This window comes from Serratia sp. (in: enterobacteria) (assembly GCF_052400455.1).
Taxonomy (GTDB): domain Bacteria; phylum Pseudomonadota; class Gammaproteobacteria; order Enterobacterales; family Enterobacteriaceae; genus Serratia; species Serratia ureilytica.
On the sequence record NZ_CP185812.1, the window covers coordinates 1 to 914,499 of the forward strand.

The following is a 914,499-nucleotide window of genomic DNA, read 5'->3' on the forward strand; positions in this document are numbered from 1 at the left end:
GTGTCACTTTCGCTTTGGCAGCAGTGTCTTGCCCGATTGCAGGATGAGTTACCTGCCACAGAATTTAGTATGTGGATTCGCCCATTGCAGGCGGAACTGAGTGACAACACCCTGGCGCTGTACGCGCCTAACCGTTTTGTGCTGGATTGGGTTCGCGATAAGTACTTAAACAATATCAATGGTCTGCTGAATGATTTCTGCGGCACGGATGCGCCTTTGCTGCGTTTTGAAGTCGGCAGCAAGCCGATCACGCAGGTGATCAGCCAGACCGTGACCGCCAGCGTCAGCAGCGCTCCTGCGGCCCCGGCGGCGCGCACGGCCGCGCCTTCGCGCCCGAGCTGGGACAACGCGGCGGCGCAGCCCGAGCTCTCTTACCGCTCCAACGTCAACCCCAAACACACCTTCGACAACTTCGTCGAGGGTAAGTCAAACCAGCTGGCGCGCGCGGCGGCTCGCCAGGTGGCGGACAATCCGGGCGGCGCCTACAACCCTTTGTTCCTGTATGGCGGCACCGGCCTGGGTAAAACCCACCTGCTGCACGCGGTCGGCAACGGCATCATGGCGCGCAAGGCCAACGCCAAAGTGGTCTACATGCACTCGGAACGCTTCGTACAAGACATGGTCAAAGCGTTGCAGAACAATGCCATCGAAGAGTTTAAGCGCTACTACCGTTCGGTCGACGCGTTGCTGATCGATGACATCCAATTCTTCGCCAACAAGGAGCGTTCGCAGGAAGAGTTCTTCCATACCTTTAACGCCCTGTTGGAAGGCAATCAGCAGATCATCCTGACTTCGGATCGCTACCCTAAAGAGATCAACGGAGTGGAAGATCGTCTGAAGTCCCGCTTCGGCTGGGGGCTGACGGTGGCGATCGAGCCGCCGGAGCTGGAAACCCGCGTGGCGATCCTGATGAAAAAGGCCGACGAAAACGACATTCGCCTGCCGGGCGAAGTGGCGTTCTTTATCGCCAAGCGCCTGCGTTCCAACGTGCGTGAGCTCGAAGGGGCGCTGAACCGCGTGATCGCCAACGCCAACTTTACCGGCCGGGCCATCACCATCGATTTCGTGCGCGAAGCGCTGCGCGATCTGCTGGCGCTGCAGGAAAAGCTGGTCACCATCGACAATATCCAAAAGACGGTGGCGGAGTATTACAAGATTAAAGTCGCGGATTTGCTGTCCAAGCGGCGTTCGCGATCCGTTGCCCGCCCGCGCCAGATGGCGATGGCGCTGGCGAAGGAACTCACCAACCACAGCCTGCCGGAAATCGGCGATGCGTTTGGTGGCCGCGACCATACCACGGTGTTGCACGCCTGCCGGAAGATCGAGCAGCTGCGTGAGGAAAGTCACGACATCAAAGAAGATTTCTCCAATTTAATCAGAACATTATCTTCATAGCGCTATGAAATTTATCGTTGAACGTGAGCATCTGCTAAAACCGCTGCAACAGGTGAGCAGCCCGCTGGGCGGCCGCCCGACCTTGCCGATCCTGGGCAACCTGCTGTTGCAGGTGACGGAAGGCTCCCTGCTGCTGACCGGCACCGATCTGGAGATGGAGATGGTGGCGCGCGTCGCCCTGTCCCAGCCGCATGAGCCGGGCGCGACCACCGTGCCCGCGCGCAAATTCTTTGATATCTGCCGTGGCCTGCCGGAAGGGGCGGAGATCGCCGTCACGCTGGAGAGCGAGCGCATGCTGGTGCGATCCGGCCGCAGCCGTTTCTCGCTGTCCACGCTGCCCGCGGCGGACTTCCCGAACCTGGACGACTGGCAGAGCGAGGTGGAATTCACCTTGCCGCAGGCGACGCTGAAGCGCCTGATCGAAGCCACCCAGTTCTCGATGGCCCATCAGGACGTGCGTTACTACCTGAACGGCATGCTGTTTGAAACCGAGGGCGAAGAGTTGCGCACCGTCGCGACCGACGGCCACCGCCTGGCGGTGTGCTCGATGCCGATCGGCCAGCAGCTGCCGTCGCATTCGGTGATCGTGCCGCGTAAAGGGGTGATGGAGCTGGTGCGCTTGCTGGACGGCGGCGATTCGCTGCTGCAGCTGCAGATCGGCAGCAACAACATTCGCGCCCACGTCGGCGATTTCATCTTCACGTCCAAGCTGGTTGACGGCCGTTTCCCGGACTATCGCCGCGTCTTGCCGAAGAACCCGGACAAAACGCTGGAAGCCGGCTGCGATCTGCTCAAGCAGGCGTTCGCCCGCGCGGCCATTCTTTCGAACGAGAAATTCCGCGGCGTGCGGCTGTACGTCAGCCAGAATCAGCTGAAGATCACCGCCAACAACCCGGAACAGGAAGAGGCGGAAGAGATCCTCGACGTCAGCTACGACGGCGCGGAGATGGAGATCGGCTTCAACGTCAGCTACGTGCTGGACGTGTTGAACGCGCTCAAGTGTGAAGACGTGCGCCTGCTGTTGACCGACTCGGTCTCCAGCGTGCAGATCGAAGACGGCGCCAGCCAGGCGGCGGCCTACGTTGTCATGCCAATGCGGTTGTAGTCTCGTTACCTTGAATTACAGCACCGTCATCGGTAAAGAGATTGCATGGCTCTGACGCGTTTATTGATTAAAGATTTCCGCAATATCGAGGCGGCGGATTTGGCGCTGGCGCCGGGATTCAACTTCCTGATCGGCGCTAACGGCAGCGGCAAGACCAGCGTGCTGGAGGCGGTGTATACGCTCGGCCATGGCCGCGCCTTTCGCAGTCTGCAGGCCGGTCGGGTGATCCGCCACGACCAACCGGAGTTCGTGCTGCATGGCCGCATCGAAGGCGCGGAGCGCGAGCTATCGGTAGGATTGAGCAAGAGCCGTCAGGGTGACAGCAAAGTACGCATCGATGGCAGCGACGGCCACAAGGTGGCCGAGCTGGCGCAGCTGCTGCCCATGCAGCTGATCACCCCCGAAGGTTTTACCCTACTGAACGGCGGGCCGAAATTTCGGCGCGCTTTCCTGGACTGGGGCTGTTTTCATAACGAACCCGGTTTTTTCACCGCCTGGAGCAACCTGAAACGGTTACTGAAGCAGCGCAATGCCGCGCTGCGCCAGGTGAGTCGCTATGCGCAGATCCGCGCCTGGGATCAGGAACTGATCCCGCTCGCGGAGCGCATCAGCGAATGGCGGGCGGAATACAGCGACGCGATCGCCGCGGATATCACCGCGACCTGCGCGCAGTTTCTGCCTGAATTCGCCCTGAGCTTCTCCTTCCAGCGCGGCTGGGACAAAGAGAGCGACTACGGCGAGCTGCTGGAGCGCCAGTTTGAGCGCGACAGGGCGTTGACCTATACCGCGGTGGGGCCGCATAAAGCGGACTTTCGCATTCGTGCCGACGGCACGCCGGTAGAGGATTTGTTATCGCGCGGTCAGCTTAAGCTGCTGATGTGCGCGTTGCGCTTGGCGCAGGGTGAGTTTCTCACCCGGCAGAGCGGGCGGCGTTGCCTGTATCTGATTGATGATTTTGCCTCCGAGCTGGACACCGGCCGTCGCCGGTTGCTGGCCGATCGCCTGAAAGCCACCCAGGCCCAGGTTTTTGTCAGCGCGGTCAGCGCTGAACAAGTGACCGACATGGCCGGTGAAAAGGGCAAGATGTTCCGCGTGGAACAGGGTAAAATAGAGGTTCAACCACAGGACTAAAATGAGCGAGAAACGTTGATGTCGAATTCTTATGACTCCTCAAGTATCAAGGTATTAAAAGGGCTGGATGCGGTGCGCAAGCGCCCGGGCATGTATATCGGCGATACCGATGACGGCACCGGTCTGCACCACATGGTATTCGAGGTTGTGGACAACGCTATCGACGAAGCGCTCGCGGGCCACTGTAGTGACATTCAGGTCACCATCCATGCCGACAACTCGGTATCGGTGCAGGATGACGGCCGCGGCATTCCGACCGGCATTCACCCGGAAGAAGGGGTTTCAGCCGCAGAGGTCATCATGACCGTGCTGCACGCCGGCGGTAAATTCGACGACAACTCCTATAAAGTTTCCGGCGGCCTGCACGGCGTGGGCGTCTCGGTGGTTAACGCCCTGTCGGAGAAACTGGAGCTGGTGATCCGCCGCGAAGGCAAAGTGCACGAACAAACTTACAGCCACGGCGAGCCGCAGGCGCCGCTGAACGTGGTGGGCGAAACCGAGCAGACCGGCACCATGGTGCGCTTCTGGCCGAGTCACCAGACCTTCACCAATGTGACCGAATTCGAGTACGACATTCTGGCCAAGCGTCTGCGCGAGCTGTCCTTCCTCAACTCCGGCGTGTCTATTCGCCTGAAGGACAAGCGCACCGACCGTGAAGACCACTTCCATTACGAAGGCGGCATCAAGGCGTTTGTCGAGTACCTGAACAAGAACAAAACCCCGATCCACCCGAACGTGTTCTACTTCTCCACCGTGAAAGACGACATCGGCGTGGAAGTGGCGCTGCAGTGGAACGACGGTTTCCAGGAAAACATCTACTGCTTCACCAACAACATTCCGCAGCGCGACGGCGGCACGCACCTGGTCGGTTTCCGTACCGCGATGACCCGTACGCTGAACAGCTACATGGAGAAGGAAGGCTACAGCAAGAAGGCCAAGGTCAGCGCCACCGGCGATGACGCGCGTGAAGGCCTGATCGCCGTGGTGTCGGTGAAGGTGCCGGATCCGAAGTTCTCTTCTCAGACTAAGGACAAGCTGGTCTCTTCCGAGGTGAAAACCGCGGTTGAAACGCTGATGAACGAGAAGCTGGTGGATTACCTGATGGAGAATCCGGGCGACGCGAAAATCGTGGTCGGCAAAATCATCGACGCGGCGCGCGCGCGCGAAGCGGCGCGTAAAGCGCGTGAGATGACCCGCCGCAAAGGCGCGCTGGATCTGGCCGGCCTGCCGGGCAAACTGGCGGACTGCCAGGAACGCGATCCGGCGCTGTCAGAACTGTACCTGGTGGAAGGGGACTCCGCGGGCGGCTCTGCCAAGCAGGGGCGCAACCGCAAGAATCAGGCTATCTTGCCGCTGAAGGGGAAAATCCTCAACGTCGAGAAAGCGCGTTTCGACAAAATGCTTTCTTCGCAGGAAGTGGCGACGCTGATCACCGCGCTGGGTTGCGGCATCGGCCGCGACGAGTACAGCCCGGACAAGCTGCGTTACCACAGCATCATCATCATGACCGATGCCGACGTCGACGGTTCGCACATCCGTACGCTGCTGTTGACCTTCTTCTACCGCCAGATGCCGGAAATCATCGAGCGTGGCCACGTGTTCATCGCACAGCCGCCGCTGTACAAGGTGAAGAAAGGCAAGCAGGAGCAGTACATCAAAGATGACGAGGCGATGGATCAGTACCAGATCGCCATCGCGATGGACGGCGCTACGCTGCACACCAATGCCAGCGCACCGGCGCTCGGCGGCGAGCAGTTGGAGAAACTGGTGGCCGAGCACTACGGCGTGCAGAAGCTGATTGGCCGCATGGAGCGCCGCTACCCGCGCGCGCTGCTGAACAGCCTGATCTATCAGCCGACGCTGAACGAAGGCGATCTCAGCGATGAAGCCAAGGTGAAAACCTGGATCGCGTCGCTGGTGCAGGCGCTGAACGACAAAGAGCAACACGGCAGCAGCTATGACTTCGTGATCTTCGAGAATCGCGAGCGCCAGATGTTCGAGCCGGCGTTGCGCATCCGTACCCACGGCGTGGATACCGACTATAAGCTGGACTTCGACTTCATCCACGGCGGTGAATACCGCAAGATCTGCCAGCTGGGCGAGCAGCTGCGCGGGCTGATCGAAGAGGGCGCGTTCATCGAGCGCGGCGAACGCCGTCAGCCGGTAGACAGCTTCGAACAGGCGCTGGAGTGGCTGGTGAAAGAGTCGCGCCGCGGCCTGTCGGTGCAGCGTTATAAAGGTCTGGGCGAGATGAACCCGGAGCAGCTGTGGGAAACCACCATGGATCCGGAAAGCCGCCGCATGCTGCGCGTGACCGTCAAGGATGCCATCGCTGCCGATCAGCTGTTCACCACGCTGATGGGCGATGCGGTTGAACCGCGTCGCGCCTTTATCGAAGAAAACGCCCTGAAAGCGGCGAACATCGATATCTGATGCGTTAATGGCTGTGAAAATCCGCGCCGGGCGACCCGCGCGGATTTTTTTGGCCTTTTTTGGCGCTGACAGCCAAGGCTGAAACGCGTTAGCATGGGAAAAAACCACTGGGAGAAGCGTTGAATGGCTATTGAACTGATTGCGATCGACATGGACGGCACGTTGCTGGATCCGCAGCATCAAATCACGCCGGCGGTAAAGCAGGCTATCGCGGCGGCGCGGCGCAAAGGGGTGCACGTGGTGCTGGCCACCGGGCGGCCTTATGTCGGCGTGCAGGATTATCTGCGCCAGTTGGACATTCAAGGCCCCGGCGATTTCTGTATCACCTATAACGGCGCGCTGGTGCTGCGTGCGGTCGACGGCGCCTGCATTCTGCAAGAAACGCTGGGCTTTGAGGATTATCTGCATTTCGAGCAGATGGCGCGCGAGTTCGGCGTTCACTTCCAGGCGTTTGATTTCGATACCCTGTATACCCCGAACAAGGACATCGGCAAGTACACCATACACGAGGCGGAAATGACCGGCATTCCGCTGAAATACCGCAGCGTGGAAGAGATGGATCGCCAGATGCGTTTCCCTAAAGTGATGATGGTCGACGAGCCGGAGCTGCTGGACCGCGCTATCGCGCGCATCCCGGAAGAAACGCGCGCGCGTTACACCATCCTGAAAAGCGCGCCTTACTACCTTGAGATCTTGCACAAAAACGTCGATAAAGGCGCCGGGGTGAGAATGCTGGCCGAGCATCTCGGCGTGGCGCGGGAGAACATCATGACGCTGGGGGATCAGGCCAACGATACGGCGATGATCGAATATGCCGGCGTCGGCGTGGCGATGGGCAATGCCATTCCCGAGCTGAAAGCGGTGGCGCAGTTTGTCACCAGCGCCAATACCGAAGACGGCGTGGCGCGCGCTATCGAGAAGTTCGTGCTCAACGCCTGATCAAGCGGGGCGCTGCGGCGCCCCTTTATACCTTCGCCAACACCCCTTTGGCGATCTGCAGATCCTGAATCGCCAAGCCGGTGAGATCGGCGATGGTGATGTGCTGCGGCTCGCGTCGTACCCGCTCTCCCTGCGCCAAGACGGCGCCAATTTCGACGATTGGCGTTGAAATCAGCCTATTTTGCCGATAAGCCGTCGCGATCTCGCCATAGTCCGCACACTGCGCCAGGGCATCGACCAGCAGCGCGTCCGCGCGGGTCACCAGCTCGGTCGCCAGTTCCTGCTTGCCGGGCGTGTCGGCGCCCACGGCGGTGATGTGCGTACCGGGCCGAATATCCGCCGCCTGCAATATCGGTTCGCGGCTGGGCGTGGTAGTCACGATCAGCTGACAGTGCGCCGCCAGTTCCGCCGCATTCTGCGTAACCCGCACCCGGAAACCCTCGGCTTCGGCATCGCGCCGATACGCCGCCAGCGCCTGTTCGTCTCGCCCCCACACCCATACCTCGCGGCAATCGGTCACCGGTTTCAGGCATTGCAGCTGCAGCCGCGCCTGCAGGCCCGTGCCGATAATGCCGATCGCCTGAATATGCGCCGGCGCGCACAGCTCGGCGACGATGCGGCCGGCCAGGGCGGTGCGCAGCGCGGTCAGCCAACCTTCATCTTGCAGCAGCGCCTGCGGCTCACCGGTCTGGGCGGAGAACGCCATCATCAGCCCCTGATTGCTCGGCAGGCCGTGTTCGGCATTGCGATAGAAACCGGTAGAGATCTTGACCACGAACAGTTCGTCGCCTTCCAACCAGGCGGACTTGATGCAGCAGTCGCCGTTGGCCCGCTCGAACAGGAAATGCTGCACCGGCGGCTGTTGCACCCGCTGTTGCGAGTAGGCGATAAAACCCTGCTTCAGCAGCGGCGTTATGGTCTCGGCGTCGAACGCGGCGAGGATTTGCTGCCGATTAAGGATGTGCATCGGCGATGGCCTTGAGGTATTTCTCCAGCACGATGTTCTTGCCGCACAGCACCACCGCCACCTTTTTACCCTGGTATTCCGGCGCCAGTTTGATCGCCGCCGCCAGTGCCACGCCGGCTGCGCCTTCGATAATCCAGCGATCGCTGGCGGCTATCCGGCGCATCGCGTGTTTAATCTCCGCCTCGCTGACCAGCACTTTGCGGTCGATCAGCTGTTGGCACAGCGGAAAGGTCACGGCGCCCGGCTCGACGCCGCCGGCGGTGCCGTCGGACAGGGTTTCTTGCTCTTCCACCGGGAAGATATGGCCCGCTTCCAGCGCGCTGTACAGGCTGGTGGCGTTTTCCGGCCAGCAGGCGATAAGCTGCGTGTTCGGCGACAGTTGCCGCAGAACGGTGCCGATGCCGGCGATATAACCCCCGCCGCCGACCGCCACGAACACGGCGTCCAGATCGGTGAGTTGTTCAACCAGCTCCATGCCGCAGGTGCCCTGGCCGGCGATCACCTGCTCGTCGTTATACGGCGAGATATAGGTTTTACCCTGTTCGCGTGCGGCCTGTTCCCCCGCCAGTTCGGCGTTCAGCGCATCGCCCGGCACCAATTCCACGGTGCCGCCCAACGCGCGAATGGTGTCGAGCTTGATGCTCGCCGCCGTCTCCGGCGCATAAACCGTGACGCCAACGCCCATCAGTTGCCCCGCCAAAGCGACGGCCTGACCGTGGTTGCCGGTAGAGGCGGCGATCACGCCGCGCCGGCGTTGCGCGTTATCCAGCAGCCGCAGCTTGTTGCTGGCGCCGCGAAATTTAAAGGAACCGGTGTGCTGCAGGTGATCGCATTTCAAATACAGCTCGCAACCCAATTGCTGAGAAAGCAGCACGCTGCGCTCCAATGGCGTGACTCGCACCTGAGGGCGCAGTTGCTGATGGGCAGAAACAATGGCATCGAAAAGGGGGTTCATACCGGCTCCGGACTTTTTAGACTTAAAATCCAGTTTGTACTTTTTTGTATGGATTGTAAACCCCGTCGGGCAACCCGGCCAGAAAGCGGAAATGGCCGGGAGGCGCATCGCGTATGCGGTGAAAATAAACATTACCGGGCGTTTAGCGGCGCAATTTTTTATTTATTTGCGTTAAGTAAGGTGTCGCTGCGGGCGTATTTAATGAGGAGAAGGATAATCGATAAAATAATGTTCACTTCCTTTACTTATACCGTTTGGGCGTCGTTGAGTTTCCCCATCAGGAATGTGGCCGGCTAGCCGGGCGTTTATTTCCTGCCGGCATCGTCGATAGGCTTAACGATAAGTCTCATGGAAATTTCGACGCGGGAAAGCCCCCGGCTCGTCCTCGCCGGCCATATGAAACGCGGCTGTCGATCCGGTAAGATGGCCGTTCAGTGCCAGCATGCGCAGGAGAGCCGCCATGAGCCATCGGGAAAAACAACTGACTTTCGACCCACGCGGGCATCAGTTAACCAATATCAACGTCTGGACGCCGGACAGCCAATGGCTGGCTTATGACGTGCGCCCGCGCGGCGCCTCTTTCACCGGCCTGAGCATCGAGCGGGTTAACGTCGCCAGCGGCGCGGTGGAAGTGGTTTATCGCGCCCAGCACGGCGCACACGTCGGCGTGGTTACGGTCAGCCCCGATGCGCCGGCGCGTTACGTCTTCATCCACGGCCCGGAACACCCGGACAGCGCCTGGCAGTATGATTTTCACCACCGCCGCGGGGTGATCGTCAGCGAACCGGATCGCGAGTTGGCCATTACCCTCGACGCGCTGGATATCACGGCACCTTACACGCCCGGCGCGCTGCGCGGCGGCAGCCACGTGCACGTTTTCAGCCCGGACGGCAGCCGCCTCAGCTTTACCTACAACGATCACGTGATGCATGAATGCGATCCGGCGCGCGATCTGCGTAACGTCGGTGTGGCTGTGCCGCTGCACGGGGTCAATCCGCCGAAACAGCATCCCCGTGAATATGACGGCAGCCACTATTGCGTGCTGGTCAGCGAGACCGTGCCGCAGCCGCAGCCGGGCAGCGATCAGATCAATCGCGCCTATGAAGAAGGCTGGATTGGCCGCGAAGGCTACCGTAAGGCCGACGGCAGCCGGCAGCGCTGGGCGCTGGCGTTCATCGGCGATACGCTGTCCGCCGCCGGCGAGAAACTGCCGGAGGTGTTTATCGTCGATCTGCCGGAGAACGACGCCGACTACGCCAGGGCCGGCGCGGTGCCGCTGCAGGGGACGGAAAGCGAGCTGCCGGCGCCGCCGCTTGGCGTCAGGCAGCGGCGGGTGACCTTTACCGGTGAACGCCGTTTTCCGGGCGTGGTCGGTGCGCCGCGCCATTGGCTGCGCAGCTCGCCGGACGGCAGCCAGATAGCTTTTCTGATGAAGGATGACGGCGGCGTGGTGCAACTGTGGACGGTGTCGCCGAACGGCGGTGAGCCGCACCAGGTCAGCCGCGGCGAGCATGACATCCAGTCGGCGTTCAGCTGGCACCCGCAGGGCGGGACGATAGCCCTGGTGTGTGACAACAGCGTGATGCTGTGTGAGGTCGCCAGCGGCCGCCTGCAGCGTTTAACGCAGCGCAGCGTGCAGCCGCCGTCGGGGGATGCCGTGGTGTTTTCGCCGGATGGCAAGAAAGTGGCATTTATGCGCGAGATTGCCGGATTCAACCAGATCTTTGTGGTTGAGGCGTAAGGCGGGCCTGATGGCCCGCTGCGTGCGTGATTAGTGTGTGGCGGTGCTGTCGTTGCCCTCGCCGGGGTTGCCGGTTGCCGCCAGATTCTGCTGCTCGCTGCGCAGGATGCGCGCTTTTGGCGAGTCTGCGGTGGCGTCATTGCCTGAACGCAGATAGTCGTAAGGCAGCAGCACGGTATCCATCACTGCGGAGAACGGCAGATCCAGCGCCACCAGCGGCATCATCGCCCAGCTGGTGTTGTCGTCCTTCAGCATGTCCACGCTGGCGCGGGTGCCGGGATAGTAACCCTGATTCGGGCCGGTATGGCTCATCACGCTGGAGCAACCGCTGGTCGCCAACAACATGCAGCCCGTCGCTATCGCTTTCATCGTCGTCATTAATCCATCCTGCAGGGTTGCTGTGCCCCTAAATTAAGCTGATTTATAACATCCTGTTGCTGCTTTAAAAGAAGCAAAATCCCGCTCTGTGGCGGCTCTCTCACTTTAGTGTAAGTGGTAAAAAAACTTTCACCTAACCGAAAAGCGCTTTTTTTGATCCTCGCCCGTTGAATTGATGAAATCAACCCCCATTTTATCATCAGAGCCGGATTGAGAATTTGCCGTAAGGGAATTCTGGCTTAATTAGCCTGTCCAGAATGGAAGGCGTATTTATTTCAACCTCGCTGAAGTGCCTTAGGAGGCTGTTTTATGCGTAATTTCGATCTTTCTCCGCTATACCGTTCCGCCATTGGTTTCGATCGCCTGTTCAACGCGCTGGAGGCCGGCCAGAGCCAGGGCAACGGCGGTTATCCCCCTTATAATGTCGAGCTGGTGGACGAAAATCATTATCGCATCGCCATTGCGGTAGCCGGGTTTGCCGAGCAGGAGCTGGAGATCACCACGCAAGATAATCTGCTGATCGTGCGCGGTGCGCACAATAACGAACCGGCAGAAAAAACCTATTTATATCAGGGCATCGCTGAGCGTAATTTCGAGCGTAAATTCCAGCTGGCCGAACATATTCAAATTAAAGGCGCCAAACTGGAAAACGGTCTGCTGTATATCGATATGCAGCGCATCGTGCCGGAAACATTAAAACCGCGCCGTATCGAAATTAAATAATTCCGTTTTCGCCGGCAGGAACGCTGTCGGCAAATATGCAGTAATAATCCGCCTGCCGTCAGGGGGCTGAATAAACACATCTCGCTTAATGAAAGGAGTTGTTCCTATGCGTAATTACGATCTATCCCCGCTTCTGCGTCAATGGATTGGTTTTGATAAACTGGCCAGTTCCATGGGGGGCCAGGAACCCCAGGGGTTCCCGCCGTATAACATCGAGAAAAGCGATGACAATCACTACCGCATTTCTCTGGCGCTGGCCGGTTTCCGGCAGAGCGAACTGAATATCGAAGTGGAAGGGCCGCGGCTGACCGTCAGCGGTAAACCCACGCCGCCGGAAAAACAGGTCGAGTACCTGCATCAGGGGCTGGTGTGCAAAGAGTTCCAGCTGACCTTCACTCTGGCGGAACACCTGCAGGTGTCCGAGGCCAAATTTGAAAATGGCCTGTTGCACATCGATCTGGTGCGTCAGGTTCCGGAAGCCTTGCAGCCTCAGCGCATCGCCATCGGCGCGACGCCGGAGCTGGAAGCCAAATAACCGACTGAAAAACGGTCATCATCATGTGGGGGAGATCCAGACGGATCTCCCCCGTTGCGTTATGTGGCGCACGCCACAGTCCCCCCGTCTGCCCGATGCCATAATCCTTGTTAATTGTGTGTCTATGTCCGCAAATCCCCTATTCAACTTTGGCAAGGATGTGACCTATGAGCGATATCGCCCTGACCGTCAGCATGTTGGCGTTGGCGGCCGTCATTGGGCTGTGGATGGGGAACTGGAAGCTGTACGGTGTCGGGCTGGGGATTGGCGGCGTGCTGTTCGGCGGCATCCTGGTCGGCCACTTCGCCCAGAGCGGGCAAATCAGCCTGAACGGGGACATGCTGCACTTCATCCAGGAGTTTGGCCTGATCCTGTTCGTTTACACCATCGGCATTCAGGTTGGCCCCGGCTTCTTCTCTTCGCTGCGCGTCTCCGGTCTGCGGCTCAACGCCTTCGCGGTGCTGCTGGTGCTGACCGGCGGCGCAGTGGCGGCGGCGGTGCACAAGCTGTTCGACGTGCCGCTGCCGATCATCCTCGGCGTGTTCTCCGGCGCGGTCACCAACACCCCGGCGCTGGGCGCCGGTCAGCAAATCCTGACCGATCTCGGTTCCGATCCGGCGTTGGTGGACGGCATGGGCATGGGTTACGCCATGGCCTATCCGTTCGGCATTTGCGGCATCCTGCTGGTGATGTGGCTGATCCGATTGGTTTTTCGCATCAACATCGAGCGCGAGGCGCAGGCGTTTGAAAGCAGCCTGGGCAATCAGCGCGAGCTGTTGCACGCCATGAACGTGGCGGTGCGTAACCCCAATCTGCAGGGCATGGCGATCAAAAGCGTGCCGCTGCTCAACGGTGAAGCGATCGTCTGTTCGCGCCTCAAACGCGGCGAGCTGTTGATGGTGCCGGCGCCGCATGAGCGGCTGGAGCTCGGCGACTACCTGCACCTGGTGGGCAAACGCGAAGATCTGGAAAACGCCCGGCTGGTGATCGGTGAAGAGGTCGACGCTTCGCTGTCGACGCGCGGCACCGCGCTGCAGGTGGTGAGGGCGGTGGTGACCAACGAGCAGGTGCTGGGGAAAAAAATCCGCGATCTGAACCTGAAGCAGAAATATGACGTGGTGATTTCGCGCCTCAACCGCGCCGGTGTGGAGCTGGTGGCCGGCAGCAACGTGACGCTGCAGTTTGGCGACATTCTCAACCTGGTCGGTCGGCCGGAGGCCATCGACGCGGTGACGGCAATCGTCGACAACGCCCAACAAAAGCTGCAGCAGGTGCAGATGCTGCCGGTCTTTATCGGCATCGGCCTCGGGGTGCTGCTGGGCTCCATTCCGCTGTTTGTGCCCGGCTTCCCGGCGGCATTGCGGCTGGGGCTGGCCGGCGGGCCGCTGGTGGCGGCGCTGATCCTGGGGCGCATCGGCAGTATCGGCAAGCTGTATTGGTTTATGCCGCCGAGCGCCAACCTGGCGCTGCGCGAACTGGGCATCGTGCTGTTTCTGGCGGTGGTCGGTTTGAAATCGGGCGGCAATTTTATCGATACGTTGCTGCACGGCGAGGGGCTGACATGGATTGGTTATGGCGCGTTAATCACCGCCATTCCTCTGCTGAGCGTCGGCATTCTGGCGCGCACGGTGGGCAAAATGAATTACCTGACGCTGTCCGGCATGTTGGCGGGGTCGATGACCGATCCGCCGGCGCTGGCGTTCGCCAACGGTCTGCATCCCACCAGCGGCGCCGCCGCGCTGTCTTACGCCACCGTATATCCGCTGGCGATGTTCCTGCGCATCATGTCGCCGCAGCTGCTGGCGGTGCTGTTCTGGACGTTGTAGTGCGGATCGTCTACAGCCGATAAGGCATCAACACGCCATTGTCAGTGCCGAAATCTTTGGGGTTGCGGGAGATGAGCATCCGGAATCCCACCTGCGCAGTGGCCCAGATAATGGCGTCTGGCAGTTTCACATGCTGTGAGTGGCGCAGTTCTACGGCGCGTTCGGCGACTTCATCGGTAATAGGCAGCAGCAGAAATTGCCCTAAAAACTGACGTGTTTTCAGCTCCAGTGCCGGACCCTGTTTTTTAGCACCTACCATCACTTCCATCCAGGTGATGGCGCTGATGGCCGGATTGATGTGATACTCGACCAGAACGTCCCTGGCTTGAGGAATGCCGTTGAGATAATCGATCAGGATATTGGTGTCGAATAACGCCCGTTGAGCCACCATTATTCCCACTCCTCGCGCTGACGATTTTCGTACTCCACGCCATCTCCCATCGCCCCGGACCAGAGCCCGAAAGCGTTGCTGGGATCTTCCACGTGGTTCTCCGTCAGATAGCGAGAGACTGCTTGACGAATGATCTCGGCCCGGGGAACGTGGCGGATATTTTTCAGATTATCGAGCTGCCGCAGGTCTTCTTCAGGTAAATCGATCACGATGCGAGTCATCGTTGGCCCTCCAAAAAAAGATATACGATATATGCATCGTATATCTTTATCGGTCGATTTTCAATCAGTCGGCGTTAGCCTTCCTGATGTGCGCGCTCGATCTCTTCCGCCAGAATAGCCACGCCGCGCTCGATTTTCTCCGGATCGGGCACGTAGTTCATGCGCATGCACTGGTGGGTATGTGGCCATTCATGCTCCAGCCCCGGGAAGAAGTAGTGGCCGGGCACCATCAGCACGCCGCGCTTTTTCAGGCGCTGATACAGCACTTCGGTGGTGATCGGCAGATCCTTAAACCACAGCCAGAGGAAGATAGCCCCTTCCGGTTTGTGGATCAGGCAGCGTTCCGGCGACAGGTAGCGGCGAATGATCTCGATGGTGTGCTCGACGCGCTGTTTGTAAAACGGGCGAATCACCTCGTTCGACAGGCGCAGCAGATCGCCGCGCGCGATCATTTCCGTCGCCATCGCCGGCCCCATGCTGCCTGGGGACAGGCTGATGATGCCGTTCATGTTGGTCAGCGCGGTGATCACCTTCTCGTCGGCGATCACGATGCCGCAGCGCGAGCCGGGCAGGCCGAGCTTGGACAGGCTCATGCACAGGATGGTGTTCGGGTTCCACAGCGGCGTGGCGTCGCTGAAGATAATGCCGGGGAACGGCACGCCGTAGGCGTTGTCGATGACCAGCGGAATATCGCGCTGTTGCGCCAGCAGATCGAGCTTCATCAGCTCTTCGTCGGTGATCACGTTGCCGGTCGGGTTGGTCGGCCGTGAAACGCAGATCATGCCGATGTCATCACCGATGGTGAGATGTTCGAAATCGACGTGATACTTGAACTGGCCGTCCGGCAGCAGCTCGATGTTCGGTTTGGCGGAGACGAACAGCCCTTCATCCAGCCCGGCATCGGCATAGCCGATATATTCCGGCGCCAGTGGGAACAACACGCGGCGGCGCGAGCCGTCGGCGTAGCGGCCGGCGAACAGGTTGAACAAGTAGAAAAACGCGCTCTGACTGCCGTTAGTCAGTGCAATATTCTGTGGCGAGATCTCCCAGCCGAGCTCGTCGCGCAGCAGATTGGCCAGCGCTTTCAGCAGCGCGTCCTTGCCTTGCGGGCCGTCGTAGTTGCACAGCGCTTCGGTCAGTTTGCCCTGGTCGAGCATCTCCTGGCACAGCTGTTTGAAATACGCTTCCATCTCTGGGATCTGTGCGGGGTTGCCGCCGCCGAGCATGATGGCGCCGGGGGTGCGCAGGCCTTCGTTCAGGTCGTCCATCAAACGGGTAATGCCCGCATAACGGGTAAATTTTTCGCCGAAAAGTGAGAAAGTCATAGGTGCAGCAGTACTGTTTTTTAGCAGGTAATCACCCACCATACCGCCAGATAAACCCCGCTGCAATGCGGCTGACAAATCGACCGGTGGGCACAAGTTTTGCCCTTCGTTCGATTAGCAGCATATTACGCTGGATTATTGTGACCGTTCGCCGGCCCACGCCATTATCGCCTCAACCTTTCAGCCACGCGATCTTAGGATTGGCACAGGTTTTGCGGCCCCGACCCAGATCACACTTTTTCGCTGCATTTCATTAACACTATGGCAATTTATAACCATATCGAGTAACTTCCGCATCCGTTAAATTTAGCTTAACAATAAAGATTATCTAAACTAATGCTCGGGAAGGAATGAGTAGTGCGGTAGCGTGGATGAAGCCATGCCAAAAGCACGGCTTTCAAGGCGGTTTTACTTGGCTGACCATAGTTAGTTGCCAGTTTCGTCCTTGTCTATCTACAGAGCAATCGGTTTGATGAGCGGTGTCTCCTGCTGGCCAGCATGGGGCATGTACGTTGCCGTTGCCGAAAATTGGCTATTTTGTATAAAAAATACTAATCATACTGCCCGCGAGGGAGCCGCAAATAGCATTCAGCGGCGTAACGCCAGGGTAGGGCGCTCTGTGTCCGGCAGATGCGCATCGTCAGGCATCGCAGCCCATTAGGTGGGTAGGGTTGGAGGATAAAGGTTTCGCGCCGATTCACCTGGCGTCATTTGAAAACCCGTATGCAGCGTAGACTTTCGCTCACCGCGTACAAGTGAGATGAGGTCAGGTAGCAATGAAAAACAGCGCAAGTCTGGTTTCGATAAATAAGTGGAAAAGGAAATCTATAAAAGTCTCTTTCGCACTTTTTAGCGTGCAGGAAGTTTAAAGAATAAATAATCAAGCTCTTTTATTTGTGAGATGAATTACTTCACTTGAAAAACAGGGAAGCATTTGCTGTTCAATGTTCATGAGCATTGCGGTGAACATCAATATGTCGTTATTCCAATCAGAGTAAAAAGGAAGATTGCACGATGATTCGTGGTAACATTAAAGAGTTTGAGAACACACTTGAGTGCCGTGTGAGCGCATACCCCATGATGACAGATGTAGGGTATTGCAAATTGGCTTCGGATGACTTTAACCTTACCGATGCGCAAAAATCAGACTTAAGTATTATTCAGCGGCATTTCGATACGCTTGCTCTGGATCCCTACGGTGAAAATGCGGGGCGCTATCGGCAGCACAGTAAATATGTGCTTTTACCTTGCTTTAATCTCTTGATTCCTCAATCTTCCGAACACGCCTACAGTTACAAACAAGATGTCGGATTTAATGATGAAGTCGTTGAGGAGGCAAGGAAGTTTCAGCCTGTCCCAAACGAAATTTTGTCAAATAATCTGATCACGTCGCTTGTCCTGCATGATTTTAAAAACTCCCCGTTACATGAGTATGCTTCCACGATTCCCATGGAGGTCGGCATTCACTTCATCAGAATGAAAGCGACGGTTGATGCGCCGGGGATTTCCGTACCGAATCGACTTCATAAGGATGGCGAGCCTTGCACCTGGATACATTTGATCAATCGTGATGGTGTTTCTGGCGGTGAGAACATCATTACAGATAACACCAAGACGAACATCCTGTGTAATGAGGCGATGCTCAAACCGCTGGACTCCATCGGCATCGTTGATGATCTAGTCTGGCACCAGGTGAAACCGGTTCATGTGGATGGGCACGGTAAGGTGGGCTTCCGCGATGTCATATTAATCGATTTCACCCCGATGTTCGCGGTGCCAAATAACCCATCGTAATAAAGACTCACATGAACGGGGGGATCCTTTATTCAAGGCATGCCCCCCACTTCCTGATACTCGAAAATAGGCAGTAACCGTGTTAGCAAAAGAAACTCTTGCCGTTCACAGCGGGACCATTATCGACGAAATGCATGGTGGCATTCTTTCTCCGCTATTCTCCGCGAGTTCTCACAAGCATCTTGATATGACAGAAGATGTCTATCCAAGACATGGTAACTTACCCAATCAGCGCGCCGTTGCCGAGAAGATGTGCGCATTGGAAAGCGGTGGTGAGGCCGCTCTGGTATTCAGTTCCGGTATGGCGGCTTTCGCGACGGCGATGCTTTCGCATTTAAAAGCCGGTGACCATATTGTTTTACAAAACGGCGTGTATTCAGGTGCGCTCAAGTTTGTACAGAATCATTTTGCAAAATTAGGCATCACATACAGCGTTTCGGAGAGTTGTGAAGTAGAGAGCATCATCGCATTAGTCCATTCGAATACGCGAATGATATATATCGAAACACCGACTAATCCATTGCTTAAAATTCTGAACATTGAGCTATTGACCCGATTCGCCAAGAGTCGGGGGGTGTTCACCATTATTGATAACACCGTGGCGACGCCGATCAACCAAAACCCTCTGGAATATGGCGTCGATTTGGTATTGCACAGCGCCACCAAGTTTTTGGGCGGCCACGGCGATGTGTCAGGCGGCGTGGCTGTCGGCAGTGAAGAGTCCATTGCTGCAATGGCCGAATATATGAATGACTTTGGCGGGTGTCTGAACGCGCAGTCATGTCATCTGCTTGAGCGAAGCTTGCGCACGTTGGCCATTCGAATGAATGCCATTAACCGCAACGCGATGGAACTGGCCAGCCGTTTAAATGAGCACCCTAATGTGACGAACGTGTTCTATCCGGGGTTGCCGAGTCATCATAATCATAGCGTAGCCCGCGAACAGATGCGGGGGTTCGGCGGCATGGTCAGCTTTGAAATCGCTCCGCGGTTTGACGCGACAAGTTTTCAGAAGAAGTTAAATCTCATCGTCCCTTCCAACAGTTTGGGGGATTTGGAGACCACGCTGAACTCGCCTTATCAGGCCTCATCGTCGTTCAGAAGTCTTAGCGAGCAGGAGCAGAAAAAATCAGGGATTACGAGGCAATTAATACGAATGTCAGTCGGCATCGAAGACGTTAATGACTTGTATGAAGATTTGCATCAAGCGCTCAAGTGAATGATATGGAATTAGAAATGCAAACAGGCTCAACGTTGAATAGTGATGAAGTTCACCGCATAGAATCTCTTTATGGGCTGACGGTAAAAAGCAGCGCCTTCTTGGGGATGGGATCCGGCAATACCAATTACTGCCTCGAAACGGATATCGGCCGCTGTGTTTTCAGCATTATTGAAGAGCAAAGCCGTGATGATGTTGAGATCATGGCAAAGACGCTGGTATGGCTGGAAGCACATGATTATGAGACCTCCTTGCTGGTCAAACCCAAAGGGCAAGAAAGCTATTCAATTATATTAAGGGGCAAGCACTCTCTATTAAGAACCTATATGGATGGCGCCGTCCGCCGGGATTTCAACGAACATATGCTCAGGCAGCTCGGCGTTGCCATGGCGAAACTGCATACGATCCCCGTCCCTAATTTCTTAACAGACTCAGTCTTCTATGAGCAGAAAAAGTTCATGGATGCCCTCGATGCCAATATCGATCAGGATTATGAGCGCTGGGCCAAAGATAGACTCAGGCATCTTGCCGTAGAACGCATCAGCGGCTTGCCTACCTCTGTCATCCATTCCGATCTTTTCTACGACAATATGCTGTTTGAAGGCGAGCAGTTCGTCGGCATGATAGATTTTGAGTTGACCTGTATTTATCACTCCGTTTTCGATATCGCCATGGCGATTGTCGGCACCTGCGGCATCAATGGGACGCTGTCGCCGGAAAAAGCGAAGCATATCATCGCGGGTTATAATTCTATAAGAATGCTTGAAGCGCGCGAAATTAAGGTGTTGAAAACCTATACGGAATACGCGGCCATTCTGACATCTCTTTGGCGTTATTGGCGGTATAGAATCTATCAGCCGGGTGGTGATAAATCTGATAAATATCGCGAAATGACAAGCCTGGCTAAAAGTATTGAACGCACCGACTTCTCACAAATTTGCTGACACGTTCCCTTCATAAAGTAAAAGGGCGTCGAGCGTAAATTCGACGCCAAGACAATCGAACGTTAATATTCGGCCCTGATTATAGTACGGAGTAACCCGCTGCATGGACATCAAAGACACGAAAAAAATCGTCATCCTCGTTGACGCCTACTCATCCGGAAATGATGTGGCACCGGAATTCAATAAAAAAGGATACGGGTGCGCGCACATTCAAAGTCGAGAAGATATCCCGGCGAAGCTGCTGAATAGCTACAGAGGAGATGATTTCTTTATCAGTTTGCAATACACGGGGGATGAGATCCTCAATCAATTGCAAGAGTATGATGTTATCGCGGTGATTGCAGGCTGTGAAACAGGCATTGAACTCGCAGATCACCTGGCTGAGCTTCTGGACCTGCCCGGTAACGATACCGGCACGAGCCGTTCTCGCAGGAATAAATACCTGATGCAGGAGTGCCTGAAAAATAGCGCGATCAATCATATCCCCACGCACCGGTTAACTACCCTTAAAGACGCCACGCAATATGCGACCGAGCTGTTTAAAAAATACCGGAAGCTGGTGCTAAAACCCGTTGACAGCGCAGGCACGGACTCCGTTTTTGTTTGCAAAACGGTTGAAGAAGTTGAAGCTCATTCGGGTGATTTGTTCAAAAAAAGCAATCAGCTCAATTTAAAAAATGAAGTCATTATTCTGCAGCCTTTTATTGAGGGGGAAGAGTACGTCGTCGATACTGTCAGTTATCAAGGCCGTCACAAGATCTGTGCGATATGGAAGATGGGCAAGGGCAGTTACAACGGGGCCGATTCCATCTGTGAGTTCACCGAACTGACCTCCTTCGATGCGCAGAATCACGCTCAGCTCAAAGATTACATCTTTAGCTGTCTGGATGCTTTAGGGATCACGTTTGGCGCAGCGCACTCGGAACTGTTTTTAACCAAAGACGGTTGGACGCTAATTGAAACCGGGGCCAGACCGCACGGCGCGGGTTTTCCGGCGTTGTCATCCCTGGCGTTGAAGCGCACGCAGATTGACGAACTGGTACTGAGCGTGTGTTCAACCGAGGCATTCCTGGAAGCGGTCGCAGAGGAATATAAACCGTTAAACTATTTAAAAATTAAAGAGCTGATATCTTTTAGCGCTGGCACTATCAAGGCCGTTAAGCATGTCGATACCATCGCCGGTTTGCCATCCTACAAGAAATCAAATCTGCCGGATGTTGATCAGGAAATAAAACTCACGACGGACGTTTACAGCTCTCCGGGCTGGATTGCGTTAAGCCACCGTTGCGCCGATCAGCTCAATGCCGACTATCAATATATCGTTGGCCTTGAAAGTAAGGGCATGTTTGAAGTCTATGAACAGTAAAATCAAGGCGTCCGGCCCAACGTACATTCTTGGATATTGCATCCTGGGTGCGGCCATAGATGTTTTTCTCTCAGGTTTGTTGCAGAGCATCGATCTGTTCGTATTATTGTTTTGGACTTTCACCTTGACCTGGCTCGGTTTCTTTGTGATCTCCGTGCTGTTTTTCCCCGTCAAGCTGCGAGCTTGCCTCAACGCCTGGAAGTTAATTCTATTATTGAATATCTCTACGCTGGGAGCTTGGGTTGGGCTTTTCGTTGGGTTGAAATGGACGGAGCCCTCCATTCTGGTGGCCATGCTTTTTGGACTGAGCCCGATCATTTCTGTTTTCATTGAGATTTATAACCGAAATTCGGTGGGTGTAAAAAACATCGTTATAGCCGTGATGCTGGCTTTTATTGTCGCCGTTCTGATGATATTGGCCGTGAAAGGGCAGCGTTTTAACCCCTTCGATTCAAACACCCTATTTGTTCTGGCGCTTGGCTTAGTGTGTCTCGTCACCTCAACCTGTATGGCTGTCGGCACCTATATTTCAAAATCATTGTCCAAACAAGCGTTTAACGCCGTCAATATTCAGTCGTTCAGATTTCCCTTGCTCATTGGCGTTTGCGCGCTGATGTTGCCGAGCGAAGGCGTATTGGCAACAACGCAATCCAGCTTCTGGATGTACCTGCCGATCATCGTCATATTAGGGAATATATTGCCGCTATGGATGCTGCAAAAGGGTATTGAACTCACCAGCGCCTTGACCACCAACATTATTGTGAATGTTTCACCCTGCATTACGCTGTTGCTGGAGGCTTTTGACCCGTCGATAGCCTACAGCCATATGAAACTGGCGGTGTTGGTGATGCTGCTGCTGGTCATGCTGATCGCCAATGACGACGTGGGCAAATTTGTCGTCAGCAAGATAAGGGGGAAGCCCGTGAGTTTGACGGAGTGAAGATACTCCGTCGATAGCCGCAAAAAGCGGCGAGGCCGGCGGTCCGCAGACCTCCGGCCGCGCTGAGTTATTTCCGCAACAGCTGCGGGTTGACGCAGTTTTCTTTCACCGTGCCGGTCAATGCCGCGATTAAGTTATCCACCGCGCAGGCGGCCATGCCGTAGCGCGTTTCATGGGTGGCGGAGCCGATGTGCGGCAACGCCACCACGTTCGGCATGCTGAGCAGCGGCGAGTCGGCCGGCAGCGGTTCCTTCTCGAACACATCCAACCCCGCGGCGTGGATCACGCCGTTTTGCAGCGCTTCGATCAGCGCCTGCTCATCCACCACCGGCCCGCGGCCGGCGTTGATCAGAATGCCGCTTTTCTTCATCTTCGCCAGCTGATCGCGGCCGATCAGATGGAAAGTTTGTTCGGTCAGCGGCAGCGTGATGCAAACGAAATCCGACTCGGCCAGCAGGGTATCCAGATCGCAGCGGCGGGCGTTGGAAGCGTTGCTCCGCCTCTTCGTGCGTGCGGCGGGCGTTGTACAACACCGGCATGCCGAAGCCGAAGTGCGCGCGCTGTGCCAGCGCCAGGCCGATGCGGCCCATGCCGAGGATGCCGATGGTTTTGTGGTGCACGTCGACGCCGAACCAGTCCGGCCCGATGCTGCCGCGCCATTCGCCGGCCTTGACCCGTTCCGCCACTTCCACCACCCGGCGCGCCGTCGCCAGCACCAGGCTCATGATGGTGTCGGCGACGGTTTCGGTCAGCACCGTCGGGGTGTGCATCAACAGCACGTTATGGGCGTTGAGCGCCTCGACGTCGAAGTTGTCGTAGCCGACGGAAACGGTCGAAGCCGCGCGCAGTTTGGGCGCCTGCTGCAGGAAGGCTTCGTCAATTTTGCCGCCGGAACCGATGATCCCTTCGGCCTGCTGCAATGCTTGGCGCAGTTCCTCGCGGTTCTCCGGCTGCAGGCCGTTGAACGCGTGTACGGTGAAGTGCTGTTCCAGACGTTCACGCAGGTCGGCGGGCAGGCTTTTGTACAATACGATAGAAGGTTTCATCACGAACTCCAGCTGGGCCAAAGGGGGCCTGGCGCCCCCTCGGGTTGATTGACAGAGAAAAAGTATAACCGGATCAAGCCATCTGCGGCTGGATCTCGTTGCGGGCGGGCTTGACGATCAGCGTCAACACCACCGCCACCACCAGTGCGATAGCCATAAACATGTAGGAAGCCGCCGGGCTGCCGGTGGCGCCGTTCAGGTAACCGACGAACCAGGAACCGAAGAACGAACCCAGCGCGCCCATGCTGTTGATCAGCGCCATGGCGCCGCCGGCGACGTTTTTCGGCAGCATTTCCGGAATGATGGCGAAGAACGGCCCATAAGGGGCGTACATCGCGGCGCCGGCGACCACCAGCAGGCCGTAAGAGATCCAGAAATGGTTGGTGCCGACGGCGTAAGAGCCGAAGAACGCCAGCGCGCCGATCAGCAGCAGCGGCCAGACAAACAGCTTGCGGTTTTGCATTTTGTCCGACGCCCAGGAGACCACGATCATGGCGATGGTCGCCGCCAGGTAAGGCACCGCCGACAGCCAGCCGGCTTCCACCATGCCCATCTGCATGCCGCTGCGCAGGATGGAAGGCAGCCACAGCACGAAGCCGTATACGCCGATGCTCCAGGCGAAGTACTGCACGCACAGCAGGATCACGTTGCGCGAACGGAAGGCTTCGCCGTAGTTGCGCACGGCCTTGATGCCTTTCTGTTCTTCGTCCAGCTGCTGTTGCAGCGCCTGTTTCTCATCGGTGCTCAACCAGCCGGCCTGCGCCGGTTTGTCTTTCGCCAGCACCCACCAGCAGAACGCCCAGATGACCGCCGGAATGCCCTCGATGATGAACATTTCGCGCCAGCCGAAGGCGTGGATCAGGTAACCGGACACCACCGACATCCACAGCACCGTCACCGGGTTGCCGAGGATCAGGAAGGTATTGGCGCGTGAACGCTCCGATTTGGTGAACCAGTTGCTGATGTAGATCAGCATTGCCGGCATCACCGCCGCTTCCACCACGCCGAGGATAAAGCGGATGGCGGCCAGCATCGGGATATTGCTCACCACGCCGGTCAGCGAGGCGCAGCCGCCCCACAGGATCAGGCACCAGAAGATCAGTTTTTTGACGCTGCGGCGCTCGGCGTAGATGGCGCCGGGAATTTGGAAGAAGAAATAACCGAGGAAAAACAGCGCGCCCAGCAGCGAGGCCATGCCCTTGGTGATGCCGAGATCCTCATTGATGCCGGCGGCGGAGGCGAAGCTGAAGTTGGCGCGATCGAGATAGGCCAGGCTGTAGGTGATAAACACGATGGGCATGATGTACCACCAGCGTTTGGCCGCGACAGTCGCTTTGTTCATGTTCAGTATCCTTCAGTGGTGTTGCATCCCCTTCGCCCAGCTCGTTGGGCATGAAAGACGAAGGGGCAGATGCTCTCCCGACGCGTCCCGGTTGTAGGGCCAGAGGCTGACGTCATGCGGAGAAGTCGTTTTTTTATTGTTATTCGGCCAGCGCTGCGCGGGTCGGCAGGCCTTCGCTATCGCCGATGGCCTGGATCGCCAGCGAGCCGATTTTGTTGCCGCGTTGCACCGCCTGTACCAGCGTTTTGCCTTCCAGCAGGGCGCTGAGGGTGCCGACGGCAAAGCCGTCACCCGCCCCTACGGTATCCACCACGTTGTCGACCTTGACCGCGGCCACCGCCGCTTTATCGCCGGCGGCGGTTTTAAACCAGGCGCCGTCCGGGCCGGTTTTGATGATCACCGCCTGCACGCCGCGCTCCAGATAGAAATCGGCGATGCCTTCCGGCGTCGACTGGCCGGTGAGGATCTGTCCCTCTTTCAACCCCGGCAGCACCCAGTCGGCGGCGAACGCCAGCTGGTTCAGCTGCTCGATCATCACCTCGCGGCTGGGCCACAGCACCGGGCGCAGATTGGGATCGAACGAAATGGTTTTGCCCATGGCGCGCATCTCGCGCGCCGCATGGTGGCACAGCGCCAGCGATTCGCCGGACAGCGCCGCCGCCACGCCGCTCAGGTGCAGGTGGCGCGCGGAACCGAAATATTCGCGGTTGAAATCGGCGACTGACAGGCGGCTGGCCGCCGAGCCTTTACGGAAATATTCCACGCTGGGATCGGTACCATCGATAGTCTTGGATTTCACCTGAAAACCGGTGGGATAGTGGCCGTCGACCGTCACCTGCCGGTAGTTGATGCCTTCTTTTTTCAGCTGCTGCAGGGTGAAGCGGCCAAACGAGTCGTTGCCGACGCGGCTGACCCAGCCGACGTTCATGCCCAGACGGGCCAGGCCGATCGCCACGTTCAGTTCGGCGCCGGCGATGCGTTTGGTGAAGGTTTCCACCTCCGCCAAATCGCCGGTCTGCGCCGCCACGAACATCGCCATGGCTTCACCCAGCGTGACCACATCCAGGGGCGCCTGCTGCGCCGTCGTTGCCGTTAACGTTGTCATCATGGGGTTACTCCGCACGCAAAATATTGACGTAATGGCGGGTGACGGCTTCCAGGTCATCACCCTGCAACGGGAATTCGATGCCGCGCGGCGCATCGTGCGGCAGGCGGGCCAGCAGATCGCGCCAGCTGCCGTCGGTATCGTCCAGCGCAATGGCGCGCCAGCCGCGCGGGCCTTGCGTCGCGGCCTTGACGTGCACGTAACCCACGTGGCGGGCCAGGCGCTCGGCGGCGGCGAAGGCGTCTTGCCCCACCCACAGCCAGTTGGCCATATCGAAGGTCATGCTGACCGGCAGGTGGCTATCTTCCGCTGCATGGAAAAAGGCGTTCAGCATCGACAAAATGCCGCAGTCCGGCGTTTGGTCGTTCTCGACCACCAGTTTGACCGGATGTTGCTCCAGCGCCACTTTCAGCTCGGTAAAATCGAAGCCGGGGCGGAAATGGCCGAGGGAGAGCTTCAGCTGGCGCGCGTTCAGCGCCTGCGCTTCCGCCAGCAGCGCCGGCAGGTTGGGGTTCAGCGTATGTTGCGGAGTGAACAGCGCCTCAGGGGCGGAATAGACGGCGAACAGCTGCTGGCGTTCTATCTCCTGGGCCAGCGCAGGCAGGCTGTCCAGTTCGCCGGCGGCGAACAGTTCGCGGCGGATCTCCACCCCGTCGGCGCCCGCGCCGGCGATGATGGGCAACAGCGCGCGCTGGCCGCCCTGTTGTTTGACGGTATCGGCGCCGTAGGCGCCGGTGACCACGATGATTTCTGTTTTCATTTTGACTCCTGAGGCGGCATTGTCGCCGCCGCTGCTGTTACCGGTACGTTAAATGGAACCGGTTCCAGTAGAAAGCGACAGAGTGTAAAAATATGATCGCAATCACGAAGCTGAGCAAAAAACAGCCGATGAAGGCGGGGCGGTTAAGGCCCCGGAGAAGGCGGGTTAGCGGGTGGTGGAGCCGCGGACGATCAGCTCGCCGGAGAACATCTGCTCGCCGCTGGGGGCGGCCAGACCCTGAATACGCTGCACCAGCCGCTCCAGCGCCGCGTGCCCCATTTGGTAGGTGGGTTGTTTCAGCGTGGTGATGCCGACGCCCGCCAGTTCCGCCCACTCCAGCTCGTCGAAGCCCAGCAGGCCGATGTCGTTGCCCCACTGGATGCCGAGCCGGCGCATGGCGCGCGCCACCTGCAGCGTCAGGGCGCCGTTGGCGGAGATCACCGCCTTGCGCATGCCGCGATGACGGCCGCTGAAATCGCTCAGCACCTGTTCCAGCTTCTGCCGATCGTTGAGCGGCGTTTCGGCCTGCTCCGCCAGCAGCGCAGGGTGCTGCGCCATGGTATGCCTGAAGGCGTGCAGGCGTTCCAGGCGGGTATTGACCGTACCGAGCGGTTCGCTGAGGAACAGGATCGCTTCGAAGCCTTGTTGCAGCAGGTGCTCGGTGGCGACGGTGGCGGCTTCACGGTTGTTCAGGCCCACTACGTCGCAGGCGAAGTCGGGGATTTTGCGGTCGATCAGCACCATCGGCAGCATCGACTGTTGCAGCGTGGATAACGCTTCCTCGCGCATGCCGACCGCGTTGACCACGATGCCTTCCACCCGGTAACTGCTGAGCAGCTGCAGGTAGTGCTGTTCCTGATTGACTTCGTTGTTGGTGTTGCACACCAGCAGGGTAAAGCCGTGTTGGCGGCAGGCGGCCTCGATGCCGCGCATCACGTCCACCGAATAGGGGTTGGTGATATCGGCGAGGATCAGGCCGATCAGGCGCGTTTGGCCGCCCTTCAGGCTGCGCGCCATCTGGCTTGGGCGGTAGTCGAGCTGCTGGATCGCCTGTTCGATGCGCTGTTTGAGATCGTCGGAAAGCAGGTGCTGTTCACCATTCAGATAGCGTGACACGCTGGTCTTGCCGGTTTTGGCGATGCTCGCTACATCGCTGATGGTGGCGCGTCCTGAGGCGCGCGTTGCCTTGACAGTGCTCACAGCCGATCCCTCCTGCGGTTAATTGCCAAGGAGACTACCATACCCGGCGTGCGGGCGGGAATGTTGAAGGATAAGGAGAAAATCGCAGGGAAGCGGCGGGGCGCCGGTGGCGCCCCGCGCGGGATTACTGCAGCGGGCTGAGGGTGATCTCGACGCGGCGGTTTTGCGCCTTGCCTTCCGCGGTGCTGTTGGACGCGATCGGGTTGTCCGGGCCGGCACCGGCGGTGCGGATACGGTTCGCCGCCACGCCCTGGGTGATCAGCGCGCTGGCTACGCCATCGGCGCGCTGCTGCGACAGGTTCATGTTGAGCGAACGGGAACCGGTGCTGTCGGTGTAGCCGATGACGTTGACTGCGGTTTTCGGATACTCTTTCAGCACCATGGCGACGCCGGTCAGGGTATTGGCGCCCGCCGGTTTCAGCGTGGCGCTGCTGCTGTCGAAGGTCACGTTGTTCGGCATGTTCAGCACGATGTTGTCGCCCTGACGGGTGACGCTGACGCCGGTGCCTTTCATCTTCTCGCGCAGTTTGGCTTCCTGCACGTCCATGTAATAGCCAGCGCCGCCACCGAGCGCCGCACCGGCCGCCGCGCCGATCAGCGCGCCCTTGCCGCGATCTTTCTTGGAAGAGGACAGTACGCCGACGCCGGCGCCCAGTGCGGCCCCGAGGCCCGCGCCGATGCCGGACTTGCCGACTTCGGATTCGCCGGTGTAAGGGTTGGTGGTACAGGCCGACAGCGTGAGCGCGACGCTCACTGCGCCGGCAATAATTGCAATGCGTTTTTTCATGTTCTTGTCCTTAATGGCATCAATATCTGTACGCGCCGGCCCAACACGGGGGCGCAAAAAAGTAGGCGACGCAGGTGGGGCCCGCATCACCGCGCTACTATGACGCGTTGGCTCGCCGGCAGTTCCGGAGAAAAACGTGACAAATGATGAGCGCGGGTAAGTGCTGGGGGGAGTTATGCGACAAAACGCCGGGCGGCGCCATGCAGCGGATTCCTAATTGCGCGCCGCCAGGGTGCGAATGCGCCTTTTTTAACCGTAACCGGTTGAATTCTCAATTGCCGGCCAGTTCATGATCAGCGTATAGGCCTGGGTTTCGTCGTTAAACAGGCGCTGCGTTACCTGAAAACCGTGCTTGTGGTAAAACGCGCAGGCGCGCAGGTTTTGCTGATAAACCTCCAGGCTGAGCCGGCGGTAGCGCTGCTGCACGTGCGTCATCAGCGCCCGGGCTACGCCGCGGCCGTGATACGCCCGATCGACAAACAGCGCGCCGATGAACTGTTCGTCCAGCACGCTGATAAAGCCGACGATCTCGTTTTCATGCCAGCAGGCCCAGCTCTGCGCGCGCGGCAGGTAATTTTCCCGCACCAGTGCGGCGCTTTCACGCCAGTATTTTTCCGCCACGAACGGATGGGCGGCGATGGTGCTGGGCAGCCACAGCGCCATCAGCCGGTCGATATCCGCCGGGCCACAGGGGCGGATCACCGTGGCTTTGGGTAGCACATGCACCCCGTGAGATGATCGTTCACCAGCCCGCTGGCCTGCATGAAGGCGTAACAGATGGTGGAGCCGATAAACTTGAAGCCGCGCTTTTTCAACGCCTTGGACATGGCGTCTGACTGCTCGGTTTTGGCCGGAACCTGGTTCAGCGCCTGCCAGCGGTTGAGCTGGGGCCGGCCGCCGACGAAGTCCCATATGAAGGTGACGAAATTCTCGCCGGCCGCCTCCATCGCCAGATAGGCTTTGGCGTTGGTGATGATGGCTTCTATCTTGCCACGGTGACGGATGATGCCGCTGTCTTGCAGCAGCCTTTCCACGTCTTGTTCGGTCATGGCGGCGACCCGCTGCGGATCGAAATCATGGAAGGCGCGGCGGTAGTTCTCGCGCTTTTTCAGCACGGTGATCCAGGAAAGACCGGCCTGTTGTCCCTCCAGACACAGCATTTCAAACAGCTCGCGCGCGTCGGTGGTGGGCGTGCCCCATTCCTTGTCGTGATACTCGAGATACAACGGATCGGCCGTCACCCAACCGCAACGTTCGTCTGCCATCCTGAATGTCCTTATGCTGTATTTATGAACAGTAATCATCGCTCGAAGCGGCGAACTTGGCAAGCCTCTGATTGTTTTGTCCGCAGCCCCGCTTGACGTGACGAAAAAGCCGACAATAGTTACTACATGGCCGGTGGAAAACCGGCCAACGATAAAAACGACATTGCCTTCATTTGCAGGCTCTCAGGAGTCGATTCATGCCTCTAAAAATAACATGCATGCCCCGCCCTGCGGCGCTTGCAGTGGCGTTACTTTGCAGTGTGACCCTTCCGGTTCAGGCGTATGACCAACTCTACGTCTTTGGCGACAGCCTGAGTGATACCGGCAACAACGGCCGGTTCACCTATGACGGCAGTCAGCACCTGCTGTACGACGAAGCGTTGGCGCAACGCATCGGCGCGGCGCTGGTGGCCTCGGACAACGGCGGTGAAAACTACGCCGCCGGCGGCGCCGTGGCGGTGCCGGGCCTGAACCCGGTCGACAACACTCAGGATCAGGTGCAGCGCTACCTGAATCGGGTTAACGGCCAGGCCGATGGCGACGGTTTGTATATTCACTGGATCGGCGGTAACGATTTGGCGGCGGCGGCGCTGAACGCCGCTACCGCGCCCGGCGTGGCCTATAACAGCGCCGCGGCCGCCGCCGCGCAGGTGCATTCGCTGCTGAACGCCGGCGCCGGCACGGTGATCGTGCCGACGGTGCCGAACATCGGCTCCACGCCGCAGCTGATGGAGCTGATCATTCAGCAGGCGCTGCCGCCGGTACAGGGGGCGGCGATTCAGGCGGCCTATGCCACGCTCAATTCGGTGGCAACCCCGGACAACGCTTCGCGCACGCAGGCGATCCACGCGGCGTTGACCGCCGCGGCGAAGCAGGGCAGCGCGATCCCTCAGGTGCAGCAGGCGATCGCCGCCCAGCTTGTGGCGGCGTATGACAGCCTGAGCGCGCAGGCCGCTCAGCTGACCGATTTCTATAATCAAAGCGAAGACCGTTTGCTGGCGCAGGGGGGCGGCAATATCGTGCGGGTGGACGTGAACAAGCTGTTCGCCGAAGCGATCGCTAATCCGGCGCAGTTCGGCTTCGCCAACACGGCCGGCATGGCTTGTCCGGCGGGCGTTTCCTCGGCGGTTTGCCGTTCCGACATGCCTGGCTTCGACGCCGGCCAGTCCTATCTGTTCTCCGACCATTTCCACCCCAGCCCGCAGGCGCACCTGCTGATTGCGGATTATATCCAGGCGGTGTTGGATGGCCCGGCGCAGGTGGTGGCGCTGAATCAGGCGACGGCGGCGATGGCGCGTGACAGCCGCGCCACGCTCGACAGCCGTTTCCAGCAGCTGCGCAACGGCGACAATCCGCAGGGCTCGCTGGGCGTGTTCGGCGGCTACGCAGGCCAGCACTATGACTATGCCGATAACCGGGCGGCGGGAGATGGCAACGCCACCACCCACAACCTGACCGTCGGCGTGGACTATCAGCTGACCGACAGCTGGTTGATCGGTGCGTTGATCGCCGGTTCCAACGACGATCAGCATCCTTCCAGCCGCTATGACTACAAGGCGCGTGGGGTGCTGCTGTCGGCCTTCAGTTCGCTGGCCATATTCGAGCAGGGGTGGGTCAATGCCGATCTGCACTATGCGACGATGGATTATGACGACATCCGTCGCAGCATGCGGTTGGGGCCGCTGACGCGCACCGAAACCGGTTCGACCTCCGGCAAGCAGTGGGGCGCGCGCGTGACCGCCGGCTATGACTTCCCTATCGCTGCTTACCTCACCACCGGGCCGGTGGCGCAGTTCGCCTGGGATTACAGTCATGTGTCCGGCTACAGCGAAGACGGTGATGACAGCACCGCCATGCGCTTCAACGATCAAACCTATCATTCGCAGATCGGCGCGTTGGGCTGGCGGTTGGATACGCAATTCGGCGTGTTTAACCCCTATGCGGAAGTGAGTTATCAGCATCAGTTCGGCGATGACGTCTACCGCGCCGGCGGCGGCCTGAAATCGACGCAAACCTCATTTACTCGCGACAGTGCGGGTCAGGACAAAAACTGGGTGGATGTCACGCTGGGGGCCAACATGCCGTTGACGGACAGAGTGTCGGCCTTCGCCACCGTCTCGCAAACCGGCGGCCTGAGCAGCGGCGAGCAGTTTATGTATAACGTCGGCGTCAGCGCGCGCTTCTGAGAACTCTCGGGAGAGGATGGAGCCTGTGACGGCGAGATGGCGAGGCGATGTGGGCGGATGAGACTGTACTTTAGTACAACTATCATTTATCGCTGAAAGTTCTTATCGTTATTGCACAACGATAAAATACAGCGCTACAAAAAAAAACTGATCCTATAAAGGATCAGGTAGCCACTTGGCCAACACCAGGGAAAATTTTGGTTATTATTGTATATCCAAATCTTCACTGTCAATGGCTTTTTCCCTTCATCATCGGATGCGGGGCGTTTTCGCCTGCCTGTCTGGCCCCCTCTCATCTTCAACGCGACAGAACGCTTTTGTCAGATGCATGTCATGATGCCGAGTTGTTATGATTTTGTTTTCTTTGTGTTTCTTTGCCGGATAATGCCCTCTGCCGCCCCTTCTTCAGCGACGCGCTTATTTCTCGATTAAATTAATTTCCCCTCCGAAATTATTTTAATTGACTCTTTAAAACGCCTGTTGATTATTAACGCTTCCTATTATGCCTGTCGGTTTAATTTACTTGGCGGCGCAACCGGGTTATACTCTTCTCAGTTTTATAGTGATGTTATTTCTTGAAGAGGATTGGTGAGTGTCTAACTTTTTTTTCAATAATGAAACCATTAATGCCTCTATAAAAGAAGAGTTGGAACGCGGGCTGAGCAAATACAATAATATAAAATATGCCTATGCTATAATGAATAAAAGAAATCCGACTAGCTTTTCAATCATTTCCAATAGAACGGAGTGGTTCGAGTTTTATATCAAAAACAACTATCAGTTTATTGATCCCGTTTTGATTACCGCATCGCATAGAATCACCCCGTTTACCTGGGATAAAGATTTGGAAATTGGCGCAGGATTAAAATTGCCAAAGATTTTTGATATGGCCAAGAACTACAATATTATTAATGGGTATACTTTCGTCTTGCACGATCATCATCATAATCTGGTGGTGTTATCCATTATGTTGGATAAGCATTGTGATGCGGATGTTGAACAGCAGATTGACAATAATAAGGCCGAAATTCAAATGCTGCTGATTACCATGCACGGAAAAATGACGGCGCTCTACCAGGAAATGAGCACGCCTGCTGACTTTGAAAAAATGAACCAGCGGGAGTTTTTCTCCAAGCGTGAAAATGAGATCATCTACTGGGCGAGCTTAGGTAAATCCTATCAAGAAATTGCCCTTATCCTGGGAATAAAACTCACCACCGTAAAATATCACATCGGCAACGCCGTCAAAAAGCTTGGCGTCACCAATGCCAAACATGCCATCAGGTTAGGTGTGGAGCTGCAGCTCATCCGGCCGCTTCTCGCTGACTCGGAAGGATAATGGCCAGGAATCCAACGGGTTATCCCACTTTGTGGCGTGTTGGTTGATGCGCGCCAGCAATCTGTTCCGGTTGGCATCGTCTATCGGCAGATAGATCAGATAAATATTTTTATTCTTTTCGGAGCATCCGGTTTTTACCACCGAGATATGCCAGCCCGAGCGTTGGAAAATAATGCGCATCGGGTGACTGATAATGGCGTATATGCCTTCGTAGCCGCAGCTTCTTGCATAGTTTATCATCGACAGGAAAAGCATGGTGCTAATTGGCGCTTGATGGAGTTGAAGTGCTTGAATGCGCGCCTTGTCTATAAATAATCTGCTGGCTTCAACGTAATTCCCTTCGGGGAGTTTTATATCGTTAAAGTAATTGTCGAATACGCCATCGCTGATCATGTTTGGGTATTTTGTTTCGATAAATCGCAAGCTGCAAATGACGTGATCTTGGTAGGTGCCGAAAATATAGGTGGCGTGACGGTTGTCGTATTCGTCAAACTCCATGTTATTTTCGCAATTAACGAGCCAGTCTAAACGGTCTTTAAACGTTTTTTTTCTTAAAGAGAATAGTTCTTTCGATCTGTTATCTGGCAGCAAATTATAGTCTACGTCAAAGAGCTCTATCATTTTCAATCTTTTTCCTAAGCGACTTAAATGGCTTTTTAGCTGCGGCTGTTATTTGTTCTTGTTATACTACCAGAGTCACTATGGCAAGTAAATTTCAGTCGATGCCGCGTCGGTGAGAATAAAGTAAATATATAACACTGAGTTATGTTTTTTTTCATTCCATTCACTTATTTGAATATTGTTCAACACGCCTGTTGTTTGTCGAAGAAGCCTCAAGCTGCCGGTAGTGGAAGCATGCGGGAGATGAATCGGCGTTTCTCTAAAGCCAGCCGATACCCGAGCCTGCGAAAGCGGTGCGGTGACCTCGCCCTCTGCGGCGCCGATGCCGCCGACGTTTTTCTTGGCCGACGGGTGAAAATCCAGCGCTTCTCGCCCCGATTCGCACTTGTTGCCGGATTCTGGCTGTATATCTTACGGTCAAAGGGTATACTGGCGCATTCCATATAAATCCACTTGTATCGCGTGCGAATTCAACATGCAAAAGTTTGATACCAAGACCTTCCAGGGCCTGATCCTGACACTGCAGGATTATTGGGCGCGCCAGGGCTGCACCATCGTTCAACCATTGGACATGGAAGTCGGCGCGGGAACCTCACACCCGATGACGTGCCTGCGCGCACTGGGGCCGGAGCCGATGGCCGCCGCTTATGTGCAGCCATCCCGTCGCCCGACCGACGGCCGCTACGGCGAAAACCCGAACCGTCTGCAGCACTACTATCAGTTCCAGGTGGTGATTAAGCCATCGCCGGACAACATTCAGGAACTCTACCTGGGCTCGCTGAAAGAGCTGGGTCTGGATCCGACTATCCACGACATCCGCTTCGTGGAAGACAACTGGGAAAACCCGACGCTCGGCGCCTGGGGCCTGGGTTGGGAAGTGTGGCTGAACGGCATGGAAGTGACGCAGTTCACCTACTTCCAGCAGGTCGGCGGCCTGGAGTGCAAGCCGGTGACCGGCGAGATCACCTATGGCCTGGAGCGTCTGGCGATGTACATCCAGGGCGTGGACAGCGTGTACGATCTGGTGTGGAGCAACGGCCCGCTGGGCGTCACCACCTACGGCGACGTGTTCCATCAGAACGAAGTGGAGCAGTCCACCTACAACTTCGAATACGCCGACGTCGACTTCCTGTTCTCCTGCTTCGAGCAGTATGAGAAAGAAGCCCAATCGCTGCTGGCGTTGGAAAAACCGCTGCCGCTGCCGGCCTACGAACGCATCCTGAAGGCGGGCCATACCTTCAACCTGCTGGACGCGCGCAAGGCGATTTCGGTGACCGAGCGTCAACGCTACATTCTGCGCATCCGCACGCTGACCAAAGCCGTTGCCGAAGCCTACTACGCTTCCCGCGAAGCGCTGGGCTTCCCGATGTGCAACAAGAAGAACGAGAACTAAGAGGCAGCCATGACTCAACAGACTTTCCTGGTGGAAATCGGCACGGAAGAGCTGCCGCCGAAGGCTCTTCGTTCCCTGGCGGAATCTTTCGCCGCCAACTTCACCGCCGAGCTGGACAACGCCGGCCTGGAACACGGTGACGTGAGCTGGTTCGCCGCACCGCGCCGCCTGGCGCTGAAAGTGGCCAACCTGAGCGCGGCGCAGGCCGATCGCGAAATTGAAAAACGCGGCCCGGCGATCGCTCAGGCGTTCGACGCCGAAGGCAAACCGAGCAAAGCGGCCGAAGGCTGGGCGCGCGGCTGCGGCATCACCGTCGATCAGGCGGAGCGCCTGGTGACCGACAAGGGCGAGTGGTTGATGTACCGCGCCCATGTCAAAGGCCAGTCGGCGCAACAACTGCTGGCCGGCATGGTCAGCACCGCGCTCGGCAAGCTGCCGATCCCGAAACTGATGCGCTGGGGCGATTCCGACGTGCAGTTCGTGCGTCCGGTGCACACCGTCACGATGCTGCTGGGCGCCGATCTGATCCCGGGCACCGTGCTGGGCATCGAATCCGCGCGCACCGTGCGCGGCCACCGCTTCATGGGCGAAGCCGAGTTCACCCTCGACAATGCCGACCAATATCCGCAGATCCTGCTGGAGCGCGGCAAAGTGGTCGCTGACTACGAAGCGCGCAAAGCCCTTATCAAACGCGACGCCGAACTGGCGGCGCAGAAGATCGGCGGCAAGGCCGATCTGAGCGACAGCCTGCTGGAAGAAGTGGCCTCGCTGGTGGAATGGCCGGTGGTGCTGACCGCCAAATTCGAAGAGAAATTCCTGGCGGTGCCGGCGGAAGCGCTGGTGTACACCATGAAGGGCGACCAGAAGTATTTCCCGGTGTACGACGCCGCGGGCAAACTGCTGCCTAACTTTATCTTCGTGGCCAACATCGAGTCGAAAGACCCGCAGCAGATCATCTCCGGCAACGAGAAGGTGGTGCGTCCGCGTTTGGCCGACGCCGAGTTCTTCTTCAACACCGACCGCAAAAAACGTCTGGAAGACAACTTGCCGCGCCTGGAAACCGTGCTGTTCCAACAGCAGCTGGGCACCCTGCGCGACAAAACCGATCGCATCCAGGCGCTGGCGGGCTGGGTTGCCGGCCAGATTGGCGCCGACGTCAACCACGCCACCCGTGCTGGCCTGTTGTCGAAGTGCGACCTGATGACCAACATGGTGTTCGAATTCACCGACACCCAGGGCGTGATGGGCATGCACTATGCGCGCCACGACGGTGAGGCGGAAGATGTCGCCGTTGCCCTGAACGAGCAGTATCAGCCGCGCTACGCCGGTGATGCGCTGCCGCAGTCGCTGGTGGCCTGCTCGCTGGCGATCGCCGACAAGATGGACACCCTGGCCGGCATCTTCGGCATCGGGCAGCATCCGAAGGGCGATAAAGACCCGTTCGCGCTGCGCCGCGCCGCGCTGGGCGTGTTGCGCATCATCGTCGAGAAAAACCTGCCATTGGATCTGCAGACTCTGACCGAAGAGGCCGTGCGCCTGTACGGCAGCAAGTTGACCAATGCCAAGGTGGTCGACGACGTGGTGGAATTCATGCTGGGTCGTTTCCGCGCCTGGTATCAGGAAGAAGGCCACGCGGTCGATACCATTCAGGCGGTGCTGGCGCGCCGTCCGACCAAACCGGCCGACTTCGACGCGCGCGTCAAGGCGGTATCCCATTTCCGCACGCTGGACGAGGCGGCGGCATTGGCTGCGGCCAACAAACGCGTCTCCAACATTCTGGCCAAGTCTAGCGAAACGCTGAACGACAGCGTGCGCGCCTCGGTGCTGAAGGATGCGGCGGAGATCCAGCTGGCGACTCACCTGGTGGTGCTGCGCGACAAGCTGCAGCCGTACTTCGCGGCGGGCAACTACCAGGAAGCGCTGGTGGAACTGGCCGCGCTGCGTGAGCCGGTGGATGCGTTCTTCGACAACGTGATGGTGATGGCGGACGATGCGGAAGTGCGCGTTAACCGCCTGACGCTGCTGAGCAAACTGCGCGAGCTGTTCCTGCAGGTGGCGGATATCTCCGTGCTGCAGTAAGCGATTCTCTGCTGTGAAAAGGCGCCTGCGGGCGCCTTTTTTATGGTTGGCGTAACAGTCTGATACCGGCAGCGGTCAAGCGATAGCGTTGTAAACGGCTCTTGGGTTTATCCGGTAGCGTCATTTCGATCCAACCCGCATTCAAGGCCGGCTGTAGATAGCGCTCGCGGAAAGATTTTCGATCTTGCAACTGTAGAACATTCTGGAGCGTTTCTCGCGACATCTCCCCTTGCAGCGCCGCTAGCAAGTCAGTGACTTGGGGGGTGACTTGGGGGGTAATGCTCAGCTCAAGCGCTTTTAGAATCATTTCCAGCATGAATTCAACGAAGGGTGAGCAATCGGTCTTTTGGTTGCTGGCATTCAGCGCCTGGTAATATCCGGGTTGGTTATCATGTACCAGGCTCTCAACCGGCACGTTGGCGAACAACGGATCCCAGCGTGACAAAATTAGCGTTTGCCACAACCGTCCCATACGGCCGTTTCCATCGGCAAAGGGATGGATAAATTCGAATTCATAGTGAAATACACAGCTGCCGATCAGCGGTGGCAGGTCGGTTTGTTGCAGCCAGATGAGCAATTGACGGATTAGCAACGGTACGCGTTCCGCCGGTGGAGCCATATGGATCACAACATTGCCGTTCATCACGCCGACGCCGCTTTGACGATAGCGGCCAGCATCAGGCAGTACGCCGTTTTCAACCGCCTCCGGCCGAGCCAATGTTCACCGCAAGTGGAATCGCGTATCGGAACGCCGCCAGTTGATCTATTCTTATAGGCGCACGGAGTGCGGAAAAAGGGGCGGAGTCCAATGAAAAAGCAGGTTTATAACAGGAGTTATGTCACATGGCGGTAGGGATCCAGAGCAGAGGTTTCGCGCGTTGGTTGGCACCGGTATTGGCATTGTTGGTGGTCATGCAATTGACCGCCTGCGGCGATAAAGAGCCGGAACAGCGCAAAGCATTTATCGATTACTTACAGAATACCGTGATGCGCAGCGGGGCGAATATCCCCACGCTGAGCGAAGATCAGAAGCAGAAGTTCGGCAACTATGCCGGTGATTACGCGATATTGGTCGGCTTTTCGCAGCAGTTGTCCAAGTCGGTCGGCGCCAGCCTGACCCCGGCGCTGGATCAGATTAACCAGATCCGCACCGCGCAGGACTACCTGAACAAACGCGACGCGCTGCAGCAATCGGTTGGGGCGTTGAACCTGTTGGGCCAGCAGATCCAGTCGGCCAAATCGCAGGCGGATACTGCCCACGCGGCGCTGAAGCAGCCTGACGATCTGAAGGCGGTGTACAACCAGGCCTATGACAAGATCGTCACCGCCCCGGCCAACGCCTTGATGCCGGCGATCCCGACTACCGCCAGCTTTGTGCAGGATCTGGTGCAGGTCGGCGACTTCCTGCAGAGCCAGGGCAATCAGGTCAGCTTCAACAACAACGGCGTGCAGTTCCGCACTGCGCAGCAGGTGGCGCAATACAACACCATGATGTCGAATCTGGTGGCTAAGCAGCAGAACCTGATGAATGCGCAGAAAACCATTCAAAGCGTGACGCAATAATAACGCGTCCAGGCGCGAAACAGGCCGGCATTGCCGGCCTGTTTTATTTCCCCTCAGCGTTTCCAATCGCTTGCTGGCTTATTGCGCAGGCTTCTGTACTACACTTCAATTAATCCATTCATTAGGCAATGTAGTTTTCTTTCATTCATCACTTCGCTAGTTCCCGGCGGGATGAGTGCTCACAGGGAAGAGCAAACAGAGCGTTGCGATCGGCGCTGCAGCTAAAAATAAATTGTGACTAATGTCACAATTCAAAAACAAAACGCCAATTTAAAAATGTGATCATAGTCACTTTATTGGGGGTTTTGTGGCGACTTTTTTCTCACTGTGCTTTTTTTACACGCCATAAATGTGATCTTTATCACTATAAAGGGTGGTTTGTTGGGGTGTTGTGTGTGATTTGTATCACAAAAAATCCGTGAAGTTCGCGTGACAAAAACAGCGTGATAGAGTCCGTTTCGCATACAGCGGCAACACGGCTGGATCGTCACAACAATAATCACGCGCTCTATTGTCAGCGCGTAACAATAGGGGTGTGTTTTATGTTTTCACCAGACATCAAGGTTAAAGTGCAAAACTTTGGCCGCTTCCTGAGCAACATGGTGATGCCCAACATCGGCGCCTTTATCGCCTGGGGGATTATCACCGCGCTATTCATTCCAACCGGCTGGCTGCCGAATGAGACCTTGGCTAAGCTGGTAGGCCCGATGATCACCTACCTGCTGCCGCTGCTGATCGGCTACACCGGCGGGCGGCTGGTGGGCGGCGATCGCGGCGGCGTGGTCGGCGCCATCACCACCATGGGCGTTATCGTCGGCGCCGACATGCCGATGTTCCTCGGCGCGATGATCGCCGGCCCGCTGGGCGGTTGGGCCATCAAGCATTTCGATCGCTGGGTGGACGGCAAGATCAAAAGCGGCTTTGAAATGCTGGTGAACAACTTCTCCGCCGGCATCATCGGCATGCTGCTGGCGATCCTGGCCTTCCTGGGCATCGGGCCGCTGGTGGAGGTGCTCTCCAAACTGTTGGCCGCGGGCGTGCACGTGATGGTGACGAACAACCTGCTGCCACTGGCCTCCATCTTCGTTGAACCGGCGAAAATCCTGTTCCTGAACAACGCCATCAACCACGGCATCTTCTCGCCGCTGGGTATTCAGCAGGCCACGGAAGCCGGCAAATCGGTGTTCTTCCTGATAGAAGCCAACCCAGGTCCGGGCATGGGCGTGCTGATGGCCTACATGTTCTTTGGCCGCGGCAGCGCCAAGCAATCCGCCGGCGGTGCGGCGATCATTCACTTCCTGGGCGGCATCCACGAAATCTACTTCCCCTACGTGCTGATGAACCCACGCTTGCTGCTGGCGGTGATCCTGGGCGGCATGACCGGCGTCTTTACCCTGACGATGCTGAACGGCGGCCTGGTTTCTCCGGCTTCCCCGGGTTCGATTTTGGCGGTGCTGGCGATGACGCCGAAAGGCGCTTACTTCGCCAACATTGCGGCGGTATGCGCAGCCTTCGCCGTCTCCTTCGTGGTATCCGCTTTCCTGCTGAAAACCTCCAAGGTGAAAGAGGATGACGATCTGGAAGCCGCGACCCGTCGCATGCAAGAGATGAAATCGCAGTCCAAAGGCGGCGCGGCGGCGGCGGCATCGGTCGACGGCGATCTGAGCACCGTGCGCAAAATCATCGTCGCCTGCGATGCGGGCATGGGTTCCAGCGCCATGGGCGCCGGGGTGCTGCGCAAGAAAGTGGCCGACGCCGGGCTGAAGAACATCTCGGTGACCAACAGCGCCATCAACAGCCTGCCGGACGACGTGGATCTGGTGATCACCCACCGCGATCTGACCGAGCGCGCGATGCGCCATGCACCGCAGGCCCAGCACATCTCGCTGACCAACTTCCTCGACAGCAAGCTGTACAGCGATCTGGTCGAGCGTTTGGTGGCGGTCAACAAAACCACCGACAACCAGCAGAAGGTGCTGGGCGCGCTGGACGACAGCTTTGAAGCCGGGGAACCGAACCTGTTCAAGCTGAGCGAGAGCAACGTGTTCCTCAACCTGCAGGCCAGCGACAAAGAGCAGGCGATCCGCTTCGCCGGCGAGCAGCTGGTGAAGGGCGGCTACGTCGAGGCGGAATACGTGCCGGCGATGCTGGAGCGCGAAAAGCTCACCTCCACCTACCTGGGCGAATCGATCGCCGTGCCGCACGGCACCATCGAGGCCAAGGACCGGGTGCTGCGCACCGGCGTGGTGTTCTGTCAGTACCCACAGGGCGTGCGCTTCGGCGATGAAGAGGATGAAGTGGCCCGTCTGGTGATCGGCATCGCCGCGCGCAACAACGAGCATATTCAGGTGATCACCAGCCTGACCAACGCGCTGGATGACGAGAGCGTGATCGAGCGGCTGGCGAATACCACCAGCGTTCAGGAAGTGCTGGACCTGCTCGGCGGCAAAAAAGCCGGATAACGGAATCATTTTAAAGGGTGCAGCTTGCTGCACCCTTCGACATTAAGAAGGTAGAGTTATGAAAGCATTACATTTTGGCGCAGGGAATATCGGCCGTGGTTTTATCGGCAAGCTGCTGGCGGACGCGGGGGTTGAGGTGACCTTCGCCGACGTCAATCAAACGGTGCTGGATCTGCTGAACAGCCGAAAAAGCTACTCGGTGCACGTGGTGGGCGAGCAAGAGCGCGTGGAGCGCGTCAACAACGTCAGCGCCGTCAACAGCGGCAGCGAGGCGGCGGTGGCGCTGATCGCCGAGGCGGATCTGGTGACCACCGCCGTTGGCCCGCAAATTCTCGCCAAAATCGCCGGCACGATCGCCAAAGGGCTGGTGCTGCGCCATCAGCAGGGCAATGTGCAGCCGCTGAACATCATCGCCTGCGAGAACATGGTGCGCGGCACCAGCCAGCTGAAGCAGCACGTGTTCGCCGCGCTGCCGCAGGACGAGCAGGCATGGGTTGAACAGCACGTCGGCTTCGTCGATTCGGCGGTCGACCGCATTGTGCCGCCGGCGGACAGCAGCGATCCGCTGGAAGTGACGGTGGAAACCTTCAGCGAATGGATCGTCGATCAGACGCAGTTTAAAGGCCAGCCACCGGCGATCGCCGGCATGGAACTGACCGACAACCTGATGGCGTTCGTCGAGCGCAAGCTGTTCACCCTCAACACCGGCCACGCCATCACCGCCTACCTCGGCCAACGGGCCGGGCTGCAAACCATTCGCGACGCCATTCTCGACCCGGCGATCCGCCGCGTGGTGAAAGGGGCGATGGAAGAGAGCGGCGCGGTGCTGATCAAGCGTTACGGCTTCGACGCCGACAAGCATGCCGCCTACATCAACAAAATCCTCGGCCGCTTTGAAAATCCGTATCTGCACGACGACGTCGAGCGCGTAGGGCGCCAGCCGCTGCGTAAACTGAGCGCCGGCGATCGCCTGATCAAACCGCTGCTGGGCACGCTGGAATACGGCCTGCCGCATGCCAACCTGATCCAGGGCATCGCCGCCGCCATGAGCTACCGCAGCGAACAGGATCCGCAGGCGCAGGAACTGGCGGAACTGCTGAACACGCTCGGGCCGAAAGCCGCGCTGGCGCAAATTTCCGGCCTGCCGGCGGAAAGCGAGGTTGTAGAAGAGGCCGTTGCTGTGTATAACGCCATGCACAAGTAGAATCGTGATGATGAACACCCGAGCGCCGCTTGCTGCGCTCCTGGAACCCGAGTTCGGCATCGACGGCCCTCCCCACGCCTTTCGAAAAGCGACGATGGAAGAAGCACAGGCATTTGAAAACCAGGTTCTGGAAAAGCTGAACGCGGGCAAAACGGTGCGCAGCTTCCTGATCGCGGCGGTAGAGCTGCTGGCGGAAGCGCTCAACGTGCTGGTGGTGCAGGTATTCCGCAAGGACGACTATGCGGTGAAATACGCCGTCGAACCGCTATTGTCCGGCAGCGGCCCGCTGGGGGATCTGTCGGTGCGTCTGAAGCTGATGTACGGGCTGGGGGTGATCTCCCGCCACGAATATGAAGATGCCGAGCTGCTGATGGCGATGCGCGAAGAGCTGAACCACGACGGTTCGGAATACCGCTTCGTCGATGACGAAATCCTCGGGCCGTTCGGCGAGCTGCACTGCGTGGCCGCGCTGCCGCCGGTGCCGACCTTCCTGCAGCCGGGCGAGGCGGATGAAGCGCTGATCGCCATGCAGCGCCAGCGCTATCAGCAGATGGTGCGCTCCACCATGGTGCTGTCCATTACCGACCTGATCGCCGGCATCGGCGCCAAACAACCTTCCCGACTCTCTCCTCTCGGCCGCGGCTAAGCGAAGGCCGCGCGCCATTCGTCGAACAGCAACCACAGCGCGGTGGCGGCCATCAGCCCGGACATCACGCCGTTGAAGGCGCGCAGTTTCCAGGTGACCCGCAGCGCGTTGCGCAACCGGTCACCCAACACCGCCCACAGCAGCACGCACGGCAAGTTCAGCAGCGCGAAACCGGCGATGATAGACAGCGTATGGACGAAAGTGGCGCCTTCGCGCGGGGTGAACAGGATCGCCACGTTGATCACCATCAGCCAGGCCTTGGGGTTGACCGCCTGAAACAGCGCGCCGCTGAGCAGGCTCATCGGCTGCGCCTGTTCTTTGGCGTCCGGCGAGGCCGCCTGAAACAGCTTCCATGACAGCCACAGCAGATAGGCGCAGCCGATCGCCGCCAGCGGCAGGCGGATGACGCCGGCCCAGCTCAGCGCCAGCGCCAGCAGCGGGATAATGATCGCCAGCTGTACCGCACAACCGACGCAGATGCCGAACAGCATCGGCAGGGTGCGGCGCAGGCCGAAGTTAACGCCCGACGAGGCCAGCAGCAGGTTGTTGGGGCCGGGGGTGATCGACATGACGGTGACGTAGCTGACAAAGGCGGAGTCCAGCATGGCAGGTTCCTTGAACGTGAAAACGACGGTAATAACGAGAGGATCAGCATAATCGTTGCGATGGGATGGTGACAGAATCACAAATCGGATATTGTCATGGTTACAGTTGTATGAAATGTAAACTGTACCCATTGCCTGGAGAGAAACTGTGACCTTGCTCGATGAAACCCCGGATACCCGTTACCTGCAGCTGGCGGATACGCTGGCCGAAGCCATTCGCCGCGGCACGCTGCAGCCCGGCGACCGCTTGCCTTCGGTGCGGCGCTGTGCGCAAACCCATCGCGTCAGCATCAATACCGTGGTGTCGGCTTACCGCACGCTGGAGGATCGCGGGCTGATCGAAGCGCGGCCGCAGTCGGGGTTTTATGTCCGCAGCACGCTGCCGGCGCTGAAGATGGCCTCGGCGCCCAGCGGCCGCATCGAGCCGCCGGCGGACGACGTGCTGGCGTTGATCGATACGGTGTTCGCCGCCCAGCAGAACCCGGCCTTCACCAACATTGCGCTGGCCTGCCCGCAGACCAGCGATTTCTATCCCGGCGGCAAACTGGGGCGCATGCTGTCTTCCCAACTGCGCCGCCAGCCGGGTCTGATCGGACAATATCCGTTGCCGCCCGGCAGCCTGCGGCTGCGTCAGCAGATCGCCCGCCGCTCAATGACGCTCGGCATGCTGTTGGAGCCGGGCGACGTGGTGTTGACCCACGGCTGCATGGAGGCGCTGCAGCTGGCGCTGCGCGTCACCACCAAACCGGGCGACTGCGTCGGGCTGGAGTCGCCGACCTACTTTTATCTGCTGCCGCTGCTGGCCAGCCTGGGGCTGAAAGCGCTGGAAATCCCTACCGATCCCCAGCTGGGGCTGTCGCTGGACGCGCTGGAGCTGCTGCTGAACGAGAAGCGGCTGAATGCGGTGATCGCCATGCCGACGGTGCAAAACCCGCTGGGTTGCACCATGCCGCTGGCGGCGAAAAAGCGGCTGGCGCGGCTGATGAACGATCATCAGGTGCCGTTGATTGAAGATGGGCTGTATGCCGAGATCCAGTTCGGCGGCGCGCTGTCGCCGGCGGTGAAGGCGTTCGATCGCGACGGCTGGGTGCTGTTTTGCTCCAGCTTCACCAAAACGCTGGCGCCGGATTTTCGCGTCGGCTGGATCTGCGGCGGCCGTTTTCACGAGGCGTTGCGCAAGCTGAAGGCGGTGTCGTCGATGTCCGAGTCGCAGCTGCTGTCGGAAACGCTGGCGACCTTCCTGGAGAGCGGCGGCTACGATCACCATTTGCGCAACCTGCGCAAGCGCTATGCGGCGCAGGTCGACGAGGCGAGGGCGCTGATCGCCCGGCATTTCCCGCGCGGCACGCTGGCCACGCAGCCGGCGGGCGGCTTCGTGTTCTGGGTCGAATTCCCTCCCGGCGTGGACAGCGTGGCGCTGTTCCATCAGCTGCTGGAGGAGCAGATCTGTTTGACGCCGGGCACCCTGTATTCCCCGAGCGGGCGCTACCGCAACGCGCTGCGGCTCTCCTGCTGCTACCCGTTCAACGCGCGCTACACCCAGGCGCTGGCTCGGCTCGGCGCCAGGGCCTGCGAGATGAGCGGCCTGCCGCCCGGCATTGCGCAGGACGGGTAACGGCGCGCGCCTTTTGCTACAATGCCGGTATCATTGATTAGCGTGCCATTTTGGGCACAACGGGCCAGAGACCATGAAAGAGAAAGAAAAGGCAGAGATTAAGCGCCTGAGCGACCTGCTGGACGCCTTGAACCACAAAGACGCCACCGTGATCCAACAGGGCAACCCTGAGTTGATCGCGCAGCACACCAAAGAGAAAGAGAAACTGGCGACGGAGATCGAGCGCCTGAAAAACGTGCGCGGCGAGAAGCTGAGCGCCGAAGCGCAGAAGCTGAGCCAGCTGCCGTTCAGCCGCGAGATCACCAAGAAAGAGCAGGCCGATATGGGCGCGCTGAAGAAAAGCGCGCGCGGGCTGATCGTCGTGCACCCGATGACCGCGCTGGGCCGCGAGATGGGCCTGAAAGCGGTCACCGGCTACGCCAAGAAAGCGTTCTGAATCCCCGGGCGTCAGACCTTGGTGGTGAAATACGCCTTGGTCTGATAGGGCACGGTGACCGTGTCCTTGCCCCGCAGTTCCTCTTCTTCCGCCACCAGTTGGCGCAACCGATCGATAACCTGCTCCTGTTGCGGCTGCGGCAGCGCGGCGATAAAGCTGGTTGAACGCACGCGGTTGTAGATCACGTCCTCCACCGCGCCGCGGTGGCCGAGCATAAACACCTGCTCCTGCAGCGGTTCAAAGCCTTTGAACGGGAAGAGTTTGCGCCATTCGCCGGTATAGAAACGCGGCGCATCGCCTTCGTGGCTATCGACGATCTGATTCAGTTTACGCACCCAACCGACGCGCGCATCGCGCATGTTCCACACCAGGCCGAGTTTGCCGCCGGGCTTGAGAATGCGCTGGATTTCCGCCAGCGCCTGCGGCGTGGCGAACCAGTGGAAGGACTGGGCGCACACCACGGCATCCACCGACTCGTCCGGTAGCGGGATCGCGTCGGCGGTGCCCGCCAGCGTTTTCACCTGCGGCAGCGCCGCCGACAGTTTTTCCAGCATTTGCGGCACCGGTTCGACGGCGATCACCTGCGCGCCGGTTTCCAGCAGGCGCGGGGTGAACTTGCCGGTACCGGCGCCGAGATCGATGACCGTCATGCCGGCGTGCAGGCCGATGACGTCACGCAGCCAGGCGGCGATTTCCGGCGGGTAATCCGGCCGGCCTTTCACATAGCGATCGGCATTGGCCTGATAGCCCTCGGCGGCGGCGTGATGAATCGAATGGGTCGGGGTGGTCATAACCTGGCTCCTGGCTGAAAAAACGTGCGGCTACAGTATAGGCGGAAGAAAAGGGTTAACGCGGCATTCGGCGCACGTTTTTCATTTTTCCGCCCGCGCTTTCAATGGCCGAGCAGGCGGCGGTTGAAATCCTCAAGGCGCCCTTCGGCGAGCCGAGTGAGCATGGTCTTGCTCCAGCTGGCGGAGAGGCCGGCCACCGCCAACAGGCGGCGATACTGTTCCGCATCGAACGGCATGTGCCAGGCGATGGCGATGGCTTCGGCCACCGACACATCGCTGTTGCGCGTCGCCAGCGCCAGCGGACGATCGCCGCTGACCGCGCCCGGCGACACCACCCGATACAGCCAGCCGCAGCGGCCGCTTTGCTGCATCAGCACCGAAATGTCCTCGATGGCGAAGTGATAATTGAGCTTGAAGCACGGCGAGCGCGGCTGGGTGACCTGGATAAGCGCCTCGCCCCAGCGGAAGATGTCGCCCATAAACACATTGTGTTCGGTCAGCCCTTCGGTGGAGATATTCTCGCCGAAGGCCGGGGCGCAAAATTGCTCGGCCTGCGCCGGAAACTGCTCGCGCCAGTGGGCATAATGCTCGCGCGGGTAGTGACACAGCGCGCGGTCCGGCCCGCCGTGGTAGCTTTTTTCGGCCTGTTCGTCGCCTTCCAGGCCGAGCGGCGTGAGCCGGATGGCGCCATCCACCTGGCGTTTGGCGATGGCGCTGGGGCGCCCGCCTTCATAGGGTTGAATGCTGCCGATGTAAACGTCTGGGTGATGCATGTGCGCCTCCGTGTCTCGCGTCGAGGGCTCAGCATAGCCTGAGTTGTTCTCGTACACTACCCGGCGTTTACCTGTACGGAAGGATGTGTTTTTCCTGTCTATATTTAGGCTTTTATCGTCGAGAAAAAACCATGCGTTTCATTGTATTGAGGCATGCGGAGTCAGAATGGAACCGCTCGGGGATTATTCAGGGGCGAAGTGACAGTCCGCTGACAGAAGAGGGGCGACGTCAAATCGCTGGGCTTGGCGCTCGCTTGCAAATGTTATCGGTCACTTTGTTGATCAGTTCACCGGCTGGTCGGGCTTTTACGACAGCGGAGACGTTGGCTGAGAGATGTGGCTGCACTGTGCAAATGGATGAGCGTTTGCAGGAGCAAGATTTTGGCCGACTGGAAGGATTATCTTATGCGCAGGCCATGCGCGATTATCCAGAAGCGACGCAGTGCCTCTTTGCCGGTAAGGCAGAGGCGTCGGCTCCGGGAGGGGAGAATGCTTATGAGGTTGCCTGGCGCCTGATGGCTTGTCTGTCCGATCTGGCTGTCGATGGACAAAATCAAACGCTTGGTGTTGTTACGCACGGCCATGCTCTGCAGGCACTGATTTGGTGGCTTAAAGGGGCCGACCCGCAGGAGGACCTCCGCAGATACGGTCATCGCAATTGCGGCTACGCAATGCTTGATGCGACCGCCTCTGGTTTTAACTTGTTGAATTGGGGAGTCGCGACCCACCTGTTGCCACAAAGATAGGGCGAGGAACGGATATTCCTCGCCTGAGGGCGTCAGAAGGTGGTCCAGTTCTCTTCCGCTGCGGCGTTGGCGGCCGCGGGTTTTACGGCCGGCGCTTTCGGCGCAGCGGCTTTCACGGCGGCGGGTTCGGTCTGCTCCGCCAAACGGAACACCGAAACGCTCTGCAACAGCATGTCGGCCTGCTCTTCCAGCGAATCGGCGGCGGCGGCGGACTCTTCCACCAGCGCGGCGTTCTGCTGAGTGGTATGGTCCATTTCGACGATCGCCTGGCCAATCTGGGCGATGCCGCGCGTCTGTTCATCGGAGGCGGCGGCGATCTCGGCCATGATGTCGCGCACGTGGGTGACCGAGCGGACGATCTGTTCCATGGTATTGCCGGTGCTTTCCACCAACTCAGTGCCGGTTTTCACCCGGCTGACCGATTCGGCGATCAGTCCTTCGATCTCCTTCGCCGCCTGGGCGCTGCGGCTCGCCAGGCTGCGCACTTCGCTGGCGACCACCGAGAAGCCGCGTCCCTGTTCGCCGGCGCGCGCCGCTTCCACCGCGGCGTTGAGCGCCAGGATGTTGGTCTGGAAGGCAATACCGTTGATCAGGGTGGTAATTTCTGCGATACGCTGCGAACTGCTGGAAATATCGCGCATGGTGCTGACCACGTTCTCCACCAGCTTGCCGCCCTGTTGCGCGGTCTGCGAGGCGTCGGTGGCCAGCTGATTGGCATGATGGGCGTTGTCGGCGTTCTGTTTCACCGTGGCGGTCAGCTGTTCCATGCTGGCGGCGGTTTCCTCGACCGCCGCCGCCTGCTGCTCGGTGCGGGAGGAGAGATCGGTGTTGCCGGCGGCGATTTCCGCGGAAGCGGTGGAGACCTGGCTGACCCCCATCTGGATCTTCTCAATCATGGTGCGCAGATTTTGGCTCATCGCCGCCACCGCGTTCAGCAACTGCCCCAACTCATCGCGGCGGGTGCTGGTCTGCGCCTGGCGCAGATCGCCGCCGGCGATGCGTTCCGCCATCGCCAGCGTGCTTTGCAGCGGACGGGTGATCTGCAGCGTGATGCGCCAGGCGATAAGCACTCCGGCGATAATCGCGATCAGGGTGGTGATGCCCATCTGCAGCTGCGCCAGGTTGATGTTGCTGCGCGTCTGAGCCAGCTCGTCCTGCATAAAGGCGTTCACCAGCGTGCCGATCTCATGCGCGCGTTCACCGAGCTGTCGGCTGATCTGCTGCTCGTGCTCATAGGCCGGCAGGTAGGCCGCGATACGGTTTTTGTAATCGTCCAGGGCAGCCAGCAGCGGTTGCAGCTGCGGGCGCTGCGCGTCGTTGACCCGGCGGCTCAAGGCGTTGGCCGCGTCGCGCGCGTCGTCGATGGCCGCCATCAGCGGCGCTTCGGTTTCCTTGTTCAGGCTCAGCAGCAGACCGCGCGCGCCGTAGCGCACCTGGGTCAGCTTCTGGTTCAGCTGGATGAAGGCCAACTGCAGATCGCCGTTGGTGAGCTGGCGCTCCACCTGGCTCAGGCTGGCCTGCACTTCCGACATGTTCCAGCTCTGGCGCACCGCGTCTTTCGCCGAGACCGCCTGCTCAAAGATTTTTTGCTGTTGCTGATATTCCCCAATCAGCGTCACCAGACGCTGCAGATCCTTGCGGCTTTGGGCGTCCCAGTCCAACGCCTGGCCCTGGTCTATCAGTTTGACGGCGTTATCGATATTGGCGCGGTTGTTCTGCAGATACTCCGGCTGGTAGGTCTGGCCGTACATGGCGCGGTTGTATTTGGCCTGGTTGATCTCCTCGTTCAGCCGGTTGCTGAAGTCGATGCGATCGGCGCGGGATTCGATGATGTGCAGGTATTGCGCCCCGGTGCCGGCGATGACGACCGCCAACAGCAGCAACAGCGCGAAGCCGAGGCCGAGCTTTTTACCTACGGTGAGATGGGTGAACTTTCCTGCCAATGCTTGCAATGCCGCCATAGCGTTTTTCCTTCTCCGGGCGAACGTCAATTGAACAAACCATCGGCAAGAAGTGGTCAAACTTTAGCGGATTTCAGGCAAAAAAATACCCGCCGGCGGCGGGCATCTTCATCAACGGGGGCGAATTACTTCTTCGCGGCGAAGCGTGCGGCCGCTTCGTCCCAGTTGACCACGTTCCAGAACGCCTTGATGTAGTCAGGGCGTTTGTTCTGATATTTCAGGTAGTAAGCGTGTTCCCACACGTCCAGACCGATGATTGGGAAACCGGAAGCGCCGGCGACGGCTTCGCCCATCAGCGGGCTGTCCTGGTTAGCGGTAGACACCACGGCCAGTTTGCCGTCTTTCAGCACCAGCCAGGCCCAACCGGAACCGAAGCGGGTGGCTGCGGCTTTCTCGAACTCTTCCTGGAATTTCTCAACGCTGCCGAAATCGCGCTCGATGGCCGCTTTCAGATCGCCGCCCAGCGTGGTGCCGGTTTTCAGGTTTTTCCAGAAGAAGCTGTGGTTGGCGTGGCCGCCGGCGTTGTTGCGCATGAAAGTGCGTTTGTCGGCAGGCACTTTATCCAGATCCTGGATCAGCTCTTCAACGCTGTATTTGGCCAGCTCAGGGTAAGCTTCCAGCACGGTGTTGGCGTTGTTGACGTAGGTCTGATGGTGTTTGGTGTGATGGATTTCCATCGTCTGCTTGTCGAAATGCGGTTCCAGTGCGTCGTAAGCGTACGGCAGGGATGGCAGTGAATAACTCATAATCATCATCTCCAGTGGTGTATGGGCGGCGCAAAGGGCGAGCACCGCGTAAGCAGTCGGATCATTATAGTTAATTAAATGATATTGAAAATGATTATCAATGCCCTGCTGACTGTGTGGTTAATGAACAAATCGCTGCGTTAACATACTGATAGAAAAGAGGCCTTGAGCGCCTCTTCATGCCTTGGCGCCGATGCGTTGGTTACTCTCTATACTGTAGAGAGCGCCGAGCCTGCTGCGACGCCGAAATGTATCGAAATGTGCCAATGCGTTCACTGAATGAGCACGAGTGTGTAACAACCACAAGCACGCTGTGGTAATATCGCCGCGTCGCGTATCAGCATAACAACAGTGACATTAGCGCTCCGCCGTTTTGGCGAGGAGCGCCATTTGAACAATGTGACAATCGAGAGTAAAGGAGACCCCCATGCAGGTCAGCAGAAGGCAGTTCTTTAAGATCTGCGCTGGCGGTATGGCAGGAACGACGGTGGCCGCGCTGGGCTTTGCCCCCGAAGTGGCGTTGGCGGAAACCCGGCAGTACAAACTGCTGCGCGCCCGCGAGACCCGTAATACCTGTACGTATTGTTCCGTCGGCTGTGGGCTGTTGATGTACAGCCTTGGTGATGGCGCCAAAAACGCCAAAGAAAGCATTTTCCATATCGAAGGGGATCCGGATCACCCGGTAAACCGTGGCGCGCTTTGCCCGAAAGGCGCCGGCCTGGTTGACTTTATCCACAGCGAAAGCCGCCTCAAGTACCCGGAATACCGGGCGCCGGGGTCGGACAAATGGCAGCGCATCAGCTGGGACGACGCCTTTACCCGCATCGCCAAGCTGGTGAAAGAAGACCGTGACGCCAACTTCATCAAAACCAACGACCAGGGCGTTACCGTCAACCGTTGGCTGACCACCGGCATGCTGTGCGCCTCGGCCGCCAGCAACGAAACCGGTTTTCTGTCGCAAAAATTTAGTCGCGCTCTCGGCATGCTTGCCGTAGACAACCAGGCGCGTGTCTGACACGGACCAACGGTAGCAAGTCTTGCTCCAACATTTGGTCGCGGTGCGATGACCAACCACTGGGTTGATATCAAGAACGCGAATTTGATTATCGTCATGGGCGGTAATGCGGCGGAAGCGCATCCGGTGGGGTTCCGCTGGGCGATGGAAGCCAAAATACACAACAATGCCAAGCTGATCGTGATCGATCCGCGCTTTACCCGAACCGCATCGGTGGCGGACTTCTATACGCCGATCCGCTCCGGGACCGACATTGCTTTCCTGTCGGGCGTGTTGCTGTATCTGATGACCAACAACAAGTTTAACCGCGAGTACGTCGAGGCCTACACCAACGCCAGCCTGCTGGTGCGGGAAGACTTTGCCTTCGAAGACGGCTTGTTCAGCGGCTACGACGCGGAAAACCGCAAGTACGACAAAACCACCTGGAACTACCAGTTCGACGAGAACGGCTTCGCCAAGCGCGACGTCACGTTGCAGGATCCGCGCTGCGTGTGGAACCTGCTGAAGCAGCACGTGAGCCGCTACACGCCTGACGTGGTGACCAACATCTGCGGCACGCCGAAGGACGATTTCCTCAAGGTGTGCGAATACATCGCCGAAACCTGCGTCGCGGATAAGACCGCTTCGTTCCTGTACGCCCTGGGCTGGACTCAGCACTCGGTCGGCGCGCAGAACATTCGCACCATGGCGATGATCCAGCTGCTGCTCGGCAACATGGGCATGGCGGGCGGCGGCGTCAACGCGCTGCGCGGCCACTCCAACATCCAGGGGCTGACCGATCTCGGCCTGCTGTCGCAGAGCCTGCCGGGCTACCTGACGCTGCCGTCGGAGAAACAGACCGATCTCGAGACCTACCTGAAGGCCAACACGCCGAAGGCGCTGCTGCCGGGCCAGGTGAACTACTGGGGCAACTACCCGAAATTCTTCGTCAGCATGATGAAGACCTTCTACGGCGACAAGGCGCAGAAGGACAACAGCTGGGGCTTTGACTGGCTGCCTAAGTGGGACAAAGGCTACGACGTGCTGCAGTACTTCGAGATGATGTCGCAGGGCAAGGTCAACGGCTACTTCTGCCAAGGCTTTAACCCGGTGGCGTCGTTCCCGAACAAAAACAAGGTGGTGGCTTCGCTGTCCAAGCTGAAGTTCCTGGTGACCATCGATCCGTTGAACACCGAGACCTCCAACTTCTGGCAGAACCACGGCGAGTTCAACGAGGTGGATTCCTCGCAGATCCAGACCGAAGTGTTCCGCCTGCCGTCCACCTGCTTCGCCGAAGAGAACGGCTCGATCGTCAACTCCGGCCGCTGGCTGCAGTGGCACTGGAAAGGCGCGGACGCCCCGGGTGAAGCGCTGAACGACGGCGAGATCCTGGCGGGCATCTTCAGCCGCCTGCGCGAGATGTATGCGCGCGACGGCGGCGCGGTGCCGGAACAGGTGCTGAACATGCGCTGGGACTACCTGACGCCGGACAACCCGGCGCCGGAAGAGGTGGCGCAGGAGAACAACGGCAAGGCGCTGGCGGATCTGCTGGATGCCGACGGCAAAGTGGTGGTGAAAAAAGGCGAGCTGCTCAGCTCGTTCGCGCAGCTGCGCGACGACGGTACCACCGCCAGCGGTTGCTGGATCTTCGCCGGCAGCTGGACGCCGGCCGGCAACCAGATGGCGCGGCGCGATAACGCCGATCCGTCCGGTCTCGGCAACACGCTGGGCTGGGCCTGGGCATGGCCGCTCAACCGCCGCATTCTGTACAACCGCGCCTCGGCGGATCCGCAGGGTAAACCGTGGGATCCGAAACGCCAGCTGCTGGAGTGGGACGGCGCCAAGTGGGTCGGGGCCGATATCCCGGACTACAGCACCGCCGCGCCGGGCAGCGACGTCGGGCCGTTCATCATGCAGCCGGAAGGCATGGGCCGCCTGTTCGCCACCGACAAAATGGCGGAAGGGCCGTTCCCTGAACACTACGAGCCGTTCGAAACGCCGCTCGGCACCAACCCGCTGCACCCGAACGTGGTGTCCAACCCGGCGGCGCGCGTGTTCAAGGACGATCTGGCGGCGATGGGCAAATCCGACAAGTTCCCGTACGTCGGCACCACCTATCGTCTGACCGAGCACTTCCACTACTGGACCAAGCACGCGCGGCTGAACGCCATCGCGCAGCCGGAACAGTTCGTGGAGATCGGCGAAAAGCTGGCGGAGAAGAAGGGCATCAAGCAGGGCGATACCGTGAAGGTCAGTTCCAACCGTGGCTACATCAAAGCCAAGGCGGTGGTGACCAAGCGTATTCGCACGCTGCAGGTGCACGGCCAGGAAGTCGACACCATCGGCATCCCGATTCACTGGGGTTACGAAGGGGTGGCGAAGAAAGGCTTTATCGCCAACACGCTGACGCCGTTCGTCGGCGACGCCAATACGCAAACGCCGGAGTTCAAGGCGTTCCTGGTCAACGTGGAAAAGGTGTAACGGAGACGAATTATGGCCATGCAATCTCAAGACATCATTCGTAAATCCGCCACCAATGGCTTCACGCCGGCGCCGCGCGCCCGTGACCACCAGGAAGAAGTGGCCAAACTGATCGATGTCACCACCTGTATCGGCTGCAAGGCCTGTCAGGTGGCCTGTTCCGAATGGAACGACATCCGCGACGAAGTGGGGCACAACGTCGGGGTGTACGATAACCCCGCCGATCTGACCGCCAAGTCGTGGACGGTGATGCGCTTCTCCGAGGTGGAGGAAAACGGCAAGCTGGAATGGCTGATCCGCAAGGATGGCTGTATGCACTGCGCCGATCCGGGCTGCCTGAAGGCCTGCCCGTCGGAAGGCGCGATCATTCAGTACGCCAACGGCATCGTCGACTTCCAGTCCGAGCACTGCATCGGCTGCGGCTACTGCATCGCCGGCTGCCCGTTCGACGTGCCGCGCATGAACAAGGACGACAACCGGGTGTACAAGTGCACCCTGTGCGTCGACCGCGTGGACGTCGGCCAGGAACCGGCCTGCGTGAAAACCTGCCCGACCGGCGCGATTCACTTCGGCACCAAGGAAGCGATGAAGCAGGTGGCGGCGGATCGCGTTAGCGAGCTGAACACCCGCGGCTACCAGAACGCCGGTCTGTACGATCCGGCAGGGGTGGGCGGCACGCACGTGATGTACGTGTTGCACCACGCCGACAAACCACAGCTGTACCACGGTTTGCCGGACAACCCGAGCATCAGCCCGGCGGTGACCTTCTGGAAGGGCGTGTGGAAACCCCTGGCGGCCATCGGCTTTGCCGCCACCTTCGCGGCCAGCGTGTTCCACTATGTCGGCGTCGGGCCTAACCGCGTCGAGGATGAGGACGAGCACGACGAGTCGCATGACGAGGAGACGCGCAAATGAGAAAGGAAAAGCCCATTCAGCGTTACAGCGCGCCGGAGCGCATCAACCACTGGATAGTGGCGTTCTGCTTCGTGTTCGCCGCCATCAGCGGGCTGGGGTTCTTCTTCCCCTCCTTCAACTGGCTGATGAACATCTTCGGGACGCCGCAGCTGGCGCGCATTCTGCACCCGTTTGTCGGGGTCATCATGTTCGCCGCGTTCCTGCTGATGTTCCTGCGCTACTGGAAGCATAACCTGATCAACCGGGAAGATATCGTCTGGGCCAAGAACATCCACAAAATCGCCATGAACGAGGAAGTGGGTGACACCGGGCGCTATAATTTCGGCCAGAAGTGCGTGTTCTGGGCGGCGATCGTCAGCCTGGTGCTGCTGCTGGCCAGCGGCGTGGTGATCTGGCGGCCGTATTTTGCGCCGTCGTTCTCCATCCCGCTGATCCGCATCGCGCTGCTGGTGCATTCGCTGGCCGCGGTCGGCCTTATCATCGTGATTATGGTGCACATTTACGCCGCATTGTGGGTAAAAGGCACCATTACCGCGATGGTGGAAGGCTGGGTGCCGGCGGCCTGGGCCAAGAAACATCATCCGCGCTGGTACCGTGAGGTCCGCGAGAAACGACAGGAAGATAAACCCTGATGAGTATCCGCATCGTTCCTAAAGAGCAGTTAGGGGCACAGCGTGAGAAGTCCACAACGGCGGAGAACATCCCGCCGTTACTTTTCGCCAACCTGAAAAGCCTGTACAGCCGCCGCGCCGATCGTCTGCGTCAGCTGGCGGTCGACAACCCGCTGGGTGACTACCTGAACTTTGCCGCCGAGCTGGCGCAGGCGCAGCAGCATGCGTTGCACGATAACCCGCTGCAGCTCGATCTGAGTGAAGCGTTGGTGCAGGGTGCCGCCAGCGGCAAACCGCCGCTCGATCTGAGCGTGTTCCCGCGCAGCGAGCACTGGCGCAAGCTGTTGACATCGCTGATCGCCGAGCTGCGTCCGCAGGCGCCGGAACACATTCTGGTGGTGCTGGACAACCTGGAGAAGGCCTCGGCGCACGAGCTGGAGCTGATGGCCGACGCCTTGCTCAACCGCGAGTTCGGCAAGGTGGGCAGCGAGAAGGCGCCGTTCCTCTGGGCCGCACTGTCGCTCTATTGGGCGCAGATGGCCAGCCTGATCCCCGGCAAGGCGCGCGCCGAATACGGCGAGCAGCGCCAGTTCTGCCCGGTGTGCGGCAGCATCCCGGTTTCCAGCATGGTGCATATCGGCACCGTTAACGGCCTGCGCTACCTGCACTGCAACCTGTGCGAAAGCGAATGGCACGTGGTGCGGGTGAAGTGCAGCAACTGCGAGCAGACCCGCGATCTCAACTACTGGTCGCTGGACAGCGAGCAGGCGGCGGTGAAGGCGGAAAGCTGCGGCGACTGCGGCACTTACCTGAAGATCCTCTATCAGGAAAAAGACCCGCAGGTCGAAGCGGTGGCCGACGATCTGGCTTCGCTGGTGCTGGACGCCCGCATGGAAGAGGAAGGCTTCGGCCGCAGCAGCATCAATCCGTTCCTGTTCCCGGCGGAGTAACCGCCCGGCCCCGTTCGCGCGGGGCCGGACAAGCAATTTCAGAACGGGCTTCTGGCATTCGCCCGGGCGAGTTGCTACGTTTAGGCCATGACGCGCCAAGCGAAAGGAACCACGATGTTAAACACCCTGGCAAAACTGACCGCGGTCGCCGTGCTGGCGATCGGACTGGCGGCCTGCGACAACAAGGACGACACCAAACCGGCGGTGCCGCCACCGGACACCAAGCCGACCGTGACGCAGCCCGCGCCACCGCCGCCGCCTGCGCCGGTAGAGGCCCCACCCGCGCCGCCGGGGCTGAACGTGTCGCTGCAGAAGGGCAAGATCACCTTCGAGTTGCCGCCGGGCTTTAGCGATCAAACGCTGAACAGCGGCATCGTCAATGACAGCACCTCCACCATCCAGCGCTTTCTTGACGGCAAGTCGCGCCAGAGCGCGGTTTCGTCCGAAGTGATCCCGCCGGACGGCATGAAGATCAATACCAGCGACAAAATGCTGAAAGAGCTGACGCAGAGCGCCATCACGGTGCTGGCCGAGCGCTATCAGAATATCCAGACCACCAAAGAAGAGAACTTCACCGTCGGCAAACAGAAGTTTCGCCGGGTGGATACCGAGCAGACCGTCAACGGCCAAAAGGTGGTGTCCACCCTGGTGTTGACGGTGTTCAACAAACGGGTGGTAACGCTGCAAATGCTGTCGCCGGCCAAAACGCCGGAAGTGCATCAGGCGCTGGTGCAGCGGATTATCGATACTCTGGCGGTGAAGTAAGGGCATTGCGCCGCGGCCAGGACGAAGCGGAGGAGACCGGATGAAGCTTATCGGCAGTTACACCAGCCCCTTTGTGCGCAAGATTTCCGTGATGCTGCTGGAGAAGGGGATCGCGTTTGAATTCGTCAACGATCCGCCGTATGAGCCCGGCAGCCGGGTGAAGGAGCAGAACCCGCTCGGCAAAGTGCCGGTGCTGATCGCCGATGACGGCGAGGTGTTTTACGACTCGCCGATCGTGGCCGAATACCTCGAACTGCTGACGGTGGAGCCGGCGTTTTTGCCGGCCGATCGCGCCGTGGCGCTGCGCGTCCGCCAGGTAGCGGCGCTGGCGGACGGCGTGACCGAAGCGGCGGCGACGCTGTACCGCGAAAGCCGGCGCGCGCCGGAAAAGCAGGACGAAAACTGGATGCTGCGCCAACGTGACAAGCTGACGCACGGCCTGGATGCGCTGGAGGCGCTGGCGCAGGAAAAAACGTGGCTCAATGCCGAGCGGCTGACGCTGGCGGATATCGCCACCGGCTGCGCGTTGGGCTACCTGAATTTCCGCCGCATCCTGCCCAACTGGTGCGTCCAACGTCCGGCGCTGGTCAAGCTGGCCGAACGCCTGTTCGCCCGCGAAAGTTTCGCCCGCACGGCGCCGCCCTGAACGTTCTTTTCTCCCCGCCGCGGCGGGGTTTTGCTATGCCGATACGTCTAAACTGAAAACCGAGCGACCATGAGCACTGAATCCCACCTTCTTTACAGCCAACTGCCCGCCATCGACCGCCTGCTGCGTGAATCCGCGATTGAACCGCTGGTGGCGCAGCATGGCCAGACGCTGATCGGCGAACTGCTGCGCCGGCTGCAGGCCGAGGCGCGCGACGCGATAAAACAGCAGCAACGTTTACCGGCCTGGTGCGGCGATTGGCCGCAGGCGCTGCGGGCCGAGCTGGCCCGGCAGCAACGCCCGGCTTTGCTGCCGGTGTTCAACCTCAGCGGCACTGTGCTGCACACCAATCTCGGGCGCGCCCTGCTGGCGCAGCCGGTGCAGGATGCGGTGAGCGCGGTGATGGGGGAGGCGGTGACGCTGGAGTACGATCTGGACGGCGCCGGGCGCGGCCATCGCGATCGGGCGGTGGCGAGTCTGCTGTGCCGGCTGACCGGCGCGGAAGACGCTTGCATCGTCAATAACAACGCGGCGGCGGTGCTGCTGATGCTGGCGGCGATCGCCCCCGGCAAAGAGGTGGTGGTGTCGCGCGGCGAGCTGGTGGAGATCGGCGGCGCGTTCCGCATTCCCGACGTGATGCGCCAGGCCGGCTGTCAATTGGTTGAGGTCGGCACCACCAACCGCACTCATCTGAAGGATTACCGCCAGGCTATCAACGAGCAGACCGGCCTGTTGATGAAAGTGCACACCAGCAACTACAGCATTCAGGGCTTTACCGCGGCGGTCGACGAGGCCGAACTGGCGCAGCTCGGGGCCGAACAGGGCGTGCCGACCGCCACCGATCTGGGCAGCGGCTCGCTGATCGATATGGCGCAGTACGGCCTGCCCGCCGAACCGATGCCGCAGCGGTTGCTGGCCGCCGGCGTCGATCTGGTGACGTTCTCCGGCGATAAGCTGCTGGGCGGCCCGCAAGCCGGCATCATCGTTGGCAAAAAGGCGCTGATCGCGCGCCTTCAGCAGCACCCGCTCAAGCGCGCGCTGCGCGTCGGCAAGCTGACGCTGGCGGCCCTGGAGGCCACGCTGCGGCTTTATTTGCAGCCGGAAAAACTGGCTGAGCAGCTGCCGACGCTGCGGCTGTTGACCCGCCCGCAGCAGGAGATGCAACAGGCGGCCGAGCGGCTGCTGACGGTGCTGACGCCACGGTTCACCGCCGATTTCGAGCTGCGCGCCGAACCGTGTTGGTCGCAGATTGGCAGCGGTTCGCTGCCGGTGGATCGCCTGCCCAGCTATGCGCTGACCTTCACGCCGCGCGACGGCCGCGGCGCCACGCTGGAAGCGCTGGCGGAACGCTGGCGCCGCCTGCCGCAGCCGGTGATCGGCCGCCTCGGCGACGGCCGGCTGTGGCTGGATCTGCGCTGTCTGGAACAGGAAGGGGCGCTGATCGACGCGTTGAGCGCATCATGATCATCGCCACCGCCGGCCATGTCGATCATGGCAAAACCACTCTGCTGCAGGCGATCTCCGGGATCAACGCGGATCGCCTGCCGGAAGAAAAGCGCCGCGGCATGACCATCGATCTGGGCTACGCCTACTGGCCGCAGCCGGACGGCCGGGTGCTGGGCTTTATCGACGTGCCCGGCCACGAAAAATTCCTCGCCAATATGCTGGCGGGCGTCGGCGGCATTGACCATGCGCTGCTGGTGGTGGCCTGCGACGACGGCGTGATGGCGCAGACCCGCGAGCATCTGGCGATCCTGCGCCTGAGCGGGCGCCCGGCGCTGACGGTGGCGCTGACCAAGGCCGACCGGGTGGAGGCGGCGCGTGTCGATGAGGTGCTCAGTCAGGTGCGCGACGAGCTGGCGCGCCAGGGCTGGCCCGATGCGCCGCTGTTTGTCACCGCGGCGGCGGCGGGCGAGGGTATCGAGGCGCTGCGCGCGCATTTGCTGGCGCTGTCGCCCGGCGAGCATGCGCTGACGCGCCGTTTTCGTCTGGCGGTAGACCGTGCGTTCAGCGTCAAAGGGGCGGGGCTGGTGGTGACCGGCACCGCGCTCGGCGGCCGGGTGAAGGTGGGGGATACGCTGTGGCTGACCGGCGCCGACGCGCCGGTGCGGGTGCGCGGCCTGCATGCCCAGAATCAGACCGTGGAACAGGCGCAGGCCGGGCAACGCATCGCGCTTAACATCAGCGGCGATGTCGATAAAGACCGGATCGCGCGCGGCGATTGGCTGCTGGCGCAGCGCCCGCCGGAGGCGGCGGAACGCATTCTGGTGGCGCTTGAGACGGATCGGCCGATCCGCCATTGGCAGCCGCTGCATCTGCACCATGCCGCCAGCCACATCACCGGGCGCATTTCGCTGCTGAACGACGGGCTGGCGGAACTGATCCTCGATCGTCCGCTGTGGCTGGCGGAGAACGATCGGCTGGTGCTGCGCGATATCGGCGCGCGGCAAACGCTGGGCGCGGCCCGGGTGCTCAGGCTGAATGCGCCCAAGCGCGGCAAGCGCCAGCCGGACTATTTGGCATGGCTGCAGGCCCTGGCGCAGGCGCAGGACGATGCGCAGGCGCTGGCGCTTGAGCTGCCGCACGGCGCGCTGTCGCTGGCGGCGTTTGCCTGGGCGCGTCAGTTGACCGACGACGGCCTGGCGGCACTGCTGGCGAACCGCGATCTGCTGATCGTCGGTGACCGGGCGCTGGCGCAGGATCAGGTGCAACAGGCGGAAAGCCGCCTGCTGCAGGTGCTGGCGGAGTATCACCAACAGCACGCCGATCAGCTGGGCTTAGGGCGCGCCCGCCTGCGGCGCATGGCCCTGCCTCAGCAGCCGGAAATGCTGGTGTTTATGATGATCGATCGGCTGCTGAAGGCCGGCGCGCTGCGCAATACGCGCGGCTGGCTGCATCTGCCGGAACACGGCCTGGCGTTCAGCGCCGAAGAGGCGCCGCTGTGGGCGCGCATCGAGCCGCTGTTCGGCGACGAGCCGTGGTGGGTGCGCGATCTGGCGAGTGAGCTGGGCGAAGAGGAGAGCCGGGTGCGCGCGCTGCTGCGCAAGGCGGCTCAACTGGGCCATGTGACGGCGGTGGTGGTGGATCGCTACTACCTCAGCCGACGCATCGATCAGTTCGCGGCGCTGATCCGCGAGCTGGATGCGGAGCGCGGGGGCGCCAACGCCGCCGATTTCCGCGATCGGCTCGGCGTCGGGCGCAAGCTGGCGATCCAGGTGCTGGAGTTCTTCGATCGCAGCGGCTTTACCCGCCGCAAGGGCAACGAGCATCTGCTGCGCGACGGCGGGCTGTTCGGCAACTGATTGCGTGTTTTTTGTTCTCTGATGGCGGTGTAATCAGCTTTAATCACTTTGATTGATATTGATTGTACTGAGGAGCAAGACGATGAATACGAAAGTCATCACCGCTCATGTCCCGCTGCCGTTGGCTGAAAAGGTGGATGAAATGGCCGCCAAACTTGACCGTTCACGGGGATGGATAGTGAAGCAAGCCCTCGCCGCCTGGCTTGAGCAAGAGGAAGAGCGCCGTCGGTTAACGCTGGCGGCGCTGGCCGATGTCGAACAGCAAAACGTTATCGATCATGAGTCGGTAGAAGCCTGGGCGGCCAGCCTGGACAGTGACGAGCCGCTGCCGGTACCGCGCTGATGGAGTTAAAATGGACGAGTAAGGTGCTACCGGATTTGGCGCGTTTGTTTGAGTTTCTTGCCTTGGCTAACCGCACTGCGGCAGCGAATTCGGTGAAGGCCTTGGTCGCCGCGCCTAAAGCGTTGCTCGATAATCCTCGCCTGGGTGAAAGACTGGACGAGTTTTTACCGCAGGAAGTGAGGCGTATTCTGGTCGGCCGTTATGAGATACGTTACCAGGTGCAGCCGGCAACGATTTATGTTCTGCGTATTTGGCATACCCGCGAAGAGCGATAGGCCGAATTCCCCTACCCGATAAACCTGACGCCGTGCCCGGCGGGCGATCTCCGTCCTGTCGGCGTTGCTGTTGTTGGCGGTAGCGGTGGTGGGGGCGGGGTATGCGCTGGGGGGGCTGCTCGGCTGAAGCCGCATAAAAAACGCCGGTCGGGAAACCAGACCGGCGTTTTATCGTCGCGCTTATGCCGCGCCGTTCGGCTGCGGGGTGGGATCGCCGTTGCGGCGTTTGGCGAGGAACAGCGCCACCAACGTCAGCCAGCACAGGCCGCTGATGAGGTTGAACAGGTTGAACAACCCGCTGCCGCCCCAGACGTAGGCGACCTTGGCCAGCTCGATGCCGACGGTGAACACCATCATGCTCAGCATGCCCATGGTGGCGGACACGGTGCCTTTGCTGACGTTGCTGGAGAACAGCGTCAGGCGGTACAGCCCGGCGTTGGCGAGGCCGATGCCGAAGGCGTACAGGCTCAGGCCGGCGGTCATCCACAGGTAGGCGTGGCTGGAGAATTGAGTCGCCAGCGCGGCGATCAGCAGCCCCAGAAGCATCGGGCCAGCGCCCAGCTTGATCAGGCGCTCCACGCTGTTTTTGCCGGTCAGGCGCGCCAGCGTCAGGTTGCCGAGGATCAGCGCGCCGAACACCGGGATCTGCAGCAGGCCGTAATCCAGCGTCGACAACGACTCCCCGCTGATCAGGATCACCGGCGACTGGGCGATCCAGGCCAGCAGCGGCAGGCTGGCGAAACCGATCGCCAGGGCGCCGCACAGGAAGCGGCGGTTGCCCAGCACCTGGCGGTAGTCGCGCCACAGGTTGGCGGCGGAGAACGCCTCGCCCTGCAGCGTGGCGGTCTCCGGCATGGCTTTCCACAGGCCGTAGAAGGCGATGGCCGCCAGCGCCGCAAACAGCACGAACATGCTTTGCCACGGTGCGACGTGGATCAGCGCCGCACCGGCCAGCGGCCCCAGCAGCGGGGCGATCAGCGCCACGTTAGCCATCAGGGCGGTGATTTTGATGCACACCGCCTCTTCGAACGACTCCTGAATCGTGGCGTAGCCGACCGCGCCGATAAAGCACAGGCCGATGCCCTGCAGGAAACGCATGGCGATGAACTGCTCGATGGTGGTGACCAGCAGGATCGCCAGGCAGGAGACGATAAAGAACGCCACCCCGGCCAGCATCACCGGGCGACGGCCGCGGCGATCTGACAGCGGCCCGAGCAGCCACTGCAGGAAGATGCCGCCGGCCAGATAGGCGGTCATCGAGGTGGGCACCCACTCTTCGCCGGCGTTGAAATCCGCCACGACGGCCAGCATGCCGGGCTGAATCATATCGTTGCCGATATAGGTGGCGAACTCGAACAGCACCAGACAAAGAGGGAATAAAAGCGCCTGCCGGCCCAAACGTGCCGCAGGTGGTAATGTCGTTTTCATATTATTGTACTGATAGTAAAAGAGAAAAAGGAACTGCCAGGGCGGGAAGCGCAAACTGAGCGAGTTATGGCGGCTATTTTGCCGCCAATTGTTCACCTTCGCAATCATAAGGTGTTGTTTAAGTGCATTCTGATATTTCGCTTTTGGGTTGTCGCCGAACGCCGTGCCCGATAACCTCTTCTTAACATATCAATATGACACAAGATCGGGCGAGCGTTTGAGCGAGAAAATCGGCTGGATAGACAACCTGCGGGCGATGGCGTGCATGATGGTGGTGATGATCCACGCCACCACCTATTACGTCACCAACGGCGCGGCGATAGGGTTGCACAACTGGGACATCGCCAACGTGCTGAACTCACTGTCGCGCGTGTCGGTGCCGCTGTTCTTCATGATTTCCGGCTACCTGTTCTTCGGCGAAAAGAGCGCCGGCCGGCGGCATTTCACCCGCATCCTCTGCTGCATTCTGTTCTACAGCGCCATTGCGCTGATCTATATCGCGGCTTTCACCAAGATCGGTTTCTGGCCAGTCGCTGCGCGGCATCCTGCAAAAGCCGGTGTTCTATCATCTGTGGTTTTTCTACGCCATCGCGGTGATTTACCTGCTGTCGCCGCTGATTAGCGTCAAACCGGTATCGCGCCGCTACCTGGCCGCCGCGCTGGTGATGTTGGCGGCGATCGCCAACCCGAATACCGATAAGCTGACCTTCGGCAACGCGCATCTGCTGCCGGTTAACCTGTATATCTACGGCGATACCTTCTACTACCTGCTGTATGCGTTGGCCGGACGGGCGATTGGCATGATGGAGGCGCGCGGGCGCGCCGTGGGCTGGTTGGCGGCGTTGGGATTTGCGCTGTGCGTGGCGCTGATCGCGCGCGGCACCAAACATCAGCTGTTCATCAACGGCAACTTCGCCGATACCTACTACATCTACAGCGGCCCGCTGGTGTTTATGGCGGCGGTGGCGCTGCTGGTGTGGGTGAAACACTGTCTGCCGCAGCCGATCGGCTGGCTGAGCGTATTTTCCCGTCATTCGCTGGCGATTTACGGTTTTCACGCCCTTATCGTCAACGTGATGCGCAGCCGGCACCTGGATTTCACCGGCCACCCGCTGCTGGATATCTTCTGGGTGTTCGGCGTGGCGCTGGGGGGCAGCCTGCTGCTGTCTGTCGGCCTGCAGCGGCTGGATACCCGCCGGCTGGTGTCATAGCGGCGAGCGCTGGCGCTGCTGGGCGCGGCGCAGCTGCCGCCCGGAAGAAAACCCAGCTGCCAGCGCGGCCTTCTCCAAGCCATACCCTTGCTGCAGGCGCTGTTGTGCCACCGCCAGCCGCAGCTGCTCATGATATTCCCGCACGCTGATGCCGACGTGGTTGCGAAACAGCCGCGCCAGGTGGCGGCTGCTGACGTGCGCCTTCTCCGCTATCTGCGGCACTGACCAGTCGGCCTCCGGCTCTGCGGCCATCACGTCCTGCGCGCGGTGCACCGCCGGGTGCAGGTGGTTGCGGTAGCGCAGCCAGGGCGACAGCTGCGGATCGTCGCCGGCGCGGCGGAAATAAACCACCATGTCGCGTGCGACGTCGCGCGCCCGGCCGGAACCGCAGTGGCGGTGGACCAGGTGCAGCGCCAAATCGATGCCGGTGGTGATGCCCGCGCTGGTGTAGACGCCACGGTCTTCGACGAAGATGCGGTTCTCTTTCACCTGCGCCGCCGGCGCCTGGAGGCGGATACGTTCGATGACGTCGTGGTGGGTGGTGCACTGATAGCCGTCGAGCAGCCCGGCCTGCGCCGCCAGCAGCGCGCCGGAACAGATGCACACCAGGGTGATGCGCTGCCGTTGCAGATCGGGCCGCAGCGTCGCCAGCCAGCGGCGCGCCTGCTCGGCCTCCTCTCCGGCGAAATAGCGCTGCGAATCGCCGACGCCCGGCAGCACCAGGATGGCGCCGTCTTCCAGGCGTTCGGGCAACGGCTGCAGGCCGCTCAGCGTCATGCCGATGGAGCAGACGATCTGCGGCGCCGGGCTGAGGTAACGCAGGCTGAACTGCCCGGCGAGGCGCAGGGTTTCCGCCGGGCCGCTGACGTCCAGCGACAGCACGTTGGGCAACAGCAGAAAATAGACGGCCTGCGACATGGTTACTCCTGTGCGAGTTGCGCCAGCGCCTCATCCACGCTGGCGATGCGGGCGAAACGATCGACCAGTACGGTTTCAGTATGCCGCTTCAACTGCGCGGGGGTAAAGACTTCGCCGCCGGGATGGCGCATCGGGAAGGTTAACGTCGCCTCGGTGACGAAAGTCACCCGATAACCGAGATCGGACGCCACCCGGGTGGTGGTTTCGCAGCACTGCTCGGTGCGGATGCCGGAGACGATCAGGTGGTTGATGTCCCGCTCGCGCAGCCAGGCGTTGAGGCCGGATTCGGTCAGCGCATTGTGCACATGCTTGTGTACGGTGATATCCGCCTGGTGGGTGAGGAACGGCAGGCGCTGCACATGGCCCGAAGCCAGTGAGAACGGCCCTTGCGGCGAAACGTGCAGCACGTCGACCAGGGCCGCGCCGCGCTGTCGGCAGCCGGCAATCAGGCGGGTCAGCGCCTGTTGAAACGCCGGCAGATCGTCCTCCTGCCAGAATGGACGGTGCTGGAATGATTGCTGGACATCGATGATCAATAACGCGCTCTGTGACATTTTCGGCCCTCCGCCAGTGTGTGTAGCGACCATCTTGCGCCGCGCTTTACTCTGGCAGAAGGCCAAAAACGGCCATCATGATGACAACAACGGACCGACCTTAGGCTTTGCTCACCTGTCCGGCGACCAGGCGCCCCTGATGGAAGGTGGCGCTGCGCGCCGGCAGACGGGCGACCGCCTCGGCGGAACAGCTGGCGTTGATCAGCACGAACTCGGCGGCATCGCCGGCTTTCGGCCAGGCGCGCTGCCCCTTATCGTCCAGCGGCAGCACGCCGCCGGTGGAGATGGCCATGGCGCGCGACAGGTGATACTCGTCGGAACCGCGGTACAGCTGGGCGTACAGATTGGCCTTCTCCAGGATGTCGCCGGTGCCGAACGGCGACCAGTGGTCGATCACGCTGTCGGTGCCGGTCATCACGAACACCCCTTTCTCACTGAGCTGCGGCAGCGGCATCATCAGGCCGCCGATCGGCACCGTGGAGGCGATGGTGATCTGCTGCGCCGCCAGTCGGGTGGCGGTTTCCGCCAGTTCGCCCGGCGTCAGCGTGGTCAGGGCGAAAGCGTGGCTGATGGTGACCTTGCCGCGCAGCGCCGGGTTTTTCTCCACGGTGGCGATCATGTAGTTGATGGCGGCGACCCCGGCCGGGCTGGTTTCATGCAGGTGGATATCCACGCCTTTGCCGGTATCGAGGGCGATCTGGAACATGGCGTCGAGCGATTTCTCCATCGCGCCGTCGACGTTGGTCGGATCCAGCCCGCCGACGTACTGCACGCCCATCTGCATCGCTTCGCGCATCAGCGCGTCGACCCTGGAGTGCAACAGGCCGTGCTGCGGGAAGGCGACGATTTCACAGCTGAAGTCCGCCCGGTGGTTTTCCAGCGCGCGCTGCAGGTGCTCCAGGCTTTTCAGGCCGCTGACCGGATCGATATTGCAGTGGCTGCGCGCCACGGTGCTGCCTTTGGATTGCAGCAGGGCGATCAGGTTTTCCGCCCGTTGCTGCGAGGTGGGCAGCAGTGTCGGGATCAGCGTCTGCTCCAGCGCGATCATGTCCATGATGGTCTTGCCCTGGCGCGGGCGCGGCGCCTGCCACGGGCCGCTGTAGAAGGTTTTATCCAGGTGGATGTGCATATCGCGAAACGCCGGCAGCAGCAGCCGGCCCTGCGCCTTATAGCGGGGCACGCCGGCCGGCAACGCGGCGTTGGCGGCGTGAATGGCGGCGATCTTGCCGTCTTTGATCTCCAGAGTGTACAGCGCGGTGCGGGTGCCGATCACCGTTTCGCCGTCGTATTCAAAGCCGTCTTCCAGCCGCACCTCGCTCAGGCAGTAGTGGCGATCGGTCAGGGTCATCGGCGTTGGCGCACACGGCTCGCCGCCAGGCGAAGCGGCCTGCGCCATGCCGCCGGTCAGGCCGATCACCGCGCAAGCGGTGGTGAGTTTGCCGGTTTGGCTGAGGAAGGCTCTGCGGCCCGGTTGTTGAGGGTTTTCCACGTTCGGTTCCTTAATCCAGAGGTGAGGTGGGTGAAAACATCCCCCAATTTAGGAGAGGAACCGGCCGGTTGGCAGCGACATTTGCCACTGGTGACTATTCGATTTGGTAATGACCGGCGTGCGCCGGGGCAAGGATTTTCCTGGCTTGCTCTTTCGTAGCTTTAATGGCTACATTTGTAGCCATTAAAGCTACATTGAGGTCAGCGTTATGCACGATCCGATGCTCGAGTTGCTGTTCAGCGAATACCGTAGAAAAGTGCTAAGCCTGCTGTTTATTGAAGCCGGGCGTGCGTTTCATGTGCGAGAAATTGCGCGGCGCACCGCAACTCAGGCCGGCACTTTACATAAAGAGTTGAGCAGGTTGGCGGAGAGCGGCATCTTGCTCAGGCAGCGGCAGGGCAACCAAATTTGCTATCAGGCCAACGCCGATTGCCTGATTTTCCCTGAGCTGGCGGCGATTTTCCGCAAGGTTTGCGGGCCGGCGGAGTTCTTAAGGCAGACATTGGCAGCGTTTGGCGAAGCTATTGAACGCGCTTTTATTTTTGGTTCTGTCGCCAGTGGCAAAGCGACGGCGGCCAGTGATATCGATGTTCTGATCGTCGGCAAACTGTCTTTTGCGGAGGTGATTCAGGCGGTTTACCCGCTGCAGGCAACGCTGGGTCGGGAAATTAACCCCAAACTGTATTCGCCTGAAGAGTGGCGAGCGGCTTTGGCCGAGAACTCCGCGTTTATTCAGGACATTATGGATAAACCCCAACTCTGGATTGTGGGAGACAAGGATGACGCTGGACAATCTGGTCGGGCTGGGACTGGAGGTGATAACGCCTGACGCGGGGGCGATTAAAAAATTGCTGGCCGCCGCCGCTCGCAACCGACGCGATGCGGGTATCACTCAGCTTAACAATGAGAGCCGTTTCGACACGGCATATAAGGCGGTCATGCAAATGGCGAATGCCGCTTTACAAGCCAAAGGATACCGCACGCTGACCAGCAAACCCGGCCATCACCAGATCATGATCCAATCGTTGCCGCTCACCGTAGGGCTGCCGCGAGAGGAAATGATCTGCCTGGATGCATTGCGAAAACAGCGCAACGTGGCGGATTATTCCGGCGACTTGGTGACGGACGCGGCGGTACAGGCTTGCCTTGAGCAGACAGAAGCGCTGTGGGTACGGATTATCGACTGGCTGCAGCGCGAACATCCGCAGATAGTGGCGTAAGCTGCCTTACTTCAGCCCGCAAAACGCCGCCAGCCGCTGGGCCAGCGCCAGCGTGGCGGCGGGGGCGCCGTCGCGGTAGTAGAGCGCCAGTTCGAAGCTGTCTATCGGCGGCAATCCTTCGGCCGCGCCCAGCACCCGGTGCATCGGCAAACGGCAGCCGGCCGGCAGCAGGGTGACGCCCAGCCCGGCGGCGGAGGCGGCGGTCAGCGCCGCCAGGCTGGCGCTGCTGTAGCCGATGCGCCAGCGTTTGCCGAGGGTGTCCAGCGCCTGGCACAGCTCGTCGCGGTACAGGCCGTTCAGTGGAAATACCGCCAGCGGCACCGGCGATTGCTCGATGGCCGGGAAGGCCAGGCTGTCCAGCCACAGCAGCGGTTCCGGCCGCGCGGCGCGCGGCGGTTGCCGGCGGCGCTGCTTCACCAGGATCAGATCCAGCTCTTCACGCGCGTAGGCGTTGTGCAGATCGGCGCTCAGGCCGCTGGCGACGTCCAGCCGCAGGTGCGGGTGCTCGCGACTGAATTCGGCCAGCAGCCCGGTGGTGGGCACGGCGAAATCTTCCGGCATGCCGATCCGCAGCACGCCGTCGCGCCAGATGCCGGTCAGCGCATCGTGGGCTTCTTCATTCAGCGCGATAATGCGGCGCGCGTAGCTCAACAGCTTGACGCCTTCTTCGGTCAGCAGCACCTGATGCGAGGAACGCTCAAACAGCGGCTTGCCCAGCATCTCTTCCAGCCGGCGCACCTGCTGGCTGACGGTGGACTGCGACAAAAACACCCGCTCTGCGGCGCGGGTGAAGCTGTTGCTGTCGCACACGGCGACGAAGCTGAGCAGCAGCTGCGGATTGAACATCGGGTAGCGATTCATTTTCCCACTGTTGGCTATTTTATTATTTAATTTCCCAATACTAGCGGCGTTGCCTACAGTAACGCAACGCTGCGGCGATCGCGCTGTGACGCCGCACTCTTCATTTCGCAGTACCAGGAATATGCCGTGTTAAATCATTCTGTTAATTCACCTTCTCCACGCCGTTGGCTCAACCCCCTGTTGCTGGCGCTGGTGTTGATCGGCCTGAACATGCGGCCGCTGTTGACCTCGATCGGCCCGTTGCTGCCGACGTTGCGCCAGGCCACCCGGCTGAGTTTTGGCGGCGCGGCGCTGTTGACCACGCTGCCGGTGCTGATGATGGGCCTGATGGCGCTGGCGGGCGGCGCCATCAACCGACTGTTCAGCGAACGCAGCGCCGTGGCGTTGAGCCTGTTGGCGATCGGGCTGGGCGCGCTTTGGCGCGAACTGGCCCCCGGCAGCGTGCAACTGCTGATGAGCGCGGTGCTGGGCGGGCTCGGCATCGGGGTGATCCAGGCGGTGATGCCCGGCATCATCAAGCATCACTTCCTCAAAAGCATGGCGCTGGTGGCCGGGCTGTGGTCGGCGGCGCTGATGGGCGGTGGCGGGTTGGGGGCGGCGATCACGCCGTGGCTGATGAGCGTAGGGCACGACTGGCACAGCGCACTGGCCTGGTGGGCGTTGCCGGCCCTGGTGGCGCTAGTGGCCTGGTGGCCGGTCAGCCGGGGGCTGTCTCGCCTTAGCGCGGCGGGAGAACACCGCGAGCCAGGCCTGCTGCGCAACCGGCGCGCCTGGCTGCTCGGCGCCTATTTCGGCCTGATCAACGGCGGCTATACCAGCCTGATCGCCTGGTTGCCGCCGTATTACATGCAGCTCGGCTGGCAGCCGCAGGCCAGCGGTTCGCTGCTGGCGCTGATGACCTTCGGCCAGGTCGTGGGCGCGCTGCTGTTGCCGACGCTGGCGCGCAATCATGACCGGCGGCCGCTGTTGTTGCTGGCGCTGATGATGCAACTGATCGGCTTTATCGGCCTGATTTATCTACCGCAGACGCTGCCGTGGCTGTGGGTGTTGCTTTCCGGGCTGGGGCTGGGCGGCGCGTTCCCGCTGTGTCTGGTGCTGGCGCTCGATCACTTGCACCAGCCGGCGGCGGCCGGGCGACTGGTGGCCTTCATGCAGGGCGTCGGATTCCTGCTGGCGGGCGTCACGCCTTACCTCTCCGGCCTGCTGCGCGACTATAGCGGTGGCTTCGTGCTGGACTGGCAGATCCACGCGCTGCTGGTGGTGGTGTTGATCGCCATCACCTGGCGCTTCCATCCGCACAGCTACCGGCGGGCGTTCGCCGAATAATATTTCTGTCATTGCCGCTCCCTATAGTGACGTTGCTTTTACTTCTGGGCGATAACAACGAAAAGGGACAATGACATGCACAACACCAAAACCCGGCTGGCGCTGCTGGTCGGCTGCATGGCGCTGAGCGCCAACCTGTGGGCCGACGCGCAGCCGGTGCCGGCGACGTTGGCGGGGCATGCGCTGCTGCCGGTGAAATCCGCCGTTTCCACACCGAAGGACGCGCCGAGCGATCTGCAGCAGAGCGGCAAATACACCAGCGGGAAACGCGTCACCGAGTTGGGCAGCGTGGCGGGTAAATCCGCCGATCGCCTGACCGGCATCGGCTTGCCGATCAACGGCCAGCCGCTGCAGGGCCACTCCGGCATCAAACACATGCCCGACGGCACCTACTGGGTGCTGACCGACAATGGTTTCGGCAGCAAGGCCAACTCCCCGGACGCCATGCTGTACCTCAACCACTACAAGATCGATTTCAAAGACGGCACGGTCGCGCCGCTGAAGACGGTGTTCCTGCATGATCCGGATAAAAAGGTGCCGTTTCACATCATCAACGAAAGCACCGAGAAACGTTATCTGACCGGCAGCGATTTCGATCCGGAAAGCTTCCAGTTTGCCGACGATGCCTTATGGATCGGCGAAGAGTTTGGGCCTTACCTGATCAAAGCTGACCTGAACGGCAAGGTGCTGGCAGTGTTCGACACCCAGGTAGACGGCAAGGTGGTGAAATCGCCGGACAACCCGACGCTAACCCTGCCGGGCGCGCCGGACGGCAAGCAGAACTTTCAGGTGGCGCGTTCCAAAGGCTTTGAAGGCATGGCCGCCTCGACGGACGGCAGCAAGCTGTACCCGCTGCTGGAAGGGGCGCTGTGGGATGGCGAACAGTTCGAGAACGTCGGCGGCAAACGCTACCTGCGGGTGTTGGAGTTCGACGTCAAACAGCAGGCCTGGACCGGCCGCAGCTGGCAGTACGTACTGGAAGACAACCAGAACGCCATCGGCGACTTCAACATGATCGACGCCACCCACGGGCTGGTGATCGAGCGCGACAACGGCGAAGGCACGCCGGATAAAGCCTGCGCCGCCGGCGCGCCAACCGACAACTGCTTCAGCCAGGTGGCCAAGTTCAAGCGAGTGTATAAAATCGCTTTCTCGGACGCCAACGTCGGCAAACCGGTCGAAAAACTGGGCTATATCGACCTGATGAACATTCAGGATCCGAACAAGCTGGCGCGCAAGCCGCTGAACGACGGCGTGCTGACCTTCCCGTTCTTCACCATCGAGAACGTGGACGTGGTGGACGCCAACCATATCATCGTCGGCAACGACAACAACTTCCCGTTCTCCTCCAGCCGCCAACCCAATATGGCGGATGACAACGAGTTCATCCTGCTGGACGTGAAGGATTTCCTGAAGTAGCGCTCCCCGGCCGCCGAATCGCCGGCGGCCGCCATTTCCCGCTTAGCGCAGCGAACAAACTGCGCTATAATCAGCGCCTTGCTTCTTCTCTTCTCCAAGGAAGATCCTCGTCCCCGGTGGGGCGGCCGGACTTCAAATCCGGTTGGGGCCGCCAGCGGTCCTGGGCAGGTTCGACTCCTGTGATCTTCCGCCAATCATCGTCTCCCTTACTCTTCTGTGTTAGCCGAGTTTTGCAACTTACATGACCGTCCATCTGGGTGGATATGAGATCTTGCAGCCAGACAATGAGATTGTCCGGCTGCGCGAGGGATTATTACGGCTACTTATTGAACAGGTGCGTGCCGATGGATAAACAGCCGCTGAGTAAAAAAATGGATGACAGAATAGAAATGTAAATGAGTGACTTCATTCAGGCCTCTGACGGTTAGAAAAGCGAAACGCAGCCGGATAACGCAAGCGTCGATGAAACAGTGAAAAGGCAATACGCGATCTTTATAAACATAAATTCATCCTGTTTTACTGGGTTTCCACTTTCGGTTTGATTGTGTTCGGTACGTTCTGTAAAAATAACTAGCTGATATTTAATCCGGCTGCCATGGAATGAAAGTCCGACATAGTTTTACTTTGGCGCCATGTTGAGCGTTTCTTTGCAGTGGGTTGACACTGGGTTGATGATTTTTTGGCATGATTTCCTTTTTGGTGAATAAACCATTAAAGACAGTTAAACTGTAATGAGGAAGGCCATCGTGAAAACCCTGTCGTTGATTTTTTTACTGGTATCAATATTCATCACCGCGATTCATTGCCATGAAAGGCAATGCTCCGGCATTCAAAGCGGTATTGCCATGCTCGGCAACGGAGCAAGAGCAATAACCTGTGATTTCAAGTCGTGCTCTTCTCATGATGTACCGCAATGCGTTAATTTCCCCAGGCTTTATATATTTAAGCCGTTACTAAAACGTTTGAAAACCGCGTTAAAACCCTGTTTTTAACTTCATTAGTCAAATTCCTGAATAGTCGGTTGAAGAGTAATGAAACTTTAATTACAACAAGCTGTTGAGTGGGGGATATTTAAAGTCCCATTACTCTTCTGAACGTCACTTTGCGGCTTCAGGTTTTTTGTACTGGCTTAGAACGTATAACTTATTGCCACGACGCCTGTTGTCCCCTCCTTTTGTTTAACGATAGGACTATTGGCGGCGTTATCCCCCAGCCAGGTATGGTTAATGCCAAACCAAGCCCCCCAGTTTTCGTTAAACTGATGCGCCCACGTCAGGCTCACGTCGGTGCCGTAATAGCCGCCTGCGCTGTTATAGCGGGAGTAACCCGAGTTTGCGCTTTGCGTGCTGGTCACGCCGTACCAGGTGTTCATATAACGAGAGTCTGCAAATAATGCGCTGATTTTAAACGCAACGGTATCCTCTTCATCCAGAACAGGAATGAAATCGACGGAGGTCGCGTAAGATATCCCTTGGCCATCACTCAGCGGCAGAGTGGCTTTCCCTTCCAACACCAGCCAGGGCGTTAACGCCCATCCCAAGGCTAAGCCCGCATTAACGGTTGCTGAAATATCTCCCATGCCTTTAAGTGCGTCAGAGCCTTTGCGCCAACCTGAATCTTCATCGGTTCGTCCAGAATCATAGCCTATTGTTGGAATGAAATATAAACCATTCTCGCTTTGGAAACGAAAACCTGCGCCATTCATTGAATCGACAAAGAAATTATCCTGTTGGAAATGAAATTGCGGTGCGGCTCCCCAGGTTTGTTCATTTGAACCGCTGTATTTTGGCGATGACACCGCGCCAAGGCTCACGGTAAATGCCGTTCCGCTGTTATCGTTATTACTTGCATGGCTGGGTGGAATGCTGGATATTATCAGCAGCGCCAACGTATTTTTAATGATTTTCTTTTCTAACATTATGAGCCTCAGTATTATGTGTATCGTTATGATAAGACTGTTCACGCAAGGCGGAGTATGCCGACGATTTGTCAATTAATCGTCAACAAATAATCAATAAATAGCGAAGATCCTTCAGGGGGATGAGATGCAAAATAAACGGGTTCTAGTCATCGAAGACGATGTCGATGCGGCAAATGTGCTGGAGGCTTATCTTAAGCGTGAAGGTTATCAGGTCGCGGTGGTGGGAAATGGGCTGATGGGTTTAAATACGGCGTTGAGCTGGAAGCCCGATCTCATATTATTAGATGTGATGTTGCCTGATATGAATGGAACTGAAATCCTGGCGGCGCTCAGGCGCAAGGTGAATACGCCGGTTATCATGATCACGGCCATGGGGGAACCTCATGATAAAATTGGCGCTCTTCGCTATGGTGCGGATGATTATATCGTTAAACCCTATAACCCCGGCGAAGTTATGGCACGCGTGCAGGCAGTGTTAAGGCGAAGCGGCGGGAATCAGCTGGCAGGCGAAGAAATATTGCGCTGGGAACGGCTCGAACTGGATCTCGCTAATATGGTGGCGAGGGTGGCAACGAGCGCGAGCGGCGCTCTCACGCTGGATTTAACATTAACCGAATTTTCCCTGCTCGGCACGTTGATGAAAGCCTCAACGAGGCCGTTAAGCCGTCAGTTTTTGCTTGAAAAATGTTTACCTGAAAGCGATGCGCTCGAAAGAGTGGTGGATACGCATGTTTATAATTTAAGACGGAAGCTTGAAGCGGCAGGCGTTGATAACGTGATTTTTAATGTGCGCGGCGTCGGCTATAGGTTTTGCAAATCATGAAAAGGAAAAATAAATCTCTTTTGTTTTGGGTGTCTGTTCGCATCGTCATCGTCGCCATCGTGACGCTTTTTACCATTATTCTGGCGATGTGGGGCATTTTTGCTGCCCAGTATTTTTACGTCATTCATGAAATGCCGGCATCGGTTTACGAAAGATTCTTGGTGCTGCGAGAGAACCCCAGCCTGGACATAGAGGCGTTCCATCAGATCGTCGATACGTATTGGGGGCTGGATTACAGCACGCCTTCGCTGACTTCTTTAAATTGGGGATGGCTGCTTATTTTTCTGATCGTCGTCGTTCCATTGATAACGTTAATGTGCGTGCGCATCGCACGCCCTCTTACTGCCCAATTTCGAAATCTCACCGACGTTGCGGAAACCGTGGCTCGGGGAAATTTTAAGCACGAAGCCGAGCTGGTTCAGGCGTGTCCTGATGAAATCATCAGGTTCTCGATAAACTTCAATGAGATGGTCAATAAGCTCGCTTTATACGAACGCGAAATAAAAGCGTCGCATGTGGCGTTGGCCCATGAGTTGCGTTCACCGTTGACCGGAGCTATGGGCCGCCTTCAGGGCATGATAGACAACGTTTTTCCTGCGAGTCAGGAACAGCTGAATATGGTGATGACGCAATTAAAAAATCTGAGTTACCTTACCGACGATCTGTATTTCCTCTCTCTGGCCAGTGCGGGCCAACTGAAATTAAGTAAAAACGTTTTTACTATCAATAGCGTGTTAAAGGAGAGGGTGGCCTGGCTCAAACCTCAGTTGGAGGCTGCGGGCATGTCCATCTCTATCGAGGAGGGCGGGCCGCTTCATTTTATTGGGGATGAATTCAGACTCGGCCAAGTATTCAGCATACTAATCGAGAATATGCTTCGTTATTGTAGTCAGGGCGATCGAATGTGCATTCGTCTCGAACAGACCGCGCAGGAAATCGTGTTGGCGTTTCAAGATACGGGGCCTGGCGTTGCACAGGATTATTTGCCGCAAATGTTTGAGCGTTTTACTCGCGGTGAAACGTCCCGCGCGCGCGATTCCGGCGGCAGTGGGCTCGGGCTCTCCATTGCGAAAGCGATTTGCGCTGCCCATCACGGAACGATCAAAGCCAGTCTGCCGGTCGACCAAGGGTTGTTAATCACCATAAACTTGCCCCTGCCGGCGCAGGGGGGCGCCAGCAGTAAAGGGTAATGGTTTACGTCACAGCCAACATTTTCGCCGAGCGCGTTTCGGTGGCGCTTGCTGCCATTCGTATCGTCTATGATCTAAGCACTGGGCCCGTTGCAGCTGCGCGCGTTCGGCGACGAAGGCCGCACATACCGGAGGTCAACATGCGAAGTCTGGAAGATCAACTGGCCGCTTATGCCGCCTATCATCGCGATGCGCGCAATATTGTTACGCACTTTATCGGCATCCCCCTGATCGTCGTCAGCCTGCTGGCGCTGCTCTCCCGGCCGGCATGGGGCGCGGGATGGCTGCCGTTCTCGCCGGCCTGCGCGGTGGTGATCGTCTCGGCTCTCTATTACCTGCGGCTGAGTCTGCGCCTTGGCGTCATGATGCTGGCGTTGCTGCTGCTGTACCTCGTGTTCGGCGCCTGGGTGGCGTCGCTGTCGACGGCGGCGTGGCTGAGCGTCGGCATCGGCGGCTTCGTCATCGGCTGGCTGTTTCAGTTTGTCGGGCATTTCTGGGAGGGGCGAAAACCGGCGTTTATGGACGACGTGACGGGCCTGATCATCGGCCCGCTGTTCGTGCTGGCGGAAGCCTGCTTCCTGGTCGGCGGGCTGCGCGAACTGCAGCAGAACATCGAAATGCGCGCGGGCAAGGTGCGCAGCGGGAAGAGATGAAATAAGGAATGAATACGTTTTCTCTGCGAGGCCCCTTTTGAAAAAAGAGGCCTGAAGACGACGGATTATGCGTATTGGATCAATTTCCAGGTGACCCCTTTGCCGCCATAGGGCGGCATGATATTGCCTTTAGCGATTGGCGCTGTGGTTGAGGGTTTGCCGACCACTTCCCAGACGCCGCTTTCCGGGCATTTTTGCCCTGTCGTGGCTGTAGTGCCAATAGGTGATTTAGACATAAGATCTTTCCTTAATCAACGCAGCGCCACAATAGCGCTGTTCGGAAAGATATTTACACGTTCGCATATATATTCAACCCTGTCTGGGAAATACGGGTTATGTGTTTAAATTTTGATTTAATATTGTGTTTTAAGTTTTCATTTTTCTTGGCTTCATTGTTTTTATTTCAATTTATATTGTTTTTATATGTTTTGTTTTTTTGTATTCTAATAAAAAATTGCAATGAAAATGTTTAATTTATTATTTTATATCTAAGGTTTTCGATTTATTTTTTATTTATCGTGCGGACACTGAAAATCTGGGTTATGTCGCTTATTCAGAAGAGCGTTGTTTACCAAGCCAGCGAAGCCCCCCGCACTTGCAGGCTCGGGGGGCTGAACATATTTACCCGATCGTCGGGTAATCGGTGTAGCCTTCCCGGCTGCCGCCGAAGAATTTCTCTTTGATTGGCGCATTCAGCGCCAGCCCGTGTTGCAGGCGGTGAGGCAGATCCGGGTTGGCGATGAACGGGCGGCCGAAGCCGATCAGATCCGCCCAGCCTTTGGCCAGCGCTTCTTCAGCGCGTTCACGCGTGTATTTGCCCGAGTAAATCAGCGTGCCGCGGAAAATCAGGCGCAGCGACTCTTTGAACGCCGCCGGCATCACCGGAGCGTCATCCCAGTCCGCTTCGGCGATGTGAATGTAAGCGGCGCCGATATCGTTCAGCACGCTGGCCGCCGCCAGATAGGTGGCTTCCGGGGTATCGTCCTGCGAGCCCATCAGGGTGGTCAGCGGCGCCAGACGCACGCCCAGTTTCTCTTTGCCGATGGCGTCCGCCACCGCCTGCGCCACCTCCCGCAGGAAACGCAGGCGATTTTGCAGTGAACCGCCGTATTCGTCGTCGCGCTGATTCTCCCGCGAGTCGATAAACTGATTGATCAGATAGCCATTCGCGCCGTGCAGCTCTACGCCGTCGAAACCGGCGGCAATGGCGTTGCGGGCCGCCTGGGCGTAGTCGTTGACGATCGCCGGAATTTCTTCCCGCGTTAAGGCGCGCGGTGCGGAGTGCTGCACCATTTCACCCACGCCATGCTCTGGCCCGCGGCCTTCGACATCCACGAACACCTTGACCCCGTCGGCCTGGATGGCGGAGGAGGAGACCGGCGCGGCGTGGCCAGGCTGTAAAATGGTATGCGACACGCGGCCGACGTGCCAAAGCTGCGCGAAGATCTTGCCGCCGGCCTGATGTACGGCGTCGGTGACTTTTTTCCAACCGGCGATGTGTTCCGGGGTGTAAATGCCGGGCGTCCAGGCATAACCCTGGCCCTGCTGGCTGATCTGCGTGCCTTCGCTGACGATCAGCCCGGCGCTGGCGCGCTGGGCATAATATTCAGCCATCATGTCGGTGGCGACGTCGCCGGCGCCGGCCCGTGAACGGGTCATGGGCGGCATGACGATGCGATTGTTCAGCAATAAACCGTTTAAAGAATACGAGTCAAAAAGCATGGCGCTTCCCTCATGTGAATTAGGCCGTGGGGCGATGATGTTTTGCTGAGGCCATTATATTTCGTCGTTTAATTCTAAGAACGCGCACAATAACAAAACACTTTTGCTCTGTGTTCAATAGTCGCGGCAGCCGCCGGTGAGCCGGTATGGCGGGTGGGCCAGATGGCGAGAATGAACCCGATGTGCGCACGGGCGATGGCGGCTATTGCCTGTCGGCGCGTGGCTGAGATAGAGTCGGCTGCTGTTTTCCCCACGATTTTTAACAAAATCGCAAAAGTCTTTTAGCCTTCCGCCTGCTTATCTTTGGTGTGATCAATGTCATACTTTTGGCATCTTAACTTTCCCGCGCTTCGGCAGCGGTTAACCGGAGTTGTTGAATGAAAATTAACTTTCCCTTATTAGCCCTGGCGGTGGGGGCGTTCGGCATCGGCACGACCGAGTTTTCCCCGATGGGGTTGCTGCCGACGATCGCCAAAGGGGTGGACGTCTCCATCCCGATGGCAGGCATGTTGATCAGCGCCTACGCCGTTGGCGTGATGGTCGGCGCTCCGCTGATGACGTTGCTGCTTTCTCACCGGGCGCGCAGAAGCGCGCTGATCTTCCTGATGGCGATCTTTACCCTGGGTAACGTGCTGTCGGCGGTTGCGCCTGACTACACCACCCTGATGCTGTCGCGCATCATCACCAGCCTGAACCACGGCGCGTTCTTTGGCCTCGGTTCAGTGGTGGCCGCCAGCGTGGTGCCGAAAGAGAAACAGGCCAGCGCCGTGGCGACCATGTTTATGGGCCTGACCATCGCCAATATCGGCGGGGTGCCGGCCGCGACCTGGCTGGGTGAAACCATCGGCTGGCGCATGTCGTTCCTGGCGACGGCCGGGCTGGGCGTGATCGCCATGCTGGGGCTGTGGTTCTCGTTGCCGAAAGGCAGCGCCGGCGCACGTCCGGATGTGAAACGCGAGCTGTCGGTGTTGGTGCGCCCGCAGGTGCTGTCCGCCTTGCTGACGACCGTGCTGGGCGCGGGCGCGATGTTCACGCTCTATACCTATATCTCGCCGGTGTTGCAGCACATCACCGATGCGACGCCGCTGTTCGTGACGGTCATGCTGGTGTTGATCGGCGTCGGTTTCTCCATCGGCAACTACCTGGGCGGCAAATTCGCCGACCGTTCCGAGAGCGCGACGCTGAAGGGTTTCTTGCTGCTGCTGGTGGTCATTATGCTGGTGATCCCGTTCCTGGCGCGCAGTGAAATCGGCGCCGCGGTCAGCATGGTGATTTGGGGGGCGGCGACCTTTGCCGTGGTGCCGCCGCTGCAGATGCGCGTGATGCGTGTCGCCAGCGAAGCGCCGGGCCTGTCGTCCTCGGTCAACATCGGCGCCTTTAACCTGGGCAATGCGCTGGGCGCCGCCGCCGGTGGCGCGGTAGTCTCCGCCGGGCTGGGATACAGCTTCGTGCCGGTGATGGGGGCTATTATTGCCGGATTGGCGCTGTTGCTGGTGCTGTTCACCCACCGTCAGGCCGAAAAAGTGGCCTACGCCAACGGTTAAACGATAACGTGCGGCGGGGTTCCCCGCCGCGCTCACTCAAAGCCGAGCAGGCTGAACGCATCGTCCTGCGGGGCGTAGCCGAGCAGGCGACGGGTCTCTTCCAGCGACAAACGCGTATAGCGGTTATTGGAAACCCCGTGCACCACCGCATATTGCACCCCTTCGACACGAATGCAGCGATCCAGCAGATCGGTGGCGTCGCGATGGCTGAGAAAAGCGCTCATGTCGCGGGCGCTAAGCTGTTCGCCCCGGCACAGAGTGGTGAAGTTGGCGATGCGCACCGACAGGGCGGAAAGCCCCTCCTGATGGGCGAAATAGGCGGCGATGCCTTCGCCGAACGCCTTGCTGGCGCCGTACAGATTTTTCGGCTTCGGCGCGTCATCCGGGCGGATTTGATAATCGAGCGGGTAGCCTTCCACCGCCTGCGCGCTGCTGGCGAATACCACCCGGCGGCAGCCGGCGTCTTTCGCCGCGCGGAAGATATTGAAGGTGCCGAGAATGTTGTTGTCCATCAGCGAACCGCAAAAATCGGCGTCGGGAGCCGGATCGGCGGCCAGGTGCAACACGGTGTCGATATTGGCGCAGGCCTCACGGCAGGCGTCGAGATCGGCGATGTTGAAGCTGATGACCTCATCGTCGGGCCGGCGATCGCGCAACAGAGCGAGATCTCGTTCCGCCAGCCGCAATGCATAGCGATCGCCCACTGCCTGGCGAAACGCGGTGGCGACTCGGCCGCCGGCGCCGGTAATCAAAATCCGTCCTACATCAGTACGCAACACCATGGTGACTGTCATCCCTACTCTCGATTAAGCGTTGACCAGTAATAATCCCCCGTGTGATTTTTGTCTAGTTGTTTTAATTAGTTATTCTGATGTTTATTCGCCGTGTTCAATTGCGCACGGTGATTTTTGCGCGGGTGAATATCGTGGAATGCTAACAATATTCGATGAGGTTTGGCGATGTATTTGCCTTAATGGCTGCGAATGTTGCCAGAAAAGCCGATTGGCCGCTGGAAAATGCGTGTTTCGCTTTAGCTTGATAGTGAATTATTAGGTTAGTTAATCTTATGTTTTTTGACGTGAAGCCAGGCGATACTCTTTCATCCCTCTCTATCGCTCGCGCGATATATCATCGGCGCAGTGATCCCGGTAGAGGGCGGCATGCATTATTTCGCGCATTGAGGCCGTTTTGCCTTTGCGATCACAGTTCGGCAATTTGCCGTCGCCAAGCCTTGCCCCGCTAAAATCTGCGGTGTTAACGTCATAACTCAACCGATTTAGGGTTGTTACTGCTGCGGCAGGCAAAACCTAAACCTCGCGTTTCTGTTCCCCGATGGGGCAGAGACCGCGAGGTTTAGGTTTTTTTTTGCGCCGAATTTCGCTCCTGCGCCAGGCCAGCGCAAAGGCGGGATCGGCAGAACGTGAAGTCTAAGGATAACCGTATGAAATATGACACATTAGCCAGTGAGATTTTGGCCGGCGTCGGTGGCCGCGACAATGTGAAAAGCCTGGTGCATTGCGCCACCCGCCTGCGTTTCAAGCTGCGTGACGACCGCCGCGCCAACGCGGCAGCGCTGAAGAAAAACCCGGGCGTCATCATGGTGGTGGAGAGCGGCGGCCAGTTTCAGGTGGTGGTAGGCAACCACGTGGCCGAGGTGTTCGACGCGGTCAACCGGGTCGGCGGGTTGGCCGAAGGCGCGTCGAGCGGCAGCGATGCGGACGGTAAAAAAGACAATCTGCTCAGCCGCTTTATCGACGTGGTTTCCGGCATCTTCACCCCATTGCTCGGGGTGATGGCTGCCTCGGGGGTGTTGAAGGGATTGCTGGCGCTGAGCCTGGCCTGCGGCTGGCTGCTGGAAAGCAGCGGCGCCTTTAAAATGTTGTTCGCCGCCAGCGACGCATTGTTCTATTTCTTCCCGATCATGCTCGGCTACACCGCCGGGAAAAAATTCGGCGGCAACCCGTTCGTCACCATGGCGATCGGCGGCGCGTTGACGCATCCGCTGATGATGGCGGCGTTCGAGGCGGCGCAACAGCCGGGCGCGGTGCGCGAATATTTCTTCGGCATTCCGCTGACTTTTATCAACTACAGCTCGTCGGTGATCCCCATCATCTTTGCGGCCTGGGTATCCTGCCGTCTGGAGCCGCTGTTTAACCGGGTGATCCACAGCGCGCTGCGCAATTTCATCACGCCGCTGCTGTGTCTGGCGATCACCGTGCCCCTGACCTTCCTGCTGATCGGCCCGGCGGCGACCTGGCTCAGCCATCTGCTGGCCAACGGCTATCAGGCCATTTACGCCTTCAACCCGATCATCGCCGGCGCTTTCATGGGGGCGATGTGGCAGGTGTGCGTGATCTTCGGCCTGCATTGGGGGCTGGTGCCGTTGATGATCAACAACCTGAGCGTGCTGGGGCGCGACACCATGGTGCCGCTGCTGCTGCCGGCGGTGATGGGGCAGGTCGGCGCCACGCTGGGCGTGATGCTGCGCACCCGCGACGCCAAGCTGCGGGCGCTGTCCGGTTCGGCCATCGGCGCCGGGATTTTCGGCATCACCGAACCGGCGGTGTACGGCGTCACCCTGCCGAACAAGCGTCCGTTTATCTTCGGCTGCATCGGCGGCGCGCTGGGCGGGGCGGTGATCGGTTACTTCCATACCTCGGTCTACTCGTTCGGCCTGGTGAACGTGTTCACCTTCGCGCAAATCATTCCCAACGGCGGCATCGACGCCACGGTGTGGGGCGCGATCGGCGGCACTCTGCTGTCGTTTGTGTTCGCCGCGCTGGCCAGCTACCTGTTCGGCGTCGCGCCGGCGGAAGAGACGGCGCAGCCTGAAGCCGCCGCGCCGCTTAACCGCAAGCAGGCCATTCTCAGCCCGATCGCCGGCGACATCGTGCCGCTGGAGCAGGTGAACGACGCGACCTTCGCCAGCGGCCTGCTGGGGAAAGGGGTGGCGATCGCGCCGCAGCAGGGGCGAGTGGTGGCGCCGGTGAGCGGCAGCGTGGCGTCGCTGTTCAAAACCAAACACGCCATCGGCATCGAATCGGACGACGGCGCGGAGATTCTCATCCACGTCGGCATCGATACCGTGAAGCTCGACGGGGCGCATTTCACCGCCCACGTGCGGGAAGGCGAGCGGATCGCGCCGGGCGATCTGCTGATCGAGTTCGACCAGGCGGCGATCCATGCCGCCGGCTATGACACCACCACGCCGATCATCATCAGCAACAGCGATGACTACGTGGACGTGTTGACCAGCGGCCTGTCTCCGGTGCAGGAACAGGCGCCGCTGCTGACTTTATTACGTTAATTGAGGAGCAAGCGATGAACGGCAAGTTTCCGCAACATTTTCTGTGGGGCGGCGCGGTAGCGGCGAACCAGGTAGAAGGCGCGTATCAGGCCGACGGCAAGGGGCTGTCGACCTCCGATCTGCAGCCGCAGGGCATCTTCGGCGCCATCACGCCGCGCACGGCGGGCGACAGCGGCATCAAGGACGTGGCGATCGATTTCTATCATCGTTACCCGGAGGATATCGCGCTGTTCGCCGAGATGGGTTTCAAGTGCCTGCGCACCTCGATCGCCTGGACGCGCATTTTCCCGCAGGGCGATGAAGAGACCCCGAACGAAGCCGGGCTGGCGTTTTACGATCGGCTGTTCGATGAGATGGCGAAATACGGCATTCAGCCGCTGATCACGCTGTCGCACTATGAGATGCCTTACGGTCTGGTGAAGCGCTACGGCGGCTGGGGCGATCGCCGCACCATCGATTTCTTCGAGCGCTATGCGCGCACCGTGTTCGAACGCTATAAGCACAAGGTTAAACACTGGCTGACCTTCAATGAGATCAACATGTCGCTGCACGCGCCCTTCACCGGGGTTGGCCTGCCGCAAGAGAGCGACAAGAGCGCCGTCTATCAGGCGATCCACCATCAGCTGGTGGCCAGCGCCAGAGCGGTGAAGGCCTGTCACGAGATCGTGCCGGAGGGGCAAATCGGCAACATGCTGCTGGGCGGCATTCTGTATCCGCTGAGCTGCAAGCCGGAAGATCTGCTGGAAACCCAGCGGCAAAACCGCGACTGGCTGTTCTTCGGCGACGTGCAGGCGCGCGGCTATTACCCGGCCTACATGCAGCGCTTCTTCCGTGAAAACGGCATTCAGGTGGCGATCACCGAGGAAGATCGGCAAACGCTGCGCGAAACCATCGACTTCATCTCGTTCAGCTACTACATGAGCGGCTGCGTTACCGCCGACCCGGAGCAGTACGAAACGGCGCGCGGCAACATTCTCGATATGGTGCCGAACCCGCACCTGGCCAGTTCGGAGTGGGGGTGGCAAATCGACCCGATCGGGCTGCGCTACCTGCTCAACGTGCTGTACGACCGCTATCAGAAGCCGTTGTTCATCGTCGAGAACGGGCTGGGCGCCAAAGACCGCGTCGAGGCCGACGGCAGCATCAACGACGACTACCGCATCAACTACCTCAATGACCATCTGGTACAGGTGGCCGAGGCGATCGACGACGGCGTCGAGGTGATGGGCTACACCAGCTGGGGGCCGATCGATCTGGTCAGCGCCTCGAAGGCCGAAATGTCGAAGCGCTACGGCTTCATTCACGTCGACAGAGACGATGCCGGCAACGGTAGCCTCGAGCGCCGCCGCAAGAAGAGTTTCTACTGGTATCGCGATGTGATCCGCAGCAACGGCGCCAGCCTGAAAGACCGGCGCTAACCCTTCAGCCCGGCGGCAAACGCCGGGCGTTAATTAACCTTATTCGCTGCTGTTCATGATGGGAAATTCTCTCCCAGGGAATGCTGTTGCCCGCAGTCAGCCGTTATGCGGAGAAATATAATAATGATGAAAAGCTTATTACCTCGTTCCATGACCCTGGCGGCGCTGGCGCTGCTCTGTAGCCAGGCGCAGGCGGAAACGCTGCAAACCGGCAAGGACGTTGAAGCTCCCGCCGCCAAATGGGAAGGGGTGGCGCTCGGCTTTGAACCGCCGCAGCCTGGGCTGTTGGGGGATATGCTGGGGATCAGGCCGATCCTGGAGGATCACGGTTTCCACTATAATCTCGGCTACCTCAGCCAGCTGTCGTATAACGCCGGCGGCGGTTACAACCACGATAAACAGGCGTCGTACATCGACCAATTTTCGCTGACCTTCAGCCAGGATCTGCAGGCGCTGACCGGCATTCCGGACGCGGCGATCGAAGGCAATATCGTCAACCGCAACCATGACAACAACCTGACCCGCGATCGGCTGCAGGACCCGCGCGTCGGCCTGACCGATCTGTCGCAGGAGAGCTTTGGCGGGCAGTCGATCACCCGGCTGGGCTGGTTGACCTTCAGCCGTTCCTTCCTCGACAGCCGGCTGCAATGGCGTATCGGCATGATGAACAAGGTGCAGGATTTCGATCAGATCATCCCCTGCGATTTTCAGACGCTGACGCTGTGCGGCGGCAAGTCCGCTAATTCGTTGACCTGGTACAACTGGAACGTGCATTACTGGGGCACCACGCTGCAATACAAGCTGACCGACGGCCTGACGCTCAAGGGCGGCGTGATGGAGCAGAACCCGAGCGCCCCCAGCCGCAGCCACGCCTGGAGTTGGTCCACCAAGGGCAGCAAAGGCTTCCTGTTGCCGATGGAGCTGGAGCTGAAAACCCACGCCGTCAACCAGCTGCCGGGGGTGTATAACCTGGGCGTGCTGTTCACCAATGCGCGTCAGCGCGATCTTTATGAAGGGGTGTCCGGCGGGCCGGGCGCCAGCGATCCGCAGGGCTATCGCAGCCACGATCGCACCTGGTTCCTGTATACCGGTTTCAACCAGCAGGTGACGCGCCATGCGGATGACGTCAACCGTGGCCTGAGCGTGTTCTACAGCCTGGGGCTGGGGGATCAGCGCAGCAACTACCTGCACTGGTCCACTTCGACCGGCATCCGCTATCGCGGGCTGTTCGATGCGCGGCCGGACGACTGGCTGGGGCTGGGCGTTTCGGTGGTGAAACTGAGCGACCGCTATAAAGACAATCAGCGTTACCTCAACGAGATGAGCGGCATCAGCGATTATCACGATCCGAACTACCGGCCGGTGCCGGGCCACTCGGTGACGGCGGAGCTGTACTACCGCGTTAACGTCACGCCGTGGCTGCAGCTGCAGCCGGGCTTGCAATACTGGCATCATCCGGCGGGCGTCAGCGAGACGCAGGACGCCTGGGTGACGGCGTTGAAAACGGTGGTGACCTTCTGATCAGGCCGCGTCGTTCTCGCGGTAGCGCCGGCGGGCGTGCTCAAACCAGCTGGCCGGCACGTTGTGCGGCGGCTGCTGTAATCTGAGCAGCCCCTGTTCGACGATATGGCTGGCCTGGCGCCACAGCGTCGGGTCGCCTTCGGTCAGCACTTCCAGCAGGCGCTGTTTCTCGATCAGATAGGTTTGGGCGAAGTGGCTGTCGTAGTCCAGCAGCGAGCGGGTGTTGTCGATCAGATCCGCCAGTTTGATGGTTTTGGCCTGCGGCGATGCGCCGGCGCTGTGGCGCCGATCGCGGTTTTTACGCTCGAAGCGGTTGCCGTCCTCGGCGTGGCTGACGTTGGTTAACATCCGCACCAGCTCCGCTACCTGCGGCCCAAAGTGGCTTTCGATATCGCCGAGGGTGGTGGGCGTGTCTTCCACCGTGTCATGCAGCCAGGCGGCCGCCAGCATCTCTTCGGTGTGCGGCACGCTGCGCACCAGCTCCATGACCGCCTGCGGGTGGACGATGTACGGATCGTTGGTGTATTTGCGGCGCTGATCGATGGCCGCATGCGCCTTGGTGGCGTAGCGGCGCGCGCGTTCTGCAAGCGTATTCGTCATTTCCTTTCCCTCCAGGCATCCTCTGCATGAAAAAAATGTAGCATACCTCACAAGAAATAGCTTGCGATTACATCGTGCGCTATCTATATTCACTCACATGAAAAGCACCGATACCGAACAACCCAACGCGAAGAACCTGCTGCTGCTCGATCAGCAGCTCTGTTTCGCGCTGTACTCCGCCAACCTGGCGCTGCACAAAGTCTACCGCAAGCTGTTGAATCAGCTCGAGCTCACCTACCCGCAGTATCTGGTGATGATGGTGCTGTGGGAACGCGATCGGGTGACGGTATCGGATATCGGCGAGCGGCTGTTCCTCGATTCCGCCACGCTGACGCCGCTGCTGAAACGGCTGGAAACTGCCGGTTTGCTGGTGCGCTATCGCGCCACTACCGACGAGCGCCAGGTGATCATCGCGCTCACCGACGCCGGCCGCGCGCTGCGTGAACGGGCGCAGTCGGTGCCCGAGGCGGTGATGTGCGCCACCGACTGCAGCCTGGACGAGATCGTCTCGCTCAAACAGCAGCTGGAAAAGCTGCGCGGCAGCCTGATCGATCAGATTTGACCCACCGACGCCGGACGCAAGAACGGCAGGGGTGGTCTACACTGGTTAATAAGCGTCAAAAATAAGTAGTGCGCGATTTAATTGTAAAAGATATATATGTGACCGGCTACCCCTCGCGGGGGCTGTTGTCATCTCGCCAACCAGCAAGAAGGAATGAACGATGTCTATTGAGAAAGTGGTTTACCGCGCTCACGCCACCGCAACCGGCGGCCGCGACGGCCGTGCGACCTCCTCCGACGGCGTGTTGGACGTGAAACTGGGCGTACCGAAAGAGATGGGCGGCGTCGGCGGCGAAGTCACCAACCCCGAGCAGCTGTTCGCCGCCGGTTACTCGGCCTGTTTCCTCGGCGCGTTGAAGTTTGTCGCGGCGAAAGAAAAGGTCAAAATCCCGGCCGAAGCGAAGATCGACGGTACCGTCGGCATCGGTGAAATCCCGAACGGCTTCGGCATCGAAGTGCAGTTGGATATTTCGCTGCCGGGCATCGAGCGCAGCGTGGCGGAAGATCTGGTGAAAAAGGCGCACGTGGTGTGCCCGTATTCCAACGCCACCCGCGGCAATATCGACGTTACGCTGAACGTTAAGTAAGTTTTTTGCCGACACCATGGAAAAAATGGAGGGTTTATCCCTCCATTTTCTTTGATATCCCGTCTGAAAAGTGCTCAAAAAAGCGGTAAATTTTGCCCGTTTTGTGAGAATTCTCTTGATTATTACTCGCAAAATAACGCTTATTGCCGGTTGGCTGAACCAGAAGCCGCAATCAGTGTCTGACTGAGTCAGAACCGCTACACCGTCCCCGGAGCCACCGCGTTACATGAACAAAGTTAAATCGCTATCACAGCAGAATTTATCGTTATTGTTAGCGATCTATATCGGCATCTTTCTAAACCTGTCCGTTTTTTATCGCCGTTTTGATTCGCTGGCGCACGGCATTCAGGGAATTAAGCTTATTTCGGCGGTGACGGAAGTCATCGCTATCGTCCTGTTCACGTTCTTCATCATGCGGCTGGTGTCGCTCGGCGGCCGGCTGTTTTATCGTATCGTCGCCTCGCTGCTGGTGCTGATTTCGGTTGCCGCCAGCTACTACATGACGTTTTTCAACGTGGTGATCGGCTACGGCATCGTGGTGTCGGTGATGACCACCGATATCGATCTGTCGAAAGAGGTGGTCGGCCTGCATTTCGTGCTGTGGATGGTGGCGCTCAGCGCCTTGCCGCTGCTGCTGATCTGGAAAAACAGCCTGCGCTTCACCCTGATCGAACAGCTGAAAACCCCCGGTCACCGCATCAAACCGCTGCTGGTGTTGTTGGCGGTAGTAGCGTTGGTCTGGCTGCCTCTGCGCATGCTGGACGACGAGCAAAGCGTGCAGGAGAAGCTCGCCAACGTCGATCTGCCGAGCTACGGCGGCGTGGTGGCGCACTCGTACCTGCCGTCTAACTGGCTGTCAGCGCTGGGGCTGTTCGCCTATACCCGCTATGACGAAAGTCAGGATCAGAGCACGCTGTTCGATCCGGGCAAACACTTTACCTATGTGCCGCCGGCGGACATCGACGATACCTACGTGGTGTTCATCATCGGCGAGACCACGCGCTGGGATCACATGGGCATGCTGGGCTACGAGCGCGATACTACGCCGCGCCTGTCGAAAGAGAAGAATCTGGTGGCGTTCCGCGGCGAGTCTTGCGACACCGCCACCAAGCTGTCGCTGCGCTGCATGTTCGTGCGCGAAGGCGGTACCGAGGACAACCCGCAGCGCACGCTGAAAGAGCAAAACGTGTTCGCGGTGATGAAGGAACTGGGCTTCTCTTCCGAGCTGTTCGCCATGCAGAGTGAGGTGTGGTTCTACAACAACACCGAGGTGAACAACTATTCGTTCCGCGAGATGATCGCGTCCGAGAAGCGCAACGACGGCAAGGCGGTCGACGATATGCTGCTGGTGGATGAAATGAAGGAGTCGCTGGCGCGTTATCCGAAGGGCAAACACCTGGTGATCCTGCATACCAAAGGCTCGCACTACCTGTACTCGCAGCGTTATCCGCGCAGCTATGCGCGCTATCAGCCGGAGTGCATGGGGGTGGATGACTCCTGCACCAAGGCGCAGCTGATCAACGCCTTCGACAATACGGTGCTGTATACCGACAGCTTTATCAGTAATGTGATCGACCAGGTGCGGGACAAGAAGGCCATCGTGTTCTATGCCGCCGATCACGGCGAGTCGATCGGCGAGAATACGCACCTGCACGGCACGCCGCGCGAAATGGCGCCGCCGGAACAATTCCGCGTGCCGATGATGGTGTGGGCGTCGGACAAGTTCCTCGAGAACCCGCAGCACCTCAGCGCCTTTGAGCAACTGCAGGCGCAGCAGCGCATCGGCAGAACGCATCGCCACGTCGAGCTGTTCGACACCATCCTCGGTTGCCTCGGCTACACCTCGCCGAACGGCGGCATCGTGGATAAAAACAACTGGTGCCATCTCCCGCAGAATAAAACGGCGCCTGACAGCCTGTAATCCCTCCCGCCGGGTGCCTTGCGCACCCGGTAATTTCCGCCAATACATTCTCTTCATCAATTATTCCGGTGTGTGCATACGGTATACTTGCGCACTTCCCCTTCTAACCGGAGATTTCCATGACCCTGCGCGTGGCGTTTATCGACGATCATGACATTGTGCGTTCGGGCTTTGTGCAGCTGCTGTCGCTGGAGGCCGATATTCAGGTGGTGGGCGAGTTCAGCAGCGCGGCGCAGGCGCGTGCCGGCCTGCCGGGGCTGGAGGCGGAAATCTGCATTTGCGACATTTCGATGCCCGACGGCAGCGGGTTGGATCTGCTGGCGGACATTCCCTCCGGCATCCGCGTGGTGATGCTGTCGATGCACGATAATCCGGCGCTGGTGGAAATGGCGCTGGAACGCGGCGCCAGCGGCTTTCTCTCCAAGCGCTGCAAGCCGGAAGATCTGATCACCGCCGTGCGCACCGTCGCCGGCGGCGGCGTCTATCTGATGCCGGAAATCGCCCAGCAGCTGGCGCGGGTGAGGGTCGATCCGTTGACCCGCCGCGAGCGCGAGATCGCGCTATTGCTGGCGCAGGGCCAGGAGGTGCGCGAGATCGCCGCCGCGCTGGGGCTGTCGCCGAAGACGGTGCATGTGCATCGCGCCAACCTGTTCGCCAAGCTGGGCATCACCAATAACGTCGAGCTGGCCAGACGGATGCTGAACCTGTGACGCAGCGTCTGATCACCCAGCTGGCGCTGTTCTTCATCTATGCCGCCAGCGCATTTTGCCTGTGGGGCATCGGCACCGCGCTGATCGACCCGCCCTGGCAGGCGCTGTTGCTGTTCCCGTTCGGCCTGCGCATGGGCATTTTGCTGCAGAGCCCGTACCGTTTCTGGCCGGGGATCCTGCTGGCCGACCTGCTGCTGATGGCGCTGCTGGCGGACCAGTACGGCTACGGCCCGGCGCTGTGGGCGTCGGTGGCGGTGCTGGTGCTGACGGTGCTGCTCAGCCTGCTGGCCTCGCCGTGGCTGTTGCGCCATCAGCAGAGCGACAGCGAATGGCGCTGGCCGCTGTTGCAGGGCGCGGTGGTGGCCGCCGCCGCTTTGCTGCAGGCGCTTGTGTGGCAGCTGGTGAGCGGCGAAGGCGCCCGCGCGCTGCTGCTCGGCCTGACCGGCGGTTTCACCATCGCGCCGACTTGCCTGCTGTTGTGGCACTATCTGGCGCGCCAAATCTGGGTGCCGCTGGAGCCGGGGCTGATCCACAAGCCGGTGGAGCTGCGCCTGGGCCACCTGGCCAGTTATCTGCTGCTGTTTGCATTCAGCATCTGGCTGCAGCAGCAGGTTAACGCCGCCGAGCTGCGCCGCTTTGCGCCTTTCTGCCTGGCGATCCCGATCGTGTTCATGTCTTACCGCTATGGCTGGCAGGGCGCGCTGTTGGCGACGCTGCTCAACGGCGTGGCGTTGATGGTCAACGAGCCGCCGCAGCCCGAGTCGCACCGCGACTTGCTGTTGTCACTGCTGGCCCAAAGCCTGACCGGGCTGCTGCTGGGCGCCGGTATTCAGCGCCAGCGCGAACTGAATCAGCAGCTGCGGCTGCGGCTGGCGGAGAACCGGCAGCTGGCCCGGGCGCTGGTGACGGCGGAGGAACAAACCCGGCGCGAGGTGGCGCGCGAGCTGCACGATGAAGTGGGGCAGACCATCACCGTGATCCGCACACAGGCCAGCATCGTCAAGCGCCTGGCGCCGGAGCCGGCGGTGATCGGCTGCGCCGACACCATCGATGCGTTAGCGCTGCGGGTCTACGATGGGGTGCACGATGTGCTGACCCAGCTGTGGCCGGCGGCGCTGAACAACCTGCCGCTGTCGGCGGCGGTGGCGGCGATGCTGCGGGAGTCGCTGCCGCAGGACGCCTCGCTGGTGAGCAGCATGCAGTGGCAGGTGCCGGACGAACTGCTGGATGAAACGCTGAAAATCACGCTGTACCGGGTGTGTCAGGAAGGGGTGACCAATGTGTGCCGCCACGCCGGCGCCAGCCGCCTGGAATTGGACGCGCGTCTGCAGCCGCGCAAAGGCGCCGCGCCGCAGATTGCCCTGACCATCCGCGATAACGGTGTGGGCTTCGATGCGGACCACCATCAGCCGGGGTACGGCCTGCGCGGCATGCAGGAGCGCATCAGCGCTCTCGGCGGCAGCCTGCGGCTCACCTCTGAGCGGGGCGCCTGTTTGAGTGTGATCTTGCCCACAGTTTCACCGGCGCAAGCGCAAAACTAGGAAAAACTCCTAACCGCGTCGGGAATCCGGCGTAAGCCTCCCGCGCGCGCGGGGAGCATCATAGCGGCACTTTATTCAATCCTCTGAGGTTCCACATGTGGTCTTTCCTTAAAAGCCGCCCGGATGCGCCGCAGGTCACCGATCAACGGCAGATCGACGCCAGCTACAAATACTGGCGCATCCAGCTGATGTGCACCATGTACATCGGCTACGCCGCGTTTTACTTCACGCGCAAAAGCTTCAACTTCATCATGCCGGCGATGCTGAGCGATCTGGGCCTGACGATGTCCGACGTCGGCATCCTCGGCACGCTGTTCTACATCACCTACGGCTGCTCGAAATTCATTTCCGGCATGATCAGCGATCGTTCCAACCCGCGTTACTTTATGGGGCTGGGCCTGATCATGACCGGGGTGCTGAATATCTTCTTCGGCCTCAGTTCTTCGCTGCTGATGCTCGGCACGCTGTGGATCCTCAATGCCTTCTTCCAGGGCTGGGGCTGGCCGCCGTGCTCCAAAATCCTCACCAGCTGGTATTCGCGCTCCGAGCGCGGCAGCTGGTGGGCGATTTGGAACACTTCGCACAACGTCGGCGGCGCGCTGATCCCGCTGCTGGTGGGCTTTATCTCGCTGCACTTCAGCTGGCGTTACGGCATGATCATCCCCGGCATCATCGGCGTGGTGCTCGGCCTGCTGATGTGCTGGCGCCTGCGCGACAAGCCCTCCACCCTGGGGCTGCCGAGCGTCGGCAAATGGCGTAACGACGCCATGGAGCTGGTGCAGGAATCGGAAGGCCAGGGGCTGAGCAACCGCGAGATCATCAAGCGCTACGTGCTGACCAACAAGTACATCTGGCTGCTGGCGGTCTCTTACGTGCTGGTGTACATCGTGCGCACCGCGATCAACGACTGGGGCAACCTCTACCTGACGCAGGAAAAGGGCTATTCGCTGATGACCGCCAACTCGGCCATTTCGCTGTTTGAAGTGGGCGGCTTTATCGGTTCGCTGGTGGCCGGTTGGGGTTCCGACAAGCTGTTCCGCGGCAACCGTGGCCCGATGAACCTGATCTTCGCCATCGGCATCTTCCTGTCGGTGGCGGCGCTGTGGCTGATGCCGGGCGTCACCTACCTGCTGCAGGCCTGCTGCTTCTTCGCCATCGGCTTCTTCATCTTCGGCCCGCAGATGCTGATCGGCATGGCGGCGGCGGAGTGCTCGCATAAAGATGCGGCGGGCGCGGCGACCGGTTTCGTCGGCCTGTTCGCCTACCTGGGCGCGGCGCTGTCCGGCTACCCGATCGCGCGGGTGATGGAAATCTGGCACTGGAACGGTTTCTTCGTGGTGATTTCCATCGCCGCCTGCCTGTCGGCGCTGTTCCTGCTGCCGTTCCTGCGTGCGCAGACGCCGGTGCTGAAAACCGCCAAAGCCTGAGTAAAATGCGCTGCGCAACCCCCGGCGCAGCGCATTATGGCGCTTTTATCACCACTTGAAATGCAGGGGAAAAAAAGTGATTGACGCCTATAACCGCCAGCAGTAAGATGCGCCCCGCATCGGCGAGTAGCGCAGCCTGGTAGCGCAACTGGTTTGGGACCAGTGGGTCGGGGGTTCAAATCCTCTCTCGCCGACCACCATTCGAAAAACCTGCTTTTTTAAAGCAGGTTTTTTTTCGTCTGCGCTTTATGAGGATGAGCACCTCCGCAGGAGGTTCGAGCCTCGCGAAGCGAGACAACGTTGCTTTAGCAACGGCCCGCAGGGCGCGCATCAACGATGCGCGTAATCCTCTCTCGCCGACCACCATTCGAAAAACCTGCTTTTAAAGCAGGTTTTTTTTCGCCTGCGGTTTATGAGGATGAGCACCTCCTGCGATACGACCGGCTTCGCTTTATGGCACGTGTCAATCCGCCATCCTCGTGAAATATATTTATCCTTTACGCTTAATTAATTCAAACTCCTTATTTCAGTTAGGTTCTTTTTCTCATATTTAAATAAATTCACGCTTGCTGAATAAAACCCAGTTGATAGCGCTCTTGTTTTCACGCCTTTTTTATTTATAGTCTGAATGTACGCGGCGGGAATGATTTTTTTCCGTTACGTGAAAAAACGCTGTTTTTATTTGTTGACTTTAATCTTCGTGGATTATTGCGGAATTTTTTCGCTTCGGCAATGCGTAGCGACGATTAACTCTTTTATGTTTATCCTCTCGGAATAAAGGAATCAGTTATGCGCAAATTTAATAAACCGCTGTTGGCGCTGTTGATCGGCAGCACGCTGTGTTCCGCGGCGCAGGCCGCCGCGCCGGGCAAGCCGACCATCGCCTGGGGCAACACCAAGTTCGCCATCGTTGAAGTTGACCAGGCGGCTACCGCTTATAATAATTTGGTGAAGGTAAAAAATGCCGCCGATGTTTCCGTCTCCTGGAATTTATGGAATGGCGACGCGGGCACGACGGCCAAGATTTTATTAAATGGCAAAGAGGCGTGGAGCGGCCCTTCAACCGGTTCTTCCGGTACGGCGAATTTTAAAGTCAATAAAGGCGGCCGTTATCAAATGCAGGTGGCATTGTGCAATGCCGACGGCTGCACCGCCAGCGACGCCACTGAAATTGTGGTGGCCGACACCGACGGCAGCCATTTGGCGCCGTTGAAAGAGCCGCTGCTGGAAAAGAACAAACCGTATAAACAGAATTCCGGCAAAGTCGTCGGTTCTTATTTCGTCGAGTGGGGCGTTTACGGGCGCAATTTCACCGTCGATAAGATCCCGGCGCAAAACCTGACCCACCTGCTGTACGGCTTTATCCCGATCTGCGGCGGCAACGGCATCAACGACAGCCTGAAAGAGATTGAAGGCAGCTTCCAGGCGCTGCAGCGCTCCTGCCAGGGCCGCGAGGATTTCAAAGTCTCCATCCACGATCCGTTCGCCGCGCTGCAAAAAGCGCAGAAGGGCGTCACCGCCTGGGATGACCCCTACAAGGGCAACTTTGGCCAGCTGATGGCGCTGAAGCAGGCGCGTCCCGATCTGAAAATCCTGCCGTCGATCGGCGGCTGGACGCTGTCCGACCCGTTCTTCTTCATGGGCGACAAGGTGAAGCGCGATCGCTTCGTCGGCTCGGTGAAAGAGTTCCTGCAGACCTGGAAGTTCTTCGACGGCGTGGATATCGACTGGGAATTCCCGGGCGGCAAAGGCGCCAACCCGAATCTGGGCAGCCCTCAGGACGGGGAAACTTATGTGCTGCTGATGAAAGAACTGCGGGCGATGCTGGATCAGCTGTCGGCGGAAACCGGCCGCAAGTATGAGCTGACCTCCGCCATCAGCGCCGGCAAGGACAAGATCGACAAGGTGGCATACAACGTCGCGCAGAACTCGATGGATCACATCTTCCTGATGAGCTACGACTTCTACGGCGCCTTCGATCTGAAAAACCTGGGGCATCAGACCGCGCTGAATGCACCGGCCTGGAAACCGGACACCGCCTACACCACGGTGAACGGCGTCAATGCGCTGCTGGCGCAGGGCGTCAAGCCGGGCAAGATCGTCGTCGGCACCGCCATGTATGGCCGCGGTTGGACCGGGGTGAACGGCTACCAGAACAACATTCCGTTCACCGGCACCGCCACCGGGCCGGTCAAAGGCACCTGGGAGAACGGCATCGTGGACTACCGCCAGATCGCCAGCCAGTTCATGAGCGGCGAGTGGCAGTACACCTACGACGCCACGGCGGAAGCGCCTTACGTGTTCAAACCTTCCACCGGCGATCTGATCACCTTTGACGATGCCCGCTCGGTGCAGGCCAAAGGCAAGTACGTGTTGGATAAGCAGCTGGGCGGCCTGTTCTCCTGGGAGATCGACGCGGACAACGGCGATATTCTCAACAGCATGAACGCCAGCCTGGGCAACAGCGCCGGCGTTCAATAATCGGTTGCAGTGCGTTGCCGGGGGATATCCTTTCGCCCCCGGCTTTTTCACCGCCGAAAGTTTTTTTACGCCGCACAGATTGTGGGCCTGCCCGGCGAAAAATGCGCTCATCGGACTCACCCTTTTGGGTAATCCTTCAGCATTTCCTTCTGTCTTTAACGGCGATCACAAAAATAACCGTTCAGATATTCATCGTTCAGCAACAAAGTTTTGGGGTTTTTTAGCGGAGTTTAAAACCAGTAAATTTATCAGGGTCAGACCAATGCGCTAAAAATGACCGCTTAGCATAAATTTTCATGCTGGAACTGTTAACAAAAGGTTTTTTTTATGTTTGTTTGCTGTTTCTCACAGTCTGCGTAAATCCCCACTGGTTATATTGACGACACCCCAAACAGTTGGCAACTTGATAGCCTCAGGGGTAAGAGCGAGAGTTGTTTGAGTGAATTCCACGCGCTCAGACGTCCCCGTCGCGATGCGTTCCATCCGGCATTCTCTCATCGTACGCCTTCTGCCTTCGGGCGCTGACCGCACAGGCCACGCAATAAAAAATACAGGTCTGGCGGCAATTACACACATCACATCACACAATGGAGCACTAACGATGACACGTTCCTTGGGTAAATCGGGGGTTCTGAAATTCGGCATTGGGCTGATCGCGCTGACCGTGGCGGCCAGCGTACAGGCCAAGACGTTGGTTTACTGTTCTGAAGGTTCCCCGGAAGGGTTCAACCCGCAGCTGTTCACCTCCGGCACCACCTACGACGCCAGTTCGGTACCGATCTACAACCGCCTGGTCGAATTCAAAGTCGGCACCACCGAACTGCAGCCGGGCCTGGCTGAGAAGTGGGACGTCAGCGAAGACGGCAAAACCTATACCTTCCACCTGCGCAAAGGCGTGAAGTGGCAGAGCAGCAAAGATTTCAAACCGACGCGCGACTTCAACGCCGACGACGTGGTGTTCTCCTTCGAACGCCAGTTGGATGCCAATAACGCCTACCACAAAGTGTCCGGCGGCAGTTACGAATACTTTGAAGGCATGGACATGCCGAAGCTGATCGCCAAGATCGAAAAAGTAGACGACAACACCGTGCGTTTCGTGCTGAACCGCCCGGAGGCGCCGTTCCTGGCTGACCTGGGCATGGACTTCGCGTCCATCCTGTCAGCCGAATACGCTGACGTCATGATGAAAGCCGGTACGCCGGAAAAAGTCGACCTGAACCCGATCGGCACCGGCCCGTTCCAGCTGCTGCAATACCAGAAAGACTCCAAAATCCTGTACAAGGCGTTCGACGGTTTCTGGGGCACCAAGCCGAAGATCGATCGCCTGGTGTTCTCCATCACGCCTGACGCTTCCGTGCGTTACGCCAAGCTGCAGAAAAACGAATGCCAGGTGATGCCGTTCCCGAACCCGGCCGATATCGCCCGCATGAAGCAGGACAAATCCATCAACCTGATGGAGCAGCCGGGGCTGAACGTGGGTTACCTGTCGTTCAACACCGAGAAAAAACCGCTGGATAACGTGAAGGTGCGTCAGGCGTTGACCATGGCGGTCAACAAGCAGGCGATCATCGACGCGGTTTATCAGGGCGCGGGCCAGGCGGCCAAGAACCTGATCCCGCCGACCATGTGGGGCTATAACGACGCGGTGCAGGATTACGCTTACGATCCGGCCAAGGCGAAAGAACTGCTGAAAGAAGCGGGCATGGCCGATGGTTTCAGCATCGACCTGTGGGCGATGCCGGTACAGCGTCCTTACAACCCGAACGCGCGCCGCATGGCGGAAATGATCCAGGCCGACTGGGCCAAGATCGGCGTGAAAGCCAAAATCGTGACCTATGAGTGGGGTGAATACCTCAAGCGCGCCAAAGCGGGCGAGCACCAGACGGTGATGATGGGCTGGACCGGCGACAACGGGGATCCGGACAACTTCTTCGCCACGCTGTTCAGCTGCGCGGCGGCGAAAGACGGCTCCAACTACTCCCGCTGGTGCTACAAGCCGTTTGAAGATCTGATTCAACCGGCGCGCGCCGAGTCCAACCACGACAAACGCATCGAACTGTACAAGCAGGCGCAGGTGGTGATGCACGATCAGGCTCCGGCGCTGATCGTCGCGCACTCCACCGTGTATGAGCCTGTGCGTAAGGAAGTGAAGGGCTACGTCGTGGATCCGCTCGGCAAGCATCACTTCGAGAATGTCTCTGTAGACTGATTCCGACCTAAACCGGAGATGCACGAATGGATTTGCAGGGGCGCAACAGGTTTGCGCCTCTGCTGACCAGTCTCCGGCGTATGGCCGTTGGATCGTTCAAAGGCATGTGAGCGTTAATAAGCCTGGCGGACGATGAGCTGCCGGGCATTGATACAGAGAGTTCGGGATATGTTGCAGTTCATACTCCGACGTTTGGGGTTAGTTATCCCAACGTTTATCGGCATTACATTGCTGACTTTTGCATTCGTCCATATGATCCCCGGCGACCCGGTGACCATCATGGCCGGGGAACGCGGTATCTCCGCCGAGCGCCACGCGCAGCTGATGGCGGAAATGGGGCTGGACAAGCCGCTCTATCAACAATACTTCTCCTATGTGTCCAACGTGCTGCACGGCGATCTGGGCACCTCACTCAAAAGCCGCATCTCCGTCTGGAGCGAGTTCGTTCCGCGCTTTCAGGCCACGCTGGAGCTGGGCCTGTGCGCGATGATCTTCGCGGTGCTGGTGGGCATCCCGGTCGGGGTGCTGGCGGCGGTCAAACGCGGCTCGGTCTTCGACCATACCGCGGTGGGCATCTCGCTGACCGGCTATTCGATGCCGATTTTCTGGTGGGGCATGATGCTGATCATGCTGGTGTCGGTGCAGCTTAACCTGACGCCGGTGTCGGGGCGCATCAGCGACACGGTATTCCTCGACGACAGCCACCCGCTGACCGGCTTCATGCTGATAGACACCCTGATCTGGGGCGAACCGGGCGACTTTATCGATGCGGTGATGCACATGATCCTGCCGGCCATCGTGCTGGGCACCATCCCGCTGGCGGTGATCGTGCGCATGACCCGCTCCTCGATGCTGGAGGTGTTGGGCGAAGACTATATCCGCACCGCGCGCGCCAAGGGCGTGAGCCGCATGCGGGTGATCGTCGTTCACGCGCTGCGCAACGCGCTGCTGCCGGTGGTGACGGTGATCGGGCTGCAGGTCGGCACCATGCTGGCCGGCGCCATTCTGACCGAAACCATCTTCTCCTGGCCGGGTCTGGGCCGCTGGCTGATCGATGCGCTGCAGCGCCGTGATTACCCGGTAGTGCAGGGCGGGGTGTTGCTGGTCGCCTGTATGATCATTCTGGTTAACCTGCTGGTAGACGTGCTCTACGGCGTGGTCAACCCGCGTATTCGCCACAAGAAATAAGGGGCGCTCTCATGTCTCAAATCACTGAGTCTGCAGTTAAAGGTGCGCCGAAGCCGATGACCCCGTTTCAGGAGTTCTGGCACTATTTCAAGCGCAATAAAGGGGCCGTGGTCGGCCTGGTGTATATCGTTTTGATGCTGGTGATCGCGCTCGGCGCCGGGGTGCTGGCGCCGCATGCGCCGGCGGACCAGTTCCGCGACGCGCTGCTCAAGCCGCCGGTGTGGCAGGAGGGCGGCAGTTGGCAATACATCCTGGGCACCGACGACGTGGGCCGCGATGTGCTGTCGCGCCTGATGTACGGCGCGCGCCTGTCGCTGCTGGTCGGTTGTCTGGTGGTGGTGCTGTCGCTGGTCATGGGCGTGGTGTTCGGCCTGCTGGCCGGCTACTTCGGCGGCGCGGTGGACGCGGTGATCATGCGCGTCGTCGACATCATGCTGGCCCTGCCGAGCCTGCTGCTGGCGCTGGTGCTGGTGGCGGTATTCGGACCGTCGATCGTCAACGCCTCGCTGGCGCTCACCTTCGTCGCCTTGCCGCACTATGTGCGTCTGACGCGCGCGGCGGTGCTGGCGGAGGTGAACCGCGATTACGTCACCGCTTCGCGGGTGGCGGGCGCCGGCGCGCTGCGTCAGATGTTCGTCAATATTCTGCCTAACTGCCTGGCGCCCTTGATCGTTCAGGCTTCTCTCGGTTTCTCGAACGCCATTCTCGACATGGCCGCTCTCGGCTTTCTGGGCATGGGCGCGCAACCGCCGACGCCGGAGTGGGGCACCATGCTCTCCGACGTGTTGCAGTTCGCGCAAAGCGCCTGGTGGGTAGTGACCTTCCCCGGCCTGGCGATCCTGCTGACGGTGCTGGCATTCAACCTGATGGGGGACGGTTTGCGTGACGCTCTCGACCCCAAACTCAAGCAGTAACAGAGGACGAGAGAGATGGCGTTATTGAATGTAGACAAGCTTTCGGTGCACTTCGGTGACGAAGGCACCCCGTTCCGCGCGGTAGACCGCATCAGTTACAGCGTGGATCAAGGTCAGGTGGTCGGCATCGTCGGTGAATCCGGCTCCGGCAAATCCGTCAGTTCGCTGGCGATCATGGGCCTGATCGATTTTCCCGGCAAAGTGATGGCCGACAAGCTGGAGTTCAACGGCCAGGACTTGCGCAAGATCTCCGAAAAAGAGCGCCGCCAGCTGGTGGGCTCCGAAGTGGCGATGATCTTCCAGGATCCGATGACCAGCCTGAACCCGTGCTACACCGTCGGTTATCAGATTATGGAGGCGCTGAAGGTGCATCAGGGCGGCAACCGCCGCACCCGCCGCCAGCGCGCTATCGACCTGCTGACGCAGGTGGGGATTCCCGATCCGGCCTCGCGGCTGGACGTGTACCCGCATCAGCTTTCCGGCGGCATGAGTCAGCGCGTGATGATCGCCATGGCTATCGCCTGTCGGCCGAAGCTGCTGATCGCCGATGAGCCGACGACCGCGCTCGACGTGACCATCCAGGCGCAGATCATCGAACTGCTGCTGGATCTGCAGCAGCGCGAGAACATGGCGCTGTTGCTGATCACCCACGATTTGGCGCTGGTGGCGGAAGCGGCACATCACATCATCGTGATGTACGCCGGCCAGGTGGTGGAATCCGGCAAAGCGGCGGAGATTTTCCGCGCGCCGCGCCACCCGTACACCCAGGCGCTGCTGCGCGCGCTGCCGGAGTTCGCCGCCGACAAGGCGCGGCTGGCTTCGCTGCCGGGCGTGGTGCCGGGCAAATACGATCGCCCGACCGGCTGCCTGCTCAATCCGCGTTGTCCGTACGCCAACGAGCGCTGCCGTAACGAGGAGCCGGAACTGCGCAGCATTCCCGGCCGTCAGGTTAAATGTCACACACCGCTGGATGATGCGGGGAGGCCGACCGTATGAGCCAGAATCAACCTTTACTGCAGGCGATCGACCTGAAAAAGCATTACCCGGTGAAAAAGGGCCTGTTCGCGCCGGAGCGGCTGGTCAAGGCGCTGGACGGCGTGTCGTTCACTCTGGAGCGCGGTAAAACGCTGGCGGTAGTCGGTGAGTCGGGCTGCGGCAAATCCACGCTCGGCCGCCTGCTGACGATGATCGAAGTGCCGACCGGCGGCGAGCTGTACTACCAGGGACAGGATCTGCTGAAGCCGGACGTTTCCGCCGAGAAATTGCGGCGCCAGAAGATCCAAATCGTGTTCCAGAATCCTTACGGATCGCTCAACCCGCGCAAGAAGGTCGGGCAGATCCTCGAGGAGCCGCTGTTGATCAACACCTCGCTCAGCGCCGCCGAACGGCGGGAAAAAGCGCTGGAGATGATGGCGAAGGTCGGCCTGAAGACCGAGCATTACGATCGCTATCCGCACATGTTCTCCGGCGGCCAGCGTCAGCGTATCGCCATCGCCCGCGGGCTGATGCTGAATCCGGACGTGGTGATCGCCGATGAGCCGGTGTCGGCGTTGGACGTGTCGGTGCGCGCGCAGGTGCTGAACCTGATGATGGATCTGCAGCAGGAGCTGGGGCTGTCCTACGTGTTCATCTCGCACGATCTGTCGGTGGTGGAACACATCGCCGATGAAGTGATGGTGATGTACCTGGGCCGCTGCGTGGAAAAGGGCAGCAAAGAGGCGATCTTCAACAACCCGCGCCATCCGTACACCCAGGCGCTGCTCTCGGCGACGCCGCGGTTGAACCCGGATATGCGCCGCGAGCGCATCAAGCTGACCGGCGAACTGCCCAGCCCGATGAACCCGCCGCCGGGCTGCGCATTCAATGCCCGCTGCCGCCGCGCCTTCGGCACCTGCGTACAGCTGCAGCCGCAGCTGAAGCAGTACGGTGAGCAGATGGTGGCCTGTTTTGCGGTCGATCAGGACGAACATCCGGGGGCGTAAAGCGTCGGATTTCACCGCATAAACCCACGCCGGCTTAACGCCGGCGTTTTTTATTATTTAATCAATCAGTTAATCGAATCGCTTTTCGGGGCGTTATTGAATGCTTAACGAAAATCTGACGAATGCTTATTTTTATAGGAATTTTCGCAATGAATTAATAAGCGAATAAAAAATTTAACGGGAGGTGAGTAATAATATTTTTGCCAGACGGTTAACTTCGCCTTTTGTCGGACTTGCTCAATAAAAAAAGCACGCCGTCGGCGTGCTTTGGGTCGATAAGGCCGCGCTTATTGCGGATAAGGCACCCAATCGCCGCCGTTCAGGCGAATGTAAGGTTTCCCCTGATATTGCATCACGATGGCGTTGTCGTTTTCGGAGATGACCGGCGTCTGCGGCAGCCCTTGCGTCAGCGCCTGCCAGTCGACGCTGGACTCGCTGAAGACTTTGCCGTCCACCAGACGTGATACCAGCCCCGACAGCGCCAGATAGCTGCTCGGCGTTTTGATCTGCAGCGGGCTGCCCTGATGCGGCGCCTTCATGCCGATCAGTTTGATGCCGACCGGCGTATGGGTGATGTTCGGGCTGGGGATATCGCGCAGGCCGGACATTTGCATCTTGTCACCCACCAACGCCGCGCCGTGCTCCGGCACGATCACCACCACCACTTTGCGGCCGGATTTTTCCAGCTGATCGAGGAAGGTGTTCAGCTGATCGAACAGCTTCTGCGCGCGCGGCTGATAGTCGGCGCTCTTGTTAGAGCCGACGAAGCGGTTGCCGTCGTGCAGCGGAATGACGTTGAAGAAGGTGGCGGTGCGGGCGTCTCCGGCTTTTTGCTGCTGATCCAACCAGCGGGTCAGCAATTCCAGATCGTTATAAATCGGCTCACCGTCGAACGACGTCAGCTCGTTGCCGACGCCGGCCTGCGACATCAGCGGCGCCTGCATATCCCCCTGTTCACGCAGCTCTTTCAGGAAGTTGCCGAACACCCCGGAGTGATCGAGCATCAGCTGTTCCTTGAAGCCGAGCTTCGCCAGGTTGTCGAACAGGTAACACTGCTGGTTCACCGGCTGGTACAGATCGTGATGCGAAAGCTGGCCGCAGCTGGCGCGCAGCAACCGTATGGCCGCCGGGCCGCTGTAGGCGGTGGCCGAGTTGAAGCTGTCGAACATGATATCCATCTTCGACCACAGCGGATGATTCTGCAGGTTGACCGCCTCCATATCGGCCCAGGCCAGCGAGCAGATGTTGATCACCAACAGATCGAACGGTTGGGCGTCGGCGGGCAAAGTGGCCGGGAACGCGGTGGCGCGGCCTTTTTCCCGCTCGTAGAACTGGTTCAGATAGGCCGTCAGGTTGGCGCTGGTCGGCGGCAGGCTGTCTGCCGGCGCATTATCTCCTGCCGTCGGCGCGGCCGTGGCCGGCGTGCCGGCGCCGCCGGCGGCAGCCGTGGAACTGGCGGGCAGCAGTGAGACCGCCGGCCCGGCGATGTTGACGATATTGAGCCACACCAGCGCGGCCACGGTGAACACCGTAACGCGCACCCACTGGGCGACGAACAGGTAAGCGATAAGCAACACGAAGGCGGCGCCGACCATCTGCCAGTTGATAAAGCGGCTGACCAGCTCCAGCAGGTACTGGGCGCTGAAGCCGGCCAGCTGAGAGCCCTGGCTGAGAATGCTGTTGATGCCCGGCAGCCAGGTATCGTGGTAGAACAACGCGATGCCGATCGGGATGGCGAGGTAATGGCGCCAGCGGTGCAGCCGCGGCGAGGGGATCGGCATCAGCAGATAGGCCATGAACACCAGGTTCGGCAGCGCGTGGAAATTCAGGTAGCCGAACCACAGCAGGGCGAATTTCGCCAGAAAGTAGAGGTTCCAGCCACCCAGCCCGCGCCAGTAGCGCCACAGAGCGTTATCGGATTGCGTATTTGAGTTTGGATTCATGGCTGCTTCTTATGACGTTTAATCTGGGAGGATGAGCCTGTGCGCACCCATAAACCGGCGGATTTCAAATAGCGCGGCGATAACAACAGGTTTTGCCAGTATTGACGCAAATGCGGAAAACGCCGGTGAAAGGCGTAGCCCAGCGGAATGAAGACCAGCGCGCACAGCAAGATCAGTTGCAGGATGTCGTTAAGGTTCAGCATGCTTTTCCTCCTGCGGGCCAAGCGGCAGCGTGAAAGCGATCGGCTGGCGGCGTTCTGCGGGCTCTGCGGCCGTCACCACGGGGGGCGGCGGCGCGACGCCCGCGGCGCCGGTGGCGGTAAGCTGCCAGCGCCCCTGAGCCATGCGTTTGATTTCCGAAATGATATCGACATCCTGGTGCCACACCACCCGGTTGCTGAAGGCTTCATCCACCGGCAGGCGGAAGATGAACTTCAGCGCGGTGTTCAGATCGTTGATGCGGCAGGTGGAGAGGAACAGCACCAGGCGCCCCTGCACCACGGTCATCACGTCGCCGAAACGCCGCAGGTGGCACAGGGTCATCGCCTGTTCGGCGCGCAGGCCGGTGGCCGGGCGCAACGCCACCATCACGCCTTTGCCGTCCTCGGGCAGCAAGGTGTTGGCCATCAGCGAAAGCACCGCCTGGCTAAACGGTTCCGGCCGCATGTAGCCTTTCAGCTGCAGCGGACGCAGCCCGGCCAGCAGTGCATCGATGTCGGCGGGCACGTGACGTGAGAAACGCTGCCCCTGAATGCCCTCAAGCATGGTCAGAAAACGTGACAGCGGCGCGACGTGCGGCACGATCAGGTTGGCGCCGCAGGCCAGCAGCAGCCGTTCGTCGCTGTAACGCAGGCTGGCGCTCATTTCGCGCACCGCGATTTTCATCCCGTTGCCGCGGCTGCGGCGCAGGGTGTGGATCTGGTGCGCCAGGTGATCGATTTGGTCGCTTTGGTACAGGGCGAAAATCAAGGTCGCCGAGAGTCTCAGCATGCCGTGCTGCGCCAGCTCGTCGTTGCTCTCCAGCAGTTGCCAGTTGGCGGACAGCGGCGGCGCGCCTTCCAGAATGCTGCGTTCGGCCAGATACAGGCCTTCGTCGCTGCGCAAGGCGGTGGGGGAGGGTTGGCTATTTTCATCCTCGCCCTGCCAGCCGCCCTCCGCGGCGTACAGCGTCAGCAGCTGATTGGCGTTGATGCCGTTCTCGGTGCTCCACCAGTTCACCAGGTATTGCGCGCTGTCCTGCTGCCATTGCAGGCTGGACAGGCCGTTCAGAATGCGGTGCTGCGCGCTGAGCTGGCCCTTGAGCTTATTGATACCGCCGCCGTGGCTGAGGATCAGCAACGTGCATTCCTGACGCCGCAGCCAGGCGGCGAGCGCGCGCGTCCACTCGCGCAGCTCTTCGGTGGTGAAGGTTTGCCACAGGCTGGCATGGGCCAGCAGGATCAGTAAGCGGTTTTGCGGCCGCAGGGCGCGCATCAAATCGTCGCTCAACTGCGCCAGCGCGGCTTTTTTCTCCGGTAGTTGATACAGCGGCAGCTTCTGCAATGCGGGCGCAGCCAGCTCGGCCAATAGGCGATCGGGCTTGTCGCCGCTGCAGATCAGGGCGACTTTGTGGGTGGCCGGTTGGGCGGCGATGGCCTGACGACACAGCAACGCGGCATCGCTTTGCCGATCGATATTCACCCAATAAAGGCCGGGGGCCTGCATCACCGACAGCTCTTCCCAAATCTGCCGAATGCCTAGAGAAAAAGAGTGCGCCATAGGATGTGTTCTACTTTCGTTGAAAGCCGACTAAAGGCGTTTATATTTAAAGATAGCCATTTTTACGCTGGCAATAACAAATCTCCGATGCTCTTCAATAATATTTGTTGAGAATCATCTTATTGCCTGTCTCTTTTTGTATCGTTGCTATAGTTAATTAACATAGCCTATTTTCGCCAAGGCGGAAGAATGAATAACGCACCCAGCCATTTTCGTGCAGCGGCGCCGGAGGAGAGCCAGGATGACCTGCAGGCGCTCAGCCAGGCTTTTTCATTGCCGAAATTAAGCTATGTCGATATTTCACGGCAGGAGCGGTTAACGCAAATGATGACGCGTTGGCCGCTGCTGGCCGAATTGGCGCAGACCACGGGGAGCCACTGATCTATGCCGGTGATCGCGCTGCAAGGGTTGCGGGGTGGAATGGGGACGACGTCGGTCACGGCGGCGCTCGCTTGGGCGTTGCAGCAGTTGGGCGAATCGGTGCTGGCGATCGATTTCACGCCGGATAATCTGCTGCGTCTGCATTTCAACACGCCGTTCGAGCTGACGCGCGGCTGGGCCCGCGCAGAACAGGACGGCGGCGGCTGGCGGGAAGGCGCGCTGCGCTATTGCGAAAACCTCGACTTTTTACCGTTTGGCCGCCTGAATGCGGCGGAACGGCTGGAAGTGCAACGTCAATGTCAGCAGCGGCCCGAGCGCTGGCGCGACAATGTGCGCCAACTGATCGCCGGCGAGCCGCAGCGCTGGATCCTGCTGGATGTTCCGGTCGGGGACGGCGCGCTGGCGCAACAGGCGCTGCAGCTTGCCGACAGCGTGTTCGTGCTGTTGAATCCCGACGCCAACTGTCAGGTTCGGCTCCATCAGCAGACGCTGCCGAACGATTGTCGTTTCCTGGTCAATCACTACTCCTCCGCCAGCCAGCTGCAGCAGGATCTGCATCAGCTGTGGCTGCAAACCCTGGGCGGCCTGCTGCCGGTGGTGATCCATCGCGATGAAGCGTTGGCGGAAGCGATGGCGGTCAAGCAGCCGTTGGGCGAGTACCGCCCCGAGAGCCTGGCGGCGGATGAAGTGCTGACGCTGGCCAACTGGTGTCTGATCAATCTTAAACCGGGCGTTGCGCCATGAGTCGGGTGCTGAGCCTGCTGCTGGTGCCGCCGGTGCGTCAGGCGGTGCAGGCGCGCTATCGCGGCTATCGCCGCAGCGGGGCGTCGGCGCTGACCGCCTTTTTCACTACGCTGTTGGCGGCGCTGGGGTGGATGCTGTTGCGTTTGGAGTCACCGGCCTGGCGGCGCGTGCGCGCCGGCCGCGCTTACTGGTTCCCGCATCTGTCCGCCGAACGTCCCCGCCCGGCGGATGCGCTGCGCTATTTGCTGCAGGGGGCGTGGCTACTGCTGTTCCGCAGCGGCCGCGCGCCGGTGCAGCGCGATTATTTCGCCGGTTGGCGGCGGCTGCAGCAGCGCTATGCCGATTGGCTGCAGGGCTTGCCGCAGCGGCTGAAAAACGCCGGCGTGGAACAGCGCTCGGTAGAGCGACTCGGCCGCATGAACCGCGGATTGCGGCGCGCGCTGTTCATTCTGGTCGGCGTGCTGGCGGCGATCCTCGCCATGCTGTGCATCTCGCAACCGTTCGATCTGTCGGCGCAGTTCGTGTTCGTTCTGCTGCTGTGGGGGATCGCGATGGTGGTGCGCCGGGTGCCGGGGCGCTTGCCTGCGTTGATGCTGATCGTGCTGTCGTTGACCGTCTCCTGCCGTTACCTGTGGTGGCGCTATACCGCCACGCTGAACTGGGACGATCCGCTCAGCCTGGTCTGCGGCCTGCTGTTGCTGGTGGCGGAAACCTACGCCTGGGTGGTGTTGGTGCTGGGTTATTTCCAGACTATCTGGCCGCTTAACCGCCAGCCGGTGCCGTTGCCCGAAGACAGTGCGACCTGGCCGACCATCGATCTGATGGTGCCGACCTACAACGAAGACCTCGGGGTGGTGAAGCCCACCATCTATGCGGCGCTGGGCATCGACTGGCCGAAAGAGAAAGTGAACATCTATATCCTTGATGACGGCAATCGCCCCGAGTTCCGGGCGTTCGCCGCCGAGGTGGGAGTGAAGTACATCGCCAGGCCGACTCACGAACACGCCAAGGCCGGCAACATCAACAACGCGCTGAAGCAGGCCACCGGCGAGTTCGTGGCGATTTTCGACTGCGACCACGTCCCGACGCGCTCCTTCCTGCAGCTGACCATGGGGTGGTTCTTCAAAGACAAAAAGTTGGCGATGCTGCAGACCCCGCACCACTTCTTCTCGCCGGATCCCTTCGAGCGCAACCTTGGCCGCTTCCGTCAGACGCCCAACGAGGGCACTTTGTTCTACGGGCTGGTGCAGGACGGCAACGACATGTGGGACGCCACCTTCTTCTGCGGCTCTTGCGCCATCCTGCGCCGCAGCGCGCTGGACGAAATCGGCGGCATCGCGGTGGAAACCGTCACCGAAGACGCCCATACCTCGCTGCGTTTGCACCGGCGCGGGCATACCTCGGCCTATATCCGCATTCCGCAGGCCGCCGGGCTGGCGACCGAAAGCCTGTCGGCGCACATCGGCCAGCGCATTCGCTGGGCGCGCGGCATGGTGCAGATCTTCCGGCTCGACAACCCGTTGCTGGGCAAGGGGCTGAAACTGGCGCAGCGCCTGTGCTACGCCAACGCCATGCTGCACTTCCTGTCGGGCATCCCGCGGCTGATCTTTCTCACCGCGCCGCTGGCGTTTTTGCTGTTGCATGCCTACATCATCTTCGCGCCGGCGCTGGCGATCGCGCTTTACGTGCTGCCGCACATGATCCACGCCAGCCTGACTAACTCGCGCATCCAGGGGAAATACCGCCATTCGTTCTGGAGCGAAATCTATGAAACGGTGTTGGCCTGGTATATCGCGCGGCCGACGACGGTGGCGCTGTTCAATCCGCACAAGGGCAAATTCAACGTGACCGCCAAGGGCGGGCTGGTGGAGGAGGAGCACGTCGACTGGGTGATCACCCGGCCTTACATGTTCCTGGTGGTTCTTAACCTCGCCGGGCTGGCGTTCGGCGCTTGGCGGCTGGCCTATGGCCCGACGGACGAGGTGATGACGGTGATCATCAGCCTGGTGTGGGTGCTGTACAACATGACCATTCTCGGCGGCGCGGTGGCGGTGGCGGTGGAGGCCAAACAGGTGCGTCAGGCGCACCGCGTGGAGATCGCCATGCCGGCGGCGATCGCGCGTGCCGACGGCCATCTCTACCCCTGCACGCTGCGCGATTACTCCGATGGCGGCGTGGGCATCGAGATGCGGGTGGCGGACACGTTGAAAGAGGGCGACAAGGCCTCGCTGCTGCTCAAACGCGGCCAGCAGGAGTACAGCTTCCCCTGCGTGGTGACGCGCGCCTTCGGCAACAAGGTGGGGGTGCGTCTGGTCAGTCTTTCCACCCGCGAACACATCGATTTTATTCAGTGCACCTTCGCCCGCGCCGATACCTGGGCGCTGTGGCAGGACGGGTTCCCTGAAGACCGGCCGATCGAAAGCCTGCGCGACGTGCTGGCGCTGGGCTTCCGCGGCTATGTGCGCATGGCGGACTACGCGCCGCCGCTGGTGCGCGGTCTGCTGGTCGGGGTCACGTCGCTGACCGCGTGGGTAGTGTCGTTTATTCCGCGCGGCGTCGGCAGGGATCCGACCTTGGGTCAACAAGAAACCGTGGGTTAGCTGCGAGTTCAACCGCCCGCTCACTCGCCCGGTGAACAGGCTCCAACATTGATGATGATACGATGACGAGAAAAATAACCTGGTTAACAGCTCTGGCCTTAGGCATCAGCACCCTGTCGCAGGCCGAAACCGCCACCGCGCCGACCGTGGCGGCCCAGCCGCCGATCGCCGCGACGGCCGATACGGCGACCACGCCACCGCCGGCCGCCGCGCCGCAGGATCCGAATGCGCCGGTGCGCGACGTGTCGCTGCCGTTCGCGCAGATAGCGCCGCCGCCGGGCACCTTTGTTCTGCGCGGCACCCGGCCGGACGGGCAGATCGAATTCGGCGTGCGCAGCGATGAAGTGGTCTCGCAGGCGATGCTCGACCTGGAATTTACGCCGTCGCCGGCGCTGATCCCGGTGGAGTCGCACGTCAAAGTCTACCTCAACGACGAGCTGATGGGCGTGACCACGATCGCCAAGGAGCAGTTGGGCAAACCCAATCGCATCCAGATGGCGATCGATCCGCGCTATATCACCGATTTTAACCGCGTCCGGCTGGTGTTCGTCGGCCATTATCAGAACATCTGCGAAAACCCGGCCAGCACCTCGCTGTGGCTCGACGTCAGCAAATCCAGCGCGCTGAAGCTGCGTTTCCAGACGCTGCCGGTGAAAAACGAGCTGTCGCACTTCCCTGAGCCGTTCTTCGACAGCCGCGACAATCGGCCGCTGACGCTGCCGATGGTGTTCGCCGGCCAGCCGGATCTGGCCCAGCAGCGCGCGGCGGGCATTCTGGCCTCGTGGTTCGGCAGCAAGGCGCAGTGGCGCGGGCAATCCTTCCCGACGCTGTACAACGCGCTGCCGACGCAGCACGCGGTGGTGTTCGCCACCAATAAGCAGCGCCCGGATTTCCTGCGCGATTACCCGGCGGTCAACGGCCCGACGGTGGAAATGATCAGCCACCCCGACAATCCCTACGTCAAACTGCTGCTGATTCAGGGGCGTGACGACAACGATTTGATCACCGCGGTGAAAGGCATCGCGCAGGGCGACATTCTGTTCCGCGGCCAGAACGTGACGGTGGACAAGGTGGAACAGCTGGCGCCGCGCCAGCCTTACGACGCGCCGAACTGGGTGCGCACCGATCGGCCGATGACCTTCGCCGAACTGCAGCAATACGCCGAACAGCTGCAAACCAGCGGTATCGAGCCCGGCCCGATTTCATTGACCATGAACCTGCCGCCGGATCTGTTCCTGATCCGCAGCACCGGCATCGATATGCACCTCAAGTACCGTTATACCGCGCCGCGCATTCAGGACGGTTCGCGGCTGAGCGTTAGCCTGAACAACCAGTTCGTGCAGGCCTACTCGCTGGTGCCGGAACACGAGCAGGGGGCGCAGCTGCTGCGCCTGCCGTTGACGCAGGGGCTGCTCGATTCCGACAAGAACGTCAGTATCCCGGCGCTGCGGCTCGGGGCCACCAACCAGCTGCGCTTTGACTTTGACTACACCACGCTGCTGGCCAGCGGCGCGGAAGGGCGCTGCGAAACCTACTCCTTCACGCCAAACCACGCGGTGATCGACGGCGCGTCTACCATCGATTTCTCCGGCTACCGCCACTTTATGGCGATGCCGGACCTGCGCGCCTTCGCCAACGCCGGCTTCCCGTTCAGCCGCCTGGCGGATCTGTCACAAACGCTGGTGTTGGTGAACCAGAAACCGCAGCCGGCACAGGTCAGTGCGCTGCTGAACGCGCTCGGCGTGATCGGCGCGCAAACCGGCTACCCGGCGCTGGCCTTCACGCTGAGCGACGACTGGTCGCAGGCCAAGGATCGTGACGACGATATCCTGATGGTCGGCACCATTCCGCAGGCGCTGCGCGACGACAAGAAAATCAGCCTGCTGGTGGACGCGACCCAAAGCTGGGTGAAACAGCCGACGCGCCAACCGCCGCTGCCCAGCTCGGAAGTGCTGGCGGAGGACGCCAAGCCGGACAGCAAGACCACCGTCAGTTCCGAGGGGGCGATGTCGGCGATCATTGGCGTGCAGTCGCCGTTCAACGACCAGCGCAGCATCGTGGCGCTGTTGGCGGACAGCCCGCGCGGCTATGAGCTGCTGAACAATGCCCTGCTGGACAGCGGCAAGCGCGCCGCGGTGTTCGGCTCGGTGGCGGTGATCCGCGAATCGGGGGTCAACAGCCTGCGCGTCGGCGATGTTTACTATGTCGGTCACCTGCCTTGGTGGGAGCGGCTTTGGTATGCCCTCTCCACGCATCCGGTCCTGCTGGCGGTGCTCGCGGTGGTGCTGGTAGTGATCCTGGGGTTGATGCTGTGGCGCGGCCTGAAGGCCTTCAGCCGGCGGCGTCTGGCGCCTGAAGATCGGGATTGACGGCGGTGAACGCGATGCTGCAACGCCTGTCGCTCGGCATGCTGCTGCTGTGCGCGTTCAGCGCGGCGGCGGCCTGCGAGTGGCCGGGCTGGCAACAGTACAAGCAGTTCTACATCAGCCCGCAGGGGCGGGTGATCGATCCGAGCAGCCCGAACAAAATCACCACCTCCGAGGGACAGAGTTACGGCCTGTTCTTCGCTCTGGTGGCCAACGACCGGCCAACCTTCGATCGGCTGTTGGCCTGGACGGAGAACAACCTGGCGGCGGGCGATCTCAGCGCCCGTTTGCCCGCCTGGCTGTGGGGCGAGAGCGACGACAAACAGTGGAAGGTGCTGGACGCCAACTCGGCGTCGGATGCCGATCTGTGGATCGCTTATAACCTGCTCGAAGCCGGCCGCCTGTGGAAAAGCCGACGTTATCAAACCCTGGGAACGCTGCTGCTGCAACGCATCGGCCGCGAGGAAGTGGCCGACATTCCCGGCCTGGGCCTGATGTTGCTGCCGGGCAAAGTCGGGTTCGTGGCGGAAGATCGCTGGCGGCTGAACCCCAGCTACCTGCCGCCGCAGCTGCTGGCGCGTTTTGCGGCGCTGAACGGCCCGTGGCGCGCGATGCGCGAGATCAATCAGCGGCTGTGGTTGGAGACCGCGCCGCACGGCTTCTCGCCGGACTGGGTGGTATGGCGGGTCGGCGCCGGCTGGCAGCCGGACACCGTCAAGCCGAACGTCGGCAGCTACGACGCCATTCGGGTCTATCTGTGGGCCGGCATGCTGGCGGACGACGATGAACACAAGGCGGCGCTGCTCAAACGCTTCCAGCCGATGGCGCAGCTCACCGCCAGCCAGGGCGTGCCGCCGGAGAAAACCGATACCGCCAGCGGCAAAACCACCGGCGACGGCCCGGTCGGCTTTTCCGCCGCGATGTTGCCGATGTTGGCGGCGCAGGCCGACGCGCTGGCGGCCCAGCGGCAACGGATCGGCGAACACCCGCCGGGTGACGACGCCTATTTCAGCGCCTCGCTGACGCTGTTCGGCCAGGGGTGGGATCAACAACGTTATCGCTTTAATCGTCAGGGTGAATTGCAACCCTCGTGGGACGGCCAATGCACAACTTCAAAATAAACTGGCTGAATTTGATTCCGCTGAGTCTGGCGATGCTGCCGCAGGCGCGCGCTGCGGAGGCCGTGGCGCCGGAGCAGTGGCTGCTGGAGCAGGTGCGCATTGGCGAGGCCGGCAACAAGGACGATCTGGTGCGCCAATCGCTGTACCGGCTTGAACTGATGGATCCGAATAACCCGGACGTGATCGCCGCGCGCATGCGTTTGGCGCTGCGGCAGGGCAACATGGCGCTGGCGCAGCAGCAGTTGGACAAGCTGAAAACGCTCGCGCCGCAGTCCAGCGCTTATCGCCAGGCGCAAATGAACATGCTGCTGACCCAGCCGGAAACCCGGCAAAAGCTGCAGCAGGCGCGCCTGATGGCGACCGCCGGCCGGTTGCCGGAGGCCAAGGCGCAGTACGATGCGCTGTTCCACGGCGAGCCGCCGACGCTCGATCTGGCGGTGGAATACTGGCGGCTGGTGGCGCGCTTGCCGGGACAGGAGGCGAAGGCGTTAAAGCAGCTGCAGGCGCTGGATCAGCAATATTCCGGCAACGCGGCGCTGCGCATGTCGCTGGCGCGCATGCTGTTCAGCCAGAATCAGGACGCGCAGGCCTATGAACTGCTGCAGAAGATCGCCGCCGATCCGGCCGGGCGCGGCGATGCCGCCGATCTGTGGCTGGACAAGGTCAAAGCGATGCCGGTCAGCGCGCAGAGCGTAGCGGCGCTCAACCGTTTCCTCGGCGTGTTCGACACCGGCGATCAGGCGACCAGCGCCCGTGAAGAGCTGGCCAGACAGCAGAAACTGTTGGCCGATCCGGCTTATCAGGCGCGGGTGCGCGGCCTGGCACAGGTGGATAAAGGCGGCAGCCGGGCGGCCATTCCTGAGTTGCAAAAGGCGTTGGCGGCGACGCCGAACGACGCCGAGGTGCTGGGCGCGCTCGGCCAGGCCTATTCACGCGCCGGTGACCGCCCGCAGGCGCTGAAGCTGTTTCGCCAGGCGCTGGCGGCCGACAAGAATGGCTACGGCAGCGGCAAATGGCAGAGCCTGATCAAGAGCACCGGCTACTGGCTGGCGATCGACGAGGGCGACAAAGCGCTCAAGGCCGGCAATCTCGCGCTGGCACGGCAGAAATATCAGCAGGCGCGCCAGCTCGACGACAGCAACGGCGACGCGTTTATCGGCCTGGGCGATGTGGCGGTGGCGAGCAAGGATGACGCCGCGGCGGAGGGTTTTATCAGCAGGCGCTGCGGCGCGATCCCGGCAACGGCAGCGCGCTGCGCGGCCTGGTGAATATCTATCAGCGCCAGTCGCCGGAAAAAGCGCTGGCCTACCTTGACGGCCTGCCGCGCAGCCAGCAGGCCAAGCTGCGCAGCACTCTCGATGGGCTGCGGCTCGACAGGCTGAAACAGCAGGCGGAGACGCTGGCGCAGCAGCAACAGTGGCAGCAGGCGGCGGAAATCTATCGGCGCGCCCAGCCGATGGCGCCCGACGATGTCTGGCTGACCTATCGCTATGCCCAGGCGCTGCGTCAGGCCGGGCAGCCGCAACAGGCGGACGCCTTATTCCGGCAGCTGGCGCAGCGCCAGCACGCCAATCCGCAGCTGACCTACGCCTATGCGCTCTATCTTTCCGGCAGCGATCGCGACAGGCAGGCGCTGGCGCAGCTCAATACGCTGCCGGCGGCGCAGTGGAACGACAATATGCGCGAACTGGCGCAGCGGCTGAAAATGCAGGCGACGATCGCACATGCCGAAGGGCTGCGGGCGGCCGGTGACGAACCGGCGGCGGAAGCCTATCTGCGCCGGCAGCCGGCGGACACGCGCATCGATTTGCTGCTCGCCGACTGGGCGCTGGCGCGCGGGGAGTATGCGGCGGCGCTGGACGACTATCAGCGGGTGAAACGTCGTGAACCGAACAATCCGGATGCGCAGCTGGGCGAGATCGAAGCCTATGTGGCGCAGGGGGATCTGGACGCGGCGCGCCAGCGGCTGAAAATCGAACCGCAGCCGCAAGACGCTTCGCTCAACAGCCAACGGCGGGTCGCCAATGCCTGGGGCGCGGTCGGCGATGCGCAGCAGGCCGAGGCGCTCTTCAGTCGGCTGAAAACGGCGGCGGCCTCAGAACCCGTCGGGCAGACCAAAGCGCTGATCTACCGCGACGCCGCCCGCCTGGAGCGGGCTCAACAACAGCCGGAGCGGGCGCAGCAGGATTACCGCCAGGCGATGGTGGCCGGCGGCATCACGCCTACGCTGCCGCAGGATAATGACCGCTACACCTATTTGACGCGCAATAATCCGGGCGACTACTGGCTGAAACGCGGCATCCGCTCCGATGCCGCGGATCTGTATCGGCAGCAAGACGTGAACGTCACGCTCGATCACGATTACTGGCGCTCGAGCGGCACCGGCGGCATTTCCGACTTCAACGCGCACGACACCATGCTGCAGGTGGATATGCCGCTGTATGACGGGCGCGCCTTCTTGCGCACCGACACCGTGCAGCTGGATGCCGGCCGCTTCTCGACCGACGGCAGCGGCAAATACTACGAAACCTTCGGCACCTGCCACACGCAAGGGTGCCGCGGCGATGAACACCAGAAAACCACCGGCACCAGCGTGGCGGCCGGTTGGAAAAACGATCGCTGGGCCGCCGATATCGGCACGACGCCGATGGGCTTCGAGGTGGTCGACTGGAGCGGCGGCCTGGCCTACAGCGGCGACTGGAACCACATCGGCTGGACGCTGGCGGCCTCGCGGCGGCCGATCTCCAGCTCGTTGCTGGCGTTTGGCGGCGCCAAGGATCCGAATACCGGCACTACCTGGGGCGGCGTGCGCGCCACCGGCGTCAGCCTGAGCACCAGCTACGATCGCGGCGAGGCGAACGGCGTGTGGGCCGATCTCAGCGCGCACCAGCTCACCGGCAAGAACGTGGCGGACAACCAGCGGCAGCGGTTGATGGCCGGCTATTACTACAAGGTGATCAACGAAGACAATCGCCGCCTGAGCGTTGGGCTCAATACCATGCTGTGGCACTACCAGAAAGACTTGAGTGGCTATTCGCTGGGACAGGGCGGCTATTACAGCCCGCAGCAATATCTGTCGCTGTCGCTGCCGGTCAACTATCGTCAGCGCACCGAGAACTGGTCGTGGGAGCTGGGCGGTTCGGTTTCGCTGTCGCATTCGAAAACCGACAGCCAGCGCCGTTATCCGCTGCAGGGCCTGATCCCGGATTCACTGCCCGATAAGTTCGCCGTCGAGGACGGCAGCGCCTCAAGCGGCGTCGGTTATACCCTGCGGGCGATCGTCGAACGCCGTCTCAGTTCGCACTGGACGCTCGGCGCGGGCATCGATATTCAGCAGGCGAAGAACTATACGCCGAGCCACGCGTTGATTTATCTGCGTTATTCCCTGGCCGGCTGGCAGGGGGACCTCGATTTGCCGCCGCAGCCGCTGACGCCTTATGCCGACTTCAAGTAACCGGGAGGAGAGAGATTCGGAGTGTCGGACTCCGGGGAGTTTTGTTACCCTGTGTCCGGGTCGTGTTTGTTCGCTCTAGGAAAAGACTGAAACCCGCGATTTTCTTGGTTATGCCTGCGGCATAGCCAGATAAAAACAGCCGATGATCGAGTATACTCAGCCCGGTTCGAGGGGGCGGGTGAGAGTCAGCCCCCTTTTTGTTTCAGCCCGATTTTACGGAGAGCAGGTTTGCGGGTCAGGCGTTCGTTAACGATTAAGCAGATGGCGACAGTGTCCGGCGTGGCGCTGGTCACGATCTGTATCTTTATCGTGATTCAGTTGTTCCATTTTGTGCAGCAGCGCAGGGATGACTACGCCCAGCAACTGGAGAATATCGCCCACTCCGTGCGCCAGCCGCTGGCGGAAGCGGTGCTGCGCATGGACGTGCCGGAAGCCAAAAAGGTGCTGAATACGCTGTTGCCGGTCGGCATTCTGAGCCGGGCGGATATCGTCTTGCCGAACGAGTTTCAGGCGCTGCACGCCAATTTCCCGCCAGAGCGGCCGGTGCCGACGCTGATCGCCCGGCTGTTTGAGCTGCCTATCCAAATATCCGTGCCGCTCTATTCGCTGGAACGGGTGCCGGCCAACCAGCAGCCGCTGGCCTACCTGGTGCTGCAGGCCGATTCGTTCCGCATGTATCAGTTTATCCTCAGCATATTGTCGACCATGCTGTCGACCTACCTGCTGCTGGCGCTGATCCTGTCGGTGTCCATCACCTGGTGCATGAACCGGCTGATGGTGCATCCGCTGCGCGCGATGGCCAAAGAGCTGGAAAACATCTCGCAGGACGAAGCGCCTTATCACCAGCTGATGCTGCCGGCGCTGCACCAGGACGACGAGCTCGGCCTGCTGGTGCGCAACTACAACCGCAATCAACAGACGCTGGCCAAGGCGCATGCCGACATGAGCCGCCTGAGCACCCGCCACCCGGTGACCGAACTGCCGAACCCGGCCTTGCTGAACGCGTTGCTGGAACAGCATATCGCCTCCAGCCTGCGCCCCGAGCGTTTTAACCTGCTGGTGATCGGCATCGAGACGCTGCATGAAGCGTCGGGCGTGATGAGCCCGGCGATGCGCGAGGCATTGCTGTTGGCGCTGGCGAAGAAGCTGCGCGGCTGCATCGACGAAAACGGCGTGCTGGCACAGCTGAGCAATACCGAATTCGCCATCCTGGCCAAGGGCATCGAGCGGCCGTTCCACGCCATGCAGCTGGCGCGACGCATCATGGCGGAGATCAACGCGCCGTTGACGCTGGAAGGCCTGGCGCTGCGGCCCAACGCCAGCATCGGCATCGCCCACTACCTCAATCAGGGGGAGAGCGCGGAACAGCTGCTGCGCAGCGCTACCTCGGCGATGATGTCCGCGCATCGCGAAGGGAAAAATCAGATCCTGTTCTTCGAACCCAGCCTGACGGAGCGCACGCAGAAGCGATTGACGCAGGAGAGCGAGATCCTGCACGGCATTGAGCAGCGGCATTTCACGCTGTTCCTGCAGCCACAGATCGACATGCAGTCCAACGAGGTGATTGGCGCAGAAGCGTTGCTGCGCTGGCAGCAGTACGACGGCAGCTATACCCTGCCGGCCGACGTCATTCCGCTCGCGGAAGAGCTGGGCGTGATTGTGCCGCTCGGCAACTGGGTGCTGGAAGAGTCCTGCCGTATCCTGGCGGACTGGCAGCAGCGCGGCATTGCGCTGCCGCTGGCGGTCAACGTTTCCGGCATTCAGATGCAGGACGAGGCGTTTGTTCCGCATCTGAAAAATCTGCTGGCGCAGTATCGGATCGATCCGCGCAAGCTGCTGCTGGAGATCACCGAGACGGTACGCATCGACGATCTCGACCGCGCGCTGGCGCTGCTGCGCGAGCTGCACGATCTGGGGCTGTCGATCGCGCTGGACGACTTCGGCATGGGCTACTCCAGCCTGGAGTACCTGAACCGGTTGAAATCCCTGCCGATCGATTTGATTAAAATCGACCGCAGTTTCATTCAGGGGCTGCCGGCCGACGATGCGATGGTGCGCATCGTCAGTTCAATCTCTGAAGTGCTGGCGTTGCCGGTGATGGCCGAAGGCGTGGAAAACGCCGAGCAGCGCGACTGGCTGCTGAAGCACGGCATTCGCAGCGGGCAAGGGTTCCTGTTCGCTCGGCCGCTGCCGCGTGAAGCGTTCGAAACCGAGTTTTGCCGCGCGGCGCCGTGAGCGCCGCGTTACCTTTCCGGTACTTTTCCCCGTCCGAAAATCGCTATTCCCCTCATACCTCTTTTGCGTTAGTGCAAACAAAGGCTTACGCAATTTTCAGCTTTGCACCCGGACTGACGCGTTTCAGCTCTTAAATTCACATCAACCCTGAGGGGTGGGTGCAACAAATTATTTCCATGTTGTTAAGTGGGTGTTATTTTCCGCGCAAGCAATGAACAGGCTGGATTTTTAGACTGCCGCCTGGTGCGTGTCTTCCCCCCATAGGATGTTCATATGAAAACAACAATTTTTAAGAGCCTCTATTTTCAGGTGCTGACGGCGATCACGCTGGGTATCCTGCTTGGCCACTTCTACCCTGACCTCGGCGCCCAGATGAAACCCTTGGGCGATGGCTTCGTCAAACTGATCAAGATGATTATCGCCCCGGTGATTTTCTGCACCGTGGTGACCGGCATCGCCGGCATGGAAAGCATGAAGGCGGTGGGGCGCACCGGCGCCATCGCGCTGCTGTATTTTGAAATCGTCAGCACCCTCGCGCTGATTATCGGCCTGGTGATCGTCAACCTGGTGCAACCGGGCGCCGGCATGAACGTCGATCCCGGTACGCTGGACGCCAAAGCGGTGGCGATCTACGCCGAGCAGGCGCAGCAGCAGGGCATCATTCCGTTCCTGCTGGACATCATCCCCGGCAGCGTGATCGGCGCGTTCGCCAGCGGCAACATTCTTCAGGTGCTGCTGTTCGCGGTACTGTTCGGCTTCGCCCTGCATCGTCTGGGCGACAAAGGGCAGCTGATCTACAACGTGATCGACAGCTTCTCGCGGGTGATTTTCGGCATCATCAACATGATCATGCGTCTGGCGCCGCTGGGGGCCTTCGGCGCCATGGCGTTTACCATCGGTAAATACGGCGTCGGCACGCTGGTGCAACTCGGCCAGCTGATCGTGTGTTTCTATATCACCTGCATCCTGTTCGTGGTGGTGGTGTTGGGCAGCATCGCCCGCGCCAACGGCTTCAGCATCTTCAAATTCGTCAACTACATCAAAGAAGAGCTGCTGATCGTGCTGGGGACCTCGTCGTCTGAATCCGCGCTGCCGCGCATGCTGGATAAAATGGAGAAGTTGGGCTGCAAGAAATCGGTGGTGGGTCTGGTGATCCCGACCGGATACTCCTTCAATCTGGACGGCACCTCTATCTACCTGACCATGGCCGCGGTGTTTATCGCGCAGGCGACCAACACCCACATGGATATCATGCATCAGATTACCCTGCTGGTGGTGTTGCTGCTCTCCTCCAAAGGGGCGGCGGGCGTGACCGGCAGCGGCTTTATCGTGTTGGCCGCCACCATCTCCGCCGTAGGCCACCTGCCGCTGGCCGGCCTGGCGCTGATCCTCGGCATCGACCGCTTTATGTCGGAAGCCCGCGCGCTGACCAACCTGGTGGGCAATGGCGTGGCGACCGTGGTCGTAGCCAAATGGTGTAATCAGCTGGATGAGAAGCAGCTGAAAGACACCCTGAACAACAAAAACGCCGGCGCGGACAAAACGCTGCCTTCCGCCTGATTTTGGCGGTAAATCACCGGCCGCATCCGCGGCCGGTGAGCTTCTTCCCCTGCCTCGTAACGATTTTTTGCATTAAAAACCCCGCAATCTATTATTTTTCACTCTAATGAGTGACATCCGCAAAGGCGCGCGGTCTAACACGATGGTACACTTTCTGCTTTCCGCCCCACCGTGAAACTCAGGGCGTATTTTTATGATTCCATTGAATGGAATACACGCATTTGCATAAGAAATTGGATAGTCATTAAGTAGGGGTTCACATGCAGGGCACCAGAATTCATCTTATAGTTGGTGGGCTGCTACTGGCGGCAGCCAGTGGCAGCGTGCAGGCTGAAGCACTACAACCCGATCCTGCCTGGCAGCAGGGGGCGCTGGCCAACGGGTTTTCATGGCAGATTCTCGATACGCCGCAGCGGCCGAGCGACCGCGTGGAACTGCGGCTGATCGTCAATACCGGCTCTTTGGTGGAGTCTTCGCAGCAGACCGGCTTTGCCCACCTGCTGCCGCGGCTGGCGTTGACGCGCAGCGAAAGCTTCACGGCGCCGCAGCTGCGGGCGCTGTGGCAGCAGAGCGTAGATAACGAGCGGCCGCTGCCGCCGGCTATCATCTCGTACGATTTCACCATGTATAACCTCAGCTTGCCGAACAACCGGCCCGATCTGCTGAAAGAAGCGCTGGCCTGGCTGGCGGACACGACCGGCAAACTGGCGATCGACGAGCACACGGTGCACGCGGTGATGAATTCCAGCATCAATCCGGTCGGCACTTTCCCACCCAATACCAAAGACGCCTGGTGGCGTTACCGCCTGAAAGGCTCGACGCTGCTGGCGCACGATCCGGCGCAGCCGGCGAAACGGCCGGTCAACCTTGAGCAGTTGAAGAAATTCTATCAGCAGTGGTACACACCGGACGCCATGACGCTGTTCGTGGTCGGCAAGGTTGACAGCCGCAGCCTGGGCGAGCAGATCAACAAGGCTTTCTCGCCGCTGCAGGGCAAACGTGAAACCCCGGCTCCGATGCCGACCCTGACGCCGCTGCCGCAGCAGCCGGTGAGCCTGATCAGCGAGCAGGTGAAGCAGGATACGCTGTCGATCATGTGGGATTCGCCGTGGCACCCGATTCGCGATTCGCAAAGCCTGCTGCGCTACTGGCGTGGCGATCTCGCCCGCGAGGCGTTGTTCTGGCACCTCCAGCAGACGCTGGAAAAAAGCGACCAGAAAAACCTGCATTTGGGCTTTGACTGCCGCGTGCAGTACCAGCGCGGGCAGTGCGCCATCCACCTGGATACGCCGAACAACAATCTGAACGGCAGCCTGGGCTTCATTGCCCGCGAACTGGCCAACGTGCGTGACAACGGCCTGTCGAAAGAGGAATTCGATGCGCTGCTGGCGCAGAAAAACGATCAGCTGAGCAAGCTGTTCGCGACCTACGCCCGTACCGACACCGACGTGCTGATGAGCCAGCGTCTGCGGTCGCAGCAGAGCGGGGTGGTGGATATCGCGCCGGAGCTGTACCAGAAGCTGCGCCAGGAGTTCCTGTCCAGCCTGACGCTGGAGACACTGAATCAGGCGTTGAAGCTGCAGTTGTCTCAGGACGCGACGCTGGTGCTGATGCAGCCGAAGGGCGAGCCGGAAATGAGCATGAAGCAGCTGCAGGATACCTATAACGGCATCATGATGCCGCCGCCGGCGGTGGTGACGGAAGAAGCCAAACCGGCGGACACCGCAGTCGCTTCGCCGGCGACGGACGCCGCTGGCGCGCAGTAATTCGTGGCAGGGGGCTCAGGCCCCCTCAGTTGCGGTACAGCACCTTGATGATATGGTAACCGAACTGGGTTTTGACCGGGCCGTAAGGTTTGAGCAGCGGGATGCTGAACACCGCTTTATCGAACGCAGGCACCATTGCGCCTTTGTTGAATTCGCCCAGCGAGCCGCCGTTGCGTTTTGACGGGCAGCTCGAGTATTTGCGCGCCAGCGTGTCGAAGCTGACGCCGCGCTTAAGCTTGGCCAACAGCTCGTTGGCCAGCTTTTCATTGTCTACCAGAATGTGCAGGGCGCACGCCGTTTTTGCCATGGTATTGCCTTTGTCGATGCGAAAATTGCGCTGATTATACCCGCTAAATCTCATCGGCGCTTTCTGCTACAATTCCCTTCCACGTTTTACAGTCGAGCAAGTCAGCGCCATGCGATTAAACCCCAGCCAACAACAAGCCGTCGAATTCGTTACCGGGCCCTGCCTGGTGTTGGCCGGTGCCGGTTCCGGCAAGACGCGCGTTATCACCAACAAGATAGCCCACCTGATCCACCACTGCGGCTATCAGGCGCGGCACATCGCCGCCGTGACTTTTACCAACAAAGCCGCGCGCGAGATGAAAGAGCGCGTGTCGCAAACCCTGGGGCGTAAAGAGGCGCGCGGGCTGATGATTTCCACCTTCCACACCCTGGGGCTGGAGATCATCAAGCGGGAATATGTGGCGCTGGGCATGAAGTCCAACTTCTCGCTGTTCGACGACCAGGATCAGCTGGCATTGCTGAAAGAGCTGACCGAAAAGTGGTTGGAAAGCGATAAGACGCTGGTGGCGCAGCTGATTTCGACCATCTCCAACTGGAAAAACGACCTGATCGATCCCCAGCGGGCGGCAGAGTTGGCGCGCTCGGAGCGCGACAAGCTGTTCGCCCATTGCTACGGTCTTTACCACGCCCATATGCGGGCGTGCAACGTACTGGACTTCGACGATTTGATCCTGTTGCCGACGCTGCTGCTGCAACGCAACGAAGAGGTGCGTGAACGCTGGCAGCAGCGCATCCGCTATCTGCTGGTGGATGAGTATCAGGATACCAACACCAGCCAATACGAGCTGGTGAAGCTGTTGGTGGGCCATCGCGCGCGCTTTACCGTGGTGGGCGACGACGACCAGTCGATTTACTCCTGGCGCGGCGCGCGGCCGCAGAATCTGGTGCTGCTGAAGGAAGATTTCCCGGCGCTGCAGGTGATCAAGCTGGAGCAAAACTACCGTTCCAGCGAGCGCATTTTGAAGGCGGCCAATATCCTGATCGCCAATAACCCGCACGTGTTTGAAAAAAGGCTGTTTTCCGAGCTGGGGTATGGCGAAGAGCTGAAGGTGGTGACCGCCAACAACGAGGATCACGAAGCCGAACGCGTGGTGGGGGAACTGATCGCCCACCACTTCGTGAAAAAGACCAACTACGGCGACTATGCGATTCTCTACCGTGGCAACCACCAGTCGCGGGTGTTTGAAAAGATGCTGATGCAGAACCGCATTCCGTACAAGATTTCCGGCGGCACGTCGTTCTTCTCTCGCCCCGAGATCAAGGATCTGCTGGCCTACCTGCGCGTGCTGACCAACCCGGACGACGACAGCGCCTTCCTGCGCATCGTCAATACCCCCAAGCGCGAGATCGGCCCGGCGACGCTGCAGAAGCTCGGCGAATGGGCCAACCAGCGCAACAAGAGTTTGTTCCACGCCAGTTTCGATCTGGGGCTGAGCCAGCACTTGACCGGGCGCGGGCTGGAATCGCTCCAGCGCTTCACCCACTGGTTGGGCGGCATCGCCCAACAGGCGGAGCGTGAGCCGGTGGCGGCGGTGCGCGATCTGATCCGCGGCGTGGATTATGAAAGCTGGCTGTTTGAAACCTCGACCAGCCCGAAGGCCGCCGAAATGCGGATGAAGAACGTCAATACGCTGTTCGGTTGGATGACGGAGATGCTGGAAGGCAACGATTTGGACGAGCCGATGACGCTGACCCAGGTCGTGACGCGCTTCACCCTGCGCGACATGATGGAGCGCGGTGAAAGCGAAGAGGAGCTGGATCAGGTGCAGCTGATGACGCTGCACGCTTCCAAAGGGTTGGAGTTCCCCTACGTGTTCCTGGTGGGCATGGAAGAGGGGCTGCTGCCGCACCAGAGCAGCATCGACGAAGACAATGTCGATGAAGAGCGGCGTCTGGCCTATGTGGGGATCACCCGCGCGCAAAAAGAGCTGATCTTCACCCTGTGCCGCGAACGCCGTCAGTACGGTGAGTTGGTGCGGCCGGAGCCGAGCCGATTCCTGCTGGAGCTGCCGCAGGACGATTTGGCGTGGGAAACCGAGCGCAAAGTGGTGAGCCCGCAGGAGCGGATGCAGAAGGGGCAGAGCCATCTGGCCAATATCCGCGCCCAGCTGGCCAAGGCCAAAGGCGGGAATTAAAAAGAAAGGGCGCTCATCGCGCCCTTGCTATTTCAACGTTGTTCTTCCAACCGCAGCGTCCAGTGGACGTAGCTCTGCCAGTGGCTCTCCTGCTCCAGCGCCTCGGCGCGCAGCGGATGCTGCTCCAGCCAACCCGGCGGCAAGATCACCGTCAGTTCATCGTCCTGATTGGCGCGTAAACGCACCGCCGGCAGCGTGTCGTCGCGGCGGCGGCTGGCGAAGATGATCGCCAGGCGCAAAATGCGGCACAGACGCTGCGCGGTGCGCGGCGGCAGGGCGTTTTGCTGGTTCAACAGCGACAGGTCGAGGGTGTTGCTCTGGTTTTGCAGCAGGGTGGCCAGCAGTTTTTTCTGCGCGGGGGTAAAGCCGGGTAAGTCCAGGTGGCGGATCAGGTAGGCGGCGTGTTGCGGCGCCTGCTTGAAATCGACGCTGAGGCCGAGTTCGTGGATCAGGCTGGCGCTGTGCAACAGCTCGCGACATCGCGCATCCAACTGCCACTCGTTGGCGACCTGCTGCGAGAAGTTGGCGGCGAGCTGGCTGACGCGCTCGGCCTGCTCGGTGTCGATCAGGTAGCGACGCTGCAGGTTGCGGATGGTGCGGATGCGAATATCCTGCTCCACCGGCAGATGCAGCATGCCGTAAACCAGGCCTTCACGCAGCGCCCCGCCGGCCAGCATCATGCTTTCGATGCCCAGCTCCTGGAAGATGGCCAGCAGAATGGACAGACCGCTCGGGAAGACCAGCGCGCGTTCCAGCGTCAACCCTTCGATCTCCAGCTCTTCCAGCTTGCCGCACTGAATGGCCCGCTGTTTCAACTGGCGCAGCTTGGGCAGGGTGATGCGTTCATCCATGCCTTGCGCCACCATGATTTCCTGCAGCGCTTGTACGGTGCCGGAAGCGCCGACGCAGATTTGCCAACCGTGCTGGCGCAGCTGCGGCGCGATCGGCCGCACCATTTCGCGCGCGGCCTGTTCGGCGCGCTCGAAGTTTTCTTGCCCGAGGTTGCGATCGCTGAAGTAGCGCTCCAGCCAGGTGACGCAGCCCATCGACAGGCTGTACAGCTGCGATGCCTGCGCGCCGGTGCCGGTGACCAGTTCGGTGCTGCCGCCGCCGATATCGACGACCAGCCGCCGATCCGGCCCGCCGGTGGTGTGCGCGACGCCATGATAAATCAGCCGCGCTTCTTCTTCGCCGCTGATGACCTGCACCGGGCAGCCGAGGATTTGCTCGGCGGCCTGCAGGAACTCATCGGCGTTGGACGCCAGGCGCAAGGTGGCGGTGGCGACGACGCGGATCTGCTCGCGCGGGATGTCCTGCAGGCGTTCGGAGAACAGCCGCAGGCACTGCCAGCCGCGTTGCATGGCCTCATGCGACAGGTGATTGTGCTGATCCAGCCCGGCCGCCAGGCGCACCTTGCGCTTTATCCGCGCCAGAGTCTGAATGCTGCCGGCCACCTCGCGCACCACCAACATATGGAAGCTGTTGGAGCCGAGATCGATGGCAGCATAAAGCGTGCTGGAGCTGAGCATGGCGATCAGCTCGAGCGTTTACGGTTGCTGCGCGGCGCGCCGCCGCGACGTGGCGCGGAGTTGCGACGTGGGCCGTTGCCGCCGCGCGGACGCGACAGGCGCTTCGGTGCCGGCAGATCGGTCAGCAGCGCATCGCTGTTGTACTTGCTCACCGGAATGCTGTGATCGATATAGGTCTCGATCGCCGGCAGGTTGAGCGCGTACTCTTCACAAGCCAGGCTGATGGAGTGGCCGCTGGCGCCTGCTCGGCCGGTACGGCCGATGCGGTGCACGTAGTCTTCGCAGTCGTCAGGCAGATCGTAGTTGAAGACGTGCGTGACGGCGGGAATGTGCAGACCGCGCGCGGCGACGTCTGTGGCGACCAGGATATCCAGATTGCCCTTGGTGAAGTCGTCGAGGATGCGCAGGCGTTTTTTCTGCGCCACGTCGCCGGTCAGCAGGCCGACGCGGTGACCGTCGGCGGCCAGGTGGCCCCAGATGTCTTCGCAGCGGTGCTTGGTGTTGGCGAAGATGATGGCGCGATCCGGCCACTCTTCTTCGATCAGCGTCTGCAGCAGACGCATTTTTTCTTCGTTGGACGGGTAGAACAGCTCTTCTTTAATGCGGTGGCCGGTTTTCTGTTCCGGTTCCACTTCAACATATTCGGCGTTGTTCATCTGCTCGAAGGCCAGTTCGCGTACGCGATAGGACAGCGTGGCGGAGAACAGCATGTTCAGGCGTTGATCGGCCGCAGGCATGCGGCGGAACAGCCAGCGGATGTCTTTGATAAAGCCGAGATCGTACATGCGATCGGCCTCATCCAGCACGACGACCTGCATCGCGCCGAGATCGACATAGTTCTGCTTGGTGTAATCGATTAAACGGCCGGTGGTGCCAATCAGAATGTCCACGCCGCTTTCCAGCACTTTCAGCTGTTTGTCGTAGCCGTCGCCACCGTAGGCCAGGCCCAGCTTCAGGCCGGTGCTCTGGGAGAGGGCTTCCGCATCGGAGTGGATTTGCACCGCCAGTTCACGCGTAGGCGCCATGATCAAGGCGCGCGGCTGATTGGTCTGGCGATCCTGTTTCGCCGGGTGGGTCAGCAAATAGTGAAAAGTAGACGCCAAAAACGCCAGCGTCTTTCCGGTACCGGTTTGCGCCTGACCTGCAACGTCACGCCCGGAGAGCGTGAGCGGCAATGCTAACGCCTGGATGGGCGTGCAATTGTGAAACCCTTTTTTCTCAAGGGCTTCAAGGACTAACGGGTGCAGGGCGAAGTCGGAAAACTTCTGTTCGGTCAAGTGTGTTTTGCTCATAGTGTGGTAGAATATCAGCTAACTATTGCTTTACGAAAGCACATCCGTTGAAATAAACGCGGTGCAATAAAATCACCTTGAGTTGGTTAATGCTACACCAACAAGGTAGACATAATCCTGTGGAGTAGAACATGAGCGATAAAATTATTCACCTGACTGACAGCAGCTTCGAAGCTGACGTGCTGAAAGCGGAAGGGCCGATCCTGGTCGATTTCTGGGCTGAATGGTGTGGGCCGTGCAAGATGATTGCTCCGATTCTGGATGAGATTGCCGAAGAGTTCGAAGGCAAACTGACCATCACCAAGCTGAATATCGATCAGAACCCGGCTACCGCGCCTAAGTACGGTATCCGTGGCATCCCTACGCTGTTGCTGTTCAAGAACGGTGAAGTGGCCGCGACCAAGGTTGGCGCGTTGTCCAAAGGTCAGCTCAAAGATTTCCTGAACGCGAATCTGTAATCGGGCGGGAAGCCCAGTATCAGGCGCCTGGCGGTGATGTTCAATTCACCGCTAGACGCCTGCCAAGAAGCGTGTTAAGTTTAACCACACTGCATATAGAACTTGCCCGAAGTTTTAAATCTAAAGAGTTTGAATCTAAAGCTATACTCTGTGTCGAACCACCGGCGTTGAAAGTAAACTGAACTCAACCCGTGTTTTGGCAATCAAACGGTTTTGCAAAAATCATTTTTAAGGTACCTTCGATCTTCAACCGTCAATGCGTGCGCCCGATGTAAGCCATTTCTTACCGCGACGGCTCTGCGCCCGGTGATCGAACGTCCAGTAAACAGGCACGCATCTCGCTGCCATACCATTCACGATACAAGTTCGAGACATACCCCGAGTTTAAGAACCCACCACTATGAATCTTACCGAATTAAAGAATACGCCGGTTTCTGAGCTGATTACTCTCGGCGAAAATATGGGGCTGGAAAACCTTGCCCGCATGCGCAAGCAGGACATCATCTTCTCCATTCTGAAGCAACATGCGAAAAGCGGAGAAGATATCTTCGGCGACGGCGTGCTCGAGATATTGCAGGATGGATTCGGTTTCCTCCGCTCTGGAGACAGTTCCTACCTCGCCGGTCCCGACGACATCTACGTATCCCCTAGCCAAATCCGCCGCTTCAACCTCCGCACAGGTGACACCATTTCCGGTAAGATTCGTCCGCCAAAAGAAGGCGAGCGCTATTTTGCCCTGCTGAAAGTCAACGAAGTCAACTACGACAAGCCGGAAAACGCCCGCAGCAAGATCCTGTTCGAGAACTTGACGCCGCTGCACGCCAATTCCCGTTTGCGGATGGAGCGCGGCAACGGCTCGACCGAAGACTTGACGGCGCGCGTACTGGATCTGGCGGCGCCAATTGGCCGCGGCCAGCGTGGCCTGATCGTGGCACCGCCGAAAGCCGGTAAAACCATGCTGCTGCAGAACATCGCGCAGAGCATCGCCTACAATCACCCAGACTGCGTGCTGATGGTGCTGCTGATCGACGAACGTCCGGAAGAAGTGACCGAGATGCAGCGCCTGGTGAAAGGCGAAGTGATCGCATCGACCTTCGACGAGCCGGCTTCGCGTCACGTGCAAGTGGCCGAAATGGTGATCGAGAAGGCCAAGCGCCTGGTTGAGCACAAGAAAGACGTGATCATTCTGCTCGACTCCATCACCCGTCTGGCGCGCGCCTACAACACCGTGGTGCCGGCCTCGGGCAAGGTGCTGACCGGTGGTGTGGACGCCAACGCCCTGCATCGTCCGAAGCGCTTCTTCGGTGCGGCGCGTAACGTGGAAGAGGGCGGCAGCCTGACCATCATCGCGACCGCGCTGGTTGATACCGGTTCGAAGATGGACGAAGTGATCTACGAAGAATTTAAAGGTACCGGCAACATGGAATTGCACTTGGCGCGTAAAATCGCCGAGAAACGCGTATTCCCGGCTATCGATTACAACCGCTCCGGTACCCGTAAAGAAGAGCTGCTCACCACCTCTGAAGAGCTGCAAAAAATGTGGATCCTGCGCAAAATCATTCATCCGATGGGTGAAATCGACGCGATGGAGTTCCTCATTAATAAGTTGGCGATGACTAAAACCAACGATGAATTCTTCGATATGATGAAACGCTCATAATTCGTTAAAAAATTCGCTGAACGCCACGCCTAGTCGTGGCGTTTTTCGCTTTTGGCGGATACGATAAGTAGCAGTAATGGAAAAGTAAGTTGTTTCCTCGACTTATTGAGAATTCATCTTGTTTGTCGGTCGGTTTCGCGCCGGTCGGCTTTGCTGCTGTCATTTTGTCAGTCGATGCGAAGAAAATAGGCATGAATCACCGTTGTCATAGGAAATGACCGAAAGGTAGCGGGGGCCGATGGCACAAGCCTTAGCCCGTGGTAAGCTGCCTTATCTTCTACAGAGATCTGTTAACTGTGAACTTACTCACTATGAGTACTGAAATTCTATTTGTTTTCCTGTTTTCTTTGGCTTTTCTCTTTGTTGCCCGCAAGGCGGCAAAACGTATTGGTCTGGTAGATAAACCCAATTATCGCAAACGCCATCAGGGGCTGATTCCTCTGGTCGGCGGTATTTCCGTTTATGCCGGGTTGTGCTTCGCGTTTTGGATCTCTGAACAACCCATCGCACACGCCAAGCTTTATCTCACCTGCGCCGGTATTTTGGTGTTTGTGGGGGCGCTCGACGATCGTTTCGATATCAGCGTTAAAATTCGCGCCCTGGTGCAGGCGCTGGTCGGCATCGCCATGATGGTGTTTGCCGGTCTGTATCTGCGCAGCTTCGGCCATGTGCTGGGTGACTGGGAGATGCTGCTGGGGCCGTTCGGCTATCTGGTGACGCTGTTCGCGGTATGGGCGGCGATCAACGCTTTCAATATGGTCGACGGCATCGATGGTCTGCTGGGCGGTTTGTCGTGCGTCTCCTTCGGGGCGCTGGGCCTGCTGCTGTACCTGAGCGGCCATCATGAGCTGGCGTTCTGGTGCTTTGCGATGATCGCCACTATCGTTCCCTATATTTTGCTCAATCTCGGCATCCTCGGCCGCCGTTATAAGGTGTTTATGGGGGATGCCGGCAGCACCCTGATCGGCTTTACCGCCATTTGGCTGCTGCTGCAAAGTTCACAGGGAAAGGCGCACTCGATCAACCCGGTGACCGCGCTGTGGATCATCGCTATTCCGCTGATGGACATGATAGCAATCATGTATCGTCGTTTACGCAAGGGGATGAGCCCCTTCTCTCCCGATCGTCAACATATTCACCACCTGATCATGCGCGCCGGCTTTACGCCGCGGCAGGCTTTCGTGCTGATCACCCTGGCGGCCGCGTTGCTGGCGGCGGTGGGCGTGATCGGCGAACGCCTGACTTTTATCCCTGAGTGGGTTATGTTGGCATTATTCTTGCTTGCCTTCTTCCTGTACGGTTACTGCATCAAGCGCGCCTGGCGGGTTGCGCGATACATTAAGCGTATCAAGCGCCGGCTGCGGCGTTCGGGCGATAACAAGCAAGTACCTTAACCAGAGACCAGAGGCTTTTTGGCTGTGATGAATCCAGAAACAACGTCTGACAAGCATACCCCGACGGTGGATAACGAACTCGATATCCGCGGCCTGTGCTGCACCCTGTGGCGCGGCAAACCGTGGATTATCGGTATTGCGGTGCTGTTCGCGGCGGTCGCGCTGATCGTTTCTTACCTGGTTAAGCAAGAGTGGAGCGCCACCGCGATCACCGACAGGCCGACGGTGAATGCGCTGGGCGGTTATTACTCCCAGCAGCAGTTCCTGCGCAATCTGGATGTGCGCACGCTGCCGGCGGCGGCGGCCGGCGATCAGCCGAGCATCGCGGATGAAGCGTACAATGAGTTCATCATGCAGCTGGCGGCTTACGACACGCGTCGCGATTTCTGGCTGCAGAGCGATTACTACAAACAGCGTCAGGAAGGGGATGCCCGTGCCGATGCGGCATTGCTCGACGAGCTGATCAATAACATCCTGTTCACGCCGCGCGACGACAAAAAAGTCCCGAACGACGGCGTGAAGCTGACGGCGGAAACCGCCGCGGACGCCAACCGCCTGCTGCGCCAATACGTGGCCTTCGCCAGCCACCGCGCAGCCCTGCACCTGAACGAAGAGATCCAGGGCGCGTGGGCCGCTCGCACCACCTCGATGAAAGCACAGGTCAAGCGTCAGGAAGCGGTCGCGGAGTCGGTTTACAAGCGCGAGCTGAACACCACGCAACAGGCGTTGAAAATTGCCGAGAGCCAGGGGATCAGCCGTACGCAAACCGACACTCCGGCCGAACAGTTGCCGGATTCGGATCTGTTCTTGCTGGGCCGGCCAATGCTGCAGGCGCGTCTGGAAGGCCTGCAGGCCTCCGGCCCGACCTACGATCTGGATTACGATCAGAACCGCGCAATGCTGGCGACGCTGAACGTTGGCCCGACGTTGGATGAGAAGTTCCAGACCTATCGCTATTTGCGCACGCCGGAAGAGCCGGTAAAACGCGACAGCCCACGCCGGGTCTTCTGGCTGATTTTGTGGGGCGCGATGGGCGCGTTGGTTGGCGCCGGTGTGGCCTTGGCGCGTCGGCCGCGTAGTTAAAAAAATAATATAATAATCTGATGCAGGGCGCGTGAGCGCCCCATTCGCAGGCGGGGCCTGCGATTAACCGACCAAAAGAGATTCGCTGTGAAAGTGTTGACTGTTTTCGGCACCAGACCTGAAGCCATTAAAATGGCGCCGCTGGTACATGCACTGGCCCAGGATGAGGCCTTTGAAGCAAGAGTCTGCGTAACGGCACAGCATCGTGAGATGTTGGATCAGGTATTGCGGTTGTTCGAGATCACGCCGGATTACGACCTGAACATCATGAAACCCGGCCAGGGGCTAACGGAAATCACCTGTCGCATCCTGGAAGGGCTGAAAGGGGTGTTGGAAGACTTCAAACCGGACGTGGTGCTGGTGCACGGCGATACCACCACCACGCTGGCGACCAGTCTGGCGGCGTTCTATCAACGCATCCCCGTTGGGCATGTCGAAGCCGGGCTGCGTACCGGCAATCTGTATTCTCCCTGGCCGGAAGAGGCCAACCGCAAACTGACCGGCCATCTGGCGATGTACCACTTCGCGCCGACCGAGAACTCACGCCAAAATCTGCTGCGCGAGCTGCTGCCGGACAACCGCATTTTCGTGACCGGCAATACGGTGATCGACGCGTTGTTCTGGGTGCGCGATCGCGTGATGAGCGATGCTGCGCTGCGCGCCAGCCTGGCGCAGCGTTACCCGTTCCTCGATGCCGACAAAAAACTGATTCTGGTCACCGGCCATCGCCGGGAAAGCTTTGGCGGCGGTTTTGAGCGGATTTGCAGCGCGCTGGCGGAGATCGCCCGCAGCCACCCGGAAGTGCAGGTGGTGTACCCGGTGCATCTCAATCCGAATGTCAGCGAGCCGGTGAATCGCATTTTGAAAGGCATCGACAACGTCATGCTGATCGAGCCGCAGGATTATTTGCCGTTTGTCTATCTGATGACCCACGCTTACATGATCCTCACCGACTCCGGCGGCATTCAGGAAGAGGCGCCCTCGTTAGGCAAGCCGGTGCTGGTGATGCGCGACACCACCGAGCGCCCGGAGGCGGTAGATGCGGGCACGGTGCGCCTGGTCGGCACCGATGTGGCCAAAATTGTTGAAGCGGTGACCCGGCTGTTGACGGACGAAAGCGAATATCACGCGATGAGCCGGGCGCACAACCCATACGGCGACGGGCATGCCTGTCAGCGTATCCTCGAAGCTTTAAAGAATCATCAGGTGACACTATGAGTTTTGACACTATTTCGGTTATCGGCCTGGGTTATATCGGCTTGCCAACGGCGGCGGCGTTTGCTTCCCGCAAGAAAAAAGTGGTGGGCGTAGATGTTAACCAACATGCGGTAGATACCATTAATCGCGGTGCTATCCACATCGTCGAACCGGATCTGGATAAAGTGGTCAAGGATGCCGTCGACGGCGGTTTCCTGCAGGCGGTGACCAAACCGCTGGCGGCCGATGCGTTCCTGATCGCGGTGCCTACGCCGTTCAAGGGCGACCATGAGCCGGATCTGGCCTATGTCGAGGCGGCGGCGAAATCGCTGGCGCCGGTGCTGAAAAAAGGCGATCTGGTGATCCTTGAGTCCACCTCGCCGGTGGGCGCCACTGAACAGATGGCGGAATGGTTGGCGCAGGCGCGCAGCGATCTCAGCTTCCCGCAACAAGCGGGCGAAGCGGCGGACGTGAATATCGCCTATTGCCCGGAGCGCGTGTTGCCGGGGCAGGTGATGGTGGAGCTGATTCAAAACGATCGCGTGATCGGCGGCATGACGCCGAAGTGCTCGGCGCGCGCCAGCGAGCTGTACAAGATTTTCCTCGAGGGGGAATGCGTGGTCACCAACTCACGCACTGCCGAGATGTGCAAGCTGACGGAAAACAGCTTCCGCGATGTGAACATCGCCTTTGCTAACGAACTGTCGCTGATTTGCGCCGAACAGGGGATCAACGTCTGGGAACTGATTCGCCTGGCGAACCGTCACCCGCGGGTGAACATTCTGCAGCCTGGCCCAGGCGTCGGCGGCCACTGCATCGCCGTCGATCCGTGGTTTATCGTGGCGCAGAACCCGCAGCAGGCGCGCTTGATCCATACCGCACGTCTGGTGAACGACGGCAAACCGTTGTGGGTGGTCGACCGGGTGAAAGCGGCGGTGGCCGATTGCCTGGCCGCCACCGACAAGCGGGCGTCAGAGGTGAAAATCGCCTGCTTCGGTCTGGCCTTCAAGCCGAATATCGACGATCTGCGCGAAAGCCCGGCGGTGGAAGTGGCCCACCTGATCGCCGAATGGCACGTCGGTGAAACGCTGGCGGTGGAACCGAACGTCGAACAGTTGCCGACTTCGCTGGCGGGCCATGTGACGTTGACGCCAATCGCGGAGGCGTTGCAACAGGCCGATGTGATCGTGATGTTGGTCGATCATCAGCAGTTCAAGGCCATCCGGCCGGAAGAGATCAAGCAAAGCTGGGTGGTGGATACCAAAGGAGTTTGGCGTTGAAGCGTATCTTAGTCACCGGTGGCGCCGGATTTATTGGTTCTGCGGTCGTGCGACATATCATCGAGGCCACCGGCGACAGCGTAGTGGTGGTGGATAAGCTGACCTATGCCGGTAACCTGGAGTCGCTGGCGGTCGTGGCCGACAGCGATCGTTATGTCTTCGAGCAGATCGACATCTGCGATCGCGTCGGGTTGGATCGGGTGTTTGCCCGTTATCAACCGGACGTGGTGATGCACCTGGCGGCGGAAAGCCACGTCGATCGCTCTATCGACGGCCCGGCGGCGTTTATCGAGACCAATGTGGTCGGCACTTACACCCTGCTGGAAGCGGCGCGCCATTACTGGCAGCCGTTGGCGGCGGAGAAGAAGCAGGCTTTCCGCTTCCATCATATCTCCACCGACGAAGTGTACGGCGATCTGCACGGCACTGACGATCTGTTCACCGAAACCACGCCCTATGCGCCGAGCAGCCCGTATTCCGCCTCCAAGGCGTCGAGCGATCATCTGGTGCGCGCCTGGCTGCGCACCTATGGTTTGCCGACCCTCGTCACCAACTGTTCGAACAACTACGGCCCTTATCACTTCCCGGAGAAGCTGATCCCGCTGGTTATCCTGAATGCCGTCGCCGGTAAACCGCTGCCGGTATACGGCAACGGCGCGCAGGTGCGCGACTGGCTGTATGTCGAGGATCACGCGCGCGCGCTCTATCAGGTGGTGACCGAAGGTGTGGTGGGCGAAACTTACAATATCGGCGGCCATAACGAGCGCAAGAATATCGAAGTGGTGCAGACCATCTGTGACCTGCTGGAAGAACTGGCGCCAAACAAACCACAGGGCGTGGCGCACTACCGCGATCTGATCACTTACGTTAAGGATCGCCCGGGCCACGACATGCGTTACGCCATCGACGCCGGCAAGATCGACCGTGAGTTGGGATGGCAACCGCAGGAAACGTTCGAAAGCGGCATTCGCAAAACCGTGGTTTGGTACCTGAATAACGAAGTCTGGTGGCGCCGGGTGCAAGACGGTTCTTATGCCGGCGAGCGTTTGGGGCTGTCCGATTGAATGTCACGCCGTGCGGCCTGTGCGCGGTGCGGCGGATTTGGGAGCAAGTATGAAAGGTATTGTGCTGGCAGGGGGTTCCGGGACGCGTCTGCATCCAATTACCCGCGGCGTATCGAAGCAGCTGTTGCCGATTTACGATAAACCGATGATCTATTACCCGCTGTCGGTGCTGATGCTGGCGGGGATCAAAGACATTCTGATTATCTCCACGCCGGAAGATCTGCCTTCTTTCAAGCGTTTGTTGGGCAGCGGCGAAGCGTTTGGCATCAATCTCAGCTATGCCGAGCAGCCTAGCCCCGATGGCCTGGCTCAGGCATTTCTGATTGGCGAAGAATTCTTGGCCGGCGAGCCGAGCTGCCTGGTGTTGGGCGATAATATTTACTTTGGCCAGGGATTCAGTCCCAAGCTGAGAAGCGTTGCGGCGCGCACCGCCGGCGCCACGGTATTTGGCTATCAGGTGATGGATCCCGAGCGTTTTGGCGTAGTGGAATTCGATGACCGCTATCGGGCATTATCGATCGAAGAAAAGCCGGTTAAACCGAAGTCTAACTGGGCGGTGACCGGGTTGTATTTCTATGATGCTCAGGTTGTGGAGTTCGCCAAGCAGATCAAACCGTCACCTCGGGGTGAGCTGGAGATCACCAGCATCAACCAGATGTATCTGGAGCGCGGAGAACTGACCGTTGAGCTGCTGGGGCGCGGTTTTGCCTGGCTGGATACCGGCACTCACGACAGCCTGCTGGAAGCCAGCAGTTTCGTGCAGACGGTCGAGAAACGTCAGGGCTTTAAAATCGCCTGTCTTGAAGAGATCGCCTGGCGCAATGGCTGGCTGGATGATGAGGGCGTGAAACGCGCGGCTCAGACGCTGGCCAAAACAGGTTACGGCAAATACTTACTGGATTTATTGCATGCGCGTCCACGCCAGTATTGAACCGCTGAATTGGGAGAGCGACTTCTTCCAATTGAAAAGCGCCAAGTTACATTTCGACGACTCTGCGGCCCCCGTCAGCCACGCTGATTTGGATGCTTATGCGTTGGTGCAGGCTAAAATCCCCGCTTACCGATTGGAGTGGGCCGATGCGCTGTCGGCGCTGGGCTTCCGGCTGGTCGAAGGCGAAGTGGACCTGGCAGTGAACATTGCAACTGGACGCGAGACGGTCGATACCGCTGCGGCCGGGGTGCGGATGGCTGTACCTGAGGACATCCCGTCGTTGCGGGCTGCCGCCGGTGACGTGTTCGCCGCCAGCCGATTTCGCGCACCGTGGTACGATCGCGCCGATAGCGGGCGATTCTATGCGGCCTGGATCGAAAAAGCGGTGCTGGGCACCTTTGATCATCAATGCTTGCTGGTATTGGACAACCAGGGGCAACCCGAAGGATTTGTCAGCCTGCGTGACATTGGCGACCAGGAAATGCGTATCGGCTTGCTGGCGGCCTATCCCGGCGCATCAGGCCGGGGCATTGGCTCCAGACTGATGGCGGCGGCGCTGGCCGAATGCCGGCGGCAGGGGATGCAGCGCCTGCGGGTCGCGACCCAGGTAGGCAATATCGCCGCATTACGACTCTATCAACGACAGGGTGCCGTGATTGAAAGCACCGCGTATTGGTTATACAGAGGTAGACATGATTCCATTTAACGCTTCACCGGTTGTTGGCACTGAACTGGAATATATGCAGGCTGCGATGAGCAGCGGCAAGTTGTGCGGCGACGGCGGTTTTACCCGTCGCTGCCAACAGTGGATGGAACAGCATTTCGGCAGCGCGAAAGTGCTGTTGACGCCTTCCTGCACCGCGTCGTTGGAAATGGCCGCCATCCTGCTGGATATTCAGCCGGGCGACGAAGTGATCATGCCGAGCTTTACCTTCGTTTCAACCGCCAACGCCTTTGTGCTGCGCGGCGCCAAAGTGGTGTTCGTCGATCTGCGTCCGGACACCATGAACATCGACGAAACCAAAATCGAAGCGGCGATTACCGATAAAACCCGCGCGATCGTGCCGGTACACTACGCCGGCGTCGCCTGCGAGATGGATACCATCATGGCGCTGGCGAAGAAATATAACCTGTTCGTGGTGGAAGACGCCGCGCAGGGCGTGATGTCGACCTACAAAGGCAAGGCATTGGGCACCATCGGCCATATCGGCTGCTTCAGCTTCCATGAAACCAAAAACTATACCGCCGGCGGCGAAGGCGGCGCGACGCTGGTGAACGATCCGGCCCTGATCGATCGGGCGGAAGTCATCCGCGAGAAAGGCACCAACCGCAGCCAGTTCTTCCGTGGCCAGGTCGACAAATATACCTGGCGCGACATCGGTTCCAGCTACTTGATGTCTGACCTGCAGGCCGCCTATCTGTGGGGTCAGCTGGAAGTGGCGGAGCGCATCAATCAGCGCCGCCTGTCGCTGTGGCAGAAGTACTACGACAGTTTCCTGCCGTTAGCGCAGGCCGGCCGTATCGAGCTGCCGACTGTGCCGGCGGACTGCGAGCACAATGCGCACATGTTCTATATCAAGCTGCGCGATATCGAAGAGCGCACCGCATTTATCGACTATTTGAAAGAAGCCGAGATCATGACGGTGTTTCACTATATCCCGCTGCATGCGTGCCCGGCCGGCGAACAGTTTGGCCGCTTTGCCGGTGAAGATCGCTATACCAGCCAGGAAAGTGCGCGTCTGGTGCGTTTGCCGCTGTTCTACAATCTGTCCGATGCCAATCAACGTACGGTTATCAATAGCATACTGAGCTTCTTCGCCTGATATGTCGTTGGCAAAAGCGTCGATATGGACCGCCGGCTCCACGCTGATCAAAATTGGCGTGGGGCTATTGGTGGTGAAACTGCTGGCGGTGGCGTTTGGCCCCAGCGGCGTGGGGCAGGCGGGTAACTTTCGCCAGTTGATCACCGTGCTGGGCGTGCTGTCCGGCGCGGGCATTTTTAACGGCATCACCAAGTACGTGGCGGAGTACCACCAGGACTCGCAGCGTCTGCGTCTGGCGGTCGGCACCGCGTCGAGCATTGTGCTGGGCTTTTCGACCTTGCTGGCGCTGGTGTTTTTGTTCGCCGCCGAGCCGATCAGCATCGGGCTGTTCGGGCATGCCGATTACGTCGGCGTGGTGCGCGCCGTCGCCTTCATTCAGATGGGCATCGCCTACGCCAACCTGTTCATGGCGGTGCTGAAAGGCTATCGCGACGCGATGGGCAACGCGCTGGCGGTGATCGGCGGCAGCCTGATCGGCGTGGTGGCTTATTATCTGTGCTTCAAGCTGGGCGGCTATGAAGGCGCGCTGGCAGGGCTGGCGTTGGTGCCGGCGTTGGTGGTGCTGCCGGCCGGGCTGATGCTGTGGCGGCGCAAAACGTTGCCGCTGCGCTACCTGGCTCCGCGCTGGGACAAAGGGGTGGCCGGCAATCTCGGCAAATTCACCCTCATGGCGTTGATCACCTCGGTGACGCTGCCGGTGGCTTACGTGATGATGCGTAACCTGTTGGCCGCGCATTACGGTTGGGATGAAGTGGGGATCTGGCAAGGCGTCAGCAGCATTTCCGATGCCTATCTGCAGTTTATCACCGCCTCGTTTACCGTCTATCTGCTGCCGACGCTGTCGCGGTTGACGGACAAGGGCGCCATCTCGCGGGAGATCGTGCGCTCGCTGAAATTCGTGCTGCCGGCGGTAGCGGCGGCGAGCTTTACGGTGTGGTTGCTGCGTGATTTCGCCATCTGGCTGCTGTTCTCGGACAAGTTCGTCGCCATGCGCGATCTGTTTGCCTGGCAGCTGGTGGGCGACGTGCTGAAAGTCGGGGCTTATGTGTTCGGCTATCTGGTGATCGCCAAAGCGTCGCTGCGCTTTTATATCCTGACGGAAGTCAGCCAGTTTCTGCTGCTGACGCTGTTCTCGCACTGGCTTATCCCGCTGCGCGGCGCGCTGGGGGCGGCTCAGGCCTATATGGCAACCTACATCGTGTATTTCGCGCTCTGTAGCTGCGTGTTTCTTATTTATCGTAGACGAGTATGACCACACTGATTCACGTTCTGGGATCCGATATCCCGCATCATAACCAGACAGTGCTGCGCTTCTTCAACGACGTGCTGGCGCCGCGTTTGCCGGCTGAGCAGACGCGGCATTTTATGGTGGCGGCCAAGGATGTGGCGGCACTGGGGGATTTCCCCGCCCTGAACATTGAGCCTTACGCCGACAAGAAGAGCCTGGCGGCGGCGGTGATCGCCCGCGCCCAGGCCGATCGCGATGCGCGCTTCTTCCTGCACGGTCAGTTTAACCCGGGGCTGTGGCTGGCGCTGCTGAGCGGCAAGATCAAGGCGCATCAGGTCAGTTGGCATATTTGGGGCGCCGATCTGTATGAAGACGCCACCAGCTGGAAGTTTCGGCTGTTTTACCTGCTGCGCCGCATTGCTCAGGGGCGAGTGGGGAACGTGTTCGCCACCCGCGGCGACGTGATCCACTATCAGCAGCGCCATGCGCGGGTGCCGGCCTCGTTGTTGTACTTCCCGACGCGGATGGATCCGGCGCTGACCGACGTTCACGTCGAGAAAAATCTGGCCGGGCCGATGACGATTCTGGTGGGCAACTCCGGCGATCGCAGCAACCGGCATATCGAAGCGCTGCAGGCGATACATCAGCAGTTCGGCGCCGACGTGCGCGTGATCCTGCCGATGGGCTATCCGGCCAATAACGACGCCTACATCGAGCAGGTGCGCGCCGCCGGGTTGCCGCTGTTCGGCGAGAAAAACCTGCAGCTGCTCACGCAGCAGGTGGCGTTTGAGGACTACCTCAACATCCTGCGCGCCTGCGATCTGGGTTATTTCATTTTCAATCGCCAGCAGGGGATAGGCACCCTGTGTCTGCTGATTCAGTTTGGCGTGCCTTTCGTGCTCAGCCGGCAGAACCCGTTCTGGCAGGATTTGGCGGAACAGCACCTGCCGGTGCTGTTCTACGGCGACTCGCTCGACGAGGCGGTGGTGCGCGAAGCGCAGCGTCAGCTGGCGGCGGTGGATAAGCAGACGATCGCCTTCTTTAATCCGAACTATGTCGATGGCTGGCAGCAAGCCCTGGCGCTGGCGGCGGGAGAGCACTCATGACGTTGGCGCAATTCGGCGGTCTGTTCGTCGTCTACCTGGTCAGCCTGACGTTTATTCTGACGCTGACCTACCAGGAGTTTCGGCGCGTGCGCTTTAACTTCAACGTCTTCTTCTCGCTGCTGTATTTGCTGACGTTTTATTTCGGCTTCCCGCTGACCTGTCTGCTGGTGTTTCAGTTTGACGTCGAGGTGGTGCCGGTGGAGTTTCTGCTGTACGCCTTGCTGTCGGCGACGGCGTTTTACGCCATCTATTACGTCACCTACAAGACCCGGCTGCGCAAGCGCCGCTCTCAGCCGCGCGCGGCGCTGTTCACCATGAATCGGGTGGAAACCCATATGACCTGGGTGCTGCTGGCGCTGGTGGCGATCGGGACCGTGGGTATCTTCTTCATGCAGAACGGCTTCCTGCTGTTCAAGCTCAATTCCTACAGCCAGATCTTCTCCAGCGACGTGTCCGGCGTGGCGCTCAAACGGTTCTTCTACTTCTTCATTCCGGCGATGCTGGTGGTCTATTTCCTGCGGCAGGATCTGAGCGCCTGGTTCTTGTTCCTGGTGGCGACGGTGGCGTTCGGCATTTTGACCTACGTGATCGTTGGCGGCACCCGCGCCAATATCATCATCGCCTTCGCGCTGTTCCTGTTTATCGGCATCGTGCGCGGCTGGATCACGCTGTGGATGTTGGCGGCGGCCGGCATATTCGGCGTGGTCGGCATGTTCTGGCTGGCGTTGAAGCGCTACAGCCTGGACGTCAGCGGCGCGGAAGCGTTTTATACCTTCCTCTATCTGACCCGAGACACCTTCTCGCCGTGGGAAAATCTGGCGCTGCTGCTGCAAAATTACGACAAGATCGATTTCCAGGGCCTGGCGCCGATCCTGCGTGATTTCTACGTCTTTATCCCAACGTGGCTATGGCCGGGCCGGCCGGACGTGGTGCTGAACTCGGCCAACTATTTCACCTGGGAAGTGCTGAACAACCACTCTGGGCTGGCGATATCCCCGACGCTGATCGGTTCGCTGGTGGTGATGGGCGGCGCGCTGTTCATCCCGCTCGGCGCGATTCTGGTGGGCATGATCATCAAGTGGTTCGACTGGCTGTATGAGTTGGGCAAAACCGAACCGAACCGCTATAAGGCGGCTATCCTGCAAGGATTCTGCTTCGGCGCGGTGTTCAACATGATCGTGTTGGCGCGCGAAGGGGTGGACTCATTCGTTTCGCGCGTGGTGTTCTTCTGCATTATTTTCGGCGCCTGTCTGGTGCTGGCGAAGTTGCTGTATTGGCTGTTCGATACCGCCGGGCTCATCAAGGCCAGAGTGACGCGCGCCCGCGCGCTGGCCTCTCCCCCACGGGCGGACGGTCTTTTGTAAGGGTAATGACGACGATGGAAACAAAGATTTCGGTGCCGCAGTATGAGCTGCGCGGTTTCAGCCTGTGGGGTTTTCGCGATATGGCGCACTGCATGGACTTTCTGTTCGACGGCGGCCGGGTCAAACAGGGCACGTTGGTGGCCATGAATGCGGAAAAGATCCTGAAGGCGGAAGAGGACCCGGCGCTGCATGCGTTGCTGGATGAAGCGGAGTACAAGTACGCCGACGGCATCAGCATGGTGCGCTCGATTCGCCGCAAATACCCGGCGGCGGACGTTTCGCGCGTCGCGGGCGCCGACCTTTGGGAAGCCTTGATGCAGCGCGCCGGCCGCGAAGGCACGCCGGTCTTCCTGGTCGGCGGCAAGCCGGAAGTCTTGGCGGAAACCGAGCAAAAGCTGCGCAGCCAGTGGAATGTCAACCTGGTGGGCAGCCAGGACGGCTATTTCAAACCGGAGCAGCGAGAGGCGCTATTCGAGCGTATTCGCGCCAGCGGCGCCGCCATCGTGACGGTGGCGATGGGATCGCCGAAGCAGGAGATCCTGATGCGCGACTGCCGCAAGGTGCATCCGCAGGCGCTGTATATGGGCGTGGGCGGCACCTACGACGTGTTTACCGGCCATGTGAAACGTGCGCCCAAGGTGTGGCAGAACCTCGGTCTGGAGTGGCTTTACCGCCTGCTCAGCCAGCCCAGCCGCATCGGCCGGCAGCTGAAGCTGTTGAAGTTTGTCGGCTACTACTACAGCGGCAAAATGTAATCGCTTATCCGGGGTGGAATGTGTCGGTTCGCCCCGGTCTGCTGTACCAATAATCTGCTTTTGCCTATTTCTCCCGCATATCTATAACCCCCAGCCCTAAACGTCGCCGCATTTATTCCATAAAGTTTTAAATTGCGGTTTGCTTATAGCGACGAAATGCGAAACGATACCGCCCGGAAATTATCCCTGGCCGCTGAAGCCTGATGCGACAGCGCTGAACGATGTTCTTCTCACGGTAACTTCGCTCCGACTACCCGTTGATGCCAACCCGAACGGCAGGGGATGATTTATTCTTTTAATAATGACAATAACGACCGGCAGCGGCCGGCAGGCAAACACAACCCGAGAAAAATTATTGAGGATTTATGGCACACAAAGAGAAACCGCAAGGGCTACACCGAGGCCTTGAGGCCCGGCACATCGAGCTTATCGCTCTCGGGGGCACCATTGGTGTCGGCCTGTTTATGGGATCGGCCAGTACGCTGAAATGGGCCGGGCCGTCGGTACTGCTGGCTTACATCATCGCCGGGCTGTTCGTGTTCTTCATTATGCGTTCGATGGGGGAGATGCTGTTCCTCGAGCCGGTCGCCGGGTCGTTCGCCGTTTACGCGCATAAATACATGAATCCCTATTTCGGCTACCTCACCGCCTGGGGTTACTGGTTTATGTGGATCGCCGTCGGCATTTCGGAGATCACCGCCATCGGGGTGTATGTGCAGTTCTGGTTCCCGGAAATACCGCAGTGGGTCCCCGCGCTGATCGCCGTGGCGATGGTGGCGCTGGCCAACCTGGCGGCGGTGCGCCTGTACGGTGAGCTGGAGTTCTGGTTCGCCATGATCAAGGTCACCACCATCATCGTGATGATTTTGGTGGGGCTGGGGGTGATCTTCTTCGGTTTCGGCAACGGCGGTGAACCTATAGGTTTCGCCAATCTGACGGCGCACGGCGGCTTCTTTGCCGGCGGCTGGAAGGGCTTCCTGTTTGCGCTGTGCATCGTGGTGGCGTCCTATCAGGGGGTTGAGCTGGTGGGCATTACCGCCGGTGAAGCCAAAAACCCACAGGTAACGCTGAAACGTGCGATCAACAATATCCTGTGGCGCATCCTGATCTTCTATGTCGGCGCGATCTTCGTCATCGTGACCATCTTCCCGTGGAACGGCATCGGCACTACCGGCAGCCCGTTCGTGCTGACCTTCGCCAAGATCGGCATCGTCGCTGCTGCCGGCATCATTAACTTTGTGGTACTGACCGCCGCGCTTTCCGGTTGCAACAGCGGCATGTACAGCGGCGGCCGCATGCTGTACGCCCTGGCCAAGAATCGCCAACTGCCAGCGGCGCTGACCAAGCTTTCCGCCAGCGGCGTGCCGGTCAACTGCATCGCCGTCACCATCGGCTGCCTGTTGGTGGGCTCCGCGCTGAACTACATCATCCCTAATCCGGAGCAGGTGTTCGTCTATGTCTACAGCGCCAGCGTGTTGCCGGGCATGGTGCCGTGGTTCGTGGTGCTGATAAGCCAACTCTATTTCCGCCGCGCGCACAAGGAAGCGATCAAAAACCACAGCTTTAAGTCGATCATGTTCCCGTATGTGAACTATCTGACCATCGCTTTTCTGGTTTGCGTGCTGGTCGGCATGGGAATCAACCCGGATACGCGAATTTCCCTGCTGGTCGGGGCGATTTTCTTAGCGGGCGTCAGCCTGTGCTACTTCGCTTTCGGCATGCATAAGAAACATCATCCGGCTGAAAATCGGGTAGAAACGCGGCAATAAACGGTGAAAAGGGGCTACGGAGTGCGCTTTCCTGCGCAGGAGTGAGCAAAGCGTAATCAAACGCAACATTTCTGCGAAAAAGCACTAGACAGGATTGGCGTAAATCCGTAGTATCCCCTCCCGCAACGGCGCTACGCGCCCGTAGCTCAGCTGGATAGAGCGCTGCCCTCCGGAGGCAGAGGTCTCAGGTTCGAATCCTGTCGGGCGCGCCATTAAGTTTGTGCGCAGGAGCTGCGGTGGTAATATTACCGCGTGAGTAAGAAGAAGTAGTAATGGTGGCTATAGCTCAGTTGGTAGAGCCCTGGATTGTGATTCCAGTTGTCGTGGGTTCGAGTCCCATTAGCCACCCCACTTCCTAAGCGAAGTGAAGATTTAGCAGTATTTTGTGACAGTGCGAAGGTGGCGGAATTGGTAGACGCGCTAGCTTCAGGTGTTAGTGTTCTTACGGACGTGAGGGTTCAAGTCCCTCTCTTCGCACCACGCAAAATATCTGATAAATATAAGATTTATATGGACAACGGTCTGATAAATCGGGTAGTATGAGCAACACAAATCGGCGAGTAGCGCAGCCTGGTAGCGCAACTGGTTTGGGACCAGTGGGTCGGGGGTTCAAATCCTCTCTCGCCGACCACTTTCAAAGAAACCGACGCAAGTCGGTTTTTTTACGCCTGCAGTTTATGAGGATGAGCACCTCCGCAGGAGGTTCGAGCCTCGTGAAGCGAGACGACGTTGCTTTAGCAACGGCTCGAAGGGCGTTTACATCCTGGGGCGCGCGTCATCTTTCTCTCGCTGACCAGTTTCAAAGAAACCGACGTAAGTCGGTTTTTTTACGTCCGCCGTTTATGAGGGTAAGTCCTTCCCGCCGCGACGAAACGCATAGCGACCAACCCGTGCAGCATTGCACGGGTTTTTGCGTATCTGAACATTGGCATTTTGTCTCAACCGGCACGTGTGTAGGTTTTCAGCGACAATGTGGTTCGACGTTGTCGCCAGTTTGAGACATATAATCCATTGATTTTAAACATTAAAAGTGGCTTTGGCTTAAGTCGTCGTTTTACGGCGACAGCATCAGATCGGCCGTGGGTAAAGAATGACAGGGGACGGCATGCTGAGCGAAAGTTAGGAAGTAAATAAAAATTCAATATTTTCAATCAATTGAATGCTATTTTTTATAGCAACTTTCCTGGGTCTGAAAGTTGGCACGCCAAGTGCAATACCTACAGCGTAGATGCTCATTCCATTTCTTATGTTCGCCTTAGGCTTCATAAACCCTGGGAATGACGCAGAGCCGATTTAGGGTGCCTATCGCCCACGAGAACGATGACTAACCCGTCATCACGCTCAGGGCAAAACGTTGAGTGAGGCACCGCCCCTGTTGTCCTAGACCTGATTGCTTCTTTATACACTTGCCATGCGGCAAGTGTTTTTTTTTGCGCTTCAGCAAGCTAACGGGCAAAAAAAAGCGTGGCACCGAGGCCACGCTTTCTCTGCCGGGCGGGCGGTTATTCGCCGCCGTTCTGTTTCAGCGTCAACATCAGTCCTTCACGCCGCATCTGCGCCGCTTCATCCGAACGATGCAGTTTCTCCAGCGTATCGGCCAGCCAGGCGTAATCGTAGGCGTCCGGACGCTGTTTCAGCGCTTCGCGGAAGGCGTCGGCCGCCTGCTGCCACTCGCCGTGCTTCATCAGCAACTGCCCCAGCGTGCTGTTCAACAGCGGCGTCGCGCCGTGCTGCTTCATCTGCTGACGCAGCGCTTTCTCAAGCTGCTCGGGGTTGCCGGACTTCAGCCGTGGCAGCAACAGCACCAGGCGCTCGTCATATTGGCGTTTCAGGCCGTCGAGCACAATCTCCTGCGCCAGTTCGTGGTCGTTGCATTCGATCAGGTGCTCCACCATCGCGATTTGCAGCGGCACTTCGTGACGCGTCTTGCGGCTCTGATCTTTCCACCAGCGCTTCAGGCCTTCGCTGCCTTCGTCCGCCATCGCCTGATTCATCAGCCCGATGTAAGCCTGTTGCTGCAACGCCTGCAGCTGCTCTTCGCTGTGCAGTTCGATTTTACGCATCGACGGCAGCACTTCCAGCAGCGACGCATAGGCGCCGGTGCGCAGATAGGCTTGTTCCGCCAGGCGCAACACTTCCGGATGGCGCGGCGCTTGGTTCAGCAGGCGATCGACGCCGTGGCGCGCGGCGTGGTTCTCGCCCTGCGCCAGCTGGATGCGAACCCGGGTGATATCCACCGGCAGCTGATCGGTATCGGCGGCTTCGGCGGCCCGCTCCAGATATTGGTTGGTGCGGAAGTCATCGCCGCGTTGCTGCGCAGCCTCGGCGGCCAGCAGATAGTTCACCACCGGCTGTTCGGCGTGATCGGCGTTGCGCGTCATCAGCTTTTCAACCTGCTTGTAGTCGCCCTCCGCCAGTTTGATCAGCGCGGCTTTGGTTTGCTGACGCGCGCGGGTGCGCTTGCGGCCGATAAACCAACCGCGCGTGCGGGCGCCGGTACGGAAGATGCGGCGCAGGATCCACTCGATCGCCAGCAGCACCACGAACAGCAGCACCAACATGATCACCAGGCCGGTGACGCTGGTTTCAATATTGTAGTTATCGGTCTGGATCAGCACATAGCCCTGATGCCCGGCCAACATCGGCCCGAGCACCACGCTGGCGATCACCACCAGGAACAGAAATAGCACGCGTAACATGGCTTAACCCTCCTGATGAGCGGCAGGGGACTGGGTCATCAGGTTGCGCACCCGGGTCTGCATCACTTTTTCGAGCAGCGGCTGGCTTTTCAGCTGATCCGGCACGTCCATCGAGATCGACTGTTGGCTCAGGCTGTCCAGCTCTTCAAGGAAGGCCTTGGTCGCCGGGTCGGTGGTGTCGAAATAGGCGCGCACCCAGGTGGAGACGGTTTCCAGCGACTGCTTGTAGGTCTCGTTCTGGTGACGCGGAATGGCCTGTGCGGCCACCAGCAGGCGCGAACGGATGTTTTCGCGCAGGTAGATGTCCTGATTCGGGGCCAGCAGCGGTTCGGCGCTGGTATCGCGACGGCGGATGGTGATGAAGTCGGCCATGAAATTGCGCCAGCTCTTGGCCAGGTTCTGCCGCCATTCGCCGATCGAGCCGGAGAGCTCGCTGCTGTTTTGATCCATCGGCGCTTCGTCGGTGTCGTTATCGGCCAGGCGTAGGTTATCCACCTGATTGGACAGCTGATTGACCTTGAGGATGATGCCGTCGTAATCGACCTGGGTCAGCGTAGAAAGCGTGCTGATGTCTTCGGTAATGGCGCGGCGCACGTCGAGCAGGCTCGGATCGTTCATGTCCGCCAGGCTGGCGTCGGCGCTTTTCAGCAGCGCGGCGGCGCTGGTCACGTCCTGATCGCTCCATAGCTTGCGGCCGGCCATTTTCACCAGGAAATCGGCCTGCGCCAGCAGCCAGGTTTTGGCGTCGCTGCCGGAGATGGTCGCCACTTTTTCCTGCAGCTCGCTCAGTTGGCGCGCCAGGTTCGCCTGCTCGCGATCGGCGGCGTCCAGGGTTTTACCCTGCTGTTGCAACAAGCCTTCCAGCGCATTTCTTTCCTGCTGCTGGCTCTGCTTCACGCCGTCAAGCTGCTGCTGCAGCGCCTGATTGGCGGCGATCAGCTGTTGTGCCTGCTTGTGCGTATGGTAATAACCGCCCGCGCCGAGGGCGATGACCAGCACGATAGCGATCGCGCCGAGCACCGGGCCGGTGTTCTTGCCTTTGCGGCTGGCAGCGGCTGGCTGCTGGGAGCTCTCAACCGCGGTGGTGGGTTCTTCAACCGGGGCGGCTGGGGTATTTTGTTCCGTCATAGTGGCACATCCCATAGTCAGATTATTGTAGCGCGCGGATCAGCGCGTCATTATCGGCGTTGTCAGCTACCCGAATCGTACGCCAGCCCAATTCCCGGGCGAGGGTAGCCAGGCGTTCGCTCACTACTACCAGGCGGCAACGCAGCAGCCATGAAGAACGATAGTAATCAGGAACTAAAGTATAGAGCTGTTGTAACATTTCACCGCTGGTCACCACCAGCGTATCCACACCGGCGCGCTGCCAGTGGGCGCTTTGCTCGCTGCCGTCGTAGTGCACCGGGCTGCGTTGATAGCATTCATAATAGCTGACCTCGGCGCCGCGCTCGCTCAGCGTCGACCCCAACAGTTCGCGGCCGCCGTTGCCGCGTAAAATCAGCGCGCGTTTGCCCGCCAATTTTTGCAGCGCCGGCAGCAGCAGCAGCGTTTCGCTGATCTCGCGTTCGCGCGGGTATTCCACCGGCAAACTGCTGATGCGGTGCAGCGCCAGCCCGGTGGTGCGGCCGATGGCGTAATAAGCCAGGTGAGCGGGCCAGCTCAGCCCGGCGCGGCCGATAACCGAATCGGCATAACTCACCGAATGTTGCGACAGCACGAAGACCAGATCGCCGGCGCTAAGCTGCTGCAACGCCTGCGGCAGCTTCGGCAGATCGCCGCCCGGCGCGAAGTCGATCAGCGGTGCATGATAGGCAACCCGGCCGAGTGCGCGCAGCCGGCTCACTAACAGCTCCCCCGAAGGCGATGGGCGGGTTACCAGGATCGTCATGCCGGCGGATTTCCCTGATAAACCTTGCGCAGGATCTCGCGCGCGCCGCGCGCCAGCAACTCTTCCGCCAGCTCAACGCCCATCCGTTCGGCCTCGGCGGCCGGGCCGCGGCGTTCGCCGCGCACCATCTGGCTGCCGTCCGGCGCGCCGACCAGGGCGCGCAGCCACAGGCTGTCGCCATCCAGTTCGGCATAGCTGCCGATCGGCACCTGGCAGCCGCCTTCCAGGCGGGTGTTCATCGCCCGCTCGGCGCGCACGCGGGTTTCGGTGGCCGCATGGTTCAGCGGCGCCAGCAGCGCGCGGGTGACGCTGTCGTCGAGACGGCATTCAATGCCGACCGCACCCTGGCCGACCGCCGGCAGGCACTCTTCGGCGCTCAGCGGGCTGCGGATGCGTTGCTCCAGGCCTAAACGCTTCAGGCCGGCCACCGCCAGGATAATCGCGTCGTAGTCGCCGTTGTCCAGCTTGGCCAGGCGAGTGCCGACGTTACCGCGCAGGTCGCGCACGACAAGATCCGGGCGGCGTTCACGCAGCTGGCACTGACGGCGCAGGCTGGAGGTGCCGACCACGCTGCCCAGCGGCAGCTGATCGAGCGAGGCGAAACGATTGGAAACAAAAGCGTCGCGCGGATCTTCGCGTTCGCAAATGGTGGTCAAACCGAGCCCGGCAGGGAAATCGACCGGCACGTCTTTCATCGAATGCACGGCGATGTCGGCGCGGCCTTCCAGCAGCGCGAGCTCGAGTTCTTTAACAAACAGGCCTTTACCGCCGACTTTCGCCAACGGCGTATCCAGAATAACGTCGCCGCGGGTGACCATCGGCACCAACTCGACCTGCAGGCCGGGATGGCAGGCCATCAGACGTTGCTGCACATAATGTGCTTGCCAAAGTGCAAGCGGGCTTTGTCGGGTGGCAATTCGAATAATTTTGTCTAACATGCTTGTTACCGTTTTTATATTTCGCCATCCATCCTACCACTGAGAGTCAATACTGTCAGTGCAAGAAGCCGGAGGCGGAAAAAGGACAACGGAATCAAAGGGACGTGTGATGTGCTTTGGGGCAGTTAACACTGCGGGTAAATCGTTTAGGGAAGCGCTACAATAATTGTGAAGCGTTACCTCCTTTACGGTCAATCAGCAAGGTGTTAAATTGATCACGTTTCCAGCAATAAGTCGCCAAATATTCTTCTTACACTAACGGCGCTTATGGAATACGGGTTTTTTTCTAAACACCGGGATAATCAGGCGAGACGTCTTGTACCTCTACATCGAGACATTGAAGCAGAGACTGGATGCGATCAATCAGCTACGCGTCGATCGCGCCCTGGCGGCTATGAAGCCCGCGTTTCAACGGGTATACAGTCTGCTGCCCACCTTACTGCACCACCACCACCCGCTGATGCCGGGTTACCTGAACGGTAACGTTCCCCACGGCATTTGCCTCTACACGCCTGATGAAACTCAACAAGATTACCTGAACGATTTAGAAGACAAATGGGGCAGCCCGTTTGACAAACCGGCCAGCGGCGAGCTGCCGATCACCGGCGTCTATTCGATGGGCAGCACCTCGTCTATCGGCCAAAGCTGCAGCTCGGATCTCGACATCTGGGTCTGCCACCAGTCCTGGCTGGACAACGAAGAACGCACCCGCCTGCAGCAAAAATGCAGCCTGCTTGAGAAGTGGGCCGCGTCGATGGGGGTGGAAGTCAGCTTCTTCCTGATCGACGAAAACCGCTTCCGCCATAATGAAAGCGGCAGCCTGGGCGGCGAAGACTGCGGCTCGACGCAGCACATCCTGTTGCTGGACGAGTTCTACCGCACCGCGGTGCGCCTGGCCGGCAAACGCATCCTGTGGAACATGGTGCCGGGCGAAGAAGAAGCGCACTACGATGAATACGTGCTGTCGCTGTACGCGCAGGGCGCGCTGACGCCGAACGAGTGGCTGGATCTCGGCGGCCTGAGTTCGCTGTCGGCGGAAGAGTACTTCGGCGCCAGCCTTTGGCAGCTGTACAAGAGCATCGATTCGCCTTACAAGGCGGTGCTGAAGACCCTGCTGCTGGAAGCCTATTCCTGGGAATACCCCAATACCCAACTGCTGGCGACGGACATCAAACATCGCCTGCACCAGGGCGAGATCGTCAGCTTCGGGCTCGACGCCTACTGCATGATGCTCGAGCGCGTCACCCGCTACCTCACCGACATCAACGACACCACCCGCCTCGATTTGGCCCGTCGCTGTTTCTACCTGAAAGTGTGTGAAAAGCTGTCGCTGGCCAAGGCCTGCGTCGGCTGGCGGCGCGAGATCCTCAGCCAATTGGTCAGCGAGTGGGGCTGGAGCGAAGAGCGTCTGGCGATGCTGGACAACCGCGCCAACTGGAAGATCGAGCGAGTGCGCGAAGCGCACAACGAACTGCTCGACGCGATGATGCAGAGCTACCGCAACCTGATCCGTTTCGCCCGCCGCAACAACCTCAGCGTCAGCGCCAGCCCGCAGGATATCGGCGTGCTGACCCGCAAACTGTATGCGGCGTTCGAAGCGCTGCCCGGCAAGGTGACGCTGGTGAACCCGCAGATTTCACCGGACCTGTCGGAAAACGATTTAACCTTTATTCATGTGCCGGTTGGCCGCGCCAACCGCACCGGCTGGTACCTGTATAATCAGGCACCGGCTATGGATTCGATCGTCAGCCATCAGCCGCTGGAATATAACCGCTACCTGAACAAGCTGGTGGCCTGGGCCTATTTCAACGGCCTGCTAACGCCGCAGACCCGCCTGCACATCAAGAGCGGCAATCTGTGCGACACCGCCAAGCTGCAGGAGCTGGTGGCCGACGTTTCCCATCACTTCCCGCTGCGCCTGCCGGCGCCAACGCCGAAAGCGTTGTACAGCCCGTGCGAGATTCGCCATCTGGCGATCATCGTCAATCTGGAAAACGATCCGACCGCCGCCTTCCGCAATCAGGTGGTGCACTTCGATTTCCGCAAGCTGGACGTGTTCAGCTTCGGCCAGCAGCAGCAGTGTTTGGTGGGCAGCATCGATCTGCTGTATCGCAACTCCTGGAACGAAGTGCGTACCCTGCATTTCAGCGGCGAGCAGTCGGTGCTGGAAGCATTGAAAACCATTCTCGGCAAAATGCACCAGGACGCCGCGCCGCCGGAGTCGGTGGAAGTGTTCTGCTACAGTCAGCACCTGCGCGGCCTTATTCGTACCCGCATTCAGCAGCTGGTGTCGGAGTGCATCGAGCTGCGCCTGTCCAGCACCCGGCTGGAACCCGGCCGCTTCAAGGCGGTGCGCGTCGCCGGGCAAACCTGGGGGCTGTTCTTCGAGCGCCTGAGCGTGTCGGTGCAGAAGCTGGAGAACGCGGTGGAGTTTTACGGCGCCATCTCCAACAACAAGCTGCACGGCCTGTCTATCAAGGTGGAAACCGATCAGGTGCATCTGCCGCCGGTGGTGGACGGTTTCGCCAGCGAGGGGATCATCCAGTTCTTCTTCGAAGACACCTCAGACGACAAGGGCTTCAACATCTATATTCTGGATGAGTCGAATCGGGTGGAGGTGTATCACCACTGCGAGGGCAGCAAAGAGGAGCTGGTGCGCGACGTCAGCCGCTTCTATTCCTCGTCGCACGACCGCTTTACCTACGGCTCCAGCTTCATCAACTTCAACCTGCCGCAGTTCTATCAAATCGTGCAGCTCGACGGGCGCACGCAGGTGATCCCGTTCCGCAGCAACGTGCTGTCCAGCCTGTGCGTGACGGTGGCCGACGGCGCCGCTCAGCCGCTGAAGCAGCAGTTCCAGCTGCATTGACGCCGCAAGGGCTCGGTTGCCGAGCCCTGCTTAGCCTCAGGAAAAACTCAGTTCCTCGCCGGCCTGCGCGCTGGCCGCTTCGCTGAGCAGTTGGTAAAACGGCTGCCCGCTGCGATCGCATACCCAGACGCCGTCGCGGTAGTTGAAGTGGTAACCGCCGGCCTTAGTGGCGAGCCACACCTGGTGCAGCGGCTCCTGGCGGTTGATGACGATTTTGGTGCCGTTTTCGAAGCTCAGCGTCATCACGCCGCCATTGGTTTCGTAATCGATATCCGCATCGCCGTCAAAATCGTCCAGTGTCTCTTCAATATTCAGCATCAGCTGGTCGGCCAACTGGTGAAACTCACTGTCGTTCATATTCAATTCCTATTGCTTTTCATGATCCACCTGCGATTATAGAGACCTTGGACGCATGAATTACAGGCATTAATGCAAATGAAAAAACAACTACGCTATGCGCTGATGGCCGTTCTGGTTACCGGCCTCGCCGGCTGTGGTCTGAAAGGCCCGCTTTACTTCCCACCTGCCGACTCCGCCGGCCAAAAACCGGCCAAACCGCCGGTGCAAACGGGCGATCAGCTGCAAAAGAACCAGCAGGAGCAGTCTGGCTCTCAGCAAAAACCGTCGATGGTTGCCCAGTAACACCCGGTTTGCGGTGGCGAGCGCCGCCGCAAAATCAAGACGGATAGCGCGTCCAGATAGCGGAGTATGATATGCAGTTCTCCAAAATGCACGGTCTGGGCAACGACTTTATGGTGGTCGATGCCGTTACACAGAATGTCTATTTTTCACCTGAGCTGATCCGCCGGCTGGCCGATCGGCACCTGGGCGTCGGCTTTGACCAGATGCTGGTGGTAGAACCGCCTTACGATCCCGAGCTGGATTTTCACTACCGAATTTTTAACGCCGACGGCAGCGAAGTGGCGCAGTGCGGCAACGGCGCGCGCTGTTTCGCGCGCTTTGTGCGGCTGAAAGGGTTGACCAACAAGCGCGATATCCGCGTCAGCACCCAAACCGGGCGTATGGTGCTCAGCGTCACCGACGACGATCTGGTGTGCGTCAACATGGGTGAGCCGAATTTCGATCCGCAGGCGGTGCCGTTCCGCGCCGCCAAGGCGGAAAAGACCTACATCATGCGCGCGGCGGAACATACCGTGCTGTGCGGCGTGGTGTCGATGGGCAACCCGCATTGTGTTTTGCAGGTGGATGATGTAAAAACCGCCAAGGTGGAGCTGCTTGGGCCGGTGCTGGAAGGGCACGAGCGCTTCCCGGAACGGGCCAACATCGGCTTTATGCAAGTGGTCAGCCGCGATCACATCAAGCTGCGCGTTTACGAGCGCGGCGCCGGTGAAACGCAGGCCTGCGGCAGCGGCGCCTGCGCGGCGGTGGCGGTAGGGATCCAACAGGAATTGCTGTCAGAAGAGGTGCATGTAGAACTGCCGGGCGGCAGCCTGCATATTCGCTGGAAAGGGCCGGGCAATCCGCTGTTTATGACCGGTCCGGCAACCCATGTCTATGACGGATTTATTCATCTATGAAAAGCGTAGAAGAACAGAGCGTCGCCGGCCTGGCGCTGGATGACGACGCCGTGATGCAGTACCTGCTGCAGAACCCGGATTTCTTTATTCGCAACGCGCGCCAGGTTGAGCAGATGCGCGTGCCTCACCCGGTGCGCGGCACCGTTTCGCTGGTGGAATGGCATCTGGCTCGCCAGCGCAATCACATCGAACGGCTGGAAGAAGAGATCACGCTGTTGATGGAGCAGGCCAGCGCCAACGAAGGGCTGTTCGCTAGACTGCTGCACCTGCAGGCCGATCTGGCCACCGCCGACAGCCTGCAGGACATGCTAAACCGGCTGCAGCGCTGGGCGCGCGGCTTCGGTTTGGCCGGCGCCACGGTTCGGCTGTTCGCCGAGCGCTGGAATATCGGCGCGCCTTCCGATTTCACCCACCTGGCGCTGATGCGTTCGGCGTTCGAGCCGTTCCGCATTCAGCGGCTGGGCAGCGAACAACACTATCTCGGCAGCCTGAACGGCCCCGAGCTGCTGCTGCTGTTGCCGCAGGCCAAACAGATTGGCCAAATTGGCTCGGTGGCGCTGTCGATGTTGGGCGACGACGGCGAGCTGGGCATGGTGATCTTCAGCAGCCGCGATACGCAACATTATCAGCAGGGCATGGGTACGGTGATGCTCAATCAGCTGGCGCGCATGCTGCCGGCGCTGCTGGAACGCTGGATCGAACGCGCATGACGCCGATTGCGCCCAGCCTGCAGCAGCCGGTGGACGCTTTTCTGCGTTATCTCAAGGTAGAACGGCAACTCAGCCCGCTGACGCAGCTCAGCTATTCACGCCAGCTGACGGCGCTGATGCGCCTGGCGCAGGAGATCGGCGTCACCGACTGGACGACGCTGGACGCCGCCCGGGTGCGCATGCTGGCGGCGCGCAGCAAACGCGCCGGTCTGCAGTCCGCCAGCCTGGCGCTGCGGCTCTCTTCGTTGCGTAGCTTCCTCGATTGGCTGGTCAGCCAGGGCGTGCTGCACGCCAACCCAGCCAAGGGCATCCGCACGCCGCGCAGCGGCCGCCATCTGCCGAAAAACATCGACGTCGATGAAATGAACCAACTGCTGGAGATCGATCTCACCGATCCGCGGGCGGTGCGCGATCGCGCCATGCTCGAGGTGATGTACGGCGCCGGCCTGCGCCTCTCCGAGCTGGTGGGGCTGGATTGCCGCCATGTCGATATGGCGGCCGGCGAGGTGTGGGTGATGGGGAAAGGCAGCAAAGAACGCAAACTGCCGATTGGGCGCACCGCCGTCACCTGGCTGGAACACTGGCTGGCGATGCGCGATCTGTTTGGGCCGCAGGACGACGCCATGTTCCTGTCCAATCAGGGGCGACGCATCTCGACGCGCAACGTGCAAAAACGCTTCGCCGAATGGGGCGTGAAGCAGGGCGTCAATAGCCATATCCATCCGCACAAGCTGCGCCACTCCTTCGCCACCCATATGCTGGAGTCCAGCGGCGATCTGCGCGCGGTGCAGGAGCTGCTCGGCCACGCCAACCTGACCACCACGCAAATTTATACCCACCTCGACTTTCAACATCTGGCGAACGTGTACGATGCCGCGCATCCGCGCGCCAAACGGGGGAAATCCTGATGCATTTTTATCGCCCGCTGCGCCCGCTGGCGGCGCTGACTTTCGATCTGGACGACACGCTGTATGACAACCGTCCGGTGATCCGGCAAACCGAGCAGCAGTCGGTGGCCTTCCTGCAGAGCTACCATCCCGGCCTGAACGGCTTCCAGTCGGCGGATTTCCACCGCCTGCGCCAGGAACTGCGCGAGCAGGATCCGGAGATCTACCACGACGTCACCCAGTGGCGCTGGCGCGCCATTCATCTGGCGTTGAGCCGGCAGGGGCTGCGCGACGCCGAAGCGGCGATCGGGGCCGATGCGGCGATGCAGAATTTCGCGCTGTGGCGCAGCCGTATCGAGGTGCCGGAAGCGACCCATGCCACGCTGAAGGCGCTGGCGGCGCGCTACCCGCTGGTGGCGATCACCAACGGCAACGCCGATCCGGCGCAGTGCGGCCTGGACGGCTACTTTCAGTTTGTGCTGCGTTCCGGGCCGGACGGGCGCGCCAAGCCGTATCAGGACATGTATCACCTGGCCGTCGAGCGGCTGGGCGTGGCGCCCGAGCAGATCCTGCACGTGGGCGACGATCTGACCACCGACGTGGCCGGCGCGCTGCGCGCGGGGCTGCAGGCCTGTTGGATCAACGATCGGCAACGCAGCCTGATGCAGGCCGCCGACAGCCGCCTGCTGCCGCATATTGAGATTTCGCAGTTGGCATCGCTGACAGCATTGTTATAATCCCTGCCAGAACTCTGTATAAATTTCCAGTGAAAAACCCGTCGCCGGCGGGTTTTTCCTTAACCATTAGTGGTGCCTATGGACGTCTCCGATCTGCTCGACAGCCTGAATGAAAAACAACGTGAAGCCGTGGCGGCGCCGCGCAGCAACCTGTTGGTTCTGGCCGGAGCGGGCAGCGGCAAGACGCGGGTGCTGGTGCATCGCATCGCCTGGCTGCTGTCGGTGGAGAACTGCTCACCGTATTCGATCATGGCGGTGACCTTCACCAACAAGGCGGCGGCGGAAATGCGCCACCGTATCGAACATCTGATCGGCACCAGCCAGGGCGGCATGTGGATCGGCACTTTCCACGGTCTGGCGCACCGCCTGCTGCGCGCTCATCATCTGGAAGCCAACCTGCCGCAGGATTTCCAGATCCTCGACAGCGACGACCAGCTGCGGTTGCTCAAGCGCATCATCAAGGCGCTGAACGTCGACGAGAAACAGTGGCCGCCGCGTCAGGCGATGTGGTACATCAACGGCAAGAAAGACGAAGGCCTGCGCCCGCAGCACGTCGAGACCTACAACAACCCGGTAGAGGCCACCTGGCTGCGCATCTACCAGGCCTATCAGGAAGCCTGCGATCGCGCGGGGCTGGTGGATTTCGCCGAGCTGCTGCTGCGCGCGCACGAGCTGTGGCTGAACAAGCCGCATATCCTCAACCACTACCGCGAGCGTTTCACCAACGTGCTGGTGGACGAATTCCAGGATACCAACAGCATCCAGTACGCCTGGATCCGCCTGCTGGCGGGCGGCAACAGCAACGTGATGATCGTCGGCGACGATGACCAGTCTATCTACGGCTGGCGCGGCGCGCAGGTGGAAAACATCCAGCGCTTCCTGAAGGATTTCCCCGGCGCGGAAACCATCCGCCTGGAGCAGAACTACCGTTCCACCAGCAACATCCTGAAAGCGGCCAACACCCTGATCGCCAACAACGACGGGCGCATGGGTAAAAACCTGTGGACCGAAGGCGGCGAAGGCGAGCCGATTTCCCTCTACTGCGCCTTCAACGAACTCGACGAAGCGCGCTTTGTGGTCAACCGCATCAAGACCTGGCAAGACAACGGCGGCGCGCTGAACGATTGCGCCATTTTGTACCGCAGCAACGCCCAGTCGCGCGTGCTGGAAGAGGCGCTGCTGCAGACGGCGATGCCGTACCGTATCTACGGCGGCCAGCGGTTCTTCGAACGTCAGGAAATCAAGGATGCGCTGGCTTACCTGCGCCTGATCTCCAACCGCAACGACGACGCGGCCTTTGAGCGCGTGGTCAACACCCCGACGCGCGGCATCGGCGATCGCACCCTCGACGTGGTGCGCCAGGCGGCGCGCGATCGCCAGCTGACGCTGTGGCAGGCGACGCGCGAACTGATGCAGGACAAGGTTCTGGCCGGCCGCGCCGCGTCGGCGCTGCAGCGCTTCATCGAGCTGGTGGAGTCGCTGGCCCATGAAACCGCCGATATGCCGCTGCACGTGCAGACCGATCGGGTGATCCGCGACTCCGGGCTGTTCATCATGTATGAGCAGGAAAAGGGCGAGAAGGGACAGGCGCGCATCGAAAACCTTGAGGAACTGGTGACGGCGACGCGCCAGTTCAGCTATCAGGAAGAAGATCAGGATCTGATGCCGCTGCAGGCATTCCTGTCGCACGCGGCGCTGGAGGCGGGCGAAGGCCAGGCCGACGCCTATCAGGACGCGGTGCAGCTGATGACCCTGCACTCAGCCAAGGGGTTGGAGTTCCCGCTGGTGTTTATCGTCGGCATGGAAGAAGGCATGTTCCCGAGCCAGATGTCGCTGGACGAAGGCGGCCGTCTGGAGGAGGAGCGCCGTCTGGCCTATGTGGGCGTGACGCGCGCCATGCAGAAACTGACGCTGACCTATGCTGAAACGCGCCGTCTGTACGGCAAAGAGGTTTATCACCGGCCGTCGCGCTTTATCGGCGAATTGCCGGAGGAGTGCGTGGAAGAAGTGCGCCTGCGCGCCAGCGTATCGCGCCCGGTCAATCACCGCCGCATGGGCACGCCGATCAGCGAGAACGACACCGGTTACAAGCTGGGCCAGCGCGTGCGTCATCCCAAGTTTGGCGAAGGCACCATCGTCAATCTGGAGGGCAGCGGCGAGCACAGCCGGCTGCAGATCGCCTTCCCGGGTGAGGGCATCAAATGGCTGGTGGCGGCCTACGCGCGTTTGGAAACGGTATAAAGAGAGAGGCGTTGCAGGGGCCAGCCCCTGCAACCTTTCACGATCAGTGAGGGTACCGGTCGCCGACCTGTGCGGTGGCATACCAGCGCATCACCGCTTCGGTGCCTTCACCGCCTTCCTGCGGCGCCCACTGCATGCAGTCTTCTTCGGTCAGCGCCTGATACGGGCCCTGCTTCACTTCGAACACTACGCCGCCGGCATCGACCGACAGCACCGCATGCCAGGTAAAGGCCGGCATCTCCAGCACTTTGGTTTCTTCGCCGAGCAGGGTGCGCTGTGTTACGACGCCGTCATCGTTGAACTGCAGCACCACAAAGCGGCCGCGCAGCGGCGTCAGCAGCTCCCAGGTTTGCGGGTGGCGGTGCGGGCGGATATAGGTGCCGGGTTCCATGGCGATCGCCAGGCGTTGCACCGGGTCGCTCAGCTCTTCGTGTAAGGTGCGGTGCGCGCGCAGGCGGGCCACGCTGGCGGCCTGTTCGCTCATCGCGGTCAGTTCATGGGCGGTAATCTGTTTCATCATTTAAATCCGCATGCTTGTCGTACCATTAGGGTGATGTCATCTTAGCAACATTCTTGGTGGCGGTAAGCGATCGCCGCGACTTTTTCAGTACGGTTTAAGCCCCATTTCTGCTATTGATCATCGTGATGATTTGTTGCGCAATTATCCCGCCTAACGTGTTGACAGGCTTTTTCTTCTCGGCGTAACATGCGCGCACTATTATCATTGAGGACAGACGCCTTGGACACACCCAGTAGATACTGGCTCACTGACCTGCGCCGCAGGTATAACTTCTAAGGCTCTCCGTTTTTGCTGATAGCCTTCGTGGTTGTCGGCGACCCCGCAAAGTGTCGCTATGAGTCAGATCTCTTCATGGTCTGAAACAAATCGGTGATACGCATCTCCCTCTGTTTCTGTGCTTCAACGCGTTGTCCGCACCCGTTACCTTCACGGAGTTTTGGCACATGCTGAGCGCTTTTAAATTAGATAACCGCCGCTTGTCCCGTCTGGAACTGGACGACTCAGATGATCTCACGTCATCGCTGTGGGTTGATCTGGTCGAGCCGGAAGAGGGCGAGCGTGAGCGCGTGCAGAATGAGCTGGGACAAAGCCTGGCGACGCGTCCTGAACTGGACGACATCGAAGCCTCCGCCCGTTTCTTCGAAGACGAAGACGGTCTGCATATCCACTCCTTCTTCTACTTTGAAGATGCGGAAGATCACGCCGGCAACTCCACGGTGGCCTTCACCATCCGCGACGGCCGCCTGTATACCCTGCGTGAGCGCGAACTGCCGGCGTTCCGCCTGTACCGCATGCGCGCCCGCAACCAGACGATGCTCGAAGGCAACGCTTACGAACTGCTGCTGGATCTGTTCGAGACCAAGATTGAACAGCTGGCGGACGAGATAGAGAATATCTACAGCGATCTGGAACAGCTCAGCCGGGTGATCATGGAAGGGCATCAGGGCGACGAATACGACGCCGCGCTCTCGACGCTGGCGGAGCTGGAAGATATCGGCTGGAAGGTGCGTTTGTGCCTGATGGATACCCAGCGTGCGCTCAACTTCCTGGTGCGCAAGGCGCGTTTGCCGACCGGCCAGCTGGAGCAGGCGCGTGAAGTGCTGCGCGACATCGAATCCCTGCTGCCGCACAACGAATCGCTGTTCCAGAAGGTGAACTTCCTGATGCAGGCGGCGATGGGCTTCATCAACATCGAACAGAACCGTATTATCAAGATCTTCTCGGTAGTGTCGGTGGTGTTCCTGCCGCCTACGCTGGTGGCTTCCAGCTACGGCATGAACTTCGAATTCATGCCGGAACTGAAATGGTCGTTCGGCTACCCGGGCGCGATCACGCTGATGATCCTGGCGGGCCTGGCCCCTTACCTGTACTTCAAGCGCAAGAACTGGCTGTAACCCGGCGACGCCGGGCTCAGCGCAGCTTGCGCTGGGTATAGAGCGCGTCGAGGGTGAACAGGATCAGCGCCGCCCAGATAAAGCCGAAGGTCACCAGCTTGTCCTGGCCGACGGTCTCGCCGTAGAAGGTGACCGCCAGCAGGAACATCAGCGTCGGGCCGAGATACTGGAAGAAACCGAGCGTCGACAGGCGCAGCCGGGTAGCCGCCGCGGTGAAGCACAGCAGCGGCACGGTGGTGACGATGCCGGCGGCGACCAGCAGCAGGTTCAGCGACCACGGGTTGGCGCTCAGGTGGCTGGTGGGGCTGTCGGCGAACAGGAACAGATAGGCCGCCGTTACCGGCAGCAGCCATAGCGTCTCAATCAGCATGCCGGTCTGCGCGTCGATGGCGATTTTCTTGCGCAGCAGGCCGTAGAAGGCAAAGCTGAACGCCAGCCCCAGACCGATGATCGGCAACGACCCGAACTGCCAGAGCTGCACCAGCACCCCGGTGAACGCCAGCGCCACCGCCACCCACTGCATGCGGCGGAAACGTTCGCCGAGAAACAGCATCCCCAACAGCACGTTAACCAGCGGGTTGATGAAGTAGCCCAGGCTGGCTTCCAGCATATGGTGATTGTTCACCGCCCAGATGAACAGCAGCCAGTTGCCGCCGATCAACAGCGCGGTGACCGCCAGCAACAGCAGCCGTTTGCGATTTTGGCAGGCGGCGCGCACTTTAGGCCAGTTGCGGCCCAGCGTGATCAGCGCCAGCATGAAGAAAAACGACCAGATGATCCGGTGGGTGAGGATCTCATCCGCGGACACTTGCTGGATCAGTTTGAAATAAGCCGGGGCGATGCCCCACATAAAATAGGCGGCCAGGGCAAAGAAAATGCCCTGACGCGTTTGCTTTGCGTCCATGACGTCACTCTGGTGGGGAACTTAAGATGCGGTGAGTGTACTGAAGACGCTCACCGCACACAATCATCAGCCGACCAGGTAGGTGGCGGTGGCGGTCGCGATATGCAGGCCGTCGTGGTTATGCAGTTCTACGCGCGCGACGGCGACTTTGTTGCCGCTGCGCATCACGCTGGCGGAGGCGACGAAGTGCTCGCCGCGGCCGGGGCGCAGGTAGTCGACGCGCAGGTCGATGGTGCCCATGCGCGACAGCTTGGCGGCGATCTCCTCTTCGACCAGCGGCTCCAGGCGCGTCAGCACGCCGCCGGCGCAGGCCAGCCCGGCGGCGACGTCAAGCACGGCGGCGATCACGCCGCCATGCAGAATTTCCTGCGCGGCGTTGCCGACCAGCTTGCGCTGGTTGGTGGAAGCTCAGCTCGACGTAGTCATCGTCGAAGCGGCGCAGCTCCAGGCCAAGCTCGCGGTTGAACGGCATGTGGTAGACAAAAATTTCGCCGATCTTGCGGCGGGCGGCTTCCAGGGTCAGTGGTGTTGTCGACATAGCGGGTTTCCGTTTTTCTTTTGCGTTTTAAGGGAGCTAACTGGTCAGTCCAGGTTAATGGAATGTTGATTTTATGCTTAACCTTTGTTGCTTGCCAGCCCGTTTAGGCAAAAGAGTCACGCGCGCGTTGGTGTCATGCTGAACGATATTGTGTAATCATACCCGGTGGGTGTGTACCGATGAAAAAATGGGGAAGTGTGTGTCAACCGCAGCAGTGATTAACAGAGAGTTGCTGGCCGAGCAGGTATTGCGCGATACCTTCGGCTACCAGCAATTCCGTCCGGGGCAGCAAACGATTATCAATGCCGCGATCGGCGGGCAGGATTGCCTGGTGGTGATGCCGACCGGCGGCGGCAAGTCGTTGTGTTACCAAATCCCTGCGCTGGTGATGGACGGCCTGACGCTGGTCGTTTCTCCGCTGATCTCGCTGATGAAGGATCAGGTCGACCAACTGTTGGCCTACGGCGTTTCCGCCGCCTGCTACAACTCGACGCAAACCCGCGAGGAGCAGTTGGACGTCATGGCCGGCTGCCGCAACGGCACCATCAAGATGCTGTACATCGCGCCGGAGCGGCTGATGATGGAAAGCTTCCTCAACCTGCTCGATCACTGCCCGCCGGCGATGCTGGCGGTGGATGAGGCGCACTGCATCTCCCAATGGGGCCACGACTTCCGGCCGGAATACCGCGCGCTGGGGCAGTTGAAACAGCGCTTCCCGTCGATGCCGGTGATCGCGTTGACCGCCACTGCCGACGAAGCCACGCGCGGCGATATCGTGCGTCTGCTGTCGCTGCAGGATCCGCTGGTGCAGGTCAGCAGCTTCGACCGACCGAACATCCGCTACACGCTGGTGGAAAAATTCAAACCGCTCGACCAGCTGTGGCGCTTCGTGCAGGATCAGCGCGGCAAGAGCGGCATTATCTATTGCAACAGCCGCGCCAAGGTGGAAGACACCGCCGCGCGCCTGCAAAGCCGCGGGCTGAGCGTCGGCGCTTACCACGCGGGGCTGGACAACGATCGCCGCGCCCAGGTGCAGGAAGCGTTCCAGCGTGACGATCTGCAGGTGGTGGTGGCCACCGTCGCCTTCGGCATGGGCATTAACAAACCCAACGTGCGTTTTGTGGTGCATTTCGACATCCCGCGCAATATCGAATCCTATTATCAGGAGACCGGCCGCGCCGGGCGCGACGGCCTGCCGGCCGAAGCCATCCTGCTGTACGATCCGGCCGACATGGCCTGGCTGCGCCGCTGTCTGGAGGAGAAACCCGCCGGGCAACAGCTGGACATCGAGCGTCACAAGCTGAACGCCATGGGCGCTTTCGCCGAGGCGCAAACCTGCCGTCGCCTGGTGCTGCTCAACTACTTCGGCGAAGGCAAGCACGAAAACTGCGGCAACTGCGATATCTGCCTCGATCCGCCCAAGCGCTACGACGGGCTGGAGGACGCGCGCAAGGCGCTGTCTTGCGTGTACCGCGTCGGCCAGCGCTTCGGCCTCGGGTACATCGTGGAAGTGCTGCGCGGCTCCAACAATCAGCGCATTCGCGAATACGGTCACGACAAGCTGCCGGTGTACGGCATCGGCCGCGATCAAACCACGGAGCACTGGACCAGCGTGCTGCGTCAGCTGATCCACCTGGGCTTTATCACCCAGAACATCGCCATGCACTCGGCGCTGCAATTGACCGAGGCGGCGCGTCCGGTGTTGCGCGGCGAGGTGGCGCTGCAGCTGGCGGTGCCGCGCATTCAGAGCCTGAAGTCGCGCAGCAGCGCCAACCAGAAATCCTACGGCGGCAATTACGATCGCAAGCTGTTCGCCAAGCTGCGCAAACTGCGCAAGTCGATCGCCGACGAAGAAAACATTCCACCCTACGTGGTGTTCAACGACGCCACGCTGCTGGAAATGGCCGAACAGATGCCGATCAAGGCCGGCGATCTGCTGAGCGTCAACGGCGTGGGGCAGCGCAAACTGGAGCGTTTCGGCGCGCCCTTTATGGCGATGATCCGCGACCATCTCGACAATGACGAAGACTGAGGGCGATAAATCATGCTGATGCTGTTTCTCACCGTGGCGCTGGTGCATCTGATTGCGCTGATGAGCCCGGGGCCGGACTTCTTTTTCGTGTCGCAGACCGCCGCCAGCCGCTCGCGCCGCGAGGCGATGATGGGCGTGGTCGGCATTTCGCTCGGCATCGTGGTATGGGCCGGCGTGGCGTTGATGGGGCTGCATCTGATCCTGCAGAAGATGGCCTGGCTGCATCAGATAATCATGGTCGGCGGCGGCATTTACCTGTGCTGGATGGGGTGGCAACTGCTGCGTTCCGCGCGGGCGCAGCAAGCTCCGCCGGCGGCAGAGGCCCAGGTGGCGTTGCCGAAGGCCGGGCGCAGCTTTATTCGCGGCTTCTTGACCAACCTGTCCAACCCGAAAGCGGTGATCTATTTCGGCAGCGTGTTCTCGCTGTTCGTCGGCGACAGCGTCGGCGCCGGGGCGCGTTGGGGGCTGTTCTTGCTGATCGTCGCCGAGACCTTCGTCTGGTTCAGCCTGGTGGCGGTGGTGTTCGCGCTGCCGGCGATGCGCCGCGGTTATCAGCGGTTGGCCAAGTGGATAGACGGGGTGGCTGGCGTGCTGTTTACCGGCTTCGGGTTACACCTGATCTTTACCCGCTAACCGGCAGTGAAATGCCCAAGGCCGAGCAGCGATGCCCGGCCTTTTTTGTCAGGCTTTGCGGGCGGTCGCCAGCAGCCCCGCCACCAAAATGAACAGCGAACCGAACACCCGGTTGAGCAGCTGCATTTGACGCGGGGTCTTCAGCCAGCCGGCGATGCGCGTCGCCAGGGTGGCGTAACCGATCATCACCAGAATATCCACCACCACGGTGGTGACGCCGAGCACCAGATACTGTTCGGCCTGCGGCTGATGGGGCAAGATGAACTGCGGGAACAGCGCGGCGAGGAACACGATGCTTTTCGGGTTGGTCAGGTTGACCAGCACTGCGCGGCGGAACAGGCGGCGGCGCGGCATGCTGCCCGCCAGCGCATGCAGATCCAGCGCGCCGGCGGCGCGCCATTGCTGGATGCCGAGCCACACCAGGTAGGCGGCGCCCAGCCATTTCAGCAGCTCGAACGCCAGCAGCGATTGCGATATCAGCGCGCCGAGGCCGATGCCCACCAGCACGATGTGCGCGCTCAGCCCGACCTGCAGCCCGGCGATTGACGCGGCGGCGCCGCGATAGCCGTGGCTGATGCCGGTGCTCATGGTGTTGATGGCGCCGGATCCGGGGGACAGGCTAAGGATAAGCGTGGTCAGCAGGTAGGTTAACCACCAGTCCAAGGTCATGGTTCTCGGCTCCCTGAAAGTGTCGTTTTGTGCCACAATGCGCCGAGGCGGCGCCGTTTTTTGTCAGAATTGAATCACAATACGCTAGTATGATTTCTTGTGCCAGCGGTCACATTTTCCGCCGGCTCCACAGGGAAAACGCTCTCGATGACCTCGTTCACTCTCAGCTCCGATGACTGGTTAACGCGTGAAACGCAGTTCGCTGCCTTCGCCACCGGGCCGCTGCTGGATTTCTGGCGGCAACGCGAAGAAGGCGAGTTCAGCGGCGTGGACGGCGTGCCGATCCGCTTTGTGCGCTTCCGTTCCGCGCGGCATCAGCGGGTGGTGGTGGTCAGCCCCGGCCGCATCGAAAGCTACGTGAAATACCCTGAGGTGGCCTACGACCTGTTCCACAGCGGTTACGACGTGGTGATCGTCGATCATCGCGGCCAGGGGCGCTCCGGGCGTTTACTGGCGGATACGCACCGCGGTCATGTGGTAAACTTTGCCGACTACGTGGACGATTTCGAGCAGCTGTGGCTGCGCGAGGTCGAGTCGCGCGGTTACCGGCAGCGTTTCGCGCTGGCACATTCGATGGGCGGCGCGATCCTGGCGCAGTTCCTGCAGCGCCGGCCGCAGGCGTTCGACGCGGCGGCGTTTTGCGCGCCGATGTTCGGCATCCAGCTGCCGATGCCGGGCTGGCTGGCCGACCGCATTCTCGACTGGGTGGAGACACGCCCGGCGATCCGTGATTATTACGCGGTGGGCACCGGCCAGTGGCGTCCGCTGCCCTATGTGGTCAACGTGTTGACCCACAGCCGCGAGCGCTACCGGCGCAGCCTGCGTTATTACGCCGACTATCCCGAGCTGCAGGTGGGCGGGCCGACTTACCATTGGGTGCGTGAGAGCATCCGCGCCGGCCGGCAGATCATCGCGCAGGCCGGGAAAATCACAACGCCGCTGTTGCTTTTGCAGGCCGGTGAAGAACGGGTGGTTGACAACCGTTCGCACCAGGCTTTTTGTCAGGCTCTGTCAGACGCGGGGCGCCCTTGCGAAGGGGGGCTTCCGTGGGTTATCAACGGCGCACGCCATGAGATCCTGTTCGAGCGGGACGCGATGCGCGCCGAAGCACTGAACGCAATCCTGCGCTTCTTTGCTCAACACTTAGGCGGCGCGCTGCCGCCGACAACTCCATCAGAGGTTAGAACATAACGCTATGTATCACGTCGTCGCTTCCGATTTAGATGGCACGCTGCTGTCTCCCGACCATACCCTGTCGCCGTACGCCAAAGAAACGCTGAAGTTGCTGACCCAGCGAGGCGTGCATTTCGTGTTCGCCACCGGCCGCCACCACATCGACGTGGCGCAGATCCGCGACAGCCTGGAAATCAGCGCCTTTATGATCACCTCCAACGGCGCGCGGGTGCACAACACGGCCGGCGAGCTGATCTTCAGCCATAACCTGGACGGGGATATCGCCCGCGATCTGTACGGCATGCTGCACGACGATCCGCAGATCACCACTAACGTCTACCGCAACGACGATTGGTTTACCAACCGCGAAAGCCCGGAGCAGGAAGAGTTCTTCCAGGAGTCTGTGTTCAAATATCAGCTGTTCGAGCCGGGCCTGCTGGAAACCGATGGCGTCTGCAAGGTTTACTTCACCTGTGAAGACCACGAGCGGTTGCTGCAGGTGGAAGACGCCATCAACGCCCGCTGGGGCGATCGGGTCAACGTCAGCTTCTCGTTCCCAACCTGCCTGGAAGTGATGGCGGGCGGTGTGTCGAAAGGGCATGCGCTGGAAGAAGTGGCCAAGATCATCGGTTATACGCTGCAAGAGTGCATCGCCTTCGGCGACGGCATGAACGATCTGGAGATGCTGTCGATGGCCGGCAAGGGCTGCATCATGCGCGATGCGCATCAGCGCCTGAAGGATATGCTGCCGGAGCTGGAGGTGATCGGTTCCAATGCCGACAACGCGGTGCCGCACTATCTGCGTAAGATGTTCCTCTGAAATAACAAGGGCGCCTTGCGGCGCCCTTGGCATTACTTGTGCTGGCCCTGCTTCTGCAGGAACTGCACGCCCTTGTCCGGGAAGTCGGTGAACACGCCGTCGACGCCGGCCTGGTTGTAAATCACGTCATACAGTTGGTTCACGTCGGTCACGTACTTCGGCAGCGCATCGGCGCGAATGGTGAACGGATGCACCGCCAGCTTGCTGGCGTGCGCTTCTTTCACCATGTCGGTCAGCACGATGTGGCCCGGCTTGGATTTATCCGCCACCACCAGCATGTGGTAGTCCGGCCCGATGCCGTCGGCATACTGAGCGATTTTCTTCATCGCGCCCGGTTTGAACATCCAGTCATAGTCGTATTCCACCCACTTGCCGTCGGCTTTCTGCTCGTAGGTTTCCTGCCAGTCGTTGTAGGCGATCAGCTGCACCAGCTTCAGATCCATGCCCAGCTTCGGCTCCAGCTCGTTCTTGATGCGTTTGAGCTCGTTGGCGTCGAAGCACTGCAGGTAGACGTTGTCGTTCTTGCCGGTGTAACCGTACTGCTTGAGCACCGCCAGCACTTTGCTGGAGATGTCTTTGCCTTCCTGCTTGTGGAACCAAGGCGCTTTGATTTCAGGATAGATACCGATGTTTTTGCCGGTCGAATGGTTCAGACCCTGTACGAACTCGATCTCTTCCTGGAAGGTGTGGACGCGGAAGTCGGATTTGCCCATCGGGAAGCGGCCAGGGTAACCCTGTACCTTCTTGCCGTTTTCGATGTCAAAGCCTTCGGTGAACTTCAGCGATTTGATCTCCGCCAGCGTAAAGTCGATGGCGTAATAACGACCGTCTTTGCGTGCGCGGTTCGGGAAACGTTCGGCGACGTCGGTGACGCGATCGAGGTAATGGTCGTGCAGCACCACCAGCTCGTTGTCCTTGGTCATCACCAGATCTTGCTCGAGGTAATCGGCGCCTTGCGCGTAGGCCATCGCCTTCGCCGGCAGGGTGTGTTCCGGCAGGTAGCCGCTGGCACCGCGGTGGGCGATCACCACTTTGTCCGCCGCCTGCGCGGCGCTGACCATTGAGGTGGCGAGAATGATCCCTGTCAGCAGGGCTTTGACTTGAGTCCGCATTCCGTTTTCTCCGTGTTGTTGGGGGCAGGGTAGTAAAAAGGCCGCAGGGCGGCCTTTAAATCATGCAAAAGTCGTGTGACGGTTAGCCGCGCTTGCCGGCAGCGATTTCCGCGTGGTGTTTCTTCTCGTTCAGCATGGTCAGCAGCAGCAGGATAACCGCCAGCACGCCGCCGCCGATCATCACCATGAAGCCGCCGTCCCAACCGAAGAAGTCTACGGTGTAACCGACGATGGCGCTGGCCGCAACCGAGCCGCCCAGGTAGCCGAACAGGCCGGTGAAGCCCGCGGCGGTGCCGGCGGCTTTCTTCGGCGCCAGCTCCAGCGCGTGCAGGCCGATCAGCATCACCGGACCGTAGATCAGGAAGCCGATGACCAGCATACAGATCATGTCCACGGTCGGGTTACCGGCCGGGTTCATCCAGAACACCACGGTGGCGATGGTCACCAGCGTCATGAAGAACACGCCGGTGGCGCCGCGGTTGCCTTTGAACACTTTGTCCGACATCCAGCCGCACAGCAGGGTGCCCGGGATACCGGCGTATTCATACAGGAAGTAGGCCCAGGAAGACTTGTCCAGCGCGAAGTGCTTCACTTCTTTCAGGTAGGTCGGCGACCAGTCCAGAATGCCGTAACGCAGCAGGTAGACGAACACGTTGGCGACCGCGATGTACCACAGCAGCTTGTTCGGCAGGATGTACTGCATGAAGATCTGCTTGGCGGTCAGCTCTTCTTCGTCTTTTTCGCTGTAGTCGTCCGGGTAGTCGTTTTTGTACTCTTCAATCGGCGGCAGGCCGCAGGATTGCGGGGTGTCGCGCATCAGGCCGAAGGCGATCAGGGCCACCAGGATGGCGCCGAAGGCCGGCATGTACAGCGCCGCGTGCCAGTCGTTGAACCAGGCCATGCCCAGCAGGAACAGCAGCGGCGGCAGGCCGCCGCCCACGTTGTGGGCGCAGTTCCAGATGGAGACGATGCCGCCGCGTTCTTTCTGCGACCACCAGTGCACCATGGTGCGGCCGCACGGCGGCCAGCCCATGCCCTGGAACCAGCCGCACAGGAACAGCAGGACGAACATGATGGCGATGCTGGAGGTTGCCCACGGCACGAAGCCCATGAACAACATCACCGCCGCCGCCAGGATCAGGCCGGCAGGCAGGAACACTCGCGGGTTGGAACGGTCGGAGACCGAACCCATGATGAATTTGGAGAAGCCGTAGGCGATGGAGATGCCCGACAGCGCGAAGCCGAGGTCACCGCGGCTGAAGCCTTGTTCGATCAGGTAAGGCATGGCCAGGGTGAAGTTCTTACGCACCAGATAGTAGGCGGCGTAACCGAAGAAGATCCCCAGGAAAATTTGCCAGCGCAGCTTACGGTAGAGCGGGTCTACCTTATCGCTCGGCACACGGGCGATGTGTGCGGCCGGCTTAAAAATACTCAACATGAGCGCCTCCGATGGCTTTATCTGTTATCACATCAATATGACCTTTTACGTTCATTTGATGATTGAGCGGATATCGAATGTGGTGTTTTTGTGTTCCATAACGAGCGCCATTGTCATCAAATACGCCTGGTGTCGCTGTGACGAATGGCGCAATTGTTACACTTTCATGAAACCACGGCGGATTTTGAGCGATTCGTTAACGTTATGAAATAGAAAAACGTCCAAAAATCGTGATTATGATCACATTGATGGTTTTTTGTGGACATTTTTATTTCGTTTTATGTTCGTTATTGTTCCTTATCAAACAAAGACCCTAATAACCGTGGCTCAATAGGCTCATAACTACCGATCCTGAGGGAGCGACATGAGCAGCTATTTTGACGGCGGCGAAACGGATGTGATCATCATCGGCGGCGGCGCCACCGGCGCAGGCATTGCCCGCGACTGTGCGCGGCGCGGCTTGCGATGCATTTTGCTGGAGCGCCACGACATCGCCACCGGCGCCACCGGCCGCAACCACGGTTTGCTGCACAGCGGCGCGCGCTATGCGGTGACCGACGGCGAGTCGGCGCGCGAATGCATAGAAGAGAACCGCATCCTGAAACGCATCGCGCATCACTGTATCGAGCGCACCAACGGGCTGTTCATCACCTTGCCGCAAGACTCGCTGGACTATCAGCAGCAGTTTATCGCCGCCTGTCGCCAGGCCGACATCGACGCCGAAGCGATCGACCCGCAGCTGGCGCTGCGGCTTGAGCCGGCGGCTAACCCGGCGCTGATCGGCGCGGTGCGGGTGCCGGACGGCACCGTCGATCCTTTCCGGCTGACCGCCGCCAATATGCTGGACGCGCGCGAGCACGGCGCGCAGATCCTGACCTACCATCAGGTGGTGGGGTTGCTGCGCAGCGGCGATCGGGTGACGGGCGTGCGCGTTTACGACCATCAGAATCAGCGGCGCTATGAGCTGCACGCGCCGGTGGTGGTCAACGCCGCCGGTATCTGGGGCCAGCAGATCGCCGAATACGCCGATTTGCGCATCCGCATGTTCCCGGCCAAGGGAGCGCTGCTGATCCTCGGCCATCGCATCAACAACATGGTGATCAACCGCTGCCGCAAACCGGCGGACGCCGACATCCTGGTGCCGGGCGACACTATCTCGCTGATCGGCACTACCTCGACCCATATCGACTACGACCAAATTGACAACATGCTGGTGACCCCGCAGGAGGTGGACATTCTGATCCGCGAAGGGGCGCTGTTGGCGCCCACCCTGGCGCAGACCCGCATTTTGCGCGCCTATGCCGGGGTGCGGCCGCTGGTGGCCAGCGACGACGATCCCAGCGGGCGCAACGTCAGCCGCGGCATTGTGCTGCTCGATCACGCCGCCCGCGACGGGCTGGAAGGGTTTATCACCATTACCGGCGGCAAGCTGATGACCTACCGCCTGATGGCGGAGTGGGCCACCGACAAGGTATGCGAAAAGCTCGGCGTAAATAGTCCGTGCACCACCGCGCAGGACGCGCTGCCCGGATCCCGTCAGTCGGCGGAGGAAACGGTGCGCAGCGTGGTTTCTCTGCCCGCCAGCATTCGCGGCTCGGCGATCTATCGGCACGGCGACCGCGCCAGCCAGGTGCCGGCGGCCGATCGGCTCGACACCAGCCTGGTGTGCGAATGCGAGGCGGTGACCGCCGGGGAAGTGCGCTATGCGGTCAACTCGCTGACCGTCAATAACCTGGTGGATCTGCGCCGCCGCACCCGTGTCGGCATGGGCACCTGCCAGGGCGAACTCTGCGCCTGCCGCGCCGCCGGGCTGTTGACGCGCTTTAACGTCAGCACGCCGCAGCAATCCATCGCGCAGCTGTCGCAGTTCCTCAACGAACGCTGGAAAGGCGTACGGCCGATCGCCTGGGGCGATGCGCTGCGCGAGAGCGAATTCACCAGCTGGGTGTACCAGGGATTATGCGGGCTTGAAGCCCAGGCCGACCAGGAGCAGGAGGCGGATGATGCGATTTGACGTCGTGGTGATTGGCGGTGGTCTGGCGGGCCTGAGCTGCGCCATTGCCGTGGCCGAACAGGGCAAGCGCTGCGCGGTGGTCAGTTCTGGCCAGAGCGCGCTCTACTTCTCCTCCGGCTCGCTCGATCTGCTGGCGAGATTGCCGGACGGCACACCGGTCGAGATGCCGCTGGCGGCGTTGCCGCAGCTGGCGCAACAGGCGCCGCAGCATCCGTACGCCCTGATCGGGCCCGGCCGGGTGGCGGCGCTGTCCGCCGCCGCGCAGCGGCTGCTGGAACGCTGCGGGCTGAATCTGCAGGGCGAGGGGGTGAACAACCATCTGCGCATCACGCCGCTCGGCACGCGCCGCGCCACCTGGCTCAGCCCGCAAGCGATCCCGACGCTGCCGCTGACCGGCCAACTGCCGTGGCGGCGCATTGCGGTGATCGGCATCGAAGGGTTCCTCGACTTCCAACCGCAGATGGCCGCCGACGCCCTGAGCCGCGAGCTCGGCGTGCAGACGGACGTGGCCTATCTGCACATGCCGGCGCTGGACAGATTGCGCAATAACCCCAGCGAGTTCCGCGCGGTGAACATCGCCCGGGTACTGGATTTGATGGAAAGCCTGCCGCCGATGGCCGAAGAACTGCGGCGGCTGGCGGGCGAGGCCGAGGCGCTCTTCCTGCCGGCCTGTCTGGGCCTGGAGGACGACGCGTCGCTGGCGGTGCTGCAGGATGCGGTCGGCAAGCCTATCCGACTGCTGCCGACGTTGCCGCCTTCGGTGCCCGGCATGCGCTTGCATCAGGCGCTGCGGCGACGTTTCCAGCAGTTGGGCGGCGTTTTCATGCCGGGCGACAGCGTGCTGCGCGCCGAGAGCGAAGCCGGCCGCGTCACCGGTTTGTACACCCGCAACCACGGTGATATTCCGCTGCGGGCGCAGCAGGTGGTGCTGGCCAGCGGCAGCTTCTTCAGCAATGGGTTGGTGGCCGATTTCGACGGGGTGCGCGAACCGATCTTCGGGCTGGACGTACACAGCCGGGCGGATCGCGCCGACTGGAGCCGACGCGAGCTGTTCGCGCCGCAGCCTTACCTGCAGTTCGGCGTGCGCACCGACGGCAGACTGCGGGCGATGAAGCAGGGAGTGCCGTTCGACAACCTGTACGCCATCGGCGCGGTCGCCGGCGGCTACGATCCGCTGCAGCAGGGCTGCGGCGCCGGCGTGTCATTGATCGGCGCGCTGCACGTCGCGCAGCAGATCGCCGCGGAGGAGAACGTATGAGCCTGCATCGGGACCACAGCTTTGAAAGCTGCATCAAATGCACCGTCTGCACCACTTACTGCCCGGTGGCCAAAGTGAACCCGCTCTACCCGGGGCCGAAACAGGCGGGGCCGGACGGCGAGCGGTTGCGGCTGAAAGACCCGGCGCTGTACGACGAAGCGCTGAAATACTGCACCAACTGCAAGCGTTGTGAAGTGGCCTGCCCGTCCGACGTCAAAATCGGCGACATCATTCAGCGCGCCCGCGCCGACTTCGCCCAGAGCAAGCCGACGCTGCGCGATGCCATCCTCAGCCATACCGATATCATGGGATCGCTGTCGACGCCATTTGCGCCGATCGTCAACGCCGCCACCGGGTTGAAACCGGTGCGCAAGCTGCTGGACAAGGCGCTGAAGATCGATCACCGGCGCGAACTGCCGAAATATTCCTTCGGCACCTTCCGCCGCTGGTACCGGCAACAGGCGCAGGCTCAGCAGCGTTACGCCGAGCAGGTGGCATTTTTCCACGGTTGCTTCGTCAACTATAACCACCCGCAGTTGGGCAAGGATTTGGTCCGGGTGTTCAACGCGCTGGATATCGGCGTGCAACTGCTGAAACGCGAGAAATGCTGCGGCGTGCCGCTGATCGCCAACGGGTTTATCGACCAGGCTAAAAAGCAGGCCAGGGTCAATGCCGAATCGCTGCATGAAACGGTGCTGGAGCGCGGCATTCCGGTGGTGGCGACCTCATCGAGCTGCACCTTCACCCTGCGTGACGAATATCCTCATCTGCTGGACGTAGACACCACTGCGGTGCGCGATCGGGTGGAGCTGGCGACGCGCTATCTCTATCGCCTGATCAATCAGGGGCGCAGCCTGCCGCTCAAGCGCACGCCGCTGCGGGTGGCTTATCACACGCCTTGCCATATGGAGAAGATGGGCTGGACCGCCTACACCCTGGAGCTGCTGCGGCAGATACCGGGGCTGGAGCTGGTGGTGCTGGATTCGCAGTGCTGCGGCATCGCCGGCACTTACGGGTTCAAATCGGAGAACTACGCCACGTCGCAAGGCATTGGCGCGCCGCTGTTCCGACAGATAGAAGAGAGCGGAGTGGATCTGGTGGTGACCGACTGCGAGACCTGCAAGTGGCAGATCGAAATGTCCACCAGCAAACGCTGCGAACACCCGATCACCCTGCTGGCGCAGGCGTTGGCATAAAGACTCAGGGGCCGGCGAACCGGCCCCTGCGGGATTACTGCTTCAGTTTCAGGGTGGAGATGATGCCTTCGGCCTCAGTCTGCGCCTGCTGCTGGTTGTCCGCCGGCAGCGTCACCTGAATGGTCAGCATGTTGTTGTTCAGCGAACCGATCAGGACGGAAGAATAGGCTTTCTCGCCGCCGCTGGTGATGATGCTGTCCAGCTGACGCAGCGGCACACCGTTGACGTCGAGCGCTTTGTTGGTGATCACCTGCAGGTTGGCGTCACGCGCGCGCTGGGTGTTCTCCAGGCGCTTGGCCAGAGTCTCCAGGCTGTCGGCGGTCTTGTCGCCCAAGATGACGATCACTGCGCGCTGACCGGTGCTGTCTGCGTAAACATGCATGTTGTTGGCCTGGTTGCCCAGCTTGCCGCTCTGATCCGCCATGCCGACCGGCAGGGTGAACGCCAGTTTACCGTCCAGCAGGCTCACCTGCTGCCCGGCCGGCGCGCTGGCCGCCGCGCCGTCTGGCGCTGCCTTGGTGTCTTTGGTGTTGCCGTCGCAGGCCGCGAGGCCAAGCGCCAGCAGGCTGATACCCATCAATTTCGCTACTTTACGCATCGGGCTTCCTTCTTCCTTTCCGGTAGGGATTCACTGTCGTATCGCAACCTATTCCAGGTTGAAATGCAAGGCAGATGTTGTCACAAGTTTTTTTCCAGTAATAGCCGATAATCAGCCACTTCGCCTTTCTTTTCCAGATGAACAATCTGATAGTGATGGGCGAGCAGCATCGTCAGCATGGCGCGGAACCGGTTACGGGTTTTGACCGTCAGTTGGCGATAGCCTTGCGCCCGCGCCCAGCGCTCTTGTTCGGCCAACAAGGCCTGCGCCACGCCGTGGCGACGGAATGCCGGCAGCACGCCGCCCAGCCAGCTGTAAAACACCGTTTCCTGCCGTTGATAACCGAGTTTGAAACCGGCCGGCTGTCCGTCTATCTCGGCGATCAACAGGCTGGCGGGGGCGGCGCCGATACGTTGCTGCAGAACGGCCAGGCTGTGCAGGCCGCCGAATTCGGGGATGCGTTGGTAAAGGCGGTGGATTTCTTCGAGCGTGGCGGTGCGGACGATTGGGGTCATGAGCGGCCTCCAAAGGATAAGGCCGCCCAGAATAGCACGGCTCAGCTCGGCTGCAGGCTGCCGCTGCGCGCCGCGATGCGTTTGAGCAGCATGTTCAGCAACACGCCGTACATCGGCAGGAAGAACAGCAGGCAGATCATCACCTTGAAGCTGTAATCCACCAGCGCGATCTCCACCCAGTTGTTGGCCATGAAGGGATCGCTGCTCTTATAGAAGGCGATGAAGAAGAACGCCAGCGTATCGCTGATGTTGCCGAGGAACATCGCCGCCGCCGGCGCCACCCACCAGGCGCTGCGTTGACGCAGGCGGTTGAAGACGTGTACGTCGAGGATCTGGCCGAGCACATAGGCCATAAAGCTGGCCACCGCGATGCGCGCCACGAACAGGTTAAAACTGCTCAGCGCGGCGAAGCCCTGCCATTCTCCCTGATAGGTGACGGTGGAGATCACGTAGGAGATGAACAGCGCCGGCACCATCACCGCCAGGATGATGCGTCGCGCCAGCGGCGCGCCGAAGATGCGCACGGTCAGATCGGTCGCCAGAAAGATAAACGGGAAGGTAAAGGCGCCCCAGGTGGTATGGAAGCCGAAAACGCTGATCGGCAGCTGCACCAGGTAGTTGCTGGAGGTAATGATGGCGATATGAAACAGCGAAAGCCAGACCAACGCCGTGAAGCGCTGCTGTGCGGTAAACGAATACATACTTGTAGCCTTTTTAGCAGTGGGGTGAGGGAACCCAGTGTGTCTTGTCAAAACAGCAAAAAACGCTGCGCGGCGGCATGATACGCGTTTGCGCAACCAATGCAATGGTTAAATTTAACGCAAACGTTAACGCATCTTGCGCAGAAAAACTACCGGCGTAAACTAGGCGCTAATGAGATGCGGCGAGCGTTCGCCGATCGTTTTTGAACGAGAAAAATTGCATGACTGACTTATTTGCCCAGGCAGACCAGACGCTCGACGCGCTGGGGCTGCGTTGCCCGGAACCGGTGATGATGGTGCGCAAAACCGTGCGCCATATGGACAACGGCGAAACGCTGCTGATTATCGCCGACGATCCGGCCACTACCCGCGATATCCCGGGGTTCTGCCGCTTTATGGAGCACACGCTGGTGGCGCAGGAGACCGAGCAGGCGCCATACCGTTATCTGTTACGGAAAGGTGTATAGTTTTTAATCGTCTCGTAAGATAAGCTCCCTGCGATTGGGGAGCGTTAGAAAGGGACAAACGATGATGAGTATTTTACTACTGCCTACGGTTGCCAAGATGGAAAATGAGGAACACACACAGGGCTATGAGCGCTGGTTTCTTGAAAGAGTTCAGGAAGCCATGGATGAGCCGTGGCCCGGTATTCCTCATGATGACGTGATGGCTGAAATGGATGCTGTTATCGCTGCTGCAGAAGCCAGGATCAACGCGAAGCAGGCATAATGCTCAACATCGAATGGACTCGAGCCGCACGTCAGGATCTGGCGGAGATTGTGGGATTCATCGCCAACGATAACCCTCTGGCAGCCAGAAAAATGAAGGTTCTCATCATGGAGGCCGTCACTCCCGCCGCCAGGCATCCTCGAATTTTCCGGCGTGGTAGAGTGGACGGCACGCATGAAATCCCCTTGCATCCCCATTATCTCCTGATTTACCAGGTGCTGGAAACTCACATCCGGGTGTTGCGGGTATTACATACGCGCCGACAATATCCTTAGTATCTTCGCTGCAATCGATAATGGCGGGTTCCCATTGAGGAACCCGGCCTGGCGTCACGTTATTGGCGCTTTCTCAACAGCCGCAGCGCGTTGGCGGTGACCAGCGCGGTGGCGCCGGAGTCCGCCAGCACCGCCAGCCACAGCCCGGTTAACCCCAGCAGGCTGGTGATCAGAAAGACCCCTTTCAATCCCAGCGCGATGGTGATGTTTTGCCGGATATTGGCGTGGGTGGCGCGCGAGATGCGGATCATTTCCGCGACGCCCACCAGCCGGTTGTGGGTCAGGGCGGCGTCGGCGGTCTCCAGCGCCACGTCGGTGCCGCTGCCCATGGCGATGCCGATGTTGGAGGCTTTCATCGCCGGGGCGTCGTTGATGCCGTCGCCGATCATCGCCGTCGGGCGCAGTTCGTTCAGCTCGGTAACCGCGGCGACCTTATCTTCCGGTAACAGACCGGCGCGATAGTCGAGGCCCAGCTCGCCGGCGATCGCCGCGGCGGCGCGCGGGTTGTCCCCGGTCAGCATCACGCCGCGAATACCGAGCTCGTTCAGTTCGGCTATCGCCTGTTTGGCGTCGCTGCGTAGCGTATCACGCAGCGCCAGCAAGCCGATGGGCGCGCCGTTTTCCAGCACCACCACCGCCGTTTTACCGGCGTTTTCCAACTTGTCTACCTGGCTCTGCCATTGGGTGGCGAGCAGGCCCGGCGCCAGCTTGCCCGGCGCGCTGATCAGCACGGTCTTGCCGTCCACGATCCCTTCCACACCGACCCCGGCCAGCGCGCGGCGCGCCTGCGCCAGCGGCAGCTCAGCCCCGCTGGCGGCGGCGCGGTTAATGATCGCTTGCGCCAGCGGGTGATGCGAACCGGCCTCTACCGCGGCGGCAAGCTGCAACAGCCGTTGTTCGGTCAGCGCGCCGATGGGCAGCACGTCGGTGACCGTCGGCTTGCCTTCGGTCAGGGTGCCGGTTTTATCGAAGGCGATGGTTTGAATCTGGCCCAGTTGCTCCAGCGCCGCACCGCCTTTAATCAGCGCGCCGCGCCGCGTGGCGGCCGCCAGCCCAGATGTGATGGCCGCCGGCGTCGAGATCACCAGCGCGCATGGACAGCCGATCAGCAGCAGCGTCAGGCCGCGATAGATCCAGGTCTCCCACGGCTGCGAGAACAGCAGCGGCGGCACCAGGATCACCGCGACGGCCAGCAGCATGATGGCCGGGGTGTAGTAGCGGCTGAAGCGATCGAGGAAGCGTTCGATCGGCGCGCGGCGCTCTTCGGCCTCTTCAATCAATTGCAGAATGCGGTCGATGGCGTTTTTGCCGGGCTCTGAGATCACCTTCATCTGTGCCGCCTGATCGACGGACAGGCTGCCGGCGGCCACTTTTTCCCCCCGTTGACGCTCGACCGGCACCGATTCGCCGGTCAGGGCGCTTTCGTCGAAGCTGGCGAACGGATTGAGCAGCTCGGCGTCGGCCGGCAGACGCCCGCCGGGCGCGATTTCAATCACGTCGCCGGGGCGCAGGCTGGCGACCGGCACGCGTTTGCGTTCCGTGCCTTGCAGCAGCAGCGCATCTTCCGGCACCAGCTCCATCAGCGCCTTCACCCCGCGCCGCGCACGGTTGGCGGCGTAGGATTCCAGCAGCTCGCCAACCATAAACAGCAGTAGCACCATCGCCGCCTCGGCGGTGGCGCCAATGAACAGCGCGCCGATGGCCGCCACGCTCATCAGCGTTTCGATGGCGAACGGCGTGCCGGAGCGAATCAGACGCAGCGCCTTGGCGGCGACCGGCGCCAACCCGACCAGCGTGGTGGCGATAAAGGCGATGCGACCCAGCTCCGGGTTAATCCGATCCAGCACCCAGCTGACCACCATCAGGGTGGTTAACAACAGCAGCGGCGCAAATTCGCCGAAGCGCGAGGCTTTTGGCGCGGCATCTTTGGCGGTCTGAGCGCCGAGCAGGGTAAAACCGGCCTGGGCGACCGCGTCCTGGATCCGCAGGCTGATATCGGACTGTGCGTCGACCACCAGTTTTTCGGTGGCGAACAATACGCGTGCGCTGTCAACGCCGGGGAGCGCGGTGACGGCATTTTCGATTTTCTTGGCGCAGCTGGGGCAGTCCATACCGGTGACTTTCCAGCTGAAACGTTGGCTGCCGGAAGGGGGAGCGGCGGCCAGCCTGTCGCTTTCCTCGTCCGGATCGTCGTGGGCGGCGGCGCAGCAGCCGCTCTCGCCATGATCGTGATGGTGATGGGCGTGTTCGGTCTGCGCAGCGGCGTTTTTCGGCTCGCTGCTGCAGCCATGCTGGGTTTTGCTGTGGCTGTGGTTGCAGCCGCATCCGCCTTCGGCGTGGTGATGTTCCTGATGATTATGATTTTGCTGATTGTGCATAACGTCCCCCTTCGGGCAGTTAACCGGGTTTGCTCAGCTGACTCTACACCCTGGAGTCCACTCCAGAGTCAAGCGCCGGATGAGAATTATTGCTAACGGCATTCAGGCGTTATGGGGGGATTCATTCAATAATGAATAATGCGAATTTTAATCTATCGCTTTTTCTTATTACCTATTTCGAGAAAAAGTCTCGCCGCCGTTAGTTTAAATAAGAAAATAATATTCCTATAGAAACTAAAAAGTCGCCCGGTCTAATAATAAAGAGTTATTTATCTATAACGCGTTAGCAAAATTTATCTTTTGGCGCCTAATTAGCCAGCATGATTCGCTTGTGTCTGCAAGCCGCATTGCTATTGAAGTTTGGTGCCAACTTCTCCTATCTAAGTTTCATTTGTTTTGTAAATAAGCGCAAAAAGTAGCATAACAAGCTTTCGTTGCGATAATAAATGGTTGATTATTTTATGTGCAGTTTTGCGGTCCTGCCTATAATTGGAATCGATTACCATTTTTAATGGTGATCTTATTTGCTGATATATATGCATTAATTCTACCAAACACACTGCCGGTAACGGCGCATAAGCCCCTTCCAGCAAGCTTAAGGTTCATTAACCGTGGCTTACGGGGAGGTTATGTCTATCTGTCTGATTGATATCAATCAGGTAATGAGTGGAATCGAACCAATGCAATCTACTAAAAAGGCAATTGAAATTACTGAATCCAACTTCGCGGCCGCCACAACCGGCTACGATGCTGTAGACGACCTGTTGCATTATCATGAGCGGGGCAACGGGATTCAGATTAATGGCAAGGATTCATTTTCTAACGAGCAAGCTGGGCTGTTTATTACCCGTGAGAACCAAACCTGGAACGGTTACAAGGTATTTGGCCAGCCGGTCAAATTAACCTTCTCCTTCCCGGACTATAAGTTCTCTTCCACCAACGTCGCCGGCGACACCGGGCTGAGCAAGTTCAGCGCGGAACAGCAGCAGCAGGCTAAGCTGTCGCTGCAGTCCTGGGCCGACGTCGCCAATATCACCTTTACCGAAGTGGCGGCCGGACAAAAGGCCAACATCACCTTCGGTAACTACAGCCAGGATCGTCCCGGCCACTATGATTACGGCACCCAGGCCTACGCCTTCCTGCCGAACACCATTTGGCAGGGGCAGGATCTGGGGGGCCAGACCTGGTACAACGTCAACCAGTCCAACGTGAAGCATCCGGCGACCGAAGACTACGGCCGCCAGACGTTCACCCATGAGATTGGCCATGCGCTGGGTCTGAGCCACCCGGGCGATTACAACGCCGGTGAAGGCAACCCGACCTATCGCGACGTCACTTATGCGGAAGACACCCGCCAGTTCAGCCTGATGAGCTACTGGAGCGAAACCAACACCGGTGGTGATAACGGCGGTCATTACGCCGCAGCTCCGCTGCTGGATGACATTGCCGCCATTCAACATCTGTATGGCGCCAACCTGTCGACCCGCACCGGCGACACCGTGTACGGTTTTAACTCCAACACCGGTCGTGACTTCCTCAGCACCACCAGCAACGCGCAAAAACTGATCTTTGCGGTGTGGGATGCGGGCGGCAACGATACCTTCGACTTCTCCGGTTACACCGCTAACCAGCGCATCAACCTGAACGAGAAGTCGTTCTCCGACGTGGGCGGCCTGAAAGGCAACGTCTCGATCGCCGCCGGTGTGACCATCGAGAACGCCATTGGCGGTTCCGGCAACGACGTGATCGTCGGCAACGCGGCCAATAACGTGCTGAAAGGCGGCGCGGGTAACGACGTGCTGTTCGGCGGCGGCGGGGCGGATGAGCTGTGGGGCGGTGCCGGTAAAGACATCTTCGTGTTCTCTGCCGCCAGCGATTCCGCGCCGGGCGCTTCAGACTGGATCCGCGACTTCCAGAAAGGGATCGACAAGATTGATCTGTCGTTCTTCAACAAAGAGGCGCAGAGCAGCGATTTCATTCACTTCGTCGATCACTTCAGCGGCGCGGCGGGTGAAGCGCTGCTGAGCTACAACGCGTCCAACAACGTGACCGATTTGTCGGTGAACATCGGTGGTCATCAGGCGCCGGACTTCCTGGTGAAAATCGTCGGTCAGGTAGACGTCGCCACTGACTTTATCGTGTAACGCAGCAACGGAGCGCCCGGCGCAGTCTCGGCCGGGCGTGATGTGGGAGCCGGTATGAAAGGTACTTTAACGCGCGCCGCCCTGGCGGCGGGAGGCATGATGGTGACGAGTGCGGTGATGGCCGGCAGTCTGGCGCTGCCGACCGCGCAGTCGCTGGCGGGGCAATGGCAGGTAGCCGACAGCGAACGGCAATGCCAAATCGAGTTTCTGGCCAATGAGCAAAGCGAGACCAACGGCTACCAGCTGGTGGATCGGCAGCGTTGTCTGCAAAGCGTATTTGCGGCCGAGGTGGTGGGCTGGCGCCCGGCGCCGGACGGCATCGCCCTGCTGCAGGCGGATGGCAGCACGCTGGCGTTCTTCTCGCGCGACGGCGATCTGTACCGCAATCAACTGGGTGCGGGTGATGCCCTGACATTGAAAGCGCTGGCTTGATGAAGAAACGGGTTCGGCGCGCCGAACCCGCGGCAGGTCTCTACAGGTAGAGCGAACGCACGATCAGGAAGTGGCCGGAAAAGTAACAGAAAGCCACGATGGCGTCCGCCGCGCGGAAGGTGAAGCGGTAGCGGTTGAGCAGCCAAACCACGTTGGCCAGCAGCAGCAGCGAGGTGCCGGTCAGCAGCGAGAAGCCGAAATCGGTGCTGCGCAGGAAATATTGCTCGCCCGCCAGCCAGACCATCAGCAGCGTCATCGCCACATAGGTGACGATCGGCCAACGCATCTCTTCCAGCCGGGTCCAAAGGGTGGCCAGCAGCAATGCGCCGATCGCCAGCAGCGCCAGCGGCAGCGGCCAGAACAGACTGAACGTCATCTGGCTGGCGAAACTCAGGGTGTACAGCAAGTGGGACAGGAAAAAGGCGCCGATGGCGTACAGCACCCGCTCGCGCGGCAACAGAAGCAGCGCATCGCCGATCAGCGTTGCCAGCAGGCCGAGTACGATCAGATAACCCGCGGCGCTGAGCACCGGCGCCTGCCAGGCCAACAGCAACAACAGCAGCAGCGTGACGGGTTTGAACACCCAACGCTGCCAGCGCGGCCCACGGTAAGAGGCGTCGACGAACAGCCAACCGGAAAAGAATACGGCAAGGAACGGCCAACTCATTTATGTCTTCCTTATGTAGGAGGGAGCTGCAACCACCGGCTCCAAACTGTCACCCATGTCACTTCTTCATTTCAGTGTAGGTAGCCTGCCGACGATCGACAATGCTTTCTTGAGAATGCTATGTTTACGCCGATTTGACCGTGAAGGAAATGGGAAACCGATGAGTAAGCCACCGCTATTTTTTGTCGCCGTCATTGCGTTGATCGCCGTGCTGGCCACGCAACGTTACTTCAAACAGCGCCAGCAGGAGGCGGAAAACGATCGCGCGCCGATGCGCAGTCTGCAGGTGACGGTGAGCGACAAGCGGAGCTTCCCGGTCGCCAAGACCCGTGCGCCGCAGCGCGAGCCGTTGGTCAACGAGCCGATGTATTACGAGGTGGTGTTCAGCCCTAACCAGGGCGGTGAAAACATTACGCTGCGGCTGAAGCAATGGCAGTACAACCCGATAGAAAAAGGCGCGCAGGGCACGTTAAACATGCAGGGCACGCGCTTCGTCTCGTTCACCGTTCAGCCGTAGCGGTCACTTTTTCTTGATGGGCGGCTGTTTCTTTTGCCAGGCCAGCAGCTCGAACACGCCAAAGATAAAGATCTTGGCCTCTTGCCAGTAGCTGATCGGCTGATCCTTCGGCTGGGTGGATTTCAACAGCACCAGCTGCAGGCCGTGCATCACCACCATAAAGAACAGCGCCACGTCGATGAAATACTTCAGCGGCTTGGGAAACGGATGGAACAGGTTAGAGAGCAGGAAGCCCCATACGCACAGCATCAGCAGGCGGCCCAGATTAATCAGCATGGTCGGTTTTCTCTTGCGAACGAAGATAAAGGCGATAAGCCACCTGACCGGCGACCTTCTCCCGGTGCAACTGCCAGCTGGCAGGCACGTCCGCCGCGGCGCTTTCCGCCTCGGCTTCTACATAGATCCAGGCCTCGTCGGCCAGCCAGCCCCGCTGCTCCAGCAACAAGACGGTCTCCGCCAGCAGGCCTTTGCGAAACGGCGGATCGAGGAACACCACGTCGAACGGTTGACCGTCGCCCGCCAGCCAGCTCAGCGCGTTGGTGTTGATAACCACCCCTTTGCCCTGCAGCAGCGCCAGATTTTTTTCCAGCTGCTGCGCCACCGGCCGCTCGAATTCCAGCAGCGTGGCGCTGCCGGCATAGCGCGACAGCGCTTCCAGCCCTAATGCGCCGCTGCCGGCGAAGCAGTCCAGGCAGCGCGCGCCCTGAATCACCGGCGCCAGCCAGTTGAACAGGGTTTCGCGTACCCGATCGGTGGTGGGGCGCAGCCCCGGGCTGTTCGGCACCGGGAGCTTACGGCCGCGCCATTGGCCGCCGATGATGCGGATCTGTCCGGCTGCGGCCTGGGGCGGTTTTTTGGCCGCCGCCCGTGGCGAGAGTCTTGTCATAAGCGTTGTTTGATTTCTTTTGCGGCGCGGGGCCGCAGAGGTTAACGAAAAGTTGTCCCTATTCTACCGGTGACGGGCGTCGGGGGGAACGGTAAAACTTTGTTGTCTGATTTCACACCGGAAAGCATGCCGGATGCGTGTTGCTGCGCGAGGGAAAGTGATAGACTCGGCGGATTATTGTCAGCATATATCCTTCAGGTATGTAGGGTAAGCGAGCCTTCGGTACGGAGTAGAGTCATAACATGGCAAAAGATAAGAAACGTGGGTTTTTCTCCTGGCTGGGCTTTGGCCAGAAGGAAAAGGAAGAAGAGCAACAGCAACCTGAGCAGCCGGTAGAGCAGGCGGAAGCTCAGGCCGCGGAGACGCCGGCTGCACCGGCCGCCGCCAAGCTGGACGACAAGCTCCCCGCCCAGGAATCTGAACCTGCCGCCTCCGTCGACACCCCGGGAGAGTGGGATAACGGTCAGGCCGGCGAGCAAATCGCGGAAAATTTGCCGGCGGCGGCTGAACAGCCGGCGGCGCAAGCGCTGGCCGAAGAGATCGTCAGCGTCACCGAACAGGCGGCGGCGCAACAGCAACCGGTCGTTGAGCCTGAGCCGGTCGTTGAGCCTGAGCCGGTCGTTGAACCTGAGCCGGTCGTCGAGCCTGAGCCGGTCGTTGAGCCTGAGCCGGTCGTTGAACCTGAGCCGGTCGTTGAACCTGAGCCGGTCGTCGAGCCTGAGCCGGTCGTTGAGCCTGAGCCGGTGGTTGAACCCGAGCCGGTGGTTGAACCCGAGCCGGTCGTCGAGCCTGAGCCGGTTGTTGAGCCTGAGCCGGTCGTCGAGCCTGAGCCGGTCGTTGAACCTGAATCCGTGCCGGAAGTGGAAGAAGAACCGCTTGAGCCGGTGGTGCCGGCCGCGGCGCAAGAACAGGAAAGGCCGACCAGAGAAGGCTTCTTCGCCCGCCTGAAACGCAGCCTGCTGAAGACCAAACAAAACCTCGGCTCCGGCTTTATGGGGCTGTTCCGCGGTAAAAAGATCGACGACGATCTGTTCGACGAGCTGGAAGAACAGCTGCTGATCGCTGACGTCGGCGTGGATACCACGCGCAAAATCATCACCTCCCTGACCCAGCACGCCAGCCGCAAGCAGCTGAAAGACGCCGAAGCGCTGTACGGCAAGCTGAAGGAGGAAATGTCCGAAATTCTGGCCAAGGTCGATCAGCCGCTGGATGTCAGCGGGAAAACCCCGTATGTCATCCTGATGGTCGGCGTGAACGGCGTGGGTAAAACCACCACCATCGGCAAGCTGGCGCGTCAATTCCAGGCGGAAGGCAAGTCGGTGATGCTGGCGGCGGGGGATACCTTCCGCGCCGCCGCGGTGGAGCAGCTGCAGGTGTGGGGTGAACGCAACCGCATTCCGGTGGTGGCGCAGCATACCGGCGCGGATTCCGCTTCGGTGATCTTCGATGCGGTGCAGGCCGCCAAGGCGCGCGGCATCGATGTGTTGATCGCCGATACCGCCGGCCGTCTGCAGAACAAATCGCACCTGATGGAAGAGCTGAAGAAGATCGTCCGCGTCATGAAAAAACTGGACGACCAGGCCCCCCATGAGGTTATGCTGACGCTCGATGCCAGCACCGGCCAGAATGCGGTCAGTCAGGCGAAATTATTTAATGAGGCCGTGGGCTTAACCGGCATCACGCTGACTAAACTGGACGGTACCGCCAAGGGCGGGGTGATCTTCGCCATCGCCGATCAGTTCGGTATCCCGATCCGCTATATCGGCGTCGGGGAAGGCATCGAAGATTTGCGGCCGTTTAAGGCTGACGATTTTATTGAGGCACTTTTTGCCCGAGAGGATTAATACGGATGATTCGCTTTGAACAGGTCAGTAAAGCTTATCTGGGCGGACGGCAAGCGCTGCAGGGGGTTGATTTCCATCTGCGCCCGGCGGAGATGGCGTTTCTGACCGGCCATTCCGGCGCGGGGAAAAGTACCCTGCTGAAACTGATTTGCGGTATCGAACGGCCCAGCGCCGGCCACATCTGGTTTGGCGGTCACGACATCAGTCGCTTGAAAAACCGCGAGGTGCCGTTCCTGCGTCGGCAGATCGGCATGATCTTCCAGGATCACCACCTGCTGCTGGATCGCACGGTGTATGACAACGTGGCGATGCCGCTGATCATCGCCGGCGCCAGCACCGAAGATATCCGCCGCCGCGTTTCCGCCGCGCTGGACAAGGTCGGTTTGCTGGATAAAGCGAAAAACTTCCCGATTCAGCTGTCCGGCGGTGAGCAGCAGCGCGTGGGCATCGCCCGTGCGGTGGTGAACAAGCCGGCGGTGCTGCTGGCGGATGAACCGACCGGTAACCTGGATGACGCGCTGTCGGAAGGCATTCTGCGCCTGTTTGAAGAATTCAACCGCGTCGGCGTGACCGTACTGATGGCGACGCACGACACCGGGCTTATCGCCCGCCGCAATTACCGCATCCTGACGCTGAGCCAGGGCCGCATGCAAGGGGGCGCTCACCATGGCCAATAACGCAAAAACCGCCAAGAGCAAGGCGCTGCGCGGCGGCTGGCGCGAACAGTGGCGTTACGCCTGGATGAACGCCATCAAAGACATGCTGCGTCAGCCGTTGGCGACGCTGCTGACGGTGATGGTGATCGCCATTTCCCTGACGCTGCCGAGCGTGTGCTACATCGTGTGGAAAAACGTCAGCACCGCGGCCAGCCAGTGGTATCCAACGCCGCAGCTGACCGTTTATCTGGATAAATCGCTCGATGACGACGCCGCGCTGAAAGTGCTCGACGCCATCAAGGCGGAAGCCGGCGTGGAGAAGGTCAATTACCTGTCGCGTGAAGAAGCGCGCGGCGAGTTCCGCAACTGGTCGGGCTTTGGCGGCGCGCTGGACATGCTGGAAGAGAACCCGCTGCCGGCGGTGGCGATCGTCACGCCGAAGATGAGCTTCCAGAGTTCGGATACCCTCAACACCCTGCGCGATCGCGTAGCGGCGGTGCAGGGCGTGGAAGAAGTGCGTATGGATGACAGCTGGTTTGCCCGCCTGGCGGCGCTGACCGGGCTGGCGGGCCAGATCGCGGCGATCATCGGCGTGCTGATGATCGTGGCGGTGTTCCTGGTGATCGGCAACAGCGTGCGTCTGAGCATCTTCAGCCGCCGCGACACCATCAACGTGATGAAGTTGATCGGTGCTACCGACGGCTTTATCCTGCGGCCGTTCCTCAACGGCGGGGCGATGCTGGGCTTTGCCGGCGCGCTGCTGTCGCTGGTGCTGTCCGGCGCGCTGGTGTGGCAGCTGGAGTCGGTGGTCGCCGGGGTGGCCAAGGTATTCGGCACCACCTTCACCTTGCATGGGCTGGGCTGGGATGAGGCGCTGCTGCTGCTGATCATCTCCGCGATGATCGGCTGGATCGCCGCCTGGCTGGCGACGGTGCAACATTTACGCCGATTTACACCACAGTAAGATTTTTTTGGTATACTCTTCTCCTGCTGCTTTTGATCGCGTTGCGGGAGAAGAGTGACCTCAAGCGAAGTCAGCACCATCCCTCTCTTCTTAGCGCACAAATTCCCTATCGGCCTGCACCCTCGTCACGTATTGTCAGCAACAATGCTTGCAAAAAAGGGTGAACTTTTAGGGCGGAGTACGGTCAAAAATTGCAGCAAATGTTAAGGTGCCCGGCGTGTGGAACCGCTTTTGCTTCAGCAACTGCCGTAGAATCAATCATTTCCCCGCTGTAATAATCACCTGCATGATTTTGTATTCTCATAGAGAGGGTTTGAATGACCAAAGAAATGCAAACTTTAGCCTTAGTACCCCAAGGTAGCTTGGAAGCCTATATCCGGGCAGCCAACGCCTATCCGATGCTGACGGCAGAGGAAGAGCGGGAGCTGGCTGAACGGCTGCATTATCAGGGCGATCTGGATGCCGCTAAGCAGCTCATCCTGTCTCACCTGCGCTTTGTCGCTCATATTGCCCGCAACTATTCAGGCTATGGTCTGCCGCAGGCGGATCTGATTCAGGAAGGCAACATCGGCCTGATGAAAGCCGTTCGCCGCTTCAACCCGGAAGTCGGCGTGCGTCTGGTTTCCTTTGCGGTGCATTGGATTAAGGCGGAAATCCACGAGTACGTATTGCGCAACTGGCGCATCGTGAAAGTGGCGACCACCAAAGCGCAGCGCAAGCTGTTCTTTAACCTGCGCAAAACCAAACAGCGTTTGGGCTGGTTCAACCAGGACGAAGTGGAACTGGTGGCCCGTGAGCTGGGCGTAACCAGCAAAGACGTGCGCGAGATGGAATCGCGCATGGCGGCGCAGGACATGACGTTCGATCCGACTCCGGACGACGAGGCCCGCGATGGCCAGTCGATGGCACCGGTGCTGTACCTGCAGGACAAGAGCTCAGACTTCGCCGAAGGCATCGAGGAAGATAACTGGGAAAGCAACGCCGCAGACAAACTGGCCTATGCGCTGGAAGGTCTGGACGAGCGCAGCCAGCATATCATCCGCGCCCGTTGGCTGGATGACGACAATAAGTCGACGCTGCAGGAGCTGGCCGATCAGTACGGCGTTTCCGCCGAACGCGTGCGCCAGCTCGAAAAGAACGCCATGAAGAAACTGAAAATGGCGATCGAAGCCTGAGTCGATGCGAGATTCGATAAAAAAAGCCCGGCAAGCCGGGCTTTTTAGTGCCTGAAATTCGGCGTTATGGCGCCACGGTAGCGAAGTCCGGCGCCGGGCAGTCGTAGCCGAATTTCGCCGCCCACGGATAACGGGTGCCGGTGTTGATATAGCGCTGATAAAGCGCCCGGCCGGTTTTGGCATCGCGTTTGATAACCCAGCTGGCGGCGTTACACAGCACGGCGGCATAGGCCTGGCTCTTCGGCGGCAGCAGATCGGCCGCCTGTTGCGCCAGCCCCACCGCCTGCCAGCGATAGTGCAGGAAACGGTTGTCTTCCTCCGGTAGCGCTGCCTTGGCGCGCGCCGCTTCGGCGCTGTCGATCCAGCTTTTATGCTTCAGCTCGCGGGTATCGAACGCATCCCCCAGATAGGAATAGCCGGCGCCATAGATGGCGTAATCCGGCGTCATCTCATAGCCGGTAAACTCCAGCCCCTGGGCGCGCAGCAGGTTGGCGGCGCGATAGTAAGCCTGTGCGCGCGCCAGCGGCGCAGCGGATTTGTCCTTGGCGGCCTTCAGCTCGTCGGCGAACTGCTGCGCCGCTTGCCGGTAGTTGGGGATATCGAAGTAGGCCAGCGCCTCCGGCGATCGCCCGGCGCGCATCAGCCGCCGCGCCAGCAGTTCGCGCAGCTGCACCTCCGGCGTGATCTGCTGGCCGCCGTAATCGTCCGGATTAACCGGCTTGAGCGGCGTCGTCGGCGCCGGGGCGTGCTTATCGACAAAGCCTTTCAACTCATCGACGGTCAGCACCCGTTCCGCCACGTCGGCCACGTCGGCCCAGTAGAGCGCTTTGCCGCGATACAGCAGGTCCATCGCCTGCAGATAGTCGCCGCGGTTCAGCGCCAGGATGGCCTGTTCGCCGGCCACCCGGCACTCGGGCACGATGGTTTCCGCGACGAAGTCGGCGTTGCGCTGTTCACCCCAGCTTTCGTCGGCGGGGAACGCGCTTGCCGCCTTGGCGTAGGCGGCGGTGGCGGCTTTCACGTCACCGTCGCGCAGCGCCATTTTGGCGCGCAGCCACCATGCTAGGCCGCTGTCGCCGGCGTTTTTCAGCAGGCTCGCCGCCATCGGGTACTGCCCCGAACGGTAAGCCAGCGCCGCCAGCCGATCGCTGCCGGCGAAGCCGCTTTTCACTGAGCCGTCCAGCAGCGTCAGGATCTGGTTGATGATTTGCGCGGAGCGGCCGTTGCCGTCGGTATCCGCCATTTGCAGGTTGCCGCTGCGGGCGAACAGCTCAATGGTCACCAGCTGCTGGATCAACGGATCGCCGATAATCCGTTTCAGCGTGTCCAAATGGTCGGGGTTGACCAGGAAGCTGGAGACGTACTGCAGCGACTGCCCGCCGCTCGGATCGCCCTGCGCCGCCTGTTGCGCGTACAGATGGGCGGCGGGGGCGACGTCACCCAGCCACAGGTGGATGCGCGCCTGCTGCCCAAGGCTGCTCAGCGCCAACTGATCGGGATCGGCGGCGCCGCTTTTCACCCGGTCGATCACCTGCTGGAATGCCGTCAGCGCCTGTTCAAGCGCGGCTTTTGGCGGGTGCTCGGCGGCGGGGGCCGCTTCACCGGATTCGTTTACCGGCGTCCTGTGGTCAGCCATCAGTACGCGGCCAAGCGAATACTGCGCCCGCAGTCCCCAGTCGCCCTGCTCGGCGGCCGGTAGCTTCAGCACCTGTTGGAAATAGTCTGCGGCGCGCGGATCGTGGCTGGCGAAAGCCACGGCGCCCAGTTGATAGAGACGCGCGGCGTTGGACAACCCCTGCGTATTGACGGCGTCAGCCTCTTCCACCGTTTTGGCGGCGCGCATTTTGCCTATCGCTATCGTTTCCGGCGATTGCGGCATCGGTTTCGGCGGCATCGGCGGCGGCGGGGCTTGCCAGTGCGGCAACTGTTTATCCATCGGCACCAGCCGGCCGGCTTCGAAGGCGAAATTGCCCTCCGGCATATACAGCAGGGTGCCGTTGCGATCGATCAGCAGCCGGTTAGGAAAATCCGGGCCGCAGGCATAGCCGCCCAGCGGCAGTGCGGCGCCGATCAGCATGGCCAGCGGAAGAAGGCGGCGGGTGTTCCGTGCCGCGCGCGAATCAAGGTGTGACAAGGGTGCCTCCTGGCGTCAGTTGTTGGCAGCGCAGCCAGCCCAGCGGCCGGGATTGCCCGGCGCGCAGCTGGTCGCTGCTGATGCGAATAAAGCGTTGCCGTTGCGGTGCGGATTCCAGCCGGTAGTTGCCGACCGCGTCCGCCGCCAGGCAGTCGTCGGCGCGGATGACCACCTCTTGCGGCAGCGGGGCGTCCACCGGCCCGTTGTTATGAATTATCAGATCATACAGCCCGTTTTGCTGCGGCTGAGGCCTAAATTTTACCTGCCAGTCGACATTCAGCGGCCGCCGTTCGATCACCGCTCGTAGCGTGGCGAGCGACCAGGCGCGCCGATCGTCCGCCAGCGGCAGTCGGAACCAAATCACGCCGCGCAGCCGGGACGGCGTTTGCTGCGCCAGCGTTTGCAGAAAATCGGCGATCTGCTGCGGCGCGACCGTCAGTTCGCGGCCGTTGCCGGCCACGCGCAGCGAGGATTCGCTCTCCACCTGCGCGCCTTGCGCATCAAACCCCAGCAGCGCCATGCCATAGGCCGGCAGCGCGACGCGAAACGGTTTCGGTGTGACGGCGGCGTACTGCCGCACCCAGCGCAGCGCCAAGGGGCCGTCAAACAGCCCCTGCTGCGGTGAGAGCACCGCATGCACTTGCAGAACGGAACTGTCGGCCTGTTGCAGTACGCCGGGCAAGTTGGGCGAGCCGATCCAGGCCGGCAGGGCGGTGATGCCGAGTTGCAAAGCGGCGGGCAGCCGTTGGCGCAGCCGCTGTAGAAAGCGTTGGTAGTCCGGCAGGCGAGCCGTGGCGGCATCATGATCGATCTCGACGCCGGTGACGGGCAGCCCGGCCGCCTGCCAGCGCTGGGTGATCGCCAGCAGACGCTGGATAATGGCTTCTTGGTCCAGCTGCGGCAGCTGGCCGTCGAGGCGCGCTACCAGCCAGAGCGGGCGGCCGTCCTGCTTCAGCAGGCTGAGATCGGCCGGGATTTCCCGCCAGCTCTCGCGTGGATGCACCTGCAGCGCCAGCACCCGCAGCCCGGCGAACAGATCGCGGCTGTGCGCCAGCGCATCGGCGTGTTGCGGCGTCCAAACCCGCTGCCAAACGTAAACCTGCTGATCCCAACCTGAGACCTGGCGCAGCGCCTGCTGACGCCCGGCGAACCAGGCCGCCAACCCCAGCGCAATCAAAACCAGCGCCGCCGGCAGACGCTTCATTTTTGCCAGAGATCGCCCTGCGGCGCGAAGCCGCAGGCGCGCATGAAGTTATCGACTTCCCCACGTTCGCGCGGCGCCAGACCGGCGGTCGACAGCTGCCAATGGGCGACCTGCGGCAGCTGACGCTGTGCATCTTGCACCAGGTAAAGACCGACGCCGCGGCGGCGCGTCACTTCGCGTACCAGCAGATCCTGCAGTTCGGCGCGGTCGTCCTGCAGCGCAATTTTCACCGCGCCCAGCAGACGCTCGTTGAAGCGGGCGGCGAACAGCGCCTTGCCGCCGCTCAGCCAGCTCTGCCACTGTTCCGGCTGCTGGTGCGGCCAAATTTTACCGAGGTCGATAAGGTCTTGCGGGGACAGCGCGGTCAGGCGCTCGATGGTCAGTTTCATGCAGAATTTCCGCGCAGTTAAATGATGCCGACAGTGTAATAGATCTTGTGCAGAGCGTTGTGTAAGTTTTTCTGTACGATTACTGTGCAATATGTTTTTTGCACGGGGCATTTTCCGAGTAAATAGTTAGTAAACGGATTGTTAACCAGCACAACGCGCTACGCCTCAAGGTAAACAGCGCAGATTTAATTCGAATTTTATCCTGTTTACACCGCTTGTTTCTGCCGGATGAAGTTGATTTGCAGCAGAAAATTCCTGTTTAATGGTATGAAAAATAAAGTCTTATTAGAAAATAATGCCAACAAAACGCCTAAATCATTATTACTTATAACAAAAGCGGTCAATAACGATCGGGCGCAGGCAAACACAACAGGTACGTTCACAACGACAGATGGGGATTTGCGGATGAAATTAACAACAGGTAAGGCACTGCTGGCGGGTTGTATTGCGATGGCCATGAGCCAGGCGGCCATGGCGAAAGACATCAAGGTGGCGATCGTCGGGGCAATGTCCGGCCCGGTCGCGCAGTATGGCGACATGGAATTTACCGGCGCGCGCCAGGCGATTGCCGACATTAATGCCAAGGGCGGCATCAAGGGCGACAAGCTGGTCGGCGTGGAATACGACGACGCCTGCGACCCGAAACAGGCGGTTGCGGTCGCCAACAAGGTGATCAACGACGGCATTCGCTACGTGATCGGCCACCTGTGCTCCTCTTCCACCCAGCCGGCGTCCGATATCTATGAAGACGAAGGGGTGATCATGATTACCCCGGCGGCCACCAACGCCGATCTGACCACCCGCGGCTACAAGATGATCCTGCGCACCACCGGTCTGGATTCGGATCAGGGCCCGACCGCCGCCAAATACATTCTCAGCGACATCAAGCCGAAGCGCATCGCCGTGGTGCACGACAAGCAGCAATACGGCGAAGGCCTGGCGCGCTCGGTGCGCGACAGCCTGAAAAAACAGGGCACCGAAGTGGCGATGTTCGAAGGCATCACCGCCGGCGACAAAGACTTCTCCACCCTGGTGGCGCGCCTGAAGAAAGAGAATATCGACTTCGTGTACTTCGGCGGTTACTACCCGGAAATGGGCCAGATCCTGCGTCAGGCCAAGCAGGCCGGGTTGACCACCCGCTTCATGGGGCCGGAAGGCGTGGGCAACTCCTCACTGTCCAACATCGCCGGCGCCGCTTCGGAAGGCATGCTGGTGACGCTGCCGAAACGCTACGATCAGGTGCCTGCCAACCAGCCGATCGTCGATGCGTTGAAAGCCAAGAAGCTGGATCCGACCGGCCCGTTCGTCTGGACCACCTATGCCGCGCTGCAGTCGCTGACCACCGGCATGGAGCGCAGCGGCAGTCAGGAACCGGCGGACATCGTCAAGGATCTGAAAACCGGCAAGCCGGTGGAGACCGTGATGGGGCCGCTGACCTGGGATGACAAGGGCGACCTGAAAGGCTTCGAGTTCGGCGTGTTCGAATGGCATGCCAACGGCACGTCCACACCGATCAAATAAGCCATAATGATTAGGGTGGGGCGCAGCCCGCTGCGCCCGGCGGGTCGGCTTGTCGGCCCCGTCTCCCTTTACCCGCCGGTTCTCCGTCGGCGGGTTTCGCAGCCAAGGGTTCAGAGTATGTCAGAGCAGCTCCTCTATTTTCTGCAGCAGATGTTCAACGGCTTAACGTTGGGCAGCACCTATGCATTGATCGCCATCGGTTACACCATGGTTTACGGCATCATCGGCATGATCAACTTCGCCCACGGCGAGGTGTACATGATCGGCAGCTATGTCTCCTTTATCGTTATCGCCGCCCTGATGATGCTCGGCATCGACGTCGGCTGGCTGCTGATCGGCGCCGCGTTCCTGGTCTCTATTGTCATCGCCAGCGCCTACGGCTGGAGCATCGAGCGGGTGGCCTACAAGCCGGTGCGCAACTCCAAGCGCCTGATTGCGCTGATCTCGGCCATCGGCATGTCGATATTCCTGCAAAACTACGTCAGCCTGACGCAGGGCTCACGCGATCTGGCGCTGCCCAGCCTGGTCACCGGCCAGTGGGTGCTGGGGGAAAGCAACGGCTTCGCCGCCACCATCAGCACCATGCAGCTGACCATCTGGCTCGTGACCTTCCTGGCGATGCTGGCGCTGACGCTGTTTATCCGCTATTCGCGCATGGGCCGTGCCTGCCGCGCCTGTGCGGAAGATCTGAAGATGGCCAGCCTGCTGGGCATCAACACGGACCGGGTGATCTCGCTGACCTTCGTCATCGGTGCGGTGATGGCGGCGGTGGCCGGGGTGTTGCTCGGCCAGTTCTACGGCGTCATCAACCCTTACATCGGCTTTATGGCCGGTATGAAAGCCTTCACCGCCGCGGTTCTGGGCGGCATCGGCAGCATTCCGGGCGCGATGATCGGCGGCCTGGTGCTGGGCGTGGCGGAAGCGCTGACCTCCGCCTACCTGAGCACCGAATACAAAGACGTGGTGTCGTTCGCGCTGCTGATCGTGGTGCTGCTGATCATGCCGACCGGCATCCTCGGGCGTCCGGAGGTTGAGAAAGTATGAAACTCAATCTGCTCAATGCGCTGATCGCCACGGCGGTGCTGTTCGTGATGGCGTCGTTCCTGATGGGCATGCAGCTGAGCCTGGACGGCACCAAACTGGTGGTGCACGGCGCGGCGGAAGTGCGCTGGATGTGGATCGGCATCGGCTGCGTCATCGTCTTTTTCTTCCAGCTGTTGCGCCCGCTGCTGCAGCAGGGCCTGAAAAAGGTCTCCGGCCCGGCGTTCGTGCTGCCGAGCTTCGACGGCACCACGCCGCGGCAAAAGCTGCTGGCGGCTCTGCTGCTCGTCGCGGCGGTCGCCTGGCCGTTCCTGGTGTCGCGCGGCACGGTGGATATCGCCACCCTGACGCTGATCTACGTGATGCTGGGCCTCGGCCTCAACGTGGTGGTGGGCCTGTCCGGTCTGCTGGTGCTCGGCTACGGCGGTTTCTACGCCATCGGCGCCTACACCTATGCGCTGCTGAATCATTATTACGGCCTCGGCTTTTGGGAGAGCCTGCCGCTGGCGGGTATCGTCACCGCCGCCTTCGGCTTCCTGCTCGGTTTCCCGGTGCTGCGGCTGCGCGGCGACTATCTGGCGATCGTGACGCTCGGCTTCGGTGAGATCGTGCGCATTCTGCTGCTGAACAATACCGAGATCACCGGCGGGCCGAACGGCATCAGCCAGATCCCGAAACCGACCTTCTTCGGCCTGGAGTTTAACCGCAGTGTGCGCGACGGCGGCTGGGATACCTTCCATAACGTCTTCGGCCTGAAATACGATCCGAGCGATCGCATCGTATTTTTGTACCTGGTGGCGTTGCTGCTGGTGGTGCTGACGCTGTTCGTCATCAACCGCCTGCTGCGCATGCCGCTCGGGCGCGCCTGGGAAGCGCTGCGCGAAGACGAGATCGCCTGCCGCTCGCTGGGCCTCAGCCCGACGCGCATCAAGCTGACCGCCTTTACCATCAGCGCCGCGTTCGCCGGGTTTGCCGGCACGCTGTTTGCCGCGCGCCAGGGTTTCGTCAGCCCGGAATCCTTCACCTTCGTCGAGTCGGCCTTCGTGTTGGCGATCGTCGTACTGGGGGGCATGGGATCGCAGTTCGCGGTCATTCTGGCGGCGATCCTGCTGGTGGTTTCGCGCGAGCTGATGCGCGATCTGAATGAATACAGCATGCTGCTGCTGGGGGCGCTGATGGTGCTGATGATGATTTGGCGGCCGCAGGGGCTGTTGCCGATGAAGCGGCCGCAGCTGAAGCTGCAGGCGGCGGACATTCACGCGGGCAAGGGGGAACAGGCATGAGCGTTCAACCTTTACTGCAGGTGGAAGGCCTGTCGATGCGTTTTGGCGGGCTGCTGGCGGTCAACAATGTCGCGTTGACGCTCAATGAAGGCGAAATTGTCTCGCTGATCGGCCCCAACGGCGCCGGTAAAACCACGGTGTTTAACTGCCTGACCGGTTTCTACCGCCCGAGCGGCGGCACCATCAAATTGCGCGATTGCCATCTGGAGGGGCTGGCGGGGCAGGCCATCGCCCGTATGGGCGTAGTGCGCACCTTCCAGCATGTGCGGCTGTTCCGTGAAATGACGGTGATTGAGAACCTGTTGGTGGCGCAGCATCAGCACCTGAAAAGCGGCGTGTTCGCCGGGCTGCTGAAAACCCCGGCCTTCCGCCGTGCCGAAGCCGAGGCGCTGGCGCGCGCAGCGGAGTGGCTGGAGCGCGTCGGCCTGCTATCGATGGCCAACCGTTCGGCGGGCAACCTGGCCTACGGGCAGCAGCGTCGGCTGGAGATCGCCCGCTGCATGGTGACCCGGCCGGAGCTGCTGATGCTGGACGAACCGGCCGCCGGTCTGAACCCGAAAGAGACCGACGAGCTGGATCATCTGATCGTCGAGCTGCGCGATCGGCATAAGGTCTCGGTGTTGCTGATCGAGCACGACATGAAGCTGGTGATGGGCATCTCCGATCGCATTTACGTGGTGAATCAGGGCACGCCGCTGGCGCAGGGCACACCGGCGGAGATCCGCAACAACCCGGACGTGATCCGGGCTTATTTGGGCGAATAATAATATGTTGTCATTCAATCAGGTATCCGCTCATTACGGCAAAATTCAGGCGCTGCATCAGGTCAGTCTCACGATTAGTCAGGGCGAAATCGTGACGTTAATCGGCGCCAACGGCGCCGGTAAAACCACGCTGCTCGGCACCCTGTGCGGCGAACCGCGCGCCAGCGAAGGCAGCATTGTCTTCCAGGGGCAGGACATCACCCAGTGGCAAACCTCGCGCATCATGCGCGAAGCGGTGGCGATCGTGCCGGAAGGGCGGCGAGTCTTCTCGCGCATGACGGTGGAAGAAAACCTGGCGATGGGCGGCTTCTTCGCCGATCGTCACCAATATCAGCAGCGCATCGAACGGGTGTTCACGCTGTTCCCGCGCCTGCTGGAGCGCCGAAGCCAGCGTGCCGGCACCATGTCCGGCGGCGAACAGCAGATGTTGGCCATCGGCCGCGCGCTGATGAGCCAGCCGAAGCTGCTGCTGCTCGACGAACCTTCGCTTGGGCTGGCGCCCATCATCATCCAGCAGATTTTCGACATCATTCAGCAGCTGCGGGAAGAGGGCATGACCATCTTTCTGGTGGAGCAAAACGCCAATCAGGCGCTGAAATTGGCGGACCGCGGTTATGTGCTGGAAAACGGCCGCGTGGTGTTGGAAGATACGGGGGCTGCATTGTTAGCCAACGAAGCAGTGAGGTCGGCGTATCTGGGCGGTTAATCCGCCCCCCTACGAATTAAAATAATCAGGTACGAGAAGAAGAAATGAAGACAGAAGGGTTACTCGCGCAGCGTATCGTTAACGTAAAAAGTTCGGCCATCCGTGAATTGCTTAAGCACAGCAAGATGGAACACGTCATTTCGCTGGCGGGCGGCATCCCCTCTGATGCGTTGTTCGATTTCGAAGGATTGAGCATCGCCACCCAGCAGGCGATCACCGAACAGCCGAAAAGCGCATTCCAGTACGGCCTGACCGAGGGCAGCCCGCTGCTGCGTGAGCGCATTTGCGCGCTGTGCGCCGAGCGCGGCGTCACCGCGCGCGCAGAAGAGGTGATGGTCACCGCCGGCTCTCAGCAGGCCCTGGATTTGGTGATGCGCGCCATCGTCAACCCGGGCGACGTGTTCGTGGTGGAGCGCCCGACCTACCTGGCGGCGCTGCAAACGCTGGAACTGGCGGAGGCCAACATCATGTCGGTCTCGTCCGACAGCGACGGCATGGTGGTGGAAGAGCTGGCCGAGCTGCTGAAAACCCAGCGCATCAAGGGCGTGTACGTGGTGCCGAACTTCGGCAACCCCAGCGGCATCACCCTCAGCGCCGCGCGCCGCGAACTGCTGGTGAAGCTGGCCGCCGAACATAACTTCCTGATCATCGAAGACGATCCGTACGGCGAGCTGCGTTTCACCGAAGAGCGCCACCCGACGCTGCATCAGGTGTCGCAGCAGGTGCTGGGCAACACCGACCACATCATCTATACCTCGACCTTTTCCAAGATCCTGGCGCCGGGCCTGCGTTTGGGCTGGGCGATCCTGCCGCCGTTCCTGCTGCATAAAGTGGCGATCATCAAACAGGCGGCGGATCTGCACGCCAGCGCCCTGTCGCAAAGCATCGTCGAATGCTACCTTGGCCTGGATCGCCTGCCGGCGCAGATCGACAAGATCCGCGCCGCCTACAAACACAAGGGCGAGATCCTGGCCGGTTTGGTGGAGCAGGAGCTGGGCGACTACATCACCTTCGATAAACCGAAGGGCGGCATGTTCCTGTGGGCGCGTTTCCGCCAGCCGTTCAACGCCACCGAATGGCTGAACACCACGCTGCAGCAGGGCGTGGTGTTCGTGCCGGGGGAATACTTCTTCTCCGACAACCCGGATCGTTCGACCTTCCGCCTGTCGTTCGCCACCGCCACCGAGCAGCAGATGCAAGAAGCGGTCGCGCGCCTGCGCCGTTCGCTGTAATCCTCGCGGCGGCGGAGCCCATGCCCGCCGCCGACATCAAACCGCCATCTTCACTTCACCTTGCCGTCATGTGGCTGTCATCTAACGGTTATTTTTCTGTCATCCGCGCATGGCATGTTAGCTTCCGAACAAAAAACTGATTCTTTTCGCTCACGCGCTTTTACACCAGCTTTTTCAGGAGTTAGGCATGCTCACCTACGCTATTCGCAAAACCACGCTGTGCGTCGCATTGACCCTGGCGGTCAGCGCACAGGCGCTGGCGGCGACAGAAATCCCGTTCTGGCATTCGATGGAAGGCGAACTGGGTAAAGAAGTGGACTCTCTGGCGGATCGCTTCAACCAGTCGCACAGCGACGTCAAGATTGTGCCGGTTTATAAAGGCAACTACGAACAGAGCCTGGCGGCGGGCATCGCCGCTTACCGCTCCGGCAAGGCGCCGGCGATCCTGCAGGTTTACGAGGTGGGCACCGCCACCATGATGGCCAGCAAAGCCATCAAACCGGTCTATGAAGTGTTTAAAGAGGCCGGCATCAACTTCGACGAGTCGGTGTTCGTGCCGACGGTTGCTGGCTATTACACCGACAACAAGAGCGGCCATCTGCTGTCGCAGCCGTTCAACAGCTCCACGCCGGTGCTGTACTACAACAAAGACGCCTTCAAAAAGGCCGGCCTGAACCCGGAACAACCGCCGAAAACCTGGCAGGAACTGGCGGCGGATACCGCCAAACTGCGCGAAGCCGGCATGAAGTGCGGTTACGCCAGCGGCTGGCAGGGCTGGATCCAACTGGAGAACTTCAGCGCCTGGCACGGCGTGCCGTTCGCCAGTGAAAACAACGGCTTTGGCGGCACCAGCGCCAAGCTGGAGTTCAACCAACCGCTGCAGGTCAAACATATTGCGCTGCTCGAAGCGATGAACAAGAAGGGCGACTTCACCTATTTCGGCCGCAAAGACGAATCCACCGAGAAGTTTTATAACGGCGACTGCGCCATCACCACCGCCTCATCCGGTTCGTTGGCGGACATCAAGCACTACGCCAAATTCAACTACGGCGTCGGCATGATGCCGTACGACGCCGACGCGAAAAATGCGCCGCAAAACGCCATCATCGGCGGGGCCAGCCTGTGGGTGATGAACGGCAAAGACGCCGCCACCTACAAGGGCGTGGCCGAGTTCTTGCAGTACCTGGCGCAGCCGGAAATCGCCGCCGAATGGCACCAGAAGACCGGTTATCTGCCGATCACCACCGCGGCTTACGATCTGACCAAGCAGCAGGGCTTCTACGACAAGAATCCGGGTGCCGACGTCGCCACTCGCCAGATGCTGAACAAGCCGCCGTTGCCGTTCACCAAGGGCCTGCGCCTGGGCAACATGCCGCAGATCCGCAGCGTGGTGGATGAGGAACTGGAAGGCGTGTGGACCGGCAAGAAAACGCCTCAGCAGGCGTTGGACGCCGCCGTGCAGCGCGGTGACGTGCTGCTGCGCCGCTTCGAAGCTTCGACCAAGTAACCCCGCGTCGCGGGCCCGGTAGACCGGGCTCGCGTCTTCACGCCGATCCTTCCGTACCCGATTAATGGTTTAACTGCTATGTCATCTTCCCGTCCCGGTTTCGGCTGCAGCTGGTTGCCCTATGCGCTGGTGCTGCCGCAGCTGCTGATTACCGCCGTCTTCTTTTTATGGCCCGCCGGCGAAGCGCTGTGGTATTCGGTGCAGAGCCTCGATCCGTTCGGCCTGTCCAGCCAGTTTGTCGGGCTGGATAACTTTAAACAGCTGTTCCAGGATCCTTACTACCTCGACTCGTTCTACACCACGCTGATCTTCAGCTTCCTGGTGGCGGGCATCGGGCTGGCGGTTTCGCTGTTCTTCGCTGCGTTGGTGGACTACGTGCTGCGCGGCAGCCGCCTCTATCGCACGCTGATGATCCTGCCCTACGCGGTGGCGCCGGCGGTGGCGGCGGTGCTGTGGATCTTTCTGTTCAACCCCGGTCTGGGGTTGATCACCCATTTCCTCAACGGTCTGGGCTATAACTGGAACCATGCGCAAAACAGCGGCCAGGCGATGTTCCTGGTGGTGCTGGCCTCGGTATGGCAGCAGATAAGCTATAACTTCCTGTTTTTCCTCGCGGCGCTGCAGTCGATCCCGCGTTCGCTGGTGGAAGCGGCGGCCATCGACGGCGCCGGCCCGGTGCGGCGTTTCTTCCATCTGGTGCTGCCGCTGATCGCGCCGGTGAGCTTCTTCCTGCTGGTGGTCAATCTGGTGTACGCCTTCTTCGATACTTTCCCGGTGATCGACGCCGCCACCGGCGGCGGGCCGGTGCAGTCCACCACCACGTTGATCTACAAGATCTACCGCGAAGGCTTCGCCGGGTTGGATCTCTCCAGTTCCGCCGCGCAGTCGGTGATCCTGATGCTGCTGGTGATCGGCCTGACGGTGATCCAGTTCCGCTTCGTTGAACGTAAGGTGCGCTACCAATGATTGAGAATCGACGCGGGCTGGATGTCTTCAGCCATGTGATGCTGATTATCGGCGTGCTGGTGGTGCTGTTCCCGCTGTACGTGGCCTTTGTCGCCGCCACGCTGGACGACAAGCAGGTGTTTCAGGTGCCGATGACGCTGGTGCCCGGCGGGCACCTGTGGGAGAACATCCGCAATATCTGGCAGGGCGGCGTGGGCAACCTCAAGGTGCCGTTCTCGCTGCTGCTGCTCAACAGCGTGATCATGGCGCTGGCGATCACCTGCGGCAAGATCGCGGTGTCGGTGCTGTCGGCTTACGCCATCGTGTATTTCCGTTTCCCGCTGCGCAGCCTGTTTTTTTGGCTGATTTTCCTCACCCTGATGCTGCCGGTGGAAGTGCGTATTTTCCCGACGGTGGAGGTGATCTCCAACCTCAACCTGCTGGACAGCTATACCGGCCTGACGCTGCCGCTGATGGCCTCGGCCACCGCCACCTTCCTGCTGCGCCAGTTCTTCATGACGCTGCCGGATGAGCTGCTGGAGGCGGCGCGCATCGACGGCGCCGGGCCGATGCGTTTCTTCTGGGACATCGTGTTGCCGCTGTCGAAAACCAATCTGGCGGCGCTGTTCGTCATCACTTTTATCTACGGCTGGAACCAATATCTGTGGCCGCTCCTGATCACCAGCGACGCTTCGATGGGCACCGCGGTGGCGGGCATCAAGAGCATGATCTCCACTTCCGGCGCGCCGACCCAGTGGAACCAGGTGATGGCGGCGATGATTCTGACTTTATTGCCACCGCTGGCGGTGGTGCTTCTGATGCAGCGCTGGTTTGTGCGCGGTCTGGTTGATAGCGAGAAATAACGACGATGGCAGGATTAAAACTACAGGCGGTCACCAAGTCTTACGACGGTAAAACGCCGGTGATCAAACAGATCGACCTCGACGTGGCGGACGGTGAATTCATCGTGATGGTCGGCCCGTCCGGCTGCGGCAAATCCACGCTGCTGCGGATGGTGGCTGGGCTGGAGCGCACCACCAGCGGCGATATCTATATCGATACCCGGCGCGTGACCGATCTGGAACCCAAGGATCGCGGCATCGCGATGGTGTTCCAGAACTACGCGCTCTATCCGCACATGAGCGTGTACGACAACATGGCTTATGGCCTCAAGATCCGCGGTTTCGGCAAGGAGCATATCCGCCAGCGGGTGGAGGAAGCGGCGCGCATCCTGGAGCTGGAGCCGCTGCTCAAGCGTAAACCGCGCGAACTTTCCGGCGGCCAGCGCCAGCGCGTGGCGATGGGGCGCGCCATCGTGCGCGAACCGGCGGTGTTCCTGTTCGATGAACCGCTGTCCAACCTGGACGCCAAGCTGCGGGTGCAGATGCGCCTGGAGCTGCAACAGTTGCACCGCCGTCTGAAAACCACCAGCCTGTACGTGACTCACGACCAGGTGGAGGCGATGACGCTGGCGCAGCGGGTGATCGTAATGAACAAGGGCGTGGCGGAACAGATCGGCACTCCGAGCGAGGTGTATCAGCGGCCGGCTTCGCTGTTCGTCGCCAGCTTTATCGGCTCGCCGGCGATGAACCTGTTGCCCGGCACCCTGAGCGCCGACGGCGGCCAGCTGCTGCTGGCGGACGGCATGACGCTGCCGTTGCCGGCGGCCAAGCCGCAGTGGGCGGGGCGGCAGTTGACGCTGGGCATTCGGCCGGAGCATATTCAGCTGGTGGCGCAAGGCCAGGGCGTGCCGCTGCAGCTGCAGACGCTGGAACTGCTGGGGGCCGACAATCTGGCGCACGGCCAGTGGGGCGGTCACGGGGTGATCGCGCGGTTGTCGCATGAAACCTTGCCGACGGCGGGCAGTACGCTATATTTGCAGCTGCCTGCTCAGGCGCTGCACTTCTTTGACACCCACAGCGGATTACGGATGGATTGATGACGAGACCCTGGCCTTACCCTCATATCGTTGCCCACCGCGGCGGCGGTTCTCTGGCGCCGGAAAATACCCTGGCGGCGATCGACGTCGGCGCGCGCCACGGCCACAAGATGATCGAGTTCGACGCCAAACTGGCGCAGGACGGACAAATTTTCCTGCTGCATGATGATACGCTGGATCGCACCAGCAACGGCTGGGGCGTGGCGGGCGAGCTGCCGTGGGATAAGCTGGTGCAGCTGGACGCCGGCAACTGGTACAGCTCGGCCTTCAAGGGCGAGCGGCTGCCGCTGCTGTCGGAGGTGGCGGAACGCTGCCGGGAACACGGCCTGATGGCCAATATCGAGATCAAACCGACCACCGGCAGCGACGATGAAACCGGCCGGGTGGTGGCGCTGGCGGCGCGGCTGCTGTGGCAAGGGCAGACCGACCCGTTGCTCTCCTCCTTCTCGGTGGAAGCGCTGGCGGCGGCGCAACGCACCGTGCCGGATTTGCCGCGCGGCTTGCTGCTGGAGGACTGGGACGACAACTGGCGCGAGCTGACCGAACGTCTGGACTGCGTCTCGCTGCATATCGACCACAAGGCGCTGACCGCCGAGCGGGTGAAAGCGTTGAAAGACGCCGGTCTGCGCATTCTGGTGTATACCGTTAACCAGCCGGATCGCGCGCGCCTGCTGCTCGACTGGGGCGTTGACTGCATTTGCACCGACCGGATAGATTTGATTGGCCCGGAGTTCTAATCCGGCGCCGATGAATCCTGCGACGACAAGCCTTGCCGCCGCACCACCGGAAGGAATGCGATGCCAGGCTTTATGATGTCACTGTGGCACCAGATCGTGCTGTCATTACCGCTGTTCGTCCTGATCGCGTTGGGTTATGGGCTGATTCGCTGGGGGAAATGGCCCACCAGCATCACCGATGGCCTGACGCGCTTTGTGTTTTCCCTCGCCTTGCCCGCCATGCTGTTTCGCATGATGTGCGACTTCTCGCAGCGCCCGGCGGTCGACGCCCGGCTGCTGATCGCGTTCTTCGGCAGTTGCCTGATCGTGTTCGTGCTCGGCCGTCTCGTCGCCCGGCACCTTTTCCGGCTGGATGGCGTCGCCGGGTCGGTGTTTGCGCTGGGCGGTATTTTCTCCAATAACGTGATGCTCGGTTTACCGATCGCCAGCGTGATGCTGGGGGAGGCGGCGATCCCGTCGGTGGCGCTGGTGCTGGTGTTCAACGGCCTAATCCTGTGGACGCTGGTCACGGTGTCGATCGAATGGGCGCGCAACGGCTCGCCGACGCTGGGGGGCTTTGCTAAAACCGCGCGCAGCGTGCTGACCAACCCGTTGATCGTCGGCATCCTGTCCGGCACCCTGTTTAGCCTGACCGGCCTGCCGCTGCCGGACTTCGTCGATCGGCCGGTCAGCATGCTCGGCCAGGTGGCGGCGCCGCTGTCGCTGGTGGTGCTTGGCATGGGGCTTGCCGAGTACCGCATCAGCGAAGGCTGGCAACTGAGCAGCGCCATCTGCGTGCTGAAGTTGCTGGTACAGCCGTTGGTGATTTGGCTGCTGGCCTGGATGATGGATCTGCCGCCGATGGAGACCCGCGTGGTGGTGCTGCTGGGCTCAATGGCGGTGGGGGTGAATGTCTACCTGATGTCGCGCCAGTTCAATACGCTCACCGGCCCGGCCGCCACCAGCCTGGTGATGTCCACCGTGCTGGCGGCGATCACCACGCCGCTGATCCTCACCGTTATGGGCGTGCGGGCGTAGCCGGCAGCGGGGCCTGCGGCACCGCCGGCGCGGTACGGTTGAACGGATCGCGCGGCTGGTTGCCGTTAGGCAGCAACTGGCCGCCGTTCGGCGTGGTTTGCAACAGCTGTTGCCGTTGATTGTCGAACTGGCGCTGCTGTTGCAGGCGGCGTTGATCCATCTGCCGGTTGTTCAACAAGCGCTGTTGCTGCGCCTGTTGGCTGTTTTGGTTGAGAAGCTGCTGCTGTGAACGCAGATCGGTTACGCCGTTGGCCGCTGCAGCCAGGCCGGGCAGCAACAGCAGAGCGAACAGAATGTGAGAAGTTTTCATGATGGTTACCTCGCTTTTTTATTAAGCCTAACCCAGCGGTGAAATTTTGCTGGTAGTTTGTATTTCGTTCAAATGTAAACCGCCTTTTCGCCAACGCGGTGCCCATCTTCCGTTACAATCGCCCTTTCGGTCTTTTTTAGGGTGAACCCATCGTGCTGCTTTTGGTTATAACCACCATTCTGTGGGCGTTCTCTTTCAGCCTGATCGGCGAATATTTGGCGGGCCATGTCGACAGCTGGTTCTCGGTGCTGATGCGCATCGGGCTGGCGGCGCTGGTGTTCCTGCCGTTCCTGCGCTGGCGCAACATCAAACTCAAGGTGATCCTGCTGTATATGCTGGTGGGCGCCTTCCAGCTGGGCATCATGTACCTCATCAGCTTCCGCGCCTATCTCTATCTGACGGTGCCGGAGTTCCTGTTGTTCACCGTGCTGACGCCATTGTACATCACGCTGATCTACGACTTGCTGAGCGGCCGTCGCCTGCGCTGGGGCTACGCCTTCAGCGCGCTGCTGGCGGTGCTGGGCGCGGCGATCATTCGCTATCACCAACTGAGCGAACATTTTTGGTGGGGGCTGTTGCTGGTGCAGGCGGCGAACATCAGCTTCGCCATCGGCATGGTCGGCTATAAGCGCCTGATGGAAGTGCACCCCTTGCCGCAGCACACCGCCTTTTCCTGGTTCTACCTGGGGGCGGCGGCGGTGGCGGTAGTGGCCTGGTTCCTGTGGGGCAATCCGCAGCAGCTGCCAACCACCAATCTGCAGTGGGGCGTGCTGATCTGGCTGGGCGTGGTGGCGTCGGGGCTGGGTTACTTCATGTGGAACTACGGCGCGACGCAGGTCGATGCCGGCACGCTCGGCATCATGAACAACATGCATGTGCCGGCCGGCTTGTTGGTCAACCTGGCCATTTGGCAGCAGCAGCCGCACTGGCCGAGCTTTATCCTCGGTGGGGCGGTGATCGTCGCTTCACTGTGGGTGCACCGCCGCTGGGTGGCGCCGAAACAGCTCGGCTAAACGGGGGCCGGCAGTTTACACGCCTGCCGCCAACGCTTTGGCGCCGGTCGCGCCGGGGCGTGCCGCGTCGCGCACGAACGGCAGATGATCGCAGGCGTGCTGGCGGGCCGAGCGGATAAAGGCTTCGGTCACCGCCTGGCGCTGTTCGCCGTCGCGCACGGCGGCGTACAGGCGGCTCCACAGGCCGTCACCCAGGGTTTTGGTCACCACCAGCCCCTGCCGTTCGAAACTTTCCACCACCCAATGCGGCAGCGCCGCAATCCCCATCCGCGCCGAGACCATCTGGATCAGCAGCAGCGTGTTATCGACGTTCTTCAACGCCGGGTTGACGCCCGCCGGCTGCAGGAAATGCCGCCAGATATCCAGCCGCTGGCGCTGCACCGGGTAAATCAACAGCGTTTCATCGCTCAAGTCTTCCGGCTCGATGTGCGGCTTGCCGGCCAGCGGATGATCCGGCGCCAGCACCAGACGCACCTCAAAATCGAACATCGGCGAATAGTGCAGGCCGCTGCGCGGCAGGATATCCGACGTCATCACCAGATCCAGCTCGCCCTGTTGCAGGGCCGGCTGCGGATCGAAAGTCACGCCGGAAGTGAAGTCCATCACCACCTGCGGGAAACGCTGGCGGAAGTTGTCCAGCGCCGGCGTTAGCCACTGAATGCAGCTGTGGCATTCGATGGCGATGCGTAGCGTGGTTTGATGCGGCTCGTGGCAGGCCTGCAGCGCCTGCTGGATCTGCGGCAGCACCTGTTCCGCCAGCTGCAGCAGGATCTCGCCCTGGGCGGTGAAGCGCAGGGGCTGGCTTTTGCGCACGAACAGCTTGAAGCCCAGACGTTGCTCAAGATCGCTGAACTGGTGCGACAGGGCAGACTGCGTCTGATGAAGTTGGGCCGCCGCCCCCGCCAACGAACCGCTGTTGCGCAGAGCCTGCAGCGTCCGTAAATGTTTCAGTTCGATCATGAGAGTCCTTCACATTGACAGTGAATAAATTGCGCTTGTGGTTAATACAGTACCTGCTGATTATGGATGTGTAAACATCTGGACGGCTAAATGGGGAATATGACGATGGCAATTTTGAATCACACACTGGGTTTTCCTCGCGTTGGGCTACGACGTGAGCTGAAAAAAGCTCAGGAAAGCTACTGGGCCGGCAACTCAACGCAGGAAGAGCTGTTGGCGGTTGGCCGCGAGCTGCGCGCTCGTCATTGGCAGCAGCAACGGCAGGCCGGGGTGGATTTGGTGCCGGTCGGCGATTTCGCCTGGTACGATCATGTGTTGACCACCAGCCTGCTGCTGGGCAACGTGCCGGCGCGCCATCAGAATGCGGATGGCTCTATTGATCTGGACACGCTGTTCCGCATCGGCCGTGGCCGCGCACCGACCGGCGAGCCGGCGGCCGCGGCGGAAATGACCAAATGGTTTAACACCAACTATCACTACATGGTGCCCGAATTCCAGCAAGGCCAGCAGTTCAAGCTGGGCTGGACCCAACTGCTGGACGAAGTGGACGAAGCGCTGGCGCTGGGGCATCACATCAAGCCGGTGCTGCTTGGCCCGGTGACTTATCTGTGGTTGGGTAAAGTGAAGGGCGAGCCGTTCGACCGCCTGTCGCTGCTGAAAGAGATCCTGCCGGTTTACCAGCAGGTGCTGGCGGAACTGGCGAAGCGCGGCGTCGAGTGGGTGCAAATCGACGAACCTGCGCTGGTGCTGGAGCTGCCGCAAGCCTGGCTGGACGCCTTCAAACCGGCGTATGACGCGTTGCAGGGGCAGGTTAAGTTGCTGTTGACCACGTATTTCGACAGCGTCGGCCACAACCTCGACACCATTCGCACGCTGCCGGTGCAGGGGCTGCACGTCGATCTGGTCGCCGGCCATGACGATATCGCCGCGCTGAGCGCCGTATTGCCGCAAGACTGGCTGCTGTCGCTGGGCGTGATCAACGGCCGCAACGTTTGGCGCGCCGATCTGAGCCGCTGGTTCGAACGTCTGCAGCCGCTGGTGGGACAGCGCCCGCTATGGATCGGCACCTCCTGTTCACTGCTGCACAGCCCGATCGATCTGAGCGTGGAAAGCCGTCTGGACGAAGAAGTGAAAAGCTGGTTCGCCTTCGCCCTGCAAAAATGCGCCGAGCTGGCGCTGTTGAGCTCGGCGCTGAACGCGCCTGACGCGACGAAACAGGCCGAGCTGGACGCCTACAGCGCGCCGATCCGCGCCCGTCGCCAGTCGAACCGCGTGCATAACCCACAGGTTGAGCGCCGTCTGGCCGCGATCACCGCGCAGGACTGCGAACGCCGCAGCGCGTACGCCGAGCGCGCCAGGGCGCAGCGCGAGCGTTTCAAGCTGCCGGCCTGGCCGACGACGACCATCGGTTCGTTTCCACAGACCACCGAAATCCGCGGCCTGCGTCTGGACTTCAAACAGGGCCGTTTGGACGGCAGCAACTACCGCACCAGCATCGGTGAGCACATCAAACAGGCGATCGTCGAGCAGGAGCGCCTCGGGTTGGACGTACTGGTGCACGGTGAAGCCGAGCGCAACGACATGGTGGAATATTTCGGTGAGAACCTCGACGGCTTCGTGTTTACCCAGAATGGTTGGGTGCAGAGCTACGGTTCCCGCTGCGTGAAGCCGCCGGTGATCATCGGTGACGTCAGCCGCCCGGAAGCCATTACCGTCGAATGGGCCAAATTCGCCCAGTCGTTGACCGACAAGCCGGTGAAAGGCATGTTGACCGGGCCGGTGACCATCCTGTGCTGGTCGTTCCCGCGTGAAGACGTGACCCGCGAAGTGATCGCCAAGCAGATTGCGCTGGCGCTGCGCGACGAGGTGGAGGATTTGGAAAAAGCCGGCATCGGCATCATTCAGATCGACGAACCTGCGCTGCGCGAGGGGCTGCCGCTGCGACAATCCGACTGGGCCGCCTACCTGAACTGGGCGGTGGACGCCTTCAAATTGAACGCCGCCGTGGCGCAGGATGACACCCAGATCCACACCCACATGTGTTACTGCGAGTTCAACGACATCATGGACTCCATCGCCGCGCTGGACGCCGACGTGATCACCATCGAGACCTCGCGTTCCGATATGGATCTGCTGGAAGCCTTCAAAGAGTTCGAATACCCGAACGAAATCGGGCCGGGCGTCTACGATATCCACTCGCCGAACGTGCCGAGCGTGGAATGGATCGAAGCGCTGCTGCGTAAAGCAGCGCAGAACATCCCGGCGGAACGCCTGTGGGTCAACCCCGATTGCGGCCTGAAAACTCGCGGTTGGCCGGAAACCCGGCAGTCGCTGGCCAACATGGTATTGGCGGCGCAGCGCCTGCGCGAGCACGCGTGATGCCGTGCGGCGGGTAAACCGCCGCAGATAGATTTACTGGTGTGATGATTGGGCGCTTCGGCGCCCTTTTTTATGCGAGGAGGATTACTTGACGCCGTGCTGGGCGAACCACGCCAGCATGCGCTGCCAGCCGTCTTCCGCCGCTTCGGCGTTGTAGCTGGGGCGATAGTCGGCGTTGAATGCGTGCCCGACGCCAGGATACACCACGATTTCGGCATCGGCGTTGGCGGCGCGGATCGCCTGACGCATGTTTTCCACCGTATCCAGCGGAATGCCGCTGTCCTGCCCGCCATACAGCCCCAGCACCGGCGTTGACAAGTGTGTGGCGACATCGACCGGATGCTTCGGCGAATTCAGCGTTTTTTCACCCACCAGTTTGCCGTACCAGGCGACGGCCGCTTTTAACTGCGGGTTGTGCGCTGCGTACAGCCAGGTAATGCGGCCGCCCCAGCAAAAACCGGTGATCGCCAGCTTGCCGGCGTCGCCGCCGTGGCGGATAGCCCAGTGCGCGGCGTGATCCAGATCCGACAGCACCTGACGATCCGGCACCTTGGTCACCAGCTGCTGGAACAGCTCGCCGATATCGGTGTAGTCGTTGGCGTCGCCCTGGCGGAAATAGAGCTCGGGGGCAATCGCCAGATAGCCCTGTTTGGCCAGACGACGGCACAGATCCTGAATATGTTCATGGACGCCGAAGATTTCCTGCACCACCAGCACGATGGGGAAGGGGCCGTTGTGGTCGACGGGTTTGGCGACGTAGGCCGGCAGCGCGTCTCCCTGGGAAGGAATAGTCGTTTGCCCGGCGTGAATGCCCTGTTCATCGGTGATAATCGCGGAGGCGGCTACCGGCGCGGCGGCCGGGGCGAATCCTCCCTGAGCCTGTTCTAATGTCATCACATGTTCGGTTTTCATTGCGGTCTCCGTGCAATAGAAAAAAGCGCTGAGATTAACTATAGGAAAGATTACCCATTATTGGCGCTGTGTGGCGCACTTTCGGACAAGTCGATAAAAAACGGCTAATTATCTGGCTTTACGGCATTTTTAAGCGCTTTTTATCATGTTATTACGCGTTTTGGCCCGCGTAAGTGCCATAAGGTGCGTTAGAGGGCTTTTTTGTCCCTAAGCAACCGATAAGATGGGGGTATTTCGAATTGATGAGCTAAATAGTTTCAGCCGGCAATCAACGGGCAGGGAGCGGCAAGGTTTGTCGGCTAGACTGAGGTTTAGCGGTGCGTTCTGGATGCCTTATAGTGCTTTTTTTGTGATAAAAATCACAAAAAATATGTAGCATGTAATTTGTTTCTCTTTTCATAGTGACTATCGTCACGAAATTAAGCGGCGATTTTCAGTAGAGTGCTTTTTTGTTCCTCCCAATAAACATGATCCATGAGGAGTCTCGTATGTCTCAGTCTGATGTTTTTCATCTCGGCCTCACCAAGAACGATTTACAAGGGGCCCAGCTTGCCATCGTGCCGGGCGATCCGCAGCGCGTAGAGAAAATTGCCAAGCTGATGGAAAATCCGGTGCATCTGGCCTCCCATCGTGAATTCACCACCTGGCGCGCAGAGCTGGATGGCAAGGCGGTGATCGTCTGCTCCACCGGCATCGGCGGCCCGTCTACCTCTATCGCGGTGGAAGAGCTGGCGCAGCTGGGCATCCGCACCTTCCTGCGTATCGGCACCACCGGCGCCATTCAGGCGAACATCAACGTCGGCGACGTACTGGTGACTACGGCAGCGGTACGCCTCGACGGCGCCAGCCTGCACTTTGCGCCGATGGAGTTCCCGGCGGTCGCGGACTTCGCCTGCACCACCGCGCTGGTGGAAGCGGCCAAAGCCAGCGGCGCCACCACCCACATTGGCGTGACGGCTTCTTCCGATACCTTCTATCCGGGCCAGGAACGTTACGATACCTACTCTGGCCGCGTGGTCAGCCGTTTCAAAGGCTCGATGGAAGAATGGCAGGCGATGGGCGTGATGAACTATGAAATGGAATCCGCCACGCTGCTGACCATGTGCGCCAGCCAGGGCCTGCGCGCCGGCATGGTGGCCGGGGTGATCGTTAACCGCACCCAGCAAGAGATCCCGAACGCCGAGACCATGAAAAACACCGAAAGCAAAGCGGTGCAGATCGTGGTGGACGCCGCCCGCCGTCTGCTGTAATCGCCTTCCCTCAACGGGCCGCCGACGCGGTCCGTTGAGATTGATGACAAACCTCATGCCATTGCCCGGTTTGCAGAAAGCAGCGGATAACAAACAGGGAAAATCAATTTATTGATTTTCGGCGGATAACCACAAAGGAGGAAAAACCGCGTTTTTTCCTCCTTTGTCAACGGACTGAACGGGCCGCCGACGCGGTCCGTTTTTCCATTCGCGGCTAATCTGTTACGGTGATACTCCTCAGCGCTGCGCCGATGGCTGCCGCGCGTTGTCAGAACAAAAACAACGAGGACGTTTATGACCGCCCAGATCCTGCTTCATCCTTCGCTTGCGCCGCTCGACGGCGGCATTAACTTCCGTGACTTCGGCGGCAACGGCGTGGCCGACGGGCGCCGCATCAAACGCGGCCTGCTGTTCCGCTCCGGTTCTCTCGAGCGGCTGACGGAAAACGACTGCACTTTCCTCGCTGGGGTGCCGGTGCGTTCGGTGCTGGACTACCGCGATGCCGACGAAGTGCAGGCCAAACCGGATATTCTGTGGAATGGCGCCGACTATCACCACGTGCCGGCCAACCCGCTGAGCAGCGAAGTCAACGCCAACCTGGAAAAGCTCACCAACGAAACGCTGGCCGCTTTCGACGCCCGGGCGTTCATGCTGGAGCTGTATCGCCGCCTGCCGTTCGGCAATGCGGCCTATCAGCGGTTGGCGCAGCTGTTGAGCAACCCCGGCGGCGGCGCAATCGTGCAACACTGCGCGGTCGGCAAGGATCGCACCGGGGTCGGTTCGGCGCTGGTGCTGTTCGCGCTGGGGGCCGACGAAGCGACGGTGCTGGAAGACTATCTGCTGACCGAAACCACGCTGGCCGCTTTCCGCGAGCAGATGCTGGATCAGCTGTCTATCAAGTTGAATGCGGCGGCGCTGGAGCAATTCGCCTACGTGCTCAGCGCGCGCGAGGAGTTCCTGATGACGGCGCTGGGCTGCATCCGCCAACAATACGGCTCCACCGACCGCTGGCTGGAAGCGGAATACGGCCTGGGCGCGGCCCAGCGCGAAGTGCTGCGGGCGTTCTACCTCGAGTAAATTGCCGCGTGTTTAGCCGGGGTTTAACTCGCCCCGGCTTATCCTAGGCGGCGAACCATCGCGTATCAGGAGCCCCGCATTGAGCCTCAATGACGTTATTAACTGGGTCAGCGACGTCGTGCGTCAGCACGAAGGCTGGGCCATTCCCATTATCTTCTTCCTGGCGTTCGGCGAGTCGCTGGCGTTTTTGTCGCTGCTGCTTCCGGCCACGGTGATCCTGCTGGCGCTGGGCGCGCTGATCGGCGAAAGCGGCATCGCCTTTTGGCCGATTTGGGCCGCCGCCGCCGCCGGGGCGTTTTTCGGCGACTGGCTCTCGTACTGGATCGGCTATCACTATCAGGATCGGGTGGCCCATATGTGGCCGCTGTCGCGCAATCCGCAGCTGCTGGCGCGCGGCCACGCCTTCTTTGAGCGCTGGGGCGTGCTGGGCATTTTCATTGGCCGCTTCTTCGGCCCGCTGCGCGCCGTGGTGCCGCTGGTGGGGGGCATTTGCGGCATGCCGCAGCGCTACTTCCAGTTGGCCAACGTCACGTCGGCGATGATCTGGGCGTTCGGCATTCTGGCGCCGGGGGCGTTCGGCATCAAGTGGCTCAGCCAGTGGCTGGGCTGATTTCTCGCTAAATTGCGCAGCGCCGCGCAATATTGTGCGCGGCGGGCAAAATCAGGCTGGACATCCATACAGCCTCCCCTTAACGTGACGGGCAATGGGCGTGCGAAACGCCGGAACGGCAAGGTGCAACAGGAGGCAGGGTGGATACCAGTCTGATTTATGGGATTGGCGGCGTCGCGATCGGCATGCTGTTGGGGTGGCTGATCGCCAGTCTGCGAGTGCAGCAGACGAACGCGCAACATGAAACCGAACTGCGGTTGCTGGAGCAAGCGTTGCAGCAGGCGCAGCAGGAGACGGCCGTGCGGCAGGAGGCCCTGCTGCGCCACGAACAGCAGTCGCGCCAGAACGAGCTGGAGCTGCGCAACCTGCACAGCCAGCTGGCGGCCGGGCATGAAAAACTGCAACAGCTCAACCATTGGCGCAACGAATGCGAGCTGCTCAACCAAGAGCTGCGCGCCCAGCGCGAGGTGAACAGCGCGCAGGAGGCCGAGCTGCGCGAAGTCACCATCCGTCTGGAAGAGACGCGCATGGCGGCGGAGGAGAAGCAGCGTCTGCTGATCAACAGCGAACAGCGCCTCACCACCCAGTTTGAAAACCTCGCCAACCGCATTTTTGAACACAGCGGCCGCAAGGTGGACGAGCAAAATAAGCAAAGTTTGGATCGGTTACTGCTGCCGCTGCGCGAACAACTGGACGGTTTCCGCCGACAGGTGCAGGACAGCTTTGGCCAGGAGGCGCGTGAGCGCCACACGCTGACGCACGAGATACGCAATCTGCAGCAGTTGAATGCGCAAATGGCGCGCGAGGCCATCAACCTCACCAAGGCGCTGAAAGGCGACAACAAGACCCAGGGCAACTGGGGTGAAGTGGTGCTGAGCCGGGTGCTGGAAGCCTCCGGCCTGCGCGAAGGGCACGAGTATGAAACGCAGGTCAACGTGCGGGTAGATCATCAGAGCCGCATGCAGCCCGATGTGATCGTGCGCCTGCCGCAGGGCAAGGATGTCGTGATCGACGCCAAGATGTCGCTGATCGCCTACGAGCGCTATTTCAACGGTGAAGACGAGGCGGAGCGCGAAGCGGCGCTGAGCGAACATATCGCTTCGCTGCGCGGCCACATTCGCATGCTGGGCCGCAAGGACTACCAGCAGCTGCCGGGGCTGCGTTCGCTGGACTATGTGCTGATGTTCATTCCGGTCGAGCCGGCCTTCCTGCTGGCTATCGATCGCGAGCCGGAGCTGATCAGCGAAGCGCTCAAGCACAACATCATGCTGGTCAGCCCGACCACGTTGCTGGTGGCGCTGCGTACCATCACCAACCTGTGGCGCTATGAGCATCAGAGCCAGAATGCCCAGCGCATCGCCGAGCGCGCGGCGAAACTGTATGACAAGATGCGGCTGTTCGTGGACGATATGTCTGCGCTGGGACAGAGCCTGGACAAGGCGCAGGGCAGTTATCGTCAGGCGATGAACAAACTGAGCGAAGGCCGTGGTAATCTTATCGGCCAAATTGAAGGTTTCCGCGCGCTGGGGGTTGAGGTCAAGCGGCCGATAAACCCGCTGCTGGCGCAGCAAGCCGGCGCGCAACACGATGAAGCGGAAGAGGCGAACGACGACGAGGTCGCCGCGCTGCCGCAGACGAACGACGATGATGATACCACCGGGGAACCGGGCTTCGTTTCGCACGGCTGAGGCCGTGGCGAGGTGGGGTATTCCTCGGGCTTCTGGTACACTCATCCACACAAAATTGACTGAATAGCAGGCAGGACAATGGCAGATCAATCGCAGGAAACCACCGATTTCGGTTTTCGCACCGTCGCTAGAGACGAAAAACAGGCCATGGTGGCGGACGTTTTTCATTCGGTAGCGGCAAAGTATGACGTGATGAACGACCTGATGTCGTTCGGCATCCACCGTATCTGGAAGCGTTTCACCATTGACTGCAGCGGCGTGCGCCGCGGGCAGCGCGTGCTGGATCTGGCCGGTGGTACCGGCGACCTGGCCGCCAAGTTCTCCCGCATGGTTGGCGAGCAGGGGCAGGTGGTGCTGGCGGACATTAACGATTCGATGCTGAAGATGGGGCGCGAGAAGCTGCGCGATCGCGGTATCGTCGGCAACATCAACTACGTGCAGGCCAACGCCGAGGCGCTGCCGTTCCCGGATAACTACTTCGATTGCATCACCATCTCCTTTGGCCTGCGTAACGTCACCGACAAAGACAAAGCGCTGCGTTCGATGTTCCGCGTGCTGAAGCCGGGCGGCCGCCTGTTGGTGCTGGAGTTCTCCAAACCGCTGCTGGCGCCGCTGAGCAAAGCTTACGACGCATACTCTTTCCACGTGCTGCCGAAGATCGGCGAGCTGGTAGTGAAAGATCCGGACAGCTATCGCTATCTGGCGGAATCGATCCGTATGCACCCCGATCAGGAAACCCTGAAGGGCATGATGGGCAACGCCGGTTTTGAAAACGTCACCTATTTCAACCTGACCGGTGGGATTGTCGCCCTGCATCGCGGCTTCAAGTTCTGAGAGGGAGATGCCGATGCTGTTTACCCCTCTGCTGACCGGTGCGCTGGAAACCTCGCTGAATAACCTGCTGTTTCGCGATCGCAGCATGAAAGCCGCTCGCCAACGCCTGGCGGGCAAGGTGCTGCGCATCGAACTGGAAGAGTTGGCTTCACCGCTGGTGCTGGTGTTCAGCGAACTGCGCGTGGATGTGCTGGGGCAGTCTGAAGACAGCGCCGATTGCACGGTGCGCAGCCGCATTCCCTCCTTACTGAAGCTGCGCGATCGCCAGCAGTTGCCGGTGCTGATGCGCAGCGGCGAATTGATGGTGGAAGGGGATATTCAGGTGGTGCAACAGCTGGTTGGCCTGCTCGATCTGGCGGAGTGGGATCCGGCGGAATGGCTGGCGCCCTATATCGGCGATATCGCCGCTCAAGGCATTACGCAGGCGCTGGGCAAAGGTGCTTCGTTACTCAAGGCCGGATTGATGCGTCGGCAGCAAGACATGGCTGAGGCGCTGACGGAAGAGTGGCGTCTGGCGCCGGGGCCGCTGGAAGTGGTGTGGTTCAATGAAGAAGTGGATGCGCTCGCCCGCAGCGCGGAAGCGCTGATTGCCCGCATGGATAAGTTGGAGGGCAAGCGATGACCCCAGGCGAACTGCGTCGTTTGTATTTTATCGTCCGCGTTTTTCTCAGCTATGGGCTGGACGAGCTGATCCCGACAATGCGTTTGACGCTGCCGCTGCGCTTCGGCCGCCGGCTGCTGTTCTGGATGCCTAATCGGCACAAGGACAAACCGCTGGGCGAACGTCTGCGGCTGGCGCTGCAGGAATTGGGGCCGGTCTGGATCAAGTTCGGCCAGATGATGTCGACCCGCCGCGATCTGTTCCCGCCGCACATTGCCGATCAGCTGACGCTGCTGCAGGATCGGGTGGCGCCTTTCGACGGTGCGCTGGCGCGCAAGCATATCGAGCTGGCGATGGGCGGCCCGCTGGAAACCTGGTTCGACGACTTCGAGCAGCAGCCGCTGGCGTCCGCCTCGATCGCGCAGGTGCATACCGCGCGGCTGAAAACCACCGGCCAGGAAGTGGTGCTGAAGGTGATCCGGCCGGATATCGGGCCGATTATCAAAGCCGACGTGCGCTTGATGTACCGGCTGGCAGGCTGGGTGCCGAAGCTGTTGCCGGACGGCCGCCGCCTGCGTCCGCGCGAAGTGGTACGCGAGTACGAAAAAACCCTGCTGGACGAATTGAACCTGCTGCGCGAAGCGGCCAACGCCATTCAGCTGCGTCGCAATTTCGACGGCAGCCCGATGCTGTACGTGCCGGAAGTTTACTCCGACTACTGCCGCGAAAGCGTGTTGGTGATGGAGCGTATCTACGGCATTCCGGTCTCGGACATCGCCACGCTGGAGCAGCAGGGCACCAACATGAAACTGTTGGCGGAACGCGGCGTTCAGGTGTTCTTTACCCAGGTATTCCGCGACAGCTTCTTCCATGCGGACATGCATCCCGGTAATATTTTCGTCAGCTACGAACATCCGGAAGATCCTTGCTACATCGGCATCGACTGCGGCATCGTCGGTTCGTTGAACAAGGATGACAAACGCTATCTGGCGGAAAACTTCATCGCCTTCTTCAACCGCGATTACCGTAAGGTGGCGGAACTGCACGTCGACTCCGGCTGGGTGCCGCGCGACACCAACGTGGAAGACTTCGAATTCGCCATCCGTACCGTGTGCGAACCGATTTTCGAGAAGCCGCTGGCGGAGATCTCCTTCGGCAACGTGCTGCTGAACCTGTTCAACACCGCGCGCCGCTTCAATATGGAAGTGCAGCCGCAGCTGGTGTTATTGCAGAAGACCTTGCTGTATGTTGAAGGGCTGGGGCGTCAGCTTTACCCGCAGTTGGATCTGTGGACCACCGCCAAGCCGTTCCTCGAGAGTTGGCTGCGCGATCAGGTCGGCATTCCCGCCGTGGTGCGCGCGCTGAAAGAGAAGGCGCCGTTCTGGGCGGAGAAACTGCCCGAGCTGCCCGAGCTGTTTTACGACAGCCTGCAGCAGCATAAACTGTTGCAACAAAGCGTTGATAAGCTGACCAACCAGATGCAGGCTCAGCGGGTTCGTCAGGGGCAGTCACGTTATTTGTTCGGCGTTGGCGCTACACTGTTGGTAAGCGGCACGCTGTTGCTGCTGGGGCAAATCGAGGTGTTCCCCGCCTGGATGATGGCCGCCGGCATCGTATGCTGGGTGATTGGCTGGAAGCGAACCACCTGATTTAATTCGTTACTCTGGTGAAGTCGGCTCTATAATGCGGGCTGGCTTTAAAAGACCCCTTAAAATTAGAGGTAATTAAAATGGGCGGTATTAGTATTACGCAATTGTTGATCATCGCAGTGATCGTGGTGCTGCTGTTCGGCACCAAAAAACTGCGCACGCTGGGTTCCGATCTCGGCGCCTCGATCAAGGGCTTCAAAAAAGCGATCGGTGACGATACGCCGTCGACCCCCAACACGGCTGAAAAAAGCAGCCTGGATGACGCTGATTTCTCGGCCAAGCCTATTACCGATAAGCAGCCGGAAGTGAAACCGGAAGAGTCGAAGAACAAAGAGCAGGTATAAACCGTGTTTGACATTGGGTTTAGTGAGCTGCTGCTGGTGCTGGTGATCGGCCTGGTTGTTCTGGGGCCGGAACGCTTGCCGGTTGCGGTCAGAACGGTATCGGGCTGGATCCGCGCGCTGCGCTCGCTGGCGGCCTCGGTGCAGCACGAACTGTCTCAGGAGCTGAAGCTGCAGGAGCTGCAGGACAGCCTGAAGAAAGCCGAACAGGCCGGCCTGCAGAACCTGACGCCGGAGTTGAAGGCGTCGATGGATGAGCTGAAAGACGCGGCGGAATCCTTGAAACGCACCTACCGGGGCGAGAAAGAAGAGCTGGCGAACACCATCCATAACCCGCAGGCCATCGATCCGGAAGCCTTGCACGACGGCGTGACGCCGGCGGAAGCGGCAACCAGCGCCAGCGCGCCCGCCGCCGTGCCAAAACCGGCAGTGGAACCTGAAGCCGTCGTGGCTGCGCCAGTGGCGGCGCAACCCGCTAAAGCGCCGGTGGAAACCGCGCCTGCTCCTGTCGAACCTGTTGCGGATAAAACCCCAGCGTCTCACCAACCTAGTGGCGATCGTTAATACATGGCTGTTGAAGATACCCAACCCCTTATCAGTCATCTGATAGAGCTGCGCAAGCGGTTGTTGAACTCGATTATTTGCGTACTGGCGGTGTTCGTGGTGCTGGTGTTTTTCGCCAACGACATCTACCAGCTGGTTTCTGCGCCGCTGCTCAAGCAGTTGCCGGCCGGCGCGAGCATGATCGCCACCGACGTGGCGTCACCGTTTTTCACCCCGATCAAGCTGACCATGATCGTTTCGGTGTTCGTCTCCGCGCCGATGATCCTGTATCAGGTATGGGCGTTTATCGCGCCTGCGCTGTACAAGCATGAACGCCGCCTGATGATGCCGTTGCTGGTGTCCAGCAGCCTGTTGTTTTACCTCGGCATGGCCTTCGCCTACTTCATCGTGTTCCCGCTGGCCTTCGGCTTCTTCGCCAAGACCGCGCCGATGGGGGTGACCATTGCGACCGACATTAAAAACTACCTCGATTTCGTCATGGCGCTGTTTATGGCGTTTGGCGTCGCCTTCGAAGTGCCGGTCGCCATCATTCTGCTGTGCTGGAGCGGCGTCACTTCGCCGGAAGACCTGAAGAAGAAACGGCCGTATGTGTTGGTCGGCGCGTTTGTGGTCGGCATGTTGTTGACGCCGCCGGACGTGTTCTCGCAAACCCTGCTGGCGATACCGATGTATCTGCTGTTTGAAGTGGGGGTATTCTTCGCTCGCTTCTATACCGGCAAACGCCGTCCGCAGGCGGAAGACGACGACGAGGGTGACGAACCCCCAGCGCCCTGATCCACATTGATTGCGAAGCCGCCCATAGGGCGGCTTTTGCTTTGGAAAAAACCATGTTTGATATCGGCGTTAACCTCACCAGCAGCCAATTCGCCAAAGACCGCGAGACCGTGGTGGAGCGCGCCCGCGCGGCGGGCGTTACCGGGATGCTGATTACCGGCACCGATCTGCCTGAGAGCCGCGAGGCCGCCAAACTGGCGCAGCAGCATGCGGGCTATTGCTGGTCCACCGCCGGTGTGCATCCGCATAACGCCGGCAGCTGGGATGAACGCAGCGCTGAGCAGATTTATGCCTTGGCCGCCGGCCCAGAAGTGGTGGCGATCGGTGAATGCGGTCTGGATTTCAACCGCAACTTCTCGACGCCGGAGCAGCAGGAAGCGGCGTTCAGCGCGCAACTGGCGCTGGCGGCGGAGTTGGCGCTGCCGGTGTTTCTTCACTGTCGCGACGCACACGCACGTTTTGCCGAGCTACTGACGCCGTGGTTGGATAAACTGCCCGCGGCCGTGGTGCACTGCTTCACCGGCACCGCCGAAGAATTAGCAAGCTGCCTGTCGCTGGGCCTGTCGATCGGGATTACCGGTTGGGTATGCGACGAGCGGCGCGGTCTGGAATTGCGCGCCCTGCTGCCGCAGATCCCGGCTGAGCGTCTGCTGCTGGAAACTGACGCCCCTTATCTGTTGCCCCGGGATTTACAGCCTAAACCCGCATCTCGCCGCAACGAACCCTGTTTCCTGCCCCACATCGTGCATCAGGTCGCCGTCTGGCGGCAGGAAGAGCCGCAATGGCTGGGGCAAAAAACCGATGAGAACGCCCGCCGGCTATTCCGGCTGGTTTGAGCTAGGAGAAAACTATGAGCTATGCATTCCCGGGCACCTTTCCTGGTCGCCGTATGCGCCGCGTGCGCCGTCATGACTTCAGCCGCCGTCTGGTCGCCGAAAACCAACTGACGGTCAATGACCTGATTTATCCGGTGTTCGTCATGGAAGGCAGCAACCGTCAGGAAGAAGTGGCCTCGATGCCGGGCGTATCGCGCATGACGATCGATCTGCTGGTCAAGGAAGCGGAAACCATCGCCAAACTCGGCGTGCCGGTGATCTCCCTGTTCCCGGTGATTGAACCGGGCTTGAAGTCGCTGCATGCGGAAGAAGCCTACAACCCGGAAGGGCTGGTGCAGCGCACGGTGCGCGCGCTGAAAGACGCGGTGCCTGAGTTGGGCATTCTGACCGACGTAGCGCTCGATCCCTACACCACCCACGGTCAGGACGGGGTGATCGATGAGCAGGGCTACGTGATTAACGACGTGACCAAAGACATTCTGGTGCGTCAGGCGCTGTCTCATGCCGAAGCGGGCGCGGAAATCGTGGCGCCGAGCGACATGATGGACGGCCGTATCGGGGCGATCCGCGATCGTCTGGAACTGCAGGGCCTGGTGAACACCCAGATCATGGCCTACTCCGCCAAGTACGCTTCCTGCTATTACGGTCCGTTCCGCGATGCGCTGGGTTCCAGCGGCAACCTGAAAGGCGGCAACAAAAAGACCTATCAGATGGATCCGGCCAACAGCGATGAAGCGCTGCAAGAGATTGCGCAGGATCTGCAGGAAGGCGCGGACATGGTGATGGTGAAACCGGGCATGCCTTACCTGGATGTGGTGCGCCGGGTGAAGGATACCTTCGGTGTGCCGACTTTCGCTTATCAGGTGTCCGGTGAGTACGCCATGCACATGGCGGCGATTCAGAACGGCTGGCTGCAGGAGCAGCCTGCGGTGATGGAGTCGTTGATGTGCTTTAAACGCGCCGGCGCCGACGGCGTGCTGACCTACTTCGCCAAGCGTGTCGCCCAATGGCTGCATGAAGAAGCGCTGCGCCGCTAAGCGCGATACCGTAAAAAAGGCGCCTGAGGGCGCCTTTTTGCATTACATTTTCTGGAATTGCCGATTGTCGATGCTTTGACTGACCTGTTTGTTGATCAGGTTGAGCAACAGCATCGAGCGGGCCTCGCCGTCCGGCTCGGTGTAGATCGCCTGCAGCCCTTCGAATACGCCATCGACGATCAGAACGGTATCGCCCGGCTGCGGGGTTTCCGGATCGACGTAGGTCTCGCTGGTGTGCGTGCGCAGTTCATCGATCACCTTGCTCGGGATGACGCTCGGCAGCGCGCCGAAACGCACGAAGTGGCTGACGCCGCGGGTGGCGCTGATGGTGGTGGTGTGAATGCGCTCCGGGTCGAATTCCACAAACAGATAATTGGGAAACAGGGGTTCGCTGACCGCGATGCGCTTACCACGCACGATTTTTTCCAGCGTGATGATCGGGCTGAGGCAGTTTACCTGCTGCCGCTCCAGATGTTCCTGCGCTCGCAACAGCTGACCGCGTTTGCAATAAAGTAGATACCAGGATTCCATAATTTCACATGCCTTTCTGCCAGCCGGTAAGCATATCAAAAGCTATTCCGGATACATAGTGATGCAAGTTTCAGCATGTAACATCGCCTATCTTTCTGAATCTACGGCTATTAGCGAGGGGTCACACACTTATCGATACGGCGCTGGTATAACAGAGGGCTAAAAATTTGTTACCGTCACAGTATGGCAAGGCGTTGCGCCGCCGGCTGTGACGCTATTCATCGTTTTTGACCGAGGGGAGAAAAATGGAGCTGTTTCTGTTGAGCAACGGCAAGCTGTCTGGCGAAGCCGAGCTGCTGGGGTACGCCAAAAGCCAACTGCTGGCGATGATTGCGCGCCGCGGCATCAAATCCGCCGTCTTTATCCCTTACGCGCTGATCCGTTACGACTACGATCGGCGCGCGCAGGAGCTGGCGCAAACATTGGGCATTGAAGTCACCAGCATTCACCACGCCGCTTCACCGGCGGCGGCGATCGCGCAGGCCGAATGCATTTTGGTCAGCGGCGGCAACACCTGGTTGCTGAACCAGATGCTGCACGAACAAAGCCTGATCGTGCCTATCCAGCGCGCGGTGCGCGAGCGTGAAGTGCCTTACGTCGGCTGGAGCGCAGGTTGCAACGTGGCGACGCCGAGTATTCGCACCACCAATGACATGCCGGTGCGCTGCAGCGTGGTGTTGCCGGCGCTGGGGTTGTTCCCGGTGCAGATTAACCCGCATTACATCGATGCGCACATCAGCGGCCACATGGGCGAAACCCGTGACGAACGTCTCGCGGAGTTCTGTGCGATCAACCCGAGCGAATCGGTAGTGGCGTTGCGTGAAGGCAGTCTGTTGCACGTTGAAGGCAATGCGCTGCGTTATTTCAGCGCCAACGGGCAGGGCTTTAAGGTGTTCCGCCACGGCGAAGAGACGCGCGAATATCAGGATACGCGCGCACTGGCTGCGCTGGTGCCGTTCAACTGCGGCTGAGAGCCACCCGACAGCGGGCGGCGTTAACAAAATTGCAGCAACAACCTTGAAGAGGGCTTATAATGCCCTCCCCACTGGCCGCTATAATGATCAGCATGAAATACCGTGACTTACGCGATTTCCTCTCGTTGCTGGAGAAGAGAGGGGAACTAAAACGCATCAGCCAGCCGATCGATCCTTACCTGGAAATGACGGAAATTGCCGATCGCACCCTGCGGGCGGGCGGCCCGGCACTGCTGTTTGAAAACCCGAAAGGGTACGACATGCCGGTGCTGTGCAACCTGTTCGGCACCGCCAATCGCGTGGCGATGGGCATGGGGCAGGAAGACATCAGCGCGCTGCGCGAAGTCGGCAAACTGCTGGCTTTCCTCAAAGAGCCGGAGCCGCCGAAAGGTTTCCGCGATCTGTTCGACAAAATACCGAAGTTCAAGCAGGTGCTGAACATGCCGACCAAGGTGCTGGGATCCGCGCCTTGTCAGGAGCAGGTATGGCAGGGCGATGATGTCGATCTGGGCCGCATTCCGGTGATGCACTGCTGGCCGGAAGACGCCGCGCCGCTGATCACCTGGGGGCTGACGGTGACCCGCGGCCCGCATAAGGAACGGCAAAACCTCGGTATCTATCGTCAGCAGGTGCTGGGCAAGAATAAAGTGATTATGCGCTGGCTGTCGCACCGCGGCGGCGCGCTGGATTACCAGGAGTGGTGCCAGGCGCACCCCGGCGAGCGTTTCCCGGTTGCGGTGGCGCTGGGCGCCGATCCCGCCACTATCCTCGGCGCGGTGACGCCGGTGCCGGATACCCTGTCTGAATATGCCTTTGCCGGGCTGCTGCGCGGCAATAAAACCGAAGTGGTCAAGTGCCTTTCCAACGATCTGGAAGTGCCCGCCAGTGCCGAAATCGTGCTGGAAGGCTATATCGAGCCGGGTGAAATGGCGCCGGAAGGCCCCTACGGTGACCACACCGGTTACTACAATGAAATCGACCAGTTCCCGGTATTCACCGTCACGCACATCACCCAGCGTCGCAACGCGATTTACCACTCGACCTACACCGGTCGGCCGCCGGATGAGCCGGCGATCCTGGGCGTGGCGCTGAATGAAGTGTTCGTGCCGATCCTGCAAAAACAGTTCCCGGAAATCGTTGATTTTTATCTGCCGCCGGAAGGGTGCTCGTATCGCCTGGCGGTGGTGACCATGAAAAAACAGTACGCCGGCCACGCGAAACGCGTGATGATGGGCGTCTGGTCGTTCCTGCGGCAGTTTATGTACACCAAATTTGTTATCGTCTGTGACGATGACGTCAATGCGCGCGACTGGAATGACGTGATTTGGGCGATCACCACACGAATGGATCCGGCAAGGGATACGGTTCTGGTGGAGAATACGCCGATCGACTATCTGGACTTCGCCTCGCCGGTTTCCGGACTGGGTTCGAAGATGGGGCTGGACGCCACCAACAAATGGCCGGGTGAAACCGATCGCGAATGGGGCCGTCCGATTCAGATGGATGAAAAGGTACGTGCGCGCGTCGACGAAATCTGGGATGAGCTCGCAATTTTCAGTGACAGGGAACCGACGTTATAGCGTCAGGCCCTGTTCTCAGCTTTGCATTGATGACCCGACAGAGGGAACGCATGACAATATTGAGCTGTAAAGTGACCTCGGTAGAGGCCATTACCGATACGGTTTATCGGGTACGTCTGGTGCCCGAGCAGCCGTTTTCTTTCAAGGCAGGGCAATATCTGATGGTGGTGATGGACGAGCGCGACAAACGTCCGTTCTCGCTGGCATCAACCCCGACGCAGCAAGATTACATCGAGCTGCATATCGGTGCTTCGGAGCTGAATCTGTACGCCATGGCGGTGATGGATCGCATTCTGAAAGAGCAGGCGATCACCGTCGATATGCCGCACGGCGACGCCTGGCTGCGGGAAGAGGGCAGCCGCCCGCTGGTGCTGATCGCCGGCGGCACCGGCTTCTCCTATGCGCGCTCAATCCTGTTGACCGCGTTGGAGCAGCAGCCCGATCGCGACATTTCCATCTACTGGGGCGGGCGTGAGCTGAAGCACCTGTACGATCTGAGCGAGCTGGAAGCGCTGTCGGTGCAACACCCGAACCTGAAGGTGATCCCGGTGGTCGAGCAGCCGGAGGCGGAATGGCGTGGCCGCAGCGGCACCGTGCTCAGCGCGGTGTTGCAGGATTTCGGCACGTTGGCGGAGCATGACATCTACATCGCCGGGCGTTTCGAGATGGCGAAAATCGCCCGTGAGCGTTTCTGCGCCGAGCGCGGCGCGCAGGAAGCGCATATGTTTGGCGACGCGTTTTCGTTTATCTGACAGAGGCGATGCGCAGTGAACGGGGTGGCCGAGGGTCGCCCCGTTTTTATTTGGGCGTCGGCAAATTTCAGGCATAAAAAACCCGCCCCTGACAGGCGGGAAGAACGGCAACTAAACTTGGCGGGATGCCGCGATTTGAAGTGGTGACGCGGTCATCCCAAGATAGACACAGCTAAACGCGTTCAAACACGGTGGCGATACCCTGGCCCAAGCCGATGCACATGGTTGCCAGGCCGAACTGCGCGTCGCGACGTTCCATGTTGTTCAACAAGGTGGTCGAGATGCGGGAGCCGGAACAGCCCAGCGGGTGGCCGAGCGCGATGGCGCCGCCGTTCAGGTTAATCTTGTCGTCGATGCTGTCCATCAGCCCCAGATCCTTGATGCACGGCAGCGACTGGGCGGCGAACGCTTCGTTCAGCTCGAACAGATCGATGTCCTGCACGCTCAGACCGGCGCGTTTCAGCGCCAGCTTGCTGGCCGGCACCGGGCCGTAGCCCATGATGGAAGGATCGCAGCCGACGACCGCCATCGAGCGGATGCGGGCGCGGGCTTTCAAACCGAGCGCTTTGGCGCGTGATTCGCTCATCAGCAGCATGGCGGAAGCGCCGTCCGACAGGGCGGAAGAACTGCCGGCGGTGACGGTGCCGTTGACCGGATCGAACGCTGGACGCAGGGCCGACAGGCTTTCGACGGTGGTTTCCGGGCGGATGACTTCATCAAAATCGTAACGGGTCAGCACGCCGTCGGCGTCGTGGCCGTTGGTCGGAATGATCTCGTTTTTGAAGTAACCCGCCAGCGTCGCCGCATGTGCGCGTTGGTGGGAGCGTGCGGCGAACTCATCCTGCATCTGGCGGCTGATGTTGTGCATCTTGGCCAGCATTTCAGCGGTCAGCCCCATCATCCCGGCGGCCTTGGCCACGCTGCGGCTCAGGCCCGGATGGAAATCCACGCCGTGGTTCATCGGCACATGGCCCATGTGTTCCACGCCGCCGATCAGGCTGATGTGCGCGTCGCCAACCATGATGGCGCGCGCCGCGTCGTGCAGCGCCTGCATCGAAGAGCCGCACAGGCGGTTGACGGTCACCGCCGGCACACGGTGCGGGATCTCGGCCAGCAGCGCGGCGTTGCGGGCGATGTTGAAGCCTTGTTCCAGCGTCTGCTGCACGCAGCCCCAGTAAATGTCATCGATCTCGTCGGCGTTCAGCGCCGGATTGCGGCTCAGCACTTCACGCATCAGATGAGCGGAGAGATCTTCGGCGCGCACCTGGCGGAAGGCGCCGCCCTTGGAGCGGCCCATCGGCGTGCGTACGGCATCAACAATAACTACGTTTTCCATCTTTATGACCTCATGCCGGTTGGCGGGTTGCGACGTCGGACAGCGGTGTCGCCACCGGGTAGTAGCTTTCATTGCGTTCGGCCTTGGCGCGCAGACCGGCCGGCACTTGATACAGGGCGCCGAGGTGTGCGTAACGCTGGGCCAGCTCAACGTAGTTGGCGGTGCCGAGCGTATCCAGGTAGCGGAACGCGCCGCCGTGGAACGGAGGGAAACCGATGCCGTAGACCAACGCCATATCGGCTTCGGCCGGACTGGCGACGATCTTCTCTTCCAGGCAACGCACCACTTCGTTGATCATCGGGATCATCATGCGCGCAACGATCTCTTCGTCGCTGATGGTCTGGCGCGGTTGGCTCACTTCGGCCAGCAGCGCATCGGTCTGCTCGTCGTTGTCCTTGCGCGGCTTACCTTTGTTGTCCTGGCTGTAGCGGTAGAAGCCCAGCTGGTTTTTCTGACCGAAGCGCTGGTTGTCGAACATCACGTCAATGGCGTCGCGATAGTCTTTGCACATGCGCTCCGGGAAGCCGGCCGCCATTACCGCTTGCGCGTGGTGTGCGGTGTCGATGCCCACCACGTCGAGCAGGTAGGCCGGGCCCATCGGCCAACCGAACTGTTTTTCCATCACTTTATCGATCTGACGGAAGTCGGCGCCGTCGCGCAGCAGCAGGCTGAAGCCGGCGAAGTATGGGAACAGCACGCGGTTGACGAAGAAGCCCGGGCAGTCGTTCACCACGATCGGCGTTTTGCCCATGCGGCTGGCGTAGGCCACCACTTTGGCAATGGTCTCGTCGCTGGTTTGTTCGCCGCGGATGATTTCGACCAGCGGCATACGGTGTACCGGGTTAAAGAAGTGCATGCCGCAGAAGTTTTGCGGACGCTTCAACGATTTTGCCAGATGATTAATCGGAATGGTCGAGGTGTTCGACGCCAGAACGGTGTCTTCGCCGATCAGGTTTTCCACTTCCGACAGCACGGCGGCTTTGACCTTCGGGTTCTCCACGACCGCTTCGACGATCACCTGCGCGCGCTCGATGCCGGCGTAGTCCAGCGTCGGCTGAATGGTCGACAGCACCTGCGCCATTTTCAGGCCATCCAGCTTGCCGCGTTCCAACTGCTTATTGAGCAGCTTGGCCGCTTCGTTCATGCCCAACGTCAGCGATTTGTCGCTGATGTCCTTCATGATCACCGGCACGCCTTTCAACGCCGATTGGTAAGCGATGCCGCCGCCCATGATGCCGGCGCCCAACACCGCCGCCTGTTTCGGCGCGTCCACATTCTTGGCCAGCTTTTTCGCCTGGCCCTTCACGAACTGATCGTTAAGGAAGATGCCGACCAGCGCACGCGCTTCGTTGGAGCGCGCCAACGGCACGAAGCTGGCGGTTTCCAGTTTCAGCGCTTCATCGCGGCCCAGCTTGGCGGCGGCTTCAATGGTTTTCACCGCGGTCATCGGCGCCGGGTAATGTTTGCCGGCGGTCTGCAGCACCATGCCTTTGGCGGTGGTGAAGCTCATTGCCGCCTCGATCGGGCTGAGCTTCAGCGGCTCCAGCTTCGGTTGACGCGCGGCGCGCCAGTTCAGCTTGCCGTCGATCGCCTGTTGCAGCATGTTGAGCGCGGCTTCGGCCAGTTTTTCCGGTGCCACTACCGCATCGACCAGGCCGACTTTCAAGGCGTCTTTGGCGCTGACGTCTTTGCCGGCGGCGATGATTTCCAGCGCACTGTCGTTACCCAGCAGGCGCGGCAGGCGGACGGAGCCGCCGAAGCCCGGCATGATGCCCAATTTGGTTTCAGGCAGGCCGATGCGCGCGTCCGGTGAGGCGACGCGGAAATCGGTCGCCAAAATGCATTCGCAACCGCCGCCGAGCGCATAGCCGTTAATGGCCGAAATGGTCGGCACCGGCAAATCTTCCAGCCGGTTAAAGACGTTGTTGGCGAATACCAGCCACTCCTGCAGCTTTTCAGCCGGCGCGGCGAACAGAGAAAGGAATTCGGTGATATCGGCGCCGACGATAAATGCGGCTTTGGTGGAGCGCAGCAGCAGCCCCTTGAGCTCTGGCTGGTTTTCCAGCACGGTGAGCGCTTCGCCCAGGCTGGCGACGGTGCGGGTGTCCAGCTTGTTGACCGAGCCCGGTGCGTTGAACACCAGCTCGGCGATGCCGTTATCGAGCCAGTGCAGTTGTAATGTTTCGCCTTGGTAGAGCATGTCTATCTCCTGAATCAGCGTATGATCTGGTATGACCAGATGATGAGGAGTGTGGTTTTTATGTTAACAATATGCAAATGAGAGATTGCATTTTTGCTGGTCTGATCACATGTCGCCAAGTTAGTTTTTTGATTTGAAACGAAGTTATATTTTATGTGCTATCGGCATTTGCCGGAGCTTGTCGGCCCTCATACACTTGCTCGCAGCGAATGAACATTCAGACGAGGTTACGCATGACTAAGGCGGCTTGTGTTAAACGCAGCGGCTTATGGAGCATTCCCGCCAGAACCATGACGCTGGCGTGTCTGTTGGTGTTTATGGCGCAAATGGCGACGACCGTGTACTTGCCTTCGCTGCCGACGGTGATGCGGGAGCTGGCGATGAGCCGGCGCGCTACCGAGCTGTCCATTTCAATCTTCGTCATCGGCGCCGCCTTGCCGGTGCTGTTCTGGGGCGCGGCCGCCGATCGCTTTGGCCGCCGCGTGCCCCTGACGCTGTCTTTATTTCTTTTCATTGGCTGCAGCGGGCTGTTGGCGCTGTGCAGCAACGGCGCCCAATTGCTGACGCTGCGTGCGCTGCAGGGCGTGGGTGCCGGCGGTGCGGCGATCATCGCGCGCATCATCGTGCGGGATAACTGGAGCGGGGACGAACTGGCGCGGCGTCTGTCGGTGCTCTCCATCGCCTTTATCACCGCGCTGGGCGGCGGTCAGTTTATCGGTGGCCTGCTGAGCCAATATGCGCACTGGCAGATGGGCTTCGTCCTGATGGGCGCCACCGGTTTGATCATTCTGGTGCTGATGGCGACGCTGCCGCTGGAGGCGGGACGGGCAGGGGGCGTGCGCCCGGCGATGGCGGCAACCTACTTTGCCATCCTGCGGCGGCCTGGGTTCTTTTGGCCGGCCTGCGTCGGCGGGCTGGGGTTTGCCACCACGGTGACACTGCAGGAAGTGAGTCCGTTCGTCATGCAGCAGGAGTTTGGTCTCAACGTCACGGCGTTCGGCGCCCTGGGGCTGGTGATCGGCGTCGCCTACTTCAGCGGGGCGCTGACGGTGAACCGTACGGTGGCGCGTCTCGGCGGGAAAAAACTGATGCAGGCCGGCAGCGGCATCGTGGCGCTGGCGACGGCGGCGATCCTGCTGCTGTGGTGGAGCGGCGTTCTGGCCGGCCTTTCCGGCATGGCGCTGTTCATCGCGCTGTATTGCCTGACCATTTTTGGCCAGGCGGTGCTGTTTCCCAACAGCATGGCGATGGCGGTCAGCGATGCCAAAGAGTACGGCGCTTATGCGATGGCGCTGTGTGGCTTTCTGCAGCAGTGTCTGGCGGGCGTCGCCGCGGCCGGCGCGGTGTTGTTGGAACACCATGGCCTGTGGGCGCTGGCGATAGCGCTGCTCGGTTTGGGCGGCTGGTTAATGGTTAAGCTGCGGATGTAACGGCATTTGCAGGGAATTGCGAGCTGCTCCGCATGCCCAACGCGATGAGGTTGGTGCGTCGGAGCGCTGTGTTAAGATGGCTTCTTTCGTGCTAAGGCATAAGGGTACTGTGATGGAAACGCTGGCTTCTTTGTATAACGACCACCTGGCAGAGCTGCAAAAACGCGCGCGTGAAGTGCTGGAGCGCAACAAGTTGGATGCGCTGCTGATTCACTCCGGGGAACTGCAAAAGGTATTTTGGGACGACCATAGCTACCCGTTCAAAGTGAACGCGCATTTCAAAGCCTGGGTGCCGGTGACGTCGGTGCCGAACTGCTGGTTGTGGATAGATGGCGTCAACAAGCCGAAGCTGTGGTTCTACTCCCCGGTTGACTACTGGCACAGCGTAGAGCCGCTGCCGAACAGTTTCTGGACCAAGTCCCTCGAATTGATGCCGCTGGCCAACGCCGATGCGATCGCGCAGCAGCTGCCGCCGCAGCGTGAGCGCGTCGGCTATATCGGTTATGCCCAACAGCGCGCCCGCGATCTCGGCATCCCTTCGGAAAACATCAACCCGAAAGCGGTGCTGAACTACCTGGATTTCCACCGTTCGATTAAAACCGGCTATGAGCTGGCCTGCATGCGCGAAGCGCAGAAGACGGCGGTAACCGGCCATCGTGCAGCGCATGAGGCCTTCCTCTCCGGCATGAGCGAGTTCGACATCAATCTGGCCTACCTGACGGCTACCGGCCATCGCGATACCGATGTGCCTTACGACAACATCGTGGCGTTGAACGAGCACGCTTCGGTGCTGCACTACACCAAGCTGGATCATCAGCCGCCGGCCGAGTCCCTGAGTTTTCTGATCGACGCCGGGGCGGAATATAACGGCTACGCCGCCGATCTGACGCGTACCTATGCGGCGCAAAGCGGCAGCGAGTTCGCTCATCTGGTGAAAGATCTCAATAGTGAACAGCTGGCGCTGATCGACACCATTAAAACCGGCGTGCGTTACACCGACTATCATGTGCAGATGCATCAGCGCATCGCCAAGCTGCTCAAGAATCACAAACTGGTGAATGGCCTCAGCGAAGAGGCGATGGTCGAAACGGGTATCACCACGCCGTTCCTGCCGCACGGGTTGGGCCATCCGTTGGGCCTGCAGGTGCACGACGCCGCCGGTTTTATGCAGGATGAGCAAGGCACCCATCTGGCGGCGCCGTCCAAGTACCCATTCCTGCGTTGTACCCGCGTGTTGCAGCCGGGCATGGTGTTGACCATCGAACCGGGTCTGTACTTCATCGAGTCTCTGTTGGCGCCGTGGCGCAGCGGCGAGTTCAAGCAGCACTTCGCTTGGGATCGCATCGATGCGCTGAAACCGTATGGCGGTATTCGCATCGAAGACAACATCGTGATCCATGAAAAGCGCATCGAGAACATGACGCGCGATCTGAATCTGGCTTGATGCGGCCGTACCCGATACCGGCGGAAGCAACCTGCTTTACCGAAGAGATAAAGAAGAGCCGTTTCATCACCCTGCTGGCGCCGACCGGCGGGGTGGAGGCGGCAAAGGCGTTTATTCAGCAGGTGCGGGATGAGCACCCGGCGGCGCGGCACCACTGTTGGGCTTTCGTCGCCGGTAGCCCCGATGATTCGCAGCAACTGGGGTTCTCCGACGATGGAGAACCGTCGGGCACCGCCGGCAAACCTATCCTCGCGCAGCTGATGGGCAGCGGTATCGGTGAAGTGACCGCCGTAGTCGTTCGGTACTACGGCGGTGTCAAGCTGGGCACCGGCGGGCTGGTGAAAGCTTATGGCAACGGTGTTCAACAGGCATTGAAGCAGCTGGCGCTGGCGCAAAAGGTGCCCGAAGCCGAATATATCTTGCAGTGCGACTATGCGCAGTTGGCGCTGGTGGAGAACTTGTTGCAGCAAACCGCAGGTCGGATCCTGCAGGGTGAATACGGCGCCGCCGTCGTGCTGCATTTGGCGCTGCCGGCGACTGAGGTCGAGCTGTTTGGGAATAAATTGCGTGATCTCAGTCGCGGTAATTTGCAATTAACCCCCATTTCGCAATAATTCCTCCCAATCGAATTGCTAAGGATCGTGCTGAAATGCATTTTCGCGCCATAACCCGTATCGTTGGTCTGCTGGTCATCCTGTTCTCCGGGACGATGTTTATTCCCGGCCTGGTGGCATTGATTTATCGCGATGGGGCGGGGCGAGCGTTCAGCCAAACGTTCTTCGTGGCGTTGACCATCGGGCTGATGCTGTGGTGGCCGAACCGTAAGCAGAAACACGAGCTGAAGCCGCGTGAAGGTTTCCTGATCGTCGTGCTGTTCTGGACCGTGCTGGGCAGCGTGGGGGCATTGCCGTTCCTGTTTTCGGAACGTCCTAATTTGTCGCTGACCGACGCCTTCTTTGAATCCTTCTCGGGATTGACGACTACCGGCGCAACGACGCTGGTGGGGCTGGACTCGTTGCCTAAGGCCATCCTGTTCTATCGCCAAATGCTGCAATGGATGGGCGGGATGGGGATCATCGTGTTGGCGGTGGCGATACTGCCGATACTCGGCGTCGGGGGCATGCAGCTGTATCGGGCGGAAATGCCCGGGCCGCTGAAAGATAACAAGATGCGTCCGCGTATTGCCGAAACCGCCAAAACCCTGTGGCTAATCTATGTGTTGCTGACCGTCGCCTGTGCGCTGGCGCTCTGGGGGGCCGGGATGTCGGTGTTCGACGCCATCGGCCACAGTTTCTCGACCATCGCCATTGGCGGGTTTTCTACCCACGATGCCAGTATCGGTTATTACGCCAGCCCGACCATCAACACCATCATTGCCGTGTTCCTGCTGATTTCCGGCTGTAACTACGGTCTGCACTTCGCTTTGCTAAGCGGCCGCAGTCTGAAGGTCTATGGGCGCGATCCTGAATTCCGCATGTTTATCTTCGTTCAACTGACGCTGGTGGTGGTGTGCACGTTGGTGCTCTGGGGACATGGCGTCTATAAGAGCGGTATGGAAACGCTCAATCAGGCGTTCTTCCAGGTGGTATCGATGGCGACCACGGCCGGTTTTACGACCGACAGCATCGCCAAGTGGCCGCTGTTCCTGCCGATGCTGTTGCTGTGTTCGGCATTCATCGGCGGTTGCGCCGGTTCGACCGGCGGCGGCCTGAAGGTGATCCGTATTCTGCTGTTGTACCTACAGGGCTCGCGCGAGTTGAAAAGGCTGGTGCACCCCAACGCGGTCTATACCATCAAATTGGGCAATCGCGCATTGCCGGAACGTATTCTGGAAGCGGTGTGGGGATTCTTCTCCGCCTATGCGCTGGTGTTTATCGTCAGCATGCTGGCGATCATTGCGACCGGCGTTGATGATTTCTCCGCGTTTGCCGCAGTGACGGCAACGCTGAATAACCTTGGTCCTGGTCTGGGCGTGGTGGCGGACAACTTCACCACGATGCCGGCGGCGGCCAAGTGGATCCTGGTGGTGACGATGCTGTTCGGGCGCCTGGAAGTGTTTACATTGCTGGTGCTGTTCACGCCAACCTTCTGGCGTGAGTGAGCCTGTTATAAGGAGTACGCCATGAAGGCATTGATACTTTATTCGAGCCGTGACGGGCAAACACGTGCTATCGCTTCTTATATAGCAAGCAAATTGCAGGATACGCTGCGCTGTGAGGTTATCGATCTGTTGCAGGCGGAACAGATCGACCTTAGCCAGTATCAGCAGGTGATGATCGGCGCTTCTATTCGCTACGGGCACTTTAACCCGGTGCTGGATAAATTCGTTAAACGTCATGCCGAACAGTTGAATCGGATGCCCAGCGCATTCTTTGCCGTCAATCTGACCGCGCGCAAACCGGAAAAGCGTTCGCCGCAAACCAACGCCTATACCCGCAAGTTCCTGTTGGCGTCGCCGTGGCAGCCAAAACAGTGTGCGGTGTTTGCCGGGGCATTGCGTTATCCACGTTATCGCTGGTTCGATCGCATCATGATTCAATTTATTATGCGTATGACCGGTGGAGAAACGGATACCAGTAAGGAAGTTGAGTACACAGATTGGCAGCAAGTCGATCGTTTCGCCCAGGAATTTAGCCAGATTCAGTACGAAAAGTGACAAAAATGCGGGTTTGGTCAGCGTTTTGCCGAAAAAATCCGCGCTTGAAAAGTTTTTTGCATTTAGGGGTTGCGGCCTGCCGAGAACTCCCTATAATGCGCCTCCACTGACCGGGAACAACGACTGACAAGCCGCCGGGTCAGCGAGAGGAAAGCGAAATAAACGCTTGACTCTCCGGGTGAAAAGCGTAATATACGCCACCTCGAGTTAGCAAGCGAAAGCGCCTAACTCACTGCTCTTTAACAATTTATCAGACAATCTGTGTGGGCACTCCACAAGACGATATCCAGCATCTTCGGATGCAAAAAATATCAAGTCTTGAAGAGTGACTAACTGAAGTAAAATTCATGCAGTAAATCTTTGAGCATCGCTTCTCGAGTGGAAGCACATCAAGCTTTTAATTGAAGAGTTTGATCATGGCTCAGATTGAACGCTGGCGGCAGGCTTAACACATGCAAGTCGAGCGGTAGCACAGGGGAGCTTGCTCCCCGGGTGACGAGCGGCGGACGGGTGAGTAATGTCTGGGAAACTGCCTGATGGAGGGGGATAACTACTGGAAACGGTAGCTAATACCGCATAACGTCGCAAGACCAAAGAGGGGGACCTTCGGGCCTCTTGCCATCAGATGTGCCCAGATGGGATTAGCTAGTAGGTGGGGTAATGGCTCACCTAGGCGACGATCCCTAGCTGGTCTGAGAGGATGACCAGCCACACTGGAACTGAGACACGGTCCAGACTCCTAAGGAAGGCAGCAGTGGGGAATATTGGACAATGAGCGAAAGCTTGATCCAGCTATATCGCGTGTGTGAAGAAGGCCTTAGGGTTGTAAAACACTTTCAGCGAGGAGGAAGGTGGTGAACTTAATACGTTCATCAATTGACGTTACTCGCAGAAGAAGCACCGGCTAACTTCGTGCCAGCAGCCGCGGTAATACGAGGGGTGCAAGCGTTAATCGGAATTATTGGGCGTAAAGCGCACGCAGGCGGTTTGTTAAGTCAGATGTGAAATCCCCGGGCTCAACCTGGGAACTGCATTTGAAACTGGCAAGCTAGAGTCTCGTAGAGGGGGGTAGAATTCCAGGTGTAGCGGTGAAATGCGCAGATATTTGGAGGAATACCAGTGGCGAAGGCGACCCCCTGGACAAAAACTGACACTGAGGTGCGAAAGCATGGGGAGCAAACAGGATTAGATACCCTGGTAGTCCATGCAGTAAACGATGTCGATTTGGAGGTTGTGCCCTTGAGGCGTGGCTTCCGGAGCTAACGCGTTAAGTTGACCGCCTGGGGATTACGACCGCAAGGTTAAAACTCAAATGAATTGACGGGGGCTCGCACAAGCGGTGGAGCATGTGGTTTAATTCGATACAACACGAAAAATCTTACCTACTCTTGACATCCAGAGAACTTTCCAGAGATGGATTGGTGCCTAAAGGAACTCTGAGACAGGTGCTGCATGGCTGTCGTCAGCTCGTGTTGTGAAATGTTGGGTTAAGTCCTATAACGAGCGCAACCCTTATCCTTTGTTGCCAGCGGTTCGGCCGGGAACTCAAAGGAGACTGCCAATGATAAATTGGAGGAAGGTGAGGACGACGTCAAGTCATCATGGCCCTTATGAGTAGGGCTACACACGTGCTACAATGGCGTATACAAAGAGAAGCGACCTCGCGAGAGCAAGCGGACCTCATAAAGTACGTCTTAGTTCGGATTGAAATCTGTAACTCGATTTCATGAAGTTGGAATCGCTAGTAATCGTAAATCAGAATGTTACGGTGAATACGTTCTCGAGCCTTGTACACACCGCCCGTCACACCATGGGAGTGGGTTGCAAAAGAAGTAGGTAGCTTAACCTTCGGGAGGGCGCTTACCACTTTGTGATTCATGACTGGGGTGAAGTCGTAACAAGGTAACCGTAGGGGAACCTGCGGTTGGATCACCTCCTTACCTAAAGATATTAGTTCGAGTGGCGTGCTCACACAGATTGTCTGATGAAAAAGTAACGAGCAAAAGCGTCATAAAAGTACGGTGTCGTGTCCCCTTCGTCTAGAGGCCTAGGACACCGCCCTTTCACGGCGGTAACAGGGGTTCGAATCCCCTAGGGGACGCCAAGCTTCCGACCCACCCGGTGAAAGCGGCGGTCTCAAGTATCTGACGATACACCATATCTTAAAGATGACTTCCGAGTCATGTTTAAGATATTGCTCTTTAACAATCTGGAACAAGCTGAAAATTGAAACATGACGGCTGAAATTTGTCCCTCCGTAGATGTATTGGGATGAAGAGTAACCTGTCATAGAGTCTCTCAAATGTTTGCAGCGCGAACGATGGAAACATCTTCGGGTTGTGAGGTTAAGTGACTAAGCGTACACGGTGGATGCCTAGGCAGTCAGAGGCGATGAAGGGCGTGCTAATCTGCGAAAAGCGTCGGTAAGGTGATATGAACCGTTATAACCGGCGATACCCGAATGGGGAAACCCAGTGTGTTTCGACACACTATCATGTCATGAATACATAGTGGCATGAGGCGAACCGGGGGAACTGAAACATCTAAGTACCCCGAGGAAAAGAAATCAACCGAGATTCCCCCAGTAGCGGCGAGCGAACGGGGAGGAGCCCAGAACCTGAATCGGCTTGTGTGTTAGTGGAAGCGTCTGGAAAGTCGCGCAGCAAAGGGTGATAGCCCCGTACACTAAAATGCACAGGTCGTGAGTTCGATGAGTAGGGCGGGACACGTGACATCCTGTCTGAATATGGGGGGACCATCCTCCAAGGCTAAATACTCCTGACTGACCGATAGTGAACCAGTACCGTGAGGGAAAGGCGAAAAGAACCCCGGCGAGGGGAGTGAAATAGAACCTGAAACCGTGTACGTACAAGCAGTGGGAGCACCTTCGTGGTGTGACTGCGTACCTTTTGTATAATGGGTCAGCGACTTATTTTTTTTAGCAAGCTTAACCGTATAGGGGAGCCGTAGGGAAACCGAGTCTTAACTGGGCGATTAGTTGCAAGGTATAGACCCGAAACCCGGTGATCTAACCATGAGCAAGTTGAAGGTTAATTAAATCTAATTGGAGGACTGAACTGACTAATGTTGAAAAATTAGCGGATGATTTGTGGATAGGGGTGAAAGGCTAATCAAGCTCGGAGATAGCTGGTTCTCCTCGAAAGCTATTTAGGTAGCGCCTCGTGAACTCATCTTCGGGGGTAGAGCACTGTTTCGGCTAGGGGGCCATCCCGGCTTACCAAACCGATGCAAACTCCGAATACCGAAGAATGTTATCACGGGAGACACACGGCGGGTGCTAACGTCCGTCGTGAAGAGGGAAACAACCCAGACCGCCAGCTAAGGTCCCAAAGTCATGGTTAAGTGGGAAACGATGTGGGAAGGCATAGACAGCCAGGATGTTGGCTTAGAAGCAGCCATCCTTTAAAGAAAGCGTAATAGCTCACTGGTCGAGTCGGCCTGCGCGGAAGATGTAACGGGGCTAAACCATGCACCGAAGCTGCGGCAGCGACGCTTAGCGTTGTTGGGTAGGGGAGCGTTCTGTAAGCCGTTGAAGGTGGCCTGTGAGGGTTGCTGGAGGTATCAGAAGTGCGAATGCTGACATAAGTAACGATAAAGCGGGTGAAAAGCCCGCTCGCCGGAAGACCAAGGGTTCCTGTCCAACGTTAATCGGGGCAGGGTGAGTCGACCCCTAAGGCGAGGCTGAAAAGCGTAGTCGATGGGAAACAGGTTAATATTCCTGTACTTGGTGTTACTGCGAAGGGGGGACGGAGAAGGCTAGGCTGGCCGGGCGACGGTTGTCCCGGTTTAAGCGTGTAGGGGGTGTGACCTGGTAAATCCGGTTGCATACTAACCCTGAGGCGTGATGACGATGCACTACGGTGCAGAAGTAGTTGATGCCCTGCTTCCAGGAAAATCCTCTAAGCTCCAGGTAACATTAAATCGTACCCCAAACCGACACAGGTGGTCAGGTAGAGAATACCAAGGCGCTTGAGAGAATCTCGGGTGAAGGAACTAGGCAAAATGGTGCCGTAACTTCGGGAGAAGGCACGCTGGCATGTAGGTGAAGTCCCTTGCGGATGGAGCTGAAGCCAGTCGAAGATACCAGGTGGCTGCAACTGTTTATTAAAAACACAGCACTCTGCTAACGTGTAAACGGATGTATAGGGTGTGACGCCTGCCCGGTGCTGGTAGGTTAATAAAGAATGTTAATTTAAACAATGAAGCATTTAATAAAAGCCCCAGTAAACGGCGGCCGTAACTATAACGGTCCAAAGGTAGCGAAATTCCTTGTCGGGTAAGTTCCGACCTGCACGAATGGCGTAATGATGGCCACGCTGTCTCCATTTAGAACTCAGTGAAATTGAATTTGCTGTGAAGATGCAGTGTATCTACGGCTAGACGGAAAGACCCCGTGAACCTTTACTATAACTTCACACTGAACATTGAGCCTTGATGTGTAGGATAGGTGGGAGGCTTTGAAGCGTGGACGCCAGTCTGCGTGGAGCCATCCTTGAAATACCACCCTTTAATGTTTGATGTTCTAATCTCGGCCCCATAATCTGGGGTGAGGACAGTGTCTGGTGGGTAGTTTGACTGGGGCGGTCTCCTCCTAAAAAGTAACGGAGGAGCACGAAGGTTAGCTAATCACGGTCGGACATCGTGAGGTTAGTGCAAAGGCATAAGCTAGCTTGACTGCGAGAGTGACGGCTCGAGCAGGTACGAAAGTAGGTCTTAGTGATCCGGTGGTTCTGAATGGAAGGGCCATCGCTCAACGGATAAAAGGTACTCCGGGGATAACAGGCTAATACTGCCCAAGAGTCCATATCGACGGCAGTGTTTGGCACCTCGATGTCGGCTCATCACATCCTGGGGCTGGAGTTGGTCCCAAGGGTATGGCTGTTCGCCATTTAAAGTGGTACGCGAGCTGGGTTTAGAACGTCGTGAGACAGTTCGGTCCCTATCTGCCGTGGGCGTTGGAAGATTGAGAGGGGTTGCTCCTAGTACGAGAGGAGCGGAGTGAACACACCACTGATGTTCGGGTTATCATGCCAATGGTATTGCCCGGTAGTTAAGTGTGGAAAAGATAAGCGCTGAAAGCATATAAGTGCGAAACTTGCCTCAAGATAAGTCTTCCCTGGGCCTTTAAGGCCCCTGAAGGAACGTTTAAGACTAAGACGTTGATAGGCTGGGTGTGTAAGTGCAGCGATGCATTGAGCTAACCAGTACTAATGATCCGTGAGGCTTAACCTTACAACACCGAAGGTGTTTTTAGAGAGATTTTCAGCGACGTTCCAAGATTGGTTCTGATGGCTTCATGGAAGTGAAGCGGTTGGAATGAAACAGAATTTGCCTGGCGGCAATAGCGCGGTGGTCCCACCTGACCCCATGCCGAACTCAGAAGTGAAACGCCGTAGCGCCGATGGTAGTGTGGGGTCTCCCCATGCGAGAGTAGGACACTGCCAGGCATCAAATAAAGCCGAAAGCCCTGAACTGACGTTCAGGGCTTTTTGCTATGCGTAAAATAAATCCCCTGATCGTATCTATTGCTTAGAAAAATACCTATTTCAGCGGACGTGGCTTATTTACATAAGCACGTATAATGCTTTTGAGCAGGAGAATAACCAGCTCAATATATAATTGATAGATTCAGATTATTATTTAAATAATAAAAATGCCTATTTATGAACATGTTGATAAGAATTATCCTGTTATATCAAAGATAAATCCTAATTCTTCAGTGCATTACTCGATAAATTTCACGTTAATTAAAACAAATATTAGCCAGACGCTTCGAATCGAGTAGACTAAGCAAAAGATTATTTCCGCATGGGTACTGAACGTTATGTCTACTGAAAGCGCGTCTTTAAAAAACCACAATACTTTTGCGCTCCCGGTCAACGCAGCGCACCTGGTCATCGCCGATAGAATTGAGTTGATGCTCAAAGTCTGGCAACAAACGCGCAAGCGTCAGGAGCCGCTGCTGATTCTCGGTGAAGGTAGCAACGTACTGTTCCTGGAAGACTTTTCGGGTACGGTCATGGTTAACCAACTGAAGGGCATCGATGTTCGAGAAGATAACGATGCCTGGTATCTCCATGTCAGCGCCGGTGAGAATTGGCACGATCTGGTGCAATATACGCTGCAGGCCGGGATCTGCGGGTTGGAGAACTTGGCGTTGATTCCTGGACTGGCCGGCTCCGCGCCTATCCAGAATATCGGTGCCTATGGCGTCGAATTGAAAGATGTCTGTGAGTATGTCGACCTGCTGGACTTCTCTACGGGTGCCATCGATCGCATTCCGGCAGCCGATTGTGGTTTCGGCTATCGGGAAAGCATTTTCAAACATCGCTTCCAAACTGGGCATGCCATTGTCGGGCTGGGTCTGCGTCTGAGCAAGCAGTGGCAACCCAAGTTGAGCTATGGCGATCTGGCCAAGCTGGATCCCGCCACGGTGACGCCACTTCAGGTATTCGAATCCGTATGTGCCATGCGCCGCAGCAAGCTGCCGGACCCGCGCGAAACCGGTAATGCCGGCAGTTTCTTCAAGAATCCGCTGGTGAACGCGGGGAAAGCCGCAGAACTCATCACACAATATCCCGGCATGCCGCATTATCCGCAACAGGATGGTCAGGTGAAGCTGGCCGCTGGCTGGCTGATCGATCAGTGCGAACTGAAGGGGCATCGCATCGGTGGCGCAGCCGTACACCGCCAGCAGGCGCTGGTGCTGGTGAATATCGATAATGCGCATAGTCAGGATGTGGTGGCTCTGGCGCGCCATGTCCGTAAGACTGTGGCCGATAAATTCGGCGTATGGCTGGAACCTGAGGTGCGTTTCATTGGCGCAACTGGCGAATTGAACGCTGTGGTGGTGCTGTCATGAGAGATACCAAGGTCCCGTTAAAACTGATCGCGCTATTGGCCGACGGTGAATTCCATTCCGGGGAACAGCTCGGTGAGTCATTGGGCATGAGCCGCGCCGCGATCAATAAGCATATTCAAACCGTTCGCGAGTGGGGGCTGGATGTCTTTACTGTACCGGGGAAAGGATACAGCTTGCCTGCTCCCATGCAGCTATTGGAGGCGGAACGCATTCTTAGAGGGCTGGACGACAAGCGAGTTACCGTGCTGCCGGTCGTAGACTCTACCAATCAATATTTGCTGGATCGTATCGAAACGCTGCAATCTGGCGACGCCTGCATCGCTGAGTACCAACTGGCCGGCCGCGGTCGTCGTGGGCGTCAGTGGATTTCGCCGTTTGGCGCCAATTTATACCTGTCGATGTTTTGGCGATTGGAGCAGGGGCCGGCTGCGGCGATGGGGCTGAGCCTGGTGATCGGCATGGTGATGGCGGAGGTCTTGCAGCGTCTTGGCGCTAAAGACGTGCGAGTCAAATGGCCCAACGATCTTTACCTGAACGATCGCAAATTGGCAGGAATCTTGGTCGAGTTGACGGGGAAAACCGGCGATGCGGCTCAGTTGGTCATCGGCGCCGGCATTAATTTGGCGATGCGGGATACCAATGCGAGTGGGATCAATCAAGGTTGGATCAACCTGCAAGAAGCCGGTATTAACATCGATCGTAATGAGCTCACCGCCACTCTGCTTAATGAATTGCGGCAGTCATTAAAACAATTCGAGATAGATGGGCTGGCGCCATTCATTGGCCGTTGGCGCACGCTGGATAATTTTATCGACAGACCGGTCAAACTGCTGATTGGCGAGCGACAGATTGTGGGTATCGCCCGGGGTATCGACGCGCAAGGTGCACTCCTGCTGGAACAAGAAGGGGAAATCAAACCCTTTATCGGCGGAGAGATATCGCTGCGCAGCGCGGAATAGTGAGAAAAGACAAGGGGACGGCAGCGTCCCCTTGATCGTTCGGTAGGCTTATTTTCTTAAACGCACGCTTTCAACGGCATGGTTGGCGCTTTTGGTCATAATCAGGCTCGCGCGTTCGCGGGTAGGCAGTATGTTCTGCTGCAAATTCAATCCATTGATTTCATTCCATAATTGCGTGGCGATATTAATCGCCTCCGGTTCCGGCAATTTTGAATAATTATGGAAATAAGAATCAGGATTGGAAAATGCGCCCTGACGGAATTTCAGGAAACGGTTGATATACCAGCTTTGCAATAGCGTCTCCGGCGCATCGACATATATAGAGAAGTCGACGAAGTCGGAAACGAATACGCGATGCGGATCGTGAGGATAATCCATACCGCTTTGCAATACGTTAAGCCCTTCCAGGATAAGAATGTCCGGCTGTTCGATGACTTTATTACCTTCGGGCACAACGTCATAGATCAAATGGGAATAAACCGGGGCGGTGACACGTTTGGCGCCGGATTTCACTTCCGACACGAACTTCACCAGGCTATGCATATCGTAAGACTGCGGGAAGCCTTTTTTCTTCATCAAACCGCGTTCGTTCAGCACCTTGTTTGGATGCAAGAAGCCGTCGGTCGTGATCAGCTCAACGCTGCGGTGTTCCGGCCAGCGGCTCAGTAGCGCCTGCAACAGACGTGCGGTCGTGCTCTTGCCGACGGCTACGCTGCCGGCGATGCCGATGACATAGGGAATCTTTTGCCCGTCGGTGCCGAGGAATTGTTCCAGTACCGCCTGCCGGCGCAGGTTGGAACTGATATAGAAGTTCAACAGTCGTGACAGCGGCAGATAAATCTGCGCAACTTCTTCCAACGAGAGATCTTCGTTAATCCCTTTCAGTTTAACGATCTCTTCTTCCGACAACGTCAGCGGCACCGAATCTCGCAACGCAGCCCACTGGGTACGATCGAACTGTAGGTAAGGCGTTGCTAAAGATTGATCTCTTTTTATCATAAGCCAAATTCTGCCTGTTAACGCAGGTTGGGAAAGGCGCCGGACGCCAACTCCAGAGAATAAACAAGCTGCATATTATAGACAGCTTCGTTTTTGGCGTAGACTTTTTTCGCAAAAGTTGTCGATAGGCAGCAGTTTATGTCAATTGTGCGAAGCGGCGCGCAGTTGATAAAGCGGGGTTGCAAGGCGGTATCATGGAGTCAGGATACCGCCTGAAGGTTAGCTGGCGATAGCGCGTGAAGACGGGGTCACGGTGAACAGACGTTTGTAATAAATGACGGTTGAGTGGTAATAGCCATCGGGTCCGGCCGCATAGTCAGGCATTTCACCCAGGCAGCGATAGCCCAGACTGCGATAAAGTGCTTCTGCCGCCGAACCGGCCTGTGTATCCAGATACAGTAGCCCGCGCTGCTGTTGCAGTGCTGCTTGCTCCAACGTCTTCATTAGCGCCAGGCCTACGCCGTTGCGACGAGCGCGGCTATGAACCAGCAGTTTCACTACCTCCGCACGATTACGGCCATTCGGTTTCTGGCAGAGCTCGAGTTGAACGGTGCCAACGACGCCGCGTTCGTCGCGGGCAATCCACAATAGCAGCTCACCCTTGGCCAAGGCCGGACGCAGGCTGTGGAAGTAACTCTCGGCGTCTTCATGCGGGATTAAGGTGTCGTAGCCCACTGAAGCGCCGTGGGTGACCGCATCGGTCAACAGGCGAGCCAATTCATCGCGATAAATCGGGAGCGTAGCGGCGTTGATAGGCACTATTTTCATCGGTCATTCCTCCAGATATGGGGGTAATGAAGATAAGCAATAACTGCGCCAGAGCGATAAAAGGCATAGCCACGGCGAAAGAGCAAGGAATAAGTGTAGTTCACGCCACGAACCAGGGCAGCCATCCTCTTTTTGGTGCATCGATCCCGCTCACGGTTTACCGCCGTGGGTTACGTGTTTTGAGAAGCCCGACACGGAGAAAGGGGCGTTCAAAGCTTGCAAAAAGTGGATAAAATTGTAGAGAATGATTGCCGCAAGTGATGAATGTTTGCACGCCACAGGCTGCGAATTGCATGACAGCATGCAAAATTGACTGATTTATGAGCGAAAGTGCGCGTAAAGCAATTTTTTTGTTGCATAGGTCGCCCGCTCTACCTAGAATGCGCTGCACTTGATGCCGGCTTAGCTCAGTAGGTAGAGCAACTGACTTGTAATCAGTAGGTCACCAGTTCGATTCCGGTAGCCGGCACCATTCAAGTCACAAGTAGTTAAAATCTGGTGGGGTTCCCGAGCGGCCAAAGGGAGCAGACTGTAAATCTGCCGTCACAGACTTCGAAGGTTCGAATCCTTCCCCCACCACCAAATCTTGCCTTCGGCGATTAACTGAGATGCGATAAACACCGCAACGGTTGATGGCGGGAGGAGAGGGCGAAAGCCTTCGGCAAGGTTCGAGTTGTGCAGCGCGAGGCGCAGCCGGCCCGAAGGATACGAGCCGAGTGATGAACAATCCTGCTCTATCCCCAAAATTCTACAGAAAAATCAGGTAGCCGAGTTCCAGGATGCGGGCATCGTATAATGGCTATTACCTCAGCCTTCCAAGCTGATGATGTGGGTTCGATTCCCACTGCCCGCTCCAAGATGTGCTGATATAGCTCAGTTGGTAGAGCGCACCCTTGGTAAGGGTGAGGTCGGCAGTTCGAATCTGCCTATCAGCACCACTTCTTAATTTCTCGCCCCCTGATTTTCTTTCTGTTCTGGATTCAACGAGCAAATGCTTGGTTGATGTGGTGATACCACCGATTTATCCGTGTCTTAGAGGGACAATCGATGTCTAAAGAAAAGTTTGAACGTACAAAACCGCACGTTAACGTCGGTACTATCGGCCACGTTGACCACGGTAAAACTACCCTGACTGCAGCGATCACTACCGTTCTGGCTAAAACCTACGGCGGTTCTGCACGTGCTTTCGACCAGATCGATAACGCGCCAGAAGAAAAAGCTCGTGGTATCACCATCAACACCTCTCACGTTGAGTATGACACCCCGACTCGTCACTACGCGCACGTTGACTGCCCAGGGCACGCCGACTACGTGAAAAACATGATCACCGGTGCTGCTCAGATGGACGGCGCGATCTTGGTAGTTGCTGCGACTGACGGCCCAATGCCTCAGACCCGTGAGCACATCCTGCTGGGTCGTCAGGTTGGCGTTCCTTTCATCATCGTATTCATGAACAAATGCGACATGGTTGATGATGAAGAGCTGCTGGAACTGGTAGAAATGGAAGTTCGCGAACTGCTGTCCGCGTACGACTTCCCAGGCGACGACCTGCCAGTGATCCGCGGTTCCGCGCTGAAAGCGCTGGAAGGCGAAGCTGAGTGGGAAGCGAAAATCATCGAACTGGCCGAAGCCCTGGACAGCTACATCCCAGAGCCAGAGCGTGCTATCGACAAGCCGTTCCTGCTGCCAATCGAAGACGTATTCTCCATCTCCGGTCGTGGTACCGTTGTTACCGGTCGTGTTGAGCGCGGTATCATCAAAGTTGGCGAAGAAGTTGAAATCGTTGGTATCAAAGACACCGTTAAGTCTACCTGTACTGGCGTTGAAATGTTCCGCAAACTGCTGGACGAAGGCCGTGCTGGTGAGAACGTAGGTGTTCTGCTGCGTGGTATCAAACGTGAAGAAATCGAACGTGGTCAGGTACTGGCTAAACCAGGCTCTATCAAGCCGCACACCCAGTTCGAATCTGAAGTGTACATCCTGAGCAAAGATGAAGGTGGTCGCCACACGCCATTCTTCAAAGGCTACCGTCCACAGTTCTACTTCCGTACTACTGACGTGACCGGTACCATCGAACTGCCAGAAGGCGTAGAGATGGTAATGCCAGGCGACAACGTGAACATGGTTGTAACCCTGATTCACCCAATCGCGATGGACGACGGTCTGCGTTTCGCAATCCGTGAAGGCGGCCGTACTGTAGGCGCTGGTGTTGTTGCTAAAGTTATCGCTTAATCGCTGATAAAGTTTGACGCGACACGCGGTAAAAGGGCATCATTTGATGCCCTTTTTCTACGCTGTGAACTAGAACCTATCTCATCAGCGATTTTGCAGTCATAATCATTGGTGAGATGGGCTCTTAAACTGTATTGACTGAATACGTCATGGCGTAAAACACCGGGATATCGCTAGTGCGGTATCCGATCGGTTTGGTTTGCCTCGCAATGCGAGGCAAAGTTGTTTGTTCTGAATCATCATTGTGACAGGTTGGTTTATGAGTGCGAATACCGAGGCTCAAGGGAGCGGACGCGGCCTGGAAGCGGCAAAGTGGCTGATCGTCGCCGTTCTGTTGGTTGTGGCTATTGTCGGTAACTATTACTACCGTGATTTAAGCCTGCCATTGCGCGCGCTGGCAGTTGTGCTGATCATCGCCGTTGCAGGTGCAGTGGCTCTGATGACCACCAAAGGCAAAGCTACCGTTGCGTTTGCCCGCGAAGCGCGTACCGAAGTACGTAAAGTGATTTGGCCAACTCGTCAGGAAACGCTACACACCACGTTGATCGTTGCCGCGGTAACCGCCGTGATGTCACTGATTCTGTGGGGGCTGGATGGTATTCTGGTCCGTCTGGTGTCGTTTATTACTGGCCTGAGGTTCTAAAATGTCTGAAGCTCCAAAAAAACGTTGGTACGTCGTTCAGGCGTTTTCCGGTTTTGAAGGTCGCGTAGCGCAATCGCTGCGTGAACACATCAAACTGCACGATATGGAAGAGCTGTTCGGCGAAGTGATGGTGCCTACGGAAGAAGTGGTTGAAATCCGTGGTGGCCAGCGTCGCAAGAGCGAGCGTAAATTCTTCCCTGGCTACGTGCTGGTGCAGATGGTGATGAATGACGCCAGCTGGCACCTGGTGCGCAGCGTACCGCGTGTCATGGGGTTCATCGGCGGTACGTCTGACCGTCCTGCGCCGATCAGCGATAAAGAAGTTGATGCGATCATGAACCGCCTGCAGCAGGTCGGTGACAAACCGCGTCCGAAAACGCTGTTCGAGCCGGGCGAGCTGGTGCGCGTCAACGACGGCCCGTTTGCCGATTTCAACGGCGTGGTCGAAGAAGTCGATTACGAGAAGAGCCGCCTGAAAGTTTCCGTTTCCATCTTCGGCCGTGCAACGCCGGTGGAACTGGACTTCAGCCAGGTTGAAAAAGGCTGATCGAATAATCAGCAATAAGCGGTCCGTTGCCGCTTGTCAAAGGCGCGAAATTGAACTACAATTTCGCGCCTTTTGTTTTTAGATGCCTTGCCTGATGTTTGTCCGGCGAGGTTAAACACGGGGAGCCTCTCACGAGGCGATACTACCCAAACCGAGGAAATTTAAATGGCTAAGAAAGTACAAGCCTACGTTAAGCTGCAAGTTGCAGCTGGTATGGCTAACCCGAGCCCACCAGTGGGTCCAGCTCTGGGTCAGCAGGGCGTTAACATCATGGAATTCTGTAAGGCATTCAACGCTAAAACTGACAGCGTTGAGAAAGGTCTGCCGATTCCGGTTGTTATCACCGTTTATTCTGATCGCTCCTTCACTTTCGTTACCAAAACCCCGCCAGCAGCAGTTCTGCTGAAAAAAGCGGCTGGTATCAAGTCTGGTTCCGGTAAGCCGAACAAAGACAAAGTAGGTAAAGTGACCCGTGCTCAGGTACGTGAAATCGCAGAAACCAAAGCTGCGGACATGACTGGTTCTGACGTTGAAGCGATGACTCGCTCCATCGAAGGTACCGCTCGTTCCATGGGCCTGGTAGTGGAGGATTAAGAGATGGCTAAGCTGACCAAGCGCATGCGCGTGATCCGTGACAAAGTTGATGCTACTAAACAGTATGACATCACTGAAGCTGTTGCTCTGCTGAAAGAGCTGGCCACCGCTAAATTCGTAGAAAGCGTTGACGTTGCCGTTAATCTCGGCATCGACGCTCGTAAATCTGACCAAAACGTTCGTGGCGCTACCGTTCTGCCACACGGCACCGGTCGTTCCGTTCGCGTTGCCGTATTTACCCAAGGCGCTAACGCTGAAGCAGCGAAAGCTGCCGGCGCAGAGCTGGTAGGTATGGACGATCTGGCTGAGCAGATCAAGAAAGGCGAAATGAACTTCGACGTTGTTATTGCTTCTCCGGATGCAATGCGCGTTGTAGGTCAACTGGGCCAGATCCTGGGTCCACGCGGCCTGATGCCAAACCCGAAAGTGGGTACCGTTACTCCGAACGTTGCTGAAGCAGTGAAAAACGCTAAAGCAGGTCAGGTTCGCTACCGTAACGACAAAAACGGCATCATCCATACCACTATCGGTAAGGTTGATTTCGACGCAGACAAACTGAAAGAAAACCTGGAAGCCCTGCTGGTTGCGCTGAAAAAAGCAAAACCTTCTCAGGCGAAAGGCATGTACATCAAGAAAGTTAGCCTCTCCACCACCATGGGTGCTGGCGTTGCTATCGATCAAAGCGGTCTGTCTGCCGCAGCGAACTAATCGCACTTGCGATTATCGCTTTGACTTGGGGCCGAGATTTGTCTAGAATCTTATGCCCCAAGGTTTTGCTATTGGCTATGCCGTAGGCAAAACAAAGATTTTTCGGTTGGAGCCTGGCCTATCCAGGCCTCCGTCCAAGACCGCAGGTGTATCGCAAGATACTTAATCCTTCCTGCGTAGACGGTGACAGAGCCTAAGAAAATTTTTCTTTTTTATAAAAGAATGTCTTTGCTGGATTCTGCTCACCGTGTTAAGCCGCTCGGCGTGGCGTTTTACAAAGCGCCGAGTGAAGTGAGTTCCGGGGGATTTTCCCCGGCTAATCCAGGAGCAAAAAGCTAATGGCATTAAATCTTCAAGACAAACAAGCGATTGTTGCTGAAGTCAGCGAAGTAGCCAAAGGCGCGCTGTCTGCGGTTGTTGCGGATTCCCGCGGCGTTACCGTAGATAAAATGACTGAACTGCGTAAAGCAGGTCGTGAAGCTGGCGTTTACATGCGTGTTGTTCGCAACACCCTGATGCGTCGCGTAGTTGAAGGCACTCCATTCGAATGCCTGAAAGACACGTTTGTCGGTCCAACCTTGATTGCATTCTCTCACGAACACCCGGGCGCTGCTGCTCGTCTGTTCAAAGAGTTCGCGAAAGCGAATGCAAAATTCGAGGTTAAAGCTGCGGCCTTTGAAGGTGAGCTGATCCCAGCGGCGCAAATCGACCGCCTGGCGACGCTGCCAACTTACGAAGAAGCGATCGCACGCCTGATGGCAACCATGAAAGAAGCCGCTGCCGGCAAACTGGTTCGCACTCTGGCTGCAGTACGCGATCAGAAAGAAGCGGCGTAAGCCACTCTTTCTTAGCCTTTGCTAACGTATTTAAACTATTTCTGAATTTTAGGAACAATTGTTATGTCTATCACTAAAGACCAAATCCTGGAAGCAGTTGCCGCTATGTCCGTAATGGACGTTGTTGAACTGGTTTCCGCTATGGAAGAAAAATTCGGCGTTTCTGCTGCTGCTGCTGTAGCTGTAGCTGCTGGCCCAGCTGAAGCTGCTGAAGAGAAAACTGAATTCGACGTTATCCTGAAAGCTGCAGGCGCTAACAAAGTTGCTGTTATCAAAGCAGTACGTGGCGCTACCGGCCTGGGTCTGAAAGAAGCTAAAGACCTGGTTGAATCTGCTCCAGCCGCTCTGAAAGAAGGCGTGAGCAAAGATGACGCAGAAGCTCTGAAAAAATCTCTGGAAGAAGCTGGCGCAGAAGTTGAAGTTAAATAAGCCAACCCTTCCGGTTGCAGCCTAGTCTTTTAGGCTGATGGCTGGTGACTTTTTAGTCACCAGCCTTTTTTGCGCTGTAGGGCGCCAGTAGCGTTTCACACTGTTTGGCTGCTGGTTTCGCCTCCCAATGTTTGTTTCTATCGACGACTTAATATACCGCGGTCTTTGCACTACCAGGAGTTCTGGGGGAAGGCGCGATGAAATGGTTTAAGCGTGATAGCAAGAGATATTGCGGAAAGTGTTCCCGCTTTCCGGTCGACAAAACGGTGTTGCATGAACTGTCCCTAATCGGACGGACAGATTGGGTCACTGATCAGCGAGCTGAGGAACCCTATGGTTTACTCCTATACCGAGAAAAAACGTATTCGTAAGGATTTTGGTAAACGTCCACAAGTGCTGGACATACCATATCTCCTTTCTATCCAGCTTGACTCGTTCCAGAAGTTTATCGAGCAAGATCCAGAAGGGCAGTACGGCCTTGAAGCCGCATTCCGTTCTGTTTTCCCTATCCAGAGCTACAGTGGCAATTCGGAGCTGCAATACGTTAGCTACCGTCTTGGTGAGCCGGTCTTCGACGTCAAAGAGTGCCAGATCCGTGGTGTGACGTTCTCTGCACCGCTGCGCGTAAAACTGCGCCTGGTTATCTATGAGCGCGAAGCGCCTGAAGGTACGGTCAAAGACATCAAGGAACAAGAAGTCTACATGGGCGAAATTCCGCTCATGACCGAAAACGGCACCTTTGTGATCAACGGTACTGAGAGGGTTATCGTATCTCAGTTGCACCGTAGTCCTGGCGTATTCTTTGACAGCGATAAGGGTAAAACCCACTCCTCGGGTAAAGTGCTGTACAACGCACGCATCATCCCTTACCGCGGTTCATGGTTGGACTTCGAGTTCGATCCGAAAGACAACCTGTTCGTGCGTATTGACCGTCGCCGCAAACTGCCTGCGACCATCATTCTGCGCGCGCTGAACTACACCACTGAACAGATCCTCGACCTGTTCTTTGACAAGATCGTCTTCGAAATCCGCGACAACAAGCTGCAGATGGAGCTGGTGCCAGAGCGCCTGCGTGGTGAGACCGCTTCGTTCGATATCGAAGCCAACGGCAAGATCTACGTAGAGAAAGGCCGTCGCATCACCGCTCGTCATATCCGTCAGCTGGAAAAAGACGACATTCAGAGCATTGAAGTACCGGTAGAGTACATCGCGGGCAAAGTGGTCGCGAAAGACTATATCGATACCAATACCGGCGAACTGATCTGCGCAGCCAACATGGAGCTGTCGCTGGATCTGCTGGCCAAGCTGAGCCAGTCCGGCCACAAGCGCATCGAAACGCTGTTCACCAACGATCTGGACCACGGCGCGTACATCTCTGAAACGCTGCGTGTCGATCCGACCAACGATCGTCTGAGCTCGCTGGTAGAAATCTACCGCATGATGCGCCCTGGTGAGCCGCCAACGCGCGAAGCTGCCGAAAGCCTGTTCGAGAACCTGTTCTTCTCCGAAGACCGCTACGATCTGTCCGCGGTTGGCCGTATGAAGTTCAACCGTTCTCTGCTGCGCGACGAGATCGAAGGTTCGGGCATCCTGAGCAAAGACGACATCATCGAAGTGATGAAGAAGCTCATCGATATCCGTAACGGCAAGGGCGAAGTGGACGATATCGACCACTTGGGCAACCGTCGTATCCGCTCCGTCGGCGAAATGGCCGAGAATCAGTTCCGCGTAGGTCTGGTGCGTGTTGAGCGTGCGGTGAAAGAGCGTCTGTCTCTGGGCGATCTGGATACCCTGATGCCTCAGGACATGATCAACGCCAAACCGATTTCGGCGGCGGTGAAAGAGTTCTTCGGCTCCAGCCAGCTGTCCCAGTTCATGGACCAGAACAACCCGTTGTCCGAGATCACGCACAAGCGTCGTATCTCCGCACTGGGCCCGGGCGGTCTGACCCGTGAGCGCGCCGGCTTTGAAGTTCGAGACGTACACCCGACCCACTACGGCCGCGTGTGCCCAATCGAAACGCCGGAAGGTCCAAACATCGGTCTGATCAACTCCCTGTCCGTGTACGCACAGACTAACGAGTATGGCTTCCTGGAAACCCCGTACCGCCGCGTGCGTGACGGCGTGGTGACCGATGAAATCAACTACCTGTCTGCTATTGAAGAAGGCAACTTCGTTATCGCCCAGGCGAACTCCAACCTGGATGACGAAGGCCGCTTCGTAGAAGACCTGGTCACCTGCCGCAGCAAAGGCGAATCAAGCCTGTTCAGCCGCGACCAGGTTGACTACATGGACGTATCCACCCAACAGGTCGTTTCCGTTGGTGCCTCACTGATTCCATTCCTGGAACACGATGACGCCAACCGTGCATTGATGGGTGCGAACATGCAACGTCAGGCCGTACCAACCCTGCGCGCCGATAAGCCGCTGGTCGGTACCGGTATGGAACGCGCTGTAGCGGTTGACTCCGGCGTAACTGCCGTTGCCAAACGCGGCGGTGTGATCCAGTACGTGGATGCTTCCCGTATCGTTATCAAAGTTAACGAAGACGAGATGTACCCGGGCGAAGCAGGTATCGATATTTACAACCTGACCAAGTACACCCGTTCTAACCAGAACACCTGCATCAACCAGATGCCGTGTGTGAATCTGGGTGAGCCAATCGAGCGCGGCGACGTGCTGGCGGATGGCCCATCGACAGACCTGGGCGAACTGGCGCTGGGCCAGAACATGCGCGTAGCGTTCATGCCTTGGAACGGCTACAACTTCGAAGACTCCATCTTGGTCTCCGAGCGCGTGGTGCAGGAAGATCGCTTCACCACCATCCACATCCAGGAACTGGCGTGCGTGTCTCGCGACACCAAGCTGGGGCCTGAAGAGATCACCGCCGACATCCCTAACGTGGGTGAAGCGGCGCTCTCCAAGCTGGATGAGTCCGGTATCGTGTATATCGGTGCTGAAGTGACCGGCGGCGACATCCTGGTCGGTAAGGTAACGCCTAAAGGCGAAACCCAGCTGACGCCGGAAGAGAAACTGCTGCGTGCGATCTTCGGTGAGAAAGCGTCTGACGTTAAAGACTCTTCTCTGCGTGTGCCGAACGGTGTTTCCGGTACGGTTATCGACGTGCAGGTCTTCACCCGCGATGGCGTGGAAAAAGACAAGCGCGCGTTGGAAATCGAAGAGATGCAGCTGAAGCAGGCGAAGAAAGACCTGACTGAAGAACTGCAGATCCTGGAAGCCGGCCTGTTTGCGCGTATCCACGCGGTACTGGTTGCCGGTGGCATCGAAGCCGACAAGCTGAGCAAGCTGCCGCGCGATCGCTGGCTGGAACTGGGCCTGACCGACGAAGAGAAACAAAACCAGCTGGAGCAGTTGGCTGAGCAGTACGACGAACTGAAATCCGACTTCGAGAAGAAGCTGGAAGCCAAGCGTCGTAAGATCACTCAGGGCGACGATCTGGCGCCGGGCGTACTGAAAATCGTCAAGGTTTATCTGGCCGTTAAACGTCAGATCCAACCGGGTGACAAGATGGCGGGCCGCCACGGTAACAAGGGTGTTATCTCCAAGATCAACCCGATCGAAGATATGCCTTACGATGAAAACGGCACGCCGGTAGACATCGTACTGAACCCGCTGGGCGTACCATCACGTATGAACATCGGTCAGATCCTGGAAACCCACCTGGGTATGGCTGCGAAAGGCATCGGTGAGAAGATCAACCAGATGCTGAAGCAGCAGCAGGAAGTGGCCAAGCTGCGTGAGTTCATCCAGAAGGCCTACGATCTGGGCGACGACGTTTGCCAGAAAGTTGACCTGAACACCTTCAGCGACGACGAAGTGCTGCGTCTGGCAGAGAACCTGAAAAAAGGTATGCCGATCGCAACGCCGGTGTTTGACGGTGCGAAAGAGACTGAAATCAAGAAGCTGCTGGAAATGGGCGGTATCCCGACCTCCGGTCAGATCACGCTGTTCGATGGCCGTACCGGTGAGCAATTCGAGCGCCAGGTTACTGTCGGCTATATGTACATGCTGAAACTGAACCACTTGGTTGACGATAAAATGCACGCCCGTTCAACCGGTTCTTACAGCTTGGTTACTCAGCAGCCTCTGGGTGGTAAAGCGCAGTTCGGTGGTCAACGCTTCGGTGAGATGGAAGTGTGGGCACTGGAAGCATACGGCGCGGCTTATACCCTGCAGGAAATGCTCACCGTTAAGTCGGATGACGTTAACGGCCGTACCAAGATGTACAAAAACATCGTGGATGGCGATCACCGGATGGAGCCAGGCATGCCGGAATCCTTCAACGTACTGTTGAAAGAAATCCGCTCGCTCGGCATCAACATCGAACTGGAAGACGAGTAATCGTCATTCCGGCTCAGGCTCCCCGCCTAAGGGAGCCTGAGGGTGGTTGTTCAGGTCACACGGGTACCTACTGCGGTTGTGGGTGCCCAACAGGTTTAACTCCGACAGGAGCCAATCCGTGAAAGACTTATTGAAGTTTCTGAAAGCGCAAACTAAGACCGAAGAGTTTGATGCGATCAAGATTGCTCTGGCCTCGCCAGACATGATCCGTTCGTGGTCGTTCGGTGAAGTTAAGAAGCCGGAAACCATTAACTACCGTACGTTCAAACCAGAGCGTGACGGCCTTTTCTGCGCCCGTATCTTCGGGCCGGTAAAAGATTACGAGTGCCTGTGCGGTAAGTACAAGCGTTTGAAACACCGCGGCGTGATCTGTGAGAAGTGCGGCGTTGAAGTGACCCAGACCAAAGTGCGTCGTGAGCGCATGGGCCACATCGAGCTGGCTTCCCCGACTGCGCACATCTGGTTCCTGAAATCGCTGCCATCCCGCATCGGTTTGCTGCTGGATATGCCGCTGCGTGACATCGAACGCGTACTGTACTTCGAATCCTATGTGGTGGTCGAAGGCGGTATGACCAACCTCGAGCGTCGTCAGATCCTGACCGAAGAGCAGTATCTGGACGCGCTGGAAGAGTTCGGTGACGAATTCGACGCCAAGATGGGTGCGGAAGCCATTCAGGCCCTGTTGAAAAACATGGATCTGGAAGCCGAGTGCGAGCAGCTGCGTGAAGAGCTGAACGAAACCAACTCCGAAACCAAGCGCAAGAAGCTGACCAAGCGTATCAAGCTGCTGGAAGCGTTCGTACAGTCCGGTAACAAGCCGGAGTGGATGATCCTGACCGTGCTGCCGGTACTGCCGCCGGATCTGCGCCCGCTGGTTCCGCTGGATGGCGGTCGTTTCGCGACGTCGGATCTGAACGATCTGTATCGCCGCGTGATCAACCGTAACAACCGTCTGAAACGCCTGCTGGATCTGGCTGCGCCGGACATCATCGTGCGCAACGAAAAGCGTATGCTGCAAGAAGCGGTAGACGCCCTGCTGGATAACGGCCGTCGCGGTCGTGCGATCACCGGTTCCAACAAACGCCCTCTGAAATCTTTGGCCGACATGATCAAAGGTAAGCAGGGTCGTTTCCGTCAGAACCTGCTCGGTAAACGCGTTGACTACTCAGGCCGTTCCGTTATCACCGTAGGTCCATACCTGCGTCTGCATCAGTGCGGTCTGCCTAAGAAGATGGCGTTAGAGCTGTTCAAACCGTTCATCTACGGCAAATTGGAGCTGCGTGGCCTGGCCACCACCATCAAAGCCGCCAAGAAAATGGTTGAGCGTGAAGAAGCCGTCGTTTGGGATATCCTGGACGAAGTGATTCGCGAACACCCGGTACTGCTGAACCGTGCACCAACCCTGCACCGTTTGGGTATCCAGGCGTTTGAACCGGTTCTGATCGAAGGTAAAGCGATCCAGCTGCACCCGCTGGTTTGTGCGGCATATAACGCCGACTTCGATGGTGACCAGATGGCCGTTCACGTACCGCTGACGCTGGAAGCCCAGCTGGAAGCGCGTGCGCTGATGATGTCCACCAACAACATCCTGTCCCCAGCGAACGGCGAGCCAATCATCGTTCCTTCTCAGGACGTTGTACTGGGTCTGTACTACATGACCCGCGACTGTGTTAACGCCAAAGGCGAAGGCATGGTGCTGAACGGTTCCAAAGAAGCTGAGCGTGTTTACCGCGCCGGCCTGGCGTCGCTGCATGCGCGCGTTAAAGTGCGTATCACCGAAGACGTCAAGAACGCCGAAGGCGAGTGGACCTCTCAGACCAGCATCATCGATACCACCATCGGCCGCGCCATCCTGTGGATGATCGTACCGAAAGGTCTGCCGTACGCGATCGTTAACCAGCCTTTGGGCAAGAAAGCGATCTCCAAGATGCTGAACACCTGTTACCGCATCCTGGGCCTGAAGCCGACCGTTATCTTTGCTGACCAGATCATGTACACCGGCTTTGCTTACGCTGCCCGTTCCGGCGCTTCCGTAGGTATCGACGACATGGTTATCCCGGCCAAGAAGGCGGAGATCATCGAAGAAGCGGAAACCGAAGTTGCCGAGATCCAGGAGCAGTTCCAGTCTGGTCTGGTGACCGCCGGCGAACGCTACAACAAAGTGATCGATATCTGGGCTGCCGCGAACGAACGCGTTGCGAAAGCGATGATGGAAAACCTGTCGGTAGAAGACGTGGTTAACCGTGACGGCGAAGTGGAACAGCAAGTTTCCTTCAACAGCATCTTTATGATGGCCGACTCCGGTGCGCGTGGTTCCGCCGCTCAGATTCGTCAGCTGGCCGGTATGCGTGGTCTGATGGCGAAGCCGGACGGCTCCATCATCGAAACGCCAATCACCGCGAACTTCCGTGAAGGTCTGAACGTACTCCAGTACTTCATCTCCACTCACGGTGCTCGTAAAGGTCTGGCGGATACCGCACTGAAAACCGCGAACTCCGGTTATCTGACCCGTCGTCTGGTTGACGTGGCGCAGGACCTGGTGGTGACTGAAGACGACTGTGGCACCCACGACGGCATTCTGATGACTCCGGTTATCGAAGGTGGCGACGTGAAAGAGCCGCTGCGTGAACGCGTTCTGGGCCGTGTGACGGCAGAAGACGTCCTCAAGCCGGGTACGGCGGACATTCTGGTGCCTCGCAACACCCTGCTGAACGAGAAGGCGTGTGACCTGTTGGAAGAGAACTCTGTCGACAGCGTTAAAGTCCGTTCCGTGGTGAGCTGTGAAACCGACTTCGGTGTGTGTGCAAACTGCTACGGTCGCGACCTGGCACGTGGCCACATCATCAACAAAGGTGAAGCCATCGGCGTTATCGCGGCACAGTCCATCGGTGAGCCGGGTACACAGCTGACGATGCGTACGTTCCACATCGGTGGTGCGGCATCTCGTGCGGCTGCTGAATCCAGCATTCAGGTGAAAAACAAGGGTAGCATCAAGCTGAGCAACGCGAAGTTCGTTATGAACGCCGCAGGCAAGCTGGTGATCACCTCGCGTAACACCGAACTGAAACTGATCGACGAATTCGGCCGTACCAAAGAAAGCTACAAGGTGCCTTACGGCGCCGTGATGGGCAAAGGCGACGGTGAAGAAGTTAACGGCGGCGAAACCGTTGCTAACTGGGATCCGCACACCATGCCGGTCATCAGTGAAGTCAGCGGCTTCATTCGCTTCGCCGACATGGTCGACGGCCAGACGATTACTCGTCAGACCGACGAACTGACCGGTTTGTCTTCTCTGGTTGTCCTGGACAGCGCAGAGCGTACCGGTAGCGGTAAAGACCTGCGTCCGGCACTGAAAATCGTTGACGCTAAGGGCGAAGACGTATTGATCCCAGGTACTGATATGCCTGCTCAATACTTCCTGCCGGGCAAAGCGATCGTTCAGCTGGAAGACGGCATTCAGATCGGTGCGGGTGATACCCTGGCGCGTATTCCTCAGGAATCCGGCGGTACCAAGGATATTACCGGTGGTCTGCCGCGCGTTGCCGACCTGTTCGAAGCGCGTCGTCCGAAAGAGCCGGCAATCCTGGCTGAAATCAGCGGGATTATCTCGTTCGGTAAAGAGACCAAAGGCAAACGTCGCCTGGTGATTTCTCCGCTGGACGGCAGCGACGCTTACGAAGAGATGATTCCGAAATGGCGTCAGCTCAACGTGTTCGAAGGCGAAGTGGTGGAACGTGGCGACGTCGTCTCCGACGGCCCAGAGTCTCCGCACGACATTCTGCGTCTGCGTGGCGTGCATGCGGTTACCCGCTACATCACCAACGAAGTGCAGGAAGTTTACCGTCTGCAAGGCGTTAAGATTAACGATAAGCACATCGAAGTTATCGTTCGTCAGATGCTGCGTAAAGGCACTATCGTTAGCGCTGGTGGTTCCGAGTTCCTGGAAGGCGAGCAGGCTGAAGTGTCTCGCGTCAAGATTGCCAACCGTCAGCTGGAAGCTGAAGGTAAGATCCCGGCAACCTTCTCGCGCGATCTGCTGGGTATCACCAAGGCTTCCTTGGCGACCGAGTCCTTCATCTCCGCCGCATCGTTCCAGGAAACGACGCGCGTTCTGACCGAAGCTGCCGTAGCCGGCAAGCGCGACGAACTGCGTGGCCTGAAAGAGAACGTCATCGTGGGCCGTCTGATCCCAGCCGGTACCGGTTACGCTTATCATCAGGATCGCATGCGTCGTCGTGCTCAGGGCGAAGCGCCGGTTGTTCCGCAAGTCAGCGCGGAAGAAGCGACCGCGAACCTGGCCGAACTGCTCAACGCAGGTCTGGGCGGCAGCGACGACGAGTAATCGTCATCCGCGCCGCGGGCCCGCTACGCCGGGCCTATCGCCAGATAAACCGCTCCCTCGGGGGCGGTTTTTTTTCGCCTCGCGCCGGGTTATGACAAACTTTGCTACTATGGTTACAGCAGAAATTGACCGGCGCTTTTTGCCTGACAACCAAGGACAGTACGAAACATGGACAGCCTCATTACCTTCGAAAAACTGACGGCGAAACACCTGCCTTACCTGTATGAGATCCGCTTTTCCGTCGAAGAGAACCTGCTGCATCCGCATCAGATCCAGTATCTGCAGCGCAAGCAGGCGCTGGAAGACATCAACCAGGGCGGTGGCTGGATCTGCAAGTATGGCGAGGACTATGCCGGCGTTGGATTCGGGTTGTTCATCCCCGAACCGTTGATCGGCGGACTGTTCGTGAAGCCGGAATACCAATCAATGGGAATGGGTTCTGCCTTGCTGGCGCGCGTCACTGCCTGGATGTTTGAGCACGGCGCCGAAGCCATTCACTTAACCACCGATCCCGGCTCTAAAGCCGAAGGTTTTTATCAACATCACGGTTGGGATGTGATCGGGCGGGATGAGTTCGGTCAGGCGGAGCTGGTGAAACGCAAAGAGGGTGAATAATGAAAATCAAAGGATTGATGACGTTACTGCTGCTTTCGCTGTTCAGCGCACCGTTGTATGCGGCCGTTGACTCTTTTTACCTGAAGCCGGCGGACGGCGAGAAGATCAAGGTCACCCGACAGATGCTGGAGGCGATGCCGTCGCACACGATTAAAACCTCGACCAATTTCACCCCGGAAGAGGCGTTCACCGGCGTTGAGTTTTCGGAGCTGGTGAAAGCGTACCATCTGCAAGGGAAGTCGGTGCGTGCCTTCGCGTGGGACGACTATTCCTATTCGATGCCGATTGACGAGATGATTAAATATCGCGTGATTGTCGCCTATCTGCGCGGCGGTAAGCCGATCGACGTGGGGGAGCTGGGGCCGTTCGCCATTATCTATCCGCGCGATCAATACCCCGAGCTGAATAACCTGGACGTGAACGCGAAAACCGTCTGGCAAGTCAAACGGCTGGAGATTAAATGAGATGAGCAAGAAACTGATCGGTACTCTTATCGCGTTGGTTGCCATCTTCTCCTTATTAATTTTGCTGATTGCCATTAACTTCGGTGGCGTAAAAGAGCGCTATAAGCAGATCGAACCCAATCTGGATAACTACTCGGTGGCCGAGATCCTGTTTCTGGCGTTTGAAAGAACCAAAACTGCGCTGCTGCTCAGTGAAAACGACGACTACGACGCTTTCCTGATCAAAAAGAAAATATTTTACTCGAAGATCCAAATCCTGGAGAGCCGCTCCACCTTCAGCGACTCTTTCTATTACGACGACGAATTTATCAAGAACGTCGCTCTGCTGAAGCAACAGTACCGAACGCTGGGCGATCTTTCCGGCGGTTTGCTGGCAGGGCGGAAAAGCAAGGCGGATATCCTCGCTTATATGGATGACATCGAGGGCACGTTGGTCGATATCCAGGAGATTATTTATCGAATACAAATTAAAAACTTCACCGAGGTTAAAGGCATCATCCAGGATAATTCGAGAAAAGCCGAGATGTTCGCCGTCTTATCGCTGATTTTGGTGTTCCTGATGATGTTCCTGGTGGTGAGAAACGCCTTCTCGTTAAAAGAGATCATCAAGAATAAGAACATCTTTATCTCATCCATCTACCATGAAATCGCCGGTTCGACGCAGGCCATCGTCATCGCCGCGGATATCATGGAGCACGAGCTGGCGCAGGAAGAGCTGAAAAAGGAGGCTCGCCTGATCTCCTACCACGGCAACAAGATCGCCGAACAAACGCGCGAGGTGATGGATTATTCGCGGTTTGAAATGGGGGAGGTCAACGTCAATATTTCCACCTTTCGGCTGCATGAGGTGGTGGACGATGCCATGACCAGTATCAGCGCCGGGCGCGGTAATCGCATCGTGGTGCGTCGTTCATCCTATGTTGGTTTGATTTGCTCCGACAAATACAAGCTCTACCGAATATTGGCCAATCTGCTCAGCAACGCGGACAAATTTACTCACCACGGCGCGATCATCCTCAACGTGAAAGTGTGCCACGGCAATCTGTATTTATGGGTCAAAGACAACGGCATCGGATTTAACGTTAATAATCTGGAACGGTTGTACAAGGCGTTCAATCAGGGAGTAGAAAGGGAAACACGGCAGGGGCTGGGGCTGGGGCTGACCATTATCAAGAATTATGTGACGACGCTGAAAGGCGCCATCAGAGTCAAATCCACCGAAGGCGTTGGTTCATCGTTTTTCATCCGCATTCCGGTCAAACTAATTAAAGAATAAATTCGACAACAGCAGTGAGGAGATAATCAGCGGTTTGGTCGGTTTTTCCACCAGGTGCACGTCATAGTGCAGGATCATATCGCCGATATTCTTCTCATAGTGATTCAGCTGGCCGGTCAGAATGATGATGCGCGCGTGCGGATCGAGAGTGTCCTTTATTTTCTTCACGACGCGTTCTGAGGTTTCGCCGAAGTCCAACAGCCAGTCCAGAATAAACGCCTCAAAGGACTGTTGCTCAAGTGCGGCCAGCATGGCATCCGCCGTTTGAAAGGTCTCGGTCTCAATGCCGTAGCGGCAGGCGATTTTCTTCAACAGCTCGAGGATATCGCTGTCGTTGTCCAGGATCGCGATGCGCGGCGCCGGCAGAAAGTCTATCTTGTTGACTCTGTACAGCGGTACGTCGGCCTGCGTATCCCGGCTGATATTGATGATGAAAAGGTCATCTTTTTTGTAGGCGTAGGTTTCGTCGTCGTCCAGCTGTGTCACCGGGTGTTCGTCGACTTCAACCTTACAGCGTTTGTGAATGCTGTTCATGATAAAAACGCCGTTATGCGTTCTTTGGCCGGCGAATGGCTCGTTGAAGTACTGAAACACCTTTCTGACTTCGTCGAGGGTGATGCCCCTTTTACCATCCAGCTTCTGCTTGGCGCTGTTGTACTGAAGGTTCAGTATGTTGGCCATCGTGGAGGCATGTTTTCTGTCGCCAACCCCTTTCAGAGTGAGCAACGCGCTGATTGCATCGATGTAATTTGGCGTTTTCTTCATGACAACCTTGGCTTTTTTGATGTTGACCGCGAGCGTGGCAAATCTGCGCGAGGACCCGTGCTGGATTATAGATGATGCCCCGGAGGTTGCGGTGATATCAGTTTGATTTTCCTTGGCAAACTCAGAATACACTCGATATCAAATAAAAAAACACTCAAAAGACATTCACATTTAATCGTTTGTATGGTTAATTAGCGCACATACTGTGTGATTCGCGTCCTGGGGGGGTTGCCAGTCTCACAAAATAAACCGCCTGCTCTTGTCTGTAAGCAGGGAGCAGGCGGCAAAAAAACGCGACGGCCAACACCAGGGCCATTTGCAGTACTGAAGATGACCGGCACTTTTTCGAAAATGGCTCGCTGTCATGTTCGGGCCTGCTGATATTGTCGAACGCTTTCTACCACCACCTCGGGCGTAACCACGCCTTCCTGCCCCAAAATCACTGCTTGTGAAGTGCCCTGCGCGACGATTCGTTCGCCGATGCTGAACGTATGCGTCGCATAGAAGTAGCGTTCGTCCCAATGGGTAATGGTCATGCTGACCCGATAGCGTTGGAACGGCCGCAGCGCTTTTTTATAGTCCATCGTATGTTGACTGACGATCGGTGACCAGCGTCGTTTGAGCATTAGCGCCAGCAGGCCGGTGCGAATAAACAGATCGACCCGGTTCAGGTCGCATACCGTCATATAGCGGCCATTGTTCATGTGCAAGTTGATATCGATGTCATTCAGCCAGACGCGGGTCGCCAGTTGGTTGGTCAGCGCATCCATCGACATGCGCGGTTTCCACAGTGAAGAGAGCAAGATCCAGATCAAACGCAGGTAGAGGTTCATGGTCAGTATTCCGCCGGATTGTCAGATCAGTAAGGTGGTCAGATTTTAACTGTGGTCAAACCAGTTTGTTTTGTCAAAACGCATGACGCCATTTTGCGTGATGGCAGGGGCCCGAGGGAGCCCGGAGTCGCGCAAGAGCGTCTGTGCGCGATCCGGGGTTGGATAAGGCGGGGCCATCGAGAGGGTAACGGCCCCGGCCGACACCGGGTTTGGCGGTCGGCAACGTCACTATAATCGGCGCGTTTGCCGGCGCCAGCGCCACCGTTCGGCATTGCGCGGCCGCTCCAGCGTTTTCTTCGCACGGCGGTAAACGTTGCCGCTTATTGCGCGCTGCGTCCCAGATAATCGTCCCAGTCTTTCCATACCGGCTGCAGCCCGGCGTTGCTGATGGCCTCGGCGACCTGCTGCGGCGTGCGGCCGTCGTGCGGCTCAAACTGTTCCAGCTCAGGCGGTACGTCGTCGGCATAGCCGCCGGGTTGCGTCTTGGATCCGGCGCTGACGCTATTGATCGCCACCGGGATCATATGATCGCGGAAGTACGGCGACTCCCGGGTAGACAGCGACAGCTCAACGTCCGGCGCGAACAGCCGGAAGGCGCAGATCAGCTGCACCAGCTGAGGCTCACTCATGATAGATGCGGGCTCAATGCCGCCGGCGCAGGGGCGCAGGCGTGGGAACGAGATCGAGTAGCGGCTCTGCCAATAGGTTTGCTGCAGGTAGAACAGGTGTTCCGCCAGCAGATAGCAGTCGGTTCGCCAACTGTGGGACAGGCCGATTAACGCGCCGAGGCCGATCTTGTCGATCCCGGCGCGCCCCAGGCGATCCGGCGTGGCCAGGCGCCAATGGAAATCCTGCTTCTGGCCGCGCAGGTGGTGCTGCAGATAGGTGGCCGGATGGTAGGTTTCCTGATACACCAGCACGCCGTCCAGGCCCAGCGTTTTCAGTTCGGCGTATTCCTCCTGCGCCAGCGGCTGCACTTCCATCATCAGCGAGCTGAAGTGGCGGCGGATCGCCGGAATGTGCTGGCGGAAATAGTCCATGCCGACCTTGGTCTGATGTTCGCCGGTGACCAGCAACAGATGTTCGAACCCCAGCGCCTTGATGGCTTCGCACTCGCGTGCAATCTCCGCCGCATCCAGCGTTTTGCGCTTGATGCGGTTGCTCATCGAAAAGCCGCAGTAGGTGCAGTCGTTGGCGCACAGGTTGGACAGGTACAGCGGCACATAGAAGCTGACGACGTTGCCGAACCGCTGACGGGTCAGCAACTGCGCGCGTTGCGCCAACGGTTCCAGATACGGCGCGGCCGCGGGGGAGATCAGCGCCATAAAGTCGTCGCGCGTCAGCTTGTCGGCGTTCAATGCGCGTTCCACGTCGCGCGCCGTTTTGCCGTTGATGCGCAGCGTAATGTCGTCCCAGTCCAGCTGTTGCCAGCGGCTACTGAAATCGTCGGTCATCACTGCGCCTCCTCTGGCTGGCTGAGGAAAGCGGTCAGCGGGCTGGACGCGACCGCGCCGCGCTGGCTGGAGCCTAATCCTGCGCTGCGTGCCAGCTCGCCGGCCTCCAGCGCCAGGCGAAATGCCCGCGCCATCTGCACCGGATCGCGCGCCACGGCGATGGCGGTATTCACCAGCACCGCGTCGGCGCCCAGCTCCATCGCTTCCAGCGCGTGGCTTGGCGCGCCGATGCCGGCGTCTACCACCACCGGCACCTTGGCTTGCTCGATGATGATTTCGAGGAAGTCACGGGTGCGCAGACCGCGGTTGGAGCCGATAGGGGCGCCGAGCGGCATCACCGCTGCGCATCCCACTTCTTCCAGCCGTTTGCACAGCACCGGATCGGCGCCGCAGTAGGGCAGCACCACAAAACCGTCTTTCACCAGCGTTTCCGCCGCCTTCAGCGTTTCTATCGGATCCGGCAGCAGGTATTTCACATCGGGATGGATCTCCAGCTTCACCCAGTGGGTGCCGAGCGCTTCGCGCGCCAGTCGGGCGGCGAACACCGCTTCGGCGGCCGTTTTGGCGCCAGAGGTATTGGGCAACAGCCTGACGCCCAACTGTTGCAGCGGCGCCAAAATGGCGTCGTTGCCGCCGCGCAGATCGACGCGCTTCATGGCCATGGTCACCAGCTGTGAGCCGGAGGCCGCCAGCGCCTCCAACATCAGCGCCGGGGTGGCGAACTTGCCGGTGCCGGTGAACAGGCGCGAGGTAAAAGTGGTATCGGCGATTTTCAGCATGTCAGCCTCCGGCGATCGCTTGAAACAGCAAAATGTCGTCACCGTCCTGCACCTGATGGTCGGCCCAGTCGGCACGTGGGATGATGGTTTGGTTGATCGCCAGCGCGGTGCCCGGCTGGTGGCGTTCCAGCTGGGTCAGCAGGGCGGCGACGCTGAGCGGCTGTGCCAGCTCCAGCGGTTGGTCGTTCAGACGGATCTTCATGCGGCGCCTCCGCAGACCGGGCAGGCGCGGGCCCGGCTCAGCTGCAGCGTGCTCCAGCTCTGCTGCTTGCCGTCGAACAGCCGCAGCTTGCCGCTGAGGGAGGAAGGCAGGCCGGCCAGCATCTTGATGGCCTCCAGCGCTTGCAGAGTGCCGATCACGCCCACCACCGGGCCGAGCACCCCGGCGGTGCGGCAGTTGCGCTGCGGTTCTTCCTGCTCCGGGTACAGGCAGGCGTAGCAGCCGTGCGCATAGGGCGGCTCGAGCACCAGCAGCTGGCCGCTGAAACCCACTGCGCTGCCGCTGATCAGCGGCTTGGCGGCGGCGATGCAGGCGGCGTTGACCTCATGGCGGGTCGCCATGTTGTCGCAGCAGTCCAGCACCAGATCGGCGCGGGCGACCGCGTCGCGCAGCGCTTGCCCTTGCAGCCGCTGCGCCAGCGGGATGGACTCCACCAACGGGTTCAACGCCTGCAGATGGCGTTGCGCCAGCGCCGCCTTGCCGGTGGCGGTATCGGCGCTGCGGTACAGGATTTGCCGCTGCAGGTTGGTGACGTGCAGCGTGTCGTCGTCGGCTAGCAGCAGCGTGCCGACCCCGGCGGCGGCCAGATACAGCGAAGCCGGGGACCCCAGCCCCCCCAGGCCGACGATCAGCACCGTGGCGCGCTTGAGTTTTTCCTGACCTTCCGGGCCGACATCCTCCAGCAGCAGCTGGCGGCTGTAGCGCAGGAACTCCCGATCGTTAAGCATCGTTCGGCTCCTTACCTTCGATCAGCCGCAGCAGTTCGGCCGTCGCCGCGCGCCAGTCCGGCGCCTGGGTGATGGCGCTGACCACCGCCACGCTGCCGACGCCGCACGCCAGCACCGCCGTTACGCGATCGATACTGATCCCGCCGATCGCCACCGTCGGGTAATCCGCCAAACCGGCGATGTGGCGTTTTAACTCCGCCAGCCCCTGCGGCGCCGAAGGCATGTCTTTGGTCTGGGTGGGGAAGATGTGCCCCAGCGCGATGTAGGAGGGTTTCACCGCCAGCGCGCGCGCCAGCTCGGCATCGTCATGGGTGGAAACGCCGAGCCGCAGCCCGGCGCGGTGAATAGCCGCCAGATCGGTGGTATCGAGATCTTCCTGGCCCAGATGCACGCCGTAGGCGCCGTGCCTGATCGCCAGCCGCCAGTAATCGTTGATGAACAGCCGCGCCTGATAACGCCGACCCAGCGCGATGGCGGCGGCGATATCCTCTTCGACCTGCTCGTCCGGCAGATCCTTGATGCGCAGCTGGATCGTGGTAACGCCGGCCTCCAGCAGGCGAGCGATCCACGCCACGCTGTCGACGACCGGGTAAAGCCCCAGTTTGTGGGGCGTCGCCGGGAAGGGCGTCGTGATATCAGTCATTGCTCGTCTCCTCCTGCAGGTTGCCGGCGCTGTGATACAGCTCGCTGCCGCGGGCGCGGAACTCGGCGGACATTTTCTCCATGCCGGTCAGCTGCACCTCGATCGGTTTGGCGGCCTCTTGGGCGGCGGCGTAGTCGCGCACCTCTTGTGAAATCTTCATCGAGCAGAATTTCGGTCCGCACATCGAGCAGAAGTGGGCGACCTTGCCGGACTCCTGCGGCAGGGTTTCGTCGTGATAGGCACGCGCGGTGGCCGGATCGAGCGCCAGATTGAACTGATCTTCCCAGCGGAATTCGAAACGCGCCTTGGACATGGCGTTATCGCGAATTTGCGCGCCCGGATGGCCTTTGGCCAGATCGGCGGCGTGGGCGGCGATCTTGTAGGTGATCAGGCCCTGTTTGACGTCCTCTTTATTCGGCAGGCCGAGGTGCTCTTTCGGCGTGACGTAACACAGCATGGCGCAGCCGAACCAGCCAATCATCGCCGCGCCGATGCCGGAGGTGAAATGGTCATAGCCCGGGGCGATATCGGTGGTCAGCGGGCCAAGGGTGTAGAACGGCGCTTCGTGGCAATGTTCCAGCTCTTCGGTCATGTTGCGGCGGATCATCTGCATCGGCACGTGGCCCGGGCCTTCAATCATCACCTGCACGTCGTATTCCCAGGCGATTTTGGTCAGCTCGCCCAGCGTATGCAGCTCGGCGAACTGGGCCTCGTCGTTGGCGTCCTGAATCGAACCGGGGCGCAGGCCATCGCCGAGCGACAGCGAAACGTCGTAGGCGGCGCAGATCTCGCAGATTTCACGGAAGTGCTGATAGAGGAAGTTTTCCTGATGGTGCGACAGACACCATTTGGCCATGATCGAGCCGCCGCGCGACACGATGCCGGTCAGGCGTTTGGCGGTCATCGGCACGTAGCGTAGCAGCACGCCGGCGTGGATGGTGAAGTAATCGACCCCTTGTTCAGCCTGTTCCAGCAGCGTATCGCGGAACATCTCCCAGGTGAGGTTTTCCGCCACGCCGTTGACCTTCTCCAGCGCCTGGTAGATAGGCACGGTGCCGATGGGCACCGGGCTGTTGCGCAGGATCCACTCGCGGGTTTCGTGAATGTAGCGGCCGGTGGAGAGATCCATCACGGTGTCTGCGCCCCAGCGGGTGGCCCACACCAGCTTCTCCACCTCTTCTTCGATCGACGACGTGACCGCCGAGTTGCCGATATTGGCGTTCACCTTCACCAGGAAATTGCGGCCGATGATCATCGGCTCCGCCTCCGGGTGATTGATGTTGGCGGGAATGATGGCGCGGCCGGCGGCCACTTCCTGGCGCACGAACTCCGGCGTGATGTTGTCCGGCAGGTTGGCGCCCCAGCCCTGGCCAGGATGCTGGTGGCGCAGCACCTCGCCGCGAATGCGTTCGCGCCCCATGTTTTCACGGATGGCGATGAACTCCATCTCCGGGGTGACGATGCCGGCGCGGGCATAGTGCAGTTGGGTCACGCACTTGCCCGGCAACGCCTTGCGCGGCAGCGGCAGATGTTCGAAGCGCAGGTGATCCAGCCCCTCGTCCGCCAGACGCTGTTGGGTGAAGCCGGAACTGGCGCCGCTCAGGGTCGCGGTATCGCCGCGCGCGTCGATCCAGCCGGCGCGCAGCTTGGCCAGGCCGGCGTGCACATCGAGCTCGGCCTGCGGATCGCCGTATGGGCCTGCGGTGTCATATACCGGGATCGCCTCGTTCTGTTCATACTGCGGGCTATCTTTGCTGCCGCCGACCAGGGTCGGGCTGAGCTGAATTTCGCGCATCGGCACCTGGATATCGCGGCGCGAGCCCTGCAGGTAGATGCGGCGTGAGTTTGGGAAAGCCATGCCTTGCAGCGTGTCGATAAACTGCTGGGCGGCTTCGCGTTGCGCTTTACGGGCGCGCGGTGGATTAACGTTAGACATAGCAAGTTCCTACCAGTGTGTTGGGTTGGGAAAGTTGCTTGTCTGGAGCTCGGAGGGAGTAATGATGGTGGCCGATAAGGCTGGGCGCCCGCAAGGGGAAGGCCGTGCCTGTGGCGATAGATTACTCTTGTTCCCTTCGCGGGTATTAACCCGATCAGGTTCCGCGGATCCCGAATTAACGGTCTCAGCCTGGCTGATTCGATGAACAAATCAGGCGCTAGGCACTCCGACAAGATGCCCCCCAGTATAGGAGGGATAAGAAAAAAAACTATAAAATTTTAACGCGCCGGATCCAGCGCCTGGTCCGGCAGCGGTTGCTGCGCGGCCTCCGCTTCCAACAGGATCAGCTTATCTTCCAGCGCAAAGCGCGCCGCCAGCGTTTCGCCGATATCCGACAAGGCCTGATGGAATTCCAGACAGACCTCCTGATCGATATCCACTTCGGTATAGCGATCGTGGAACGCCATGATCTGTTCGGTATTGGCCCATAGCTTGGGGTAGATGTTCACCGCCAGCGACATTTTCGGACTGGCTGCGCCTTCCACTTGTTTGATAATTCTGTCATAGATATGAAAATGCCCTGCTGAGAGGTAATCCACCAGGTTATGGCAAAAGTTCTCCAGCGCTTTTTCATTCAGCGGCGTATGCTTTTCTTTATTCGGTTTGAGGCCTACCAGCGTGCAGTAGGCGACCAGCAACTGCTTGCGGGCCTGAAGCCATTGATCAACTAATTCATTACTACCGCCAACGCGCTGAGTCAGCCTTTCCAAACGGTTGAGCATGTTTGACTCCGTGTAAGTAACAAAAGTAACCGGTAAGTTATTAAAATGTAACAAAGCCGATTTGTAGAGTGCCAGTGAAGCTGAGGTTGTGCAACAACGATATGGAACTTGCATTAACGGGCAATGAAAACGGCTGGTGGATCGTCAGCCATGAAAGCAAACTTTGGTTACCGAACGGTGAATTGCCGTCGGGGACGGCCGCCGCCCTCGGGCTGCAGGGCCACATGGCGCGCGTCATCGGTGAGTGGGAGGGCGCGCCGGTCTGGCTGGTGCGCCAGGCGATGCCGCGGGAGATGGGATCGGTGCGTCAGCTGTTGGATCAGGATCGCGGTCTGTTCCAGCTTGCCGGGCGCGGCGTGCAGCTGGCGGATTTCTACCGCTCCCATCGCTATTGCGGCTACTGCGGCCATGAGATGCATCTCAGCCGCACCGAAAGCGCCTGCCTCTGCGGCCACTGCAAAGAACGGTACTACCCGCAGATTGCGCCCTGCGTGATCGTCGCCATTCGGCGCGACGATCAGATCCTGCTGGCGCAGCACGTGCGCCATCGCGGCGGTATCCACACGGTGCTGGCCGGTTTCGTCGAAGTGGGCGAAACGCTGGAGCAGGCGGTGGCGCGCGAAGTGATGGAAGAGAGCAATATCGAAATCAAGAACCTGCGCTACGTCACTTCACAACCCTGGCCGTTCCCACACTCGCTGATGATGGCCTTTATGGCCGATTACCATCAGGGCGACCTTCGTCACGATCCCAAGGAGCTGCTCAACGCAGGCTGGTATCGCTACGACCAACTGCCGCTGTTGCCGCCGCCCGGCACCGTGGCGCGCCGGTTGATTGAGGACACCGTGGCGCTGTGCCGGGAAGAATAATGTACAATGGCCGGCAGATTATTAAGGGAGCCCCATAAATGACTGAGTTGAAGAACGATCGCTACCTGCGCGCGCTGTTGCGCCAGCCGGTGGATGTGACCCCCGTATGGATGATGCGCCAGGCCGGTCGTTATTTGCCGGAGTACAAGGCGACCCGCGCCCAGGCCGGTGATTTCATGTCGCTGTGCAAGAACGCGGAGCTGGCCTGTGAGGTTACGCTGCAGCCGCTGCGCCGCTATGCGCTGGACGCCGCCATTCTGTTCTCCGACATTCTCACCATTCCCGACGCCATGGGGCTTGGCCTGTACTTTGAAGCCGGCGAAGGCCCGCGTTTCAGCTCACCTATCACCTGCCGTGCCGACGTCGACAAACTGCCGGCGTTTGATCCGGAAGTGGAGCTGGGCTATGTGATGAACGCGGTGCGCACCATCCGCCGCGAGCTGAAGGGCGAAGTGCCGCTGATCGGCTTCTCCGGCAGCCCGTGGACGCTGGCTACCTATATGGTTGAAGGCGGGAGCAGTAAGGCCTTCACCAAGCTGAAAAAGATGATGTATGCCGAGCCGGCCACGCTGCACCTGTTGCTGGACAAGCTGGCGGACAGCGTGATCCTGTACCTCAACGCCCAAATCAAGGCCGGCGCGCAGTCGGTGATGGTGTTCGACACCTGGGGCGGGGTGCTGACCGGGCGCGATTACCGCGAGTTCTCGTTGCACTACATGCACAAGATCGTCGATGGCCTGCTGCGTGAAAATGACGGCCGCCGCGTGCCGGTGACGCTGTTTACCAAAGGCGGCGGGCAGTGGCTGGAGGCGATGGCCGCTACCGGCTGCGATGCGCTGGGGCTGGACTGGACCACCGATATCGCCGACGCGCGTCGGCGCGTGGGCGACACAGTGGCGCTGCAGGGCAATATGGATCCGTCGATGCTCTATGCTTCTCCGGCGCGCATCGCGGAAGAGGTGGAGACCATTCTGGCCGGTTTTGGCCACGGTAACGGTCATGTGTTCAACCTGGGCCACGGCATCCATCAGGATGTGCCGCCTGAGCACGCCGGCGCCTTCGTCGAGGCGGTGCACGCGCAGTCGGCGAAATACCACCGTTAAGGATTCGATGTGACCGATATGCAGGCCCTGCGCGCCGAACAGCTGCGGCGCGCTGCTGAAGTCATTCGCTACGACGATCTGCCGGCCGAACCGCCGGCCTTCATCGCCGGCGCTGACGTGGGCTTCGAGCAGGAGGGGGCGGTGACGCGTGCCGCCATCGCCATACTGCGCTATCCGTCGCTGGAGCTGGTGGAATATCAGGTGGCGCGCATCGCCACCGTCATGCCTTATATCCCGGGCTTCCTGTCGTTTCGCGAATACCCGGCGCTGTTGGCCGCCTGGGCACAGCTGCGGCAAAAGCCGGGGCTGATCTTCGTCGATGGCCACGGCGTTTCACATCCGCGGCGCCTCGGCGTCGCCAGCCATTTCGGCCTGCTGGTCGATGTACCGACCATCGGCGTGGCCAAGAAGCGCCTGTGCGGCAAATTCACGCCGCTGGAGGCCGCCGTCGGCGCGCTGGCACCGTTGGAAGATAAGGGGGAACAGCTGGGCTGGGTATGGCGCAGCAAGGCGCGCTGCAACCCGCTGTTCATCTCTACCGGTCACCGCGTGGGCGCCGACAGCGCGCTGGCGTGGGTGCAGCGCTGTATGGCGGGCTACCGTTTGCCGGAGCCCACCCGCTGGGCCGACGCCATCGCTTCGCGCCGTCCGGCGTTTCAGCGTTGGTTGCAGCAGCATCCGGAGGTGTCGCCATGAGCGATTTCGGGTACACTGCGCCGCAGATAACGCGTAAGAGAGTAAAGCATGCTACGTAACCCGATTCATTTACGTCTGGAACGGCACGAGGCTTGGCAACATTTGACCTTTATGGCCAGTTTGTGCGAGCGTATGTACCCGAATTACCAGATGTTCTGCAAACAGACCGAGTTCGGCGATCCGGCGATTTATCGCCGCATTCTGGATTTGGTGTGGGAAACGCTGGTGGTGAAGGACGCCAAGGTCAACTTCGACAGCCAGCTCGAGAAGTTGGAAGAGGCGATTCCGTCGGCGGAAGATTACGATCTTTACGGCGTTTACCCGGCAATTGATGCCTGTATCGCATTAGGGGAACTGATCCATTCGCGGCTCGGCGGGGAGACGCTGGAGCACGCCATCGCCATCAGCGAAACATCGATTCGCACCGTGGCGATGTTGGAAATGACTCAAGCCGGCAGGGAAATGACCGACGAAGAGTTGGGAAGTTTGCCTGCGGTAGAGGAAGAATGGGACATTCAATGGGAAATTTTCCGCCTGTTGGACGCCTGTGAAGAGCGCGATATAGACCTGATCAAGGGGCTGCGATCCGACCTGCGAGAGGCCGGTGTCAGCAACATCGGGATAAATTTAGCGCAATAAGGCAACAAAACGTGATTTAACGCCTGATTTGTCATGCCTTAAGGCTTCACATCCGCACCCTGTCTGGTCTACATTTGGGGGGCGTAAAAAAAGTGGCTATCGGTGCGTGTATGCAGGAGAGTGCTGTCAATCGGCATATCCGTCGCACTCGATGCTTTGCAAACGATAAACACACTGTAAGGATAACTTATGAACAAGACTCAACTGATTGATGTAATCGCGGACAAGGCTGACCTTTCCAAAGCACAAGCTAAACTGGCTCTGGAATCCACCCTGGCTGCTATTACTGAGTCTCTGAAAGAAGGTGATGCAGTACAATTGGTTGGCTTCGGTACTTTCAAAGTAAACCATCGTAGCGAGCGCACTGGCCGCAACCCACAGACTGGCAAAGAAATCAAAATCGCAGCAGCCAACGTGCCTGCGTTCGTTTCTGGCAAAGCACTGAAAGACGCTGTTAAATAAGACCGCGCCTCGGTGAAAAGATTAAACAGAGGGGCGATGGCGCCCCTTTTGTTTACTCGTCGGGTGCTCATGGCCGCCGGCATCGCCCTCGGTCTGAGCGCCTGCAGTTTCCATTCCGATATTCCCAGCTTTACCGCCAGCGGCTTTGTGGCCGATCAAGGCGTGATACGCCTGTGGCGTAAAGACGATGAGCAACATCGCCCGCAGGTGCTGGTCAGCGTCTACAGTCCCTACCGCGGACCGGGTACCATCACCACGCTGTACACCTATCAGGGCGACGTGCTGCGCCAAATCAAACGCAACGACGCCGACGGCGATCGAGATTCCATTCAACTGCGCTTTGCCGACGACGGCACGGTGAGCTTTATGCAGCGCCAGCTTGCGACACGCCGCGAACCGCTGACCCGCGATGAAATCGCCCTGTATCAATATCAGGCGCGACGTATCCTCGAAGTCAGCAATGCGCTGCGCGCCGGCAAGGTCAAATTGCTGCAGGGGCGTTGGTTGCAGGGCGAAGTGCAAACCTGCGACGGGCAGCGCTTAAAACCCGGGTTGGATGCCTCCGCCATCGCCTGGATCGAAAAACGCGCCCGCAGCAGCAGCCGGCCGGTGAGCGTCGCCTGGTTGGAAGCGCCGGAAGGCAGCGAGCTGCTGCTGGTAGCGAACGACGACTTCTGCAGCTGGGAACCGAAAGAAGACCAGCTATAAAAAAGGCCCCGCGCTGCGGAGCCTCTTGTCATGACCTTATCAGGTCAAATCACTTGCCGCGCGCAATCGCGCGATAACCGATATCTTTGCGGCAGAAGCTGCCCGGCCACTGGATGCCTTCCGCCAGCTGATAGGCGCGTTGTTGCGCCTGCGCCACGGTGTCGCCCAGCGCCGTCACGCACAGAACGCGACCGCCGCTGGTGACGACGTCATCGCCCTGCAGGCGCGTGCCGGCATGGAAGACCTTACCGTCGGCGCTTTCCTGTTGCGGCAGCCCCTGGATCACCTCGCCGTTGCGATAGTCACCCGGATAACCGCCGGCCGCCAGCACCACGCCGAGCGCGGGGCGCTCGTCCCAGTCGGAGGTTTTCTCGTTCAGGCGGCCTTCGGCTCCCGCCAGGCACAGTTCCACCAGATCGGAACGCAGGCGCAGCATGATCGGCTGGGTTTCCGGATCGCCGAAACGACAGTTGAATTCGATCACCTTCGGCTGGCCGTCGGCGGCGATCATCAGGCCGGCGTAAAGGAAGCCGACGTAGGTGTTGCCTTCCGCCGCCATGCCGCGCACCGTCGGCCAGATCACCTGGTCCATGGCGCGCCGGTGGATTTCGTCGGTCACTACCGGTGCGGGAGAATAGGCGCCCATGCCACCGGTGTTCGGGCCGGTGTCGCCGTCGCCGACGCGCTTGTGGTCCTGGCTGGTGGCCATCGGCACCACGTTCTCGCCGTCGACCATCACAATGAAGCTGGCCTCTTCACCGTCAAGGAACTCTTCCACCACGATGCGATGACCGGCGTCGCCGAAGGCGTTGCCGGCCAACATGTCGCGCACCGCCTCTTCCGCTTCCTGCAGCGTCATCGCGACGATCACGCCTTTACCGGCCGCCAGGCCATCGGCCTTGATGACGATCGGCGCGCCTTTGCTGCGCACGTAGGCCAGCGCCGGCTCCACGTCGGTGAAGTTTTCGTATTCGGCGGTCGGGATGCGGTGGCGCGCCAGGAAATCCTTAGTGAAAGCTTTGGAGCCTTCGAGCTGCGCGGCGGCCTGCGTCGGGCCGAAGATTTTCAGACCGGCGGCCTGGAAGGCGTCGACCACGCCAATCACCAGCGGGGCTTCCGGCCCAACGATGGTCAGACCGATGTCATGGCTCTGGGCGAAAGCGACCAGGGCGGGGATATCGGTGGCGGCGATCGCCACGTTCTCCAGATTGGCTTCCAGCGCGGTGCCGGCATTGCCCGGCGCAACGTAGACTTTATCCGCCAGCGGAGACTGGGCGGCTTTCCAGGCCAGCGCGTGCTCGCGCCCGCCGTTGCCGATAATCAAAATGTTCATCAGGGGCTCCACGAATGGCGTGCGCCGAAGCGCACGCGGCAAAAGGAATTAATGGCGGAAATGACGCATGTCGGTGAAGATCATCGCGATGCCGTGTTCGTTGGCGGCGGCGATCACTTCGTCGTCGCGGATCGAGCCGCCAGGCTGGATCACGCAGGTGATGCCGACTGCAGCTGCGGCATCGATGCCGTCACGGAACGGGAAGAAGGCGTCGGAGGCCATGGCGGATCCTTTCACTTCCAGCCCTTCGTCGCTCGCTTTGATGCCGGCGATCTTGGCGGAATAAACGCGGCTCATCTGGCCGGCGCCTATGCCGATGGTCATGTTGTCACGCGCATAAACGATGGCGTTGGATTTCACGAACTTGGCCACTTTCCAGCAGAACAGCGCGTCACGCAGTTCCTGTTCGGTCGGCTGGCGCTCGGATACCACGCGCAGATCGGCGGCGGTCACCATGCCGAGATCGCGATCCTGTACCAGCAGCCCGCCGTTGACGCGCTTGAAGTCCAGCCCCGCCACGCGTTGCTGCCACTGGCCGCAGGCCAGCACGCGCACGTTCTGTTTGGCGGCCAGCAGGGAGCGCGCTTCCTGAGTGACGTTTGGCGCGATGATCACTTCCACGAACTGGCGGCTGATGATCGCCTGCGCGGTGGCGGCGTCCAGCTCGCGGTTAAAGGCGATGATGCCGCCGAAGGCGGAAGTCGGGTCGGTTTGGTAAGCGCGCTCATAGGCGGCGAGGATGTCGTCGCCGATCGCCACGCCGCAAGGGTTGGCGTGCTTGACGATCACGCAGGCCGGTTCGGCGAACTCTTTCACGCATTCCAGCGCGGCGTCGGTATCGGCGATGTTGTTATAGGACAACGCTTTGCCCTGCAGCTGCTCGGCGGTCGCGACGGACGCTTCCTTTACCTCTTCTTCTATATAGAAGGCGGCCTGCTGGTGGCTGTTCTCACCGTAACGCATATCCTGCTTCTTGATGTAGTTGAGGTTCAGAGTACGAGGGAAGCGGCCGGACGGCTGTTCGGTCTCGCCGTGGTACGCCGGCACCAGCGCGCCGAAGTAGTTGGCGATCATGCTGTCGTAGGCGGCGGTGTGTTCGAAGGCCTTGATGGCGAGATCGAAGCGGGTGGCATAGCGCAGCGAGCCGTCGTTGTTGTCCATCTCGGTAATGATGGCGGCGTAGTCGCTGCTCTTCACCACGATGGCGACGTCTTTATGATTCTTGGCGGCGGAGCGCACCATGGTCGGGCCGCCGATATCGATATTTTCGACCGCGTCTTCCAGCGAGCAATCTGGGCGCGCCACGGTTTGGGCGAACGGGTACAGATTGACGACCACCATGTCGATAGGCTGGATGTCATGCTGATTCATGACCGCGTCGTCCTGGCCGCGGCGGCCGAGGATACCGCCGTGAACTTTCGGGTGCAGGGTCTTAACTCGTCCGTCCATCATCTCCGGGAAGCCGGTGTAGTCGGAAACTTCGGTAACGGGCAGACCGGCGTCTGCCAGCAGGCGGGCGGTGCCGCCGGTGGAGAGCAGTTCAACGCCGCGCTGGGAAAGCGCTTCGGCGAATTCAACGATACCGGCTTTGTCAGACACGCTGAGCAGAGCCCGGCGGATTGGACGAGGTTGTTGCATGGTTTTATCCCTTGGCTTTGAGTCGCAATTAAAGAGCGTTACGTGAATGTCCACCTCGTTCTCTCTATAAAGCGCGGTTTTCTGCCTTATAAAGGGAGGGACAGGCACAAATTCAGGTAACGCCCCCGTAAAAAGGGGGATCGTTTCGTCGCGGGGAATTGTAGCGAAAACGTTTGCGTGGCGCTCGTAAATTTTCCGTACAAATCGCATCTGTGGATAACACTGTGTGCAAGTGGGTATAAAGCGGGGTTTTGCTGTGGAATGCAGCTAACGATCGTTTTTGCTGAAAATACCTGTTGCGGCCTGCGAGGAACTCCCTATAATGCGCCTCCATCGACACGGAACATGTGAACAACTTCACAGAGTATCCGGGGGTCGCAGAGAAAAAATCCTGAAAATTAGGGTTGACTCTGAAAGAGGAAAGCGTAATATACGCCACCTCGAGTTAGCAAGCGAAAGCGCCTAACTTACTGCTCTTTAACAATTTATCAGACAATCTGTGTGGGCACTCCACAAGACGATATCCAGCATCTTCGGATGCAAAAAAATATCAAGTCTTGAAGAGTGACTAACTGAAGTAAAATTCATGCAGTAAATCTTTGAGCATCGCTTCTCGAGTGGAAGCAAATCAAGCTTTTAATTGAAGAGTTTGATCATGGCTCAGATTGAACGCTAGCGGCAAGCCTAACACATGCAAGTCGAGCGGTAGCACAGGGGAGCTTGCTCCCTGGGTGACGAGCGGCGGACGGGTGAGTAATGTCTGGGAAACTGCCTGATGGAGGGGGATAACTACTGGAAACGGTAGCTAATACCGCATAACGTCGCAAGACCAAAGAGGGGGACCTTCGGGCCTCTTGCCATCAGATGTGCCCAGATGGGATTAGCTAGTAGGTGGGGTAATGGCTCACCTAGGCGACGATCCCTAGCTGGTCTGAGAGGATGAACAACCACACTGGGACTGAGACACGGCCCAAACTTTTAAGGAAGGCAGCAGTGGGGAATATTGGACAATGAGCGAAAGCTTGATCCAGCTATATCGCGTGTGTGAAGAAGGCCTTAGGGTTGTAAAACACTTTCAGCGAGGAGGAAGGTGGTGAACTTAATACGTTCATCAATTGACGTTACTCGCAGAAGAAGCACCGGCTAACTTCGTGCCAGCAGCCGCGGTAATACGAGGGGTGCAAGCGTTAATCGGAATTATTGGGCGTAAAGAGCACGCAGGCGGTTTGTTAAGTCAGATGTGAAATCCCCGGGCTCAACCTGGGAACTGCATTTGAAACTGGCAAGCTAGAGTCTCGTAGAGGGGGGTAGAATTCCAGGTGTAGCGGTGAAATGCGTAGAGATCTGGAGGAATACCGGTGGCGAAGGCGGCCCCCTGGACGAAGACTGACGCTCAGGTGCGAAAGCATGGGGAGCAAACAGGATTAGATACCCTGGTAGTCCATGCAGTAAACGATGTCGATTTGGAGGTTGTGCCCTTGAGGCGTGGCTTCCGGAGCTAACGCGTTAAGTTGACCGCCTGGGGATTACGACCGCAAGGTTAAAACTCAAATGAATTGACGGGGGCTCGCACAAGCGGTGGAGCATGTGGTTTAATTCGATACAACACGAAAAATCTTACCTACTCTTGACATCCAAAGAATTTTCCAGAGATGGATTGGTGCCTTCGGGAACTCTGAGACAGGTGCTGCATGGCTGTCGTCAGCTCGTGTTGTGAAATGTTGGGTTAAGTCCCGCAACGAGCGCAACCCTTATCCTTTGTTGCCAGCGGTTCGGCCGGGAACTCAAAGGAGACTGCCAGTGATAAACTGGAGGAAGGTGGGGATGACGTCAAGTCATCATGGCCCTTACGAGTAGGGCTACACACGTGCTACAATGGCGTATACAAAGAGAAGCGACCTCGCGAGAGCAAGCGGACCTCATAAAGTACGTCGTAGTCCGGATTGGAGTCTGCAACTCGACTCCATGAAGTTGGAATCGCTAGTAATCGTAAATCAGAATGTTACGGTGAATACGTTCTCGAGCCTTGTACACACCGCCCGTCACACCATGGGAGTGGGTTGCAAAAGAAGTAGGTAGCTTAACCTTCGGGAGGGCGCTTACCACTTTGTGATTCATGACTGGGGTGAAGTCGTAACAAGGTAGCTGTAGGGGAACCTGTGGCTGGATCACCTCCTTACCTAAAGATATTAGTTCGCGTGGCGTGCTCACACAGATTGTCTGATAGAAAGTAACGAGCAGAAATACCTTTATAGGCTTGTAGCTCAGATGGTTAGAGCACACCCCTGATAAGGGTGAGGTCGGTGGTTCAATTCCACTCAGGCCTACCACTTCTTGTAAGTGGAAAAGGTACTGCACGTGACTGTATGGGGCTATAGCTCAGTTGGTAGAGTGCCTGCTTTGCACGTAGGAGGTCAGCGGTTCGATCCCGCTTAGCTCCACCATATAGTCCGGTATTTCAATACTTCAGAGTATATTGGCGACAGTATGCTGCGAAGTATTTTGCTCTTTAACAATCTGGAACAAGCTGAAAATTGAAACATGACGGCTGAAATTTGTCCCTCCGTAGATGTATTGGGATGAAGAGTAACCTGTCATAGAGTCTCTCAAATGTTTGCAGCGCGAACGATGGAAACATCTTCGGGTTGTGAGGTTAAGTGACTAAGCGTACACGGTGGATGCCTAGGCAGTCAGAGGCGATGAAGGGCGTGCTAATCTGCGAAAAGCGTCGGTAAGGTGATATGAACCGTTACAACCGGCGATACCCGAATGGGGAAACCCAGTGTGTTTCGACACACTATCATGTCATGAATACATAGTGGCATGAGGCGAACCGGGGGAACTGAAACATCTAAGTACCCCGAGGAAAAGAAATCAACCGAGATTCCCCCAGTAGCGGCGAGCGAACGGGGAGGAGCCCAGAACCTGAATCGGCTTGTGTGTTAGTGGAAGCGTCTGGAAAGTCGCGCAGCAAAGGGTGATAGCCCCGTACACTAAAATGCACAGGTCGTGAGTTCGATGAGTAGGGCGGGACACGTGACATCCTGTCTGAATATGGGGGGTCCATCCTCCAAGACTAAATACTCCTGATTGACCGATAGTGAACTAGTACCGTGAGGGAAAGGTGAAAAGAACCCCGGTTAGGGGAGTGAAATAGAACCTGAAACCGTATACGTACAAGCAGTAGAAGCATTTAATAATGTAACTGCGTACCTTTTGTATAATGGGTCAGCGACTTATTTTTTTTAGCAAGCTTAACCGTATAGGGGAGCCAAAGGGAAACCGAGTCTTAACTGGGCGATTAGTTGCAAGGTATAGACCCGAAACCCGGTGATCTAGCCATGGGCAGGTTGAAGGTTGGGTAACACTAACTGGAGGACTGAACTGACTAATGTTGAAAAATTAGCGGATGACTTGTGGTTAGGGGTGAAAGGCCAATCAAACCGGGAGATAGCTGGTTCTCCTCGAAAGCTATTTAGGTAGCGCCTCATGTAATTCATCTTTGAGGGTAGAGCACTGTTACGGCTAGGGGGCCATCCCGGCTTACCAAACCGATGCAAACTCCGAATACCGAAGAATGTTATCACGGGAGACACACGGCGGGTGCTAACGTCCGTCGTGAAGAGGGAAACAACCCAGACCGCCAGCTAAGGTCCCAAAGTCATGGTTAAGTGGGAAACGATGTGGGAAGGCATAGACAGCCAGGATGTTGGCTTAGAAGCAGCCATCCTTTAAAGAAAGCGTAATAGCTCACTGGTCGAGTCGGCCTGCGCGGAAGATGTAACGGGGCTAAACCATGCACCGAAGCTGCGGCAGCGACGCTTAGGCGTTGTTGGGTAGGGGAGCGTTCTGTAAGCCGTTGAAGGTGGCCTGTGAGGGTTGCTGGAGGTATCAGAAGTGCGAATGCTGACATAAGTAACGATAAAGTAGGTGAAAAGCCCGCTCGCCGGAAGACCAAGGGTTCCTGTCCAACGTTAATCGGGGCAGGGTGAGTCGACCCCTAAGGCGAGGCTGAAAAGCGTAGTCGATGGGAAACAGGTTAATATTCCTGTACTTGGTGTTACTGCGAAGGGGGGACGGAGAAGGCTAGGCTGGCCGGGCGACGGTTGTCCCGGTTTAAGCGTGTAGGGGGTGTGACCTGGTAAATCCGGTTGCATATCAACCCTGAGGCGTGATGACGATGCACTACGGTGCAGAAGTAGTTGATGCCCTGCTTCCAGGAAAATCCTCTAAGCTCCAGGTAACATTAAATCGTACCCCAAACCGACACAGGTGGTCAGGTAGAGAATACCAAGGCGCTTGAGAGAACTCGGGTGAAGGAACTAGGCAAAATGGTGCCGTAACTTCGGGAGAAGGCACGCTGGCATGTAGGTGAAGTCCCTCGCGGATGGAGCTGAAGCCAGTCGAAGATACCAGCTGGCTGCAACTGTTTAATAAAAACACAGCACTGTGCAAACACGAAAGTGGACGTATACGGTGTGACGCCTGCCCGGTGCTGGAAGGTTAATTGATGGGGTCAGCCGCAAGGCGAAGCTCTTGATCGAAGCCCCAGTAAACGGCGGCCGTAACTATAACGGTCCAAAGGTAGCGAAATTCCTTGTCGGGTAAGTTCCGACCTGCACGAATGGCGTAATGATGGCCAGGCTGTCTCCACCTGAGACTCAGTGAAATTGAATTTGCTGTGAAGATGCAGTGTATCTACGGCTAGACGGAAAGACCCCGTGAACCTTTACTATAGCTTGACACTGAACATTGAGCCTTGATGTGTAGGATAGGTGGGAGGCTTTGAAGCGTGGACGCCAGTCTGCGTGGAGCCATCCTTGAAATACCACCCTTTAATGTTTGATGTTCTAACTCGGCCCCATAATCTGGGGTGAGGACAGTGTCTGGTGGGTAGTTTGACTGGGGCGGTCTCCTCCTAAAAAGTAACGGAGGAGTACAAAGGTTAGCTAATTACGGTCAGAAATCGTAATTTTAGTGCAAAGGCATAAGCTAGCTTAACTGCGAGAGTGACAACTCGAGCAGATGCGAAAGCAGGTCTTAGTGATCCGGTGGTTCTGTATGGAAGGGCCATCGCTCAACGAATAAAAGGTACTCCGGGGATAACAGGCTAATACTGCCCAAGAGTCCATATCGACGGCAGTGTTTGGCACCTCGATGTCGGCTCATCACATCCTGGGGCTGGAGTTGGTCCCAAGGGTATGGCTGTTCGCCATTTAAAGTGGTACGCGAGCTGGGTTTAGAACGTCGTGAGACAGTTCGGTCCCTATCTGCCGTGGGCGTTGGAAGATTGAGAGGGGTTGCTCCTAGTACGAGAGGAGCGGAGTGAACACACCACTGATGTTCGGGTTATCATGCCAATGGTATTGCCCGGTAGTTAAGTGTGGAAAAGATAAGCGCTGAAAGCATATAAGTGCGAAACTTGCCTCAAGATAAGTCTTCCCAGAACCTTTATGGTTCCTAAAGGAACGTTTAAGACTAAGACGTTGATAGGTTGGGTGTGTAAGTGCAGCGATGCATTGAGCTAACCAGTACTAATGATCCGTGAGGCTTAACCTTACAACACCGAAGGTGTTTTTAGAGAGATTTTCAGCGACGTTCCAAGATTGGTTCTGATGGCTTCATGGAAGTGAGGCGGTTGGAATGAAACAGAATTTGCCTGGCGGCAATAGCGCGGTGGTCCCACCTGACCCCATGCCGAACTCAGAAGTGAAACGCCGTAGCGCCGATGGTAGTGTGGGGTCTCCCCATGCGAGAGTAGGACACTGCCAGGCATCAAACAAAGCAGAAAGCCCTGAACTGACGTTCAGGGCTTTTTGCTGTGCGTAAAACGCAAAAAAGCGCAGCTACGCTGCGCTGCTTTCTCCTCCTTCTTCTCCGTCAGCGAGCCAGAGAAAAGGCCCCGAAGGGCCTTTGATTAGGGTGTGTTTGCTTTTTTCACTTATTATTCGGTCAATGCGAGCTGCCCTGAGAAATGCCCAGCCCGGTTTGCGAACGAACAAACTGCGCCCGGAAGCGTTCCCGCTCTTGCTGCCCGGCCAGTGAGCTGTCGGTGATCGAGAACAGCCAGGTGCCGACAAAGGCCACGATCATCGAGAACAGCGCCGGGTATTCGTACGGGTAAATCGGTTTCTCATGGCCGAGGATCTGCACCCAGATCGTCGGGCCGAGGATCATCAGAATCACCGCTGTCAGCAGGCCTAACCAGCCGCCAATCATCGCGCCGCGGGTCGTCAAACGCGACCAGTACATCGACAGGATGATGATAGGGAAGTTACAGCTGGCGGCGATGGAGAACGCCAGCCCGACCATAAAGGCGATATTCTGCTTCTCGAACAAAATCCCCAGGGCAATGGCGACCAGGCCTAATACCACGACGGTGATCTTGGAGACCTTCAGCTCATCGCGCTCGGTCGCCTTGCCGTTTTTAATCACGCTGGCGTACAGATCGTGGGACACGGCCGAGGCGCCGGCCAGCGTCAGGCCCGCAACCACCGCCAGAATGGTGGCGAACGCCACCGCCGAGATAAAGCCGAGGAAGAAGTTGCCGCCAACGGCATTGGCCAGATGCACTGCCGCCATGTTGGTGCCGCCCAGCAACGCGCCGGTGGCATCTTTGAACGCCGGATTGGCGCTGACCAGCAAGATGGCGCCGAAGCCGATGATAAAGGTCAGAATATAGAAGTAACCGATAAAGCCGGTGGCGTAGAACACGCTCTTGCGCGCTTCCTTGGCGTCACTCACGGTGAAGAAACGCATCAAGATGTGCGGCAGACCGGCGGTGCCGAACATCAGCGCCAGGCCAAGCGACAGCGCGGAAATCGGATCGGACACCAGCCCGCCGGGGCTCATGATGGCGATGCCTTTCGGATGCACCTTCACCGCTTCGGCGAACAGGGTATTGAAGTCGAAGTTAACCGACTTCATCACCATCAGCGCCATAAAGCTGGCGCCGGCCAACAGCAGCACCGCTTTGATGATCTGCACCCAGGTGGTGGCCAGCATGCCGCCGAACAGCACGTACAGCACCATCAGGATGCCGACCAGGATCACCGCCACATGGTAGTTGAGCCCGAACAGCAGCTGGATCAGCTTGCCGGCGCCGACCATCTGCGCGATCAGATACAACGCCACCACCACCAACGAGCCGCAGGCCGAGAGGGTGCGGATCGGTTTCTGCTGCAGACGGTAAGAGGCGACATCGGCGAAGGTATAGCGGCCGAGATTGCGCAGGCGTTCCGCGATCAGGAACAGAATGATCGGCCAGCCGATGAGGAAGCCGATGGAGTAGATCAGGCCGTCATAGCCCGAGGTATAGACCAGTGCGGAGATGCCGAGGAACGAGGCGGCGGACATAAAGTCGCCGGCGATCGCCAGCCCGTTTTGCAGACCGGTGATGCGCCCGCCCGCGGTGTAGTAGTCCTGACGGGAACGGGTGCGTTTGGAGGCCCAATAGGTGATGTAGAGCGTGGCGCCGACAAACAGGATAAACATCACGATCGCCTGGATGTTCAGCGGCTGACGATGCACCTCGCCGCCAATGGCGTCGGCGCAGGCCAGGCCCGGCAGCAACAGCAGCGCGGCGGCGGACAATAAGCGCTTCATTGTTTCACCTCGCGCAGAATCTCTGCGGTGAGGCGATCGAATTCGCCGTTGGCGCGGAACACATAGATCCCGGTCAAGACGAAAGAGATCACGATCAGCCCGACGCCGACCGGGATCCCGCGGGTAATGGTCGATCCGGCGGCGATCGGCGTGCCGAGCCATTGGGGATCGAAGGCGATCAACAAAATGAAGCCGACGTACAGCGCCAGCGTAATCAGCGAAAGCAGCCAGGCGAACCGGCCGCGTTTTCTCACCAGCTCTTTAAAGCGCGGGTTTTCTTCAATCCCTTGATAAATGGTGTCATTCATCAGAGTGTCTCCAGTAGGTATTGATAGAGTACGCCGCGCCAGGGCCGCTCAACGGCGCGTTATCCGAATGAGCGGCCTGAAGCGGCGTAAATTATGACGGCACTTTCATTGATTGTTTTTCTTCCAACAGCTTGTCGACTACAGCCGGATCCGCCAGCGTGGAGGTATCCCCCAGGTTGCTGGTGTCGCCGGCGGCAATTTTGCGCAGGATACGCCGCATGATCTTGCCGGAGCGCGTTTTGGGCAGCGAGTCTGTCCAGTGCAGCACGTCCGGTGTGGCGATCGGCCCTATCTCTTTGCGCACCCAGTTGCGCACTTCGGCATAGAGCTCCGGCGTCGGTTCTTCGCCGTGGTTCAGCGTGATATAGGCGTAGATCGCCTGGCCTTTGATGTTATGAGGAATGCCGACCACCGCCGCTTCGGCGATTTTCGGGTGAGATACCAGCGCGGACTCGATCTCGGCGGTGCCCAAACGGTGGCCGGAGACGTTCAGCACGTCATCGACGCGGCCGGTGATCCAGTAGTAACCGTCCTCGTCGCGGCGGGCGCCGTCGCCGCTGAAATACATGCCTTTGAAGGTCGAGAAGTAGGTTTGCTCGAAGCGGTCATGATCGCCGAACAGGGTGCGCGCCTGGCCCGGCCAGGAATCGACGATCACCAGGTTGCCTTCGCAGGCGCCTTCCTGCGGCGTGCCGACATTATCGACCAGCGCCGGCTGTACGCCGAAGAAAGGCCGAGTGGCGGAACCGGCCTTCAGCTCGGTGGCGCCCGGCAGCGGGGTAATCATGAAGCCGCCGGTTTCAGTTTGCCACCAGGTGTCGACGATCGGGCATTTGGCGTTGCCTATCTTGTTGTAGTACCACTCCCAGGCTTCCGGGTTGATCGGTTCGCCGACCGAGCCCATGATGCGCAGCGAATCGCGCCGGGTGCCTTCGATCGCCTTGTCGCCTTCGGCCATCAGGGCACGAATGGCGGTCGGCGCGGTATACAGAATGTTGACCTGGTGTTTGTCTATCACCTGCGACAGACGATTGACGCCCGGATAGTTAGGTACGCCTTCGAACATCAGCGTGGTGGCGCCGCAGGCCAGCGGGCCGTACAGCAGATAGCTGTGACCGGTGACCCAGCCGACGTCGGCGGTGCACCAGTAAATGTCGCCGTCGTGATAGTCGAACACATACTTAAAGGTCATCGCGGCGTACACCAGGTAGCCGCCAGTGGTGTGCAGCACGCCTTTTGGCTTGCCGGTCGAGCCGGAGGTGTACAGGATAAACAGCGGATCTTCGGCGTTCACTTCTTCCGGCGGGCAATCGGCGGAAACGCCCTGGGTCAGCTCATGCCACCACAGATCGCGCCCTTCCTGCCAGTAACCCGGTTTGCCGGTGCGCTGGAACACCACGACGTTGGCCACGCTGACCACGCCGGGGTTTTTCAGCGCATCGTCGACGTTCTTTTTCAGCGGCACGGCGCGGCCGGCGCGCAGGCCTTCATCGGCGGTGATCACCAGTTTGGCGTTGGAGTCGATAATGCGTCCGGCGACCGCTTCCGGTGAGAAGCCGCCGAAGATCACCGAATGTACGGCGCCGATGCGGGCGCAGGCCAGCATCGCGACCGCCGCTTCCGGCACCATCGGCATATAGATAGCCACCACGTCGCCTTTTTTCACGCCGAGCTTTTTCAGCACGTTGGCGAATTGGCAGACATCATGGTGCAGCTGTTTGTAGGTCACTTTCTTGGATTGGGTCGGGTCATCGCCTTCCCAGATAATGGCGGTCTGGTCGCCGCGCTCAGCCAAATGACGGTCCAGGCAGTTGGCCGCCAGGTTCAACGTGCCGTCTTCAAACCAACGGATGCTGACGTGGCCCGGATCGAACGAGGTGTTTTTGACTTTGGTATAGGGTTTGATCCAGTCCAGGATTTTGCCATGCTCACCCCAGAAAGCTTCTGGGTCTTGAACCGACTGTTGATAATACTGTTGGTATTGTGCCGGATTAATCAGGGCGCGTTCTGCAATTGCAGAAGGAATAGCGTGTTTATGCAGTTGGCTCATAGCTTTTCTCCTTGAAGTTGTTAATGATATGTCAACTGAAGGTTAAGTATAGTTTGCTACGATTCTTTGTTTCTTTTTTGCGCGGCAGATCACGCAACAAAGATATTGATTTGTAATAGTTCTGTCGCATTTGCAGTACGTATCTATCTATTTGGCGTTTAAATCATCATAAACCCGCTTTTTTAGCCAAAAACACTTATCTAAAGAACAAAAAAGAATAAACAAAGGCGAGGGTGTTTGCCTCGCGCTTAATAAGGGGGGGGAGAGACCGACATTATTTCGCGCTATAAATCTTTTTTGATTATTTTTCGCTATTAATATTCGAAGTTGGTATTAACGCGATATAACGATGGACGGCACATCGTGAAATAACGTTCTATTAACGCTTAATTCCTGATGAAAACTCGGGAAATACCGTGTGGCATTCATCATGCCGAATTGTTCGATTTTTAATCGGAATATAAAACGGCGCTGCATTTATGAGTGAAAATGTCACTCGGTCAATTCCCATTTATTTGACTTTTGAGTAACAAAATATAAACATTTAATGCGGACTAAATATGCAGAATGGACGAAAAATAACGCATTTTAATCGCGTTCAAAAAAACGTCGCTGGCGCGGTTATGTGCTTCATTATATGAAAAATTATGTTTTTAATAACAAGCAATTATGCCATTTGAAATAGTTGCGTGAATTTTTTGTGATTCGATTCAGCGCTCAACCCTGACAAATCAAGGCTTGCAGAGCATGCCGCCCGGATGATACAGATTTATACTGCGTCGCACCCAGGGCAGGTGAACGCTTCCACTGAATTAACATAAGCCTGTAATAAATGATTAAGTATTCTTTTCGCCGTGTTGCGACTTTGTACGGCGCAAAGAGTCTTTGAGGACTTTTTGGGTATGAAAAGTGTAAAAATTAGCCTGGCTTGGCAAATCCTGATCGCGTTGGTGCTGGGTATTATTGTTGGCGCGGTATTGCACAACCAGACCGAATCTCGTGAGTGGCTGGTGAGCAATATTCTCAGCCCGGCGGGTGATATCTTTATTCGTCTGATTAAGATGATTGTGGTGCCGATCGTTATTTCCACGCTGATCGTCGGTATTGCCGGCGTGGGGGATGCGAAAAAGCTGGGCCGCATCGGATTGAAAACCATTATTTACTTCGAAGTGATCACCACGATCGCCATCGTGGTGGGGCTCACCTTGGCCAACGTCTTCCAACCGGGTCACGGCATCGATATGTCGACGCTGACCACGGTGGACATTTCGCAGTATGAGAAAACCACCGAACAGGTGCAAAGCGGTTCGCACAGCCTGGTGGCGACCATTCTGTCGCTGATCCCGTCGAACGTCTTCTCGTCGATGGCCAAGGGCGACATGCTGCCGATTATCTTCTTCTCGGTGCTGTTCGGTCTGGGGCTGTCGTCGTTGCCGAAAGAGACCAAAGAGCCGCTGCTGAAGGTCTTCAAGGCAGTGTCCGAGAGCATGTTCAAAGTCACCCACATGATCATGCGCTATGCGCCGATCGGGGTGTTTGGTCTGATTTCGGTCACGGTGGCGAACTTCGGTTTCGCTTCGCTGCTGCCGTTGGCCAAGCTGGTGGTGCTGGTGTACTTCGCCATCGCGTTCTTCGCCCTGGTGGTGCTGGGGGCGGTCGCTCGGCTGTGCAACCTGCGCATCTGGACGCTGATCCGCATCCTGAAAGACGAACTGATCCTGGCTTATTCCACCGCCAGTTCGGAAACGGTGCTGCCGCGCATCATCGAAAAGATGGAGGCTTACGGCGCGCCCAAGTCGATCACCAGTTTCGTGGTGCCGACCGGTTACTCCTTTAATTTGGATGGTTCGACGCTGTACCAGAGCATCGCCGCCATCTTTATCGCCCAGCTGTACGGCATTGAGCTGTCGTTGGGGCAGGAGATCGTGCTGGTGCTGACGCTGATGGTGACCTCGAAAGGGATCGCCGGCGTGCCGGGCGTCTCGTTCGTGGTGCTGCTGGCGACGTTGGGCAGCGTCGGCATTCCGCTGGAAGGCCTGGCGTTTATCGCCGGCGTGGACCGTATCCTGGATATGGCGCGCACCGCGCTGAACGTCGTGGGCAACGCGCTGGCGGTACTGGTTATCGCCAAGTGGGAGCACCAGTTCGATCGCAAGAAGGCGCTGGCCTACGAAACGGAGTTCCTGGCGCAGAAGGTGAAGCCGGCCAATCAAGGCTAATCACCGGCTAGCGGGATATGAAAACGCCCCGGGCATCCGTGCCCGGGGCGATTTGTTTTTATGCCCTTTCAGCCTGCCACTTTCTTTTCTCTGCCCCCGCTGCGTCGCTTGCATCCCCGCTTAACAGAATCTAAAGTGTTACCAAATTATTGGAAATGATAATAGATGTTATTATCATTTTCATTTGATGATGTATGGAGACACACAAAAGCCGTTGAACGGCGGAGCATCGCCCGTTCGGCGCTTTTATTCAGGCTTATCAAAGGTAGGTAACATGTCGGACACCGCTTTGGCCTCTGAATGGTTGCCGCTGGCGCCAGCGCAGCTTGATTTCTGGGAAGAATACACCTTGCACCCTGGGCAGACCTTATCCACCGTCGCCCATTGCACCGAACTGTGCGGCGCAATAGAGGAAGCGGCGCTCTGCCGGGCGATCGCCGCCACCCTCGCCGAGACGCAGGCGTTTGCCCTGCGCTTTGGCGAACGGCGTGGCGACCATCCACCGCCGCTACGGCACGAGCCACAGCGCATACCGTCATTGCAACGTATCGATCTGCAAACGCATCGCGATCCCTGGCAGGCGGCGCAAAACCTGATGCACGAGGATATCTCGCAGCACCGGGCGCTGCACCGCGAACCGTTAGCCGCCGCCTGGCTGCTGAAGCTGGGACCGGAGCGTTACCTCTGGTACGTGCGTGCGCACCATATTCTGGTCGACGGTTTCGGCATGGCGCTAATCGAACACCGCTGCGCCGCGCTCTATGCGCACTACCTCGGCCAGGGGAGCGCGGGCATCCCTTTGGGTGCTTTCGCCCCCTTTCAACAGGCCGAGTTGGCCTACGTCGATTCTGAACGCTGCGAGCGCGATCGGCGCTTTTGGCAGGCCTATCTGCCGCCGTCGCAGGCGCTGCCGACGGTGCGTAAGGGGGGCGGGGAGTATGGCGTGCGACGCCTGAGCGTCAACCGTCGGTTGCCGACAGAAGTCGCGCAACGTCTGGCGCAGCAGTCGGAACGCAGTGGCATCAATTGGCCCGACTTGCTGGTGGCGCTGTCGGCGGCCTGGTTGTTTCAGGTCATGCCGCGCCACGCCCGGCAGGGCGATGCGTTGCCGATGTGGATGCCGGCGATGAATCGCCGCGGGCAAGCCGCCACCAACGTCCCTTCGCTGGCGGTTAATACCCTGCCGCTGCTGGTATCGCCGTCGCCAATGGAGACGCTGGGGAGCTTTCTGACCACCCTGACGCAGCAGCTGCGCGAGCTGCGCAGCCACGCCGGCTATCGTCTGCGCCAACTGGCCGCCGATCGCGGCGTGGATCCGAACTCGCGCTTCTTTATTTCTCCCTTCATCAACGTGCAACCCTTCGATGCGCCCCGTTTTGTCGGCTGTCGCGGCGCCCGGCGCGTATTGGCCGGCGGCTCGGGCGACGGTTTCAACCTGACGTATCGCGGCCGCACCGACGCCCGCGATCTGCAGGTGGATATCGATATTTATCTGGAACAGTTCCCGACGGAGGATGCGCTGGACTATGGCGAGGCGCTGCAAGAATTTCTGCTGCGCGCGCTGCAGCGGGAAGCCTGGGAGCAACCGCTCGCGGCCCTGACGGCATTGCCCGCCTGATAACCTGCGGGCGGGGGATATCCCCGCCCGAGTGGTGTGGCTTCAGCTTGTCAGTAACGCCGCCACTTCGCGCGCATTCTTGCACGGCAAGAGCGCACTGCTCCCCAGCCGGGTGCCGAAAGCGTCATTGAGGCGCTCCGCCACCTGTTTGATATGCGGCAGCTTCAGCCCCATGGCGATAAACGCCGTCTCTTCTCCCCATTCCGGGCGCGGCGTCACGCCGATCGCCTGCCAATAGATGGTCAGGATCTCTGCGCTGCGCGCCAAAGGCGCGTTCGGCGGCGGGGCTGCGCAGGCGTTCAGCGCCGGCGCGGTTTGCCGCTGGCTCAGGTCGGCGCGGATGCGATGGCGGTCGGTTTTGCCGTTGGCAGACAGCGGCAGCGCCTCGGCGTGGATAAAGCGCGTGGGAATATGGGTACAGGGCAGATAGCCGGTGGCGAAGGCGCGGATCTCGGACAGCGGCAGCGGCTTGCCGTCGCGGGTCAGATACAGGGCGCCGAGCGCCGCCTCGTTGTTCTCTCCGCTGGGATAATCCACGACCACCATATCCCGGATCGCCGGATGGCGGCGCAGCACGTCTTCGATTTCCGGCAGCGAGACGCGCACGCCGCGGATCTTCACATAGCCGTTCACCCGGGTGGCGAACATGATGTTGCCGTCCGCACGGTAATAGCCCTGATCGCCGGTGCGGAAAGCGCGCAGCGGCTGCCCGTCCGGCCCTGCAAGGGTGACGAAGTCGTGCTGCTTCAGCTCCCCCTGCTCCAGGTAGCCCAACGCCAGATTGACCCCGGTGGTATGGATGCGGCCGACCACGCCGGCCGGGCAGTGGCTGCCGTCGTCATGGCAGATGAAATAGCGGTTGGCCGGCAGCGGGCGGCCGTAAGGCACGGTGCCGCTCTCCTGCGGGGCGATCGGGTGCCAGATGCTCCAGATGGTGGTTTCGGTCGGCCCGCCGAGTGAGAACAGCGCGAGATCCGGGCGCAAGGTGCGCAGGGTTTGCACCGTCGCCGGCTTGATGTAGTCGCCGCCCTGCGCCACCAAGCGCAGCGAGCGCAGGCTGTCGGCCGTTTTACAGGTGAGCAGCATCTCCAGAATGGCGGGCACCGAGCACCACAGGCTGACCCGATGTTTTTCCACCAGTTGGTTCCAACTGATGGCGTCTTTTTCCTGATGCGGCGCCGGCAGCACCAGCGTGGCGCCGGCGCACAGCGAACCGAACAGATCGAACATCGACATGTCATGGTGTGGCGGCGTCACGGAAATAAAGACGTCGTCGGCGGTGACTCTCCAGCGCTGTTGGGTTTGGTGCACGACGTTGGCGGTGGCGCGGTTGTTGAGCACCACGCACTTGGGTTTACCGGTGGTGCCGGAGGTATACAGGTAATAGCTCGCGGCCTGGCTGGCGCTGCGTTCCGCCAACGCCTGTTCATCCGGCAGCGCGGGCGCGCGATCTGTCGGCGTCAGCAGGGTAGCCGGCGTCACGCCGATCGGCGTCTCCAGATCGCCGCCGTGCACCACCAGCGTCGGCCGGCAGTTCTCCAGCAGGTAGGCGGTGCGCTCCGGCGGCGAGTTGATGTCGATAGGCACCCAGATCACCCCCTGTAGGGCGCAGGCGAGGCTGAAGATGATCTGTTCCGGGCTGCGCGGCAAATACAGCGCCACCACGTTGCCCGGCTGTACGCCGCGGCTCTGCAGGTTGGCGATCGCCGTGGCGATCCGCTGGCCCAGCTCGCGATAGGTCAGCGTCTGCTCGCCACAGATAAGCGCGTTGCCGCCGTTATGCGCGCCGAACAGCCGCTCGGCCAGCTGCGCCAGATAAGGATAAGGCGCGTAATTCGCTTCGCTGTCGTTGTGGCGGTAATGCGCCAGATCGATGAAATCTCGCGGGGCGATCGCCAGATCGGCGCGTTGGCAACTGTGCAGGATGCGCCGCTGCAAGGCCGCCAGCATGGCCGCTACCTGCTCGCCGTGCAGCGCCTGCTCGGCGTAATCCACGCACAGCTGCAGGTTTTTTTCGCTGTCCTGCGTCAGACGGATATCAATGGCGACCTGCGGCGTTTGGGTCAGGCCATCGTGGAAGCGCACCGGCGCCTCGGCCGGCAGCGTTTCCCAACCCAAACAGTTGGTCAGGATCACCGGCAGCGCCGGGCCGCCCTGGCTTTGGCCGAGCAACTGACGCGCCAGATCGACGCCGGAAAACGCCAGGTGATCGAGCGCGCCGAGCACATCGTCCTGCAAGGCTTGCGCGCGCTGGATAAAGTCTTCGCCATAGCGCGAATAGCGCACCGCCACGAAGCTGGAGGCGTTGCCCAGCGCGCCGTCGGCGGCGGGGAACGCCACCGGCACCCCGACGCACAGCTCCCCGTCGGTGGTCCAGTGGGCCAGCGTATCGAGGATCAGCGCCGAGAGCAGGCTGTTGCGCAGCAGCGCATGCGGCGATCCCAGGCGGCCGAGTTGTTTGACCGTGTCGTGCGGCAGCGTCAGGGTGGCGCGGCGATAGCGTGATGCGGTGAGATTGGCGAGCGGGGCGCGCCACGGCAACGCCGACGGGGTGGTGACATCCTGCAGCTTCTCGCGCCAATAGGCGGCATCGGCCTGGCGTTGCGCCGCCGATGCCGCAGGGGGCGGCAGCGCGGCGGCGGTCGGCGTCAGAGGGCGATCGTCGAACAGGCGCGCGATCACGGCGGAGATCCCCTGGCCGTCGAGGATCAAGGCATCAAAGCTGGTAAAGATCAGCGTATCGTACGGCGATCCCGTCGGTTCCTGCTGTTCGGCAAGTTGGATCACGGCGATGCGCCACAGCGGTTGGCTCGGATCGTGGCGCTGGTGGGAGTAACGCTCGCGCAGTTGTTCCGTCTGGCGCTGCGCCGCTTCGTCATCCAGCGAGCGCAGGTCGTGGCGATCCAGATGCAGCGTGATTTCCGGGCGCACGTGCTGCGTGCCGCGCTGCACATCGATGCAGGTGCGCAACGCCGGGTAGTGCTGTACCAGCTCGGCCAGGCGCGCTTCAAGGCGCGGCACATCCCGCTGCCGGGCGCGGTATTCGCGGAAGTCGTGCATCGCCACGCCGCCGAGCGGCCATCGATCGCTGCGGCCGAGAAGATAGGCCTGCTGCAGTGCGGTTAATGGTGTCTCCATGGTGCTTCCCTATAGTCGCTAACCGATTAAAACGTGCCGGACGTCGCGCGCCCGGAAACCGATCTCAGTGCTGCGGCGCCAGCGCGGCGAGCAGCGTTTTCGCATGCCGTCCTGCCTCGGGCGAGCGTTGGCAGATCAATGCCGCCAGCGCCGCGGGGGAGGGATGCGCCGCCAGATCCTGCGCCGTCAGCGCCGCCGCCAGATATTTGTTGAGCACCGTTAGCAGCGCGTTCACCCCAGCATCCGGCAGAGGCAACCGGTGGATATCGTCGTGGTCGCGCAAGCCGGCCTCGGGAGCCACCCGTGCCAGCAGGCGGTGCAACACCTGGCGCACCGGCGCCTGCTGCGCCAGCGCGTCGGGGGTACACTGCGCCAGCAGTTGCGACAGCGGGCGATCGAACGCCCCCGCCTGCCGCGCGGCCAGGTGCAGCAGCGCCCGGTAACAGGCCAGCAGGCGTGGCAACACGTGCTCGGGAAACGCGTCCAGCCGCACGTCCCAGTTGATCAGAATGCCGTCGTCGACGTGGGCGACCTGCGCATCCAGCGCGACCTGCGGCCCCTGAGAGATGACCCAGCCGAGAGGGCCGAAGGTGTCGGCGACCCGTTCGGAAAACAGCGTCTTGCCGCGGATGCCGAAACCGGCGGTAAACACCACCGGCGAAGGCTGCAGGCTGCCGTGCAGGCGTGACAGATCGCGCATCACGCTGACGCCGGGATAATCCGCATGCTCGATCAGCTCCGCCAGCTGCGCCATCAGGCGTTGGCAGAAGGCGTTCAGGTTTTCCGTCGGGTTCAATTCCACGCCGAGCAATACCAGATTAGAGAAGTCGCCGACGAGGCGATGCGCGTCTTCCCGTTCGCTCTCGCGGTGGAACAGCGGCACGTTGAGCCGGAAGCGCGTCATGTTCCAACCCTGGCCGACGGCCAGCGCGAACAGCGCCAGAAACAGCGTCGAGAGGGAGGTGTGGTGCCGCTTGGCCACGCTCTCCAACGCGCGGCTTTCTTCTGCATTCAACTGGATGGCCAAACGATCGCTGCGGCAGCGGTCCGGCGTGCGCAGCAGGCGCGGCGCCGGCGGCACCTGCGCCAGGCGAGCACGCCACCAACGCTGGCTGCGTTCGCGCCGCTGGCGCAGCGCCTCGTCGGCGTTGCGTCGTTCGAGGTGATCGAAGTAGGCCGGCGGCGCGTGATGGGAGGGCGCCGCCGGACACTGGTGATAAAACGCCGCCAGATCCTCCATCAGCAGGCGAAAGCTCATGGCATCGCCGGCGATCATGTCGAGATCGACGTGCAAGCGGCTGCGCCCTTCCGGCAGCAGGCTCAGGCTGATATCGCAGGGAACGCCCTGTTCCAGCGGCAGCAGCTGGGTGCTTTTCGCCTGGCGTTTGGCGGCGAGCGCGGCCGCCAGCGTCGCTTCATCGGCGTGTCGCCAGTCGTCGAGATGCAAGGTATGCCGGGGACTGGGGGGCGCGATCGTCTGTCGGCCATCGTCGGTAATGCGCAGGCGCAGCAGCGGATGATGCAGGTACAACATCTCTACGGCCTGGCGGAGCCGAGCGGCATCCAGCTCGCCGCCGTCGAACTCCGCATACAGGTGGGCGGCCATGCCGCCCAGAGGGGGAGCGGACTGTCGGCCTACCCAATAGGCGGCCTGCATCGTGGTTAACGCTTTCATCGGGTATCCATTTTGATTCAGCCAACGAGACTGCAAGAATATATCCAAATGTTAATAGGAATGAAAATTATTATTATTTGATCCATTTGGCGCACGGGTGCTATCTATAAGGCGTTTTAGCAATACCGAGCAGAGAGGGCGTTGGGTGTGAATAATTTATCTATATTATTCTTAGCATTGAAATGATTGCTTGTTATTGCAGCGCTCGTTTTTCCTGCGAAAGTATAAGGGTTTCTGGCAGTTATCTTGTCAGCCCTCACACCTTTATTGATAATGATTTGCATTAGAAAATGCAAAATATTATCATTCTTAACATTATTTTACGTTTTTATACAAGCTGCCGGCCGCTCCGCCGGCGGCTTGGCCGTGGACGGGGCCGCGCCCGTTCGGCCGCGAAAGACATGGGTTTGCCGCAGGGATAAGCAACAGCAAGGCCGGGAAGGCCGCAGCGTCATGATCTGTGTGAGTGTCGATGTAGGTTGTGTAAAAAAAAATCAAATTTTGTGCACCTCTGGGATGAAAGGAGAAGACATCTATGGGCAAGCATTTTGCGGCTCAACGGCATGAAAGCGTAGGAAACGGGGAAAAGGCGGGGTTGAAAGCCATTGGGGCATTTTCCTCCGTATTTTTAGGGGTTTGTTCACTGGCGATCGGTAACGTCAACGCGGCGGAAACGAAGAGCAATGAAACCTACCAGGACGCGGAAACGCTGCTGGTCACCGGTGAGAAGATCAAACGGTCCATTTTCGACACCGGCTCCAGCGTGCAGGTGTTCGACAGCAACCGCATCGCCTCGATGCCCGATGCGGTGCAGATCCCCGATCTGCTGCGCATGACCCCCAACGTGGTGGATCTGGGCATCGGCAACGAACTGCCGACCGTGCGCGGCATCGACGGTTCCGGCCCGAACGTCGGCGCCAACGCTTTCCTCAGCGGCACCCGCCCGCGCCTCAATCTGTCATTGGACGGCCGTTCGCTGACTTATAACGAACAGGCGTTCGGTCCGCAGTCGCTGTGGGATCTGGATCGCGTCGAAGTGTTCCTCGGCCCGCAAAGCTACATCCAGGGGCGCAACGCCATCGCCGGCGCCATCGTCATGGCCAGTAAGGATCCGACCTTCGAGTGGGAAAGCGCCTTCAAGGGCGGGGCCGGCAACCAGCACTCTTCACAGTTGGCGGCCATGGCGTCCGGCCCGCTGGCGGAAGATCAGCTGGCGTTCCGCGTCAGCGTCGATCGCCAGCGCCGCCGCAGCGAAGCCGATCTGCCGGCCTATGCGCCGGTAGGCGATCCGCGCGAAGTGGAAGCCACCACCGCCCGCGCCAAGCTGTTGTTCAACCCGGCCGGCCTGCGCGATCTGACCACCAAGCTGACCTTCAACCACTTCGGCAGCACCGCGCCGCAGAACGAAAGCCTTAACCCGCAGCCGCATCCGACCAACCCGCGCCACGATCCGCGCCGCGCCGTGTTCAAAAGCAACATGAACAGCACCATCTGGGATCTGGCCTGGGAGCAGTCCGACGCACTGACGTTGGAAAACCGCGTTATCTACACCGACTTCAACATCAACCGTCCGACCGCTTACAACATCCAATACGCCGAGATCGACGGCCAGGAAGTTCACGTGGAGCCGGTGGTGCGCTTCGGCGGCGCGGACAGCCGCCTGCACGGGCTGGCGGGGCTGCGTTACTTCCACGGCACGCAGGATGAGTTCGTCAACATCTTCGGCGGCTCGACCTTCAAGGATAAGACCGATACCCATTCGGCGTTCGCCGAGCTGACCTATGCGCTGACGCCGCAGGTGGACGTGACCGCCGCCAGCCGTCTGGAGCGCGAACATCGTCGCCGCGACGGCGGCAGCCAGGCGGTGCGCATCGATTTCGATGAAACCTACACCGTGTTCCTGCCGAAGCTGGACGTGGCCTGGAAACCGACGGATACCCAAACCTACGGCGCCAAGATCGCACGCGGCTATAACGCCGGCGGCGGCGGCATCACGATCGGCACGCCGGTGGTCAGCTACACCTACGGTTCCGAGTATGTCTGGAACTACGAGCTGTACACCCGCCATCACCTGAAAGACGCCAACGTGGTGCTGACGGGTAACATCTTCTACAACGATTACAAGGATATGCAGCTGCCGTACTCGCTGGGCGAGAACTCCAGCGTGATCCGCAACGCCGACAAGGTGGAAACCTACGGCGCGGAAATCGGCGCTACCTGGCAGCCGCGCTGGGATTTCGAACTGTTCGGCAACCTCGGCCTGTTGAAAACCGACATCAAGAAGTTCTCGGGCAGCGGCGTGGAAGGGCATGAGCTGGCGCGCGCGCCGGCTTACACCGCCAACATGGGCGCCAAATATCAGTTCCTGAAAGGGTGGGAGCTGAGCAGCAACGTGGCGTTTACCGACTCCTACTATTCGCAATACGACAACGACTCGCGCGGGCGCATCGGCTCCTATTGGACGGCCAACGCCCAGCTGGCTTACACCTTTGACTACGGTCGCGCCACGCTGTATGCGAAAAACCTGTTTGATTCCGACCGCCGCGAGATGGTCAGAAGCAATGACATTTACACGGCGACGCTCCAGCGAGGCCGCCTGGTCGGCGCAGCGGTTGAGCTGACTTTCTAACGCTATCGCGGTGACGGGGGACGAATGTCCCCCGTTTTATGCGCTATCCCGGCACGGCCGGGCAAAGGAGATAACGCAGTGATCGGTGATTTTGACAGCATTCTGAGCGATGAAGAGGCCCAGCGGCTGGAGAGCGCGTTTCAGGCGCTGGGCGCGGGGGCGGCGAACGGCGAGCGGCCGGTAAGCGAAGCCGAAGAACGGGCATGGTTTGCCCATCTGCAGCAGGGTGACGCACGCGGGCAGCGGGCGCTGGCCTGGCGCCTGACGGGAGAGGTGGATATCGCCCAACTGACGGCGGCGCTGCAGGCGCTGGTGCGGGAAACGCCGGGCGTGAACGTGCATTACGTTTTTGATGATGAAAACGGTCTGATTAAACGCGCCGCCGATTCGGCGCCGTTGCCGGTGAGCCTGCGTCAGGTGGCGGATGAACAACACGCCATGGATTGCCTGCTGCAGGCGCAGGCGGCGCCGTTTGAACTGGAAGGCGAAGCGCCGCTGCGCTTCTTGCTGTTGCTCACGCCGGGCGGTGACGTGATGTTGGGCGCGGTCTTGCATGACATCCTGGCGGAAACGCTGCCGTGGCGCCATCTGCCGGCGATGCTGGCCGCCCGCTATAACGGAGATGCGATGCCTCTGCCTTTCGCGGCGGAGCCGTTCGAGCCGCCGGAAATCCCGGAGCCACAGCTGCCCTGGGCGCGCCAGGCGGTCTCGCTGCAGGATTACCGCAGCCCGGCGCAGCGTGCTGAAGCGTTGCCGCCGGTGGGTGGGCGCGTGGTCACGCGCATTGCGCGCTCGCTGTTGCCCGCCAATGACGCGCCGCGGGTGTTGCTGGCGGCGGTGGCGGCGCGTTTTGCCGAGTTCATCGCCGCGCAGGCCGGCGGGCAAGCGGTGCAGCTGTGCGTGCCGGCGGCAGAAACGGCGGAGTGCGTCGGTCTGGAGCTGGGCCTGACGGCAGCGCCGCTGATGCGCCTGACCGTACGTCACGGCGACGGCGATGCCGGGCAACGGCTGCTGGCGCAGACCGTGGCTGAACAGCCGGATCCGCAGCGGGCGCAGCTGCTGGTGGCCTGGCGCGACGATCTGGCTGCAGAGTGGCGGTTGGAAGGCGTTCACGCCGAACGCCTGTTGCTGCCGCCGCTGCATACGCCGTTTGAACTGGCGCTGCTGTTGAGCTCGCCCGAGGCGGAAACGCTGACGCTGGAGCTGGTCACCGATCCGCGTCTGTCTCCGCACGCGGCGCCTTTCCTGCTGGAGCAGTTCAGCGCGTTCCTGGCTGGGCAGCGGATTGCCGTCGCATTGCCGGCGGCTGAGGCCGTTTCCCCGGCGATGGCCGCGTCGGTGGCGAACGGCGACGCGGACGAAAGCATTGCATCACTGATTTTGCAGGCGTTCAGCGAGGCGCTGGCGGCGCCGGAAATGACCCTGGATGAAGATTTCTTCGATCGCGGCGGCCATTCGCTGGTCGCCACTCGGGTGATCGGCCGCTTGCTGAGCCTGCATCAGATCGAAATCAACATTAACGATCTGTTCAGCCATCCGACGGCGCGCGGGCTGGCGGGGTACGCCAAACGCCTGAACGTCGCGCAGCCGAATGCCGCACCGACGACCGCCGACGATCATGATCGGGCGCAGGCGCCGCTGTCGTTGGCGCAGGAATCGTTGTGGAAGGTGTATGAAGCCTTTGGTCATGACGAGATCTTCAACCTGCCGTTCTCTCTGCGTTTCTTCGATGCGGTGGATGAAACGGCGCTGCGTCAGGCGTTTATCGACGTCATGACTCGCCATACCGTGCTGCGTTCACGCTTCGTCGAGCAGCAGGGGGAGGTGGTGCAGGTCGTGGTGCCAGCCGCAGAACTGCCTGATTATCAGTGGTTCCGCTTCTCCCACGAGACGCCGGCGGGTAATGCCGCCGCCCTGTTGGCCGACGCCGGCCAGCATCGGTTCGATCTGGCCGCCGAGCTGCCGCTGCGCGCCACGCTGCTGCGCGATGCGGACAACGGCCAACAGCTGCTGTCGCTGCTGTTCCACCATGTGGTGCTGGATGAATGGTCGCTCAACCTGATGATGGACGAGTTGGGCGTCGCTTATCGCCATCGCGTCGTCGGCCAGGCGCCGCAGTGGAGCGGGCAGCCGCCGCAGTTCCATACCTTCGCCCGGCAGCAGCGGGCCTCGGGGGTGCAGCAGCAACATCTGGACTACTGGCTCGATGCGCTGCGCGGCGCGCCGGTCGGCCAGCCGATCTTCCGGCAAGAACCGTCCACCCACCCGGCGGTGCCGGCGCCGGCGGACGTCAACGGCGGCTGGCTGGAGTTCGAGGTCGATCCTGCCGTGGCGGAAGGCTTGTATCAGCTTGCCCGCCGCAACAACGCGTCGCTGTTCAACGTGGTGTATGCCGGGATTACCTCGGCGCTGCGCCTGCTGGGCGGCCCGGCGGATCTGCTGGTGGGCACCTCGACTTCCGGCCGTAACGACGCCGAGTTCTTCGATACCGTCGGCTATTTCACCACCGTGGTGGTGCACCGCGTGCGCTTCGACGAGGGGCTGACGGTGGCCGGGTTGGTCAGTCAGGTGAAAAACACCATCAATGGCTCGCTGCCGTACACCGACATTCCGATCGACCTGGTGGAAGAAGGGCTGTTCGGCGTGGATGCCGACCGCAAAAACCACATGTTCGAAGTGTTCATCCAGATCCACAGTCGCATCAAGCTGAACGGCGAGTTCCGGCTGCAGGACGGCCGTGCGATCGCCTACCGTCAGGTGGAGCCGGAGAAAGCCGAATCGCTGCTCGGCCTGCAGTTTGAGGTGATGGAAGACGATCTGGCCGGGAAGAAATCCCTGCGGGTGATGATGACCTATCGCCAGGATCACTACAGCAGGGAGCAGGCCACTCTGATCGCCGACGGCGTTCAGCACGTCTTTACCCAGTTTGCGCAGCACATCGCTGGCGATATCGCTCTGGCGGCGCTGCCGCCCGGGCCGCAGGCATGACGTTGTTTCACTCTAACCGAAAGCATGATTTTCAAGGAGATAAAAGGATGTCTGGAACCCTAGCAACCCCGCGCGCGTTACTGTCGCTGCTGGCGGCGGCCTCTCTGGTGGTCGCCGGCGCCGCGCAGGCGGACGATGCCGGCATCAAACCGCAGGACATCAAGCGCCAGGCGCTGTCGTCGGCGGTGGTGGAGATGGCCTACAGCACCTCGCAGCAGGCGCTGTTCGTCAGCGCGCCGGACTGGAAGGAAGAAGCGCGCTCCCGCGTGCTGCGGCTGGATCCCAACACCCTGGCGATCAAGGCGGAGATCCCGCTGAAGGTGAAAGGCTTCGGCGTGGCGCTGAACGATGCGGGCAATCGTTTGTACCTGACGCAGGCCTTCAACGGCGAAGTCGGGGTGGTGGACACCACCACCAACCATGCGCTAGGCAGCATCAAGCTGCTGGATAAAGCGGTGCTGGAGCAGGCCTACAAGCAGGCGGGCATCAGCGGCAAGCGCCTGGATTTCCTGCTGGCGGAGCTGAAGAAGTTCAAGATCACTGAGGACTACCTGTACCGCATCCGCGAGATTAAATATGACGCGCAAAGCGGCCGCCTGTTCCTGCCGGGGCTGGGCTTCGGCGTCGACAGCGTGCTGTACGTGGTCGATACCAAGGCCGGCAAGCTGGAGAAAGTGATCCCGGGCTTCGGTTACAACGCGGTGGGCATCACGCTGGATGAGAAGGGCCGCAGGGTGTTCGTCTCCAACATGCAGGGGCAGGTGATCACCCTGAACGCCGACACGCTGGCGATCGCCGTCACGCACGAGGTGCAGGCCGATCAGTTGCTGAACCTGGTGTATGACCCGGCGAGCAACCGCCTGTTGGGCGTCGATCAGGGCATCGACCGCGACGACTACCGCAACCATCATCTGGGGCGCGACTACGTGAAGCGCAGCAGCGGCCACCGGGTGTTTGCGCTGGATGCGGACAGCGGCAAGGTGCTGGCCAGCGAACTGACGGATGAAGTGCCGATCGGTCTGCTGCTCGACGAGCGCAGCCAGCGGCTGTATGTCGCCAACCGCAAGGGCGTGCGCGTGGATCACGGCGCCGGGACGCTGACGGTGTTCGACGCCAAGACCCTCAAGCGCCTGCAAACCGTAGACCTGCCGCCGCACCCTAACAGCCTGGCGTTGGATCCGAAAGGCGATGCGCTGTTCGTAACGGTGAAAAACGACGGCGCTGCCACCAAGGCCGGCAAAGCCGAAAGCGTGGTGCGCATTCAGCTACACACCAAATAACTGAATGGAAAGATAAAAAAAGGGCGCCGCGGCGCCCTTTATCGTGGCTGACAAAGGAGGAAAAAGCGTGGTTTTTCCTCCTTTGTGGTTATCAGCCGAAAATCAATGAATTGATTTTCCTTGTTTTCTATCTGTCGCCTAATGAAAGCCCGGCAACGTCATCCGCTTTGTCATTTACCTCAAGGGGTGCTGAGCCCCCCTTTGTCGTTGGTTCATGTCATCAGAAGTGGGTGTTGATGCTCATGTAGTAGGTGCGGCCCGGTTCGTTGTAGGTGGCCGCGCCCGCACCGGCGATGTTGATCGCACCGGTGTTCGGATCGCCGACGTTCTGCGCGTTGCCGGCGCGGAACTGGCGTTTATCGAACAGGTTGTCGATGCCGGCGGTGAGGCTGACGTTTTTGGTCAGATCATAGGTCGCGCTGGCGCCGACGACGGCGTAAGGGCTAACCTCGCGGGTTTCGCCGCCGGTGGCCGGTTTACCCTGGTAGTTGTACTTCTTCGGCTTCTGACGGCCGTACCAGGTCAGGGTGGACTGCATCGACAGATCCTGCGTGGCCTGCCAGCTGAGGGTCGAGTTGACGGTGAACTTCGGGATCACCGACAGGTAATCGCCGGTGGTCTTGTTCTTGTTCTCGATCATGTAGGTGGCGTTGTTGCTCCAGGTGACGGTCTCGCTGACCGGCACGTTCAGCGAGCCTTCCAGCCCTTGCACCACCGCCTTCGGCACGTTTTCCCACTGATAGACCGCCGTGCCGGTGCTGCTGGTGGCGATGCGGGAGTTACCCGCTTCAATCTTGTTGTGGTAATCGTTGCGGAAGTAGGTCACGCCGGCCAGCCAGCCGTCGTTATGGAACTCCAGCCCGATCTCTTTGTTGACGCTGGTTTCCGCCTTCAGATCGTCGTTGCCGAGCAGGTAGCAGCCGTTTCTGGTATCGCTACCGGCGCATCCCTGGCCTTTGCTGTACAGCAGATAGTTGCCGTTGGTCTGGAACAGGGTCGGCGCCTTGTAGGAACGGGCGATGCCCATCTTCAGCGTGAAGTAGTCGCCCAGTTCCTGCGACAGGTTCAGCGCCGGGCTCCAGTTGTTGCCGGATTCCGAATGCAGATCGTAGCGCAGACCCGGCGTCAGCATGGTGGTGTCGGTCAGTTCAATGTTGTCTTCGGCGAACAGCGAGAAGATATGCGCGGAAGCGTAAGGGCTGCGCGTACCGGTCGTCATGCCGGGAATGGTGCCGCCCATCAGCGTTTGGCTGGTGGAGGTGCCGTCCTTCATCCGTTGCTGGCTCCATTCGGTACCCAGCGTAGCGGTTTGCGCGACGCCCAGCTCGAACGGCACGCTGACTTCGCTGTGCGCCAGGAAGTCATCCAGCTTGGTGGTGCCGAAACCGGTGTTCTTGGTATCGAAGATGCCTTCGGTGCCGCCGGCCAAGCCTTCGTTCAGGCGGGTGTTGCGGGTGCGTTCGAACTGCACGTAGTTGTTGGTGCTCACGCCGTTGTCCCAGGCGCCGCGGTGGGTCAGGCCGAAGGTTTCACGGTAGATGCGGTTGGTCTCTTTGCCGTAGTTGCTCTGTACCAGGGCGTTGGTGTTGGTGTTCTGGGTATCGCCGGCGTACAGGTTGCCCTGGCGGCCATAGGCGTATTCGAACTCCAGCGACTGCAGATGGGCGAAATCCCAGTGCAGCAAGGCGTCGATGTTTTTATCGACCACCCCTTCGCGCCCGGCGGGCACGCTGTTGGCGTAGGCGCCGACGCGTTCGGATTTGTGCGATTCGTTAATGTCCCAGGCGTCGGCCTGCGTTTTGCTGTAGCCGCCGAACAGGCGGAAGCTCAGGGAATCGCTCAGCGGCCCGGACAGGCTGAAATCGGTGCGCTTGGTGGCGCCTTCCTGCTTGTGCTGCGGCACGTTGAAGTAGCCGTTCAGCGAGCCGTGCAGCGCATCGCCGGCCTTCTTGGTGATGATGTTGACCACGCCGCCTGCGGCGCCGTTGCCATAGCGCGCCGCAGCCGGGCCGCGCAGCACTTCGATGCGTTCGATCATTTCCGGCGGCACCCAGGCGGTATCGCCGCGTGAGTCACGTTCGCCGCGCCAGCCCTGACGCACCGAGTTGCGGCTGGAGGCCGGTTTGCCGTCGATCAGAATCAGGGTGTTTTCCGGGCCCATGCCGCGGATATCGATCTGGCGGTTGTTGCCGCGCTGGCCGCTGGTGGAGTTGCCGGTCAGGTTAACCCCGGGCATGGTGCGGATCAGCTCGCTGATGTCGCGCGCCGGCGGGCGTTTCTTGATCTCATCGGCGGTGATGGTGGATACCCCCGGCGCCTGCAGGTTCTGCCGGGCGGCGGTCACGACGATGGTGTCTTCGCCGCGCGGCTTTTTATCCGCTGCGCCGCTGTTTTCTTCCGTGGTGGGGGTGTCGGTCTGCTGCGCGGCGTTGGCGAACGCGGACGCGCCCAATCCCAAGCCGATAAGAGTGGCCAAAGAATAACGTGATAGCTTGCTTTTCATTTGAGTGTCCTACCTTGCTGCCATCCCTTGCCGAACGGGGGGAAAGGCGGTTGTAGTTTTTGTGTAGTCGGAATAGAAAATCGGCTGCGGCAAGGGATGCCATTGATGTATCCCCGATCACTGTCCGTTGCGCGCAATACCAGCACGATCTCCAAGCCTTACACACTATTGCAAATGCAAATTATTATCAATAGTATTTGGCCTACAGTGTGTTCGGGCGGTGGCCGGCGATAGGGAAAAGTCGACGTTCCCGGTGCCGCCAACTACAAAATGGGTAGGCGTTGTGAATACAGAACTAGAGTCAGAAAGCAGCAGATTATTGGCCAGCAGCAATGCGGGCAGTCCAGGGTGGTGGTTGACGGTGGCACGACGCGGTACGCCATGGGTAGAACCGGCGGGTAACGGCCGGTGGCGAACCACCTTTTTCTGGCGCGATCCGCAGGGATGCGAATTGACTTCCGCCTACCGCCGGGTGTGGATCAACATCAACTGCCTGACCGACCACCATCAGCCGAATCCGCCGCAAAGCCTGCTGCGTTTGGCCGGTACCGACGTATGGTACTGGCAGACCGAGCTGAACGGCGCCTGGCGCGGCAGCTACTGCTTTATTCCTTGTTTTGACGAGCGGCCGCCGGCGTTCAGCGACGACGACGCGCACGCCAACATGCACAACCTGCGTCACTGGTGGCACCAGGTGTTCGCCTGCGCCACTCCCGATCTGCTCAACCCCTATCGCTCCTGGCAAAGCGCCAGCGGCCACAGCGTTTCCGGTCTGCACATGCCGGATGCGCCGCCGCAGCCGGTGTGGCGCTCGTTCGATGAGTATGAGATCGCCAGCGGGCGCTGCACGCCGCCGCTGCCGGCGCGTTTGCAGCGCCATACCTGGCAGAGCGAGCGTCTGGGCAACAGCCGCGATGTCTGGATCTACACCACCGGCGACAGCAAGCCGGCCGAACGCCCGCTCGCGATCCTGCTCGACGGCCAGTTCTGGGCGAAGCAAATGCCGGTCTGGGCGCCGTTGATGCAACTGACCCGCGAGGGGGCGTTGCCGGAAGCGGTGTATGTGCTGATCGACATCATCGATCTGCCGCACCGGGCGCGTGAGCTGACCTGCAAGGACGATTTCTGGCTGGCGGTGCAGGAAGAACTGATGCCGCAACTGGCCGAATGGGCGCCGCACAGCGACAATCCGGCCGAGACGGTGGTGGCGGGGCAAAGCTTTGGCGGCCTGGCCTCTCTGTACGCCGGGCTGCGCTGGCCGCAGCGCTTCGGCGCGGTGATCACCCAGTCCGGCTCCTATTGGTGGCCGCGGCGCGACATGCTGCAGCTGCCGAGCATTCCCGACGACGCCTGCTGGCTGATGCAACAGGTCGAACGCCACGGCCTGGGCAACCACGGCGCGCTGAAGGTATTTATGGAAGCCGGTACGCAGGAAAAGCTGGTGCATCAGGTCAGCGGGCAAATGGCGGCGCGCCTGAGCGAAGCCGGCCATCGGGTGCACTACCGGGTGGTGGAAGGCGGGCACGACGCGCTGTGCTGGCGCAGCGGCCTGACCGACGGGCTGCAGGCGGTGTGGGCTTCCGCTTTCGCCACCGCTTATCCGGCATCGGTAACGACAGCGGCACAAGGAACGCAGGATGGAAAGCCTGAATCCGTTCGATGATCAACAGCAGCGCAGCCTGGTGCTGCGCAACGTACAACAACAATACAGTTTGTGGCCGGATTTCCGCGCCATTCCACCCGATTGGACGATCGTATTTGGCCCGGCGGCGCGCACCGAGTGCGCCGAGTGGCTGGAACAGCATTGGCAAGATATTCTGCCGGTCGCAGCACGCAAGGCGTGACCGGCGCCTGGTAATCACGGGAGCAATAAGCAGTGTCACACACCCCTAACTCTCTCAGCGGCCCGGCGCTTGCGGGCGAATGGCCGCTGGTCGCGGCGCAACCCGGCATTTGGGTCGCCGATCAAATCTCTCCGCATCGCAATGCTTACGCGGTGGCGCATGCCATCGAACTCAACGGCCCCGTCGCCGTGGAGCCCCTGCTGCAGGCCATCACTCAGGGTCTCGGCGAGGTGGACATGCTGCGGCTGCGTTTTGCGGAACGCGACGGCGTGCCGGTGCAATGGCTGGATGACTCGCTGGCGGTGCACGAGCCGGAACGGGTCGATCTGACGACGTCGCCGGATCCCGAAGCCGCCGCTCGCGCGCTGATGGACATCGATCTGACGAGCGATCTGCGCGCCGGCAGCGGCGCACCGCTGTATCGCCATGTGGTGATGCGCCTGGCGGACGATCGCTGGTTCTGGTATCAGCGTTATCACCATCTGCTGGTGGACGGTTTCAGCTTCACCGCCATCGCTCGCCGCGTGGCGGCGATTTATACCCATCTTTGCCGCGGCGACGCGCTGGAGCCAACGCCTTTCACGGCGTTCAGCGACGTGGTGGCGGAATACCAGGCTTACCGGCAGGCGCCGGCCTGGCAACGCGACGCCGATTTCTGGCGCGAAAAAGCGCGGCAGCTGCCGCCGCCGGCCACGATCTGCCCGCAGCCGCTGGCCGGGCAAACGCCCACGCCGCGCATCCACCGGCTGGAACAGCGCTGCGATCCGCAGGCCTTCGCCGAACTGGTGCAGCGTGGCGCGCAGCAGAAGCTGAACGCCGCCGATATGGCGGTGGCGTTGGTGGCGCTGTGGGTATCGCGCCTGAGCGGCCAACCGAGCTTCAGCGCCGGTTTTATCTTCATGCGCCGTACCGGCTCGGCCGCCTTGTGCGCCGCCGGCCCGGTGATCAATGTGCTGCCGATGGAGATGCATCTCGAGCCGCAGGCCACGCTGTATGAGGCCGCCGCACGCATCAGCCGCGAGCTGAAAACGGTGCGCCGCCATCAGCGCTACGACGCCGAACAGGTGCAGCGCGATCTGGGGCGCATCGGCGACGGCGAACCGCTGTACGGCACGGTCTTCAACTTCAAAATGTTCGATTACCAGCTGGATTTCGCCGGCATCGAGGGCATTACCCACGATCTGGCCTCCGGGCCGGTGCGCGATCTGGAGATTGCGCTGTTTATCGATGAACACCACCAATTGAAGGTGGAGCTGCTGGCCAATGCCGAACGTTACAGCTGTCAGGAGCTGCAGGCGCACCTGCAACGGTTGCCGCTGCTGCTGGCGCAGTTCGCCGCGCAGGCAACGTTGCCGATCGGCGAGGCCGATATGCTGACCGCCGACGATCGCGCGCTGCTGGCGCGGGTCAACGACACGGCGCATCCGGTGCCGGCGACCACGCTGAGCCAATTGCTGGCGCAGCAGGCGCAAGCCACGCCGGACGCGCCGGCGTTAGCGGATGCGCATTTCAGCTTCACCTACCGCGAAACGCGCGAGCAGGTCACGGCGCTGGCGCGCCAACTGGTGGCGCAGGGCGTGCGGCCGGGCGACATCGTGGCGGTGGCGCTGCCGCGGTCGGTGTTCCTGTCGCTGGCGTTGATGGCGATCGTCGAAGCGGGCGCCGCCTACCTGCCGCTGGACACCGGTTATCCGGACGAGCGGCTGGCGATGATGCTGGAAGACGCCGCGCCCCGCTTGCTCATCACTCACCCGGCGCAGCAGGCGCGTTTCGCCGACAAGGGTGACATGTTGCTGTATGACGCGCCGCTGGCGGCCGATCACGCCGCCGGGGTGGCGATCGCGGGCCCGACGCCGGACCATGCGGCCTATATCATCTTTACCTCCGGCTCCACCGGGCGCCCGAAAGGCGTGCTGGTCGGCCATCAGGCGATCGTCAACCGCCTGCTGTGGATGCAACACCAGTATCCGCTGGGGGCGGACGACGCGGTGCTGCAGAAAACGCCGTGCAGTTTCGATGTCTCGGTGTGGGAATTCTTCTGGCCATTGATGGTCGGCGCCCGGCTGGTGATGGCGCCGCCGGAGGCGCACCGCGATCCGCAGCAGCTGCAACAGCTGATCGCCCAACACCGCATTACCACGATGCACTTCGTACCGTCGATGCTGGCGGCTTTCGTTGCCGCCCTGGACGACGACGTGGCGGTGGCGAGCTGCGCCGCGCTGCGCCAGGTGTTCTGCAGCGGCGAAGCGCTGCCGGCGGAGCTGTGCCGCCTGTGGCAAAGCCGCACGGCGGTGCCGTTGCACAACCTCTACGGCCCGACCGAAGCGGCGGTGGACGTGACCTGGCATCCGGCCTACGGCGAGGCGCTGGCGAAGGTGACCGGCGCCAACGTGCCGATTGGCCTGCCGGTGTGGAACACCGTGCTGCGCATTCTGGACGCGCGTCTGCGGCCGGTGCCGCCGGGCGTGGCGGGCGATCTGTATCTGACTGGCGTCCAGTTGGCGCACGGCTACCTTGGCCGGCCGGATCTGACCGCCAGCCGCTTTGTCGCCGATCCGTTCGGTGAGGGCGGGCGCATGTACCGCACCGGCGACGTGGCGCGCTGGCTGCCGGACGGCGCGGTGGAATATTTGGGCCGCAGCGACGATCAGCTGAAGATCCGCGGGCAGCGTATCGAGCTGAGTGAAATCGACCACGCCCTGCTGTCGCTGCCGGGCGTGCGCCAGGCGGTGACGCACGCGCGGGTGCTGCAGGGCACGCCGGTGGACGCCGGCGGCGATGCGCGCCAGCTGGTGGGTTATCTGGTGATGCAGCCTGGCGCGAGCTGGGATGCGGAAGCCCTGCGCGCGGCGCTGGCCGACCGTCTGCCGCCGCACATGGTGCCGGTGGCGTTGGTGGAAATGCGCGATTTGCCGCTGAGCGCCAACGGCAAGCTGGATCGCAAGGCTCTGCCGCAGCCGCAGGGCGGTGAGCGCAAGGCAGGGCGTCCGCCGCAGGCCGGGTTGGAAAGCGAGATCGCCGCGGTATTCGCCCGCCTGCTGCAGCGCGAGCAGGTGTTCGCCGACGACGATTTCTTCGCGCTGGGCGGCCATTCGCTGCTGGCGATGCGTCTGGCGGCGGAGCTGCGCCGCGATCTGGGCAAGGCGGTGTCCGTCGGCCAGGTGATGGTGGCGTCGCGCGTCGAGCAACTGGCCGCCTTGCTGGCGGAAGATCGCACGCAGGAAGAGGCCGATCGCAGTGGCTTCGACAGCGTATTGCCGCTGCGCGTCACCGAGGGGCCGACGCTGTTCTGTCTGCATCCGGCGTCCGGTTTCTCCTGGCAGTTCAGCGTATTGCCGCGCTATCTCGATCAGCACTGGTCGCTGGTCGGCATTCAGTCGCCGCGGCCGGACGGCCCGCTGGCGCTGAGCGAAGACATGGACCAGGTGGTGGAGGCGCACCTGCAGACGGTGCTGCAGGTGCAGCCGCACGGGCCGTACCACTTCATCGGCTACTCGCTGGGCGGCACGCTGGCCCAGGGCATCGCCGCCCGGCTGCAGGCGCGCGGCGAGCAGGTGGCGTTCCTCGGCCTGCTGGATACCTATCCGCCGGAGACCCAAAACTGGGACGTGATGCTGGACGACAACGTGTTGAAGGAAGTGCAGCGCGAGCGCGAACAGTTCCTGGCGGTGTCGCAGGATACGCTCGATCCGGCGCTGGGCGAGACGCGCACCATGATGTTCGACAACATCGAAGCCAACTACGCCGATTCGGTGCGGTTGCTGTCGCACACGCGGACCGCCCGCTTCCACGGCCAGGCGACGCTGTTCGTCGCCAAACGCACGTTGCAGGCAGGGATGGACGTGCAGCAGACCTGGTCGCAGTATGTCGATGCGCTGCAGGCGCACGAGCTCGACTGCGCGCATGTCGATATCGTTTCGCCGGCCTCGTTCAAAGTGCTGGGGCCGCTGCTGAACCGGATTTTGCGCACGCTGTAATAACGCCCGTCATCTCGCCGCCAGGCACGGGGATTGCCCCGCGTTTGGCGGCGTTTCTTGCGTCCGCTCACAATTGAATATCAATGATTTCTATTATCATTATTGATTTCGTTATCTGTGCTAGCATAGCGCTCCGCAACTGCAGAATCCCCGTTTAAAGATGTGGTGAACAACCGATGAGTAGCAAACCCTCCATCCTGCTTGATTTTAGCCTGCTGAAAACCCACCGGGCCTTTCGCGCGGTATTCTGCGCGCGTTTCATCTCCATTGTGGCGCTGGGGCTGATGGCGATCGCCATCCCGGTGCAGATCCAGGCGCTGACCGGTTCCACCCTGCAGGTTGGGTTGGCGGTGACGCTGGCCGGCGGCGGCATGTTCGCCGGGCTGCTGATGGGCGGCGTATTGGCCGATCGCTATGAGCGGCGCCGGTTGATCCTGTTCGCGCGCTCCACTTGCGGCATCGGGTTCGTCGGCCTGTGCCTCAACGCCCTGTTGCCGTCACCTTCGCTGGCGGCCATTTATCTGCTGGCGGTGTGGGACGGTTTCTTCGGCGCCGTGGGGGTGACGGCGCTGCTGGCGGCCACGCCGGCGCTGGTGGGCCGCGAAAACATCGTGCAGGCGGGCGCCATCAGCATGCTGACGGTGCGCTTCGGCTCGATTCTTTCCCCGGCCATCGGCGGCCTGGTGATCGCCCATATGGGCATCGCCTGGAACTACGGCCTGGCGGCGTTCGGCACCCTGTTGACGTTGCTGCCGCTGCTGAGCCTGCCGCAGCTGATGCCGCCGCCGCAGCCGCGGGAACATCCGCTGCGCGCGCTGGCGGGCGGTTTCGCCTTCCTGTTCCAGAACAAGGTGATCGGCATGGTGGCGCTGATCGGCGCGTTGCTGACCATGGCCAGCGCGGTGCGCGTGCTGTACCCGGCGATGGCGGAAAGCTGGCGCATCGACGCAGCCCACCTCGGTTATATGTACGCCGCCGTGCCGCTCGGCGCGACTATTGGTGCGTTCACCAGCGGGCGCGTGGCGCACGTGGCGCGCCCCGGTTGGGTGATGCTGCTGACGGCGATCGCGGCTTTCGCCTCTATTGGCCTGTTCGGCCTGATGCCGTGGTACAGCCTGGCGTTGCTGTGCCTGGTGGCGTTCGGCTACCTGAGCGCGCTGAACTCGCTGCTGCAATACGGCCTGATCCAGGGCCTGACGCCGGACAATTTCCTTGGCCGCATCAACGGCCTGTGGACGGCGCAGAACGTGGTGGGCGATGCGCTGGGCGCGTTGCTGCTGGGGGCGATGGGCGCCTTTATGCTGCCGGCGATGAGCGCCAGCGGTTTCGGCTTCGGCGCGGCGCTGCTCGGCATCCTGTTGCTGTTCGCCATGACCGGTTTGCGCCAGGTTACGCTGCACAAACCGGAGCCTCAGAACGAGCCTCAGCCGGCCAGTGAAAAGTAACTCGATGCGTTAATGCGACGCTGTGGGATCAAATAGCAATGCTTATCATCGGCATGCGTAAAACCCACAGCGTTTATGTCATGATTTCGAAATGAAAGAAGTGCTTACGTTTATTGACATAGCAAATATCGGCGAGTAATTTAGCGCGGAATCAACTCAAATGATAATCATTATTATATTGGTTATCACTTCAAATTCTTGAGGGCGAAGCGATGGTTACTGCCGTGAACGACATCAATCGAAAGGAAATGCAGGAGCGCGAAGAACACCGGTTCGCCGCTGATTTTTCTCCGGCGTCGGGCTTCTTCTTTACCTCCCCTTACCGCAGCTTGACCACCACCGGTTGTTTCAGCCGCATTCGCCTGCCGGCCGCGGACGGCGCCGATCTGAACGGCGAGTTCCAGCGCCGCGTGCGGCAGGCGTTTGCCGAGGCCCGTCAGGCCGGCATCAAAAAGCCGCTGCTGTGCGGCGCCATCCCGTTCGATACCCGGCAGCCTTCGGCGCTGTTTGTTCCCCAGCAGAGCCGCTGGTTCGACCGCGCCGCCTTTATGGCCGGCGTTCGGCCTTCGGCGAACGGCCCTGAACTGGCCGGGGTGACGGAGCTGCCGCCGCAGCAGACGTTCATGAACATGGTCAGCGACGCCGTTGCCGCGATGAAGGCCGGTGAGCTGGATAAAGTGGTCTTGTCGCGCCTGCTGGAGATCGAAACGCGCCAGCCGGTGGATCGCCATGCGCTGATGGCGCGCGTGATCGCCCAGAACCCGCACGGTTTCCACTTCCATGTGCCGCTGGAGCAGGGCGCGCTGTTGGGCGCCAGCCCAGAGCTGCTGCTGCGCCAGGACGGCGGCCGTTTCTATTCCAACCCGCTGGCCGGTTCCGCCCGGCGCGAGGCCGATCCGCAGCGCGATCGCGAAGTGGGGGAGCGGCTGATGGCCTCGGCGAAAGATCGCCACGAGCACCGCATCGTCACCGAAAGCATGCGCGACGTGCTGGCCGGCCGCTGCCGCTACCTGAACGTGCCGCACACCCCTGAATTGCTGACCACCACCACGCTGTGGCATCTCTCCACGCCGATCGACGGCGAGGCGGCGTCTCCGGACGAAAACGCCCTGTCGCTGGCCTGCCTGTTGCACCCGACGCCGGCGCTGTGCGGCATGCCGACGGCCGAGGCGCACGCCCTGATCGGCAAGCTGGAGCCGTTCGATCGCGGCCTGTTCGGCGGCATCGTCGGCTGGTGCGACGATGAAGGCAACGGCGAGTGGGTTGTGACTATCCGCTGTGGCACCGTTGACGGCAACCGGGTGCGGCTGTTCGCCGGCGCCGGCATCGTGGAAGACTCTTCACCCGAATCTGAATGGCATGAAACAGGTACCAAACTCAGCACCATTCTGCGTGCCTTTGGTATGAATCAAGGATAACGACAAGATGAGCATTGCCTTTACCCCCTGGCCGGCGGAGTTCGCCAGCCGCTATCGCGAGCGCGGCTACTGGATTGACAAGCCGCTGACCGAGATCCTCGACCGCCAGGCCAATAACGACGCTCCGGCGATTATCGACGCCCAGGGCAGCCTGACCTACCGCGAGCTGCAGCAGCGCTCCGATCGCCTGGCGGCCGCTTTGCTGCGCCGCGGCGTGAAATCCGGCGACACCGCGCTGGTGCAGCTGGGCAACGTGGCGGAATTTTATATCGTGTTCTTCGCGCTGCTGAAAATTGGCGTGGCGCCGGTCAACGCGCTGTTCAGCCATCAGCGCAGCGAGCTGAACGCCTATGCCGAGCAGATCAAACCGGCGCTGCTGATCGCCGATCGCCGGCACGCGCTGTTTGCCGACGATCAATTCCTGAACGCCTTCCGCGATGCGCATCCTTCGCTGCGTGCCGTGGCGCTGCGCAGCCAGCCCGAGGGCGAGCTGGCGCTGGCCGCCTGGCTGGAAGAAACCAGCGACGGTTTTGTCGCGCAGCCTTCCGCGGCCGATCGGGTGGCGTTCTTCCAGCTTTCCGGCGGCAGCACCGGCACGCCGAAGCTGATCCCGCGCACCCACAACGATTACTACTACAGCATTCGCCGCAGCGTGGAGATCTGCCGTTTCGACGCGCAGACCCGCTATCTGTGCGCGCTGCCGGTAGCGCACAACTACCCGATGAGTTCGCCGGGCGTGCTGGGCGTGTTTTATGGCGCTGGGCTGGTGGTGTTCGCCGCCGATCCGGACGCCGCGCAGTGCTTCCGCCTGATCGAACAGCATCAAATCAACGTGACGGCGCTGGTGCCGCCGGCGGTCACGCTATGGCTGCAGGCGATCGAAGAGTGGGGCGGCAATGCCCAGCTCGCCAGCCTGAAACTGCTGCAGGTGGGCGGCGCCAAGCTGGGCGAAACGCTGGCGGCGCGCATTCAGAATGAAATCGGCTGCCAATTGCAGCAGGTGTTTGGCATGGCGGAAGGGCTGGTGAACTACACCCGGCTGGACGACGACGAACGCCACATCCTGACGACGCAAGGGCGGCCGATGTCGCCGGACGACGAAGTGTGGGTAGCGGATGACGACGGCAATCCACTGCCGGCGGGTGAGATCGGACGGTTGATGACGCGCGGGCCTTACACCTTTCGCGGTTACTACCAGAGCCCGGCGCACAACGCCGACGCCTTCGACGCCGACGGTTTCTACTGCTCCGGCGATCTGATCAGCATTAGCGAAGACGGTTACATCACCGTGCAGGGGCGGCAGAAAGACCAGATCAACCGAGGCGGAGAGAAGATCGCCGCCGAGGAGATCGAGAACCTGCTGCTGCGTCATTCGGACGTGATCAACGCCGCGCTGGTGTCGATGCCGGACGCGCTGATGGGGGAGAAGAGCTGCGCCTATATCATCGCCAACGCGCCGCTGAAGCCGGTGGTGCTGCGTCGCCACCTGCGCGAACAGGGTGTGGCGGACTTCAAACTGCCGGATCGCTTTATTCAGGTGGACAGCCTGCCGCTGACTCCGGTCGGCAAAGTGGACAAAAAACGGCTGCGCGAGCAGCTCGACGCGCAACTACAGACTCAGGCTCAGGGAGATTAATTGATGGCCATTCCAAAACTTAATGATTACGCGCTGCCGACGGCGGACGAACTGCCGCAAAATAAAGTCACCTGGCAGGTAGAACCGCAGCGCGCCGCGCTGCTGATCCACGACATGCAGCAGTATTTCCTCAATTTCTGGGGCGAAGACAGCGCGCTGATTAAACAGGTGGTGGAGAACATCGCCAACCTGCGTCGTTACTGCAAACAGCAGGGCATTCCGGTGTTCTATACCGCGCAGCCGAACCAGCAGAGCGATGAAGATCGCGCGCTGTTGAACGACATGTGGGGGCCGGGCCTGAACAAACACCCCGAGCAGCAGGCGGTGACCGCCGCGCTGGCGCCGGACGAAGACGACACAGTGCTGGTGAAATGGCGCTACAGCGCTTTCCACCGCTCGCCGCTGCAGGAGATCCTGCAGGAGTCCGGCCGCGATCAGCTGATCATCTGCGGCGTGTATGCCCACATCGGCTGCCTGACCACCGCCATCGACGCCTTCATGCGCAACATCCAGCCTTTCATGGTGGCCGACGGCCTGGCGGACTTCTCGCGTGACGAACACCTGATGGCGCTGCGCTACACCGCCGGCCGCTGCGGCCGGGTGGTGACCACCGCGTCTCTGCTGCCGGCGGCCGGCATCGCCAGCATCGACGCGTTGCGTCAGCAAATCCTGCCGCTGCTGGACGAAGACAGCGAAGAGATGGGCAACGATGAAAACCTGATTGATTACGGTCTGGATTCGGTGCGCATCATGGAGCTGGCGACCCGCTGGCGCAAGATCCGCGGCGATATCGACTTTATCGCGCTGGCGCGCAATCCGACCATCGACAGCTGGTGGGCGCTGCTTTCCGAAGAGAAAGCCTGATTTTAATAATGAAAAGAGGGCGGCCGCGCGGTCGCCCCGTTGGCTCTATAAGGAGATTTCGATGAATGCTTTGATCACCAAGGGAAAACGGGCGGCATTTCCGCTGATGCTGCTGTCCACGCTGCTGTTCTCCAACACCCTGCAGGCGCAGACCGCGCCGGACGTGCTGCGCAAGCCGGTCGGCAAGGGCGCCTATGAAATGGCCTACAGCCCGAGCGAAAATGCGCTCTACCTGGCCACGTCGCAGAGCCGCAAGCTGGATAAGGGCGGCATCGTCTACCGCCTGGATCCGACCACGCTGGACGTGACCCAGATTATTCATAACGACATCAAGCCGTTTGGCGCCGCCATCAACGCCAAGACCGGCACGCTGTTCTTCGGCAACACCGTCAATAACTCGGTGACCGCCATCGACGCCAAGACCGGCGACGTAAAAGGCCGTCTGGTGCTGGACGCGCGCCAGCGCTCCGAGACCGTCAAGCCGCTGGCGCCGCGCGAGCTGGTGGCGGATGCCGACAGCAATACCCTGTATATCACCGGGCTGGGTGAATCCAGCGTGGTGTGGGTGGTGGACGGCAAGGATCTGACCCTGCGCGCCACCGTGGCCGACACCGGCAAATACGGCACCGGCCTGGCGCTGGACGCCGCCGCCAAGCGCCTGTACGTCACCAACGCCGACGGCGAGTTGGTGACCATCGATACCCAGAGCAACAAGGTGCTGTCGCGCAAGAAGCTGGATGCGTCCAAAGAGCACTTCTTCCTGAACCTCAGCCTGGATACCGCCACCCATCGCGCCTTCATCACCGATTCCAAGCAGCCGCAGGTGCTGGTGGTGGATACCCGCAACGGCAACATCCTGAGCAAGATAGACGTGCCGGAATCGTTGGCGGTGCTGTTCAACCCGGCGCGCAATGAAGTCTACGTCACCCACCGCCAGGCGGGCGAAGTGAGCGTGATTGACGCCAAGAGCTACAAGGTGCTGAACACCATCAAGACGCCGACCCATCCGAACAGCCTGGCGCTGTCGCCGGATGGCCAGACGCTGTACGTCAGCGTCAAGCAGGCTTCCAGCCGCGAAAAAGAGGCGACCGCGCCGGACGACGTGATCCGCGTAGCGCTGAAGTAATCCCGCGCAGAATAACCCCCCTCGAACAGGCGAAGCGGCGACGCTCCGCCTGTTTTTTTTCGCCGTGCGATCTGCGGTATAAAGTGTGGATTGCCTTATTGATCCGAAGGAACGTTGGTTATGCCTGCCTCACGCACACCGCGGTTGTTGTCCGTTATCACCCTGCTGCTGCTGGCCGCGCTGATCCACAGCGGCATCAGCCCTTACGATCGCACCACCTGGTTGATGGAGGTGGCGCCGGTATTGATTGTTTTGCCGCTGCTGTGGCTGACCCATCGCCGTTATCCACTGACGCCGCTGCTCTATACGCTGATTTTCTTCCACGCGCTGATCCTGATTTTCGGCGGCATGTACAGCTACGCCCGCGTACCGCTGGGGTTTGAGGTGCAGCAGTGGCTGGATCTTGGCCGCAACCCGTACGACAAACTGGGGCATTTCTTCCAGGGGCTGGTGCCGGCGCTGGCGGCGCGCGAGATCCTGCTACGCGGCGGTTATGTGCAGGGCCGCAAAATGCTGGGCTTCGTGGTGTGCTGTATCGCGCTGGCGATCAGCGCGGTGTATGAGCTTATCGAGTGGTGGGCGGCGCTGGCGCTGGGCCAGGGCGCCGATGAGTTTCTCGGCACCCAGGGCGACCCGTGGGACACGCAGTCCGACATGTTCTGCGCCTTGCTCGGCGCGATAGCCGGTCAATGGCTGTTTGGTGGCTGGCAGGATCGGCAACTGCGGCGTTTAAAGGCGTAAGCCCGGCGGCGGTTGAGCCTGGTGAAAATGGATATTTCTCGTGCCGCCCGGTATTTGCCGGGCGGCATTTTTAATGTCGACATGATAAAAATCGACAATCATCAGTTAAATGTTTGGCGCCCTGTGAGACAGCACAATGTTATTTCCCATATTTATGTTTATTTAGCTTTTTATGCGCTTTTCTAGGAATTTTCTTAACTCATGCCGTGTGCTACTATTCTCATGTTTAACAAGGGCTAATTATTATTAATTAGTTTTTTGAGCGGGGAACAATGAGATACATAATTAATAATAAGATTAAATATCATGAGGATAGATCAGAGTTGGTGGATCTCAACGCTGAGCTGCCGCCTCAACCGCTCACCGCCACGCTGAACCGCCTGCTGTCCGCGTTGGTCAGAAACAATAACCTGGTGGTCTCCCGCGATACCCTGCTGACGCAAGTATGGGAAGCGCACGGCCAGGTGGCCTCCGGCAATAACCTCAATAACACCATTTCCATCCTGCGCAAGATGTTCGCCGCCATGGGCGAGGACGACATTATCGTCACGTTGCCGCGCCAGGGATTCATGTTTACCGCCGCTTCGTTGAAGACGACGGATAGCCTGGCGGAGAGTTTGCCGGAGATGCCGATCCTGGCGGCTGCAGAAAACCCCTTGCCGACCAGGCCGCTGCGAGTGCAGCGATTTAAGCGCTTCGGGTTGGCCGCGTTGCTGCTGCTGGCGGCGGGGAGCGGGATTTTGGCCTGGCAGGAGACGGGGTATCCCTCGGCCAGTTTGATGACGGTGGGTAAGATCGGGAGCTGTAATGTGCAATTTGTCACTTCCTATCACAATGTCGGCCCCGGCGAGATCGACCTGAACCACCTGAAGAACATGTTGCAAGAGAAGAAAACGGCAACCTGCGGCGAGCCGGCGACGTTGCTTTATTATGACAGCCAGGCCCTGGTGCCAAATGCCAGTGGACGGGTCAGAGCATCTTATTTCTATTATTGTCCGCAAGAGGCCATGACCTCGGGCAAAGTACAATGTGAGAACTACTATGAAAGCAGGGGTCTATAGCTCGGTATGCCGCCACGGTTATGCGATTGCCGCGGCGGTGGCCGTGCTGGTATGCAGCGTTTCTGCTTATTTTTTATTTTTTAAACCGCAAATTCCGGAATGTACGGCGGTTGAACGTTTCGTCAACCAATATGAAGGAAAAATGCTGGAGAGAACGCTGCTGATAAGCGTGGTCCCTGATGGGGTGAGGCATGCCACCATACTGTTTAACGGCAGTGTGTTTTACGATGGCAAGCGTTACATCATTGAGCGTTCCCTGGGGATAGACTACCGAAAATGGGGGGGCAACTACGAATTTCGGGTGCGGGAAAATATCAAAAAGCCGCCGGACACGCTACAAAATGAGGCGCTGAACCGCAGTTTACCAATGGAAGGGCAGACGATTCACCTGCGTATTGAACGCATGGATGCACGCCATTATCTGTTTGTGGATAACCATGCGCCGTATTATGTCTGCGTGACGTCATCATAACAGCAGCCTGCGCCCCCGGTACGACCGAGGGGCAAGGTGGATTCATAGCCCAGGTGCTATTTTAAAATGAATTAAGATATCGTTATTTTTTTATGTAATTGTTAATGCACGGGCTATTGCTCGCCCGCGGGCAATAGGTTAACCACTGTTCGTCCTTCTCTGCGCCCTCATTGCGAATGTTGTCATAGTAATAGACATCCGCCCGGTATTGGCAGTCGAAGCCGGCTTGCCGTATCTCTCGCTTAATATTTGCCAGCTCGCCGCTGCCTAACCGCATGGTGTAAATTTGGCAATTTTGCTCATTGCCCAACGGATAAACGCTGATGCGCGTGCTGTTTTGGTAAAGCACAATCGCGGCAAACGGCACTAAACAAGCGGCCATGATCATAATTAAGCGCTGTACCGAGCGGCGAAAGTTCGGCGTTCTTGCCGGCGGCGGCGTTGACGCTATTTCGGTTTCGCTATAATCATTATTATTAATCTCACTGGCTTTTATATCCATCTGTTGAATGCTTGCGGCATTAAATTTAAACCCCTGGCGGGGGTAGGTCACAATAATATCCTCTACGCCGAACTGCGCCAATGACTTACGCAGGCCGGAAACGTAATTATTCAGGTTGTTATTGGAGGCTTTGAGCCCATGCTCAACCCAGACATCATTAAGCAACCTCTCTCGCAGCAGCAGCTTATCATTATTTCGAATAAACAACGAAAGCAATCTGCCGGTCGGTTTAAGTAACGCTATTTTATTGCTGGCATTATCAATATGCGACAGCGTGCCCTCATCCTCATTAAAGAGGATGTCTTCATTTATGATAAAAATCATTTCATTTACCCATCAACTTTCCTGTCGAGGGATTATTCTGAGACCTGATGCACCTTTTTTCAATCCTCACGTTGTGTGTAAATAGGATTTTTCTCTCTATCCGTATAATTGACATGAAATGTTTATCTGCTTACAAGTTTTTTTAAATAAATATTGATAATTAAATTCTATTTTTTAGCATTAAAATCTATTTTATTGTTATTTTATCGATAACAATCCTGTGTTTTTGTATTTTTGCGACATAACATTTCAAAACGAGATCGGAGGGTGTAAATTTGTTCCCACTGATACGGAGCGCAAAACGCTATGTATTAGCCACGAATACAACGCTCAGGAATAAAGCTGCGGCATTGCATGCGTGACTTACGGATTTAATTTACTCCACTACTTACTAAGGAATGTAAGGGATTTATATGAAACTGAATAAAATTATGCTGGCCGCCGTTATGGCATTTGGTGTTTCTTCTCTGGCGCACGCTGCTGACCAGGGCCACGGTAAAGTGACCTTCAGCGGTTCTATCATTGACGCTCCTTGCTCAATCGCGCCTGAATCTCTGGATCAGACCGTTGAACTGGGTGCAATCTCTAACGTGGCGCTGAAAAACGGCGGTAAATCCACCCCGCGCAACTTCCAGATCAAGCTGGAAAACTGTGAGCTGACCACCAAGAATCCAGGCAAAAACAACACCGTTGCGCTGACCTTCTCCGGTTCCGCTTCTGAAGCCGACAGCAAACTGCTGGGCATCACCGGTACCGCTAAAGGCGCCGGCATCGCCATCACCGACGGCGCAGGTACCAACATCGAGTTGGGCAAACCTTCTAAAGCGCGTGAGCTGCAAAACGGTGCCAACACCCTGAGCTTCGCCGCTTACCTGCAGGGCAGCTCGGCTTCCACCGCCGTGATCGTCCCGGGTGAGTTCCAGTCTGTAGCCGACTTTACCCTGGCTTACCAGTAAGTCGTTACCTGACGAAATACGTGTGATTATCGGGCATGCGGGGCAACCCGCATGCCATTTTCAAAGCAGCATGATTTCACCAGGGAATGGCAATGAACGAACAAATAAAAGAAATAGGGGCTTTTTGCCTATTGCTGGCGCCATTTTTCATTTCCCAGCAGGCGATCTCTGCCGTGCAGGGCGAAGGGCGCGTCAATATGCAAGGGGCTATTATTGACACCGCCTGTGCAATAGCAACGGAAAGCCGAGAGCAAATTATCGATATGGATATTATGCCTGTCTCAGATATTGCGCGCGACGGCAGAGGTCGATCGGTGCCATTCAGTATTGAATTGGTGAATTGCGTGCTCGAACGCGCCGATAAAAACTTACCGGACTGGAAACAGTTTCGCATTACGTTTGACGGCAATAGCGATGGTGAAATGTTTGGCATTAGCGGTAATGCCTCCGGTATTGCGCTGAAAATTACCGATGCCGACGGCAATATTGCCACGCCAGGGAAATCTCTTCCGTCGGTAAATATATTGCCGGGGAATTACCGTCTGAATTACGCCATGACGTTAATCAGTAACCAGCGGCCATTGAAGGCCGGGGACTATTTCTCATCAGTGCGCTTCAAAATGGATTATTACTGAGCCGGCTGATGAGTCAGGGAAATCAATAAATTAAAAGGTCTTGGAAATGATGTTTTTACCTGCCGGGAAACCGTTTCGTTTGCATATTCTCAGCGCCTGCGTGGCGCTGGTGCTGGGCAGCTTGGCGAGCAAAGCCGGCGCGGTGGAAGACATCCAGTTCAATACCGACGTGCTCGACGTGAACGATCGCAAAAACATCGATCTGAGCCAGTTCTCGCGCGGCGGCTACATTATGCCCGGCCAGTACGGCATGGTGGTGCACGTCAATAAAATCGATTTGCCGGAACAGCCGGTGGCGTTTTACGCACCGGACGACGACGCCGGCGGCAGCCGCGCCTGCCTATCGCCAGAATTGGTGGCGCAGCTGGGTATCAGGGATGAGGCGCTGAAAAAGTTAACCTGGTGGCGCGAAGGCGCCTGTCTGGACGAGGTCAGCCTGCCGGGCATGGAGGTGCGGGGTGAGTTGGCTACGTCGGCGCTGTATCTGAGCATCCCCCAGGCTTATCTGGACTACGTTTCGGAGGACTGGGATCCGCCTTCGCGCTGGGACGAAGGTGTCCCCGGCGTGCTGCTTGATTACAACATTAACGCTCAGACCCAGCATCAGCTGCAGGCCGGCACGCGTGGTTACAGCGTCAGCGGCAACGGCACGGCGGGCGCCAACCTGGGGGCCTGGCGGCTGCGCGCCGACTGGCAAGGGAACCTGAACCACCAGACCGGCTCAGGGCAGTCAACCGATAAGCAACTGGACTGGAGCCGCTACTACGCCTACCGGGCGATCCCGGCGCTGCGAGCCAAGCTGACGCTGGGCGAGGACTACCTGGATTCCGGGTTGTTCGACAGCTTTCGCTTCGGCGGCGTAAGCCTGCGATCCGACGACAACATGTTGCCGCCCAACCTGCGCGGTTACGCGCCGGAAGTCAGCGGAGTGGCGAAGAGCAACGCCAAGGTGACCGTGAGCCAGCAGGGGCGGGTGCTGTATGAGACCACCGTCGCCGCCGGGCCGTTTCGTATCCAGGATCTGAACGATGCGGTTTCGGGCGACCTGGATGTGCGGGTGGAGGAACAGGACGGCAGCGTGCAGGAGTTCAAAATGAGCACCGCCAGCATTCCGTACCTGACGCGCCCCGGTTCGCTGCGTTACAAGCTGGCGGCGGGCAAGCCGTCGGATATGGATCACCGCTACCAGGGGCCGATGTTCGGCACCGGCGAGTTCTCCTGGGGGGTGAGCAACGGGTGGTCGCTGTTCGGCGGGGCGCTGCTGGGCGGGGATTACAACGCGGCGGCGCTGGGTATCGGCCGCGATTTGATGCTGCTGGGCGCGCTGTCGTTCGACGTCACCCAGTCGCGCGCCAAACTGCCGTATAACGGCGAGACGCTGAGCGGCGGTTCTTACCGCCTCAGCTACTCGAAAAGCTTCGACGAGCTGGACAGCCAGGTGACCTTTGCCGGCTACCGCTTTTCCGAGCAGAACTTTATGAGCATGAGCGAGTACCTGGACGCGCGCCAATACGGGCAGCGGTTCGGCAACAGCAAGGAGATGTACACCATCACCTACAACCAGCAGCTGCGTGATATCGGGTTGAGCGCGTATCTCAACGTTAGCCACCAGACCTACTGGGATCGGCCGGCCAACGATCGCTACAGCCTGACGATGTCACGCTATTTCGATCTCGGGGATTATAAAAACCTGAGTCTGTCGCTGTCGGCGTACCGCAACCGCTACAACGAGACCAACGACGACGGCATGTATCTGTCGCTGTCGCTGCCGTGGGGCAACGGCGCCACGCTGAGCTACAACGCCACGCTCAACCGTGACGACAGCACCCACCGGGTGGGGTACTACGATCGTATCGACGATCGCAGCAACTACCAGATCAGCGCCGGCGGTTCACGCAGCGGCGCCAACCTGAGCGGCTACTACAACCGCGATGGCGATCTGGCGCGGATGAGCGCCAACGCCAGCTACCAGCAGGACCGGTACAGCGCCATCGGCGGTTCGCTGCAGGGCGGGATGACGTTGACCGCCGAAGGCGGGGCGCTGCACCGCAGCAACATGGCCGGCGGGACCCGGCTGCTGCTGGATACCGAAGGGGTAGCCGGGGTGCCGGTGCGCGGCTACGGCAGCACGATGGCGACCAACCGCTGGGGCAAGGCGGTCGTGGTAGACGTCAACAGCTACTACCGCAACAAGGCCAGCATCGATCTGGACAAGCTGGGCGATAACGCCGAGGCCACCACTTCGGTGGTGCAGGCGACGCTGACCGAAGGCGCCATCGGTTACCGCAAGTTTGCGGTGATCGCCGGGGAGAAGGCGATGGCGGTGATCAAGCTGGCGGACGGCGGCGAGCCGCCGTTCGGCGCCACGGTGCTGAACGCGCGTAAACAAGAGACCGGCATCGTTAACGACGGCGGCAGCGTTTACCTGAGCGGCATCAACGCCGGCGATCGCATGACGGTGCGCTGGAACGGCGCCGAACAGTGCGAAGTGCAGATGCCGACGCCGCTGCCGGCCGAGATGCTGACCGCCAATTTACTGCTGCCGTGCCGGGCATTAAGCGCCGGTTCGGGCGGCGACGAACACTGAATTAAGGAGTTTTTATGATGAGCAAACGTAACGCTATCGGCCTGCTGGCCACCACTTCGCTGCTGGCCTGCGCGCTGGCGCCAACCGCGCAGGCGGCTATTGCGCTGGATCGCACCCGGGTGATTTTCGACGGCGGCGTGCAGTCGGTGAGCCTGAGCGTGAGCAACCAGAACAAGCAGCTGCCGTACCTGGCGCAGGGCTGGCTGGAGGACGAACAGGGCAACAAGATCCAGAGCCCGCTGACGGTATTGCCGCCGGTGCAGCGCATCGAGCCGGGCAAGCCGAGCCAGGTGAAGATCCAGGCGCTGCCGGCGGCGAAAATGCTGCCGCAGGACCGCGAGACGCTTTACTACTTCAACCTGCGCGAGATCCCGCCGAAGAGCAACAAGCCGAACTCGCTGCAAATCGCGCTGCAGACGCGCATCAAGCTGTTCTACCGCCCGGCGGCGATCGCGCCGGACCGCAACGATAGCGGCGCCGTGGCAGGAGCAGCTGACGCTGAGCAAGCAGGGCGACAAATATGTGGTCAACAACCCGACGCCGTACTACGTCACTCTGGTTGACGCCGCCAGCCGCAAGGGCGTTGAAGGCGCCAAAGGGTTTGAACCGCTGATGGTGCCGCCGAAGGGCAGCCTGCCGCTGACGGTGAGCGCTGGCAGCGTGGGGAACAGCCCGGTGCTGACCTATATCAACGATTACGGCGGCCGGCCGCAGTTGAGCTTCAGCTGCTGCGGGTGCGGTCTGCAAAGTGGTGCCGGAGAAGAAAGCGTCTTAGGGGCAGGCCGCAATACATCACCGCCGACGGTAATCAGACAGGCAAAGGGATATGCTGAAGGGGAGAACGGGCTGGTTTTCCATCGCCGTTTTCGATTAACGAAAGGATAATTGAATTTTTATTTATATCAGTGATTACCCTATGTTAAAACGGATGGCTTTTCCTTTTTTTATTTATTTTTATTCCGTTAATGTTTTTTCCGCCGCGTGGGAAATGAAAACGGAATATCGGCCGATAAATGCGACTTACGGCCATTTTGTTGCAAAAATTATTGCCTGGGATACGGAGGACAAAACCCCTAATCCATTATATGGTTGTAATTCTGGTCAGGAATATTGCTATCTTGCATTTGTTAATGGTAACACCCCATTTATGAATAAAGTGTATTTTTCAGGTGTTACAACCAGTAAAACATTGGGTGAACTGGGTAAAAAATTTATCCAGAATGGGTTACTCAATCGGGAGTATCGTAGTAAAGATTATGACTACCCGAATCAACCGCATTGCATTTACTTTGGTTATAACACCCCTACAGGTAATAGCTCATGGGGGGTAATTAGGTTTCCCGGCGGCGAACAGTGCCGGGTGCCGGAGATCGTACCCAACGTGTGTGAGTTACGTGAGCCGCTGGTGGAGTTGGATCATGGCATGCTGCGGGCCGAAGTGATTAACGGCAGTACGGCTGAAGCGCAATTGACGGTGGCCTGCACGTTTAATTTCAAAGTAAGAATTATGAGTTCAGATCGGTCTGGGACGGTTTATTTTAACGATAAAAAACAGTTTCGCAGCGAATTGAAATTAGACGGCGTCAATGTGGGGGATGGCTTGTTGATTACCGCGACGCCGGCCGGAAAAACCTTAACGCTGACATCAACGCTTGCGGGATATGACGGCAGCGTGGGGGAGTTTCAGGGGGCGAAAAGCATCATCATTTCGTTACCGTGATTATTAATGATGCTTTAGGCTTTTTACGAAAATAAGTTAATGATTCGCGGTGTGCAAAAGGGGTGCATGCTTGTAGGGCGTGATATATCGATTGATAGGGAGATAAATAAAGTGAATATCGCATCGAATATAGCCTACATGTTTTTTCTGACAATGATGGCTTGCTTACTGACGAACATGCCGGCTTGGGCCGCCACCACGGTATCGGTCAGGGTGACCGTGCTGGCGCCGCTGCCTTGCGTGATCAACGGCAATCAGCCGATCGAGGTGAATTTCGGCGATGAGGTGATGACGACGCGCGTCAATGGCGAAAATTATCGCACGCTCGTCGACTATTCGGTGACCTGCGACAAACCGGGAAAGAACGGCATGCGGCTGTTGATTGCCGGCACCGGAGCGGGGTTCGACGGCAAGCTGCTCCAGACCAACGTCGGCGGCCTGGGCATTGCGTTTTTAAACAACGGTGCGCGTATCGCGTTGAACAGTTGGCAGAATTTCACCTTTCCCGTTTTGCCGAAGCTGGAGGCGGTGCCCGTGAAGCAGGCGAACGCTACGCTGCCGACGGGGGAGTTTACGGCCTCCGCCACGTTGCGTGTCGATTATCAATGAACCGGGAGACGAACATGAAACAGGGCGTTGCCGTGATGCTGTTGTGTGCTAGTAGCCTGGTCGGCCATTCCGTTCAGGCGGCCGAAGAGGTCGCCATGCACCTGAAAGGGACGCTGCGCGTGCCGCCGCCCTGTCGCATTAACGACGGCGGTGTGATCGAAGTGGATTTTGGCCAGCGCGTCGGTATCAACAAAGTCGATGGCGTCAATTACCGGCAGGCGGTGAATTACCGCATCCAATGTGATTTACCCGGTGCCCTGCCGTGGGAGCTGACGTTGACCTTTAAGGGCAACGCTGCGTCCTTTGATAACGCCGCGTTGCAAACCGATAACGGCAACCTCGGTATCCGCTTGTACCGGGATGACAAACCGTTCGCCCCGAACAGCAGCATCAAAATCGATCCTGCGAATCCGCCGCGTTTGGAAGCGGTGCCGGTTGCCAAAGCGGGCGTGCCATTGAAAGAAGGCGCGTTCGCCGCCACGGCGACGCTGCAGGCGAATTACCTTTGAGCCCACGCTCGGCGGCCGGGAGAAAGAAGAGGAAAAATGCATGGAGAGGATAAGTAAAACGGCGATGTGGCGAGGCGTTATCGGCGTGGGGTTGCTGATCGGCGCGAGCGGGTGTTGGGCCGCAGCTGACAATATGCATTTCAGCGGCGCATTGGTCGCCGAGCCTTGCACGCTGCGGCCGGGTGATGAGGATATCCGCCTGGATTTCGGTACGGTGATCGATAAGTACCTGTATACCTATGGCCGTACTCCCGGCAAGGCGTTCAGTCTGGTGCTGCAGGATTGTGACATCAGCCTGGGCAACACGGTGAAGGTGACCTTCAGCGGCGCTGAAAGCGGTGCGCTGCCAGGTCTGCTGAAGCCGGATGGCGGCAGCCAGGCGACGGGCATCGCCCTGGGGTTGGAAACGATGGCGGGGGCGCCGCTGGCGCTGAATAAGCCGAGTGAGGGATACGTCATCGGCAAAGGCAGCAACAGTTTACAACTGCAGGTGTACGTTCGGGGCGAACCAGAGGCGATAGCGCAAAAGAGCATCGGTCTGGGGGCGTTTTCGTCTGTCGCGACTTTCGGCCTGGAATATGAGTAAGCGTGTTTAGCGTGACGGCAAACGGCCCTAAGCGCCCATTTTATCAGGAGAGAACTATGACAGGGAAACAGACGGTGCGTGACTGGGCATACCTGCGCGGTGAACTGGGCTATTACGCCTCGTTGGGCGGCCTGGCGCTGATGGCGCCGCTCAGCCTGGCGGCCATGATGTGGCTGCTGCCGGCGGCGCAGGCCGTCGATAACTGGGAAGTGGATGGCGCTAACGGCGTGCTTTATGTCAGGGGGGCATTGACCGAAAGCGCCTGCCGGCTGGAGATGGACAGCCTGCGGCAGGAAGTCTGGCTGGGTGAGGTAGCGACCGGGTCATTGACGCAAACCGGCGATCGCGGCGCGGCGGTAAGCTTTGCGCTGCGGTTGCGCGACTGCCTGCGCAGCCCGGCGGCGAACCGGGATGAACGCACCGGTGCGCTGAGCTGGGCAGCGGATCAGCCGGCGGTGCGGGTGAGCTTCCGTGCACCGGCCGATGCGGACAGCCCGCAGTTGGTGAAAGCGCAGGGCGTGAGCGGTATGGGGCTGCGCCTGCTGGATGCCCAGGGCGAAGACATTCGCTTGGGCAGCCGCGGCAAGCCGCTGTGGCTGACGCCGGGCAGCAACGTGTTGAACTACAGCGTGATGGCGGAACGTACCGGCGCGCCTCTGCGGGCGGGGAGTTTTGATGCCGTGGTGGATTTTAGCTTGAGTTATGACTAATTGGGGGAGGCGTGCGCGTGAAACGGCGATCTTTGCCCGAATCTTGCAGAAGCTATGGCGTGTTGGTATTGACGGTTCTGGCCGAGGTGCTCTGTGTCTCACCAGGATTGGCGTCGACGACCCCAATTTCTATCTCCGGCACGATCACCAGCAAACCGCAGTGTGTGGTGAACAACAATCAAACCCTCCGCGTAGAGTTTGGCGATGATCTTGTGACCACTAAAGTCAATGGCAGCAACTATCTTCGCACGATCGATTATACGCTGGAGTGCAAAAACAACAGCAGAAATGCCATGAAGATGAAAGTGGTGGGCGCTGCTGCTGCGTTCAACAGCAGTGCGATTCAAAGTAGCAAAGGCAATCTGGCGATTGCACTGCGGGCCAACGGTGTGCCGCTGATCATTGGCAGTTGGCTTAATTTTACCTATCCGAATAAGCCTGTGTTACAGGCGGTGCCTGTGAAAGGCAGCGGCGCTCTGACCGTCGGTTTTTTTAGCGCGGGAGCGACGCTGATGGTGGATTATCAATGAAGATAAACGTTGGAAAAACGTGGGCCTTGCTGGCTTGTAGCCTGTTTCTGCCCGCATTGCAGGGATGGGCGGCAGACAACGAGGCGGGCCTGTCGTTCAGCGGCACGCTGAACGAACCGCCGTCATGCGTGATCAATAACGGCCAGCGAATCGAGGTGGATTTTGGTCAGAGGGTCGGGATCGGTAAAGTGGATGGGAGGAATTATCTGCAAACCGTCAATTACCGGATCGAGTGTGAGCCGGGTGGCAATGGGCAGGCGCTGGGATTAACAATGGTAGCCACCGCCAGTGGGTTCGATAACGCTGCCGTGCCGACCAACGTTCCCGATCTGGCTGTGCGTCTGTTGTTGGCGGGGAATGCTTTCGTTCTGAATAAACGTGTGGCGATAGATGCTGCCAATCCGCCGACGTTGCAAGCCGTGCCGATCAAACGACAGGGAGCCGGATTAACGCCGCAGGCGTTTAGTGCCCAGGCGACGCTGCTGGCGGATTATCAGTAATACACCGGTTATTTTTAGATAGTTTTGTGCCCGGAGTGAAAATGCCAATGGCTGAAAAGACTGAATTAACGATGCACAAAATGGGTATTAAAAAATGAAAAAGTTATTTCTTGGTCTTTTGGTTTTATTCTTCCACCCAAGCTATGCAGGAATTAATGTTGACTGGAAATTAGATAGCGGAGGGAGTGTATTGCGGTTTACTATTTTGTCCGCAGATTTCTCTGGCGCTCCGAGAGATTGGGATCTTGAATGTGGGGGTATTCTTTCTCGACCGCAATGCAAAATAACAATGTCGCCTGGTGGTTTCGCTGCTCCTGTATATTCATTTGATTTGCCTCAAAAAAATAAGCAAAAAGCAAGTGCGTTGGTTGCTTATTGGGCTTCTAATTTACCGAAAACCGGTGCGATATTAGATTGGGATAAGTGGGTAAAGCAGAACGGTGGTAAATCGCCCTGTATTGTTTTTAATGTTGGCACCAATAATACCGGATGGTTCGCTGATTCTTGCTCTGGTAGCGTTACTGAGCCACCCACCATTGATCCGCCAAAACCGCCGGTATCATGCTCTATGAGCGGCAATATTGATTTGCGCCACGGTTCTCTCGCCGATAGCGAAGTAACCGGCAATCGTGCCGAGAGCACGGCCTATGTTTATTGCTCCGGGGCCGCCAAAGTGAAGGTGCGTGCGCTAGCTTCCGTCGGCAGCGACAGCTACACCGTCAATTTGCGCGCTGACGGCAGCCTGAAATCGATATTGAGCGTCAATGGGGTTGTGGGTAACGCCGGGGTGACGCTGGATGTACCGGGGGGAGGATGGAAAGCGGCGACCTTCTCCTCTTTACTGATAGCCGCAGGAACGCCGGCCCCAGGGGATTTTTCCGGTTCGGCGGTGGCGGTCGTCGATGTTCTCTAACATTAAGGCAATAACGCAGAAAAAAACGGTATTTAATGCCGTGGATTAAATAATCCAATGGTGGAAAGTCTATTCCTTAATGAGGTTGCCAAATGAAAGATGTGCTCCCTGCTTGGCCACTATTTTAAATAGCCCTCTCTGAAAAAGGAGGGGCATGAAAAACCATCTAATATCATCGTCGATGACGAGCACCGTTATTTCACCGCCGGGTTGCGGTTAGGCGTTGCGGAATATGTGCAGCAGCATAATAAAGTCGCGTACTTCCTGCCACCGGGCCGCGATGTGTTGAACGACAGCGTTATGGCGGAGTGCACCGACGCGCTTTTACGGGGCAGGAGGGGTTAGCCTCAGTAATGACCGACGAAGGCGACTCCACGACGGTGCCCCGAAATGTAAATGTGAAAATCGCCAGCTCGATAACGGGAAGGAAAGATGAAAAAAATACTCTTTTTATGGTTGTTGTTGCACGTGCCGCAGGCGGCTGCCAGTTGGGTGATCGATGCGCAATACTCGCCGTCTCAAAAGAGATTTATCGTGAAGGTAATTCGGTGGGATGAGTACGATCCTGCGCGGAATCCATTAAAAAATTGCAGGTTTACCAGTACCTGTAAACTGGCTTTTACGTACTCTGACCGCTCACATTATATAGATCCTTTTGGCTACATGGATATGCCAGAGGCGTCAGATTTAATACGATGGGGGAATTAGCCCAGCTATTTGCACGGAAAGGTTATCTCAATCGGGAAGTTAAATCACAATTCGGCCTATACGAGGAGCCTTGTCTGGGTTTGGCTTATCCGGTATATAGTGCCGGGTCGATCCCTTATGTTCCTTTGCCAGGCGGCGAGTTTGAATGCTTTGCACCACAAATAGATCCAACCTATTGCAGCATTGCCGATGCTTATATCGAGCTGAATCACGGCACGATAAACACTAACTCAGTTAATGGGAGTGTTGCAGCGAAGCAATTTCGCGTTGCCTGCAATAATGCATTTAGCTTGGCTATCATCGCTGTGGATAAAAATGGTTCCGTCTCTCTTGGTGGTGGCATTATCAGCCATCTTAAAATAAATGGTGTCGATATTGGTTCTGGTTATCTCGACCGGATTGGCCCTGAAGGGAAAACCCTCACGCTGACGTCAACATTAAGCGGATACAGAGGCGGTACCGGCGATTTTCAGGGGTATAAGGTCATTATGCTGACTCTTCCCTGATTTATAAGCTTAGGCTTATAAAAATAAGTTAAAAATGCATTGAAACAACGGGTGAAAATGACGGGTGCAATGACGCGGTCAATCGTGTTTTTATTAAATTTTCAATCTAAATAGAATGATGGGTAAATTAGGAGGGGATAATGAAACCACTCAATATCGTCATCGATGACGAGAACCGCTATTTCGCCGCCGGCTTGCGGTTAAGCATTGTGAAATATGCACAGCAGCATAATAACGTCGCGCACTTCCTGCCGCCGGGCAGCGATGAACGGCCTGACATCGTGCTGGCCTCCCCGGCCCGGCGCACCCGGCGTTGGGCCGCCTATTCCGGGGCGCATGTCGTCACCATTAAGGAAAAGCAGACCGTTGCTTCCGGGCGCGCGAACCGGGTGCTGTACCGCACCGACGATCAGCAGTGCCTGTTTGCGCTGCTGTCTGATACGTTGGCTAATCCGAAGCCGGTATGTCGATTTCCCACTAAGCTGTTGACTCCCCGTGAGCGGCAGGTTATCGGTTATTTGCGGCGCGGGTTGGATCAATCGCAAACCGCCAGGGTGATGGGGGTGAGCGTTAAAACGGTGCACAGCCATAAACGTTCGGTGATGGGCAAGCTGATGCTAAACCGCAGCCATGATTTTATTTATTGGTTGTTATCACCAGAGGCAGAGTATTCCTAACCGTGATGGGGGATAATTTAAATTATTCTCATCTGATATCTTCATAACGCTAAAAATCATGAGTTGTGATTAAGATTCCTCAAGGGAATGTTAAGTATTTTTTTATTCAATTGCTAAATAACACAAAGGGACAGTTATGAAAACGACAGCGGCTTTACTTATTGGCGCTGGCATCATGATGATGTCTTATGCGCACGCCGGTTTTAACGGCAATCAGAATGTGCAGGGGAATCATGGCAACGCCAGCGGCGCCGGCAATAGCGATTTTGGCCAATGCATCAATGGCCAGGGGAAAAATGGCGGGCAATGTGCAGGCAACACCAATACAGACGCCAAGCCTAAAGAGAAAGATAAAGGCGAAGTCATGAATGCGATCTGTGAATCACCGTTTATGAAGAAGTACTTGCCGCTATGTCAGTAATATTGATTTTAAAATGACAAGCAGGGTTATCCTCCCTGCTTTTTTTGTGACTATTGATTAAATAGCCTGTTGTTCCGACTCAAAGCATCAGTTCGGTGAATTATTATCGTTGGCAGTGATGGTAGCTGTGCGTAATTTACGTTGGGTATTATCTACACCAAGGGAAAGGTGAAGTGGATTTGTTTTATTTTGCGATATTCTTGTTCTGTTTAAGCATCTATTCATTCTACAAACATGCGCAGCGGATGAAGAAAAGGCAGTTGTCTATCCAAGACTACGGCCATTCTTCCTGGTGGTTGGCATTACTACGTCATCATTGACGCTGCTGCACATTGTATGAGGTAGCGTTTTTTACCAGAGAGTGAGTATCCGCCTCAACGAAATTGGGCATTACTCGCCTGGCGAGGCCACTTTCACGCCTAATGCCGAGAATGCGGCAATTCGCTTACCCTTGGAGCCAACGTTTTTGGGGGGATGCAAGCAGAGAAGGGAGCATCGTCCTGTGTCGCTGGCCCGCAGGGTGAGGCCTTTGGCCGAATAATCGAACGCAGTTCGATGGAGAGTCCGTACCCCAGAAAGCGAAAAACCCGCCATAGGCGGGTTCTTCTAAATAGGGCGACCGGACTCGGACAACCGGCGCTGGCGCCGCGTTGAACAGCGCTTCAGCGCTGGCCCGCAGGGTGAGGCCCTTGGCCGAATAATCGAACGCAGTTCGATGGAGAGTCCGTATCCCAGAAAGCGAAAAACCCGCCATAGGCGGGTTCTTCTAAATAGGGCGACCGGACTCGGACAACCGGCGCTGGCGCCGCGTTGAACAGCGCTTTAGCGCTGGCCCGCAGGGTGAGGCCCTTGGCCGAATAATCGAACGCAGTTCGATGGAGAGTCCGTACCCCAGAAAGCGAAAAACCCGCCATAGGCGGGTTCTTCTAAATAGGGCGACCGGACTCGGACAACCGGCGCTGGCGCCGCGTTGAACAGCGCTTTAGCGCTGGCCCGCAGGGTGAGGCCTTTGGCCGAATAATCGAACGCAGTTCGATGGAGAGTCCGTACCCCAGAAAGCGAAAAACCCGCCATAGGCGGGTTCTTCTAAATATGGTGCCCGGACTCGGAATCGAACCAAGGACACGGGGATTTTCAATCCCCTGCTCTACCGACTGAGCTATCCGGGCAACGGGCAGCATTAAACCGTATTGGCCGAAAGCCGTCAACGGCTTTATGCGTGAAATACGCGAAAATGCCTCCGGTTGCTGGCTTTTCAGGCAAAGGGCGCAAAAAATGCGCCTGTTGGGGCTATCGCCTCGGGTTGGTGGCGCTGCCAACCCTGCCGATTCAGCTCAACGCCCCGTTGCGGCGGCACTGCGCCACCTGCAAGATGTCTTCCGCCAGCCGTTTGGCGACCGATACGTCCTGGAGCTGGCGTTTTACCAGCAGTTTGCTCAGGCAGCCTTCCTGAATCAGCTCCATTTGCTGCGCCACCATGTCGGCGTCGTCGGCATCCATGTCGCGCAGTAGCTCGCGGGTCAGCTCCAGCGAGGTCAGCTTCTGTTGCTCCGCCAGTTGGTGGATCGGATGATCCGTTTCCGGGAAGAAGCTGCAGGCGGCGATAAACAGGCAGCCGGGGTAGCGGTCTTGCTGCACGTATTCCGCCAGCACGTCATAGCGCGCCAGCAGTTTTTGCTGCGGGCTCAGGCTTTCGTCCAGCAGCAGCTGGCGGCGCCAGGTGTCGATCTGCTGGCCGTGGTAGCGCAGGCAGTCGTACAGCAGCGCTTCGCGATCCGGCCAGAACCGTTTGAGATCGCCGGGCTGAACGTCAAGTTTTTCCGCCAGCATCTCTAATGTGGCGGTCGCCAGGCCCTGTTGTTCCAACAGGCCCAGCGCGGTATCAAGGACGTGTTCACGTTGCACTTGTGCTTCCTCCCATTCGCTTCCGATCTTCAGTGTCAGTTATCGCATCACTTTCTGCAAATGCGTGTTGAAGGCTTCCGCCTTCATAAAACCGGTGACCCGCTCGGCCGTCAGCTCGCGGCCTGCCGGATCGAAGAACAGGATCGTCGGCAGCCCCAGCACCTGCAGGTGTTTCAGCAGCGCCGCCTGTTCCGCACCGTTGGCGGTCACATCCGCCTGCAGCAGCACCGCGTTGGCCAGGCTTGCCTGCACTGCCGCATCGCTGAAGGTATATTTTTCGAACTCTTTACAGGCCACGCACCAGTCGGCGTACAGATCCAGCATCACCGGCTTGCCCCGCGCCTGTTGCAGCGCGAGATCGAGCTGTTCGACGTTGTTGATGCGGGTAAAGGCCAGGTGCGGCTGAGCCGCCTGCTGCGCCTGGTCGGCGCCGAAAGCCCAGTCCTGCAGCGGCCGTGCGGCGATCACCGCCGCCGCCAGCAACAGCAGTTGCAGGGCGCGCGCCCAGCCGCGCGCGCTTCTCAGGCTCAGGGCGAAGGCCCAGCCGAAGAACGCCAGGCCGAGCAGGCTCCACAGGCGCATGCCCCACAGATCGCCGATCACCCGCTCCAGCAGGAACACCGGCAGCGCCAGAATGACGAAGCCGAAGGCCTCTTTCACGTACTGCATCCACGGGCCGCTGCGCGGCAGCAGGCGGTTGCCGAACAGGGTGACGATCACCAGCGGAATGCCCATCCCCAGCGCGTACAGGTACAGCGTGCCGCCGCCGGCCCACAAATTGCCGCTTTGGGCGATATATAGCAGGATGGCGCTGAGCGGCGCGGTGGTGCAGGGGGAACAGATCAGCCCGGCCAGGGCGCCCATCAGGAACACGCCGGTCAGTGAGCCGCCGCGCTGGGTGTTGCTCCAGTTTGCCAGCCGGGTTTGCAGCGCCGAGGGCAGCTGCAGGGAGTAGAGGCCAAACATCGACAGCGCCAGCGCGATGAACAGCGCCGACAGGCCAATCAGCACGTAAGGATGCTGCAGCGCCGCCTGGAACTGCAATCCGGCGGCGGCCACCACCAAGCCCAGCAGGGTGTAGGTGAGCGCCATGCCCTGCACGTAAACCACCGCCAGCGCCAGAATGCGGCCGCTGCTTTGCGGCCGGTCTCGGCCGAGGATGATGCCGGAGATCAGCGGGTACATCGGCAGTACGCAGGGGGTGAAGGCGATGCCGATGCCGATCAGCAATGCCCACAGCGGCGAGAACGGCAGGCTGGCAGGTGTTGCGGATTGTTCGGCTGGCTCAGAGGCAGCCGCCGGGAGCGGCGCGGCTGTGGTGGCGCTGACCGCGTCCAGCGGGATGGTTCGGGTTTCCGGCGGGTAGCAGAAGCCGGCCTCGGCGCAGCCCTGATAGGTGACGCTGAGGCTGGCGTTGGCCGCCGCCTGTTGGAGCGGCACCTGCAGATTCAGCTGCTGTTTGAAAATCGCCACTTCGCCGAAGAACTCGTCTTTGTGGCTTAACCCTTCGGGCAGGGTAAAGGCGCCGAGCGTCGCCTGCTGCGGCACCAGTTTGATCTGCTGGCGATACAGGTAATAGCCGGGGCGGATCTGCCAGTTCAGCGTCACCTGGCCGCCTTGCTGTTTGAAATCGAAGGCGAAGGCCTGATCGACGGGCACGAACTGGCTGCCGCCCTTCGGCGCGAACAGCGAAGCCTGCGCCGCCTGCGGCAGGAAGCACAGGCTGCACAGCAGCAAAATCAGTTTAATGAAGCGTTGATCCATAACAGGTAGTCTTTATCTCCGGCCATCACCGGCAAGACCAGCAGCTCAGGCGTCTGGTAAGGGTGATGTTGTTTCAGGGTGTCGAGCAGGGCTTGCTGACGGCGGCGATCGCTTTTGAACAGCATCTGCACTTCGTATTCCTGTTCCAGCTTCCCTTCCCAGTAATACAGCGAGGTGGCGCCGGGCAGCAGCGTGGCGCAGGCCGCCAGCTTATCGCCCAAGACCCGCGCCGCCAGTTCCTGGGCGCTGGCTTCATCGGGTGCGGTACAGAGTATGACGACAGCTTCGCAATCAGACATCTTCAGCCCTCTCATCGGTTCGAATGGGCACTATACCCTGAAGGCGGATTGGCTAGAAGGCGAGTTTATCGCCAAAAGGAAAACCGGGGCCGCAGCCCCGGTCGAAGCGTTACAGCATGACGCTGCCGAGCAGGAAGCCGAATACCACCGCGAAGATCACGCCCATGGTGCCGGGAATGAAGAACGGATGGTTGAACACGAAGCGGCCGATGCGCGTGGTGCCGGTATCGTCCATCTGCACCGCGGCGACCAGCGTCGGGTAGGTCGGCAGGATGAACAGGCCGGAAACGGCGGCGAAGGAGGCGACTGCGGTCAGCGGCGACACGTTCAGCGCCAGCGCCATCGGCATCAGCGCCTTGGCGGTGGCAGCCTGCGAGTACAGCAGCGCCGAGCAGAAGAAGAAGATCACCGCCAGCAGCCACGGGTGCGCCTGAATGACGCTGCCGGCCGTCTCTTTGATCCAATCGATGTTGGCCTGGACGAAAGTATCGCCCAGCCAGGCGACGCCGAGGATACAGATACAGGCGCTCATGCCGGCCTTGAAGGTGCTGGAGTTCAGCACCATGTCGGTGTCGACGCGGCACAGCAGGGTGGTCAGCGTGGCGACGCTCAGCATGATGATCAGAATGGCGTTGGTGGTGTTCATCAGCGGCTTGGCCACCAGACCCAGGCCCGGGCTGTTGATGATGGCGTAGGCGACCACGCACAGCACGCCGAGCAGGAACAGCAGCACCGAGGTTTTGGCGCGTGGTTTGATCGCCAGCGCGTTGTTGCCGCGCAGGGTGATCAGGCCTTCTTCCAGGCGTTTCAGGTACACCGGATCGTTAGACAGTTTGGAGTCGAACAGCCAGGTTACCAGCAGCGACATCAACAGCACCGCGCAGAAGGTGGACGGGATCACCACCATCAGCAGGTGCAGGTAGCTGACGCCGTGGCCTTCCATCACCGAAGACATGTACACCACCGCGGCTGAGATCGGCGAGGCGGTGATGGCGATCTGGGCGGACACCACGGCGGTCGACAGCGGGCGGCAAGGCTTGATGCCCTGTTCTTTCGCCACTTCGGCGATCACCGGCAGCGCCGAGAGCGAGATGTTGCCGGTGCCGGCGAAGATGGTCAGGAAGTAGGTGACGATAGGGGCGAGAATGGTGATGTGCTTGGGGTTCTTGCGCAGCAGTTTTTCGGTCTGTTGCACCAGGTAGTCCATCCCCCCAGCGACCTGCATGGCGGAGATCGCCGCAATCACCGCCATGATGATGGAGATGACGTCGAAGGGAATGTTGCCCGGTTTGACGCCGATCAGCGCCAGCGCCAATACGCCCAGTCCCCCCGCGAACCCGATACCGATACCGCCCAATCTGGCCCCTAAAAAGATGGCCAGCAGAACGATAACCAATTCTACGGCTAGCATAGTGTTTACTCCTTAAAATGAGATTTCCCGTCATCCTTGAAACTGCATCGGTGTTGGCTGCGAGCGCTCACCCCAGTCACTTACTTGAGTAAGCTCCTGGGGACTTGCGCTCTTGCCGCCTTGATGCAGTCCCAATGATTTAGGGTGTAAATTGAAAATAAAACGTTAAAATTTTGTGGGCGCCTAAAAGTAAAAAGGCACGCTATCCAGAGGATTTAGCGTGCCTTTCAGGGCTACCGGGTAGGTCTGTTATTGTTCATTTTCATCCGTATAGCGTTTGGCTTTATAGGCCGGGAGCATCAGGTTCTCCACGGAGAAGATGTCATCCAGCTCGGCTTCGGTCAGCAGGCCGCGTTCCAGCACCACTTCGCGCACGCTCTTGCCGGTTTCGGCGCAGATCTTCCCGACGATGTCACCGTTATGGTGGCCGATGAACGGGTTCAGATAGGTGACGATACCGATCGAGTTGAAGACGTAGTGTTCGCAGACTTCTTTATTCGCGGTGATGCCGTTAATGCATTTTTCCAGCAGGTTGTAACAGGCGTTGGTCAGGATGTGGATCGACTCGAACATCGCCTGGCCGATCACCGGCTCCATCACGTTCAACTGCAGCTGGCCCGCTTCGGCCGCCATGGTAACGCAAGTGTCGTTGCCAATCACCTTGAAACACACCTGATTGACCACTTCCGGCACCACCGGATTCACTTTGGCCGGCATGATGGACGATCCTGCCTGCAGCTCCGGCAGGTTGATTTCGTTCAGGCCGGCGCGCGGGCCGGAGGAGAGCAGGCGCAGGTCGTTACAGATTTTGGACAGCTTCACCGCCAGGCGTTTGAGCGCGCTGTGCACCATCACGTAGGCGCCGCAGTCGGAGGTGGCCTCGATCAGGTCTTCCGCCGGCACCACCGGCAGGCCGCTGACTTCCGCCAGTTTTTGCACCGCCAGCGGCTGATAGCCTTCCGGGGTGTTGAGCGCGGTGCCGATGGCGGTGGCGCCGAGGTTCACTTCCAGCAGCAGCTCCGCGGTGCGGTGCAGGTTGCGGGTCTCTTCGTTCAGCAGCACGCTGAAGGCGTGGAATTCCTGGCCGAGGGTCATCGGCACCGCGTCCTGCAGCTGGGTGCGGCCCATTTTCAGGATGGTTTCGAACTCTTTCGCCTTGCGATCGAAGCCTTCGCGCAGCTGGTTGATGGCGTCGATCAGTTTCTGGTTGGAGGCGTACACCGCGATGCGGAACCCGGTCGGGTAGGCGTCGTTGGTGGACTGACACTTATTGAGGTGATCGTTCGGGTTCAGGTACTGGTATTCGCCTTTTTGATGGCCCATCAGCTCCAGGCCGATGTTCGCCAGCACTTCGTTGGTGTTCATGTTCAGCGAGGTGCCCGCGCCGCCCTGGAATACGTCCACCGGGAACTGATCCATGCACTTGCCTTTATCCAGCACCTCGTCGCAGGCCTGGATGATCACGTCGGCGATTTTGCGCGGGATGGTTTTGAGTTCTTTGTTGGCCATCGCCGCGGCCTTTTTCACCATCACCATGCCGCGAACGAACTCGGGGACATCGCTGATTTTGCTGTTGCTGATGTAGAAGTTTTCAATCGCACGCAGAGTGTGAACTCCGTAGTAAGCGTCTGCGGGGACTTCACGTGTTCCTAACAGGTCTTCTTCGATACGAATGTTGTTTGACATGAGAACCTTCTCTATGTGTTGCTGCCGAATTAATAATTTGTCAGGTCAAGGCTAAAGGGCACAGCCTAAATTAATATTGCCGAAGGCTTGGGGCGTGAAACGATTAACCAAATCGCCCGTTGCTGCCCAGATCATATGCTGGTTGATAAGAAATGACTGAATCCAGATCACCTTATGGCGTTTAAGGATATGCCCTTTTCCGGTTCTGTGACTTCTTTCACGTTTGTGAACTTTAGCAATAAAAACCGGCTCTCGGTTGAAATGGTGGGGGGATGCCCTCATTGTAATAGTGTCGGCCGTTTACGGCCTCTTTTTTCGCGCCGTCGCCCCGTGGCGGCCGTGCCTTACCTACCGATAGGAGAACCAGGTGCGCTGGTTACCGCTACTGCTGATATTTCTGCTGGCTTACATAGAAATATCCATCTTTATCAAAGTCGCCGCCGTGCTCGGCGTGGCTGTCACCCTGCTGCTGGTGGTGTTCAGCTCCTGCGTCGGCATTTCTCTGGTGCGCAATCAGGGCATGAAAACCTTCGTGCAGATGCAGCAAAAACTGGCGGCCGGCGAAAGCCCGGCGGCGGAAATGGTGAAAAGCGTTTCGCTGGTGCTGGCGGGCTTCCTGCTGCTGATACCGGGCTTCTTCACCGATTTCCTCGGCCTGTTGCTGCTGCTGCCGCCGGTGCAAAAATCGCTGACGCTGAAACTGATGCCGCACCTGTCGGTGTATCGCCCCGGCGGTTGGACGGGCGGTGACGCCGCCAACGGCAATACCTTCGACGGCGAATTCCAGCGCAAGGACGACGAACGCCCGGTGCTGGAACACCGCCCGGACGAGGATCGCAAACCTCACGATCGTTAAGCAAACGCGGCTCTGGCCGCGTTTTTCATCTCTGCGGCACTCGTCGGACCAAAAATGCGAAATTTTTTTTGTTCGCCCCCTTGAAGGGGGCTGGAACGCCCCCATCTCAAATGCCACGAGGCCGGTAATAACAACCATCCGGTGTACAACCCTAAATCTGATAGAGACCTTCTTACAGGAGAGCGTTCAATGAGTATTCGTCCATTGCATGACCGCGTTATCGTCAAGCGCAAAGAAGTTGAATCAAAATCTGCTGGCGGCATCGTCCTGACTGGCTCTGCTGCGGGTAAATCCACTCGCGGTGAAGTGGTTGCAGTGGGTAAAGGGCGTGTGCTGGAAAACGGCAACATCCAACCGCTGGATGTGAAAGTTGGCGATATCGTGATTTTCAACGACGGCTACGGCGTGAAAGCAGAGAAGATCGACAATGAAGAAGTGTTGATCATGTCCGAAAGCGACATTCTGGCAATTGTTGAAGCGTAATTGCGCTTTATCTTCTGAACTGAACGAGTTGAAGGGAAATACCAATGGCAGCTAAAGACGTAAAATTCGGCAATGACGCTCGCGTGAAAATGCTCCGCGGCGTGAATGTTCTCGCTGATGCAGTAAAAGTGACCCTGGGCCCGAAAGGCCGCAACGTAGTGCTGGATAAATCTTTCGGCGCACCGACCATCACCAAAGACGGCGTTTCCGTTGCGCGTGAAATCGAACTGGAAGACAAGTTCGAGAACATGGGCGCACAGATGGTGAAAGAAGTGGCCTCCAAAGCGAACGACGCGGCGGGCGACGGCACCACCACTGCAACCGTACTGGCTCAATCCATCATCACCGAAGGCCTGAAAGCGGTTGCTGCAGGCATGAACCCGATGGATCTGAAGCGCGGCATCGACAAAGCGGTTGTCGCTGCGGTTGAAGAACTGAAAAAACTGTCCGTACCTTGCTCCGATTCCAAAGCTATCGCTCAGGTCGGCACCATCTCCGCCAACTCCGACGAAACCGTGGGTAAACTGATCGCGGAAGCGATGGAGAAAGTGGGCAAAGAAGGCGTCATCACCGTTGAAGAAGGCACCGGCCTGCAAGACGAGCTGGACGTGGTTGAAGGTATGCAGTTCGACCGCGGTTACCTGTCCCCATACTTCATCAACAAGCCGGAAACCGGTTCTGTTGAGCTGGAAAGCCCGTTCATCCTGCTGGCTGACAAGAAGATCTCCAACATCCGCGAAATGCTGCCGGTGCTGGAAGCCGTTGCCAAAGCAGGCAAACCGCTGCTGATCATCGCTGAAGACGTAGAAGGTGAAGCGCTGGCGACCCTGGTGGTCAACACCATGCGCGGCATCGTGAAAGTGGCCGCCGTTAAGGCGCCTGGCTTCGGCGACCGTCGTAAAGCCATGCTGCAGGACATCGCTACCCTGACTGCCGGTACCGTTATCTCTGAAGAGATCGGTCTGGAGCTGGAAAAAGCCACCCTGGAAGACCTGGGTCAGGCGAAACGCGTTGTCATCAACAAAGACACCACCATCATCATCGATGGCGTGGGCGACGAAGCGACCATCCAGGGCCGCGTTGCTCAAATTCGTCAGCAGATCGAAGAAGCGACCTCTGACTACGATCGTGAAAAACTGCAGGAGCGCGTAGCGAAACTGGCCGGCGGCGTTGCCGTTATCAAGGTTGGCGCAGCCACTGAAGTTGAAATGAAAGAGAAGAAAGCCCGCGTTGAAGACGCCCTGCACGCGACCCGCGCCGCAGTGGAAGAAGGCGTGGTTGCCGGCGGCGGCGTAGCGCTGATCCGCGTTGCAGGCAAAATCGCCGCGCTGAAAGGCGACAACGAAGACCAGAACGTGGGTATCAAAGTTGCGCTGCGCGCAATGGAAGCCCCTCTGCGTCAGATCGTGGTCAACGCCGGTGAAGAAGCTTCCGTTATCGCCAACCAGGTGAAAGCGGGCGAAGGCAGCTACGGCTACAACGCTTACTCTGAAGAATACGGCGACATGATCGCGATGGGTATCCTGGATCCAACCAAAGTGACCCGTTCTGCTCTGCAGTACGCGGCTTCCGTGGCTGGCCTGATGATCACCACCGAATGCATGGTCACCGACCTGCCGAAGGCTGACGCACCGGATCTGGGCGCAGCAGGCGGCATGGGTGGCATGGGCGGTATGGGCGGCATGATGTAATCATCCCCCACACGCTTGTGTGCTGAGAACCCCGGTCAAATGACCGGGGTTTTTTTTAGCTTAAAAATCAATAAAAAGAATGTTTATTTAGCTTGTTATTAGTTAACTGAATGAATTATTGCATTATTTTGCTTTTACCCTAAACCGTTGTCGTTTCGTACCGATATAGCCCTTACCGAGCGGGGAATTTCCCCTCGCCGGTGTGACTGTCAACGGAGACGACTTATGCTGAAAAATATGAAAATAGCCACCTGGCTGATGTTGATGCTGTTGCTGCTGGGCTTGATGCCCATGGGAACCGGCGCCATCGCCTTCTATTTCATGCAGCAAAACGGCCACAGCATCGACAGGATGAGCACCTTCTCCGACGAGGAAGCGGCGCTGAACCGCAGTTGGCGTGCTTTGCTGCAAACGCAGACGCTGATCGACAACATGGCGTTCGAGCGCTGGGCGCAGACCAGCAGAGCCGATATTCAACAGGGTATCGATGAGGCGCGCGGTGAGCTGCGCAGCGCCGACGTCGCTTTCAATCTGTTTTGGGAGACGCCGGGCCTGACGGTATCGCGCCCGGATCTGGGCGAGGCGATGAAAAAGGTCTACCTGGCGCAGCAGGCGGTGCTGAAGCAAGAACTGACGCTGTTGGCCGACACGCCGCAGGCGGCGCTGATCGAGCGGCTGCACGCCATGGCGGCAGAGAAGCGCCAGGTGCGCCAGCGGCTGGATAACCAGTTTGCCGACTACATGCGGGCCACGGTGGCCGCCCACCGTCTGGCAGTGGAAGAGGCGGAGCAGACCCAAAAAGTCTTCGCCCGTCTGCTGAGCGGCACTCTGGCGGCGATCCTGCTGCTGCTGGTCGCCGTGCAGCGTGATTTCCGCCGGCGCTTGATTCTGCCGCTGCGCCAGATCGCCGAACATTTGCAAAAGGTTGGGCGCGGCGATCTACGCAGCGAGATCGCGGTACGCAACAACAATGAGATCGGCATGCTGTTCGCCAGCCTGCGGACGATGCAGCAGGAGCTGAGTGCCACCGTGCAGCAGGTGCGTGACGGTGTGGAGTCGATCAACCACGGTACGCACGAGATCGCCGTCGGCAACGCCGATCTCTCCAGCCGCACTGAAGAACAAGCCAGCGCGCTGACGGAAACCGCCGCCAGCATGGAGCAGATCACCGCCACGGTGCGGCAAAACGCCGATAACGCCACTCAGGCCGCCGGCATGGTCAATCAGACCGCCGCCATTGCCCGCAACGGCGAAACGCTGATGGCCAGCGCGGTCGACAAGATGCGGGCGATCAACGACAGCGCGCGTCAGGTGGGGGATATCACCAGCGTGATCGACGGCATCGCCTTCCAGACCAACATTCTGGCGCTGAACGCCGCCGTCGAGGCCGCACGTGCCGGGGAGCAGGGGCGGGGTTTTGCGGTGGTAGCCGGCGAAGTGCGCAATCTGGCGCAGCGCTGCGCGACTTCGGCCAAGGAGATCAGCGGTCTGGTCGACGGCGTAACCGGCGATATCGCCGCCGGCGTGCGGCTGGTGGAACAGGCGGGCGAGACGATGAATGCCATCGTCGGCTCGGTGAACCAGGTGACGTCGCTGATGGATAACATCTCCTATGCGTCGGAAGAGCAAAGCAAAGGCGTCGAGCAGGTCGGGGTGGCGGTGACCCAGATGGATCAGGTGACCCAGCAGAATGCCGCGCTGGTGGAGGAGGTGGCGACCACCGCCGTCGGCGTGGAGGAACAGGCGACCCTGCTGGCGCAGGCGGTGGCGGTATTCAAACTGGCGGAGGGGGAATCGCGCCAGGGCGACGTGGAGGCGCAGGCATCGGCGGCCGTTGCCGGTTGGGTATAACGCCGCCGCACTGTATTTGATGATATTTTTGCCGCCCGGGGCGATTTAGCTGGTAAACTGGTAAGTCATCAGCTGTCGCTCAAGACGTTGGCCCGCTCGCGTGGCAACGGATGCTTAAGAGATGGCATCGCTTTCTGATATACCCTATGAATTTCAAGTTGTAGCTAGGCGGCCAGCTCGTGAGTCCCCAGGCGCTTACTTGAGTAAGTAACTGGGGTGAGCGAGTGCAGTCAACAACGCTACAGCTTGAAAGGCGACGGGTAGAAGATTTTGCGTAATTCTCAACATCGAATGGGGAACAAGATGCGGATTAAAGCCTTACTGGGTCTTTCGGCAGCGATGCTGCTGGCGGGTTGCAGCACCACTCATGAACTGACCGCTGCGGGTCAGCAGATCAAGTTCACCGACAGCAAGCCGGCGGCGGAATGCCAGCTGCTGGGGGAAGTGACCGGCACCCAGAGCAACTGGCTGTCCGGCAACGGCGGTGAAGGCAGCTCCATGCGCGGTGCGGCCAACGATCTGCGCAACAAGGCAGCGGCGATGGGCGGCAACGTCATTTACGGCGCCAACAGCCCAAGCCAGAACCTGCTCTCCAGCTTCGCGCCGCTGGACAGCAAAATGGTCGGCCAGGTTTACAAGTGCCCGTAAGGCGCTGAGGCCTAACGCCGCGAAGAGATAAAAAAGAGGAATGCCACGGCATTCCTCTTTTCGTTTCGTCGAGCCCTGTGGCGCGCGTCACTCCTGCATCAGGCGCAGGTCGATCGGCGTTTTGCTCGGTTCGCCGCCTACTTCACGCGTCAGGCGCGGCACCAGATAACCGGACACCTTGCTCAGCAGCGCCTGCATGATGACGCGCGCTTCATCGTCGCTGACCATGAAATGCGCCGCGCCCTGCACTTTGTCCAGCACGTGGATGTAATAGGGCAGGATGCCGGCGTCGAACAGCGCGTTGCTGAGCGCCGCCAGCGTATCGGCATCGTCGTTGACGTCGCGCAGCAGCACGCTCTGGTTGAGCAGCGTGACGCCGGCGAGGCGCAGCTGGGCCATGGCGCTCTGCAGCTCGCGGTCGATTTCGTTGGCGTGGTTGATGTGGGTGACCATCAGCACCTGCAGGCGCGAGGCCGACAGCAGGCGGCACAGCGCCGGCGTAATGCGCGCCGGGATCACCACCGGCAGACGGGTGTGAATGCGCAGGCGTTTCAGGTGCGGGATGGCCTCCAGCTCGCCGACCAGCCACTCCAGCTCGCTGTCTTTGGCCATCAGCGGATCGCCGCCGGAAAAAATGATCTCGTCCAGTTCCGGGTGTTGGCGGATATAATCCAGCGCCTGCCGCCAGTTGTTCTTGTTGCCCTGATTATCCTGATAGGGGAAGTGACGGCGGAAACAGTAACGGCAGTTGACCGCACAGCCGCCTTTGACCAGCAGCAGCGCGCGATTGCGGTATTTGTGCAGCAGGCCCGGCACCACGCTGCGCTGTTCATCCAGCGGATCGGTGGTGAACCCTGGGGCGTTGATGAACTCCTCTCTGGCGGTCAGCACCTGGCGCAGCAGCGGGTCGTTGGCATCGCCGGGGCGCATGCGCGCAGCGAAGGCGCGCGGCACGCGCAGGGCAAACAGCCGACGGGCATCGCGCCCCTGCGGCAGTTCCGGGTGCGTATTCAGTGACAAAAGCTGCAGTAATTCATCGGGATCGGTAATAACATCGGCGAGTTGATGCAACCAATCTTCTCTATGTGCCGTACTTTGGGTTATAATGTGTGCCATTTTTTTGGCTAAGCTACCAGTTCAAATATTCAGAGGGCCATCATGGCGACTTATTCTAGCAACGATTTCCGTCCGGGTCTTAAAATCATGTTCGAGGGCGAACCTTACGCCGTCGAAGCCAGTGAGTTCGTTAAGCCGGGCAAAGGCCAGGCGTTCGCGCGCGTGAAAATGCGCCGTCTGCTGACCGGCACCCGCGTGGAAAAAACCTTCAAGTCTACCGATTCTTGCGAAGGCGCAGACGTGATGGACACCAACATGAACTACCTGTACAGCGACGGTGAGTTCTACCACTTCATGCACCCTGAGTCTTTCGAACAGCATCAGGTTGACGGCAAAACCGTCGGCGACGCGGCCAAATGGCTGCAGGATAACGCAGAGTGCATCATCACCCTGTGGGATGGCCGTCCAATCGCCGTTCAGCCGCCGAACTTCATCGAAGCGGAAATCACCGATACCGATCCTGGCCTGAAAGGCGATACCGCAGGGACTGGCGGCAAGCCGGCTACCCTGAGCACCGGCGCCGTGGTAAAAGTGCCGTTGTTCGTCCAGATCGGCGAAGTGATCAAGGTTGACACTCGCTCTGGCGAATACGTCTCTCGCGTTAAGTAAGTTTCAAAACAGAGGAACCCCCGCGGTTCCTCTGTTTTATCCCATCCCCGTTCGTTGGCAGAAAATCCGCATGTTCAAGAAAACGCTGTTGGCCGTGCTCTCCCTGTTGTTCCTTTTCTCCCTCAGCAGTTGCAATACGTTTCGCGGTTTCGGCGAAGACGTTCAGCATCTCGGCGGCGCCATCTCCCGTACGGCCAGCTGATCCCGCCTTTAACCCGATGTATTTGCGCCACAAAGCCGGTCACGATCCCACACCCTCCGTCAATTTTGACTACGCTTAGAAAGCCGTACTTTTTCATCAACGACAAATAAGGACTTTCTTATGCTGAAGAAAAGTATTATCGCGATCTTCTCTTTGATGATTTTGAGCTCGCTGACCGCCTGTAATACCACCCGCGGTGTGGGTGAAGACATTCAGGCCGGCGGCAAGGCTATTCAGCGCAGCGCGGAATAATCCGCATTCCACCCGGCGGCGTTCCGGCTGCGGAGAGCCGCCACATTTCTATCCCTTGCCTGAGCGTTAACGCTGCTGCTATCCTGCCGCAGTGCGGGTGAGGTTACCCGTCATGCATCACCTCGCTAAACGGGACGACCCGTTTACGCGTCATTTTATCGGGGACGACCCCAGTGGTAGGGAGGCCGTCTCATGGCCTGGATTATTCTGCTTATCGCCGGTTTGCTCGAAGTGGTTTGGGCTATCGGTCTGAAATACACCCACGGTTTTACCCGGCTGACGCCGAGCATCATCACCATCGCCGCGATGGTGGTCAGCATGTTGCTGTTGGCCAACGCCATGAAAACGCTGCCCGCCGGCACCGCCTACGCGGTGTGGACCGGCATCGGCGCGGTGGGCGCGGCCATCATGGGCATGGTGCTGTTGGGCGAATCGACCAATATCGCGCGCATCATCAGCCTGTGCCTGATCGTGGTCGGCATACTCGGGCTGAAGTTCAGCAGTCAGTGATCGGCGGACTGCTGCACCCAGATCAGCTTGTCGGTGGCGAAACCGTAGCCTTTGGCTGTCTGCAATAAACGGTCGCGCACGGCGGCGTCAAGCGTCGGCGTGCGCGACAGGATCCACAGATAGTCGCGGTTCGGGCCGCAAACCAGCGCGTAGCCATACGCCGGATCCAGGGCAATCACATTGTAGCCGCCATAGAAAGGGCCGAAGAACGACACTTTCAGCGCCGCGACCTGCGGTGAACCGATAAAGTAGGCTTTGCCTTCGCTTTCTTGCCATTGCTGTTTTTGCGGATTGAAGCCGCGATTGATGACTTTCAGCCCGCCGTCGGCGCGTGGGCTGTAGTGGGCGGTCACCTGCTGCAAACCGCGTTCAAAACGATGATCCAGACGTGCGATCTCATACCAGGTGCCGAGATAGCGCTGGCTGTCGAAATTGTTCACGACCTTGATGTCTTTAGGCGGGGAGACGCTGCAGGCGACGGAGATCAGGGCGGAAAGCATGACGCAAAGCTTTGACCATAAACGCATCGGTGACTCCTGTTTACCGGGGGCGAGTAGACAGTGTAGCCGATGAGAAAAGGGCGGCCAACGGGCGTTGGCCACCCGAGCGGTTTACAGAGTGACGACGCCGATGACGGTGACGACGCTGAGGATTGCCGCCAGACCGTAGAACACCCACTTGCCGGCCGGCACGTGGATCTTCAGATCGTGCATCGCATGGTGGATGCGATGCAGGCCGCACCACAGCGGCAGAATGATCATCAGCAGCAGGAACAGGCGCCCGATCAGGCTCTGGCAGAACGCCAGCACGCGCTCGTAACCCAGCGCTTCACCGGGGAACAGCCCCAGCGGCAGCAGGATGCCGACCAGCAGCACGATAGCCGGCGCGACGATCGCGCCCCACATGCCGCCGGCGCCGAACAATCCCCAGAAAACCGGCTCGTCGGAGCGTTTAGGTGCTTGATTTATCATGTTTCCTCCGGATTAGAACAGGGCCACGGCCAGGATGACCACGCTGACGACGATCGTGACGGCCCACAGCCCTTTCACGATGGGGCCCGGTCCCATTTTCTCGCTGTTGACCACGATATTGGCGGCCTTCGGCGCCAGATCGAACCAGGTTTTGGTGTGCAGCGCCGCCGCCAGCAATGCGACGACGTTGATTAACAGCACCAGCGGATTCTGCAAGAAACCGACGAAGCCGGCCCAGCTCTCGGCGCCGCCCTTCAGCGCGAACACGCCGTAGAGCAGCACGATGCTGAACCAGACCGCCAGCACCGAGGTGCCTTCGCGCAGCATGTAGAAACGGTAGAAGCCGAGCTTTTGCCACCAGGTGGGCGTCATGGTGCGCACATAGGGCTTACGTTGAGTTGTCATGGCAATTTTCTCCCTTATTGCGGCTTCAACATGGCGATCATGAAGTCTTTGGCGCTCTCCACCTTGCCCTGCTGGATGGCGGCGGCGGGATCGACGTGTTTCGGACAGACTTCGGAGCAATAGCCGACGAAGGTGCAGCTCCAGACGCCGTTTTGGCCGTTGAGCTGCGGCATGCGCTGTTTCTTGCCGTGGTCGCGGTTGTCCAGGTTATAGCGGTGCGCCAGCGTGATCGCCGCCGGGCCGATAAACTCGGGGTTGAGGCCGAACTGGGGGCACGCCGCGTAGCACAGGCCGCAGTTGATGCAGCCGGAGAACTGGTGGTATTTGGCCATCTGCGCCGGAGTCTGCACGTTCGGGCCATCCTCCGGTTTGCGATCGTTGCCGATGATGTACGGTTTGATCGCCTCCAGGCTTTCGATGAAGTGGGTCATGTCGACCACCAGATCGCGCTCGATCGGGAAGTTGCCCAGCGCTTCGACCTTCATGCCGCCGACGTAGTCGCGCAGGAAGGTTTTGCACGCCAGCTTCGGCACGCGGTTGACCATCATGCCGCAGGAGCCGCAGATCGCCATGCGGCAAGACCAGCGGTAGGAGAGGTCCGGCGCCAGGTTATCCTTGATATAGCCCAGCGCGTCGAGCAGCGAGGTCTGTTCGTCGTAAGGCACGGCGTAAGTGACGAAATGCGGCTCGGCGTCGCTTTCCGGGTTATAGCGCATGACGTCGATCTTCAGGGTTTGCATCTCAGCCATTTGCCTGCTCCTTATTCTTTTTCTCCTGCGCTTCGGCTTCTGCGCCGTAGACGCGTTTGGCCGGCGGCAGCTTGGTGATTTTCACGTCGCTGTATTCAAGACGCGGCGCGCCCTGCGGATTGTGGAACGCCAGCGTATGCTTGAGGAAGTTGACGTCGTCACGCTCGGTGCAGCCTTCGTCCAGGCGCTGGTGGGCGCCGCGCGACTCTTTGCGGTTAAATGCGGAGTGCGCCATGCATTCAGCGACGTCCAGACCATAACCCAGCTCGATGGTGTACAGCAGATCGGTATTGAACACGCTGGTGTTGTCGGTGATTTTGACGCGCTTGAAACGTTCTTTCAGCTCGGCCAGCTTATCGATGGTTTTTTGCATCAGCTCCGGCGTGCGGTAGATGCCGCAGCCTTCTTCCATCGACAGCCCCATTTCGTCGCGGATCTTCGCCCAGTTTTCGTTGCCTTCCTGCTTCATCAGGTTGCTCAGGCGGGTTTCGACGTCGCGGGTTTGCGCATCCAGCGCGCTGCCGTTGGCCGGCGCGGTTTCCAGCGCGCGGCGCGCGGCGTGTTCACCGGCGACGCGGCCGAATACCACCAGTTCCGCCAGCGAGTTGGAGCCGAGACGGTTGGCGCCGTGCAGGCCGACGGAGGAACATTCGCCGACTGCGAACAGCCCCTTGATGCGGGTTTCGCAGTTCTGGTCGGTTTCAATGCCGCCCATGGTGTAGTGCGCGGTAGGGCGCACCGGGATCGGATCTTTCACCGGATCGACGCCGACGTAGGCTTTGGCCAGTTCACAGATGAACGGCAGCCGCTCCAGCAGCTTTTTCTCGCCCAGGTGGCGCAGATCGAGGTAGACCACGTCGCCGCGCGGGGTGGCGATGGTGCGGCCGGCACGCCATTCGTGCCAGAAGGCCTGGGACACTTTATCGCGCGGGCCCAGCTCCATGTATTTGTTCTTCGGCTCGCCCAGCGGGGTTTCCGGGCCCATGCCGTAGTCTTGCAGGTAACGGTAGCCGTCTTTGTTCACCAGAATGCCGCCTTCGCCGCGGCAGCCCTCGGTCATCAGGATGCCGGAACCGGGCAGGCCGGTCGGGTGATACTGCACGAACTCCATGTCGCGCAGCGGTATGCCGTGGTGGAACGCCATGCCCATGCCGTCGCCGGTAACGATGCCGCCGTTGGTGTTGTAGCGATAAACGCGCCCGGCGCCGCCGGTGGCCATCACCACCGCGTTGGCGCGGATCTGCACGCGGGTGCCTTCCATCATGTTGAGCGCCACCAGGCCGCGCGCCTGGCCGTCATCCACCAGGATATCCAGCACGAAGTGCTCGTCGAAGCGTTGGATTTGCGGGTATTTCAGCGAGGTCTGGAACAGGGTGTGCAGCATGTGGAAGCCGGTCTTGTCGGCGGCGAACCAGGTGCGTTCGATCTTCATGCCGCCGAAGCGCCGCACATTGACCGAACCGTCCGGTTTGCGGCTCCATGGGCAGCCCCACTGCTCAAGCTGGGTCATCTCGCGCGGGCACTGATGCACGAAGTGATCGACCACGTCCTGCTCGCACAGCCAGTCGCCACCGGCGACGGTGTCGTGGAAGTGATAGTCGAAGGTATCGTGATCCTGGGTGACGGCGGCGGAGCCCCCTCGGCGGCGACCGTGTGGCTGCGCATCGGGTAGACCTTAGAGATCAGCGCGATTTTCAGTTGGGGATTGGCTTCCGCTGCGGCTATTGCTGCACGTAAACCAGCGCCCCCGGCCCCAATAATGGCAAGATCGGCGTTAAAGGTTTGCACTGCATTCCTCCAATGTTCTTGTTAAGAACGGCAAGTTAAATATCTATGCTTAAAATTTAGCGAACTCTTCGGGTGCTAACTAATTGAACCGATTAATGTTGCTTAAAGGTTAAGGATAGATATCTCCCACCAATAATGGGGAATTAACTATACCTAAAGTTAAGTAGTCGAAATTTGATGTGATCGATTGTTTTGTCGATTAACGCTTGCCCGGCAGCCTTGTCTGTTTTTTTGTGCGTTCGGCCGGCTTTACTCTTTTTAACGCGCTTTTGCCGCCCTTTTATCGGAAATTGGCGTTATCGCCGGTTGCGCATCGTGAAGAATTTGTTTGGCTGCAAGGATGCGAGTAGACTGCATCCCCTGTTTGATTTCGGAGTTAATTACCATGAGCGAAACGGCAAGCTGGCAGCCTAGTGCACCCATCGCCAATTTGTTGAAACGCGCAGCGATTCTGGCTGAGATCCGGCGTTTCTTCGCCGATCGTGGTGTGCTGGAAGTTGAGACGCCCACCATGAGCCAGGCGACGGTCACCGACGTTCACCTGTTCCCGTTCGAGACGCGTTTCGTCGGGCCGGGAGCGGCAGAGGGCCTGACGCTATACATGATGACCAGCCCGGAATATCACATGAAGCGCCTGTTGGCGGCGGGCAGCGGCCCGATCTACCAAATGGGGCGCAGCTTCCGCAATGAAGAAGCCGGGCGGCATCACAACCCGGAATTCACCATGCTGGAGTGGTACCGTCCGCACTACGACATGTACCGCCTGATGAATGAAGTGGACGATCTGCTGCAGCAGGTGCTGGACTGCGAGAGCGCGGAGACCCTGTCCTATCAGCAGGCGTTCCTGCGCCATCTGGACATCGATCCGCTGTCGGCGGAGAAGGCGCAGCTGCGCGAAGCAGCGGCCAAACTCGATCTAAGCAACATCGCCGATACCGAAGAAGATCGCGATACGCTGCTGCAGCTGCTGTTCACCGTGGGCGTGGAACCGCATATCGGCCGTGAAAAACCGGCGTTCGTGTACCACTTCCCGGCCAGCCAGGCGGCGTTGGCGGAGATCAGCACCGAAGACCACCGCGTGGCGGAGCGTTTCGAGGTGTACTTCAAGGGTATCGAGCTGGCGAACGGTTTCCGCGAGCTGACCGACGGCCGTGAACAACAGCAGCGTTTCGAGCAGGACAACCGCAAACGCGCGGAGCGCGGCCTGCCGCAGCAACCGATCGACTACAACCTGTTGGCGGCGTTGCAGCACGGCATGCCGGAATGTTCCGGCGTGGCGCTGGGCGTGGATCGTCTGGTGATGCTGGCGCTGGGCGCCGAGAGCCTGAGCGACGTATTAGCCTTCCCGGTCGGGATCGCCTGACGTTTCAGGCGGCGAAAAAGCAAAAAGGGGTCGGCATTTGCCGACCCCTTTTTTTATCGCGAGAAGCGCTTACAGCCCCCCGGCGTCGCGCTTGGTGTTCGGCGCCGGCGTGGACGGCGGCGTGCGGCCGTTGTTGGTCAGCCGCGACAGTGTCTCGGTACGCACCTGGAACGGCGGGTACGGCAGCGTGATGCCGTGCTCGCGGTAGCCCGCCAGGATCAGCTGGTGGATCTCATGGCGCAGCGGCATACGGTGGCCCATCTCGGCGGCGTAAATACGCATCTCGAAGATCTGAATGCCTTGTTGCAGATCGACCAGATAGACCTCCGGCGCCGGGTTATCCAGCACCAGCGCGCAGCGCTCGGCGGCGTTCATCAGGATCTTGGTCACTTCTTCGCTGTTGGCCTCGCCCGGCGCCGGTACGGTCAGCACCACACGGGTCAGGGTATCCGACAGCGACCAGTTGACGAACTGCTCGGTGATAAACGCTTTGTTCGGCACGATGATCTCTTTGCGGTCCCAGTCCGAGATGGTGGTGGCGCGGGTATTGATCTTGGTGACGGTGCCGGTCAGATTGCGGATCGTCACGGTGTCGCCGATGCGGATCGGTTTCTCGAACAGGATGATCAAGCCGGAGATGAAGTTGGAGAAGATCTCCTGCATGCCGAAGCCCAACCCCAGACTGAGCGCGGTAACCACCCACTGCAGTTTCGACCATTCGATGCCGATCCAGGCGAAGCTGAGCACCGCGCCGAACAGCAGCAGCAGGTACTTGGTGATGGTGGTGATGGCGTAGCCGGTGCCCGGGGACAGATCCAGGTGCTGCAGCACCGCCAGCTCCAGCAGCGCCGGCAGGTTGCGCACCAGCTGCATGGTGATGATCAACACCAGAATGGCGATCAGAACCGCGCCGAGGGTGATCGGATGGGCGGTTTCCACGCCGTTCACCGTCGAGGTTACGTCCCACAGCGAGATGTTTTCCAGGAAGGCGAACGCGGAGTGGATCTCCGACCACAGTACGATCACCGACACCAGCGCGATCAGCGTTAGGATCGAACGCACCAGCCGCAGCGACTGGGCGCTGATGGTGTCCAGATCGAAGTCAGAATCGTCCGGATCGATGGCGCCTTCGGTGCTGTTCGGGGTATGTGAAGTTTCGTCTTCGCCGCGGGCGCGCTGGGCCAGAATGTCGGCGCGGCGCTGCTTGGCGCGATCGAAGGCGATGCGCCGCCGTTGGATCAACATCCAACGGCGGATGATGTGGTAGACGACCAGCAGCAGGAACCAGATCGCCACCGAAGTTTCCAGACGCGCCAACAGCGCCTGCGCGGTGGTGAGGTAACCGACGGTCGAGGCCAGCGCCGCCAGCAGCGGCGCCGACAGCAGCAGCCCCCAGAAGGCGCTGTTGAGCATGTTGTCGCCGGAGCCGTTTTTATCCAGATACAGCGGAATGCCGGCGCGTTTCAGGCTGTGGGTGACCAGCGCCAGCGCCAGACACAGCAGGATGAAGCACAGCCGCCCCAGGGTGTTGGCGAACTCGCGTTCTTTCAGGCTATCGAAGGTGATCAGCGCCATGATCAGCGGCACGATCAGCCAGATCGACATCTTGTAGTAGCGCATGGCGCGCGAAACCTGCTTCGCCGGCCAGCGGAAGTGCACGATGAACAGTCCCTGCGGGTGGGCGAAGGCGGCGCAGATCATGCAGATCCACAGGATCGGCAGCGTGGCGGTTACTCCTTTGCCGATCGCTTCCGCCACCGGGTAGTTCCAGGCGCTTTGCAGGCCGTAACCGAGCGCGGCCCACAGCACCGGCAGCGGCATCGCCACCAGAATCGACCAGAACACGGTGCGCACCGTCAGGAAGAATTCGTCCTGCGTCACCTTGCCGACACGGCTGCTCGCGCGCTCGAGGAAGGCGTGGTAATGCTTGCGCGAGCTGATGCTGAAAATCACCAGCAGCAGGGCGCCGAAGATCGGGATCAGCGTTTCGCGGCTGGTCACCATCATCATGAAGGCGCCGCCGAGTTGAGACAGCGTGTCCAGCGACAGGACGCGCGTCAGATCGTGCGCCACGTTGAGCGGGTAGGAGAAGTTGATCGGATTGACGTCCGGCACCCAGAACAGATAGCGGTGGGTGGCGTCGCGAATTTCGTTCAACGCTTCGATCAGCTGGGTGTTGGCCACCTTCAGCTTGGTCAGCTCGAGGATTTGGGTGTCGCACCCGGATAATAACGAGTTGAGCAGCTCGCGCTGGGTGCGCAGCTGGGCATCGACGATGCGTTGCTCCTGGTTGGTCAGCGCGCTGCCGTCGTCGCGTTTGAATTCGCGCTGCGACAGTTTTTCCAGCTGGTTTTCAAACTGCAGGCGCTGCACGCGCAGCTGGGCCATGTCGCCGTCCAGCTGTTGCGGCTTGGGCATTTCCGGCAGTGTCGCCACCTGGGCGCGCAGGGTTTCCCCCAGCGCCGACGACGAACCGAGCCATTGGGCCTGCTCGATGATGGTGCTCAGCGCCTGGCGCACCTGCAGCGTCTGCGCCGCCGCCTGCCGCTGCTGCGATGAAATCAGATCCATGCGCTGCGCCTGGCTGTTCAGCGCGGCGGACAGTTCGCGGTTGATCTGCAGCTGCTGGCTGATGCTTTTTGGCAAATCGCCGTTCTGCTCGGCCAACTGCTCGGTTTTTTCCAGCGCCAGCTCTGCTTCGCGTTGGCGTTGGGCGTTGAGGTTATTGCGCAGCGCCTGCAGCTGAACGTCTATTTTCTCGTGGCGCTTTTTATAGACCTCGGCGCGCATGCGCGCCAGCTCCTGACGGTTGTTGGCCGACAGCTGCGCCAGCTCCAGCTCGTCCACTTTGGCTTTGCGCGCCGCGGCTTCGGCCTGCAGCAGGGCCAGTGCGGCCTGCGCATACGGCGTGGTCGGGTTGGCGGGCTGCGCCTGCAGACGGCGCTGCACTTCCGTCAGCGCACGGCGGGCGTCGGTCTGCTGCTGCGGCAGCTGGCCGAGCGAATCGCTGATCTCCCGCGTGCGATCCTGTTCTTGCTGCAGCAGGCGCGCCTGTTCCAGCAGCAGGCTGCTGGTTTGCAGGATCTGCTGTTCCAGCTCGGCGGCCGGCAGATCGTCGCCGTTAGGCAAGATCTTGTTGCTTTCCAGCACCAGCTGACGGCGCAGTTCCTGCGTCATCTTCGGAAAATCGTCGATCACCCTCTGATACTGCTCGGAGCGAGTCTGCGACTCTTTGCGCTCCGTCAGCCAGTTGAGGGCGCTTTGCAGCGCCTCGGTGGTTTCCGCCTGATTCGGCGCGTTTTTGCTGCTTTCCGCCTGCTTCAGCTCCTGTTTGAGCTGGGTCTCGGTCGGCACGGGGGCGGCCAGCGCCGGTTGCCACAGCAGGCAACCGAGCAAAAGCGTGATGAATAGGCGCACGGCGTCGATTCCTTTAGAGCGGGGTCTGTGGCGTTTCAGCGGCGGCCGGAATTTCGGCGAAGGCTTCACCCATGCGGGTGACGGTGCCGTTATGCAGCTGCGGCGCAAACTGCACGCTGCCTGCGGTAAACAGGTTGATCACCGTGGAGCCGAGTTTGAAACGGCCCATCTCGGCGCCTTTTTCCAGCGCGATGGCGCCTTCTTCGCCGGCGGCCGGGTAGGTCCAGCGTTTGATGATGCCTTCGCGCGGCGGCGTGACGGTGCCGGCCCAGACGGTTTCGATGCTGCCGACGATGGTGGCGCCGACCAGGATTTGCACCATCGGCCCGATGTCGGTGTCGAATACGCAGATCACGCGCTCGTTGCGCGCGAACAGATTAGGCACGTTGGCGGCGGTGAGCGGGTTGACCGAGAACAAATCGCCCGGCACATAGATCATTTCGCGCAGCACGCCGGCGCACGGCATGTGTACGCGGTGATAGTCGCGCGGCGCCAGATAGGTGGTGGCGAACAGGCCGTTGCGGAACGGCTCGGCCAACAGATAGTTGCCGGCCAGCAGCGCTTCGAGGCTGTAGTGGTGGCCTTTGGCCTGGAAGATTTGATCGTCGCGGATCGGGCCGAGCTGGCTGATGGCGCCATCGGCAGGCAGCGCCAGCCAGTTGGCGTCGGCGATGATGGGGCGCGCGCCGTCGCGCAGCGGGCGCACGAAGAAATCGTTGAAGGTGGCGTAAGACGCCAGGTCCGGATTTTGCGCTTCCTGCATGTCCACGCGGTAGTAGCGGGCGAAGGTTTTGACCACCAGTTGGGTCAGCCAGCCGGCCCGTTTGTCGGCGCCCCAGCCCGCCAGGCGGGTCAGCGCCAGCTTCGGCAGCCAATATTGCAGTTTAATCTTGATGCTATCCAGCACGTTAACCTCGTGAATCAGGGTAAAGGGCGCGCATTGTAACGAGGGCTCCGCCGTCGTCAATGCTCGCTCGTCAGTGTCAGTCTGCGGCGTCCGTGAAGTTCTTGCGAACCTTCACCTGCGCCATGCTTTCCAGAATACGGTGATAGTTGTCGAACCGCTCTTGCGCGATATCGCCTTTCTCCATCGCCGCGCGAATGGCGCAGCCGGGATCGGTATCGTGGCGGCAGTCGCGGAATTTGCAACCGCCTAAATAATCACGGAATTCGACAAAGCCGCGGGTGATTTGTTCCGGCTCCAGGTGCCACAGGCCAAACTCGCGCACCCCCGGGGAGTCGATCACGTCGCCGCCGTGCTGGAAATGGTACAGCCGCGCGGCGGTGGTGGTATGTTGCCCGAGGCCCGAGACGTCGGAAACCTGATTTACCAGAATTTGCTCTTCAGACGGCGGCAGCAGCGCGTTCAGCAAGCTGGACTTGCCGACCCCGGACTGACCGGCGAAGATGCTGATGCGCCCGGCCAGCGCCTGTTCGAACTCCGCCATGCCTTCCCGCGTTTGGCTGGAGACTTCCAGCACCCGGTAGCCAATCTTGCGATAGATATCCATCATGCCGTCGACCAGCTTGCGCGCTTCGGCGTCCAGCAGGTCAATTTTGTTGAGCACGATCAGCGGCTCGACTTCGAGCGTTTCGCAGGCCACCAGATAACGGTCGATGATGTTCAGCGACAGCTCGGGCAGGATCGCCGACACGATGACGATCTGATTGATATTGGCGGCGATCGGCTTCACGCCGTCATAGAAGTCCGGGCGCGTCAGCACCGAGGTGCGTTCGTGCACCGCTTCCACAATGCCTTTTACCCCTTCATGGGCGCCCAGGCCGGGGCGCCACACCACGCGATCGCCGGTCACCAGCGAACGCAATGTGCGGCGGATGTTGCAGCGGTGCTGAGTGCCATCCGGCGCCTCAACGTCGGCGTGCATGCCGAAACGACTGATGACGACGCCTTCCTGCGGCTCGCCCAGCTGGGAATCATCCGGTTCCGGTTTGTTATCGGCGCGCTTCAGACGGCGCTGATGGTTCGCCTGCACGCGGCGTTGCTGACCTTTGGACAGTTTGTTCTTACTCACTGCGCCTCACTTGAATCGGTTTTATACCTTTACGTATACGCACAGCCGCGGCGGGGGACTTGCCCCGGGCGCAGCCTTGAACCCGTCAGGGTATATGTCGCCCATGGCGACCAAAAAGACTATGATACACGCTATTTTATATTAAATAACCGTTGTTAGCCGCCGGCTGCGGCGTGTCGCCATCGGCGGCGGCCGTCGTCTCGTCCGCACAGCGTTTTTCTCTCGGCTTTTAGGCAGGAAACATCATGACAGCAAACGAAAATAACCTGATTTGGATCGATTTGGAGATGACCGGGCTGGATCCCGAGCGTGACCGCATTATCGAGATCGCCACGCTGGTCACCGACGCCAATCTGAACATCCTGGCGGAAGGGCCGGTGATCGCCGTGCACCAATCCGACGAGCAGCTGGCCTTGATGGACGAGTGGAACGTGCGCACCCATACCGGCAGCGGGCTGGTGGAGCGGGTGAAAGCCAGCCGGCAGGACGATCGCGCCGCCGAGCTGGAAACCATCGCCTTCCTGCAGCAATGGGTGCCGGCCGGTAAATCGCCGATCTGCGGCAACAGCGTGGGCCAGGATCGCCGTTTCCTGTTCCGCTACATGCCGGAGCTGGAGGCCTACTTCCATTACCGCTACCTGGACGTCAGCACGCTGAAAGAACTGGCGCGCCGTTGGAAGCCGGAAATTCTCGGCGGCTTTAAGAAGCAGGGCACCCATCAGGCGCTGGATGACATCCGCGAATCGGTGGCCGAACTGGCTTATTACCGCGAGCATTTCATTCAGCTTTAAGGCGATGGCGGCCTCTGCGGGGAAAAAATGCCGTTTTTAGCCGCTTAATTCGCCAATCTGGCGCTTTAATCGGCAATCAAACAAAAATCGCGTTTTTTTGCTTTCAGGGGCTTGCGACAAAAAGGATTTCTCGTATAATGCGCACCCCGTACCGATGAAGAATTTCGTAACGTTCCACCATCGATACGCCGGGCGGGAATAGCTCAGTTGGTAGAGCACGACCTTGCCAAGGTCGGGGTCGCGAGTTCGAGTCTCGTTTCCCGCTCCAAATTCAACAATGTCGCGATGCGGCATGATGAATAAATAAAGCAGTATCAAGCAGTACCTATGCGACGCGGGAATAGCTCAGTTGGTAGAGCGCAACCTTGCCAAGGTTGAGGTCGCGAGTTCGAGCCTCGTTTCCCGCTCCAAAATTCAAAGGTCACGCCAGTGTTTGGTGACCGGATGCCAAAAGCATCTCAATGCGGGAATAGCTCAGTTGGTAGAGCACGACCTTGCCAAGGTCGGGGTCGCGAGTTCGAGTCTCGTTTCCCGCTCCAATTTTCTCTTCGTTTCAAACTCAAATCCAACGCCTTCTCCGGCGCGGGTTTTTGTCCCGTTTTACACACCTGCTAAAAACGTTGTGAACAGAGTTATCCACAGTCTCTGTACATAAACCCGCCAGCCTGAAAAATCAACGTCATACAAATTAAATATTTACATATTTGATTTATAAGCTTATTTATTTATCCCAAAACGTTATGCCGATCACTTGCTCTTTTTGTTGCAGTTGAAAGACAACGTGTTTTTATTTTTATGCACAAATCCACAGAGTGAGATTTCGGGCGATACGCCCGTGCGGCGCACCCCGTCAGGCATCCCTTGGCAAACCTTTTTCCACAGCCCGTATCAACCGTTTTTTCTGCGCCGTTTGCACCTCGATGCCCTGCGCTTCACGGCGAGCGAGCTGTTGCGCCAGCGCCCAGTGGATATGTTCGTCCAGCATGGCGTCCTGGTCCAAACGCGTGCGCAGCGCGAGCACGATGCTGTCCTCATAAGGCGCATTGCCCAGCGCCACGGCGATATTGCGCAGCCAGCGCAGGTGACCGATGCGGCGTATCGCCGAGCCTTCGGTGATGCGCAGGAATTTTTCTTCCGTCCAACTGAACAGATCGATCAGCTGCGGCGCATGCAGCGCGGCGCGCGGGCTGAAATCGTCTTCGTCGGTGAGTTGCGAAAATCGGTTCCACGGGCAGATCAGCTGGCAGTCGTCGCAGCCGTAGATACGGTTGCCGAGCAGCGGCCGGAATTCCTCCGGGATCGCGCCTTCCAGTTCGATGGTCAGATAGGAAATGCAGCGCCGGGCATCGACGGTGTAGGGCGCGACGATGGCCCCGGTCGGGCAAGTGGTGATGCAGGCGACGCAGCGGCCGCACTGCTCTTCCTGCGGCTTATCCACCGGCAGCGGCAGGTCGATCAGCAGTTCGCCGAGGAAAAACCAGGATCCGGCTTCGCGGTTAAGAATTAGTGAGTGTTTACCAACCCAGCCAATGCCCGCCTTGGCGGCAAGCGCGCGCTCCATGACCGGCGCCGAGTCGACAAAGGGGCGGAAATTCAGTTCGCCGCAGTAGGCCTGGATCTGATCGCCCAACTTTTTCAGGCGCTGACGCAACAGCTTGTGATAATCGCGCCCCAGCGCATAGCGGCTGACGTAGCCCAATTGCGGGTTCTGCAGGGTGCTGGCGAACGCCGCCTTGGCCGGCAGGTAGTTCATGCGTACGCTGATCACCCGCAGCGTGCCCGGCAACAGCTCGTGAGGGCGTGCGCGCAGCATGCCGTGGCGCGCCATCCACTCCATCTCGCCGTGGTACTGTTTGTCGAGCCAGGCCTGCAGCTTCGGCTCTTCCAGGCTGAGATCGGTATCGCAGATGCCAACCTGCTGGAATCCTAGCGATTGCCCCCATTGCTTGATATGTTGGGCGAGTTGATGGAGATCGAGGGGGTGCGTCATGACGGGCCACAGTGAAAAAGCATACGCTGACAGTTTACCACACTCTGTCTGGCCTGCGGATTGGATCCGTCGTTCGGAACCCGCGGCGGCGGCCTCGCTCGGTCTTTCTCTTTACGATTTAATGCTGCGCGCCGGTCAGGCGGCCTACGTACTGGCGCGCGACACTTATCCCTCCTGCAACCACTGGCTGGTGCTCTGTGGCCACGGCAACAACGGCGGCGACGGCTATGTGGTGGCGCGTTTGGCGAAGGCGGCGGGCGTGCAGGTGACGGTGATCGCCTGCGAAGGCGCACGCCCTTTGCCGCCGGAGGCCGCAGCGGCCCGCGAGGCTTGGCTGGCCGCTGGCGGCGATATTCTGCCGGCGAACAGCCGCTGGCCGGCGTCCGTCTCTCTTATTATCGACGGTCTGTTAGGCACCGGCCTGGGCAGCGCGCCGCGCGCGCCTTACGATGCGCTGATCGAGGCCGCCAACCGCCATTCGGCGCCGGTGGTGGCGCTCGATATTCCGTCCGGGCTGCTGGCGGAAAGCGGCGCGGCGCCGGGCGCGGTCGTGCGTGCCGCGCATACCGTCACGTTCATTGGCCTCAAGCCGGGCTTGCTGACCGGGCAGGCGCGCGACTGGGTCGGGCAACTTCATCAGAATACGCTAGGCTTATCGGATTGGTTGGCGAAGCAACCGGAACAGATTCAGCGGCTTACCGCCGAGGCGTTGCCGCGCTGGCTGCATCCGCGGCGCCCCTGCGCTCATAAGGGCGAGCATGGCCGTCTGCTGCTGGTGGGCGGCGACCGCGGATTCGGCGGCGCCATTCGCATGGCGGCGGAAGCGGCGCTGCGCAGCGGGGCTGGATTGGTGCGAGTGCTTACTCACATTGAGCACGTCGCGCCGCTGCTGGCGGCCAGGCCGGAGTTGATGGCGCAGGCGCTGGACGAGACGACCTTGCGGCAGGCGATGCAATGGGCGGACGTGCTGGTGATTGGCCCGGGGCTGGGCCAGGCTGAGTGGGGCAAAAACGCCTTGAACGTGCTGCAAACCAGCGATAAACCGGCCTTGTGGGACGCCGATGCGCTGAACTTGCTGGCATTAAATCCCGAGAAACGGCAGAATCGCGTGATGACTCCGCATCCCGGAGAGGCGGCGCGGCTGTTGAGCTGCAGCACTGCCGACATCGAGAGTGATCGCTTACTTGCCGTGCGTAACCTGACGGCGCGCTATGGCGGCGTGGCGGTGCTGAAAGGCGCCGGCACGCTGATCGCCGATGAGCAGGGCCAGATGGCGCTCGCCGACGTCGGCAATGCCGGCATGGCCTCCGGCGGCATGGGCGATGTGCTGTCGGGCATCATCGGCGGTTTGCTGGCGCAAAAGCTCTCGCTGTATGATGCCGCCTGTGCGGGCTGCGTCGTACACGGCGCGGCCGGCGATCGCGTAGCGGAAAGACAAGGAACAAGAGGCATGTTGGCGACCGATTTACTGCCGGACATCCTTCATTTCGTTAACCCTGAGTGGGCAAAATAGACTTTATCGAATGAAAGAACTCGTTTTACCTCTGCCGGACGAGGCAGCGACTGTCGCTTTGGGCACCACTTTGGCCAAGGCCTGCGATCGCGCCAGCGTCATCTATCTCTACGGCGACCTGGGCGCCGGTAAAACCACCTTCAGCCGTGGCTTCCTGCAGGCGTTGGGGCATCAGGGCAATGTCAAAAGCCCGACCTACACGCTGGTGGAGCCCTATGCCTTGCAGCCCTTGGCGGTATATCACTTCGATCTGTATCGCCTGGCCGATCCGGAAGAGCTTGAATTTATGGGCATTCGCGATTACTTCGCGCAAGACGCCATCTGCCTGGTCGAATGGCCGCAGCAGGGCACCGGCGTGCTGCCGGAGCCGGATCTGGCGCTGCACCTCAGCTATCAGGGCGAGGGGCGAGAGGCGAAGATCGAGGCGATTTCTGCTTACGGCAGCCAGCTGTTAGACCGTATTCATGGATCACAGGGATGATGCTGCAATGACGCATGCGTTGAAAAAATTTGCGGTCATCATGCTGATCGCCGTGCTGGGGCCGCTCGGCGCGTTGAACGCGCTGGCGGCGTCCTCGCTGTCCGATATCAAAGTGTCCAACGCCCAGCGCGAAGCGACGGTGTCGGTGAGCTTCAATGGCCCGCCGGACTACGCGTTTTTCCCGCTGCACGGCCCGGAGCGCGTGGTGCTGGACGTCAACCAGAAAGGCAAGGTCGGCGGGCTGCCGCTCAATTTCAGCGGCCAAAACCTGGTGAAAAGCATTCGCTCCAGCGCGCCGAAAGACGCTCAGAGCGTGCGCCTGGTGTTTGATCTGACTCAGCGCGCTAAAACCCGCGTCTCCACCCGCCAGAACGGCGGCGTGCACACCGTGGTATTCACCCTAACGGCCGAAGGCGGCGTCAATACCGTGGCGCGTAAAGCGCCGGTCCAAACGCCTGCGCCGGTCGCCGTTAGCCAACCGCCGCGTCAGGCGCCGGTCGCGGTGCGTGAAGCGCCGGAGCCGCCGCTGCGCAAAGCGCCGACGGGATCGAATCCCTTTACCAATAAACAGAGCGTTGTCGCGGGCACCGCCACTGAGGTGACGCCACGCAGCAGCCGCGTTTCCGCCGGTTCCGGCGATCGGGTGGTGGTGGCGATCGACGCCGGCCACGGCGGCCAGGATCCGGGCGCCATCGGCCCGAGCGGGTTGAAAGAAAAGAATGTCACTATCGCCATCGCGCGCCGCCTGCAGGCGATGTTGGACGCCGATCCGCAGTTCAAGCCGGTGCTGACGCGTAACGGCGACTATTTTATTTCGGTGATGGGGCGTTCCGACGTTGCGCGTAAACAGGGCGCCAACGTACTGGTCTCCATCCACGCCGACGCCGCGCCAAACCGCAGCGCCAGCGGGGCTTCCGTCTGGGTGCTGTCCAATCGCCGCGCCAACAGCGAAATGGCCGGTTGGCTCGAACAGCATGAGAAGCAGTCCGAGCTGCTCGGCGGCGCCGGCGACTTGCTGGCCAACAGCCAGGCCGACCCTTATCTGAGCCAGGCGGTGCTGGATCTGCAGTTCGGCCACTCGCAGCGCGTTGGCTACGATGTGGCGGTGAAGGTGCTGCAGCAGCTGCAGAGCGTTGGATCGTTGCATAAACGCCGTCCGGAACACGCCAGCCTGGGCGTGCTGCGTTCGCCGGATATTCCATCGCTGCTGGTGGAAACAGGATTTATCAGTAATAGCACGGAGGAGCGGCTGCTGGGCAGTAGCGCGTATCAGGAGAAGATTGCCAAGGCCATTCATAACGGCTTGCGCAGCTACTTCCTGGCGCATCCGCTGCAAGCCGACCCAAAGGTGGAAAACCGACCGCTGGACGTCGCAGCGGCGGTTAACACTTCAACACCAGACGTGCGCCAGCCTGAGCCTATCGTCAGCTCGGCCGGCGCGAGCCGCAACGTAAGCGGCAAGACCCAGATCCACGTGGTGAAACGGGCGGAGACGCTGTCCGGCATCGCCGACAGCTACGGCACGACCATGGCGGCGCTGCGGGATCTGAACAAACTGAAGAAAGACGGCGTGTGGGTCGGGCAACGCCTGAAGGTGCCGGCGGGGAAAACCGCCGCCGTCACCAAAGCGAAAACGCCGGCGAAGAAGCCGTCTAAACATAAAGTGGCCCGCGGGGACACGCTGTCCTCCATCGCTTCTCGCTACGGGGTCAGCGTCGGCGATTTGAAACGGGTCAATAATCTGAAGTCGGACGTCGCGCCGCTGGATCGGACGCTGACCATTCCGCAGGCCTAGCGCCACCGCTACAGGAGTCAGCATGCCTATCCAGGTGTTACCGCCACAGCTCGCCAACCAGATCGCCGCCGGAGAGGTGGTTGAACGCCCCGCGTCGGTCGTCAAAGAGCTGGTGGAAAACAGCCTGGACGCCGGTGCGACGCGCATCGATATCGATATCGAACGCGGCGGCGCCAAGTTGATCCGCATTCGCGACAACGGCTGCGGCATCGGCAAGGACGATCTGGCGCTGGCGCTGGCGCGGCACGCCACCAGTAAAATCAGCACGCTCGACGACCTGGAGGCGATCGTCAGCCTCGGTTTTCGCGGCGAAGCGCTGGCCAGCATCAGCTCGGTTTCCCGTTTGACCCTGACGTCGCGCACCGCAGACCAGAGCGAAGCGTGGCAAGCCTATGCCGAAGGGCGCGAACAGGCGGTGACGGTCAAACCCGCCGCGCACCCGGTCGGCAGCACGCTGGAAGTGCTGGATCTGTTTTACAACACCCCGGCGCGCCGCAAGTTCATGCGCACCGAGAAAACCGAATTCGGCCATATCGATGAAGTGGTGCGGCGCATCGCGCTGGCGCGCTTCGATGTGGCGATCAACCTCAGCCACAACGGCAAACTGATCCGCCAATATCGTGCGGCGAAGGAAGAAAGCCAGCACGAGCGCCGTTTGGGCAGCATCTGCGGCCCGGCGTTTTTGCAGCATGCGCTGAACATCGACTGGCAGCATGGCGATCTGAGCATCCGCGGTTGGGTGGCGGATCCGGACGGGGCGCGCCAGCTGGGTGAAATGCAGTATTGCTACGTCAACAGCCGCATGATGCGCGATCGCTTGATCAACCACGCCATTCGTCAGGCCTATCAGGATCAGCTGAAAGACGATCAGCAGCCCGCTTACGTGTTGTATCTGGAGGTGGATCCGCACCAGGTGGACGTCAACGTTCATCCCGCCAAGCACGAGGTGCGTTTCCATCAGGCGCGGCTGGTGCACGATTTTATCTACCAGGCGGTGACCACGGTGCTGCAACAGGCCGGGCAGACGCCGTCGCTGCCGCTGGCGGAAACGCCTGACGAGGCGCCTGCGCCGGTCTGGCAGCAGGAAAACCGCGTCGCCGCTGGCGGCAACCATTTTTCACAGCCGGCGCCGCGTCGCGAAACGCCGCCACCGGCCGGCGCTGCCCGCGAGCGCGCGCCGCAGCCCGGTTGGCAAACGGCGGGCGGTTACCAGAAACGCGAAGGCGAGCTGTACGGCAAACTGATGCGGCCTGCCGCCGAGCCGCAGGCTGAGGCCGCGCCGGAAGCCCCGAGTCGGCCGCCGCTGTTCCCACCGGTGAAAGCCGCCGTGGAAACGCCGTTGGCGAGCGGGCAACACAGCTTTGGCCGGGTGCTGATGATCCATCCGCCGTGCTACGCACTGATTGAACAGCGCCAGCAGCCGGCGTTGCTCAACCTGACGGTGGCCGAGCGCTGGCTGCGCCAGGCGCAGCTCAATCCGCCGACGGAAGGGCTGCGGCCGCAGCCGCTGCTGATCCCAGTCAAGCTGACGTTGGACAAGAACGAAGCGGCGGCCATCCCACGGCATCAGGCGCTGCTGACGATGATGGGGCTGGACTTGCAGACGGATCACGGCCGTGTGACGCTGCGCGCAGTGCCTTTACCATTACGCCAACAAAATTTACAAAAACTGATACCCGAACTGTTAGGCTATCTGGCCGAGCATCAGGAGATGTCGCCCGCGGTGTTGGCCACCTGGCTCGCTCGCCGTCTCGGCAGCGAACATGAACAGTGGAACACCTCGCAAGCGATACAATTGCTGACCGACGTTGAACGACTTTGCCCGCAGCTGGTCAAATCGCCACCGAGCGGACTTTTACAACCCGTTGATTTACAGGCCGCACTGGCGGCCCTCAAGCATGACTGAAACTGAAATGACATCACGTCCCCCGGCTATTTTCATCATGGGGCCGACCGCCTCGGGCAAGACCGCGCTGGCGATCGCGCTGCGCGAGCGCCTGCCGGTGGAACTGATCAGCGTCGATTCCGCGCTGATTTATCGCGGCATGGATATCGGCACCGCCAAGCCGAACGCCGAAGAATTGGCGCAGGCGCCGCATCGGCTGATCGATATTCGCGATCCCGCCGAAGCTTACTCGGCTGCGGAGTTCCGCGCCGATGCGCTGAAAGAGATGGCCGATATCACCGCCGCCGGCCGCATTCCGCTGTTGGTGGGCGGCACCATGTTGTATTTCAAGGCGTTGCTGGAAGGATTGTCGCCGTTGCCGTCCGCCGATCCTGCGGTGCGCGAGCGCATCGAACGGCAAGCGGCGGAGCTGGGCTGGGAGGCGCTGCACCGTCAGTTACAGGCGATCGATCCGGTCGCGGCAGTGAGAATTCATCCGAATGATCCGCAGAGACTGTCCAGAGCACTGGAAGTTTTTTTTATTTCGGGTAAAACTTTAACGGAACTGACTAAAATTTCGGGTGAATCGTTACCGTATCAAGTTCACCAATTTGCGATAGCGCCGACCAGCCGTGAGTTGATCCATCAACGCATCGAGCTGCGGTACCATCAAATGTTGGCGGCGGGTTTTGAGACGGAAGCGCGTGCACTTTTCGCACGGGGTGATTTGCATACGGACTTGCCCTCCATTCGCTGTGTCGGTTACCGCCAGATGTGGTCATACTTGTCTGGTGAAATTAGTTACGATGAGATGGTTTATCGTGGTATTTGCGCAACACGTCAGTTGGCTAAACGCCAGATGACCTGGTTACGGGGTTGGGAGTCGGTCCATTGGTTGGACAGTGAAAAGCCGGGAGAGGCTTTGGACTCGGTGACACAGGTTGTTAGTGCATAGGTTGGGTGATTGTGTACAATTGCTGAGTATTCAGCGCGCAAATTTTTTACGTCGTTTATTTTAGAGCCGACAGGTTCTTAGTTACAAACAACAAGCAAATAAGGAAAAGATAGAATGGCTAAGGGGCAATCTTTGCAAGATCCGTTCCTGAACGCATTGCGTCGTGAACGTGTTCCGGTTTCTATTTATTTGGTGAATGGTATTAAGCTGCAAGGCCAGATTGAGTCTTTTGACCAGTTTGTCATCCTGTTGAAGAACACGGTTAGCCAGATGGTGTACAAGCACGCTATCTCTACCGTTGTCCCGTCACGCCCGGTCTCGCATCACAGCAACAATCCGAGCGGCGGTTCAAGCAACTATCACCATGGTAACAATCCGTCTGCGCAGCAACAGCCGCAGCAGGAAAGCGATGACGCTGAATAAAGCGCGTTGCAAGTCAACCATGACGGGGAGCATAAGCAGCCGCGTGCTGTTTATGTCCCCCAAACTCACGGTGAGTGTCCGTTTGAGAGGTTGCACGCTTGTTTGACCGTTATGAAGCCGGTGAGCAGGCCGTACTGGTTCATATCTATTTCTCGCAAGACAAAGATACGGAAGATCTCAGCGAGTTCGAATCGCTGGTCTCCTCAGCCGGTGTAGAAGCTTTGCAAGTGGTGACTGGTAGCCGCAAAGCCCCGCATCCGAAGTACTTTGTCGGTGAAGGAAAGGCCGAAGAAATTGCAGATGCGGTGAAAGCCAGCGGCGCGTCTGTTGTCCTGTTTGATCATTCCCTTTCCCCGGCGCAGGAAAGAAACCTCGAGCGCCTGTGCGAATGCCGGGTGATCGATCGCACCGGGCTGATTTTAGACATTTTCGCCCAGCGTGCCCGCACCCATGAAGGTAAGCTGCAGGTGGAGCTAGCGCAGCTGCGTCACATCGCCACGCGTCTGGTACGCGGCTGGACGCACCTGGAGCGGCAAAAAGGGGGGATAGGCCTGCGCGGGCCGGGGGAAACCCAGCTTGAGACCGACCGTCGCCTGTTACGCGATCGCATCAGCTTGATTCTGCGCCGCCTGGAGCGGGTAGAGAAGCAGCGTGAACAAGGCCGACGCGCGCGGACCCGCGCCGATGTGCCGACCGTATCGCTGGTGGGCTATACCAACGCCGGCAAATCCACCCTGTTTAACCGAATAACGTCTGCCGAGGTGTATGCGGCGGACCAGCTATTTGCCACCCTGGATCCTACGTTGCGGCGCATTGACGTGCCGGACGTGGGGGATACCGTGTTGGCGGATACCGTAGGCTTTATCCGGCACCTGCCGCACGATCTGGTGGCCGCCTTCAAGGCGACGCTGCAGGAGACGCGCCAGGCCTCTTTGCTGCTGCACGTCATCGACGCGGCGGATCCGCGTGTCGACGAGAACATCGACGCGGTGAACACCGTGCTGGCGGAGATAGACTCGGATGAAATCCCTACACTGTTAGTGATGAACAAAATAGATATGCTGGACGATTTTGTGCCGCGTATCGACCGCAACGATGAAAACCTGCCGATCCGGGTGTGGCTGTCCGCCGCCAGCGGAGAGGGTATTCCGTTGCTGTATCAGGCGTTGACGGAGCGCTTATCGGGGGAGATCGCGCATTACGAATTGCGCTTACCGCCACGGGCAGGCCGTCTTCGCAGCCGTTTTTACCAGCTTCAGGCGATTGAAAAAGAGTGGAACGAAGAGGACGGCAGCATTGGCGTGGTGGTGCGAATGCCGATCGTCGAATGGCGTCGTCTCTGCAAGCAAGAACAGGACCTGATTGACTTTATCGTATGATCATATCCTGTTACATTTATGCTTCGCGAAAGCCTGAAGTACCCAATCACAGAATATGGAGCTAAAACATGGCGTGGAATCAGCCCGGTAATAACGGACAGGACCGCGACCCGTGGGGGAGCAGCAATAACAATGGCGGCAACTCTGGCGGTAACAACAAAGGCGGTCGTGATCAAGGGCCACCTGATTTGGATGATATCTTCCGCAAACTGAGCAAGAAATTGAGCGGTTTTGGCGGGGGCAAAGGCTCCAACAGCAATAGCGGCGGCACCGGGGCCTCCGGCCCGGGCTTCAGCGGCCGCATTATCGGTATCGCGGCGGTTGCCGTGGTGGTGATCTGGGCCGCCAGCGGCTTCTACACCATCAAGGAAGCCGAGCGCGGCGTCGTGACGCGTTTCGGTAAGTTCAGCCACCTGGTGCAGCCGGGCCTGAACTGGAAGCCGACCTTCATCGACGACGTGCGCCCGGTGAACGTGGAATCCGTGCGTGAGCTGGCGGCGTCCGGCGTGATGCTGACCTCCGATGAAAACGTGGTGCGCGTGGAAATGAACGTGCAGTACCGCGTGACCAACCCGGAAGCGTACCTGTTCAGCGTCGTCAATGCCGACGACAGCCTGAGCCAGGCGACCGACAGCGCCCTGCGCGGCGTGATCGGCAAATACTCGATGGATCGCATCCTGACCGAAGGCCGTACCGTGGTGCGTAACGATACGCAGCGCATGCTGGAAGAGACCATTCGTCCTTACAACATGGGCATCACGCTGCTGGACGTCAACTTCCAGGCGGCGCGTCCGCCGGAAGAGGTGAAGGCGTCGTTCGACGATGCGATCGCCGCGCGTGAGAACGAGCAGCAATACATCCGTGAAGCGGAAGCTTACGCCAACGAAGTTCAGCCGCGTGCGAACGGCCAGGCGCAGCGTTTGCTGGAAGACTCCAAGGCTTATAAAGACCGCACCGTCCTGGAAGCTCAGGGTGAGGTGGCGCGCTTTGCCAAGCTGTTGCCGGAATACAAGTCCGCACCGCAGATCACCCGCGAGCGTCTGTATATCGAAACCATGGAAAAAGTGCTGGGCCATACCCGTAAGGTGTTGGTGAGCGACAAAGGCAACAACCTGATGGTGCTGCCGCTGGATCAGATGCTGCGCGGCCAAGGCGCGGCGACGGAGAGCGGCAACAAGGATACCAGCCTGATTCGCCTCAATCCGAATCCAGCGCCGGCTGCCAACAGCAGCACCCCGCGCACCAGCAGCGGATCGGTTATGGATCAGCGCCGGGCGAATGCGCAGCGTGACGACACCACTCGCGTAGGGAGAGAGTAATCAATGCGTAAGTCTTTTGTAGTTATTGTCCTCGCGGTGCTGGTGGTGCTGTACGCTTCGCTGTTCGTGGTGCAGGAAGGCCAGCGCGGCATCGTGCTGCGCTTCGGCAAGGTGCTGCGCGACGGCGAAAACAAGCCGCTGGTGTATGCGCCGGGTCTGCACCTCAAGATCCCGTTCATTGAGACCGTGAAGAACCTGGATGCGCGTATCCAGACCATGGACAACCAGGCCGATCGCTTCGTGACCAGCGAGAAGAAAGACCTGATCGTTGACTCCTATCTGAAGTGGCGCATCAGCGATTTCAGCCGCTACTATCTGGCGACCGGCGGCGGCGACGTCTCCCAGGCCGAAGTGCTGCTGAAGCGTAAGTTCAGCGACCGTCTGCGTTCCGAAATCGGCCGCCTGGACGTGAAAGACATCGTGACCGACTCGCGCGGCAAGCTGATGTCTGACGTGCGTGACGCGCTGAACACCGGCACCGTGGGTGACGGCGAAGAAGTGGCGACCACCGAAGCCGATGACGCTATCGCCTCTGCGGCGGCGCGCGTTGAGCGGGAAACCACCGGCAAACAGCCGCAGGTGAACCCGAACAGCATGGCGGCGTTGGGCATCGAAGTGATCGACGTGCGTATCAAGCAGATCAACCTGCCGGCCGAAGTCTCCGACGCCATCTACCAGCGTATGCGCGCCGAGCGTGAAGCGGTAGCCCGTCGCCTGCGCTCGCAGGGCCAGGAAGAAGCCGAGAAACTGCGCGCCAGCGCGGACTACGAAGTGACCCGTACCCTGGCGGAAGCCGAGCGTCAGGCGCGTATCACCCGTGGTGAAGGCGATGCTGAAGCAGCCAAGCTGTTCGCCAACGCGTTCAGCCAGGATCCGGACTTCTATGCCTTTATCCGCAGCCTGCGTGCCTATGAAGCCAGCTTCAAGGACAACCAGGACGTGCTGGTACTGAGCCCTGACAGCGATTTCTTCCGCTACATGAAGTCGCCTGATACCCTGCGCAAATAAGCGCGGCAGGCAATCTGATCGAGGGCCCGTTTTCGCGGGCCCTTTCTCGTTTTGGGGGATGCATGAACTCAACGATTTGGCTGGCGCTCGGGCTGGTCCTCGTGTTGGAAGGATTGGGGCCGATGCTGTTTCCGCAGGCCTGGCGCAAAATGATTGTGGCGATGTCGCAGTTGCCGGACGCGACGCTGCGGCGATTTGGCGGTGGAATAGTGGTTGCGGGCTGCGTGATCTACTACATGTTGAGCGGCCGCACGGGTCTTTAAAGTCTAGCCCAAAATTTATGCAATCGTATGCTAAAAGTGCTGAAAATCGAAAATTACGGTGGTAGAATCCATTTTTAAGCAATCGGTGATTTTGAAAAATGGGTAAGAACGTCGTCGTACTGGGCACCCAATGGGGTGACGAAGGTAAAGGCAAGGTTGTAGACCTGCTGACTGAACGGGCTCAATATGTTGTGCGCTACCAAGGTGGCCATAACGCTGGCCACACTCTGGTAATCAACGGTGAAAAAACCGTTCTTCATTTAATTCCTTCAGGCATTCTGCGTGAAAACGTCACCAGCATCATCGGCAACGGTGTTGTTCTGGCGCCGGACGCGTTGATGAAAGAAATGGGTGAACTCGAAGCGCGTGGCATCCCGGTACGCGAACGTTTGTTACTCTCTGAAGCTTGCCCGTTGATCCTGCCTTACCACGTTGCGTTGGATAACGCGCGTGAGAAAGCGCGCGGCGCGAAAGCGATCGGCACCACCGGTCGCGGCATCGGCCCGGCTTACGAAGATAAAGTGGCTCGTCGCGGTCTGCGCGTCGGCGATCTGTTCAACAAAGAAACCTTCGCCGTTAAGCTGAAAGAGATCGTCGATTACCACAACTTCCAACTGGTCAACTACTACAAAGTTGAAGCCGTCGATTATCAGGCGACGCTGGACTACGTGCTGTCTATCGCCGATATCCTGACCGCGATGGTGGTTGACGTTTCCGAACTGCTGGACGGCGCGCGCAAGCGTGGCGATCTGATCATGTTCGAAGGCGCTCAGGGCACCCTGCTGGATATCGACCACGGTACTTACCCGTATGTGACCTCTTCCAACACCACCGCCGGCGGCGTGGCTACCGGTTCCGGTATCGGCCCGCGTTATGTGGACTACGTGCTGGGCATCGTGAAAGCCTACTCCACTCGCGTGGGTGCAGGCCCGTTCCCAACCGAGCTGTTCGATGAAACCGGCGAGTACCTGTGCAAGCAGGGTAACGAGTTCGGCGCCACCACCGGCCGTCGTCGTCGTACCGGCTGGCTGGACGCGGTAGCGGTGCGTCGCGCGGTGCAGATCAACTCCCTGTCTGGCTTCTGCCTGACCAAACTGGACGTCCTGGACGGCCTGAAAGAAGTGAAGATCTGCGTGGGTTACCGCATGCCGGACGGCCGTGAAGTGGACACCACTCCGCTGGCGGCTGAAGGCTGGGAAGGCATTGAGCCTATCTACGAAACCATGCCGGGCTGGAGCGAAACCACCTTTGGCGTGAAAGAGCACAGCAAGCTGCCTCAGGCTGCGCTGAACTACATCAAGCGCATCGAAGAAGTGACCGGCGTACCGGTAGACATCATCTCTACCGGCCCGGATCGCAGCGAAACCATGATCCTGCGCGACCCGTTCGACGCATAATCAGGCTTTGCGGCATTAAACAAACCGGGCGCGTCCCGGTTTGTTTTTATCCTGACTCCCTCCGATTGCGGTTTCACGTCAAAAAATCCTTTCATAAACCCGCCTTAGGGCGCGGGATTCGCTAAATAATTAGCGACGAACTCTCCGGCTGGTTTATTATCCAATGAGTAATCTTTTGAATAGCGCCGAAAAGCGGCGTATCAGACGGGTAAAGTCATACCCAGAGGTAAGATGTGCAGTTAACAAGTTTTACTGATTATGGTCTGCGGGCGTTGATCTACATGGCCTCGTTGCCGCAGGACAAGATGACCAGTATCTCGGAAGTGACCGAGGTGTATGGCGTGTCTCGCAACCATATGGTGAAGATCATCAATCAGTTGAGCCGGGTCGGTTTTGTCACGGCGGTGCGCGGCAAGCATGGCGGCATCCGTTTGGGCAAACCGGCCGAGAGCATTCGCCTCGGCGATGTCGTGCGGGCGCTGGAGCCGCTTGCGCTGGTTAACTGCAGCAGCGAGTTTTGCCACATCACCCCTGCCTGCCGATTGAAGCAGGTGCTCCAACAGGGCGTACAGAATTTCCTTGAAGAGCTGGATAAGCATACGTTGGCCGACATGGTCGAAGACAATCCGCCGCTCTACAAGCTATTGCTTGTCGAATAAAACGACGTTGAGAAGACAAGGCTCAACGTCATCCTGCTGATGACAACGGAGGAACCGCAATGTCACAAGATCCATTCCTGGAACGAGAAGCAGAAAAATACGAATCTCCCATTCCCAGCCGTGAATATATCCTGGCCCATTTGGCGAAACGAGAAACGCCGGCCAGCCGCGAAGAACTGGGCAACGAATTGGGCCTCAGCGGCGAAGAACAGCTGGAAGCGCTGCGCCGCCGCCTGCGCGCCATGGAGCGCGATGGCCAGTTAGTGTTTACCCGCCGCCAGTGCTACGCGCTGCCGGAACGTTTGGACCTGCTGCGCGGCACGGTGATTGGCCACCGCGACGGCTACGGCTTCCTGCGCGTTGAAGGCAGCAAAGACGATCTGTACCTGTCCGCCGAACAGATGAAAATGGCGATCCACGGTGACGTGGTGCTGGCGCAGGCGCTGGGCGCGGATCGCAAAGGGCGTCGCGAAGCGCGCATCGTGCGCGTGCTGGTGCCGAAAACCAGCCAGATCGTCGGCCGCTTCTTCATGGATGCCGGTACCGGCTTCGTGGTGCCGGACGACAGCCGTCTGAGCTTCGATATTCTGATCCCGGCGGACAGCGTCAGCGGCGCGCGCATGGGGTATATGGTGGTGGTGGAGCTGACTCAACGCCCAACCCGCCGCACCAAAGCGGTCGGCAAGATCGTCGAGATCCTCGGCGACAAAATGGGCACCAGCATGGCGGTGGATATCGCGCTGCGCACCCATGAGATCCCGCATACCTGGCCACCGCAGGTGGAAAAGCAGGTGGCCGATCTCAGCGAACAGGTGCCGGAAGCGGCCAAGAAGGGCCGCGTCGATCTGCGCAAGCTGCCGTTGGTCACCATCGACGGTGAAGACGCGCGCGACTTCGATGATGCCGTGTACTGCGAGAAAAAACGCGGCGGCGGCTGGCGCCTGTGGGTCGCGATCGCCGACGTCAGCTACTATGTGCGTCCACGCACCGCGCTGGACGACGAAGCTCGCAGCCGCGGCAACTCGGTATATTTCCCGTCGCAGGTGATCCCGATGCTGCCGGAAGTGCTGTCCAACGGGCTGTGCTCCCTGAACCCGCAGGTCGATCGCTTGTGCATGGTGTGCGAGATGACCATCTCCGCCCAGGGGCGCCTGTCCACGGCCAAGTTCTACGAGGCGGTGATGAGCTCCCACGCCCGCCTGACCTACAACAAGGTGTGGCACATTCTGCAGGGCGATCAGGAGCTGCGCGAGCATTACCACCCGCTGGTCAAGCACCTGGAAGAGCTGCACGCCATGTACAAGGTGCTGGATAAGGCGCGCGCCGAGCGCGGCGGCATCGCGTTTGAAACCGAAGAAGCCAAATTCATCTTCAACGCCGAACGCCGCATCGAGCGCGTGGAGCCGACGGTGCGCAACGACGCCCACAAGCTGATCGAAGAGTGCATGATCATGGCCAACGTGGCGGCCGCGCGCTTCGTCGAGAAACGCAACGAGCCGGCGCTGTACCGCGTGCACGATCGTCCGAGCGATGACCACATCTCCGCGCTGCGCAGCGTGCTGAGCGAGCTGGGGCTGACGCTGGGCGGCGGCAACAAGCCGCAGCCGAAGGACTATGCGGTGCTGATGGATGAAGTGTCCGAGCGCCCTGACCACGAAATGCTGCAAACCATGTTGCTGCGCTCGATGAAGCAGGCGATTTACGATCCGGAAAACCGCGGCCACTTCGGCCTGGCGCTGGCCTCTTACGGCCACTTCACCTCGCCGATCCGCCGTTATCCGGATCTGGCGTTGCACCGCGCGATCAAATACCAGCTGGCCAAAGAGCATGGCGAGCCGAAAGAGCGCTGGACGCCGACCGGCGGCTGGCACAGCGAATTCGAAGAGATGCTGCAGCTGGGCGAACACTGTTCGATGACCGAGCGCCGCGCGGACGAAGCGACGCGCAACGTCGCCGACTGGCTGAAGTGCGACTTCATGCAGGATCACGTCGGTGAAGTCTTCAGCGGCATTATCTCCAGCGTGACCGGCTTCGGCTTCTTCGTGCGCCTGAACGATCTGTTCATCGACGGGCTGGTGCACGTATCAACGCTGGATAATGATTACTATCGCTACGATAATATCGGCCAGCGCCTGATCGGCGAATCTTCCGGCACGGTCTATCGCCTGGGGGATACGGTGGAGATCCGCGTGGATGCGGTGCATATGGACGAGCGCAAGATCGACTTCGCGCTGGTGTCCAGTACCCGCAAAGCGCGCGGTGAAGGCAAAACCGAGCGCGATCGCGCCAAGAAGGGCGGCCAACGCACGCTGCGCGACAGCGGCAATGCGGGGCGCGGCAAGCGCCGCGGCGGCAAACCGCCGGCCAACTTCGAGCCGGACAGCGCCTTCCGTAAGCAGGATGACGCCAAGCCCGCGGACAACGTGAAGAAGGCGAAAAAGAAAGCCAAGAAAGCGTCCGACAAAACGCGGAAAATCGCGGCGGCGACCAAAGCCAAACGCGCAGCCAAGAAGAAAGGTGCCGAGCAGGCTTAACCTGCCGCACATCGTTACCATCGGCCGGTTATCGCCGGCCGCACGACTTTAAAAGAGCATCATGAGCGAAATTATTTACGGCATCCACGCCGTCAAAGCCCTGTTAGAGCGCGATCCGCAACGCTTCCTGGAAGTGTTTATCCTGAAAGGCCGCGAAGATCGCCGCCTGCAGCCGCTGATCGCCGAGCTGGAAGCGACCGGCATCGTGATCCAGGTGGCGAATCGCCAATGGCTGGATGACAAGGTTGAAGGCGCGGTGCACCAGGGGATCATCGCCCGGGTGCGCGAAGGGCGTCAGTATCAGGAGAACGATCTGCCGGGCCTGTTGGAGAGCGTGGAAACGCCATTCCTGCTGGTGCTGGACGGCGTGACCGACCCGCATAACCTCGGCGCCTGCCTGCGCAGCGCCGATGCGGCCGGCGTGCACGCGGTGATCGTGCCCCGCGATCGTTCCGCCCAGTTGAACGCCACCGCCAAGAAAGTGGCCTGCGGCGCCGCCGAAAACGTGCCGTTGATCCGCGTGACCAATCTGGCGCGCACGCTGCGTCTGCTGCAAGAGATGAATGTCTGGGTCGTCGGCACCGCCGGCGAAGCCGACCATACCCTGTATCAGAGCAAAATGACCGGCCCGATGGCGCTGGTGATGGGCGCGGAAGGCGAAGGCATGCGCCGCCTGACCCGCGAACACTGCGATGAGCTGATCAGCATCCCGATGGCCGGTACCGTCTCTTCACTGAACGTGTCGGTCGCCACCGGCATCTGCCTGTTCGAAGCGGTGCGCCAGCGCGGCTGATTCTTCTGACGGGGGCGCCGTGCTCCCGTTAATTCCCCCTCTTGTGATCCCGCCTGCGGCAGAAATCTCTGCGCCGACCATACTTACTCCTGACGCTTTTTTCAGGGAGCACTCTCATGGTCTGGACTACGCACACCGTTTTTAACCAACCCAAGCCGCTGGGCAACAGCAACCTGTTTCTCTCCGATACGCCGCTGCGCGAAGCGTTGCAGCGCGAGCAAGGCGGTTGGGACGCCGAGGTATTGGCTTCGCTGGGCCAGCAGCTCGGCACGCAGGAGTCTCTGGAGCTGGGGCGGCTGGCCAACGCCAACCCGCCGGAGCTGCTGCGCTACGACGCCACCGGCCAGCGGCTGGACGACGTTCGCTTTCACCCGGCCTGGCATATCCTGATGCAGGGGCTGATCGCCAACCGGGTGCACAACCTGCCCTGGCAGGAGGATGCGCGCATCGGTTCCTTCGTGGCGCGCGCCGCGCGCTTTATGCTGCATGCGCAGGTCGAGGCCGGCACGCTCTGCCCGGTGACCATGACCTTCGGCGCCACGCCGCTGCTGCTGCAGGCGTTACCGGCCGAGTTTCGCGCCTGGCTGACGCCGCTGCTGTCGGATCGTTATGACGCTCATCTGCTGCCGGGCGGGCAAAAGCGCGGCCTGCTGATCGGCATGGGCATGACGGAGAAACAGGGCGGCTCCGACGTGTTGAGCAATACCACCACCGCCACGCCGCTTGGCGCGCGCGGGCCGGGCGAAGCCTACCGGCTGGTGGGGCACAAGTGGTTCTTCTCGGTGCCGCAAAGCGATGCGCACCTGGTGCTGGCGCAGGCCGAAGGCGGGCTGTCCTGTTTCTTCCTGCCGCGCATTTTGCCGGACGGCAGCCGCAACGCCATTCGCCTTGAGCGGTTGAAAGACAAGCTGGGCAACCGCTCCAACGCCAGCAGCGAGGTGGAGTTTCAGGACGCCACTGCCTGGCTGCTGGGCGATGAGGGCGACGGGGTGCGGCATATCCTGAAGATGGGCGGCCTGACCCGTTTCGACTGTTCGCTGGGCAGCCACGGCCTGATGCGCCGCGGGCTGTCGGTGGCGCTGTATCATGCGCTGCAGCGGCAGGCGTTCGGCAAATTGTTGATAGAACAACCGCTGATGCGCCAGGTCTTGGCGCGCATGGCGCTGCGGCTGGAAGGGCATACCGCGTTGCTGTTCCGGCTGGCTCGCGCCTGGGAGAGCCGCAGCAATGAAGGCGAACTGATCTACAGCCGGCTGCTGACCCCGGCGGCTAAATACAGCATTTGCCGTCAGGGCATGCCGTTCATCGCCGAGGCGATGGAGGTGCTGGGCGGCATCGGTTACTGCGAGGAGAGTGAGCTGCCGCGCCTGTACCGTGAAATGCCGGTGAACAGCATCTGGGAGGGCTCCGGCAACATCATGTGTCTGGACGTGTTGCGCAGTCTGCATAAACTGCCGGGCGCGCTCGAGATGTTGCAGTTCGAGCTGCAGCCGGTGCGCGGCCAGAATCGGTTGTTCGATCACGCCTGGCGGCAGTGGCAGCAGCGTGCCCGGCAACCGAGCGAGGAGATGGGGCGGCTGCTGACTCAACAGCTGTTCGACCTGTGCTGCGCCGCGCAGCTGCTGCAGCACGCCAGCCCGCTGATCGCCGACGCCTGGTGTCATCTGACGCTGGATCACCGCGGCGAGAGCCTGCTGTCGGCCGAGGCGTGCGAACTGCTGCTGAACCGCGCCATCGGCGGTTAGGGAAAAGGGTGGCGCCCGGTGGCGAAAACCTTTTTAATTCAGCCTCACTCTGACAGGAAAATGCACATGGATATTCTCAGCGCGTTGGCGGCGTTCGCCTCTTACTTCTTCAGCGGCTTCGCCATGATTTTGGTGTTTCTGTTCGTCTATACCCGCATCACCCCGCACGACGAATGGGCGCTGATCAAGGCCGATAATCAATCCGCCGCCTTTGCTTTTATCGGCGCTTGCCTGGGATATGTGATCCCGCTGGCCAGCGCGGCGATCAACTCGATCAGCCTGCTGGATTACCTGCTGTGGGGCGTGGTGGCGCTGGTGGTGCAACTGCTGCTGTTCGCCGCCGTGAAGATCTACATGCCGCGCATCAGCGACAAGATAGAAGCGAATCACCTGGCCGCCGGGATTTTCCTGGGGGGCGTCTCCGTCAGCGGCGGAGTATTGAATGCGGCTTGCATGAGCTACTAAAGGTATAAGATGGCCGAGGCGCGCCAGCCAAGCGGGTGCGCCTGCTCTTCCATCCGCAGAATGCGGTAATAGCTGGCGCCGTGTTGGTCGGCGGTGCGGGCGATGGCCAGTTCCGCCTCCTGCGGTGAGCCGGGCAAATCGTTGAAGGTGATCTCGGCGATTTCACTGAGCGGCGTCACGCGATCGGCGGGCGCCAGCTCGGCGGACTGTGCGCCGGTGCTGAGCAATCCCGTGGAAAGCAGGAGGGAGGTGAGTGCGGTGGAGCGTTTCATGGCGTTCCCCTTCGTCAGATCCTGAATCGACACCCGCAACATGCGGCATGCTGTCCCTCAGTGTGCAACACCCTTCTTCAGCCAGTGCAAAGCCAGTGTAAAGCTGCTTAAAAAATCCCCGCCTTAACGATACAGGATCGCCTGGGAATACCATTGGCCCGGCACGACGGTTTCGCTGTTCATGATGATCATGTAATAACGGGCGCCGGCGGCGGTGGCCTTGCGTTGGATCTCCGCTTCCACGTCCATCGGGCTGCCGCGCACCACGGCGGTGACGGTGCCCATTTTCACCAGCTCGGCGGTCTGCGCGCGGACGATCTCCTGCGCCTGAGCGGTGGGGGGCGGCGGCGGTTTCGGCGTGGTGGTCATGATGCCGCAGGCGGAAAGCTGTGCGGCCAGCGTCAGGGTAATGAGTGTGCGGGCAATCGTCATGGTGACCTCGTAAGCGCCGGTGCGATGGCTTCAGTGTAACGCAATATAAGCTGTAACAGATTGAGCTAACGCTGCTTCGCGCAAGTTTGTCATGATGAATGCCAACAGGTGAGTTGAGGATGAACGGATGATCGAAATTCATGACGAGCGGGTTGGCGATATCGCGGTGATCCATGCGGTGCCGGCAGGGCAGTATCATCGGCCGCTGCCGACGGTGTTCTTCTGCCATGGCTATACCTCGTCGAAAGAGGTGTACGCTTATTTCGCCTATGCGCTGGCGCGCGCCGGTTTTCGGGCGGTGTTGCCGGATGCCGATCGGCACGGCGAGCGATTTGACGGCGATGAGGCGCGGCGCCTGGCGTCATTCTGGGAGATCCTGCGCAGCAATATCGACGAACTGCCGCAGATCAACGCGCATTTTGAGCGGCTTGGCCTGATCGCCGACGGCCGCATCGGCGTCGCCGGCGCCTCAATGGGCGGCATGACCGCGCTTGGCGCCTTCGCGCGCTTTCCGTGGATCCGTGCGGCCGCCAGCCTGATGGGTTCCGGCTATTACCGTGCGCTGGCGCAAACGCTGTATCCGCCGTTGGGCGAGACGGGCGAGGCGCTCTCGCCGACGGCGTTTGCGGCGCGCACCGCCGTGCTGGCGGAGTATGAGCTGGAAGGACGTTTGGCGCAGATTGCCGGGCGGCCGCTGCTGCTGTGGCACGGCGAGACGGACGACGTGGTGCCGGCGGCGGACAGCCTGCGTTTGGCGGCTGAACTGCGGCAGCAAGGTGCGGACGGCCGTTTGACATCGTTCGTCGAGCCGGGCGTGAAGCATCGCATCACGCCGCTGGCGCTGTCCGCCACCACCGATTTCTTTCGCCGCGAATTGTAATGCGCCTCCGGGCGCGATGCGTGGAATTGCGGTGCTCTCTGTAGGCTGTTTCGGTCATTGTTTGACGCATGGCGGAGGAGAATGTCAGCGTGAATTCTTTCAGGGGCGGCAAGGAGCGGAGAGCATGATAAAGGGTATCAGCAATACGGCCGAGACAGCGCGCGGGCTGGCGGGAACGATGAAAGCGCGCGCCGATCTTAACTCAATGGCCTTCAGTGAGATGCTGGGGGCAGCCGACGGCAAGGCGCGGCAAAACAAGGCAAATCCGCTGTCGCGCATCACCGCGCATACGGTGCAAAACATGACGGCGCTGTTCGCCTCCGCGCCGAAAGCGGCGGCCGCGCAAACCGCGAAGGCCGGCTCGCTCTCCTTCGAGCAGCGGGCGACGCTGGAGGAAAGCGCCGAACTGCTGCAGGTACGGACAAACTATCTGCGGATGGCGCTGCAATTGCACAATCAGGGCAAAGCGTTCAGCGCGCCGACGTTGCTCAAACTGTGATGGGTGAGGAAGTGGAGCGCCCGACAGGCGGCGCTCCGATGCGGACTGAACGGGCTTTCTGATGAAGCCCTGGGGATTTCCCTGGCGTGGCGCGTCTTTTTAACGGTACAGCTCGGCGCTGACGTGCATCGTGCTGTTGTCGCCCGGTTCGTGCAGGGCGATGATGCGATAAGAGCTTGCACCGCGTTGATCGGCGATTTTACTGACCTGGCTGCTGGCGTCATCCGGCGAGACCACGTTCTGGTTCAGGGTGACGAAGCCAACGCTCTGGCGTTGATCGGCCTGGTGCGAGGAGATCTCCGTCGCGGCCATCACGTTGGCGGAGAACAGGGCGGCAAGCGCCGTCGCGAGAATGATGCGTTTCATAGTGCCTCTCTTACTTTTTGCCGTTACGGCCTGACAGCGAGTGTCGCTGCGGCAAAAAGTCATTTATCTGCATTGAATAACCTGGAATCTTTTTCGTCGCGCTGTCTGCGGCGGATAAGGTTAATTTTAGTCGGTTGCGGCGGATTAAAAAGCGGGGCGTTTTGATGGCCTCTTTCAAAAAAAATGAAATAGATTTGTGATTCAGCGCTGATTTCATTGAAAGATTTTTGAAACTGATGGATTGGCGTACATAGGTTTCCCCGCCAGCAAATCGTGCTATTTCCCATACCCCCTCTCAATAACGCGAATAAAACCCACGCAGTCCTTGAGTTTCCCGCCCTGCGTCAGTATGATTACGCGTCATTTTTCAGCCGCACACTAAACACGTTCCTTGCTTCCATGGGCCGCGGTTGACCCTGACAGGAGGCTGAATAATCCGTAAGGAGCAATTCGATGCGTCATTACGAAATCGTTTTTATGGTCCATCCTGACCAAAGCGAACAGGTTCCGGGCATGATCGAGCGTTACAGTGCTACCATCACTAACGCGCAAGGTCAGATTCACCGTCTGGAAGACTGGGGCCGCCGTCAGCTGGCTTATCCGATCAACAAACTGCACAAAGCTCACTACGTTCTGCTGAACGTTGAAGCGCCGCAGGAAGCGATCGATGAGCTGGAAACTAACTTCCGCTTCAACGACGCCGTTATCCGCAGCATGGTTATGCGCGTTAAGCACGCGGTAACTGAAGCATCTCCGATGGTTAAAGCGAAAGACGAACGTCGTGGCGATCGCCGCGAAGACTTCGCTAACGAAACCGCAGATGATGCAGATGCTGGGGATTCTGAAGAGTAATTGCCGCCGTGACGGCTAATCGTCTGGTTTTGTCGGGCACTGTGTGCAAGGCGCCGGTTCGAAAAGTGAGTCCTTCCGGGATACCGCACTGCCAATTTGTGCTAGAGCACCGTTCGCAGCAGATGGAAGCCGGATTCAGCAGACAAGCATGGTGCCGAATGCCCGTGGTTGTCAGCGGACAACAGTCACAAGCACTAACTCAAAGATTAACGGTCGGCAGTCAGATTACCGTGCAAGGCTTTGTAAGCTGCCATCAAGGGCGCAACGGGCTGAGCAAATTGGTTCTGCATGCCGAGCAGATTGAATTGATAGATTCTGGAGACTAGCCAAATGGCACGTTATTTCCGTCGTCGCAAGTTCTGCCGTTTCACCGCGGAAGGCGTTCAAGAGATTGACTATAAAGACATCGCTACGCTGAAAAACTACATCACCGAAAGTGGTAAAATTGTACCGAGCCGTATCACCGGTACTCGTGCAAAATATCAGCGCCAGCTGGCCCGTGCTATCAAGCGCGCGCGCTACCTGTCTTTGTTGCCGTACACTGATCGTCATCAGTAATCGGCCACTGTCCATTAACGACTTTGAGAGGATAAGGTAATGCAAGTTATTCTGCTTGATAAAGTAGCAAACCTGGGCAGCCTGGGTGATCAAGTTAACGTTAAAGCGGGCTACGCTCGTAACTTCCTGGTACCACAGGGCAAAGCTGTTCCTGCTACCAAGAAAAACGTTGAGTTCTTCGAAGCACGCCGTGCTGAACTGGAAGCCAAACTGGCTGACGTTCTGGCTGCTGCTGAAGCTCGCGCAACCAAGATCAACGAACTGGGTTCAGTGACCATCGCTTCCAAATCTGGCGACGAAGGTAAACTGTTCGGCTCTATCGGCACCCGCGACATCGCTGACGCAGTGACTGCGGCAGGCGTTGAAGTTGCCAAGAGCGAAGTTCGTCTGCCGAACGGCGTTCTGCGTACCACTGGTGAGCACGAAGTGCACTTCCAGGTACACAGCGACGTGTTCGCACAGCTGAATGTAGTTGTGGTTGCAGAAGCGTAATTTACGCTGCTGTTAACCCGGTTAAAACGCCAGCCTCGCGCTGGCGTTTTGCTTTTCTGCGCCCGGCAAAACGCGCTACGCTAGAAGACGGGATGAAAAGGGAGAGCGTGTGATGGCAACGATTACGCTACAGCGGGTTTACGACTTCAGCGCGCCGGCGCCGGCGCATTGCTATCTGATAGACAGGCTATGGCCGCGCGGCATCAGCAAGGAGAGGCTGGCGGGCGTGCAGTGGTTGAAACAGGTGGCGCCGGATGACGAGCTGCGCAAGTGGTTCCATCAGCATACCGACCAGTGGGAAGCCTTCGAGGCGCGTTACCGCCAACAGCTGGCGGCCAACGACGCCTGGCAGCCGCTGGTGGCGCTGTTGCGGCAGGGGGAGGCGCTGACGCTGCTGTATGGCAGCAAAGATACCGAGCACAACCAGGGCGTGGTGCTGCGCGAGTTTTTGCTGGCGCAGCTTTAGCGATTAGCGTTCCCGGCGGTAGCTGCCGTCGGCCTGGCGGCGGAACAGCGCCTGGCTGTTGTCCACGGTGGTGACCGACAGCGCGTTAATCACGCCGTTGGCGTCGCGTTCGATGCGCACTTCCTGACCGGCTTTCATGTTGCTCAGCGGTTTGTCGCCGCCTTCCACCTGCGCCATGGCGAACACCTCATTCACCGGCAGATTGTTGTCGCGAAACAGCTGGGCCAGCGTCTGGCCGGGCTGGATCTGATAACGCTGCCAGTTGCCCGCCGGCGTCGGTTCGTTGGTCGGCGTGGCGGCGCCACCGCCGTTTTGCAGCTCAGCCTGCAGCGGCACGCTGGTTTCCTGCTGAGAGACCGGGAACGGCTGTCTTTCGGGCGAGTAGGGCCACAGCAACGCCAGCAGCAGAATGATGCCGAAGATCAGCACCCAGCGGCGGTGAAAGTAGGGCAGTGGTTCCATCCAATGGAAACCGTCCGGCAGATGCCAGACTTTGGCCAGCAGCGCTTTGACCCGCTGCATCTTGTCGTTGGCCGACGGCGGTTCCGATGGCGACTCCGCGTCTTCCTGCGTGGGTGCGGCGCCGGGTTTCAGGCGCTGGCTGATGTTCAGCCAGGTGCGCAGCAGCGGCTGGTAGATGCGGGTGGTTTTCCTTCTCCTGGGCGCGATTCTGCCCATGGTGACCTCTCTTCGACGGCGTAATAATAAGCGCGGCGCGGCAAGCGCGTCGCCTGCCCGATATCCTGCTTTCAGTATAGTCCGCTAACTGATTGAAGTGAAAGGCGGCTGAGCGGCAGGGCCGGGGTTTGCGGCTGCGGGCGTTAACAGAAGGTTATTGTTTCTTTTTCTACGACAAAAGTCATCATTCTCCACACAAGATTTTACCCGGCATTGACGCGCTGTTATGCTGCGCTTTCGACTTTTTACAGACTTAAGGAAAACCCCATGACAACCCCTTCTTTTGACAGCGTTGAAGCGCAAGCAAGTTACGGGATTGGTTTACAGGTCGGCCAGCAGCTGCAAGAGTCCGGGCTGGAAGGTTTGCAACCGGAAGCTTTGCTGGCGGGTCTGCGCGACGCGCTGGAAGGGAATGCCCCGGCGGTTCCGGTAGACGTGGTGCACCGTGCGCTGCGTGAAATCCACGAGCGTGCGGATGCGGTGCGCCGCGAGCGCCAGCAGGCGATGGCCGTTGAAGGCCAGAAATTCCTGGACGACAACGCCAAGCGCGACGACGTGACGCTGACCGAGTCTGGCCTGCAGTTCTCCGTACTGGAGCAGGGCAACGGCCCAATCCCGTCCCGTCAGGATCGCGTGCGTGTGCACTACACCGGCCGTCTTATCAACGGCGACGTGTTCGACAGCTCGGTTGAACGCGGCCAGCCGGCAGAATTCCCGGTCAGCGGCGTGATCCCAGGCTGGATCGAAGCGCTGACCCTGATGCCGGTCGGTTCCAAATGGCAGCTGTATATCCCGCACAACCTGGCCTACGGCGAGCGTGGCGCAGGCGCGTCCATCCCGCCGTTCAGCGCGCTGGTGTTCGACGTCGAGCTGCTGGAAATCCTGTAATCCCACCGAGGATTACTCTGGGCGCCTTCGTGGCGCCCTTATTTTATGCGCCGCGCAAACGGGCGATGAATGGCCGGGCGAGCCGGCCAGTGACAGTGAGTTACTTACCGCTTAAATCGATGCGATAAACCGCGAAGCCGATGCTGTCGCTGCCTGCGGCGCTCATCGGGTATTGGGCGTGCTCTTTGATAAACTTCGTCGCTTTGTCCGAAGGCGAGGTCTCGAAGCGGATATCCAGCGGCTGCTTGCTGCTGAAGTTAGCCAAACGCCAATTGTTGTCCGCCTGCGGGCGCACCGCGCCATGCCGCTGGGTTTCGGCGGTGATGTAGGCCGCCAGCACCGAGCGGTTTTCATCCGGCGAAGCGAAGGCGATATGTTTGTCGCCGGTGCCGGCAAACTTGCCGCCGTAGGCGCGGTAGTTGTTGGTGGCAACCAGGAAGGTGGCGTTCGGATCGATCGGCTTGCCGTTGAAGGTCAGCTGCTTGATGCGCTCCGCCTTAGCGTTGATCAGCTGGCATTCGCCGTCGTAGCGCGCCGGTTGGCTGACGTCGATCTGGTAGTTGACGCCGTCGATCACGTCGAAGTTATAGGTGCGGAAGCCGTCCCAGTTGATCAAGCCTTGCGGCTTGGCGCTGTTGACGTCGATCTGGTTGAACTGGCCGGCGGAGCACTCCAGCCACTCTTTCACCTCTTTGCCGCTGGCCTTCACCACCACCAGCGTATTGGGATAGAGATAGAGATCGGCGGCGTTGCGGAAGGTGAGCTGGCCTTTTTCCACTTCGACGAAGCTGGCGGGGTCGTTCTTGCGGCCGCCGACCTTGAACGGGGCCGCCGCGGACAGCACCGGCAGATCGGCCAGGTCCGGGTCGCCCTGGATGTAATGTTCGACGTAGGCCTTCTGCGCATTGTTGACGATCTGCACCGTCGGATCGTCCTGCACCAGCGCCAGGTAGCTGTACATGTTGCCGTCGGATTTACCGATCGGCTGGCTGACGAACTCGCGCGTGCCTTTGTGATCGTCCGCCAACACCTTCACCAGCGCGGCATCTTCCGCCGCCAGCGATTTCTTGTTCTCTTTGTCGTAGATCGGCCGCGCTTCCGCTTTGGCGGCGGTCACTTTCCAGCTACCGCCATCGTTGTTGAGCTGCAGATCGACCACGCCGAGATGGTCGCCCCATTGACCCGGCATCACCGCCGGTATGCCATTCAGCAGGCCTTTGTCGATATCCGCGCCTTTGATGTTGGCGAAGTCCTTGCTCGGGAACACCGCGTGGGCGTGGCCGAACATGATGGCGTCGATGCCGGGCACCTGGCTGAGGTAATAGACCGAGTTTTCCGCCATCGCCTTGTAAGGCTCGCTGGACAACCCGGAATGCGGGATTGCCACCACCAGATCGGCGCCCTGTTTACGCATCTGCGGCACGTAGCGCTTGGCGGTGGCGGTGATGTCGTCCACCGTCACTTTGCCCTGCAGGTTGGCTTTGTCCCACACCAGGATCTGCGGCGGCACGAAGCCGATGTAGCCGATGCGCAGCGTATGCGCCTTGCCATCGCGATCCTTCACCGGGGTATCGACGATGATGTATGGCGTGAACAGCGGTTTTTGCGTTTTGGCGTCGATGACGTTGGCGTTGATGTACGGGAATTTGGCGCCGGCGATGGCGTTCTTCAGGTAGTCCAGCCCGTAGTTGAACTCATGGTTGCCGATGTTGCCGACCACATAGTCCAGCGTGTTCATCGCCTTATAGACCGGGTGCACGTCGCCCGGTTTCAGCCCCTTGGCCGCCATGTAATCGCCGAGCGGGCTGCCCTGAATGATGTCGCCGTTATCCACCAACACCGCGTTGGCGGCCTGCTGGCGCGCCTGTTGGATCAGGCTGGCGGTGCGCACCAGGCCGAACTTGTCGGTCGGCGTGTCCTTGTAGTAATCGAAGTCCATCATGTTGCTGTGCAGATCGGTGGTTTCCAGCACGCGCAGATCGACGGTGGCCGCCTGCGCCGAGGCGCACACCAGCAGCGCAAGCGCGGACAGCGTCAGTGGATGCTTCATCATTTGGGGGTCTCTCCATTCCATTATTCGAGTGTTATCGCAGAGGGAAATGTAATTAACACTGCTTGCCACAGTAAACTGTGAAGTGTGGCAGAAAACGGCGGCGGGTAACGCGGGGAAGTTCACAGTTGTGCCCAACAAGATCTGAGGAATTCCCGTGGCTTAGCCGGTTGAGATGGATATTCGGCGTAAAAAAAACTAGTCTGCTAGCAGAGACAGAGGGAAATTTCCCACGGAGATGCAGAGTTGAGGTGCATGATGTTAGAGCGAATTTGCCAACTGTCCCGCGAGGCGGGGGCGGCGATCATGGCGGTGTACGACGGTGAACAACCGCTTGATGTCGCACAGAAAAAAGATGACTCACCGGTGACGGCGGCCGATCTGGCGGCGCATCACATCATCAAGCGCGGCCTGGCGGCCCTGACGCCGGAGGTGCCGCTGCTGTCGGAAGAGGATCCGCCGGCGTGGGAAGAGCGCCGCAACTGGACGCGCTACTGGCTGGTCGATCCGCTGGACGGCACCAAAGAGTTCTTGCATCGCAATGGCGAGTTCACGGTCAATATCGCCCTGATTGAAGACGGGCAGGCGGTGATGGGCGTGGTGTACGCCCCGGCGATCGACGTGTTGTACCTGGCGGAGCGCGGCAAGGCCTGGAAAGAAGAGAAGGGCGTGCGGCAGGCGATCGGCGTCAGCAACGCGCATCCGCCGCTGGTGGTGGTGAGCCGGTCGCATATCGACGACGAGCTGAAAGACTATCTGCAGCAGCTGGGCGAGCACCAGACCGTGTCCGTCGGTTCCTCACTGAAGTTCTGCCTGGTGGCGGAAGGCAAGGCGCAGCTCTATCCGCGCTTCGGGCCAACCAATATTTGGGATACCGCCGCAGGACACGCGGTGGCGGTGGCCGCCGGGGCGCAAATTCACGATTGGCAGGGCAAGCCGTTGCTCTATACCCCGCGTGAATCTTTCCTCAACCCCGGCTTCCGGGTTTCGCTGTTCTGAGTCAGTTCGCCAACAGCTGGTGCAGCTTGGACATCACCTGCTGCACCTCTTCCGGCGTCAGCGCGCCGTCTTTGGCGAACTGAATGCGCCCTTGCTTATCCAGCACCACGATGGCGGAACCTTTCGGCTGCAGATCCCAGGCTTTGCGCACGTTGCCGTCGCTGTCGACGATAAACTGCGACCACGGGAACTCTTTCTTGCTGTCTTCGATGCTGCTGCGCACGAACATGGCGGTGCCCATCAGGGCATCGTCGGTGTTGACGATTGTCGTCGTTTGGTAACGATCGTGTGGTAGTTTCGCCTTCTTAATCGCTTCAATCAGTGGGTCGTTCATGTCTTTGGCGGAGCTGCGGCCGGCAATGTGCTGTATCACCCGCACTTTTCCACTGAGCTGCGCGCTGTTCCAATTCTGGTAGCTAAAATTACCGTCAGCGTAATTGAGCTCTCCTTTATCGCTGACGCCAACCGGCGCCACGCGCTGCTGGAGCTGGAAGTTGTGCGCGGAAGCGAAAAGCGGGGCGAGCAGCAGGGATACCATCAGCATGCGACTTGTTTTCATGCTTTCTCCTTGTAAATGGGGGAATTTGTGCGACAGCACTTCGACAGCCTAAAGCATAGGATGTGATAAGAGGTCTGTCCTGTTAACCGGATCGCAGATTTTCCCTTGGTTCGCTAATCATCAGATTTTGAAGGGATATCCTGAAAACGTTATAAATCATCATATACAATTCTGTCAAAAAGTGTAAATCCAGTGCAGATCACCGGGCGGAAGTGAACGATCTGGTCTTTACTGGGTCTACTACATGCAATCAAGTTGCGTTCTGAATTTCGAGGCTGCCACCTTTGGCGGCTCGCTGAGCGCATGGATCAACGGGAGGAGCGTAAAAGAATGAGAATCTTCCAGCGTTATAACCCTTTGAAAGTGGCGAAGTACGTTAAGACCCTGTTTCGCGGAAGGCTGTATATCAAGGACGTGGGCGCATTTGAATTCGACGAGGGGAAAATCCTGCCGCCGAAGATTCGCGACAAGCGCCATTTCAGCGTGATGTCCGAAGTGAACCGCCAGGTGCTGCTGCTGCAGGCCGAGGTCGGTTGAACACGGCGCTGACAGCGGTAAAAAAATGCGGCCCCGATGGGGCCGCTGATGTTTTTGTCCTTCGCGCCGTCAGGCCGCAGGCGTGTCGTCCGGCGCTTTCGGCAGCACCGCCGCCGGTTTGTCGCTCAGTCGGGTGACCAGCAGCTGATCTATCTTGTAGCTGTCGATATCCACCACTTCGAACTTGTAGCCGGCGTATTTGACGAAGTCGGTGCGTTTCGGGATCTTGCGCAGCATGTACATCATAAAGCCGCCAATGGTTTCGTAGTTGCCCGCCTGCGGGAACTCGTCGATATCCAGCACGCGCATCACGTCGTCGATCGGCGTGCCGCCTTCAATCAGCCATGAGCTTTCGTCGCGCGCCACGATCTGCTCTTCCTGGCCCTGGCCGACCAGATCGCCCATCAGCGTGGTCATCACGTCGTTAAGGGTGATGATGCCCACCACCAACGCATATTCATTGAGGATCACCGCGAAGTCTTCGCCGGCGGTTTTGAAGCTTTCCAGCGCTTCGGACAGCGTCAACGTGTCCGGCACGATCAGCGCCGAGCGGATCTGCACGCCGCTGCTCAGCACCAGGCTCTGGTTGCCCAGCACGCGGTTCAGCAGGTCTTTGGAATCGACGTAACCCACCACCTGATCGATATGGCCGTCGCACACCAGGAACTTGGAGTGCGGATGGGTCGAGACCTTTTCCTTGATGCTCTCTTCGCTTTCGCGCAGATCGAAGTACACCACGCTTTCGCGCGAGGTCATCGAAGACGGCACGGTGCGCGATTCCAGTTCGAACACGTTTTCAATCAGCTCGTGCTCCTGCTTGCGCAGCACGCCCGCCAGGGCACCGGCTTCCACCACCGCGTAGATGTCATCGGAGGTGATGTCGTCTTTACGCACCATCGGCAGCTTGAACATGCGGAAGATCAGGTTGGCCATGCCGTTGAAGAACCACACCAGCGGGCGGAAGATCATGATGGAGAAACGCATCGGGTTGATGATCCGGACGGCGACCGTCTCTGGTGCAATCATACCGATGCGCTTCGGGGTCAAATCGGCGAACAGGATAAACAGGCTGGTCACCAGCACGAAGGAGCAGATGAAACTGACCTGTTCCGCCAGTTCGGGCGACAGGAAGCGATCAAACACCACCTTGAACGTGGGGGAAAAAGCCGCGTCGCCGACGATACCGCCGAGGATGGCCACGGCGTTCAGGCCGATCTGCACCACGGTGAAGAAGATGCCTGGGGTTTCTTGCAGTTTAAGCACTCTGGCGGCGTTGATGTTGCCTTCGTCCGCCATCAGCTTCAGTTTGATCTTGCGCGAGGCGGCCAGAGAGATTTCCGACAGTGAGAAAAACGCACTCACCGCGATCAGAAAAAGAATCAGTAAAATACTGTTTAACATAATCTATCCATACGTGCCGACGGGATGCCGGCGCTCTTGAGGAAGGGTAGTACATAGTAAAAAAAGCAGCGATAACAACCAGAAGGGAAGCTATCGGGCCGCAGAAGCGGCCCGTACAGTATAGCAGTTGCCCCACAGGGGCCGCCAGCGGTTAAAAAAGTGCCGCCGGCCGGCATCGGATCAGCCCTGCGGCGGCAGGCAAACGCCGATGCCGCCCAGCCCGCAGTAACCTTCCGGATTTTTGAACAGGTACTGCTGGTGATCGTCTTCCGCATAATAGAACGGCAGCGCCGGCGCGATCTCGGTGGTGATGACGCGCTTGTCGCCCGCCGCCGCCATCGCCTGCTGGAAGCGTTGCAGGCTGCTTTCCGCCTCGGCCTGCTGCTCTGGGCTCAGCGTGTAAATCGCCGAGCGGTACTGCGTGCCGACGTCACCGCCCTGGCGCATGCCCTGCGCCGGATCGTGATTTTCCCAGAACACCTGCAGCAGCTGCTTGTAGCTGACGACCTGCGGATCGAACACCACGCGCACCACTTCGGCGTGGCCGGTCTGGCCGCTGCACACTTCGCGGTAGGTCGGGTTCGGCGTGTAGCCGCCGCTGTAGCCGGCGGCGGTGCTGTAGACGCCCGGCTGTTGCCAGAACAGACGCTCAACGCCCCAGAAACAGCCCATGGCGAAGATCGCCACTTCCATGCCGGCCGGCACCTGAGTCATCGAGTGTTCGGTGACGACGTTGAGCGTTGCGACAGGCATTGGCGTGGTGCGGCCAGGCAGCGCGCTTGCCTTATCGACGGTTTGTGATTTATCAAAAAATGGCACCACGGTTGACTCCTGTTGTCACAGTAAGAATTGACCCTACATGGCGGCGGTTCGGTTGTATCTCACCGCGTCTTTGCCCACAATAAGCGGCAAGTGGGATTTTGTATAAGCTTAACGCAGTATTTTGAGCGCCAAAAGTGAAGAATTCGCCTGTTGCGCGGCGGCAAAGCGCGGCGGGCGGCGTCCGGAAGAAGGTTGAAGAGGGCTGCCGTCATGATAGCGCGGAGTCTGCCCTGGCCCCGGAGCGAACACCATAACAGGAAAGTAAAATCAATAAGGAGAACACGTGCCAAAGTACCCGGTCATGTGCTTGATATCTGTGTTGCTTGCGGCACCTGCAGCCTATGCGGCCAACGTGCGGCTGCAGGTGGAGGGGTTAAGCGGAGAGTTGGAAAAAAACGTCCGGGTGCGGCTGTCGTCGATCACGCCTGAAGAGGTCGGCACCGACGGTCGCTTCCGCGCACGGGTGGATGAGGCGGTGCGCCAGGGGCTGCGCGCGCTCGGTTATTACCAGCCGACCATCGAGTTTACGCTGGACGATCGGCCGGGGATGTCGCGTCCGGTGCTGCATGCCAAGGTCAATCCGGGCGAACCGGTGCGCATCGCCGGCGCCAACATCGTGCTGGAAGGCGGCGCGAAGACCGATGAGGACTATCTGGCGCTGGTAAAGAAGGATCGGCCGACCATCGGCGAGATCCTCAACCACGGCAAGTATGACAGTTTCAAAGGCTCGCTGACCGGCCTGGCGCTGCGCAAAGGCTACTTCGACGCCGACATGACCAAAAGCCAGCTCGGCGTGGCAGAAGATCTGCACAAGGCGTTTTGGGATATCGATTTCAACAGCGGCGAACGTTACCGCTTCGGCAAGGTGAAATTCACCGGTTCGCAAATCCGCGAAGACTATCTGCAAAATCTGGTGCCCTTTCATCAGGGGGATTACTACAGTTCGGAGGATTTGGCCGAGCTGAACCGCCGTTTGTCCGCCACCAACTGGTTCAACTCGGTGGTGGTGTCCCCTGATTTCAACGATGCCAAAGAGAACAAGATTTTGCCGTTGGACGCGCTGGTAACGCCGCGTACGCGCAATACCATCGAAACCGGTATCGGTTACTCCACCGACGTCGGCCCGCGGGTGAAAGGCACCTGGAAAAAGCCCTGGCTCAACGATCGCGGCCACAGCCTGGAAACCAGCGCCAGCGTGTCGGCGCCGGAGCAGCAGCTGGATCTGACCTATAAGATCCCGCTGCTGAAGAATCCGCTGGAGCAGTATTACCTGCTGCAGGGCGGGCTCAAGAATGTCGACCTTAACGACACCAAATCCGTGACCTCCAAAGTGGTGGCCTCGCGCAACTGGGATCTCTCCAGCGGCTGGCAGCGGGCGATCAACCTGACCTGGCGCTGGGATAACTTTACCCAGGGCAACGTCAGCAACACCACCATGCTGCTGTACCCCGGCGTCAGCTTCAACCGCACCCGCTCGCGCGGCGGCCTGATGCCGACCTGGGGCGACAGCCAGCGCTACTCCATCGACGTATCCGACACCACCTGGGGCTCGGGCGTGGACTTCGCGCTGATGCAGGCGCAGAACGTCTGGATCCGCACGCTCGCCGACAAGCATCGTTTCGTGGCACGCGGGCAGGTGGGATGGATAGAAACCAACGACTTCGACAAGGTGCCGCCGGATTTGCGCTTCTTCGCCGGCGGTGACCGCAGCATTCGCGGCTACAAGTACAAAGACATTTCTCCGCGCGGCGACGACGGCAAGCTGACCGGCGCCTCCAAGATGCTGACCGGCTCGCTGGAGTATCAATACAACGTGACCGGCAAATGGTGGGGGGCGATGTTCGTCGATTCCGGTGAAGCGGTGAACGATATCAAGCAGAGCAACTTCAAGACCGGCGCCGGCGTAGGCGTGCGCTGGCAGTCGCCGGTGGGGCCGGTGAAGCTGGATATCGCCGCGCCCGTGGGAGACAAGGACACTCACGGGATGCAGTTCTACATCGGTTTGGGGCCTGAACTATGAGCCTGGTTAAAAAGATTTGTCTCGGATTTCTGGTCGTTCTGCTGCTGCTGATCGGCGGACTGGCCTTTCTGGTGGGGACCACCACCGGTTTGCATATCGTCATCAACGGCGCGGCGCGCTGGGTGCCGGGGCTGGAGATCGCCGGCGTCAGCGGCGGCTGGCGCGATCTGACGCTGAAGGGCGTGAAGTATCAGATGCCGGGCGTGACGGTCAACGCCGGGCAATTCCATCTGTCCCTCGATCTCTCCTGCTTTAAACGCAGCTCGCTGTGCGTCAACGCCTTGACCGCTCAGGACGTGGACGTGGCGGTGAACACCAAAGAGATGGCGCCCTCCGCGCCGGTAGAGGAGAGCAGTGAGCCGACCACCAATCTCAGTACGCCTTATCCGATCACCCTGCGCCTGCTGGCGCTGAACAACGTCAAGGTCACCGTCGACGACACCGCCATTTCTCTGGCCGAGTTCCGCACCGGCGCACAGTGGCAAGAGCGTGCGCTGACGCTGATGCCGACCAAGATCGGCTCGTTGCTGATCGCCTTGCCGAAAACGCCGCAAAATCCGTTGCCGGAAGCGGTGCAACCGGCGGTCGAGGTGGCGAAAAAGGTCGGTGAGCAGGTTACCGACGCGGCGAAACCGGCGCCGCAGCCGGAAGAGAAGCCGCTTGGCGAAACGCTGAAGGAACTGTTCGCCAAACCGCTGTTGCCGGATCTGCCGGACATCCGCCTGCCGCTGGATATCACCGTGAAAGAGATCAGCGGCGAACAGCTGCGCTTGACCGGCGATACCGACGTGCTGATCACGAGTCTGTTGCTGCAGGCCAGCACGCAGGATCAGCATATCCAACTGGACAACTTCGACGTGAAGTCGCCGCAGGGTACGCTGTCGGTGCAGGGGCAGGCGACCCTGACCGGCGATTGGCCGGTGGCCCTGACCGCCAACAGCGCGTTGAACATCGACCCGTTGAAGGGCGAAAAGGTGAAGCTGAACATCGGCGGCGGGTTGCGTGATGAGCTGAAGGTCGCGCTGAACCTGTCCGGCCCGGTCGGCGCCCAGCTTGATGTGCAAACCCGGCTGGCCGAAGCCGGCCTGCCGCTGGCGCTGACGCTGCAGAGCAAACAGCTGAAATGGCCGCTGAGCGGCGAGGCGCAGTACCAGGTTAACGATTTCCGCCTGCGCTTTAACGGCAAGGCGACCGACTATGCGTTGTCGACGCGCGCTAATCTGAAAGGTCAGGATCTGCCGCCGGCGGTGCTGACGCTGGACGGCAAAGGCAACGTCGAGCAGTTCAAGCTGGAGCGCCTGCGGCTGGCGGCGCTGCAGGGCAATACCGATCTCACCGCGCTGGTGGACTGGAGCAAGGCCATCAGCTGGAACTCGCAATTAACGCTGAGCGGCATCAATACCGCCAAGCAGTGGCCGGAATGGCCGGCGAAACTCGACGGCAAGATCACCACGCGCGGCAGCCTGCACGGCGGCAGCTGGCAGCTGCAGGTGCCGGTGCTGCAGCTGGACGGCAACGTGAAGCAGAACAAGGTCACGGCGCGCGGCACGCTGAGCGGCAACGCCGCCGGGCAGTGGAAAATCCCCGGCATCGATCTGACGTTGGGGCGCAACCAGCTGAACGTCAAAGGACAGCTGGACGAGAAGAGCTGGAACCTGGACGCCAACATCGACGCGCCGCGTCTGGACGGCGCGCTGCCGGGCCTGGGCGGCACCGCCAAAGGGCTGCTGAAGCTGCGCGGCAATCTGCAGGCGCCTCAGCTGCTGGCGGATTTGACCGCCTCCGGCTTGCAGTGGCAGGCGCTGCGCATCAACCGGGTGAAGATCGACGGTGACGTGCGCTCCACGGATCAGATCCAGGGGCAGTTGGCGGTTCGCGTCGAGCAACTGAAGCAGGACGCGCTGGAAGTCAGCCTGCTGACCCTCGACGCCAAAGGCAGCGAGAAGCAGCATCAGCTGCAGTTGAAGATCGACGGTAAGCCGGTCTCCGGCCAGCTGGCGCTGCAGGGCAGCTTCGATCGTCAGCAGCAGCGCTGGCGCGGCAATCTGAACAATACCCGCTTCGATACGCCGGTGGGGGAGTGGCGCCTGACGCGCGCCATCGCGCTGGACTACCTGAACACCGCGCAGAAAATCAGCATCGGGCCGCACTGTTGGCAGAACCCGAACGCCGAGCTGTGCGTGCCGAAGACCATCGAAGCCGGCCAGAGCGGCCAGGCCAGCGTGGTGCTCAACCGGTTCGATCTGGCGATGATCAAGCCGTTCCTCGGCCCGGAGACCGCCCTGAGCGGCGTGTTCACCGGCCGAGCCGACGTCAGCTGGAAACCGGGCGGCGCGCTGCCGGAGGCGAAGGTCACGTTGGCCGGCAACGGCGTCAAGGTGGTGCAGCAGGTGCAGGGCAACGCGCTGCCGATCGCCTTCGATACGCTGACCCTCAACGCCGGTCTGAACAACGGCCGCGCGCAGGCCGACTGGCGGATCAAACTGACCAACAACGGCCAGTTCGACGGCAATATCCAGGTGGCGGATCCGCAGGTGCGGCGCACCATCAGCGGCAACGTCAATATCACCAACATTTCGCTGGCGCTGATCAACCCGGCGCTGATGAAGGGCGAAAGCGCGGCGGGCATGCTGAACGCCAACCTGCGTCTGGGCGGCAGCGCGCAGAAGCCGCTGGTGTTCGGGCGTCTGGCGTTGGATCGGGCGAAGGTGCAGGGCCACTGGATGCCGTTCGATATGACCGACGCGCGGCTGGCGGTGAATTTCAATGGCATGACCTCGACGCTGGAAGGGCTGCTCAGCACCACGCGCGGCCAGCTGAATCTGGCGGGCGATGCCGACTGGCGTGACATCAACGCCTGGCGTGCGCGCATTGCCGCCAAGGGCGACAAACTGCGGGTGACGGTGCCGCCGATGATCCGCATCGACGTGTCGCCGGATCTGGTGTTCGAAGCCACGCCGCAGCTGTTCTCGCTCAACGGCAAGGTCGACATCCCTTGGGCGCGCATCACGGTGCAGGAGCTGCCGGAAAGCGCGGTGGGCGTCTCCTCCGACGAAGTGATGCTGGACGACCAGCTGAAGCCGATTCAACCGAAGACCGCCTCGATTCCGATCAACAGCAACCTGATGATCCACGTCGGCAATGACGTGCGGCTGGACGCCTTCGGCCTCAAAGCCCGCTTGAAGGGTGATTTGAAAGTGGTGCAGGACAAGAAAGGGCTGGGCCTCAACGGCCAGATTGACATCCCTTCCGGTCGCTTCCATGCTTATGGTCAGGATTTGATCGTGCGTAAAGGGCAGCTGATGTTCTCCGGCCCGCCGGATCAGCCGCTGCTCAATATCGAAGCGATCCGCAACCCGGAATCCACCGAGGACGACGTGACCGCCGGCGTGCGCGTGACCGGCCTGGCGGATGCGCCGAAGCTGGAAGTGTTCTCCGATCCGGCCAAATCGCAACAGGAAGCCCTGTCTTATCTGCTGCGCGGCCAGGGCTTGAACAGCTCAGGCGCCGACGGCAACGCCATGACGTCGATGTTAATCGGCATGGGGGTTGCACAAAGTGGTCAACTTGTGGGTAAAATCGGCGAGGCATTCGGCGTGAGTAATTTGGCTCTGGACACTCAAGGGGTTGGCGACAATTCCCAGGTTGTCGTGAGCGGCTATGTCCTCCCAGGCTTACAAGTAAAATATGGGGTGGGCATTTTCGACTCGCTGGCCACGCTGACGTTGCGTTATCGCCTGATGCCTAAGTTGTATCTTGAAGCGGTGTCTGGTCTCGACCAGGCATTAGATTTGCTCTATCAGTTTGAGTTTTAGCGATGCGAATAATTGTCTACGGCAGTTTACGGCGCAAACAGGGAAACAGCCATTGGATGACCAACGCCCAATGGCTCGGCGAGCACGAGCTCGAAGGCTATCAGATTTACAATCTGGGCCATTACCCGGCGGCGATCCCTGGAGAGGGCACGATACATTGCGAGGTGTATCGTATTAACTCATCGATTCTGGCAGAGCTGGACGAACTGAAAAGCAACACCAAGGACTATAAGCGCGAGCTGATTCAGACGCCTTATGGGAGTGCGTGGATCTACCTGTACAAACACAGCGTGGACGGTTACCCGCGAATTACCAGCGGTGACTGGCTGAAGCGTCTCGAAGAACAGTAAGAAAAAAAACACCGCTCAATGAGCGGTGTTTTTTCATCGGACGGCGGCTGGAATTACTTCTTGGCAGCGCGTTCGAAGGAGGCGATGATTTCCGCTTTAGCCGCGGCAGCGTCTGCCCAGCCTTCCACTTTCACCCATTTGCCTTTTTCCAGATCTTTGTAGTGCTCGAAGAAGTGAGCGATCTGGGCTTTCAGCAGTTCCGGCAGGTCGTTCACGTCTTTCACGTGATCGTACTCTTTGGTCAGCTTGCTGTGCGGCACCGCAACCAGCTTGGCGTCTTCACCGGCTTCGTCGGTCATTTTCAGCACGCCAACCGGACGGCAGCGGATCACGGAGCCCGGCTGCAGCGGGTATGGGGTTGGAACCAGCACGTCAACCGGGTCACCGTCCAGAGAGAGGGTGTGGTTGATGTAGCCGTAGTTGCACGGGTAGAACATCGCGGTGGACATGAAACGGTCAACGAACAGCGCGCCGGTTTCTTTGTCGATTTCGTATTTGATTGGATCGGCGTTGGCCGGGATTTCGATTACTACGTAGATGTCTTCCGGCAGGTCTTTGCCAGCAGGGACCAGATTCAAGCTCATGTCGGTTTCCTTTAATCATCAAACCAGAAATGGAGTGGCGGCTATTATAGCGGACTCTTTTGCGATTTCCTGCCCTTTTCATCGTCGAAAACCCCGCGCGCCGACGCAGGGATAATTTCCAGATTAATCCCGCCGCGGCATGAAGTTTTGCCTCCGCCTGCCGATAACTTCAACAAACAATAATGAGCCAGCAAAGCTGGCTCCGCGTTTTGCCACCCCTACTACGTCTGATCTCACTATTCTGAAGCCGGGAAGAACTCATGCTAAAAAAGATTACGGTGAAGGCTGGGCTGATCGCCCTGCTGAGCCTGATGACCATGCTGCTGATCATGGTCAGCGTTATTGGCGTCAACGCGATTAACGAAGGATCGCGCTCGATCCATACCTTAAACCAGATCCTCGGCGAAGAGCTGGGCTCGCTGGCCAACAGCTCCAACCTGACGCTGCGCGCCCGCACCGCCGCCTCGCTGGCGGTGCGCCAACGGGAGATCGGCCAGACTGATGTCTCCGACGCCACCGTGGGCCGCATCTACGGCTACCTCGAGCAGTCGAACAAGGAAATGGCGCGCTTTGTCGGCGTCGGCACCGTGACCGAGCGCGGCCGCGAACTCTCCAGCCGCCTGCAAAACAGCTATCGCGCCTATCTGGAGCAGGGCGTGAAGCCGATGGCCGCCGCCATCAAGGCCGGCAAGATCGATGAGTATTACCATATCCAGGAGACGCGCATTTCCGCCCTGAGCATCGCGTTTGAAAAGGATCTCACCGATTTCCGCAGCTTCGCCATGAAGCTCGGCGAGAAGCAGGTGTATGAGGCGGAAAGCAACGCCAGCACCAAGATCTCGCTGATCGTGGTGGCGGGCCTGCTCAGCGTGCTGTTGGCGTTGCTGGCCTGGTTCGCGCTGCGCGTGATTATCCTGCGTCCGCTGGACGAGTCCATCGCGCAGCTGGAACACATCGCCGGCGGCGATCTGACCCACGAGATCCGCGGCGAGGGCGATACCGAGATGGGGCGCCTGGTGCGGGCGATGCAGCGTATGCAGCAGGCGCTGGCCAGTTCGGTCAGCAAAGTGCGCGACGCCAGCAGCCAGATCGACACCGGTTCGCGCGAACTGGCGGCCGGCAACCTGCATCTGGCGCAGCGCACCGAAGAATCGGCCGCGTCGCTGGAAGAGACCGCCGCCAGCATGGAACAGCTGACCTCGACGGTGAAAATGAACGCCGAGAACTGTGAACAGGCCAACCAGCTGGCGCTGAGCGTGTCCGATATCGCCAACCAGGGCAGTGAGGTGGTCAGCCAGGTGATGAGCAAGATGCAGGCGATCACCGACAGTTCGCGCCGCATCGCCGATATCATCAGCGTGATGGACGGCATCGCCTTCCAGACCAACATCCTGGCGCTGAACGCGGCGGTGGAAGCCGCGCGCGCCGGCGAACAGGGCCGCGGTTTCGCGGTGGTGGCCGGTGAAGTGCGCAACCTGGCGCAGCGCAGCGCCCAGTCGGCGAAAGAGATCAAAGGGCTGATCGAAGCGTCGCAAAACCGGGTGCAGGAAGGCGAACAGATGGTGGAGTCGGCGGCGCAGACCATGAGCGGCATCACCGGTGAAGTGGGCCGGGTGACGGCGTTGATGCGTGAGATCTCGGCGGCGACGCGCGAACAAAGCAGCGGTATCGAACAGGTGAACCTGGCGGTGGCGCAGATGGATCAGGTGGCGCAACAGAATGCGGCGCTGGTGGAGGAGTCTGCGGCGGCGACGCGCTCGCTGGAAGATCAGGCTCAGCTGCTGGCGCAGAGCATGGCGGCGTTCAAGCTGTAAGGCAATAAGGGTTCGGCAAGGCGCCGAACCCTGGCAAAGAACGCGTTACTCGTCCGGATTTTCGGCGATGAAGCGTTCTGCGTCTTCCACCATCGACTTGGTGCCGACGAAGAATGGCGCGCGCTGGTGCAGTTTCACCGGCGTGATGTCCAGAATGCGGTTTTTGCCGTCGCTGGCCTTGCCGCCGGCCTGTTCGGCCAGGAACGCCATCGGGTTGCATTCGTACAGCAGGCGCAGCTTGCCTTGCGGGTGGCTGGCGGTGCTTGGGTAGATGTAGATGCCGCCTTTCAGCAGGTTGCGGTGGAAGTCCGCCACCAGAGAACCGATGTAGCGCGAGGTGTAAGGGCGCTGCGTCGCTTCATCCTGCTCCTGGCAGTACTTGATGTATTTCTTCACGCCGAGAGGGAACTTGATGTAGTTGCCTTCGTTGATGGAATACATGTTGCCGCTCGCCGGGAAACGCACTTTCTCGTGAGAGAGACAGAACACGCCCAGAGACGGATCGTACGTGAAGGCGTGGACGCCGTAACCGGTGGTGTACACCAGCATGGTGGACGAACCGTAAACCACGTAACCCGCTGCGACCTGGGCGCTGCCCGGCTGCAGGAAGTCTTCTTCGGTCACCGGCGTGCCGACCGGCGTGATGCGACGATAGATAGAGAAAATCGTACCGACCGAGACGTTGACATCAATGTTGGACGAACCGTCCAACGGATCCATCAATACGACATACTTGGCATTTTCAGCTCGCTCGCCGTCGAATATCACGATTTCATCTTCTTCTTCGGAAGCGATACCCGCAACTTCACCACGCGCTTTCAACGCCGCTTTCAGTTTTTCGTTCGCGTACAGGTCCAGTTTCATCTGAACTTCGCCCTGTACGTTGGACACCCCGCTGGTCCCCAGAATATCAACCAGGCCGGCCTTGTTGATGTCGCGGTGAATGATTTTGGCGCCCAGTTTAATGGCAGAAAGTAACGCGGTCAGCTCGCCGGTGGCGTGCGAGAAGTCGTGCTGTTTCTCGACGATAAATTCGCCTAACGTTTTCATGACACAATCCCTGAATCTACGGATGGATAGCGGCCTGTTAACAAACCGCCAACGTTTTCGCGAGCAGTGTAGCCCAAAGATGCGCGCCATTCATAGGCAAATCCATTTCTTCTGGACGATTCTGAGCGTTAGAATATGCCGACATTCGATGCACTCACATGAGAAACCTATGCGCATTCACATTCTTGGGATCTGTGGCACCTTTATGGGCGGGCTGGCGATGCTGGCGCGCTCACTGGGGCATGACGTCACCGGTTCGGACGCCAACGTCTATCCGCCGATGAGCACGCTGCTGGAGAACCAGGGGATCGATCTTATTCAGGGTTATGATCCGGCCCAGCTGGATCCGGCGCCGGATCTGGTGATCATCGGCAACGCCATGACGCGCGGCAACCCGTGCGTGGAGGCGGTGCTGGAGCGTGGTATCCCTTACGTTTCCGGCCCGCAGTGGCTGCACGACGCCGTGTTGCGCGATCGCTGGGTACTGGCGGTCGCCGGCACCCACGGCAAAACCACCACCGCCGGCATGGCGACCTGGATCCTCGAAGCCTGCGGCTACCAGCCGGGCTTCGTCATCGGCGGCGTGCCGGGCAACTTCGACGTCTCGGCTCGCCTCGGCGGCAGCCCGTTCTTCGTGATCGAGGCCGACGAGTATGACTGCGCGTTCTTCGACAAGCGCTCCAAGTTCGTGCACTACAGCCCGCGCACGCTGATCATGAACAACCTGGAGTTCGACCACGCCGATATCTTCGACGATCTGAAAGCCATTCAGAAACAATTCCACCACCTGGTGCGCCTGGTGCCGGGCAAAGGCAAGATCATCCTGCCGGACAACGACAGCCACCTGAAGCAGGTGATGGCGATGGGCTGCTGGAGCGAACAGGAGCTGGTGGGCGAAGAGGGCACCTGGCGCGCGCAGAAGCTGACGCCGGACGCCAGTCATTACGCGGTGTTCCTCGACGGCGAGCAGGTCGGCGAAGTGAACTGGGCGCTGGTGGGCGAGCACAACATGCATAACGGCCTGATGGCCATCGCGGCGACCCGTCACGTCGGCGTGCAGCCGGCGGACGCCTGCCGCGCCTTGGGCGACTTCATCAACGCCCGTCGCCGCCTGGAGCTGCGGGGCGAAGCCAACGGCGTCACGGTCTACGACGATTTCGCGCACCACCCGACGGCGATCCTGGCCACTCTGGCCGCGCTGCGCGGCAAGGTAGGCGGCACGGCGCGCATTCTGGCGGTGCTGGAGCCGCGATCCAACACCATGAAAATGGGCATCAGCAAAAACGATCTGGCGCCTTCGCTCGGCCGTGCCGATGAAGTGTTCCTGTTCCAGCCGCATCATATTCCGTGGCAGGTTGCGGAAGTGGCGGATGCCTGCGTGCAGCCGGCGCACTGGAGCGCGGATCTCGACACGTTGGTGGAGATGGTGGTGAAAACCGCACTGCCGGGCGACCACATTCTGGTGATGAGCAACGGCGGTTTCGGCGGCATTCACGATCGCCTGTTGGACGCGTTGGCGAAAAAGCAGGAACCGAAGGTGACCTACTGATTGTTCAGCCGCATAAGCCAACCTAAGGGCCGCATTCGCGGCCTTTTTTACGCCCATAAAAAAGCCCTCGCGAGCGAGGGCAACGGGGTTCGTCGGATAGGACGACGAGAGGGTCTCTGGGAAATCGGCGTTTGCGTCAGAACTCGGCAGTGGCAGTGACGAGGGTAATCAGCTCTGCAAAGCCGTTCCCAGAGTTGTTATTTGTAAATCTCGGCGGTGGCGTGGTAGTTGCCTTCGTTACGCGCTTCGATCACGCGGTAGGCGGTCGCGCCTTTAGCATCGGCTTTCTCCGACAGCGCCTGGCGAATGTCGGTCGGTGCGCCGTCGATACCGCTGACGGTAATGGTGCCGATAGATTGCAGATTGGCGGTCTGATCGTTAGTCACCAGCTGGGCGGCAGACGCGCCAAAGGAGATGACAGACAGCAAACCGAGTGCAGCGAGAGTAGTTTTCATGTTCATGATAGCGATCCTTGGTCATAACAGCCTGGAAGGGCTTGGCAGCGATTTTTATTCTTGAAGGCCGTTATGACAGCGTTTGATTCCAGAGATGTATTGCCCGTTGCCGGGTAATGCCGGTACTTATTTGTAGATTTCAGCGGTCGCGTGGAAGTTGCCGTCGTTGCGCGCTTCGATCACGCGGTAAGCGGTCGCCCCTTTGGCGTCGGCTTTATCGGACAGCGCCTGACGAATGTCAGAAGGCGCAGCGGCGACGCCGCTCACGGTGATCACACCGGCGGGCTGCAGTTTTGCGGCCTGGGTTGCATCAACAGATTGTGCTGCGAATGCGCCAAAGGAAAGCATGGACAGAACGCTCAGGGTTGCAACGGTAGCTTTAATTTTCATCATCTCACCTCATCGTATTCTTTTATCAGTTCCAACGAACTGTGATTCAGTTCACGGAAATGAGTATACAGCTAGTAACGTGAAAAATTAATAGTTCGCTAACAGTTTCTAGTGAAACTTTAAACCGATGAACCTTATTTTTTATAACTACAAGGAATAAAAAACGCTCATAAAACGATCTTTCGATGTTAAATTTATGTAATTTCAATAAGGTAAGTGCTTTTGACCAAAAGTGCGGAAGATCACAGTGGGTACTGCTGGTTACATGGATATGTCATGGAAATGTGTTGTTGCGGGATAAAAAAGCAGTGTTAAACGCGGTTGAAGGCCGGAAAGGTAACGCGAGGGTTAAAGAAGCGCTAACAAAATGCGGGCGGTAGCCGCACTTTGTTAGCGCCAGGTTTCACAGCTCTTGCTCGAACACGCCCAGGATCGCTTCATGCAGCTTCTGAGCGGTAAAGCCGCTGGACGGCGTGACGAAAATCGTGTCGTCGCCGGCGATAGTGCCGAGGATGCCCTGGGATTTGCCCAAGGAGTCAAGCAGGCGGGCGATCAGCTGTGCGGCGCCCGGACTGGTGTGGATCACCACGACGGCGTCGTTATGGTCGACGTCCAGCACCAGGTTCTTCAGCGGGCTGGTGGTGGTCGGCACGCCGAGTTCGGCAGGAAGGCAATACACCATTTCCATTTTGGCATTGCGCGTACGTACCGCACCGAACTTGGTCAGCATGCGCGATACTTTGGATTGGTTAATGTTTTCGAAGCCTTCTTCTTGCAGCGCCAAAACGATCTCGCCTTGAGAACTGAATTTTTCTTCTTTCAATAACGCTTTGAACGTCTTGATCAGATCTTCCTGTTTTGCGGGATTACGCATTTTGCACCGTGGAATGTTGATAATGGAAGTCATGATTATGCATATAAATGAATTTTTATGCAACAAAGGCCGACCCAAAGAAAATAAACATGACCGGGCGGCGAGGAAAGGGCGGCATTTTAACAAAATCCGGCCGTGATGAATATGCCCTTTTGACGTCGGAAAATCGGCCTGCGCTGGTAAATAAAATGTTATTAAAATGATGTTGTTCTGATGTTGCGTAAGGGTGTAATGTAACGGCCGGTTAACTTGCTCGTGAATAACCTCGCACTATTTTTGATTAGTGTGCGCTATGCCCTTCATGCGTAAGCGATTTAATCTAAAATGGGCGCGACAGCGGTCATTTTATTGCACCTGCAGGCAACAATTAGCTAATTTATTGTTTTTAAAGGTGTAATAATTTAAGGTCCGTCACCAACACATTCACGGCGCTTTATATATTTAAGACAATAAAGGAGTATAGGATGAAAGTTGCAGTTCTCGGTGCTGCTGGCGGTATCGGCCAGGCCCTCGCCCTTCTACTCAAAACCCAGCTTCCTTCAGGTTCTGAACTCTCTCTCTACGACATTGCCCCCGTTACCCCAGGCGTTGCCGTCGACTTAAGCCACATCCCAACCGCAGTTAAAATCAAAGGCTTCAGCGGCGAAGACGCGACCCCGGCTCTGCAGGGTGCGGACGTGGTGCTGATTTCCGCCGGCGTGGCCCGTAAGCCAGGCATGGATCGCTCTGACCTGTTCAACGTTAACGCCGGCATCGTGCGTAACCTGATTGAGCAAGTGGCGAAAACCTGCCCGAAAGCCTGCATCGGCATCATCACCAACCCGGTTAACACCACGGTCGCCATCGCGGCGGAAGTGTTGAAAAAAGCCGGCGTTTACGACAAGAACAAACTGTTCGGCGTGACTTCGCTGGATATCATCCGTTCCAACACCTTCGTGGCCGAGCTGAAAGGCAAGCAGCCGGAAGAGCTGAACGTGCCGGTCATCGGCGGCCACTCTGGCGTGACTATCCTGCCTCTGCTGTCGCAGATCCCTGGCGTGAGCTTCACCGATCAGGAAGTGGCGGATCTGACCAAACGCATTCAGAACGCCGGCACCGAAGTGGTGGAAGCCAAAGCCGGTGGCGGGTCTGCTACGCTGTCCATGGGCCAGGCGGCCGCGCGTTTCGGTCTGTCTCTGGTGCGCGCACTGCAGGGCGAGAAAGGCGTTGTGGAATGCGCTTACGTTGAAGGCGACGGCAAATACGCTCGCTTCTTCGCACAGCCGCTGGTGCTGGGTAAAAACGGCGTTGAAGAACGCAAGGATATCGGCACGCTAAGCGCCTTCGAACAGAAAGCGCTGAATGAGATGCTGGACGTGCTGCACAAAGATATCGAACTGGGCGAGAAGTTCATCAATAACTGATCGTCGCCGATAGTCAGCCGATAAACGCCGCCGGACGCTGTTCCGGCGGTTTTTTTTGCCCCGCGTTCACGATTTGATGCGGGCTTTTCGATCCAGCAGGCAATCGCTGTGCGGATCATAATAGCGGCTTGGCCAGATCTCCGATGGGTGGATGCCGATTGCTTCGGCGATCAGCCATTCCCCCTTCGGCCAGGGACGCGACAGCGCGTTGGCCAGCGTTGATGAGCTTAATCCGGCCTTGCGCGACACCGCCGCCAGCGTGGTGCCCTGTTTGCGTAACGCCGCGATGATATCTGCCGGATGCCAATCTGGGTTCCTTGAATTCATGTTTACATTCCTTTTCTGATTAGCCAAAGTTGCGTTAGTGGTATAACTAACGGATCAGGGTTAGGCGTTTGAACAACGTGAAACGCTTATTCGGAAACAAGAATACCATTAAATTTCCTAAAAAATACCCAAGTAATTTCCAAAAATGACTTTGCCCACTATTGCCCAGAGATGATGGCTATGAAAAACGAGTGGTTTGCCGCCAAGGAACTGACAGGCATCGCAGGATTACCTTCCTCACCACAGGGAATCAATCTGATGGCCCGGCGCGAAGGCTGGATAAGCCGCAGGCGTAAAGGCGTGCAGGGAAAAGCGTTGGAGTATCATATCGACAGCCTGCCGCCTGGCGCGCGCAACCTGCTGATGCTGAAAGAAGATGGGGCGGCGTATGACGTAGAACGCCAGGATCCGTTAGCGGTATGGATCGAGTATTACTACCATTTGACGGAGAGCGAGCGCGAGAAAATGGTGGCTTTCCTGATGCGGGAAGGGATAGGCGGCCTGCTGGCGCGCATTGACGAAGAGAACAATACCTAGACAGGCCCGCATCAGCGGGCCTGATAAGAACGTTAAGAAACTTTTGTTTCTTAAAAGTCGCGTTGCACTGCCAGATGCGCCAGGCCTTCCAGCGCCGTGCGGTGCTCCGAGGCCGGCAAGACCTGCAGCGCGGCGATCGCCTTGTCGGCTTCTTCCTCGGCGCGTTGGCGAGTGTATTCCAGCGAACCGCATTGTTGCATCGCCTGCAATACCGGCTCCAGCAGATGACGACCGTTGCCTTGCTCAATCGCGCCGCGGATCATCTCACGCTGTGCGTCGTCGCCGTTGTGCATCGCGTGCAGCAGCGGCAGGGTCGGTTTCCCTTCATTCAGATCGTCACCGGTGTTTTTGCCCAGGGTGCTGCCGTCGGCGCTGTAGTCGAGCAGATCGTCGATCAGCTGGAAAGCGGTGCCGAGGTAGCGGCCATAATCTTGCAGCGCCTTCTCTTGCTCGGCGTTGGCGCCGGACAGGATCGCCGACGATTGCGCCGCCGCCTCAAACAGACGGGCGGTTTTGCTGTAGATCACCCGCATATAGCTTTCTTCGCTGATGTCAGGATCGTGCACATTCATCAACTGCAGCACTTCGCCTTCGGCGATGACGTTGACCGCCTCCGACATCAGCGCCAGCACGCGCAGCGATTCCAGGCTGGTCATCATCTGGAAGGCGCGGGTATAGATAAAGTCGCCGACCAGCACGCTGGCGGCGTTGCCGAACGCGGCGTTGGCGGTGGCTTTGCCGCGGCGCATGTCCGATTCGTCGACGACGTCGTCATGCAGCAGCGTGGCGGTATGGATGAATTCGATCAGGGCGGCGACGGTGACGTGCTTGTTGCCTTCATAGCCCAACGCTCGCGCCGCCAGGACGGCGATCATCGGCCGGATGCGTTTACCGCCACCGCTGATAATGTAATAGCCAAGCTGATTGATGAGCGTGACATCGGAATTCAGCTGTTCGAGAATTGTTGCGTTCACGGCCGCCATATCTTGCGCGGTTAACTCGGTAATTTGCTCTAGGTTCATTGTGTTTTTTTCAGCTGTGTTTCTCTTCACCGCGTTGAGATCGCTGCTCACATCGGTACATGGCGGTAACTGTCCCTATGATTGTACTTGAAAAACGGTTCAGATAAACGCCACGAAAGAAACTGTGTTTTTTTTCTTCTTTTTTGTACATCTGGTCTTATTCTGCTCTTGTCATGCGCCGCTTTTTTGCGTAGAATTCGCGCCCTATTGTGAATATTTATAGCGCGCTCTGAACTAACACAGTCGGGCACGCGGAAAGCGGAGTTTTATATGTACGCGGTTTTCCAAAGTGGTGGTAAACAACACCGAGTAAGCGAAGGTCAGACCGTTCGCTTGGAAAAGCTGGACATCGCAACTGGTGAAGCGGTTGAGTTTGACCAGATTCTGATGATCGCTAATGGCGAAGATATCAAAATCGGCGTTCCTTTCGTCGATGGCGGCAAGATCAAAGCTGAAGTCGTTGCTCACGGTCGTGGCGAGAAAATTAAAATTGTTAAGTTTCGTCGTCGTAAACACCACCGTAAGCAGCAGGGCCACCGTCAGTGGTTCACTGACGTTAAAATCACCGGCATCAGCGCTTAAGTTAGGAGAGCGGATTAATGGCACACAAAAAGGCTGGCGGCTCGACTCGTAACGGTCGCGATTCAGAAGCTAAACGTCTGGGCGTAAAACGCTTTGGCGGCGAAGCAGTACTGGCAGGCAGCATCATCGTTCGTCAGCGCGGCACCAAATTCCACGCTGGTACCAACGTGGGTTGCGGCAAAGACCACACTCTGTTTGCTTTGAAAGACGGTAAAGTCAAATTCGAAGTTAAAGGCCCGAGCAATCGTAAATTCATCAGCATCGAAGCTGAATAATTTTTCGAGCCTTACGAAATAGATGTAAGCCCCGCAATTCGTTGCGGGGCTTTTTACATTTATGGGTTGCCTGCGGGCAGCCCCGTCAGCGTTAGCGAAGGTAATATGGATACGAAGCAGCAGGTCGGCGTGGGTATTTCCCTGGCGTTAACCACGGCGGTTTGCTGGGGCGCGTTGCCGATCGCGATGAAAGAAGTGTTGGCGGTGATGGAGCCGTTTACCGTCGTTTGGTATCGCTTTACCATGGCCGCCATCGGTTTGGGCGTGATCCTCGCGGTGCGCGGCAAGCTGCCGCCGCTGAAGATGTTCCGTCAACCGCGTTGGCTGCTGCTGTTGGCGATCGCCACGGCGGGGCTGTTGGGCAACTTTGTGTTCTTCAGTTCCTCGCTGCAATACCTGAGCCCGACGGCGTCGCAGGTGATTGGCCAGCTGTCGCCGGTGGGCATGATGTTCGCCAGCGTGCTGATTTTAAAAGAGCGCATGCGCATCACCCAGGTCATTGGCGCCTTGATGCTGATTTGTGGACTGATGTTGTTTTTCAACGTCAGTCTGATAGAGATCTTTACCCGGCTGACGGACTACACGCTGGGCGTCATGCTGGGCGTGTGTGCGGCGATGGTCTGGGTGAGCTACGGCGTGGCGCAGAAGGTATTGCTGCGACGGCTGGCTTCGCCGCAGATCCTGGTTATGTTGTACACTTTATGTGCGATAGCGTTGTTCCCTCTGGCCAAACCCGAGGTGATTTTCCAGCTTAGCGGCTGGCAATTGGCGTGCCTGCTGTTTTGCGGCGCCAACACGTTGATCGGCTATGGCGCGCTGGCGGAAGCGATGGCGCGCTGGCAGGCGGCGCAGGTGAGTGCGTTGGTGACGCTGACCCCGCTGTTTACCCTGCTGTTTTCTGATTTATTGGCGCTGGCCTGGCCCCAGGCGTTCGCTGCGCCGACGTTAAATCTCGTCGGCTATGTTGGCGCGTTTGTGGTCGTGGCGGGCGCTATGTTTTCCGCAATTGGTCACCGGTGGTGGCCGCGACGGGCAGAACCCCCCCAGGTTGCTCCTTTGAAGCAGCCCGGTGAATGATTTACGGAGACGGTAAATGAAGTTTGTAGATGAAGCAGCGATTCTGGTCGTTGCAGGCGATGGCGGCAACGGATGCGTCAGCTTCCGCCGCGAAAAATATATCCCTAACGGTGGGCCTGACGGCGGCGACGGCGGCGACGGCGGCGACGTCTACCTGCTGGCGGACGAGAACCTCAATACCCTGATCGACTACCGCTTTGAGAAGTCTTTCCGCGCCGAGCGCGGTCAGAATGGCCAGAGCCGCGACTGTACCGGTAAACGCGGTAAAGACGTCATCATCAAGGTGCCGGTCGGCACGCGCGTGAAGGATCAGGGCACCGGCGAGATCCTCGGCGACATGACCCGTCACGAGCAGAAACTGATGGTCGCCAAAGGCGGCTGGCACGGTCTGGGCAACACCCGTTTCAAATCGTCGGTCAACCGTGCGCCGCGTCAGAAGACGCTGGGCACCGCCGGCGAAGCGCGCGATCTGTTGCTGGAGCTGTTGCTGCTGGCCGATGTGGGCATGCTGGGGCTGCCGAACGCCGGCAAATCGACCTTCATCCGCGCGGTGTCCGCCGCCAAGCCGAAGGTGGCCGATTATCCGTTTACCACGCTGGTGCCAAGCCTGGGCGTGGTGCGCATGGACCACGAGCAGAGCTTTGTGGTCGCCGACATTCCGGGGCTGATCGAGGGCGCCTCCGAAGGCGCGGGCCTGGGCATTCGCTTCCTGAAACACCTGGAGCGTTGCCGCGTGCTGTTGCACCTGGTGGACATTGCGCCGATCGACGAATCCGATCCGGTGGAAAACGCCAAAGTCATCATCAACGAGTTGAACCAATACAGCGAAAATCTGGCGCAGAAGCCACGCTGGCTGGTGTTCAACAAAATTGATGTGATTGGTGAGGAAGAAGCCGCCGAACGCGCCAAGGCGATTGTGGAAGGCATGGGCTGGGAAGGAAAGTACTACATGATCTCCGCCGCCAACCGCGAAGGCGTCAACGCGCTGTGCTGGGACGTGATGAACTTCATCAACACCCAGCCGAAAGCGATGGCGATCGAAGAAAGCGCGCCGGAAAAAGTCGAATTCATGTGGGACGACTATCACCGCGAACAGCTGGCGGAGATGGAATCGGAAGCGGATGACGACTGGGATGACGACTGGGACGAAGACGACGACGAAGGCGTCGAAATCATTTACCAGAAGTAATTCGATGATAAAGGGCTCAGCAACGCTGGGCCCTTGTTATTTGAGCGCCTTTTCCGGCAGCCAACACTGGGCATTCAGGCCGCGCGCATCACGGCGGTTTTCCAGCGTCAAGCGCCCCTGGTGCAGCTGTACGATGCGGATCACGATATTCAAGCCCAGTCCGCTGCCGCCGTAGCGCTGATCCATGCGGCGAAACGCCTGCGTCAGCTCCCCGACCATCTCTTCCTTGATCCCCGGGCCATCGTCGATGACCTGCAGCAGATAACCGCGGTCCTGCGGCGTTAACCGCACCTGTATCGCGCCGCCTTCCGGGCCGTATCGGTGGGCGTTTTCGACCAGGTTACGCAGCAGCAGCCGCAGCAGCACCGGATCGCCGTTCACCGCGGCGGCGGCCGGCAATTGCCAGGCCAGCGTTTGCCCGCGTTGGGCGGTCATTTCGTCGAGCTCTTCACGCAGCGGCTGGATCACATCGGCTACCCAATCGAAATGCTGGTAATGGCCGCTGGCAAAGTCTTGCCCGGCGCGCGACAGCATCAGCAGTTGCTCGACGGTGTGCATCAGTTGATCGATGCGGGCGATCAGCGCCTGGCTGCCCTGGACGCCCTGTTTTTCCATCAGTTCCAGATGCAGGCGGATGCCGGCCAGCGGCGTGCGCAGCTCGTGGGCGGCGTCGGCGGTGAACAGGCGTTCCTGCTGAATGGTGTTGTCCAGCCGTGAGAACAGCTGATTGAGCGCATTGGTGACCGCCACCATTTCCTGGCTGTCGCTGGTGATCGGCAGCGGCGTCAGGTTATCGGCAGAGCGCTTTTCCAGCCGCTGCTGCAATTGGTTGAGCGGGCGGGTGATCCAGCTGATGGCCCAGAAAGACGCCAGCAGGGTCACGATCATCATGATCAGCGAAGGCGCCAACAGCGAGGCGATGGCTTCGGCGATCTCGGTATCGACGCGCTCACTGCGCACTTTGGCGGACAGGGTTTCGTCCACCAGGAAGCTGATCTGTTCCTGGCTTTCGTGCCACAGCCAGAAGGCGCTGATGAGCTGCGTGACCAACAGGATCAGCGCCAACATCAGCAGCAGGCGGCGGCGCATGCTGATCATGAGGAAGGTTCCAGGCGGTAGCCGATGCCGCGCACGGTGCGGATGCGATCCTTGCCCAGTTTGCGACGCAGGTTGTGGATGTGCACTTCCAGCGTGTTGGAGCCCAGATCGTCTTGCCAGGTGTAGAGATCTTGTTGCAGGAGCTCACGGTTGACCGTCTGCCCGGCACGCATGATCAGGCGCGACAGAATGGCGAACTCTTTTGGCGTGACCTCCACCGGTTGTTGCTGCAGGTAGACCTGCTGGCTGGAGAGGTTCAACTGCAGGTCATCCACCTGCATCAGATTGTCGCTGTGGCCCTGGTAGCGCCGCAGGAGGGCGCGCACGCGCGCCTGCAGCTCAACCAGCGCGAAGGGTTTGACCAGGTAGTCGTCGGCGCCGGCGTCCAGCCCGTCGACGCGATCTTCCAGGGCGTCGCGGGCGGTCAGGATCAGCACCGGCAGATCGATCTGCTGGCGGCGCCACTGCCGCAGCAGCGCCGCGCCGTCCATATCCGGCAGGCCGAGATCCAGGATCACCATGCTGTATTGGCTGGTGATGAGCAGGCTGTTGGCCTCCGCCGCCGTGGCGGCGCAGTCGCAGACGTAACCCTCGCCGGTCAGCGCCAACGCCAGCCCCTGTTGCAGCAGTTCATCATCTTCAACGACCAGCAGCTTCATGACGACCCTCAGTTGTTTTGGTAAATATCCCGATACAGGCGGCTTTCGAAGCGCACCAGCGGCGCGCGGCGCTGTTTCTGATCTTCCGGCGGCACGGCGTAGCCGGAGAGATACTGCACGAAGGCCATGCGCTGGCCGCTGGCGGTCGTGATGAAGCCCGCCAGGTTGTAGACGCCCTGCAGCGCGCCGGTCTTGGCCGACACCTTGCCGTCGACGCCGGCTTCATGCAGGCCGCCGCGGTAGCGCAGGGTGCCGTCATAGCCGGACAGCGGCAGCATCGAGATAAAGTTCAGCTCGTTGTCGTGCTGCGCGATGTACTGCAGCGCCTGCATCATGGTCGCCGGGGCGAGCAGGTTGTGGCGCGACAGGCCGGAACCGTCGGCGATGATGGTATTGCCCAGATCGATGCCGGCCTTTTGGCGCAGTACCTGGCGCACCGCATCGGAGCCCGCTCGCCAGGTGCCCGGCACGCCGAAGCGCTCATGGCCGATGGTGCGGAAGACGGTATCGGCAATCATGTTGTCCGACTTCTTCAGCATGATCTTCAACAGATCGTGCAGCGGTGCCGACTGGGTTTGCGCGATCACTGTGCCGGTAATGCCGGGACGCGTCTGGCGTTTCAAATGCCCGTCGATCTGGATGCCGGCCTGCGTCAGCTCGTCTTTCAAGATGGCGCCCGCATAGCTGGCGCCGTCCTGGATGGCGAAGGCCAGCGGCAACGGCTCGCTGCGCTGCGTCAGGCAGCCGGTCAGGGTAAAGCGGTTCAGCTCGCCCGGCACCACGTCCAGCTCGCAGTACTGCGCGTCTGCCGAGCCGCGCGCCAGGGTGCGCACCTGGCTAAACATATTAACCGGATAATAGGAGGCGACGCGGATAAACGCCATGTCGCCCGGATTCGGCGCGCTGTACAGCGAGACCGAGAAACAGTTGCGATCGACGATGGCGGCGGCCGGCGGCGCGCTGAAGCACTGCGTCAGATCGTTCCACGGCCAACCGGGCGCTTTGTCATGGCTGGCGAAGACAGAGGTATCGACCAGCACGTCGCCGCTGATTTGGCGCACGCCTTGCTTTTTCAGGACGGCCACCATATTGCGCAGGCTCTGGCGTTTGAAGGTCGGATCGCCGCTGAAGCGAGCGATCAGGTTGCCGCGCAGCACGCCGTCGCGGATATCGCCCTGGCTCTCCAGCGTGGTAGTGAAACGGTAATCGGGCCCGAGTTGCAGCAATGCCGCCAGCGCCGTCAGCACTTTTTGGGTACTGGCCGGCAGCGCCATTTGCTGAGAGTGGTAATCGATCGTCGGCGAGCTGGCGCCGATCTTCTGAACGACCAGGGCAAGGTTGGCCCCATCAGGCAGATATTGTGTGTACTCTTCAACCGGGGCCGCATTCGCATTCAGAACAAATGCGCAAGCCAATGCACTGACAATTCGTGAAAAACGCATAATCTCGGGATAACAGCTGGATAACGTGCCGTCATACTACGGTGCAATCAGGGAAAAAGTAAACGATGACCCTCAAGGAACTCTAGGCTAAAATGCGTATCAAAATGCAAAACCGATCTTGGCTTGGGCTCCGTTCCGAGTCAGGTTTCTTTTGTTTGTCGCCTGGAGGCGGGGGGCGGTATGCCAACCGTGTTTTCATACGAATACGTCAGGATGACGGTTATTTGAACAGGAAAGATTTAGAGGTATTTATACGATGAACCAAATTCCGATGACCTTGTTTGGCGCTGAAAAACTGCGCGAAGAGCTCGAATATCTGAAAAGCGTGCGCCGCCCGAAAATCATTGCGGATATCGCTGAAGCGCGTGAACACGGCGACTTGAAAGAAAATGCCGAGTACCATGCCGCCCGCGAACAGCAGGGTTTCTGTGAAGGCCGCATTCAGGAAATCGAAGCCAAGCTGTCCAATGCTCAGGTGATCGACATCACCAAGATGCCGAACACCGGTCGGGTGATCTTCGGCGCCACCGTATCGGTGATGAATCTGGACAGCGAAGAAGAAGTGACTTACCGCATCGTTGGCGACGATGAGGCCGATTTCAAGAAAAATCTGATTTCGGTAAACTCGCCGATGGCGCGCGGTCTGATCGGCAAAGAGCAAGACGATGTGGTGGTGATCAAAACCCCAGGCGGCGACGTGGAATACGAGATCCTGAAGGTCGAGTATCTCTGATCGGGACCGTTGGTCATTAATGCGCCAACGTTTTGTAAAGATAGGAAAAAGGCCGCAAGCGGCCTTTTATCTTGGTCAGGCGCATGGCACCTTTTCGTTAACCTGATGGTTATTAACGCGGTAGACTGATCTTGCGCTCTTTCGACGGGCGGTAAAGAATAAGCGTACTGCCGATAACTTGCACATTGCAGGCGCCCGTTTCACGCACGATAGCGTCGGCGATCAGGGTCTTGGTTTCGCGATCTTCAGCGGCGATTTTTACCTTGATCAGCTCATGATGCTCCAGAGCCTGTTCAATTTCAGCCAGCACCCCTTCGGTAAGACCGTTATTGCCCAGCATCACCACCGGTTTTAACGGATGCGCCAGGCCTTTCAGGTGCTGTTTTTGTTTATTATTCAGATTCATTGTCTTTTTTGCTTAAGTTGGGATTGAAAACGGTACATTCTACCGCCATCTCATGTATATCACCAAATCGGTCTTCACCGGTGTGAGTCTACGTGAGCAGCGACCCTGACATAAGACTCTTTTTATGATAGTTGGAAAACGAGATGGCTAATAAAAAGCGTTCGGCTAGCTCCAGTCGCTGGTTACAAGAACACTTTAGCGATAAATATGTACAGCAGGCGCAGAAAAAGGGACTGCGTTCCCGTGCCTGGTTTAAACTTGATGAAATACAGCAGAGCGACAAACTGTTCAAACCGGGCATGACCGTGGTTGATCTGGGCGCCGCACCGGGCGGCTGGTCGCAGTATGTGGTCACCCAAATCGGCGGTACCGGGCGCATCATCGCCTGTGATATTTTGCCAATGGATCCTATCGTTGGCGTCGATTTCCTTCAGGGCGATTTTCGTGATGAACTGGTGCTGAAGGCACTGTTGGAACGAGTAGGCGAGAGTAAGGTTCAGGTGGTCATGTCCGATATGGCCCCGAATATGAGTGGCACCCCGGCGGTCGATATTCCAAGGTCGATGTATCTGGTGGAGTTGGCGCTGGATATGTGTCGTGATGTCCTCGCACCAGGCGGAAGTTTCCTGGTGAAGGTGTTCCAGGGAGATGGCTTTGACGAGTACCTACGGGAAATTCGCTCCCTGTTTACGAAGGTTAAGATTCGTAAGCCAGACGCTTCCCGCGCCCGTTCGCGCGAAGTGTACATTGTAGCGACAGGGCGCAAACTGTAGTACCCTAACGCTGTTTGTTAACACAGTTGTAAGATGAGGTTAATCCCTTGAGTGACATGGCGAAAAACCTAATTCTCTGGTTAGTCATCGCGGTAGTGTTGATGTCTGTATTCCAGAGCTTTGGGCCCAGCGAGTCGAATGGCCGTAGGGTGGATTACTCTACCTTCATGTCCGAACTGACCCAGGACCAGGTTCGCGAAGCGCGAATCAACGGACGTGAAATTAACGTTACCAAGAAAGACAGTAACAAATACACGACCTACATCCCTGTCAACGATCCTAAGTTGCTGGATACGTTGTTAACGAAGAATGTGAAAGTTGTCGGCGAGCCGCCTGAAGAGCCGAGCCTGCTGGCTTCTATCTTTATCTCTTGGTTCCCGATGCTGTTGCTGATCGGGGTCTGGATCTTCTTTATGCGGCAAATGCAGGGCGGCGGCGGCAAGGGCGCGATGTCCTTCGGCAAGAGCAAGGCCCGCATGCTGACGGAAGACCAGATCAAGACCACTTTCGCCGATGTCGCCGGGTGTGACGAAGCGAAAGAAGAGGTGAGCGAACTGGTGGAATACCTGCGCGAACCGAGCCGTTTCCAGAAGCTGGGCGGCAAGATCCCGAAAGGCGTGCTGATGGTTGGCCCGCCGGGGACCGGTAAAACGCTGTTGGCGAAAGCGATCGCCGGCGAAGCGAAGGTACCGTTCTTCACCATTTCCGGTTCCGACTTCGTCGAAATGTTCGTCGGCGTGGGTGCATCCCGCGTGCGCGACATGTTCGAACAAGCGAAGAAAGCCGCGCCGTGCATCATCTTCATCGATGAAATCGACGCCGTCGGTCGCCAGCGTGGCGCAGGCCTGGGTGGCGGTCACGATGAGCGTGAGCAGACCCTGAACCAGATGCTGGTTGAGATGGACGGTTTCGAAGGCAACGAGGGCATCATCGTCATCGCGGCCACCAACCGTCCGGACGTGCTTGACCCCGCGCTGCTGCGCCCGGGCCGTTTCGACCGTCAGGTCGTGGTCGGGCTGCCGGACGTGCGTGGCCGCGAGCAGATCCTGAAGGTGCACATGCGCCGCGTGCCGTTGGCGGCCGACATCGACGCCTCCGTCATTGCGCGCGGTACGCCGGGCTTCTCCGGTGCCGACCTGGCCAACCTGGTCAACGAAGCGGCGCTGTTCGCCGCCCGCGGCAACAAGCGCGTGGTGTCGATGGTGGAGTTCGAGAAAGCCAAAGACAAGATCATGATGGGTGCGGAACGCCGCTCCATGGTGATGACTGAAGCGCAGAAAGAGTCGACCGCGTATCACGAAGCGGGCCACGCCATCATTGGCCGCCTGGTTCCTGAACACGATCCGGTGCACAAGGTCACCATCATTCCTCGTGGCCGGGCGCTCGGCGTGACCTTCTTCCTGCCGGAAGGGGATGCGATCAGCGCCAGCCGTCAGAAGCTGGAGAGCCAAATCTCCACCCTGTACGGCGGTCGTCTGGCGGAAGAGATCATCTACGGGCCGGAAAAAGTCTCTACCGGTGCGTCGAACGATATCAAAGTGGCGACCTCCATCGCCCGCAACATGGTGACCCAATGGGGCTTCTCCGAGAAGCTGGGGCCGCTGCTGTATGCGGAAGAAGAGGGCGAAGTGTTCCTGGGCCGTTCCGTGGCCAAGGCGAAGCACATGTCGGATGAAACCGCGCGTATCATCGACCAGGAAGTGAAGTCGCTGATCGAACGCAACTACACGCGTGCTCGCTCGCTACTGATGGAAAACATGGACATCCTGCACTCGATGAAGGATGCGTTGATGAAGTATGAAACTATTGATGCGCCGCAGATCGACGATCTGATGAACCGCAAAGACGTGCGTCCGCCGGCGGGCTGGGACGATGCGAACAAAGGCAACAGCTCCGACAACGGCGGCACCCCAAAAGCCCCGACGCCGGTAGATGAGCCGCGCACCCCAACGCCGGGCAACACCATGTCCGAACAGCTCGACAAGTAACAGCGGCTGTGTAATAACATCAAACCCCGGCATGCCGGGGTTTTTTTTGCCCGGCGGGCAGTGAACCAGGCAACAGTAAGGTGGACCAACCATGCAGTTAACCGTGCGCGACATGACGCTCAATCTCTCCCATCCACAGGTGATGGGCATCCTTAACGTGACGCCGGATTCGTTTTCCGACGGCGGCCGCCACAACACCCTGAACCAGGCGCTGGTGCATGCGCATGCGCTGATTTCGGCCGGCGCCACGATGATTGATATCGGCGGCGAATCGACAAGGCCGGGGGCGGCGGAAGTGAGCGAAGAGGAGGAGCTTGAGCGGGTCGTGCCGGTGGTAGAAGCGCTGGCGCAGCGCTTTGAAGTCTTTATCTCGGTCGATACCTCGAAAGCGGGTGTGATCCGCGAATCGGCACACGCCGGCGCACACTTGATCAACGACATCCGTTCGCTGCAGGAGCCGGGCGCCCTGGCGGCGGCGGCGGAAAGCGGTTTGCCGGTCTGCCTGATGCACATGCAGGGGCAGCCGCGCACCATGCAGCAGGCGCCGCACTACGACGATCTGATCGCCGACGTTCAGACGTTTTTCGAGCACCATATCCGGCGCTGTAACGAGGCGGGGATAACAAATCAGAAATTGCTGCTCGACCCAGGCTTCGGTTTCGGTAAAAATTTGTCGCACAACTATCAGCTTCTGGCCCGGTTGTCGGAATTTCATCGTTTCGGTTTGCCGCTGTTGGTCGGCATGTCGCGCAAATCGATGATTGGACAACTGCTGAACGTGCCGCCGGATCAACGGGTTATCGGCAGCGTGGCCTGCGCGGTGATCGCGGCGATGCAGGGTGCGCAGATTGTCAGAGTGCATGACGTTAAAGAAACCGTCGAGGCGATGCGTGTCGTCGAGGCAACACTTTCAGCTAAGGGACAGTAGAGACATGAGCGAGCGCAAATATTTTGGCACCGACGGCATCCGTGGCAAGGTCGGGGACAGCCCCATCACGCCTGACTTCGTGCTGAAGCTGGGCTGGGCGGCCGGTAAAGTGCTGGCGCGTCACGGTTCCCGCAAGATCATCATCGGTAAGGATACGCGCATCTCCGGATATATGCTGGAGTCCGCTCTGGAAGCCGGCCTGGCGGCCGCCGGATTGTCCGCCTCCTTCACCGGGCCGATGCCCACGCCGGCGGTGGCCTACCTGACGCGCACCTTCCGCGCGGAAGCGGGCATTGTCATCTCCGCTTCGCACAACCCGTTCTATGACAACGGCATCAAGTTCTTCTCGATCGACGGCGCCAAATTGCCGGACAACGTCGAAGAGGCGATCGAAGCCGAGATGGAAAAACCGCTGACCTGCGTGGAGTCCGCCGAGCTGGGTAAAGCCAGCCGCATCATCGACGCCGCCGGCCGCTATATCGAATTCTGCAAAGGCACCTTCCCGAGCGAGCTGAGCCTGAAGGGGCTGAAAATCGTGGTTGACTGCGCCAACGGCGCGACTTACCACATCGCGCCGAGCGTGCTGCGCGAGTTGGGCGCCACGGTGATCGCCATCGGCGTTGAGCCGGACGGGATGAACATCAACGAAAAATGCGGCGCTACCGATGTGCGTCAGTTGCAAGAGCGCGTACTGAAGGAAAAAGCGCACGTCGGCCTGGCGTTCGACGGCGACGGCGACCGCGTGATGATGGTGGATCACCTGGGCAACAAGGTGGACGGCGACCAGATCCTGTACATCATCGCCCGTGAAGGCCTGCGTCAGGGCCAGCTGCGCGGCGGCGCGGTCGGCACCCTGATGAGCAATATGGGGTTGGAGCTGGCGCTGAAACAGCTGGGCATTCCGTTCGCTCGCGCCAAAGTGGGCGACCGCTACGTGCTGGAGAAGCTGCAGGAGTTGGGCTGGCGCATCGGCGCGGAAAACTCCGGCCATGTGATCCTGCTGGACAAAACCACCACCGGCGACGGCATCGTGGCCGGGCTGCAGGTGCTGACCGCCATGGTGCGCAATCACATGAGCCTGCATGACCTGTGCAGCGGCATGAAGCTGCTGCCGCAGATCCTGGTCAACGTGCGCTTCGCCGGCGAGCACAATCCGCTGGAGTCCGACGCGGTGCGCAAAGTCACCGAGCAGGTGGAGGCCGAGCTGGCCGGCCGCGGCCGGGTGCTGCTGCGCAAATCGGGCACCGAGCCGCTGATCCGCGTGATGGTGGAAGGCGAAGACGAGCAGCAGGTGACCGCGCTGGCGCATCGCATCGCCGACGCGGTGAAATCCGCAGGTTAAAACAGACAGTTAGCCGCCGGGCTTGGCATCGCTGAGCCCGAACAGGCGATTGTTGGCGTTTTTTTCCGCAAACGCGCCGGCGGCTGCAAATTGCCCTTGCGCGGGTTGGCGGCTTTGGTTAGTATTCACACCCGCTTCAGTAGGCAGTTTATAAAAACGCCTGCTTGATGAGTGTGAAGCATTTGGCATGCGGTAAGGCCGCAAGGATACGGGTACTACTATGTACGAAGCTCTTCTGGTAATTTTCCTGCTGATCTCAATCGGGCTGGTTGCTCTGATTATGTTGCAGCAAGGTAAAGGCGCTGATATGGGAGCCTCTTTCGGAGCAGGTGCATCAGGCACATTGTTCGGTTCGAGTGGTTCCGGTAACTTTATGACCCGCATGACTGCTGTGCTGGCGACGCTGTTCTTCGTCATCAGCCTGATTCTGGGCAACCTCAGCAGCAACCAGAGCAAGAAAGGCAGCGAGTGGGAAAACCTGGGTCAGCCAGTGAAAACTGAGCAGACGACCGCGCCGGCGGCACCAGCCAAGCCGAGCAGCGATATCCCGCAGTAAGCCGTAACAAAGTTTGAAAACGGTGGTTGTGAACTCGAAAGAACAACGGCCGTTAGCAGTAAGAATCAGTACCGAGGTGGTGGAATTGGTAGACACGCTACCTTGAGGTGGTAGTGCCCTAACGGGCTTGTGGGTTCGAGTCCCATCCTCGGTACCAAATCCCAGAGATAACTTGCAATTTTGCGATTATCGGCGTAGTATTTGCCACGTTTTCGGACGCGGGGTGGAGCAGCCTGGTAGCTCGTCGGGCTCATAACCCGAAGGTCGTCGGTTCAAATCCGGCCCCCGCAACCACTTTCCTTTAAGTGTTTATTTTCAAATACACTTTTCGATTGAAACCCGCTTTTCTCGATCAACATTTGAAAATGACACTTGCTCGAAAGTTGTACCGAGGCCGCCTAGCGGCAAACAGGGTCCAGTTGCATAAAGCCCCGATTTTTCGGGGTTTTTTGTTATTTGGCAACAGAATCACTGGGCTATTTAGCCCTTTTTTTATGTCTTGGGGGTGGGCTTGTCCACATTAGAGCAAAAGTTAACAGAGATGCTTTCGGCACCGGTAGAAGCGTTGGGCTTTGAGCTTGTAGGCATCGAATTCATTCGTGCGCGCCAATCGACGCTCCGCATCTATATTGATAGTGATAACGGCATCAATGTTGATGATTGCGCTGATGTCAGCCACCAGGTCAGCGCTGTATTGGACGTCGAAGATCCAATCACGGTCGCTTACAACTTGGAAGTCTCCTCTCCTGGCCTTGATCGCCCGATGTTCACCGCAGAACACTATACGCGTTACCTCGGTGAAGAAGTCAGCCTGGTCCTGCGCATGGCGGTACAGAACCGTCGCAAGTGGCAGGGTATTATCAAGTCTGTCGAAGGCGAGATGATCACGGTTACTGTGGAAGGGAAAGATGAAGTGTTCGCGCTGAGCAACATCCAGAAAGCGAACCTGGTACCCCACTTTTAAAGTTTGGAAGAGGCAACTAGGATGAACAAAGAGATTCTGGCTGTTGTTGAAGCAGTTTCCAATGAAAAATCCCTTCCGCGCGAGAAGATTTTCGAAGCGCTGGAAACTGCATTAGCCACCGCAACCAAGAAAAAATACGAGCAGGAAATCGACGTGCGCGTCAGCATTGACCGCAGAACCGGCGATTTCGATACCTTCCGCCGTTGGGTCGCCGTAGACGAAGTGACTCAGCCGACGCGTGAAATCACGCTGGAAGCCGCTCAGTTTGAAGATCCGAGCATCGAGCTCGGCGGATACGTCGAAGATCAGATCGAATCCGTGACCTTCGACCGCATCACCACCCAAACCGCCAAGCAGGTTATCGTGCAGAAAGTGCGCGAGGCCGAGCGCGCGATGGTGGTCGACGCTTTCCGTGAACACGAAGGTGAGATCGTCACCGGCGTGGTGAAGAAAGTGAACCGTGACAGCATCGCGCTTGATCTGGGCAACAACGCCGAAGCGGTCATTGGCCGTGAAGACATGCTGCCGCGCGAAAACTTCCGTCCGGGCGACCGCATTCGCGGCGTATTGTATGCCGTACGTCCCGAAGCTCGCGGCGCGCAGCTGTTCGTCAGCCGTTCCAGCCCGGAAATGCTGAAAGAGCTGTTCCGCATCGAAGTGCCGGAAATCGGCGAAGAAGTGATCGAGATTAAAGCGGCAGCCCGCGATCCAGGCTCCCGTGCGAAAATTGCAGTGAAAACCAACGACAAGCGCATCGATCCGGTCGGCGCCTGCGTAGGTATGCGCGGTGCGCGCGTTCAGGCCGTGTCGAGCGAGCTCGGCGGCGAACGCATCGATATCATCCTGTGGGATGATAATCCTGCGCAATTCGTCATCAACGCCATGGCGCCGGCCGACGTCGCGTCGATCGTGGTAGACGAAGATAACTGCACCATGGATATCGCCGTTGAAGCCAGCAACCTGGCGCAGGCGATCGGCCGTAACGGCCAAAACGTGCGTTTGGCTTCCCAACTGCTGAAACAACACCGCGGCGACGATCGTTGGGAACTGAACGTGATGACGGCGGACGACCTGCAGGCCAAGCACCAGGCCGAGGCTCATGCCGCTATTGATACCTTCACCAAGTATCTTGATATCGACGAAGATTTCGCCACCGTACTGGTTGAAGAAGGCTTCTCCACGCTGGAAGAGCTGGCCTACGTGCCGATCAAAGAGCTGTTGGAAATCGACGGTCTGGATGAAGATACGGTTGAAGCATTGCGCGAACGCGCCAAAGCTGCATTGACCACGCTGGCCCTGGCACAAGAAGAAAGCCTGGGCGACAACAAACCGGCCGACGATTTGCTCAACCTGCCGGGTCTTGAGCGCAGCATGGCCTTTAAACTGGCCGCGCGTGGGGTTTGTACGCTGGAAGATCTTGCCGAGCAGGGTGTTGACGATCTGGCTGATATTGAAGGGCTTAGCGATGAGCAAGCCGGCGAGCTGATCATGGCTGCACGCAATATCTGTTGGTTTGGCGACAACGCGTAATAACTGTAGCAGGAAGGAACAGCATGACGACAGATGTAACCGTAAAATCGCTGGCAGCAGAGATTCAGACTCCGGTTGATCGCCTGGTACAGCAGTTTGCTGATGCAGGGATCAACAAGTCCGAGTCGGACTCTGTTACCCAGCAAGAAAAAGAAACATTACTGGCGCACCTGAACCGTGAACACGGCAGCGCGCCGGGTAAACTCACTTTGCAGCGCAAAACGCGCAGCACCTTGAATATCCCGAGCACCGGCGGTAAAAGTAAATCGGTGCAAATTGAGGTCCGCAAGAAACGCACTTATGTAAATCGCGATACGCAGGAAGCCCAGTTGGCTGAAGCGGCAGAGCAGGCACAGCGTGAAGCGGAAGAGCAGGCACGGCGCGAAGCGGAAGAGCTCGCAAAACGCGAAGCGGAAGCGAAGCGCGCAGCCGAAGAGCAAGCCAAACGTGAGGCCGCGGAGATTGCTAAGCGTAATTCAGCGGAAAAAGAAAAAGTGACCAATCAACATACCGACGAAATGACCAAGCCAGCTCAGGCGGAAAAAGCACGCCGTGAAGCCGAAGCCGCTGAACTGAAACGTAAAGCGGAAGAGGAAGTGCGCCGCAAGGTTGAAGAGGAAGCCAAGCGCGTGGCGGAAGAAGCCCGTCGCATGGCCGAAGAGAACGGCGAGAAGTGGGCCCAGGCCGACGCGGCTAGCGCTGCGGTTGAAAGCGCCGACTATCACGTGACCACCTCTCAGCACGCCCGTGCCGCTGAAGACGAAAACGACGCCAAAGTTGAAGGCGATCGCCGCAGCCGCACCCGCGGCGGCAAAGCCACCAAGCAGAAGAAAGGCAACAAGCTGTCCGAATCCAAAGCGGATCGCGAAGAAGCGCGTGCCGTTACCCGTGGCGGCAAAGGCGGCAAACGCAAGCCTAGCGCTCTGCAGCAGGGCTTCAACAAGCCGGCGCAGGTGGTTAACCGTGACGTGGTGATCGGTGAAACCATCACCGTGGCCGAGCTGGCCAACAAGATGGCGGTCAAAGGTTCTCAGGTCATCAAAGTGATGATGAAACTGGGCGCCATGGCCACCATCAACCAGGTTATCGACCAGGAAACCGCACAGCTGGTTGCCGAAGAGATGGGCCACAAAGTTATCCTGCGTCGTGAAAACGAGCTGGAAGAAGCGCTGATGAGCGACCGTGATACGGGCGCTGCGGCCGAGCCGCGCGCGCCGGTCGTGACCATCATGGGCCACGTTGACCACGGTAAAACCTCTCTGCTGGACTACATCCGCTCCACCAAAGTGGCGGCGGGCGAAGCCGGCGGCATTACCCAGCACATCGGTGCCTACCACGTAGAAACCGAGAACGGCATGATCACCTTCCTGGACACCCCGGGCCACGCCGCGTTTACCTCGATGCGTGCTCGCGGTGCTCAGGCGACTGACATCGTGGTTCTGGTGGTGGCGGCCGACGACGGCGTGATGCCACAAACCATCGAAGCTATCCAGCACGCGAAAGCGGCGCAGGTGCCATTGGTGGTTGCGGTGAACAAAATCGACAAACCGGAAGCCGATCCGGATCGCGTTAAGCAGGAACTGTCTCAGTACGGCGTTATGCCGGAAGAGTGGGGCGGCGAAGCGCAGTTCGTTCACGTGTCCGCGAAAGCCGGTACCGGTATCGACGAGCTGCTGCAGGCCATCCTGCTGCAGGCCGAAGTGCTGGAGCTGAAAGCGGTTCGCAGCGGCATGGCGAGCGGCGTAGTGATCGAGTCCTTCCTGGATAAAGGCCGTGGCCCGGTTGCTACCGTGCTGGTTCAGGAAGGTACGCTGAACAAGGGCGACATCGTCCTGTGCGGCTTCGAATACGGCCGCGTGCGTGCGATGCGCGACGAGCTGGGCCGTGAAGTGACCTCCGCCGGTCCGTCTATCCCTGTGGAAATCCTGGGTCTGTCCAGCGTGCCTGCAGCGGGTGACGAAGCGACCGTGGTGCGTGACGAGAAGAAAGCGCGTGAAGTGGCGCTGTACCGTCAGGGCAAGTTCCGCGAAGTCAAACTGGCGCGTCAGCAGAAGTCCAAGCTGGAAAACATGTTCGCCAACATGACCGACGGCGAAGTGTCCGAGCTGAACATCGTGCTGAAATCCGACGTACAGGGTTCTTGCGAAGCGATCAGCGACTCGCTGCTGAAACTCTCCACCGACGAAGTGAAGGTGAAGATTGTCGGCTCCGGCGTAGGTGGGATCACCGAAACCGACGCGACGCTGGCTGCGGCTTCCAACGCCATCATCCTGGGCTTCAACGTGCGTGCCGACGCTTCTGCGCGCCGCGTGATCGAAGCGGAAAGCCTGGATCTGCGTTACTACTCCGTGATCTATAACCTGATCGACGAAGTGAAGCAGGCGATGAGCGGTATGCTGGCGCCGGAATACAAGCAGCAGATCATCGGCCTGGCCGAAGTGCGCGACGTGTTCAAATCGCCTAAGTTCGGCGCTATCGCCGGCTGTATGGTTACCGAAGGGACCATCAAGCGTCACAACCCAATCCGCGTACTGCGCGACAACGTGGTTATCTATGAAGGCGAGCTGGAATCCCTGCGTCGCTTCAAAGATGACGTTAACGAAGTCCGTAACGGCATGGAATGTGGTATCGGCGTTAAGAACTATAACGACGTGCGCGTCGGCGACATGATCGAAGTGTTCGAAATCATTGAGATCCAACGCACCATCGCTTAACGATTGCACATCTGCTTATATCTGTTTACGGGGGGCCTTTGTGCCCCCCGATTTGTCTGGAGAATCCAAAATGGCAAAAGAATTCAGCCGCGGTCAACGCGTGGCGCAAGAGATGCAGAAAGAGATTGCGATCATTCTGCAGCGTGAAGTGAAAGATCCGCGCGTCGGCATGGCGACCGTTTCCGGCGTGGAAGTGTCCCGCGACCTGGCGTATGCCAAGGTTTACGTCACCTTCCTGAACGTGCTGACCGAGAACCACGATCCGGATCTGGTCACCAACGGCATCAAAGCGTTGCAGGACGCTTCCGGCTATATCCGCACCCTGCTGGGCAAAGCGATGCGCCTGCGCGTGGTGCCGGAGCTGACCTTCGCTTACGACAACTCCCTGGTGGAAGGCATGCGCATGTCCAACCTGGTGACCAACGTGGTGAAGAACGACGCAGAGCGCCGTTCCGCCTCAGGCGATGACAAGGAGGATTAATGAGTCGCCCTCGTCGCCGCGGCCGTGACATCCACGGCGTGCTGTTGCTGGACAAGCCGCAGGGGTTGTCGTCCAACGATGCGCTGCAAAAAGTAAAACGTCTGTACAACGCCAACCGAGCGGGCCATACCGGCGCGCTCGATCCGTTGGCGACCGGCATGTTGCCTATCTGCCTGGGCGAAGCGACCAAGTTTTCGCAATACCTGCTCGATTCCGACAAGCGCTATCGGGTGATCGCCAAGCTGGGGCAGCGTACCGATACCTCCGACGCCGACGGGCAGATCGTGCAGGAGCGCCCGGTGAACTTCACCCAGGCGCAGCTCGACGCGGCGCTGGACACCTTCCGCGGCGACATCCAGCAGGTGCCGTCGATGTATTCGGCGTTGAAATACCAGGGCAAGAAACTCTACGAGTATGCGCGCCAGGGCATCGAAGTGCCGCGCGAAGCGCGCAGCATCACGGTGTACGAGCTGCAGTTTATCCGCTGGGAAGGGGATGAACTCGAGCTGGAGATTCACTGCTCGAAAGGCACCTATATCCGCACCATCACCGACGATCTCGGCGAGCTGCTGGGCTGCGGCGCGCACGTGATCTATCTGCGCCGCCTGCAGGTGGCGACTTATCCCATCGCGCGCATGGTGACGCTGGAACAGCTGAACGCCTTGGTGGCGCAGGCGCAGGAACAAGCGATCGCGCCCGGCGAGCTGCTCGATCCGCTGCTGATGCCGATGGACAGCCCGGTTGAGAACTATCCGGAAGTGAATTTGCTGCCGGTGGTGGCGGGTTACGTCAAGCAGGGGCAACCGGTGCAAGTCGCCGGCGCGCCGGCTTCCGGCCTGGTGCGTATCACCGAGGGTGAAGAGCGAAAATTCATCGGCGTTGGCGACATCGCCGAGGATGGTCGCGTGGCGCCGCGCCGCCTGGTGGTCGAGCATTTCGACTGACGGCGGGGCACTGCGTCGCCTTGCGATCGCACTGCGCTAAGAGTAGAATGGCGCAGCTTATGCATTGGGTTGCTGAATTAGAGATCGGCGCCTGTTTTTATTATCTATAATCTGGAGTATTACAATGTCTCTAAGTGTTGAAGCTAAAGCTCAAATCGTAGCTGATTTCGGTCGTGGTACTAACGACAGCGGTTCTACCGAAGTTCAGGTTGCCCTGCTGACTGCGCAGATCAACCATCTGCAAGGCCACTTCTCCGAGCACAAAAAAGATCACCACAGCCGTCGTGGTCTGCTGCGTATGGTTTCTCAGCGTCGTAAGCTGCTGGACTACCTGAAGCGTAAAGATGTAGCACGTTATACCAGCCTGATCGAGCGTCTGGGTCTGCGTCGCTAATCTAGCAAGTTTCAGTGGAAAGGGGCCTATTTTGGCCCCTTTCTTCTAGGAAGCATAAGCAAATCAGGTTAATGTATTACTGATGTTTCCAAACAGGTTCTTCCGTTACAGAGGTTCGCGCGGCTAATGAGAGGCTTTATCTCCCGCCTGAGATAAGGATTGTCATTAGTCGCGAGGATGTAGTGAGAAGGCAAATCGAGTCACAGGCGTGTCGAGTCGTCAATGCGATTGCGCGCCGTTAATCAAGGATATAATTTTGCTGACACCGATCATTCGCAAATTCCAGTATGGCCAGCATACCGTCACCATCGAAACCGGTATGATGGCGCGTCAGGCCACCGCCGCCGTTATGGTGAGCATGGATGACACCGCCGTATTCGTTACCGTCGTTGGCCAGAAAAAAGCCAAGCCGGGCCAGAGCTTCTTCCCGCTGACCGTTAACTACCAAGAGCGTACCTACGCCGCCGGCCGTATCCCGGGCAGCTTCTTCCGTCGCGAAGGCCGTCCGAGCGAAGGCGAGACCCTGACTTCCCGTCTGATCGACCGCCCGATCCGTCCACTGTTCCCGGACAGCTTCCTGAACGAAGTTCAGGTGATCGCGACCGTGGTTTCCGTTAACCCGCAGGTGAACCCGGACATCGTTGCGATGATCGGTGCCTCTGCCGCCCTGAGCCTGTCCGGTATTCCGTTCAACGGCCCAATCGGCGCCGCGCGCGTAGGTTACATCAACGATCAGTACGTACTGAACCCGACGACCGACGAACTGAAAGAAAGCCGTCTGGATCTGGTGGTTGCCGGTACCGCCGGCGCGGTGCTGATGGTGGAATCCGAAGCTGACGTGCTGAGCGAAGATCAGATGCTGGGCGCCGTGGTGTTCGGCCACGACCAGCAGCAAGTGGTTATCGAAAACATCAACGCGCTGGTTGCCGAAGCCGGCAAGCCGAAGTGGGATTGGCAGGCGCCTGCGGTCAACGAAGCGCTGCACGCGCGCGTGGCTGAACTGGCCGAAGCTCGCCTGGGCGACGCTTACCACATTACCGAAAAACAAGAGCGTTACGCTCAGGTTGACGCGATCAAAGACAGCGTGGTTGAAACCCTGCTGGCGCAGGACGAAACGCTGGACGCCGGCGAAATCCAGGACATCCTGGGCACCGTCGAGAAGAACGTGGTGCGCAGCCGCGTACTGCGTGGCGAGCCGCGTATCGACGGCCGTGAAAAAGACATGATCCGTGGCCTGGACGTGCGCACCGGCGTACTGCCGCGCACCCACGGTTCTGCGCTGTTCACCCGTGGCGAAACTCAGGCGCTGGTTACCGCGACCCTGGGCACCGCGCGCGACGCACAGAACCTGGACGAGCTGATGGGCGAGAAGACCGACAGCTTCCTGTTCCACTACAACTTCCCTCCGTACTCCGTAGGCGAAACCGGCATGGTCGGTTCTCCTAAGCGTCGTGAAATCGGTCACGGTCGCCTGGCGAAACGCGGCGTATTGGCTATGATGCCTAAACCGGAAGATTTCCCGTACACGGTTCGCGTGGTGTCTGAAATCACCGAGTCCAACGGTTCTTCTTCCATGGCTTCCGTGTGCGGCGCGTCTCTGGCGCTGATGGACGCCGGCGTGCCAATCAAGGCTGCCGTTGCGGGTATCGCGATGGGCCTGGTGAAAGAAGCCGACAACTATGTGGTTCTGTCCGACATTCTGGGTGACGAAGATCACCTGGGCGACATGGACTTCAAAGTGGCCGGTAGCCGCGACGGTATCACCGCGCTGCAGATGGACATCAAAATCGAAGGCATCACCCGCGAAATCATGCAGGTGGCTCTGAACCAGGCCAAGGGCGCGCGTCTGCACATCCTGGGCGTAATGGAACAGGCTATCAGCACTCCGCGCGGTGATATCTCCGAATTCGCACCGCGTATTCATACTATCCGCATCAACCCGGATAAAATCAAAGACGTGATCGGTAAGGGCGGTTCCGTTATCCGCGCGCTGACCGAAGAGACTGGCACTACCATCGAAATTGAAGATGATGGTACAGTTAAAATCGCTGCGACCGACGGTGAGAAAGCGAAATTCGCTATTCGTCGCATCGAAGAGATCACGGCAGAGATCGAAGTGGGCCGTATCTACCAGGGTAAAGTGACCCGTATCGTTGATTTCGGCGCATTCGTCGCTATCGGCGGTGGTAAAGAAGGCCTGGTGCACATTTCTCAGATCGCCGACAAGCGCGTTGAGAAAGTGACCGACTATCTGCAGATGGGTCAGGAAGTGCCGGTTAAGGTACTGGAAGTTGACCGTCAGGGCCGCGTGCGTCTGAGCATCAAAGAAGCGATGGCGCCGGAAGCAGGTTCACCTGCGCCTGAAGCAGAATAATTGTATAGATAGTTTTACAGCTCCCCGCCACGGGGTTGGGAGCTGTTCGTATCGCGCGGGTAGGATGCCCGCGTTTTAGCAAACGGAGGACAGGACGTTCATCCAATGTTTGTCTTCGGGAGTGGGAAATGAAGCCTTTCTTGCGCTGGTGTTACGTTGCGACAGCACTCATGCTGGCAGGATGCAGCAACCATGATTGGCGTAAAGACGAAGTTTTGGCAATCCCGTTGCAGCCTACGTTGCAGCAGGAAGTGATCCTGGCGCGCATGGAACAAATTCTTGCCAGCCGGGCACTGACGGATGACGAACGCGCACAGCTTTTATATGAGCGCGGTGTGCTGTATGATAGCCTCGGGTTACGTGCATTAGCGCGCAATGATTTCTCGCAGGCGCTGGCGATACGTCCCGACATGCCGGAAGTTTTCAACTACCTGGGCATTTACTTAACGCAGGCAGGCAATTTTGATGCTGCCTATGAAGCGTTTGATTCTGTACTAGAGCTTGATCCAACTTACAATTACGCGCGTTTAAACCGGGGCATCGCACTGTACTATGGCGGCCGCTTCCCGTTGGCGCAGGATGATCTGCAGGCGTTTTATCAAGACGACCCAAACGATCCCTTCCGTTCGTTATGGCTGTATCTGGTGGAGCGAGAAATCGATCCCAAGAAGGCCGAGGTAGCGCTTCAGCAGCGCTATGACAAAGCGGACAGAGGGCAATGGGGATGGAATATTGTCGAATTCTACCTGGGCAAGATCAGCGAAAAAACGCTGATGGAACGCCTCAAGGCAGATGCAACGGATAACACTTCGCTCGCTGAGCATCTCAGTGAAACTGACTTCTATTTGGGTAAACACTACCTGAGTCTGGGGGACAAGGACACCGCTTCGGCGCTGTTCAAACTGACGGTGTCTAACAACGTTCACAACTTCGTTGAGCACCGCTATGCATTGTTGGAATTGGCGCTTTTGGGCCAAGAGCAAGACGACCTATCGGAATCGGACCAGCAATAGCTGACGAACACCTATCAGCCTGATGAACATTGGTTTTTAACCAAAGTTATCGCCTTAACGGGCGAGGGCTTTTTTGTTCGTTTTATAATCTAATTTGAGCCGGTTCACACTTTTCAATGAAAATGACTGAAAATTTTCTCGACGAGTTATGTAGACTGGCTGCCATTATTAATGAGGCACGTGTACATGACGACTGAGTTTGAAACCTCTTTTGCCGATCTGGGGCTGTCTGCTCCAATCATTTCCGCCCTGAACGATCTGGGCTATGAAAAACCATCTCCGATCCAGGCTGAGTGTATTCCTCACCTGTTGAACGGCCGCGACGTGCTGGGCATGGCACAGACCGGTAGTGGTAAAACTGCAGCGTTCTCGCTGCCGCTGCTGCACAACCTGCAGGCAGACCTGAAAGCACCTCAGATCCTGGTGCTGGCACCGACCCGCGAACTGGCGGTTCAGGTTGCCGAAGCGATGACCGATTTCTCCAAACACATGAACGGCGTCAACGTGGTAGCCCTGTACGGCGGCCAGCGTTACGACGTGCAGCTGCGCGCTCTGCGCCAGGGCCCGCAAATCGTTGTGGGTACCCCAGGCCGCCTGCTGGACCACCTGAAGCGCGGCACCCTGAACCTCTCCAACCTGAGCGGTCTGGTGCTGGATGAAGCCGACGAAATGCTGCGCATGGGCTTTATCGAAGACGTAGAAACCATCATGGCTGAGATCCCGGCTGAACATCAGACCGCGCTGTTCTCCGCCACCATGCCGGAAGCGATCCGTCGCATCACCCGCCGCTTCATGAAAGAGCCGCAGGAAGTGCGCATCCAGTCCAGCGTCACCACCCGTCCGGACATCAGCCAGAGCTACTGGTCGGTCTACGGCATGCGTAAAAACGAAGCGCTGGTGCGTTTCCTGGAAGCCGAAGACTTTGACGCGGCGATCATCTTCGTTCGTACCAAGAACGCGACCCTGGAAGTGGCCGAAGCGCTGGAGCGCAGCGGTTACAGCAGCGCCGCGCTGAACGGCGACATGAACCAGGCGCTGCGTGAGCAGACCCTGGAGCGCCTGAAAGACGGTCGTCTGGATATCCTGATTGCCACCGACGTTGCGGCCCGTGGCCTGGACGTTGAGCGCATCAGCCTGGTTGTCAACTATGACATCCCGATGGACTCCGAGTCTTACGTTCACCGTATCGGCCGTACCGGTCGTGCGGGCCGCGCCGGCCGCGCGCTGCTGTTCGTGGAAAACCGCGAACGCCGCCTGCTGCGCAACATCGAACGCACCATGAAGCTGACCATCCCGGAAGTGGAGCTGCCGAACGCAGAACTGCTGGGCGAGCGTCGTCTGGCCAAGTTCGCCGCGAAAGTTCAGCAGCAGCTGGAAAGCAGCGATCTGGATCTGTACCGCGCGCTGCTGACCAAACTGCAGCCGGAAGAAGAGCTGGATATGGAAACCCTGGCCGCAGCGCTGCTGAAAATGGCTCAGGGCGAGCGTCCGCTGATCCTGCCACCGGATCCGGTCTTCAAGCCGCGTCAGCGTCGTGAGTTCAACGACCGTGACGATCGCCGCGGCGACCGTCGTGACAGCCGCGACAGCCGTGACGGCGATCGTCCGCGTCGCGAACGTCGTGACGTTGGCGAAATGCAGCTGTACCGCATCGAAGTGGGCCGTGACGATGGCGTAGAAGTCCGTCATATCGTTGGCGCTATCGCTAACGAAGGCGACATCAGCAGCCGTTACATCGGCAACATCAAGCTGTTCGCTTCCCACTCCACCATCGAGCTGCCAAAAGGCATGCCGGGCGAGATCCTGAATCACTTCACTCGCACTCGCATCCTGAACAAGCCGATGAACATGCAGCTGCTGGGCGATGCACAGCCGTTCGAACGTCGCGAGCGTCGTGACGGTGGCAACGGTGGCGAGCGTCGCGGCAACGGTCGTCCGTTCAACGGCGAACGTCGCGAAGGCGGCCCACGTCGTTCCTTCGGCGAACGTCGTGAAGGCGGTAACGGCGGCGAGCGTCGTGGCGGTAACTACAACCGTGACGGCAAGCCGGCGCCACGCCGTGATGACGGCGCCCCGGCGGCACCACGTCGTCGTTTCGGCGACGCGTAATCGCCGATTCACCGTTCGCGGTGAGCGCTCTGAAAAACCAGCCTGTGGGCTGGTTTTTTTATGCCTGAAAATTGCCGTCAAACGCCCCTGAATGGCGTATCATTCATAAGGTTTTTTCTTACGGATGATATGCACGGGAGATGCCATGAGTTGGCAGCAGTTCAAATCTCAATACCTGGTGCGCTTTTGGGCGCCGCTGCCGGCGGTGATCGCCGCCGGGATCCTCTCTACCTACTACTTCGGCATGACCGGCACCTTCTGGGCGGTGACCGGCGAATTCACGCGCTGGGGCGGCCATGTGCTGCAGTGGTTCGGTCTGCACCCTGAGCAGTGGGGCTATTTCAAGGTGATCGGTTTGCAGGGCACGCCGCTGGAGCGCATCGACGGGCGCATGATCATCGGCATGTTCGCCGGCTGTATCGCCGCCGCGCTGTGGGCCAACAACATCAAGCTGCGTCAACCGCAGCATCGCATTCGCATCGTGCAGGCGCTGCTGGGCGGCATCATCGCCGGTTTCGGCGCGCGCCTGGCGATGGGTTGTAACCTGGCGGCATTCTTCACCGGCATTCCTCAGTTCTCGTTGCACGCCTGGTTTTTCGCGCTGGCGACCGCCGCCGGTTCTTACTTCGGCGCCAAATTCACGCTGCTGCCGATGTTCCGCATCCCGGTCAAATTGCAAAAGGTGAAGGCCGCCGCGCCGCTGACGCAGAAGCCTGAGCAGGCGCGCCGCCGCTTCCGGCTGGGCATGGCCGTCTTCGGCCTGGCGGTGGCCTGGTCGCTGTGGACACTGTTCGATGCGCCGAAGCTCGGCATCGCCATGCTGTTCGGCATCGGCTTTGGCTTGCTGATCGAGCGCGCGCAGATCTGCTTCACTTCGGCGTTCCGCGATCTGTGGATCACCGGCCGCACCCACATGGCGAAAGCCATCATCATCGGCATGGCGGTGAGCGCCATCGGCATCTTCAGCTATGTGCAGCTCGGCGTGGCGCCGAAGATCATGTGGGCCGGCCCGAATGCGGTGCTGGGCGGTTTGCTGTTCGGCTTCGGCATCGTGCTGGCCGGCGGCTGCGAGACCGGTTGGATGTACCGCGCCGTGGAAGGGCAGGTGCACTACTGGTGGGTGGGGCTGGGCAACATCATCGGCGCTACGCTGCTGGCCTATTACTGGGACGACCTGGCGCCGGCGCTGGCGACCGACTACGACAAGATCAACCTGCTCGATACCTTCGGCCCGATCGGCGGCCTGCTGGTGACTTACCTGCTGCTGGCGCTGGCCTTCGCCGCCATGCTGTGGTGGGAGAAACGCTTTTTCCGCGCCCGGCCTGAGGCGCAGGTGGTGAATTTGAGGAGCATGCCATGAAAGCAACAGCGATAGTGCCGGACTACCGGCTGGACATGCTGGGCGAGCCTTGCCCGTACCCGGCGGTGGCGACGCTGGAGGCGATGCCGCAGCTGAAGCCGGGGGAGATCCTGGAGGTGATCAGCGATTGCCCGCAGTCGATCAACAACATCCCGCTCGATGCGCGCAACCACGGCTACAAGGTGCTGGATATCCAGCAGGACGGGCCGACCATTCGCTACCTGATCCAGCGTTAACGCCAAGGCGGTGGGGATCCCACCGCCTTTTCGCTTTTAGCCCTTCACGATGTCGCCCTTCACGCCGGCGACGATCTCGAACGAACGCAGCCGCGCCTGATGATCGAAAATCTGGCCGTTTACCATGATCTCGTCGGCATCGGTTTCACGCAGCAGCGTTTGCAGCCCGTGGCGCACCGTTTTTTCATCGCCGACGATCGACATCCGCAGCGCCTGCTCGACGCCGTATTGCTCGCCGGCGGTCCACAACGCGTGAATGTTATCCACCGGCGGCGGCAGCGGGCCGGGCGAACCGCGGCGCAGATTGATGAACTGCTGCTGCATCGAGCTGAACAGGAAGCGCGCGTCGCGGTCGCTGTCGGCGGCGATCACGTTGACGCAGACCATGGCGTGCGGCTGCGCCAGCTGTTTGGACGGTTTGAAGTTCTCGCGGTACAGCTGCAGCGCCTGGAACAGCATATCCGGGGCGAAGTGCGAAGCGAAGGCGAACGGCAGGCCGAGCTGCGCCGCCAGCTGCGCGCTGTAGAGGCTGGAACCGAGCAGCCAGAGCGGCACATGCAGCCCCTGGCCCGGCACCGCCTGCACCGGTTGCCCGGGCTGCGCATCGCAGAAATAATTTTGCAGCTCCTGCACGTCGCGCGGGAAGGTATCCACGTCGCCGGACAGGTGGCGGCGCAGCGCCATCATGGTGCGCTGATCGGTGCCGGGCGCGCGGCCCAACCCCAAATCGATGCGCCCAGGGTAGAGTGACTCCAGCGTGCCGAATTGTTCGGCGATCACCAGCGGCGCATGGTTCGGCAGCATCACGCCGCCGGAGCCGAGGCGAATGCTCTGGGTGCCGGCGGCCAGATAGCCCAGCAGCACCGAGGTGGCGGCGCTGCCGATGCCGGTCATGTTGTGGTGCTCGGCCAGCCAGTAGCGCTGGTAGCCCCAGCGTTCGGCGTGCTGCGCCAAATCCAGCGAACAGTGAAAAGCGTCGCGCGCCTTGGCCCCTTGCGGGATTGGCGATAAATCCAGTACCGAAAGCGGTACGGCAGTGTGTTCAGTCATGACATCGTCCATCAGAGAGTGGATCGCTTAAAGGGCGATTGCAGGAGTCTGCATACTAAAAGGCCGAAAAAAAGATGCTTTTTAGTGTTAAAAGCATAATCCAATTTATAGTTATAAAAGAGGAGATATGTGCTTGTGATATCCTCATGAGTGCAATGGTGTTTTTTGGAGCAATTTGAGACATGGAAATGATTATCCCCGCCCGCCGCTTACCGTTCCGGGAGCTGACATAATGAAAAAAAAGACGCTGTTTACCCTGTTGCTGATGTTGGCGGCGATCGCATTGGCGATCCTGTTCCGCGCGCACAATCAGGATCTGTTGCTGCAGGGTGAAGTGGATGCCCCCGAAGTGATCGTCGCATCCAAGGCGAAAGGCCGGGTCGTTGAACGCCTGATCGAACGCGGCGACGACGTGAAAAGCGGCCAACTGATCATTCAACTTGATAGCCCCGAACTGATGGCGCAACTGCGTTCCGCACAGGCGACGCGCGACGAGGCCAAGGCGCAGCTCGAGCTGTCGCTGCACGGCACCCGTGAAGAGAGCATCCGCAACCTGCGCGCCAACCTGGCGCAGGCCGAGGCGCAGTACCGCAATGCGCAAAACGACTACAACCGGAACCTGAGCGTGGCCGGCAAGGGCTATATCTCGAAGTCCGAGCTGGACGCTTCGCGCCGGTCGCGCGACACCGCCTTCCAACAGGTGCAGGCCGCCAAGGCCAATCTGGATGAAGGCATCAACGGCGACCGCGTCGAGCAGCGGCAGCAATATGCGGCGGCGCTGCGGGCGGCGGAAGAGAACCTGCTGCAGATCCAGGCGCAGAGCGACGATCTGCAGGTGAAAGCGCCGGTAGACGGCGAAGTGGGGCCGATCCCGGCCGAAGTGGGCGAATTGCTGAACGCCGGCAGCCCGCTGGTGACGTTGATCCGGGTGCCGGACGCCTACTTCGTGTTTAACCTGCGTGAAGACATCCTGGCCCACGTGCGCAAAGGCGACAAGGTCAAGCTGCGGGTGCCGGCGCTGAAGGACAAAATGATCGACACCGAGGTGCGCTACATCGCGCCGCTGGGGGATTACGCCACCAAACGCGCCACCCGCGCCACCGGCGACTTCGACCTGAAAACCTTCGAAGTGCGCCTGTATCCGTCACAGCCGGTGGACGGCCTGCGTCCGGGGATGAGCACCTTATGGCAATGGAAAGAGTAAGGGCCGGCTGGCGCTGCTTCAGTCACGCGTTCGACAAAGAGTGTCGCGTCGCCTTTCGCAGCCCGGTGGTGCACTGGCTGAGCTGGATCTTTCCGCTGATCCTGTTTGCGCTGATCAGCAGCAACTTCTCCGAAGGCACGCTGCTCGATCTGCCGGTCTCGGTGGTGGACAGCGATCACAGCCCGCTGTCCAAATCGCTGACGCGGCGGCTGGACGCCGGTTCGCACGCCCACGTCGAGGCTTACGGCGGCGGGTTGCCGGAGTCGCTGAGCCGCCTGCGCAGCGCGCAGGATTACGCGTTGCTGTATATCCCGCCGGATCTTGAGGCCAACGCGCTGTCGGGCAAACAGCCGAGCGTGGTGATGTACTACAATGCGTTGTTCTACGGCGCCGGGCTGTACTCCACCCAGGACTTTGGCGGCCTGATGAACGAAATCAACGCCAGCACCCGCAGCATCATCGCCACCGAGATGGGCAAGACGCTGCCGCCGTTGGCGGACGTGACGCTCTCCTACGGCAGCCTGTTCAACGCCAGCGGCAGCTATATCTATTACCAGCAGTTCGCCGCCACCATCCATCTGCTGCAGCTGTTCGCGGTGACCTGCATGATCTACGTGCTGGCGCGCAGCAAGTCGCTGCTGCAGGCCAAGCCGTTCAGCCTGGCGCTACTCGGCAAGCTGGCGCCGTACACGCTGTGTTTCACCACCCTGCTGATGGTGGAGATCGCGGCGCTGGTGGGCATCTTTGACGCCCGCGTCAGCGGCAATCCTCTGTTTATGCTGATGATCGGCCTGTTCTACGTGATGGCGGCGCAGAGCATCGGCCTGCTGCTGTACACCTTTACCGGCAGTACCATCACCGCGTACAGCCTGATCGGTATTTTGGTCAGTATCGCGATGACCTTCTCCGGCATGGCGGTGCCTGAGCTGTCGATGCCGCTGCCGGCGCGCATCATTTCCAACATCGAACCGCTGACCCACGCGCTGTACGCGATGTTTGACGTGTTCCTGCGGCAGGTGCACGCCAGCGCCATCTTCAGCGTGTGCGCGCTGCTGGCGGTCTATCCGCTGGTGGCCGCGCTACTGGTGCGCAATCGCCTGCCGGCGCGGCTGGCAAAAGAGGGGGACGCCGGATGAAGCTCTATTGGCAAACCTTCGTTAAGGTGCTGCTCGGCATGCTGGAGCGGCCGGTGTGGCTGATGCTGATCCTGTCGCTGTGCATCATGAGCCTGGTGTACGCCAACCGCACGGTCTGGGATCTGCCGGTGGGGGTGGTCGATCAGGATCACAGCACCGCCAGCCGGCAGCTGATCCGCCAGCTGGACGCCACCTCCAAGATAGCGATTGAAACCTACGACAGCCTGGAACAGGCGCAGCGCGATCTCAGCTGGCGCAAGCTGTTTGCGGTGATCATCATGCCGGTGGATCTGGAGAAGAAGATCCTCAGCGGGCAGAACATCGTGGTGCCGGTCTACGGCGACGCCACCAACCGCCTGGCCAACGGCCAGATCCAACAAGACGTGGTGGCGGCCTATCAGCAGCTGCTGACGGAGTACAACAACGGGCTGCTGCTGCGCAGCGGCTTCAGCGAACGGCAGGCGCAGATACTGCTGACGCCGATACTGGGACAAACGCTGGACGTGTTCAACCCCGGCATCAGCTTTGCGGCGATCATCTTCCCCGGTCTGTTGGTGATGCTGTTGCAGCACTCGTTGCTGATCGCCTGTATCCGCGTCAATATCGCCATGAAGAGCATGCCCGGTGGCAAAGCGCCGCTGGCGGCGCACCTCGGCGGGCTGACGGCGCTTCTGCCGATCTGGCTGTTCCTGTCGATCGTGCTGTTCGTGCTGTGGCCGTGGGTATTGGGCTATAGGCAGACGGCGAACATCGCCGAACTGCTGCTGCTGACCTTCCCGTTCCTGCTGGCGGTATTGGGGCTGGGCAAGCTGGTGACCGAGTGCCTGCGCAGCGTCGAGATGATCTACCTGACGCTGGCGTTCATCACTACGCCGGTCTTCTACCTGTCCGGCACCATCTGGCCGCTGCAGTCGATGCCGGCCTGGGTGCGCGCCATCTCGTACAGCATTCCCTCCACCTGGGGCACCAAGGCGATCGCCGGCGTCAACCAGATGGGGCTGTCGTTGAATGAAGTATGGGGCGACGTGGTGATGATGCTGATACTCGGCGTGGTCTACACCCTGCTGGGCTTCGGCGTGGCCTTCTTGCGCAACAGCGTGGCGCTGCGCGGGATGTTCAGGAAGCGGCGGGCGTAAGGGGGAGGCATTGATGCCTTTCCCGGTGACGTTAAAAGATAATTAATCCAATGGGGTATTGCGTTATCCCCGCGGCCGGCGGGGATAACGCAAAGCGACCACAACCCGGCAATCGGGTTTCGGCCGCGCATAAGCTTTACTCGCTAGCGGCACGCAGCAACCCCTTCTTGAAATTCGGTCTGGCCCGCCGACAATCACGCACACCTTCAATCACGCCTGTTTGTGTTGCAGTGTTATGTTCTCTTTTTGATAAGGCTATTCCTAATTCTTTCAAATTTATCATCCCTAAAAAATAACCATTCGACTATTTAGCCAAAAGTGATATTTGCCGGGATAGAACATTGCTTATCCAATTTTAATTGTTATATTTCTATTTCGCCTAAAATGATTAAGTTTTCTTAATTGTTTATGTGTGTGATGAACTCCTCGGGATTTACGATCTTAGCGTGCGGAAATCATTAATTGTAGGATAATTAAATGGATTGCTCGCTCATAGTCATGAGATTGGTCTGTAAACGGGATGTTTCAGATAGGTGCCGTTATGTAACAAATATGAAGGAGCATGATGTATGACGGGTAAATTAAGCGTTCAAACGGTTCTGTTTGAATATCATGGACAAAAATATAAGGTCTTCCTGGCATGCGATAAACGGCATGTTGGGTGCAACGAATTAAATCCGTTGTATTTTTTAGATGCCAACAGACACTTTGAGACCCTAATTAAGGCGGGTTATCACGGTGATGATGTATCCCCTGTGCTTTATATTGGGATCGGTTATCAGGAGGGGGTCGATATTAAGGCGGCTCGCACATTTGACTATACGGTGAGCGATGGCAGCGAGCGCTTTAAAGACGGGGGCGGAGCGGAGCAATTTTATCGATTTATTCAGGATGTCGTCAAACCATGGGTCGAATGTCGTTTTAAGGTCAATAAGCAAATGCAAACGCTGGCGGGGCATTCGTTTGGCGGGCATTTCACCTTATACGTGGCGTTTCATCATCAAACGGCTTTTCAGCGCTATGTTGCCGCCAGTCCCGCGCTCTGGTGGGCGAATGGCGCAGTGCTGCCCGAAGGCGATGTTAAGCTTGCCGCAAGCATTGATTGGTTATCGCTGCTCTTAGGCAGCCGCGAGGAGCGGGCGGAGCCGGACAGTACCGATCTTGAGAAAGAGATCTTCCAGCGCATAGGGGATAACCCAAGGTTGAAGGTCAGGAATCTGGCGTCGCAGTTAGTGAAAGACGGCGAGCGCTGCAGCTTCGAGTTTCTTCCCGGGCGCAAACATCCGGCGGTGGCAAAAGATTATGCACGCATAGCGAATTTCGTTGCGAGCCAAAAACCACTGCCAACAGGGCTGTGACAGGAGAGGTTAAATGGATTTTAAAGTGACGAGAGGGTTGCTGCTTTTGGCTGGATTATTTTTCTCTATCACGGCGGTGGCAAAGCCTGTTCAAACCGACGAGACCGCCTCATTGATTAACCAGCGATTGTCTTACATGAAAGACGTTGCCGGGTATAAGGCAAACAACCATCTGGCCATTGAGGATTTGCCTCAGGAGGCCAACGTATTGGCCAACTCAGTCCGCGAGGCGGAAGCATTGGGATTGGATGGCAAGTCGGTGGCTCCTTTTATACAGGCGCAAATGGATGCGGCCAAAGCGATTCAGTATCGCTACCGGGCAGACTGGCTGTCGGCGCCGGAAAACGGCTGGCAGCCTGAATCGCTGGACAGTGTGAGAGCGAAAATCAGCCGGCTGAATACCCAGATTTTGACCAGCGTCAGCAATAAATTGAAGAAAGGCGAGCGCTTTAATGACAGGTTTGTTTTTATGAAATCCCTGGAACAAACCCACCTGAAAGTTGGCGATAAAGAACGCCTGTGGCAGTCATTAAAGCGAATTGCGTTGAAAGGGTAATCGCCTGCCGTTGTTCTGGCTGAATGCGCCCGATGTGTGGTTTCGGGCGCATTCTCCTCGCGGGCGGCCAGCTGAATAATAGCGTTGAAAGGCCTCTCTGGCGAGGGAAAGCCCGGCGCCGGCCTCCATCACTCCACCAACGCCAACCCGGCCACGCGGCGCCAGTAGCCGTTGCAGTCGGCGTGGTCGGTCAAGGCCAGCGGCTGCTCGCCGCGCTCGTTGGCGCGGAAGGCATCGATCTGCGCCAGCGTCTTGGCGCCCTGCGGCGACAGCCGCACGATGTCCACCAGCTCCTGCATGTTCGGCAGCTCGTTACCGAGGTTATAGCAGTAACCGCTCATCGTCTGGATGCCGTTGAGTACGAACACCTGTTGTTGTTCCTGCGAACGCATCATGCGGCCCTGCGGATACTTGATGCAGCAGGTTTCGCACTCGTCCTTGCCGCGGTTCTCCGAGCGGGCGGTGAAGCAGCGCGCGGAATAGGCCAGCGGCAGATGGCCGTAGCTCAGCACCTCCACCTCGAAGTCGTGGCGGAAGCCCAGCTCGTCGCACTGCGTCAGCAGATTGGCCAGCCAGTCGCGCGACAGCTCGACCGGCATGCACCAGCGGATCATGCCCTGACGGCGCAGCAGGCGCAGGGTATAGGCGTTGTAACAGTTCAGCGCATGGCCGGCGACGAACGGCAAGCCGCGCTCCGCCGCCATGTTCACCGCGCCCAGATCGTTGGCTTCAAACAGGAACTCGCCGTTTTCCACATAGCGTTTCAGCTCATTCAGTTCGGACGGCGCCTGCAGCAGCGCCAGCGTGGAGATCACCACCTGTTTACCGCTGCGGGCGATTTCGCGCGCCAGCGCCAGCCAGTCGCCGACCTTCATCTCGCGGCGCTTGGCGCAGACGCTCTCGCCGAGATAAATGATGTCGGCGCTGCTGTCCGCCGCCAGTTGATAGAACGTTGCGATGTCGTTTTTCGGCCAGTAGTAGAGTACCGGCCCGAGTGCGTATTTCATGTTTCCTCCGGCTACTGCCATTTGCGGTGATAGGCGCCCAGCGTGGTTTGGGTGCCTTCGGACATCGCGCCCAGCGTCTCCATCCAGGCGGCGTCGGCGCGGTAGGCGGCCGGATCGGCCTGGCAACGGTCGATCGCCTGGCGCCAGACGCGCGCCACCTGGCTGACGTAAGCCGGGCTGCGCTGGCGGCCTTCGATCTTCACCGAAGCGATGTTGGCGGCCAGCAGCGCCGGCAGCAGCTCCAGGGTATTGAGGCTGGTGGGCTCTTCCAGCGCGTGGTAGCGCACGTCGTCCACCAGATAGCGGCCCTTGCACAGCGTCGGGTAACCGGCGTTTTCGTGGTCCTGATAGCGGTCGATCAGCACGTCGTTCAGGCGCGACTCCATGCCCTGTGCGGTTTGCTGCCAGCGCACGAATCGCGCCGGCGAACAGGCGCCGACGGTGTTCGGCGACTCGCCGGTCAGGTAGGAGGAGAGGTAGCAGCGCCCCTCTGCCATGATGCATAGGCTGCCGAAAGCGAACACTTCCAGCGGCACCGGGCTGGTACGCGCCAGCTGTTTCACCTGGTGCATCGACAGCACCCGCGGCAGCACCACCCGGCCGACCTCGAAGTTGCGTTGGTAGAAACGGATCGCCTCCTCATTGGTGGCGGAAGCCTGCACCGAAACGTGGCGCTCCAGCTGCGGGTAGCGCTGGGCGGCGTATTCCAGCATCGCCAGATCCGCCAGAATCAACGCGTCGGCGCCCAGTTGGGCGGCCATATCCACCGCACGCTGCCAGCGGGCGTAGCCGTCGGGATGGGCGAAGGTGTTGATGGCGATATGCAGTTTGCGGCCGTGGCGATGCACGTAATCGACCGCTTCCTGCAGCTTTTTCTCGGTGAAGTTGAGGCCGGCGAAGTGGCGCGCGTTGGTATCGTCTTTCAGCCCGATGTAAACGGCATCGGCGCCGTTATCCACCGCGGCCTTCAGGGCCGGCAGGTTGCCGGCGGGACAAAGCAGCTCCATAGATTTATCCTGGCTTAGCCGTACGCCCGGCCGGGCGCACGCTGTCTTTAAAGGTTGCCGACGACGGTGTTCCGCCGGCAAACGCGAATCGGGGAGGCCATTTTAGGCAAAGGGGCGCGCACGGGTTTTGATTTGAGGCAGCTTATGGCGTATTGATAAACATGGCGGTGAAATGCACTATTTGTTGATATAGACCGCTGAAGCCGCGCGTCAGTGTGGCAAAATAGCGGTAGTCCGTATTGAAAGGAGTGGATGACCGTGTTGGAACAACTACGAGCACGTCTTGTGCGCCAGGGGCCGTCGCTGCTGCGCATCCCGCTGAAATTCACGCCGTTCGCTCTGCAGCGCCAACTGCTGCAACAGGTGCTGAGCTGGCAGTTCCGCCAGGCGTTGGCGGATGGCGATCTGGAATTTCTCGAATCGCGCTGGTTAAAGATCGAAGTTCGCGATCTGGCGCTACAATGGTTTATGACGGTAGAAAACGACAAACTGGTGGTCAGCCAGCACGCCGAAGCGGACGTCAGCTTCAGCGGCGACGCCAACGATCTGATCCTGATCGCGGCGCGTAAGCAAGATCCGGATACGCTGTTCTTTCAGCGTCGGCTGCAGATTGAAGGGGATACCGAATTGGGCCTGTATGTGAAAAATTTGATGGACGCCATTGAGCTGGAAAGCATGCCTGCGCCGCTGCGCATGGGGCTGTTGCAGTTGGCTGATTTTGTCGAAGCAGGGCTGCAGGAGGGCACGGCGTCGGCTTCCCGTGTGGCGGCATCATGCTGATCCGCGTAGAGATCCCGGTAGACGCGGCGGGCATCGACGCCTTGCTGCGCCGCGCCTTTGGCCGAGATGACGAAGCCGACCTGGTGCAGCAGCTGCGCGAAGACGGCCTGCTGACGCTGGGCGTGGTCGCCACTGACGACGAAGGCGGCGTAGTGGGTTATGCCGCGTTCAGCCCGGTAGACGTGGCCGGCGAAGATCGCCAATGGGTGGCGCTGGCGCCGCTGGCGGTAGACGAAAGCCTGCGCCGTCAGGGGCTGGCTGAAAAGCTGGTGTACGAAGGGTTGGATTCGTTGAACGAATTCAGCTACGCCGCGGTGGTGGTGCTGGGCGATCCGGCCTACTACGGCCGCTTCGGTTTCAAACCGGCCGCCGCCTATGGCCTGCACTGCCGCTGGCCGGACACGGAAAGCGCATTCCAGGTGTATCCGCTGGCGCAAGACGCTCTGAATGGCGTCAGCGGCGAAGTGGCTTTTTCGGCGCCGTTTAATCGCTTTTAACGACCGGCAATAGATACGCCAACGACAGCGGCGGGTGATTCACCAGCCGCTCTTTTTGTATTTTGCTCAGCTGTTTGACGCGGTACTCCAGCTTCAGCGCCGTTGAGCGATCCCCCACCTGGCAGTGAAACGCCAGCGTCAGCTCTCCTTTACCACGCAGCGCCTTGGCGCCTTTGCCGGCCTGATGTTGCGCCAGGCGGCGCGCCACGTCGGTGGTGATGCCGGTATACAGCATGCCGCTCGGTAAACGCAGCATGTAGAGGTGCCAGGGAGTGGGGGTAGTGTCGGTCATCGTACGCCGTTTCGGTGGCCAGGGTCGGCGTATGATGGCATGTTCGCCGTCACAATCCCATCCCCGGCCGCCGGAGCCTTACCGCTTTACCCCTTTTTTCCCGCCAGCTCGAAGCGCGGCGAGACGATGCCGTACAGCGTCCAGCCGAGGAAGGTGGCGATGGCGCCCCACATCATCGCTTCCTCACCGGAGCTGTAAAGCGCATAGAAGCTGTACAGCGCGCCGATGCCGGCGATGATATTGGCGATGCGCGCCTTGTTGTCCGGTACCTTCGCCACTTTCTGAATAATGACCAGCGCCGCCATCGACAGGATGTAAGGGATGATGTTGGTCACCACCGCCAGGTTCACCAGCACGTTGAACTGCTTGTTCAGCGACGGGCTGATGGTCATCAGAGACAAACCGCTCTGGATGACGACGATGGTCAGCATGCCTTTAACCGGTGCGTCGGCCTTGCTCAGCTTGGAGAAGATTTTCGGGAAGAAGCCGCTGTCGGCGGAGGATTTGAACACCTGGGCGATGGTGAACTGCCAGCCGAGCAGCGAGCCGACGCAGGACATCACCATCAACGCCATGATGATCTTGCCGACCGTCGGATTGAACATGTGGGAGAACGCCAGCCCGAACGGGGCGGTGGAGTTGGCCAGATCCATGTTCGGCACGATGCCGGCGATCACGTTGGTCGAAACGATATAGATCACCGCCGCGCTGAGTGTGCCGCCCAGTACGGCGATCGGCACGTTGCGCTCCGGGTTTTCCACCACGTCGGTGTTGGCGCAGGCGGATTCCAGCCCCAGGAACGCCCATAGGGTCATTGAGATCGAGGCGCCAATGGCTTCGAAGGTCGGCACCTGATGCGGGTTCCAGGCGGCGACGTAGGCGCTGCCGCTGAACCAGTACCAGCCGATGACCGAGATGCCCACCACCGGAATGATCACGCCCCAGACGGTGATGCCGCTGATTTTGCCGGTGATGCGCGCGCCGCCGAAGTTAGCGACGGTCGCCAGCCACAGCACGCCGATGGTGGCGATACAGATACCGAGCGGGCTGAGCGTGGTGTCGAACAGCTCGGTGCCGTAACCGACGGCGGAAATGGCGATGGCGATATTGGCGATCAGCAGCGAAACGCCGTAGGTGTAGTTCGCCATGAAGTTGCCTGATTTACCGAAGGCGTATTCGGCGTAGCCGCCCATGCCGCCGGATTTACGGCTGAACATGCCGCATTTGGCGAACGCGTAGGCCAGCGCCATCGAGCCGACGGCGGTCACCAGCCAGGAAACGATCGAAATCGTGCCCACTTCGGCCAGCTTGGTCGGCAGCATAATTATGCCGGAACCCATCATATTCACGGCGGTCAGGATCGTTAATTGCACGACCCCCATTTTATTGTTGGACTTACTCATGATCATTTTCTCTTTTAGGATGCGATCCGGGCGGCGAGAATAATCGCCGCCCCGTAAGGTGATTAATTTTTCATGACGTAGCCGTAAGCGCGGTTCCAGCCGTCCTCATCCTGTTGGATATAAACGCCCTGCAATTCCGGCGCGAATCCCGGCAATAAGTTGATGCCTTCTTCCAATGCCAGGAAATAACGCTGCGCGGCGCCGCCCCAAATTTCACCGGGCACCACGCACAGCACGCCAGGAGGGTAAGGCAGGGCGCCTTCGGCGGCGATGCGCCCCTCGGCCTTGGCCAGCGAGACCAATTCCACATTGCCGCGTACGAACTCGGTATTGGCGTCCTGCGGATTCATCACCACGCGCGGGAAATAACTTTTGCGGAACATCTCTTTTTGCAGTTCTTTAACGTCGTAGCTGACGTAAAGATCGTGCATTTCCTGGCACAACTGGCGGATGGTGTAGTTTTTGTAGCGCTGCTGGTGGTTTTTATAGACCGCAGGCAGCACCTCGCTGAGCAGGGAGTTTTGCTCGATGTGCTTCTCGAAGCGGGCGATCAGGGCCACCAGGTGCTGCATCTTGGCGATGTCTTCCGCCGGCGTCAGCAGGAACAGGATCGAGTTGAGATCGCATTTTTCCGGCACGATGCCGTTTTCGCGCAGGTAGTTGGCCAGAATGGTCGCCGGGATGCCGAACTCGCTGTAGCTGCCGGTGGCGGTATCGATGCCCGGCGTGGTGAGCAGCAGCTTGCATGGATCGACGAAGTACTGCGACTCGGCATAGCCCTCAAAGGCGTGCCACTTCTCGCCGGGCACGAAGTTGAAGAAGCGCAGATCGTTGGCCATCGCCGCGGTGTCATAGGCCTGCCACGGCTTGCCGTCGATCTGATCCGGCACGAACGGTTTGATCATCGTGCAGGTATCCAGCAGCATTTTGCGCGCTTCGATGCCCACGCGCACGCACTCTTGCCACAGGCGCTGGCCGCTCTTGCCCTCGTGCATCTTGGCGTTGACGTCCAGCGCGGCGAACAGCGGATAGAACGGGCTGGTGGAGGCGTGCAGCATAAAGGCGTTGTTGAAGCGCTTGTGGTTGCAGTAGCGGCTCTGCCCCTTGATATGCTTGTCTTTTTTGTGGATCTGCGAGGTTTGCGAGAAGCCGGCCTGCTGTTTGTGCACCGACTGGGTGACGATGATGCCGGGATCGTTTTCGTTCAGCTCCAGCAGCAGCGGCGAGCAGTCTTTCATCATCGGAATGAACTGCTCATAGCCCACCCAGGCGGAGTCGAACAGGATGTAGTCGCACAGGTGGCCAATTTTGTCGACCACCTGGCGGGCGTTGTAGATGGTGCCGTCGTAGGTGCCGAGCTGGATGATCGCCAGGCGGAACGGGCGGGCTTCGTTAGCGCGTTCCGGCGCCACTTCGCGGATCTGTTGGCGCAGGTAGCGTTCGTCGAAGCAGTGCGCGTCGATGCCGCCGATAAAGCCGAACGGGTTGCGCGCGGTTTCCAGATAAACCGGCGTGGCGCCGGCCTGGATCAACGCGCCGTGGTGGTTGGATTTATGGTTGTTGCGGTCGAACAGCACCAGATCGCCGCGCGTCAGCAGGGCATTGGTCGCCACCTTGTTCGAGGCCGAGGTGCCGTTGAGCACGAAGTAGGTCTTGTCGGCGTTGAACACCTGGGCGGCGTGCTGCTGTGCAGCGCAAGGCGCGCCTTCGTGGATCAACAGATCGCCCAGTTTGACGTCGGCGTTGCACATGTCGGAGCGGAAAAGCGTTTCGCCGTAGAAGTCGAAGAACTGGCGGCCCGCCGGATGTTTGCGGAAGAACTCGCCGCCCTGGTGGCCGGGGCAGGCGAAAGTGGCGTTGCCCATTTCTACGTATTGCGTCAGCGTGTTGAAGAACGGCGGCAGCAGTTCGCTCTCATATTTGGCGGCGGCGGCCTCCAGCTGTTTGCCGTAGAACTGGGTATTCTTGCCGCACAGTTCAAACACACCGTGCAGCGCCGGCAAGACGGCGTTATCCAGCTCTTCTTCGCAGCAGACGGCGACGAACAGCGGAATGTTCAGGCCGTGTTCTTCGATGCGCGCCACCATGCCTTGCGCGACGTCCTCCACCGACAGCACGATGGCGGCGACGTCATTGAAATCGCTGTGATGCACATCGACGATGTCGCGTTCAGTTTCAAAGCAGCCGAGGGTTTGGGTGTTGGCGGCAATTTTTAATTTTTTCATTTTTCTCATTCTTCAGGCAAAGGCATTCCGCCGGCAAATAATTTCATTTGCCGCTAATGCCTTCACGAAAATAAAGGTGTACGAGAACCCAGTGATGCCCTAAGACATTAACTGTGTTCTTTGTTTTATTTTTCTTGGAGGCTCTTTGACGGTATTAAAAATGTATTGCGCGCCCTTCCCGGTTTACGGGGGAAAGACATTATCACCGGAGTGCGGAGAATAAAGTGAAACGCAAAGACACTCTTAACAACGGCGTAAGAGCGAGGGGGTGAGGGTTATCTGTAGTTGAAGAATGCGAAACTAAAGCAGCTGCGATGAGCCATCATCATAATATGGGTTGTGCGCCTGATGTGCGCCATTTTTCGGTTATTGTTTTCCATTTTCTAATCCACCTTGCTGAGTGAAAAGATGGCGCTATTTTAACGCAAGATTGGCAGAAAATCGTGATTTTCATCACATAAATGCCGGTGTTTATAAATAACTATTCATTGATTATGCAGTGAGTTGCATAAACTGCGGCCAGGCAGACAAATGAGCATGTAAATAAATTGCTAATCGGCGCCGGGCAGACGCGCTAAATTTGCGTGCCGTCAGGATGGGAATAAAAAAATGGCGCAATTAATCGGTTGCCTAACGATCAAATAAATCCGGTTTGTTTTTTTATGTTATAAACCCGCCTGATGCTGAAATGAGTAAAAATACAGATATTGTGATTTTATATTCGCATGGGATTTTTGGTGATTATCGTTATTTGTGACTCGCTTCAACAACGCAGGGTAAGATGAAGTGAGTGAACAGGGAGGCGAGTAACCTTGAATACCCCAGAACAACGGCAGCAGATTGCGGATTTCATCGGCAAGCAACACGTCTTGACGCTGTGCGCCGGCGACGGTCTCGACATGTGGTGCGCCAACTGTTTTTACGTGTTCGACGCCGCGACGATGGCGCTGTGGCTGATGACCGAACCGCACACCCGCCACGGCGGGCTGATGCTGAACAACGGCCGGGTGGTTGGCACCATCGCGCCGAAACCGAAAAGCATCGCGTTGATCCGCGGCGTGCAATACCGCGCCGAGGCGGTGCTGCTGAGCGGCGAAGAGGCCGAGGCGGCGCGCGCGCGTTACTGCAAGCGCTTCCCGATCGCCAGGGCGATGAAGGCCTCGGTATGGCGGTTGGATCTGCACGAGGTGAAGATGACCGACAACACCCTTGGTTTCGGCAAGAAGCTGCATTGGGCGCGGTCTATACTTTAAATCGACGTATTGATTACAACGGGAGATCGCATGGCGCGAGCACTGTTAGTCGGCGCAACCGGGCTGGTGGGGCGCGAATTGTTGCAGCTGTTGCAAAGCGATCCGCAGATAACGGCCATTGTGGCGCCGACGCGCACGCCGCTGCCGCCGCACGGCAAGCTGAGCAATCCGGTCGGCGATGCGTTGTTCGAACTGCTGAGCGGCCTGCAGCAGCCGGTCGATCTGGTGTTCTGCTGCCTGGGCACCACCCGCCAGGCGGCGGGCAGCGCCGATGCCTTCCGCTACGTCGATTACCAACTGGTGGTGGAGAGCGCGCTGACTGGCCGCCGGTTGGGGGCACAGCACTGTCTGGTGGTGAGCGCGTTGGGTGCCAACGCGGATTCCACCTTCCTGTATAACCGCACCAAAGGCGAGATGGAGCAGGCGCTGCGCGAACGGCGCTGGCCGCGCCTGACGCTGGTGCGGCCTTCCATGCTGGTGGGGGATCGCCCTGCGCCGCGCCTGATGGAGCGCCTCACGCTGCCGCTGTTCAGGCTGCTGCCCGGCAAATGGCGCGCCGTCTCCGCCAAAGACGTGGCGCAAACGCTGCTGCAGCAGGCGTTCACGCCGGGCGAAGGGGTCAGGGTGCTGGAGTCGGATCGGCTGCACTGCTACCGAGACTAACGCTGAGGTGGTCGAACGCCAGCTCCAGCCCGGCGGGCAGCTCGTTGTCCAGCAGCCACCGATCGAGATGATGGCTGATGTGCGTCAGCAGCGTGCGCTTGGGCTGCAGCAACCGCTGCGTCTCCTGCGCGCGGGTCAGGTCGTTGTGGTTGCGCGGCGCCTGCGGCTGAGGCGGCAGGCTGCAGTCGAGCACCAGCAGATCCAGCGCCACATTCTGCAGATAGTCGGCGGTGGCCGGCGGCAGGCCGACGGTGTCGGTCAGGTAGGCCAGTGAAGCGCCCGCCGCCTGGATCAGGTAGCCGTGGGTTAGCTTGGAGTGTTGCAGCGGCAGCGGGGTGATGCGCATGCCGCCCAGCTCGACGGTGGCGAAGGGCGCCAGCGGCGGCTGAAACGCCAGAATGCCAGGGTGTTTGAACAGGTCGTCGCAGCCCTGTTCATCCGGCGGACCATACACCGGAATGGAATTTCCGCACCCCCAACGCAAAGGAAATAACCCCTGAACGTGATCCATGTGGTAATGTGTCAGTAAAAAACGTTGAATTTGCCCCGCCGAAAATCGCCGCTCCAAAGCCGGCAATCCCGCATCCAATAAGGTCGTTTCCCCCTGATAGTTGAGCATGGCGCTGCACGCTCGCCGCCGAAATGCCGGCTCGCGCCGCGCCCGTTGGCAGATCGGGCAGTCGCAGCCGAACACCGGCACCTGCTGCGCGCCGCCGGTGCCGAGAAAGGTCAGTTGCATCGTTCCCCCTCCGTTAAAGGTACTTCTGCGCAAAGCGGTTGATGTCGCGAAAATCCGCCAGCCGCGCCTGCAGCGTGGCGTGATCCCAGTGCCACCACTGGCTGCGTTCGATACGCTCGATCAGCGCGTCGTCAAAGCGCATGCCGATCTTTTTGGCCGCCACGCCGGCGACGATGCTGTAAGGCTCCACGTCCTTGGTAACCACTGCCGCGCTGCCGATCACCGCGCCGTTGCCGACGCTGACGCCCGGCATCAGGATGGCGTTATGGCCGATCCACACGTCGTGGCCGACGGTGACGTGGTGCTCGCGCCGCCAGTCGAAGAACGCCGCGTCGTCTTCCCCCAGCCCGTATTCGGAAGCGCGGTAGGTGAAGTGATGCTGCGCGATGCGCTGGTAGGTCGGGTGGTTGCCGGGATTGATGCGCGCATAGGAGGCGATGGAGACGAACTTGCCGATAGTGGCGTAAAAGATCTGGTTGTGCCCGGCGGTGTAGGAGTAGTCCCCCATCTCCACCTCTTCCAGGATCGCATCGTCGGCCAGATGCACATACTGGCCGAGCCGGGTGCGGTTAAGGGTCACGTTGTCGCCGATTTTCGGCTGGGCAAAGTCGTTCATGGCGTCGCATCCTGAGCTTGTCGGGTGGCGGTTGGCAGCAGCGCCAACAGCGCCGCCAGGGTATCGTCGAGTGGGCCGTCGTTGTGCAGCACCCGGCAGCCGGCGGGCAGACTCTGCTGATATTCCGCCGCCCGCGCCAGCCGCTGCTCGATCTGTTCAGCGCTTTCCCGTCCGCGATCCTGCAGGCGCCGGCGCAGGATCGCGGCGTTGACCTGCAGGCATACCGGCAGCAGCTGCGCACCGTAGCGCTGCTGCGCCTGCGGCAGGTGGGCGCGCGAACCGTTGACCGCCACGTCGATCCCCTGCAGCAGCCAAAGATCCACTTCGATCCCGAACGCGTAGCGCTGCTGGTGGGCCTGCCAGTCGAGCGCGAACAGCCCCTTGGCGCGGCGGCGCAGAAATTCGGGTTCGCTCAGCGCGATGTGATTCTCACAGCCGGCGTCCGCCGGCCGGGTGATGTAACGGTGCGCTACCAGCGGCGCGCGGTCGGCGTCGGCCCGCAGCGCAGCCAGCAGGCTGTCTTTGCCTGCGCCGGAAGGCCCCATCAGATAGATGAGCCGCGCCATCAGAATACCTGCCTGCCCTGGCGCCACACGTTCTGCACGTAAACGTGCTCGCCGTGCGACCGCGCCAGCACCAGATCCGCCCGCAATCCTTCGGCGATGGCGCCGCGATCCTGTAGATCCAGCGCCCGCGCCGGGTTGCGGGTGATCATGCGCACCGCCTGGGGCAGATCGTAGGCGTTGCGCTCGTCCGCCGCGAGGCGAAACGCGGCGTCCAGCAGGCTGGCCGGGTAATAATCGGAAGAGAGGATATCCAGCACGCCCAGCGCCGCCAGGTGGTGCGCCGCCACGTTGCCGGAGTGGGAGCCGCCGCGCACGATGTTCGGCGCGCCCATCAGCACCTGCAGGCCCTGCTGGTGCGAAGCGCGGGCGGCCGCCTCGGTGGTGGGGAACTCGGCGATGGCGCTGCCGAGCGCGCAGGATTCGGCCACGTGCGCGGCGGTGGCATCGTCATGGCTGGCCAGCGAGATGCGGCGTGCGCGGCAGTGGGCGGCGATCGCCTCGCGGTTCGGCGCGGCCCAGCGGGCGGACAGGGCGACCTGCTGCGCCTCGTACTCGCTCATCTGCTGATCGTTGAGGTGGTATTTGCCCTGATAATATTCGCGGTACTTTTCGCGCGAGGCGAACTGGCGCTGGCCCGGCGAGTGGTCCATCAGCGACACCAGCGACACGCCCGGCTTGTCCATCAGCTGTTCGAACAGCGGCAGCGTGCTCTCGTGCGGCAGCTCGCAGCGCAGGTGCAGCCGGTGCTCGGCGCGGTTCACCCCGGCGCGCTGGCTGTGGATCACCGCGTCGATCATCTTCTGCAGGTTTTCCAGCCGGTGGCCGCCGTCGCGCACGTCGCCGATCGCCACCGCGTCCAGCACCGTGGTGATGCCGTTGGCCACCATCAGCGCATCGTGGCTGCTCATCGCCGAATGGGCCGGCCAGTCGACGTTCGGGCGCGGGGTAAAGAACTTATCCAGATTGTCGGTATGCAGCTCGATCAGCCCCGGCAGCAGCCAGCCGCCGTCGCCGTCCAGCGCCTGCGGCAGCCGGCTCGGGCCGTCGGCGAAGCTGCGGATCACGCCGTCCTGCATCTCCAGCGAGCCTTGCACCACCTGGTCATCCAGCACCAGCTTAACGTTATTGACGATCATCAGAGGGCCTCCAGCGCCTGTGGCGCCTGCATGTCATAAAGCCGGTCGGCGACCTGTCGGCGGACGCCTTCATCGTGAAAAATGCCGACGATCGCCGCGCCGCGCGCCTTGGCGCGTTCGATAAGCTGCACCACCGCCGCGCTGTTGCGGCTGTCGAGCGAAGCGGTCGGTTCGTCCAGCAACAGGATCGGGTAATCGACGATAAAGCCGCGCGCGATATTCACCCGCTGCTGCTCGCCGCCGGAGAAGGTGGACGGCGCCAGCGGCCACAGGCGCTGCGGTACGTTGAGCGTAGCGAGCAGCGCTTCGGCGCGTTCGCGGCACTCGGCGCGCTCGACGCCCTGTTCCAGCAGCGGCTGCATCACCACCTCCAGCGCGCTGATGCGCGGGATCACCCGCAGGAACTGGCTGACCCAGCCCAGCGTATGGCGGCGCACCGCCAGAATCTGGCGCGCGTCGGCGCTGACCATGTCCAGCCAGTCGCCCTGGTGGTTGATCCAGATATGGCCGCTGTCCGGCAGGTAGTTGGCGTACAGCGAGCGCAGCAGGGTGGATTTGCCGCTGCCGGAGTGGCCGTGCAGCACCACGCATTCGCCGCGGTGGACCGTCAGGTTGGCGTCGTGCAGCACCGGCAGGCGGGTGCCGTACTGCTGATGCAGCACAAAGGTTTTACTGAGATGTTCAACTCGGATTTGCATAGTCATCTGTTATCGCCTTGGGTTACGACAGCACCGAAGAAACCAGCAGCTGGGTGTAAGGATGGTGCGGATCGTCGAGCACCCGATCGGTCAGGCCGCTCTCCACCACTTCGCCCTGTTTCATCACCAGCAGGCGGTGGGCCAGCAGCCGCGCCACGCCGAGATCGTGGGTGACGATCACCGCCGCCAGCTGCATCTCCACCACCAGGTTGCGCAGCAGATCGAGCAGGCGCGCCTGCACCGACACGTCCAGCCCGCCGGTCGGCTCATCCATAAACACCAGCTTGGGGTGGGTGACCAGATTGCGGGCGATCTGCAGCCGCTGCTGCATGCCGCCGGAGAAGGTGGTCGGCAGATCGTCGAGGCGCGACAGCGGGATTTCGACGTCTTCCAGCCACTGGCCGGCCTGGCGGCGAATGTCGCCATAGTGGCGCTGGCCGATGGCCATCAGCCGCTCGCCGATGTTGCCGCCGGCGGAGACCTGCGGCCGCAGCCCGTCGAGCGGGTGCTGGTGCACCACGCCCCAGTCGGTGCGCAGCAGGCGGCGGCGATCGCTCTCCGCCATGGCGTACAGGTCGTGTTCCCGGTCCGCCTGCGGGCGGTAAAGGATCTGCCCGCGCTGCGGCGCCAGCCGCGCCGAGATCGACTTCAGCAGCGTGGTTTTGCCGGAGCCGGATTCGCCGACGATGCCCAGCACTTCACCGGGGTAGATATCGAACGACACGTCGCTGAAGCCCTTGCCGGGGGCGTACAGGTGGGTGAGCCGGTTCACCGACAGCAGCGGGGTGGTGCTCAAAGGGGTGGAAGTCATCAGTGCTGCGCCTCTTGCGAAGATTGCGCCAGCTGCTGCCGGCAGTAGTCGGTGTCCGAACAGACGAACATGCGGTTGCCCTGATCGTCGAGCACCACCTCGTCGAGATAGCTGTGGCGCGAGCCGCACAGCGCGCAGGGTTCGTCCCACTGCTGCACGCTGAACGGATGGTCTTCGAAGTCCAGGCTCTCCACTTTGGTGAACGGCGGCAGGGCGTAGATGCGTTTCTCGCGCCCGGCGCCGAACAGCTGCAGCGCCGGCATCATGTGCATTTTCGGGTTGTCGAATTTCGGGATCGGCGACGGATCCATCACGTAGCGATCGTTGACCTTTACCGGGTAGGCGTAGGTGGTGGCGATATGGCCGTAGCGCGCGATGTCTTCATACAGCTTCACCTGCATCACGCCGTACTCCTCCAGCGCGTGCATCTTGCGGGTCTCGGTTTCGCGCGGTTCGATAAAGCGCAGCGGCTCCGGGATCGGCACCTGATAGATCAGGATCTGGTCTTCGCGTAGCGCGGTTTCCGGAATGCGGTGACGGGTTTGGATCAGCGTGGCCTCCGGCGTGCGCTCGGTGGTGGCCACCCCGGCGACGCGCTGGAAGAAGCGGCGGATCGACACCGCGTTGGTGGTGTCGTCGGCGCCCTGGTCGATCACCTTCAGCACGTCGGCGCGGCCGATGACGCTGGCGGTGAGCTGAATGCCGCCGGTGCCCCAGCCGTAGGGCATCGGCATCTCGCGGCCGCCGAACGGCACCTGGTAGCCGGGGATCGCCACCGCCTTCAGGATGGCGCGGCGGATCATGCGCTTGGTCTGTTCGTCCAGATAACCGAGGTTATAGCCGGTCAATACTTCACTCATCGCGGGCCTCCTGACGCTCGCTGTATTCCTGCCGCAGCCGCTTGAGCAGCTCCAGTTCGGCCTGGAAGTCGACGTAGTGCGGCAGCTTGAGATGGGAGACGAAGCCGGCGGCCTCGACGTTGTCGGCGTGGGCCAGCACGAACTCTTCGTCCTGCGCCGGGCCGGCGACGCCTTCGCCGTAGTCGGGGCTTTGCAATGCGCGATCCACCAACGCCATCGCCATCGCCTTGCGTTCGGCGCGGCCGAACACCAGCCCGTAACCGCGGGTGAAGTGCGGCGGGTGGTCCTTGGGATCGACGAAGCCGTTGACCATTTCGCACTCGGTCAGCAGGATTTCGCCGATATCGATGGCGAAACCGAGCTCTTCAGGCACGATCTCCACCGAAACGTGGCCGGTGCGGATCTCGCCGGCGAACGGGTGGTTGCGGCCGTAGCCGCGCTGGGTGGCGTAGCCGAGCGCCAGCAGAAAACCTTCGTCGCCGCGCACCAGCTGCTGCAGGCGCGCCGAGCGCGAGCAGGGGTAGACCGGCGGGTTGCGGGTGATGTCGTCCGGCGCGCTGCCGTCGTCCTGTTCCTCCCGCGCCAGCTGCTGGCGACACAATAGATCGAACACGTGGCCGCAGTTGTCCGGCAGCGGTTCGTCGGCCTGCGGCGCACGCGGCGCCTCGCCTTCCGCCAGCAGCGCGAAATCCAGCAGCCGGTGGGTGTAGTCATAGGTCGGCCCCAGCACCTGCCCGCCGGGCAAGTCCTTGTAAACCGCCGAGATGCGCCGCTCCAGCCGCATGTTTTCGCTGGTCAGCGGCTCGCTGACCGCAAGGCGCGGCAGGGTGGTGCGATAGGCGCGCAGCAGGAAGATCGCCTCCACCAGATCGCCGCTGGCCTGTTTGATGGCCAGCGCCGCCAGCTCGCGATCGTAGATGCCGCCTTCGGTCATCACCCGATCCACCGCCAGCCCCAGCTGCTGTTCGATTTGTTCCGCGCCGATCGCCGGCAGCGCCTCGTCGCCGCGCCGCAGCCGTTCCTGCAGCTGATGGGCGGCCTCAATGGCTTTTTCGCCCCCTTTTACCGCTACGTACATCAGCACACCTCCACGCGGGTGGTCCGCGGGATCGCCAGCAGGCGATCGCCGCAGGTCAGCAAGATATCCAGCCCCAGCGGGAAGCGCTGCGGGCGGTTGACCAGATAATCCAGCAGCGCCGGCGGCAGGCGCGGCGCAATCAGGCGTTGGCTCTCGATGCCGGGGCCGGTCAGGCGCAGCGCGGCGCCGTTCTCCAGCTCAGCAAGCTGCACCACCACCGTGGCGCCGCATTCCGGCGAGATTTCCGTGCCGTGCGGCAACGCCTGCAGATCGGCGGCCTGCAGCTGCTCATCGAATAGGGCAAAACAGACCTCCTTCGCCGTGGCGGCCAGCGGCGCGCCGCTGTGAAAACGAATGTTTGTTAGCACTTGCTCACTTTTGAGCGCAGCGCACAGCAGCAGCGGCGTTTCCTGATCGGCCAGCGTCAGCAGCGCGGCGGTGCTGGCGGCGTTCAGCGGCGCCCAGGCTGGGCCATTCGGCAGCGTCACCCGGTGGCCCGGTTCGCTCAAGGCTTTAAGAATCAAACGGAAAGCGTGCTGCGATTGGTCTATCGGTTGTTCAAAACCGGTCAATAAACTCATGGCTTAATCCCCTCGCACCAGCGTAAAGAAGTCCACCCGGCTGGCGGCGATCGCCCGGGCGCGCAGCTGGCGCTGTTCGTGCTGCAGCGCGGCCAACGGCGCGATCAGCTGTTGTTGCAGGCGTTCGCCGTGTTCCGGCTGTTGCAGCAGCGCATCGGCCAGCGCGCACAGCTCGGCGTGCGCCTTGTCGCGCCCGGCGATATAGCTGTAGCCGTAGCCGCCGTTGTCCAGCTGCACCACCGCGCGGGTGACCGTCATGTCCCCCAGCACGAAACGGCGGCCGGTGGCGCCCATGCGCCCCTGCAGCTGGGCCAGGCCGATCTCCGGCGCGCGGATGCTGCGGTAACCCGGGCTGAGGTTCAGCGCCTGCCAGTGGCTGCGCAGCTGCTCGGGCCGGCTGTGCGCCAGCACCGACATCCAGCGTTGTCTCGACTCTAAGGCTTGCATTCAGTGCTCCATCGTCAGTTCAATCATGTCGGCGCGAGCCAGGCTGACGGAGTATTCCGCCACGTCTTCGCCGCCGCTGCGGACGTTAAGGGTGCGCACGCACAGCAGCGGCGCGTGGGTGGCGATCTCCAGCAGCCGGCTCTCTTTGGCCTGCGCGCGGCGCGCGCTGATGCGCGTCTGGCGGCGGGTCAGCGGCTGCTGCAGGTGCTGTTCGATAAACTGGTGCAGCGAACCGCTGTGGAACTGCTGCAGCGCCGGCCACCAGTCCAGATCGGGCAGATAGTGGTCGATCACGCTCATCGGCACGCCGTTGACCCGGCGCAGGGTGCGCAGGTGGATCACCATTTCGCCTTCTTCACGCGAAAGCGCGCTGGCGACATGCCCATTGCACGGGCGCAAGACAGCGAGTAAGCGCTCACTGGTGGGATGGCTGCCCTGCTCGAACAGGTTCTGGCTGAAGCGGGTATTGGCGTGCAGCGGGTAGTCGTAAGGCCGCATCAGCACCAGAATGCCGACGCCGTGGCGGCGCTGCAGCCAGCCGCGTTCCACCAGCTGATCCACCGCGCGGCGCAGGGTGTGGCGATTGACCTGATAACGCTCGGCCAGCTGCTGTTCCGAAGGCAGGTAGTCGCCGCAGCGGTATTGCGTGCGCAGCTCCTGTTCCAGCTGTGCGGCGATCTGCTGATAGCGGGTGGGGTAAGTGGTCGGATGTCTAGATAACTCCATCATAATAAAAACCTCGTCATGCCGATGGCGGTGCTATGAAGGTGGAAGCGGTGCGTTTCATCGGGCGTCTACCCTGTGGTCTTCACGTCGGCATCATGGTGCCGGGCGCAGATGACAATCGCGTTACGCGTCGGTGGCGAACAGATGAACTATTTAGGACAGCCCAGGCGTGCACGGGCGGCGGCGGCGCGCTATGCTGGCGCCTTTGTTGACTGACTCTGGCCGCTACCATGCCGCAATCTCTAAATGCCCCTGAACACGCTCCACGCGCTTGGCCGCTGTGGAAACCGATCCTGTTTCTGCTGGTGGTGGCCGTCGGCCTCTACTACGTCAAATGGCAGCCTTACTACGGCAAGGCCTTCGTGGCGGCGGACAGCCACTCGATCGGCAAATCGATCCTGGCCGACGGCGCCGCGAGCCCCTGGCTGGCGGCCTGGCAGTACGCGCTGGTCTACTTCACCGCGGTGTGGAAGGCGGCGCTGCTCGGGGTGCTGTTAGGTTCGCTGGTGCAGGTGCTGATCCCGCGCGACTGGCTGGCGCGCACGCTTGGCCACCGGCGTTTTTCCGGCACCGTGCTGGGGGCGCTGATCGCGCTGCCGGGCATGATGTGCACCTGCTGCGCCGCACCGGTTGCCGCCGGCATGCGCCGCCAGTCGGTATCCAGCGGCGCCGCGCTGGCCTTTTGGCTCGCCAACCCGGTATTGAACCCGGCGACGCTGGTGTTCATGGGGTTTGTGCTCGGCTGGCCGTTCGCCGCCATCCGCCTGGTGGCAGGTGTGGTGATGGTGCTGGGCATCGCCTGGCTGGTGCAGCGCGTGACCGCTAACGACCCGCAGCCCGCCGCGCCGCAGCCTTTGGTGCTGACGGCGCAGAGCGATGAGCAGCCGTTCCTTGCCCGCTGGGGCAAAGCGCTGTGGGCGCTGTTTTGGTCGACCATCCCGATCTACGTGTTGGCGGTGCTGGCGCTGGGCGCGGCGCGGGTCTGGCTGTTCCCGCACGCCGACGGCGCCGTCGACAATAGCCTGCTGTGGATCATCGCGCTGGCGATCGTCGGCTGCCTGTTTGTTATCCCCACCGCGGCGGAAATCCCGATCGTGCAGACCATGATGCTGGCGGGCATGGGCGCAGGCCCGGCGCTGGCGCTGCTGATGACCCTGCCGGCGGTCAGTCTGCCTTCGCTGCTGATGCTCAACAAAGCCTTCTCCGCCCGGGCGCTGTGCCTGACGGCGGCGCTGGTGGCGCTGTGCGGCGCACTGACCGGCGTGGTGGGGATGGGGCTGGTGTAACTTACCGCTGCTGATGAGTGGTTCGGTGCTGTCTCAAGGAGGAGACGGCAATGGCCACGTTTAACAACCGGTAAAGCGGACCAATGGCGTCAGTGAGTTAACGCTTCTCCTGTCGGATATCATGACATGATATCGAATGCACTATTGTGAATTTAAATTCACTATAGTAAATTTGCGTGGACTAATTTTGTGTGTAAATACACCCAGTAATGACCACGGTAAGGTAGAAGAATGTTAAAAATCAGAATGTCACGTCCATCTGAAGCGCCAGAAATTATACAAATCTGGAAAAATTCTGTAGATGCTACGCACGACTTTCTCACTGCGCACGATCGACAAGAGATCGAAAAAGAGGTTGTCGGTTTTTTTTCTGAAACCCCCGTGTGGGTTGCCGCCGATCGGGAAGACCATCCGCTGGGATTTATGTTTTTACACGATGGTCATCTGGAGGCGCTTTTTGTTGATGCTGCAGCTCGCGGACGTGGCGTCGGAAAGCAGTTGATATCACATGCGCTGGCGCTTCATCCTGATTTAAGCGTCGATGTGAATGAACAAAACCAACAGGCCGTCGGGTTTTATCAACATATGGGCTTTGAAGTTTCAGGGCGTTCCGAGTTGGATAATCAAGGCAGGGCCTATCCCCTATTGCACCTAAGCCGATCGGCGGGAGTGTAGCCGTCGTGGCAGTGGCGCCTTATTGATTTTTTTGGCTAAAAGCAACGACGTATGCACAACCCTGCTCACTGTCGGGATTGCTCATTTGGTACTCGCTGGCAAAGGTCAGGGCAAAACAGTCACCGGCGCGTAAATGATGGGTTTGATTATTGACCCGAAAATCAAGGCTGCCACTCAACACCAACAGCGTTTGGCCGGAAAGATGCTCACTGGCGGAAGCGGGTATCGTAAGTTGACCCAGAGCAGGAATTTCAACTTTGATAAGTTCGGGGCATGCGCCCGCTGGGGAAAGAGACCAGCGGGTAATGCCCGACTTTTCATCTGTCCAATGCTGCTGCTGATGAGCAAAGAGCACCAGTGAGTTCTGGTGTTGCTCAAGCTCTGCGAAAAGTTTTGATAGCGTGATATTCATGGCGTTGGCTAAACGGCCGAGGATCGTGGCGCTGGGACTGGAAGCTCCCCGCTCAACCTTGCTGATCATGGCCTGACTGACGCCCGACCGTTGGGCAAGCTCTGCTACCGTCCAGTTGCGTGCCTTTCTATGTTTAAGTAATAAACGCGCAATGTCGCTGTCTACTATCTGATTTTTAGATGTTTTATCCATTCTCACCCTCACTTTCGCCAGCCTGATTATGCCATTACCGCAATGAGGCTGAAATCACTGATTTTACAAGTTTGAAAAATCAGTCACTCTCTCAGTCAATCATAACCTCTGTAGTCCCTACGGCGTCATTAGAGCAAGGTTTGCAACCCTAACCTCCGCTTTTGGCGCAGAGCCGCCTGTCAGATTGGCGCCATGCTGCCGATGCGTCAGGTCGAGTTTGGATGAATACCTATCGATATGTGTGTTGCTGGCTCAACGCAACCTATGCACCACCTGGTTGCTGCTGCCGCGCCAAATCAGCGCCGGGTCTTTCAAATCCTGCACGAACTTGCCGTCGATCAGCACGTTAATCTTGTCCACCACCTGCATCTGCTGTGCGTCCAGCTCCGCCAGCCGGTAGCCGGTCCACAGCCAGATATCCTTGCCGGGGCACTCGGCGCGCACCCGTTTCACCAGTTGCAAGATGCTCGGCACGTTGGCCGGATGCAGCGGATCGCCGCCGGAGAGCGACAGCCCCTGGCGCGGCACGCGCGTATCGTTCAGATCGGTGATGATGCGGTCTTCCAACTCCGGGGTAAACGGCTGGCCGGAGTTGAGCCGCCAGGTGCTTTTGTTGTAGCAGCCGGGGCACTGGTGCACGCAGCCGGCGACAAACAGCGTGCAGCGGGTGCCGGGGCCGTTGACGACGTCGATTGGGTAATACTGGTGATAATTCATGTGAGGCCTGCCCATCAGGCTATTTTACTGGCCATTTTGCCTCCGGGCAGTGCTCCCAATCCTTACGTACTGCGTGTACGCTGCGGTTGGTGCGCGCTGGCCGAAGGCAAACTGGCGGCGACAATCACGCCTGATGAACAGGCTTCTGCCTAGGCTGCACGGCGCTTTTCAGCCGAGCTGCCCGTTGCCGAGGTGTTTCACCCGGCGTTTCACCTCTTCCTGCTTGCCGGCGTTGAACGGCCGGGCATCGGGGCTGCCGAGATAGCCGCACACCCGGCGGGTGACCGAGACCTTGGCCGAGTCGTGATTGCCGCATTTCGGGCAGGTGAAGCCTTTGCTGGTGCAGGAGAATTCACCGGTGAAGCCGCATTCGTAGCACTCGTCGATCGGCGTGTTGGTGCCGTAGTAAGGCACCCGGGTGTAGCTGTAGTCCCACACGTCTTCCAGCGCCTTCAGGTTGTGCTGCAGGTTCGGGTACTCGCCGTAGCAGATGAAGCCGCCGCTGGCCAACGGCGGGTAGGGCGCTTCGAAGTCCAGCTTGTCGTACGGATTGACCTTCTTCTCCACGTCGAGGTGGAAGCTGTTGGTGTAATAACCCTTGTCGGTGACGCCCGGCACCACGCCGAAATCGGCGGTGTCCAGCCGGCAGAAGCGATCGCACAGGTTTTCGCTCGGCGTGCTGTAGAGGCTGAAGCCGTAGCCGGTCTCGTCTTTCCAGGCGTCGACGGCGGCGCGCAGCCGCGCGACGATCGCCACCGCTTTGGCGCGCAGCGCCTCGTCGTCATACACGTGGTTTTTGCCGCCGAACAGCGCGTTGATGGTCTCGTGCAGGCCGATGTAGCCCAGCGAAATCGAGGCGCGGCCATTCTTGAAGATATCCGCAATGTTATCGTCGGCCTTGAGCCGCACGCCGCAGGCGCCTTCCATGTACAAGATTGGCGCCACCCGCGCCTTGATGCCTTCCAGCCGGGCGATGCGCGTCATCAGGGCCTTTTTCGCCAGCTGCAGGCGCTGTTCCAGCAGCGCCCAGAAGCGCGACTCATCGCCCATCGCCTCCAGCGCGATGCGCGGCAGGTTGAGGCTGATGACGCCGATGTTGTTGCGGCCGTCGTGCACCAGCTCGCCGTCCTGCTCGTAGGTGCCGAGGAAGCTGCGGCAGCCCATCGGCGTTTTGAACGAGCCGGTGACCTTCACCACCTGATCGTAGTTGAGGATGTCCGGGTACATGCGCTTGCTGGCGCACTCCAGCGCCAGCTGTTTGATGTCGTAGTTCGGATCGCCGTACTGGTGGTTGAGGCCGTCGCGGATGGCGAACACCAGTTTGGGGAACACGGCGGTCTTACGGTTTTTGCCCAGCCCGGCGATGCGGTTTTTCAGGATTGAGCGTTGGATCAGGCGCGACTCCCAGCTGGTGCCGAGGCCGAAGCCGAAGGTGACGAACGGCGTCTGGCCGTTGGCGGTGTGCAGGGTGTTGACCTCGTACTCCAGCGACTGGAAGGCGTCGTAACACTCTTTCTCGGTGCGCGCCATGGCATAGCCTTTGGCGTCCGGGATCTGCCATTCTTCCGCCACCTGCAGGTGTTTGCGGAAGCTCTCGTCGACGAACGGCGCCAGAATTTCATCGATGCGGTTGATGGTGGTGCCGCCATAGATATGGCTGGCGACCTGGGCGATGATCTGCGCGGTCACGGCGGTGGCGGTGGAGATCGACTTCGGCGGCTCAATCTCGGCGTTGCCCATCTTGAAGCCGTTGGTCAGCATGCCTTTCAGATCGATCAGCATGCAGTTGAACATCGGGAAGAACGGCGAGTAGTCGAGATCGTGGTAGTGAATTTCGCCGCGTTCATGGGCCAGCACCACGTCGCGCGGCAGGATGTGCTGCTTGGCGTAGTGTTTGGCGACGATGCCCGCCAGCAGGTCGCGCTGGGTGGGGATCACCTTGCTGTCCTTGTTGGCGTTTTCGTTCAGCAGCGCGCGGTTGCTCTGCTCGACCAGGCCGCGAATTTCCTGATTCAGGCGGCCGCGCAGCTCGCGCGCCACGTCGCGATCGTGGCGGTATTCGATATAGGCGCGCGCCAGCTGTTTGTATTCGCCGGCCATCAGCTGGTTTTCCACCGCCTGCTGGATCTCGTGGATATCGACGCGCGGCTGCTGCTCCATACGCTGAGCGACCACGCGGGCGACGGTGGCGCAGTAGTCGGCATCGACCACGCCCACCGCCAGCGCGGCGCGCTCGATGGCCTGCGCAATGCGCGCTTCGTCAAAAGGTACCTGGCAACCGTCCCGCTTAATCACTACTGGTTTCACGTTGTACTCCTTGTTCCCCGAGGGAGCGTTCATACCCGCCTGGCGTGGCGAGCAACCGTCAAATTTCGCTTATCCACAGGGCAAAGCCGCAGCGCGCAAGGGCTGTGGCGGCGTGTGGATGATTTTGTGGATAACTACTATATATAGGTGTTCGCAATTCTTAATGCACTATATATAGATATTGGCGCGATTCTTTTGATGTAGAACAAGGAAAACGGAAGAGCGTGCGCAAGCTGAACAGTCGTCAATCGCCCGCCGGCCGATCGCGAAAATGTTCCAGCAGAAAATCCACCCAGACGCGCACCCGCGGCGGCAGATCCGCCGAAGCGTAATAGAGCCACAGCTGCACCGGGCGCGGCCAGCATTCCGCCAGCACCGGCCGCAGCGTGCCCTGCTCGAAGTGTTTCTCGACGTACCAGCGCGCCAGGTTGACGATGCCCAGCCCGGCCAGCGCCGCATCTAGCAGCATTTCCGGGCGGCTGGCCACCAGCCGGCCGTTCAGATCCAGCGCCAGCGTTTCGCCCTGATGGCGCAGCTGCCATTTGACGTGGCGGCCGTTGGCCGGGTTGCGGTGCAGCAGGCAGTCGTGCCGCAGCAGATCGTGCGGCGTTTGCGGTTCACCGCGCCGCGCCAGATAGTCGGGCGACGCCGCCAGCACCATGTGCATCGGGTAGAGCGGGCGGGCCACCAGCCGGCTGTCGGGATCGACCCGGCTGCCGATGCCGACGTCGAAACCTTCGCCCACCAAATTCACCACCCGGGCGTCCAGCGACAGATCGAGATCGATCTGCGGATAGCGCGCCAGAAATTGCGGGATCAACGGCATCAGCATCCGGCGGCCGAAGCCGGGGATCATGCTGACGCGCACCACGCCGGCAGGCGCCTGCCGTTCGCCGCCGGCGCTTTCCAGCGTCGCCGCCAATGCCTGCCACAGCGGCGCCACCTGCGCCAGCAACGCTTTGCCCTCGTCGGTCAGCAGCACGTTGTGGGTATTGCGCTGAAACAGCCGCAGCGCCAGCTTCTCTTCCAGCGCGCGGATGTTTTTGCTGACCGCCGCCGGCGTCACGCCCAGCTGGCGAGCGGCGGCGGAGAAATTTTGCGCCTGCGCGGCGGCGAGGAAGGCCGGCAACAGGCGATGCACGTCAAAGGGCAGCGACATAGTGGTTGATACTTTCAGTTGAAATTGAAGTGACCTCTAACAGCCTACACCCGCCGCGACGGAAATGGAAAAATGCCCACATCTTCTTATGACCGAGGAATCGTTATGTCACGCATTTTAGTGTTAACCGCCCACCGCACCCCCGACGAGTCGCGCATCAACAAAGCGCTGATCGAGGCCGTACGCCCGCTGCCCAACGTGACCGTTCACGAACTGATCCGCGCGTACCCGGATTACCGCATCGACGTGGCGCGCGAACAGGCGTTGCTGCAGAGCCATGATGCGGTAGTGATGCTGTTCCCGTTTTACTGGTACAGCTCGCCGGCGATCCTCAGCGAATGGCAGGATGCGGTATTAACCTACGGTTTCGCCTACGGCAGCGAAGGCACCCAACTGCACGGCAAGCCGCTGCAGCTGGTGGTGAGCACCGGCGGCGACGCTCAGGCTTATACAGCGCAAGGGTATAACCGTTATCCGGTGCAGGATCTGCTGCTGCCGTTCCACGCCATGGCCAACCTGACCGGCATGGATTATCTGCCGCCGCATCTGGTGCAGGGCGTGAGCGACATGAGTGATGAGCAGTTGGCGCAAGAGGCCGCCGGCGTGGCGGCGCTGCTGGGGAAAAGGTAGGGCGCAGCGTTCGCCGCGCCCTGCGGGGTCAGTCTTCGAGCAGCCACCACACTGCTTCGAACGGCCGCAGCGTCAGCGCCTGCGGCTGGTCCGCCGAATCGGCGTAGTTGCTCATCAGCGGGCGCCATTGCGCGGAAGCTTCCACGCCTTCCGCCGCCCAGGCCAGCGGTTCGCTGCTCAGGTTGGCCGCCACCAGCAGGCGCTGGCCGTTCCAGCTGCGCTGATAGCACCACAGCGCCGGGTGTTCCGGCGCCAGATCCTGATAGTCGCCGTGGGTCAGCAGCGGATACTGCTTGCGCAGGGTGATCAGCTGGCGATAGGCGTAAAACACCGAGTCGAGATCGGCCAGCGCCGCGTCGGCGTTGATCTGCGGGTAGTTCTCGGCGCAGCCGATCCACGGCGTGCCGGTGGTGAAACCGGCGTGCGGTGCGGCGCTCCACTGCATCGGCGTGCGGCCGTTGTCGCGCGATTTGTCGGCCAGGATCGCCAGCAGCTCGGCGTCGCTGCGGCCCTGGGCGCGCAGTTCGGCGTACATGTTCAGGCTTTCCACGTCGCGATACTGCTCGATGGCGCGGAAGCCGGGGTTGGTCATGCCGAGTTCTTCGCCCTGATAGATATAAGGCGTGCCCTGCATGCCGTGCAGCACCATCGCCAGCATTTTGGCGGCCGGCACCCGCAGTGCGCCTTCATCGCCGAAGCGCGACACGATGCGCGGCTGATCGTGGTTGCACCAGAACAGCGCGTTCCAGGCGCGGTTATGCATCCCTTGCTGCCAGTGGCGGAAGATCTGCTTCAGTTCCACGTAATCCGGCGCCGCCCGCGTCCATTTTTCGCCGCCGGCGTAGTCCACCTTCAGGTGATGGAAGTTGAAGGTCATCGACAGCTCTTCGCCGCTCTGCGCCGCGTAGCGCTGGCAATGCTCAAGCGTGGTGGAGGACATCTCGCCCACCGTCATCAGGCCGCGCGGCTGAAACACCTCGCGGCTCATCTCCTGCAGGAACTCGTGGATGCGCGGGCCGTCGGTGTAGAAGCGGCGGCCGTCGCCCTGGCTGTCGGACGGGAAGTCCTGCTGTTTGGACACCAGGTTGATCACGTCGAGGCGCAGGCCGTCGACGCCTTTGTCCGCCCAGAACTGACACACTTTCTTCAGCTCTTCGCGCACCGGCGGGTGCTCCCAGTTGAGATCCGCCTGCTCGGCGGCGAACAGGTGCAGGTAGTACTGGCCGCTGTCGGCGTGCCACTGCCAGGCGTTGCCGCCGAACTTGGAGCGCCAGTTGTTCGGCGGCGTTTCACCTTCGCCGTCGCGCCAGACGTAGAACTGACGATACGGGCTGTGGCGATCCTGCGCGGCCTTGAACCACGGGTGCTCGGTCGAGGTGTGGTTGAACACCATGTCCATTACGATGCGGATGCCGCGCTGGTGGGCGGCGGCGACCAACTGCTCGAAGTCCGCCATCGTGCCGTAAGCCGGATCGATGGCGCAGTAGTCCGCCACGTCATAGCCGTTGTCCACCTGCGGCGATACGTAGACCGGCGTCAGCCAGATCGCGTCCACGCCCAGTTCCTGCAGATAGTCCAGCCGCCGGGTTACCCCGGCCAAATCGCCGTAGCCGTTGCCGGTGCTGTCCTGAAAACTCTTCGGATAAATTTGGTAGATGACGCCGTTCTGCCACCAGGGGGTTGGGTTGCTCATAACTGGATACCTTTGAATCGTGACAACAGGCCCGTACCCTTCATCTTTCAAACTGCAGCGTTGTTGGCTGCTGGCGCTGCACCCCAGTCACTTACTTGAGTAAGCTCCTGGGGATTTGCACCCTTGCCGCCTAGCTACAGCTCGAAAGCTATAGGGTATTTCCGGCCCCTACATTCATGTTGCGTATTTTGCGTCAATCAAACCGGCAGCTCGCCGCGGGCGGCCTTGCGTTTGTAGACCATGATGGTCAGCACCAGCGGGATGACGATCGCCACCAGAATCGCCAGCGAGTAAATCAGCCAGAACTGCGGCTTGATAGACAGAATGCCCGGCAGGCCGCCGACGCCGATGCCGTTGGCCATCACGCCGTCCAACCCGCAGATAAGGCCTGCGATCGCGGAGCCGATCATCGCGCACAGCATTGGGAAGCGGTATTTGAGGTTGATGCCGTACATCGCCGGTTCGGTCACGCCGAGGTAGGCGGAGATCGCCGCCGGCACCGAGATTTCACGCTCGTTGGCCTTGCGGCTGATGATGATGATGCCGAGCACCGCCGAGGCCTGCGCGATGTTGGACAGCGCAATCAGCGGCCACACCGGGGTGCCGCCCATGCTCTGGATCATCTGCATGTCGATAGCCAGCGTGGTCTGGTGCACGCCGGTGATCACCAGCGGCGCATACAGGAAGCCGAACAGCGCGGCGCCCACCGGCGCGAAGCTGCCGGTCATCACCGATTTCACCGCCCAGGCAACGCCGTCGCCGATCATGCGGCCGAACGGCCCGATCAGCGCGTGCGCCAGGAACACCGCCAGCAGCAGCGAGACCACCGGCACCACCACCAGATAGAGATAGTCGGGAACGATCTTTTTCAGCCGGGTTTCGATCCAGCCCAGCGCCATGCCCGCCAGGATCGACGGGATCACCTGCGCCTGATAGCCCACTTTCTGGATCACGAACCAGCCGAAGTTCCACACTTCCGGCGTTTGCTGGCCGAGCAGGTAGGAGTTCATCAGCTGTGGCGACACCAGGGTGACGCCCAGCACGATGCCGAGCACCGGGGTGCCGCCCATCTTTTTCACCGTCGACCAGCAGATGGCCACCGGCAGGAACATGAAGATCGCTTCACCGAGCAGCCACAGGAAGTCGTAAACGGTTTTCCACGCCGGGTGCATCTGCGCCAGCGTTTGGCCGCCGGACATCGGGATGTCGCCGATCACGTTGCGGAAGCCGAGGATCAGACCGCCGCTGATCAGCGCCGGCAGCAGCGGGAAGAAGATCTCGGCGAAGTGGGAGATGGTGCGCTCGGTCCAGGTCATGTTCTGGCGCGCGGCCACCTTGGCCTGCTCCTTGTCGGCCTCGTTGACGCCGGTGCTGGCGATCAGCGCCTGATAGTAGTCGCCGACGTCGGTGCCGATCACCACCTGGAACTGCCCGGCGTTGGTGAAGCACCCTTTGACCATCGGCAGCTCTTCGATCTCTTTCGGTTTCGCCTTATTGGGATCGTTGAGGACGAAACGCAGCCGGGTAATGCAATGGCTGACGGTGGCGATGTTCTCGCGGCCGCCGACCAAAACAATCAGGCGATCAATATCCTGCTGTTTTACTTTGCTCATTATGGGATACCTGCAGAGGTGTTGACTGAGTAATGATCAAAGCTTAGCCACTCGGCATTTTGAATGAAATGGGAACGTTCCCGGTTTGGGGCGAGGATCACAAAATGACGAAAAATGGTCAACTTCCGATCAGGAAAGTTTGCTGGGCACCACCAGGCGGCGGATCCCCTGTTCGCCGCTGAGCTGCGCCAGCAGCTGCTGCGCGGCCAGCAGGCCGGCGCTGCCGTAGCCGAACTCTACCGACAGGGTGTCGGGGAACAGGAAGCTGAGCAGCGGGGTGTTGCCGATGGCGCATACCTGGATGGCGCGCGTCGGCTGTTGTTGCAGGTATTTGATCGCCCCCAGGGCGATGCTGTCGGAGGCGCAAATCAGCGCGCTGGTGTGCGCGTCAATCACTTCGGCGGCGTGCTGGAAACCGCTCTGGTAGCTCAGTTCGCCCAGCGTGGCGCGCGGCGTGAGCGTGAGGCGTTCACAGGCGTCGAGATAGGCCTGATAGCGGCGCTGGCCGGTGGTGGCGTCGCTGAGCTGCACCCCCAGATAGCCGATATGCCGATGCCCTTGCTGATACAGGCGATCCATCAACAGGTTCACCGCGCCGGCGTCGTCGTAGCAGACGGACGAGAAGCCGTCGTATTCGCGCACCATCACCACCATTTTTTCCTGCCACGGCTTGAGCATCGCCGCGGTCAGGCCGGTGAAGCCGAACAGGATCACGCCGTCGACGTTGCGCTGATGCAGTACGTGCAGATGCTCCTGCACCAGGCGGGTTTCGAACTGGCTCTCCATCACGATCGGATCGAAGCCTTGCTGATACAGCAGCGGCAGCATGGTGCGCACCGCCTGGTTTTCCGACGGCGAGTCGAGACGGGAAACGATGATGCCCACCACTTTGTCGCTTTGGCCGCGCATGGCGCGCGCCGACTTGGAGGGCGTAAACCCTTGCTGACGGATCACCGCTTCCACCCGTTCACGGGTTTGCGGGCTCACGCTGCCTTCATTGTTCAGCACGCGTGAGACGGTGGATTTGCCTACGCCGCTCAGGCGCGCGATGTCCTTGATGGTCAGCCGGTTTTGCATGGTTTACTTTTCGTTGAGGTGGACAGGCGTAACATAAAGGCCTGTAAAACAATGCCCGTCAGCATAGCTCATTTTCCGACGCGGATCTTGATGCAAAACGGGATTGTGACATTGCGATGAACGGCCGCTCCTGCCGCTCTGTTTTTCCCTTTACCGGAGGTTATTCCCCATATGGACCCCGACCCGACTGCTTTAGACACTCACTCGGTTCTCCGGTAAAACCTCTCCGCCTGGCGCTGCTGTTTTACCGGTGAAGTACATCACGGTAACCGGTAGCGCGCGCTTCGTCGTTCGCTCCTGCTGCTGAAAAAAAGAATAAGGATCTGCGTTGGCAGAGGCTTTTTGGCGCACCCGCCATCCGCCCGGCCGATGACGATCCCCGTTTACCCGCTGCCGTGAGGCACCGGGCGACGAGGTGCGACCCATGAAACTGAAAAAACTCCCCCGTCAGCTGCTGGGCCTGTTCGCCCGCGGCCTCCCGCGCCGTTTGGTGCGCCGCGACAGCCTGCTGGACAGCGTCGGCGGCGCTGCGCGCGACATGCCGGCCGGCCTGGCGCAGCAGCGGCTGGAATGCGCCGCCGCAGAAACGATGCAGCTCTTTGAGCGTTTTCACAGCCACCCGGAAGGCATCACCGCCCATGAGGCGGAACAGGTGCGCCAGCGCTGCGGCGAGAACGTCATCGACGATCAGCAGAAAGAGGCCTGGTGGCAACACCTCTGGCACTGCTACCGCAACCCGTTCAACCTGCTGCTGACCGCGCTCGGCATGATCTCTTACGCCACCGAGGATCTCACCGGCGCCTTGGTGATCGCGCTGATGGTGCTGATCTCCACGCTGCTAAATTTCATCCAGGAGGCGCGATCCAACCGGGCGGCCGACGCGCTGAAGGCCATGGTGAGCAACACCGCCACGGTGATCCGCAGCGATGCGCTCACCGGCAGGAGCGAGCACGTGGAGCTGCCGATCGCGCAGCTGGTGCCGGGCGATATCATCAAACTGGCGGCCGGCGACATGATCCCGGCGGATCTGCGCGTGCTGTCGGCCAAGGATCTGTTCATCAGCCAGGCGGCGCTGACCGGCGAATCGCTGCCGGTGGAAAAATCCGCCGCGCCGCAGTTGCCGGCGGCCGATCCGCTCGACTGCCAGAACCTGTGCTTCATGGGCACCAACGTGGTCAGCGGCACCGCGCTGGCGATGGTGATCGGCACCGGCGGCGGCACCTATTTCGGCCAGCTGGCGCAGCGCGTCACCAGCCAGGATGAGCAGCCGAACGCCTTCCAGAGCGGCATCAGCAAGGTCAGCTGGCTGCTGATCCGTTTTATGCTGGTGATGACGCCGATCGTGCTGCTGATCAACGGCTACACCAAGGGCGACTGGTGGGAGGCGGCGCTGTTCGCGCTTTCGGTGGCGGTCGGGCTGACGCCGGAGATGCTGCCGATGATCGTCACCTCGACGCTGGCCAAAGGGGCGGTGAAGCTGTCGCGTCAGAAGGTGATCGTCAAACGGCTGGACGCCATCCAGAACTTCGGCGCGATGGACATTCTGTGCACCGACAAGACCGGCACCCTGACCCAGGACAAGATCGTGCTGGAGCGCCACACCGATGCGTTCGGCGCCGGCAGCGAGCGGGTGCTGCGCTACGCCTGGCTGAACAGCTTCTACCAGACTGGGCTGAAAAACCTGCTCGACGTGGCGGTGCTGAGCTGCGCGGAGCAAAATCAGCAGCCGCAGGCGCTGCAAAACTACCGCAAGGTGGATGAGATCCCGTTCGACTTCGTGCGCCGCCGCATGTCGGTGGTGGTGGCCAAAGACAACGAGTATCACGAGCTGGTGTGCAAGGGCGCGCTGGAAGAGATGCTGGCGATTTGCAGCCACGTGCGCCACGAAGACGAGGTGATCCCGCTGAGCGAGGCGCTGCTGGCGAGGATCCGCCGCATCACCGACGATCTCAACCAGCAGGGGCTGCGGGTGGTGGCGGTGGCCAACAAGATCCTGCCGGCGCAAACCCATGAATACGGCGTGGCGGACGAGTCGGATCTGATCCTTGAAGGCTACGTCGCCTTCCTCGATCCGCCGAAGGAAAGCACCGCACCGGCGCTGGCGGCGCTGAAACAGAACGGCGTCACGGTGAAGATCCTCACCGGCGACAACGAGCTGGTGGCCGCCAAAGTGTGCCGTGACGTCGGGCTCGAGGCCGATCATCTGCTGCGCGGCAGCGAGATCGAGCAGATGGACGACGAGCAGCTGGCGCAGGCGGCGGCGCGCACCACGGTGTTCGCCAAGCTGACGCCGCTGCACAAGGAGCGCATCGTCAAACTGCTGCGCCGCCAGGGGCACGTGGTGGGCTTTATGGGCGACGGCATCAATGACGCGCCGGCGCTGCGCGCGGCCGATATCGGCATCTCCGTCGATTCGGCGGTGGACATCGCCAAGGAAGCGGCGGACATCATCCTGCTGGAAAAAAGCCTGATGGTGCTGGAGCAGGGGGTGATCGAAGGGCGCCGTACCTTCGCCAACATGCTGAAATACATCAAGATGACCGCCAGCTCCAACTTCGGCAACGTGTTCAGCGTGCTGATCGCCAGCGCCTTCCTGCCGTTTCTGCCGATGCTGCCGCTGCACCTGTTGATTCAGAACCTGATGTACGACATCTCGCAGATCGCCATCCCGTTCGATAACGTCGACGACGATCAGATCACCCAGCCGCAGCGCTGGAACTCCGCCGATTTGGGGCGGTTTATGGTGTTCTTTGGGCCGATCAGTTCGATCTTCGACGTGCTGACCTTCAGCCTGATGTGGTGGGTATTCAAGGCCAACACGCCGGAAATGCAGACGCTGTTCCAGTCCGGCTGGTTCGTGGAAGGGCTGCTGTCGCAAACGCTGATCGTGCACATGATCCGCACGCGCAAAATTCCGTTTATCCAGAGCCGCCCGTCCTGGCCGCTGTGCATCATGACGCTGGCGGTGATCGCCACCGGCATCGGCCTGGTGTTCTCGCCGCTGGCCGGCTTCCTGCAGCTGCAGGCGCTGCCGCTCGGTTACTTCCCGTGGCTGGTGCTGATCCTCGCCGGTTACATGGTGCTGACCCAGTGCGTGAAAGGCTGGTTCGTGCGCCGCTACGGCTGGCAATAACCCGTTCGCCCCCTCCGGCCGGGAGGGGGCAACTGTGATCCCGTCCGCTTTTTCACCGCAACGGTTGGACATCTGTTCTGTGCTGAGTCTTTATCTACAGCGTTGGCTGTTTTCCCCTGCGCCTTTCAAGCCACCGCGTTGTTGGCTGTACGCCCGCCCCCCAGTTACTTAGCAGACCTAAGCGCCTGGGGATGCGGGCGCTTGCCGCCTAGCGGTGGTTTGAAATTCATTGGGGATATTTTGTTTTTTTCCTCTGAGGAATTTCCGATGCACAGACCTTTCCGTTATACGCTACTGGCTTCATCGTTATGGTTTTCTTGCGGCGCGCTGGCGCAGCCGGCGGGTGATTTGCCGCTGATGCCCTGGCCGCAGCAGGTGGAAGTGACGCAACCGGCGGGCAAACTGATTTTGGATCACCGGCTGTCGTTAAGCCTCCAGGGCGATGATTTGGGTGACGCGCTGCCGCGCTGGCGCCAGCGCATCGAACTGCAGACCGGCTGGACGCTGGCGCCGAGGGAAGAAGCAAACGGCGCGGCGATCAAGGTGGTGATCAAGGATCGGGTGGCGGCGCAGCCGCTGCCGGGCAGCGATGAGAGTTACCGGCTGGCGGTCACGCCGCAGGGCGCCACGCTGACCGCCAACACCCGCTTCGGCGCGCTGCGCGGCATGGAGACCCTGCTGCAACTGCTGCAGACCGACGGGCAAAACACTTTCCTGCCATTGGTGGATATTCGCGACGTGCCGCGTTTTCCGTGGCGCGGCGTGCTGCTGGATTCGGCGCGCCATTTCCTGCCGCTGCCGGACATTCTGCGCCAGCTTGACGGCATGGCGGCGGCCAAGCTCAACGTATTCCACTGGCACCTGACCGACGATCAGGGCTGGCGCTTCGCCTCCGAGCATTACCCCAAATTGCAGCAGCAGGCCAGCGACGGCCAGTTCTACACCCGTGAGCAAATGCGGCAGGTGGTGGCTTACGCCACGGCGCGCGGCATTCGCGTGGTGCCGGAGATAGACATGCCGGGGCACGCCTCCAGCATCGCGGTGGCCTATCCCGACCTGATGAGCGCGCCGGGGCCGTATCGCATGGAGCGCGAGTGGGGCGTGCATAAGCCGACGCTCGATCCGACCCGCGACGAGGTTTATCAGTTTGTCGATACGATCGTCGGCGAGCTGGCGGCGATCTTCCCCGATCCTTATCTGCACATCGGCGGCGACGAAGTGGACGCCAGCCAGTGGCGGGCGTCGCCGTCGATTCAGGCGTTTATGCAGCAGAACGGGCTGGCGGATACCCATGCGCTGCAGGCCTACTTCAACCAGAAGCTGGAAAAAGTCCTCGAGAAGCACCAGCGGCAGATGGTCGGCTGGGACGAGATCTATCATCCGTCGCTGCCGCGTTCGATCGTCATTCAGTCCTGGCAGGGGCAAGACTCGCTGGGCGCCAGCGCGCAGGATGGCTATCAGGGCATTCTCTCCACCGGTTTCTACCTCGATCAGCCGCAAAGCACCGCCTATCACTACCGCAATGAAATTCTGCCGCAGCCGCTGGGGGTCGAAACGGCGGTGCAACCCGGCGAGCAGGCGCAAAGCTGGCGTTTCAGCATGCCGCGCCTGAAGGGCAGCGCGGTGGAGGGCCGCTTCCACGCTGATCGAGGGCAAGCAGGGCTGGCGCGGCTTTATCGATTTCAACGGCAAATCGCGCCGCGCGGTGCACGATATCGTCTGGCGCACGCCGCAGCAGGTGACGTTCCGCGTCGATACCTGGATGGGCGACACGCGGCCGGTGTTTACGCTGCAACAGGACAAGCTCAGCGGCTATACGCTGGTCGGCAACGTGCGTTACCCCACCCAGGGCGAGAAACTGGCGGCGGCGCCGGCGGGCAAGATGCCGGTGGTGCCGGATGAGAAGGGGCAGGCCAAGATCCTCGGCGGGGAAGCGGCGCTGTGGGCGGAAAACGTGCGTGCGCCGCTGATCGATCTCAAGCTGTGGCCGCGCGCCTTTGCGGTGGCGGAGCGGCTGTGGTCGGCGCAGGACGTCACCGACGAAAGCAACATGTACCGGCGGCTGGCGGCGATCGACGCCTGGTCGGTGGTGTCGGTCGGCCTGCAGCAGCACGCGGAAACGGCGCGCGAATTCACCCGGCTGAGCAACAGCGTGCAGATCATGCCGCTGCAGATCCTGGCCGAGGCGGTGGAACCGGCGCAGTATTACACCCGCCAGCACCTGAAGTTCCAGGCCGGCAACTATCACCAGTTCGAACCGCTGAACCGCTTTGCCGATGCGCTGCCGCCGGAGAGCGAGGCGGTGCGCGCCATGCATGCGCAGGTCGCGGCTCTGCTGAAGGATAAGCGCGATAAGGCGGCGGCGCAGGCGCTGCGCGAACGGCTGCAGCGCTGGCAGGCGAACGGCGCGGCGTTGCAGACGGCGATCGCGGGCAACCGCACGCTGCGGGAGCTGGCGCCGGTGGCGCAGGACGTCGATGCCCTGGCCGCATTGGGGTTAACGCTGCTGGAGCGGTATCAGCAGGACAAACCGCTGAGCCGGGCCGAGGCAGAACAAGCGCAGCGCCGGCTGGATGCGGCGGCGCAGACGCGCGACGAAGTGGTGATTGCGGCGGTGTACCCGCTGGAGGCGTTGCTGCGGGGGCTACAGGTGCAATGAGGCGGACGGGCTCGTGTGAGCCCGGATCCCTACAGCTGCAGCGGCGGCAACTGGGTGAAAATGCTGACCAGCCCTTCGCCCCAGCCCTTGCGGATGGCGCTGAAGTACGGATGGTTTTCGGTAATGCGGTATTGCCGGGCATGGCTGAAGCTGTCGCGCGGGTAGATCATCACGTCGAGCGGCAGCCCGACGGACAGGTTGCTGCGCAGGGTCGAATCCAGTGAAATCAGCGCGCATTGCATCGCTTGTTCCAGCGGCGTGTCGTAGTGCAGCACCCGGTCGATGATCGGTTTGCCGTATTTGCTTTCGCCGATCTGAAAATAGGGCGTGTCGCGGGTGGCTTCGATAAAGTTGCCTTGCGGGTAGATATGGAACAGCCGCATCTCTTCCCCGCTAATTTGGCCGCCGAGCAGCAGGTTGCAGCTGAAATCGGTGGTGCTGCCGCTTTGCTGCGCCTCGCTGTCGCGCTGGATCACCTCGCGCACCGTTTCCCCCACCAGCGTGGCGGCGTCGTAGAGGCTGGGAGCGTTGAGCAGGTTGGGGCGTTCGGCGTCCTTGCTGCGGTGCAACAGCAAACTGATGATGCTCTGGGTGGTCGCCAGGTTGCCGGCGCTTTGCAGCACCAGCGTGCGATCGCCGTCCTGTTGGAACACGTGCAGTTTGCGGAAGGTGGAAATATGGTCCACCCCGGCGTTGGTGCGCGAATCGGACGCAAAGACCAGCCCGGACGACAAACGCATGGCCACACAGTAGGTCATACTACAATCCCTCAAAACAAGACCGGCACGCCGCCAACGCGCAGCGTGCCCGAAACATTTTCCATCGGCAAGCGGCTACTGGCCGGTTGGCATCATTTGTACGGCGGCGATGGCGCTCATGTCTTCGCAGCCGCCGCCCAATCGCATGCCGCGCACCGGGCAGGCGTCCAGATAATCGATGCCGACCGCCAGCTTAAGGTGCTGATTCGGCATGCGCGTATTGTTGGTCACGTCGAAGCTGTGCCAGCGTTCCTCCACCCACACTTCCGCCCAGGCATGGGTGGCGACATGGGTCGAGTCTTCGCTGTACAGGTAGCCGCTGACGTAGCGCGCCGGGATGTTCAGGCTGCGGCAGCAGCTCAGGAAGACATGCGTATGATCCTGACACACGCCGCTGCCGGCGGCGAAAGCCTCGGCGGCGCTGTCGGTCACGCGCGTGGAGCCAGGGCTGTAAGGCATTTTCAGCAGCAGTTCGCCCATCAGATGTTCCAGGCCGCTCAGCACCGCCTGCGGTTGATGATAACGCAGGGCGAAGGCCTGAATGGCGTCATCGGGCTGGGTCAGCGGGCTATGGCGCAGAAATACCAGCGGCGACAGGTGCCCGAGCGCCCGATCTTCGACGCCGTCTTCAATCTCCACTTCCCCGAGCACCCGAATGGTGATGGCCTGATGCGGTTCATCGAGCGTCAGCACGTGCAGTACGTTGCCGAAGGCGTCGGTGGTGCGCACCGCGTCATCCGGCAACGACAGTTGCCAGGAGAGGATGCGCTGATGCGGCGAATCCTGCGGCGTCAGCCGCAGATATTGGGTGCTGCGCTGCACCGGCTGGGCGTAGCGATAATGGGTGTTGTGCTCAATATTCAGTTTCATTGCGCCTCCAGATAAGTGTGATGGATGCTTTCGGCGATGCCGTTCACCTGGCCGAGAAAGGCGCTCAACCACTCGCCCAGGCCGATCTTGTTCAGGTCCTTCATGCTGCTGAAGCGCAGCTCGGCATGCAGGGTGTGCGCCAGACGTCGCGGTTGGTTGGCGCCGCCGCCGATCAGTTCCAATTGCTGCACCATGTCGCCGACGCAGGCCAGCAGTGAACGCGGGATTTCATTGCGCAGAATCATCAGTTCGGCGATGGTCTCGCGGCTCAACGGCTGCTTGTAGATGCTGTGGTAGGCTTCGCGCGCGCTCACCGCCCGCAGCAGCGTGTCCATGCGGTAATATTCGCGCACCGGGTCGCCGTCGATGTCCATCAGCGTGTTCTTCACCTCCAGCAGACGGGCGGTGCCGTCGGCCCGCTCCAGCAGGGTGCCGAGACGGATAAAGCGCATGGCGTCGCTGCGCAGCAGCGTGCCGAACATGGCGCCGCGAAACAGATGGGCGCGCTCCTTCACCCAGTCGAAGAAGGCATCGGCGCCCACCGAGCCGATGCCCTGGCGGCGGATCAGTTTCATCTCTATCCAGGTGGCGTTGATGCACTCCCAGACTTCGGATGACAGGCTGCCGCGCACCGCATGGGCGTTGTTCCAGCCCATTTGCAGGCAGCTGAAGATGCTGCTGTGGTTACGGTTGTCGAGCGCGAAGAAACTGACCAGATTGGGCATCGTCAATTCCGGGTAGGCGGCGGCATACAGCTGGCCGGTGCCGGTCAGGTTGAGCGGCACCTGCAGATCCTGATCGCCGCCGTCGCGGATCGGCATCATCGACAGCTTGTTGGTGACGTCCAGCACCCGGGCGATGCTTTCCGCCCGCTCCAGATAGCGGGCCATCCAATAGAGTTCACTGGCGGTGCGGCTCAGCATAGGTCGTCCTCCAATACCCAGGTGTCCTTGGTGCCGCCGCCCTGCGACGAGTTCACCACCAGCGAACCTTCCGCCAACGCCACCCGGGTCAGGCCGCCGGGCACCAGGCGGATCTCCGCGCCGCTGAGGGCGAACGGCCGCAGATCGATATGCCGCGGCGCCAGACCATCGTTGACGAAGGTCGGGCAGGTGGACAGCGCCAGCGTGTTTTGCGCAATGTAATTCTGCGGGCGAGACAGCAGCAGAGCGCGGAAGCGGGCGAGCTCGTCCTTGCTCGCCGTGGGGCCGATCAACATGCCGTAGCCGCCGGCGCCGTGCACCTCTTTCACGACCATCTGTTCGAGGTTGGCCAGCACATACGACAGTTCGTTTTTATGTCGGCACTGCCAGGTCGGCACGTTGTTGAGGATCGGTTCCTCTTGCAGGTAGAAGCGCACCATATCCGGCACGTAGGGGTAGATCGATTTGTCGTCGGCCACGCCGGTGCCGATGGCGTTGGCCAGCACCACATTGCCGGCGCGATACACCGACAGCAGCCCCGGTACGCCGAGCAGCGAGTCCGGCCGAAACGCCAGCGGATCGAGGAAGGCGTCGTCCACCCGACGATAGATCACGTCCACTTTGCACGGCCCGGCGGTGGTGCGCATGAAGACCGCGCCGTCCTTGACGAACAGATCGGCGCTTTCGACCAGCTCCACCCCCATCTGCTGCGCCAGGAAACTGTGCTCAAAATAGGCGCTGTTGAAGCGGCCCGGCGTCAGCACCACCACGGTGGGATCGTTGATGGGCGAGCTTTCGCGCAGCGTTTGCAGCAGGTGCGACGGGTAGCGCTCCACCGGCGCGATGCGTTGCCGGGCGAACAGTTCCGGATAGAGACGCATCATCATTTTGCGATTTTCCAGCATGTAAGAGACGCCGGACGGGGTGCGCAAGTTATCTTCCAGCACGTAGTATTGGCCGTCGCTGTTGCGGACCATGTCCACGCCGACGATATGCGCATAGATATCGCGATGCAGATCAACGCCTTGCATACAGGGTTGATACTGATCGTTGGCCAGCACCTGCTCCGCCGGAATGAGGCCGGCCTTCAGAATATGCTGCTGGTGGTAAATGTCATGCAGGAAGGCATTGAGCGCCTGTACGCGCTGGCGAATGCCGCGATCGAGCATCGCCCATTCGGCGGCCGGAATAATGCGCGGCACGCTGTCGAACGGGATCAACCGCTCGGCGCCGTCATCGTCGCCGTAGACGTTGAAGGTGATGCCCACCCGGTGAAACAGCAGCGCAGCCTCTTCCCGCTTGCGTTGCACGGCCTGGTGATCGGCCTGCTGCAGCCATTGCCAGTAGGCGTCGTAGTGGCCACGGTGTTTTCCCTCAGCCAGAAGCATCTCATCAAAAAACGGTGAAGCGGAAAGATTGATATTCAGCATCGTCACCTCGTCGACATTGCAGGCTGTCAATCAATCGAGCATAAAACGTGCCAAGGCGATAACGGGCGAAAATGGCGCAGAGCGAGGCTACCGCGGCGAAAAACGCCCGTTCGCGGTGCAGGTCTGGCGTGACGACGCCTTAATATAGGGCGAAAAGGCGGCGGCGGTGAGCGCTAAAGGCGCAGGGACGGCAGGCTGTCGGGGCAGAGCAGAAATAAAAACGGCCAGCCGAAGCTGACCGTCATTCGCGTGCGCGTCGATTAACGACGCACGGCGATGGCTTCGATTTCGATCTTCACGTCTTTCGGCAGACGCGCCACTTCCACGCAGGAACGGGCCGGGAACGGCGCGCTGTGCTCGGTGAAGAAGGCTTCGTACGCGGCGTTGACGGTGGCGAAGTCGTTCAGGTCTTTCACGAACACGGTGGTTTTCACGATGTCGGCAACGATCAGGCCGGCGGCTTCGACGATCGCTTTGACGTTTTCCAGTGACTGGCGCGCTTGAGCGGCGACGTCGTCGGCGACGGCGCCGGTTTTCGGATCGACCGGGATCTGGCCGGAAGTGATGATCATGCTGCCCAGATCAACGCCCTGCACGTAAGGACCAATGGCTGCCGGGGCGAGTTCAGTGCTGATGTTACGTGACATGTTTTCTCCTGATAAACCCGTTGTCTTTCACGCCGCCGCGCGGTCGGCCGCAGCGTAAAATTCGGTGGGTAGCAACGTGGGTAGAGTGATTTTCAGAGGACCCATTATAGGGCGTCACCGAGAGAATAACAGCGCCATCTCCCGGCGCCCATGCCGGGATTAGTCCGCCTGCAGCACCACCTGATGCTCGAACTCTTTTTCGCAGTAGCGGCACTTCAGGTGTACTTCACCGTCGCGCGATTTGACGCTGAAGCTCGACGCCACCGGCTCGCTGCGGCTGATGCAGTTGCCGTTCGGGCAGGTCAGCACGCCGTCGATGTGGTCCGGCAGGCTGAGGGTCAGCTTGCGCACCACTTCATAGTTGTCGATGCGGTTTACCGTGGCCTTCGGCGCGTACATCGCCAACTGGTTGGCCTGCTGCTCGGTCAGGAAGGTGTTCTCGATCTTGATCAGATCCTTGCGGCCCAGCTCGTTGGAGGGCAGGTTCAGGCCGATGGTGATGCGCTGGTCGGTGGCGGTCAGCTTGAACAGCGTCAGCAGCTTGAAACCGATCTGCGCCGGAATGTGGTCGATCACCGTGCCGCATTTGATCGCTTCGACCTGCAGTTTGTTGTCATGAGTCATGGCGGTTCCCCCTTAAAGAGCCAAATCTGCGTTGAGCACCAGCGCCAGCAGCGCCTGACGGGCGAAGATGCCGTTGCCCGCCTGCTGGAAGTAGTAAGCGTGCGGCGTTTTATCCACGTCGGTGGCGATCTCGTCGATGCGCGGCAGCGGGTGCAGCACCTTGAGGTTGGCGCGCGCGCCGGCCAGATCTGCGGCACGCAGCACGAACTGCGCCTTCACGTTGGCGTACTCGGACGGATCGAGGCGCTCTTTCTGCACCCGGGTCATGTAGAGAATATCCAGCTCCGGCACCACTTCTTCAATGCTGCCGTGCAGGCTGTACTCGATGCCTTTCTCTTCCAGCATTTTCAGGATGTAGGCCGGCATCGCCAGCGCGTCCGGGGCGATGAAGTAGAAACGGTTGCCTTCGAATTTGGCCAGCGCCTGGGTGAGCGAGTGCACGGTGCGGCCGTACTTCAGATCGCCGACCATAGCGATGCTGAGGTTGCTCAGGCGCCCCTGGGTTTCCTGGATGGTGAACAGATCCAGCAGGGTCTGGGTCGGATGTTGGTTGGCGCCGTCGCCGGCGTTGAGCACCGGCACGTTGCCGGAGAACTCCGAGGCCATGCGCGCCGCGCCTTCCTGCGGATGGCGCATCACGATGGCGTCCACGTAGGTGCTGATCACCGAGATGGTGTCGGCCAGGGTTTCGCCTTTCTTGCCAAGCGAGGTGTTGCTGCCGTCGGCGAAACCGACCACCGAGGCGCCGAGGCGGTGCATCGAGGTTTCGAACGACAGGCGGGTACGGGTCGAGGCTTCAAAGAAGCAGCTGGCGATCACCTTGTGTTTCAACAGTTCCGGCTGCGGGTTGGCTTTCAGACCGGCGGCGGTGCGCAGCACCAGCTCCAGATCCTCGCGGCTGAGATCGTTAATAGAGATGATGTGTTTGTGATACAGCGGGTTGGCCATTTTTCACTCCTCCTCGACGCGTGCCCGTGGCGCGGGACTTTTTAAGGCAAAAAAAAGCCCCTCAATGAGGGGCTTGAAACGATCGGTTTAGCAACAGGAGAAACAACGGCAGCTGGCCGCCGATAGGCAGTCGGTTTTGTCGATTGCGGCTAACAAAACAAACGTCGTTTTTCATGCTTTCTCCTGGCAAATTGTGGCGCATTATACTCGCGCTTTTCGCCACTGCAAGCGTTAAAACGCCGTTTTTTGCCGCCCCGCAATCGATTGGCCGGCGATGGCCGCCTGCGGGCTATTTGCTGACGCGATCGTAGTAGACCATGTCGGCGTTCAGCCCCTGCTGGTAGCCTTTGATGTTGTCGCGCAGCACCACTTCGGTTTTGGCCTGATCGATAAACACGTACGGCGAACTGCGCTGCAGCTCCTGCTGCATGGCGGTGTACAGCGCGCGGCGCTTGGCCGGATCGGCTTCGGCCAGTGCCGCCAGCGTCTGCTTATTCAACTGCGGGATCTGCCAGCCGTTCAGCCCGGCCACCGTGCTGCTCTTGCCGTCGTTGTAGGCAAAGGCGCTGGCGTTGGAGTGGGCGTCGAAATAATCCGGGATCCACAGGCGGATTGCCGCCTGATGCTGCCTGGCGCGCACGCGGGAGTAAACCTGGCTGCCCGCGGCCGGCAGCAGCTCGACCTTCACGCCGGCGGCGGCGAAGCTGCCCTGCAGCGCCTGCGCGATGGTGATGAACGGCGGCTTGTTCTCTACGTCCAGCGTAAAGGCGGCGTGGGTGATGCCCGCTTTGGCCAGGATGGCTTTCGCCTTGGCCGGATCGTAGCGGAACGGGTTGGTCTCCAGCGCGCCCGGCAGCCCGACCGGCAGGAAGCTCTGATGCACGAAGTATTGGCCCTTCAGCAGATCCTGGGTGATGCCCTGATAATCCACCAGATAGCGCGCCGCCTCCCAGAAGGCCGGGTTGTTCAGCAGCGGATTGGCGCCGTTGCCGGTGTTGAATACCAGGTAGTTTTGCTCGGCGGACGGGATCTCCAACACCTTAACCCCCGGCTGGTTCTTCAGCGTGTCGGTCTGGTCGGCGCCCAGTTCGCGGGCGATATCGGCGTCGCCCTGCTGGACCAGCAGGCGGCGGGTGGCCGGATCCGGCACGTTCTTGATGATGATGTTTTTCAGCTGCGGCTTGTCGCCCGGCGTAGTTGGGTTGGCGTCCAGCACGATCGCCTGATGCGGCTGATAGACGCGCATCTTGAACGGGCCGCTGCCGGCGGAGTGCATTTTCAGCCAGGCGTTGCCGAAGTCGCCGTCTTTGACGTTGGCCAGCGCCACTTTGCTGTCGACGATCGAGGCGATCGGCGTCGAGAGGATATTCAGCGCCACCGCCGGGCTGACGTCCGCCGTCCAGCGCAGCTGCACGGTATGGTCGTCGATCTTCTTCAGCTGCGCGTCGATGTTGTCCGGCTGCCAGCCGAGCACGTTGAGGATGAACGCCGGCGACTTGTTCATTTTCACCGCGCGGCTGTAGGAGAAGATCACGTCGTCGGCGGTCAGCGGGTTGCCGGAGGCGAACGCCGCCTGCGGCCGCAGTTTTACCGTCAGCGTTTTGGCCGCCGCATCGCTCTGCCAGCTTTCCGCCAGCACCGGCGCCACCTTGGCCGGATCGTCGCGATCCGCCTGCACCAAGCGCTGGTACAGGCTGGGCACCGTCTGGATGCTGGAGAGTTCGTTGGCTTCCGCCGGATCGAGGCTGACGATGTCATCCAGCGATTGCACCACCACCAGCGTATTCGGCGGCGTGGCGGCTAACGCGGCGGCGGGCAAGGCGGCGAGCAGGAACAGCGGCAAGAGTTTGGCTTTCATCGGTGTGTATCCCCTGAAGGCGCCGCAGGGCGGCGCTGAGAACGGTTTGTTATCGTTGGTTTTTACGGCACGGGCGCCGTCGGCCTGTCACGGTAGAACCTTTGCCGGCGGCGGGCAAAGGCCAATGCGCTATTTGATATTCCAGGAATATATTAGCCGCCCTGGCCGGGGGCGCCAGGGCGGAGGGAGAGGCGTGTCAGAGCGTTGCGCTCAGCGTGGCGACCAGCACCGCCTTGATGGTATGCAGCCGGTTTTCCGCCTGATCGAACACCACGCTGTGCGCCGACTCGAACACTTCGTCGGTCACTTCCATGCCGCCGTGCAGATCGTACTGCTGTGCCATCTGCTTGCCGAGCGTGGTTTGGTCGTCGTGGAACGCCGGCAGGCAGTGCAGGAACTTCACGTTCGGGTTGCCGGTCAGTTTCAGCATCGCCATGTTGACCTGATACGGCCGCAGCAGCGCGATACGCTCCTGCCAGGTCTCTTTCGGTTCGCCCATCGACACCCACACGTCGGTGTAGAGGAAATCGGCGTCTTGCACCCCTTCGGCGATGTCTTCGGTCAGGGTGAGTTTCGCGCCGGTTTGCTGCGCCAGCGCCTGGCATTCGGCCACCAGCTCCGGCTGTGGCCAACAGGCCTTCGGCGCCACCAGCCGCAGATCCATGCCCGCCAGCGCGGCGGCTTCCAGCAGCGTGTTGCCCATGTTGTTGCGCGCGTCGCCGACGTACGCCAGCTTCACTTCGTTCAGCGCCTTGCCCGGCAGGTGTTCCTGCACGGTGAGCAGATCCGCCAGCAATTGGGTAGGGTGGAACTCGTCGGTCAGGCCGTTCCACACCGGCACGCCGGCGTGCTGCGCCAGGGTTTCCACCAGCGCCTGGCCGTAGCCGCGGTACTGAATACCGTCGTACAGGCGGCCCAGCACCCGGGCGGTGTCTTTCATCGACTCTTTATGGCCGATCTGGCTGCCGCTCGGGCCGAGGTACGTGACCTGCGCGCCCTGATCGAATGCGGCAACTTCGAAAGAGCATCGCGTGCGGGTCGAGTCTTTTTCGAAGATGAGCGCAATGTTTTTGCCCTGCAGCCGGCGCTGTTCCCGCCCCTGCTTCTTGGCCTGCTTCAGATCGGCCGAAAGCCGCAGCAGCGCCTGCAGTTCGGCGGGGGTGAAATCCATTAACCTCAGAAAGTGACGTTGGTAGAACGCATTGCCGGTGCTCATAGTCCGATTCCCTGATTGTGTAATTGAATTAAAATTCACTTTATATGTATGAATATTCAATTTCAACCCCGACGAGGAAATCTTTCACGTTTATCGTGGAAGCAACGTCGGCGGTGTGTGAAAATAGAAGGAATGAAGGCCATTTGACTTGAGGATATAGGCATGGCAAACCGCGAATTGCTGGAAGAACAACGTGAAGAGACCCGCCTGATCATCGAAGAGCTGCTGGAAGACGGCAGCGATCCGGACGCGCTCTACACCATCGAGCACCATCTGTCCGCCGAGAAATTTGAGGTTCTGGAGCAGGCCGCCGTTGAAGCCTTCAAGCTGGGCTACGAAGTGACCGACGCCGAAGAGCTGGAAGTGGAAGACGGTTCGATGGTGATGTGCTGCGACGTGATCAGCGAAGTCGGCCTGAACGCCGAGCTGATCGACGCTCAGGTCGAGCAGCTGGTGGCGCTGGCGGAGCGCTGCGGCGTCAACTACGACGGCTGGGGCACCTACTTCGAAGATCCGAACGGTGAAGACGGTGAGGATGACGAAGACGGCGACTATATTGACGAAGACGACGACGGCAAACGCCACTAATTCCTTTCCGATTAATGCCTGTGGGCCGGCTCTCGCCGGCCCCTGATATCCCCGTCGTCTTTCAAGCTGCAGCGTTGTTGGCTGCACTCTCTCACCCCAGTCACTTACCTGAGTAAGCTCCTGAGGATGAGTGAGCTGGCCGCCTAGCTGCAACTTGAAATACATAGGGCAATGACGCCATGACATACCAATCCCTGCTAGCCCCGATTTTAAGCTTCCTGCACTGTGAAACTCCCGACGCCTGGATCGACGCCGCGCGCCGTCCGGAAAACCTGCAGCTGTTGCTGACCGACCACCTGGTGTGCGAGCTGAAAGCCGCACAGACCGGCATGTGGCTGATCCGCCGCTACGTGGCGGACAAAGAGAGCGGCGACGCGCTGTTGGCGCTGCTGCGACCCTACGAGGCGTTTCTGCACGAAGCGCAGGGCGCGCCCGACAAATTGTTCCGTCAGGGCCAGTTCACCCGCAAGATCCTGCCGAAAAACGGCTCGGCCTACGGCCAGGATCTGGCGGATCGCATGGTGCTGTTGATCAAGGAAGAGCTGCATCACTTCTCGCAGGTGCTGGAGATCATGCAGGCGCGCGGGATCCCGTATCGCAAGATCACCGCCAGCCGCTATGCCAAGGGGATGATCCGCGAGATCCGCACCCACGATCCGGCGACGCTGATCGACAAACTGATCTGCGGCGCCTACATCGAAGCGCGATCCTGCGAACGCTTCGCCAAACTGGCGCCGCACCTGGACGATGAGCTGAACCGCTTTTACGTCTCGCTGCTGCGATCCGAAGCGCGCCACTATCAGGACTACCTGACGCTGGCGGAACAGATCGCCGGCGGCGACATCAGCGAACGGGTGGCGCATTTCGGCCGCCTCGAAGCTGAACTGATCCTTTCGCCGGACAGCGAGCTGCGTTTCCACAGCGGCGTGCCCGTCGCCGCCTGACGTTGAGGCGCGTCCTTACTGCGGCGCGCCCAGCAACAAATCCACCGCCTTTTCCGCCAGCATAATGGTCGGCGCATTGGTATTGCCGCTGGTGAGCTGCGGCATCACCGAGCAGTCGATCACCCGCAGCCGTTCAAAACCGTGCACCCGCAGCTGCGGATCGGTCACCGCGTCCTGCGGCGACGGCCCCATGCGGCAGCTGCCCACCGGGTGATATACCGTCTTGCAGAAGTTGCGCACGAAGGCTTCCAGCTGCGCGTCGTCGCGCGTCCACTCCGGCTGCGGCATCAGCAGATCCTTGATCAGCGGCTTCAGCGCCGCGGTTTGCAGGAAATCCAGGCCGAACTTCACCGCGCGCACGCTGCCGGCCAGATCGTCCGGATGACCGAGGTAGTTGGCGTGCAGCTTGACCGGATCGCGCGGGTTGCTGCTGCGCAGCAGCACTTCGCCGCGCGCCTTCGGCTGCAGGTAGCCGACCTTGAGCGTGAAGCCGTGAATGTTCGGCAGCGGCTCGCCGGGCACGTCGTCCCAGCTGTCGAGCATCGGCAGAAAGTGGATCTGCACGTCCGTGCGGCCATCGCCCTGGCTGTCGGTGAAGGCGGCGCCTTCCAGCACGTTGGATGAGAGCACGCCGCTGCGAAACGCCAGCCATTGGGCACCGTGGCTCAGCGCCTGCAGGCCGCGATCGGCACCGAACAGGCTGATCGGCTCGCGGGTGCTGACGTTGATCGACATGTGCAGGTGGTCGTGGAAGTTTTTGCCCACCGGCAGATCCGCCCGCACCTCGATGCCCAGCTGCTGCAGGTGCTCGCGCGGGCCGATGCCGGACAGCATCAGCAGCTTCGGCGAACCGACCGCGCCGGCGCTGACGATCACTTCTTTGGTGGCGCGCGCGGTCACTTCCGCGCCGCCGTTCTGGCTGTAGACCACGCCGGTGGCGACGTTGCCCTCGAAGGTCAGCCGGTGCGCCAGGGCGTTCAGTTTCACCACCAGCCGCCGTTCGTCGCACACCGCCTTCAGGTAGGTGCGGGCGGTACTGGCGCGCTCGCCGTTGCGGGTGGTGGTTTGGTAGAAACCGACGCCGTGCTGGCTATCGCCGTTGAAGTCGTTGCGATAGGGCAGGTTCAACTCCTGGCCGGCGCGGATAAACGCCATGCTCAGCGGATGGCGATAGCGGTTCTCGCTGACCGGCAGCAGCCCGTCGGCGCCGTGGTAGTCGTCGGACAGGCTTTCGTTGGCCTCGGCGCGTTTGAAGTAGGGCAGCACCTCCCGGTAGCTCCAGCCGGCGCAGCCATAGCGCTCGGCCCAGTCGTCGTAATCTTGCGGCTGGCCGCGCAGGTAGATCATGCCGTTGACCGAACTGCTGCCGCCCAGCACTTTGCCCTGCGCGATCTGCATGCGGCGGTTATTGGCGTGCGGTTCCGGTTCCGTTTCATAGGGCCAGCTCTTTTTGGCGATGATCTTGGCCACGCCGGCCGGCATCTTGATAAACAGGTTATTGTCGTCGCCGCCGGCTTCCAGCAGCAGCACCCGCGCCTGGGTGCGGCGGATCAGCTGCGCCGCCAGCACGCAGCCGGCGGAACCGGCGCCGACGATGATGTAATCAAAGGTATTTTCCGACATGACAGCTCTCCGTGCGCGATTGGGATACTGGCAGAGTAGCGCGGGGGAGCAAGCGGTCAATTTACGATCGTTAATTTATTAACGAACTTCACATTAAATTTACATCGCGGTTTTTAACGTCAGTTTATCTGCTTGAAAAACGGCGTTATAGCGAGTTTTACTGATTGATTGCGATATTAATAAAAAAGGCGCAGCACGCTGCGCCCTGATGGAGAGGCGGGACGATTACAGCGTTTTCAGCATGGTGACTTCGCAATCGACGTGGCCGGTGGCGCCCATCGCGTGGTCGATGTGTTCGAAGCCCAGGTGTTCGTACAGTGCGACGGCCTGCGTCAGGCTGGCGGTGGTCTCGAGGTAACAACAGCGGAAGCCGTGCCGGCGGGCGAAATCCAGCGCCTGCAGCGCCAGGCGTTTCGCCAATCCCTTGCCGCGCAATACCGGCAGGAAATACATCTTCTGCAATTCGCAAATATCGTCTGCGCCGCCCTGCAGCGGCGCGATGCCGCCGCCGCCGGCGACCTGGCCGTCCACCTCTATCACCCAGTAAGCGCTGCGCGGCAGGCTGTAGAGCTGATACAGGGCGTCCAGATTGGGATCGGAGACGGTATAGCCTTTATCCGCCGTCAGGCCGTGCTCGGCGGAGACTTCGCGAATGACGTGAGCAATGGCGGCATTGTCTTCCGCCGTGATGGGGCGCACCAGCAGGCGCGCCGGGGTTGCTGTTGTCATGTTTACACTCGCCATTGAAAGAGACCACGTTCGTTTTTCGTTTTTATCGCAGCACGAAACGCGCCGGGGGTTATTTCCCGGCGGCGTCCCTGCAGCAGTAATATCTTGTAATAACATCTAACCCGGCCCGGATGCAACGGCGATAAAAAAACAGCGGGGAAGACCCCGCTGTTTTTCAGGCGTTGGCGTGAGCCGGTGGATTACAGCGCGGCGATGGTCGCCTGCTGTTCCTGCAGCTTCACTTTGCCTTCTTTGCAGGCCGCCAGGCGATCGCGTTCTTTGGCGACCACCGCTTCCGGCGCGCGCGCCACGAAGCCTTCGTTCGCCAGCTTGCCTTCGATCGAAGCGATTTCCGCATCCAGTTTGCCCATCTCTTTGGCCAGACGCGCGATCTCGGCGTCCTTGTCGATGAAACCGGCCATCGGGATCAGCAGCTCGGCGCCGTCCACCAGCTTGGTGACGGAGACCGGGCCTTTCTCACCGGCCGGCAGCAGCGCGATGGATTCCAGGCGCGCCAGGCGGGCGATAAAGCTTTGGTTCTCCTGCACGCGGCGCTGGGCGTCGGCGCTGCAGTTGCGCAGCAGCACGTCGAGCGCTTTGCTTGGCGCGATGTTCATCTCGGCGCGGATGTTGCGCACGGCGATGATGGTTTGTTTGATCCACTCCAGATCGTTCAGCGCCTGTTCGTCTTCCAGCGCGGCGTCGTAGGCCGGGAACGGCTGCAGCATGATGGTGTCTGCGGTCGTGCCGGTCAGCGGCTTCACGCGCTGCCAGATGGTTTCGGTGATGAATGGAATGATCGGGTGCGCCAGGCGCAGCAGCGCTTCCAGCACGGTAATCAGCGTGTGGCGGGTGCCGCGCTGTTCCGCTTCGCTGCCGTTGCTCACCACCGGCTTGGTCAGCTCCAGATACCAGTCGCAGAACTGGTTCCAGGTGAATTCGTACAGGATGTTGGCCGCCAGATCGAAGCGGTAGGTGTCCAGCGCTTCGCGGTAGGCTTTCACCGTGCGGTTGAATTCGGCCAGGATCCAGCGATCCGCCAGCGACAGCACTTTCTCGCCGCCGTTAAAGCCGCAGTCGTGCGCTTCGGTGTTCATCAGCACGAAGCGGCTGGCGTTCCACAGCTTGTTACAGAAGTTGCGGTAGCCTTCCAGGCGCTTCATGTCCCAGTTGATGTCGCGGCCGGTCGAGGCCAGCGCCGCCAGGGTGAAGCGCAGGGCATCGGTGCCGTGCGGCTCGATGCCGTTCGGGAACTGTTTCTCGGTGCGCTTGCGGATTTTCTCCGCCAGCTGCGGCTGCATCATGTTGCCGGTGCGTTTTTCCAGCAGATCTTCCAGCGAGATGCCGTCGACCATGTCCAGCGGATCGATCACGTTGCCTTTCGACTTGGACATCTTCTGGCCTTCGTCGTCGCGGATAAGGCCGGTCATGTAGACGGTCTTGAACGGCACCTGCGGCTTGCCGTTTTCATCCTTGATGAAGTGCATGGTCAGCATGATCATGCGCGCGATCCAGAAGAAGATGATGTCGAAGCCGCTGACCATCACGCTGGTCGGGTGGAAGGTTTTCAGCGCCTCGGTCTGCTCCGGCCAGCCCAGGGTAGAGAAGGTCCACAGGCCGGACGAGAACCAGGTGTCCAGCACGTCTTCGTCCTGGGTCAGCACCACGTCGGCGCCCAGGTTGTTCTCGCTGCGCACTTCTTCTTCGCTGCGGCCCACGTAGACTTTGCCGTTCACGTCGTACCAGGCCGGGATGCGGTGGCCCCACCACAGCTGACGCGAGATGCACCAGTCCTGGATGTCGCGCATCCAGCTGAAGTACATGTTTTCATACTGCTTCGGCACGAACTGGATATCGCCCTGTTCGACCGCTTCCACCGCCACTTTGGCCAGCGGCGCGGTGCGCACGTACCATTGGTCGGTCAGCATCGGCTCGATCACCACGCCGCCGCGGTCGCCGTAAGGCACCGTCAGGTCGTGCGGTTTGATCTCGTCCAGCAGGCCCAACTGATCGAAGGCGGCGACCACCGCTTTACGCGCCGCGAAGCGCTCCAGGCCGCGGAACTCGGCCGGGATCTCGTTGCAGTAGTCGGTGCAGACTTCGCCCAGGGTGTTGAACACTTCCGCTTCCTGACGGATGTCGCCGTCGAAGGTCAGAATGTTGATCATCGGCAGGCCGTGGCGTTTGCCGACTTCGTAGTCGTTGAAATCGTGCGCCGGGGTGATCTTCACGCAGCCGGTGCCTTTTTCCATATCGGCGTGTTCGTCGCCGACGATGCGGATGCGGCGGCCGACCAGCGGCAGAATGATCTCTTTGCCGATCAGGTCTTTATAGCGCGGATCTTCCGGGTTGACCGCCACGCCGGTATCGCCCAGCACGGTTTCCGGACGGGTGGTGGCGACCACCAGGTAGTCTTTGCCCTCGGCGGTTTTCGCGCCGTCGGCCAGCGGGTAACGCAGGTGCCACATGGAACCTTTGGATTCGCGGTTTTCCACTTCCAGATCGGAGATGGCGGTGCGCAGCTTCGGATCCCAGTTCACCAGGCGCTTGCCGCGGTAGATCAGGTCTTCTTTGTGCAGACGGACAAACACTTCGCGCACCGCGTTCGACAGGCCTTCGTCCATGGTGAAGCGTTCGCGCTCCCAGTCCACGGAGTTGCCCAGACGGCGCATCTGGCGGGTGATGGTGCCGCCGGACTCCGCCTTCCACTGCCAGATTTTGTCGATGAACGCGTCACGGCCGTAGTCGTGGCGGGTTTTGCCTTCTTCCGCAGCGATCTTGCGCTCCACCACCATCTGGGTGGCGATGCCGGCGTGGTCGGTGCCCGCCTGCCACAGGGTGTTTTTACCCTGCATGCGCTGATAGCGAATCATGGTGTCCATGATGGTCTGCTGGAACGCGTGGCCCATGTGCAGGCTGCCGGTGACGTTCGGCGGCGGGATCATGATGCAGAAGCTTTCCTGGCTGGTGTCGCCGTTCGGCTTGAAGTAACCCTGACTCTCCCAGTGATCGTACAGCTTCTGTTCGATCTGTTTTGGGTCGTATGCGGTGTCGAGCTGACTGTTTGTCTTTTCCATTCTTTATCGTATTCAGTGAGTTGGCGGCGTAGCCGTGGTCAAATGGAAGCCGACGCTGCGATAGGCCTTGTAACGGTCGCGCGCCAACTGTTTCAGAGTGTCTTCGTAAGGAACGAAGTCTACCACTTCATGGAAAGCGGTAGCAAAATCGGCAAACTGCGGCAGCAGGGCGATCAGCAGATCGCGCGGGGCATTGCCGCGCTTGCCGGGCCAGCACAGTTCCACCGGCGCGCCATAGTGCGGCCCTTCGCCGGCCAGGTTGTGCGGCACGAATTCATGCGGCTCGCGCTGCCACAGCGCTTCGTCCAGCCGCTGGGCCTGCTCCTGGCTCTCGCAGGCGATCAGCACCCGCTTGCCGGAACGGAAGCCGCTGGCGGCAACGGCGCAGGCCACGGCCTCATGGGCGCTGAGCGCGCCTGACGGTTCCGCGTTGTCGAGCAAATAAAACGTCGCCTGTTTCATTAAGGATCCACCGCTGCCGATAAAAAAATGTAGGGGCACAGCATGCTGTGCCCCTTGGGATTATACCTGAATTACCGCTCAGATTTAATCGTCGCCGTTCAGGCCTGCGCGGTTCAATAGGAACTGCGACAGCAGCGCCACCGGGCGGCCGGTCGCGCCCTTGGCTTTACCGGAGCGCCAGGCGGTGCCGGCGATGTCCAGGTGCGCCCAGGTGTACTTGCGGGTGAAGCGCGACAGGAAGCAGGCAGCGGTGATGGCGCCGCCAGGGCGGCCACCGATGTTCGCCATGTCGGCGAAGTTGGAGTCCAACTGCTCGTAGTACTCGTCGGCCATCGGCAGGCGCCAGGCGCGGTCGCCGGCCTGCTCGGAAGCGCCCAGCAGCTCGTGCGCCAGCGGGTTGTGGTTCGACATCAGGCCGGTGATGTGGTGGCCCAAGGCGATCACGCAGGCGCCGGTCAGGGTGGCGATGTCGATCACCAGCTCCGGCTCGAAGCGCTCGACGTAGGTCAGGGTGTCGCACAGCACCAGGCGGCCTTCGGCGTCGGTGTTGAGCACCTCGACGGTCTGGCCGGACATGGTGGTCAGCACGTCGCCCGGACGATACGCCCGGCCGCCCGGCATGTTTTCACAGCCGGCCAGCACGCCGATCACGTTCAGCGGCAGGTTCAGCTCCGCCACCACGCGCATCACGCCGTACACGGTCGCCGCGCCGCACATGTCGTATTTCATCTCGTCCATGCCGTCGGCCGGTTTGATCGAGATGCCGCCGGAGTCGAAGGTCAGCCCTTTGCCTACCAGCACGATCGGCTTAGCGTCCGGATTTGGGTTGCCCTTATATTCCATCACCGACATCAATGATTCGTTCTGCGAACCGGCGCCGACCGCCAGATAGGCGTTCATGCCCAGCTCTTTCATCTGCTGTTCGCCGATGACGCGGGTGGTGATGTTAGTGCTGAAGGCGTCCGCCAGTTGGCGGGCCTGCGAGGCCAGGTAGCCGGCGTTACAGATGTTCGGCGGCATGTTGCCGAGATCTTTGGCCGCCTTGATGCCGGAAGCCACCGCCAGGCCGTGCTGGATGGCGCGCTCGCCGCTGGTGAGCTCACGGCGGGTCGGCACGTTGAACACCATTTTGCGCAGCGGACGACGCGGCTCCACCTTGTTGCTTTTCAGCTGATCGAAGGTGTAGAGCGTCTCTTTGGCGGTTTCCACCGCCTGACGCACTTTCCAGTAGGTGTTGCGGCCTTTCACGTGCAGCTCGGTCAGGAAGCAGACCGCTTCCATCGAGCCGGTGTCGTTGAGGGTATTGATGGTTTTCTGGATCACCTGCTTGTATTGGCGCTCATCGAGCTCGCGCTCTTTGCCGCAGCCGATCAGCAGGATGCGCTCGGAGAGAATGTTGGGCACATGGTGCAGTAGCAGCGTCTGCCCGACCTTGCCTTCCAGTTCGCCACGGCGCAGCAATGCGCTGATATAACCATCACTGATTTTGTCGAGTTGTTCTGCGATAGGGGACAGGCGGCGCGGTTCGAAAACGCCGACTACAATACAGGCACTGCGCTGTTTTTCCGGGCTACCGCTTTTTACACTGAACTCCATGCACTCTCCTGAATCTTAAAGACAAAGGCGGACGCTACGGCTAGAATAACCGACTCCGTAACGATCTCCTGCCATTTGAGTTAACGGATTATGTTAACCTGAACGGCATAAATTGCTCTGTTTTGGCGACTATAAGCAAGTTCCTATAGGACACCCAAACGGCTTGATGTTGTAATACTATTTTAGCTGTGAAGGTTGCCATATGATGAGAATAAATGGCGGATTAACGATGAAATTATCGATTTTCCTGCAAAAAGACAAGTTTTCACAGGCGTAATAAGCGTGATCATCATAAGATATCTGGTACGGGAAACGCTCAAGAGCCAAATCGCCATCCTGTTCATCCTGCTTCTGATCTTCTTTTGTCAGAATTTGGTCAGGGTGTTGGGCGACGCGGTGGACGGCAATATCCCGACAAACTTAGTACTCTCTCTGCTCGCGTTGGGCGTGCCGAAAATGGCGCAGCTCATCCTGCCTTTGAGCCTGTTTCTCGGCTTGCTGATGACGCTTGGGCGGTTGTATACCGAGAGCGAAATCACTGTCATGCACGCCTGCGGGCTGGGTAAACGCACCCTGATTATCGCCGCCATGATCCTGGCGCTGCTCACCTCTGCGATCGCGGCGGTGAACGTCTTTTGGGCCGGCCCCTGGGCCTCGCGCTATCAGGACGTGGTGGTGAACGAAGCCAAGGCCAACCCGAGCATCGCCGGGCTGGCGGAAGGGCAGTTCAAACCCTCGCAGGACGGCAACGCGGTGCTGTTTATCGGCAACGTGAAGGGCAGCACCTTCAACGACGTGTTCCTGGCGCAGCTGCGGCCGAACGGCAACCAACGCCCGTCGGTGGTGGTGGCCGAGCACGGCAACATCGTGCAGCAGAAAGACGGCTCGCAGGTGGTGACGCTCGACAAGGGCACCCGCTTTGAAGGCACCGCGCTGCTGCGCGACTTCCGCATTACCGACTTCACCGACTACAAGGCGGTGATTGGCCACCGCACCGTGGCGGCGGATAACACCGAATCCGAACAGATGTCGATGCAGACGCTGTGGGAATCCGACGATCCTGACGCGCGCGCCGAATTCCACTGGCGCCTGACGCTGGTGGTGTCGGTGGCGCTGATGGCGCTGCTGGTGGTGCCGCTCAGCGTGGTGAACCCGCGTCAGGGCCGCGTGCTGAGCATGCTGCCGGCCATCCTGCTGTATCTGATCTTCTTCCTGCTGCAGACCTCGCTGCGCTCCAACGCCGGCAAGGGCAAGCTGGATCCGATGCTGTGGCTGTGGCTGGTTAACGGCGTTTACTTCGCGATCGCGCTGGCGCTGAACCTGTGGGATACCGTGCCGATGCGCAAGCTGCGCGCACGCCTGAGAGGAGCGGCCTGATGTTTGGCGTATTAGACCGTTATATCGGTAAAACGATTTTCAACACCATCATCATGACGCTGTTCATGCTGGTGTCGCTGTCCGGCATCATCAAGTTCGTCGATCAGCTGCGCAAGGTCGGCCAGGGCGAATACACCGCGCTGAGCGCCGGCATGTTCACCCTGCTGAGCGTGCCGAAAGACATCGAGACCTTCTTCCCGATGGCGGCGTTGCTCGGCGCGCTGCTCGGCCTGGGCCAGCTGGCGACGCGCAGCGAACTGGTGGTGATGCAGGCTTCCGGCTTCACCCGCCTGCAGATCGCCGGCTCGGTGATGAAAACCGCCATTCCGCTGGTGCTGCTGACTATGGCGATCGGCGAGTGGGTGGCGCCGCAGGGCGAGCAGATGGCGCGCAACTACCGCGCCCAGCAGATGTACGGCGGCTCGCTGCTCTCCACCAAGAGCGGGCTGTGGGCGAAGGACGGCAACGACTTCATCTACATTGAGCGCGTCTCCGGCGATAAAGAACTCTCCGGCGTCAACATCTACCACTTCAACGATCAGCGTCGCCTGGAGACGGTGCGCTATGCCGCCACCGCCAGCTTCGAGAACGGCCTGTGGCAGCTTTCGCAGGTGGACACCTCGGATCTGACCAACCCGAAACAGGTGACCGGCACCCAGACGCTGACCGGCGAATGGAAAACCAACCTGACCCCGGACAAGCTGGGCGTGGTGGCGCTGGATTCGGATTCGCTCTCCATCAGCGGGCTGCACAACTACGTGAAGTACCTGAAGCAGAGCGGCCAGGAATCCAACAAATACCAGCTCAACATGTGGCGAAAAATTTTCTCGCCGCTGTCGGTGGCGGTGATGATGCTGATGGCGCTGTCGTTCATCTTCGGCCCGCTGCGCAGCGTGCCGATGGGCATCCGCGTGGTGACCGGCATCAGCTTCGGCTTCCTGTTCTACGTACTGGATCAGATCTTCGGCCCGCTGAGCATGGTCTACAGCATGCCGCCGGTGCTGGGGGCGCTGCTGCCGAGCATGCTGTTCCTGCTGATCAGCGTGTATATGCTGCTCAAACGCAAGTAGCGGGGCGAGCGGTATGGGAAAAGGCGTGGCCGTGGGGCCGCGCCTTTTTTGTGGGCGCTGTATGCCCCCGGTGAACCACTCCCCCGACCTGTCGCTTTTCGTCGTGCTATAGTCAACCCTGCGGCATGCGGATAGAGGGAGCGGGCAGTCAATGGAAGACGAATACAATCTCAGCAATATCATCGGCAAGCGCCTGGAAGCGGCGTTGGGGGAGTTGGGCGAGCTCCTGTGGGCGTATGTGGTGTTATCCAAAAAAGACATTTCCTGTATTTTTGGCGTCACCAACTACCCGACTGAATGGGTCAACAAGTATCAAGAGCAGGGGTTGCAGTACATTGATCCGGTGGTGATTACCGCCCGCAACCGCCTGACCCCCTTCGCCTGGGACGAGCAAATCATGGCCGACGCAGGGCTGCATTTTCCCGAACTGTTCGAGCAGGCCCGCGAGTTTGGCGTGACGCACGGCTATACCTTCGTATTGCACGATTACAACAACAATCTCGTCACGCTTTCCTTTGCCTTCAGCGCAGAACAGAAAGCGGAAGTCATCCCGGCGCTCATCGAACGTAAAGGTGAAATCTCGGTATTGCTGGCCTCAATCCATGAGTCGTATCTGGCGCTGGCCCCACCCTCAGATAAAAACGCCGCAGCGCTGGAGGGCAACGCCCGCTTTACCGACAGGGAAAACGAAATCCTCTATTGGGCCAGCGTGGGTAAAACCTACCAGGAAACGGCGATGATCCTGGGCATAAAGACCGGCACCATCAAGTACCATATGTCCAACGTCGTCAAAAAGTTGGGGGTCACGAATGCCCGACATGCCGTGCGCCTGGGGATGGAGCTGCGGCTGATTAAACCGGTGGATGGATAGGCTGCTCGCTCACGGCAGCTTTCGAACCGGGAAATGACGGGCGTTAATCGGTATTGAGTGGGCAGCGTGGCGGCTCACGAGAGGGAAGCAATACAGCACCGGCCCCGATCTCTGCGCTTTGAAATAATAACCTGCATGAACTGATAAAGGTCTAGTAAGGGACTGTACTTTAGTCTAACTAGTATCTCACCCCTTAAGGCGATACACTTTCCCGGTAATGTTTTGATAAAAAATATAAAAAAAAACCTGACCGCGTAGGTCAGGCTGCCAATATTGGCCAACACCAGGGAAAATTTTCTTACATCATCTTAAAGCTATTAACTCTGCAGAGGCAAGTGTTCTCTGCTGGTTTTTACGCCTTGAGTTGCTATTTTGTTACGTATGTACGCTATTTCCTGGTGATTTTAGATAACCCCCCCATCTAACCGAAATAGCGTCTCTCCCCTGAAGGCAGCATTCCGCTTCTTTATTTCCCATCTGATATTCATTAATGAAAAATAGTGTTCTTGGAATGTTGCGCAACCTCATTCTTTATTCGCTGACACATTGGCGTGCAATTATTTGCAGCATTGCCATTACGGCTGGGGATTATTTTGTTTTTGCCAGGCGCAGGGTGAGACAGTGGCGATGGGGGGCAGGTGCTACTTTCCGTGTGGCGGGGTCCTGAACCTGTTTCGCTAGTTGGGCGAGCGGCTCTGGCTAGTGGGAGTGAGTGACGTACGGCACATGAACCGTCATTGTTTTGTGCAACGACGTTGGAACCTGGAATCGGATGGTATTGCGTGAGTGTGGTGCCTTATCCCGGATGCTCGTTGCAACAGCCTGCTCACCATTAACAGGGTTGTGAAGGGCGCGCAGCGAGAAGACGGGGCGGACAAACGCGCGTGGCGGCGGTTTTTTCGACACTTAACTCATTGAACAACGGATAAGTGTTGCGTGCTGGTCGCGGGAAGGTATAATTCACCCGTTTTCCGCATACTACTTCAGTGCCGAAGTGGCGAAATCGGTAGACGCAGTTGATTCAAAATCAACCGTAGAGATACGTGCCGGTTCGAGTCCGGCCTTCGGCACCATTAGTACGTTCGAGAACGTCCGTAACAGTTAGTAATTTACTAAAATTAAAGCCGAAAGGCTTTTTTTTTGGTCTGAATCCGTCCGAGCACATCCGTTGCAATCCGGGTATCGGTTGGGGCAGAGTCGGGGGTATCTACACTTCGATTGAAAATGTGCCCCCAAAATGAAGCTCAACGCCCGCCAAGTCGAGACCGCAACGCCCAAAGACAAAACCTACAAAATGGCCGATGGTGGCGGTTTGTATCTCGAGGTTACGACGAAAGGTTCCCAGTATTGGCGAATGAAGTACCGCCGCCCTAACGATAAAAAAGAGGATCGGTTTGCTTTCGGTGTTTGGCCTACTATTCAGGACGATGGCGCGCTCGGTGAATCAGGGTTATGGAGCGATGACGCTATAGAACGTCAGTTGAGCCACTCTGAGCGCAATAATGTGCGTGCTGCTTATATTCATACTTCTGAGCATTTGGAAAGCGTCGTTTGATGGTACAGTGGTGGGCTGATTATTTAGATATGAATAAAAATAATGCCTTGAATCCTTATGAATTTGCACGAAAAAATTAATAGATATTCTATCATATAGTACGAGGCTATTAACCTCGTACTGCTATTTTATTTTTCTTGATATTGACGGCCTAAAAATCTATGAGATTTGGTTAAAGTTGCTCTTCTATATTTCTCAATATCCAGTTTTAACTCATCCTTTCCTATTTCATTTAATTTATCTATATTTAACGTCAATATATATTGAGCATCTTCCAAACAACTAGATTTTGATGAGATATAGTTAAGGCTTTTAATTAATGTATCTCTATCAACATCAAAGATATTATCATGAATGAGAAATTTAGGATGTCTCACGAAAGTATCATGCGTTAGCAGTAATGACATGTCATATATGAATACTTTTTCGCGTTCATTACTATGACTACCGTCATCAAATATTCGTAAGTCAAAATCAATAACACTACTCTTCTCGTTTGCGGAGATGCTAAATGAGCACTTTCTATTTTCCATGACATAATCATGAATAGCAGATACTGTATCGCTAAATTCTGAAATAGTTGGCTCTTGATGTGATATATCTATGTCTAACTCTACAACTCTAGCTGCTTTCTCAGCTTTTTTAGCTTTAGACTTAGATTCATATTCATCATATTTTTTAATAAGTGAGGATAATTGTGAAAGTTCCTCCAGCTTTTTCTCATATGCAAGAAACAATGTTTTAATGTTTCGGAGGTGACCGTTCTGCTTTATTATTGCAGTTTTTGAATTCAGCTTAACTGATATTTCATAAATGGTTATTTCAATTTTTTCAAGATCGGTTAAGATAGAGTCTTTACGTGCTTCAATAAGAACACGTTGAAAATCATCAATTTTTTTCTTAAATCCTAATACGTCTTTTAGTTCTTTTCCAATATTATCGCCGAGCCCGGCCTTCAGCTTGTTATATAAATCTATTACCTCATTTTCATCTATGTAATTATCCCCAACCAGTGCTTGTATTTTGTTGAGCTCTGATTTTAAAATGGCTTTTTTATTTCTTAAATTATCTAAGCTATCTTCGTAGATAACAATCTCATCTCGAACAAAATCAAATGTTCTATCGCCTTCAAGCAATTCCATCTCTTGCTTTATAATTTTTACCTGATAATCGAGGTCATTAACCTCAGCTCTGGCATTTGCAAGTTTTTTTCCAGAGTTGGATTCTATGTCATCTTTTATTTTTCGTTTCGCAATACTCAATTCAGATATTGATTTATTAATTTCCTTTATTTTTTTATACAGTTCTATGCTAATTCCGAAAAGGAAAAGGTGTGGTGCAAAATCAGGAGGAATTCTTGCTTTTGTATCGTAACAATCAATAATAGATTTAAACTCTGAACGTTCATCTCTAATCAAAGGACCTAACATGCTTCTAAAAGTAGGATGTAACTTTGACTTATTGTCTTGAAACATTAAAAGCGTCAGGAAGTTATTTACGTCATTAAGTGAGGTAAAACTCTTTTTAATTCCATTAATGAGTAGAGTAGGAGTGTTTTCTTCTGAAATGCTTCGTTTTGCGATAATGTGATTTTTATTAATAAAGAAATCTAGGCAAACGTAGATCTCATCAGAGAAAACTGTGTTAGGGATTTTTGAAAGCCTGCTACGATTGTAATCCTTCATCAGTCCGAAGTTAATGAATTCTACAAGAAGCGATTTCCCTACGCCATTGGTTTTATTAGATGATTCATCCTTTTCACCTAATATAAGATTAATTCCTTTTTTGAACTCTACAGGTTCAAAACAAAAAGGTTCACTGTATAGTTTATTTATTCTTATCATTTCTTAAAACCACATAAGGTTCGTTAAAATCGATTAAATCAAGTGCATATAAAAAAATCATTCCGTAGTATATAGAACGCACACCGATTAGTCTATTCTTACGCAAGTTTTTTGCTAGCTCGAAAATGCTAATGCAGCCTCTATCTTCAAGTAGTCTTAATATGTGTGAGCCGACTATAGGAGCTGATTTCTCGATTTGTTCATCTTTTGAAAAAAGTTTTAACATGGTGCTGTTACCTTATTAGGGAAAACATTGCATTTTATCATGTTATCTATGAGGTAGTATTGAATTGCTGAGTCATCATAATCAATACCATTAGAAAGAAGGCGAGATGCATAATAGTCAGTCATTTTGTTTAGTGCATTTACAGGGTCACCGTTACATTCATCTAAAGCTGTATTGCTAGCGCGTTTTAAATATGCTGCAAGTTTACTGATGTTTATTGTCCCGGAGTCACTTGAATAACTTATTTCATTCAAAATGCCTGCATAAGTTGTCATTAATGGAACGTAGATCTCCATTAAATAATCTGCATATGCAGAGAAGCGCTTGTATATTTTTCCATTAGGATCAGGCTCTTCTTGAAAGCCGTTGCCGCTCTGAGGATGTTCATCTGTACTCAAGATTTTGATCATTTCTAAAATGGTTGTGACCTCTTTTGGTGCTTTTTGTGTTGGAGTATCAAAAATCTGAGATGATAAATAGTCACAAATTTGCTGTATTTTTGCAGGTGGCAAAGCCATTATTCTTTTTATTAAATCAGTGTAATCTAAAACATCGTCTGAGATAGATATTGTGAATTTTTCGCCATAAGTTTTGGCATGATACTTTTTCTTTTTTGTTAAAATTAAAACAATTAACCTATCAATTTTCTTAACGTTATCAGTTTCTATGAACCCATTGACTGTTTTTTTGATCTTTGCAAAGTCTGGGGTTGATGTAACTTGAATGGCAATCCTGTTTGTTTCATCAATAAGATCTATTGATTTTGCATTTGCACTAATGCTGTTTAAATTTACCAGCGATACATCAAATATCATATTTAGTAGTTCGCAGAAAAAATATTCAGCATGTATATTTAAATCCATTAAGTTCAAACTGGTATTTAATTCCACTTTATGAGCTAAAATCGCTAGTTTAGTGCTGATTTTATCAATATTCTCTTTTCGTTGTAACATGGGCTTGGTCCTAGTTGCGCCTGCTCAATACGAATAATGTTATCCATAATAAATATGAGGTCAGAAACTTACCAGCTATATTTGGCAATATTAAAATAATGCACCACAGTTGCGCGCAATGCTCTCCCCGCCACGCCTGCGCACTTCATGTGTCGCTTTTCATGCAGTTGCATGAACGGCCGCAGGCTGCGCCAGTACTGGTGCGGCAGGGGATGAAAAGTGCATTTTCTTGCATGCAAAATCATGCACCCTATGCATGCACGCACAATTTGTGGCTGGCTAGCCAGGAAAAAGGCTGTTTTGGGCGAGGCGAAAGAGAAATGCCCCGCGATGCTGTCGAGAGCGGCGGGGCTGAGAGTGCTTAGTGCAGGGTAGGGTTGCTGTTGTAACTGCGATAGCAGTTCAACGTCCGTTCCTCCGGCGGTGGCAGGGCGTTCTCATCGACCGGTTGCGCTTGTATCGGCTGGCACAGAGTTTTATCGACGTTTTCCACCGTCTTGAATGTGCAAGAACAGGTCAGGCTCTGAGATTGGTAATACGTCTCTTTTGTCCGCTCCGTGATATAGCGACTGGTGCGGGTATAGGATGCATGGGTGCACAGCGGGCAGCGCATCAGGATTTGGCCCCTTTCTGCTGCAAGCGTTGACGTTTTTCCTTCAGTTCTGAGATAACCTGCATACGCTTGGCAGGACTGCTTTGCAGTTCCGGCAATGCGCCGGTTTCTTGCGGTATCGTCAGGCCAATCTCATTAAGCACCGGACGGTCGATATTTTGCGTAGCCATGGTAGCGCGAATGCGGCCTTGTAGCGCGCCCAGTACCTGTTGCTCAATCATTCTCATCGAATTGTCCGCATAGACGCCGTAAGCCCGTGAAGCCAGTGCGCACGCCTTGATAACGTCTGGGTTGATAAGCGCCTTACTCAGCGCATCCACTGCCTGATGCATCGCGTGAGCTGCAAAGCTCGTGAGAGCGTCTTTATGCGTGTCGACCACCTTCTGGACTGTACCGCCGCAGCTGAGGTGAAGCTGCATTTTGCCCAGCTCCATCTCCTCAATCAGGCCGTCGAACTCCTTCGCCAGCTCCCGCTTGGAAATCCGACTGCGGTGCTGCGCTTGCAGTTCCTGCGTCATTTCCCCACGCAATTTGCGAAACAGGGTACGCCACTGGCTTTCTGCCTCCTGGCTCTGCACTTCGGTGTCTTTCTTCTGTTGGTGGCAGCGAGCAATGCCTGTCACGACGTCGGTCAACGCCTGATAGTTTTTGTCGTGGGCGGCGCGAGCGTCACGCAGGGCTTGCAGTTTATCAGTGATGTATTTCGGTAAGGCGGCGCTGCTCGTGGTCGTGTCTCCGGTATCAGTCAATGTGAAGCTATTCTGCTGACCGCCGTACAACATCGCCATTCATCCCGGTTTGGCCATCCGTGGGACAATAGTCCCAGAACTAACTGTAAAACCATCAATGAAGTTTTAGTTCTTATAAAAACTATTCTCTACTGTTCATCCAAATAAAAATATAGTTAAATTAGTAAATAAGAGAGTGAACGGTTTCCTGTAAACGCTTATGCGGAAGGTTTTTGATCTATTACAGTACTGTATAGAACATGGCTGGCGCATTTTTGAAGCGATCAGTGCACTTGGTTCATCTAATGTATCAACAATGCTGATACACGCTATCAAGAGCAAATTCTTATAATCTCTTCTCCCAATAACTTGAACTGGATCATACCATCTAACTAAATTTTATTTATAAGTAATGGTAGTATTATACTAGGTAGCTTGAACGAGGGGAACGTAGTGGATAAAGCTTTCTGTACTATTGATGAAAAAGAATGGAGCGCGGATGCATTTTACGCATTGCCACTTAGTGAGATCCAACTAAAGAGACGGAGTTTGCTATGTATCGAATGTAAGGGTGATGCATGGTTCAGGCGATCGAGTTACGGAAATGACTCGCCGCATTTTTGTGCACATCACCAGGAAAACTGCCCACTGGGGACCTCATATGAAGCTGTGGGGGAAGGGGATGAAAATAAAGGTTTACCAGCATCAGACGCTGACAGTGGCATAGTATTGGATTTGGGATTAACGCAAAGCTATAACATTGATGTCAAACCAATAGTGGATGATTCAGATACTACCCCTCATGGGCAAAAGTTTTCTGGTGAGAAAAAAAATAATGGTGGAAATTTAAAATATCCGGCGCATTTTACTTTAAAAAACCTACTTTACAAATTGGTGAAGTCAAAAGGGTTATGTTATACCGATAAAAAGGTGGGGTTTAAAGAGGGGGATTTTAACGATTTACCGGAGCGTGGAGCTGAACTGTTTGTCGAGTTTGTCAATGTTGAGCCATGGATGGACGGTGCTCGTAGAATCTTTTGGGGTTTCATTAGTGATGTTGGGCAGACAAAAGATGGCAAAATTTGGTTGAATGCAGGTAATATAAAATCTGGGTTAAGTATCTGTATTAATAAGGATGTTTCAGATGATTTCAAAGAGCAGTTTAGGGTTGAAAAGAGTCTGGATGAATTAGATGGATGTCATGCACTGATTATTGGTACTTGCGCATATGCTACAACAGGTAAACCAATTCTGTGGTGTGGTGATCTTAGTTATATTGTACTTAGAAGGTACAAATCTGATCAAAGTTTATAATTTCTGCCTGTAGGAGAGCGTGTCAATATGTATGCGCGTTTTACCAGAAAAAATAGATAGTATGCTAAAGTGGTTAGCGATATCATGAAATCCTAAATAACCTGATGTCAGATGAATGCCGGATGTCTCAAAATGCACTAAAATAAAAAATATATTTACAAAAGGACGATTATGTTGCCCCAGATGTTGGGGCCCCAGCTATGTATAATTTACTAGCGGCTAACAGCTTGGTGAGCAATTACAATATCAACTCTTCTTATCTGCTGCTAAATAGAGTCCAGAATTTCTTGCATAAGGCACTTTACCTGAAGGCACAAGCTTTGCTGCTGCATCCAAATGAACATCTTGATCATCAAAGAAAATGTGTGGTCTGAACGCTTTTAAAACTTTATCTTTTCCAACTCCACCGAGAAAAAACGCTTCGTCAACATAAACGCCCCAGTTACGTAGCGTTTTAATCACTCTCATTTCTGATGGGGAATTTCTTGCTGTGACTAAAGCAATACGGATTGGGGAGTATTCCACTCTTATTGGTAGACGCTCTTGAAGTTTTGCCAATTTCTTGAGCAATGTAGCATACGGACCTTCCCCCATAGGAATATCTTGCTGTGCATTCTCTTGAGCGTGGAATGCTTCCATCCCTTGTTTTTTATAGACCAATTCACTCTCGTCTGAAAAAAGTACGGCATCCCCATCAAAGGCAATTCTGACCTGGCCGTCAGGGATCTCTGGAGAATCTGCAGGAGGATCTTTCAAAATAGCTGCCGCACAGAAACAAGAGTCAATTACCTTCTGCGCATCAGCAACATTTGTAGTCAGAAAGAGGTCCACATCAAATGCATCTAAATAATCTGCAACCGTTTCTCCAGCTGTGAATGCCGAGCGTGAGATGTCCAGCTTATCGTGGCGGATGGTGTTTAATACGCGAATACCTGTCTCTGGGCTATTACGAGACATAACAACGACTTCTACTAACGGTGATTTATCCTCGGCCTGTTTATACTGGTTTAGCCCGAGTAATGCTTTGATTAGTGGATAGCCAGTCCCAGGTTTAAGTGGTTCATTTTCATGCTTTAGCATATAGGCACGATATTGCTCAATTGCACTGTCGGGATCTGTTAGCGATGTCTCTTGAAACATACGGTCTGACTCACTCATATCAAACAGTGCGGTAGCACTTATACCAATCACCAAAGTATTACTCAAATCTAATGCCATTTGACTCTCCTATTAGGGCACACTCATGCGATTAACAAAGGTATCGTTTACACTGCGGATTTTGTCATACGTACGAGAACGAAATGTTCTGCGTTCAAGCATTCTAGACTCATCTCTTTAAATATCACCTTCGAAATACCCCTAGTCGGATGGTTTTTAACGATAGCTATTTAAAATTGACCTCTTTCAACTCCAACTTCACCATCAGCTTCTTATTCACCTCTTTCCCATCCACCCCGCTATGAATCCGCCTATGGCAAGTCGGGCAGATGGCGCCCACCCACTGCGGGTGATCGGGGCCTTCGTCGGCTAAGCGTTTAGTGTGATGGGGTTCAAGGTAGGGCTCGCCGTTCCTTTTCTTGAATGGTGCCGGCTGGTCGCAGGCTTCACAGATGCCATTGGCGCGCCGCAGCACGTATTTTTTTACGTCTTCGCTGCGTTTGAACCAGGATTTTTTGCTGTCGCTCTGTTGGCGCTGGCCTGATTGCTTTGAGGACTGGAGTGCTTTCTTACGCAACTGTTCGAGCGTCTCTGTCTGCGTATCGGTTTCATCGGTGTCTGCTTCTTCTTCAAACGCATGCAGTGATGAGACTTTGAAAAGGTTAAAGGTAATGCCTTGCCGCATGTTATTTTCGAAGTCTAAGCACTGAATGTGATCCCAAGAATCACACTCGAACATGCCAAGATAGCGAACGCCTTTTTCTTTCTTGTTGTCTTCGAACAGGAAGATGTCTTTGCCGTCTTTTTTATGGTCGCGGATGGATTTATTACCCCGAATAAATTCCATAGGGCCTTTTTGGCCTTCTCCCGTATAAGAGAAGCTGCCTTCGGCTGTCCATCCATCTTTGTAGCCGTAGGTTTCACCGCTTTCTCCGGTGAAGATAAAGATCACTGGGAATTCCCGCGGGGTCCAGATACCGCCTTGCAACTGCCCGCCGTAGAGCTCGATAAGCGCTTTGCGTGTGTACAGTTTGCCTTCGGTTAAATAGTCAAAAGGATGCGGTGTTTCGACGATCTCAAAACCGAGATCTTTGAGAAATTGGATGGCTTTTTCCGTGCCGCTATCGGCATTGATTCCTTTAAACGGATAGCCATGCTGCTCACGGTATGCTCTAGCGGCAATGCCTCGGATGTCGTACTTCTCGCCATTATAATGAAGGGTGTATTTTTTAAATCGTTTTATTTCATGTTGTTTTAAGAATTCATCTCGGCCAAGTTTTTTATATTCTTCGATGGCTTTTAAAACGGATTCTTTTGAAGATAACGCCTCTATTGCAGTTGCCAAAACCACTCCCTCACATTGCCGAGTTGGCTCTGAGCAATGTGCTTGCTGACGAGAGCAGTATGCATCAATACCCAGCAGTTAACTCATCGATTTACCGAATGCGTTAACTATGCCAGGTAGGGGAGGAAATGCCTACCTTGATGAATGCTTTTGTTGTGATATGTCAGTCAGATCTATTGGAAAAGCATGATTGGGAAGGGCGATGAGCATCGCCCTGATTGTCGCTTACGTTAGCCGCAGGCTTCCATCTCCCGCAACGCCCGCCCATAAAGATTACAAAGCGCAGGAACCAGATGCGCTGTAGCGTTGAGATAGCGGTTCAGCTGTTCCCAGCCTTCGGTATCCAACTGCGGGGTCTCTTGCAGTAAATGGCCGAACAGCATCAGCCCGTGGCACAGCCCTTCTGCTTGCTCGGCAGAAAGTGCGGCCAGGTCTAAAAGTTCTGAAGGGTTAAAAGCGCTGAGATCGAGGTGGTTGAACAGTTGGCGATAGAGAGTGAGGGTGTTGGGGATGGTTTCAGAAGCGTTGGGTAAGTTTGTGTTTTCCATATCGGCTATTTCCATTGGGAGAGAAATACCGCTACCAGAAGAGACGCTAAACTCGGGTGGTAGCTCGAACGGCGTTAGCGTACCGGCCCCAACGGATACCGGCCTTCCCGGAGGAAGCACCGCCCGAGCCACCATTGTTTGGGTGCGCATCGGCATGTTCGAATTTATACCATATTCGATCAGGGTTGGGGGATTCGGAACGCTAACTCCGGCTGCGGATTTTGCCGCAGCAGAAAAACTATAACGTTATCAGTAAAAGGAAAAAATAAGCTGTATGGAATTACAGGCTGTTTACTCATGAGGTTGGAATGCAGATCGCAGTTATTAAATTTTAATTCAGGCTAATCAGTTAGGATAATTCATTTGCTAAATGAATTATTAAATCTGTGAATTTTGTTGTCACGAAATACGTTGAAGTGAATGAATGTAAAAAGAATGGTTGAATGTTTATCCTGTGTACCTAGGGTGCTATTATCAACCTCTTTGTTAATACTCGCGGTAGTGAGTTTTTTAAAATAATGACAGGGATGCACTACGATGGAAAAGAAAGAGGGGGCTTTAAGGCTATTAACCTCCGGGGAGATCGGCCTTGCGAAGTCGGTATTTGGTGGTTCAATTATTTATGGGAAAGTCTGGGTTCATCACGATAGCTACTTCCCCTTTGGCTTACAAAATCGAAACACTGCGATGTCACCCAATGGTGAGCTGTATTTTAGAGACTGGTACGTGCCCGATTTCTCAAAGGAAGGGTATAGTCATAAACATCTTTTCATCCATGAAATGGTTCATGTTTGGCAATACCAGCGTGGTATGTGGGTTAAGACTCGAGGCCTCTACAGTTGGTTGGCAAATTACAGTTATGAACTGGATGGATCCAAACATCTAAAGAACTACGCTATGGAGCAACAGGCTCAGATCGTTGCTGATTATCATTTGTTGACCTCTTCAGGTTATGCTGTTTGGAGAAATCGCTTCGGCAAGGAAGTGACTTATAGCGGTAATGACTATGCCGATGTGAGAAAAGTAAAAGAAAAATATGAGAAAGTGTTAGTCGGTTTTCCTTACAGGTAAGAGGATTGATTATGAAGGCGAGATTGTTCTGTGCCGTTGTTGGTGTGACCTTGCTAAGCGCCTGTGTAGGCGATCGTCTCGATCAGCGCTATGCGCCGGATATCCCTATCACCGCCCATGCTAAAGCGAATGGCGACATCTGCATCTATCCGTCACCAAAGGAAAACGAAAGGCCAGATACGCTCTTTCTCAGTGGTGATGCTGATGAGAAATTGATTGAAGTGGGGAATCAGGATCTTAAAAAGGGCATTTGCGTTACCCAAGAAGATTATCCGTTTCAGGAAAATCATACCTACAGCATGAGGCTAAATTTTGTGCCGATCGAGAAGCGCAGAAACCTGCAGGATGTCTCCGGCAGGGCCTTTATCGCTCACTTCAAAGTGAAAAAGCTCAACGGCGCTTACGAAATTGAAAATATCACGCAGGGCAGCAGATAGCGCAGAGACAAAATGAAACAGATCTTCCCCCCTCGCATTCCCTTTCCTGCTCGCCGGCTGTCCGTCGATAGGCGATCGTATCCCCGTAGACTACCCCGCCACCGCTAACCTGCGTGGGAGCAAAGTATGCATCACCGTTCAGCCGCTGGGAGACGAAAAGCTTGCGGGCATCTCGATCTACCGATTGGATGATGCGCAGAGCCACACGTTCAAATTCTTCGATCCGCTGCGGGATGTCGCCCCCAATCAGTGCGTCCCTGATGAGGGCTACGTATTTACGCCGGGGCAGCAATACCATTTCTCCGTGAAGCTGGTCTCCCAGAAGAAAGAACAGGCAGGTGAGTTCCCCTCTGCACGTGAATTTGTCGCCGAATTCGTTATGCAGCAGGAAGGCAATCAACTTAGGTTGGAAGCCCTCCACACCCCACGCTAACTCCATCGCCACCGCCAAACCTACCCCAAATCCCCCCATTGCTGGCGATCACTTTCTTATACCACCAGAACGATTTCTTGCGGGTGCGGGCGAGGGTGCCGTTGCCCTGGTCGTCGCGGTCGACGTAGACAAAGCCGTAGCGCTTGCTCATTTCGCCGGTCGAGGCGGCCACCAGGTCGATGCAGCCCCAGGTGGTGTAACCCAGCACCGGCACGCCGTCGGCGATGGCGTCGGCCATGGCGCGGATGTGTTCGCGCAGGTAGCTGATGCGGTAGTCGTCCTCAATCTCGCCTGCTGCATTGAACTCGTCGTGTGCGCCCAGGCCGTTTTCCACCAGGAACAGCGGCTTTTGGTAGCGGTCGTACATCATGTTCATGGTGATGCGCAGCCCCAGCGGATCGATGCCCCAGCCCCAGTCGCTGCGCGGCACGTGCGGGTTCGCCAGCGATTTCACCACGTTGGCGGCGCTGCTGTTGTTGTCATTCATGTCGGCGGAGGCGCAGCGCGAGGCGTAGTAGCTGAAGGAGACGAAGTCGACGGTGTGCTTCAGGATGTCGGCGTCTTCCGGTTCCATGACGATGCTGACGCCTTTCTCGCGGAAGACGCGGGCGGCGTAGGAGGGGTAAGCGCCGCGCGCCTGCACGTCGATAAAGAACAGGTTCTCGCGGTCTTTCTCCAGCGCGGCCCACACGTCTTCCGGCTTGCTGGACCACGGGTAGAAGTTGCCGCCGGCCAGCATGCAGCCCACCTGGTTGGCGGGGTTCACTTCATGGGCGATGCGCGTCGCCAGCGCGCTGGCCACCAGTTCGTGGTGCGCGGCCTGGTATTTCACCTGTTCGGGGTTTTCGTCCGCTTCAAACACCAGCCCCGCGCCGGAGAACGGGCTGTGCAGCAGGATGTTGATCTCGTTGAAGGTCAGCCAGTATTTCACCAGCCCGTCGAAGGCTTCGAAGCAGGTGCGGGCGTAGCGAGTGAAGAACTCCACCATCTTGCGGTTGCGCCAGGAGCCGTATTCGGTCACCAGGTGCATCGGCACGTCGAAGTGGCACAAGGTCACCAGCGGCTCGATGCCGTATTGGCGGCACTCTTCGAACAGGCTGCGGTAGAAGGCGATGCCCTCGGGGTTGGGCGTCAGCTCGTCGCCGTTGGGGTAAATCCGGCTCCAGGCGATGGAGGTGCGGAACACGGTAAAGCCCATCTCCGCCATCAGCGCGATGTCGTCGCGGTAGCGGTGGTAGAAATCGATGGCGTCGTGGCTGGGGTAAAACTCGTCGTCGCGCAGGCTAAAGCGCTTCTCCAGCCCGAGTTTGACCGCCATGCGGTAGGCGCCGTGCGGGATCATATCGACGGTGGTCAGCCCTTTGCCGCCCTCGCGATAGCCGCCTTCCGCCTGGTTGGCGGCTAAAGCGCCGCCCCATAAAAATCCTTTAGGGAATGTTGAATCGGACATGCAATCCTCTGGTGTCTCAATGCGTTGCGCTGGCGGCGTTCGCCGCCGGTGCGGTTTGGCCGGGCGCGGCGGCGTTTTCCGGCAGATCCTCGAAGCCCAGTATTAGCGTGAGCGCGAACGACAGCACCACCGAGAGCGCCATCACCGCCACCACCCACACGATGCTCATCGGGTTGGCCGGATCGAAGAACTGCACGCTGGTGAACAGCCCGGGCGAGGCCATCGAATGGCTGGCCAACCCGCCGATGCCGGCGACCGCGCCGCAGACGAAGCCGCTGATCAGGCTGGCGATCAGCGGCCGTTTCAGGCGCACCGCCACGCCGTACAGCGCCGGTTCGGAAATCCCCGCCACGATGGCGGAGGCGGCGGCGGCCAGCGCGGTCTGGCGCAGCTCGCGGTTCTTGGTTTTCAGCGCCACCGCCAGCGAAGCGCCGCCCAGCGACAGGTTGGCGCCGATCTCCGAAGGCATCACCATGCCCTCTTTGCCGGTCTCGGCGATGGTCTGGATGATGGTCGGGGTGAATACCCGGTGCATGCCGGTGATCACCAGCAGCGGCCAAATCGCCCCCATGATGGCCACGGAAAGCCAGCCCAGGTAGCCGTGCACGGTGTAGACCAGCGCAGAGATGCCGCTGCCGATCCAGATGCCGAGCGGCCCGATAAGCAGAATGGCGATCGGCGCGGCGATCAGCACGATCAGCATCGGCTTGAGGAAGTTTTTGGTCACCGCCGGGGTGATGCGATCCACCCCGCGTTCGATGTGCGACAGGATCCAGGTCATCACCAGCGCCGGGATCACCGTGTAGGTGTATTTCACCGCCGTCACCGGGATGAAGGCGAATTCCACCGCCTGGCCCTGCGCCGCCTTGGCCATCAGATCGATAAAGTTGGGATGCACCAGCACCCCGGCGATGGCGATCGCCAATGACATGTTGGTTTTGAACTTCAGCGCCGCCGAGGCGGCGACCATCACCGGCAGGAAGAAGAACGCGCCGTCGCCGATCACGTTGAGGATGACGAGGGTCGAGGAGCCTTTCTCGAATACGCCGGCCATATCCAGGATCATCGCCAGCAGCTTCACCATCGAGCCGCCGATGATGGCGGGGATCAGGGGCGACATGGTGCCCACCAGCGCGTCGAGAATGCCGGCGCCGATGCCCTTCAGGGTGAGCTTGCGTTTCACCGGGGCGGCGGGGGCCGCCGCGCCCGACATGCCGAGCGCCAGCACCGCCTGATAGGCTTTGGCCACCTCGTTGCCGATGATCACCTGGCACTGCTCGCCGCTGTGCACCACGCCCAGCACGCCGTTGATGGCCTTCAGCGCCGACGTGTCGATTCGCGCTTTGTCTTTCACCACGAATCTCAGGCGGGTCATGCAGTGGGTCACGGCCTCGATATTGCCCGTGCCGCCCAGGGCGGCCACGATGGCGTGCGAGATCTCTGCGTAGTTCTTCGGCATGGCGTGTCGTCTCTCAGATAGCAATTCGGATAGCCCAAAGGCGAATATTTACTGCCTGGGCGATCCGTCGTTCCATCCGTATGAAACGCCCATAAGAAACCGGTTTCACAAAATCATGTATTGGTGTTTTGTAGTTGGCAAGAACTATGATTTTTGGCGTTTCGTTTTCGTGATCTGGATCGTCAGGGATAAGTGCGCACCGGCGCGCAGGGGCGCGAAAGCGTTCCAAACGCCGGGCGTCTTGGGTAGACTGCGCTGAACCCATGGATTTTGGCGGCGCACAGATGGCAACGATACTCGAGGTGGCGAAAAAGGCCGGCGTTTCAAAGGCGACGGTGTCGCGCGTTTTGTCCGGCAGCGGCTATGTCAGCGAGGAGAAACGCGCATTGGTGGATAAAGCCATCGCGGAAACCGGCTATCGGCCCAACCTGCTGGCGCGCAGCCTGGCGACCAACACCACCCAAACCCTCGGCCTGGTGGTCACCAACACCCTCTACAGCGGCAACTATTTCAGCGAACTGATGGCGCAGTCGGCGCGCATCATGGAGGCGCACGGCCGCCAGCTGATCCTGGCGGACGGCAAGCACACCGCCGAAGAGGAGCGGGCCGCCATTCAGTTTTTGCTGGATCTGCGCTGCGACGGGGTGATCATCTATCCGCGTTTTCTGTCGATCGCGGAAATGGACGAGATCGTCTCCCAACACCGCCAGCCGATTCTGGTGATCAACCGGCGGCTGCGGCTGAACGACAGCTACTGCATCTTCAGCGATCAGCACGCCGCCGGCGCGGCGGCGGTGGCGCACCTGATCGCGCGCGGCCATCGCGACATCGCCTTTATCACCGGTTCGCTCGATTCCCCCACCGGGCTGGAGCGGCTTTCCGGCTACAAGTCCGCGCTGGCGCAGCAGGGCATCGCGGTTAACGAGGCGTTGATCGTCGAAGGGAAATGGCACGCGCAAAGCGGCGTGGCGGCGGTCGATGCGCTGCTGGCCGGCGGGCAACCGTTCAGCGCCATCGTCGCCGGCAACGACGAAATGGCCATCGGCGCGATGAAGCGGCTGGCGGAGCGCGGCGTGGCGGTGCCGGAGGCGGTATCGGTCATCGGCTTCGACGACATCCCGCTGGCGCCCTATACCGTGCCGTCGCTGTCGAGCATGAAGATGCCGGTCACCGAGATGATCCAGGAGACCATCAACCGCCTGCTGTCGATGCTGGACGGCGGCGAGCTGAGCAAGCGCCCCAGCTTCCCGGCCAGCCTGATCGAGCGCGAGTCGGTAGCGGCGGGGCCGTACGAGCGAAGTTGAACTCGGCAATGCGTCCATGTGGTTTGTGAAGGCGTAGGTTGGCCGTACAAGCCGTTATCACCCGGCGCAGCGCCGTCACCCCATAGCCATGACTTTTCGCGACGGCGCGTCAGTCGCTCCCCTTACCACCCTGAGTAATAATCTGAAAGAGCGCCCCAAGGCTGCTCTTTCGGGCCGCTATACGTTATGTTATCCCCCGAAAGTTTGGCCGTTCCCACCCGCTTTTAGCGATTGAAAGCATCACGCTGTCTTCTGCGACGGCATGGCTTCCTGCGTTGCGTCGGTGAACGGTTTCAGTGGCAAACCTTGCGGCCCTGCGGATGAACGGCCTGAGCGTGTCGCCGTCCGGCGGCAATACCCGAGCGACCACCAGAGATTGGCGTCTGTGAGCCAAGGGCGGTAGCGTAGCCGTCCGGCGTTTCCGGCGGCGATACCCGAACACGACGGTTGCATGCCGACCTAAAACCAACAGAGCTGCGATGCAGCTCTGTTGGTTTTAGGGGCTTGCTCGCGCGGGATTGGGGAATGCTGTGATTCGATGGTCGGCAGGGTGTTTACCCACGACAAGGCCTTTAGCCGTTTTATGCGCATGTAAAACAATGTGGCGATGAAATGACCACGGCGTATTTTAGAGGATTCTATGAAAATTATCGTTACCGGCGGCGCCGGGTTTATTGGCTCGGCCGTTGCCCGCCATATTATCAATGATACCGCTGATCACATTTTGGTGCTGGATAGCCTGACCTATGCCGGCAACCTCGAATCCCTGGCGCCGATCGCCGATAGCGATCGTTACACCTTCGAGCAGGTTGATATCTGCGACCGTCAGGCGTTGGATCGCGTGTTCGCCGCCTTCCAGCCCGATGCGGTGATGCACCTGGCCGCCGAAAGCCACGTCGATCGTTCTATTGACGGCCCGGCCGCCTTTATCGAAACCAACATCGTCGGCACCTACACCTTACTGGAGGCGGCTCGCCAGTATTGGCACGCCCTGGACGCCGAGCGCAAGCAGGCGTTCCGCTTCCATCACATCTCCACCGACGAGGTGTATGGCGATCTGCACGGCACCGACGATCTGTTTACCGAAACCACGCCGTATGCGCCAAGCAGCCCGTATTCCGCCTCCAAAGCCGCCAGCGATCACCTGGTGCGCGCCTGGTTGCGCACCTACGGTTTACCGACCGTCGTCACCAACTGTTCGAACAACTACGGTCCTTACCATTTCCCGGAAAAGCTGATCCCTTTAACGATCCTGAACGCGTTGGAAGGCAAGCCGCTGCCGGTATACGGTAACGGCGCCCAGGTGCGCGACTGGCTGTACGTCGAGGATCACGCGCGGGCGCTGTATAAGGTGGTCACTGAAGGCGCGGTGGGCGAAACCTATAACATCGGCGGCCACAACGAGCGCAAAAATATCGAAGTGGTGCAAACCATTTGCGCGCTGTTGGATGAGCTGGTGCCGAACAAACCGGGCGACATCGCGCATTATGCGGATCTCATCACCTTTGTCACCGACCGCCCTGGGCACGATATGCGCTATGCGATCGACGCCGCCAAAATCGATGCGGAGTTGGGGTGGAAGCCGCAGGAGACCTTTGAAAGCGGCATTCGCAAAACCGTGGAATGGTATCTGGCGAATGAGACCTGGTGGCGCCGGGTGAAAGACGGCTCCTATGCCGGCGAGCGTCTGGGTTTGACCCGTTAATCGATTTTTAAGGAAGAAGTATGAAAGGCATTGTTTTAGCGGGCGGTTCCGGCACGCGTCTCTATCCCATCACGCGCGGCGTTTCCAAGCAGCTGTTGCCGATTTACGATAAGCCGATGGTCTATTATCCGATCTCCGTGCTGATGCTGGCGGGGATCCGGGATATCCTGATCATCTCCACCCCGGAAGATATGCCCTCCTTCAAGCGCTTGCTGGGCGACGGCAGCCGTTTCGGCATCAATCTGAGTTATGAAATCCAGCCGAGCCCGGACGGCCTGGCGCAGGCCTTCCTCATTGGCGAAGCGTTCATCGGCGGCGACAGCTGCGCGCTGGTGCTCGGCGACAACATTCACTTCGGCCAGGGCTTCGGCAACAAGCTGGAGTCGGTGGTGAAGCGCAGCGAAGGGGCGACCGTCTTCGGCTATCAGGTGATGGATCCTGAACGTTTCGGCGTGGTGGAGTTCGACGATAACTTCCGCGCGTTGTCGCTGGAAGAAAAACCGGCCGTGCCGAAATCCAACTGGGCGGTCACCGGGCTTTATTTCTATGACCATCACGTGGTCGAGATGGCCAAGCAGGTGAAGCCGTCGGCGCGCGGCGAGCTGGAAATCACCACTCTCAACCAGATGTATCTGGAGCGCGGCACGCTGAACGTCGAGCTGCTGGGGCGCGGTTTCGCCTGGCTGGATACCGGCACGCACGACAGTCTGATCGAAGCCTCTCAGTTTATACATACCATTGAGAAGCGTCAGGGCTTCAAGGTCGCTTGTCTGGAAGAGATCGCCTACCGAAAAGGCTGGTTGACGCGCGAGCAGCTGGCCGCCGAAGCCAAGCTGCTCGGCAAAACGCTGTATGGCCAGTATCTGTCGCAGCTGATCGCGGAAAAATAACCCCGGCCCGGCCCGTCGTGCTCCGAACATCCGGCGCGCGGCGGGGCGCTGGACGAACCTGCATATAGAGCGGATATGAGCACTGTACATATTTGTCCTCTGGATAAATTCATCCCTTCATTCATTGAATTTGTGAATGAGAAATTCGATCCCGATGAGCACACCTTTTGGGTTTACGGCGATAAGGCGCGTTTCGCTTTGCCGCAGGCGGATAACGTTCATTATCTCGGGGCAGATCTGTTCGGCAACGTCAAGCCGACCCTGAAGTTGATGAAGGCCATTCAACGCCACGACCGGGTGATTCTGCACAGCTTCCACGGCATCAAGATGGCGCTGCTGCTGCTGTTGACCCCCTGGGTATTAAAGAAATGCTATTGGTTCATGTGGGGCGGCGATCTTTACCAATACCAAATCGGCAAGCGCAACTTCAAATGGCGCCTGACGGAGCTGCTCCGCCGCCCGGCCATCAAGCGTATGGGCAACTTTGTCACTTACATCAAGGGCGATTACGAGCTGGCTAAAAAGTGGTACGGCTGCGCCGGCCGGTGGCATGAGTGCCTGCTGTATACCAGTAACGTATACAAGAAAAACGTCATCGGCGAACGTGCGGCGGACGCGGACGATAAAACCACCATTTTGCTGGGTAATTCCGCCGATCCGACCAATAATCATTTTGCCGCGTTCGACGTTTTGGAAACCTACAAAAACGAGAATATCGAACTGGTCGTGCCGCTCTCCTACGGCAATAAACGCTATGCGGCAGAAGTGGTGGCCGAAGGCACGCGGCGCTTTGGCGAGAAGTTTGTCCCCTTGACCGACTTTATGCCTTTCCAGCACTACCTGGCGCTGCTGGGGAAAGTGGATATCGCGGTGTTCAATCACCATCGCCAGCAGGCGATGGGCAACACCATTTCCCTGCTGGGGCTGAAAAAAACGGTGTTCTTGAATCCGGGCACCACGCAGTGGGATTTCTTTCAGGAAAAGGGTATCCAGGTATTGGATCTTCAAACGTTTTCGCTACGCAGCTTGAGCGCGGCGGAAAAGGATGACAACGAGCAAAAAATCGAAGCCTATTTCTCCGCTGAGAACCTGACCGCGCAGTTAAAGGCCGTCTTTACTTCCTGATGCCGCACGGCTCACCGCCTCGGCATGCATTCAGAATCGACAACAAGGGATAACATGATACCGTTCAACAAACCACCGGTAACCGGCAACGAAATTCAATATATCAATGCGGCGTTGGAGAATGGGAAACTGTCGGGCGATGGCCCGTTCGGCAAACAGTGCCAGCAATGGTTTGAAAACAAGCTGGGGTGCAAACACGCGCTGTTGACCCCGTCTTGCACCGCCGCGCTGGAGATCGCCGCGCTGCTGGTCGATATCCAGCCGGGCGACGAAGTTATCATGCCAAGCTACACCTTCGTCAGCACCGCCAACGCCTTCGTGTTGCGCGGCGCAAAAATCAAATTCGTCGATATCCATCCTGAAACCATGAATATGGATGCAGCGCTGGTGGCTGCGGCGATCACCGATAAAACCAAAGCCATCGTGCCCGTGCATTATGCCGGCGTCTCCTGCGATATGGATGCGATCATGCGCCTGGCCGACCAACATAACCTGCTGGTGGTTGAAGACGCCGCGCAGGGCGTCATGAGCAAATACAAAGGCGATTTCGTCGGCGTTAAAGGCCATCTGGCGGCTTTCAGCTTCCATGAAACCAAAAACTACACCAGCGGCGGTGAAGGCGGCGCGTTGGTGATCAATGACGAACGCTTTATCAAACGCGCCGAAATTCTGCGTGAGAAGGGCACCGATCGCAGCCAGTTCCTGCGCGGCCAGGTAGACAAGTATACCTGGGTCGATTTCGGCAGCAGCTTCCTGCCGGGCGAACTGCAGTCGGCTTGCCTGTGGGGGCAGTTGGAACTGGCCGATGAGATCAACGATAACCGCCTGGCGACCTGGCACAAGTACTATGCGAGTTTTGCGCCGCTGGCGGAGAAAGGGCTGCTGACGTTGCCGACTATCCCTGCGGACTGCGAGCATAATGCGCATATGTTCTATGTGAAGCTGAAGGATATCGAGCAAAGAACGCAGTTCATCGCTCACCTGAAGGCCTGTGGCGTCATGGCGGTGTTCCATTATATTCCGCTGCACTCGGCGCCGGCGGGCAAGGTCTTCGGCACCTTCATCGGCGAAGACAACTACACCACCCGCGAAAGCGAGAGACTGGTTCGCTTGCCGCTGTACTACAAAATGAGCGATGCCGATCTGAATAAAGTCATTGAAAGCGTAGTGAGGTTCTTTGAGTGAACGCCCGCAAGATCCTGGCGTTCGCTATCGGGCCGATCGGTAATGCCGCGCTGGGATTGTTGACCCTACCGGTGATCACCTGGCTGTTTTCGGCGGACGACGTAGGCCGAATCAGCATGCTGAACGTGGCCGTGTCTTTCTGCGTGCTGTTTTTCAGTTTGGGGCTCGATCAGGCTTACGTTCGGGAATACCACGGCGAATCCGATCGCGGGCAGCTGTTGAAGAACGTTGCTTTCCCCGGCTTGCTGATGATCGTCATCATCAGCGCCGTGTTCCTGCTGTTCCCCGGCAGTTTGTCCGCGTTGCTGTTCGAACAGAAAGACACGGCGATAAGCTGGCTTGTCATGCTGATTCTGTTGGCTTCGTTCATCAACCGTTTCCTGTCCCTGATACTCAGGATGCAGGAGAAGGGGATGGCGTTTTCGCTCAGCCAACTGATGCCCAAGCTGATGACGCTGATCGTTATCGGCCTGTGCTATGTCCTGTTCACCCAGCATACGCTGATGCAGCTGGTGGTGGCGAACGCCGTCGGTTTTATCGCGGTGTCGCTGATGCTGATGTGGTCTTCCCGGGCGGATTGGATCGCCGCGCTGCGCAGTTCGCTGGACGCCGGCAAACTGAAAGCGATGCTCAAGTTCGGCTATCCGCTGATTTTGGGCGGGCTGGCGTTTTGGGGGCTAACCACCATCGATCGGATGTTCGTGCGAGCCTATTCCGGCTTTGAACAATTGGCTATCTTCTCGGTGGCGGTCAGCTTCGCCGGCGTGGCGAGCATTCTGCAAAGCGTATTTTCTACCGTTTGGGCGCCGATGGTCTACAAGCTGGCGGAATCCAACGAGGGCGGCGAGCAGCAGATGATCAACAAGGTCACGCAGTGCATGCTGATTGCCGTGGTTTGCCTGTTCAGTCTGGGGGGGCTATTTTCCTGGCTGGTTGACTTTGTCTTGCCCGCTAACTACGTGAATGTGAAATACATTCTGGTTGCGAGCCTGGGTTTCCCTTTGCTGTTCACGCTGTCGGAAACGACGGCGGTCGGCATCGGCCTGAGCAGAAAGACCGGTTACACCATGCTGGCTTCCTTGATCGCGTTGATTATCAACGTGGCGGCCAACGCACTGCTGGTGCCTCGTTTCGGCGCCGGTGGCGCGGCGGTCAGCACCTGCCTGGCCTTCTGGGCATTCTTGATCCTGAGAACGGAGTTCTCGATTATCAGTTGGAAGACCATGCCGCGTTTTGAAATGTATTTCTTCACTTTCCTGTGTCTGGCGGGGGCGTCGGCTTCCGCGCTGGCGGGCGAGAAAATGAAATACGAGCTGTTTGTCTATTGGGGCGTCCTGCTGGCCGTTGTGCTGGTGAGGAACCTGCGGTTCCTTAAATCGTTCGCCAAAAGATAACGTTTTCGGTCAGGCAACCCGTTGCGGGTTGCCGCCGTTTTGACTTCCCCCATCCAGCGCTATCCGATGGCGCTCACTTCTCCTGGCTCAACGCAGCCGCTGCCGAATCTCCTCCTCCGGCAAATCCACACCGATAAACACCAGCGTGCTCTTGCGCTCTTCCTCAGGCAGCCATTCCCGATCCCAGTCGGCGTTATACAGCCGCTGCACGCCCTGGAACAGCAGGCGGCGCGGCTCGTCTTCGATAGACAGAATGCCTTTGTAGCGCAGCAGGTTGTCGGCGTATTCCAGCAGCAGGCCTTCCATCACGTCGGAGATTTGCATCAGCGGCAGCGGGCGCTCCAGCGTCACGACAATTGAGCGGATGTCGCTCTGTGGCTGCGGGATGCGGCGGAACAGCGGGGCGGGCGGCGTCAGGTTCAGCTTGTCGTTCAGCGTGAAGCCTTCGATGTCGAACAGCACGCTCAGATCGATATCGCCGTGCGTGACCTTGTAGACCGGCGCGCGGGCGTTCATCCGCTGCAGCCGCTGGATCAGCGCCTCGCAGTCCGGCGCCACGTCGGTTTTGGTCAACAGGATGCGGTCGGCGTAGCCCACCTGCGCCTGGGCGATGCTGAACTGGCTCAGCTGCTGCTCGGCGTGCGCCGCGTCCACCAGGGTGATGATGCCGTCCAGCAGGAAACGCTCGCACAGGATCTCGTGCGAGAAGAAGGTCTGGGTAATCGGGCCGGGATCGGCCATGCCGGTGCATTCGATGATCAGCCGGTCGAACGTCAGCTGGCCGCTGTCGACGCCGTCCAACAGATCCAGCAGCGCGTCCGCCAGTTCGTTGGACTTGCTGCAGCAGATACAGCCGTTGCTCAACGTGGTGATGCGGCTGGCGCGATCGCCGATCAGCGCGTCGTCGATCGGCACTTCGCCGAACTCATTCTCGATGACCGCGATTTTATAGCCGTGTTCGGCGTTCAGGATGTGGCGCAGCAGGGTGGTTTTGCCGGCGCCCAAAAAGCCGGTCAGGATGGTGACTGCGATGGGTTTCATACGGATCCTTGTGACTGCGGGTTAACAGCAGCGCATGCCGCCTTTGCCGTCGCCGCCGTAGCGCGCTTGTTGGCGCTCGCGGAAAAATTCTTTATAGGTCATCACCGGCTTGTCCGGGTGGTTGTCTTTCATGTGCTGGACGTAGGTATCGTAGTCAGGCACGCCCACCAACATGCGCGCCGCCTGCCCGAGGTACTTCCCCGCCTGGCCGAGATTTCCGAACATAAGCCTTCTCCAACTCTACCCTGCATCACTACAGCGCTTGCTTTAGCCTGATATTAGGGGAAGCCGGGGGATGGGGTTCCCGCAGGGATGCCCCACCTCCGGGTCGCCCCGGGTATCTCGATTGCATCGCGCCGCACGCCTGGCACCTTGCGATGCACAGGCCGTGCGGCTTTGGGTACTGCTTAACGTTTATTATGCAGGGTATCCGTTAAATCACATCAATGCTGGGTCGAAACTTTGACCTCCCCCTCAGTTACGCCGTCGGTGGGCGCCGCCTGCGGCACCGGCACGTAAGGCGTTTCCTGATCGGTGCGTTTCGGGTTCTTGTGCGCCGCCATCGCGGTTTTCACCCCGTAGAAGATGATGCTGTACACCACCAGCAGGAACAGAATGCTCAGCCCGGCGTTGGTGTAGTTGTTCACCACGATGTGGTTCATGTTGGCGATCTGCTGGGCGCTCAGCTCGGCGCCGCCCTCGGCGATTTTGCGTTTGTACTCGCCGGCCAGGAAGAAGAAGCCTTCCAGCTGCGGGTTGTCGCTGAACAGCTTCAGGCCCAGCGCGTAGGTGGTGCAGATCAGCAGCCACACCGCCGGCAGCACGGTCACCCAGATGTATTGCGCGCGCTTCATCTTAATCAGCACCACGGTGCCCAGCACCAGCGCCACGGCGGCCAGCATCTGGTTGGAGATGCCGAACAGCGGCCACAGACTCTTCACGCCGCCGAGCGGATCCACCACGCCCTGATACAGCAGGTAGCCCCACAGCCCGACGCAGCCGGCGGTGCCGATGATGCCGGCCACCAGCGAGTCGGTTTTCTTCAGGAATGGCACGAAGTTGCCCAGCAGATCCTGCAGCATAAAGCGGCCGGAGCGGGTGCCGGCGTCCAGCGCGGTCAGGATGAACAGCGCCTCGAACAGAATGCCGAAGTGATACCAGAAGCCCATGTTGGCGCCCGGAATGATCTGGTGGAACACGTGGGCGATGCCCACCGCCAGCGTTGGCGCGCCGCCGGCGCGGTTCAGCACCGAAGGTTCGCCGATGTCGGTGGCGGTCTGCAGGATCTGTTCCGGGCTGATGACGAAGCCCCAGGAGCTGACCGCCGCCGCCGCGTGCACGGTCACGTCCTTCAGCGAAGCCATGATCATCGGCGCGTCTTCGGTGCCCAGGCGGTGCAGATCCGGCATGGTGATGCCCAGCGCCGCCGGCGGGGTGTTCATGGCGAAGTACAGGCCCGGCTCGATGATGGAAGCCGCCACCAGCGCCATGATGGCGACGAAGGACTCCATCAGCATCGCACCGTAGCCGATAAAGCGCGCGTCGGTCTCATTGGCCAGCAGCTTCGGCGTGGTGCCGGAGGCGATCAGCGCGTGGAAGCCGGAGACCGCGCCGCAGGCGATGGTGATGAACAGGAACGGGAACAGCGTGCCTTTCCACACCGGGCCGGTGCCGTCGACGAACTGGGTCACCGCCGGCATTTTCAGCTCGGGGTTGAGGATCACGATGCCGATCGCCAGCCCGACGATCACGCCGATTTTCAGGAAGGTGGCCAGGTAGTCGCGCGGCGCCAGGATCAGCCACACCGGCAGCAGAGCGGAGACGAACGCGTAGCCGATCAGCGTGAAGGTGATGGTGGTGTCTTTAAAGGTCAGCGCCGGGCCCCAGTACGGGTCGTGCGCCACCACGCCGCCGAACCAGATGGCGGCCACCAGCAGCACGATGCCGATGATTGACACTTCACCCACGCGGCCGGGGCGCAGGTAGCGCATGTAGATGCCCATAAACAGCGCGATCGGCACGGTGGAGCAGACGGTGAACACGCCCCACGGGCTTTCCGCCAGCGCTTTCACCACGATCAGCGCCAGCACCGCCAGGATGATGATCATGATCAGGAAGCAGCCGAACAGCGCGATGGTGCCCGGTATCGGCCCCATCTCTTTTTTGATGATCTCACCGAGCGAGGCGCCATTGCGGCGCGAGGAGATGAACAGCACCATAAAGTCCTGCACCGCCCCCGCCAGCACCACGCCGCCCAGCAGCCACAGCGTGCCGGGCAGGTAGCCGACCTGCGCGGCCAGCACCGGCCCCACCAGCGGCCCGGCGCCGGCGATGGCGGCGAAGTGGTGGCCGAACAGCACGTTCTTGTTGGTCGGCACGTAGTTGAGGCCGTCGTTGTTGACCACCGCCGGGGTGGCGCGGCCGGCGTCCAGCTTCATCACCCTGGTGGCGATGTACAGGCTGTAGTAGCGGTAGGCCACCAGATACACCGCCACCGAAGCGACGACGATCCACAGCGCGCTGATGTGTTCGCCGCGGCGCAGCGCCACCACGCCGAGGCAGGCTGCGCCGAGTATCCCCAGCAGCATCCACGGAATGTGCTTTAAAATCCCCTCTCGTTTCATGAGGTATCCTTAATTCCAGTCTGCAAAATATGAATGAACTCATCCGCTTGTAAGAGATGTCAGAGTGGCGCGGTGAGCCGTAGCGTCTTTCCCGAGGTAAGGCGGGTTTAGGAACAGCTCATCATCGTCGGGGGTAAGGGGGGAAGACAGACGTATTTCGGTCAGCGGTCAGATCCGCCGGGTGAACGGTTGGATTGGCGGGGTGAGCGGTTTGTTGCATAACCAACAGCCGCCCGTCAGCCGCTGTTGCCAATGCAGCACCCGCCCGCACCCGTCGGCTTTAAACGCCCGGTTTTTCAGCCAGATGCCTTAACGTGGCGATTGGCACGCATCCTGCTATCGGTTTTATAACCAAAACAAGGTTTTCAATATTTGGAAATCAATAATGGTTATATGCGCGCCGCATAACGGCGCCGACGGTCAGAGGGAGAGAAGCATGTCAGCAGCAAACCACTCGCAGAAGCCGATCCAGTTCGCCTACTGGGTGCCGAACGTTTCCGGCGGCCTGGTGATCAGCAATATCCCGCAGCGCACCGGTTGGGACATCGGTTATAACCGCAAGCTGGCGCAGATCGCCGAGCGCGCCGGTTTCGACTACGCGCTTACCCAGATCCGCTTCACCGCCGGTTACGGCGCGGAGAACCAGCACGAATCGGTGTCGTTCTCACAGGCTCTGCTGGACGCCACCGAAAAGCTGAAAGTGATCGCCGCGCTGCTGCCGGGGCCGTGGAACCCCACGCTGGCGGCCAAACAGATCGCCACCATCAGCCATCTTTCCAACGCGCGCATCGCGGTGAACATTGTCAGCGGCTGGTTCCGCGGCGAGTTCAAGGCCATCGGCGAGCCATGGCTGGATCATGAGGAGCGCTACCTGCGCTCGGAAGAGTTTATCCGCTGCCTGCGCGGCATCTGGACTGAGCCCAGCTTCACCTTCGCCGGCGATTTCTACCGTTTCCGCGACTACTCGCTGAAGCCGAAGCCGCTGGCGCCGTTGCCGGAAATTTTCCAGGGCGGCAGCTCACGCGCGGCGCGCGACATGGCGGCGCGGGTCTCGGACTGGTATTTCACCAACGGCAACAGCGTGGAGGGCATTCGCCGGCAGGTGGAGGACATCCAGAGCAAGGCGCAGGCCAATCACCATCGGGTGAAGGTGGGGGTGAACGGTTTTGTCATCGCCCGCGAGAGCGAACAGGCGGCGCAGGCGGTGCTGCAGGAGATCATCGATCACGCCAACCCGGAGGCGGTGCAGGGCTTCGGGCACGAGGTGAAAAACGCCGGGGCGGCCTCGCCCGAGGGCGAGGGCAACTGGGCCAAGTCCACCTTCGAAGATTTGGTGCAGTATAACGACGGCTTTAAAACCAACCTGATCGGCACGCCGCAGCAGATCGCCGAGCGCATCATCGCGTTGAAAGACGCCGGGGTGGATCTGCTGTTGCTGGCGTTTCTGCACTTCCAGGAAGAGGTGGAGTACTTCGGCCGCGAAGTGATCCCGCTGGTGCGCGAACTGGAGCGCCAGCGGGCGGCGGCCTGAGCGTTCAACCCGTTTGCAGGGTTTGCAGCAGGTGGATAAAGGCGGCGCTGAGCGGCGGCGTGGCCGGCTCATGGCGGGTAAAGACATAAAAGCGCGCGCTGATGTCGATCCCCTGCGTCGGGATTTTCTGCAGGTGCAGCTGCGGGGCGTAGTGCGCGACGACCCGATCGCTCAGCAGCGCGATATAACCCTGCTGCCTGACCAGGCACCAGGTCGCCAGAAAGGAGTCGGTCTCGACGATCTGGCCGTGCGGCGTGTAACGCTCGGCGATCTCGCGGATGGCGGCGTGCCCCACCGAGCAGGAGCGCGGCACCACCCATTTGGCTTCGGCCGGCGGCTGCCCGGCGGCGGTCAGGTCGCCCCCTTGATAGAGCGAGAAGCGCTCGCTCTTCAGCGCCTGCATGGCCAGATCGGCGCCGCCCGCCGCGCCGTTCAGGCTGCTGACCGCCAAATCCAGCTCGCAGTTTCTCAGCCGGGCGAGCAGGCCTTCCGGGCCGTCTTCCACCACCGTCACCCGGGTATGCGGGTAGCGGCGGTTGAAGCCTTCGAGCACCTGGGGCAGGTAGCACAGCAGCGGATCGACGCTCATCCCCACCCGCAGTCGCTTCTCGCCGCCGGCGCTCATGCCGCGCAGCTCGTCAAACGCGCTGAGCAACTGATTGGTGGCGGCGTCTATCCGCCGGTAAAACAGCTCGCCGACCGCCGTCAGGCGCACGCCGCGGTTGCTGCGCTCCAGCAACCGCGCGCCGATGGACATTTCCAGCTCTTTGAGCACCCGGCTTAACGTCGGTTGCGAGACGGCCAGTTTTTTCGCGGCATCGTGCAAACTTCCGCAGTGAACGATGTCTTTGAACATCGTCAGATGAGCCAGTTTCGGCATGGTTTTCATGGTGGATCTCCCTGGAAGTGAACGGCATTAGCCGGAGCCGGCGATGCGGCTGTAATAGGCCTGTTTCATCATGCTGTCGTTCAGCAGTTTATTGATGGTCTGGTCGAGCACCGGCGTGGTGACGGAGGCCGGCATCAGCGTGGCGGTGATCTCCACGTCGTCGTCGCCAAAGGGTTCGATATCCAGATGCGAGATAAAGCAGTTTTCTCCTTGCAGCACCTGTTTGAATTTGGCCAGCGCTTCACGCTGTTCATGCTCGAAGGCAATGACGCAAATCTGGTAGGTGGATTCGCCGTTAACGTCATTGAAGGGCTGTTTGTTGACCATATTGACCAGAGGGCGCAGCAGGGTGTTGGCGGCGAGCACGAACAGCGTGGCGGCCAGCGCATCGCCGTACAGGCCGCAGCCGGCGCAGGCGCCGACCGCCGCGGAGCCCCAGAGCGTGGCGGCGGTGTTCAGGCCGCGGATGTTCATCCCTTCTTTCATGATGGCCCCGGCGCCGAGAAAGCCGACGCCGGAGACCACGTAGGAGATGACGCGCACCGCGCCGCCGCTGCCGTCGATGGTCATGGCCAGGTGGACGAAGATCGCCGCGCTGGTGGCCACCAGCGTATTGGTACGCAGCCCGGCGGTGCGCTGGCGGAATTGTCTTTCGTAGCCGATGGCGGCGCCCAGGACGGACGCGGTCAGCAGCGTCAGCAGTGTATGAATGAAATGCATGATAATAACTCGATGTATTATCCGCTTATCATGAGCCACCCGTGGCGGGGTGACTCTTGATAAACAGGTAGTTAAGTTGGCGGGATCCGTCCCGCCAGGCCAGGGCGGCGCTCAGTGCGCGGCGGCGATCTGCCGGCTGAGCGTCTCGCTGATTTTGTCCGTCAGCGGCTGCATCCCCTCGCGGGTGCGCGTCTCGCGGCGCTGCGCGATGTGATAGCAGCCGTCGAGGGTGCCGGCGCCCAGCAGGAGGATGCGATCAGACATCATCACCGCTTCCTCTACGCTGTGGGTCACCAGCACGATGGAGCGGGTTTTGATCTGGTGCGTGCTCCAGATGCGCAGCAGATCGCTGCGCAGGTGTTCGCCGGTATAGACGTCCAGCGCGGAAAACGGTTCGTCCAGCAACAGCAGCATCGGTTCTACCGCCAGCGCGCGCGCAAAGCCGACCCGCTGGCGCATGCCGCCGGAAAGCTCGCGCGGGTAGGCGTCGCGGTAGGGCGCGAGCCCGACCAGATTGAGCATTTTCAGCGTCTGGGTTTCGACCACCTGCGGCGGCAGATCCTGCGCCTGCAGCCCGAAGGCGATATTTTGGTAGACGTTCAGCCACGGGAAAATGGCGAAGGTCTGGAACACCATGTTGATCTGCGGATTCGGCCCCGAGACTTTTTTATCCCCCAGCATCACGGTGCCCAGATCCGGCGCGATCAGGCCGGAAAGTATGCGCAGCAGGGTGGATTTGCCCGAGCCGGACTGCCCCAAAATGCTGACGACCTCGTTATCGTAGAGGCGCAGGTTGATTTCATTCAGCACCAGGCGTTTTTCTTTACCGGTAGGCTGAACGCTTTTGCTGACGTTATTAACCGTCAGCAGCGTGGTTTTTTTTACCATCATGATGTTTCTCCACTCAATTAAAAATATGAGCATGGAAAAATGGCCGATAGTTATCGCCGCGCAGGGGTAAAATAAATGCGAGCGCAAATAAGCCTGAGCGTTATCGGACTGTTAATAAGCGTATGCTGGAAGGATTAGCCTGTCAGGCGCGCCGGAGCGGCGTGCGCGGAGGCCATGCGCTGAAGGGGTAAAGCGAAGGGATGTGGTAACTGACGCATATCCTGACACTTTCAGGATGCAATGGGATGACTATTGCTCCTGTGACCTCAGCGATTCCAACAATAAAATAAACAACCAACTGTCGCCGTCCATATCATTTCCCCGTTATTTTTCGTGTGGCCATAATACGCGTGATATTGCCTGTGATTCAATGTGGTTAGGCGGAATTATCGCGGCAAAATGTAATTTAATATGAATACGGGAAAGTTTTTCTTTATTTATTAAACGGAGCGTCAACGAAAATCATGAGAGTGAATATAGGCGCTATTTTATGGAAATATAAACCTGAATTAAACGAGAGAATAACAGGGCGGGCGCAAGACAAATAATGAACCGGCCGCAGCGCGCGCTGCGGCCGGTATCGGGTCAGAACTGATACATGATGCCGGTTTCGACAATGTCGTCGGCGCCGGCGCCGACGGCGTTCTGCCGTTGCAGCAGGTTGAGCTTGTACTCCACGTAGGTCGACATATTGGCGTTGAAGCTGTAGTTCAGCGCCAGATCCAGGTATTTGACCAGATCGGCGTCGCCAATGCCGGGCAGGTTACGGCCGCGCGTTTGCAGGTAGGCCACCGAGGGCGTGACGCCGGAATCGAAGTGATACTGCGCGACCGCCTCAACGGCGTCCGCGCGGGGGGCGAAGCCGGCGTAGCGATCGCCGTCGACATAGGTCATGTTTTCGGTGCGCGCATAGCTGGCCGCCAGGTAGAGGTTGTCCAGATCGTATTTCAGCCCCAGCGTCCAGGCCCGGGCGCGATCGCAGTCAGCCAGGCCGAAGCGCTGCTGCGCCAGGGTGCGCGCAGAGTTGGCGTAGGCGGCGCCAAAGTTTAGCCCCGCGCCGGTGTCGTAGGTGGCGGAAAAGGCGTAGCCATCGCCGTTTTGCGTCTGAATATCCTTCGCCCGCAGAGCGTCGTCCCCCCGATTCTTCCCCTGATATTGCAGGCCGAGATCCAGACCGTCCAATAGCCCGCCCAGGCTGCGGTTGTGGTAGGTCAGCAGGCCGTTGGCGCGGCCGGTCATAAAGTTGTCGGCCGCTTCGTAGCTGTCGTTGCCGAATTCGGGCAGCACGTCCGTCCAGCCGGCCACGTCATACAGCAGGCCGTAGTTGCGGCCGTAGTCCAGGCTGCCCCAGCGGCCGAACGCCAGCCCGGCGAAGCCCAGCCGGGTATAGCTATTGCCCGGCCCGGCGCTTTCCGGCTGATCGAGCCCCGCCTGATATTCCCATTGGCCATACCCTGTCAGCCCGTCGGCGATCTGCGTCTCGCCTTTGAAACCGAAACGGGTGTAGGAGCGATCGCCGTTATTGTCGGCATCGCTGCTGAAGTAATGCACCCCGTTCAGTTGACCGTACAGATCCAGTTTATTGCCGTCTTTATTGACGATTTCTGCCCCGGCGGCGGCCGCCGGCATCAGGATGACCAGCGCCATCAGTAAGCTTTTATGTTTCATTTCACTACCCTGAGTTAACGAAAATGCGGCCTTATCCGGCCGGTTGCGCCCGCGCGATTTTTTTGTACAGGCAGCTGCGGATCCGATCGGTGAGGTGCCGCAGGCTGTCCCGGTTGCGCGCCGCGCGGGGAATATTGATGCTGAATTCGTCATCGATCCGTTTGCTGGTCGCGTCCAGGATCAGCACCCGATCGGACATCAGCACCGCCTCTTCGACGTCGTGCGTCACCATCACCATGGCGCGCGTGTGCAGCCGGTTGTCTCCCCACAGCGCCAGCAGATCGCTGCGCAGTTTTTGCGCGGTAAAGATATCGAGGGCGGAGAAGGGCTCGTCCAGCAGCAAGACATCGGGCTCTACCGCCAACGCCCGGGCGAAGCCCACGCGCTGGCGCATGCCGCCCGACAGCTCGCGCGGCCAGGCGTGCTCATAGCCGCTCAGCCCCACCAGGCGCAGCAGCGCCTCCAGCCGCTCGGCGATCGTCTGCGGCGGCAGCTTTTGCGCCAGCAGGCCGAAGGCGATGTTGTCGTACACCGTCAGCCAGGGGTAGAGCGCGTAGGATTGAAACACCATGCCGGCGTTGGCGCTCGGGCCGCAGACCGGTTTGCCCGCCAGGGTGAGCGTGCCGCTGTCCGGCGGGATCAGCCCGGCCAGCATGCGCAGCAGCGTGGACTTACCCGAACCGGATTGCCCCAGAATGGTGACGAACTCGCCGGCGTGCACGGTCAGCGACACGTCGCGCAGCACGGGGCTGGGGCGCTTGTTTTCGCCGATAAACGTCTTGTTCAATCGACGGGCGCTGATAATCACGTCTTGAGTCAGCATGTTGTTCCCCCTTGATCAGTCATATTTGAATTTGGTTTCTGCAATGCGATACAGCGGTTGCCAGACGAAGATGATGCACAGCGCCACCAGCGCGCACATCGCGGCGCAGCCCAGTGCGGACTCCGGGTTCTTGCCGGCGTCGGTGACGACGGAAATGAACGCGCCCAGCCCGGTGGCGCTGAGGGTGGTGCTGCCCCACTGGATCACTTCGGCGGCGATGGCGCTGTTCCAGGCGCCGCCGGCGGCGGAGATGATGCCGGTCACGATGTAGGGGAAGATCGCCGGCAGCATGTAGTAGCGCCACCAGCGGAAACGGCGCAGCCCGAAGGTTTCGCTGACCTCGGTGATCTGCGTCGGAATGGCGGAAACGCCGGCGATCACGTTGAACAACACGTACCACTGGGTGCCCAGCATGATCATCGGAATGGCCCACCAGCCGAGATCCTGATGATAAATGGCGATGAAGGCGGCGATCAGCGGGTAGAAAATATTGGGCGGAATGGCCGCCAGGATCTGGATGATCGGCTGGAAGATCTTCACCAGGCGCGGATTCAGGCCGATCCACACCCCCAGCGGCGTGAAGATCGCCACGCTGAGCAGCATGGCCGCGGCCACGCGCGCGGTGGTGAGCAGCATCCACTCCGGCAGCATGGCGAAGTACTGTTTGGGGAAGTATTCCCACAGCCGGTAACCGAACCAGACGCAGGCCAGCACCACGCCGAGATACCACAGGCTGCGCCACAGCCAATTGCCTTTGGCGGCGAGGCGAAACAGGCGGTGCAGGCCGAGGGCGTACCACAGCCGCGGCAGCTTGAACAGCCACAGATCAGCCAGCGCGCGCAGCGTGCGGCCGAGCGCCGCGCCGACGTGCGAAAAGGCCAGACTGTTGTAGAACCACGGATTGCCGAGCGCCCGATTGGCGGTGACGTCTTCGTATTTGAAGCGGGCGGTGTAACGCACCAGCGGGCGGAAAACCAGCTGATCGAGCAGCACGATGTTGGCGGCCAGCGCGACGATCGCATACAGGATCGCCGGCACGTTCTGCTGCGCCAGCGCTTCGGCGATATAGGAGCCGACGCCGGGCAGTTCGACCGAGCGATCGCCGACCGGAATGGCTTCGGAGGCCACCAGGGCGAACCAGGCGGCGGATTGCGACACCATGGCGTTCCACAGCAGGCCCGGCACCGAATAGATGAATTCCAGCCGCCAGAAACGTTGCCACGGGTTGTAATTGAAGCTGCGGGCGGCTTCGTCCAGCTCCTTGGGCACGATGCGCAGCGTCTGATACAGCGTCAGCATCATGTTCCAGGCCTGGCCGGTAAACACCGCGAAGATGGCGGTGCACTCCAGCCCCATCACGCTGTGTGGGTAGAGGTTGAGAAAGTACACGGTCGTGAAGGTCAGGAACCCCACCAGCGGCACCGACTCCATAAAGTTGACGAAGGGCAGGATCACCCGGCGCAGCGGCGCATAGCGCGCGGCCAGCACGGCGAACACCACAGAAAACAGCAGCGACCAGGCCATGCCGAGGAGAAAACGCATGCTGGTTCTGAGCGAATAATAAAGCAGGTTCCAGGCATCGAGACTAATGGCAGAGACGTTTTGTTCATTGAAGTCGCCGTGCATGTCGCCCCACGCGCGAATAAAAAAGGCAATGAAGAAAACGCCGATGGCGATAACGATAAAGTCATTTAAATAAGACTTTCTGAAAACAGATGTACCCCGGTTATTTTGCATAACGCAATACCTTATTTTTCCCATAAGAAATCCGTCGGCGCTCGGGTAATAGGCCCGGCGACATCAGATAAATACCGCCACAGCGGTTGAGACAAACGTTATTTTCGCAGCGAGGCGATGGGCGGGCAGGCAGAGCGGGAAAGGCCGTCAGAAGGGGAGCGGTTGCCGCATTCCGTATCTTTCAGAATGCAACGTGGATGGCATTACTGAAAGGTGCCCAATAGCATTAGCGTAAAACTAAAACTTTCATCGCCCATAGGGCCCTCCTCGGTTTAAATATGGCACGGAGAGGGTAATGTGTTTTGCTAATAAAAAGCAATTGGCGGCGCGCGGTTTTTACGGTTGATATGTAACAGGATGAATATTCATTTTTTAATCGCTATATTCAGAAAATAAAATAACCTATTTTGATGGCGGTAAATGCGGTGAAAATAAATCGCGGCGAAATAAAACGGCGCGCCTGAATACCGCGCGCCGTAACATTAATAAACCTGCCTGCCGTTGATGCCGGCGGGGAAAATGCCGGTGGCGAAAATATGCCCGTTGGCCTGGATCTGGTCGTCGGGCAGCATCTCCAGCGGAAACTCGGCCGCCAGGCAGTTGAGAAAGGCGTTGCGATCGTCGGTGGTGGTAAAGCCGATCAGATCGTAGAACAGCAGCGAAGCGATCAGCTGGCGATGTTCCGGGATGCGCCGCAGCAGCGCCGCCGACGGGAACGGCAGATGGAAAAAGAACGCGCAGTCGTTCAGCAGCCCCTGTTCCTTCAGCGCCTGGGCGCAGGGCAGCAGTTGGTAATCGTCGATGCAGACGATGTCGCCCGGGCACAGGTGTTCGCAGGCGATATCGGCGAAACGGCGATTCAGCTGCCGGTAGGCGCGGTAGTTTTCCGGCGTGAAGTGCGCCTTCTCCGGCTGGTTGTGGAACACCGGCCACAGGCCGTCGTGGTAGTAGCCCTGATAGTGGCGGCGGAACTCTTCGATCGACAGCGGGAAGGTCACCTGATCGTAACCGGCGTCTTGACGGCAGTGGATCGGGCGCTGCGCGAAATTCTGCACGTCGCCGTTCCAGCCGAGCCACAGCCCCGGTTCGGCGTCGGCCGCCAGCGTCCGGCCGGCGCAGGCCAGATCCTTGCCGTCGCACTGCTTGTTGGAAATCAGCACCAAACGAGACATGGGGGTCTCCTTATCAGTGAAGGGCGCGCGGGGCGTGCGCCGCGCAGTCGGCGCGCCAGGGCGCTTGCAGCGCGGGCAGCGTGACGCGCAGGCCGCGCAACGCCGGATGCGCCAGGCAGCAGCGCGTCAGCCAGCTTCCCAGCCCGACGCCGCGGTATTCGGCGCTGACGAACAGTTCGCTCACCGAGGCGAAGGTGGCGTAATCGGTCACCATGCGGGCGAAGCCGAGCTGGTGGCGTTTGCGATACAGGCCGAAGCACAGGCCGTGGCGCGCTAGGCGCTCTGCCGCCGCCCGATCCGGCAGGCTGAGAAAACGCTGGATCGCGTCGATATCCAACAACTGCCGGTCGGTGCTGATATGAAAAACGCCTTTGCGCCAGCAGAGCAGCGGCTGTGCGGGCGCCCGTTGCGGTTGCATATTCATGATTATCCTTAAGTTAACGAATCAGTGGGCGGTTACAGCATCCAGCCGAGTTCGGCGGCGGTGACCTGTTCCTCGAAGCGGCGCAGTTCGGCGCTTTTGCAGGTGAGCCACAGGGTGCAGAACGCCGGGCCGAGCAGTTCGCGCAGCGGATCGCTGTGGCGGAACAGCGCCAGCGCCTCCTGCTGGCCGAGCGGCAAGGGCGCGGCGTTGTCGCTCTCGCAGCCGTTGGCGGCGGGCGGCAGCGGCAGCGGGTGTTCCAGCCCGTGCAGCAGGCCGCCGAGCATTACCGCCAGCGCCAGATAGGGGTTGGCGTCGGCGCCGGCCAGGCGGTATTCGATGCGCTGGTTGGCGCTGTCGGCGCAGGGCAGGCGCAGCGCCACCGTGCGATTGTTGTGGCCCCAGGAGGCGCGCAGCGGCACGTGCATGCCGGGGCGGAAGCGGCGAAACGCGTTGATGTTGGGCGCCAGGATCGCCATCGACGCCGGCATCAGCGCCAGCATGCCCGCCATCGCCTGCTGCATGTTGTCGCTCAGTTCGCCCGGCGCGCCGGTCAGCAGGTTCTCGCCGTGCTCGTTCTGCAGGCTGATGTGAAAATGCAGCCCGCTGCCGGCGGCATGGGCGCAGGGCTTGGCCATAAAGCAGGCGTGCTGGTGATGTTGCTCGGCAATCTGCCGCGTCAGGCGCTTCAGCGCCATGATCTGGTCGCAGGCTTCCAGCACGCGCCGGCTGTGATGCAGGTTCAGCTCGTACTGGCCGAAAGCGGCTTCGGCCACCACGCCGGTCAGCGGCAGGCTTTGCAGCCGCGCGTGCCGTTCGATGTCGCTCAGCAGCGCATGGTGGCGCTCGGGCGCATCCACCGCGAAGCTCTGCGTCGGGCAGGTTTCCGCCTCGGCGGGGCGCTGCGGATCCTGCAGGTAGAACTCCAGTTCGGCCGCCACCACCGGGAAGCAGTTGCGCTCGTGCAGGCGCTTCAGCACCCGTTGCAGCACCACACGCGGCTCCAGCTCGCAGGCGTCGCCGTCGGCGTTTTGCATCGTCAGCAGCAGCTGGGCGTGGCGTTCGGGATCGCGCGCGCAGGGGCGCAGCGTGCCGGGCACCGGCAGGCACAGCCGATCCGGCTCGCCCGCCCGTTGCCCCAGCCCGCTTTCTTCAATCACCCGGCCGTGCAGATCCAGGGCGTAGATCGACAGCGGGAAGTAGCAGCCTTTTTCCAGGCCAAAGGCTTCGGCGATCGGCAGGCGCTTGCCGCGCAGCTGGCCGTTCAGATCGTGCAGATAAATATCCAGCTGTTCGGTATCCGGATAGCGCTGCAGGTAGTGTTCCAGCTCTTTGCGGAAGGTACGCGTCGGCGATGCGGGCAGCTCCGCCAGCAGAGGATTGAACCCGATAATATTAGAATGCATGGCGCGCTCCAGAACGAAGACCGGTCACGGCCAGAGGCAGGGATAAACGCATGAGACAACTCTCTTGTGAGGCCATAGCGGCGATGTGAAAAGGGTATCTGCGGCGGCAAAAACTGTCTGTAAAAACGCCGTAACGTTAACGGGGCGCGGAATAAAAATGCCGTAAAGAGCGCGGCGGGTTGGCCGGGGCGGCACGGTCTATACTGGCGAGACGGGCCGTAGAAGGAGAGATAACGATGAAGAGAATAGGGTTGCTTATCGCCGCGCTGGCCGCGTTCCACGCCACCGCGTCTTCCCCACAGGCGTGGGCCGAGAGCGAACGGGCGATGCGCGCCGCCTGCCTGAAAGCCAGCGGGCTAAAAAACGCCAGGGTGGAAGGGGAGATTATTCACTACGGTGATGACGTCGGCTATTCGGCGCTGTTTATCGGTGGGCGCTACCCGCAGCCGTTTATGAAAAACCAGCCGGGCAGGGAGCTGTGCTTATATCAGCGCGCCACACAGAAGGCGGCGGTGCAGGCGGTGGAGGGGAGCAACGCGTCTGCTCAATCTTGATGTTTGATGAGATAAATAAAAATATAACCCACGGTGATAATAATGGCCTCTATGAGCAAGAGTATAAAATCCATCGCCAGCCACTTTTGTAGCTCAGGAGAGGCGGTTTTTTACACGAAATCGTAGGTTTTCGCATCGAGCCAAACCTGATCCCTAATCTTGATTTTTTTCCTCTTCAGGATCCAAAGAAACCACTGTGCCTTCAATGAGGTACCTAGCATACCGAGGCCGTCGGCAAAGGCGACGTAGGGCGGAATAAAATGTCCGCTGCCGGCGTAACGCTGATAGAACGCGTCAAACTCTTTTTTATGGCGCCGGTAGCCAATGAACTGAATGAAGGCGCTTAAAACCAGCAATATCAAACACGATATGACGATAAATTTCATCATTCACCTACCACTAACGTCGTCAAATAATCGGAACCCATGCCACCCAGTGTGGATCCTGCTGCGCCGCCTATAGCGGCTCCAGCGATACCACAAACGATCACATCTGTTCCTGCTGTTGCTGCACCTAACACAATTGAACAGGCTGCAATCGCAAGACCTGCACCTGCATTCCCTACCCAAATCCCCGCCGCAGTACTTGCCGCAAAATGACTGTATCCCTTCACCGCGATCTTGGCGCACTCCTGTTCACGGCCGAAGTATCATCTGAAAATGCAATGATGGGTAGCTTAATGATTGCTATGTAATTGTGCCTTTCCATTACGCTCGATGCTTAAAGTAAAGGTTCTCATGTATTTACGCCTTTCCGTGTCGTTATTCATCGAGACGCCGAGCAAGACCGAGTATTCTCCCGCAGCCCAGTTTACCTGCGGATAAGTGGCGCATTGTCCCGGTTTCAGGTCGGGCAACGGAGTGACTTCTGGTGAGGCCCAGACGATATGCCATTGCTGTTGTTCCTGTCGTGAGACGATCACCCCCCGGTTTTGCAGGCTGTCACCGCTGCGAACGCTGTTGATAGGCACGGCAAAGCAAGGTTGGTTGTCTTTGAGCGAGACATCCAACGGATGGTACCAGGGCTGAGTGGATTGGCAGCCGTTCAGTAGCAGTGCGCACAGTAAAGAGAGATAAAGTTTTGTCATAGCAAGGTGTTCCGGTTCTTTGGATTGTTCAGGAAAGCTCGCAATACCCATTCATAACGTTTTTTGATGTCTGGCCCAATAATGCCGCTGTAGTTGGTGATTACTTGAAAGCCATTGCGCCCGAATTTAGTGAGATAGAAATAGTCTGCAATGATACTTGCCTGCGCCTCCATTCCATAATCGGATAGAAGATGATAATTGGGCAAGGAATACTGATAGGACACCGCCCAACTAGCCAACCCGCGCAGGCGTACGTTCATGCCTAATTGATATTGCCAGACATGCGCCATTTCATGGATAAACCAATGCTGATCGTAGGCGTTTGCCGTGGCAAAGTCTTCTTTGAAGTGTTTGGGCATAAAATAGAGCGTGCCATTTGGTGTTACGGCCGTATCTTCATGCTGTAAGCCGAAGGGGAAATAACTGCCGTTATGAACGCGAACGCGTGAGTAATCGACAGCATTTTTGTAGAGCTGCCTGGCCAATGTGATTTCACCGGCCGTAAGCTTTCTTGACTTTCCGTGAGTTGTGGCCATGGTTTTAATCCGTTAAAACATGAAAAAAACACCATAACGAAAGTTCAGACATGATTAACCCACTTTGTCACAATCTTTTGCGTTCGCTCACAAGACGGAAAGGCAAAAGTGTGTTTGGCGTAATTAATTGATTGATATGGGGAATGACTTTATTATTTTTATATTCATTCATAAATAAAAAACCGGGTTGCGTGCTTTATTACCTCGCCAAACCCGCATGTTTTCATCTCTTTCCGATGCTGATGTCGCTGTTCCCGTCTCTCGTTGCATCCCCTGTTCAAGCCGCAAGGCAATAACCACTTTCTTTTGCCAGCTGCCAGGCAAAACGCCAATGGCGGTCTGGAGAGAATTATATATTCCAGTCTATCGTTTATATAGATTTCAATCTATAATCTGGCGATGCCATGTGGACGGTAATGACAACGTAAAGAGTTTTCAAGGAGTAACCCATGAGCACCCTAAAGCAACTGCTGGCCTCCCGCTCCCCGGAGAGCCGCCGGCGTATCGAAGAAATGGCCGAAGAGATGCTGTTTGAAACGCACCTGCATCAGCTGCGGGAAGCGTTGAATATTTCCCAACAGGAACTGGCGAAAACGCTGGGCATTTCTCAGCCTTCGGTCGCGGCCATCGAAGGGCGCGGTAATGAGCTGAAGATTTCGACCCTGAAACGCTACGTGGAAGCGATGGGCGGCACGCTGCGCCTGGACATTGAACTGCCGGGCGGCACGCTGCGCCTGGACATTGAACTGCCGGGCGGCAAGCACGTCGGGTTTACGGTTTAAGCGCAGGCTGCCCGCCACTCCCCGCCATCTCCCGTTCGATTACCGTCGCCAGCGCCTGCGCGGCGGAAGAGAGTTGGTGCTGCGCCAGGCGGATCAGGCCCACGCGCCGTTCGATGATCGGGCCGATCAGCGGCACGCAGACCGCCCCCAGCTCATCCATCTGTTGCTCGCACAGCGCCGGCACCGCGCTGGCGCCGAGGCCGTTGGCCACCATGCGCCCGACCGTCACCAGCTGGTGGCTCTCAAACGCCACTTCCAGCGTTCGCCCGCTGCGGGCCAGTTCCTGCTCCAGCAGCAGCCGCACCGCCGATGGCCGCTGCAGGGTGATGAAATCCAGCGTCAGCAGCTCCTTCCAGCTCACCTGCGCCTTGCGCGCCAGCGCCGAATCCTTCGGCACCACCGCCAGAAAGCGATCGCGGCACAGCGGGGTGAAGTGCAGGGTGTCGCTCGGCTCCGGCTCGAAGGCGATGCCCATCTCCACCCGGCCTTCGCGGATCATTTCAAACACCTGTTCGTTGATGACGTCGTGCACCGCCACGTTGATGCCGGCATAACGATCGCGAAACGCCTTGAGTATCGGCGGCAGCGGGTTGCCGGCGAACGACGGCATGGCGGCGATCGCCACCTTGCCCATCTGCAGGGTGAAGCGCTGGCGCATCGCCTCTTCCGCGTTGTCCCAATCCGCCAGCAGCTGGCGCGCCATCGGGAAGAAGGTTTCTCCTTCCGGCGTCAGCGTCACCCGGCGGGTGGTGCGCAGCAGCAGCGGCCCGCCCAGCGCGTCTTCCAGCCCACGGATCGCCAGGCTGAGCGCCGGCTGAGAAATATTCAGCCGCTCGCTGGCCTGGGCGAAATTCAGAGTGTGAGCTACCGCTAAAAACGCGCGTAACTGTTTGATGCTCATTTTCATTTTGGTTGGCGTTAACTCTTTGTTAATTGTCGGTTAACGATTTATTAATAAAAATTCTAAATGAATGTGGCATAAAAACAAAATTAACAAATCATTTTTGTGACCTGAAGATGCCCTCACGCAGCCAGGGCATTTCGCCCTGCGCCGCAACATGCAAGGGCAACGATATGGCAGGGCTCGACAAACGCGTCGGCAGCTACCAGGAAGCGCTGGCAGGCCTGACGGACAACATGACGGTGCTGGCGGGCGGCTTTGGCCTGTGCGGCATCCCGGAGAATCTGATCGAAGAGATCCGCCGGCGCGGCGTGCGCGGGTTGACGGTGGTTTCCAACAACTGCGGCGTCGACGGGTTCGGCCTCGGGCGGCTGCTGGAAACCCATCAGATCCGCAAGGTGGTGGGATCTTACGTCGGTGAAAACGCGCTGTTCGAACAGCAGGCGCTCAGCGGCGAGCTGGAGGTGGATCTCACGCCGCAGGGCACGCTGGCGGAGAAGATCCGCGCCGGCGGCGCCGGCATCCCGGCATTCTTCACCGCCACCGGTTACGGCACGCCGATCGCCGAAGGCAAAGAGGTGCGCGAGTTCAACGGCCGCCCCTACATCATGGAAACCGCCATCACCGGCGATTTCGCCATCGTGAAAGGCTGGAAGGCCGATCACTTCGGCAACGTCATCTACCGCCACACCGCGCAGAACTTCAATCCGCTGATGGCGACCGCCGGGCGCATCACGGTGGTGGAAGTGGAAGAGATCGTCGCGCCGGGCGAGCTGGATCCGGCGGCGATCCACACCCCCGGCATCTATGTCGATCGGCTGATCCAGGGCACCTTCGAAAAGCGTATCGAACAACGCACCCTGCGGGCATAAGGAGAATTCGCATGCTTACCCGTGAACAAATGGCGCAGCGCGTGGCGCAAGAGCTGAGGGACGGTTACTACGTCAACCTGGGCATCGGCATCCCGACGCTGGTGGCCAACTACGTGCCGGCGGGCATGGACGTGATGCTGCAGTCGGAAAATGGCCTGCTGGGGATGGGCGAGTTCCCGACCGAGCAACAGCTGGACGCCGACATGATCAACGCCGGCAAGCAGACGGTCACCGCGCGCCTCGGCGCGTCGATCTTCGATTCGGCGCAGTCGTTCGCCATGATCCGCGGCGGCCATGTCGATCTGACCGTGCTGGGGGCGTTTGAAGTGGACGTCGAGGGCAACATCGCCTCGTGGATGATCCCCGGCAAGATGGTCAAGGGCATGGGCGGCGCGATGGATCTGGTGGCGGGGGCGGAGAACATCATCGTGGTGATGACCCACGCAGCGAAGGGCGGCGAGTCCAAGCTGCTGCCGCGCTGCACGCTGCCCCTGACCGGCGCCAACTGCATCCGCAAGGTATTGACCGATCTGGCCTATCTGGAAATTGAAGACGGCGCCTTTGTGCTGCGCGAACGCGCGCCGGGCGTCAGCGTGGCGGAGATTGTCGCCAAAACCGCCGGCCGGCTGATCGTGCCGGAGCAAGTGCCGGAAATGCGTTTCTGAAACGGGAGGTGAATGTGCAACAACGTGAAGTGGTGATCGTGGCGGCGACGCGCACGCCGGTCGGCAGTTTTCACGGCGCGCTGGCGCCGCTGACGGCGGTGGAACTGGGCACGGCGGCGGTGCAGGGGCTGCTGGCGCAAAGCGGCGTGGCGCCGCAGCAGATCGATGAAGTGATCCTCGGCCAGGTGCTGACCGCCGGCTGCGGGCAGAATCCGGCGCGCCAGACCGCGCTGAACGCCGGGCTGCCGTTTACGACGCCGGCGCTGACCATCAACAAAGTGTGCGGCTCCGGGTTGAAGGCGGTGCATCTGGCGGTGCAGGCGATCCGCAGCGGTGACGCCGAGGCGGTGATCGCCGGCGGCCAGGAGAGCATGAGCCGGTCGCCTTACCTGATGGCCGGCGCGCGCGCCGGTCTGCGTCTCGGTCACGCGCAGATGGTGGACAGCGTGATCCACGATGGCCTGTGGGACGCGTTCAACGACTACCACATGGGCATCACCGCCGAGAACCTGGCGGAGAAATACGCCATCAGCAGAGAAGAACAAGACAGGTTCGCGCTGCGCTCGCAGCAGAAGGCGCAGGCGGCGCAGCAGGCCGGGCGTTTCGCGCAGGAGATCACGCCGGTGACGGTGCCGCAGCCGAAGGGCGAAGCGCTGCGGGTAGAGCGCGACGAACAGCCGCGCGACACCAGCCTGGAGGCGCTGGCGCGGCTGCGCCCGGCGTTTCGCAAAGAGGGCACGGTGACCGCCGGCAACGCCTCGTCGCTCAACGACGGCGCCGCCGTGGTGCTGCTGATGAGCGCGGAAAAAGCCGCCGCGCTGCGTTTGCCGGTGCTGGCGCGCATCGCCGGTTACGCCTCGTCGGGCGTCGATCCGGCGATCATGGGCATCGGCCCGGCGCCGGCCGCGCGCCGCTGCCTGGAAAAAGCCGGTTGGCGGCTGGAGGAGGTCGATCTGATCGAAGCCAACGAAGCCTTCGCCGCGCAGGCGCTGGCGGTGGGCAAAGAACTGGGCTGGGAGGCGGAGCGGGTGAACGTCAACGGCGGAGCGATCGCGCTGGGGCATCCGATCGGCGCGTCCGGCTGCCGCATTTTGGTGTCGCTGCTGTACGAAATGCAGCGCCGCGAGGTGAACAAGGGGCTGGCGATGCTGTGCATCGGCGGCGGGCAGGGCGTGGCGCTGGCGGTAGAGCGCCCGTAAACAACCGAGGAAGGCACGATGCAGTCATCTGACTATGCGGTACTGGGCGCCGGGCTGATGGGGGTGGGCATCGCCACCCACTTTATTCGCCACGGCCATGAGGTGCTGCTGTATGAACCGAATCCGCAGCGCCGGGTGGAAGCGCCGGCGGTAGCGAGCGGCATTCTGGCCGAGCTGAGCGACGTCGGGCAGTTTGATCGCGACGAACGCGAAGCGGCGCTGGCGCGGCTGCGCGTGACCGGCGATCTGAACGCGGTAGCGCACGCCCGGCTGCTTATCGAGGCGATCCCGGAACGGCTCGAGCTGAAGCACGCGCTGTATGAGCAGTTGGAAGGGCTGATCGCTGACGACGCGGTGATTGCCAGCAACACCAGCGGCTTGCCGCCGGACGAGCTGGCGGCGCGCATGACCCATCCGCAGCGGCTGCTGATCGCCCACTTTTGGCACCCGCCGCACCTGATCCCGCTGGTGGAGATCGTGCCCGGCAGCGCCACCGAGCCGCGCCATCTGGCGGCGGTGCAGGCGCTGCTCGGCGAGATGGCGCTGGAGGCGGTGCTGCTGGAACGCGCCGCGCCGGGGTTTGTCGGCAACCGGCTGCAGTTTGCGGTGCTGCGTGAGGCGCTGCACATCGTCCACAGCGGCATCGCCAGCGCCGAGGTGGTGGATCAGGTGATGCGCGCCTCGCTGGGGCGGCGCTACGCCATGGTCGGCCCGCTGGAGGCCGCCGACATGACCGGGCTGGCGACGGTGGCGGACATCGCCCGCCACCTGTTCCCGGAACTGGCGACCGGCGACGAGATGATGGCGCTGGTGGAACAGCGGCTGCAGCGCGGCGATACCGGCCAGCGCAGCGGCCGGGGATTTTATCTTTGGGATGAAGCGCGCAGGGAACGCATCCAACGGCGACGGGCGCATCAGCTGCGCTTTGCGCTGAAACCGTAATTTCGCACGCCGTACCTGACAATAACAACGATAGCGAGGTGCCTGATGAGCGTTTTGATTGCCCTGGCAGCACTGGGATTACTGATGCTGGCCGCCTACCGCGGCTACAGCGTGATTTTGTTCGCCCCGATAGCCGCGCTGGGCGCGGTGCTGTTGACCGACCCCGGCGCGGTGGCGCCGACCTTCACCGGGCTGTTTATGGAGAAGATGGTTGGCTTCGTGAAGCTCTACTTCCCGGTGTTCCTGCTGGGGGCGGTGTTCGGCAAGCTGATCGAGCTGTCCGGCTTCTCCCGTTCGATCGTCGCGGCGGCGATCCGCATTCTCGGCCGGCGCCACGCCATTCCGGTGATCGTGCTGGTGTGCGCGCTGCTGACCTACGGCGGGGTGTCGTTGTTCGTGGTGGCGTTCGCGGTTTATCCGTTCGCCGCCGAGCTGTTCCGCCAGAGCGGCATCCCCAAGCGGCTGATCCCGGCCACCGTGGCGCTCGGCGCCTTCTCCTTCACCATGGACGCCTTGCCCGGCACGCCGCAGATCCAAAACATCATCCCGACCAGCTTCTTCGGCACCAACGCCTGGGCCGCGCCCTGGCTGGGGCTGATCGGCTCGCTGTTCATCATCGCGGTCGGCCTGCTGTATCTTGAACGCCAGCGGCGCAAGGCGCAGCTGAAAGGCGAAGGGTACGGCACCGAGCTGCTGAACGAACCGGAAACCCCGGACGATATCAACCTGCCGAACCCGCTGATCGCCATCCTGCCGCTGATTTTGGTCGGGGTATTCAACCTTGCCTTCACCCATTGGATCCCGCAGTGGTACGGCGCCAGCCACGATTTGACGCTGCCGGGGCTGGCCAAGCCCATCACCACCGATGTGGCGAAGATCACCGCCATCTGGGCGGTGGAAGCGGCGCTGGTGTCGGGGATTCTGCTGGTGGTGGCGTTCGGCTTTGGCAATATTCGCGGCCGGCTGGCGGAAGGCAGCAAGACGGCGGTCGGCGGCGCGATCCTGGCGGCGATGAACACCGCCTCCGAATACGGCTTCGGCGCGGTGATCGCCGCCCTGCCGGGCTTTTTGGTGCTGTCGCAGGCGCTGTCGGCGATCCCCAATCCGCTGCTGAACGAAGCGATCAGCGTCACCCTGCTGGCCGGCATCACCGGGTCGGCCTCCGGCGGCATGAGCATCGCGCTGGCGGCGATGGCCGATAACTTCGTGGCCGCCGCCCACGCCGCGCATATCCCGCTGGAAGTGCTGCACCGGGTGGCCTCGATGGCCAGCGGCGGCATGGATACCTTGCCGCACAACGGCGCGGTGATCACCCTGCTGGCGATCACCGGCCTTAGCCACCGGCAGGCCTATGGCGGCATCTTCGCCATCACCCTGATCAAAAGCGCCGCGGTGCTGTTTGTGATCGGCGTGTTCTACCTGACCGGCATTGTTTAAAGGAGCGATACCATGAGTGTACAAGGCAAAACCGCGCTGGTGACCGGCTCGACCAGCGGCATCGGCCTCGGGATAGCGTCCGTGCTGGCCGCCGCCGGCGTGCGTGTGATCCTCAACGGCTTTGGCGATGTGGAAGCGGCGAAGGCGCAGGTTGCCCGGCTGGGCGCCGCGCCGGGGTATCACGGCGCCGATCTCGGCGATGCGGCCCAGATAGCGGACATGATGCACTATGCCGAGCGTGAGTTCGGCGGCGTGGACATTCTGGTGAACAACGCCGGCATTCAGCACGTGGCGCCGCTGGATCAGTTCCCGGTGGAGAAATGGAACGCCATTCTCGCCATCAACCTGTCGGCGGTGTTCCACACCTGCCGATTGGCGCTGCCGGGTATGCGCGAGCGCAACTGGGGGCGCATCATCAACGTGGCGTCGGTGCACGGGCTGGTGGCGTCGAAAGACAAATCGGCTTATGTGGCGGCCAAGCACGGCGTGGTGGGGCTGACCAAGACGCTGGCGCTGGAAACCGCCCGCACGCCCGTGACCTGCAACGCCATCTGCCCCGGCTGGGTGCTGACGCCGCTGGTGCAACAGCAGATCGACAAGCGCATTGCCGCCGGCATCGATCCGCAGCGGGCGCGCGATGAGCTGCTGGCGGAGAAGCAGCCGTCGCAAGCGTTCGTCACGCCGGAGCAGCTCGGCGAACTGGCGCTGTTCCTGTGCAGCGATGCGGCGGCGCAGGTGCGCGGCGCCGCCTGGAACATGGACGGCGGCTGGCTGGCGCAGTAGTGAGATTTTCCCCGGAGCGCGCAACGCGCTCCGTCGTTATTTCCCACCATTAATTAATTCCCTCGCGTGACGGTTTACCTGCGGCAATAATATTTATTTGTTATTTGCTATCTTTATTCCCAGATAATCACGCCGGGTTATTTTGGGTAAAAGATGCGGATTGGTTTATTTCGTGCTGCGGTTATTACATTATTTTTCTCCGTGTTACAGGTGAACACGTTTCTGCTGAAAATAAGCCCAACCTGAAATAATGGCAGATTATGACGTGAATTTTTATATCTTGCGTGCGCTGTTGACATCGGGTAATTATTTCCGCGTGGCTTAAGACCACCGTGTTTATAACAATAATTTTTCGGGCAGGGGTAATAATGAGAAAAAACACAACGCCAATATTCATTGGCGGCGTCTTGCTGTCGGCGTTATCCGCTGGCGCACAGGCTGAGATCACCATTCTGGATAAAAACCCGCAGAGCAATGTATTGCTGGCGCCGCTCAGTTTAAAAGTAGGCGGCAGCATTCGCCCCGAGTGGATCTTCAATAACGGTCCGGAACCGGGCTATGACAAAAACGGTCACGACGGCGGCACGCGTTTTCGCTTCAGCGGCGACTATGCGCTGACGCAGGACACCTCGATCATCGGCTATTACGAATGGGGCGTCGATCTGGCGCACGCGCTCAGCTGGGACGGGCACTACAATGAGGACGGCAAACGCGACTATCAGCGCCAGCTGTACGCCGGTTTCAAGGACGATCGTTACGGCACCCTGACCTATGGCCACCAGTACGGCATCTATTATTCCGTGGTCGGCATCAAAAGCGACGTCTGGGATAACGACGGCCACGCGGGCGGCACCGGCATCGGTATTTCCGGCGATTATGACGGCGGCAATAAACCGAAAAACAGCATCAAATACACCAATGATTTCGGGCCGGTAACGCTGTACGCCAACTATTTATTGCCGGAAGACGATCTGCACACCGCGGATAACCTGATTTACCGCCGCAAGGGCGGTGGCGGGCTGGGCTTCGATTATAAGGTGACGAAGGATTTCACCTTCAGCGCCGCCTACAGTTATACCGACGCGAAGATCAAAGATAATCTGTACAACGAAAAGGATTATCACCAGCAGCTGTCCGGCACCGCGTTGACCTGGCAGCCGAACAACTGGTACATCGTCGGCACCGCCAGCTATTACAAAGACTATGTGCCGAGCACCCGCCAGCGCACGCTGTCGCACTTCTTCGCCGGCGACGGCTACGGGCTGGAAGGCTTCGTCGGTTACACCTTTAATATCGACAAGCCGTTCCTCAAATCCGTTCAGCCTTACGTCGCGGCGGACTCGCTGCGGCTGAAAGGAGACGAGGCGTATCACGCCAACCACGTCTACCTCGGCGCGGGCACCACCATCGGCTACGGTCTGTCGGTGTATGTGGAGCGCACGCTGGCCAACAGCAGCGACAACGAGCCTGATTCCACCTGGATAACGGTGTTCTACGACTTCTGATCCGCCTCTTGCCAGGCCGGCGCGGGCGCCGGCCGTTCACATGCTGATCGCGCCGCCCGGAGATTGCCCGGCGGCGTTGCGTTCCGCCAGGTAGCGCGCCGGCGGTTTGCCCACCGCCTTTCTGAACATGGTGACGAAGCCGCTGGCGCTCTCGTAACCCAGATCCAGCGCCACTGTCTGTACGCTCTCGCCCTGCGTCAAGCGCTGCAGCGCCAGCATCACGTGCAGCTGACGCCGCCAGTGGCCGAAGCTCATGCCCATCTGCTGTTGCAGCGTGCGGCTGAGGGAGCGCTCGCTCATGCCGATGCGCTGTGCCCACTGGCCGAGGGTGGATTTGTCCGCCGGGCAGCTCAGCATGCCTTCGGTCAACTGCCGGATGCGCGCGTCGTCGGATACCGGCAGATGCAGATTCTCGATCGGCGCGGCCACCAGCTGATCCAGCAACACCGCCGTCAGGCGCCCTTCGGCGCCCTGTTCGTCGTAGAGCGGTTCGAAGGTGGTGGCCTGCAGCAGCAGTTCGCGCAGCAGCGGCGAGACCGACAGCGTGCAGCAACTCTGCGGCAAGCCGGCGACGACGTGTTGATCGACGAACAGGCAGTAAGCCTCGGTCGAGCCGGCGCCCTGGGCGTTGTGCAACACGTTGCCCGGCATCCACAGCGCGCACTGCGGCGGCACCAGCCACAGGCCGTTTTCCACTTCGCAGCGGATCATGCCGCGCACGGTATAGATCAGCTGCGCCTTTTGATGACGATGCGGCTCGACTTCCCAGTCCTGCTCGATGGTGGAACTCTGCACGGCGAACAGCGGGCGCGGCACCTGATCGATATCGATATTGCGGCGTGGGATCTGGACTTTCATGAGAACAATTCTCAATTTGGCGGAATTGAAAAGTATTATGTCCTGATTGCGCAATGTGGTCTAGCGCCGGTGCCGATAAAGTAAGCGCCAGTCCTAAACCCTTTCGCGAGGAAACTGATTATGTCACTCGATACCGCCGATTTTCCGCTGGTGTGGATGCGCCGAAACGGGCGCGATACCCAGGCCGAGCTGGCTGAATTCAGCGCGCTGCTGGCGCGCGCCGAGCCTTTCGTCCTGATGACCGATCGCAGCGTCGGTGATGAAGGTGAAGAGCACGATCGCGACGCCCGCACTCAGGTGGCGCTGTGGAAGCGCGATAACCGCGCGGCGCTGAAGCGGTGGGCGAAAGGCATGATCATGCTGGAACCGGACGACGCCAAACGCGCGGCGGCGGAAGCATTCGCCGAATACGGCGCCAAATTCTGGGGCTATCCGGTACTGGTGGCCGCCGATGAAGCCGCAGGCCGGATGTTGGCGCTGACATTACTGAGCAAATAAGGGGAACACCATGCACCAGCAACAGGTGATTGAGCAGCTGCTGGCCTGGATCGAGCAGAGCCTGGATCAGCCGCTGACGCTGGACGACATCGCCGCCAAATCCGGCTATTCCAAGTGGCATTTGCAGCGGATGTTCAAGCAGCACACCGGCCATATCCTCGGCACGTACGCCCGCCGCAGAAGGTTGACCGCCGCCGCGCGCGAACTGCGCCTGACCGGCACCAGCGTGGCCTGTATCGCCGATACGTACCAGTTCGATTCGCAGCAGACCTTCACCCGCTGCTTCCGCAAGCAGTTTGGTCTGCCGCCGGCCAGCTATCGTCGCAGCCAGGATTGGTCGAGCTACGGTCTGCAGCCGCCGCTGCGGCTGACCGAAGCGCCGCTGCCGCAGGCCGATATCGTGACGCTGCCCGCCATGCAGCTGGTGGGCAACACGCAACGCCGCAGCTTTACGCTGGGGCAGTTGGCGGCTTCCAAATGCGAGCTGCGTCGCCATGCCTGGCGGCAACTGCTGCGGCCGCAGACGCTGCCCGAAGTGATGTATGGCCTTACCAGCCTGGAGATCGACCGGCAGCGTCGGGGCTGCCCGCGCATGGCGTATACCGCCGCTTTGCCGGACGAAGGGGCGGTGGGGGAACGGGTGACCATCGAACAGGGGGAATACGCCCGTTTCACCTATCAGGGACAGGCGGAAGGGTTACAAAACTTTATTGTCCGGCTGTATGACACCGCCATGCCGCAGATGAACGCCATCCGCCGGCCAGGGCAGGATATCGAGCGGTTCTACCCGGCTCAGGAGGGCAGTTGCCCGCTTGGCGGCGCGGCGATCCGTTGTGAATATCTGATCCCCATTCGGCGGGCGGAGGCGCTGGCCGCCGCCAGTTAGGCGGCGGTTCTCGCAGAAAATCGCCTTCGTGGCGCGTCAGGTTACAAAAAATTGCGATATTACATCGGTAATGGTTCACACTTTGATTGATGTGCACATATAATGCGCATCCGGTCAAATCCCCCTGGTTTTTCAGGCCGCAGCGCCGTTGGCTGCCGGCTGAAATTCAACGGGGCAAAGTGGCCGTAGAAACCAATACCCATAATCGCCAGTGGCCTTGACCAACACGAAGATGAAAATGAGCATTCGCGCGTTATTAACCCTGTTTACGGCACTGGTTGCATTCAGCCAGGCTGCCTTCGCCGTCGTCTACCCGCTGCCGCCAAAAGACAGCCGTTTGGTGGGCGAAAATATCCAAATCACCGTACCGGAAGACAGCAAACTGCCGCTGGAAAGCTTCGCCGCCCAGTATCAGATGGGGCTGAGCAACATGCTGGAGGCCAACCCGGGCGTGGATCCGTTCCTGCCGAAGGCCGGCAGCACCCTGACCATCCCGCAACAGCTGATCCTGCCGGACGCGCCGCGTGAAGGCATCATCATCAACAGCGCCGAAATGCGTCTGTACTACTACCCGAAAGGTTCCAACACCGTCGTGGTGTTGCCGATCGGCATCGGCCAGCTGGGTAAAGACACCCCGCTGAACTGGACCACCACCGTGCAGCGCAAGAAAGACGGCCCAACCTGGACGCCGACCGCCAAAATGCGCGCCGAATACGCGGCTGACGGCGAGATCCTGCCTGCGGTGTTCCCGGCCGGCCCGGATAACCCGATGGGGCTGTATGCGCTGTATGTTGGCCGCCTGTATGCCATTCACGGCACCAACGCCAACTTCGGCATCGGCCTGCGCGTGAGCCACGGCTGCGTGCGTCTGCGCGCCGACGACATCAAGTACCTGTTCCAGAACGTGCCGGTCGGCACCCGCGTGCAGTTCATCAACGAACCGATGAAGGCCACCGTCGAACCGGACGGCTCGCGCTACGTGGAAGTGCACAACCCGCTGTCGGCCAACGAAGAGCAGCTGCAATCCAAGGATCCGGTGCCGCTGACCATTTCCGCGCCGGTCGGCAAAGTGCTGATGGACGCCGGCGTCAACCAGAGCGAAGTGGATGCGGCGATCAAGGCTCGTTCCGGTATGCCGGTGAAAGTGAACTGATCGCCTCGGGCTTCAGTGACAATACCAAGAAGACGCCTGCGGGCGTCTTTTTTTATGAACCGAAGTGCTGTCAGGATATTTGCGCCGGCGGCCATTTTATTTCTATTACAGGCTGCCGCCGACCGAGGTCGAGGTGGAGCCGATCGTCTCGCGGAAATGTTTCGCGTAGTCGGCCACTTCCTGCTGCGTATGCGTCAGGCCATAAAGACCCAGCCCCACACCGCCTGCAACGCCGCCGATGAGGGTGCCAACCAATTGGCCGACCGCACCGGCAATAAAGCCGCCTGCGCCTGCGGATTTGCCTGCAATCAGCGCGCCGGTCATGGCGCCGTCCAACAGCCCATCCCAGGCCGCGTTCAGATCGCCACCGCTAACGTACTGTTCTTCATATTGACTAAGTACTTTCATATACAATCCTTATAAATAAAAGGGTGACTTAGTGGGTTGAATTAAATTCTAAAATAACGCCGTAGCGCTATTTCACTTTAAAAATATAACAGCTGATATTTGATTGGCAATATTCTATTCAATGAAGGGTATTATTTGGTTAAATATAGGCGCATTCATTTTTGGCGAGTGTTTTAAAGAGGGGGATTGGGAATGTTCTTGGGAAAAATAGCAGATATCGCTGGAAGGTGAGAGGCAAAGCCGCCGCCGGTTGGCGCAGCTTGTCACTATTTTCACATTTATTGTCTCGTCATCCGCACGGCGTTAGGCCCACATTGCAATTATTCCGATAAAAACTATCGCTAATTAATGGGTTATATAGCACTTGCCATCGTTAGTTACTGAAAAAATTCTCGCAAAAAATCCGCACTGTGAAAATAATATCACACAAGCGTAACAAAAGGTAAACAAACCCCTCCTATATTGGCTGCTTCGCTTTTGTGAGGGAGTGTCATGCGTAACTGGAACGAACCGAAAAAGAACAAAGCGCACATCGAACTGATCCCGATGATCGACGTGATGATGTTTTTATTGGTGTTTTTCGTCTTGATCAGCCTGAACGTCATTCCGGCGCTCGGGTTGAAAACGCAGCTGCCGTCCGCCGGCAGCGCGCAACAGCTGAAACCGCAGAAGAAAGCGATTATCACGCTGGGGGCCGACGAACAGCTGCAGCTGGATGGCCAGCCGATCGCGCTCGACGCGTTGGTCACGACGCTCAAGCAACAGCAGCAGGCCAACCAGACCACCACCATCATCGTCAACAGCGACAAAGGCGTGGCGGTCGAGCGGCTGGTGGCGGTCATGGATAACCTGCGCCAGGGCGGTTTCTTCTCCGTCTCCATCGCGACACGGAAGCTGTGATATGTATCTGCTCTATCGCTCACGTCATCTTTTCAGCTGGTTGCCGGCGCTGATTGTCGCCGGCTGCCTGCTGTTCGCCAGCCAGCAGGCGGCGCTGAAGATCCAGCCGCGCTACGACGAAACCGCCATCGAACTGGCGCTGGTGGAGCCTGAACCGGCGCCTGAACCTCAACCGCAAACGCCGCCGGACCCCCAGCCCGAACCGCCGCCGCCCGAGCCGGAGCCGATCCCCGAACCGGTGGTGCCGGCGCCGGAACCGATCGTGGAAGCCAAGCCGGTGCCGAAACCGCAACCGAAGCCCAAACCCAAGCCGATGAAAGAGAAAGCCAAACCGGTGGAAAAGCCTAAACCGACGCCGGCGCCCGCCGCCCCGCGCGCGCTGGTCAGTAAACCGGCGGCACAGCCCGCACCGGCCACCCCGGCGGCGCCGAAGGTGAATGCGCAGGCGATTGAAAACGGCTATCTGCTGGCCTTGCGCCGCGAACTGGAACAGCGCAAGCGCTACCCGACCGGCCGTCAGGCCTCCCTCGAGCGCCCGCAGGGCAACGTCGAGGTGTGGCTGGAGGTCGATCGCAGCGGGCGGGTGGTCTCTTCCGGCATCGCCAACAAAGCCGCCAGCATGCTGCTGAATCGCGCGGCGATGAGCAGCCTGCAAAGCATCAGTTCAGTGAAGCCATTCCCGAGCGACGCGTTCGCCGGGCAAACAACCAAAAGATTTACCGCGACGTTCAATTATCAGGCGCCTTAGCGCAAGGGTTAATCGTTTGATTTTTAAGGGATGCACACCATGAAATCGTTCAATCGTTCTGGGATCTATCTGGCGGTGATGTCGGCGATGCTGCCGGGCGCCGCGCTGGCGGCCGACGGCACCGACGTCGGCACCATCAGCGTCAAGGGGCAGTCGCTCGGCGGCGGCATGATGGTGCAGGACGACAGCGCCAAGGCGCGCTCCACCGTCACCAAAGAGGCGATGGATAAAATGCCGTCGGCGGCCAACGCCATCGACAAGCTGAAGTTCACGCCGGGCCTCAACGTCAACAGCAATGACGCCAGCGGCCTGAGCGGCGTGGACTACACCATGCGCGGCATGAACTCGGATCAGATCGGCCTGTCGATGGACGGCATCCCGATCAACGACTCCGGCAACTACGCGGTATACCCGAACCTGCTGGGCGATGCGGAGAACCTGGAAGAGGTGTTTGTCACCCAGGGCTCTTCCGAAGCGGACGGCCCGCATATCGGCTCCAGCGGCGGCAACATCGGCCTGGTAACGCGCCGCCCGGCGAAAGACTTCGGCGGTTTCGTCAAGCAAACGCTGGGCAGCAACAGCCTGAGCAAAACCTTCGCCCGCCTGGACACCGGCGAGTACAACGGCTTCAGCAACTGGCTCTCCTATTCGCACACCGAGGCGAAGAAGTGGCGCGGCGAGGGGCGGCTGTACTCCGACAAGTTCGAGATGAACTCGCTGTACGAAGACGGCAACGGCAACAGCAGCAATCTGGTGATGAAGTACAACCGCCAGAACAACACCAACTACAACACCCTGAGCAAGGCGCAGTTCCAAAACGACGGCCGCGACACCGACTATGCCACCACGCCGGAGTACAACAGCCGCGGACAGTTGAACAAGTATTACAAGCTCGAGCGCAACCCGTTCGAGAACTTCACGCTGTCGTTCACCCAGAAGCTGCAGCTGCGCGACAACCTGTCGCTGACCCTGCAACCGTATTACTACTGGGGCAACGGCGGCAGCTTCAACGGTCAAACCGCGTCGGTATTGTCCAGCACGTCGGACAGGGCAGGGCAGTACGATCTCAGCAACCTGAAATCCAACACCTACTACCGCCCGTCGTGGACGCAGACCTGGCGGCCGGGCATCACCACCAAGCTGAAGTGGGACATCAACGATCAGCACAGTCTGGATATCGGTTACTGGTATGAGCGCGCGCGCCAGCTGCAGACCCAGCCGTTCATCAGCATCAAGGGCGACGGCAACCCGTCGCAGATTTGGGGGCCGCCGGGCGGTTCCGATCAGGTGAAGGACGCCAACGGCAACACCGTTCAGGGGCGCAACCAGTACACCATCACCCCGGCGCAGAAGGTGTGGCTGCAGGATACCTGGTTCGCCACGCCGGACTGGACCTTCGTCGGCGGCCTGGCCTATCAGTACGTGGAACGTAAAGGGGACAATCGCGGCAGCCTGTACAACGCGCCGGAGAAACGCAAAGCCACCTATCATGAATTCCTGCCGAACTTCAGCGCCAGCTATAAGGTGAACCAGGAAAACCAGGTGTTCTACAACCTGACGCGCAACATGCGCACGCCGCCGAACTATGTGCTGTACAACGTCGGCGATTCGCTCAGCACCAAGCCGGAGCTGAGCTGGAACCACGAGCTGGGCTGGCGCTTCCAACAGGAAGACATGCTGCTGAGCGCCACGCTGTTCTACATGCGCTACAGCGATCGCCAGATCTCCACCACCAACGCGGCCGGCGACTACGAGATGATGAACATCGGCAACGTGGAGAACAAAGGGCTGGAGCTGGAGTGGAGCGGCCAACTGCCGCATAACTTCAACTACTACACCTCCTATACCTATACCCAATCGAAGCAGAAGAGCGACATCGTCAGCAACGGCGGGTTGCCGCTGCCGACCTCCGGCAAAGAGGTGCCGAACGTGCCGAAAAACCTGCTGAACATGACGCTGGGTTATGACGACGGCCTGTACTACGGCAGCGTCAGCGGCAAGTACGTCAGCGCGTTCTATGGCGATCTGACCAACGACGAGAAGATCGGCGGGCGCACGGTGTTCGATCTGGCGGCGGGGGTGCATCTGCCGGTGGACAAGAAAATCGTCAAAAGCGCCGCGCTGCGTTTTGGCATCAGCAACCTGTTTGACAAGGAATACCTGACCTCGGTGCGCACCACCACCTTCAACGCGGCGCCCTACGGCGGCGTGAAGGCCAGCACCCCGTATTACAACGTCGGCGAAGAACGCACCTTCAGCGTCTCGCTGGAAGCCACCTTTTAACTGAATGCCCCGCCGTCTGCCCGGCGGCGGGGAAGAGGAACCCTGTATGGACGCCAATCTGTTGCACGACATTATTTTCTACGTGATGTACGCCGCGCTGGCGATCGCGCTGGTGATCATCATCGAACGCACGCTGTACTTCGCCTACACCCAGCGTCAGGCGCGCCGGCTGGAGCAGGCGCTGACGCCGGACGTGCGCCGAGCGGCCGATCTGCCGGACGCGCTGACGCAGCGCAACAGCCTGCCGATGGCGGTGATCGCGCCGGTATTGGCGCAGAAGCACCGCGCCGGCGATCGTGAAACGATCGGCGATCTGATCGATGCCCAGTACCTGCTGAGCAAGCCGCCGATGGCGCGCGGCCTGTGGCTGCTGGAAACCGTGGTCACCGCCGCGCCGTTGCTGGGGCTGCTGGGCACGGTGATGGGGATCATCGAAACCTTCAAGGCGCTGGCCGCCTCGGGGGTGTCCGAGCCGAGTCTGGTGTCGGCCGGCATGGGCACCGCGCTGTACGCCACCGGGCTGGGCATCGCCATCGCGCTGCTGTGCCTGGTGGCCAACAATTTCCTGCAGAGCCGTATGGAGCGCATCAACGAACTGCTGAAGGTGCTGCTGATCCGCGCCGGTCAACCGGCCAGCCGTCCGGAAAGCGGCAGCGGCGAACAATGGGTTGACAGCGGAGCGCCGCGCTATGCCTAATGGCCATCCAGTACGGCGGCCGAGAGGCCGCCTTTATACGGCATTGTGGAGCGGTTGTTTGTTGATGTTGAGCCAGAGCGCTGCGGCGCGTTTTGCTATTCCCGGTTACGAGCTGGTGTACACCGCGCCGGTGGAAACCGCGCTGCAGGCCGACGACCTGCGCAACACCGCCGAAGTATGGCGCGAGATGTTCGACGCGGCGAAAACCCGCATCGATCTGGGGCAGTTCTACGTGGCGAATCAGGACGGTTCGCTGCTGGACGGCGTGCTGCAGCACCTGAAGGCGGCCGGTGAGCGCGGGGTAAAAATCCGCTTTTTGCTGGAAGAGAAGGGCATTCGCCTCTCCACCGCCGAGACGCTGGAACGGCTGAAGGCGATCCCCAATCTGGAGCTGCGCATCATCCCATACCAGAAGCTGAGCGGCGGCATTCTGCATGCCAAGTATCTGCTGGTGGACGGCGAGCAGGCGTTCGTCGGCAGCCAGAACTTCGACTGGCGCGCGCTGGAACACATTCACGAAACCGGGCTGCGCATCAGCGACGCCAGGGTGGTAGGGCAGATCCAGGCGATCTTCGAACAGGACTGGCGGGCGCAGGCGCTGCTGGCGCAGGATAAGCCGGTGCCGACGCTGCCCGATTCGCCGCCGACGGCGCCCCCGCAGGGCAACTATCTGGTGGCCAGCCCGCGCGCCTACAACCCGGCGGGCGTGCTCGATTCGCAGGCCGAGCTGCCGCGTCTGCTGGCTGACGCCAAGCGGCGGGTGCGGGTGCAGGTAATGGATTACGCGCCGCTGTCGTTTGGCCCGGAGCGCAGTCGCCCCTTCTATGCGGTCATCGACAACGCGCTGCGCGGCGCGGCGGCGCGCGGCGTGCAGATCGAGTTGATGGTAGCCAACTGGAACACCAAAAAGCCGGATATCGCCTGGCTGAAGAGCCTGGCGCTGGTGCCGAACGTGCAGATCAAGGTGGTGACCATTCCGCCGGCCAGCAGCGGCTTCATCCCGTTTGCCCGGGTGATCCACAGCAAGCTGATGACCATCGACGATGAGATTGCCTGGGTGGGCACCAGCAACTGGACCGGCGGCTATCTGGACAACTCGCGCAATCTGGAGCTGGTGCTGCACAGCACGGCGATGAGCGGGCGGTTGGACAGGCTGTACCAACAGCTGTGGGACAGCGTCTACGCCGAGCCGTTGAAGCTGGATTACGATTACCCGACGCCCAAACCGGGCGGCGTTAAGTGAATATTATTTAGAGTATTGGCTATGACTAATGAGGTATGAATTCTGGTATTCATACCTCATTAGGTTGTTTGAGGTGTGTTTAGGATGTACGATTCCTATATTCAATGCAATGATATAGGTTAGGCAATGGAACATGCTCATAAAAAAAATCTGCTACTTGAACGAATAAAAAAGAATAATAAAAAAAGAAATGGTGGAGTAAAGCAGCTATTCTCCATCTTTAATGAACAGTGGAAGTTAGTTACTATTACTGCGTTCACGATAGGTTTCTTAAATTATTGGATATATCTTTACTCCATCGGTAGACGTGACTTTATTTGGGACTCTCTGGGAGGGTTCAATACATTTATTATTTTTTCAATATCGGTAACTTTGAGCACAATGGCATTGGCTTTCTTTCTCTATGCACCTTCTTTATTGATTTTCTTAATTCGATATGAAAAGGTTGGTCGTAGAGATTTGGAGCCTTGTTTTTGCCTTCTTATGTCATTTTTCTTTTCGGTTTTTATCATTTTCTTGCTCTCCATCCTTTTTAGTGAAATTAAGGGGGTGTTATTGATTATTGGTATGACAATCACCTTAATTTTTTTGATGTTCTTTATAATTACAAGGTTTATGTTTGGTTTTGAGGGGAGTAAATTAAAAAGTACATCGATTGCCATGGGGTTGTCTATCTACTCATTGTTTTTCATGGTAATTATCATGAGTCTTAGTGATATGGGTAGTTCTGAATCATGGAGTCAGTTACTCGCAATGTTTACCTTGCTGATGATTCAGCTACTTCCTGGCTTAGTCTTGTTCTTACCTAGCAAAAAAAATAGTAAAAGAAATAAAAAAGATGACTTTGTTCTGTCGGTGGTTTTTGGTGTGTATATAATGCTCATTGCTATCCCCGGTGCTTTTTTATATGCTCAGTATGGCTCTCTGAAGTTTTTTGGAATCATTGATGTTGATACTCACATCTTTCATATAAATAAAAATGATTTCGACAACCGTTTGATTGATAAGGTTGATTGGAGTTTAGATAGCGGCTTTAGTTGTATGAAAAATGGGTTTGACTATAAGGGGGGAGTTTGATTGCGGGGGCGATCGGCTTTCGTTCTGGAGGAAGGATTCTTGTTTGTCCACCTAATTACCCTAAGGTTGTGAAGGCATTCTTGCAGGAGAGAATGCTAATTATTAATTATATAAAGAAAGGTATGCATGTGGATTTAGAAAAAGAAACTAAAAAATGCATTGCTCTTAGTGATACGCCATCCTTACAACAAGATGTATTGGAATCAACTTTTTTTTATGGCTATAAAAATTAGTTAGTTACATAGCAATGATGAAATGTTGCGGGTAGATTATATCTTCCCGCAAGCATTTTTACCGCCGCCAGCCGGCCTTCTCCAGCGCCGTCACCAGCTGTTCGGCGCTCAACCCTTCCGCCCGATGGCCGTTGCCGCTGACGGTATTGGCCGCCAGCAGCGCATTGACGATCGCCTCTTCCACCGCTTCCGCCGCCGCGGCGAACAGCGCCGAAATGTAGTCGTTGTTCACCATGCGCAGCGGCGTGGTGAAATCGCCTTTATTGGCGTAGTCAGCGGGCGGCAGGCCGTCGTTGCCGGTGGCGAAGGCGATAAAGATATCGCCGCTCGAATCCTCGGTGCCGCCGCCGGTGCGGGCGATGCCGATGCTGGCGCGCTGCGCCAGCCGCGCGCACTGGTGCGGCAGCAGCGGCGCGTCGGTCGCCAGCGCCACCACGATGGAGCCCATGCCGGGATGCGGCAACTGCGGCGTGAACGGCGAGGGGATATGCCCCAGGTGGCGGCCCACCGGGTAACCGCCGACCAGCAGCGACTCGCGCTTGCCGTGGTTGGCCTGCACGATGGCGCCCACCGTCCAGCCGCCTTGATCGGTGGGCAAGCGGCGCGATGCGGTGCCGCTGCCGCCCTTGAATTCATGACAGATCATGCCGCTGCCGCCGCCGACCGCGCCTTCCTGCGGCAAGCCGCCTCGGGCCGCCTGCTGCGCCTGGCGCACGTGCTCGGCCTTGACGTGAAAGCCGTTGATGTCGTTGAGCAGACCATCGAAGGTTTCCATCACCACCGGCATATTCCAGTACACCGCGTTGTCGCTCGCGGGCAGCGTTTCACGCTCCAGCGCGATCAGCGCATCGCGCACTACCCCCACGCTGTGGGTGTTGGTGAAGGCGATCGGGCTGGTCAACAGGCCCGCTTCTCGCACCCATTCCAGGCCGGTGGCGTCGCCGTTGCCGTTCAGCACGTGTACGCCGGCGAAGCAGGGTGCGTGGCGAGCGGAGCCGGGGCGCGGTTCGATCACCGTCACGCCGGTGCGCACGCTGCGCCCGTCCGCCAAGTCGGCATGAAGGCTGGCATGGCCGACGCGCACGCCGGGCACGTCGGTGATGGCGTTCAGCGGGCCGGGCGTGCCCTGGCCGATGGTGATGCCCAGATCCTGAGCGCGCTGCGTCATGGTTATTCTCCTTCTATTGAGGGGGCGGCGAGGGGCGCCGTCTGGCGGCCGCGCAAGTGGTTCAGCGCCAGCCCGAAGCCGATGATGCCGGCAATGATAATAAAGTCTTTCAGGCTGCTGGCGATCAAAATCGTCCACAGCACGTACAGGCAGCACAGCAGCGCCGCCGCCACCGGCAGCGGCCACAGCGGCATCAGGTACGGGTGATGGAAGTGGCGGCGACGGCGGCTGATCAGCGCCGCCACCGCCATGATGATGTACACCAGCAGCAGCAGGATCACGGTGAATGAGGTCAGCGATTCGAGGTCGGAGCAAAACGCCAGCAGCGCCGAGGGGACGCCGAACAGCAGGGTGGCGATCCAGGGGGTGCCGAAGCGCGGGTGGATGATTTTCAGCGCGCGGTTGAACGTCGGCAGCCAGAAGCCGTCGCGCCCGCTGGCGAACATCATGCGGCTGAACTGCGCCACGATGGCGATGATGGCGTTGAATACCGACAGATAGATCGCGCCGCTCACCACCCGCGCCAGCGTCGGGCCGCCGAGCTGGGTGACCACATAACCGACCGGATCGGCCTGTTTGGCCATCTCCGCCAGCGACGGCGAGCCGATCAGCAGGGCGGTGAACGGCACCAGTTCCACCAGCACCACGATGACCAGCGTCAGCATGATCGCGACCGCCATCGGTTTGCCCTGCTCGCGCATATCTTCCGCCATGTACACCGCCGCGCCGTAGCCGTTGTAGGAGAACAGCGCGACCCCGACCATGGCGACGATCAGCGGCAGCGAAACCGGCGCCAGGCTGCCCTGCGCGTCCAGCATCACCGGCGCGGTGAGGATCTCCGCGCTTTGATGCGGATGGCTGAAACCGAGCCAGGCGATCAGCGCCAGCACCGCCACTTCCACCACCAGAAAGGCGCCGGTCAGCAGGGCGTTGGCCTTGATGTTGAAAATGGCGCAGGCGCCGCCGATCAGCACGGTGATCATGCCGGCGGTGGAGGCGTCGAATGAGGTGCCCAGCGCGGTATTCAGATAGGGCACGGCGCCGGTGGCCAGCACCGCCGGCACGAACAGCGCGGCGCTGAGAATAAACAGATAGGTCTGCAACCCGCACAGGGTGCCGAACAGGCGTTTGATGATGCTGTATTCGCCGCCGGCGCTGGGGTGCGCGGCGCCGAGCTCGGCATAGCACAGCGCGATGGTGGCGGCGACGCAGGCGGCGATCAGAAACGACAGAAAGGCGCCGCTGCCGGCGCTGGCGATCGCCAGCGGCGCGATGACGAAGATCGAGCTGGCCGGCGTCACGCCGGAAGCGGTAATCATCACCACGTCGAGGACGCTGAGATTGCCTTTGAAAGTGTGTTCAGGGGCGGACTCTTTCATGGTTAACGACTCCATTAACGTGTGAGTGAGTAATTGTTTTGCTGCACAGGCTGTACGCAGAAATCAAATGGAGCGCGCTAAATGCCGGGGAGCGTTGCTCCCCGGAAGTTTATTGTTCTTATGTGTTACCCCTGCCCCGACGGGAAGCTGAAGCTGGCGCGGCGGGCATCACCGGAGGCCGGCCAGCGCTGGGTAATGGTCTTGCGTTTGGTGTAGAACCTGACCGCGTCCGGGCCGTAGGCGTGCAGATCGCCGAACAGCGAGCGCTTCCAGCCGCCGAACGAGTGGTAGGCCACCGGCACCGGCAGCGCCACGTTGATCCCCACCATGCCGACCTGAATGCTGCTGGAGAAGTGGCGCGCCGCTTCGCCGTCGCGGGTGAACAGGCAGGTGCCGTTGCCGTATTCATGGGCGTCGATCAAGGCCATCGCCTCCTGCAGCGACGCCGCGCGCACCACGCCGAGCACCGGGCCGAAGATCTCCTCCTGATAGATGCGCATGCCGGGCGTCACGCGGTCGAACAGCGTCGGGCCAAGGAAATACCCCTGGCTGGGGCGGCCGTCGGCGTCCGTCACGCGCAGTTCGCGGCCGTCCACCAGCAGTTCGGCGCCTTCGGCCACGCCCTGATCGATATAGCCTTTCACCTTCTGATAATGCTGTTGAGTCACCAGCGGCCCCATGTCGTTGCGGTTGTCGCTGCCGGGGCCGACGCGCATGACGGCCATCTGTTGCCGCAGCCCGGCGATCAGCGCGTCGGCGGTGCCGTCGCCCACCGCGACCACCAGCGGGATGGCCATGCAGCGCTGGCCGCAGGAGCCGAACGCCGCGCCCATCAGCGCGCCGACCGCGCCGGGGATATCGGCGTCCGGCAGCACCACCGCGTGGTTTTTGGCGCCGCCCAGCGCCTGCACCCGTTTGTTCTGGCCACAGCCGGTGTGATAGATGTGTTCCGCGACCGGCGTCGAACCGACGAAGCTTATCGCCTTCACGCGTCCGTCATGCAGCAGCGTCTCCACCGCTTCGCGATCGCCGTTGACCACGTTGAGCACCCCCTGCGGCAGCCCGGCCTCCGCCGCCAGCCGCGCGATATACAGCGCGGCGGAAGGGACGCGCTCGGAAGGCTTCAGCACGAAGGTATTGCCGCAGGCGACCGCCATCGGCCACATCCACAGCGGCACCATCGCCGGGAAGTTGAACGGGGTGATGCCCGCTACCACCCCGAGCGGTTGAAACTCGCTCCAGCTGTCGATGCCCGGGCCCGCCTCTTTGCTGTGTTCGCCTTTCAGCAGTTCCGGCACATAGCCGGCGTATTCGATATTCTCGATGCCGCGTTGCAGTTCGCCCAGGGCGTCGCTGAGCACTTTGCCGTGCTCGGCGGTGATCAATTGGCAGATGGCGTCGGCGTGCTGTTCCAGCAGATCCTTGAGCTTCATCATGATGCGCGCGCGCTTCAGCGGCGGCGTGTCGCGCCAGGCGGGATAAGCCTGCTCGGCGGCGGCGATGGCGCGCTCCACCGTGGCGCGATCGGCCAGCAGCACCTCCTGCGCCGATTGGCCGGTGGCCGGGTCGTAAACCGGCTGGCTGCGTTCGCCGCCGGCGGCGGGTTCGCCGTTGATCCAATGGGTAATGGTCATGGTTCGCTCCTTATTCGGTGGCGTTGAGGGCATCGCCGACGGCGTTGATCAGCGCATCGATCTGCGCTTCGCTGCTGATGAACGGCGGCGCCAGTTGCAGGGTGTCGCCGCCGTAGCGCACGTAAAACCCGCTTTCCCAGCAGCGCATCGCCGCTTCGAAGGGCCGCCGCGCCGGTTCGCCGGGCCGCGCCGCCAGCGTGATGCCGGCCGCCAGGCCGATATTGCGAATGTCGGCGACGTGTTTGGCCCCCTGCAGGCTGTGCACCGCGCGCTCGAAGTAGGGCGCCAGCGCCTGTACGCGCTCCACCATTTGTTCGCGCTGCAGGATGTCCAGCGTCGCCAGCGCCACCGCGCAGCTGACCGGATGGGCGGAGTAGGTGTAACCGTGCGGGAATTCGAGCTGGTAGTCCGGCTCGCCGCCGTTCATGAAGGTTTGGTAGATCTCCGGCCGCACCACCACGGCGCCCATCGGCTGCGCGCCGTTGGTCACCTGTTTGGCGATGTTCATGATGTCCGGCGTGACGCCGAACGCCTCGGCGCCGGTCATCGCGCCGCAGCGGCCGAAGGCGGTGATCACTTCGTCGAAGATCAGCAGAATGTCATGCTGGGTACAGATCTCGCGCAGGCGCTGAAGATAGCCGACCGGCGGCACGATCACCCCGGCGGAGCCGGAGAACGGTTCGACGATCACCGCGGCGATCGTCGAGGCGTCGCGCAGCGCGATGATGCGGTTGAGCTCTTCCGCCAGCTCCGCCCCCTGTTGCGGCATGCCGCGCGAAAAAGCGTTGCCGGCCAGCAGGGTGTGCGGCAGATGGTCCGCCTCGGCGCCGGCGCCGAACGCCTTGCGGTTGCCGGCGATGCCGCCGACCGAGATGCCGCCGAAGTTAACGCCGTGGTAGCCCTTTTCCCGGCCGATAAAGCAGGTTTTGCCCGCCTGGCCTTTGGCGCGCCAGTAAGCGCGCGCCATTTTCAGCGAGGTGTCCGCCGCTTCCGAGCCGGAGCCGGTGAAGAACACGTAATCCAGCCCCGCCGGCGTCAGCGCCTTGATTTTGTTGGCCAGCTCGAACGACAGCGGGTGGCCGAACTGAAACGCCGGCGAGTAATCCAGCGTCGCCAACTGGCGCTGGGCGGCGTCGGTGATTTCCTGCCGGCCGTGCCCCAATCCGCAGCACCACAATCCGGACAGGCCGTCGAAAATCTTTCTGCCGTCGTGGCTGGTGTAATACGCCCCTGCGGCCTGAGTAATGATGCGCGGCTGCGCTTTAAAATTGCGGTTGCCGGTAAAAGGCATCCAATGGGCTTCTAACCCTTCGGCATCGAGACGATTAAGCGAATAATTTTCAGCGGCCATGTTTTCCTCCGGGCAGGAAAATAAGAGCGATTAATTAAATAAAATGAGTTGTTAACGAATTGTTGTGCGAAATTGACTATGTACCGCTTGTTCTCTACTGTGAATAATCATATGTCGAAACTTACTTAAGGTTTTATGCAAGTAAAAAAGCGCGCGTTGCTGGGACAATTGTCGGATATGGATCTGCGTTTGCTGCGGGTATTCAAGGCCGTGGTCGACTGCGGCGGCATGAGCGCCGCCGAACTGGAGCTGAATATCAGCCTGTCGACCATCAGCAAGCACATCAAGGATCTGGAGCAGCGGCTGGGCCTGACGCTGTGCCAGCGCGGGCGCGAGGGCTTTGCGGTCACCGACGAGGGGCTGATTATCTACCAGGAAACCGTCAACCTGCTGGCGGCCACCGAGGCGTTCCGGCGCGGGGTGGATGAGGTGCACCAGCGCATGGGCGGGCAGCTGCACGTGGCGATATTCGACCATACGGTCAGCAATCCGCAGGCGCAGATCGGCCGGGCCATCGCGTTATTCAGCGAGCGCGCGCCGGAGGTTTCTTTGCAAATGTACGTGGAGCCGATTAATACCATTGAACGTGGCGTTATTGACGGGCAATTTCAGGTTGGCGTTATTCCCATGCACCGCAGCGCGGAAAGTTTATCTTATCATTCGTTATTCAGTGAGAGGATGTTCTTATATTGCGGTGCGCAGCATGAATTATTTTCCGCCCGCCATGAAACATTAAATTGGGATCTGCTGCACAATTATGCTTTCGCCGGATTGGGCTACCATTCGCCGAATATGGAACTGAGCCTGCAGCAACATTTGCATCGCAAGGCGACGGGGTTCGCGCAAGAGTCGATCGCCACGCTGATCCTGTCCGGCAAATACGTCGGCTTTTTGCCGGATCACTACGCGGCGTTTTTTGTGGCGCAGAACCTGATGCGGGCGATCAAACCGGCGCTGTTCCGCTATCACTGCGAGTACTCCAGTGTGCTGCGCCGCTCGCCGGTGCCGCAACGGGTGGTGAAGCTGTTCCATGAGTGCCTGCTGGCGGCCCACGGAACAGCGTGACGCTTACTGCTCTTTCTTCTTGCCGAAGATTCTGATCAGCGCGCCGACCAGGATGCCGACCGCGATGCCGGCGAAGATCCAGCCGATGATGCCCATTTCCTTAACTCCTGCTAGTGCGTTGATCTGATTATATAATCATTCGACGCGAAACGCCTCTTTGATCATCCGTTGCCGCTGCGCCGGCGCATAGTCGATCCAGGAATTCTTGCTGTTGGATTTCTCCAGCACCACCGCCAGCTCCTGGCCGGAAATTGGCAAATCGTCCTGCCAGAACGGCGCGATGGCGTGGCGGGTGATGAAATCGCTCAGGTAGCTCTCCGGGCTGCCCTGCCAGTGCGGGTACAGTCTGGCGGCCAGCTCGGCCATCAGCGCGCGCTGCTGCGGCTGTTCGCTGCTTTCCAACAGGGCGAGGAACGGCAGCAGCAGGCGACCGCACACCTGCCCGTGGTGGTAGTCGCGCAGCGCGCCGATCTCGCCGGCGATGCCGTGAATGACCCCCAGCCCGGCGGCGCTCAGCGTCAGCCCGCCGAGGTAGGAAGCCTGCATAATGGCTTCGCGCGCCGCGTCGCTGCGGTTAAGCGCCGGCCAGGCGGCGAGGAAGTGGCGGATGCCGCTCAGCGACATATCGCGCGTCATGGCGCCGGCGGTTTTCGACAGATAGGCCTCGAACAGGTGGGTGAAGGCGTCGATGGCGCAGTAGGCCAGCACCTTGTCCGGGGCGCCCGCCAGCAGCTGCGGATCGAGAATGGCGGTGTGCGGCACGAAGTTGTTATGGCGCAGCGAGGCTTTCACCTTGCTGACCTGGGTATCGGTGATCACCGCGTTCTGCGTCACCTCGCTGCCGGTGCCGGCGGTGGTGGGAATGGCTATCAGCGGCAGGGTGGCGCCGCTGATTTTGCTGTCGCCCACCTTTTCCATATAGCGCAGCGTTGGCAGCGGGTGCTCAACCAGCGCGGAGAACGCTTTGGCGGCGTCCAGCACGCTGCCGCCGCCGATGGCCACCACGCGCCGCGCCTGGCCGCGCCAGCGCGCCACCCAGGCGTCGATTTCCTGCGGCGACGCCTCGTGGCTGACGATTTCGGTGCCGATGAGCAGCGGCGCCAGCGCTTCGCGCAGGCCGGCGTACACCGGGCCGTTGAGAAAAGAGCGGCAGCTGAATAGCAGCGTCGGCTGCGGGTCGGCAAGCAGCAGCGGCGGCAGCTGCTGGATGCTGCCGTGGCCGAACCAGGTCTGGCGGTTGGCGATGATGTGGCTGACGGACATGAGGTCTCCTTGACGGCGTTGCAGGTCGCGATGCCACAGCATAAGCCAGCGGGCGCGGAGCGGCCACCGCTTTCCCCGCCGCGGCAACCTGTGAGTTGTTTAACATGTAAACGATCGCGCTCTTGCATTTCGGCGCTGCGGATGCTTTTTTTAACAGTACCGGCCGTCGTGCGGCCAACCCCATCCGAAATCGGTAGATTGTTAATGTGTTAATAATGGCGAGGCGGGTATGGAAATTCAGGTTGAACGCTTGTCTGCGGTGATCGATGCGGTGGCCAGCCCACGCTTTTATCCCAGCCTGTTGAACTGGCTGGAAGGGTTTTTTGCCTTCGACAACGCCATCGTCTATGCCTTCGAACGCGGCCGGCCGCCGCGCTGCCTGATTAAAACCGAGCGCGAAAACAGCGACGCGATCAATCAGCTCTACCAGCAGGGCGCCTACCTGCAGGATCCGTTTTACCGCGCGCTGAACGACGGCGGCGAAGGCGAGGTGCTCACGCTGCGCCAGCTGGCGCCCTGCGGGTTTTATCACAGCGACTATTACCGTAATTTTTATCGCAAGACCGGCTGGCACGACGAGGCCGGCGTGCTGCTGCAGCTGACGCCGGAGCGCGGGCTGGGCGTCTTTTTCGGTTCGGCGCGCCGCACGGTGGCGGTGCGTTACCCGCAGCGGGCGGATCTGCGCAGCGCGTTGACGCTGGTGAAAAGCGTGGCGCGGCTGCACGGCGAAGTGGTGGCGGCGCCGGCCGAGGCCGCGACGGTGAACGATGACGGCGCCCAGGCGCGCTATCTGCTGACGCCGCGCGAGCGCGAGATTGTCGATCTGATCCTCGCCGGCTGCGGTTCGCAGCAGATCGCCGACCGGCTGTTCATCAGCCTCGGCACGGTAAAAAACCACCGCAAGAACATCTACGGCAAGCTGAACATCGGTTCGCAGGCCGAACTGTTCAGCCTGCTGCTGGCCGCCCCGCAGCGGCGCAGCGCGTGAATGTTAATTTTTTGTAGCGAATGTCCCTAAGGGGACATAGCGGACGATCCCACCGCTCCCGATAATCCGATGTCATGGCATAGGCAATCGGGAGTGCGGCAGTGAACAACGAAATCGAGTCCTTAACCTACTACGCGGCGACCAAAAAATACGATCTGCGCTTCCCGACGCTGGAAGAGGATCTGGACGTTGACGTGGTGATCATCGGCGGCGGCTTCTCCGGCATCAACACCGCGCTGGAGCTGGCGGAGAAGGGCATCACCAACATCGCCATTCTCGAGGGCCGCTATCTGGGCTACGGCGGCACCGGGCGCAACGGCGGCCAGGTGATGGCCGGCATCGGCCACGATCTGGAGAAGATCAAACGCCACGTCGGCCCGTCCGGGCTGGAAACCATCTTCAAGATCAGCAACCTCGGCGCCGGCATTATCCGCGAGCGCATCAAGAAATATGACATCGACGCCGACTTCTGCTTCGGTTACGGCTACCTCGGCAGCAATGCGCGCCAGGAGAAGACCCTGCGCGGCTGGCTGAAGGAGTTCAGGGCGGTGGCGCCGCAGGAAGAGATCGAACTCTACACTGGCGCGGAAGTGAAGCAGGTGGTGGGCTCCGACGCCTACACCTGCGCGCTGAAACACATGGGCGGCGGCCACGTGCATTCGCTTAACCTGTTGCTGGGCGAGGCCAAGGCGCTGAGCGGCTACGGGGTGAAAATCTTCGAGAACAGCAGCGTGCTCAACGTCGAGTATGGCCCGCGCATCACGGTGCGCACCGCCATGGGCTCGGTGCGCGCCAACAAGATGCTGTGGGCCTGCAACGGCTTTCTCAACGGCATGGAGCCGCAGATCTACCGCAAGACCATCAATACCTACGCCTTCCAGCTGGCCACCGAGCCGCTGTCTGACGATCTGATCCGTCAGATCAGCCCGATCCGCGGCGCCTACAGCGACATCCGCCCGGTGATCGACTATTACCGGGTGACCAACGAGAACCGGCTGCTGTTCGGCAGCGCCACCCGCCTGATCGAATACTTCCCGTCGGATCTCAAGGCCTGGAACCGCAACCTGATGCTGAAGGTGTTCCCGTACCTGAAAGACGTGAAGATCGATCTGGCTTGGGGCGGCCCGCTGTGCTGCAGCGCCAACCTGTTCCCGCAGATCGGCACGCTGCCGGATCGCGACAACGTGTTTTACGTGCAGGGCTACTCCGGCTTCGGCGTGACGCCGAGCCACATCGTGTGCAAGGTGCTGGCGGAGGGCATGAGCGAAGGATCCGATCGCTACGATCTGATGAGCTCGATCCCGCACGTCAACATTTTCGGCAAGGACAAGCTGCGGCGGGTGATGACCACCGCCGGCAAGGTTTGGCACCAGACATCCGGCTACTGGAAAGGCCGCCGTTAACCCTCAGAGGAGAATGACATGAAACCGTTACTGCTTAAACAACCGCTGCCGCAACTGCTGGAGATCGGCAGCGTCAGCAACCTGGGCGCCACGGTGATCGCCGGCACGCCAAACGTCGGCGTGGCCAGCATCTTCGGCGAGCCGACCGACAACCTGAACTGCGGCGTGTTCAGCTGCACCCGCGGCAGCTTCGTGATGGAGTACCCGTTCGCCGAGCACGCCACGGTGTGGGAAGGCAGCGCCACCCTGACCAACGAACGCACCGGCGAGTCGGTGCAGTATCAGGCCGGCGACTCCTGGTTCGTCGAGAAGGGCACCCCGGTGCGCTGGGACATCACCTCGGACCGCTTCGTCAAACACTACCTCGCCATCGTCGAGGGCTGACGCTGTTATGCCCCCTCAGCATGCTGAGGGGGAACGCCTTAGCCCAGCGCCCGCGCAATAAAATCGGTCACCCGCGTGAGGATCTGATCCTTATTGGTTTCGTTAAAGCTCTCGTGCCGCCCGCCCGCATTGATCATCCGTTCGAAATCGTCGCCCTGCAGACGATCGAGCGCGGTTTGCGTTTCGCTCAGCAGCACCAGCCGATCGTCGTCGCCGTGGATCCACAGCGTGGGCAGCGCGCCGAAGCCCGGCCCGGCGTTGATGGCGGCGAGGATCCGCTGCATGGCGCGCAGGGTGGGGCGCTTGAACGGCCCGTGCCACACCAGCGGATCTTCCTGATAGGCCGCGCCAACCGCCGGATCGCGCGCCAGGGTGGCGGTATCCAGCGGCGCGTCGGGGATCGTCGGCAGTTCGGCCAGATCGGAAATCGCCGTTCTGTCGCCGAGCAGCGGGCCGGACAGCACCAAGGCGCGCACTTCCTCGCCGTAGCGCTGCACGTAGCGGGTGGCGATCATGCCGCCCATCGAGTGGCCGATCACCACCAGCGGCAAGGCGGGGTATTGCTGCCGGAAATGGCTGACCACGCGCTGCACGTCGTCGACCACGGCGTCATAATCTTCGATCAGCACGCGTTCGCCCTGCGACAGGCCGTGGCCGAGGTGGTCGGGGCCGAACACCCGCGCCCCCTGCGCCTGCAGCGTACGCGCCACGTATTGATAGCGGCCGAGGTGCTCGCCGTAGCCGTGCACCAGCAGCGCCAGATAGCGCGGCTTGTCGTTGCCCCAGTCGTGCACGGCGATGTCGCCGTGACGGCCTTTGATAAAGCTGACGGTTTGTTCGGACATGTTATTGTTCTCATGGTGGGTAGGGTTGCCCTTCAGCGTAGCGGCTGGCGGCGAGGTTGTCAGGGGCGCCGGGTGCGGCGCCCGCAGAGAGGGGGATTACAGGCCGAACTGGCGCGCCAACGCGTCGAGCGCTTCGCGCTGGAAGCGGTTGAACGCGTCGCGCGGCTGCTGTTGCTGGATGAACGCCAGCAGCGGATCCTGCACTTCCGTGCGCACGCCGCTCAGCTGTTCCATCACCGCCAGCCCGCAGAACGGCACGTAGGATTCGGCGTAGCCGCCTTCATGCACCATCACCAGTTTGCCGCCGCACAGCCGATCGGCGGCCTCCTGCACCAGCGCGGTCATGGCGCGGAAGCTGTCGCTGTGCAGCTGCATGCGCGCCAGCGGATCGAGCGCGTTGGCGTCGTAACCGCAGGCGACGATGATCATTTCCGGCTCGAATTTTTCCAGCGCCGGGATGATGATGCGCCGCATGGCGTGCAGGTAGCCGTCGTCGCCGGCGCCGGCCAGCATCGGCACGTTGACGTTGCAGCCCGCCCCGGCGCCTTCACCGCGATCCTGTTCGCCGGAATAGCCCGCCGGGAAGCAGCCGTCCTGATGCAGCGACAGCGTCAGCACGTCGCCGCGCCGCCAATAGATGTGCTGGGTGCCGTTGCCGTGGTGCACGTCCCAGTCGAGCACCGCCACTTTTCCGAGGCCGTAACGGGCCTTGGCGCGCTCGATGGCGATCGGGATATTGGCCAGGAAGCAGAAGCCCATCGATTGATCCGGCAGGCAGTGGTGGCCCGGCGGGCGCGACAGCGCATAGGCATTATCCAGCTCTCCCTGCAGCACCGCCTCCACCGCCGCACAGGCCAGCCCGGCGGAGAGTTTGGCGATTTCATAGCTGCCCGGCCCCAGCGGCGCCTCTTCCCCCAGCAGGCCGCCGCCGCTGTCGCTCACCTGTTTGAAGCGCTGCAGATAGTGGGCGGGGTGGATGCGCAGCAGGTCTTCTTCCGTCGCTGGTTCGGCGCTCAGCAGGGTGAGCTGGCGTGACAGGCCGGACACGTCCATCAGGTTCTTCATGCGCCGTTTGGTTTCCGGCGATTCGGCATGGCCGGCGCTCGAGGGCGGTTGCACCCAGCCGCCGACCGGCAGGGTGGTGGCGTGCAGGCCGGTGCTGTGCCAGAAACAGCGTTCATCAAACAAGAAACCGGTTGTTCTTTTCACCTTTCTCCTCCTGTTATACGGCGCGGTGCGCGCGGTGCAGCCAGCGAAATCAACAGCAGCGACAGCAGCGCGCAGCCCAGCGCGCCGAACAGCAAGGCGTTGAAACCGCCGGAAGATTCGATCAGATAGCCGGCCAGCGTCGGGCCGATGGCCATGCCGCCGCCGATCACCAGGTTGATGCCGTTCATCAGCTTGCCGTCGTTATCCAACCCGGCGACCCGCGCCAGAATGAACGGCAGCACGAAGGTCCAGGTGAATTTGAACAGCAGGGCCGCCAGGGCGAAGCGCAGCAGCAAGGGTTGACCCGCCAGCAGCGCCACGCTGGCCAGCAGCAGGGCGTAACCGAGCGCGATCGGGTGCCCGCCGCCGAAGCGCGCGCCGATCAACGCTGCGGCGCCGGCGCCGACGATGCCGAGCAAGGTGGCGACGGCCAGCACCTGGCCGCTGTGGGCCGGCGACAGCCCGGCGCCGGCGGCGATGCCGCCGATAAAGGTCCAGACCGCGCTCAGGCTGATGTAAAAGGTCAGCACCGCCAGCACGGCGCACAGCTTGCGCGTCGGCGAGGCGGCGGGGCCGCTGCGGGCGCTGCGCGCGGCGGTGAAACCGTTGGGAAACGCCGGGATGAGCGGCAGGCAGCACAGCATGATGGCGGCCAAAATCAGGTAGACCGCCATCAGGCCGAAGTGCGCGAACAGCGGCGGCAGCGCCAGCAGCCCCACCGCGCCCAGCACCAGCTGGCCGAGCACCCAGAAGGCATAGACGCGGCTGGGATTGGCGGTGCCGGCGGCGCAGGTGATGCACAGGATCATCAGGGTGCCGCCCGCCAGCGAGGCGATAAAGCGCAGCGGCAGCAGCAGGGTGAAATCCTGCACCAGCGCCGAAGCCAGGTTGCCGGCGATAAACACCAGCGCCGACAGCGCAGCGACCCGCCGCCAGTTGATGCGCCCGATCCACCACCACGCCGGCAGCGTGGCCAGGCTCATGGCGCCGAGTTCGGTGGAGAACAGGCGGCCGATCTGCGCCGGGCCGAGCTGCCACTGCGCGGCGAGCTGGGCGGCCACGGCGGGGGCGGTCATCAGAATGCCCGGCGCGATGGCGGCGAAGACGATAATGGCGGTCAGCAGCCGCGGCGGGCAGGGGAGCGCCGCGCCGGCGGCGGGCGCGGAAACCGAATCACTGGACATAAACCTTATTCCCCAAGCGTTGAGTGACGATGAAATATCCCGCCCGGCCCGATTGCGGGCAGGGGGGGAGCCGCGCCATAAATGGCGAATACGTTTTGGCGTTATTTTCCGGCCGTCGGCAGCGGCGGCCGTTATTGGGCGTTAACCGTGGGCGAGAAAGCCGCCGGCGACCAGTTCGGTGCGGTTCACCACGTCGGTTTTGGCGAAAATGTTGCGCATATGGGTTTTCACCGTGGACAGAGAAATGCCCAGCTTTAGGGCGATGCGCTTATTGCTGGCGCCTTCGCGCACCAGGTTGACGATCTCTTGTTCCTTGGCGGTCAGCAGCTGCGCCTCGCTGTCGGGCAGCAGATCGCGCGTCGCCAGCTCAATCAGCGGCAGCACCGCGCGCAGGCGGCCGCGCTCCAATTCGGTAAACGGCGTATCGCGGATCAACGACACCCCGGCGACGATGCGTTTGCGTTGGCGAATGAAAATTTCCGTCATGTCGCGCATGTCGTTCGGCAGCATAAAGTCGTGGTAATAGCGGCGGTTGTCGGCGATCGCCGCCGGACTCATGCCGACCATGGTGATGTCTTGCCGATGGAAGTTGGCCGGCTGCAGCGGGTCTATTTGCTGGAAGTGGTTCAGGTATTGCTGATGCGTTTTATCGGGCATGCCGTGCAGGATGTAGTGATCCGGCCGCAGGTCGCGATCGACCAGATAAAACACCCCGGCGGACACCGGGATCAGGTGCGTGATGGTCGCCAAACAACTGTTGATAAAGGCATCGGATGCTGTGCTGTGCATGATTCGTATTCCTCCCTTTATCGTTCAATCTGGAGAATGTTGGCGGTCAATATATGAACGATACAAGCATAGTTGTAGCAATTTGGCAACACAATAAAAACATATTAACAACGTGAGGCCGATTGCAATAAAACACAGAAATAACAAGATGACGCTGCGTTAATCAGGGCTTTTTTGTTCGGATTTATCGCGATTTTCATTAATAGGTTAATGAAATAATTCGACGTTTTTCCCGCTGAATTTACAGCGCTTTTCAACGCCTGCCCGGGGGAGGCCATCGTCGCTGCGCGCGTGCTACAGCCGACGTCGCTTCCGCTGCCCCTCGTTCTAAAGAACGATAGCCAGGCTTTTCCGCCGTTTCCTGTATTGCGCATTGAAGATAGCGCCAGTCGGCGCCAAACGTATAAGACGAAAAAATGATGACCTTGCTTGGGCTGAGCCGATCCGCTTCATGCTGAGTGAGCGCGCCGCCGTGAGCGCGGCCGCAGGTTGAAACCGTCTCGTCCTTAAGGACGATAGTCAGCATTTTCCTTTCCTCTCTATAGTGAGATGACCGCCGCTGGCGGTGAAAAACCTGCAAGCACCTGCATGCATCAGGCCAAAACTATAAGAGGAAATAACCATGAACCTGTCGTCGCGGTTGCACGCCCACCTGGCTCGAGGCAAGGTCGGCTTTCCCACCACCCTGGCCAGTTCGGTCGGGGTGATCATGGCCAGCCCGGTGATCCTGACCGTCACCAGCGGCTTTGGCATCGGCGGCGACACCTTCGCGCTGGCGATGCTGATCGCTTTCGTCATGATGCAGGCGCAGCTCACCACCTTCTCCGAAGCGGCGGCGCTGCTGCCGACCTCCGGTTCCGTTTACGACTACATTTCCTGCGGCATGGGGCGTTTTTTCGCCATCACCGGCGCGCTGTCGGCCTACCTGATCGTGCATATCTTCGCCGGCACCGCCGAGACCATTCTCTCCGGCATTATGGCGCTGGTGAACTTCGAACACCTCAACACCCTGATGGAAAGCCACAACGTCTCCTGGATGGTCGGCGTCGGGCTGGTTGTCGTGTTCGGCATGCTCAACGCGTTCGGCATCGAGGCCTTCGGCAAGGCGGAGATCGTGCTGACCTTCGCCATGTGGAGCACGCTGGTGATTTTTGGCATCGTCGGGCTGCTGTCGCCGCATGCGGTGCCGCTCGAGGGCTGGTTCGGCAGCACGTTGAACCTGAACGATCCCTTCGCGGTGTTCAGCCTGATCGGCATGGCGATGTTCATGTTCGTCGGCTGCGAACTGGTGACGCCGATGGCGCCGGAGATCAAACGCTGCGATCGGGTGATCCCGCGGGCGATGGCGCTCGGGCTGTGCGGCGTGGCGGTATGCATGGCGCTGTACGGCGCGGCGCTCAGCCACCAGGTGGAAAACGTGGTGATCGACGCCGCCAGCGGCACGCGTCTGCTGGAAACGCCGATGGCCATCCCGGCGTTCGCCGGCCAGGTGATGGGCCAGTTCGGCAAGTACTGGCTGGGCGTCGGCCTGCTGCTGGCGGGCGCGGCAACCATCAACACGCTGATGGCGGCGGTGCCGCGCATTCTGTACGGCATGGCGCTGGACGGCGCGCTGCCGCGCATGTTCGCTTATCTGCATCCGCGCTTTAAGACGCCGGTGGTCGGCATTCTGGTGGCGGTCTTGATCCCCTGCGTACATGCCTTCGCCATTCAGGGCAACCTCGACAAGATCATTCCGCTGGTGCTGGCGGCGGTGTGCGCCTGGGGCGTGGCCTACCTGCTGGTGACCTGCTCGGTGGTGCTGCTGCGCCTGCGCCGCCCCGATCTGCCGCGCGCCTATAAATCGCCGTGGTTCCCGCTGCCGCAGATCGTCTCCAGCGTCGGCATCGTGCTGGCCATCGTTTACATCACGCCGCCGGGGATGAATCCGCGCGACGTCTACATTCCCTTCGGCTGGATGATCGGCCTGACCGCTGCCTATGCGCTGTTCTGGACGCTGTGCGTGCAGAAAGTGAATCCGTTTAAGCCGGTGCCGGTCGAGCAGGTGCTGGAGAACGCGTTCGCCAAGGGCGAAAACGAGGAGGCGCAGTTTGATCGGCTTACTTCCCTCACTTAATCGCGCCTGGCGGCGAGCGCCGTCGGGCTATCGGCCGGGCGCCGCGCTGGACCGTCTGGCGCGCAACCTGGAACCCTACGCGTGCGAACGCCTGGCGCCGGGCCTGCTGCGGCTGACGCTGCCGCAGGGGCCGCAGATCGAGGTCAGCGAACAGGTGCAGGGGCTGTTTATGGCGCATATCGTCAGCCACCGCTTTCGGTTGCAGGGCACGTGCACAGCGCAGCCTCCGCTGACGCTGGACGTGGTGACCGGCGGCTGGCTGCGGCGGCGCGGAGTGCGCTATCTGCTGCGCCAGCGCCATGCGGCCGCGCAGCGGCTGTTGGACGGCCTGCTGCGCTACCCGCAGATCGGCGAGACGCTGGCGCAGCTGGATTTTCGCCGCGTGCGGCTGACGGTGAACGACGGGCGCTGGCAGGCGGATATCGAGCATTTCGCCGCCTCGGAGGTGGTCAGCCGCGTGCCGGCCGGCCGCCGCTATCTGCGGCTGGATGCCGAACAGCGGCGGTTGCTGTTGAGCAGCCTGCTGATGATCGGCCAACTGATGGAGAAGCTGAATCATGAATAGAGTGGTTGTGATTACCGGCGGCGGCACCGGCGTCGGCGCTGCCTGCGCCCGTTTGCTGGCGGCGCAGGGCGATCGGGTGTTCATCATCGGCCGCCGCCCGGAACCGTTGGCGGCGCTGGCGCAAGAGATCGGCGCGCAGGCGCTGGTGGGCGACGCCGCCAGCGGCGAGAGCTGGGCCCACACGCTGCTGCCGGCGATTCTGCGCGACGCCGGGCGCATCGACTGCCTGATCGGCAGCGCCGGCGGCATGGGCTTCAAGCGCATTACCGAGATGAGCGACGCGCAGTGGCAAGGGGCGATGGACAGCAACCTCAACAGCGCTTTCGCCAGCGCGCGCGCCTGCCTGCCGGAGCTGATTAAAAGCGGCGGCAACCTGCTGTTCGTGGCCTCTATCGCTTCGCTGGCCGCCGGGCCGGAGGTCTGCGGCTACGTCACCGCCAAGCACGCGCTGATCGGCCTGATGCGCTCCATCGCCCGCGACTATGGCCCGCTGGGCGTGCGCGCCAACGCGGTGTGCCCGGGCTGGGTGACCACGCCGATGGCGGACGAAGAGATGCAGCTGTTGATGGACGCCCATCAGATTTCGCTGGAACAGGCTTACCAGATGGTCTGCCGCGACGTGCCGCTGCGCCGGCCGGCCAGCGCCGAGGAGATCGCCCGCGTCTGCCGTTTCCTCTGCTCCAGCGAAGCTTCAATCATTACCGGCGCGGCGCTGGTGGCCGACGGCGGCTCCACCATTGTCGATGTGCCGACCCTGGCTTTCACTTCCCTGTAAGGAGCATTCCATGAGTTCAGAAGCGGTATTCATTCAGGTTGGCGCGCTGGCGGAAGGCTTTGCGCCGCACAGCAATACGCTGGAACGCCAGCACGGCCTGGCGGGCACCACGCTGACGCTGCGTTTCAGCGACGGCGCGACGCAGCGCTGTCGGTTTACCGATGCGCAGACGCTGGAGTGGGGGGAGCGGCGCGGTATCGCCTATCGCGCCACCAGCATTCACCCCGGCGTGCTGTTCATCGATTTTCTCGATCCCGCCCGCGCCAACGCCAGCATTACGCTGGTATGCGACCGCAATCAGGGCAACTTCACTGCGGTATACGGCCAGCTGCCGGACGAAGCGCAGGCGCGGCTCGACGCCTTTAGCCGGGTGGAGCAGGGGCTGCCGCTGACCGCGGTCGAGGCCGAATTCCGCTTCGGCACGCTGGATGACGCCGACGTGGCGCCGCCGGGCTTTACCGATGAGCTGATCGGCATGCGCAACATGTACACCTACAGCCCGACCGAACGGTACGAGCACATCTACCTGAACGACAACTTCTACGCCTGGCAGTGTCTGGACGGGGTGGAGAAGGGGCTGGCGGACGTCGATCGCTGCCACTACGTGAAGGTGGCGGAGCAGCTTTATCTGTTCGTCTGGCGCGAGAAGATCATTCCGACGCTGGGCGTGGTGATGATCGATCTGCAGGGCATGCGCACCGACGGCAAGATCCTCGGTTATCAGGGCAGCGATTTCAGCGCGCTGAGCAACTTTGCGGTCGGTGCCCACGCGCAGGTGCTCAACACCACGCGCCACCCGCGAGGATAGGGCGATGAGCGCAACCTATGCGGCCGAGGCCTTCGCCGGGCAGGCGGTGCTGGTGACCGGCGGCGCGCAGGGCATTGGGCTGGCGATCGTCAGCGCCTTTGCCCGGCTTGGCGCCGAGGTGACGATCGCGGACGTGCAGCTGCCGCAGGCGCAGGCGGCGGCGCAAACGCTGCGGGGCGAAGGGGGAAAGTGCAGGCGCTGGCCTGCGATCTGGCCGAGCCGGGGCAGATTGCCGAGTTGGTGGCGGCGGTGGGCGAGCGGCACCAACGGCTGGACGTGGTGATCCACAACGCCGCCTATTTTCCGCTGACGCCGTTTACCGCCATCGACGCGGCCCTGTTGCAACGCACGCTGAGCGTCAATCTGATGGCGCCGTTCTTTCTGGCGCAGGCGGCGCTGCCGTGGATGCGCCGCGCCGGCGGCGGCAGCCTGCTGGTGACCTCGTCGGTGACCGGCCCGCGGGTGGCGTATCCGGGGCTGGCGCATTACGCCGCCTCCAAGGCCGGGGTAAACGGCTTTATTCGCGCGGCGGCGCTGGAGTTGGCGGCGGAGAACATTCGCGTCAACGGCGTGGAGCCGGGGATGATCCGCACGCCGGCGATGGCCAACCTGGGCGACGCGCAGGTGAATCAGGCGATCGCCGCCGCGGTGCCGCTCGGGCGGCTGGGGGAACCGGAAGACATCGCCGCGGCGATGGTGTTTCTCGCCTCGCCGGCGGCGGCCTACATCACCGGCCAGACGCTGGTGGTGGACGGCGGCGCGCTGTTGCCGGAAACGAATACTCTGCTTACTTGACGCAGCCACGTACCCCAGTCGCTTACTTGAGTAAGCGACTGGGGATTTACGCCTTGGCCGCCTGGCTGCAACGCCAATTAATGTGAGAATTCCGGTTGGTTAAATCACTTCTTGGCGGGATGCGCGGTGACGTTGGCTGGCAGGCTGTCGCCCAGGGTGATCAGCTCGTCCAGCAACGTCATCAGCTGGTCCATTTTTTGCCGCGAGAAAGCGGCTTCAATCTCGGCGTAGCCTTGTTCCACCTGATGGCGCGCTACTTCATACAGCTCCTGACCCTGCTGGGTCAGAGACACGTACAGCTTGCGCTGATCGTTGACCGGTTTAAGGCGGAAGATCAGCTTATCGCGCTCCATGCGCGACAGAATGCCGGTCAGGCTGGGACGCAGGATGCAGGTTTCCGCCGCCAGTTCGTGGAATTCGATCGAACGGCTGTTGGCCAGCACGCGGATGATGCGCCACTGCTGCTCGGTGAGATTGTGGCTTTTCAGGATCGGGCGGAAGAACCCCATGGCGGTTTCACGCGCCTGCAGCAGGGCGATGGTTAACGATTCATGCATAAGTTTGGCCTTAGCTATCAAGGTGTTCGTTGTTACGGCGCTCGTTATGGGGGCGCCTGCCCCGCAAAGCCCGATTTTGTTAATAACTTAATAGTAGCCAAAGTTACCCGTAGGGATAAAGCAAAAATGCGAGGCGCAGCTAAAAATGGCGTGAAAAATGGTTAATGCATTGAATAATCACGCTAATGTTCGTAATTTGTGAATATTTTGTTATCACGATCACAAATCACTCCAAGCGCGTTGCGTAAAAGCTGCACAGCGTATAAAAGTAATCATTAATATATTAATGAATGCCGGTTGTCATGTTTTTGCCATTGGAGGAGTTCGCATGAAAGGCACCGTATTTTCCGTTGCGCTGAACCACCGCAGCCAACTGGACGCCTGGGATCAGGCGTTTCACCAGCAGCCGTATCAAACCCCGCCCAAAACCCCGGTGTGGTTTATCAAACCGCGCAATACCCACCTCGCCAACGGCGGGGCGATCCCGTTTCCGGCCGGTGAAACCGTGCAGAGCGGCGGCACGCTGGCGGTGATCATCGGCGACACCGCGCGCAAGGTGCCGGCGGCGCAGGTGAGCCGTTATCTGGCCGGTTACGCGCTGGCCAACGACGTCAGCCTGCCGGAGAGCAGCTTCTATCGCCCGGCGATCAAGGCCAAATGCCGCGACGGCTTCTGCCCGCTGGGGGAGATGGGGCAGTTGGAGAACGCCGATCGGCTGGAGATCGTCACCGAGATCAACGGCGTGGAGCAGGATCGCTGGTCCACCGCCGATCTGGTGCGCGCGGTACCGGAGCTGATCGCCGCCATCAGCGATTTCATCACCCTGCAGCCGGGCGATGCGGTGCTGATAGGCACCCCGCACCAGCGGGTGGCGATCAAACCGGGGGATGAGGTGACGGTGCGCGCCGCCGGCCTGCCCACGTTGACCAACCGCGTCACCCAGGCAGGAGCCGCATCATGAAACATGCCCGTATTCGCCATCATGGCCAGATCGTCAACGTTCAGGTAGATGACCAGCTGCGCGTCACGCTGCCGAACGGCGAGGTGCTGCAGGAGCGTGAAGTGGAATGGCTGCCGCCGGCGCAGGGCACGGTGTTCGCCCTGGGACTGAACTATGCCGACCACGCCAGCGAGCTGGAATTTAAAGCGCCGGAAGAGCCGCTGGTGTTCCTCAAGGCGCCGAACACCCTGACCGGCCACCGTCAGGTGTCGGTGCGTCCGGCCGGCGTGGAGTACATGCATTACGAAGCCGAGCTGGTGGCGGTGATCGGCAAGACCGCGCGCAACGTCAGTCGCGAGCGCGCCATGGAGTATGTGGCGGGTTACACCCTGTGCAACGACTACGCCATCCGCGACTACCTGGAGAACTACTACCGGCCGAATCTGCGGGTGAAGAGCCGCGACACCCTGACGCCGATCGGGCCGTATATCGTCGATCGCGACGACGTCGCCGATCCGCATCGGCTGGCGCTCAGCACCTACGTCAACGGTGAGCTGCGCCAGCGCGGCAGCACCGCCGACATGATTTTCGACATTCCGTTCCTGATCGCCTACCTGAGCGAATTCATGACGCTGCAGCCGGGCGACATGATCGCCACCGGCACGCCGAAAGGGCTGGCCGACGTGCAGCCGGGCGACGAAGTGGTGGTGGAGATCGAAGGCATCGGCCGTTTGGTTAACCACATTATCAGTGAAAAAGATTACGAGGAGAGCCTGCGATGAAAACCATCAACCACTGGATCAACGGTAAGAACGTCGCCAGCAAAGAGTATTTCACCACCACCAACCCGGCGAACGGCGAGGTGCTGGCGGAAGTGGCCTCCGGCGGCCAGCTGGAGATAGACCAGGCGGTGGCCGCGGCGAAAGAGGCGTTCCCCAAGTGGGCGAATACGCCGATGAAAGAGCGCGCGCGCCTGATGCGCCGTTTGGGTGAACTGATCGACCAGAACGTGCCGCAGATCGCCGAAATGGAAACCGCCGATACCGGTCTGCCGATCCATCAGACCAAAAACGTGCTGATCCCGCGCGCCTCGCACAACTTCGAATTCTTCGCCGAGGTGTGCCAGCAGATGAACGGCAAGACCTACCCGGTGGACGACAAGATGCTCAACTACACGCTGGTGCAGCCGGTGGGGGTATGCGCGCTGGTATCGCCGTGGAACGTGCCGTTCATGACCGCCACCTGGAAAACCGCGCCTTGCCTGGCGCTGGGCAACACGGCGGTGCTGAAGATGTCCGAACTGTCGCCGCTGACCGCCGATCGCCTGGGCGAGCTGGCGCTGGAAGCCGGCATTCCGGCCGGGGTGCTGAACGTGGTGCAGGGCTACGGCGCCACCGCCGGCGACGCATTGGTGCGCCATAAAGACGTGCGCGCGGTCTCCTTCACCGGCGGCACCGCCACCGGCCGGCGCATCATCGAAAGCGCCGGGCTGAAGAAATTCTCCATGGAGCTCGGCGGCAAGTCGCCGGTGCTGATCTTTGAAGACGCCGACATCGAGCGGGCGCTCGACGCCGCGCTGTTCACCATCTTCTCGATCAACGGCGAACGCTGCACCGCCGGTTCGCGCATCTTCATTCAGGAGAGTATCTACCCGGAATTCGTCAAACGTTTCGCCGAGCGCGCCAACCGTCTGCGCGTCGGCGATCCGCAAGATCCCAACACCCAGGTGGGCGCGTTGATCAGCCCGCAGCACTGGGAAAAAGTCTCCGGCTATATCCGCCTCGGGGTGGAGGAAGGGGCGACCCTGTTGGCCGGCGGCCCGGATAAACCGGCCGGCTTGAGCCACGGCAACTTCCTGCGCCCGACGGTGTTGGCGGATGTCGACAACCGGATGCGCGTGGCGCAGGAGGAGATCTTCGGGCCGGTGGCCTGCCTGCTGCCGTTCAAATCAGAAGAAGACGGCCTGCGCATGGCCAACGACGTGGAGTACGGCCTGGCGTCGTACATCTGGACGCAGGATGTGAGCAAGGTTCTGCGCCTGGCCCGCGGCATCGAAGCGGGCATGGTTTTCGTCAACACCCAAAACGTACGCGATCTGCGCCAACCGTTCGGCGGCGTGAAAGCCTCCGGCACCGGCCGCGAAGGCGGGGAATACAGCTTCGAAGTGTTCGCCGAGATGAAGAACGTGTGCATTTCCATGGGTGATCACCCGATCCCACGCTGGGGCGTTTAATCAGGCCCCGGCATCGTTCACGGAATCATTTTTGTTTCATGTGAGGACTTATGGGTAAGTTAGCGTTAGCCGCCAAGATTACACATGTGCCATCGATGTATCTGTCGGAAATCCCTGGGAAAAACTTTGGCTGCCGGCAGGCGGCCATCGACGGCCATAAAGAGATCGGCGCGCGTTGCCGCGAGATGGGCGTCGACACCATCGTGGTGTTCGACACCCACTGGCTGGTGAACAGCGCCTATCACATCAACTGCAGCGCGCATTTCTCCGGCGTGTACACCAGCAACGAGCTGCCGCATTTCATCCGCGACATGACTTACGACTACGACGGCAACCCGGCGCTGGGCCAACTGATCGCCGATGAGGCCTGCAAGCGGGGCGTACGCGCCAAGGCGCACGACATCCCGAGCCTGAAGCTGGAATACGGCACGCTGGTGCCGATGCGTTACATGAACGCCGACAAGCATTTCAAGGTGGTGTCGATCTCGGCGTTTTGCACCGTGCATGACTTCGCCGACAGCCGCCGGCTGGGCGAGGCGCTCAAAAGCGCCATCGAGAAATACGACGGCACCGTGGCGGTGCTGGCCAGCGGCTCGCTGTCGCACCGCTTTATCGACGATCAGCGCGCCGAAGAGGGCATGAACAGCTACACCCGTCAGTTCGACCAGCAAATGGACGAACGGGTGGTCAAGCTCTGGGAAGAGGGGCGCTTTCGCGAGTTCTGCGAAATGCTGCCGGAGTATGCCGATTATTGCTACGGCGAAGGCAACATGCACGACACCGTGATGCTGCTGGGCCTGCTCGGCTGGGACAAATACGACGGCAAGGTGGAGTTCATCACCCCGCTGTTCGCCAGTTCCGGCACCGGGCAGGTCAACGCCGTGTTCCCTTTGCCCGCTGAAGCCTGAGGTGTGTGAATGCCCCATTTTTACGCTGAATGTACCGACAACATCCGCCGCGAGGCGGATTTGCCTACCCTGTTCGCCAAGGTTAACGAGGCGCTGGCGGCGACCGGCATCTTCCCGCTGGCCGGCGTGCGCAGCCGGGCCATCTGGCTCGATACCTGGCAGATGGCCGACGGCAAGCAGGATTACGCCTTCGTGCACATGACGTTGAAAATCGGCCACGGCCGCAGTCTGGAAAGCCGTCAGCAGGTGGGCGAGATGCTGTTTGCGCTGATCAAGGAACACTTCGCCGCGCTGATGGCGCAGCGTTACCTGGCGCTCTCTTTCACCATGGAAGAGCTGGATCCGGTGCTGAATTACAAACAGAACAATGTCCACGCGCTGTTCAATAAAGCGTGAATAAGGGGTCGTAAATGCTGGATAAAGAGCAGGTTAACCGCGCCGTGCAGCGCCTGCATCAGGCGGAAAAGAGTCGTGAGCAGATCCGCGCGCTGTCGCTCGATCATCCCGAGATCACCATTGAAGACGCCTATGCCATTCAGCGGCAGTGGGTGGAGCTGAAGATCGCCGAGGGGCGCGCGCTCAAAGGCCACAAGATCGGCCTGACCTCGCGCGCCATGCAGGTCAGCTCGCAGATCACCGAGCCGGACTACGGCGCGCTGCTGGACGACATGTTCTTCAACGACGGCAGCGACATTCCGATCGATCGCTTCATCGTGCCGCGGGTGGAGGTGGAGCTGGCGTTCGTGCTGGCTAAGCCGCTGCGCGGGCCGAACTGCACGCTGTTCGACGTCTACAACGCCACCGACTACGTCATTCCGGCGCTGGAGATCATCGACGCGCGCAGCCACAACGTCGATCCCGAGACGCAGCGGCCGCGCAAGGTGTTCGACACCATCTCCGACAACGCCGCCAACGCCGGGGTGGTGATGGGTGGGCGGCCGATCAAGCCGGATGCGCTGGATCTGCGTTGGATCTCTGCGCTGCTGTACCGCAACGGCGTGATTGAAGAGTCCGGCGTGGCGGCGGCGGTGCTCAATCATCCGGCTAACGGCGTGGCCTGGCTGGCCAACAAGCTGGCGCCGTATGAGGTGGAGCTGGAAGCGGGGCAGGTGATCCTCGGCGGTTCTTTCACCCGGCCGGTGCCGGCGCGGCGCGGCGATACTTTCCACGTCGATTACGGCCCGATGGGCTGCATCAGCTGCCGCTTCGTCTAATAAGCAGGCTCGGCGAACCGAGCCGCAATAACCGGGCGGGGGCCACGCGCCGCGCCCGCTTGTCAGGGAGAATGCGATGTTAACCAACCACTTCAAGCGAGCGCTGCAGGAAAAACGCCCGCAGATCGGGCTGTGGCTCGGGCTGTGCAGCAGCTACAGCGCCGAACTGTTGGCCGGCGCCGGTTTCGACTGGCTGCTGATCGACGGCGAACATGCGCCCAACAACGTGCAGACGGTGCTGGGGCAGCTGCAGGCGGTCGCCCCTTACCCGAGTCAGCCGGTGGTGCGGCCGCCGTGGAACGATGCGGTGATCATCAAGCAGTTGCTGGACGTCGGCGCGCAAACCTTATTGATCCCGATGATTCAGAACGCCGAACAGGCGCGCGACGCGGTGCGCGCCACGCGCTATCCGCCGCATGGCGTGCGCGGCGTCGGCAGCGCCCTGGCGCGCGCCTCGCGCTGGAACCGAGTGCCCGATTACCTGCAGCAGGCCGACGAGCAGATGTGCGTGCTGGTGCAGATTGAAACCCGCGAGGCGGTGAAAAACCTGGAGGCGATCCTGCAGGTGGAAGGGGTGGACGGCGTGTTTATCGGCCCGGCGGATCTCAGCGCCGACATGGGCTTCGCCGGTAATCCGCAGCATCCGGAGGTGCAGCGCACCATCGATGACGCCATTGCGCGCATCCGCGCTGCCGGCAAGGCGCCGGGCATTTTGATGGCCAACAAGGCGCTGGCGCAGCGCTATCTGGAAGCCGGCGCGCTGTTCGTCGCGGTAGGAGTGGATACCACCCTGCTGGCGCGGGCGGCGGAAGCCCTGGCGAACGAGTTCAAACAGGGCGGGGCGCAAGCGCCTTCATCGGGAGTCTACTGAACCATGAACCACGTCGATTCGCTGCCGCCGGCCAACCCGGCGCAGCAACATAAAGCGTTAACCGCCGCCGAGCAATCGGTGATTAAAAAGTTGTTTCGGCGCCTGATTATTTTCCTGTTCGTGTTGTTTGTTTTCTCTTTCCTCGACCGCATCAACATCGGCTTCGCCGGGCTGACGATGGGCAAGGATCTCGGCCTCAGCTCGACCATGTTCGGGCTGGCGGCGACGCTGTTCTATGCCACCTACGTGATCTTCGGCATTCCGAGCAACATGATGCTGAGCCGGGTCGGCGCGCGGCGCTGGATCGCCACCATCATGGTGCTGTGGGGCATCGCTTCCACCTGCACGATGTTCGCCACCGGGCCGACCAGCCTGTATGTGCTGCGCATGATCGTCGGCATCACCGAGGCCGGCTTCCTGCCGGGCATTCTGGTGTACCTCACCTACTGGTTCCCGGCGTTTTACCGCGCCCGGGCTAACGCCTTGTTCATGATCGCCATGCCGGTGACCATGGCGATCGGTTCGCTGGTCTCCGGCTATATTCTGGCGCTGGACGGGGTGATGAACCTGAAGGGCTGGCAGTGGCTGTTCCTGCTGGAAGGGATCCCGTCGGTGCTGTTGGGCGTGGTGGTGTGGTTCTACCTCGACGACACCCCGGCCAAGGCCAAGTGGCTGACCGACGAGGAAAAAGCCAGCCTGAAAGCGATGATGGAGGCCGACAAGCTGCAGCTGGTGCAACCCAACGGGCCGAGCAGCCACCGCGCGCTGCAGCAGCGCAGCCTGTGGCGCGAGATCTTCACGCCGATCGTGCTGATGTACACGCTGGCCTATTTCTGCCTGACCAACACCCTGAGCGCGATCAATATCTGGACGCCGCAGATCCTGCAGAGCTTCAACCAGGGCAGCAGCAACGTGACGATCGGCATTCTGGCGGCGATCCCGCAGATCTGCACCATCGCCGGCATGGTGTGGTGGAGCAAACGATCCGACAGGCTGCAGGAGCGTAAGCATCACACCGCGCTGCCGTATCTGTTCGCCGCCGCCGGCTGGCTATTGGCTTCCGCCACCGATCACAGCCTGATCCAACTGCTGGGGATCGTGATGGCGTCGGTCGGTTCCTTTACCGCCATGGCGATCTTCTGGACCACGCCGGATCAGTCGATCAGCCTGGAAGCGCGGGCGGTGGGGATCGCGGTGATCAACGCCACCGGCAATATCGGATCGGCGCTCAGCCCGCTGTTGATCGGCTGGTTCAAGGACATGACCGGCAGCTTCAACTCCGGGCTGTATTTCGTCTCGGCGCTGTTGATCGTCGGCGCCGTGCTGGTGTGGCGCATCCCGATGAAGGATTCGCGCCCGAGAGCGACGCCTTGATACGCAGATAGGCAGGATTGCAGGAGGTAATGAGGTGCGGAAAAGTACCGGTTTTATCGCCAACATCGATATTTGCAAAGAGTATGACGCGCGCTACGCCGCCGACGAGGTGCACTACGAAACCTTCGCCGGGCTGGCGGCGTTCTTCGGCCGCGACATGCAGGTGCACTGGCACGACTGCTTCTTCCAGGTGCATTTTCTGGAGACCGGCAAGATAGAGCTGCAGCTCGACGATCAGCACTATTCGGTGCAGGCGCCGCTGTTCATCCTCACGCCGCCGTCGGTGCCGCATGCGTTCTTCACCGAACCGGACAGCGACGGCCACGTGCTGACGGTGCGTCAGGAGCTGATTTGGCCGCTGCTGGAGCGCCTGTATCCCGGCAGCAATCTGGCGCTGGACATGCCGGGCATCTGCCTGTCGCTGGCCGATGCGCCGCAGGAGCTGACGGCGCTCAGCCACTATTGGGCGCTGATCCGCCGCGAGTTCGCGCAGAACCTGGCCGGGCGCGAACAGACGCTGGCGCTGTTGGCGCAGGCGGTGTTCACGCTGCTGCTGCGCAACACCGCGCTGGAAGACAGCGCCAACAGCGGCGTGCGCGGCGAACTGCAGCTGTTTCAACGCTTCAACAAGATGGTGGACGAGCGTTTCCGCGAGCATCTGCCGGTGCCGGAGTATGCGCAGGCGTTGGGCGTGACCGAATCGCGGCTCAACGACCTGTGTCGGCGCTTCGCCAACCGGCCGCCCAAGCGGCTGATCTTCGATCGATTGCTGCGCGAGGCTAAGCGCATGCTGCTGTTCAGCGCCTGCACGGTGCATGAAACCGCCTACAGCCTCGGCTTCAAGGATCCGGCCTATTTCGCCCGTTTTTTCAATCGGCTGGAAGGCTGTTCCCCTTCAACCTACCGCGCGGCGCAACACGCCCTTTCGTAACCGCGATCACAGTTTGCCGCGAAAGCGGCAAACTGACCTGAAAAGTACCGGCGATTGCCGCAAAAGTCTCTTCTCGAAACCGGCTTTGGCAGCTTCAATTAAGCAACCAAAAGAAAACATTATTTTAACAAATGGCCGACTCCACGGCCTGAAAAATGCCGATTACGAGGAAGACCCGATGAAACCAGAAGACTTTCGTGCCGACAGCAAGCGTCCGTTCACCGGCGCCGAGTACCTGAAAAGTTTGCAGGACAGCCGCGAAATCTACATTTACGGCGAACGCGTAAAAGACGTCACCACCCACCCGGCGTTCCGCAATGCGGCGGCCTCGGTCGGCCAGCTGTACGACGCGCTGCACGATCCGGCCAGCCAGGATCGCCTGTGCTGGAATACCGACACCGGCAACGGCGGTTACACCCACAAGTTCTTCCGCTATGCCCGCAGCCCGGAAGAGATGCGCCAGCAGCGTGACGCCATCGCCGACTGGTCGCGCCAAAGCTACGGTTGGATGGGGCGCACGCCGGATTATAAGGCGGCCTTCGGCTGCGCGCTGGGCGCTTATCCGGAGTTCTACGGCCAGTTCGCCGACAACGCGCGCCACTGGTACAAACGCATTCAGGAAACCGGGCTCTATTTCAACCACGCTATCGTCAACCCGCCGATCGATCGTCATAAGCCGGTCAACGAGGTGAAGGACGTCTACATTCAGGTGGAGAAAGAAACCGACGCTGGCATCATCGTCAGCGGCGCCAAAGTGGTGGCTACCAACTCGGCGTTGACCCACTACAACTTCATCGGTTTCGGTTCGGCGCAGGTGATGGGCGATAATCCTGACTTTGCGCTGATGTTCGTGGCGCCGATGGATGCCGAAGGGGTGAAGCTGATTTCGCGCGCCTCCTACGAGCTGGTGGCCGGCGCCACCGGTTCGCCGTTCGACTACCCGCTGACCAGCCGCTTCGACGAGAACGACGCGATCCTGATCATGGATCATGTGCTGATCCCGTGGGAAAACGTGCTGATCTACCGCGATTTCGACCGCTGTCGCCGCTGGAGCACCCAGGGCGGTTTCGCCCGGCTGTTCCCGCTGCAGGCCTGCGTGCGTCTGGCGGTGAAGATGGATTTCATCACCGCGCTGCTGCAAAAGAGCCTCTCGTGCACCGGCGTGCTGGAGTTCCGCGGCGTGCAGGCCGATCTGGGTGAAGTGGTGGCCTGGCGCAACCTGTTCTGGTCGCTGAGCGACGCGATGTGCGCCGAAGCCACGCAATGGGAAAACGGCGCTTACCTGCCGGATTCCGCCGCGCTGCAAACCTACCGCGTGATGGCGCCGATGGCCTACACCAAGGTGAAACACATCATCGAGAAGAACGTCACCAGCGGCCTGATCTATCTGCCGTCCAGCGTGCGCGACATGAACAACCCGGAGATCGACAAGTACCTGGCGCGCTACGTGCGCGGATCGGACGGCATGGATCACGTCGAGCGCATCAAGATCCTCAAACTGATGTGGGATGCGATCGGCAGCGAGTTCGGCGGGCGCCACGAGCTGTATGAGATCAACTACGCCGGCAGCCAGGATGAGATCCGCCTGCAGTGCCTGCGCCATGCGCAGGGATCTGGCAACATGGATCGCATGATGCAGATGGTCGACAAGTGCCTGGCCGATTACGATCAGCACGGCTGGAAGGTGCCGCACCTGCGGAACAATGACGATATTAATCAGTTGGATAATCTGCTGAAGTAATTCAGGAGGAGGTTGTATGTCTCAGGAAAATGAACAGCGGCTGCGCTTTCGCGACGCCATGGCCAGCCTGTCGGCGGCGGTGAATATCGTCACCACCGACGGCCCGGCGGGGCGCTGCGGCATCACCGCCACGGCGGTGTGTTCGGTGACCGATACGCCGCCGACGCTGCTGGTGTGCATCAACCGCAACAGCGCGATGAACCCGGTGTTTCAGGAAAACCGCAGGCTGTGCGTCAACGTGCTTAACCACGAGCAGGAGCTGATGGCGCGCCACTTCGCCGGCATGACCGGCGTCAGCATGGAAGATCGTTTCCGGCTGGAAGAGTGGCAGCTCGGCGCGCTGGGGCAGCCGGTGCTGCGCAATACCCTGGCCAGCCTGGAAGGGGAGATCGAGCAGATCCAGAGCATCGGCACCCACCAGATGTACCTGGTGCAGATCAAGCAGATCGCGCTGAGCGAAGCGGGCAACGGCCTGATCTACTTCAAGCGCAACTTCCATCCGGTGATTCATCAGATGGCGGTGCCGGCCTGACGCCTGGGGGCGCAGCCAGCTGCGCCCCTCATCTCAACTCTTGTTGGCCGCCAGATCGCTCACCAGGCGGTTGACCGGATCGCTCATGTTGGTGAACTTGCTCAGCTCCGAACGGGTCACCACCACGAACACCCCGACGTTTTTCGCCGGGATCATCGCCATATAGGTGATGAATCCGCCGCCGCCGCCGGTCTTCTGAATGATGCCCGGCAGCCCGTCCTTCGGCGCCATATACACCCAGCCCAATCCCAATGCATCCGCTTGCCCCGGCACGTCCATGCCCTTCAGCGATACCAGATCGTGGCGCTGGAAGTACATGGTTTGCTCGCTGGCGGCGGTGGCTTTGCGCGGGCCGCTGGCGCTGGAGGAGAGGAACTGCTGCATCCAGCGCTGCATGTCGCGCGGGGTGGAGTAGACGCCGCCGCTGCCGGCCGCGGCGGTGGTGTCGCGACAGGCGCTTGGGCCGGCCGCCGCCACCATCAGGCGCGAACACTGTTCAGGGCTCGGCGTCAGCGTGGTGTCGACCATGCCGAGCGGCGCGGTGATTTTCTCTTTCAGCAGCGCGTTGTAAGGCTTGCCCGCGGCGCGCGACAGCGCGTCGGCCAGCAGATCATACGCCAGGTTGGAATACGCGGCGTGCACGCCCGGCGGCGTCGTGATGTTGGCATGCGCCAGCCACTGCCAGCGCTGGGCCTTGGTCGGCCAGGTGAACACCGGCGTTTTCGGCGGCTTCTTGCCCGGCTGCTCGCGCGGCAGCGCGCTGGTGTGGGTCGCCAGGTTCAATAAGGTGATCGGCTGGCTGGCGTTGTAAGCCGGCACATAGGCGCCCTTGGGGGCATATTTGCGCAGCGGGTCGGTCAGCTTGACCTGGCCTTCCGCCGCCATCTTCACCATCACTTCGCTGGTCATCAGCTTGGTGATCGAGGCGATGCGGATCAGCGAATCCGGGCGCGGGCGCAGGTTGTTGCCGGGCTTGGTGTCGCCAAAGCTGCGGTTAACCACTTGATTGCCGTCGATCACCACCAGCGCCATGCCGGTGGCGCCGCTGTTGTAGAAAATATGTTCGGCATACTGGTCGACGATTTGCGAAGCCAGCTGCGGGGGCGCGGCCTGCACGGCCAGCGGCGCGGCGCACAGGCCCAGCGCCAGCAATAAAGCGGAGACAGAGTTCTTCAACGGTCGTTATCCATTTAACAATGCAGCGGGAAAGGGCGTTATTCGTCGCCCAGTGTAATGCCCCCAGGCCCCTGCTGCATGTAGAAAAAAGAGCGGTGGCGATAAAAATTTTTAACCGCCGCGGCCTATTGCGCGCGGGCGAAAATGGCGATCACTTCGTCCAGGTGCGCCTTCATCGCCTTGCGGGCGCCGCGCACGTCGCGCGCTTCAATTGCCGCCAGGATCGCCCGGTGTTCCAGCTCGGAACGGTGCGGCATGTCGTCCGGCGTATAGTGGCGCTGCAGCACGCGGAACATGCTGCCGTAACGGTGGCCGAGCAGGTGCCCGATGATGAACGCATAGGCCGGGTTGCCGCTGGCCTGGGCGATGCGGATGTGGAACAGCCGATCGCCGGGGTGGGTGGCGGAGCCGGCCCGGTTATCGCGGCAGTTCTGCTCATAGGCGGCGCGGATGCCCGCCAGCTCTTCGTCGGTGGCGTGGCGCGCGGCCAGCGCGGCGGTCTCCGGTTCGATCAACAGGCGGGTTTGCAGCAGTGAAAACGGCGGCAGCTCGGCGTTGAAATCCAGCTCGATATTCAGTTCGTCGTCGATTTCCGCCCACTGGTTGCGGCCGGCCTGGGCCATGACCGGTTCTTGCGACGCCGGCGGCGGCGTTTGCGAACGCACGATCACCCCGTTGCCCACCTTGACGTCCACCAGGCCAATCACTTCCAACGCGATCAGCGCCTCGCGCACCGACGCGCGGCTGACCTGCAACTGCTGGGCAAGATCGCGCTCCGAGGGCAGGCGGCTGCCCGGCGGAAATTCGTTGTTCTCGATAAGACGTTTGAGTTGGTCAGCTATCTGTCTGTAAATCCTTGGGTTTTCCAGTCGGGTAATCGGCATTTTTGACCTTTGACGATTCGGCGTTCAGTGATTTGGCGCACAATTATGCGACAAGGCGCTTGAGTAATCGTTATTCAAGTGTAAAAAAATGGTTAATTGAAATGCAGTTTCAAGGCTGTTTTTATTAACTTCTTCCCCCAACGATAACGCGTAAAGCGTCTTTTGTCATGTTAGAGGCCTGACCTTTACCGCCTTTAGTGGCCTGACCATTAGACCTTTAGGCCGAGGAGTCAAGATGGATTTAACCGGGAAACGCGTACTGATCACCGCCGCCGGGCAAGGGATCGGATTCACCACCGCCAGGCTGTTCGCCGCCGCCGGCGCCGACGTGATCGCCAGCGACATCAACCTCGAGCGCCTGCAGGGCTGCGCCGGGATCCGCGCGCTGACGCTGAACGTCACCGATCCGGCCGCCATCGCGGCGGCGGCGGAAGCGATCGGCCCGATCGACGTGTTGTTCAACTGCGCCGGCGTGGTGCACAGCGGATCGATCCTCGATTGCAGCGAGGATCAGTGGGCGTTCGCGCTCGATCTCAACGTGACCGCAATGTTCCGCATGATCCGCGCCTTCCTGCCGGGCATGTTGGCGCGCGGTAAAGGTTCGATCATCAACATGTCCTCGGTGGCCTCGAGCGTGAAAGGGGTGCCGAACCGCTTCGCCTACGGCGCCAGCAAGGCGGCGGTGATTGGCCTGACGCGCTCGGTGGCGGCGGATTACGTCACCCAGGGCATCCGCTGCAACGCCATCTGCCCCGGCACGGTGGAATCGCCGTCGCTGCGTCAGCGCATCGCCGAGCAGGCGCGCGAGCAGGGGCGTAGCGAGCAAGAGGTGTATCAGGCGTTCGTCGCCCGCCAGCCGATCGGGCGCATCGGCACCACCGAGGAAATTGCCCAGTTGGCGCTGTACCTGGCCTCCGACGCCAGTTCGTACACCACCGGCACGGTGCAGATCATCGACGGCGGCTGGAGCAACTGAGCCGCCATTTTTGAGAGAGGAACGCATGAAACTTTTACGTTATGGGGAACCCGGGCAAGAGCGCCCCGGCATGTTGGATGCGCAGGGCCGCCTGCGCGATCTGTCGCAGCATATCGCCGACGTGGGCGGCGCCGCGTTATCGCCGGCGTCGCTCGCCAAACTGCGCGCGCTGGACAGCGCCGCGTTGCCGCTGGTCGAGGGGCAGCCGCGCCTCGGCGCCTGCGTCGGCGGCATCGGCAAGTTCATCTGCATCGGCCTGAACTACGCCGATCACGCGGCGGAAACCGGCGCGGCCATTCCTGAAGAACCGGTGGTGTTCAACAAATGGACCAGCGCGGTGGTCGGCCCCTACGACCGGGTGGAGATCCCGCGCGGCTCGCAGAAAACCGATTGGGAAGTGGAGTTGGGCGTGGTGATCGGCCTGGGCGGGCGCTACATCAGCGAAGCGGACGCGATGCGCCACGTCGCCGGTTATTGCGTGATCAACGACGTCTCAGAACGCGAATATCAAATTGAGCGCGGCGGCACCTGGGACAAGGGCAAAGGCTGCGACACCTTCGGGCCGATCGGCCCCTGGCTGGTGACCGCCGACGAAATCGCCGATCCGCACAGCCTGAACCTGTGGCTGGAGGTGGACGGCAAGCGCTATCAGGACGGCAACACCAGCACCATGATCTTCCGCATTCCACAGATCGTCAGCTACCTCAGCCGCTTTATGAGCCTGCAGCCGGGCGACGTGATCTCCACCGGTACGCCGCCGGGCGTCGGCATGGGGCAGAAACCGCAGCCCGTCTATCTGCGGGCGGGCCAGACGATGCGTCTGGGCATCGAAGGGCTGGGCGAACAGCGCCAGCAAACCGTACAGGCTTAACCGGGAGCGCCGCCATGACCACCATTACCGCACTGCGGGTTGAAGACATTCGTTTCCCCACCTCGTTGGGGCTGGACGGATCCGACGCCATGAATCCGGATCCCGACTATTCCGCCGCCTACGTGATCCTGGAGACCGATCGCGCGGATCTCAGCGGCCACGGACTGACGTTCACCATCGGCCGCGGCAACGAGATCTGCTGCGCGGCGATCCGCGCGCTGGAGCATCAGATCGTCGGTGAGCGGCTGGAGACGATCGCCGCCGACATGGGCGCCTTCTGGCGGCGCTTCACCAGCGACAGCCAGCTGCGCTGGATCGGGCCGGACAAAGGCGCCATTCACCTGGCGACCGGCGCGGTGGTCAATGCGGTGTGGGATCTGTGGGCCAAATCGGTCGGCAAGCCGGTATGGCGGCTGGTGGCGGAGATGACGCCGGAGGAACTGGTGCGCTGCATCGACTTCCGTTACATCACCGACTGCATCACGCCGCAGGAAGCGCTGGCGCTGCTGAAACAGCGGGCCGAGGGCAAAGAACGGCGCCTGGAGCGACTGCTGCAGCAAGGGTACCCCTGTTACACCACCTCCGCCGGCTGGCTGGGTTACCCGGATGACAAGCTGCGCCGCCTGTGCCAGGAAGCGGTCGACGCCGGTTTCTCCTACCTGAAGCTGAAGGTCGGGCGCGATCTGGAAGACGACATTCGCCGGGTGCGCATCGCCCGTGAGGTGATCGGCCCGGATCGCCGGCTGATGATCGACGCCAACCAGGTGTGGGAGGTGGGCGAAGCCATTCCGTGGGTGAAACATCTGGCGTTCGCCAACCCCTGGTTTATCGAAGAGCCGACCAGCCCGGACGACGTGGAAGGGCATCGCCGCATCCGCGAAGGGGTGGCGCCGGTCAAGGTGGCCACCGGTGAGATGTGCCAGAACCGCATCATGTTCAAGCAGTTCATCATGCGCGGCGCGGTGGACGTGGTGCAGATCGACGCCTGCCGTCTCGGCGGCGTCAACGAAGTGCTGGCGGTGATGCTGATGGCGGCCAAATACCAGCTGCCGGTCTGCCCACATGCCGGCGGCGTCGGGCTGTGCGAATACGTGCAGCACCTGTCGATGATCGACTACCTGTGCATCGCCGGCACCCACGAAGGCCGGGTGATCGAGTACGTCGATCATTTGCATGAACACTTTGTCGATCCCTGTGTGATCAAGGGCGCGGCCTACATGCCGCCGAGCCGTCCCGGTTACTCGATCGAGATGCATCCGTCGTCGATCGAGCAGTATCGGTTCCGCGGGTGAGGCGGGAGGATCGCATGCCGCGCATCGACGCTCACCAGCACTACTGGCGCTACCACCCGCAGCACTACCCGTGGATCGACGAGCGGATGCGCGTGCTGCGACAGGATTTCGATCCGCCCCGGCTGCGGCCGCTGTTGCAGGAACACGGCTTCGACGGCGCGCTGGCGGTGCAGGCGCGCCCCAGCGAGGACGAGACGCTGGCCCTGCTGGCGCTGGCTGAGCAGAGCGAGGGCGTATGCGGCGTGGTGGGCTGGTTGGATATCACCGCGCCGCAGCTGGCGCAGCGTCTGGAGGCCTGGCGGCCTTACAGCGCGCTGCGCGGGGTGCGCCATCAGGTGCAGGACGAAGCGGATCCAGCGGCCTGGCTGGCGCGGCCGGAGGTGGATCGCGGCATGCAAACGCTGCAGCGCGCCGGGTATGTGTATGAGATCCTGGTGACGCACCGGGATCTGGCGGCCGCGGCGGCGTTTGCCGGCCGCCACGACCAACACTGGCTGGTGCTGGATCACCTCGGCAAGCCGGACATCGCGCGCGGCGCGCGGCACTGGGCGCAGCAAATCCGGCCGTTGGCGGCGCTGCCGCACGTGGCCTGCAAGCTCTCGGGGCTGATCACAGAGGCGCCGGGTGGCCGGTGGCGCGCGGAAGAACTGCTGCCGTTCTTCGATGCCGCGCTGGAGGCGTTCGGCCCGCAGCGGCTGATGTTCGGCTCCGACTGGCCGGTGTGCCTGCTGGCCGGCGACTACCGCCAGGTGGTGCAACTGTGCGAACGGGCGCTGTCGACGCTGGGGGCCGCCGAGCAGGCGGCGATTTGGGGCGACACCGCACGGCGAATTTACGGGTTAACGGAGTCTGGTTATGGATCTGTATCTGCAAGATAAGGTGGTGCTGGTCACCGGCGGCGGTGCCGGCATCGGCGCGGCGATTGCTCATGTGCTGGCCGAAGAGGGGGCGATCCCGGTGCTGGTCACCAACGCCGCGCCGGAGACGGCGCTGCTGGCCGATTTACAGCGGTTGCAGCCGCGCACCGGAGTGATCCTCACCGAATTGTGCGACGAGGCGGCCTGCCGCCGGGCGGTCAGCCAGACGCTGGCGACCTTCGGCCGCATTGACGGGCTGGTGAACAACGCCGGGGTCAACGACGGCGTCGGGCTAGAGGCGGGGCGCGAAGCGTTCGTCGGCTCGCTGGAAAAGAATCTGGTGCATTACTACCTGATGGCGCACCTGTGCCAGGCGGCGCTGCGGGAGAGCCGGGGCGCCATCGTCAACATCGCCTCCAAGACCGCACTCAGCGGGCAGGGGGGCACCAGCGGCTACACCGCCGCCAAGGGCGCGGTGCTGGCGCTGACGCGCGAATGGGCGGTGTCGCTGCGCCATGATGGGGTGCGGGTGAACGCGGTGGTGCCGGCGGAGGTGATCACCCCGCAGTACCAGCGCTGGCTCAACACCTTCGCCGAGCCGCAGCGGCAGATGGAGAAGATCACCGCGCGCATTCCGCTCGGGCAGCGCATGACCACGCCGCAGGAGATCGCCGATACCGTGGCGTTTCTGCTGTCGTCGCGGTCATCACACACCACTGGACAGTGGCTGTCGGTGGACGGCGGCTACCTGCATCTCGATCGGGCGCTGACGTGAGCGGCGCGGCGGCAGGGCGGCGCCGTTTCTGCCAGGCGCTCGATCTGATTGACTCACCGGCGCTGATTGCGGAGTACCAGCAGCATCATCAGCGCATTTGGCCGGGCATCGCCGCGCATTTGCGCGAGCACGGCATTCTGGACATGGAGATTTACCGGTTAGGCACCCGGCTGTTCATGATCGTGGAGGTCAGCGCCGATTTCGACGCCGCGCGTTTTGACGCCGCCAGCCTGAACAACCCCGAAGTGCAGCGATGGGAAGCGCTGATGTGGCACTACCAGGCCGCCACCCCCTGGACGCCGCAGGGCGAAAAATGGGTGGAAATGGCGCGGATTTTCTCTCTGCAACAGCAATAACGCCAACATCATCATCGCCAGACGATACGAGGGTATCACCATGCTTGCTGAAAAAAGTGCGGCCTCCGCGCAGCCGGGCGTCCCCGTGACCGCCAATCTGCGCTGGGCCTTTATCCTGGTCACCAGCCTGTTCTTCATGTGGGGGCTGTCCTATGGCCTGCTGGACGTATTGAACAAACATTTTCAGGAAACGCTGCACGTCACCAAGGCGCAGTCGGGGCTGCTGCAGGCGGCGTACTTCGGCGCCTATTTCCTGGTGGCGCTGCCCGCCGGTTATTTCATGGATCGCAAGGGCTATAAGGCGGGCATTCTGGTCGGGCTGTGCCTGTACGCACTGGGCGCGCTGCTGTTCGTGCCGGCGGCGTCGGCCAACAGCTTCGGCGTCTTCCTGTTCGCGCTGTTCGTTATCGCCAGCGGCCTGGGCTGCCTGGAAACGGCGGCCAACCCGTACGCCACGGTGCTGGGCGACGCGCAGGGCGCCGAACGGCGGCTCAACCTGGCCCAGTCGTTCAACGGCCTCGGGCAGTTTATCGGCCCGCTGATCGGCGGCACGCTGTTCTTCTCCGCCGGCCAGTCCGTCGGCGGCGGCGATCAGAGCGCGGTGAAGATGACCTATGTGGCGATCGCCGCGCTGGTGCTGCTGATCGCGTTGTTGTTCAGCCGCACCCGGCTGCCGGCGATCCGCGAAGAGGAAAAACCGGTGCACGGCGTGATAGCGCAGGGGTTGTGGCAGCATCCGCATTTCGTCGGCGGGGTCATCACGCAGTTTTTCTACGTGGCGGCGCAGGTGGGCGTGGGGGCGTTCTTCATCAACTACGCCACCGAGCACTGGCGCGAGGTGTCTAACCAGAGCGCCTCTTACCTGCTGTCGATCGCCATGATCTGCTTTATGGTCGGACGTTTCTTCAGCACCTGGCTGATGGGACGGGTCAAACCGGCGACGCTGCTGGCGGTCTATGCGCTGATCAACATTGCGCTGTGCGGTGTGGTAATGCTGAGCGTCGACGGCGTCTCGGTGGTGGCGCTGATCGCGGTGTTCTTCTTTATGTCGATCATGTTCCCGACCATTTTCGCCCTGGGGGTGAAAAATCTGGGCAAGCACACCAAGCGCGCCAGCTCGTTCATGATCATGGCGATCGTCGGCGGCGCCATCATGCCTTACTTTATGGGGGCGCTGGCCGACCGTTACAGCACCGCGCTCTCTTATCTGCTGCCGCTGCTGTGCTTCGCGGTGGTGCTGGTTTACGGCCTGCGGCAGCGCCGCGCCTGATTCACCCCGGCGGCGAATCGGCTTTCGCCGCCGTTTTCGGCATCTGCCGCCGGGTCCCCATCAGGATGGCCAACGCCAGCAGCAGCACCAGGCCGGACAGCGCGCCGTTTATCGTCAGGCCGCCGGCATCCACCACCAGCCCGCCCACCAGCGAACCGCAGGAGATCGCCAGGTTAAACAGCGCGATATACAGTGAAGAGGCGACCTCGGCCGCATCGGGCGCCGCCTTGAGCATCCACGCCATCAACGCAACGGAAACGCCGCCGTAGGCGATGCCCCACAGCAGCAGGAAGGCGCCGCCGCTCAGCGGCGTGTGGCCCAGCAGCGGCAGCAGCAGGACGGCGAGCGCCAGCCCGAGGGCGATCAGCGCCAGGGTGCGGCGCAGCCGTTTGGCGGCGGCCTGGCCGGCGATAAAATTCCCGACGAGGCCGGCGATGCCGTAGGCGAACAGCAGCGGCCCCACCCAGCGGCTCTCGATGCCGGAGACCGTCTGCAGCAGTGGACGGACAAAGGTGTAAGCCATAAAGTGACCGGCGACCAGCAGAAACGTCAGCAGCAGCCCGGTCAGCAGCCGGCGATTCGCGCGTTGCGCGGTGAACGACCGCCAGCCGATCGCCTGCGTGACCGGCAGCGGCGGCAGCACGCACACCAGCAGGAGCAGGGTCAGCGCCGCCAGAACGGCGACCGCCAGAAACGCCATGCGCCAGCCCAGCGCTTCGCCGAGGAATACCCCGAGCGGCACCCCGAACACCGAGGCCGCCGCTACGCCACCGAAGATGATAGACAGCGCCAATCCGACGGAGGCCGGCGGCACCAGGCGTTCCGCCAGCCCGCCGGCGATGGCCCAGATACCGCCGATGCAAAAACCCAGCAGGATGCGCGCAGCGAACAGCAGCGCCAGGGAGGTGGCGGCGGCGGCCAGCAGGTTAGCGGCGATCAGCAGCAGCAGAAAGCCCGCCAGCAGGTTGCGGCGGTCTGTGCGCCGGGCGCCCAGCACCACCAGCGGGGCGAACAGCGCGGCGAACAGGGCCGGCAGGGAAATCAGCAGCCCGGCGCGGCCGATCGACGCGTTCAGGGTGCTGACGATCGGGGTCAGCAGCCCGACGGGCAGCATTTCTGCGGTGACGACGGTAAAGGTGGACAGGCCGACCGCGAAGGTCGCCAGCCACGCTTTTGCGCCGCCGTCGGCGTGTAAGGCACTCATAATGACTCTCCCAACAGATGAAGAACCCCAGTGTATCCGCGCTAAAATGGCTGATAAACTGGCCTGAATGCGCAACATTGGGGACAAAGCGTGGCTAATTTACCGTCTATGCCGTTGGATAACCTGACCGACCTGCTGGTATTCATTCGCGTCGCCGACGCCTGCAGCTTCACGCTGGCGGCCGAGAGACTGGGCATCTCCCGATCGGCGGCGGGCAAATGCGTGAACCGATTGGAGGCGCGATTGGCGTCCCGGCTGCTGCAGCGCACCACGCGCAGCGTCAGCCTGACCGAAGACGGCGCAGTGTTTTACGAATATGCGCAGCGCATCCTGTCGCAGGCCGAAGAGGCAGAAACGGCGCTCAATACGCGGCGGCAAACCCCGCGCGGGCGGCTGCGGCTGGATGTGCCGGTCTCGTTGGGGCGGTTGCATATTTTGCCGATTCTGCGGGAATTTTTGGCGCAGTGGCCGGAGGTGGACGCCGACGTCAGCTTCTCCGACGATTACAGCGATTTGGTGCGCGACGGTATCGACGTGGCGATCCGCGTCGGCGGCAGCGACGACAGTCGGCTGGTGCGGCGGGTGCTCGCGCCGCACCGCCTGATCACCTGCGCGGCGCCGGACTATCTGGCGCGCTACGGCACGCCTGCGACACCGGAGGCGCTGGGCGATCACGAGACGCTGGTCTTCAGCCACCAGGGATTGCCGGCGCCCTGGCGCTATCGGGTTAACGGCCAACTGCACGAACAGCCGGTGCGCGGCCGGATGCGTTTCAACAACGTCGAGGCATTGCGGGATGCGGCCGTCGCCGGGGCAGGTCTGTGTCAGGTAGGGGCGTTTCTGGTCGGTGAACAGATGGCGGCCGGCACGCTGGTGCCGGTGCTGGAACGCTATTGTCGCCCGGGGCCGCCGATCTGCGCCGTTTATCCCAGCCGACGCCATCTCTCCCCCAAAGTGAAACTGTTTCTGGTGGCGATCGAACGGCGCTGGCAGGGCAAGGCGATTTGGGAAACCGTTTAGCGCGGGCGGTTCACGCCGCTTTCAAGGCCAGCGTTCGCCGCATTAGGCGATAGCCGCCGGCCGCCACCAGCAGTACGACCAGGCCGGCCGTGAGCGTGACGCCAAAGCCGGCCGTTATCCCCGCAGCGTCGATCGCCAGGCCCGCCAGGGCTGCGCCGAACGCCACGCCTATCCCCAGACCGGTGACCATCCAGGTCAATCCCTCCGTCAGCCTGGCGGGGGGCACGATGTTTTCAACCAGCCCCATGGCAATGATCATGGTCGGCGCGAAAAACAGTCCGGCGACAAACATCGCCGCCGCCAGCGTCAAGACATTGTGCACCCACAGCAGCGGCAGGGTAGTGAATGCGGTGGCGAACGCCGCGTATAAGAACAGGCGGGGCAAGGGGACGGGGATCTTCATTGCGCCGAAAATCAGCCCGGCGAGGCAGGAGCCAAACGCGTAAACCGACAGCACGATGCTGGCGGCGGCCGGCTGGCCTTGCTGCTCGGCGAAGGCCACGCTGATGACGTCCACGGTGCCGACAATGGTGCCCAGGGCGATCAGCGCCAGCACCAGAATTTGCATTGACGGCATAGCCAGGATGGCGCGCTGCCGCTCGCTGTTGCGGGTGTAAACCGGGGGCTGTGTGCTTTTTTGCAAGGCGAATGCCGTGACGCCCGCCACCAGAAGCAGCGCGGCCACCAGAGGGCCGGCTTCTGGGAAAAGTGAAACGCTGAGCCCCACGGCGATCGGCGGGCCGATGATAAAGGCGACTTCGTCCAACACCGACTCGAATGAAAATGCCGTGTGCAGCTGCGGCGTGCCGCGATAAATTTCGCTCCAGCGAGCTCTGACCATCGCGGAGATGCTGGGCATGCCGCCCGCGAGCGCGGCGAAGACGAACAGCGCCCAATCCGGTGCCTGGTAGCGAGTGCAAATCAGCAGCAGCAAGAGGGCGATCGCGCTGGTCCCGGTGGCATACGGCAGCACTCGGCGTTGGCCGAAGCGATCCGCTGCGCGCGCGATCTGCGGCGCGAGCAGCGCCATGGAAAAGGCGAACGTCGCCGCCACCGCGCCCGCTAACCAATAGGAGCCGCGTACCTGCGAGAGCATGGTAATGATGCCGATGCCGGTCATCGAGACCGGCAGGCGCGCGATCAGCCCGGCAGAGGAAAACGCCTTGCTGCCCGGGGCGGTGAACAGTTTGAAATAAGGATTTGCCATAAAATGGGCTCCGGAATGTTGCGGCTCGGTATTCGCTCAATGTCCATCATTGACATACGCCACGTATGTTACGTTAATTGACATACATAGCGTATGTCAATTATAACGTCATCAATAACGAGGCGGGAGTGAACCCATGGCACGTAAAGCGCGTACCGAAATGATTGAAGAAACCCGACAAAAGCTGGTGGCGGCGGCCCGCCTGCAATTCGGCAACGTGGGGTATGCCGAAACGGTGATGGATGATCTCACCGCCCAGGCCGGCCTGACGCGCGGCGCGCTCTATCACCATTTTGGCGATAAAAAGGGGCTGTTCCTGGCGGTGGTGCAGGCGATAGACGCGGAGATGGATGCGCATCTGGCTGAGATAACCGCGAGTACTGCGGATGACTGGGAGGCTTTTGCGGCGCGTTGCCGCAGTTATCTGATCATGATGACGGAGCCGCAAGCGCAACGCATTCTGTTGCGTGATTCACCTTCGGTGCTGGGAGCTGAATATCTGCGGGCCAGCAAGCTGGCGTGCATCAGCTGGATGACGGGCGCATTGGAGTTATTGATGGCGCAGCGGCGTATCGCCGTTGCCGATCCGGAAGCGCTGGCGCATTTAATCAACGGCGGCCTGATGGATGCCGCGCTGTGGGTCGCCCATCATCCGGAAAAAGACGTGGGGCTGGAACAAGCCTTGGCCAGTTTGAACCTGTTGCTGAACGGGCTGCGTTCCACCGCCGTATAGCCGTATAAGTGTTGATGTCAGCCGCCGCGCCGTTACCACGGCGGCTTAAGAGTGAACGGCAGCGGGCTCGACGTTTTGCGCCAGCTGAATATTGTTGCGTCCGCTGTGCTTCGCCAGATAGAGCGCGGCGTCGGCTGCGCCTATCGCCGATTCGATGTCCAGTTTTTCCAGCGCGGAGATGCCGGCGCTGAGCGTCAGCGTGCCGCTGTGCTGCGGACTGGCGCCGTGCGGGATGTTCAGCTCCGCCACCCGCTGGCGCACCCGTTCGGCCAGTTGCGCAGCGTAGCCTTCGTGCACGTTGGTCAGCAACACCAAAAATTCTTCCCCGCCGTAACGCACCACGATGTCGCGCGAACGCACCGCATCGCGGATGGCGACCGCCACCTGCACCAACGCCCGATCGCCCATGGCGTGGCCGTAGCTGTCGTTATAGACCTTGAAGTGGTCGATATCCAGCAACAGCACGTAATGATGGCCGGTTTGCGGTTCCAGCAGCATCGTGATCTTATTCTCCAGCCCACGCCGGTTATAAAGGCCGGTCAGAGGATCGATCATGCTCAAATTATTGAATTTATCGCGCTCGTTATACAGGTTGGCCACCAGCGCGTGAGTAAAGATTTCACTGCGTTTCAACATCAGGTGGTGGATGGAGAAAGCGATAATAGGTAATAGCGTGGTGAATAATATCCGCAGGGTATTATGCATGCCGTCTAAAGCCAGGATCACCATTGCGGAAGGCACGGCGTGTAAACAAAAGGCGGTAAAGTTGTCCGTCAGGGAAATAGCGCTGATAAAAAAGATGCTAAACAAACTAATTAATAAAAAATCTTGGTTATTCGGTAGGCAATATTGACTTTTAACGTAAATATGTGCGGCCCAGAGCAGGCCGAGCACGCCGGCGAACAGGTTGAGTTTGCACAAGTATTTGCGTGGCGTTTGCAGGGAAAATAGCGCCGCTACCAGACAAAATAGCGGTATACATAATAAAGGTAGGGTAAATGCGGGTGTATCCCTAAAAGGGAACAATAATGTAAATACGGAAGAGGCGGCATTCATTATCAGAAAAAGAAATAATGCCAGGCGCTGCTTGCTGTTCAGTAATTCCTGATAAGAACGGGCGTTCATACGGAGGTCACTCTTTGCAAAGTCGTTCTGTCGAATAATTAAGGTTGAGAAGCATTCCTTTGGCGCGAATATCCACTTGAATTGCATGGTTGAGGATTGTGATTATTATCATGCAAACAGGACTAGGAATTTTCTTATGTCAAATTATCATTTTTTCATGCTGGTGTCATCTGGGTTTGGTCTGCGCAGTGAAAATGATGCGGCGGCCAAAAAAGTGTTATATGATATTGGTTATCATTATCACTTGAAGGGGGGTTGTCATGCTCACCGCCATGATTGCCGCGTGCGGACTGTGGGGCGTCAGTTGGTGCCTCGGGGATCGCCTGGCCAGCGCCTGGGGCGTTTTGCTGCCTTGTGCGCTGATGCCGCTGCTGGCCTTGATCGACCTGGATATGGTGCAGTTGCGCACCCTGATCGTGATAGCGATGTTGGCCACGCTGGTCATGTTGTTCAACAGCCGGCTGCGCCACTATCTGCTGCTGCCTTCCTGTATGGCGCTGGCGGGCGGCCTGGCGGCTGTCAGCCTGAACTTCAGCTTCGGGTGAAACGCCGGAAACGGCAAAACCACGCTTAAGCGTGTGATTCATCAGTGCGTTGGGATTTTTTCGAGGATACTGCCGGAGAGATCATCAATTGGTGCGAAGAGAGGGACTTGAACCCTCACGTCCGTAAGGACACTAACACCTGAAGCTAGCGCGTCTACCAATTCCGCCACCTTCGCACAGTCGATGTTGTTGCTTTGATTTATATTACGTCGCCAGCGTGGTGCGAAGAGAGGGACTTGAACCCTCACGTCCGTAAGAACACTAACACCTGAAGCTAGCGCGTCTACCAATTCCGCCACCTTCGCATCGATGCTGAGTGCAATATAAATCATGTGGTTATTTGGTGCGAAGAGAGGGACTTGAACCCTCACGTCCGTAAGGACACTAACACCTGAAGCTAGCGCGTCTACCAATTCCGCCACCTTCGCGTACCAGAAACATTACCGGAGTAACGTTACCACGGAGGCGAATTCTAGAGATTTTGGCGGACACGTCAACAGTTATTTCCCCGCTTTGCGGGCGTTTGCTGGAAAAACAGCCATATCGCCGCTTTTCTGCTGGTCAAACAGCCAAATCAGCCAATCAATCAACACTCTGACCCGCGGCGCCAGGAAACGGCCGGGCGGATACATGATGTAAATCGGCATCGGCGGAGGCGGCGTTTCCGCCAGCACTTCCACCAGTTCGCCCTGTTCCAGCCAAGGGGCAAGCGAATAGCGCGCCGCCTGTATCAATCCCATGCCGGCGCGCGCGCCGGCGATATAGGCGTCGGCGCCGCTGACGCTCAGCCGGGCGGGCAGTTCGCGCAGTTCCAGCTTGCCGCCGCGGCAAAACTCCAGTGGGTAATCGCGGTTGTTGGCCAGCGAAAAATACCCCACCGCGCGGTGCGGCGCCAGGCTATCGATGTCGAGCGGCGTGCCGTGGGCCTGCAGGTAAGCGGGGGAAGCGCAGGTGACCTGCGGCAGCTGGGCGATGCGCCGCGCCACCAGGCTGTCGTCTTCGGTTTCCCAGGCGCGCAGCACGCAGTCCACGCCTTCGCGCAGCAGATCGACGTGGGTGTCGTTGGCGCCCAGCGCCAGCGTGATGTCGGGATAGCGCCGGTAGAAGTCGTCCAGCGCCGGAATGACGACCTCGCGCGCCAGCGAATGGGGCATATCGATGCGCACTTTGCCGGACGGCTGCAGCTTATGGTGGCTGAACAGCGTGTCCGCCTCCTCCAGCGCGCCCAGCAACTGCACGCAGCGTTGATAGTAGAGACTGCCTTCGCTGGTCACCTGCACCTGGCGGGTGGTGCGGATCAGCAGGCGCACGCCCAGCCGCTGTTCCAGCCGTTTCAGCGCGTTGCTGACCGTGGCGCGCGGCAGCTGCAGGCGTTCGGCCGCCCGGCTGAAGCTGCCCAGTTCGACGATGCGGGTAAAAATGCGCATGGCTTGAACCTGATCCATTACCACTCCGTATTGTTGGTGATTTTTGAACAGTGATGTGCAATCTGCATTATTTATCTTTTTCGCGTAAACAACCAGACTTTGCTGCGTTATCCATTCACCGCATGAGGGCAGCACAATGCAACAACGTAAACTCGGTTCCCACGGTCCCGTCGTCTCCGCCCTGGGGTTGGGATGCATGGGCATGAGCGACTTCTACTCCACCGGCGCCGATCGGCAGGAAGCCATCGCCACGCTGCACCGGGCGCTGGAGCTGGGCGTTACGCTGCTCGACACCGCCGACATGTATGGCCCGCACACCAACGAAGAGCTGGTGGGGGAAGCGATCAAAGGCAAGCGGCAACAGGTGTTCCTGGCCACCAAGTTCGGCATCCTGCGCGATCCGGCGGATCCTTCGGCACGCGGCGTCAGCAGCCGGCCCGAGTATATCCGGCGCTCCGTCGAGGGCAGCCTGCGGCGCTTGGGCGTGGAGGAGATCGATCTTTATTATCAGCACCGGGTCGATCCGCAGGTGCCGATCGAGGACGTCGTGGGCACGATGGCGGATCTGATCCGGGAAGGCAAGATCCGCCACATCGGCCTGAGCGAGGCGTCGGTCGCCACGCTGGAGCGGGCGCACAAGGTGCATCCGATCACCGCGCTGCAGACCGAATATTCGCTGTGGACGCGCGACGCCGAGCAGGGCGTGCTGGCGGCCTGCGAGCGCCTGGGCATCGGCTTTGTGCCCTACAGCCCGTTAGGGCGCGGTTTCCTCACCGGCGCTATCCAGCGGCCGGAGGATCTGGCCGAGGACGACTTCCGCCGCAGCAACCCGCGCTTCCAGGGGGAAAACTTCAGCCGCAATCTGGCGCTGGTGGAGAAGGTGAGCGAGTTGGCGGCGCAGAAGGGCGTTAAACCTTCGCAGCTGGCGCTGGCCTGGGTGTTGGCGCAGGGGGAACACATCGTGCCGATCCCCGGCACCAAACGCCGTCGTTACCTGGAAGAGAACGTCGCGGCGGCGGAGATAACGCTGAGCGCGGCTGAGCTGGCGGCGATTGAAGCGGTGTTCCCGCTGAGCGCGGCGGCCGGCGAACGCTACGGCGCGGAGTCGATGACCTACATCAACGGTTAAAAAAAAGCGCGGCCTGCAGGCCGCGCTCTGTCGTTTTCCGCCAACGGCGAATTATTTCTTCTTCGGCGCGCGCGGCGGACGGCCGACGGTCGCCTGGTACACCTTGAAGCGGCCGTTCTGCGCCAGCACTTCGTGGCTGCCGAAGGTGGCGTCCAGAATGTCCGGGTATGGCAGGAAGGCGTTGGCGACAATGCGCAGTTGGCCACCGATCGGCAGGTGCTTCACCGCGCCGCGGATCAGGGTTTCGGCGGCGGTCAGGCTGGTCTGCAGCCCGTCGTGGAACGGCGGGTTGGAGATGATCATGTCGAAACGGCCGGTGATGTCGGAGTAAACGTTGCTGACGATCACTTCCCCTTCGATGCCGTTGGCGGCCAGCGTCGCGCGGCTGGATTCCACCGCGGCGGCGTTGACGTCGCTGAGGGTCAATTTGACTTTCGGCGACAGCTTGGACATTACCGAGGCCATGACGCCGGCGCCGCAGCCGATGTCCAGCACCTTGCCTTTCATGTGTTTTTCCAGCGTCGACAGCAGCAGCGAGCTGCCGACGTCCAGACCGTCGCGGCTGAACACGCCCGGCAGCGTTTTCACTTCCAGATCGTGCAGCTGATAGCTGCCCCACCAGTCGTTCAGGTCGAACTCGGTCTGCGCGTCCAGGCGGCCGTGATACAGGCCGCAGCGGCGCGCGCTGTCGATTTTCACCAGCGTGACGTGGCCTTCCAGCGTTGGCTCGGCGCTGCGCACGCCGCTGCGGTTTTCACCGACCACGAACACGTCCGCGCCCACCGGCAGCAGCGCCAGGATGTTGCACAGCTGGAATTGCGCTTCCTGCTTGCTCTTCGGCCAGTAGTAAACCAGCGTGTCGCAGTCGGCGACGAAAGCGGGATCGACGGTCAAACCGAACTGCACGTTATCGCCCATCGTCCGGTTCAGTAACTGCCAGTGATGGTATTGCTGAGTGTGGACGCGCACGTCCGCGGCCTCGAATTGGGCCGGCAGGCTGTCCTGCAGGTCGCCGGCAAACAGCACGCGGCGTTCGATAAATTCATCACTGTGGCGCAGCATGACTTCACTGGCGGGGGTTAATGCAGACATCAGATATTGGCTCCTGGAAATGAGACCGGGGATTATAGAGCTTTGTGGCGATATGTTCGACGGGTTTGTTGGCGCGGGCTGCGCGGGTTTGTTAGCATAGCGCGGCGCATGGCAGGCATGGCGCACCACAACGGGTAGGAATCGGCATGGCATCAAAACGCGACTGGCTGTTACAACAACTGGGTATTACGCAGTGGACATTGCGCCGCCCGGGCGTGTTGCAGGGCGAAGTGGCGGTCAGTCTGCCGCCCGAGACGCGCCTGCTGGTGGTGGCGCAGACGCAGCCGGCGCCCGACGATCCGCTGTTTTGCGACGTGCTGCGCAGCCTGGGGCTGACGCCGGCGCAAACCTACAGCCTGACGCCGGAACAGGTGGCGATGCTGCCTGAAGAGACCGCATGCAACAGTTGGCGGCTGGGCGTGACGAAACCGCTCGCGGTCGCCGGCGCGCAGCTACACAGCCCGGCGTTGGCCGAGCTTTCCCAAGACGCGGGGGCCAAACGCGCCCTCTGGCAGCAGATTTGTCATCATGAACACGATTTCTACCCTGACGGCGGCCGACCTGGCCACGGCCTTCAACATTGAGCAAGCCAGCCACGCTTTCCCCTGGACGGAAACCACCTTTGCCAGCAATCAGGGCGATCGCTACCTTAACCTGAAGCTGAGCGCCGATGGGGAGATGGCGGGGTTCGCCATCACGCAGATCGTGCTGGACGAAGCCACGCTGTTCAACATCGCCATTCATCCGCAGCACCAGCGCCGGGGCTTTGGCCGCCTGTTGCTCAACGCGTTGATCGAACAGCTGGAGAGCCGCGGCGTGGTTACGCTGTGGCTGGAAGTCCGTGCCTCCAACCAGGCGGCGATCGCGCTGTATGAAGATCTTGGTTTCAACGAAGTCACCGTGCGCCGCAATTATTACCCGAGCGCCCACGGCCGCGAAGACGCGATCGTGATGGCGTTGCCGCTGGGGTAATCAGCCCGGCCGGAAAAAGCATTGATTGTCACCGGTTGGCAAATCGGCGAAAATGCCCGGCTGTTATCTTTTATTCACCGCTTTGCCCGGCGCCGCGATCGGCGCGTTCTGATGATGTCGCAGGGCGGACTAACCGTAGAACCTGAAAACCATGTCTCCTAGTGAATTTGCCCGCGAAGTCTCCAAAAGAAGAACTTTCGCCATCATCTCGCACCCCGATGCCGGTAAAACCACCATTACCGAAAAAGTGCTGCTGTTCGGACAGGCGATCCAGACCGCCGGTACGGTAAAAGGCCGCGGCTCCAGCCAGCACGCCAAATCCGACTGGATGGAAATGGAAAAGCAGCGTGGGATCTCGATCACCACCTCGGTGATGCAGTTCCCGTATCGCGACAGCCTGGTCAACCTGCTGGATACCCCGGGGCACGAGGACTTCTCCGAAGATACGTATCGCACCCTGACCGCCGTGGACTGCTGTCTGATGGTGATCGACGCCGCCAAGGGCGTTGAGGATCGCACCCGCAAGCTGATGGAAGTCACCCGTCTGCGCGACACGCCGATCCTGACCTTCATGAACAAGCTGGACCGCGACATCCGCGATCCGATGGAAGTGATGGACGAAGTCGAGCGCGAACTGAAAATCGCCTGTTCGCCTATCACCTGGCCGATCGGCTGCGGCAAGCTGTTTAAAGGCGTTTACCACCTGTACAAGGATGAAACCTACCTGTACCAGACCGGTAAAGGCCACACCATTCAGGAAGTGCGCATCGTCAAAGGCCTGAACAACCCGGAGCTGGATGTCGCCGTAGGCGAAGATCTGGCGGCGCAGCTGCGCGATGAGCTGGAGCTGGTGCAGGGCGCTTCCCACGAGTTCGATCAGGCGGCGTTCCTGAGCGGCGAGCTGACCCCGGTGTTCTTCGGTACCGCACTCGGCAACTTCGGCGTGGATCATATGCTGGACGGCCTGGTGGCCTGGGCGCCGGCACCGATGCCGCGCAAAACCGACACCCGTGAAGTGACGGCGGCGGAAGAGAAATTCACCGGCTTTGTGTTCAAGATCCAGGCCAACATGGATCCGAAGCACCGCGACCGCGTGGCCTTTATGCGCGTGGTGTCCGGCCGTTACGAGAAGGGCATGAAGCTGCGTCAGGTGCGCACCGGCAAAGACGTGGTGATCTCCGACGCGCTGACCTTTATGGCCGGCGACCGTTCGCACGTGGAAGAAGCCTATCCGGGCGACATCATCGGTCTGCACAACCATGGCACCATCCAGATCGGCGATACCTTCACTCAGGGTGAAGACATGAAGTTCACCGGCATCCCGAACTTCGCGCCTGAACTGTTCCGCCGCATTCGCCTGCGCGATCCGCTGAAGCAGAAACAGCTGCTGAAGGGGCTGGTGCAGCTGTCGGAAGAGGGCGCGGTGCAGGTGTTCCGCCCGATCGCCAACAACGATTTGATCGTCGGCGCGGTCGGCGTGCTGCAGTTCGACGTGGTCGTGGCGCGTTTGAAGAGCGAGTACAACGTGGAAGCGCTGTATGAGTCGGTCAACGTGTCGACGGCGCGCTGGGTCGAGTGCGACGACGTGAAGAAGTTCGAAGAGTTCAAGCGCAAGAACGAGATCAACCTGGCGTTGGACGGTGGGGACAACCTGTCCTACATCGCGCCGACCATGGTGAACCTCAACCTGACGCAGGAACGCTATCCTGACGTGACCTTCCGCAAGACCCGCGAACACTGATACATCGGCAGGGCGCCCGGTGCGCCCTGCCAATTCCCCGTATTCTCACTCCGCTAATTAATAAATCTTCCTCATATTTTATCCTGCGAATCGATGTCGCCCAGGCGAGACGCGATTGGCCTGCGTTTTCCGCCGCATGGTCTATCTTTAACGAGATGTCCGCACATTGCTTGAGAGTAAATCACTGTAATACGCTGATTGTTTGGTGAGTTATTCTGATGTGTTGCCGATAGGAGACAGTCTGTTTCCTTAAATATCAATGAGATGACTGTTTTACCGTTTCGTGTCACTTAGTCTGTCGTCAATAGGCGACAGTTTTTTGATTAAAAATCCGACTCAACGCTTTTTTTGTTTGATTTTTAAGGCGTTTATGGAGTTGGCACGGCGGTTGCAATATTCCTGTCGTGAACGCTTAATCGTATAGCGATGATGAAGTATTTACCGAGAGTCCGCGTGAAGGCGGCTGAAGGGTTCCGGCGCTCTGGCGCTGGGGCCCCCAACAAAAGGAAGAGATCGATGAAAAAGACCAAATTTGCACACTCGCTGATGGCTGTTGTTTTGGGTTCTGCTTTGGTGAGCGGCACTGCGCTGGCCGAAGACAGCCTGCTCAACAAGGCGTCTAACGCCGCGGACAGTGCCGGTGCCAAAATCGATAGCTCCATGAAAAAAGTTGACGGTTACATGGATGACAGCGCGATAACGGCTAAAGTTAAAAGTGCATTGGTGGACGATAAGAGCATCAAAAGCACTGACATTTCGGTGAAAACCGAAAAAGGCACCGTGATCCTGAGCGGGTTTGTCGGCAGCCAGGCGCAGGCGGAGCATGCGGTTGCGGTTGCCGGCAAGGTGGAAGGCGTCAAAACCGTCAGCGACAAGCTGCACGTGAAAGATGAAGCCAATCAGTCGATCAAATCGTATGCCGGCGACACCGCCACCACCAGCGAGCTGAAAGCCAAGCTGCTGGCCGATGACATCGTGCCGTCGCGCAATGTGAAAGTGGAAACCACCGATGGCGTGGTGCAGCTTTCCGGTGAAGTGAAAACGCAGGCGCAGTCTGAGCGTGCCGAAAGCATCGCCAAGGCTATCGACGGCGTGAAAAGCGTGAAAAACGACCTGGTGGTCAAGCAGTAATCCCGCCAGGCGCCCGTAACAAGTAACAACAAGCCGCATCTGTCGGGCCGTCAAGGCGGCCCGACGTGTACCACCAAAAAAAGAAACTGATTTGCCGTCGATGTCCCGCTGTCGGGGCGGTAGACGGCAGCGAATTTTTTCACAATGGTAAGGAGAAGCTTATGTTTCGTTGGGGCATTATCTTTTTAGTCATCGCGCTTATCGCTGCGGCACTGGGGTTCGGTTCGCTGGCGGGCACCGCCGCCTGGGCCGCCAAAGTCGTGTTCGTTGTCGGCATCATCCTGTTCCTGGTCAGTCTGTTCACCGGCCGTCGGCGCCCTTAGCCGGCCGGCATTTTCCCGCAAACTGTAACAAAGCTTAATTCCTTTTCTCACGTCGGGGAGGGCCGGCCATGAACAGCGACATCATCGTCGGGCGCTGGAAACAGCTGAAAGGTCAGGTATGGCAGGCTTGGGCCGAATGGTCCGGCAGCGATGGTGCCTGGTTGGCCGGCAGCAATGATTTCCTCGTCGGCGTGCTGCAAGAGGATTACGGAAGAGAGCGAGACGCGGTATCCTCGGAGAAAACGTCTCACTGAGGATGCCAAGTTGGGATACAGAATACCCATCACGCTCGGCAATATAGAACCGCTGGCGTCTAAACCTTTTCGACCAGGAAAAATGGCGTTGGTCTGCGAAGGCGGCGGCCAGCGCGGCATTTTCACCGCCGGCGTGCTGGACGAGTTTCAGCGCGCGGGCTTTAACCCTTTCGATCTGCTGATCGGCACATCGGCCGGCGCTCAGAATCTATCTGCCTATATCTGCGGGCAGATGGGTTACGCGCGCCGGGTGATCACCCGTTACACCACTTCGGCACAGTTCTTCAATCCGCTGCGCTTCGTGCGCGGCGGGCATCTGATCGATCTCGATTGGCTGGTTGATACGGCGGCGGCGCAGATGCCGCTGGCGATGGACGTGGCGGAACAGCACTTTACCGACGGGCGCGAATTCCTGCTGTGCGCCTGCCGCAGCGACGATTTCGAACCGACCTATCTGCCGGCGCAGCGCGAACGCTGGCTGCCGGCCATCAAGGCGTCCAGCGCCATTCCCGGCTTCTACCGTCAGGGCGTGGAGTTGGACGGCGTCAGCTATCAGGACGGCGGCATCAGCGATGCGATCCCGGTGGAAGAGGCCTATCGCCGCGGCGCCGACACCATCGTGGTGATCCGCACCGTGCCTTCGCAAATGTACTACACCCCGCAGTGGATGAAGCGCATGGAGCATTGGCTGAGCGACAGCAGCCTGCAGCAGATGGTGCGCATCCTGCAGCATCACGAGCAAAGCTATCACCGCATCCAGCGCTTTATCGAAAAGCCGCCGGGCAAGCTGCGCATCTTCGAGATTTTTCCGCCGAAGCCGCTGGCCAGCAATGCGCTGGGCAGCCGATTGGGGGCGCTCAATCAGGATTATCACCTGGGGCGCCGCTGCGGCCGCTACTTCCTGGCCACCGTCGGCCAGTGGATGGCGCAGCAGGAGCCCGACGGCATGAAGGTGCGAAAAGCGTTGTCGCGCCGCCTGATCCAGCCGGAGAACGTCAGAATCCCTTCGCCGATCGTGACCGACATCGCCATGCCCACCGAGCGGGCGGCGCAGCCGGAGGCCGCGGTGGCGGCGCCGAAAATCATCCTGCCGGGCGATCTGCCGCCGGGTGAAGGGGGGCGCTGTGAGTTACGCCTTTACCGACACCCACTGCCATTTCGATTTCCCGCCCTTTACCGGGCATGAGGCCGAGAGCCTGGCGCGGGCGGCAAGCGCCGGCGTAAAGCGCATCATCGTCCCGACCGTCACCGCCGATCGCTTCGCGCGGGTGTTGCGGCTGGCGCAGGAGCATGCGCCGCTGTTCGCCGCACTGGGGCTGCACCCGCTGTATATCGCGCAGCATCATGAACCGCAGTTGGAACAGTTGGCGGCGCTGCTGGCCGAACGGCCGCACAAGCTGGTGGCGGTGGGGGAGATTGGGCTCGATCTGTATATGGATAACCCACAGTTCGAGCGGCAGCAAAGCGTGCTGCTGGCCCAACTGAAGCTGGCGAAACAGCATGACCTGCCGGTGATCCTGCATTCGCGCCGCACCCACGACCAGCTGGCCGCCGCGCTGCGGCGCATGCAGCTGCCGCGCCGCGGCGTGGTGCACGGCTTTGCCGGCAGCCTGTCGCAGGCGCAGGCGTTTATCCGCCTCGGCTATTACATCGGCGTGGGCGGCACCATCACCTATGAGCGGGCGCAGAAAACGCGCGCCGTGATGGCGCAACTGCCGCTTGAGGCGCTGCTGCTGGAGACCGATGCGCCGGACATGCCGCTGGCCGGCTATCAGGGGCAGCCGAACCGCCCCGAGCGCGCCGCCGAGGTGTTTCACGCGCTGTGCGAACTGCGGCCGGAACCGGCCGACGTGATAGCCGCCCACCTGCAACGCAATACCCAAGCGCTGTTCGCCATGCCGAATTGAGGTCTGCATAACGTGACTTGCGTCACGTTATAAGATTTTCATTTGCGTCTCGTTGTATACATTTGTGACATAAATCGGTGCGAGGGTGACCTCGCTCAGTATAATCCCCCCCGAAACTCTCCAATAGCAGACCTCTCTTCATGAGCAGGGATGTATTTTATTTTTTGCAACAGGGAAACTTTGCATGCAACTCATCATGAGTCTGGTCGGGATGGCGGTGCTGATCGCCATTGCGGTGCTGCTCTCCAGCAACCGTCGGGCCATCAAACTGCGCACCGTGGTGTGGGCGTTCATCATTCAGGTCGGTATCGGCGCGCTGGTGCTGTACGTGCCGCTGGGCCGCAGCATCCTCGGCAGTATGTCTAACGGCGTGGCAAACGTTATCGCTTACGGCAATCAGGGCATTTCGTTCATCTTCGGCGGGCTGGTTTCCGACAAGATGTTCGAGGTGTTCGGCGGCGGCGGCTTCGTGTTCGCGCTGCGCGTCCTGCCGGTGATCGTGTTCTTCTCCTCGCTGATTGCGGTGCTGTACTACCTCGGCATCATGCAGGTGGTGATCCGCGTGCTGGGCGGCGGCCTGCACAAGTTGCTGGGCACCTCGCGCACCGAATCGCTGTCGGCGACCGCCAACATTTTCGTCGGCCAGACTGAAGCGCCGCTGGTGGTGCGTCCGTATATCGCCACCATGAGCCAGTCAGAACTGTTCGCCGTGATGTGCGGCGGCCTGGCTTCGGTGGCCGGTTCGGTGCTGGCGGGATACGCGCAGATGGGCGTGCCGCTGGAATACCTGATCGCCGCGTCCTTCATGGCCGCGCCGGGCGGGCTGCTGTTTGCCAAGCTGATGGTGCCGGAAACCGAGCAGACCCACGATAAAGACGATGCGATGAAGCTGATCGCCGAAGAGGATCGTCCTGCCAACGTGATCGACGCGGCGGCTTCCGGCGCGGCTTCCGGCATGCAGCTGGCGCTGAACGTCGGCGCGATGCTGCTGGCGTTTATCGCGCTGATCGCCTTGCTCAACGGCATTCTCGGCGGCATCGGCGGCTGGTTCGATTACCCGCAGCTGTCGCTCGAGCTGATCCTCGGCTGGGTGTTCTCGCCGATCGCCTTCCTGATTGGCGTGCCGTGGAGTGAAGCGATGACCGCCGGTTCGTTTATCGGCCAGAAGATCATCGTCAATGAGTTTGTCGCCTATATGAACTTCGGCGCCTATCTGCGCCCGGACGATGTGGTGGCGGCGGAAGGCCTGCAGGTGCTGTCAACGCACACCAAGGCGATCATCTCCTTTGCGCTGTGCGGTTTCGCCAACCTCTCCTCGGTGGCGATCCTGCTGGGCGGTTTGGGCAGCATGGCACCCAACCGTCGCCATGACATCGCGCGTTTCGGTCTGAAGGCCGTGGCGGCGGGCACGCTGTCCAACCTGATGAGTGCCACCATCGCCGGCTTCTTCCTGGCGCTGTAAGCCCTCGCTGAGCCCGCGACGGCGCGACCGATCGCGGGACTCCGCCTATACTCTAAGCAACGCGGGTGTTCGCCGCATCCGCGATCTTCAGCCGCTTCTTTAGCGAATTTGTGAACGATATCGCGTTATTTTGTGATGTTCTTCACATATAATTCCGGTCTGTTACAGTGTTATTTCATATAGTGTGACGATGAACGCGAATCGCCCCCGGCATTCGTGTTCAAATAGCTATTACTGGCCGGCCGCAAGGCGGGTGGCCATGTGCGGTGAGAAGGATCTCAGTTGCCGCCGCGGGAACGCCGTTCCCCTGCGCTATCTTCATGGAACCAAGTCCGCTCGCCAACACCCAGGTACTCAGTTGGAGAGTTTTATGACCGAATTAACCGCAGCAGCGCAACGTGCGCTGAACTTGATGGATTTAACCACGCTGAACGATGATGACACCGACGAGAAAGTGATCGCCCTCTGTCGTCAGGCCAACAGCCCGGCCGGCCACACGGCGGCCATCTGCATCTACCCGCGTTTTATCCCGGTGGCGCGTAAGGCGCTGCGCGAGCAAGGCACGCCGGACATCCGTATCGCCACCGTGACCAACTTCCCGCATGGCAACGACGATATCGACATCGCGCTGGCGGAAACCCGCGCGGCCATCGCCTATGGGGCGGATGAAGTGGACGTGGTGTTCCCTTACCGCGCGCTGATCGCCGGCAACGAACAGGTCGGTTTCGAGCTGGTGAAACAGTGCAAACAGGCTTGCCAGGCGGCCAACGTGCTGCTGAAAGTGATCATCGAAACCGGTGAGCTGAAGCAGGCCGATCTGATCCGCAAGGCGTCCGAGATCGCCATCAAGGCCGGCGCCGACTTTATCAAGACCTCCACCGGCAAGGTGCCGGTCAACGCCACCCTGGAGAGCGCCGAGCTGATGATGTCAGTGATCCGCGATATGGGCGTGGCGAAGACGGTGGGCTTCAAGCCGGCCGGCGGCGTGCGCACCGCGGAAGACGCGCTGCATTATCTGCAACTTGCCGATCGTATTCTGGGCGAAGGGTGGGCCGACGCGCGGCATTTCCGCTTTGGCGCTTCCAGCCTGCTGGCCAGCTTGCTGGCCGCGCTGGGCCACCAAACCCAGACCGCCGGCGGCGGCTACTGATCGATATCGTTGGCGGGCGCCAGGCGCGCCCGTCTGCACCGACTCTCGGCGACACAGGGGGATGCCTTGTTCCTGGCTCAAGAAATTATTCGTAAAAAACGCGACGGCCAGCCGTTAAGCGAAGCGGAAATCCGCTTTTTCATCAACGGCATTCGCGACAATGTGGTGTCGGAAGGGCAGATCGCCGCGCTGGCGATGACCATTTATTTCCATGACATGAGCATGCCGGAGCGCGTGGCGCTCACCATGGCGATGCGCGATTCCGGCACCGTGCTGGACTGGAAGAGTTTGGCGCTGAACGGCCCGATCGTCGACAAGCACTCGACCGGCGGCGTGGGCGACGTGACTTCGCTGATGCTCGGTCCGATGGTGGCGGCCTGCGGCGGCTATGTGCCGATGATCTCCGGCCGCGGCCTGGGGCATACCGGCGGCACGCTGGACAAACTGGAAGCCATTCCGGGCTTCAATATTTTCCCGGACGATAACGCCTTCCGCAAAATCATTCAGGACGTCGGCGTGGCGATCATCGGCCAGACCAGCTCGCTGGCGCCGGCGGACAAGCGTTTTTACGCCACCCGCGATATCACCGCCACCGTGGATTCTATCCCGCTGATCACCGCCTCCATTCTGGCCAAGAAGCTGGCGGAAGGGTTGGATGCGCTGGTGATGGACGTGAAGGTCGGCTCCGGCGCCTTTATGCCGACCTATGCCCTGTCGCAAGATTTGGCGCAGGCGATCGTCGGCGTGGCCAACGGCGCGGGCTGCAAGACCACCGCGCTGCTGACCGACATGAATCAGGTGCTGGCTTCCAGCGCCGGCAACGCGGTGGAAGTGCGCGAAGCGGTGCGCTTCCTGACCGGCGAATACCGCAACCCGCGCCTGCTGGAAGTGACGCTGGCGCTGAGCGTAGAGATGCTGTTGTCCGGCGGCCTGGCGAAAGACGAGGCCGACGCGCGCGCCAAGCTGCAGGCGGTGCTGGATAACGGCAAGGCGGCGGAGGTGTTTGGCCGCATGGTGGCGGCGCAGCAGGGTCCGATAGACTTCGTCGAACGCTACGATAGCTATCTGCCGGCGGCAACGCTGAGCAAGCCGGTGTATGCTGAAAAGCCGGGCATCATCAGCGCCATGGATACCCGTGCGCTGGGCATGGCGGTGGTGTCGTTGGGCGGCGGCCGCCGTCGGGCGAGCGACGCCATCGATTACAGCGTCGGCCTGACCGAGATGGCGCGCCTGGGCGATACGGCGGATTCCCAGCAGCCGCTGGCGATGATCCACGCCAACGATGAAGAGAGCTGGCAGCAGGCGGCCGATGCGGTGCGCAGCGCAATGACGCTGAGCGATAAGGCGCCGGAAGCGACGCCGGTGGTGTATAAGCGCATCACTCAAGCGTGATGACCCTCGTCTTTCAAGCCGTAGCGTTGTTGGCTGCACGCGTGCACCCCAGTCACTTACTTGAGTAAGCTCCTGGGATACACGCGCTAGCCGCCTAGCTACAACTTGAAATCCATTGGGTATAAATTTAGAGAATAAGGGCGATTGCAGTTTTGCGGTCGCAATAGCGTGAGAACACGCAGGAGAGCACAGATGAAACGCACATTTATTATGGTATTGGACTCCTTCGGCATCGGCGCCAGCGAAGACGCCGAACGTTTTGGCGATCAGGGTTCCGACACCCTGGGCCACATCGCCGAGGTTTGCGCGCGCGGTGAGGCCAACGTTGGCCGTCAGGGCCCGCTGACGCTGCCTAACCTGAGCCGTCTGGGCCTCGGCAAAGCGGCGGAAGAGTCGACCGGCAACTTCCCGCAGGGGCTGGATCGCAACGCCGACATCATCGGCGCCTACGGCTACGCCAGCGAGCTCTCTTCCGGTAAAGACACGCCGTCGGGCCACTGGGAAATCGCCGGCGTGCCGGTGCTGTTCGACTGGGGCTACTTCAAGGACGAGCACAACAGCTTCCCGCAGGCGCTGCTGGATAAGCTGGTGGAGCGCGCCAATCTGCCGGGCTACCTGGGCAACTGCCACTCATCCGGCACCGTGATCCTCGATCAGTTGGGTGAAGAGCATATGAAAACCGGCAAGCCGATTTTCTACACCTCCGCCGACTCGGTATTCCAGATCGCCTGTCACGAAGAGACCTTCGGCCTGGAGCGCCTATATGAGCTGTGCGAAATCGCGCGTGAAGAGCTGACCGAAGGCGGTTACAACATCGGTCGCGTGATCGCGCGTCCGTTCGTCGGCGACAAGCCGGGCCACTTCCAGCGCACCGGCAATCGCCACGATCTGGCGGTAGAGCCGCCGGCGCCGACCGTGCTGAAAAAGCTGGTGGACGAGAAGGGCGGCGAAGTGGTGTCGATCGGTAAAATCGCCGACATCTACGCCAACGTCGGCATCACCAAGAAGGTGAAGGCGACCGGCATCGACGCGCTGTTCGACGCGACCCTGATCGAAATGGAAAAGGCCGGCGACAACACCATCGTGTTCACCAACTTCGTGGACTTCGACTCCTCCTACGGTCACCGTCGCGACGTGGCGGGCTACGCCGCCGCGCTGGAGCTGTTCGACCGCCGCCTGCCGGAACTGCTGAAGCTGGTGAAAGACGAAGACATCATCATCTTCACCGCCGACCACGGCTGCGATCCGACCTGGAGCGGCACCGACCACACCCGCGAGCACATCCCGGTGCTGGTTTACGGCCCGAAAGTGAAACCGGGTTCGCTGGGCCACCGCGAGACCTTCGCCGACATCGGCCAGACCGTCGCCAATTACTTTGGCCTGTCGCCGATGGATTACGGTAAGACCCTGTTCTAAGCCCTGTCTTTCAAGCCGCAGCGTTGTTAGCTTCACGCGTGAACCCCAGTCGCTTACTCAAGTAAGCGACTGGGGATTCACCCGCCAGCTGCCTGGTTGCAACTCGAAATTCAAGGCTTGGACGTTTGACGTTTTTATTAAATAAGATTTCTAAAGGAAGAAAATTATGGCTACGCCGCACATTAATGCTGAGATGGGTGACTTCGCTGACGTAGTACTGATGCCGGGCGACCCGCTGCGCGCAAAATACATCGCCGAAACCTTCCTGGAAGGCGCGGTGGAAGTGAACAACGTGCGCGGCATGTTGGGCTTCACCGGCACCTACAAAGGCCGCCGCATCTCCGTAATGGGCCACGGCATGGGCATTCCGTCCTGCTCCATCTACGCGCGCGAGCTGATCGCCGAATTCGGCGTGAAGAAGATCATTCGCGTGGGGTCCTGCGGCGCGGTGCGTGACGATATCAAACTGCGCGACGTGGTGATCGGCATGGGCGCGTGCACCGACTCCAAGGTGAACCGTCTGCGCTTCAAGGACAACGACTACGCGGCGATCGCCGACTTCGACATGGTGCGCAACGCGGTCGACGCGGCGGCGGCGCAGGGCATCCCGGCGCGCGTGGGCAACATCTTCTCCGCCGATCTGTTCTACACCCCGGATCCGGATATGTTCCAGGTGATGAAGAAGTACGGGATCCTGGGCGTGGAAATGGAAGCGGCCGGCATCTACGGCGTGGCGGCGGAGCTGTACGAAGAGTTCGGCTGTAAGGCGCTGACCATCTGCACCGTGTCCGACCACATCCTGCGTCACGAAGCGACCACGGCGGCGGAACGCCAGACCACCTTTAACGAAATGATCGTTATCGCGCTGGAATCCGTGCTGCTGGGCGACAAAGCGTAATACCGCGGCGGGCGTCGTCATGGCGCCCGCCCGTCAATCTATTCACTCCGCATGGCCGTTTTTGGCTAACGCTTTACCTTTCAATTGGATGTGGATCCCGTTGTTACGGGCAATCTATTCACCGAAAGGACAAGAAAACGGCACGAACGCATTCAACGCCTGGCCTGAATTACCCCTGCTTAGGCGCTTCCTGTTTTTTCTCCGGCGCATCGTCTTCATCGTCTTCCACCGTATTGCCTTCTTCCAGTGGCGTGTTGGCGGTCAACAGGTAGGGCGACTGCTGCCAGCGGCTGCGGCGGTGTTGCAGCAGGGTACGCGCCAGAATGATGCCGATCGCCAGCGCCAGCAGGATCATCAGGCGCAGCAGGTTGGTGGTATTGTCCACCTGTTTGGATTCGGTCGCCAGTACGTGGGTGTCGAGGGTAATGCGGATAAAGCCGATCGGGCCGTCTTTGCCCTGAATGGATTCGACCAACTGGTGGTTGAAGTAGCTGCCGGCGCGTTTGCCGTCGAGCGACAGGCGATCGCGTATACTTATCTGTTCCCCGGCGTGGGAGACCAGCGTGCCGTCCAGCTGATACACGCTGACGTCGAGAATGCGGCTGTGATCGGTGAGCTGCTTGAGGATGGCGTCGATGCGCGGATTGTTGCCGTCGTCGTCCAGCAGCGGCGCCAGGCTGTAGGCGACCTGTTTGGTCAGCGTCTGCGCCAGCTCTTCAACCTGCTCGGATCGCGCCATTTGGTGACTCAGGCTAAAATAAGAGGCGCCCTGCATCAGCAGCACCAGCAAAGCCAGGCAAATCAGGATAATAGCGGTGCGGTGCAGGCGAAATTTCAGTTTAGCGCGAGCCATGCAGGTTCCTTGGGCATCGGGGACACTTTATGTTGCCAGAACCGCTGGCGATAGGATAGCTTGATGCGTCGTTTTATCATGCAGCGTTTTTGTCCATTCAGGAGTCAATGATGTCAAACAGTCTGACCTATTGCGATCTTCCGGCGGAGATCTCTCAATGGCCGGGTCTTCCCCTTTCGCTCAGCGGCGACGAAGTGATGCCGCTGGACTACCGGGCGGGCAATACCGGGTGGCTGTTATATGGCAGGGCGCTGGACAAGGCGCGCATTACCCAATTCCAACGCAAGCTGGGCGCGGCGATGGTGATCGTCACCGCCTGGGGCGTGGACGACTATCAGGTGGTGCGGCTGGCGGGCACCTTGACGCCGCGCGCCAAGCTGCTGGCGGCGGAGAGCGGGCTGGATGTGGCGCCGCTCGGCAAAATCCCGCACCTGCGCACGCCGGGGCTGCTGGTGATGGACATGGATTCAACGGCGATCGAGATCGAGTGCATCGATGAGATCGCCAAGCTGGCGGGCGTCGGCGAGCAGGTGGCGGAAGTGACCGAACGCGCGATGCGCGGCGAGCTGGACTTTACCGCCAGCCTGCGTCAGCGCGTCGGCACGCTGAAAGGGGCCGACGCCAACATTCTCAAGCAGGTGCGCGACGAGCTGCCGCTGATGCCGGGGCTGACCAGCCTGGTGGGCAAGCTGCAGGCGATGGGCTGGCATGTGGCGATCGCCTCCGGCGGCTTCACCTACTACGCCGAATACCTGCGCAACCGGCTGCGGCTGGTGGCGGCGGCGGCCAACGAGCTGGAGATCCGTGACGGCAAGCTGACCGGCGAAGTGCTGGGGCCGGTGGTGGACGCGCAGTTCAAAGCCGATACGCTGCTGCGGCTGGCGGAGAAGCTGGAAATCCCGCTGGCGCAAACCGTGGCCATCGGCGACGGCGCCAACGATTTGAAAATGATGCAGGCGGCGGGGCTGGGCATCGCCTACCACGCCAAACCGAAAGTGTATGAAAAAGCGCAGGTGGCGATCCGGCATGCGGATTTGATGGGCGTGCTGTGTATTCTCACCGGCAGCCTGAAACACGAAGTGCGATAACGAAAGATTGAGGTAAGACGTGGCAAAAGCGGCAAAACGGGCATTTGTGTGCAATGAGTGCGGGGCGGACTATCCGCGTTGGCAGGGGCAGTGCAGCGCCTGCCATGCCTGGAACACCATCACGGAAGTGCGTTTGGCCGCGTCGCCCGCTGCGGCGCGCAACGATCGCCTCAGCGGCTATGCCGGCGACGCCGGCGTCAGCAAAGTGCAGAAGCTGTCGGAAATCAGCCTTGAGGCGCTGCCGCGCTTCACCACCGGCTTTCTCGAGTTCGATCGCGTGCTGGGCGGCGGTGTGGTGCCCGGCAGCGCGATTCTGATCGGCGGCAACCCCGGCGCCGGCAAGAGCACCCTGTTGCTGCAGGTGCTGTGCAAACTGTCCGAACAGATGAAAACCCTGTACGTCACCGGCGAGGAATCGCTGCAGCAGGTGGCGATGCGCGCCCACCGTCTGGGGCTGCCGACCGGCGGCCTGAACATGCTGTCGGAAACCAGCATCGAGCAGATCTGCCTGATCGCCGAGCAGGAACAGCCGAAGCTGATGGTGATCGACTCGATTCAGGTGATGCACATGGCGGACATTCAGTCTTCGCCGGGCAGCGTGGCGCAGGTGCGAGAAACCGCCGCCTACCTGACGCGCTTTGCCAAGACGCGCGGCGTGGCGATCGTGATGGTCGGCCACGTCACCAAAGACGGCTCGCTGGCCGGGCCGAAAGTGCTGGAACACTGCATCGACTGTTCGGTGCTGCTGGACGGCGACGCCGATTCCCGCTTCCGCACCCTGCGCAGCCACAAGAACCGCTTCGGCGCGGTCAACGAGCTGGGGGTGTTCGCCATGACCGAACAGGGGCTGCGCGAAGTGAGCAACCCTTCGGCTATCTTCCTCAGCCGCGGCGACGAAGTTACCTCCGGCAGTTCGGTGATGGTGGTGTGGGAAGGCACCCGGCCGCTGCTGGTGGAGATCCAGGCGCTGGTGGATCATTCGATGATGTCCAACCCGCGCCGCGTGGCGGTGGGGCTGGAGCAGAACCGGTTGGCGATCCTGCTGGCGGTGCTGCACCGGCACGGCGGGCTGCAGATGTCGGATCAGGACGTGTTCGTCAACGTGGTCGGCGGGGTGAAGGTCAGCGAGACCAGCGCCGATCTGGCGCTGCTGATGTCGCTGGTCTCAAGCCTGCGCGATCGGCCGCTGCCGAACGATTTGGTGGTGTTCGGCGAAGTGGGGCTGGCGGGGGAGATCCGTCCGGTGCCGAGCGGCCAGGAGCGGATCGCAGAAGCGGCCAAGCACGGTTTCAAACGCGCCATCGTGCCGCACGGCAATATGCCGAAAAAGCCGCCGGCCAATATGCAGGTGTTCGGGGTCAAGAAGCTGGCGGACGCGCTGGACGTGCTGGAAGGGTTTTATTAATGTCGCCGACGGCGAGAAAGATATGCTATTTTGTTTAGCATACTAAACGGAGGTGGCCATGCCGCAATTTGATTACCTGAAGACGTCCATCAAGCAAAAGGGCTGCACGTTGCAGCAGGTGGCGGATGCCAGCGGCATGACCAAAGGCTATCTCAGCCAGCTGTTGAACGACAAGATCAAAAGCCCGAGCGCGCAAAAGCTCGAGGCGCTGCACCGTTTTCTCGGGCTTGAGTTCCCGCGCAAAGAGGTCAAAGTCGGCGTGGTGTTTGGTAAATTTTACCCGCTGCATACCGGCCACATCTATCTGATCCAGCGCGCCTGCAGCCAGGTGGATGAGCTGCACGTTATCTTGTGCCACGACGAGCCGCGCGACCGTGAGCTGTTCGAGAACAGTTCGATGTCGCAACAGCCGACGGTCAGCGATCGCCTGCGCTGGCTGCTGCAGACCTTCAAGTACCAGAAAAACATCCATATCCACTCGTTCGACGAGCAGGGCATCGAACCGTACCCGCACGGCTGGAACGTGTGGAGCGACGGCATGAAGGCCTTTATGGAACAGAAAGGCATCGTGCCGAGCTTTATCTATTCCAGCGAAGCGCAGGATGCACCGCGCTACCGCGAGCATCTGGGCATCGAAACCATTTTGGTCGATCCCGAACGGTCGTTCATGAACATCAGCGGCAATCAGATCCGTCAGGATCCGTTCCGTTATTGGGATTACATCCCGACCGAGGTGAAACCGTTCTTCGTGCGCACCGTGGCGATCCTCGGCGGCGAGTCGAGCGGCAAATCGACGCTGGTCAACAAGCTGGCCAACATCTTCAACACCACCAGCGCCTGGGAATATGGCCGCGATTACGTGTTCTCGCACCTGGGCGGCGACGAGATGGCGTTGCAGTACTCCGACTACGACAAAATTGCCCTCGGGCAGGCGCAATACGTAGATTTCGCGGTCAAGTACGCCAACAAGGTGGCGTTTATCGATACTGATTTCGTCACCACCCAGGCGTTTTGCAAAAAGTACGAAGGGCGTGAGCATCCCTTCGTGCAGGCGCTGATCGACGAATACCGCTTCGATCTGGTGATCCTGCTGGAAAACAACACGCCGTGGGTGGCGGACGGCCTGCGCAGTCTCGGCAGCACCGCCGATCGCCTGGCGTTCCAGCGCCTGCTGGAGGAGATGCTGCGCGCCAACAACATCGAGTACGTGCACGTTGAGTCCAGCGATTACGAAGAGCGCTTCCTGCGCTGTGTCGAGCTGGTGCAACAGCTGCTGGCGGCGGACGCCGGCCGGCTGGCGAATGCGCCCGCCCAGCGCCACGCCGCAGGCTGAGAAAAATTAGCGTAATGTGCGATCGCGCGGCAGAAACGGCCGCACGGACGCACATTTAAAGGCCTGTTTAAACATGGTTCATTCGGTAGCGACTACGTTAAGGTTTTCTTTACAATAACGCTCAGAAGAAGACATGTCTTATCGCTTACTCGCTCTCTGGTTGATCTGCTATGCCGCAGCCTGGACGCTGCTGACCGTTCATCTCGATCCTACCCTGCCTTACGACGCCGTCGAGGCGCTCAATTGGGGCCTCAACGGCGAGTGGGGCTCACCGAAAAATCCTTGGTTGGTCGGTGCGGCGATGCAGCCGGCGATCTGGCTGTCGTGGCTGCCGCTGAACGTTTACTGGTACGGCGGGCACTTCATCGCCATCGCCATCGGCATGTTGGGCGTCTGGCTGCTGGCGCGACGCCTGAGCGGCAGCACTTCGCTGGCCTGGATGGCGCTGCTGACGCTCAACCTGTCCGGTATCATCAATTTCGACATCATTCCCTACAACGACAACTACCTGTTGGTGATGCTGTGGCCGTGGATGGCGCTGTTCTTCAACATGGCGATTTCCCGTTCGGCCAACTGGTGGCCGGCCTTCGCGTTGGCCGCCGGTCTGGCGATGATGGCGAAGTATTCGACCTTCGCCTTCGTCTATTTCGCGGCGCTGTCGACGCTGTTCGTGCCGCAGATCCGTCGCTGCTATCGCCAACCGCAGTTCTATCTGGCGGTGGCGATCTGGCTGGCGCTGGTGTTGCCGAACGTATTCTGGCTGTGGAACCACGACTTCGCCGCCTTTAAGTGGGTGGATTCGCAGATCAAGATGCAGCTCAATCTCGACATGCTGCAGTCGCTGCTGCTGGTGTTCTATCCGTCGCTGGTGCTGTGGTGGATCCTGCGCCGCAGCGGGGCGGTGCTGGCCTGGCCGAAAGCCTTGCCGATGCGGGTGCTGCTGTGGATCTACCTGCTGCCGCTCGGCATCATTACCTTTTGGTTCTCCTTCAACGTCGGCGGCCGCTTGACCGAGTGGCTGCAGCCGTTCTTCATGCTGGCGCCCGCGCTGCTGGTTGGTTGCGTGCGTCAGCCGCCGGTGCGTTCGCTGCGGGCGGCGACTATTGGGCTGATGTGCGCGGCGCTGGCGGTCTATCTGGGGTATGCCGCGGTGATGCTGGGCAACGTGCGCAATGCCGGTCAGAAAATGGTGGGCATCAAGGCGTTCAGCGCCGGAGTGGAGCAGCTGTGGCAGGAGCGGTATGGCGTCAGTCTGCGTTATGTCGGCGGCGAATACCTGTCGCAGTGGATGACGGTGTATGCCGGTTCCCGGCCGCAGACCATTACGCGCTGGTCCAATCATACGCGGCCGAACATCTACAACGTCAACATCAGCTATCCGCAGATTGCGCAGCATGGCGTCGCCTTGTTCGGTCGGTTGGGTGAAGACTGCGCGCACAGCGACTTCGGCGGCGAACTGGCCCACTGGCCGAAGATGCGCCTCGACTGGCAGCAGACGCTGACGTTCCGCGCCGATCCGCAGAGCGACGAGCAGGTGCTGTGCGTCGGCTTCGTTCGCCCGCAGTAACGGCGGCGCAGAACGCCGCCGCGATGCGAACTCAGTAAGCGATAACCAGCTTGCCTTGCATATGGCCGCCGAGCAGCTGTTGGTGCGCGGCGGTCAGCGTGTCTACCGACAGCCCGTGCAGGGTTTCGCTCAGCGTGGTGCTCAGCTTGCCGTCGTCCAGCAGTTGCGCCACCTGCTGCAGGATCCGGCCTTGCTGCGCGATGTCCGGGGTGGTGAACATGCTGCGGGTGAACATGAATTCCCAGTGCAGCGCGGCGCTTTTCAGCTTCAGCGCGTTTTGATCCAACGGCTGCGCGTTCTCGACGATGGTGCAGATATGGCCGAGCGGCGCGATCAGTTCGGCCATCGCCGGCCAGTGGCCGTCGGTATCGTTCAGACAGAGGATGTAATCCACCTGCTCGATGCCGTGTTGCGCCAGGTTGCCCTTCAAATCGCGGTAGTCCACCACCAGGTCGGCGCCCCGCTCGCGGCACCAGGCGGCGGATTCCGGCCTGGACGCGGTGGCGATCACTTTCACCTTGCTGCGCAGCGCGGCCAGCGGAATGGCCAGCGAGCCGACCCCGCCGGCGCCGCCGATGATCAGCAGCGTCTTGTGCTCGGGCGCATCCTGAATGTTCAGGTGCTCGAACAGCGCCTCCCAGGCGGTGAGGGCGGTGAGCGGCATGGCGGCGGACTCCGCCCAGTTCAGGCTGCGCGGTTTGTGCGCGGCGATGCGCGAGTCGATCAGTTGGTGGCTGCTGTTGCTGCCGGGCCGGGTGATGTCGCCGGCGTACCACACTTCATCGCCGGGCTTGAAGCCGCTGACGCCGCTGCCCACGTCCAGCACGATGCCGCTGGCGTCCCAGCCGAGGACGCGCGGCTGCTGCAGGCCGCTTTTCTGCAGACCGGCGTGTACTTTGGTATCCACCGGGTTGACCGAGGCCGCTTTCACTTCCACCAGCAGATCGTACTGGCCGGGCACCGGCATCTCCGGTGAGATTTCGATGAAACCGGCGGGGTTCTGCGGGTCTACGGCAATGGCTTTTATCGACATGATTGTGCTCCTTTCAAATGATGCCCCAGTGTAGACCCGCAACAGTGGGGTGATAAGATGGACAATATCTAACTGAGTGTTCGTCAGGGGTGAACAATGGAGTTCAAACAGCTGCAGGACATGGCGCTGTTCGCGCTGGTGGCGGAGTGCGGCAGTTTCACCGCCGCCGCGCAGCGTGTCGGGTTGCCGAAGTCCAGCGTCAGTCAGCGCATTAGCCAGCTCGAACAGACGCTGGGGTTGCGTTTGCTCAACCGCACCACGCGCCAGCTGAACCTGACCTTCGCCGGCGAGCGCTATCTGGAACATTGCCAGGCGATGATGTCCGCCGCCGAGCGGGCCGATCTGGCGCTGCAGCGGCTGCGCGACAACCCGAGCGGCCGCCTGCGCATCTCGACGCCGGCCGGGTTGGGGGCAACCCTGGTGGCGCGGCTGGCGGCGGATTTTCAGCGCCAGTACCCGGACGTATCGCTGGAGGTGTCGGTATCCGACGCCATGGTGGATCTGGTGCAGGAAGGCTTCGACGCCGCGCTGCGCACCGGCAAGCCGCAGGATTCTTCGCTGATCGGCCGCCGCCTCGGGTATGCGCCGCGCTATCTGCTGGCTGCGCCGTCCTATCTGGCGCAGCACTCGCCGATCGAGCACCCGCAGCAGCTGCAGCAGCATCGCTGCATTGCCCACCGCGCCTGGACGGCCTGGAACCTGCGCTGCGGCGACGATTATTACCGCTGGCAGCTGCCGCTGGCGCACACCACCGACAATCTGCTGTATGCGCGCGAATGCGCTATCGCCGGCGCGGGGATCACGCTGCTGCCGGCGTTTCTCAGCCGCGAGGTGGTGGCGCAGAAGCTGTTGGTGGAGGTGTTGCCGGCCTGGCGCGCAGAAGGGAATGAACTGTATCTGGTCTACCCGAGCCGCAAGCTGAATTCCCCGGCGCTGGCCTGTTTCATCGATGTGGTATTGCAGCACCCGGCGTTTGACGACTACGCGCGCGAGCTGACGCGGGAGTAGGCCTGGCAGATGACGCCGACGCCTAATTTCTGTCGCCATCGTCCTAAACCTTTTGCTGGAGCATGGCGCGGGCTATGCTCATGAAAGGGGCTTAGGGGGAGAGGGTATGGATCCGTTATCGGAAGTGCTTGCGCCATTGAACAGCCAGAATGCGTTTTTAGGCGGCCTGAAGGCCGGCGGCGACTGGGCCGTTCATTTTCCTGCGCCGCAGAGCGGGAAATTCAACGCGGTGGTGCGCGGCGGCTGTTGGCTGGCGGCGGAAGGGTTGGCCGAACCGCTGCGGCTGGCGGCCGGCGACTGCTTGCTGCTGACCCGCAGCCTGCCGGTCACTGTCGGCAGCGATCTGTCGCTGCCGGCGCTCGATGCTGACGTACTTTATCTGCAGGCGAAAAATGGTGTGGCGAGCTGCGGCGAGGCGGAGGATTGCCTGTTTATCGGCGGGAGTTTTACCTTCGGTGAGGAAGTGGAGCGGTTGTTGGGGAGTTTACCGGTGTTGATGGTGATCCGAGGCGGCACCGAAGAGGCCGCCGTGTTGCAATGGGCGTTGCAGCGGCTGGCGGACGAGCTGTTAAAGCCTTCGCCGGGTAGCGCGCTGATGACGCATCACCTGGGGCAAATCATGTTGACCCAGGCGCTGCGGATTTACCTGACGGGGGAGGAGGGTGCGGCCTCCGGCTGGCTGCCCGCCTTGTTCGATCCGCGCATCGGCGCCGCGATGCAGGCAGTACACGCCGATCCAGCCCGTCGCTGGACGGTGGCGTCATTGGCCGATGCGGCGAGCGTTTCCCGTTCGACGTTGGCGCTGCGCTTCAAGCAGAAGGCGGGAATGGCGCCGCTTGAGTATGTGTCGCGTTGGCGCATGTTGCTGGCTGCGCGGGCGCTGCGTACCGGTGTTGAACCGGTATCCATCATCGCGCAACGTTTGGGGTACGATTCCGACAGCGCGTTCAGCCATGCTTTCAAGCGCGTGATGGCGTGCTCACCGCGCGATTATCGCCGGGCGCGGGCATAAAAAAAGGCGCCGCATGCGGCGCCTTGGGGATTACTTGGCGATCTTTTTGTACTTGATGCGGTGCGGCTCGAGCGCATCGGCGCCCAGCGTACGCTTCTTGTACTCTTCGTACTCGGTGAAGTTGCCTTCGAAGAATTCCACCTTGCCCTCGTCCTGGTAGTCCAGGATGTGGGTGGCGATACGGTCGAGGAACCAACGGTCGTGCGAGATCACCATGGCGCAGCCAGGGAATTCCAGCAGGGCGTTTTCCAGCGCGCGCAGGGTTTCGATATCCAGGTCGTTGGTCGGTTCATCGAGCAACAGCACGTTGCCGCCAACCTGCAGCAGCTTGGCCAGGTGCAGACGACCACGCTCACCGCCGGACAGCTCGCCCACGCGTTTGCCCTGATCGACGCCCTTGAAGTTGAAGCGGCCGACATAGGCGCGGCTCGGCATCTCGGTGTTGCCGATGCGCATGATGTCCTGCCCGCCGGAGACCTCTTCCCACACGGTTTTCGAACCGTCCATGCTGTCGCGGAACTGATCGACGGACGCCAGCTTGACGGTATCGCCCAGCACGATGCTGCCGGAATCAGGTTGCTCCTGACCGGACATCATGCGGAACAGCGTGGATTTACCCGCGCCGTTCGGGCCGATGATGCCGACGATCGCCCCTTTCGGCACCGAGAATGACAGGTCGTCGATCAGCAGGCGGTCGCCGTAAGACTTGCGCAGGTTGCTGACTTCGACCACTTTATCGCCCAGGCGCGCGCCAGGTGGAATGAACAGTTCGTTGGTTTCGTTACGTTTTTGGTATTCAGTGTTGTTCAGCTCTTCAAAGCGGGCCAGACGGGCCTTGCCTTTGGACTGGCGGCCTTTGGCGCCCTGGCGCACCCACTCCAGCTCTTTCTCGATCGACTTGCGACGAGCGGCTTCGGCGGACGCTTCCTGCGCCAGACGCGCGTCTTTCTGCTCCAGCCAGGACGAGTAGTTGCCTTCCCACGGAATGCCTTCGCCGCGGTCCAGTTCGAGGATCCAGCCGGCCACGTTATCCAGGAAGTAGCGGTCGTGGGTGATCGCCACGACGGTGCCTTCGAAGTCGTGCAGGAAGCGTTCCAGCCAGGCCACGGACTCGGCGTCCAGGTGGTTGGTCGGTTCGTCCAGCAGCAGCATGTCCGGCTTTTCGAGCAGCAGGCGGCACAGCGCGACGCGGCGGCGTTCACCCCCGGACAGATGGGCGATTTTGGCGTCCCAGTCCGGCAGGCGCAGCGCATCGGCGGCGCGTTCCAGCTGCGCGTTGAGGTTGTGACCGTCGTGCGCCTGAATGATCTCTTCCAGGCGGCCCTGTTCGGCGGCCAGCTTGTCGAAGTCTGCGCCTTCTTCCGCGTACAGCGCGTACACTTCGTCCAGGCGTTTCAGCGCGCTGACCACTTCCGCCAGCGCTTCTTCCACCGACTCACGCACGGTGTGTTCGAGGTTAAGCTGCGGCTCCTGCGGCAGATAACCGATCTTGATGCCCGGCTGCGGGCGCGCTTCCCCTTCGATATCGGTATCGATGCCGGCCATGATGCGCAGCAGGGTGGACTTACCGGCGCCGTTCAGGCCCAGTACGCCGATTTTTGCCCCAGGGAAGAAGCTCAGGGAGATGTTTTTCAAAATATGACGCTTCGGCGGTACCACTTTGCCGACGCGGTGCATGGTATAGACGTATTGAGCCACGTTGCTCTAAGCCTCTCTATATCAGTATTTATAGGATGTCTGGCGGCATGAGTGTAGCCCGTTTCGATCTTGGATCCCAGACATCGCTCAGCGATCGCTAAGTATAACCGTTTATGCGCCGATAAAGGCGCATATTGGTGGCTTATGGCGTGACGACGATCGCGACGCGACGGTTTTCCGCGCGGCCGCTGGAGGTGCGGTTGTCGGCGACGGGATCGCGCTTGCCCATGCCGCGGGTTTCGATGTTGGCGCGCGGAATACCGACGCTGGCCAGCAGATCGGCGACCGCATCGGCGCGGCGCAGGGAGAGCTGATCGTTATAGCTGTCTTCGCCGTAGTTGTCGGTATGGCCGTCCAGACGGAACTTGGTGATGCCGACGCTCAGCAGCGCGCGGCCCATCTTCTGCACCGTCTCGGTGCTTTCCGGGTTCAGCTTGCCGATGTTGTTGCCGAACAGCACTTTATCCGACAGGCCGAATTCCCAACCGTTGTCGGTCAGTTTGAAGCCCTGCGATTGCAGCAGCGCAACCTGCTCGGGCGTCAGGCCTTGCGGCTTGCTCTGGCAACCGGCGAGCGCCAGCAGGGCGACGAACGCCATCGTCAGCAGTGAAAAACGACCTTTAAACAGTTGCTGTATCATAGTCAAAATCCCTAGTTCAAGTGTTATAGCCGGGGCTCTTATTTATGTATAGCCAGCCGCCAGCCTCCGTTATAACGATGCTTTGCCTGATACATCGCATCGTCAGCTTCGTGCAAAAGACCCTGAGGCGTCGACGCGTGATCAGGGTACAGCGCAATGCCGATACTCAGAGAGGTAATGATCGTCTCGTCGTTCGGTAAAATAACCGGTTGCGTCATGCAATCGATGATGTTGTCGGCGATCTGCAAGACATCTTCCGTGCTGTGCACCGGCGCCAGCAGCACGGCGAATTCATCTCCTCCCAGGCGTGCGACCAGATCGGTTTCGCGCAGCTGCGCGCGAATGCGTCCGGCAATGGTGGTCAGCACCGCATCGCCCGCGGCGTGACCGTAACTGTCGTTCACTTCCTTGAAGCGATCGCCGTCGATAAACAGCACCGCCAATTTCGCCGGCGGCGCGATATCGCCCAGGGCGCGGCTCAGCCGGCCTTCGAAGAAGGCGCGGTTCGGCAAGCCGGTCAGGCTGTCGTGCGTCGCCCGGTGGGCCAGCGAGTCGTTTTCCTGCTTCAGATGGGCCTGCCAGGCCTCCAGTTCATCGAGCAAGCCATTGAAATCATTGCTGAGCTCATGCAGCTCGGCGATCGGCGCCGAGGGCACCCGCAGGCCGAAGGTGCGATCTCGCCGCACCGCATGCGCCACGTTGGCGATGTCGTCCAACGAACTGACGATGCCGACCAGCATGCGGCGCGACAACACCAGGGCGCACAGGGTACTGAGCACCATGCAGGCGATCATGCCGACCAGCCCGCGCAACAGGAAACGCAACAGGCTGCCGCCGTTGCCGCTCAGCCAGACCTGGCCGACCTGTTTGCCCTCGTGGGAGATAGGCAGGATGACCGGCTCGGGCAGCGCCCAGTGGGCGATAACCTGCTCCATGCCGTGCAGCGGGCCATCTTTGGGACGATGCCAACTGACCAGCACGTCACCGGCGTTGTTCAGAATTTTGGCCTCCGACACCTCTTCTTTGGCGGCGATCAGCACCATCGCCTCGCGAATGTAGGGGCGATCGCCAAACACCACTGCCGCTTCAACCGTATAGCTGATGGAGCGCGCGATCAGGTGCAGGTTGTGGTTGGCATAGGCGCGCAGCGCGAACAGCGCCACCAGCGTCAGAAAGATGCCGGCGGTGCCGACGGCGATCAACGCCAGCCCAAGATGCACCCGCTGCAGCACCCGGCCCAACGTCGGGCGCGCATTGCCGGAACGGTTTCTACGCAACAGCCTCATAGCGGCGGCGCCTGTTTGCGCGCCAGCTGCAGCACGTTGGGGTGAACGCGCACGCCGCTGCGCGCCAGGGCGTCCAGGTTGACCTTGAAGCCGGCCTGGTCGCCGTTGATCTGCAGGCAAAATGCGCTGCCGGCGGAGCATTCGCTATCGTTCTCGCTGATGCTGAGAATGGAGTTGCCGGAAATGCGCTGCATGAAATTTTGTCTCTGCGCGGCGTTGATGTTCCCTAAATAGATGACATCGCAGCCGGTACTCAGCGTCGGGCTGTCGAACGGCACGCGTTCGGTTTTAATCGGACGCGGCGCGCTGAGCAGGATCGGATCGAACAGCCCCTCGGCGTACTGGGTGGGTGCGGTCACGCACAACCGGATCGGATTGGGTTCACGTGACCAGCGGGCGTAGCTGATGATGCCTACCACCACGGTCGTCACGGCGTGCGTGCGCTGTTGATAGGGATCATCGGCGGCGCGCGCAGGCCCGGGCAACGTCAGCAGCGCCAACAAAACGATCAGCAACAGGCGGCCGATATTCAGGCGTGCGGCAAGGAAGCCCGGCACGGGGCTTTTTGCGCAACGCATCGTTATCGCGGTATTACTCGCCATCTTCACCCGCCATTCCGGCCTGATCCACCGCCCGCAGGCCGTGGCCCGACAAGTAAAAATCCGGCCCGCTTGAAGGGACAATCGTTTTGCTGAAAGCTGTCAGTCGCACTGCCTAATGAACACTATCTACCCATAATTGGCGCGGATTGTATTATAAGATGTCTTCGTTGGGCGCTTTATGTGCTGTTTTCTCGGAATTATCCTACTTATTTTTGATAGTATAAAAATGCCCTCTCGGGTTTGCCACCGCTTTTCTGCAAAGTTGGCGCGTTTGGCCAGCTGTCAGGCGATTTGCGCAACGTCGGCGCTATCTCTTAAATGCAATAATGTGATAACTAATAATTAGAAAGTATTTTACTTTTCCAATAAACGCCGTTGCGGCTAATAAAAATCCGGCCGGCGATAATATCCCGCCGCCCTGATTTGTCAGCCAAAGTAAACGTTTTTTACCTGGCTCCGATCATGGCGATACACTTCTTCTTCTACAGTATTGAATGGATGAGCGATTGCGCTGTCTATGGTAGATATCTGCGTCCGGGCCGTGCGCCCGGTTTTATTTTGTTCTGCGGCGCCGTGGCGCGGCGGTTACCGGGGAGCTGGGCGGCTCCCGCGGCACAATCAGTGAGGAAAGAGCGAGGATGGTCAAGGTGGACAAGCGACGGCTGTTGGCGATGGGGCTGTGCCTGACGGCGTTTTCCGGCGCGGCGCTGGCGGATTCTCTGGATGCGCAACGTCAGCGCTACCAGCAGATCAAGCAGGCGTGGGACGGCAATCAGATGGACGTGGTGGCGCAGCTGATGCCGACGCTGCGCGATTACCCGCTTTATCCTTATCTGGAATACCGCGAGCTGACTCAGGATCTGAGTCAGGTGGGGTTCTCCGAAGTGAACGACTTTATCAAACGCAACCCGACGCTGCCGCCGGCGAAATCGCTGGCGCCACGCTTCGTCAATGAACTGGCGCGGCGCGAAGATTGGCGCACCCTGCTGGCCTTCAGCCCGCAGCCGCCCAAACCGGTGGCGGCACGCTGCAACTATTACTACGCCAAATGGGCTACTGGCGACCAGCAGGCGGCCTGGAGCGGCGCCGACGAGCTGTGGCTGAACGGCAAAACGCTGCCGAGCGCCTGCGATCGGCTGTTCAGCGTCTGGCGCGGCGCAGGCAAGCAAACGCCGCTCGATATTCTGGCGCGCATGAAGCTGGCGCTGAAAGAGGGCAACAGCTCGCTGGTCAGCAACCTCTACAGCCAACTGCCGGCCGACTATCAAACCATGGGCAACGCTCTGGTGCGCTTGCAAAACGATCCGACCACCGTGGAAGCCTTCGCCCGCAGCGTAGGACCGACCGACTTTACCCGTGCCGCCACCGGCATCGCCTTTGAGCGCCTGGCGCGGCAGGATGTGGAAAACGCGCGGGCGATGATCCCGACGCTCGCGCGGCTACAGAAAATGAGCGACGAGGAGCGGCTGGGGCTGGAAGAGGCGGTGGCCTGGCGCCTGATGGGCAGCGACGCTACCTATGAACAGGCGCAGTGGCGCGATCAGGTGATTCTGCGCAGCCGTTCGCCTTCGCTGCTGGAGCGTCGGGTGCGCATGGCGCTGGGCAACGGCGATCGGCAGGGCGTCGCGACCTGGCTGGCTCGCTTGCCGGAAGAGTCGCGCAACAAGGATGAGTGGCGCTACTGGCGCGCCAGTCAGCTGATGGACGAAGGCAAACGCGCCGAAGGTGAGGAGATGTTGCGCAACCTGATGACCGAACGCGGCTTCTATCCGATGGTGGCGGCGCAGAAGCTGAACGCAACCTATCCGGTGATGGTGGCGGTGGCGGCCAAGCCGCGCGCGTCGCTGACCGACGGGCCGGAAGTGGCCCGAGTGCGCGAGCTGATGTACTGGAATATGGACAACCTGGCCCGCAGCGAGTGGGGTTCCTATGTCGCCAGCCGCAGCCGGCCTGAGCAAGAGGCGCTGGCGCGTTACGCCTTTGAGCAAAAATGGGCCGATCTGAGCGTACAGGCGACCATCGTCGGCAAGCTGTGGGATCATCTGGAAGAGCGTTTCCCGGTCGCCTGGCCGCAGGAGTTCCGCCGCGCCACCGATGACAAGGGGATCACCAGCAGCTATGCGATGGCGATCGCGCGTCAGGAGAGCGCCTGGAATCCGAAGGCGCAGTCGCCGGTCGGCGCCTCCGGCCTGATGCAGGTCATGCCGCGCACCGCGCAGCATACGGTGCAGATGTACAATATTCCCGGCTATGTCGGGCCGAGCCAATTGTTCGATCCGCAGACCAACATCACCATCGGCACCAGCTATCTGGAGTCGGTCTATCAGCAGTTCGGCCGCAACCGCATTCTGTCGAGCGCCGCTTATAACGCCGGCCCGTCGCGAGTGAACACCTGGCTGGGCAACAGCGCGGGGCGGATCGATCCGGTAGCGTTCATCGAAAGCATTCCGTTCTCGGAAACCCGCGGCTACGTCAAGAACGTGCTGGCTTACGATGCGTTTTACCGCTATCTGACGCACCGGCCGGCCAAGGTGCTGACCGACGCCGAGTGGCAGAGACGTTATTGATTTTGACGGCCCTATGGTATGCTGCTGTACTAGTTAAATAGTATGGTGGCTGCCATGACGCAATTATCGTTAAACGACCCCGCTCTTTCAGAACAAGGCAATGAGGATTGGCTGCGCTTCGTCGCGCTGCTGCAGAATTCGTTTGCGCAAGAACTGCATCAACCGCTGTTGCAATTGATGCTGACGCCGGACGAGCGCACCGCGCTGGGCACCCGGGTGCGGATCATTCAGGAACTGATGCGCGGCGAGATGAGCCAGCGCGAGCTGAAAAATGAACTGGGCGCGGGGATCGCCACCATCACCCGCGGTTCTAACAGCCTGAAAGCGGCTTCACCCGCGCTGAAACAGTGGCTTGAGCAGCAGTTGCTGCACGACGCGCCCTAGCAGACTCTGCGTTATTGCTGATAGATGGCGTTGTGAAACGGCACCAGCGCCAGCAGCAGCGCCTGATGATAAACGCTGGTGCGGCTCAGCCGGCCGTCGGTGAAGACGCCGATGGCGCCGCCCTGGCGCTTCACCTCGGCGTTGCCGGTGATCGTCGCCATTTCGCTGCCCAATTCGCGGCCTTCGCGAATACCTTGTAAGATGACTTCCGGCAGCATCAGGCTCGCCGAGCGGGATTCACCGCGGATGGACGGGTTCTCGATGGTCATCCAGGCGAAGGTCATATTCTCTTCAATCCCGGCTTCCACGCCGACCCAAAAATCGGCCTCGGGCCTGACCTGGCGCGCTTCCATCACGCGTTGACGCGCACCGGTGCGCGTTTCGTGATTGCCTATCGGCTGCAGCGAAACGCCGCTGGCGACGTCGACGGGTTCAATGCGGTATTGGCCTGCGCCGAAGACGTCATCGAAGGCCAATTGAATAGCCTTGATCTTTGCCGGGTTGGTAGTTGCAGCGACAACATGGTACATAACGGGTTTGATATCCTTCTGGCCGATACGCCGGGCAGCGGCAAAAGCGCCGCCGGGCCGGGGATAAACGCAAATTTCACGCAGTATAACGGAAAACAAAAATGTTACAGGTATACCTCGTTCGCCACGGCGAAACGGAATGGAATGCGGCTCGCCGCATCCAGGGTCAGTCCGACAGCCCGTTAACCGCCATGGGGGAACACCAGGCCCGTCTGGTCGCCAGGCGCGTCAGCAAAGAAGGCATTACGCATATCATTACCAGCGACCTGGGGCGCACGCGCCGCACCGCGCAGATCATCGCCGAAGCCTGTGGCTGCGAAGTGATTGGCGATCCGCGTTTGCGTGAGCTGCACATGGGGGTTCTGGAAGAACGCCTGATCGACAGTTTGACGCCGCAGGAAGAACAGTGGCGCAAACAGATGGTCGATGGTACTCCTGACGGCCGTATCCCTCAAGGCGAATCCATGGAGGAGCTGGGCGAGCGCATGCGCGCTGCGCTGGAGAGCTGCCTGATGCTGCCGGAGGGCAGCAAGCCGCTGCTCGTCAGCCATGGCATCGCGTTGGGGTGTTTGATCAGTACGGTGCTCGGGCTGCCGGCCTATGCGGAACGTCGCCTGCGCTTGCGCAACTGCTCACTGTCGCGCGTCGATCACCAGCAGAGCCCGTGGCTGGCTTCCGGCTGGATCGTCGAAACGGCGGGCGATGTCACGCATCTGGACATGCCCGCGTTGGACGAACTGCAGCGTTAACGTCGAATCGGGATCAGGTAATCGCACTTGATCTCGGTAGGCGCCTGATGCGGACGGCGCTCGCCTTTCGGGTAGAAGCGCTCGATGTCGTGCCCTTTGCGGCGCGTCAGTTTGAGCTCCGGCAGGCAAGTGCCGTAGACCGTCAGGATAAAGTCCTGCAGGCCTCCGATGGGCCCTTCATAGCTGAACATTGCAAATTCGCCGCCCGGCAGCACCAGCGGTTGAACTTCCTGCACTTTATCAGGCACCTGATCCGGCTCCAGCGCCGTGGTGTACAGCACTTCCTGTTCGTCGTCCTTCTCCTGGCTCGGACGCGAGTGGTGCAACCCGTACAGCACCGGCGGCAAGGTTTCGACTTCGCCGAGGAACTGGCGCCAGAACTGCGAGCGCAGCTCGGTGCGCACGGTGGTGATCTGTTCCAGCGTGCAGGAGTAGCTTTGGGTCAGGCCGACCAGATGCTTATCCGGCAACGAGAGGAACTCGGGCTGCGGCAGAGTGAAGGCCCCCAGACGGATCGGCGGGCAGATGCCGAACGCGTTCCAGTCTTCGGCGCGGCGGTACAGCGCCGGCGTTTGCGCAAACTGTTTCTTGAAGGCGCGCGTGAAGGTCTGCTGCGAGTCGAAGCGATATTGCAGAGCGATATCCAAAATCGGCCGGCTGGTCAGGCGCAGCGCGACGGCGGCCTTGGACAGCCTTCTTGCCCGGATGTAAGCACCGATGGCATTACCGGTAATATCTTTGAACATCCGTTGCAGGTGCCATTTGGAGTAGCCAGCCTTGGCCGCCACGTTATCCAGCGACAAGGGTTGGTCCAAATGGCTTTCCAGCCAGCTAAGCAGATCACGAATGATACCGGCTTGATCCATAGAACTTCCTCGTAAAGCTTGGGGGTAGGAACCCGAACTGTTGATTCGTCACGCTGGTGCTGCGCTATCAGACCGATCCATGAGCCATTATGGGTTGCACTCTTTGCCTCTGCTGCGCATGCCGCGCCAGAGTTGGATTGGGGTACACCGTAGTGGGCGCAAAGAAATAACGACGCCGCATCATAGCAATTTTTTTCCTCCGCGACTCTCAAAGATTTTTGTCACGCTCTGTGCTAAAACGGACGGTGCGGACCCGTAAAAACCCGATTCCGTGAGCTTAGACATAAATAATGGTGATCGCCGAGCCCATTTTCGCGGCAAGGTTATATCGGAGTTAAGTAAATGAAAAAAAGCTGGATATTTTTATTCGGTTTGGTTTGCGCAACCGTGGGAAGCGCACAGGCGGAGCAAGTGGGTTCCGTTGATACGGTGTTTAAATTGTTGGGGCCGGACCACAAAATCGTGGTCGAAGCGTTCGACGATCCGGATGTTAAAAATGTAACTTGTTATATCAGCCGCGCCAAAACCGGCGGCATCAAAGGCGGGCTGGGGCTGGCGGAAGATACCGCCGACGCGGCCATTTCCTGCCAGCAGGTCGGGCCTATCGAGCTGAGCGACAAGATCAAAAACGGCAAGGCGGAAGGCGATGTGGTGTTCCAGAAACGCACGTCGCTGGTGTTCAAGAAGCTGCAGGTGGTGCGCTTCTACGATGCCAAACGCAATTCGCTGATCTACCTGAGCTACTCCGACAAGGTGATCGACGGCTCGCCGAAGAATGCGCTGAGCGCGGTGCCGATCATGCCGTGGGCTGAGGCAAAATAAAAAAACGGGGTTCAGCATGCTGAACCCCGTTTTCATGACGGCAGGCTGGAATTACTCTTCCAGATCGCCGCAGAAGCGGTAGCCTTCGCCGTGGATGGTGGCGATGATTTCCGGCGTGTCCGGCGTCGATTCGAAGTGCTTGCGAATGCGACGGATGGTGACGTCCACGGTGCGGTCATGCGGCTTCAGCTCGCGGCCGGTCATCTTCTTCAGCAGTTCGCCGCGGGACTGGATCTTGCCCGGGTTTTCGCAGAAGTGCAGCATGGCGCGGAATTCGCTGCGCGGCAGCTTGTACTGTTCGCCGGCCGGGCTGATCAAAGAGCGGCTGTTGATGTCCAGCTCCCACCCGTTGAACTTGTAGCTCTCGACCAGGCGGCGCTCTTCGCCGAGGCTGCCCAGATTCATGGTGCGCGACAGCAGGTTGCGCGCGCGGATGGTCAGCTCACGCGGGTTGAACGGTTTGGTGATGTAATCGTCGGCGCCGATTTCCAGGCCGAGGATTTTATCCACCTCGTTATCGCGGCCGGTCAGGAACATCAAGGCGACGCTGGCCTGTTCACGCAGTTCGCGCGCCAACAGCAGGCCGTTTTTGCCTGGCAGATTGATGTCCATGATGACCAGATTGATATCATTTTCAGACAGGATATTGTGCATCTCTGCACCATCATTGGCTTCATGAACAATGTAGCCTTCCGCCTCGAAAATGCTCTTCAGGGTGTTACGAGTGACTAACTCGTCTTCGACAATCAGAATGTGCGGGGTCTGCATATTTGCTACCTAAAATTGCCAACAAAATAGAAAATAGGAAGTACAGAAGTCTCTGTTTTCTTAGAGGAGGGCAGAGATAGCGCCACGTTCCCTCTCAGCAAATGACTAAAGTACGTAAACTCGTTCTTGATGCACTTTCCATCTCATGTCAACAAGATCGCTAGCCTGGTGGGGATGCCGTTCCCTACAACCCCTTGGGTGCCAAAACGGCGCATATCCTAACCCCATTAACAGCAATATAACAGCGCGTGCCGAATTCATCACCCAACAAAACTACGCTTTGTTGACATATATCAAATTCAATTGTAGCACGTTAACAGATTTGTGAAAAACACTTACAGAAATGCCAGTTTAAGTCACAGAACCTCAAATTCTGTGAACGATTCAGCATTATCCGGCCTGATAGGATACAATTATTCGCTTATTGATCATCGCGTTGTTTTAACTCATTGATAAATAAATGCAGTAAAACATAAGCATGAATAATGACTATTACGACAGGTTTATTAGCTCAACGAGCCGTTTAATCTTGTTTGTTGCTATTAACGCGTTTATTGTTACGCAATTGTAAATACATGCGGGCGCTGCGCTATCGTCAAAAACGCAGGCCCGCCTTCGGTGGAAGAGTGATGCAGCTTCATATTGTTCTAGTGGCTCCGGCGCGGCCGGAAAACGTCGGCGCGGCGGCGCGCGCGATGAAAACCATGGGTTTCGCTTCGTTGCGCATCGTCGACAGCGAGGCGCATCTGCAGCCGGCGGCGCGCTGGGTGGCGCATGGGGCCGGCGAGATCCTCGACGGCGTGCAAACGTTCGCCACGCTGGAACAGGCGCTGGCGGATGTGGATTTCACCGTCGCCACCACCGCCCGCAGTCGCGCGCGTTTTCACTACTACTGCACGCCGCCTGAGCTGCTGGAACAGCTGAGTGAGCGTAAGCAGTGGGTCGGCCAGGCCGCGCTGGTATTCGGCCGCGAGGATTCCGGCCTGACCAACGAAGAGCTGGCGCTGGCGGATTTGCTGACCGGCGTGCCGATGCAGGCGGACTATCCGTCGCTCAACCTGGGCCAGGCGGTGATGGTATACTGCTACCAGTTGGCGAGCCTGATGGGCGTCAACGCCGCGCCGCAGGAGGCTGCGGCGCCTGAAGGGCAACTCAGGGCGTTGCGCCGCCGCGCCGATGCTTTGTTGGATGCCCTGGAGGTCGGCGATGACCAAAAATTGCGCGACTGGCTGCACCAGCGCCTCGGTGCGTTGCCGCAGCGAGATACGGCGATGCTGCATACGCTGCTGCACGACATCGAAAAAAAACTCGCCAAGTGATAGCGGCTCCAGCAGGCGGTTACTCAGTGTGATCCACTATTAAACCGGCTTTAGGTTGTTTTTTTGTTCTGTCATTTTGCTTTTCACCTGTTGCATCGCGCATTACGGCCGCTGAACGGAAAATAAGCAAAAAAAAGAAATCGTTTGACTTGGGATAGCGATTGCTTTAACCAATAGAGGGGACAGAGTATTTCATGAGACAGACAGACAACATGCGCAATATCAGCCTGACTACCACAATTATTACCACCACCGATACCACAGGTAACGGGGCGGGCTGACGCGCACAGGAAACACAGAAAAAAGCCCGCACCTAATCAGTGCGGGCTTTTTTTTCGGCTTAAATTCGGAGAGATCACAAATGCGAGTGCTGAAATTTGGCGGAACCTCGGTAGCGAATGCGGAACGTTTTCTGCGCGTCGCCGACATCATGGAGAGTAACGCGCGTCAGGGACAGGTAGCCACGGTCTTGTCCGCCCCCGCAAAGATCACCAACCATCTGGTGGCGATGATCGACAAAACGGTGGCGGGCCAGGACATTCTGCCGAATATGAGCGACGCCGAGCGGATCTTTGCCGACCTGCTGAGCGGGCTGGCGCAGGCGCTGCCGGGCTTTGAATACGATCGTTTGAAAGGCGTGGTCGATCAGGAATTCGCGCAGCTCAAACAGGTGCTGCATGGCGTCTCGCTGCTGGGGCAGTGCCCGGACAGCGTGAACGCGGCGATCATCTGCCGTGGCGAAAAGCTCTCCATCGCCATCATGGAAGGGGTGTTCCGCGCCAAAGGCTATCCGGTCACGGTGATTAACCCGGTGGAGAAACTGCTGGCGCAGGGCCACTACCTGGAGTCCACCGTGGACATCGCCGAGTCTACGCTGCGTATCGCCGCCGCGGCGATCCCGGCCGATCACATCGTGCTGATGGCCGGTTTCACCGCCGGTAACGACAAGGGCGAGCTGGTGGTGCTGGGCCGCAACGGCTCCGACTATTCCGCCGCGGTGCTGGCCGCCTGCCTGCGCGCTGACTGTTGCGAGATCTGGACCGACGTCGACGGCGTTTATACCTGCGATCCGCGCACCGTGCCGGACGCCAGGTTACTGAAATCGATGTCGTACCAGGAAGCGATGGAGCTTTCCTATTTTGGCGCCAAAGTGTTACACCCCCGCACCATCACTCCGATTGCCCAGTTCCAAATCCCTTGCCTGATTAAAAACACCTCCAACCCGCAGGCCCCCGGCACGCTGATCGGCAAAGACAGCACCGATGCCGATATGCCGGTGAAGGGCATCACCAACCTGAACAACATGGCGATGATCAACGTCTCCGGCCCGGGCATGAAAGGCATGGTCGGCATGGCCGCACGGGTCTTCGCCGTGATGTCGCGCGCCGGCATTTCGGTGGTGCTGATCACCCAATCCTCTTCCGAATACAGCATCAGCTTCTGCGTGCCGCAGGGTGAACTGCAGCGCGCTCGTCGCGCGCTGGAAGAGGAGTTCTATCTGGAGCTGAAAGACGGCGTGCTGGATCCGCTGGACGTGATGGAACGCCTGGCGATCATCTCGGTGGTCGGCGACGGCATGCGCACCCTGCGCGGCATTTCCGCACGCTTCTTCTCCGCGCTGGCGCGCGCCAACATCAATATCGTCGCCATTGCCCAAGGATCTTCCGAACGTTCCATTTCGGTGGTGGTCAGCAATGATTCCGCCACCACCGGCGTGCGCGTCAGCCACCAGATGCTGTTCAACACCGATCAGGTGATCGAAGTGTTCGTCATCGGCGTCGGCGGCGTCGGTGGGGCGCTGATCGAGCAGATCTATCGCCAGCAGCCGTGGCTGAAGCAAAAACATATCGATCTGCGGGTGTGCGGCATCGCCAACTCGCGCGTGATGCTGACCAATGTGCACGGCATCGCGCTGGACAGCTGGCGCGACGCGCTGGCCGGCGCGCAGGAGCCGTTCAATCTCGGCCGTCTGATCCGGCTGGTGAAGGAGTATCACCTGCTGAACCCGGTGATCGTCGACTGTACCTCCAGCCAGGCGGTGGCCGATCAGTACGTGGACTTCCTGGCGGACGGCTTCCATGTGGTGACGCCGAACAAAAAGGCCAACACCTCGTCGATGAACTATTATCAGCAGCTGCGCGCGGCCGCCGCCGGTTCGCACCGCAAGTTCCTGTACGACACCAACGTCGGCGCCGGTTTGCCGGTGATTGAGAACCTGCAAAACCTGCTGAACGCCGGCGATGAACTGGTGCGTTTCTCCGGCATCCTGTCCGGCTCGCTGTCCTTTATCTTCGGCAAGCTGGACGAAGGGCTGTCGCTGTCGGCGGCGACCCTGCAGGCTAGGGCCAACGGCTACACCGAGCCGGATCCGCGCGACGATCTGTCCGGTATGGACGTGGCGCGCAAGCTGCTGATCCTGGCGCGCGAGGCCGGTTACAAGCTGGAGCTGAGCGATATTGAGGTCGAGCCGGTGCTGCCGCCGTCCTTCGACGCGTCGGGCGACGTGGACCATTTCCTGGCGCGGTTGCCGGAGCTGGATAAAGAGTTCGCGCGCAACGTGGCCAACGCCGCCGAGCAAGGCAAGGTGCTGCGCTATGTCGGCCTGATCGACGAAGGGCGCTGTAAGGTGCGCATTGAGGCGGTGGACGGCAACGATCCGTTGTATAAAGTGAAGAACGGCGAGAACGCGCTGGCCTTCTACAGCCGTTATTATCAGCCGCTGCCGCTGGTGCTGCGCGGCTACGGCGCCGGTAACGATGTGACCGCAGCGGGCGTGTTCGCCGATCTGCTGCGCACACTGTCATGGAAGTTGGGAGTTTAATATGGTTAAAGTGTATGCACCGGCCTCGATCGGCAACGTCAGCGTCGGTTTCGACGTGCTGGGCGCGGCGGTTTCGCCGATCGACGGCACGCTGCTGGGCGACTGTGTCAGCGTCGAAGCCGCCGAGACGTTCAGTTTGCAGAATGCCGGGCGCTTCGTCAGCAAGCTGCCGGCCGAGCCGAAAGAGAACATCGTTTATCAATGCTGGGAGCGCTTCTGCCAGGAGATCGGCCGCGAAGTGCCGGTGGCGATGCGTTTGGAAAAGAACATGCCGATCGGATCGGGGCTGGGTTCCAGCGCCTGTTCGGTGGTCGCCGGGCTGATGGCGATGAACGAATTCTGCGATCGCCCGTTGGATAAGACGACGCTGCTCGGCCTGATGGGCGAGCTGGAAGGGCGCATTTCCGGCAGCGTGCATTACGACAACGTGGCGCCTTGCTATCTGGGCGGCCTGCAGCTGATGCTGGAAGAAGAAGGCATTATCAGCCAGGAGGTGCCGTGCTTTGACGATTGGCTGTGGGTTATGGCCTATCCGGGCATCAAAGTGTCCACCGCCGAAGCGCGCGCCATTTTACCCGCGCAATACCGTCGTCAGGATTGCATCAGCCACGGCCGCTACCTGGCCGGCTTTATTCACGCCTGCCATACCCGGCAGCCGCAGCTGGCCGCCAAATTGATGCAGGACGTGATCGCCGAACCGTACCGCACCCGGCTGCTGCCGGGCTTCGCCGAAGCGCGCAAGGCGGCGCAGGAGATCGGCGCGTTGGCCTGCGGCATCTCCGGCTCTGGCCCGACGCTGTTCGCCGTCTGCAATGACGGCGCCACCGCGCAACGCATGGCCGCCTGGCTGCAACAACACTATCTGCAAAACGACGAAGGTTTTGTTCATATTTGCCGTCTGGATACCGCAGGCGCTCGACTACTGGGATAACGCATGAAACTGTACAACCTTAAGGATCACAACGAGCAGGTCAGCTTCGCGCAGGCGATCAAACAAGGCCTGGGCAAGCAACAGGGGCTGTTCTTCCCGCTGGATCTGCCGGAGTTCGAACTGACCGAAATCGACCAACTGCTGGAGCAGGACTTTGTCACCCGCAGCAGCCGCATTCTGTCGGCCTTTATCGGCGAAGAGGTGCCGGAAACGGCGCTGAAGAAACGCGTGCAGGCCGCCTTTGAGTTCCCGGCGCCGGTGGCGAAAGTGACCGATGACGTCTCCTGCCTGGAGCTGTTCCACGGCCCGACGCTGGCGTTCAAAGACTTCGGCGGCCGCTTTATGGCGCAGATGCTGGCGGAAGTGGCCGGCGAGCAGCCGGTGACCATTCTGACCGCCACCTCCGGCGACACCGGCGCCGCCGTGGCGCACGCCTTCTACGGCCTGAAAAATGTACGGGTAGTGATCCTGTATCCGCAGGGCAAAATCAGCCCGCTGCAGGAAAAGCTGTTCTGCACCCTGGGCGGCAACATTCACACCGTGGCGATCGACGGCGACTTCGATGCTTGTCAGGCGCTGGTGAAGCAGGCGTTCGACGATCAGGAATTGAAAGACGCGCTGCACCTGAACTCGGCCAACTCGATTAACATCAGCCGTTTACTGGCGCAGATTTGCTACTACTTCGAAGCGGTGGCGCAGCTGCCGCAGGAAGCGCGCAATCAACTGGTGATTTCGGTGCCGAGCGGCAACTTCGGCGATCTGACCGCCGGGCTGCTGGCCAAATCGCTGGGCCTGCCGGTGAAGCGCTTCATCGCCGCCACCAACGCCAACGACACCGTGCCGCGCTTCCTGACCAGCGGCCAGTGGCAGCCGCACGCTACGGTCGCGACGCTGTCCAACGCCATGGACGTCAGCCAGCCGAACAACTGGCCGCGCGTGGAAGAGCTGTTCCGTCGCAAGGTCTGGCAGTTGAAGGAGCTGGGTCACGCGGCGGTCAGCGACGAGACCACCAAAGACACGATGCGTGAGCTGGCCGAGCTGGGCTATATCTCCGAACCGCACGCGGCCATCGCCTACCGTGCGCTGCGTGACCAATTGCAGGAAGGGGAGTTCGGCCTGTTCCTCGGCACCGCGCATCCGGCCAAGTTTAAAGAGAGTGTGGAAGCGATACTCGGCCAGGAACTGCCGTTGCCGAAAGCGCTGGCGCTGCGGGCTGAGCTGCCGCTGCTGTCGCACACGCTGCCGGCCAACTTCGGCGAACTGCGCAAGTTCCTGATGGGGCTGCCGGCCTGAAGTTCGGCAGGGTAAAATGCGAAAAGCCGTCTTGCGACGGCTTTTTTTTATGCCTGCTCCGGGCGTTTGAACACCAGTTCATTGCCTTGCGAGGCGGCTTCGTCGAAGGCGTAGCCTTCCAGGTTGAAGTCCGCCAGCTGCTCGCTGCGCGTCAGGCGGTTTTTGATGATAAAGCGGCTCATCAACCCGCGCGCTTTCTTGGCGTAGAAGCTGATGACCTTGAACTTGCCGTTCTTCTCGTCGAGGAACACCGGTTTGATCAGCGAGCCGTGCAGCTTGGCCGGCTTCACCGCTTTGAAATACTCGTCTGACGCCAGGTTGACCACCACGTCGTCGCCCTGTTGCTCCAGCGCTTCGTTGAGCTTTTTGGTGATCTGATCGCCCCAGAAGCTGTACAGATCTTTGCCCTTCGGGTTTTCCAGCTTGATGCCCATCTCCAGCCGGTACGGCATCATCAGATCGAGCGGGCGCAGTACGCCATACAGGCCGGACAGCATGCGCAGATGCTGCTGGGCGAAGTCGAAATCGTCTTCGTTGAAGTCCTGCGCCTGCAGGCCGGTATATACGTCGCCCTTGAACGCCAGCAGCGCCTGACGGGCGTTGTCCGGGGTAAATGTCGGTTGCCATTCGCTAAAGCGCGCGGCGTTCAGCCCGGCCAGCTTGTCGCTGATGCTCATCAGGCTGGCGATTTGCGCCGGCGTCAGCTCGCGGCAAATGTTGATAAGCTGCTTAGACTTGCTCAGCAGTTCGGGCTGCGTGAAGCGTTTTGTCGCCAGCGGGCTGTCGTAATCGAGCGTTTTTGCAGGTGAAATAATAACGAGCATGGCCAGATCCTGTTTATCCAAGTGCGCATACTGTAGCAAAAAGCGCGGGAAAAAGGGGCTATCGGTCCAATAGGCGGGGCGCGCATCGCACGCGCCCCGGAATACTCAGCGCGGCGGCTGCTTGTCGTCCCACACGCCCGGCTCCAGCTGCGATTTCAGCTCCGGGTAACGGTTGGCGTCGAAGGTCGGCAGCTTGCCCAGGCGGCGCTGGCGATGGTAGTCGTCGGCCAGCTTCAGCGCGACCCGCGACAGCAGCAAGATAGCCGTCAGGTTGGTGATCGCCATCAGCGCCATGGAGGTATCCGCCATTTTCCACACCAGCGGCAGCTCCGCCAGCGCGCCGAACATCACCATGCCCAGCGCCACGCAGCGGAAAATCAACAGGCCGCCCGGGTGGTTGTGCTCGAGGAACACCAGATTGCTCTCGGCATAGGCGTAGTTGGCGATGATCGACGTAAAGGCGAAGAAGAAGATGGCGATGGCGACGAACGGAGTCCCCCAACTGCCGACGGCGGTCGACAGCGCGCGCTGGGTCAGATCGATGCCGCTGATGCTGTCGGTCGGCTGATCGAGAATGCCGGAAGAGAGGATGATCGCCGCGGTGGCGCTGCAGATGACGATGGTGTCGATAAATACCCCGAGCATCTGCACGTAGCCCTGTGAAGCGGGATGCGGCGGATAAGGCGAGGCGGACGCCGCCGCGTTGGGCGCCGATCCCATGCCGGCTTCATTGGAGAACAGGCCGCGCTGCACGCCCTGGGTCATCGCCTGGGAGATACCGTAACCGACGGCGCCGGCCGCGGCTTCCTGCAGGCCGAAGGCGCTTTTGAAGATCAGCGTCAGGATCGCCGGCATGTGCTCGATGTTATGGCCAATCACCCAGAGAGCCAGCAGCAGGTAGGCGCCGGCCATCAGCGGCACCACCAGCTCGGCCACTTTGGCGATGGAGCGGATGCCGCCGAAGATCACCACGCCGCTCAGCAGCACCAGGCCAATACCGACGTGCAGCGGCTGTAAATGGAAGGCGACGGCGGAGGCCTGCGCGATGGAGTTGGCCTGTACGGCGTTGAACACCAGGCCGAAAGCGATGATCAGGAAAATGGAGAACAGCACGCCCATCCAGCGCATGCCGAGTCCCTTTTCCATGTAATAGGCCGGGCCGCCGCGGTAGTTGCCGTTGTCGTCTTTGGTTTTGTAGAGCTGAGCCAGCGAGCTCTCCACAAATGACGTGGCCATGCCGATAAACGCCACCACCCACATCCAGAAGATGGCGCCGGGGCCGCCGGCGGTCAGGGCGATGGCGACGCCGGTCAGGTTGCCGGTGCCGACGCGCGCCGCCAGCGTGGTGCACAGCGCCTGGAAAGAGGAGATGCCGGCGCTGTCGCTTTTATTGCTGTTTTTCAACACCGAGAACATGTGGCTGAAGTGGCGGAGCTGGATAAAACGGGTGCGCAGCGTGAAGTAAATGCCGGTGCCGAGCAGCAGATAAATCAGCACCGACCCCCACAAAATGTTGTTTATAAAATTCATCAGGTCCGTCAAGGGATCCCTCCTCCTTATCGAAATGTCATGCGCACCTGGCAGCATCCACCGCAGGTGAGAAATATTGGCCTATTTTTTACAAGAGCTTAGCTGGAATCGGTCCGGCGTCAGACGATTAAGATTTTTCGCAGATTAGCGGACGAATTGCATCAATTTTTTCGAATTTAACATAATTTATTCGGGCAATAGCACGTTATTGCCTTTCCATCCGCTCGGTAATGGCGAAAGATATCGGCGTAAACGGTTGCTCGCCCAAGGATAAAACAGATGCTTGCGCGCCGCGGTTTTCCAGCCTTGCACCGGGCTTGGCGCATGTTATTATCAGGGCAGGGCATGGTTGAACAATGCCAAAAGTTCATGCACAAACGATGAGATAATGCCAACATGACCGACAAATTAACTTCCCTGCGCCAGCTGACTACAGTGGTTGCAGATACGGGTGATATCGCGGCAATGAAGCTGTATCAACCGCAGGACGCCACAACCAACCCTTCGCTGATCCTCAATGCAGCCCAAATTCCTGAATACCGCAAACTGATTGACGAAGCCATCGCCTGGGCGCGCGGCCAGAGCAGCGATCGCGAGCAGCAGATCGCCGACGCCGCCGACAAGCTGGCGGTCAACATCGGTCTGGAGATCCTCAAACTGGTTCCGGGCCGCATCTCCACCGAGGTTGACGCGCGTCTGTCTTACGACACCGTCGCCAGCGTGGCCAAGGCCAAGCGCCTGATCAAGCTGTACAACGAAGCCGGCATCAGCAACGATCGCATTCTGATCAAACTGGCCTCGACCTGGCAGGGCATCCGCGCGGCGGAGCAGCTGGAGAAAGAAGGCATCAACTGTAACCTGACGCTGCTGTTCTCCTTCGCTCAGGCTCGCGCCTGCGCCGAAGCCGGCGTTTACCTGATCTCGCCGTTCGTCGGCCGTATCCTCGATTGGTACAAAGCCAACGGCGACAAGAAAGAGTTCGCACCGCACGAAGATCCGGGCGTGATCTCCGTGACCGAGATTTACCAGTACTACAAACAACACGGTTACAACACCGTGGTGATGGGCGCCAGCTTCCGCAACGTCGGCGAAATCATCGAGCTGGCCGGCTGCGACCGCCTGACCATCGCCCCTGCGCTGCTGAAAGAGCTGGCGGAGAGCGAAGGCGCGCTGGAGCGCAAACTGTCTTACACCGGTGAAGTGAAGGCGCGTCCTGCCGCACTGACCGAACCTGAGTTCTACTGGCAGCACAACCAGGATCCGATGGCGGTCGAGAAACTGACCGACGGCATCCGCAAGTTCGCCGTAGACCAGGGCAAACTGGAAAAAATGATCGCCGACCTGCTGTAATTCCCGCAGATCGCGCAGTAAAAAGGTGGCTCAGGCCACCTTTTTTTATGCCCGACGCTCCCGCCAGCGAGGGAAGCCCTTATACTCTCGGCAATGACAACAGAACGGGAGACGAACCCGTTCGGACCCCATCAGGCTGTAGAGGTTACGCATGGATATTTTACGTATTGGTTTGGTTTCCGTTTCTGACCGCGCTTCCGGCGGCGTTTACCAGGATAAAGGCATTCCGGCGCTGGAGGAGTGGCTGGCCGGCGCGTTGGCGACGCCGTTCAAGCTGGAAACCCGGCTGATCCCCGATGAGCAGACGCAAATTGAGCAAACGCTGTGTGAGCTGGTGGACGAAATGGGCTGCCATCTGGTGCTGACCACCGGCGGCACCGGGCCGGCGCGTCGCGACGTCACCCCTGACGCCACGCTGGCGATCGCCGATCGCGTGATGCCCGGTTTCGGCGAGCAAATGCGTCAGATCAGCCTACACTATGTGCCAACGGCAATTCTTTCTCGCCAGGTGGGGGCGATCCGCAAGCAGGCGCTGATCATCAATCTGCCCGGCCAGCCAAAGTCGATCAAGGAAACGCTGGAAGGGGTGAAGGACGAGCAGGGCAATGCGGTGGTGCACGGCATCTTCGCCAGCGTGCCTTATTGCATTCAGTTGCTCGACGGGCCTTATGTCGAAACGCATGCCGCAGTGGTAGCAGCATTTCGGCCAAAGAGCGCGCGTCGCGAGATAAACCTCTAAATTTCAGTAATCTGCGAGATCGGCTTCAGCCCGTTTGGTGTGAAAATAATTTGCCGCTATAGTAAGGATTCTTTTACAGAAAGCCTGCGGCTTTTATTTTTACAGCCTTTACCGACGGTGCCCTATGCCTCACGACACTAATCGCCGGCTGAACCGGCAAGACTACAAAACGCTGACGTTGGCCGCGTTGGGCGGCGCGTTGGAGTTTTACGACTTCATCATCTTCGTATTCTTCGCCGCCGTGGTCGGCGATCTGTTCTTCCCGGCGGACATGCCGGAATGGCTGCGGCTGGTGCAAACCTTCGGCATTTTCGCCGCCGGCTATCTGGCCCGCCCGCTGGGCGGCATCGTGATGGCGCACTTCGGCGATCTGGTCGGCCGCAAAAAGATGTTTACCCTGAGCATTCTGCTGATGGCGTTGCCGACGCTGGCGATGGGCCTGCTGCCGACCTACGCCAGCATCGGCATCGCCGCGCCGCTGTTGCTGCTGCTGATGCGCGTGCTGCAGGGGGCGGCGATCGGCGGTGAGGTGCCGGGCGCCTGGGTCTTCGTCGCCGAACACGTGCCGCGCCGGCGCATCGGTTTCGCCTGCGGCACGCTGACCGCCGGGCTGACGGTGGGCATTCTGCTGGGATCGGTGGTGGCGACGGTGATCAACACCACGCTTAGCCCGCAGAGCATTGCCGGCGGCGGCTGGCGCATTCCATTCCTGCTTGGCGGCATGTTCGGCCTGGTGGCGATGTACCTGCGCCGCTGGCTGCAGGAAACACCGATCTTCATCGAGATGCAGGCGCGCAAAGCGCTGGCCGAGGAGCTGCCGCTGAAATCGGTGGTGCTCAACCACAAACGGGAAGTGGCGGTGTCGATGCTGCTGACCTGGCTGCTCTCCGCCGGTATCGTGGTGGTGATCCTGATGACCCCGACCTATCTGCAAAAACAGTTCGGCATTGCGCCGGCTCTGACGCTGCAGGCCAACAGCATCGCCACCATCATGCTGATCGCCGGCTGCATCGTCGCCGGTTTGTCGGCCGATCGCTTCGGCGCCAGCAAAACGCTGGTGGTCGGCAGTTTGCTGCTGGCCGGCTGCAGCTGGCTGTTCTATCAGACGGTGGGCGTACGCCCGGAAATGCTGTTCGCCTGCTATGCGCTGGTGGGTTTCAGCGTAGGCGTGGTGGGGGCCGTGCCGTACGTGATGGTGCGGGCTTTCCCGGCGGAAGTGCGGTTTACCGGCATCTCGTTCTCATATAACGTCTCGTACGCTATTTTTGGCGGTTTAACCCCTATTTTTGTGACGCTGATCATGAAATTAACCCCGTTAGCGCCCGCTTACTATGTGCTGGCGCTGTCGCTTATCGGGCTGCTGCTCGGTGTCTACCTGCATCGCGACCTGAACAGCGAAGCCGGCGAGCGGCGAGCCGGTTCCTACAGCTAAAAAAAGCCCTGCATTGCAGGGCTTTTTCGTCAGGGGCGGGCGATTACGCCGTGACCGGCGATGCCGCGACGCGGGCCGAGGCCGGTTCGCCAATCGGCAGCACGGTGCGGCCGTATTGCTCGTTGAGCACTTCGGCCATCGCCAGGTAGATGGCGCTGGCGCCGCAGATGATGCCCTCATAACCGGCGAAGGTCAGCAACGCGTGGTTGCCGGTGATGTTGCCGACGGCCAGCAGGGCGAACAGCAGCGTCAGGCTGGCGAACACGAACTGCAGCACGCGGTTGGCGCCGAGGGTGCCGAAGAACATGAACAGGGTGAAGACGCCCCACAGCGCCAGGTAGATGCCCAGCACGTGCGCCTCGGTGGCTTCCGCCAGGCCCAAACGCGGCAGCAGCAGCAGGCCGACCAGGCTCAGCCAGAAGCTGCCGTAGGCGGTGAATGCGGTCATGCCGAAGGTGTTGCCCTTCTTGTACTCCAGCAGACCGGCCAGGATCTGGGCCAGGCCACCGAAGAAAATCCCCATGCTGATGATGGCGGAGTTCAGTGGGAAAAAGCCCGCGTTGTGCAGGTTCAGCAAGACGGTGGTCATCCCGAAGCCCATCAGGCCGAGAGGGCCGGGATTCGCCAACTTGTTGGTGTGCATAAGTCCTCTGCGATAACAGAAAATTAACGGAAACAGCGAAGTAAAATCATAAATGGTCTGAATGGCCAAAAAATCGAAGTTTTCCATCAGAGCGCGCGCATCATAATGATCCCCGCAGCCGGAAACAATGATCTGAATGACGATAAAAAAAGAAATTTTTTTTGCCTTGCCCCTTGATGCCGAGCTGGATGGCCCCATCTTATTTGCAACCGCAGCTGCTAACCGCGGGTCGCACTGAGATATCGGGCAGTTGAAAAGCAAAAAATCGCCCGCATATAGGTTAGCAACCTGACTGACTTATGAATTTTTTAGTGGAGACGTTTAGATGGGCAAAATTATTGGTATCGACCTGGGTACTACCAACTCTTGCGTAGCAATTATGGATGGTGCCAAGGCACGCGTGCTGGAAAACGCCGAGGGCGACCGCACCACTCCTTCTATTATCGCATATACCCAGGACGGTGAAACTCTGGTTGGCCAGCCGGCTAAGCGTCAGGCAGTGACCAACCCTGAAAACACCCTGTTCGCCATCAAGCGCCTGATCGGCCGCCGCTTCCAGGATGAAGAAGCGCAGCGCGACAAAGCGATCATGCCTTACAAAATCATCGAAGCCGATAACGGCGACGCCTGGCTGGAAGTGAAAGGCCAGAAAATGGCTCCGCCGCAGATCTCTGCGGAAGTGCTGAAGAAAATGAAGAAAACGGCGGAAGATTACCTGGGCGAACCGGTAACTGAAGCGGTTATCACCGTACCGGCTTACTTCAACGACGCCCAGCGTCAGGCGACTAAAGACGCCGGCCGCATCGCGGGTCTGGAAGTCAAGCGCATCATCAACGAACCGACCGCGGCGGCTCTGGCCTACGGCCTGGACAAAGAAGTCGGCAACCGCACCATCGCGGTTTATGACCTGGGCGGCGGTACTTTCGATATCTCCATCATCGAAATCGACGACGTTGACGGCGAAAAAACCTTCGAAGTGCTGGCGACCAACGGTGACACCCACCTGGGCGGCGAAGACTTCGACAGCCGTCTGATCAACTACCTGGTGGAAGAGTTTAAGAAAGATCAGGGCATCGATCTGCGCAACGATCCGCTGGCGATGCAGCGTCTGAAAGAAGCCGCCGAGAAAGCGAAGATCGAACTGTCTTCCGCTCAGCAGACCGACGTTAACCTGCCGTACATCACGGCAGACGCGACCGGTCCAAAACACATGAACATCAAAGTGACTCGCGCCAAACTCGAGTCGCTGGTTGAAGATTTGGTGGCGCGCTCCATCGAGCCGCTGAAAGTGGCGCTGAAAGACGCAGGCCTGTCGGTTTCCGACATCCAGGACGTGATCCTGGTGGGCGGCCAGACCCGTATGCCAATGGTGCAGAAGAAAGTCGCAGACTTCTTCGGCAAAGAGCCGCGTAAAGACGTGAACCCGGACGAAGCGGTTGCCGTGGGCGCTGCGGTACAGGGCGGCGTGTTGGCCGGTGATGTGAAAGACGTTCTGCTGCTGGACGTTACCCCGCTGTCGCTGGGTATCGAAACCATGGGCAGCGTGATGACGCCGCTGATCACCAAAAACACCACGATCCCGACCAAGCACAGCCAGGTGTTCTCTACTGCGGAAGACAACCAGTCTGCGGTCACCATCCACGTGCTGCAGGGTGAGCGTAAGCGCGCCAGCGATAACAAATCTCTGGGCCAGTTCAACCTGGACGGCATCCAGGCGGCACCGCGCGGCATGGCGCAGATCGAAGTCACCTTCGACATCGATGCCGACGGCATCCTGCACGTGTCTGCCAAAGACAAGAACACCGGTCGTGAGCAGAAGATCACCATCAAGGCGTCTTCTGGTCTGAACGAGGACGAAATCCAGAAAATGGTGCGCGACGCCGAGCTGAACGCTGAAGCTGACCGCAAGTTCGAAGAGCTGGTACAGACTCGCAACCAGGCGGATCACCTGATCCACGGCACGCGCAAACAGCTGGAAGAAGCGGGCGACAAACTGCCGGCGGAAGACAAAACGGCGATCGAAGCGGCGCTGAAAGATCTGGAAGCGGCGGTGAAAGGCGAAGATAAAGCCGAGATCGAAGCGAAGACCCAGGCGTTGGTGCAGGTTTCCGGCAAGCTGCTGGAAATGGCTCAGGCGCAGCAGGCTCAGCAGGGTGCTGACGCCGGCGCGGACAACGCGGCGCAGAAAGAAGACGACGTGGTTGACGCCGAGTTCGAAGAAGTTAAAGACAAAAAATAATCGCCCTTAAGCGGGCACGGGGCGGCGGAGATGCCGCTCCCGGAAACCAGCACGGGCGTCGAGGCAACTCTGCGCCCGTGCACGCATGTTAAGGGTAAGCGAAAGAATGGCGAAGAAAGACTATTACGAGATTCTCGGCGTCAGCAAGACGGCGGATGAACGTGAGATCAAAAAGGCGTACAAACGCCTGGCGATGAAATACCATCCTGACCGCAACCAGGAACAAGACGCCGAAACCAAGTTTAAAGAAGTTAAAGAAGCTTACGAAGTCCTGACCGACGACCAGAAACGCGCGGCTTACGATCAGTACGGGCACGCGGCCTTTGAACAGGGCGGCATGGGCGGCGGCGGCTTTGGCGGCGGCGCCGACTTCAGCGATATCTTTGGCGACGTGTTTGGCGACATCTTCGGCGGAGGCCGCCGTCAGCGCGCCAGCCGCGGTTCCGATCTGCGCTATAACATGGAGCTGACCCTCGAGGAAGCGGTACGTGGCGTCACCAAAGAGATCCGCATCCCGACGCTGGAAGAGTGCGACGTCTGCCACGGCAGCGGCGCCAAGCCGGGCAGTTCGCCGGTCACCTGCCCAACCTGTCATGGTCAGGGCCAGGTGCAGATGCGTCAGGGCTTCTTCACCGTGCAGCAGGCGTGTCCGCATTGCCATGGCCGCGGTCAGATCATCAAAGATCCGTGCAACAAATGCCATGGCCACGGCCGGGTAGAAAAATCCAAAACGCTGTCGGTGAAAATTCCGGCCGGGGTGGATACCGGCGATCGCATCCGCTTGGCGGGTGAAGGCGAAGCCGGCGAGCACGGCGCACCGGCGGGCGATCTGTACGTTCAGGTGCAGGTGAAGGCGCACCCGATCTTCGAGCGTGAAGGCAACAACCTGTACTGCGAAGTGCCGATCAACTTTGCCATGGCGGCGTTGGGCGGCGAGATTGAAGTGCCGACGCTGGATGGCCGGGTGAAACTGAAGGTGCCTTCGGAGACCCAAACCGGCAAGCTGTTCCGCATGCGCGGCAAGGGCGTGAAATCGGTGCGCGGCGGCAGCCAGGGCGACCTGCTGTGTCGCGTGGTGGTGGAAACCCCGGTCAATCTGAACGACAAGCAGAAGCAGCTGTTGCGTGAGCTGGAAGAGAGCCTGGGCGGCCCGTCCGGCGACAAGAACAGCCCGCGTTCGAAGAGCTTCTTCGACGGGGTGAAAAAGTTCTTTGACGATCTGACTCGCTAACCTTCTGTTTCTGTTAGCTTATGCGCGAACCCCGGGCTTCTGTCCCGGGGTTTTTATTTGCGCGCCAAACCGCTAATCCCTTATATAAATGTGACTTATTCGTGCTTTTAATCGGTTTTTTCGAGCTGTTTAGCATTTATAAACTTATTTTTTCGAACTAAAACGCCCTCTATACTCACTTCATGACTGTGCTTCGCAGGGCGCTACGCCTTGCTCAGATTTGGAGAGACGTATTGTGACCAACATCATTCGTCAATTTTTACGTCAGGAAGCCGCGGGCGGCATCATCCTGATCGCGGCGGCGATCGTCGCCCTGATCATGGCCAACAGCCCGGCGCAGGGGATCTACCAGGCATTCCTTAACCTGCCGGTGATGGTGAAGGTAGCTTCGCTGGAGATCGCCAAGCCGCTGCTGCTGTGGATCAACGACGGGCTGATGGCCATCTTCTTCCTGGTGGTGGGGCTCGAGGTCAAGCGCGAGCTGATGCAAGGCTCGCTGTCCGGGCGTGACAAGGCGGTGTTTCCGGCGATCGCCGCACTGGGCGGCATGCTGGCGCCGGCGCTGATTTACCTGTTGTTCAACGGCGCGGATGAAGTTACCCGCCAGGGTTGGGCGATCCCGGCCGCGACCGATATCGCCTTCGCGCTGGGCGTCATGGCCTTGCTGGGCAACCGCGTGCCGACCAGCCTGAAAGTGTTCCTGTTGGCGCTGGCGATCATCGACGACCTGGGCGTGATCATCATCATCGCGCTGTTCTACACCCACGAAGTGTCGATGATAGCGCTGGGCGTGGCGGCCGCGGCGACGGTGCTGCTGGCGGTGATGAACTGGCGCGGCGTGGGCAAAACCTCGTTGTATATGATGGTCGGCCTGGTGTTGTGGGTGGCGATCCTCAAGTCCGGGGTGCATGCGACGCTGGCCGGGGTGATCGTCGGCTTTATGATCCCGCTGAACGTCAAGAAGGGGCCATCGCCGTCGGAAACGCTGGAGCATGAGCTGCACCCGTGGGTCGCGTTCATGATCCTGCCGCTGTTCGCTTTCGCCAACGCCGGGGTCTCTCTGCAGGGCGTATCGCTGGAAGGATTGACGTCGCTGCTGCCGGTTGGGATTGCGGCCGGTCTGTTTATCGGCAAGCCGCTGGGGATTTTCCTCTTCAGCCTGCTGGCGGTGAAAATGGGCATCGCCCGCTTGCCTGAAGGGATCGGCTTCAAACAGGTGTTTGCCGTTTCGGTGCTCTGTGGTATTGGTTTCACCATGTCGATTTTCATCGCCTCGCTGGCGTTCGGCGAGGCCGATGCGGCGCTCAGCACCTATTCCCGTCTGGGGATCCTGTTGGGCTCCACCGCCGCGGCGGTGGCGGGGTACGGATTACTGCGTCTGGCGTTGCCGCGCGTGCGTTAATCCTGCCGGTGCCCGGCAGGGGCGCACAATAAAATGGCTGGTCGGAGCTGTGCGGTATAAAATATGTGCAGCTTCGGCCGTTCTTCGTTGGGACTAATGGGGCTATACGTTGTCTGAAGCAGGGAAAGGAAGTTTGTCGCTCGTCACGGCACACCGTTTGCCGCTGCGAAACGTTGTTAAGGAGAGCCGCTCGTGAGGATGTCGCATATCAACTTTAATCACCTTTACTATTTCTGGCAGGTCTGCAAGGCCGGTTCCGTGGTCGGCGCCGCTGAAGCGTTGTTTCTGACGCCGCAGACCATCACCGGCCAGATCAAGGCGCTGGAAGAGCGGTTGGACGGCAAGCTGTTCAAACGCCAGGGGCGCGGGTTGGTGCCTTCGGAGCTGGGGCAGCTGGTGTTCCGCTATGCCGACAAGATGTTCATGCTCAGCCAGGAAATGCTGGATATCGTCAACTACCGCAAAGAGTCGAACCTGCTGTTCGACGTCGGCGTGGCGGATGCGCTGTCGAAGCGGCTGGTCAGCCAGGTATTGGAAACGGCGGTGGTGGTGGACAACGAGCAGATCCACCTGCGTTGTTTTGAATCGACGCACGAGATGCTGCTGGAGCAGCTCAGCCAGCACAAGCTGGATATGATCCTGTCGGATTGCCCGGTGGACTCCAGCCAGCAGGAAGGGCTGTTCTCGCTGAAGCTGGGCGAGTGCGGCATCAGCTTCTTCTGCCGCCAGCCGGCGCCGGAGTTGCCGTTCCCGGCCTGCCTGGAGCAACGTAAGTTGCTGATCCCCGGCCGCCGCTCGATGCTGGGGCGCAAGCTGCTTAACTGGTTCAATACGCAGGGCATTCAGGTGGAGATCCTGGGCGAGTTCGACGATGCGGCGCTGATGAAGGCCTTCGGCATGTACCACAACGCGATTTTCGTGGCGCCGACGCTGTATGCGCAGGATACCTACAACGATGACAACGTGGTGGAGATTGGGCGCATCGACAGCGTGCAGGAGGAGTATTACATTATTTTCGCCGAGCGCATGATCCAGCATCCGGCGGTGCAGCGGGTGTGCAACAAAGACTTCTCGGCGCTGTTTTCCTGCTAGCGGTTCACTGAACGCAGGGCGTAAAAAAACCGGCCTGAGCCGGTTTTTTTATCAAGCAGATAACGAAATGCTTATTGCATTGCGTTGATGCGTGCAGTCAGGTTTGACTTATGACGCGCTGCTTTGTTTTTGTGGATCAGGCCTTTAGCTGCCTGACGGTCCACCAGTGGCTGCATTACCAGGAATGCATTTTGTGCTGCTTCTTTGTCGCCAGCTGCGATAGCTGCGTCTACCTTCTTGATGAAGGTACGCACCATTGAGCGACGGCTTGCGTTATGCTTGCGGCGTTTCTCAGACTGTACGGCGCGTTTCTTAGCTGATTTGATATTAGCCAAGGTCCAACTCCCAAATATATTCTATTGAGGACAATTCAAAGGCCGAGGAATATGCCCTTTTAGCCTTCGTTTGTCAATGGATTTGTGCAAATAAGCGCCGTTTGTACAGGCGGCACTCGCTACGTTGTGATGGCGCAGGATTTTACCAGCTTCGCTCTTGGGAATACAGTGTTTCGCGAGAAAATTCGCCAATGATTTGCCGCGGCGGGCGCAAGCCGTTGGCCGCGGTCGAGAATCGGCCCGGCGGCGCGGGATAAACTGCGGTGAAGCCGTTTCACGCGCAGATTATCTCCGGTATGGTATGTCTATTACATAAAGGCACCAATCGCGGGTTAACCTTACCGGCTGTACAAGGTATAATCCGCCGATTTCCACTGTTTTGAGCCAGCTATGGAGCTAATTCGCGGCATTCACAATATCCGGGCGCGCCACCATGGTTGCGTGCTCACCATCGGCAACTTTGACGGCGTACACCGCGGTCATCAGGCGCTGCTGGAGCAGTTGAAGCAACAAGGGCAACGCCTCGGGCTGCCGGTGATGGTCATGATCTTTGAGCCGCAGCCGCTGGAGATGTTCGCCGCAGACAAGGCGCCGGCCCGTTTGACGCGCCTGCGCGATAAGGCCAACTATCTGGCGCAGGCGGGCGTTGATTACCTGCTGTGCGTCAAGTTCGATCCGCGTTTTGCCGCCAACACCGCGCAGGCGTTCGTCGCCGAGCTGCTGGTGGAGAAGCTCGGCGTCAAATTCCTGATGGTGGGGGATGATTTTCGCTTTGGCGCCGGGCGTCAGGGCGATTTTCCGCTATTGCAGCAGGCCGGAAAAGAGTACGGCTTCGACGTGGTCAGCACCCCGACCTTCCGCGAAGGCGACCGGCGCATCAGCAGTACGGCGATCCGCACTGCGCTGAGCGAGGACGATCTGCCGCTGGCGGAGACCCTGTTGGGCCACCCGTACAGCATCTCCGGGCGCGTGGTGCACGGCGATGAGCTGGGCCGCACCATCGGCTTCCCGACCGCCAACCTGCCGCTCAAGCGCCTGGTGGCGCCGGTGAAAGGGGTGTATGCGGTGGAGGTGTACGGCCTGGGGCCGCAGCCGCTGCCGGGCGTGGCCAACATCGGCACGCGCCCGACCGTCGCCGGCGTGCGCCAGCAGCTGGAAGTGCATCTGCTGGATGTCACAATGGATCTTTACGGGCGCCATATTGAGGTGGTGCTCCGCGCAAAATTGCGCAACGAACAACGGTTTGCTTCGCTCGATGCCCTGAAGCAGCAAATCGCCAATGATGTGGTGACGGCCCGGAAGTTCTTCGGGTTAAAAACACTGGTTTAATCGTTTACCCTAAACAATTCGAGTTGCATCGCGGCGGCAACCGCGCGAACCCCGATGAGCTTGCACAGGCAAGTGATTCGGGTGAGAAAGGGCGGCCGACAAAGATGCAGCTTGAAGTGTGACGGGTAAATAGCCGAAAACGGAAACGAGAATCTCATGAGTGACTACAAGAATACCCTGAACTTGCCGGAAACAGGGTTCCCGATGCGCGGCGATCTCGCCAAGCGCGAGCCTGGCATGCTGCAACGTTGGTATGAACAGGATCTGTACGGGATTATTCGTACTGCCAAAAAGGGCAAAAAAACCTTCATTTTGCATGACGGCCCTCCGTATGCGAACGGCAGCATTCACATTGGTCACTCGGTTAACAAGATTCTCAAAGACATTATCATCAAGTCGAAAGGGATGGCCGGCTTCGACTCGCCTTATGTGCCGGGTTGGGATTGCCACGGCCTGCCTATCGAACTGAAGGTTGAGCAGCTGTACGGCAAACCGGGCGAGAAGCTGACGGCGGCCGAGTTCCGCCAGAAGTGCCGCGAATACGCGGCCGAGCAGGTTGAAGGCCAGAAGAAGGACTTCATCCGCCTGGGCGTGCTGGGCGACTGGGATCGTCCATACCTGACCATGGACTTCAAAACCGAAGCCAACATCATCCGCGCGCTGGGCAAGATCATCAGCAACGGCCACCTGCTGAAAGGCGCCAAGCCGGTTCACTGGTGCACCGACTGCGGCTCGTCGCTGGCGGAAGCGGAAGTGGAGTATTACGACAAGACTTCGCCGTCGATCGACGTGTCCTTCCATGCGGCCGACGCGGCTGCCGTGGCGGCCAAGTTCGGCGTGAGCCACTTCAACGGCGCCATCTCGCTGGTTATCTGGACCACCACGCCGTGGACCTTGCCGGCTAACCGCGCGATCTCTCTGCACCCGGACTTCACCTATCAACTGGTGCAGGTTGACGGCCAGTGCCTGATCCTGGCGGCCGAACTGGTGGAAAGCGTGATGAAACGCGCCGGCATCACCGAGTGGACGGTGCTGGGCAGCTGCAAAGGCGCCGATCTGGAGCTGCTGCGCTTCAAACACCCGTTCATGGACTTCGACGTGCCGGCAATCCTCGGCGAGCATGTGACCCTGGACGCCGGTACCGGTGCGGTGCACACAGCGCCGGGTCACGGCCCGGACGACTTCGTGATCGGCCAGAAATACGGCCTGGAAGTGGCCAACCCGGTAGGGCCGAACGGCTGCTACCTGACCGGCACCTACCCGCTGCTGGACGGCAAGTTCGTCTTCAAGGCCAACGATCTGATCGTCGATCTGCTGCGCGAGAAAGGCGCGCTGCTGCACGTCGAGAAGTTCCTGCACAGCTATCCGTGCTGCTGGCGCCACAAGACGCCAATCATCTTCCGCGCCACGCCGCAATGGTTCATCAGCATGGATCAGAAAGGCCTGCGTCAGCAGTCTCTGGAAGAGATCAAGGGCGTGCAGTGGATCCCGGATTGGGGCCAGGCGCGCATCGAAATGATGGTGGCCAACCGCCCGGACTGGTGCATCTCGCGTCAGCGCACCTGGGGCGTACCGATGTCGCTGTTCGTGCACAAAGAGACCGAGCAGCTGCACCCGCGCACCGTTGAGCTGATGGAAGAAGTGGCCAAGCGCGTCGAGCAAGACGGCATTCAGGCCTGGTGGGATCTGGACGCGGCCGACATCCTCGGCGCGGAAGCCGCCGACTACGTGAAAGTGCCGGATACGCTGGACGTGTGGTTCGATTCCGGTTCTACCCACGCCTCCGTTGTCGACGTGCGTCCTGAATTCAACGGCCACGGCGCCGACATGTATCTGGAAGGCTCCGACCAACACCGCGGCTGGTTCATGTCATCGCTGATGATTTCCACCGCGATGAAGGGCAAGGCGCCGTACAAGGAAGTGCTGACCCACGGCTTCACCGTCGACGGCCAGGGCCGCAAGATGTCCAAGTCGATCGGCAACACCGTCAGCCCGCAGGACGTGATGAACAAGTTGGGCGGCGACATTCTGCGTCTGTGGGTGGCGTCGACCGATTACACCGGCGAGATCGCGGTGTCCGACGAGATCCTCAAGCGTTCCGCCGACTCTTACCGCCGCATCCGCAACACCGCGCGCTTCCTGCTGGCCAACCTGAACGGGTTCGAGCCAAGCACCGATTGCGTGGCGCCGGAAGACATGGTGGTGCTGGATCGCTGGGCGGTCGGCCGCGCGCTGGCGGCGCAGCAGGATATCGAGCAGGCTTATGCCAACTACGATTTCCACGAAGTGGTGCAGCGCCTGATGCAGTTCTGTTCGGTCGAGATGGGCTCCTTCTACCTGGATATCATCAAGGATCGTCAGTATACCGCCAAGAGCGACAGCGTCGCCCGCCGCAGCTGCCAGACCGCGCTGTATCACATCGTCGAAGCGCTGGTGCGCTGGATGGCGCCGATCATGTCGTTCACCGCAGACGAGATCTGGGGCTTCATGCCGGGCAAACGCGCGCAGTACGTGTTCACCGAAGAGTGGTACGACGGCCTGTTCGGGCTGGCGGAAGGCGAGCCGATGAACGACGCTTTCTGGGCTGAGCTGCTGAAAGTGCGCGGCGAAGTGAACAAGGTGCTGGAGCAGGCGCGTGCGGACAAACGCCTCGGCGGTTCGCTGGAAGCGGCGGTGACGCTGTATGCCGACAGCGAGTTGGCGGCGCGTCTGAACAGCCTGCAGGATGAGCTGCGCTTTGTGCTGCTGACCTCTGCGGCAAGCGTTGCGCCATTGGCGGAGGCGCCGGCCGACGCGCAGGCCTCCGAGCTGCTGAAAGGGCTGAAGATCGCCTTCAGCACGGCGCCAGGTGAGAAGTGCCCGCGCTGCTGGCATTACACCACCGATATCGGCCTGGTAGCGGAGCATGCAGACATCTGCGGCCGCTGTGTGAGCAACGTCGCCGGTGACGGCGAGAAGCGTAACTTTGCCTGAGAACTTGCGCCTGATGAGTAAACCAATTTGTTCGACCGGCCTGCGTTGGCTGTGGGTTGTAGTGGCGGTGCTGGCGCTGGATTTCGGCAGCAAACAGTGGATCCTCGCTAACTTTACGCTGGGCCAGTCCCAGCCGTTGATCCCGTCGTTCAACCTGTTTTACGCGCGCAACTACGGCGCCGCGTTCAGCTTCCTGGCCGATCATGGCGGTTGGCAACGCTGGTTCTTCGCCGGCATCGCCATCGCCATCGTCGCGGTGCTGCTGGTGATGATGTACCGCAGCGCGGCGCAGCAGAAGCTGAACAACATCGCCTACGCCTTTATCATCGGCGGGGCGTTGGGCAACCTGTTCGATCGCCTGTGGCACGGTTTCGTGGTCGATTTCATTGACTTTTACGTCGGTGACTGGCACTACCCGACCTTCAATCTGGCGGACAGCTTTATCTGCGTGGGCGCGGCGATGATCGTGCTGGAAGGTTTCCTGTCGCCGGCGAACAAAGGCGCAAAGAGCAAAGGTGAGTAATATGACGGCTCAGGTTATCAGTGACAGCGCGGTGCTGGTTCACTTTACGCTGAAACTGGAAGACGGTTCGACCGCCGAATCCACCCGCAGCAGCGGCAAACCGGCGCTGTTCCGCCTGGGTGACGGCAGCCTGTCGGCGCCGCTGGAAGAGCAGTTGCTTGGCCTGCGCGCGGGCGACAAGCGCGCCTTTACCCTGCAGCCGGAAGCGGCGTTCGGCGCGGAGAACCCGGATCTGGTCCAGTTCTTCTCGCGCCGCGACTTCGCGGAAACCGGCGTGCCGGACGTGGGCACCATCATGCTGTTTACCGCGATTGACGGCAGAGAAATGCCGGGCGTGGTGCGCGCGGTGGCGGAAGATTCGATCACCGTCGATTTCAACCATCCGCTGGCGGGCCATCCGGTGACCTTCGACATCGAAGTGCTGGAGATCGATCCGCAGCAGGAGGAGACGCATGCAAATATTGCTGGCTAACCCGCGCGGCTTCTGCGCCGGGGTTGATCGTGCGATCAGCATCGTGGAACGCGCGCTGGAGCTGTATGGCGCGCCGATCTACGTACGGCATGAAGTGGTGCACAACCGCTACGTGGTCGACAGCCTGCGTGAGCGTGGCGCCGTGTTTATCGAAGAGATCGCCGAAGTGCCGGACGGCTCTATCCTGATCTTCTCGGCGCACGGCGTGTCTCAAGCCGTGCGCGCCGAAGCCAAGGCGCGCGATCTGACCATGCTGTTCGACGCCACCTGTCCGCTGGTGACCAAGGTGCATATGGAAGTGGCGCGCGCCAGCCGCCGCGGCACCGAAGCGATTCTGATCGGCCATGCCGGGCACCCGGAGGTGGAAGGCACCATGGGCCAGTACAGCAACCCGCAGGGCGGCATGTACCTGGTCGAATCGCCGGAAGACGTGTGGAAGCTGCAGGTGAAAGACGAAAACAACCTGTGCTTCATGACGCAGACCACGCTGTCGGTTGATGATACCTCGGACGTGATCGATGCGCTGCGTCAGCGCTTCCCGAGCATTATCGGTCCGCGCAAGGATGACATTTGCTACGCCACCACCAACCGTCAGGAAGCGGTGCGTAACCTGGCCGGCGATGCGGACGTGGTGCTGGTGGTGGGGTCGAAGAACTCTTCCAACTCTAACCGTCTGGCCGAACTGGCGCAGCGCGTGGGCAAACCGGCTTATCTGATCGATTCGGCGGCGGATATTCAGGAAAGTTGGCTGAGCGAAGCGCGCAACATCGGCGTCACCGCCGGCGCTTCGGCGCCGGACGTGCTGGTGCAGGAGGTGATCTCTCGCCTGAAAGCGCTGGGCGGTGTCGACGTGCATGAAATCAGCGGGCGTGAAGAGAACATCGTGTTCGAAGTGCCGAAAGAGCTGCGCGTGGACGTCCGGCAGATTGACTGAGGTGCGTGAGCGAATGACAACGGGGAGCTTAGGCTTCCCGTTTTTTTTGGAATGCCAACGGCATTAAAAATAAAATGCTGAGCATATTCAAATTTTCTGCTAACTAAAGCCAAATTTATTCTGAGTATTTGAAATAGCGGTGGCGTCATTAATTATATAGGCTGAATAAAGTCATTAAATAGAATATCATTAGGCTGCAATCTAAATAGGGCCTGGTGTCGTCAACGTGATTACAATAATTACAATAGTGGTCTTGCAGATGTTTCTTATTTTATTCTTGTCGAATCTGTTCTAGGTCGTTTAATCCTTTCTCCTTTAAATAGAGCTTCATATGCTCCAGCAATCGCCGGACTTTTAATGGCTGGATCTCCCGTCGCGGCATAATGGCATAGCAATTAATTTCCGGTAATCGCCAGTCGGGCAATATTTCAATCAGCTCGCCGCTGCGCAACTCTCGCTCGACGTTGGCGAAGAAATTGCGAATGATGCCTTTGCCGGTCAGCGCCAGCTCCTTCATCGCCATGCCGCTGTTGGTGAACAGTCGCCCGGTCATGCGCATGCGGTGCTCGCCGCCGTCGCGATGGATCAGGCGAACAAACTGCGGATTGCCGAGCGGCGTAAAGGTGACCCAGTGATGTTGCGTCAGCGCCTGTGGCGAATCCGGCACCCCGTAGTTCGCCAGGTAGGCCGGGGAGGCGCACAGCACTTCGCGGCAGCGCGCCAGCCGCGTGGAGACGTAGCTGGAGTCAGCCAGCGCGCCGCCGCGTATCGCCAGATCGATGCGTTGCGCGATGAGGTCTATTCTCTCATCGTGGATTTCCAACCGCAGCGTGATGCGCGGGTGTTCGTCGAGGAAGCTCTGCAGCGCCGGCACCAGATAATGGGTGGCGAATTCGGTCGAGGTGGCGACGCGCAGTTCACCGACCAGCTCGCCGCGCAGCGCGGCGATCCGCTGTTGCCCGCGCTCGGCGGCGTGGATCATCAGCAGACAATCTTCATAAAAGCACAATCCGGCTTCGGTCAGGCTCAATGAGCGCGTCGATCGCAACAGTAATTGAATACCCAGATGTTCCTCCAGCTGGCGAATATGCTGGCTGACGGCCGATGTCGTCATGCCCAATTCTTTTGCCGCCATGCTGAATGCGCCACAATCGACCACTTTTGAGAAAATGGCCATGCGTTTTAAAATATTGCTCATAGTTTGTTAAGCACAACTTAACCTAGATTGTGAGTTATACGGGCTAATAATATAGCACCATCTTTCCTATATTGCCTGAAGCATATAAACGCCGGGCTGATTATTATTTTGCATGCGCTTTATCTCTTTTTGATAAATCTTATTGCGCTTGCCAATAATACACCCGCGCCACATCGCAACAGGAGCTCATTGTGGATAGCGCACAGAAAAAAGAAGAGATAGCATTAAAAATCCTACGTGAATTATTGCAATATCGACGTCGCCTCATCGCCGACGATGCTTCTCTGGCTGAAGAGGAGCGGCAGGTCACTCAGGTGCAATTGCCGCGCATTCGGGCATTCATTGAAAACGACCAGCGCATCGAATTCGTGCTGCCGGCTTTTCCGACCAAGTCACCCAACGCCAATAAAGTGATAGGCGCGGTGCCGGACATGGCGGAGCGGCTGTCGCTGATCTTCCTCAACTCGCTGTGCCAGCGCATTCAACTCTATTACCCGCCGGGCGCGCATATCGTTATCTGTTCCGACGGCCACGTGTTCGGCGATCTGATCCGCGTCAGCGACGAAGCGATCAACCATTATCAACGTGAGATTGAAAGCCTGCTGCATGAAGTGGGCGCAACCCACCTGAGTGTGTTCAACCTTGGCGATGTCAAAGGCCTGGCGGAGCATACCGATGACTACGATCTGCTGCGCCGGCTGTTGGTGGACGGTTATGCCGAATCGGAAGAGGCGATCAAGCGCCAGCTGATGCAGGACGAGCAGGGATTAATGCTGTATCGCGCCATCACGCGCTTCTTGTATGAAGACAGCCTCCTGCCGGGCTACAGCGGTTCCAACGCCGCGCTGCAAAAAGACGCCAAACGGCGCGCCTGTGGCGTTATCCAGCGCAGCTGGGCCTGGGGCAACCTGCTGGCCCAGTATTTCCCGGCGGCGATCCGCCTGTCGATTCACCCGCAGCCGGCCGACAGCCTGAAGATAGGCATCCACATGATGCCGACCAAAGACGACTGGCTGACACCGTGGCATGGCGTGGCGGCCAACGTGAACGGCCAGTTCGTGCTGATGAAGCGTAAAGACGCGCAGAGCCTGGACGGCGAGTTGGTTGAGATCCGCGGCACGCCGAGCCATTACCTGATCGAACAACCGCAGATGGCCTGAGGCCGCTGCATGCTTTTGCGCCCGAAATCCTGACGGGCGCTTTTTTGACGGCACGTTGCCGTGTGAGCAGCACATTCGATGCAAGGAGAATCACCATGAACAACCAACCGCTTAATTGCCACATTCAACCGAACACCCCGTTCGGCGCGATCCTGACGCCGCAGTATCCGGGGCAAAAGGTCAGCGAGCTGCCGGTGGCGGCGCTGCGAGCGCTGGCGCAGGAGCACCACTTGCTGGTGCTGCGCGGATTCGACTCCGGTTTCAGCGAGCCGGAAGTCCTGACTCGCTATGCCGAACAGTGGGGCGAGATCATGATGTGGCCGTTCGGTGCGGTGCTGGACGTGAAGGAACATCCGGACGCCAAGGATCATATCTTCGACAGCAGCTACGTCCCGCTGCATTGGGATGGCATGTATAAGCCGACCATCCCCGAGTTCCAGTTATTCCACTGCGTGGCGGCGCCGGCGCCGGACGAAGGCGGATGTACCACCTTCGTCGACACCACGCGCTTGCTGGCCAATGCGGACGAAGCGTTGCTGGAGCAGTGGCTGTCGGTGTCTATCACCTACCGCATCAAGCAGGTGGTGCATTACGGCGGCGAAGTCTGTTCGCCGCTGGTGGTGCAGCATCCGAACGGCAGAGGATTGATCATGCGCTACAATGAACCGCCGACGGAGGGAAAAAATTCCTCAACCAGCATGCGCTGGAATATCACGGCGTGCCGGCGCAGCAGCAGGAACAGTTCCACCGTACTCTGCAGCAGCACCTGTACGATCCGCGTCACTATTATGCCCATCAGTGGCAACAGGGCGACGTGGTGGTCGCGGACAACTTCTCGCTGCTGCACGGCCGTGAGGGCTTTACCGCCCGTTCCGCGCGTCATTTGCAGCGCGTGCATATTCAAAGCAATCCGGTGTGCGCCAATCTGGCGCTGAAGCCGGCCAACGCAGAAGCTTAAAAGGAGCATTATGGCAAGGATACTGATGGCGGCGGTCGCCACTCCGGGGCACGTCTACCCGATGTTAGCCATCGCTCGCCACCTGATCGCCCAAGGGCATCAGGTGCGGGTGATGACCGGCGCGCTGTTCCGCGAACGCGCCGAAGCGGCTGGGGCGAGCTTCGTGCCGTTCGACGCGCAGGTGGACTTCGACTATCGCCACCTGGAGGCGCATTTCCCCGAGCGCGCCGCGCTGCCGCCGGGCAATGCGCAGATGGCGCTGGCGCTGAAAGATTTCTTCGCCGCGCCGATCCCACTGTTGGATCGTCAGCTGCGTGCGGCCATCGCCGCCGAAAAGACCGATCTGCTGATGGTGGAGAACTGCTTCTACGGCGTGCTGCCGCTGCTGCAGTCCGCCGAACGGCCGCCGGTCTTCGGGATCGGCGTCACGCCGCTGTCGTATTCTTCGCGCGACGCCATTTTCTATGGCCCGCGTATCCCGCCGGCGCTGCTGCCGCGGGCGCTGACCCGCGAGCAATTGGTGGATGAAGCGACGCGGGTGTTGCTTGATGAGGTGCAGCAAAGCTTTGATGCCGCGCTGGTGCAAGCGGGCGGGCGGCCGCTGAATCGCCCGTTTACCGATGCGCTGATCGGCGGCTGCGAGCGTTTCCTGCAGTTGGCCACCACGGCGCTGGAATATGAGCGCGACGACCTGCCGAGCGGTGTGCGCTTCGTCGGGCCGCTGCGCAGCGGTGGTCAACCGGCCGCGGAAGAGGCGCTGTGGGAGGAGGACGATCGTCGGCCGCTGGTGATCGTGTCTCAGGGCACGCTGGCCAATGTCGATCTGCATCAGCTGATCGTGCCGACGCTGCAGGCGCTGGCGCATCTGCCGGTGCGGGTGTTGGCCACCACCGGCGGGCGGGCGACCGAAGGGCTGATGGACGCATTGCCGGACAACGCCCGAGTGCGGGCGTTCATCTCCTTCGAACACTGGTTGCCGCAGGCGGCGCTCTTGATCACCAACGGCGGTTACGGCTCGATCAACTATGCGCTGGACAGCGGCGTGCCGCTGATTGTCGCCGGCACCGGTGAGGACAAGCTGGAGGCGGCCGCGCGCGTGGTGGCCGCCGGTTGCGGCATCAGCCTGCATACCAGCACGCCAAGCGCGGAACAAATACTGGCGGCAGCGACGCGCATTCTGCAACAGCCGATCTATCGCCGGCGCGCGGCGCTGGTGCAGGAGGACTATGCTCGCCACGATGCGCTGACGGCGATAGCCAACGAAGTGGCCGCCATTACCGCTTGACCCCGCCGCACTCCGTTCCTCAGGCGCCGTTTTCGGCGCCTTTTTTCTGCATTTTTTTGCAATGAAAACTGCATGATTATGTACAATCGTCGCAGGCCGCCAAATCGGTTGAATGTTAATCTCACGACAGCGCCGCTGATGAAAGAAGCGCAATATCATAATTTTCTAATTATGAAATGAATCCTCTGGCGGCGCCGCAGCGGGGCAGTTACCCTGAATCGATAGGTTAATGGGATACGCGTTACATCAAGAAGAGAGCAAGCATGAAAGATTCACAAATCCGCATTGCGATTGCGGGCGCCGGCGGCCGGATGGGCCGTCAATTGATCCAGGCGGTGCAGCAGGCGGAAGGCGTGGTGTTGGGGGCGGCGCTGTCGCGCCCGGGATCGAGCCTGGTCGGCGTTGATGCCGGCGAGCTGGCGGGCATCGGCGCGCTGGGCGTCAAGGTGAGTGACAGTCTGGATAAAGTGGCGAGCGAGTTCGATATTTTGATCGACTTCACCCGCCCTGAAAGCACCCTGGGCTACCTGGAATTTTGCGTGGCGCACCATAAGGCGATGGTGATCGGCACCACCGGCTTCGATGACGCCGGCAAACAGGCGATCCGCGATGCGGCGCAGCATATCGGCATCGTGTTTGCCGCCAACTTCAGCGTCGGCGTCAATCTGGTGCTGAAACTGCTGGAGAAGGCTGCGCAGGTCATGGGCGACTATACCGATATCGAAATCGTTGAGGCGCACCACCGGCACAAAGTGGATGCGCCGTCGGGCACGGCGTTGGCCATGGGCGAAGCGATCGCCGGCGCGCTGGGGCGCGATCTGAAAAGCTGCGCGGTCTATGCGCGCGAAGGCCATACCGGCGAGCGCGATCCGAAGAGCATCGGCTTCGCCACCATTCGCGCCGGCGACATCGTCGGCGAGCACACCGCGATGTTCGCCGACATCGGCGAGCGGGTGGAAATCACCCACAAGGCCTCCAGCCGCATGACTTTCGCCAGCGGCGCGGTGCGCGCGGCTTCCTGGCTGCGGAGTCGGGATAAAGGTCTGTTTGATATGCGTGACGTGCTGAGTTTGGACCGGATATAACTAAACTGAATACCATCGTGATGTGGTTGTGTTGATCATAATGCTATGATAATAGGGCAATAATTTTATTGTCCTTTTTTTAACATGATAAATATCGTTTTGATGTTGTTTCATTGTCAAGGCTGGTATTTGTTTGTGTTTACCTTGCTAATTATCTGCTTTTTTTCCACCGTCGGCTTTTTTAGCATCTTTTTGGGTCCATTCCGACGCCGTTTTCCGTCATTCCTCCCCGCAACCGTTTTCCAGCCCCGGTTTTCTGTGTTTTTATGGCAGCTCAAGCCGCTTGGGCATCGAGAACTGCAAAAATAAAACAAAAAATGGCGGTTTGGGTAGACAAGCGGAACACTCATCATTAAAATGCGCCCAATTTGCCAAAAATTGGCCTCGCGGACGGTTTTTGCATTGATTTAGATCGCGATATCTGAATTAATATGCAAATATTGTGATTGATTATTCCTCGGAGGATGTTTTGATAAAGTCAGCGCTATTGGTTCTGGAAGACGGAACCCAATTCCACGGTCGGGCCATCGGGGCAGAGGGAACGGCAGTGGGGGAAGTGGTCTTCAATACGTCGATGACCGGTTATCAAGAAATCCTCACTGATCCTTCCTATTCCCGCCAGATCGTTACTCTTACTTATCCTCATATCGGCAATGTCGGCACCAATGCTTCCGACGAAGAATCCTCCGCAGTACACGCCCAAGGCCTCGTCATTCGTGACCTCCCGCTGATCGCCAGCAACTACCGCAGTGAAGAAAGCCTGTCCGACTACCTCAAGCGTCACAACATCGTGGCGATCGCCGATATCGATACCCGTAAGTTGACTCGCCTGCTGCGCGAAAAAGGCGCCCAGAACGGCTGCATCGTCGCCGCCGATTCGCCGGATGCCGCGCTGGCTCTGGCCAAGGCGCAAGGTTTCCCGGGGTTGAAGGGCATGGATTTGGCGAAAGAGGTCACCACTCAAGAGGCCTACAGCTGGCAGCAAGGCAGCTGGACGCTTGAAGGCGACCTGCCGGAAGCCAAAACCGCCGCGGAACTGCCGTTCCACGTGGTGGCTTACGACTACGGCGCCAAGCGCAACATCCTGCGCATGCTGGTGGATCGCGGTTGCCGCCTGACCGTGGTGCCGGCGCAGACCCCGGCCGACGAGGTGCTGAAAATGAATCCGGACGGTATCTTCCTGTCCAACGGCCCGGGCGATCCGGAGCCGTGCGACTACGCCATCGCCGCCATCAAGCAGTTCCTGGAAACCGACATTCCGGTGTTCGGCATCTGTCTGGGTCACCAGCTGCTGGCGCTGGCCAGCGGGGCGAAAACCATGAAGATGAAGCTCGGCCACCACGGCGGCAACCACCCGGTGAAGGATCTGGACAACAACACGGTAATGATCACCGCGCAGAACCACGGCTTCGCCGTCGATGAAAACGACCTGCCGGCGAATCTGCGCGTGACGCACAAATCGCTGTTCGACCATACGGTGCAGGGCATTCACCGCACCGACAAGGCGGCGTTCAGCTTCCAGGGGCACCCGGAAGCCAGCCCAGGCCCGCACGACGCCGCGCCGCTGTTCGATCACTTTATCGAACTGATTGAGACTTACCGTTCTAACGCCAAATAATCAGGAGCAGTAAAAAAATGCCAAAACGTACAGACATAAAAAGCATCCTGATCCTCGGCGCTGGCCCGATTGTTATCGGCCAGGCGTGTGAGTTCGACTACTCGGGCGCCCAGGCGTGTAAAGCGCTGCGCGAAGAGGGCTACCGCGTCATTCTGGTCAACTCCAACCCGGCGACCATCATGACCGACCCGGAAATGGCCGATGCGACCTACATTGAGCCGATCCACTGGGAAGTGGTGCGCAAGATCATCGAAAAAGAGCGTCCGGATGCGGTTCTGCCGACCATGGGCGGCCAGACGGCGCTGAACTGCGCGCTGGAGCTGGAGCGTCAGGGCGTGCTGGCCGAGTTCGGTGTCACCATGATCGGCGCGACCGCCGATGCCATCGACAAGGCCGAAGACCGCCGCCGTTTCGACGTGGCGATGAAGAAAATCGGTTTGGATACCGCGCGTTCCGGCATCGCGCACACCATGGAAGAAGCGCTGGCGGTAGCCGCTGACGTCGGCTTCCCGTGCATCATCCGTCCTTCCTTTACCATGGGCGGCACCGGCGGCGGCATCGCCTACAACCGCGAAGAGTTCGAAGAGATCTGCGAACGCGGTCTGGACCTGTCGCCGACCAACGAGCTGCTGATCGACGAATCGCTGATCGGTTGGAAAGAGTACGAGATGGAAGTGGTGCGTGATAAGAACGACAACTGCATCATCGTTTGCTCCATCGAAAACTTCGACGCCATGGGCATCCACACCGGCGACTCGATCACCGTTGCGCCGGCCCAGACCCTGACCGACAAGGAATACCAAATCATGCGCAACGCCTCGATGGCGGTGCTGCGTGAGATCGGTGTTGAAACCGGCGGCTCCAACGTGCAGTTCTCGGTTAACCCGAAAACCGGCCGCCTGATCGTCATCGAGATGAACCCGCGCGTGTCGCGCTCTTCGGCGCTGGCGTCGAAAGCCACCGGCTTCCCGATCGCCAAGATCGCCGCCAAACTGGCGGTGGGCTATACCCTCGATGAGCTGATGAACGACATCACCGGCGGCCGCACCCCGGCGTCGTTCGAGCCGTCCATCGACTACGTCGTGACCAAGATCCCGCGCTTCAACTTCGAGAAGTTCGCCGGCGCCAACGATCGCCTGACTACCCAGATGAAGTCGGTCGGCGAAGTGATGGCCATCGGCCGCACTCAGCAGGAGTCGCTGCAGAAAGCGCTGCGCGGTCTGGAAGTGGGCGCCACCGGCTTCGATCCGAAAGTGAGCCTGGACGATCCGGAAGCGCTGACCAAAATCCGCCGCGAGCTGAAAGACGCCGGTTCCGACCGCATCTGGTACATCGCCGACGCCTTCCGCGCCGGTCTGTCGGTCGACGGCGTTTTCAACCTGACCAACGTCGATCGCTGGTTCCTGGTGCAGATTGAAGAGCTGGTGCGCCTGGAAGAGCAGGTGGCAGAAGCGGGCATCAACGGCCTGGACAAAGACTTCCTGCGCACGTTGAAGCGCAAGGGCTTCGCCGATGCGCGTCTGGCCAAGCTGGCCGGCGTCGCCGAGAGCGAAATTCGCAAGCTGCGCCACAGCTACGGCCTGCACCCGGTGTACAAGCGCGTGGACACCTGCGCGGCGGAATTCGCTACCGACACCGCCTACATGTACTCCACCTATGAAGAAGAGTGCGAGTCCAACCCGACCAACGACCGGCCGAAAGTGATGGTGCTGGGCGGCGGGCCGAACCGTATCGGCCAGGGCATCGAGTTCGACTACTGCTGCGTGCACGCTTCGCTGGCGCTGCGTGAAGACGGCTACGAGACCATCATGGTCAACTGCAACCCGGAAACCGTCTCCACCGACTACGACACCTCGGACCGCCTGTACTTTGAGCCGGTGACCCTGGAAGACGTGCTGGAAATCGTGCGCATCGAGAAACCGAAAGGCGTTATCGTGCAGTACGGCGGCCAGACCCCGCTGAAGCTGGCGCGCGAGCTGGAAGCCGCAGGCGTGCCGATCATCGGCACCAGCCCGGACGCCATCGACCGTGCCGAAGACCGCGAACGCTTCCAGCAGGCGGTCAACCGCCTGGGCTTGAAGCAGCCGGCCAACGCCACCGTCACCGCCATCGAGCAGGCGGTCGAGAAGGCGGCGGGCATCGGTTATCCGCTGGTGGTGCGTCCTTCCTACGTGCTGGGCGGCCGGGCGATGGAAATCGTCTATGACGAAACCGACCTGCGCCGCTACTTCCAGACCGCGGTCAGCGTGTCCAACGATGCGCCGGTGTTGCTGGACCGCTTCCTGGACGACGCGGTGGAGGTGGACGTCGATGCTATCTGCGACGGCGAGCGCGTGCTGATTGGCGGCATCATGGAGCACATCGAGCAGGCGGGCGTGCACTCCGGCGACTCCGCGTGTTCGCTGCCGGCGTACACCCTGAGCCAGGAAATTCAGGACGTGATGCGTCGCCAGGTGGAGAAACTGGCGTTCGAGCTGCAGGTGCGCGGCCTGATGAACGTGCAGTTCGCGGTGAAGGACAACGAAGTTTACCTGATTGAAGTTAACCCGCGCGCCGCGCGTACCGTGCCGTTCGTCTCCAAAGCGACCGGCGTGCCGCTGGCCAAAGTGGCCGCGCGCGTGATGGCGGGCAAAACGCTGGTTGAACAGGGCGTGACCGAAGAGATCATCCCGCCGTACTACTCGGTGAAAGAAGTGGTGCTGCCGTTCAACAAATTCCCGGGCGTCGACCCGATTTTGGGGCCGGAAATGCGCTCTACCGGGGAAGTGATGGGCGTGGGCCGCACCTTCGCGGAAGCTTTCTCCAAAGCGATGCTGGGCAGCAACTCGGGCATGAAGAAACAGGGCCGCGCGCTGCTGTCGGTGCGCGAAGGCGACAAGGCTCGCGTGGTCGATTTGGCCGCCAGCCTGCTGAAGCAGGGCTTTGAGCTGGACGCGACCCACGGCACCGCGGTGGTGCTGGGCGAAGCGGGCATCAACCCGCGCCTGGTCAACAAGGTGCACGAAGGGCGTCCGCACATTCAGGACCGTATCAAGAACGGCGAGTACACCTACATCGTCAACACCACGGCAGGCCGTCAGGCGATTGAGGACTCCAAGCTGATTCGCCGCAGCGCCCTGCAGTACAAGGTGCACTACGACACCACGCTGAACGGCGGCTTCGCCACCGCGATGGCGCTGAAAGCGGATCCGACCGAGCAGGTTACATCGGTGCAGGAAATGCACGCGCGTATTGGTAAGTAACCGCGCGAGAACGCTACGCCAGGGCGCTGCAGATGCAGCGCCCTTTTTTATTCAGTGAATTTGTAGGCTGGCGTTAAAAATTTCCGCTATCAATCAGTGGGCAAACTGTCACTCTGTGTGATTGGTATATGCTTGGTGTATTGGCAAGGAACGAAGGAACGACGATAACAATGATTCTGATAATTTATGCTCACCCGTATCCCCGGCATTCGCATGCCAATCACCGCCTGCTGCAGGCGGTGAGGGATCTTCCCGAGGTGGAGGTGCGCTCGCTGTATGAGCTGTACCCCGATTTCAATATCGATATCAACGCCGAGCAACAGGCGCTGGAGCGCGCCGATATGGTGGTGCTGCAGCATCCGATGCAGTGGTACAGCTTCCCGCCGCTGCTGAAGCTGTGGATCGACAAAGTGCTGGAGCACGGCTGGGCCTATGGCCACGACGGCAACGCGCTGGTGGGCAAAGACTGCCTGTGGGCGGTGACCAGCGGCGGTGACGAGCACCATTTCGAACTGGGCGATTTTCCCAACTTCGCCGCGCTGGCGCAGCCGCTGCAGGCCACGGCGATTTATTGCGGCATGAACTGGCAGCCGTACTTCGCCCTGCACAACACCTTTACCTGCAACGAACCGGCGCTGATCGCCGCCGGCGAAGCCTACCGGCAGCGGTTAGTCGACTACCTGATGGAACATGCCGAAGCGGAAACCCGGGAGGCCAGCCATGGATAACCATCACATGATGATCGAGGGGCTGATCTATCTCGGTTCCGCCGCGCTGTTCGTGCCGATTGCGGTGCGCCTGGGGCTGGGGTCGGTGCTCGGTTACCTGATCGCCGGCTGCATTATCGGCCCCTGGGGGCTGAAGCTGGTGTCGGATGCCGAGTCTATCCTGACCTTCGCCGAGATCGGCGTGGTACTGATGCTGTTTATCATCGGCCTGGAGCTGGATCCCAAACGGCTGTGGACGCTGCGCGCCTCGGTGTTCGGCGGCGGCAGCATTCAGATGGTGGGCTGCGGCCTGGCGCTGAGCGCCTTCTGCTACTTCCTCGGCCTCAACTGGAAGGTGGCGCTGCTGATCGGTTTGACGCTGGCGCTCTCATCGACCGCCATCGCCATGCAGGCGATGAGCGAACGCAATTTGACGCCGTCGCCGATCGGCCGCAGCGCGTTTGCGGTGCTGCTGTTCCAGGATATCGCGGCGATCCCGCTGGTGGCGATGATCCCGCTGCTGGCCAGCAGCGGCGCCACCACGACGCTGGGCGCTTTCGTACTGTCGGCGGCCAAAGTGGTGGGCGCGTTGACGATGGTGGTGCTGCTTGGCCGCTACGTCACCCGCCCGCTGCTGCACTTCGTCGCCCGTTCGGGCATGCGCGAGGTGTTCAGCGCCGTGGCGCTGTTCCTGGTGTTCGGCTTTGGCATCCTGCTGGAGATGGCCGGGTTGTCGATGGCGATGGGGGCGTTCCTCGCCGGGGTGCTGTTGGCGAGCTCGGAATACCGCCACGCGCTGGAGAGCGATATTCAGCCGTTCAAAGGGTTGCTGCTGGGGCTGTTTTTCATCGGCGTCGGCATGTCGATCGACTTCGGCACGCTGTTCCATCATCCGTTGCTGATCGCCTCGTTGCTGCTGGGCTTTATGCTGATCAAGGCGGCGTTGCTGTGGCTGATCGGCCCGCTGCTCGGGGTGCCGAAGCGCCAGCGCGGCCTGTTCGCCATTCTGCTGGGGCAGGGTAGTGAGTTCGCCTTCGTGATCTTCAGCGCCGCGCAGCTGGCCGGCGTCTTGCCGGTTGAATGGGCCAAGTCGCTGACGCTGGCGGTGGCGCTGTCGATGGCGGCCACCCCGCTGCTGTTGGTGATCGCCGCGCAGCTGGAAAAAAATGCGCCGAAAGAGGATCGCCCGGCTGACGTCATTGATGACGAGAACGCCAGCGTGATCATCGCCGGCTTCGGCCGTTTCGGCCAGATCGCCGGTCGTTTACTGTTGGCCAACGGCGTGCACACCGTGGTATTGGATCACGATCCGGACCATATCGAAACGCTGCGTAAATTTGACACCAAGGTGTTCTACGGCGACGCCACGCGCGCCGATCTGCTGGAGGCGGCCGGCGCCGCTCACGCCAAGGTGCTGATCAACGCCATCGACGATGTGGAGGACAGCCTGGCATTAACCGAGCTGGCCAGGCAGCACTTCCCGCATCTGAAAGTGGTGGCGCGGGCGCGCGACGTCGATCATTGGTATCAGTTGCGGCAGCTGGGGGTGGAAAAACCGGAGCGCGAAACCTTCGAAAGCTCGCTGCGCGTCGGCCGTGAAACGCTGGAGCTGCTGGGGCTGGACGCCTATGAGGCGCGCGAGAAAGCGGACACTTTCCGCCGCTATAACCTGAAGATGCTGGAAGATACGCTGGATAATTACCAGGATACTGAATTCCGTATCGCCAGCCTGCAGCGGGCCAAGGAGATGCTCAGCGCGGCCATCGAGCAGGATCAGAATCGGCTGGCGCGGGTGCAGCAGACCGGCTGGCGCGGCAGTATCGACGGCAAGGCGCCGGAAGACGAAGTGGTGGAAGCCAAAGGATAAGGGGAGGGGCGCCGTGATGGCGCCCCTTTTTTGCTTAGCTCAGCGCGACCTTGATGCCTAAGGCGATCAACATGCCGCCCAGCAATTTGTCGACGATCTTCTGCGTCTTTTCCAGCCCGCGGCGCACCGGCCCGCTCTGGATCAAAAACACCAGCAGCGGCCACCAGATGACCGACAGGCCGAGAATAATCCCCGCGTACCACAGCTTGTCACCCAGACCGGAATCGATCTGCAACACCTGGGTGAAGACCGCCAGGAAGAACAGGGTGGCTTTCGGGTTCAGCAGGTTGCACAGGTAGCCTTGCGCAAAGGCGCTCTTCAGGCTGACCTGTTGCTGCGGCAGATTGCTGACGTTCATTTTGCCGCCGCCGCGCGACAGCAGCGCCTGGATGCCGATCCACACCAGATAGACCGCCCCGGCGTATTTCAGCAGGTTGAACAGCCACGGCGTGGTGGTGATCACCACCGCCAGCCCGGCGACGCAGTAGGACATGTGGGTGGCGACGCCGCAGATCACGCCGAAGGCGGTCATCATGGCGGCCAGACGCGGGTAGCGGGCGGCGTTTTTGATCACCAGGAAAAAATCCGGGCCGGGGGAAAGCATGCCGAGGGCGGCAATGCCGGCGACGAACAGTGACGTTTCAAGCATGGGAGGCGTCTCGCGCAAAAGGCAGCATGTTGGCGATAATAACGCCGCTTCCTCTGATGCGCATCAACCCAATGAGGTATTGTTAGGCTCTATGATAATAATTCATCTATCGCCAGCGACGGAGCACCATGCAGCAGACTACCGCCACAGACAGGCCGGAACCGCACCGGCAACAGCGTGAAATCACCCGCTTGTGCATTCAATGCGCGCTGCTGCTGTTGCAGCACGGCGCCGAGAGCACGGTGGTTGAGCAGTTGTCCACCCGCCTGGGGTTGGCGCTGGGGATGGACAGCGTGGAAAGTTCAATCTCCGCCAATGCGGTGGTGTTGACCACCCTCAGCCACGGCGCCTGCCTGACTACGACCCGCAAGAATGTCGATCGCGGCATCAATATGCAGGTGGTGACGGAAGTGCAGCATATCGTGATCCTCGCCGAGCATCACCTGGCGGATACGCACGACGTGGCGCGGCGCTTCGAAAAGATCCGGCCGCTGCGCTATCCGCGCTGGCTGGTGGTGCTGATGGTGGGGTTGTCCTGCGGGTGTTTCAGCATGCTCAACGGCGGCGGCGGTGACGCCTTCCTGGTGACTTTTATCGCCAGCGGCGCGGCGATGCTGGTGCGCCAGATCCTCACCGCCCGCCATATGAATCCGCTGATCAATTTTTGCCTGACGGCGTTTGTCGCGACGTCGATATCCGGGCTGCTGCTGCGCCTGCCGGTGTTTAAAGAGACCTCGAGCGTGGCGATGGCCGCCAGCGTGCTGCTGCTGGTGCCGGGCTTCCCGCTGATCAACGCGGTGGCCGACATGTTCAAGGGGCACGTCAACACCGGGCTGGCGCGCTGGGCGATGGCCAGCCTGTTGACGCTGGCGACCTGTATCGGCGTGGTGATGGCGATGTCGCTGTGGGATCTGCGGGGGTGGTCATGAGTCTGCTGTGGGCATTGTTGCAGGAGATGCTGTTGGCGGCGGTGCCGGCGCTGGGCTTCGCCATGGTGTTCAACGTGCCGCTGCGCGCGCTGCGCTATTGCGCGTTGCTTGGGGCAATCGGGCGCGGCTCGCGCATGCTGATGATGCACGTGGGCATGAACATCGAGTGGGCGTCGCTGCTGGCGGCGATCCTGATCGGCATCATCGGTATCTATTGGTCGCGCTGGCTGTTGGCGCATCCGAAGGTGTTCACCGTGGCGGCGGTGATCCCGATGTTCCCCGGCATTTCCGCCTATACCGCGATGATAACTGTGGTGGAGATCTCGCATCTGGGCTACAGCGAGGCTTTGATGGAGACCATGATCACCAACTTCCTCAAGGCCAGTTTCATCGTCGGCGCGTTGTCGATCGGCCTGTCGTTACCGGGCCTGTGGTTGTACCGCAAACGCCCCGGCGTGTGAAATTCCCCGGCAAAAGAACGTTGGTTATTAGATATGCTGATAAGAGCTATCTTATATATTCATCTTGCTTGATTAGCCTATCGACGGCACTCAGGCCTTTACGTATAGTGTCACCAATTTTGCTGCCTACACAGGGTTAAACAATGATTATCAGCCTGATCGCTGCCTTGGCGGCGGATCGCGTTATTGGCATGGAAAACGCCATGCCGTGGCACCTGCCGGCGGACCTTGCGTGGTTTAAACGCAACACGTTGAATAAGCCGGTTATTATGGGCCGCAAGACCTTCGAGTCCATCGGCCGCCCGCTGCCGGGCCGTCACAATATCGTTTTGAGCAGCCGCCCGGGCAATGCCGCCGGGGTGACCTGGGTGACCTCGCTGGATGAGGCGCTGGCCGCCGCGGGTGAGGTGGAAGAAGTAATGGTGATCGGCGGTGGGCGCATTTATACCCAGTTGCTGCCGCGCGCCGATCGCCTGTACCTGACACACATCGACGCCGAAGTCGGCGGCGATACTCACTTCCCGGATTACGAGCCGGACGAGTGGGAAACCACGTTCAGCGAATTCCACGACGCCGACGATCTGAACTCGCACAGCTACTGCTTCGAAATCCTGCAGCGCCGCTGATCTCAGCGCGTTAGCCAGTCATCCCCGGGGGCGCAAGCAATTGCGCCCCCGGTCTTTTTGCGCCGGTCATTCGTAACCTTTCCGTCACATTACCTGATTAGTATGAAGCCCAACTCCGAGCGCCACGGCAACTCTGGTGAATCTTGACCGCGGCGCCATAACTAAAAAGGTAACCACGTTATGACCAAGCAAATTGAGCAATTAGACGCCGACCGCCTGATCGATCCCACTCGCCGCAAGCTGCTGCTCGGCAGCGCCGGCGCCGTCGGCCTGGCCGGTTTTCTCGGCGGTGGCATCTGGTCGGTCTCCGCCGAGGCGTTAGCCGAGGATCTGCCGCCGAACACGCTGCTGGGCTTCCGGGGCATCGCCGCGTCTACCGCCGATGAAGTGACGATAGCGCCAGGCTACCGCGCCGAGGTACTGATCTCCTGGGGCGAGCCGCTGGTGGACGGCGCGCCGGCCTTCGATCCGCAGGGCAACAACAGCGCCGCCGATCAGGAAAAACAGTTTGGCGACAACAACGATGGCATGAGCTTTTTCCCTATCGATGACAATCACGGCGTGATGGCCATCAATAACGAATACGTTAACGAGCAGTACCTGTTCGCCCACGGCGGCGCCAAGGCCACCAGCCTGGAAGAGGTGCGCAAATCGCAGGCGGCGCACGGCGTCTCCATTGTCGCGGTCAAGCGGGTCGGCGACGGCCAGCGCTGGGAGGTGGAGCGCCCGTCGCGCTATAACCGCCGCATCACCGCCAACAGCGAGATGCAATTCAGCGGCCCGGCCGCCGGACATCCGCTGTTGCAGACCGCCGCCGATCCGAGCGGCCGCAAGGTGCTGGGCACCTTCGGCAACTGCGCCAACGGCAAGACGCCGTGGGGTACCTACCTGACCTGCGAGGAAAACTTCGACACCTATTTCGGCACCCGTCAGGCCGATTATCGAACCACGCCGGAACAGAAGCGCTACACGCTGAAGGCCAGCGAACCGGAACGCAACTGGCCGGACTATGACGAGCGTTTTGATGTGGCGAAGAATCCCAACGAATTCAACCGTCACGGCTGGATTGTCGAGATCGATCCGTTGAATCCGACCTCGACGCCCATCAAGCACACCGCGCTCGGCCGTTTCAAACATGAAAACGCGGCGGTGACCGTGGCCAAAGACGGCCGTCTGGTGGTGTATATGGGCGACGACGAGCGCGGCGAACATATCTATAAGTACGTCTCCAAAGGCGTGGTCGACGCCGCCAATCCGGCCAACAATCGCACGCTGCTGGACGAGGGGACGCTGTACGTGGCGCAGTTCGACGGCGATGAAGCCGGCACGCCGCTGAAGGGCAAAGGGCGCTGGATTGCGCTTGAGTTCGGCAAGAACGGCCTGACGCCGGAGAACGGTTTCCGCGATGAGGCCGAAGTGCTGATCTTCGCCCGCAAGGCGGCGCAGCAGGTCGGCGCCACCAAAATGGATCGCCCGGAGTGGATCGCGGTGAACCCGCATGACGGGCGCGCGTACTGCACGCTGACTAACAACAGCAAGCGCGGCGAGGAAGGGATGCCGTTGAACGCCGCCAACCCGCGACCGAACAATATCTACGGCCAAATCATTCGCTGGGACGAGGGCGGCGACGCCACCGCCGACGTCTTCGCCTGGGACATCTATGCGCTGTGCGGCAACCCGATTGCCCACCCCGAAGGCGTCAACCGCGGCACGCCGAACATCACGGCGGAAAACACCTTCAACAGCCCGGACGGGCTGGGTTTCGATCGCGCCGGCCGTCTGTGGATCCTCACCGACGGCAAGTACAGCAACAAGGGCGATTACGTCGGGCAGGGCAACAACCAGATGCTGGTGGGCGATCCGGTCAGCGGCGAGATCCGCCGTTTCATGGTGGGGCCGAAGTCCTGCGAACTGACCGGCATCACCTTCACCCCGGACTACAAGACGATGTTCGTCAACGTACAGCATCCCGGAGAAGAAGGCGATTCGCACTTCCCGAACAACAGCCCGCGCCCGCGTTCATCGGTGTTGATGATCACGCGTGAAGATGGCGGAGTGATTGGGGCGTAAGGCGGCAATACAGAACAAAGGCGGCCACCGGGCCGCCTTTATCGTTTCAGGATGCGGCTAATCTGCCGGCGTGGTCAGGCGCTTCGCCGCGATTGGCGGGCTGCGTGAAGTAACGGCGGTCTTCCCAGCGCAGCATCGTCAGATCGCCGCCCCAGCAGCAGCCGGTATCCAGCCCGATCACGCCCTCCGGCGTGCCCTTGCCTTCCAGCGAGGCCCAGTGGCCGAAGATGATGGTGTATTCCGGGTCCACCAGGCGCGGCAGCTCGAACCACGGTTTCAGCGGCGCCGGCGCGCTGCCCGGCGCATCTTTGCAGATCATGTCGAGCTGGCCGTTGGGGAAGCAGTAGCGCATGCGCGTCAGCGCATTGGTGCTGAAACGCAGGCGCGCCAGGCCGCTCAGCTCCGGCGCCCAGTTGTTCGGCATGTCGCCGTACATGGCGTCGAGGAACAGCGGATAGCTGTCGCTGCTCAATACCGCCTCCACTTCGCGCGCACACATTTTCGCGGTGTCGATGTCCCACTGCGGGGTGATGCCGGCGTGGGCCATCACCAGTTTTTGCTCATCATCCACCTGCAGCACCGGTTGGCGGCGCAGCCAGTTGATCAGCTCGTCGGCGTCCGGCGCTTCCAGCAGCGGCGTGATGCGATCTTTGGGTTTGTTGCGGCTGATGCCGGCGTAAACCGCCAGCAGGTGCAGATCGTGGTTGCCCAGCACCATGCGCACCGCCGGGCCGAGCGAGCGCACATAGCGCAGCACGTCCAGCGAGGCGGGGCCGCGCGCCACCAGATCGCCGGTCAGCCACAGTTGATCGCGCTCGGGATCGAACGCAACCTGAGCCAGCAGCGACTTCAGTTCATCGAAACAGCCGTGAACGTCGCCGATAAGGTATGTCGACATAATTAATGGATCAGCGTTGGAATGGCTAAGCGGAACACGGGAATAGCGGTGCGGAACGGCTGACCCTGATGGTCAACCATTTCGTAATGGCCTTCCATGGTGCCCAGCGGCGTTTCCAGAATGGCGCCGCTGGTGTACTGAAACTCTCCACCGGGCGGAATGACGGGCTGTTCGCCGATCACGCCTTCGCCCTGGACTTCGGTTTGGCGGCCGTTGCTGTTGGTGATCAGCCAGTAACGGCCCAGCAGTTGCACGTTGGTCCGCCCCAGATTGCGGATGGTAATGGTATAGGCGAAGACGTAACGCTCTTCTTCAGGGATCGACTGTGATTCCACATAGATGCTCTGAACCTGAATACACACGCGGGGCGAATCAATCATGACAACAACTCCTTATTGCTGCGGCGCCGGATTGGCTGACAGCCAGTTCGCCAGCTTGCAGTACTGCGCCACAGAAATATTCTCTGCTCTGAGCGAAGGATCGACGCCCAGCTCCGTCAGCTGCTCCGGCGTGAACAGATCGCCCAGGCTATTGCGGATGGTTTTCCGCCGCTGATTGAACGCCTGCGTGGTGATGCGGCTCAGCATGCGCACGTCGCCCACCGGGTTCGGCAGCTCGGTGTGCGGGACCAGGCGCACCACGGCGGAATCGACCTTCGGCGGCGGCGCGAACGCGGTCGGCGGCACTTCCAGCACCGGGATGACGTTGCAGTAGTACTGCGCCATCACGGTCAAACGCCCGTAGGCCTTGCTGTTAGGGCCGGCGACCAGACGGTTGACCACCTCTTTCTGCAACATAAAGTGCATGTCGCGGATTGCCTGAGTATAGCTGAAAAGGTGGAACATCAGCGGCGTCGAAATATTGTACGGCAGGTTACCAAATACGCGCAGCGGTTGGCCAGCCTCCTCGGCCAGTTCGGCGAAATTCACCGTCATGGCGTCCTGCTGGCGGATGGTCAGCTTGTCTTTCAGCTGCGGGTGATTCTCCAGCCGAGTGGCCAGATCGCGGTCCAGTTCGATCACCGTCATGCGGTCCATGCGCGCGCCGACCGGTTCGGTCAAGGCGCCGAGGCCGGGGCCGATCTCGACCACCGCTTCGCCCGGCTGCGGGTGAATGGCGGAGACAATGCTATCGATGACAAACTGATCGGTTAAAAAGTTTTGTCCAAAGCGTTTGCGGGCAAAGTGCCCTTGGTGGACTCTGTTATTCATTACAATTAATTATCATTTTAATGGCGAGATTCAGGGCCGTTTGGAAACTGCCGACATCGGCGGTGCCGGTGCCGGCCAGTTCCAGAGCGGTACCGTGGTCGACCGAGGTGCGTATGAAAGGCAAACCGAGGGTGATATTCACCGCGCGGCCGAACCCTTGGTATTTTAGCACCGGCAGCCCCTGATCGTGATACATCGCCAGCACCGCATCGGCATCTTGCAGATATTTGGGCTGGAACAGGGTGTCCGCCGGCAGCGGGCCGACAAGATGGATACCGTCAGCGCGCAGCGCGTCGAGCGCCGGGATGATGGTGTCTATCTCTTCGCGCCCCATATGGCCGCCTTCCCCGGCGTGGGGATTCAGACCGCAGACGTAAATGTGCGGCTGGGCGATGCCAAATTTGGTTTTCAGATCGTGGTCGAGGATGCGAATGACTTCGAACAGGCTCTGCTGCGTGATGGCGCCCGGCACCGCCAGCAGCGGCAGGTGGGTGGTCGCCAGCGCCACGCGCAGCTCTTCGGTCGCGAGCATCATCACCACGCGATCGCAGCGGCTGCGATCGGCAAAGAATTCGGTATGGCCGATAAACGGCACGCCGGCGTCGTTGATCACGCCCTTGTTCACCGGGCCGGTGATCAGCGCAGCGAATTCGCCGTTCAGGCAACCGTCGCAGGCGCGTGCCAGGGTTTCCACCACGTAGGCGCTGTTGCCGACGTTCAGTTCACCGGCGGTAACCGGCTGAGCGAGCGGCACCGGCAGCACGGTCAGCGTGCCGGCGCGTTGCGCCTCGGCCGGCTGCTGCGGCTGGTAGTCGCGCAGCGTCAGCGGCAGGCCCAAACGCTTGGCGCGTTCAAGCAACAGGGCCGGATCGGCGCACACCACCAGCTCAACAGGCCAATCCTGTTGCGCCAGGGCGGCTACCAAATCCGGCCCCACCCCGGCGGGTTCGCCGGGGGTAATGACGACGCGTTTATTGCTGTGCATCGCTGCCATCGAGGATCTTCACGTAAGCCTGGGCGCGCTGTTCCTGCATCCAGGTCTGCGCCTCTTCGGCGAACTTACGGTTGAACAGCATGCGGTAAGCGCGATCTTTCTGCGCGGCGTCGGTCTTATCCACCTGACGGGTATCCAGCAGCTGAATCAGGTGCCAACCGAAGGAAGAGTGCACCGGCGCGCTGATCTCACCTTTGCTCAGCTTGAGCAACGCATCGCGGAAGGCGGGATCGTAGATGTCCGGGGAAGCCCAGCCCAGATCGCCGCCCTGCATGGCGGAACCCGGATCCTGCGACAGCTGTTTGGCTTCGTCGGCGAATTTGGCGCGGCCGCTCTTGATGGCTTCCGCAACGGATTGCAGTTTGGCGCGCGCCTGGTCGTCGGTCAGCACCACCGAAGGTTTCAGCAGGATGTGACGGGCGTGCACTTCGGTGACCGACACCGACTGGCTGGCGCCGCGGATGTCGTTCACTTTCAGGATGTGGAAGCCGACGCCGGAACGGATTGGGCCGACGACGTCGCCTTTCTTGGCGCTCACCAGACGTTCAGCGAACAGGGTCGGGATCTCTTGCAGCTTGCCCCAGCCCATGTTGCCGCCTTTCAGCGCCTGAGAATCGGCGGAGTAGGTGATCGCCAGCTTGCCGAAGTCGGCGCCGCTGTTGATCTCGCCCACCAGGCGTTTGGCCAGCTCTTCGGCTTTGTCGACCTGCTGCTGCGACGGGTTCTCCGGCAGCGGGATCAGGATGTGGCTGATGTTCATTTCGGTGTCGCTGCCGTTCTGCGCGCCCACCTGTTTGGCCAGCGCATCCACTTCCTGCGGCAGGATGGTGACGCGGCGGCGCACTTCGTTGTTGCGCACTTCGGAGATCAGCATCTCTTTGCGGATCTGCGCGCGGTAGGTGTTGTAGTTCAGCCCTTCGTAAGACAGGCGGCTGCGCAGCTGATCGACGCTCATGCGGTTCTGCGCGGCGATGTTGGCGATCGCTTTGTCCAGATCGGCGTCGGAGACGGTGATGCCCATTTTCTTGGCCATCTGCAGCTGGATGTTATCCATGATCAGGCGTTCGATGATCTGATGGCGCAGCGTCTTGTCGTCCGGCAGTTGCTGACCGGCCTGCTGGGCGTTGAGCTTCACCGACTGCAACAGTCCGTTGACGTCGCTTTCGAGTACCACGCCGTTATCCACGACGGCGGCGACTTTATCCACTTCTTGGGGTGCTGCGAACGCGGCATTGGCGCAAACCACCAATCCGAGAATAAGCGTTCTCCAGTTCTTCATACATTTCCCATTATGTAATCCGCAAATGCGGGTGAAAGTTCTCGTTTTCAAAGTGTTGCAAAGCGTCAGAATGCGCGCTGATACGGCAGAATGCCGGAGCGCAGCATTTCTGCGGAGCCGAGACTATGATCGCTGCTCAGGCCGCGCAGTTCGACGTTGAACGAAACTCTGTTGTCGTAAACGCTGGTATTGTTGCTGTTGTTCCAGTCGGTGATCTTGCGCTCATAGCCCAGCGTCACCGCCCAGCAGCAGGTGTTGTACTTCAGCCCCACCAGCTGATCGGCGGATTGTTTGGCGCGGGTGTCGTAGTAGTACGCCCCGACCACCGCCCAACGATCGGCGATCGGCCAGCTGCCGGTGATACCCACCTGCGAGATGCCGTCCTGGAAGGCCGGAACCGTTTTGGTGTTCAACGCCGTCTGGATATATTCCGGCGTGGCGTAACGGTAGTTCAGCTGCACTACGCGCTCGGCATCCTGGCGGTATTCCACCACGCCGTTGCCCAGCGAGACGCTGTTCAGGCGGGTGTCGTACTGCAGGCCGCCGCGCAGGCCCCAACGATCGTCGATTTTCCAATAGGTATCGCCGGCCCAGGCCACGCTGCCGGTATCGTCGTTGTTGTCGTACCCGGTTACCCGATCGCCGGTGCGCGAACGGCTGAAGTAGTAGATTTGACCCACGGAAGCGTTAAAACGTTCAACCAGCGCGTCATCATAAATGCGCGTGGTCAAACCGGTAGACACGCGGTTCTGCGAAGCGATGCGATCCAGGCCGCTGTAGGTGCGATCGCGGAACAGGCCGGAGTAGTCGGTCTGCAGCAGCGTGGTGTCGTAGGTGTAGATGTTGCTCTGGTCGCGGTACGGCACGTACAGGTACTGCACGCGCGGCTCCAGCGTCTGGGTGGCGCCTTCGGCCCAGATCATCGGCCGCTCGAACACCAGCTTGCCGTCGACTTTGAACTGCGGCAATACGCGGTTGACCGAATCATCGAGCTCCGGCGCGGCAGCGTTTTTGCGGCTCTGGTAGTTGGCGGCGAATCCGTCAGGAATATCCTGCTGGTAATGGGTCGCCATCACTTTGGCTTCGGTGTTCAGGCTGGCCCAGCCGTTGGTGAGCGGCAGACTCAGCGTCGGTTCCATATGCAGACGGGTGGCGTCCGGGCTGTATGGGTTGACGCTGGTGAACTTGGCCGCCTGGCCGTAAATATGGAAGTCGAACGGACCGAGGTCGTTCTTGTAGTAGTTCAGATCCAGCTGCGGCTGGACTTTATACGAGTCCGACTGTGAGCGATCGGTATCGTCGTAAATCTGGAACTGCTTGGAGCTCAGCGTGGCGTTCCAGTTTTCGTTGGCGTAGCCGAGGCTGAATTTCTGCGTGGCGTAGCCGTCGGTGGTGGAGCCGTATTTGGAGTCCAGATCGGTGAAGTACTTGGAATCGCTGACCTTGGTGTAATCGACGTTGAAGCGCCACACCTGATCCATAACGCCGTTGTGGTTCCAGTAGAACAGCCAGCGTTTGTTGTCGTCATGATCTTTGCCGTATTCCTTGTCGTCCGGCAGCCAGTCGAACTCCATCAGGCCGAGGCCCGGCTGCACCAGATAACGGAACTCGGTCTGCCACTGCAGGCCGCGCTTGGACATATAGTGCGGGGTGATGGTGGCGTCGTAGTTCGGCGCGATGTTCCAGTAGTACGGCAACATGAACTCGAAGCCGTTGTTGCTGCCGTACTTGGCGTTCGGGATCAGGAAGCCGGAACGGCGCTTGTCGCCGACCGGCAGCTGCAGGTACGGGCTGTAGAACACCGGCACGCCGCCGATGCGGAAGCGGGCGTTCCATATTTCCGCCACCTGCTCTTCGCGATCGTGGATCACTTCGGAACCGACCACGCTCCAGCTGTCGTCGCCCGGCAGACAGGAGGTAAAGGTGCCGTTTTCCAGGATGGTGTAACGGTTGGCGCCGCGCATTTTCATCTTGTCGGCGTCGCCGCGTCCCTGACGGCCTACCATCTGGTAGTCGCCTTCATAGACGTCGGTATCTTTGGTATTCAGGTTAGACCAGGCCTTCGGGCCTTTCAGTTTGATCTGATTGTCGCTGTAGTGCACGTCGCCGGTGGCGGTGACGGTACGCACCGGTTCCGTCTGGCCGGGGTTTTGCGTCTGATTCAGCTCAACTTCTTTGGCGGTCAGGGTGCTGTTGCCCTGCTCGATATGCACGTTGCCGCTGAACAGGGCGCTTTTCGGGTAGTCGGCGCGCGAGTCATCGGCATTGATGGTCACCGGCTGGCTGTTCGGATCGCCGCTGACCAAAGGCTTGTCGTAAACAGGAACGCCAAGCATGCATTGCTCGGCCAGATCAGCCAGCGCATGCTGACTGTAGAGTGCCGTCCAAATCATCGTGGCCAGCAGTGTTGGGAAACTTTTTTTCATACGCGGTTTTGGTGTTCCGTCATCAGAGGCGTCGTGTCCGGCAAACGGTCAGAGACTATATTACTCATCTGCGTTGCGCTAGTGCTAAATCCAGCCGTTTACTTGCGTCGTCGTTAGGCGCAAAGATAAATGACAGGTATGATAATCCAAATTCTAGGAAAAATCGCCTGCGCCCTTTCCTGAAACGGAGGAAAGCGGGCGGCTTTCGGCATGATAATTGAGGAGTATATGCAGTATTGGGGAAAACTGCTCGGCGTCATCGTCGCCATCTGGTCTGGCGCGGGATTCTGGGGTGTAGTTCTGGGGCTGATTATCGGTCATATGATCGATACGGCGCGCAGCAACAAGCGCAGCCGGGGGTTTTTCACCGACCAGCAAACGCGGCAAACGCTGTTTTTCCGCACCACTTTTCAGGTTATGGGCCACCTGACCAAATCCAAAGGACGCGTCACCGAGGCGGATATCCAGATCGCCAGCCTGTTCATGGATCGCCTGCAGCTGCACGGCGAAGCCCGCACTGCGGCGCAGCAGGCGTTCCGCGAGGGCAAACAGAGCCAGTTCCCGCTGCGTGAGACGCTGCAGCAGTTCCGCAGCATCTGTTTCGGCCGCTTCGATCTGATTCGGATGTTTCTGGAAATTCAGATTCAGGCGGCGTTCGCCGACGGCTCGCTGCACCCGAACGAACGTCAGGTGCTGTATGTCATCGCCGAAGAGCTGGGCATTTCGCGCGCGCAGTTCGATCAGTTCCTCAGCATGATGGAGGGCGGGCGTCAGTTCGGCGGCGGTCAGCAGGGCGGGTATTCGCAGGGCGGCTATCAGCAGGCTCAGCGCGGCCCGACGCTCGACGATGCGTGCAAGGTGCTCGGCGTGCGCAGCAGCGACGATGCCGCCACCATCAAACGCGCCTACCGCAAGCTGATGAGCGAACACCATCCGGATAAGCTGGTGGCGAAAGGCTTGCCGCAGGAGATGATGGAAATGGCCAAGCAGAAAGCGCAGGAGATCCAGGCGGCGTACGACCTGATCAAACGCGAGAAAGGTTTTAAATAACGATACCCGTCATACTTCGAGCTGCAGGTGTGTTGGCTGCCCGCGCTTACCCCGGTCACGTACTTTTTGTACGCTCCCGGGGCTGCGCTTAGTTGCCGCCTTCCTGCAACTCGAATTATTTAGGGTATCTCAGGGTGATGAGCTCAGAAATCCGGCTCGGCGCGAAAGTGCATCGGCGTCTGGAAGGCGGGGTGGGTGATGCGCAGCTCTTGCGCATGCAGCTGCAGCCGCGGCGCCATCGCTTTGGCTTCCGGCGGGGCGTAGAAACCGTCGCCGAGGATCGGGTGTCCCAGCGCCAGCATGTGCACCCGCAGCTGGTGCGAGCGGCCGGTGATCGGCGTCAGCTTCACGCGGGTGCTGCCGTCGGCGTCGCGCGACAGCACCAGATATTCCGTCTGCGCCGCTTTGCCGGTGTCAAAACACACCTTTTGCAGCGGCCGGTTCGGCCAGTCGCAGATCAGCGGCAAATCCACCAACCCTTCGTCATGCGCCATATGCCCCCAAACGCGGGCGATATAGGATTTCTTCGGTTCGCGTTCGCGAAACTGACGCTTCAGCTCACGCTCGGCGGCCTTGTTGAGCGCCACCACGATCACCCCGCTGGTGGCCATATCCAGCCGGTGCACCGATTCGGCGGCCGGATGATCGGCCTGAATGCGGGTCATCAGGCTGTCTTTGTTTTCCGGCGCGCGGCCGGGCACCGACAGCAAGCCGCTGGGCTTGTTGACCACCATGATGTGTTCATCCTGATACAGGATGTGCAGCGGGTCCTGCGGGGGATTGTAGGGTTCCATCTTGGCTCCGCGAAAAGGGCCGAACGGGGAGGCAACCACCTCCCCGCGTCGCGCCGGTTACTGGTGGGTGACCACCACCAGACGAATGGCGTCGAGACGCCAGCCGGCTTCATTGAGGTTGGCCAGCACCTGACGGCGGTTGAACTCCAGCGTCTCGACTTCGTCGTCGCGGATGTTCGGGTTGACCGCCTTCAGCGCTTCCAGACGCGCCAGCTCGGCGCTCAGCTTGTCGTCCGCCTCTTGCTTCGCCTGTTCGATAAGCGTGCGAGCCTGCGCTTCCACCAGGCTTTCCGCCTGCTGCAGCATGGCGTGCACGTCTTGCTGCACGGCGTTGACCAGCTTGCTGGAGGTGTGGCGGTTGACCGCGTTCAACTGGCGGTTGAAGCTTTCGAACTCGACCTGCGCCGCCAGGTTGGTGCCCTTGCGGTCCATCAGCATGCGGATCGGCGTCGGCGGCAGGAAGCGGGTCAGCTGCAGGTGCTTCGGCGCCTGGGCTTCCACCACGTACACCAGCTCAACCAGCAAGGTGCCGACCGGCAACGCTTTGTTTTTCAACAGGGACACCGCACAACTGCCGGTATCGCCGGACAGGATAAGATCCAGACCGTTGCGGATGATCGGGTGTTCCCAGCTGACGAACTGCGCGTCTTCGCGCGACAGCGCCTGATCGCGATCGAAGGTGACGGTGCAGCCGTCCTGCGGCAGGCCCGGGAAGTCCGGCACCAACATATGGTCGGACGGCGTGAGCACGATCAGGTTGTCGCTGCGATCTTCCTGATTGATGCCGACGATGTCGAACAGGTTAAGCGCGAAGCCCACCAGGTTGACGTCGTTATCTTGCTCGGCGATGGCGGCGGCCAGCGCCTGGGCTTTGTCGCCGCCGTTGGAGTGCATCTCCAGCAGACGGTCGCGGCCTTGTTCCAGCTGCGCTTTCAACTGGTCATGCTGTTGGCGGCAGGCGTGGATGAATTCGTCCAGGCCTTCCTGCTCGGTCGGCGCGGCCAGATAGCCGATCAACTGCTCGTAGCAGCTGTCGTAGATGGTGCGGCCGGTCGGGCAGGTGTGTTCGAAGGCGTCGAGCCCTTCGTGGAACCAGCGGCCCAGCACCGCCTGTGCGGTGTGCTCCAGGTAAGGCACCATGATCTGGATATCGTGCATCTGGCCGATACGGTCCAGACGGCCGATACGCTGCTCCAGCAGATCCGGGTTGAACGGCAAATCGAACATCACCAGTTGGCTGGCGAACTGGAAGTTGCGGCCTTCGGAACCGATCTCGGAACACAGCAGCACCTGCGCGCCTTCCTCTTCGGAGGCGAAGTAGGCGGCGGCGCGGTCGCGCTCGATGATCGACAGCCCTTCGTGGAACACCGCGGCGCGGATCGCTTCACGCTCGCGCAGCACCTGCTCCAGCTGCAGCGCAGTATCGGCCTTGGCGCAGATCACCAGCACTTTTTCGTTGCGGTTGGCCAGCAGGTAATCCAGCAACCATTCGACGCGCGGGTCGAAGTTCCACCAGGTGGCGTTTTCGCCTTCGAATTCCTGGTAGATCTGCTCCGGATACAGCATGTCGCGCGCGCGCGCTTCGACGGATTTCTTGGCGCCCATGATGCCGGACACTTTGATCGCGGTCTGATACTGGGTTGGCAACGGCAGCTTGATCTGGTGCAGGTTGCGGTGCGGGAAGCCCTTCACGCCGTTGCGGGTGTTGCGGAACAGCACGCGGCTGGTGCCGTGGCGATCCATCAGCATGGCCACCAGCTCCTGGCGCGCCTGCTCGGCGTTGCCGCCTTCGCTGTTGGCCGCTTTGAGCAGCGGTTCGATGTCCTGCTCGTCGATCAGCTCGCCCAGCAGGTTCAGCTTGTCGTCGGCCAGGCGTTCACCGCTCAGCAGCAGGGTGACGGCGTCGGCCACCGGACGGTATTTCTGCTGTTCGGCGACGAACTCGCCGTAGTCGTGGAAACGGTTCGGATCGAGCAGGCGCAGGCGCGCAAAGTGGCTCTGTTGGCCCAGCTGTTCCGGGGTGGCGGTCAGCAGCAGCACGCCGGGGATATGCTCGGCCAGCTGTTCGATCACCTGATATTCGCGGCTCGGCGCTTCTTCGCTCCAGGCCAGGTGGTGCGCTTCATCGACCACCAGCAGATCCCACTGGGCGTCCGCCAGCTCTTCCAGGCGCTGCTTGTTGCGGCGCACGAAGTCCAGCGAGCAGATCACCAGCTGTTCGGTCTCGAACGGGTTGCTGCTGTCGAGCTTGGCTTCGGCGTAGCGGCTGTCGTCGAACAGCGAGAAGTAGAGGTTGAAGCGGCGCATCATCTCCACCAGCCACTGGTGCTGCAGCGTTTCCGGCACCACGATCAGCACGCGCTCGGCGCGGCCCGCCAGCAGTTGCTGGTGGATGATCATGCCGGCTTCGATGGTTTTGCCGAGGCCGACTTCGTCCGCCAACAGAACGCGCGGCGCATGGCGCTGGCCGACTTCATGAGCGATGTGCAGCTGGTGCGGGATCAGGCTGGCGCGCATGCCGCGCAGGCCGGCGAACGGCAGGCGATACTGCTCGCTCTGGTATTTGCGGGCGCGAAAACGCAGCGCGAAACGATCCATGCGGTCGATTTGGCCGGCGAACAGGCGATCCTGTGGCTTGCTGAAGGTCAGTTTGCTGTCCAGCAGCACTTCGCGCATCGCCACGCCGCTTTCCTGGGTGTCCAGGCGGGTGCCGATATAGGTCAACAGACCGTTTTCCTCTTTCACCTCTTCCACCTGCAGCTGCCATCCCTCGTGGCTGCTGACGGTATCGCCCGGGTTGAACATCACGCGGGTGATCGGCGAATCGTTTCTGGCATAGAGGCGGTTTTCACCGGTGGCGGGGAAAAGCAGGGTAATCATGCGCGCATCCAGCGCCACGACGGTGCCCAGTCCTAATTCGCTTTCCGTGTCGCTGATCCAGCGTTGACCAAGAGTAAAAGGCATATATTGTCGGCTCGATTCTTTGTAAGTAAGTCTTGTTACCGGGCGGGAAGGGCCGCGGCACCTGTACTGAACATCGGTTAATCCCGGTTTGTTTTAAATTTGACGGGCAATAGCCGTTCACGCCATGCAGACGTCGCGAGACGGCAGGGCTAAGCGTGGTTCAGTTTTGGGAAGGGCGCTATGGTAATGGAAGGCGGCGCGTTCGTCACCTGCAAAACCGGATGATTTTTCTTAACCTGGCGCAATCTCAAAACAGCCCCATCTGCCCGGTGACCAGCGTGGTGAAGTCGTCGTGCAAAAAAGGGAGTATAGCGTCTGCCACCGGTTGCAGCTGACGTTCGAGGTAGTGCTGATAATCGATGGGCGAATGGCGGGTTTCCAGCGGTTCCGGCCCGGCGACGGTCATCACGTAGCTGATCCAGCCGCCGTTCTGATACTGCAGCGGCCGCCCCTGACTGCGGTTGTAGTCGTCGGCGATGCGCGCGGCGCGGGCGTGCGGCGGCACATTGCGCTGATAGTCGTCGAGCTTTCTGCGCAGCCGTTTGCGGTACACCAATTGATCGTCGAAGTCGCCGTTCAGGGTTTTGCCGACGTAGTCGCGCACATAGTCCTGGTAGGGCTGTTGTTTGAAGATGCGCTGATAGAGCTGCTGCTGGAACTGCTGCGCCAGCGGCGTCCAGTCGGTGCGCACCGTTTCCAGGCCTTTGTACACCATCTCTTCCTGGCCGTCGGCGCGCGCGATCAGGCCGGCGTAGCGTTTCTTGCTGCCCTGCTCGGCGCCGCGAATGGTCGGCATCAGGAAGCGGGAATAGTGGGTTTCGAACTCCAGCTCCAGCGCGTTCTCCAGCCCGAACTGCTGCTGCAGATGCTGCTGCCACCAGGCGTTGACCCGTTGCACCAGCGCCCGGCCGATCTGCGCCGCCTGTTGCTCGTCATGCGGCTGTTTCAGCCAGACGAAGGTGGAGTCGGTGTCGCCGTAAATCACCTGATAGCCTTCGGCTTCGATCAGCTCGCGGGTTTGGCGCATGATCTCGTGGCCGCGCAGGGTGATCGACGACGCCAGCCGCGGATCGAAGAAGCGGCAGCCGCTCGATCCCAGCACGCCGTAAAGTGCGTTCATGATGATCTTCAACGCCTGCGACAGGGGCTTGTTGTGCTGGCGTTTGGCGGCCTCGCGCCCTTGCCAGATCTGCTCGACGATCGCCGGCAGACAGTGTTTGCTGCGCGAGAAGCGGGCGTTGCGAAAGCCGGGCACCGAGTCGGCGTCGTTTGGGTGGCGCATGCCTTCCACCAACCCGACCGGATCGATCAAGAAGGTGCGGATGATCGACGGGTACAGACTTTTATAGTCCAGCACCAGCACCGAGTCGTACAGGCCGGGCCGGGAATCCATCACAAAGCCGCCGGGGCTGTGTTCCTCCGGCTGTTCGCCGAGGTTGGGGGCGACAAAGCCCAGGCGATGCATACGCGGCATATAGAGATGGCTGAAGGCCGCTACCGATCCGCCGCTGCGATCGGCCGCCAGCCCGGTGACGGTGGCGCGCTCCAGCAGGAAGTTGAGCAGGTCGGCCTTGGCGAAAATCCGCGTCACCAGCTCGCAGTCTTTCAGGTTGTAGCGGGCCAGCGCCGGCTTGTCTTCGGCGAAGCGCCGGTCGATCTCCGCCATGCGCTGATAAGGGTTGTCGATCGCCTTGCCTTCGCCCAGCAGTTCCTGCGAAACGTATTCCAGGCTGAAGTAGGGAAAATTCCAGGTGGCGGATTTCAGCGCCTCGATGCCGTCGATGATCAGGCGGCCGGCGGCGGCGGCGAAAAAGTGATTCTGCTTGAAACCATGCTCGCGCCATTCCAGCAAGTTGCCGGCGCGCCCCAGCCGCAGCGGGATTTGGTAGCGTTCGGCGTGCTTTTGCAGTACCCGCAGATCGAACTGCACCAGGTTCCAGCCGATGATGGCGTCGGGATCGTGACGCTCCAGCCATGCGTTCAGCCGTTCCAGCAGTTGAGGGCGGCTGGCGCAGTATTCCAGATCGAAATCCAGCGGCTCATCGCCGCCGTTGGCCGGCCCCAGCATGTAGACCTGCCGCTGGCCGCAGCCTTCCAGCGCGATGGAGTAAAGCTCGCCGTGGGCGGTGGTTTCGATATCCAGCGACACCAGTTTTAGCGTTGGGCGATAGTCCGGCGCCGGCTTCATCTGGCCGCTGAGCAACGGCCCATTGCCGTCGCCCTGGCCGTTGAACCATACCGGCGCGGTGATGAAGCGTTCCATCAGGTAGCGCTCGGGCGGGCGAATGTCGGCCTCGTAGACCGCAACGCCGCCTTCCCGCAGCAGTTTTTCCAGCTTGATGAGCTGACGGTGCTGGCGGCAGTACAGCCCCAGCATCGGGCGGTGATGAAAATCCGTCAGCGCCAGCGGTTTCAGTTCGACTTGCCGCTCTTCTCGCAGCAGCAGTTCCGCGCGCTGCCTTTGTTCGGCGGGGATAAACGCCACCGAGGTTTGCGGCGGCAGACGCAGCTGGCGCGGGCCCGCGTCGGTCGCCAGCCAAAATTCGACCTCGGTGCCGGCGGGCGTGTCGCGCCAGTGGCGAGTGAGCAGGAACCCCTGTTGCAGTGCTGTCATAACCCCTTCGTTTTCCGCCGGGCGGCGTGTGCGACGTTCAGCGTGATGTCGGTTTTGGCGCTAATATAGATAAATTACAGTATGGGTTTTTATACAGTAATTGTCCATCGCCGTGCGGCGTTGCCAAATACGCATACAATTCATCGATTGACTCGCCAGCGGCGGCGCTGGAAAATCCTCGGCCCCGTTTGGCCCGAATAATCCACAGAGGTGTAATGGAAGCCTATTTACAAGATTTGATCACCCAGTCACTGGCTTTCACTCTGATGGTCGTTCTGCTGGTCGCTTTTCTGGAGTCGTTGGCGCTGGTGGGGCTGCTGTTGCCCGGCACGGTGATGATGGCCAGCATCGGCGCGCTGATCGGCAGCGGCAAGGTGGATTTTTACTACGCCTGGGCGGCGGGCATCGTCGGCTGCCTGCTCGGCGATTGGATCTCCTATTTCGTCGGCCGCGCCTTTAAGGGGCCTTTGCATCGCTGGTCGTTTCTGAAGAAGAACAAAGCGCTGCTCGACAAAACCGAACATGCCTTGCACCAGCACAGCATGGCGACCATTTTGATCGGCCGCTTCGTTGGCCCGACGCGCCCGCTGGTGCCGATGGTGGCCGGCATGCTCGATTTGCCGCCGTACAAGTTCGCGCTGCCGAATATCATCGGTTGCCTGACCTGGCCGCCGGTCTATTTCTTCCCCGGCATTCTGGCGGGGGTGGCGATCGATATCCCCGCCGACGCCAACAGCGCGACGTTCAAGTGGCTGTTGCTCGCGGCGGCGATGCTGGTCTGGCTGGCGGTGTGGCTAAGCTGGCGCTGGTGGCGCGAGGGCAAGCGCAGCGCCGATCGGCTGAGCCGTTGGCTGACGCCGCTGCGGCTGCGCGTGGTGTGCGGATTGAGTTGGCTGGCGGCGTTGGCGGTCGGCTATTTGCTGAGCCAACAGCCGCTGATGCCGGTGTACCGGCATCTGTTGTGGCAGGTGCTGTCCGGGCAATGATTGCGGGGGCATTAGCCCCCGTTCGCCTTACTGGAAGAACGCTTCCAGCTGTTCAAATACCCGCACGTCTTCGCTGTGGCGCTTCACCCGCAGCACGTCTTCCAGCTTTTCCACCTGGCTTATCATTTGTTCCAGCCGCTGATCGTCGGCGACCAATAGCCAAATGCGGCTCTGTTGGCCGTCTTTCAACGGCAGACACAGAATGCCTTCGACGTTGAACGCGCGGCGGGCGAACAGCCCGCAAACGTGCGACATCACGCCGGGATGATTGCGCACCGCCAGCTCCAGGATCACCTGTGGTTTATCTTGTGGTTGCAGCATGGCTTATTCTCCAATCATGTCGATGTTGGCGGCGCCCGGCGGCACCATCGGGAACACTTTTTCATTGATATCGATCAGCGCGTGGATCAGGCAGGGGCCCGGGCGCTGGATCGCCTCAGTCAGCGCGGCCTGCGGATCTTCCGCGGCGTTCAGATCGCAGGTATCCAGCCCGAATCCGGCGGCGATTTTCAGGAAGTCGGTACGCTTCGGATAGGCGGCGGCGAAGATGCGCTGTTGGTAGAACAGGGTTTGTTGCTGGTGCACCAGCCCCAGCGCCTGGTTGTTCATCAAAATGATTTTCACGTCCAGATCGTGCTCGACCGCGGTGGCCATTTCCTGAATGTTCATCATCAGGCTGCCATCGCCGGAGAAGCACAGCACTTTACGTTCGGGCTCCGCCAACGCCGCGCCGATCGCCGCCGGCAGACCGAAGCCCATGGTGCCCAGGCCGCCCGACGTCAGCCACTGGCGCGGCCGGCTCAGCGGATAGGCCTGCGCTACCCACATCTGATGCTGACCCACGTCGGTGGTGATGATGGCGCTGTCGTCCACGCAGCGCGCGGCGGCCAGCACCAGGCCGTAATGGCTCAGCGGATCGTCGGCGTTCGGCATGTTGAACGGGAATTCGCGCTTCAGATCGTTGACGGTGTTCAGCCACGCGCTGCGCGGCTGCGTGTCGATCTGCGGCAGCAGCTGTTGCAGCACCTGGCCGACGTCGGCATGGATCGCCACGTTGGCCTGTTTGACCTTGCCCAGCTCGGCGCGGTCGATATCCACGTGAATGATGGCGGCGTTAGGGCAGAACTGCTCGGTTTTACCGATTGCCCGATCGTCGAAGCGCGCGCCCAGCACGATCAGCAGATCGGCCTCCTGCAGAATGAAGTTGGTGCTGCGCGCGGCGTGCATGCCCAGCATGCCCAGCGACAGCGGGTGTTCCACCGGCATCGCGCCCAGCGCCATCAGCGTCATGGTGGTGGGCAGACCGGCGCGCTCGGCCAGCTCCAGCGCCTGCCGGTGAGCGTCGGCGCAGATGATGCCGCCGCCCAGGTAGAGGATCGGGCGTTTCGCCTGATTGATCATCGCGGCGGCCTGCGAAACCAGCGCCGGATCGAAGCTCGGGGCGGCGTCCGGCACGGCGATCGGCGGCAACTCTTCCAGGGTGATGGTGGCGGTCTGCACGTCTTTCGGCACATCGATCCAGACCGGGCCGGGGCGGCCGGACTCGGCGATGCGGAACGCGTCGCCAATCACCTGCGGCAGCTCGCGGATATCGCGCACCAGATGGTTGTGCTTGGTGATCGGGATAGAAATGCCGTAGGTGTCCACTTCCTGGAAGGCGTCGGTGCCGATCATCGAGGAAGGCACCTGCCCGGTGATGCACACCAGCGGAATGGAGTCGAGCTTGGCGTCGGCGATGGCGGTGACCAGGTTGGTGGCGCCCGGCCCGCTGGAGGCGATGCACACCGCCGCTTTGCCGTTGGCGCGCGCCATGCCTTGCGCCATAAAGCCCGCGCCCTGTTCGTGGCGCGCCAGCACGTGGTGAATGCGGGTGCTTTGGCTCAGCGCGTCATACAGCGGCAGCGCGGCGCCGCCAGGGATGCCGGCGACGGTGGTGATGCCCTGACGCTCCAGCAGATGAACGATCAATTGTGCGCCGGTGAAACTGGTGCCCGGTTGAGGCGTGCCCGAAGTTGCCATGTTCCTGTCCTTTCTCAAGGCCGGTGAGCTTTTCTGGGCAGGGTGCTAAAACAAGAAACCCCGCCCGGTTTGCGCCGGCGGGGTTTGGGAATCGATGCGTTGATTCGGACCCTACGGCGCATTGCCGACGACCACCACCACACGCACGACGACCACCGCGGCTGGTAGCGCGGTAACTAGTAGGGTCGAAGTCAGCGAGGATGCGATCACAGGGAACCTTATCATCAGTAAAAAAAGTCAGGTTTTTATAAAAACACAGGCGCAAAATTCGCACAACAGGTTTATTGGCGCAGCATAAAAAACGCGCGTCAGATCACGCTTTACCCGAAATGCCCAGCACGCGCGCTTCGGGGGCGCTGCCGTCCAGCAGGGCCTGCGTCGGGCCGTCGTAGTAGATGCGGCCGTCGACCACCAACAGCGTGCGCGGCGCGATGCGCGCGGCGTCGTCGAGGTTGTGCGACACCATCAGCAGCGTCAGGTCGCGCTGTTCGCACACCGTCTGCAGCAGTTGCAGCATCTCGTTGCGCAGCGCCGGATCGAGCGCCGAGAAGGGTTCGTCGAGCAGCAGGATCGGCCGCCGGCGAATCAAACAGCGCGCCAGCGCGGCGCGCTGACGCTGACCGCCGGAAAGCTGCGACGGCAGGCGATCCAGGTGTTCTTCCAGGCCGACCTGACGGGCGATGTGTTCTCGCTGTTGACGTTGCTGCGCAGTCAAGCGCAGACCGGGATCCAACCCCAACCCGATGTTCTGCGCCACCGTCAGGTGAGCGAACAGGTTGTTTTCCTGAAACAGCATCGACACCGGCCGTTTGGCCGGCGGCGTGGCGGTGTGGTCTTCGCCGTTCAGCAGCAGCCGGCCGCTGGCCGCCGGCAGAAAACCGGCGATCAGGCTCAGCAGGGTGCTTTTACCGGCGCCGCTGGGGCCGAGCACCGCGACGCGCTCGCCCGGCTGGATGCGCAGATCAAAGCGCATCGGCAGGTGTTCATACAGATAGGTCAGTTTTTCAAGCGTCAGCATGGCGGCCCGGTAAGCGTTCAATCAGGGTAAACAGCAGGAAGCACAGCAGCAGCAACAGCAGCGCGGTCACCGCCCCGTCCTGGCTGCGGTAGGCGCCAATCTGCTGATACAGGTAAAAAGGCAGGGTACGGAAATGCTCGTTGCCAAACAAGGCGACCACGCCGAAATCGCCGATCGACAGCACGCAGGCGAAGGCCAGCGCCTGCGCCAGCGAGCGGCGCAGGGCGCGCAGTTCAATCAGCCGCAGCCGTCGCCAGCCGCGGATATCCAGCGACAGGCACAGCGGGTTGTAACGTTCGGCGAGGTCGCGCATCGGGTTCTCCAACACCTTCAGCGCATAGGGCACCGCCATCAGCGCATTGGTGAGGATCACCAGCGCATAGGGCGACTGCGGCAACCCGATCGTATCGTTCAGCAGCAGGAAGAACCCGGTGGCCAGCACGATGCCCGGCATCGCCAGGATCACCATGCCGCTCAGCTCCAGCGCCTGGCCGCCGCGCAGCTGCTGCCGCAGTTTCAGCTCGCGGCTGCTCCACAGCAGCATCATCGTGAGCGCCACGCACAGCGCTCCGGCGCCAAGGGCGATGCGCAGCGACGTGAACAGCGCCTGCCACAGCACCGGCTGGCGCAGCACGCTGATGATAGCCTGATTGGCGCCGTCGGCGATCACCGCCAGCAGAGGCGGCAGCAGCAGCAACAGCGCGGCGGCGATCAGCAGAAAATCGCTGATGCGCCGCCACAGGCTGTCTTCCGGGTTGCGCCAGCGCTGGGCGTGGGTATGCCCTACCGGCAATGCCTGGCTCAGGCGTTGGCTGATCAGCACCAGCCCCAGACAACAGCCCAGTTGGATCAGCGCCAGCAGGCGGCGCGGCCCAGATCGTAGTCGTAACTCAGCGCCTGGTAGATCGCCAGCTCGATGGTGGTGGCCTGCGGCCCGCCGCCCAGTGACAGCACGGTGGCGAAGCTGGCGAAGCACAGCATGAAGATCAGCGCGCCGCTCGGCAGGATTTGGCGGCACAGCGCCGGCCATTCGACGAAGCGGAACTGCTGCCAGCCGTTCATGCCCAGCTGGGCGGCCAGCTGGCGCTGTTCCACCGGAATATTCTCCAGCGCTTGCAACAACAGGCGGGTGGCCAGCGGCAGGTTAAAGAACAGGTGCGCCAGCAGAATGCCCTGCAGCCCGTAGGGCGAGAAATCATACTCGACGCCCAGCCAGCCGCACAGCGTCGCCAGCCAGCCCTGGCGCCCATAGACGCTGAGCAGGCCGAACACCGCCACCAGCACCGGCAGCACCAGCGTCATGGCGCACAGCCGCAGCAGCAGCTGCCGGCCGGGGAAACGACGCCGGTAGAGCGCGCGCGCCAGCAGAATGGCGGGCAGCACCGAAATCAGCGCCGACAGCAGCGCCTGCAGGAAAGTGAAGCGCACCACGTGCCACAGGTAGCTGTCCTGCCACAGGCCGCGCCAGTCGCTGTCCGGCGCGTGACGCCACAGCGAGCCCATCGCCAGCGCGGCGAGCAGCAGGATCATGCCGGCGGCCAGCAGCCCCGGCCAGAGCCAGCGGGGGATCAGCGGCTGACGGCGGTTTGCCATGCCCGGATCCAGCCGCCGCGTTGTGTGGCCACCTCTTCGGCGCTGTATTGCAGCGCGGTATGCGGCACGTTCATCTGTTCAAAGCCGACGGGCAGCGGGGTGTTGATCACCGGGTACATCCAGTTGCCGGTCGGGATGGTGTTCTGGAATGCCGGCGTCACCATGAACTGCATGAAACGCTCCGCCAGCTCAGGCTGTTTGGCGGCCTTCAGTTTGCCGGCCACTTCCACCTGCAGGTAGTGGCCTTCGCTGAACGTGGCGGCGGCGTAGCGGTCTTTTTTCTCGGCGATCAGATGATAGGCGGGGGAGGTGGTGTAGCTGAGCACCAGATCGCCTTCGCCTTTCAGGAACAGGCCGTAGGCTTCGCTCCAGCCTTTGGTGACGGTCACGGTCTTTTTCGCCAACTGCTGCCAGGCGGCCGGCGCCTTGTTGCCATACACTTTTTGCATCCACAGCAGCAGGCCGAGGCCCGGCGTGCTGGTGCGCGGATCTTCGTAGATCACCTTCCAGTCACGATCGCTGCTGACCAGCTCCTGCAGGCTTTTCGGCGGGTTCTTCAGTTTTTCCTTGTCGTAGACGAAGGCGAAATACCCGTAGTCGTAAGGCACGAAGGTCGCGTCCTGCCAGCCGCCCGGCACCGTCAGTTTGGCGGTGTCCACGCCGCTCGGCGCGAACAGGCCGGTTTGCTGCGCCGCCTGCAGCAGGTTGTTGTCCAGCCCCAGCACCACGTCGGCGGCGCTGTTCTTGCCTTCCATGCGCAGGCGGTTCAGCAGTGAGACGCCGTCTTCCAGCGCCACGAACTTCAGCTCACAGTCGCACTCGGCTTCGAAGGCTTCTTTCACCGCCGGGCCTGGGCCCCAGTCGGCGGCGAAGGAATCGTAGGTGTAAACCGTCAGCGTCGGCTTGGCGAACACCGGCGCGGCGCACAGCAGCAATAAGCAGGGCAGATATTTTTTGACCACGTTGCACTCCTGAAAAATAAGGGGGCAAGGGCATCTGAGGGGGCGAGGCGGCGTCGCCGGTTCGCTGGGCTCAAATCCCTCCGCCGGTATTGACCGGATCAGGTTCGACGGGTGTGCTCTCAGCGGAAAATCGGGCTTATCACGCGGCCCGACTCTCCGCACCCCGTTGAGACGGCGCTATTGTAAAGATTAACCGACCCGGGCGAAAGGCGCTTATGCCTCCGGCGGGGCAAACCAGGCTGACTTGAAGTCGAACCAGCCGAGGGTGTTCATTCGCACGCCGCGCATGCTGCGCTGGCCGTGCAGCTGCAGCCAGTGGTGGAACAGCGGATGCAGTTGGTGATTGCTGACCAGGCGCTGGCAGAACTCCGCCAGCGGCAGACGGTTGGCGCGCCACAGCGCCGCATCCTGCGCCAGGTCCTCGCTCATGCAATGTTGCATCAGCGGCAGCTCGTACAGCGTGGCGAACAGCGAAAACTCCAGCGGCAGATAGAAGTTGGCGCTGCCGAGCCACAGATCGCTGCGCGCGTCGCCCTGGTGCCAGGTCGCGTAATCCACGCTTTGCACGATCAGTCGGATGCCGTGCTGCGCCAGCAGCGGCTCGATCGCCTGGCGGATGGCGTGGAACTCCGAATGCTCATTGAAGTGAGTCAGCGTCAGTTCGGTCAGCCCCGCCGGTTTGGGCTGCTGCGCCAGCGCGCGGTTGTGGTGCCAGCGCGGCAGCAGGCCGTACGCCGGCGACCAATAGCGCTGGTAGAGCGGCCCGGCGTGGCTCAGCAGCGAAATGGGGTTGATCAATTCGCACAGCCAGCTGCGCATGGCGGGATCGGCCGCCAAGGGAGAGCGCTGATCGAACAGCAGGAAGTAGCAGCCTTCTTCCAGCCGGCTTTCCAGCTCGCTGTTGCCGGTTTCATCGCCCTGCAGCTGTACGCCGGAGTGCACCAGTTCTTCGGAGAACTCCGGCAGCACCCAGATGTTGACCTCATCGATCAGCGCCCGGTAGCCGAAATAGTCGTCGAAGGCGTGGATCTTCATCTGGCTGGGAAGGTTGCGCACCACGCGGTAGGGGCCGGTGCCGATCGGATGGCGGGTGAAGTCCGGCAGATCGCGCCATTCGCGCGGCAGGATCATGGCGTGCACGCTGCCCAGCAGCCAGGGCAGCCAGTGATCGGGGCTGTGCAGATGCACGTCGACAACGAACGGCGTCGGCGAGGTGACGCTTTCGATATGCGAGAACAGCGGTTGTGAGGTCAGACGCGAAAGCGAGCTGATGACGTCCGCCATCTCCAGCTCGCGGCCATGATGAAAATGGATCGCCGGGCGCAGGTAAAACCGCCAGTGCAGCGGCGTCAGCGCCTGCCAATGGTGGGACAGATCGGATTCGAGTTCCCCGTTTTCCTCATTTATGCGCGTCAGGCCGTTGAAGATCTGACGCGCCAAATGGGTCTCGGAACGCCGCAGCGCCGAGCCGGGCAGCAGGTTGTACAACTGCCGATAGTAGAGCACCCGCAGGATATGTTTCCCCTGACGGAAGCTGCGCCCCAGCTGCGACAGCAGCATTTGGCGCACCACGTTTTTGTCGCCCACCAGCTGCACCAACTGATCGATGCGATCCTGCTCCAGCAGCTCCTCGGCCCGCTGTTGCTGCAGCGCCAGGCCGGTGTAATGAAAGGTTAGCCGCGAACGCTTGCCGCGTCCCGACTCCGCCTGCCAGGTGAGCCAGCCCTCCCGCTGCATGGCGCTCAACAGGGAGCGCACGTGGCGCCGCGAGCAGCTCAGCGCCTCCGCCAGCGCCTGCAGCGTGGTGTCGGTGGTTTCACCGTGGCAGCGCTGCCACAGACGGATGAACTGCTGCTGCAATCTGGACGTGGACATAAAAGAGGAACACTCCTGTCTCAACTCGTCAATTTTTCTTTCCCTATATTACGCCGATAATTTTCATCAATGAAAGGGGAGGGCGTAATCATGAAAGCTTTCTTATCCAAATCGTTCTATCAGCGCTATTTCAGCGCGGTGCGTCGGCAGCACGCTGACTGGCTGAACGTGGTGCCCGAGCAGGCGCGGCTGGCAATATTGGCGCACCTGACGCAATGGGATATCAAAGAGATGAGCGACAAGCAGTATCGCGAGCACCTGTAAGGCGCTGCGGCATAAAAGTTTCTGAGTAATGGTGCTGTTTCACCAGCCAGTGGGTCGCCCCACTGGTTTTTTTATTTGCGGTTAGGGCGATGGACTTGCATTTTCCTCGCCGTGGCCTAAGGTTTTTGCTTCTGCTTTGGGATCAGGGAAGAGGATATGGAACGCCTGAGACGGTTATCACTGCGCATCAACCCCATCTTTGCCGCCTTCCTGCTGATCGCTTTTCTCTCCGGCATCGCCGGCGCGTTGCTGACGCCGACGCTGAGCCTGTTTCTGACCACCGAAGTTAAGGTGCGGCCGCTGTGGGTCGGGTTGTTTTACACCGCCAACGCGGTGGCCGGCATCGTCGTCAGCTTCCTGCTGGCCAAACGTTCCGACACCCGCGGCGATCGGCGCAGGCTGATCCTGCTGTGCTGCCTGATGGCGGTCGGCAACTGCCTGCTGTTCGCTTTCAACCGCGACTACATGACGCTGATCACCGCCGGGGTGTTGATGTCCGCCGTTGCCAACACCGCCATGCCGCAGATCTTCGCGCTGGCGCGGGAATACGCCGACAGCGAGGCGCGTGAAGTGGTGATGTTCAGTTCGGTGATGCGCGCCCAGCTTTCGCTGGCGTGGGTGATAGGCCCGCCGCTGTCGTTTGCGCTGGCGCTGAATTACGGCTTTACCGTGATGTTCCTGATCGCCGCCGCCACCTTCGCTATCTGCGTGCTGCTGGTCGGGTTCATGCTGCCTTCGGTGCCGCGCGCGGCGGACGGCGACGGGCTGCGGGACGGCGCTTCCGCGCCGATTGCGCCCGCCAGCGCCTGGCGCAATCGCGACGTGCGTCTGCTGTTTATCGCCTCGATGCTGATGTGGACCTGCAACACCATGTATATCATCGACATGCCGCTGTATATTACCGCCGATCTCGGCCTGCCTGAGGGGCTGGCCGGGGTGCTGATGGGCACCGCTGCCGGGCTGGAGATCCCGGCGATGCTGCTGGCCGGTTACTACGTCAAACGTTTCGGCAAGCGCAACATGATGCTGCTGGCGGTGGCGGCGGGCGTGCTGTTTTACCTCGGGCTGACGGTGCTGGCGACCAAGCCGACCCTGATCGCATTGCAGCTGCTCAACGCGGTGTTTATCGGCATCGTCGCCGGTATCGGCATGCTCTATTTTCAAGATTTGATGCCGGGCCGACCGGGCGCCGCCACCACGCTGTTCACCAACAGCATCTCGACCGGGGTGATCCTGGCCGGGGTGCTGCAGGGCGCGCTGGTGGAGAACCTCGGTCATGGTTCGGTGTATTGGATGGCGGCGCTGCTGGCGCTGGCGGCGCTCTGGATGAGCGCCAAAGTGCGTGAAGTGTGAGGTCAAACGACGGCATTCTTGATGCAAGTCATTGAGAAGGCTGAAGCGGACGCCCAAGCTGAAGGCATATGGAGCGCGATCGTTGCGTCCACGCCCGTCTCGCTATTGAGATGCCGCCTTGTTGTTTAGAACAGTGGGAACGTTATGGATAAACTCACACCGCTCAAACCGCTTCCTTCCCTGTGCGCCCTTGCCGCCACGCTGATCATCTGGTTCCTCATTCCCGTGCCGGAGGGCGTTGCGCCCAACGCCTGGCAGCTGCTGGCGCTGTTTATCGGCACCATCATCGCCATCATCGGCAAGGCGATGCCGATCGGCGCGGTCTCGGTGATCGCCATCGCCCTGGTGGCGGTGACCGGCGTCACCAACCCCGGCAAGCCGGGCGCCGCGCTGGACGACGCGCTCAGCGGTTTTTCCAACCAGCTGATCTGGCTGATCGGCTTTTCTATCATGATCTCCCTCAGCCTGAACAAAACCGGGCTGGGCGCGCGCATCGGTTACTACTTTATCTCGCTGTTCGGTAAAAAAACGCTCGGCATCGCCTACGCATTGACGTTGGCGGAAACCACCCTGGCGCCGGTGACGCCGAGCAACACCGCGCGCGGCGGCGGCATCATTCACCCGATCATGAAATCGATCGCCGACAGCTTTGGTTCCAAACCCGAGCTCAATACCTCCGGCAAGATCGGCCGCTATCTGTCGCTGGTGAACTACAACATTAACCCGGTCACCTCGGCGATGTTTATCACCGCCACGGCGCCTAACCCGCTGATTGTCAGCCTGATCGCCAAAGGCACCCACGGCAGCTTCGAACTGTCCTGGTCGATGTGGGCGATCGCCGCCCTGGTGCCGGGGCTGTGTTCGCTGATCGTGATGCCGCTGGTCATTTATCTGCTGTACCCGCCGGAGGTGAAAAGCACCCCGGACGCGCCGCGTTTCGCCTGCGAAAAGCTGCAGGCGCTGGGGCCGGTGACGCTGCCGGAGAAAATTACTCTCGCGGTGTTCGCGCTGCTGTTGGTGCTGTGGGCCGGCATTCCGGCGATGATTTTCGGCCCGGCGCTGGCGGTCAATCCAACCACCGCGGCGTTGATCGGCCTGGCGGTGCTGCTGGCTACCGGGGTGCTGAGCTGGGAGGATGTGCTGAAGCATAAAGGGGCCTGGGATACCGTCGTGTGGTTCTCGGCGCTGGTGATGATGGCCAGTTTCCTCGGCAAGCTGGGGCTGATCGGCTGGCTGTCGCAGACCGTCGGCAACGGCATCGACCATATGGGCATGAGCTGGGTGGGCGGCACGATCTTGCTGACCATCATTTATCTGTATTCTCACTATTTCTTCGCCAGCACCACCGCACACGTAACGGCGATGTTCGCCGCCTTCTTCGCTGCCGGCATCGCGCTCGGCGCGCCGCCGGCGCTGCTGGGCCTGATCCTGGCGTTCTCTTCTTCGCTGATGATGTCGCTGACGCATTACGGGACCGGCACCGCGCCGATCATCTTTGGCTCCGGCTATGTGACGTTGGGGGAGTGGTGGAAAGCGGGGTTGGTGATGAGCGTGGTTAACCTACTGATCTGGATAGTGATCGGCGGCGCATGGTGGAAGCTGCTGGGCTACTGGTGAGGAAAAAATTCACCCGCCGGGCGGCGGGTGAAGGGGATTAATTCAGAAACGCCGGCTGCTGCGCTTCGTAGCGGGAGATGTCCGCTTCATGCTGCAGCGTCAGGCCGATGCTGTCCAGCCCGTTGATCATGCAGTGGCGGCGGAAGCTGTCTATTTCGAACGGATAGCTTTTGCCACCGGCGTTGACCGTCTGGTTCTCCAGATCCACCACGAACTCCGTACCTTCATTGGCGTCAACCAGTTTGAACAGCTCATCCACCTGCTGCTCGCTCAGCGTGACCGGCAACAGCTGGTTGTTAAACGAGTTGCCGTAGAAGATATCGGCGAAGCTCGGCGCGATCACCACTTTGAAACCGTAGTCGGTCAGCGCCCAAGGGGCGTGTTCGCGCGAGGAGCCGCAGCCGAAGTTCTCCCGCGCCAACAGGATGCTGGCGCCTTTATAGCGCGGTTTGTTCAGCACGAACTCCGGGTTGGGTTGCTGGCCGGCATCGTCGAGGAAGCGCCAGTCGTTGAACAGGTGCTGGCCGAAACCGGTACGGGTCACCTTCTGTAAAAACTGCTTGGGAATAATGGCGTCGGTGTCGACGTTGGCCGCATCCAAAGGCACCACTAAGCCGGTATGTTGAGTAAATTTAGCCACGTTAGCCCCTTAGTGAATATCACGGATGTCGGCGAAGTGACCGGCGACGGCGGCCGCAGCGGCCATCGCCGGGCTGACCAGGTGGGTACGCCCACCGCGGCCCTGACGCCCTTCGAAGTTACGGTTGCTGGTGGATGCGCAACGCTCACCCGGATTCAGGCGGTCGTTGTTCATCGCCAGGCACATCGAGCAACCCGGCAAACGCCATTCGAAACCGGCTTCGATAAAGATTTTGTCCAACCCTTCGGCTTCCGCTTGGGCCTTCACCGGGCCGGATCCCGGCACCACGATGGCCTGCACGCCGCTGGCGACCTTGCGCCCCTTGGCGATCGCTGCCGCCGCGCGCAGATCTTCGATGCGTGAGTTGGTGCAGGAGCCGATGAAGACTTTATCGATCGGCACGTCGGTCAATTTGATGCCCGGTTTCAAATCCATGTAGGCCAAGGCTTTTTCCGCAGAGGCGCGCTCGACCGGATCGCTGAACGATTCCGGCGCCGGGATCGCCTGATTGACGGCGATCACCTGGCCGGGGTTGGTGCCCCAGGTGACCTGCGGCGCGATCTCTTCGGCGTGCAGCGTCACCACGGTATCGAATTGGGCGTCGGCATCGGACTTCAGCGTGCGCCAATAGGCGACCGCCTGCTCCCAGTTTTCGCCGGTTGGTGCGAACTGGCGCCCTTTCAGGTAGGCGAAGGTGGTGTCGTCCGGTGCGACCAACCCGGCCTTGGCACCCATTTCGATCGCCATGTTGCACAGGGTCATGCGGCCTTCCATGCTCAACGCTTCGATTGCCTTGCCGCAGAACTCCACCACGTGGCCGGTGCCGCCGGCGCTGCCGGTTTTGCCGATCACCGCCAGCACGATGTCTTTGGCGGTAATGCCCTCGGCGGCGTCGCCGGTGACTTCAATCTTCATGGTCTTGGCGCGGCCCTGCTTCAGGGTCTGGGTCGCCAGCACGTGTTCCACCTCGGAGGTGCCGATGCCGAACGCCAGCGAGCCGAAAGCGCCGTGGGTGGCGGTGTGCGAATCGCCGCAGACGATGGTCATGCCCGGCAGCGTCATGCCTTGCTCAGGCCCGATCACGTGTACGATGCCCTGGAACGGGTGATTCAGGTCATACAGCGAAACGCCGAATTCCGCGCAGTTCTTGATCAGCTCCTGCATCTGGATGCGCGCCATTTCGCCGCTGGCGTTGATGTCTTTAGTCTGGGTCGACACGTTGTGATCCATGGTGGCGAAGGTTTTGCCGGGCTGGCGCACCTTGCGGCCCATGGCGCGCAGGCCGTCGAACGCCTGCGGCGACGTGACTTCGTGCACCAGGTGACGGTCGATATACAGCAACGGCGTTTCGTTCGGCGCTTCGTGCACCACGTGGGCGTCGTACAGCTTCTGGTATAAGGTCTTGGCCATGTTATGCCCCCTGAGCTACAAAGCGAGCGATGATGTCGCCCATTTCATCGGTGCTGACGGCTTTGCCGTCACCGGCCAGATCGGCGGTGCGGTAGCCCTGTTCCAACGCCTGGTTGATGGCGCGCTCCACGGCGTCGGCCGCTTCATCGGCGCCCAGGCTGTAACGCAGCAGCAGGGTGGCGGACAGGATCTGCGCAATCGGGTTGGCGATGCCTTTGCCTGCAATATCCGGCGCGGAACCGCCCGCCGGTTCGTACAGGCCGAAGCCTTGCTCGTTCAGGCTGGCGGACGGCAACATGCCCATCGAGCCGGTGATCATCGCGCATTCGTCGGACAGGATGTCGCCGAACAGGTTGGAGCACAGCAGCACGTCGAACTGGGACGGATCCTTGATCAGCTGCATGGTGGCGTTGTCGATATACATGTGCGACAGCGACACGTCCGGGTAATCCTTGGCGACCTGATTGACCACCTCACGCCACAGGATGGAACTCTGCAGCACGTTGGCCTTGTCGATCGACGTCACCTTGTTACGGCGCTTGCGGGCGGATTCGAAGGCGATGCGCGCGATGCGTTCAATCTCGAAACGGTGATACACCTCGGTATCGAAAGCGCGCTCCTGCATGCCCTGGCCTTCGCGGCCCTTTGGCTGGCCGAAGTAGATGCCGCCGGTCAGTTCGCGCACGCACAGAATGTCGAAGCCGCGGGCGGCGATGTCGGCGCGCAGCGGGCAGAATGCCTCCAGCCCTTGATACAGGCGTGCCGGGCGCAGGTTGCTGAACAGCTTGAAGTGCTTGCGCAGCGGCAACAGCGCGCCGCGTTCCGGCTGCTCGGCCGGCGGCAGGTGTTCCCATTTCGGGCCGCCTACCGATCCGAACAGGATGGCGTCGGCCTGCTCGCAGCCGGCGACGGTCGCCGGCGGCAGCGGGCTGCCGTGGCGATCGATGGCGATGCCGCCGACGTCGTACTCGGCGGTGGTGATGCGAATGTCAAAGCGTTGACGCACCGCGTCCAACACTTTGCGCGCCTGAGCCATTACTTCCGGGCCGATGCCGTCTCCGGGCAAGACGGCAATGTGATAAGTCTTCGTCATGTTCACACCGTTTCCTGATTATTTTGATGTTTGTTTTGCTGCAGGCGCTGCTTTTCTTTTTCTACCTGCTGTGAGCGCCAAATATTGTTCAACACGTGCACCATCGCCTTGGCGGAGGATTCGACGATGTCGGTCGCCAGACCCACGCCATGGAAACGACGGCCGTTATAAGAGACGACGATATCCACCTGGCCCAGCGCATCGCGCCCATGGCCTTTGGCGGTCAACTGGTACTTCACCAGTTCGATCGGGTAATCGGTGATGCGATTGATCGCCTGATAGACCGCATCGACCGGGCCGTTGCCGGTGGCGGCTTCGGCTTTCTCTTCGCCGCCGCAGATCAGTTTCACCGAGGCGGTGGCCATGATGCTGCTGCCGGACTGCACGCTGAAGTAACCCAGGCTGAAGTGTTCCGGTTCTTCCTGTTGTTTGTTGATGAAGGCCAGCGCCTCCAGGTCATAGTCGAACACCTGGCCTTTTTTGTCGGCCAGCTTCAGGAAGGCGGCGTACAGGGTATCCAGGTTGTAGTCCTGCTCCTGGTAGCCCATCTCTTCCATGCGGTGTTTCACCGCCGCGCGGCCGGAGCGGGAAGTCAGGTTCAACTGCACGTCTTTCAGGCCGATCGACTGTGGGGTCATGATTTCGTAGTTTTCGCGGTTCTTCAGCACGCCGTCCTGGTGAATGCCGGAGGAGTGGGCGAAGGCGTTGGCGCCGACGATCGCCTTGTTGGCCGGGATCGGCATGTTGCACAGCTGGCTGACGATCTGGCTGGTGCGGAAGATTTCCTGATGATTGATGTTGGTGTGCACGTTCATGATGTCCTGGCGCACCTTAATCGCCATGATCACTTCTTCCAGCGAACAGTTGCCGGCGCGCTCACCGATGCCGTTCAGGGTGCCTTCCACCTGACGGGCGCCGGCCTGGACCGCGGCAATGGAGTTGCCGACCGCCATGCCCAAATCGTCGTGGCAGTGTACGGAGATGATGGCTTTGTCGATGTTCGGCACGCGGTCATACAAGGTGGTGATGATGCCGCCGAACTGGTTTGGCGTGGTGTAGCCGACGGTGTCCGGAATATTGATGGTGGTGGCGCCGGCGTTGATGGCGGCTTCGACCACGCGGCACAGATTGTCGATTGGCGTGCGGCCGGCGTCTTCGCAGGAGAATTCCACGTCGTCGGTATAGTTGCGGGCGCGTTTGACCGAGCGTACTGCCATCTCCAACACTTCGTCGAACGAGCGCTTCAGCTTCGATTCGATGTGCAGGGTGGAGGTGGCCAGAAACACGTGGATACGGAACGCTTCAGCGACGCGCAACGCTTCGGCGGCCACGTCGATGTCTTTGTCCACGCAGCGGGCCAGGCCGCAGACGCGACTGTTCTTGATCTGGCGAGCGATGGTTTGCACCGATTCGAAATCGCCCGGCGAAGAGACCGGGAAGCCGACTTCCATCACGTCAACGCCCATTCTTTCCAGCGCCAGCGCAATCTGAATCTTCTCTTTTACGCTCAGGCTGGCCTGCAATGCCTGTTCGCCATCACGCAGCGTGGTATCGAAAATAATGACTTGTTGGCTCATCGGTGCATTCCTTATCGTGTTGATTTCACGCTAAGCGGGCAAAAAAAACCCGCGCAGTAGCGCGGGTTTCTTATGGGTGATCGGCTGAGTCAGCTCCGAACTTCGTCCACAGGCATACCGCGCAAACAAGATGCGTTAAGTAGTAGGCCTAGTAGACGGTGAGTACGGATCATAATGGTTCAGCTTCTCTTAAATTGGGTGTCTGCCTAATTTGATACGTGATTGGCCTGGCGATGTCAACACCTGATTGAATGCGGGGACAATGCACCGGCTATGCGTCCCAACAGAGGATCATTCGGTAAAAATGCGGTGCTATAGAGAAAAAATGGGAGCAGTTTGCGTGCTGCTTAGCATAAACGAATCGAATATATACTGCGCTAATTGCTTCTGGATTTTGTTGGGTTAAGATTTGTGATGAAAAAATAAGGAGGATTAATCACGGGAGGAAACAAAATAATATTTTTAATACGAATGATTTAAATTGAATTCATATGATTAATTGATTGTTTTAGTCATAATATAACAAAATAATGCGATTTTACACAAAGCGATTGATGTTTTTAGATGGTTTGATTGCTTATGATGTGTTTTTATAGTTTGTCTCATACAGTGGGGTTACGTTGTTTAATTGTATTAATCATTGTTAATACCTAATTATTAGTACCACCCAGGTGGCATTCTTCCTGCTGACGGTAGAAGTGACTGATATGCATTCCATATACGACTTAAATCGTGTCGATAACACGAGGTTTTTTATCGGCTGATGACGGTAATGGCAGGATTTGTCGTGCAAAGATAAGACAATGCGGCGTTTCATTGTTTGTCGAGCATAAGGATTAGATTATCTACACAGGATTTAGTGGAGTGAAATATGGCTGAATATGATTCAGAAATCGCCATGGTTAAAGAGCCGGCGGACATCCATTTGCGCAGCGTCGATCTTAATTTGCTGACGGTGTTTGACGCCGTGATGCAAATGCAAAATATTACGCGAGCCGCTAATTCGTTAGGGATGTCGCAGCCGGCGGTGAGCAACGCGGTAGCGCGTCTGAAGGTGATGTTCAACGACGAGCTGTTCGTGCGCTGCGGGCGCGGGATCCAGCCCACCATGCGGGCCAGGCAGCTGTTCGGGCCGGTGCGGCAAGCGCTGCAGCTGGTGCAAAATGAGTTGCCGGGATCTGAGTTTGAGCCGCTGACCAGCACGCGAGCGTTCTCCCTGTCCCTGTGCAGCCCGCTCGATTTGCGTCTGGGTGCCGGGATAATCAATCACGTCAAACAGATAGCGCCGCAGCTTAACCTGCAAATAAAGTCATACATTAACAATAATATTGAACATCAATTGCGTTATCAGGACGTCGAATTTGTCATCGGCTACAGCCGTTTCGAGTCGGCGGAGTTTCGCAGCCTGGCGATGTTCGACGACGAATTAGTGCTGGCGGTTGCGCAGGCGCACCCGCGAATAGGGGGAGGAGGTGACGCCGGAACACATGTTGGCCGAACAGCATGCGGCGGTTTCCCTGGAAAGTTTTGGATCGTTCAGTAAACCTTTCTATTTAGAGGAGCCGATGCTGCGCGCCGTGACACAACAGTGCACGGATCTCTACAGCGTGTTGAATATGGTGTCGCAAACGGAAATGGTGGCGATTGCGCCCGCCTGGTTGGTGCGGCAACAGACGGAGGCGTTGAAAATAAAGGCAGTTCCTTTGTGCGCCAATCACAATAAAGCGACCTGCTATCTTTCCTGGCATGAATCCTCCGAACGGGATAAAGGGCACCAGTGGATGAAGTCCGTCCTGATTGAGGCGGGTAACCCAAAGTAAAGCGATAAAAAATGGGGATATATAAAGATAATATTCAACTGAGCGTTTTTTTCTCATGATAAAAACTAAGAACTATCTGGGTTTTTATTAAGATGTTTCTTGGTTTTGCGGCGATTAAATAACTTATTTTCAGGGTGAGTTGGTTCGTTTACCAAAAATAATTAATATAAATTAATATTCTGATTTTTACTTTACGACTGGTATTTTAAACTAACTCGATGCGGCGGCCCAGATGGGCCGCGTTTTATTGCCGCCAGCAAACCTTTTCCTTCCCGTTCTGTCCAACCCATGAAAGCGCGAAAGCCGGCCTGAGTTTTGGCTCACACTTCTACGCTGAAATCGCTTTTCCCCCTGCCTGAGAGTAGGTAGACTGCGCGGAAAAAAGTAAACACGTGTAAGCTGAGATGAGGGCCGTAAGGCGTCGTTCAGGCTTAACTGTATGATTCATTTCAGGCTTAGAGCACTATGATCACTAATCTGCTGCAATACCATTTGATCCATCGTATACAGCATCAAATCACCCACCGAGCCGATCGCACAGCTTTTCGCCAATGGTCGCCCAACGGCGAGTTTCAACTGACTTGGGAAGAGGCCGCCGTTCGCATCGATCGCATTGCCGCCGGGCTGTTGGCCCTGGGGGCCGAAGTGCAAGAGCGCATCGGCATTTTCGCCAATAACGGCATGGCCTGGTCGCTGGCCGATCTCGCGATTCTCCACCTGCGCGGCGTCAGCGTGCCGCTCTATTCCACCAATACGCCGGCGCAGGCGGCCTTCGTCATCAACGACGCCGACATTCGCATACTGTTCGTCGGCGAACAGGCACAGTTGGACGCGGCCATCGCGCTGCGCGGCGTTTGCCCACAGCTGCGCCATATTATCGTGTTTGACCAAGATGCCGATCTGCGCGGCTGCGAGATAGCGCGACACCTGAGCGCCTTCGAGCATGCCGCCGATCCGGCGGCTTTTATCGCTCAACGTCGGCAGCGCATTGAAGAGTGCGACCTGCAGGACCTCTTCACCCTGATCTATACCTCGGGCACCACCGGCGAGCCGAAAGGGGTGATGCTGGATTACCGCAACCTGGCGGCGCAGCTCTACCTGCATGATGAGAGACTGACGGTTGGCGAAGAAGATGTGTCGCTCAGTTTCCTGCCGCTGTCGCATGTGTTCGAGCGTGCCTGGAGCTTCTTTGTCATGCATTCCGGCGCGCAGAACGTCTTCCTGCCGAACACTGACTGGGTACGGGAAGCGATGGGGCAGGTCCGCCCGACGCTGATGTGCGCGGTACCGCGTTTCTACGAGAAGATTTTCAGCGCGGTGCATGAAAAAGTGGCGCGCGCGCCTTGGCTGCGCCGCGCGCTGTTCCACTGGGCGATCGTCTGCGGGGAGCGCAAGTTCCTTCAGGAGCGGGCCGGCAAACCGTTGGGTAAACTGTTCGAACTCTCTCATCGCTGGGCCGACAAGCTGGTATTGAGCAAGCTGCGCGGCATCCTCGGCGGCCGGGTGCGCTTCCTGCCGGCGGCGGGCGCCAAGCTGGATGACAATGTGATCCTGTTTTTCCAGGCGATGGGCGTCAACATCAAGTACGGCTATGGCATGACCGAAACCTGTGCGACCGTGTCCTGCTGGGAAGAAGGGCATTTCCGCTTCGGCTCTATCGGCAAACCGCTGCCGGAGGTCGAGGTGCGCATCGGTGAAGAAAATGAAATCCAGGTGCGCGGGCCGATCGTGATGCGCGGCTATTTCAACAAACCGTTGGAAACCGCCGCGACCTTTACCGCAGACGGCTGGCTGAAAACCGGCGACGCCGGGGCGATCGATGAAGAGGGCAATCTGTTCATCACCGAGCGCCTTAAGGATTTGATGAAAACCTCCGGCGGCAAATACATCGCGCCGCAGATGCTGGAAGGCACGCTGGCGCAGGACCGCTTTATCGAGCAGGTGGCGATCATCGCCGATGCGCGCAAGTTCGTTTCCGCGCTGATCGTGCCGTGCTTTGAGTCGCTGGAAGAGTACGCGAAGTCAGTCAACCTGAAGTATCAGGATCGTCTGGAGCTGCTGCGCAACGGTGAAATCCTCGAGATGTTCGAAAAGCGTCTGCGCGAGATGCAAAAGGAGCTGGCGCGCTTCGAGCAGGTGAAGAAGTTCACGCTGCTGCCGGCGGCCTTTTCCATGGAGCTGGGGGAGCTGACGCCAACGCTGAAGCTGCGCCGCAAAGTGATCCTGCAGCGCTATCAGCGTGAAATCGACTCCATGTACCAGGAACAGGGCTGAGGCCGCCGGCGGACCGCGCGTTCGGCGAAAAAAACGGCATATTCTTCGCCTGATTTAGTTCTGTAATTTCCCCTCTGTTCGAAACAATGCCTAGCCTGACGCCCCTGGGGCTAGCGCATTGTTTTTATAAAGTCGCGATCTCCAGCCGCTTGGCAATAACCCCGCCGCCGTTAAGCCATTTTGCCGTTTGCCTGCCCCATATTCTGACGTTATGTTAATTCGATAGCGACAACCCATAAAAATTTAGGGGCATTGCCCCGCAGCAGGCGCTACGTTCCGGCGCCAGAGAAGAATAAGCAAGCCTGGAGGCAAACCCATGGAGATGTTGTCAGGAGCCGAGATGGTCGTCCGATCGTTGATCGATCAGGGCGTTAAACATGTATTCGGCTACCCCGGCGGGGCGGTGCTCGATATCTACGACGCCCTGCATACGGTCGGAGGGATCGATCATATTCTGGTGCGCCACGAGCAAGGTGCGGTGCACATGGCCGACGGTTACGCGCGCGCCACCGGCGAAGTGGGCGTGGTGCTGGTGACCTCCGGCCCCGGCGCCACCAACGCCATTACCGGTATCGCTACCGCTTATATGGACTCGATCCCGATGGTCGTCCTGTCGGGGCAGGTGCCCAGCTCGCTGATCGGCTACGACGCCTTCCAGGAGTGCGATATGGTGGGGATTTCTCGGCCGGTGGTGAAACACAGCTTCCTGGTAAAACGCACCGAAGATATCCCGGCGGTGCTGAAGAAGGCCTTTTACCTGGCCTCCAGCGGCCGCCCCGGCCCGGTGGTGATCGATCTGCCGAAAGACATCGTCGGCCCGGCGGTGCGGATGCCTTATGCCTATCCGCAGGACGTGAGCATGCGTTCTTACAACCCGACGGTGCAGGGCCACCGCGGGCAAATCAAACGCGCGCTGCAAACCATTCTGGCGGCCAAAAAGCCGGTGATGTACGTCGGCGGCGGCGCGATCAACGCCGGTTGCGAAGCCGAACTGTTGGCGTTGGCGGAGCAGCTGAACCTGCCGGTGACCAGCAGCCTGATGGGGTTGGGGGCCTTCCCCGGCACTCATCGCCAGAGCGTCGGCATGCTCGGCATGCACGGCACCTATGAAGCTAATAAAACCATGCACCATGCCGACGTGATCTTCGCCGTCGGCGTGCGTTTCGACGATCGTACGACCAACAATCTGGCCAAGTACTGCCCGGACGCCACCGTGCTGCACATCGATATCGATCCGACCTCGATCTCCAAAACGGTGGACGCCGACATCCCGATCGTCGGCGATGCCAAGCAGGTGCTGGTGCAGATGCTGGAGCTGCTGGCGCAGGACGACAAAGCGCAGGATCACGATGCGCTGCGCGATTGGTGGCAGTCTATCGAGCAGTGGCGCGCCCGCGACTGCCTGGGCTACGACAAAAACAGCGGCACCATCAAGCCGCAGGCGGTGATTGAAACCCTGCATCGCCTGACCAAGGGCGACGCCTATGTCACCTCGGACGTCGGCCAACATCAGATGTTCGCCGCGCTCTATTATCCGTTCGACAAACCGCGCCGTTGGATCAACTCCGGCGGCCTCGGCACCATGGGCTTCGGTCTGCCGGCGGCATTGGGCGTCAAGCTGGCGCTGCCGGAGGAAACCGTGGTGTGCGTGACCGGCGACGGCAGCATTCAGATGAATATTCAGGAGCTGTCCACCGCGCTGCAATATAACCTGCCGGTGATGGTGGTGAACCTCAACAACCGCTATCTGGGCATGGTCAAGCAGTGGCAGGACATGATTTATTCCGGCCGTCATTCGCAGTCTTACATGGATTCGCTGCCGGACTTCGTCAAGCTGGCCGAGGCTTACGGCCATGTCGGCATCGCCATCCGCACGCCGGATGAGCTGGAAAGCAAGCTGGCGCAGGCGCTGGCGGAAAAAGAGCGGCTGGTGTTCGTCGACGTGACCGTCGATGAAACCGAACATGTCTACCCGATGCAGATCCGCGGCGGAAGCATGGACGAAATGTGGCTTAGCAAAACGGAGAGGACCTGATCATGCGCCGTATTTTATCTGTCTTGCTGGAAAACGAATCCGGCGCCCTGTCGCGCGTGGTGGGGTTGTTCTCCCAGCGCGGTTACAACATCGAGAGCCTGACGGTGGCGCCGACCGACGATCCGACGCTGTCGCGCATGACTATCCAGACCGTCGGCGACGAGAAAGTGCTGGAGCAGATTGAGAAGCAGTTGCACAAGCTGGTGGACGTGTTGCGCGTCAGCGAGCTGGTGCAGGGCGCTCACGTTGAACGCGAGATCATGCTGGTGAAGCTGCAGGCCAGCGGCTACGGCCGTGAAGAGGTGAAACGCTGCGCCGATATTTTCCGCGGCCAGATCGTCGATGTGACGGCAACGTTGTATACGGTGCAGCTGGCCGGCACCAGCGACAAGTTGGACGCTTTCCTGAGCGCGGTGCGTGAAGTGGCGGAGATTGTGGAAGTGGCGCGTTCCGGCGTGGTCGGCGTGTCGCGCGGCGACAAAATCATGCGCTGAGCGCGGTCTGGCGGCGAATAATCGGGGGCGCGGCGTGGCTGCGCCCTTTGTTTTTCGGCCTTTTTTGCCCGATTGCCGGCACCTTTCGGCAAAAGCGGTTGCTAGGTAGTGTTTTCTGCTGTTAGATCGCAGAGGCTGGATTGAATAACCGCACGGGATGCCATGGTTAATCCGAGCACAGCCTTCACTTCTATTTTCAGCGTCATTAAGGGGTTAATGTGAAACTGGATGAAATCGCGCGTCTCGCGGGCGTTTCGCGCACGACGGCCAGTTATGTCATCAACGGCAAGGCGAAGCAGTATCGTGTCAGCGATAAAACCGTCGAGAAAGTGATGGCCGTGGTCAGGGAGCATAACTATCACCCGAATGCCGTCGCGGCGGGGCTGCGCGCCGGGCGCACCCGTTCTATCGGCCTGGTGATCCCGGATCTGGAAAATACCAGCTATACCCGCATCGCCAACTACCTGGAGCGCCAGGCGCGCCAGCGTGGCTACCAATTGCTGATCGCCTGTTCCGAAGATCAGCCGGACAACGAAATGCGCTGCATTGAGCACCTGCTGCAGCGTCAGGTGGACGCCATCATCGTCTCCACCGCCTTGCCGCCGGAGCATCCTTTCTATCAACGCTGGGCCAACGATCCGCTGCCGATCATCGCGCTGGACCGCGCGCTGGATCGCGAGCATTTCATCAGCGTTGTGGGCGCCGATCAGGAAGACGCTTTTGCGTTGGCGCAGGAGCTGCGCACCTTCCCGGCGGAGTCGGTGCTGTACCTGGGCGCCTTGCCGGAGCTTTCGGTCAGCTTCCTGCGTGAGCAGGGCTTCCGCCAGGCCTGGCAAGAGGATCCCCGCCACGTCGATTACCTGTACGCCAACAGCTACGAACGCGAAGCCGCCGGCGCGCTGTTTGCCGAATGGTTGAAAACGCACCCGATGCCGCAGGCGCTGTTTACCACGTCGTTCTCTTTATTGCAGGGCGTGATGGACGTGACGCTGAAGCAACGCGGCCGCTTGCCGACCGATCTGGCGATCGCCACCTTCGGCGATCATGAACTGTTGGATTTCCTTGAGTGCCCGGTATTGGCGGTAGCGCAGCGCCATCGCGACGTGGCCGAGCGCGTGCTGGAACTGGTGCTGGCCAGCCTGGACGAACCGCGTAAACCCAAGCCGGGGCTGACGCGCATTCGCCGCAATCTGTTCCGCCGCGGCAGTCTGAGCCGCAAGTAGTTTGCCTGACAGGGGCCCGCGTTGGCGGGCTCCTTTAGACGTAACCTGCCACCCGAAACAGCCGTCGGCAGTATTCCAGGAAGTAACCATACACCACGCCCATCGCCATGGAGACCAGCGCATTGCTGGTTACCGCCGCCAGCATTTGTTGGCCGTCGGCGCCCACGCTCCATAAAATTGCAGCATAAACCGGCGACTGGAAGCTGACATAGGCCAGCAGATCGGCGAGATTGCGCAGTAGGAACTGGCCGTGCGGGCAACGGCGCGCCGTGCGGATAAACAGATCGCGATAGCGGCCATAAGGCCAGGCGATCAGAATGTTGACCGGGATCGACAACAGGCGTGAAGAGAGGGATTGCTGGAAGCTCATGCCGGAGATTAACACTTCAATCGCCATACCGGCGATAAAGCAGTACACCACCAGTGCAAACGTATCGGCAGCGGCGCTGCGCCAGTGTGCGGCGGGCGAAAGCATGTATCTCTCCTTTTGTGTTAATGTGCTGTTAATTTTATAATTTTTGGTTGTTAATTCTGGTTTTTTGCTTTTTATATAGTTTACTGATCTGGTTTGAGTTTTTTAACTAGGTTTATATTTTTATTTTTAACATTTGTTCGGTTTTTGTCCCGCAGGGCCGGGGCGCAGGAAGGGATGGAGAGATTAAAATCGGTGTTTTTAAATAAACCTATTAAAAACATGCTGTTGCGATTTTTTGTGTCCGCGGGGGGATTTTTCCGGCAAAAATTGTGGAAATAAAGGTGTAAGAAAATGAAACCATAATTGTAAACAGGTGTTTTGGGAATAATCTTACCAAATTGATTTAAATCGAAATTACTTCTGCTCGTAATATCCGAGCCATTTATTTTCGCCGTGCTCTCATCATGGCGGTGCAAATTGAAGTAAAATAGCGCGCAGTTTCACGGTGAATAACGATTGAGCGTTATTAACTCAAGGAGTTATAGCCTTATTCTGCGGTCGACTCGTCAGGCGCCGAGCCTTGGCGCGCGCGGGGCGGCAGCGGTTACAGCCCTGAGATTGCCGAGCTGAAAAATGAGACATGGCTTGCAGAAGGAAGTAATGAGTTAATTAATCGCCAGTTCGTCAGGTTTTTAATCAGATTTTTTCCGCTTAGAAAATTCTCTCCGTTTATCATGGTGTTAATTTTTAATCGTCGAATAATCAGAGTTTCTTTCGCGAGTCAGCTCCCAAAATGACCAGAGAAATATTGCCAAAGCGCTGGCGCTCTGGCTTGACAAGGTTTTCATACCCTCCGTAAACTCCATTGTGTGGGAATTTGTGGGGTAAAGTGGTGAAAACGGTCACTAAGGGGTAGCTCAGGAATGTTCCGTGGAGCGACGATGGTCAACCTCGACAGCAAAGGGCGGCTCGCCGTACCTACCCGATATCGGGAATTGCTCAACGAGGAATCGCAAGGCCAAATGGTCTGTACCATTGACCTCCATCAGCCCTGCCTGCTGCTTTATCCTTTGCCCGAATGGGAAATTATTGAACAAAAATTATCACGTCTGTCGAGCATGAATCCCGCCGAGCGCCGCGTTCAGCGCCTGCTGTTGGGACATGCCAGTGAGTGTCAGATGGATAGTGCCGGTCGTTTGCTGTTAGCCAGTACGCTGCGGCAACACGCCGGGCTCACGAAAGAAGTGATGCTGGTCGGTCAGTTCAACAAGTTTGAACTGTGGGATGAACAGACCTGGTATCAACAAGTCAAGGATGATATTGACGCTGAACAGTCGACTCAGGAACCGTTGTCTGAGCGGCTACAGGACTTGTCGCTATAAGCATGTTGGAAAACTATAAACACACCACCGTCCTGCTGGACGAAGCCGTCAACGGCCTCAATATCCGCAGCAACGGCATATATATCGACGGTACTTTTGGTCGCGGTGGCCATTCTCGTCTGATTCTGTCCCAACTGGGGCCGGAAGGGCGCTTGCTGGCAATTGACCGTGACCCTCAGGCGATTGCAGCCGCCAAATCTATTGAAGATCCTCGTTTTACCATCGTACACGGCCCATTTTCCGAGTTGTCGCACTATGTGCGGGAGCGCGAGCTGATGGGCAAGATCGACGGCGTTCTGCTCGATCTGGGCGTTTCCTCGCCGCAGCTTGACGACGCGGAGCGCGGGTTCTCCTTTATGCGCGACGGTCCGCTGGACATGCGCATGGATCCGTCCACCGGCCTGTCTGCCGCAGAGTGGCTGATGAAGGCCGAAGCGGACGACATCGCCTGGGTGCTGAAAACCTTCGGCGAAGAGCGTTTCGCCAAGCGCATCGCGCGCGCCATCGTCGAAAGAAACCGCGTGGAGCCGATGACGCGCACCAAAGAGCTGGCGGATCTGATCGCCGATGCCAGCCCGTTCCGTGAAAAGCACAAGCATCCGGCGACGCGCAGCTTCCAGGCGATCCGCATTTATATCAACAGCGAGCTGGAAGAGATCGAGCGTGCGCTCGACGGCGCGCTGGAAGTGCTGGCCCCGCAGGGCCGTTTGTCGATCATCAGCTTCCATTCGCTGGAAGACCGCATCGTCAAACGCTTTATGCGACACCACAGCCGCGGCGCCCAGGTGCCGGCCGGCATTCCGTTGACCGAGGAGCAACTGCGCGGCATGGGCGGGCGAACGCTGAAAGCGCTGGGCAAAATGATGCCGTCGGAAGCGGAAGTGGCGGACAACCCGCGTGCGCGCAGCTCGGTGCTGCGCATTGCTGAGAGGATGCCCGCGTGATTGGCAACGAACGTCACGGCCTGGTCGGGGTGATTGGCGGCGATCTGCTGCGCAACGCCAAGATCCCCATGATTTTACTGATTGCGTCACTGGTCTCCGCGATTTTCGTGGTGACCACCGCGCACCGCACCCGCCTGCTGACCGCCGAACGCGAGCAGCTGGTTCTGGAGCGCGATGCGCTGGATATCGAGTGGCGCAACCTGATTTTAGAAGAGAACGCCCTCGGCGATCACAGCCGGGTTGAACGTATCGCGACAGAAAAACTGCAGATGCAACACGTTGATCCATCGCAGGAAAATATCATCGTTAAACAATGAATGGTTTAACCGGAATAATGACACGGAGTAGAAAGGAAACGCATGAAAGCAGCGCGCCCCGGTAAGTTGAGACGCCAGGAAGATCAGGCCAGCTTTGTCAGCTGGCGTTTTGCGTTGCTGTGCGGCTGCATTTTGCTGGCGATGGTTGGCCTGATGCTGCGCGTCGCGTACCTGCAGGTCATCAACCCCGATCGTCTGGTGAAAGAAGGTGACATGCGTTCGCTGCGCGTGCAGGAAGTGCCGACCGCGCGCGGCATGATCAGCGATCGCGCCGGCCGTCCGTTGGCGGTCAGCGTGCCGGTGAATGCGGTGTGGGCCGATCCGAAAGAGCTGAACGAACGTGGCGGCATCACGCTGGACAGCCGTTGGAAAGCGCTTTCCGATGCGCTCAACATCCCTCTGGACCAGCTTTCCAACCGCATCAACGCCAACCCGAAAGGGCGCTTCGTTTACCTGGCGCGCCAGGTTAACCCGGCGATCGGCGACTACATCCACAAACTCAAGCTGCCGGGGATCTACCTGCGGCAGGAGTCGCGCCGTTACTACCCGGCGGGGCAGGTGACGTCGCACATCATCGGCGTGACCAACATCGACGGGCAAGGCATCGAAGGCGTCGAGAAGAGCTTCGATCGCTGGCTGACCGGGCAACCGGGCGAGAGAACGGTGCGCAAGGACCGCTTCGGCCGAGTGATTGAAGATATCTCCTCCGTCGACAGCCAGGCGGCGCATAACCTGGTGCTGAGCGTCGATGAGCGACTGCAGGCGCTGGTGTATCGCGAGCTGAACAACGCCGTGGCGTTCAACAAGGCCGAATCGGGCACTGCGGTGCTGATCGACGTGAACACCGGCGAAGTGCTGGCGATGGCCAACAGCCCGTCTTACAACCCGAACAACATGGCCGGTACGCCGAAAGAAACCATGCGTAACCGCGCTATCACCGATATTTTTGAACCCGGTTCAACCGTGAAGCCAATGGTGGTGATGACCGCGCTGCAAAACGGCGTGGTGAGAGAAAACAGCGTGCTGAACACCATCCCGTACCGCATTCAGGGCCACGAGATCAAAGACGTGGCGCGGTACTCGGAGCTGTCATTGACCGGGATCTTGCAGAAGTCGAGTAACGTCGGTGTTTCAAAGCTGGCGTTAGCGATGCCGTCCTCAGCGTTAGTAGATACTTACTCTCGTTTTGGGCTGGGAAAAGCGACCAATTTGGGGCTGGTCGGAGAAAGCAGTGGCATATACCCAAAAAAACAACGGTGGTCTGACATAGAGAGGGCCACCTTCTCTTTCGGCTACGGGCTGATGGTAACTCCGTTACAGTTGGCGCGAGTCTATGCAACGATCGGCAGTCTGGGCGTGTATCGCCCATTGTCGATCACCAAGGTTGACCCTCCGGTCGCCGGCGAACGCGTTTTCCCTGAACCTCTGGTGCGCACCGTGGTGCACATGATGGAAAGCGTGGCCTTGCCGGGCGGCGGCGGCGTGAAAGCCGCCATCAAGGGATACCGTATCGCCATCAAAACCGGTACCGCGAAAAAAGTGGGCCCGGACGGCAAATACGTCAACCGATACATCGCTTATACCGCCGGCGTCGCGCCGGCAAGTAACCCCCGTTTTGCCCTGGTGGTCGTCATCAACGACCCGCAGGGTGGGAAATACTATGGTGGCGCAATCTCCGCGCCGGTGTTCGGCGCCATCATGGGCGGCGTATTGCGCACCATGAACGTCGAGCCTGACGCGTTGCCTACCGGTGACAAAAGCGAATTAGTGATTAACAAGAAAGAGGGTTCAGGTGGCAGATCGTAATTTGCGCGACTTACTCGCCCCGTGGGTGCCGACGGCGCCCGGGCGCGCGCTGCGGGAAATGACATTAGACAGCCGTGTTGCGGCTGCCGGGGATCTGTTTGTCGCCGTGGTCGGCCATCAAACGGATGGACGCCGCTATATTCCGCAGGCCATCGCGCAGGGCGTCGCCGCCGTGATCGCCGAAGCTGACGGTCAGGCCGAAGACGGCACCATCGTTGAGATGCACGGCGTGCCGGTGATCTACCTGAGCCAACTGAACCAGCGCCTTTCCGCGCTGGCCGGGCGTTTTTACCATCAGCCGGGCGAGCGTCTGCGCCTGGTCGGCGTGACCGGCACCAACGGCAAAACCACCACCACGCAGTTGTTGGCGCAGTGGAGCCAACTGCTAGGCGAAACCAGCGCGGTGATGGGCACCGTCGGCAACGGTCTGCTGGGTCAGGTCTGCCCGACCGAGAATACCACCGGTTCTGCGGTGGATGTTCAACACGTATTAAACGACTTGGCGGAACAGGGCGCGACCTTCGCCGCGATGGAAGTCTCATCCCACGGTTTGGTGCAACACCGGGTGGCGGCGCTGCCGTTCGCTGCCGCGGTCTTCACCAACCTGAGCCGCGATCACCTGGATTACCACGGTGACATGGCCAATTACGAGGCGGCCAAATGGTCGCTGTTCGCCGCCCACAATGTGGGGCAGGCGATCATCAACGCCGACGATGAAGTCGGCCAGCGCTGGCTGAGCAAGCTGCCGGATGCGGTGGCGGTGACGATGCAGGACAACCTGCAGCCGGGCTGCCACGGCCGCTGGCTGAAAACCACGGCGGTCGATTATCACGACAACGGCGCCACGGTTCGGTTCAGCTCCAGCTGGGGCGACGGCGAGATCGAAAGCCGCCTGATGGGCGCTTTCAACGTCAGCAATCTGCTGTTGGCATTGGCGACGCTGCTGTCGCTGGGCTACCCGCTGGAGGCGCTGGTGGAAACCGGCAACCGTCTGCAGCCGGTCTGCGGCCGCATGGAAGTGTTTAACGCGCCGGGCAAACCGACGGTCGTGGTGGATTACGCCCACACGCCGGATGCGCTGGAGAAAGCGCTGGAAGCGGCGCGCCTGCACTGCCAGGGGCAGCTGTGGTGCGTCTTCGGCTGCGGCGGCGATCGCGACAAGGGCAAGCGTCCGCTGATGGGCGGCATCGCCGAGCAGTTCGCCGATCGCGTGGTGATCACCGATGACAACCCGCGTACCGAAGAGCCGCGCGCGATTATCAACGATATCCTGACCGGATTGCTGGATGCCGGGCAGGCGCTGGTGATCCACGGCCGCGCCGAAGCGGTGACCAGCGCCATCATGCAGGCGCAGGAGCAGGATGTGGTGTTGGTGGCGGGCAAAGGCCACGAAGATTATCAGCTGGTGGGCAACCGCCGCTTGGATTACTCCGACCGCACGACGGTCGCCCGACTGCTGGGGGTGCTGGCATGATCCCTGTCTCTCTTCAGACACTGGCTGAGGTATTGAGCGCTGAACCGATCGGCGCCGATTGCCAAATTGTCGAGGTGACGACAGACACCCGCAAGGTGACCGCTGGTTGCCTGTTTGTGGCGCTGAAAGGCGAACGTTTCGACGCTCACGACTTTGCGGCGAATGCCGTAGCCGCAGGCGCCGGGGCGTTGCTGGTCAGTAAGCGCTTATTGGTGGACGTGCCGCAGCTGGTGGTGAAAGACACCCGTCTGGCGCTGGGGCAGCTTGGCGCCTGGGTGCGTCAGCAGGTGCCGGCGCGCGTGGTGGCGCTGACCGGCTCCTCGGGCAAGACATCGGTGAAAGAAATGACCGCCGCCATTCTGCGTGAATGCGGCGAAGTGCTATATACCGCCGGCAACTTCAATAACGACATCGGCGTGCCGTTGACGCTGTTGCGTCTGGAGCCGCAGCATGATTTTGCCGTGATAGAGCTGGGCGCTAACCACATTGGCGAAATTGCTTACACCACCGCATTGACGCGTCCGCAGACCGCTTTGGTGAACAACCTGGCGGCGGCGCACCTGGAAGGCTTCGGCTCGCTGGCCGGCGTCGCCCAGGCGAAAGGTGAAATCTTTACCGGCCTGCCGGCCGAAGGCGTGGCGATCATCAACGCCGATAACAACGACTGGCCGCACTGGCAGAGCATGCTGGGCGGCAAAACCGTCTGGCGCTTCTCGCCGCAGGCGGCCGAAGGCGTGGACTTCTTCGCGGACGACGTGCGGGTGAATGGCGCAGGCACGCAGTTTACGCTGCACAGCCCGTTCGGCACCGCCGAGATCGCGCTGCCGCTGCCGGGGCGCCACAACGTGGCCAACGCGTTGGCGGCCACGGCGCTGGCGATGTCGGTGGGCGCCACTCTCGAAGCGGTGCGTCAGGGGTTGAAACAATTGCAGGCGGTGCCGGGGCGTTTGTTCCCGGTGGCGCTGGCCGAAGGCAAGCTGCTGCTGGACGACAGCTATAACGCCAACGTCGGGTCGATGACTGCGGCGGCGCAGGTGCTGGCGGAGATGCCGGGCTACCGCGTGATGGTGGTCGGCGATATGGCCGAGCTGGGCGCAGAAGCGGAAGAGTGCCACCGTCAGGTGGGTGAAGCCGCCCGCCAGGCCGGGGTCGATAAAGTGATCAGCGTCGGCGGGTTGAGCCGCGTGCTGAGCGAGGCTTCCGGCAACGGCGAACATTATCAGGACAAGACAGCAGTGATCGCGCGCGTGGCGGAATTACTGTCGGAACATGCGGTCATCACCGTGTTAATCAAAGGTTCACGTAGTGCCGCAATGGAGCAGGTAGTACGCGCGTTACAGGAGAAAGCACCATGTTAGTTTGGCTGGCCGAGCATTTGGTCAAGTATTACTCAGGCTTCAACGTCTTTTCTTATCTGACGTTCCGAGCCATTGTCAGCCTGCTGACTGCGCTGTTCCTGTCGCTGTGGATGGGCCCGCGGGTGATCAAGCGTCTGCAAGAAATGTCCTTCGGCCAGGTGGTGCGTAACGACGGCCCCGAGTCGCACTTCAGCAAGCGCGGCACGCCGACCATGGGCGGCATCATGATCCTGACCTCCATCACCATTTCGGTGCTGATGTGGGCCTACCCGTCCAACCCGTATGTCTGGTGCGTGCTGTTTGTGCTGGTGGGTTACGGCATCGTCGGTTTCGTCGATGACTACCGCAAGGTGGTGCGTAAGGACACCAAAGGGCTGATCGCCCGCTGGAAGTATTTCTGGCAGTCGGTGATTGCGCTGATTGTCGCATTCGCCATGTACGCCGTAGGAAAAGACACGCCAGCCACCGAGCTGGTTGTGCCGTTCTTTAAGGACGTGATGCCGCAGTTGGGTTTGCTGTACATCCTGCTGGCCTATTTCGTCATCGTCGGCACCAGCAACGCGGTCAACCTGACCGACGGTCTGGACGGCCTGGCGATTATGCCGACGGTATTCGTGGCGGCCGGTTTCGCGCTGGTAGCTTGGGCGACCGGTAACATGAACTTCGCCAACTACCTGCATATTCCGTATCTGCGTCATGCCGGTGAGTTGGTGATCGTCTGCACCGCCATCGTCGGCGCCGGCCTCGGGTTCCTGTGGTTCAATACCTACCCGGCTCAGGTGTTTATGGGCGACGTCGGTTCGCTGGCGCTGGGCGGCGCGCTGGGCACCATCGCGGTGCTGCTGCGCCAGGAGTTTTTGTTGGTGATCATGGGCGGCGTGTTCGTGGTAGAGACGCTGTCGGTGATCCTGCAGGTGGGATCGTTCAAGCTGCGCGGACAACGCATTTTCCGCATGGCGCCGATTCACCACCACTATGAATTGAAAGGCTGGCCGGAGCCGCGCGTGATCGTGCGCTTCTGGATCATTTCGCTGATGCTGGTGCTGATTGGCCTGGCAACGCTGAAGGTGCGTTAATCATGGCAGACTATCAGGGTAGAAAAGTCGTCATCATCGGGTTGGGTCTCACCGGCCTGTCCTGTGTCGATTTCTTCATGGCGCGCGGCGTGACGCCGCGCGTGATGGATACCCGTATCGCGCCGCCAGGGTTGGACAAACTGCCTGAAAGCGTGGAGCGCCATCTGGGCGATTTAAACCAGGACTGGCTGCTGGCGGCGGATCTGATCGTCGCCAGCCCGGGCGTCGCGCTGGCGACCCCGGCATTGAGCGCCGCGGCTGACGCCGGCGTGGAAATCGTCGGCGACGTCGAACTGTTCTGCCGCGAGGCGCAGGCGCCGATCGTGGCGATTACCGGCTCCAACGGCAAGAGCACCGTCACCACCCTGGTGGGCGAGATGGCGAAAGCCGCCGGTTGGGCGGTGGGCGTGGGCGGCAATATCGGCCTGCCGGCGCTGAGCCTGTTGCGCCAGGAATGTCAGCTTTACGTGCTGGAGCTGTCCAGCTTCCAGCTGGAAACGACGTATAGCCTGCGGGCGGCGGCGGCGACCATCCTGAACGTGACCGAAGATCATATGGATCGCTATCCGTTCGGCCTGCAGCAGTATCGCGGCGCCAAGCTGCGCGTGTATGAAAACGCCGCGGTGTGCGTGGTGAACGCGGACGATGCGCTGACCATGCCGGTGCGCGGCGCCGACGAACGCTGCGTCAGCTTCGGGGCGGACGTGGGCGACTATCACCTGAACCGTCAGCAGGGCGAAACCTGGCTGCGGGTGCGCGGTGAGAAGGTGCTGAATACGCGCGAGATGAAGCTGACCGGCCGCCACAACTACACCAACGCCCTGGCGGCGCTGGCGTTGGCGGATGCGGTCAATATCCCGCGTGCCTCCAGCCTGAAGGCGTTGACCACCTTCACCGGCCTGGCGCACCGCTTCCAGCTGGCCTGGGAGAACAACGGCGTGCGTTGGATCAACGATTCCAAAGCCACCAACGTCGGCAGTACCGAAGCGGCACTGAACGGCCTGCAGGTGGACGGCACGCTGCATCTGCTGCTGGGCGGCGACGGCAAGTCCGCCGATTTCTCGCCGCTGGCGCGCTATCTGCAGGGCGACAACGTGCGGCTGTATTGCTTTGGCCGCGACGGCGCCCAGCTGGCGCAGCTGCGGCCGGAAGTGGCGACGCTGACCGAGACCATGGAGCAGGCGATGCGCACCATCGCCGGCCGCGTACAGCCCGGCGATATGGTGCTGTTGTCGCCGGCCTGCGCCAGTCTCGATCAGTTCCGTAATTTTGAAGTGCGCGGCGATGAGTTCGCCCGCCTGGCGCAGGAGCTTGGCGGATGAAACTACGCTTGCCGAACTTCGGGCTGACAGAACGGCTGAAAGACTGGGTGACCGGCGCGCGCGACAACGACGCGGTCAACATGGTGCTGTACGATCGCACCCTGCTGTGGCTGACCTTCGGGTTGGCGATCATCGGCTTCGTGATGGTGACCTCGGCGTCGATGCCGATCGGCCAACGCCTGGCGGACGATCCGTTCCTGTTCGCCAAACGCGATGCGCTGTACCTCGGCCTGGCGTTCGGCCTGTCGTTGGTGACGCTGCGCATCCCGATGGAAGTTTGGCAGCGCTACAGCAACGTGATGCTGCTGATGTCGATCGTGATGCTGCTGATCGTCCTGGTGGTGGGGAGCTCGGTGAACGGGGCCTCGCGCTGGATCGCGCTCGGCCCGCTGCGTATTCAGCCGGCGGAGCTGTCCAAGCTGTCGCTGTTCTGCTACCTGGCGAGCTATCTGGTGCGCAAGGTGGAAGAGGTGCGCAGCAACTTCTGGGGCTTCTGCAAGCCGATGGGCGTCATGGTGGTGCTGGCGGTGCTGCTGCTGGCGCAACCGGATCTCGGCACCGTGGTGGTGCTGTTCATCACCACGCTGGCGATGCTGTTCCTGGCCGGCGCGAAAATGTGGCAGTTCATGGCGATCATCGGCTCCGGCGTGTTCGCCGTGGTGCTGCTGATTATCGCGGAACCGTACCGTATGCGCCGCGTGACCTCGTTCTGGAACCCGTGGGCCGACCCGTTCGGCAGCGGCTACCAGTTGACCCAGTCGCTGATGGCATTCGGCCGCGGCGAGTTCTGGGGGCAGGGGCTCGGCAACTCGGTGCAGAAACTGGAGTATTTGCCGGAAGCGCACACCGACTTCATCTTCTCCATTTTGGGTGAAGAACTGGGCTATATCGGTGTGGTTTTAGCCCTGTTAATGGTATTCTTCGTCGCTTTTCGCGCGATGTCCATCGGGCGCCGCGCGCTGGAGATCGACCAACGCTTCTCCGGCTTCCTGGCCTGCGCGATCGGCGTATGGTTCAGCTTCCAGGCGCTGGTTAACGTCGGCGCCGCCGCGGGCATGCTGCCGACCAAAGGTCTGACGCTGCCGCTGATCAGTTACGGCGGTTCGAGCTTGCTGATTATGTCGACGGCGATCGTGCTGTTGCTGCGAATTGATTATGAAACGCGCCTGACCAAGGCTCAGGCGTTTGTGAAGAGGTAAGGGATGAGCGGGAAACCTAAGCGTTTAATGGTGATGGCAGGCGGTACCGGCGGGCATGTGTTCCCGGGGCTGGCGGTCGCGCATCATCTGATGGCGCAGGGCTGGCAGGTGCGCTGGCTCGGAACCGCAGACCGAATGGAAGCCGATCTGGTGCCGAAGCACGGGATCGAGATTGATTTTATCCGCATCTCTGGCCTGCGCGGCAAGGGCCTGAAGGCCCAGTTGACGGCGCCGCTGCGGATCTGGCAGGCGGTGCGGCAGGCGAAAGCCATCATGCGCAGTTATCAACCGGATGTGGTGCTGGGGATGGGCGGTTACGTTTCCGGCCCCGGCGGCCTGGCGGCCTGGCAGTGCGGCATCCCGGTGGTGCTGCACGAGCAGAACGGCATCGCCGGCTTGACCAACCGCTGGCTGGCGCGCATCGCCGCCAAAGTGATGCAGGCCTTCCCCGGCGCGTTCCCGAACGCCGAGGTGGTGGGCAACCCGGTGCGCACCGACGTGTTGGCGCTGCCGTTGCCGGCGGAGCGGTTGCAAGGGCGCGAAGGCCCGATCCGCGTGCTGGTGATTGGCGGAAGTCAGGGCGCCCGCGTGCTGAATCAGACAGTTCCTGAAGTCGCGGCGCGTTTGGGCGATAGAATTACGCTCTGGCATCAGGTTGGCAAGGGCGCGCTGGAAACGGTGCTGCGCGACTACGAGAGGGTAGGGCAGACGCAGCACAAGGTGACCGAGTTCATCGACGACATGGCCGCCGCCTATGCCTGGGCCGACGTGGTGGTCTGCCGCTCCGGCGCGTTGACCGTCAGCGAAATCGCGGCGGCGGGGCTGCCGGCGATCTTCGTGCCGTTCATGCACAAGGATCGTCAACAGTACTGGAACGCACGCCCGCTGGAAGAAGCCGGCGCGGCGAAGATTATCGAACAGCCGCAGTTCAACGCCGATGTGGTGGCCGAACTGCTGGCGAGCTGGGATCGCAAGACGCTGCTGGCCATGGCCGAGAAAGCGCGCGCGGTCGCCATTCCGGACGCCACCGAGCGAGTGGCGGCGGAGCTGGTGCGGCTCGCCAAGTAACGAGTGCAGGGGTTCGGCGCGCCGAATCTGAATAAAAGCAATGTGATGTAGGACCGGGGTACCGGATCCGGATTAGAGAGAGTGATGAATACACAACAACTGGCGAAACTACGTACTATCGTGCCCGAGATGCGTCGCGTCCGGCACATTCACTTTGTCGGCATCGGTGGCGCCGGCATGGGTGGTATCGCCGAAGTGTTGGCAAATGAAGGGTATCAGATCAGCGGCTCCGACCTGGCGCCAAATCCTGTGACCCAGCAGTTGAGTGCGCTCGGGGCGACGATTTATTTCAATCACCGTCCGGAAAACGTGCTGGATGCGAGCGTGGTGGTGGTGTCTACCGCCATCTCCGCCGACAACCCGGAGATCGTCGCCGCCCGTGAAGCGCGCATCCCGGTGATCCGCCGCGCTGAAATGCTGGCGGAGTTGATGCGTTTTCGCCACGGCATCGCTATCGCCGGCACGCACGGCAAAACCACCACCACGGCGATGGTCTCGAGCATTTACGCCGAAGCCCGTCTGGACCCGACCTTCGTTAACGGCGGGCTGGTGAAGGCGGCGGGCACCCACGCACGATTGGGGTCCAGCCGTTATCTGATCGCGGAAGCGGATGAGAGCGATGCGTCGTTCCTGCATCTGCAGCCGATGGTGGCCGTGGTCACCAACATCGAAGCCGACCACATGGACACCTACCAGGGCGACTTCGAGAACCTGAAGCAGACGTTTATCAATTTCTTGCACAACCTGCCGTTCTACGGTCGCGCGGTAATGTGCATCGACGATCCGGTGGTGCGTGAGCTGCTGCCGCGCGTTGGCCGCCATATCACCACCTACGGCTTCAGTGAAGATGCCGACGTGCGCATCGAAGACTACCGGCAGATTGGGCCGCAGGGGCACTTTACCCTGAGCCGTCAGGACAAACCGTTGCTGACGGTGACGCTGAACGCGCCGGGCCGCCACAATGCGTTGAACGCAGCGGCGGCGGTGGCGGTAGCGACCGAAGAAGGCATCGACGACGAAGATATCCTGCGCGCGCTGGCGGGCTTCCAGGGCACCGGGCGCCGTTTCGATTTCCTCGGCGAGTTTCCGCTGGAGCCGGTCAACGGCAAAGCGGGCAGCGCGATGCTGGTGGACGATTACGGCCACCATCCGACCGAAGTGGACGCCACGTTGAAAGCGGCGCGCGCCGGTTGGCCGGACAAGCGTCTGGTGATGATCTTCCAGCCGCACCGCTACACGCGCACCCGCGATCTGTACGACGATTTCGCCAACGTGCTGTCGCAGGTGGATGTGCTGCTGATGCTCGACGTGTACGCCGCCGGCGAAGCGCCGATCCCGGGCGCGGACAGCCGCTCGCTGTGCCGCACCATCCGCAGCCGCGGCAAGCTGGATCCGATCCTGGTTTCCGATGCCGATACCGTGCCGGAAACGCTGGCGCAGCTGTTGCAGGATGAAGACCTGGTGCTGGTGCAAGGCGCCGGCAACGTGGGCAAAATCGCCCGTAAACTGGCCGAGCTGAAGCTGCAGCCGCCGAAGAAAGAGGAGGAGCACCATGGCTGATAAAGTTGCAGTTCTGCTGGGCGGCACCTCCGCTGAACGTGACGTTTCTCTGCAGTCCGGCACCGCGGTGCTGGCCGGGTTGCGCGAAGCCGGTATCGATGCGCATGGCGTCGATACCCGCGATTTCCCGGTGACCCAGCTGAAAGAGCAGGGGTTCACCAAAGTGTTTATCGCGCTGCACGGCCGCGGCGGCGAGGACGGCACCCTGCAGGGGCTGCTGGAGTTCCTCGAGTTGCCTTATACCGGCAGCGGCGTGATGGCCTCGGCGCTGACCATGGACAAATGGCGCACCAAGATGGTGTGGCAATCGATGGGCTTGCCGGTGGCGCCTTACGTGGCGCTGAATCGCCAGCTGTATCTCGGCGCCGAAAAAGCGGCGCTGCTGGCGCGCGTGGCGGATCTCGGTCTGCCGGTGATCGTCAAGCCGAGCCGTGAAGGCTCCAGCGTCGGCATGAGCAAGGTCACCGAAAGCGCGGCGTTGGCAGCGGCGTTGGAAGAAGCCTTCCGCCATGACGACGATGTACTGGTGGAGAAGTGGTTGAGCGGCCCGGAATACACCGTGGCGATGCTGGGCGACCAGGTGTTGCCGTCGATTCGCATCCAGCCGGCCGGCGTGTTTTACGACTATCAGGCCAAGTACATTTCGGACGACACGCAGTACTTCTGCCCGAGCGGTTTGAGCGCCGAGCAGGAAGCCGAGATGGCGGCGTTGGCGCTGCGCGCCTACCGCGGTCTGGACTGCAGCGGCTGGGGCCGCGTCGATGTGATGCAAGACAGCGATGGCAGCTTCTATCTGCTTGAGGTGAACACCTCTCCGGGCATGACCAGTCATAGCCTGGTGCCGATGGCGGCGCGCCAGTTTGGATTAAGCTTCTCGCAGCTAGTGGCGAGAATTTTGGAGTTGGCCGACTGATATGTCGCAAGCTGCCCTGAATGCGCGCGATCGCGAGGTGGATAACGGCCCGCGCCGCAGCAATGGAACCCAGTTGGCGGGAATGATTTTCCTGCTGATGGTGTTGGGAACGGTCGTGTGGAGCGGTTGGGCGGTGCTTGGCTGGATGAAAGACGCCAGTCGCCTGCCGCTCTCAAGGCTGGTGGTGACCGGCGAACGCCATTACACCACCAACGATGATATTCGTCAGGCGATCCTGGCGTTGGGCGCGCCCGGCACCTTTATGACGCAGGATGTGGACGTCATCCAGCAGCAGATCGAACGTCTGCCGTGGATCAAGCAGGCCAGCGTGCGCAAACAATGGCCGGATGAGCTGAAGATCCATCTGGTGGAGTATGTCCCGGTGGCGCGCTGGAACGATTTGCACATGGTGGACGCCGAGGGCAAAGCGTTCAGCGTGCCGGCGGAGCGGGCGGGCAAGCAGAAGTTGCCGCTGCTCTACGGGCCGGAAGGGAGCGAGCAGGATGTGCTGGAAGGCTATCGGGCGATGAGCGCCACGTTGGCGGCCAGCAAATATACGCTGAAAATGGCGGCGATGACCGCGCGCCATTCCTGGCAGCTGGCGCTGGACAACGATGTCCGGCTTGAGCTGGGGCGCGATGACCGCAACGGGCGTTTGCAGCGGTTTATCGAGCTTTACCCGGTATTGCAGCAGCAGGGCCAGGCGGAGAGCAAGCGTGTCAGCTATGTCGATCTGCGCTACGAGTCCGGCGCTTCGGTAGGGTGGGCTCCGGTGTTGGTCGATCCGCAGGCGCTTGGCGGTCAGCAAAACAGTAATCAGCAACAGAATCAGGCACAGGCAAAACAACAATGATCAAGTCGACGGACAGAAAACTGGTAGTTGGACTGGAGATCGGTACTGCAAAAGTCTCCGCGTTGGTAGGGGAAGTTCTGCCCGATGGCATGGTCAACATTATCGGGGTGGGCAGCTGCCCGTCTCGCGGCATGGATAAGGGCGGCGTAAACGACCTGGAGTCGGTGGTGAAGTGCGTACAGCGCGCCATCGATCAGGCCGAGCTGATGGCGGACTGCCAGATCTCGTCGGTGTACCTGGCGCTGTCGGGCAAACACATCAGCTGCCAGAACGAAATCGGCATGGTGCCTATCTCGGAAGAGGAAGTGACGCAGGACGACGTGGAGAACGTGGTGCACACCGCCAAATCGGTGCGCGTGCGCGACGAACACCGCATCCTGCACGTGATTCCTCAGGAATACGCCATCGATTATCAGGAAGGCATCAAAAACCCGGTTGGGCTGTCCGGCGTGCGCATGCAGGCCAAGGTGCATCTGATTACCTGCCATAACGATATGGCGAAGAACATCGTCAAGGCCGTGGAACGTTGCGGCCTGAAAGTTGACCAACTTATTTTCGCCGGTCTGGCCGCGAGCTACGCGGTGCTGACCGAAGATGAACGCGAACTCGGCGTTTGCGTGGTGGATATCGGCGGCGGCACCATGGATATGGCGGTGTACACCGGCGGTGCGCTGCGCCACACCAAAGTGATCCCTTACGCCGGGAACGTGGTCACCAGCGATATCGCTTACGCCTTCGGCACGCCGCCGACCGACGCGGAAGCGATTAAAGTTCGACACGGTTGTGCGCTTGGGTCGATTGTTAGCAAGGATGAGAATGTAGAGGTGCCTAGCGTCGGGGGACGTCCTCCGCGCAGTCTGCAAAGACAGACGCTGGCTGAAGTCATTGAGCCACGCTACACCGAACTGTTGAATCTGGTTAACGATGAAATTTTGCAATTGCAGGAGCAACTGCGTCAGCAAGGGGTGAAGCATCATCTGGCGGCCGGTATCGTGCTGACCGGTGGCGCCGCCCAGATTGATGGCCTGGCAGCCTGTGCGCAACGGGTGTTCCACACCCAGGTACGCATCGGCCAACCCTTGAACATCACGGGTCTGACGGATTATGCGCAGGAGCCTTACTACTCGACGGCGGTAGGTCTGCTGCACTATGGAAAAGAGTCTCACCTGAGCGGTGAGACAGAAGTAGAAAAACGCGCCTCGGTGGGCAATTGGTTTAAACGCATCAATAGCTGGCTGAGAAAAGAGTTTTAATGTTTCAACAAAGAGATCATGCTGAGTAATCTTTTTATGATCTCGCAGCGACAGGCACAAAACGGAGAGAAACTATGTTTGAACCAATGGAACTAACCAATGACGCGGTGATTAAAGTCATCGGCGTCGGCGGCGGCGGTGGCAACGCCGTTGAACACATGGTGCGCGAGCGCATCGAAGGTGTTGAATTCTTCGCTGTGAACACGGACGCCCAGGCGCTCCGCAAAACGGCGGTTGGCCAAACCATCCAGATTGGTAGCGGTATTACCAAAGGTCTGGGTGCGGGCGCGAACCCGGAAGTGGGTCGCAATTCAGCGGAAGAAGACCGCGAAGCCCTGCGCGCAGCGCTGGACGGCGCAGACATGGTCTTCATCGCAGCCGGCATGGGCGGCGGCACCGGTACCGGTGCGGCGCCAGTGGTGGCTGAAGTGGCTAAAGATTTGGGTATTCTGACCGTGGCCGTGGTGACCAAGCCTTTCAACTTCGAAGGCAAAAAGCGCATGGCATTCGCGGAGCAGGGTATCGCTGAACTGTCCAAACACGTGGACTCACTGATCACCATCCCGAACGACAAGCTGTTGAAAGTTCTGGGTCGCGGCATCTCCCTGCTGGACGCGTTCGGCGCGGCCAACGACGTGCTGAAAGGCGCGGTGCAGGGTATCGCCGAGCTGATCACCCGTCCGGGCCTGATGAACGTCGACTTCGCCGACGTGCGCACCGTGATGTCCGAAATGGGCTACGCGATGATGGGTTCTGGCGTGGCTTGCGGTGAAGACCGCGCCGAAGAAGCGGCCGAAATGGCGATCTCCAGCCCACTGCTGGAAGACATCGACCTGTCCGGCGCGCGCGGCGTACTGGTCAACATCACCGCCGGCTTCGACCTGCGTCTGGATGAGTTCGAAACCGTGGGTAACACCATCCGTGCGTTCGCTTCCGACAACGCCACCGTGGTTATCGGTACCTCGCTGGATCCGGAAATGAACGACGAACTGCGCGTAACCGTGGTTGCAACCGGTATCGGTATGGACAAGCGTCCTGAAATCACCCTGGTGACCAATAAACAGGCCAGCCAGCCGGTGATGGATCACCGTTATCAGCAGCACGGCATGTCGCCTCTGCCGCAGGAAGTGAAACCTGCCGCGAAGGTGGTCAACGACCAAGCTGCGCAGCCGAATAAAGAGCCCGACTATCTTGATATTCCAGCCTTCCTGCGTAAACAGGCAGACTAAGAATATCCTGAGAATTTGGAATCTCCGCTCTTTGTGCTAAACTGTCCCGCCAGCCATGCTGTATGCTTGGCTGGTAGGATGGATAACATTGCGAGATAAAACGATGATCAAACAAAGGACATTAAAACGTATTGTTCAGGCGACTGGCGTCGGTTTGCATACCGGCAAGAAAGTCACGCTGACAATGCGCCCAGCGCCGGCTAATACCGGGGTCATCTATCGTCGCACTGACTTGAATCCACCGGTTGATTTTCCGGCTGATGCAAAATCCGTGCGTGATACCATGCTCTGTACTTGCCTGGTGAATGAGCATGACGTGCGTATTTCGACCGTTGAGCATCTTAACGCCGCGCTGGCTGGGCTGGGCATCGACAACATCGTCATCGAAGTCGACGCCGCTGAAATCCCAATCATGGACGGCAGCGCCAGTCCGTTCGTGTTCTTGCTGCTGGATGCCGGCATCGAAGAACTGAACTCGGCGAAGAAATTCCTGCGTCTGAAAGAGACCGTACGCGTTGAAGATGGCGACAAGTGGGCCGAGCTGTCCCCGCATAACGGGTTCCGCCTGGACTTCACCATCGACTTCAACCACCCGGCCATCGACGCCAGCTCTCAGCGCTATCGTCTTGATTTCTCGGCTGAGTCGTTCGTGCGTCAAATCAGCCGCGCGCGCACCTTCGGGTTCATGCGTGATATCGAATACCTGCAGTCCCGTGGCCTGGCCTTGGGCGGCAGCTTCGACTGCGCCATCGTGGTAGATGACTACCGCGTGCTGAACGAAGACGGTCTGCGTTTCGAAGACGAATTCGTACGTCACAAAATGCTGGACGCCATCGGCGACCTGTTCATGTGCGGCCACAACATCATTGGCGCGTTCACCGCGTTCAAGTCTGGCCACGCGCTGAACAACAAACTGCTGCAGGCCGTGCTGGCCAAGCAGGAAGCGTGGGAATACGTGACCTTCCAGGACGAAGCCGAAATGCCATTGGCATTCAAGGCACCGTCTACCGTATTGGCGTAAGGTCTGCATTCCTCACCTGCGAATAACGGCAGGCGCATCCCCTGAGAGCCTGAGAATTCAGGCTCACGATGGTGTGGTGTCGGCTGTCCGGTATTTTGCAGTCCGTGTCGCTGATTACTTATCACGACTGGTTGTGTTGGTACCCTCTCCGGCCAATGCAGCCAGCCGTTCCAATATCTTGCGCAGTTTCTCCGGGCTACGGCTCGCCAATCCCCTCAGCTCTTCCGCACTCTCCAGACTCAAATGCCGCATCGGCACGGGTTTTTCCGGCGCTTTTTCGGCGTTTTGCACCTGGTTGCTGCCTTTCGCCATCAAGGCCGGATTAATCCTGATGTCGATCGACGACAATGATGGTAGAATTTGCGCTCGTAGTGCAGACAGCAAAGCGGGTTGTTCGTAGCGCAAGCGCATCATCCAACTGGCATTTGCCGTTTCGAGCACTAAAATACCCTGTCGGAAATTCGCGACGCGGCACCAGGGATGCAGGGGAGCGGGCAACAGGCCCTTCACTGCACGGTTAAGCTTGAGCAGCGCCACCGCGCGTTGCTGGACGTTATGCAGCGGCCCTTTGCTGCCGGCAGACGCGTCGTCGAACAGGACATCTAATAATTGTGGACGGCTATCGCGCATAATGGGCTCCGGCGGATTATAAACTCGTGATCGGTATTCTAAATCGTTGGCGACAATTTGGCAGACGTTATTTCTGGCCCCATCTCCTGTTAGGGATGGTTGCGGCCACGCTTGGCGCGCCTTCCAATTTGTCCGGCGCACCCGATCAGGCTGCATTGCCGAGCACATCGTCCAGCCTTAACCGGCAAAATTCGGCCAACGGCACCTTCAACAGCCTGGCCCTGCTGCAGGACGCGCATCGCCGTCCTACCTTCAGCGTAGATTATTGGCAGCAACATGCGCTGCGCACCGTCATCCGTCACCTCTCTTTCGCGCTGGCGCCGCAGGCGGTTTATGCGCGGGTGCAGGAGAGCGAAGCCGAAACGGAACCCCCTTTGCAGGTAGCGCAACTGGCGCTGCTTTCCACTCTCAACGCGCTGCTGACGCACGAGCCGAAGCCGCCGACCATCATTCGCCATACCCACCTTGAGGTGCTGCCAACGCTGGCGCGGCACCAGACCGGCCTGTGGGTGGCGCAGGTGCAGGGCATTCGCGCCGGGCCCGTCGCCCTCGTCTGAACTCGCCCTTTGGGCACAAAAACCATAAATAATAGCAAGTTGACTGCCGCGCTCGGCGGTCATGACAGAGATATCAAACATCATGTTAGTGAAATTATTAACCAAAGTTTTTGGCAGCCGTAACGATCGTACCCTGCGCCGCATGCGCAAAGTGGTTGAGCAGATCAACCGCATGGAACCGGACATGGAAAAGCTGTCCGATGACGAGTTGAAAGCGAAAACCAACGAATTCCGCGCGCGCCTGGAGAAGGGCGAATCGCTGGAAAGCCTGATCCCGGAAGCCTTCGCCGTGGTGCGTGAGGCGAGCAAGCGCGTGTTCGGCATGCGTCACTTCGACGTGCAGCTGCTGGGCGGCATGGTACTGAACGACCGCTGCATCGCCGAGATGCGCACCGGTGAAGGTAAAACCCTGACCGCGACGCTGCCGGCCTACCTGAACGCCCTGAGCGGCCGCGGCGTGCACGTCGTGACCGTCAACGACTATCTGGCGCAGCGCGACGCCGAAAACAACCGTCCGCTGTTCGAGTTCCTCGGCCTGAGCATCGGCATCAACCTGCCGGGCATGCCGGCGCCGGCCAAGCGCGAAGCTTACGCCGCCGACATCACCTACGGCACCAACAACGAGTACGGCTTCGACTACCTGCGCGACAACATGGCTTTCAGCCCGGAAGAGCGCGTGCAGCGCAAACTGCACTATGCGCTGGTGGATGAGGTGGACTCCATCCTGATCGATGAAGCGCGTACGCCGCTGATCATCTCCGGCCCGGCAGAAGACAGCTCCGAGATGTACATCAAGGTCAACAAGCTGATCCCTAAACTGATCCGCCAGGAAAAAGAAGACTCCGACACCTTCAAAGGTGAAGGGCACTTCTCGGTGGACGAGAAGGCGCGTCAGGTACACCTGACCGAACGCGGTCTGATCCTGATCGAAGAGATGCTGGTGGAAGCCGGCATCATGGATGAAGGCGAATCGCTGTACTCGCCGACCAACATCATGCTGATGCACCACGTTACCGCCGCGCTGCGCGCCCACGTGCTGTTCACCCGCGACGTGGACTACATCGTGAAAGACGGCGAAGTGATCATCGTCGATGAGCACACCGGCCGTACCATGCAGGGCCGCCGCTGGTCCGACGGTCTGCACCAGGCGGTGGAAGCCAAAGAAGGCGTGGAGATCCAGAACGAGAACCAGACGCTGGCTTCGATCACCTTCCAGAACTACTTCCGTCTGTACGAGAAGCTGGCCGGGATGACCGGTACCGCCGATACCGAAGCCTTCGAATTCAGCTCGATCTACAAGCTGGACACGATCGTGGTGCCAACCAACCGTCCGATGATCCGTAAGGATATGCCGGATCTGGTGTACATGACCGAGAAAGAGAAGATCGGCGCCATCATTGAAGACATCCGCGAGCGTACCGCCAAAGGCCAGCCGGTGCTGGTGGGGACCATCTCGATCGAGAAATCCGAAGTGGTGTCCCGAGAGCTGACCAAAGCGGGCATCGACCACAAGGTGTTGAACGCCAAATTCCACGCCATGGAAGCGGACATCGTCGCCCAGGCCGGCCAGAGCGGTGCGGTAACCATCGCCACCAACATGGCGGGCCGTGGTACCGATATCGTGCTGGGCGGCAGCTGGCAGGCCGAAGTGGCGCTGCTGGAAGAACCGACCGAAGAGCAGATCGAAGCCATCAAAGCCGCCTGGAAAGAGCGCCACGACGCGGTGCTGGCGGCGGGCGGCCTGCATATCATCGGCACCGAGCGCCATGAATCGCGCCGTATCGATAACCAGCTGCGCGGCCGTTCCGGCCGTCAGGGCGACGCCGGTTCATCCCGCTTCTACCTGTCGATGGAAGATGCCCTGATGCGTATCTTCGCCTCGGATCGCGTGTCCGGCATGATGCGTAAACTGGGCATGAAAGAAGGCGAAGCGATTGAGCACCCGTGGGTGACCAAGGCGATCGCCAACGCGCAGCGCAAAGTGGAAAGCCGCAACTTCGATATCCGTAAGCAACTGCTGGAATACGACGACGTCGCCAACGATCAGCGCCGCGCCATCTACAGCCAGCGTAACGAATTGCTGGACGTGTCCGACGTGAGCGAAACCATCGCCAGCATCCGCGAGGACGTGTTCAAGAGCACCATCGACAACTACATCACGCCGCAGTCGCTGGAAGAAGAGTGGGACATTCAGGGGCTGGAAGAGCGTCTGAAGAACGACTTCGATCTGGAGATGCCGATTGCCCAGTGGCTGGACAAAGAGCCGGAGCTGCACGAAGAGACGCTGCGCGAACGCATTCTGGAGAACGCCAAAGAGCAGTACCTGCGTAAGGAAGAAGTGGTCGGCAGCGAAATGATGCGCAACTTCGAGAAGGGCGTGATGCTGCAGACGTTGGATTCCCTGTGGAAAGAGCACCTGGCGGCGATGGACTACCTGCGTCAGGGCATCCACCTGCGCGGCTATGCGCAGAAGGATCCGAAGCAGGAGTACAAGCGCGAATCCTTCAACATGTTCGCCACCATGCTGGAATCGCTGAAATATGAAGTGATCAGCGTGCTGAGCAAGGTACAGGTGCGGATGCCGGAAGAGGTGGAAGCGCTGGAACAGCAGCGCCGTGAAGAGGCCGAGCGTCTGGCGCAGCAGCAACAGCTGAGCCACCACGACGAGAACGCGCTGGTGACCGAAGATCCGAACGCGCCGGCGACCGCCGAGCGCAAAGTGGGCCGCAACGATCCTTGCCCATGCGGTTCCGGCAAGAAATACAAGCAGTGCCATGGCCGCCTGCAGTAATGCCGGCCGCGGTTGACTGATAATACCCGGGGGTTCAGCTTGCTGAGCCCCTGTTTTTTGGCACCCATCAGGAGGGTGAGATGAAACATCTGAATATCGCCGTGGGCATCATCCGCAATGCTCAACGGGAGATCTTTATTACGCGCCGCGCCGCTGACGCGCACATGGCCGGATTTTGGGAGTTTCCCGGCGGCAAGATCGAACCGGGTGAGACGCCGGAACAGGCGCTGAGCCGCGAGCTGCGTGAAGAGACCAGTATCGAAGCCGAGCGGGCCGAACTGCTGGAGGTGGTGGAACATCGCTTCAGCGATCGCATCGTGACGCTGAATTTTTATCTGGTGGAGCATTGGGCGGGCGAGCCGTTTGGCCGTGAGGGGCAGCCGATGCGCTGGGTAAAACAGGCGGAGCTGCGTGAAGACGAGTTCCCGGAAGCCAATGCCGGCATTATCCAACTGCTGGTGGCGCAGGCTGGCGCCGCGCAATAACACTATCGGCCTGGCGTGCGCCAGGCCTTCAATCGGCGATTAGCGGTCGTCGAGTTCGCTCCAGTCCTCACTTTCCGACAAATCGCTGTTGCTCGGAATGCGCTTCTCTTCATCGGCCCACTCGCCAAGATCGATCAGTTGGCAGCGCTTGCTGCAAAACGGCCGGAATGGGCTGACTTCGCCCCAAACCACGCCGGTGCCACAGGTTGGGCATTTCACTACGGTCGTCATAACGGTTCCTTACGCCTTCTGGCGGTGCTGAGAAGGCTTGCTTTCATGAGTTCAACAACAGGCCAGTTCGAACGTCAGGCGTTCAGGCACCATGCCATGTTCGCTGTCCAACGGCAGGAAACGAATGGCATAACGCGTCTTGTGGCCGGAAATTTGCGGATAAAGCTGCGGCGCCAGATGAAGGCGCAGGCGCAGCAGATCCGCCCCTTCGGCGTTGTCCTGGAAAAAGCCGTTCAGACTGATTTGATTGCGGAACGGCCCCGACTGACGGATCAGATCCAGCACCATGATCAGCGCCTGGTTCAGCGGATCCAGCGACTGCAGCCAGGCGGCGACGTCGGCATCGCGATCCTGCTGCGGCGCGTGCATCCACATGTGCAGGGTCGGCAAATCGAAGCTGCAGCAGCCGCCGGGAATGTTCAGACGCTGGCGCACCAGGCCGATCAGCCGGTCTTCACGCAGTGCCTGACCGAGGCGCGGTGCCGCCATCAGCGCCGATGAACGCGACTTCAACTGGCCGCGCAACTGCTCGATCAGCGCCATATCCACGCCCGGCACATCGGCCCAGGCCAACAGTTTTTGCTGCTGACGCTCCAGCTCTTTGAGCAGTTCGGTGCGTACCTCGCCGCGCTCCAGTACGTCCAGCAAATCGGAGACGGTGCGGAAAAAGGTAAGGGCGATGGCGGTTTCGCTCAGGGCGCGCTGGCCGTGCAGCTGTTGCAGTAAAAACTCGATGCGCAGCCAGGTACGCATTTTTTCGTTCAGCGGGTGTTCAAAGAGAACGGTTGGGGAAACATCACTCATGCAGTTTAATCCTGTTGGGGCGCTGTTGCCGCCAGTTCAAGGTAGCGACGATGCAGTGCGGCGACCCGTGGCTCTATCCCCTGAGCGGCGCCGCTGTTGTCAATAATGTCATCCGCCACGGCGAGGCGCTGCTGGCGCGTGGCCTGGGCGGCGAGAATGCTCTGCGCTTGCTCGCGGCTGATGCCGTCGCGCGCGATGGTGCGAGCCAACTGGGTTTCGGCGTCGACGTCGATCACCAGCACCCGATCGGCGCGATCCTGCAGGCCGTTTTCCACCAGCAGCGGCACGACCCACAGCGCGTACGGGCTGGCCGCCTGCGCCAGTTGGCGTTGGGTCTCGCGGTGTATCAGCGGATGCAGCAGTTGGTTCAGCCAGGTTTTATCATCGGGGCGGCTGAAGATACGCTGACGCAGCGCAGCGCGGTTGAGCGCGCCGTCCGGCAGCAACATTTCATTACCAAATCGCTCGGCGATCGCGGCCAGAGCAGGGGTGCCCGGCTTAACGACCTGACGGGCGATCACGTCGGCATCGACAATGGCTGCGCCGTGGCGCGCAAAGGCGTTCGCAACGGTCGTTTTGCCGCTGCCTATGCCCCCGGTCAACGCAACAATGTAGGCCATGGTGTTAGGTGCATCCGATGTTCATAAAAAAATAATAGACGAATCATAAAGCGATCGCGCAGAAGTGCAAGTCGGCAGGCGGCGCTTGCGCCTCGGCCCCGTTTGGGCGGCGAGAAAAAGCGCAGCGGCACGGCAGAAATGAGCGGGCAATCACACTGCGATTATGCAGGTAAATTTGTCGGATTGTAGCGTAAATAAAGGCGAATTCGCAGTCTTGTTCGGCGATTATTAGCGCGTATTATAACGTCACTGGAACTGGCATTAATCTCGCCGTCATCTTTCCGCGCCATGGGAAAGCCGTCGGGCAGAGGTTCGAATATCCTCCTTGCGATCCGTCGCCATTAACCAGGAAATCATAAGTCATGCGTATTGAAGAAGATTTGAAGTTAGGCTTTAAAGACGTGTTGATCCGCCCTAAGCGTTCCACGTTGAAAAGCCGTTCCGAGGTTGAACTGGAACGTCAGTTTACCTTCAAGCATTCAGGTTGCAGCTGGTCCGGCGTGCCGATTATCGCAGCTAACATGGACACGGTGGGCACCTTCCGCATGGCCGAGGCCCTGGCTTCTTTCGACGTTCTCACCGCCGTACACAAACATTACAGCGTCGAGCAATGGGCTGACTTCGTGCAGCGCATGCCGGAATCGGTGCTGCGCCACGTGATGGTGTCCACCGGCACCTCCGAAGCCGACTTCGCCAAAATGCAGCAGATCCTGGCCCTGTCTCCGGCACTGAAATTCATCTGTATCGACGTGGCCAACGGCTACTCTGAACACTTCGTCGCCTTCCTGCAGAAAGCGCGCGAAGCCTGCCCGAATCACGTCATCTGCGCCGGCAACGTAGTGACCGGCGAGATGGTGGAAGAGTTGATCCTCTCCGGCGCCGACATCGTTAAAGTCGGCATCGGGCCGGGATCGGTATGCACCACCCGCGTGAAGACCGGCGTGGGCTATCCGCAGCTGTCGGCGGTGATCGAATGCGCCGATGCGGCCCACGGGCTGGGCGGCCAAATCGTCAGCGACGGCGGTTGCTCGGTGCCGGGCGATGTCGCCAAAGCCTTCGGCGGCGGCGCGGACTTCGTGATGCTGGGCGGTATGCTGGCCGGCCACGACGAGTGCGAAGGCACCGTGGTGGAAGAGAACGGCGAGAAATTCATGCTGTTCTACGGCATGAGCTCCGAGTCAGCGATGAAGCGCCACGTCGGCGGCGTGGCGGAGTATCGCGCGGCCGAAGGCAAAACCGTCAAGCTGCCGCTGCGAGGCGAGGTGGAGTTCACCGTGCGCGATATCCTCGGCGGCCTGCGTTCCGCCTGCACCTACGTCGGCGCCGAGCGTTTGAAAGAGCTGACCAAGCGCACCACCTTTATCCGTGTGGCGGAGCAGGAAAACCGCGTCTTCGGCAGCAAATAAGCCGCACCTTGCATTCGGGCGCAGCGCACCGCGGCGCCCGCTATCCTTTTTCCCTTATCCCAATACGCTGCCCAGTTGAAAGATAGGCAGATACATGGCGATCACCAAAGCGCCGACAATCCCACCTACCACCAGCATCAGCAGCGGCTCCAGCGTTTGCGCCAGCGTATCGGCCAGCTCGTGCGTTTGCCGTTCATACCACTGCGCCAATTTATCCAGCAAGGCGTCCAGTGAACCGGACTCTTCGCCCACCCGCACCAGCTGCCGGCACAGCGGCGGAAACAGCGGTTGCAGGCCCAGGGCATGATGAAAGGCTTCGCCTTCGGCGATCTGCCGTTGCATCTGCTCCAGCGCCTGTTTGTACAGCAGATGGTCAGCCGCCAACGCCGCCGCGTTCAACCCTTCCACCAGCGTCAGCCCGGCGCGTTGGGTCATGGTCAGGATGCGAAATGTTTGGCTCAGCGCGCCGCCGCTCACCAGCCGGGCGATCAGCGGCAGGCGCAGCAAGAGTGCCTGTTCACGTCTGCGCCACGGCGGGCGCGGGTGCAGCCAGCGGCCATAGCCGAACAGCGACGCGCCCAGCAGCAGCGCCAGATAGGGGCCGGTGGCGATCAACTGCGCAGACAATGCCAGCAACCCTTGGGTAAACCAGGGCAGCGGCGCATCGAACGATTGATAAACCTTGGCGAATTCCGGCAGCACCATCACCAGCATTAACACGCTGACCATCAGCGCCACCGCGCAGATGAAGAGGGGATAACGCAGCGCTTTGGTCACCTTGCGGCGCAGCAGCAACTGGGCCTCTTGTTGTTGCGCCAGCTGCAGGCAGCAGCGATCGAGGTTGCCGGTCAGTTCACCGATGGCGATCAGCTGGCGATAGATCAGGGGAAAAATCCCCGGTTGTTCGGCGAGGGTTTCGGAAAGCGGTTGCCCTTCGCGCACCTGGTCGGCCAGCTGGCGCAACAGGCAGCGCCAGGCTGCCGAAGGATGCTCTGCTGCCAGCAACTGCAGCGCATTGACCAGCGGCAACCCCGCCTGCAGCAGAGTGGCGAGCTGGCGGGTGAAGTGGATTAACGGTTCTCCACGCCATTGGCCGGGCGTAACGCGTTTGCCGTGCCCGATTCGGCACGGTTGCAGGCCTTGTTCGATCAGCAACCGGCTCACCTGCCATTTTTCCTCGCTCATCAGTTCGCCGCGGCGTAAGGCGCCCTGTGCGTCGAAAGCCTGCCAAAGAAACAGCCGGCGCGCTTTCATGGCGCGGCTATGCCAGGCTGGACGACGTCGATCACGCGGTACAGTTCTTCCAGCGAGGTCGTGCCTTCGGCGGCCAGCGCCAGGCCCGCTTGCAGCAGCGAAAGCTGCCCCTGTTCGCGGGCGATATCCGCTAGCAGACTGGGAGCGGCGTTCGCCAGCAATGCCGCCTGTATTTCCGGCGTAATGGCCAACAGTTCATACACGCCGATGCGCCCATAGTAACCGCCGAAGCAATGCTCGCAGCCATCGGCGCGCCAGACAGTGAGCGGTTCCGGCCAGATCGCGCTGGGAAAATGCGTCGGCTGGCTGTGCGGATAGCGGCAGTGGCGGCACAGTCTGCGCACCAACCGCTGCGCGACGATCAGCTTCAGACAGCCGGCGAGCAGGTAGCCGGGGATCCCCATGTGCATCAGCCGCGTCAGGGTTTCGCCGGTGGAGTTGGTATGCAGCGTCGACAGCACCAGGTGGCCGGTTTGCGCGGCCTTGACCGCGATCTCGGCGGTTTCCGCATCGCGGATCTCGCCGATCATGATGACGTCTGGATCCTGGCGCAGCAGGGCGCGCAACACCCGGGCGAAGCTCAGCTCGGTTTTGGCGTTGATCTGGGTCTGATTAACGCCGAACAACGGGATCTCGACCGGATCCTCGACGCTGCACAGGTTGCTCTGCGCATCGTTCAACTGGCGCAGACCGCTGTACAGCGTCACCGTTTTGCCGCTGCCGGTCGGGCCGGTCACCAGGATCAACCCTTGCGGGCAGGCCAGCGCCGTCGCGTAGCGCGCCAGATCCGCCCGGCTCATGCCTAACTGATCCAGCGGCAGTTCTTGTTGCTCGCCCTGCTGAACGCGCAGCACCACCTTTTCGCCGTGCAGCGTCGGCAGAGTGGCGATACGCATGGCATAGCGCGCGCTGTCCAGCGTCAGGCTGAGCTGCCCGTCCTGAGGTTGACGGCGCTCGGCGATATCCAGTTGGCCGAGGATCTTCAGCCGGGCGATGAGGCGCGCGGTCAGCTGCGGCGGCGGTGAGGCGAGGGTTTGCAGCACGCCGTCGATGCGCAGACGAATGCGAAAATGCTGCCGAAAAGGCTCGAAGTGGATGTCCGAGGCGCGGCGCTGGATGGCCAGGCGCAGCGTCTGGTTGATGAATTGCACCACCGGCGCATCGCCGTCGTCGGGGTAGGCGATGTCGGTTGTGTCCTCTTCGGCCGCCAGCGGCGCCGAGAGCGGTTCGTGGCGCTGGTTAAGCGCCAGCTCCAACCTGGCCGCCGGCCATTGTTCCAGATGGATGCGTTTGCCGGTGGCGAAACGCAGCGCCGCCAGCAGCCCCTGCGGCGCTTCTTCGCTGAGCGCGACCGTCAGGGTGGTCGGGTCTTCGCTCAACGCCAGCGCCTGATAGCGCCGACACAGGGTGTGAACCTCTTCGCTGATTTGCGCGTTCATCGCCGTTACTCCGCCGCGTCGTCGAAGCGGAAGACTTCCCGGCACACCTCAACCAGCGTCGCGTTTTCGCTGCTGCACAGCCGGGTCCAGCGGGTCAGCCCATCGGCGTTCGACTTGGGGGTTAACGCCACCGCCAGCCCCTGCAGCGTTTGGGTGCCGGTCAGCGTGATTACGCCTTTAACGACTTTCACCCCGCTGACGTAACGCGACGCGCCGCCGCTGGGAATGCCTTTGCTGCCGGCTTCACAGCCGGCGGGCGCGCCTTCATCCAGTACGCACAGCTCGACCGCCAGCTTATACGGCGCCATGGTTTGCAGCATGTCGGTCATCGCCGCTTTCTGGATGTAGCGCTGGTAGGCGGGAATGCCGATGGCGCTGAGGATGGCGATGATGGCGATCACCACCATCAGTTCGATCAGGCTAAAGCCGCGTTGCGTTTCCATGCGTTGTTTCCTCCATAAGGGTGTGGAAAACAACGGTAGCGGTTTGCGCGGGGGAACGGCGAGCGGGTTTTACGCGTTTCTCGGCGTGCTTCCATCAGTATTGATGTCGTTTGCAGCGGAGGGAAAAACGGTGCGAGGGGCTTCGCAAATCTGCGTTAACGCCCCCGGCGGCGGCCGGGGGCGAGGGGATCATTTGAAGCGCATCGACAGATCGAGCGCGGTCACATGTTTGGTCAGCGCGCCGACCGAAATGTAATCCACGCCGGTCTCGGCGAAGGTGCGCAGCGTCTCGCTGGTGACGTTGCCGGACACCTCCAGCTGGGCGCGGCCCTGGGTTTGGGCGACCGCCTGACGCATCATCTCGACGCTGAAGTTGTCCAGCATGATGATGTCGGCGCCGGCGTCCAGCGCCTGCTGCAGCTCATCGAGCGACTCGACTTCCACTTCCACCGGCACGTCGGCGTGCAGCCAGAAGGCTTTTTCCACCGCGTTTTTGATCGAGCCGGAGGCGATGATGTGGTTTTCCTTGATCAGGAAGGCATCGGACAGCCCCAGCCGGTGGTTGCTGCCGCCCCCGCACAGCACGGCGTATTTCAGCGCGGTGCGCAGGCCGGGCAAGGTCTTGCGGGTATCGAGCAGGCGAGTCTGGGTGCCTTCCAGCAGAGCCACGTAGCGGCTGACCTCGGTCGCCACGCCGGAGAGCATCTGCACAAAGTTCAGCGCGGTGCGCTCGCCGGTCAACAGCACCCGCGCAGGGCCGCGCAGCCGGCAAAGCGGTTGGTTCGGTATCAGACGGTCGCCGTCTGCCACCAGCCACTCCACCTGCACCTGGTTGCCCAACTGAATAAAGACTTCGTTCAGCCAGCGGCGGCCGCAGAACACGCCGGCTTCGCGGGTAATGACGGTGGCTTCGGCCTGCTTGTCCGCCGGTAACAATTGCGCGGTAATATCGCGCCCGGCGTCAACTTCACCTCCCAGGTCTTCGCGCAGCGCCTGGGCGACGGAATAGGGAATATCACTTTCAATACGTTCAAGAAGCTCGGTGCGGCGACGGTCGGCACTGTAGCGGCGTGTCGGCATGGAAAACTCCGAAATGGACGGTTAGTTCGTAGGGGAACATGCTACTCTGTTGCAGGAATAAGTACCACCGCAGAGAGGTGTCTGATGCAGTTGGAAAATGGCTGGATTGTCGGGGTGACGCGAGTGGTTTCGCCGCACTGCGATCGGCGCCCGGATGACGAGCCGCCCTCGCTGCTGGTCATCCATAACATCAGCCTGCCGCCCGGCGAATTCGGTGGCCCCTATATCGACCAGCTGTTCACCGGCACGCTCGATCCCGCGCAGCACCCTTATTTCGCCGAGATCCATCAGCTGCGAGTGTCTGCGCACTGCCTGATCCGCCGCGATGGGGAGATCGTGCAGTATGTGCCCTTCGACCAGCGCGCGTGGCACGCGGGCGTTTCGCTGTATCAGGGGCGCGAACGGTGCAACGATTTCTCCATCGGCATCGAGCTGGAAGGCACCGACCAGTTAGCCTACACCGAGGCGCAATATCGCACGCTGCAGGCGGTCACCGCGCTGCTGGCCGAACATTATCCGCCGTTGGCGGCGCATATCGCCGGGCATTGCGATATTGCCCCCGGCCGCAAAACCGATCCCGGGCCGGCGTTCGATTGGGATCGCTATCTGGCATCTCTGGAACAACGCGGCGCGCCCGCCGACGCTATGCTTGAGACAAGAAAAAGGGAGAGGAATCGCTAATGACGCTGTTTACGCTGTTGCTGGTTTTGGCCTGGGAGCGCCTGTTCAAGCTGGGGGAACACTGGCAGCTGGATCATCGCCTCGAAGTGGTATTTCAGCGGCTGCATCGGGTTTCGCTGGCGCAGACGCTGGCGATGACCGCCGCCTGGATGGTGATCGTCTGGGGCGTTCTGTGGTTGTCGCACGGGTTATTCTTCGGCGTGGTGACGCTGCTGCTGTGGATCGTCATCGATCTGCTGTGCGTCGGCGCCGGCATCAAGCGCAAACACTATCGCGCCTACCTGAAAGCGGCGCGGCAGGGGGATACCCATGCCAGCGATCAGATGGCGGAAGAGCTGGCGTTGATCCACGGTTTGCCGGTGGACTGCAGTGAGGAGCTGCGCCTGCGCGAGCTGCAAAACGCGCTGCTGTGGATCAACTTCCGTTATTACCTGGCGCCGCTGTTCTGGTTCGTGGTCTTTGGGCCGTACGGGCCGATCGCGCTGGCGGGATATGCCTTCCTGCGCGCCTATCAAACCTGGCTGGCGCGCCACAATACGCCGCTGGAGCGTTCGCAGTCGGGCATCGATCATCTGCTGAACTGGCTGGACTGGATCCCGGTGCGTTTGGCCGGGGTGGCCTATGCGTTGTTCGGCCACGGCGAGCGCGCGTTGCCGGCCTGGTTCGCCTCGCTCGGCGATCGGCATTCGTCGTCGTATCAGGTGTTGACGCGGCTGGCGCAGTTCTCGCTGGCGCGCGATCCGCATATGGATCCGGTGCAAACGCCGCGGGCGGCGGTGACGCTGGCGCGCAAGGTGACGATGATCATCGTGGTGGTGGTGGCGCTGTTGACCATTTACGGCACGCTGCTGTAAACCGCCGTGAAAAACAAAACGGGCGCCTCGGCGCCCGTTTCTTTTTGGCCATCCGGCCGGGATTACAGCTTGGCGAAGCAGCGACGCGCGGCGTCGATGGTGCGCTGGATGTCTTCCTTGCTGTGCGCCACGGACATGAAACCCGCTTCGAAGGCGGACGGCGCGAGATACACCCCCTCTTCCAGCATCAGGTGGAAGAAGCGCTTGAAGCGTTCCACGTCGCACTGCATCACGTCCTGGTAGCAGGTGACCGCCGGCGCGTCGGTGAAGAACAGGCCGAACATGCCGCCGACGTTGTTGACCACCAACGGAATATTCTCTTCCTGCGCCGCGTGCAGCAGGCCAGCGGCCAGCATCTCGGTCAGTTCGGTCAGCGTCTGATGCACGCCGACCTGCGACACTTCGGTCAGGCAAGCGTAGCCCGCCGCCATGGCGATCGGGTTGCCGGACAGGGTGCCCGCCTGGTAGACCGGGCCGGTCGGCGCCAGCGCGTCCATCACCTCGCGACGGCCGCCGAAGGCGCCCACCGGCATGCCGCCGCCGATGATTTTGCCAAGGCAGGTCAGATCCGGCTCGACGCCGTAATAGGATTGTGCGCCGGCCAGCGCGACGCGGAAGCCGGTCATCACTTCGTCGATGATCAAGAGCGCGCCGTACTTGTCGCACAGGGCGCGCAGGCCCGGCAGGAATTCCGGCAGCGGCGGCACGCAGTTCATGTTGCCGGCGACCGGCTCGACGATGATACAGGCGATCTCGGACGGGTACTGTTCGAAGGCGGCGCGCACCGAATCCAGATCGTTATAGGTGCAGGTCAGGGTGTGTTTGGCGAAGTCGGCCGGCACGCCCGGTGAGTTCGGCTGGCCGAGGGTCAGCGCGCCGGAGCCGGCTTTCACCAGCAGGCAGTCGGCGTGGCCGTGGTAGCAGCCTTCGAACTTGATGATTTTATCGCGGTTGGTGTAGCCGCGCGCCAGGCGGATGGCGCTCATGGTGGCTTCGGTGCCCGAATTCACCATGCGCACCATATCCATCGTCGGCACCAGCTCGGTGACCAGCTGCGCCATTTTGACTTCCATCTCGGTCGGCGCGCCGAAGCTCAGGCCGCGCTGCGCCGCTTCGATCACCGCGTCGCGGATCGCCGGGTGGTTATGCCCCAGCACCATCGGCCCCCAGGAACCGACATAGTCGATATAGGCCTTGCCGTCGGCATCGAACAGGTAAGCCCCGTCTGCGCGCTCGATAAACAGCGGCACACCGCCCACGCCGGTGAATGCACGCACCGGAGAGTTTACCCCGCCGGGGATCAACTGTTGCGCCTGGGCGTACAGACTTTCGGACTTGCTGTGTAGGCTCATAAATCGGCTCCTGGATTCTCTTTTGAATGATTTGACCGCGCTATTCTAGAGGAGAGCGCCGCGTTATGAAACGATCACAGTCAGATACCATTAACGGCAGCGCCCGCCGCCGGGTTGGGGTAGAATTATCGCCCTGCCTATTTGTATTACAAATTACCTGACGAATCACTCGCGATGACAGAATCACAATCACAGCCAGTCGGGACGTTGAGCCCGCGTCTTAGCCGCAGCGATGCGGTGCGCCAGTTTATCCGCCGCGACAAAACGCCGGTGGCGATCCTGTTGATGGCCGCGCTGGTGGGGACGCTGGCCGGTTTGCTCGGCGTGGCCTTCGATAAAGCGGTGGAGTGGGTGCAGCAGCAGCGGCTGGCTTCGCTGGCGCAGGTCGCCGACTTCTGGATCCTGGTGTGGCCGCTGGCGTTTATCTTGTCCGCGGCGCTGGCGGCGCTGGGTTATTACCTGGTGCGGCGCTTTGCGCCTGAGGCGGGCGGTTCGGGCATTCCGGAGATCGAAGGCGCGCTGGAGGAGCTGCGGCCGGTGCGCTGGTGGCGTGTGATACCGGTGAAATTCATCGGCGGCATGGGAACGCTGGGGGCGGGCATGGTGCTGGGGCGCGAAGGGCCTACGGTACAGATGGGCGGCAACGTCGGGCGTATGGTCTTGGACGTGCTGCGCATTCGCGGCGCCGAGGCGCGCCATTCGCTGCTGGCGACCGGGGCCGCCGCCGGGCTGTCCGCCGCGTTCAACGCGCCGCTGGCCGGCATTCTGTTTATCATCGAAGAGATGCGGCCGCAGTTTCGCTACAACCTGATCTCGATTAAAGCGGTGTTTATCGGCGTTATCATGTCGAGCGTGGTGTTCCAGCTGTTCAACGGCCAAGGCTCGGTGATCGCGGTCGGCAAACTCGCCTCGGCGCCCATCAACACCTTGTGGCTCTATCTGGTGCTGGGCGCGATATTCGGCGCGGTGGGCGTGGGATTCAACGCGCTGATCTTTCGCACTCAGGACATGTTCGCGCGCCTGCACGGCGGCAGAATGCGCAATGTGCTGCTGATGGGCGGGCTGCTCGGCGGCGTGTGCGGCATTCTGGGGCTGATCCAGCCGGAGGCGGCGGGCGGCGGCTTTGGGCTGATCCCGATCGCCGCGGCGGGCAATTACAGCGTCGGCATGTTGATGTTCATTTTCATTACCCGCATCTTCACCACGCTGCTGTGCTTCGGTTCCGGCGCGCCGGGCGGCATCTTTGCGCCGATGCTGGCGCTGGGCACGCTGTTCGGCACCGCCTTCGGGCTGGCGGGGGCGCATTTGTTCCCGCAGTACGGCATCGAGGCGGGCACTTTCGCCATCGCCGGCATGGGGGCGTTGTTCGCCGCCACGGTGCGCGCCCCGCTGACCGGTATCGTGTTGGTGCTGGAAATGACCGACAACTACCAGCTGATTTTACCGATGATCATCACCTGCCTCGGCGCTACGGTGGTGGCGCAGCTGCTCGGCGGCAAGCCGCTGTATTCGTCGATCCTGGCGCGCACCCTGCAACGGCAGGAGGCGCAGTTGGCGCGGGAAGCGGCGGAGAAAACAAGTAAAGAAAATACAACAAATGCGGTGAATACTTGAACGCAACACTCAGGTATCGGATAATCGTTAATATTAATCAGGCAGCCTTGGTCGCGATCTGATGCTGAACAATGTTGGGAGTAAAGAGTATGAGTGATGAAACGGCACTGCCCCTGCAATTTACCGAGGCAGCAGCAAACAAGGTCAAGTACCTGATTGCTGACGAAGAAAATCCGAACCTGAAGTTGCGGGTTTACATTACCGGCGGCGGCTGCAGCGGATTCCAGTACGGTTTCACTTTTGACGACAAGGTCAACGATGGCGACATGACCATCGAGAAGCAGGGCGTGGCGCTGGTGGTCGATCCGATGAGCCTGCAGTATCTGGTTGGCGGTTCGGTGGACTACACCGAAGGGCTGGAAGGATCGCGCTTCGTGGTGACCAACCCGAATGCCAAAACCACCTGCGGTTGCGGTTCGTCGTTCAGCATCTGAGTTTGCCTGTCAGAATATCAACCCGCTTGCTTTCCAGCCGGCGGGTTTTTTTATGCCTACCACTCCACGAGGATCACTGCCACGCCGTTCTCCTGGGCCGGTGGGTTGTGGATGATATTCGGCTGTGCCGTCGCGTGGCTGCATTCGCCCCGCAGGGCGGCGGCTCAGCGTTCGAGAATAAAGGCGGGCAGCTTGAGGTGCCAGCGGATGGCCGCCAGCCGAATGGCCAGCGTGATGACCATGCCCAGCATCATGGCTTGTTGCAGCGGCATGTTGAAGGTGTAAAACGCCGTGGCGTGCGCGATGCCGCCGATGATACAGGCGGTGGCGTAAATTTCGGTGCGCAGGATCATCGGGATCTCGCGCGCCAGCACGTCGCGGATAATGCCGCCGCCGACGCCGGTGATCACCCCCATGCAGATCGCCACCAGCGGGCCGGTGCCGGCCGCGAAAGCCTTGTTGACGCCGATGCCGACGAACACCGCCAGCCCGACGGCGTCGAGCACCGGCAGCACCCATTTCGGCAGGCGGCGCGGCTGGCGCACCAGCAGCAGCGTCAATACGCAGGTGATCATCGCCACCACCAGATCGGTGGGATCCTTGACCCAGAACACCGGGCCGTTGGCCAGCGCCATATCGCGGATGGTGCCGCCGCCGACCGCGGTAACCACGCCCAACACCAACACGCCGAACGGATCCATGCGCAGTTTGCCGGCCAGCAGTACGCCGGAGACGGCGAACACCGCCGTACCGAGAATATCCAACCAGAACACCAGCATCAGCGGATCTCCGCCAGCTGGCGGCACAGTTGCTGCGCCGCCAACAGCAGCCGCGGGCCGCCGCGATTGAACCAGTCTTCATTCAGCGCGATCACCGGCACCTGCAGCTGCGGCGCCCAGAAGGCTTTCACATTGGCGGCCTCTTTCGCGCCGCCGGTGATGACGATGGCCTGGGGTTGGCGCGCCAGCACCTGCTCGCGGCTGATCTGCGGCCAAGGCGTGCGGCTGTCGGCGAAGACGTTCTGCGCGCCGCACAGCGCCAACACCTGGCTCTGCAGCGTGGCGCCGGAGCTGGTGAACAGCGGCTGGGTGCCGAACTGCAGCAACACGCGTCGCGGAGGATTATCGGCGTACTGTTGTCTGAGAGCAGCGAACTGACGGCGAAGGCCGGCGGCGGCCTGATGCGCCTGGTCCGGGTGCGGGCTGTATTGCGCCAGCTTATCCAGCAAGCCGGCGATCCCTTCGAGATTATCGGCGTCCGCATAGAAGATCGGGATGCCGAATGCGGCGAGCTGATCCAGCACGCGCTGCGGATTGCCGCCGCGCCAGGCGAGGATCAGATCCGGCTTGAGCGCCAGCACCCGCTCCAGATTGATGCCCTGCCAGGAGGCCACCTGCTCCAGCCTGGCGGCCTGCGGCGGATAATCGGAATAGGCGCTCGCCGCCACCAGCACCTCGCCCATGCCGGCGGCATAGGCGAGTTCGGTGGCGTTGGGCGCCAGACTGATCACTCGCTGGGCGGCCCCGGCCGGCAGGGCCAGCCAGAACGCCAGCAGCCAGAGCGCCGAGGTGAAGCGCAGCCTCACATCAACCGCGCTTGGCCAGGGTTTGCAGCATGGCGTTGACCATCAGCGTAGACTGCTTGGCCGCTACCACCAGGAACTCGTCAAAGCTCATGTGCGACTCGCTGTCGGCGACGTCGGAAATGGCGCGCACCACCACGAACGGCGTGCCGAACAGATGGCAGACGTGGGCGATCGCCGCGGCTTCCATTTCCACGGCGGCGACGCGCGGGAAGGTGGCGCGGATGCGCGCCAGCGGCTCGGCGCCGTTGATGAAGGCGTCACCGCTGCAGATCAGGCCGCGCACCGCGTGCAGATCCAGCTGTTTGATGCAGCTTTCCGCCAGCGCGATCAGTGCGTCGTCGGCGACGAACGCCGCCGGGCAGCCGGCCATCTGGCCCGGCTCGTAGCCGAAGGCGGTGACGTCGGCGTCGTGGTAGCGCACTTCTTCCGACACCACGATGTCGCCCACGCGCAGCGTGCTGGCCAGGCCGCCGGCGGAGCCGGTATTGATCACCACGTCCGGGCTGCAGTGCTCCAGCAGCAGGGTGGTGCCCATGGCTGCGGAGACTTTGCCGATGCCGGATTTCAGCAGGGCCACTTCAACGCCGCCGATCTGGCCGGTGTAGATTTCGCAGCCCGCGCGCTGGATGGTTTGACGGTTTTCGATTTGATCGCGCAGCAGGGTGACTTCCTGCTCCATTGCGCCGATGATGCCTACTTTCATAAATAACACTCGCTGATTGGCCGTGAGAATTGCGGCATAGTCTATCATGGCTGTGTATCAGAGATAATGCGTTGCATCCGCCGCCGGGAATTGTTATCACGGGGGCAGGGCGCAACGGCGGAGAAACAGATGTCCGGGATCGACTTCAAGCAAAAAATCAGCTTCCAACGGCCTTTCAGCAAACCGATCGAGGCCGAGGAAGAGTACGACATCGTGCGGCAGTTCGAGAGCGATCGCGGGCGCATCGTCAACTCGGCCGCCATTCGCCGTTTGCAGCAAAAAACCCAGGTGTTTCCGCTGGAGCGCAACGCGGCGGTGCGCAGCCGCCTGACGCACTCGATGGAGGTGCAGCAGGTCGGGCGCCATATCGCCAAAGAGATCCTCAACCGCTTCAAACAGGCGGGTAAGATCGATGAATTCGGCCTGACCCGGCTGCTCGATCCGTTTGAAAGCATCGTGGAAATGGCCTGTCTGATGCACGATATCGGCAATCCGCCGTTCGGTCACTTCGGCGAGTCGGCGATCAACGACTGGTTCGCCCAGCGGCTCGATCCTGCCAGCTGCGGCAGCGAGCCGGGCAGTCACGATCGCTGCCAGGTCGCGTCGCTGCGGCTGCATGAAGGGGAGAGCGATCTGAACCGGCTGCGCAGCCGGATCCGTCAGGATCTCAGCCATTTCGAGGGCAACGCCCAGGCGATCCGCATGGTGTACAGCCTGCTGAAACTCAATCTGACCTACGCGCAAGTCGGCTGCATTTTGAAATACACCCGCCCGGCTTATTGGGCGGGCGACATCCCCGCCAGCCACAGCTATTTGATGAAAAAGCCCGGCTATTATCTGGCGGAAGAAGCCTTTGTCGATAGGCTGCGGCGCGAGCTGCACATGGGCGAGTTCGATCGTTTTCCGCTGACCTACATCATGGAGGCCGCCGACGATATCTCGTACTGCGTGGCCGATCTGGAAGATGCGGTGGAGAAGAGCATTTTCACCGTCGAGCAGCTGTATCAGCACCTGATTCAGGAGTGGGGCGAGGTGGTGCCGGGCGATCTGTTCGACAAGACCGTCGCCAGCGCGTTTCGCAAGATCGACCGCGGCGGCGCGCGGCGCAGCGCGGAAGATCAGTTCTTCATGTATCTGCGGGTGTTTACCGTGGCGCGGCTGGTGCCGCACGCGGCGCAGCGCTTTATCGACAATCTTGACGCGGTTTATCAGGGCAGTTTCAATCAGGCTCTGCTGGAAGATTCCAGCCCGGCCTATCAGCTGCTGAAAATATTTAAAAATGTGGCGTTCAAGCACGTGTTCAACCACCCGGAGGTCGAGCAGCTCGAGCTGCAAGGCTACCGGGTGATCAGCGGCCTGCTGGACATTTACAGCCCGCTGCTGGCGATGTCGCTGGCGGACTTCAGCCGGTTGGTGCGCGAGGACAGCCATCGCGCTTACCCGATCGAAACGCGCCTGTTCCACAAGCTGTCCACCAAGCATCGGCTGGCTTATGTGGAAGCGGTAGAAGGGCTGCAGCATTTATCGCCGGAGCAGCAAACCATTCGGGAATATTATTTCCGCGCGCGTTTATTGCAGGACTATATCAGCGGAATGACCGACCTTTATGCCTATGATGAATATCGTCGATTAATGGCGGCGGAATAATTAAGCGGAGGAATAATTATCAGCAATTCCAACCGGTTGGCTGTCTCGAGTTTTGTAAAGACGAACAATATTTGTTTACTATTGCCAATCATCTGTGCCGGAACTTCGGGCTATTAATTAACTCTGAATAAGCACGCAAGACAGCCATTCTTTTTTGAACGACTTTATAAGAGACACACAGATGAAAAAAACCGCATTAGTTCTGAGCGCACTGGCATTCAGCATCGGTATGGCGATGGGACCGGTTACGGCCAGCGCCGCTGAAACCGCGTCTTCCAGCACCCAGCAGTTGCCGAGCCTGGCGCCGATGCTGGAGAAGGTGATGCCTTCCGTCGTGAGCATTAACGTTGAGGGCAGCACCACGGTCAATACGCCGCGCATGCCGCAACAGTTCCAACAGTTCTTCGGTGAAGATTCGCCGTTCTGCCAGGACGGTTCACCGTTCCAGGGCTCGCCGATGTGTCAGGGCGCTGAACAGCCCGGACCGGATGGCCAGCAGCCGCAGGGCACGCAGCAGAAATTCCAGGCGCTGGGCGCCGGGGTGGTTATCGATGCCGCCAAGGGCTATGTGGTGACCAACAATCACGTGGTGGACAACGCCAACAAGATCCAGGTGCAGCTGAGCGACGGCCGCCGTTTCGACGCCAAAGTGATCGGCAAGGATCCGCGTTCCGACATCGCCCTGATCCAGCTGAAAGATTTCAAGAACCTGACGGCGATCAAGATGGCGGACTCCGATCAGCTGCGCGTCGGCGATTACACCGTGGCGATCGGCAACCCGTACGGGCTGGGTGAAACCGCTACCTCGGGCATCGTGTCCGCCCTGGGGCGCAGCGGCCTGAACATCGAAAACTACGAAAACTTTATCCAGACCGATGCGGCAATCAACCGCGGCAACTCCGGCGGCGCGCTGGTTAACCTGAACGGCGAGCTGATCGGCATCAACACCGCGATCCTGGCGCCGGACGGCGGCAACATCGGCATCGGCTTCGCCATTCCGAGCAATATGGTGAAAAACCTGACGGCGCAAATGGTCGAGTATGGCCAGGTGAAACGCGGCGAGCTGGGCATCATGGGCACCGAGCTGAACTCGGAGCTGGCCAAGGCGATGAAGGTCGACGCGCAGCGCGGCGCCTTCGTCAGCCAGGTAATGCCGAAATCTTCCGCCGCGAAGGCGGGCATCAAGGCCGGTGACGTGATCGTCACCATGAACGGCAAGGCCATCTCCAGCTTCGCCTCGTTCCGGGCAGAGATCGGCACGTTGCCGGTCGGCAGCAAGATGTCGCTGGGCATTATTCGCGACGGCAAGCCGGTAACGATTGACGTCACGCTGGAGCAAAGCGCGCAGACCCAGGTGGCCTCGGGCAATATCTACACCGGCATTGAAGGTGCCGAGCTGAGCAATACCCAGGTCGGCAACGTGAAAGGCGTTAAGGTCGACAGCGTGAAAGCCGGCAGCGCCGCCGCACGCATCGGCCTGAAAAAGGGCGACGTGATCCTGGGCGTGAACCAACAACCGATCCAGAACCTGGGCGAGCTGCGTAAAATCCTCGACAGCAAACCGTCGGTGCTGGCGTTGAATATTCAGCGCGGCGATAGCCAGCTGTACCTGCTGGCGCAGTGATAAACTTCAGGCGCTAAAAGCAACAAAGGCACGCTACGGCGTGCCTTTTTGCATTATGGCCTGAGGATTCAGGCCGGTTGCGCCAGATGCGCGCGCGCCGCGTGGATCACCAGTTCAATCTCATCCAACAGCTCCAGCCACTCCGGCTCCAGCTCGTCGTTGGTGATGCCCTGGCGCAGCTGCCGCTCGAGGTAGAAACACAGCTGCTTGAGGCGCGGCACGCCGCTGTAGCTGCAGCTGCCGTGCAGCTTATGGACCAGGTCGAGGATCTCGTCGTCGTGTTGCCCCTCGAGCAGCGCCTGCACCCGTTCGCGTACCTGCGGCAGGAAATCGAGCAGCATTTGCAGCAGATCGCGCGCCAGATCCGGTTTATTGGCCGCCTGGCGCAGCGCCAGCGGCCAGTCGAGCGACAGCGGGGCATCGTCGGCGACGGCGCTTTCCACGTCGCCGCTGTGGTAGCGCGACAGCACGCGGGTCAGCATTTTCTCGTCGATCGGCTTGGCCAGGTAGTCGTCCATCCCCGCCTGCAGCAGATGCTCGCGTTCGCCGCTGGCGGCATGGGCAGTGACGGCGACGATCGGCGTGGAGTTGTGGTGCGGCAGTTGGCGGATCAGTTCGCTGGCGTGAATGCCGTCCATCTTCGGCATTTGAATGTCCATCAGGATCAGATCCAGCACGTTGTTGCGCGCCAGCGCCAGCGCTTCCTCACCGCTCTCGCACAGCAGCGTTTTTTCCACCTGTTCGCCCAGCAGCGTGCCGATCAGCTTCAGGTTGGCCGGGTTGTCGTCGACCGCCATCACCGTCAGCGGCAGACGTTTACGCTCAGGCGGGGCGGCGAGTCGATCGGGCGTTTCCATTCTCAGCAGCGGGAACAGACGCGTGCTGGTGATAGGCTTGATCAGGCAGCCGAGCGCGCCTTGTTGCTTAAGCAGCTCGGCGTCGATCTGCGCCTGGCACGGCAGCGCCAGAATGACCCGATCGGCCAGCTTCAGCGAGGCCAACAATTTGTCCTGATGCTGCGCCATGTTGTCGCGGAACGGGATCGGCACGCCGGCCAGCAGGAAATCGTAATGGCCTGACGGCAGTTGGCCCAGCGTCGGCGAGTGGGTGATCACCAGCTGCGTGACGCTGAGCATGTTGAGCGTCGCCTGTGCCGCCGTCGGGTTGGACTCGATATAGGCGAGCGTTTTGCCGTTCAGATCCGGCAGGTTCGGCGCCAGCGACAGCATGCCCTCGTTCAGATCCAGCGTGATGTGGAACCAGAAGGTCGAGCCGCGATTCAGCTGGCTGTGGAAGCAGATGTCGCCGCCCATTTCCTTCACCAGCTTTTGCGTGATCACCAACCCCAGCCCGGTGCCGCCGTGGCGGCGGGAGATGCTGGCGTCCGCCTGGCGGAACGCCTGGAACAGCTGCGACTGCTGGCGTTCGGAGATGCCGATGCCGGTGTCGTGGATCTGCACTTCCACTTCCACCCGGCGCTCCAGCTGTTTGCGCAGCTCGACGCGAATATCGATATTGCCGGTTTCGGTGAACTTGATGGCGTTGCCCAGCAGGTTGGTGATGATTTGCTGCAGGCGCAGCGAGTCGCCGATCACCTGCTCCGGCACGTCGTTGTGCACATCCAGCGTCAGCTCCAACCCTTTGTCATGTGCGCTGGGGGCCAGCAGCACCACCACTTCGTCCAGCGTTTCGCGCAGGGCGAACGGAATATGCTCCAGCACCAGTTTGCCGGCCTCCAGCTTGGAGAAGTCCAGCACGTCATTGATGATGGTCAGCAGGTTGTTGGCCGAGCGCTCGATGGTCTGCAAATAGTCGGTTTGGGTCGCGCTCAGATCGGTTTTCAGCATCTGGCGGGTAAAACCGATCACGCCGTTGAGCGGGGTACGCAGCTCGTGCGACATGTTGGCCAGGAATTCGGACTTGATGCGCGCCGCCTCCTGCGCGCGTTTTTTCGCCAGATCCAGTTCGACGTTCTGGATCTCCATCTGCTCCAGCGTTTCACGCAGGTCAGACGTGGCCTGATCGATGTTCTGCTGCATCTCTTCGTGATAGGCGGTGAGCGACATCGCCATCGAGTTGATGCCGTTCTTCAGCATGTGCAGCTCGCCGAGCATGTAGCCCTCCACGCGGCTGTCGAGCTGGCCGCGGCGGATGCGATCGACGGTGTTCACCATGTTGCGGATCGGGCCGGTCACGTCGCGCATCAGGCGGTAAGCGAACAGGATGGCGATGCACATGCACAGCAGCAGCAGCAGGGTGGAGACGAACACCTCTTTATACTGCTGCAGCCGCACCGACTGCAGATCCAGCTCGATCGCCACATAGCCCAGGTTGTTGTCGGGGTGGCTGCCGCCGTCGGCGGTTTCATCCGGATACTGATTTTCCGACAGGATCGGCGTGCGCAGGATCAGCGAATCGCCGCGCCGGGTGAGCATCAGTTCGGTGGGCAACGGCACGCCTTTCGGCAACTGCAGCTGGGCGAAGTTGTGGTGATAATTGGAGGTGACGAACAGGTTGTTCTGCGCATCGAACACGGTGATCGACCGCACGATGTCCGAATGGCGGCGGTGCAGCAGGCTGACCAGTTGCCTGACCGATTCGCGGCTGCGGAACGTCATGCCGTACTCGCTGGCTACCGCCAGCGGCTCGATGATGCTGGCGCCGGCGTCGACCAATTGCTCCTGCAGCTCGTTATAGCGGTGCACCACGAAGAAGGTGCTGAGCAGCAAACCAATCAGCAAGGTCGGGGCCAGAATCAGGATCATCATGCGCGCACGCAGGCTGTATTTGGTCATGGGATTCCAATGTGGGAGAATTGACAGCTGACACTAGCTTAATGAACCAGCACACAATCGACAAATATGGCGCAATTCTACTCTCCCAAACGCCGCGTGACGACCCGGCAGAGCTCACAAATCTTCACCGTGACGGTGAGCGATCTCGATCCTTTCGGCCAGGGCGTGGCGCGCCACGACGGCAAAGCGGTGTTCGTGCCGGGCGTATTGCCGGGCGAGCAGGCGGAAATCCAGCTGACCGAAGACAAGCGCCAGTTCGCCAAAGGCAAGCTCAAGCGCCTGCTGAGCCGCAGCCCGCAGCGGGTGGAGCCGCGATGCCCGCATTTCGGCGTGTGCGGCGGCTGCCAGCAGCAACATGCGGATGAGGCGCTGCAACAGCAGAGCAAGGCGGCGGCGCTGGTGCGCATGATCGCCCGCGAAACCGGAGTAACCCCGCAACAGGAACCGGTGATCGCCGGCCCGGAATACGGCTATCGCCGCCGCGCCCGCCTGAGCCTGGCGTGGCAGCCGAAGCTGCAGCGCCTGATGATGGGGTTTCGACAGGCGGCCTCCAGCGAGCTGGTGGCGGTGGAGCACTGCCCGGTGCTGCGCCCGGAGCTGGAACAGCTGCTGGCGCCAGTGCGCGCCTGCCTGAGCGGGCTGCAGGCGGTGCGGCGGCTGGGGCATGTGGAGCTGGTGCTGGCGGATAACGGCCCGCTGCTGGTGCTGCGCCATCTCGATGCCCTGAAAGAGGCGGATCGCCAGGCGCTGTTGGCGTTTGGCGAGCGGGAAAAGGTCGCCGTTTATCTGGCGCCGGACAGCGATCGGGTGGAAAAACTGTGCGGTGAAACGCCGTATTATCAGGTTGACGGGCTACGCTTAGACTTCAGTCCGCGCGACTTTATTCAGGTCAATGACGCCGTAAACCAACAAATGGTGGCGCAGGCCCTTGAATGGCTCGACATTCAACCCAATGATCGGGTGCTGGACCTGTTCTGCGGCATGGGGAATTTCACCCTGCCGCTGGCGCGCCGCGCCGCTGCGGTGGTGGGCATCGAAGGTGTTGCCACGCTGGTAGCGAATGGGCAATATAATGCACATAAGAATAAGCTGAATAATGCATCGTTCTTCCATGAGAATCTGGAGGACGACGTTGAGCGGCAACCTTGGGCAGCACAAGGGTTTGATAAGGTGATGCTGGATCCCGCCCGCGCCGGTGCGGCCGGGGTAATGTCACACATTGTAAAACTGGCGCCGGCGCGGGTGGTGTATGTTTCCTGTAACCCCACCACGCTGGCTCGCGACAGCAAAGTGCTGTTGAACGCCGGTTATCGTCTTGCGCGCGTGCGGATGTTGGATATGTTTCCGCACACGGGGCATCTTGAATCAATGGCGCTGTTTATCAACGAGCGCGCGCCAGAGGTCGCTGCAAAGTAGGGAGAAGTTATGGTTGCGGTAAGAAGTGCACATCTGAATACGGCGGGTGAGTTCGCTCTCGATGAGTGGATCGCCGGCTTGGGGCTACCCAACCCGCAGTCATGTGAGCGATTGGCCGCAACCTGGCGTTATTGTGAGCAGCAGACCCAAAACCATCCCGACGCCTCGCTGCTGTTGTGGCGCGGCCTGGAGATGGTGGAAATCCTCTCGACGCTGAGCATGGACAACGACAGCATGCGCGCCGCGCTGCTGTTTCCGCTGGTGGATGCCGGCATTGTGCAGGAAGAGATCCTGACGGAAACGTTCGGCAAGGGCATCGTCGCCCTGGTGCATGGCGTGCGGGACATGGACGCCATTCGCCAACTGAAAGCCACCCAAAACGATTCGATGGCCTCCGAACAGGTCGACAACGTGCGCCGCATGCTGCTGGCGATGGTGGAGGATTTCCGCTGCGTCGTCATCAAGCTGGCGGAGCGCATCGCCCACCTGCGCGAGGTGAAAGACGCGCCGGAAGACGAACGCGTGCTGGCGGCGAAAGAGTGTTCCAACATCTATGCGCCGTTGGCTAACCGGCTCGGCATCGGCCAGTTGAAGTGGGAGCTGGAGGATTTCTGCTTCCGCTACCTGCACCCGGAAGAATACAAGCGCATCGCCAAGCTGTTGCATGAGCGCCGCATCGATCGCGAACAGTTCATCGACGATTTCGTCGCCGGGCTGCGCGACGAGATGGCCAAAGAAGGCATTCGGGTGGAGATCTACGGCCGGCCGAAACACATCTACAGCATCTGGCGCAAGATGCAGAAAAAGCACCTGGCGTTCGACGAACTGTTCGACGTGCGCGCGGTGCGCATCGTGGCGGAACGTCTGCAGGATTGCTATGCGGCATTGGGCATCGTGCATACCCACTTCCGCCATCTGCCGGATGAGTTCGACGACTACGTCGCCAACCCCAAACCCAACGGCTACCAGTCGATCCACACCGTGGTGCTGGGGCCGCGCGGCAAAACCGTCGAGATTCAGATCCGCACCCGGCAAATGCACGAAGACGCCGAACTGGGGGTGGCCGCGCACTGGAAGTACAAAGAGGGCGCGGGGGTTACCGTGCGCTCCGGCTATGAAGAGCGCATCGCCTGGCTGCGTAAGCTGATCGCCTGGCAGGAAGAGATGGCGGACTCCGGCGAGATGCTCGACGAAGTGCGCAGCCAGGTGTTCGACGATCGGGTCTATGTCTTTACCCCGAAAGGCGACGTGGTCGATCTGCCGGCCGGCTCCACGCCGCTCGATTTCGCCTACCACATTCACAGCGACGTTGGTCACCGCTGCATCGGCGCCAAGATCGGCGGCCGCATCGTGCCGTTTACCTATCAGCTGAAGATGGGCGATCAGATTGAGATCATCACCCAGAAACAGCCGAACCCAAGCCGCGACTGGCTGAACCCGAACCTGGGCTACGTGACCACCAGCCGCGGGCGCTCGAAGATCCACAACTGGTTCCGCAAGCAGGATCGCGACAAGAACATTCTCGCCGGCCGCCAGATGCTGGACAACGAACTGGAACACCTCGGCATCAGCCTGAAAGAGGCCGAGAAGCTGCTGATCCCGCGCTACAACATGAACTCGCTGGACGAGGTGCTGGCGGCGATCGGCGGCGGGGACATTCGCCTGAACCAGATGGTGAATTACCTGCAGGGCAAGTTCAACAAGCCGAGCGCCGAAGAGCAGGATCGCGAGGCGCTGCGCCAGCTGGTGCAGCAGAAAGCGCCGCCGCCGGCCCGCAACAAGGATAACGGCCGCGTGGTGGTGGAGGGCGTGGGCAACCTGATGCACCACATCGCCCGCTGCTGCCAGCCGATCCCGGGCGACGACATCGTCGGCTTTATCACCCAGGGGCGCGGCATCTCGATCCACCGTGCGGACTGCGATCAGCTGGCCGATTTGCAATCGCATGCGCCGGAGCGCATCGTCGATGCGGTGTGGGGCGAAAGCTACTCCAGCGGTTATTCGCTGGTGGTGCGCGTGATGGCCAACGATCGCAGCGGGCTGCTGCGCGATATCACCACCATTCTGGCCAACGAAAAGGTCAACGTGCTGGGCGTCGCCAGCCGCAGTGATACCAAGAAGCAGTTGGCCACCATCGATATGGACATCGAAATTTATAACCAGCAGGTGCTGGGCCGGGTGCTGGCGAAGCTGAACCAGCTGCCGGACGTGATAGACGCCAAGCGTCTGCACGGCAACTAACTCCTGCGCCTTTCGGGCCGCATCCGAGGTCGATGCGGCCCGAACTCCATCAGTTCCGGCGGACATGTCCGTGCGCCCCCATTTTCTCAGAGATTTTTTATGACCCAATCCACTTCGCTGCAGCGCCTGCTGAACATCATGAAAACGCTGCGCGACCCGCAGAACGGTTGCTCATGGGACCGTAAGCAAACCTTCGCCACCATCGCGCCCTACACGCTGGAAGAGACTTACGAAGTGCTGGACGCCATCGAACGGCGGGACTACGCCGATCTGCGCGACGAACTGGGCGACTTGCTGTTCCAGGTGGTGTTCTACGCCCAGATGGGGCAGGAACAGGGGCTGTTCGATTTTGATGAGGTGTGTACCGCCATCAGCGACAAGCTGGAGCGCCGTCATCCGCACATCTTCGGCGACGCCGAAGGCGGAGACAGCGAAGCCGTGGCGGCGCGCTGGGAGCAGCTCAAGGCCGGCGAGCGCGCCGAAAAAGCGCTGCACTCGGTGCTGGACGACATTCCGCAGGCGTTGCCGGCGTTGATGAAGGCGCACAAGATCCAAAAACGCTGCGCCTCGGTCGGCTTCGACTGGAACACGCTGGGCCCGGTGCTGGACAAAGTGTATGAAGAGATCGACGAAGTGATGCACGAAGCCCGCCAGGCGGTGGTCGATGAGAGCAAGCTGGAAGAGGAGATCGGCGATCTGCTGTTCGCCACGGTGAACCTCTCGCGCCATTTGGGCCACAAGGCCGAGAACGCATTGCAGGCGGCCAACCGCAAGTTCGAACGCCGCTTCCGCGAGGTGGAGGCGATCGTCAAGCAACGCGGGCTACGCTTGGAAGACGCCACGCTGGAGCAGATGGAAGACGCCTGGCAACAGGTGAAGAAATCTGAAATCTGAAGGGATGGTTATGCTCGGCGAGTGAGTTTCTGCATCCGCCGGATCAGAATCAGTCGACACCGTCTTTCTGCGTAGGGATGAGCTTTCGCAGAAGGGCGATTAGCCGCATCTTTTCAGGTATTGGTACAGTGTTTCTCTGCTGATGCCAAACTCGCGGGCAAGCTGCGCTTTCGTCTCGCCGTTTGTCGCGCGTAACCGCAATTCAGCCTGTTGCTCTGAGGACAGCAATTTTTTTCTACCCCGGTAAGCGCCGCGCACTCTGGCCAGCGCGATGCCTTCGCGCTGGCGTTCACGAATTAAAGCTCGTTCGAATTCGGCAAATGCACCCATGACAGACAGCATTAGCTTATCCGCTGATGAATCTTTACCGGTAAACGTTAAACTCTCTTTCACAAACTCAACGGTGACGCCTTTATCGGCCAGTCTGTGGACCTGACGTTGGAGATCACTCAGGTTGCGTGCCAATCTATCCATGCTCTGAACCACCACGGTATCGCCGTTGCGCACTGTCGAGAACAGGGCATCCAGCTCTGGGCGTTGTAGGTCCTTGACTGACGCGTTATCAATGAAAGATTTATCTACCAGCGTTTTTTCCAGTTGCTGTTCGGGACTCAGTTCACAGTGACTAATCCGAATGTAGCCAATACGTTGACCGTTCATACGCCTCCGATGCTGAATATGTCATGAATAATCTATGACTTTAATTTCCTGTGTCAGTAAATAATATTTAAACCTTATTCTGACACTTTTGTTTTCGGCTTTATATTGCGTTAGATGTATAGCTCAATTTTTTGAAATAGTCTTTAAATTATCAACTCAGTAACAGAAAACTTATCCTGTGTAACATTTTTGGTTTTTTCTTCTTTATCTTTAGCAATGTTTAAGTAAAGGTAATTGAGCACATCAATTCCGGTGTGCAATACAAAAAGGATTATGTAATGTCTAAATTAGCCAAAGAAATTAGCATGAATAAAGCAGCCGTAACCGTTGCAGCTGATAAAAAAGACGCACGAAAAGCACTGGCTCAATCTATGCTGGATAGCGTTTCTGGCGGTTGGGTCAACGCCTTTGCGCGTTGGTCCAAGAGTTTCTAATTAGTCTTGGTGCAGGGTGGGAAACCACCCTGCATTTCCTCCTTTGTGGAACCGTGGTGCAGGCAATGACGAATAAGAAAAAAATAAAGCATCTTGAAATAATTCTAAAGGTTAGTGAACGATGCAACATTAACTGCACGTATTGCTATGTATTCAACCTGGGTAATGATTTGGCAATAAATTCAAAGCCAATTATTTCTCATAACATCATTAAAAACCTGAGGGGGTTCTTCGAGCGGGCCTGTCAGGAGTATGAAATAGAAACGGTGCAGGTTGATTTTCATGGCGGCGAGCCGTTAATGATGGGGAAAGAGCGTTTCGATAATGCCTGCAAAGAGCTTGTTTCAGGTGATTATCAAGGCGCCAGGCTCAACCTGGCCTGCCAAACAAATGCCATCCTTATTGATAATGAGTGGATTGATATTTTCTCGAAATATAATATCAGCGTGGGTATTTCTATTGATGGTCCTAAGCACATTAACGACAGGCACCGTCTGGATAGAAAGGGCCGCAGCACCTACGAAGGTACGGTAAAAGGGCTGGAGATGCTGCAGGCAGCCTGGAAGGCGGGTCGGCTTATCGATGAACCCGGTATCCTGTGCGTCGCCAATCCCTCGGTAAAAGGTGCTGAGATTTATCGCCATTTTGTTGATGTGCTGAAATGCAAAAAATTTGACTTCCTCATTCCTGATGAAAGCCATGATACGTGTACAGATCCTGACGGACTGTCAGATTTTTATTGCTCAGCGTTGGATGAGTTCTTTTTGGATGCGGATAAAGAGGTGTATGTACGCTACTTCCATACGCACATTCAATCCATGTTGAGTTCAGAATTCAGTCCAGTAATGGGGGTGAGTAAAGCCGGAAGCGACACTCTCGCTTTCACGGTGAGCTCCGATGGCGATCTGTATGTGGATGATACGCTCAGAACGACTAATGACGCTATATTTACGCCTATTGGCAATGTTCAGGATTTAATGCTGTCAGGCACGTTGGCTTCATGGCAGATGAAAAAGTATATGGCGGTGAATAATCAGCTTCCTATCGTTTGCGCTGATTGCGTATGGCAAAAAGTTTGCGGCGGTGGTCGCCATATTCAACGCTATTCCTCAGGCGATGATTTCAACCGTGAAACCGTGTTCTGTCCGTCGATAAGAAAGATTATGAGCCGCGCGGCTTCGCATTTGATTGAATCGGGTGTGAGTGAAGATATAATCATGAAAAACCTAGAGGTTAACTCATGATCAAACGACTATCCTTATTGGCATTCTTTTTTTCCGGCATTAGCATGGCAGATCCACCCACTGATTTTGGGCGTTTGCGGTATGATGAACGTGGATTGCCGCTAATTGATGTGCGGATTGATAACCGCCTTCATACCTTAATGCTGGATACCGGCAGCGGGGAGGGGATGCATCTTTATAAACACGATCTTGACAACTTGGTGGCTAATCCGAGTCTGGAAGTGTCGAAACAAGCGCCTCGTCGGTTGATGGATGTTTCCGGTGGAGAAAATAATGTCTCCGCCTGGAAAATTAGCCGGTTATTTATTTCAAATATTCCTTTCGATAATGTTGAAACGGTCAGTTTCAAACCATGGGGATTAAGCATCGGCGGTGATGTCCCCGTGAATGAAGTTATGGGATTGGGGCTTTTTCGAGAGCGCCGGGTGCTGATGGATTTTAAAAACGATCGGTTGCAACTGTTGGCCGATTTGCCTTCTGACATAAAGAAATGGGCATCTTACCCTATTGAACCCACTGCCTCTGGGCTACGCGTTATCGCCTCTGCAGGCGATACGTCTTTACATCTGATTGTCGATACGGCGGCCAGCCATTCTCTGTTGTTTTCCGACCGTTTGCCGCCAGGCCTCCTGTTTTCTGGCTGTCGCGACATTGAACCTGAAGCATCAAACCTGGATTGCAGGGTGACAAAAATCGCTTTTACGGATCGTGAAGGGACGACTCGTGATGATCTGGCCGTTGTCACCCTTGGCGCAACGCCTCAGGAGCTGGATTTCGACGGCTTGTTGGGAATGAAGTTCATGCGGGGACATCAGGTGATCATCGATATGCCTGAGCGTCTGCTCTATATCAGCCGTTAGCGCGATGGACAAAGAAAACTCTCTTTTCCGCCCGGAGGCGTTGCAGCATAAAAAAAATGCCTGGCTGGGCGATTTTACCGTGTCGGCGCCATCAGTGTTGCCAATTGCCTTATGGAGTGCCGCTGCTGTTTTGCTGGTGGCTATTCTCCTGTTATTTACCACCTATGCCAAAAGGGTCCCTGTCACCGGGCGAGTGATCTATACCCCCTCCGCAGCGGAGGCGGTATTCAATCATGAAGGCATCATCGGCCGCATCGAAGTCCGCCAGGGAGAAAGGGTGAAAAAAGGTGATGTTATCGCAACGTTTTCACGCGACGTCGCCTATGCGGGGGGAGGAATGAATCAGGCGTTGCAAGATGCGGCTCAGCGCCAACTCACTGAATTGCAAAAGCGTGCGGGAGAACGGCGTAAAGAGGGGGAGGAAGAACGCCTGCGTTTGCGTGAGAAAGTCGGCGCCAAAGAACGGGAAATGGTGGCGATTCAAGCCGCGGCGGTGGCTGAGTCGGAGCGTGTCGCCGGTTTGAAGAAGCGCATGGAGCTTTATCAACAGCTGTTACAGAAAGGTATTACGACCGTACAAGAGAAAATTGAGCGCGAGAACGAATATCATAACTCTATTGCACAGCTGAATACGCATCGAATCAATATCGCGCGGGTGAAAGGAGAGCTGCTGCAATTTGTGGATGAGCTGGCTCGCTCAGAATCACAAGAAAAACAGTCCATTACCGACATTCAGCAGCAGAAGGTTACGCTGCAACAACAGGTGATCAATGCCTCTGCGGTCGTGGAGTCTCGGGTTGTGGCTCCGCTAGATGGCGTCGTCGCTTCAATGAGCATTTTGGAAGGACAGAGAGTGGCTGCGGGAGCCATTGCTGCGGTAGTGGTGCCGGAAAACGCGCGTCCGTTCGTTGAAATGTGGATCCCACCCTCCGCGTTGCAGGAAGTGAAAACGGGTCAGCATGTGTTCATGCGCGTTGCATCATTACCGTGGGAGTGGTTTGGGAAAGTGTCCGGTACGGTCGCCGCTATCAGCGCGAGTCCAGAGGCTTTATCGGGAAATAATCGGCGTTTTCGCGTCTTGATAACGCCCGATGTGGACACGCGTGCGCTTCCGGTGGGCGTGGACGTTGAAGCTGATATTTTGACAACGCATAGGCGCATCTGGGAGTGGCTTTTTTTGCCATTAAAACAAAGTATTAATCGCATGACGGTTGAGAGTTGAGACATGTTTTTTTCCTGGCAAAAAACGCCGCTGGTCCTACAGTCGGAGATGAATGAGTGCGGTCTGGCCTGTTTGGCCATGGTGGCCGGCTATTTCGGCAAACGTATCGATCTTGCTTCGGCGCGCACTCTCCACGGAGTAAGCAGCCATGGGATGACGCTGCGAGATCTCATTACTGCGTTTGAGCGGGTGGGAATGACGGCTCGCGCTTCACGCGTAGAGCTTGATGAACTGCGCTCTCTCAGCCGCCCTGCGATTCTTCACTGGTCATTCAACCATTTTGTGGTTCTGGTGAAAGTGACGCGTCGAGGCGCCGTGATCCTTGATCCTGCCATTGGCCGGCGCAGCATCTCTTTGCGCGAACTTTCCGATAAGTTTACCGGCATTTTGATGGAGGCCTGGCCTGCAGAGACCTTCGACAAAAAGCCACTGGAAAGGAATGTTACGGTATCCGATCTCTTCCGTGGCGTACGGGGGTTAAGACGCATTTTTACCGGTGTTCTGATGCTTTCGGTTTTGGTGGAGCTGCTCTCAATTGCTGTGCCTGCCGCTTCACAATTTACTATTGATACGCTGGTGCGTTCATCTGATCGTGAAGGGATATTTTTTGTTGGCATTGTGGTCATTTCAGCATTGCTGATTAAGTCCGCCTTTTCCGTGGTGCGCGCTTGGATTTTGATGAACCTTCGCTATACGCTCGGCGTCAAATGGGCCGAAATGTTCTTTAATCGGCTTATCAGGCTCACGCTGTCATTTTTTGAAAAGCGCCATACTGGTGACATTGCGTCGCGCTTCCAGTCGTTGACCGCCATTCAGGAAGCGTTCACGGCCGATATGGTCGCCTCCCTCCTGGACGCGATTGTGATTGTCATTTCAATGGCTATTATTTTTAGTTATTCACCAGTACTCGCTATCGGTCCCCTGATCGCCGCCTGTGTCTATGCTGCCTTAAAAGTGGGCCTTTTCTCCACATACCGCAATCGTAAAATCGAACATATCGCCTTCGAAGCGGTGCAATCTTCCCATTTCCTTGAGACCGTTAGAGCGATAGGGGCGATCAAAATGTTGAATTTGACGCCGGTTCGCCGTCGCGAATGGGTCAACCATGTGGTCAATAGCACACATGCAGGTAACCAACTGTTTAAACTAGATTTACTGACCAACACGGCGGCTGTACTGCTTGTGGGTTTTTCCGGGATTTACGTGCTCAGCGTCGGCGCCATAGGATTCGATAAAGGCATTACGACTGGAGCCTTGTTGGCTGTGATGCTTTATGCCGATATGGTGATGACCCGCACGGTGAAGTTAGTCAATGCGGTTTCAGACTTCTGTCTGGTATCCATGCACAGTCAGCGTCTGACGGACGTAGCTGTTTCGCCTGTGGAAAGGGATGAGGGGGAGCATGTGTCGCTACAGCTGAATGGGCATATCGTAATCCGCAACTTGGCGTTCCGCCATTCCCACACCGAGCGCAATATCTTCGAGGGGATCAATCTTGAGGTTATGCCGGGGGAAAACGTCGCGATTGTCGGGCCGTCCGGGTGTGGGAAGTCAACCTTCCTCCATGTGCTGGCGGGGCTGTACGAATCTACTGAAGGGGATGTTTTCATCAATAACGTGGGGCTGTCCGGCATGAGCAAACGGGACATTCGTGAACATGTCGCTTTTGTCATGCAGGATGACAAACTCTTGGCCGGAACCATACAGCAGAATATTACCGGTTTTACCGCATCCCCCGATGTGGAACGTATGGCTGAATGTGCCAACCATGCCGCCATTGATGAGGAAATCAGCGCATTCCCACAGGGATATGATTCGATGATCGGTGATATTGGCAGCACGCTTTCTGGCGGGCAACGCCAGCGTATATCCATCGCCAGAGCGCTGTATCGGCAACCTCGCGTGCTGTTGCTTGATGAGGCAACCAGCGATCTCGATATTGATAACGAGAAAAAGATCACTCGCGCCATCGGACAACTGCCAATAACACGCATTTTTGTTGCTCATCGCTCGGAAATGATCAAATCAGCGGATAGGGTTTTTAATCTTCATTTGAATACTTGGGTAAAGCAGGAAAAACGGGTGGCCGCTACAATGTTGATCGACGACAAGGTTCACTCAAGCTGAAACGGTTAAGCTTACGGTCAGGTCACAGGCGCAGGGCTGCCGTCGGCAGCAAAAGGCCAACAAACTGAAATCTAAGGTGTTTTATCGCTCGAGAGGGGCGGTAAAAAGAAATTTTCTCCGCTAACTCTTTGTATTTCCTGGAGGGTTTTGGGCGCGCCGGCGGAGTAAACCCTGATGAACACGGGAGGGCGGCCGAGATGATGGACAGCAAAACGATCGTTTGTAGGTCAGGAGAGGTTCGGGTATACTACTTTCCCGTCCTGGTTCTTCCATCGTCTTTAAACCTAAACTCTCAGGTTCAGCATGACAACTAATTATATTTTTGTGACCGGCGGGGTCGTATCCTCTCTGGGTAAAGGCATTGCCGCAGCCTCTCTGGCGGCTATTCTTGAAGCCCGTGGCCTCAACGTTACCATCATGAAACTGGACCCGTACATCAACGTGGATCCGGGCACCATGAGCCCGATTCAGCATGGGGAAGTTTTCGTCACCGAAGACGGCGCAGAAACCGATCTGGATTTGGGTCACTACGAGCGCTTCATCCGCACCAAAATGTCGCGTCGCAACAACTTCACCACCGGCCGCATCTACTCCGACGTGCTGCGTAAAGAACGCCGCGGCGACTATCTGGGCGCGACCGTGCAGGTCATTCCGCACATCACCAACGCGATCAAAGAACGCATCATCGAAGGCGGCGAAGGCCACGATGTGGTGCTGGTGGAAATCGGCGGCACCGTCGGCGATATCGAATCGCTGCCGTTCCTCGAAGCCATCCGTCAGATGGCGGTGGAAGTGGGCCGCGAGCACACCCTGTACATGCACCTGACGCTGGTGCCGTACATGGCGGCGGCGGGCGAAGTGAAAACCAAGCCGACCCAGCATTCCGTAAAAGAGCTGCTTTCCATCGGTATTCAGCCTGATGTGCTGATTTGCCGTTCCGACCGCGCGGTTCCTGCTAACGAACGCGCGAAAATCGCGCTTTTCTGCAACGTGCCGGAAAAAGCGGTTATCTCTCTGAAAGACGTTGATTCTATTTATAAAATCCCAGGCCTATTGAAATCTCAGGGGCTGGACGATTATATTTGTAAACGATTCAGCCTGAACGCGCCGGAAGCCAACCTGGCCGAATGGGAACAGGTGATCTACGAAGAAGCCAATCCGGGCGGCGAAGTGACCATCGGTATGGTCGGCAAATACGTTGAGTTGCCGGACGCCTACAAGTCGGTGATCGAAGCGCTGAAGCACGGCGGGCTGAAAAACCGTCTGACCGTGAACATCAAGCTGATCGACTCGCAGGACGTGGAAACCCGCGGCGTGGAAGTGCTGAAAGGGCTGGACGCGATCCTGATCCCGGGCGGCTTCGGCTACCGCGGCGTGGAAGGCAAAGTGATGACCGCACGCTATGCGCGCGAGAACAACATTCCTTACCTGGGCATTTGCCTGGGCATGCAGGTGGCGTTGATGGAGTTCGCTCGCAACGTGGCGGGGATGGAGAACGCCAACTCCACCGAGTTTATGCCAGACTGTAAGTACCCGGTGGTGGCGTTGATCACCGAATGGCGCGATGAAGACGGCAACGTCGAAGTGCGCAGCGAAGAAAGCGATTTGGGCGGCACGATGCGCGTAGGTGGCCAACAGTGCAACCTGAGCGACAACAGCCTGGTGCGTCAGCTGTACGGCGAACCGACCATTGTCGAGCGTCATCGTCACCGTTACGAAGTTAACAACATGCTGTTGAAGCAGATCGAAGCCGCAGGGCTGCGTGTCGCCGGTCGTTCCGCCGACAACAAGCTGGTCGAGATCATTGAACTGCCGAATCACCCGTGGTTTGTGGCCTGTCAATTCCACCCGGAATTTACATCGACGCCGCGTGATGGGCATCCGCTGTTCGCCGGCTTCGTGAAAGCCGCAGGCGAGCATCAGAAGCGCCAGGTGAAATAAAATATTTGGTAGGCGGCGCGCGGTGAGAACCGCGCGCTGTTTGTCTGGAGTTTTAGTTTAACTTGTACTGAGGAAAACCTAATGTCCAAAATCGTTAAAGTCATCGGTCGTGAAATCATCGACTCCCGCGGTAACCCGACTGTTGAAGCCGAAGTTCATCTGGAAGGCGGTTTCGTCGGCCTGGCTGCTGCGCCGTCAGGTGCTTCTACCGGTTCCCGCGAAGCGCTGGAACTGCGTGACGGTGACAAGTCTCGTTTCCTGGGTAAAGGCGTACTGAAAGCCGTTGCTGCAGTAAACGGTCCGATTGCTCAGGCAGTACTGGGTAAAGATGCCAAAGACCAGGCGAACATCGACAAGATCATGATCGAGCTGGACGGCACCGAAAACAAATCCAACTTCGGCGCCAACGCCATTCTGGCGGTTTCCCTGGCAGCAGCGAAAGCGGCCGCAGCCTCTAAAGGCATGCCGCTGTACGAGCACATCGCTGAACTGAACGGCACCCCAGGCAAATTCTCCATGCCACTGCCGATGATGAACATCATCAACGGCGGCGAGCACGCTGACAACAACGTCGACATTCAGGAATTCATGATTCAGCCGGTTGGCGCGAAGACCCTGAAAGAAGCGGTGCGTATCGGTTCCGAAGTGTTCCACCACCTGGCGAAAGTTCTGAAAGCCAAAGGCATGAACACCGCCGTGGGCGACGAAGGCGGCTACGCGCCAAACCTGGGTTCCAACGCCGAAGCGCTGGCGGTTATCGCTGAAGCGGTAAAAGCGGCGGGCTACGAGCTGGGCAAAGACGTCACTCTGGCGATGGACTGCGCGGCTTCCGAATTCTACAAAGACGGTAAATACGTGCTGGCCGGCGAAGGCAACAAAGCCTTCACTTCCGAAGAGTTCACTCACTTCCTGGAAGAGCTGACCAAACAGTACCCAATCGTGTCTATCGAAGACGGCCTGGATGAATCCGACTGGGCGGGCTTCGCTTACCAGACCAAAGTGCTGGGCGACAAAATCCAGCTGGTGGGCGACGATCTGTTCGTGACCAACACCAAGATCCTGAAAGAAGGCATCGAGAAAGGCATCGCTAACTCCATCCTGATCAAGTTCAACCAGATCGGTTCTCTGACCGAAACGCTGGCGGCTATCAAGATGGCGAAAGACGCCGGCTACACTGCGGTGATCTCTCACCGTTCCGGTGAAACCGAAGACGCAACCATCGCCGACCTGGCGGTAGGTACTGCAGCTGGCCAGATCAAAACCGGTTCCATGAGCCGTTCTGACCGCGTTGCCAAGTACAACCAACTGATCCGCATCGAAGAAGCGCTGGGTGACCGTGCGCCGTTCAACGGCCTGAAAGAAGTTAAAGGCCAGTAAGTTCGACCGATTCGGTTGCTAAATAAAAACCCGCCGCGGCGGGTTTTTTTATGGCTGACGTCCCGATGTTAACCCTGTTTTATTTATTAATAATCGCTGCGTTTACCCTAATAAATTTATTGTGCAGTTTTCTTGCCGGTTTTTATATTCCGTTTTTATTTGCTTTATAATTATTCGTTACTAGACTGCCAATAAGGCGGCGTTATTTTTTTCTTGCCGTTAAATATCGCCATCATCGTAATGCGTTCTTTCATACTGCCGGGTTTCGGCTGGGGGAGGGCCAGATGCGACAGCGAGTCGTCATTGTCGGCGGTGGAACCGGCGGCACCATGCTAGCCAATCTGCTGGCCGTGAAATTGCACTGGGAAATTCTCAATAATAAAGTTGAGTTATTAATGATTTCGGATTCGCCGCTGCATTATTACAAGCCGGCGTTTATGTATGTTGCATTCAATAATTTTTTCAAGCAGGAGCTCACGCGTTCACAGCGGAGTTTATTGCGGCCGGAAATACAGTTTGTCGTCGATAAAGCGGAATCTTTTGATTTAAAACAGCGGTATATCATTACGCAAAGCGGCAAGCATTATCCGTATGACTTCCTGGTTTTCGCCACCGGCTGCGTGCCCTGGCCGGAGCGCATCGAAGGGTTGGCGCAGGCGGGCGATCATTTCTACCAGTATCAGGCCGCGCGGCGGTTGGCGCTTAAGCTGGCGACGATCGAGAAAGGCCGCATTTTCATCACTGTGTCCTTCCCTGAAACGCCTAATGTGCCCCATCAGTGCGGCATCGCGCCGATCGAAACCACCCTGATGCTGGACGACTACCTGCGGCGGCGCGGCGTGCGCAAGGCGGTGGAGATCGCTTATACCTACCCAACCATTTCTCAACTGCTGCGCAACTGTCTGTTTTTACAGCGCCCGACCGGCGAAGCGCTGCCCGCCATTTTTGCCGCGCGCGACATTCGCCACCAGCGTGGGTTTACCCTCAGCCGGGTGGACGCTCAGCGCAACATCGCCTATTCCGCCGAGGGGGAAGAACAGCCGTTCGACATTCTGATGGCGACGCCGCCCATCCGTGCAGTGGAGGCGGTGCGCAATACCGGGTTGAGCGAGAGCCAAAACGGCGAAGGCTGGCTGCCGACCGATCATCAAACGCTGCAGGTCTACGGCCAGCAGGGGGTGTATGTCATAGGCGATACCGTGGATTTGCCGGTCAGCAAGGCCGGCGGCTCTTGCCATAATCAGGCGCCGGTCATTGCCGACAACATCGTGGCGGAAATGCGGCTGGGCCAAACCGTGAGCCATTATGACGGCAAGGTGCAGGCGGTCGCGCAAATGGGGCTGAATGCCGGCATGCCGCTGGTGTACGACTACCGTCACGACGTGCTGCCGACGCCCGCCACCAAGGCGGGCGGCATGCTGCGCAACGGGTTCAACCGCGGCCTTTACTGGGCCACGGTAAGGGGGCTGATATGACGGAAAGCACGGTGCACGCGGCTGACCTGCAATCATTGGCGGCGTTGCTCGAGAAACTGCAGCCGCTGCTGGCGGGCGGCCGTTTGGATAACGTGGTCGATCTGTTGTCGCTGCTGTCGGACGCGGTGGACATCGCCGACAACGCGCTGGTGGAGAAACTGGCCGGCGTCTTTGAAGGTTTGGTGACCATCGGTTGGGAAGGCGGAACGGCGCTGCAGATGGCGCACAGCGAGCTGCAATTGAATCCTCCGCCGGCCAGTTTTCGCGCGCTGTACGCCTTGCTGAAGCAGCCGGATACCGTGCTGGGGTTGACGCTGCTGCTGCGTACTTTACAAATCATCGGCCAGCGCACGCGAGACAGCGCATTGCCGCCGGCCCTTTCGGATGAATCAAAAAATTAAGCTTCACCCACTCAGGTAAGGAGTTGTGTTATGTCCGCTACAGCAGTTGGCCACGACTTTGCCACCCGGGCTATTCATTACGGCTACGATCCGCAGCGGTATCAGGGGGCACTGTCTCCGCCGGTGTTTATGAGCTCTACGTTTGCTTTTCCCACTGCGGAATACGGCGGCGCCTGCTTTGCCGGCACCGAGCCGGGGTACTTTTACTCGCGCATCGCCAATCCGACGTTAAACCTGCTCGAGCAACGCATCGCCAACCTGGAGGAGGGGGAGGCGGCGGTGGCGTTCGCTTCCGGCATGGGGGCGATCACCGCCTGTTGCTGGACGCTGCTCAGACCGGGCGATGAGCTGATTGTCGACGAAACCGTGTATGGTTGCACCTTCAGCTACTTTCATCATGGCCTGGCGCACTTTGGCGTCAAGATAACCCACGTTGATCTGACCCGGCCGGAGCGGCTGGCGGCGGCCATTGGACCGCGTACCCGCCTGGTGTATTGCGAAACGCCGGCCAATCCCAATATGCGTTTGATCGATATCGCCGCCGTGGCGGAGATTGCCCATCGGCATCAGGCGCTGTTGCTGGTGGACAACACCTATTGCACGCCCTATCTGCAGCGGCCTTTGGCGCTAGGCGCCGATATCGTGGTGCACTCGGCGACCAAGTACCTCGGCGGACACGGCGATCTCCTGGCCGGAATAGCGGTGACGCGTCAGGCGTTGGCCGAAGCGATCCGTCTGGAGGGGCTAAAGGACATGACCGGGGCGGTACTGTCGGCGCAGGATGCCGCGCTGGTGCTGCGCGGGATGAAAACCCTGCCGCTGCGCATGGATCGTCATTGCGATAACGCGCAGCGCCTGGCGGAGATGCTGACGGAGCATCCGGCGATCGAGCGGGTGTATTACCCCGGCCTGGCGAACTTCCCGCAGCATGCGTTGGCGCAGCGGCAAATGGCGCGCCCCGGTGGCATGCTGGCGTTTGAACTGCGGGGCGGAATGCGTGCGGGCATTCGCTTCCTCAATGCGCTGCAGCTCATCTTGCGCGCGGTCAGCCTGGGCGATTGCGAAAGCCTGGCGCAACACCCGGCCAGCATGACGCACTCGGCCTACACGCCGGAAGAGCGGAAACGGCACCACATCAGCGAGGGGCTGGTGCGGCTGTCCGCCGGGCTGGAGGCGTTTGACGATCTGCAGGCGGATATCCTGCAGGCGCTGGCGCAGGCGCAATAAAAAAACCCGCCGCAGCGGGTTTTGGCCGAAGCGAGCGTTACATCTGTTGCGTCGCGGTGGTCACCGGCGAACCGCCGCCTTTTTTGCGCACCCACAGCCAGTAAGCCGCTGTGAGGAACGCGATCCACACCAGCCCGACGTACAGCGCGATGCGGCTCTCTTCGAAGTAGCCGAGCAGGCCGATGACGAACGCCATAAAGGCGGTCGCCAATGCCGGCGCCACCGGCCACCACGGCACCGGGAAGCTCAACTGACGCGTTTCTTCCGGCGACAGCGTGCGGCGCATGACGATCTGCGACAGCAGGATCATCAGCCACACCCAGACGGTGGCGAAGGTGGCGATCGAGGCGATGATCATGAAGACCTTCTCCGGGATCAGGTAGTTGAGCACCACCGCCAGCAGCAGGGCGATTGACATGACCAGCACCGTCATCCACGGCACGCCGCTGGCGGTCAGCTTGGTGAAGCTGCGCGGCGCCTGGCCGTCCTGCGCCATGCCGTACATCATGCGGCCGGCGCCGAAGATGTCGCTGTTGATGGCCGAAATGGCCGCGGTGATCACCACCACGTTCAGCACGTTGGCGGCGGAGCTGATGCCGAGGTTGCTGAAGATCTCAACGAACGGGCTGCCGTTCTGGCCGATGCTGTTCCACGGATAGATAGCCATCAGCACCGTCAGCGTCAGCACGTAAAACAGCAGGATGCGCACCGGCACGGCGTTGATCGCCTTCGGCAGCACTTTGGCGGGGTCTTTCGCCTCGCTGGCGGTAATGCCGATGATCTCGATGCCGCCGAAGGCGAACATCACCACCGCCAATGACGCGACCACGCCGCCGATGCCGTTAGGCATAAAGCCGCCGTGTTGCCACAGGTTGCTGATGCCGGTGGCGTGCTGGGTTTGCCCGAAACCGAACAGCATCACCGCTGCACCGCCGACGATCATCGCCACGATGGCGGCGACCTTGACCAGCGACAGCCAGAACTCCAGCTCGCCGAAGACCTTGACGCTGCACAGGTTGAGCGCGCCGATAAACAGGATGATGCTGAGCACCCAAACCCACTGAGCGACGTCCGGGAACCACAGCCCCATATAGATGCCGAAGGCGGTGACGTCCGCCAGGGCGACGATCACCATTTCGAAGGTGTAGGTCCAGCCGGTGAGGAACCCGGCCAGCGGGCCGAGATAGTGGCTGGCGTAGTGGCCGAACGAGCCGGAAACCGGCTGATGCACCGCCATTTCACCCAGCGCGCGCATCACCATGAATACCGCCGCGCCGCCCACCAGATAGGCCAGCAGCACCGCCGGGCCGGCCAGTTGGATGGCGCCGGCGGAGCCGTAGAACAGGCCGGTGCCGATCGCCGAGCCGAGAGCCATGAAACGGATATGCCGCGCGTTTAGTCCGCGTCTGAGTTGTGTCGTTTCGTTACGCATGTTGTTTCCCGTTAAGTGTTTGCCGAACAGGCACGCGCTGCCCGCACCGGGTGGAACGCACCCGGCGGGGCAGAACAAACTGCGTGATTCAGTGTGTGATGATTATGCCTGGCTAGGCAGCAGCGCCGCAGGCAGCAGCGATGTCAGGTGACCGGCCGCCAAGAGTTGGCTGGCGGCTTCAATGTCGGGGGCGAAGAAACGATCCTTGTCGTAGAAACTGACATGCTCGCGCAGCAGACGGCGCGCCTGCTCCAGACCTTCCGAGGTCTTCAGGCCGTTGCGGAAATCCAGGCCCTGGCAGGCGGCCAGCCATTCGACCGCCAGAATGCCGCGCACGTTGTCCGCCATGCTCCACAGGCGGCGACCGGCGGCTGGCGCCATGGAGACGTGGTCTTCCTGGTTGGCGGAGGTCGGGATGCTGTCGACGCTCGACGGATGCGCCAGCGCTTTGTTTTCGCTGGCCAGCGCCGCGGCGGTGACCTGAGCGATCATGAAGCCGGAGTTCACGCCGCCGTTTTCCACCAGGAACGGCGGCAGTTGCGACATGTGTTTGTCCATCATCAGCGAGATGCGGCGTTCGGACAGCGAACCGATTTCGGCAAACGCCAGCGCCAGGTTATCGGCGGCCATCGCTACCGGTTCGGCGTGGAAGTTGCCGCCGGACAGCACGTCGCCCTGTTCGGCAAACACCAGCGGGTTATCGGAGACGGCGTTGGCTTCGATTTCCAGCACCTCGGCGGCCTGGCGGATCTGCGTCAGGCAGGCGCCCATCACCTGCGGCTGGCAGCGCAGGGAGTAAGGATCCTGCACTTTTTCGCAGTTGCGGTGCGAGTCGGAGACTTCGCTGCGCGCGCCGAGCAGGTGGCGGTAGGCGAGGGCGGCGTCGATCTGGCCGCGCTGGCCGCGCACCTCATGGATACGCGCATCGAACGGGCTGCGGGAGCCCAGCGCCGCTTCCACCGTCAGGCTGCCCGCCACGGTCGCGGCGGCGAACAGGTCTTCCGCGTCGAACAGGCCGCGCAGCGCGAAGGCGGCGGAGACCTGAGTGCCGTTCAGCAGCGCCAGGCCATCTTTCGCCGCCAGCGTCAGCGGTTTCAGACCGGCCTTGGCCAGCGCTTCGGTCGCCGGCAGCCATTGGCCCTGATGACGCGCCTGGCCTTCGCCCAGCAGCACCAGGCTCATGTGCGCCAGCGGCGCCAGGTCGCCGGAGGCGCCGACCGAGCCCTTCAGCGGGATATGCGGATAAACTTCGGCGTTGACCAGCGCGATCAGCGCCTGGATGACTTCCAGACGAATGCCGGAGAAGCCGCGCGACAGGCTGTTGATTTTCAGCACCATGATCAGGCGCACCAGATTGTCGTCGGTGGGCTCGCCCACGCCGGCGGCGTGTGACAGCACGATCGAACGCTGCAGGTTTTCCAAATCGTCGCGGGCGATGCGGGTCGAAGCCAGCAGGCCAAACCCGGTGTTGATGCCGTAAGTGGTGCGGTTTTCTTCAACGATGCGTTCCACGCAGGCCACGCTCTGCTGGATAGGGCCGTAGGCGTTGTCGTCCAGCGTCAGCGTCACCGGGTGTTGATACACGTCGCGTAGCTGGGCCAGCGTCAGTTTGCCAGGGCGAATAGTTAGCGCTTTCATGCTTTTTCTCCTTGGGTCGCGGCAACCATCGGCAGGTTCAGGCCTTGCTCACGGGCGCAGTCGATAGCGATATCGTAACCGGCGTCGGCGTGACGCATGACCCCGGTAGCCGGGTCATTGTGCAGGACGCGGGCGATGCGCTCGGCGGCTTCGTCGGTGCCGTCGCAGACGATCACCATGCCAGAGTGTTGGGAGAAGCCCATGCCGACGCCGCCGCCGTGGTGCAGGGAAACCCAGGTGGCGCCGCTGGCGGTATTCAGCAGCGCGTTCAGCAGCGGCCAGTCGGAAACGGCATCGGAGCCGTCTTTCATCGCTTCGGTTTCACGGTTCGGGCTGGAAACGGAGCCGGAATCCAGGTGGTCGCGGCCGATGACGATCGGAGCGGACAGTTCGCCGCGGCGCACCATCTCGTTGAACGCCAGGCCCAGCTTGGCGCGCTGGCCGAGGCCAACCCAGCAGATGCGCGCCGGCAGGCCCTGGAAGCTGATGCGCTCGCGCGCCATGTCCAGCCAGCGGTGCAGGTGCTCGTCATCCGGGATCAGCTCTTTCACCATGGCGTCAGTTTTGTAGATGTCCTGCGGATCGCCGGACAGCGCCGCCCAGCGGAACGGCCCGATGCCGCGGCAGAACAGCGGACGGATGTAGGCCGGCACGAAGCCCGGGAAGTCGAAGGCGTTGTCGACGCCGGTTTCTTTCGCCATCTGGCGAATGTTGTTGCCGTAGTCGAAGGTCGGCACGCCCATCTGCTGGAACGCCAGCATGGCTTTGACGTGATCGGCCATCGATTGCTTGGCGGCGGCGACCACTTTGGCCGGCTCGGTTTGCGCGCGCTGGCGATACTCTTCCCAGCTCCAGCCCTTCGGCAGGTAGCCGTTCAGCGGATCGTGGGCGCTGGTCTGGTCGGTGACCATGTCCGGGCGCACGCCGCGGCGCACCAGCTCAGGCAGGATTTCCGCCGCGTTGCCGCACAGAGCGATGGAGATGGCTTTGCCTTCTGAGGTGTATTTCTTGATGCGGGCCAGCGCGTCGTCCAGATCTTTGGCCTGCTCATCGACGTAGCGGGTTTTCAGACGGAAATCGATGCGGCTTTGCTGACATTCGATGTTCAGCGAGCAGGCGCCCGCCAGCGTCGCGGCCAGCGGCTGCGCGCCGCCCATGCCGCCCAGACCGGCGGTCAGCACCCAGCGCCCCTGCAGGCTGCCGTCGTAGTGCTGGCGGCCCGCTTCGACGAAGGTTTCATAGGTGCCCTGAACGATGCCCTGGCTGCCGATGTAGATCCAGCTGCCGGCGGTCATCTGGCCGTACATCGCCAGGCCTTTGGCGTCCAGCTCGTTGAAGTGTTCCCAGGTTGCCCAGTGCGGCACCAGGTTGGAGTTGGCGATCAGCACGCGCGGCGCGTTGCTGTGGGTTTTGAAGACGCCGACCGGTTTGCCGGACTGCACCAGCAGGGTTTCGTCTTCTTCCAGCGTTTTCAGGGTTTCGACGATCTTGTCGTAGCAATCCCAGTCGCGCGCGGCGCGGCCGATGCCGCCGTACACCACCAGCTCGTGTGGGTTCTCCGCAACTTCAGGATCGAGGTTGTTCATCAGCATGCGTAACGGCGCTTCGGTCAGCCAGCTTTTTGCGTTTAATTGTGTGCCGCGTGGCGCGCGTACATCGACATTGCGAACTTTGTTATTTGTAGTCACAGCATTTTCCTCAAACAGTATCGGTGCAGATTCCATGCCGCGGTGGGGATGAGTACCACGGCATAACAATGCGTAGGGCTTATTAACATATACTTGTATGTACAAGCATATGCAACACTGACCAGTTGCCGCTGAAAAGTGGCATAAGAAAAAGTTATTTTCTTTTTATATCAGGTTGATATGCGATTTTTTATCGCCGGTCTCAGGTACGGAAAGCCGGAGAAAAGTGAGCTGTTCGGCAAAAATGAATTAAAATTGACTCATTTTTGGGCGGCTAGTCACAATATTTTTACAGTCTGATTACAGTTGACGGCGGAGGATAAAAAAGCCCTATCACCGCAGGAAGAAAGCCCGCCGTGGGCGGGCTTGCAAGGGTCAGGCGGCCGGCTGCAGCGTCGGTTTGCGGCTCATCTTGCACACCGTGGCGATGGCGGCGATCAGCGCCGGCACGCACAGGAACATCAGGATGCTCTGCACTTCCCACTGCATGGCCAGCAGTTGGGCGCCCATCATGGTGCCGGCGACGCCGCCGAAGCGGCCGATGCCCTGCATCCAGGCGATGCCGGTGGCGCGGCTGTGGGTCGGGTAGAAGGTCGCCGCCAGCGTTTGCAGCCCGGACTGCGCGCCGTTCATGGTGACGCCCATCAGGAAGATGAAGGCGCCCAGCAGCACGATCTGTTTATCCTCGGTGGCCATCGCCACGATCAGCAAGGCGGTGACGACAAAGCCGCTCGAGACTACTTTGTGCGCATTCCAGCGGTCCATCAACCAGCCGGCCACCAAGATGCCCAGCGTGCCGCCGAAGGTGAACAGCGAGGTGAGCATCGCCGATTGCTCCAACTGATAGCCCAATCCCTGCATCAGGATTGGCATCCAGCTCAGCAACACGTAGTAGATCACCAGCCCCATAAAGTAGGTCAGCCACAGCATCAGCGTGCCGAGCAGGTAAGGGCGGCTGAACAGCAGGCCGACGCTGGTCTTGGTCTGCGCCAGCTTCTCTTCGTACAGATAAAAACGCGTCACGCCGTCGAGGCTCCGGCTGACGAAGCGCTGCGCGATGCGCTTGATCTTCGCCGCATCCTGGCCGCGGTTAACCATATATTTAACCGACTCCGGCAGCAGCAGGATCAGCAGGACAGTCAAGACCAGCGGCGCGATGGCGCCGAGCAGCAGCACGCTGTGCCAGCCGTAGGTCGGGATCAGCCACGATGAAATGGCGCCGCCGCCGGCCGCGCCCAGCGGAAAACCGCAGTACATGGTGTTGATCGCCAGCGAACGGCAGCGCTGCGGCGCGTATTCGGAGATCAAGGTAATGGCGTTGGGCATCGCCGCCCCCAGCCCGAGACCGGTGAGGAAGCGCCACAGCGTCAGGCTGTTGAGCGAACCGGCGTAGGCGGTGGCCAGGCTCGACAGGCCGAAGAACAGGCAGGAAAACACCAGCACGCGCTTGCGGCCGATGCGGTCGGAGATCGGCCCGGCGATCAGCGCGCCGAGCGACAGCCCCAGCAGCGCAGCGCTCAGCACCGGCCCCAGATCCTGCTTCACGATGCCCCAGTCTTTGGCGACCGAGGGGGCGATATAGCCCATGGCGGCGGTATCGAAACCGTCGATGGCGAGGATCAGAAATCCGAGAATGATCAGTGTCCAGTGAAACAGCGAAAACTTGCTGTCGTCGATGGCCTGTTGAATGTTTAACTCGCTGGTGGAATGAGTCATGGCACCCTCTAAACGCAGATGTAGTCGTGATGGATGGAACGTGGCCGAAACTGGCGCTCGGCTTGTGTTTGCTTGTATATACATCTGCGCGTCGGCGCTTTATGTCAAATATAATTATCTTATTTGTTAACTGTGTGTTGTTTTCTGTGGAGCAGGTTGCACCGCCGATGAAAGGCCAAAGACCGGTTCACAAATTAAATGAACGCCATTGGCGGTGAGATATGCTGACGGCGGCGCGGAGGATAAAATTTAATACAATTTTGGCCGTTTGGTCGCCGGGCCGGAATCTGCGATAATCGCTTTTTACTTTTCCAGATTGAGAAACCGATGCAGTACCCGATCAACGAGATGTTCCAAACCTTGCAGGGCGAAGGCTTTTTCACCGGCGTTCCGGCCATTTTCATCCGCCTGCAGGGCTGCCCGGTAGGGTGCAGCTGGTGCGACACCAAACATACCTGGGAAAAGGAAGCCCATCGAGAAGTCGACCTGCAACGGATCCTGGTCAAAACAGAAGAGAGCGACGCCTGGGGCAATGCCGGCGCCGAGCAGCTGTTGGCGGTGATGCGCCAACAAGGTTACACCGCGCGCCATGTGGTGATCACCGGCGGTGAACCCTGCATCTACGATCTGGCGCCGTTGACCGAGCTGTTCGAACAGCACGGCTACCGTTGCCAGATTGAAACCAGCGGCACCCACGAAATCCGCTGCTCCGCCAACACCTGGGTGACGGTTTCGCCCAAGGTGAATATGCGCGGCGGCATGAAGGTGCTGGATCAGGCGCTGCGGCGCGCCGACGAGGTGAAGCATCCGGTGGCGCGCGAGCGCGATATCGAGGCGCTGGATGCGCTGCTGGCGACGCTGCAGGACGATAAGGCGCGCATTATCGCGCTGCAGCCGATCAGCCAGAAAGAAGAGGCGACCCGCCTGTGCATCGAAACCTGCATTGCGCGCAATTGGCGGTTGTCGATGCAGACCCACAAATATCTGAATATCGCCTGAGTTTTTTATTGGCCGCAGGCCTTCGAACGGGACGGGAGTTACGGTGAAAATTGTATCGCGTGCATTCGAGGCGGTGACGGAAGCGGAATTGCGGTCGATTCGTTCGTTGTTGTCCGACGCTTTCCCCGAGATAACCGACGGATTTTATCGGCGGCAGGTGCCGGCTTGCCTGGTGACCGCCACGGAAGGCGAGGCGATCGTCGGCCAACTGGCGGTGCATGAGCGGCCGGTGTTGATTGACGGTGAGGCCGAGGTGATCGGCATCATCGGGCTGGTGGCCGTGGCACACACGCATCGGCGCCGCGGCGTGGCCGCAAACATGCTGGTGAAGGCGCATGACTATTTGCGCAGTAAAGGGATCGCGTATTCCATACTGTTTGCGGTAAGCGAAAAGTACTATACCGGCGCCGGCTATCGGGCGATGGAAAACGAGACGTCGTTCATTGAGGACGGCGAGAGCAAAACGTTTGTCTATCGAGGGGGAATGGCGTTGAGCCTGTCGGAAAGGCCCTGGACGGCGCGGCGTCTGGATCTGCAAGGCGAGGTAGTGTGAGGGTATCTGCACATACCCTCACGGCATCAACCTTTATATACGCATCCCGCCGTACAGGTCTCTTTCACCATCACCGCAGTCAGTTCCGGTAACTGGGGCTTGAGCTGCTGCCAAATCCAGGCGGCGAGCACTTCGCTGGTGGGATTTTCCAATCCTGGAATATCGTTCAGATAATGGTGATCCAGCCGCTCCCAGATCGGGGAAAACACAGCCTTGAGCTCGGCGAAATCCATCACCCAACCGGTGTGGGGATCCACTTCACCGGTCACTTCCAGACGCACCATAAACGAATGCCCATGCAGACGGCCGCATTTGTGGCCCTCCGGCACATGCGGCAAACGGTGTGCGGCTTCAAACTGAAAATCTTTAAACAGCGTGGTTGCCATTATTACGGCCTCATTGACTCAAAAACCGCCGCATAGTACCGGAAAGCGCGTCTGCTTGCCATTTATACCGTTATGGTCTACCGCCACGGCAAACGCATCCGGTTAACACTTTTTTTGTTTGGTGTCTGCGGCACCTATCGGCTGGGGTTATGAGCCGAAATGTTGAACGGTGAAAAAATGATGAAAAAAAGTGCTTTATTTTCATCTGGATAAAAAACTTTGTTTAACGGTTTAAGCGTTATCCCTTACCAGAAAAACAGCTTAGTCATTTTGGTTATGATTTATTGCTATCCCTTATTTAATCGTTGCTATTCTGCTCGGTAACCTTACAAACTCTCCTGATCTTTTCCGCACGCCCGACGCAGCGAAGAGACAGCGACTGACACTGGCGCGCGCCTGGCAGGAAAGGCGCTAAGTATAGGAAATAAGTACAGCAATGACGACTCAGGCTCCTCCAACATCTTTGCTCCCGCTGACGCCCGAACAGCTGGCACGCCTGCAGGCGACGATCGGCGACTATTCGCCGACGCAGCTGGCGTGGCTGTCCGGTTATTTTTGGGGCATGGTCAATCAACAGCCAGGAGCCGTGGCCATTGCGCCCGCCGCCCCTGCCGCCGCCGGCATCACCATCATTTCCGCTTCGCAGACCGGCAATGCGCGCCGCCTGGCGGAGCAGCTGCGCGACGATTTGCTGGCCGCCAATCTGAACGCCACGCTGATCAGCGCCGGCGATTACAAGTTCAAGCAGATAGCGCAAGAGCGCCTGCTGGTGATCGTCGCCTCCACGCAAGGGGAAGGCGAGCCGGCGGAAGAAGCGGTGGCGCTGCATAAATACCTGTTCTCGAAAAAGGCGCCGAAGCTGAGTGACACCGCGTTTGCGGTGTTCGGGCTGGGCGACACCTCTTATGAGAATTTCTGTCAGTCCGGTAAAGATTTCGACGCCAAGTTGGCCGAACTGGGCGCCGAGCGCCTGGTGGAGCGCGTGGATGCCGACGTGGAGTATCAGGAACTGGCCGCCGCCTGGCGCAAACAGGTGGTGTCGGTGCTGAAGGCGCGCGCGCCGGCGGAAAGCGCCGCGCCGGGCGCGTTGGCCAGCGGCGCGGTCGACCTGATCGACAGCAGCCCGTACAGCAAGGAACAACCGCTCACCGCCCAACTGGCGGTCAAGCAGAAAATTACCGGCCGCGCGTCCGATAAAGACGTGCGCCATATCGAGATCGATTTGGGCGATTCGGGCCTGCGCTACCAGCCTGGCGATGCGCTCGGCGTATGGTTCGACAACGATCCGGCGCTGGTGGACGAATTGGTGCAGCTATTGTGGCTGAAAGGCGACGAACCGGTGGAGGTGGAAGGGCAAACCCTGCCGCTGGCGCAGGCGCTGCGCAGCCATTTCGAACTGACGCAGAACACCACGCCAATCGTCGATAAATACGCCGCGCTGTCGCGCGACGAAAAGCTGATCGGTCTGTTGGCGGATAAAGCCGCGCTGCAGCAGTATGCGCACAACACGCCGATCGTCGACATGGTGCGCCAGGCGCCGGCGGATCTGAGCGCCGAACAGCTGGTCGGGCTGCTGCGTCCGCTGACGCCGCGCCTGTACTCCATCGCCTCTTCACAGGCGGAAAATGAGAACGAAGTGCACATCACCGTGGGCGTCGTGCGTTACGACATCGACGGGCGCGCTCGCAGCGGCGGCGCCTCCGGTTTCCTGGCGGATCGCCTGGAGGAGGACGGCGACGTGCGGGTGTTTATCGAGCACAACGACAACTTCCGTCTGCCGGCCAACCCGGAAACGCCGGTGATCATGATCGGCCCGGGCACCGGCATCGCGCCGTTCCGCGCCTTTATGCAGCAGCGCGACGCCGACGGCGCCGGCGGCAAAAACTGGCTGTTCTTCGGCAACCCGCACTTTACCGAAGATTTCCTGTACCAGGTTGAATGGCAGCGCTACGTGAAAGACGGCCTGCTGACCCGCATCGATCTGGCCTGGTCCCGCGACCAGCAACATAAAATATACGTACAAGACAAACTGCGCGAACAGGGCGCGGAAGTGTGGCGCTGGATTCAGGAAGGCGCGCACATTTACGTCTGCGGCGATGCCAATCGCATGGCGAAAGACGTGGAACACACATTACTGGAACTGGTGGCCGAGCACGGTGGCATGGATACCGAGCAGGCGGATGAATTTTTAAGTGAGCTGCGCCTTGAGCGCCGTTATCAGCGAGATGTTTACTGATGAGTGATAAACACCCCGGGCCTTTGGTGGTCGAAGGCAAACTGGCCGATGCGGAGCGCATGAAGAAGGAGAGCAACTTCCTGCGTGGCACCATCGCCGAAGATTTGAACGACGGCCTGACCGGCGGCTTCAACGGCGACAACTTCCTGCTGATCCGTTTTCACGGCATGTACCAGCAGGATGACCGCGACATTCGCGCCGAACGCGCCGAGCAGAAGCTGGAGCCGCGCCACGCCATGATGCTGCGCTGCCGCCTGCCGGGCGGCGTCATCAGCCCGCAGCAGTGGCTGGGCATCGACAAGTTCGCGCAGGAGAGCACGCTGTACGGCAGCATTCGCATCACCAACCGCCAGACGTTCCAGTTTCACGGCATCCTGAAAGGCAACGTCAAACCGGTGCACCAGTTGCTGAATCGCCTGGGGCTGGACGCGCTGGCGACCGCCAACGACGTGAACCGCAACGTGCTGTGCACCTCCAACCCGGTGGAGTCCGAGCTGCATCAGGAAGCCTACGAGTGGGCGAAGAAGATCTCTGAACACCTGCTGCCGCGCACCCGCGCCTACGCAGAGGTGTGGCTGGATCAGGAGAAGGTGGCCACTACCGACGAAGAGCCGATTCTGGGGCCGACCTACCTGCCGCGCAAATTCAAAACCACGGTGGTGATCCCGCCGCAGAACGACGTCGATCTGCACGCCAACGACATGAACTTCGTGGCGATCGCCGAAAACGGCAAGCTGGTGGGCTTCAACCTGCTGGTGGGCGGCGGGCTGTCCATTGAGCACGGCAACAAGAAAACCTACGCGCGGCAGGCCAGCGAGTTCGGCTACATTCCGCTCGAGCATACGTTGGCGGTGGCGGAAGCGGTGGTCACCACGCAGCGCGACTGGGGCAACCGCACCGACCGCAAGAACGCCAAGACCAAATACACGCTGGAGCGCGTCGGCGTGGACGTTTTCCGCGCCGAAGTGGAAAAGCGCGCCGGCATCACCTTCGCGCCGATCCGCCCGTATGAATTCACCGGCCGTGGCGATCGCATCGGTTGGGTGAAGGGCATCGACGATCAGTGGCATCTGACGCTGTTTATCGAGAACGGCCGCCTGCTGGACTATCCGGGGCGCCCGCTGAAGACCGGCATGGCGGAGATCGCCAAGATCCATAAAGGCGACTTCCGCCTGACGGCGAACCAAAACGTGATCATCGCCGGCGTGCCGGAAAGCGAGAAGGCCAAGATCGACGCCTTGGCGCGCGATCATGGCCTGATCGACGACCAGATCAGCGAGCAACGCAAGAACTCGATGGCCTGTGTGTCGTTCCCGACCTGCCCGCTGGCGATGGCGGAGGCCGAGCGCTTCCTGCCGCAGTTCGTCACCAAGGTTGAGGAGATCATGCATCGGCACGGGATGGGCGACGAGCATATCGTGCTGCGCATCACCGGCTGCCCGAACGGCTGCGGCCGCGCGCTGCTGGCGGAGCTGGGGCTGGTGGGCAAGGCGGTCGGCCGCTATAACCTGCATTTGGGCGGCAACCGCGAAGGCACGCGCATTCCGCGCATGTACCGCGAGAACATCAACGAAGATGAGATCCTGAGCGAGATCGATCTGCTGGTGGGGCGCTGGGCGAAGGAGCGCAACGCCGGCGAAGGTTTCGGCGACTTCACCGTTCGCGCGGGCATCGTCAAACCGGTGCTGGATCCGGCGCGAGATTTTTGGGAGTGAGGCCGGGCGGCCCCTGGGCAGAGGGGCCGCACAGGTAATTTCAAGTATCAGGAGAGACAACATGGCTGAATTCGATCTGGCGGCGCTGAACGCGTTGCCCAAATCCGGGCAGGCGCTGGCATTGGCGGTGGTCAACGGCCAGCTGGAGAGCCTCAGCGCCGAACAGCGCGTTGCATGGGCGCTGGAGCATCTGCCCGGCGAGTTCGTACTCTCGTCCAGTTTCGGCATTCAGGCGGCGGTATGTCTGCACCTGGTGACGCGCATCCGGCCGGATATCCCGGTGATCCTGACCGACACCGGTTACCTGTTCCCGGAAACCTATCGCTTTATCGATCAACTGACCGACCAGCTGAAGCTGAATCTGCAGGTGTTCCGCGCCGAACAGTCTCCCGCCTGGCAAGAGGCGCGCTACGGCAAACTGTGGGAGCAGGGCGTGGAAGGCATTGAAAAGTATAACCAGATCAATAAGGTCGAGCCGATGAACCGCGCGCTGGAGACGCTGGGCGCGCAGAGCTGGTTCGCCGGCCTGCGGCGCGAACAGTCCGGCAGCCGCGCCAATCTGCCGGTGCTGGCGGTGCAGCGTGGGGTGTTCAAGATCCTGCCGATCATCGACTGGGACAACCGCAAGATTTACCAGTATTTGACCGAACACGGGCTGAGCTACCACCCGCTGTGGGAGCAGGGCTACCTGTCGGTCGGCGATACCCACACCACCCAAAAGTGGGAGCCGGGCATGAGCGAGGAAGAGACGCGCTTCTTTGGCCTGAAGCGCGAGTGCGGCCTGCACGAAGGCTAAACGACGCGAATGACATCACAGGGCTCAGCAATGCTGGGCCCTGTTTTTTTACGGGCTACTTTTTCTTTTGCGCTTTCGGCGGGTGCGCCTGCGCCAGCTCTTTGATCAAGGGCAGCAGGATCTGCACGCTGTCGCGGCTGCGTTTGTCGATCCGCCCCGGCAGGTAGCGATCCAGATATTGCAGGTTGTCGTACTGCGGGCGGTGCCAGGTGATGCCCTGCGGGAAGTGCGGGCTGACGGCGCGCTGCTGGTAACCGTCCTTGTCGCCCAGCGACCAGTTGGTGGCCTCCACTGACAATACCGGGATGCCTGCGGCGTCGAACACCTCTTGATCGGAACAGCAGCCGGTGCCTTGCGGATGCTGCGCGTTGCCTGGGTTGGTGGCGGCGGCGATGCCGTAGCGGTGGGCGATATCCAGCGCGCGATCGCGGGAGCGCTTCGCCATCTGCGGCGGCGTGTTGCGCCCGGCGTTGAAGTACAGACGATCGCCGGTGATCAGGCTGTCGAGGTTGATCACCAGCACGGTGTTGCTTTTCTCTTCCGCGCTCATGCGCTGCAGGTAGTTCTGCGCGCCCAGCGAACCGATCTCTTCAGCGCTGGTGGCGACGAAGCGCAGGCCGTAGGCGGTGGGGATATCCTTCAGGCGTTCCGCCAGCTCCAGCATCACGCCGATGCCGGAGGCGTTGTCGTCGACGCCCTGCAGCGTCAGGCCGCCGAGATTGTTATCCAGATCCTCGTCGCTCTGCGGCGTATAGGTGTCGAAGTGGGCGACGATCACGACCTGTTTCGGGCTGTTGCCGTTGCGGGCGGCGATCACCGAGCTGGCGGTGACGTTATTCCAGTTCTTCTTGCCGTCTTTGCTGGTGTAGAGATAGCGCGTATTGACGCTGCGAATATCGCTTTGGTAACCCATCTTGCCGAACTGCTGCTTGAGATAGTCGGCGGTGAGCAATTCTGCCGGGCTGCCCGCCATGCGGCCGGGGAAGTAAGTGGCGATGTGGCGGGTCTGTTCGGCGGCGAAACGGCCCATTGGCGCGTCTTTTACGGGCTGTGCGGCACAAACGCTGAAGACGCCGCCGAGTGCGAGGGCCAGCAGGCTGGTCTTCAGGTAAAAACGGGAAAACATACCGAAAAATCCTTCTTTGCTATCGGCGCTGCCGATCATTTTTCTTCGGCGCCCAGTATGAGACGACGGGCGGCATTACACAATTTCCCTGTCTCTTAATTTTCGCGCGAACGCGCAAATCGCCGTTGCGATGAGCATGGTTTGCCTCCTGCGATGCGGCCTATATTCCATAAAGGAACTAATCATTCCTTTTCGTCATTTCAGAGGCTAAATCTCAGCCCGTATAGTCACACTATCTTTCTGTTATATGAAAAGGCTGTTGTGGACTATCTACCAATATTCGCCGACCTGAAACAACGTCCGGTGCTGGTCGTTGGCGGTGGTGACGTGGCGGCGCGCAAAGTCTCCCTGCTTCAGCGCGCCGGGGCTGAAATACGGATAGTTGCGCAGTCGCTCTCACCGGAACTGGAACAACAACGTCAGCAAGGGCGGGTGCTCTGGCTGGGGAAAACCTTTGATCCGCAGCAGCTGGACGACGTGTTTCTGGCGATCGCCGCCACGGACGACAATGCGCTGAACGCCGCGGTGTTCGCCGAGGCGGATAAACGCCGGGTGCTGGCCAACGTGGTGGACGATCAGCCGCGCTGTTCGTTCATCTTCCCGTCGATCATCGATCGCTCGCCGCTGGTGGTCGCCGTATCGTCCAGCGGCCAGGCGCCGGTGCTGGCGCGGTTGCTGCGCGAAAAGCTGGAGGCGTTGCTGCCCGCCAGTTTGGGGCAGATGGCGCAGGTGGCGGGCCGCTGGCGCGGCCAGGTCAAACAGCGGTTGGCTTCGATCGGCGAACGTCGCCGTTTCTGGGAAAACACCTTCGGCGGCCGTTTCGCCACGCTGGTGGCCAACGGCCAGACGGCGCAGGCGGAACGCCAGCTGGAGCAGGATTTACACCGCTTCGCCACAGGCGATGAGGGCACCCAGGGCGAGATAGCGTTGGTGGGCGCCGGGCCGGGCGACGTGGGGCTGTTGACCCTGCGCGGGCTGCAGGTGATGCAGCAAGCGGACGTGGTGCTGTATGACCATCTGGTCAGCGGCGAAATCCTCGATCTGGTGCGCCGCGACGCCGAGCGCATCTGCGTGGGCAAGCGCGCCGGCGCGCACTCGGTGATCCAGGAAGAGACCAATAGGCTGCTGGTGGAACTGGCGCAGCAGGGCAAGCGCGTGGTGCGCCTCAAGGGGGGCGATCCGTTCATCTTTGGCCGCGGCGGCGAAGAGCTGCAGGTGGCCGCCGCCGCCGGCATTCCGTTCCAGGTGGTGCCGGGCGTCACGGCCGCCGCGGGGGCGACCGCCTACGCAGGCATTCCGCTGACGCACCGCGACCACGCGCAGAGCGTGACCTTTATCACCGGCCACTGCCGGCCCGACGGCGATGGCCTGGACTGGGCCGATCTGGCCCGGGCGCGGCAGACGCTGGCTATCTACATGGGCACCATGAAGGCGGCGGACATCAGCCAGCGCCTGATCGCCCACGGTCGCGACGCCGCGACGCCGGTGGCGGTGATCAGCCGCGGCACGCGCGCCGATCAGCAGGTGCAGATCGGCACGCTGGAACAACTGGAATATCTGGCCCAACGGGCGCCGTTGCCGGCGCTGCTGGTGATCGGCGAAGTGGTGGAACTGCACCACCAAATCGCCTGGTTCGGGCATCAATCGCAGACGGAAGGGGCCGCGCGCCCGGCCGTCGTGAATTTGGCATAGGCAAGGCTTTTAAGGACCTGTTATGGACGAAAAACGACTCACTCATTTGCGGCAATTGGAGGCGGAGAGTATCCATATCATCCGTGAAGTCGCCGCTGAATTCGCCAACCCGGTGATGCTGTATTCCATCGGCAAAGACTCTTCCGTGATGCTGCATTTGGCGCGTAAGGCGTTCTTCCCCGGCACGCTGCCATTCCCGCTGCTGCACGTCGATACCGGCTGGAAATTCCGCGAAATGTACGAATTCCGCGATCGCACCGCGAAGGAGTACGGCTTCGAGCTGCTGGTGCATAAAAACCCGGAAGGGGTGGCGATGGGCATCAACCCGTTCGTGCACGGCAGCGCCAAGCATACCGACATCATGAAAACCGAGGGCCTGAAGCAGGCGTTGAACAAGTACGGTTTCGACGCCGCCTTCGGCGGTGCGCGGCGCGACGAGGAGAAATCGCGCGCCAAAGAGCGCATCTATTCGTTCCGCGATCGCTTCCACCGCTGGGATCCGAAAAACCAGCGGCCGGAGCTGTGGCACAACTACAACGGCCAGATCAACAAAGGGGAGAGCATCCGCGTCTTCCCGCTGTCGAACTGGACCGAGCTGGATATCTGGCAGTACATCTTCCTGGAAAACATCGACATCGTGCCGCTGTACCTGGCGAAACCGCGCCCGGTGGTGGAGCGCGACGGCATGCTGATGATGGTGGACGACGATCGCATCGATCTGCAGCCGGGTGAAGTGATCAGCCAGCGCATGGTGCGTTTCCGCACCCTGGGGTGCTGGCCGCTGACCGGCGCGGTGGACTCGCAGGCGCAAACCCTGCCGGAGATCATCGAAGAAATGCTGGTCTCCACCACCAGTGAACGCCAGGGGCGGATGATCGATCGCGATCAGTCCGGCTCGATGGAGCTGAAAAAGCGTCAAGGGTATTTCTAAGGAGCCGCCGGATGAACAACGCAATTGCACAACAAATCGCTGACCAGGGCGGCGTCGAGTCCTATCTGCACGCGCAGCAGCACAAGAGCCTGCTGCGTTTTCTGACCTGCGGCAGCGTCGACGACGGCAAAAGCACCCTGATCGGCCGCCTGCTGCACGATACCCGCCAGATCTACGAGGATCAGCTGTCGACGCTGCACAGCGACAGCAAACGCATCGGCACCCAGGGCGAGAAGCTCGATCTGGCGCTGCTGGTGGACGGTCTGCAGGCCGAGCGCGAGCAGGGCATCACCATCGATGTGGCCTATCGCTACTTCTCGACCGAAAAACGCAAGTTTATCATCGCCGATACCCCGGGGCATGAGCAGTACACCCGCAACATGGCCACCGGTGCCTCTACCTGCGATCTGGCGATCCTGCTGATCGACGCGCGTAAAGGGGTGTTGGATCAGACTCGCCGCCACAGCTTTATCGCGACCCTGCTGGGCATTCGCCATCTGGTGGTCGCGGTAAACAAAATGGATCTGGTGGACTATCAGGAAGCGGTGTTCGAGCAGTTCAAACAGGATTACCTGACCTTCGCCCAGCAGCTGCCAGGCGATCTGGACATCAAGTTTGTGCCGCTGTCGGCGTTGGACGGCGACAACGTGGCGAGCGAAAGCGCCCATATGCCGTGGTACAGCGGCCCGACCCTGCTGGAAGTGCTGGAGAGCGTTGACGTGGTCAGCGAGCGAGAAAACCAGCCGCTGCGCTTCCCGGTGCAGTACGTCAACCGCCCGAACCTCGATTTTCGCGGCTATGCCGGCACGCTGTCCGCCGGCGTGGTGCGGGTGGGGCAACGCATCAAAGTGCTGCCTTCCGGCGTGGAGTCCAGCGTGGCGCGCATCGTGACCTTCGACGGCGATCTGCCTGAGGCGGTGCCGGGCGAGGCGATTACGCTGGTGCTGAAGGATGAAGTGGACATCAGCCGCGGCGATTTGCTGGTCGACGCCGGCGAAAGCCTGCAGGCGGCGCAGAGCGCGCTGGTGGACGTGGTATGGATGGCCGAGCAGCCGCTGGTGCCGGGCCAGAGCTACGACATCAAGATCGCCGGTAAAAAGACCCGCGCGCGCGTGGAGAGCATCCGCCATCAGGTGGAGATCAATACGCTGGCGCAGCATCCGGCCGACACGTTGCCGCTCAACGGCATCGGATTGGTGGAACTGACCTTCGACGAACCGCTGGTGCTGGACAGCTACCAGAGCAATCACGACACCGGCGGGCTGATCTTTATCGATCGCATGAGCAACGTCACGGTGGGCGCCGGGCTGGTGCGTGAAACGCTGCAGGCCGCATCGGCGGCGCGCGGCGAATTCAGCGCCTTCGAGCTGGAGCTGAATGCGCTGGTGCGCAAGCACTTCCCGCACTGGGGCGCGCGCGATTTGCTCGGTGGCCGATAAGGTGGCCGCTGAACTGAGGGCGACCGGGCCGGACGATGAGAACGTGGTTTGGCATCCGCACGCGGTGACGCGCGCGGATCGCGAAGCGCGCAACGGCCATCGCGGCGCGGTGCTGTGGTTTACCGGGCTGTCCGGCTCGGGCAAATCCACCGTCGCCGGCGCGCTGGAGCAGGCGCTGCATGGGCTCGGCGTCAGCACCTACCTGCTGGACGGCGATAACGTGCGCCACGGCCTGTGCCGCGATCTCGGCTTCTCCGACGAGGATCGGCGCGAGAACATTCGCCGGGTGGGGGAAGTGGCCAAGCTGATGGTGGACGCCGGGCTGGTGGTGCTGACTGCATTCATTTCGCCGCACCGCGCCGAACGGCAGATGGTGCGCGAAATGCTCGGCGACGATCGCTTTATCGAGGTGTTTGTCGATACGCCGTTGGCGATCTGCGAGGCGCGCGATCCGAAGGGATTGTATAAGAAAGCGCGCGCAGGCGAGCTGCGCAATTTCACCGGTATCGACGCGGTTTACGAGGCGCCGCAGCAGCCGGAAATCCACCTTGATGGCCAACAATTGGTAACAAATTTGATTGCGCAATTGTTAGACGTGTTGCGTGGTCAGGCTATTATCAAACCCTGAATTCAAAAAAAGCGTGTGGCGTTTTTCGCCATGCGCTTTTTACTCTAAGCCGCCGCAGAGCGAGCCGAATAACCAGGGATCACTATGCAAAATGTCACGCCTATCTTGATCGACTCCAAGCAGTCAAAACAGGAGAAAGAGGAGCCTTCTTATTCTTTCCTGGGCGGCGTCAGCGGCTTTGTTTTCTACTGGCTGGCGTTCGCGTTGCCGTTTTTGGTTTACGGTTCCAACACGCTGTTTTTCCTGCTTTATACCTGGCCATTCTTCCTGGCGCTAATGCCGCTGTCGGTGCTGATCGGCATCACCCTCAGCATGCTGCTGCGCGGCCGTCTGATCTTGACGCTGCTGCTGACCGGCGCCGTTGTGCTGTGCCTGTTCTGGCTGGTGTTCAGCTTCCTGACCGGGTGGTGAGAGAGTGGGCGCCGAGGCCGGCGCCCGCAGGATTGCAAAGCCGTGCCGAAGGTTACAAAACTTTGCTCAAAAATGCCTGAGTGCGCGGATTGGACGGGTGACTGAAGATCTGCTGCGGCTGCCCCTCTTCCTGAATGATCCCCTGATCGATAAACAGTACCCGGTCGGCCACCTCGCGGGCAAAGCCCATCTCATGCGTGACGACCACCATGGTCATGCCCTCATGGGCCAGCGATTTCATCACCGCCAACACTTCGCCCACCAGCTCCGGATCGAGCGCGGAGGTCGGTTCGTCGAACAGCATGATTTTCGGCTCAATCGCCAGCGCGCGGGCGATCGCTACCCGCTGCTGCTGGCCGCCGGACAGGCTGTTGGGATAGGCGTCGATTTTGTCGAGCAGGCCGACCTTGCGCAGCAGCTGTTCCGCTTGCGCGATGGCTTCGGCGCGCGGCAGTTTTTTCACGCTTACCGGCGCCATGATGATGTTTTCCAACACCGTCATGTGCGGGAACAGGTTAAAGCGTTGGAACACCATGCCCACGCTTTCACGCATCTTGTTCAGGTCGGTTTTCTGATCGTGGACGGCGAAGCCATTCACCTCTATCTCGCCGCCGGAGAGCGTTTCCAGCGCGTTGATGCAGCGCAGGAAGGTGCTTTTACCGGAGCCGGAGGGGCCGATGACGCACACCACTTCGTTGGCGGCGATCCGGCAGGAAATGCCGCGCAGCACGTGGCTTTCACCGAACTGTTTTTGCAGGTTATGTACGCGAATCACTTTTACCGAACCTCTTTTCCATGTGTTGCACCAGCAGCGAGAGCAGGAAGGTGATGACCCAATAGACCAGCGAAATGGTCAGGTAGGGCTCCCAATAGGTGGCGTAGGCGCCGGAGACGGTGCGGGCGGCATAGGCCAGATCCGCCAGGCCGATGGCGGAGGCCAGCGACGAATCCTTGACGATGGCGATGGCGTTGTTGCCCAGCGGCGGCAGCATGCGCCGGAAGGCTTGCGGCAAGATAACCTGGCGCATGGTCTTGCCGTAGCTCATGCCCAACGAGCGCGATGCTTCCATCTGGCCGCGGTCGATCGATTGGATCCCGGCGCGGAAGATCTCCGACACATAGGCGCCGGCGTTGAGCGTGATCGCCACCACGCAGGAGAGAAAGGCGCCGTAGTCGGCGCGCAGCGCGCGGGCGAAGTCGACGCTCATCAGGCCGCTGGTGACCAGCAGGCCGTCGCGCGGGTTGATGAACAGCGGCACCAGCGCAAAGTGCACCACCATGATCTGCACGAACAGCGGGGTGCCGCGAAAGGCGCTGATGTAGATGCGCACCGGCCACTGAACGCCGTAATGCAGGATGGGTTTCCAGATGCCGTGCGGCGCCTGCGCCAAGCGCCCCAGACCGAGGATCAATCCCCAGGTGGTGCCCAGCAGCACGCAGATAATGGTGCATTTGATGGTCATCCAGGCGCCTTCCATAAACAGCGGCGCGTATTCCTGGATGATCTCCCAGCGGAAGTTCAAAGGGTATTCCTTCTTGGTATGCTGAAACGGTGGCGCGCCGACGGCCTTGCGGGCGCCGGCGGCAGGGCATTATTCCGCCGGCAGCGTCGGTACGTTGCTGTCGAACCAGGCTTGGTAGATCTTGGCGTAGGTGCCGTCGGCGATGATTTTCTTCAGGCCGGCGTTGATTTTGTTGCGCAGCTCATCGTTGCCTTTGGCGACGGCGATGCCGAAATACTGACGTTCGAACTTGGCGTCGGGCACCAGCTTGAAGGCTTTCTCAGGGTGGGTTTTGATGTAGAACTTGGCCACGCCGACGTCGCCGACCGCCGCGCCGATGCCGTCTTCATACAGCTCTTGCAGCATCAGCGGGGTATTGTCGAAGCGTTTGATGGCGGTGCTGTTTTTGCCCAGCGCGTCGGACACCACGATGTCGCCGGTGCTGGAGTTCACCACGCCGACCTTCAGCGCTTTCAACGCGGCAATGGAGTCTACCTTCGAGTCTTGCGGCACCACGATGGCCTGCTCTGCCGGGAAGTAAGGCGCAGAAAAATCAACCATTTGTTTGCGTTTATCGGTGATGGTGATGCCGGAGATGATGATATCGCGATCGCCGGAATTCAGCGTGGCGAAGATCCCTTCCCACGGCGTATTGATCAGTTTTATTTGAAAACCTTCGGCCTTGGCTACGGCTTTGATAATGTCGATGTCGAAACCTTCCAGCTGCTTTTGGCTGTTTTCAAACTCGAACGGCCGATAGGTGCCGCCGGAGCCGACGACGTAGGTAGGTTCAGCCGCCAACGCGGCGGTGGAGAAGGTGGCAGCCAGACAGGCGCCGATCAGAACTAAACGTTTTAACATCGCGATCCCCGATAATGAATGGTTATATATTGGAATTATTTATGCACTATGAGTGCATAAAAATAAGCTTCAATGAATGAAAGTGCAACCACTGCATGAGGATTATTCTTTCTATGGTGTTAAATATTCACTTCTTGCTTTACCTTGGCGTAAGCGACGGGTCAGGATGCGATGGTGCAGTGATTCTTGCTGCATAATGGAGGAAGGGCAGTGTGTGTATCAGCGGAAAACGCGGCGCGCGCGCCGGACTAAAGCGGCTTTTTTTGCCGCTTTCGCAGCGGAATTAGGCGCTGAACACGGGAATCCTTCATCCGTATTCTTAATTTGGCGTTGAAATGCCGCTCTCAGTGTGGAGTCCAACGAGAAGTTGTGGGATGATTGGTCGGTTTTTCAGGGGGCGGAGATGGGAAAACTTACGCTGCTATTGCTGGCATTGCTCGGTTGGTTACAGTATTCACTGTGGCTGGGCAAAAATGGTATTCACGATTACGTGCGGGTCAATGAAGACGTTGCGGTCCAACAGGGCAACAACGCGAAGTTGAAAGCGCGTAACGATCAGCTGTTTGCCGAAATCGATGATTTGAACGGCGGTCAGGAAGCGATCGAAGAGCGAGCGCGTAATGAGCTGGGCATGATCAAGCCCGGTGAGACTTTCTATCGTCTGGTTCCTGACCAATCCAGACGCAACGCGGCGTCTTCCTCGCAAAATAACGCACAAAAATAACGCATGAATCACTCCGCAGGCACCTTTCCCTCGGTGATTGCCGTCCTGCCCGCTGCCGGTATCGGCAGCCGCATGCAGGCGGAATGCCCGAAGCAATATTTAACCATCGGCCGGCACAGCATCGTCGAACACGCTATCCATGCCCTGTTGCGCCACCCGCGCATTGAACGGGTGATCGTGGCAATCGGCCCGGAAGATCGTCAGTTCGAACGGCTGCCCATCGCTCAGGATCCGCGGGTGACCGTCACCGAGGGCGGCAAACAGCGCGCCGATTCGGTGATGGCCGGGCTGAAACTGGCGGGTGAGGCGGACTGGGTGCTGGTGCACGACGCTGCGCGCCCCTGCCTGCACGCCGACGATCTCGAGCGCCTGTTGGCGATCACCGCACACAGCAAGGTGGGCGGTATTCTCGCCGCGCCGGTGCGCGACACCATGAAGCGCGCCGAACCTGGCCGCGACACCATCGCCCACACCGTTGAACGGCAGGATCTGTGGCATGCGCTGACGCCGCAGCTGTTTCCGCTGCCGCTGCTCAAGCAGTGCCTGCAGCGCGCGCTGGATGAAGGCGCGAACGTCACCGACGAAGCCTCTGCGCTGGAGCATTGCGGTTATCATCCGCTGCTGATCGCCGGCCGGGCGGATAACATTAAAGTAACGCGGCCGGAGGATTTGGCGCTGGCGGCGTTCTATTTGACTCAGTTGGACAATTAAGGAGCGCACCATGCGTATCGGTCACGGTTTTGACGTACATAAATTCGGCGGCGAAGGCCCGTTGGTGATCGGCGGTGTTCGCATCCCTTACGACAAAGGCTTGTTGGCCCACTCCGACGGCGACGTTGCGCTGCACGCCGCGACCGACGCCTTGCTGGGCGCGGCGGCGCTGGGCGATATCGGCAAGCTGTTCCCCGATACCGATCCGGCCTTCAAGGGCGCGGACAGCCGCGAGCTGCTGCGCGAAGCCTGGAAGCGCATCCGCGCCAAAGGGTACCGCCTCGGCAACCTCGACATCACGATTATTGCCCAGGCGCCGAAAATGGCGCCGCACATCCCGCAGATGCGCGTCTTCCTGGCGGAAGATCTGCAGTGCCATATGGATGACGTCAACGTGAAGGCCACGACCACCGAGCAGCTCGGCTTCACCGGGCGCGGCGAGGGCATCGCCTGCGAAGCGGTCGCCTTGCTGATCAAGGAATAACCGCATGGATATGGCGAATCTGACCTGGCTGCATGGCCAGCCGCAGAGCACCGGGGTGTTGAAAGCCAATCCGGAAGACTTCGTGGTGGTGGAAGACCTGGGCTTTGCGCCGGACGGCGAAGGCGAGCATGTGCTGGTGAACATCCGTAAAAACGGCTGCAATACCCAGTTCGTGGCCGACTATCTGGCGCGCTTCGCCGGTATTCACGCCCGTTCCGTCAGCTATGCGGGCTTGAAGGATCGCCACGCGGTGACCGAACAGTGGTTCTGCCTGCATATGCCGGGCAAAGACACGCCGGATTTCTCACAGTTTGCGCTGGAAGGCTGCGAGGTGCTCTCGTTCGCCCGCCACCTGCGCAAAATGCGCATCGGCAATCTGAAGGGCAACCACTTTACGCTGGTGCTGCGCCAGATTTCCGATCGTCAGGACGTTGAGCGCCGCCTGCAGGCTATCGTCGCGCAGGGCGTGCCAAACTATTTCGGCAGCCAACGCTTCGGCCGCGGCGGCAACAATCTGGTGATGGCACGCCGCTGGGCGAACGACGAAATCCGCGTTAAAGAGCGCAGCAAGCGCAGCTTCTACCTTTCCGCCAGCCGCAGTGCGCTGTTCAATCTGATAGCCGGCCGGCGCCTGGCCGACGGCCTGCAGCGCACCGTGCTGGAAGGGGATGCCCTGCAGTTGAGCGGCCGCGGTAGCTGGTTCGTCGCCAAAGCCGATGAGCTGGAGACGTTGCAACAGCGGCTGGATGCCGGCGAGCTGGCGATCACGGCTTCCTTGCCGGGCGACGGAGAGCCAGGCACCGCCGGCCAAGCCTTGGCTTTTGAACAACAATGCTTGGCGGAACAACCGGAATTGCTTACGCTTTTAAAGCGCGAGCGTGTCGAACCCGCTCGCCGGGCCCTGCTGTTGCAGCCGCAAAATTTGCAGTGGAACTGGTGGGATGACGTTACCGTGGAACTGCGCTTCTGGTTGCCGGCAGGCAGCTTTGCTACCAGCGTGGTTCGCGAAATCATGCAGCAGGATAACAGTGATGCGGATATTGCTGAGTAACGATGACGGCGTCAGCGCCCCAGGCATTCAGGTGCTGGCGGCGGCGCTGCGGGAGTTTGCCGAGGTGCAGGTCGTGGCGCCGGATCGTAACCGCAGCGGTTCTTCCAATGCCCTGACGCTGGAGTCGCCGCTGCGCACGCAGACGCTGGCCAACGGCGATATCGCGGTGCTGCAGGGGACGCCGACCGACTGCGTTTATCTTGGCGTCAACGCATTGATGCGCCCTGCGCCGGATATCGTGGTCTCCGGCATTAACGCCGGACCGAATTTAGGCGATGACGTCATCTATTCCGGCACCGTCGCGGCGGCGATGGAGGGCCGGCACCTGGGGCTGCCCGCGCTGGCGGTGTCGCTGAACGGTCACCAACACTACGCGACTGCTGCGGCCATTACCTGCCGCATCTTGCGTGCGCTGCAGCGTGAACCGTTACGCACCGGAAAAATCCTGAATATCAACGTGCCGGATTTGCCGCTGGCGGAGATCAAAGGCCTGCGCGTCACTCGCTGTGGCAGCCGCCATCCCGCCGATAAGGTCTTCTGCCAGCAGGATCCGCGTGGACAAAATCTCTACTGGATCGGGCCGCCTGGTGATAAATTTGATGTCGGGCCGGATACCGACTTTGCGGCGGTGGAACAAGGCTATGTGGCGATCACGCCGCTACAGGTGGATCTGACCGCCTACGCGGCGCAGGAAGTCGTGAAAACATGGTTAACCAAGGCAGAGGTTAGCGGGGAATGGTGAACAAGCGTATGCAAACATTGCTGACGCAGCTGCGTCAGCAAGGGATCCGGGACGAAAAGCTGCTGCGAGCGATCGAAGCGGTGCCGCGCGAGCGTTTTGTCGACGAAGCGCTGGATCACAAAGCCTACGAAAACACTGCATTACCGATCGGTTCCGGTCAGACCATTTCTCAGCCCTATATGGTGGCGCGGATGACCGAGCTGCTGAATCTGAAGCCTACTTCACGGGTGCTTGAGATCGGCACCGGTTCCGGTTATCAAACCGCCATCCTGGCGCATCTGGTGCAACACGTTTGTTCCGTCGAGCGCATCAAGGGGCTGCAGTGGCAGGCCAAGCGCCGCCTGAAGCAGCTCGACCTTCATAATGTTTCCACTCGCCACGGCGACGGCTGGCAGGGCTGGGCGTCGCGCGGCCCGTTCGATGCGATCATCGTCACTGCCGCGCCGCCGGAGATCCCGCAGGCGCTGGTTGAGCAGTTGGACGACGGCGGCATTTTGGTGTTGCCGGTGGGCGAGCAGGCCCAAACCCTCAAACGCATTCAGCGCCATGGCAACGATTTCGTGGTCGACGCGGTAGAGGCGGTGCGCTTTGTGCCGCTGGTGAAAGGCGAATTGGCCTAGCGATTGTCTGATTTTTCGACCGTCTGAAAAATCTGTTGCACTTTCATCACGTGCGGATAAGGTTTTCTCGTTCCAATCAGGCTAATTTTCACTAGAATTGGCCTTTCTACGTAGTTGTCTTATGGTGCGGTGACGCCAATGTGGTTAGCATTGGCGCGCGTTTTGATGCTCCGGCGGGAGATGACCTGGCGTTCAGGGATCGGCCGGCGGCGCCTTTACATCGCAGAAACTGGGAAGTGGCAAAAGCTCGGCTACGATGTAAAGGGTATTTTGGATATATCACTGATATTGCTGTCATGGGGGAAGCATGAGCACGGGAAGCCCAATGATTACGTTACGCCGGGTTGCGGTGTGTACGATGGTAAGTTTGTGGTTGGCGGGTTGTACAAACACGGCCTCGACGTCAGCCCCTATCAGCAGCGTGGGCGGCGGCGGCGCCGTTCCATCCGGCAATAATAATGGCGGAGCGCAGCAGGCCAGCCCAGAGGGCCGCATTGTCTATAACCGCAGTTATAACGCTATCCCTAAAGGGAGCTACAGCGGCGGCGACACCTATACGGTCAAGCGCGGTGATACGCTGTTTTACATCGCCTGGATCACCGGCAACGATTTCCGCGACCTGGCGCAGCGCAACAATATTCCCGAGCCTTACAGCCTGAATGTTGGCCAAACCATTCAACTTGGTAATGGTTCTGCCAATGGCGGCGGCGGTATGCTGGCGACGACTGACGCGACCAAAGGCGGTGTTCCGAAGCCACCTTCCAGCACCCAGATCCAGACGGCAACGGTTGATTCTCAATCAACTAACGCGTATTCTGAAAACTCGGGTAAACAGAATGTAGGTAAGATGTTACCTGCAGCGGGCGCCGCAGCGGTTGGGACCGCGACTGCGCCTGTTACCGCACCGGAAGCCGCTCCACCAGTGAGCAGCACCGTCAGCAACAGCGCTCCGGTCAGTACCTGGAGATGGCCGACTGACGGCAAGATTATTGATAACTTTTCCTCATCAGAAGGTGGGAATAAGGGCGTCGATATCGCCGGTTCCCGTGGGCAGCCTATCTTCGCTACCGCCGATGGTCGCGTAGTGTATGCAGGCAACGCTTTACGGGGTTACGGTAATCTAATCATCATCAAACATAATGATGATTACCTGAGCGCCTACGCTCATAACGACACAATGCTGGTCCGGGAACAACAAGAAGTGAAGGCGGGTCAAAAAATAGCCACCATGGGTAGCTCCGGTACCAGTTCAGTACGTTTGCATTTTGAAATTCGTTACAAGGGGAAATCCGTAAACCCGCTGCGTTATCTTCCGCAGCGATAGATTGGGCAGAATACGCTGAGATTCTGCTCGCGGTATCACGGGTAGGAGCAGCATATGAGCCAAAATACGCTGAAAGTTAACGAGTTACATGATGATGCGGATTTCGACGAGAATGGAGCTGAGGCTGAGTCGTTTGATGAAAAAGCGCTGGTAGAAGAAGAGGCCAGCGAGAACGATTTAGCGGAAGAAGAGCTGTTGTCTCAAGGCGTTACGCAACGCGTATTGGATGCGACGCAGCTCTATCTGGGTGAGATCGGTTATTCACCTCTGTTGACCGCAGAGGAAGAGGTCTATTTTGCGCGGCGTGCTCTGCGCGGTGACGTGCCGTCCCGCCGTCGCATGATTGAAAGCAACCTGCGGCTGGTGGTGAAAATCGCCCGCCGCTACAGCAACCGCGGTCTGGCGCTGCTGGATCTGATCGAAGAGGGTAACCTCGGTCTGATCCGCGCGGTGGAAAAATTCGACCCGGAACGCGGTTTCCGTTTCTCCACTTACGCAACCTGGTGGATCCGTCAGACGATTGAACGGGCGATCATGAACCAAACCCGCACCATTCGTTTGCCTATCCATATCGTCAAAGAACTGAATGTTTATCTGCGCACCGCGCGCGAGCTTTCCCATAAACTGGATCATGAACCGAGCGCTGAAGAGATTGCCGAGCAACTCGACAAGCCGGTGGATGACGTCAGCCGCATGCTGCGCCTGAATGAGCGCATCACCTCGGTGGATACGCCGCTGGGCGGGGATTCGGAGAAAGCGCTGCTGGACATTCTGGCCGACGAGAAGGACAACGGGCCTGAAGACACCACGCAAGACGACGATATGAAGCAAAGCATCGTCAAATGGCTGTTCGAACTGAACGCCAAACAGCGTGAAGTGTTGGCGCGTCGTTTCGGCCTGCTGGGCTATGAAGCGGCGACGCTGGAAGACGTGGGCCGGGAGATTGGCCTGACGCGTGAACGCGTCCGTCAGATTCAGGTTGAAGGTCTGCGTCGCCTGCGTGAGATTCTGCAGATGCAGGGCCTGAGCATTGAGGCGCTGTTCCGCGAATAACGCCGGTTGTTGAACCGCATCAAATAAAAACGGTGAGCATGATGCTCACCGTTTTTTTATGCCCGCGTTTGACGTCTGACTACACCATATTTTTCAGCCGGTAGATCCATTCCAGCGCCTGGCGCGGCGACAGGGAATCCGGATCCAGCGCCTCCAGGGCTTCTACTGCCGGCGAAGTATCTTCCTGCAACAGCGTCATCTGGGTGGCATCGACGCTGCCCGACGCGGTGTGGCTGGAGATGGATTCCAGCTCGCGCAGCTTTTGGCGGGCGCGCTTGATGACGTCGCGCGGCACGCCGGCTAGCGCGGCGACCGCCAGGCCATAGCTTTTGCTGGCGGCACCGTCCTGCACGCTGTGCATAAAAGCGATGGTGTCGCCGTGCTCAAGCGCGTCCAGATGCACGTTGACCACGCCTTCCATTTTTTCCGGCAGCGTCGTCAGCTCGAAGTAGTGGGTGGCGAACAGCGTCATCGCTTTGATGCGGTTGGCCAGGTTCTCGGCGCAGGCCCAGGCCAGCGACAGGCCGTCGTAGGTGGAGGTGCCACGGCCGATTTCATCCATCAACACCAGGCTGTGCTCGGTGGCGTTGTGAAGAATATTGGCGGTTTCGGTCATCTCCACCATGAAGGTGGAACGGCCGGAAGCCAGATCGTCCGCCGCGCCGACGCGGGTGAAGATGCGATCCACCGGGCCGATGGTGGCTTTGGCCGCCGGAACGTAGCTGCCGATGTGCGCCATCAGCACAATCAGCGCTGTTTGCCGCATATAGGTACTTTTACCGCCCATGTTCGGGCCGGTGATGATCAGCATGCGGCGCTGTGGCGACAGGGAGAGCGGGTTGGAGATAAACGGTTCGCTCAGCACCTGTTCCACCACCGGGTGGCGGCCTTCGGTAATGCGGATCCCCGGCTGGTCGCTCATGACCGGGCAGGCGTAGTTCAGGGTGTCGGCGCGCTCGGCCAGGTTGGCCAGCACGTCCAGCTCGGCCAGCGCGGCGGCGCTTTGCTGCAGTTCCGCCAGGTGCGGCAGCAGCAGATCGAACAGCTCGTCGTACAGGTTTTTCTCGATCGCCAGCGCTTTGCCCTTGGAGGTGAGTACCTTGTCTTCGTACTCTTTCAATTCCGGGATGATGTAGCGCTCGGCGTTTTTCAGCGTCTGGCGACGTACATAGTGGATCGGCACCAGGTGGCTCTGGCCGCGGCTCACCTGAATGTAGTAGCCGTGTACGCCGTTGAAGCCGACTTTGAGCGTATCCAGCCCCAGCTTTTCACGCTCGCGGATCTCCAGCCGATCGAGGTAGTCGCTGGCGCCGTCGGCCAGCGCGCGCCACTCGTCCAGCTCGCTGTTGTAACCGGGGGCGATCACGCCGCCGTCGCGCACCAGCACCGGCGGCGATTCAACGATCGCGCGTTCCAGCAGTTCGCGCAGCTCGTCGAACTGGCCTACCTGAGATAGCAGTTGCTGCACATGCGGCGTATCCACATCTTGCAGCACCGCGCGGATGTCCGGCAGTTGCTGGAAAGCATGACGCATGCGGGCCAGATCGCGTGGCCGCGCGGTGCGCAGCGCCAGGCGCGCCAAAATTCGCTCCTGATCGCCCACCTGGCGCAGCGAAGGCTGCAGATCGGCGAACCGTTCCTGCAATGCGCCGATCGCCTGCTGGCGGGCGGTCAGCACCTTGATGTCTCGGGTCGGCATGTGCAGCCAGCGTTTCAGCATGCGGCTGCCCATCGGCGTGACTGTGCGATCGAGGATCGCCGCCAGCGTGTTGTCGCTGCCGCCGGACAGGCTCTGCGTCAGCTCCAGGTTGCGGCGGGTGGCGGCGTCCATGATGATGCCGTCCTGCTGACGCTCCATGGTGATGCCGCGAATGTGCGGCAGCGAAGTGCGCTGGGTATCTTTCACGTACTGCAACAGACAGCCGGCGGCGCGCAGCGCCTGATGCGCCTGCTCGACGCCGAAGCCGGTCAAATCGCGGGTGCCGAACTGCAGGTTGAGTTGTTGGCGTGCGGTCTCCAGTTCGAATTCCCACAGCGGACGGCGGCGCAGGCCGTGGCGCTGCTCGATCAGCGCCATTTGTTCGAAGGTTTCCGGGTAGAGCAGCTCGGCCGGATTGGTGCGCTGCAGCTCGGCGGCCATGGTCTCTAGATCCTGCGGCTCGGCGACGCGGAAGCGGCCGGAGCTCACGTCCAGCGTGGCGTAACCGAAGCCGCGCGCATCCTGCCAGATCGCCGCCAGCAGGTTGTCCTGGCGCTCTTGCAGCAGCGCTTCGTCGGTGATGGTGCCGGGGGTGACGATGCGTACCACTTTGCGCTCGACCGGCCCTTTACTGGTGGCCGGATCGCCGATCTGTTCACAGATGGCGACGGATTCGCCGAGTTGAACCAGCTTGGCCAGGTAGTTCTCCACCGCGTGGTGCGGCACGCCGGCCATCGGGATCGGCTCGCCCGCCGAGGCGCCGCGTTTGGTCAGCGAGATATCCAGCAGTTGGGAAGCGCGCTTGGCGTCGTCGTAAAACAGCTCGTAGAAGTCGCCCATGCGGTAGAACAGCAGGATTTCAGGATGCTGGGCCTTGAGGCGCAGGTACTGCTGCATCATCGGCGTGTGCGAATCGAGTTTATCGGTGCTATTCATGCGATTATTTTTCCAATCCATTGAATGTAAAGGGAACTGTGATTTTCATTGTCGTCATTCGCTATCACATTGTTTCAGCAGGCGTCGCCCCACTCAGCGCTTGGCGGGCGGCGCAAATCAAATCATCAAAACGCCAAACGGCGCACTCAAACCTGAGGTTTGCACAGACGCTTATACTAGCCCAGCGGGCAATCGGCTGTCACAGGTAAAAATGGGAAGCGCTGCGCAAGGCGGGTTTGTAACGCGGCGAGATTGTTGTTCGCCTGCGGGCAACAACGCAAGTGGCCGCCCGCTGAGGCGGCGTAGAGGTTATTGCGCGGCGGTGAGAGGCAAGGGCAGTTGATAGATGCGGAAGCTGTCGGGCACTTCGGTTTCATGGCCGGGCAGCAGGCGGTGGCGGATGCGCGACTCGCTGACGAAGGCGCAGCCTTGTGGGGTGATAGTCAGGTTGACCGGCGACTCCATGCCTTCGCGCAAGACCTCAATCCGATGCATGCCGGTCGCTTTTGGCAACGCGATCCGCAGGATCCGCCCTTGGCCGCTCTGGATCCCGTTCTCCAGCACGATCAATGCGCCGTCCGGCGCCAATCCCATTCCGTCCGGGTTTTCAATCAGGCGCGGCAGCTGCATTTCCGTCAGCTGCGGCTTTGGATCGTGATAGCTGAGAGTGTAAAGCTTACCGGTGCCGAAATTGGCGACAGCCATCAGCCGATCGTCGAGCAGCACGATCCCGGCCGCGCCCAGCCCGCTCGGAGCCGCCAACCGCGCATCCTGAAACAGCGTACTGAATGCCGCTTCGCCCGGCCGCAAGCGCAGGATGCCGCCGCCTCGGGTTTCTGTCACGTACACCGTGCCGTCTGCGCCGAGCACGATATCGTTGCCCATTTCCCCCGTCGGCAGCGCCAGGCTGCGGTTGAGCGTGCCATCGGCGACGTTCAGCGCATAGATGCGGTTGGCGCGCGATTTGCCGCCGGAAAGGAAGTCCGGCGAATTGCCCCATAGCAACCCGCGCCGTTCGTCCAGCCGCAGCGCGTTTGAGGCGAACACCGTGTCAGCGCCAGGGAAAAAGGTTTCCCACGCTTTACCCGGCCGCTTGCGCAGCACGTTGCCGCTGGTGATCAGGCCGACATACAGCGTGCCGTCCGCCGCGCGGGCGATGCCGTTGGGATAAAGCGCGCCGGGCGGCAGCGTCATGCTGCTTTCGGCGCAGTGGGTATTGGCGGCGGCCTGCGCCGGAGTGGTCAGGGGGAGCGCGGCGGCGAGGGTGAACAACGCTGCTCGCGCGGTAAGCGCATATGACATGTCTTCTCTCCTGGAAGGACGGAAAAGGGGCTACCAGCGATCGGGGCGGGCAGCGTGCGCCATCGGCGCCTCCAGCGCGGCCACGTCTTGCGGCGATAAGCTGAGATTGAGCGCCGCCAGCGCATCCTGCAGATGGTGCGGCTTGGACATGCCCACCAGCGGTGACGCCACGCCGGGTTTGGCCAGCAGCCAGGCCAGCGCGATCTGCGCCGATGGAACGCCGCGCGCGGCCGCCACCTCCGCTACCGCTGCGACGGTGCGTTCCACTTCGTTTCTGCCGCCGTACCAACGGGGCGCCTGTTCGTCGGTGGCGGCGCGCAGCGTGCCGGCGTTGCCGGAACCGGCCAGCACGCCGCGAGCCAGCGGCGACCAGGGCGTCAGGCTGAGCCCCTCCTCCAGGCACAGCGGGATCAGCTCCTCTTCATCTTCACGCGTCACCAGGTTGTATTGGCTTTGCAGCGAAATAAACGGCGCCAGGCGGTGCTGACGCTGAAAGGCCAGCATTTTCATCAGGCGCCAGGCGTGCAGCGAGGAGGCGCCTAGATAGCGGATCTTGCCCGCCCGTACCAGGCCGTCGAGGGTGTCGGCGGTTTCTTCGATCGGCGTTTCGGTGTCGAAGCGGTGCAGCACAAACAGATCGAGGTAATCCGTCCCCAACCGCTGCAAAGAGGCGTCGACGCTGTGCAGCAGGTGCTTGCGCGACAGCCCTCGGCTGTTCGGCTGCGCGTCCATCGGAAAGTAGGCCTTGGTGGCGATCACCACGTCTTCGCGGCGGGCGAACGCCTTCAGGGCGCGGCCGAGAATGCGCTCGCTTTCTCCGCCGGAGTAAATGTTGGCGGTATCGAAAAAATTGATGCCCGCTTCCAGCGCTTCGCGGATAAAGGGGCGCGCTTCATCTTCCTTCAGCACCCAGGGGCGCCAGGCCGGATCGCCATAGGTCATGCAGCCCAGGCAGAGACGAGACACTTTCAGGCCGCTGTCGCCAAGCCGAACGTAGTTCATGGCATCGTCTCCTCAGCGCATGCCGGCGATGGTGTAACCGCCGTCCACCAGCAGGCTTTGGCCGGTGATGAAGCGGGCCTCGTCCGTCGCCAACCACAGCGCCACATCGCCGATGTCTTCCGATTCGCCCAGGCGGCCGGCGGGCGTATGGGCGATAAAGGGCGCGAACGCCGCGCTGTCGGCCACGCTGCCGCGTGCCATCGGCGTGTCGATGATGCCGGGGTTGATGTTGTTGACGCGGATGCCCTGGCCGCTGTATTCGAGCGCCACCGCGCGGATCATCGCATCGAGCGCCCCTTTGCTGGCGGAGTAGCTGGATGAGCCGGCCAGCGCGCCGTGGGTCAGCCAGGAGGAGGTGTTGATGATCACGCCGCCCGACCGCTGAGCCAGGAAGGTTTCAATCTCGTATTTCATCGCCAGCCAGACGCCTCTGAGGTTAATGGCAATCACCCGGTCAAAATCCTCGCTGCTCTGTTCGGTGATGGGGGCGAAGTTGCCGATGATGCCGGCGTTGTTGAAAGCGACGTCGAGCCGGCCGTAGTGGGCGGTCACCGCGGCGAGCAGCCGGCGGATATCGTCTTCTTGGGAGACGTCGGTCACGATGGGCAGGGCATCGCCGCCAGCCAGCGCGATATCGCGCGCCGTGGCTTCGATCTCCGCCGCGCGCCGGCCGGCCAGCGCCACGTTGGCGCCTTCGCGGGCATAGGCCAGCGCGGCGGCGCGGCCGATGCCGGTGCCGCCGCCGCTCACCAGTACGACTTTGCCCGCCAGACGGCGCGGCGTTTCATGGGTTGGAGCTGTAGCATTAATCATCGCATCGATACCTGGTAATGGGTTCGATCGCAATGCTATGTTGTTAGATGGTGGATAACTATCCGCTAAAAATTCATCTCACTATTAGATAATTTATATCAATAGCATGAAGAAACCCGAACTGTCCGGCCTGGCGGCCTTCGTGGCTATCGCCAGTGAACGCAGCTTCCGCCGCGCCGCCGCCCGATTGGGCGTGACGCCGCCGACGCTGACCCACACCCTGCGCGAACTTGAAGCGCAGGTGGGCATTCGCCTGCTGAACCGCACCACCCGCAACGTCTCGCCGACGGAGGCCGGAGAGCATCTGCTGGCGCAGCTGGTGCCGGCTTTTACCGACATCGACGCCGCGCTGGAGAGCCTGAATGCGTTTCGCGAAGGGCCACGCGGCCTGGTGCGCATCAACGCGCCGCGTTCGGCGATCGATCTCGCCATCGTGCCGCATCTGGGACGGCTGGCCAGCGAATACCCCGGCATTACGCTGGAAGTGGTGGCGGACGAGGGGTTCGCCAACATCGTCGAGCAGGGCTTTGACGCCGGCATCCGGCTCGGCGAGGATCTGCACAACGATATGCGCGCGGTGCGCCTGACGCCGGATCTGCGTTTTGCCATCGTCGCCACGCCGGATTACTTTCAACGGCACGGTGAACCGACGCACCCGCAGGATTTACTGCAGCATCGCTGCATCGGTTGGCGCAAAGCTTCTTCAGGCGAGCGCTACAAATGGGCTTTTCAGCAGGGGGAGCAGCGATTTTCCGTGGCGGTTAACAGCCCATTGATACTCGATGACGGCAGGATGATGGTGCAGGCGGCGCTGGCGAACGTCGGCATCGCTTTTGCCATCGAGCAGGAGGTGGAAGAATATCTGGCGAGCGGACGGCTGCGGCGGGTGCTGGCCGATTGGTGCGCGCCGTTTCCCGGTTTTTACCTCTATTACCCCAACCGCAGAAACCATTCCGTGGCGCTAGCCACGGTGATTGAGTTGCTGCGTCTGCCCACGTAATCCTCTTCACCTGCCATCGCGTTCGGATGGCAGCAGGCGAATCAAGCTTGAACTATTTTTATTCCCTCGCCGTTTGTTCAGACGCAAATAAACCCTTAAATTCCCAGCGAGTTTATAACTTGCTGTTTATAATTGCTATTTGATTATTTATTACGAATATTCTGAGTTTTTATCGGTTGTTTGAGAGCCCGGTCACACTATTTTTTTGTGCGAAATGTGAAGAGGGTCAATCCATCAGGTCAATGAGAGACGGTTCTGTCTCCTTCTGGCTTACCGATCCTTTTTTCATGCTCCGTATACTGTCTGTAACCAGGGCAACGTGACGGAAATTTTCATAAGGAATGTGCGTGAAGCAATCGTGATTGCATCTGGCATACAAATAACACCGGGTTTTTTTGATTATCTGAGGTGCTTGGTATGGAAAAGAAAAAAATCTATCTGTTTTGTTCTGCCGGTATGTCCACTTCCCTGTTGGTATCAAAAATGAAGGCGCAGGCCGAAAAATATGAAGTGCCGGTGATCATCGCCGCCTATCCGGAAGCGCTGGCCGCGGAGAAGGGGGTTGAAGCGGATCTGATCCTGCTGGGGCCGCAGATCGCCTACACCCTGCCGGAAGTGCAGAAACAGTTGCCCAATAAACCTGTTGAAGTCATCGATCCGCTGCTGTACGGCAAGGTCGATGGGCTGGGCGTGCTGAAGGCCGCGGTGGCCGCCATCAAGAAAGCCAACCAATAACAGGAGGCCGCCGTGAATACCCTCATTGCCTCGCTCGAGAAGGTTATCCTGCCTTTCGCCGTAAAAATCGGTAAGCAGCCCCACGTCAACGCCATCAAAAACGGCTTTATCCGCCTGATGCCGCTGACCTTGACCGGGGCGATGTTCGTGTTGATCAACAACGTGTTCCTGAGCTTTGGCGAGGGATCGTTCTTCTATTCGCTGGGCGTGCGATTGGACGCCTCCACCATCGAGACGCTCAATAGCCTGAAGAGTATTGGCGGCAGCGTTTACAACGGTACGTTGGGGATCATGTCCCTGATGACGCCGTTCTTTATCAGCATGGCGCTGGCCGAAGAGCGCAAGGTCGATCCCCTGGCCTCGGCGTTGCTGGCGGTGGCGGCCTTCATGACCGTCACGCCGTTCAACGTCGGCGAGGCCTATGCGGTGGGCGCCAATTGGCTGGGCGGCGCCAACATCATTTCCGGTATGGTGATTGGGCTGGCGGTGGCTGAGATGTTTGCCTTCATCGTGCGGCGCAACTGGGTGATCAGCCTGCCGGACAGCGTGCCGGCTTCGGTGTCGCGCTCCTTCTCGGCGCTGATCCCCGGCTTCATCATCCTCTCCATCATGGGGCTGGTGGCGTTCGCGCTGGCGCACTGGGGCACCAACTTCCACCAGATCATCATGGACGGCATTTCGGCGCCGCTGGCCAAGATGGGCAGCGTGGTGGGCTGGGTATACGTGCTTTTCTCTTCGCTGCTGTGGTTCTTTGGGGTACACGGTTCCATGGCGCTGGCGGCGCTGGACAGCGGCATCATGACGCCTTTCGCGCTGGAAAACGTGGAGCTGTACAACAAATACGGTTCGGTCGAGGCGGCGGTGGCCGCCGGCAAAGAGTTCCACATGTGGGCGAAACCGTTCGTCGACTCTTATATTTACCTCGGCGGCACCGGTTCGACGCTGGGCCTGATCATCGCCATCTTCATCGCCTCGCGCCGCGAAGATTACCGCCAGGTCGCCAAACTGGCGACGCCATCCGGCATTTTCCAGATCAACGAACCTATCCTGTTCGGTTTGCCGGTGATCATGAACCCGGTGATGTTCATTCCGTTCATCCTGGTTCAGCCGGTGCTGACCCTTATCACCTCGCTGGCTTACTACTCCGGGCTGATCCCGCCGATCACCAACATCGCGCCTTGGACCATGCCGGTCGGCCTGGGAGCGTTCTTCAACACCAACGGCAGCATCATGGCCCTGTTGCTGAGCTTGTTCAACCTGGCGGTCGCCACCGTGATTTATCTGCCGTTCGTGGCGATTTCCAACAAGGCGCAAAGCCAGATCGACGCGGCGACGGAAAGCGAAGAAGACATCGCCAAGGCGCTGAAATTCTAACTGTGGGACGGGGCGGCGCGCTCGCCCCGCGAGGGACGCGAATATGGAATATCAATTTGCCGACGGGTTTTGGTGGGGCAGCGCCACCTCCGCGCCGCAGTCTGAAGGGGCGGCCGCGCGCGATGGCAAGAGCCGCAACATCTTCGACTATTGGTACGAGATCGCGCCCGAGCGCTTTCACGATCGGGTGGGGCCGGCCGAGGCCTCGACCTTTTATGACCATTTCCGCACCGATATCGGGCTGCTCAAAACGCTGGGCCACAATACCTTCAGAACCTCGATCTCGTGGTCACGGCTGATCCCGGACGGCGACGGCGAGGTGAACCCGCAGGCGGCGGCATTCTACAACGCGATGATCGACGAGCTGTTGGCGCAGGGCATCACCCCGTTTATCAATCTCTACCACTTCGATATGCCGCTGTGCATGCAGCAGCGCGGCGGCTGGGAAAGCCGGGCGGTGATCGACGCCTATGCGCGTTACGCCGACATCTGCTTCGGCCTGTTTGGCGATCGGGTTACCCACTGGTTCACCTTCAACGAGCCGATCGTGCCGGTAGAGGCCGGTTACCTGAATGACTTGCATTACCCTTGCGTGGTGGACTTCAAACGGGCGGTCACCGTGGCGTATCACAGCGTGCTGGCGCACGCCATGGCGGTGCAACGTTTCAGAGCGCGGGGGCTGCCGGGGAGCATCGGCATCATTTTGAACCTGAGCCCAACCTATCCGCGCTCCGACGCGCCGGAGGATCTACAGGCGGCACACGACGCCGATCTGTTGCTCAATCGCAGCTTTCTCGACCCGGTCGCCAAAGGGCGCTATCCGGCGGCGTTGCTGCATCTGTTGGCGCAGCATGGGCTGATGCCTTACTGCGAACCGCAGGACGCGCAGCTGATCGAAGGCGGCGTGGTCGATATCCTCGGCGTCAACTACTACCAGCCGCGCAGGGTACAGGCGAAAGCAGGGCGCCGCGCCGGGGAGCCGATCGCGCTGCCGGAGGACTTGTTCAGTTACTATGCAATGCCGGGTCGCAAAATCAATCCGCACCGCGGCTGGGAGATCTATGAGAAGGGGCTGTACGACATTCTGATGGATCTGAAAGAGAACTACGGCAATCTGCCTTGTTATATTTCCGAAAATGGCATGGGCGTTGAGGGCGAAGAGGCGTTTATCGGCGCCGATGGGCGGGTGGAGGACGATTACCGCATCGAGTTTATTCGCGATCACCTGAAGTGGCTGCACCGCGCGCTGGCGGAAGGCTCGCAGTGCAAGGGCTATCATCTGTGGACCTTTATCGATTGCTGGTCCTGGCTGAACGCCTACAAGAATCGTTATGGGCTGGTGCGGCTGGATCGGGCGGAGCAGCGGCGCACCATCAAAAAAAGCGGCTACTGGTTTGCCGAGGCGGCCAGACGCAACGGATTTGACTAACGGGAGGCCGGCGCCGTGTCCGATAACCGAATTTCGCTGAGTGCGAACGACGTGAAGCTGATTCGCGAGCAGGATTTCTTTAACTGCAAAGACTTTCACCTGTTCATCTACAACAAGGTGGAAAGCGCCACCGGGCTGCATCAGCACGACTATTACGAATTCACCATCGTGCTGAGCGGCAAATGCTATCAGGAGATCAACGGCAAGCGGGTGCTGCTGGAACGCGGGGATTTCGTCTTTATCCCCATCGGCTCTTACCACCAGAGCTTTTACGAGTTCGGCGCGACGAAAATCTTCAACGTGGCGGTCAGCAAAGCGTTCTTTGAAGAGCACTATTTGCAGCAACTGCCGCGCTGCTTTGTCGCCTCGCAGGCCTACAGCCTGAGAAGCGAGTTTTTGGCCTATATCGAATCGGTGGTGAGTTCGCCACAGTTTCGCGAGGACGATTTCGCCGAATTTCTCGAAACGCTGACCTTCTACGTGATCAGCCGTATTCGTCACTATAAAGAAGACAATGACGGCGGCGATGATATCCCGCAGTGGCTGAAGAACACCCTCGCCGGCATGCATGACAAGGCGATGTTCGGCGAAAGGGCGCTGGCGAACATGGTGGCGCTGTCGGGGAAAACTCAGGAGTACCTGACCCGGGCGATGCGGCGCTACTACCAGAAGACGCCGATGCAGGTGATCAACGAGATCCGCATCAACTTCGCCAAGACGCAGCTGGAGGTCACCAACTATTCGGTTTCCGATATCGCCTTTGATTCCGGCTATGGCGACGTCAGTCTGTTCATTAAAAACTTCAAGCGGCTCACCGACGTGACCCCAGGCAACTACCGAAAAAAGTGTTACGGCCCTCTTTAGGGCCGCTCCCGATCAGTATCAACGCCGATATGCCGATGAGCTTCAGGGCGCCGGTCGGTTAATCATTTGATTTTTATCTTAGCGAAGGGGAATGCCGCACCGGTCGGTCGGCCCTCCCTTGCCAAAAATTCATCCCGCGGGAGCCACAATGGAAAAACTACTGATCGTGAATGCCGACGATTTCGGTCTGAGCAAAGGGCAGAACTATGGCGTTATCGAGGCGTATCAGCATGGCGTCGTTTCCTCCACCACGGCGATGGTGAACGGCGGCGGCGCGGAGCATGCTGCAGCGCTCAGCCGGCAATATCCCGGATTGCCGATCGGGCTGCATTTCGTTTTGACCTATGGCAGGCCGCTGGGCGCCATGCCTTCGCTGGTCAATGAGCATGGCGAGCTGGGTAAATGGCTGTGGCGCCGCGCCGAGGCCGGCGAGCTGCAGTTGAACGAGATTCAGGAAGAGCTGCAGCGCCAGTTCGCGCGGTTCGTGACGCTGTTCGGCAGGCCGCCGACGCACATTGACAGCCACCACCATGTGCATATGCAGCCGCAGATTTACCCGCTGGTGGAGGCGTTCGCGCTGGCGCATGATCTGCCGCTGCGCATCGATCGCGAAGAGGCGAAACGGCGTGGCATCACGCTGCATGCCCCCTACAGCACGGACGCTTTCGACGCGGGATTCTACGGTGAGACGATTTCCGAAACGTTGTTCCTGCAAAGGTTGGTGCGCGCCGACGAGCAGGGCGCCGAGTCACTGGAAATGATGTGCCACCCGGCCTTTCTCGACGCGACGATCCTGCAGAGCCAATACTGCCATCCGCGCCTCGCCGAGCTGGATGTGTTGACTGCGCCGACGCTGAAAGCGGCGATCGCCGAACGCGGTTTTCTGCTGGGCTCTTTCCGGGATCTGTAACGCAGTCATTTACAGCATGGCGTGCGCCTTTTTCAGACCGGTGTCTTCTTCCGGATCCGCCCCCTGAGCTGAGGGTTCCGCCTCCTGTTCTTCGGGCTGCGGCTCCTCGACATCGGGCGCCGCTTCCGGCGGCGGCATGGTGTCGTGAATGATCTGCTCATCGAAGGTTGGATTGAGCGCCGGTGACAGCGGCGAGCTGGCGAGACTGTCCGGCAGCGCAATATGCGGCACCGGCGCGTCCTGCGCCAGCTGCGGTTCCTCTGCTTTGGCCGTCCGGCTCAGGGCTGCCAGCAGCACGCCGCACAGGGCGAAGAAGGCGTACAGAATATTGCCGCCAAGCGGCTCGATCAGCGCGCCGACCGCCAACGGCCCGATGCTGGCGCCGACGCCGAACGCCATCAGCAGACAGGCGGCCAGCGAGACGCGGCGCTCCGGCTCGATCAGATCGTTGGCCAGCGCCACCGCCAGCGGGTAGAGCGTAAACTGCAGCATGCTGACGACGAATCCTACCGCCAGCAGCAGCGGAAAATCGATGTGCGGCAGCAGCGCCAGCGGCAGCGCCGCCACGATCAGCAGAATGGCGTTGAGGCGCATCAGCAAGGGGCGGTTATAGCGATCCGACAGCCAACTGAGCGGGAATTGCGCCACCAGCCCGGCGAAGATGGAGAGCGCCATGAACAGGCCGGTTTGCTGAGTGGTTAAGGACTGCAGGCTGGCGTAGACCGGCGCCAGCCCGTAAAACGAGCCCACGACCATGCCGATCACCAGCGTGGTGGCCAGCACCTTGGGAATGGCGCCGACAAAATAACGCAGTTCCATCGGCGCCGGCGACATGTGGCGCGCATTGGTGCGGGTAGTCAGAGCGATCGGCACCAGACAGAGCGCGAAGCACAGCGCGATCACCAGCAGCGTGGCGATGCCCAGATTGCTTTGCAGCATCAGCACGATCTGGCCCAGCGACATGCCGAGATAGGTCGCCGCCATATAGAAGCCGAACACCATGCCGCGCTGGTTGGATTCCGCCTGGTCGTTCAACCAGCTCTCCAGCACCATGTACTGACACATCATGCATAGGCCGATCACCAGGCGCAGCGCGACCCAGGCGGGAATGAACTCCGTCAGGCCGTGGCCCAGCACCGCGGCGGTGATGATGCCGGCGCAGGCCACGTAGGCGCGGATATGCCCGACGCGGGCGATGAGAAAGTGGCCGACCTTGCCGCCGATCACCAGCCCGATGTAGTTGGCGGCGATGATGGCGCCGATCAGCGCGCTGCTGACGTGAATGGAGGTCAGCCGCAGCGAGACGTAGGTAGTGAGCAGGCCTGAGCCCAACAGCAGCAGCAGGGTGGTGGTGTACAACGGCAAAAATACGCCCAACGTTTTTTTCACTCTATCATCCTAATCTCTTCTGGTGCGCCCTGAGGCCGCCGCCGCAGCGTGCCGCCTCCGTGATGTTCCTTGTGCTGGTGCGCCGCCGCTCGATGGGGCGCTTCTTTTGATACTAGCAGCTTGGCCGGGCGCTTAAAACCGCACCTCCTGCGAGGCGCTGCGCATTTCTGCGCGCCAGCCGCCGCGCCGCCTTGATAAATGCTACTATCGGGCGCATATACCTGAATTCACGAGGGAGGGATTATGAGTGAAAACCAACTGCGTCAGCTCAGCGTGTTGGCAGGGGAGAAACTGAAGGCTCAGGGCCGCTGGATCACCTGCGCTGAATCCTGCACCGGCGGCGGCATCGCCAAGGCCATTACCGATGTTGCGGGAAGCTCCGCCTATTTCGATCGCGGATTCGTGACCTACAGCAATGCGGCGAAGCATGACCTGCTGGGAGTGAGCGAAGCGACGTTGGCGGCGCATGGTGCGGTCAGCGAAGAGGTGGTGCGCGAGATGGCCATAGGGGCGCTGCGTGCGGCGCAGGCCGATCTGGCGCTGTCGGTGAGCGGCATCGCTGGCCCGGACGGCGGCAGCGCGGAAAAGCCGGTCGGCACCGTGTGGTTCGGCTTCGCCAGCAGCGATGGCCGGGGGCTGTCGCGCAAGATGCAATTCGAGGGCGACCGCGATGCGGTGCGGCTGCAGGCGACGATTTTCGCGCTGCAAACCGCCATTGACGAATTTTTGTAAATTAGGCTTGATACTGTATGACCATACAGTATAATTAGTGACATTTCCTGCACAACATACATTCAGTGGCAGTGTGGGGTAACACCGGCATTGCGAAACGAAGGAGCAAAAATGGCTATTGATGAGAACAAGCAAAAGGCGTTAGCTGCGGCACTGGGCCAGATTGAGAAACAGTTCGGCAAAGGCTCCATCATGCGCCTGGGTGAAGACCGCTCCATGGACGTGGAAACCATCTCCACCGGCTCACTGTCACTCGATATCGCTCTGGGCGCCGGCGGCCTGCCGATGGGCCGCATCGTCGAAATCTACGGCCCGGAATCGTCCGGTAAAACCACCCTGACGCTGCAGGTGATCGCCGCCGCGCAGCGCGAAGGAAAAACCTGTGCGTTCATCGATGCCGAGCACGCGCTGGATCCTATCTATGCGAAGAAGCTGGGCGTCGATATCGACAACCTGCTGTGCTCCCAGCCGGACACCGGCGAGCAGGCTCTGGAAATCTGTGATGCGCTGACCCGCTCCGGCGCGGTTGACGTCATCATCGTCGATTCCGTGGCGGCGTTGACGCCGAAGGCAGAAATCGAAGGTGAAATCGGCGATTCGCACATGGGGTTGGCGGCGCGTATGATGAGCCAGGCGATGCGTAAGCTGGCCGGCAACCTGAAAAACGCTAATACCCTGCTGATCTTCATCAACCAGATCCGTATGAAGATCGGCGTGATGTTCGGCAACCCGGAAACCACTACCGGTGGTAACGCTCTGAAGTTCTATGCTTCGGTGCGTCTGGATATCCGTCGTATCGGCGCCATCAAAGAGGGCGACGAAGTGGTGGGCAGCGAAACCCGCGTGAAAGTGGTGAAGAACAAAATCGCTGCGCCGTTCAAACAGGCTGAGTTCCAAATCATGTACGGCGAAGGCATCAACAGCCGTGGTGAGCTGGTCGATCTGGGCGTGAAGCACAAGATGATCGAAAAAGCCGGCGCCTGGTACAGCTATAACGGCGAGAAGATCGGTCAGGGCAAGGCGAACGCCTGTAACTTCCTGAAAGAAAACCCGGCTATCGCCGCCGAGCTGGATAAGAAACTGCGCGACCTGCTGCTGCACAGCGGCGGTGAGCTGGTGGCTGCCTCCGGTGACGACTTCGAAGATGACGAAGCGGAAACCAGCGAGCAGTTTTAATCGCTGAAGATGTGCGCCGCCGTTTATGTGGCGCACATCCCCTGAATTCAGGCTTGAATGATGAATGACTTGCTAAGCCGCGCCATGCGCCTGCTGTCGCAACGCGATCATAGTGAAGCTGAACTGCGCCGCAAACTTGCGGCGCAGCCGTTTGTGGCGAAAGCCCGGTTTGGCGGCAAGGGGCCGCATGCGCCGACATCGCCGCCGCCGGTAGCCGAAGAGCCGGTAGATCCCGCGCTGATCGAGCAGGTTATCGTCTACTGTTACCAGCACAACTGGCTGGACGATAAGCGTTTCGCCCACAGCTACATCGGCAGCCGCAGCCGCAAAGGTTATGGCGCGCAGCGCATCCGCAGCGAACTGATGCAAAAGGGCGTGGATAAAGCGCTGGTGCAGGACGCGTTGGCGGAATGCGATATCGACTGGTGCGAACAGGCGAAACAGGTGGCGCAGCGAAAATTTGGCGATGCGTTGCCAACCGACTGGAAAGAGAAAGCCAAAGTGCAGCGTTATCTGCTCTATCGCGGCTTCTTCCAGGAAGAAATTCAGTCAATTTACCGTGATTTTGCGCAATGAGCGCACACGGGGTTTTACTTCCCTCTGAAGAAAATTTATCTTATCCCCACTTTTTGTTCGTGAGCTGGTTGTCATCGTCGGGATGACGCGCCACCGGCTCACGTGTCGTTATTCTAGCCTTTCCAGGAAAATTATGAGCAAGAGCACCGCTGAGATCCGTCAAGCGTTTCTCGATTTCTTTCATAGTAAGGGTCATCAGGTTGTAGCAAGCAGCTCCCTGGTGCCTAACAATGATCCGACATTGCTGTTTACCAATGCCGGCATGAACCAATTTAAGGATGTTTTCCTGGGGCTCGACAAACGCGCCTATTCCCGCGCCACCACCTCGCAGCGCTGCGTGCGCGCAGGCGGCAAGCATAACGACCTGGAAAACGTCGGTTATACCGCTCGTCACCACACCTTCTTTGAAATGCTGGGCAACTTCAGCTTCGGCGATTACTTCAAGCACGACGCTATCAGCTACGCGTGGGAACTGCTGACCGGTGAAAACTGGTTCAACCTGCCGAAAGAGAGACTGTGGGTCACCGTGTATGAAACCGATGACGAAGCATTCGACATCTGGCAGAAGCAAATCGGCGTACCGGCCGAGCGCATTATCCGCATCGGCGATAACAAGGGCGCGCCTTTCGCTTCCGATAACTTCTGGCAGATGGGTGATACCGGCCCATGCGGCCCGTGCACCGAGATTTTCTACGATCACGGCGATCACATCTGGGGCGGCCCTCCGGGCAGCCCGGAAGAAGACGGCGACCGCTACATCGAGATCTGGAACATCGTTTTCATGCAGTTCAACCGTCAGTCCGACGGCACCATGCTGCCGCTGCCGAAACCTTCGGTGGATACCGGTATGGGTCTGGAGCGTATCGCGGCGGTGTTGCAGCATGTGAACTCCAACTATGAGATCGACCTGTTCCGCACCCTGATCGCCGCCGTGGCGAAAGTGACCGGCGCGACCGATCTGGATAACAAATCCCTGCGCGTTATCGCCGACCACATTCGTTCCTGCGCCTTCCTTGTGTCGGACGGCGTGATCCCGTCTAACGAAAACCGCGGCTACGTGCTGCGCCGCATCATTCGTCGCGCGATCCGCCATGGCAACATGCTGGGCGCGAAAGACACCTTCTTCTACAAGCTGGTGGCGCCGCTGATCGAAGTGATGGGTCCGGCGGCCGACGAGCTGAAACGCCAGCAATCGCTGGTGGAACAGGTGCTGAAAACCGAAGAGGAGCAGTTTGCCCGCACGCTGGAGCGTGGCCTGGCGCTGTTGGACGAAGAGCTGGCCAAGCTGCAGGGCGATACCCTGGACGGCGAAACCGCTTTCCGTCTGTACGATACCTACGGTTTCCCGGTGGATCTGACCGCTGACGTCTGCCGCGAACGCGGTCTGAAAGTCGACGAAGCGGGCTTTGAAGAAGCGATGGAAGCACAGCGTCGCCGCGCGCGCGAATCCAGCGGCTTCGGCGCCGACTACAACAGCCTGATCCGCGTGGACGGCAGCAGCCAGTTCAGCGGCTACGATCACGACGAGCAGCAGGCGACGGTCATCGCGCTGTTCCGTGACGGCCAGCCGGTCGAGCAGATCAACGCCGGCGAAGAGGCGGTGGTGGTGCTGGACGAGACGCCGTTCTACGGTGAATCCGGCGGCCAGGTCGGCGATAAAGGCGTGCTGAAAGCCGCCGGCGCCGAGTTTGTGGTCAACGACACCCAGAAATACGGTCAGGCTATCGGCCATCAAGGCAAGCTGGCGCAAGGTTCGCTGAAGCTGAACGATCGCGTGGATGCGCAGATCGACGCCGAGCGCCGCAACAGCATCCGTCTGAACCACTCCGCGACCCACCTGCTGCACGCCGCGCTGCGCCAAACGTTGGGCGAGCACGTTGCGCAGAAAGGCTCTCTGGTTAACGACAAATACCTGCGCTTCGACTTCTCGCATTTTGAAGCGATGAAGCCGGAACAAATTCGCGCGGTGGAAGATCTGGTTAACCAGCAGGTGCGTCGTAACCTGCCGGTGCAGACCGAGCTGATGGCGTTGGAAGATGCCAAAGAGAAGGGGGCGATGGCGCTGTTCGGCGAGAAGTACGACGACAACGTGCGCGTGCTGACCATGGGCGACTTCTCCACCGAGCTGTGCGGCGGCACCCACGCCAGCCGCACCGGTGATATCGGCCTGTTCCGCATTCTGAGCGAATCGGGTACCGCGGCGGGCATCCGCCGTATTGAAGCGGTGACCGGCGCTGGCGCTATCGCTACGCTGCATCAGCAAAGCGATTTGTTGCAAGACGTTGCTCAATTGGTGAAGGGCGACAGCAACAACCTGACCGATAAAGTGCGCTCGGTGCTCGATCGCACGCGCGTGCTGGAAAAAGAACTGCAGCAGCTGAAAGATCAGCAGGCGGCGCAGGAAAGCGCGTCGCTGTCCAGCCAGGCGAAAGTGGTTAACGGCGTGAAGCTGTTGGTTAGCCAGTTGGACAATGTCGAAGCCAAAATGCTGCGCACCATGGTGGATGACCTGAAAAATCAATTGGGTTCGGCCATTATCGTGTTGGCGACGACGGCTGATGACAAAGTCAGCCTGGTCGCGGGCGTGACCAAGGATCTGACTGACCGCGTGAAAGCTGGCGAGTTGATCGGCAACGTGGCGCAGCAGGTCGGCGGCAAGGGCGGTGGTCGCCCTGATATGGCGATGGCGGGGGGGACGGATATCAACGCCCTGCCAGCGGCGTTAAACAGCGTAGAAGCCTGGGTGGCCTCAAAGCTGTGAACATAAATAAATAGCACGGACAAACGCCATAATACTTTGTTGATTATGGCGTTTTCATACTGTGCTAACACAATTTAGTTACAATTGCGGGAACAAAGTTTTTCTGGTCGGCTAAACTTACCATTATCTGAGGTGGGACCAAGTCTGCTTACACTTATTGTGGATTGCGCGGCTTACGTTTTCACCACATATGATGGATAATGACGGGGAAACTGAGAGACCCGACTCTTTTAATCTTTCAAGGAGCAAAGAATGTTAATTCTGACTCGTCGAGTTGGTGAAACCCTCATGATTGGCGATGAGGTTACGGTCACTGTGCTAGGGGTAAAAGGCAACCAGGTGCGTATTGGTGTGAACGCCCCCAAAGAGGTTTCAGTTCACCGTGAAGAAATCTATCAGCGCATTCAGGCAGAGAAGTCTCAGCAGACGACTTACTGATTCCGAAGCAGCGTCTCGTTGCCAGACGAGACGCTACTGCATCGTTTTACCCACTTCTTTCGTTCTCCCCTCTCTTTTTCGTGATTATTTTCCCGGTTAGTTTCCTGCTTTATTGCTGCAGACGTTGCGGTTGCCTGTTGATAAAACGCCCTTTTTGCCGTGAAATCGCCCATGTTGGGTGCGAATTGTGCAAACGCGCATGAGTTGGGAAAAATTGTTTGACTTAAAAGTCGGAGAAAGTAATATGTGCGCCACGCAGTGCCGATGAGCTTCTCCAAAGCAAGTTAGGCACAATTCGAAAGAAGCGTATGGTGAGGTGGCCGAGAGGCTGAAGGCGCTCCCCTGCTAAGGGAGTATGCGGTCAAAAGCTGCATCCGGGGTTCGAATCCCCGTCTCACCTTAATTGCATCTGTAGCTCAGTTGGATAGAGTACTTGGCTACGAACCGAGCGGTCGAAGGTTCAAATCCTCCCGGATGCACCATATTTTGCAGTATGGTGGGGTAGTAACAACGTACCATACGGTATCAAAAAAGAATTCCTGTGCATCCGTAGCTCAGCTGGATAGAGTACTTGGCTACGAACCGAGCGGTCGGAGGTTCGAATCCTCCCGGATGCACCATTCTTCAAGTCTGGTTTTATTAGCAAAGCCGGCACGCGGTAAAAATAGTAATGCATCCGTAGCTCAGCTGGATAGAGTACTCGGCTACGAACCGAGCGGTCGGAGGTTCGAATCCTCCCGGATGCACCATCTAAGAGAAGCCCGCCTTAGCGGGTTTTTGCTTTTCTGTTATTCGTGAAACAGGCAAGCGGCAAAAACAGTCATGCATCCGTAGCTCAGCTGGATAGAGTACTCGGCTACGAACCGAGCGGTCGGAGGTTCGAATCCTCCCGGATGCACCATGTTTAACCTCCCGTATCGCGAAGAGAAATCGTCATGCGGGTGGTAAAAAGAAAGTGTCCTTGGGGAGGATAACGTTGCTTTAGCAACGGCCCGCAGGGTGAGGCGTTGGCGCCGAATCATCCTCCCGGATGCACCATCTAAGAGAAACCCGCCTTGGCGGGTTTTTCGCTTTTCAGCATTTAGCCATTCTCTCTTCACCCCTTTCCTTCTTTGCATCCGATCGATCACAGCACATTCCGCTATGACGCAGTCAGCGACAACCCAACGGCTTTACGCTAAAGTAGTTTTCTTTCCTCAACGATCATGGAGTAACGATGTACGACCGCTATCAGGGTCTTATTTTCGACATGGACGGCACGATTCTGGACACTGAGCCAACGCACCGTAAAGCGTGGCGCGAAGTGCTGTCCCGTTATGGCATGACGTTTGATGAAGCGGCCATGGTGGCGCTGAGCGGTTCACCGACCTGGCGCATCGCTCAGGCGATTATCGCCAGCCATCAGGCCGATCTCGATCCCCATCACCTGGCGGCGGAGAAAACGCGCGCGGTGGAAGCGATGCTGCTGGATAGCGTGCGTCCATTGCCATTGATCGAGGTGGTGAAGTCCTATCACGGCCGCCGTCCGATGGCGGTCGGCACCGGCAGCGAGCACCGCATGGCGGAAATGCTGCTGCGTCATCTCGGCCTGTTCAACTGCTTCGACGCGATCGTCGGTGCGGACGATGTACAGCGCCATAAACCGGAGCCGGATACCTTCCTGCGCTGTGCCGAACTGATCGGCGTGCCGCCGGAAAAATGCGTGGTGTTTGAAGACGCCGAGTTTGGCATTCAGGCGGCAAAAAATGCCGGCATGGCTGTGGTAGACGTTCGTACGCTGTGAGTAGTACGCTAGCCGTAATATCGTTATTTGGCAGCAGCTTCCTCAGTGCGACGCTGCTGCCGGGAAATTCAGAAATCGTTCTGGTCGCCTTGCTGACCCAGAGTCGCGTCTCGCCGGAGTTGCTGGTGCTGGCCGCGACCCTGGGCAATACGCTGGGTGGCTTGACCAATGTCATTATCGGGTGCCTGTTACCGGCGTTGAAACCACAGCGGGGGCTGGCAACGGCGCTCGGGTGGCTGCAACGCTTTGGCCCGGCTGCGCTGTTGCTCAGCTGGGTGCCGGTGGTGGGCGATTTGTTGTGCGTGTTGGCAGGTTGGCTGCGCATGCCCTGGGGCTCTGTCGCGCTGTTTCTGTGTATCGGAAAGGCGCTGCGTTACATCGTTTTGGCTATGATAACGGTACAGGGCATCGCCTGGTGGCAGTAACCAAGTGAATATAACTCAATATTCTCTCGGGTGCGGATTCAGTATGCTTACGAGTTATTGTTTTTAGAAGCGGGAGGTCAATTTGATCCCGGACGTATCACAGGCGCTTTCTTGGTTGGAAGCCCATCCCCAGGCATTAAAAGGCATTCGTCGCGGCATCGAGCGTGAAACGCTGCGAGTCACGCCGAACGGCACCTTGGCGACCACCGGGCATCCGGAAAAGCTGGGGGCGGCATTGACGCACCATTGGATCACCACGGATTTCGCCGAGGCGCTGTTAGAGTTCATTACGCCGGTTGATGACAATATCGATCACTTGCTGACGTTCCTGCGCGATATTCATCGCTACGTGGCGCGCAACATTGGCGATGAGCGCATGTGGCCGCTCAGCATGCCGTGCTTTATCGAAGCCGAGCAGGACATCGAGCTGGCGCAGTTCGGTTCGTCGAACATCGGCCGCATGAAGACGCTGTACCGTGAAGGGCTGAAGAATCGCTATGGCGCGCTGATGCAGACCATTTCCGGCGTGCACTACAACTTCTCGCTGCCGTTGGAGTTTTGGCAGGCCTGGGCCGGCGTGCAGGACGCAGAAAGCGGTAAAGAGCAGATCTCGGCCGGTTATTTCCGCCTGATCCGCAACTATTACCGTTTCGGCTGGGTGATCCCGTATCTGTTCGGCGCATCGCCGGCCATTTGTTCTTCGTTCCTCAAAGGGCGCGAGACCAATCTGCCGTTCGAGCGCACCGAGCAGGGGATGTGCTACCTGCCGTACGCCACTTCGCTGCGCCTGAGCGACTTGGGTTATACCAATAAATCGCAGAGTAATCTGGGCATCACCTTCAACGATCTGCACAGCTATGTGGCCGGTTTGAAGCGGGCGATCGCCACGCCTTCCGAAGAGTTCGCCAAGCTGGGCGTGAAAGAGGGCGATCGCTACCTGCAACTGAACAGCAACGTTCTGCAAATCGAGAATGAGCTGTATGCGCCGATCCGGCCAAAGCGCGTGACCCAAAGCGGCGAGACGCCGTCGGACGCGCTGCTGCGTGGCGGTATCGAATACATTGAAGTGCGTTCGCTGGACATCAACCCATTCTCGCCGATCGGCGTGGATGCGGTGCAGGCGCGTTTCCTGGATCTGTTCCTGGTGTGGTGCGCGCTGGCAGATGCGCCGGAGATGAGCAGCGATGAGCTGCTGTGCACGCGCAAGAACTGGAACCGGGTGATCCTCGAAGGGCGCAAGCCGGGCCAGACCATCGGCATCGGCTGTGGCGCCAGCCATGAGCCGCTGGAGAAAGTCGGCAAGGCGCTGTTCGCCGATCTGCGTCGGGTGGCGGAAGTGCTGGACGGCGAAGCCGGCGATCGTCAATACCAGCAGGTGTGCGATGAGCTGGTCGCCGCGTTTGACGATCCTGAGCTGACCTTCTCCGCGCGCATTCTCAAGGCCATGAAGGCGGAAGGCACCGGGCGCGTCGGTTTGCAGCTGGCGGAGCAGTATCGCCAGACATTGCTGGAAGAACCGTTGGAAATCCTGAACGAAGCCGAGCTGGATAAAGAGCGAGAAGCCTCGTGGCAGCGTCAACGCGACATAGAAGCCAATGATACGCTAAGCTTTGAAGCGTTCCTGAAGCAAAACGGCGGAAGCTGAAAAAGAAAAAGGCCACATCAATGTGGCCAAATATGCATCTCTGATGACAGGGATGATGATAACAAATGCGCGTCTTTCACATACTCAGACTCGCAGGGTTGGAAAAGGTTTCCCGGTTAGGAAAAAAAGTTTCGAAATAAATGCTCTTTTACGAGGAGGTAGCGAAATGCCATTGCTGGATAGCTTTACCGTCGATCATACCCGTATGGCAGCTCCGGCTGTCCGCGTTGCAAAAACCATGAAAACGCCTCATGGCGATACCATCACGGTGTTTGATCTGCGCTTTTGCCGCCCGAACCTGGAAGTGATGCCCGAGCGCGGCATTCACACGCTGGAGCACCTGTTCGCCGGCTTTATGCGTGACCACCTGAACGGCCAGGGCGTGGAAATTATCGACATCTCCCCGATGGGCTGTCGCACCGGTTTCTACATGAGCCTGATCGGCGTGCCGGAAGAGCAGCGCGTTGCCGATGCCTGGAAAGCGGCGATGGCCGACGTGCTGAAAGTGACCGACCAGCGCAAGATCCCTGAGCTTAACGAGTACCAGTGCGGCACCTACCATATGCACTCGCTGGAAGAAGCGCAGGAAATCGCCAAGCACATTCTGGATCACGGCGTGGTGGTGAACCACAACGACGAGCTGGCGCTGCCGAAAGAGAAGCTGCAGGAACTGCATATCTAGTCGTGCGTGGCCCGCAAAATAAAAAAAGACGCGATTTCGCGTCTTTTTTACGTTCTGGCCGAGGACTAATGATGGCCGACGCTGGACTGCAGCGAGGTGATCGGCGTGACCCGCACCTGTTTAATCATGTTGCCCTGCACGTCGAGGATGTCGATATCGTAATGACCGATGCGCACCCGGGTGCCGATTTCGGGGATCTCTTCCAGCTCTTCCAGCAGCATGCCGTTGACGGTGCGAGCCTCGTTGGCCGGCAAGGTCCAGTTGAAGGCCTTGTTCAGCTCGCGCACGTTGGCGGTGCCGTCGATCAAGACCGAACCGTCGCTCTGCGGCGTGACTTCTTCCGCCAGCGTGGGTGACATCGAGGTGGTGAAATCGCCCACGATCTCCTCGAGGATGTCTTCCACCGTGACCAGGCCCTGAATGTCGCCGTACTCGTCGACCACGATGCCGACCTTCTCTTTGTTGCGCTGGAATTTCACCAGCTGCACGTTGAGCGGCGTGCCTTCCGGAACGAAATAGATCTCATCGGCGGCGCGCAGCAGGTTCTCTTTGTTGAACTCTTTTTTCTCGGTCATCAGGCGGTAGGCTTCGCGCACGCGCAGCATGCCGATCGCATCGTCCAGCGAGCTGCGATACAGCACGATGCGGCCGTGCGGCGAGTGGGTCAGCTGGCGCATGATCGACTTCCAGTCGTCGTTGACGTCGATGCCGACGATCTCGGTGCGCGGTACCATGATGTCGTTGACCGTCACCTTTTCCAGATCCAGCACCGAGATCAGCATGTCCTGATTGCGGCGGGAGATCTGCGACTGGGATTCGCGCACGATGGTGCGCAGCTCGTCCTTGCTGACGGCGTCGCTGATGCGCACGTTGGTGCGAATGCCGAACAGGCGTAAGGTCAGGCTGGTGATGCCGTTGAGCAGCCAGACCAGCGGGAACATCACCTTTTGCAACGGGGCCAGCAGGACGCTGCTGGGGAAGGCGATGCGTTCCGGATAGAGTGCGGCGAAGGTCTTCGGCAGCACTTCGGCGAACAGCAGCACGGCGAAAGTCAGTATGCCGGTCGCAATCGCCACGCCGAGATCGCCATACAGCCGCATGCCGACGATGGTCGCCAGCGCCGAAGCGAGGATGTTGACCAGGTTGTTGCCGATCAGCACCAGGCCGATCAGCCGATCCGGTTTTTGCAGCAGCTTCTCGACCCGACGCGCCGAGCGGTTGCCCTGTTTGGACAGGTGACGCAGGCGATAACGGTTGAGCGTCATCATGCCGGTTTCGGAGGCGGAGAAGTAAGCGGAGACCACGATCATGATCACCAGGATAATGATGAGGGTCCCCGTCGACACATGCTCCAATGCAGTATTCCTTATAGAGAGGGAGAATTGAGCCAGGCTGGCCTAGCGCACCATCACCTGCTGAATCAGACGGCTGCCGAAGTAGGCGAGCGTCAGCAGGAAGGCGCCGGCGAAGCTGAACCAGACGACGCGGCGGCCGCGCCAGCCCTCATGGTAGTGGCCCCACAACAGCACGATATACACGAACCAGGCCATGATCGACAGCACGGCTTTATGCACGTTCTCTTTGCTGAACAGATTATCCATGTACAGCAGGCCGGTGCACAGAGTGAGCGTCAGCAGCACCACGCCTATCTGGGTGATATGGAACATCTTGCGCTCAATGCTCATCAGCGGCGGCATGTCGGCGCTGAAGGTCAGCTTCTTGTTTTTCAACAGGTAGTCGAGCCAGGCGAGCTGCAAGGCATAGAGCGCGGCGATGATCAGGGTGGCGTAAGAGAACAGCGCCAGGCCGATATGCACCATCAGTTCCGGGCTGGCCTCCAGGTGAGTGATGAACTCGCCGGGCATAAAGCTGGCGAAGGCCAGGTTGATCATCGCAAAGCTGTAGACGATTGGCAGCAGGAACCAGCCGCGATCGCGCGAAGCGACGAAGGTCATCACCGAGCAGATGATCAGGCTGACGATGGAACCAATGTTCAGCAGGCTGAGATTCTGCCCGGCGCTGACGTCAAAGATGCGCTGCTGCAGCGCGATGGCGTGGCAAATCAGCGCCACCACCGCCGAGACGAGGGCAAGCCGACGGTATGCGCTATTCTTCCGCAACAAACTGGGAATGATCAGTCCAAGGCTGAGCAGGTAGGCCATCAAAGCCACAATGGAGAAAACTGGCATAGCGTTTAATTTTGCTTCGGCGTGGTTAATTGGAGTGTCAGTATAACGTTGCGCGCGTTTCACTCCAACCTATCTCCAACGCTGAGGCAGAGATCCTGCTCGCTTCGTGTTATCATCGGCGCAATTGTGTCGCCGGAGCGGCCTGTCATTACACGTTGAGCATGAGACGATGTTTGAAAATTTAACCGATCGATTGTCGCGCACGTTGCGCAATATCAGCGGCCGCGGGCGGCTGACCGAAGAAAATATCAAGGAAACCCTGCGTGAAGTGCGTATGGCATTGCTGGAAGCGGACGTTGCGCTGCCGGTGGTGCGCGACTTCATCAACCGCGTAAAAGAGAGCGCGGTTGGCCATGAAGTCAACAAGAGCCTGACGCCGGGGCAGGAGTTCGTCAAGATCGTCAAGGGTGAGCTGATCGCCGCGATGGGCGAAGTCAACACCGAGCTGAATCTGGCGGCTCAGCCGCCGGCCGTGGTGCTGATGGCGGGCCTGCAGGGCGCCGGTAAAACCACCAGCGTCGGTAAGCTCGGCAAGTTCCTGAAAGAAAAACAGAAGAAGAAAGTGTTGGTGGTTTCCGCGGACGTTTATCGCCCGGCGGCGATCAAACAGCTGGAAACGCTGGCGGAAGGTGTCGGCATCGATTTCTTCCCGTCCGACGTCAAAGAAAAACCGATCGACATCGTCAACCGCGCGTTGCAGCAGGCCAAGCTGAAGTTCTATGACGTACTGATCGTCGATACCGCCGGCCGTCTGCACGTTGACGAAGCGATGATGGACGAGATCAAACAGGTGCACGCGGCCATCAAGCCGGTGGAAACCCTGTTCGTGGTCGACGCCATGACCGGCCAGGACGCCGCCAATACCGCCAAGGCGTTTAACGAAGCGCTGCCGCTGACCGGCGTGGTGCTGACCAAGGTCGACGGCGATGCGCGCGGCGGTGCGGCGTTGTCCATCCGCCACATCACCGGCAAGCCGATCAAGTTCCTCGGCGTCGGCGAGAAGACCGAAGCGCTGGAGCCGTTCTATCCGGATCGCGTGGCGTCACGCATCCTGGGCATGGGCGACGTGCTGTCGCTGATCGAAGATATCGAAAGCAAGGTCGACCGCGAGCAGGCGGAGAAACTGGCCAACAAGCTGAAGAAGGGCGACGGTTTCGATCTGACCGACTTCCTGGAGCAGCTCAAGCAGATGCGCAACATGGGCGGCATGGCCAATATGCTGAGCAAGCTGCCGGGCGCGGGCCAGCTGCCGGATAACGTCAAGTCGCAGATGGACGACAAAGTGTTGGTGCGCATGGAGGCGATCATCAACTCGATGACGCTGAAAGAGCGCGCCAAACCGGAAATCATCAAGGGCTCGCGCAAGCGCCGCATCGCGATGGGGGCCGGCATGCAGGTGCAGGACGTCAACCGCTTGCTGAAGCAGTTCGACGAAATGCAGCGTATGATGAAGAAGATGAAGAAAGGCGGTATGGCGAAGATGATGCGTGGCATGAAAGGTATGATGCCGCCGGGCTTCCCAGGCCGCTGACGGGCCTCCGCACGCCGAGTGCGGGCGCTTTCAGCATTCGCCGTTCGCGGTGAAAACCGCCCGAAATTTGACAGGCTGCAAAAGTTGTCCCCTGCGATCGACGCTTTAGATTGCTTTTTGCGCCAAAATGAGTAAAATTTTCGGGCTTTTTATATTGCAACCGGGCCCCGTCCCTCAATGGGGCCCGGCTGTTTTATTAACTAAAGAGGATGTTATGGTAACAATTCGTTTGGCACGTGGCGGCGCTAAAAAGCGTCCGTTCTATCAAGTAGTAGTGACCGACAGCCGCAACGCTCGTGATGGTCGTTTCATCGAGCGCGTAGGCTTCTTCAACCCGATCGCTTCCGGTCAGGCTGAAGCACTGCGTCTGGACCTGGACCGCATCGAGCACTGGGTTGGTCTGGGTGCAACCGTTTCTGATCGCGTTCACGCGCTGATCAAAGACGCTAAGAAAGCAGCTTAATCTGTCGCGGTGGTGGCAATGAGCAAGCAACTCAAACCGGTAGCGCCTAAGCAGCCGATTGTACTCGGTAAAATGGGGTCCGCTTACGGCATTCGTGGTTGGCTCAGAGTGTTTTCATCCACCGAGAACGCCGAAAGCATTTTTGACTATCAGCCGTGGTTTATCCAGCAGGCGGGTCAGTGGCAGCATATCGAGTTGGAAGACTGGAAGCGCCACAGTCAGGATCTGATCATCAAAGTCAAAGGCATTGACGATCGGGACGCGGCGAATCTGCTGACCAATCGCGAGATTATGGTGGATTCTGAGCAACTTCCTCCGCTGGAGGGTGACGATTACTACTGGAAAGACCTGATGGGCTGCCAGGTAGTCACCACCGCCGGCTACGAGCTGGGTAAAGTCATCGATATGATGGAAACCGGCTCGAACGATGTGATGGTTGTGAAAGCGAACCTGAAAGATGCGTTCGGCATGAAGGAGCGGTTGATTCCGTTTCTTCATGGGCAGGTTATCAAGAAAGTCGATCTCACTGCCCGCGTGATTGAGGCAGATTGGGATCCTGGTTTTTGACCCCCGGATCAAACGGTCGAAGCAAGTGGAATAACGGTAAGGGGATTGGCTTGTGTTCATCGGTATTGTAAGCCTGTTTCCTGAGATGTTCCGCGCTATCACCGATTACGGGGTGACTGGCCGGGCAGTAAAAAATGGCCTGCTGAGCGTGCAGTGTTGGAGTCCGCGCGACTTCACCTACGACCGGCATCGTACCGTGGACGATCGCCCTTACGGCGGTGGCCCGGGAATGCTGATGATGGTGCAACCTTTACGGGAAGCCATTCATGCGGCGAAAGCAGCGGCAGGCGAGGGAGCAAAGGTGATTTATCTGTCACCTCAGGGGCGCAAGCTGGATCAAACCGGCGTGTGCGAACTGGCGGCCAATCAGAAGATGATTCTGGTGTGCGGCCGTTACGAAGGGATAGACGAGCGCGTAATCCAAACCGAAATTGACGAAGAATGGTCAATCGGCGATTACGTTCTCAGCGGCGGGGAACTGCCGGCGATGACCCTGATTGATTCAGTCGCCCGTTTCATACCGGGTGTGCTGGGCCATCAGGCCTCAGCGGAGGAAGACTCTTTCGCCGATGGATTGCTGGACTGCCCGCACTATACCCGCCCCGAGGTGTTGGAAGGAATGGAAGTACCGCCGGTTCTGCTGTCGGGCAACCATGCCGAGATACGTCGCTGGCGCTTAAAGCAGTCGCTGGGCCGAACCTGGCTTAGAAGACCTGAACTTCTAGAAAGCCTAGCTCTGACTGACGAGCAAGCGGTGTTGCTGGCTGAGTTCCAACGGGAACATCAGACCAGGCAACAGGACTATGAAGGAAACGTCTGACATCAGACGGGACCGATATATCAGTTTACCTAGGGTAAGAGACATATTATGAGCAACATTATTAAGCAACTTGAACAAGAGCAGATGAAACAAGACGTACCTGCATTCCGTCCGGGTGATTCCGTGGAAGTGAAGGTATGGGTCGTTGAAGGTAGCAAAAAACGTCTGCAGGCATTCGAGGGCGTGGTTATCGCTATCCGTAACCGCGGTCTGCACTCTGCATTCACTGTTCGTAAGATTTCCAACGGCGAAGGTGTTGAGCGCGTATTCCAGACTCACTCCCCAGTAATCGACAGCATTACTGTTAAACGTCGTGGTGCCGTTCGTAAAGCTAAACTGTACTACCTGCGTGAACGTACTGGTAAGGCTGCTCGTATCAAAGAGCGTCTGAACCGCGTTAACTAACGCTGCATCCAAAAGTTAATAGTTATCAGGGGTTGGCCTATGCCAACCCCTTTTTTTATCTTAAAACCTCGACAGGTTGCATTTGCGAGATTTCATCTGCGCATCGCCAACTTAATAAAGCCTGCATAAGCAGGCTTTTTGCATTACAGCGCCGCGGCGCTTTGTTTCTGCTGACTCTCCGGCGGGTGAGGCTGCGCCGGGATAATGTCATCGCCAGGTTTGACGATCACCCTCGCGACGGATTCGTGCGTGGCGAACGTGCAGCTGCAATTGATGTTGCGGCATTGATGGTAACGCTCTTTGGTCGACTCGCTCAGATAGCGGCTGGAGCGAGTGTGGGCCACGTGACCGCATAATGGACAGTGCATCATAAGAACCCCCTTGAACAAATTAAGTGAAATTGTTGTGGCATCACTACTTAGGCGAGCGAGCCCGTCATGATGAGGCAATACCTTGCAAGCACAGTGCGCGTTCCATGGCGCGTCGCTGTTCCAGCCCCTTGTTTTTCTTTCCATTTACATAAACCCAGCGTGGCAACTGATCGCAGGCCTGCTGCCACTGACCCTGCTGCAGCAGCGCGACCAGCGTGGAATGGCAGGCGGCGCTGATACCCACGTTGAAGGCGAAGGCGATCACCGCATCATAGGTTTCTTGCGAGAGCGTTTGCGGCAGACAGGCGGCCATGCCGCGCTCGGTGCGGCGAACATCGTCTACCAAATCCACAGCGGCTTTCCGTTCATCTATCGCCTTGCCCGGGATGACGCCGGCGGTGTGCCCAATGCCCTGTGTCCATACCCCGGCGTTGCACTGGTAAGGAGACAGTCGGCAACCTTCGAGATCGGCGATCAGCCTGAGGCCGGTTTCTGAGGTTTGCAGCTCGCCGAACGACGGCAACAACACGGCGATGGCTAAAACGGCGGCGACGCTGCAGCGTTTAACGATTGCACTCATCGAAAATTTTCCTCCGTGATGCCGCATTGCGCTCAATAGCCTTCAAGATCTGCAGGCTTTTACGTCGGTAATACCAGTTCACCAGGAAAGTGCCGATGCCTACTGCGGCGCCGACTAAAAAGGCAATGTCCTGCGGAGACAGTTTGCCCAGCCAGGCGAGGAACAGCGCCATGGCATAGGTGATGAATGAGGTGATTTTCTCCATAGCTTATGCTCGCTTCGTTTACAGAACCTCGGGATCCGAAGGTATCGATGCGTGGCAGCTCGCTATCGATATCCGTCATGCTCCTGGCCCGTATAATAATCACTGTATATGCATACAGTATTAAGCTATTTGCTAAAGTCGTCAATGGGTGGGGTGAATATTTTTAGCAGATTGTGCAAAAGGTGACTGCAGGCATAAAAAAGCCCATCGATGATGGGCTTCGAGAAATAATGGGCGGGCAGGTTACAGGCCGTAGACCAGCGTGACCGAGGTTGTCGTGTCGGTGTTCTTCGGCGCGGAGGCCGGTGGCTTGCTGTTGTAGGTCACAGTGTAAGCTACGCGCAGTGAAAAGCGATCGTTGATCGCCACGTTCAACGCGCTTTCCGAGTTCAGCGTGGTTTCTTCGTTCGCCAGTGCGGAGACGCCCTGAATGAACTTGGTGTTGTCGGTGAGCTGATAGGAATAGTTGGCCGCGCCATAGGCCAGCCCTTTGGTCGAGCGGCCGCCGCCATGGTATTCGTCATGGCGCACGCCGGGACCGAATTCCACCCGCAGGTCGCTGAGCGGCCCGTTGAGGATTTGACGGCCATAGCCGCTGGTCAGCGTGGAGCGTGAGTCGTAACCGTTGAAACGGTCGCTCAGCCAGCTGGCCTGGCCGAACAGGTAGTTGCGATCGGTCAGGTTATAGCGCGTACGGCCGCCGGCCTGATACTTTTCGGACGAGCGCACGTTGGAGGAGGTGGTGTTGTTGGCCGCCCCCCACAGGCTGTACGCCGCGTCGGTGTTGAACCAGGTCATGTTGGTGTTGGCCAACAGAGTGGAACTCTGCGAGTTGCCGGACTGGGCGTTGTAGCCCGCCTGCACGTTGCCTTCGAACGGTTTCTTGGCGGTGGCCGGATCGTCCATCGCGGTGAAAAGCGTATTGTCGGCAAGGGCTGAAACACTGGTGAAAGTCGTTAAGCAGCAAATATACAGCGGAAAAGCGCGACGAGCGCGGGAAGAGAGCATCTTGGATCCAGTTGTTAAGGGTGATTATTGTTGATGACGGTCACATTATATCGGTTCATTTCGGCGACAAAAATAGCCGCCATTAGCTTAAGTTTTTAATTTTTATCCCTCATTTATTCGCTTTTCTTCTACTTAAATTCATCGCTTTCAACGGCATTTCGTGCTGATCCTGCTTCGCCCGGCCGCCGGTGCCGAGATGGGGCGTGCATCCTCGCTGTAAAATATAATGTACAAATATGTTTACGATAAGTGGCTTTGTTAGGCAGGAGGGGTTATAGCGTGGTGATGGGTTTTTTATTTGTTTAATTAGTTGTATTTGTTGTAGTTAAACCAATTTCAGTAACCCTTGTTCAAAGGTGATTTAATCAAGATAATGACGGTAATCTTTTATTTACGGAAAATGGATTGAAAACTTTACATATCGTGATAGGGTAGACCCCTGAAACGCTCAATGTTCCATTTCAACGCATAACGCCAAACGACAGGAATAGCATCATGCAAAAAGACGCGCTCAATAACGTACACATCAGTGCAGAACAGGTTCTCATCACGCCGGAGGAGCTGAAGAACCAGTTCCCGCTCAGCGCCGACGACGAAAATGAAATCGCCACTGCGCGTAACACCATCGCCAACATTTTGCAGGGGCGCGATCATCGCCTGTTGGTGGTGTGTGGGCCTTGTTCGATCCACGATCCGGATGCGGCGCTGGACTACGCCCGTCGTTTGAAAACCCTGGCGGCTGACTTGAGCGATCAGCTGTATATCGTTATGCGCGTCTACTTTGAAAAACCCAGAACCACTGTCGGCTGGAAAGGTTTGATCAACGATCCGTACATGGACGGTTCGTTTGACGTTGAAGCAGGCTTGCATATCGCGCGTCGCCTGTTGCTGGATCTGGTGGGCATGGGCTTGCCGTTGGCTACCGAAGCGTTGGATCCGAACAGCCCGCAGTACCTGGGCGATTTGTTCAGCTGGTCGGCGATCGGCGCGCGTACCACCGAATCTCAGACCCACCGAGAAATGGCATCCGGCCTGTCGATGCCGGTCGGGTTCAAAAACGGCACCGACGGCAGCCTGGGCACCGCCATCAACGCCATGCGCGCCGCTGCCATGCCGCATCGCTTCGTCGGCATTAACCAGGCAGGTCAGGTTTGCCTGCTGCAGACTCAGGGCAACCCGGATGGGCACGTGATCCTGCGCGGCGGCAAAACGCCGAACTACAGCGCTGAGCACGTTGCGGCCTGTGAAAAACAGATGCTTGAGGCGGGACTCCACCCGTCCTTGATGATAGATTGCAGCCATGGCAACTCGAATAAAGACTATCGCCGTCAGCCGGCGGTTGCCGAGTCCGTGGTGGAGCAGATCAAGGCGGGTAACCGCTCAATCACCGGCATTATGCTGGAGAGCCATCTGCATGAGGGCAATCAGTCTTCCGAACAGCCGCGTGCAGACATGCGTTACGGTGTGTCCGTCACCGACGCCTGCATCAACTGGGAGAGTACGGAAACCCTGTTGCGCCATATGCATCAGGAACTCGGCGCTGCGCTGACGGCCCGCACGGGAGAAAAGTAAGTTATGGTGGCAGAACTGACCGCGCTGCGCGATCAAATCGATGAGGTGGATAAAGCGCTGCTGGATCTGCTGGCGAAACGCCTGCATCTGGTAGCGGAAGTGGGCGAAGTCAAAAGCCGTCATGGCCTGCCGGTTTACGTACCGGAGCGCGAAGCCGCGATGCTGGCCTCGCGTCGCCAGGAGGCGGAAAACCTCGGGGTGCCGCCGGATCTGATCGAGGACGTCTTGCGCCGCGTGATGCGCGAATCGTACGTCAGCGAGAATGATAAAGGCTTTAAAACTCTGTGTCCGCAGCTGCGGCCGATCGTCATCATCGGCGGCAACGGCCAGATGGGCCGGCTGTTCAACCGCTTGCTGACGCTGTCGGGTTATCAGGTCAGGGTATTGGATCAGGAAGATTGGCCGCAGGCGGAACAGCTGCTGGCAGACGCCGGCATGGTGATCGTCAGCGTGCCGATCCATGTGACCGAGCAGGTGATAAGCCGCCTGCCGACGCTGCCTGCCGACTGTATTCTGGTGGATTTGGCGTCGGTGAAGAACCGGCCTTTGCACGCGATGTTGGCGGCGCACAGCGGCCCTGTGGTGGGATTGCACCCGATGTTCGGCCCGGACGTGGGCAGCGTGGCGAAGCAGGTAGTGGTTTACTGCGACGGCCGCCAGCCGGAGGCTTACCAATGGTTGCTTGAGCAGCTGCAGGTGTGGGGCGCGCGGCTGCATCGCATCAGCGCGGTCGAACACGATCAGAACATGGCGTTTATTCAGGCGCTGCGGCACTTCGCCACCTTCGCCTACGGGTTGCATCTGGCGGAAGAGAACGTGCAACTGGAGCAGTTGCTGGCGCTCTCCTCGCCGATCTACCGGTTGGAGCTGGCGATGGTTGGCCGCCTGTTTGCGCAGGATCCGCAACTTTACGCCGATATCATCATGTCGTCGGAAGAAAACGTGGCGCTGATTAAGCGTTACTACCAGCGCTTCGGCGAGGCGATAAAGCTGTTGGAGCATGGCGACAAACAGGCGTTTATCGACAGTTTCCGCAAGGTGGAGCACTGGTTCGGCGATTACGCCCAACGCTTCCTGGTGGAGAGCCGCACGCTGTTGCGGCAGGCTAACGACAGCCGACAGTAAAACGCGGGCGGTAAACGTAAAGGGTTCGGCTTGGCCGAACCCTTTTTTACAGTTTCAGGATGGGTTGACCGGCACCACGGTGTCGCTTGGGTAACAGCCCAGCACCTTCAGCGAGCGGGTGATCGGCGCCAGATCGCGCAGCGCTTTTTGCATCGCCTCGGCGCGCAGGTTGGCCTGCACATCGATATAGAACATCTCCTCCCACGGATTGCCGTTGATCGGACGTGATTCCAGCTTGGTCATGATGATGCCGTTATCGCGCAATACCAGCAGCGCTTCGACCAGCGCGCCGGATTGCTGGCCGGTCGCCATGATCAGCGTGGTTTTTGCCGGCACCTGTTCGGAGACATCGATCGCTTTGCGCGCCAGGACGATAAAGCGGGTGATGTTTTGCTGCTGGTTGGCGAGATTGTGTTCCAGCACCTGCAGCCCGTACAGCGCGCCGCCGGCCTCGCTGCCCAGTGCAGCCACCTTCGGCGAATTCAGCTTGGCGACTTTCTCCATCGCGGCCGCCGTGCTTTCGGTGTATTCGATTTTCCAGTGCGGGAAGCGGTTAAGGAACTGGCTGCACTGTTGGAACGGCTGCGGATGGCTGTAGACGGTTTCAATCTGGCTCAGGTCGCTATCGCCGGCCACCAGAACACAGTGGTCGATCGGGTTGGTCAGTTCGCCGACGATCGACAGGCTGGTGTGCTGCAGCAGATCGTACACCTCGTTAATCGAACCGGAACTGGTATTCTCGATCGGCAAAATTGCGTAGTCCGCCTGGCCGGTTTCCACCTGGGCGAAGATATCTTGAAACTTCTGGCAGCCGCATTCGATCAGCCGATCGAAGTGGCGGGCAGCGTATTGGCGCGCCGCCAGATGTGAATAAGAGCCTTTCGGGCCGAGGAAAGCGATGCGGGCGGAATGCTGGCTGACGGGGTTGAGCTGGTGCTGCAACAACGCCTGCTGGGTCAGAACGGAGTCTTCAATGATCAGTTGGAACAGGCGGGTGACGTAGAAACCGTCCAGGTCGTAAGGCTTGGCGGCGGCGATCAGCGCATCCAGCAGATCGCGTTCGCGCTCTTTGTCACGGATCGGGCGGTGAGAGTGCAGCTTGGTCTTGCCGACTTCGATCGCCAGCTCACGGCGTTCCGCCAGCAAGGCCAACAGTTTCAAGTCCAGTGCGCTGATGCGCTCGCGCAGCACCAATAACGGGTTGTCAGTCATAATCAGCTTCCGCCTTCAGTTCTTATTCGTTGTAAAACAGCCATAAAAAAAGCCCCCTGTTTCCAGGAGGCCTTGTTGTTCGTCTTCGCATTCTTTCTCACACGACGAAACGCCTCCCAGTCAGGGGAAGGTAAAAAAGAATGCGAAGAAAAACGGTGTGCGTGGCATGGTCTACCTAAGGTTAATGCGAACAGGTTTTAAAGTAACCGCTGGCTTTTACCTCGTCAACAAAAATACCCGACAAAAAACGCGCCCCTGGGCGCGTTTGATGCGGCAATCGCTGTCGGACGGTTATTCCTGCTCTTGCGTGACTTCCGGCACAATGTCTTTCACGCTGGCATTGCAGCGGCGCGCTTCGCCTTTGTGCTGCACTTTGTTCAACTGGCGCTCCAGTTTGGCGATCAGCTCGTTAACGGCGGTATACATGTCATCATGTTTGGCGCTGGCGACCAGCGGGCCGTTAGGCGTAGTAATGGTAGCGTCGGCGACAAACCCTTGCGGCTCTTTGGATAAGACGATATGCGGGTTAATCAGCTGGGTCTGCCATTTTTCCAGTTTGGTGAGACGGTCTTCGACGTGATTGCGGATTGCGGGAGTGATATCCATTTGTTTGCTGGTAATGTTCAATGTCATATAACTTACCTCTCTGTCTTTCCGTCTTGGTGAATCCAGCATACCCCGCTTTTTGTTTAAATGCGTGATGTAAATCACGATTTTTTGTCACCTTTTGCAAAGTTAGTTCAATCTGTGATTCAGCATCTGAATTGGCTATCTAATGCTTGAGAGTTGCCGCCGGATGGCGCATTATCGATGAGTTGACCGGTGAGGAGCGCTAGCTAACACCGTGTTTTTACTTGTGTATTTTTCCAGTAAAAACCAGGTCGACGCCAATGAAAACGGCAGCCTTGGCTGCCGTTTTGTTTTTCTGCCGGTGCCGACGCGCGCTTATTGCGGGTTGGCGGCGATCACTTTGGCCACTTTGTCAGCCTGGCCGTTCAGCTGCAGCTGCTTGTAGGCATTTTCCATCAGCGGCAACACGTCATGCGTCGCTTTGGTATCCGGGAATTCACGCAACATCTGCTCGGCGCGATTAACGACCGCGACGTAAGCACCACGTTTAGTGTAGTATTCCGCCACCGAAAGCTCATACTTGGCCAAACGATCTTTCAGATACACCAAACGCTTGTTGGCGTCGGTCGCGTATTGGCTGTTCGGGTATTGCTGAATCAACTGGCTGAAGTCGCGGAACGCAGCGCGAGCGTGCTGAGGATCGCGGTCCGAACGGTCAACCCCGAAGAAGCCCTGCAGCGCGCTGTCATCAAGCGCCATGTCGGTCAGGCCGCGCATGTACATCACGTAATCGATGTTCGGGTGCGTCGGATTAAGGCGCATGAAGCGATCGATGGATGCCTGAGCCATTGGCAAGTCGGCAGCCTTATAATAGGCGTAAATCAAATCCAGCTGGACCTGCTGGGAATACGGCCCGAAAGGATAGCGGTTATCTAACGCTTCGAGTTGCGTAATAGCGCCCTTGAAGTTACCGTCCTGCAGTTTTTGCTGCGCGGTAGCATAGATTTCCGAAGGCGGGTTGTCGGGAACCGCATCCTTGGATGTGGAGCAACCTGCCAGCGCCAGGCTCAACGTGGCTGCCGCCACCAGATATTTCATACGCGTCATGACGTTTTGATTATCCTCAGGGTGTTATTCCGGGAGACTGTCCGTTAAGCTCCCGACAAAGACCAGGTACAATAGCACATTATATTAAACGGCATCGCCGTGAAAACCCAACGTTAACGAAGAAGCTGCATATGGCACAACAAGTACAACTCACCGCAACGGTGGCCGAATCTCAACTCGGACAACGTTTAGATCAGGCTTTGGCTGAATTGTTCCCTGATTATTCACGATCTCGCATAAAAGAGTGGATCCTGGGCGATCGGGTGAAGGTCAATGGCAAAACGTCAAACAAACCGAAAGAGAAGGTGCTGGGCGGAGAGACAGTCGCCATCGATGCACAGATAGAAGAAGAAGCGCGTTGGGAGCCGCAGGATATCGCGCTGGATATCGTCTATGAAGACAGCGATATCCTGGTGATCAACAAGCCGCGCGATTTGGTGGTGCACCCTGGCGCCGGTAACCCGGACGGCACGGTGCTCAATGCGCTGCTGCATCACTACCCGGAAATCGCCGACGTGCCGCGTGCCGGCATCGTGCACCGTCTGGATAAAGACACCACCGGCTTGATGGTGGTGGCGAAAACCGTGCCGGCGCAAACCCGGCTGGTGGAGGCGCTGCAGGCGCGCGAAATTACCCGTGAATACGAAGCGGTGGCGATCGGCACCATGACGGCAGGCGGTACGGTAGAAGAACCCATCGCGCGCCATTCCACCAAGCGCACTCACATGGCGGTGCACCCGATGGGTAAGCCGGCGGTGACGCACTATCGCATTATGGAGCACTTCCGCGCGCACACTCGTCTGCGCCTGCGCCTGGAAACCGGCCGTACTCACCAGATCCGCGTGCACATGGCTTACATTAGCCATCCGCTGGTGGGCGATCCGCTGTACGGCGGCCGTCCGCGTCCGCCGAAAGGCGCTTCGGAGGCCTTCATCAACACGCTGCGCGGCTTTGACCGCCAGGCGCTGCACGCCACCATGCTGCGTTTGTATCACCCGATCAGCGGCATCCAGATGGAGTGGCATGCGCCGCTGCCGCAGGACATGGTTGATCTGATCAACGCGCTGAAGGCGGACACCGAAGAATTCAAAGATCAGATGGACTGGTAATGCGCTCGCTCATTCTGCCCGACTGGCCGTTGCCTCCCGGCGTTAAAGCTTGCAGCACCACGCGCGATGGTGGCGTCAGCCTGCCACCTTATGACTCGCTGAACCTCGGCGCTCACGTGGGCGACGAGGCGCAAGCGGTGAAGCGCAATCGGGAAAGGTTGGTTACCGCCGCCGGCTTGCCGCAGATGCCGGTATGGCTCGAGCAGGTGCACGGCACTCGCGTGGTGACGTTGACGGGACAAGCGCTCGCCGATCTGCGGGCGGATGCGGTGTACAGTAACGTGCCGGGTCAGGTGTGCGCAGTGATGACGGCGGATTGTCTGCCGGTGCTGTTCTGCTCGCAGCACGGCGACGAAGTGGCCGCCGCTCACGCCGGTTGGCGTGGGCTATGCCACGGCGTGCTGGAGCAAACCGTGGCGGCGTTCAGCGCCGCACCGGGCCAAATCAGCGCCTGGCTGGGGCCGGCGATCGGCCCGCAGCAGTTCGAGGTCGGGCCGGAGGTGCGCGCCGCTTTCATGGCGGAAGACGCTGAGGCCGCAGCGGCATTTACCCCGCACGGCGATAAATTTTTGGCTAATATCTACTTGCTGGCTCGCCAACGCTTGTTGCGTGCGGGCGTTCAGGCCATTTATGGCGGCGACCGCTGTACGGTTAACGAAATGAGCCATTTTTTCTCCTATCGACGCGATGGAATAACCGGACGTCTGGCAAGTTTAATCTGGCTGATATAACCTATTGAATTAGGACGATCCAACGACGCATGGCGTTGTACCGAAAATTTAGCGTCGAGATAACCTTGAAAATTTGAGGGATGACCTCATTTAATCTCCAGTAGCAATTTCGACCCATCTTGGAGGTGTTATGCGTCTGGATCGTCTTACCAACAAATTCCAGCTTGCCCTCGCCGATGCCCAGTCACTAGCCCTTGGGCACGACAACCAGTTTATTGAACCGCTACATCTGATGAGCGCCCTGCTCAATCAGGAAGGGGGCACGGTTCGTCCACTATTAACTTCCGCAGGTATCGATGCCGGGCGTGTGCGCACCGAGATCGAACAGGCGCTGTCCCGTTTACCGCAGGTAGAAGGCACCGGTGGTGACGTTCAACCGTCCCACGAGTTGGTGCGCGTTCTGAACCTGTGCGACAAGCTGGCGCAAAAGCGTGCGGACAAATTCATTTCTTCCGAGCTGTTTGTGCTTGCGGTGCTGGAAGACCGCGGCTCGTTGACCGACTTGTTGAAAGCGGCCGGCGCGACGGCCGACAAAATCAGCAAAGCCATTGAACAAATGAGAGGCGGTGACAGCGTGGAAGACCAAGGTGCCGAAGACCAACGGCAGGCATTGAAGAAATACACTATCGATCTGACCGAACGTGCTGAGCAGGGCAAACTTGACCCGGTGATCGGCCGTGACGAAGAGATCCGTCGCACCATTCAGGTGCTGCAACGCCGTACCAAAAACAACCCGGTGTTGATCGGCGAGCCTGGCGTGGGTAAAACCGCCATCGTCGAAGGCCTGGCGCAGCGCATCATTAACGGCGAAGTGCCGGAAGGGCTGAAGCACAAGCGCGTATTGTCCCTCGATATGGGCGCCTTGATCGCCGGCGCCAAATATCGCGGCGAGTTTGAAGAGCGTCTGAAAGGCGTGCTCAACGATCTGGCCAAGCAGGAAGGCAGCGTTATCCTGTTTATCGACGAACTGCACACCATGGTCGGCGCCGGTAAGGCGGATGGCGCGATGGACGCAGGCAACATGCTGAAGCCGGCGCTGGCGCGCGGCGAGCTGCACTGCGTCGGTGCCACCACGCTGGATGAATACCGTCAATATATAGAGAAGGATGCGGCGCTTGAACGTCGTTTCCAGAAAGTGTATGTGGCTGAGCCGAGCGTGGAAGACACCATTGCTATTCTGCGCGGCCTGAAAGAGCGTTACGAACTGCACCACCACGTGCAGATAACCGACCCGGCCATTGTGGCGGCGGCAACGCTTTCGCACCGCTATATCGCCGATCGTCAATTGCCGGACAAGGCTATTGACCTTATCGACGAAGCGGCGTCCAGCATTCGCATGCAGATGGACTCCAAGCCGGAGTCGCTCGACAGGCTTGAGCGTCGCATCATCCAATTGAAACTGGAACAGCAGGCGCTGAATAAAGAGTCTGACGACGCCAGCAAGAAACGCCTGGACATGCTGAGCGATGAGCTGGGGCAGAAAGAGCGCGAATACTCGGAGCTGGAAGAAGAGTGGAAAGCGGAAAAAGCGTCGCTCTCCGGCACCCAGAATATCAAGGCTGAACTCGAGCAGGCCAAAATCACCCTGGAGCAGGCGCGTCGCGTCGGCGATCTGGGGCGGATGTCGGAACTGCAGTACGGCAAAATCCCTGAGCTGGAAAAACAGCTCGCCGCCGCCACGCAGGCCGAAGGCAAGAGCATGAAGCTGCTGCGCAACCGGGTGACCGATGCGGAGATTGCCGAAGTGCTGGCGCGTGCGACCGGGATCCCGGTCGCAAGAATGCTGGAAGGCGAGCGCGACAAGCTGCTGCGCCTGGAACAAGAACTGCATTCGCGAGTGATTGGCCAGGACGAAGCGGTCAGCGCTGTCTCCAATGCGATCCGCCGCAGCCGTGCGGGGCTGTCCGATCCTAACCGACCGATCGGTTCGTTCCTGTTCCTCGGTCCGACCGGGGTAGGGAAAACCGAGCTTTGCAAGGCGCTGGCTTCGTTCCTGTTCGACAGCGACGACGCCATGGTGCGTATCGATATGTCCGAGTTTATGGAGAAACACTCCGTTTCGCGTCTGGTCGGCGCGCCTCCGGGCTATGTCGGTTATGAAGAAGGCGGCTACCTGACGGAAGCCGTACGTCGCCGGCCTTATTCGGTGATTCTGCTGGATGAAGTCGAGAAAGCGCACCCGGACGTGTTCAATATTCTGTTGCAGGTGTTGGATGACGGCCGCCTGACCGATGGTCAAGGCCGCACCGTCGATTTCCGCAATACCGTGGTGATCATGACGTCCAACCTGGGTTCCGATCTGATCCAGGAGCATTTCGGTCAGATGAACTACGCGCAGATGAAGGAGTCGGTGATGGAGATGGTGAGTCACCACTTCCGTCCGGAGTTCATCAACCGTATCGACGAAGTGGTGGTGTTCCACCCGCTGGGCGAGAAACACATCGCCGCGATCGCCAAGATTCAGTTGTCGCGTCTGTACAAGCGTTTGGAAGAGCGCGGTTACGAAGTGACCATGACCGAACCGGCTCTGGCGCTGTTAAGCAAAACAGGCTACGACCCTGTATATGGCGCGCGCCCGTTGAAACGCGCTATTCAGCAGGAAATCGAGAACCCGCTGGCACAACAAATCCTGTCCGGCAAGCTGTTACCTGGCAAGCTGGTGACGTTGGATGTGGAAAACGACCATATCGTTGCCCGCCAATAACGGCGATTAAGGATAATAAAGATGAAAGGGAGCGGGGGACCGCTCCCTTTTCTTTACCTTCGTTTGTCCCTATTTACAGGGGTTGCCGCTATTACTGCCCTAAAACCGGTATTTTTTGACTAATAAATATCCTAAAAAGTCGTTTTTGGTGATTATTTGAACGCTTGAAAAGTTTTTTGCATTTAGGGGTTGCGGCCTGCCGAGAACTCCCTATAATGCGCCTCCACTGACCGGGAACAACGACTGACAAGCCGCCGGGTCAGCGAGAAGAAAGCGAAATAAACGCTTGACTCTCCGGGTGAAAAGCGTAATATACGCAGCCCGCGCCGATGAGTTTCTCGGCACTGCTCTTTAACAATTTATCAGACAATCTGTGTGGGCACTCCACAAGACGATATCCAGCATCTTCGGATGCAAAAAATATCAAGTCTTGAAGAGTGACTAACTGAAGTAAAATTCATGCAGTAAATCTTTGAGCATCGCTTCTCGAGTGGAAGCACATCAAGCTTTTAATTGAAGAGTTTGATCATAGCTCAGATTGAACGCTGGCGATAAGCCTAACACATGCAAGTCGAGCGGTAGCACAGGGGAGCTTGCTCCCTGGGTGACGAGCGGCGGACGGGTGAGTAATGTCTGGGAAACTGCCTGATGGAGGGGGATAACTACTGGAAACGGTAGCTAATACCGCATAACGTCGCAAGACCAAAGAGGGGGACCTTCGGGCCTCTTGCCATCAGATGTGCCCAGATGGGATTAGCTAGTAGGTGGGGTAATGGCTCACCTAGGCGACGATCCGTAGTTGATCTTAGAGGATGAACAACCACATTGGGACTGAGACACGGCCCAAACTTTTAAGGAAGGCAGCAGTGGGGAATATTGGACAATGAGCGAAAGCTTGATCCAGCTATATCGCGTGTGTGAAGAAGGCCTTAGGGTTGTAAAACACTTTCAACGAGGAGGAAGGTGGTGAGCTTAATACGCTCATCAATTGACGTTACTCGCAGAAGAAGCACCGGCTAACTTCGTGCCAGCAGCCGCGGTAATACGAGGGGTGCAAGCGTTAATCGGAATTATTGGGCGTAAAGAGCACGCAGGCGGTTTGTTAAGTCAGATGTGAAATCCCCGGGCTCAACCTGGGAACTGCATTTGAAACTGGCAAGCTAGAGTCTCGTAGAGGGGGGTAGAATTCCAGGTGTAGCGGTGAAATGCGCAGATATTTGGAGGAATACCAGTGGCGAAGGCGACCCCCTGGACAAAAACTGACACTGAGGTGCGAAAGCATGGGGAGCAAACAGGATTAGATACCCTGGTAGTCCATGCAGTAAACGATGTCGATTTGGAGGTTGTGCCCTTGAGGCGTGGCTTCCGGAGCTAACGCGTTAAGTTGACCGCCTGGGGATTACGACCGCAAGGTTAAAACTCAAATGAATTGACGGGGGCTCGCACAAGCGGTGGAGCATGTGGTTTAATTCGATACAACACGAAAAATCTTACCTACTCTTGACATCCAAAGAATTTATTAGAAATAATAAAGCTTTTCAAGCTTTGAGACAGGTGCTGCATGGCTGTCGTCAGCTCGTGTTGTGAAATGTTGGGTTAAGTCCTATAACGAGCGCAACCCTTATCCTTTGTTGCCAGCGGTTCGGCCGGGAACTCAAAGGAGACTGCCAATGATAAATTGGAGGAAGGTGAGGACGACGTCAAGTCATCATGGCCCTTATGAGTAGGGCTACACACGTGCTACAATGGCGTATACAAAGAGAAGCGACCTCGCGAGAGCAAGCGGACCTCATAAAGTACTTCTTAGTTCGGATTGAAATCTGTAACTCGATTTCATGAAGTTGGAATCGCTAGTAATCGTAAATCAGAATGTTACGGTGAATACGTTCTCGAGCCTTGTACACACCGCCCGTCACACCATGGAAGTGGGTTGCAAAAGAAGTAGGTAGCTTAACCTTCGGGAGGGCGCTTACCACTTTGTGATTCATGACTGGGGTGAAGTCGTAACAAGGTAGCTGTAGGGGAACCTGTGGTTGGATTACCTCCTTACCTAAAGATATTAGTTCGAGTGGCGTGCTCACACAGATTGTCTGATGAAAAAGTAACGAGCAAAAGCGTCATAAAAGTACGGTGTCGTGTCCCCTTCGTCTAGAGGCCTAGGACACCGCCCTTTCACGGCGGTAACAGGGGTTCGAATCCCCTAGGGGACGCCAAGCTTCCGACCCACCCGGTGAAAGCGGCGGTCTCAAGTATCTGACGATACACCATATCTTAAAGATGACTTCCGAGTCATGTTTAAGATATTGCTCTTTAACAATCTGGAACAAGCTGAAAATTGAAACATGACGGCTGAAATTTATCCCTCCGTAGATGTACTGGGATGAAGAGTAACCTGTCATAGAGTCTCTCAAATGTTTGCAGCGCGAACGATGGAAACATCTTCGGGTTGTGAGGTTAAGTGACTAAGCGTACACGGTGGATGCCTAGGCAGTCAGAGGCGATGAAGGGCGTGCTAATCTGCGAAAAGCGTCGGTAAGGTGATATGAACCGTTACAACCGGCGATACCCGAATGGGGAAACCCAGTGTGTTTCGACACACTATCATGTCATGAATACATAGTGGCATGAGGCGAACCGGGGGAACTGAAACATCTAAGTACCCCGAGGAAAAGAAATCAACCGAGATTCCCCCAGTAGCGGCGAGCGAACGGGGAGGAGCCCAGAACCTGAATCGGCTTGTGTGTTAGTGGAAGCGTCTGGAAAGTCGCGCAGTAAAGGGTGATAGCCCCGTACACTAAAATGCACAGGTCGTGAGTTCGATGAGTAGGGCGGGACACGTGACATCCTGTCTGAATATGGGGGGTCCATCCTCCAAGACTAAATACTCCTGATTGACCGATAGTGAACTAGTACCGTGAGGGAAAGATGAAAAGAACCCCGGTTAGGGGAGTGAAATAGAACCTGAAACCGTATACGTACAAGCAGTGGGAGCACCTTCGTGGTGTGACTGCGTACCTTTTGTATAATGGGTCAGCGACTTATTTTTTTTAGCAAGCTTAACCGTATAGGGGAGCCGTAGGGAAACCGAGTCTTAACTGGGCGATTAGTTGCAAGGTATAGACCCGAAACCCGGTGATCTAGCCATGGGCAGGTTGAAGGTTGGGTAACACTAACTGGAGGACTGAACTGACTAATGTTGAAAAATTAGCAGATGATTTGTGGATAGGGGTGAAAGGCTAATCAAGCTCGGAGATAGCTGGTTCTCCTCGAAAGCTATTTAGGTAGCGCCTCGTGAACTCATCTTCGGGGGTAGAGCACTGTTTCGGCTAGGGGGCCATCCCGGCTTACCAAACCGTTGCAAACTCCGAATATCAAAGAATGTTATCATGGGAGACACACGGCGAGTGCTAACATTCGTCGTGAAAAGGGAAACAACCCAGACCACCAGCTAAGGTCCCTAAATCATAGTTAAGTGGAAAACGATGTGAGAGGGCATAAACAACCAGGATGTTGGCTTAGAAGCAGCCATCCTTTAAAGAAAGCGTAATAGCTCACTGGTCGAGTCGGCCTGCGCGGAAGATGTAACGGGGCTAAACCATGCACCGAAGCTGCGGCAGCGACGCTTAGGCGTTGTTGGGTAGGGGAGCGTTCTGTAAGCCGTTGAAGGTGGCCTGTGAGGGTTGCTGGAGGTATCAGAAGTGCGAATGCTGACATAAGTAACGATAAAGCGGGTGAAAAGCCCGCTCGCCGGAAGACCAAGGGTTCCTGTCCAACGTTAATCGGGGCAGGGTGAGTCGACCCCTAAGGCGAGGCTGAAAAGCGTAGTCGATGGGAAACAGGTTAATATTCCTGTACTTGGTGTTACTGCGAAGGGGGGACGGAGAAGGCTAGGCTGGCCGGGCGACGGTTGTCCCGGTTTAAGCGTGTAGGGGGTGTGACCTGGTAAATCCGGTTGCATACTAACCCTGAGGCGTGATGACGATGCACTACGGTGCAGAAGTAGTTGATGCCCTGCTTCCAGGAAAATCCTCTAAGCTCCAGGTAACATTAAATCGTACCCCAAACCGACACAGGTGGTCAGGTAGAGAATACCAAGGCGCTTGAGAGAACTCGGGTGAAGGAACTAGGCAAAATGGTGCCGTAACTTCGGGAGAAGGCACGCTGGCATGTAGGTGAAGTCCCTCGCGGATGGAGCTGAAGCCAGTCGAAGATACCAGCTGGCTGCAACTGTTTAATAAAAACACAGCACTGTGCAAACACGTAAGTGGATGTATAGGGTGTGACGCCTGCCCGGTGCTGGTAGGTTAATTGATGGGGTCAGCCGCAAGGCGAAGCTCTTGATCGAAGCCCCAGTAAACGGCGGCCGTAACTATAACGGTCCAAAGGTAGCGAAATTCCTTGTCGGGTAAGTTCCGACCTGCACGAATGGCGTAATGATGGCCAGGCTGTCTCCACCTGAGACTCAGTGAAATTGAATTTGCTGTGAAGATGCAGTGTATCTACGGCTAGACGGAAAGACCCCGTGAACCTTTACTATAGCTTGACACTGAACATTGAGCCTTGATGTGTAGGATAGGTGGGAGGCTTTGAAGCGTGGACGCCAGTCTGCGTGGAGCCATCCTTGAAATACCACCCTTTAATGTTTGATGTTCTAACTCGGCCCCGTAATCCGGGGTGAGGACAGTGTCTGGTGGGTAGTTTGACTGGGGCGGTCTCCTCCTAAAAAGTAACGGAGGAGTACAAAGGTTAGCTAATCACGGTCGGACATCGTGAGGTTAGTGCAAAGGCATAAGCTAGCTTAACTGCGAGAGTGACGGCTCGAGCAGATGCGAAAGCAGGTCTTAGTGATCCGGTGGTTCTGTATGGAAGGGCCATCGCTCAACGAATAAAAGGTACTCCGGGGATAACAGGCTAATACTGCCCAAGAGTCCATATCGACGGCAGTGTTTGGCACCTCGATGTCGGCTCATCACATCCTGGGGCTGGAGTTGGTCCCAAGGGTATGGCTGTTCGCCATTTAAAGTGGTACGCGAGCTGGGTTTAGAACGTCGTGAGACAGTTCGGTCCCTATCTGCCGTGGGCGTTGGAAGATTGAGAGGGGTTGCTCCTAGTACGAGAGGAGCGGAGTGAACACACCACTGATGTTCGGGTTATCATGCCAATGGTATTGCCCGGTAGTTAAGTGTGGAAAAGATAAGCGCTGAAAGCATATAAGTGCGAAACTTGCCTCAAGATAAGTCTTCCCTGGGCCTTCAAGGCCCCTGAAGGAACGTTTAAGACTAAGACGTTGATAGGCTGGGTGTGTAAGTGCAGCGATGCATTGAGCTAACCAGTACTAATGATCCGTGAGGCTTAACCTTACAACACCGAAGGTGTTTTTAGAGAGATTTTCAGCGACGTTCCAAGATTGGTTCTGATGGCTTCATGGAAGTGAAGCGGTTGGAATGAAACAGAATTTGCCTGGCGGCAATAGCGCGGTGGTCCCACCTGACCCCATGCCGAACTCAGAAGTGAAACGCCGTAGCGCCGATGGTAGTGTGGGGTCTCCCCATGCGAGAGTAGGACACTGCCAGGCATCAAATAAACGTTATCAGTGTGACGACTGGTAATACGCAAGTCGCAAAGCGCGATATTGCCGGTATCGAAAGATACAACGTAAAAGAATCGGTGGAGCGGTAGTTCAGTTGGTTAGAATACCTGCCTGTCACGCAGGGGGTCGCGGGTTCGAGCCCCGTCCGTTCCGCCACTTAATTGATAAGCCCTGAGTCTCTGACTCAGGGCTTTTTCATATCTATATTTTATTTTGCGCTTTCAAGGCCGGAATTGTCCTTCTTTACAGCCTTATCTCCCGATATTGTTGCCTTTAGATCAAAAGTCTTATGCCGAACCAGGCGTTTTTGATCAATAAAAAAGTTGCCATAATCTTCCTCATACCACATTTACCCGTTAATGAGAGAAAACATTATGAGCATCCCTGCATTTGGTTTAGGTACTTTCCGTCTTCAGGATCAGGTTGTTATCGATTCTGTCAGCACCGCACTTGAGCTGGGCTACCGTACTATCGATACCGCACAGATCTATGAAAACGAAGCGGCTGTTGGCCAGGCTATCGCTGCCAGCGGCGTGAAACGTGAAGATCTGTTCATCACCACCAAGATTTGGATCGCGAACCTGGCGAAAGGCGCGCTGATCCCAAGCCTGCAAGAAAGCCTGAAAAAACTGCAAACGTCCTACGTTGATCTGACGCTGATCCACTGGCCGTCACCCCACGACGAAGTGCCGGTTGCCGAATTTATGGCTGAGCTGCTGGAAGCGAAAAAGCTGGGGCTGACCCGTCAAATTGGCGTATCTAACTTCACCATCGATTTGATGCAGCAAGCGATTGACGCGATTGGCGCCGATGAAATCGCCACCAACCAAATCGAGCTGTCACCGTTCTTGCAGAACCGCAAGGTGGTCGAATTTGCACAGCAGCACGGCATCGCCATCACCTCTTACATGACGTTGGCCTACGGCAAAGCGCTGCAGGATGAAACGATCAAAAGCATCGCTGCTCGTCACAATGCGACCCCAGCACAGGTGGTTCTGGCTTGGGCATTGAAGCTGGGTTATGCGGTGATCCCTTCCTCGACCAAGCGTGAAAATCTGGCGAGCAACCTATTGGCGCAGCAACTGACGCTGACCGACGAAGATATGGCGCAGATCGCCGCACTGGAGTGCAACGGCCGTCTGGTTAGTCCGGAAGGCCTGGCGCCAAACTGGGATTAATCATTCCTCGCCGTAGTCAGCATAAGGCGTCCATCGGGGCGCCTTTTTTATCGTTTCAGGTATTCACTCACAAAATCAATAAAGCTGCGCAGACGGTTGCTGACGGCGCTGTCGCTGTAGTAAACCGCGTTGATCGGCATGGCGACCGGCAGTGTCGCTTCCACCAGAATCGGGACCAAATCTCCACGTTTGATATCTTCGTCGCTCATAAAGTCCGACAGGCAGGCGATACCGTTGCCATGCAGACAGAGATGGCGCTGGGTTTCTCCACTATTGGTGGTCAAACCGGGGGTGATTTCCAACTGGCTGCCATCTGAACAAGCCAGTGGCCAGCGGTTCAAGCTGGGCAGGTCGTTGAAACCGATACAGCAGTGATGTGCAAGATCTTCTACCGTTAGCGGCGTGCCGTGCTGAGCCAGATAAGCGGGGGAGGCGAGCACATGTCGGTAGCTGGTCATCAGTTTGCGTGCTTTCAGCGTAGAATCGGTCAGCTCGCCTACGCGGATCGCGATATCCACTTTTCGCTCGATCAGATTGATAAAGTTTTCCGAAGACACCAGCGATAACGACATTTCTGGATAACGTTCGCGGAACTCGGCCACTAAAGGCGTCAGCATATGCAGCACCACCGGCGTTGCCGCATCGACGCGCAGCAGGCCTTGCGGGCGCTGGCGGCTTTCCATCAGCGCATTTTCCGCCGCGGCCATGTCGTTCAGTACCTTCTGCACCTGGCGAAAGTAATTCTCTCCTTCCTGAGTCAGACTGATTTGGCGCGTGGTGCGGTTGAGCAACGTTACGCCCAGTTTGCTTTCCAGTTTTTTCACCGTTCGGCTGACTACGGAGTTCGCTTGTTCCAGGCGTTCGGCCGCCCGGCTGAAGCTGCCGCTTTCTACGACGGTGACAAAGGTGATCAACTCGTCAGAGTTTGCTTTCATTTTTGCTCCGATAGCAAAGTTAATTTGAAATTTTGAGCATTTTTATCATTTAAGCATAGGCCGATAATAGCCGTCATCAACTTGAATGCTATTTCGGAGTAAAAAATGCCACTCGCATTACTTGCCTTAACCATCAGCGCTTTTGCTATCGGCACGACCGAGTTCGTGATTGTCGGGTTGATCCCGACTATCGCGGAGCAGCTTGGGGTGACCGTACCGTCCGCTGGATTGCTGGTGACTATCTATGCCCTCGGCGTGGCCATTGGCGCGCCGGTGCTGACGGCCCTGACCAGCCGCATACCGCGCAAACTGCTGCTGGTTGGCCTGATGGTGCTGTTCACTCTCGGCAACCTGCTGGCCTGGCAGTCACCCAGCTATGAATCGCTGGTAGTGGCTCGGTTGTTGACCGGCCTGGCGCACGGCGTGTTCTTCTCTATCGGCTCCACTATCGCCACTAGCCTGGTGGCAAAAGAGAAGGCGGCTTCCGCCATCGCCATCATGTTTGGTGGCCTGACGGTGGCGCTGGTGACCGGCGTACCGCTGGGGACGTTCATCGGCCAGCAGTTTGGCTGGCGTGAGACCTTCCTGGCCGTTTCTCTGATTGGCGCTGTCGCCACGCTGGCCAGCGTTATTCTGGTACCGAGCAATATCAAGAACCAGGGCAGCGCCGGCGTGCGGGAACAGCTGAAAGTGCTGACTCATCCTCGTCTGCTGCTGATTTACGCGATTACCGCATTGGGGTACGGCGGGGTCTTCACGACCTTTACCTTCCTTGCGCCGATGATGCAGGAACTGGCCGGCTTCTCTGCTCCGACCGTGAGCTGGATACTGTTGGCTTATGGCGTCGCGGTGGCGGTGGGTAACATCTGGGGAGGCAAGCTGGCCGATCGTCATGGGGCCGTGCGTGCGCTGAGCTTTATCTTTGCCGCGCTGGCCGTTTTGTTGCTGGTGTTCCAGCTTACCGCCAGCCACAGTATTGCCGCTTTGCTGACGGTGATTGTGATGGGCGTGTTCGCTTTCGGCAACGTGCCGGGGCTGCAGGTGTATGTGGTGCAGAAAGCCGCGCAATACACACCAAATGCGGTGGATGTGGCGTCCGGTCTCAACATCGCGGCGTTCAACATCGGCATTGCGCTCGGCTCGGTGATTGGCGGCCAGACCGTTGCCTCACTGGGGCTGGCGCAGACCCCCTGGATTGGCGCGTTGATCGTGGTGGTTGCATTGTTGCTGGTTAGCTTCAGCGGTCGCCTGGATAAAAAGTCTCAGCTGCAAACGGCTTAATACGTAAAACCCTTGCTGCCTGGCCCGCATTTTGCGGGCCTTTTCGCATTTTTCACCTATTACCCCTCACCTTTACACAGCTATACCGTCAGAAGATTGAAATCGCTGCAGGCGGCCCCTATAACTGAAAAGGTGATGCCCGCAAAAGCCATGCCCTCTATGCAGGGTAGGCGTATAATCAATTCATCGTTGGCGAGTGTTCATCGCCAGTTTTCATGTTAATGGGTAATAGGCGAATCGCGTGCCGAAACGAACTTATGCAATGAGGTATGTTGCAGGTCAGCCAGTTGAGCGAATCTTTCCTGGTGCCGTTAACCAGCCGTTGCCGCCAGGGGCGGCGCTGCCGACGACCGGCGCCCTGCGCGTCATGGTATGGAATATTTTCAAACAGCAGCGAGCCGACTGGCTTTCGGTGCTGAAAAACCATGGCAAAGACGCGCAGCTGGTATTATTGCAAGAGGCGCAAACCACGCCAGAGTTGGTGAGCTACGCTACCGCCAACTATCTGGCGGCCGATCAGGTGCCGGCCTTTGTGCTGCCGCAGCACCCTTCCGGCGTGATGACGCTGGCTGCCGCTCATCCTGTTTACTGTTGCCCGCTGCGCGAGCGAGAGCCGCTGCTGCGGCTTTCCAAGTCGGCCTTGATCACCGTTTATCCGCTGTACAACGGCGAACTGTTGATGGTGGTGAACATCCATGCGGTGAACTTTAGCCTGGGCGTCGACGTCTACAGCAAGCAGTTGGGGCCGATAGGCGAACAGATCGCCAGTCACCGGGGGCCGGTGATTATGGCAGGGGATTTCAACGCCTGGAGCCGCAAGCGCATCAATGCGCTGTATGACTTTGCCGGAGAGATGGCGCTGCGCGAGGTGAGTTTCACCGACGACCATCGCCGCAAGGCCTTCGGTCGTCCACTGGATTTCGTATTTTACCGCAATCTGGGAGTGGTGGAGGCGTCGGTGCTGGTGACCAGCGCGTCGGATCACAACCCGCTGTTGGTGGAGTTTCATCCGGAGAAAGACTCGCCGGTATGGTGAATCGCAGCTAATAAAAAAGCACCCCGAAGGGTGCTTTTTTTGTGCCGAACATTTAAGTATCCGGCGTCATCTTGTTGCCGACAAACAGGGTCAGCTTCAGACCTGGCTGCAGGTTGCCTTTGGCGAGCGTTGAATTCCAACGCATCACGTCGTTAATATCGACGCCGTGACGACGTGCGATACTGGCGAGCGAATCACCTTTACGAACCTGGTAGGTGATACTGCTGTTACTGCCAGTATTGCTGGCCACTTGCAGGGTTTGCCCAACTTTTAAGGCGCTCTTGGCGCGTAAGTTGTTCCAACTCTGCAAATCGCTGGTCTTAACGTTCAGCCGCTTGGCTATGGCCGATAAGGTGTCGCCGGAGCGAACTTTATACGAACTGCCACCGGACAAACCGCTGTTCTTCGCCAACTGCGTCGTTGGCTGAGTCACGGCGATCTGGCCATCGGCCAGCGAGTCTTTCAGCTGATCGGCATGCCCTTTGGGAACCATGATGTAATGGGGCCCGTTGGGTGCCGTAACGCCTTTTTTGTAGCCTGGGTTATACGCTTTCATCTTGGTGACTGAAAGCCCAGCCATCTCAGCCGCCTGAGTCAGCTGGATCTGCTGCCCGACATCGATACGAGCCAGCGCACGGGTTTCATCCGTTTTCGGGAGTTTCACGCCGTACTTCTTGCTGTTCTTGATGATGTCGCTCAGCGCCAGCATTTTCGGGACATAGATTGACGTTTCACGCGGAAGCGACAATGCCCAGAAATTGGTTGGCTTACCCTGGCGTTTGTTTGCCTTCACCGCTTGCATCACGCGGCCTTCACCACTGTTATAGGCGGCTACGGTCAGTAACCAGTCGCCGTTAAACATGCGGTTCAAGCGCTGCATCATGTTAAGCGCAGCGGTTGTCGAGGCGACGACATCGCGTCGACCGTCATACCACTGATTGTTTTTCAAACCATAATTGCGACCCGTTTGCGGCACGATTTGCCATAGCCCTGCGGCGTTGGCACTTGACGTGGCGTGTGGGTCAAAAGCGCTCTCCACTATGGGTAGCAGTACCAGTTCCATCGGCATATTACGTTTCTTAATCTGCCCGACTATCCAGTACATGTACGGCTCTGCCCGTAATGTTACATCGTGGAGATAGCTCTTACTTTTTAAGTACTTTCTTTTCTGATCACGGATCCGGGAATTTTCCGGAACCTCCATCTTCAGCTCGTCGCTAATGAAGTTCCACAGGTCCTGTTGCGCGGCGGGACTGTTGTTATCCAACCACCGCGCCGAGCTCGCTCGGCCATTTCCTGTGTACTCTCCTGCTTCACCATCTTGACCAGCCGAAGACAAACTCTGTGCATGCTGTTCTGGCGCCGGTGCGTCCTGCCTGGACGACTGGCAACCCACTAGCAAGACCGAGGCGAGAAATATCGCTTTAGCCTTCATGTGTGTGTCAATGTAGTTGCTTAAAAGACGAGCAATAATACTTTGCTTCGCCAAATAACACAACTAAAAGCTTAGAAGTTATCTTTCCGCAGGCGTAATTCGGAAAAAACTGAATGAAGGCTTTCCGGTGGTGAATTAAAGCCTAATTTCTTTTGTAAATCAGCGTCATGGCAACGTAAAAACAGGTTAATTTTGCGCTCTAATTGCAACGTGGTCGGCACGCTAGCTTGGCCTTTTGCCCTTAACGCTTCAACATGTTGTTGATATGTTTCAATCTCTCGATCTTCCGGCAAAATAGCCCGCGCAAACTTAAGATTTGAAAGAGTATATTCATGCGCGCAGCAAATTAAGGTGTTATCGGGAAGTTGCGCGAGTTGTTGAAATGAGTCGTACATTTGTTTTGCGGTGCCTTCAAACAGCCTGCCGCAGCCGGCGGAGAAAATGGTGTCGCCGCAGAACAGATAAGGGGCACTATAGAATGCCACATGGCCCAGCGTATGGCCGGGAACGGCGATAGTCCTGTATTGGCGGCCATCGATATCAAAGGTATCGCCGTCATGGACGATGTGGTTGGCGCCTTTGCCAGCGGTTTCCTGCGGCCCGTAGACCGCCAGGCCCGGGTATTGCGCGACAATCTGCGCCACGCCACCGACGTGATCGTGGTGGTGGTGGGTCAGCAGGATCGCCGACGGCGCCAGCTGCAGGCGCTGCAGCGCCTCGAGCACCGGCCGCGCTTCACCCGGATCGACGATAATGCAGCGCCCCTGCCGATCATCCAATAACCAAATGTAATTGTCCTGGAAGGCGGGAATGCTGATAAGATTCATGGTGTACCTCTCGTTGGCAACGGCTTGAAAGAAGATAATAAATCATGAAACCAGCCCATACTCTACAAAAGCTCACCGGCCCGCAGTCCTGGGCTGAGCTGCCGTGGGGGGAGTACTATCGTGAAGCGCTCGAGCGGCAGTTGCAACCCTGGTGGCCCAAGCTGTTCGGTTTCCATCTGCTGAAGATGGGCATGCTCAGCACCGAGCTGGCCACGGATAAATGCGCAATCTCCCACCAGGTCAACGTAGGGCTGGAGGGGGAAGGGCTGCAGGTGATCGCCGACGCCTATCAACTGCCGTTCGCCGCCAAATCGGTGGATGCCTGCCTGTTGGCGCATACGCTGTCCTACGCGGACGATCCGCATCGCATGCTGCGTGAGGTGGATAGGGTGTTGATCGACGATGGCTGGCTGGTTGTCAGCAGCTTCAATCCGTTCAGCCTGCTGGGATTGGGCAAGCTGGTGCCCGGATTGCGTCATCGTCAGCCCTATGTCAGCCGCATGTTTACCCAGATGCGGTTGTTGGATTGGCTCAGCCTGCTGAATTACGAGGTGTTGCACCAGGCGCGTTTTCACGTGCTGCCGTGGCACCGCAAGGGCGGCAAGTTTTTATGCACCCATTTGCCGGCGCTGGGCTGCATGAGCGTGATTGTGGCGCGCAAGCGCACCTTGCCGCTGACGCCCACGCCGATGAAACTGGGGGCGAGAAAGCCGTCTCTCAGCCGCGCGGTGGGCGCGACCAAGAGTTATCGCAAGCTGCCTTAGGCTTCCGGTTGGTAGCCGACGTCATCTTGCGTCGGTTTACCCGCCGCCTCGCGCGCCAGCTCGTCGCAGCGTTCGTTCTCCGGGTGGCCGGCGTGGCCCTTGACCCACTCCCATTTAACGGTGTGGCGCTGAATGGCCTGATCCAGCCGCTGCCACAGATCGACATTCTTGACCGGTTTTTTGTCGGCGGTTTTCCAACCGCGTTTCTTCCAGTTATGGATCCAGCTGGTAATGCCCTGGCGCACGTACTGGCTGTCGGTGCTGAGCGTCACGGCGCAAGGCACCGTCAGCGCTTCCAGCGCCACGATCGCCGCCATCATTTCCATGCGGTTATTGGTGGTCAGACGAAATCCTTCGCTGAAGGTTTTTTCCGTCTGCTTATAGCGCAGTATCGCGCCGTAGCCACCGGGGCCAGGGTTGCCAAGGCAGGAGCCGTCGGTGAAAATTTCTACCTGTTTGAGCATCTCTGGTAGACTCTTCCTATCAGTTTTATAAAAGCCAAGTCTGACATAAACGAGCGCTGTGAGCACTGCAATATGATCTCTACAACCACCAGACAGATTGTCCTCGATACCGAAACCACCGGTATGAACAAGCTTGGGGTGCACTACGAAGGGCACCGCATCATCGAAATCGGTGCGGTGGAAGTGATTAACCGCCGCCTGACCGGGCGCAACTTCCACGTATACATCAAGCCGGATCGGCTGGTGGATCCGGAAGCGTACGGCGTACACGGCATCAGCGACGACTTCCTGGCCGACAAACCGACCTTCGATCAGGTTGCCGACGAATTCCTCGACTTTATCCGCGGCGGCGAGCTGGTGATCCATAACGCGGCGTTCGATATCGGCTTTATGGATCACGAATTCCGCATGCTGCAGCAGGGGATCCCGAAGACCGAGACCTTCTGCACCATCACCGACAGCCTGATGATGGCGCGCCGCCTGTTCCCGGGCAAGCGCAACAACCTCGATGCCTTGTGCAGCCGCTATGAGATAGACAACAGCAAGCGTACGCTGCACGGCGCATTGCTCGATGCCGAGATCCTGGCGGAAGTCTATCTGGCGATGACCGGCGGTCAGACGTCGATAGCGTTCCAAATGGAAGGCGACACCCAGCAAAACGATGCCGCGCAAGAAATACAGCGTATCGTCCGCCCGGCTACGGCGATGAAAGTGGTCTACGCCAGCGACGAAGAAATAAAGGCGCACGAGGCGCGTCTGGATCTGGTGGCGAAGAAGGGCGGCAGCTGCCTGTGGCGCGGGGCGCCGGCGGAATAACGGCGTTTTTGCACGAAAAAAACGCACTGGGCAACCCTTCGTTGAAAAACTGTGCAAACGGTTCATTTGCGGAGAAAAAGGCGTTGACGGAACCGAGAGGCGTCCGTAATATGCGCCTCGTTCCCCCGCAAGAGGGAATGGCGCGGAGCGGTAGTTCAGTTGGTTAGAATACCTGCCTGTCACGCAGGGGGTCGCGGGTTCGAGCCCCGTCCGTTCCGCCACTATTCAGAAGCCCTGAGTTAGCGATAACTCAGGGCTTCGTCGTTTCCGCTCTCGGCAAAACGGTGCGGCCCAGGGAACGGGGCCGGCAGACCGGCCCCTTATCCTCAGAACAACACCGAGTAATTCAAACCGAAGGTGCGTCCGCGGCCCTTATAGCTGTACAGCTCAGGCGAGCCGTAGGTCGGGCTGTACAGGATCGGCGCGCGTTGGCCCCAAACGGTGGTGTACTCCTTGTCCAACAGGTTTTCCACGCTGAAGCTGACTTTCCCCACCGGCAGGGCATAGCTGCCGAGGAAGTCGAGGGTGTTGTAGCCATCTATTTTGCGGCCTTGGGTGGAGTTGGCCTTGGTGTAATCGCCGTCGTCCGACACGTCGAAGGTTTGCTGCGACTGCAAGCGCAGATTCCAGTCGCCCGGCGCCCAGCCGACGTAAGCGGTGACTTTCGATGGGCTGGCGGTATCGACCACCAGCTTCTTCCATTCGCCGTTGACCTTGGTTTCAGAACGGATGAAGTTGAAGTTGGTGCCGGCGCTCCAGTCGCTGTCTTCGAAGAAGTAGTCCACCGCACCTTCCAGTCCATAGATGCGCCGCTTGTCCGCATTGACGTTAATGGTCATGTCGGTTTTGTTGATGGCGATGCTCTTGTCGGACAACGAGTAGTAGGCGGCGATTTGCGTGCGCAGGTTATCGCCGGTATAGCGCCAGCCCAGCTCGTAGGCGTTGACCTTGATGCCTTCCAGCTTGGAATCGCCGACGTTGACGCTCTTCAGCAACTGGTAATGGTCGCCGTTCAACGCGTAGGTGCCGTTGCCGTAATACTTGCCCGGATCCGGGATCTCGAAGCCCTGAGAGAAGTTGAACCAGGTTTGCTGACGCTCGGTCAAGTGCGCCAACAGACCGGCGTTGAACAGCGCATTGTTGTAGTCGGTTTTCCCTCCCGGGATGGCGTCGGCGGAGGCGGCGGCGCCGGTGGCGATCGCCTGCTGCTGGTTATAGCCGACGAAGTCGTCGATCTTGTTTTCGGTGTACTGGTAACGCACGCCGCCGCTCAGGGTGAAGATGGGATTGATGTCGTAACTGGCCTGCAGGAACGACGCCAGGTTGCTGGTGGTATAGCTCGGGTAGCGGCCGGTGCCGTAAGCGTTCTCCAGCGTCATGCCGCCGGACTGTTGGGCCTTCGCCAGGTTGAAGAACTGCTGGTTGGCGTTGAAGCTTTCATGCTCGGCGTCGATGCCGTAAGTCAGCGTCAGCGCGTCGACAGGTTTGCTGTTTAACGTCAGTTTGCCGCCGTAAAAATCGGTTTTTTGCTGCGAAGCGCCAATGCTGCTGACGTAATAGTTCGGCGCTTTGCCCGCCAGCGTTGGGAAGGGGTAGAAGGTCAACGTTTCGTCGCGATAGTAGACCTGCGCCACCAGATCCTGGCCGAGGAAATCGGTGTTGGAATATTGCAGGTTGATCAGGTGGCGCTCGGTGCCGGGGATGCGATCGGAGTTTAAGTTACCGCTGTTGTACGCCTTGGCGTTGCCGGTCACCGCCGCGAAGTTTTCCCCCAGAAACAGGCCGTGATCGCCGTCGGACTGGCTTTTGTAGTATTGGGTGGTCAGCTGCAGCTGTTGATGATCGTCGATGTTGAGGGTGCCGGAGCCCATCACATCGAGGCGATTGGAATACTGCAGGCCGGTTTGAGTATTGTCGATCAGCACCTCGTTGCCTTTGCCGTCGTACCAGCCGCCGTAACGCTGGTAAGAAACGGACAGCCGCCCCGAGGCGTTGTCGTTGCCGCCGCTGACCGCCGCCGCTACGTTCTCGTCGTGATCGTTATGGCCGCCGAAACCGGTTTTGCCGCCGACCTGCAATTCGACCTGCTGCTCTTTCTGTCCTTTCTTGGTCACGATATTGATCAGGCCGCCGGTGCTGCCGCCGCCGTACAGTGCGGTCGCGCCGGAAATCACCTCAATATGGTCGATATTGAACGGGTCGATCGAATCCAACTGGCGGCTGTCGCTGCGCGACGAGTTCAGGCGTACGCCGTCGATCATCACCATCATCGAACGGCCGCGCATATTCATGCCATAGTTGGTGCGGCCCTGGCCGCTGACGTCCATGCCGGGGATCAGCTGCGCCAACATGTCCTTGATCTCTTTGCCGCCCTGGACCTGCTGTTCGATCTCCTGACTTTCGATCACCCATGTCGTCTGCGCCATTTCCGCCGCGCTGCGGTGCGAACGGCTGGCGGAGACGACCACCTGCTCTTCGCTGCCGTTTTTCTGATCTTCTGCCCAGGCCGCCGGCGCAAGCAACGCCAGCAGACATGGGTTTAATACCCAAAGAGGTTTGCGTTTCATCGTTATTTCCCAGGTGATATTGTCGTTACGTTGTTTTTTGAGAATGCTTCTTTTATCAATAACGTTTCTTGTTATCAATAAAATCATGATATGATTTTTTGCGATGCATTAACGTAATTAATTAGTTTTATTAACATTTATCCGCTGCGCGATCGCGCGGCCACGCCGCCAACACGGCAGCCGCTCGGTCATACGTAAAAGCGACAGCCGTTGCCGGAGAGTCGAGAACATGTCCGCCAGCTACAGAATTTTTGATATCACCCTGAAAAGCAAAACGCTGATTTCGCCCTCGCTGCTGCGCTGCGTGTTTGAAGGTGCGGATGTTCATCGCATGAAGCTGGAAGCGCCTGACCAGCGCATCAAACTGCTGTTCCCGGCGGCGAACGGCAAGATCACGCCGTTGGCCAACGGCCCGGACTGGTACGGCGATTACATGGCGCTCCCCAAAGAACAGCGTCCGGTAATGCGCACCTATACGCTGCGTGCGCTGCGCCGCGAGCAGAATCAGATGGACGTCGAGTTCGTGCTGCATGGCGTGAACGGCCCGGCTTCAGCCTGGGCGACCCATGCCGAACCCGGAGACACGATTCAAACGGTCGCCCCCAACGGTGACTTCGACGGCGACAGCGGCGGTTACGAATGGGCGCCGCCGGCGCAGTTGCAACAGGCGTTGCTGATCGCCGATGAGACGGCGGTGCCGGCGGCGATGGCGATTCTGGAACAGCTGGCGCAGCAGGCCAATCCGCCGCGGGTGCAGGCGTTTTTCGAGGTGCCGGTGGCGGCGGATTGCCTGGATTTGGCGCATTTCCCGTTCGCCGACGTTTATTGGCTGCCGCGCGACGTCGGCCGCCAGTTGGCGCACGGCACGCTGCTGGTGGAAGCGGTGCGCCAGCGGGTGGATATCCCCGCATCGGCCTGTGCGCAAGCGCAGTCCCTGGCGGAAAGCAGCCTGAGCGATGAGGTGTTGTGGGAGCGGGCGGCCGGCAGCAACGCTTTCTATGCCTGGGTGGCGGCCGAGTCTTCCGCGGTGAAAACGCTGCGGCGTTACCTGATTGGCGAACGCGATCTGGATCGCTCCACCGTCAACTTCATGGCCTATTGGTGCTGAGTCGGCCGCCGCCGTGCGCCTTCATCATGGGCTCTACCGCCTGGAGGCCTAAGGCGCGTCGAGCAGGCTGACGTGCGCCGCTACGATGCGCCAGCCACAGGGCAGCTTGACCCAGGTTTGCATTTGCCGCCCCCTGCGGTTGCTGCCCGGCCGATGAAATTCCGTGCTGGCCACCGCCATATCTTCACCAAAAGTCGTGATTTGGGTGTTTTCCAACAGCCGCTCCAGTCCGTTGGCCGGGCGCCGTTGACGAAAATCGCGGATTTCGTCGATACCGTAGAGGCTTTCGGTGGCGCCATAGCGCACCGTGCGCGCGTCGTGCCAGAACAACTCGTCCAGCACATCGATGTCATTGCTGATTAACGCCTGCTCATAGCGGTAAAAGGCGGCGTTGACCTCCGCCAGCACCGCCGGCCGATCGATATGTTCACTGTTCATTGATTACTCCTGTTTGCAGACGCAAGTGGCGATGCCGGCGCATTCCAGCGCATAGGCGGCGCGCAGCGCCAAATCTTCGCGCCACGGCGGGGCGATCAGTTGCAGGCCGATCGGCAGACCGGATGCGCTTTTCAAAGGAACTGTCACGACCGGCAGGCCAAGGAAGGAAATCGGCTGCGTCAGCATGCCCATACTGGCGCGGATCGGCAGATCGACGCCGTTGATGCGCATCGTTTCCTGGCCGATCGGCGTGGCGCTGCACGGCGTCGCCGGGGCGATCAAAATGTCCCAGTGCTTGAACAGCGGCGCGGCTTTGCCGGCGAAACGCATGACGAAAGCGCTGTGCCTGCAAATACCAGGTGGCGGGGAGCATGGCGCCGGCCAGCAGTCGTTCTCGCGACAGTGGCTCGAAGCGTTCGGGTTGGCTGCGCAACTGCGGCAGATAGCGATGGCCGCCCTCTGAGGCGCTGAGGATAAAGGCCGCCGATCGGGCCAGCTCGGCCTGCGGCAGCTCGACTTCGGCGCTGGCTGCCAGCGCTTGCGCCACCTGGTTGACTGCGGCTTTGGCGTCATCATTGCACCATTGCAGGAAATAGCCGCCTAACACGGCGCAGCGCAGGTTCTGGCTGCCCTGCGCCAGCAACGCTTCGGTGCGGGAAATCGGCCGATCGCTCTGGAACGGATCCTCGGCGTCGATGCCCTGCATCGCATCATACACCGTCGCGAGATCGTGCACCCGGCGGGCGAACGGGCCGATGTGATCCAGGCTGTCGACAAACGGCTGGCTGCCGCTGCGCGAAAGACGGCCGAAGGTCGGTTTCAGACCATAAATGCCGCACAGCGAGGCGGGCACGCGTATTGAGCCATTGGTGTCGCTGCCGAGCGAAAAGGTCACCAGGCCGGCCGCCACCGCTGCGGCCGAGCCACCCGAAGAGCCGCCGGCGATGCGCCCGAGGTCATGCGGGTTTCGGGTGGCGCCGTAATGGCTGTTCTCGGTGGTGAAACCGTAGGCGTAGGCGTCCATGTTCAACATGCCGCAAAGCAACGCGCCTTGATCCGCCAGCCGGGAGACGCCCCAGGCGTCGCGGTCGGCCGGTGGCCGATCGCTGAACAGGCGGGCGCCGGCCAGCGTGGTTTCACCGGCGACGTCGAACAGATTTTTTACCGCATAGGGAATGCCGGCCAAAGCGGGCAGCGTTTGCCCAAGCGCGCGCGAACGGTCGAGGCGATCGGCTTCTTTTTGCATGCGTTCCCGGGTGAGGTGCGTAAAGGCGTTCAGCGCGGGATTCTGACGGTCGATGTGATCGAGCGTATGCCGGACGATCTCGCGCGTCGAGAGCGCGCCGCGTTCAAGGGCCGTACGGATCTCGGCGAGCGACAGGGCGCTTAAGGGATTCATGGGCGATATACCCCCGCGATTTCCTGGCGCGGATCCAGCGGGAAGGCCATCAGCGGTTCGGCCAGCGCGGCGATGCGTTCGATCTGTTTCAACAGTTCCCGGCGGCGGACATCGTCCAGTTCCACGGCCAGCACGGTTTCCATCTGGTGGATATAGGCCGCCCAATCGGCGGCGTGTTGATTGTTCATAAGCGATCCCGATAAATAAGAGAGTCAGAAGCCGGCGGCGCTGCCGTTGCTTCGCGGATCGAAAGCGCCTTCGAACATGCCGTTGGTGTGGCGTACGATGGCGCCGGCATGGCCGACCGTTTCGCTGAACGCCGGCAGCAGTTCAACGGCGTGGCCGCGCTGTCTCAGATAGTCGAGGGTCGCCGCGTTAAAGCGCCCCTCAAGCTTCAACGAGTCCGAACTTTCGCCCCAGGTTCGCCCCAGCAGCCAGCGCGGCGCGCTGATCGCCTGCTGCAGCGGCAACCCTTGCACCACGTGCCGCACGAATAACGCCGCTTGAGTCTGCGGCTGGCCGTCACCGCCCATCGAGCCGTAGATCAGCGTGCGTCCGTCATACAGCCGGGCGGCGGCCGGGTTCAGCGTATGGAACGGCTGCTTGCCCGGCGCCAGCGCCAGCAGATGATCGGCGTCCAGGCTGAAAGAGGCGCCGCGGTTTTGCCACAGGACGCCGCTGTTCGGCAGAACCACGCCGCTGCCGAATTCGTGGTAGATGCTCTGAATGAAGGAGACCGCCAGCCCGCTGCTGTCCATCACCCCCATCCAGACCGTATCGCCGGGTCCTTTGCCCTGGCCCCAGTCGGCCGCTTTTTGGCCGTCGATGCGCCCGGCCAGCCTATCCAAATGGTCGGCCGCCAGCAGCGCCTGCGGATCCTGCGTCATGTGGCGCGGATCGGTGATGAAACGGTCGCGCAGATCGAACGCCAGCTTGGTGGCCTCGACCACGGCGTGCACCACGGCGCCTTCGCTCTGTCCGACCAGCGGCAGACGGTCGGTCAGCCCGAGGATGGCAAGCGACACCAGCCCTTGGGTCGGGGGAGCCAGATTGAATATTTCACCTTTTTGGTGTTCCAGGCGCAGCGGAGGACGGCGGCATGGCCGATAACTCGCCAGATCCTGAGCGGTAAGCGGCATGCCCAACATCGCCATGTCCGCCGCCATGCTTTCAGCCAGCGGGCCGCGATAAAAACTGTCGAGCCCGTCCTCACTCAGTGCGATCAGCGTATCGGCCAGCTGCGGTTGGCAGAATCGTTGGCCGGCAAGCGGGATCTTTCCCTGCGGCAGGTAAATGCGGGCGAAGGGGGCGAACTCCTCCAGCTCGTGGCGTTTGCTGCGCGTCGCCGCCTCTTGGGAGGCGGTGACCGGAATGCCGTCGGCGGCGTAGCGTATGGCGTCGGCGAGCAACCGCGACAGCGGCAGCGGCGTTTCGCCCAGTTCGGCCGAATAGGCCAACGCCTCCTGCCAACCGCCGACGGTGCCGGCCACGGTCAACGCCGCTTTTGGGCCGCGCTGCGGGATGCGGCTTTCTCCGGCGTACAGCGCCGGCGTCGCCAGCGAGCCGGCGGCGCCGCTGGCGTCGATGGTCAGCGGCTCGCCCTGCGGCGGCACGATCAGCCAGAAACCGTCACCGCCGATGCCGTTCATGTGCGGATAGACCACGGCGATGGTCGCGGCGGCGGCTACCATCGCCTCAATGGCGTTGCCGCCTTCGCGCAGCACCGCCAGCGCGCTTTCGCTGGCGAGATGGTGTGGCGTGACCGCCATGCCCTGTGGCGCGGTATTGCTGTTAATCATATTTCTGCCCTTGTCTGAGGTGAGCGTTTGGGTAACAGAAGCAAGAGGCGTTCCACTTTTAATCAGGACGATTAATTGCTTGTCAGAGAGGGGCCGGGGCGTGCTATGTTCCGGTGAAACAAAAGTTACAGCGAGAGTGATGATGCAGCCCTTCGATGAACGCCTGCGCAACGAATATCCGCAATTGGCGCCGCAGGAACAGCGCGTCGCCGACTTTATCCTCGATCATTTCGATGACCTGATCAGTTACAACAGCGCCGAGCTGGCGCGCTTGAGCGGGGTTTCTAAAGCCACGGTCAGCAGGCTGTTCAAGCGGTTGGGGTATCGCAGCTACAAGGACATGCGCGCTGAGCTGCGCACCCTGCGCCAGAGCGGCATGCCGGTGACCGACGAGAGGCATGCGGTGCAGGGCAATACGCTGCTGGCGCGGCATTACAAGCAGGAAATGGCTAACCTCTCGCACTGGGTGAGCCATCTCGATGTGGAGCAATTCGGCGCGGTGATCGCCGCACTGGCGCGGGCGCGGCGGGTCGCGCTGCTGGGATTTCGCAACAGCTATCCGATAGCCATGCATCTGCGTCAGCAGCTGATGCAGGTGCGGGAGCGGGTGATGCTGATGCCGCAGCCCGGCCAGACGCTGGCGGAGGAGCTGGTCGATCTCGCGCCGCAGGATATGGCGGTGGTGGTGGCGTTTCGGCGCCGGCCGCGTCAGCTCAAGGCGATACTGACGCAGCTGCAAACTCGCCGGGTGCCGACGCTGTTGATCTGCGAACCGCAGGCGCAGTCGCTGATCCCGCTGGCGGACTGGCATTTGGCCGCTTCGCTGGACAGCGTCTCCGCCTTCGACAGCTATTCAGCCGCCATGAGCTTATGTAACCTGCTCAGCAACGCCCTGCTGCATGAGATGTTGGAGCAGGGGCGATTGCGTATTCATCACATTGCCGGTCTGTATCGGGATTTGGACGAACTGGAACCGCGCTAACCGGCGCTTTTTTGGTGCTGATGCACACTTTTAGTGCATCTCTGGCCTGCCTGCTTTCCCTTTCTCCGTCGCCGGCCCGCTGAGGTCGGCAGGTTTTTTCTCGTTAATCAGCGCCAGTTAAGGCATGGGTTCGACGTATTTTCGATTGGCACATTAGTTGCAGAGCTTGTGGTGTAAGAATCTTTTGTTTCATCTTTTCACCATCGGGGATACGCTATGAACATCAAAAAAACGCTGTGGACGGTTTTCACTGGGATCGCCTTGCTGGCGCAGGCCGCGCCGACCATGGCGGATCAATTGCAAGAGATCCGGCAGCGCGGCGTCCTGCGCGTGGCGGTGCCGCAGGATTTCCCGCCATTCGGCTCGGTGGGCACCGATCTGCAGCCTCAGGGTTATGACATCGATATGGCGCGTTATCTGGCCGATAAGATGAAACTTAAGTTGCAGTTGGTGCCGGTCACCAGCGCCAACCGGGTGCCTTATCTGCAGACCAATAAAGTGGATCTGGTGATCTCCAGCCTGGGCAAAAATCCGGAGCGTGAAAAGACCATCGCCTTCAGCCGCGCCTATGCGCCTTTCTTCCTGGGGGTCTTTGGTCCTAAAGACGGCGCGTTGGCGGACATGGCGCAGCTCGATGGCAAGACCGTCGGCGTCACGCGCGGTGCGGTGGAGGATATGGTGCTGAGCGACGGCGCGCCTAAAGGGGCGCAGATCAAGCGTTATGAGGATAACAACACGACGCTGTCGGCCTATCTCTCCGGGCAGGTGCAGTACATCGCCACCGGTAACATGGTGGTGAGCGCCCTGGCGCGCCAGAATCCGGACAAGGCGCCGGCCGCCAAGTTTATGTTGAAAGATTCGCCGTGCTTCGTGGGGTTGCGCCAGGGAGAACCGGCCCTGAAAGCGGCGGTGGATGCGCTGATTGGACAGGCGCTGGCGGACAAGACGCTGAATGGCCTGTCGGAGAAATGGTTGAAAGCACCGCTGCCCGATGGTTTTGGCGCATAACGGGAGCGGCGGATGACCTATCAGCTGAATTTCTCCGCGCTCTGGCCCTACATGCCTGAGCTGTTGGCGGGGTTACTGACGACGATGGCGCTGACGGCGCTGGCGACGTTGATGGGGGTTGCGCTGGGCATTTGCGGCGCGGCGATCCGCAGCGGCCGGGCCGGCGCGCTGAGCCGCCTTTGGGGCGTTTACGTCGAAGTGGTGCGCAACACGCCGTTCGTCGTGCAGTTGTTCTTCATCGTGTTCGGCCTGCCGAGCCTGGGCTGGAAACTGACGGCCGGGCAGGCGGCGCTGCTGGCGATGGTGATCAACCTTGGCGCCTACAGCACCGAAATTATTCGCGCCGGCATTCAGGTCACGCCGAAGGGGCAGTGGGAAGCGGGGCGCGTGTTGGGGCTCAGCCGCAGCCAGACCTTTTTACGCATCGTACTGCCGCCGTCGCTGCAGCGTATTTATCCGGCGTTGGTGAGCCAGTGCATCATCGTGATGCTGGGATCCTCGGTGGTGTCGCAGGTCTCATTCGAAGAGCTGACCTTCGCCGCCAACCTGATCCAGTCGCGCACCTTCCTCAGCTTTGAAGTCTATCTGGTGACGGCGCTGCTTTATCTGTTGTTGTCGCTGTTGATGCGTCAACTGTTGCTGGCCGCCGGGCGGCGTTTTTTAGGGAGCCGGAACTGATGCTGACGTTTACCGATTGGGACATCGTGCGCAATCTGCTGTTGGCGGCTCGCTGGACGCTGCTGCTGTCGTTGACGGCATTTTTCGGCGGCACGCTGGTGGCGCTGCCGCTGGGCAATGCGTTTTGTCCGCGTTTACGCTGAACTGTTTCAGGGCACGCCGCTGCTGATGCAGCTGTTTTTGGCGTTTTTCGGTCTGGCGCTGTTTGGCGTCGACGTCAGCCCATGGACCGCGGCCGCGCTGGCGCTGACGCTATTCACCAGCGCTTTTCTGGTGGATATCTGGTCCGGCAGCATCGCCGCCTTGCCGAAAGGTCAGTGGGAGGCAGCCCGTTGTCTCGGGCTGAGTTTCACGCAGACACTGATGCGCGTCATCACGCCGCAGGCGGTGCGTATCGCCATTGCGCCGACCGTCGGTTTCTCGGTTCAGGTGATCAAGGGCACCGCCTTGGCGTCGATCATTGGCTTCGTCGAGCTGACCAAGGCCGGCACCATGCTGAACAATGTGACTTATCAGCCCTTCAAGGTATTTGGTCTGGTCGCGTTGGGCTATTTCCTGATGTGCTATCCCTTGTCGCGTTACAGCCATTATCTGGAGAAGAAATGCCATGCCGATCATCACCATTAATCAGGTTCAAAAATATTACGGTCAGAATCATGTGTTGAAGGGCGTGGATCTGGATATCGACATGGGGCAGGTGGTCTCGATCATCGGCCGCAGCGGGTCTGGTAAAAGCACGCTATTGCGCTGCATCAACGGGCTGGAAGGGTATCAGGAAGGGAGCATCAAACTGGGCGGCATGACCATCACCGATCGCGATTCGCAGGCGCGTGAAATCAGCCGCTCGATTGGCATGGTGTTTCAGAACTTTAACCTGTTCCCGCATATGACGGCGCTGGAAAACGTGATGCTGGCGCCGCGCCGGGTGCTGAAAAAAAGCGCTGCCGAGTGCCGCGAGTTGGCCGAACAGATGCTGAACAAGGTGGGATTGGGTGAGCGCATGCATTACGCGCCGGCCAACCTTTCCGGCGGGCAACAGCAGCGGGTGGCGATCGCCCGGGCGCTGGCGATGAAACCGAAGGTGTTGCTGTGCGATGAGATCACCTCGGCGCTGGATCCCGAGCTGGTGGGTGAAGTCCTGAAGGTGCTGGAACAGTTGGCGCGAGAGGGCATGACGCTGATTCTGGTCACTCATGAAATGAGCTTCGCCCGCGAGGTGGGCGACCGGGTGGTATTTATGCACCAGGGCAAGGTGTGGGAGCAGGGAAATAGCCGCACGCTGTTCGCCAATCCGCAAACGCAGGAATTGAAACAGTTTATCGCTTCTGTGCGCGGGTTGTCAGAAGCCTGATTTCGGCAAATAAAATGACAAGTTATTAAGCTGGTAAGGAAATAACATGCTAACTACTCCGCAGTTCGAACAGATTAACCCGCCGGCGCGCCTGTTGATGGGGCCGGGGCCGATCAACGCCGATCCGCGCGTGCTGCGCGCCATGTCGAGCCAACTGATCGGCCAGTACGATCCGGCAATGACCGGTTACATGAATCAGGTCATGGCGCTGTATCGCGCGCTGTTCCGCACCGAAAACCGCTGGACGATGCTGGTGGACGGCACCTCGCGCGCCGGCATCGAGGCGCTGCTGGTTTCCGCCATTCGTCCGGGCGATAAGGTGCTGGTGCCGGTATTCGGCCGCTTCGGACATCTGCTGTGCGAAATTGCCCGCCGTTGTCGCGCCGAGGTACACACGATCGACGCGCCGTGGGGCGAGGTGTTCAGCGCCGATCGCATCGAAGACGCGATTAAGCGGGTGCGCCCGCGCCTGCTGCTGACGGTGCAGGGCGACACGTCCACCACCATGCTGCAGCCGCTGCATGAGCTGGGCGATATCTGCCGCCGCCACGGCGTGCTGTTCTATACCGATGCGACGGCGTCCTTTGGCGGCAACCCGCTGGAGACCGACGCCTGGGGGCTGGATGCGGTCTCCGCCGGGCTGCAGAAGTGCCTGGGCGGCCCTTCCGGCAGTTCGCCGGTCACCCTCAGCCCGCAGTTTGAAGAGATCGTGCGCCGTCGCAAATGCGTGGAGGAGGGGATCCGCACCGCCGAACATGCCGACGGCGACGACGAGATGATCTACTCCAACTATTTCGACCTCGGCATGATCATGGATTATTGGGGGCCGGAACGCCTGAATCACCATACCGAAGCCACCAGCATGTTGTTCGCGGCGCGAGAATGCGCGCGGGTGATCCTCGAGGAAGGGCTGGATCAGGCCATTGCCCGCCACCGGCTGCACGGCGCGGCGATGCTGGCGGGCATCCAAGGCATGGGGCTGGCGGTGTTCGGCGATCTCGAGCACCGCATGAATAACGTGCTCGGCGTGATGATCCCGCCGCAGGTGCACGGCGAGCAGGTGCGGCAGATGATGCTGAACGATTTCGCTATCGAAATCGGCACCTCGTTCGGCCCGCTGCAGGGCAAGATCTGGCGCATCGGCACCATGGGCTACAACGCGCGCAAAGATTGCGTGCTGCAAACGCTGGCGGCGCTGGAGGCGGTGTTGAACCGGTTGGGCTTCGCCACGCAACAGGGGGAGGCCCTCCAGGCGGCCTGGAACCTGTACGATGCAGGACGGCCAGAATGACGCCGCAGGAGGCGCAGCAGGCCGCCGCGCGGGTGATGGCGCGCTGTGACGAGCTGGCGGCGATCAGCGCGGAGCCCGGTAAACTGACGCGTCTTTATCTGTCTGCGGAACATCGGCGCGCCAACGTTCTGGTGGGCGAATGGATGCGCGAGAGCGGCATGCGGGTGTGGCAAGACAGCGTCGGCAATATCTGTGGCCGTTATGAAGGGCTAACGCCCGGCGCCCCCGCGCTGCTGCTCGGTTCGCATCTGGACACGGTGCGCAACGCCGGGCGCTATGACGGCATGCTCGGCGTGCTCACGGCGCTGGAAACGGTGGCGCAATACCATCGCCAGGGGCGCCGTTTGCCGCTGGCGCTGGAGGTGATCGGCTTTGCCGACGAAGAGGGCGCTCGCTTTGGCGTGACGTTGCTGGGCAGCCGCGGCTTGACCGGCCAATGGCCGCAGGAATGGCTGGCGCAGACTGACGCGGACGGGGTGAGCATCGCGCAGGCCATGCGCGACTTCGGACTGGAGCCGACGGCGATCGCGCAGGCGCGCCGCGCGCCGCAGGAAATCCGCGCTTATCTGGAATTGCATATCGAACAGGGCCCATGTCTGGAGGCGGCCGACCTGGCGCTGGGGGTGGTGACGGCGATCAACGGCGCGCGTCGGCTTAACTGCGTCTTTAGCGGAGAAGCGGGCCATGCTGGTACGGTGCCGATGGGGCAGCGCAAAGACGCGCTGGCGGCCGCGGCGGAATGGATAACGGCGGTTGAAACGTTGACCCGCGCCGCCGATCCGCATCTGGTGGCCACCGTCGGCTGCATCGAGAGCCTGCCGGGCGCGGCCAACGTGATCCCGGGCGAAGTGCGATTGACGCTCGACGTGCGCGGCCCGCAGGATGCGCCACTGGCGGCGCTGTTGGCGACGTTGCTGGCGCAGGCGCAGACGATCTGCGCACGCCGTGGAGCGCGCTTCGCCAGCGAGGAGTTTTACCGCATTGACGCCACCGCCTGCGATAGCGATCTGCAGCGCCGCTGGCAGGCAGCCGTCGAGCAGGTACAGGGGCAGAGTCTGGCGCTGCCGAGCGGCGCCGGTCATGACGCCATCGCCGTGGCGGCGCAATGGCCGGTCGGCATGCTGTTCGTGCGTTGCGCCGGCGGCGTCAGCCATCATCCGGCTGAAGCGGTGCGGCAGGCTGACGTAGCGCTGGCGATCCAGGCCTATTGCCTGACGATCGCCGGCTGGGAGCTAAGATGAGGGTATGAGACTTCCTAAGATGACGCGTTACGACGATAGAAGCTCAGGGCGATGGCCAATCCGGCCAGCAGTCCGGCGCAGGTGCGGTTTAGCCAGCGCAGAGTGCGGCCGGAAAATATACGCATAGCATGGTGGCCGCCAAGCGCGTAGAGACTCATCAGAGCGATATCGATCAGGGCGGTCACCAAAGCGAGAATCACGTATTGCAGCGCTACGTCGCCCGCTGGCTGGATGAACTGCGGCAGAAAGGCGGAAAAGAACAGCAGTCCTTTGGGATTGGAGAGTGCGACCAGCAGCGAGCGCATAAACGCGGCGCGGCCGTTGCGGGCGCCGGGCATCGCGTTCTGTGCTGCCTGCGGGGTGCCAAGCGGCGCGCGCCACAGTTGGCAGGCTAGATAGAACAAATAAGCGGCGCCGGCCCATTTGACCAGCGTGAAAAGCAGTTCGGAAGCTTGCAGTATTGCCCCTAAGCCGCAGCCGACGGCACCGATCAACAGCAGGTCGGACAGCGCCGCACCGGCAATGCCGCAGGCGGCGACGCGTTTGCCTTTGGTTGCGCCGTTATTGAGCGCCAACAGCATGGTTGGGCCCGGCGTAATGGTGACCGCCGCGACGGCCACGATATAGAGCAAGAGTGTCGTCATATCCATATCACTTCTCCTTGCGTTATCGGCTAAGGTGCCGGGAATTCAGTCAAGACGCAGAAAGCTGTCGGCATCGCGCCAGGCCGGGAAGGCGCTGCGGTAACTCTGCAGGGTTTCCAGCGACAGCTCGGCGTCCAGCCGCGCGGCTGCGCCGGGCTCGGCATCCGCCAGGATCTCGCCCTGCGGGCTGATGATCAGGCTGTCTCCGCTGTAGTTCAGGCCGTTCGGATCATCGCCCACCCGGTTGCAGCCCGCCACATACACCTGATTTTCAATCGCCCGCGCCGCCAGCAGCGTTTGCCAATGGCGGCTGCGCGGCGCCGGCCAGTTGGCGACGTACAGCGCCAGATCGTAATCCTGCTGATAGCGCGCCCAGACCGGGAAACGCAGGTCGTAGCAGATCTGCGGCAGAATGCGCCAGCCGCGCCACTCGACGATTTCGCGCCGGTTGCCGGCCTGATAGTGCAGGTGTTCGCCGGCCATGCGGAACAGATGGCGTTTATCATAGGCATGCACCTGGCCGCCCGGCTCCACCAGCAGGAAGCGATTGACCGCGCCTTCGGCGGTTTTCAGCGCCACGCTGCCGCCGATCAACGCGTGGCTTTTCACCGCCCAGCCGTGCAGCCAGTCGATCACCTGCTGTTCGGGCAGGGCGCTCTCGCCGGCATCCATGGCAAAACCGGTGGTGAACATTTCCGGCAAGACGATGAGATCGCGCCCGACGATCGGCGCCAGCAACGCGTCGAAGGCGGCCAGGTTAGCGAGGCCGTCGCGCCAGACCAGCGGTTGCTGCAACAGGGTAATTTTTAAAGTCGACATAACCGCTCCGCAGCTGCATCCAGCGTGGCGTCCTGTTTAGCGAAGCACAGCCGGATCAATTTATGGGGGAAAGGATCGGCACAGAAGACCGACAGCGGAATGGCCGCCACGCCCACGTGCTCGGTTAACCAATGGCAGAACGCCACATCGTCCAGATCGGAGATGGCGCTGTAGTCCGCCAGCAAGAAGTATGTACCGGCGCAGGGTAAAATTTCCAGTCGGCTGCTCGCCAGCGCTTGCACGAAGCGGTCGCGCTTGGCGCGGTAGAATGCCGGCAACTGTCGCCAGTGCTCCGGCTCGGCGCGCAGGCTATCCGCCAGCGCCAGCTGCGCCGGGGTGTTGACCGAGAAGGTCAGGTATTGATGCACCTTGCGCACCTCGGCGCTCAGCGCGGCGGGCGCCACGCAGTAACCCACTTTCCAGCCGGTCATGTGGAAGGTTTTACCGAAGGAGGACACTGCGATCGCCCGTTGGCGCAATTGTGGGTGGGCCAACACGCTGGCGTGCCCGCCTTTGGCGAAGCAGATGTGTTCGTAGACTTCGTCGCTGAGCACGTAGATCTCGCGCTCGGCGATGGCGTGCCACAGCTGCTGCATGTCTTCCGCCTGCCAGGCGGTGGCGGACGGGTTGTGCGGCGTATTGACGATCACCAGACGGGTGCGCGGCGACAGCGCGGCGGCGAACCGTTGCCAATCCACGGCAAATGCGGGCGGCTGCAGGGCGAGGCGTTTGAGTACGCCGCCGGCCAGCGTCACCGCCGGCGCGTAGCTGTCGTAGCTCGGATCGAAACAGACCACCTCATCGCCGGGGCGCACCAGCGCGGTGATGGCGGCGAACAGCGCTTCGGTGGCACCGGCGGTGACGGTCACTTCGCTGCCGGCATCCGGCTGCCAGCCATACAGCTCGGCGGTTTTGTCGGCGATGGCTTCGCGCAGCGCCGCCACGCCGGTCATTGGCGCATATTGGTTGGCGCCCTGGGCGACGTGCCAGGCCAGGCGTGCTTTCAGGTAGTCCGGCCCGTCAAAATCAGGGAAGCCCTGCGACAGGTTGATCGCCTGATGCTGCTGCGCCAGCGCGCTCATCTGGGTGAAGATGGTGGTGCCCAGGGCAGGCAGTTTACTGTCGGGAATCAATGCGGAAGTGCTCATAGCAGGTGAATACTCCAGGCGCTTATATTGCCGTCAATATAACACGATGCTAGTATTTGGCAATCAAGACGCTTAGATGGCTAAATGCGAAAAAGTGCTTAGCCTGTCGCGCAGCCGGCTAAGCCTCACCTGCTGACCGCTATACCGAACGGGAAACGATAACAATGACGGAGAATCCGCAACTTACCGCATTACTGGCGGCCTGCCACTGGATTGGCGACAAAGGCTGGTGTCCGGCGACCGGCGGCAACATGTCGCTGCGCCTCGACGAACGCCAGTGCCTGGTCACCGAGTCCGGCAAAGACAAAGGGAGTCTGAGCGCCGCCGATTTTCTGCGCGTGGATATCGCTGACAATCACGTGCCGAGCGGCCGTACGCCGTCGGCGGAAACCGGGCTGCATACGCTGCTCTATCGCTTGTACCCGCACCTTGGCGCGGTGTTGCATACCCATTCCGTCAACGCCACCGTGTTGTCGCGGGTGGAACGCGGCGATGCGTTGGTGCTGCAGGGGTACGAAATGCAAAAGTCGCTCGCCGGTCAGCGCAGCCACCTGGACAGCGTGGCGATCCCTATTTTCGATAACGATCAGGACATTCCCCGGCTGGCGTCGCACGTCGCGGCCTATGCCGAGGTCACGCCGCTGCAGTACGGTTTTCTGGTGCGCGGCCACGGTCTCTATTGCTGGGGAAGTCAGGTGGCGGAAGCCCGCCGCCATCTCGAAGGGCTGGAATTCCTGTTCCAGTGTGAACTGCAACGTCGCTTGCTGGAGGCGAAATGATCCGCGCTATCGTGACCGATATTGAAGGCACCACCAGCGATATTCGCTTCGTGCATCAGGTGCTGTTTCCCTATGCCCGCGAGCGGCTGGCGGATTTTGTACGCCGTCACGCCACGGAGAGCGAAGTCGCCGCGCCGTTGGCGGCGCTGCGCGCTGAAATTGACCAGCCGCAGGCGGATCTCGATGCGCTGATCGCCGCGCTGTATCGCTTTATGGATGAAGATCGCAAATCCACCGCGCTCAAGGCGCTGCAGGGCATCATCTGGCGCAGCGGCTATCGCGAGGGCGACTTCTGCGGACATCTTTATCCGGAGGTCGCCGGGCAGTTGGCCGCCTGGCAGCGCCAGGGGCTGAAGCTTTACGTTTATTCCTCCGGTTCGGTGGAGGCGCAAAAGCTGCTGTTCGGCCACAGCGACGCCGGCGATCTGCAGCCGCTGTTCAGCGGCTATTTCGACACCCGCGTCGGCGCCAAGCGTGAAACCGCGTCGTACCGCAACATCGCGCAGGCTATCGGCATCGCGCCCGACGAACTGCTGTTCCTGTCCGATATTCACCAGGAGCTGGACGCCGCGCAGGCCGCCGGCTGGCATACCTGCCAGCTGATCCGCGATGAGGCGGACGCACAGAGCCGGCATCCGCAGGTCAGCCGTTTTGATCACATCGATTTAGGGGAGTTTGTCTCATGAGTGGATTGACCATTTTCAGTGATACAGCACCGCAGCAGCCGCTGTGGCAGAGCCGCGACGCGCAGGAAATCCAGCGCCAGCTGGCGCAGATCGGCGTGCGCTTTGAGCGTTGGCAGGCGGATCGCGAGTTGGGCGACAACCCGCAGCCGGAGGCGGTGATCGCCGCCTACCAGCATGAGATCGACCGGCTGGTGGCGGAAAAGGGCTACCAGAGTTGGGACGTGATCAGCATGCGGCCGGACCACGAGCAGCGTCAGGCGCTGCGCGAAAAATTCCTGTCCGAACACACGCACGGCGAGGATGAAGTCCGCTTTTTCGTTGAAGGGGCGGGGCTGTTTTGCCTGCATCTGGACAGCAAGATCTTCCAGATCCTGTGCGAAAAGAACGATCTGATCTCGGTGCCGGCCAACACCCGTCACTGGTTCGATATGGGCTCGGCGCCGCACTTTACCGCGATCCGGGTATTTGACAACCCGGAAGGCTGGGTGGCGCATTTCACCGGCGACACGATCGCCGATGCCTATCCGCGTCTGGACTGATCGTCAACCGGCGGGCGTTAACCCAGCGCCCGCTGGAAAATCCCCGCTTCAACCTGCTGCGGCGTGATCACGCCGCTGTCGAACACCCACCCGCTGATAAGCTTGGCCGGCGTGACGTCGAACGCCGGATTGCAGACCGGCGCATCGGCCGGCGCCCACTGGCAGGCGCCGAAACTGCCTGAAACGCCGGTGACTTCGGCCGCCGCGCGTTGCTCGATCGGGATGGCGGCGCCGTCCGGACAGTGCGGATCGTGGGTGGTATGCGGGGCAGCCACATAGAATGGAATGCCATGGTAGTGCGCCAGCACCGCCAGGCTGTAAGTGCCAATCTTGTTGGCGACGTCGCCGTTGGCAGCGATGCGATCCGCGCCGACCCACACCGCATCGACCTGGCCCTGCGCCATCAGGCTGGCGGCCATCGAATCGCAGATCAGGCGATAGGGAATGCCCAGCTCGCCCAGTTCCCAGGCGGTCAGACGGCCGCCCTGCAGCAGCGGCCGGGTTTCATCAACCCATACCTGTTGCACTTTGCCCTGCTGGTGGGCACGCAGCAGCACGCCGATGGCGGTGCCGACGCCGGCGGTGGCCAACCCGCCGGTATTGCAGTGGGTCAGCAGGCGGCTGCCGGGCTTGACCAGCCCAGCGCCGTGATCGGCGATGCGATCGCACAGCCGGCGATCTTCCTCCACCAGCCGCAGCGCTTCGTTCACCATCGCCGGCGCCCAGTCCGGCTCCGCCAGCGCCAGCTTCATGCGATCCAGATTGTTCATCAGGTTAACCGCCGTCGGGCGGGCGGCGCGCAGCGTGTGCAGCGCCTGTTCCAGCTCGGCGCGCGGCACACCGCGTTCCGCCAGCAGCGCCAACAGCAGGCTGGCGGACAGCCCGATCAGCGGCGCGCCGCGCACCCGCAGGCTGTGAATGTGCCCGACCAACTCCTCCACGCTGTCGCAGGCGCGCCACCGCTTTTCCTGCGGCAGGGCTTGCTGATCGAGGATCCAAAGGCGGTTGTCCCGCAGGGTCAAACTGGTGGTGTTAAGCGCTTGCATCGGCGGTTAATTCCTTGTTGCGAGGTTATTGCATCTGAAACGCTATTCTGCCAACATGACTTCCAGATGTATAGACGTCCAAATGCTTTTACGTCTAAATAAACAGAATCGCTGGGGGCAGCGAGAGAGAACAGAGGGGTTGGGGAATGTCGCTTTATCGTACGTTTACGGCTGCCGATGCCGTTGAATACGCCCGCCAATACGGGCAGGTGGCCGATCCGCAGGCGCTGGTCAGCGCCGACGAGATCGGCGACGGCAACCTGAACCTGGTGTTCAAGATCCGCGATCGCGAAGGCGTGAGCCGGGTGATCGTCAAACAGGCGTTGCCGTACGTGCGCTGCGTGGGCGAATCCTGGCCGCTGACGCTGGATCGGGCGCGCATCGAAGCGGAAACGCTGTTGATCCACGGCGGTTTCTGCCCGCGACATACGGTAAAAGTCCTGCACCACGATCCCGAGTTGGCGGTGATGGTGCAAGAAGATCTCTCCGATCATCGCATCTGGCGCAGCGAACTGGTGCAGGGGAACTATCATCCGCTGGCGGCCGGTCAGCTGGCGGAATACCTGGCGCAGACGCTGTTCCACACCTCCGATTTTTATCAGTCGGCGCAGCAGAAAAAAGCGGAAGTCAGCCGCTTCACCAACCCCGAGCTGTGCCAGATCACCGAAGATCTGTTCTTTACCGATCCCTATATCGACCATGAGCGCAATCAGTTCGAGGCGGCGCTGTTGCCGCAGGTGCAGGCGCTGCGTGAGGATGCGCCGCTGAAGCTGGCGGTCGCCGGCCTGAAACACCGCTTTCTCAGCAAGGCGGAGGCGTTGTTGCACGGGGATATCCACAGCGGTTCAATTTTCGTGGCGGAAGGGCGATTGAAAGCGATCGACGCTGAATTCGGTTTCTACGGCCCGATCGGTTTCGATGTCGGCACTGCGTTAGGCAATCTGCTGCTCAACTATTGCGGCCAGCCTGGGCTGTTCGGGCCGCGCGACGCCGCCGCCGGGCGCGAGCAGCGTCTGCAGGATGTGCGCGAGCTGTGGCTGATCTTTGCCGATCGTTTCCTGGCGCTGTGCCATCAGCAAAGCCGTGATGCGGCGCTGGCGACGCCGGGTTACGCCGAGCAGTTCCTGCAGCTGGTCTGGATTGATGCGGTAGGGTACTGCGGCGCCGAGCTGATTCGGCGCACTATCGGCCTGGCGCACGTCGCCGATCTGGACAGCATCGCCGACGCCGACATGCGCCTCGACTGTCAGCGTCATGCGCTGGGTTTGGGGCGCACGCTGATCGTCAATGCGCCACAGATCGAGCATATCGACGCGCTGTTGGCGCGCATTCGTCAGCAAGGCTGAAGAGCCCGACAGTAATGAGGCAAACCCGGCTGCGGCCGGGTTTTTTTTTAATAACTTATTGGCATCAGTAACAGAATAGATAAATTGTTTTTAACTAAAAAGGTATTTTCACTCGCGTCTTATTTGTAAATTTAATTATATTTTCTGACCGTTGGTTACATGTCTTTAATATTAATGCCATCCATAAGGACAGTGCTTATTTATCTGGCTTTCATGACGGTAATTAAAATAAAAAAACGCCATCCGTTCTTTTTTTGATCGTTTTATTGTGGGAGTGGGAAGATGAAAAAAGACTTTTTATCGATAAAAACTATCACGTCGCCGTTACTTTTTTAGTAAATGGGATAGCTCATGCTCGGGTTTGAATAAAGCAGCGGGTTGATTATCTCAATATTACCCCCTAGATTATTCGAGTGTCGGACAATCGTAAATAAATAACGCAAGGTTATTAACTATAAGTAACCTTTGGCCTCACTTTGTCTGATTATTTCTATCGAGATCGGAGTGCTCCATGCAATTAACGCCAAGAGAAATCGAAAAGCTGATGGTCTATACCCTGGCTGACGTCGCATTAAAACGAAAATCCAGAGGGATAAAGCTTAATTATCCCGAGGCGGTGGCCATTATTACCACCGCGGCGCTGGAGGGCGCCCGCGAGGGAAAAACGCTGGAAGAAGTCATGAACGACACGCGGCAGGTTTTGAGCCGCGATGACGTCATGGACGGCGTGGCGGACTTGATCCCGCATGTGCAGGTCGAGGCGATATTCAGCGACGGCAGCCGCCTGGTGACGGTGCACGATCCTATTCAATAAGCGCCGATGGCCTTCCTGAATCCCATGGACGAATCTTATCAGCACAGGTATTCCGATGAAAAAGCATGACAAAGAAAAGCACGTGCCGCCAGGCGGCTATATCCTGTCCGAAAGTCCCATCACCTTCAATGAAGATCGCGAGACGGTTATTTTAACGGTGCGCAACACCGGCGACAGGCCTATTCAGGTCGGCTCACACTTTCATTTCTTCGAAGCCAACAAAGCGCTGCAGTTCGATCGCGCCGCCGCCTTTGGCAAACGGTTAAATATCACCGCCACGACGGCGATCCGTTTTGAACCCGGCGATGAAATCGAGGTGGCGCTTATTGCCATCGGCGGCAAGCAAACGGTTTATGGTTTTAATAATCTGGTGGACGGTTGGGCGGGCGACAGCCCGGTAGCCGCCGGTGAAAGAGTAAAGAAAACTATAGATGTCAAGCGAGCTATTGAGCTGGGTTATAAAAACCGCGATCAGGCGCCCATCAAGACGGACGAGGAATAAAGCATGCCAACGATCTCCAGGCAGGAATATGCCGGGCTGTTCGGCCCGACCACCGGCGATAAAATTCGCTTGGGCGATACGCAACTGTTTATTGAAATAGAAAAAGATCTGCGCGGTTACGGTGAGGAATCGGTCTACGGCGGCGGTAAGTCGCTGCGCGACGGCATGGGCGCCGATAACCGATTAACCAGCGACAATGTGTTGGACCTGGTCATTACCAATGTGACCATTCTGGACGCCCGGCAAGGGGTGATCAAGGCGGACGTCGGCATTAAAAACGGCCTGATCGCCGGCATTGGCAAAAGCGGCAACCCGGCGATGATGAACGGCGTCACGCCCGGCATGGTGGTGGGGGTCAGCACCGACGCCATCTCGGGCGAACACCTGATCCTGACCGCCGCCGGCATCGATACGCACATTCATTTCATTTCGCCGCAGCAGGCCGCACATGCGCTCTCCAACGGCGTGACGACCTTCTTCGGCGGCGGCGTCGGGCCGACCGACGGTTCCAACGGCACCACGGTGACCGCCGGGCCCTGGCATATCCACCGCATGCTGCGCGCCTTTGAGAGCATGCCGGTCAACGTGGGGATGCTCGGCAAGGGGCACGCTTCGCACGCTGCGCCGCTGGTCGAACAGATCGCCGCCGGCGTGGCCGGGTTGAAGGTGCATGAGGACTGGGGCGCCACCAACTCCGCGCTGCGCCACGCGCTGCGGGTGGCCGACGACATGGATATTCAGGTGGCGGTGCATACCGACAGCCTGAATGAGGGCGGCTACGTCGAGGACACCATCGACGCCTTCGAAGGGCGCACTATCCACACCTTCCACACCGAAGGCGCCGGCGGCGGGCACTCGCCGGATATCATCAAGGTTGCCGCGCAGATGAACGTCTTGCCGAGCTCCACCAACCCCACGCTGCCGTTCGGCATCAACAGTCAGGCCGAACTGTTCGACATGATCATGGTGTGCCACAACCTCAACCCCAATGTGCCGGCCGACGTGGCGTTTTCCGAAAGCCGGGTGCGGCCGGAAACCATCGCCGCGGAAAACGTGCTGCACGACATGGGCGTGCTGTCGATGTTTTCCAGCGACTCCCAGGCGATGGGGCGGGTTGGCGAAAACTGGCTGCGGGTGATGCAGACGGCGCACGCGATGAAAGCCGCGCGCGGCAAGCTGCCGGAAGATGCGGCGGAACACGATAACTTCCGCGTGCTGCGCTACGTGGCGAAGATCACCATCAACCCGGCGATCGCGCAGGGCATCAGCCACGTGCTGGGTTCGGTCGAGGTCGGCAAGATGGCCGATCTGGTGTTGTGGGAGCCGCGCTTCTTCGGCGCCAAGCCGAAGCTGGTGATCAAGGGCGGGATGATTAACTGGGCGGTGATGGGCGATCCCAACGCGTCGTTGCCGACGCCGCAGCCCACGTTCTACCGACCGATGTTCGGCGCCATGGGCAAATCGCTGCAGGAAACCTGCGTCACCTTCGTCTCCGGCGCGGCGTTGCATGACGGCATCAAAGAGAAACTGGGGCTGGAGCGGCAGGTGATGGCAGTGCATAACTGCCGCGCGATCTCCAAGCAGGACATGGTGCGCAACGCGGAAACGCCGCATATCGAGGTGGACCCCGAAACCTTCGCCGTCAAGGTCAACGGCGAACACGCCACGGTGAAACCGATCGCCACCGCCGTGCTTAATCAACGCTACTTTTTCAGCTAGGAACCGCCGCTCATGATCGTGATTGAAAAGATACTCGGCAATATCAAACGGGATGCCGACTGGCGTGAGCGCTTGCAACACGCCTCGCTGGACGTGCTGGCGCTCTCGCAGTGGGAGGCGCAGAAAAGCCGCTGCCGCAAAACCACCCGCGACGGCCAGGACCTCGGTATTTCCCTCGATCGTCACCAGGTGCTGGCCGACGGCGACGTGTTGCTCTGGGACGAAGCGAACCGTAGCGCGGTGGTGGTGCAGATGAACCTGCGCGATGTGATGGTAATCCATCTTGAGTCGCTGCTGGCGACCGATATAGCGACGGTGCTGAAGACCGCGTTCGAACTGGGGCATGCGCTGGGCAATCAGCACTGGAAATCGGTCATCAAAGGGAATCGCATCTTTATTCCGCTGACGGTGGCGACCAAGGTGATGGATTCGGTGATGAAAACCCACGGCTTTCATGCGCTGCCTTATTCGTTCGTGAAGGGCGAAAGCATTTTGCCGCATCTGACCCAGCCCGAAGCGCGCCTGCTGTTCGGCGGCGCGGAGGATTCCGCGACCCATGTGCATGTTGACAGCCCATTCCTCGGTCAGCATGTGATCAAATTGAAATGAACGCTGTTCAGCTGATTCGTATCCTGCAGTTTGCCGACTCGGTGCTGCCGGTGGGGGCGTTTGCCTTTTCCAATGGCGTCGAGTCGGCGATCCAGGCCGGCATCGTGCGCGATGTCGACACGCTGAAATCGTTCACCCGCACCGCTTTGCAACAGGCGGCGGGCGGCGACGGCCGGGCGGTCGCGGCGGCCTGCCGGGCGCTGCAGGGGGGCGATCGCGAGGCGGTTATCGGGCACGACTGGGCGCTGTTCAACCGCAAGCTGAATGAAGAAGGCCGCAGCATGGTGGTGAGGATGGGAAAGAAGCTGGCGGAAATGACGGCGGCCATCTGTGATGAGCTCCAGGTGGTCTGGTGGCTTGAGCAGATCAAAACCGGCCGCGCCGCCGGCACCTATCCGGTGACGCAGGCGGTAGTGATGACGGCGCTGGGCGCGGGGCCGCGCGAGGTGGCGGTGATGCATCAGTACGGCGTGGCGATGACCATTCTCAGCGCCGCCATGCGCCTGATGCGCGTCACCCATATCGACACCCAACGCATCCTGTTTCAACTCAACCGGGACATCGACGTTTTTTGTGACGAAGCCGAACGCGGCGGCGTTGAACAAATGGCCTCTTACGCGCCGGTGACCGACGTCCTGGCCGCGCTGCACGTCGGCGCATTTACCCGACTGTTCAGCAACTAATGATAAAGGAACGAGCAGAGTGAAGAAAATTACCCGCATTGGCATCGGCGGCCCGGTAGGCTCGGGCAAGACCGCGATTATCGAAGTCATTACGCCGCGTCTGATCGAACGGGGCATCAGCCCGTTAATCATCACCAACGACATCGTCACTACCGAAGACGCCAAACAGGTCAAGCGCACGCTCAAGGGGATCCTCGACGAGGAGAAAATTCTGGGCGTGGAAACCGGCGCCTGCCCGCATACCGCGGTGCGCGAGGATCCGAGCATGAATATCGCCGCGGTGGAGGAGATGGAGGCCCGTTTCCCGGACAGCGACGTGGTGATGATCGAGAGCGGCGGCGATAACCTGACGTTGACCTTCAGCCCGGCGCTGGCGGACTTTTACATCTACGTTATCGACGTCGCCGAAGGGGAAAAGATCCCGCGCAAAAACGGCCCGGGCCTGGTTCAGGCCGACATCCTGGTGATCAACAAAATCGATTTGGCGCCGTACGTCGGCGCCAGCCTGGCGGTGATGGAACACGATACGCGCGTGGTGCGCGGCGAGCGGCCTTATATCCTCACCAACTGCAAAACCGGCGAAGGCATCGACGAACTGGTGGACATGATCATGCGTGATTTCCTGTTCACCCACGCGCCGTCGGCGGCGTTATGACGGCCGTCAGCGAAGCGGCGAGGCGCGTGGCGCAACTCGGCGCCGACGCGCCGGAGTTGGCCGCCTACCAGGACGAACCGCCGCAGATGGCCAGCGGCGGCGTGGGCAAAACCGGCTATCTGCGGCTGGGGTTCGCGCTGAACGGGCATCGCAGCGTGCTGCGGCAAATGGAGCGGCGCGTGCCATTTCTGGTGCAGCGGGCGCTGTATTGGGACGAGGCGCTGCCGCAGATGCCGTGCGTATTCGTCATCTCCACCTCGGGCTGCATCTTGCAGGGCGATCGCCTGACGCTCGAGGTGCAGGTCGCCCCCCGGGCCTGCGGGCATGTCACCACTCAATCGGCGACCAAGATCCACGCCATGGAAAATAATTACGCGGCGCAGATGCAGACGCTGACGCTCGAAGAGGGCAGCTATCTGGAGATGATGCCCGATCCGGTGATCCCTCACTGCGGCTCGCGCTTCATTACCGATACCCGCATTACGCTGCACCCCACGGCGACGCTGCTCTATGGCGAGATCCTGATGTCGGGGCGCAAACACCATCAGGCGGATCGCGGTTTCAGATTCGACGTTTACTCTTCGCGCATCAGCGCCTGTCGCCCCGAGGGCAACATGCTGTTTGTCGAGCGCTATGTGCTGGAACCGCATAAACACCCGCTGAACGGGGTCGGCGTGATGGGGCCGTTCGATGTGTTCGGCAATGTGATCCTGCTGACGCCGCCCGAGCATCATCAGCGGATCCTCGATCGCATCGCGCCCCGCTATGACGAGGCTGAGGGGATCGCCAGCGGCGTCAGCCGGTTGCCCAATGAGTGCGGGCTGATCTTTAAGGCTTTGGGCAAAGAGGCGCGCCAGGTGAAGGCGGCGATTCGCGCTTTCTGGCGCGTCGCCCGGGAGGAAATCTTGGGCGTGACGCTGCCCGAGCCTTTTATCTGGCGCTAGTCTGCAGCGGGAAGCGGTCATGACGACAAAGTGGAGTTGGGCGGCGTTGTGCGCCCGCAGCCGAATAGCGGCGGTGACGGATGCGGTGCTGCGCGGCTGTTCGCAGGTGATGTTTCAAAATAACCCTTTGACCGGATTATTGTTTTTCATCGCCATTTTCGTGGGCGCCTGGGAAGAGGGGCTGCCGCAGGTGGCCTTCGGCTGCCTGCTGGGTACGGCGGCGGCGACGCTCAGCGCGGCGTGGTTGGTGGACGATCGCGCAGCGTTGCGCACCGGTCTCTATGGCTACAACGGCTGCCTGGTCGGCGCCGCGCTGCCGACCTTTTTGCTGCCCTCTGTCTGGCTGTGGATCGGCGTGATCTTCAGCAGCGCGATCTCGGTGATCGTCACCGTCGGCCTCAATCGGCTGCTGCGTACCTGGAAGATCGCGGCGCTGACCGCGCCTTTCGTGCTGACCACCTGGACGGTGCTGCTGGCCAGCTACCCGTTCAGCCATCTGCGGCATGTGCGGTTGCCGCCGGCGGCCATCCCGGCCGACGGCGCGGTGTTCAACCCGCATCCCGACCTGGCGGAGGTGTTGAGCGGTGCGTTGCACGGCGTCTCCCAGGTCTTTTTGTGCAGCAGCGTGAGCGGCGGCGTGCTGCTGTTGCTCGGGCTGGCGGTTTCGTCGCCGCGCGCGATGGCGCTGGGTTTTTTCGGCGCCTTGCTGGCGGTGATCACCGCGCTGGCGATCGGCGCCGATCCGCAGGCGGTCTTCGCCGGGCTGTATGCTTTCAGCGCGGTGCTGACGGCGGTGGCGCTGGGTTCCGTCTTCAACCCGCCCGGCCGGCGGGTGCTTATCTATACGCTGCTCGGCGTGATTTTCACGGTGCTGGTGCAGGGGGCTTTCAATACCTTGCTGGCTCCGCTGGGGATGCCGTCGCTGACCATGCCGTTCGTGATCGCGTCCTGGCTGTTTTTGAGCGCCAATCCGGCGGTGATCGCGGCGCGGCGCTAATCCATTGATTTCAACATAACGAGAAAACGGGAGTGTGGGTATGGCGGTAATTTCCGAAGGATTGCATGGCGCGGCCCGGCGGCGGGCGGTATCCCTGCTGCTGGGGCTGGTGGCGGTCAACGTCGTTGTCTGGCTGCTGGCGCTGGCGGTGTTCAAAGACAATGCGGCGCTGATGGGCACCGCCTTGCTGGCCTACAGTTTTGGTCTGCGCCATGCGGTGGATGCCGATCACATCGCCGCGATCGACAACGTGACCCGCAAGCTGATGCAACAGGGCAAAACGCCGGTGGCGGTCGGCACCTTCTTCTCGCTCGGCCACTCGACCATCGTGGTGCTGGCCTCGGCCGCCATTGCCGCCACGGCGATGATGTTCAGCCGACAGATGGGCTGGTTTCACGAAACCGGCGGTTTGATCGGCACGCTGGTGTCCGCGCTGTTTCTGCTGACGGTGGCCTTTATCAACCTGCTGGTGCTGATCTCCGTGTGGCGCGCTTTCCGGCAGGTGAAGGCGGGCGAGCTGCCTGCGCATCAATCGCTGGATCTGTTGATGAGCGGCGGCGGTGCGCTGGCGCGCTGCTTCCGCCCGCTGTTCAGGCTGGTGAATCAGAGCTGGCACATGTACCTGGTGGGCTTCTTGTTTGGCCTGGGCTTCGACACCGCCACCGAGGTCGGGTTGTTGGGGATTTCGGCTGCCGGCGCCGGCCACGGCATGAACCTGTGGAGCATCATGCTGTTCCCGGCGCTGTTCGCCGCCGGCATGGCGCTGATCGACTCCATCGACAACTTCGTGATGATTGGCGCTTACGGCTGGGCGTTCTCCAAACCGATCCGCAAACTGTACTACAACATGACCATCACGGCGGCGTCGGTGATCATCGCGGTGTTTATCGGCGGCATCGAAGCGCTCGGACTTATCGCCGACAAGCTGGCGCTGTCCGGCCCGCTGTGGGACGCCGTGGCGCGGCTCAACGATCATCTGGGGGAGATGGGCTATTGGGTGATCGCCGTGTTCATTTTCTGCTGGCTGGTGTCGGTGGTGAATTACCGCCTGCGCGGTTATGACAAGCTGACGGTCAGCGGCTGAAAAGGCGGGTGCTCGTGGATCCTGCCTGACACCATCAGCCAACGGGCGGGGCGAACCCCGCCGTTGGGTTGCCTTACCGTTCGGATTCGTAAGCCAAAGTGGCCGCAACCTCCGAGTCTCCCAACCTGATGCGCAGTTCGCACAGCGAACCGCGGGTTAGCCAGATGAACGCGATCAGCGTCATACAGACGATCACCAGCTTAAGCATGACCCGTTTTTGCTGCATTTTTGACCTCCCTATCCTTGCCTTGCGGCGGGTAAGAGGCTAACCTGATGTTGCTTGGCATCAGAGTGGCCTCGGGTTGATAATATCGACTCGGGGCCTTTCTCTTTCTCTCCTTTGCCAAGGCTCCGGACAGAAAGATCCAGAGCACCCGCTGCGCAGTCTACCCGAACTTCCTTCCCGTGAAATCCGCCGTTGCGCCAACCTGCGGCGCGGTGCGCAGTTCGTGATGCAAGAAAAGAAAAAGGGGCGATGATGATCGCCCCTTGGATGCGTGGAGTAGGAATTGGCGTTAAGCCGCTTCGGTCTGCTGTTGGCGCTTAGACTGCGCCGCCGGCTTTTCCGGCTTGGCGGCCGCCAGCGCATCCGGCGCAAAGTCGTCCACGTTGATGGAGCGCAGGCGGCTCTCTTCGGCTTTCACCAGGATCTTCGCTTCGTCGGCGCTGATCTTGCCTTCTTCCAGCGCGCGCTCCGCCAAACGATCCAGACGGGTGAACGGCAGGTTTTTGCCGGCCGCCTTGCACAGGCGTTCGTGAATCGGCTCGGCGGCCATCACGTCGGCCAGCGCCGCTTCCAGCAGACCGATTGGGTTATGCTCGCTCGGCGTCAGGTACTGGCCGCGTCCCAGACGGCTGCGGGTGGCGGAAGGCACCTGCAGGATCTTGGCCAGCTGATGATCCAGGCGATCGGACGGAGCGGTATGCACGCGGCCGAACGGGAAGACCACGAAGCGCAGCGCGCCGGCGATAAAGCGGTTCGGGAAGTTGCGCAGCAGATCATCCAGCGCCTGTTCGGCTTTATGCAGGCTGTCTTGCACGCCCCAATGCACCAGCGGCAGATCTTCTTTCTGACGGCCTTCGTCGTCAAAGCGTTTCAGCACGGCGGAAGCCAGGTACATCTGGCTGAGGATATCCCCCAGGCGAGCGGAGATGCGCTCGCGGCGCTTCAGGCTGCCGCCCAGCACGCCCATGGAAACGTCCGACAGCAACGCCAGGTTGGCGCTTAGGCGGTTCAACTGCTGATAGTAACGACGGGTCGCGTCCTTGGTCGGCGTGGCGCTGGTGCGGCCGTTGGTCAGGCCCAGCCAGAAGCTGCGTACCTTGTTGCTGCCGACGTGGCCCAGGTGGCCGAACAGCGATTTATCGAAGGCGTTCAGATCGTTGTTCTGCGCCGCCGCCATTTCATCCAGCACATAAGGATGGCAGCGGATCGCGCCCTGACCGAAGATCATCATGGTGCGGGTCAGGATGTTCGCGCCTTCCACCGTGATGGCGATCGGTGCGCCCTGATAAGCGCGAGCCAGGAAGTTGGATTCGCCCAGCATAATGCCTTTACCGCCGGCGATGTCCATGGCGTCAACGATCGACTGCTGGCCGCGGTGCGTACAGTGGTATTTGACGATGGCCGACAGCACGGCCGGTTTCTCGCCCTGCACCAGCGCGTAGGTGATCAGCGAAGCGGCGGCGTCCATCACATAGGTGTTGCCGGCGATGCGCGCCAACGGCTCTTCGATCCCTTCCATTTTACCGATGGAGATCTTGAACTGACGGCGAATGTGCGCGTAGGCGCCGGTCGCCAGGGCGATGGATTTCAGGCTGCCGGTGGAGTTGGACGGCAGGGTGATGCCGCGACCGACCGACAGGCATTCAACCAGCATGCGCCAGCCCTGGCCGGCCATTTTCGGGCCGCCGATGATGTAATCGATCGGCACGAACACGTCGGTGCCGCGGGTCGGGCCGTTCTGGAACGGCACGTTCAGCGGGAAGTGGCGGTTGCCGATTTCCACGCCCGGCGTGCTGGTCGGGATCAGCGCACAGGTGATGCCCGGGGATTCGTTGTCGCTCAGCAGGCGGTTCGGGTCATGCAGTTTGAATGCCAAACCCAGTACGGTGGCGACCGGCGCCAGCGTGATGTAGCGCTTGTTCCAGGTCAGGCGCATGCCCAGCACCTGCTTGCCTTGCCATTCGCCCATGCACACGGTGCCCACGTCTGGAATGGCACCGGCATCGGAACCCGCTTCCGGGCTGGTCAGCGCGAAGCAAGGGATCTCGTCGCCGCGCGCCAGGCCCGGCAGATAGTGGTTTTTCTGTTCTTCGGTACCGTAATGCTGCAGCAGTTCGCCTGGGCCGAGGGAGTTCGGCACGCCGACGGTGATCGCCAGGATGCCGGAAACGCCGGCCAGTTTTTGCAGCACCATCGCCTGAGCGTAAGGGGAGAATTCCAGACCGCCGTACTCTTTCTTGATGATCATCGCGAAGAAACGGTGTTCTTTCAGGTACGCCCAGAGTTCAGGCGGCAGATCGGCCAGTTCGTGAGTGATCTGGAAGTCGTTGGCCATGCGGCAGGCTTCTTCCACCGGGCCGTCGATAAACGCCTGCTCTTCTTCCGTCAGGCGCGGTTTCGGGTAGCTGTGCAGCTTGTTCCAGTCCGGCGCGCCGCGGAACAGATCGCCTTCCCACCAGGTGGTGCCCGCGTCGATCGCTTCCTTCTCGGTGGTGGACATCGGCGGCATCACCTTGCGGAAGGCGCGCAGCGCCGGCGCGGAGAGCAGAGAGCGACGCACAGAGGAAAGGTTCAGCGGCAGCAGCACGATCGCCAGCGGCAGCAACAGCCAGAAGCTCCACAGGCCGATCGCGCCCATGGCGGCGGTGTACGCTACCAGGATCAGGCTGCTGAGGGTAAGGTTCACTCGGTGGTAGAACACCACGCCGAGGAGAGCCAGTAAAACGACAATACTAAGAACCATCATAAGAAGCTCCGAAGTAGTAAGAGGTCTGACCTGTTGTGTGTATGTAATAGGTTTTAGTACAAGGCAGAATTTTTATCAATGCGTTTACAGTTTAATTACAACTCAGGTCACAAACTGACAGCACCAATCATCAAAAACCTCTCCGCTTCCTTAACCGGCGCGCTGTTTGGCTGAGAATGCTTCTCGCTGTTTCCGCGATCCGGTACACTGCGGAGCGGAAGATTTGACGATAACAAGAGGTTCCTCATGTACCACGACCTTATTCGCAGTGAACTGAACGAAGCGGCTGATACCCTGGCGAAATTTATCAATGACGACGCCAACATCGACGCCATCCAACGCGCGGCGGTGCTGCTGGCGGACTCCTTCAAAGCCGGCGGTAAAGTGATCTCCTGCGGCAACGGCGGTTCCCATTGCGACGCGATGCACTTCGCCGAAGAGCTGACCGGCCGCTACCGTGAAAACCGCCCGGGCTACCCGGCGATTGCCATCTCGGACGTGAGCCATCTGTCCTGCGTCAGCAACGACTTCGGCTATGAGTATGTGTTCTCCCGCTATGTGGAAGCGGTGGGCCGCGAAGGCGACGTGCTGCTGGGCATTTCCACCTCCGGCAACTCCGGCAACATCATCAAGGCCATCGACGCGGCGCGTGCCAAGGGGATGAAAGTGATCACCCTGACCGGCAAGGACGGCGGCAAAATGGCGGGTTCCGCCGATGTGGAAATCCGTGTGCCGCACTTCGGCTACGCCGATCGCATTCAGGAAATCCACATCAAAGCGATTCACATCTTGATTCAGCTGATCGAAAAAGAGATGGTTAAGGCTTGATAGCCTTCGGGGGGGCTGCGGCTCCCCCAGGAATAAGACAGCGGGCGCCGCATGCATGCCGCGCCCGCACAGCGTATGTCAGTGTGGTTAAGGAGTGCTGGCGATGTGTGAACTGCTCGGGATGAGCGCAAACGTACCGACAGATATCTGCTTCAGCTTTACCGGCCTGGTACAGCGCGGCGGCCGCACCGGGCCGCATAAGGATGGCTGGGGCATTACCTTCTATGAAGGGAACGGCTGCCGCACATTCAAGGATCCGCAGCCGAGCTTCAACTCGCCGATCGCCCGCCTGGTGCAGGACTATCCGATCAAGTCTTGCGCGGTGGTGTCCCATATTCGCCAGGCCAACCGCGGCGAAGTGGCGCTGGAAAACACCCATCCGTTTACCCGCGAACTGTGGGGCCGCAACTGGACCTACGCGCACAACGGCCAATTGAAAGGCTATCGCCAGCTGGATACCGGAACGTTTCGCCCGGTCGGCCAGACCGACAGCGAATACGCGTTTTGCTGGCTGCTGCATCAGCTGGCGCTGAAATACCCGCGCACCCCGAGCCAGTGGCCGGCGGTGTTCCGCTATATCGGCCTGTTGGCGAGCCAGCTGCGCAAGAAAGGGGTATTTAACATGCTGTTGTCAGATGGGCGCTTCGTGATGGCCTATTGCTCCACCAACCTGTATTGGATCACGCGCCGCGCGCCGTTCGGCAAGGCGACGCTACTGGATCAGGACGTGGAGATCGATTTTCAGCAGCAGACCACACCGAACGATGTGGTCACGGTGATCGCCACCCAACCGCTGACCGCCAACGAAACCTGGCACAAGATTGAGCCAGGCGAGTTCGCGTTATTTCACTTCGGTGAGCGGCTTGTTCTGAGCGAAGGGATTGGTGTTGGGCGTCGGGCTGGTTGACGCGTACTGCGTCATCTGGCCGCTGCTCATCAACGGTTGACCCAGCACATACTGGCCGTTGTCCACGGTCATCATCGGCGGCTGGTGGTTCTTCGCGAAGTAATCATAGCCCGGCTTCAGCTGGCGCCAGAAGGCGATATAGCTGGATGACGCATGGCGCTTCAGGTTCTGTTCGGTCATGCGGAACGGGTAGATGCTGATGTCGACGCGGCTTTGGCCATAGGCGAAGGCGGCTTCGACGTAGCGATAGATCTCATCCATATAGGTGTTGGTCATCGCGTAACAGCCGATCGATTTACATTCGCCGTGGATCATCAGATAAGCGCCGGAATAGCCCTGCGACTTATCGTAATCATTAGGGAAACCGATATTGATCGCCCGATAATACTTGCTGTCGGGTTTCAGATGGCGCGCGTCAACGCTATAAAAGCCTTCCGGACTTTTAAAGTCGCCTTCACGACGTTTAGGACCCAGCCCGCCGGAGAAATTACAGATCGGGAACGTATTGACCAAGCGGAATTCATTGCCCATTTTGGCATACAATTCCAGCTTGCGTTCCTCTTTGAAGATCTGAATATAGACCGGCGACCCCAATAATTGCTGTTTAACTACCGGCGCTTCGGGTACCTGCTCGCTGGCGCTGCAGGCCGTGATCATCGGCATAGAAACAAGCATCGCAAACAACAGCGCGATTTTGCTCATTATTATTCCTGCTTATATTTATCTGCCGGCGCAATGAGATTGGCCAGCGTGCCACTGATTATTGTTTTTACTGCTGCAAAACACCGCCAGATTACCAGCGCGTTTATTTTTAGCAATACGTGATATGTATAAAAAAACGACAAAGCTCGATAAAAGTGAAATGACCGGCAGATTTTAACGATAAGTAGTGAAAAACAGGCGAAATTTAATTGCGTTTGCTTGACACAAGTCACGACGGAACGCAGAACAATGTTGCGAACAATGTTAATATTCTCTCTTCAATTTAACGCGCTGTGGCGATTGAAGCGGCAAGAGTTATTGCATATAACCCGGCCGTTTTGATGGTTATTTGGCTACATGCCGTTAACACATCGACTGTCGCGCAAACAACGGAAGGGGGATTCAAGGGAATGCGCGTTACCCCAGTTTTTCACTGCGAGAAAGTTCATGTTGGGCGTGCCGTTGTGCGCACTGCCCGGCAATCCTGGCATCGTCAGCACCCGCCTCTGGGGCCGGTCAGACGTGTAAACCAAACTACATCGTATAAATCCTATGATTAAGATCAGAAAAGGGTTAGATCTGCCGATAGCCGGAGCCCCGGTTCAGGCGATCCAAGATGGCCCGAACATTCAGCATGTCGCCCTGCTTGGGGAAGAGTATGTCGGAATGCGTCCCTCCATGCTGGTGCAGGAAGGCGATACCGTTAAGAAAGGCCAGGCGTTGTTCGAAGATAAGAAAAACCCCGGGGTTTTCTTCACGGCTCCCGCCAGCGGCCGCATCGTCGCGATTAACCGCGGCGAGCGGCGCGTCTTGCAATCGGTGGTGATTGCGCTGGAAAACGGCGGCGACGATCAGCTCGAGTTTGCGCATTATCCGTTGGGTGAACTCAGCCAACTGCCGCGCGAACAGGTCGAAAGCGAACTGATCGCCAGCGGCCTGTGGACCGCGCTGCGCACCCGCCCGTTCAGCAAAACGCCAAGCCCCGGCAGCGAACCGCGCGCCATTTTCGTCACCGCGATGGATACCCAACCGTTGGCCGCCGATCCGCAGGTGATCATCGCCGAACAGCAGGCGGCGTTCAACGCCGGGCTGGTGGTCTTGGCGCGTCTGACGGCGGGCAAGGTACACGTATGCCACGCCGCCGGCGCCTCGGTTGGCCAGCAGAGCGGCCCGCAGATCGCCTACAGCGAATTTGCCGGCCCGCATCCCGCCGGGCTGGTGGGCACCCACATTCACTTCCTTGAACCGGTCAGCCTGAAGAAAACCGTTTGGCACATCGGTTACCAGGACACAATCGCCATCGGCACCCTGTTCACCACCGGTAAGCTCGATACCCGCCGGGTCGTGGCGCTGGCCGGGCCGCAGGTGGCGCAGCCGACGCTGCTGCGCACCCGCCTGGGAGCCAGCCTCGATGAGCTGACCGCCGGCCGCCTGAAAGAGGGCGAGAACCGGGTGATCTCCGGTTCGGTGCTGAACGGTATGCAGGCCGCCGGGCCGAACGCCTGGCTGGGCCGTTTCCACTCGCAGGTGTCGGTGCTGGAAGAAGGGCGCGACAAAGAGCTGTTCGGCTGGATCGTGCCGTCGCCGAACAAGTTCTCCATTACCCGCACCACGCTGGGCCACTTCCTGAAAAACAAACTGTTCGCCTTCTCGACCACCACTAACGGCGGCGAACGCGCCATGGTGCCGATCGGCAACTATGAGCGGGTGATGCCGCTGGATATTTTGCCGACGCTGCTGCTGCGCGATTTGCTGGCGGGCGACAGCGACAGTGCGCAGGCGCTGGGCTGCCTGGAGCTGGACGAGGAAGATCTGGCGTTGTGCACCTTCGTTTGCCCCGGCAAGTATGAGTACGCGCCGGTGCTGCGCGAGGTGCTGACCAAGATTGAGCAGGAAGGATAACCGATGGGCCTGAAGAATTATTTTGAGAAGATAGAGCATCACTTCACGCCGGGCGGCAAACTGGAAAAGTGGTACCCGCTGTATGAAGCGACCACCACGGTGTTTTATACCCCCGGCACGGTGACGCGCGGCGCTTCGCACGTGCGCGACGCCATCGATTTGAAACGCATGATGATCCTGGTGTGGCTGGCGGTGTTCCCGGCGATGTTCTGGGGCATGTACAACGTCGGCCAGCAGGCGATCCCGGCGCTGCACCATCTGTACAGCGGCGACGCGCTGCAACAGGTGCTGGCGGGCGACTGGCATTATCGCCTGGCGCAGTGGCTCGGCGCCTCGCTGGCGGCCGACGCCGGCTGGGTCAGCAAGATGGTGCTGGGTGCCTGTTACTTCCTGCCGATCTACGCCGTGGTGTTCGTCGTCGGCGGCTTCTGGGAAGTGCTGTTCGCCATTATCCGCAAGCATGAGGTCAACGAAGGCTTCTTCGTCACTTCTATCCTGTTCGCGCTGATCGTGCCGCCGACCCTGCCGCTGTGGCAGGCCGCGCTGGGCATCACCTTCGGCGTGGTGGTGGCCAAAGAGATCTTCGGCGGCACCGGGCGCAACTTCCTCAACCCGGCGCTGGCCGGCCGCGCCTTCCTGTTCTTCGCCTATCCGGCGCAGATCTCCGGTGACTTGGTGTGGACCTCCGCGGACGGTTTCTCCGGCGCGACGCCGCTGGCGCAGTGGAGCGCTGGCGGGGCGCACAGCCTGAGCAACGTGGCCACCGGCCAGTCCATCAGTTGGCTGGACGCCTTCCTCGGCAACATTCCCGGCTCCATCGGTGAAGTCTCCACGCTGATGATCCTGATAGGCGGGGCGATTATCCTGTTCGGCCGCGTGGCCTCCTGGCGCATCGTCGCCGGCGTGATGCTCGGCATGGTGGCTTCCGCCCTGTTGTTCAACGCCATCGGTTCGGACACCAACCCGATGTTCGCCATGCCGTGGTACTGGCATCTGGTGCTGGGCGGCTTCGCCTTCGGCATGATCTTTATGGCGACCGACCCGGTTTCCGCCTCCTTCACCAACAAGGGGAAATGGTGGTACGGCATTCTGATCGGCGTGATGTGCGTGCTGATCCGGGTGGTCAACCCCGCCTATCCGGAAGGCATGATGCTGGCGATCCTTTTCGCCAACCTGTTCGCGCCGCTGTTCGATTATCTGGTGGTGCAGGCCAACATCAAGCGGAGAAAAGCCCGTGGCGAATGAAGCGAAAAACGACGGCATCGGTAAAACGCTGCTGGTAGTGCTGCTGCTGTGTCTGGTGTGTTCAGTGGTGGTGGCGGGCTCCGCCGTCGGCCTGAAGTCCAAACAGCAGGAGCAAAAGCTGCTCGACAAGCAGCGCAATATTCTCGACGTAGCCGGCCTGTTGCAGCCGAAAATGGAGAGCGAGCAGGTCAAGCGCCTGTATAGCGAGCGCATCGAACCGCGCCTGGTGGATCTGAACAGCGGCGAATTTGTCGCCGGCAAGGCGGCGGCGTTCGATCTGGGCGCCGCGCTGCGCGACGACGCCAAAAGCGTGGCGTTGCCCGCGGGCGACGATCCGGCCGGCATCAAGCGCCGCAGCAACCAGGCGGAAATCTACCTGGTGCGCGATGAAAGCGGCCAGGTGAACAAGATTGTGTTGCCGGTATACGGCACCGGTCTGTGGTCGATGATGTACGCCTTCGTGGCATTGGATAACGACGGCAACACGGTCAAGGGCATCACCTACTACGACCAGGGGGAAACGCCGGGGCTGGGCGGTGAGGTCGAGAACCCGTCCTGGCGCCAGCAGTGGGTCGGCAAGCAGCTGTTCGACGACAACGGCCAGCCGGCGATCCGCGTGGTGAAAGGCGGCGCGCGTCAGGGGGACGTACACGGGGTGGATGGCCTGTCCGGCGCCACGCTGACCTCCAACGGCGTGCAGCATACGTTTGATTTCTGGTTGGGCGAGCACGGCTTCGGTCCGTTCCTGAAAAAAGTTCGTGAAGGAGCGTTGAAAAATGGCTGATTCCAAAGAGATAAAGCGGGTCCTGCTGGGGCCGCTGTTCGACAATAACCCGATCGCCCTGCAGGTGCTGGGCGTCTGTTCGGCGCTGGCGGTGACCACCAAGCTGGAAACGGCGGTGGTGATGACCATTGCGGTGACGCTGGTGACCGCGTTCTCCAGCTTCTTCATCTCGCTGATCCGTCATCATATTCCCAACAGCGTGCGCATCATCGTGCAGATGGCGATCATCGCCTCGCTGGTGATCGTGGTCGATCAGCTGTTGCGCGCCTATGCGTTCGAGATCTCCAAGCAGCTGTCGGTGTTCGTCGGCCTTATCATCACCAACTGCATCGTGATGGGGCGCGCCGAGGCCTACGCCATGAAGTCGCCGCCGATCGAGAGCTTTATGGACGGCATCGGCAACGGGCTGGGTTACGGGGTGATCCTGGTGCTGGTCGGTTTCCTGCGCGAGCTGATCGGCTCCGGCAAGCTGTTCGGCGTTCCGGTGCTGGAAACGGTGCAGAACGGCGGCTGGTATCAGCCGAACGGCCTGTTCCTGCTGGCGCCGAGCGCGTTCTTCATCATCGGCCTGCTGATCTGGGTGCTGCGCACCCTGAAGCCGGCGCAGATCGAAAAGGAGTAAAGGCCGATGGAACACTATATCAGCCTGTTTGTGCGCGCGGTGTTCGTCGAGAACATGGCGCTGGCGTTCTTCCTCGGGATGTGTACCTTCCTGGCGGTGTCGAAGAAGGTCTCGACCGCCTTTGGCCTGGGCATCGCGGTGACCATCGTGCTCGGCATTTCGGTGCCGGTGAATAACCTGGTCTACAACCTGATCCTGCGCGACGGCGCGCTGGTGGAGGGCGTCGATCTGAGCTTCCTCAACTTCATCACCTTCATCGGCGTGATTGCGGCGCTGGTGCAGATTTTGGAGATGATCCTCGATCGCTTCTTCCCATCGCTGTATAACGCGCTCGGCATCTTCCTGCCGCTCATTACCGTGAACTGCGCCATCTTCGGCGGCGTGTCCTTCATGGTGCAGCGCGACTACAACTTTGCCGAATCGGTGGTGTACGGCTTTGGTTCCGGCACCGGCTGGATGCTGGCGATCGTTGCCATGGCGGGGATCCGCGAAAAACTCAAGTATGCCAACGTGCCGGCAGGGCTGCGCGGTCTGGGCATTACCTTTATCACCACCGGACTGATGGCGCTGGGCTTCATGTCCTTCTCCGGTGTTCAGTTGTAAAGGCGGGAAGAATTTATGGAAATTATTTTAGGCGTAGCGATGTTCACCGCCATCGTGATGGTGCTGGTGTTGCTGATCCTGTTCGCCAAATCGAAGCTGGTGAACACCGGCGACATCGCGGTGGAAATCAATGGCGATCTGGATAAAAGCTTCCATGCGCCGGCGGGCGACAAGCTGCTCAACGTGCTCTCCAGCCAGGGGATCTTCGTCTCCTCGGCCTGCGGCGGCGGCGGCTCCTGCGGCCAGTGCCGGGTGGTGATCAAAGAGGGCGGCGGCGATATCCTGCCGACCGAGCTCTCGCACATCAACAAGCGCGAAGCGAAAGAAGGGTGCCGCCTGGCGTGTCAGGTGAACGTGAAGCAGAACCTGAAGATCGAGCTGCCGGAAGAGATCTTCGGCGTGAAGAAATGGGAGTGCGAGGTTATCTCCAACGATAACAAAGCCACCTTTATCAAAGAGCTGAAGCTGAAGATCCCCGATGGCGAAGACGTGCCGTTCCGCGCGGGCGGTTTCATCCAGATCGAAGCGCCGGCGCACGACATCAGTTACGCCGACTTCGACGTGCCGCAGGAGTATCGCGGCGACTGGGACAAGTTCAACCTGTTCCGCTACCGTTCGACGGTGAACGACACCACGGTGCGCGCCTACTCGATGGCCAACTACCCGGAAGAGAAGGGCATCATCATGCTCAACGTGCGTATCGCCACGCCGCCGCCGAACAATCCGGACGTGCCGCCGGGCATCATGTCTTCCTATATCTGGTCGCTGAAGCCGGGCGACAAGGTGACCATCTCCGGGCCGTTCGGCGAGTTCTTCGCCAAGGACACCGACGCCGAAATGATCTTTATCGGCGGCGGCGCGGGCATGGCGCCGATGCGTTCGCACATCTTCGATCAGCTCAAGCGTTTGAACTCGAAACGCAAGATCACCTTCTGGTACGGCGCGCGTTCGCTGCGCGAGATGTTCTATGAAGACGACTTCAACCAGCTGCAGGCGGAGAACGAAAACTTCACCTGGCACGTGGCGCTGTCGGATCCGCAGCCGGAAGATAACTGGACCGGCTACACCGGCTTTATCCATAATGTTCTGCTGGAGAACTACCTGAAGAACCACCCGGCGCCGGAGGACTGCGAGTTTTACATGTGCGGGCCACCGATGATGAACGCCGCGGTGATCAAGATGCTCAAAGATCTGGGCGTCGAAGACGAAAACATCATGCTGGATGACTTTGGTGGCTAAATGCGCGCATTGGCGATGAAGAACTGGCTGACGGGCGTGGCGCTGAGCGCCACCCTGCTGCTGACCGGCTGCGGGCCGGAACAGGTGGACCTGACGGGTAAAACCATGGGCACCTCGTATTCGATCCGTTACGTGACCGGCGAAGATACGCCGTCGGCGCGCGAGATGCAGGCGGAGATCGACAAACGGCTGGAGCAGGTGAACGATCAGATGTCCACCTACCGGCCGGATTCCGAGCTGAGCCGCTTCAACGCCAGCCGCGACATTGACCGGCCGTTCCCGGTTTCGCCGGCCACCGCCGAAGTGGTGCGCGAAGCGCTGCGCATCAACCGCGTCACCGATGGCGCGCTGGACGTGACCGTCGGGCCGCTGGTCAACCTGTGGGGCTTCGGCCCGGAAGGGCGGCCGGACAAAGTGCCGAGCGAGGCGGAGCTGGAGCATCGCCGCGCCTGGACCGGCGCCGACAAACTGTCGGTGCAGGGCAGCGCGCTGGTGAAAAGCATCCCTGAGCTGTACGTCGATCTGTCGTCGATCGCCAAAGGGTATGGCGTGGACGTGGTGGCGGAATATCTGCAGTCCCGGCATGTGAAGAACTACATGGTGGATATCGGCGGCGAGGTGCGCACGCGCGGGCATAACGGCGAACAAAAGCCGTGGCGCATCGCCATCGAGCGCCCGACCGCCGGTACGCAGCAGCAGGCGCAGCTGGTGATCCAACCCGGGGAGATGTCGATCGCCACCTCGGGTGACTATCGCAACTACTTCGAGCAAGACGGGGTGCGCTATTCGCACACCATCGATCCGATCACCGGGCGCCCAATCCATCATCGGTTGGTGTCGATCACCGTGCTGAGCCCGACCTGCATGACCGCCGACGGCCTGTCCACCGGCCTGAACGTGATGGGGCCGGAGCGCGGCATGGCGCTGGCCAACCTGCTCGGCATCCCGGTGTTCATGATCGTGAAAACCGCCGACGGCTTTGAGGAGCGTTATTCAGACGCGTTCAAGCCCTATCTGAAAAAGCGTTCGTGAGGTTGCTATGTTGACGGTATTCGCCGCTACCTTCGTGTTGTTTCTGCTGATCGTCGGCGGCATGTCGCTGGGCTATGTGTTCAAACGCAAAAGCCTGCAGGGCAGCTGCGGCGGCATCACCGCGCTGGGCATGGAGAAAGTCTGCGACTGCCCGGAGCCGTGCGATGCGCGCAAAAAACGCGAAGCCAAAGCGGCGCAGCGGCGCGAGCAGTTGGAAAAGCACCGCATTCTGTAGCTGTAGCGAAAACCCGGCCTTGGCCGGGTTTTTTATTTGAGGCCTTGCCGAAAGGCGCATGAACGTTTGGCTGGGCGCGATTAACAATGGCGTGAATTTTCAGGGCGTAACGGATAAAACGATCGCCAGAAAATACGAATATACGCTTTCTCAGTTTCTTAAGCAGAGGTAACAGGATGAACCGCATTATTTTGGTTGGAACACTGGCTTTGCTGCTCGCCGGCTGCATGCACATGAACGATCCGAGGCCAAGAAACTACGCGGCCAACGTCACTGTCGTTGATAACCACGTTTGTGTGCGGGTTCAACCTGAAGGGGACGAGCGCTTGGCCGGCGTCATTATCGAAGAAATCGGCAACGCCAACGCTATCTTAGGCAAGCACTTCACGGATAACGAGATGCCTGCGGTCACCGCGGCTACGTGCATTCCCGACGATAATTATAAATTCGAAGACGGGAAGTCTTACGGGGTATCGGTGACGCTGTTGTCGCCGGATAAACGAAATAAAGGCCTTGAGCCTGCCGCCCGGCTATTCGGCGTTGGGTTTAGTGTTCGCAATGAAAATGGCATCATCCAGGTAGTTCCTGCTCGCTAACGGATGTTGAAAGCCATACGGGCATAAGGTGGGATGTCGAACCGCCTTATGCCGTAGCCGGTTATTTATTTCGCCTTGCGGAAGCTTTTCGCCTCGGCCGGGGAGTTAACCATCACGCCGTCGGCGCCCAGCGCCAGCGCCTGCTGATATTCCTGCGGCGAGTTGACCCCGAACAGGATGATGTGCGCCGGGCCCTGCGAGCGGAAACAGTCCATCGACTCTTTATCCCAGGTCAGAAATGCCTTCGAACGCCCTTCGCCGAGGGTATATTTCTCTACCACCTCCACCTCGCGTTTCAGCTCCAGCCCGTACCAGCGCGGCTGCCGGTTGTCCGGTTTGACGTCGCACTGGTGCGCCATGGTGACGTTGGCCAGCAGCGTGCGGGTCTCGTCGCGGCTTTCAAAGCGCGGGATGGCCGGCGGCAGCGCCTGCAGGTATTTGGCGTCGGTAGAGTAGACGCGGGTGCGGTTCAGGCTGTTGGTGCTTTGCAACGTCGCCAGCAGCGCCTGGCCAAACTGCGCCGGATCGGCGTCCGGGGATTTGATGTCCAGATAAAAGGTGACGTGCGGAAACGCCTTCAGCACGTCGTCGAGCCGCGGAATGCCGATGCCCTGGCCGCGGAACGGGTGGGCGTCACCCTTGGCGAAGGCCCAGCCGGCGTCGGTCTCGGCCAGCTGCGCGGCGGTATAGGCAGAGACCGGGCCCTGCCGGTTGGTCAACGCTTTCAGATCCGAGGGGCGATACAGCACGATGACGCCGTCTTTGGATTCTTGCAGGGTGATCCAAATGGCGTCGGCGCCGTTTTTCAATGCCGTTTCGATAGCGATGCGGGTGTTTTCCGGCGCATCGGCGGTGCCGCCGCGGTGGGCGACGATCGCCGGCGCATGACCGGCGGCGGCGCTGGCCGCCAGCGCGCTCAGCGACAGCGCGGAAGCCAGCAGCAAATGAGAAAATCTGATCATGTAGGATACCTTGTCGTTATCGTTGTGGAGAGCCGCACGGGATGGCGGAAATCATACTATTGAAAAATTAAGCTTTTTTAACAACGCGGAAATATCTGGCGGAAACGCCGCTTTCCTCGAGCTCCGCGGCCTTGAGCTTTCGGCATCTGACTGTATACTTATACAGTATTACTGGAGGGTGCGATGCGTAAAATCATTCATGTCGATATGGACTGCTTCTTCGCGGCGGTGGAAATGCGCGAC

General features: G+C 59.7%; 806 protein-coding genes, 31 tRNA genes, 9 rRNA genes, 2 other RNA genes, 15 pseudogenes, 2 riboswitches and 2 other annotated features (1 of these 867 only partly in view). Of the genes and pseudogenes, 563 read left to right on the plus strand and 300 right to left on the minus strand.

Annotation, left to right across the window (positions count from 1 at the left end):
- The 5 genes from dnaA (at nt 1) to yidA (ending at nt 7,003) form a co-directional block, all read left to right on the plus strand.
- Nucleotides 1–1,395, plus strand: coding sequence for a chromosomal replication initiator protein DnaA (gene dnaA, locus ACORQT_RS00005; protein ID WP_004933889.1), 1,395 nt, complete (start codon nt 1–3; stop codon nt 1,393–1,395).
- Between the two features lie 4 nt (nt 1,396–1,399).
- Nucleotides 1,400–2,500: a DNA polymerase III subunit beta gene (gene dnaN, locus ACORQT_RS00010; RefSeq protein WP_004933892.1), complete on the plus strand. Its 1,101-nt coding sequence runs from the start codon at nt 1,400–1,402 to the stop codon at nt 2,498–2,500.
- A 45-nt stretch (nt 2,501–2,545) separates the two neighbouring features.
- Complete coding sequence (recF, locus tag ACORQT_RS00015; RefSeq protein ID WP_444859299.1) at nt 2,546–3,631, plus strand: DNA replication/repair protein RecF; 1,086 nt, start codon at nt 2,546–2,548, stop codon at nt 3,629–3,631.
- A gap of 18 nt (nt 3,632–3,649) precedes the next feature.
- Nucleotides 3,650–6,064, plus strand: a complete 2,415-nt coding sequence (gene gyrB / locus ACORQT_RS00020) for a DNA topoisomerase (ATP-hydrolyzing) subunit B (protein ID WP_004933898.1) — start codon at nt 3,650–3,652, stop codon at nt 6,062–6,064.
- A 123-nt stretch (nt 6,065–6,187) separates the two neighbouring features.
- On the plus strand, nt 6,188–7,003 hold the full coding sequence (gene yidA, locus ACORQT_RS00025; RefSeq protein ID WP_042783383.1) for a sugar-phosphatase: 816 nt from the start codon (nt 6,188–6,190) through the stop codon (nt 7,001–7,003).
- Between the two features lie 25 nt (nt 7,004–7,028).
- Here the strand turns inward: yidA and ACORQT_RS00030 are convergent, their stop codons facing one another.
- Complete coding sequence (locus ACORQT_RS00030; protein ID WP_164057671.1) at nt 7,029–7,970, minus strand: ornithine cyclodeaminase family protein; 942 nt, start codon at nt 7,968–7,970, stop codon at nt 7,029–7,031.
- On the minus strand, nt 7,957–8,925 hold the full coding sequence (locus ACORQT_RS00035) for a threonine/serine dehydratase (protein WP_033645141.1): 969 nt from the start codon (nt 8,923–8,925) through the stop codon (nt 7,957–7,959). Before ACORQT_RS00035 ends, ACORQT_RS00030 begins: the two co-directional genes overlap by 14 nt.
- A 460-nt stretch (nt 8,926–9,385) precedes the next feature.
- Here ACORQT_RS00035 and ACORQT_RS00040 point away from each other — a divergent pair, with 460 nt between their 5' ends.
- Entirely contained in the window at nt 9,386–10,666 is a 1,281-nt protein-coding gene (locus ACORQT_RS00040) for a DUF3748 domain-containing protein (RefSeq protein WP_164057670.1), read from the plus strand.
- Nucleotides 10,667–10,696: 30 nt separating this feature from the next.
- Here ACORQT_RS00040 and ACORQT_RS00045 read toward each other — a convergent pair whose 3' ends face one another.
- Nucleotides 10,697–11,044 carry a YceK/YidQ family lipoprotein gene (locus ACORQT_RS00045; protein WP_016929593.1) on the minus strand — a complete coding sequence of 116 codons (348 nt, stop codon included), beginning with the start codon at nt 11,042–11,044 and terminating at the stop codon, nt 10,697–10,699.
- A gap of 309 nt (nt 11,045–11,353) precedes the next feature.
- On the opposite strand from ACORQT_RS00045, the gene ibpA reads away from it, so the two are divergent.
- The 3 genes from ibpA (at nt 11,354) to ACORQT_RS00060 (ending at nt 14,128) form a co-directional block, all read left to right on the plus strand.
- Nucleotides 11,354–11,767 (plus strand): small heat shock chaperone IbpA, encoded by a 414-nt coding sequence (gene ibpA / locus ACORQT_RS00050; RefSeq protein ID WP_004933919.1) that lies wholly within the window; start codon nt 11,354–11,356, stop codon nt 11,765–11,767.
- Between the two features lie 106 nt (nt 11,768–11,873).
- Nucleotides 11,874–12,302, plus strand: a complete 429-nt coding sequence (gene ibpB / locus ACORQT_RS00055; RefSeq protein ID WP_004933922.1) for a small heat shock chaperone IbpB — start codon at nt 11,874–11,876, stop codon at nt 12,300–12,302.
- A gap of 167 nt (nt 12,303–12,469) precedes the next feature.
- A complete protein-coding gene (locus tag ACORQT_RS00060; RefSeq protein WP_444859300.1) occupies nt 12,470–14,128 on the plus strand; it encodes a putative transporter in 1,659 nt (552 codons plus the stop codon).
- Nucleotides 14,129–14,138: 10 nt separating this feature from the next.
- On the opposite strand, the gene ACORQT_RS00065 is transcribed toward ACORQT_RS00060, so the two are convergent.
- From ACORQT_RS00065 to ACORQT_RS00075, 3 genes are all read right to left on the minus strand, one after another.
- On the minus strand, nt 14,139–14,519 hold the full coding sequence (locus ACORQT_RS00065; RefSeq protein ID WP_025304766.1) for a type II toxin-antitoxin system VapC family toxin: 381 nt from the start codon (nt 14,517–14,519) through the stop codon (nt 14,139–14,141).
- Nucleotides 14,519–14,740, minus strand: coding sequence for a ribbon-helix-helix domain-containing protein (locus ACORQT_RS00070; RefSeq protein ID WP_025304767.1), 222 nt, complete (start codon nt 14,738–14,740; stop codon nt 14,519–14,521). The genes ACORQT_RS00065 and ACORQT_RS00070 overlap by 1 nt, the downstream gene beginning before the upstream one ends.
- A gap of 74 nt (nt 14,741–14,814) precedes the next feature.
- On the minus strand, nt 14,815–16,065 hold the full coding sequence (locus ACORQT_RS00075) for a valine--pyruvate transaminase (RefSeq protein WP_033645138.1): 1,251 nt from the start codon (nt 16,063–16,065) through the stop codon (nt 14,815–14,817).
- Nucleotides 16,066–17,079: 1,014 nt separating this feature from the next.
- On the opposite strand from ACORQT_RS00075, the gene ACORQT_RS00080 reads away from it, so the two are divergent.
- The 5 genes from ACORQT_RS00080 to ACORQT_RS00100 all read left to right on the plus strand — a co-directional run bounded on the left by ACORQT_RS00080 (nt 17,080) and on the right by ACORQT_RS00100 (nt 22,328).
- Nucleotides 17,080–17,859, plus strand: coding sequence for a 2OG-Fe dioxygenase family protein (locus ACORQT_RS00080; RefSeq protein WP_033645137.1), 780 nt, complete (start codon nt 17,080–17,082; stop codon nt 17,857–17,859).
- Nucleotides 17,860–17,938: 79 nt separating this feature from the next.
- Nucleotides 17,939–19,078 (plus strand): trans-sulfuration enzyme family protein, encoded by a 1,140-nt coding sequence (locus tag ACORQT_RS00085; protein ID WP_033645136.1) that lies wholly within the window; start codon nt 17,939–17,941, stop codon nt 19,076–19,078.
- A gap of 5 nt (nt 19,079–19,083) precedes the next feature.
- Complete coding sequence (locus ACORQT_RS00090) at nt 19,084–20,022, plus strand: phosphotransferase (RefSeq protein WP_080273428.1); 939 nt, start codon at nt 19,084–19,086, stop codon at nt 20,020–20,022.
- 103 nt (nt 20,023–20,125) lie between these two features.
- A complete protein-coding gene (locus ACORQT_RS00095) occupies nt 20,126–21,388 on the plus strand; it encodes an ATP-grasp domain-containing protein (protein ID WP_060660114.1) in 1,263 nt (420 codons plus the stop codon).
- Entirely contained in the window at nt 21,378–22,328 is a 951-nt protein-coding gene (locus ACORQT_RS00100; RefSeq protein WP_164057669.1) for a hypothetical protein, read from the plus strand. The genes ACORQT_RS00095 and ACORQT_RS00100 overlap by 11 nt, the downstream gene beginning before the upstream one ends.
- A 67-nt stretch (nt 22,329–22,395) precedes the next feature.
- On the opposite strand, the pseudogene ghrB reads toward ACORQT_RS00100, so the two are convergent.
- From ghrB to ACORQT_RS00140, 8 genes and pseudogenes are all read right to left on the minus strand, one after another.
- A pseudogene (gene ghrB / locus ACORQT_RS00105) lies at nt 22,396–23,374 on the minus strand (glyoxylate/hydroxypyruvate reductase GhrB).
- A gap of 73 nt (nt 23,375–23,447) precedes the next feature.
- Nucleotides 23,448–24,716 carry an MFS transporter gene (locus tag ACORQT_RS00110; protein WP_042783393.1) on the minus strand — a complete coding sequence of 423 codons (1,269 nt, stop codon included), beginning with the start codon at nt 24,714–24,716 and terminating at the stop codon, nt 23,448–23,450.
- Between the two features lie 139 nt (nt 24,717–24,855).
- The gene (locus ACORQT_RS00115) at nt 24,856–25,821 is read right to left on the minus strand and encodes a sugar kinase (protein ID WP_033652338.1); all 966 of its coding nucleotides are present in this window, start codon (nt 25,819–25,821) and stop codon (nt 24,856–24,858) included.
- Between the two features lie 7 nt (nt 25,822–25,828).
- Nucleotides 25,829–26,581: a sugar phosphate isomerase/epimerase family protein gene (locus ACORQT_RS00120; protein ID WP_033652313.1), complete on the minus strand. Its 753-nt coding sequence runs from the start codon at nt 26,579–26,581 to the stop codon at nt 25,829–25,831.
- Between the two features lie 165 nt (nt 26,582–26,746).
- Nucleotides 26,747–27,781 carry a LacI family DNA-binding transcriptional regulator gene (locus ACORQT_RS00125; protein ID WP_004933951.1) on the minus strand — a complete coding sequence of 345 codons (1,035 nt, stop codon included), beginning with the start codon at nt 27,779–27,781 and terminating at the stop codon, nt 26,747–26,749.
- A gap of 124 nt (nt 27,782–27,905) precedes the next feature.
- Complete coding sequence (locus ACORQT_RS00130; RefSeq protein ID WP_042783394.1) at nt 27,906–28,568, minus strand: OmpA family lipoprotein; 663 nt, start codon at nt 28,566–28,568, stop codon at nt 27,906–27,908.
- Between the two features lie 249 nt (nt 28,569–28,817).
- Nucleotides 28,818–29,270 (minus strand): N-acetyltransferase, encoded by a 453-nt coding sequence (locus ACORQT_RS00135; protein ID WP_033645128.1) that lies wholly within the window; start codon nt 29,268–29,270, stop codon nt 28,818–28,820.
- Entirely contained in the window at nt 29,267–29,833 is a 567-nt protein-coding gene (locus ACORQT_RS00140; RefSeq protein WP_042783395.1) for a DNA-3-methyladenine glycosylase I, read from the minus strand. The genes ACORQT_RS00135 and ACORQT_RS00140 overlap by 4 nt, the downstream gene beginning before the upstream one ends.
- 197 nt (nt 29,834–30,030) lie before the next feature.
- Here ACORQT_RS00140 and ACORQT_RS00145 point away from each other — a divergent pair, with 197 nt between their 5' ends.
- Together ACORQT_RS00145 and ACORQT_RS00150 are read left to right on the plus strand one after the other, a co-directional pair.
- Nucleotides 30,031–32,019: an autotransporter outer membrane beta-barrel domain-containing protein gene (locus tag ACORQT_RS00145; protein WP_089192383.1), complete on the plus strand. Its 1,989-nt coding sequence runs from the start codon at nt 30,031–30,033 to the stop codon at nt 32,017–32,019.
- Nucleotides 32,020–32,611: 592 nt separating this feature from the next.
- Nucleotides 32,612–33,358: a helix-turn-helix transcriptional regulator gene (locus ACORQT_RS00150; RefSeq protein WP_033645125.1), complete on the plus strand. Its 747-nt coding sequence runs from the start codon at nt 32,612–32,614 to the stop codon at nt 33,356–33,358.
- Here ACORQT_RS00150 and ACORQT_RS00155 read toward each other — a convergent pair.
- Nucleotides 33,305–33,979, minus strand: a complete 675-nt coding sequence (locus tag ACORQT_RS00155; protein WP_042783396.1) for an acyl-homoserine-lactone synthase — start codon at nt 33,977–33,979, stop codon at nt 33,305–33,307. The two genes, ACORQT_RS00150 and ACORQT_RS00155, sit on opposite strands and share 54 nt — an antisense overlap.
- Before the next feature lie 475 nt (nt 33,980–34,454).
- Between ACORQT_RS00155 and glyQ the strand changes: the two genes are divergently transcribed.
- Both glyQ and glyS read left to right on the plus strand, forming a co-directional pair.
- Nucleotides 34,455–35,372, plus strand: a complete 918-nt coding sequence (gene glyQ / locus ACORQT_RS00160; RefSeq protein WP_004933966.1) for a glycine--tRNA ligase subunit alpha — start codon at nt 34,455–34,457, stop codon at nt 35,370–35,372.
- Nucleotides 35,373–35,381: 9 nt separating this feature from the next.
- Nucleotides 35,382–37,451 carry a glycine--tRNA ligase subunit beta gene (glyS, locus tag ACORQT_RS00165; protein WP_042783397.1) on the plus strand — a complete coding sequence of 690 codons (2,070 nt, stop codon included), beginning with the start codon at nt 35,382–35,384 and terminating at the stop codon, nt 37,449–37,451.
- A 40-nt stretch (nt 37,452–37,491) separates the two neighbouring features.
- On the opposite strand, the gene ACORQT_RS00170 is transcribed toward glyS, so the two are convergent.
- On the minus strand, nt 37,492–38,169 hold the full coding sequence (locus ACORQT_RS00170) for a Fic family protein (RefSeq protein WP_232091464.1): 678 nt from the start codon (nt 38,167–38,169) through the stop codon (nt 37,492–37,494).
- Nucleotides 38,170–38,294: 125 nt separating this feature from the next.
- Between ACORQT_RS00170 and ACORQT_RS00175 the strand changes: the two genes are divergently transcribed.
- The 4 genes from ACORQT_RS00175 (at nt 38,295) to ACORQT_RS00190 (ending at nt 43,326) form a co-directional block, all read left to right on the plus strand.
- On the plus strand, nt 38,295–39,014 hold the full coding sequence (locus tag ACORQT_RS00175; protein WP_025304780.1) for a DUF3053 domain-containing protein: 720 nt from the start codon (nt 38,295–38,297) through the stop codon (nt 39,012–39,014).
- A 542-nt stretch (nt 39,015–39,556) separates the two neighbouring features.
- On the plus strand, nt 39,557–41,476 hold the full coding sequence (locus ACORQT_RS00180; protein WP_108680012.1) for a PTS mannitol transporter subunit IICBA: 1,920 nt from the start codon (nt 39,557–39,559) through the stop codon (nt 41,474–41,476).
- A 58-nt stretch (nt 41,477–41,534) separates the two neighbouring features.
- A complete protein-coding gene (locus ACORQT_RS00185; protein WP_164057667.1) occupies nt 41,535–42,680 on the plus strand; it encodes a mannitol-1-phosphate 5-dehydrogenase in 1,146 nt (381 codons plus the stop codon).
- Nucleotides 42,681–42,774: 94 nt separating this feature from the next.
- Complete coding sequence (locus ACORQT_RS00190) at nt 42,775–43,326, plus strand: MltR family transcriptional regulator (RefSeq protein ID WP_046898777.1); 552 nt, start codon at nt 42,775–42,777, stop codon at nt 43,324–43,326.
- Here the strand turns inward: ACORQT_RS00190 and ACORQT_RS00195 are convergent.
- A complete protein-coding gene (locus tag ACORQT_RS00195; RefSeq protein ID WP_096242701.1) occupies nt 43,323–43,931 on the minus strand; it encodes a LysE family translocator in 609 nt (202 codons plus the stop codon). The two genes, ACORQT_RS00190 and ACORQT_RS00195, sit on opposite strands and share 4 nt — an antisense overlap.
- A 148-nt stretch (nt 43,932–44,079) precedes the next feature.
- Here ACORQT_RS00195 and ACORQT_RS00200 point away from each other — a divergent pair, with 148 nt between their 5' ends.
- Together ACORQT_RS00200 and ACORQT_RS00205 are read left to right on the plus strand one after the other, a co-directional pair.
- Nucleotides 44,080–45,546 (plus strand): aminotransferase-like domain-containing protein, encoded by a 1,467-nt coding sequence (locus ACORQT_RS00200; RefSeq protein WP_033652304.1) that lies wholly within the window; start codon nt 44,080–44,082, stop codon nt 45,544–45,546.
- 73 nt (nt 45,547–45,619) lie between these two features.
- A complete protein-coding gene (locus ACORQT_RS00205; protein ID WP_021504152.1) occupies nt 45,620–45,982 on the plus strand; it encodes a YibL family ribosome-associated protein in 363 nt (120 codons plus the stop codon).
- An 11-nt stretch (nt 45,983–45,993) separates the two neighbouring features.
- On the opposite strand, the gene ACORQT_RS00210 is transcribed toward ACORQT_RS00205, so the two are convergent.
- Both ACORQT_RS00210 and yiiM read right to left on the minus strand, forming a co-directional pair.
- Nucleotides 45,994–46,773: a class I SAM-dependent methyltransferase gene (locus tag ACORQT_RS00210; RefSeq protein WP_033652303.1), complete on the minus strand. Its 780-nt coding sequence runs from the start codon at nt 46,771–46,773 to the stop codon at nt 45,994–45,996.
- Between the two features lie 101 nt (nt 46,774–46,874).
- Nucleotides 46,875–47,546: a 6-hydroxyaminopurine reductase gene (gene yiiM, locus ACORQT_RS00215; protein ID WP_164057666.1), complete on the minus strand. Its 672-nt coding sequence runs from the start codon at nt 47,544–47,546 to the stop codon at nt 46,875–46,877.
- Nucleotides 47,547–47,677: 131 nt separating this feature from the next.
- On the opposite strand from yiiM, the gene ACORQT_RS00220 reads away from it, so the two are divergent.
- On the plus strand, nt 47,678–48,292 hold the full coding sequence (locus ACORQT_RS00220) for a histidine phosphatase family protein (protein ID WP_031299772.1): 615 nt from the start codon (nt 47,678–47,680) through the stop codon (nt 48,290–48,292).
- A 32-nt stretch (nt 48,293–48,324) separates the two neighbouring features.
- On the opposite strand, the gene ACORQT_RS00225 is transcribed toward ACORQT_RS00220, so the two are convergent.
- Both ACORQT_RS00225 and sodA read right to left on the minus strand, forming a co-directional pair.
- Nucleotides 48,325–50,253 (minus strand): methyl-accepting chemotaxis protein, encoded by a 1,929-nt coding sequence (locus ACORQT_RS00225; protein WP_072626474.1) that lies wholly within the window; start codon nt 50,251–50,253, stop codon nt 48,325–48,327.
- A 125-nt stretch (nt 50,254–50,378) separates the two neighbouring features.
- Nucleotides 50,379–50,999, minus strand: coding sequence for a superoxide dismutase [Mn] (sodA, locus tag ACORQT_RS00230; protein WP_004934003.1), 621 nt, complete (start codon nt 50,997–50,999; stop codon nt 50,379–50,381).
- A gap of 427 nt (nt 51,000–51,426) precedes the next feature.
- On the opposite strand from sodA, the gene fdnG reads away from it, so the two are divergent.
- The 10 genes from fdnG to ACORQT_RS00280 all read left to right on the plus strand — a co-directional run bounded on the left by fdnG (nt 51,427) and on the right by ACORQT_RS00280 (nt 62,281).
- Complete coding sequence (gene fdnG, locus ACORQT_RS00235; protein ID WP_103101707.1) at nt 51,427–54,474, plus strand: formate dehydrogenase-N subunit alpha; 3,048 nt, start codon at nt 51,427–51,429, stop codon at nt 54,472–54,474.
- 12 nt (nt 54,475–54,486) lie between these two features.
- Nucleotides 54,487–55,389 carry a formate dehydrogenase subunit beta gene (fdxH, locus tag ACORQT_RS00240; RefSeq protein WP_004934014.1) on the plus strand — a complete coding sequence of 301 codons (903 nt, stop codon included), beginning with the start codon at nt 54,487–54,489 and terminating at the stop codon, nt 55,387–55,389.
- Nucleotides 55,386–56,021, plus strand: coding sequence for a formate dehydrogenase cytochrome b556 subunit (fdoI, locus tag ACORQT_RS00245; RefSeq protein ID WP_033645114.1), 636 nt, complete (start codon nt 55,386–55,388; stop codon nt 56,019–56,021). Before fdxH ends, fdoI begins: the two co-directional genes overlap by 4 nt.
- Nucleotides 56,021–56,950 (plus strand): formate dehydrogenase accessory protein FdhE, encoded by a 930-nt coding sequence (gene fdhE, locus ACORQT_RS00250; protein ID WP_033645113.1) that lies wholly within the window; start codon nt 56,021–56,023, stop codon nt 56,948–56,950. The genes fdoI and fdhE overlap by 1 nt, the downstream gene beginning before the upstream one ends.
- A 114-nt stretch (nt 56,951–57,064) precedes the next feature.
- Nucleotides 57,065–57,715: a DcrB-related protein gene (locus ACORQT_RS00255; protein ID WP_033645112.1), complete on the plus strand. Its 651-nt coding sequence runs from the start codon at nt 57,065–57,067 to the stop codon at nt 57,713–57,715.
- A gap of 40 nt (nt 57,716–57,755) precedes the next feature.
- Nucleotides 57,756–58,361: a glutathione S-transferase gene (locus ACORQT_RS00260; RefSeq protein ID WP_033645111.1), complete on the plus strand. Its 606-nt coding sequence runs from the start codon at nt 57,756–57,758 to the stop codon at nt 58,359–58,361.
- A 69-nt stretch (nt 58,362–58,430) separates the two neighbouring features.
- Nucleotides 58,431–59,825, plus strand: a complete 1,395-nt coding sequence (gene selA, locus ACORQT_RS00265) for an L-seryl-tRNA(Sec) selenium transferase (RefSeq protein ID WP_164057665.1) — start codon at nt 58,431–58,433, stop codon at nt 59,823–59,825.
- A complete protein-coding gene (selB, locus tag ACORQT_RS00270; RefSeq protein WP_164057664.1) occupies nt 59,822–61,663 on the plus strand; it encodes a selenocysteine-specific translation elongation factor in 1,842 nt (613 codons plus the stop codon). Before selA ends, selB begins: the two co-directional genes overlap by 4 nt.
- Before the next feature lie 82 nt (nt 61,664–61,745).
- Nucleotides 61,746–62,006 carry a CopG family ribbon-helix-helix protein gene (locus tag ACORQT_RS00275; RefSeq protein ID WP_047025978.1) on the plus strand — a complete coding sequence of 87 codons (261 nt, stop codon included), beginning with the start codon at nt 61,746–61,748 and terminating at the stop codon, nt 62,004–62,006.
- Nucleotides 62,006–62,281: a type II toxin-antitoxin system RelE/ParE family toxin gene (locus ACORQT_RS00280; protein ID WP_164057663.1), complete on the plus strand. Its 276-nt coding sequence runs from the start codon at nt 62,006–62,008 to the stop codon at nt 62,279–62,281. Before ACORQT_RS00275 ends, ACORQT_RS00280 begins: the two co-directional genes overlap by 1 nt.
- A gap of 180 nt (nt 62,282–62,461) precedes the next feature.
- On the opposite strand, the gene ACORQT_RS00285 is transcribed toward ACORQT_RS00280, so the two are convergent.
- Entirely contained in the window at nt 62,462–63,709 is a 1,248-nt protein-coding gene (locus ACORQT_RS00285) for an MFS transporter (RefSeq protein WP_033633516.1), read from the minus strand.
- Between the two features lie 217 nt (nt 63,710–63,926).
- Between ACORQT_RS00285 and ACORQT_RS00290 the strand changes: the two are divergent.
- A pseudogene (locus ACORQT_RS00290) lies at nt 63,927–64,920 on the plus strand (acyltransferase).
- Here ACORQT_RS00290 and ACORQT_RS00295 read toward each other — a convergent pair.
- From ACORQT_RS00295 to ACORQT_RS00305, 3 genes are all read right to left on the minus strand, one after another.
- Nucleotides 64,915–65,838: a GlxA family transcriptional regulator gene (locus tag ACORQT_RS00295; protein WP_101452792.1), complete on the minus strand. Its 924-nt coding sequence runs from the start codon at nt 65,836–65,838 to the stop codon at nt 64,915–64,917. The pseudogene ACORQT_RS00290 and the gene ACORQT_RS00295 overlap by 6 nt on opposite strands.
- A gap of 2 nt (nt 65,839–65,840) precedes the next feature.
- The gene (locus ACORQT_RS00300; protein ID WP_072626481.1) at nt 65,841–66,392 is read right to left on the minus strand and encodes an isochorismatase family protein; all 552 of its coding nucleotides are present in this window, start codon (nt 66,390–66,392) and stop codon (nt 65,841–65,843) included.
- Nucleotides 66,393–66,492: 100 nt separating this feature from the next.
- The gene (locus ACORQT_RS00305) at nt 66,493–67,881 is read right to left on the minus strand and encodes an amidohydrolase family protein (protein WP_089192371.1); all 1,389 of its coding nucleotides are present in this window, start codon (nt 67,879–67,881) and stop codon (nt 66,493–66,495) included.
- Between the two features lie 208 nt (nt 67,882–68,089).
- Here ACORQT_RS00305 and ACORQT_RS00310 point away from each other — a divergent pair, with 208 nt between their 5' ends.
- Together ACORQT_RS00310 and ACORQT_RS00315 are read left to right on the plus strand one after the other, a co-directional pair.
- Nucleotides 68,090–68,710, plus strand: a complete 621-nt coding sequence (locus tag ACORQT_RS00310) for a nucleotidyltransferase domain-containing protein (RefSeq protein ID WP_033652291.1) — start codon at nt 68,090–68,092, stop codon at nt 68,708–68,710.
- Complete coding sequence (locus ACORQT_RS00315; protein ID WP_444859301.1) at nt 68,661–69,101, plus strand: DNA-binding protein; 441 nt, start codon at nt 68,661–68,663, stop codon at nt 69,099–69,101. The genes ACORQT_RS00310 and ACORQT_RS00315 overlap by 50 nt, the downstream gene beginning before the upstream one ends.
- A 6-nt stretch (nt 69,102–69,107) precedes the next feature.
- Here the strand turns inward: ACORQT_RS00315 and ACORQT_RS00320 are convergent, their stop codons facing one another.
- Entirely contained in the window at nt 69,108–69,962 is an 855-nt protein-coding gene (locus ACORQT_RS00320) for a LysR family transcriptional regulator (protein WP_164058174.1), read from the minus strand.
- A gap of 210 nt (nt 69,963–70,172) precedes the next feature.
- Here ACORQT_RS00320 and ACORQT_RS00325 point away from each other — a divergent pair, with 210 nt between their 5' ends.
- The 4 genes from ACORQT_RS00325 (at nt 70,173) to ACORQT_RS00340 (ending at nt 73,699) form a co-directional block, all read left to right on the plus strand.
- Nucleotides 70,173–71,288, plus strand: coding sequence for a cyanate transporter (locus ACORQT_RS00325; protein ID WP_275891536.1), 1,116 nt, complete (start codon nt 70,173–70,175; stop codon nt 71,286–71,288).
- Between the two features lie 75 nt (nt 71,289–71,363).
- Nucleotides 71,364–72,707 (plus strand): esterase-like activity of phytase family protein, encoded by a 1,344-nt coding sequence (locus ACORQT_RS00330; RefSeq protein ID WP_164058172.1) that lies wholly within the window; start codon nt 71,364–71,366, stop codon nt 72,705–72,707.
- A gap of 98 nt (nt 72,708–72,805) precedes the next feature.
- Nucleotides 72,806–72,900 (plus strand) — tRNA-Sec (locus ACORQT_RS00335).
- Between the two features lie 553 nt (nt 72,901–73,453).
- Nucleotides 73,454–73,699: a hypothetical protein gene (locus tag ACORQT_RS00340; RefSeq protein WP_164058171.1), complete on the plus strand. Its 246-nt coding sequence runs from the start codon at nt 73,454–73,456 to the stop codon at nt 73,697–73,699.
- Nucleotides 73,700–73,836: 137 nt separating this feature from the next.
- On the opposite strand, the gene ACORQT_RS00345 is transcribed toward ACORQT_RS00340, so the two are convergent.
- Entirely contained in the window at nt 73,837–74,625 is a 789-nt protein-coding gene (locus tag ACORQT_RS00345) for a MipA/OmpV family protein (protein ID WP_164058170.1), read from the minus strand.
- Between the two features lie 127 nt (nt 74,626–74,752).
- Here ACORQT_RS00345 and ACORQT_RS00350 point away from each other — a divergent pair, with 127 nt between their 5' ends.
- From ACORQT_RS00350 to ACORQT_RS00360, 3 genes are all read left to right on the plus strand, one after another.
- The gene (locus tag ACORQT_RS00350; protein ID WP_033652287.1) at nt 74,753–75,451 is read left to right on the plus strand and encodes a response regulator; all 699 of its coding nucleotides are present in this window, start codon (nt 74,753–74,755) and stop codon (nt 75,449–75,451) included.
- Complete coding sequence (locus tag ACORQT_RS00355) at nt 75,448–76,641, plus strand: sensor histidine kinase (protein ID WP_197801867.1); 1,194 nt, start codon at nt 75,448–75,450, stop codon at nt 76,639–76,641. Before ACORQT_RS00350 ends, ACORQT_RS00355 begins: the two co-directional genes overlap by 4 nt.
- A 140-nt stretch (nt 76,642–76,781) precedes the next feature.
- Nucleotides 76,782–77,294, plus strand: a complete 513-nt coding sequence (locus ACORQT_RS00360; protein ID WP_164058169.1) for an Mpo1 family 2-hydroxy fatty acid dioxygenase — start codon at nt 76,782–76,784, stop codon at nt 77,292–77,294.
- Between the two features lie 65 nt (nt 77,295–77,359).
- Here the strand turns inward: ACORQT_RS00360 and ACORQT_RS00365 are convergent, their stop codons facing one another.
- On the minus strand, nt 77,360–77,530 hold the full coding sequence (locus ACORQT_RS00365; protein ID WP_162837995.1) for a hypothetical protein: 171 nt from the start codon (nt 77,528–77,530) through the stop codon (nt 77,360–77,362).
- Nucleotides 77,531–77,915: 385 nt separating this feature from the next.
- Nucleotides 77,916–79,016, minus strand: a complete 1,101-nt coding sequence (locus ACORQT_RS00370; protein WP_033652284.1) for an alkene reductase — start codon at nt 79,014–79,016, stop codon at nt 77,916–77,918.
- A gap of 377 nt (nt 79,017–79,393) precedes the next feature.
- Between ACORQT_RS00370 and ACORQT_RS00375 the strand changes: the two genes are divergently transcribed.
- Entirely contained in the window at nt 79,394–80,560 is a 1,167-nt protein-coding gene (locus ACORQT_RS00375) for an MFS transporter (protein ID WP_033645072.1), read from the plus strand.
- Between the two features lie 32 nt (nt 80,561–80,592).
- Here ACORQT_RS00375 and ACORQT_RS00380 read toward each other — a convergent pair whose 3' ends face one another.
- Nucleotides 80,593–81,342 carry an NAD-dependent epimerase/dehydratase family protein gene (locus tag ACORQT_RS00380; RefSeq protein ID WP_047025973.1) on the minus strand — a complete coding sequence of 250 codons (750 nt, stop codon included), beginning with the start codon at nt 81,340–81,342 and terminating at the stop codon, nt 80,593–80,595.
- 659 nt (nt 81,343–82,001) lie between these two features.
- Between ACORQT_RS00380 and bglF the strand changes: the two genes are divergently transcribed.
- The 3 genes from bglF (at nt 82,002) to ACORQT_RS00395 (ending at nt 86,806) form a co-directional block, all read left to right on the plus strand.
- Complete coding sequence (gene bglF, locus ACORQT_RS00385) at nt 82,002–83,867, plus strand: PTS beta-glucoside transporter subunit IIABC (RefSeq protein WP_033652281.1); 1,866 nt, start codon at nt 82,002–82,004, stop codon at nt 83,865–83,867.
- A gap of 14 nt (nt 83,868–83,881) precedes the next feature.
- Entirely contained in the window at nt 83,882–85,285 is a 1,404-nt protein-coding gene (locus ACORQT_RS00390; protein WP_164057691.1) for a glycoside hydrolase family 1 protein, read from the plus strand.
- Between the two features lie 150 nt (nt 85,286–85,435).
- Entirely contained in the window at nt 85,436–86,806 is a 1,371-nt protein-coding gene (locus tag ACORQT_RS00395; protein ID WP_439080372.1) for a carbohydrate porin, read from the plus strand.
- Here ACORQT_RS00395 and ACORQT_RS00400 read toward each other — a convergent pair whose 3' ends face one another.
- Nucleotides 86,807–87,406, minus strand: a complete 600-nt coding sequence (locus ACORQT_RS00400) for an HD domain-containing protein (RefSeq protein WP_033652280.1) — start codon at nt 87,404–87,406, stop codon at nt 86,807–86,809.
- A 97-nt stretch (nt 87,407–87,503) separates the two neighbouring features.
- Here ACORQT_RS00400 and ACORQT_RS00405 point away from each other — a divergent pair, with 97 nt between their 5' ends.
- From ACORQT_RS00405 to dppF, 14 genes are all read left to right on the plus strand, one after another.
- Entirely contained in the window at nt 87,504–87,968 is a 465-nt protein-coding gene (locus ACORQT_RS00405; RefSeq protein WP_033652279.1) for a MarR family winged helix-turn-helix transcriptional regulator, read from the plus strand.
- 160 nt (nt 87,969–88,128) lie between these two features.
- Entirely contained in the window at nt 88,129–88,554 is a 426-nt protein-coding gene (locus ACORQT_RS00410; RefSeq protein WP_147881000.1) for an organic hydroperoxide resistance protein, read from the plus strand.
- Nucleotides 88,555–88,780: 226 nt separating this feature from the next.
- On the plus strand, nt 88,781–90,475 hold the full coding sequence (gene eptB / locus ACORQT_RS00415) for a kdo(2)-lipid A phosphoethanolamine 7''-transferase (protein WP_164057690.1): 1,695 nt from the start codon (nt 88,781–88,783) through the stop codon (nt 90,473–90,475).
- Nucleotides 90,476–90,594: 119 nt separating this feature from the next.
- Nucleotides 90,595–91,185 carry a transcriptional regulator UhpA gene (gene uhpA, locus ACORQT_RS00420; protein WP_047573183.1) on the plus strand — a complete coding sequence of 197 codons (591 nt, stop codon included), beginning with the start codon at nt 90,595–90,597 and terminating at the stop codon, nt 91,183–91,185.
- Nucleotides 91,182–92,726, plus strand: coding sequence for a signal transduction histidine-protein kinase/phosphatase UhpB (gene uhpB / locus ACORQT_RS00425; RefSeq protein ID WP_033652277.1), 1,545 nt, complete (start codon nt 91,182–91,184; stop codon nt 92,724–92,726). The genes uhpA and uhpB overlap by 4 nt, the downstream gene beginning before the upstream one ends.
- Nucleotides 92,727–92,821: 95 nt before the next feature.
- Nucleotides 92,822–94,153 carry an MFS transporter gene (locus ACORQT_RS00430; RefSeq protein WP_033645063.1) on the plus strand — a complete coding sequence of 444 codons (1,332 nt, stop codon included), beginning with the start codon at nt 92,822–92,824 and terminating at the stop codon, nt 94,151–94,153.
- 120 nt (nt 94,154–94,273) lie between these two features.
- Nucleotides 94,274–94,350: transfer RNA gene (locus ACORQT_RS00435), tRNA-Pro, on the plus strand.
- Between the two features lie 37 nt (nt 94,351–94,387).
- A non-coding RNA gene (locus ACORQT_RS00440) (RtT sRNA) lies at nt 94,388–94,516 on the plus strand.
- A 426-nt stretch (nt 94,517–94,942) separates the two neighbouring features.
- Entirely contained in the window at nt 94,943–96,634 is a 1,692-nt protein-coding gene (locus tag ACORQT_RS00445; RefSeq protein ID WP_033645062.1) for a glycosyl hydrolase family 18 protein, read from the plus strand.
- A gap of 601 nt (nt 96,635–97,235) precedes the next feature.
- Complete coding sequence (gene dppA / locus ACORQT_RS00450; RefSeq protein WP_042783430.1) at nt 97,236–98,843, plus strand: dipeptide ABC transporter periplasmic-binding protein DppA; 1,608 nt, start codon at nt 97,236–97,238, stop codon at nt 98,841–98,843.
- A gap of 168 nt (nt 98,844–99,011) precedes the next feature.
- On the plus strand, nt 99,012–100,031 hold the full coding sequence (dppB, locus tag ACORQT_RS00455; protein WP_033645060.1) for a dipeptide ABC transporter permease DppB: 1,020 nt from the start codon (nt 99,012–99,014) through the stop codon (nt 100,029–100,031).
- Between the two features lie 11 nt (nt 100,032–100,042).
- Nucleotides 100,043–100,945 carry a dipeptide ABC transporter permease DppC gene (gene dppC, locus ACORQT_RS00460; RefSeq protein ID WP_033645059.1) on the plus strand — a complete coding sequence of 301 codons (903 nt, stop codon included), beginning with the start codon at nt 100,043–100,045 and terminating at the stop codon, nt 100,943–100,945.
- A 15-nt stretch (nt 100,946–100,960) separates the two neighbouring features.
- Entirely contained in the window at nt 100,961–101,941 is a 981-nt protein-coding gene (dppD, locus tag ACORQT_RS00465) for a dipeptide ABC transporter ATP-binding protein (RefSeq protein ID WP_033645058.1), read from the plus strand.
- Nucleotides 101,938–102,927: a dipeptide ABC transporter ATP-binding subunit DppF gene (dppF, locus tag ACORQT_RS00470; protein WP_015376237.1), complete on the plus strand. Its 990-nt coding sequence runs from the start codon at nt 101,938–101,940 to the stop codon at nt 102,925–102,927. The genes dppD and dppF overlap by 4 nt, the downstream gene beginning before the upstream one ends.
- 287 nt (nt 102,928–103,214) lie before the next feature.
- On the opposite strand, the gene bcsG is transcribed toward dppF, so the two are convergent.
- Genes bcsG through bcsE form a run of 3 tightly spaced genes read right to left on the minus strand, consistent with a single transcriptional unit; the run spans nt 103,215 to nt 106,628 of the window.
- Nucleotides 103,215–104,870, minus strand: coding sequence for a cellulose biosynthesis protein BcsG (gene bcsG, locus ACORQT_RS00475; RefSeq protein WP_042783432.1), 1,656 nt, complete (start codon nt 104,868–104,870; stop codon nt 103,215–103,217).
- Nucleotides 104,867–105,073, minus strand: coding sequence for a cellulose biosynthesis protein BcsF (gene bcsF / locus ACORQT_RS00480; protein WP_033645228.1), 207 nt, complete (start codon nt 105,071–105,073; stop codon nt 104,867–104,869). Before bcsF ends, bcsG begins: the two co-directional genes overlap by 4 nt.
- Nucleotides 105,060–106,628 (minus strand): cellulose biosynthesis protein BcsE, encoded by a 1,569-nt coding sequence (bcsE, locus tag ACORQT_RS00485; protein WP_164057866.1) that lies wholly within the window; start codon nt 106,626–106,628, stop codon nt 105,060–105,062. Before bcsE ends, bcsF begins: the two co-directional genes overlap by 14 nt.
- A 189-nt stretch (nt 106,629–106,817) precedes the next feature.
- Between bcsE and bcsR the strand changes: the two genes are divergently transcribed.
- The 9 genes and pseudogenes from bcsR to ACORQT_RS00530 all read left to right on the plus strand — a co-directional run bounded on the left by bcsR (nt 106,818) and on the right by ACORQT_RS00530 (nt 122,855).
- Nucleotides 106,818–107,009, plus strand: coding sequence for a cellulose biosynthesis protein BcsR (gene bcsR / locus ACORQT_RS00490; protein WP_164057867.1), 192 nt, complete (start codon nt 106,818–106,820; stop codon nt 107,007–107,009).
- Between the two features lie 3 nt (nt 107,010–107,012).
- On the plus strand, nt 107,013–107,753 hold the full coding sequence (gene bcsQ / locus ACORQT_RS00495) for a cellulose biosynthesis protein BcsQ (RefSeq protein WP_164057868.1): 741 nt from the start codon (nt 107,013–107,015) through the stop codon (nt 107,751–107,753).
- Nucleotides 107,750–110,353: a UDP-forming cellulose synthase catalytic subunit gene (bcsA, locus tag ACORQT_RS00500; RefSeq protein ID WP_164057869.1), complete on the plus strand. Its 2,604-nt coding sequence runs from the start codon at nt 107,750–107,752 to the stop codon at nt 110,351–110,353. The genes bcsQ and bcsA overlap by 4 nt, the downstream gene beginning before the upstream one ends.
- 62 nt (nt 110,354–110,415) lie before the next feature.
- Complete coding sequence (gene bcsB, locus ACORQT_RS00505) at nt 110,416–112,722, plus strand: cellulose biosynthesis cyclic di-GMP-binding regulatory protein BcsB (RefSeq protein ID WP_164057870.1); 2,307 nt, start codon at nt 110,416–110,418, stop codon at nt 112,720–112,722.
- Between the two features lie 5 nt (nt 112,723–112,727).
- Nucleotides 112,728–113,840, plus strand: coding sequence for a cellulose synthase complex periplasmic endoglucanase BcsZ (gene bcsZ, locus ACORQT_RS00510; RefSeq protein ID WP_164057871.1), 1,113 nt, complete (start codon nt 112,728–112,730; stop codon nt 113,838–113,840).
- Nucleotides 113,822–117,294, plus strand: a pseudogene (bcsC, locus tag ACORQT_RS00515) (cellulose synthase complex outer membrane protein BcsC). Before bcsZ ends, bcsC begins: the two are co-directional and overlap by 19 nt.
- 228 nt (nt 117,295–117,522) lie before the next feature.
- Nucleotides 117,523–119,529 carry a biofilm formation regulator HmsP gene (gene hmsP, locus ACORQT_RS00520; RefSeq protein WP_042783438.1) on the plus strand — a complete coding sequence of 669 codons (2,007 nt, stop codon included), beginning with the start codon at nt 117,523–117,525 and terminating at the stop codon, nt 119,527–119,529.
- 273 nt (nt 119,530–119,802) lie between these two features.
- Nucleotides 119,803–121,089 carry a dicarboxylate/amino acid:cation symporter gene (locus ACORQT_RS00525; protein ID WP_047025966.1) on the plus strand — a complete coding sequence of 429 codons (1,287 nt, stop codon included), beginning with the start codon at nt 119,803–119,805 and terminating at the stop codon, nt 121,087–121,089.
- A gap of 260 nt (nt 121,090–121,349) precedes the next feature.
- A complete protein-coding gene (locus tag ACORQT_RS00530) occupies nt 121,350–122,855 on the plus strand; it encodes a M16 family metallopeptidase (protein WP_033645048.1) in 1,506 nt (501 codons plus the stop codon).
- 25 nt (nt 122,856–122,880) lie between these two features.
- Here ACORQT_RS00530 and ppiC read toward each other — a convergent pair whose 3' ends face one another.
- Nucleotides 122,881–123,162 carry a peptidylprolyl isomerase PpiC gene (gene ppiC / locus ACORQT_RS00535; protein WP_004934175.1) on the minus strand — a complete coding sequence of 94 codons (282 nt, stop codon included), beginning with the start codon at nt 123,160–123,162 and terminating at the stop codon, nt 122,881–122,883.
- A gap of 109 nt (nt 123,163–123,271) precedes the next feature.
- On the opposite strand from ppiC, the gene rep reads away from it, so the two are divergent.
- Nucleotides 123,272–125,296 carry a DNA helicase Rep gene (gene rep, locus ACORQT_RS00540; RefSeq protein WP_033645047.1) on the plus strand — a complete coding sequence of 675 codons (2,025 nt, stop codon included), beginning with the start codon at nt 123,272–123,274 and terminating at the stop codon, nt 125,294–125,296.
- 32 nt (nt 125,297–125,328) lie between these two features.
- Here the strand turns inward: rep and ppx are convergent, their stop codons facing one another.
- Both ppx and rhlB read right to left on the minus strand, forming a co-directional pair.
- Nucleotides 125,329–126,825: an exopolyphosphatase gene (gene ppx, locus ACORQT_RS00545; RefSeq protein ID WP_099782464.1), complete on the minus strand. Its 1,497-nt coding sequence runs from the start codon at nt 126,823–126,825 to the stop codon at nt 125,329–125,331.
- 5 nt (nt 126,826–126,830) lie between these two features.
- Complete coding sequence (rhlB, locus tag ACORQT_RS00550) at nt 126,831–128,117, minus strand: ATP-dependent RNA helicase RhlB (protein WP_033645045.1); 1,287 nt, start codon at nt 128,115–128,117, stop codon at nt 126,831–126,833.
- 131 nt (nt 128,118–128,248) lie between these two features.
- Here rhlB and trxA point away from each other — a divergent pair, with 131 nt between their 5' ends.
- The 19 genes from trxA (at nt 128,249) to ACORQT_RS00645 (ending at nt 145,860) form a co-directional block, all read left to right on the plus strand.
- Complete coding sequence (gene trxA, locus ACORQT_RS00555; RefSeq protein ID WP_004934187.1) at nt 128,249–128,575, plus strand: thioredoxin TrxA; 327 nt, start codon at nt 128,249–128,251, stop codon at nt 128,573–128,575.
- 400 nt (nt 128,576–128,975) lie between these two features.
- A complete protein-coding gene (gene rho, locus ACORQT_RS00560) occupies nt 128,976–130,235 on the plus strand; it encodes a transcription termination factor Rho (RefSeq protein WP_004934188.1) in 1,260 nt (419 codons plus the stop codon).
- 296 nt (nt 130,236–130,531) lie between these two features.
- Nucleotides 130,532–131,629 (plus strand): UDP-N-acetylglucosamine--undecaprenyl-phosphate N-acetylglucosaminephosphotransferase, encoded by a 1,098-nt coding sequence (wecA, locus tag ACORQT_RS00565; RefSeq protein ID WP_025160399.1) that lies wholly within the window; start codon nt 130,532–130,534, stop codon nt 131,627–131,629.
- Nucleotides 131,630–131,656: 27 nt separating this feature from the next.
- A complete protein-coding gene (gene wzzE, locus ACORQT_RS00570) occupies nt 131,657–132,712 on the plus strand; it encodes an ECA polysaccharide chain length modulation protein (protein WP_164057877.1) in 1,056 nt (351 codons plus the stop codon).
- A gap of 87 nt (nt 132,713–132,799) precedes the next feature.
- Nucleotides 132,800–133,930, plus strand: coding sequence for a non-hydrolyzing UDP-N-acetylglucosamine 2-epimerase (gene wecB / locus ACORQT_RS00575; protein WP_004934198.1), 1,131 nt, complete (start codon nt 132,800–132,802; stop codon nt 133,928–133,930).
- Entirely contained in the window at nt 133,927–135,189 is a 1,263-nt protein-coding gene (gene wecC / locus ACORQT_RS00580; RefSeq protein WP_033652436.1) for a UDP-N-acetyl-D-mannosamine dehydrogenase, read from the plus strand. The genes wecB and wecC overlap by 4 nt, the downstream gene beginning before the upstream one ends.
- Nucleotides 135,186–136,253, plus strand: coding sequence for a dTDP-glucose 4,6-dehydratase (gene rffG / locus ACORQT_RS00585; protein ID WP_164057873.1), 1,068 nt, complete (start codon nt 135,186–135,188; stop codon nt 136,251–136,253). Before wecC ends, rffG (ACORQT_RS00585) begins: the two co-directional genes overlap by 4 nt.
- 49 nt (nt 136,254–136,302) lie before the next feature.
- Nucleotides 136,303–137,184: a glucose-1-phosphate thymidylyltransferase RfbA gene (rfbA, locus tag ACORQT_RS00590; RefSeq protein ID WP_042783441.1), complete on the plus strand. Its 882-nt coding sequence runs from the start codon at nt 136,303–136,305 to the stop codon at nt 137,182–137,184.
- Nucleotides 137,162–137,890 (plus strand): dTDP-4-amino-4,6-dideoxy-D-galactose acyltransferase, encoded by a 729-nt coding sequence (gene rffC / locus ACORQT_RS00595; RefSeq protein WP_042783442.1) that lies wholly within the window; start codon nt 137,162–137,164, stop codon nt 137,888–137,890. Before rfbA (ACORQT_RS00590) ends, rffC begins: the two co-directional genes overlap by 23 nt.
- Nucleotides 137,877–139,007 (plus strand): dTDP-4-amino-4,6-dideoxygalactose transaminase, encoded by a 1,131-nt coding sequence (gene rffA / locus ACORQT_RS00600; RefSeq protein ID WP_164057874.1) that lies wholly within the window; start codon nt 137,877–137,879, stop codon nt 139,005–139,007. Before rffC ends, rffA (ACORQT_RS00600) begins: the two co-directional genes overlap by 14 nt.
- Nucleotide 139,008: 1 nt before the next feature.
- Nucleotides 139,009–140,259, plus strand: coding sequence for a lipid III flippase WzxE (wzxE, locus tag ACORQT_RS00605; RefSeq protein ID WP_033645036.1), 1,251 nt, complete (start codon nt 139,009–139,011; stop codon nt 140,257–140,259).
- The gene (locus ACORQT_RS00610; RefSeq protein WP_033645035.1) at nt 140,256–141,341 is read left to right on the plus strand and encodes a TDP-N-acetylfucosamine:lipid II N-acetylfucosaminyltransferase; all 1,086 of its coding nucleotides are present in this window, start codon (nt 140,256–140,258) and stop codon (nt 141,339–141,341) included. Before wzxE ends, ACORQT_RS00610 begins: the two co-directional genes overlap by 4 nt.
- Entirely contained in the window at nt 141,338–142,705 is a 1,368-nt protein-coding gene (wzyE, locus tag ACORQT_RS00615; RefSeq protein WP_164057875.1) for an ECA oligosaccharide polymerase, read from the plus strand. The genes ACORQT_RS00610 and wzyE overlap by 4 nt, the downstream gene beginning before the upstream one ends.
- A gap of 14 nt (nt 142,706–142,719) precedes the next feature.
- Nucleotides 142,720–143,460, plus strand: coding sequence for a lipopolysaccharide N-acetylmannosaminouronosyltransferase (wecG, locus tag ACORQT_RS00620; protein ID WP_025304866.1), 741 nt, complete (start codon nt 142,720–142,722; stop codon nt 143,458–143,460).
- 365 nt (nt 143,461–143,825) lie between these two features.
- The gene (gene thrP, locus ACORQT_RS00625) at nt 143,826–145,229 is read left to right on the plus strand and encodes a bifunctional threonine/serine APC transporter ThrP (RefSeq protein WP_004934226.1); all 1,404 of its coding nucleotides are present in this window, start codon (nt 143,826–143,828) and stop codon (nt 145,227–145,229) included.
- 135 nt (nt 145,230–145,364) lie between these two features.
- Nucleotides 145,365–145,441, plus strand: a tRNA-Arg gene (locus ACORQT_RS00630).
- Between the two features lie 63 nt (nt 145,442–145,504).
- A tRNA-His gene (locus tag ACORQT_RS00635) sits at nt 145,505–145,580 on the plus strand.
- A 42-nt stretch (nt 145,581–145,622) separates the two neighbouring features.
- Nucleotides 145,623–145,709: transfer RNA gene (locus ACORQT_RS00640), tRNA-Leu, on the plus strand.
- 74 nt (nt 145,710–145,783) lie between these two features.
- Nucleotides 145,784–145,860: transfer RNA gene (locus tag ACORQT_RS00645), tRNA-Pro, on the plus strand.
- Nucleotides 145,861–146,731: 871 nt separating this feature from the next.
- On the opposite strand, the gene hemY is transcribed toward ACORQT_RS00645, so the two are convergent.
- From hemY to hemC, 4 genes are read right to left on the minus strand one after another with little or no spacing between them, the layout of a single operon-like run.
- Nucleotides 146,732–147,928, minus strand: coding sequence for a protoheme IX biogenesis protein HemY (gene hemY, locus ACORQT_RS00650; protein ID WP_033645031.1), 1,197 nt, complete (start codon nt 147,926–147,928; stop codon nt 146,732–146,734).
- 3 nt (nt 147,929–147,931) lie between these two features.
- On the minus strand, nt 147,932–149,056 hold the full coding sequence (hemX, locus tag ACORQT_RS00655; RefSeq protein WP_033645029.1) for a uroporphyrinogen-III C-methyltransferase: 1,125 nt from the start codon (nt 149,054–149,056) through the stop codon (nt 147,932–147,934).
- A 22-nt stretch (nt 149,057–149,078) separates the two neighbouring features.
- Nucleotides 149,079–149,819 (minus strand): uroporphyrinogen-III synthase, encoded by a 741-nt coding sequence (gene hemD / locus ACORQT_RS00660; protein ID WP_004934231.1) that lies wholly within the window; start codon nt 149,817–149,819, stop codon nt 149,079–149,081.
- Nucleotides 149,816–150,757, minus strand: a complete 942-nt coding sequence (gene hemC / locus ACORQT_RS00665) for a hydroxymethylbilane synthase (RefSeq protein WP_033652430.1) — start codon at nt 150,755–150,757, stop codon at nt 149,816–149,818. Before hemC ends, hemD begins: the two co-directional genes overlap by 4 nt.
- A 316-nt stretch (nt 150,758–151,073) precedes the next feature.
- Here hemC and ACORQT_RS00670 point away from each other — a divergent pair, with 316 nt between their 5' ends.
- The gene (locus tag ACORQT_RS00670) at nt 151,074–153,626 is read left to right on the plus strand and encodes a class I adenylate cyclase (protein ID WP_019452546.1); all 2,553 of its coding nucleotides are present in this window, start codon (nt 151,074–151,076) and stop codon (nt 153,624–153,626) included.
- Between the two features lie 36 nt (nt 153,627–153,662).
- On the opposite strand, the gene cyaY is transcribed toward ACORQT_RS00670, so the two are convergent.
- Entirely contained in the window at nt 153,663–153,983 is a 321-nt protein-coding gene (cyaY, locus tag ACORQT_RS00675) for an iron donor protein CyaY (protein ID WP_033645025.1), read from the minus strand.
- A 78-nt stretch (nt 153,984–154,061) separates the two neighbouring features.
- Here cyaY and lptM point away from each other — a divergent pair, with 78 nt between their 5' ends.
- The 6 genes from lptM to uvrD all read left to right on the plus strand — a co-directional run bounded on the left by lptM (nt 154,062) and on the right by uvrD (nt 159,739).
- On the plus strand, nt 154,062–154,268 hold the full coding sequence (gene lptM, locus ACORQT_RS00680) for an LPS translocon maturation chaperone LptM (protein ID WP_084587942.1): 207 nt from the start codon (nt 154,062–154,064) through the stop codon (nt 154,266–154,268).
- Nucleotides 154,269–154,339: 71 nt separating this feature from the next.
- Entirely contained in the window at nt 154,340–155,164 is an 825-nt protein-coding gene (gene dapF, locus ACORQT_RS00685) for a diaminopimelate epimerase (RefSeq protein ID WP_004934244.1), read from the plus strand.
- Entirely contained in the window at nt 155,161–155,874 is a 714-nt protein-coding gene (locus ACORQT_RS00690; RefSeq protein WP_042783445.1) for a DUF484 domain-containing protein, read from the plus strand. The genes dapF and ACORQT_RS00690 overlap by 4 nt, the downstream gene beginning before the upstream one ends.
- Entirely contained in the window at nt 155,871–156,782 is a 912-nt protein-coding gene (gene xerC / locus ACORQT_RS00695) for a tyrosine recombinase XerC (RefSeq protein ID WP_444859302.1), read from the plus strand. Before ACORQT_RS00690 ends, xerC begins: the two co-directional genes overlap by 4 nt.
- Nucleotides 156,782–157,498, plus strand: coding sequence for a 5-amino-6-(5-phospho-D-ribitylamino)uracil phosphatase YigB (gene yigB, locus ACORQT_RS00700; protein WP_033636653.1), 717 nt, complete (start codon nt 156,782–156,784; stop codon nt 157,496–157,498). Before xerC ends, yigB begins: the two co-directional genes overlap by 1 nt.
- A 78-nt stretch (nt 157,499–157,576) precedes the next feature.
- On the plus strand, nt 157,577–159,739 hold the full coding sequence (gene uvrD / locus ACORQT_RS00705) for a DNA helicase II (RefSeq protein WP_025304874.1): 2,163 nt from the start codon (nt 157,577–157,579) through the stop codon (nt 159,737–159,739).
- Nucleotides 159,740–159,782: 43 nt separating this feature from the next.
- On the opposite strand, the gene ACORQT_RS00710 is transcribed toward uvrD, so the two are convergent.
- Entirely contained in the window at nt 159,783–160,256 is a 474-nt protein-coding gene (locus ACORQT_RS00710) for a WbuC family cupin fold metalloprotein (RefSeq protein WP_025160392.1), read from the minus strand.
- Between the two features lie 446 nt (nt 160,257–160,702).
- Here ACORQT_RS00710 and corA point away from each other — a divergent pair, with 446 nt between their 5' ends.
- The gene (corA, locus tag ACORQT_RS00715) at nt 160,703–161,653 is read left to right on the plus strand and encodes a magnesium/cobalt transporter CorA (RefSeq protein ID WP_004934262.1); all 951 of its coding nucleotides are present in this window, start codon (nt 160,703–160,705) and stop codon (nt 161,651–161,653) included.
- Nucleotides 161,654–161,669: 16 nt separating this feature from the next.
- Here corA and rarD read toward each other — a convergent pair whose 3' ends face one another.
- Both rarD and ACORQT_RS00725 read right to left on the minus strand, forming a co-directional pair.
- Entirely contained in the window at nt 161,670–162,557 is an 888-nt protein-coding gene (gene rarD / locus ACORQT_RS00720) for an EamA family transporter RarD (protein ID WP_444859303.1), read from the minus strand.
- A gap of 66 nt (nt 162,558–162,623) precedes the next feature.
- Nucleotides 162,624–163,095 (minus strand): annotated as a pseudogene (locus ACORQT_RS00725) (thioesterase family protein).
- 199 nt (nt 163,096–163,294) lie between these two features.
- Between ACORQT_RS00725 and recQ the strand changes: the two are divergent.
- Together recQ and rhtC are read left to right on the plus strand one after the other, a co-directional pair.
- Nucleotides 163,295–165,127 carry an ATP-dependent DNA helicase RecQ gene (recQ, locus tag ACORQT_RS00730; RefSeq protein WP_046688049.1) on the plus strand — a complete coding sequence of 611 codons (1,833 nt, stop codon included), beginning with the start codon at nt 163,295–163,297 and terminating at the stop codon, nt 165,125–165,127.
- A 12-nt stretch (nt 165,128–165,139) separates the two neighbouring features.
- Nucleotides 165,140–165,760, plus strand: coding sequence for a threonine export protein RhtC (rhtC, locus tag ACORQT_RS00735; protein WP_033645015.1), 621 nt, complete (start codon nt 165,140–165,142; stop codon nt 165,758–165,760).
- 48 nt (nt 165,761–165,808) lie between these two features.
- Here the strand turns inward: rhtC and rhtB are convergent, their stop codons facing one another.
- Nucleotides 165,809–166,429 (minus strand): homoserine/homoserine lactone efflux protein, encoded by a 621-nt coding sequence (gene rhtB / locus ACORQT_RS00740; RefSeq protein WP_033645013.1) that lies wholly within the window; start codon nt 166,427–166,429, stop codon nt 165,809–165,811.
- A gap of 147 nt (nt 166,430–166,576) precedes the next feature.
- Between rhtB and pldB the strand changes: the two genes are divergently transcribed.
- Together pldB and yigL are read left to right on the plus strand one after the other, a co-directional pair.
- Nucleotides 166,577–167,620, plus strand: a complete 1,044-nt coding sequence (gene pldB, locus ACORQT_RS00745) for a lysophospholipase L2 (protein ID WP_042783452.1) — start codon at nt 166,577–166,579, stop codon at nt 167,618–167,620.
- 4 nt (nt 167,621–167,624) lie between these two features.
- A complete protein-coding gene (gene yigL, locus ACORQT_RS00750; protein ID WP_033652427.1) occupies nt 167,625–168,422 on the plus strand; it encodes a sugar/pyridoxal phosphate phosphatase YigL in 798 nt (265 codons plus the stop codon).
- 32 nt (nt 168,423–168,454) lie between these two features.
- Here yigL and glpQ read toward each other — a convergent pair whose 3' ends face one another.
- Both glpQ and glpT read right to left on the minus strand, forming a co-directional pair.
- Nucleotides 168,455–169,534: a glycerophosphodiester phosphodiesterase gene (glpQ, locus tag ACORQT_RS00755; protein ID WP_038874121.1), complete on the minus strand. Its 1,080-nt coding sequence runs from the start codon at nt 169,532–169,534 to the stop codon at nt 168,455–168,457.
- An 82-nt stretch (nt 169,535–169,616) separates the two neighbouring features.
- Complete coding sequence (gene glpT, locus ACORQT_RS00760) at nt 169,617–170,972, minus strand: glycerol-3-phosphate transporter (RefSeq protein ID WP_033645009.1); 1,356 nt, start codon at nt 170,970–170,972, stop codon at nt 169,617–169,619.
- A 364-nt stretch (nt 170,973–171,336) separates the two neighbouring features.
- Between glpT and glpA the strand changes: the two genes are divergently transcribed.
- From glpA to glpC, 3 genes are read left to right on the plus strand one after another with little or no spacing between them, the layout of a single operon-like run.
- Nucleotides 171,337–172,986 (plus strand): anaerobic glycerol-3-phosphate dehydrogenase subunit A, encoded by a 1,650-nt coding sequence (gene glpA / locus ACORQT_RS00765; protein ID WP_038874123.1) that lies wholly within the window; start codon nt 171,337–171,339, stop codon nt 172,984–172,986.
- A complete protein-coding gene (gene glpB, locus ACORQT_RS00770; RefSeq protein WP_038874127.1) occupies nt 172,976–174,244 on the plus strand; it encodes a glycerol-3-phosphate dehydrogenase subunit GlpB in 1,269 nt (422 codons plus the stop codon). Before glpA ends, glpB begins: the two co-directional genes overlap by 11 nt.
- Nucleotides 174,241–175,440, plus strand: a complete 1,200-nt coding sequence (gene glpC / locus ACORQT_RS00775) for an anaerobic glycerol-3-phosphate dehydrogenase subunit GlpC (protein ID WP_033652425.1) — start codon at nt 174,241–174,243, stop codon at nt 175,438–175,440. The genes glpB and glpC overlap by 4 nt, the downstream gene beginning before the upstream one ends.
- A 34-nt stretch (nt 175,441–175,474) precedes the next feature.
- On the opposite strand, the gene ACORQT_RS00780 is transcribed toward glpC, so the two are convergent.
- From ACORQT_RS00780 to ACORQT_RS00790, 3 genes are all read right to left on the minus strand, one after another.
- A complete protein-coding gene (locus ACORQT_RS00780) occupies nt 175,475–176,038 on the minus strand; it encodes a DcrB family lipoprotein (RefSeq protein ID WP_025304887.1) in 564 nt (187 codons plus the stop codon).
- Between the two features lie 80 nt (nt 176,039–176,118).
- The gene (locus ACORQT_RS00785) at nt 176,119–176,553 is read right to left on the minus strand and encodes a GNAT family N-acetyltransferase (RefSeq protein ID WP_042783453.1); all 435 of its coding nucleotides are present in this window, start codon (nt 176,551–176,553) and stop codon (nt 176,119–176,121) included.
- A 41-nt stretch (nt 176,554–176,594) separates the two neighbouring features.
- Entirely contained in the window at nt 176,595–177,254 is a 660-nt protein-coding gene (locus tag ACORQT_RS00790; RefSeq protein ID WP_042783454.1) for a 7-cyano-7-deazaguanine/7-aminomethyl-7-deazaguanine transporter, read from the minus strand.
- A gap of 221 nt (nt 177,255–177,475) precedes the next feature.
- Between ACORQT_RS00790 and tusA the strand changes: the two genes are divergently transcribed.
- The 3 genes from tusA (at nt 177,476) to ACORQT_RS00805 (ending at nt 178,258) form a co-directional block, all read left to right on the plus strand.
- On the plus strand, nt 177,476–177,721 hold the full coding sequence (gene tusA, locus ACORQT_RS00795) for a sulfurtransferase TusA (RefSeq protein WP_025304890.1): 246 nt from the start codon (nt 177,476–177,478) through the stop codon (nt 177,719–177,721).
- 61 nt (nt 177,722–177,782) lie between these two features.
- Nucleotides 177,783–177,983, plus strand: coding sequence for a type II toxin-antitoxin system RelB family antitoxin (relB, locus tag ACORQT_RS00800; protein ID WP_223524348.1), 201 nt, complete (start codon nt 177,783–177,785; stop codon nt 177,981–177,983).
- Entirely contained in the window at nt 177,983–178,258 is a 276-nt protein-coding gene (locus ACORQT_RS00805; protein ID WP_033645001.1) for a type II toxin-antitoxin system RelE/ParE family toxin, read from the plus strand. The genes relB and ACORQT_RS00805 overlap by 1 nt, the downstream gene beginning before the upstream one ends.
- Nucleotides 178,259–178,317: 59 nt before the next feature.
- Here the strand turns inward: ACORQT_RS00805 and ACORQT_RS00810 are convergent, their stop codons facing one another.
- Nucleotides 178,318–180,636: a zinc/cadmium/mercury/lead-transporting ATPase gene (locus ACORQT_RS00810; RefSeq protein ID WP_042783455.1), complete on the minus strand. Its 2,319-nt coding sequence runs from the start codon at nt 180,634–180,636 to the stop codon at nt 178,318–178,320.
- 680 nt (nt 180,637–181,316) lie between these two features.
- Here ACORQT_RS00810 and ACORQT_RS00815 point away from each other — a divergent pair.
- Together ACORQT_RS00815 and ACORQT_RS00820 are read left to right on the plus strand one after the other, a co-directional pair.
- Nucleotides 181,317–182,780: a serralysin family metalloprotease gene (locus ACORQT_RS00815; RefSeq protein WP_033652421.1), complete on the plus strand. Its 1,464-nt coding sequence runs from the start codon at nt 181,317–181,319 to the stop codon at nt 182,778–182,780.
- Between the two features lie 54 nt (nt 182,781–182,834).
- Nucleotides 182,835–183,212 carry an AprI/Inh family metalloprotease inhibitor gene (locus ACORQT_RS00820; protein WP_025304893.1) on the plus strand — a complete coding sequence of 126 codons (378 nt, stop codon included), beginning with the start codon at nt 182,835–182,837 and terminating at the stop codon, nt 183,210–183,212.
- A 40-nt stretch (nt 183,213–183,252) separates the two neighbouring features.
- On the opposite strand, the gene ACORQT_RS00825 is transcribed toward ACORQT_RS00820, so the two are convergent.
- Nucleotides 183,253–183,879: a lysoplasmalogenase gene (locus tag ACORQT_RS00825; RefSeq protein ID WP_033652419.1), complete on the minus strand. Its 627-nt coding sequence runs from the start codon at nt 183,877–183,879 to the stop codon at nt 183,253–183,255.
- A gap of 160 nt (nt 183,880–184,039) precedes the next feature.
- Between ACORQT_RS00825 and ACORQT_RS00830 the strand changes: the two genes are divergently transcribed.
- Nucleotides 184,040–184,396 (plus strand): DUF2500 domain-containing protein, encoded by a 357-nt coding sequence (locus ACORQT_RS00830; protein WP_033644996.1) that lies wholly within the window; start codon nt 184,040–184,042, stop codon nt 184,394–184,396.
- 3 nt (nt 184,397–184,399) lie between these two features.
- Here the strand turns inward: ACORQT_RS00830 and ACORQT_RS00835 are convergent, their stop codons facing one another.
- Nucleotides 184,400–184,672, minus strand: a complete 273-nt coding sequence (locus ACORQT_RS00835) for a DUF1145 family protein (RefSeq protein ID WP_004934327.1) — start codon at nt 184,670–184,672, stop codon at nt 184,400–184,402.
- On the minus strand, nt 184,662–185,282 hold the full coding sequence (gene rsmD, locus ACORQT_RS00840) for a 16S rRNA (guanine(966)-N(2))-methyltransferase (RefSeq protein WP_042783457.1): 621 nt from the start codon (nt 185,280–185,282) through the stop codon (nt 184,662–184,664). Before rsmD ends, ACORQT_RS00835 begins: the two co-directional genes overlap by 11 nt.
- 242 nt (nt 185,283–185,524) lie before the next feature.
- Here rsmD and ftsY point away from each other — a divergent pair, with 242 nt between their 5' ends.
- The 4 genes from ftsY to rpoH all read left to right on the plus strand — a co-directional run bounded on the left by ftsY (nt 185,525) and on the right by rpoH (nt 189,921).
- On the plus strand, nt 185,525–187,126 hold the full coding sequence (gene ftsY / locus ACORQT_RS00845) for a signal recognition particle-docking protein FtsY (RefSeq protein WP_197801881.1): 1,602 nt from the start codon (nt 185,525–185,527) through the stop codon (nt 187,124–187,126).
- A 5-nt stretch (nt 187,127–187,131) separates the two neighbouring features.
- The gene (gene ftsE, locus ACORQT_RS00850; RefSeq protein WP_004934337.1) at nt 187,132–187,803 is read left to right on the plus strand and encodes a cell division ATP-binding protein FtsE; all 672 of its coding nucleotides are present in this window, start codon (nt 187,132–187,134) and stop codon (nt 187,801–187,803) included.
- Nucleotides 187,793–188,746, plus strand: a complete 954-nt coding sequence (gene ftsX, locus ACORQT_RS00855; protein ID WP_033636680.1) for a permease-like cell division protein FtsX — start codon at nt 187,793–187,795, stop codon at nt 188,744–188,746. The genes ftsE and ftsX overlap by 11 nt, the downstream gene beginning before the upstream one ends.
- A gap of 317 nt (nt 188,747–189,063) precedes the next feature.
- Complete coding sequence (gene rpoH / locus ACORQT_RS00860; RefSeq protein WP_004934345.1) at nt 189,064–189,921, plus strand: RNA polymerase sigma factor RpoH; 858 nt, start codon at nt 189,064–189,066, stop codon at nt 189,919–189,921.
- Nucleotides 189,922–189,985: 64 nt separating this feature from the next.
- On the opposite strand, the gene ACORQT_RS00865 is transcribed toward rpoH, so the two are convergent.
- From ACORQT_RS00865 to panM, 3 genes are read right to left on the minus strand one after another with little or no spacing between them, the layout of a single operon-like run.
- Nucleotides 189,986–191,998 (minus strand): hypothetical protein, encoded by a 2,013-nt coding sequence (locus tag ACORQT_RS00865; RefSeq protein ID WP_424540247.1) that lies wholly within the window; start codon nt 191,996–191,998, stop codon nt 189,986–189,988.
- 43 nt (nt 191,999–192,041) lie between these two features.
- Nucleotides 192,042–193,259, minus strand: coding sequence for a DUF3142 domain-containing protein (locus ACORQT_RS00870; protein ID WP_164057686.1), 1,218 nt, complete (start codon nt 193,257–193,259; stop codon nt 192,042–192,044).
- Nucleotides 193,256–193,648, minus strand: coding sequence for an aspartate 1-decarboxylase autocleavage activator PanM (gene panM, locus ACORQT_RS00875; RefSeq protein ID WP_004934355.1), 393 nt, complete (start codon nt 193,646–193,648; stop codon nt 193,256–193,258). The genes ACORQT_RS00870 and panM overlap by 4 nt, the downstream gene beginning before the upstream one ends.
- A 405-nt stretch (nt 193,649–194,053) precedes the next feature.
- Between panM and ACORQT_RS00880 the strand changes: the two genes are divergently transcribed.
- The 12 genes from ACORQT_RS00880 (at nt 194,054) to ACORQT_RS00935 (ending at nt 206,340) form a co-directional block, all read left to right on the plus strand.
- Nucleotides 194,054–195,169, plus strand: coding sequence for a branched-chain amino acid ABC transporter substrate-binding protein (locus ACORQT_RS00880; RefSeq protein ID WP_025304902.1), 1,116 nt, complete (start codon nt 194,054–194,056; stop codon nt 195,167–195,169).
- Between the two features lie 117 nt (nt 195,170–195,286).
- Nucleotides 195,287–196,213 carry a high-affinity branched-chain amino acid ABC transporter permease LivH gene (gene livH / locus ACORQT_RS00885; protein WP_015376290.1) on the plus strand — a complete coding sequence of 309 codons (927 nt, stop codon included), beginning with the start codon at nt 195,287–195,289 and terminating at the stop codon, nt 196,211–196,213.
- On the plus strand, nt 196,210–197,493 hold the full coding sequence (locus ACORQT_RS00890; RefSeq protein WP_042783462.1) for a high-affinity branched-chain amino acid ABC transporter permease LivM: 1,284 nt from the start codon (nt 196,210–196,212) through the stop codon (nt 197,491–197,493). Before livH ends, ACORQT_RS00890 begins: the two co-directional genes overlap by 4 nt.
- Nucleotides 197,490–198,257: a high-affinity branched-chain amino acid ABC transporter ATP-binding protein LivG gene (gene livG, locus ACORQT_RS00895; protein ID WP_042783463.1), complete on the plus strand. Its 768-nt coding sequence runs from the start codon at nt 197,490–197,492 to the stop codon at nt 198,255–198,257. Before ACORQT_RS00890 ends, livG begins: the two co-directional genes overlap by 4 nt.
- A gap of 4 nt (nt 198,258–198,261) precedes the next feature.
- Nucleotides 198,262–198,963 carry a high-affinity branched-chain amino acid ABC transporter ATP-binding protein LivF gene (gene livF, locus ACORQT_RS00900; protein WP_015376292.1) on the plus strand — a complete coding sequence of 234 codons (702 nt, stop codon included), beginning with the start codon at nt 198,262–198,264 and terminating at the stop codon, nt 198,961–198,963.
- A gap of 44 nt (nt 198,964–199,007) precedes the next feature.
- Nucleotides 199,008–200,195 carry an aminotransferase-like domain-containing protein gene (locus ACORQT_RS00905; protein ID WP_033652643.1) on the plus strand — a complete coding sequence of 396 codons (1,188 nt, stop codon included), beginning with the start codon at nt 199,008–199,010 and terminating at the stop codon, nt 200,193–200,195.
- Nucleotides 200,196–200,382: 187 nt separating this feature from the next.
- Nucleotides 200,383–201,702 (plus strand): sn-glycerol-3-phosphate ABC transporter substrate-binding protein UgpB, encoded by a 1,320-nt coding sequence (ugpB, locus tag ACORQT_RS00910; RefSeq protein WP_033644983.1) that lies wholly within the window; start codon nt 200,383–200,385, stop codon nt 201,700–201,702.
- Nucleotides 201,703–201,780: 78 nt separating this feature from the next.
- Nucleotides 201,781–202,668, plus strand: coding sequence for a sn-glycerol-3-phosphate ABC transporter permease UgpA (gene ugpA, locus ACORQT_RS00915; protein ID WP_015376293.1), 888 nt, complete (start codon nt 201,781–201,783; stop codon nt 202,666–202,668).
- The gene (ugpE, locus tag ACORQT_RS00920; RefSeq protein ID WP_042783464.1) at nt 202,665–203,510 is read left to right on the plus strand and encodes a sn-glycerol-3-phosphate ABC transporter permease UgpE; all 846 of its coding nucleotides are present in this window, start codon (nt 202,665–202,667) and stop codon (nt 203,508–203,510) included. Before ugpA ends, ugpE begins: the two co-directional genes overlap by 4 nt.
- Nucleotides 203,511–203,515: 5 nt before the next feature.
- Nucleotides 203,516–204,586 carry a sn-glycerol-3-phosphate import ATP-binding protein UgpC gene (locus tag ACORQT_RS00925; protein ID WP_142074876.1) on the plus strand — a complete coding sequence of 357 codons (1,071 nt, stop codon included), beginning with the start codon at nt 203,516–203,518 and terminating at the stop codon, nt 204,584–204,586.
- Nucleotides 204,586–205,323: a glycerophosphodiester phosphodiesterase gene (gene ugpQ / locus ACORQT_RS00930; RefSeq protein WP_015376295.1), complete on the plus strand. Its 738-nt coding sequence runs from the start codon at nt 204,586–204,588 to the stop codon at nt 205,321–205,323. The genes ACORQT_RS00925 and ugpQ overlap by 1 nt, the downstream gene beginning before the upstream one ends.
- 60 nt (nt 205,324–205,383) lie before the next feature.
- Entirely contained in the window at nt 205,384–206,340 is a 957-nt protein-coding gene (locus tag ACORQT_RS00935; RefSeq protein ID WP_042783466.1) for an AEC family transporter, read from the plus strand.
- Here the strand turns inward: ACORQT_RS00935 and ACORQT_RS00940 are convergent.
- Nucleotides 206,321–206,650, minus strand: coding sequence for a hypothetical protein (locus tag ACORQT_RS00940; protein WP_016929457.1), 330 nt, complete (start codon nt 206,648–206,650; stop codon nt 206,321–206,323). The two genes, ACORQT_RS00935 and ACORQT_RS00940, sit on opposite strands and share 20 nt — an antisense overlap.
- 152 nt (nt 206,651–206,802) lie before the next feature.
- Here ACORQT_RS00940 and ACORQT_RS00945 point away from each other — a divergent pair, with 152 nt between their 5' ends.
- Nucleotides 206,803–207,663 (plus strand): carboxylate/amino acid/amine transporter, encoded by an 861-nt coding sequence (locus ACORQT_RS00945; RefSeq protein ID WP_033652651.1) that lies wholly within the window; start codon nt 206,803–206,805, stop codon nt 207,661–207,663.
- A gap of 15 nt (nt 207,664–207,678) precedes the next feature.
- On the opposite strand, the gene metR is transcribed toward ACORQT_RS00945, so the two are convergent.
- Complete coding sequence (gene metR, locus ACORQT_RS00950; RefSeq protein ID WP_016929455.1) at nt 207,679–208,623, minus strand: HTH-type transcriptional regulator MetR; 945 nt, start codon at nt 208,621–208,623, stop codon at nt 207,679–207,681.
- A gap of 90 nt (nt 208,624–208,713) precedes the next feature.
- Here metR and metE point away from each other — a divergent pair, with 90 nt between their 5' ends.
- Nucleotides 208,714–211,002: a 5-methyltetrahydropteroyltriglutamate--homocysteine S-methyltransferase gene (metE, locus tag ACORQT_RS00955; protein WP_084587943.1), complete on the plus strand. Its 2,289-nt coding sequence runs from the start codon at nt 208,714–208,716 to the stop codon at nt 211,000–211,002.
- 84 nt (nt 211,003–211,086) lie between these two features.
- Here the strand turns inward: metE and ACORQT_RS00960 are convergent, their stop codons facing one another.
- On the minus strand, nt 211,087–211,914 hold the full coding sequence (locus tag ACORQT_RS00960) for a dienelactone hydrolase family protein (protein WP_042783468.1): 828 nt from the start codon (nt 211,912–211,914) through the stop codon (nt 211,087–211,089).
- A 488-nt stretch (nt 211,915–212,402) separates the two neighbouring features.
- On the opposite strand from ACORQT_RS00960, the gene udp reads away from it, so the two are divergent.
- The 12 genes from udp to hemB all read left to right on the plus strand — a co-directional run bounded on the left by udp (nt 212,403) and on the right by hemB (nt 223,175).
- Nucleotides 212,403–213,164, plus strand: coding sequence for a uridine phosphorylase (gene udp, locus ACORQT_RS00965; protein WP_004934432.1), 762 nt, complete (start codon nt 212,403–212,405; stop codon nt 213,162–213,164).
- Between the two features lie 294 nt (nt 213,165–213,458).
- Complete coding sequence (locus tag ACORQT_RS00970) at nt 213,459–214,241, plus strand: tyrosine-protein phosphatase (RefSeq protein WP_033644975.1); 783 nt, start codon at nt 213,459–213,461, stop codon at nt 214,239–214,241.
- A gap of 79 nt (nt 214,242–214,320) precedes the next feature.
- Nucleotides 214,321–214,851, plus strand: a complete 531-nt coding sequence (locus tag ACORQT_RS00975; RefSeq protein ID WP_004934438.1) for a DedA family protein — start codon at nt 214,321–214,323, stop codon at nt 214,849–214,851.
- Between the two features lie 140 nt (nt 214,852–214,991).
- Nucleotides 214,992–216,539: a DNA recombination protein RmuC gene (gene rmuC, locus ACORQT_RS00980; RefSeq protein ID WP_033644974.1), complete on the plus strand. Its 1,548-nt coding sequence runs from the start codon at nt 214,992–214,994 to the stop codon at nt 216,537–216,539.
- Nucleotides 216,540–216,617: 78 nt separating this feature from the next.
- Entirely contained in the window at nt 216,618–217,373 is a 756-nt protein-coding gene (gene ubiE / locus ACORQT_RS00985) for a bifunctional demethylmenaquinone methyltransferase/2-methoxy-6-polyprenyl-1,4-benzoquinol methylase UbiE (protein WP_004934443.1), read from the plus strand.
- Nucleotides 217,374–217,386: 13 nt separating this feature from the next.
- A complete protein-coding gene (gene ubiJ / locus ACORQT_RS00990; protein WP_164057685.1) occupies nt 217,387–217,995 on the plus strand; it encodes a ubiquinone biosynthesis protein UbiJ in 609 nt (202 codons plus the stop codon).
- A complete protein-coding gene (gene ubiB, locus ACORQT_RS00995) occupies nt 217,992–219,623 on the plus strand; it encodes a ubiquinone biosynthesis regulatory protein kinase UbiB (RefSeq protein WP_033644971.1) in 1,632 nt (543 codons plus the stop codon). Before ubiJ ends, ubiB begins: the two co-directional genes overlap by 4 nt.
- Before the next feature lie 80 nt (nt 219,624–219,703).
- Nucleotides 219,704–219,967 carry a Sec-independent protein translocase subunit TatA gene (gene tatA, locus ACORQT_RS01000; RefSeq protein ID WP_004934452.1) on the plus strand — a complete coding sequence of 88 codons (264 nt, stop codon included), beginning with the start codon at nt 219,704–219,706 and terminating at the stop codon, nt 219,965–219,967.
- Nucleotides 219,968–219,970: 3 nt separating this feature from the next.
- Nucleotides 219,971–220,528: a Sec-independent protein translocase protein TatB gene (gene tatB, locus ACORQT_RS01005; protein WP_033644970.1), complete on the plus strand. Its 558-nt coding sequence runs from the start codon at nt 219,971–219,973 to the stop codon at nt 220,526–220,528.
- Between the two features lie 3 nt (nt 220,529–220,531).
- The gene (gene tatC / locus ACORQT_RS01010) at nt 220,532–221,302 is read left to right on the plus strand and encodes a Sec-independent protein translocase subunit TatC (protein ID WP_033644968.1); all 771 of its coding nucleotides are present in this window, start codon (nt 220,532–220,534) and stop codon (nt 221,300–221,302) included.
- A 53-nt stretch (nt 221,303–221,355) separates the two neighbouring features.
- The gene (tatD, locus tag ACORQT_RS01015) at nt 221,356–222,138 is read left to right on the plus strand and encodes a 3'-5' ssDNA/RNA exonuclease TatD (RefSeq protein ID WP_042785623.1); all 783 of its coding nucleotides are present in this window, start codon (nt 221,356–221,358) and stop codon (nt 222,136–222,138) included.
- Nucleotides 222,139–222,152: 14 nt separating this feature from the next.
- The gene (gene hemB / locus ACORQT_RS01020) at nt 222,153–223,175 is read left to right on the plus strand and encodes a porphobilinogen synthase (RefSeq protein WP_042783470.1); all 1,023 of its coding nucleotides are present in this window, start codon (nt 222,153–222,155) and stop codon (nt 223,173–223,175) included.
- A gap of 42 nt (nt 223,176–223,217) precedes the next feature.
- On the opposite strand, the gene rfaH is transcribed toward hemB, so the two are convergent.
- Complete coding sequence (gene rfaH, locus ACORQT_RS01025) at nt 223,218–223,706, minus strand: transcription/translation regulatory transformer protein RfaH (RefSeq protein WP_033644965.1); 489 nt, start codon at nt 223,704–223,706, stop codon at nt 223,218–223,220.
- 245 nt (nt 223,707–223,951) lie between these two features.
- On the opposite strand from rfaH, the gene pepE reads away from it, so the two are divergent.
- The 3 genes from pepE (at nt 223,952) to fre (ending at nt 227,012) form a co-directional block, all read left to right on the plus strand.
- Nucleotides 223,952–224,677, plus strand: a complete 726-nt coding sequence (pepE, locus tag ACORQT_RS01030; RefSeq protein WP_033644964.1) for a dipeptidase PepE — start codon at nt 223,952–223,954, stop codon at nt 224,675–224,677.
- Between the two features lie 62 nt (nt 224,678–224,739).
- Nucleotides 224,740–226,260 (plus strand): 4-hydroxy-3-polyprenylbenzoate decarboxylase, encoded by a 1,521-nt coding sequence (gene ubiD / locus ACORQT_RS01035; protein ID WP_033644963.1) that lies wholly within the window; start codon nt 224,740–224,742, stop codon nt 226,258–226,260.
- Between the two features lie 50 nt (nt 226,261–226,310).
- A complete protein-coding gene (gene fre / locus ACORQT_RS01040; RefSeq protein WP_033644962.1) occupies nt 226,311–227,012 on the plus strand; it encodes an NAD(P)H-flavin reductase in 702 nt (233 codons plus the stop codon).
- A 172-nt stretch (nt 227,013–227,184) separates the two neighbouring features.
- On the opposite strand, the gene fadA is transcribed toward fre, so the two are convergent.
- Nucleotides 227,185–228,348: an acetyl-CoA C-acyltransferase FadA gene (gene fadA, locus ACORQT_RS01045; RefSeq protein ID WP_033644961.1), complete on the minus strand. Its 1,164-nt coding sequence runs from the start codon at nt 228,346–228,348 to the stop codon at nt 227,185–227,187.
- Between the two features lie 10 nt (nt 228,349–228,358).
- Nucleotides 228,359–230,548, minus strand: a complete 2,190-nt coding sequence (gene fadB, locus ACORQT_RS01050; protein ID WP_042783471.1) for a fatty acid oxidation complex subunit alpha FadB — start codon at nt 230,546–230,548, stop codon at nt 228,359–228,361.
- Nucleotides 230,549–230,781: 233 nt separating this feature from the next.
- Between fadB and ACORQT_RS01055 the strand changes: the two genes are divergently transcribed.
- The 11 genes from ACORQT_RS01055 (at nt 230,782) to birA (ending at nt 243,920) form a co-directional block, all read left to right on the plus strand.
- Nucleotides 230,782–231,978 (plus strand): MFS transporter, encoded by a 1,197-nt coding sequence (locus ACORQT_RS01055; protein WP_042783472.1) that lies wholly within the window; start codon nt 230,782–230,784, stop codon nt 231,976–231,978.
- 112 nt (nt 231,979–232,090) lie between these two features.
- The gene (gene pepQ / locus ACORQT_RS01060) at nt 232,091–233,422 is read left to right on the plus strand and encodes a Xaa-Pro dipeptidase (RefSeq protein WP_033652657.1); all 1,332 of its coding nucleotides are present in this window, start codon (nt 232,091–232,093) and stop codon (nt 233,420–233,422) included.
- Nucleotides 233,422–234,036, plus strand: coding sequence for an IMPACT family protein (locus ACORQT_RS01065; RefSeq protein WP_033652658.1), 615 nt, complete (start codon nt 233,422–233,424; stop codon nt 234,034–234,036). The genes pepQ and ACORQT_RS01065 overlap by 1 nt, the downstream gene beginning before the upstream one ends.
- 35 nt (nt 234,037–234,071) lie before the next feature.
- Nucleotides 234,072–235,523: a Trk system potassium transporter TrkH gene (gene trkH, locus ACORQT_RS01070; protein WP_004934492.1), complete on the plus strand. Its 1,452-nt coding sequence runs from the start codon at nt 234,072–234,074 to the stop codon at nt 235,521–235,523.
- A 21-nt stretch (nt 235,524–235,544) separates the two neighbouring features.
- Entirely contained in the window at nt 235,545–236,078 is a 534-nt protein-coding gene (gene hemG, locus ACORQT_RS01075; RefSeq protein WP_033652659.1) for a menaquinone-dependent protoporphyrinogen IX dehydrogenase, read from the plus strand.
- Between the two features lie 398 nt (nt 236,079–236,476).
- Nucleotides 236,477–238,018: ribosomal RNA gene (locus tag ACORQT_RS01080) — 16S ribosomal RNA — on the plus strand.
- A gap of 88 nt (nt 238,019–238,106) precedes the next feature.
- Nucleotides 238,107–238,182: transfer RNA gene (locus tag ACORQT_RS01085), tRNA-Glu, on the plus strand.
- 239 nt (nt 238,183–238,421) lie between these two features.
- A 23S ribosomal RNA gene (locus ACORQT_RS01090) occupies nt 238,422–241,331 on the plus strand.
- 99 nt (nt 241,332–241,430) lie between these two features.
- A 5S ribosomal RNA gene (gene rrf, locus ACORQT_RS01095) occupies nt 241,431–241,546 on the plus strand.
- The 16S, 23S and 5S rRNA genes sit together here with 1 tRNA gene alongside, the layout of an rRNA operon.
- 377 nt (nt 241,547–241,923) lie before the next feature.
- Nucleotides 241,924–242,961 carry a UDP-N-acetylmuramate dehydrogenase gene (gene murB / locus ACORQT_RS01100; RefSeq protein ID WP_042783473.1) on the plus strand — a complete coding sequence of 346 codons (1,038 nt, stop codon included), beginning with the start codon at nt 241,924–241,926 and terminating at the stop codon, nt 242,959–242,961.
- Nucleotides 242,958–243,920: a bifunctional biotin--[acetyl-CoA-carboxylase] ligase/biotin operon repressor BirA gene (gene birA / locus ACORQT_RS01105; protein WP_033644354.1), complete on the plus strand. Its 963-nt coding sequence runs from the start codon at nt 242,958–242,960 to the stop codon at nt 243,918–243,920. The genes murB and birA overlap by 4 nt, the downstream gene beginning before the upstream one ends.
- Before the next feature lie 48 nt (nt 243,921–243,968).
- Here birA and coaA read toward each other — a convergent pair whose 3' ends face one another.
- Together coaA and ACORQT_RS01115 are read right to left on the minus strand one after the other, a co-directional pair.
- The gene (coaA, locus tag ACORQT_RS01110) at nt 243,969–244,919 is read right to left on the minus strand and encodes a type I pantothenate kinase (protein ID WP_025304936.1); all 951 of its coding nucleotides are present in this window, start codon (nt 244,917–244,919) and stop codon (nt 243,969–243,971) included.
- Nucleotides 244,920–245,138: 219 nt separating this feature from the next.
- The gene (locus tag ACORQT_RS01115; protein WP_033644356.1) at nt 245,139–245,687 is read right to left on the minus strand and encodes a GNAT family N-acetyltransferase; all 549 of its coding nucleotides are present in this window, start codon (nt 245,685–245,687) and stop codon (nt 245,139–245,141) included.
- A gap of 396 nt (nt 245,688–246,083) precedes the next feature.
- Between ACORQT_RS01115 and ACORQT_RS01120 the strand changes: the two genes are divergently transcribed.
- The 17 genes from ACORQT_RS01120 to ACORQT_RS01200 all read left to right on the plus strand — a co-directional run bounded on the left by ACORQT_RS01120 (nt 246,084) and on the right by ACORQT_RS01200 (nt 262,735).
- A tRNA-Thr gene (locus ACORQT_RS01120) sits at nt 246,084–246,159 on the plus strand.
- Between the two features lie 25 nt (nt 246,160–246,184).
- Nucleotides 246,185–246,269, plus strand: a tRNA-Tyr gene (locus ACORQT_RS01125).
- Nucleotides 246,270–246,315: 46 nt separating this feature from the next.
- Nucleotides 246,316–246,431, plus strand: a non-coding RNA gene (locus ACORQT_RS01130) — RtT sRNA.
- Nucleotides 246,432–246,468: 37 nt separating this feature from the next.
- Nucleotides 246,469–246,543: transfer RNA gene (locus tag ACORQT_RS01135), tRNA-Gly, on the plus strand.
- A gap of 6 nt (nt 246,544–246,549) precedes the next feature.
- Nucleotides 246,550–246,625: transfer RNA gene (locus tag ACORQT_RS01140), tRNA-Thr, on the plus strand.
- Nucleotides 246,626–246,734: 109 nt separating this feature from the next.
- Nucleotides 246,735–247,919, plus strand: a complete 1,185-nt coding sequence (tuf, locus tag ACORQT_RS01145; protein WP_015376315.1) for an elongation factor Tu — start codon at nt 246,735–246,737, stop codon at nt 247,917–247,919.
- 259 nt (nt 247,920–248,178) lie between these two features.
- On the plus strand, nt 248,179–248,562 hold the full coding sequence (secE, locus tag ACORQT_RS01150) for a preprotein translocase subunit SecE (RefSeq protein WP_004929916.1): 384 nt from the start codon (nt 248,179–248,181) through the stop codon (nt 248,560–248,562).
- Between the two features lies 1 nt (nt 248,563).
- Entirely contained in the window at nt 248,564–249,109 is a 546-nt protein-coding gene (gene nusG / locus ACORQT_RS01155; RefSeq protein ID WP_004929914.1) for a transcription termination/antitermination protein NusG, read from the plus strand.
- A gap of 165 nt (nt 249,110–249,274) precedes the next feature.
- Complete coding sequence (rplK, locus tag ACORQT_RS01160) at nt 249,275–249,703, plus strand: 50S ribosomal protein L11 (RefSeq protein WP_015376316.1); 429 nt, start codon at nt 249,275–249,277, stop codon at nt 249,701–249,703.
- Nucleotides 249,704–249,706: 3 nt separating this feature from the next.
- Nucleotides 249,707–250,411, plus strand: a complete 705-nt coding sequence (rplA, locus tag ACORQT_RS01165; RefSeq protein WP_004929908.1) for a 50S ribosomal protein L1 — start codon at nt 249,707–249,709, stop codon at nt 250,409–250,411.
- 338 nt (nt 250,412–250,749) lie between these two features.
- Complete coding sequence (rplJ, locus tag ACORQT_RS01170) at nt 250,750–251,247, plus strand: 50S ribosomal protein L10 (protein ID WP_004929905.1); 498 nt, start codon at nt 250,750–250,752, stop codon at nt 251,245–251,247.
- 63 nt (nt 251,248–251,310) lie between these two features.
- Nucleotides 251,311–251,676, plus strand: a complete 366-nt coding sequence (rplL, locus tag ACORQT_RS01175; RefSeq protein ID WP_004929903.1) for a 50S ribosomal protein L7/L12 — start codon at nt 251,311–251,313, stop codon at nt 251,674–251,676.
- A gap of 333 nt (nt 251,677–252,009) precedes the next feature.
- Nucleotides 252,010–256,038, plus strand: a complete 4,029-nt coding sequence (rpoB, locus tag ACORQT_RS01180; RefSeq protein WP_047024913.1) for a DNA-directed RNA polymerase subunit beta — start codon at nt 252,010–252,012, stop codon at nt 256,036–256,038.
- Between the two features lie 118 nt (nt 256,039–256,156).
- On the plus strand, nt 256,157–260,380 hold the full coding sequence (rpoC, locus tag ACORQT_RS01185) for a DNA-directed RNA polymerase subunit beta' (protein WP_033644357.1): 4,224 nt from the start codon (nt 256,157–256,159) through the stop codon (nt 260,378–260,380).
- Between the two features lie 168 nt (nt 260,381–260,548).
- Nucleotides 260,549–260,995, plus strand: a complete 447-nt coding sequence (locus ACORQT_RS01190; protein ID WP_033652702.1) for a GNAT family N-acetyltransferase — start codon at nt 260,549–260,551, stop codon at nt 260,993–260,995.
- Nucleotides 260,995–261,459, plus strand: coding sequence for an oxidoreductase (locus tag ACORQT_RS01195; protein WP_046897425.1), 465 nt, complete (start codon nt 260,995–260,997; stop codon nt 261,457–261,459). The genes ACORQT_RS01190 and ACORQT_RS01195 overlap by 1 nt, the downstream gene beginning before the upstream one ends.
- A 1-nt stretch (nt 261,460) precedes the next feature.
- Nucleotides 261,461–262,735: a sensor histidine kinase gene (locus ACORQT_RS01200; protein ID WP_047573080.1), complete on the plus strand. Its 1,275-nt coding sequence runs from the start codon at nt 261,461–261,463 to the stop codon at nt 262,733–262,735.
- Here ACORQT_RS01200 and ACORQT_RS01205 read toward each other — a convergent pair.
- The 9 genes from ACORQT_RS01205 to ACORQT_RS01245 form a co-directional block, all read right to left on the minus strand.
- A complete protein-coding gene (locus ACORQT_RS01205) occupies nt 262,721–263,416 on the minus strand; it encodes a response regulator (RefSeq protein ID WP_232091499.1) in 696 nt (231 codons plus the stop codon). The genes ACORQT_RS01200 and ACORQT_RS01205 overlap by 15 nt on opposite strands.
- 446 nt (nt 263,417–263,862) lie before the next feature.
- The gene (locus ACORQT_RS01210; protein WP_197802337.1) at nt 263,863–264,333 is read right to left on the minus strand and encodes a thioesterase family protein; all 471 of its coding nucleotides are present in this window, start codon (nt 264,331–264,333) and stop codon (nt 263,863–263,865) included.
- Nucleotides 264,334–264,653: 320 nt separating this feature from the next.
- Nucleotides 264,654–265,787, minus strand: a complete 1,134-nt coding sequence (gene thiH, locus ACORQT_RS01215; RefSeq protein ID WP_033644362.1) for a 2-iminoacetate synthase ThiH — start codon at nt 265,785–265,787, stop codon at nt 264,654–264,656.
- Entirely contained in the window at nt 265,787–266,566 is a 780-nt protein-coding gene (locus ACORQT_RS01220; protein ID WP_033652706.1) for a thiazole synthase, read from the minus strand. Before ACORQT_RS01220 ends, thiH begins: the two co-directional genes overlap by 1 nt.
- A 1-nt stretch (nt 266,567) precedes the next feature.
- Complete coding sequence (gene thiS, locus ACORQT_RS01225; protein ID WP_016929423.1) at nt 266,568–266,768, minus strand: sulfur carrier protein ThiS; 201 nt, start codon at nt 266,766–266,768, stop codon at nt 266,568–266,570.
- The gene (locus ACORQT_RS01230; protein WP_033644364.1) at nt 266,765–267,514 is read right to left on the minus strand and encodes a HesA/MoeB/ThiF family protein; all 750 of its coding nucleotides are present in this window, start codon (nt 267,512–267,514) and stop codon (nt 266,765–266,767) included. Before ACORQT_RS01230 ends, thiS begins: the two co-directional genes overlap by 4 nt.
- Complete coding sequence (thiE, locus tag ACORQT_RS01235; protein WP_164057978.1) at nt 267,507–268,157, minus strand: thiamine phosphate synthase; 651 nt, start codon at nt 268,155–268,157, stop codon at nt 267,507–267,509. Before thiE ends, ACORQT_RS01230 begins: the two co-directional genes overlap by 8 nt.
- The gene (gene thiC / locus ACORQT_RS01240) at nt 268,150–270,093 is read right to left on the minus strand and encodes a phosphomethylpyrimidine synthase ThiC (RefSeq protein WP_033644366.1); all 1,944 of its coding nucleotides are present in this window, start codon (nt 270,091–270,093) and stop codon (nt 268,150–268,152) included. The genes thiE and thiC overlap by 8 nt, the downstream gene beginning before the upstream one ends.
- Nucleotides 270,094–270,207: 114 nt before the next feature.
- Nucleotides 270,208–270,332, minus strand: a riboswitch (TPP riboswitch).
- 39 nt (nt 270,333–270,371) lie between these two features.
- Nucleotides 270,372–270,875 carry an Rsd/AlgQ family anti-sigma factor gene (locus ACORQT_RS01245; RefSeq protein WP_019456431.1) on the minus strand — a complete coding sequence of 168 codons (504 nt, stop codon included), beginning with the start codon at nt 270,873–270,875 and terminating at the stop codon, nt 270,372–270,374.
- A 101-nt stretch (nt 270,876–270,976) separates the two neighbouring features.
- On the opposite strand from ACORQT_RS01245, the gene nudC reads away from it, so the two are divergent.
- The 6 genes from nudC to ACORQT_RS01275 all read left to right on the plus strand — a co-directional run bounded on the left by nudC (nt 270,977) and on the right by ACORQT_RS01275 (nt 275,352).
- Nucleotides 270,977–271,744 carry an NAD(+) diphosphatase gene (nudC, locus tag ACORQT_RS01250; protein WP_033652716.1) on the plus strand — a complete coding sequence of 256 codons (768 nt, stop codon included), beginning with the start codon at nt 270,977–270,979 and terminating at the stop codon, nt 271,742–271,744.
- Nucleotides 271,745–271,782: 38 nt separating this feature from the next.
- On the plus strand, nt 271,783–272,847 hold the full coding sequence (gene hemE / locus ACORQT_RS01255; RefSeq protein WP_033652710.1) for a uroporphyrinogen decarboxylase: 1,065 nt from the start codon (nt 271,783–271,785) through the stop codon (nt 272,845–272,847).
- Nucleotides 272,848–272,856: 9 nt separating this feature from the next.
- Entirely contained in the window at nt 272,857–273,543 is a 687-nt protein-coding gene (gene nfi / locus ACORQT_RS01260) for a deoxyribonuclease V (protein WP_164057979.1), read from the plus strand.
- Between the two features lie 48 nt (nt 273,544–273,591).
- Nucleotides 273,592–274,182, plus strand: coding sequence for a YjaG family protein (locus ACORQT_RS01265; protein WP_033644369.1), 591 nt, complete (start codon nt 273,592–273,594; stop codon nt 274,180–274,182).
- A 189-nt stretch (nt 274,183–274,371) separates the two neighbouring features.
- Nucleotides 274,372–274,644, plus strand: coding sequence for a nucleoid-associated protein HU-alpha (gene hupA / locus ACORQT_RS01270; protein WP_004929874.1), 273 nt, complete (start codon nt 274,372–274,374; stop codon nt 274,642–274,644).
- A 36-nt stretch (nt 274,645–274,680) separates the two neighbouring features.
- Nucleotides 274,681–275,352, plus strand: a complete 672-nt coding sequence (locus tag ACORQT_RS01275) for a DUF1481 domain-containing protein (protein ID WP_080273415.1) — start codon at nt 274,681–274,683, stop codon at nt 275,350–275,352.
- Between the two features lie 49 nt (nt 275,353–275,401).
- Here the strand turns inward: ACORQT_RS01275 and purD are convergent, their stop codons facing one another.
- Both purD and purH read right to left on the minus strand, forming a co-directional pair.
- On the minus strand, nt 275,402–276,685 hold the full coding sequence (gene purD / locus ACORQT_RS01280) for a phosphoribosylamine--glycine ligase (RefSeq protein WP_046688074.1): 1,284 nt from the start codon (nt 276,683–276,685) through the stop codon (nt 275,402–275,404).
- Nucleotides 276,686–276,733: 48 nt separating this feature from the next.
- The gene (purH, locus tag ACORQT_RS01285) at nt 276,734–278,323 is read right to left on the minus strand and encodes a bifunctional phosphoribosylaminoimidazolecarboxamide formyltransferase/IMP cyclohydrolase (RefSeq protein ID WP_089181545.1); all 1,590 of its coding nucleotides are present in this window, start codon (nt 278,321–278,323) and stop codon (nt 276,734–276,736) included.
- A 637-nt stretch (nt 278,324–278,960) separates the two neighbouring features.
- Here purH and ACORQT_RS01290 point away from each other — a divergent pair.
- From ACORQT_RS01290 to rrf (ACORQT_RS01310), 5 genes are all read left to right on the plus strand, one after another.
- Nucleotides 278,961–280,502 (plus strand): 16S ribosomal RNA (locus ACORQT_RS01290).
- 74 nt (nt 280,503–280,576) lie between these two features.
- Nucleotides 280,577–280,653 (plus strand) — tRNA-Ile (locus ACORQT_RS01295).
- 38 nt (nt 280,654–280,691) lie between these two features.
- Nucleotides 280,692–280,767, plus strand: a tRNA-Ala gene (locus ACORQT_RS01300).
- Nucleotides 280,768–280,974: 207 nt separating this feature from the next.
- A 23S ribosomal RNA gene (locus ACORQT_RS01305) occupies nt 280,975–283,882 on the plus strand.
- Between the two features lie 99 nt (nt 283,883–283,981).
- A 5S ribosomal RNA gene (gene rrf, locus ACORQT_RS01310) occupies nt 283,982–284,097 on the plus strand.
- A gap of 178 nt (nt 284,098–284,275) precedes the next feature.
- On the opposite strand, the gene actP is transcribed toward rrf (ACORQT_RS01310), so the two are convergent.
- From actP to acs, 3 genes are all read right to left on the minus strand, one after another.
- Nucleotides 284,276–285,928, minus strand: coding sequence for a cation/acetate symporter ActP (gene actP / locus ACORQT_RS01315; protein WP_004930048.1), 1,653 nt, complete (start codon nt 285,926–285,928; stop codon nt 284,276–284,278).
- Complete coding sequence (locus tag ACORQT_RS01320; protein ID WP_004930047.1) at nt 285,925–286,236, minus strand: DUF485 domain-containing protein; 312 nt, start codon at nt 286,234–286,236, stop codon at nt 285,925–285,927. The genes actP and ACORQT_RS01320 overlap by 4 nt, the downstream gene beginning before the upstream one ends.
- A gap of 91 nt (nt 286,237–286,327) precedes the next feature.
- Nucleotides 286,328–288,286: an acetate--CoA ligase gene (gene acs, locus ACORQT_RS01325; RefSeq protein ID WP_033652607.1), complete on the minus strand. Its 1,959-nt coding sequence runs from the start codon at nt 288,284–288,286 to the stop codon at nt 286,328–286,330.
- Between the two features lie 902 nt (nt 288,287–289,188).
- Between acs and gltP the strand changes: the two genes are divergently transcribed.
- On the plus strand, nt 289,189–290,505 hold the full coding sequence (gltP, locus tag ACORQT_RS01330; RefSeq protein ID WP_033641576.1) for a glutamate/aspartate:proton symporter GltP: 1,317 nt from the start codon (nt 289,189–289,191) through the stop codon (nt 290,503–290,505).
- 274 nt (nt 290,506–290,779) lie between these two features.
- Entirely contained in the window at nt 290,780–292,123 is a 1,344-nt protein-coding gene (locus ACORQT_RS01335; protein WP_164057950.1) for a condensation domain-containing protein, read from the plus strand.
- A 42-nt stretch (nt 292,124–292,165) separates the two neighbouring features.
- Here ACORQT_RS01335 and ACORQT_RS01340 read toward each other — a convergent pair whose 3' ends face one another.
- Together ACORQT_RS01340 and ACORQT_RS01345 are read right to left on the minus strand one after the other, a co-directional pair.
- Nucleotides 292,166–295,261: an amino acid adenylation domain-containing protein gene (locus ACORQT_RS01340; RefSeq protein WP_164057951.1), complete on the minus strand. Its 3,096-nt coding sequence runs from the start codon at nt 295,259–295,261 to the stop codon at nt 292,166–292,168.
- 64 nt (nt 295,262–295,325) lie between these two features.
- Nucleotides 295,326–296,936: a condensation domain-containing protein gene (locus tag ACORQT_RS01345; protein ID WP_164057952.1), complete on the minus strand. Its 1,611-nt coding sequence runs from the start codon at nt 296,934–296,936 to the stop codon at nt 295,326–295,328.
- Between the two features lie 535 nt (nt 296,937–297,471).
- On the opposite strand from ACORQT_RS01345, the gene ACORQT_RS01350 reads away from it, so the two are divergent.
- The 3 genes from ACORQT_RS01350 to ACORQT_RS01360 all read left to right on the plus strand — a co-directional run bounded on the left by ACORQT_RS01350 (nt 297,472) and on the right by ACORQT_RS01360 (nt 303,833).
- The gene (locus tag ACORQT_RS01350; protein ID WP_164057953.1) at nt 297,472–299,565 is read left to right on the plus strand and encodes a TonB-dependent receptor; all 2,094 of its coding nucleotides are present in this window, start codon (nt 297,472–297,474) and stop codon (nt 299,563–299,565) included.
- 78 nt (nt 299,566–299,643) lie between these two features.
- Nucleotides 299,644–302,553, plus strand: coding sequence for a condensation domain-containing protein (locus tag ACORQT_RS01355; RefSeq protein ID WP_164057954.1), 2,910 nt, complete (start codon nt 299,644–299,646; stop codon nt 302,551–302,553).
- A gap of 47 nt (nt 302,554–302,600) precedes the next feature.
- Entirely contained in the window at nt 302,601–303,833 is a 1,233-nt protein-coding gene (locus ACORQT_RS01360) for a YncE family protein (RefSeq protein WP_444859304.1), read from the plus strand.
- Nucleotides 303,834–304,053: 220 nt separating this feature from the next.
- Here the strand turns inward: ACORQT_RS01360 and ACORQT_RS01365 are convergent, their stop codons facing one another.
- Nucleotides 304,054–306,336, minus strand: coding sequence for a TonB-dependent siderophore receptor (locus ACORQT_RS01365; protein ID WP_047025052.1), 2,283 nt, complete (start codon nt 306,334–306,336; stop codon nt 304,054–304,056).
- Between the two features lie 283 nt (nt 306,337–306,619).
- On the opposite strand from ACORQT_RS01365, the gene fes reads away from it, so the two are divergent.
- The 11 genes from fes (at nt 306,620) to ACORQT_RS01420 (ending at nt 320,920) form a co-directional block, all read left to right on the plus strand.
- Entirely contained in the window at nt 306,620–307,999 is a 1,380-nt protein-coding gene (gene fes, locus ACORQT_RS01370; protein WP_080273360.1) for an enterochelin esterase, read from the plus strand.
- Complete coding sequence (locus ACORQT_RS01375; RefSeq protein ID WP_033644173.1) at nt 307,974–308,180, plus strand: MbtH family protein; 207 nt, start codon at nt 307,974–307,976, stop codon at nt 308,178–308,180. Before fes ends, ACORQT_RS01375 begins: the two co-directional genes overlap by 26 nt.
- 32 nt (nt 308,181–308,212) lie before the next feature.
- Nucleotides 308,213–312,157, plus strand: coding sequence for an enterobactin synthase subunit F (locus ACORQT_RS01380; protein WP_164057955.1), 3,945 nt, complete (start codon nt 308,213–308,215; stop codon nt 312,155–312,157).
- A gap of 176 nt (nt 312,158–312,333) precedes the next feature.
- Nucleotides 312,334–313,602, plus strand: coding sequence for an enterobactin transporter EntS (gene entS, locus ACORQT_RS01385; protein ID WP_042783486.1), 1,269 nt, complete (start codon nt 312,334–312,336; stop codon nt 313,600–313,602).
- A 212-nt stretch (nt 313,603–313,814) separates the two neighbouring features.
- Nucleotides 313,815–315,020, plus strand: a complete 1,206-nt coding sequence (locus ACORQT_RS01390) for an isochorismate synthase (RefSeq protein ID WP_046688082.1) — start codon at nt 313,815–313,817, stop codon at nt 315,018–315,020.
- Nucleotides 315,021–315,027: 7 nt separating this feature from the next.
- Nucleotides 315,028–316,656 (plus strand): (2,3-dihydroxybenzoyl)adenylate synthase, encoded by a 1,629-nt coding sequence (locus tag ACORQT_RS01395; RefSeq protein WP_164057956.1) that lies wholly within the window; start codon nt 315,028–315,030, stop codon nt 316,654–316,656.
- Between the two features lie 3 nt (nt 316,657–316,659).
- A complete protein-coding gene (locus ACORQT_RS01400) occupies nt 316,660–317,520 on the plus strand; it encodes an isochorismatase (RefSeq protein ID WP_046898181.1) in 861 nt (286 codons plus the stop codon).
- Between the two features lie 106 nt (nt 317,521–317,626).
- Nucleotides 317,627–318,646: a 7-bladed beta-propeller protein YncE gene (gene yncE, locus ACORQT_RS01405; RefSeq protein WP_415640876.1), complete on the plus strand. Its 1,020-nt coding sequence runs from the start codon at nt 317,627–317,629 to the stop codon at nt 318,644–318,646.
- 120 nt (nt 318,647–318,766) lie between these two features.
- Complete coding sequence (locus tag ACORQT_RS01410; protein ID WP_089192454.1) at nt 318,767–319,387, plus strand: DUF2238 domain-containing protein; 621 nt, start codon at nt 318,767–318,769, stop codon at nt 319,385–319,387.
- Between the two features lie 326 nt (nt 319,388–319,713).
- On the plus strand, nt 319,714–320,448 hold the full coding sequence (locus tag ACORQT_RS01415) for a winged helix-turn-helix domain-containing protein (protein ID WP_233501983.1): 735 nt from the start codon (nt 319,714–319,716) through the stop codon (nt 320,446–320,448).
- Nucleotides 320,429–320,920: a hypothetical protein gene (locus tag ACORQT_RS01420; protein WP_147839156.1), complete on the plus strand. Its 492-nt coding sequence runs from the start codon at nt 320,429–320,431 to the stop codon at nt 320,918–320,920. Before ACORQT_RS01415 ends, ACORQT_RS01420 begins: the two co-directional genes overlap by 20 nt.
- Nucleotides 320,921–321,002: 82 nt before the next feature.
- Here ACORQT_RS01420 and ACORQT_RS01425 read toward each other — a convergent pair whose 3' ends face one another.
- Nucleotides 321,003–321,746: a winged helix-turn-helix domain-containing protein gene (locus ACORQT_RS01425; protein WP_089192456.1), complete on the minus strand. Its 744-nt coding sequence runs from the start codon at nt 321,744–321,746 to the stop codon at nt 321,003–321,005.
- A gap of 413 nt (nt 321,747–322,159) precedes the next feature.
- Between ACORQT_RS01425 and ACORQT_RS01430 the strand changes: the two genes are divergently transcribed.
- From ACORQT_RS01430 to ACORQT_RS01505, 16 genes and pseudogenes are all read left to right on the plus strand, one after another.
- A complete protein-coding gene (locus tag ACORQT_RS01430) occupies nt 322,160–322,702 on the plus strand; it encodes a fimbrial protein (protein WP_072626553.1) in 543 nt (180 codons plus the stop codon).
- 92 nt (nt 322,703–322,794) lie between these two features.
- Complete coding sequence (locus ACORQT_RS01435) at nt 322,795–323,337, plus strand: fimbrial protein (RefSeq protein ID WP_164058192.1); 543 nt, start codon at nt 322,795–322,797, stop codon at nt 323,335–323,337.
- A gap of 46 nt (nt 323,338–323,383) precedes the next feature.
- On the plus strand, nt 323,384–325,924 hold the full coding sequence (locus ACORQT_RS01440; protein WP_089192459.1) for an outer membrane usher protein: 2,541 nt from the start codon (nt 323,384–323,386) through the stop codon (nt 325,922–325,924).
- A 17-nt stretch (nt 325,925–325,941) separates the two neighbouring features.
- Nucleotides 325,942–326,699 (plus strand): annotated as a pseudogene (locus ACORQT_RS01445) (fimbria/pilus periplasmic chaperone).
- A gap of 141 nt (nt 326,700–326,840) precedes the next feature.
- The gene (locus ACORQT_RS01450) at nt 326,841–327,644 is read left to right on the plus strand and encodes an MrpH family fimbial adhesin (RefSeq protein WP_108680072.1); all 804 of its coding nucleotides are present in this window, start codon (nt 326,841–326,843) and stop codon (nt 327,642–327,644) included.
- Nucleotides 327,645–327,755: 111 nt separating this feature from the next.
- Entirely contained in the window at nt 327,756–328,253 is a 498-nt protein-coding gene (locus tag ACORQT_RS01455; protein WP_233501946.1) for a fimbrial protein, read from the plus strand.
- Between the two features lie 14 nt (nt 328,254–328,267).
- Nucleotides 328,268–328,762: a fimbrial protein gene (locus tag ACORQT_RS01460; protein WP_042785628.1), complete on the plus strand. Its 495-nt coding sequence runs from the start codon at nt 328,268–328,270 to the stop codon at nt 328,760–328,762.
- Between the two features lie 40 nt (nt 328,763–328,802).
- The gene (locus ACORQT_RS01465) at nt 328,803–329,348 is read left to right on the plus strand and encodes a fimbrial protein (RefSeq protein WP_391567288.1); all 546 of its coding nucleotides are present in this window, start codon (nt 328,803–328,805) and stop codon (nt 329,346–329,348) included.
- A 56-nt stretch (nt 329,349–329,404) separates the two neighbouring features.
- Nucleotides 329,405–330,058 (plus strand): fimbrial protein, encoded by a 654-nt coding sequence (locus ACORQT_RS01470; RefSeq protein WP_042783498.1) that lies wholly within the window; start codon nt 329,405–329,407, stop codon nt 330,056–330,058.
- 59 nt (nt 330,059–330,117) lie between these two features.
- Nucleotides 330,118–330,588 (plus strand): fimbrial protein, encoded by a 471-nt coding sequence (locus tag ACORQT_RS01475; RefSeq protein ID WP_239507516.1) that lies wholly within the window; start codon nt 330,118–330,120, stop codon nt 330,586–330,588.
- Nucleotides 330,585–331,088 carry a fimbrial protein gene (locus ACORQT_RS01480; protein ID WP_042783500.1) on the plus strand — a complete coding sequence of 168 codons (504 nt, stop codon included), beginning with the start codon at nt 330,585–330,587 and terminating at the stop codon, nt 331,086–331,088. Before ACORQT_RS01475 ends, ACORQT_RS01480 begins: the two co-directional genes overlap by 4 nt.
- Before the next feature lie 94 nt (nt 331,089–331,182).
- Nucleotides 331,183–332,001, plus strand: coding sequence for an MrpH family fimbial adhesin (locus ACORQT_RS01485; protein WP_156965080.1), 819 nt, complete (start codon nt 331,183–331,185; stop codon nt 331,999–332,001).
- A gap of 353 nt (nt 332,002–332,354) precedes the next feature.
- Nucleotides 332,355–332,558: a hypothetical protein gene (locus ACORQT_RS01490; protein WP_444859305.1), complete on the plus strand. Its 204-nt coding sequence runs from the start codon at nt 332,355–332,357 to the stop codon at nt 332,556–332,558.
- Between the two features lie 138 nt (nt 332,559–332,696).
- Nucleotides 332,697–333,215, plus strand: a complete 519-nt coding sequence (locus tag ACORQT_RS01495) for an MrpH family fimbial adhesin (RefSeq protein ID WP_444859306.1) — start codon at nt 332,697–332,699, stop codon at nt 333,213–333,215.
- A 140-nt stretch (nt 333,216–333,355) separates the two neighbouring features.
- Nucleotides 333,356–333,892, plus strand: a complete 537-nt coding sequence (locus ACORQT_RS01500) for a helix-turn-helix transcriptional regulator (RefSeq protein WP_108680074.1) — start codon at nt 333,356–333,358, stop codon at nt 333,890–333,892.
- 136 nt (nt 333,893–334,028) lie between these two features.
- Complete coding sequence (locus tag ACORQT_RS01505) at nt 334,029–334,313, plus strand: hypothetical protein (protein WP_042783503.1); 285 nt, start codon at nt 334,029–334,031, stop codon at nt 334,311–334,313.
- Between the two features lie 1,093 nt (nt 334,314–335,406).
- Here the strand turns inward: ACORQT_RS01505 and ACORQT_RS01510 are convergent.
- The 6 genes from ACORQT_RS01510 to aspA form a co-directional block, all read right to left on the minus strand.
- Nucleotides 335,407–335,482, minus strand: a tRNA-Phe gene (locus ACORQT_RS01510).
- A gap of 160 nt (nt 335,483–335,642) precedes the next feature.
- On the minus strand, nt 335,643–336,218 hold the full coding sequence (dicD, locus tag ACORQT_RS01515) for a division control transcriptional repressor DicD (RefSeq protein ID WP_004929655.1): 576 nt from the start codon (nt 336,216–336,218) through the stop codon (nt 335,643–335,645).
- Nucleotides 336,219–336,257: 39 nt separating this feature from the next.
- Complete coding sequence (locus tag ACORQT_RS01520) at nt 336,258–337,982, minus strand: protein-disulfide reductase DsbD (protein ID WP_164057937.1); 1,725 nt, start codon at nt 337,980–337,982, stop codon at nt 336,258–336,260.
- Nucleotides 337,958–338,281: a divalent cation tolerance protein CutA gene (gene cutA / locus ACORQT_RS01525; protein ID WP_004929657.1), complete on the minus strand. Its 324-nt coding sequence runs from the start codon at nt 338,279–338,281 to the stop codon at nt 337,958–337,960. Before cutA ends, ACORQT_RS01520 begins: the two co-directional genes overlap by 25 nt.
- A 109-nt stretch (nt 338,282–338,390) precedes the next feature.
- Nucleotides 338,391–339,692, minus strand: a complete 1,302-nt coding sequence (locus ACORQT_RS01530; RefSeq protein ID WP_033641606.1) for an anaerobic C4-dicarboxylate transporter — start codon at nt 339,690–339,692, stop codon at nt 338,391–338,393.
- Between the two features lie 249 nt (nt 339,693–339,941).
- A complete protein-coding gene (aspA, locus tag ACORQT_RS01535; protein ID WP_444859307.1) occupies nt 339,942–341,378 on the minus strand; it encodes an aspartate ammonia-lyase in 1,437 nt (478 codons plus the stop codon).
- A 367-nt stretch (nt 341,379–341,745) separates the two neighbouring features.
- On the opposite strand from aspA, the gene ACORQT_RS01540 reads away from it, so the two are divergent.
- The 5 genes from ACORQT_RS01540 to ACORQT_RS01560 all read left to right on the plus strand — a co-directional run bounded on the left by ACORQT_RS01540 (nt 341,746) and on the right by ACORQT_RS01560 (nt 346,907).
- Nucleotides 341,746–342,234, plus strand: coding sequence for an FxsA family protein (locus ACORQT_RS01540; protein WP_004929660.1), 489 nt, complete (start codon nt 341,746–341,748; stop codon nt 342,232–342,234).
- A 189-nt stretch (nt 342,235–342,423) separates the two neighbouring features.
- A complete protein-coding gene (locus tag ACORQT_RS01545; RefSeq protein WP_004929661.1) occupies nt 342,424–342,717 on the plus strand; it encodes a co-chaperone GroES in 294 nt (97 codons plus the stop codon).
- 44 nt (nt 342,718–342,761) lie between these two features.
- A complete protein-coding gene (gene groL, locus ACORQT_RS01550) occupies nt 342,762–344,408 on the plus strand; it encodes a chaperonin GroEL (RefSeq protein WP_004929662.1) in 1,647 nt (548 codons plus the stop codon).
- Nucleotides 344,409–344,633: 225 nt separating this feature from the next.
- Entirely contained in the window at nt 344,634–346,259 is a 1,626-nt protein-coding gene (locus tag ACORQT_RS01555; RefSeq protein WP_164057936.1) for a methyl-accepting chemotaxis protein, read from the plus strand.
- 303 nt (nt 346,260–346,562) lie between these two features.
- Nucleotides 346,563–346,907, plus strand: coding sequence for a DUF4156 domain-containing protein (locus ACORQT_RS01560; RefSeq protein WP_025305007.1), 345 nt, complete (start codon nt 346,563–346,565; stop codon nt 346,905–346,907).
- An 87-nt stretch (nt 346,908–346,994) separates the two neighbouring features.
- Here the strand turns inward: ACORQT_RS01560 and epmB are convergent, their stop codons facing one another.
- Nucleotides 346,995–348,023 (minus strand): EF-P beta-lysylation protein EpmB, encoded by a 1,029-nt coding sequence (epmB, locus tag ACORQT_RS01565; RefSeq protein ID WP_042783506.1) that lies wholly within the window; start codon nt 348,021–348,023, stop codon nt 346,995–346,997.
- A 42-nt stretch (nt 348,024–348,065) separates the two neighbouring features.
- Between epmB and efp the strand changes: the two genes are divergently transcribed.
- The 4 genes from efp to sugE all read left to right on the plus strand — a co-directional run bounded on the left by efp (nt 348,066) and on the right by sugE (nt 349,596).
- Nucleotides 348,066–348,632, plus strand: a complete 567-nt coding sequence (gene efp, locus ACORQT_RS01570) for an elongation factor P (protein WP_004929666.1) — start codon at nt 348,066–348,068, stop codon at nt 348,630–348,632.
- Between the two features lie 70 nt (nt 348,633–348,702).
- Nucleotides 348,703–348,834: an entericidin A/B family lipoprotein gene (locus ACORQT_RS01575; protein WP_004929667.1), complete on the plus strand. Its 132-nt coding sequence runs from the start codon at nt 348,703–348,705 to the stop codon at nt 348,832–348,834.
- A gap of 120 nt (nt 348,835–348,954) precedes the next feature.
- Nucleotides 348,955–349,086: an entericidin A/B family lipoprotein gene (locus ACORQT_RS01580; RefSeq protein ID WP_004929668.1), complete on the plus strand. Its 132-nt coding sequence runs from the start codon at nt 348,955–348,957 to the stop codon at nt 349,084–349,086.
- A 192-nt stretch (nt 349,087–349,278) separates the two neighbouring features.
- On the plus strand, nt 349,279–349,596 hold the full coding sequence (gene sugE, locus ACORQT_RS01585; RefSeq protein WP_033641610.1) for a quaternary ammonium compound efflux SMR transporter SugE: 318 nt from the start codon (nt 349,279–349,281) through the stop codon (nt 349,594–349,596).
- On the opposite strand, the gene blc is transcribed toward sugE, so the two are convergent.
- From blc to frdA, 5 genes and pseudogenes are all read right to left on the minus strand, one after another.
- Nucleotides 349,590–350,123, minus strand: coding sequence for an outer membrane lipoprotein Blc (gene blc / locus ACORQT_RS01590; RefSeq protein WP_164057935.1), 534 nt, complete (start codon nt 350,121–350,123; stop codon nt 349,590–349,592). The genes sugE and blc overlap by 7 nt on opposite strands.
- Nucleotides 350,124–350,207: 84 nt before the next feature.
- On the minus strand, nt 350,208–350,567 hold the full coding sequence (gene frdD / locus ACORQT_RS01595; RefSeq protein ID WP_004929672.1) for a fumarate reductase subunit FrdD: 360 nt from the start codon (nt 350,565–350,567) through the stop codon (nt 350,208–350,210).
- A gap of 12 nt (nt 350,568–350,579) precedes the next feature.
- Entirely contained in the window at nt 350,580–350,972 is a 393-nt protein-coding gene (gene frdC, locus ACORQT_RS01600) for a fumarate reductase subunit FrdC (protein ID WP_025305010.1), read from the minus strand.
- A gap of 14 nt (nt 350,973–350,986) precedes the next feature.
- Entirely contained in the window at nt 350,987–351,721 is a 735-nt protein-coding gene (locus ACORQT_RS01605; protein WP_004929676.1) for a succinate dehydrogenase/fumarate reductase iron-sulfur subunit, read from the minus strand.
- Nucleotides 351,714–353,509, minus strand: a pseudogene (frdA, locus tag ACORQT_RS01610) (fumarate reductase (quinol) flavoprotein subunit). The gene ACORQT_RS01605 and the pseudogene frdA overlap by 8 nt, the downstream one beginning before the upstream one ends.
- A gap of 385 nt (nt 353,510–353,894) precedes the next feature.
- On the opposite strand from frdA, the gene epmA reads away from it, so the two are divergent.
- Nucleotides 353,895–354,872, plus strand: coding sequence for an elongation factor P--(R)-beta-lysine ligase (gene epmA, locus ACORQT_RS01615; RefSeq protein ID WP_004929681.1), 978 nt, complete (start codon nt 353,895–353,897; stop codon nt 354,870–354,872).
- Between the two features lie 69 nt (nt 354,873–354,941).
- Here the strand turns inward: epmA and mscM are convergent, their stop codons facing one another.
- From mscM to rsgA, 3 genes are all read right to left on the minus strand, one after another.
- A complete protein-coding gene (gene mscM, locus ACORQT_RS01620) occupies nt 354,942–358,289 on the minus strand; it encodes a miniconductance mechanosensitive channel MscM (protein WP_042783512.1) in 3,348 nt (1,115 codons plus the stop codon).
- Between the two features lie 13 nt (nt 358,290–358,302).
- Nucleotides 358,303–359,196, minus strand: a complete 894-nt coding sequence (gene asd / locus ACORQT_RS01625) for an archaetidylserine decarboxylase (protein ID WP_147838218.1) — start codon at nt 359,194–359,196, stop codon at nt 358,303–358,305.
- A gap of 76 nt (nt 359,197–359,272) precedes the next feature.
- Nucleotides 359,273–360,322: a small ribosomal subunit biogenesis GTPase RsgA gene (rsgA, locus tag ACORQT_RS01630; protein ID WP_033641617.1), complete on the minus strand. Its 1,050-nt coding sequence runs from the start codon at nt 360,320–360,322 to the stop codon at nt 359,273–359,275.
- Between the two features lie 245 nt (nt 360,323–360,567).
- Between rsgA and orn the strand changes: the two genes are divergently transcribed.
- The 4 genes from orn (at nt 360,568) to ACORQT_RS01650 (ending at nt 361,652) form a co-directional block, all read left to right on the plus strand.
- Nucleotides 360,568–361,113, plus strand: coding sequence for an oligoribonuclease (gene orn, locus ACORQT_RS01635; RefSeq protein ID WP_033641618.1), 546 nt, complete (start codon nt 360,568–360,570; stop codon nt 361,111–361,113).
- A gap of 192 nt (nt 361,114–361,305) precedes the next feature.
- Nucleotides 361,306–361,381, plus strand: a tRNA-Gly gene (locus ACORQT_RS01640).
- A 66-nt stretch (nt 361,382–361,447) separates the two neighbouring features.
- Nucleotides 361,448–361,523 (plus strand) — tRNA-Gly (locus tag ACORQT_RS01645).
- Between the two features lie 53 nt (nt 361,524–361,576).
- Nucleotides 361,577–361,652: transfer RNA gene (locus ACORQT_RS01650), tRNA-Gly, on the plus strand.
- A 311-nt stretch (nt 361,653–361,963) separates the two neighbouring features.
- Here ACORQT_RS01650 and queG read toward each other — a convergent pair.
- Entirely contained in the window at nt 361,964–363,103 is a 1,140-nt protein-coding gene (gene queG / locus ACORQT_RS01655; RefSeq protein ID WP_042783514.1) for a tRNA epoxyqueuosine(34) reductase QueG, read from the minus strand.
- Between queG and nnr the strand changes: the two genes are divergently transcribed.
- The 16 genes from nnr (at nt 363,102) to ACORQT_RS01735 (ending at nt 381,717) form a co-directional block, all read left to right on the plus strand.
- On the plus strand, nt 363,102–364,616 hold the full coding sequence (gene nnr, locus ACORQT_RS01660; RefSeq protein WP_042783515.1) for a bifunctional ADP-dependent NAD(P)H-hydrate dehydratase/NAD(P)H-hydrate epimerase: 1,515 nt from the start codon (nt 363,102–363,104) through the stop codon (nt 364,614–364,616). The genes queG and nnr overlap by 2 nt on opposite strands.
- 10 nt (nt 364,617–364,626) lie before the next feature.
- Nucleotides 364,627–365,097, plus strand: a complete 471-nt coding sequence (gene tsaE / locus ACORQT_RS01665; RefSeq protein ID WP_025305017.1) for a tRNA (adenosine(37)-N6)-threonylcarbamoyltransferase complex ATPase subunit type 1 TsaE — start codon at nt 364,627–364,629, stop codon at nt 365,095–365,097.
- A 7-nt stretch (nt 365,098–365,104) separates the two neighbouring features.
- A complete protein-coding gene (gene amiB, locus ACORQT_RS01670) occupies nt 365,105–366,892 on the plus strand; it encodes an N-acetylmuramoyl-L-alanine amidase AmiB (RefSeq protein WP_164057564.1) in 1,788 nt (595 codons plus the stop codon).
- Nucleotides 366,893–366,914: 22 nt separating this feature from the next.
- Nucleotides 366,915–368,798, plus strand: a complete 1,884-nt coding sequence (gene mutL, locus ACORQT_RS01675; RefSeq protein ID WP_147838217.1) for a DNA mismatch repair endonuclease MutL — start codon at nt 366,915–366,917, stop codon at nt 368,796–368,798.
- Entirely contained in the window at nt 368,791–369,732 is a 942-nt protein-coding gene (gene miaA / locus ACORQT_RS01680) for a tRNA (adenosine(37)-N6)-dimethylallyltransferase MiaA (RefSeq protein WP_164057563.1), read from the plus strand. Before mutL ends, miaA begins: the two co-directional genes overlap by 8 nt.
- A gap of 114 nt (nt 369,733–369,846) precedes the next feature.
- Nucleotides 369,847–370,155, plus strand: coding sequence for an RNA chaperone Hfq (hfq, locus tag ACORQT_RS01685; protein WP_004933678.1), 309 nt, complete (start codon nt 369,847–369,849; stop codon nt 370,153–370,155).
- A 98-nt stretch (nt 370,156–370,253) separates the two neighbouring features.
- Nucleotides 370,254–371,534: a ribosome rescue GTPase HflX gene (hflX, locus tag ACORQT_RS01690; RefSeq protein WP_033641625.1), complete on the plus strand. Its 1,281-nt coding sequence runs from the start codon at nt 370,254–370,256 to the stop codon at nt 371,532–371,534.
- Nucleotides 371,535–371,602: 68 nt separating this feature from the next.
- Nucleotides 371,603–372,853 carry an FtsH protease activity modulator HflK gene (gene hflK, locus ACORQT_RS01695; RefSeq protein WP_033641626.1) on the plus strand — a complete coding sequence of 417 codons (1,251 nt, stop codon included), beginning with the start codon at nt 371,603–371,605 and terminating at the stop codon, nt 372,851–372,853.
- Between the two features lie 3 nt (nt 372,854–372,856).
- Nucleotides 372,857–373,861 carry a protease modulator HflC gene (gene hflC / locus ACORQT_RS01700; RefSeq protein ID WP_004933669.1) on the plus strand — a complete coding sequence of 335 codons (1,005 nt, stop codon included), beginning with the start codon at nt 372,857–372,859 and terminating at the stop codon, nt 373,859–373,861.
- 62 nt (nt 373,862–373,923) lie between these two features.
- Nucleotides 373,924–374,124 carry a DUF2065 domain-containing protein gene (locus ACORQT_RS01705; protein ID WP_004933666.1) on the plus strand — a complete coding sequence of 67 codons (201 nt, stop codon included), beginning with the start codon at nt 373,924–373,926 and terminating at the stop codon, nt 374,122–374,124.
- Between the two features lie 98 nt (nt 374,125–374,222).
- On the plus strand, nt 374,223–375,521 hold the full coding sequence (locus ACORQT_RS01710) for an adenylosuccinate synthase (protein ID WP_025159583.1): 1,299 nt from the start codon (nt 374,223–374,225) through the stop codon (nt 375,519–375,521).
- Nucleotides 375,522–375,754: 233 nt separating this feature from the next.
- Nucleotides 375,755–376,180, plus strand: coding sequence for a nitric oxide-sensing transcriptional repressor NsrR (nsrR, locus tag ACORQT_RS01715; RefSeq protein ID WP_015376391.1), 426 nt, complete (start codon nt 375,755–375,757; stop codon nt 376,178–376,180).
- A gap of 59 nt (nt 376,181–376,239) precedes the next feature.
- Entirely contained in the window at nt 376,240–378,714 is a 2,475-nt protein-coding gene (rnr, locus tag ACORQT_RS01720; protein ID WP_033651494.1) for a ribonuclease R, read from the plus strand.
- Nucleotides 378,715–378,775: 61 nt separating this feature from the next.
- The gene (gene rlmB, locus ACORQT_RS01725; protein WP_004933653.1) at nt 378,776–379,507 is read left to right on the plus strand and encodes a 23S rRNA (guanosine(2251)-2'-O)-methyltransferase RlmB; all 732 of its coding nucleotides are present in this window, start codon (nt 378,776–378,778) and stop codon (nt 379,505–379,507) included.
- A 116-nt stretch (nt 379,508–379,623) separates the two neighbouring features.
- Entirely contained in the window at nt 379,624–381,252 is a 1,629-nt protein-coding gene (locus ACORQT_RS01730; protein ID WP_047025082.1) for an isovaleryl-CoA dehydrogenase, read from the plus strand.
- 66 nt (nt 381,253–381,318) lie between these two features.
- The gene (locus tag ACORQT_RS01735; RefSeq protein ID WP_015376394.1) at nt 381,319–381,717 is read left to right on the plus strand and encodes a DUF350 domain-containing protein; all 399 of its coding nucleotides are present in this window, start codon (nt 381,319–381,321) and stop codon (nt 381,715–381,717) included.
- Here the strand turns inward: ACORQT_RS01735 and ACORQT_RS01740 are convergent.
- Both ACORQT_RS01740 and bsmA read right to left on the minus strand, forming a co-directional pair.
- Complete coding sequence (locus ACORQT_RS01740; RefSeq protein WP_147838215.1) at nt 381,714–381,989, minus strand: DUF1471 domain-containing protein; 276 nt, start codon at nt 381,987–381,989, stop codon at nt 381,714–381,716. The genes ACORQT_RS01735 and ACORQT_RS01740 overlap by 4 nt on opposite strands.
- Nucleotides 381,990–382,112: 123 nt before the next feature.
- A complete protein-coding gene (gene bsmA, locus ACORQT_RS01745) occupies nt 382,113–382,421 on the minus strand; it encodes a biofilm peroxide resistance protein BsmA (protein WP_046688102.1) in 309 nt (102 codons plus the stop codon).
- Nucleotides 382,422–382,548: 127 nt separating this feature from the next.
- Here bsmA and yjfP point away from each other — a divergent pair, with 127 nt between their 5' ends.
- Both yjfP and ACORQT_RS01755 read left to right on the plus strand, forming a co-directional pair.
- Nucleotides 382,549–383,301: an esterase gene (gene yjfP / locus ACORQT_RS01750; protein WP_089192479.1), complete on the plus strand. Its 753-nt coding sequence runs from the start codon at nt 382,549–382,551 to the stop codon at nt 383,299–383,301.
- Nucleotides 383,302–383,425: 124 nt separating this feature from the next.
- The gene (locus ACORQT_RS01755; protein ID WP_042783521.1) at nt 383,426–383,800 is read left to right on the plus strand and encodes a hypothetical protein; all 375 of its coding nucleotides are present in this window, start codon (nt 383,426–383,428) and stop codon (nt 383,798–383,800) included.
- A gap of 99 nt (nt 383,801–383,899) precedes the next feature.
- Here the strand turns inward: ACORQT_RS01755 and ACORQT_RS01760 are convergent, their stop codons facing one another.
- Together ACORQT_RS01760 and ACORQT_RS01765 are read right to left on the minus strand one after the other, a co-directional pair.
- The gene (locus tag ACORQT_RS01760; protein ID WP_033638913.1) at nt 383,900–384,166 is read right to left on the minus strand and encodes a DUF1471 domain-containing protein; all 267 of its coding nucleotides are present in this window, start codon (nt 384,164–384,166) and stop codon (nt 383,900–383,902) included.
- Nucleotides 384,167–384,176: 10 nt separating this feature from the next.
- Entirely contained in the window at nt 384,177–384,383 is a 207-nt protein-coding gene (locus tag ACORQT_RS01765; protein ID WP_156965081.1) for a hypothetical protein, read from the minus strand.
- 236 nt (nt 384,384–384,619) lie between these two features.
- Between ACORQT_RS01765 and rpsF the strand changes: the two genes are divergently transcribed.
- From rpsF to ACORQT_RS01790, 5 genes are all read left to right on the plus strand, one after another.
- Complete coding sequence (gene rpsF, locus ACORQT_RS01770) at nt 384,620–385,018, plus strand: 30S ribosomal protein S6 (protein ID WP_004933634.1); 399 nt, start codon at nt 384,620–384,622, stop codon at nt 385,016–385,018.
- Nucleotides 385,019–385,026: 8 nt separating this feature from the next.
- Nucleotides 385,027–385,344, plus strand: coding sequence for a primosomal replication protein N (priB, locus tag ACORQT_RS01775; RefSeq protein ID WP_049233092.1), 318 nt, complete (start codon nt 385,027–385,029; stop codon nt 385,342–385,344).
- A 4-nt stretch (nt 385,345–385,348) separates the two neighbouring features.
- Nucleotides 385,349–385,576: a 30S ribosomal protein S18 gene (rpsR, locus tag ACORQT_RS01780; protein ID WP_000135199.1), complete on the plus strand. Its 228-nt coding sequence runs from the start codon at nt 385,349–385,351 to the stop codon at nt 385,574–385,576.
- A 39-nt stretch (nt 385,577–385,615) separates the two neighbouring features.
- Nucleotides 385,616–386,068, plus strand: coding sequence for a 50S ribosomal protein L9 (gene rplI, locus ACORQT_RS01785; protein WP_004933629.1), 453 nt, complete (start codon nt 385,616–385,618; stop codon nt 386,066–386,068).
- Between the two features lie 112 nt (nt 386,069–386,180).
- Nucleotides 386,181–386,534 (plus strand): DUF488 domain-containing protein, encoded by a 354-nt coding sequence (locus ACORQT_RS01790; RefSeq protein WP_042783523.1) that lies wholly within the window; start codon nt 386,181–386,183, stop codon nt 386,532–386,534.
- Nucleotides 386,535–386,537: 3 nt separating this feature from the next.
- Here the strand turns inward: ACORQT_RS01790 and ACORQT_RS01795 are convergent, their stop codons facing one another.
- Nucleotides 386,538–387,212: an OapA family protein gene (locus ACORQT_RS01795; protein WP_042783524.1), complete on the minus strand. Its 675-nt coding sequence runs from the start codon at nt 387,210–387,212 to the stop codon at nt 386,538–386,540.
- 267 nt (nt 387,213–387,479) lie between these two features.
- Between ACORQT_RS01795 and fklB the strand changes: the two genes are divergently transcribed.
- The gene (gene fklB / locus ACORQT_RS01800) at nt 387,480–388,100 is read left to right on the plus strand and encodes an FKBP-type peptidyl-prolyl cis-trans isomerase (protein ID WP_004933618.1); all 621 of its coding nucleotides are present in this window, start codon (nt 387,480–387,482) and stop codon (nt 388,098–388,100) included.
- A gap of 100 nt (nt 388,101–388,200) precedes the next feature.
- Here fklB and ACORQT_RS01805 read toward each other — a convergent pair whose 3' ends face one another.
- Complete coding sequence (locus ACORQT_RS01805; protein ID WP_042783525.1) at nt 388,201–390,153, minus strand: bifunctional 2',3'-cyclic-nucleotide 2'-phosphodiesterase/3'-nucleotidase; 1,953 nt, start codon at nt 390,151–390,153, stop codon at nt 388,201–388,203.
- A gap of 255 nt (nt 390,154–390,408) precedes the next feature.
- On the opposite strand from ACORQT_RS01805, the gene cysQ reads away from it, so the two are divergent.
- Nucleotides 390,409–391,149 carry a 3'(2'),5'-bisphosphate nucleotidase CysQ gene (gene cysQ, locus ACORQT_RS01810; RefSeq protein WP_033644177.1) on the plus strand — a complete coding sequence of 247 codons (741 nt, stop codon included), beginning with the start codon at nt 390,409–390,411 and terminating at the stop codon, nt 391,147–391,149.
- A gap of 1 nt (nt 391,150) precedes the next feature.
- Here the strand turns inward: cysQ and ACORQT_RS01815 are convergent, their stop codons facing one another.
- Entirely contained in the window at nt 391,151–391,708 is a 558-nt protein-coding gene (locus tag ACORQT_RS01815) for a YtfJ family protein (RefSeq protein WP_025159587.1), read from the minus strand.
- A gap of 330 nt (nt 391,709–392,038) precedes the next feature.
- Here ACORQT_RS01815 and ACORQT_RS01820 point away from each other — a divergent pair, with 330 nt between their 5' ends.
- The gene (locus ACORQT_RS01820) at nt 392,039–392,245 is read left to right on the plus strand and encodes a DUF1107 domain-containing protein (protein WP_033641639.1); all 207 of its coding nucleotides are present in this window, start codon (nt 392,039–392,041) and stop codon (nt 392,243–392,245) included.
- 69 nt (nt 392,246–392,314) lie between these two features.
- Here the strand turns inward: ACORQT_RS01820 and ACORQT_RS01825 are convergent, their stop codons facing one another.
- Together ACORQT_RS01825 and msrA are read right to left on the minus strand one after the other, a co-directional pair.
- Entirely contained in the window at nt 392,315–393,646 is a 1,332-nt protein-coding gene (locus tag ACORQT_RS01825; protein ID WP_042783527.1) for a hemolysin family protein, read from the minus strand.
- A 180-nt stretch (nt 393,647–393,826) separates the two neighbouring features.
- Nucleotides 393,827–394,465, minus strand: coding sequence for a peptide-methionine (S)-S-oxide reductase MsrA (msrA, locus tag ACORQT_RS01830; protein ID WP_089195519.1), 639 nt, complete (start codon nt 394,463–394,465; stop codon nt 393,827–393,829).
- Nucleotides 394,466–394,769: 304 nt separating this feature from the next.
- On the opposite strand from msrA, the gene tamA reads away from it, so the two are divergent.
- The 3 genes from tamA to ACORQT_RS01845 are packed head-to-tail and all read left to right on the plus strand — an operon-like array spanning nt 394,770 to nt 400,653.
- Nucleotides 394,770–396,488: an autotransporter assembly complex protein TamA gene (tamA, locus tag ACORQT_RS01835; protein WP_169539905.1), complete on the plus strand. Its 1,719-nt coding sequence runs from the start codon at nt 394,770–394,772 to the stop codon at nt 396,486–396,488.
- A complete protein-coding gene (tamB, locus tag ACORQT_RS01840) occupies nt 396,485–400,303 on the plus strand; it encodes an autotransporter assembly complex protein TamB (RefSeq protein WP_047572983.1) in 3,819 nt (1,272 codons plus the stop codon). The genes tamA and tamB overlap by 4 nt, the downstream gene beginning before the upstream one ends.
- 2 nt (nt 400,304–400,305) lie before the next feature.
- Nucleotides 400,306–400,653 carry a gamma-glutamylcyclotransferase family protein gene (locus ACORQT_RS01845; RefSeq protein ID WP_025159589.1) on the plus strand — a complete coding sequence of 116 codons (348 nt, stop codon included), beginning with the start codon at nt 400,306–400,308 and terminating at the stop codon, nt 400,651–400,653.
- A gap of 53 nt (nt 400,654–400,706) precedes the next feature.
- Here ACORQT_RS01845 and ppa read toward each other — a convergent pair whose 3' ends face one another.
- Complete coding sequence (gene ppa / locus ACORQT_RS01850) at nt 400,707–401,237, minus strand: inorganic diphosphatase (RefSeq protein ID WP_004933594.1); 531 nt, start codon at nt 401,235–401,237, stop codon at nt 400,707–400,709.
- Between the two features lie 260 nt (nt 401,238–401,497).
- Here ppa and ACORQT_RS01855 point away from each other — a divergent pair, with 260 nt between their 5' ends.
- Nucleotides 401,498–403,051, plus strand: coding sequence for a methyl-accepting chemotaxis protein (locus tag ACORQT_RS01855; protein WP_033651483.1), 1,554 nt, complete (start codon nt 401,498–401,500; stop codon nt 403,049–403,051).
- Nucleotides 403,052–403,096: 45 nt separating this feature from the next.
- Here the strand turns inward: ACORQT_RS01855 and fbp are convergent, their stop codons facing one another.
- Complete coding sequence (gene fbp, locus ACORQT_RS01860) at nt 403,097–404,101, minus strand: class 1 fructose-bisphosphatase (protein ID WP_004933587.1); 1,005 nt, start codon at nt 404,099–404,101, stop codon at nt 403,097–403,099.
- A gap of 169 nt (nt 404,102–404,270) precedes the next feature.
- Between fbp and mpl the strand changes: the two genes are divergently transcribed.
- Entirely contained in the window at nt 404,271–405,650 is a 1,380-nt protein-coding gene (gene mpl, locus ACORQT_RS01865; protein WP_164057562.1) for a UDP-N-acetylmuramate:L-alanyl-gamma-D-glutamyl-meso-diaminopimelate ligase, read from the plus strand.
- A 197-nt stretch (nt 405,651–405,847) separates the two neighbouring features.
- On the opposite strand, the gene yhcN (ACORQT_RS01870) is transcribed toward mpl, so the two are convergent.
- The 3 genes from yhcN (ACORQT_RS01870) to argR all read right to left on the minus strand — a co-directional run bounded on the left by yhcN (ACORQT_RS01870) (nt 405,848) and on the right by argR (nt 407,369).
- Entirely contained in the window at nt 405,848–406,111 is a 264-nt protein-coding gene (gene yhcN, locus ACORQT_RS01870; protein ID WP_025305042.1) for a peroxide/acid stress response protein YhcN, read from the minus strand.
- A 120-nt stretch (nt 406,112–406,231) separates the two neighbouring features.
- A complete protein-coding gene (gene yhcN, locus ACORQT_RS01875; RefSeq protein WP_004933574.1) occupies nt 406,232–406,495 on the minus strand; it encodes a peroxide/acid stress response protein YhcN in 264 nt (87 codons plus the stop codon).
- Nucleotides 406,496–406,898: 403 nt separating this feature from the next.
- Nucleotides 406,899–407,369 carry a transcriptional regulator ArgR gene (gene argR / locus ACORQT_RS01880; RefSeq protein ID WP_016929335.1) on the minus strand — a complete coding sequence of 157 codons (471 nt, stop codon included), beginning with the start codon at nt 407,367–407,369 and terminating at the stop codon, nt 406,899–406,901.
- Between the two features lie 464 nt (nt 407,370–407,833).
- Here argR and mdh point away from each other — a divergent pair, with 464 nt between their 5' ends.
- Entirely contained in the window at nt 407,834–408,772 is a 939-nt protein-coding gene (gene mdh / locus ACORQT_RS01885; RefSeq protein WP_033636811.1) for a malate dehydrogenase, read from the plus strand.
- Nucleotides 408,773–408,838: 66 nt separating this feature from the next.
- Here mdh and ACORQT_RS01890 read toward each other — a convergent pair whose 3' ends face one another.
- Nucleotides 408,839–409,099 (minus strand): helix-turn-helix domain-containing protein, encoded by a 261-nt coding sequence (locus ACORQT_RS01890; protein WP_004933567.1) that lies wholly within the window; start codon nt 409,097–409,099, stop codon nt 408,839–408,841.
- A gap of 180 nt (nt 409,100–409,279) precedes the next feature.
- Here ACORQT_RS01890 and ACORQT_RS01895 point away from each other — a divergent pair, with 180 nt between their 5' ends.
- Nucleotides 409,280–409,636 (plus strand): DNA-binding protein, encoded by a 357-nt coding sequence (locus ACORQT_RS01895; protein WP_033651481.1) that lies wholly within the window; start codon nt 409,280–409,282, stop codon nt 409,634–409,636.
- A 50-nt stretch (nt 409,637–409,686) separates the two neighbouring features.
- On the opposite strand, the gene ispB is transcribed toward ACORQT_RS01895, so the two are convergent.
- Nucleotides 409,687–410,658, minus strand: coding sequence for an octaprenyl diphosphate synthase (ispB, locus tag ACORQT_RS01900; RefSeq protein WP_033641648.1), 972 nt, complete (start codon nt 410,656–410,658; stop codon nt 409,687–409,689).
- Nucleotides 410,659–410,928: 270 nt separating this feature from the next.
- Here ispB and rplU point away from each other — a divergent pair, with 270 nt between their 5' ends.
- The 4 genes from rplU (at nt 410,929) to cgtA (ending at nt 413,781) form a co-directional block, all read left to right on the plus strand.
- Complete coding sequence (gene rplU, locus ACORQT_RS01905) at nt 410,929–411,240, plus strand: 50S ribosomal protein L21 (RefSeq protein ID WP_004933561.1); 312 nt, start codon at nt 410,929–410,931, stop codon at nt 411,238–411,240.
- Nucleotides 411,241–411,257: 17 nt separating this feature from the next.
- The gene (rpmA, locus tag ACORQT_RS01910; RefSeq protein WP_004933559.1) at nt 411,258–411,515 is read left to right on the plus strand and encodes a 50S ribosomal protein L27; all 258 of its coding nucleotides are present in this window, start codon (nt 411,258–411,260) and stop codon (nt 411,513–411,515) included.
- A gap of 105 nt (nt 411,516–411,620) precedes the next feature.
- Nucleotides 411,621–412,592 (plus strand): DMT family transporter, encoded by a 972-nt coding sequence (locus ACORQT_RS01915; protein WP_033651479.1) that lies wholly within the window; start codon nt 411,621–411,623, stop codon nt 412,590–412,592.
- A gap of 16 nt (nt 412,593–412,608) precedes the next feature.
- Nucleotides 412,609–413,781 (plus strand): Obg family GTPase CgtA, encoded by a 1,173-nt coding sequence (gene cgtA / locus ACORQT_RS01920; protein ID WP_033641651.1) that lies wholly within the window; start codon nt 412,609–412,611, stop codon nt 413,779–413,781.
- A gap of 36 nt (nt 413,782–413,817) precedes the next feature.
- Here the strand turns inward: cgtA and pmrB are convergent, their stop codons facing one another.
- From pmrB to dacB, 3 genes are read right to left on the minus strand one after another with little or no spacing between them, the layout of a single operon-like run.
- Nucleotides 413,818–414,879 (minus strand): two-component system sensor histidine kinase PmrB, encoded by a 1,062-nt coding sequence (gene pmrB / locus ACORQT_RS01925; protein ID WP_089192486.1) that lies wholly within the window; start codon nt 414,877–414,879, stop codon nt 413,818–413,820.
- Complete coding sequence (gene pmrA, locus ACORQT_RS01930) at nt 414,876–415,538, minus strand: two-component system response regulator PmrA (RefSeq protein WP_033641655.1); 663 nt, start codon at nt 415,536–415,538, stop codon at nt 414,876–414,878. Before pmrA ends, pmrB begins: the two co-directional genes overlap by 4 nt.
- An 8-nt stretch (nt 415,539–415,546) precedes the next feature.
- Complete coding sequence (gene dacB, locus ACORQT_RS01935; RefSeq protein ID WP_042783531.1) at nt 415,547–416,980, minus strand: serine-type D-Ala-D-Ala carboxypeptidase; 1,434 nt, start codon at nt 416,978–416,980, stop codon at nt 415,547–415,549.
- A 256-nt stretch (nt 416,981–417,236) separates the two neighbouring features.
- On the opposite strand from dacB, the gene greA reads away from it, so the two are divergent.
- Nucleotides 417,237–417,713, plus strand: coding sequence for a transcription elongation factor GreA (gene greA, locus ACORQT_RS01940; RefSeq protein ID WP_004933539.1), 477 nt, complete (start codon nt 417,237–417,239; stop codon nt 417,711–417,713).
- Between the two features lie 112 nt (nt 417,714–417,825).
- Here greA and yhbY read toward each other — a convergent pair whose 3' ends face one another.
- Nucleotides 417,826–418,119, minus strand: coding sequence for a ribosome assembly RNA-binding protein YhbY (yhbY, locus tag ACORQT_RS01945; protein WP_004933536.1), 294 nt, complete (start codon nt 418,117–418,119; stop codon nt 417,826–417,828).
- Nucleotides 418,120–418,262: 143 nt separating this feature from the next.
- Here yhbY and rlmE point away from each other — a divergent pair, with 143 nt between their 5' ends.
- From rlmE to yedF, 19 genes are all read left to right on the plus strand, one after another.
- A complete protein-coding gene (rlmE, locus tag ACORQT_RS01950) occupies nt 418,263–418,892 on the plus strand; it encodes a 23S rRNA (uridine(2552)-2'-O)-methyltransferase RlmE (RefSeq protein ID WP_004933533.1) in 630 nt (209 codons plus the stop codon).
- 56 nt (nt 418,893–418,948) lie between these two features.
- Nucleotides 418,949–420,880, plus strand: a complete 1,932-nt coding sequence (gene ftsH, locus ACORQT_RS01955) for an ATP-dependent zinc metalloprotease FtsH (RefSeq protein WP_004933529.1) — start codon at nt 418,949–418,951, stop codon at nt 420,878–420,880.
- A gap of 91 nt (nt 420,881–420,971) precedes the next feature.
- Nucleotides 420,972–421,808 (plus strand): dihydropteroate synthase, encoded by an 837-nt coding sequence (gene folP, locus ACORQT_RS01960; RefSeq protein WP_033651477.1) that lies wholly within the window; start codon nt 420,972–420,974, stop codon nt 421,806–421,808.
- Nucleotides 421,809–421,812: 4 nt separating this feature from the next.
- Nucleotides 421,813–423,150, plus strand: a complete 1,338-nt coding sequence (gene glmM / locus ACORQT_RS01965) for a phosphoglucosamine mutase (RefSeq protein ID WP_033651476.1) — start codon at nt 421,813–421,815, stop codon at nt 423,148–423,150.
- Nucleotides 423,151–423,370: 220 nt separating this feature from the next.
- Nucleotides 423,371–423,706: a preprotein translocase subunit SecG gene (gene secG, locus ACORQT_RS01970; protein WP_004933519.1), complete on the plus strand. Its 336-nt coding sequence runs from the start codon at nt 423,371–423,373 to the stop codon at nt 423,704–423,706.
- A gap of 70 nt (nt 423,707–423,776) precedes the next feature.
- Nucleotides 423,777–423,863, plus strand: a tRNA-Leu gene (locus ACORQT_RS01975).
- A gap of 60 nt (nt 423,864–423,923) precedes the next feature.
- Nucleotides 423,924–424,000 (plus strand) — tRNA-Met (locus ACORQT_RS01980).
- A gap of 217 nt (nt 424,001–424,217) precedes the next feature.
- Complete coding sequence (gene rimP / locus ACORQT_RS01985) at nt 424,218–424,670, plus strand: ribosome maturation factor RimP (RefSeq protein WP_033644179.1); 453 nt, start codon at nt 424,218–424,220, stop codon at nt 424,668–424,670.
- A 21-nt stretch (nt 424,671–424,691) separates the two neighbouring features.
- Nucleotides 424,692–426,200 (plus strand): transcription termination factor NusA, encoded by a 1,509-nt coding sequence (gene nusA / locus ACORQT_RS01990; protein ID WP_004933514.1) that lies wholly within the window; start codon nt 424,692–424,694, stop codon nt 426,198–426,200.
- Nucleotides 426,201–426,223: 23 nt separating this feature from the next.
- Nucleotides 426,224–428,914: a translation initiation factor IF-2 gene (infB, locus tag ACORQT_RS01995; protein ID WP_019453339.1), complete on the plus strand. Its 2,691-nt coding sequence runs from the start codon at nt 426,224–426,226 to the stop codon at nt 428,912–428,914.
- 70 nt (nt 428,915–428,984) lie between these two features.
- A complete protein-coding gene (gene rbfA / locus ACORQT_RS02000) occupies nt 428,985–429,395 on the plus strand; it encodes a 30S ribosome-binding factor RbfA (RefSeq protein ID WP_004933508.1) in 411 nt (136 codons plus the stop codon).
- Nucleotides 429,395–430,339 carry a tRNA pseudouridine(55) synthase TruB gene (gene truB, locus ACORQT_RS02005; RefSeq protein ID WP_033641660.1) on the plus strand — a complete coding sequence of 315 codons (945 nt, stop codon included), beginning with the start codon at nt 429,395–429,397 and terminating at the stop codon, nt 430,337–430,339. The genes rbfA and truB overlap by 1 nt, the downstream gene beginning before the upstream one ends.
- A 124-nt stretch (nt 430,340–430,463) precedes the next feature.
- Entirely contained in the window at nt 430,464–430,733 is a 270-nt protein-coding gene (gene rpsO / locus ACORQT_RS02010) for a 30S ribosomal protein S15 (protein ID WP_004933502.1), read from the plus strand.
- 256 nt (nt 430,734–430,989) lie between these two features.
- Nucleotides 430,990–433,107, plus strand: a complete 2,118-nt coding sequence (gene pnp / locus ACORQT_RS02015) for a polyribonucleotide nucleotidyltransferase (protein ID WP_016929321.1) — start codon at nt 430,990–430,992, stop codon at nt 433,105–433,107.
- Nucleotides 433,108–433,235: 128 nt separating this feature from the next.
- A complete protein-coding gene (gene nlpI, locus ACORQT_RS02020) occupies nt 433,236–434,120 on the plus strand; it encodes a lipoprotein NlpI (protein WP_004933495.1) in 885 nt (294 codons plus the stop codon).
- Between the two features lie 122 nt (nt 434,121–434,242).
- Nucleotides 434,243–434,317, plus strand: coding sequence for a protein YrbN (gene yrbN, locus ACORQT_RS02025; protein WP_223182019.1), 75 nt, complete (start codon nt 434,243–434,245; stop codon nt 434,315–434,317).
- Nucleotides 434,307–436,229, plus strand: a complete 1,923-nt coding sequence (locus ACORQT_RS02030; protein ID WP_033641661.1) for a DEAD/DEAH family ATP-dependent RNA helicase — start codon at nt 434,307–434,309, stop codon at nt 436,227–436,229. The genes yrbN and ACORQT_RS02030 overlap by 11 nt, the downstream gene beginning before the upstream one ends.
- A 145-nt stretch (nt 436,230–436,374) precedes the next feature.
- Nucleotides 436,375–437,589, plus strand: coding sequence for a selenium metabolism membrane protein YedE/FdhT (gene yedE / locus ACORQT_RS02035; RefSeq protein ID WP_016929320.1), 1,215 nt, complete (start codon nt 436,375–436,377; stop codon nt 437,587–437,589).
- Entirely contained in the window at nt 437,586–437,825 is a 240-nt protein-coding gene (yedF, locus tag ACORQT_RS02040) for a sulfurtransferase-like selenium metabolism protein YedF (RefSeq protein WP_061799849.1), read from the plus strand. Before yedE ends, yedF begins: the two co-directional genes overlap by 4 nt.
- A gap of 36 nt (nt 437,826–437,861) precedes the next feature.
- On the opposite strand, the gene ACORQT_RS02045 is transcribed toward yedF, so the two are convergent.
- Nucleotides 437,862–438,875 carry a luciferase-like monooxygenase gene (locus ACORQT_RS02045; RefSeq protein WP_033633542.1) on the minus strand — a complete coding sequence of 338 codons (1,014 nt, stop codon included), beginning with the start codon at nt 438,873–438,875 and terminating at the stop codon, nt 437,862–437,864.
- 232 nt (nt 438,876–439,107) lie between these two features.
- On the opposite strand from ACORQT_RS02045, the gene ACORQT_RS02050 reads away from it, so the two are divergent.
- The 5 genes from ACORQT_RS02050 to ACORQT_RS02070 all read left to right on the plus strand — a co-directional run bounded on the left by ACORQT_RS02050 (nt 439,108) and on the right by ACORQT_RS02070 (nt 444,265).
- Nucleotides 439,108–440,079, plus strand: coding sequence for an HlyD family secretion protein (locus ACORQT_RS02050; RefSeq protein ID WP_033638900.1), 972 nt, complete (start codon nt 439,108–439,110; stop codon nt 440,077–440,079).
- Nucleotides 440,061–441,215, plus strand: a complete 1,155-nt coding sequence (locus ACORQT_RS02055) for an ABC transporter permease (RefSeq protein ID WP_042783536.1) — start codon at nt 440,061–440,063, stop codon at nt 441,213–441,215. The genes ACORQT_RS02050 and ACORQT_RS02055 overlap by 19 nt, the downstream gene beginning before the upstream one ends.
- Complete coding sequence (locus ACORQT_RS02060) at nt 441,212–442,351, plus strand: ABC transporter permease (RefSeq protein ID WP_016929316.1); 1,140 nt, start codon at nt 441,212–441,214, stop codon at nt 442,349–442,351. Before ACORQT_RS02055 ends, ACORQT_RS02060 begins: the two co-directional genes overlap by 4 nt.
- Nucleotides 442,352–442,920: 569 nt before the next feature.
- A complete protein-coding gene (locus ACORQT_RS02065) occupies nt 442,921–443,709 on the plus strand; it encodes an alpha/beta hydrolase (RefSeq protein ID WP_047025094.1) in 789 nt (262 codons plus the stop codon).
- 13 nt (nt 443,710–443,722) lie between these two features.
- Complete coding sequence (locus ACORQT_RS02070) at nt 443,723–444,265, plus strand: chorismate mutase (protein WP_042783539.1); 543 nt, start codon at nt 443,723–443,725, stop codon at nt 444,263–444,265.
- 128 nt (nt 444,266–444,393) lie between these two features.
- On the opposite strand, the gene ACORQT_RS02075 is transcribed toward ACORQT_RS02070, so the two are convergent.
- Nucleotides 444,394–445,272: a U32 family peptidase gene (locus ACORQT_RS02075; RefSeq protein WP_042783540.1), complete on the minus strand. Its 879-nt coding sequence runs from the start codon at nt 445,270–445,272 to the stop codon at nt 444,394–444,396.
- 11 nt (nt 445,273–445,283) lie between these two features.
- A complete protein-coding gene (ubiU, locus tag ACORQT_RS02080) occupies nt 445,284–446,279 on the minus strand; it encodes a ubiquinone anaerobic biosynthesis protein UbiU (protein ID WP_016929314.1) in 996 nt (331 codons plus the stop codon).
- 258 nt (nt 446,280–446,537) lie between these two features.
- On the opposite strand from ubiU, the gene ubiT reads away from it, so the two are divergent.
- A complete protein-coding gene (ubiT, locus tag ACORQT_RS02085; protein WP_033644181.1) occupies nt 446,538–447,059 on the plus strand; it encodes a ubiquinone anaerobic biosynthesis accessory factor UbiT in 522 nt (173 codons plus the stop codon).
- Nucleotides 447,053–447,556 (plus strand): GNAT family N-acetyltransferase, encoded by a 504-nt coding sequence (locus ACORQT_RS02090; RefSeq protein WP_099783280.1) that lies wholly within the window; start codon nt 447,053–447,055, stop codon nt 447,554–447,556. Before ubiT ends, ACORQT_RS02090 begins: the two co-directional genes overlap by 7 nt.
- On the opposite strand, the gene ACORQT_RS02095 is transcribed toward ACORQT_RS02090, so the two are convergent.
- From ACORQT_RS02095 to speFL, 4 genes are all read right to left on the minus strand, one after another.
- Complete coding sequence (locus ACORQT_RS02095) at nt 447,543–447,848, minus strand: GIY-YIG nuclease family protein (protein ID WP_025305084.1); 306 nt, start codon at nt 447,846–447,848, stop codon at nt 447,543–447,545. The genes ACORQT_RS02090 and ACORQT_RS02095 overlap by 14 nt on opposite strands.
- Before the next feature lie 86 nt (nt 447,849–447,934).
- Nucleotides 447,935–449,251, minus strand: coding sequence for a putrescine-ornithine antiporter (gene potE, locus ACORQT_RS02100; RefSeq protein ID WP_033648789.1), 1,317 nt, complete (start codon nt 449,249–449,251; stop codon nt 447,935–447,937).
- Nucleotides 449,252–449,313: 62 nt separating this feature from the next.
- Nucleotides 449,314–451,476, minus strand: a complete 2,163-nt coding sequence (speF, locus tag ACORQT_RS02105) for an ornithine decarboxylase SpeF (protein WP_164057561.1) — start codon at nt 451,474–451,476, stop codon at nt 449,314–449,316.
- 275 nt (nt 451,477–451,751) lie between these two features.
- A complete protein-coding gene (gene speFL / locus ACORQT_RS02110) occupies nt 451,752–451,856 on the minus strand; it encodes a leader peptide SpeFL (protein ID WP_004933443.1) in 105 nt (34 codons plus the stop codon).
- Nucleotides 451,857–452,288: 432 nt separating this feature from the next.
- Between speFL and ACORQT_RS02115 the strand changes: the two genes are divergently transcribed.
- Together ACORQT_RS02115 and ACORQT_RS02120 are read left to right on the plus strand one after the other, a co-directional pair.
- Nucleotides 452,289–452,729, plus strand: coding sequence for a YhbP family protein (locus ACORQT_RS02115; protein WP_015376428.1), 441 nt, complete (start codon nt 452,289–452,291; stop codon nt 452,727–452,729).
- Between the two features lie 30 nt (nt 452,730–452,759).
- Entirely contained in the window at nt 452,760–453,392 is a 633-nt protein-coding gene (locus tag ACORQT_RS02120) for an NAD(P)H-binding protein (protein ID WP_444859308.1), read from the plus strand.
- Here ACORQT_RS02120 and phnP read toward each other — a convergent pair.
- Genes phnP through phnF form a run of 11 tightly spaced genes read right to left on the minus strand, consistent with a single transcriptional unit; the run spans nt 453,349 to nt 461,653 of the window.
- On the minus strand, nt 453,349–454,131 hold the full coding sequence (gene phnP / locus ACORQT_RS02125; RefSeq protein WP_117287207.1) for a phosphonate metabolism protein PhnP: 783 nt from the start codon (nt 454,129–454,131) through the stop codon (nt 453,349–453,351). The genes ACORQT_RS02120 and phnP overlap by 44 nt on opposite strands.
- Nucleotides 454,132–454,144: 13 nt before the next feature.
- Nucleotides 454,145–454,747, minus strand: coding sequence for a DapH/DapD/GlmU-related protein (locus tag ACORQT_RS02130; RefSeq protein ID WP_015376431.1), 603 nt, complete (start codon nt 454,745–454,747; stop codon nt 454,145–454,147).
- Nucleotides 454,744–455,313 (minus strand): ribose 1,5-bisphosphokinase, encoded by a 570-nt coding sequence (gene phnN / locus ACORQT_RS02135; RefSeq protein ID WP_016929305.1) that lies wholly within the window; start codon nt 455,311–455,313, stop codon nt 454,744–454,746. The genes ACORQT_RS02130 and phnN overlap by 4 nt, the downstream gene beginning before the upstream one ends.
- Nucleotides 455,313–456,449, minus strand: a complete 1,137-nt coding sequence (gene phnM / locus ACORQT_RS02140; protein ID WP_164057559.1) for an alpha-D-ribose 1-methylphosphonate 5-triphosphate diphosphatase — start codon at nt 456,447–456,449, stop codon at nt 455,313–455,315. The genes phnN and phnM overlap by 1 nt, the downstream gene beginning before the upstream one ends.
- Complete coding sequence (gene phnL / locus ACORQT_RS02145; protein ID WP_164057558.1) at nt 456,449–457,153, minus strand: phosphonate C-P lyase system protein PhnL; 705 nt, start codon at nt 457,151–457,153, stop codon at nt 456,449–456,451. Before phnL ends, phnM begins: the two co-directional genes overlap by 1 nt.
- A gap of 16 nt (nt 457,154–457,169) precedes the next feature.
- On the minus strand, nt 457,170–457,958 hold the full coding sequence (gene phnK, locus ACORQT_RS02150; protein WP_033651464.1) for a phosphonate C-P lyase system protein PhnK: 789 nt from the start codon (nt 457,956–457,958) through the stop codon (nt 457,170–457,172).
- Nucleotides 457,958–458,818 (minus strand): alpha-D-ribose 1-methylphosphonate 5-phosphate C-P-lyase PhnJ, encoded by an 861-nt coding sequence (locus ACORQT_RS02155; protein WP_042783546.1) that lies wholly within the window; start codon nt 458,816–458,818, stop codon nt 457,958–457,960. The genes phnK and ACORQT_RS02155 overlap by 1 nt, the downstream gene beginning before the upstream one ends.
- Entirely contained in the window at nt 458,811–459,896 is a 1,086-nt protein-coding gene (locus ACORQT_RS02160; RefSeq protein ID WP_042783547.1) for a carbon-phosphorus lyase complex subunit PhnI, read from the minus strand. Before ACORQT_RS02160 ends, ACORQT_RS02155 begins: the two co-directional genes overlap by 8 nt.
- Nucleotides 459,896–460,477 (minus strand): phosphonate C-P lyase system protein PhnH, encoded by a 582-nt coding sequence (gene phnH, locus ACORQT_RS02165; RefSeq protein ID WP_042783549.1) that lies wholly within the window; start codon nt 460,475–460,477, stop codon nt 459,896–459,898. The genes ACORQT_RS02160 and phnH overlap by 1 nt, the downstream gene beginning before the upstream one ends.
- A 3-nt stretch (nt 460,478–460,480) precedes the next feature.
- Nucleotides 460,481–460,924 (minus strand): phosphonate C-P lyase system protein PhnG, encoded by a 444-nt coding sequence (phnG, locus tag ACORQT_RS02170; RefSeq protein ID WP_019453314.1) that lies wholly within the window; start codon nt 460,922–460,924, stop codon nt 460,481–460,483.
- Nucleotides 460,925–461,653: a phosphonate metabolism transcriptional regulator PhnF gene (phnF, locus tag ACORQT_RS02175; protein ID WP_015376439.1), complete on the minus strand. Its 729-nt coding sequence runs from the start codon at nt 461,651–461,653 to the stop codon at nt 460,925–460,927.
- Between the two features lie 227 nt (nt 461,654–461,880).
- Between phnF and ACORQT_RS02180 the strand changes: the two genes are divergently transcribed.
- Both ACORQT_RS02180 and ACORQT_RS02185 read left to right on the plus strand, forming a co-directional pair.
- Nucleotides 461,881–462,936, plus strand: coding sequence for a permease (locus tag ACORQT_RS02180; protein ID WP_108680100.1), 1,056 nt, complete (start codon nt 461,881–461,883; stop codon nt 462,934–462,936).
- A gap of 231 nt (nt 462,937–463,167) precedes the next feature.
- On the plus strand, nt 463,168–463,611 hold the full coding sequence (locus ACORQT_RS02185) for an acetyltransferase (RefSeq protein ID WP_147838192.1): 444 nt from the start codon (nt 463,168–463,170) through the stop codon (nt 463,609–463,611).
- A 19-nt stretch (nt 463,612–463,630) separates the two neighbouring features.
- Here ACORQT_RS02185 and ACORQT_RS02190 read toward each other — a convergent pair whose 3' ends face one another.
- The 4 genes from ACORQT_RS02190 to ACORQT_RS02205 form a co-directional block, all read right to left on the minus strand.
- Nucleotides 463,631–464,215 carry a helix-turn-helix domain-containing protein gene (locus ACORQT_RS02190; protein ID WP_147838191.1) on the minus strand — a complete coding sequence of 195 codons (585 nt, stop codon included), beginning with the start codon at nt 464,213–464,215 and terminating at the stop codon, nt 463,631–463,633.
- A gap of 252 nt (nt 464,216–464,467) precedes the next feature.
- Entirely contained in the window at nt 464,468–464,932 is a 465-nt protein-coding gene (nrdG, locus tag ACORQT_RS02195) for an anaerobic ribonucleoside-triphosphate reductase-activating protein (RefSeq protein WP_147838190.1), read from the minus strand.
- A gap of 168 nt (nt 464,933–465,100) precedes the next feature.
- Nucleotides 465,101–467,239, minus strand: a complete 2,139-nt coding sequence (nrdD, locus tag ACORQT_RS02200) for an anaerobic ribonucleoside-triphosphate reductase (RefSeq protein ID WP_147838189.1) — start codon at nt 467,237–467,239, stop codon at nt 465,101–465,103.
- A 244-nt stretch (nt 467,240–467,483) separates the two neighbouring features.
- Nucleotides 467,484–468,398, minus strand: coding sequence for a LysR family transcriptional regulator (locus ACORQT_RS02205; RefSeq protein WP_164057556.1), 915 nt, complete (start codon nt 468,396–468,398; stop codon nt 467,484–467,486).
- Nucleotides 468,399–468,503: 105 nt separating this feature from the next.
- Here ACORQT_RS02205 and ACORQT_RS02210 point away from each other — a divergent pair, with 105 nt between their 5' ends.
- Nucleotides 468,504–469,028 (plus strand): NAD(P)H-dependent oxidoreductase, encoded by a 525-nt coding sequence (locus ACORQT_RS02210; RefSeq protein WP_164057555.1) that lies wholly within the window; start codon nt 468,504–468,506, stop codon nt 469,026–469,028.
- Between the two features lie 28 nt (nt 469,029–469,056).
- Here ACORQT_RS02210 and treC read toward each other — a convergent pair whose 3' ends face one another.
- The 3 genes from treC to treR all read right to left on the minus strand — a co-directional run bounded on the left by treC (nt 469,057) and on the right by treR (nt 473,411).
- Nucleotides 469,057–470,721 carry an alpha,alpha-phosphotrehalase gene (treC, locus tag ACORQT_RS02215; protein WP_164057554.1) on the minus strand — a complete coding sequence of 555 codons (1,665 nt, stop codon included), beginning with the start codon at nt 470,719–470,721 and terminating at the stop codon, nt 469,057–469,059.
- Nucleotides 470,722–470,918: 197 nt separating this feature from the next.
- Nucleotides 470,919–472,334 carry a PTS trehalose transporter subunit IIBC gene (gene treB, locus ACORQT_RS02220; protein WP_033651452.1) on the minus strand — a complete coding sequence of 472 codons (1,416 nt, stop codon included), beginning with the start codon at nt 472,332–472,334 and terminating at the stop codon, nt 470,919–470,921.
- Between the two features lie 129 nt (nt 472,335–472,463).
- Nucleotides 472,464–473,411, minus strand: coding sequence for a trehalose operon repressor TreR (gene treR, locus ACORQT_RS02225; RefSeq protein WP_042783558.1), 948 nt, complete (start codon nt 473,409–473,411; stop codon nt 472,464–472,466).
- A 424-nt stretch (nt 473,412–473,835) separates the two neighbouring features.
- Here treR and mgtA point away from each other — a divergent pair, with 424 nt between their 5' ends.
- Nucleotides 473,836–476,544 (plus strand): magnesium-translocating P-type ATPase, encoded by a 2,709-nt coding sequence (gene mgtA / locus ACORQT_RS02230; protein ID WP_164057552.1) that lies wholly within the window; start codon nt 473,836–473,838, stop codon nt 476,542–476,544.
- 267 nt (nt 476,545–476,811) lie between these two features.
- A pseudogene (locus ACORQT_RS02235) lies at nt 476,812–479,203 on the plus strand (beta-N-acetylhexosaminidase).
- 29 nt (nt 479,204–479,232) lie between these two features.
- Here ACORQT_RS02235 and ACORQT_RS02240 read toward each other — a convergent pair.
- The 9 genes from ACORQT_RS02240 to argF form a co-directional block, all read right to left on the minus strand.
- The gene (locus tag ACORQT_RS02240; RefSeq protein ID WP_164057550.1) at nt 479,233–479,961 is read right to left on the minus strand and encodes a proteasome-type protease; all 729 of its coding nucleotides are present in this window, start codon (nt 479,959–479,961) and stop codon (nt 479,233–479,235) included.
- A gap of 75 nt (nt 479,962–480,036) precedes the next feature.
- Nucleotides 480,037–480,831: a transglutaminase family protein gene (locus ACORQT_RS02245; protein ID WP_004933384.1), complete on the minus strand. Its 795-nt coding sequence runs from the start codon at nt 480,829–480,831 to the stop codon at nt 480,037–480,039.
- Nucleotides 480,828–481,754 (minus strand): alpha-E domain-containing protein, encoded by a 927-nt coding sequence (locus ACORQT_RS02250; protein WP_004933382.1) that lies wholly within the window; start codon nt 481,752–481,754, stop codon nt 480,828–480,830. The genes ACORQT_RS02245 and ACORQT_RS02250 overlap by 4 nt, the downstream gene beginning before the upstream one ends.
- Nucleotides 481,748–483,184 (minus strand): circularly permuted type 2 ATP-grasp protein, encoded by a 1,437-nt coding sequence (locus ACORQT_RS02255; RefSeq protein WP_042783564.1) that lies wholly within the window; start codon nt 483,182–483,184, stop codon nt 481,748–481,750. Before ACORQT_RS02255 ends, ACORQT_RS02250 begins: the two co-directional genes overlap by 7 nt.
- Before the next feature lie 260 nt (nt 483,185–483,444).
- Entirely contained in the window at nt 483,445–483,831 is a 387-nt protein-coding gene (gene ridA, locus ACORQT_RS02260; protein ID WP_004933379.1) for a 2-iminobutanoate/2-iminopropanoate deaminase, read from the minus strand.
- A 159-nt stretch (nt 483,832–483,990) separates the two neighbouring features.
- Nucleotides 483,991–484,455 (minus strand): aspartate carbamoyltransferase regulatory subunit, encoded by a 465-nt coding sequence (pyrI, locus tag ACORQT_RS02265; protein ID WP_033641690.1) that lies wholly within the window; start codon nt 484,453–484,455, stop codon nt 483,991–483,993.
- Between the two features lie 12 nt (nt 484,456–484,467).
- Complete coding sequence (pyrB, locus tag ACORQT_RS02270; RefSeq protein ID WP_004933375.1) at nt 484,468–485,403, minus strand: aspartate carbamoyltransferase; 936 nt, start codon at nt 485,401–485,403, stop codon at nt 484,468–484,470.
- Nucleotides 485,404–485,692: 289 nt separating this feature from the next.
- Nucleotides 485,693–487,261, minus strand: a complete 1,569-nt coding sequence (locus tag ACORQT_RS02275) for an ABC transporter substrate-binding protein (protein WP_164057549.1) — start codon at nt 487,259–487,261, stop codon at nt 485,693–485,695.
- A 196-nt stretch (nt 487,262–487,457) separates the two neighbouring features.
- Nucleotides 487,458–488,477, minus strand: a complete 1,020-nt coding sequence (argF, locus tag ACORQT_RS02280; protein ID WP_089192505.1) for an ornithine carbamoyltransferase — start codon at nt 488,475–488,477, stop codon at nt 487,458–487,460.
- Between the two features lie 162 nt (nt 488,478–488,639).
- On the opposite strand from argF, the gene rraB reads away from it, so the two are divergent.
- Together rraB and miaE are read left to right on the plus strand one after the other, a co-directional pair.
- A complete protein-coding gene (rraB, locus tag ACORQT_RS02285; RefSeq protein WP_025305115.1) occupies nt 488,640–489,065 on the plus strand; it encodes a ribonuclease E inhibitor RraB in 426 nt (141 codons plus the stop codon).
- Nucleotides 489,066–489,244: 179 nt separating this feature from the next.
- Nucleotides 489,245–490,009 carry a tRNA isopentenyl-2-thiomethyl-A-37 hydroxylase MiaE gene (gene miaE / locus ACORQT_RS02290; protein WP_164057548.1) on the plus strand — a complete coding sequence of 255 codons (765 nt, stop codon included), beginning with the start codon at nt 489,245–489,247 and terminating at the stop codon, nt 490,007–490,009.
- 15 nt (nt 490,010–490,024) lie between these two features.
- Here miaE and ACORQT_RS02295 read toward each other — a convergent pair whose 3' ends face one another.
- From ACORQT_RS02295 to pepA, 5 genes are all read right to left on the minus strand, one after another.
- Nucleotides 490,025–491,632: a GMC family oxidoreductase gene (locus ACORQT_RS02295; RefSeq protein WP_108680114.1), complete on the minus strand. Its 1,608-nt coding sequence runs from the start codon at nt 491,630–491,632 to the stop codon at nt 490,025–490,027.
- Nucleotides 491,633–491,857: 225 nt separating this feature from the next.
- Nucleotides 491,858–492,361 carry a GNAT family N-acetyltransferase gene (locus tag ACORQT_RS02300; RefSeq protein ID WP_033636872.1) on the minus strand — a complete coding sequence of 168 codons (504 nt, stop codon included), beginning with the start codon at nt 492,359–492,361 and terminating at the stop codon, nt 491,858–491,860.
- 200 nt (nt 492,362–492,561) lie between these two features.
- Complete coding sequence (locus ACORQT_RS02305) at nt 492,562–495,438, minus strand: valine--tRNA ligase (protein ID WP_164057547.1); 2,877 nt, start codon at nt 495,436–495,438, stop codon at nt 492,562–492,564.
- A gap of 12 nt (nt 495,439–495,450) precedes the next feature.
- On the minus strand, nt 495,451–495,900 hold the full coding sequence (locus ACORQT_RS02310; RefSeq protein ID WP_025305119.1) for a DNA polymerase III subunit chi: 450 nt from the start codon (nt 495,898–495,900) through the stop codon (nt 495,451–495,453).
- A gap of 84 nt (nt 495,901–495,984) precedes the next feature.
- Complete coding sequence (gene pepA / locus ACORQT_RS02315; protein WP_004933352.1) at nt 495,985–497,496, minus strand: leucyl aminopeptidase; 1,512 nt, start codon at nt 497,494–497,496, stop codon at nt 495,985–495,987.
- A gap of 282 nt (nt 497,497–497,778) precedes the next feature.
- Here pepA and lptF point away from each other — a divergent pair, with 282 nt between their 5' ends.
- The 5 genes and pseudogenes from lptF (at nt 497,779) to ACORQT_RS02340 (ending at nt 502,449) form a co-directional block, all read left to right on the plus strand.
- The gene (gene lptF, locus ACORQT_RS02320; protein WP_046688131.1) at nt 497,779–498,873 is read left to right on the plus strand and encodes an LPS export ABC transporter permease LptF; all 1,095 of its coding nucleotides are present in this window, start codon (nt 497,779–497,781) and stop codon (nt 498,871–498,873) included.
- A complete protein-coding gene (gene lptG, locus ACORQT_RS02325; protein ID WP_164057546.1) occupies nt 498,873–499,943 on the plus strand; it encodes an LPS export ABC transporter permease LptG in 1,071 nt (356 codons plus the stop codon). The genes lptF and lptG overlap by 1 nt, the downstream gene beginning before the upstream one ends.
- 151 nt (nt 499,944–500,094) lie before the next feature.
- On the plus strand, nt 500,095–500,814 hold the full coding sequence (locus ACORQT_RS02330; protein WP_108680117.1) for a LuxR family transcriptional regulator: 720 nt from the start codon (nt 500,095–500,097) through the stop codon (nt 500,812–500,814).
- A gap of 988 nt (nt 500,815–501,802) precedes the next feature.
- Nucleotides 501,803–501,887 (plus strand) — tRNA-Leu (locus tag ACORQT_RS02335).
- A gap of 164 nt (nt 501,888–502,051) precedes the next feature.
- A pseudogene (locus tag ACORQT_RS02340) lies at nt 502,052–502,449 on the plus strand (integrase arm-type DNA-binding domain-containing protein).
- A 48-nt stretch (nt 502,450–502,497) separates the two neighbouring features.
- On the opposite strand, the gene ACORQT_RS02345 reads toward ACORQT_RS02340, so the two are convergent.
- The 5 genes from ACORQT_RS02345 to ACORQT_RS02365 form a co-directional block, all read right to left on the minus strand.
- The gene (locus tag ACORQT_RS02345) at nt 502,498–504,213 is read right to left on the minus strand and encodes a DUF2326 domain-containing protein (RefSeq protein WP_170852948.1); all 1,716 of its coding nucleotides are present in this window, start codon (nt 504,211–504,213) and stop codon (nt 502,498–502,500) included.
- Complete coding sequence (locus ACORQT_RS02350) at nt 504,197–504,439, minus strand: ABC-three component system middle component 6 (protein WP_164058323.1); 243 nt, start codon at nt 504,437–504,439, stop codon at nt 504,197–504,199. Before ACORQT_RS02350 ends, ACORQT_RS02345 begins: the two co-directional genes overlap by 17 nt.
- Entirely contained in the window at nt 504,433–505,392 is a 960-nt protein-coding gene (locus tag ACORQT_RS02355) for an SMEK domain-containing protein (RefSeq protein ID WP_170852947.1), read from the minus strand. The genes ACORQT_RS02350 and ACORQT_RS02355 overlap by 7 nt, the downstream gene beginning before the upstream one ends.
- A 361-nt stretch (nt 505,393–505,753) precedes the next feature.
- Nucleotides 505,754–506,008 carry an ogr/Delta-like zinc finger family protein gene (locus ACORQT_RS02360; RefSeq protein ID WP_164057720.1) on the minus strand — a complete coding sequence of 85 codons (255 nt, stop codon included), beginning with the start codon at nt 506,006–506,008 and terminating at the stop codon, nt 505,754–505,756.
- Nucleotides 506,005–506,793: an NAD-dependent aldehyde dehydrogenase gene (locus ACORQT_RS02365; protein ID WP_239507482.1), complete on the minus strand. Its 789-nt coding sequence runs from the start codon at nt 506,791–506,793 to the stop codon at nt 506,005–506,007. The genes ACORQT_RS02360 and ACORQT_RS02365 overlap by 4 nt, the downstream gene beginning before the upstream one ends.
- Nucleotides 506,794–507,186: 393 nt before the next feature.
- On the opposite strand from ACORQT_RS02365, the gene ACORQT_RS02370 reads away from it, so the two are divergent.
- A complete protein-coding gene (locus tag ACORQT_RS02370; RefSeq protein ID WP_164057694.1) occupies nt 507,187–508,047 on the plus strand; it encodes a hypothetical protein in 861 nt (286 codons plus the stop codon).
- 246 nt (nt 508,048–508,293) lie between these two features.
- Here the strand turns inward: ACORQT_RS02370 and ACORQT_RS02375 are convergent, their stop codons facing one another.
- The 3 genes from ACORQT_RS02375 to ACORQT_RS02385 all read right to left on the minus strand — a co-directional run bounded on the left by ACORQT_RS02375 (nt 508,294) and on the right by ACORQT_RS02385 (nt 511,098).
- Nucleotides 508,294–509,265, minus strand: coding sequence for a 5'-nucleotidase (locus ACORQT_RS02375; protein ID WP_044029823.1), 972 nt, complete (start codon nt 509,263–509,265; stop codon nt 508,294–508,296).
- A gap of 166 nt (nt 509,266–509,431) precedes the next feature.
- Nucleotides 509,432–510,550 carry an HNH endonuclease gene (locus ACORQT_RS02380; RefSeq protein WP_164057695.1) on the minus strand — a complete coding sequence of 373 codons (1,119 nt, stop codon included), beginning with the start codon at nt 510,548–510,550 and terminating at the stop codon, nt 509,432–509,434.
- A gap of 230 nt (nt 510,551–510,780) precedes the next feature.
- Nucleotides 510,781–511,098 (minus strand): hypothetical protein, encoded by a 318-nt coding sequence (locus tag ACORQT_RS02385; RefSeq protein WP_096242760.1) that lies wholly within the window; start codon nt 511,096–511,098, stop codon nt 510,781–510,783.
- Between the two features lie 537 nt (nt 511,099–511,635).
- On the opposite strand from ACORQT_RS02385, the gene ACORQT_RS02390 reads away from it, so the two are divergent.
- The 3 genes from ACORQT_RS02390 (at nt 511,636) to ACORQT_RS02400 (ending at nt 513,039) form a co-directional block, all read left to right on the plus strand.
- The gene (locus ACORQT_RS02390) at nt 511,636–512,169 is read left to right on the plus strand and encodes a type IV secretion protein Rhs (RefSeq protein ID WP_164057696.1); all 534 of its coding nucleotides are present in this window, start codon (nt 511,636–511,638) and stop codon (nt 512,167–512,169) included.
- 11 nt (nt 512,170–512,180) lie between these two features.
- Nucleotides 512,181–512,606 carry a putative T6SS immunity periplasmic lipoprotein gene (locus tag ACORQT_RS02395; RefSeq protein WP_164057697.1) on the plus strand — a complete coding sequence of 142 codons (426 nt, stop codon included), beginning with the start codon at nt 512,181–512,183 and terminating at the stop codon, nt 512,604–512,606.
- 79 nt (nt 512,607–512,685) lie between these two features.
- Nucleotides 512,686–513,039 (plus strand): putative T6SS immunity periplasmic lipoprotein, encoded by a 354-nt coding sequence (locus ACORQT_RS02400; RefSeq protein WP_444859422.1) that lies wholly within the window; start codon nt 512,686–512,688, stop codon nt 513,037–513,039.
- Here the strand turns inward: ACORQT_RS02400 and ACORQT_RS02405 are convergent.
- Nucleotides 513,008–514,489 carry a 6-phospho-beta-glucosidase gene (locus ACORQT_RS02405; RefSeq protein WP_444859309.1) on the minus strand — a complete coding sequence of 494 codons (1,482 nt, stop codon included), beginning with the start codon at nt 514,487–514,489 and terminating at the stop codon, nt 513,008–513,010. The genes ACORQT_RS02400 and ACORQT_RS02405 overlap by 32 nt on opposite strands.
- Before the next feature lie 16 nt (nt 514,490–514,505).
- A complete protein-coding gene (gene ascF, locus ACORQT_RS02410; RefSeq protein WP_164057700.1) occupies nt 514,506–515,948 on the minus strand; it encodes a PTS cellobiose/arbutin/salicin transporter subunit IIBC in 1,443 nt (480 codons plus the stop codon).
- A 284-nt stretch (nt 515,949–516,232) separates the two neighbouring features.
- On the opposite strand from ascF, the gene ACORQT_RS02415 reads away from it, so the two are divergent.
- The 6 genes from ACORQT_RS02415 (at nt 516,233) to ACORQT_RS02440 (ending at nt 523,551) form a co-directional block, all read left to right on the plus strand.
- A complete protein-coding gene (locus ACORQT_RS02415) occupies nt 516,233–517,252 on the plus strand; it encodes a LacI family DNA-binding transcriptional regulator (RefSeq protein WP_159085263.1) in 1,020 nt (339 codons plus the stop codon).
- Between the two features lie 640 nt (nt 517,253–517,892).
- The gene (gene rffG / locus ACORQT_RS02420) at nt 517,893–518,957 is read left to right on the plus strand and encodes a dTDP-glucose 4,6-dehydratase (RefSeq protein ID WP_042783600.1); all 1,065 of its coding nucleotides are present in this window, start codon (nt 517,893–517,895) and stop codon (nt 518,955–518,957) included.
- A gap of 20 nt (nt 518,958–518,977) precedes the next feature.
- Nucleotides 518,978–519,847: a glucose-1-phosphate thymidylyltransferase RfbA gene (gene rfbA / locus ACORQT_RS02425; protein WP_033651411.1), complete on the plus strand. Its 870-nt coding sequence runs from the start codon at nt 518,978–518,980 to the stop codon at nt 519,845–519,847.
- Between the two features lie 75 nt (nt 519,848–519,922).
- Complete coding sequence (locus tag ACORQT_RS02430) at nt 519,923–520,972, plus strand: TDP-N-acetylfucosamine:lipid II N-acetylfucosaminyltransferase (protein ID WP_042783601.1); 1,050 nt, start codon at nt 519,923–519,925, stop codon at nt 520,970–520,972.
- A 54-nt stretch (nt 520,973–521,026) separates the two neighbouring features.
- Entirely contained in the window at nt 521,027–522,157 is a 1,131-nt protein-coding gene (gene rffA, locus ACORQT_RS02435; RefSeq protein WP_033651409.1) for a dTDP-4-amino-4,6-dideoxygalactose transaminase, read from the plus strand.
- Nucleotides 522,154–523,551 (plus strand): lipopolysaccharide biosynthesis protein, encoded by a 1,398-nt coding sequence (locus ACORQT_RS02440; protein WP_072626652.1) that lies wholly within the window; start codon nt 522,154–522,156, stop codon nt 523,549–523,551. The genes rffA (ACORQT_RS02435) and ACORQT_RS02440 overlap by 4 nt, the downstream gene beginning before the upstream one ends.
- Nucleotides 523,552–523,638: 87 nt before the next feature.
- Here ACORQT_RS02440 and yjiA read toward each other — a convergent pair whose 3' ends face one another.
- The 3 genes from yjiA to ACORQT_RS02455 all read right to left on the minus strand — a co-directional run bounded on the left by yjiA (nt 523,639) and on the right by ACORQT_RS02455 (nt 527,216).
- Complete coding sequence (gene yjiA / locus ACORQT_RS02445) at nt 523,639–524,592, minus strand: GTPase (RefSeq protein WP_072626653.1); 954 nt, start codon at nt 524,590–524,592, stop codon at nt 523,639–523,641.
- Nucleotides 524,593–524,613: 21 nt separating this feature from the next.
- Nucleotides 524,614–524,817 (minus strand): YbdD/YjiX family protein, encoded by a 204-nt coding sequence (locus tag ACORQT_RS02450; protein ID WP_004953088.1) that lies wholly within the window; start codon nt 524,815–524,817, stop codon nt 524,614–524,616.
- Nucleotides 524,818–525,035: 218 nt separating this feature from the next.
- A complete protein-coding gene (locus ACORQT_RS02455) occupies nt 525,036–527,216 on the minus strand; it encodes a carbon starvation CstA family protein (RefSeq protein ID WP_072626654.1) in 2,181 nt (726 codons plus the stop codon).
- 436 nt (nt 527,217–527,652) lie between these two features.
- Between ACORQT_RS02455 and sfnG the strand changes: the two genes are divergently transcribed.
- Complete coding sequence (gene sfnG, locus ACORQT_RS02460) at nt 527,653–528,747, plus strand: dimethylsulfone monooxygenase SfnG (RefSeq protein WP_072626655.1); 1,095 nt, start codon at nt 527,653–527,655, stop codon at nt 528,745–528,747.
- A gap of 4 nt (nt 528,748–528,751) precedes the next feature.
- Here the strand turns inward: sfnG and ACORQT_RS02465 are convergent, their stop codons facing one another.
- The 9 genes from ACORQT_RS02465 to ACORQT_RS02505 form a co-directional block, all read right to left on the minus strand.
- Complete coding sequence (locus ACORQT_RS02465) at nt 528,752–529,636, minus strand: LysR family transcriptional regulator (RefSeq protein ID WP_033641720.1); 885 nt, start codon at nt 529,634–529,636, stop codon at nt 528,752–528,754.
- Nucleotides 529,637–529,663: 27 nt separating this feature from the next.
- A complete protein-coding gene (locus ACORQT_RS02470; protein WP_019453282.1) occupies nt 529,664–530,356 on the minus strand; it encodes an MgtC/SapB family protein in 693 nt (230 codons plus the stop codon).
- Nucleotides 530,357–530,467: 111 nt separating this feature from the next.
- Nucleotides 530,468–531,247, minus strand: a complete 780-nt coding sequence (locus ACORQT_RS02475; RefSeq protein ID WP_042783607.1) for an ABC transporter ATP-binding protein — start codon at nt 531,245–531,247, stop codon at nt 530,468–530,470.
- A 585-nt stretch (nt 531,248–531,832) separates the two neighbouring features.
- On the minus strand, nt 531,833–532,915 hold the full coding sequence (locus tag ACORQT_RS02480; protein ID WP_444859310.1) for a porin: 1,083 nt from the start codon (nt 532,913–532,915) through the stop codon (nt 531,833–531,835).
- A gap of 31 nt (nt 532,916–532,946) precedes the next feature.
- Nucleotides 532,947–533,738: an ABC transporter ATP-binding protein gene (locus ACORQT_RS02485; protein ID WP_164057701.1), complete on the minus strand. Its 792-nt coding sequence runs from the start codon at nt 533,736–533,738 to the stop codon at nt 532,947–532,949.
- Between the two features lie 15 nt (nt 533,739–533,753).
- Complete coding sequence (locus tag ACORQT_RS02490; RefSeq protein ID WP_033641724.1) at nt 533,754–535,475, minus strand: ABC transporter permease; 1,722 nt, start codon at nt 535,473–535,475, stop codon at nt 533,754–533,756.
- 482 nt (nt 535,476–535,957) lie between these two features.
- Nucleotides 535,958–536,647, minus strand: a complete 690-nt coding sequence (locus ACORQT_RS02495) for a trehalose-6-phosphate synthase (protein WP_033651401.1) — start codon at nt 536,645–536,647, stop codon at nt 535,958–535,960.
- Nucleotides 536,648–536,660: 13 nt separating this feature from the next.
- Nucleotides 536,661–537,071, minus strand: a complete 411-nt coding sequence (locus ACORQT_RS02500) for a GNAT family N-acetyltransferase (RefSeq protein ID WP_042783609.1) — start codon at nt 537,069–537,071, stop codon at nt 536,661–536,663.
- A 32-nt stretch (nt 537,072–537,103) separates the two neighbouring features.
- The gene (locus tag ACORQT_RS02505) at nt 537,104–538,474 is read right to left on the minus strand and encodes a glutamine synthetase family protein (protein WP_164057702.1); all 1,371 of its coding nucleotides are present in this window, start codon (nt 538,472–538,474) and stop codon (nt 537,104–537,106) included.
- Between the two features lie 236 nt (nt 538,475–538,710).
- On the opposite strand from ACORQT_RS02505, the gene ACORQT_RS02510 reads away from it, so the two are divergent.
- The gene (locus tag ACORQT_RS02510; RefSeq protein WP_164057703.1) at nt 538,711–539,028 is read left to right on the plus strand and encodes a hypothetical protein; all 318 of its coding nucleotides are present in this window, start codon (nt 538,711–538,713) and stop codon (nt 539,026–539,028) included.
- Between the two features lie 110 nt (nt 539,029–539,138).
- On the opposite strand, the gene ACORQT_RS02515 is transcribed toward ACORQT_RS02510, so the two are convergent.
- From ACORQT_RS02515 to ACORQT_RS02525, 3 genes are all read right to left on the minus strand, one after another.
- Nucleotides 539,139–539,417 (minus strand): hypothetical protein, encoded by a 279-nt coding sequence (locus ACORQT_RS02515; protein ID WP_332107468.1) that lies wholly within the window; start codon nt 539,415–539,417, stop codon nt 539,139–539,141.
- Nucleotides 539,418–539,704: 287 nt separating this feature from the next.
- Nucleotides 539,705–540,115, minus strand: a complete 411-nt coding sequence (locus tag ACORQT_RS02520; RefSeq protein ID WP_164057704.1) for a putative T6SS immunity periplasmic lipoprotein — start codon at nt 540,113–540,115, stop codon at nt 539,705–539,707.
- Nucleotides 540,112–540,651: a hypothetical protein gene (locus tag ACORQT_RS02525; RefSeq protein ID WP_047572830.1), complete on the minus strand. Its 540-nt coding sequence runs from the start codon at nt 540,649–540,651 to the stop codon at nt 540,112–540,114. The genes ACORQT_RS02520 and ACORQT_RS02525 overlap by 4 nt, the downstream gene beginning before the upstream one ends.
- 449 nt (nt 540,652–541,100) lie before the next feature.
- Here ACORQT_RS02525 and ACORQT_RS02530 point away from each other — a divergent pair, with 449 nt between their 5' ends.
- Complete coding sequence (locus ACORQT_RS02530) at nt 541,101–541,433, plus strand: helix-turn-helix domain-containing protein (protein ID WP_444859311.1); 333 nt, start codon at nt 541,101–541,103, stop codon at nt 541,431–541,433.
- Here ACORQT_RS02530 and ACORQT_RS02535 read toward each other — a convergent pair.
- The gene (locus tag ACORQT_RS02535) at nt 541,423–542,340 is read right to left on the minus strand and encodes a LysR family transcriptional regulator (RefSeq protein WP_047572821.1); all 918 of its coding nucleotides are present in this window, start codon (nt 542,338–542,340) and stop codon (nt 541,423–541,425) included. The genes ACORQT_RS02530 and ACORQT_RS02535 overlap by 11 nt on opposite strands.
- Before the next feature lie 167 nt (nt 542,341–542,507).
- On the opposite strand from ACORQT_RS02535, the gene ACORQT_RS02540 reads away from it, so the two are divergent.
- The 7 genes from ACORQT_RS02540 (at nt 542,508) to ACORQT_RS02570 (ending at nt 549,737) form a co-directional block, all read left to right on the plus strand.
- Entirely contained in the window at nt 542,508–543,206 is a 699-nt protein-coding gene (locus tag ACORQT_RS02540; RefSeq protein ID WP_004933280.1) for a CoA transferase subunit A, read from the plus strand.
- An 11-nt stretch (nt 543,207–543,217) separates the two neighbouring features.
- Entirely contained in the window at nt 543,218–543,871 is a 654-nt protein-coding gene (locus ACORQT_RS02545) for a CoA transferase subunit B (RefSeq protein WP_025305151.1), read from the plus strand.
- 14 nt (nt 543,872–543,885) lie between these two features.
- Entirely contained in the window at nt 543,886–545,070 is a 1,185-nt protein-coding gene (locus ACORQT_RS02550) for an acetyl-CoA C-acetyltransferase (RefSeq protein WP_164057705.1), read from the plus strand.
- A gap of 18 nt (nt 545,071–545,088) precedes the next feature.
- A complete protein-coding gene (locus tag ACORQT_RS02555; RefSeq protein ID WP_089192532.1) occupies nt 545,089–546,012 on the plus strand; it encodes a 3-hydroxyacyl-CoA dehydrogenase family protein in 924 nt (307 codons plus the stop codon).
- 42 nt (nt 546,013–546,054) lie between these two features.
- Nucleotides 546,055–547,449 carry a GntP family permease gene (locus ACORQT_RS02560; protein ID WP_197716273.1) on the plus strand — a complete coding sequence of 465 codons (1,395 nt, stop codon included), beginning with the start codon at nt 546,055–546,057 and terminating at the stop codon, nt 547,447–547,449.
- A gap of 12 nt (nt 547,450–547,461) precedes the next feature.
- Nucleotides 547,462–548,232 (plus strand): 3-hydroxybutyrate dehydrogenase, encoded by a 771-nt coding sequence (locus ACORQT_RS02565; protein WP_047025151.1) that lies wholly within the window; start codon nt 547,462–547,464, stop codon nt 548,230–548,232.
- 368 nt (nt 548,233–548,600) lie between these two features.
- Nucleotides 548,601–549,737 (plus strand): porin, encoded by a 1,137-nt coding sequence (locus ACORQT_RS02570; protein ID WP_046688171.1) that lies wholly within the window; start codon nt 548,601–548,603, stop codon nt 549,735–549,737.
- A 36-nt stretch (nt 549,738–549,773) separates the two neighbouring features.
- Here the strand turns inward: ACORQT_RS02570 and ACORQT_RS02575 are convergent, their stop codons facing one another.
- Nucleotides 549,774–550,595, minus strand: a complete 822-nt coding sequence (locus ACORQT_RS02575) for an AraC family transcriptional regulator (protein ID WP_046688172.1) — start codon at nt 550,593–550,595, stop codon at nt 549,774–549,776.
- A gap of 120 nt (nt 550,596–550,715) precedes the next feature.
- Here ACORQT_RS02575 and ACORQT_RS02580 point away from each other — a divergent pair, with 120 nt between their 5' ends.
- The 3 genes and pseudogenes from ACORQT_RS02580 to ACORQT_RS02590 form a co-directional block, all read left to right on the plus strand.
- On the plus strand, nt 550,716–551,093 hold the full coding sequence (locus tag ACORQT_RS02580; RefSeq protein WP_103101794.1) for a hypothetical protein: 378 nt from the start codon (nt 550,716–550,718) through the stop codon (nt 551,091–551,093).
- Between the two features lie 10 nt (nt 551,094–551,103).
- Complete coding sequence (locus ACORQT_RS02585) at nt 551,104–551,979, plus strand: helix-turn-helix domain-containing protein (RefSeq protein ID WP_047025153.1); 876 nt, start codon at nt 551,104–551,106, stop codon at nt 551,977–551,979.
- A gap of 232 nt (nt 551,980–552,211) precedes the next feature.
- Nucleotides 552,212–553,129, plus strand: a pseudogene (locus ACORQT_RS02590) (L,D-transpeptidase family protein); the annotation flags it as partial.
- Nucleotides 553,130–553,237: 108 nt separating this feature from the next.
- Here the strand turns inward: ACORQT_RS02590 and ACORQT_RS02595 are convergent.
- A complete protein-coding gene (locus ACORQT_RS02595; RefSeq protein ID WP_033651388.1) occupies nt 553,238–553,540 on the minus strand; it encodes a DUF5862 family protein in 303 nt (100 codons plus the stop codon).
- A 492-nt stretch (nt 553,541–554,032) separates the two neighbouring features.
- Here ACORQT_RS02595 and ACORQT_RS02600 point away from each other — a divergent pair, with 492 nt between their 5' ends.
- The 6 genes from ACORQT_RS02600 (at nt 554,033) to ACORQT_RS02625 (ending at nt 560,488) form a co-directional block, all read left to right on the plus strand.
- Nucleotides 554,033–554,440: an ExbD/TolR family protein gene (locus tag ACORQT_RS02600; protein ID WP_021504179.1), complete on the plus strand. Its 408-nt coding sequence runs from the start codon at nt 554,033–554,035 to the stop codon at nt 554,438–554,440.
- Nucleotide 554,441: 1 nt separating this feature from the next.
- The gene (locus tag ACORQT_RS02605) at nt 554,442–555,188 is read left to right on the plus strand and encodes an energy transducer TonB (protein WP_164057706.1); all 747 of its coding nucleotides are present in this window, start codon (nt 554,442–554,444) and stop codon (nt 555,186–555,188) included.
- 39 nt (nt 555,189–555,227) lie between these two features.
- On the plus strand, nt 555,228–557,471 hold the full coding sequence (locus tag ACORQT_RS02610) for a TonB-dependent receptor family protein (protein WP_033651386.1): 2,244 nt from the start codon (nt 555,228–555,230) through the stop codon (nt 557,469–557,471).
- Nucleotides 557,472–557,517: 46 nt separating this feature from the next.
- Nucleotides 557,518–558,168: a MotA/TolQ/ExbB proton channel family protein gene (locus ACORQT_RS02615; protein ID WP_123062135.1), complete on the plus strand. Its 651-nt coding sequence runs from the start codon at nt 557,518–557,520 to the stop codon at nt 558,166–558,168.
- Nucleotides 558,161–559,411 (plus strand): phospholipase D-like domain-containing protein, encoded by a 1,251-nt coding sequence (locus ACORQT_RS02620; RefSeq protein WP_047025156.1) that lies wholly within the window; start codon nt 558,161–558,163, stop codon nt 559,409–559,411. The genes ACORQT_RS02615 and ACORQT_RS02620 overlap by 8 nt, the downstream gene beginning before the upstream one ends.
- Before the next feature lie 126 nt (nt 559,412–559,537).
- Nucleotides 559,538–560,488, plus strand: a complete 951-nt coding sequence (locus tag ACORQT_RS02625) for a hypothetical protein (RefSeq protein WP_444859312.1) — start codon at nt 559,538–559,540, stop codon at nt 560,486–560,488.
- A gap of 291 nt (nt 560,489–560,779) precedes the next feature.
- On the opposite strand, the gene ACORQT_RS02630 is transcribed toward ACORQT_RS02625, so the two are convergent.
- The 4 genes from ACORQT_RS02630 to ACORQT_RS02645 form a co-directional block, all read right to left on the minus strand.
- The gene (locus ACORQT_RS02630) at nt 560,780–561,889 is read right to left on the minus strand and encodes a DmpA family aminopeptidase (protein ID WP_444859313.1); all 1,110 of its coding nucleotides are present in this window, start codon (nt 561,887–561,889) and stop codon (nt 560,780–560,782) included.
- Nucleotides 561,890–561,891: 2 nt separating this feature from the next.
- Entirely contained in the window at nt 561,892–563,268 is a 1,377-nt protein-coding gene (locus ACORQT_RS02635) for an APC family permease (protein ID WP_047025159.1), read from the minus strand.
- Nucleotides 563,269–563,393: 125 nt separating this feature from the next.
- On the minus strand, nt 563,394–564,902 hold the full coding sequence (locus tag ACORQT_RS02640; protein ID WP_164057708.1) for a CoA-acylating methylmalonate-semialdehyde dehydrogenase: 1,509 nt from the start codon (nt 564,900–564,902) through the stop codon (nt 563,394–563,396).
- Between the two features lie 10 nt (nt 564,903–564,912).
- Nucleotides 564,913–566,253 carry an aspartate aminotransferase family protein gene (locus ACORQT_RS02645; RefSeq protein WP_033641748.1) on the minus strand — a complete coding sequence of 447 codons (1,341 nt, stop codon included), beginning with the start codon at nt 566,251–566,253 and terminating at the stop codon, nt 564,913–564,915.
- 135 nt (nt 566,254–566,388) lie between these two features.
- On the opposite strand from ACORQT_RS02645, the gene ACORQT_RS02650 reads away from it, so the two are divergent.
- A complete protein-coding gene (locus tag ACORQT_RS02650) occupies nt 566,389–567,318 on the plus strand; it encodes a LysR family transcriptional regulator (protein ID WP_033651382.1) in 930 nt (309 codons plus the stop codon).
- Nucleotides 567,319–567,453: 135 nt separating this feature from the next.
- Here the strand turns inward: ACORQT_RS02650 and ACORQT_RS02655 are convergent, their stop codons facing one another.
- Nucleotides 567,454–568,581, minus strand: a complete 1,128-nt coding sequence (locus tag ACORQT_RS02655) for an iron-containing alcohol dehydrogenase (protein WP_164057709.1) — start codon at nt 568,579–568,581, stop codon at nt 567,454–567,456.
- A 229-nt stretch (nt 568,582–568,810) separates the two neighbouring features.
- Between ACORQT_RS02655 and ACORQT_RS02660 the strand changes: the two genes are divergently transcribed.
- The 3 genes from ACORQT_RS02660 to ACORQT_RS02670 all read left to right on the plus strand — a co-directional run bounded on the left by ACORQT_RS02660 (nt 568,811) and on the right by ACORQT_RS02670 (nt 571,356).
- Nucleotides 568,811–569,569: a helix-turn-helix transcriptional regulator gene (locus ACORQT_RS02660; protein WP_089192541.1), complete on the plus strand. Its 759-nt coding sequence runs from the start codon at nt 568,811–568,813 to the stop codon at nt 569,567–569,569.
- A 101-nt stretch (nt 569,570–569,670) separates the two neighbouring features.
- The gene (locus tag ACORQT_RS02665) at nt 569,671–570,972 is read left to right on the plus strand and encodes an NAD(P)/FAD-dependent oxidoreductase (protein WP_033651379.1); all 1,302 of its coding nucleotides are present in this window, start codon (nt 569,671–569,673) and stop codon (nt 570,970–570,972) included.
- 18 nt (nt 570,973–570,990) lie between these two features.
- Nucleotides 570,991–571,356 (plus strand): cupin domain-containing protein, encoded by a 366-nt coding sequence (locus tag ACORQT_RS02670; RefSeq protein WP_072626673.1) that lies wholly within the window; start codon nt 570,991–570,993, stop codon nt 571,354–571,356.
- Nucleotides 571,357–571,394: 38 nt separating this feature from the next.
- On the opposite strand, the gene ACORQT_RS02675 is transcribed toward ACORQT_RS02670, so the two are convergent.
- From ACORQT_RS02675 to ACORQT_RS02695, 5 genes are all read right to left on the minus strand, one after another.
- Complete coding sequence (locus ACORQT_RS02675; RefSeq protein WP_164057711.1) at nt 571,395–572,201, minus strand: alpha/beta hydrolase; 807 nt, start codon at nt 572,199–572,201, stop codon at nt 571,395–571,397.
- Between the two features lie 96 nt (nt 572,202–572,297).
- Complete coding sequence (locus ACORQT_RS02680) at nt 572,298–573,410, minus strand: class II histone deacetylase (protein ID WP_164057712.1); 1,113 nt, start codon at nt 573,408–573,410, stop codon at nt 572,298–572,300.
- Nucleotides 573,407–574,594 carry an MFS transporter gene (locus tag ACORQT_RS02685; RefSeq protein WP_164057713.1) on the minus strand — a complete coding sequence of 396 codons (1,188 nt, stop codon included), beginning with the start codon at nt 574,592–574,594 and terminating at the stop codon, nt 573,407–573,409. Before ACORQT_RS02685 ends, ACORQT_RS02680 begins: the two co-directional genes overlap by 4 nt.
- Nucleotides 574,595–574,735: 141 nt before the next feature.
- Nucleotides 574,736–575,383 carry a helix-turn-helix transcriptional regulator gene (locus ACORQT_RS02690; protein ID WP_033651375.1) on the minus strand — a complete coding sequence of 216 codons (648 nt, stop codon included), beginning with the start codon at nt 575,381–575,383 and terminating at the stop codon, nt 574,736–574,738.
- Between the two features lie 253 nt (nt 575,384–575,636).
- The gene (locus ACORQT_RS02695) at nt 575,637–575,909 is read right to left on the minus strand and encodes a hypothetical protein (RefSeq protein WP_139276895.1); all 273 of its coding nucleotides are present in this window, start codon (nt 575,907–575,909) and stop codon (nt 575,637–575,639) included.
- A 96-nt stretch (nt 575,910–576,005) separates the two neighbouring features.
- Between ACORQT_RS02695 and ACORQT_RS02700 the strand changes: the two genes are divergently transcribed.
- From ACORQT_RS02700 to ACORQT_RS02720, 5 genes and pseudogenes are all read left to right on the plus strand, one after another.
- Nucleotides 576,006–577,499 carry an APC family permease gene (locus ACORQT_RS02700; protein ID WP_164057714.1) on the plus strand — a complete coding sequence of 498 codons (1,494 nt, stop codon included), beginning with the start codon at nt 576,006–576,008 and terminating at the stop codon, nt 577,497–577,499.
- Nucleotides 577,474–578,064 carry a DUF3156 family protein gene (locus tag ACORQT_RS02705; RefSeq protein WP_089192545.1) on the plus strand — a complete coding sequence of 197 codons (591 nt, stop codon included), beginning with the start codon at nt 577,474–577,476 and terminating at the stop codon, nt 578,062–578,064. The genes ACORQT_RS02700 and ACORQT_RS02705 overlap by 26 nt, the downstream gene beginning before the upstream one ends.
- Nucleotides 578,057–578,839 (plus strand): SDR family NAD(P)-dependent oxidoreductase, encoded by a 783-nt coding sequence (locus tag ACORQT_RS02710; RefSeq protein ID WP_033641761.1) that lies wholly within the window; start codon nt 578,057–578,059, stop codon nt 578,837–578,839. Before ACORQT_RS02705 ends, ACORQT_RS02710 begins: the two co-directional genes overlap by 8 nt.
- Before the next feature lie 10 nt (nt 578,840–578,849).
- Nucleotides 578,850–579,647, plus strand: a complete 798-nt coding sequence (locus ACORQT_RS02715) for a MoaF C-terminal domain-containing protein (RefSeq protein WP_042783635.1) — start codon at nt 578,850–578,852, stop codon at nt 579,645–579,647.
- A gap of 4 nt (nt 579,648–579,651) precedes the next feature.
- Nucleotides 579,652–580,442 (plus strand): annotated as a pseudogene (locus tag ACORQT_RS02720) (SDR family oxidoreductase).
- A gap of 104 nt (nt 580,443–580,546) precedes the next feature.
- Here ACORQT_RS02720 and hpaR read toward each other — a convergent pair.
- The gene (gene hpaR / locus ACORQT_RS02725) at nt 580,547–580,999 is read right to left on the minus strand and encodes a homoprotocatechuate degradation operon regulator HpaR (RefSeq protein ID WP_042783637.1); all 453 of its coding nucleotides are present in this window, start codon (nt 580,997–580,999) and stop codon (nt 580,547–580,549) included.
- A 328-nt stretch (nt 581,000–581,327) separates the two neighbouring features.
- On the opposite strand from hpaR, the gene ACORQT_RS02730 reads away from it, so the two are divergent.
- The 11 genes from ACORQT_RS02730 to hpaC all read left to right on the plus strand — a co-directional run bounded on the left by ACORQT_RS02730 (nt 581,328) and on the right by hpaC (nt 591,743).
- Nucleotides 581,328–581,960 carry a fumarylacetoacetate hydrolase family protein gene (locus ACORQT_RS02730; RefSeq protein WP_164057716.1) on the plus strand — a complete coding sequence of 211 codons (633 nt, stop codon included), beginning with the start codon at nt 581,328–581,330 and terminating at the stop codon, nt 581,958–581,960.
- Complete coding sequence (locus ACORQT_RS02735) at nt 581,957–582,721, plus strand: fumarylacetoacetate hydrolase family protein (RefSeq protein ID WP_016929192.1); 765 nt, start codon at nt 581,957–581,959, stop codon at nt 582,719–582,721. Before ACORQT_RS02730 ends, ACORQT_RS02735 begins: the two co-directional genes overlap by 4 nt.
- Nucleotides 582,718–584,172 (plus strand): 5-carboxymethyl-2-hydroxymuconate semialdehyde dehydrogenase, encoded by a 1,455-nt coding sequence (gene hpaE / locus ACORQT_RS02740; protein WP_033651367.1) that lies wholly within the window; start codon nt 582,718–582,720, stop codon nt 584,170–584,172. Before ACORQT_RS02735 ends, hpaE begins: the two co-directional genes overlap by 4 nt.
- Before the next feature lie 50 nt (nt 584,173–584,222).
- A complete protein-coding gene (hpaD, locus tag ACORQT_RS02745; RefSeq protein WP_015376537.1) occupies nt 584,223–585,080 on the plus strand; it encodes a 3,4-dihydroxyphenylacetate 2,3-dioxygenase in 858 nt (285 codons plus the stop codon).
- A 9-nt stretch (nt 585,081–585,089) separates the two neighbouring features.
- Nucleotides 585,090–585,476 carry a 5-carboxymethyl-2-hydroxymuconate Delta-isomerase gene (locus ACORQT_RS02750; protein WP_004933172.1) on the plus strand — a complete coding sequence of 129 codons (387 nt, stop codon included), beginning with the start codon at nt 585,090–585,092 and terminating at the stop codon, nt 585,474–585,476.
- A gap of 14 nt (nt 585,477–585,490) precedes the next feature.
- The gene (gene hpaH / locus ACORQT_RS02755) at nt 585,491–586,294 is read left to right on the plus strand and encodes a 2-oxo-hept-4-ene-1,7-dioate hydratase (RefSeq protein ID WP_042783642.1); all 804 of its coding nucleotides are present in this window, start codon (nt 585,491–585,493) and stop codon (nt 586,292–586,294) included.
- Nucleotides 586,295–586,370: 76 nt separating this feature from the next.
- On the plus strand, nt 586,371–587,165 hold the full coding sequence (gene hpaI, locus ACORQT_RS02760) for a 4-hydroxy-2-oxoheptanedioate aldolase (RefSeq protein WP_033641769.1): 795 nt from the start codon (nt 586,371–586,373) through the stop codon (nt 587,163–587,165).
- Nucleotides 587,166–587,168: 3 nt separating this feature from the next.
- The gene (hpaX, locus tag ACORQT_RS02765) at nt 587,169–588,539 is read left to right on the plus strand and encodes a 4-hydroxyphenylacetate permease (RefSeq protein ID WP_021505400.1); all 1,371 of its coding nucleotides are present in this window, start codon (nt 587,169–587,171) and stop codon (nt 588,537–588,539) included.
- Nucleotides 588,540–588,573: 34 nt separating this feature from the next.
- On the plus strand, nt 588,574–589,470 hold the full coding sequence (gene hpaA, locus ACORQT_RS02770; protein WP_004933161.1) for a 4-hydroxyphenylacetate catabolism regulatory protein HpaA: 897 nt from the start codon (nt 588,574–588,576) through the stop codon (nt 589,468–589,470).
- 178 nt (nt 589,471–589,648) lie between these two features.
- Complete coding sequence (hpaB, locus tag ACORQT_RS02775; RefSeq protein ID WP_004933158.1) at nt 589,649–591,211, plus strand: 4-hydroxyphenylacetate 3-monooxygenase, oxygenase component; 1,563 nt, start codon at nt 589,649–589,651, stop codon at nt 591,209–591,211.
- Nucleotides 591,212–591,227: 16 nt separating this feature from the next.
- Nucleotides 591,228–591,743, plus strand: a complete 516-nt coding sequence (gene hpaC, locus ACORQT_RS02780; protein ID WP_016929186.1) for a 4-hydroxyphenylacetate 3-monooxygenase, reductase component — start codon at nt 591,228–591,230, stop codon at nt 591,741–591,743.
- Between the two features lie 33 nt (nt 591,744–591,776).
- On the opposite strand, the gene ampH is transcribed toward hpaC, so the two are convergent.
- Together ampH and ACORQT_RS02790 are read right to left on the minus strand one after the other, a co-directional pair.
- Nucleotides 591,777–592,919: a D-alanyl-D-alanine-carboxypeptidase/endopeptidase AmpH gene (gene ampH, locus ACORQT_RS02785; protein WP_164057717.1), complete on the minus strand. Its 1,143-nt coding sequence runs from the start codon at nt 592,917–592,919 to the stop codon at nt 591,777–591,779.
- A 125-nt stretch (nt 592,920–593,044) separates the two neighbouring features.
- Complete coding sequence (locus ACORQT_RS02790; protein ID WP_033641770.1) at nt 593,045–593,803, minus strand: FadR/GntR family transcriptional regulator; 759 nt, start codon at nt 593,801–593,803, stop codon at nt 593,045–593,047.
- Between the two features lie 235 nt (nt 593,804–594,038).
- Between ACORQT_RS02790 and ACORQT_RS02795 the strand changes: the two genes are divergently transcribed.
- From ACORQT_RS02795 to fucP, 7 genes are read left to right on the plus strand one after another with little or no spacing between them, the layout of a single operon-like run.
- Nucleotides 594,039–594,779 (plus strand): SDR family oxidoreductase, encoded by a 741-nt coding sequence (locus ACORQT_RS02795; protein WP_164057718.1) that lies wholly within the window; start codon nt 594,039–594,041, stop codon nt 594,777–594,779.
- Between the two features lie 25 nt (nt 594,780–594,804).
- Nucleotides 594,805–595,650, plus strand: a complete 846-nt coding sequence (locus ACORQT_RS02800; protein ID WP_042783645.1) for a fumarylacetoacetate hydrolase family protein — start codon at nt 594,805–594,807, stop codon at nt 595,648–595,650.
- A gap of 14 nt (nt 595,651–595,664) precedes the next feature.
- Nucleotides 595,665–596,942, plus strand: a complete 1,278-nt coding sequence (locus tag ACORQT_RS02805) for an L-fuconate dehydratase (protein WP_042783646.1) — start codon at nt 595,665–595,667, stop codon at nt 596,940–596,942.
- A 14-nt stretch (nt 596,943–596,956) separates the two neighbouring features.
- A complete protein-coding gene (locus ACORQT_RS02810; protein WP_042783647.1) occupies nt 596,957–597,820 on the plus strand; it encodes an amidohydrolase family protein in 864 nt (287 codons plus the stop codon).
- Entirely contained in the window at nt 597,798–598,574 is a 777-nt protein-coding gene (locus ACORQT_RS02815) for an SDR family oxidoreductase (protein ID WP_042783648.1), read from the plus strand. Before ACORQT_RS02810 ends, ACORQT_RS02815 begins: the two co-directional genes overlap by 23 nt.
- Complete coding sequence (locus tag ACORQT_RS02820; RefSeq protein WP_015376547.1) at nt 598,571–598,930, plus strand: L-rhamnose mutarotase; 360 nt, start codon at nt 598,571–598,573, stop codon at nt 598,928–598,930. Before ACORQT_RS02815 ends, ACORQT_RS02820 begins: the two co-directional genes overlap by 4 nt.
- 40 nt (nt 598,931–598,970) lie before the next feature.
- Complete coding sequence (gene fucP / locus ACORQT_RS02825) at nt 598,971–600,200, plus strand: L-fucose:H+ symporter permease (protein ID WP_164057719.1); 1,230 nt, start codon at nt 598,971–598,973, stop codon at nt 600,198–600,200.
- Between the two features lies 1 nt (nt 600,201).
- Here fucP and ACORQT_RS02830 read toward each other — a convergent pair whose 3' ends face one another.
- Nucleotides 600,202–601,404, minus strand: a complete 1,203-nt coding sequence (locus ACORQT_RS02830) for an MFS transporter (protein WP_047025175.1) — start codon at nt 601,402–601,404, stop codon at nt 600,202–600,204.
- Nucleotides 601,405–601,512: 108 nt separating this feature from the next.
- Here ACORQT_RS02830 and ACORQT_RS02835 point away from each other — a divergent pair, with 108 nt between their 5' ends.
- Complete coding sequence (locus ACORQT_RS02835) at nt 601,513–602,424, plus strand: LysR family transcriptional regulator (protein ID WP_164057722.1); 912 nt, start codon at nt 601,513–601,515, stop codon at nt 602,422–602,424.
- Between the two features lie 10 nt (nt 602,425–602,434).
- On the opposite strand, the gene ACORQT_RS02840 is transcribed toward ACORQT_RS02835, so the two are convergent.
- Nucleotides 602,435–603,631, minus strand: coding sequence for an MFS transporter (locus tag ACORQT_RS02840; RefSeq protein WP_033641780.1), 1,197 nt, complete (start codon nt 603,629–603,631; stop codon nt 602,435–602,437).
- 136 nt (nt 603,632–603,767) lie between these two features.
- Between ACORQT_RS02840 and ACORQT_RS02845 the strand changes: the two genes are divergently transcribed.
- A complete protein-coding gene (locus ACORQT_RS02845) occupies nt 603,768–604,364 on the plus strand; it encodes a TetR/AcrR family transcriptional regulator (protein WP_069101052.1) in 597 nt (198 codons plus the stop codon).
- A 45-nt stretch (nt 604,365–604,409) separates the two neighbouring features.
- Here ACORQT_RS02845 and ACORQT_RS02850 read toward each other — a convergent pair whose 3' ends face one another.
- Nucleotides 604,410–605,489, minus strand: a complete 1,080-nt coding sequence (locus ACORQT_RS02850; RefSeq protein WP_042783651.1) for a GGDEF domain-containing protein — start codon at nt 605,487–605,489, stop codon at nt 604,410–604,412.
- A gap of 260 nt (nt 605,490–605,749) precedes the next feature.
- Here ACORQT_RS02850 and ACORQT_RS02855 point away from each other — a divergent pair, with 260 nt between their 5' ends.
- Nucleotides 605,750–606,034: a DUF1435 domain-containing protein gene (locus tag ACORQT_RS02855; protein WP_033641783.1), complete on the plus strand. Its 285-nt coding sequence runs from the start codon at nt 605,750–605,752 to the stop codon at nt 606,032–606,034.
- Between the two features lie 89 nt (nt 606,035–606,123).
- On the opposite strand, the gene ACORQT_RS02860 is transcribed toward ACORQT_RS02855, so the two are convergent.
- From ACORQT_RS02860 to ACORQT_RS02875, 4 genes are all read right to left on the minus strand, one after another.
- A tRNA-Leu gene (locus tag ACORQT_RS02860) sits at nt 606,124–606,210 on the minus strand.
- A gap of 42 nt (nt 606,211–606,252) precedes the next feature.
- Nucleotides 606,253–606,339: transfer RNA gene (locus ACORQT_RS02865), tRNA-Leu, on the minus strand.
- A 36-nt stretch (nt 606,340–606,375) separates the two neighbouring features.
- Nucleotides 606,376–606,462, minus strand: a tRNA-Leu gene (locus tag ACORQT_RS02870).
- A gap of 72 nt (nt 606,463–606,534) precedes the next feature.
- A complete protein-coding gene (locus ACORQT_RS02875; protein WP_042783652.1) occupies nt 606,535–607,479 on the minus strand; it encodes a LysR family transcriptional regulator in 945 nt (314 codons plus the stop codon).
- 118 nt (nt 607,480–607,597) lie between these two features.
- On the opposite strand from ACORQT_RS02875, the gene ACORQT_RS02880 reads away from it, so the two are divergent.
- A complete protein-coding gene (locus ACORQT_RS02880) occupies nt 607,598–608,590 on the plus strand; it encodes an aldo/keto reductase (protein ID WP_042783653.1) in 993 nt (330 codons plus the stop codon).
- Between the two features lie 51 nt (nt 608,591–608,641).
- Here the strand turns inward: ACORQT_RS02880 and rsmC are convergent, their stop codons facing one another.
- Nucleotides 608,642–609,682, minus strand: coding sequence for a 16S rRNA (guanine(1207)-N(2))-methyltransferase RsmC (rsmC, locus tag ACORQT_RS02885; protein WP_042783654.1), 1,041 nt, complete (start codon nt 609,680–609,682; stop codon nt 608,642–608,644).
- A 146-nt stretch (nt 609,683–609,828) separates the two neighbouring features.
- On the opposite strand from rsmC, the gene ACORQT_RS02890 reads away from it, so the two are divergent.
- From ACORQT_RS02890 to deoD, 13 genes are all read left to right on the plus strand, one after another.
- Complete coding sequence (locus ACORQT_RS02890; RefSeq protein ID WP_444859314.1) at nt 609,829–610,266, plus strand: DNA polymerase III subunit psi; 438 nt, start codon at nt 609,829–609,831, stop codon at nt 610,264–610,266.
- On the plus strand, nt 610,211–610,654 hold the full coding sequence (rimI, locus tag ACORQT_RS02895) for a ribosomal protein S18-alanine N-acetyltransferase (protein WP_033641788.1): 444 nt from the start codon (nt 610,211–610,213) through the stop codon (nt 610,652–610,654). Before ACORQT_RS02890 ends, rimI begins: the two co-directional genes overlap by 56 nt.
- A 151-nt stretch (nt 610,655–610,805) precedes the next feature.
- Nucleotides 610,806–612,395, plus strand: coding sequence for a peptide chain release factor 3 (gene prfC, locus ACORQT_RS02900; protein ID WP_033641789.1), 1,590 nt, complete (start codon nt 610,806–610,808; stop codon nt 612,393–612,395).
- A 516-nt stretch (nt 612,396–612,911) separates the two neighbouring features.
- Nucleotides 612,912–613,526 carry a molecular chaperone OsmY gene (osmY, locus tag ACORQT_RS02905; protein WP_033641790.1) on the plus strand — a complete coding sequence of 205 codons (615 nt, stop codon included), beginning with the start codon at nt 612,912–612,914 and terminating at the stop codon, nt 613,524–613,526.
- Between the two features lie 161 nt (nt 613,527–613,687).
- The gene (locus tag ACORQT_RS02910) at nt 613,688–613,849 is read left to right on the plus strand and encodes a DUF1328 domain-containing protein (protein WP_004933089.1); all 162 of its coding nucleotides are present in this window, start codon (nt 613,688–613,690) and stop codon (nt 613,847–613,849) included.
- Between the two features lie 68 nt (nt 613,850–613,917).
- Complete coding sequence (locus ACORQT_RS02915; protein WP_004933086.1) at nt 613,918–614,103, plus strand: CsbD family protein; 186 nt, start codon at nt 613,918–613,920, stop codon at nt 614,101–614,103.
- 10 nt (nt 614,104–614,113) lie between these two features.
- On the plus strand, nt 614,114–615,289 hold the full coding sequence (locus ACORQT_RS02920) for a patatin-like phospholipase family protein (RefSeq protein WP_444859315.1): 1,176 nt from the start codon (nt 614,114–614,116) through the stop codon (nt 615,287–615,289).
- The gene (locus ACORQT_RS02925) at nt 615,228–616,010 is read left to right on the plus strand and encodes a TatD family hydrolase (RefSeq protein WP_047025180.1); all 783 of its coding nucleotides are present in this window, start codon (nt 615,228–615,230) and stop codon (nt 616,008–616,010) included. The genes ACORQT_RS02920 and ACORQT_RS02925 overlap by 62 nt, the downstream gene beginning before the upstream one ends.
- Nucleotides 616,011–616,194: 184 nt before the next feature.
- Nucleotides 616,195–617,472, plus strand: a complete 1,278-nt coding sequence (locus tag ACORQT_RS02930) for a NupC/NupG family nucleoside CNT transporter (protein WP_164057650.1) — start codon at nt 616,195–616,197, stop codon at nt 617,470–617,472.
- A 370-nt stretch (nt 617,473–617,842) separates the two neighbouring features.
- Nucleotides 617,843–618,622, plus strand: coding sequence for a deoxyribose-phosphate aldolase (deoC, locus tag ACORQT_RS02935; RefSeq protein WP_033641793.1), 780 nt, complete (start codon nt 617,843–617,845; stop codon nt 618,620–618,622).
- A gap of 66 nt (nt 618,623–618,688) precedes the next feature.
- The gene (deoA, locus tag ACORQT_RS02940) at nt 618,689–620,014 is read left to right on the plus strand and encodes a thymidine phosphorylase (protein ID WP_033651704.1); all 1,326 of its coding nucleotides are present in this window, start codon (nt 618,689–618,691) and stop codon (nt 620,012–620,014) included.
- Nucleotides 620,015–620,206: 192 nt separating this feature from the next.
- A complete protein-coding gene (gene deoB / locus ACORQT_RS02945; protein ID WP_033641795.1) occupies nt 620,207–621,430 on the plus strand; it encodes a phosphopentomutase in 1,224 nt (407 codons plus the stop codon).
- Between the two features lie 166 nt (nt 621,431–621,596).
- Nucleotides 621,597–622,328, plus strand: coding sequence for a purine-nucleoside phosphorylase (deoD, locus tag ACORQT_RS02950; protein ID WP_004933059.1), 732 nt, complete (start codon nt 621,597–621,599; stop codon nt 622,326–622,328).
- Nucleotides 622,329–622,497: 169 nt separating this feature from the next.
- On the opposite strand, the gene ACORQT_RS02955 is transcribed toward deoD, so the two are convergent.
- Nucleotides 622,498–623,181: a YtjB family periplasmic protein gene (locus tag ACORQT_RS02955; protein ID WP_033641796.1), complete on the minus strand. Its 684-nt coding sequence runs from the start codon at nt 623,179–623,181 to the stop codon at nt 622,498–622,500.
- Nucleotides 623,182–623,291: 110 nt separating this feature from the next.
- Between ACORQT_RS02955 and serB the strand changes: the two genes are divergently transcribed.
- The 4 genes from serB to ACORQT_RS02975 all read left to right on the plus strand — a co-directional run bounded on the left by serB (nt 623,292) and on the right by ACORQT_RS02975 (nt 628,574).
- Entirely contained in the window at nt 623,292–624,269 is a 978-nt protein-coding gene (gene serB / locus ACORQT_RS02960; protein WP_042783658.1) for a phosphoserine phosphatase, read from the plus strand.
- A 19-nt stretch (nt 624,270–624,288) separates the two neighbouring features.
- Entirely contained in the window at nt 624,289–625,674 is a 1,386-nt protein-coding gene (gene radA, locus ACORQT_RS02965; RefSeq protein ID WP_004933048.1) for a DNA repair protein RadA, read from the plus strand.
- 58 nt (nt 625,675–625,732) lie between these two features.
- On the plus strand, nt 625,733–627,007 hold the full coding sequence (gene nadR, locus ACORQT_RS02970) for a multifunctional transcriptional regulator/nicotinamide-nucleotide adenylyltransferase/ribosylnicotinamide kinase NadR (RefSeq protein ID WP_033641798.1): 1,275 nt from the start codon (nt 625,733–625,735) through the stop codon (nt 627,005–627,007).
- A gap of 133 nt (nt 627,008–627,140) precedes the next feature.
- A complete protein-coding gene (locus ACORQT_RS02975; protein WP_164057651.1) occupies nt 627,141–628,574 on the plus strand; it encodes a glycosyltransferase family 39 protein in 1,434 nt (477 codons plus the stop codon).
- A gap of 31 nt (nt 628,575–628,605) precedes the next feature.
- On the opposite strand, the gene ACORQT_RS02980 is transcribed toward ACORQT_RS02975, so the two are convergent.
- Nucleotides 628,606–629,607, minus strand: coding sequence for a zinc-binding alcohol dehydrogenase family protein (locus ACORQT_RS02980; RefSeq protein WP_072626700.1), 1,002 nt, complete (start codon nt 629,605–629,607; stop codon nt 628,606–628,608).
- A 96-nt stretch (nt 629,608–629,703) separates the two neighbouring features.
- Here ACORQT_RS02980 and ACORQT_RS02985 point away from each other — a divergent pair, with 96 nt between their 5' ends.
- Entirely contained in the window at nt 629,704–630,615 is a 912-nt protein-coding gene (locus ACORQT_RS02985) for a LysR family transcriptional regulator (protein WP_033641801.1), read from the plus strand.
- A 106-nt stretch (nt 630,616–630,721) separates the two neighbouring features.
- Nucleotides 630,722–631,627: an AraC family transcriptional regulator gene (locus ACORQT_RS02990; protein ID WP_042783660.1), complete on the plus strand. Its 906-nt coding sequence runs from the start codon at nt 630,722–630,724 to the stop codon at nt 631,625–631,627.
- Between the two features lie 30 nt (nt 631,628–631,657).
- Here the strand turns inward: ACORQT_RS02990 and ettA are convergent, their stop codons facing one another.
- From ettA to ACORQT_RS03010, 4 genes are all read right to left on the minus strand, one after another.
- Nucleotides 631,658–633,325 carry an energy-dependent translational throttle protein EttA gene (gene ettA, locus ACORQT_RS02995; RefSeq protein WP_164057652.1) on the minus strand — a complete coding sequence of 556 codons (1,668 nt, stop codon included), beginning with the start codon at nt 633,323–633,325 and terminating at the stop codon, nt 631,658–631,660.
- A gap of 142 nt (nt 633,326–633,467) precedes the next feature.
- The gene (locus ACORQT_RS03000) at nt 633,468–633,965 is read right to left on the minus strand and encodes an OmpA family protein (RefSeq protein ID WP_033641803.1); all 498 of its coding nucleotides are present in this window, start codon (nt 633,963–633,965) and stop codon (nt 633,468–633,470) included.
- A gap of 38 nt (nt 633,966–634,003) precedes the next feature.
- Nucleotides 634,004–635,251, minus strand: a complete 1,248-nt coding sequence (locus ACORQT_RS03005; protein ID WP_033641804.1) for a diguanylate cyclase domain-containing protein — start codon at nt 635,249–635,251, stop codon at nt 634,004–634,006.
- On the minus strand, nt 635,248–635,859 hold the full coding sequence (locus tag ACORQT_RS03010) for a YfiR family protein (RefSeq protein ID WP_033651698.1): 612 nt from the start codon (nt 635,857–635,859) through the stop codon (nt 635,248–635,250). Before ACORQT_RS03010 ends, ACORQT_RS03005 begins: the two co-directional genes overlap by 4 nt.
- A gap of 632 nt (nt 635,860–636,491) precedes the next feature.
- On the opposite strand from ACORQT_RS03010, the gene sltY reads away from it, so the two are divergent.
- Together sltY and trpR are read left to right on the plus strand one after the other, a co-directional pair.
- Entirely contained in the window at nt 636,492–638,420 is a 1,929-nt protein-coding gene (sltY, locus tag ACORQT_RS03015) for a murein transglycosylase (protein ID WP_164057653.1), read from the plus strand.
- Nucleotides 638,421–638,474: 54 nt separating this feature from the next.
- Nucleotides 638,475–638,804: a trp operon repressor gene (gene trpR / locus ACORQT_RS03020; RefSeq protein ID WP_016929152.1), complete on the plus strand. Its 330-nt coding sequence runs from the start codon at nt 638,475–638,477 to the stop codon at nt 638,802–638,804.
- Between the two features lie 11 nt (nt 638,805–638,815).
- Here trpR and yjjX read toward each other — a convergent pair whose 3' ends face one another.
- The gene (gene yjjX, locus ACORQT_RS03025) at nt 638,816–639,334 is read right to left on the minus strand and encodes an inosine/xanthosine triphosphatase (RefSeq protein WP_033641807.1); all 519 of its coding nucleotides are present in this window, start codon (nt 639,332–639,334) and stop codon (nt 638,816–638,818) included.
- A 101-nt stretch (nt 639,335–639,435) separates the two neighbouring features.
- Between yjjX and gpmB the strand changes: the two genes are divergently transcribed.
- Nucleotides 639,436–640,083, plus strand: coding sequence for a 2,3-diphosphoglycerate-dependent phosphoglycerate mutase GpmB (gene gpmB, locus ACORQT_RS03030; protein WP_025305227.1), 648 nt, complete (start codon nt 639,436–639,438; stop codon nt 640,081–640,083).
- On the opposite strand, the gene robA is transcribed toward gpmB, so the two are convergent.
- Nucleotides 640,080–640,949 carry an MDR efflux pump AcrAB transcriptional activator RobA gene (gene robA, locus ACORQT_RS03035; protein ID WP_033641808.1) on the minus strand — a complete coding sequence of 290 codons (870 nt, stop codon included), beginning with the start codon at nt 640,947–640,949 and terminating at the stop codon, nt 640,080–640,082. The genes gpmB and robA overlap by 4 nt on opposite strands.
- A gap of 342 nt (nt 640,950–641,291) precedes the next feature.
- Between robA and creA the strand changes: the two genes are divergently transcribed.
- A complete protein-coding gene (creA, locus tag ACORQT_RS03040; RefSeq protein WP_033641809.1) occupies nt 641,292–641,771 on the plus strand; it encodes a protein CreA in 480 nt (159 codons plus the stop codon).
- Nucleotides 641,772–641,822: 51 nt separating this feature from the next.
- Here creA and arcA read toward each other — a convergent pair whose 3' ends face one another.
- On the minus strand, nt 641,823–642,539 hold the full coding sequence (gene arcA, locus ACORQT_RS03045) for a two-component system response regulator ArcA (RefSeq protein ID WP_004933003.1): 717 nt from the start codon (nt 642,537–642,539) through the stop codon (nt 641,823–641,825).
- A 629-nt stretch (nt 642,540–643,168) separates the two neighbouring features.
- On the opposite strand from arcA, the gene ACORQT_RS03050 reads away from it, so the two are divergent.
- The 5 genes from ACORQT_RS03050 (at nt 643,169) to thrC (ending at nt 648,903) form a co-directional block, all read left to right on the plus strand.
- The gene (locus tag ACORQT_RS03050; RefSeq protein ID WP_033641810.1) at nt 643,169–643,858 is read left to right on the plus strand and encodes a tRNA/rRNA methyltransferase; all 690 of its coding nucleotides are present in this window, start codon (nt 643,169–643,171) and stop codon (nt 643,856–643,858) included.
- Between the two features lie 212 nt (nt 643,859–644,070).
- A complete protein-coding gene (gene thrL, locus ACORQT_RS03055; protein ID WP_099785730.1) occupies nt 644,071–644,139 on the plus strand; it encodes a thr operon leader peptide in 69 nt (22 codons plus the stop codon).
- Nucleotides 644,078–644,195 (plus strand) — a sequence feature (Thr leader region). It overlaps the preceding gene by 62 nt.
- Before the next feature lie 24 nt (nt 644,196–644,219).
- Nucleotides 644,220–646,679 carry a bifunctional aspartate kinase/homoserine dehydrogenase I gene (gene thrA, locus ACORQT_RS03060; RefSeq protein WP_164057654.1) on the plus strand — a complete coding sequence of 820 codons (2,460 nt, stop codon included), beginning with the start codon at nt 644,220–644,222 and terminating at the stop codon, nt 646,677–646,679.
- A 1-nt stretch (nt 646,680) separates the two neighbouring features.
- Entirely contained in the window at nt 646,681–647,610 is a 930-nt protein-coding gene (gene thrB / locus ACORQT_RS03065; RefSeq protein WP_004932993.1) for a homoserine kinase, read from the plus strand.
- A 3-nt stretch (nt 647,611–647,613) separates the two neighbouring features.
- Nucleotides 647,614–648,903 (plus strand): threonine synthase, encoded by a 1,290-nt coding sequence (gene thrC, locus ACORQT_RS03070; RefSeq protein WP_164057655.1) that lies wholly within the window; start codon nt 647,614–647,616, stop codon nt 648,901–648,903.
- 47 nt (nt 648,904–648,950) lie between these two features.
- On the opposite strand, the gene yaaA is transcribed toward thrC, so the two are convergent.
- Entirely contained in the window at nt 648,951–649,727 is a 777-nt protein-coding gene (gene yaaA / locus ACORQT_RS03075; protein WP_042785638.1) for a peroxide stress protein YaaA, read from the minus strand.
- 105 nt (nt 649,728–649,832) lie between these two features.
- Nucleotides 649,833–651,269 (minus strand): alanine/glycine:cation symporter family protein, encoded by a 1,437-nt coding sequence (locus ACORQT_RS03080; RefSeq protein ID WP_004932985.1) that lies wholly within the window; start codon nt 651,267–651,269, stop codon nt 649,833–649,835.
- 384 nt (nt 651,270–651,653) lie between these two features.
- Between ACORQT_RS03080 and tal the strand changes: the two genes are divergently transcribed.
- From tal to ACORQT_RS03095, 3 genes are all read left to right on the plus strand, one after another.
- Nucleotides 651,654–652,607 (plus strand): transaldolase, encoded by a 954-nt coding sequence (tal, locus tag ACORQT_RS03085; RefSeq protein ID WP_004932982.1) that lies wholly within the window; start codon nt 651,654–651,656, stop codon nt 652,605–652,607.
- Between the two features lie 151 nt (nt 652,608–652,758).
- Nucleotides 652,759–653,346, plus strand: coding sequence for a molybdopterin adenylyltransferase (mog, locus tag ACORQT_RS03090; RefSeq protein ID WP_015376607.1), 588 nt, complete (start codon nt 652,759–652,761; stop codon nt 653,344–653,346).
- 124 nt (nt 653,347–653,470) lie between these two features.
- On the plus strand, nt 653,471–654,778 hold the full coding sequence (locus tag ACORQT_RS03095) for an MFS transporter (protein ID WP_033641814.1): 1,308 nt from the start codon (nt 653,471–653,473) through the stop codon (nt 654,776–654,778).
- A 43-nt stretch (nt 654,779–654,821) separates the two neighbouring features.
- On the opposite strand, the gene satP is transcribed toward ACORQT_RS03095, so the two are convergent.
- Entirely contained in the window at nt 654,822–655,421 is a 600-nt protein-coding gene (gene satP, locus ACORQT_RS03100; RefSeq protein WP_033644189.1) for an acetate uptake transporter, read from the minus strand.
- A gap of 325 nt (nt 655,422–655,746) precedes the next feature.
- Between satP and dnaK the strand changes: the two genes are divergently transcribed.
- From dnaK to nhaR, 4 genes are all read left to right on the plus strand, one after another.
- Entirely contained in the window at nt 655,747–657,660 is a 1,914-nt protein-coding gene (gene dnaK, locus ACORQT_RS03105; RefSeq protein ID WP_033641815.1) for a molecular chaperone DnaK, read from the plus strand.
- Between the two features lie 106 nt (nt 657,661–657,766).
- Entirely contained in the window at nt 657,767–658,891 is a 1,125-nt protein-coding gene (gene dnaJ, locus ACORQT_RS03110) for a molecular chaperone DnaJ (RefSeq protein WP_004932969.1), read from the plus strand.
- A 235-nt stretch (nt 658,892–659,126) separates the two neighbouring features.
- A complete protein-coding gene (nhaA, locus tag ACORQT_RS03115) occupies nt 659,127–660,293 on the plus strand; it encodes a Na+/H+ antiporter NhaA (RefSeq protein ID WP_033651695.1) in 1,167 nt (388 codons plus the stop codon).
- Nucleotides 660,294–660,485: 192 nt separating this feature from the next.
- Nucleotides 660,486–661,385, plus strand: coding sequence for a transcriptional activator NhaR (nhaR, locus tag ACORQT_RS03120; protein ID WP_004932962.1), 900 nt, complete (start codon nt 660,486–660,488; stop codon nt 661,383–661,385).
- Between the two features lie 71 nt (nt 661,386–661,456).
- Here the strand turns inward: nhaR and rpsT are convergent, their stop codons facing one another.
- Nucleotides 661,457–661,720, minus strand: a complete 264-nt coding sequence (gene rpsT / locus ACORQT_RS03125) for a 30S ribosomal protein S20 (RefSeq protein ID WP_004932960.1) — start codon at nt 661,718–661,720, stop codon at nt 661,457–661,459.
- 390 nt (nt 661,721–662,110) lie between these two features.
- On the opposite strand from rpsT, the gene ribF reads away from it, so the two are divergent.
- The 5 genes from ribF to ispH all read left to right on the plus strand — a co-directional run bounded on the left by ribF (nt 662,111) and on the right by ispH (nt 667,951).
- Nucleotides 662,111–663,049, plus strand: coding sequence for a bifunctional riboflavin kinase/FAD synthetase (ribF, locus tag ACORQT_RS03130; protein WP_033641817.1), 939 nt, complete (start codon nt 662,111–662,113; stop codon nt 663,047–663,049).
- A 156-nt stretch (nt 663,050–663,205) separates the two neighbouring features.
- Nucleotides 663,206–666,022, plus strand: coding sequence for an isoleucine--tRNA ligase (gene ileS, locus ACORQT_RS03135; protein ID WP_033641818.1), 2,817 nt, complete (start codon nt 663,206–663,208; stop codon nt 666,020–666,022).
- Nucleotides 666,023–666,035: 13 nt separating this feature from the next.
- On the plus strand, nt 666,036–666,545 hold the full coding sequence (gene lspA / locus ACORQT_RS03140) for a signal peptidase II (RefSeq protein WP_025301524.1): 510 nt from the start codon (nt 666,036–666,038) through the stop codon (nt 666,543–666,545).
- A gap of 1 nt (nt 666,546) precedes the next feature.
- Entirely contained in the window at nt 666,547–667,017 is a 471-nt protein-coding gene (fkpB, locus tag ACORQT_RS03145; protein WP_444859316.1) for an FKBP-type peptidyl-prolyl cis-trans isomerase, read from the plus strand.
- The gene (ispH, locus tag ACORQT_RS03150; RefSeq protein WP_033641819.1) at nt 666,998–667,951 is read left to right on the plus strand and encodes a 4-hydroxy-3-methylbut-2-enyl diphosphate reductase; all 954 of its coding nucleotides are present in this window, start codon (nt 666,998–667,000) and stop codon (nt 667,949–667,951) included. Before fkpB ends, ispH begins: the two co-directional genes overlap by 20 nt.
- Nucleotides 667,952–668,222: 271 nt before the next feature.
- Here ispH and ACORQT_RS03155 read toward each other — a convergent pair whose 3' ends face one another.
- On the minus strand, nt 668,223–669,149 hold the full coding sequence (locus tag ACORQT_RS03155) for a LysR family transcriptional regulator (RefSeq protein ID WP_033641820.1): 927 nt from the start codon (nt 669,147–669,149) through the stop codon (nt 668,223–668,225).
- A 191-nt stretch (nt 669,150–669,340) separates the two neighbouring features.
- Here ACORQT_RS03155 and pvcA point away from each other — a divergent pair, with 191 nt between their 5' ends.
- From pvcA to kefC, 8 genes and pseudogenes are all read left to right on the plus strand, one after another.
- Complete coding sequence (gene pvcA, locus ACORQT_RS03160; protein ID WP_108680161.1) at nt 669,341–670,309, plus strand: L-tyrosine isonitrile synthase; 969 nt, start codon at nt 669,341–669,343, stop codon at nt 670,307–670,309.
- Nucleotides 670,310–670,404: 95 nt separating this feature from the next.
- Nucleotides 670,405–671,267: pseudogene (locus tag ACORQT_RS03165) on the plus strand (TauD/TfdA dioxygenase family protein).
- A gap of 25 nt (nt 671,268–671,292) precedes the next feature.
- Nucleotides 671,293–672,552 (plus strand): glycosyltransferase, encoded by a 1,260-nt coding sequence (locus ACORQT_RS03170; RefSeq protein WP_033641823.1) that lies wholly within the window; start codon nt 671,293–671,295, stop codon nt 672,550–672,552.
- Nucleotides 672,553–672,815: 263 nt separating this feature from the next.
- Nucleotides 672,816–673,637: a 4-hydroxy-tetrahydrodipicolinate reductase gene (gene dapB, locus ACORQT_RS03175; protein ID WP_042783670.1), complete on the plus strand. Its 822-nt coding sequence runs from the start codon at nt 672,816–672,818 to the stop codon at nt 673,635–673,637.
- A gap of 469 nt (nt 673,638–674,106) precedes the next feature.
- Nucleotides 674,107–675,255: a glutamine-hydrolyzing carbamoyl-phosphate synthase small subunit gene (gene carA, locus ACORQT_RS03180; protein WP_071883584.1), complete on the plus strand. Its 1,149-nt coding sequence runs from the start codon at nt 674,107–674,109 to the stop codon at nt 675,253–675,255.
- Between the two features lie 17 nt (nt 675,256–675,272).
- Nucleotides 675,273–678,497: a carbamoyl-phosphate synthase large subunit gene (gene carB / locus ACORQT_RS03185; protein WP_147838136.1), complete on the plus strand. Its 3,225-nt coding sequence runs from the start codon at nt 675,273–675,275 to the stop codon at nt 678,495–678,497.
- A gap of 170 nt (nt 678,498–678,667) precedes the next feature.
- Nucleotides 678,668–679,225 carry a glutathione-regulated potassium-efflux system oxidoreductase KefF gene (kefF, locus tag ACORQT_RS03190; RefSeq protein WP_033641826.1) on the plus strand — a complete coding sequence of 186 codons (558 nt, stop codon included), beginning with the start codon at nt 678,668–678,670 and terminating at the stop codon, nt 679,223–679,225.
- Nucleotides 679,218–681,071 (plus strand): glutathione-regulated potassium-efflux system protein KefC, encoded by a 1,854-nt coding sequence (gene kefC / locus ACORQT_RS03195; RefSeq protein ID WP_033651689.1) that lies wholly within the window; start codon nt 679,218–679,220, stop codon nt 681,069–681,071. The genes kefF and kefC overlap by 8 nt, the downstream gene beginning before the upstream one ends.
- Nucleotides 681,072–681,105: 34 nt before the next feature.
- Here the strand turns inward: kefC and ACORQT_RS03200 are convergent, their stop codons facing one another.
- On the minus strand, nt 681,106–681,720 hold the full coding sequence (locus ACORQT_RS03200) for a LysE family translocator (protein ID WP_015376619.1): 615 nt from the start codon (nt 681,718–681,720) through the stop codon (nt 681,106–681,108).
- Between the two features lie 128 nt (nt 681,721–681,848).
- Here ACORQT_RS03200 and ACORQT_RS03205 point away from each other — a divergent pair, with 128 nt between their 5' ends.
- The 4 genes from ACORQT_RS03205 (at nt 681,849) to ACORQT_RS03220 (ending at nt 685,806) form a co-directional block, all read left to right on the plus strand.
- Nucleotides 681,849–682,649: a threonine/serine ThrE exporter family protein gene (locus tag ACORQT_RS03205; RefSeq protein WP_033641829.1), complete on the plus strand. Its 801-nt coding sequence runs from the start codon at nt 681,849–681,851 to the stop codon at nt 682,647–682,649.
- Entirely contained in the window at nt 682,646–683,110 is a 465-nt protein-coding gene (locus ACORQT_RS03210) for a threonine/serine exporter (RefSeq protein ID WP_033651687.1), read from the plus strand. Before ACORQT_RS03205 ends, ACORQT_RS03210 begins: the two co-directional genes overlap by 4 nt.
- Nucleotides 683,111–683,253: 143 nt before the next feature.
- Entirely contained in the window at nt 683,254–683,736 is a 483-nt protein-coding gene (gene folA, locus ACORQT_RS03215) for a type 3 dihydrofolate reductase (RefSeq protein ID WP_033637073.1), read from the plus strand.
- A 180-nt stretch (nt 683,737–683,916) separates the two neighbouring features.
- Entirely contained in the window at nt 683,917–685,806 is a 1,890-nt protein-coding gene (locus ACORQT_RS03220) for a PhoX family protein (protein WP_042783673.1), read from the plus strand.
- Nucleotides 685,807–685,852: 46 nt separating this feature from the next.
- On the opposite strand, the gene apaH is transcribed toward ACORQT_RS03220, so the two are convergent.
- From apaH to lptD, 6 genes are all read right to left on the minus strand, one after another.
- Complete coding sequence (apaH, locus tag ACORQT_RS03225) at nt 685,853–686,704, minus strand: bis(5'-nucleosyl)-tetraphosphatase (symmetrical) ApaH (RefSeq protein WP_033641832.1); 852 nt, start codon at nt 686,702–686,704, stop codon at nt 685,853–685,855.
- A gap of 2 nt (nt 686,705–686,706) precedes the next feature.
- Nucleotides 686,707–687,084: a Co2+/Mg2+ efflux protein ApaG gene (gene apaG, locus ACORQT_RS03230; RefSeq protein WP_015376624.1), complete on the minus strand. Its 378-nt coding sequence runs from the start codon at nt 687,082–687,084 to the stop codon at nt 686,707–686,709.
- Nucleotides 687,085–687,096: 12 nt separating this feature from the next.
- Entirely contained in the window at nt 687,097–687,915 is an 819-nt protein-coding gene (gene rsmA / locus ACORQT_RS03235; RefSeq protein WP_033641833.1) for a 16S rRNA (adenine(1518)-N(6)/adenine(1519)-N(6))-dimethyltransferase RsmA, read from the minus strand.
- A complete protein-coding gene (pdxA, locus tag ACORQT_RS03240; protein WP_370632599.1) occupies nt 687,908–688,909 on the minus strand; it encodes a 4-hydroxythreonine-4-phosphate dehydrogenase PdxA in 1,002 nt (333 codons plus the stop codon). The genes rsmA and pdxA overlap by 8 nt, the downstream gene beginning before the upstream one ends.
- Nucleotides 688,887–690,188, minus strand: coding sequence for a peptidylprolyl isomerase SurA (surA, locus tag ACORQT_RS03245; RefSeq protein WP_033641834.1), 1,302 nt, complete (start codon nt 690,186–690,188; stop codon nt 688,887–688,889). The genes pdxA and surA overlap by 23 nt, the downstream gene beginning before the upstream one ends.
- Nucleotides 690,189–690,253: 65 nt before the next feature.
- Nucleotides 690,254–692,614 (minus strand): LPS assembly protein LptD, encoded by a 2,361-nt coding sequence (lptD, locus tag ACORQT_RS03250; protein ID WP_021505352.1) that lies wholly within the window; start codon nt 692,612–692,614, stop codon nt 690,254–690,256.
- A 228-nt stretch (nt 692,615–692,842) separates the two neighbouring features.
- Between lptD and djlA the strand changes: the two genes are divergently transcribed.
- Nucleotides 692,843–693,664 (plus strand): co-chaperone DjlA, encoded by an 822-nt coding sequence (gene djlA, locus ACORQT_RS03255; protein WP_444859317.1) that lies wholly within the window; start codon nt 692,843–692,845, stop codon nt 693,662–693,664.
- A gap of 143 nt (nt 693,665–693,807) precedes the next feature.
- Here the strand turns inward: djlA and rluA are convergent, their stop codons facing one another.
- From rluA to ACORQT_RS03270, 3 genes are all read right to left on the minus strand, one after another.
- On the minus strand, nt 693,808–694,458 hold the full coding sequence (rluA, locus tag ACORQT_RS03260) for a bifunctional tRNA pseudouridine(32) synthase/23S rRNA pseudouridine(746) synthase RluA (protein ID WP_033641835.1): 651 nt from the start codon (nt 694,456–694,458) through the stop codon (nt 693,808–693,810).
- A 57-nt stretch (nt 694,459–694,515) separates the two neighbouring features.
- Complete coding sequence (rapA, locus tag ACORQT_RS03265; RefSeq protein WP_164057657.1) at nt 694,516–697,422, minus strand: RNA polymerase-associated protein RapA; 2,907 nt, start codon at nt 697,420–697,422, stop codon at nt 694,516–694,518.
- Nucleotides 697,423–697,669: 247 nt separating this feature from the next.
- On the minus strand, nt 697,670–700,036 hold the full coding sequence (locus tag ACORQT_RS03270) for a DNA polymerase II (protein WP_164057658.1): 2,367 nt from the start codon (nt 700,034–700,036) through the stop codon (nt 697,670–697,672).
- A 215-nt stretch (nt 700,037–700,251) separates the two neighbouring features.
- Here ACORQT_RS03270 and ACORQT_RS03275 point away from each other — a divergent pair, with 215 nt between their 5' ends.
- Nucleotides 700,252–701,022: a DedA family protein gene (locus tag ACORQT_RS03275; RefSeq protein WP_164057659.1), complete on the plus strand. Its 771-nt coding sequence runs from the start codon at nt 700,252–700,254 to the stop codon at nt 701,020–701,022.
- Nucleotides 701,023–701,049: 27 nt separating this feature from the next.
- Here the strand turns inward: ACORQT_RS03275 and ilvN (ACORQT_RS03280) are convergent, their stop codons facing one another.
- From ilvN (ACORQT_RS03280) to sgrR, 7 genes and pseudogenes are all read right to left on the minus strand, one after another.
- Nucleotides 701,050–701,343, minus strand: a complete 294-nt coding sequence (gene ilvN, locus ACORQT_RS03280; RefSeq protein ID WP_033641839.1) for an acetolactate synthase small subunit — start codon at nt 701,341–701,343, stop codon at nt 701,050–701,052.
- A 3-nt stretch (nt 701,344–701,346) separates the two neighbouring features.
- Nucleotides 701,347–703,041, minus strand: coding sequence for an acetolactate synthase large subunit (ilvB, locus tag ACORQT_RS03285; RefSeq protein WP_164057660.1), 1,695 nt, complete (start codon nt 703,039–703,041; stop codon nt 701,347–701,349).
- A gap of 111 nt (nt 703,042–703,152) precedes the next feature.
- Nucleotides 703,153–703,266, minus strand: coding sequence for an ilvB operon leader peptide IvbL (gene ivbL, locus ACORQT_RS03290; RefSeq protein ID WP_154747116.1), 114 nt, complete (start codon nt 703,264–703,266; stop codon nt 703,153–703,155).
- Nucleotides 703,267–703,354: 88 nt separating this feature from the next.
- A complete protein-coding gene (thiQ, locus tag ACORQT_RS03295; RefSeq protein ID WP_047025195.1) occupies nt 703,355–704,059 on the minus strand; it encodes a thiamine ABC transporter ATP-binding protein ThiQ in 705 nt (234 codons plus the stop codon).
- Nucleotides 704,046–705,652: pseudogene (gene thiP / locus ACORQT_RS03300) on the minus strand (thiamine/thiamine pyrophosphate ABC transporter permease ThiP). The gene thiQ and the pseudogene thiP overlap by 14 nt, the downstream one beginning before the upstream one ends.
- Complete coding sequence (gene thiB, locus ACORQT_RS03305) at nt 705,628–706,614, minus strand: thiamine ABC transporter substrate binding subunit (protein ID WP_164057662.1); 987 nt, start codon at nt 706,612–706,614, stop codon at nt 705,628–705,630. Before thiB ends, thiP begins: the two are co-directional and overlap by 25 nt.
- A gap of 57 nt (nt 706,615–706,671) precedes the next feature.
- Nucleotides 706,672–706,790: riboswitch (TPP riboswitch) on the minus strand.
- A 37-nt stretch (nt 706,791–706,827) separates the two neighbouring features.
- A complete protein-coding gene (gene sgrR, locus ACORQT_RS03310; RefSeq protein WP_047025197.1) occupies nt 706,828–708,489 on the minus strand; it encodes an HTH-type transcriptional regulator SgrR in 1,662 nt (553 codons plus the stop codon).
- 90 nt (nt 708,490–708,579) lie between these two features.
- Here sgrR and sgrT point away from each other — a divergent pair, with 90 nt between their 5' ends.
- The 3 genes from sgrT (at nt 708,580) to ACORQT_RS03325 (ending at nt 711,723) form a co-directional block, all read left to right on the plus strand.
- Nucleotides 708,580–708,753, plus strand: a complete 174-nt coding sequence (sgrT, locus tag ACORQT_RS03315) for a glucose uptake inhibitor SgrT (protein ID WP_071845093.1) — start codon at nt 708,580–708,582, stop codon at nt 708,751–708,753.
- A 156-nt stretch (nt 708,754–708,909) separates the two neighbouring features.
- On the plus strand, nt 708,910–710,106 hold the full coding sequence (locus ACORQT_RS03320; RefSeq protein WP_042783681.1) for an MFS transporter: 1,197 nt from the start codon (nt 708,910–708,912) through the stop codon (nt 710,104–710,106).
- Between the two features lie 144 nt (nt 710,107–710,250).
- On the plus strand, nt 710,251–711,723 hold the full coding sequence (locus tag ACORQT_RS03325) for a DASS family sodium-coupled anion symporter (RefSeq protein ID WP_033641846.1): 1,473 nt from the start codon (nt 710,251–710,253) through the stop codon (nt 711,721–711,723).
- A gap of 37 nt (nt 711,724–711,760) precedes the next feature.
- On the opposite strand, the gene leuD is transcribed toward ACORQT_RS03325, so the two are convergent.
- The 4 genes from leuD to leuA are packed head-to-tail and all read right to left on the minus strand — an operon-like array spanning nt 711,761 to nt 716,443.
- Nucleotides 711,761–712,363, minus strand: a complete 603-nt coding sequence (gene leuD / locus ACORQT_RS03330) for a 3-isopropylmalate dehydratase small subunit (RefSeq protein WP_025159634.1) — start codon at nt 712,361–712,363, stop codon at nt 711,761–711,763.
- Nucleotides 712,364–712,372: 9 nt separating this feature from the next.
- Nucleotides 712,373–713,773 carry a 3-isopropylmalate dehydratase large subunit gene (leuC, locus tag ACORQT_RS03335; RefSeq protein ID WP_048232639.1) on the minus strand — a complete coding sequence of 467 codons (1,401 nt, stop codon included), beginning with the start codon at nt 713,771–713,773 and terminating at the stop codon, nt 712,373–712,375.
- Nucleotide 713,774: 1 nt separating this feature from the next.
- Entirely contained in the window at nt 713,775–714,866 is a 1,092-nt protein-coding gene (gene leuB / locus ACORQT_RS03340; protein ID WP_060440781.1) for a 3-isopropylmalate dehydrogenase, read from the minus strand.
- Between the two features lie 2 nt (nt 714,867–714,868).
- A complete protein-coding gene (gene leuA / locus ACORQT_RS03345; RefSeq protein WP_033641848.1) occupies nt 714,869–716,443 on the minus strand; it encodes a 2-isopropylmalate synthase in 1,575 nt (524 codons plus the stop codon).
- A gap of 871 nt (nt 716,444–717,314) precedes the next feature.
- Here leuA and leuO point away from each other — a divergent pair.
- The 5 genes and pseudogenes from leuO (at nt 717,315) to cra (ending at nt 724,289) form a co-directional block, all read left to right on the plus strand.
- Nucleotides 717,315–718,263 (plus strand): annotated as a pseudogene (gene leuO, locus ACORQT_RS03350) (transcriptional regulator LeuO).
- Between the two features lie 465 nt (nt 718,264–718,728).
- On the plus strand, nt 718,729–720,537 hold the full coding sequence (locus ACORQT_RS03355; protein ID WP_033641850.1) for an AMP-dependent synthetase/ligase: 1,809 nt from the start codon (nt 718,729–718,731) through the stop codon (nt 720,535–720,537).
- Nucleotides 720,538–720,853: 316 nt separating this feature from the next.
- Entirely contained in the window at nt 720,854–722,572 is a 1,719-nt protein-coding gene (gene ilvI, locus ACORQT_RS03360) for an acetolactate synthase 3 large subunit (protein WP_164057565.1), read from the plus strand.
- Nucleotides 722,573–722,574: 2 nt separating this feature from the next.
- The gene (ilvN, locus tag ACORQT_RS03365; protein ID WP_004932806.1) at nt 722,575–723,066 is read left to right on the plus strand and encodes an acetolactate synthase small subunit; all 492 of its coding nucleotides are present in this window, start codon (nt 722,575–722,577) and stop codon (nt 723,064–723,066) included.
- A 218-nt stretch (nt 723,067–723,284) separates the two neighbouring features.
- Nucleotides 723,285–724,289, plus strand: coding sequence for a catabolite repressor/activator (gene cra / locus ACORQT_RS03370; RefSeq protein ID WP_004932801.1), 1,005 nt, complete (start codon nt 723,285–723,287; stop codon nt 724,287–724,289).
- A gap of 34 nt (nt 724,290–724,323) precedes the next feature.
- On the opposite strand, the gene ACORQT_RS03375 is transcribed toward cra, so the two are convergent.
- Nucleotides 724,324–724,764, minus strand: a complete 441-nt coding sequence (locus tag ACORQT_RS03375) for an L-alanine exporter AlaE (RefSeq protein WP_033651675.1) — start codon at nt 724,762–724,764, stop codon at nt 724,324–724,326.
- 863 nt (nt 724,765–725,627) lie between these two features.
- On the opposite strand from ACORQT_RS03375, the gene mraZ reads away from it, so the two are divergent.
- The 16 genes from mraZ (at nt 725,628) to lpxC (ending at nt 743,479) form a co-directional block, all read left to right on the plus strand.
- Nucleotides 725,628–726,086, plus strand: a complete 459-nt coding sequence (gene mraZ / locus ACORQT_RS03380) for a division/cell wall cluster transcriptional repressor MraZ (protein WP_004932796.1) — start codon at nt 725,628–725,630, stop codon at nt 726,084–726,086.
- 2 nt (nt 726,087–726,088) lie between these two features.
- Entirely contained in the window at nt 726,089–727,030 is a 942-nt protein-coding gene (rsmH, locus tag ACORQT_RS03385) for a 16S rRNA (cytosine(1402)-N(4))-methyltransferase RsmH (RefSeq protein ID WP_047572675.1), read from the plus strand.
- The gene (gene ftsL / locus ACORQT_RS03390) at nt 727,027–727,347 is read left to right on the plus strand and encodes a cell division protein FtsL (protein WP_033651674.1); all 321 of its coding nucleotides are present in this window, start codon (nt 727,027–727,029) and stop codon (nt 727,345–727,347) included. Before rsmH ends, ftsL begins: the two co-directional genes overlap by 4 nt.
- 42 nt (nt 727,348–727,389) lie before the next feature.
- Nucleotides 727,390–729,153 (plus strand): peptidoglycan glycosyltransferase FtsI, encoded by a 1,764-nt coding sequence (locus ACORQT_RS03395; protein ID WP_004932790.1) that lies wholly within the window; start codon nt 727,390–727,392, stop codon nt 729,151–729,153.
- Nucleotides 729,140–730,627 (plus strand): UDP-N-acetylmuramoyl-L-alanyl-D-glutamate--2,6-diaminopimelate ligase, encoded by a 1,488-nt coding sequence (gene murE, locus ACORQT_RS03400; RefSeq protein WP_164057567.1) that lies wholly within the window; start codon nt 729,140–729,142, stop codon nt 730,625–730,627. Before ACORQT_RS03395 ends, murE begins: the two co-directional genes overlap by 14 nt.
- Nucleotides 730,624–731,985 carry a UDP-N-acetylmuramoyl-tripeptide--D-alanyl-D-alanine ligase gene (murF, locus tag ACORQT_RS03405; RefSeq protein ID WP_164057568.1) on the plus strand — a complete coding sequence of 454 codons (1,362 nt, stop codon included), beginning with the start codon at nt 730,624–730,626 and terminating at the stop codon, nt 731,983–731,985. Before murE ends, murF begins: the two co-directional genes overlap by 4 nt.
- Nucleotides 731,979–733,061, plus strand: coding sequence for a phospho-N-acetylmuramoyl-pentapeptide-transferase (gene mraY / locus ACORQT_RS03410; RefSeq protein WP_004932782.1), 1,083 nt, complete (start codon nt 731,979–731,981; stop codon nt 733,059–733,061). Before murF ends, mraY begins: the two co-directional genes overlap by 7 nt.
- Before the next feature lie 2 nt (nt 733,062–733,063).
- Nucleotides 733,064–734,383, plus strand: a complete 1,320-nt coding sequence (gene murD, locus ACORQT_RS03415) for a UDP-N-acetylmuramoyl-L-alanine--D-glutamate ligase (RefSeq protein ID WP_033641855.1) — start codon at nt 733,064–733,066, stop codon at nt 734,381–734,383.
- Nucleotides 734,380–735,582, plus strand: a complete 1,203-nt coding sequence (gene ftsW / locus ACORQT_RS03420) for a cell division protein FtsW (protein ID WP_164057569.1) — start codon at nt 734,380–734,382, stop codon at nt 735,580–735,582. The genes murD and ftsW overlap by 4 nt, the downstream gene beginning before the upstream one ends.
- Before the next feature lie 3 nt (nt 735,583–735,585).
- Entirely contained in the window at nt 735,586–736,650 is a 1,065-nt protein-coding gene (gene murG / locus ACORQT_RS03425) for an undecaprenyldiphospho-muramoylpentapeptide beta-N-acetylglucosaminyltransferase (protein WP_004932773.1), read from the plus strand.
- Nucleotides 736,651–736,734: 84 nt separating this feature from the next.
- Nucleotides 736,735–738,210, plus strand: coding sequence for a UDP-N-acetylmuramate--L-alanine ligase (murC, locus tag ACORQT_RS03430; RefSeq protein ID WP_025301571.1), 1,476 nt, complete (start codon nt 736,735–736,737; stop codon nt 738,208–738,210).
- Nucleotides 738,203–739,123, plus strand: a complete 921-nt coding sequence (locus ACORQT_RS03435) for a D-alanine--D-alanine ligase (protein WP_108680171.1) — start codon at nt 738,203–738,205, stop codon at nt 739,121–739,123. Before murC ends, ACORQT_RS03435 begins: the two co-directional genes overlap by 8 nt.
- A gap of 1 nt (nt 739,124) precedes the next feature.
- Nucleotides 739,125–739,976: a cell division protein FtsQ gene (gene ftsQ, locus ACORQT_RS03440; RefSeq protein WP_004932761.1), complete on the plus strand. Its 852-nt coding sequence runs from the start codon at nt 739,125–739,127 to the stop codon at nt 739,974–739,976.
- Nucleotides 739,973–741,229 carry a cell division protein FtsA gene (ftsA, locus tag ACORQT_RS03445; RefSeq protein WP_004932758.1) on the plus strand — a complete coding sequence of 419 codons (1,257 nt, stop codon included), beginning with the start codon at nt 739,973–739,975 and terminating at the stop codon, nt 741,227–741,229. The genes ftsQ and ftsA overlap by 4 nt, the downstream gene beginning before the upstream one ends.
- A gap of 74 nt (nt 741,230–741,303) precedes the next feature.
- Entirely contained in the window at nt 741,304–742,458 is a 1,155-nt protein-coding gene (gene ftsZ / locus ACORQT_RS03450; RefSeq protein WP_004932757.1) for a cell division protein FtsZ, read from the plus strand.
- A 103-nt stretch (nt 742,459–742,561) separates the two neighbouring features.
- Nucleotides 742,562–743,479 carry a UDP-3-O-acyl-N-acetylglucosamine deacetylase gene (lpxC, locus tag ACORQT_RS03455; RefSeq protein WP_004932754.1) on the plus strand — a complete coding sequence of 306 codons (918 nt, stop codon included), beginning with the start codon at nt 742,562–742,564 and terminating at the stop codon, nt 743,477–743,479.
- Between the two features lie 114 nt (nt 743,480–743,593).
- On the opposite strand, the gene ACORQT_RS03460 is transcribed toward lpxC, so the two are convergent.
- A complete protein-coding gene (locus tag ACORQT_RS03460) occupies nt 743,594–744,109 on the minus strand; it encodes a DUF721 domain-containing protein (protein ID WP_004932751.1) in 516 nt (171 codons plus the stop codon).
- 26 nt (nt 744,110–744,135) lie between these two features.
- Between ACORQT_RS03460 and secM the strand changes: the two genes are divergently transcribed.
- The 3 genes from secM to mutT all read left to right on the plus strand — a co-directional run bounded on the left by secM (nt 744,136) and on the right by mutT (nt 747,942).
- A complete protein-coding gene (gene secM / locus ACORQT_RS03465; RefSeq protein ID WP_089191184.1) occupies nt 744,136–744,666 on the plus strand; it encodes a secA translation cis-regulator SecM in 531 nt (176 codons plus the stop codon).
- An 82-nt stretch (nt 744,667–744,748) separates the two neighbouring features.
- Nucleotides 744,749–747,457, plus strand: coding sequence for a preprotein translocase subunit SecA (gene secA, locus ACORQT_RS03470; protein ID WP_042783690.1), 2,709 nt, complete (start codon nt 744,749–744,751; stop codon nt 747,455–747,457).
- Between the two features lie 80 nt (nt 747,458–747,537).
- Nucleotides 747,538–747,942, plus strand: a complete 405-nt coding sequence (gene mutT / locus ACORQT_RS03475) for an 8-oxo-dGTP diphosphatase MutT (protein ID WP_108680172.1) — start codon at nt 747,538–747,540, stop codon at nt 747,940–747,942.
- 39 nt (nt 747,943–747,981) lie between these two features.
- On the opposite strand, the gene yacG is transcribed toward mutT, so the two are convergent.
- Together yacG and zapD are read right to left on the minus strand one after the other, a co-directional pair.
- Nucleotides 747,982–748,173 carry a DNA gyrase inhibitor YacG gene (yacG, locus tag ACORQT_RS03480; protein WP_025301578.1) on the minus strand — a complete coding sequence of 64 codons (192 nt, stop codon included), beginning with the start codon at nt 748,171–748,173 and terminating at the stop codon, nt 747,982–747,984.
- A 51-nt stretch (nt 748,174–748,224) separates the two neighbouring features.
- Nucleotides 748,225–748,926, minus strand: coding sequence for a cell division protein ZapD (zapD, locus tag ACORQT_RS03485; RefSeq protein ID WP_372507295.1), 702 nt, complete (start codon nt 748,924–748,926; stop codon nt 748,225–748,227).
- Here zapD and ACORQT_RS03490 point away from each other — a divergent pair.
- On the plus strand, nt 748,853–749,083 hold the full coding sequence (locus ACORQT_RS03490) for a hypothetical protein (RefSeq protein WP_227414610.1): 231 nt from the start codon (nt 748,853–748,855) through the stop codon (nt 749,081–749,083). The genes zapD and ACORQT_RS03490 overlap by 74 nt on opposite strands.
- Here the strand turns inward: ACORQT_RS03490 and coaE are convergent.
- On the minus strand, nt 748,983–749,597 hold the full coding sequence (coaE, locus tag ACORQT_RS03495; protein ID WP_072626735.1) for a dephospho-CoA kinase: 615 nt from the start codon (nt 749,595–749,597) through the stop codon (nt 748,983–748,985). The genes ACORQT_RS03490 and coaE overlap by 101 nt on opposite strands.
- 362 nt (nt 749,598–749,959) lie before the next feature.
- Between coaE and ACORQT_RS03500 the strand changes: the two genes are divergently transcribed.
- Entirely contained in the window at nt 749,960–751,003 is a 1,044-nt protein-coding gene (locus tag ACORQT_RS03500) for a GMP reductase (RefSeq protein WP_015376656.1), read from the plus strand.
- A gap of 54 nt (nt 751,004–751,057) precedes the next feature.
- Here ACORQT_RS03500 and hofC read toward each other — a convergent pair whose 3' ends face one another.
- The 4 genes from hofC to nadC all read right to left on the minus strand — a co-directional run bounded on the left by hofC (nt 751,058) and on the right by nadC (nt 755,219).
- Nucleotides 751,058–752,257 carry a protein transport protein HofC gene (gene hofC / locus ACORQT_RS03505; protein ID WP_108680173.1) on the minus strand — a complete coding sequence of 400 codons (1,200 nt, stop codon included), beginning with the start codon at nt 752,255–752,257 and terminating at the stop codon, nt 751,058–751,060.
- On the minus strand, nt 752,254–753,696 hold the full coding sequence (gene gspE, locus ACORQT_RS03510) for a type II secretion system protein GspE (protein WP_042783693.1): 1,443 nt from the start codon (nt 753,694–753,696) through the stop codon (nt 752,254–752,256). The genes hofC and gspE overlap by 4 nt, the downstream gene beginning before the upstream one ends.
- Nucleotides 753,697–753,701: 5 nt before the next feature.
- Entirely contained in the window at nt 753,702–754,139 is a 438-nt protein-coding gene (ppdD, locus tag ACORQT_RS03515) for a prepilin peptidase-dependent pilin (protein ID WP_033651664.1), read from the minus strand.
- 189 nt (nt 754,140–754,328) lie between these two features.
- Nucleotides 754,329–755,219, minus strand: a complete 891-nt coding sequence (nadC, locus tag ACORQT_RS03520) for a carboxylating nicotinate-nucleotide diphosphorylase (RefSeq protein WP_025301584.1) — start codon at nt 755,217–755,219, stop codon at nt 754,329–754,331.
- A gap of 84 nt (nt 755,220–755,303) precedes the next feature.
- Here nadC and ampD point away from each other — a divergent pair, with 84 nt between their 5' ends.
- Nucleotides 755,304–755,900, plus strand: a complete 597-nt coding sequence (ampD, locus tag ACORQT_RS03525) for a 1,6-anhydro-N-acetylmuramyl-L-alanine amidase AmpD (RefSeq protein ID WP_025301585.1) — start codon at nt 755,304–755,306, stop codon at nt 755,898–755,900.
- Nucleotides 755,900–756,754 (plus strand): beta-lactamase regulator AmpE, encoded by an 855-nt coding sequence (ampE, locus tag ACORQT_RS03530; RefSeq protein ID WP_033631795.1) that lies wholly within the window; start codon nt 755,900–755,902, stop codon nt 756,752–756,754. The genes ampD and ampE overlap by 1 nt, the downstream gene beginning before the upstream one ends.
- Nucleotides 756,755–756,816: 62 nt before the next feature.
- Here the strand turns inward: ampE and hemL are convergent, their stop codons facing one another.
- Nucleotides 756,817–758,106 carry a glutamate-1-semialdehyde 2,1-aminomutase gene (gene hemL / locus ACORQT_RS03535; RefSeq protein WP_015376661.1) on the minus strand — a complete coding sequence of 430 codons (1,290 nt, stop codon included), beginning with the start codon at nt 758,104–758,106 and terminating at the stop codon, nt 756,817–756,819.
- A 174-nt stretch (nt 758,107–758,280) separates the two neighbouring features.
- Between hemL and clcA the strand changes: the two genes are divergently transcribed.
- A complete protein-coding gene (gene clcA, locus ACORQT_RS03540; RefSeq protein ID WP_033641864.1) occupies nt 758,281–759,720 on the plus strand; it encodes a H(+)/Cl(-) exchange transporter ClcA in 1,440 nt (479 codons plus the stop codon).
- Between the two features lie 89 nt (nt 759,721–759,809).
- Nucleotides 759,810–760,154, plus strand: coding sequence for an iron-sulfur cluster insertion protein ErpA (erpA, locus tag ACORQT_RS03545; protein ID WP_033641865.1), 345 nt, complete (start codon nt 759,810–759,812; stop codon nt 760,152–760,154).
- A 164-nt stretch (nt 760,155–760,318) separates the two neighbouring features.
- Here the strand turns inward: erpA and ACORQT_RS03550 are convergent, their stop codons facing one another.
- Genes ACORQT_RS03550 through mtnN form a run of 3 tightly spaced genes read right to left on the minus strand, consistent with a single transcriptional unit; the run spans nt 760,319 to nt 762,442 of the window.
- Nucleotides 760,319–760,933, minus strand: coding sequence for a TRIC cation channel family protein (locus ACORQT_RS03550; protein WP_033641866.1), 615 nt, complete (start codon nt 760,931–760,933; stop codon nt 760,319–760,321).
- Nucleotides 760,933–761,739 carry a vitamin B12 ABC transporter substrate-binding protein BtuF gene (btuF, locus tag ACORQT_RS03555; protein WP_046688235.1) on the minus strand — a complete coding sequence of 269 codons (807 nt, stop codon included), beginning with the start codon at nt 761,737–761,739 and terminating at the stop codon, nt 760,933–760,935. The genes ACORQT_RS03550 and btuF overlap by 1 nt, the downstream gene beginning before the upstream one ends.
- A 1-nt stretch (nt 761,740) precedes the next feature.
- Entirely contained in the window at nt 761,741–762,442 is a 702-nt protein-coding gene (gene mtnN / locus ACORQT_RS03560) for a 5'-methylthioadenosine/S-adenosylhomocysteine nucleosidase (RefSeq protein WP_019455094.1), read from the minus strand.
- Nucleotides 762,443–762,571: 129 nt separating this feature from the next.
- On the opposite strand from mtnN, the gene dgt reads away from it, so the two are divergent.
- Nucleotides 762,572–764,089, plus strand: coding sequence for a dGTPase (gene dgt, locus ACORQT_RS03565; protein WP_099785551.1), 1,518 nt, complete (start codon nt 762,572–762,574; stop codon nt 764,087–764,089).
- 181 nt (nt 764,090–764,270) lie between these two features.
- The gene (degP, locus tag ACORQT_RS03570) at nt 764,271–765,713 is read left to right on the plus strand and encodes a serine endoprotease DegP (protein WP_033651660.1); all 1,443 of its coding nucleotides are present in this window, start codon (nt 764,271–764,273) and stop codon (nt 765,711–765,713) included.
- Nucleotides 765,714–765,781: 68 nt separating this feature from the next.
- Here degP and barA read toward each other — a convergent pair whose 3' ends face one another.
- The gene (barA, locus tag ACORQT_RS03575) at nt 765,782–768,508 is read right to left on the minus strand and encodes a two-component sensor histidine kinase BarA (protein ID WP_033641870.1); all 2,727 of its coding nucleotides are present in this window, start codon (nt 768,506–768,508) and stop codon (nt 765,782–765,784) included.
- A gap of 66 nt (nt 768,509–768,574) precedes the next feature.
- Here barA and rlmD point away from each other — a divergent pair, with 66 nt between their 5' ends.
- From rlmD to mazG, 3 genes are all read left to right on the plus strand, one after another.
- Nucleotides 768,575–769,924 carry a 23S rRNA (uracil(1939)-C(5))-methyltransferase RlmD gene (rlmD, locus tag ACORQT_RS03580; RefSeq protein ID WP_069101114.1) on the plus strand — a complete coding sequence of 450 codons (1,350 nt, stop codon included), beginning with the start codon at nt 768,575–768,577 and terminating at the stop codon, nt 769,922–769,924.
- Nucleotides 769,925–769,933: 9 nt separating this feature from the next.
- Entirely contained in the window at nt 769,934–772,165 is a 2,232-nt protein-coding gene (gene relA, locus ACORQT_RS03585; protein WP_047572652.1) for a GTP diphosphokinase, read from the plus strand.
- 99 nt (nt 772,166–772,264) lie between these two features.
- Complete coding sequence (gene mazG / locus ACORQT_RS03590; protein WP_089191191.1) at nt 772,265–773,059, plus strand: nucleoside triphosphate pyrophosphohydrolase; 795 nt, start codon at nt 772,265–772,267, stop codon at nt 773,057–773,059.
- Between the two features lie 99 nt (nt 773,060–773,158).
- On the opposite strand, the gene ACORQT_RS03595 is transcribed toward mazG, so the two are convergent.
- Nucleotides 773,159–773,719: a recombinase family protein gene (locus ACORQT_RS03595; RefSeq protein ID WP_072626743.1), complete on the minus strand. Its 561-nt coding sequence runs from the start codon at nt 773,717–773,719 to the stop codon at nt 773,159–773,161.
- A gap of 278 nt (nt 773,720–773,997) precedes the next feature.
- On the opposite strand from ACORQT_RS03595, the gene xyeA reads away from it, so the two are divergent.
- The 10 genes from xyeA (at nt 773,998) to ACORQT_RS03645 (ending at nt 786,027) form a co-directional block, all read left to right on the plus strand.
- Nucleotides 773,998–774,153, plus strand: a complete 156-nt coding sequence (gene xyeA / locus ACORQT_RS03600; RefSeq protein ID WP_071891933.1) for a XyeA family cyclophane-containing RiPP triceptide — start codon at nt 773,998–774,000, stop codon at nt 774,151–774,153.
- Nucleotides 774,154–774,218: 65 nt separating this feature from the next.
- Nucleotides 774,219–775,397: a cyclophane-forming radical SAM/SPASM peptide maturase XyeB gene (gene xyeB, locus ACORQT_RS03605; RefSeq protein ID WP_108680176.1), complete on the plus strand. Its 1,179-nt coding sequence runs from the start codon at nt 774,219–774,221 to the stop codon at nt 775,395–775,397.
- Nucleotides 775,394–776,257, plus strand: coding sequence for a hypothetical protein (locus tag ACORQT_RS03610; protein WP_108680177.1), 864 nt, complete (start codon nt 775,394–775,396; stop codon nt 776,255–776,257). The genes xyeB and ACORQT_RS03610 overlap by 4 nt, the downstream gene beginning before the upstream one ends.
- A gap of 4 nt (nt 776,258–776,261) precedes the next feature.
- Nucleotides 776,262–777,479, plus strand: a complete 1,218-nt coding sequence (locus tag ACORQT_RS03615; protein ID WP_108680178.1) for an HlyD family secretion protein — start codon at nt 776,262–776,264, stop codon at nt 777,477–777,479.
- Between the two features lie 3 nt (nt 777,480–777,482).
- Complete coding sequence (locus ACORQT_RS03620) at nt 777,483–779,606, plus strand: peptidase domain-containing ABC transporter (protein ID WP_444859318.1); 2,124 nt, start codon at nt 777,483–777,485, stop codon at nt 779,604–779,606.
- A 303-nt stretch (nt 779,607–779,909) separates the two neighbouring features.
- Entirely contained in the window at nt 779,910–781,547 is a 1,638-nt protein-coding gene (gene pyrG / locus ACORQT_RS03625; RefSeq protein WP_004932674.1) for a glutamine hydrolyzing CTP synthase, read from the plus strand.
- Between the two features lie 81 nt (nt 781,548–781,628).
- Complete coding sequence (eno, locus tag ACORQT_RS03630) at nt 781,629–782,924, plus strand: phosphopyruvate hydratase (RefSeq protein WP_004932670.1); 1,296 nt, start codon at nt 781,629–781,631, stop codon at nt 782,922–782,924.
- A 284-nt stretch (nt 782,925–783,208) separates the two neighbouring features.
- The gene (locus ACORQT_RS03635) at nt 783,209–784,399 is read left to right on the plus strand and encodes an NAD(P)/FAD-dependent oxidoreductase (protein ID WP_147838121.1); all 1,191 of its coding nucleotides are present in this window, start codon (nt 783,209–783,211) and stop codon (nt 784,397–784,399) included.
- Complete coding sequence (locus tag ACORQT_RS03640; RefSeq protein ID WP_108680181.1) at nt 784,396–784,800, plus strand: hypothetical protein; 405 nt, start codon at nt 784,396–784,398, stop codon at nt 784,798–784,800. The genes ACORQT_RS03635 and ACORQT_RS03640 overlap by 4 nt, the downstream gene beginning before the upstream one ends.
- Before the next feature lie 30 nt (nt 784,801–784,830).
- Nucleotides 784,831–786,027 (plus strand): methionine gamma-lyase, encoded by a 1,197-nt coding sequence (locus tag ACORQT_RS03645; protein ID WP_108680182.1) that lies wholly within the window; start codon nt 784,831–784,833, stop codon nt 786,025–786,027.
- Between the two features lie 37 nt (nt 786,028–786,064).
- Here the strand turns inward: ACORQT_RS03645 and ACORQT_RS03650 are convergent, their stop codons facing one another.
- The 4 genes from ACORQT_RS03650 to ACORQT_RS03665 all read right to left on the minus strand — a co-directional run bounded on the left by ACORQT_RS03650 (nt 786,065) and on the right by ACORQT_RS03665 (nt 792,501).
- On the minus strand, nt 786,065–787,459 hold the full coding sequence (locus ACORQT_RS03650) for an amino acid permease (RefSeq protein ID WP_164057571.1): 1,395 nt from the start codon (nt 787,457–787,459) through the stop codon (nt 786,065–786,067).
- Nucleotides 787,460–787,561: 102 nt separating this feature from the next.
- Complete coding sequence (gene hutH / locus ACORQT_RS03655; protein WP_444859319.1) at nt 787,562–789,097, minus strand: histidine ammonia-lyase; 1,536 nt, start codon at nt 789,095–789,097, stop codon at nt 787,562–787,564.
- Entirely contained in the window at nt 789,094–790,785 is a 1,692-nt protein-coding gene (hutU, locus tag ACORQT_RS03660; RefSeq protein WP_025159649.1) for a urocanate hydratase, read from the minus strand. Before hutU ends, hutH begins: the two co-directional genes overlap by 4 nt.
- Before the next feature lie 375 nt (nt 790,786–791,160).
- The gene (locus ACORQT_RS03665) at nt 791,161–792,501 is read right to left on the minus strand and encodes an MFS transporter (RefSeq protein WP_089191193.1); all 1,341 of its coding nucleotides are present in this window, start codon (nt 792,499–792,501) and stop codon (nt 791,161–791,163) included.
- Between the two features lie 327 nt (nt 792,502–792,828).
- Between ACORQT_RS03665 and queE the strand changes: the two genes are divergently transcribed.
- Together queE and ACORQT_RS03675 are read left to right on the plus strand one after the other, a co-directional pair.
- The gene (gene queE, locus ACORQT_RS03670; protein WP_033641878.1) at nt 792,829–793,500 is read left to right on the plus strand and encodes a 7-carboxy-7-deazaguanine synthase QueE; all 672 of its coding nucleotides are present in this window, start codon (nt 792,829–792,831) and stop codon (nt 793,498–793,500) included.
- A gap of 43 nt (nt 793,501–793,543) precedes the next feature.
- A complete protein-coding gene (locus ACORQT_RS03675) occupies nt 793,544–794,053 on the plus strand; it encodes a GNAT family N-acetyltransferase (protein ID WP_164057573.1) in 510 nt (169 codons plus the stop codon).
- Nucleotides 794,054–794,079: 26 nt separating this feature from the next.
- On the opposite strand, the gene queD is transcribed toward ACORQT_RS03675, so the two are convergent.
- Nucleotides 794,080–794,439, minus strand: a complete 360-nt coding sequence (gene queD, locus ACORQT_RS03680) for a 6-carboxytetrahydropterin synthase QueD (protein ID WP_004932638.1) — start codon at nt 794,437–794,439, stop codon at nt 794,080–794,082.
- A gap of 436 nt (nt 794,440–794,875) precedes the next feature.
- On the opposite strand from queD, the gene cysJ reads away from it, so the two are divergent.
- From cysJ to ACORQT_RS03695, 3 genes are all read left to right on the plus strand, one after another.
- Complete coding sequence (cysJ, locus tag ACORQT_RS03685; RefSeq protein ID WP_033651649.1) at nt 794,876–796,675, plus strand: NADPH-dependent assimilatory sulfite reductase flavoprotein subunit; 1,800 nt, start codon at nt 794,876–794,878, stop codon at nt 796,673–796,675.
- On the plus strand, nt 796,675–798,390 hold the full coding sequence (gene cysI / locus ACORQT_RS03690) for an assimilatory sulfite reductase (NADPH) hemoprotein subunit (RefSeq protein ID WP_033641880.1): 1,716 nt from the start codon (nt 796,675–796,677) through the stop codon (nt 798,388–798,390). Before cysJ ends, cysI begins: the two co-directional genes overlap by 1 nt.
- A gap of 61 nt (nt 798,391–798,451) precedes the next feature.
- On the plus strand, nt 798,452–799,186 hold the full coding sequence (locus tag ACORQT_RS03695; protein ID WP_047025218.1) for a phosphoadenylyl-sulfate reductase: 735 nt from the start codon (nt 798,452–798,454) through the stop codon (nt 799,184–799,186).
- 55 nt (nt 799,187–799,241) lie between these two features.
- Here the strand turns inward: ACORQT_RS03695 and ACORQT_RS03700 are convergent, their stop codons facing one another.
- Nucleotides 799,242–800,312, minus strand: a complete 1,071-nt coding sequence (locus tag ACORQT_RS03700) for an aminopeptidase (RefSeq protein ID WP_103101755.1) — start codon at nt 800,310–800,312, stop codon at nt 799,242–799,244.
- 261 nt (nt 800,313–800,573) lie between these two features.
- Between ACORQT_RS03700 and cysG the strand changes: the two genes are divergently transcribed.
- From cysG to ACORQT_RS03725, 5 genes are all read left to right on the plus strand, one after another.
- Nucleotides 800,574–802,004 (plus strand): siroheme synthase CysG, encoded by a 1,431-nt coding sequence (gene cysG, locus ACORQT_RS03705; RefSeq protein WP_164057574.1) that lies wholly within the window; start codon nt 800,574–800,576, stop codon nt 802,002–802,004.
- A gap of 22 nt (nt 802,005–802,026) precedes the next feature.
- A complete protein-coding gene (cysD, locus tag ACORQT_RS03710; RefSeq protein ID WP_033641883.1) occupies nt 802,027–802,935 on the plus strand; it encodes a sulfate adenylyltransferase subunit CysD in 909 nt (302 codons plus the stop codon).
- 11 nt (nt 802,936–802,946) lie between these two features.
- A complete protein-coding gene (gene cysN, locus ACORQT_RS03715) occupies nt 802,947–804,374 on the plus strand; it encodes a sulfate adenylyltransferase subunit CysN (RefSeq protein WP_033641884.1) in 1,428 nt (475 codons plus the stop codon).
- Nucleotides 804,313–805,002 carry an adenylyl-sulfate kinase gene (cysC, locus tag ACORQT_RS03720; protein ID WP_079656228.1) on the plus strand — a complete coding sequence of 230 codons (690 nt, stop codon included), beginning with the start codon at nt 804,313–804,315 and terminating at the stop codon, nt 805,000–805,002. Before cysN ends, cysC begins: the two co-directional genes overlap by 62 nt.
- 84 nt (nt 805,003–805,086) lie before the next feature.
- Entirely contained in the window at nt 805,087–805,413 is a 327-nt protein-coding gene (locus ACORQT_RS03725) for a DUF3561 family protein (RefSeq protein ID WP_033641885.1), read from the plus strand.
- 52 nt (nt 805,414–805,465) lie between these two features.
- Here the strand turns inward: ACORQT_RS03725 and ACORQT_RS03730 are convergent, their stop codons facing one another.
- The 3 genes from ACORQT_RS03730 to ACORQT_RS03740 all read right to left on the minus strand — a co-directional run bounded on the left by ACORQT_RS03730 (nt 805,466) and on the right by ACORQT_RS03740 (nt 807,776).
- Nucleotides 805,466–806,188 (minus strand): amino acid ABC transporter ATP-binding protein, encoded by a 723-nt coding sequence (locus tag ACORQT_RS03730; protein ID WP_164057575.1) that lies wholly within the window; start codon nt 806,186–806,188, stop codon nt 805,466–805,468.
- A complete protein-coding gene (locus ACORQT_RS03735; protein ID WP_042706788.1) occupies nt 806,172–806,891 on the minus strand; it encodes an amino acid ABC transporter permease in 720 nt (239 codons plus the stop codon). Before ACORQT_RS03735 ends, ACORQT_RS03730 begins: the two co-directional genes overlap by 17 nt.
- Nucleotides 806,892–807,005: 114 nt before the next feature.
- Nucleotides 807,006–807,776, minus strand: a complete 771-nt coding sequence (locus ACORQT_RS03740) for a basic amino acid ABC transporter substrate-binding protein (protein WP_033651644.1) — start codon at nt 807,774–807,776, stop codon at nt 807,006–807,008.
- Nucleotides 807,777–808,179: 403 nt separating this feature from the next.
- On the opposite strand from ACORQT_RS03740, the gene ftsB reads away from it, so the two are divergent.
- The 8 genes from ftsB (at nt 808,180) to rpoS (ending at nt 814,485) form a co-directional block, all read left to right on the plus strand.
- Nucleotides 808,180–808,500 carry a cell division protein FtsB gene (ftsB, locus tag ACORQT_RS03745; protein WP_016929043.1) on the plus strand — a complete coding sequence of 107 codons (321 nt, stop codon included), beginning with the start codon at nt 808,180–808,182 and terminating at the stop codon, nt 808,498–808,500.
- A 3-nt stretch (nt 808,501–808,503) separates the two neighbouring features.
- Nucleotides 808,504–809,211 (plus strand): 2-C-methyl-D-erythritol 4-phosphate cytidylyltransferase, encoded by a 708-nt coding sequence (ispD, locus tag ACORQT_RS03750; RefSeq protein WP_164057576.1) that lies wholly within the window; start codon nt 808,504–808,506, stop codon nt 809,209–809,211.
- 10 nt (nt 809,212–809,221) lie between these two features.
- Nucleotides 809,222–809,695, plus strand: a complete 474-nt coding sequence (gene ispF / locus ACORQT_RS03755) for a 2-C-methyl-D-erythritol 2,4-cyclodiphosphate synthase (protein ID WP_004932594.1) — start codon at nt 809,222–809,224, stop codon at nt 809,693–809,695.
- Nucleotides 809,696–809,699: 4 nt separating this feature from the next.
- Nucleotides 809,700–810,746: a tRNA pseudouridine(13) synthase TruD gene (gene truD, locus ACORQT_RS03760; RefSeq protein WP_164057577.1), complete on the plus strand. Its 1,047-nt coding sequence runs from the start codon at nt 809,700–809,702 to the stop codon at nt 810,744–810,746.
- Nucleotides 810,727–811,488, plus strand: coding sequence for a 5'/3'-nucleotidase SurE (surE, locus tag ACORQT_RS03765; protein WP_033641889.1), 762 nt, complete (start codon nt 810,727–810,729; stop codon nt 811,486–811,488). Before truD ends, surE begins: the two co-directional genes overlap by 20 nt.
- On the plus strand, nt 811,482–812,108 hold the full coding sequence (locus ACORQT_RS03770; RefSeq protein WP_004932585.1) for a protein-L-isoaspartate(D-aspartate) O-methyltransferase: 627 nt from the start codon (nt 811,482–811,484) through the stop codon (nt 812,106–812,108). The genes surE and ACORQT_RS03770 overlap by 7 nt, the downstream gene beginning before the upstream one ends.
- Before the next feature lie 325 nt (nt 812,109–812,433).
- On the plus strand, nt 812,434–813,432 hold the full coding sequence (nlpD, locus tag ACORQT_RS03775) for a murein hydrolase activator NlpD (protein WP_033641891.1): 999 nt from the start codon (nt 812,434–812,436) through the stop codon (nt 813,430–813,432).
- A gap of 54 nt (nt 813,433–813,486) precedes the next feature.
- Entirely contained in the window at nt 813,487–814,485 is a 999-nt protein-coding gene (gene rpoS, locus ACORQT_RS03780; RefSeq protein WP_019455119.1) for an RNA polymerase sigma factor RpoS, read from the plus strand.
- 79 nt (nt 814,486–814,564) lie between these two features.
- Here the strand turns inward: rpoS and mutS are convergent, their stop codons facing one another.
- From mutS to ACORQT_RS03800, 4 genes are all read right to left on the minus strand, one after another.
- Nucleotides 814,565–817,120, minus strand: a complete 2,556-nt coding sequence (mutS, locus tag ACORQT_RS03785; RefSeq protein WP_047025251.1) for a DNA mismatch repair protein MutS — start codon at nt 817,118–817,120, stop codon at nt 814,565–814,567.
- A 309-nt stretch (nt 817,121–817,429) separates the two neighbouring features.
- Nucleotides 817,430–818,422 (minus strand): Vgb family protein, encoded by a 993-nt coding sequence (locus tag ACORQT_RS03790; protein ID WP_230079616.1) that lies wholly within the window; start codon nt 818,420–818,422, stop codon nt 817,430–817,432.
- Nucleotides 818,423–818,452: 30 nt separating this feature from the next.
- Nucleotides 818,453–819,424: an aldo/keto reductase gene (locus tag ACORQT_RS03795; RefSeq protein ID WP_042783707.1), complete on the minus strand. Its 972-nt coding sequence runs from the start codon at nt 819,422–819,424 to the stop codon at nt 818,453–818,455.
- A gap of 12 nt (nt 819,425–819,436) precedes the next feature.
- Nucleotides 819,437–820,174 carry an SDR family NAD(P)-dependent oxidoreductase gene (locus ACORQT_RS03800; protein WP_308346994.1) on the minus strand — a complete coding sequence of 246 codons (738 nt, stop codon included), beginning with the start codon at nt 820,172–820,174 and terminating at the stop codon, nt 819,437–819,439.
- Between the two features lie 169 nt (nt 820,175–820,343).
- Between ACORQT_RS03800 and ACORQT_RS03805 the strand changes: the two genes are divergently transcribed.
- The 6 genes from ACORQT_RS03805 to chbG all read left to right on the plus strand — a co-directional run bounded on the left by ACORQT_RS03805 (nt 820,344) and on the right by chbG (nt 826,549).
- Nucleotides 820,344–821,237 (plus strand): LysR family transcriptional regulator, encoded by an 894-nt coding sequence (locus ACORQT_RS03805; RefSeq protein ID WP_042783708.1) that lies wholly within the window; start codon nt 820,344–820,346, stop codon nt 821,235–821,237.
- A 417-nt stretch (nt 821,238–821,654) separates the two neighbouring features.
- On the plus strand, nt 821,655–821,972 hold the full coding sequence (locus ACORQT_RS03810) for a PTS sugar transporter subunit IIB (protein WP_004932561.1): 318 nt from the start codon (nt 821,655–821,657) through the stop codon (nt 821,970–821,972).
- Nucleotides 821,973–821,984: 12 nt separating this feature from the next.
- The gene (gene chbC, locus ACORQT_RS03815) at nt 821,985–823,346 is read left to right on the plus strand and encodes a PTS N,N'-diacetylchitobiose transporter subunit IIC (RefSeq protein ID WP_033641899.1); all 1,362 of its coding nucleotides are present in this window, start codon (nt 821,985–821,987) and stop codon (nt 823,344–823,346) included.
- Between the two features lie 43 nt (nt 823,347–823,389).
- Nucleotides 823,390–824,775 (plus strand): glycoside hydrolase family 1 protein, encoded by a 1,386-nt coding sequence (locus ACORQT_RS03820; protein ID WP_060659937.1) that lies wholly within the window; start codon nt 823,390–823,392, stop codon nt 824,773–824,775.
- A gap of 15 nt (nt 824,776–824,790) precedes the next feature.
- Nucleotides 824,791–825,639, plus strand: coding sequence for a transcriptional regulator ChbR (chbR, locus tag ACORQT_RS03825; protein ID WP_043135810.1), 849 nt, complete (start codon nt 824,791–824,793; stop codon nt 825,637–825,639).
- Nucleotides 825,640–825,787: 148 nt separating this feature from the next.
- Nucleotides 825,788–826,549 carry a chitin disaccharide deacetylase gene (chbG, locus tag ACORQT_RS03830; protein ID WP_047025223.1) on the plus strand — a complete coding sequence of 254 codons (762 nt, stop codon included), beginning with the start codon at nt 825,788–825,790 and terminating at the stop codon, nt 826,547–826,549.
- 9 nt (nt 826,550–826,558) lie between these two features.
- Here the strand turns inward: chbG and ACORQT_RS03835 are convergent, their stop codons facing one another.
- Nucleotides 826,559–827,938, minus strand: a complete 1,380-nt coding sequence (locus ACORQT_RS03835; protein ID WP_033641904.1) for an MFS transporter — start codon at nt 827,936–827,938, stop codon at nt 826,559–826,561.
- 243 nt (nt 827,939–828,181) lie between these two features.
- Between ACORQT_RS03835 and pncC the strand changes: the two genes are divergently transcribed.
- The 3 genes from pncC to recX all read left to right on the plus strand — a co-directional run bounded on the left by pncC (nt 828,182) and on the right by recX (nt 830,422).
- Nucleotides 828,182–828,670, plus strand: a complete 489-nt coding sequence (gene pncC, locus ACORQT_RS03840) for a nicotinamide-nucleotide amidase (RefSeq protein ID WP_047025224.1) — start codon at nt 828,182–828,184, stop codon at nt 828,668–828,670.
- Nucleotides 828,671–828,781: 111 nt separating this feature from the next.
- On the plus strand, nt 828,782–829,846 hold the full coding sequence (gene recA, locus ACORQT_RS03845) for a recombinase RecA (protein ID WP_004932541.1): 1,065 nt from the start codon (nt 828,782–828,784) through the stop codon (nt 829,844–829,846).
- Nucleotides 829,847–829,906: 60 nt separating this feature from the next.
- The gene (gene recX / locus ACORQT_RS03850) at nt 829,907–830,422 is read left to right on the plus strand and encodes a recombination regulator RecX (RefSeq protein WP_042783713.1); all 516 of its coding nucleotides are present in this window, start codon (nt 829,907–829,909) and stop codon (nt 830,420–830,422) included.
- 40 nt (nt 830,423–830,462) lie between these two features.
- Here recX and ACORQT_RS03855 read toward each other — a convergent pair whose 3' ends face one another.
- Nucleotides 830,463–830,606 (minus strand): hypothetical protein, encoded by a 144-nt coding sequence (locus ACORQT_RS03855; RefSeq protein ID WP_162180460.1) that lies wholly within the window; start codon nt 830,604–830,606, stop codon nt 830,463–830,465.
- On the opposite strand from ACORQT_RS03855, the gene alaS reads away from it, so the two are divergent.
- The 11 genes from alaS (at nt 830,556) to luxS (ending at nt 838,156) form a co-directional block, all read left to right on the plus strand.
- Entirely contained in the window at nt 830,556–833,183 is a 2,628-nt protein-coding gene (gene alaS, locus ACORQT_RS03860) for an alanine--tRNA ligase (protein ID WP_042783714.1), read from the plus strand. The genes ACORQT_RS03855 and alaS overlap by 51 nt on opposite strands.
- Nucleotides 833,184–833,435: 252 nt before the next feature.
- Complete coding sequence (csrA, locus tag ACORQT_RS03865) at nt 833,436–833,621, plus strand: carbon storage regulator CsrA (protein ID WP_004091602.1); 186 nt, start codon at nt 833,436–833,438, stop codon at nt 833,619–833,621.
- Nucleotides 833,622–833,931: 310 nt separating this feature from the next.
- Nucleotides 833,932–834,021, plus strand: a tRNA-Ser gene (locus ACORQT_RS03870).
- A 5-nt stretch (nt 834,022–834,026) separates the two neighbouring features.
- Nucleotides 834,027–834,103: transfer RNA gene (locus ACORQT_RS03875), tRNA-Arg, on the plus strand.
- Between the two features lie 61 nt (nt 834,104–834,164).
- Nucleotides 834,165–834,241 (plus strand) — tRNA-Arg (locus ACORQT_RS03880).
- Nucleotides 834,242–834,293: 52 nt separating this feature from the next.
- Nucleotides 834,294–834,370, plus strand: a tRNA-Arg gene (locus tag ACORQT_RS03885).
- 75 nt (nt 834,371–834,445) lie between these two features.
- A tRNA-Arg gene (locus ACORQT_RS03890) sits at nt 834,446–834,522 on the plus strand.
- A 315-nt stretch (nt 834,523–834,837) separates the two neighbouring features.
- Nucleotides 834,838–835,404: a fructose-1-phosphate/6-phosphogluconate phosphatase gene (yqaB, locus tag ACORQT_RS03895; RefSeq protein WP_033641908.1), complete on the plus strand. Its 567-nt coding sequence runs from the start codon at nt 834,838–834,840 to the stop codon at nt 835,402–835,404.
- Nucleotides 835,401–835,829 (plus strand): YqaA family protein, encoded by a 429-nt coding sequence (locus ACORQT_RS03900; RefSeq protein WP_444859320.1) that lies wholly within the window; start codon nt 835,401–835,403, stop codon nt 835,827–835,829. The genes yqaB and ACORQT_RS03900 overlap by 4 nt, the downstream gene beginning before the upstream one ends.
- 82 nt (nt 835,830–835,911) lie before the next feature.
- The gene (gene gshA, locus ACORQT_RS03905) at nt 835,912–837,474 is read left to right on the plus strand and encodes a glutamate--cysteine ligase (RefSeq protein ID WP_033641909.1); all 1,563 of its coding nucleotides are present in this window, start codon (nt 835,912–835,914) and stop codon (nt 837,472–837,474) included.
- Nucleotides 837,475–837,640: 166 nt separating this feature from the next.
- Nucleotides 837,641–838,156: an S-ribosylhomocysteine lyase gene (gene luxS, locus ACORQT_RS03910; RefSeq protein WP_033641910.1), complete on the plus strand. Its 516-nt coding sequence runs from the start codon at nt 837,641–837,643 to the stop codon at nt 838,154–838,156.
- Nucleotides 838,157–838,221: 65 nt separating this feature from the next.
- Here luxS and ACORQT_RS03915 read toward each other — a convergent pair whose 3' ends face one another.
- Together ACORQT_RS03915 and ACORQT_RS03920 are read right to left on the minus strand one after the other, a co-directional pair.
- Nucleotides 838,222–839,511: an HlyC/CorC family transporter gene (locus ACORQT_RS03915; protein ID WP_016929024.1), complete on the minus strand. Its 1,290-nt coding sequence runs from the start codon at nt 839,509–839,511 to the stop codon at nt 838,222–838,224.
- Nucleotides 839,512–839,553: 42 nt separating this feature from the next.
- Complete coding sequence (locus ACORQT_RS03920; protein WP_004932506.1) at nt 839,554–840,345, minus strand: cytochrome C assembly family protein; 792 nt, start codon at nt 840,343–840,345, stop codon at nt 839,554–839,556.
- A gap of 169 nt (nt 840,346–840,514) precedes the next feature.
- Here ACORQT_RS03920 and ffh point away from each other — a divergent pair, with 169 nt between their 5' ends.
- From ffh to rplS, 5 genes are all read left to right on the plus strand, one after another.
- Entirely contained in the window at nt 840,515–841,876 is a 1,362-nt protein-coding gene (gene ffh, locus ACORQT_RS03925; protein ID WP_004932504.1) for a signal recognition particle protein, read from the plus strand.
- 214 nt (nt 841,877–842,090) lie between these two features.
- The gene (rpsP, locus tag ACORQT_RS03930) at nt 842,091–842,339 is read left to right on the plus strand and encodes a 30S ribosomal protein S16 (protein ID WP_004932501.1); all 249 of its coding nucleotides are present in this window, start codon (nt 842,091–842,093) and stop codon (nt 842,337–842,339) included.
- Nucleotides 842,340–842,357: 18 nt separating this feature from the next.
- Complete coding sequence (gene rimM, locus ACORQT_RS03935; protein ID WP_019455135.1) at nt 842,358–842,906, plus strand: ribosome maturation factor RimM; 549 nt, start codon at nt 842,358–842,360, stop codon at nt 842,904–842,906.
- A gap of 52 nt (nt 842,907–842,958) precedes the next feature.
- Nucleotides 842,959–843,726 carry a tRNA (guanosine(37)-N1)-methyltransferase TrmD gene (gene trmD / locus ACORQT_RS03940; RefSeq protein WP_033641911.1) on the plus strand — a complete coding sequence of 256 codons (768 nt, stop codon included), beginning with the start codon at nt 842,959–842,961 and terminating at the stop codon, nt 843,724–843,726.
- A gap of 48 nt (nt 843,727–843,774) precedes the next feature.
- Nucleotides 843,775–844,131, plus strand: a complete 357-nt coding sequence (gene rplS / locus ACORQT_RS03945; protein WP_015376707.1) for a 50S ribosomal protein L19 — start codon at nt 843,775–843,777, stop codon at nt 844,129–844,131.
- A gap of 143 nt (nt 844,132–844,274) precedes the next feature.
- Here the strand turns inward: rplS and ACORQT_RS03950 are convergent, their stop codons facing one another.
- From ACORQT_RS03950 to ACORQT_RS03965, 4 genes are all read right to left on the minus strand, one after another.
- Entirely contained in the window at nt 844,275–844,502 is a 228-nt protein-coding gene (locus tag ACORQT_RS03950) for an ogr/Delta-like zinc finger family protein (protein WP_033641912.1), read from the minus strand.
- A 64-nt stretch (nt 844,503–844,566) separates the two neighbouring features.
- Complete coding sequence (locus ACORQT_RS03955) at nt 844,567–845,082, minus strand: lysozyme (RefSeq protein ID WP_072626768.1); 516 nt, start codon at nt 845,080–845,082, stop codon at nt 844,567–844,569.
- A complete protein-coding gene (locus ACORQT_RS03960) occupies nt 845,066–845,287 on the minus strand; it encodes an HP1 family phage holin (RefSeq protein WP_033652732.1) in 222 nt (73 codons plus the stop codon). Before ACORQT_RS03960 ends, ACORQT_RS03955 begins: the two co-directional genes overlap by 17 nt.
- A 243-nt stretch (nt 845,288–845,530) precedes the next feature.
- Nucleotides 845,531–846,295 carry a DUF481 domain-containing protein gene (locus ACORQT_RS03965; protein WP_033641933.1) on the minus strand — a complete coding sequence of 255 codons (765 nt, stop codon included), beginning with the start codon at nt 846,293–846,295 and terminating at the stop codon, nt 845,531–845,533.
- A gap of 495 nt (nt 846,296–846,790) precedes the next feature.
- On the opposite strand from ACORQT_RS03965, the gene ACORQT_RS03970 reads away from it, so the two are divergent.
- Together ACORQT_RS03970 and tyrA are read left to right on the plus strand one after the other, a co-directional pair.
- A complete protein-coding gene (locus tag ACORQT_RS03970; RefSeq protein ID WP_016929016.1) occupies nt 846,791–847,867 on the plus strand; it encodes a 3-deoxy-7-phosphoheptulonate synthase in 1,077 nt (358 codons plus the stop codon).
- 3 nt (nt 847,868–847,870) lie between these two features.
- On the plus strand, nt 847,871–848,992 hold the full coding sequence (tyrA, locus tag ACORQT_RS03975) for a bifunctional chorismate mutase/prephenate dehydrogenase (RefSeq protein WP_033641292.1): 1,122 nt from the start codon (nt 847,871–847,873) through the stop codon (nt 848,990–848,992).
- Nucleotides 848,993–849,046: 54 nt separating this feature from the next.
- Here the strand turns inward: tyrA and pheA are convergent, their stop codons facing one another.
- The 4 genes from pheA to bamD all read right to left on the minus strand — a co-directional run bounded on the left by pheA (nt 849,047) and on the right by bamD (nt 851,881).
- Nucleotides 849,047–850,204: a bifunctional chorismate mutase/prephenate dehydratase gene (pheA, locus tag ACORQT_RS03980; protein WP_164057579.1), complete on the minus strand. Its 1,158-nt coding sequence runs from the start codon at nt 850,202–850,204 to the stop codon at nt 849,047–849,049.
- A gap of 42 nt (nt 850,205–850,246) precedes the next feature.
- Nucleotides 850,247–850,373: a sequence feature (Phe leader region), on the minus strand.
- A complete protein-coding gene (locus ACORQT_RS03985) occupies nt 850,325–850,372 on the minus strand; it encodes a hypothetical protein (RefSeq protein WP_101428074.1) in 48 nt (15 codons plus the stop codon). (Overlaps the previous feature by 48 nt.)
- Before the next feature lie 122 nt (nt 850,374–850,495).
- Nucleotides 850,496–850,837, minus strand: a complete 342-nt coding sequence (raiA, locus tag ACORQT_RS03990) for a ribosome-associated translation inhibitor RaiA (RefSeq protein WP_004932457.1) — start codon at nt 850,835–850,837, stop codon at nt 850,496–850,498.
- Nucleotides 850,838–851,149: 312 nt separating this feature from the next.
- Nucleotides 851,150–851,881 (minus strand): outer membrane protein assembly factor BamD, encoded by a 732-nt coding sequence (gene bamD / locus ACORQT_RS03995; RefSeq protein ID WP_004932456.1) that lies wholly within the window; start codon nt 851,879–851,881, stop codon nt 851,150–851,152.
- A gap of 131 nt (nt 851,882–852,012) precedes the next feature.
- Between bamD and rluD the strand changes: the two genes are divergently transcribed.
- The 9 genes from rluD (at nt 852,013) to dkgB (ending at nt 863,193) form a co-directional block, all read left to right on the plus strand.
- Nucleotides 852,013–852,990: a 23S rRNA pseudouridine(1911/1915/1917) synthase RluD gene (gene rluD, locus ACORQT_RS04000; protein WP_004932452.1), complete on the plus strand. Its 978-nt coding sequence runs from the start codon at nt 852,013–852,015 to the stop codon at nt 852,988–852,990.
- A complete protein-coding gene (gene yfiH, locus ACORQT_RS04005; RefSeq protein ID WP_108680198.1) occupies nt 852,990–853,721 on the plus strand; it encodes a purine nucleoside phosphorylase YfiH in 732 nt (243 codons plus the stop codon). Before rluD ends, yfiH begins: the two co-directional genes overlap by 1 nt.
- A gap of 130 nt (nt 853,722–853,851) precedes the next feature.
- A complete protein-coding gene (gene clpB / locus ACORQT_RS04010; RefSeq protein ID WP_042783717.1) occupies nt 853,852–856,425 on the plus strand; it encodes an ATP-dependent chaperone ClpB in 2,574 nt (857 codons plus the stop codon).
- A gap of 510 nt (nt 856,426–856,935) precedes the next feature.
- A 16S ribosomal RNA gene (locus ACORQT_RS04015) occupies nt 856,936–858,474 on the plus strand.
- Nucleotides 858,475–858,562: 88 nt separating this feature from the next.
- Nucleotides 858,563–858,638: transfer RNA gene (locus tag ACORQT_RS04020), tRNA-Glu, on the plus strand.
- A gap of 239 nt (nt 858,639–858,877) precedes the next feature.
- Nucleotides 858,878–861,785, plus strand: a 23S ribosomal RNA gene (locus tag ACORQT_RS04025).
- Between the two features lie 99 nt (nt 861,786–861,884).
- A 5S ribosomal RNA gene (rrf, locus tag ACORQT_RS04030) occupies nt 861,885–862,000 on the plus strand.
- Between the two features lie 94 nt (nt 862,001–862,094).
- Nucleotides 862,095–862,171, plus strand: a tRNA-Asp gene (locus ACORQT_RS04035).
- A 218-nt stretch (nt 862,172–862,389) separates the two neighbouring features.
- Nucleotides 862,390–863,193, plus strand: coding sequence for a 2,5-didehydrogluconate reductase DkgB (dkgB, locus tag ACORQT_RS04040; RefSeq protein ID WP_033650993.1), 804 nt, complete (start codon nt 862,390–862,392; stop codon nt 863,191–863,193).
- A 47-nt stretch (nt 863,194–863,240) separates the two neighbouring features.
- Here dkgB and yafC read toward each other — a convergent pair whose 3' ends face one another.
- Nucleotides 863,241–864,128 carry a DNA-binding transcriptional regulator YafC gene (gene yafC / locus ACORQT_RS04045; RefSeq protein WP_004930183.1) on the minus strand — a complete coding sequence of 296 codons (888 nt, stop codon included), beginning with the start codon at nt 864,126–864,128 and terminating at the stop codon, nt 863,241–863,243.
- A gap of 105 nt (nt 864,129–864,233) precedes the next feature.
- Between yafC and ACORQT_RS04050 the strand changes: the two genes are divergently transcribed.
- Nucleotides 864,234–865,409, plus strand: coding sequence for an MFS transporter (locus ACORQT_RS04050; RefSeq protein ID WP_147839038.1), 1,176 nt, complete (start codon nt 864,234–864,236; stop codon nt 865,407–865,409).
- Nucleotides 865,410–865,671: 262 nt separating this feature from the next.
- A complete protein-coding gene (locus ACORQT_RS04055; protein WP_033634121.1) occupies nt 865,672–866,445 on the plus strand; it encodes an endonuclease/exonuclease/phosphatase family protein in 774 nt (257 codons plus the stop codon).
- Between the two features lie 52 nt (nt 866,446–866,497).
- Here ACORQT_RS04055 and mltD read toward each other — a convergent pair whose 3' ends face one another.
- Nucleotides 866,498–867,880 carry a murein transglycosylase D gene (gene mltD, locus ACORQT_RS04060; RefSeq protein ID WP_033650995.1) on the minus strand — a complete coding sequence of 461 codons (1,383 nt, stop codon included), beginning with the start codon at nt 867,878–867,880 and terminating at the stop codon, nt 866,498–866,500.
- A gap of 71 nt (nt 867,881–867,951) precedes the next feature.
- Nucleotides 867,952–868,707, minus strand: coding sequence for a hydroxyacylglutathione hydrolase (gene gloB / locus ACORQT_RS04065; protein WP_071997792.1), 756 nt, complete (start codon nt 868,705–868,707; stop codon nt 867,952–867,954).
- A 44-nt stretch (nt 868,708–868,751) separates the two neighbouring features.
- On the opposite strand from gloB, the gene ACORQT_RS04070 reads away from it, so the two are divergent.
- Entirely contained in the window at nt 868,752–869,471 is a 720-nt protein-coding gene (locus ACORQT_RS04070; RefSeq protein ID WP_164058018.1) for a class I SAM-dependent methyltransferase, read from the plus strand.
- Here the strand turns inward: ACORQT_RS04070 and rnhA are convergent.
- Complete coding sequence (gene rnhA, locus ACORQT_RS04075) at nt 869,468–869,935, minus strand: ribonuclease HI (RefSeq protein ID WP_033641944.1); 468 nt, start codon at nt 869,933–869,935, stop codon at nt 869,468–869,470. The genes ACORQT_RS04070 and rnhA overlap by 4 nt on opposite strands.
- A 72-nt stretch (nt 869,936–870,007) precedes the next feature.
- Here rnhA and dnaQ point away from each other — a divergent pair, with 72 nt between their 5' ends.
- Together dnaQ and ACORQT_RS04085 are read left to right on the plus strand one after the other, a co-directional pair.
- The gene (gene dnaQ, locus ACORQT_RS04080; protein WP_033641945.1) at nt 870,008–870,751 is read left to right on the plus strand and encodes a DNA polymerase III subunit epsilon; all 744 of its coding nucleotides are present in this window, start codon (nt 870,008–870,010) and stop codon (nt 870,749–870,751) included.
- Between the two features lie 144 nt (nt 870,752–870,895).
- A tRNA-Asp gene (locus tag ACORQT_RS04085) sits at nt 870,896–870,972 on the plus strand.
- 105 nt (nt 870,973–871,077) lie between these two features.
- On the opposite strand, the gene ACORQT_RS04090 is transcribed toward ACORQT_RS04085, so the two are convergent.
- Nucleotides 871,078–873,318: a TonB-dependent siderophore receptor gene (locus tag ACORQT_RS04090; RefSeq protein WP_444859321.1), complete on the minus strand. Its 2,241-nt coding sequence runs from the start codon at nt 873,316–873,318 to the stop codon at nt 871,078–871,080.
- A gap of 229 nt (nt 873,319–873,547) precedes the next feature.
- Between ACORQT_RS04090 and ACORQT_RS04095 the strand changes: the two genes are divergently transcribed.
- A complete protein-coding gene (locus tag ACORQT_RS04095) occupies nt 873,548–874,426 on the plus strand; it encodes a siderophore-interacting protein (protein WP_197782796.1) in 879 nt (292 codons plus the stop codon).
- A gap of 48 nt (nt 874,427–874,474) precedes the next feature.
- Here the strand turns inward: ACORQT_RS04095 and hpxZ are convergent, their stop codons facing one another.
- The 4 genes and pseudogenes from hpxZ to ACORQT_RS04115 all read right to left on the minus strand — a co-directional run bounded on the left by hpxZ (nt 874,475) and on the right by ACORQT_RS04115 (nt 878,062).
- On the minus strand, nt 874,475–874,864 hold the full coding sequence (gene hpxZ, locus ACORQT_RS04100; RefSeq protein ID WP_033641948.1) for an oxalurate catabolism protein HpxZ: 390 nt from the start codon (nt 874,862–874,864) through the stop codon (nt 874,475–874,477).
- Nucleotides 874,865–874,867: 3 nt separating this feature from the next.
- Nucleotides 874,868–876,263, minus strand: a pseudogene (locus ACORQT_RS04105) (AtzE family amidohydrolase).
- Complete coding sequence (hpxX, locus tag ACORQT_RS04110; RefSeq protein WP_033651000.1) at nt 876,260–876,451, minus strand: oxalurate catabolism protein HpxX; 192 nt, start codon at nt 876,449–876,451, stop codon at nt 876,260–876,262. Before hpxX ends, ACORQT_RS04105 begins: the two are co-directional and overlap by 4 nt.
- Before the next feature lie 24 nt (nt 876,452–876,475).
- Nucleotides 876,476–878,062 (minus strand): gamma-glutamyltransferase family protein, encoded by a 1,587-nt coding sequence (locus ACORQT_RS04115; protein ID WP_033634114.1) that lies wholly within the window; start codon nt 878,060–878,062, stop codon nt 876,476–876,478.
- Between the two features lie 142 nt (nt 878,063–878,204).
- Between ACORQT_RS04115 and ACORQT_RS04120 the strand changes: the two genes are divergently transcribed.
- The 7 genes and pseudogenes from ACORQT_RS04120 (at nt 878,205) to hpxK (ending at nt 884,613) form a co-directional block, all read left to right on the plus strand.
- Nucleotides 878,205–879,044 (plus strand): MurR/RpiR family transcriptional regulator, encoded by an 840-nt coding sequence (locus ACORQT_RS04120; RefSeq protein ID WP_444859423.1) that lies wholly within the window; start codon nt 878,205–878,207, stop codon nt 879,042–879,044.
- A gap of 216 nt (nt 879,045–879,260) precedes the next feature.
- Nucleotides 879,261–880,052 carry a transporter substrate-binding domain-containing protein gene (locus ACORQT_RS04125; RefSeq protein WP_042783724.1) on the plus strand — a complete coding sequence of 264 codons (792 nt, stop codon included), beginning with the start codon at nt 879,261–879,263 and terminating at the stop codon, nt 880,050–880,052.
- A 12-nt stretch (nt 880,053–880,064) separates the two neighbouring features.
- Nucleotides 880,065–880,730, plus strand: coding sequence for an amino acid ABC transporter permease (locus tag ACORQT_RS04130; protein ID WP_033634112.1), 666 nt, complete (start codon nt 880,065–880,067; stop codon nt 880,728–880,730).
- Nucleotides 880,730–881,357, plus strand: a pseudogene (locus ACORQT_RS04135) (amino acid ABC transporter permease). Before ACORQT_RS04130 ends, ACORQT_RS04135 begins: the two are co-directional and overlap by 1 nt.
- Nucleotides 881,338–882,081, plus strand: coding sequence for an amino acid ABC transporter ATP-binding protein (locus ACORQT_RS04140; protein WP_033641954.1), 744 nt, complete (start codon nt 881,338–881,340; stop codon nt 882,079–882,081). Before ACORQT_RS04135 ends, ACORQT_RS04140 begins: the two are co-directional and overlap by 20 nt.
- Nucleotides 882,082–882,127: 46 nt before the next feature.
- Entirely contained in the window at nt 882,128–883,372 is a 1,245-nt protein-coding gene (locus ACORQT_RS04145) for a pyridoxal-phosphate-dependent aminotransferase family protein (protein WP_033641955.1), read from the plus strand.
- Complete coding sequence (hpxK, locus tag ACORQT_RS04150) at nt 883,369–884,613, plus strand: allantoate amidohydrolase (protein WP_042783726.1); 1,245 nt, start codon at nt 883,369–883,371, stop codon at nt 884,611–884,613. Before ACORQT_RS04145 ends, hpxK begins: the two co-directional genes overlap by 4 nt.
- Before the next feature lie 14 nt (nt 884,614–884,627).
- On the opposite strand, the gene ACORQT_RS04155 is transcribed toward hpxK, so the two are convergent.
- From ACORQT_RS04155 to ACORQT_RS04165, 3 genes are read right to left on the minus strand one after another with little or no spacing between them, the layout of a single operon-like run.
- The gene (locus ACORQT_RS04155; RefSeq protein WP_042783727.1) at nt 884,628–885,263 is read right to left on the minus strand and encodes a LysE family translocator; all 636 of its coding nucleotides are present in this window, start codon (nt 885,261–885,263) and stop codon (nt 884,628–884,630) included.
- A gap of 39 nt (nt 885,264–885,302) precedes the next feature.
- Entirely contained in the window at nt 885,303–886,076 is a 774-nt protein-coding gene (locus tag ACORQT_RS04160; RefSeq protein WP_033641957.1) for an amidohydrolase, read from the minus strand.
- Nucleotides 886,064–887,224 carry a pyridoxal phosphate-dependent aminotransferase gene (locus ACORQT_RS04165; protein ID WP_033641958.1) on the minus strand — a complete coding sequence of 387 codons (1,161 nt, stop codon included), beginning with the start codon at nt 887,222–887,224 and terminating at the stop codon, nt 886,064–886,066. Before ACORQT_RS04165 ends, ACORQT_RS04160 begins: the two co-directional genes overlap by 13 nt.
- A 164-nt stretch (nt 887,225–887,388) precedes the next feature.
- On the opposite strand from ACORQT_RS04165, the gene ACORQT_RS04170 reads away from it, so the two are divergent.
- Genes ACORQT_RS04170 through ACORQT_RS04180 form a run of 3 tightly spaced genes read left to right on the plus strand, consistent with a single transcriptional unit; the run spans nt 887,389 to nt 889,228 of the window.
- On the plus strand, nt 887,389–888,003 hold the full coding sequence (locus tag ACORQT_RS04170) for a methylthioribulose 1-phosphate dehydratase (protein ID WP_072628339.1): 615 nt from the start codon (nt 887,389–887,391) through the stop codon (nt 888,001–888,003).
- Complete coding sequence (mtnC, locus tag ACORQT_RS04175; RefSeq protein ID WP_033651007.1) at nt 888,000–888,689, plus strand: acireductone synthase; 690 nt, start codon at nt 888,000–888,002, stop codon at nt 888,687–888,689. The genes ACORQT_RS04170 and mtnC overlap by 4 nt, the downstream gene beginning before the upstream one ends.
- Entirely contained in the window at nt 888,686–889,228 is a 543-nt protein-coding gene (locus ACORQT_RS04180) for a 1,2-dihydroxy-3-keto-5-methylthiopentene dioxygenase (RefSeq protein ID WP_072628338.1), read from the plus strand. The genes mtnC and ACORQT_RS04180 overlap by 4 nt, the downstream gene beginning before the upstream one ends.
- Nucleotides 889,229–889,245: 17 nt before the next feature.
- Here ACORQT_RS04180 and mtnA read toward each other — a convergent pair whose 3' ends face one another.
- Entirely contained in the window at nt 889,246–890,274 is a 1,029-nt protein-coding gene (gene mtnA, locus ACORQT_RS04185) for an S-methyl-5-thioribose-1-phosphate isomerase (RefSeq protein ID WP_069099966.1), read from the minus strand.
- Between the two features lie 146 nt (nt 890,275–890,420).
- Here mtnA and mtnK point away from each other — a divergent pair, with 146 nt between their 5' ends.
- The 10 genes from mtnK to ACORQT_RS04235 all read left to right on the plus strand — a co-directional run bounded on the left by mtnK (nt 890,421) and on the right by ACORQT_RS04235 (nt 899,627).
- Nucleotides 890,421–891,620 (plus strand): S-methyl-5-thioribose kinase, encoded by a 1,200-nt coding sequence (gene mtnK / locus ACORQT_RS04190; protein ID WP_072628337.1) that lies wholly within the window; start codon nt 890,421–890,423, stop codon nt 891,618–891,620.
- A 511-nt stretch (nt 891,621–892,131) separates the two neighbouring features.
- Nucleotides 892,132–892,434: an urease subunit gamma gene (locus tag ACORQT_RS04195; protein WP_025160087.1), complete on the plus strand. Its 303-nt coding sequence runs from the start codon at nt 892,132–892,134 to the stop codon at nt 892,432–892,434.
- Between the two features lie 55 nt (nt 892,435–892,489).
- Nucleotides 892,490–892,936 (plus strand): urease subunit beta, encoded by a 447-nt coding sequence (locus ACORQT_RS04200; protein WP_033641965.1) that lies wholly within the window; start codon nt 892,490–892,492, stop codon nt 892,934–892,936.
- A gap of 3 nt (nt 892,937–892,939) precedes the next feature.
- On the plus strand, nt 892,940–894,655 hold the full coding sequence (locus tag ACORQT_RS04205) for an urease subunit alpha (RefSeq protein WP_033641966.1): 1,716 nt from the start codon (nt 892,940–892,942) through the stop codon (nt 894,653–894,655).
- 12 nt (nt 894,656–894,667) lie between these two features.
- Nucleotides 894,668–895,264, plus strand: coding sequence for an urease accessory protein UreE (ureE, locus tag ACORQT_RS04210; protein WP_047025806.1), 597 nt, complete (start codon nt 894,668–894,670; stop codon nt 895,262–895,264).
- The gene (locus ACORQT_RS04215) at nt 895,261–895,947 is read left to right on the plus strand and encodes an urease accessory protein UreF (protein ID WP_444859322.1); all 687 of its coding nucleotides are present in this window, start codon (nt 895,261–895,263) and stop codon (nt 895,945–895,947) included. The genes ureE and ACORQT_RS04215 overlap by 4 nt, the downstream gene beginning before the upstream one ends.
- Nucleotides 895,948–895,966: 19 nt before the next feature.
- Nucleotides 895,967–896,602, plus strand: a complete 636-nt coding sequence (gene ureG, locus ACORQT_RS04220; RefSeq protein WP_033651013.1) for an urease accessory protein UreG — start codon at nt 895,967–895,969, stop codon at nt 896,600–896,602.
- Nucleotides 896,599–897,546 carry an urease accessory protein UreD gene (locus ACORQT_RS04225; protein ID WP_042783735.1) on the plus strand — a complete coding sequence of 316 codons (948 nt, stop codon included), beginning with the start codon at nt 896,599–896,601 and terminating at the stop codon, nt 897,544–897,546. Before ureG ends, ACORQT_RS04225 begins: the two co-directional genes overlap by 4 nt.
- A 19-nt stretch (nt 897,547–897,565) precedes the next feature.
- Entirely contained in the window at nt 897,566–898,543 is a 978-nt protein-coding gene (gene yut, locus ACORQT_RS04230; protein WP_033651015.1) for an urea transporter, read from the plus strand.
- 40 nt (nt 898,544–898,583) lie between these two features.
- Nucleotides 898,584–899,627, plus strand: a complete 1,044-nt coding sequence (locus tag ACORQT_RS04235) for a HoxN/HupN/NixA family nickel/cobalt transporter (protein ID WP_046688284.1) — start codon at nt 898,584–898,586, stop codon at nt 899,625–899,627.
- Nucleotides 899,628–899,700: 73 nt separating this feature from the next.
- Here the strand turns inward: ACORQT_RS04235 and ACORQT_RS04240 are convergent, their stop codons facing one another.
- Together ACORQT_RS04240 and fadE are read right to left on the minus strand one after the other, a co-directional pair.
- Nucleotides 899,701–899,853, minus strand: coding sequence for a Hok/Gef family protein (locus tag ACORQT_RS04240; RefSeq protein WP_072628333.1), 153 nt, complete (start codon nt 899,851–899,853; stop codon nt 899,701–899,703).
- A 289-nt stretch (nt 899,854–900,142) separates the two neighbouring features.
- Entirely contained in the window at nt 900,143–902,599 is a 2,457-nt protein-coding gene (gene fadE / locus ACORQT_RS04245) for an acyl-CoA dehydrogenase FadE (protein WP_004930218.1), read from the minus strand.
- Nucleotides 902,600–902,845: 246 nt separating this feature from the next.
- Between fadE and lpcA the strand changes: the two genes are divergently transcribed.
- Nucleotides 902,846–903,427 carry a D-sedoheptulose 7-phosphate isomerase gene (gene lpcA, locus ACORQT_RS04250; protein ID WP_004930220.1) on the plus strand — a complete coding sequence of 194 codons (582 nt, stop codon included), beginning with the start codon at nt 902,846–902,848 and terminating at the stop codon, nt 903,425–903,427.
- A 103-nt stretch (nt 903,428–903,530) separates the two neighbouring features.
- Nucleotides 903,531–904,334 (plus strand): class II glutamine amidotransferase, encoded by an 804-nt coding sequence (locus tag ACORQT_RS04255; RefSeq protein WP_019454310.1) that lies wholly within the window; start codon nt 903,531–903,533, stop codon nt 904,332–904,334.
- On the opposite strand, the gene dpaA is transcribed toward ACORQT_RS04255, so the two are convergent.
- Nucleotides 904,269–905,036 (minus strand): peptidoglycan meso-diaminopimelic acid protein amidase, encoded by a 768-nt coding sequence (dpaA, locus tag ACORQT_RS04260; protein ID WP_033641973.1) that lies wholly within the window; start codon nt 905,034–905,036, stop codon nt 904,269–904,271. The two genes, ACORQT_RS04255 and dpaA, sit on opposite strands and share 66 nt — an antisense overlap.
- A gap of 552 nt (nt 905,037–905,588) precedes the next feature.
- Here dpaA and ACORQT_RS04265 point away from each other — a divergent pair.
- The 9 genes from ACORQT_RS04265 (at nt 905,589) to ACORQT_RS04305 (ending at nt 913,294) form a co-directional block, all read left to right on the plus strand.
- Nucleotides 905,589–906,938 carry a Na(+)-translocating NADH-quinone reductase subunit A gene (locus ACORQT_RS04265; protein ID WP_072628330.1) on the plus strand — a complete coding sequence of 450 codons (1,350 nt, stop codon included), beginning with the start codon at nt 905,589–905,591 and terminating at the stop codon, nt 906,936–906,938.
- 3 nt (nt 906,939–906,941) lie between these two features.
- Nucleotides 906,942–908,183: an NADH:ubiquinone reductase (Na(+)-transporting) subunit B gene (locus tag ACORQT_RS04270; RefSeq protein WP_016928991.1), complete on the plus strand. Its 1,242-nt coding sequence runs from the start codon at nt 906,942–906,944 to the stop codon at nt 908,181–908,183.
- Nucleotides 908,173–908,967, plus strand: a complete 795-nt coding sequence (locus ACORQT_RS04275; protein ID WP_033641975.1) for a Na(+)-translocating NADH-quinone reductase subunit C — start codon at nt 908,173–908,175, stop codon at nt 908,965–908,967. Before ACORQT_RS04270 ends, ACORQT_RS04275 begins: the two co-directional genes overlap by 11 nt.
- Nucleotides 908,960–909,589, plus strand: coding sequence for an NADH:ubiquinone reductase (Na(+)-transporting) subunit D (locus tag ACORQT_RS04280; protein ID WP_004930232.1), 630 nt, complete (start codon nt 908,960–908,962; stop codon nt 909,587–909,589). Before ACORQT_RS04275 ends, ACORQT_RS04280 begins: the two co-directional genes overlap by 8 nt.
- 6 nt (nt 909,590–909,595) lie before the next feature.
- Nucleotides 909,596–910,192 (plus strand): NADH:ubiquinone reductase (Na(+)-transporting) subunit E, encoded by a 597-nt coding sequence (gene nqrE, locus ACORQT_RS04285; protein WP_004930235.1) that lies wholly within the window; start codon nt 909,596–909,598, stop codon nt 910,190–910,192.
- A gap of 15 nt (nt 910,193–910,207) precedes the next feature.
- Nucleotides 910,208–911,431 (plus strand): NADH:ubiquinone reductase (Na(+)-transporting) subunit F, encoded by a 1,224-nt coding sequence (gene nqrF, locus ACORQT_RS04290; protein WP_033634097.1) that lies wholly within the window; start codon nt 910,208–910,210, stop codon nt 911,429–911,431.
- The gene (locus ACORQT_RS04295; RefSeq protein WP_033651019.1) at nt 911,432–912,463 is read left to right on the plus strand and encodes an FAD:protein FMN transferase; all 1,032 of its coding nucleotides are present in this window, start codon (nt 911,432–911,434) and stop codon (nt 912,461–912,463) included.
- A 7-nt stretch (nt 912,464–912,470) separates the two neighbouring features.
- Complete coding sequence (gene nqrM / locus ACORQT_RS04300; protein WP_016928987.1) at nt 912,471–912,698, plus strand: (Na+)-NQR maturation NqrM; 228 nt, start codon at nt 912,471–912,473, stop codon at nt 912,696–912,698.
- A 176-nt stretch (nt 912,699–912,874) separates the two neighbouring features.
- Nucleotides 912,875–913,294 (plus strand): putative T6SS immunity periplasmic lipoprotein, encoded by a 420-nt coding sequence (locus ACORQT_RS04305; RefSeq protein ID WP_072628327.1) that lies wholly within the window; start codon nt 912,875–912,877, stop codon nt 913,292–913,294.
- A 65-nt stretch (nt 913,295–913,359) separates the two neighbouring features.
- Here the strand turns inward: ACORQT_RS04305 and ACORQT_RS04310 are convergent, their stop codons facing one another.
- Nucleotides 913,360–914,256: a glycerophosphodiester phosphodiesterase family protein gene (locus ACORQT_RS04310; RefSeq protein ID WP_072628326.1), complete on the minus strand. Its 897-nt coding sequence runs from the start codon at nt 914,254–914,256 to the stop codon at nt 913,360–913,362.
- A 183-nt stretch (nt 914,257–914,439) separates the two neighbouring features.
- Between ACORQT_RS04310 and dinB the strand changes: the two genes are divergently transcribed.
- A protein-coding gene (dinB, locus tag ACORQT_RS04315) for a DNA polymerase IV (protein WP_042783740.1) crosses the window boundary here: on the plus strand, nt 914,440–914,499 show its 5' end (the start). 1,002 nt of this gene lie beyond the right edge of the window; the window shows 60 of its 1,062 coding nt (coding positions 1–60); it begins with the start codon at nt 914,440–914,442; its stop codon lies beyond the right edge, outside the window.

Excerpts from the sequence above, each read along its gene's own strand:
- ACORQT_RS00300 (WP_072626481.1), bottom strand. The coding sequence starts at position 66,392 with ATGTCACAGAGCGCGTTATTGATCATCGATGTCCAGCAATCATTCCAG.
- ACORQT_RS02130 (WP_015376431.1), bottom strand. The coding sequence starts at position 454,747 with ATGAACGACTTTGCCCAGCCGAAAATCGGCGACAACGTGACCCTTAAC.
- wzzE (WP_164057877.1), top strand. The coding sequence starts at position 131,657 with ATGAATCCAGAAACAACGTCTGACAAGCATACCCCGACGGTGGATAAC.
- ACORQT_RS00315 (WP_444859301.1), top strand. The coding sequence starts at position 68,661 with ATGACGCTGGACAATCTGGTCGGGCTGGGACTGGAGGTGATAACGCCT.
- ugpQ (WP_015376295.1), top strand. The coding sequence starts at position 204,586 with ATGACGAGACCCTGGCCTTACCCTCATATCGTTGCCCACCGCGGCGGC.
- panM (WP_004934355.1), bottom strand. The coding sequence starts at position 193,648 with ATGAAACTGACCATCGAGCGCCTGACCGCGCTGTCCCCGCAAGACCTT.
- thiH (WP_033644362.1), bottom strand. The coding sequence starts at position 265,787 with ATGACCGACGATTTCAGTAGCCGCTGGCAACAGCTGGACTGGGACGAC.
- ACORQT_RS01820 (WP_033641639.1), top strand. The coding sequence starts at position 392,039 with ATGAGAATCTTCCAGCGTTATAACCCTTTGAAAGTGGCGAAGTACGTT.
- ACORQT_RS00710 (WP_025160392.1), bottom strand. The coding sequence starts at position 160,256 with ATGAAACAGATTACCGCCCATGAACTGACCGCGATGAGCGAACAGGCC.
- ACORQT_RS03155 (WP_033641820.1), bottom strand. The coding sequence starts at position 669,149 with ATGAGCAATATTTTAAAACGCATGGCCATTTTCTCAAAAGTGGTCGAT.
- ftsA (WP_004932758.1), top strand. The coding sequence starts at position 739,973 with ATGATCAAGTCGACGGACAGAAAACTGGTAGTTGGACTGGAGATCGGT.
- ACORQT_RS02185 (WP_147838192.1), top strand. The coding sequence starts at position 463,168 with ATGTTAAAAATCAGAATGTCACGTCCATCTGAAGCGCCAGAAATTATA.
- ACORQT_RS01450 (WP_108680072.1), top strand. The coding sequence starts at position 326,841 with ATGTTAAAACGGATGGCTTTTCCTTTTTTTATTTATTTTTATTCCGTT.
- ACORQT_RS02670 (WP_072626673.1), top strand. The coding sequence starts at position 570,991 with ATGAAACCGTTACTGCTTAAACAACCGCTGCCGCAACTGCTGGAGATC.
- ACORQT_RS00430 (WP_033645063.1), top strand. The coding sequence starts at position 92,822 with ATGTGGTCTTTCCTTAAAAGCCGCCCGGATGCGCCGCAGGTCACCGAT.
- trkH (WP_004934492.1), top strand. The coding sequence starts at position 234,072 with ATGCATTTTCGCGCCATAACCCGTATCGTTGGTCTGCTGGTCATCCTG.
- rsmC (WP_042783654.1), bottom strand. The coding sequence starts at position 609,682 with ATGTCTGCATTAACCCCCGCCAGTGAAGTCATGCTGCGCCACAGTGAT.
- livG (WP_042783463.1), top strand. The coding sequence starts at position 197,490 with ATGAGCGTTCAACCTTTACTGCAGGTGGAAGGCCTGTCGATGCGTTTT.
- cysQ (WP_033644177.1), top strand. The coding sequence starts at position 390,409 with ATGTTAGAGCGAATTTGCCAACTGTCCCGCGAGGCGGGGGCGGCGATC.
- ACORQT_RS04235 (WP_046688284.1), top strand. The coding sequence starts at position 898,584 with ATGGCGGTAATTTCCGAAGGATTGCATGGCGCGGCCCGGCGGCGGGCG.
- ACORQT_RS00815 (WP_033652421.1), top strand. The coding sequence starts at position 181,317 with ATGCAATCTACTAAAAAGGCAATTGAAATTACTGAATCCAACTTCGCG.
- rpoH (WP_004934345.1), top strand. The coding sequence starts at position 189,064 with ATGACCAAAGAAATGCAAACTTTAGCCTTAGTACCCCAAGGTAGCTTG.
- ACORQT_RS03200 (WP_015376619.1), bottom strand. The coding sequence starts at position 681,720 with ATGCTTGAAACGTCACTGTTCGTCGCCGGCATTGCCGCCCTCGGCATG.
- ACORQT_RS01605 (WP_004929676.1), bottom strand. The coding sequence starts at position 351,721 with ATGGCTGAGATGCAAACCCTGAAGATCGACGTCATGCGCTATAACCCG.
- ACORQT_RS02395 (WP_164057697.1), top strand. The coding sequence starts at position 512,181 with ATGAAGGCGAGATTGTTCTGTGCCGTTGTTGGTGTGACCTTGCTAAGC.
- fadB (WP_042783471.1), bottom strand. The coding sequence starts at position 230,548 with ATGCTCTACCAAGGCGAAACATTACAACTGCACTGGCTCGATAACGGC.
- ACORQT_RS02890 (WP_444859314.1), top strand. The coding sequence starts at position 609,829 with ATGGCATCAAAACGCGACTGGCTGTTACAACAACTGGGTATTACGCAG.
- rplI (WP_004933629.1), top strand. The coding sequence starts at position 385,616 with ATGCAAGTTATTCTGCTTGATAAAGTAGCAAACCTGGGCAGCCTGGGT.
- hupA (WP_004929874.1), top strand. The coding sequence starts at position 274,372 with ATGAACAAGACTCAACTGATTGATGTAATCGCGGACAAGGCTGACCTT.
- ACORQT_RS01890 (WP_004933567.1), bottom strand. The coding sequence starts at position 409,099 with ATGAATTCAAGGAACCCAGATTGGCATCCGGCAGATATCATCGCGGCG.
- ACORQT_RS02070 (WP_042783539.1), top strand. The coding sequence starts at position 443,723 with ATGGATTTTAAAGTGACGAGAGGGTTGCTGCTTTTGGCTGGATTATTT.
- ACORQT_RS02830 (WP_047025175.1), bottom strand. The coding sequence starts at position 601,404 with ATGAGTGCCTTACACGCCGACGGCGGCGCAAAAGCGTGGCTGGCGACC.
- ACORQT_RS00065 (WP_025304766.1), bottom strand. The coding sequence starts at position 14,519 with ATGGTGGCTCAACGGGCGTTATTCGACACCAATATCCTGATCGATTAT.
- ACORQT_RS03735 (WP_042706788.1), bottom strand. The coding sequence starts at position 806,891 with ATGGAAGGCGCCTGGATGACCATCAAATGCACCATTATCTGCGTGCTG.
- ACORQT_RS00115 (WP_033652338.1), bottom strand. The coding sequence starts at position 25,821 with ATGACAACGTTAACGGCAACGACGGCGCAGCAGGCGCCCCTGGATGTG.
- ACORQT_RS03395 (WP_004932790.1), top strand. The coding sequence starts at position 727,390 with ATGAAAGCAGCGCGCCCCGGTAAGTTGAGACGCCAGGAAGATCAGGCC.
- hemE (WP_033652710.1), top strand. The coding sequence starts at position 271,783 with ATGACTGAGTTGAAGAACGATCGCTACCTGCGCGCGCTGTTGCGCCAG.
- ACORQT_RS01755 (WP_042783521.1), top strand. The coding sequence starts at position 383,426 with ATGATAAAGGGTATCAGCAATACGGCCGAGACAGCGCGCGGGCTGGCG.
- ACORQT_RS01335 (WP_164057950.1), top strand. The coding sequence starts at position 290,780 with ATGTCGGACACCGCTTTGGCCTCTGAATGGTTGCCGCTGGCGCCAGCG.
- ACORQT_RS02500 (WP_042783609.1), bottom strand. The coding sequence starts at position 537,071 with ATGAATATGCAACCGCAACGGGCGCCCGCACAGCCGCTGCTCTGCTGG.
- ACORQT_RS01760 (WP_033638913.1), bottom strand. The coding sequence starts at position 384,166 with ATGAAACGCATCATTCTCGCGACGGCGCTTGCCGCCCTGTTCTCCGCC.
- ACORQT_RS02470 (WP_019453282.1), bottom strand. The coding sequence starts at position 530,356 with ATGCATTTCATTCATACACTGCTGACGCTGCTGACCGCGTCCGTCCTG.
- creA (WP_033641809.1), top strand. The coding sequence starts at position 641,292 with ATGAAAAAAAGCTGGATATTTTTATTCGGTTTGGTTTGCGCAACCGTG.
- ACORQT_RS01815 (WP_025159587.1), bottom strand. The coding sequence starts at position 391,708 with ATGAAAACAAGTCGCATGCTGATGGTATCCCTGCTGCTCGCCCCGCTT.
- ACORQT_RS00330 (WP_164058172.1), top strand. The coding sequence starts at position 71,364 with ATGCACAACACCAAAACCCGGCTGGCGCTGCTGGTCGGCTGCATGGCG.
- ACORQT_RS02485 (WP_164057701.1), bottom strand. The coding sequence starts at position 533,738 with ATGCTGACTCAAGACGTGATTATCAGCGCCCGTCGATTGAACAAGACG.
- hemG (WP_033652659.1), top strand. The coding sequence starts at position 235,545 with ATGAAGGCATTGATACTTTATTCGAGCCGTGACGGGCAAACACGTGCT.
- dkgB (WP_033650993.1), top strand. The coding sequence starts at position 862,390 with ATGAGCATCCCTGCATTTGGTTTAGGTACTTTCCGTCTTCAGGATCAG.
- ACORQT_RS01795 (WP_042783524.1), bottom strand. The coding sequence starts at position 387,212 with ATGGGCAGAATCGCGCCCAGGAGAAGGAAAACCACCCGCATCTACCAG.
- ACORQT_RS02120 (WP_444859308.1), top strand. The coding sequence starts at position 452,760 with ATGGCGCGAGCACTGTTAGTCGGCGCAACCGGGCTGGTGGGGCGCGAA.
- ilvI (WP_164057565.1), top strand. The coding sequence starts at position 720,854 with ATGGAGATGTTGTCAGGAGCCGAGATGGTCGTCCGATCGTTGATCGAT.
- hflC (WP_004933669.1), top strand. The coding sequence starts at position 372,857 with ATGCGTAAGTCTTTTGTAGTTATTGTCCTCGCGGTGCTGGTGGTGCTG.
- nusG (WP_004929914.1), top strand. The coding sequence starts at position 248,564 with ATGTCTGAAGCTCCAAAAAAACGTTGGTACGTCGTTCAGGCGTTTTCC.
- ACORQT_RS01490 (WP_444859305.1), top strand. The coding sequence starts at position 332,355 with ATGACCGACGAAGGCGACTCCACGACGGTGCCCCGAAATGTAAATGTG.
- ibpA (WP_004933919.1), top strand. The coding sequence starts at position 11,354 with ATGCGTAATTTCGATCTTTCTCCGCTATACCGTTCCGCCATTGGTTTC.
- yaaA (WP_042785638.1), bottom strand. The coding sequence starts at position 649,727 with ATGCTCGTTATTATTTCACCTGCAAAAACGCTCGATTACGACAGCCCG.
- djlA (WP_444859317.1), top strand. The coding sequence starts at position 692,843 with ATGCAGTATTGGGGAAAACTGCTCGGCGTCATCGTCGCCATCTGGTCT.
- ftsY (WP_197801881.1), top strand. The coding sequence starts at position 185,525 with ATGGCAAAAGATAAGAAACGTGGGTTTTTCTCCTGGCTGGGCTTTGGC.
- xyeB (WP_108680176.1), top strand. The coding sequence starts at position 774,219 with ATGACGAATAAGAAAAAAATAAAGCATCTTGAAATAATTCTAAAGGTT.
- ACORQT_RS03795 (WP_042783707.1), bottom strand. The coding sequence starts at position 819,424 with ATGAACTACGTTCGGCTTGGCGACAGCGGCCTGAAAGTGTCTCGTCTC.
- bcsG (WP_042783432.1), bottom strand. The coding sequence starts at position 104,870 with ATGAATCCAAACTCAAATACGCAATCCGATAACGCTCTGTGGCGCTAC.
- ACORQT_RS02810 (WP_042783647.1), top strand. The coding sequence starts at position 596,957 with ATGCCGCGCATCGACGCTCACCAGCACTACTGGCGCTACCACCCGCAG.
- ascF (WP_164057700.1), bottom strand. The coding sequence starts at position 515,948 with ATGCCGAAGAACTACGCAGAGATCTCGCACGCCATCGTGGCCGCCCTG.
- ACORQT_RS03950 (WP_033641912.1), bottom strand. The coding sequence starts at position 844,502 with ATGATGCACTGTCCATTATGCGGTCACGTGGCCCACACTCGCTCCAGC.
- mraZ (WP_004932796.1), top strand. The coding sequence starts at position 725,628 with ATGTTCCGTGGAGCGACGATGGTCAACCTCGACAGCAAAGGGCGGCTC.
- relA (WP_047572652.1), top strand. The coding sequence starts at position 769,934 with ATGGTTGCGGTAAGAAGTGCACATCTGAATACGGCGGGTGAGTTCGCT.
- ACORQT_RS03270 (WP_164057658.1), bottom strand. The coding sequence starts at position 700,036 with ATGACAGCACTGCAACAGGGGTTCCTGCTCACTCGCCACTGGCGCGAC.
- ACORQT_RS02060 (WP_016929316.1), top strand. The coding sequence starts at position 441,212 with ATGAAGCTCTATTGGCAAACCTTCGTTAAGGTGCTGCTCGGCATGCTG.
- ACORQT_RS00205 (WP_021504152.1), top strand. The coding sequence starts at position 45,620 with ATGAAAGAGAAAGAAAAGGCAGAGATTAAGCGCCTGAGCGACCTGCTG.
- ACORQT_RS02610 (WP_033651386.1), top strand. The coding sequence starts at position 555,228 with ATGAAATCGTTCAATCGTTCTGGGATCTATCTGGCGGTGATGTCGGCG.
- ACORQT_RS00865 (WP_424540247.1), bottom strand. The coding sequence starts at position 191,998 with ATGCTGATCGGCGCCGCACTGCCGCTGGGCGGCTATGCCTGCGGCCCG.
- rnr (WP_033651494.1), top strand. The coding sequence starts at position 376,240 with ATGTCACAAGATCCATTCCTGGAACGAGAAGCAGAAAAATACGAATCT.
- mtnK (WP_072628337.1), top strand. The coding sequence starts at position 890,421 with ATGTCGCTTTATCGTACGTTTACGGCTGCCGATGCCGTTGAATACGCC.
- ivbL (WP_154747116.1), bottom strand. The coding sequence starts at position 703,266 with ATGATAAGGTTCCCTGTGATCGCATCCTCGCTGACTTCGACCCTACTA.
- thrP (WP_004934226.1), top strand. The coding sequence starts at position 143,826 with ATGGCACACAAAGAGAAACCGCAAGGGCTACACCGAGGCCTTGAGGCC.
- bcsQ (WP_164057868.1), top strand. The coding sequence starts at position 107,013 with ATGCCGGTGATCGCGCTGCAAGGGTTGCGGGGTGGAATGGGGACGACG.
- surA (WP_033641834.1), bottom strand. The coding sequence starts at position 690,188 with ATGAAGAACTGGAGAACGCTTATTCTCGGATTGGTGGTTTGCGCCAAT.
- ACORQT_RS00785 (WP_042783453.1), bottom strand. The coding sequence starts at position 176,553 with ATGACCCCAATCGTCCGCACCGCCACGCTCGAAGAAATCCACCGCCTT.
- ACORQT_RS00210 (WP_033652303.1), bottom strand. The coding sequence starts at position 46,773 with ATGACCACCCCGACCCATTCGATTCATCACGCCGCCGCCGAGGGCTAT.
- ACORQT_RS02645 (WP_033641748.1), bottom strand. The coding sequence starts at position 566,253 with ATGGCCGCTGAAAATTATTCGCTTAATCGTCTCGATGCCGAAGGGTTA.
- rffG (WP_042783600.1), top strand. The coding sequence starts at position 517,893 with ATGAAAATTATCGTTACCGGCGGCGCCGGGTTTATTGGCTCGGCCGTT.
- ACORQT_RS01545 (WP_004929661.1), top strand. The coding sequence starts at position 342,424 with ATGAGTATTCGTCCATTGCATGACCGCGTTATCGTCAAGCGCAAAGAA.
- ACORQT_RS01580 (WP_004929668.1), top strand. The coding sequence starts at position 348,955 with ATGCTGAAGAAAAGTATTATCGCGATCTTCTCTTTGATGATTTTGAGC.
- nqrE (WP_004930235.1), top strand. The coding sequence starts at position 909,596 with ATGGAACACTATATCAGCCTGTTTGTGCGCGCGGTGTTCGTCGAGAAC.
- nadR (WP_033641798.1), top strand. The coding sequence starts at position 625,733 with ATGCCGCAATTTGATTACCTGAAGACGTCCATCAAGCAAAAGGGCTGC.
- yafC (WP_004930183.1), bottom strand. The coding sequence starts at position 864,128 with ATGAAAGCAAACTCTGACGAGTTGATCACCTTTGTCACCGTCGTAGAA.
- ACORQT_RS01740 (WP_147838215.1), bottom strand. The coding sequence starts at position 381,989 with ATGAAACGCTCCACCGCACTCACCTCCCTCCTGCTTTCCACGGGATTG.
- ACORQT_RS01065 (WP_033652658.1), top strand. The coding sequence starts at position 233,422 with ATGCGGCCGTACCCGATACCGGCGGAAGCAACCTGCTTTACCGAAGAG.
- rhtC (WP_033645015.1), top strand. The coding sequence starts at position 165,140 with ATGCTGATGCTGTTTCTCACCGTGGCGCTGGTGCATCTGATTGCGCTG.
- ACORQT_RS02605 (WP_164057706.1), top strand. The coding sequence starts at position 554,442 with ATGTATCTGCTCTATCGCTCACGTCATCTTTTCAGCTGGTTGCCGGCG.
- ACORQT_RS00095 (WP_060660114.1), top strand. The coding sequence starts at position 20,126 with ATGGACATCAAAGACACGAAAAAAATCGTCATCCTCGTTGACGCCTAC.
- ACORQT_RS01375 (WP_033644173.1), top strand. The coding sequence starts at position 307,974 with ATGGAAAGCCTGAATCCGTTCGATGATCAACAGCAGCGCAGCCTGGTG.
- rimI (WP_033641788.1), top strand. The coding sequence starts at position 610,211 with ATGAACACGATTTCTACCCTGACGGCGGCCGACCTGGCCACGGCCTTC.
- ACORQT_RS02555 (WP_089192532.1), top strand. The coding sequence starts at position 545,089 with ATGCAGTCATCTGACTATGCGGTACTGGGCGCCGGGCTGATGGGGGTG.
- ampE (WP_033631795.1), top strand. The coding sequence starts at position 755,900 with ATGACGCTGTTTACGCTGTTGCTGGTTTTGGCCTGGGAGCGCCTGTTC.
- ftsH (WP_004933529.1), top strand. The coding sequence starts at position 418,949 with ATGGCGAAAAACCTAATTCTCTGGTTAGTCATCGCGGTAGTGTTGATG.
- ACORQT_RS04195 (WP_025160087.1), top strand. The coding sequence starts at position 892,132 with ATGCAATTAACGCCAAGAGAAATCGAAAAGCTGATGGTCTATACCCTG.
- ACORQT_RS01195 (WP_046897425.1), top strand. The coding sequence starts at position 260,995 with ATGAAAATCAAAGGATTGATGACGTTACTGCTGCTTTCGCTGTTCAGC.
- fbp (WP_004933587.1), bottom strand. The coding sequence starts at position 404,101 with ATGAAAACGTTAGGCGAATTTATCGTCGAGAAACAGCACGACTTCTCG.
- frdC (WP_025305010.1), bottom strand. The coding sequence starts at position 350,972 with ATGACAACTCAACGTAAGCCCTATGTGCGCACCATGACGCCCACCTGG.
- ACORQT_RS03460 (WP_004932751.1), bottom strand. The coding sequence starts at position 744,109 with ATGCGCGATAGCCGTCCACAATTATTAGATGTCCTGTTCGACGACGCG.
- ACORQT_RS02390 (WP_164057696.1), top strand. The coding sequence starts at position 511,636 with ATGGAAAAGAAAGAGGGGGCTTTAAGGCTATTAACCTCCGGGGAGATC.
- ACORQT_RS00140 (WP_042783395.1), bottom strand. The coding sequence starts at position 29,833 with ATGGCAGACGAACGTTGCGGTTGGGTGACGGCCGATCCGTTGTATCTC.
- ACORQT_RS02980 (WP_072626700.1), bottom strand. The coding sequence starts at position 629,607 with ATGTCGATAAAAGCCATTGCCGTAGACCCGCAGAACCCCGCCGGTTTC.
- lptG (WP_164057546.1), top strand. The coding sequence starts at position 498,873 with ATGTTTGGCGTATTAGACCGTTATATCGGTAAAACGATTTTCAACACC.
- ACORQT_RS03220 (WP_042783673.1), top strand. The coding sequence starts at position 683,917 with ATGACCAAGCAAATTGAGCAATTAGACGCCGACCGCCTGATCGATCCC.
- bamD (WP_004932456.1), bottom strand. The coding sequence starts at position 851,881 with ATGACGCGTATGAAATATCTGGTGGCGGCAGCCACGTTGAGCCTGGCG.
- rfbA (WP_042783441.1), top strand. The coding sequence starts at position 136,303 with ATGAAAGGTATTGTGCTGGCAGGGGGTTCCGGGACGCGTCTGCATCCA.
- ACORQT_RS00350 (WP_033652287.1), top strand. The coding sequence starts at position 74,753 with ATGCAAAATAAACGGGTTCTAGTCATCGAAGACGATGTCGATGCGGCA.
- ACORQT_RS02375 (WP_044029823.1), bottom strand. The coding sequence starts at position 509,265 with ATGGCATTAGATTTGAGTAATACTTTGGTGATTGGTATAAGTGCTACC.
- ACORQT_RS00380 (WP_047025973.1), bottom strand. The coding sequence starts at position 81,342 with ATGGTGTTGCGTACTGATGTAGGACGGATTTTGATTACCGGCGCCGGC.
- ACORQT_RS01210 (WP_197802337.1), bottom strand. The coding sequence starts at position 264,333 with ATGAACCTCTACCTGCGTTTGATCTGGATCTTGCTCTCTTCACTGTGG.
- ACORQT_RS02045 (WP_033633542.1), bottom strand. The coding sequence starts at position 438,875 with ATGACTGAACACACTGCCGTACCGCTTTCGGTACTGGATTTATCGCCA.
- ACORQT_RS04305 (WP_072628327.1), top strand. The coding sequence starts at position 912,875 with ATGAACCGCATTATTTTGGTTGGAACACTGGCTTTGCTGCTCGCCGGC.
- xyeA (WP_071891933.1), top strand. The coding sequence starts at position 773,998 with ATGTCTAAATTAGCCAAAGAAATTAGCATGAATAAAGCAGCCGTAACC.
- ACORQT_RS02305 (WP_164057547.1), bottom strand. The coding sequence starts at position 495,438 with ATGGAAAAGACAAACAGTCAGCTCGACACCGCATACGACCCAAAACAG.
- ACORQT_RS00320 (WP_164058174.1), bottom strand. The coding sequence starts at position 69,962 with ATGAATCGCTACCCGATGTTCAATCCGCAGCTGCTGCTCAGCTTCGTC.
- ilvN (WP_004932806.1), top strand. The coding sequence starts at position 722,575 with ATGCGCCGTATTTTATCTGTCTTGCTGGAAAACGAATCCGGCGCCCTG.
- dapF (WP_004934244.1), top strand. The coding sequence starts at position 154,340 with ATGCAGTTCTCCAAAATGCACGGTCTGGGCAACGACTTTATGGTGGTC.
- ACORQT_RS01485 (WP_156965080.1), top strand. The coding sequence starts at position 331,183 with ATGAAAAAGTTATTTCTTGGTCTTTTGGTTTTATTCTTCCACCCAAGC.
- secG (WP_004933519.1), top strand. The coding sequence starts at position 423,371 with ATGTACGAAGCTCTTCTGGTAATTTTCCTGCTGATCTCAATCGGGCTG.
- leuB (WP_060440781.1), bottom strand. The coding sequence starts at position 714,866 with ATGACGAAGACTTATCACATTGCCGTCTTGCCCGGAGACGGCATCGGC.
- ACORQT_RS01200 (WP_047573080.1), top strand. The coding sequence starts at position 261,461 with ATGAGCAAGAAACTGATCGGTACTCTTATCGCGTTGGTTGCCATCTTC.
- ACORQT_RS03595 (WP_072626743.1), bottom strand. The coding sequence starts at position 773,719 with ATGAACGGTCAACGTATTGGCTACATTCGGATTAGTCACTGTGAACTG.
- yacG (WP_025301578.1), bottom strand. The coding sequence starts at position 748,173 with ATGACGACCGTAGTGAAATGCCCAACCTGTGGCACCGGCGTGGTTTGG.
- hpaE (WP_033651367.1), top strand. The coding sequence starts at position 582,718 with ATGAAAACCATCAACCACTGGATCAACGGTAAGAACGTCGCCAGCAAA.
- murF (WP_164057568.1), top strand. The coding sequence starts at position 730,624 with ATGATCCCTGTCTCTCTTCAGACACTGGCTGAGGTATTGAGCGCTGAA.
- ppa (WP_004933594.1), bottom strand. The coding sequence starts at position 401,237 with ATGAGCTTGAATCTGGTCCCTGCTGGCAAAGACCTGCCGGAAGACATC.
- ACORQT_RS00310 (WP_033652291.1), top strand. The coding sequence starts at position 68,090 with ATGCACGATCCGATGCTCGAGTTGCTGTTCAGCGAATACCGTAGAAAA.
- pldB (WP_042783452.1), top strand. The coding sequence starts at position 166,577 with ATGACCTCGTTCACTCTCAGCTCCGATGACTGGTTAACGCGTGAAACG.
- rfaH (WP_033644965.1), bottom strand. The coding sequence starts at position 223,706 with ATGGAATCCTGGTATCTACTTTATTGCAAACGCGGTCAGCTGTTGCGA.
- sltY (WP_164057653.1), top strand. The coding sequence starts at position 636,492 with ATGGTCAAGGTGGACAAGCGACGGCTGTTGGCGATGGGGCTGTGCCTG.
- ACORQT_RS04280 (WP_004930232.1), top strand. The coding sequence starts at position 908,960 with ATGGCTGATTCCAAAGAGATAAAGCGGGTCCTGCTGGGGCCGCTGTTC.
- ACORQT_RS03855 (WP_162180460.1), bottom strand. The coding sequence starts at position 830,606 with ATGAAAGAAATCGAGAAACGCTTGACGGATCTCAGCGGTGCTCTTGCT.
- hemD (WP_004934231.1), bottom strand. The coding sequence starts at position 149,819 with ATGACGATCCTGGTAACCCGCCCATCGCCTTCGGGGGAGCTGTTAGTG.
- mutT (WP_108680172.1), top strand. The coding sequence starts at position 747,538 with ATGAAACATCTGAATATCGCCGTGGGCATCATCCGCAATGCTCAACGG.
- yedE (WP_016929320.1), top strand. The coding sequence starts at position 436,375 with ATGAGTTGGCAGCAGTTCAAATCTCAATACCTGGTGCGCTTTTGGGCG.
- ACORQT_RS00175 (WP_025304780.1), top strand. The coding sequence starts at position 38,295 with ATGGCGGTAGGGATCCAGAGCAGAGGTTTCGCGCGTTGGTTGGCACCG.
- rbfA (WP_004933508.1), top strand. The coding sequence starts at position 428,985 with ATGGCAAAAGAATTCAGCCGCGGTCAACGCGTGGCGCAAGAGATGCAG.
- fdoI (WP_033645114.1), top strand. The coding sequence starts at position 55,386 with ATGAGAAAGGAAAAGCCCATTCAGCGTTACAGCGCGCCGGAGCGCATC.
- ACORQT_RS02930 (WP_164057650.1), top strand. The coding sequence starts at position 616,195 with ATGCAACTCATCATGAGTCTGGTCGGGATGGCGGTGCTGATCGCCATT.
- rhlB (WP_033645045.1), bottom strand. The coding sequence starts at position 128,117 with ATGAGCAAAACACACTTGACCGAACAGAAGTTTTCCGACTTCGCCCTG.
- ACORQT_RS04090 (WP_444859321.1), bottom strand. The coding sequence starts at position 873,318 with ATGAAACGCAAACCTCTTTGGGTATTAAACCCATGTCTGCTGGCGTTG.
- ACORQT_RS02715 (WP_042783635.1), top strand. The coding sequence starts at position 578,850 with ATGAGTTCAGAAGCGGTATTCATTCAGGTTGGCGCGCTGGCGGAAGGC.
- yiiM (WP_164057666.1), bottom strand. The coding sequence starts at position 47,546 with ATGCATCACCCAGACGTTTACATCGGCAGCATTCAACCCTATGAAGGC.
- glpT (WP_033645009.1), bottom strand. The coding sequence starts at position 170,972 with ATGTTGAGTATTTTTAAGCCGGCCGCACACATCGCCCGTGTGCCGAGC.
- truB (WP_033641660.1), top strand. The coding sequence starts at position 429,395 with ATGAGTCGCCCTCGTCGCCGCGGCCGTGACATCCACGGCGTGCTGTTG.
- ACORQT_RS04170 (WP_072628339.1), top strand. The coding sequence starts at position 887,389 with ATGACGGAGAATCCGCAACTTACCGCATTACTGGCGGCCTGCCACTGG.
- lptM (WP_084587942.1), top strand. The coding sequence starts at position 154,062 with ATGAAAAAACAACTACGCTATGCGCTGATGGCCGTTCTGGTTACCGGC.
- ACORQT_RS01470 (WP_042783498.1), top strand. The coding sequence starts at position 329,405 with ATGACAGGGAAACAGACGGTGCGTGACTGGGCATACCTGCGCGGTGAA.
- ACORQT_RS02415 (WP_159085263.1), top strand. The coding sequence starts at position 516,233 with ATGGCAACGATACTCGAGGTGGCGAAAAAGGCCGGCGTTTCAAAGGCG.
- ACORQT_RS02800 (WP_042783645.1), top strand. The coding sequence starts at position 594,805 with ATGAAACTTTTACGTTATGGGGAACCCGGGCAAGAGCGCCCCGGCATG.
- ACORQT_RS00120 (WP_033652313.1), bottom strand. The coding sequence starts at position 26,581 with ATGAAAACAGAAATCATCGTGGTCACCGGCGCCTACGGCGCCGATACC.
- ACORQT_RS03970 (WP_016929016.1), top strand. The coding sequence starts at position 846,791 with ATGCAAAAAGACGCGCTCAATAACGTACACATCAGTGCAGAACAGGTT.
- ACORQT_RS00255 (WP_033645112.1), top strand. The coding sequence starts at position 57,065 with ATGTTAAACACCCTGGCAAAACTGACCGCGGTCGCCGTGCTGGCGATC.
- ACORQT_RS00960 (WP_042783468.1), bottom strand. The coding sequence starts at position 211,914 with ATGAAAACCGAACATGTGATGACATTAGAACAGGCTCAGGGAGGATTC.
- ACORQT_RS04155 (WP_042783727.1), bottom strand. The coding sequence starts at position 885,263 with ATGGATATGACGACACTCTTGCTCTATATCGTGGCCGTCGCGGCGGTC.
- ACORQT_RS00360 (WP_164058169.1), top strand. The coding sequence starts at position 76,782 with ATGCGAAGTCTGGAAGATCAACTGGCCGCTTATGCCGCCTATCATCGC.
- acs (WP_033652607.1), bottom strand. The coding sequence starts at position 288,286 with ATGAGCCAACTGCATAAACACGCTATTCCTTCTGCAATTGCAGAACGC.
- murC (WP_025301571.1), top strand. The coding sequence starts at position 736,735 with ATGAATACACAACAACTGGCGAAACTACGTACTATCGTGCCCGAGATG.
- ftsX (WP_033636680.1), top strand. The coding sequence starts at position 187,793 with ATGGCCAATAACGCAAAAACCGCCAAGAGCAAGGCGCTGCGCGGCGGC.
- cgtA (WP_033641651.1), top strand. The coding sequence starts at position 412,609 with ATGAAGTTTGTAGATGAAGCAGCGATTCTGGTCGTTGCAGGCGATGGC.
- entS (WP_042783486.1), top strand. The coding sequence starts at position 312,334 with ATGAGTAGCAAACCCTCCATCCTGCTTGATTTTAGCCTGCTGAAAACC.
- ACORQT_RS02540 (WP_004933280.1), top strand. The coding sequence starts at position 542,508 with ATGGCAGGGCTCGACAAACGCGTCGGCAGCTACCAGGAAGCGCTGGCA.
- fdxH (WP_004934014.1), top strand. The coding sequence starts at position 54,487 with ATGGCCATGCAATCTCAAGACATCATTCGTAAATCCGCCACCAATGGC.
- leuC (WP_048232639.1), bottom strand. The coding sequence starts at position 713,773 with ATGGCCAAGACCTTATACCAGAAGCTGTACGACGCCCACGTGGTGCAC.
- dacB (WP_042783531.1), bottom strand. The coding sequence starts at position 416,980 with ATGCGTTTTTCACGAATTGTCAGTGCATTGGCTTGCGCATTTGTTCTG.
- ftsZ (WP_004932757.1), top strand. The coding sequence starts at position 741,304 with ATGTTTGAACCAATGGAACTAACCAATGACGCGGTGATTAAAGTCATC.
- dnaJ (WP_004932969.1), top strand. The coding sequence starts at position 657,767 with ATGGCGAAGAAAGACTATTACGAGATTCTCGGCGTCAGCAAGACGGCG.
- dppA (WP_042783430.1), top strand. The coding sequence starts at position 97,236 with ATGACACGTTCCTTGGGTAAATCGGGGGTTCTGAAATTCGGCATTGGG.
- fadE (WP_004930218.1), bottom strand. The coding sequence starts at position 902,599 with ATGATGGTTCTTAGTATTGTCGTTTTACTGGCTCTCCTCGGCGTGGTG.
- glpC (WP_033652425.1), top strand. The coding sequence starts at position 174,241 with ATGAGCCTGCATCGGGACCACAGCTTTGAAAGCTGCATCAAATGCACC.
- ACORQT_RS00820 (WP_025304893.1), top strand. The coding sequence starts at position 182,835 with ATGAAAGGTACTTTAACGCGCGCCGCCCTGGCGGCGGGAGGCATGATG.
- ACORQT_RS00080 (WP_033645137.1), top strand. The coding sequence starts at position 17,080 with ATGATTCGTGGTAACATTAAAGAGTTTGAGAACACACTTGAGTGCCGT.
- ACORQT_RS01440 (WP_089192459.1), top strand. The coding sequence starts at position 323,384 with ATGATGTTTTTACCTGCCGGGAAACCGTTTCGTTTGCATATTCTCAGC.
- rlmB (WP_004933653.1), top strand. The coding sequence starts at position 378,776 with ATGAGCGAAATTATTTACGGCATCCACGCCGTCAAAGCCCTGTTAGAG.
- hutH (WP_444859319.1), bottom strand. The coding sequence starts at position 789,097 with ATGAAAGCGCTAACTATTCGCCCTGGCAAACTGACGCTGGCCCAGCTA.
- blc (WP_164057935.1), bottom strand. The coding sequence starts at position 350,123 with ATGCGTTTATGGTCAAAGCTTTGCGTCATGCTTTCCGCCCTGATCTCC.
- dppC (WP_033645059.1), top strand. The coding sequence starts at position 100,043 with ATGTCTCAAATCACTGAGTCTGCAGTTAAAGGTGCGCCGAAGCCGATG.
- corA (WP_004934262.1), top strand. The coding sequence starts at position 160,703 with ATGCTGAGCGCTTTTAAATTAGATAACCGCCGCTTGTCCCGTCTGGAA.
- epmB (WP_042783506.1), bottom strand. The coding sequence starts at position 348,023 with ATGGCACACATTATAACCCAAAGTACGGCACATAGAGAAGATTGGTTG.
- trxA (WP_004934187.1), top strand. The coding sequence starts at position 128,249 with ATGAGCGATAAAATTATTCACCTGACTGACAGCAGCTTCGAAGCTGAC.
- recF (WP_444859299.1), top strand. The coding sequence starts at position 2,546 with ATGGCTCTGACGCGTTTATTGATTAAAGATTTCCGCAATATCGAGGCG.
- phnH (WP_042783549.1), bottom strand. The coding sequence starts at position 460,477 with ATGAGTTTATTGACCGGTTTTGAACAACCGATAGACCAATCGCAGCAC.
- ACORQT_RS01220 (WP_033652706.1), bottom strand. The coding sequence starts at position 266,566 with ATGCTGAAAATCGCCGATACCACTTTTACCTCGCGCCTGTTCACCGGC.
- ACORQT_RS04295 (WP_033651019.1), top strand. The coding sequence starts at position 911,432 with ATGCGCGCATTGGCGATGAAGAACTGGCTGACGGGCGTGGCGCTGAGC.
- pmrA (WP_033641655.1), bottom strand. The coding sequence starts at position 415,538 with ATGAAGCTGCTGGTCGTTGAAGATGATGAACTGCTGCAACAGGGGCTG.
- luxS (WP_033641910.1), top strand. The coding sequence starts at position 837,641 with ATGCCATTGCTGGATAGCTTTACCGTCGATCATACCCGTATGGCAGCT.
- ACORQT_RS02685 (WP_164057713.1), bottom strand. The coding sequence starts at position 574,594 with ATGTCCAGTGATTCGGTTTCCGCGCCCGCCGCCGGCGCGGCGCTCCCC.
- ACORQT_RS01395 (WP_164057956.1), top strand. The coding sequence starts at position 315,028 with ATGAGCATTGCCTTTACCCCCTGGCCGGCGGAGTTCGCCAGCCGCTAT.
- phnF (WP_015376439.1), bottom strand. The coding sequence starts at position 461,653 with ATGATGGAGTTATCTAGACATCCGACCACTTACCCCACCCGCTATCAG.
- degP (WP_033651660.1), top strand. The coding sequence starts at position 764,271 with ATGAAAAAAACCGCATTAGTTCTGAGCGCACTGGCATTCAGCATCGGT.
- clpB (WP_042783717.1), top strand. The coding sequence starts at position 853,852 with ATGCGTCTGGATCGTCTTACCAACAAATTCCAGCTTGCCCTCGCCGAT.
- bcsA (WP_164057869.1), top strand. The coding sequence starts at position 107,750 with ATGAGTCGGGTGCTGAGCCTGCTGCTGGTGCCGCCGGTGCGTCAGGCG.
- folP (WP_033651477.1), top strand. The coding sequence starts at position 420,972 with ATGCAGTTAACCGTGCGCGACATGACGCTCAATCTCTCCCATCCACAG.
- ACORQT_RS04070 (WP_164058018.1), top strand. The coding sequence starts at position 868,752 with ATGAAACCAGCCCATACTCTACAAAAGCTCACCGGCCCGCAGTCCTGG.
- ACORQT_RS02245 (WP_004933384.1), bottom strand. The coding sequence starts at position 480,831 with ATGAAACTGAATATTGAGCACAACACCCATTATCGCTACGCCCAGCCG.
- mazG (WP_089191191.1), top strand. The coding sequence starts at position 772,265 with ATGACCCAATCCACTTCGCTGCAGCGCCTGCTGAACATCATGAAAACG.
- barA (WP_033641870.1), bottom strand. The coding sequence starts at position 768,508 with ATGACCAAATACAGCCTGCGTGCGCGCATGATGATCCTGATTCTGGCC.
- ACORQT_RS04200 (WP_033641965.1), top strand. The coding sequence starts at position 892,490 with ATGAAAAAGCATGACAAAGAAAAGCACGTGCCGCCAGGCGGCTATATC.
- ACORQT_RS02240 (WP_164057550.1), bottom strand. The coding sequence starts at position 479,961 with ATGACCTACTGTGTGGCCATGCGTTTGTCGTCCGGGCTGGTCTTTGCG.
- ACORQT_RS00610 (WP_033645035.1), top strand. The coding sequence starts at position 140,256 with ATGACCACACTGATTCACGTTCTGGGATCCGATATCCCGCATCATAAC.
- ACORQT_RS00145 (WP_089192383.1), top strand. The coding sequence starts at position 30,031 with ATGCCTCTAAAAATAACATGCATGCCCCGCCCTGCGGCGCTTGCAGTG.
- ACORQT_RS00370 (WP_033652284.1), bottom strand. The coding sequence starts at position 79,016 with ATGCTTTTTGACTCGTATTCTTTAAACGGTTTATTGCTGAACAATCGC.
- ACORQT_RS02735 (WP_016929192.1), top strand. The coding sequence starts at position 581,957 with ATGAAACATGCCCGTATTCGCCATCATGGCCAGATCGTCAACGTTCAG.
- ACORQT_RS00185 (WP_164057667.1), top strand. The coding sequence starts at position 41,535 with ATGAAAGCATTACATTTTGGCGCAGGGAATATCGGCCGTGGTTTTATC.
- ACORQT_RS00190 (WP_046898777.1), top strand. The coding sequence starts at position 42,775 with ATGGAAGAAGCACAGGCATTTGAAAACCAGGTTCTGGAAAAGCTGAAC.
- eno (WP_004932670.1), top strand. The coding sequence starts at position 781,629 with ATGTCCAAAATCGTTAAAGTCATCGGTCGTGAAATCATCGACTCCCGC.
- dppB (WP_033645060.1), top strand. The coding sequence starts at position 99,012 with ATGTTGCAGTTCATACTCCGACGTTTGGGGTTAGTTATCCCAACGTTT.
- ACORQT_RS00530 (WP_033645048.1), top strand. The coding sequence starts at position 121,350 with ATGCAGGGCACCAGAATTCATCTTATAGTTGGTGGGCTGCTACTGGCG.
- ACORQT_RS02790 (WP_033641770.1), bottom strand. The coding sequence starts at position 593,803 with ATGCCGATTACCCGACTGGAAAACCCAAGGATTTACAGACAGATAGCT.
- purD (WP_046688074.1), bottom strand. The coding sequence starts at position 276,685 with ATGAACATTTTGATTATCGGCAACGGCGGGCGCGAGCACGCGCTGGCC.
- infB (WP_019453339.1), top strand. The coding sequence starts at position 426,224 with ATGACGACAGATGTAACCGTAAAATCGCTGGCAGCAGAGATTCAGACT.
- ACORQT_RS02505 (WP_164057702.1), bottom strand. The coding sequence starts at position 538,474 with ATGCATTCTAATATTATCGGGTTCAATCCTCTGCTGGCGGAGCTGCCC.
- ACORQT_RS04055 (WP_033634121.1), top strand. The coding sequence starts at position 865,672 with ATGAGGTATGTTGCAGGTCAGCCAGTTGAGCGAATCTTTCCTGGTGCC.
- pepQ (WP_033652657.1), top strand. The coding sequence starts at position 232,091 with ATGGAAACGCTGGCTTCTTTGTATAACGACCACCTGGCAGAGCTGCAA.
- ACORQT_RS03620 (WP_444859318.1), top strand. The coding sequence starts at position 777,483 with ATGTTTTTTTCCTGGCAAAAAACGCCGCTGGTCCTACAGTCGGAGATG.
- ACORQT_RS02620 (WP_047025156.1), top strand. The coding sequence starts at position 558,161 with ATGCCTAATGGCCATCCAGTACGGCGGCCGAGAGGCCGCCTTTATACG.
- ACORQT_RS02795 (WP_164057718.1), top strand. The coding sequence starts at position 594,039 with ATGGATTTAACCGGGAAACGCGTACTGATCACCGCCGCCGGGCAAGGG.
- gltP (WP_033641576.1), top strand. The coding sequence starts at position 289,189 with ATGAAAAGTGTAAAAATTAGCCTGGCTTGGCAAATCCTGATCGCGTTG.
- ACORQT_RS03640 (WP_108680181.1), top strand. The coding sequence starts at position 784,396 with ATGACGGAAAGCACGGTGCACGCGGCTGACCTGCAATCATTGGCGGCG.
- ACORQT_RS02815 (WP_042783648.1), top strand. The coding sequence starts at position 597,798 with ATGGATCTGTATCTGCAAGATAAGGTGGTGCTGGTCACCGGCGGCGGT.
- ACORQT_RS02525 (WP_047572830.1), bottom strand. The coding sequence starts at position 540,651 with ATGGCCACAACTCACGGAAAGTCAAGAAAGCTTACGGCCGGTGAAATC.
- ftsB (WP_016929043.1), top strand. The coding sequence starts at position 808,180 with ATGGGAAAACTTACGCTGCTATTGCTGGCATTGCTCGGTTGGTTACAG.
- lspA (WP_025301524.1), top strand. The coding sequence starts at position 666,036 with ATGAGTAAACCAATTTGTTCGACCGGCCTGCGTTGGCTGTGGGTTGTA.
- murD (WP_033641855.1), top strand. The coding sequence starts at position 733,064 with ATGGCAGACTATCAGGGTAGAAAAGTCGTCATCATCGGGTTGGGTCTC.
- ACORQT_RS02180 (WP_108680100.1), top strand. The coding sequence starts at position 461,881 with ATGCCGCAATCTCTAAATGCCCCTGAACACGCTCCACGCGCTTGGCCG.
- ACORQT_RS03725 (WP_033641885.1), top strand. The coding sequence starts at position 805,087 with ATGCAAAATGTCACGCCTATCTTGATCGACTCCAAGCAGTCAAAACAG.
- ampD (WP_025301585.1), top strand. The coding sequence starts at position 755,304 with ATGCAGTTGGAAAATGGCTGGATTGTCGGGGTGACGCGAGTGGTTTCG.
- mraY (WP_004932782.1), top strand. The coding sequence starts at position 731,979 with ATGTTAGTTTGGCTGGCCGAGCATTTGGTCAAGTATTACTCAGGCTTC.
- coaE (WP_072626735.1), bottom strand. The coding sequence starts at position 749,597 with ATGGCCTACATTGTTGCGTTGACCGGGGGCATAGGCAGCGGCAAAACG.
- ACORQT_RS01320 (WP_004930047.1), bottom strand. The coding sequence starts at position 286,236 with ATGAATGACACCATTTATCAAGGGATTGAAGAAAACCCGCGCTTTAAA.
- ACORQT_RS00835 (WP_004934327.1), bottom strand. The coding sequence starts at position 184,672 with ATGCTGATTAATCTGGGCCGCCTGCTGATGCTGTGCGTATGGGGCTTC.
- ACORQT_RS01410 (WP_089192454.1), top strand. The coding sequence starts at position 318,767 with ATGCCTGCCTCACGCACACCGCGGTTGTTGTCCGTTATCACCCTGCTG.
- ACORQT_RS03375 (WP_033651675.1), bottom strand. The coding sequence starts at position 724,764 with ATGCTTTCGCCCGCCGCACACTGGCGCAGCGCCGCTGCCGATACGTTT.
- tuf (WP_015376315.1), top strand. The coding sequence starts at position 246,735 with ATGTCTAAAGAAAAGTTTGAACGTACAAAACCGCACGTTAACGTCGGT.
- ACORQT_RS02845 (WP_069101052.1), top strand. The coding sequence starts at position 603,768 with ATGGCACGTAAAGCGCGTACCGAAATGATTGAAGAAACCCGACAAAAG.
- ACORQT_RS02345 (WP_170852948.1), bottom strand. The coding sequence starts at position 504,213 with ATGATAAGAATAAATAAACTATACAGTGAACCTTTTTGTTTTGAACCT.
- ACORQT_RS02975 (WP_164057651.1), top strand. The coding sequence starts at position 627,141 with ATGTCTTATCGCTTACTCGCTCTCTGGTTGATCTGCTATGCCGCAGCC.
- rsmD (WP_042783457.1), bottom strand. The coding sequence starts at position 185,282 with ATGACAAGACTCTCGCCACGGGCGGCGGCCAAAAAACCGCCCCAGGCC.
- glpB (WP_038874127.1), top strand. The coding sequence starts at position 172,976 with ATGCGATTTGACGTCGTGGTGATTGGCGGTGGTCTGGCGGGCCTGAGC.
- ACORQT_RS00280 (WP_164057663.1), top strand. The coding sequence starts at position 62,006 with ATGGAGTTAAAATGGACGAGTAAGGTGCTACCGGATTTGGCGCGTTTG.
- rho (WP_004934188.1), top strand. The coding sequence starts at position 128,976 with ATGAATCTTACCGAATTAAAGAATACGCCGGTTTCTGAGCTGATTACT.
- ACORQT_RS02730 (WP_164057716.1), top strand. The coding sequence starts at position 581,328 with ATGAAAGGCACCGTATTTTCCGTTGCGCTGAACCACCGCAGCCAACTG.
- ACORQT_RS00225 (WP_072626474.1), bottom strand. The coding sequence starts at position 50,253 with ATGGCGGCATTGCAAGCATTGGCAGGAAAGTTCACCCATCTCACCGTA.
- frdD (WP_004929672.1), bottom strand. The coding sequence starts at position 350,567 with ATGATAAATCAAGCACCTAAACGCTCCGACGAGCCGGTTTTCTGGGGA.
- mpl (WP_164057562.1), top strand. The coding sequence starts at position 404,271 with ATGCGCATTCACATTCTTGGGATCTGTGGCACCTTTATGGGCGGGCTG.
- ACORQT_RS03500 (WP_015376656.1), top strand. The coding sequence starts at position 749,960 with ATGCGTATTGAAGAAGATTTGAAGTTAGGCTTTAAAGACGTGTTGATC.
- ACORQT_RS01805 (WP_042783525.1), bottom strand. The coding sequence starts at position 390,153 with ATGATGAAGCATCCACTGACGCTGTCCGCGCTTGCGCTGCTGGTGTGC.
- metE (WP_084587943.1), top strand. The coding sequence starts at position 208,714 with ATGGGGAATATGACGATGGCAATTTTGAATCACACACTGGGTTTTCCT.
- ACORQT_RS02355 (WP_170852947.1), bottom strand. The coding sequence starts at position 505,392 with ATGTTACAACGAAAAGAGAATATTGATAAAATCAGCACTAAACTAGCG.
- mutL (WP_147838217.1), top strand. The coding sequence starts at position 366,915 with ATGCCTATCCAGGTGTTACCGCCACAGCTCGCCAACCAGATCGCCGCC.
- surE (WP_033641889.1), top strand. The coding sequence starts at position 810,727 with ATGCGGATATTGCTGAGTAACGATGACGGCGTCAGCGCCCCAGGCATT.
- ACORQT_RS03000 (WP_033641803.1), bottom strand. The coding sequence starts at position 633,965 with ATGATACAGCAACTGTTTAAAGGTCGTTTTTCACTGCTGACGATGGCG.
- yhcN (WP_004933574.1), bottom strand. The coding sequence starts at position 406,495 with ATGAAAATTAAAGCTACCGTTGCAACCCTGAGCGTTCTGTCCATGCTT.
- sgrT (WP_071845093.1), top strand. The coding sequence starts at position 708,580 with ATGAAAGCTTTCTTATCCAAATCGTTCTATCAGCGCTATTTCAGCGCG.
- hflK (WP_033641626.1), top strand. The coding sequence starts at position 371,603 with ATGGCGTGGAATCAGCCCGGTAATAACGGACAGGACCGCGACCCGTGG.
- ACORQT_RS01735 (WP_015376394.1), top strand. The coding sequence starts at position 381,319 with ATGGATATTCTCAGCGCGTTGGCGGCGTTCGCCTCTTACTTCTTCAGC.
- ACORQT_RS00035 (WP_033645141.1), bottom strand. The coding sequence starts at position 8,925 with ATGAACCCCCTTTTCGATGCCATTGTTTCTGCCCATCAGCAACTGCGC.
- ACORQT_RS04265 (WP_072628330.1), top strand. The coding sequence starts at position 905,589 with ATGATTAAGATCAGAAAAGGGTTAGATCTGCCGATAGCCGGAGCCCCG.
- fdhE (WP_033645113.1), top strand. The coding sequence starts at position 56,021 with ATGAGTATCCGCATCGTTCCTAAAGAGCAGTTAGGGGCACAGCGTGAG.
- tatC (WP_033644968.1), top strand. The coding sequence starts at position 220,532 with ATGGCTGTTGAAGATACCCAACCCCTTATCAGTCATCTGATAGAGCTG.
- queE (WP_033641878.1), top strand. The coding sequence starts at position 792,829 with ATGCAGTACCCGATCAACGAGATGTTCCAAACCTTGCAGGGCGAAGGC.
- ACORQT_RS02210 (WP_164057555.1), top strand. The coding sequence starts at position 468,504 with ATGTCACGCATTTTAGTGTTAACCGCCCACCGCACCCCCGACGAGTCG.
- tamB (WP_047572983.1), top strand. The coding sequence starts at position 396,485 with ATGAGCCTGGTTAAAAAGATTTGTCTCGGATTTCTGGTCGTTCTGCTG.
- dppD (WP_033645058.1), top strand. The coding sequence starts at position 100,961 with ATGGCGTTATTGAATGTAGACAAGCTTTCGGTGCACTTCGGTGACGAA.
- rraB (WP_025305115.1), top strand. The coding sequence starts at position 488,640 with ATGGCAAACCGCGAATTGCTGGAAGAACAACGTGAAGAGACCCGCCTG.
- phnL (WP_164057558.1), bottom strand. The coding sequence starts at position 457,153 with ATGACTATGCAAATCCGAGTTGAACATCTCAGTAAAACCTTTGTGCTG.
- ACORQT_RS01360 (WP_444859304.1), top strand. The coding sequence starts at position 302,601 with ATGTCTGGAACCCTAGCAACCCCGCGCGCGTTACTGTCGCTGCTGGCG.
- bcsR (WP_164057867.1), top strand. The coding sequence starts at position 106,818 with ATGAATAACGCACCCAGCCATTTTCGTGCAGCGGCGCCGGAGGAGAGC.
- ugpA (WP_015376293.1), top strand. The coding sequence starts at position 201,781 with ATGTCATCTTCCCGTCCCGGTTTCGGCTGCAGCTGGTTGCCCTATGCG.
- ACORQT_RS02250 (WP_004933382.1), bottom strand. The coding sequence starts at position 481,754 with ATGCTGAGCCGCACCGCCAGTGAACTCTATTGGATGGCCCGCTATCTG.
- hemL (WP_015376661.1), bottom strand. The coding sequence starts at position 758,106 with ATGAGCCTACACAGCAAGTCCGAAAGTCTGTACGCCCAGGCGCAACAG.
- ACORQT_RS02535 (WP_047572821.1), bottom strand. The coding sequence starts at position 542,340 with ATGAAAATGAGCATCAAACAGTTACGCGCGTTTTTAGCGGTAGCTCAC.
- nadC (WP_025301584.1), bottom strand. The coding sequence starts at position 755,219 with ATGCCGACACGCCGCTACAGTGCCGACCGTCGCCGCACCGAGCTTCTT.
- pdxA (WP_370632599.1), bottom strand. The coding sequence starts at position 688,909 with ATGGCAGCGATGCACAGCAATAAACGCGTCGTCATTACCCCCGGCGAA.
- hpaH (WP_042783642.1), top strand. The coding sequence starts at position 585,491 with ATGCTGGATAAAGAGCAGGTTAACCGCGCCGTGCAGCGCCTGCATCAG.
- rffA (WP_164057874.1), top strand. The coding sequence starts at position 137,877 with ATGATTCCATTTAACGCTTCACCGGTTGTTGGCACTGAACTGGAATAT.
- ACORQT_RS01055 (WP_042783472.1), top strand. The coding sequence starts at position 230,782 with ATGACTAAGGCGGCTTGTGTTAAACGCAGCGGCTTATGGAGCATTCCC.
- ACORQT_RS02385 (WP_096242760.1), bottom strand. The coding sequence starts at position 511,098 with ATGGAAAACACAAACTTACCCAACGCTTCTGAAACCATCCCCAACACC.
- ACORQT_RS02520 (WP_164057704.1), bottom strand. The coding sequence starts at position 540,115 with ATGACAAAACTTTATCTCTCTTTACTGTGCGCACTGCTACTGAACGGC.
- treB (WP_033651452.1), bottom strand. The coding sequence starts at position 472,334 with ATGAGCAAAGTAAAACAGCAGGATATTGATCGCCTGATTGTTTTGGTC.
- ACORQT_RS00130 (WP_042783394.1), bottom strand. The coding sequence starts at position 28,568 with ATGAAAAAACGCATTGCAATTATTGCCGGCGCAGTGAGCGTCGCGCTC.
- ACORQT_RS01765 (WP_156965081.1), bottom strand. The coding sequence starts at position 384,383 with ATGAAATCAGCGCTGAATCACAAATCTATTTCATTTTTTTTGAAAGAG.
- dnaK (WP_033641815.1), top strand. The coding sequence starts at position 655,747 with ATGGGCAAAATTATTGGTATCGACCTGGGTACTACCAACTCTTGCGTA.
- chbG (WP_047025223.1), top strand. The coding sequence starts at position 825,788 with ATGGAAAAACTACTGATCGTGAATGCCGACGATTTCGGTCTGAGCAAA.
- ACORQT_RS02530 (WP_444859311.1), top strand. The coding sequence starts at position 541,101 with ATGAGCACCCTAAAGCAACTGCTGGCCTCCCGCTCCCCGGAGAGCCGC.
- mgtA (WP_164057552.1), top strand. The coding sequence starts at position 473,836 with ATGAAACTGAAAAAACTCCCCCGTCAGCTGCTGGGCCTGTTCGCCCGC.
- ACORQT_RS00040 (WP_164057670.1), top strand. The coding sequence starts at position 9,386 with ATGAGCCATCGGGAAAAACAACTGACTTTCGACCCACGCGGGCATCAG.
- yigL (WP_033652427.1), top strand. The coding sequence starts at position 167,625 with ATGTATCACGTCGTCGCTTCCGATTTAGATGGCACGCTGCTGTCTCCC.
- ACORQT_RS00925 (WP_142074876.1), top strand. The coding sequence starts at position 203,516 with ATGGCAGGATTAAAACTACAGGCGGTCACCAAGTCTTACGACGGTAAA.
- pepE (WP_033644964.1), top strand. The coding sequence starts at position 223,952 with ATGGAGCTGTTTCTGTTGAGCAACGGCAAGCTGTCTGGCGAAGCCGAG.
- ribF (WP_033641817.1), top strand. The coding sequence starts at position 662,111 with ATGGAGCTAATTCGCGGCATTCACAATATCCGGGCGCGCCACCATGGT.
- thrC (WP_164057655.1), top strand. The coding sequence starts at position 647,614 with ATGAAACTGTACAACCTTAAGGATCACAACGAGCAGGTCAGCTTCGCG.
- bcsE (WP_164057866.1), bottom strand. The coding sequence starts at position 106,628 with ATGGCGCACTCTTTTTCTCTAGGCATTCGGCAGATTTGGGAAGAGCTG.
- ACORQT_RS00355 (WP_197801867.1), top strand. The coding sequence starts at position 75,448 with ATGAAAAGGAAAAATAAATCTCTTTTGTTTTGGGTGTCTGTTCGCATC.
- ACORQT_RS02640 (WP_164057708.1), bottom strand. The coding sequence starts at position 564,902 with ATGACCATTACCCATTGGATCAACGGCGAACCCGCCGCCGGCGGCGAA.
- ACORQT_RS01430 (WP_072626553.1), top strand. The coding sequence starts at position 322,160 with ATGAAACTGAATAAAATTATGCTGGCCGCCGTTATGGCATTTGGTGTT.
- rsmA (WP_033641833.1), bottom strand. The coding sequence starts at position 687,915 with ATGAATAACAGAGTCCACCAAGGGCACTTTGCCCGCAAACGCTTTGGA.
- hpaI (WP_033641769.1), top strand. The coding sequence starts at position 586,371 with ATGTTAACCAACCACTTCAAGCGAGCGCTGCAGGAAAAACGCCCGCAG.
- leuA (WP_033641848.1), bottom strand. The coding sequence starts at position 716,443 with ATGAGCCAACAAGTCATTATTTTCGATACCACGCTGCGTGATGGCGAA.
- ACORQT_RS03275 (WP_164057659.1), top strand. The coding sequence starts at position 700,252 with ATGGAAGCCTATTTACAAGATTTGATCACCCAGTCACTGGCTTTCACT.
- ACORQT_RS04215 (WP_444859322.1), top strand. The coding sequence starts at position 895,261 with ATGAACGCTGTTCAGCTGATTCGTATCCTGCAGTTTGCCGACTCGGTG.
- ACORQT_RS00810 (WP_042783455.1), bottom strand. The coding sequence starts at position 180,636 with ATGCACAATCAGCAAAATCATAATCATCAGGAACATCACCACGCCGAA.
- pheA (WP_164057579.1), bottom strand. The coding sequence starts at position 850,204 with ATGACTGACAACCCGTTATTGGTGCTGCGCGAGCGCATCAGCGCACTG.
- efp (WP_004929666.1), top strand. The coding sequence starts at position 348,066 with ATGGCGACTTATTCTAGCAACGATTTCCGTCCGGGTCTTAAAATCATG.
- ACORQT_RS02330 (WP_108680117.1), top strand. The coding sequence starts at position 500,095 with ATGGAAGACGAATACAATCTCAGCAATATCATCGGCAAGCGCCTGGAA.
- sgrR (WP_047025197.1), bottom strand. The coding sequence starts at position 708,489 with ATGTCCACGTCCAGATTGCAGCAGCAGTTCATCCGTCTGTGGCAGCGC.
- ACORQT_RS03770 (WP_004932585.1), top strand. The coding sequence starts at position 811,482 with ATGGTGAACAAGCGTATGCAAACATTGCTGACGCAGCTGCGTCAGCAA.
- glmM (WP_033651476.1), top strand. The coding sequence starts at position 421,813 with ATGAGCGAGCGCAAATATTTTGGCACCGACGGCATCCGTGGCAAGGTC.
- ACORQT_RS02475 (WP_042783607.1), bottom strand. The coding sequence starts at position 531,247 with ATGATGGTAAAAAAAACCACGCTGCTGACGGTTAATAACGTCAGCAAA.
- ACORQT_RS00525 (WP_047025966.1), top strand. The coding sequence starts at position 119,803 with ATGAAAACAACAATTTTTAAGAGCCTCTATTTTCAGGTGCTGACGGCG.
- ACORQT_RS02405 (WP_444859309.1), bottom strand. The coding sequence starts at position 514,489 with ATGTCCGATTCAACATTCCCTAAAGGATTTTTATGGGGCGGCGCTTTA.
- ACORQT_RS03615 (WP_108680178.1), top strand. The coding sequence starts at position 776,262 with ATGGACAAAGAAAACTCTCTTTTCCGCCCGGAGGCGTTGCAGCATAAA.
- thiC (WP_033644366.1), bottom strand. The coding sequence starts at position 270,093 with ATGTCTAACGTTAATCCACCGCGCGCCCGTAAAGCGCAACGCGAAGCC.
- hpaB (WP_004933158.1), top strand. The coding sequence starts at position 589,649 with ATGAAACCAGAAGACTTTCGTGCCGACAGCAAGCGTCCGTTCACCGGC.
- hemX (WP_033645029.1), bottom strand. The coding sequence starts at position 149,056 with ATGACGGAACAAAATACCCCAGCCGCCCCGGTTGAAGAACCCACCACC.
- nqrF (WP_033634097.1), top strand. The coding sequence starts at position 910,208 with ATGGAAATTATTTTAGGCGTAGCGATGTTCACCGCCATCGTGATGGTG.
- queD (WP_004932638.1), bottom strand. The coding sequence starts at position 794,439 with ATGGCAACCACGCTGTTTAAAGATTTTCAGTTTGAAGCCGCACACCGT.
- ACORQT_RS04165 (WP_033641958.1), bottom strand. The coding sequence starts at position 887,224 with ATGAGCACTTCCGCATTGATTCCCGACAGTAAACTGCCTGCCCTGGGC.
- nlpD (WP_033641891.1), top strand. The coding sequence starts at position 812,434 with ATGATTACGTTACGCCGGGTTGCGGTGTGTACGATGGTAAGTTTGTGG.
- ACORQT_RS02650 (WP_033651382.1), top strand. The coding sequence starts at position 566,389 with ATGCAAGTAAAAAAGCGCGCGTTGCTGGGACAATTGTCGGATATGGAT.
- ilvN (WP_033641839.1), bottom strand. The coding sequence starts at position 701,343 with ATGCTGCAACCACAAGATAAACCACAGGTGATCCTGGAGCTGGCGGTG.
- fadA (WP_033644961.1), bottom strand. The coding sequence starts at position 228,348 with ATGGAAAACGTAGTTATTGTTGATGCCGTACGCACGCCGATGGGCCGC.
- ACORQT_RS03050 (WP_033641810.1), top strand. The coding sequence starts at position 643,169 with ATGCAGCTTCATATTGTTCTAGTGGCTCCGGCGCGGCCGGAAAACGTC.
- rsmH (WP_047572675.1), top strand. The coding sequence starts at position 726,089 with ATGTTGGAAAACTATAAACACACCACCGTCCTGCTGGACGAAGCCGTC.
- sodA (WP_004934003.1), bottom strand. The coding sequence starts at position 50,999 with ATGAGTTATTCACTGCCATCCCTGCCGTACGCTTACGACGCACTGGAA.
- ACORQT_RS02055 (WP_042783536.1), top strand. The coding sequence starts at position 440,061 with ATGGCAATGGAAAGAGTAAGGGCCGGCTGGCGCTGCTTCAGTCACGCG.
- rpoB (WP_047024913.1), top strand. The coding sequence starts at position 252,010 with ATGGTTTACTCCTATACCGAGAAAAAACGTATTCGTAAGGATTTTGGT.
- ACORQT_RS01390 (WP_046688082.1), top strand. The coding sequence starts at position 313,815 with ATGGTTACTGCCGTGAACGACATCAATCGAAAGGAAATGCAGGAGCGC.
- ACORQT_RS02675 (WP_164057711.1), bottom strand. The coding sequence starts at position 572,201 with ATGTCCGAACAAACCGTCAGCTTTATCAAAGGCCGTCACGGCGACATC.
- ACORQT_RS03205 (WP_033641829.1), top strand. The coding sequence starts at position 681,849 with ATGCAGCAGACTACCGCCACAGACAGGCCGGAACCGCACCGGCAACAG.
- ACORQT_RS02510 (WP_164057703.1), top strand. The coding sequence starts at position 538,711 with ATGAAGAGAATAGGGTTGCTTATCGCCGCGCTGGCCGCGTTCCACGCC.
- ACORQT_RS02615 (WP_123062135.1), top strand. The coding sequence starts at position 557,518 with ATGGACGCCAATCTGTTGCACGACATTATTTTCTACGTGATGTACGCC.
- glpQ (WP_038874121.1), bottom strand. The coding sequence starts at position 169,534 with ATGCGGACTCAAGTCAAAGCCCTGCTGACAGGGATCATTCTCGCCACC.
- pncC (WP_047025224.1), top strand. The coding sequence starts at position 828,182 with ATGAGTGAAAACCAACTGCGTCAGCTCAGCGTGTTGGCAGGGGAGAAA.
- ACORQT_RS03650 (WP_164057571.1), bottom strand. The coding sequence starts at position 787,459 with ATGCGTAACGAAACGACACAACTCAGACGCGGACTAAACGCGCGGCAT.
- ACORQT_RS02190 (WP_147838191.1), bottom strand. The coding sequence starts at position 464,215 with ATGGATAAAACATCTAAAAATCAGATAGTAGACAGCGACATTGCGCGT.
- hpaX (WP_021505400.1), top strand. The coding sequence starts at position 587,169 with ATGAACCACGTCGATTCGCTGCCGCCGGCCAACCCGGCGCAGCAACAT.
- ACORQT_RS04225 (WP_042783735.1), top strand. The coding sequence starts at position 896,599 with ATGACGGCCGTCAGCGAAGCGGCGAGGCGCGTGGCGCAACTCGGCGCC.
- truD (WP_164057577.1), top strand. The coding sequence starts at position 809,700 with ATGGATATGGCGAATCTGACCTGGCTGCATGGCCAGCCGCAGAGCACC.
- ACORQT_RS02635 (WP_047025159.1), bottom strand. The coding sequence starts at position 563,268 with ATGAAAGAGTCCGCCCCTGAACACACTTTCAAAGGCAATCTCAGCGTC.
- ACORQT_RS00410 (WP_147881000.1), top strand. The coding sequence starts at position 88,129 with ATGTCTATTGAGAAAGTGGTTTACCGCGCTCACGCCACCGCAACCGGC.
- rarD (WP_444859303.1), bottom strand. The coding sequence starts at position 162,557 with ATGGACGCAAAGCAAACGCGTCAGGGCATTTTCTTTGCCCTGGCCGCC.
- ACORQT_RS02050 (WP_033638900.1), top strand. The coding sequence starts at position 439,108 with ATGAAAAAAAAGACGCTGTTTACCCTGTTGCTGATGTTGGCGGCGATC.
- rpmA (WP_004933559.1), top strand. The coding sequence starts at position 411,258 with ATGGCACACAAAAAGGCTGGCGGCTCGACTCGTAACGGTCGCGATTCA.
- treC (WP_164057554.1), bottom strand. The coding sequence starts at position 470,721 with ATGAGCAACCCAACCCCCTGGTGGCAGAACGGCGTCATCTACCAAATT.
- wzxE (WP_033645036.1), top strand. The coding sequence starts at position 139,009 with ATGTCGTTGGCAAAAGCGTCGATATGGACCGCCGGCTCCACGCTGATC.
- tal (WP_004932982.1), top strand. The coding sequence starts at position 651,654 with ATGACCGACAAATTAACTTCCCTGCGCCAGCTGACTACAGTGGTTGCA.
- ACORQT_RS01500 (WP_108680074.1), top strand. The coding sequence starts at position 333,356 with ATGAAACCACTCAATATCGTCATCGATGACGAGAACCGCTATTTCGCC.
- ACORQT_RS02915 (WP_004933086.1), top strand. The coding sequence starts at position 613,918 with ATGAACAGCGACATCATCGTCGGGCGCTGGAAACAGCTGAAAGGTCAG.
- kefC (WP_033651689.1), top strand. The coding sequence starts at position 679,218 with ATGGATAACCATCACATGATGATCGAGGGGCTGATCTATCTCGGTTCC.
- trpR (WP_016929152.1), top strand. The coding sequence starts at position 638,475 with ATGACGCAATTATCGTTAAACGACCCCGCTCTTTCAGAACAAGGCAAT.
- amiB (WP_164057564.1), top strand. The coding sequence starts at position 365,105 with ATGACGCATGCGTTGAAAAAATTTGCGGTCATCATGCTGATCGCCGTG.
- ACORQT_RS03645 (WP_108680182.1), top strand. The coding sequence starts at position 784,831 with ATGTCCGCTACAGCAGTTGGCCACGACTTTGCCACCCGGGCTATTCAT.
- ubiJ (WP_164057685.1), top strand. The coding sequence starts at position 217,387 with ATGCTGTTTACCCCTCTGCTGACCGGTGCGCTGGAAACCTCGCTGAAT.
- ACORQT_RS02585 (WP_047025153.1), top strand. The coding sequence starts at position 551,104 with ATGCACCAGCAACAGGTGATTGAGCAGCTGCTGGCCTGGATCGAGCAG.
- ACORQT_RS02750 (WP_004933172.1), top strand. The coding sequence starts at position 585,090 with ATGCCCCATTTTTACGCTGAATGTACCGACAACATCCGCCGCGAGGCG.
- thiQ (WP_047025195.1), bottom strand. The coding sequence starts at position 704,059 with ATGCTGACGCTTGAAAAACTGACCTATCTGTATGAACACCTGCCGATG.
- yjjX (WP_033641807.1), bottom strand. The coding sequence starts at position 639,334 with ATGTACCATGTTGTCGCTGCAACTACCAACCCGGCAAAGATCAAGGCT.
- ACORQT_RS02855 (WP_033641783.1), top strand. The coding sequence starts at position 605,750 with ATGCTCACCGCCATGATTGCCGCGTGCGGACTGTGGGGCGTCAGTTGG.
- ACORQT_RS00690 (WP_042783445.1), top strand. The coding sequence starts at position 155,161 with ATGAAAAGCGTAGAAGAACAGAGCGTCGCCGGCCTGGCGCTGGATGAC.
- ACORQT_RS01245 (WP_019456431.1), bottom strand. The coding sequence starts at position 270,875 with ATGCTCAACCGTTTGGAAAGGCTGACTCAGCGCGTTGGCGGTAGTAAT.
- nrdG (WP_147838190.1), bottom strand. The coding sequence starts at position 464,932 with ATGAATTATCACCAGTATTACCCAATCGACGTCGTCAACGGCCCCGGC.
- ACORQT_RS00275 (WP_047025978.1), top strand. The coding sequence starts at position 61,746 with ATGAATACGAAAGTCATCACCGCTCATGTCCCGCTGCCGTTGGCTGAA.
- cyaY (WP_033645025.1), bottom strand. The coding sequence starts at position 153,983 with ATGAACGACAGTGAGTTTCACCAGTTGGCCGACCAGCTGATGCTGAAT.
- ACORQT_RS01460 (WP_042785628.1), top strand. The coding sequence starts at position 328,268 with ATGAAACAGGGCGTTGCCGTGATGCTGTTGTGTGCTAGTAGCCTGGTC.
- hfq (WP_004933678.1), top strand. The coding sequence starts at position 369,847 with ATGGCTAAGGGGCAATCTTTGCAAGATCCGTTCCTGAACGCATTGCGT.
- ACORQT_RS00030 (WP_164057671.1), bottom strand. The coding sequence starts at position 7,970 with ATGCACATCCTTAATCGGCAGCAAATCCTCGCCGCGTTCGACGCCGAG.
- cysI (WP_033641880.1), top strand. The coding sequence starts at position 796,675 with ATGAGTGATAAACACCCCGGGCCTTTGGTGGTCGAAGGCAAACTGGCC.
- ACORQT_RS01420 (WP_147839156.1), top strand. The coding sequence starts at position 320,429 with ATGAAAGCAGGGGTCTATAGCTCGGTATGCCGCCACGGTTATGCGATT.
- ACORQT_RS00060 (WP_444859300.1), top strand. The coding sequence starts at position 12,470 with ATGAGCGATATCGCCCTGACCGTCAGCATGTTGGCGTTGGCGGCCGTC.
- ACORQT_RS03740 (WP_033651644.1), bottom strand. The coding sequence starts at position 807,776 with ATGTTAAAACGTTTAGTTCTGATCGGCGCCTGTCTGGCTGCCACCTTC.
- ACORQT_RS03550 (WP_033641866.1), bottom strand. The coding sequence starts at position 760,933 with ATGCTGGTGTTCTGGTTGGATATTCTCGGTACGGCGGTGTTCGCCGTC.
- ACORQT_RS04270 (WP_016928991.1), top strand. The coding sequence starts at position 906,942 with ATGGGCCTGAAGAATTATTTTGAGAAGATAGAGCATCACTTCACGCCG.
- folA (WP_033637073.1), top strand. The coding sequence starts at position 683,254 with ATGATTATCAGCCTGATCGCTGCCTTGGCGGCGGATCGCGTTATTGGC.
- rpoS (WP_019455119.1), top strand. The coding sequence starts at position 813,487 with ATGAGCCAAAATACGCTGAAAGTTAACGAGTTACATGATGATGCGGAT.
- pyrB (WP_004933375.1), bottom strand. The coding sequence starts at position 485,403 with ATGGCCAACCCGCTGTATCACAAACACATCATCTCTATTAACGATCTC.
- argF (WP_089192505.1), bottom strand. The coding sequence starts at position 488,477 with ATGAGCACCGGCAATGCGTTCTACCAACGTCACTTTCTGAGGTTAATG.
- ACORQT_RS02990 (WP_042783660.1), top strand. The coding sequence starts at position 630,722 with ATGGATCCGTTATCGGAAGTGCTTGCGCCATTGAACAGCCAGAATGCG.
- nqrM (WP_016928987.1), top strand. The coding sequence starts at position 912,471 with ATGTTGACGGTATTCGCCGCTACCTTCGTGTTGTTTCTGCTGATCGTC.
- thiS (WP_016929423.1), bottom strand. The coding sequence starts at position 266,768 with ATGAAGATCCGTCTGAACGACCAACCGCTGGAGCTGGCACAGCCGCTC.
- livH (WP_015376290.1), top strand. The coding sequence starts at position 195,287 with ATGTCAGAGCAGCTCCTCTATTTTCTGCAGCAGATGTTCAACGGCTTA.
- argR (WP_016929335.1), bottom strand. The coding sequence starts at position 407,369 with ATGCGTAATCCCGCAAAACAGGAAGATCTGATCAAGACGTTCAAAGCG.
- ugpB (WP_033644983.1), top strand. The coding sequence starts at position 200,383 with ATGCTCACCTACGCTATTCGCAAAACCACGCTGTGCGTCGCATTGACC.
- wecG (WP_025304866.1), top strand. The coding sequence starts at position 142,720 with ATGGAAACAAAGATTTCGGTGCCGCAGTATGAGCTGCGCGGTTTCAGC.
- ACORQT_RS02255 (WP_042783564.1), bottom strand. The coding sequence starts at position 483,184 with ATGCTGAATATCAATCTTTCCGCTTCACCGTTTTTTGATGAGATGCTT.
- ACORQT_RS02955 (WP_033641796.1), bottom strand. The coding sequence starts at position 623,181 with ATGGCTCGCGCTAAACTGAAATTTCGCCTGCACCGCACCGCTATTATC.
- hemC (WP_033652430.1), bottom strand. The coding sequence starts at position 150,757 with ATGTTAGACAAAATTATTCGAATTGCCACCCGACAAAGCCCGCTTGCA.
- ACORQT_RS01435 (WP_164058192.1), top strand. The coding sequence starts at position 322,795 with ATGAACGAACAAATAAAAGAAATAGGGGCTTTTTGCCTATTGCTGGCG.
- ACORQT_RS01520 (WP_164057937.1), bottom strand. The coding sequence starts at position 337,982 with ATGGATCAACGCTTCATTAAACTGATTTTGCTGCTGTGCAGCCTGTGC.
- ACORQT_RS02065 (WP_047025094.1), top strand. The coding sequence starts at position 442,921 with ATGACGGGTAAATTAAGCGTTCAAACGGTTCTGTTTGAATATCATGGA.
- carB (WP_147838136.1), top strand. The coding sequence starts at position 675,273 with ATGCCAAAACGTACAGACATAAAAAGCATCCTGATCCTCGGCGCTGGC.
- potE (WP_033648789.1), bottom strand. The coding sequence starts at position 449,251 with ATGAGTAAGTCCAACAATAAAATGGGGGTCGTGCAATTAACGATCCTG.
- phnK (WP_033651464.1), bottom strand. The coding sequence starts at position 457,958 with ATGACTTCCACCCCTTTGAGCACCACCCCGCTGCTGTCGGTGAACCGG.
- ACORQT_RS00220 (WP_031299772.1), top strand. The coding sequence starts at position 47,678 with ATGCGTTTCATTGTATTGAGGCATGCGGAGTCAGAATGGAACCGCTCG.
- ACORQT_RS02545 (WP_025305151.1), top strand. The coding sequence starts at position 543,218 with ATGCTTACCCGTGAACAAATGGCGCAGCGCGTGGCGCAAGAGCTGAGG.
- ACORQT_RS02805 (WP_042783646.1), top strand. The coding sequence starts at position 595,665 with ATGACCACCATTACCGCACTGCGGGTTGAAGACATTCGTTTCCCCACC.
- ACORQT_RS01190 (WP_033652702.1), top strand. The coding sequence starts at position 260,549 with ATGGACAGCCTCATTACCTTCGAAAAACTGACGGCGAAACACCTGCCT.
- ACORQT_RS03955 (WP_072626768.1), bottom strand. The coding sequence starts at position 845,082 with ATGAGTGCAATCGTTAAACGCTGCAGCGTCGCCGCCGTTTTAGCCATC.
- pmrB (WP_089192486.1), bottom strand. The coding sequence starts at position 414,879 with ATGATCAGCATGCGCCGCCGCCTGCTGCTGATGTTGGCGCTGATCCTG.
- rplA (WP_004929908.1), top strand. The coding sequence starts at position 249,707 with ATGGCTAAGCTGACCAAGCGCATGCGCGTGATCCGTGACAAAGTTGAT.
- bsmA (WP_046688102.1), bottom strand. The coding sequence starts at position 382,421 with ATGACGATTGCCCGCACACTCATTACCCTGACGCTGGCCGCACAGCTT.
- bcsF (WP_033645228.1), bottom strand. The coding sequence starts at position 105,073 with ATGCTGAACCTTAACGACATCCTGCAACTGATCTTGCTGTGCGCGCTG.
- robA (WP_033641808.1), bottom strand. The coding sequence starts at position 640,949 with ATGGATCAAGCCGGTATCATTCGTGATCTGCTTAGCTGGCTGGAAAGC.
- ACORQT_RS03490 (WP_227414610.1), top strand. The coding sequence starts at position 748,853 with ATGGCGGTTTCGCTCAGGGCGCGCTGGCCGTGCAGCTGTTGCAGTAAA.
- yjfP (WP_089192479.1), top strand. The coding sequence starts at position 382,549 with ATGATCGAAATTCATGACGAGCGGGTTGGCGATATCGCGGTGATCCAT.
- ACORQT_RS01845 (WP_025159589.1), top strand. The coding sequence starts at position 400,306 with ATGCGAATAATTGTCTACGGCAGTTTACGGCGCAAACAGGGAAACAGC.
- ACORQT_RS02295 (WP_108680114.1), bottom strand. The coding sequence starts at position 491,632 with ATGTCGGAAAATACCTTTGATTACATCATCGTCGGCGCCGGTTCCGCC.
- ACORQT_RS00445 (WP_033645062.1), top strand. The coding sequence starts at position 94,943 with ATGCGCAAATTTAATAAACCGCTGTTGGCGCTGTTGATCGGCAGCACG.
- ACORQT_RS02455 (WP_072626654.1), bottom strand. The coding sequence starts at position 527,216 with ATGAAACGAGAGGGGATTTTAAAGCACATTCCGTGGATGCTGCTGGGG.
- kefF (WP_033641826.1), top strand. The coding sequence starts at position 678,668 with ATGATTCTGATAATTTATGCTCACCCGTATCCCCGGCATTCGCATGCC.
- yjiA (WP_072626653.1), bottom strand. The coding sequence starts at position 524,592 with ATGAAACCCATCGCAGTCACCATCCTGACCGGCTTTTTGGGCGCCGGC.
- ACORQT_RS04095 (WP_197782796.1), top strand. The coding sequence starts at position 873,548 with ATGTCCGCCAGCTACAGAATTTTTGATATCACCCTGAAAAGCAAAACG.
- deoD (WP_004933059.1), top strand. The coding sequence starts at position 621,597 with ATGGCTACGCCGCACATTAATGCTGAGATGGGTGACTTCGCTGACGTA.
- ACORQT_RS01855 (WP_033651483.1), top strand. The coding sequence starts at position 401,498 with ATGCTAAAAAAGATTACGGTGAAGGCTGGGCTGATCGCCCTGCTGAGC.
- ACORQT_RS01205 (WP_232091499.1), bottom strand. The coding sequence starts at position 263,416 with ATGGCCAACATACTGAACCTTCAGTACAACAGCGCCAAGCAGAAGCTG.
- selA (WP_164057665.1), top strand. The coding sequence starts at position 58,431 with ATGAGCACTGAATCCCACCTTCTTTACAGCCAACTGCCCGCCATCGAC.
- rffC (WP_042783442.1), top strand. The coding sequence starts at position 137,162 with ATGCGCGTCCACGCCAGTATTGAACCGCTGAATTGGGAGAGCGACTTC.
- cysD (WP_033641883.1), top strand. The coding sequence starts at position 802,027 with ATGGACGAAAAACGACTCACTCATTTGCGGCAATTGGAGGCGGAGAGT.
- ubiU (WP_016929314.1), bottom strand. The coding sequence starts at position 446,279 with ATGGAGCTGCTTTGTCCCGCCGGCAACCTGCCGGCCCTGAAGGCCGCG.
- yhbY (WP_004933536.1), bottom strand. The coding sequence starts at position 418,119 with ATGAATCTGAATAATAAACAAAAACAGCACCTGAAAGGCCTGGCGCAT.
- rplK (WP_015376316.1), top strand. The coding sequence starts at position 249,275 with ATGGCTAAGAAAGTACAAGCCTACGTTAAGCTGCAAGTTGCAGCTGGT.
- rfbA (WP_033651411.1), top strand. The coding sequence starts at position 518,978 with ATGAAAGGCATTGTTTTAGCGGGCGGTTCCGGCACGCGTCTCTATCCC.
- ACORQT_RS02630 (WP_444859313.1), bottom strand. The coding sequence starts at position 561,889 with ATGACGCAGCGCGCTCAGGATCTGGGCATCACCATCGGCCAGGGCACG.
- ACORQT_RS00390 (WP_164057691.1), top strand. The coding sequence starts at position 83,882 with ATGAACGGCAAGTTTCCGCAACATTTTCTGTGGGGCGGCGCGGTAGCG.
- yncE (WP_415640876.1), top strand. The coding sequence starts at position 317,627 with ATGCTGCTGTCCACGCTGCTGTTCTCCAACACCCTGCAGGCGCAGACC.
- ACORQT_RS00935 (WP_042783466.1), top strand. The coding sequence starts at position 205,384 with ATGCCAGGCTTTATGATGTCACTGTGGCACCAGATCGTGCTGTCATTA.
- ACORQT_RS00880 (WP_025304902.1), top strand. The coding sequence starts at position 194,054 with ATGAAATTAACAACAGGTAAGGCACTGCTGGCGGGTTGTATTGCGATG.
- ACORQT_RS02160 (WP_042783547.1), bottom strand. The coding sequence starts at position 459,896 with ATGTACGTAGCGGTAAAAGGGGGCGAAAAAGCCATTGAGGCCGCCCAT.
- ACORQT_RS00905 (WP_033652643.1), top strand. The coding sequence starts at position 199,008 with ATGAAGACAGAAGGGTTACTCGCGCAGCGTATCGTTAACGTAAAAAGT.
- phnP (WP_117287207.1), bottom strand. The coding sequence starts at position 454,131 with ATGCAACTGACCTTTCTCGGCACCGGCGGCGCGCAGCAGGTGCCGGTG.
- ACORQT_RS00075 (WP_033645138.1), bottom strand. The coding sequence starts at position 16,065 with ATGACTTTCTCACTTTTCGGCGAAAAATTTACCCGTTATGCGGGCATT.
- rplL (WP_004929903.1), top strand. The coding sequence starts at position 251,311 with ATGTCTATCACTAAAGACCAAATCCTGGAAGCAGTTGCCGCTATGTCC.
- ACORQT_RS00260 (WP_033645111.1), top strand. The coding sequence starts at position 57,756 with ATGAAGCTTATCGGCAGTTACACCAGCCCCTTTGTGCGCAAGATTTCC.
- ACORQT_RS00780 (WP_025304887.1), bottom strand. The coding sequence starts at position 176,038 with ATGCGTAAAGTAGCGAAATTGATGGGTATCAGCCTGCTGGCGCTTGGC.
- ACORQT_RS01825 (WP_042783527.1), bottom strand. The coding sequence starts at position 393,646 with ATGTTAAACAGTATTTTACTGATTCTTTTTCTGATCGCGGTGAGTGCG.
- ACORQT_RS03960 (WP_033652732.1), bottom strand. The coding sequence starts at position 845,287 with ATGGAGAAAATCACCTCATTCATCACCTATGCCATGGCGCTGTTCCTC.
- ACORQT_RS01265 (WP_033644369.1), top strand. The coding sequence starts at position 273,592 with ATGCTACGTAACCCGATTCATTTACGTCTGGAACGGCACGAGGCTTGG.
- ACORQT_RS02880 (WP_042783653.1), top strand. The coding sequence starts at position 607,598 with ATGCAACAACGTAAACTCGGTTCCCACGGTCCCGTCGTCTCCGCCCTG.
- speF (WP_164057561.1), bottom strand. The coding sequence starts at position 451,476 with ATGAAAAAATTAAAAATTGCCGCCAACACCCAAACCCTCGGCTGCTTT.
- ppiC (WP_004934175.1), bottom strand. The coding sequence starts at position 123,162 with ATGGCAAAAACGGCGTGCGCCCTGCACATTCTGGTAGACAATGAAAAG.
- ACORQT_RS02030 (WP_033641661.1), top strand. The coding sequence starts at position 434,307 with ATGACGACTGAGTTTGAAACCTCTTTTGCCGATCTGGGGCTGTCTGCT.
- wzyE (WP_164057875.1), top strand. The coding sequence starts at position 141,338 with ATGACGTTGGCGCAATTCGGCGGTCTGTTCGTCGTCTACCTGGTCAGC.
- deoB (WP_033641795.1), top strand. The coding sequence starts at position 620,207 with ATGAAACGCACATTTATTATGGTATTGGACTCCTTCGGCATCGGCGCC.
- ACORQT_RS02595 (WP_033651388.1), bottom strand. The coding sequence starts at position 553,540 with ATGAAAGTACTTAGTCAATATGAAGAACAGTACGTTAGCGGTGGCGAT.
- phnM (WP_164057559.1), bottom strand. The coding sequence starts at position 456,449 with ATGATCGTCAATAACGTTAAGCTGGTGCTGGATGACCAGGTGGTGCAA.
- rhtB (WP_033645013.1), bottom strand. The coding sequence starts at position 166,429 with ATGACCTTGGACTGGTGGTTAACCTACCTGCTGACCACGCTTATCCTT.
- ACORQT_RS02430 (WP_042783601.1), top strand. The coding sequence starts at position 519,923 with ATGAGCACTGTACATATTTGTCCTCTGGATAAATTCATCCCTTCATTC.
- bglF (WP_033652281.1), top strand. The coding sequence starts at position 82,002 with ATGAAATATGACACATTAGCCAGTGAGATTTTGGCCGGCGTCGGTGGC.
- ACORQT_RS01915 (WP_033651479.1), top strand. The coding sequence starts at position 411,621 with ATGGATACGAAGCAGCAGGTCGGCGTGGGTATTTCCCTGGCGTTAACC.
- rplS (WP_015376707.1), top strand. The coding sequence starts at position 843,775 with ATGAGCAACATTATTAAGCAACTTGAACAAGAGCAGATGAAACAAGAC.
- ACORQT_RS00325 (WP_275891536.1), top strand. The coding sequence starts at position 70,173 with ATGCGGCCGCTGTTGACCTCGATCGGCCCGTTGCTGCCGACGTTGCGC.
- ACORQT_RS02985 (WP_033641801.1), top strand. The coding sequence starts at position 629,704 with ATGGAGTTCAAACAGCTGCAGGACATGGCGCTGTTCGCGCTGGTGGCG.
- tatA (WP_004934452.1), top strand. The coding sequence starts at position 219,704 with ATGGGCGGTATTAGTATTACGCAATTGTTGATCATCGCAGTGATCGTG.
- ureE (WP_047025806.1), top strand. The coding sequence starts at position 894,668 with ATGATCGTGATTGAAAAGATACTCGGCAATATCAAACGGGATGCCGAC.
- uvrD (WP_025304874.1), top strand. The coding sequence starts at position 157,577 with ATGGACGTCTCCGATCTGCTCGACAGCCTGAATGAAAAACAACGTGAA.
- rpsF (WP_004933634.1), top strand. The coding sequence starts at position 384,620 with ATGCGTCATTACGAAATCGTTTTTATGGTCCATCCTGACCAAAGCGAA.
- ACORQT_RS00295 (WP_101452792.1), bottom strand. The coding sequence starts at position 65,838 with ATGTCGCAGGCCGTCTATTTTCTGCTGTTGCCCAACGTGCTGTCGCTG.
- ACORQT_RS00195 (WP_096242701.1), bottom strand. The coding sequence starts at position 43,931 with ATGCTGGACTCCGCCTTTGTCAGCTACGTCACCGTCATGTCGATCACC.
- ACORQT_RS02850 (WP_042783651.1), bottom strand. The coding sequence starts at position 605,489 with ATGAACGCCCGTTCTTATCAGGAATTACTGAACAGCAAGCAGCGCCTG.
- ACORQT_RS02155 (WP_042783546.1), bottom strand. The coding sequence starts at position 458,818 with ATGAGTGAAGTATTGACCGGCTATAACCTCGGTTATCTGGACGAACAG.
- pyrI (WP_033641690.1), bottom strand. The coding sequence starts at position 484,455 with ATGACTCATGACAACAAACTGCAGGTCGAAGCGATCAAATGCGGCACG.
- zapD (WP_372507295.1), bottom strand. The coding sequence starts at position 748,926 with ATGCGTACCTGGCTGCGCATCGAGTTTTTACTGCAACAGCTGCACGGC.
- ACORQT_RS04120 (WP_444859423.1), top strand. The coding sequence starts at position 878,205 with ATGCAGCCCTTCGATGAACGCCTGCGCAACGAATATCCGCAATTGGCG.
- hpaR (WP_042783637.1), bottom strand. The coding sequence starts at position 580,999 with ATGCATGAATCGTTAACCATCGCCCTGCTGCAGGCGCGTGAAACCGCC.
- ACORQT_RS01730 (WP_047025082.1), top strand. The coding sequence starts at position 379,624 with ATGGTCTGGACTACGCACACCGTTTTTAACCAACCCAAGCCGCTGGGC.
- ACORQT_RS00155 (WP_042783396.1), bottom strand. The coding sequence starts at position 33,979 with ATGATAGAGCTCTTTGACGTAGACTATAATTTGCTGCCAGATAACAGA.
- ACORQT_RS01345 (WP_164057952.1), bottom strand. The coding sequence starts at position 296,936 with ATGAAAGCGTTAACCACGATGCAGGCCGCCTATTGGGTAGGCCGACAG.
- gloB (WP_071997792.1), bottom strand. The coding sequence starts at position 868,707 with ATGAATCTTATCAGCATTCCCGCCTTCCAGGACAATTACATTTGGTTA.
- ACORQT_RS00830 (WP_033644996.1), top strand. The coding sequence starts at position 184,040 with ATGAGTAAGCCACCGCTATTTTTTGTCGCCGTCATTGCGTTGATCGCC.
- rimM (WP_019455135.1), top strand. The coding sequence starts at position 842,358 with ATGAGCAAGCAACTCAAACCGGTAGCGCCTAAGCAGCCGATTGTACTC.
- serB (WP_042783658.1), top strand. The coding sequence starts at position 623,292 with ATGTCAAACAGTCTGACCTATTGCGATCTTCCGGCGGAGATCTCTCAA.
- bcsB (WP_164057870.1), top strand. The coding sequence starts at position 110,416 with ATGACGAGAAAAATAACCTGGTTAACAGCTCTGGCCTTAGGCATCAGC.
- mtnA (WP_069099966.1), bottom strand. The coding sequence starts at position 890,274 with ATGCAAGCGCTTAACACCACCAGTTTGACCCTGCGGGACAACCGCCTT.
- fucP (WP_164057719.1), top strand. The coding sequence starts at position 598,971 with ATGCTTGCTGAAAAAAGTGCGGCCTCCGCGCAGCCGGGCGTCCCCGTG.
- lpxC (WP_004932754.1), top strand. The coding sequence starts at position 742,562 with ATGATCAAACAAAGGACATTAAAACGTATTGTTCAGGCGACTGGCGTC.
- ACORQT_RS02625 (WP_444859312.1), top strand. The coding sequence starts at position 559,538 with ATGGAACATGCTCATAAAAAAAATCTGCTACTTGAACGAATAAAAAAG.
- ACORQT_RS00365 (WP_162837995.1), bottom strand. The coding sequence starts at position 77,530 with ATGTCTAAATCACCTATTGGCACTACAGCCACGACAGGGCAAAAATGC.
- ispF (WP_004932594.1), top strand. The coding sequence starts at position 809,222 with ATGCGTATCGGTCACGGTTTTGACGTACATAAATTCGGCGGCGAAGGC.
- wecC (WP_033652436.1), top strand. The coding sequence starts at position 133,927 with ATGAGTTTTGACACTATTTCGGTTATCGGCCTGGGTTATATCGGCTTG.
- xerC (WP_444859302.1), top strand. The coding sequence starts at position 155,871 with ATGACGCCGATTGCGCCCAGCCTGCAGCAGCCGGTGGACGCTTTTCTG.
- tatD (WP_042785623.1), top strand. The coding sequence starts at position 221,356 with ATGTTTGATATCGGCGTTAACCTCACCAGCAGCCAATTCGCCAAAGAC.
- ACORQT_RS00285 (WP_033633516.1), bottom strand. The coding sequence starts at position 63,709 with ATGAAAACGACATTACCACCTGCGGCACGTTTGGGCCGGCAGGCGCTT.
- ACORQT_RS02275 (WP_164057549.1), bottom strand. The coding sequence starts at position 487,261 with ATGAAAGCCAAACTCTTGCCGCTGTTCCTGCTCGCCGCCTTGCCCGCC.
- phnN (WP_016929305.1), bottom strand. The coding sequence starts at position 455,313 with ATGGCGCGGCTCATCTATCTGATGGGGCCTTCCGGCGCAGGCAAAGAC.
- coaA (WP_025304936.1), bottom strand. The coding sequence starts at position 244,919 with ATGATAAAAAGAGATCAATCTTTAGCAACGCCTTACCTACAGTTCGAT.
- ACORQT_RS01480 (WP_042783500.1), top strand. The coding sequence starts at position 330,585 with ATGAAGATAAACGTTGGAAAAACGTGGGCCTTGCTGGCTTGTAGCCTG.
- ACORQT_RS00400 (WP_033652280.1), bottom strand. The coding sequence starts at position 87,406 with ATGACGAATACGCTTGCAGAACGCGCGCGCCGCTACGCCACCAAGGCG.
- ftsW (WP_164057569.1), top strand. The coding sequence starts at position 734,380 with ATGAAACTACGCTTGCCGAACTTCGGGCTGACAGAACGGCTGAAAGAC.
- ACORQT_RS02695 (WP_139276895.1), bottom strand. The coding sequence starts at position 575,909 with ATGCTGACTATCGTCCTTAAGGACGAGACGGTTTCAACCTGCGGCCGC.
- csrA (WP_004091602.1), top strand. The coding sequence starts at position 833,436 with ATGTTAATTCTGACTCGTCGAGTTGGTGAAACCCTCATGATTGGCGAT.
- ACORQT_RS00790 (WP_042783454.1), bottom strand. The coding sequence starts at position 177,254 with ATGTATTCGTTTACCGCACAGCAGCGCTTCACGGCGTTGGTCTGGCTT.
- treR (WP_042783558.1), bottom strand. The coding sequence starts at position 473,411 with ATGCAAAACCGGCTGACCATCAAGGACATCGCGCGCCTGAGCGGCGTA.
- ACORQT_RS04255 (WP_019454310.1), top strand. The coding sequence starts at position 903,531 with ATGTGTGAACTGCTCGGGATGAGCGCAAACGTACCGACAGATATCTGC.
- ACORQT_RS03095 (WP_033641814.1), top strand. The coding sequence starts at position 653,471 with ATGCCTCACGACACTAATCGCCGGCTGAACCGGCAAGACTACAAAACG.
- selB (WP_164057664.1), top strand. The coding sequence starts at position 59,822 with ATGATCATCGCCACCGCCGGCCATGTCGATCATGGCAAAACCACTCTG.
- rplU (WP_004933561.1), top strand. The coding sequence starts at position 410,929 with ATGTACGCGGTTTTCCAAAGTGGTGGTAAACAACACCGAGTAAGCGAA.
- ACORQT_RS00110 (WP_042783393.1), bottom strand. The coding sequence starts at position 24,716 with ATGAACAAAGCGACTGTCGCGGCCAAACGCTGGTGGTACATCATGCCC.
- nusA (WP_004933514.1), top strand. The coding sequence starts at position 424,692 with ATGAACAAAGAGATTCTGGCTGTTGTTGAAGCAGTTTCCAATGAAAAA.
- yut (WP_033651015.1), top strand. The coding sequence starts at position 897,566 with ATGACGACAAAGTGGAGTTGGGCGGCGTTGTGCGCCCGCAGCCGAATA.
- glyS (WP_042783397.1), top strand. The coding sequence starts at position 35,382 with ATGACTCAACAGACTTTCCTGGTGGAAATCGGCACGGAAGAGCTGCCG.
- sugE (WP_033641610.1), top strand. The coding sequence starts at position 349,279 with ATGGCCTGGATTATTCTGCTTATCGCCGGTTTGCTCGAAGTGGTTTGG.
- clcA (WP_033641864.1), top strand. The coding sequence starts at position 758,281 with ATGACAGAATCACAATCACAGCCAGTCGGGACGTTGAGCCCGCGTCTT.
- ACORQT_RS01275 (WP_080273415.1), top strand. The coding sequence starts at position 274,681 with ATGGCGCCCCTTTTGTTTACTCGTCGGGTGCTCATGGCCGCCGGCATC.
- ACORQT_RS01555 (WP_164057936.1), top strand. The coding sequence starts at position 344,634 with ATGCTGAAAAATATGAAAATAGCCACCTGGCTGATGTTGATGCTGTTG.
- ACORQT_RS01575 (WP_004929667.1), top strand. The coding sequence starts at position 348,703 with ATGTTCAAGAAAACGCTGTTGGCCGTGCTCTCCCTGTTGTTCCTTTTC.
- ACORQT_RS02480 (WP_444859310.1), bottom strand. The coding sequence starts at position 532,915 with ATGAAACATAAAAGCTTACTGATGGCGCTGGTCATCCTGATGCCGGCG.
- ACORQT_RS01425 (WP_089192456.1), bottom strand. The coding sequence starts at position 321,746 with ATGATTTTTATCATAAATGAAGACATCCTCTTTAATGAGGATGAGGGC.
- ACORQT_RS02465 (WP_033641720.1), bottom strand. The coding sequence starts at position 529,636 with ATGAAAACCATGCCGAAACTGGCTCATCTGACGATGTTCAAAGACATC.
- lpcA (WP_004930220.1), top strand. The coding sequence starts at position 902,846 with ATGTACCACGACCTTATTCGCAGTGAACTGAACGAAGCGGCTGATACC.
- cysJ (WP_033651649.1), top strand. The coding sequence starts at position 794,876 with ATGACGACTCAGGCTCCTCCAACATCTTTGCTCCCGCTGACGCCCGAA.
- recX (WP_042783713.1), top strand. The coding sequence starts at position 829,907 with ATGAATGACTTGCTAAGCCGCGCCATGCGCCTGCTGTCGCAACGCGAT.
- glpA (WP_038874123.1), top strand. The coding sequence starts at position 171,337 with ATGAGCAGCTATTTTGACGGCGGCGAAACGGATGTGATCATCATCGGC.
- dapB (WP_042783670.1), top strand. The coding sequence starts at position 672,816 with ATGAAAGATTCACAAATCCGCATTGCGATTGCGGGCGCCGGCGGCCGG.
- thrB (WP_004932993.1), top strand. The coding sequence starts at position 646,681 with ATGGTTAAAGTGTATGCACCGGCCTCGATCGGCAACGTCAGCGTCGGT.
- ACORQT_RS02710 (WP_033641761.1), top strand. The coding sequence starts at position 578,057 with ATGAATAGAGTGGTTGTGATTACCGGCGGCGGCACCGGCGTCGGCGCT.
- ACORQT_RS01895 (WP_033651481.1), top strand. The coding sequence starts at position 409,280 with ATGAAAAACGAGTGGTTTGCCGCCAAGGAACTGACAGGCATCGCAGGA.
- birA (WP_033644354.1), top strand. The coding sequence starts at position 242,958 with ATGAGAGATACCAAGGTCCCGTTAAAACTGATCGCGCTATTGGCCGAC.
- yidA (WP_042783383.1), top strand. The coding sequence starts at position 6,188 with ATGGCTATTGAACTGATTGCGATCGACATGGACGGCACGTTGCTGGAT.
- ACORQT_RS00070 (WP_025304767.1), bottom strand. The coding sequence starts at position 14,740 with ATGACTCGCATCGTGATCGATTTACCTGAAGAAGACCTGCGGCAGCTC.
- rplJ (WP_004929905.1), top strand. The coding sequence starts at position 250,750 with ATGGCATTAAATCTTCAAGACAAACAAGCGATTGTTGCTGAAGTCAGC.
- ACORQT_RS02075 (WP_042783540.1), bottom strand. The coding sequence starts at position 445,272 with ATGAAATACGCACTCGGGCCGGTACTCTACTACTGGCCGAAAAACGAC.
- yigB (WP_033636653.1), top strand. The coding sequence starts at position 156,782 with ATGCATTTTTATCGCCCGCTGCGCCCGCTGGCGGCGCTGACTTTCGAT.
- cutA (WP_004929657.1), bottom strand. The coding sequence starts at position 338,281 with ATGTCTGATTGCGAAGCTGTCGTCATACTCTGTACCGCACCCGATGAA.
- ppdD (WP_033651664.1), bottom strand. The coding sequence starts at position 754,139 with ATGGAAACGCAACGCGGCTTTAGCCTGATCGAACTGATGGTGGTGATC.
- mtnC (WP_033651007.1), top strand. The coding sequence starts at position 888,000 with ATGATCCGCGCTATCGTGACCGATATTGAAGGCACCACCAGCGATATT.
- alaS (WP_042783714.1), top strand. The coding sequence starts at position 830,556 with ATGAGCAAGAGCACCGCTGAGATCCGTCAAGCGTTTCTCGATTTCTTT.
- satP (WP_033644189.1), bottom strand. The coding sequence starts at position 655,421 with ATGCACACCAACAAGTTGGCGAATCCCGGCCCTCTCGGCCTGATGGGC.
- hofC (WP_108680173.1), bottom strand. The coding sequence starts at position 752,257 with ATGAAAGCGCGCCGGCTGTTTCTTTGGCAGGCTTTCGACGCACAGGGC.
- eptB (WP_164057690.1), top strand. The coding sequence starts at position 88,781 with ATGAACAAAGTTAAATCGCTATCACAGCAGAATTTATCGTTATTGTTA.
- rnhA (WP_033641944.1), bottom strand. The coding sequence starts at position 869,935 with ATGCTCAAACAGGTAGAAATTTTCACCGACGGCTCCTGCCTTGGCAAC.
- ibpB (WP_004933922.1), top strand. The coding sequence starts at position 11,874 with ATGCGTAATTACGATCTATCCCCGCTTCTGCGTCAATGGATTGGTTTT.
- sfnG (WP_072626655.1), top strand. The coding sequence starts at position 527,653 with ATGTCAGCAGCAAACCACTCGCAGAAGCCGATCCAGTTCGCCTACTGG.
- osmY (WP_033641790.1), top strand. The coding sequence starts at position 612,912 with ATGAAAAAGACCAAATTTGCACACTCGCTGATGGCTGTTGTTTTGGGT.
- ilvB (WP_164057660.1), bottom strand. The coding sequence starts at position 703,041 with ATGGCAACTTCGGGCACGCCTCAACCGGGCACCAGTTTCACCGGCGCA.
- ACORQT_RS02600 (WP_021504179.1), top strand. The coding sequence starts at position 554,033 with ATGCGTAACTGGAACGAACCGAAAAAGAACAAAGCGCACATCGAACTG.
- raiA (WP_004932457.1), bottom strand. The coding sequence starts at position 850,837 with ATGACATTGAACATTACCAGCAAACAAATGGATATCACTCCCGCAATC.
- ubiE (WP_004934443.1), top strand. The coding sequence starts at position 216,618 with ATGGCAGATCAATCGCAGGAAACCACCGATTTCGGTTTTCGCACCGTC.
- ispD (WP_164057576.1), top strand. The coding sequence starts at position 808,504 with ATGAATCACTCCGCAGGCACCTTTCCCTCGGTGATTGCCGTCCTGCCC.
- ACORQT_RS00825 (WP_033652419.1), bottom strand. The coding sequence starts at position 183,879 with ATGAGTTGGCCGTTCCTTGCCGTATTCTTTTCCGGTTGGCTGTTCGTC.
- ACORQT_RS00970 (WP_033644975.1), top strand. The coding sequence starts at position 213,459 with ATGACCGCCCAGATCCTGCTTCATCCTTCGCTTGCGCCGCTCGACGGC.
- ACORQT_RS02690 (WP_033651375.1), bottom strand. The coding sequence starts at position 575,383 with ATGCACAGCACAGCATCCGATGCCTTTATCAACAGTTGTTTGGCGACC.
- ACORQT_RS01530 (WP_033641606.1), bottom strand. The coding sequence starts at position 339,692 with ATGCTAGCCGTAGAATTGGTTATCGTTCTGCTGGCCATCTTTTTAGGG.
- ACORQT_RS02515 (WP_332107468.1), bottom strand. The coding sequence starts at position 539,417 with ATGATGAAATTTATCGTCATATCGTGTTTGATATTGCTGGTTTTAAGC.
- hpxX (WP_033651000.1), bottom strand. The coding sequence starts at position 876,451 with ATGAACAATCAACACGCCGCCGATTGGGCGGCCTATATCCACCAGATG.
- ACORQT_RS04050 (WP_147839038.1), top strand. The coding sequence starts at position 864,234 with ATGCCACTCGCATTACTTGCCTTAACCATCAGCGCTTTTGCTATCGGC.
- glyQ (WP_004933966.1), top strand. The coding sequence starts at position 34,455 with ATGCAAAAGTTTGATACCAAGACCTTCCAGGGCCTGATCCTGACACTG.
- ACORQT_RS01400 (WP_046898181.1), top strand. The coding sequence starts at position 316,660 with ATGGCCATTCCAAAACTTAATGATTACGCGCTGCCGACGGCGGACGAA.
- apaG (WP_015376624.1), bottom strand. The coding sequence starts at position 687,084 with ATGATTGATTCGCCCCGCGTGTGTATTCAGGTTCAGAGCATCTATGTG.
- ACORQT_RS01505 (WP_042783503.1), top strand. The coding sequence starts at position 334,029 with ATGAAAACGACAGCGGCTTTACTTATTGGCGCTGGCATCATGATGATG.
- deoC (WP_033641793.1), top strand. The coding sequence starts at position 617,843 with ATGACCGAATTAACCGCAGCAGCGCAACGTGCGCTGAACTTGATGGAT.
- purH (WP_089181545.1), bottom strand. The coding sequence starts at position 278,323 with ATGCAACAACCTCGTCCAATCCGCCGGGCTCTGCTCAGCGTGTCTGAC.
- ACORQT_RS00375 (WP_033645072.1), top strand. The coding sequence starts at position 79,394 with ATGAAAATTAACTTTCCCTTATTAGCCCTGGCGGTGGGGGCGTTCGGC.
- secE (WP_004929916.1), top strand. The coding sequence starts at position 248,179 with ATGAGTGCGAATACCGAGGCTCAAGGGAGCGGACGCGGCCTGGAAGCG.
- ACORQT_RS02660 (WP_089192541.1), top strand. The coding sequence starts at position 568,811 with ATGGAAATTCAGGTTGAACGCTTGTCTGCGGTGATCGATGCGGTGGCC.
- rep (WP_033645047.1), top strand. The coding sequence starts at position 123,272 with ATGCGATTAAACCCCAGCCAACAACAAGCCGTCGAATTCGTTACCGGG.
- tamA (WP_169539905.1), top strand. The coding sequence starts at position 394,770 with ATGTGCTTGATATCTGTGTTGCTTGCGGCACCTGCAGCCTATGCGGCC.
- ACORQT_RS04130 (WP_033634112.1), top strand. The coding sequence starts at position 880,065 with ATGACCTATCAGCTGAATTTCTCCGCGCTCTGGCCCTACATGCCTGAG.
- miaA (WP_164057563.1), top strand. The coding sequence starts at position 368,791 with ATGACTGAAACTGAAATGACATCACGTCCCCCGGCTATTTTCATCATG.
- speFL (WP_004933443.1), bottom strand. The coding sequence starts at position 451,856 with ATGGAAAACAATAACCGAAAAATGGCGCACATCAGGCGCACAACCCAT.
- ACORQT_RS02700 (WP_164057714.1), top strand. The coding sequence starts at position 576,006 with ATGAACCTGTCGTCGCGGTTGCACGCCCACCTGGCTCGAGGCAAGGTC.
- rlmE (WP_004933533.1), top strand. The coding sequence starts at position 418,263 with ATGGCTAATAAAAAGCGTTCGGCTAGCTCCAGTCGCTGGTTACAAGAA.
- livF (WP_015376292.1), top strand. The coding sequence starts at position 198,262 with ATGTTGTCATTCAATCAGGTATCCGCTCATTACGGCAAAATTCAGGCG.
- queG (WP_042783514.1), bottom strand. The coding sequence starts at position 363,103 with ATGACGCACCCCCTCGATCTCCATCAACTCGCCCAACATATCAAGCAA.
- metR (WP_016929455.1), bottom strand. The coding sequence starts at position 208,623 with ATGATCGAACTGAAACATTTACGGACGCTGCAGGCTCTGCGCAACAGC.
- hpaC (WP_016929186.1), top strand. The coding sequence starts at position 591,228 with ATGTCTCAGGAAAATGAACAGCGGCTGCGCTTTCGCGACGCCATGGCC.
- mog (WP_015376607.1), top strand. The coding sequence starts at position 652,759 with ATGGATATTTTACGTATTGGTTTGGTTTCCGTTTCTGACCGCGCTTCC.
- ileS (WP_033641818.1), top strand. The coding sequence starts at position 663,206 with ATGAGTGACTACAAGAATACCCTGAACTTGCCGGAAACAGGGTTCCCG.
- ffh (WP_004932504.1), top strand. The coding sequence starts at position 840,515 with ATGTTTGAAAATTTAACCGATCGATTGTCGCGCACGTTGCGCAATATC.
- murG (WP_004932773.1), top strand. The coding sequence starts at position 735,586 with ATGAGCGGGAAACCTAAGCGTTTAATGGTGATGGCAGGCGGTACCGGC.
- ACORQT_RS01350 (WP_164057953.1), top strand. The coding sequence starts at position 297,472 with ATGGGCAAGCATTTTGCGGCTCAACGGCATGAAAGCGTAGGAAACGGG.
- ACORQT_RS02490 (WP_033641724.1), bottom strand. The coding sequence starts at position 535,475 with ATGCAAAATAACCGGGGTACATCTGTTTTCAGAAAGTCTTATTTAAAT.
- ridA (WP_004933379.1), bottom strand. The coding sequence starts at position 483,831 with ATGTCACGTAACATCAGCACTGAACTCGCCCCGGCAGCCATTGGTCCT.
- rffA (WP_033651409.1), top strand. The coding sequence starts at position 521,027 with ATGATACCGTTCAACAAACCACCGGTAACCGGCAACGAAATTCAATAT.
- ACORQT_RS02910 (WP_004933089.1), top strand. The coding sequence starts at position 613,688 with ATGTTTCGTTGGGGCATTATCTTTTTAGTCATCGCGCTTATCGCTGCG.
- ACORQT_RS02840 (WP_033641780.1), bottom strand. The coding sequence starts at position 603,631 with ATGGCAAATCCTTATTTCAAACTGTTCACCGCCCCGGGCAGCAAGGCG.
- ugpE (WP_042783464.1), top strand. The coding sequence starts at position 202,665 with ATGATTGAGAATCGACGCGGGCTGGATGTCTTCAGCCATGTGATGCTG.
- hemY (WP_033645031.1), bottom strand. The coding sequence starts at position 147,928 with ATGTTACGCGTGCTATTTCTGTTCCTGGTGGTGATCGCCAGCGTGGTG.
- ACORQT_RS04125 (WP_042783724.1), top strand. The coding sequence starts at position 879,261 with ATGAACATCAAAAAAACGCTGTGGACGGTTTTCACTGGGATCGCCTTG.
- ACORQT_RS03810 (WP_004932561.1), top strand. The coding sequence starts at position 821,655 with ATGGAAAAGAAAAAAATCTATCTGTTTTGTTCTGCCGGTATGTCCACT.
- groL (WP_004929662.1), top strand. The coding sequence starts at position 342,762 with ATGGCAGCTAAAGACGTAAAATTCGGCAATGACGCTCGCGTGAAAATG.
- ACORQT_RS03005 (WP_033641804.1), bottom strand. The coding sequence starts at position 635,251 with ATGAGGCTGTTGCGTAGAAACCGTTCCGGCAATGCGCGCCCGACGTTG.
- apaH (WP_033641832.1), bottom strand. The coding sequence starts at position 686,704 with ATGTCGACATACCTTATCGGCGACGTTCACGGCTGTTTCGATGAACTG.
- dpaA (WP_033641973.1), bottom strand. The coding sequence starts at position 905,036 with ATGAGCAAAATCGCGCTGTTGTTTGCGATGCTTGTTTCTATGCCGATG.
- ACORQT_RS02095 (WP_025305084.1), bottom strand. The coding sequence starts at position 447,848 with ATGACCGACACTACCCCCACTCCCTGGCACCTCTACATGCTGCGTTTA.
- ACORQT_RS01560 (WP_025305007.1), top strand. The coding sequence starts at position 346,563 with ATGCGGATTAAAGCCTTACTGGGTCTTTCGGCAGCGATGCTGCTGGCG.
- ACORQT_RS00180 (WP_108680012.1), top strand. The coding sequence starts at position 39,557 with ATGTTTTCACCAGACATCAAGGTTAAAGTGCAAAACTTTGGCCGCTTC.
- ACORQT_RS00890 (WP_042783462.1), top strand. The coding sequence starts at position 196,210 with ATGAAACTCAATCTGCTCAATGCGCTGATCGCCACGGCGGTGCTGTTC.
- rpsP (WP_004932501.1), top strand. The coding sequence starts at position 842,091 with ATGGTAACAATTCGTTTGGCACGTGGCGGCGCTAAAAAGCGTCCGTTC.
- ACORQT_RS02300 (WP_033636872.1), bottom strand. The coding sequence starts at position 492,361 with ATGACAACAGCAACCCCGGCGCGCCTGCTGGTGCGCCCCATCACGGCG.
- ACORQT_RS00090 (WP_080273428.1), top strand. The coding sequence starts at position 19,084 with ATGGAATTAGAAATGCAAACAGGCTCAACGTTGAATAGTGATGAAGTT.
- ACORQT_RS00345 (WP_164058170.1), bottom strand. The coding sequence starts at position 74,625 with ATGTTAGAAAAGAAAATCATTAAAAATACGTTGGCGCTGCTGATAATA.
- gspE (WP_042783693.1), bottom strand. The coding sequence starts at position 753,696 with ATGAACGCGCAAATCAGCGAAGAGGTTCACACCCTGTGTCGGCGCTAT.
- tsaE (WP_025305017.1), top strand. The coding sequence starts at position 364,627 with ATGAAAGAACTCGTTTTACCTCTGCCGGACGAGGCAGCGACTGTCGCT.
- lptD (WP_021505352.1), bottom strand. The coding sequence starts at position 692,614 with ATGAAAAAAAGTTTCCCAACACTGCTGGCCACGATGATTTGGACGGCA.
- ACORQT_RS02875 (WP_042783652.1), bottom strand. The coding sequence starts at position 607,479 with ATGGATCAGGTTCAAGCCATGCGCATTTTTACCCGCATCGTCGAACTG.
- ACORQT_RS00100 (WP_164057669.1), top strand. The coding sequence starts at position 21,378 with ATGAACAGTAAAATCAAGGCGTCCGGCCCAACGTACATTCTTGGATAT.
- fkpB (WP_444859316.1), top strand. The coding sequence starts at position 666,547 with ATGACGGCTCAGGTTATCAGTGACAGCGCGGTGCTGGTTCACTTTACG.
- ACORQT_RS02835 (WP_164057722.1), top strand. The coding sequence starts at position 601,513 with ATGCCGTTGGATAACCTGACCGACCTGCTGGTATTCATTCGCGTCGCC.
- secA (WP_042783690.1), top strand. The coding sequence starts at position 744,749 with ATGTTAGTGAAATTATTAACCAAAGTTTTTGGCAGCCGTAACGATCGT.
- ACORQT_RS00405 (WP_033652279.1), top strand. The coding sequence starts at position 87,504 with ATGAAAAGCACCGATACCGAACAACCCAACGCGAAGAACCTGCTGCTG.
- ACORQT_RS01115 (WP_033644356.1), bottom strand. The coding sequence starts at position 245,687 with ATGAAAATAGTGCCTATCAACGCCGCTACGCTCCCGATTTATCGCGAT.
- ACORQT_RS03700 (WP_103101755.1), bottom strand. The coding sequence starts at position 800,312 with ATGTTTTCCCGTTTTTACCTGAAGACCAGCCTGCTGGCCCTCGCACTC.
- thrA (WP_164057654.1), top strand. The coding sequence starts at position 644,220 with ATGCGAGTGCTGAAATTTGGCGGAACCTCGGTAGCGAATGCGGAACGT.
- ACORQT_RS01365 (WP_047025052.1), bottom strand. The coding sequence starts at position 306,336 with ATGAAAAGCAAGCTATCACGTTATTCTTTGGCCACTCTTATCGGCTTG.
- ACORQT_RS02310 (WP_025305119.1), bottom strand. The coding sequence starts at position 495,900 with ATGAAACAGGCGACGTTTTATTTGCTCGACAACGCGGAACCGTCAGGC.
- mtnN (WP_019455094.1), bottom strand. The coding sequence starts at position 762,442 with ATGAAAGTAGGCATCATCGGCGCAATGGAGCAGGAAGTCACCCTGCTG.
- ACORQT_RS04180 (WP_072628338.1), top strand. The coding sequence starts at position 888,686 with ATGAGTGGATTGACCATTTTCAGTGATACAGCACCGCAGCAGCCGCTG.
- hpxZ (WP_033641948.1), bottom strand. The coding sequence starts at position 874,864 with ATGAACAGTGAACATATCGATCGGCCGGCGGTGCTGGCGGAGGTCAAC.
- ispH (WP_033641819.1), top strand. The coding sequence starts at position 666,998 with ATGCAAATATTGCTGGCTAACCCGCGCGGCTTCTGCGCCGGGGTTGAT.
- rluD (WP_004932452.1), top strand. The coding sequence starts at position 852,013 with ATGGCACAACAAGTACAACTCACCGCAACGGTGGCCGAATCTCAACTC.
- pepA (WP_004933352.1), bottom strand. The coding sequence starts at position 497,496 with ATGGAGTTCAGTGTAAAAAGCGGTAGCCCGGAAAAACAGCGCAGTGCC.
- ACORQT_RS03695 (WP_047025218.1), top strand. The coding sequence starts at position 798,452 with ATGGCTGAATTCGATCTGGCGGCGCTGAACGCGTTGCCCAAATCCGGG.
- ACORQT_RS01710 (WP_025159583.1), top strand. The coding sequence starts at position 374,223 with ATGGGTAAGAACGTCGTCGTACTGGGCACCCAATGGGGTGACGAAGGT.
- ACORQT_RS01705 (WP_004933666.1), top strand. The coding sequence starts at position 373,924 with ATGAACTCAACGATTTGGCTGGCGCTCGGGCTGGTCCTCGTGTTGGAA.
- recA (WP_004932541.1), top strand. The coding sequence starts at position 828,782 with ATGGCTATTGATGAGAACAAGCAAAAGGCGTTAGCTGCGGCACTGGGC.
- mdh (WP_033636811.1), top strand. The coding sequence starts at position 407,834 with ATGAAAGTTGCAGTTCTCGGTGCTGCTGGCGGTATCGGCCAGGCCCTC.
- ACORQT_RS03320 (WP_042783681.1), top strand. The coding sequence starts at position 708,910 with ATGGAACGCCTGAGACGGTTATCACTGCGCATCAACCCCATCTTTGCC.
- ACORQT_RS03325 (WP_033641846.1), top strand. The coding sequence starts at position 710,251 with ATGGATAAACTCACACCGCTCAAACCGCTTCCTTCCCTGTGCGCCCTT.
- dnaN (WP_004933892.1), top strand. The coding sequence starts at position 1,400 with ATGAAATTTATCGTTGAACGTGAGCATCTGCTAAAACCGCTGCAACAG.
- ACORQT_RS02450 (WP_004953088.1), bottom strand. The coding sequence starts at position 524,817 with ATGTTCGGAAATCTCGGCCAGGCGGGGAAGTACCTCGGGCAGGCGGCG.
- ACORQT_RS04205 (WP_033641966.1), top strand. The coding sequence starts at position 892,940 with ATGCCAACGATCTCCAGGCAGGAATATGCCGGGCTGTTCGGCCCGACC.
- ACORQT_RS02090 (WP_099783280.1), top strand. The coding sequence starts at position 447,053 with ATGCTGATCCGCGTAGAGATCCCGGTAGACGCGGCGGGCATCGACGCC.
- ACORQT_RS02655 (WP_164057709.1), bottom strand. The coding sequence starts at position 568,581 with ATGTCCGTCAGCCACATCATCGCCAACCGCCAGACCTGGTTCGGCCAC.
- tusA (WP_025304890.1), top strand. The coding sequence starts at position 177,476 with ATGACTGACTTATTTGCCCAGGCAGACCAGACGCTCGACGCGCTGGGG.
- ACORQT_RS03805 (WP_042783708.1), top strand. The coding sequence starts at position 820,344 with ATGAAGAAACCCGAACTGTCCGGCCTGGCGGCCTTCGTGGCTATCGCC.
- uhpA (WP_047573183.1), top strand. The coding sequence starts at position 90,595 with ATGACCCTGCGCGTGGCGTTTATCGACGATCATGACATTGTGCGTTCG.
- orn (WP_033641618.1), top strand. The coding sequence starts at position 360,568 with ATGACAGCAAACGAAAATAACCTGATTTGGATCGATTTGGAGATGACC.
- tyrA (WP_033641292.1), top strand. The coding sequence starts at position 847,871 with ATGGTGGCAGAACTGACCGCGCTGCGCGATCAAATCGATGAGGTGGAT.
- cysC (WP_079656228.1), top strand. The coding sequence starts at position 804,313 with ATGCGCTGGTGCGCAAGCACTTCCCGCACTGGGGCGCGCGCGATTTGC.
- ACORQT_RS03665 (WP_089191193.1), bottom strand. The coding sequence starts at position 792,501 with ATGACTCATTCCACCAGCGAGTTAAACATTCAACAGGCCATCGACGAC.
- ACORQT_RS03820 (WP_060659937.1), top strand. The coding sequence starts at position 823,390 with ATGGAATATCAATTTGCCGACGGGTTTTGGTGGGGCAGCGCCACCTCC.
- ispB (WP_033641648.1), bottom strand. The coding sequence starts at position 410,658 with ATGAACCTAGAGCAAATTACCGAGTTAACCGCGCAAGATATGGCGGCC.
- rpsR (WP_000135199.1), top strand. The coding sequence starts at position 385,349 with ATGGCACGTTATTTCCGTCGTCGCAAGTTCTGCCGTTTCACCGCGGAA.
- ACORQT_RS03355 (WP_033641850.1), top strand. The coding sequence starts at position 718,729 with ATGATCACTAATCTGCTGCAATACCATTTGATCCATCGTATACAGCAT.
- rpsO (WP_004933502.1), top strand. The coding sequence starts at position 430,464 with ATGTCTCTAAGTGTTGAAGCTAAAGCTCAAATCGTAGCTGATTTCGGT.
- rapA (WP_164057657.1), bottom strand. The coding sequence starts at position 697,422 with ATGCCTTTTACTCTTGGTCAACGCTGGATCAGCGACACGGAAAGCGAA.
- mltD (WP_033650995.1), bottom strand. The coding sequence starts at position 867,880 with ATGAAGGCTAAAGCGATATTTCTCGCCTCGGTCTTGCTAGTGGGTTGC.
- rlmD (WP_069101114.1), top strand. The coding sequence starts at position 768,575 with ATGGCGCAATTCTACTCTCCCAAACGCCGCGTGACGACCCGGCAGAGC.
- gyrB (WP_004933898.1), top strand. The coding sequence starts at position 3,650 with ATGTCGAATTCTTATGACTCCTCAAGTATCAAGGTATTAAAAGGGCTG.
- actP (WP_004930048.1), bottom strand. The coding sequence starts at position 285,928 with ATGAAGCGCTTATTGTCCGCCGCCGCGCTGCTGTTGCTGCCGGGCCTG.
- ACORQT_RS00870 (WP_164057686.1), bottom strand. The coding sequence starts at position 193,259 with ATGAAGCGTCTGCCGGCGGCGCTGGTTTTGATTGCGCTGGGGTTGGCG.
- dnaQ (WP_033641945.1), top strand. The coding sequence starts at position 870,008 with ATGATCTCTACAACCACCAGACAGATTGTCCTCGATACCGAAACCACC.
- nudC (WP_033652716.1), top strand. The coding sequence starts at position 270,977 with ATGGAACTTGCATTAACGGGCAATGAAAACGGCTGGTGGATCGTCAGC.
- ftsE (WP_004934337.1), top strand. The coding sequence starts at position 187,132 with ATGATTCGCTTTGAACAGGTCAGTAAAGCTTATCTGGGCGGACGGCAA.
- arcA (WP_004933003.1), bottom strand. The coding sequence starts at position 642,539 with ATGCAGACCCCGCACATTCTGATTGTCGAAGACGAGTTAGTCACTCGT.
- ACORQT_RS03210 (WP_033651687.1), top strand. The coding sequence starts at position 682,646 with ATGAGTCTGCTGTGGGCATTGTTGCAGGAGATGCTGTTGGCGGCGGTG.
- yqaB (WP_033641908.1), top strand. The coding sequence starts at position 834,838 with ATGTACGACCGCTATCAGGGTCTTATTTTCGACATGGACGGCACGATT.
- nnr (WP_042783515.1), top strand. The coding sequence starts at position 363,102 with ATGACGGGCCACAGTGAAAAAGCATACGCTGACAGTTTACCACACTCT.
- hpxK (WP_042783726.1), top strand. The coding sequence starts at position 883,369 with ATGACGCCGCAGGAGGCGCAGCAGGCCGCCGCGCGGGTGATGGCGCGC.
- ACORQT_RS01230 (WP_033644364.1), bottom strand. The coding sequence starts at position 267,514 with ATGCTTAACGATCGGGAGTTCCTGCGCTACAGCCGCCAGCTGCTGCTG.
- ACORQT_RS02575 (WP_046688172.1), bottom strand. The coding sequence starts at position 550,595 with ATGAAAGTCCAGATCCCACGCCGCAATATCGATATCGATCAGGTGCCG.
- ACORQT_RS02205 (WP_164057556.1), bottom strand. The coding sequence starts at position 468,398 with ATGTCGCTGCCCTTTGACGTGCATCGCCTGTTGCCGGCCTTCCTCGCC.
- ACORQT_RS00045 (WP_016929593.1), bottom strand. The coding sequence starts at position 11,044 with ATGACGACGATGAAAGCGATAGCGACGGGCTGCATGTTGTTGGCGACC.
- ACORQT_RS04310 (WP_072628326.1), bottom strand. The coding sequence starts at position 914,256 with ATGATCAGATTTTCTCATTTGCTGCTGGCTTCCGCGCTGTCGCTGAGC.
- ACORQT_RS04145 (WP_033641955.1), top strand. The coding sequence starts at position 882,128 with ATGCTAACTACTCCGCAGTTCGAACAGATTAACCCGCCGGCGCGCCTG.
- ACORQT_RS02565 (WP_047025151.1), top strand. The coding sequence starts at position 547,462 with ATGAGTGTACAAGGCAAAACCGCGCTGGTGACCGGCTCGACCAGCGGC.
- dppF (WP_015376237.1), top strand. The coding sequence starts at position 101,938 with ATGAGCCAGAATCAACCTTTACTGCAGGCGATCGACCTGAAAAAGCAT.
- yhcN (WP_025305042.1), bottom strand. The coding sequence starts at position 406,111 with ATGAACATGAAAACTACTCTCGCTGCACTCGGTTTGCTGTCTGTCATC.
- pyrG (WP_004932674.1), top strand. The coding sequence starts at position 779,910 with ATGACAACTAATTATATTTTTGTGACCGGCGGGGTCGTATCCTCTCTG.
- ACORQT_RS04115 (WP_033634114.1), bottom strand. The coding sequence starts at position 878,062 with ATGATTAACAGCAATACCGCGCCACAGGGCATGGCGGTCACGCCACAC.
- ACORQT_RS01790 (WP_042783523.1), top strand. The coding sequence starts at position 386,181 with ATGGCAACGATTACGCTACAGCGGGTTTACGACTTCAGCGCGCCGGCG.
- phnG (WP_019453314.1), bottom strand. The coding sequence starts at position 460,924 with ATGCAAGCCTTAGAGTCGAGACAACGCTGGATGTCGGTGCTGGCGCAC.
- yedF (WP_061799849.1), top strand. The coding sequence starts at position 437,586 with ATGAAAGCAACAGCGATAGTGCCGGACTACCGGCTGGACATGCTGGGC.
- thiE (WP_164057978.1), bottom strand. The coding sequence starts at position 268,157 with ATGACTGATATCACGACGCCCTTCCCGGCGACGCCCCACAAACTGGGG.
- ACORQT_RS01495 (WP_444859306.1), top strand. The coding sequence starts at position 332,697 with ATGGGGGAATTAGCCCAGCTATTTGCACGGAAAGGTTATCTCAATCGG.
- ubiB (WP_033644971.1), top strand. The coding sequence starts at position 217,992 with ATGACCCCAGGCGAACTGCGTCGTTTGTATTTTATCGTCCGCGTTTTT.
- miaE (WP_164057548.1), top strand. The coding sequence starts at position 489,245 with ATGACATACCAATCCCTGCTAGCCCCGATTTTAAGCTTCCTGCACTGT.
- ACORQT_RS03790 (WP_230079616.1), bottom strand. The coding sequence starts at position 818,422 with ATGTCATATGCGCTTACCGCGCGAGCAGCGTTGTTCACCCTCGCCGCC.
- ubiD (WP_033644963.1), top strand. The coding sequence starts at position 224,740 with ATGCCCTCCCCACTGGCCGCTATAATGATCAGCATGAAATACCGTGAC.
- aspA (WP_444859307.1), bottom strand. The coding sequence starts at position 341,378 with ATGTCAAACAACATTCGTATCGAAGAAGACCTGTTAGGAACACGTGAA.
- ACORQT_RS03920 (WP_004932506.1), bottom strand. The coding sequence starts at position 840,345 with ATGCCAGTTTTCTCCATTGTGGCTTTGATGGCCTACCTGCTCAGCCTT.
- relB (WP_223524348.1), top strand. The coding sequence starts at position 177,783 with ATGATGAGTATTTTACTACTGCCTACGGTTGCCAAGATGGAAAATGAG.
- ACORQT_RS03435 (WP_108680171.1), top strand. The coding sequence starts at position 738,203 with ATGGCTGATAAAGTTGCAGTTCTGCTGGGCGGCACCTCCGCTGAACGT.
- ACORQT_RS00805 (WP_033645001.1), top strand. The coding sequence starts at position 177,983 with ATGCTCAACATCGAATGGACTCGAGCCGCACGTCAGGATCTGGCGGAG.
- cysN (WP_033641884.1), top strand. The coding sequence starts at position 802,947 with ATGAACAACGCAATTGCACAACAAATCGCTGACCAGGGCGGCGTCGAG.
- murB (WP_042783473.1), top strand. The coding sequence starts at position 241,924 with ATGTCTACTGAAAGCGCGTCTTTAAAAAACCACAATACTTTTGCGCTC.
- dgt (WP_099785551.1), top strand. The coding sequence starts at position 762,572 with ATGTCCGGGATCGACTTCAAGCAAAAAATCAGCTTCCAACGGCCTTTC.
- hpaD (WP_015376537.1), top strand. The coding sequence starts at position 584,223 with ATGGGTAAGTTAGCGTTAGCCGCCAAGATTACACATGTGCCATCGATG.
- epmA (WP_004929681.1), top strand. The coding sequence starts at position 353,895 with ATGAGCGAAACGGCAAGCTGGCAGCCTAGTGCACCCATCGCCAATTTG.
- greA (WP_004933539.1), top strand. The coding sequence starts at position 417,237 with ATGAACCAAATTCCGATGACCTTGTTTGGCGCTGAAAAACTGCGCGAA.
- ACORQT_RS02570 (WP_046688171.1), top strand. The coding sequence starts at position 548,601 with ATGAGAAAAAACACAACGCCAATATTCATTGGCGGCGTCTTGCTGTCG.
- ftsQ (WP_004932761.1), top strand. The coding sequence starts at position 739,125 with ATGTCGCAAGCTGCCCTGAATGCGCGCGATCGCGAGGTGGATAACGGC.
- gpmB (WP_025305227.1), top strand. The coding sequence starts at position 639,436 with ATGTTACAGGTATACCTCGTTCGCCACGGCGAAACGGAATGGAATGCG.
- rluA (WP_033641835.1), bottom strand. The coding sequence starts at position 694,458 with ATGGAACCCTACAATCCCCCGCAGGACCCGCTGCACATCCTGTATCAG.
- ACORQT_RS00940 (WP_016929457.1), bottom strand. The coding sequence starts at position 206,650 with ATGAAAACTTCTCACATTCTGTTCGCTCTGCTGTTGCTGCCCGGCCTG.
- ACORQT_RS03610 (WP_108680177.1), top strand. The coding sequence starts at position 775,394 with ATGATCAAACGACTATCCTTATTGGCATTCTTTTTTTCCGGCATTAGC.
- ACORQT_RS03965 (WP_033641933.1), bottom strand. The coding sequence starts at position 846,295 with ATGCTCTCTTCCCGCGCTCGTCGCGCTTTTCCGCTGTATATTTGCTGC.
- fre (WP_033644962.1), top strand. The coding sequence starts at position 226,311 with ATGACAATATTGAGCTGTAAAGTGACCTCGGTAGAGGCCATTACCGAT.
- ACORQT_RS02495 (WP_033651401.1), bottom strand. The coding sequence starts at position 536,647 with ATGTCTCGTTTGGTGCTGATTTCCAACAAGCAGTGCGACGGCAAGGAT.
- ACORQT_RS02350 (WP_164058323.1), bottom strand. The coding sequence starts at position 504,439 with ATGTTAAAACTTTTTTCAAAAGATGAACAAATCGAGAAATCAGCTCCT.
- ACORQT_RS03170 (WP_033641823.1), top strand. The coding sequence starts at position 671,293 with ATGGCGGCGGTCGCCACTCCGGGGCACGTCTACCCGATGTTAGCCATC.
- yfiH (WP_108680198.1), top strand. The coding sequence starts at position 852,990 with ATGCGCTCGCTCATTCTGCCCGACTGGCCGTTGCCTCCCGGCGTTAAA.
- ACORQT_RS03635 (WP_147838121.1), top strand. The coding sequence starts at position 783,209 with ATGCGACAGCGAGTCGTCATTGTCGGCGGTGGAACCGGCGGCACCATG.
- mutS (WP_047025251.1), bottom strand. The coding sequence starts at position 817,120 with ATGAATAGCACCGATAAACTCGATTCGCACACGCCGATGATGCAGCAG.
- erpA (WP_033641865.1), top strand. The coding sequence starts at position 759,810 with ATGAGTGATGAAACGGCACTGCCCCTGCAATTTACCGAGGCAGCAGCA.
- ACORQT_RS01340 (WP_164057951.1), bottom strand. The coding sequence starts at position 295,261 with ATGGAGACACCATTAACCGCACTGCAGCAGGCCTATCTTCTCGGCCGC.
- fklB (WP_004933618.1), top strand. The coding sequence starts at position 387,480 with ATGACAACCCCTTCTTTTGACAGCGTTGAAGCGCAAGCAAGTTACGGG.
- ACORQT_RS02580 (WP_103101794.1), top strand. The coding sequence starts at position 550,716 with ATGTCACTCGATACCGCCGATTTTCCGCTGGTGTGGATGCGCCGAAAC.
- udp (WP_004934432.1), top strand. The coding sequence starts at position 212,403 with ATGTCTCAGTCTGATGTTTTTCATCTCGGCCTCACCAAGAACGATTTA.
- ACORQT_RS04140 (WP_033641954.1), top strand. The coding sequence starts at position 881,338 with ATGCCGATCATCACCATTAATCAGGTTCAAAAATATTACGGTCAGAAT.
- hemB (WP_042783470.1), top strand. The coding sequence starts at position 222,153 with ATGAGCTATGCATTCCCGGGCACCTTTCCTGGTCGCCGTATGCGCCGC.
- ACORQT_RS04160 (WP_033641957.1), bottom strand. The coding sequence starts at position 886,076 with ATGTCGACTTTAAAAATTACCCTGTTGCAGCAACCGCTGGTCTGGCGC.
- nlpI (WP_004933495.1), top strand. The coding sequence starts at position 433,236 with ATGAAGCCTTTCTTGCGCTGGTGTTACGTTGCGACAGCACTCATGCTG.
- ppx (WP_099782464.1), bottom strand. The coding sequence starts at position 126,825 with ATGCTCAGCTCCAGCACGCTTTATGCTGCCATCGATCTCGGCTCCAAC.
- ACORQT_RS00395 (WP_439080372.1), top strand. The coding sequence starts at position 85,436 with ATGACCCTGGCGGCGCTGGCGCTGCTCTGTAGCCAGGCGCAGGCGGAA.
- ACORQT_RS01465 (WP_391567288.1), top strand. The coding sequence starts at position 328,803 with ATGGAGAGGATAAGTAAAACGGCGATGTGGCGAGGCGTTATCGGCGTG.
- ACORQT_RS04240 (WP_072628333.1), bottom strand. The coding sequence starts at position 899,853 with ATGCAGCAAAAACGGGTCATGCTTAAGCTGGTGATCGTCTGTATGACG.
- prfC (WP_033641789.1), top strand. The coding sequence starts at position 610,806 with ATGTCTCCTAGTGAATTTGCCCGCGAAGTCTCCAAAAGAAGAACTTTC.
- ACORQT_RS02365 (WP_239507482.1), bottom strand. The coding sequence starts at position 506,793 with ATGGCGATGTTGTACGGCGGTCAGCAGAATAGCTTCACATTGACTGAT.